Raw genomic sequence first — 922,746 nt, 5'->3', positions numbered from 1 at the left:
ACAGTCTTGGTGCCGCTTACGGCAACCGCTTGCGAGTAAGGGCCAACGGCCGCGGGCGCGGTGTCGGTATGGATGATTTGCTTGCTCATGGGCGGAATCCTTCAGGTGACGGATAGAAGCTACAACTATCGAAGTTTAAACAGCAATAGACATTTGCGAAAGTGGCCAGATGCCGCAGGATGATCCCACACTAGTCTCAGGCGTCGGCCAGATGCCCTGCTCCACCGATATCGGCCCTATGGGCGATCAGCAATTCCACCAGCGCCTGCGCGGCCACCGACAGGCTGCGGCCCTTGCGTTGCACCAGGTACAGGGGACGCGTCAGCGCTCGCCCAGCCAGCGGCACAATACGCAAATCATCGCCCCCAAAATGAAAAAGCGTCATTGCGGGAACCACCGACACGCCCAAACCGGCACGCACCAGCCCGGTTACGGTGGCCAGATGCTCCACTTCAAATACCGGAAGTGGCGCGTCTGCGCCCAGGGCCTCGTCCAGGTGCTTACGCACGCTGCTGCCGCGCGCAAGCTGAATCATCGGGTGCCGGGCAATATCGCGCAGCCGCACACGGCTTAGGCCCGCCAATGGGTGATCTGCCCGGCACACCAGAAAGTAGCGGTCCGCGTGCAGAAATTCGCTGTCCAGGTCTGACATATCGGCCCGCCGTGACGCTACGGCAAAATCGACCTGCCCGCTCTGGACCATATCCAGGCACGGGTCCAGCAAGGCATCGCGCAAATCCAGCACGATGCCAGGATAGTCCTGGCTGAACCGCGCCAGCAATCCAGGCAGCCAGCCGGCTGCCAACGATGGCAGCGCCGCCAGCGCTACGCGGCCCCGGCGCCGGGCGGCATGGTCGCGCAGATCATCCATGACGAGATCCATGTCCGCCAACAGGCGCCGCGCTGAGGCGTCCAGCACCCGCCCCTCGGCGGTCAGTTCCACATGGCGGGTATTGCGGTCAAACAGCCGCAGTCCTGCGCTTTCCTCCAGCGAACGTATCAGCGCGCTGAAAGCCGGTTGCGTCAGGTGGCAACGCTGCGCCGCCCGCGTGAAATGTCGCTCGTCGGCAAGCGCCACAAACGCACGTAATTGCCGGGCAGATAGATTCATGGCTTTTCTCTATCAATTGATCCGATATTTCTATTTTACTGATGACTTGCCCATGCCTATAGTGGGCTGAATACTCTGCTTGGCCCGACTGGATTCCCTATGCCTCAATCTCCTTTGCTTATCGGCTGCGCCTCCGGGTTTTCCGGCGACCGCAGTGATGGCGCCGCGGCCGTCGTGCGCACGCTGGCCGCCCAGGGCGGCGGCACGCTGATTTTTGAAACACTGGCCGAACGTACGCTGGCACTGGCGCAACTGGCCCGCAACGATGATCCCCGGCGGGGCTATGAGCCGTTGCTGGACGAACTGGTCGCCCCTGTGCTGGCCGATTGCCTGCGCCACGGCATCAGCATCGTCAGCAATTTTGGCGCGGCGAATCCGCAAGGTGCAGCCCTGCGCATTGCCGAGATCGCACGCGAACAAGGCCTGCCCGCGCCGCGCATCGCCATCGTGCATGGCGACGCATTGAATGCCCCCGAGCAGCGGGCATTGATGAAAGAAAAACTGGGCGCGGCGCTGGACGGCTTGGACATCGTCAGCGCGACTGCCTATCTGGGTGCAACCGAAATCGCCCAAGCCTTGGCGGCGGGCGCCCAGATCGTGGTGGCAGGCCGGGTGGCAGATCCTTCCCTGACCTTAGGTCCGGCGCTGGCGCACTTTGGCTGGGACCCGGCCGACTGGCCCAAACTCGGCCGAGCAACCATGGCCGGCCACATGCTGGAATGCGGGCTGCAAGTCACGGGCGGCTACTTCTGCGTACCGGGTTTGAAAGACGTGCCCGACGTCGATTCGGCGGGATTCCCGATTGCCGAAATTCAGGCCGACGGCGAGTTTGTCATAGGCAAGGCGGCGGACACGGGCGGCGCAGTTGACGCGCGTACCGTCAAGGAACAACTGCTGTACGAAGTGCACGACCCCGCTCGATACCTGACACCGGATGTCGTAGCCGACCTGAGCCACGCGCACGTCGTCGAACTTGGGGGCGACCGAGTGGCGGTGCGCGGCATTACCGGCCACGCACGCCCGGCAGAACTCAAGGTCAACGTGTGCTATCGCGGCGGTTGGCTGGCGGAAGCCGAAATCTCGTATGCCGGCGTACAGGCAGAAGCCCGCGCCCGATTGGCTGCTGACATCGTTCAGAAGCGTCTTGGCTCCGCCTTCAAACTGCGCGCAGACCTGATCGGCGCGATCAGCATCCTGGGCGATGACGCGGGCGAGATGCGCCGCGCGCTGCCCGATTCCCATGCCCGTGATGTCCGGCTGCGCCTGGCAGGCGAACACGCCGACCGCGCCCAGGCCGAACGCATACTGCGTGAGGTCACGGCACTGTATACCTGCGGCCCGGCCGGCGGCGGCGGTGTGCGCACCGCACTGCGCCCGCGCCTGAACATGCTGTCTTGCACCATCCCCCGCGAGGCCGTGCACAGCGGTTGGAACTTTCTGGAGGAGATCGCGCCATGACCCAAGCCAATCAAACCGTGGCCGTGCCGCTGTACCGTCTGGCCCACAGCCGCTCCGGCGACAAGGGCAATATCTCCAACCTGAGCCTGATCGCGTGGGACCCCGAGTGTTACGCGGCGCTAGAGGCTCAGGTCACCGAGACGCGCGTGGCCGATTGGTTCGCCTACCGACACCCCACCGGCGTCAAGCGCTACACGCTGCCCACGCTGCACGCCATGAACTTTGTGCTGGACGGAGTGCTGGACGGCGGCGTGAATGACGCCCTGAACCTGGACACCCACGGCAAGAGCCTGTCTTTCAGATTGCTGGACATGACGGTGGAGGTCAGTGCGGAACTGGCTCGCCGGCTGCCAGACATACCCGGCGACCGTCCTGCGGCCGCCTGATTCCCCCTAAAGCAATACCCGGCCGCGCTCGTTCTGCGAGCTTGCCGCTCCGACAAGGAGCGTCGTGTACTCAGGGCGGCCCGGCAATAAAAACACCTACAGGAGACACACAACATGCGTATTTCATACAAGGGCCGTCTAGCCCTGATGCTGACTGCCGCACTACCGCTGACCGCAATGGCCCAAACCTTTCCCGCCAAGCCGATCACGTTCATCGTGCCGTTCGCCGCAGGCAGCGCCACCGACCAGATCGGCCGCGCCATCGGCCAGGGCATCACCGAGCAGACGGGGCAGGCCGTCGTCATTGAAAACAAGCCCGGCGCCAGCGCGATGATCGGCGCCGCAGCCGGCGCCCGCGCGGCCCCCGACGGCTACACGGTGCTGATCACCACCAACACCACCCACGCGGCCAACGAACACCTGTACAAGACGCTGACCTACAACCCCGTCAAGGACTTTGCCCCGCTTTCACTGCTGGGCAAAGGCGGTCAGATCATGGTCGTGAACCCCAACGCGCAGGCCAAGACCGTCGGTGAATTCCTGGCGCAAGCCAAGCAGTCCCCCGGCAAACTGAGCTTTGGCAGCGGCAGCTCCAGCAGCCGCATCGCGGGCGAACTGCTGCAACAGATGGCAGGCGTGCAATTGCTGCACGTGCCCTACAAGAGCAATCCGCTTGCTGTTACTGACCTGCTCGGCGGGCAGATCGACATGATGATCACCGATACGGCTACCGGCCTGCCGCAAGTCAAATCGGGCAAGCTGCGCGCACTCGGCGTCACCGGTCTGGCCCGCTCGCCCCTGGCGCCGGACGTGCCGACGATCGCCGAAGCCGGTGTGCCGGGCTACGAGATGGGTTATTGGTTTGCCGCCTATGCCCCCGCTGGCACCCCGCCGGACGTCATCAAGCGTTTGAACGAATTGCTCGTCAAGGCTACGCAGACCAAACCTGCCCAACAGTTCTATGCGCAAACGGGCACGGATGCCGCCTCGTCCACGCCAGACGAACTCGCGCAATTCCAGCAAGCGGAATCCAAGAAGTGGGGTGAAATCATCAAGAAGGCAGGCATTCAGCCGGAATAACCGCCCCATTCGGCTTCCCGGGATCGTCAATAAAAAAGCCCATCGCGTTCTCAGGCGATGGGCTTTTTGTATGCAAGCAGTGACAGCTTATTTGTCCACGAACGCCCGCTCAACCACGTAGTCGCCCGGCTGGCCCACGCCCGGCGAAACCACGAAGCCGCGCTTGTCCAGCATGGCGCTGATGTCAGCCAGCATATGCGGGCTACCGCAAATCATGGCGCGGTCGGTTTCAGGGTTGATCTGTGGAATGCCGATGTCTTCGCACAGCTTGCCGTTTTCCATCAGCTCCGTGATGCGGCCCTGGTTGCGGAACGGTTCGCGCGTGACTGTGGGGTAGTACACGAGCTTGTCGCGCACCACGTCACCGAAGAATTCGTTGTTCGGCAGTTCTTTTTCGATGAAGTCGGCGTAGGCCAGCTCGCTGACCCAGCGCACGCCGTGCACCAGAATGACCTTGTCGAAGCGTTCGTAAATGTCCGGGTCTTTGATGATGCTCATGAAGGGCGCCAGGCCAGTGCCCGTGCCAAACAGGAACAGATGCTTGCCCGGCTTCAGGTCATCGACGACCAGTGTGCCCACGGGCTTGCGGCTGACCAGGATGGTGTCGCCTTCTTTCAGATGCTGCAGGCGCGACGTCAAGGGGCCGTTTTGCACCTTGATGCTCAGGAACTCAAGGTTCTCTTCGTAGTTCGCGCTGGCGATGCTGTAGGCCCGCAATAGCGGCTTGCCTTCAACTTCCAGGCCGATCATGACGAAGTGGCCGTTGTGGAACCGCAAGGCCGCGTCACGCGTCGTGGTAAAGGAAAACAGGGTGTCGTTCCAGTGGTGCACGCTTAGTACGCGCTCAGTATTGAAAGCAGCCATGTCGTATTAAGTTAGGGCGGGAAAAATCGGGCGGCGGGCCCGGTCTTGGCCGCGGTAGCAATCCGCACCGCAGGTAATTCGCGGCCGGCATTAGGGTTGACCCTATTCTACAGGGTCTTGATAGGAATTGCTCTCATTATTCCGTAATACGCTTATGCCGTATTGATGGGGATCAACGACTGGAATCTTTGGCTTACGACCAGTTGAATGCCGCTTTGCTTCCTGTTATTGTCGCATTCTCAGTTGATAATCGTTTTCGTTAGCAGACCGTTTTATGCAGTGGCAGAGCCAATTCTTATGTGGTTTTGCCCCTTGCAGCCCTTGCCGGAGCCCCTTCATGATCAAGCGTCCCCAATTGAATTCGCTGCTGCGCGCCTTGGCGCTGGCCGGCGCCGCCGCCTTCACCGTATCGGCCAACGCGGCCGAAGAAGTCAGCCTGTACACCACCCGGGAGCCCAAGCTGATCCAGCCGCTGCTGGATGCCTTCACCAAGGAAAGCGGCATCAAGGTCAATACCGTCTTCGTCAAGGACGGCCTGCTGGAACGTGTCAAGGCCGAAGGCGCCAAGTCGCCCGCCGACCTGCTCATGACGGTGGACATCGGCAATCTGCTGGATCTGGTGGACGGCGGCGTGACGCAATCGGTCAAGTCCCAAACGCTGGAATCGGTCATTCCCGCCAACCTGCGCGGCGCGGATGGCAAGTGGTACGCCCTGTCGCTGCGCGACCGCGTGCTGTATGTGGAAAAAGATCTGAAGCTGGAAACCTTCCGCTACGAAGACCTGGCCGACCCCAAGTGGAAGGGCAAAGTCTGCATCCGTTCGGGCCAGCACCCCTACAACACCGCGCTGGTCGCCTCGATGATCGCGCATGACGGCGCCGAAGCCACCGAAAAGTGGTTGCGCGGCGTCAAAGCCAACCTGGCCCGCAAGGCAGCCGGCGGCGACCGTGACGTGGCCCGCGACATTCTGGGCGGCATCTGCGACATTGGCCTGGCCAATGCGTACTACGTCGGCCACATGAAAAATTCCGAGCCCGGTACCGACGGCCGCAAGTGGGGCGACGCCATCAAGGTGATCCGCCCGACGTTTGCCAACGCCAAGAGCGGCGGCACCCACGTGAACGTCAGCGGCGCGGCCGTTGCTGCTCACGCGCCCAACAAGGCCAACGCGGTCAAGCTGCTGGACTTCCTGGTGTCGGAACCGGCACAGGCGCTGTATGCCCAGGCCAACTACGAGTACCCGGTGCGCAAGGGCGTGAAGCTCGACCCCGTGATCGCCAGCTTCGGTGAACTGAAGATTGATCCCCTGCCCCTGACCGAGATCGCCAAGCATCGCAAGCAAGCCAGCGAACTGGTCGACAAGGTCGGCTTCGACAACTGATAAACCCAGGGATCACCGCGCTTTCCGGGCGCGCTGATCCCTGCGGCAGTAACATACGCGCGGGCGGCGCATACCGCCTCCGCGAGGGCCTGTTCCCTTCTTTATCAAAGGGAACAGGCCTTGCCATTGATGCGATCGACTTTGAAGCATGCACACTGAATCCTTGCCCCGGCCGCTGCGTTTGCGCTGGACTGAACGCGGGGCTGGCTGGCTGGCCGGCGCCGCATTGATTGCGCTGGCCGTACTGGCGCCTGTGCTGACGCTGGGCTGGTGGGCGCTGGATGGCAACCTGGCGCACTGGCAGCACTTGGCCAACTACGTGCTGCCCCAGGCCCTGGCCAACACCGCAATCTTGCTGGCAGGCGTCGGCGTCATGGTCACGCTGCTGGGCACGGGAGCCGCGTGGCTCGTCACTGCCTACGAATTTCCCACCCGCCGGATCTTGACCTGGGCATTGCTGCTGCCGCTGGCGGTGCCAACCTACATCATTGCGTTTGCCTACCTGGACCTGCTGCACCCCATCGGCCCGATCCAGACCGCGATCCGCGCCGTGCTGGGCTACGACAGCCCCCGCCAATTCCGTTTGCCGGACTTGCGCTCGATCTACGGCGCAATTTTTGTGCTGGGCTTTGTGCTGTACCCCTATGTTTACCTGAGCACCCGCGTCATGTTCATGACGCAGGCCGCCAGCTTGCTTGAAGCTGCCCGCACGCTGGGTGCCGGGCGCGTGGCTGTCTTCTTCCGCGTCGCACTGCCGCTGGCCCGCCCAGCCATCGTCGTGGGCGTCAGCCTGGCTTTGCTTGAGACGCTGAACGACATTGGCGCATCCGAATTTCTGGGCGTGCAAACACTGACCGTCTCGGTCTACACCACGTGGGTCACCCGTTCCGATCTGGCGGGCGCCGCGCAAATCGCGTTGACCATGCTGGCCATCGTGATCGGTCTGATCATGCTGGAACGCCACGGCCGCAAGCGTCAACGTTACGCCAACACGCAACGCATGCGCCCCATGCAAGCACGCCGGCTGCGCGGGACGGCCGCGGTGGTAGCCATGGTGCTGGGCTGGATACCCGTGCTGCTGGGGTTTGTCGCGCCGGCGGTCTATCTGATCTTTGAAACCTATAAGCGCCTGCATCTGGTCGGCGGGGTGTCGAACCAACTGATCAACGGCTTGAGCAACACGCTGATCGTGGCGTTCAGCGCCACCATCGTTACCTTGCTCTGCGGACTGATCGTGGCCTGGGCCGGACGCACCATGCGCGAAAGCGCCACCTTCAACCCGGGACGCGCCTGCGCACGAATTGCCAGCCTGGGTTACGCCGTGCCCGGCACCGTGCTGGCGATCGGCCTGCTCACGCCTTTCGTCTGGATCGACACTGCCGTGGCCAAGGTATTTGGCGGCACTGGCCTCTTCCTGATGGGATCGATGGCCGCGCTGGTTTGCGCCTATGTCATCCGCTTTCTGGCGATCTCCACCGGGGCACTGGAAGCGGGCCTGGCGCGCATTCCCCCGTCTTTGGAACAGGCCTCGCGGCTGCTGGGCGAAAGCTCGGCAGGCACCTTGCGCCGCGTACACCTTCCGCTGCTGCGGCCAGCACTGGCTGCAAGCGCCCTGCTGGTGTTCGTGGACGCCATGAAGGAACTGCCTGCCACCCTGCTTTTGCGCCCGATGAATTTCGACACGCTGGCCACATGGCTTTACGCCGAGGCCGCTCGCGGCACCTACGAAGAAGGCGCCGTCGCCGCGCTGGCGATCGTACTGGCCGGCCTATTGCCCGTCATCCTGCTGGCGCGCACCAATCTGAAAATGGGACATTGATCATCGTGCCCGATCTGTTAGAAATCGATCGACTCTCTCTTGCCTACGACACCCCGGGCGGCTTAAAAGCCGTGGTGCAGGATCTGACGCTGGGCCTGCCAACAGGGCACATCGGCTGCCTGTTGGGCGAGTCCGGCTGCGGCAAGACCACCGTGCTGCGCGCAATCGCAGGCTTTGAACCCGTGCGCGCCGGCCGCATCCTGCTGGACGGCACCGTCATTTCTTCGGCAACCGAACAGGTGCCGCCTGAGCTGCGCCGGGTCGGCATGATGTTTCAGGACTACGCCTTGTTTCCGCACCTCTCGGTGGCGCTGAACGTGGCGTTTGGTCTGCGCAAGCTGCCGCGCGCGGACCGTGCCCGCCGTGTCGAAGAAATGCTGGAACTGGTGGGTCTGGCGCACGCCGCCAACAGCTATCCGCACGAGATTTCGGGCGGCCAGCAACAGCGCGTAGCGCTGGCGCGGGCCTTGGCGCCCTCGCCCGATTTACTGCTGCTGGACGAACCGTTCTCCAACCTGGATGTGGACACGCGCGAACGCCTGGCGTTTGAAGTGCGCGACATTCTGAAGACCACTGGCCACACGGCCATCCTGGTCACCCACAACCAGGCCGAAGCCTTCGCCATTGCGGACCGCATTGGCGTGATGGCCAAGGGCAGCATCGCGCAGTGGGATACGCCGTACAACCTGCACCACCACCCCGCCAACGACTTTGTGCGCGACTTCATCCGCCGCGAAGCGCTGGAAGAACGGCGCGAGCAAGCCTTCGCTCGCGGACGCTAAGGCAGCGGCTGCCAGCACACGGTTTGTGGCGTAATGCAGACGTATTTTTGCCGCAAGCATGGACGCCACTTCATTTTTAATACGTGGAGGCCGCGCCGTTCCAGATCCGGTGGTAGAGTGGCGCCTGTTCGGCAACGCTCACCACGCAGCGTTCCCTATCCCAACACCACTGCACAGGAGGAAATCATTATGCAAAAACAAACTTCCCGCCTTGCAGGCCGCGCCTAGCTAGATCGAATTTTTCTTGCTGTAAGCCTTACAGCGCCCATTCGCATTGCCTTGGCCCGGACCTGCCACACAGGGTCTCTCATTCGCTGCACTCGCACGGCCCCACCTATTGGGCCCGACGGCATAGACGCGTCTGCGCTTGCCGCCGCGCTCCGCTGGCTGCGGCATGCCTGCGCGAGTTCGCACGCGATGAGATCAAGCCCTTCTTTGACTTGATCTGGAAATTTCCATGGGCAATTGCATTCAACAATTGTCCGAGAGCGTGACACTCATCGCCTCGGACGACACGTGGATCGAAGGCAACGCGATCCAACAACTACACACCACTTCCAAGCTTGCCGGCATGCGCCGCGTTGCAGGAATGCCTGATCTCCATCCCGGCCGGGGTTATCCGGTGGGAGCCGCCTTTTTCTCGACCGGACGCTTGTATCCCGCTTTGATAGGCGGCGATATCGGCTGCGGCATGGCGCTATGGACGACGGACCTTGATGCTCGAAAGAGCCCTGCCGAAAAGCTTGAAAAGCGGCTAGGCAATATCGACGCGCCATTGGACGATGCGTGGCAAACCCTGGTGTCTGAATTGGCACCCGCCAATGTCGGATTCCAGCAGGCATTGGGAACCATCGGCGGCGGCAATCACTTTGCCGAGCTGCAACGCATTGATCATATCTACGACCCGCAGGCTGTAGCTGCATTGCAGCTGGATATGAAACAACTGGTGCTGCTTGTGCACAGCGGTTCGCGCGGTTTGGGCGGATCGATTCTGGAACAGCACATCCATCGGCACGGCCATGCGGGACTCGTTCAAGACAGCGCCGACTGCGTGGACTATCTGGCACAACACGACGGCGCCTTGCAGTATGCAGAAGCCAACCGGCAACTGATTGCGCGCCGCATGCTGGACCGGCTTGGAGCAAACGGCCAGCAGGTGCTGGACGTGCACCACAACCTGGTCACGCCCGCCGCGATTCAAGGCGAAAACGGCTGGCTGCATCGCAAGGGCGCTACGCCGTCCGATACGGGGCTGGTCGTTATCCCTGGTTCGCGGGGGGACTACAGTTATCTGGCGGCGCCAATTCCCAGCGAAGCCAGTCTGTTTTCGCTGGCGCATGGCGCGGGCCGTAAATGGATGCGCAGCGAGTGCAAAGACAGGCTCGTCAAGCGTTACAGCCCTGCGCAATTGAGCAGGACCAAGCTGGGCAGCCATGTAGTCTGCCAGGATAAGCATCTGATCTACGAAGAAGCGCCAGAGGCCTACAAGCCTGTCGACAGCATCATTGCCAGTATGGAACAGGCAGGATTGCTGACGGTGCTGGCAAAGCTGCGTCCCGTGCTGACTTACAAAACACGTGGGGGGTGCTGCTGATGGCGCTATTACAGTTATCCGCCGCGCAAGGTCCAGACGAATGTTGTCTTGCCGTGGCCAAAGCGCTGGCGTATCTGCTGCGTGAAGCGCAAGCCAGCAACTTGAGCGCCGACGTTTTGGAGCTTGAAAACGGCAACCGGGCGGGCACTTTCCGCTCCGTTCTGCTGAGTCTGGATGGCGCTGGAGCAGATGCCTTGGCGGCGCAATGGGAAGGGTCGATCCAATGGATCTGCCCAAGCCCGTACCGCCCTGCTCATCAACGCAAGAACTGGTTCATCGGCGCATTGCGTTGTGAAACTCCGGCAACCAGCCTGGCAAGTGAAATACGTTTTGAGACGACGCGCTCTTCCGGCCCTGGCGGCCAGCATGTCAACAAAACGGAGTCCGCGGTACGCGCAACGCATGTGGCAACAGGCATCACCGTCAAGGTGCAGACCGAACGCAGCCAACATGCGAACAAACGCATTGCGGTTCTGTTGATTGCGCACCGTCTGGCCAACCGCGATCAGGAACTGCAAGCCGCACAGCGTGCGCAACGCAGGCAATTCCACCACCAGGTGGAACGCGGAAGTCCAAAGCGCGTGTTCAAAGGCGAAACCTTTGAACTCTTGAAAACCACGTAGTGAACAGCAGGCCGGAACATTCCGGCCTGCGCCTTATTTACACGCGCGGTTCGGGCAAGGGGATGAACTCGGTTTCATCGCCGGGCACGACCTGATCAAAGCGCGTGCGCTGCCAGTCCTGCTTGGCTTGTTCAATGCGGTCTTTGCTGCTGGACACGAAGTTCCACCAGACAAAGCGCGGGCCGTCCAACGGCTCTCCACCCAGCACTGCGAAGCGCGCGGCCGTCTTCGCGCGGATCTGCACGGGCTTGCCCGGCGCAAAGACAACAAGGCGTCCGCTCTCGTATGTCTGGCCTTCAATTTCGACGGTGCCCATCGCCAGATAGGCGGCGCGTTCAACATGTTCAGCCGGAAGCACCGTGATGGCGCCTGCCTGCAATTGAAGGTCACCATAGAACAGCGGCGACAACGTTTTGACTGACGAGGTTTTACCAAACAACGAGCCCGCTACCACCTGGGCGCGCACGCCCTCGCCTTCAATAACCGGCTGGGCATCCAGACCGTAGTGCGTGAAACCAGGGTCGGATTCTTCATGCTCTTTGGGCAGACCAACCCAAATCTGCAGGCCACAGAGCCGCTGCGGAGCCAGACGGCTTTCGGGCGACGAGCGTTCGGAGTGAACGATGCCGCGGCCTGCCGTCATCCAGTTCACTTCCCCGGGCAAAATGGTCTGCGTATGACCCGCGCCGTCGCGGTGCACCATCGAACCTTCATACAGATAGGTGACGGTAGACAGGCCGATATGCGGATGCGGACGGACGTCGATGCCAGACCCAACGTCAAAATCGGCTGGCCCCATGTGATCCAGGAACACGAACGGACCCACGGTGCGGCGCTGCGCCGACGGAATGGCGCGCAAGACGGAGAAACCGCCAAGGTCGCTGGTGCGCGGCACTACAACGGTTTCAATCTGGCTTTCGCCTGCTTCGGACAAGGTAGACATGGTGGAGCGCTCCGCATGAGTAGGCCAACGGCCATCTTAAGGCCTGACGGCCGATTCTAAGTCTGCCGGACGGAGCCCTGCTCCGCCCGGCGCGTGGCATTACGCCAGATCAAACACCAGCACTTCGGCGTTCTTGCCACCGGACAGTTCGACACGGTTCTCATCCGTGATCGCGGCAGCATCGCCAGCCAACAGTTCGACGCCATTGACGGTCAGACTGCCGCGGGCCACATGCACCCAGCCACGGCGGCCCGGCGCCAAGGTCAAAGCGGCGGATTCGTCGCCGTCGAACAGGCCGCCGTACAAACGCGCATCCTGATGAATCTTCATCGAACCATCCACGCCATCAGCCGATACCAGGGCTTGCAGGCGGCCACGCTTTTGCGCATCGCTGAAGCTGCGCTCTTCGTACTCCGGCGCAATGCCGGTGACGTCGGGCTGAATCCAGATTTGCAGCATGTGCGTTTCAGTATCCGGCAGCGGGTTGAACTCGGAGTGCATGACGCCGCGGCCAGCGCTCATCCGTTGCACGTTACCGGGCTGAATGGTCGAGCCGCTACCCATGCTGTCCTTATGCGCAATCGCGCCGTCCAGCACATAGGTGATGATCTCCATGTCCCGGTGGCCGTGGGTGCCGAAACCGCGTCCGGCAGCGATGCGATCATCGTTGATCACGCGCAGCGCGCCGAAGCCCATGTGAGCCGGGTCGTAGTAGTTGGCAAACGAAAAGGTGTGAAACGAATCGAGCCACCCATGGTTGGCGTGACCTCGTTCGGCAGCGCGGCGAATCGTAAGCATTGTGGACTCCTGTTTCAATAATATGAATGATCTATGGGGTGCAGCGCTTGGCTTGAAGGTCCTGTCTGTTTGTCTGCAACCCCGGCATGAGTGATATTCTGCGCGTGCCAGACCCGGCGTTTGGCGCTATATTTTGACGAAATCATTCAAATATTTTGAACGGCCCTCGAATGCAGCCTATCACCCCTGAATTGCTCGTCCTGGTCGACGCGATTGCCCGCCACGGCAGCTTTGCCAAAGCGGCCCGCGAACTCGGCAAGGTACCGTCTGCCGTTACGTATTCCATACGCAAGCTGGAAGATGGCTTGGATGTGTTGCTGTTTGACCGGACCGGACATCGCGCGCAGCTGACGCCGGCGGGAGAAGCCCTGCTGAAAGATGGCCGCTATGTCTTGCAGTCATTGGACGACCTGGCATGCCGCGTGAAACGCATCGCCACCGGATGGGAAGTGGAGCTGCGCATTGCGGTCAGCGCTGTGCTGCCGTGGCGTCCGCTATACGACTTGATCGAAGAATTCCAGGGGATTGCCAGCGCCACCAAGCTGCGCTTCTCCAGCGAGGTATTAAGCGGCAATTGGGATGCGTTGACGGCGGGCCGGGCGGACCTGGTCATCGGCGCGGGCGCGGCGGGTGAACCCACGGGCCCCTACCGCTCACAAGCGATCGGCCTGACGCAATTCGCGTTCTGCGTTGCCGCGCACCACCCGCTGGCGGCACTGCCACAGCCCCTTAGCCGCGCTGATATCACGCGCTATTGCGCCGTGGTGGTGGCGGACACGTCGCGCAACCTGCCGCCGCAATCACGCGGCATTCTCGCCGACCAGCCCACGCTGGTCATGCCCACAATGCAAGCCAAGGTCGAGGCTCAAGTGCGCGGCCTGGGCTGCGGATACTTGCCCATGACGCTGGCAGCGCCATATTTGTCGCAAGGGTTGCTGGTGGTGTGCGAAACGGATGAAGGCATGTCCCTGACGGAACACGTGACCTACGCCTGGCGAGCCGAGCCACCCGGCGAGGCGCTGAAGTGGTGGCTGCAAAAGCTGAAATCGCCGCGTTTGTGCGAAAGCTTGTTAGGAATGGGGTAAAGCACGGCCTAGCAAGAATGGGGTTACGCAAGGCGCGCACTGCCCCGATTGAAGGCAGCCGCGCGCACCATCCACCTTCCCCGATCACTCGTCCTCAATCCCCAGCTCGCGCAGTTTGCGCGTGATGGTATTGCGACCGATCCCCAATCGTGAAGCGGCTTCCACGCGACGGCCACGGCTGGCGTCCAACGCACTTTGCAGCAAGATCTTCTCGAACTGACGGGTGAGTGTCGCCATGACCGCGGGTTCGCCGCGTTCCAGCCGGTATTGCGCATCACGCAGCAAAGAGTCCTGCCAATTGCGCGGCGCGCCGTCGTCCAAAGCGCTCGACGACTGCTGGACCACGGTGCCGATACTGGGCACCTGTGCAGCGGGGCGCTGCGGCATCGACGCCGCTTGCTGCTGATGTTCCACCGCACGAATTTCCGGCGGCAGATCACCGCGATCCACGGTCTGGCCTGCCGCCATTACCGTCAACCAGTGGCAGAAGTTCTCCAATTGCCGGACGTTGCCGGGAAAGTCGAACTTTGTCAGAACAGCCAGCGCATCTGGCGTCAAACGTTTGACGGGCACGCCCAAGGTACGGGCGCTGACAGTCAGAAAGTGCTGGGCCAGCGCGGGAATATCTTCCACGCGCTCGCGCAACGGGGGCAGCCGCAAGCGAATCACGTTTAAGCGGTGGAACAAATCTTCGCGGAACAGACCTTGCTCAACGCGCTGCTCAAGCGGCTGGTGAGTGGCTGCAACAATACGCACATCCACGCGTACGGGTTGCGCACCGCCGACCCGATAAAAGCTGCCTTCCGCCAGCACACGCAGCAATCGCGTCTGCAATTCAATCGGCATATCGCCAATCTCATCCAGGAACAAGGTGCCCCCGTGCGCTTCCTCGAAGCGGCCCCGGCGCAGATTGTTGGCGCCGGTAAATGCGCCGCGCTCGTGACCGAACAGTTCGGCCTCAAGCAGGTCACGCGGAATTGCCGCGGCGTTCAGCGCCACGAACGGACCGCTTGCGCGCACGCCGTGGCCATGCAGCGCTCGCGCCACCAATTCCTTGCCAGTACCGGATTCTCCCGTGATCAACACGGTGACCTTGGACTGCGCCAAGCGGCCAATCGCGCGGAACACTTCCTGCATGGCGGTGGAGGATGACTGCGTCATCATCCAGCGCTCGTTGTTCTGCGCAGCCTCGCCCTGCCCTTCGGGGCTTTCGGGCTGCGACGATTCCTGCATGGCGCGCTGGATCAGCGCCACGGCTTCGTTCACGTCAAACGGCTTGGCCAGATAATCAAAGGCCCCGCCCTGAAACGCGGACACCGTGCTGTCCAGATCGGCAAACGCGGTCATCACAATGACCGGCAAACCGGGATGACGTTCTTTCAGTTGCCGCAACAGCTCCAAGCCATTGCCGCCAGGCATGCGGATATCGGACACCAATGCGACGGGCGTGTCGCGCTGAAGCGCTTCCAGCACATCAGCCGATTGGGAGAAACTGCGGGTTGTGACGCCAGCGCGGGCCAGGGCCTTTTCGAGGACCCAGCGGATGGCCTGGTCGTCGTCGACGATCCATACGGGTTTCATCAGTGTGCGGGCTCCATCGGTAGGACCAGGCGAAATTCAGTGCGCCCGGGTCGGGATTCAAATTCGATGATGCCGCCGTGCTGCTGCACGAAGTCCTGGGCAAGGCTCAAGCCCAACCCCGTACCTCCGGCCCTGGCCGTGACCAGCGGATGGAAAATGCGGTCACGGATATGGTCCGGCACGCCAGGACCGTTGTCGATAATGGACAGCACCAGCGCCAGCCGGTGTTGCCGGTGCGCCAGCATGACTTGCCGGGCTACGCGGGTACGCAACGTCACTACGCCGGGTTCTGCCTGCGCGCTTTGCGGACGCGCAACCAGTTCCTGTGCAGCATTGCGCGCCACATTCAAGACTGCCTGCATCAAACGGGCGGCATCGCCGCGCAAGTCGGGAACCGACGCGTCGTAGTCGCGCAAGATGGTGACGTCGTTGCGGAATTCAGCCTGAATCAGCGCGCAGACGCGTTCGCAGATTTCATGGATATTCACCGGACGCGCATTCAGCGGCACACGTTGCGGGCCGCTCAAGCGGTCCACCAGCGCCTGCAAGCGGTCGGCTTCGGAAATAATGACCTGGGTGTATTCAGCCAGCGCTGCACTGGGCAACTCGGCTTCCAGCAATTGCGCGGCGCCGCGCAAACCACCCAATGGATTCTTCACTTCGTGCGCAAGATTGCGCAGCAGCTCGCGGTGAGCTTCTATTTCATCAACCAGCCGATGATTTCGATCGGCCAGAACGCGCTGCTCTATCTCTCGCGTTTCGATCAGCACAGGCCAGCGTTGGCCCGTCAGCCCGACCGTCGTAACGGCGACTTCCACAGATTCAGCGGCACGGCGCAACGAGGCCAGTTGCCGGACATCGGCATATCGCCCGGCCGCAGCGCGGTCAATGGACGATTGGATGTTTTCTGGGTTGTCGAACAGCGTAGCGGCAGAGTGGCCGCATAGTTGTTTGCGCGACCGGCCGAACAAATCCTCGGCAGCCGCGTTGGCGTATTCAATGTGACCGCGCTCGTTAACCAGGAAAACGGACGTGGCAAGCAGATCGAGAGCTTCTACATTCATTTTTCAACGTACCCGAATGACAGGGGGGAAAGCGGAACGCGCCCGCGACGGCGGCGCCGGAACCCGGCGCCCTGCCCGCCAGGCTTGGTGCATGGCGGACAAACCGTCGAGCCGCGACCTGGTGGTGCGCGTGATGTGGGCCCTGGTTTCTGCCTACATCATCGCGCTCCCCCCAGCCACAGCCTCAGACAAATCAGAGGCTGTAGTACATGTCGAATTCAACCGGGTGCGTCGTCATGCGCAGACGATTCACATCGCCCATCTTCAGGTCGATGTAGGCGTTGAGCATGTCGTTGCTGAACACGCCACCACGGGTCAGGAACTCGCGATCCTGGTCCAGAGCTTCCAACGCTTGTTCCAGCGACGAGCACACCGTCGGGATCTTCGCGTCTTCTTCGGGCGGCAGGTCGTACAAGTTCTTGTCGGCGGGATCACCGGGGTGAATCTTGTTCTGCACGCCGTCCAGACCGGCCATCATCAGGGCCGAGAATGCCAGGTACGGGTTGGCCAGCGGGTCCGGGAAACGCGCTTCGACGCGGCGGCCCTTCGGGTTGCCGACGTACGGAATGCGGATCGAGGCCGAGCGGTTGCGGGCCGAGTAAGCCAGCTTGACCGGGGCTTCGTAGTGCGGAACCAGACGCTTGTACGAGTTGGTGCCCGGGTTGGTAATGGCGTTCAGTGCGCGAGCGTGCTTGATGATGCCGCCGATGTAGTACAGCGCAAATTCCGACAGGCCAGCGTAGCCGTTGCCTGCGAACAGGTTTTGGCCGTCCTTCCAGATGGATTGGTGCACGTGCATGCCGGAACCGTTGTCGCCAACGATGGGCTTGGGCATGAACGTCGCGGTCTTGCCGTAGGCGTGGGCCACGTTGTGCACGACGTACTTGACGATCTGCGTCCAGTCGGCGCGCTGAACCAGCGTGCTGAACTTGGTGCCGATTTCCAGTTGGCCCGGAGCGGCGACTTCATGGTGGTGCACTTCAACCGGCACGCCCATTTGTTCCATCAACAGGCACATTTCCGAACGCATGTCCTGGAACGAATCAACCGGCGGCACGGGGAAATAGCCGCCCTTCACGCCAGGACGATGGCCGGTGTTGCCACCTTCGAATTCCAGGCCGGAGGACCACGGCGCTTCTTCGGACTTGATCTTGACGAACGTGCCCGACATGTCGGTGTTCCAGGTCACGCCGTCGAACACGAAAAATTCGGGTTCCGGACCAAAGTAGGCGGTGTCGCCCAGGCCGGAGGCCTTCAGGTAGGCTTCGGCGCGCTTGGCCAGCGAACGCGGGTCGCGGTCATAGCCCTTCAGGTCGGACGGTTCAACCACGTCGCAGGACAGGATCAGGGTCGGTTCTTCGCGGAACGGGTCCAGGTTGGCGGTCGAGCAGTCGGGGATGAGCAGCATGTCGGACGCTTCAATGCCCTTCCAGCCCGGAATCGACGAACCGTCGAAGGCCTGCCCGCTTTCCAGCTTGTCTTCGTCGATCGCGGTGGTGGGCACGGAAACGTGGTGCTCACGGCCAACCGTATCGGTAAAGCGGAAATCCACGAATTTCACTTCGTTATCGGCGATCTGTTTCAGGACGTCTTTCGGGCTTGCCATGTCATCTCCATTAGATAAAAGGGTCGAGGGCTGCGCCTCTCGACTGGCATAAAACTATTAAGCAATAAGCGTGCCAGGTTTCACCCCAGGGATTCCCAGGGCAATATGCACAATCATGGGAAATGTAGCACCAGTATGGTGCAAATGACGGAGCATCATTGCCCCAATATGGTGCCTGCACGTTACAGGAACATTTCCTGCAGATCGTTTAGAAAGCTCCACCCCAAAGGTGTCGCCCGCAACCGCGTGGGGTCCGCATCCAGCAAGCCCCGTTTCGAGGCAGCCTCTAATTGGTGCGCAATGACGGCCAGCGATAACCCCGTGCGCTCCGTGAAGGCGGTAGTGGGCACGCCGTCCTTCAAACGCAAAGCATTGAGCATGAACTCAAACGGCAGCTCATCAGGGCCGACCTGACGGTTTTCCGCCAGATGGCTGCCGTCTCGGGCCATTGCCGCCTGCATCCAGGAATCCGGGCTGCGCAGGCGCGCTTCACGCACGATACGGTCGTGAAAGGACAGCTTGCCGTGAGCGCCGGGGCCGATGCCCAGGTAGTCACCGAATTCCCAATAGTTCTGGTTGTGCCGGCTGCGGGCGCCTGGCTTGGCGTAGGCCGAGACCTCGTAGCGCGCCAGGCCGGCCGCCGCCAGCTCGGATTCCACCGCGTCCTGCATGGCCGCGCTGGTATCGTCGTCCGGCAGGTCTTCGGGCGGAAACTTGGCAAAGACGGTGTTGGGTTCCATCGTCAGGTGATACAGCGACAGATGTTCCGTGCCGAACGACACCGCCTGCCGCAGATCGTCCAGACAGGCGTCCAAGGTCTGCCCAGGCAGAGCAAACATGACGTCCAGATTGACGCGGGAGACGGCGCGCTGCGCCATTTCGATGGCGGCGCGCGCCTGCGACGCATCATGAATGCGGCCCAATTTCTTCAACTGAGCATCGTCAAAACTCTGTATGCCCAGCGAGAAGCGCGTGACTCCGCTCGCGGCATAGTCACGAAACCGGCTGGCTTCGGCTGTGCCGGGGTTGGCTTCCATGGTGATCTCGGCGTCTGGCCACACGTTCAGACAGGCCCGCAGCATGGCCAGCAACTCATCCAATCCGGCGGATGACAGCAAGCTGGGAGTGCCGCCGCCAATAAATACGGACACCACCTGACGGCCCCAGATGGACGGCAGCGCCTGTTCCAGGTCGCTGCGCAAGGCGTCAAGATAGGCCCGCTCCGGGATTTCTCCGGCCGGCGCAGCGTGCGAATTAAAGTCGCAATACGGGCATTTGCGCACGCACCAGGGCACGTGCACATACACAGACAATGGCGGCAGGCTGGTCAGCGTGGAGCCGGCCGGCACAATCAGGCGGGACGGCTGTGCGCCGCCCATTTCGTTGCGGATGGGAATAATGATGGACATGCGGTGTTCCTGGGCCGGCGCCCTCTTCAACCCTGGCTAAGTTTGCTCAGTAGTTCGCGCAGCGCGCGTGCGCGGTGGCTCACCCGGTTCTTTTCTTCGGGGTCCAGCGTGGCAGCGGTCAACGCCATGTCGGGCAGGTAGAAATGCGGATCGTAGCCAAAGCCGTTGGCGCCTTCGGGCAGGTCTATGATCTCGCCATGCCACAACCCCTCGCCAATCAGCGGGCACGGATCGTTTTCTGAGCGCACTAGGGCCAGTACGGCCACGTACCACGCGCGGCGGTCAGCTTGACCAGCCAGCTTCTGCACCAGCAGCGCGTTATTGGCCTGATCGGACTTTTCACCGCCATGCATCTTGGCGTAGCGAGCCGAATAGACGCCAGGGGCGCCATCCAGCGCCGCAACGCACAGGCCCGAGTCATCAGCCAGCGCAGGCAGACCCGTCAAACGGCTGGCGTGGCGCGCCTTGGCCAGCGCATTTTCAACAAACGTCACATGCGGTTCTTCGGCTTCTGGCACGCCGAGCTCGCCCTGGGGCACTAATTCGATGCCCAGCGGCGCAAACAAGGCGGAAAACTCACGCAGCTTGCCGACATTATTGGACGCCAGCACAACGCGGCGTAGGGAATCGGGAATCTTGGGGGAAGTCATATGGCAAATTGTATAGGCCGCAGGCGGCGAGCGGCGTCCGGGCGCGTCAAGCCCCTGCAATGGGCATGGCCAAGTTCAAATCCCGATTGACAGTGATGTAACAGCGCATGAAGATTGCGCGTCCTGCGTTAGCGCAACAACGCAGACATATTTTGTTGTCAACATGACGAATCTTGTCACTGATCGTATCTGAACGCTCCGGCGATGAACTCACTTCACGCTTTGCCCCGGCCGGTTGCGGCCCGCGCGCCCCACTCCCCCTTGGACGCCGCGAATGCGCACGCCGGCTTGGCTGGCATTCTGCGCAACCACCTGCTGCGCCCGCGCTATCAACCCGTTGTCGACATTTCGCACAGCCGCATCTACGGACATGAAAGCCTGATCCGCGGCCCGGTCGACACCGCTTTGCATTTTCCCGACGCCCTCTTCGCCGAGGCTCGCCGCAAAGGGCTGCATCCCCAGCTGGAACTGGCCAGCTTCCGTGCTGGCGCACAGGGTTTTGTTCAACACGAGGCAGCAGGCAAGTTATTCCTGAACCTGTCCGGCTCTGCGCTGATCCATTACTGGACCTTGTGGGGCGACGACATGCCGCTGCGCCTGCTCAAAGACTGCGCACTAGACCCCGCCAGCATCATCGTTGAACTGACCGAACAAGACCCGCTGTCTGAACACATGACGGAATTGGGCAATGCGTTTGCGTGCCTGCGCGAGCATGGCATGCGCATCGCGCTGGATGACTATGGCGTGGGGAATTCCAATCTGCAACTGTGGTCCGAGATGCAGCCTGATCTCGTCAAGATCGACCGTTACTTCTTCAATGGAATCGGCCAGGACGACCGCAAGCAAAACATGGTGCGCGCCATTCTGAAAGTGGCGCAGTACCTGGGCACGTCCATCGTGGCCGAAGGCATTGAGACGGCTGAAGATCTTGCGGTTGTGCGCGAACTGGACATCCGATACGCGCAAGGCTGGTTTTTGGGACGGCCCGAAGAAACCCTGCTGACCGAGCTGGCGCCGCCGCTGCGCGAATCCCTGCGCGCGCGCAACCCCGCCCCTGTGTCGCAACGCGGCGCAGGCGGCACTGCGGCCAGCCTGCGGGTCGAAGCGCCGGCCGCATTACTGAACAAGCACACCAATGACGACGTGCACCGGCTCTTTATCGAGCACAAGAGCATGCACGCAGTAGCGGTCGTGGATGGCGACAACCGTCCGGTAGGCATCATCAACCGGCGCGACTTCTCCGAGCATTACGCCCAGCGCTACACACGCGAATTGTTCGGCCGTGACCAGTGCTCGACGTTCATGAATGCGGAACCCGTGCTGGTGGACCTGAATGTATCCATCGACCAGCTCAGTCATGTGCTGATCTCGGAAGACCAACGCTATCTGATGGACGGTCTGATCATCACGCGAGACGGCCGTTATGACGGCCTGGCCACAGGCGAAACGCTGGTGCGCTCAGTGACCGAGATGCGCATCGAAGCAGCCCGCTATGCGAACCCGCTGACGTCCTTGCCCGGCAACATCCCCATCAGCCGCCACATCGCCACGCTGCTGGAAGATGCCGCCGACTTCACCATCTGCTATGGCGACTTGAACAATTTCAAGCCATTCAATGACGTGTACGGCTATTGGCGCGGCGACGACATGATCATGTTGACCGCCGAGGTCATCAAGCGCCACTGCGATCCGTTGCGGGACTTTGTTGGCCATGTTGGCGGCGACGACTTTGTCGTGCTGTTTCGCAGCCTGGACTGGACCGAGCGCGTGCAGCGCATCATCGCCGAATTCAACGAGCAGGCCATGGATCTGTACGACGACCAAGGCCGCCATAACGGCGGCATTGAAGCCGAAGACCGTTATGGCGTGCCGCGCTTTTTCCCGTTTGTGACGCTGGGTGTCGGCGCGTTGACCGTCACCCCTTCACTATGCGAGCGCATTCGCCCGGAGGACATCGCGTCGGCCGCTGCTCACGTCAAGCACAAGGTCAAGCATGGGAACCTGTCGCTGGTGATCGAACGCTACACCGGCGGCGCCCTGCCCCAACTGAGCGACTGAACCCAACCCCGTGACCGCATCATGCGTGCCCGGGGTGATCTGAAACACGGCGACCGCCCGGCGCAAGCCCTGCGCCTGAATCTCGAGCGCCGCCGCAGCCGCCGCCGTTTGCTCCACCATGGCGGCATTTTCCTGCGTGCTGCGTTCGATGTCGGCTACTGCGTTGTTGACGGTAGCGATGCCCTCCGCCTGCTCGGCCGTCGCGCTGGAAATCTCGGCCACGATCTGTGTCACGCGATCAACCGAAACCACCATGTCGCGCATGGTGTCGCCGGCCAGATTTACCTGGCGTACGCCGGCCTCTACCCGCATGGCCGAATCGTCGATCAGGCCCTTGATTTCCTTAGCCGCCTGCGCGCTGCGTTGGGCCAGCGAGCGCACCTCGCCCGCAACCACAGCAAATCCCTTGCCCTGTTCGCCCGCACGCGCAGCTTCCACCGCCGCGTTCAGCGCCAAGATGTTGGTTTGAAAGGCAATGCTGTCGACCACGCCGACAATTTCACCGATGCGGCGCGCGCTGTCGGCAATGCCTCGCATGCTGTGCACAACTTCGTCCACGGCCTGCCCGCCGCGCTGCGCCAACTGCGTGGCGCTGATGGCCTGGCGGCTGGCCAGGTCGGCGTTGCCGGCCGTCAGTTGAACGGTATGCGCCAGCTGCGTCATATTGGCAGCGGCTTCTTGCAGTGAACCCGCCTGACGGGCCGTGCGGTCCGACATGTCTGCCCCGCCAGCGGCAATCTCGCCCGAACCCGTGTGAATCTCTTCAACCCCCCGGCGCACCGACGCCACAGCGGCCGACAGCCCCGTTTGCATACGGCGCATGGCGGAATACAGCACGCCGATTTCGTTGTCGCCGCGCGTAGCAATCGCACCCGTCAGGTCGCCGTCGGCGATGCGGTCAAAATGCGCGCCAGCCTCGTTCAGAGGCCGCAGGATGCTACGGCGAAATGCCAGCCGGATCATTGCGGCTAACAACAGCACGACGCCCAACACGCCCGCCGCCACGATGATCACGCGTTCCAACGTCTGGCTGGCGCCTGCCACCGCGGCCTGCCCCTGGTCCCGTGAATAGCTCTGGTAGGCATCGGCATGCTTGACGTAAGCCGCGCCGCTGACCGGCAGAACCTTGTCCACCAGCCGGTTCACCTCGATTCCGTTCCAGCCCTGGATCGCTTTTTGCATGGGCACAAGCGTCTGGTCGGCGAATGCCGCGTAGGCCGCCAGCACCTGGTTAAACAGCGGGGCGCCCTGCGCGCTGACATCGGGGTTGGCGCGCAACCGCGTCAGACTGGCTGCGGCCTGCTTGAGTAGTGCATCGGCCTGCGCCAGCGATTGATTGCGCGCGTCCTCCAATCCGCCTTCCATGCCGGTCTTGGCATCGGTCAGCGCCGCACGCGCCTGAAACAAGCGGCTGGTCATGTCGGCCAGATCGCTGGCCCGCTCGATGCTGCCCCGGCCCAGGGCCTCGATGTCAGCGCGGTTGTCGCGCAATACGGCGATGCCCGCAGCCGCCACCAGTGCGAAGAGCACCACAAACAACGCCAAAATGGCCGATACCGCTGTCGTGACTCTCAGATTCTTTCGCATATCCATCCATCTATAGCCTGGCGCCTGAGCGCAGTGCCACGGATTATGGACACGCAGTTTGGCAATTTCTTGACACAACCTTGTCGCCCGCATGACGAACGCTCGTCATGAAAGCGCGCTTTTGTGAACAGGAACCCCGTATTAAGGAATTGTGAATTGGCAGGCACGCCCCCTTACGGCACATTCGATGCTGTACAGAACCATTCCTTTCATCAGAACAGCAGCCCTATGCCCCACGCCTCTCATTCTTTTCAGGACATCCGCGAAGCCGTTCGCGACCTTTGCGCCCAATTTCCGGCCGAATACTTCCGCAAGATCGACGAAGAACGCGGTTACCCCGACGACTTTGTCCGCGCGCTGACGGAAGCCGGCTGGCTGGCGGCGTTGATCCCGCAAGAATATGGCGGCTCGGGCCTGGGCCTGACCGAAGCCTCGGTCATCATGGAAGAAATCAATCGCAGCGGCGGCAACTCCGGCGCCTGCCATGGCCAGATGTACAACATGGGCACCTTGTTGCGCCATGGTTCCGAAGCGCAGAAACGCGAATATCTGCCGCGCATCGCGGCGGGCGAACTGCGCCTGCAATCCATGGGCGTCACCGAGCCCACGACCGGCACCGACACCACCAAGATCAAAACCACGGCCGTGCGCCGCGGCGACCGCTACGTGATCAATGGCCAAAAGGTCTGGATCTCGCGCGTGCAGCATTCGGATCTGATGATTCTGCTGGCTCGCACCACGCCACTGGATCAGGTCACGCGCAAATCCGAAGGCATGTCGATCTTCCTGGTGGACCTGCACCATGCGGTCAAGCACGGCATGGCGATCCGTCCGATTCCCAACATGGTCAATCACGAAACCAACGAGCTGTTTTTCGACAATCTGGAAATCCCCGTCGAAAACCTGATCGGCGAAGAAGGCAAAGGGTTCAAGTACATCCTGGACGGCCTGAACGCGGAACGCACGCTGATTGCCGCCGAGTGCATCGGCGACGGCTACTGGTTCGTAGACAAAGTCACGGCTTACGCCAAGGAACGCATGGTGTTCGGCCGCCCCATCGGCCAGAACCAGGGTGTGCAGTTTCCGATTGCCCGCGCCCACATCAACGTGGAGGCGGCCAGCCTGATGCGCTACGAAGCCTGCCGCCTGTTCGACGCCCATGAACCCTGCGGCGCGCAAGCCAACATGGCCAAGCTGCTGGCTGCCGATGCGTCCTGGGAAGCGGCCAACGCCTGCCTGCAATTTCACGGCGGTTTCGGTTTTGCCACCGAGTACGACGTTGAACGCAAGTTCCGCGAAACCCGTCTGTATCAGGTCGCGCCGATTTCGACGAACCTGATCTTGTCCTACGTCGCCGAACATATCCTGGGCCTGCCCCGTTCCTTCTGAACCGCCGCCACCGACCATGACCGCAGCCAAAGACACTCCCCACCTCAGCGCCGAACTCGCAGCCTTTGCCGCCAACTTGCGCTACGAGGATATCCCTGCCCCGGTATTGCGCCGCGCCGAAGACCTGCTACTGGATTGCCTGGCATCCATCTTGGCGGGGGCCTCTGCCCGAGCCGTGCAGGCCATCGACCGCTACGCCGCCGCCATGGGGCCCGCAGATGGCCCCAGTGAAGTCCTTATCACCCGGCGCCGCACGAGTCCGCTGTTTGCGGCCATGGTCAACGCCGCAGCTGCCCATGTGGTGGAACAGGACGACGTGCACAACGGGTCGGTTTTCCACCCCGCCGCCGTCGTCTTCCCGCCTGCCTTGGCCGTGGCGCAGGCGCTGGGCAGTTCAGGCCGTGACCTGCTGGTTGCCGCCGTTGCTGGCTACGAAGTGGGCATCCGCGTAGGCGAATTCCTGGGCCGCTCGCACTACAAGATTTTCCATACAACCGGTACGGCCGGCACGCTTGCCGCAGCCGTCACGACGGGCCGCTTGCTGAATCTATCGGCTGAAGAAATGCTGCATGCGCTGGGGTCGGCCGGTACTCAAGCCGCTGGCCTGTGGGAGTTCCTGCGCGACGCGGCAGACTCCAAGCAACTGCATACCGCCAAGGCGGCCGCTGACGGCATCACGGCCGCCTACTTGGCCCGCGAAGGTTTCACCGGCGCCCGCCGCATTCTGGAAGGCCCGCAAGGCATGGCGGCAGGCATGTCCACGGACGCCGACCCCAGCCGCCTGTGTGACCGCCTGGGCGAACGCTGGGCGCTGGCCGAAACCTCGTTCAAGTTCCACGCATCGTGCCGCCATACGCATCCGGCGGCGGACGCCTTGCAGCAGGTGCTGCGTGACAACGCGCTGACCGAAGCCGATATCGAACGCGTTGTCGCCCACGTGCACCAAGGCGCGATGGACGTGCTGGGTCCGGTGGTCAACCCGCAAACGGTGCACCAGTCCAAGTTCTCGATGGGAACGGTGCTGGCATTGATAGCTCGTCAAGGGCGCGCAGGGCTTGCTGAATTCGACGCGGGTCTGGACGACCCGGCCGTGGCTACGTTCCGCGGCAAGGTAGAAATGGCGCTGGACGCTGAAGTCGATGGCGCCTATCCGCAGCGCTGGATCGGCAAGGTCACCGTCTACACCCGCGATGGCCGCACGCTGAATGGCCGCGTCGACGAACCCAAGGGCGACCCGGGCAACACCCTGAGCCGCGCCGAGATCGAAGACAAGACGCTCAGCCTGGGCCGCTACGCAGACGCCGCAACCGAACCCGAACTGCGCGGTTTGATTGAAACAATCTGGGGCTTGGAGCAGGTAGCCAAGGTTGAGGGGTTGCTCAAGCGGGGGTGATCGATGTCGATAGGTTCGCGACTCGCGCGCGAACCTATCAGCCCCGCCGCTTACACCAGCGCTGCCCGCTGCTCGCGCACCAAGCTGGCAATTCCGCCTTCAGCCAGCACCAGCATCGTGTCCAGCTCGGCCCGGGTGAAGGTCGCGCCTTCGCCCGTGCCCTGCACTTCCACGAAAGCGCCGCTGCCGGTCATGATGACGTTCACGTCGGCGTCGCAGGCTGAGTCTTCCTGGTAGTCCAGATCCAGCACTGAGCGGCCCTGCACCAGACCCACCGAGACCGCGGCCACGGCGTCGCGGATCGGGTTCACCGCCAGGTCGCCGCGTTTCATCAGCAGCGCCACGGCATCTGCCGCCGCCACCCACGCGCCGGTGATGCTGGCGCAGCGCGTGCCGCCGTCGGCTTGCAGCACGTCGCAATCCAGATGCAGGGTGCGTTCGCCCAAAGCCTTCATATCAAACACGGCGCGCAGGCTGCGCCCGATCAGGCGCTGGATTTCCTGCGTGCGGCCGCTTTGCTTGCCGCGTGCGGCCTCACGATCGCCACGGGTATGCGTTGCGCGCGGCAGCATGCCGTATTCCGCCGTCACCCAGCCTTCGCCCTTGCCTTTCAGGAACGGCGGCACCTTTTCCAGCACGCTGGCCGTGCACAGCACATGGGTGTTGCCAGCCTTGACCAGCACGGAACCCTCGGCATACCGCGTGAATCCGCGCTCCAGGCTGAAGGGCCGCAGTTCGTCAACGGCGCGGCCAGAGGGGCGGGCAATGATGGGCGTAGTGGTCACAGGCAGACTCCAGACATAAGACGTAGATGCGCCGCATTGTACGGGCTTGCCCCGCAGGAAATCGCCGCTTGGAGTATCCTGCCGCGATATAACCGGTTGATTACATAGACCCGCCCCCGATTACCTGGGCGCCGCGGGCCCCGGCACAACCGGCTCTTACCCCCAGCACCACCAGGACACGCCCATCATGATTTGCAGCATGACCGCCTTCGGCAACGCCCGAGCAGACCTAGAACAAGGCACGCTTGCACTCGAACTGCGTAGCGTCAACAGCCGCTTCCTTGACCTGTATTTCCGCTTGCCTGACGAACTGCGCCACGTTGAGACGCCCTTGCGTGAGTTGCTGACCGCCAATCTGGCGCGCGGCAAGGTCGAAATCCGTGTCTCGTTCACGCGCAATACCAGCGCAGACCTGTCCAAGCTGGACCCAGCCTGGCTGGAAGGCCTGGCCGAGCAGTTGCAAGCGGCCCGCCGCGTCCTGCCGGACATTGCACCGCCCCGTCTCGTCGAATTGTTCAACTGGCCCGGCCAGCGCAACAACGACGCGCTGGACCCGCAAATCTGGGGCGCCGCGTGCTTGCAAGCCGCGCAGCAAGCGCTGACCCAATTGCAGGAAGGCCGTGCACGCGAAGGCGAACGCCTGGCGGGCATGATGCGCGAATGCGCCGATGGCGTGTCCCGTGTTGTAGAAATCGTTCAAGCCCACCTGCCCCAACTGCTGGCCGATCACCGCGAAAAACTGGCGTCCAAGCTGCGTGAAAGCGTGGAATCGGCGTTCCCAGGCGGTTTCACCCATATCTCTGGCGCCGAACTGTCCGAACGCCTGTCGCAAGAAGCCAACCTGTTTGCGCTGCGCATTGATGTGGCGGAAGAGCTGTCGCGCCTGCGCTCGCACCTGGAAGAACTGCGGCACCTGCTGACCGATGGCGGCGGCAAGACGGCCTCTGGCAAGAAGAACGCCGGCAGCGCAGGCAAGCGGCTGGACTTCCTGTTCCAGGAAATGAACCGCGAAGCCAATACGCTGGGTTCCAAGGCGGGCAGCATGGAAGTTACCCGTGCCGCCATGGACTTGAAGCTGCTGATCGAACAGATGCGCGAGCAGGCGCAAAATCTGGAGTAGCGTTTCGCCCGCCAGCGCATCGGCGCAGACCGCTAGAAGCGCCAGTTCAGTTTGGCGCTGACGGCATTGGATTGCACGCCCGATCCATATTGGCCGCTATAGGCCAAGCCGATTGTCACGTCGCGGCTGGCGCGCAAGTCAAAGCCCGCTTCCAGCACAGCGGTATCGCGCGCCAGCGGCACTCCGGACACCTTTCCGCCAACACCCATTGCCACGCCAATGGTGGATAGTGGACAGGGAAGTGTACGTATCGCGCTCGCCATGAATCATTGGACGGGTCCGAATAGATACGAGGGCTAGGGCTGACATTGCGGGGCACGCCTGAAAAGATGAAAAATGGTGGCATCCTTCACCTTTTCCTACATGCGCCTTGATCAGAACTCGGAGGAAAAGCGAGCGTCTCCGATCGGGCCTTCAGCGCCGTCATGATCTGCCTCCCCAACTTCTGGTTTCGCTCGGTTGCTCTCCCTTTGGCGCTCGCCTTGCCACTATCGGGCTGTGCGCTTTCTGATGGAGCCCAGGACCAGAATGCCACCGGCACCAAGAACTCCGTCGCAGGCGAGCATCGTGAAAAGTACCGCCAAAACCCGAATCCAGCGCAGGCGTACGAGATCATTCTGTCAGTCGCCAATGCGCCAGGGACTTTTGAATCGGTTGAGGGGCATGCCTATTACGAAGCGCCCAACTGCTCATTCGTGGTCGATCGCGCAGCGGGTGTACGCAGCCACCCAGACATTGGTCTGCCTGTCCTGCTCCACAAACGGCAGGATGGCTCCTACACGGGCACCGTTTATTTTGATGCCATGGTTGACGACGAATATTTCGGCAATGGGACCTGCCGCTGGAAGATGACCAGCATGAGCGTGCGGTTAATGGCGACCGGCGCCAAGGCGGAGACGCGCTACGCGCCAAGCCTGACCAATAGGCAGGTCGCTGACGCCTGCCCTGTCCGCTATTACTTCTGGAAGGGAACGTATCCAAGCAGCAGGACGAGCGGTTTCGCTGCCTTTGGCGAAACCGATCCCGCTAAATACCGAACGGAAATTCGCGACGACCTGTTCTCCATCACTTTGGCCGCCAGGAACCCGAAAAATCAACAGATATCTTGTCGATAAGGGCGCAACGCCATGGACAGGCTCTCTGCCGTTGCGGCGCAAGAATGTTCAGCGCACTTCGCCCGCCGCGGGCTCGCCCCGCAATGCCGAATCCAGGTAATCGCTGCGAGCGCGGGCGTCAGGGAAACGCATGTCGCGGTAGCTCACCAGCTTGGAGCCTCGCGTCAAGCGGTAACCCAGCCAGATCAGCAGGAATAGCGGGATGCCGATATAGGTGGCAACCACGCCGCCCCACTGGATTTTGTCTTGCAGGAATGCCTGATAATTCTGGCCCAGCGTAATGATCAGGCACAGCACGAAAGCGAAAATCGGACCAAATGGGAAGAACGGCGACACATAAGGCAGATCCGCCAGATTGTGGCCCTGCTTCACGTACCCGCGGCGGAAACGGTAGTGGCTGATGGCGATGCCCAGCCAAGCGATAAATCCCGTCATGCCCGACGTATTCAGCAGCCAGATATAGACCACGCTAGGGCTGAATAGGAAGGTAAAAAAGCACAGCGCCGCGACAACCGTTGTCGCCAGCAGCGCCCACATCGGCACGCCGTGGTGCGAGATCTGACCAAAAATGCGCGGCGCCTTGCCTTCGCGGGCCAGGCTGTACAGCATGCGCGTGGCCGCGTACATGCCGGAATTTCCGGCCGACAACACGGAAGTCAGCACCACTGCGTTCATCACAGAGGCGGCTCCCAGCAGGCCAGCGCGCTCGAAGATCAACGCAAACGGGCTGACGCTGATGTCCTCGACGTCGTTACGCAGCAGGTGCGGATCGGTGTAGGGGATCAGCAGGCCGATCACCAGAATTGCCGCAACGTAGAACAGCAAAATGCGCCAGAACACTTGACGCACCGCACGCGGCAGATTGCGGGCCGGGTCCTTGGATTCGCCAGCGGCGATGCCAATCAATTCGGTTCCCTGGAACGAAAACCCCACCACCATCGCCACGCCGATCATCGCGGCAAAGCCGCCCGCAAAGGGCGCGTCGCCCACTGTCCAGTTGGCCAGACCGCCGGATTCACCGCCGCGGATGATGCCCAGCAGCATCATCACGCCCATGGCGACAAAACCCAGAACAGCGACCACCTTGATCAACGCGAACCAGAATTCCGCTTCGCCAAAACCGCGCGCCGACATGGCGTTCAGTCCAAAGGTGATCGCCAGGAACAAGGCGCTCCAGTAGAAGCCTGGCACGTCGGGAAACCAGTACGCCATAACCAGTTGCGCGGCGACCAGGTCGACCGCCACCGTCACCGCCCAGTTGTACCAATAGTTCCAGCCCAGTGCGAAACCAAAGCCGTCTTCGACATAACGGGCGCCATAGGTGGCAAACGAACCCGACACCGGCATCGCGGCCGCCAGTTCGCCCAGGCTGGTCATCAGGAAATAGACCATCACCCCAATCAGCACGTAACCCAGCAGCGCCCCGCCTGGCCCAGCCTTGGCAATGGTCGCCCCCGAGGCCACGAACAGGCCGGTTCCAATGGACCCGCCCACCGCGATCATCGTCAGGTGGCGCGCGGACAAGGTACGGCGCAACTCCGAAGGCCGTTGCGCCTCCGCCTTGCGCGCGCCGCCTGAGCGGCCGTCATCGTGTTCCGATGGTGCCAAAGTCATTCCTTCACATCTGGTAGGCCCCCCGCGCAATGCGCCCCGGGGGCCCTAGGGTTTCCGAGCAAGGCGCGAGAATAGCGCAAGTGGCCCCGACACGAGAAATGACGGGGCCACGGGGACAGATCAAAAGCCGCGATGCGGGCGTTGGGCCACGCTTACTGGAAAGCCGTTTCCATAAAGGTGCGCAGCTTGCGGGAGTGCAAACGTTCTGGGGGCATGTCGCGCAGGCGCTCCAGCGCGCGGATGCCAATTTCCAGATGCTGGTTCACCTGCCGCCGGTAAAACACGCTGGCCATCCCGGGCAGTTTCAGTTCGCCATGCAGCGGTTTGTCCGACACGCATAACAAGGTGCCGTAAGGCACGCGGAAGCGGAAACCATTGGCCGCGATAGTGGCCGATTCCATGTCCAGCGCAATCGCCCGCGACTGCGCAAAGCGCTGCACCAGTTCCAGGTGGTCGCGCAATTCCCAGTTGCGGTTGTCGATCGTGGCGACGGTGCCCGTGCGCATAATGCGCTTCAAGTCCCAACCGGACAGCCCAGCCACTTCTTCGACTGCCTGCTCCAGTGCCACCTGCACTTCGGCCAGCGCCGGGACCGGCACCCACGTGGGCAAGTCGTCGTCCAGCACGTGGTCCTCGCGCACGTACCCGTGGGCCAGCACGTAGTCGCCCAGGCGCTGCGAATCCCGCAGGCCCGCGCAATGGCCCAGCATCAGCCACGCATGCGGGCGCAGCACGGCGATGTGGTCGGTAATGGTTTTGGCATTGGACGGACCCACACCAATGTTCACAAGCGTGATGCCAGAGTGATCACCGCGCACCAAGTGGTAGGCGGGCATCTGCGGCAGGCGCACGGCCTGGTCTTCGTCGCCCGGGCCGTTCTCGCCGCGCCGTGTGATGCGATTTCCCGGTTCGACCAGCATTTCGTAATCTTCGTTGCCGCTGACCATCAACGCCCGCGCCCGCGCGCAGAACTCATCCACATAGAACTGGTAATTGGTGAACAGCACGAAATTCTGAAAATGCGCCGGCGCGGTAGCCGTGTAGTGCTGCAAGCGATGCAGCGAATAATCCACGCGCTGTGCGGTAAACGGCGCGAGCGGCTTGGGTTCGCCTTCTTTGCCGCGCCACGACCCGTTCACGATGGCGTCGTCGGTGACGGCCAGGTCTGGCACATCGAACAAATCGCGCAAGGGGCGCTTCAGCGCTTCCAGGTGCTCGCCTTCAACGTAAGCGCCTTCCGGGAATGCGAAATGCAGCGGAATCGGGGAATCGGATTCACCGACCTCTACCGCCACCCGGTGGTTTTGCAGCAACTGGCCAACCTGCTCGATCAGGTAGTCGCGAAACAACTCTGGCTGCGTCACGGTGGTCTGGTAGATGCCAGGTTCAGCCACGTGGCCATAAGACAGGCGCGTATCGATCGGGTCGTAGGTTTCCACCACGATACGAATAGCCGGGTAGTAGGCTCGGGCGCGCTCTCGGCCATTGCCGGGGCCTTTCAGGACCTCGCGGAACGCGGCGCGCAGAAACGCGGTGTTGCGCGCGTAGATTTCAGCCAACCGGTCCACCGCCGCTTCGGCGTCCTGAAATGGCTCAAAGGGCAAGGCATCGGGCCGGTTCATCGAAGACAAAGGATGTACTGCGTTCATCATTGAGCTTTACTCCGCTTTCTTATCTGTCTTGTGTATCCGCGGCCGCAATCGGCGTGTCATGCCGATTGCGGCCGATGCCACCGATTATGCCCGAGCTCCGCGCAGATGAATCGTCATATTCCGCGAGCATGCGTCCACGCTGGCATCGCCAATGATAAAGAAACAATATATCATTTCGTTTTTCCGATGCAGACCCGGCATCTCCACTACCGCCCCATGTTGTCACGCCCAGGTTCTTTCCCTGTCACACCGCCGCGCATTACGCGTTGGGCGGTGTTGGCGTGGTTGTGCGTATGCCTGCTGCTGGCGCCCATCGGCGGCCTGCGCCACACACTCAGCCATGTCGGCGACGCCGCCGACGCCAGTCAGGACGATGCGCACTCGCACGAAAAACTGGGCCAGTGCGACCTTTGCCAGCTGTGGGATCTACTGGACGCGACTCTGCCGTCGTCCTTCTTGGTGGTCGCAGGCGATGCACCCCGGCTCACCCCCGCCGCACATTTGCCCGCTGGCGCCGACACCATCGGCGGCACCTGGTTTCAGTCTCGCGCCCCGCCCTTCCAGGGCTGAAATTCGCTCCCGATCGCGTTCTTCGATTTCACCGCCGGCTTGAAACCGCCGGCTCCCTGGACTGACCCCATGAATTTCCCGACCTTGCCTGTCGAGGCTGGCGCGCCCCTGCGCGCGTTCGCCCTGCGTCCGCTTGTCCTGACCTGCCTGCTTGCTCTGCCCTATGCCGCCCAAGCGCAAACCGCGCCCGGCGCCACCACCCTGTCGCCTGTCGTCATCACCGCCAACCCCCTGGGCAGCGATGCGCTGGCAACGCCATCCACCGTATTACAGGGCCAGGACCTGGATTTACGGCGCGGCTCCAATCTGGGCGAGACCCTCAATGGACTGCCCGGCGTATCCACCACAAGCTACGGCCCCATGGTGGGCCGCCCCATCATCCGCGGGCTGGACGGCGATCGTATCCGGCTGCTGAACAATGGCGTCGGATCGTTGGACGCATCGGCACTGTCGTTTGACCACGCCGTGCCGCAAGACCCCTTGTCGACAAACCGCGTGGAAATCCTGCGCGGCCCCGCCGCACTGCTATACGGCGGCAACGCCATTGGCGGTGTCGTCAACACACTGGACAACCGCATCCCGACAGAACCCATCGACGGCATCCATGGCGACGTGGGCGGCAGCTATGGCGGCGCCAACAATGACCGCAATGGCGCCGTACAGCTGGAAGGCGGCGATGGCACTTTTGCGATCCACGCCGACGTCTTTGGCCGCAAGACCGGCACCCTGCGCATTCCTGGCTACGCTAGTACGGCGCAGCAACGCGCCCTCGACGGTCCCGATGCGGATCAAGCGCGCGACCGGCTGCCCAACAGCGATGGGCAGGCCAGTGGCGGCGCATTAGGTATGTCGTGGACGGGCGAACATGGTTATGCGGGCCTGTCCTACAGCGGCTACGACTCCAACTATGGTTCGGTCGCCGAAGAAGATGTGCGCATCAAGATGCACCAGGAACGCTTCGGCCTGGCCGGTGAATTGCGGGATTTGAATGGCCCGTTCACCAGCATCAAGCTGAATTTTGCGTACACCGACTACCAGCACAAGGAAATCGAAGACGGCGAAACCGGCACTATCTTCAAAAACCGGGGCTACGAGGCTCGCATTGAAGCGCGCCATGCCGACATCGGCCCGCTGCATGGGGTCGTTGGCCTGCAATTGGGCCAGACACGCTTTTCGGCATTGGGCGATGAAGCGCTGGTGCCCACCACCGATACGGACTCCGCTGCCCTGTTCGCACTAGAGGAATGGACGGTAACCGACAGGCTGACCCTGTCGGCCGGCGCCCGCATGGACCACACGCGCCTGAACCCGGCTGGCGGCGGCAATGCTCGATTCGACGATTCAACCCAGCGGACATTCAACGCAGGCAGCTTCTCGCTGGGCGGCATCTACAAACTGGACAGTGTTTGGTCAGTAGCGGCCAACGGCGCCTATACGGAACGCGCCCCCACGTTCTATGAGCTGTATGCCAACGGCCCTCACGCGGCTACCGGCCAGTACCTGGTTGGAGACCAGAATCTGGGCAAGGAGCGCGCATGGTCTGGCGACCTGTCGTTGCGCTACAAGAACGACACCGACAAAGCGAGCGTTGGCGTCTTCTACAGCAGCTTTGCGAACTACCTGGCCGAAACCAACACCGGACGGTATCGCAATGACGACGGCGACGTGGTGGCGGCAGGCAGCGATGGCGCGTTGCCCGAAGCCCGCTACCAAGGCGTATCCGCCCGCCTGTACGGACTGGAAGCCGAAAGCGTCACTCGTGTTTTGCAACGCGATGGCCACGCCCTGGACCTGGGTCTGTCCGGCGATTACACCGTCTCGCGCAACCGCGACACCGGGCGCTCGCTGCCACGGATTCCGCCGCTGCGCCTGCGCGTCGCGCTGGACTATGGCTACGGTCCGTACAGTGCTGGCGTCAGCGTGTCCAAGGCGTTTGCACAGCATGACCATCCCGCCAACGACACGTCCACGCCCGGCTACTACAGCCTGGATGTCAGCGCCGGCTACCGGTTCAAGACGACCGGGGTGCAATGGCAAACCTATGTGCGCGGCATCAACCTGACGAATCAAGACATCCGCTACGCCACATCGGTGCTGCGCGATGTGGCGCCCCAAGGTGGTCGAGCCGTCATGGTCGGTTTGCGCGGAAGCTTCTAAATCACCGCGAAAATGCTGCGGCCGTTACGTCGCGCTCTAGGCGCGGCGTAACGGTTTTGGCCGAATAATGCTGCATTGCACTACAAATGTAATGAAACTTTATTCCACTATAATTTGTGAGCTTCCAGGGCTTCCGGCCCCGCAGCGCCTCCCCTTTCCGCCGGCTTGCCCCCTGGGTATAGCCATGCCGCCCACTCCGATTCTTGAAGTGACGTAATGACGCCGCCCACGCGAAAAGTCCGAATTGCCAATTTCAGCATTCCCGTATTTCTGTCAGCGCCCCTGCTTGCCCTGACCCTCTCCTGGATACCCGGCGCCGCTCAGGCGTCCGTTCCCTCCGAACAAGCCCGCTCCAGCCTGAATGGCCTGCGCCTGGCGCAAGAACCTACCGTGCCCACGCTGCGCGAACGCGTCGTGCAAGCCGGTCTGGATGCGATCGGCACCCCCTACAGCTGGGGTGGCGATGATGCCGACGGTTTTGATTGCAGCGGCTTGGTTCTGCATGTTTTCCGCGAAATCGCTGGTCTGGAACTCCCCCGCACCGCGCGCGCCCAGCGCAGCGAAGGGGCGACTGTTTCCAAGAAGAACGAACTGCGCCCTGGCGATCTGGTCTTCTTCGCAACCCGTGGACGGGGTGTGACCTCGCACGTTGGCATCTACATCGGCCAGAACAAATTCGTCCACGCGCCGCGCCGCGGCACCAAAGTGCGTGTCGATGAAATGAACAATCCCTACTGGACCAAGCGCTATGTCGGCGCGCGGCGTTACCTGGATACGACCCAAGGCCAGATGCTGGCCCAGGCGTCACGCTGATCAGCGTCAGGACGGCGGCGGTCCGCTAAAGAAAAAAGGCGTCCATCGGACGCCTTGCAGGGGTGGCACTCAAGCCTGCCGCGACATTAACGCGGCGGGCTTTCGCACGTTCAGCCCCGGCCCACGAAGGGCATATTGGTCGCCATGATCGTCATGAACTGCACGTTGGCTTCCAGCGGCAAGCGAGCCATCGCGGCAACGGCTTGCGCCACATGCGCGACGTCCATCCGGGGCTCGACCTTGGTACTGCCATCGGCCTGCAAGATGCCAGCGGCCATGCGTTCGGTCATGTCGGTTGCGGCGTTGCCGATATCGATCTGACCGCAAGCAATACCGTATTGCCGGCAATCCAGAGAAATCGACTTGGTAAGCCCGGTCACCGCATGTTTGGTGGCCGTATAGGCAATGGAATACGGGCGCGGCGCGTGCGCCGAGATGGACCCGTTATTGATGATGCGGCCGCCCTGCGGTGTTTGCGCCTTCATGATGCGGATAGCAGCTTGCGCGCACAAGAACATGCCGGTCAGGTTGGTATCGACCACCTCGCGCCAAAGGGCGACGGGCAGTTCCTCGATCGGCATCGCAGGCGCGCCACGGCCGGCGTTATTGAAGAGCACGTCCAGACGGCCATATTCGCGCTGCGCGGTGTCAAACAAGTCGCGCACGGCGTTCTCATCGGACACATCGGTGGGCACAACCAGCGCACGCACACCATCTTCACCCGCTGCTGTGCGGGTCGCTTCCAGGGGCTCGCGCCGGCGTCCTGCCAGCACGACCCGATAGCCTTGCGCCAATAATTCCAGCGCCACGGCGCGGCCAATTCCGGTACCGGCACCGGTTACTAAAGCGACGCGGGGCGGATCGATCTCGTTGGTATGCATCGGATTCTCCTTGTTATCAATGGCGTGATCCTACCCGAATCATTTTGGCGAAGGTGCAAGAGAAGGTTCCAACCGCGTCACACTTATCACGCGTTGCTCCAGATAATGAAAACCGCGTGTTCGATCAATCTTCCATTTCGGTATTGACCGGACACAAGTGTTTATATACTTTGCCGAAATTAGCTTATTACCAAAAAGCGCAATAGCTTTCCCGGAGCAGACAATGACCCCACGGTTCCTTCCCGCCGCGCTGGCCTGTGGCGTTCTATTTGCCGCTGCCGCCGCCAGCGCCCAGAGCGCGCCTGACGGCAAGCAAATCAGCATCCAGGGCGCCAATGGCGCGCCCGCCTGTATTACCTGTCACGGCGCTCGCGGCGAGGGCAATCCCGCTGCGGGCTTCCCGCAATTGGCGGGCATCGGCGCCAAGTACCTGGACGAACAGTTGGAAGCCATGGCCAATGGATCGCGCGTCAGTCCCATCATGGCCGCCACTGCCCGCGCCCTGGACCCGGCGCAGCGCGCAGCGGTCGCCAGTTACTACGCCGGGCTGCCCTCCCCGCTGGATACGGATCGTCTGGCCGCCACTGCCATGGCCCTTGCCAAACCGGCGGACACCGGCGCTTGGCTTGCCACCCGAGGAGCCTGGGACAAGAACGTGCCAGCCTGTAATCAGTGCCACGGTCCGGGAGGCATCGGCGTGGGTGCCAATTTCCCGAGCCTGGCCGGCCAGCCAGCAGCCTACATCGCGAGCCAATTGCGCGCTTGGCAGCAAGGCCAGCGTCCGCCCGGGCCCTTGGCTCTGATGCCTGCCGTTGCCACGCGCCTGACTGATGCCGAAATCGACGCCGTATCCGCCTACTACGCGGGTCTGCCCAAAGCTGCCGACCTGCTTGCCGCCCAGGCCAATCCTGCCACGGGAGCCAAGTAATGACGCTCTTCACCTTGCTCCGCTCGTTTACTGACACCCAGCGCATCGGCCAGTTGCGGCTACGGTTTCTCTCGCGCGCCGTGTTGGCCGCTGCCTGTATGACCACGCCCTGGATCGCGCAGGCCGCCGATGCCCCGCCCGCTTTCTCGCCCCCATCGGCTGCATCCTTGCCCGACACGGAATTTGGCAAGATCGTGCGCCAGGGCGAGCAGATTTTCCTGCACACCCCAAAGCTGGCAGCCAAGTTCACCGGCAATGATCTGAACTGCGCCAGCTGCCATCTGGACGCGGGCCGCCGTGCGGATTCCGCGCCGATGTGGGCGGCCTATGTGTTGTATCCCGCTTATCGCGCCAAGAACGAGCACGTCAACACGCTGGCCGAACGCCTGCAAGGCTGCTTTCGCTTCAGCATGAATGGCAAAGCGCCGCCGGCAGACGATCCCACGCTGACTGCGCTGCAAACCTATATGTTCTGGCTGGCAAGCAAGGCTCCGACCGGCGTCGTGCTTGCGGGACAGGGCTACCTGAAACTGCCGGCCCCCGCCCAAAAGGCCGATTACGTGCGCGGCAGCGAAGTCTATGCGCAGTACTGCGCGGTGTGTCACGGCGCCGACGGCGGCGGCCAGAAGAACGGCAAGCACTGGGTGTTCCCCGCCCTGTGGGGCGCGGATTCGTTCAATTGGGGCGCCGGCATGCATCAGATCGGCAACGCGGCCGGCTTCATCAAGGCCAACATGCCGTTGGGCCAAGGGGGCATGTTGAGCAACCAGGAAGCGTGGGACGTGGCGTACTTCATGAATGCGCACGAACGCCCGCAAGATCCTCGCTACACCGAATCCGTCGCCGCAACCCGCGCCAAATATCACGATTCGGACGACTCGCTGTACGGCATCGAGGTCAACGGCCACGTGCTGGGCAGTGATTCGCCGCCGCCCGGCGGCAAGCTGATCCAGGCCGCAGCCAAACCCGCAGGCTGACCGGCGGATTGAAAAATCGCGTGGCATGACGGGGTTTACCCCCTGCCGCGCCGCGCGATTTGCTAGACTTCTGGTCTTAGCATCACACGCCGGTCATATTCATGCACGCCAATCCCGGAAATGTCTTCATGGTCGTCGCGCCCAGCGGCGCGGGCAAATCCAGTCTGGTCAAGGCCTTGCTCCAGCAAGACCCATCCATCCTGCTCTCCATCTCGTGCACCACGCGCGCGCCCCGTCCGGGCGAAGAAGATGGCCGTGAATACCGATTTGTTTCCTCAGACGAGTTCAAGCGCATGCGCGAAGAACAAAATCTGCTGGAATGGGCGGAAGTCCATGGCAATTTCTACGGAACGCCGCGAGACCATATCGACAACGCCACCCGCGAAGGGCGCGACGTGCTGCTCGAAATCGACTGGCAAGGCGCTCGTCAGGTCAAACAGCGTTTTCCCAGCGCCATCGGCATTTTCGTGCTGCCGCCGTCGATCGAAGAATTGGAAAGCCGGTTAAAGGCTCGCGGCCAGGATGCGCCGCAAGTCATCGCGCGCCGGCTCATGGCGGCGGGCGGCGAAATCGCCCACGCGCCTGAATGCGAATATGTTATTATTAATCAAGAATTTAGCGTAGCCTTGTCGGAACTGATGCAAATCGTCAGCGCCGCAAGGCTGCGCTTTTCGTCTCAGGCCGCTCGGCATGCTCAGTTGTTCGCACAACTTGGCATTCCGGCAGAGCACTGATCCGAACGCATTCTCCCTATCATCCATCAGCACCAGGTGTCCTAATGGCTCGCATTACCGTCGAAGACTGTCTGAATCAAATCCCGAATCGTTTCAAGCTCACGCTGGCCGCGACGTACCGCGCCCGCGAGTTGGCGCAAGGCCATGCCCCGCGCCTGGACAGCAAAGACAAACCCACGGTCACTGCACTGCGCGAAATCGCGGGCGGCTTAACCGGCGTGGAAATGCTGCGCAAAGTTCCGACCTGATACGTTCGGGGGGGCGGCAAGCATGGCTTTTCCCGGGCTGAAGTACGCTTCATCTGGTCTGCTTGCCGCACTACGTGCTGGCTCCCGTCTAGGGCGCCGCACGGGCAAGAAAGACAAAAACTCCTCTACGCCAACGTCTGTCGCCGCGCAAGAAGCGGCAGACGCGATCGCTTCACCGGTCGCATCACTGGCGCCACTGACCGAAATCATCGGCAGTTATCTCGACCCGAAAGATGTAGAACGTGTGCGCGAAGCCTATCGCTTCGCGGACCAGGCCCACTTGGGCCAATTCCGCGCTAGCGGTTCGCCCTACATCTCTCACCCTATCGCTGTCACGGAAATCTGCGCAGGCTGGAAGCTGGACGTAAACGCCCTGTCCGCGGCCCTGCTGCACGACGTGATGGAAGACCAGGGCATCGCCAAGCACGAACTGGCGGAACGCTTTGGCCCTGAAGTGGCAGAACTGGTTGATGGCCTGTCCAAGCTGGATCGCCTGGACTTCGCCACCAAGGCCGAGCAACAGGCCGAGAGCTTTCGCAAGATGCTGCTGGCGATGGCGCGCGACGTGCGTGTCATCCTCATCAAGCTGGCCGACCGCCTGCACAATATGCGCACGCTGGACGCGGTCAATCCAGAAAAGCGCCGGCGCATTGCCCGTGAAACGCTGGACATCTATGCGCCTATCGCGCATCGGCTTGGCCTGAACCTGCTGTTCCGCGAACTGCAGGATCTGTGCTTTGCGGCCATGTACCCGAACCGGTATCAGGTGCTGTACAAGGCCGTGCTGGCCGCACGCGGCAATCGCCGCGAGGTCATCACCAAAATCGCCGACTCCGTGCGGGCTTCCCTGCCCGCCGCTGGCATCGAAGCCGAAGTCACCGGCCGCGAAAAAACGCTTTATGGCATCTATCGCAAGATGGTTGACCAGAAAAAGTCGTTTTCCGATGTGCTGGATATCTACGGTTTTCGCGTCATCGTGCATACGCTGCCCGAGTGCTATCTGGCGCTGGGCACGCTGCATCAGCTGTATCGGCCCGTACCGGGCAAGTTCAAGGACTACATCGCCATCCCCAAGGTGAACGGCTATCAGTCCTTGCATACGACGCTGGTCGGTCCTTACGGCACGCCGGTGGAATTCCAATTCCGCACGCGCGACATGCATCACGTGGCCGAAGAAGGCGTGGCCTCGCACTGGCTGTACAAGGGCGCCGACCTGACCTTGAACGACCTGCAAAAACGCACCCATCAATGGTTGCAGTCGCTGCTGGACATTCAAAGCCAAACCGGTGATTCCGGCGAATTCCTGGAACATGTCAAAGTTGATCTGTTCCCGGATGCGGTCTACGTCTTCACGCCTCGCGGCAAGATCATTTCACTGCCCCGCGGCGCGACGCCAGTGGACTTCGCCTACGCGATTCACACCGACATCGGCAACCAGGCAGTGGCCGCCAAGGTCAACGGGGAGTTCGTACCGTTGCGCACCGAGCTCAATAGCGGCGACACGGTAGAAATCGTGACCTCGCCCGCATCGCGCCCCAATGCGCAATGGCTCAACTATGTGCGCACCGGGCGCGCTCGCTCCGAAATCCGGCACTACCTGCGCACGGTCAAGTACGAAGAATCCGTGGCCTTTGGCGAACGTCTGTTGGGTCAGGCATTGCAAGAGCTGCATATGCCCATGCCCGCCACTGATGACCCTGCCTGGCAGAAACTGGCGCGCAGCACCGGCGCCAGTTCGCGTGAGGAAATCCTGGCCGATATCGGGCTGGGCAAGCGTCTTGCCGCCGTAGTAGCGCGGCGCTTTGCACCCGAGCATCAACTGGTGGCAACAACGGCCGCCGCCGTGGACGAACTGACATCCGCGCGCAGCGCGCCCATCCTGATCCAGGGCAACGAAGGCCAGGCCGTACAGCTTGCGCCGTGCTGCGGCCCCCTGCCCGGCGACCCCATCGTTGCCGGCATGCGCATGGGTCATGGACTGGTCGTGCACACGGCTGACTGCCCGGTTGCCATGCGCCAGCGCCTGCGCGAACCGGAACGCTGGATCAACGTGGGCTGGGACGCGCACACCGCCAAGCACCTGGCTACGCGCCTGGACATCATCACCCGCAACGAGCGCGGCGTGCTGGGCCGCCTGGCAGCCGAAGTGACCGCCGCCGACGCCAACATCATGCACGTCACGATGCACGACGATGCGGTTTCCACGGTGTCCTTGCACTTGACGATTCAGGTCGACAGCCGCAAGCACCTGGCTCAGGTCATCCGCGCTATCCGCCATGTGCCGCAGGTGCAAAAGATCGTTCGTGTGAAGGGCTGACCGCGTCACGGCAACCCAACGGACAGCAGGAAACAAAGCGCCCCGCGATGCAAATCGCGGGGCGCTTTTTCTCTTGTACGTGGCAGCATCAATGGCCTGCCGCAGTCCTCAGGTCACGTGCTGCAGGAAATCCTTCAAGCGCTGGCTGGGCGGATTACTGAGCAATTCCGCCGGAGGCCCATCGTGCGCGATCTTGCCCGCGTCGATAAAAATCAAACGGCTGCCGACCTTGCGCGCGAATTCCATTTCATGGGTGACGACCACCATCGTCATGCCCTCTTCCGCCAGATCGCGCATGACCTTCAGCACTTCATGGCGCAGCTCCGGGTCCAGCGCGGACGTGGGTTCATCGAACAGCATCAGCTTGGGCTTGATGGCCAGGGCGCGGGCAATCGCCACACGCTGTTGCTGACCACCGGACAGCTCCGCCGGGTAATGATTCATGCGTTCGGCCAAGCCCACCTTGTCCAGCAGCGCTTCGGCCAGCTTGCGTGATTCGTCGCGCCCCTGGCCGCGCGTGTGCACAGGCCCGAACATCACGTTTTCCAGCGCCGTCATCTGCGGAAACAGATTGAACTGCTGGAACACCATGCCGGCCTCGCGCCGGATCTCGCGCACTTGCGCCGAGTCTCCTTTAACGCTCAAGCCGTCCACCAGCAGATCACCGCTATTGATGGTCTCCAGCACATTGATACAGCGCAGGAACGTGGATTTGCCTGAACCCGACGGGCCCACCACCACCACGACTTCGCCCGCATCGATATTCAGCGTGATGCCATTGAGCACCATGGATTCGCCAAACCGCTTGGTGACGTTATGAAATTCAACCATGCTCATAATATGCGCATCCTCTTTTCCACCAGGTGCAGGCCCAGCGCCATCAAGCCGGTCAGGATCAGGTAGACGATCGCGACGGCAGACCATATCTCGACAGCACGGAAATTGCTGGCCATGATTTCCTGGCCCTGACGAGTCAGTTCCGCGACGCCGATCACGATGAAAAGCGACGAATCCTTCAAGCTGATAATGCACTGGTTGCCCAGCGGCGGGATCATGCGGCGAAACGCAACCGGCCCAATGATATGGAACAGAATTTTGTGAAACGGCAGACCCATGGCCTGCCCGGCTTCTTTCAGACCCTTGTGTACCGACAACAATGCGCCGCGCACGATTTCGGAGATATACGCGCCCGAATTGATGATGAGCGTGACGATGGCCGCCCACTCAGCATCGACCCGGATGTTCGCCAGCAGCGGCAAGGCGAAGTAAATGAACATCACCTGCACAACAATTGGCGTACCGCGAATGACCGCGACATAGACCTGCGCAATGCCCGACAGGATGGGGTGTCCGTAGGCCCGAGTCACGCCTGACAGCGCACCCAGCAGAAAACCGCCAAGCAGACCCCAGAACGTGATCTTGATGGTCATCAGCGTGCCCTCAAGCAAGTTGGGCCACGCATTCCAGACTACAGTCCAGTCAAACTCCACGATATTCCCCCTCGAGCGCCATCGCGCGCCGCATCATGGCAAAGCCGCCCAATGGCTCAAGCGGCACGGGGCCGCCCGGCTGGCGCCCGGTGTCCCGTAAAGAGACTACCGGAACCCGCAACCGCCGGGCGGCCCCGAATCAAACCAAAAAGACTAAACAATCAGCGCTGCCGCTTACGGCTTCTTGCCGAACCACTTTTCGTAGATGGCGTCGTACTGGCCATTGGCCTTCAAGGTAGCCAGCGCTTTGTTCACCTGCGGGACCAGATCGCTGCCCTTGGGGAACGCAATGCCGTAGAAGTCGCCGCTCTTGACCGAGCCGACCACCTTGACGCGGCCCTTGCCCGCCGTATTGGCGTAGTACTGGACATTGGGGGTGTCATGCACAGCGGCATCCACACGGCCCGTGGCCAGTTCCAGATAGGCATTGTCGATATTCGGGAACAGCTTGAGCTTGGCGTCCGGCACCTGGGCTTTCAGGAAATCCACCGTGGCAGTGCCCGTCTTGACGGCGACGGTCTTGCCCGACAGGGACTTGGCATCCTTGATGTCGGTGTTCTTGTCTCCCACCAGAATGGCCAAGCCGCTTTCGTAGTAGGGATCAGAGAAATCGATGACCTTCTTGCGGTCATCGCGGATGGTGATGCCGGCAAGCGCGGCGTCGATATTCTTGGTTTGCAGGCCCGGAATGATGCCGTTGAAGTCCATCGGCTGAAGCTTGTACTTCAGGTTGAGTTCCTTGGCGATTGCTGCCCAAAGATCCACGTCAAAACCCACGTAGGTATTACCCTGCTTGAATTCGAACGGCACGAAAGCGGTATCGGTGGCCACCACCAATTCCTTGCCCTGGGCCTGCGCGCCGGAGACGGCGCCGAACATGGCTACGGACAGGCCAACCAAAGCGGCGGCGACTTTACGTTTGATCATGAAACTCTCCTCTTGGGGACCGTCGGCACCCCGGGGTTGTTGTAGGGGCATGATTCCTGGCTACGCCGGGGTCACCGGTGCAACGTATTGGGGATCTTAACGCATCCGTCCCCACCCGGCAGAGCTTAGAAAAATTACAATCCCGATGACACCCGGAGAATCCCCATGCCCTACAAATATGTGCGCATTGCTGGAAATCGGCGCCAGATTGGCCAAGCGCTAGGCAAGCTTGCCCGTCCACTGATGTCGGTTTACCTCAAGCAAAGCGGAACGTGGGAAGCCCTGCGCCCCTGGCGCGGCCATCCGTATTTGCAGGAGCTGGCCGAACAGGCAAAAGCGGCTGTGCCGGCAATTTGGGAGGAATTGGAGGGTTTGGCAGACGGCCTGCGCATGCCGCTCGACGATGTGCTGCTGTGGAATTGCCGCGGAGACCTGCTCCACAACACCACCGACGGCTGCACTTCGGCCGCCTTGAAAGCTGCGGACGGCACGCGCTGGATCGCCCACAACGAAGATGGCGATCCTTATCTATATGGCCGCTGCTATCTGGTGGACGTCGCGATGGAAGACGCCCCGGGTTACCTCAGCTTTTACTATCCCGGCTCTTTGCCTGGACATACCTTCGGCGCCAATCGGGCTGGCTTGGTGCAGACCATCAACAACCTGCGCACCCGGCAACGTCAACCGGGAGTTCCACGCATGTTCCTGGCGCGCGCCGTGCTCGATTGCTCCACGCTGGACGAAGCCATCGACCTGCTGCGCGACACGCCGCACTCAGGCGGCTTTCACCATATGCTGGGATCGGCGTCGGACCCGCGCCTGTTCAGCGCCGAAGTCACGCCAGGGGCCGTTTCCATTTTGGATATCGGCACGCGCTATGGCCATGCCAATCACATGATTCACGTTGAAACGCGCGGGCAAGCGCAGCTGATTACCGAATCGTCGCGCGCGCGGCAGAATCGCATTGAAGGCATTGTTGACGGCTGGTCGCCCGAGACCACCAGCGCAGACCTGCTGGCCGCGCTGCATGACACGCAAGGAAAACTGCCCATCCTGCGTACCGCCACCGATGATCCCGATGCCGAGAACACGCTGGCAACAGCGGTGTTCGAGATCCGGGATGAAGAAGTGACGTTGCGGGTATATGACCGCCGATCAAAGGCGGACATTGCCCTGGATGTGATGTCCGACCCGGATTGAGTCCGGACCGGCCACCACCGCCGCAAAATCCGCCGGTACCGCGCACAAGCCGCGGATACCGGCAGAGAGCAGCGTCAAGCCTGCCCGTAACCCCCGCCTCCGGGCGTTTCAACCACGAACACGTCACCGGGGTGCAGTTGCGCGCTGTCTTGCGGGCCAAGCTCCTGGATGGTGCCGTCAACGCGCTCGACCGTGTTGCGGCCCATTGCGCCCGGTTGCCCGCCAGACAGACCGAACGGCGCGAACCGGCGGTTGTTCGACAGGATCGCTGCGGTCATGTCTTCCAGGAAGCGAATGCGGCGTATGCCGCCCTCGCCGCCCGGATACCGGCCTGCGCCGCCCGAGCCCTTGCGGATCTCGTAAGACTCCAACCGTACCGGGAAACGGAATTCCAGCACTTCCGGGTCCGTCAGGCGCGAATTGGTCATATGCGCCTGCACCACCGACGTGCCGGCAAAGCCTTCATCGTGCGGACCAGCCGCATCGATGCGGACCGGACCTGCGCCTGTGCCGCCCGAGATGGTCTCGTAGTACTGATGCCGCGCATTGCCGAACGTGAAGTTGTTCATGGTGCCCTGGCTGGCCGCCAGCACCCCCAACGCGCCGTACAGCGCGTTGACAATGCACATGGACGTTTCCACGTTGCCCGCCACCACCGAAGCCGGTGAATTCGGACGCAGCATCGAGCCTTCCGGCACGATGATCGACAGCGGCACGAGGCAACCGTCGTTCAGCGGGATGTCGTCGTTGACCATCGTGCGGAACACATACAGCACCGCTGCCACGGCAATCGCGCCGGGTGCGTTGAAGTTGTTTTCCAGCTGGGCAGACGTGCCCGTGAAGTCCACCACAGCGGTACGCGCCTGATTGTCCACCTTTACGGCCACCCGGATGACTGCGCCGTTATCCAACGGATACTCGTAGCTGCCGTCCTTCAATACGGAGATCACGCGGCGCACCGCCTCTTCGGCGTTGTCCTGCACGTGGCCCATATAAGCCTGCACCACATCCAGACCAAAGTGATCGCACATGCGCAGCAGCTCTTGCACGCCCTTTTCGTTGGCGGCGATCTGCGCGTGCATGTCCGCGATGTTCTGGTCCGGATTGCGTGCCGGCCAGCGGCCCGAGCCCAGGATGTCGCGCGCGGCTTGCTCGCGGAACTCCCCGTTCTTCACCAGCTGGAAGTTGGTGAACAGCACGCCCTCGTCTTCCACCGTCTTGGAATCCGGCGGCATGGAGCCCGGCGTTGTGCCGCCGATATCGGCGTGGTGGCCGCGCGAGCCCACATAGAACAGGATGTTGCGGCCAGCGTGGTCGAACACCGGCGTGATGATCGTCACGTCGGGCAAGTGCGTGCCGCCGTGGTAAGGATCATTCACCACGTAGGCGTCGCCCGGCATCATGCGGCCAGCGTTGGCATTCATGACCGTGCGCACCGACTCGCCCATCGAACCCAAGTGCACGGGCATGTGCGGCGCGTTGGCGATCAAGCGGGCCTGAGCGTCGAAAATTGCGCAAGAGAAGTCCAGGCGCTCTTTGATGTTGACCGAATAAGCCGTGTTTTGCAGACGGTATCCCATCTGCTCGGCGATCGACATAAAGAGGTTGTTGAACACTTCCAGCATGACCGGATCGGCTTGCGTGCCGACCGTGCGGCGCTCAAGACGGGCCTCGACACGGCGAATCACAAAGTGATCCTGCGCCGTCAGTTCCGCTTGCCAACCGGGTTCAACGACCGTGGTCTGGTTGGGTTCGGAAATGATGGCAGGACCCGGCACCACGTCGCCGCCCGCCATGTCTTCGCGCACATACAAAGGCGTATCGCGCCAGGCGCCCGCGCTGTACATACTGACCACGCGGCGAGCTGACAGCGCGCCTTCGCGCGTGCGTGAGGTCGACGCCTCGCTGACCCGTTCGCCGCCGCCTGTTGCTTCCACCGAAATGGTCTCCACGACCAATTCGCGGTTGGGCATCAGGAACGAGTAGCGCTGACGATAAGCAGATTCAAAATCCTGGCGCGCTTGATCCAAATCGGAATAAGCCACTTCCAGCGACGTATCCGTGCCGCGGTATTTCAGGTGCAGACGGCGTTGAACGCTGATGTCGCTTTCGGCCACATGCTGGCGGCGCAACTCGCCAACCGCTTGGCCTGCCAACACGTCCAGCTCGTCTTTCAGCGAGGCCATCAAGCTGGCATCCAGTACCTTTTCGACCGTCTTCTGGCGCATATCGGTCTGGTCAGCCAGGCCCATGCCGTAAGCGGACAGTACGCCACCCAGCGGGTGCGCGAACACCGTGGTCATGCCCAGCGCATCGGCGACCAGGCAAGCATGCTGGCCGCCCGCGCCGCCGAATACCGTCAACGCGTATTCGGTGACATCGTGACCACGCTGCACCGAGATGCGCTTGATGGCTTCGGCCATGTTGCCCACGGCAATTTCCAGAAAGCCTTCGGCCAGTTGTTCGGGCGACATCTCGCGGCCGGTGGCGGCACGCACTTCGTCAGACATCGCGGCAAAGCGTTCGGCCACGGCGTCGCGGTCCAGCGCTTCGTTCGCGTCCGGACCAAACACCTTCGGAAAGAAATCGGGCTGAATCTTGCCCAGCAAGACGTTGCAGTCCGTCACGGCCAGCGGACCGCCACGGCGATAGCAGGCCGGGCCGGGATTGGCGCCTGCGGAGTCGGGGCCGACGCGCAAACGCGCACCGTCGAAATGCAGGATGGAGCCGCCGCCCGCCGCAACCGTGTGAATGCTCATCATCGGAGCGCGCATGCGCACACCCGCGACCTGCGTTTCAAATTCGCGTTCGAATTCGCCGGCGTAGTGGGACACGTCTGTGGACGTGCCACCCATGTCAAAGCCGATGACCTTCGGGAAACCCGCGATTTCGCTGGTGCGCACCATACCCACGATGCCGCCGGCAGGTCCGGACAGAATGGCGTCCTTGCCACGGAAGCGGTGCGCGTCGGTCAAGCCACCGCTGGATTGCATGAACATCAAGCGAATGCCGGGCAGCTCGCCCGCCACCTGGTCCACATAACGCTTCAGGATGGGCGACAAATAGGCATCCACCACGGTCGTGTCGCCACGCGACACAAACTTGATCAGCGGGCTGACTTCGTGCGAGGCCGACACCTGCGTAAAGCCGACTTCGCGAGCAATGCGGGCAGCGCGCTGCTCGTGCTCCGTAGCGTGCCAGGCGTGCATGAACACGATGGCAACGGCGCGAACGCCCGTGTCGTATACGGCCTGCATGCCTAGCCGCAGCGCGGCCTCGTCTAGTTCGCGGATGACTTCGCCGTCGGCGGCCACGCGCTCGTCGGCTTCAACCACCGACTCGTACAACATCTCGGGCAACAGCACGTTGCGGTCAAACAGGCGCGGGCGGTTCTGGTAGGCAATGCGCAAGGCATCACGGAAACCGCGCGTCGTGACCAGCAAGGTGCGTTCGCCCTTGCGTTCCAGCAAGGCGTTGGTCGCGACGGTCGTGCCCATCTTCACGCATTCAACCTGCTCCACCGGCACGGGCTGGCCGGGCGCAATGCCCAGCAGCTTGCGTATGCCGGCCACGGCTGCGTCACGGTACTGCTCGGGGTTTTCCGACAGCATCTTCGCGGTGGTGGTGGAGCCATCGGGGCGCCGCGCCACGATGTCGGTAAAGGTGCCCCCACGATCAATCCAGAATTGCCACTTCTTCATACGAGTCCTCGATAACAAGAGGCCGCCACGGCGCGTGCGGCCACGGTCGGGTTGCTGATGACGGGGCATGCCCCGAGTGTTTGATTAGAGAGAGGTTGCGGCGCGCGCGGCCTGGTCATACAGGCCGGACAAGGCGCGCAGCGTGTGCGCCAGTTGACGGCTGAATTCCAGCCCGCCCCCGCCCGGCGCGTCCAGGCCAGCGGTCAGGCATTGCTCGCGGATTTCGCCATAGCGCTTCAAGATGGCCGCGCCTTCAGGCGTGACGCTGTAGAAGACTTCCTTGCTGCTGCGTTCGCCCGTTACCACACCCAAGCGATCCAGTTTTTTCAACGCATAGCTGACGATGTGGGTGTCTTCGACATTCAGCGTGAAGCAAATGTCGGCCAATTTCTTGGGACGCTGCCGGTGATAAACGTGATGAAACACCATCACGTCCGTGGGAGTCAGGTCGGGCAGCCCGGCAGCGGCCATACATCGCACCGTCCAGCGGTCAAACGCATGGCTGGCGATCATCAGGCCGAATTCCACTTCGGATAGATCGGGGGCACTGCCGCCAGCCAAATGGGCTGACGAGGCAATCAGAGGGGAGCTCATGTAAGGCGACACCCAAGTTTATTTGAGTGAAATACTAATAATTTATCTATATTTCATCAATAAAAAATAAGCATGGACGTCGAATTTCGAGGGAATACCCCTATGAATGCCGGATATACAAGCCCCCTCTCAGGGGGCCGACCAGCCCATCGGAAGGTTCGCCCGGATCAGCCAGCCCGCAATCGAAATGCGTGGCGCGATATCGGGCATGGGGTCGCCCGGCCCAAACCAGCGGGCGTCGGCGATCTCGTCTTCTTGCACCCGGATATCGCCGGACACGTAATCCGCCGTGTAGGCCACCATCAATGAATGGGGGAACGGCCAGGACTGGCTGCCGAAATATTGCAGGTTGCCGACTTTCAGGCCCACCTCTTCGTAGACCTCGCGGTGCACGGTCTGTTCAATGCTTTCGCCCGGTTCCACAAATCCCGCAAGCGCTGTGTAGCGCGACGTAGCTGTCGTGGTGTGCCGGGCCAGCAGAATGCTGTCGCCTTTGCGGATCAACACCATCATGGCGGGTGAAATACGGGGATAGGCGGAAAAGCCGCAGGACGGGCAGCGCAGGCAGAACTCATGGGCGACCCGCTCGGCAGGCGTGCCGCAGACACCGCAGAAACGGTGCGTGCGCGCCCACTCGGCGATCTGATAGGCGCGCCCCGCCAGCGCTATGCGGTCATCGTCGAAGACACCAAACAAAGACCGCAGTTTCTTGAAGGCGTAGCCCTCGGGCGCATCGATACCGGGTTCCACGTGCATGGTTCGATACGGCGAATCAGGCGCCATCCATACCGGTTGCAGCGCGGCTACAGGCAAGCCGATGCGCTCACATAGCGCCGTGTCCGGCAACACGCTGGAGGTTTCTTCAACCAGCAATTCATCACGGCGGAAAACGAAATTCACACAAGCCTCGGCACACTTTTTCAATCCTGCAATCTTAGAAGAAAACGCGGCTCCAGAGACGCCAGAATTTGAATCTGCGGAAAGTTTGAATCTTCAACCATTCACTCAATCGCGCTCTAAGGAATTACCCGTAAAAACACGTTTTAGTTGCCCAGTGTTACCGCTCGGCCACATAGAATGGCACGGCTTTTCAGCTATGCGTCAACCGCGCCTTGCTCTCTTTCGCAATGCCTATCGGGCAGAACCCGTTTTCACCATTCGCAAAGAAGGACCACCCATGCACAAGAAAATCACACTGCTTGCCGGCAGCATCGTTCTGGCATTCAGCACGGGCGCTCAGGCGCAGACCAAGTGGGATCTGCCCTCCGCTTATCCGGCCAGCAACTTCCACGTTGAGAACCTGAATACCTTCGTCAAGAACGTGGACACGCTGTCCGAAGGCAAGCTGAAGATCCAGTTGCACAACAATGCATCGCTGTACAAGGCTCCCGAAATCAAGCGCGCGGTGCAAGGCAACCAGGCGCAGATCGGTGAAATCTTGCTGACCAACTTCGCCAACGAAGATCCGATCTACGAATTGGACGGCCTGCCCTTTTTGGCTACCGGTTACGACGCGTCTTACAAGCTTTACCAAGCGCAGAAGCCTTTTCTGGAAAAGAAGCTTGCCGCGCACGGCATGACCTTGCTGTACGCAGTGGCTTGGCCGCCCCAAGGCATCTTTGCCAACAAAGACATCAAGCAGATCAACGACATGAAGGGCCTGAAGTGGCGCGCATACAGCCCTGTCACGGCCAAGATTGCCGAACTGGTCGGCGCGCAGCCGGTCACGGTGCAGCAGGCTGAACTGGCGCAGGCGCTGGCTACCGGCGTGATCGACTCCTATATGTCGTCCGCTTCCACCGGCTACGACACCAAGACGTACGAATACATCAAGAAGTTCTACGACACGCAGGCCTGGCTGCCCAAGAACGCCATCATCGTGAACAAGAAGGCCTTCGAAGCGCTGGACCCGGCCACGCAGGAAGCCTTGAAGAAGGCTGGCGCGCAGGCTGAGGAACGCGGCTGGAAGCTGTCGCAGGAAAAGAACAAGTGGTATCAGGAAGAGCTGGCCAAGAACGGCATGGAAACCATCAAGCCTACGGTCGAGCTGAAGGAAGGCCTGTCGGTGATCGGCAAGCGCATGCTCGATGACTGGCTGAAGAAAGCCGGCGCGGACGGCCAAGCCATGATCGACGCCTACAAGAAGCAGTGATATCGCCATGCGCCGCTTTCTAGATAGTCTTTACGGCGCGGCCGGCCTGCTGGCCGGCTTGTGCACGATAGGCGTGCTGGTGTCGGTGCTGGCGGCAATCATTGCCCGCCAGCTTGGCCTGAACATACCCGGCACCGATGCGTACGCCGGGTATTTCATGGCCGCCGCCGGATTCCTGGCTCTGGCCAGCACATTCAAGCACGGCGAGCACATCCGTGTAACGCTGCTGCTGAACTCGCTGGCGCCTGCCGGCAGCCGGCGCCTGGACATATTTGCGCTGGGGGTCGGCTGCCTGCTGGCCGCCAACTTCGCATTCTTCAGCGTCAAGCTGACCTATGACTCTTGGGTGTTCAACGACATTTCCACGTCCAACGACGCCACGCCGCTCTGGATTCCGCAGATCAGCATGGCGGTGGGCACGGTGCTGTTCCTGATTGCGCTCCTGGACGAACTGGTCCGGCGCTCACGCGGCCTGGCCGCCGCTACTTCGCAGCAAACCCATGAATGAACTTCTCGTCGTTACCTTATTGGTCGTCTCGATCTTCGTCCTGCTGGGCTGCGGGGTCTGGGTCGGCCTGACGCTGGCGGGCACGGCCTGGATCGGCATGGAAATTTTCTCCAGCCGCCCGGCGGGCGACGCGATGGCCGTCACGATCTGGGGCGCATCGTCCAGCTGGACCTTGACGGCCCTGCCGCTCTTTCTGTGGATGGGAGAAATCCTGTTCCGCACCCGCTTGTCCGAAGACCTGTTCAAAGGGCTTGCGCCTTGGCTGAACCGGCTGCCCGGACGCCTGCTGCACACCAACGTCATAGGCTGCGCGATTTTCGCGGCCGTGTCGGGGTCGTCGGCGGCTACCTGCGCCACGGTTGGCAAGATGACCATTCCCGAGCTGACCCGCCGCGGCTACCCCGAGGAAAAAATCCTGGGCACGCTGTCTGGCGCGGGCACCTTGGGTCTGCTGATACCGCCGTCGATCATCATGATCGTCTACGGGGTGGCTGCGGACGTCTCGATCGCCAAATTGTTCATCGCAGGCATCGTACCGGGCATCCTTCTGGCACTGCTGTTCAGCGGCTACATCGCCTGGTGGGCGATCCGCAATCCGGGCCAGGTGCCCGCTGCCGATCCCGGCCTGACGTTCATGGAAAAGCTGTCGCGGTCGCGCCACCTGATCCCTGTGATGCTGCTGATCGGCGCAGTGCTCGGTTCGATCTACACCGGCATCGCCACGGCCACGGAAGCGGCTGCGGTGGGCGTGGTAGGCGCGCTGATCCTGTCGGCGCTGCAAGGCTCGTTGAACCTGTCCACCTTCAAGCAATCGCTGCTGGGCGCGACCCGGCTGTATTGCATGATTGCATTGATCCTGGCGGGCGCGCAGTTCCTGACGCTTGCCATGGGTTATATCGGCCTGCCCCGCGCATTGGCCGAGTGGATCGGCGGATTGGGCTTGTCGCAGTTCTGGCTGATCATGGCGCTGATGGTGTTCTTCATCATCTTGGGCTGCTTTTTGGATGGCATTTCGATCGTCGTGCTGACGATGGGCGTGCTGCTGCCAACCGTGCAAGCGGCGGGTATCGACCTGATCTGGTTCGGTATTTTCATCGTATTCGTGGTGGAAATGGCACAGATCACTCCCCCGGTAGGCTTCAATCTGTTCGTGCTGTCAGGCATGAGCGGACGCGAATTGCCTTATATCGCAAAGGCGTCGCTGCCGATGTTCTTCTTGATGATTCTGGCCGTGCTGCTGCTGTACGCCATCCCTGGAATCGCCACCTGGCTACCGTTGCACATGACCCTGTAGCGCGACGGCAAGCATGCAAAACCCCGCTCTTTGAGCGGGGTTTTTTTTGAACAATCCCTTCCATTGTTCCAAAGTTCGGCAGCTTTTGAATTCTGTGAATCAGGGAAAACGCCAAAAGTTATTGAGCCCTACGCACGCCGTAACTTTTTTAGAATCCACAGGCGCCTGCTTATTGCACCAACATGGCGCATCCGCATCTTTTGAGGCCAACGCTCCGGAACCGCGCTTATCCAAAGCTCGGTGCTGCGGCCTCAGCGTCAGACGATCCGCCAGACGCAATAAACCGGGCCATGAGCCCGGAGCATTCGAAAAACAGATACAGGAGGAGTCCCAAGTGAAACGTATTACCTTATCGCTCGCCATTGCAGGCCTGGGTCTGGCTGCTGGCACCGCTTCCGCTGAAACCAGCGTCACGCTGTACGGCATCGCCGACGTCAGCATCCGTTATTTGAGCACCAGCGCGGGCAGCGTTGGTCAGGATGGCAGCCGCGTGTCGATGGAAAACGGCGCTATTTCCAACAGCCGCTGGGGTATGCGCGGCTCGGAAGATCTGGGCAACGGCAACCGTGCCTTCTTCCGTTTGGAAAACAACTTCAATCTGCAAAACGGCAGAAGCGGCGATCCTTCCAAGACGTTCGGCCGTATGGCCTACATAGGACTGGATGGCGGCCAGATCGGTCAACTGACCTTGGGTCTGCAAAACACGCCGATGTTCGACATGCTGGCCGATCACTTCGACCCGCTGACCGTCGGTAACTACGACCAGAACGCCTGGTTGCCCGCCGCCATGTCGCGCGTGCGCACCAACAATATGACCAAGTACTCCAACACGATTGGCGACTTGTCCATGGCGCTGTCGTGGGCCAACGGCGAAAGCTGGGAAGACCACAAGGCCGGCCAGCAATACGGCGCCAGCCTGCGCTACATGGTCGGCAAGCTCGGTCTGGGCGCGGCCTACCAGCAAACGTATGACGGCGCCAATTCCGATCTGCGCCAGCGCGTCTGGAACTTGAACGCGTCCTATCAGTTTGACGGCGCCAAGGTGTTTGCCGGCTACTTCAACGGCCGCGACGAAACCGGCTGGGTCAATGCTGTCATGGGCGGCACGACCACTGCCAGCCTGGACCGCAAGGACAACGGCTACTTCGTCGGCGCGACCTGGCAGGCCACGCCGCGCTGGGCAATTACCGGCGCTGGCTACTACGACCAAAGCAAGAACGTGGTCGAAGATGGTGACAAGGGCAAGCGTTACGCACTGGTTGCGGTCGCCGAGTACTCGCTGTCCAAGCGTTCGCAGCTCTACGGCACCGTGGACTGGAACAAGGTCAGCAGTGCAGCCAGCGGCGAAATCGCAGGCAAAAATCACCAGCTCGGCGCAGCTGTGGGCTTCCGCCACATCTTCTAAGATCTGTTCGCTTCAAGGCCAGCCCCCGGCCGCATGAATAAGCCCATCGTTTTCGCGATGGGCTTATTCTTTTTTGGGGCGTAGATGCCCAATCTGCTTGACGGGTTACGCGCGTCGGATGCCGGCGTTCTTCTCTGGACTCCTACGCGCTGCACCCGTCTACATGCCCAGATAGGCTTTCCGGACCTCGTCGGATGCGGCGAGTTCGGCGGCGTCGCCGGAAAGTGCTATGCGCGCGCTTTGCATGACGTAGGCGCGTGACGCGATCTCGAGTGCCTGGGCCATGTTCTGCTCGACCAGCAATACCGACAAACCGCCTTCGCGGTTTAACGCCGCCAGCGCGTCAAATACCTGCTCCACCAGCAACGGCGACAAACCCAGACTGGGTTCATCGATCAGAAGCAGGCGCGGACCGCTCATCAAGGCCCGGCCGATGGCCAGCATCTGCCGCTCCCCGCCCGACATCGTGCCCGCCAACTGCTCGCGCCGTTCCTTCAAGCGGGGAAACAGCGTGTAGACGCGTTCCAGCCGTTCGCGATAGACGCGCTCGTCGCGCACCGTGTACGCGCCCAAGCGCAGGTTCTGTTCAACCGGCTGACGCGCAAACACGCGCGCGCCTTCCGGAATCATCGAAATACCTTGCGTCACAAGCTTGTCGGGCGGCGTTCCGGTAATGTCGCGCCCTTCAAAAACCACGCGGCCTTCCTTGGGTTTGACGGAGCCAATAATGGCCAGCAAGGTGCTGGACTTGCCTGCGCCATTGGCGCCCAGCAATGCCGCAATCTCGCCCTTGCGCACTTCCAGCGATACGCCGCGCACCGCCTGCACGCCCCCATAAGAGACGCTCAGGTTTTCTACTTTCAGCATCACATCAGGCACGATGCTTTCTCCCCAGATAGGCTTCGATCACGGCCGGGTTGCGCACGATATCTTGCGGAGCCCCCTCGGCGATCATCTGGCCAAAATTCAGCACCAGCACCCGTTGCGCCAGACGCATCACGACTTCCAGCACGTGTTCAACGATGATGAGCGTCACGCCTGCGGTATGAATGCCCCGAAGGATCTCGGCCAGCGCGATGGCTTCGGCGGGGTTTAAACCGCCCGCAACCTCGTCCAGCAGCAGCATGCGCGGTTCAGTCGCCAGCGCACGCGCCAGCTCCACCCGCTTCTGCCCTGCCACATTCAGGTCGGCCGCTTTCACGTTGGCACGATCCGACAGACCGACCAGATCTAGCACTCGCGCCGACTCGCGCCGGGCATCGGGCAGCCGGGGATGCCGCAGCAGCGCGCCGACCATGGCGTTTTCAAGCACCGTCATCTGGCCGAAGCTGCGCGGGATCTGATAGGTGCGCACCAGCCCCATCGCGGCGACCTGCTCCGGACGGCGACCGATCATCGATTGACCGTCGAACATCACCGTGCCCGAGGTGGGCTCATGATGGCCGACCAGGCCATTGAACAAGGTGCTCTTGCCCGCCCCGTTGGGGCCAATGATGGCAACGATCTCACCGGCGTTGACTGACAGGGAAATATCTTTGTTTGCTACCAAGCCGCCAAAGCGCTTGGTCAGATTGTTAACGTCCAGAAGAGCCACGGCGCCTCCTTAAAGTCACCAGCCCGCCTGGCAAGAACATCGTGACCAGCAGAATCGCCAGGCCAAAAATCAGCAAATCCAGGCCCAGGCCCGAACTCCCCCACAGCACGCGTGTGCCTTCCGACAAGGGCAGCAATACCGCCGCGCCCAGCCAAGGTCCGATCAAGGTGCCCACGCCGCCCAGAATGGTGACCAGCACCACCTGCACCGACATGGTCAGGCTGAACATGGATTCCGGATCGATGAAGCCCACATACATGGCGAAGAAGCCGCCCCACACGCCCGTCATCCCTGCCGACATCACAAAGGCCAGCATCTTGTAGCGATCCGCCGGAACGCCCAGGCTGCGCGCTGCCGCCTCGTCGCCGTTGATGGCCCGCCAGTAAAAGCCAGTCTTGGAATGCACCAGGAAAAACGTCGCGCAAAACGTCAGGAACGCCAGACCCACTGCGATCAGGTAATACGGCACTTTGCTGCGGAACAGCAGCATCCACGCCGCGTCGCCGATAGGCGCTTCCAGCCCGACCGCGCCGCCCGCCCATTGCCAGTTGATCAACAGCAGCAGGCCGATCTGCAAGAGCGCAATCGTAGCCATCGCAAAGTAATGGCCCGACAAACGCAGCGTCGGTCCGCCCACCAGCCAAGCCAGCGCCGCACTGATCACCCCGCCCAGCGGAATGCCCAGCAAAGGCGTGAGCTTCAAATGGTGCAGCAGCAGCAAGGTGGTATAGCCGCCCACTCCGACGAATACGCTGTGTCCGAAAGAAATACGGCCCAAGAAGCCGCCAACCAGATTCCAGCACGCGCCCAGCGCGCCGAACATGATGGCCAGCAACAGCACTTGCAAGGTGAAGGAGTCGGTCACGACCAGCGGCACCAGCGCCATCACCACTGTGGCGGCAAGCGCCGCGAGGATCGGCCACTTGGGCACGCCCGAAGAGCTTGTATCGATTTTCTGTGTCGTCATCTCACCACCGCCCGAACAGGCCGCGCGGCCGATACCAGAGAACCAGAATGAACAGGATGAACACGCTGACGGTCTTCAGCGCCGGCGCGACGAAATACCCCGTCATGGCCTCGATGATGCCGATCAGAATGCCCGCGATAAAGGCACCGGGCAAAGAGCCAAAGCCGCCCATGCAGACCGCTACGAAGGCCAACAGGCCGAACACCGTGCCCACGGACGGAAACACATAGAAGAACGTCGTGAGCAAAGCGCCAGCCAGACCCACGGCTGCACTGCCCAACATCCAGACCTGGGCGTTGACGCGGTCGGGCGAAATACCCACCAGTGCCGCCACCTGCCGGTCCTCGGCCACCGCTTGCAGCGCGTGGCCCCAACGCGTGCGGTATACCAGCACGAAGAGCGCAACGACGACCACCAGCGCGATCAGACCGGTCACGACCTGGGGCCGGCCCAACGAAATACCCGCCACCGTGACGCTGCCGGACACCAAGGTGTCAGGCAGGCTGCGGTAGTCGGGGCTGAAGGCAATGAAGGCCAGCTGGCGCAGTACCAGACCCAGGCCGAAGGTGGCCAGGATCACCGCCATGGGCGGCCCTTTCTGCAAGCGCCGGATAATAAGCGCATAGGTCAGAAAGCCGACAAAGGCGAGCACAATGGCCACCAGTGGCGCCGACAGTGTGGGGTCGATATGACCCAGGGTATAGAGCCAATAGGCGGCATACATACCCAACATCAGGAATTCGCCGTGGGCGAAATTGATGACGTCGGTAATGCCCCAGATCAGCGCCAGCCCCACCGCCACCGCGGCATAGATCAGGCCGTTGAACAGGCCTGCCGAGAGAGCTTCAAACATGGAGTGCTCCTGTGGCGGACCCCCGCGGCCCGCCACGTCAGAGAGAGATTTACTTCCAGGCGAACGGCAGCGTGGGCAGGCTCTTGTCCGTACGGTACTTCTCGGGCCAGACGGTCTGGTAGGACGACCCCTTCAGTTCCAGAATCAGGCCGGAACCCTTGGTGTTCTGGCCCTTGGCATCGAACTGCACGCCCGCCCAGGGCATCGCGACTTGCGCTTCGCCCAGGTCGGTTGCGGCCAGCGCCTTGCGGATCGCCTCGGGATCGGTCGAGCCAGCACGGTTGATGGCATCGGCCAGCACCAGCACGCCTTGCATCGAACGCGCGTTGTTGCCATTCAGGTCTTTGCCCGTCTTGGCCTTGTACATGTCGTTGATTTTCTTCAGGCCAGCCTTGGCGGCGGCAACGTCATTGCCCCACACGTCGCGCGTCAGCACGCCCTGCACTTGCGGGCCCACTTCCTGCACAAAGCGCGAATCGATGAACCCGGCGTCGTTGGCCAGCAGCACCGGCGGCGCGTACTTGCTTTCGCGCATGGTGCGGACAAACAGCATGGCGTCAGACGTGTAGCTGGCAAAGATCGCCACATCGGCCTTGGCTGCGGCCAGTTTCTGCACTTCTGCCGTCACCGAAGCCGAACCCGCGCTATAGGCGATGTTGGCCACGACTTCGCGCTTGTATTGCTTGGCGAATTTTTCAACGGCCTTGTAGGTGTTCACGCCGAAGTCGGTGTTTTCATACACCACGGCGATCTTGGTCGTCGGGACCGCCTTGATGCCGTCCAGGAACTGCATCATGTTTTCGACGAAAGTGTCGTCGTTGGGCGACGTGCGGAAGAACCACTTGTAGCCGCGCTCGGTCAGATCCGGGCTGCTGGATTCGCCGTTCAGGTAAGGAATGCCACGCTGTTCAGCAATACGGCTGGCCGTCTTCGTCACGGCAGATTGATAGGCGCCGGTGAGTGCCACCACTTTTTCCTGATCGATCAGGCGCTGCGCGTCAGCCAGGCCCACTTCGGGCTTGCCCTGCGAATCGCCAAACACGACTTCGATCTTGGCGCCGCCCAATTTGGGCAGCCCGCTGCCGGCGGCAAGCGGAATCCCTTCAAGCTCGGGATGCGGATTGTTGATGATGTCGACGGCCAATTCCACGGCCGCCTTGATTTCAGCGCCGGTGGACGCCAAGGCGCCCGACAGCGGATAGATCGCGCCGATACGCACGGTCTTTTCCTGCGCTTGCGCAGGCACCGCAGTCAACAGCGCCAGACTCGCGGCGACACCCGCAATGAGCTTCATCTTCATTACTAGACTCCTGGATTAATCCAACTTGGTAAGCAATGCATGGGACATCACGCCCCCCACGGAGCGTGCAGGCCTGCGGCAACCGGACGCCCTCCGGCGAGCCGGGAGGCACCAGGTCCTGAACTGTTGTCGCCTTTTCCCCTTGTCCTTTAATGGATCGTTTTGGTGGCACAACTGATACTGCTACTGCTGTAGGTAAACCGTCTTTCTTCTAACCGCTGAACACTGACAAATTACTTAAAATGGGGTCAAACCCCGGGTCTATCCCGAGGCAATCAGTCAAAGAATCGCCATGCGGCTGTTGATCAGATCGGTAACGAGCATATGACCTGGCGCATGCGTGATGCAGAATTCAGGGCGCACCGCCGCCACCACCGATTGCGGCGTGACTCCGCAAGCCCAGAACACCGGCAACTCGCCTGCGCGAATCTCAACCGGATCACCATAATCCGGCCGGTTGATGTCGGCAATCCCGATCAACGCGGGGTCCCCAATGTGCACGGGCGCCCCGTGCACCGACGGAAAACGCGATGTGACCTGAATGGCGCGGATGGCATCGGCCGCTTTCAAGGGGCGCATGGACACCACTAGCGGACCGCCGAAGACACCGGCTGCATTCGTCGGCACGTTGGTGCGATACATCGGAACATTGCAACCTTGTTCGATGTGGCGCACGGGCAAGCCGTTATCCAGCATGGCCTCTTCAAACGAGAACGAGCAACCGATCAGGAACGACACCAGATCGTCGCGCCAGATGTCGCGCACGTCAGTGGGCTCCGCCACCAGTTCGCCGTTCTTCCAGACGCGGTAACGGGGAATGTCGCTGCGGATATCAATGTCATGCCCCAATTCCGGCAGCGCGGGGTCACCCGGCTCGGACATGGCAAGCAACGGGCAAGGCTTGGGATTGCGCTGGCAGAAATGCAGAAAGTCCGCCGCCAGTGCGCGCGGCAGAATCGCCAGATTGGCTTGCACGTGGCCAGGGGCCAGATTCGCGGTGGGACCGGTCAACTTGCCGCTGCGGGCGTCCAGCCGCGCTTGCCGGGCCAGCGCCACACTGCTGCGAACTGCAAAATCCGATGCCATGCGTATTCCCCTGATGCCGTTGTTGGTATGGAGACATTGCACCGGAACTCTGCGCGGGCGTCTAATCACATGTTGCGATAGACCCCTATCAATATTCCTTATCAGGGTTTTGCCGGATGGCGCAGTGCCTCTTCACGCGCAATTTGCTGCGCGGCTTCGGCCACGACTCGCGGAATCTGACTATCCGGGCCCTGCATCCAGCAGGCGGTGTAGTGCAGCGGCGGCAAAGCGGGCGCCTTGACCTCCAGGATACGCAGCTCTCCGCGTTCCAGCTCCTTGTGCAAGATGACTGGCGCGATGACCGCGGTGCCTATGCCGTCCTGCGCCATCCGCACAATCACGCTTAACGCCGAACTGCCATACATGCGGGGCGACTCCACGCCCGCCTGTAGCAGCAGCTGGCGCACCGCGCGGTGCGGGTCGGTGGTGGACGAATAGGTAATGACGGGCCACTCGGCCAGCCGTTTCAGGCTGATCGGCTGCCGGCCGACTTTCAGCTTGGGGCTGGCGACCCAGCTAAGCGGGTAGTTGCACAGATACAGGTTTTCTACCCGGGGTTCTTCCATCGGGCCCAGCAAAAACGCCAGATCAATCTGGCGTGAAGCCAGCTGCGACTTCAGCATGGTGGTCGTGTCTACCTGGATCTCGACCATCAACGCCGGATAGGCGTCATGCAGATATTCCATCAACGTCGGCAACCAGGTGTGGACGATGGTCTCGGACACGCCCAAGCGCAGCGTACCGCTCATCACGCTTTGCGCGGCGGCGGCTTCTTGCATGTCGCGCCGCAATTGCAACATGCGTTCGGCATGCGACAACAGTTCTCGGCCCTTGCCGGTCAGCTTGATACCGCGCGCGTCACGATCAAACAGACGCACGCCCAGGTCTGATTCCAACGAGGCGATACGTTGAGAAATGGCGGGTTGGGTGGCATTCAGCTTTTCTGCGGCCGCGCGGAATCCGCCCAAGGTGGCCACCCAGAAAAACGTCTCGATATTGCGTAAATCGATCATCGCACCGTCATCCAGCGTGTCTAGCCGTCAATCTTAGCGGCAGGCAGAGGCGCACGCGCATTCACACGCGTGCGCGCCCTGCCCGCCCGCCCGCTGCCGGATCAACGGCCGGCGAGCAGCGCCTCGACCGCCAGACCCACCGCCAGAATGCGGCGGTCGGCTCCGTTGCTGCCGGAGATCATCAGGCCCACCGGCGCCGAACCCTTTGCGTGGCACGGCAAGGACAGCGCGCAGCCATCCAAAAAGTTGATCAGCGTCGGGTTGCGCAGGATCAGGCCGTTTGCCGCGTAATAGGCTTCGTCGGAAGCCGACAGGTCAGCCACGGACGGCGCCACGATGGGCGTTGTCGGCATGATCAGGGCGTCGTAACCGGCAATACGGTGATCCACGGCTGCGACCCAGGCTTCACGCGCATCCAGCAGGTCAAGGTAGTCGGCCGCGCTCATATCTTGGCCGCGCATGATGCGCGACACCACGCGCGGGTCGTAGCGTTTGCCGGCGCGGGCGATCAGGCCGCGATGCCAGGCCCACGCTTCTGCGGCAGTAAAGCCGCCCTTGCTGTTGATGGCGCCCAATTCCGCGAATTCCGGAATGGCGATTTCGTCCACCAGCGCGCCAGCAGCCTTCAGGCTGGCCACGGCGGCAGCGAAGCTGTCGGCCACGTGCTTTTCCATGGCGTCCAGCACCAGTGTGGACGGAATCGCCAGACGCAGGCCGCGTACAGGCAAGGCTTCCGGCACCGGGCCGCCGTCGCCCGACAGAATGGCGTCCAGTTCCGCGCAGCAGCGGACGCTGGCGGCGATGGGGCCAATGGAATCCAGGTTGGCCGACAGCGGCAGCACGCCCGTCATGGACACGCGCCAGGCGCTGGGCTTGAAGCCCGTCAGGCCGCACAACGCAGCCGGAATGCGCACCGAGCCGCCGGTATCCGAACCGATGCCGGCCACTGCCATGCCATCAGCCACCGACACGGCGGCCCCCGAGGACGAACCGCCAGGAATACGGCCCGTGGCGCGATCGTACGGGTTCAGCGGCGTGCCGTAATGCGGGTTGATGCCCAGGCCCGAGTATGCGAATTCGGTCATATTGGTGCGGCCGATGATCACGGCGCCCGCCGCGATCAGGCGTTGCACGACTTCTGCATTTTCCTCGGCGGCGGGTTCGCCTTCACGGGCCACCGAACCCGCCATCGTGGTCTCGCCTTCGATGTCGAACAAGTCTTTGATGCTGATTGGCAAGCCATCCACCACCGAGCGGGTGATGCCGGCAGCGCGCAGCGTGTCGGATGCGCGCGCCTGAGCCAGCGCCGATTCGGCGTACAGCCTGGTGAACACGCGGGCGCCCTCGCCCGCCTGGTCCTGGGCGCGCGCCAGGGCCGCCTCGGTCAGTTCTACAGAGCTCACGCGGCCCTCGCGCAGCGCCAAGCTCAGATCATTCAGGGTCGAAGCCATAATTGTCCTAATGCCGCCTTGCGGCGTAAAAGTGCAGACAGGCGCGCCCGCAATGGACGCGCCTGATGATCAATGCCAGTCCGGAGCGGAATCAGGCCACCACGGGCAGCGCTTCGACATCATAGCGGTGACGCAGGCTGCGTTGGCGGCGCGGATCATGCAATTCCATCGTGAAGGTGGCTGCCGGGCGGATACCGCCTATGGCGCCCACGGTGCCGCAGGTCATCCCGGCGCCTTGCGGCAGCACGGCGTCACCGCCCGTATAGCCGGCAATTAGGTCCTGCGGCGTACGCAGCGTGGCCAATGTGCCTTCTTGATACAGCACTTCCTCGCCGTTCTCAACGATATAAGAGCGGATGACCAATTCGTCCCAATAATCGGCCACGTCGGCCAGGCGCCAGGCGGTTTGGGCCACGGGTTTCACGCAAACCTGCTTGGACATCGCGACACTGACCGTTTCCAGCTTGCGGTCGGTATGGTCGGACGCAATGCTGACGTACATCTCGCCGTCGATGGCGAACACGAACGTTTCGACTTCGCCAGAAGACTCCTCACCCACGGCTTGCACGCGGGCGGCCTGGGTCAATTGATTGTCGGCAATGCGGTAGTACAGCGGCACGCTGGTCGGGCGCGGCACGCCAATGGCGGCCAGCTCTTCGATGTGGTGCTCGATGGCGGCGATGTCGCGGCCGGCCCAGCCGGCAACGATCAATGTCTGAATGTCGACTTCCACCTGGCGCGGATGGTCGTCGTCGATCTTGAATACAGCTTTCATATCAGTCCTGCTCAGTGAGGTGGTACATGGCGCGGCGTCACGCCGCGCCGGATTCAAAATCAGGGGATCAGCTAAAGACCCTTGGCAGCCACAACGCCAGATCCGGCCAGAACGCAAGCAAGGCCAACATCACGAACATGGCGCCGACGAACGGCAGACTGCCAACGATGACCGCGCCCATGGAGCCGCTCTTGCGCAGGCTTTGCACCACAAACAGGTTCAAGCCCACGGGCGGTGTGATCAGCGCCGTCTCAACCAGGACAATGATTACGATGCCCAGCCAGATGGGATCGAAACCCAGCGCAATCATGATCGGCGCGACGATGGGAATGGTCGTGATCATCATGGACAGCGTTTCCATGAAGCAGCCCAGCACCAGATAGAAGACGATCACGATCAGCAGCATCCAGCCGGGAGACACGCCAAGCCCTGTAATCGAGCGCGTCAGGGCATCCGTCAAACCGGTCGCGGACAGCACAAAGTTCAGGAAGCTGGCGGCAATGACGATCAGCATGATCATGGCCGTGGACCGCATGGTGCCTTCCATGGCTTCACGCAGCATCGACCACGACAAGCGCCGGAACCACGCGGCCAGCATCAGCGCCCCCAGCACTCCAAGCGCGGCGGCTTCTGTCGGCGTTGCCAGCCCGGCATAGATCGAACCCACAACCAGCATGAAGATGCCCATTGGCGGGGCAAGGTGCACCAGGCTGCGTATCCGCTCGCCCCAGCTGGCGTGAATCTTCTTGCCGCCCCAGGCGGGCTTGGCCACGCAAGCGATCACCACGGTCAGCATGAACAGCGACGCCATGACCAGCCCCGGGATGATGCCGGCCAGATACAGCTTGGGCACTGACGAGTTCGTCAGCACGCCATAGATGACGAGGTTGATCGACGGAGGAATGAGAATACCGAGCGTTCCGCCGGCCGCGAGACTGCCCAAGAACAGCGGTTCGTTGTAGCCGTACTTGCGGATCTGAGGAATCGCGACAGTACCCACTGTGGCCGCCGTCGCCACGCTGGACCCCGAGGTTGCCGAGAACAAGGTGGATGCGCCGATATTGGCGTGCATCAGCCCGCCGGGCAGCCACGACAGCCACAGGCTCATCGCGCCGTACATACGCTCGGCAAAGCCTGCGCGCAGCAGGATTTCGCCCAGCATGATGAACAGCGGAATCGCCACCAGCAGGAACTCGTTATTTGCGGACCACGACAATTCGCCGATGGCGCGCGACAGCGGCAACATTGAAAACAGCGGGTCCAGCGTCAGGCCCAACACGCCCAGCGCCGCACCGACGGGAATGGACATGCCGATCAGCACCAGCAACAAAATCAAAGCGGTGGCAATCATGCGGCTTCTCCCTTTACCATGCGTTCGCCTGCAGCGACCTCTTCGTCAGCCTCTTCCTGCGCCGAACGCACGCCGCAGATCTGCTTGACCAGTTCAAGATCACCCGTCACCAGCGCGGCGGAAGCGCGCGCCAGCATCAGGGCCACCGTGATGCACATCCAGACCAGGCCCAACATCCACAGCCCCTGCGGAATCCACAGCGGGGTTGCCAGCGGCGTGTTGGCGGCGGATTTTTGCGCCCAGGATGTCTGCACGACTTCGTAGGCGTAATACGTCAGAAACACCATGAAAACAGCCAGAGCCACCATGGAGATCCAGTCCAGCACGGCTGACACACGCACCGGCAGGTATTGGTAGACCACATCCACACGCACGTTCGCGCGTTGCAGCGTGGCGAAAGCCAGCGCCCAGGAGGTGCTGATGGCAAAGGCGTAGCTGGACAATTCGTCAGCGCCGCCTGTAGTGAAGCCCAGGAATTTGCGGGCCAGCACGTCGAAGGAAATCAGCAGAACGCTGGCAACCGTCAATGCGCCGCCAGCCCACACGGCCACGCGCGAGAAGCTCTCGGCGCGCCGCAACAGGCCGCCCAGCAGGCGGAAACGTTCGGTTTGGGTCATGAATGAAACCTTTGCGGGCAAGCGCCCGCGATGACTCCGCAGCGGCGCGCAGCCCAGCCGGGCGGCGCGCCGCTGCGCTTAATGACTAACGATTACTTGCTTGCGGTCACGCCCAGCGTCTTGCCGATCGTGGCGTTGAAGTCCTTCACGCACTGTGCCGAGCAACGTGCGGCCCACTTCGGCAGCACGGCTTCCTGCGTCACCTTCTTCAGCAAGGCATGATCGGCTTCCGAAGGCTGCACCAGCAGCATCTTGCCCTTGACCGGGAAGGGGCAAGCGGCAGCGCCGGTATTGCAGTCATAACCTTCTTGCGTCTGACGAGCCGCTGCGTCCCAGATGTTGTCGACCAGGGACTTCACGCTGGCTTGCAGGAACGTGCGGACCGCAGGGTCCAGCTTGTCCCACGCTTTCTGGTTCACGGCATGGATCTGTTGATTCCAATTGATCGGCAGCGCGACCAGGTGCGTCGACACTTCGTACCACTTGGCCGAGTAGCCGGACAGCGAACCTGTAATTGCGCAATCAACCACCTTGTTCTGCAACGCGGGCACCACTTCGCCAAACGCCATGGTGACGCTGGTGCCGCCCAGGGCCTCAACGAATTCTGCCGTCGTGCGGCTGCTGGTACGAACTTTCTTGCCCTTCAAGTCAGCCAGGCCCTTGATCTCGGCATTGCAGAAAAGCACCTGCGCGGGATAGGTGGAAATGCCCAACAGCTTGACGTTGTTGCCTTCGCCGTACAGCTTGGCGTAGACGGGTTCGAACGCATTGGTCACGGCGCGAGCAGTTTGCACGTCGGGCGCAAGACCGGCCAGATCAATGGCTTCATTGATGGGGTTGTCGCTGGCGAAGTACGACAGGGTCGCGGTACCGAATTCGATCACGCCTTGCGACATCAATCGCAGCAACTCGGGCCCCTTCAAGCCCATTTCATTGAAGCCTTTGACATCCGCCGTGACCTGGCCTTTGGACAGTTCAGGAATGGTCTTAGTCCAGAATGGTTTTTCGTAGTCGTTATAGGCGGTCAGGTTGCTCAGGCCCCCGACAACTTTCAGGTGGGTCTTGGGCAGGTCTTGCGCGTGCACAGCGCCAGCCGAAAGACTGGCGGCAAGCGCCGCGGCGAAAACAAAAGACTTCTTCATGGACAAAACTCCTGGCTTGCGGGATGGTCTGCCGCGCGCGGGTTCCCGTTGTCCCAACGATGCGCGCGGGTAAGAATCAAGAACGTGTAGCAGCGAAAACGGGGGTATTGGCCGCGAGTTGCGGCGCATCGGGCCAGGCACTGGCGATGCAGTGCAAGCGGCGCGGCACATGGCGCACCGCCTGCATCCAGAAATGGATCAGGTGGCTTTTCATACTTCCCCCGCGCTGTGTATTCAGGCGCTATTTATTGATGTGCCGCCATTGCACCGGCAGGGGCGCCCAGCGTCCAATCGTATGTTGCGATGTGGGGGTATAAATATTTCTTGGGTCTCGGCGGGGCGCACCCCGTCGCTGCCCGGAAACGCCGCAGCCATGCGGTTCTACGGCATATGTGCAGTCTTGTCCGGCTGGCGGCGGAACGGGTTTTTTCCCGGCGCCTGCATCCACTGCTGGGGAAAACACCTACACAGGAATGCCGTCTCCGGCCTGCCCTGCAACCTTCTGCGCCATCTGTGCAATGACTCTGACGGCATGGCTGTCTGGTCCTTGAACCCAGGTTGCCGTAAAGCTCAACTCAGGCAAGGGCTCGGCTTCTACCTGCAAGATGCGCAGTTCGCCGTTGGCCAACTCCTTGCCCAGGAATACCGGCGCGATCACGCTGGTGCCGATAGCATCCTGCGTCATTCGCACCACCATCGACATGGACGCGCTGCCGTACATGCGCGGGGACGTCACGCCAGCCCGGGTCAGCATGTCGCGCACCACGCGGTAAGGCGCGCTGTTGGACGGGTAGGTAATGATTGGCAGCTTGCCTATGGTGTCCAACGTCAGGGGCTCCGGCCCAAGCTCCAGCGTCGGGCTGGCAACCCAGGCCAGCGGATACGTGCACAGCGGCAGATTTTCCACGCGCGCTTCCAGCACCGGCCCCATCAGAAAGGCCAGATCAATCTGGCGTGACATCAGGTGCGAACGCAGCACATGCGTGGTGTCGACCTCAATTTCCAGCACCAGGGCGGGATAGGTCGTGTGGATCAATTCGATCAGTGTTGGCAGCCAGGTCTGCACGATGGTCTCGGCCACCCCGATGCGAACTGTCCCCGTCATGACGTTCTGCTCACGTGCGGCCTCAAACATGTCGCGCCGCACTTGCAGCATGCGTTCGGCGTGTGACAGCAGCTCGTGGCCTTTTGCCGTCAGTTTGACGCCGCGAGCATCGCGCTCGAAGAGCTTGACGCCCAGATCAGCCTCGAGCGAGGCGATGCGCTGCGACACCGCTGGCTGTGTCGTGTTGAGTTTTTCCGACGCGGCGCGAAAGCTGCCCAGCGTGGAAACCCAGAAAAAAGTTTCAATATTGCGTAGTTCTATCATTGGCCTGTTCCCCCGGCGCGATGAGCGTATCATGGCAGCCGCCTATTGCCCCTTTAAGGATTGCGCCCATGTCCCCGGCCGATAACGGTCGCCAGCCCTCCGCCGCCGCCGCGCGCGGCCCGCTCGTCGGGATATTGCTGCTGGTGCTGTCGATGTGGACGCTGTCCTGTCTGGATGCCAGTGGCAAATGGGTCATGAATGCAGGCGTGCCCCTGCTGGTGCTGTCCTGGTTCCGCTATGCCGTACACCTTGTGCTGGTACTGGCCCTGGTGCTGCCGGCGCGTGGCGTGCGCGTGCTGCGCAGCAACCGTCCGCGCGAACAGCTGATTCGCGGCGGCTCGATGTTCCTGGCTACGCTGATGTTCTTTACGACACTCAGCTACATCCCGCAGGCCGAGGCCACAGCCATTAATTTCCTGGCGCCTTTGCTGGTGCTGTCCCTGGCGCCCTGGGTTCTGAAAGAACCGGCCCGCATGTCGCGCTTTGTGGCCGCAGGTATTGCCTTCATCGGCGTGATCATTGTGATCCGCCCCGGTGGCGGATTGCATCCGGTGGGCACAATATTTGGTTTGCTGACGGCGTGTTGCTTTGCCGCCCAGTTCATTGCCACGCGCCGCGTCGCAGGCGACGACCCGTTCACCACGCTGATCTGGAGCGGCGCGGTGGGCACCGCCTGCCTGACACTGACCCTGCCCTTCATTTTGCCGCCCGCCTTGCCCGTGCTGCAATCGCTGTCGGCATTCGATTGGTTCTTGCTGATTTCTACCGGTATCACTGGCGGCGTCGGCCATTTGTTCCAGATCGCAGCCTACCGGCGCGCCCCAGCCTCCACCCTGGCGCCGTTCATCTATTTGCAGATCATCAGCGCGACATCGGTCGGCTGGCTGGTCTGGGGCCATTTTCCCGATCCGTGGACGTGGCTGGGCATCGCTATCATCTGCGCAAGCGGTATCGGCATTGGACTGATTGAATGGCGCCGCAGCATGGCCAATAGCGCCGCGCTGTCCAAAGTCTCTGCCGGCTGAACCGGCAGCGGCGGCCATAGAGGCGCGCCCCGGCCGCCTCCCGTACAATGCTCGTCGCTTTTTGCGCTTTCGCGCAGGGTCACCCGGCATCCGGCAGTTCCCAGGCATTTCCCACTACGAGGTCTTCATGATCATCAAGCCCCGTGTGCGCGGCTTTATCTGCGTCACCACCCATCCCGTCGGCTGTGCGGCCAACGTCAAGAACCAGATCGACTACGTCAAGGCGCAAGGCCCGATAGCCGGCGGCGCAGATGGAAATGCCACGGCCAATCCCAAACGGGTGCTGGTACTGGGCGCGTCGACCGGATACGGGCTGGCCGCGCGCATCACGGCGGCTTTCGGCTGTGGCGCGCAGACGCTGGGCGTCTTCTTCGAACGCCCCGCCGACGCCGCCAAGGCCGGCACGCCCGGCTGGTATAACACCGCCGCGTTCCACCAGGCTGCCGAGGCCGAAGGCCTGTACGCCAAGAGCATCAATGGCGACGCCTTCTCCGACGAGATCAAGCAAAAAACCATTGCCGCGATCAAAGAAGAAATGGGTCAGGTTGACCAGGTCATCTATAGCCTGGCCGCGCCGCGCCGTACGCACCCGAAGACTGGCCAGGTATTTAACTCCACGCTCAAACCGATTGGACAGGCTGTCAACTTGCGCGGTCTGGACACCGACCGTGAAGTCGTCAAGGAATCGGTGCTGGAACCGGCCACGCAAGCCGAAATCGACGCCACCGTCGCCGTGATGGGCGGCGAAGACTGGCAAATGTGGATTGATGCGCTGCTTGAAGCCGGTGTGCTGGCCGAAGGCGCCACGACCACTGCCTTTACCTACCTGGGCGAAAAAATCACCCACGATATCTATTGGAATGGCTCGATTGGCGCCGCCAAGAAGGATCTGGACGAGAAGGTGCTGGATATCCGCGCCAAGCTGGCGGCACGCGGCGGCGATGCCCGCGTGTCCGTGCTGAAGGCCGTGGTCACCCAAGCCAGCTCGGCCATCCCGATGATGCCGCTGTACTTGTCGCTGCTGTTCAAGGTAATGAAGGCGGAAGGCACGCACGAAGGCTGCATCGAACAGGTCTACGGCTTATACCGCGACAGCCTGTGCAGCCAGACACCCATCCTGGACGCTGACGGACGCCTGCGCGCCGACTACAAAGAGCTTGCCCCGCAGGTGCAGGCTCAGGTGCAGGCCTTGTGGAGCCAGGTGACCAGCGACAACATCTATCAGCTGACCGATTTCACGGGCTACAAGCAGGACTTCCTGCGGCTGTTCGGATTCGAGATCGAAGGCGTGAACTATGACGCCGATGTCGACCCGGCAGTTGAAATCCGCGGCCTGATCTGACAAGCGCTGCGGGCATGCCCGCAGCGCTTGCCGCGTCAAAGATATTCAACCATCACGACATGGCGTTTCGGGCCAGGAGCGGCGCCTTCACTTGTTGGCACCCTGATCTCGGTCGTGGTGACCTTGACCAGACCCAACGCCTGCGCAGCGGTACGGCTGGCGGTTGATCCACACACCACGTTTGGCCGGGATTGCGGTGCCACGCTAGCGCCTGACACCTGGCAATCCGCCGCCTCTACGATCGCGCCGGTAAATCGGATCGTGCCGCCAGCAGCGTTGGCCGCCAAGGGGGCAAGCAAGGACAACGCCAACACGCCAATCGTCGTAGTACGAATAGTCATGATGTTTCCTATTTAGTACATTTCGTACTAATCAGACTACTCGCATAGATTTTTAGGATCAATCCTATTTGAATCTGAAAACGTCGTTTAATCAGGGCTTTAAATCAGGATCAGCTCCAATACCCTTTCCAGCCCGCCTTCGTTGATTTCGATATTCACTTCCTGCCGCACCGCCGGTTTGGCGTGATAACCCACCGACACCCCCGCAGCGCGCATCATCGGCAAGTCATTGGCGCCATCGCCCACTGCGATGGCCCGCTCAAGTCCCACACCCAGGCCCGCGCACACTTCAGCCAACTTGCGGCGCTTTTCTTCGCCATCGCAGATATCGCCCCACGCTTGCGGCACCAAGCGGCCGGTCAGACGGCCTTCTTGAATTTCCAACACGTTGGCGCGCACGTCGTCCAAACCCAGACGCACTCGCAGTTTGTCGGTAAAGCACGTGAATCCGCCCGTCACAAGCAGGCAGGTCAGCCCAGCCGCCTTGCACGCCGCGATCAGGGCTTCCGCGCCGGGGTTGATACGAACCCGTTGGTCGTAGACCTCGTCCAGAAAGGCTTCAGGCATGCCGGCCAGCAGCGCCACGCGCGCACGGAGGCTTTGCTTGTAGTCCACGATTTCACCGCGCATGGCGGCCTCGGTCAGTGCGGCCACTTCTGCCTTTTTCCCCATCAGATCCGCCATTTCGTCCAGCGTCTCGATCGAGATCAGCGTGGAATCCATGTCGAATGCAATGACCTTGAAATCAGATAAGCGTAGCGGAGGCGCAATACCGCGCCATTGCAGACCGGGGAGCGATGAAGGATGTAGCATGGGAATCCTTGTTTAATCGGGTGCAGGCAGGCCACGCTGCTGCGCGCACAGCCACGTAATGAACACTTGGGCCGACGCAGCGGCGTGACCGTCCTGCCGATACAGCGCGTGAATACCGGCGTTGGGTAGCTGCGGTTGCGTAAACAACGGACGCAGCCGGTCGGCGCGGATGTCGTCTTCAAGCAGGCACCAGGGCGCAAGCGCAATACCCAGGTCATTCATGGCCGCCTGCATGCACAGGAACTGATGATCGAACACCGGCCCCGGCAATTGCGGCGGCACGTCCACCTTGGCCAGCGCGAACCAGCGCGGCCAGTGATCCATGCCGCCCGAGATTTTCAATAGCGGATGGCCCAGGCAATCCGCCGGAGCCGTCAAGCGGTTGCGTTCGATAAAGCGCGGGGATGCCACCGGCACATGGAAATCGTCCAGACAATGCACGCACGCCAGATCGGAATGGGCCATGAAGCCATGGCGTATCAGTACGTCGCTGCCGGGGTCTCCGCCCCGGTCCAGGAAGGGACGCGCCTGCGTGCTCAGTTGCACATCAATGCCGGGATGCTGGGCTTGAAACGTGGATAGCCGCGGAATCAGCCACTTCATGGTCAGCGATGGCGTGGCACACACGCGCAGCACCCCGCCATAGGCCGGTGATTTCAGTTTGGCGGTGGCTGCTGCTATCCGCTCCAGGCTGGCCTGCACTTCGGGAAAATAAGCCTGGGCGCAAGGCAGCAGCGCAACGCCGCGCGCCTCGCGGGCGAATAGCGGCTGCCCCACATACTCTTCAAGAATGCGGATCTGCTGGCTGACCGCGCTGTGCGTGATGCTGAGTTCGTCAGCCGCCGCCGTGAAGCTGCGCAGACGCGCGGCGGCCTCAAACACCCGCAACGCTTTCAGCGGCGGCAGGGTCTGCCCCGCCATCTCAGCGGACGCCCATCCGGGCGCCATCCAGGCGCAAGACGGTGCTGCTCTTTCCCACGTTTACCCTTGTTATCTATTTATTGTCGGCGCCGCCTGATCCGGCCGCTACCCTATCCAGCCGCATTCTAGGGGATAGCGGCCGCGCCGACCTCTTAGAAAATCTAACGCCATGCCTTAAAAAACACTGCTGGTCGGAAATAGGTGCCGTTCCTAAGATGCGCACAATCCCAAGCAGGAATTCATATGGCATCGATTACGGTAGACGGCATCGTCAAAACCTTCGGCGGACAGCAGGTGCTGCGCAACCTGTCGCTGCACATCCCCGACGGCGCGTTTTACACGCTCTTGGGCCCTAGCGGCTGTGGCAAAACCACCTTGCTGCGCTGCATTGCAGGCTTTTACGCGCCTGACGGCGGCCGGCTGCTGTTCGATCAGGACGACGTCACCCATGTATCTGCGCACCGCCGCGATATCGGCATGGTGTTCCAGGACTACGCGCTGTTCCCTGACAAAACGGCCTTTGACAATGTCGCCTACGGATTGCGGGCGCGCGGCGTGGCCCGCGCCGAAATCACCCGGCGCGCAAACGAAGCGTTAGACAAAGTGGGGCTGCTGCCCCTGGCCGACCGCTACCCCGCGCAGATGAGCGGCGGGCAGCGCCAGCGCGTGGCCTTGGCGCGTGCGCTGGTGATCCGCCCGCGGGTGCTGCTGATGGATGAACCCCTGTCCAACCTGGACGCCAAGATGCGCCTGCAAATGCGCGACGTCATCCTGGATCTGGTGCGCGAAGCCGGCATCACTACCGTCTTCGTCACCCATGATCAAGAAGAGGCGCTGGCGATGTCGGACCGCATCGCCATCATGGACCACGGCAATATTGCCCAGCTGGGCACGCCGGAAGAACTCTATGGCACGCCGGTCAACGCGTATGTGGCGGACTTCATCGGGTCCGCCAACGTGATCCCCGTGCCCGCGCAAACAGGAATTGCCGGCGCGCCAGACGGCCACGTCCGCTATGAGCTGTGCGGCCTGGGATTTGACGGCATGCAAGGCAGCGCAAAACTGGATGCCAGCGGTGTGCTCATCGCGCGCCCCGAGGAGCTGGCGCTGATGGCGCCGACGCCCTACGTGCCGAACACGCTGCCGGGCAAAGTGCTGCGCCGTCAATATCTGGGTTTTAAGACGGCCTATCGCATTGCCTTGGATAACGGCTCCGAGATCCGTGTTGAGCTGCATGCGGGCAATATGGTCGCGCAGTTCCAGCCGGGCGAAGCCGTGCAGGTACTGATTCCCGCCGACAGCCGCGTCGTCAACGCCTGAGGACACGCACGCCATGAAAATCAAATGGTGGCCCTGGGGCATCCTGACCGCGATCAGTCTGGTCCTGCTGTTGTTCTTTGTGCTGTATCCGCTGGGGGTGCTGTTCAGCAACAGCATTACAGGCCAGGATGGCGGCTTTTCCATGGAAGGCTTCAAGGCCTTGCTGGCCGACTCGCAGTATCTGGAGGCCTTCGGCAATACGTTGATTCTGGGTCTGGCCGTTACCACCTGCACCGTGCTGGTGGGCGTGCCGTTCGCCTACATGGTGGCGCGCTATGATTTTCCGTTGAAGAACCTGGTGGCCATCCTGCCGGTGCTGACGATCGTGATCCCCGAGATCATCGTTGGGCAGTCCTGGCTTTTGATACTGGGCAACAACGGCCTTCTGACGAATCTGTTGGGTGACGCGGGCATTTCACTGCCGTCCTTTTACGGCTGGACGGGCATGGTGTTTTCCATGACGCTCGTCTACTACACCTACATTTATCTGGGCGTGCTGGCGGCGCTGCGCGGCTTTGACGGCCAACTGGAAGAAGCCGGTCTGAGCCTGGGCACCCCGCCCCTCATGACCAAGCTGCGTGTGCTGGTGCCTGTACTGCTGCCTGCCGTACTGGTCAACGCGCTCGTGGTGTTCACGCTGGTCGTCGGCAACTTTGCGCTGGCAATGCTGCTGGGCAGCCGCGTGCCGCTGTTGTCCGTCATGACTTACAACACCTTTGTCAGCGAAATGGGCGGCAGCCCCACCTTGCAAAGCGCCATGTCGGTAGTGTCGATTGCCATCGTCGCCATCGTGCTGTTCTTTCAGAAGCGCGTGGTCGAACGCAAGGTTTACACGATGACCCAAGGCCGCGCGCCGGCCGCCGTGCGCGTGCGGTCCTGGACTGCCGTGCTGTACACCAGCGGCGTCGGCCTGGTGATTCTGGTGTCCATGCTGCCGCTGATTATCGTGTTCATCGCGGCCTTCACCAAGACCAGCGGGCCCGTCATGCAATGGGGCCAATGGTCGTTGGCCAGCATGCAGCGCGCGCTGCACGGCGCGCCCGAGCCCATCCTGAATTCACTGAAGTTCGCGTCGCTGGCGACCGTGCTGGGTGTGGCGTTCGCGGTGCTGGTGAGTTATCTGACGATCAAGAAGCGCAGCGCGTTCACCCAGGTGCTGGACTACATCGTGGTACTGCCGCTGACCATTTCCGGCACGGTGCTGGGCATTGCGCTGGTGCAGACCTTCAACACCGGCTGGCTGGTGCTGGCGGGCACGTCCGGAATCATGGTGCTGTGCTACACGGTACGGCGCCTGCCCTTCGCCGTGCGCAACGCGTCGTCGGTACTTTTCAACATCCCGGACTCCATTGAAGAAGCCTCGATCAGCCTGGGCGTATCGCCGCTGATGACCTTTTTCAAAGTGATCCTGCCTGCCATGAAGGCGTCGATCATTTCGGCAGCCATCCTGATGTGGCTGACGACAATTTCCGAACTGTCCGCCTCTATCGTGGCCTATAGCGGCGGCCTGGAAACCATGCCCATCGCCATCTTCCGCCAGGTGGACGGTGGCAGGCTCGGTATGGCGTCCGCCTACGGCGCGGCGCTGGTCACGGTGATCGTGTTGCCCATCATCGTGTCGGTCAAGGCCTTCCGCATCAAACTGTTTTCCGGCAAATAACCCCTCGTTCCAAAGGCTCTCCATGCAACTCAAGCACCTACTTCAGTACAGCGTCCTGGCTGCCGCCCTGGCAACGGGCGCCGCGCACGCGCAGAACGTCGTGCTCTATTCGTCCAACAACACTGAAACCATCGAAACCGCGCTTGAAGCCGTGAAGAAGACGGCGCCCAAGCTGAACGTGCAACCCGTCACCGGCGGTACCGGCACGATGATGAAGCGCATTGAAGCCGAAGCGCAGAACCCGCGTGGCGACCTGTTCTGGAGCGGCGGTTTCGGCACGCTGGGCGCTTACCGCAAGCACCTGCAAGCCTACCGCCCGGCCGATCTGGACAAGATTCCTGCTGAATTCCGCGGTCCGGACGATTTGTGGGTAGGCACGAACGTGCACGTTATGGTGATGATGGTCAACGAGCGCCAGTTGAAGGGTCTGCCCGCGCCGGCCACCTGGTCTGACCTGATGCAGCCGCAATGGAAGAACAAATTCGCCATCACCGATCCGTCCAAGAGCGGTACGGCCTACATGCTGGTCTACGGCCTGTACAAGCAGTTTGGCCAGGCTGGCCTGGACAAGATCGCCGCAAACGCCGTCATCACGGCATCGTCGGGCACGACCTACAAGGGCGTGGCGGCTGGCGAATACGCCGTGGGCATGACGCTGGAATATGCGGCTCAGGAATATGTGGCGGGCGGCCAAAAAGAGATCAAGCTCGTCTACCCGTCCGAAGGCAGCTATCTGGCGCCCGAAGGCATGTTCATCATCAAGGGCGCCAAGAACCTGGAAGCAGCCAAGACGCTGTATGACGGTCTCTTGAGCAAGGCGTCGCAAGAAGCGCAATTGGTGAAGAACTTCCGCCGTCCGACCCGCACCGACGTGGCAGTGGCCTCTTTGACCACGCTGCCCGACCTGGCCAGCATCAAGATCTTCCCGGTCAGCCAGGAAGCCGCCGCCACCGACTATGAAACGGTGGTCGCAGCCTGGAACCAGGCAGTGGCAAAGGCAAAGTAAGCGCCAGACTCTGTATAGAGTCAGCGAGAGCCGGACGCGCTACGCGTCCGGCACCATCCGGCCCGCAGCCAGCACCAGTTGGCGGCCGCAGCGGGCAGCAAGCTGCGGATCATGGGTAACCAGTACCAGCGTCGTGCCGTGCTCGCGGTGCAGATCGAACATCAGATCGATGACCGTCACCCCCGTGGCGGCATCCAGGCTGCCGGTGGGCTCATCGGCAAACAGCAAATCAGGCTGGACCACAAACGCGCGCGCCAGCGATACGCGCTGCTGTTCGCCCCCAGACAGGGTCCGGGGGTAATGATGCAGTCGCGCGCCCAACCCGACGCGTTCCAGCATGGCCTGCGCGGCCTCCCGCGCAGGCTGGCCGGCCAGTTCCAGCGGCAGCATCACGTTTTCCAGCGCCGTCAGGTTGGGCAGCAGCTGGAATGACTGGAAAACGAAACCGACATGATTGGCGCGCAAGCGCGCGCGGCCGTCTTCGTCCAGCGCGAACAAATCCTGCCCGGCCAGGTGTACGCTGCCCATGCTGGGAACATCCAGCCCTGCCAGCAGTCCCAATAAAGTGGACTTGCCCGAGCCCGAGCTGCCCGTGATCGCCACGGCGCTGCCCGACTGAACCGTAAAATCAATACCTTCCAGGATAGACAGCGTCCCGCCGGCATCGGCTACCCGCTTGCCCAGCCCTTTCACCTCGATCGAATTCTTGCTATCCATGCGCCTATTTCCCCGTCTGCTTCTAACGTCCGCCCTCGCGGCTGCCATCGTGGCGCCCGCCCACGCTCAGACCGCTGCGGCGGCCGAGGGTTCCGCGCCACGCACCGTGCTGGTGGTGGGCGACAGCCTGTCCGCCGAATACGGCATCAAGCGCGGCACGGGCTGGGTGCCCCTGCTGTCCGCCAGAGTCTCCGAACAATACCCTAAGTACCAGGTCGTGAATGCCAGCATCAGCGGCGACACCACCAGCGGCGGTGTGGCGCGCCTGCCAGCCTTGCTGCGCCAGCACACGCCGGCCGTGGTGGTGCTGGAACTGGGCTCCAACGACGCTTTGCGTGGCCTGTCGCTATCCATGACCGAGCAAAACCTGCGCGCCATGACCCAGACCGCCCAGAAGGCCGATGCCCAGGTCCTGATCGTGGGCATGCAGATTCCGCCCAACTATGGCCGGGACTACACGCAGCGCTTCGCCCAGTTGTTTCCTACAGTCGCCAAAGACGAAAAAGCCCGGCTCGTGCCCTTCTTGATGGAAGGAATTGCAACGAACCGGGCCTTGTTCCAGGCTGATGGCATCCATCCGAACGAGGACGCCCAACCGCAATTGCTGGACAACGTGTGGCCGACGCTGCGGCCACTGTTGAACTAAGCCAGAGTGATCAGCCTGCCGCCGGCTGGTCGCCGCGGATGACATCGGCGGCGCCGGGCAGCACCTTCACTTTGTATTCTTCACGCAGCATGCGCAGCAGCGCTTCGGTCTCGGCCTGACCCAGACCGCCCGCCAATTGCTGTGCCAGACGATCCTTGACAGCGGCGTCCACGGTGCCGGCCTCGATTTTTTCCAGGCGAACCAGCGTGTAGTCGGCGCCCGATTGCACACCGGCATACGCCGGCAGCGGCGACGCCGGCAAGCGCATCGCGGCATCCAGAACCTGACGCGGCAGGTCCTTGGGGTCCTGACGCGTTACCGTCACCGGAGCCGAGAAACCTTCCGGCGCTGCCGCCGGATTGGCCTTGTCAGCCGCCAGCGCAGCTTCACCCGCCTTTTTAGCGGCTTCGGCCGAACGCTCGTCCAGCAGCTTGGCGCGGATGGAGTCACTGACCTTGTCCAGAGTGGGCACGTGGGCCGGCTCTACGGCTGCCACACGCACGGCCACCATCATCGCAGGCGACAGTTCGATCACGCCCGAGTTCTGCTTTTCACGCAGCACGTCGGGCGAAAACAGCACCTGGCGCACGCGCGGGTTGTCCAGCAGTTCGGCATCAGGGCTGTCAGCGGCGGAGCCCGGGCCCGCCTTGTCGGCAGGCAACAGACCTTCACGGGTCACGCCCGAGGCGGTGCGCAGCTTCAGGCCCACGGCGTCAGCGGCGGGTTGCAGGCTGTCGCGCTGGTCATAGACTTGCTTGTTCAGTTGGCTGGCCATTTCCGAGAAACGGACGGCAGCAAGCTGCTTGCGGACTTCGTCCGTGATCTGCGCCTTGACCTCGGCCAACGGCTTGATGGCCGCAGGTTCGATCTCGGTCACTTTCACGATGTGCAGGCCGAACGGGCTTTCGATCACGCCGGAAACCTGGTCCTTGGCCGCTCCGAAGATAGCCTTGTCCAGAGCAGCCGGTTGCGTGCCCGGAGCCAGCCAGCCCAGATCGCCGCCCTTGGCAGCCGAACCCGCATCTTGCGAGCTCTTGCGGGCGAGTTCGGCGAACTGAGCCGGGTCAGCGGCGGCTTGCTTGGCCAATTCTTCTGCCTTGGCGCGCGCAGCCTTGCGAGCGTCTTCCGACGCGCCCGGGGCCACTTCAATCATGATGTGGCTGGCGCGGCGGCGTTCGGGCTGGCCGAAGCGGTTCTTGTTCTGCTCGTAATAAGACGCCAGATCCTCGTCCTTGACCTGCACGCCTTGCGTGGCGGCGGCCTCGTCCAGCACCAGGTATTGCACCTGGACCTGTTCGGGAATCTGCAATTGTTGCTTGTGGGCGTCGTACCAGGCTTGGATATCAGCCGGTGTCACGGTCACTTGCGAGCGGAAGTCGGCGGCCGCAAAGCGGCGCAGTTGCAGCGTGCGCTGCTGCGTCAAGGCCGTTTCCAGCGACGCCACGACTTCAGCCGGCGCGTAGGCCGATTGACCGACGGGTTCCAGCACGCGGGCAACCGCCAGATCGCGGCGCAGGCTGGCTTCGTACGAAGTGGGCGACATGCCTTGCGCGGCAAGCACCTGACGATAGCGCTCCGGCGAGAAGCGGCCGTTGTCCTGAACTTCAGGAATCGCGGCAATCGTGTTGCGCAACGTCTCGTCAGACACCGTGAAACGGTTGTCGACGGCAACGTTGGCCAAAAGGCGCTGGTTGATCAGCTGATTCAGCAGACCTTCACGCATTGCAGGCGTATCGATCGCAGCCGGATCAAACCTGTCACGCAGGCTTGTGCGGTATTGATCAAGCAGGTTGCGGTGCGCCTGGTCAAACTCGGCGCGTGAAATAGGCTGTCCTGCGACCGTTGCCAATTCTGGCTCTTGGCGCATAAAGCTGTCATAGCCTTGAATCCCGACCAGGAAAAAGGACGGCACAATCAGAAGCAGCAGGATGAGCTGCATCCAGCGCCGATGGCTGCGAATAAATTCGAACATGGAATCCCTGTTGCCGCGCTCCAGGGGTGTACACCCAGAGCCGCACGAAAACGCATAAAAAAAGGCGAACTCAATTCGCCCTATTCCCATACCGGTCATTACCGGATCAGCGGGCGGATTTTAGCATTTCTCATTCATCACGGAGCTTGAGATTCTGTTGAACATTCTCTGGCCCCTTCCGATCCGTCCCCGCCTCATGGATGGCGGCGTCCGTCAACCCGGGAAATCACCATTTTCGAGCCCTTCCGCCCCCCGTATTGTGACCCTCGGGGTCAGCCCGCAGCCTGCGGCCCGCCCCGACGCCGCGCCCGTCGCGCCCGGCGCCCCTTTCCACGGTCAAAAGGGTTCCATTAATGCCGATTACCTCTCCCCGCCTGCATGTTCTGCGCGCTTGTATCGCCCTGTCCTTCCTGGGCGGCGCCCAACTGGCGTTCGCCGCGCCCGTCGCCGCCGTGCACGAGGCCGCCCAAGGCCAGCAACAGGCCATGCTCGATACCATGCGCGACCTGGTCAATATTGAATCAGGCAGCAAGGACGTCGAGGGCGTGGAACGCATCGCCGAACTTATCCGAGACCGCCTGAAGGCGCTGGGCGGCACGGTGGAAATCGTCCCGGCTACCGACGTGTTCCGCCTGGACGACACCCCGGAGAAAGTCGGACCCATGGTCCATGCCGAGTTCAAGGGCTCGGGTACAAAGAAGATCATGCTGATTGCCCACATGGACACCGTCTACCGCAACGGCATGCTGAAAGACCAGCCCTTCCGTGTCGAGGGCGACCGCGCTTACGGCCTGGGCATCGCAGACGACAAGCACGGCGTGGCGGCCATCATCCACACGCTGACGCTCCTGCAAAAACTGGGTTTCAAAGACTACGGCACGATCACCGTACTGATCAACGGCGACGAAGAGATCAGCTCGCCTGGCGCCCGCAGCACCATCACGCGCCTGGGCGCCGACCAGGACGCCATCTTTTCATTCGAGGGCGGCGGCGCCGAAGCCCGGCTCACGCTGGCCACAAGCGGCATTGGCGCGGCCTACCTGACGGTGCAGGGCAAGACATCTCACGCTGGCGCCCGCCCGGAAGGCGGCGTCAACGCGCTATATGAACTGGCGCATCAATTGCTGCAACTGGACAAGCTGTCCAAGCCCGAAGAAGGCCTGAAGCTGAACTGGACGGTGGCGCAGGCTGGCACCAATCGCAACGTGATTCCAGGCCAGGCCACGGCCCAGGCCGACGCCCGCGCCTTGCGCGTGTCCGACTTCGACGCCCTGGCGCGCACCCTGGAAGAACGCGTGCAGAAGAAATTACTGCCCGAATCCAAGGTCAGCGTGAAGTTCGAAGTGCGCCGCCCCCCTTTGGAAGCCACTGCCGCATCCCGCGCCCTGGCCCAGCACGGCGTGGCGATCTACAAAGAACTGGACCTGCCCATGAAGGTCGTCGACCGCGCCAGCGGCGGCGGCACTGACGCAGCCTTTGCCGCCTTGAAGGCGCGCGGGCCGGTCATTGAAGGCATGGGTTTGAGCGGCTTTGGCGCGCACTCCAATGACGCCGAGTACATCCAGATCAACAGCATCGTGCCGCGTTTGTATCTGGCGTCACGCATGATCATGGATGTGTCCCAAGATAAGACTCCGTAAAAGGACCCCCACGCTGCGCACACGCTGTGCGCTTGCTGCCCCCCAAGGGGGCTGCCCCGCCTTGGGACGGCCGACCAACGCCCCCACGCTGCGCACACGCTGTGTGCTTGCTGCCCCCCAAGGGGGCTGCCCCGCCTTGGGACGGCCCGGCGGCGGGGCGTGGGGCTCGGGGCGTGGAGCGCGGGGCGCCCCTCAAGAAGGAGTATCCTTGCAACCCTGTCCATAAGAATCACAAGCAACACCTAAATGACCGCAAAACTCCCCTCCTGGCCCTATTCCCGTTACATCGCGCACCGCGGCGGCGGCCGTTTGGCGCCGGAGAATACGCTGGCCGCGATGCGCGTGGGCGCCCAGCATGGTTTCACGATCTTTGAATACGACGTCAAACTGAGCAGCGACAATGTTCTGGTGCTGATGCACGACGACAACGTCGACCGCACCTCGAACGGGAAAGGCCCGGCCGCCGCGAAGACGTTTGCCGAACTTGCGCAGCTGGACTTCGGCAGCTGGCATTCGGCCGCTTATGCGGGTGAACCGCTGCCCACGTTTGCCGCCGTCGCCCGTTACACGGTCGCCAACAACATTGCCAGCAACGTCGAGATCAAGCCCTGCCCCGGCCGCGAAGCCGAGACCGGCGCCGCTGTGGCGTTGGCCGCCCGGCAGTTGTGGCAAGGCGCGGCAAAGCCGCCGTTGTTGTCGTCATTCGCCGAAGAAGCGCTGCAAGCCGCGCTGGAAGTGGCACCCGAGCTGCCGCGCGCGCTGCTGGTGGAAAAAGTACCCGCCGATTGGCGCGAACGCCTGGTCAAGTACCAGTGCGTGGCGCTGAACATCAACCAAAAAGACGCAACCCGCGAACTGATTGACGCCGTGCATGCCGCCGGCTATCGGATCGCGGCCTGGACCGTCAATGACCCCGAACGCGCCCGCTTGCTGCTGGACTGGGGCATCGACGGCATTTTCACCGACGAGCTGGCCGTAATCCGGCCCGCCGCCTGAGGCAGAACGCCCCGTGTTCAGTTATCGCCACGCCTTCCACGCCGGCAACCATGCCGACGTGCTCAAGCACGCCATCCTGGTTCATACCCTGGATTACTTCAATAAAAAGGACGCCCCCTACTGGGTCGTGGATACTCACGCTGGCGCGGGTCTCTACAACCTGGACAGCGACTGGGCAGCCAAGACGTCGGAATTCGCAGATGGCATCGGCCGCCTGTGGGAAGCCACGGATCTTCCGCCGCTGCTGGCCGACTACGTCGCCCGCATCCGCGACTACAACACCAACGGGCGCTTGAAGCGCTACCCCGGCTCGCCTTGGCTGGCCCTGGATGTAATGCGTCCGTCGGACCGGCTGCGCCTGTTCGAAATGCACCCGACCGAAATCGACACCCTGGTCGTCAACCTGGAGCACCAGGGCCGCACGGCCCAGCGCCAGACCACGATCTATGGCGATGACGGCTTTGAAGGCGTCAAAGCGCTGCTGCCGCCGCCCACACGCCGCGGCATGGTGCTGATCGATCCGTCGTACGAAGACAAGCACGACTACCGCCGCACCTTTGTCACAGTGAAGGAATGCGTCAAGCGTTTCGCCACTGGCACCATCGCGGTCTGGTATCCGCTGGTGCAGCGCCGCGAAGCAAGCGAAATGGCACGTCACCTGGAAAACCTGAAGGTCAAGAGCTGGCTCCATGCCACCCTGACCGTCAAGAAATCCACCATTGACGGCTATGGCCTGCACGGCAGCGGCATGTTCCTGATCAACCCGCCCTGGACCCTGCACGAGGGTCTGAAGCAAGCCATGCCCTATCTGGCGCGCACGCTTGGCCAGGACGAACGCGCCGGCTTCACGCTGCAATTCAAAGAAAACCCCTTCCCGGTTGCGAAGAAACACTCGGACGATTAAACCCGTCTGAAACTCGAAAAGCCGCGAATTCCTCGCGGCTTTTTTTTCGGTCATCAGACAGCTTTTCGGATTACGCCAATTCGCTTTCCGATTCTTCGCGGCGCAGGGCTTCCTGGGCGCGGGCCAGTTTGGCCGCGGCATCGCGCAGCGCCGTGCGCAGGCCTTCTTCGATAACGGGATGGTAGAACGGCATTTCGAGCATCCGCGCCACCGTCAGCTCTTGCTGCACGGCCCAGGCCAACAGGTGGCCGATGTGCTCGGCGCTGGGGCCAACCATTTCCGCGCCAAGGAAGCGGCCGGTCGCAATATCCGCGTACACATGCAGCATCCCCTTGTTCTTCAGCATGACGCGCGAACGGCCCTGGTCGCTGAAATCCACTTCACCCGTGACGAAAGTGCCAGGGATCAAGCGGCCATAACCCTGTCCCGCCAAAGCAATCTGCGGGTCCGAAAACACAACCGCCAAAGGCGCGCGGCGCAGCCCCTGACGCACATCGGGGAATCGCGCTGCATTTTCACCGGCGATACGGCCTTCATCAGCGGCTTCGTGCAGCAAAGGCGCATCGGCATTGGCATCGCCGGCAATAAAGATGGAAGAGTTGCCCGCCTGCATCGTCTCGCGGTCGAACACCGGCACGCCGTGCGCGTTCAGTTCAAGCGAGGTGTTCTCCAGGCCCAGCCCATCCACATTGGCGCGGCGGCCCGTGGCAACCAGCGCGTAGTCAAAGCGTTCAATACGCTCGCTGTTATCCAGCGCCACATAACGCACTTCGACCTCGTCGCCCACTCGCGATGTTTCCAGCACTCGAGCATCCGGGTCCAGATAGAACTCTCGCTGGAAGATCTTGCGCGCATTCAACCGCACTTGCGGATCGCTGATACCGCCCAAGCTGCCGCTGACGCCAAACACGCGCACGTCCACGCCCAGCCGCGCCAGCGCCTGGCCCAGCTCAAGGCCGATCACACCGGGTCCGAACACCGCCACGCGGCGCGGCAGATCGTCCCAGGCAAACACATCGTCATTGACGACCAGACGGTCGCCGAGCGCGCGAAAAGGCGGCGGTACCGACGGACGCGAACCGGTTGCGATCACCACGCGGGACGCATGCACTTCGGTGTGCTCATCCACGCGCAACACGGTGTCGGACACAAAGCGCGCATAACCACGCAGCTTGTCTTCAGCGGGAATACTCTCTACGCCTTCCAGCACAAAACCCACGAAACGGTCGCGCTCACGCTTGACGCGGTCCATCACTTCAACACCGTCCACCGTAATCTCGCCGCCGACATGTACGCCAAAGGCTTCCGTGTGCGCCGCGTTGTGAGCGGCTTCCGCCGCGGCGATCAACAATTTCGACGGCATGCAGCCAACGCGAGCGCAGGTGGTGCCATAGGGGCCGCCTTCAATCAGCAGCGCGCGCTTGCCTGCGGCTTTCGCGGCGCGATAAGCGGCCAAACCGGCTGTGCCGGCGCCAATGACAGCGATATCGGTATGCAGAGTTTTCATAGCTGGATCTCCCCCCGGCGTTGTGCGGGTCTAGGACTTAATGCAGATCAAAAAGGCGAATTCCGCCTTGCTACGCATCCTTGGGACGAACGCCATCCGCCAGCGCCCAAAAGGGGCCATGCAAGAACTGCGATAAGGGTGCGTAAAAAGGGAAATTCGTGCTAGGCCCGGACAGGGAAGCCTGGCGGCCCCACTGTCCGTCCCGCCGGGCAAGAATCAGTTCCTTGCCCGGTGGCGCCGCAACGCTTTAGGCGAAGTGCGCTTGCAGGTCTTCCAGGCCGCCGATCAGCGAACCATTGATGAACACCTGGGGTGCGGTGCCCTTGCCGGACACAGCGCCGATCACACGGCCGCGGACCTTGTTTTCCAGCGGGATTTCGATCGGGGCATAACCCTTTTCTTCCAGCAGGGCCTTGGCTTGTACGCAGAACGGGCAGCCCGGCTTGGAAAACACAACCACTTGGTCGGGCTTCTTGGCCGACGGAGCGACGTAAGCCAGCATCGTGTCGGCGTCCGACACTTCAAACGGGTCGCCTTCCTTTTCGGGTTCGATGAACATCTTTTGAACCACGCCGTCCTTCACCAACATCGAATAGCGCCAGCTGCGCTTGCCGAAGCCCAGGTCGCTCTTGTCGACCAGCATACCCATGCCTTCGGTGAAGGCGCCGTTGCCGTCGGGCAGCAGCGTGATGTTGGCCGATTCTTGATCCTTGGCCCATTCATTCATGACGAAGGTGTCGTTGACCGACACGCAAACAATGCTGTCCACGCCAGCGTCGAAGAACGCGGGGGCCAGTTCGTTGTAGCGCGGCAGGTGGGTCGACGAGCAGGTCGGCGTGAAAGCGCCGGGAAGCGAGAAGACTACGACCGTCTTGTTCTTGAACAGATCGTCGGTCGTGACCTTCTTCCACGTGTTGTCCTCACGGACGGGGAACGTAACGTTGGGAACACGTTGGCCTTCGCGGTTTTGCAGCATTCAATCTCTCCTTGGGTAGCGGGGTTTGTTTAACCACCATGGAAAGAATGATAACCGGCAGCTATCGACCAGGCAAATTTAATAAATTTAATTGATTGATAGTTTTTAGCAATTAAGAAATAACCGCTGGAAAGCAAACGCTATCATAACTGCCTTCCAGCGGTATGAATTACACGCGTGCCGGCTCGTAGCCCGCATCGCGAATGGCGGCTTCGATCTTGTCAGCCTGATCCGTACCGGTGACCGTCACGCGGTGGGTCGGCAGATCAAATGCCAGCGTTGCGCCCGGCACGGCTTCGTTGATGGCCCCCGTGATGCTCTTCACGCAATGGCCGCAGGTCATGTCGGGAACTTGGAATTCGATGCTCATTGTTTTCTCCTGTTGATTCAAGGTGAACGGACAAGATTTTGCCGCACCATGACCCAATCTTAAACATTCCCATCATGGCAAGGTCAAGCGTAGAATAAACCTTGACCTTCCCATTATGGGAAGGATGAAACTGCAAGCTCCCATCCCTACCGAGAACAACCATGAGCGTTGCCAGCCCCTCCACCACCCAGTTGGAACTCGCTATTGAAGGCATGACCTGCGCGTCCTGCGTGAAGCGCGTGGAAAAGGCCCTGACCCATGTCCCTGGCGTAGCTCTTGCCCAGGTCAACCTGGCCACCGAGCGCGCCCTGGTGTCCTACGACGCTGCAGCAGCGCAGCCCCAAGCGCTGATCGACGCCGTGGTCAAGATGGGTTACGAAGCCCGTCCCATTGCCGCGCAGGACGACCATGCCGAACGCCAGTCGCAAGCGCGTGATGCCGAGGCCCAGCGCCTGCAACGCGCGTTCACCGTAGCGCTTGTGCTCACCCTGCCCGTATTCGCGTTGGAAATGGGCTCGCACCTGATTCCGGGCATGCACCATTGGGTGCTGTCCACGATTGGTCAACAGAACAATTGGCTGCTTCAGTTTGTACTGACGACCGCGGTGCTGGCCTGGCCGGGCCGCCATTTCTTCACCAAGGGGCTGACGGCATTGTGGCGCCGCGCGCCGGAAATGAACTCGCTGGTGGCCTTGGGGGCAGGCGCCGCCTGGGGTTATTCCGTGGTGGCTACGTTCGCCCCCGCCTGGCTTCCTGAAGCTTCGCGCAACGTCTATTTTGAAGCGGCGGCAGTGATCGTCACCCTGATCCTGCTGGGCCGCATGTTGGAAGCGCGAGCCAAGGGCAAGACCGGCGCCGCCATCAAGCGCCTGATCGGTTTGCAGCCCCGCACGGCGCGCGTCATGCGCGACGGCCAGGCGCTGGACGTCGAGATCGAACAGGTGCGCACGGGCGACATCGTGGTGGTGCGCCCCGGCGAGAAAATCCCGCTGGACGGCGACATCATTGAAGGCAGCTCGTACGTCGACGAATCGATGCTGACGGGCGAGCCTGTTCCTGTAGAAAAACAGCCTGGCATGCAGGCCACGGGCGGCACACTCAATACCTCGGGCAGCTTCACTTTGCGCGTCACCCATACAGGCGCGGACACGATGCTGGCCCGCATTATCCGCATGGTGGAAGCCGCCCAGGGCGCACGCTTGCCTATCCAGGCGTTAGTCGACCAGGTCACCGCCTGGTTTGTGCCTGCCGTGATGGCCGCCGCGCTGCTTACCTTCCTGACCTGGTTCTTCTTCGGTCCGACGCCAGCGCTGTCGCACGCGCTCATCAACGCCGTGGCGGTGCTGATCATTGCCTGCCCGTGCGCCATGGGCCTGGCAACGCCCACATCCATCATGGTGGGCACCGGCCGGGCCGCCGAGATGGGCGTGCTGTTCCGCCAAGGCGACGCCTTGCAGACCTTGCGCGACGTGAACGTCGTGGCCTTCGACAAGACTGGCACCCTGACGCTGGGCAAGCCCACGCTGACTGAACTGGAACCCGCCGCCGGCCACGACAGCCAACAAGTGCTGCAATGGGTGGCGTCCGTGCAGGCGCGCTCGGAACATCCGATTGCGCTGGCCATTGTTGCTGCCGCCGCCGAACGCAATATCGATTTGCTGCCTGCTGACGCATTTGCCGCAATTTCCGGCGCGGGCGTCGAAGCGTCGGTGGCTGGCCGCCAGGTTTTGGCGGGCGCCGCGCGCCTGATGGCCGAGCGCGGGGTGGATGTCAGCGCCTTTGGCGCACGCGCCGCGGATTGGGGCAATGAAGGCAAGACGCCGTTCTATGTCGCGGTCGACGGTCAAGCTGCCGCCATGATGGCTGTCACAGACCCGATCAAGCCGTCCGCCGTATCCGCCATTGCCGCGCTGCACGCGCAAGGCTTGAAGACCGCCATGATCACGGGCGACAACCGCTACACAGCGCAAGCCGTTGCACGCCAGTTGGGGATCGACGAAGTCCGCGCTGAAGTACTGCCTGACGGTAAGGTTCAAGCCATTGGCACGCTGCGCGAAGGCGGCCGCAAAGTGGCCTTCGTGGGCGATGGCATCAACGACGCGCCCGCGCTCGCCGCCGCTGATACCGGTATTGCCATTGGCACGGGCACAGACGTCGCCATTGAAGCCGCCTCGGTGGTGCTGATGGCCGACGATCTGCACGGCGTGCCAAACGCCATTGCACTCAGCCGCGCCACGCTGGCCAACATTCGGCAGAACCTGTTCTGGGCATTCGCCTACAACGCCGCGTTGATCCCGCTGGCGGCAGGCGCGCTGTACCCGGCGTTTGGCCTGTCCTTGTCGCCTATCTTTGCCGCTGGCGCCATGGCCTTGTCGAGCGTGTTTGTGTTGGGTAACGCACTGCGCCTGAAGGCATTCCGGCCGCGCGCCGCCTGAATCAAGGAGTCGAAATATGAATATCGGAGAGGCAGCGAAAAGCTCGGGCATTTCCGCCAAGATGATTCGCTACTACGAGAGCATCGGTCTGATTGGCCCCGCAGTGCGTACCGACTCGGGCTACCGCGTCTACAGCGATCATGACCTGCACACTCTGCGATTTGTGCGGCGTGCGCGGGATCTGGGCTTTTCGGTGGAACAGATGAACGAGCTGCTGGCGCTATGGAAGGACCGCAGCCGCGCGAGCGCCGACGTCAAGCGGATTGCACTGGAACATGTGCAGGAACTGGAACGCAAGGCAGAAGCGTTGCGTTCCATGGCGGCAACGCTGACGCATCTGGCGCAGCACTGCCATGGAGATGACCGGCCGGACTGCCCGATCCTGGAAAACTTGGGGTGCCTGCCCGAGGAGACCGCAGGCCACGCCTGAACGCAGCGGCCAAGCGCCGGGCGCGCAATCACGCCCTGGCGCCCTGCCCGTCCAGCCGATCAGCCGATCAGCCCTGAGCGTCTTCGGCTTCCGCCGCCACGCGGGCGTGGTAGGCATCCGTGGCAGCTTGCTTGGCTGCCGCTTTCTCGGCGGCAGCTGCCAGCTTGGCCTCTTCCGCAGCAACCGCGTCCGCCGCTGCCTGAATGGCGCGCAAGCGGGCACGCTCCTTCACTTCCGCCACACCAGCGGCATCCAGCGATTCAAACACCGCGATGGATTCCACATGCCCCGTGTGCGGGAACATGTTGATCACGCCAGCGCTTTTGAGCACATAACCGCCTTCGTGCACAAGAATAGCGGCGTCGCGCGCCAGGGTGGCCGGGTTACAGGACACGTAGACGATGCGGCGCGGCCGCTCTTCGGCTGTCAGTTCCGCCAAGGCTTGCGACACAGCGTGGGCGCCTTCGCGCGGCGGATCGATCAACATGCGATCGAAAAAGCCCAGGCTGCGCAGCCAGGTCGCGTCAACTTCAAACAGGTTCAGCGTGGCAAAGCTGGTGCGGTCGCCCAAGCCGTGGCGCGATGCGGCTTCGTGGGCACGGTCGGTCAGCGGCTTGCTGCCTTCCACGCCAACGGCCTCGCGGCCTTGTGTGGCCAGCGGCAACGTGAAGTTGCCCAGGCCACAGAACAGATCGGCCACGCGGTCCGTCGGCTGTACATCCAGCAGCTTTAACGCACGCGACACCATCGCACGGTTGATGGCGTGATTCACCTGCGTGAAATCCGTGGGACGGTACGGCATGCGCAAACCGAATTCCGGCATGGTGTAGCTGAGCGCGTCGTTGTGTTCGGGTTCCAGCGCGTGCACGGTATCCGGGCCCTTGGCCTGCAACCACCACTGCACGTCGTGCTTGACGGCGAATGCGCGCAGGATGGCGATGTCGCCGTCGGTCAGCGGGAGCAGATGGCGCAACACCAGCGCGGTCACGCCTTCGCCCAGCGCCACTTCGATCTGCGGCATGCGGTCCGGCTCGGACATCGACGCGATCATGGCGCGCAGCGGCATCAGCAGGTCGCTGACGTGATGCGGCAGCACGTGGCATTCACGCATGTCGGCCACATAGCTGCTCTTGCGCTCGTGAAAGCCCACCAGCACGCCGCCCTTCTTGGGCACCACGCGCACCGACAGGCGCGCGCGATAGCGGTAGCCCCATGTCGGGCCTTGCAACGGGGCCAGGATCAGCGCGGGACGCAGCTTGCCCACATGCCAGAAGGTGTCTTCCAGCGAACGCTGCTTGATCGCAACTTGCGTGCTGGGCTCCAGGTGCTGCATGGCACAGCCGCCACAGACGCCAAAGTGCGGGCAACGCGGAACGACCCGTTGCGACGACGGGCGCAGCACCTCATCAACCTTGGCGATCTCGTAGGACGGCTTGCGGCGTACGGTAATGGCGGTAACCCGTTCACCGGGCAAGGCGCCTTCGACGAACACCACTTTGCCGTCGCGGCGGGCAATACCCCTGGCTTCCAGGTCCAGGGATTCGATACTCAAAACGTCAGACATCTCACGCAGTCCAGAATTACACGCAACCCGGCATTGTAGAAGGTCTGGGGCAAATCCTGAAAATGGTCTTTGGCGGCACCAAAGGGCCAGCACGGCGCCGCACGATGACGCCCCATATCAAGCGGGTTGACGGGTCCGCAAGCCTGCCGATTGCAGCCACAGCGCGCCCATGGCCGCCAACGCCGCCCCAGCCCCGATTGCGGGCAGAAAGGCCAACCCGGCCCAGGCGATCGTCAGGCTGCCCAGTCCGCCGCCCAGCGCGGTGCCCAGGTTGAACGACGCGATATTCAGCCCGGCGGCCACGGCCGTGCATTGGGGCACGTACCGTTGCGCCAATTTCAGCAAACGCAGGGTCAACATGGTCACGATGCAGAAGAACAACAGACCCAACACACCCGCCAGCGCGACGACTGCCATGGCGTTGTGCCGGAACACATACAGCCCCGATAAATTGGCCGCCAGCGCCGCCAGAGCCAACAGCCCGGCACGGTCGGCGTCCATTGCGTCGACCAGATAACCGCCAAGCAGATTGCCTGCAATCGATAGCGCTCCGAACAGCAGCATGGCCGCGCTTAACCATTGCACGTCCGCCCCGGCAATCGTCAGCAAAAAGGGGGAAATAAAGGTGAAGAAGCAAAACGTTGCCACGCTGACCAGTGCGCCCACCCCGGCCGTCGTCAACATCTGCGGATGCGCGATAGCGCCCAAGCGAGTTCGAAGTCCGACGTGATCAGTCTGCGCTTGCCTGGCGGGCATGAACCACAACAGCCCCGCCAGCCCGGCCAATGCCAGCGCGCCCACGGATGCAAAGACGGCTCGCCACGACCAGATGCTGCCGAGGTAGGTGCCCAGCGGCACGCCCAGCGCCAGCGCCAAGGTCAGTCCGATCCACACCACCGACAAAGCGCGGCCAGAGCGCGAGCTATCGACCAGCTTGGTCGCGGCATCAGATGCCACTGCCATGAACACGCCATGGGCCAGCCCGACCACAAACCGGACCGCCAACAGCGCAAACAAGCTTGTGGACAGACTCATCAAGACGCTGCCCACTGCCAGTACGGCCATCGACAACGCAAGGATTCGGCGGTCCGTCCAGTGGGATATCAACGCGGTGATCAGGGGTGCGCCTATTGCTGCGCCGAAGGCATATGCGGCAATCGCAGTACCGGCCGCCTCGATTTTTGCGTGCAGGCCGTCGGCCATGGCAGACACCAGACCTGCAACCACAAATTCGGACAAACCGAACGCAAAGGTGCAAATGGAAAAAATATAGACAGCGATAGGCATGGGGCTTCCTGGCTCAACACGGACCATCCAACCCCGAACGTGACAGCGGTGCGTCGCCGTATTCAGGGGCAAGAATGGGGTCGAGCTTAGAGAGCCAAAGCAGGCCCGTAAAATATATTATTCGTTCGACAATAAGACGTTATACGTCTTGCACCGAATATTGGACGGCTTCGATCAGACGATCCCGCACGGGCGATACCTGCGCCGGATTCCAGCCCATCAGCAGATCCAAATGCGTCAACGCCGCGGGTGCTGCGGCGGTCAGAGGCTTAAACATGATGTCGTCACGGCCAGGCAAAGCCAGAGACGCCGGCAGCAGCGCCACGCCAAACCCGGCCGCGACCAAAGCAACCACCGTCTGCAACTGGCGCGCCTCTTGCGTGACGCGGGGCGCAAATCCCGCCGTCAGGCACAACTGAATCAGCTGGTCGTGAAAGCCCTGTCCCAAGGTCCTGGGCGACGCTACAAACGCTTCGTCCTTCAATGCCGCCAGATCAATTGCGCCGAGCTTGGCCAGCGGATGACCGGCAGGCAAAGCCACATGGATAGGCTCGCGCAGCAAGGTCGCAAATCGCAGGCCGGGCGTGGTGGTTCCTGGCGCCCGCATAAAACCGATATCCGCCCTGCCGCTTTCCAGCGCATGGACCTGTTCGCGCGTCGTGGCTTCTTGCAGTGTGAATGCGACGGCGGGATAGGCGTTGCGGAACTCGCGCAAGGCGCGCAGCAGCGATGCGTAAGGGGTGATGTTGATGAAGGTCAGGGTCAGATGGCCGTCCATGCCCTGGGCTACTCGGCGCGTGTGCGCCACACCCGATTCCAGCGAATCGAGGATGCCTCGCGCCGTTTCAAGAAACGCCGCGCCCGCAGGCGTCAATGACACACTGCGATTGGTGCGTTCGAATAGAACCGCCCCAATCTCGCCTTCCAGCCGGCGAATGGCCTGACTGAGCGGCGGCTGCGCCATATGAAGGCGCTGCGCCGCCCTGTTGAAATGCAGGGTTTCGGCCACCGCGATGAATTGCCGCAGCAAGCGGGTTTCTATCATTAAGACGCCCAAGATACTGATGAGATGCCATCAGTATATTTTCTATCTTGTGGCGGCAGATCGCGGCGCGGGCCTAATCCCAGTAGACGGTATAAACCTGGCACCCGTCCTGCGGATCGGGCGACGCGGCGTGCTTGCCGTAGGGCCAGCCAGGGGTAATGCCGTCGGCCTCCAGTCCTTCCACCCATTGATCCGCATCCTCTTGCGACGCAGACGTGTATATATGGATGTTTTCGGCAGCGGGCCAATCATCGCCGTCTAGAGCTTCGCTCCAGTCCTGGTGCAGCCCCACATAAACGCCTTGCACATCGGGACGCTGCGCGATGCTCTTGAAATGCGCGTAAAGCTCCTGGATAGCCGGGCGTCCATATTCCCATTGGTTGGGTGCAATGGAAAATTCCTGGTCGTTGCCAAGAAAATACTCATCAAGCGTAACGACCGGAAAGTGCTTGTCGTCCAACGCATCCAGCGCTTCCAATTTGGCCAGCAAAATTTTCCGCTGATCCATCGTCAGTCCAGTTCAGCCCTGGAAAACAAATCTTGAATCAATCGCCAGTCTTCGCACGCGGCCTTGAATCCCAGGATGAATTTCTTGAGCGATTCGCTATCTGAGGAATAAGCGCAGAACGTATCCGCTTCCGGATCAAAATCGATCGCGTCCGACAGCTCGGGCATTTTTTCGTCCAGGAAGACGAGCGCCAAAGACACCCAGTCGTAACCCGTGCCCAAAAAGCCTTCTTCCCTTCTGCGGCGAAAAACTTCTACTTTGTATTCTCCGACAGTGAGGGTGACGGAAAAGCTCCCCTCGTATTCCATCCAGTTGAAAGGCTTAATTGCTGCTTCAAAATCGATGTCCACTACGCTCAATGCTCCTTGAATGTCTTGCCGTCAGGGGGACGGAAAGGCTGATGCGGCGGAAAATGGAGTGTCCGCCGCAGCAGCTGCGCGACTATTAGAGGCAATTATTGAGGTTTGCGCAACGCAACTTGTGGAACCGGATCATTCAAGCCCGCCGCTGGGCCCGCGTCAGGGGCCAGATTTACGCCGGTGGAGACACTTGGCAGGCAGTCGCACCGCATGTCGTGGCCATGGCTTTACGGGGCGAAAAAATCAGCAGGCTGATCAGCGCCAACAGAAAGGCGCTGCCTGCGCCATAAGCCATAACCCATCCGAACCCATGCACCAGCGCAGCCTTGAGCGCATCGGCGGGGCTGGCCAAATGCGCCAGCAGTGCCGCATTTTGAACAACGACGTTGATATCCCCAGCGGCTATCTTCTCGGCAAACAAGCGCAGCCCGGGACCGCTGGGCACGTTTAGCGAGTGGGTCAGAAACGCCATGGCCCCTTCCACCAACACCAAGCCCATCAACGCGATACTGAACGCCAGCGAGGTCATTCTTGCGCTCATATCAGCCCCTGAGGCCATGCCTGCTCGTTCGCCCGGCAGCGCGGCCGTAATTGTGTTTGCCACCGGCGTATTGGTCAGGCCCAGACCGATGCCCGCCACGATGCAACCCGGCATCATCAGCCAGCCCGGCTGCGTAGACAAACTGCCCAACGCCATCAAGACAAACCCCGTCCCGATACCGGACAAGCCGGCAGGAATGACGAATCCCGGGTGATACCGCGCAGAGAGCCGCTCGGCCACGGCTGGCATGAAGAGCGTGGGCAAGGTGTAGGCCAATACCGCCAACCCGGTTTGCACGTTGTCATAACCCAGAGCGACCTGGAAATAAATCGGCAGATAAACAATGAAAGGCCAGAAGCTCAGATTCATTCCAACCGAACCCGCCAGAGCGCCCGAAAAATTGCGGATCTTGAACGCTGAAAAGTCAATCATCGGGCGGGCGCTGGTCATTTCAGCAACGGCAAAACCTATAAAGCTGGCCACTGACAAGCCGATGATCCCTAGCGCCGAAAGGCTGGAAAAACCCAGCACCGGCCCCTGTGTGACGAACAGCACGAGGCAAAACACTCCGACCGACAGCGTCAGAATGCCGGCAACGTCCAGGTGTTTGGCGTGCGGGTCACGCGACTCTTCGACGGCCGAATAAGCCAGTGCCAACGTGATTACGGAAAGCGCGCCGTGAACCAGGAATACCCACTTCCAGCTGGCAAACGCAAGAATGGCGCCGCCCACGATAGGCCCGAATCCCAACCCAACGCCAAAGATGACGCCCCACCAGGCGAACGCAGAACTGCGCTTGGCGCTATCGCGAAACTGGCTGGATAGAATTGCCACCTGGCAGATCAGCATCATGGCGGCACTAAGGCCCTGAAGAAAACGCGCCGCGATCAAGACTTGAATATTTTCGGTCAGTCCACAAACCAGCGACGTCACGCCAAAGGCGGCGATGCCAGCCATGAAGATGCGCTTGCGGCCATAGCGATCAGCCAAGGTGCCGGTCGCCATCAGAATGGTCGTCATGGCGATGGTGTAGGCCGCCATTACCCATTGAAGTTGCCTGAAACTGGCGCCCATAACCTGTTCGATCGTCGACAGAATTGGCGGGACGCTTGAAATTTCCAGACCCAGCATCAAGGCAGATAAACATATGGCTGCCAGGGCAAGCGCGCCCCGGCGTTCGTGTGCAGCATTCATGTGCAAAAGCTTCCAAACCGCGATTGGCGCATATCAGCCCGCACCCAGTTGGCGGCGGGCGTGCGGGCATACCAAGAAAGCCCGCCAGCGCATGCGCCATGGTAGAAAACCCGCCAATATTTAACAATGATATGCTTGGATATATCAGAAATAACAAATTCGGATAGATGATGACCAAGCCAACGCTGGATATTGATTCCGTTGCCGCATTCTTGTCGATTGCCGACTTTCGCAGCTTTACGAAAGCAGCAGACGCTTTGGGCACGACACAAGGGGCAATCAGCGTCAAACTCAAGCGCCTGGAACAGCGTCTGGGTCACAAGTTGATCGAACGAACACCCAGGCTTGTACGCCTTTCCGCGCAGGGCGCCATCTTTCTGAATGCGGCCCGCGAGTTTCTCATGGCGCACGACCGGGCTCTGTCGGCGCTGTCTGCCGAGCGGCGGCATTTCAGGCTGGGTATCGCCTCGCACATGGCAGGGCCGGAAACTCCGACGTTATTGGCCCGCCTGAACGAACGAGATCCGGCGCTGACCATCGAAGTCCGTCTGGATAATTCGCGCCCCCTGCTGGATGCTTTCGACAACGGCGATCTGGAGGCCGTCATCGTCGCTCAGGAAGACGACCGCCGGGACGGCGAAGATCTTGGCCCTGAGCACTTCGGCTGGTTTGCAGCTCCAGGCTTTGATTGGCGCCCAGGCGAACCTCTTCGGTTGGCCGCATTTTTGCCCTGCTGCCAAGTCCGCGACATTGCAATGCAGGCGCTGGATCGGACCAATATTCCGTGGAATGAAGTCTTCGTCGGCTCAGGGTATGCCGTCATGGCTGCGATCTCGGCCGGGCTGGCCGTAGGCGCTCTGGCGTGCAGGCTTGCGCCAGCGGACACGGTCGAGGTCAGCGAGCGATTCTCCCTGCCTGAGTTGCCTTCGTCCCGCATCATGCTGCATTCCACCTTGTCGGATACCCGCTCACGCGATGCGTTGCGTACGCTGGCAGCCGCGTATCGGGAACATCGCAGCGTCAGGTATGACGCAGAAGTGGGCTAGGCAGGCCGGTGCGCGGTGAAATAAAAAAAGGGGCTTGCCGAAGACCGCCCGTTAAAGGCGGTCTGCATCAAGCCCCCAAAGGTCGACGCGGATTAAGGCGCCGCCACGGATTTACATCAGAAAGTACGCGATACAGAGAAGACTGCGCCCAGGCGGCCTGACGGATGGCCGTATTTGGTGGGCAGCCAGTTGTCCTTGGTGGCGCCAACGGCTGCCAGCCCCAGCACCCAACCCTTCAGGTCCTTGGTCACGCCGACCTTGTAGTCGACGTAATGGCCGATGGAATCGCCATCCATGTTCGATTGGTTCTTGAGCTTTTGGTAGCCCAAGTGTCCCAGCAGGCCCCAGCCATCACCCAAGTCGAAGGTGGCGGTGCCGTCCAGATACCAGGTGCCTTTGCTGTCTGGCGTGCTGAAAAAGTCGCTGGGCGTATAGGAATACTTGAGCGAATAGTTGCCGTACGACGCACCCACATAAAGGTCGGTGTTGTTGTAGTTGCCACCCTTGGGGGAGCTGGAGCCAGGGTAGTAGTAATGCAGCACACCGGCGTCCAGCGTGAAGCCGCCGCCCACATCGCCCTTCCAGCCGCCGTAGAAGTCCATTTCCAGATTGCCGTCCGTGAAGACAAAGTTGGAAACGTTGGAGTTCCAGTTGCCCAGGTAGAAGCCAGAGCTGTGGGTTACGTCAAAACCCAGTTGCGCGGCAGGCCGGAAATCGGTCTGCGAATAGCCACGGAAACGGTAGTCGCTGACGATGGTGGCGTTACCGCTCAACGAAAACCCGCCTCCCAAATCTGTAGGTTCAGCCTGCGCCGTCGCGGCGAAACAAGCGGCAAGCGCAAAAGGCAAGGCTAGCAACGTCTTCTTCATGGTGCGGAGTCCTGATCGGTTTAACGAGGAGGAGGACGGCCACGCGGCACATCCAACTGACCGGCTTTGCAGCGGTGGGTTACCGGCTCTATTACCTCTAAGCAAGGTCCGTGCCAGGTTTCATTTGGGCGACAAGGGGCTGGCGAGTGGCTGAATGGCTCACGCAATGCACCACAACAGTGCGCAACCAGAGATGCTGCGTGCGGGCGATGCCTCATATTGGGGAATCCGCGCCATCGTGGTTCACGGGCCCGCCCCTCGCCCCGCGGACACGAAAAACCCCGGCACGCGCAAGTGCGCGTCCGGGGTATGAGAGTCTGGGCGCAGCCTGACGTTGCGTCTGGCTGCGCCCTGCCTGCGGGCTTAGTTAGCGGCGGGGGCCGGCGGCGGCGGAACATCGCCACCTGCGGGCGGCGGCGGGGGCATGCCAGGCCGGCCCTTGCCGTGATGGCCGCCCTCTGCCTTGGCATGGCGTTCCTGCATTTTGGCTTCGCGGTCCTTGACGATCTTGGTGACTTGGCCGCGCTGTGTGTCATTCAAGCTGTCCCAAACGGCCAGCCATTGATCGCGCACCTGCTTGGCTTGCGTACCGAAGGCGTCTCGCGACTGTTCAGATTGCGTCACCAATGCGCGGGGATCTAGCTTGTTGCTGTCCAATTGGGACTTCAGCAGATCGTGGCGCTTTGCACCGTTGGCGCGCATGGCTTCGTGCAGACTGCGCTGGCTGTCCTGGGCGGTCTTGAACAACGCTTGCTGCTTGTCGTCCAGCTTCAGCTGATCAACCTGCGCCTTGGACACCGGACCAATACCGGGGACGAACAGGCCGTCGCGCATGCCTTTGTGGAAACCGCCCCATTTGCCTTGATGCATGGCGGCCGGGCCACCGTCAGCGGGAGGGGGAGGCGCCGCCATAACGGAGCCAGCCACCAAACCGCCGGTCGCGGCGACAAATGCAAGAGCGGCCAAATTGGAGCGGATAGCGAATCGGGACATGTGGGTCTCCTAAAAGTGAAGAAAGCGAGACCATTGTGCGATTGCTGCGGTTTCAACCGGGTTTCGTTTCCGCCGTCCATGTTTCAGTCGATTGCGCCCCTTGCAGACGTGAAGACGGGGCCATCAAGGCCCCGTGCTTCGTTCGTGCGTTGCCTTGGCAGGCCGCCGGCTTAGCCTGCGTCCCAGGCTGCCATGTATTCCTTCCAGTGCGGCGCATCGCTGGCGGCGAGTGTGTCGCGCACCAGGGCGATTTCGGCCTCGTAGGAAGTGTGGTCGAGTTCGCCGCGCAGGAAACGGAAACGGCAATACACCAGCCAGGTGTTCACGACATCGGTTTCGCAATAGGCGCGGACCTCGTCGGCGCGGCCTTGGCTCCAGGCTTCCCAGACTTTGCTGCCGTCCATCCCCAGCTTGCCGGGAAAACCGCAAAGCTTGGCCAGTTCATCCAGCGGCGCATTGGCGCGGCCGTTGTACTTGGCCAGGACATCCATCAAATCCAGATGGCGGGTGTGATAACGCGCGATGTAGTTGTTGAACTTGAAATCGCGGTCTTCTTCGCCCATGTCCCAATAACGCGGCGCGGGAACGCCCAGGATCAAGCTGCGGTAATGCAGAACGGGCAGATCGAACCCCGATCCATTCCAGCTCACCAGCTTGGGCGTGTAGCGTTCGATGGTCTTGAAGAACCCCGCCAACAAGGCGGCTTCGGGATCATCGGGCTGGCCCAGCGTCTTGACGCGAAAACCCTGGTCATCGCGGAATACGCAACCCACGACCGCCACCTTGTGCAGATGCAGCGGCAGGAAGTCGTGCCCCACGGCCTCGCGGCGGGCGGTCAGCGCGCGTTCGACCACTTCCTGGTCAGGGACCTCGGGCCCCCAGCCGTTGAGCTTACGCAGCCCATCGGCATCGGGGATGGTTTCAAGGTCGAATACCAGGGTGGGCGTCATTTGGCGGGCAGGTACTGCATCGGGTCCACGGGGGTGCCTTGGCGGCGGATCTCGAAGTGCAGGCGCGGCGACGTGGTGTCGCTTTGGCCAAGTTCGGCGATCTTGGCGCCGCGCTTGACGTTCTGGCCCGTCTTCACCAGCAGCGCGCGGTTGTGCGCGTAAGCAGTGATGAAACCGTTCTGGTGTTCAACGATGATCAAATTGCCCAGGCCACGCACGCCATTGCCGCTGTACTTGACCAGACCATCCGCCGCAGCGGTGATCGGATCGCCCAACGCGCCGGAGATATCAATGCCCTTGCTGCTGGCGTTGAACGTCTGCACGATAGGTCCGCCAGCTGGCCATGCCCAGTTGATGACGCTGGCATCGGCAGCGCGCGTCGTGGGCTTGACCTCGACGGGAGCCGGAGGCGCTGTCGGCGTGGCCTCAGGCGACGGCGTGGTTGCAGCGGGGGTCTCGGGCTGATCGAGCGGGCGCGGTTGCGGCTTGGCGCTGGCGACTGGCGTCACCTGCGTACCGCCGCCAGTGCCGCCGGACATCTTCAATACCTGGCCAACCGAAATCTGGTTGGGGTCGGTAAGATTGTTCCAGCGCTTGACGCTTTCCATATCGACATTGTTGGCGCGAGCGATCTTGTAGAGCGTGTCGCCCGGCTTGACCACATAGCTGCCCGTCGGCTGAGCCGACGACGCAGGTTGCCCGCCGGTCATGTCGACCACCGGTGCACGAGTTCCTTTCGATGCGCAGCCGGCCAAAATGGCCAGGCTGAGTGCCCCCGCAATAAATAGCGGGCGGCGAAGGCGCGTCATGGACGCGCCCATAGTCATAGCGGTCAGTTGCGACTGCCCGTTGAGCATACGTTTCTCCTGTTTGCTCAAGATTGTATTCCGGCACGTAGCGGCACAAAGCGCACGGCCTCTAATTCAGTACGTTTCCAGCTGGCGGCACCCGTGCGTTCGATCAGCACAAGGCGCTGGTTCGTGCCCCCTTCGGGAGCGATAAGGCGTCCACCCGGCGCAAGCTGAGTAAGCAGAGCTTGCGGGATAGCCAAGCCAGCGGCAGCCACAACGATAGCATCGAACGGCGCCACGCCGGGCAGGCCCAGCGTGCCATCGCCATAGATCAAGCGGATGCGTGTGGTCAGCCGCAAGGCGCGCAGATGCTCGCGCGCCAGTTCATACAGGCCGCGGATGCGTTCAATCGAGTGGACTTCACGCACAAACTGCGCAAGGACGGCGGCTTGATATCCGCAACCCGCGCCCACTTCCAGCACGCGGGTCGGCGTGCGGTCTTCACACGCGGCGGCGATCATGCGCGCCACGACCCAAGGCTGCGAAATGGTTTGGGAGTGCCCGATGGGCAGCGCCGCGTCTTCATAGGCGCGGCTGGCCAGGGCTTCGTCGACGAACAGATGGCGCGGGACCGCAGCCATGGCGTTCAACACGCGTTCATCACTGATGCCCTGCCCGCGCAGCCGTTGCACCATTGCCTGGCGCAAACGATCGGAATTCAAGCCCAGGTTGCCGCCAGCGGCAGGCGCGGGCGCAGCCGTCTGCCGCTGCAACGTGGCTGCCGAAATGCGGGTGTTGCTGTTCGAGGCCGTGACGCCCGGGCTGAGTCTGCCCGAGTCATAGCGCACCGGACCGGGCCGGCCCGGGACCGCTTGGGACACATCCGGTTGACTTACGCGTTTACGCATAGCGGCTCCGCCCAAGTGCGGATTTCATCCAGCTGACTGTGCTGTGTGAGATCCAGGCGTAGCGGGGTCACCGACACCGTGCCCTGCTCCACCGCATGAAAATCCGTGCCAGGCGTGGCATCGGCGGCCAAACCCACGGGACCAATCCAATACACCGTATCGCCATAAGGCGTGGTGGTGCGCACCACGGGTTGCGAGGGATGGCGCTTGCCCAGACGCGTCACAGCGAAGCCATGCAGGTCTTCAAAACGGCGGTTGGGAATGTTGACGTTCAGCAGCACCGGCGCCGCCAGCGGCTGGGCCAGATGGCGTTCGACCACCAGCCGGGCGGCGCGCGCCGCGGAGTCCAGGTGTTCCCAGCCCTTCTCGGCCAACGAGAACGCGATGGCGGGGATGCCGAACAGGTAGCCTTCGCTGGCCGCGGCCACCGTGCCGGAATACAGCGTGTCGTCGCCCATGTTGGCGCCGTTGTTGATCCCGGACACCACCAGATCAGGGCGGGTGTCCATCAGACCGGTCAGCGCCACGTGGACGCAGTCCGAGGGCGTGCCGTTCACGGCAATAAAGCCGTTCGACGCCGTACGCACCGACAAGGGGCGATTCAGCGACAGGGAGTTCGAGGCGCCGCTGTGGTTGGTCTCGGGCGCAACGACGGTTATGTCGCCCAAGCCTTGCAGCGCTGCTACCAGCGCTTCGAGCCCAGGGGCCGAGTAACCATCATCGTTCGAAACCAGAATTCGCATTGTGCATCCGAAAGAAATTAAACGCGGGTGGACGTGTCGGATTGTACCGTCCACGGCCGCACCCTGTATGTCAGCCTGAATGATCCCCTGTTGATTCGGGCGCCGCTGCCACACTCGATAACCCGTAGCCGGGGCAGCCGCCGGTCGCGGTAGAATCCGCAGCCATTACGACAACAACGGATTCCCTTTCATGGCGATGACCGAGCCTTCCCTGGTGTTCACTGCTGCGCTTATCCTGCTGGCCTACCTGATCGGCTCCGTGCCATTTGCCGTAGTGGTCAGTAAAATCATGGGCTTGCAAGACCCCCGCAGCTACGGGTCCAAAAATCCTGGCGCCACGAACGTGCTGCGCACTGGCAACAAAACCGCTGCCGCGTTGACGCTGCTGGGTGACGCCGCCAAGGGATGGTTCGCGATCTGGCTGGCCGAACAACTGGCCCCCGGCATTGCCCCTGCCGCCCTGGCAGCGGTAGCCCTGGCCGCTTTTGTGGGCCATTTGTACCCGATTTTCCTGGGCTTCAAGGGCGGCAAAGGCGTGGCGACGGCGCTGGGCGTGCTGATGGCGATTCAGCCCTGGCTGGCAGTCGCAACGGCGGCAACCTGGCTCATCATTGCCGTGTTCTTCCGCTATTCCTCGCTGGCGTCGCTGGTCGCGGCCTTTTTCGCACCCGTATATTACGTGTTTGGTTCGGGGCTGGCCTGGCATGCCCAGCCGCCCATGACCGTAACGCTGGTCGTGATCGGCCTGCTGCTGTTCTATCGCCACCGCGCGAACATTACCCGGCTGATCCAGGGCACGGAAAGCCGTATTGGCAGCGGCAAAAAGAAGTAATCAATGAACGCGCCATGAACAAGGGCGGCCCCAGCGGGCCGCCCTTGTTCATTTTCCCGCAATGTTTCTAGCCGATCTCAGCCAGATCCCACCGCGGCTTGACCGTGAAGCTGTGCGCGTCGGGGTCCAGGGTCACCAAACCTGCCTTGACCCGTTCTGACGCCGCAAAGGCGATCATCGCGCCATTATCGGTGCACAACTCCAGCGGCGGAAAATAGGCTTGCGCCTTCAAGGGTTTGAGCGCGGCGGCCAGCTTGGCCCGCAACAATTGATTGGCGCCCACGCCCCCCGCCACCACCAGACGGCGCAGGCCCGTCTGTTTCAGCGCGCGGATGGATTTGGCCGCCAGCACGTCCACGATCGCCCCTTGGGTCGCGGCAGCCAGGTCGGCACGCGACTGATCAGTCAGCCCGCCTTCTTTTTCGGCCGCCTTGACCCGCGTCAGCACCGCCGTTTTCAGGCCGCTGAAGCTGAAATCCAGATCCCCGCTGTGCAGCATGGGACGCGGCAGATCAAAACGGGATGCGTCGCCTTGATCGGCCAGCTTGGCCAGCGCCGGACCGCCCGGATAACCCAGGCCCATCAGCTTGGCGGACTTGTCAAACGCTTCTCCGGCGGCATCGTCCAGCGTTTCGCCCAATAGCTCGTAGCGGCCCACGCCGTCCACGCGCATCAGCTGCGTATGGCCGCCAGACACCAGCAGCGCCACAAAGGGGAAGTCGGGCCGAGGGTCCGCCAGCATCGGCGACAGCAGATGGCCTTCCAGGTGGTGGATGCCAATGGCCGGTAGATGGCGCGACCACGCAAACGACTGCGCCACGCTGGCGCCAACCAGCAAAGCGCCGGCCAGACCGGGCCCGGCGGTATACGCCACGGCGCCGATATCGGACATTTGCAGGCCCGCTTCTTCCAGCACTTGGCGCGTCAACGGCACCACTCGGCGGATATGGTCGCGCGAGGCGAGTTCCGGCACCACGCCCCCGTATTCCTGGTGCATGGCGATCTGGGTATGCAGCGCGTGCGCAAGCAGACCTCGTTCGGTACAGACGGCTGCGACACCGGTTTCGTCGCAGGAGCTTTCAAAGCCTAGGATAATCATGGCGGCAGAGTTTACAACTGATGCGAAAATACGCCTGTTTCTGAACATGCAGAAGGCCTTCCGGCCCCTGCCTATAACAACCCGCAACCTGCAAAAACACTGGGGACTGGAATGCTGGAGAAGCTATTCAAGCTGCGTGAACACGGCACGACCGCGCGCACGGAGATCGTGGCGGGGCTGACGACCTTTTTGACGATGTCATACATCATCTTCGTCAACCCGGACATCCTGTCATCGACGGGCATGGACCGCAACGCCGTATTCGTCGCCACCTGCCTGGCCGCAGCCCTGGGTTCGCTGGTGATGGCGCTGATCGCCAACTGGCCGATCGGGATGGCGCCCGGCATGGGCCTGAACGCTTTCTTTGCCTTCACCGTGGTCAAGACCATGGGCTATACCTGGGAACAGGCGCTGGGCGCCGTGTTCATCTCGGGCATTATCTTTCTATTCCTGACGATATCGGGCATACGGGTCTGGCTGGTCAAGGGCATTCCGCATTCGCTGCGCAGCGCCATTGCCGCAGGCATCGGGTTGTTTCTTGCCATTATCGCGCTATCCAGCGCGCAAATCGTGGTGGCGCACCCCGCCACCAAGGTTTCGCTTGGCGATCTGACCGGCCACGCGCCTTTGTTCGCCATTCTGGGTTTCTTCATCATTGCCTCGCTGGACGCGCTGCGTGTGCGCGGCGCCATCCTGATCGGCATCCTGGTGGTCACGGTGCTGTCCATGGCCTTGGGCTACAACGAGTTCAAGGGCATCTTCGCGCCCCCGCCCAGCCTGGCGCCCACCTTTTTCAAGATGGACATCCTGGGCGCCCTGCATAGCGGCTTTGTGCACGTGATCCTGGTGTTCGTGCTGGTCGAGGTCTTTGATGCCACGGGCACCCTGGTGGGCGTTGCCAAGCGCGCGGGCCTGATGCCGGAGAACCGTCCGAACCGCCTGGGCCGCGCCCTGTTTGCCGACAGTACGGCGATTGTTGCGGGATCGGCGCTGGGCACCAGCAGCACCACCGCCTATGTCGAAAGCGCCTCGGGCGTGCAAGCAGGCGGCCGGACTGGCATGACTGCGCTGGTCGTGGGCCTGCTGTTCTTGGCCGCGCTGTTCATTTCGCCCTTGGCTGGCGCTGTGCCGGCCTACGCCACCGCGCCCGCCCTGCTCTACGTGGCTGGCCTGATGATGCGCGAACTGATCGACATCGATTGGAACGAAGTCACCGAAGCCACCCCGGCCGCGTTGACCGCGCTTGTCATGCCCTTCACATATTCGATCGCCAACGGTATTGCGTTTGGCTTCATCAGCTACGTGGTGCTGAAGACGGCTACCGGCAAGGTCCGCGATGTGCATCCGGCAACGTGGCTGGTGGCGGTATTGTTTGTGATCCGCTACGCATTCTTCCCTGGGTAGAGACCGTAAATCTTGTCCAGCGCCAAGCCGCCCGGCCCATCGCCGTGGCGGCTTTTTTACTGCCCGCTCAACGCTCGAACCAGACATTCTTTAAGCGACGGCGGGTGGCGCAAGGCACCGCCATTGGCCCTTCCAATCACGCGCATAGCCCAAGCCAATACAACCCGCCCGGCCATAAGGTTGCTGCCTTTGCCGCTTGATTTCGCCGATACACTCCCCATGTATCACGGTATATGGAGTACACCTTGCGCCTTACCCGCTTTGTCCCCGCGCTGCCGGCCTGTGCCGCCCCCCCCATAGAACAATCCCTCCTGGAGCGACTGGCATGAGCCGTCTGGCAAGCATTCCCTTTTCCGTTCTGGACCTGGCCCCCATTGTGCAGGGACGCGACGCGGCCGACGCCTTCCGCAATACGGTGGCGGTAGCCCAGCATGTCGAACGCTTGGGCTACAACCGTTTCTGGCTGGCCGAGCACCACAACATCAATGGCATCGCCAGCAGCGCGACCGCCGTGCTGATTGGCCATGTGGCCTCGCACACGAAGACGCTGCGCGTGGGTTCTGGCGGCATCATGCTGCCCAATCACGCCCCCCTGATCATTGCCGAGCAGTTTGGCACCCTGGAAACGCTGTATCCGGGCCGGATCGACCTAGGCCTGGGCCGCGCGCCCGGTAGCGATGGAGCCACCCAGCATGCATTGCGCCGCGGCCCCCGCAGCGGCCTGGAATTCCCCGCCCTGGTCGAAGAATTGCGCGGTTTTCTGGCGCCCTCGCGGCCAGGTCAACCCGTGCGTGCGATCCCCGGCGAAGGCTTGAACGTTCCAATCTGGTTGTTGGGGTCCAGCGATTTCAGCGCCCGTTTGGCTGCCGAGCTTGGGCTGCCGTTCTCGTTCGCGGGTCATTTCTCGCCCGAGGGCATGGCGGCAATGCGTCTGTACAAGCACTTGTTCAAGCCTTCGGCCACGTTGGCCCGCCCCTACTCCATGATCGGCGTACCCGTTATTGCCGCCGAAACCGACGAAGCCGCGCGCCGTCAAGCGACCACCCAGCAGTTGAAATTCCTGTCGCTGGTCCGAGGCAACCGGCTGCAATTGCAGCCTCCTGTCGACAGCATGGACGGTTTGTGGAACGAATGGGAGCAAGAAGCTGTCCATCAAAGATTGGGCGCCGCCATTGTGGGCGGCCCCGATACGGTCAAACGCCGCCTGGAGGCCCTGGTGGCCGAGACCGAGGCCGACGAAGTCATGATCGTGTCTGACTTTTTTGATCTGGCGGACCGCCTGCGCTCTTTCGAAATCGTGGCCTCGCTAAAGAACGACGGCTGATTCTCTATAAAAACCGCGGTCCAAGCACCGCTGACTGCGCTCTTCCAAGCGCCAACCATTGCGACGCGACCATTGCCCGCTCTACTATGGACTTATCAGTTCCTACGTTCTAAGCATCCGGCAATCAAAGCGTCGCCCATTCAGGTCCGGGGCAGGAACACCCCAGGTCTCTGACACCGCCTTTTTTTGTGCCGCCACACGCGGCAAGGATCCAAAATGAGTATTGTTGAACTCACCAAAGACAGCTTCCAGGACGCTATCACCCCTGACGGCACCTTGATCGTCGACTTCTGGGCTCCCTGGTGCGGCCCGTGTCGCGGCTTTGCGCCCGTCTTTGAACAGGCCGCAGCCGAACACGCCGACGTCACGTTTGCCAAAGTGAACACGGATGTCGAACAGGAACTGGCCGGCGCCCTGGGCATCCGCTCGATTCCCACGCTTATGGTCTTCCGTGAGAAGGTTCTGCTGTTCTCGCAACCCGGCGCCTTGTCGGGCGGGCAGTTGAACGAGTTGCTTGCGAAGATCAAGGAAGTGGACATGGAAAAGGTCCACCAGGAAATCGCAGCGGCGCAAGACAGCCAAAGCGCATAAACCATCAAGGGGCCCATCGGGCCCCTTGCTTTATGACACCAGCTCCCAAGCGGAGCGCCCGCGCGTAATGTTCGCCACAGTGACCTCAAGGTCACTCACCGCGGTGCGCGGCACCACGAAGCACAGCGTCACGCCATCTGCATTGAATTCTTCTTGTTGAATCGTGGCGCCCGCCTGCGCCAGGCGTGACTTCAACAGCGCCAATTCCGCAAAACCGCAGGCGCACGTGACAGTGGCCAAATCGACAATCTCGGTCCTTTCGGCAAGGCGCAAACAATTGGCTGCGCAGCCCCCGTACGCACGCACCAGTCCGCCTGCGCCAAGTTTGATGCCGCCATACCAGCGCACCACCAGCACCGCCACGCGGTCCATGTCCTGCCCTTCTATGGCCTGCAAGATGGGCCGGCCCGCTGTGCCGCCGGGTTCGCCGTCGTCATTGAAGCGATATTCCTGGCCGATGCGGTAGGCCCAGCAGTTGTGGGTGGCTTCTGGCTCGTTGTGGCCAGCAAAAAAGCGCATGGCTTCGTCCACGGTCGCAACCGGGGCTGCGTGCGCGATAAAGCGGCTTTTCTTGATGTCTTCCTGGTACGAGCAAGGAGCGGTCAACGTATGCGTCATGCCCGGCATTGTAAGTGCTGGCCCAGCGCGTCAGCCGTGGCAGTCTGGCACTTCTTGATCCAGGTAAACGTCAAACGCCACGTCGCGCGCCCATTTTGCCGTCATCGTCTTCCAGGCATCGGAGCGGTTCCAAGCCTTCATTTGGTCTGCCACCCAAGTCCGGCCAGCTGCGTCGCTTGCAGGCAGCAGCCAAACGCGCTCTCGACGAACGCCATCGGCAGCCAAGGTGGAAGAGAACTTTTTCCATTCAGGAAAGCGGACCAGAGGCTCCCACACCGCATCGTCCACCAGACCGATATCGCAGGTGCCTTCGCGGACCGCGACCAGCGCGTCGGAGGGCACGCGATAGGTGCGCACCACCGCGCCCCAGCTTTCAGCCAGAGCCTTGGATGCCGTAGCCGCCTCGGCCATGCAAACCGTATGCCCGCGCGCATCGCCCGGCTTGCGCAGGCGGGTATCGCTACGGATCAAAGCCTTGGGGCGTGCGCCATAACCCGTCGGCAACTCCGCCACGGATTGAGGCTGACTGCCATCGCGATCAGCCAGCACCACATCAACCTGGCCTGCCGCCAACGCCGCACCAGCTTGGTCCGGCGTTACTTGCTGCAAGCGAACAGGCAAACCCAGACTTGACCCAAGCTTTTCCGCCATGTTGGCGTCCAGCCCGTCGGGAGTGCGGATCTTGGCGCCTGCCGCTGGCGGAGGCGCCAGATAGGGCACGCCCACGACCAGCTCGCCGCGCGCCCGCGCGGCAGCAAAGGCGTCAGGCTGCGCTTGCACGCTACTTGCGCTAACCAATGCAGCGATGACGGCAAACAGGCGGACGCGGCGCATCATGGCGGGCCTAAACGTATTGATACCGCAGCAGGCGGTGTTTCAGGTTTTCAAGCACAAACTGGTCGATCAGCGCAGCCAGCACGGCGATGACGAGGATGTTGGTCATGACGCCGGTCATGTCGGCAATCTCGCCCGAATAAGCCAGCGAACGGCCCAGGCCCTTGCCAAAGCCAATCAGCATTTCGGCCGAGATCAGCGCACGCCAGGCGTTGCCAAACGCGAGCTGCGCGCCCGTGATCAGCTCCGGCATGACGGCCGGCAGGTACACGCGTTTGACCAGCCCCCAGCGCGTGGCGCCCATCACGCGCGCGGCAGAGACATGCACGCGCTGGACCGATTCCGTTGCGTTCATCACGCTGAGTGCGGCAGGGAAAAATGCCGACAACGCCACCACCACAATGATCGGCGTATTGCCAAAACCCATCACGATCAGGAACAGCGGCACCCAGGCAATCGACGGAATCGATTGCAGAATGACGATGGCGCTGCGCAGGACTTCACGGAAGAAGAACAGCACCGCTGCCACCAGCCCGAAACCGATACCCGCCGTCAATGCCAGCCCGTAGCCCGCCCCCAGACGGCCCAGCGTGCCCAACAGGCTTTGATGGAACGACTGCTTGCCCAAGTCCTCGAACAAGCGTTCGACCACGGCAGGCACGCCCGGCATCAGAAAGTCAGGCAAGGCAAACGCCGCCAACTGCCACAACGCAAGAATGAACAGGACGCCCAAAACGCCCGCAAGATGCTTGCGGGCGCCGGTCACTCGGGTAGACGAGCTCAAAGTTTGCGCGCCTCTTGCCAGGACAGATCGACAATGCTGGACACGTCGTAAGGCTTGCCATCACGTGTTTTCAGCGATCCTTGCGCTTGCAGAATGTCTGCAATTTCCTGCATGCGGGCCGTGTCCTTGGCCGTCAGCTTGGGCGTGAACACCTGCGTACTGATGGCTTCAGTAATCACGGTTTCGCGCGGCAGTTCGCCACGGTTCAGCGTCTTGAGCGTGGGCTCTGCGATGAAATAGGACGCGATCAGCTTGGAAGCCTGCGCGGGTTCTTTCTGCAACAGCGTGATGGCCTGGTTCTGGGCGTCCAGCGCCTTCCAGACGTCATCCTTGCGCTTGGCCAGCGTTTCGCCGGAGGTAATCACGACCATGCAAGGGAACGGCCAAGCCTGACCCACTTCGTAGATCTGTTTGACGGGCGCAACCAGTTGCGCGATGCGGTCATAGGGCTCAAACAGGAAAGCGGCGTCGACCCGCTTGCCCACCAGCGACTGCACCGCAACGGCCGGGCTCACGCCCATGACGTTCACGTCATCGGGACCCAGGTTGCCCTGCTTGAGCACCACGCCCTTCAACACGACGTCGGCGGTGCTGCCTTCGGCTTGCGAAGCCAGCGTCTTGCCCTTCAGGCCGGCGATATCCTTGATGCCCGAATCGTCACGCACGATCAGCGAGTGGTAGCCCTGCTGGGCTCCGCCTACCACCTTCAAATCTGCACCCTTGGACGCCCAGGCCACCGCGTTGGTGAAGCCCAGCACGCCAATGTCCAACTGGCCGCCCACAATGGCCTTGATCAAGTCGGTGCCCGACTTGAATTCGATCAGCTCGGTGTCCAGCCCTGCCTTCTTGTAGTAGCCGCCCTCATGAGCCACGATCGCTTGCGCATCGTCCATCACGCGCAGATAACCGACGCGGAATTTTTCAGCGGCCATCACGGGGGCCGCTGCCAGCAGCGCCGCGGCCAGCGGCAGGGACAACCATTTCTTCAAGTTCATCAGAAGAGCTCCAGGGAATTCAGGTTGGCGCATTGCGCCGCTTAAGATGGAAATCAGGATTCAGGCAGCCGGATTCACGCAGCAAGGGCCAGATCGGCGTGCGCGTTCGAACCGTCTACCGCAATGCCCAGCAGACGCAGGATCTCGCGCTTTTCAGCGGCCAGATCCGACAAATCGTGGGTTTTCACGCGGTGAGCCAGATTGAATTCGCGCAGCACGCGCGCCGGGCGCGGGCTGAAGACGACGATGCGGTCGGCCAGGAACAGGGCCTCGTCCACATCGTGCGTCACGAGCAGCACGGTGGGCTTTTCCTGCGCGATAAGTTGGCGCAGCACATCTTGCAGGCTCAGACGCGTCAAGGCGTCCAGCGCGCCAAAGGGCTCGTCCATCAGCATCGTCTTGGGCTGCGCGATAAAGGCGCGCGCCAACGCGGCGCGTTGCCGCATGCCGCCGGACACCTGATGAGGGTAATAGTGTTCAAAACCCGCCAGACTGACGCGTGCCAGCCATTCACGGGCGGCAGCGCGGGCGCGTTTTTTCGGGGTGTTTTGGAATTCCAGCGCCAACGCCACATTGTCTTCGATGGTCAGCCAGGGATACAGCGCGTGTTCCTGGAAAACCAGCGTGCGGCTGGGGTGCGGACCGGCGATGGCTTGGCCATCAGCCAGCACCTTGCCTTGCGTGGGCGATTCCAGCCCTGCGGCCAAATGCAGCAAGGTGGATTTGCCGCAGCCAGACGGACCGACCAGAGCGACCAGTTCACCGGTCTTGATTTCGCTGGTAAAGCCATCCACAACGGGCAAATCGCCGAAGTGTTTGTGGACGTGATCGAAGGTCAGGTTCATGGAACGAATCGTGGCGCGCGTGGGAACGAGCCCTAATCTAACAATTCGTTATATGAATCCAAACAATCAATATTGAATGTCTTTAGTTGGTTTAGTAATAACAACCGCCCTTCCCGGCTTGCCTTAAGCCGCCGCCTTCAAGGCCCGTTCGTGGTTGGCATGCCGCTGCAATCCATACGCAATCGTGAAACCCGCCAACACCGCCACCCCCGCCGACAAGAAGATTGACGGATAACCGTAGCCGCTCGAGATATACCCCGCGATTGGCCCCGTCACGCCCAGGGCGAGATCCAGAAACGCCGAATAGGCCCCCAGCGCAGCTCCTCGGCTGCCTGCGGGCACCCGGGCCACCGCCTCAACCCCAATCGCCGGAAAGACGAGCGCAAAACCGCAACCCGTCAACGCGGCGCCGAGCAACGCGGCGGTGGGATTAGGCGCCAGCCACAGCAGTACCAAGCCCGCAGCTTCGACCAGGAAAGACACCTGCGCCACCCGGAAACCGCCAAAGCGAGTGATAGTGCCCGCAAACAACAAGCGCACGCCGATAAACGCGCAGCCGAATGCACTTAGCGCATGGGCCGCGCCGTCCCACGAAAAACTGGCGTAATACAGCGCCACAAAGGCGGCCAGCGTGCCGAAACCGACCGAGCCCAGCCCCAGAGCCATGCCGTGCGGGAAAACGCGCAGCACCACGCTCTTGAATGCCATGCGGTGCCCGCCGACGATGGCAACTGCTGCCCGTGAAATCGCCAGGCCCAGGCCGATCAGGCCAAGCAGCAGCACCGCGCCGCCGAGTGCGCCCATGCTCCATTCGGTTTCCAGATAGACGCCAAGGGGCGCACCCAATGCCAGACCGCCATAGGTACAGATGCCGTTCCACGAAATCACACGGGCGGTGTGCAAGGGGCCTACACGGGCAATGGCCCAGGTGGCCGACCCCGTGCCGACCCAGCTTTCGCCGAACCCCAGCGCAAGCCGGCTGATGATGATCGCCGTCAGGCTCAGCCAGCCGCTGCGCTCAAACGCGTAGGCCAATAGCAGAAAAACGCCGCTGGCCGCGCAAGCCGCCATGCCGATCACCACCGTCTGTTTCGGCCCCACGGTGTCCGCCATGCGGCCCGCGTGCGAGCGGCTTAACAAGGTTGCCACGTATTGCACACTGATTGCCAGGCCCGCCAGGACAGAGCCATAACCCAGCTTGTCGTGGACATAACCGGGCAATACGGCCAGCGGCAGCCCGATGGCCAAATAGCAGATGAACGTAAAGAAGGCGATGGAAACGATGCGGGACGTCAGCGTGAACGTGCCGATCTGCGCGCCGTCAGGCGCGGTATGCAGTGTGGGGGACATGGAAGACGGGGCAGTTGCCTGACCAGAAAAGGCCAGGGTTTACCCGATGATAGCGTAGGCAGTTTGCAGCTGGCTGAATGGCGACGCTGGAAACCGATGCGCCTTGGGCCCAACACGGCCAGAAACAACACGGCGCACCCTGGGGTGCGCCGTGTTTATCAGCATCAGGCTTCGATGCCGCGCGATTCCAGATAGTCTTCGTAGCCGCCGCGATAGTCGATGATCTCGCCCGTAGGCAGAATTTCAATCACGCGGGTCGCCAGACCGGAAACGAATTCGCGGTCATGCGACACAAAAACGAGCGTGCCTTCGTACTTTTCCAACGCGAACTGGAGCGATTCGATCGATTCCATATCCAAGTGGTTGGTCGGCTCGTCCAGCAGCATGACATTATGCCGGCCCAGCATCAGGCGGCCGAAGGTCATGCGGTTCTTTTCTCCACCCGACAGCACCTTGGGCGCCTTGGGCAGATCGTCTGCCGAAAACAGCAGGCGGCCCAGAACCGAACGGATGGATTGGTCATCGTCGCCTTGCTGGCGATGGTCGCCCATCCAGTCCAGCAGGTTGATGTCGGTTTGCAGGAATTGGTCGGACACGTCCTGAGCCATGTAGCCCAGGTCAGCGTTTTCAGACCATTTAACCGAGCCCGAATCCGGTTGCAGCTCCGTGGCCAGCAAGCGCAGCAAGGTGGTCTTACCCACGCCGTTCGCGCCGATGATGGCGATCTTTTCGCCGGCATCAACCATGGCCGAGAACTTGGTGATCACGGGTGCGTCGTAAGCCTTGGTCAGGTTTTCGACAGTGACCGCCAGACGGTGCATGACCTTGTTTTGTTCAAAGCGGATGTACGGGTTCTGGCGCGAAGACGGCTTGACGACAACCTGGTCGGCCTTGATCCGGTCGATTTGCTTTAAGCGCGACGTGGCTTGGCGTGACTTGGACTTGTTGGCGGCAAAGCGGCGCACGAAGTCCTGCAATTCGGCCACGCGTTCCTTGGCCTTGGCGTTGTTCGACACCAGGCGCTCGCGGGCCTGAGTGGAAGCCAGCATGTAGTCGTCGTAATTGCCGGCGTAGATGCGGATTTCACCGTAGTCCACGTCGGCCATGTGCGTGCACACCTGATTCAGGAAGTGGCGATCGTGGCTGATGATGATCATCGTGCTCTGGTAGCCGTTCAGCACGTTTTCCAACCAGCGGATGGTGTTGATATCCAGGTTGTTGGTCGGCTCGTCCAGCAGCAGGACGTCAGGGTTTGAGAACAGCGCTTGCGCCAGCAGCACTCGCAGCTTCCAGCCCGGCGCGACTTCACGCATCGGCAGGTTGTGCAGGTCTACGGCTATTTCCAGGCCCAGCAGCAGCTCGCCGGCACGCGCTTCGGCCGTGTAGCCGTCGTATTCGGCAAACTTGGCTTCCAGTTCGGCGGCGCGCATGTAGTCGTCTTCCGTCGCTTCCGGATTCGCGTAGATGGCGTCGCGTTCGGACATGGCGGCCCACATCTCGGTGTGGCCCATCATCACAACATCCAGCACGCGCAGGTCTTCAAACGCGAATTGGTCTTGGCGCAGCTTGCCCAGGCGCACGCCCGGATCTAGCGAGACGTTGCCGCCCGACGATTCGAGGTCGCCGCCAATGATCTTCATGAACGTAGACTTACCGGACCCATTGGCCCCGATCAGCCCGTACCGGTTGCCTTCCCCGAACTTGACGCTGACATTCTCGAAAAGGGGCTTGGGACCGAACTGGATGGTGAGATTGGCTGTGGATATCACGGTGGTTTTACGATTGAAGGCGTCTGAAGACGCGTGCGGAGAAACCCGGTAGTGTACCAAATGGGGGCTACGGCCCCTATTTCAACTCAGGCCACGCAGACAACACCACGCGGACGAACGGGGCGGGTTCAAATGAAAACGCCCTCGAACACGGACCGGGTCTGTCTTCGAGAGCGTATTGCGCCGATTGGCGCAGGATTTAGTGGTGGTGTTCGTCCAGCACCAGATGCGCCAAACCCTTCTCGGTAGCGATGCCCACCTTCTGCCCGATCGGCAAGGTGGCTTTCGTGGCCACATGACCATACGGCAGGCCGGTGATCACCGGCACCTTCACATGCTTGCGCAGCCACGCCACGACTGCCGGCAGATCATAGCCCTTGTCGTGCGGGGCCAGCTTGTAGTCCGAGAACCTGCCCAGCACGATGGCCTTCTGCTTGGCCAGGATACCGGCCTGCCACAGTTGGATCAGCATGCGTTCAATGCTGTACGGATGTTCGGCCACATCTTCCAGGAACAGGATGCCGCCGCGGATCTTCGGCATATAGGGCGTGCCGATAAGGGACGTCACCATCGCCAGATTGCCGCCCCACAGGATGCCGCGCGCGTCGACGGCGTCGGCGTCCTGCGTTTCAAAACTGAGAATTTCCAGTTCCCCGCGCATGACTTCGCCAAACAGCGCTTCGGTCAGGTCATCGACCTTCTTGCCGCCAAAGTCGGCGACAGCGGTGGCGCCGGTGTAGCTGACTGCGCCGGTCTGGGCCAGCAAGGCCAGGTTGAAGGCGGTGAAGTCGCTCATGCCGACAAAGCGCTTGCCGCTATCGGCCATGGCCTTCCAATCGATCTGGTGCAACAAACGGCCCATACCGTAGCCGCCACGCGTGACCATCACGATGGGCAGCTTTTGCTTCGCCGCGCGTTCAAGGCTGGCCAGACGCTGCGCATCCGTGCCGGCAAAGCGCTGGTGTTCCGCGTAGGCAGTGCGGTCCAACGCCATCTTGAAGCCCTGCTTTTCCAGGCGTTCACGGGCCAGTTCGACGGTTGCCGGATCACGCACCGCCGAAGACGGCGAGATCAGATAGATGCCTCGGGCGTCCGGCACCACATGGCTGTGTCCGGCTGCGTGGTCATGGCCGCAATCATCGGTGCATTCGTGGGCGTCGTGATCGTGATCATGAAGGATTGCGGCTTTGGCGCGACCCGACTTTGCATCCGCTTTCGCAACAGGTTTCACAGCCGATCGGGCAGCGGGTTTGGCAGCGGGTTTGGCAGCCGATCGGGCGGCGGCTTTCACAGCCGGTTTCACAGCCGGTTTAGCCGCCGTTTTAGCGGCAGTTCTGGAGGCTGCCTTGGCGGGCTTGGGGGTGCTCATGCTATGGATTCCTTGGCGCGGCGCTCTCGGAAGAACCGGCGCAGCAGGTCGCCGCAAGGTTCCGCCAGCACGCCGCCGGTGACTGAAGTGTGATGATTGAGTTTTGGGATCGAGCCGACATCCAGCACGCTGCCACAGGCGCCCGTTTTCGGGTCGTAAGCGCCAAATACCACGCGGGCCAGCCTGGCGTGCAGCATCGCACCGATGCACATGACACAGGGTTCCAGCGTGACATAGACCGTGATGCCCGGCAGACGGTAGTTTTCCAGGTGGCGGGCGGCATTGCGCAGGGCCACGATTTCGGCGTGAGCGGTCGGGTCGTGGTCGATGATGGTGCGGTTGTAGCCGCGCCCCAGGATCTCGCCCTGGGCGGACACGACCAGCGCGCCGACTGGCACTTCGCCAATGTCATAGGCGCCCTGGGCTTCTTCCAGGGCCAGTCGGATATAGCGGGCGTCTTCTTCGGTCCAGGGCTGAACCGGCGCCAGCGCGCCAGCCTCAACCACGATACACCCGGGACTTCAGTGCGATACGGCCAGCCAGGCTGATCACGGCCTCTTCCAGCCATTGATAGAGTTCGGCCTGTTCGTCGTAGCGGGCCTGATTCAGATTGGACACGCGGCCTTCTTCGATAAAGCCCCACGCCCGGCTGCGCTTGTCGCGATGTTTGGGGTCCCAGACGCCAAAGGCATAACCGCCCGCGCGCCGGATGAGCGAAAAGCACGGAATGTCGGTGTAGCCATCGCCCACAAACACCATTTGGTCGAACGGTACGCGCAAACGGTCTTCAGGCACCTTGCGGTTGACCTCAAAGGGCTTGTTGCGGAAGTCGCGGCCGATGATGCCTTTCTGGATGTGGAACAGGTAGCGCGTTTTATCCGTGAAGCTGACGATGCGGCGGGGAAAGGTGATGCCGCCGTCTTCGCCGTACACAAATTCCGACGCCCAGATTTCCGTGAATTCATGCGCGATGGGCGTGGACCGCACCACGTCGCCGATGCCGCTGGAGATCAAATAAAACTCCAGCTGCACTTGCGGTTGCTCTGCGCGCACGGCAGCGCGAAGCCGTTGGAATAGCGTAGGCACGCCAGCGTGCAGTTCCAGACGCGCGCCCCACTCTTTCAAGCGTTGCTGCGTAATCAGGCCATTCGTGCCCGACTGAGACAACTGGATCATTTGGTACAGATACGCGGGCACCGGGTCCCAGTCCTGCTGGGACAGCAGCGGGTCGACCTGGTCTTTCCAGAAAGCTGCGGTGTCCACGCCGATGCTGTCCAGGAAACCGGACGTGCTGTCCGAAGCCAGCGTGTCGTCGAAATCGAAAATCAGGGCGATGACGTCGGACATGAGATGCGTGAGTAAGGGCGGATTGATGGCGACAGCCGCCATTTTGCCTGATTGTGGCGGCGGCCGCGCCCCGGACGCGCGGAAAACCGCGCTTCCGGCCGCTCTACTGCGCTGCGATTATTGGCGCAGGGGCATCGGTGTGGCGCCCGCGCCCGGAGCGGGAGCCATCCCCGGGGCCATCCCGGGAGCCGGAGCCGCTGGCGGCACCGTGCCTGCGGGCACCTGAATCACGGTTTCGCGAAGCACCCCGCCACCTTCCACGCTGCCGCGCACATTGGAAGGTGAACTCATTTGGGTCAGGCAGTCCTGGCGTGATGCGCCAGGCAGGCGATTGCAACGGTCAACCATGTTTTGCTGATGCTGATCCGTGCTGCCTTCCTTCAGATTCTGACGATTGGCTTCATCGCGCGCCGCGCCCGCTTCACGCAAGCAGGTTGCGCTGTCCTGATTCGTGTTGCCGCTTTTGCACTTGGCGACGTCCTGCTCGTATTGGGACTGGATGGCAGCGCGGCCGATCGCATCTGCCGCGTGGACCGCTCCGGCGGCCAACATCAAGCCTGCCGCGCAAAGGGATGCCGCAAGGCGTTTGGTATGCATGGGACGTACGTTCATGGCCAGCTCCTTAAAGAATTGAACCGAAAGCAGCGGCTAGACCGGGCCTGCATCTAACCGCTGGCATGAACCCACTATCCCACGATGCGGCGTCGGGGACATGTCCAGCAACATGAATTCGTAAGGTTACGTTTCACGTGCCGCACCGCGATATCTGGGGACACGTCCCTTTCACTCGTTTCTTGTTACCGTACTAACGCGCATCCAGGTCCGCATCGGCCTTCGTCAAACGGTTGCGGTACGTTGCGGCGCGCATCAACAGCATGGCCGTCACGGGTGAGGACACGACCAGCAGCAACGTGATGATCACCTCGTGAAAGACGGGCCGCGCCGACAGTGCCGAGAACACCAGGATGGAGGCTGCCAGCACGCAGCCGCAGCCCATGGTGTTGCCAAGCGTGGGCGCGTGAATGCGCGCATAAAAAGACCGGAAACGCAGCAGCCCGGCCGAGCCGACGACAGCCAGCAAGCCGCCCAGCACCAGCAGAATGCTGGCCGGAATACCTGCCCACAGGGGAATTTCAGCGGTGATCATGGCTCGATTACCTCGCCGCGCAACAGGAAACGGGCCATCGCAGTGGACCCGACAAAGCCGAACAGGGCGATCAGCAAAGCGATATCGAAATACAGCGACGAGCCGGTGCGGATGCCGAAAACCAGCATGGTCAGCATGCCGTTGATATACAGCGTGTCCAGGGCCAGTACGCGATCTTGTGCGGTCGGGCCCCGCAGCAGGCGGACGGTGGCAAACACCATCCCCAGCGCAAAGCACACCAAGGCAAAGGACGCCGCCCAATACAGTACGGTGTTCATTGTCATTCAAACATCTCCATCAACGGGCGCTCGTAGCGCTCCTGCACCAGCGTGATCCAGTCGTCTTCGTTCTGCAGATCAAGCACATGCAGCTTCAGGCGATGGTCGTCGGTCAGGTCCACCCAGACGGTGCCGGGCGTGTAGGTAACGATGCAAGCCAGCATCGCCAGGCCATGCGGATCACGCATGGTCAGCGGGATAAAAATGAACCCAGGCGAGAAATCATTGCGCCGCGGATTCAGGATCAGTTTGCCCACCGCGATGTTGGACTTGATGATGTCCCAGGTGACGTGCAGGAAAAGCGGCAACACCTTCCACAGCCGGTGCGGGCGCGCGTGCAGAGGACGCAGCCGCGACGCGGCCCACGTAAACCACAGAGCCAGCGCCGCACCCAACGCGATTTGTCCGGCGGACAGGCTTTCGTTCAGGACCAGCCACAAGACAAACAGGAAAACGGGCAGAAACAGCACATAGAGACGGCGCATCAGCTGCCTCCTTTTACGCCGCGCACGGTTTGCGCGGACATGACAGCATCAATGTAAGACTTGGGCTGATCCAGCGAGCGCGCCGCGTCGTCCAGATAGGCCGACACCGGGCCCGCGCCTGCCGCCAGACCCACGCACAAGAGCAGCAGCACCGCTACCGGCCCTGCCTCGATCACCCGCAGGCGCGGCGTGCTGCGGTCATCGCTGGCCCAGAACACCCGGATGCCGGTGCGGCCCAAGCCGATCAACCCGGCCAAGCCGGACACCAGCACCGCCGCCACCAGAATCCACGCATCGAACGGCGGCGCGGATTCATTGGCGGCAGACACCGCCGCCGACAGCAACGAAAACTTGGCGACAAAGCCCGATAAGGGCGGCAGCCCCGTGACGAGCAAGGCGCAGCAGATGAAGGCCAGGCCCAGGAATGCCATGGCGGCCGGAATGGCCACGCCGACCACGTCGTCTGACCGATTTACCGACGCGGGGTCGTCCAGATCGAACGCGTCCAGCGTTACCGCCAGCACGTTGGCGCCAAAGCTGCGCGTGCGTTCAATCAGTTCGGCCAGCAAGAAGAAAGCGCCTGTCGTCAGCACGGAGCTGATCAGGTAGAACAGCGCGGGCCCCGTCAGCGTGACGCCCGGCATGCCCAGCGCGGTCAGCAGCGTGCCAGCCGACACAATCACGCAGTAGCCCACCATCTTTTCGAGTTGCTGCGTGGCCAGCAGGCCCAGCGCCCCGAACAGCAACGTTGCCAATCCCGCGGCAAACATCCAGTCCAGGCTAAAGGCCGCGGGTGCGCCGGAAGGCAGCAGCAGCGAACCGATACGCAACAGGGCATAGATACCGACCTTCGTCATGATGGAGAACATGGCGGCAATCGGCGCGCCTGCCGAGCCATACCCCTTGACCAGCCAGAAGTTCAGCGGCCACGCCCCGGCCTTGACCAGAAAGGCCACGCCCAGAATCGCCGCGCCCGCCTCAAACAGCATGCGGTCGGCGCCAGTCAGGTTGCCTGCGCGCAGTGCCAGGTCAGCCATGTTCAGCGTGCCGGTCACGCCGTAGATCAGCGCAATGCTGATCAGCAGCAGGAACGAAGCTATCAGATTCACGGCGATGTATTGCAGGCCTGCGCTGACGCGCGCCACACCTGAGCCGTGCAGCAGCAAACCGTAGGATGCGGCCAGCAGCACTTCAAAGAACACGAACAGGTTGAAAAGGTCACCCGTCAGGAATGCGCCGTTCAAGCCCATCAACAGGAACTGGAACAAGGAATGGAAATGCACGCCTGCGCGGTCCCAGCGGGCCAGCGCGTAGGTCAGCGTCGCCAGACCCAGCACCGCGGTCAATGTCAGCATGACGGCGGCCAATCGGTCGACCACCAGCACGATGCCGAACGGCGCCGGCCAATCGCCCACCAGGTAGACCCCTACTCCGTCCGGCCAGACGCCAGGCACGGCGCCCCCCGCGACGGCCAGCAAGGCAATCGCCGCGGCGAGTTGGCCCAGCGTGGAGACGACTGCGATCGCGCCGCGCGCATAGCGGCTGGTATCGGCCAGCAAAAGCATCACCGCGCCGGCAAGCAGCGGAGTGATGATCGGCAATACAGGAAGATGTTGCAGCCAGAAACTCAAGATTGGGACTCCCGTCCATCAACGTGGTCGGTACCCGTGAGGCCACGCGAGGCCAGCAGCACAACCAGAAACAAGGCGGTGGTGGCAAAACCGATCACAATCGCGGTCAACACCAGCGCCTGGGGCAGCGGATCGGCATACCAGGAGGGATCATGCGCCACGGCAGAGTCCACCACAGGCGGGCGGCCCGACGTCAGCCGACCCATGCCAAAAATGAACAGGTTCACCGCGTAAGACACCAGCGACAGCCCCATGATGAACTGGAAGGTTCGTGGCCGCAGCAGCAGCCAGACCCCCGAGCCCGCCAACACGCCGATCGCGACGGCATAGATCAATTCCATCAGGCTTCCCCTGTTTGAGTGGCAGCCGCTTGAATTTCGGCGGCGGCCTTGCGTTGCGCGCGCAGCGATTGGTGAGCCAGGGCCACCAGAACCAGCACGGTGGAGCCCACGACCAGCATGTACACGCCCAGGTCGAACAGCAGCACACTGGACAGATGCACGTGGCCGATCAGTGGCAACGCGACATCCCAGGCCAGCGCGGCCAAGAAGGGTTTATAGGCCAACCACGCAGTAACTGCTGCCGTGCCGGCAAACAGCAGGCCGATCCCGATCCAGTTTTGCGGGTTCAAGCGGCTGCGCGACTCCACCCAGTACACGCCACCCACCATGTATTGCAGGATGACGGCCGTGGCAAAGATCAGCCCGCCGACGAAACCGCCGCCCGGCTGATTGTGACCGCGCAGCAGGAAGTACACCGAAATCAGCGCGGCGGTGGGCAACAGCAGACGCACCAGCACCGTCGGCACCATCATCGAACCGGTAGGCACCAGCGATTTGATGTCGGGCGCGGCCGGCACGCCGCCGTCCTGTTCCTTTTGCTGGCGCGGCAGATCCGCGCTTTCAGCGGCTGGGCGGAAGCGGCGCAGCAGCGCGTATACCGTCAACGCCACGATGCCCAGCACCGTGATTTCACCAAAGGTGTCGAAACCGCGGAAGTCCACCAGGATGACGTTGACGACGTTGGTACCGCCGCCGTCGGGCAAGGCGCGGTCAACAAAATAGGAAGAAATCGTATCGCCTTGCGGGCGCACCAGCACTGCGTAGGCCAGCGCTGCCATGCCGGTGCCGGCGGCCGTGGCCATCAGCAAGTCACGCAACCGGCGGCCACGCGCTCGCAGCGTGGCTTTGAGGGTTTCTTCGTCGTCCTTCTCGATCCGGCGAGGCAGCCAGCGCAAACCCAGCAGCAACAGGACCAGCGTGACGACTTCAACCGACAACTGGGTCAGCGCCAGATCGGGCGCCGAGAACCAGACGAAGGTCAGGCAGGTGATCAGACCCGCGCCGCCCGCCAACGCCAGGGACGCCAGACGGTGATACTTGGCTTGGTAGGCCGCGGCCAGGGCGCAGACGCCCCCCACCAGCCACAACAGCGCAAACGCAGGGTCCACCGGCGTCATGCGGCCCGTGCCCTCAAGCCAGCCGCCGCCGCGCAAAGGCAGCCAGGCAACAAACAACGCGCCCAGCACGATCAACAGCATTTGCACTTGCAGGCGCGAAGACGACACCCAGCGCAGCAGCCAGGCAGCGGCCACACTGGAGCCGTCCAGCAGGCTTTCAAACGTGCGGCGGCCATCCAGCCGATAAATGAACGGTACCCGGCCCGGGTTGGCGCGTTGATGGGCGCGCAAGGCCAGATACAGCAGCACGCCAGCCGTCGTGGCAACCAGACTCATCACCAACGGCAGGTTCAAACCATGCCACACCGCCAGGCTGTACTCGGGCATGTCTTTGCCCAGAATGCTCTGCGCGGCGGTCGCCAGGAAGGGACCCACCGTCAGGCTGGGCACCACGCCCACCAGCAGGCACATGAACACCAGCAAGGCGCTGGGAAACAGCATCCAGCGCGGCGGCTCATGGGGCGCGCGCGGCAGGTCGGTGGCCGGAGGGCCAAAGAACACTTGCAGAATGAAGCGCAAGGAATAGGCCACGCTGAACGCGCCCGCAATGGTCGCCACCAGCGGCAGGCCAATTTCCGTCCACCGGTCACCGCTGACAAAGGTGGTTTCGGCGAAGAACATTTCCTTGGAAAGGAAGCCGTTCAGCAAAGGCACGCCAGCCATCGACGCCGCCGCCACCATGGCCAGCGTCGCCGTAATCGGCATGGCCTTATATAGGCCAGACAGCCGGCTCAGATCGCGCGTGCCGGTTTCGTGGTCCACCACGCCCGCCGCCATGAACAGAGACGCCTTGAAGGTCGCGTGGTTGATCATGTGGAAGATGGCGGCCACCAGCGCCAGCGTGCTGTTCAAGCCCAGCAGCAAGGTGATGAGGCCCAGGTGGCTGATGGTGGAATACGCCAGCACGCCCTTCATGTCCTGCTGGAAGATGGCGGCATACGCCCCCAGCACCAGCGTGATCAGCCCTGCCCCGCCGATGATCCAGAACCATTCATCGGTACCCGACAGCACCGGCCAGAAGCGCGCCAACAGGAACACGCCGGCCTTCACCATGGTGGCCGAGTGCAGGTAGGCCGACACCGGGGTCGGCGCGGCCATGGCGTTGGGCAGCCAGAAATGGAACGGGAATTGCGCGCTCTTGGTCAGCGCGCCCAGCGCCACCAGAACCAGCACGGCCGGATACCAGGGGTCTGCGCGCACCAGGTCGCCAGACGCCAAGACGCGGTCCAGATCGTAGCTGCCGACGATATGACCCAGGATCAGCACTCCGGCCAGCAGGCAGAGTCCGCCCCCGCCCGTAACCGTCAATGCCATACGGGCGCCGCGGCGCGCATCCAGCCGGTGGTGCCAGTAGGCGATCAGCATGAAGGACGCCAGGCTGGTCATTTCCCAGAACAGCACCAGCTGGATCAGGTTGCCCGACAGCACCACGCCAAGCATGGCGGCCATGAAGGCTTGAAAGAAGGAGAAAAATCGCGGAACCGGGTCTTCCGGCGACATGTAATAGCGCGCATACAGCACTACCAGCGCGCCCATGCCGGAAACAATCAACGCAAAGAGCCAGGCGTAGCCGTCCATGCGCAGGGTGAATTGCAGGCCCAGGGCGGGCGCCCAGGGGATGTCCATCCGCACCACGCCGCCATTGGCGACGTCCGGGTACAGACTGGCAATCAGAACCACACAAGCCAGGGCGATAAGGCCAGCCAACCACGCCTCGGCATTGCGGGCGTTGGAAGGCAGCAGCGCGGCGCACAGGCTGCCGGCAAACGGCAGAGCGAGGATCAGGATCAGCGACATGGCGTTCCGAGAATGTCCGGGCCCCCTCCCGCCAGCGCAAGGCAGCGAGAGACGAAACAGACCGGGGATTGAATGACGGACGGAACCCTGGACCGGTGCGTCGCTGCACTACACGTTGCCCCGTGGGGACATCAACCAACGCCCATTGAACGGCGCAGACAGAAACAAACGCAATAGTTTTCTTGCAAGACCGGCCAAGAATCTCCCCCGAAAAATATCAGATTCTTGTAAGTTATGCAGGACTTTATGCGAAAACGAGGTGGATGACAGCACGATGACTGCGCAATGATTGCGCAATCGCAGGGATTCGAGCTTCGTTCATCTTATTGTCAGACATGGGTTTTTCCGTTAAATGACCGCAATTCCGGCTATCTATCCGTCACTCAAAAAATATTTTTTGATGGAAGCAGGGAGAATCCCAAGTTGACCGTAGGGGGATTCCTGTGTGGAATTGCGCCCACGAAGCGCTAGCTCAGTCTGCAACCCGGCAAAGCGCGCTTCACCGACGCCGGCCCAAGAAGCCGGCCGGCTCGGAAAACCATAATATGGAGAAGACTCTTGACCGTGCTGTCTCATGCCAAGGCCGTTCTGGCCGCCGCCATCGCAGGCGTCTGCTTTAGTTCCGTCGCGCAAGCCGCCGACCCTTACCCCAACAAGCCCATTCGTCTGATCGTGCCGTTTGCGGCCGGCGGCACCACCGACATCGTCGCCCGCATCGTGGCCGAAGGCCTGGGCCGTGAGCTCGGCCAGGCGGTCGTGGTGGAAAACCGCGGCGGCGGCGGCGGTTCGATCGGCGCCGATGCGCTGGTCCGCTCGGCGCCCGACGGCTACACCCTGGGTGTCGCCACCGTCAGCACCATGGCGACCAATCCGGCCACCAACCCCAAAAACCCCTACAACCCGCTCAAGGACTTCACCCCCATCACCAATCTGGTGAATGTGCCGAACGTGCTGACGGTGAATCCGGCGGTGCCCGCCAAGTCCTTGGCGGAGTTCATCACCCTGCTGAAGAACAATCCCGGCAAATACAGCTACGCCTCGTCGGGCGCGGGCGGCATTGGTCACTTGGACGGCGAGCTGTTCAAGTCGCTGACCAAAACCGACATGGTGCACGTGCCCTACCGCGGCTCGGGTCCGGCGCTGAATGACGTGATTGCCGGACAGGTCAACGCCCAGTTCGACAACCTGCCGTCGTCCATGCCCCACATCCAGGCCGGCAAGCTGCGCGCCCTGGCCGTGGCCGCGCCCAAGCGCCTGCCCGCCCTGCCGGACGTGCCGACCTTCAAGGAAGGCGGTTTGCCGGAAATGGACAATATGGCCTGGTACGGTCTGGTGGCGCCTGCGGGCACGCCTCAAGCCGTGGTGGACCGCGTGTACGATGCCGCCGTCAAAGCGCTGAAAGATCCGAAGATCGTCCAACGCCTGGCCGACGGCGGATCGCTGGTGGACGGCAACACGCCCGCCGAATACGCCGCACAGATCAAGCGTGAATTGGAGCTGCGCCAGCGCATCGCCAAGGAACGCAACATCGTCTCGACGAACTGATCGTGGCCTCCCGCCCAAGCCCGTCAACAAATAGCGGGTTTGGGCGGGTTGTATATAGGGACGCAACATCCCGTTTCCTTGTCAGCTTGACTGCAATCGCCCGGGTGGTAGCATCTGCCCCCGTGCGATCCGATTTTTCTCCCATCCCTCCCGCTGCCTGCGTCCTTTGCGCCCTGCGTTCAACTTTGTTGAGCTCGCAGGAAGTCGCCGCGCGTTCCGCTTACGCGCGCTCCAAGCCCGGCTAATCGCCGGCAAATCCTTGTCATCTACTGACTCCGACCGGCTGCCGGCGGTTTTCGCACATCCCTGCGTCTGACCGTCTGACATCTGCCGGCGGATGCCCTGCCGCGTGGCGGGGCGTCCGCGCCTGACCTCCCCAATGGTTTTATTGCCGCACGCCCGCCGGGCTTGCGGCCTGCCCACGCATCGACCAACGTTTAAGCGCCATGCAACTCACCAAGAAATTCGTCAAAGCCAAGAACCCGTGCGCGGGTGGCTACAAATGGTTCCTCCGCGATCACAACGGACAGGGGGACTATCAAGCCGTGCTTGACGCCTTGGTTGCTGACGGCCGCGTCAGCGACGCCTGCTGGCTGCTGGACCAGTTCGGTCCCACGGACGCCGTGTTGAAGCTGGATGCCGTGGACGCCACCGCCATCGTGTTTGCCGGCACGCTAGAGGTCCGCATGGGCATTAACGTAGATACCGTGGTGCGCGCGGGCCGCAGCATCATTACGGGCGGCGGTATCCGCGCAGGGGAAACCATCATGGCCGGTGAAAACATCACCGCAGCCGCCAATATCGCCTGCGGCGGCAATCTGCGCGCAGGCGGCGACGTCTCGGCCGACTGGGGCATCGAAACCGCCACGCAGGTGGATTGCGGCGGCAACCTGCGCGCCAAATGGGATATCTGCGCCGGGCAAGACCTGGCCGTTACCGGCCACCTGCATGCGGGGCAGGACATCCAGACGCAAGGCGCGATCAAATGCGGCCAGGGCATCAAAGCTGGCGGCGACGTGCGCGCAGAAAAAGAAATCAATGCGGCCTGCGGCATCCAGGCCGGCGGGTCTATCCAAAGCGGCGACCACCTGGCATCCGGCTGGGGCATGATCGCGGGCGCTGGTATCCGGGCCGAAGGATCGATCCGCGCCGGTGAAGGCGTGCAGGCGGAAGAACAGATCGAAGCTGGCGCCGGGCACGGCATCTACGCCGGGCTGAGTGTGCGGCTGGACGCCTGGTCCGTGTGCGCGCGCGTCGTCGCCCAGACGCGTCCCGCCCAACTGGTCAGCGGCCATTGGGCCGGTCAAGACAACGACGACAGCGCGGACGCCACCTGGGACCGCTGGGCGGGCGGCGCCAGCCCGCATCTGGCCACCCGCCTGTCAGCAGGCGACCAGAATCAGGGTTCGCGCAGCTAGGCGGCCGCCCTTGCCGGGCTGCGCATCACCAGCATCAAACCCAGCAGAATCGCCCCCATGCCGGCCAGGCTCAACGCGGACAGACGATTACCCAGAATCAGGTAATCCAGCGCCGCCGTGCCGGCCGGGATCAGGTAGAACAGGCTCGTCACATTGACGAGATTGCCCGCTTGGATCATGCGGTAGAACAGTAACGTGGCGCCGACAGATATCACCAGCCCCATCCAGATCAGCGGCAGGACGAGCCCCACCGCCCATTCCGCACGCACCGGCTGGAACGGTACGAACAACAGGCACAGCGCCAGGCTGACCGCGTACTGCAACGGCATCACATCCATGGGCGCCTGCTTGATGCGTTTTTGCAGAATGGCGCCCGTGGTCATGCAGGCCAGAGCGGTAAAGGCGAACGCCATCCCTACCGCCGAAAAGCGCGCCATGCCTATGCTTTGGTAGACCACCATGACCAGCCCGCCCAGCGCCAGGAACAACCCCGCCATGCGCGCTGGCGAGTAACGCCGCTCCATCACCGCCAGGGTCAGAATGGGCTGGGCGCCCAGCACCGTCGCCAGCACACCAGGCGTCACACCATGGTCCAGCGCCAGCAGGTAGCAGATGGAATAGCCGCCAATCAACAGCAAACCCGTCAACGCCACTGTTTTGCGCGTACCGGGGGCCGGCAACCAGCGTCTGCGTCGAGCGCAAATCAATAGCAGGACAGACAAAGCCAAGATAAAGCGCAGCAATAAAAAGCCAAAGGCGGATGCGTGCGACAGCCCCCATTTGGCAAAAATTGCGCCGCCGCTCCACAGCAGCACGAACAAGGCGGTCGAGCCATAAGCGGCCCAGGAAGATCGATCAAAAGACATGAAGATTCACCTGTCAGGGTAAGAACAGGCTCCAGCCCGCCGCGCGCTTGCGGTGTAAGGCAAGCGCGCACGGATCAGCCGCGCATGGCGGACGCACGTTGCGTCAACGCATCAAGCGGACTGAATGGGAAAGGGCTGGAGTCGCGTAGGACGGCCGGCGTTTAGCCGGACACGACCGCCGACGGCGGGTATGCGCCCGAGACCGCGCCAAACGTGGGCGGCGAGACTGGCGGCGATACGACCGTGGCCAAGACAGGAGAAAAAACGGGGGAAACAACAGAAAAATCAGCGCGAGAGAACGGCGCACGCAAAAGACCGCCTGCTGCGCAGGCAGCGGATGCGGGGTCGGTGGCGTGTGTCAGTTCAGGCATCCGCGTAGGCTACCGGCCGCGCTTCTTGGCGTCAAGCGGGCCGAGGCCGTCAAGCCTTGACCGATGGCCAGACTAGGCGCATCCGCCGACCCGGTGTAGAGCAATGCGCGATCAGGTGCTGGGCGACGCCCGATCTTGTGCTGGGCAATGCCCGGTCAGATTCTGGGCACCGCCCGATCTGGTGCAGGACACCGCCCGATCACCCCCCGATGCGTCTTTGTTCGACTCCCATATCGCGCCAGGCTTCTCCGTGGCAGGTGAACATCAGGATCTGATGCCGTGTGGCGGCGTCGAAGAGCGCGCGCTTCATGAAGTCGCGGCGCGCGTCGTCCGTATGGACCAGCGCATCATCCAGCAGCAGCAAGGTCGGGCGCCCGGCTTCTTGCAGCAGATCGGCGTAAGCAAAGCGCGCCAAGATACCCAACTGCTCACGCGTGCCAAAACTGAGCGCATCAAGCAGGTCTTCACCACCGCCACGGCGCAGCGCCGTAGGCAGCAAGGTGTCGTCCAGCCGTAAGGCGGCTTCAGGGAATAGCAGCGCCAGGTAGTGGTTGAGGCGGCGCGCAAGCGGCGCTTGCAGCCTTTGGGTGGCCGCTGCCCGCTTGTCGGTGAGCAGCTTGAGCAGCAAGTCGAGCGCAGCAGCGCGGCGTGCCAGTTCGTCCCGGCGGCGTTCCAGCCGTTCGCACGCGGCCGTGGCCTCGGACAGGCGTTCACCCAGCCCTTGGGCGCCCGCCTGATCCAGCTTGCCTTGAAGTTGCAGGATCTCGCCGTGACGTTTGTGCTGGGCGTCGCGTTCAATCGAGGCCGATTTTTCAAAGCGCTGTGCGTCTTGTTCCAGTAGCTCCGGCCGGTGTTCAGCCAGCGCAGCTTGCGCTTCGCGCACACGGCGTTCAAGTTCGTCGTGGCTACTGCGCACTTCTGCCAGCCGGCCAGCGCGGGCCTGCCGTTGGGCAGCAAGTTCTGGGGACTGCAATTCCGTGCCGCGCGCCGCCTGCCCTTCCAGCAATTGGGCGCGGGCGCTATCGGTATCCAGCGTGCGTTGCGCGGCGGCCAAGGTTTTGTCGGCCTGCGCAAAAACAGATTCTGCTTCGCGCAGCGCTTGCGTGGCCGTAGGCAGGTCAGGCAGACCGGCTTCCTGCTCCGTATCCGTCACGGCAGAGAGTTTTGCCAGACGCTCTTGTAACGACGCCCGGCGGGCCAGCGCGTCATCGCGTTGGCCCCGCAACACATCCAGGCCTTTGGGCGCATGGATGGCCAGCGTCTTGCGCATGCCGTCCAATTCGCGCAGCAGGCTGCCGTGACGGGCGTGGCGTTGCTCGGCATCAGGCAGACTTGCCACGCCCAGGCGGTCGAGCAAGGCTGCCCACGCGGCCTGCAAACTAGCCAGTTCGTGCTTGAGCGCAGGCAGGTCCTGCCCACCGGGTTCGATGTGCAAACGCCCCAATCCAGGCAGTTCAAGTTCGGCGGCGGCTGTAATCAGCACCTGATCAGCGCTGGTCAGCCGTTTGCCGTCCAGCAGTATTTCCCGGCCCGGTTCCAGTTGGCAGGACAGACGCGTTGCGATGGCTTGCTGACGCAATTGCAAGTTGGCCAGTTCGCGTTCCGTCTTGCGCAATGCGTCGATATCGGCGTCCGAGATTTCGGTACGGACGGCTTCGGTCTTTAGCGTGGAGCCTTGTTCGATGATGGCCGTAACGGCTTTCAAGGCATCGTCCAGCCGTTCGATCTCGGCATTGAGCTGGGCCAGTTGATGATCCAGATCACGCCGGTCGGCCACCGCCTGCACCGCAGCCACGCGCAGCCGCGCCGCATCGGCCGCTGCGGCATATGCCTGACGCTGTTGCTGGGCGCGTGCCAGGGGTTCTTGCGCGGCCTGAACGCGCACACGCGCGGCCTGTGCTTCTTTCAGCAGGGCTTGATAGTCGGATTCGTCTTGCTGGTCGCGCCGCACTTGATCTTGCAGCAGGGCTAGCGTCTGCGCAGCCTGCCCTTGTTCGCGGCGCAGGCCGTCGAAGGCTTCGCGCTCTTTGGCCAGCGCGGCAAGCTGCCCTCTTGCGAGGACTGCCCGGGCCTCGAAGTCTTTCCAGGGTTCGGATGCCTGGGCGCGTTCGTGCTCACGGCGCAGTTCGGCCAGCCGGTCGACATCTGCATTCAACTGGGCCATGGCCTGTGCGCAATCGTCGCGCTCGGCCACAGCGCGCGCCAACGCATCTTCGGCATCTTTGTAGATGCCCTTGGGGCGGCCGTTACGCGCATCCAGCAAGGCAGCGCGTTCGGCCGACACACGGTCAAACAGCCTGTCGCCATCGGTGGACGTCAGCTCGCCCGACAACTGGGTCAACGCGTCGCGTAAATGCGTGCCCGCATGGCCTGCGGCCTCTTGCAGGTTATGGCCGTCGCCCTGCTGTATCCATAACAAACCCGGAATGCCTGCAAGATCCGGCTTGCTTTGGCCGCGCCCGGGCATTTCAAAGCCCAGCAAGGCCGCCAGCGCATTTTCGGCTTCTTCGCCGTCCAGCCGCTGCGCGCCGTCGTCAATCAGCAGTTCACAACGGGCCCGCGACAAAAATTGTTTTTTCAGCACATAACGATGCCCTGCGTGCGCGAACGACAGTTCAACGCTGGGCCGGGCGCCAGACTCGCCACGCGGCGCCAGATCGGCAACCTTGCTGGTGCTGTAGCGCTCTAGAAAGGCGGCGCGTATGGCGCTGGCGATGGTGCTTTTACCGGCCTCGTTGGGCCCGACAAACAGGTTCAGGCCGTCTTGCAAGCCGTCCAGCACCATGGGCTGACGAAACTTGCGGAATTCTTCAAGTGCGATGCGGGTCAGCTTCATTTGGAGCCTCCCGCCGTAGCGCTTTCTCGTTGAAACCTGAGCAGCAGCCGCAGAGCCTCGCCCGCCACGGCAGACTGTTCAGCGTCGGCCTGTAAAGCCTGTAGTTGGGCTGCGACTTCGCTCACGTAACCACTGGCGCCCAGTTCGGCCAGATCGGCCAGGTCGGGTTCCAGAAGCAATCCGGACAAGTCCGGCAACAAAGCCCGAACCTGCGCGGCAGCCAGGTCCACAGCGCGCTGCAAGGCATCGAAGGTTTCCAGATTGACGTGGCCCTGCACATCCAGCCGCAGCACATCTTCGGCGCGCAGCGCAGCCAGTCTGCCGGCCAGCGCGTCAGCGTCGGTGGGCAAGCTGATGGTTTCAGTCCAGGCTGACCAGCGGTACTTGCCCGTGGCCACGCGTTCCACCACGGGTTCTGCGCCCGCCTGCGAAATGCGCACGTCCAGCACGTAGCCGGGTTCGTTGCCGCGGAAGCGGTCTTGTTCTGGCGTGCCCGCGTACCAGGTGCGTGCGTCTATGGACAAACAACCGTGCCAGTCGCCCAGCGCCAGATAGTCCAAGCGGGCGCGCGCGCTGCGATCAGGCGCAATGGGATTGGTGGCGTCTATGGTGTCAGGCAAGCGGCCCGCCACGCTGCCGTGAGCCAGGCCCACGCGCACGCGCCCCGCCTCTGTTTCCAGCGTGTCGAAAGCCTGGGTGACGTCGTCGTAGGTATGACGTTGCGTGAGCGGCGCCGCCAGCACGGCAAGATTGATTGCGGGCAGGTCCACAACGCCCGTGCGCAGCGGCACGTGAACGTTGGCTGGAATGCAGCCCAGTTGCATGGCGCGAGTCCAGACGCTGTCGGCCAGCGCGGCATCGTGGTTGCCCGCGATCATGACCCAGGGGCCTGCGTAGGAACCCATGGCGGCAAAAAGCCGGCGGATCGTGCGGTCGGATACGCCTTGGGTATCGAACACATCGCCCGCGACCAGCACAGCGTCCACGCCACGTTCAGCCGCCAAGGTGGCGATACGCCCCACGACGTCAAAGCGTGCCTCGGCCAGCAGCGCGGCATCATCGGTTTCGAACTGGCCGTATTGCCGGCCGATCTGCCAATCGGCAGTATGCAGAAAATGGGTCATGCGGCGATTTTGGCACAAGCGGCCGGAATCAAAAAAAGCAGGATGACCAATCGATCACAGTGCCGATCCGGCAACACAAAAACAAAGGCCCGATCAGCGTTTTGCGCCAGTCGGGCCTTTGTGGACCCGGCTTTTGGCCGGCGTCCGGTTAGCGGGGAAATATCAGGCGCTTTTGCCGCCCAGCACCAGCGACGGATTGGAGGCCGCGCCGCGTTCATAACGCGACAAGCTCAGTCCATCGGTGCGGATGGCCGGGCGCTGACCCATGACCTGATCGGCCACCAGCTTGCCGGAACCGCAAGCCATGGTCCAACCCAGCGTGCCGTGGCCGGTATTCAAATACAGATTGGCGTAGCGGGTGGGACCGACAACGGGCGTGCTGTCCGGCGTCATCGGGCGCAACCCCGTCCAGAATTCGGCTTGCGACACATGGCCGCTGCCCGGGAACAGGTCATTTACGACCAGTTCCAGCGTCTTGCGGCGGGCGTCCTTCAAGCGCAGGTCAAAGCCTGACAGCTCGGCCATGCCGCCCACCCGGATGCGGTCATCAAAGCGCGTTACCGCGATCTTGTAGGTCTCGTCCAGAATGGTCGAAACCGGGGCCGCGGCCTCGTCCTTTAGCGGAATAGTCAGCGAATAACCCTTGACCGGGTAGACCGGCAAGTCCAGCCCCAGCGGCTCCAGAAAACCACGCGTATAGCTGCCAAAGGCCGCCACGTATCGGTCCGCCGTCAGCACTTCGTTGCCCACGCGCACGCCGGTAATCTGCCCGCCAGCGGTGTTCAGCCCAGAAACGGTCTGGTTGTAACGGAAGTCCACGCCCAGAGCCGTGGCCATTTTGGCCAGACGCGTCGTGAACAAATGGCAGTCGCCGGTTTCGTCGTTGGGCAGGCGCAGTCCGCCCGCCAGTTTATGGATCGACCGGGCCAACGCGGGTTCGGCCGTGACCAGACGGCTGCGATCCAGCAGTTCATAGGGCACGCCCACTTCTTCCAGCACGGCGATGTCGCGGCGGGCGGCTTCCAGCTGCGCTTCTGTGCGGAACAACTGCAAGGTGCCGCGCGTGCGTTCTTCGTAGTGGATGCCGGTGGACGCCCGCAGCTCGCGCAGGCAGTCGCGGCTGTATTCGGCCAGACGCAGCATGCGTTCTTTGTTGACCGAATAGCGGTCGGCCGAACAGTTGGCCAGCATGGCGGCCATCCACTTCAACTGATACAGGCTGCCGTCCAGCCGGATCGCCAGCGGCGCGTGTTTCTTGAACAGCCATTTGATCGCCTTCAGCGGAATGCCAGGCGCGGCCCAGGGCGTGGAGTAGCCCGGCGACACCTGACCCGCGTTGGCGTAGCTGGTCTCTTGGGCGGCGTCCGGCTGGCGGTCCAGGACCGTCACCTTCGCGCCCTGGCGGGCCAGATAATAGGCGGTGGTTGTGCCGATAACGCCGCTGCCGAGGACGATCACATGCATGATTCTTTCCGCTAGTTGGATTTGCTCAGGAATTTCGGTAGTCTATGACCCTCTTCGCAGTGAAAAGCACTGAAGATTTCGATTTACCAGTGCTTTTTCTCGGGCCACCCTTGTTTATCGATCGCTAAAAGTGAAATGCGCGACCTAGACCGAATTGACCTGAAAATTCTGGATATCCTGCAACGCGAAGGCCGCATTTCGGTGACAGAATTGGCCGAGCGCGTCAGCCTGTCGGCAACGCCTTGCTCGGACCGGGTCAAGCGCATGGAACGCGAAGGCGTCATCACGGGTTACCATGCGCGCGTCAATCCTGCGGCGCTGGGCAAGAACCTGCTGGTCTTCCTGGAAATCAAACTTTCCGCGAAATCGGGTGACGTGTTCGACAAGGTCAAGAAAGAGCTGTTGTACGTGCCCGAAGTCATGGAATGCCATCTGGTGTCTGGCGATTTCGACTATCTGGTCAAAGCCCGCCTGACGGAAATGAACGAATACCGCCGCCTGCTTGGCGAAATCCTCAAACGACTGCCTGCGTCGGCCGAATCGCGCAGCTATGTCGTGATGGAGGAAATCAAGGAAACGCTGTACCTGCCCGTGGACCGGTAGGCGGCCCGCCGCCCTGGCATCTGGCGCAGCCTGCCTGCGGCCGCTTGTTACCGGGCGGCGCGTTATCGGGCTGCTATGCTGGCGGCCCTCTGATGTGCGCACGGCGCCATCCGACCCCTCTTTTTGTTTCTGCTTATGACACGTCTCTATAAATATTTCTTTCGCGGTCTGATCACGGTACTGCCGCTGGCCCTGACCATTTATCTGCTCTACATCTTCCTGGCCTGGACGGAAGCCGTGGCGCTGACCTTCCTGCGCCCCTTCATCGGCGGCTTCTATATACCCGGCATGGGATTGGCGCTGGGCATTCTTGGCATTCTGGCCATTGGCTATCTGGTGTCCAAACAGCGCGTGCAGCGTGTTTTGACCCTGCTGGAAATGCCATTCACGAACCTGCCTGTCGTGAAAAGCATTTATTCGTCGTTAAAGAGTTTTGCCGACTACTTTTCGCCTGGCTCCAAGAACACCGCGCAGCAAGTTGTTATCCTGCGCCTGCCGGGGCAGCAGTTGGAGCTGGTCGGGCTGATCACCCGCCGCAATGTGGACGGTTTGCCCGAAGGCTTCACGCAGGGCGACCGCGTGGCCGTGTACCTGCCTATGGGTTATATGATCGGCGGCTACACCGTCTTCGTGCCGCAGGAATGGGTGCAACCCATTCAGATGTCGGTCGAAGAAGCGATGCGGTCTTCGTTGATTGCGTGGATGGCCCGCGCCGAAAGCCCCGTCCGTCCGCCAGCCGCAAATGCGTCCGACGCGCCTGCCGCGCCCTCCAGCAGTTCCGACAATAGCGGCGGCCCGGCCTGACAGGCGCCCGTCTTCTGAACCCCGACCCAGCACGACTCATGCCCCTAATCGAATTCACGCTTGCCGACGGCAGCCCCTATATTGAAATCAACCAGCTGTTGAAGGCCACTGGCGTATGTGACAGCGGCGGCGCGGGCAAGATGCTTGTGGCCGAAGGCTACGTCAGCGTCGGCGGCGTGGTTGAAACCCGCAAGACCGCGAAGATCCGTGGCGGCCAGATCGTCACCTGCGGCGATGTGCGCATCGTGGTGCGCGCTGCCGAAAACGCCGGCGACGCATAAAGCCGACGCCCCTTCCACTCTGCAACGCCGCGAGCCTCCATGAAATTCAAGATGTCCCAGAACTCCATCTTTGCCGTGCTGCTGCGCTCGCCCTGGTGGATGAGCGCCGGCGTGGCCGTGCTGTTGTGCGCGGGCGGTTTCGCCGCCCTGCCGCTGGATTACGCGGCGATGGGCGTGTTTGCGGCGGTGCCGTTCGCCGTGATTTCGATCATGGCCGCATACAAGCAGTTGCGCGCGCCTTCCAGCACACGCGTGCAAGCCGTGGCCGAAGCCACCGCCGCCATGTCGTGGGCCGACTTCGCCAACGCCGTCGAAGCGGGTTTCAAACGTGATGGCTGTGAGGTGCAGCGCCTGCAAATTCCGGGCGCTGATTTCGCGTTGACCAAGGACCGCCACGTGGCCATAGTGAGCGCCAAGCGCTGGAAGGCTGCCCGAGTCGGCGTCGAACCCTTGCGCGAACTGCAAGCCGCCCGAGAAAAACGCGGCGCCCGCGAAGCGATCTACATTGCGCTGGGCGACGTATCGGACAACGCCTGGGCCTATGCCAAGGCGCAAGGCGTGTCGCTGATGACGGCGCCCGAACTGACCAAGCTCCTGCGCGACCTGAAAGTCTGAAGGCAGCGGCGCGCGTCAGACCACCATGACCGAACTTGCCGCAATCACGCGCCACTGGCCGGAAGCCTCATCCGGCGCCCAGGTCCGCATGAAACGGAACGTGCCGTTGGACGGCACGCCGTTATAGCGGCCGGTAATACGGGCCTGCACCGAGACCACCGCGCAATCACCGCGCACCAGGACGCATTGCTCGGACAGATCCAGATCCACAATCTTCAACATGCCTGAACGATGGGCGTCCAGATCGTCTTCCCGCGTAAACGTCCAGCCCATATGGTTGGTGAACAACAGCTCCGGGTCCAGCAAGGCTTCCAGCGCCGCGACGTCCGAGGCCAGCATCGCCTGGCGCAACTGTTCTTCAGCGGCTTGAATGCGCGCTGCTATCGTGTGGCTCATGGCCCGTCCTTGATCAGCAATTTAGACGCCGCATTCTATTCGGTCATCAAGCGTCTTGCTTTGTTGCCAATGACCCGCGCAACGCGCGCCAGCTTACGATTAAATGCGCATCCTGCTTCAACGTAAGCCCACTGAGATTTTCCGATGACCTATCGCATCCTTGCCGACCTGGTGCTTGTCGTGCACGGCCTCTTCGTCGCCTTCGTGGTGTTTGGCGGCTTATTGACACTATGGAAACCGCGCATCGCGTGGTGGCATCTGCCCGCGCTGGCATGGGGCGCCATGGTGATAGGTATGGGCTGGATCTGCCCGCTGACGCCTCTGGAAGTGTCCCTGCGCACACAGGCCGGCCAGCAAGGCTATGCGGGCGGTTTCATCGAACACTACGTGCTGGGCATCATCTATCCCGCCGGCATCACCCGAACCACGCAGATCGTTCTGGCCGCTTTGCTGATCGTGGGCAATATCGTTGTCTACACAGTATGGGCAAAGCGACGCCGACGTTCGCCGGGCCAAGCTTGATACTGCAATGCTTTGGCGGGCGAGGTCACAGCGGCTGCCTTATCATGTAGCGCATCCGGCGCAACGCCTGAACCATGGCCCTACGCATGAGCTTATTGAAGAAACTGTTTGGCAAGACCCCACCTGCGGAGTCATCTTCGGCAGCAGAAGCCGCGCCCGTTCCCGCTACGGCGCTCGCCTCAGCGCCCGCCGCAGTCACCGAACAGAATCCCGCCGAGAACCCCAACCTGATCCGCGCCTACGACGCCTATGGCCGCGAGATCTATGTCACACGCGAACAATGGCGCGACAACGTGCTGCTGGGCGCGATCGAACAGAACTGGAATGACGCCGAGCAATTGGCCGGCCTGATCATCCAGTCGCTTAACGACAATTTCTTCGAAGAGATGATCCGCCCGGCCGAACGTCTGGTCGAGCTGGACGCCAACAGCGAACGCGCTGTCGTGCTGCAAGCCATCGTCTACATGAAGGTCGGCCGCTTGGACGACAGTGAAAAAGTCCTGCTTGCATACTGCGCGCAGCACGGGGACACCGGCATTGTTCTGACCAATCTGGCCAAGGTCCATGCCGAACGCGACGATGAATCCAAGACGCTGGAGACCTTGTGGCGCGCGCTGCAACTGGACCCGAACCAGGACAACGGCTTGGGCTGGTATCAGGCCATACACCAGGACCACGGGGGTGACGTCGCGGGAGTCACCGCCATGCGCAAAGTTGCCGCCCTGCCCCACAGCTGGCGCGCGCAACTATGGCTGGCACGCGGCGAACTGGGATCGCACAACTACGCTGGCGCGATCGCGCTGTACCGGGAATCACTGGCACGCGCAGGCAAACCCGTGCCCGCAGACCTGTTGATGCAGATGAGCGGCGACCTGGGCAACGCCGGGCAGATTCAAGAAATTCTGCAACTGGCCGGACCGCATTTCGATGTGCAGGCCCACGGCATGCGAGTCGGCAACAACCTGATCAAAGCGCTGATGTATCTGGGTCAGCTGGACGATGCGCAGCGGCTTCTGAACCAGCTGTATGCGCAGAACCGTCCCGACTGGAAGGAAAACCTGGCGTATTGGGATGGCGAATTGGCGCAGGCCCGCATTGGCGATGGTGTGGTGGATCAACCGGAGGCCCTGCGTTTTTCGATGCTGCTGGGGCGCGGCCCGGTCTGGCTGGCGCCCGTGTCGCCTGCCGCCGTTCTATATCCAGCCATCCCGCCCGGCCGTCCGCTGATCACCTTCCTTGGCGGCTCGGCCGACGTTGGCTCAACCGCAGACCACGCGCAACGCCAACTGGCAGACCCCGCAGGCCGCCTGAGCCGCGCGCTGCCCTTGTACCTGAACGAACAGGTGGCGCTACGTTGCGGCCTGCGCACGCAAACGCTCGTGCCCTGGCTGGCCGAACCCGATCCCGGCTTCGTGTTGAGCAGCAGCGCGTGGCCGGACGCAGACGCCGTCCACCACGCCCGGCAATGCGAACAGCCCAGCGCCTATGTGGTGGTGTCGCATCTGGTCACCAAGGCTGATCCCTGGACGGCAACGGTTCGCGTACTGCGCATGGAAGACGGCTCATGTATCGGCGAACAGTCTGCATCATTTTCTATGGCGGACCCAGCGCAAGCAGTCAGCTCATTGGCGGACAGCGTGCTGCAATGGATAAGCCGTGATGCAGGCGCCACCGTTCAGGCCCCGCCCGCCGCGTACCGCGTGCCCGAGGGAGCATCGTTTCCCCGATATCTGCTGCGGCTGGAGCAATTGCTTGCGGTCCGCTGCAACAGCGCAGACGCCAACCGGCCCGGCGCATTGAATGGTGAACGCGAGATCATCGATGGCAATCTGCGTCAGTGTCTGGAGATGCCTGACAGCGTCAACGCCCGTTTATTGCTGGCCCAAACCGTTCGCGCCATGAAAAAGATCCGGCCGGACGTGGTGGCGGAATTCGATGCGCATCTTGCCAGACTGCAATCCGAACATCCCCTGACAGAACCCGCACAAGGGATCGTGCAGGAATTGCTGGACCAGGCGTAGCGGCAGCGCCCCTGCCCGGCCGAGCTCACCGTAACGCGCCTCCAGCCGCCTGGATATCCGGGCAACTGGCGGTGTATTCTCGAAGACGAGCCGCGCCTGCCATCCAGGCGCGCAGTGCAAAACAAAGCATGTAGCGCCTACCCGCGCCAACCCGCGCCAACCCGCCCACGCATGGCCAGGAGACAAAAGATGTTGTTGACCGAAGAGCAGCAAAGCATCCAGGAAATGGCGCGCCGGTTCGCCCAAGAACGGCTTGCGCCCCATTCAGAACGCTGGGACCGTGACCATCTCTACCCCGCAGACGCTATCCAGGAAATGGCGCAGCTGGGATTCTTCGGCATGCTTGTGCCTGAAGAATGGGATGGCAACGCCAGCGGCTATATTTCTTACGCCGTAGCGCTGGAAGAAATTGCAGCAGGCAACGGCGCGTGTTCGACCATCATGAGCGTGCACAACTCGGTGGCTTGCATGCCGATCTTGAAATTCGGCACCGACGCGCAGAAAGACCAATTCTTGCGGCCCCTGGCTACCGGCGAACACATCGGCGGTTTTGCGCTGACCGAACCCCAAGCCGGTTCTGATGCCAGCAGCCTGCTCACCCGCGCACGGCGCGATGGCGACCACTACATCCTGAATGGCTCCAAACAGTTCATCACGTCGGGCAAAAGCGGCCAGACCGTGATCGTGTTCGCGGTCACTGACCCCGAGGCCGGCAAACGCGGCATTACCGCTTTCATCGTGCCCACTGACACGCCGGGTTATCAGGTGCTGCGCGTTGAAGAGAAACTGGGTCAGCACGCATCGGACACTTGCCTGATCGCGTTTGAAGAAATGCGTATCCCTGCCGCCTACCGGCTGGGCGCCGAAGGTGAAGGCTACAAGATTGCGCTGGGCAACCTGGAAGGCGGCCGCATCGGCATTGCGTCGCAGTCAGTGGGCATGGCACGCGCCGCCTTTGAGTGCGCGCGTGACTACGCCCGTGACCGCGTCGCTTTCGGCAAACCCATCATGGAACATCAGGCCGTGTCGTTCAGGCTGGCCGACATGGCTACGCAGATCCACGCGGCCCGGCAAATGGTGCTGCACGCCGCGGCATTGCGCGAAGCTGGCAGACCCGCATTGACCGAAGCATCGATGGCCAAACTGTTTGCCTCCGAAATGGCGGAAAAGGTTTGTTCGGCTGCGATCCAGACGCTGGGCGGCTACGGCTATTTGAAGGACTTTCCGGTTGAACGCATTTACCGCGATGTGCGGGTGTGCCAGATCTATGAAGGCACCAGCGACATCCAGCGGCTGGTGATTGCACGAGGCTTGTAAACCGCTTGCGCACGCTATGACTTGAGTCCGTTCTGTTCCGAGCGTTGCTGCGCGGGACCACGAGCGCGGCTCAGGTTGTAGGCTGTGTTCACCAGGCCGATATGCGAAAACCCTTGCGGAAAATTGCCGACCAGACGGCCCCTGACCACGTCGTATTCTTCGGCCAGCAAACCCAGGTCATTGCGCAAGGCTAACAAGCGCTCGAACAGTTCCTCTGCGTCATCCAGCCGGCCTTGCAGCACATACGCGTCCGCCAGCCAGAAGCTGCACGCCAGAAACACGCCTTCATCGCCCGGCAGGCCATCATCCGTTTTGTCTTGCGAATAGCGCATCAACAAACCGCCTTGCAGCAGCTCGCGTTCAATCGCTTGGACGGTGGCGGCGACACGCGGGTCACTGGCAGGCAGAAACCCCACCTGCGGAATCAGAAGCAGACTGGCGTCCAGCGCCTGCGAGCCATAGCTCTGCACAAAACTTCCGCGCGCCTTGTCAAAGCCATGTTCGCAAATATCTGCGCGAATCTGCTCACGCAGACGGCGCCATTTGCGCACCGGCCCTTGCAAGCCAAACCGTTCGCACGACTTCACCGCCCGGTCAAACGCCACCCAACACATCAGCCGCGAATGGGTGAACGCGCGAGTCGGCCCGCGCACTTCCCAGATACCGTGATCCAGTTCACGCCAACGGTCCTCCAAGGGTTCCAACAGCACATTCTGCAAGCGCCATGCCTCGCCCAAAGGTGACAGATCCGCCACGCGTGCGGCGTATAGCGTTTCAATCAGTTCGCCGTAGACATCCAACTGCAACTGCCCCGCCGCCCCGTTGCCGCAGCGCACGGGCAAGCTGCCCTCGTAGCCAGGCAGCCAGGGGATTTCCAGCTCGGGCAACCAGCGTTCGCCTGCAATGCCATACATGATCTGCAACTGGTCCGGGTGCCCTGCTACCGCCCGCAACAGCCACTGGCGCCATGCTTCCGCCTCTTCGCGATAGCCGGCATTCAGCAAGGCATACAGGGTCAGCGCCGAATCCCGCAGCCAGCAGTGCCGGTAGTCCCAATTGCGGCTGCCTCCCAGCGACTCTGGCAATGACATCGTGGGCGCAGCGATAATCCCGCCCGTCGGCTGAAACGTCAGCAATTTCAATGTAATCAGCGACCGCAACACCGCATCTCGCCGGGCATCGGCCGGGCCGGGCCATTGACAGCGCTTGGCCCATTCCTGCCACCAGGAGATCGTGCGGTCCATGCTTTCGACGCGGTCCTGCACAAAGTGCGGCGTCTTGTGAGACCGGTGATACGACAGCGTGAATGGCACCGTGCTGCCCGCGTGCACATTGAAGCGCGCGGTCGTCGTCAGGTCGTGCCCTTCCAGTTCGACCGGCGTGTGCAGCTCCACCGCGTCGGGCCCCGCAATGGCGCTAAGCCCATAGTCGCGCCGCCGCACCCAGGGCACTGCCTGCCCGTAATTGAAGCGCAGCAGCAGCTCCATATTCATCTGCACGTGACCGGATTCACCCCGCACGATACGCACCACATCGACCTGGTCATCGTTGTCGCTAAGCGGCATGAAGTCATAGACGAACGCGACGCCCGTGCTGGTTTCGTACCGGGTTTCCAGCACAGCGGTATCCGGTACATAACGGCGCGTAATCTCGCAGCGGCGCGAGCGCGGCCAGATGCGCCAACGGCCATGGCTTTCATTGCCCAGCAACGCCGCAAAACAGGCGGGCGAATCAAAGTGCGGCAAGCAAAGCCAATCGATAGAGCCGTCACGCCCCACCAAGGCGGCGGACAGCATATTGCCGATCACTCCATAGTCTTCCAGCGGCTGAGACATATAGGCGGCAATTCCCTAACCCGCGCCACGGAATTCGGGATACAGCGTCATGCCGCCATCCACGAAAAGCGTCGTGCCCGTCACATAATCCGACGCATCGCTGGCCAGCCACACGGCCGCACGCGCCACGTCCTCGGGTTCGCCAATACGTCCGTACGGAATCAGTTTCAGCAGGTTGGCCAGGCTGTCGGGCGTATCCCAGGCGGGTTGATTGATTGGCGTGCGTATCGCGCCGGGCGCGATGGAATTGACGCGCACTTTGGCGGGGCCCAGCTCCTGCGCCAGCGACTTCATCAGCATCGCGATCCCGCCTTTGGAAGCCGCGTAATTCACCTGAAAGGCCCAGGGAATGACCTCGTGCACCGAGCTGATGAAAATGATGTTTCCGGTGGCAAGCCCCTGCCGCGCGGGGTTTGCGGGATTCAACGTGAACTGTTTGGCGGCCGCCCGGGCGCACAGAAAATGCCCTGTCAGATTGACGTCGATCACGCGCTGCCAGTCGGCGAGCGTCATGTCCGCGATAGGCGCGGGTTGCTCTATACCTGCGTTGTTGATCAGGATATCCAGCCTGCCGTAGTGCGCAATGACAGCCTTGAACAGCAGGTCCACGTGATCCTCGCGGCTGATGTCAGCCGCTGCCGTCACGGCTTGCCCGCCGCTGCGTTGAATCTCTTCGACCACCGCCGCGGCCCTGGCCTGCGAATCTCCTGCCGCACGGTGATTCACCACCACTTGCGCACCGGCCGCCGCCAGCGCGATGGCGCTGGCCCGCCCTATGCCGGACGACGCGCCGGTCACCAGCGCCACACGTCCCTGAAGTTCAGAGCCTTGCTGCATGCAGCCTCCTTTGCGGCCTGGGCTTGCGAGAGCGCCGGGTCAGGCTGTCAGCTTAGTCCTGCCACCCTTGCGGCACAACCGCGGCGAACCACCGGTGCTCGACATATGAATCTTTTCAAGTTGCATGAGTTTGGATGTTTGCCCTATCATGCAACCTTTAAAGTATCTTGATAGCTGAGAAAGAGGAATCAGGTCCATGACTTACGACGTCATCATCGTGGGCGGCAGCTTTGCCGGCCTGTCGGCCGCCATGCAACTGGCACGTGCGCGGCGCCGCATTGTGCTTATCGACAGCGGCCTGCCCCGCAATCGTTACGCTCTGCACTCGCACGGATTTCTAGGGCAAGACGGCAAACCGCCCGCAGAAATCGTGCAGCAAGCCCGTGCGCAGCTAGCTCAATATCCCACCGTTAAATTCCTGGATGGTGTTGCGGCAAGCGCCAGACACCATGCTGGACTGCTGCACGTAGAGATGGCCAACGGCCAGGGAGTCGAAGGCAAACGGCTGATCTTGGCGACCGGCCTGCGCGATCAATTGCCGCCCCTGCCTGGCCTACAGGAACGATGGGGAGTGACGGTTCTGCATTGCCCCTACTGCCATGGCTACGAGATGGCCGGCAGACCGCTGGGGGTGCTGGCTGCGCATCCCATGTCGGCGCACCAGGCGATGCTGTTGCCAGACTGGGGGCCCACCACGTATTTCACGCAAGGCGAGTTCGAGCCTGACGCCGAACAAGCCGCGCTGCTAAATAAACGCGGCGTGCGTATCGAACGCACGCCCGTCGTCGAGCTGATGGGCGCCGCGCCCGCTATTGATGCCGTCAAGCTGGCCGATGGGCGCCGCATGGCGGTCAATGCGCTGTTTGTCGCCAGCAAGACCCACATGTCCAGCCCGCTGGCCCAGCAACTCGGGTGCGCTTTTACTGACGGCCCGCAAGGCCCCTTGATCCGCATGGACGAATTCCGGCAGACGACGGTGGCAGGCGTCTACGCGGCGGGCGACGCCGCCATTCCCATGAGCAATGCCACGCTGGCTAGCGCGTCGGGCGTGATGGCTGGCGTTTGCGTGCACCGGTCGCTGGTGATGGCGTAACCATCGGCATCGGATTTCAACGCGCCGGCCAGCAGCGCTCAGAGCTGGTTCTTGAAGTACTCAACCACCTTGGCATTCAAGTCCCGGTGAAACTGCTGCCGGTCAAAGCCGTCTTGGTCGCGGCAGATGTCCGGCAGCGCCTGGGCCTGCTCTGCGGAGCACGGCGCCAGGAACGCGAAGTGACCCGCGCCCTTGGCCACGTGAACCTCTGGCGCCGCGCCCAGCGCTTTGCTTATGGCGGCCACACTCGCCGGCGTAACACCGTCGCCGCCCCGCTCGGACGCCCAGAGCTGGACGGGAATGCTCACCGCTGCAAGCGACTCGGCCGAGAACGCATTTAACGGGTCCACGATTACGGCGGCCTTGATCCGGTCGTCGCGTGGATACGGCTGCTGCGGCACCTTTCCGCTGGCGATATCGCGGCACATGGGCAAGGCTTGCAAGTCTTGGCAGATGGCGAGCCCCGCCTTGAAATCCGGTACCGCGCCCGCCAACACCAATCCGGTATACCCGCCACGGGAAAACCCAAAAAGGCCGATCTTGGCGGGGTCCACATGTGCCTTCTGCGGCCAAGCGCTGGTCATGTAGTCAATCAAGCGGCGCATTTCGCGCGGGCGGGTCGAAAAAATCGATAAATAACCTTGGCGTGAGCGGTCCTGTGCGTTGTCGCCCACATGGTTGATCGCCGCCACCACAAAGCCAGCATCCGCCAAGGCTTCAGCCGTGTCGTGATGGCTCAGAAACGAACCCGAGGCGCCGTGGGATATCACGATCAATGGATGAACGCCTTCGGTCACAGCGCAGTTCAGCGCGCCGGCAGTCGTTGTTCGACCTATCTTGATCTCGCTGGCGGCGGCCGCGCACGGATACCAGACAGCGCCGCTCAAGCCTGGGCCGTTCTGGTCCATGGGCAGGTTCAGCCGCTGAAAGCCGGCGGCTTGGGACACACTGGCGGCAAACGTCAGCGATAGGAGAAATGTCAGGCGGGAAAGAGAACGCAAAATCATGACTTGAACGTACGCTGGGCGAAAGTGGCCAATGGCCGCAAGACTAACCCAGCTGCGGCTCGGACGTGGCACGAATCATGGCGGCACCTGCGACGAAATGGATTGCCCCGTTTTTACGCATGCCGAAATATCAATCAGCGTGTTTTTCTCAAGCTGTATTTTTGCGGCATCGTCCGTAGTAAGCGCATTCACTTGAGTAGGCGACAACGACTTGTACCGGCTGAACAACGCAATCAGGCTGGCTGCGTCCACCGGAGGCGGCGTCAGCTCGCCCAGTTGCCCTCTCAGTTGCGACAGAATATCTTCCGCCCCTTGCTGCAACGCGCTGGGAATGCGCGGAGAGGCTCCGCCCTGCCCGTCATACGAATTCGCCACGACGATCAAACACGACACTTTTTTGGCCGCATCGTTGTAGATGTTCCGTTGCGCCGCAAGCGCGTAGCGCGTGCCCATCACGCCAGACACGGTGGCAATTCCTGCCCCCGACGCCACTGTCGCCACATTGCCGACCAAGCCGCCCACCGCCCCGACCAACGCGCCCAACATCACGCCGTCTCCCGTCTGATACAGCGCCTTCTGCGCCTGATCCGCCTGATCCTGATAGGTCTTGCGTTGTTGGTAGAGTTTCTCCACCGTGAGCGGCACCGTCACAATTGGGCTGTTCCCCACCCGCATATCGAATCCGGATTTGACACCCGTTTCAGATCCTTTTTCAAAAACCGGATACATCGGCGGGAAGGCAGCGCACCCCGCCAACGACAACAGCGCAACGCCTGAGACGAACATTTTCATCATGGAATTCCTGCTGGCTGGATATAAGTTGGAAGTTATTGCGGCAGGCAGGCCAGCTTTGCGCTAACCATGGCGTCGGTATAGCCAGAGCGTTGCGCCAAGGCATCGATGGATGCGCGGCTGACCTCTTCAGTAATCAACGTTCTGTCATCCGCTTTCAACGGAAAGCCGCCCGGCAGAATCAGAAAGTCCAATTTGTCTTCGATACCGATGTAGGCGCGTATGTCAGTGGCGCTGGTTACGGCGCGGCCCGGCCGGCATATATCACCCGCCTTGTCCGGCGAAGACTTGAACGGCGGTTGCAACGTTTCGGACGCGCCGCAGCGTTGCGCGGCAGGGATCGGACCCGGCCGTTGCGCCGTCACCGCGCCGGTACGCAACAGCTGGTGCAGCGCAATCGACCCTTCGCCAAAGGCAGGTCCGATATCGCCAATGACCGCCTTGGTATCTTGAAAGCCCTTACCCCGTATCCAAACCACCTTGCCAAGCATTGCGGCAGATGGCGTGACGGCGACCGGCAGCGATTCCGCATCCAGATAGGCTGCGGCGCCTTGCACCGTATGCCGGATCGAGGTCGTAGACAGATAGGTTTGCACCTGCTCGCCCGCCGCGGATGCAACCACGGCGCCTGATTTCGGTATGCCTTTTCCATTGCCAACGATGTACCGGCCCGCGCCGCAGGACTGGCGCGCCTGTCCCGCCTGGTAGGGATCTACTTCAAAAGCGAATGCGCAGAACTCCTTTGTGCCCCGCGCAAAGGCGCGCTTTTCGGCAGCAAGAAAATCCTTTCTGCAATCTGCGGTATCGCACTGCACCCAACGCCCGTGCGACAAACGATTCACGCCGTTGCCGATATAAGTAAAGCCATGGTCGCCCGCTATATACGAATGCGCGCCGCCGTCAGGATTCACCGCCAGCCGCGCCCGCACCGCAATCGCGCCATCGGCAAAGGTGCGAGTGGTTAAAGACACAATGGCGTCGCCTTGCTTTCCGTTTATTTGCCCTGGCGTTCCACAATCTTGCGCCGCGCTTTGCGCGGCAAGAGGCGTGAATACACTTGCCATCACGACACACAGACCACCGATAAACGCTTGAGAGCGCATGGAAGACTCCGGGCGACACATTTTTTAACATCGGATTTACGCATGCGCATTATCCGCTCATCCTCAGCTGGCTCGGTTTGAATAGTGACCGGGGATAATCCCTAATCTCGCTATTATTCAAACTGACATAAAAGGCGCAAAAAAAAGCGCCACGACGTTCCGTGGCGCTGTATGCCCTGAACACCCAGCGGTTACCGGGCGCGCCCTTCCTTCCAGGCTTCCAACAGCTTTTCATAAGCCACGGTTTCGCCCTTGGGCTTTTCATTGGCCAGTTTCTTCCACGGCGCATGCTGGTCGGACAACCATTTGCTGGGATCGCTCTTGGGGTTCAGCTTGGGCGCGCATTGCGCCATGCCGGCCCGTTCCAGACGCGCCATGACCTGATCCATTTCATTGGCCAGGTTATCCATCGCCGCCTGCGGCGTCTTTTCACCGGTAACGGCGGTGGCGACGTTCTTCCACCACAATTGCGCAAGCTTCGGATAATCCGGCACGTTATTGCCGGTGGGCGTCCACGCCACTCGCGCAGGGCTGCGGTAAAACTCAATCAAACCGCCGTAGTTTGCCGCGTTCTTGGTGAAGAACTCGCTATTAATGTCGCTGTCCCGGATAAACGTCAGGCCGGTAATCGACTTTTTCAGCGATACGGATTTGGACGTGACGAACTGCGCGTACAACCAGGCCGCCGCCATCTTGTCCGGATTGGTGGATTTGAAGAAGGTCCACGATCCCACGTCCTGGTAGCCGTTCTGCATGCCCTCCTTCCAGTACGGACCATGGGGCGATGGCGCCATGCGCCACTTGGGCGTGCCGTCGTCATTCACCACCGGCAGCCCCTTCTTGGTCATGTCGGCAGTAAAGGCCGTGTACCAGAAGATCTGCTGGGCAATCTGGCCTTGCGCCGGAACGGGTCCGGACTCCGAGAACGTCATGCCCATTGCCTGCTGCGGCGCAAACTTCTTCATCCAGTCGATGTATTTCGTCAGCGCGTAGACCGCAGCCGGGCTGTTGGTGGCGCCGCCGCGCGATACCGATGCCCCCACTGGCGTGCATTTGTCGTCGGCCACGCGGATGCCCCATTCATCAACCGGCATGCCGTTGGGCAGGCCCTTGTCAGCGGCACCTGCCATGGATAGCCATGCGTCGGTAAAGCGCCAACCCAAGGACGGATCTTTCTTGCCGTAGTCCATGTGGCCATAGACCTTCTTGCCGTCGATTTCCTTGACGTCGTTGGAGAAGAAGGCCGCGATGTCCTCGTAGGCAGACCAGTTGGTGGGCACGCCCAGATCGTAGCCGTACTTGGCCTTGAACTTGTCCTTTAAGTCCTGCCGGGCGAACCAGTCGGCGCGGAACCAGTACACGTTGGCAAATTGCTGATCAGGCAACTGGTACAGCTTGCCGTCCGGCGCCGTGGTGAATTTGGTGCCGATGAAATCCTTGATATCCAGATTGGGGTTGGTCCATTCCTTGCCAGCGCCCGCCATATAGTCCGACAGCGGCAAAATCGCGCCGTAGCGGTAGTGGGTGCCGATCAGGTCGGAGTCCGAAATCCAGCCGTCATAGATGGACTTACCCGACTGCATGGACGTTTGCAGCTTTTCAACGACGTCGCCTTCCTGAATGAGATCGTGGTTGACTTTGATGCCGGTGATTTCCGCAAACGCTTTGGCCAGCGTCTTGGATTCGTACTCGTGCGTGGTGATGGTTTCAGACACCACGCTGATTTCATTGACACCCTTGGCCTTCAACTTGGCCGCGGCGTCAATGAACCATTTCATTTCGGCCAGCTGCTGGTCTTTGCTCAGGGTTGAGGGTTGGAACTCCGAATCGACCCACTTCTTCGCTTCCGGCTCTCCGGCCCATGCCCCTGACGTTCCGATCAGGGCGATAGCGGCCGCCATGGCGTGCATGCGCAATTTCATGACCTGTCTCCTCGAAAAGTCTTCCCCTTGTCGTGCTGCGGACCGCTGGCCGGGGAAGACGCTGGCCGATAGTCCTTTCCCTGAAACACTAGAACTACGCGAGGGGTCTGACGCCCCTTCAGCCTTTTCTCATGATGAAAGCCAGCAGCAGCATCGACAGCACAAAGCTGATCCACACCGACGGCGGCTCATCCAGCGAAAACCATTCCACCGCTTTCTGTCCAAACCCGAGAAACGCCAGGTTGAGCCAGGCTGCGGCCATCAAACCAATAAACAGGCGGTCGCCGCGCGTCGTGCGCAACGGCAGAAAACCCTTGCGCTCGATAGTGGGCGACTTCATTTCCCACACCGTCATGCCGATCAGCATCAGCACGATGCAACTGAAGAACACGGCGACAGGAGTGGTCCAGACCATCCAGCTGAACATGGCGCGCCTCCTATACGCGGCCCATCGCGAAACCCTTCGCGATGTAATGCCGCACGAACCAGATGACGATGCCGCCCGGCACGATGGTCAATACGCCCGCCGCGGCCAGTACCCCCCAATCCATCCCGGATGCAGAAACGGTGCGTGTCATCGTGGCGACGATGGGTTTGGCGTTGACCGAGGTCAGGGTGCGCGCCAGCAGCAACTCCACCCAGCTGAACATGAAGCAGAAGAACGCCGCCACGCCCACGCCCGACTTGATCAGCGGCAAAAAGATCGTCAGGAAAAAGCGCGGAAACGAATAGCCATCGACGTAGGCGGTTTCATCGATCTCGCGCGGCACGCCAGACATGAAGCCTTCCAGAATCCATACGGCCAACGGCACGTTGAACACCAGATGCGCCAGCGCCACCGCCAGATGCGTGTCCATCAGCCCGACCGAGCTGTAGAGCTGAAAAAACGGCAGCAGGAAGACCGCAGGCGGCGTCATGCGGTTGGTCAGCAGCCAGAAGAACACGTGCTTGTCGCCAATGAAGCGGTAGCGTGAAAACGCATAGGCGGCGGGCAACGCCACCGCGAGCGAGATCACGGTATTGATGACGACATAGATCAATGAATTGATATAGCCGGAATACCACGCCGGGTCCGTGAAGATGGTCCGGTAGTGCTCGAAGGTGAAGTCGCGCGGCCATAGCGTCAGCGTGCTGACGATCTCGGTATTGGTCTTGAACGACATGTTCAGCATCCAATACAGCGGCAGGATGGCGAACACCAGGTACAGCGTCAGGAAGGCGCCGCGCCACCAGGTGGAGTTGTCACGCATTTGCACGCTCCTCGTCGACGCCGCCCGCGGTGCCGGCGCGCTGCATCCAGCTATAGAGGATGAAACACAGCAGCAGAATGATCAGGAAGTAGATGATTGAAAACGCGGCCGCCGGGCCCAGATCAAATTGGCCGACTGCCTTTTGCGTCAGGTATTGCGACAGAAAGGTGGTGGCGTTGCCCGGCCCGCCGCCCGTCAGGACGAAGGGCTCGGTGTAGATCATGAAGCTGTCCATAAAGCGCAGCAGCACCGCAATCATCAGCACGCCGCGCATTTTGGGCAATTGGATGTAGCGGAACACCGCGAAGCGGGACGCGCCATCGATGCGCGCCGCCTGGTAATAGGCGTCGGGAATGGCGCGCAAGCCCGCATAACACAGCAGCGCGACCAGCGGCGTCCAGTGCCACACGTCCATCACCAGTACCGTGACCCAGGCGTCCACATCGTTGCCGGTGTAGTTGTAGTCCACGCCCAACCACGTCAAGGCAGCCCCGAGCAGGCCAATGTCGGTGCGGCCAAACACCTGCCAGATGGTGCCGACCACGTTCCACGGAATCAGCAAAGACAGCGCAATGATCACCAGCACCGCAGACGCCCGCCAGCCGCCAGCGGGCATGGACAAGGCCAGCAGGATGCCCAAGGGAATCTCAATAGCCAGCACCGCCAGTGAAAAGCCAATCTGCCGGAACAAGGCGCCATGCAGCTCTTCGTCTTGCAAGACGGCGGCAAACCATTCGGTGCCGACAAAGACGCGCCGCTCCGGCGAAATAATGTCCTGCACCGAGTAGTTGACGATCGTCATCAAGGGCAGGATGGCGGAAAACGCCACGCACAACACAACGGGCAGGACCAGGAACCAGGCCCGGTGATCGATGGGTTTCATGGGATCAGCGCCTCGTCGCGATAAAAGCAGGTGTGCGGGTTCAGCACCGACAGCCATACCGTGCCCCCTGCCGCAACAGGGACGATATTGCTGCCCAGGCGGGCGCGCACGGGGGTGCCTTCAAAGTCGGCCACCAGCAAGGTATAGGTGCCCACATCTTGCACACGGTCCACGCGCATCGGCACGGCGCCCGTTGCGCCTGGCTCCGTCACGCGCAGGTATTCGGGACGCACGCCCAGCTTGACCGGACCCGCGCCTGCCAGCGTGGCGGCCAGTTCGCCGCCTATGCCGTCAACGCGGCTTTGCCCCACAGTCAAAACGCCGTCACGCCATTGGGCGGGCAGAAAATTCATGCCGGGCGATCCGATGAAATGGCCGACAAAGGTATGCGCCGGACGCTCAAACAGATCATCTGCGGTGCCCACCTGGACTGCACGGCCGCGCGCCATCACCATGACCTGATCCGCAAAGGTCAGCGCCTCGGTCTGGTCGTGTGTGACGTAGATCAGCGTCAGCTTGAACTCGTGGTGGATTTCTTTGAGCTTGCGGCGCAGTTCCCACTTCAGCTGGGGGTCGATCACCGTCAGCGGTTCATCAAACAAAATAGCCGACACGTCGCTGCGCACGAGCCCGCGTCCCAGCGAGATCTTCTGTTTGGCGTCAGCGGTCAGCCCGCTTGCGCGGCGGTTCAACACGGCAGACATTTCCAGCATCTCGGCAATGCGGCCCACGCGTTCGCGGATGCGGTCTGCGGGAATCCCGCGGTTGCGCAACGGAAACGCCAGATTCTCGGCCACCGTCATCGTGTCGTACACGACCGGAAACTGGAACACCTGCGCGATGTTGCGCGCCTGCGGCGTCTTGGCGGTAACGTCCTGGCCGTCGAACAGAATGCGGCCGTGCGAGGGGCGCAGCAGGCCAGACACGCAATTGAGCAGCGTGGTCTTGCCGCAGCCGGATGGGCCCAGCAAGGCATAGGCGCCGCCGTCCTCGAACGTGAACCGCAAGGGCAGCAAGGCGTAGTCCTCGTCGGTCTTGGGGTCGGCGACGTAGGAATGGGACAGGTCGAGTTCGATCTGCGACATCAGGCCACCTCGCCCGCTCCGGCAGGCTGGCGGGGAGCCGCCAGCAGCGCGCCGTTGGCCCCGAAGGCATAGGTCTGGGCAGGATCGAAATACAGTTGCACCCGCTCGTCCAGCTTGTAGCGATGCACGCCGGGCAACTGCGCGACGACATCGCCCGCCGCCGTCCGCGCATGAACGAACGTGTCAGATCCAGAAATCTCGGCCAGTTTCACCACGCCGGGCAAGCCGATATGGCCAGGCCGCGCTTCGATATCCAGGGCGCCCGCGCGCAAACCAGCGGTGAGTTCGGGGCCGGCATCCTGCGGCATCTCCCGGTCAACGTTCAGATCGCCTTGCAGCACAAATCCGCTTTCGCTGCGCCGGGCTGCGAACAGGTTCATAGGCGGGTCGCTGAAGGCGCGCGCCACCCGGATGGAGTTGGGTCGATGGAATACCTCGGCCGTGGGGCCGTATTGCAGCAGCTCACCGGCGTCGAGCACTGCCGTGTGGCCTCCCAGCAACAGAGCCTCGCCCGGTTCGGTCGTGGCGTATACGACCGTAGAGCGGCCTTCGGCGAACAATTCGGAAAGTTCGTCGCGCAATTCTTCGCGCAGCTTGTAATCCAGATTGACCAGAGGCTCGTCCAGCAATATCAGCGGGGCATCCTTGGCCAGCGCGCGGGCCAGCGCCACGCGCTGCTGCTGTCCGCCCGATAGTTCAGACGGATAGCGTTCCAACAAATGGTCGATGTGCAGACGCGCGGCCATGGCGCGCACTTTTTCGCGCACGTCCCCTGCCCCCCGCAGTTTCAGCGGTGACGCGATGTTGTCGTAGACCGACATCGAGGGATAGTTGATGAACTGCTGATACACCATGGCCACATTGCGGCGGCGCACCGGGACGCCGGTGACATCAGCGCCATCGGCCAGGACCCGGCCTTCGGTGGGCCGGTCCAGCCCGGCCATGATGCGCATCAGCGAGGTTTTGCCCGCCAAGGTCACCCCCAGCAATACCGTCATAGCGCCCGGAACGGGAGCCAGGCTCATGGGATACAGGTGCGTCTGCGAGCCGGCGCGCAACGCAATCCTGTCCAGGGTCAGCTGCATCTAGTCTCCTCTACCTACTTATACGTCCCTGTTTTTTACGGACTTCGGTATTCGGTACAGCGTCGCAACCTGCGCTTAAACGAGCAACAGGATGAGCATACTCTTTCAGATGGCTTTCGTTTTTTGTGCGTTTTACTCAAGAAGCGAACAAAAAACAATCTTGCAGTGCGGCATTATTTTTCGCTTTTGTTGTTTTATGATACGAACATGACATTGAATCCACGACAGAGCGCCTTGATCGAAATGGTGCGGGCCCAGGGCTCGGCATCCATCGAAGAGCTCGCCAAACGCTTTGACGTCACGCTGCAAACTGTGCGGCGGGATGTGAATATTCTTTCGGAAGCCGGCCTGTTGTCGCGCTTTCATGGCGGTGTGCGCATTGAAGCGTCCACCATCGAGAACATTGCCTACCGCAAGCGCCAAGGGCTGCATGCAGCGGGCAAGCAGCGCATTGCCGAAGCGGTGGCGCGCGCCGTGCCTGACGGCTGTTCGCTGATCCTGAATATTGGGACTACCACCGAAGCCATCGCGCGCGCCCTGCTGCGCCATCGTGGCTTGCGCGTGATTACGAACAATCTGCATGTGGCGGACATTCTTTCCGACAACCCCGATTGCGAGGTCATCGTGGCCGGCGGCGTCGTGCGTTCTCGCGATCGCGGCATTGTGGGCGAAGCCACGATGGACTTCATCCGCCAGTTCAAGGTGGATATCGGGCTGATCGGCATTTCGGGTATCGAAGCCGACGGCACGCTGCGCGACTACGACTTTCGCGAAGTGCGCGTGGCCCGCACCATCATCGAACAATCGCGCGAAGTCTGGCTGGCCGCCGACAGCAGCAAGTTCAAGCGCCAGGCCATGGTGGAACTGGCGCATATCTCACAGATAGACCGTTTCTTTACCGACGCGCATCCGCAGGAACCGTTGGCCCAAGTGCTGCTCGACTCGGGCGTGCGTTGCGAGGTCGCCGCGGCGCCGAACGCGCCCGCCGGCAACGCGCATACCGAGACATCCGACGACTGACCGGGCTCGCCGCAACCGGCCCCTGGACACGAAACACCGAAGACTTAACGAGCGGCGCCGCCGCAAAACTCTATGAACCAACAGTTAGCCAACGTCACCCCGCCCGATCGCAACCGCCTGCTGTCCACCTTGGACAACACGCCGTCATGGGACGTCATCGTCATCGGCGGCGGCGCGACCGGCCTGGGCACTGCCGTGGATGCCGCATCGCGCGGTTATCGGACCCTGCTTATCGAGGGCGCGGACTTTGCCAAGGGCACGTCCAGCAAGGCCACCAAACTGGTGCACGGCGGCGTCCGTTACCTGGCCCAAGGCAACGTCAGTCTGGTGCGCGAGGCCCTGCATGAGCGCGGCCTGCTCAACCGCAACGCCCCCCACCTGGTGTGGCCGTTGGGCTTTGTGGTGCCTGCCTACAACTTGTTTGACCAGCCCTTCTACGGCATCGGCCTGAAGATGTACGACATGCTGGCCGGCAAACTGAATCTGGCTCCCAGCCGCTGGCTGTCGCGCCGCGAAACGCTGGCAAACGCGCCGACTCTGTCTGAAAAGGTGAATGGCCGCGGCTTGAAGGGCGGCGTGCTGTACTACGACGGCCAGTTCGACGATGCGCGTCTGGCCATGAGCTTGATGCGCACGCTGTTCGACTTGGGCGGCACCGCCGTCAACTATGTACGCGCTACGGGCTTGACCACCACGGGCGGCAAGGTGGACGGCGTGACGGCGCAAGACGTGATCGGCGGCAACTCGATCAGCTTGCGCGCGCGCTGCGTGATCAACGCTACGGGGGTTTGGGTAGACGCCGTGCGCCGCATGGAAGACAAGAATGCGCAGACCATGGTGGCGCCGAGCCAGGGCGTGCATCTGACCTTGCCGCAGGATTTCTTGCCGGGCAAGCGCGCCATCCTGATCCCCAAGACCGACGATGGCCGCGTGCTGTTCGTGGTGCCATGGAATGGCCACACCATCGTGGGCACAACCGACACCCCTCGCGGCGACCTGCCCTTGGACCCGGAAGCCGGCGCGCAAGATGTGGACTTTATTTTGAGCACGGCAGCGCGCTATCTGAGCCGCAAGCCTACGCGCGATGACGTCACAAGCGTCTGGGCAGGTTTGCGTCCGCTGGTGAAGGCCACGGGCGATGCGTCCACGAAGCAGTTGTCGCGTGAACACACTATTTTGGTGTCCAACGCGGGGCTGGTGACGGTGACGGGCGGCAAATGGACCACCTACCGCCGCATGGCGCAGGATGTGGTGGATACCGCGATCCAGCACCAGTTGCTGACCCAAGCGAGCTGCCGCACGGAATCGCTGCCGCTGCACGGCGCGTCGGGTCTGACCCCGTCGCAAGAGCACGCGGGCACACCTGACAGCTATTACGGCAGCGATCTGGCCACGTTGAAGGCATTGCCCGGAGCCGACCGCATGCTGGTCAAGGCCAGCGGCCTGACCGAAGCGCATGTACGTTTTGCAGCGCGTTTCGAATTGGCACGCAGCCCCGAAGACGTTCTGGCACGCCGCAACCGCGCGCTGTTCCTGGATAGCGAAGCCGCGATGCTGGCCGCCCCCGAAGTCACGCGCATTCTGGCCGAAGAATTGGGCCATGACGCCGCATGGCAGCAGCGCAGCCTGCAAGAACTGGCCGTGGTAGCGGCGACATACCGGTTGTAGGATAGGCACGGCGCGAGAGACGCTCTTCGCGCCACACCCATCTACGGCACTTTTAGCGGGCTTGTTTGAATCATCGATTCAAACAAGCGCAGCAGGTCAGGGTCGCACTTGGCGCCTGCTTCCTGGTGCAGGATGCGCATGATCTCGGCGTGTGTGCGCGCCGGGTGATAGGGGCGGCTGTCGCCCAGCGCATCATACGAATCCGCCAGCGAAATAATGCGCGAGTGCAGCGGAATGTCGTGGCCTGACAGGCCTGCCGGATAGCCTGACCCATCGAAATGTTCATGATGGTGGCGGACTGCAAGCGCGATCATTTCGCGCTGGGGTATATCGCTGTGCATGATGATGTCGGCGCCAACCGCAGCGTGCGACTTCATGATTTCCCAGTCATCGCGCTCCAGACGCGTTGGCGAAAACAACACGCGATCCGGCGTGCCAATCTTGCCAACATCGTGCAAGCGCGCAGCGACAGCGATGGCATCCAGTTCGTCTTTGGGCAGGCCACAGGCTTGGGCCAATGCCACGCTTAACGCGACTACCCTGTGGCAGTGCCGGCCTGTGGCCGGGTCTCTCGCCCGCATAGCGGCGTACAGCGCCGCAACACAGGAACCTTCGGGAAATATGGGTACGTCTGGAGGCATCAGGAAGTGATGCATGGCGTTGCAACGGAACGCCATGCGTGTGTCAGAAAGTAGCAATTCTGACACACTCCGCAGCATTCCAATGAGATTAGCGGCACGACTCAGAGCGGGCCGCAACTCGAGCGTTAATGCTTCAAGCGATCCAGCAGCGCCTGCGCCACGCCAACCGACGACGCCGGGTTCTGGCCAGTGACCAACAAACCATCGCTGACCACATGCGGCTGCCAGTCGGGGCCGCTGCTGTAGATGCCGCCCAGCTTTATCAATTCATCCTCCACCAGAAACGGCACCACGTCCGTCAACTGCACGGCCGCCTCTTCCGCATTGGAAAATCCAGTGACCTGACGCCCTTGCACCAACGGCTTGCCATCCGCCGTCTTCGCATGTCTCAGCACGCCCGGCGCATGACATACGGCTGACACAGGTTTGCCCGCCGCCAACATCGTTTCAATCAACGACACCGATTTGGAGTCTTCGGCCAGGTCCCACAACGGCCCATGGCCGCCGGGATAAAACACCGCGTCGAAATCGGCGGCTTGCACCTCGGCCAAGCGGCGCGTGGAGGCCAGTTGGCGTTGCGCGTCCGCGTCTTGGCGGAAGCGCCGCGTGTCGTCGGTTTGCGCATCCGGGTCATCGCTCTTGGGGTCCAGCGGCGGCTGCCCGCCTAGCGGCGAGGCCAGCGTCACCGTCGCACCTGCGTCGACGAACGCATAGTATGGCGCCGCAAATTCCTCAAGCCAGAAACCCGTCTTGCGGCCCGTCTTGCCCAGCGTGTCGTGGGAAGTCAGCACGATCAGAATATTCATGGGGCACTCCGTCAATTTGCGCTCAGTTCATCCGGGCCGACGCGCACAATGCGCTTACCGGCGTTCTCGCCTTTCAGCAGGCCGATCAGGCCGCGCGGCGCATTTTCCAAACCCTCGACCACGTCTTCGCGATACTTGATACGGCCTTGCTTGATCAGGTCTTCCATCGCCTCGCGGAATTCGCCATAGCGATGCGCGTATTCGTTGAAAATGATGAAGCCCTGCATCTTCAACCGCTTGGTCAGAATGGTGCGCATCAACAGAGCCAGGCGGTCCGGGCCTTCGGGCTGGCTGGTCGCGTTGTAGGCCGAGATCAGCCCGCACACCGGCACCCGGGCACGCGGATTCAAAAGCGGAAGCACGGCATCAAACACCGCGCCGCCCACGTTCTCAAAATACACATCAATGCCCTTAGGCACCGCGCGGGCCAGACGGCCGGGCAGATCTGGCGCCTTATGGTCCAGGCATTCGTCAAAGCCCAGTTCGTCGACCACGTACCGGCATTTGTCCTGCCCGCCCGCAATCCCCACCACCTTGCAGCCGTGAATCTTGGCAATCTGCCCGACGACCGCGCCGACCGCGCCGCTGGCAGCAGCCACCACCACGGTCTCACCCGCTTTGGGCTGACCAATATCCAGCAGCCCCATGTACCCGGTGAAACCGGGCATGCCCAAAACACCAAGCGAATAAGAGGGATGCTGCGGGTTGGCGCCCAGGCGCACCAAACCCTCGCCATCGGACAGGGCGTAGTCCTGCCACCCCGACTGCGCCAGCACCCAATCGCCGGGCTTGTAATCCGGATGCTTGGACGCATGCACGCGCGTGACCGTGCCACCCACCATGGGCTGGCCGATCTGCACGGGTTCAGCGTAAGAAGGCGCGTCGCTCATGCGGCCGCGCATATAGGGGTCCAGCGACAGGTAAACGGTGCGCAGCAGCACCTGGCCAGCGCCAGGTTGCGGAACCTCGCCCGTTTCCAGGCGGAAGTCCTTGTCAGTGGGCTCGCCGTGGGGCCTTGCGGCAAGCACGACACGGCGATTGGTCAAAGACGATTGCGTCATAGCGGTACAGCCTCTGCTGGAAGCCGCCCGGGCCTTGCGGGCAATACCCGGGTGGCAAGATGGGGGGGAGAACCGGCCCATTACACCATCGATGCCCGGATCGCCGCTTTGTAACCCTGACGGTCGCACCCCTTTTAATTAATTAAATACTTAATTAGAATCCGGCAGATGTGCCCCATTGCTCCCCCCGCCTCTCGTCGTCCCGGCCGCCCAGCGCGTCCTGACAATGCCGCCGTCCGCGACAATCTGCTGGACCTTGCGACCGGCCTTTTCGCCGCGCAGGGTGTGGCGGCCACCACCATTGCGCATATCGCCCGCCGCGCCAGCGTGACGCCCGCGATGGTTCACTACTACTTCAAAAGCCGCGACCAATTGCTGGATGCCGTCGTGCTGGAACGCGTGGTGCCGGTCATAGGTTTTGTCTGGGCGCCTGTGCCGCTGACGGCAGACCCGCAACAAGACCCAGCTGCCGCTGCGCGCGGGCTCATCACCGAAATCGTCAAACGGGTGGCGCAAAGCGCAGGCGAGCGGCCCTGGCTACCCGCCTTGTGGATGCACGAAGTCGTCAACGAAGGCGGCCAGTTGCGGGAACGCGTCCTGCGCCATCTGCCGTCCGAGCGTTTGCAGGTCTTTGCCGGACTGATCGCGCAGGCCCAGCAACGCGGCGCCATCACGCCGGGTGTCGAACCCCGGCTGGTGTTCCTGTCCATTTTGGGTCTGACCTTGCTGCCGCTCGCCACGTCCAATCTATGGCGGCGCATTTGGCAAGGCGACCCCAAGGCCCAGGCGATTGACACTGACGCCATCGCGGCGCATGCCACCGCCATGCTGTGCGGCGGGCTGTTCTCCCCCGCCCCCCCCCTCTACCCCCGCCCTCCCCGGATGCTGACCATGCGTACCCTATCCGTGTTCCGCCGCACCCTGCCCGCCGCCTCTGCCGCGTCACTACTGCTATTGCTTGCCGGCTGCGGCAATGATCACAACGCGTTTTATCAAGGTTATGTCGAAGGCGATTATGTCTACGTTGCGTCGTCGGAAGCCGGCCGGCTGGATGCGCTGAACGTCAAGCGCGGCCAACAGGTGACGCCCGACGCCCCCTTGTTCGCGCTGGAGGCCACGCGCGAGCGTGCCGCCCGGGATCAGGCCAGTGCGCAGTTGGCAGCGGCCATCGCCCAGCTGGAAGACATAGGCACCGGCAAGCGCCCGCCCGAGGTCGACGTCAGCCGCGCTCAATTGGCGCAGGCGGAAGCCGCCAGCAGGCGTTCGGCCAGCCAGCTGCAACGCGATACGGCCCAGTTCCGCATCGGGGGCATCGCCCGCGCGCAACTGGACGACAGCCGCGAACAGGCGCAATCGGATGCCGCCCGGGTGCGGGAGCTGAAGGCGCAGTTGGAAGTTGCCCGGTTGCCTGGGCGCGATGACCAGCGCCGCGCACAGGCCGCGCAGGTGGATGCCGCCAAGGCCACGCTGGCGCAGGCGGAATGGACTCTGGCGCAAAAGCGCCTGGCCTCGCCCGCTGCCGGGCAGGTCTTTGACACGCTCTACCGGGTGGGCGAATGGGTGCCTGCGGGCAGCCCGGTCGTCAGCCTGCTGCCGCCCGGCAATATCAAGGTGCGCTTCTTCGTGCCTGAAACCGTGGTGGGGTCGCTGAAGATCGGCCAGCAGGCCATGCTGCGGTGTGACGCCTGCGGCGATCCGGTACCAGTGCATATCGACTATGTGTCGACGCAGGCCGAATACACGCCGCCCGTCATCTATAGCCGCGAAAGCCGTAGCAAGCTTGTGTATATGGTTGAAGCGCGTCCGGTGCCCGAAGCCGCGGCGCGGCTGCATCCGGGGCAGCCTGTGGAGGCCACCCTGCAATGAGTACGCCCGCCAATGCCGTTATCGACGTTCGTGGTTTGAATAAACACTTTGGCGATAAACACGTCGTTAACGATGTGTCGTTGCAGGTGCAGGAAGGCGAGATATTCGGCTTTCTTGGACCCAACGGCAGCGGCAAGACCACGTGCATCCGGCTGATGTGCGGCCTGCTCACGCCGGATTCCGGCAGTGGCACATGCCTGGGTTTTGACATTCTGCGCGACAGCGCGCAAATCAAGCGGCATGTGGGTTATATGACGCAAAAGTTCTCGTACTGGGATGACTTGACCATCCGCGAGAACCTGGACTTCGTGGCGCGCATGTATGGCATGCCCGAACGTCAAGAGACCGTCGACCGCGCACTGGAAGAACTGGGGCTGCAAAGCCGCGCCAAACAATTGACGGGATCGCTGTCGGGCGGCTGGAAGCAACGGCTGGCGTTGGCGGCGTGCTTGCTGCATCAGCCGCGCTTGCTGTTGCTGGACGAACCTACCGCGGGAGTGGACCCGACGGCGCGGCGCGACTTCTGGGAGCAACTGCATGAGCTGGCCGCGCGCGGGATTTCGGTGCTGGTCAGCACGCACTACATGGACGAGGCCGAACGCTGCCACAAGCTGGCCTATATCTCATACGGCCGGCTGCTGACGCAAGGCACCGCCGACCAAGTCATTGCTGAACAGCGCCTGACCACCTGGGCCATCCATGGCCATAACCTGGTGCCGCTTGGGAAACAGCTGCGTGGCGCGCCCGGTGTGGACCAGACCGTGGCATTCGGGTCCGCGCTGCACGTCAGCGGCCAGGACGCCGAGCTGCTGGAACGCACCCTGCGCCAAGCCATCGCCGGCCAGGACCTGCGGCTGGAACGCATCGACACCAGCCTGGAGGATGTCTTCATCTACTTGATGAACCGGTCCACCGACAACTTCGCGAGGCCGGCATGATGCGGCAACTGCAAGGTTTTTCCTGGTCGCGCTGGTGGAGCATGGTGCTGAAAGAATTCCTGCAACTGCGCCGCGACCGCATCACGTTCGGCATGATCGTGGGCCTGCCCATCATGCAGCTGGCGCTGTTTGGCTACGCCATCAACACCGACCCCAAGCAGATGCCCACCGCCGTCATCACGGCTGACCACAGCCCTTTCACGCGCAGCTTTGTCGCGGCGATGAAGTCGTCTGACTACTTCCACATCACCGAAGAACTGGACAACGAGGAAGCCGGGCGCGCGGCGCTGGCCCAGGGCCGCGTGCTGTTCGTCTTGACGATTCCGCCGGACTTCTCGCGCCGCCTGCTGCGCGGCGAACGCCCGGCGCTGCTGATCGAAGCGGACGCCACCGACCCCATGGCAACCGGCATGGCCCTGGGCGCGGTCACGCAGCTGACCCAGGCCGTCGCCCAAAAAGATCTGACCGGACCGCTTGCCAGCCTTGCTGGCGGCCAGCCGCCTTTCGACGTGCAGGTGCACCAGCTCTACAACGAAGAGCAGATTTCGCAATACAACACCGTGCCCGGCTTGATGGGCGTCATCCTGACCATGACGCTGGTGATGATGACGGGCTTGGCGATGACACGCGAACGAGAGCGCGGCACGATGGAAAATCTGCTGGCGATGCCGGTGCGGCCGATCGAGGTCATGACCGGCAAGATCGTGCCCTACATCGCCATCGGTCTGATCCAGGCAACGATCATCCTGCTCGCCGCGCATCTTGTATTCCACGTCCCGATACAAGGCAGCCTGCTGTCCGTCTATCTGGCCGCGCTGCTGTTTGTGGCCGCCAATCTGACCGTAGGCATCACCTTGTCGTCGATTGCGCAAAATCAGTTGCAGGCGATGCAGCTGACCATGTTTTATTTCCTGCCCAATATGCTGCTTTCGGGTTTCATGTTCCCGTTCAAGGGCATGCCGATGTGGGCGCAATACCTGGGCAATCTGCTGCCGCTCACTCACTTCAACCGGCTGATCCGCGGCATCTTGCTCAAGGGTAACGGCTGGTGGGATTTGTGGCCCAGCATCTGGCCGCTGCTGTTGTTTACCGTGGTCGTCATGACCGCCGCCGTGAAGTTCTACCGCCGAACCCTGGATTGACGCGCCATGCACCGCCCTGCCCGCCTGCCCTTTTTCGCTGACACTCGACGCAATCACATGCCGCGGCTGCGGCCCGCGATGACCGCGTTGCTGCCGCTGATGCTGATCGCTGGCTGCACCGTCGGCCCGGACTTCAAGAAGCCTGCCGCGCCCGATGTCGCGTCCTACACGGCGCCGCAAGAGCCCGCTGCCGCTCCAGGCGGCCAACGGCTGCAAGCCGGCGCCGACATTCCAGCCCAATGGTGGCGCCTGTTCCAATCCGAAGCGCTGGACCAATTGGTCCGCCAGGCGCTGGACGCCAGCCCCACGTTGGAAGAAGCGCGTGCCCGCTTGCGTCAGGCTACCGAAGATCTGAATGCCGAAACGGGCGGACGCACGTTGCCGTCGGTGGACGCCAATCTGTCCGCGGCGCGCAAAAAAGTGGACCCCGCCGCTTACGGCGTGCCGGTAGCGGTGCAACCGCCGCCCTTCACGCTGTACAACGCGTCAATCGATGTGTCCTACACGCTGGATGTCTTTGGCGGCAACCGCCGCGCGCTGGAAGGCATGGCCGCGCAGTTGGACTATCAGGCGCACGAGCTGCAAGCGGCACGCATGTCCCTGGCCGCCAACGTGGTCACCGCCGCCATCAAACAGGCCGATCTGTCTGAACGGCTGGCTGCAAGCCACGATCTGCTCGCGGCGCAGATCCGGCAGCAAGACATCATGGCCCAGCGCGTTGCTGCGGGCGGCGTATCGCAAGCCGACCTGCGCAACCAGGAATTACTGGTGGCCCAGACCCGTGCAACCCTGCCGCCGCTTGAGCAGCAACTGTCCCAGGTGTCCCATCAACTTGCGGTGTATCTAGGCCAACCACCTGCTGCCCTGCAAAGCGCGCCGTTGCGTTTATCAGACCTGACGCTGCCTGCGGATGTGCCCACCGGCATCCCTTCCGCACTCACGCGCCAGCGCCCGGACATCCTGGCCGCAGAAGCCCTGTGGCATAAGGCTTCCGCCGATGTGGGCGTGGCTACCGCCAATCAATATCCGCAGTTCACCCTGACCGCCAGCTTCGGTTCGCAACGCACGCGCGCGGGCGAGTTGACCGATGGCGTGAACGTGTGGAACCTGGGCCTGGGCTTGGTGCAACCGCTGTTTCGCGGCGGTGAACTGCGCGCGCGCAAACGCTCTGCCGAGGCCGCCTACGATGCCGCGTCAGCCGCCTACCAACAGACCGTGCTGGACGGATTCCGGCAGGTTGCCGATGCCTTGCGCGCCGTGCAAACCGACGGCGACGCCTTCCAGGCGTATGACGACGCATGGCGCCGCGCGGCAGATGCCGAGCGCATTGCGCAAGGCCGCTACCAAGCTGGCGGCATCAGTCACCTGAGCTTGCTGGACAGCCAGCGGCAGTTGTTGAACACGCGCATCGCCCGCACGCAGGCCGATGCCGCGCGATACGCCGACACCGCCGCGTTGCTGCAAGCGCTGGGCGGCGGCTGGTGGAACGAAGCCGAAAAATAAAACACTGTTCGATAGCGCGGGGTTAACGCGCGCTTAACAGATGCCTGGTAATCATGTCTGAGAATTCGGGTACGAAAGTAGTGTTGTGCAAGGTTTAGGAAACCGTAGTGTTCGTAGCATCATGCAAGCGCTCAAGCTGCACAGATCACAACGATTCATGAACGACTTACTAGACCTGATCGTCTTCTCTCCCGACCCCGCCCAACGAGTGCGCCGCAGCGACGCCTTGGCAGGCATGGGATTCTCACCTCGCCGTTGCGAGGACTCCAATGGTTTGTTCCGCCTGTTCCAGGCGCGCCGCACGCCATTGCTGGTAATGGAAGCCGAATTTTCCGACCTTTGCATGGCCGTCGCAGGTCTGCGCGCCATGGATACCACTGCGGGCATCGTTGCGGTTTCCGCCTTCGATTCGCCCGAAAACCGCATTTTGGGGCTGCATTGCGGGGCGGATGCCTGCTTTCAACCCGACGTAGCCACTTCTGAAATCGCAGCGGCGCTGCAAGCCTTGGTGCGCCGCGTGCCGGCGACCGGCCGCCGCGCACCGGGCGGCGACGCCGAGCCGCGCGCACCCGTCACTCCACCCGCCACCGTCGAAGCAGCGGGCAAATGGCAATTCCTGGACGCCTCATGGACGCTCGTCAGCCCGCAAGGCACGCGTCTGTCGCTGACTCTGGCCGAGCGCGAGTTCCTGCTCAAGCTCACGGCGTCCGCCGACAAGCGTTTGCCACGCGGCGAGACGCCAGGGCTGGACCCGCAAGCCGGACGCGAATCCATCCGCCGCACTGACGTGGTGGTCAGCCGTTTACGGCGCAAGGCGCACGATATGAACCTTGAGTTGCCCATCCGCACCGTCTGGGGTTGGGGTTACGCCTTCACGGGAGATATCTGACCCCAGTCTCCGGGCGTATCATGCGATGTGCGGGGCCGAATCCCGGCGCCCGCCATTTTTTTGCCGCCTTGGCCAGACATGGAAATCTTCGAACGCCTGCAAGCCTTGCTTGCCCAGAACCAGGCACGGTACAGCCTGCTTGAACACCCCGCCGCCGGCCGCTCGGTCGAGGTCGCCGCCATCCGCGGCACCGAGGTCAGCCAAGGCGCCAAGGCGCTGGTCTGCCGGGTGAAGATCTCGTCCAACTTGCGAAAAAACGTGCTGGCGGTGTTTCCGGCCGATCAGCAGGCCGACCTGGACGCCATAGCCCGCGCAGCCGGTGGCAAAAAGGCCTCATTGGCCTCGCAGGATCTGGCGCGGGAACTGACGGGTTGCGAGATCGGCGCCATTCCGCCCTTTACCTTCAATCCGGATCTGCACTTGCTGGTGGACCCCAGCCTGCGCAATCGCCACGAGCAGATCGTATTCAATGCCGGCCGCCTGGACGCCTCGATTTTGCTGAATACCGAAGACTACTTCCGGCTGGCCGCGCCAGAAGAAGCCCCGCTGATCAAAACCTGATGCCGGACAGCGCCATGAGGCCACTGTGTCCCGCCACTCTCTGACCCGCGCCGCCCGAACCTCAAACATGCGCTGGCTGATGAGCCTGGCGCACATGGAGCCGTCTCCCGTCAGCCGCTGGGTCGCGCTGCGCGCCGCGCTGGCTATCGGTTTACCGACGGCCGTTGGCCTGGCGCTGGATCAGAGCGCGGCGGCGGCGCTGGTGGCCTTGGGCGCCTTGCCCGCCATCACTGGCGACAACGGCGGCCCTTATCGCAACCGCGCCCTTTCCATTGGCTCCACCGTATTTGGCGGTGCGCTGGGTTATCTGCTGGGCAATCTGATATCCGGACACGGTCTGCTGACATCGGGCGCGATGACCGTGCTGGTGCTCGCGGCAAGCCTGATCGGCACCTTCAACAACATCGCGGCAGTCGCCACACTGCAATTCGCCGTGTATGTCATCGTGGGCTCGAGCCTGACCTCTACGCTACCGCCGTGGCTGCCGTCCGTACTGGTGGGCGCGGGCGGCATTTTCGGACTGGCGCTGACCCTGTCGGGCTGGGTGGTCAACCCGATTGCCCCTGAACGCGCCGCGGTCGCCATGGCCTACCGCAAGCTTGCGGCCATGTTTGCGGCCATCGGCACGTCGCGCATCATGGCAGCTCGGCGCGACATGGAAGCGGCCATGACCAACGCCTACGACATTCTGCTGACGGCGCGTGGCCGCGCTGCCGGCCCGTCGCCCCGCCTGGCGCGTCTGGCGGCGCAATTGCAAGCCTGCACGCCGCTGACCAATGCCGCAATGGCGCTGGCACGAGCGGGCCGTGTCGTACCGCCCGACTGCGCCCGGGTGATGAACCGGCTGGCCGACCGGGTCGAAAACAATGCAGACCCGGACCCGGGCGACGACATCGCAGCCTTGCGTCTGGCCGACATGCCGCAGTTGGCCGATGCGCTGGCCCAGGCGCTGCCTTTGTTGGATGGCGGGCGGCAACAGACAGGGGACCCGCTTGCCACTCTGGGCCCTGTCCGCCCGCGAACGCCATGGCGCGTACTGGCTCGGACCTACCGGCCCGGCCCCACCACGGTGCGTTATCTGATCCGTCTTGGCCTGTGCCTGATCGCCGCCGAAGCCGTGGCGCTGGCGGTATCGTTGCCCCGGTCGTATTGGGTGCCGTTGATTGTGGTGGTGATCTTCAAGCCCAACTTTGGTTCGGTGTTTGCGCGCGCCCTGCAAAGCTGTGGCGGCAGCGTGGTGGGCGTGGCGATCAGCGCCACCGTGCTGGCGCTGGACCGCAATGGCCTGGCAAGCCTGCTCACTGTCGGGGTGCTGGCGTCCCTGCTGCCCTGGTCCATCCGCCGCAACTATGGCCTGTTCTCGGCCATTCTGCTGCCAATTCTTATGCTGTTGATCGGCGCCTTGCAACCCGGCAGCTGGTACATCGCGCTGGCCCGGCTGGTGGATGTGGGCGTGGCGGCAGCCATTGTGCTGCTCGTGGGGTATCTGCCGTGGATTCGCATCGAGCGGAACAATCTGGATCACGCCGTATCCACCGCGATGTCCACCCTGGCCGCCTACCTCAACACGGTATTCCAGGCTGATCCGGCCAGCCGTCATGATCTGCGCGCAAGCGCCTATGCGCGCTTGTCCGACCTGCGCATCGCACTGCAACGCGGCCTGTCCGAACCGCGCCTGGTCAGCCGCCGCGCGCTGGCGTGGTGGCCGGTGGAAGTGGCGCTTGAACGCGTGGCGAACGCCATCTCTGATACGGCGTGGTCACCACAAGCGGCCACGGCCGCGCCCAGCGCCGCGCAAACCGCGCAGCTCGCCACCGCCTTGCAAACGATGAGCACAGCCGTGGAACTAGGCTTGCCCATGCCTGCGGAGCACATCACGGCGCCCTCTCCCGCGTTGCAGGATGTGGCCGCCGAAATCGAATCCTTGCGCGCGGCGCTGACCGGCCCGGATTTCGCGGCCGCCCCCGGCGCTGGCGCTCCCAAACACCCCATTCACCAGGTCTGAACCATGTGTCTCGCCGTACTGGCCCTGCAAACCCTGCCGGGCATTCCCGTCCTGATCGCCGCCAACCGCGACGAATTCCACGCCCGCCGCACCTATGCCGCAGCGCAGTGGGACGACGCGCCTGACGTCTACGCAGGACGCGATGGTGTGGCGGGCGGCACCTGGATGGGCGTGACGGCTGGCGGCCGATATGCGGTGGTGACCAACTTCCGGGAACCCGGCCAGCACCGGGCAGATGCGCCCTCTCGCGGCGCGCTGGTTGAAGACTTTCTGCGCGGAGTCACGCCGCCTGCTGACTATCTGGCTGCCGTACACGTTGCGGATCAAGCCTATAACGGCTTCAACCTGATAGTGGGTGATACGCGCCAAGCTTGGTATTTGAGCAACCGCAACGGCGCCCCGATGCAGTTGGCGCCAGGTATTTACGCCTTATCCAATCATTTGCTCGACACGCCCTGGCCCAAGCTGGCGCGGACCAAAGCCGCATTTTCCGCCGTGCTGCGCCACACGCCTCAGCCAGACTTGCCTGCGCTGTTTTCGGCCCTGGCCGACCGCAACCCGGCCGATGACAATGACCTGCCCGCCACGGGCTTGCCACAGGATCGCGAAAAACTATTGAGCAGCCCTTTTATCGTCAGTCCGGACTATGGCACTCGGAGTTCCAGCGTATTGGCCCTGAGTGATGACGGCAGTGGTCAGCTGGATGAAAGGCGCTTCGCCCCCGACGGCACGGTTAGCGGGGAAAGCAGATTGACGTTTTCCTGGCGGTCGGAAAAGGCCGCCGATATGCTTGGATAATCCATTGAAACAATCGGTTGAAACAATCGGTTGAACGCGCAGACTCGCTGGCGCGAACTCCATTCCCCCAGCCCGGTCGAAATCTATGTTGAAGCCCGGTTAGCTCGCACTTAGTGATGGCGGCGCTCTGCGGCCGCAACAGTCCTATCCAGGAGAACCTTATGAACAAACGATTTGAACGCAGCACGCTGGCCGCCATGATGGCAGTGGGCGGTCTGGCCCTTGCCGGTGTCTTGTCCACGGCGCAGGCGGCGCTGCCCCCGATCAAGCATCAAGGCTCGGTGCAGTACGTAAGCGGCGGCATCGGTATCGATGAGTCGGAATCCATGAAAGCCGCCGCCAAGGATTACCCGCTGGCCCTGACTTTTGCCGCGCAACGCGATGGCAAGGCAGATTATGTGGCCAGCGTGGCAGTCACCATTCATGACTCGCAAGGCAAGGAAGTCTTGAAAGCCATGGCCGAAGGGCCGTACATGCTGGTGAAGCTGCCTGCCGGCAGCTATAAGATTTCGGCCACTTACAACGGCCGTGCGCAAGACCGGCAGGTCACCGTGCAGAACACTGGCACGACGCGCGCCGTGTTCGAGTGGAAATAAGCGAAAATCGCTGGATGAACGATACGCGCCGGCCAGCGCCCGCGCGTATCGCGGCAACGCGCCGCTGAACGCTACACGCCCGAAAACACGATAGCGATCACAAAGCCCACGCCAATCGCCCAAACGAGCGAACGCAACGCGCCCCAGCCTGCCAGGTACATCGCCAGATATCCCAGGCGCACGCCAAGCCAGCATGCCATCAGCGTAGCCACGTGCGCGGGCGAGGCCTGGTTGTACAGCGCGAACAGCACCGCTGCATAGAAGAACGGCAGCGCTTCAAACGTATTGATTTGCGCGGCGTTGGCTCGCGCGCGCCATCCTTCTTGGCGCGCCAGCCAGGCTCGCGGATCGTTGTTGTCGAATTTGCTGCCTCCTGCTTTGGCGACGATCGTCGATACGAACGGCAGAATGGCCGCGGCCAACATCAACCACGCGATTGTTTTCATTTTGACTCCAGGTGCTGACGGACAATTCGTCCGCCGGATACGCGGCGAGCGCATAAGCCGCCGATGCGGCATGGTCGCCCGAAAGCGATCAAATGAAAAGCCCGGCCCGCTTACACTCTGCGCTTTGCGTCCGCCCTGATCCGATGCCCGCCTTCACGCCGTGGTCTGCCCTGTTTCTTGCTGCTGCCATGCTTTGGCTACCAGCCTCGGCCCGGCATTGGTCGTTGGCGCCATTGGGCGTTGCCTACGCCTGGGCCTGGGCCGATGGCGTGATCGATCCGGTGGCGCTGGCGTGGCCCGCGCTGCTGATCGTAGCGGCTGTGTGCGTGCGCCGCGACGCATCCAGCACCTACACCCGCACGGCTGGTCATGCGTTGTTTCTGGCGTTGGCCGCAGGACTATTCCTGCATCTGCTGCCCGGGTTCCATAATCCGCTGGTCATCGCGCCTGCCCGGCTCACGCCAGACGCCGTGCCGTTTCAGATGTATTTGAATCTGGACAAACCACTTGTTGCCTTTTGGGTGATCCTGGCGCTTGCACCGCCCGTGACGGCGGCCAATGTTCGTAGCACGCTAATCACAGCCGTGCTGGCCTGCGCGGCCGCCGTGTTGATCTGTTTGGGATATGCCCTGGCGATGGGAGTCGTGGGCTGGACGCCCAAGTGGCCGGACAGTGGATGGATCTGGCTGATCAACAATGCGCTGCTGGTTACGCTGGCTGAAGAAGCGCTGTTCAGGGGGTATGTGCAGCAGCAACTGGCGCAGCAATGGCGGCATCACCGCTGGGGCGCAGCCGCCGCGATTGCGGTCGCCGCTGTGCTGTTTGGACTGGCCCATTACGCAGGCGGCTGGCAATGGATAGTGCTGGCCGGCATGGCAGGCGCCGCCTATGGCGTGGCCTACCGGTACGGCGGACTGGCCGCGGCCGTGCTGGCGCACCTGGGGCTGAACGCGGCGCACTTCGGGCTGTTCTCCTACCCGATGCGCGCCGTGTTTTAAGCGCGGCTCAACACGCGGCTTGCAGAATTGGCCGGCTGGGGATGGGTGCTCAGGCCAGTGCCGGATAGTCCGTGTAGCCCGTCGCGCCCTGCGCGTAGAACGTGGACGGCTCCGGCTTGTTCAGCGGTGCATTCAGTTCAAAGCGTCGCGCCAGATCGGGGTTGGCAATGTAAGGCACGCCAAACGCCACGGCATCGGCCTTGCCCGCCTTGATGGCGGCTTCGGCGGATTCCCGCGTAAAGCCTTCATTGGCGATGTACACGCCGCCGAAGGCCGCCTTCATTTGCGGACCCAGGCTGTCTGCGGCTTCATGCTCACGAGCGCACAAGAATGCGATGCCGCGCTTGCCCAGTTCCGTCGCCACATACAGGAAGGTGGCCGCCAGATTGGAGTCGCCCATGGTGTGAATATCGCCACGAGGCGACAAATGCACGCCGACGCGTCCCGCGCCCCAAACGCCAATGCAGGCGTCCACCACTTCCAGCAGCAGGCGCGCGCGGTTTTCCAGCGAACCGCCGTACTGATCGGTGCGATGGTTGGTGCTGTCTTGCAGGAACTGGTCCAGCAGATAACCATTGGCGGCGTGGACTTCAACGCCATCAAAACCCGATTCCTGGGCCATCTTGGCGCCGTGGCGGTAAGCCTCGACCACGCCTTCTACTTCGGCCGTTTCCAGCGCGCGCGGCGTGACATAGGCGCGTTTCGGGCGCACATGGCTCACATGGCCTTCGGCGGCAATGGCGCTGGGCGCCACGGGCAGTTCGCCATTCAAGAAGATCGGATCGGAAATACGGCCCACGTGCCACAGCTGCGCCACGATCAAGCCGTCCTTATCGTGCACGGCGGACGTAATCTTGCGCCAGCCCTTGACCTGCTCGTTGGACCACAAACCCGGTGTGTCGGCATAACCCACGCCTTCGGGCGTCACGGACGTGGCTTCGGTCAAGATCATGCCGGCGCCGGCGCGCTGCGTGTAGTACTCAAGCATCAGGTCGTTAGGCACGCGGCCTTCGCTTGCGCGCTGACGGGTCAACGGCGCCATGACGATACGGTTGCGCAGCGTGAGGTCGCCGGCGCGCAGGGGTTCAAACAGGGTGCTCATGCAAAATCCTTTGGCCCCGGGCATTGGGGCGCGACGTGTAGCGGCTGACTACATATCCTGGTTCAACTGCCGCAAAAACGCGGCAATAACGGGTTCATTGCGACGAAAAAATATCCACTGCCCCACCTTCGTCGACGTCACCAGGCCTGCGCGTTGCAAGACAGCCAGGTGCGACGACACCGTGGACTGGGACAAACCGCAGCGATCGTCGATCTTGCCCGCGCACACCCCATGTTCCAGGGTGTGGCCCGGGCTTTCCTCGAAATACGCCTGCGGTGTCTTCAGCCACGTAAGAATGTCGCGCCGCACGGGATTGGCCAGCGCCTTGAGAATGGCGTCGGCATCAATACCGGGTTGCGCGGCAGTCTGATCGGAAGGTGAAGCGAATGCGGTCATATTGGTATATCGCAATTTATCGAATCATATATCGGGTATGTACGATATATAGTCATGCCCCTGCGGCAAAAAGGGCTATTGAACCGAATGGAATCGTCCCCAATTTTTCTTGCGCCTGCCAGAATCAATCGCCCTGAACCCTGCCCCGCAGCCGCTTGACCTCGCCATGCAGCACCTTGCGCTGCACGCGGCGGCGTTGCGACGACCGGGTCGGCTTGGTAGCGCGGCGCGGTTTATCGACCTGAATGGCCGAGCGCACCATGGCAACCAGGCGTTCAATGGCTTCGGCCCGGTTCTTTTCCTGGCTGCGAAACGACTGGGATTTGATGACGATGACGCCATCCTTGGACATGCGGTGATCGCTCACGGCGCACAGTGCTTCCTGGACTTCAGGCGGCAAGCTGGACGCGCGCACATCAAAACGCAGGTGGACGGCGCTGGAAACCTTGTTGACGTTCTGGCCGCCCGCGCCCTGGGCGCGGATCATGGTGAACGTCAGGTCACGTTCGTCTATATAGAGGGAATCTTGGACATGAAACATAGGGCCGCAGTCTATAGGAAGGGCTTCGGCGGCGCATCCTCTTCGTGACGCAAAATCGTCCCTGCTGACACGCGAACTTACGGCGCACGTAGCGCTTGGCCTGCCAGCTTCGGGGGTATTTGGGCCCTGAGTCCGCGCGCCTTGTAAAATAATGCGCTTTTGCTCGATTCCCTAGGCGCATTGCCGCCAGCACCCCTATGACCTACTCCGCCAAAGAAATATTCAAGACCCTGCAAGGGGAAGGCGCCCACGCGGGCCGCGCGGCGGTGTTTTGCCGGTTTGCTGGCTGTAATTTGTGGACCGGCCGCGAAAGCGATCGCGCCAGCGCCGCGTGCACGTTCTGTGACACCGATTTCATCGGCACCGACGGCGACGGCGGCGGGAAGTTCGCTACGGCCGACCTGTTGGCCGACACCATCGCCGCGTCCTGGGGCGATGGCATGGAAAACCGCTATGTCGTCTTCACGGGCGGCGAACCGTTGCTGCAACTGGACGCCGCGTTGCTGGCCGCTATCCATGCGCGCGGATTCACCGTCGCCATCGAAACCAACGGCACGTTAAAGCCGCCCGCCGGCATCGACTGGATCTGCGTCAGCCCCAAAGGCACAGCCCCCGTCGTGATCGAACGCGGCAACGAACTAAAGCTGGTCTACCCGCAGTCCAACGCGCAGCCCGAACGCTTTGCGCATCTGGATTTCGAGCATTTCTTCCTGCAACCCATGGACGGCCCCACCCGCGTGGCCAACACCGAACAAGCCGTCCAATACTGTATGCAGCATCCGCAATGGCGGCTCAGTTTGCAGACTCACAAATACATAGGCATTCCATGATTTACCCCTTCTTGCGTTGGGCCACGCAATGATTTCCGTAACCCGCAAGCTGGAATTCGACGCCGGCCACCGCATCCCCGATCACCGCAGTCAATGCCGCAATCTGCATGGTCATCGTTATGTGCTGGAAATCACCCTGACGGGTGATGTGGTGCAAGCCCCGGGCGAGTCCGACAACGGCATGTTGATGGACTTCTCCGAGATCAAACACATCGCCAAGACCCACATCGTGGATGTCTGGGACCACGCGTTCCTCGTCTTTGAGGGCGACACCGCCGTGCGCGGTTTCCTGGATAGTCTTTCGGACCACAAAACCGTGGTTCTGGACCGTATCCCCACTGCCGAAAACCTGGCTCAGATTGTTTTCGACACGCTGGCGCCGCAATATCACGGCCACTACGGTGCCGACCTGCGCCTGACGCGCGTCCGCCTGTATGAAACGCCGAACTGCTGGGCCGACTGCAACGGGTAAGGATTAAGTGGCGGGGCATGACGATGGTCATTCGCCCCCCGTCACCTGTCTTTCCCCCTATCCCCCAAAGCTTTCCATTCATGGAAAGATCCGCCCCTATTTAACCGTTTGAAAAAATCTATGCTGGCTTTCGCCATTTTCAATCAGTAGTAAGCTAATAGATAGGATACAATCAATTCCATGAACACTCCTTCCGACTCCCAACTCATGGCTACCACCGCAAATCTGATGGTGTTGTCGCGGGCTTATCGCGGCGCTGCTGACAAGGCGCTGGTTGACTACGGCCTGTCGCAAGCCACGGCCTGGCCCGTCATTCTGGCTGGCCGCCTGGGCGATGGCGTGCGCCAAGGCGCGTTGGCCGAAGCATTGGGAGTCGAAGGCCCGTCGCTGGTTCGGGTGCTGGACCAATTGGTGGCCGCGGGTCTGATGGAACGACGTGAAGATCCCCATGACCGCCGCGCCAAGACCTTGCACCTGACGGACGCCGGCCATGCGCTGCGCGCGCAGGTCGAGGACGTGCTGGTGGAATTGCGGCGCCGTCTGTTCAACGGCGTCAGCGAAGCTGACCTGGAAGCCTGCCTGCGCGTCTTTGACGCCTTGAAGGTGTCGCTGGGCCGTGGCGCGTCCGGCACGCAGCAGGACAATCAATCGTGAAACTGCCGAACGTCCGCGAGACCATCTTTTCGCTAAAGAGCTACCTGAGCGCCATCATGGCGCTTTATCTGGCCTACAGCATTGGTTTGCCGCGTCCGTTCTGGGCAATGACCACCGCCTATGTCGTGGCCCAGCCCTGGTCGGGCGCCGTACGGTCCAAGGCCTTGTATCGGCTCGTCGGCACCTTCATCGGCTCGGCCGCCACCGTGTACATGGTGCCGCGGCTCTCGAACTCTCCCGTTGTCATGACGGGCGCCATGGTGCTGTGGGTGGGCGCTTGTTTATACATGTCCGTGCTGGACCGCACGCCGCGCTCTTACCTGTTCATGCTGGCCGGCTACACCGCCGCAATGATCGGCTTTCCCAGCGTGACGGACCCTTCCCTGGTGTTCGACACCGCGCTTGCCCGCGTCGAAGAAATCAGCCTGGGCATTGTCTGCGCCACGTTGATCCACAGCATCGTGCTGCCCCGCGGCCTGGCGCCAGCGCTGACCTTGCAACTGGACAAGGCCGTGCGCGACGCCCGCAACTGGATGCACGACACGTTAAGCGGCCAAAACGCCGAACAACGCGATCGCGACCGCCGCGTGCTGGCCAACGACATCACGCAGTTACGCCTGCTGTCCACGCATGTACCGTTTGACACCAGCAATCTGCGCTGGACCTCGGGCGCGGTGCGCGCCATGCAGGACCAGATCTCGGCGCTGACGCCTGCCGTTTCCGCAGTGGAAGACCGCTTGCGCGCGTTGCAGGCTAACGATCAGCCGCTGCCCGAGCCCGTCGCCGCGCTGCTGCACGACATCTCTGAATGGATCAATGCCGGCGCGCAGGCCTCGCACGAAACCGCCGTGAGCCTGCGCGCTGCCGTCACGCGCCAGACCCCCGCCATCGACAGCCGCTCCACGTGGCGCGACGCCTTGCTGGCCAGCTTGATGACGCGGCTGCGCGAGCTGATCGACACCTATGACGAATGCCTGGCGCTGCGGCGTGAAATCCGCGCAGGCCTGGACGGCGCGCGGCTGCGGACCCCTCTTCGTTCCACGCGTGCTGCCCGCGATCCCAATGCAGCGCTGCACCGCGATCACGGCATGGCGTTGCTGTCGGCGCTGGCGGCAGGCGTGGCCATTTCCGTGTGCTGCGCGTTCTGGATAGGCACAGCCTGGAGCAACGGCGCGACTGCTGCGCTGATGGCCGCGATTTTCAGCTGCTTTTTCGCCTCGCAAGACAATCCGGTGCCGGGCATCATGCAGTTCCTGACCTATACGGTGTATTCGATACCGCTGTCGGCGCTGTACCTGCTGGGCATCATGCCCGCCATCCATTCGTTCGAGATGCTGGCCTTGTCGATGCTGCCCACGGCCTTCGTGATAGGCATCTTCATCGCGCGGCCGGCCAGCGCTGGCAAGGCCATGGCCATGCTGTTCGGCTTTTTGGGCACGATGGCGCTGCAAGACACCAACACGGCCGACATCGTGTCCTTCATCGACACGCAGGTGGCCCAGTGCATGGGCGTGGCCACGGCTGCGATCATCGCCGCGATTTTCCGCACGGTCAGCGCCGACTGGAGCGCCCGCCGCATCCAGGCCGCCAACTGGAAAGAGCTGGCGACGCTGGCCGCTTCGCCGCGCGCGCCGTCGCGCCACACCTATACCGCCCGCATGCTGGATCGCATTGGCCTGTTGCAGCCGCGTCTGGCCTTGGCCAAGCGGCCCGACGATCTGGTTGCCGCCGATGCGTTGAAAGACCTGCGCGTGGGCCGTGACATTACGGAACTGCAACGCGCGCGCCGCCACTTGCCCATGGCCGAACCCACGATCGAACCCGTGCTGAACAGCCTGGCGCAGTTTTTCCGCGCACGCTCAACCTGGCGCATCCGCGAAAAGACGCCGGAGTTCCTTGCCCAGATCGACCGCGCTTTATCCAGCGTGGCAGCCACGCCGCAAGGTCTGGCCGCGCGTGACCGTGCCGTGGTGGCGCTGGTGGGCATCCGCCGCGCTTTCTTTCCCGACGCGCCTGACTACCAACCTGCCCATCCAACCATGGAGGGCTCCGCATCATGATTGGCGAATTCAATCTTTACGGTATTTATTTCCCCTGGCTGCTGGTCCTTGGCGTAGTCACGCTGGGCGTGGCCTGGGCGCTGCGGCGCGTGCTGGCACGCGCTGGGCTGTATCGCCTGGTGTGGCACCCCGCGCTGTTTGATCTGGCGCTGTTCGTGGTGCTGCTGTATGGCGTCTCTTTGATTTCCCCTTATTTTCTCCAGAGATAGGTATGAAACTCCCTAACGCTCTTCGCCCTGCTGCTATCGGCAAGTTCGCGGTGACGGCCGTCGTCGTCGCCGCCGCCGCTTATGCCGGCTGGCAGCTCTGGGTGCATTACGAAGTTGAACCCTGGACCCGCGACGGCCGCGTCAAAGCCTATGTGGTTCAGGTAGCGCCCGACGTATCCGGCCTAGTCACCAACGTGCCCGTGCATGACAACCAAGACGTCAAAGCGGGTGATCTGTTGTTTGAGATCGACCGCGCGCGTTTCCAGCTGGCGTTCGATCAGGCGCAGGCTTCGGTGCGTTCGCAGCAAGTGGCGCATGATCAGGCTCTGCGCGACGCCAAGCGCAACCGGTCGCTGGGCCAATTGGTTGCCGCCGAAGCGGTTGAGCAAAGCCAGACCAAGGTGCAACAGACCGAGGCCGCGCTGGCCCAATCCGAAGTGCAATTGAACACGGCGCGCCTGAACCTGGAGCGCAGCCGCGTGCTGGCCGCCAGCGACGGCCGCATCACAAACCTGGACCTGCGCGCGGGCTCGTACGCCACCGCTGGCCATGGCGTGATGGCGCTGGTGGACGCGGGTTCCTTCTACGTCGAAGGCTATTTTGAAGAAACCAAGCTCCCCGGCATCCATGAAGGCGACCCCGTCACCGTCACGTTGATGGGGGACTCGCGCCACATTCGCGGCCACGTGGAAAGTATCGCCATGGGCATTGCCGACCGAGACCGCAGCACGGGCGCCAATCTGCTGCCGAACGTGAATCCGACGTTCAACTGGGTCCGCCTGGCCCAGCGGATTCCTGTGCGCGTAAAGATCGACGACGTGCCTGATGGCGTACGGCTGGTCGCGGGTCAAACCGCCACCGTGTCGGTGAATCCCAGTCCACGCAAACCCTCTTGAATGCTCGTTGATCTTTAACGCCGCCCCAAACCTTTTATCGACGCCAAGCCGTAGCTGCCATGAATACCAAACACCTCCTGCCGCTGATGCTGGCCCTAGCGCTAGCCGGATGCACCACCGTCGGCCCCGACTACAAGGTGCCTGCCGGGTCGGTGGCCGAGCGGCAAAGCGCGCAAGCGCCCTTCGCGCAAGCGCAGGAGGCGGTGTATCAGCAAGAGGCTGTGCCTGGGCACTGGTGGCGCCTGTATAACGATGCCGTGCTGGACGGCCTGGTTGAAAAAGCGCTGGGCGCCAACACCGATCTGCGCGTAGCCAGCGCCAATCTGGAACGCGCGCAGGCCGCCGTGCAGGAAGTGCAAGCGCAGCAAAAGCCCACGATAGGCGTGAACGCGTCGCCCACTTTTGGCCATGTATCCGGCTTGCAAGAACTGCAACCCGGCGTCAATCCGCCCAGCCGCTGGTCGTATTCCACAGGCGCCAGCGTGTCGTACCAGCTGGATTTGTTCGGCCAGATCCGCCGCGCTATCGAAGCCGCCAGCGGCGATGAACAAGCCGCCCAGGCAGCGTACGACGCCACCCGCGTCACGGTTGCGGCCGAAACCGCGCGCGCCTACGCCAATATGTGCGCCGCCGGTATGCAGCTGGCATCGGCCCAGCATTCCGTGCAGGTACAAAAGGAATCGCTGGATGCCGTCAGCCGCTTGCAACGCGCCGGCCGCGGCACCACGCTGGATGTGACCCGTGCGCGCAGCCAGCTGGAACAATTGCAAGCGAACCTGCCGCCGTTCCAAGCACAGCAACGCACGGCGCTCTATCGGCTGGCCGCATTGACGAGCCAGACGCCCAACGACATCTCGCCTGCGCTCTTGCAATGCGCCACCGCGCCGCGCCTGACCGAGACCATCCCCGTTGGCGATGGCGCTGCGCTGCTGCGCCGCCGCCCTGACATCCGCCAGGCCGAGCGGTCGCTGGCCGCCGCCACGGCGCGCATCGGTGTTGCCACCGCAGACCTGTATCCCAAGATCACACTGGGCTTGTCCGCCGCGTCGGGCGGCCCGTTCTCGATGATCGGCGACCGGGGCACGTTCAGCTGGAGCGTTGGCCCGCTGATCTCCTGGACCATCCCCAATACCGGCGCCGTGCAGGCCCGCATTGCCGAAGCGCAAGCCAACACCAAAGCGGCCGTCGCCCGCTTTGATGCAACTGTGCTGAATGCCCTGCGCGAAACCGAAAGCGCGCTGGTGGTTTACGCGCGGCAACTGGATCGCGACTCCTCATTGCGTGCCGCGCGCGACGAAAGCGCGCAGGCTGCGGCTCAGGCCCGCCAACTTTTCCAGTATGGCAAGACGGACTATCTGACGGTTCTGGACGCCGAACGCACATTGGCCACAACGGAAAGTGCGCTGGCGGCATCTCAGGCCGAACTCAGCAGCGATCAGATCGCGCTGTTTCTGGCGCTGGGCGGCGGCTGGGAAAAGTAAGTTCGGGCCAAGCGCCTGCTATTGAACGGCGCCCAGTTCGATAAGCTTGGAAATCGTATTGAAATTGCGGGTCGTCGCTGACACCTTGAGCTTTCTTTCGATGAAATTATTGTTGGCCTTGAGGTCGCTGTACTTCGTGGCGCACAACACATAAGCCATGTCACCCGCCACGCGCACCTGGTCAGGCGCATGGCCAAGTGCATGGAAGGCTTCCAGCAAGCCGTGTTCAGGCGGGGTGGCAAGCAACGTGAAATACAGCTTGGCGGAATCGGCGCCTTTGAACGGGTTGTCATCCAACACCTTCTGGAAGAATGGCGCCGACCGGACCAGCACTTTGATATCGCCGCCGAACTGGGCCTGGATCACGTCATGCACCAGATCTTCAATGGCAGACTGCTCCAGGTTCGTGCGGGCAATGACATTGCCGCTCTGGATGTAGGTTCTGACATTGGCCAGACCGGCCTCTTCCAGCGCTGCGCGCAGCGGCGCCATGAACACCTTGTTTTTCCCGGTCGGGGTCACGCCGCGCAACAGAATAATCTTCGTCTTCATGCTTGTGCATCACTGTGAAAGTCTTGCCTTTTGCGGGGACGCCGCCGCACAGAGTAGACTGGGCGCCTCTCCATGCGTTTCAAAGTCCGTATCTATGCTCGTTAAAGCACTGCGTGTTGGTCTGGGTCAGCTGATTGTATTGGGCGATGCGGTGACGCGTCCGCGCCCGCAGCAACGTTCGGCACAAGGCCAGGCGGCGGTCAACAAAGAAGCCGCCGCGCTCTCGCTCTACCAATTCCACGCCTGCCCGTTTTGCGTCAAGACGCGGCGCGCCATACATCGGCTGAATGTGCCGGTCACGCTGCGCGACGCCAAGGGCGATCAACAGGCCCGCGACCAACTGCTGGCTGGCGGCGGCAAGGTGAAGGTGCCCTGTCTGCGTATCGACGAAGCGGACGGCACACGCTGGTTGTACGAGTCCAATGACATCATCGCCTTTCTTGAACAGCGCTTTGCGAGCGTGGCCTGAGCGGCATCTGACAATATGACGCATCGCGCCCGCCGATTGGCAATCACCCTGTGCGCAGCGATTGCGTTGGCGGGTTGCGACACGTCGCTTCCTCCGCCACCGGCCGGATCAAAATTCACCGCCGAGACCATCGCAACGCGCGAAACGCCGCCAGAGCTGCAATTCCAAGGCTCGCTGGCGGGTCAACCCATTCACTTGCTCGTCCACAATTGCAAGGTCTACAAAGTAGACCCTGCCGAAGGCGAAAACGTGACTTGGACTTTGGTCCTTGAGGGCGATTTCTATCCGCTGCCCACCTCTTGCATTCGCGAAGAGATCACCGCAGGCAAAGGATACGTGAGGGTATTTCTCGGGCGTCAGGCGATGGGCGCAGGGGGCTGCTGCACAGGCACCCCCGAGTACCGCTCGAAAGACGGGCTGACCTGGAAGCCGCACTGACGCGGCTCCCCTTAAGCAGGCGCTCCGCCCTGCCCGGCCGTCCGTTTGAGTACCACCGTGACGAGGATTGACGCATCTTCCAGCGCAACCACGGCATGTAATGAGTGGCCCGATAAGTAAAGCAGATGCCCCGGCCGCAAGACATGCGTGGCGTTTTCAGCGGTGACCTCAACGCTACCCTCTATGCACTGAATCGTGATTTCTCCGGCCACACGATGCGATGGCATTTCCTTGCCGGCCAACAACACCAGCCGCATGACCTCCAAGTCTTCCGATTTGAAGAGCGCGATGGACTTTGCCGTGGCGATCTGGCTGCCGTAGGGAGACAGCGCGATCACTTGGCCGGGAGACGCATGTTGCAACGCCATAATTGGTGCTCCTTCACGAGGACAGGGTTGGGAAGACGATACCCCATCCCTATTTGGGGACAGCCTCGGTCACCATGCCCGTCCCCCATAAAACACCACAGCTATACTGTTCTGACTCAAATAAACTTTGCCGCGCTGCGCCTTTTAAGCAGCGCCCTTTATTGATGCCATCTTTTTCGGCTTTGCTGCGCCCGGTTGGCCAGGCGCTCATTTGTGCACTCTTTGGCCTGGCCTCAGCCCAGGCACTCGCAGCCCCTCCGCCGCTGGCGCAATGTCACGGCATCAAGGATCTGGCTTTCGTCGCGCATTTGGACGACGACCTATTGTTCATGAATCCGGACATTGCCTCGAACATCGAGGCAGGCGGATGCGTGCGCGTCGTCTATCTGACGGCCAGCGACGCTGGCGAAGGCGAAGGTTATATGCTGGGCCGTGAGCGCGGCGTGCGCGCCGCGTATGCGTTTATGGCGCACAAACCCGACGTCTGGAAAGAAGACGCCGGAACGGTTGCCGGACGCCATATTGCCCGCTTTACCTTGCAGGACAATCCGCGCGTGCAGCTGTGGCATTTGCGGCTGAAAGACCCCTGGCTGGGCAAAGGCTGGGGCAGTCTGACCCCGCTTAGCCGCACGGAGTCCGAACCCGGGCAAAATATTGACACGCTCGGCCCGTATCCCGAGGTCTATACCCGCGAACAACTGATTGCCACCGTGGCCGAGATGATCCGCCAATATGGCCCGACGACGGTGCGCCACCTTGATGACACGGTCAGCGTGCCTTATACGCAGCTGTGCTGGCGTTGCACGGGCCATAGCCATCCCGATCACATCGCCAGCGCGCGGCTGGTGCGCGAAGCCATGGTGCGCGCCCCCGGCAACTACGCCGAAACGGGTTATATCGACTACCCCAGCCAGGAACGCGCCACCAACCTGACCGATAGCGAGATCGCCGCCAAGTCGATGATCTTCCAGCACTACGCCTGGAACGACTATCACTATTGCGCAGGGCCCACGGGTTGCAAAGAACCCGCCGGACCAGCCGCGGCCTGGGTGCAGCGCGCTTATTACGTATCGCGCCAGGATGTAGCGCCTCAGCTATACCCGGACGGGCGCGGCGGACTGGTGGTGTTTGCCGCCGGCGAGACCAATGCAGCGGTCAATCGCTGGGATTCCGGCCAACGCCGCTGGCAGAGTCTGGGCGGACGCACTACCGGGCCGCTGGTGTCATTCACGCATGCCGACGGCACGGCCGGACTGATGGCGCGCGACCCCTTGGGCGGCGTGTGGGCGAATAAGCAGCGCCATGACGGTACATGGCAAGGCTGGCAGGCATTGGGCGGCATGCGCGTGACCCAGATTCCGGCGGTTGCTCCGCGCGGAGAAGCCGCGGCCGTGGCACTCGGTTATGACGGCCTTTTGCACTGGATTTCACCGTCCGGCATCGATGGCAGCTGGAGCACCTGGCAAGACTTGCCGCTGCTGGAAGGCGTTACCGGTTCTCCGGCTGCAGCGCGCGGCGCAGATGGCCGTTACGTGATCTTTGCTGTTGCAGGCGCAGGCGAGCTTTTCTATACGCGTCAGTTACCGGCAGCAAAAGGCCACCGGCCGGACTGGCAAGCCTGGCGCCGCGTAACGGCACCCGAAGCCGCGGGCGGACTGGCGGCGATCCGCAACCATGAAAACCGGGTCGAACTCTATTTCCGCCAGCGCAGCAATAACCATCTGACCAAGCTGGTGGAAGCGGGCGACACCACCGATCTCAACATGGAATGGAGCGCGCCGGCCGATATGGGCTTGCCCTTCATCGGACGCCCTGCCATCGACGCCAATGCCCAAGGCAACGTCGTGCTTGCCATTCTTGAGCGCCCGGGCGGACAGCTGTGGCTGGTTGAGCACGGCAAACCGGTAAAGCTGGACGCCGAGGCCGCATCGCCGCCGGCGATCAACATCATCGGCAACACGCTTTATGTCGTCGCTCGCACCGCCGGAGGCCCCCAGCGCTATCAAGTGCTGTCGCGGCACGACGGCGCCTGGGGCGCAAACCTGACGCTGGACGGCGTGCCAGCGAGCGGCGGCGGCCCCTTTGCATCCGTGGCCGCGCGCCCGGCCGATCTGCCGAACCTGGGCGCCAACAACGCGAACAACGCCGTGGTGGTGCGCCCGTCCCCGAACACGCCCGGCACGCTTACGCTGGAACGCATGCCGACGCAATCGTCACGGGCGGCCACACCGACAACGGTGCAGTGACGGGTTCAGTGCACCGTGCTGCCGTCGGGCGGCGTCTGGTTCAGGCCCAGCGCCGCTTCCCAGGCGCGTAGCGGCACGCAGGTTTGCAGGCGCACGATAGCGCGCTGGATCAGGGCCGGATGCAGTTCGTGGCCGACCTGCGAGGCGATATCGATAGTGGAATCGCCATGCAATTCGTTCAACCGGGTCTGCGCGGCCTGGATATGCGCCACGCTCATGATCGGGTCATCGGCGCCATGCAGCAGATGAATCGTGGTGTATTGCGGCGCGGACTTGGGCAATTGCGCGTAGCGGCCCGAAAATGCGAGCACACGGCCAGCCATGCCGTCATGCGCCTGCACCAGTTCCAGCGCCATGATGGCGCCCTGAGAGAACCCGGCCAGCGCCGTGTCCGATTGCAGCAAGCCGAAGCGGGCCTGCGCTTGGCGCACAAAGGCTTCCAGAGGCGGCATGGCGTGCGCCACGCGGTCTGCGCGGTTGTCTTCGGTCACGCCGCGCACCGAAAACCATTGCCGGCCCGCGCCGCCGCCATCGAAAGGCTCGAAACCTTCGGGCACCAGCACGGCCGCCGTGGGGAATGCCGCGCGCACCGCCTGGGCCAGTGGCCGCAGGTTGTCGGGCGAGCCGCCCACGCCGTGCAGCAGGATGAACAACTGGCGCACGTCGACGCCGGGATCAGGTAGAAATTCAATAGAACTGGAAGACGCCATAAGACTGCTCCGTACTGGCATGAGGCCGCTGAACTGCGCCACGATAGCGGCATTGTAAAATGCGCAGCCTATAGCAAACGACGGACTGCCCGGCGCGGCGGCTCGCCCCTACCCCTGTAATGCATACACCGACCACAGAATCGGGCGTCACGCCTGCCAGCCAAAATCAGTTGCACCGCGTGCTTAAAGCGCGCCATCTAACGATGATAGCGTTGGGCGGCGCCATCGGCACCGGCCTGTTCGTCGCCTCTGGCGCGGCGATTGCGCAAGCGGGTCCTGGCGGCGCCCTGCTGGTCTATCTGGTGATTGGCCTGATGGTGTATTTCATCATGACGAGCCTGGGCGAACTGGCGACCTTCATGCCGGTGTCAGGCTCGTTTTGCACCTATGCGTCGCGCTACGTGGACCCGGGTTTCGGCTTTGCGCTGGGGTGGAATTTCTGGATCAGCTGGGCCACGGTGGTCGCCGTGGACGTGGTGGCCGCCCAATTGGTCATGGCGTATTGGCTGCCGGATACGCCGGGATGGATATGGAGTGTGGCGTTCCTGGCGCTGACCTTTGGGCTGAACGCATTTTCGGCGCGCAGCTTCGGTGAAGCCGAATACTGGTTTGCCATCATCAAGGTCGTGGCGGTGTTGTGCTTCATCGCCGTGGGTTTGGCGATGCTGGCAGGCATCATTCATAGCGGCAACCCCGTGGGCCTGGCGAATTGGAAGGTGGGCGATGCGCCCTTCGTGGGCAATGTGGCCACCTGGGTGGGGGTGGCCATGGTGGTTGCGTATTCCTTTCAGGGCACGGAGCTGGTGGGCGTGGCCGCTGGCGAATCCGAGAACCCGCGGCGCAACGTGCCGCGCGCCATCAACAATGTGTTCTGGCGCATTCTGCTGTTCTACGTGCTGGCGATTCTGATCATCGGCCTGCTGCTGCCCTACACCGACCCGCAACTGCTGCGCAACGAAGTCGAAGACATTGCCGTCAGCCCCTTCACGCTGGTCTTCCAGCATGCAGGGCTATTGTCGGCAGCCACGGTCATGAACGCAGTGATCCTGACGTCCGTGCTGTCGGCGGGCAACTCGGGCATGTACGCCGCCACCCGGATGCTGTTCAACATGGCGGCCGAAGGCCAGGCGCCAGCGGTGTTCAAGCGGCTGACCCGCAATGGCGTGCCGCTGTATGCGCTACTGGCCACCACCGCGCTTGCCTGTCTGTGCCTGTTCAGCGTGGTGTACAGCCCGAAAGCCGTCTACATCTGGCTGCTGAACTTTGCCGGCATGACGGAATTCATCGTGTGGTTGAGCATTGCCGTCAGCCATTACCGTTTTCGCCAGGGTTATGTGAAGCACGGCTACGACACGGCTGATCTGCCTTACAAGGCCGGCCTGTTCCCCTTTGGCCCGGTACTGGCCTTTGTACTGTGCCTGACGGTCACGTTGGGCCAGAACTACCAGGCATTCCTGGAAGAGCGCATCGACTGGATCGGGGTCATGTCGACCTATCTGGCGATTCCGCTGTTTCTGGCGTTGTGGATCGGTCATCGCGTGCTGAGAAAGTCGCGCTGGGTGCCGTACAAGGACATGCGTTTTTACGGTTTGGAGCTGGGCCAGGGCGTGGAACAGCCATCGGGAACCCCGGCAAACGCCCGGATGTAGCCTTGGCGGGGCCAGGGAAACCGGCGGCTTGAAAGGCGGGTAAAATACTGTATATTCATACAGCACACCTCTCTTTCAAGCCGCTCATCCCCCCGTCATGCAGTCCCCGGAACGTATCCATCCCGCGTTGTGGCGCGCCACCCAAATGGCTAAAGGCGCCGCCCGCAGCCTGCCCACCGGGCATGCTGCGCTTTCGGCCGAGCTGCCGGACGGCGGCTGGCCGCTGGGGTCCCTGATCGAACTGCTGACCCCGCACCCCGGCATAGGCGAAATCCGCCTGCTGCGCCCGGCGCTGGCCCAGCTGGAAACACGCCGTCCCATTGCTCTGGTGCACCCCCCGCATGCCCCCCATATCGCCAGCTGGATGAGCTGGCGGCTGGACCCCCGGCAGTTGCTCTGGGTTGCGCCAGAAAAACCCGTTGATGCCTTATGGGCCACGGAACAGATCCTGAAAAACGGCAGTTGCGGCGCGTTGATCTGCTGGCTGCCCCATGTGCGGCCTGAATCCTTGCGCCGTCTGCACCTGGCAGCCCAGGCCAGTGATCTGCTGTTTATCGCCGTCCGCCCGTCCAACGCGGCGCAAAACGCCACTCCCGCCCCCTTGCGGCTGGCCCTTGCGCCCGCGCCTGGCGGCTTGTCCGTACACATTCTGAAGCGCCGGGGGCCTGTCTGCGACACGCCGCTGTACGTGGGCCTGGAGCCCGGCGCCCTTACGCCTTCTTCTCCCCGCCATGCGCCTCTGGATCGCCGTCTACCTGCGCTGCCTGCCGCTGGACGCACTACGCCCGCACTGGCCGCATGAGGAGCAGGCGTTCGCCGTTCTGGACCAGGAACGCGTCGCCGCCCTCACCCCCGCCGCCCGCCAGGCCGGCGTCCGCCCCGGCATGCGCCGCGCCGGCGCGGCAGCCATCGCCCCGCAGGTCGAGTTGCTGCCGCGCAATGCGCTTGCCGAAGCCGATGCCTTGCAAGGCGCAGCGCTGGCCTTGCTGCAATACACGCCCGAAGTCGCCTTGGCGGGCGGCGACACCGTGCTCTTGAATGTAGGCGCCAGCCTGATGTTCTTCCGTGGTCCCCGTGCGCTCAGCCAACGGGTCCGCGCCACGCTGCGCGCACTGGACCTGCACGTGACACTCGGCATGGCGCCCACCGCCATGGGCGCGTGGCTGCTGGCCCACCGCCCGGGCCGGCACGCCCCCCGGCGCACCCTGACGCTGCCCACGCTGGCACGCCGGCTGGACGCGCTGCCGCTGGCGCTGCTGCCCCAGGCGCAGGCGCGCCAAGACTGGTTAAACGATATTGGCTGCCACAGCCTGGCAGACCTGCGCGCCCTGCCCCGCGCGGGCCTGCAACGGCGCAGCACGCCCGAGCTGCTGCAAGCCCTGGATGCCGCCTACGGCCAGACACCCGAGCTCTATCGCTGGATTGAACCGCCCCATCAGTTTTCGCGGCGTCTGGAACTGATGGACTACGTAGAGCACACCGACGCCGTGCTGGGCGTGGCGCGGCGGCTGGCCGAACAGCTGGGCGGCTGGCTGACCGCCCGGCAACTGGCGGTGCGGCGCGTGGTGCTCAGTATGGAACACGAGCGCGGCCGCCATGCGCGCCCGCCCACCGAACTGGAACTGGCGCTGGCGCAACCGGTCTGGCAAGCGCCGCAGCTCTTGCACCTGCTGCGCGAAAAACTCAACCATTTCACGCTGGAAGCTCCCGTCATCGCCGTGACGCTGCTGGCGCCCGATACGGTAGAGCAACCCGCCGCCAGCACCACCTTGTTTCCTGAACCGGGCGGCACCGCGGCCGACCACGCGCGGCTGCTGGACCTGCTGGTGGCCCGGCTGGGCCGTGACCAGGTCCGTCACGCCCAGCCCACCGCCGACCACCGCCCCGAAGCCGCCAATTCCTGGGGCGACGCGCTGGCCGCCCCTCAACGCCCCGAACCGCTGCCCACTTTGCTGGACCGGCCGTTCTGGCTGCTGCAAACGCCGCTGCCCTTGAAGCTATCCGGCCATCGCCCCCAATACGCCGGCCAGGCGCTGCGCCTGATGCGCGGCCCCGAACGCATCGAAAGCGGCTGGTGGGACCCGGCCCTGACCGTGCGCGATTACTTCGTTGCCGAAGATGCCGCCGCGGCGCGCTACTGGATCTACCGCGAGCGCGATGCGGACGACGCCCGCTGGTTCCTGCACGGGCTGTACGCATAAGGCCAATCGCATGGACGACGATTCCTACGATGCGCCTGAACCGGCCGATCTGTTGGTCGCGCTGCCCGGCTACGCCGAGCTGCAATGCCAGTCGAACTTCTCTTTCCTGCAAGGCGCGTCGCATCCCGAGGAACTGGCCGCGCGCGCCGCTGAACTGGGTTACGCCGCGCTGGCGCTGACCGACGAATGCTCGCTGGCTGGCGTGGTGCGCGCCCACACCGAAGCCAAGACCCAGAAGCTGCCGCTGATCATCGGCGCCACCTTCCAGCTGCGCGCAGCTCCAGATGCCGCACCGCTGGGCCTGACCCTGCTGGCGCAGACCCGCGAAGGCTACGGCAACCTGTCCGAACTGATCACCTTGGCCCGCACCCGCGCGCCCAAAGGCGAATACCGCCTGGCCCCGGAAGACTTCACCCATCCGCCAGAAGGGTATGCGCATCTGCGCCAGTTGCCCGAATGCCTGGCCATCCTGACCCCCGCCTATGGCACCGATGCCGACCGCATGGCCGAGCAGGCGCGCTGGCTGGCGCGCGTGTTTCCGCAGCGCGCCTGGGTGGGGCTGACCTTGCTGTATCAGTCGCGCGACGATCTGCACCGCGCCGCCGTCGAACACGCCGCGCACGAATCAGAACTGCCCATCGTGGCGGTGGGCCAGGTGCAGATGCATGTGCGCTCGCGCAAACCCTTGCATGACACGCTGACCGGCATCCGCACACGCCAGCCCGTGTCCCAATGCGGCTACGAGCTGTCTGGCAATGCCGAACAACATCTGCGCACCCGCATGCGGCTGGCCAATCTGTACCCGCCCGGCGCGCTGGCCCAGACGCTGGCCGTGGCGCGCCGCTGCGCGTTTTCCTTGGACGAATTGCGTTATGAATACCCCGACGAAATCGTGCCTGCCGGCCACACGCCAGCCACCTATCTGCGCCAGGAAACCGTGGCGGGCGCCGCACGCCGCTTTCCGGCTGGCGTCCCCGCCAGCGTGGCCGAACAGATCGAAAAAGAACTCGGGCTGATTGCCGACCTGCAATACGAAGCGTATTTCCTGACCGTCTACGACATCGTCCAGTTCGCCCGCCGCGCAGGCATTCTGTGCCAGGGCCGCGGGTCCGCCGCCAACTCCGCCGTGTGTTATTGCCTGGGCATCACCGAAGTGGACCCGGTGCGCGGCAACACGCTGTTTGAACGCTTCATCAGTAAAGAACGCGCCGAGCCGCCCGACATCGACGTGGACTTTGAACACCAGCGCCGCGAAGAGGTCATCCAGTACATCTACGGCAGATACGGCCGTGATCGCGCCGCGCTGACCGCCGTCGTGATTTCTTACCGGCCGCGCAGCGTGTTGCGCGATACGGGCCGCGCGCTGGGCGTGGACTTAGGCGTGATCGATACGGTGGCCCGCGTGCATCAATGGTGGGACGGCAAGAAAGAAATGCTGCGCACGCTGGGCGCTTGCGGACTGGACCCGGAATCCCAGGTGGCGCGGCAATGGGCGTCGCTGGCGCAAACCATGATGGGGTTTCCGCGCCACCTGTCGCAGCATCCGGGCGGCTTTGTGATTTCACGCGGGAAGCTATCGCGTCTGGTGCCCATTGAAAACGCCGCCATGGCAGAGCGCAGCGTCGTGCAATGGGACAAGGACGATCTGGACGCATTGAAACTGCTGAAGGTGGACGTGCTGGCGCTGGGCATGTTGTCGGCCCTGCGCCGCACGCTGGAACTGGCCAGCCAGCGCCGCGGCCAGCCCATGACGCTGCAAGACATTCCCGAAGGCGATGACCCGACCTACGACATGATTTGCGACGCGGACACGGTGGGCGTGTTCCAGATTGAATCGCGCGCGCAAATGACCATGCTGCCGCGCCTTAGACCCCGCGAATACTACGATCTGGTGGTGCAGGTTGCCATCGTGCGGCCCGGCCCCATCCAAGGCGGCATGGTCCATCCCTATCTGCGCCGCCGCCAGAAAAAGGAAGCCGAAACCTATCCCAGCGAGAAAGTGAAAGGGGTACTCAGCCGGACCATGGGCGTGCCGATTTTTCAGGAACAGGTGATGCAGATCGCGGTGGTGGCGGCGGGTTTCTCGCCAGGCGAAGCCGACCAGTTACGCCGGTCCATGGCCGCCTGGAAGCGCAAGGGCGGCGTGGACAAATTCCGCGTCAAGCTCGTGGGCGGGCTGCTGGCGCACGGATATACGCTGGACTTTGCCGAAGCCCTGTTCCGGCAGGTGGAAGGCTTTGGTGAATACGGTTTCCCTGAAAGCCATGCCGCCAGCTTTGCGCTGCTGGCCTATTCCAGCTCCTGGTTGAAGCGCCATGAGCCCGAAGCCTTTCTGGCGGCCCTGCTGAATTCCCAGCCCATGGGGTTTTACGCCCCCGCGCAACTGGTGCAGGACGCTCGCCGCCACGGCGTTTGCGTGCTGCCCGCAGACGTCACCGTCAGCGGCTGGGACTCGGCGCTGGAACACCTGCCAGACGGCCACCCCGGCACGCAGCGCCACCCGCACGCCCACGCCCCGGATGCCGGCTCCCGCCGCCCCGCCGTCCGGCTGGGCCTGAGCCTGATCCAGGGCATGCGCGAAGACGCCGCCCGGCGCATCGAAGACGCGCGCGGCCTATTGCCCTTTACCGACACCGGCGACCTGGCCCGCCGCGCCACCCTTAACCGCCATGATCTGAATGCACTGGCCGCAGGCGATGCGCTACGCACATTGGCGGGCCACCGCCGCCAGGCCAGTTGGGAAGCCGCCGCCAGCGTGCAAAGCCGCGATCTGCTGCGCGATGCCGCCATCGTGGAAGCGCAGGCGCCCCAGTTGCAGGCGCCTTCGGAAAGCCAGTCCGTGGCGGCGGACTACCGCAGCGTGGGCCTGACCTTGCACAGCCACCCCGTAGCGCTGCTGCGCGCCCAACTGGCGGCGCGCAATTTCCAGCCCGCCGAGGTCCTGAACTGCTATCCCAACAAACGTTCGGCGCGCGCCTGCGGCATCGTCACCGTGCGCCAGCGCCCGCAAACATCCAAGGGGGTGATTTTTGTCACGCTCGAAGACGAAACCGGCCCCGTCAACGTGGTGGTGCGACCTGAACTGATTGAACGCCAGCGCCGCGAACTGCTGGGCGCCACCCTGCTTGGCGTATATGGCGCCTGGCAAAGCGTGGACGGCGTACGCCATTTGATTGCACAGCGGCTGGTGGATATGTCTGATCTGCTGGGCGGCCTGGCAACGCAGAGCCGGAACTTTCATTAGGGATGCGGTTGCGGCGCAGCCGCGTCCCTGCTTGCCTGGGGTTCTTGCCGGAAGTTCTGCCGGAAATTCTTACCGGGGCTTTTACCGAAGCGTCAGCCCTGTTTCCCGAACCCGCCGGACGCCCACTCCGATGCACGTTGCACGCTCAGCTTGTAGGTTGGCGCAACGTGGACTTCAGCCAGCTGTTCGCCCGATTCGTCATAGGCGCTGAGCACGGCATAGGGTTCGTCTTCGTCGGGAACGATATCCAGCTTGATGGTCAACCGGCCAGCGGCAGCATCGATCTTCACGCTCTTGTGCAGCGTCGCATGCAATTGCTGTTCGTGACGGCGCAGGACTTCGTTGGCCGTTTTGACCAGGGTGATGAAGGCGGACGAGTCCAGCGGCTTGGGGTTCTTCTTATCGCGGCCCATGGTCCACGGACCCACCAGAGCGGGCTCGGCTTGTCCGTCCAGGGTCATTTCCACGGCCCAGCCGTCGTCGTCCTCGTTCTTGATGATCCGGGCGGTCCAGCCGTCATCACGCCAAAGCCGGGGTTCCTGTTCCTTGCGGTTTTCGGACTGATCGGTATCCGATATCGGGGTGTCATTCACTGCGGTACTTCTCCTGATTCTTTGCCACTCAAAACTTCGCAAGACCTCTGCGCTGTACGCACTGTAACTTAACGCGCGAGCCCTGCCGGCGTCCTGGCCTGAGAAGGACAGTTTTGGCACGATCGAATCCGGCAATTGCCGGGTGCGCGAACACGTAGCAACGCACACGTATCCACGCACCTGTATCAACGCCCCCCCCTTTCAATGGCGGCGTTCAACCGTCTTTCTTCCAAACAGCGCCGCATCATCCACCGCCTTTGCCATCGCCTCATATCCCGCGTCCCCGGGATGCAGGTGATCACCCGAGTCATAAGCGGGCAACAAGCGCGCCGGATGCGCCGGGTCTTGCAACAAGGCATCGAAATCCACCACTGCGTCGAACACGCCGCTTCCGCGAATCCACTGGTTCACCTCGCGCCGCACTGCGTCCTTGGCCGGACTGTAGTACCCCGTGACCGGCGTGCCCTCAAGCGCGCCTTCAAACGGCGGAATCGTCGCCGCCACAATCCGCACGTTGCGCGCATGCGCCGCTTCTGCCAGTTGTCGATAGCCCTCGGCCAGCCGCGGGGCGGTCATGGCCGGGTCGCCTGGCGCGAAAGCGCTGCCCGGCCATCCGATATCGTTGATGCCCATCATCAGGACAACGGTGCGCACGCCCGGCTGCGACAACACGTCGGCATCGAAGCGGGCCATGGCGTTCACCCCCATCTTGTCGCTCCAGACCCGTGCGCCCGAGATCCCGGCGTTGACGACGCCCACGCCTTCACCCGCCAGACGCCGGGCCAGGAAATCGGGCCAGCGGCGATTCAAGCCTGGAGTCGAGCCGTTGCCATCGGTCACCGAGTCACCAAACGCCACGACGACCGGCGCGGCCTCTTTACGCTGCACCCAAACACCCGCCAGAAAGGCGCGCCCTTCCAACGGCGTGGCCCCAGCCAGATCTTGAGCCACGCTGGTGTTGCCCCGCGTCAGCAAGGCCGTTTGCTGCGCCCCCCAATGAAATGTCGTCACTGGTGTGGCCTGCGGGAAATAGGTGCTGATCGCCAGTTCGGTCAATGCGTCCACCGGCAGATCCACCGGATCACTGACCGCCTGCGCGCCCGGGGCGATTGTCACCCCCGGCTGCCCGCCAAAGCGCAGCGCGCGGTTCGATGCGGGCTCAACCGCCATGCCGTGCTGAATCCGCGCCACCTGCGCCGCGCCAATCACCAGCGCTTGCGAACCATAGCGGTTGGACAGCACCACGCGCAGCCGCTGGCCGCCCAGGCTGAGCTTGACCGTCTCTTGCAGGGTTTGATTTTGCAATTGACCAGGCATACCCGTGGGCAGCGCGAACAACGCATCCCAGACCGGCTGCGGGCTGGCAAACCAGGAGCTGATCCAGACAGCGGGCGGTGACTCTGTCGTGGCACCGGTAGCGCCCGCCACTGACGAGAACAAAAATGGGCTGGCCAGGGCAGCCGCAAGACTCAGGGAGCGAAAGCGTGGATAGGGTTTCAAGGCAGATCCTTGTAGCAAGAAAGATAAGTCAGGCCTTGACAATAGGCTCTTCCTAAACTGACGAATAGCCACATAAAATACATACACCTTCTTCCAAATTGGAATGACACCATGGATACGCTGCGTGCCATGCGAGCCTTTGTCCGCGCCGTCGAACTGGGCACCCTGTCCGCCGCAGCCCGCGAACAAGCCCTTACCCAACCCGCCTTGAGCAAGATCGTGGCGGCGCTGGAAAAAGACCTGAATGTGCGGCTGCTGGAACGCAGCACGACCCGCGTCGTGCCCACCGAGCAAGGCAAGCGCTTTTATGAACGCGCCAAACGGGTGCTGGAGGAATACGCCGAGGCCGTGGCGGACGCCCGAGGCCAAACCGAAACCCCCACTGGATTCCTGCGCGTCAATGCGCCAGTGGCCCTGGGCCAGTTTTGGCTGAATGCGGCAATCCATCAGTTTCTGGATTCATACCCTGATATCCAGGTGGAACTGATTCTGAATGACCGCTATGTAGATCTGGTTGAAGAAGGCGTGGACGTGGCCCTGCGCCTGGGCAGTGATCTGCCGCCCAATGCCGTGGCGCGCAAGGCCGGCGTGTCGCCCCGCCATCTGGTGGCCGCGCCGTCCTATCTGGCCCGCCATGGCATGCCCCGCACACCCGATGACCTGTCCGCCCACGACTACGTGCGTTTTGCATGGTCAGCGGCGGGCGATCTGCTTGAGCTGCATCAGGACAGTACCCGCGCCAGCGTTCAAACCCGGGGACGCTATCGCGTCAATAACGCCTTGGCAATCCGCGAAACGCTGGCGATGGGCGCGGGTATCGGCCTGTGCCCGGCGTGGGTGGTACACGACTTGCTAGCTGATGGCCAGTTGATTCACGTACTGCCCGGCTGGAGCGGACCGCAGCAAGAAGCCTTTCTGATCTACCCGTCGCGCCGCTACCAGTCACTGCGCGCACGGCTGCTGATCCAATTCCTGGCCGACCGTCTGCGTGAACTGCCTGGCATGCAAGTCCCCTCGGAACCATGAGCACAGCCGGCCGCCGCTGGTCTATCATGGCTTTTTTGTCGCGTAGTTGTAAGGAGCTATACATGATCCGCAAGCTGATCCCCTTCCTACTGGTTGCCAGCCTGACCGCGTGCGCCAATACGGGCACCTCGTCGTCGCGTGCGCCGGCAGCCTCCAGCTCCTCAAGCGCATCCTCGTCGGCCGATTCCGGCTCTTCGTCCGGCTCGTCCGGGGGATCGTCCTATGGCTCGTCGTCATCGTCGTCCATGCCCGGCGCGACCAGCGGCAAAACGTGCGATGCCGGCCCGCTGCAATCGCAGATTGGCCAAAAGGCCACGCAATCCGTCATGGAAGATCTGCGCTCGCGCAGCGGCAGCACCACCGCCCGCATCCTGCGTCCCGGCCAGCTGGTCACCATGGAATACAACGCGACCCGCCTGAATCTGATCGTCGACGACAAAGACATCATGACGGCCATTCGCTGCGGCTGATCGGTCCGCAAGCCAACCTTGCCCCCGGGGACCGGCACCGCGCCCGGCCCCGGCTGAATACCGCTTCAGCACTGGCGCGGCGCAGCCGCCGGCGGCACATGGGGCAGAAATGCCCCAGCCACTTCAAACGCGCATTCCTCGCGCGCAATATCGATCACCCGGGACACAATCGGGTTGACGATATTTTTCTTGTGCACCGCGTAGTAATTGATGGTCGGCAGGTCCGGCTGCACATTCAATTGGCTCAATGCGCCCCGCTCCACCAGCGGCGCGAAGTACGCGCCCGGCAGGTAACTGATACCCAAGCCCAACATCGTCAACTGCGCCATCATGCCCAGGCTGTTGCACGTCAGCACGCGTTTGACCGGCAATCCTTGTTCGGCAAACCAGGCGTCATACAGATGCGACAACGCTGAATTGGTGGGTTGTGAAATGACGGGATACGGCGCCAGATCCTGAGGCGTCAGGCGGGCAGAAAAATCGATGTCCAGCGCAGGGCTGGCCATCCACACATTGGTCACCCCGCCCAGATGGGTGCAGTCGTACTGATAGCTCCAGAACGGGCCGGGCATGATGGCCAGATCCAGCTCATCCTGCTCCAGCCGTTCGTACAGCGTGATGCCGCCGTCAATTTCGGGCATGAGCTGCACGCGGGGGTACTGCTGGCTGATCTGATTGATCAGACGCGCCAGCCAGGTCATGCCAACCAATTCCGTCACGCCCAGCCGCAGCACGCCTTCAAAACTGGCCGGATCGGCCATGTTCTGCACGATGCGGCTGTTCAGGTCCAGCATTTCACGCGCCAGTTCAAACAGCTTGCGCCCCTGCGGAGTCATCAGCAGTTTCTTGGCGCGCCGTTCAAAAAGCGGAGCGCCGGCAAAGGCCTCAAGTTCGCCCACGCGCTTGGCCACGGCGGACTGGGTGGTGTGCAATTTGCGGGACGATGCGCTGAAGCTGCCAAGTTCGGAGCTCCAGTAAAAAGCTTCTAGCTGTTTAAGGGTATACATCGCGGCGGTCGATGCGAAACGCATGGAAACCCTCACCTTAACATCGCCGCCGCGCTGCCCGCGCAGGGCCTTAGCCGCGCGGATGCAGGATATCTGCCAGGAAGCGCTGCGCGCGCGGATGAGACGGTGCGCTGAAGAAACGCTCGGGCGTATCCATTTCCAGGATCTCGCCGCCGTCCATGAACACCACCCGGTCGCAGACGTCGCGCGCAAAACCCATTTCGTGGGTCACGCACACCATCGTCATACCGTCTTTGGCCAGGCCCTTCATCACTTGCAGCACCTCGCCCACCATCTCGGGGTCCAGCGCGCTGGTGGGCTCGTCAAACAGCATCACGGGCGGTTGCAGGGCCAACGCCCGTGCAATCGCCACGCGTTGCTGCTGGCCGCCGGACAGCGAACCCGGATACGCGTCGATCTTGTGTTCCAGGCCCACGCGTTCCAGCAACGTGCGGGCCAGATCGATCGATTGCTTGCGCGGCTGCTTGCGGATGTTGACGGGCGCAAAGATCACGTTTTCCAGCACGCTCATGTGCGGGAAAAGATTGAACTGCTGAAACACAAAACCGATCTTCTGGCGCAGCGCGTTCAGGTTGGCGCCCTTGGCGTAGATGTCCGCGCCGTCGATCAGGATGCGGCCTTTCTCAATGGGTTCCAGCCGGTTGATGGTGCGGATCATGGTGGACTTGCCCGAGCCCGACGGGCCGCACACCACCAGCACCTCACCACGCGCCACCGACAGGTCCACATCTTTCAGCACATGATGCGTGCCGTACCACTTGTTCACTTTTTCAAGCTTGATCATGTTTGTTCCTTTAAGCCATGGCGCGCGAGCGGCGGATACGCAGGTCCAGCCAGCTCAAGCTGCGGCTCAGGCTGAAGCACACCAGGAAATAGATAATGGCCAGAATGCCGAACACCTGCAGCGGCTGAGTCAGCACAAGGTTGTTGACCTGATTGGCCGCAAAAGTCAGTTCGTTCACGCTGATCACATAACCCAGCGACGTTTCCTTGACGGTCGAGACGAATTGGCTGGTCATGCTGGGCAGCACGTTAAACAGCGCTTGCGGCAGCACCACTTTGCGCATCGTCGTCCAGTACCCCACGCCCAGCGAACGCGACGCCTCGATCTGGCCGCGCGGCACCGCTTCAATTCCAGAGCGGATCACTTCCGACAGATACGCGCTTTCATAGACCACCAACGCAAAGATCAGCGTCCAGAAGCCGCTCACCACCTGGCCAGTCAGCTTGGGCACCACAAAATACGCCCAGAAGATCAGCATCAGCAGCGGCATGCCGCGCACCACGTTGACCAGCGCCTTGCTGGCCACGCGCAACCAACCAAACGGGCTGACGCGAGCCAATGCGATCAACAGCGCCAGCGGCATGGACATGGCCAGGCCCAAAGCGGCCAGAATCAGCGTCAGCGCCAGGCCGCCCAGCGGGCCATTCGGGTATTGGCCGACCAGCAGCGTCGGCCAGTATTGCATTAGCAGATCAAGCACCGTGGCCTCCGCGATTCAGACGATAACGGGCGTAGATGCGCGATCCGAGCGCCATGATCAGGAACGATCCCAGCAGGTACATGATCGTCGCGGCGCCAAAGGTGGCAAAGGTACGATAGGTTTCGTTTTCGATCTCACGCGCCTGATACGTCAACTCCATGACGCCAATCGCCATGGCGACGCTGGTGTTCTTGAACAGCAGCAGCGCGCGGCCAACCAGCGGTGGAATGGAAATGCGCAGCGCTTGCGGCACGATCACGAATCGCATGCATTGCAGGTAGCTGGCGCCCAGAGCTCGGGCGGCTTCAAACTGCGTGCCCGGTATGGCGCGCAGACCGCTGCGGATGTCTTCTGCGATATAGGCGGCCGAGCCCAGCCCCAGCGCGATGGCCGCCAGCGACATCTCGGCGTTATGGTCGTACAACCACAGACGCACGCCCTCCGGCAGCAGTTCGGGCATACCGAAATACCAGAACAACACCTGCACCAGCAAGGGCACATTGCGGTGATATTCCACGTAGGCGTCAACCACCCAGCGGCACGCCGTCACATTGGTGGCGCGCACTACCACCAGCGTCACCGCGATGGTAAAGGCCAGTACCCAGGCAACCAGGAACAGTTGCAAGGTGACCACCATGCCGCTGAGCAGCAGCTGGTATTGGGAAGCGTCAAGTAGGCTCATAAATCAGTCAATCTCCGGCAATCTCGCGGCCCACGCCAAACGTCACGGTTTCCGACAAGCCGCCTGATAAGGCGACGGAAACCGTGACGAGAGACGTGCAGGCCGCGCTGGGGTCCCTGGCGTCAGCCCGCGATGGGGCCGATCTTGAAGCCGCGTTCCAGCTTGTACGGGGTTTCAGGACCAAACCACTTATCAAACAACTTGGAGGCCGCGCCCGAGGTTTCCGCTTCGTCCAGCGCCTGATTCACCGTTTCCAGAAAACGCGGTTCAGACTTGCGCACGCCCAGGCCCCAAGGCTCGTCAAACACCGACTTGGCGATCACGCTGACGGGCGCCGTGGGAGGGCTTTGCAGCACCAGACGCGCCAGCACCAGTTCCGAGGCGAATTGCGCGTCCACCTTCTTTTGCTGCAAGGCCAGATAGGTCGCCGAGCTGTCGCCATAACCAATCACCTGGGACTTGTCCAGAATGCGCTTGATCTCGCGTTCCGAACTGGACCCCTTGGTGGCGCCGATACGGCGGCCGTTCAGCGCTTCCACGCTGTCCAGGCCCGAGTCCTTGCGCACCAGCAGCTTTTGCGGGCTGACGTAATAGGCATGGCTGAAGGAGATCTGTTGCGCGCGGTCCGGGGAATAACCCAGGTTGGCGGCCAGGATGTCTACGCGGCCTTCGTTCAGTTCCGGCACGCGGGCCGCCACCGACAACAGCTTGTAGTTGACCTTGACGCCCAGCTTGTCGGCCACCAGTTTGCAAACATCCACGTCGTAGCCCACCAGCTGGCGCGTGGCGCCGTCCTGGAAGCTGAACGGCTGCGAGGTGCCCAGCGTGCCGCAGATCAGCTCGCCGCGCGCCTTGATGTCATCGACCTGATCGGCCTGGGCGGCGCCGCCCAGCGTCAGGAATGCCAGGCCCAGGCAGGCTGCGTAAAGAGAGTGGCGTTTCATGGTTGATTCCCCTTGTTTGGTTATGTGGTGGTCGTAATGAAAACCGGGATGCGCGGCGTGGCGTCAAGCCAGCTTGGCGCATGCCTCGCGAATGGCAGAGCAACCCTGCTTGATATCGTCCAAAGACGCTGCAAACGACAGCCGGAACGTGCCAGGCGCGCCGTAAGCGTGGCCATCAATGACAGCAACGCCCGCTTCGCGCAGCAGATAGTGGGTCAGGTCGGTGTCGGTGGCGATCACGTCGCCAGCTGGCGTCTTCTTGCCCAGCAGACCCGAACAATCGGGAAACACATAGAAGGCGCCTTGCGGCACAACGATAGCCAGGCCCGGCGCGCCGGACAGCTCGGCAATCGCCAGATCGCGGCGAGCCTGAAAAACCTTGGCAAATTCAGCCACGCAATCCTGCGGACCCGACAAGGCTTCCAGTGCGGCCGCCTGGCTGACGGAGGAAGCGCCGGACGTGCTTTGCGATTGCAGGATCGCCATCGCCTTGATCAGTTCGTCCGGACCCGCGCCGTAGCCAATACGCCAGCCCGTCATCGCATACGCTTTGGACACGCCGTTGATCACCAGCGAGCGGGCAGCCAGTTCAGGCGCCACCTGCAAGGGATGCACGGTCGGCTCGCCGGTAAAGTTCAGGCGCGCGTAGATGTCGTCGGTCATCAGCCACACGTGCGGATGACGCTTGAGCACGTCGGTCAGGCCGCGCAGCTCTTCGGCGGTATAGACCGAGCCCGTGGGATTGCTGGGCGCGTTCATCATCAGCCATTTGGTGCGCGGCGTGATGGCGCGTTCCAGCGCGTCGGGGGTGACTTTGTAATCTGTGGCGGGCGAGGTTTCAACAGCTACCGGCACGCCGCCATTGACCAGCACCATGTCCGGGTACGACACCCAGAACGGCGCGGGGATCAGCACTTCATCGCCGTCGTTCAGCGTCGCGGCCAGGCCATTGAAAATCACCTGTTTGGCGCCCGTGCTGACAATGATCTGCGAGACGGGATAGTCCACGCCGGTCGCTTCCAGCAGGTGAGCGCGGGCGGCCTTGCGCAAGGCAACGGTGCCCTGGGCCGGCGGATACTTGGTTTCACCGCGGTTCATCGCGGCGGTCGCGGCCTGGCGGATGTGCTCAGGCGTGGAAAAATCCGGCTCGCCAATGGTCAGGTCGATAATGCGGCGGCCCTGCTCGCGCAGTTCGGCGATGATGGCGCGCGCGGCAACGCTGGGCGACAGCTTGATGCGCTTGATGCGGTCGGCAACGATGCTCATTTGGCGGCTCCCGTTTTTTCAGCGATGGTCTTGTCCAGCCACGGCTTGGTGTAGGTGCCTGCGCGCAGCTTTTCCTTGGCCACGGCTTCGTCGGCTTCTTTCTTCAGGGCCAGCGCCAGCACGGCAGCGGCGTGTTCCGCGGGAATCACCACCACGCCATCAGCGTCGCCCACCACCACGTCGCCCGGGTTGACCACTTGGCCGCCCACGGACACGGGCACGTTGATTTCACCGGGGCCGTCCTTGTAGGGGCCTTTGTGCGACACAGCGCGCGCAAAGCAGCCGAATTCGCCCTGGGCAAAAACATCCAGATCGCGCACGGCGCCATCAATGACAAACCCTTCAATGCCGCGCGATTGCGCGTCCATCATCATCAGTTCGCCGACCAGCGCGTTGCTGCTGTCGCCAGCGCCATCCACCACGATCACGTCGCCTGCTCCACCCAGCGAAATCGCTTTGTGGATCATCAGGTTATCGCCAGGACGAGTCTTGACGGTGAGCGCCAGGCCAACCGTGCGGCGCGTGCCGCCATGCAGCGGGCGCAGGCCCGACACGCCGTACAGGCGATTCATGCAGTCGCTGATCTGGGCCGAGCCGATGCTGGCAAAGCCTGCCAGCACGTCAGCGGCGACGGCCGGAGCGGGCCGGGAAAGTATGCGAAATCCGATGGGGTTCATAAGCAAGCCAGGGGTAAATGCGTGAAGCGATTAAGCGAACATGCATTACAAAGCCCGGCATGCCTTTCTTCAAAACGATATAAATTCCCGGCGATTCAGGAATTTAATTCGTACATATTGCGGTTTAGGGTAATCCCTTATTCGTGATTACCCTAGGTCACGGAGTCAATCGTCACCCGCGCCGGTGGCGTTGCGCGCTTCGGACAAAGCCACCGTCAGGTGCATGACTTTCTTCTTTAACTGATCGCGTTCGTCGGTCAGCTTGGTCAGCAAACCTCGCAGGCGGGCGACCTCGCCGGGCAGATCCTCGATGTTCTCGATGGGCTCCTCGGGCGGGGTTTCACGTGGCGGCGGCGCCTTGGCCTGGCGCACCTCGCGCGCGGCCTGTTGCAGCTCTTTCTTGCCGCCAGCGACGGCCGCAGCCTGACGCTCGGCGGGCAAGGAGGCGACTGCAGCGGCGGCATTGATCGAGATTGCGCCCTCTTTTACCGCCCGCACCAATTCCGGCGCGGCGTCCTTCTGGATTTTTTCAATCTGACCCAGCGTGCTGCTGCTGATCCGCGCCGCACGCGCCAACGCCTGACGGCTGGGGACGGGCGGCGTCCATTGGATCGTCGGCGGCTGCACATGCGCGCCAGGGGCGCCCGGCGCGTCTTCGTCCCAGGGAGGCGATCCGTCGGACGATTCTTCGGACGATGCTGCGCCGGAGGACGCGTCTGACGACGAGCCGGCCGCCCCTTCGGGCGGCACGGCGCGTGCCAGCAGAATCTCTTTCTTGCGCAGCGCCAGCACGCCCCGCTGGAAGTCCGATACGCTGCGCCGGCCCAGATGGTTTTCAATCATCCATAGATGCACGTCCGCCATCGACTTGAATGCGGTGTTCTGCCGGGTTTGGAATTCAATGCCGTGCTTCTTGCAGATGGCGTAGCGGTTGTGTCCATCAACCAGCAGATCGCCCCACAACACCAGCGCATCGCGGCAGCCCTCGTCCAGCAGGCTGCGCTCCAGCGCCTCGTGTTCGTCTTCGGTCAAAGGGTCTATATAGGCGCGCAGGCCCTCGTCAATCCTGATATCCATGGTGTCCAAAAGTACAGTTCTTGCCAACGCCGCGCTACGCCAATCCAAGGCCGCGAAGCAAATCTTGAATGGAAGCCAGCCGCGCCACGGGGTCGGTCAGGCCCAACAAACGGGCCTTGTCGTCCGCAGGCAGCGGCAGCAGTTCACACCAGCGATCCGCCACCCAGCCGCAATCATCCAGCCGGTATGGCGGCGCCACGGGCATCCGCTCGGGGGGCACGCCCTCTTGCTGCCATTGGGCCACCAGTCGGCCCAGTGCATCTGCGCTGGCCTGCATGGCACTTGGCACGGGCGTGGGCGGGTCGTCGGCGATGGGCTCGGTCCGGCCCATCCAAAGACCGTATTTTGCCACCTCGCTGGAAATCAGCCGGAATCGGCTTGTGCCCAGGCAGCGCACCTCCAGCAATGCGGGCATGGGCGCGTCCCAAGTGTCGATACGCGCCATCGTGCCTACGGGCGACAGGGTCTCGACCCCTTCGGGCGAACGGACCTCGTTACCTGCCAGCAAACCCACGACGCCAAACTCGCTGCCATCCGCAATGCAACGGCGGATCATATCCAGGTAGCGCACCTCGAATATACGCAGGTGCAGCACGCCGGCGGGAAACAGCGTATTGGACAAGGGAAACAGCGGGATCAGCGCCATGGCGGCCTCCTAGGTGACGTCGAAAGCGGCGTCCACTGGCACCTGCATGGCCGTCACCATCGCATTGGTTTGCGCCGCCATGCCTATGACAGACAGCAGCTCTGCATGCTGGCCATCCGTCATGCCCTTAGCCTTCGCGGCGGCGGTGTGGGAATGAATGCAGTACGTGCATCCGTTGGCCGTGGATACGGCGATGTAAATCATTTCGCGCACCAGGGGCGACAGTTCGCCCTCGGCCATCATGACCTGCTTCAACTGCGTCCAGACGCGCAGCAGTTGCGGTGGATCGTTGGCCAGCGCACGCCAGAAGTTGTTGACGAAATCTGATTGGCGCGTCGCCCGGATGTCCTCGAACACGGCCCACGCCTCGGGGCTTTTCCGGACATCGTCATCTGATAACAATTTGACCGTGCTCATGCCTGTATCTCTGGTTATTGCGCGTATGCGCCGAAAAATCTCGTCACCTGGGTATCGTACCCAGACGGCCGCGCCTGCCCTATGATGAATTTGCGTCACCGGCCCTATGCCCGGCGGCCATGCAGCCTTCCATCATAGTTCGGCGGCGGCGCCGGCAAGTGCCATCCACGGAGACATCATGCCCCAACTATCCGCCTATCTCAGCTTTGACGGCAATTGCGCCGATGCCATGCGCTTTTACGAACGCGTGCTGGGCGGCCAGCTGGAAGCCATGATCCGATACGCCGACGCGCCGCCGGACGCCGCCATGCCAACGCTATCCGCAGAAGACGCCGAGCGCATCATGTATGCGCGCCTGGGGCTGGACGAACAGACGCTGATGGGCAGCGACGCGACTGTTGGCCACCCCTATCCCGGCAAACAAGGCGTGGCCTTGTCGCTGGTCTTTCCGACGGTGTCCGATGCGCACCGGGTTTTCGAGCAATTGGGCGAAGGCGGCAGTGTAACGATGCCGCTGCAAAAGACATTCTGGGCGGAAGCGTATGGGGCGTTGATTGACCGCTTTGGCACGCGCTGGATGATCAGCGGCGGCCGCAGCACCCACTGACGGCGCTGAATCCAGGTCATGCCTGACGTAGCGCCTGCGTGACGCCCTGCCTCAAGGTCATGCCTGACGTAGCGCCTGCGCGACGCCCTGCCCGGCTTTTGAATTATTTGCAGTTGTCTACCCGGCCCTTGCAGTAATCTGGCTGCGCCCCTCACCCACAGGAAGCGCCCGCCATGACCTTTCTTGCCAGCGCCAATCTGCTTCGTCATCGGGACGGCCACGAAGCCCGTGTCACCTATGTCGAACTTTTCTTTGACTTGGTCTACGTGTTTGCGGTGACGCAGCTGTCACACAGCCTGCTGCATGACCTGACGTTGATGGGTGCCGTACACACACTGGTGTTGTGGTTTGCCGTTTGGCTGGGCTGGCAATACACCTGCTGGGTGACGAACTGGTTTGATCCCGACGCGCTGCCCATGCGGATCATGTTGTTCGGCGTCATGCTCGTGGGCTTGATCGCCGCCGCCGTGCTGCCTGATGCGTTCGGCGCCAACGGCTTGATATTTGCCATCTGCTACGTGCTGATCCAGGTCGGGCGCACCGTGTTCATCGTGCTGCACCTGGGGTCCAAACACCCGCTGGCCGACAATTTTCAGCGCATGCTGGGCTGGCTTTCGATATCGGCGGTGTTGTGGATTGCGGGCGGGCTGGCCTCGGGCGATGTCCGGCTGGTTTTGTGGATTCTGGCCGTGGCCTGCGAATACATTTCCCCGATGATCGGCTTTCGCTTACCGGGGCTGGGCCGCTCACGCACCAGCGACTGGACGATAGAAGGCGGCCATCTGGCCGAACGGTGCCAATTGTTCGTGATCGTGGCGCTGGGCGAAACGCTGCTGATCACTGGCGCGACGCTGGGCGAACATACCCACTGGGACGCCCCCACGCTGATCGCCCTGCTGGTGGCGTTTCTGGGCACTGCGGCGATGTGGTGGGTGTACTTCGATACCAGCAGCAAAGACGGTAGCGAGGCCATCGTGCATTCCTCGGACCCAGGCCGCATCGGCGCCTATTTTCACTATGTGCATGTGATTTTGATTGCGGGCGTGATTGTGTCGGCGGTGGCCAATGAACTGGTCATTCTGCACCCCGACGGCCGCATCGCCACGCCCGCTGCTGCGGCGCTGATCGGCGGCCCGGCGCTGTATCTGCTGGGCAATGGCATCTACAAGGCCGTGGTGTACGCCCGCTTCCCGCTGTCTCACGTGGTCGGGCTGGTGTTGCTGGCGGTGCTGGCGCCCGTGTCGTATGTGACTGACAACTTGATGGTGGGCGGCCTGACCACCTTGATCATGATCGTGGTTGCGGTCTGGGAAAGCGTGTCGCGGCGATCGGCGGCGCAAGCGCGCGCCGCGCTCTGACCGCCGCGCGGCTACCGCCGCTTGCCGAAAACCGACTTGGGCGTACGGCCATGAAAGCGCGTGAAAGCCGCGCTGAAATTAGCCGGGTGCCGATAGCCCACGCAATACGCGGCCTGGGCTACCTGGCAACCCGTTTCCAGCAGTTCCCACGCGCGGCGCATACGCAGCTCGGTCAGCAGCCTGTGCGGGCTATTGCCATATAGCGTGCGGAATCCTTCTTTCAGTTTGAACTCGTTCAAGCCCGTGGCCAGACACAGATACTGCACGGTCAGATCCCGGTCCATCTGTTCCTGCATCAAGGCGCGTGCGGCTTCCAGCCGCGCGATGTCGGTCTGACTGAGCCGGCCTGGCTCAGGCGCGGGCCCCAGGCCGCGCAATTGACGGGCCAACAAGGTCAATGCGCGGATATGCGCGTCCAGCGGATCACCGCCCGCCGCCAGTTCCACCGCAGCCGCGCTGAGTTCAGCGCTGGTCTTGCGTTGGGACAGACGCCGCAAACCGCCCTCGCCCAGCAGGCTTTCGGCCCGCTCATCGCCGGCATAACGGCGTAATACCTGTTCGCCCACCAGCAAGCGCAATTGCGACACCGTCGCGCCGCCCAGATAGCGTCGTTCGCCCTGGCTGCGCTGAAAGGCGGTCACCGTCGTATGACCGCCCCGGAAATCCAGTTCGGAGCCGTCCGCGCCTTGATAGGCGGACATGCCCTGCATCGCCAACGTGATCACCAGCGTGCGTGCGCCGTAGCCCGCCGCATTTTCTTCGATCAGGTCCCGCACCGGCGTGTACTGCGAATGCACCAGCGTCAGGCCGTCATCCAGATCCATGCGGTCTGCATAGCAAAGGCCCAGCTCCTGCGGCAAGGCATGGCGCCGCCATCCCGGACGGGGGCTATGGCCAGGCTGGGCAAGCAGGGACGAAACACGCATGAACATGGGGCTTTCCTTGGCTGGCGCACTGCGGGATGCGAACGCCGCCGATTTGCATACGGATAAATCCGAATCGCATACAAACGTTAATGATAGTCGTTCGCATAAAGAAATACCATCGTCGGGACGGCTGCGCAAGGACAGCGGCCGCGGATGCACGCACAGGAACCCCGATGATCCCGCACCCCCCTCTTACGCCCATCGCCTGGGCGCTGGTCTGCCTGACCTGCGCGCCCGACGTGTTCGCCCAGCCGCCTGCCGAGCTGCCCGCCATTACCGTCACTGCCGACAAGCAGGAGCGCGTGCTGGAATCCGTGCCCGCCAGCCTGTCCGTCTTTGATGGCGACATGCTGGAATCACAAGGTATTCAGAACGTTGAAGCGCTACAGACCATAACGCCGGGCCTGAGCTTCCAGCCCTTTGGCCAGGCGGGCGTCAACTCCCCCGTCATGCGGGGCCTGTCGGCCAATTTCTTTTCGTTCTCAACCTCTACGCTGCTGGTCGTAGACGGCGTGCCGACATTGACCGCGCAGGGTTACGACAACCAGATGCTGGCGATTGACCGGGTAGAAGTGCTGCGCGGCCCGCAATCCACGCTGTATGGCCGAAATGCCGAAGCGGGCGTCATCAATATCCACACCCGGCAGCCCGACAACACCTTGCGCGGCCAGGTCTCCGCCGAAATCGGCAGCCGCGATTTGCGCGTGACGCGTTTTGACCTGAGCGGCCCGCTGGTCGAAGACCGGCTGTACGCCAGCGTTGCCGGCGCATGGCGCAGCCAGAACGGTTTTATCGACAACACCTATACCGGCAAGCGCGAAGACGACCGCGAGTTGCGCAACGGCAAGCTGGCGCTGCGCTGGACACCGTCAGCCAGCACCGACGCCACCTTGCGCTATTCGCAAGTGGATTACCGCGATGGCGCGGCGCTTTGGGGTTCACCAAGCGCTCCGCGCGCGACCGTTGCGTCCGGCACGCCCAGCTGGAACCACTCGATCGGCCGCAGCGCGTCGCTGGCCGTGCAGCATGACTTCGACTCTGGACTGCGTCTGTCGTCCGTCACCGCCTGGAACGACTTCCGCGACCGTGTTCAGCAAGACACTGATTTTTTGCCGGCCGATCTGCTCCATATCGCACGCGACCATCATTTCAGCAATTTGTCGCAGGAGCTTCGTCTGGAAGGCGATTGGAAGCGCGCGCACTGGCTTGTGGGCCTGTATGCCGACGGCGACGATCACGATCTGATCAACACGCAGAAGATGCCGCGGGGTCTGACTGAAAGCGTGGTCAATCTGCGGGGCAACTCCACCGCCGCCTTCACCCACTGGACCGTGCCGCTGGCCGAACGTTGGACGGTCGAAGCCGGTGCGCGCGTCGAACGCGATCAGATCCGCTTCCGGCCGCAAGGCGACTCGCAACGCCGCGCCGATTGGACCCGCGTGACGCCGCGTTTGGCTGTGCAATACGCCTTTGCGCCGCGTCAGCAGGTTTACGCGTCGGTGTCCGATGGCTTCCGTGCAGGCGGCTTCAACGTGTTCTCACCCGCCGCCAACTACGCCGCCTATCAACCCGAGACGCTGCGCTCGTACGAGATCGGCGCTAAAGGCTGGTTGGCCGGCAACCGCCTGCGTTATTCCAGCGCGTTCTACGTCATGACCGTCAAGAACATGCAGGTGCAACAAATGCCGCTACCCGGCTTGGTGTACGTCACCAATGCGGCGTCGGCCCGGTCTATCGGCGCGGAATTCGAACTGGAATATCTGCTGGGCGATGGCTGGTCGATGCAGGCCGGATTGGGCTTGAACCGCACGCGTTTTTCCAGCTTTATGGACGGCTCCGCAGATTACAGCGGCAACCAGAACCCGTTTGCGCCCCGCATCAATGGCTATTTAAGCGCCCGCTACGACGCCCCCGCTGGCTGGTACGCGCAGGCGTCCTTGACCGGCACCGGCAGCGTCTACCTGGACGCCGCCAACCGGTATCGCCGCAACGGCTACGGCCTGATCAATCTGGCGGCCGGCGTCACGGTGCGCCAAGTCGAAATATCTGCCTACGTCAACAACCTGGCCAATCGCCGCTACGACGCGGTTGGCTACCAAAACGGCATCGTCACCGTCTACAGCCCGCCGCGCGAAGCCGGCCTGCGCTTTACCTGGCGCATCTAACAAAGGACCTATTGTGCATATTGATCACTCTCATCCCATGCAGCGCTACTGGACCCTGGCGGCCGCCTCCATCCAGGCTGCCGCCTTGGATGCCGCTTTAGAGCTAGGCATGCTGGATCTCTTGACCGAACCCGCCAGCGCTGAACACGTTTCCGCCGAGCTGCGCCTGCGCCCGGCGCAGACTGCGCATTTGCTGGACATGCTGTGGAGTCTGGACGTGCTGCACCGCATTGACGGCGACCCCGTGCAGTACCTATGCCAAGCGCAAGCGCATCAGTATTTTTGCCAAGGCCAACCCAACTATTGCGCGGACGCATGGCGCTACCGGCGCCGTGCGCTGGCGCATTTCAGTGAGCAGCTGGGCGATCAACTGAATCTGGATGGTCCGCCCATCGAACCTTATGTGCAAACCAACGCCACGGGCTGGGCCAATGCCGCGCGCGTGCAGATCGGCCAGGAGCAGCGCGCCATCGCGGTCGCGGCCGCGCGCCATGCCATCGCCTGCGTGCCCGGGGCGGATCAGGCGCGGCGCATTCTGGATCTGGGCGGCGGCCCGGGCCTGATCGGTATCGATCTGGTGCAGTGCCGCCCTGGCGCTACAGGCGTGGTGTTCGACTGGCCCGAGACCGCTGCGGTGGCTCAGGAGAATATCGCGCTGGCCGGTCTGTCAGACCGCATGACAGTGATAGGCGGTGATTTGGCTGCGGATTCCATCGGCCAGGGTTATGACCTGATCTGGTGCTCGTCCGTGCTGCACTTTCTGCCGGACGCCTGCGCCACCCTGCGCAAGATGTATGACGCGCTGGCCCCCGGCGGCCAATTGGTCATGGCGCATGCGGAAATTCCCGCCGATGCGCGCGCCGCCGCGCGCGTGATGCCCTACTACCTGCCGATGATGCTGCTGGGCAGGCGCGTCACCCGGGCCGGTGAATTGCACCAAGCGTTGCTGGACGCGGGCTACGCCGACGTGCGCGGCTTTGACTCTGACCGCTTCCCCATGGCGCCGGTACACGTGCTGACCGCCCGCAAGGCCCCGGCATGAGCCCCGCCTTGCGCAACGGATGCCGGCAGGCATTGTTTGGCTGGCTCAACCTGGCGTTGACCGCGCCGGGCGTCTATTTATGGCTGGGCCTGCCCCTGGTGCTGCGCCAGCATGGCTGGTCTGGCACGGCCATCGGCCTGTTCCAGCTGGCCAGCCTGCCCACCGTATTCAAGTTTCTGTTTGCCATGCCGCTGGACCGTCGTGGCGCGGAACGCGGCGCCTATCGCGGCTGGGCAGTCGGATTGCTGTTGGCATATGCCGCAGTGCTATGCGCGCTGGGCTGGCGCGATCTCTTGGGCGACAAGCGAGTGCTGTTCACGCTGGCTACGGCAGCGGCATTGGCGGGCACCTGGGCGGATGTGCCCGTCAACGCATTGGCTATCCGCGTGCTTCCGGCATCCAGCCGTGCCTGGGCTGGCGGCATCCGGTCGATGGCTTTGTGCCTGGGCGCTATCGTGGGCGGCGGGTTGATGCTGGTGGCGCAGGCGCGGTGGGGCTGGCAAGCGCCTTTCATCATCATGGCCGCCGCGCTGGCGCTGGGCGCAGCGCTCACGCTTTGCGTGCAAGAAGACCAGGATGGCGTGCGTGCCACCGGCAGCCATGACAAGCAGGCGCCTGCCCGGCTGCTGGCGTACTTTCACGAAGACAGCACGCGCAGCTGGCTGCCGCTGCTGGCGCTGCTGTTTCCGTTTATCGGGTCGGGCTGGTTCTACCTGAAGCCCTTGCTGCTGGATCAGGGCATGGCGCCTGAACGCGTAGCGTGGCTGGTCGGCGTGGCAGGCGGCGCCGTGGGCGCAGCCGCCAGCGCCTTGTCCGCACGCGGCAGCAAACGCCTGCGCGTGGCCGTCACCGTACCGCTGCACGCAGCGGCCGGCTGCGCATCGCTATTAAGCTTGGCGATCGCCGTCTGGCTACAGGCGCCGCCGTCCGTATTGATCGGCTGCGCCATGGCAATTGCCGCCGCCATGGGCGCCACGGCGGCGCTGGCCTTCAGCCTGATGATGTCGCACACGCGGCCCGGCTTGCAGGCGTTGGACTATGGCATTCAGTCCAGCGTGTTCTCGTTCACCCGCATTCTGGCGCCCCTGGCCGCGGGCCTGCTGCTGGACGCGGCAGGCCCGGCCTGGATGCTCGCTGCCTTGGCCGCCGCATCGGCAGGTGTGTTGCTGCTGGCCTTGCGTTCTGCCGGATCGCTATTGCGCCACCGGCTGCACACCCGGCCAGCCGCCGCCCAGCGCTTTGAACAAGGTGGCTAACGCCACTTGGCGCTGCGTGCTGACCTCGATGTAGCTGAGCTGATCCGTGAACGCGCTGCGCTGCGCATCCAAGTAGCGCAGATGGCTGTCCACCCCGCCGCGGTAGCGCGCTTCCGACAGGCGCATCGCTTCCAGGCTGGACTCCGCCAGCGCGCGGCGCGACGCTTCTTCGCGGCGCAAGGTGTCCGTGGCGGCCAACGCGTCGGACACTTCCTTGAAGGCTGTCTGGATGGTTTTTTCGTATTGCGCCACCGCGATATCCTTGCGCACCGTGGCCAGATCCAGATTGGCCATGTTGCGCCCGCCAGCGAAGATCGGCAGCGTGATTTGCGGCGTGAACGACCAGGCGCGCTGGCCTCCGTCGAACAGATTGGAAAGGTCTGCGCTGGAACTGCCGAACAGCCCTGTCAGCGAGATGCTGGGAAAGAACGCCGCCCGCGCGGCGCCGATGCTGGCATTGCGCGACCGCAGCTGATGCTCGGCGGCAAGTATGTCAGGGCGGCGCTCGAGTAAATCGGACGGCGCGCCTGCGGCGATATCTTGCAGCAGCACGGGCGCCTCTGCCAAGCGCTGCGGCAGATAGGGGCTCAGGTCATTCACTCCCACCAGCAGGCCCAACGCATTGCCGGCCTGACGGACTTCGCGGTCCATGCGTTCCCGTTCTGCCCGCGCCTGTTCGGTCAGGCCCAGCGCCTCTTGATAATCCAGGGCTGTGGCCGTACCGGCCTGACGCCGTTTGACGATCAGTTCCAAGGAGGCCAGGCGCGTATCCAAGGTCTGTTGCGTGACCAGCAGACGGCGCTGCGCGCTGTCGCGCGCCAGATACGCCTGGATCACTTCGGCCACCAGACTGATGCGTGTGCTGTGCGCTGTTTCCTCGGTAGCCAGATACTCTTGCAGCGCCGCGTCAGACAGGCTGCGCACGCGCCCAAACAGATCAATCTCAAACGCCGTGAGGCCTATGCCGGCTTGATAGCTGCTTTGCACGCCCGCGCTGCCGGTGCTGCTCAAATCGCCGGGCACCCGCTGCCGCGTGCCCGTGCCTTGCGCGTTGATGCCCGGCAGGCGGTCGGCGCGTTCAATCCGGTATTGCGCGCGGGCGGCTTCAATATTCAGCACGGCCTGACGCAGGTCACGGTTATTGTCCAGCGCCAGCGCTATCAATTGGCGCAACGGTTCGTCGGTCACAAAGGACTGCCAGTCCAAGGTGGCGGCAGCAGATGCCCCACTCTGCGCGGCCGTATCCGCCTGATTCCACTGTCCGGGAATGGGCGCCTCCGGCCGTTCATAGACGGGCGCCATCGAGCAGCCGGCCAGTACCGCGCTCAAGACCACGGCGCCTAGCCTAAGGGGAAAGAAAGTTTGCATCATGACAATCACTCCTCGGCCACGCGGGGCGCCGGCACGGGATCAGACGCTGCCTTATCGCGCTTGCGCGACACAAGTGACAACACCCAGACAAAAAAGATAGGCACAAAAATCACGCCCAACAGCGTGGCGGTCAACATGCCGCCGATGACGCCCACGCCCAGCGCACGTTGGCTGGCCGCGCCCGCCCCGGTCGCCAGCGCCAGCGGCACTACGCCCAGAATGAAGGCCAGAGACGTCATCACAATGGGACGGAAGCGCAGCTTGGCCGCTTCAATGGCCGCGTCCGCCAGCGAGTAACCCTGTTCGCGCAGGCTCTTGGCAAATTCCACGATCAGAATCGCGTTCTTTGCCGCCAGGCCGATGATGGTGATCAACCCCACCTTGAAATACACGTCGTTGGACATGCCCAGCACCGTCACGGCCAACACCGAACCCAATGCGCCAATCGGCACAATCAGCATCACCGACGCAGGAATGGCCCAGCTTTCGTACAGGGCGACCATCAGCAGAAACACCACCAGCAAGGCCAGCGCAAACAACATGGGCGCTTGCGATCCCGCGAACTTCTCCTGGTACGACAGGCCCGTCCATTCGTAGCCGATACCGTTGGGCAGTTCGGACACAATGCGTTCGATCTCAGCCATCGCTTGGCCGGTGCTGCTGCCTGGCATAGCGTCGCCGGCAATCTTGAAGGCGGGATAACCGTTGTAGCGGGAAACCTGCACCGGACCGTTTTCCCAGCCTGTCTTGACGAATGCGCTCAGGGGCACCATGCCGCCCGACTTGTTCGGCACGTTCAAGAGCAAAATGCTCTCGGGCGTCATCCGGTCGCGCACATCGGCCTGCACCACCACCCGCTGCAAGCGGCCGGCGTTGGCAAAGTCGTTCACGGTGGCCGAACCATAGGCCGACGAGATCGCCGTGCTGATGGTGTCAAAACCCACGCCCAGCGCTTCGGCCTTCTGGCGGTCGATATCCAGACGCAGCTGCGGCGCATCCGCCAGACCTTCCATCATGGCGTAGGCAATGACGGGCGAGCTGTTGGCCTTGGCCAGCAACTGATCACGCGCGGCCGTCAGCGCGGCCCGGCCCAGACCGCCACGGTCTTGCAAGCGCAGCGCGAAACCGCCCGAATTACCCAAGCCATCGATAGGCGGCGGGTTGACCGCCATGATGGAACCGTCGTCAATGATGGCAAAGCGCTCGTTCACGCTATTGGCTACATCGGCTGCCGATTCGCCCTTGCCGCGTTCGGACCAATCTTTCAGAGACGGAAACGCGATACCGGCGTTCTGGCCCGTGCCCGAGAAACTGAAGCCCATGACGGTAAAGGCATCGCCCATGGCGTCCAGCGACATCAGATGTTGTTCAACGTCCGCCACCACCTTGTCGGTGCGGGTATGGGTTGCGCCCGGCGGCAGTTGCACGTCAACAATGACATAACCCTGATCTTCCGCAGGCACAAACGATTCCGGCACGCGCACATACAACACGCCCAGCACCGCCACAATCGCCACGTAGATCACCATGTAGCGGCCGGTGCGTTTGACGAGCCGCGAATTCAGCGCTTCAAAGCGGCCCGTCAGGCGGTTGAACATGCGGTTGAACCCGCCAAAGAACCCCTTCTTTTCCTCGTGATGGCCTTTCGGGATGGGCTTGAGGAACGTCGCGCACAGCGCGGGCGTGAACGTCAGCGCCAGAAAACCCGAGAACAGAATCGACACCGCGAGCGACAGCGAGAATTGCTGATAAATCACGCCGACGGAACCGCTCATGAACGCCAGCGGCAAGAACACGGCGGACAGCACCAGCGTGATGCCGACAATGGCGCCCGACACCTGCTGCATGGCTTTGATCGTGGCGTCGCGTGGCGACAAGCCCTCTTCGGCCATGATGCGTTCCACGTTCTCGACCACCACGATCGCGTCGTCCACCAAAATGCCAATGGCCAGCACCATCCCGAACATGGTCATCATGTTCACCGAGAAGCCCAGCACGGACATCACGGCAAACGTTCCCAGCAAGCAGACCGGCACCACAATGGTCGGAATCAGCGTGTAGCGGATGTTCTGCAAGAACAGGAACATCACCAGAAAGACCAGCACCATGGCCTCAAGCAGCGTATAGACGACCTTGGTGATCGCCACGCTGACAAATTTCGAGGTATCGAAAGGCACGGAAAACGCCACGTCTTCCGGGAAGGACGCGGACAGTTCCTGCAAGCGCGCCTTGACGGCCTTGACCGTGTCGATGGCGTTGGCGCCTGGGGCCAGTTGCACTGCTGCACCCACCGACTTCTTGCCGTTCAAGCGCGTCTCAAAGTCATAACTCTGACGGCCAACTTCCAGCCGCGCCACATCCGCCAGGTGCACAACCGATCCATCGGCATTGGCGCGCAACACGATCTGGCCGAATTCGTCAGGGTTGTCCAACGTGCCCTTTACAGCCAGCGTCGCAGTCAATTCCTGTTCGGGCGAACCCGGGCGGCTGCCGAAACTGCCTGCCGGCACTTGCACGTTTTGCGCGGCAATGGCGGCGTTGACATCGGCTACCGACAGCCCGACGCCCAGCAGTTTCTGCGGATCAATCCACACCCGCATGGCCGCTTCGGCGCCAAAGAACTGCACTTTGCCCACGCCATTCAGGCGCCGGATTTCGTTGTTGATGTTCCGCGCCGCGTAGTCGGACAAGCCCACCACATCCTTATGCGTATCGTCGCCCTTGTACGTCAGGGCGTAGATCATCAGGAAGTTCGAGCTGGCCTGCTCCACTTGCAAGCCTTGCTGCGTCACGGCAGTGGGCAGACGGGCTTCCGCCTTCTTGATGCGGTTTTGGACGTCTACCTGCGCCAGGTCGGGATCGGTGCCCGGCTGGAACGTCACGGTGATTTCAGCGCTGCCGCTAGAGCTGCTGGACGACTCGAAGTACAGCATGTTCTTCGCGCCGTTCAGCTCCTCTTCGATGACGCTCGTCACCGAATCCACCAGCACCGTGGCGGACGCGCCCGGGTAGGTAGCGGCAATCGTGACCTGCGGCGGCGCCACGACCGGGAACTGCGACACAGGCAGCGACGGAATCGCCAGCAATCCCGCCAACGAGATAAAGATGGCCACCACCCAGGCGAAATTGGGGCGGCCAATGAAAAACTTGGACATGTTCTATCCTGGAAAATGCGTGTGGCGCGTGGCCGTCCGCTTAGTTCGCGGCATGGGTTGCGGCAGGGGCGGCGGCATCCTTGGCAGCCGCCACCTTGTTCTGCGGCGCAGAAGTCACGCTGACTTTCTGCCCCGGCACGGCGGCATTGACGCCACCAACAATGACGCGGTCTCCCGGCGTCAGACCTTCCACAATGTGCCAGTCGGCGCCCCGCATCGTGCCGGTTTGCACGGCGCGCGTTTCCACCACATCGTCCTGCCCAACCACCAGCACCTGGGGCTTGCCGTCGGTGCTGCGCGTGACGGCGCGCTGCGGCACCAGGATAGCTGCGGGGTCCACGCCCTGCCGCGTCAGCACGCGCACGTACATACCGGGCAGCAGCAAGATGTCGGAATTGGCGAATTCACCGCGTACGGCCACCTGGCCTGTGGTGCGATCCACGGCGATGTCCGAAAACAGCAGACGGCCATCACGCTTCTTGTCGGTGCCGTCGATAGTGATGGAAATGTTGGCGCCTTCGCTTGCCCCCAGGCTGCCGTCTTGCATCGCTGCGCGCATGCGCAACATGTCGGCCACCGGCTGATTGAAGTCCACATAGACCGGGTCCAGCTGCTGAATCTTTGCCATGACGGTGGCTTCGTTCTGCCCCACCAGCGCGCCTTCAGTCACTTGCGCCCGGCCGATACGGCCAGAGATCGGCGCTTTGACGGTGGCGTAATCCAGATTCAGCTGCGCGGTTTCCACGTCGGCTTGCGCCGAACGGCGCGCCGCCTGGGCACTCTTTAACGTGGTGTTGGCAGTGTCGAAATCCTGTTGGCTGACGGCTTCGATCTTGACCAGCGGCGCATAGCGGCGAACGATGGCCTGTGCGTCAGACACGGCGGCATCGGCCTTGGCCAATTCACCTTGCGCACGCGACAAAGCCGTTTTGAACGGCGCCGGATCAATGCGGAACAGCACATCACCCGCCTTCACATCGGCGCCTTCTTCGAAGTTGCGGCTAAGCACAATGCCCGCCACCCGCGCCCGAACCTCGGCCACCCGCATGGGTTCTACCCGGCCCGGCAGCGAGCTGGATAGCGCAAAGCGCTCTGGCTGAACCGCAAGCACCTGCACCGGGCGGGGTTCGGCCGCTTGCGAGTGCGCTTCTTGTTCGCCCCCGCAGCCCGCCAGCAAAATGGCCGTCAACAACACCGTCAGGGGCAGCCGCCGCCTAGCTTGTTCAAACATCATTTGATACCCCCGCCCGCGGCGACTGAACTCAATAAGACGCTGATGCTACCTTAATGACTGTTTTGAATCAATAATGATTCACCTGAAACTGTTAAGCGGCAATATTGATCTTCACAAGTCTTTACTTGCCAAATTGATGGACCTTTGCGCAAATTGAAGCAACCATGATTCAATCATGGTCATGGACTTCCAATACAAAATGGGGACGGGAAATGTCTGAGGATGTAGGGCACGAACGGATGTTGGTGGCGCTGGCGCTGGCAATGGTGGACCAGCCCCGCGCAACGTTGCAGGAACTGGCCAAAGCCGTCGGCGTCAGCAAGGCCACGCTCTACCGCTTCTGTCAGACGCGGGACCAGTTGGTCGTGCGGCTGATGACGCATTGCGCCCATGTGATGAAGCAGGCGCTGGCGGACTCGAATCTGTCATCCGCGCCTCCGCGTGACGCCCTGCGCAGCCTGATCGAACAGCATCTGGCGCACAAGGAGTTGACGGCTTTTCTGATCTACAACTGGAGGCCCGACACCGAGCTTGAACCCGACATCATGAACAGTTGGTCGGGTTACCAAGAAACGCTGGATGCGTTTTTTCTGCGCGGACAACGTGAAGGCGAATTCCGCGTGGACATCACGGCGGCCGCCTTGACAGAGCTATTGATCGCGGTGATCACCAGCATGGTGGACGCCGAGCGGCGCGGACGCGTCGCCCGGCTGGGCATTGCCCTGGTGGCCGAACAGATGATGCTGCATGGCATCGCAGCGGAGCAGGCGCCGGCGAAGAGCTGACCGGTTTCCTGCGTGCCGTGATCCGGGCCCGATGACCTTCAGGCGACTGCCACCGGGCGTCCGAAGAACGGATAGTTGGGATCGTTATAACCGTGGGTCGACGCATGGCCGGGGGTGACCCAGCCATCCACAATGGATTCGTCTTCGGGCGTGATCTTCACGTCTAGCGCCGCGTAGTAATCATCCATCTGCGCCAGCGTGCGCGGTCCGGCGATGACGGCACTAATGACTGGGTTGGCCAGCACCCAGGCGGTGGCGAAGTGGCCTGGCTGCACGCCGCGCGTGGCGCTGTGCTGCACCAGTTGCTGCGCGATCTGCAGGGATTCTTCACGGAACTCGGTAGCCAGAATGCGGCGGTCGCCGCGCCCGGCACGCGTGTCCGCCGCGGGCGCCTGGCCCGGCAGGTACTTGCCCGTCAACACGCCGCGCGCAATGGGGCTGTAAGGCACAACGCCCAGGCCGTAGTGCTTGCACGCCGGCAGGATTTCGACTTCCGGGCCGCGATTGAGCATGTTGTAGTACGGCTGGCACACGACCGGCTGCGGCACACCCATTTTTTCGCACAGGCGCATGACTTCGGCAATGCGCCAGCCGCGGAAATTCGACAGGCCAAAACTACGCAGCTTGCCAGCGCGGATCAGATCGCCCAATGCCCACAGCGCCTCTTCCAGATTTTCTTCGTGATAATCGCGATGCAGATACAGGATATCCATGAAATCCGTATCCATGCGGGACAGGCTTTGCTCCACGCCACGCATCAGCCATTGGCGCGAATAATGCGCCTGGTTCGGGCCTTTGCCGACCGGGTTGCCAATCTTGCTGGCAAGCACCCAATCGTGGCGCTGCCCTTTCAGCAGCTTGCCCACCACCTCTTCCGAACGGCCTTCGTTATAGACGTCAGCCGTATCAATGAAATTCAAACCATGATCCCGCGCCGACGCCACAATGCTGGCGGCCTCGGCATCAGGCGTTTGTTCTCCAAACATCATGGTGCCCAGACATAGCGGCGATACCCGTAGGTTGCTGGTTCCCAGTCGGCGGTAGTTCATGATTCGATTCCCTTTAGCGGATGCGGATGTCAGAGATGCCCGCCGTGCGGCTGGCGGGCAAACGGTATATGTTGCCCGAAAAACCCTGACACGCCGCAAAATTCACTACGCATCCACCGCCGCCAGAATCTTGCCGAAGAGCGCATCGGCATGCGCGCTGTTGAGCCAGCGCACAATCACCACCATCTTGCGTTCCGGCTCGACCCAGGTAAACGAACTGCCCGCACCCACGCCAAAGAAGCTCGACGCAGGCACGCTGGGAAACACGCGGCCTTCGTGGTTCAGCCAGATCAGGTACCCGTAGTACGGCGCGATATCGCACGGCGTGCGCATCGCTTTGATCCATTCGCGAGACAGGATCTGTTTGCCATTGGCCTGGCCATCATTCAACAGCATTTGGCCGATCAGCGCCTGATCGCGGGCGCTGATGGACATGCCGCCGCCCCAATGCGAGCCGCCGGGCACGGACGGCATGCGCTGGCCATCAATCTCGACCCACGCGGTGTCATAACCCACCCACTGCCAATCTTCGCTGGCGCCTATGGGACGCGTCACGGCTTCGCGGAAGACGTCGGGCAAAGGCTTGCGGAACAGATGCAGCAGCGCATAAGACAGCTGGTTGATCCGCACATCGTTGTATTCCCAGTACGTGCCGGGAGTTTGCAAAGGACGCGCATCGCCCTTCTTGCCGTCGGGCGGCACGCCAAACGTGACCGCGCGATAGCGGTCCGCCTGATCCGACACGCCAAAGCGTTCGCCTTCCCATTCGCTCGTCTGCTGCAACAGCTGACGCCACGTGATCTGGGCGTTCTGGCCTTCGTCGAAACCAATGCCCGGCACGCGCTTGCCCACGGGTTCGTCCACATCGGGCAACAGACCGCGGTCGTGCGCGACGCCGGCCAGAATTGCCAGATACATCTTGGCTACGCTGAACGTCAGGTCCGCGCGTTCGGGTTCGCCCCAGGACGCAACAGTCTTGCCGTCCACCACCACCACGCCGGACACCGGACCACGGTCATGGATCGGACCCAACAGGCGGTTCCATGGCGGCGGATCATTCAGGTGCACGCCAAACACACCCTTGACGCTGCGGTCCCAAGCCGATTCGTGATCATTGGCGAATTGGATCGCCTGCTGCATAAGCGTATTCATTATTTCCCTCTTTGTAGTTGCGACTCAGGCCGCCGCGCCGTCGGGCGTTTGGGCCAGAAATTCCATGGCGGCTTGCAGGCCGCCCTTGCGATGCGGAACTGCCGCAGCGGCCAGACCCATTTCCACGCCAGCCAGCGTGCCGCACAAGGTCAGATCGTTAAAGTGGCCCAGGTGGCCGATGCGGAACACGCGGTCGGTCAGCTTGCCCAGGCCCTGCCCCAGAGACATATCGAAGCGGTCCAGAATCACGCGGCGCAGCGCATCAGCGCTGTGTCCTTCGGGCATCAACACCGCCGTCAACGCGGGGCTGTGGGCGGACGGGTCCAGACTCAGCAGCTCCAGCCCCCAGCCCGCCACCGCCAGCCGAGTTGCTTGCGCATGCCGTTCATGACGCGCAAACACGCGCGCCAGACCTTCCTCTTGCAGCATGGCCAAGGCCTCATGCAAGCCGTACAGCATATTGGTGGACGGCGTGTACGGAAAATAGCCCTTGGCATTGGAGGTCAGCATCTCGCGCCAGTCCCAATACGACCGAGGCAAACGCGCCTGTTCGGTGGCGGCCAGCGCCCGCTCGCTGACCGCGTTGAACGCGAGGCCGGGCGGCAGCATCAGGCCCTTTTGCGAACCGGCGACCGTCACGTCCACGCCCCATTCATCGTGCCGGTAATCCACCGACCCCAGGGACGAAATCGTGTCCACCATCAGCAGCGCCGGATGCGCAGCACGGTCGATTGCGGCACGCACCGCCGCAATATCACTGGTGACGCCCGTGGAGGTTTCGTTATGCACCACGCACACCGCCTTGATGCGATGCTGCGTGTCTTCGGCCAAACGCGCGCCGATGACAGCGGCGTCCACCGGATGCCGCCAGTCACCCGCCACATAATCGACGTCCAGGCCCAAGCGGCCCGCCAGCTTTTGCCAGAGACTGGCGAAATGGCCGGTCTCCACCATCAGCACCCGATCGCCCGGCGACAGCGTATTGACCAGCGCGGCTTCCCAAGCCCCAGTGCCCGAGGACGGAAAAATCACAACGGGCCCTTGAGTCTGAAAGACCTGCTTTACCCCCGCCAGCACCGCCAGACCGAGTGCCCCGAACTCCGGCCCCCGGTGATCGATGGTGGGCTGGTCGATGGCGCGCAGGACGCGGTCAGGCACATTGGTCGGACCGGGAATTTGCAGAAAATGCCGGCCGGACGGGTGTTTATTCAGGGAAAGCATGCGTGGCCCCAAAGTGGATTTTTTGTATACCAACGGAAGTTGCATGGCGGACAAACCGCAATTGCCAATTTTGTGGACTTGCGGCATGCGCCACTCTATCCCATTGTTTTTGCGCCGATAACCTAGGGTATGCACCCATGATTCAAGTGCGGGGTACGGGTATATAGTCTCGAAAAACACGGGGAAACGTTGGTATACCAATGAGCAGCAATCCTAGCCTGATGCCAGTTCTGGCCGGGGCGGCGCACGCCGCATCGGCCGACGACTCAGCGGCGCAAAGCGTCCCGCCGGACGCCGCGCCGCAAGCGGCCGCACGCGCCGCTGGCAACGGCCGCACGCTGCCGGGCGCTGTCGCTGGCCAGCTGCGCGAACGCATCATTCAAGGTGAATTTCCGCCCGGCTCCCGGCTCAACGAGCGCGCCCTGTGCGATTTGCTTGGCGTCTCCCGCACCCCGATGCGCGAAGCTTTCCGGGTATTGGCGGCCGAAGGGCTGGTGCAGATTGAACCCAACCGGGGCGCGCAGGTTGTGGCGCTGTCCGAGACGAATATCCGCGAAGCGTTTGAAGTGATTGGCGGGCTGGAAGCCATGTCCTGCCGGCTGGCCTGCGAACGGGCGACGGATGTTGAGATCGCAGAGATCCGCGCACTGACCTACGAAATGATGGCCAGCCACGCCCGCCATGACCTGCCCACGTATTTCCGCACCAACCGCGAGATCCACGAACGGATCAGCCTGGCCTCCCACAACAGCCAGTTGAAACAGCTTTACGACGCGCAGAACGCGCGCATCCAGAACCTGCGTTTCGTGTCGAACGAAAACCGGCAGAAATGGGATCTGGCCATGCGCGAACACATTGAGATGGCCGAGGCACTGGACGCGCGCGACGCAGACCGGCTGGCGGGCATCATGCGTCAGCACCTGCAACGCAAATGCGAGGCCGCGCTGAAAAGCCTGGATCGCGCAGCCGTGCAATCGTCTGAAACTGGTTGAGTTCACCTCCCAGCGCACGGACGAGAACAATAAGAACCAGGGTGGCGCGGCCCGGAGCGAGATGATGGATACGCAGTACATGTAGTGCCTTCCACAGGAGCCTTCACCATGGCTGATTGCCGCTTCACACCCGTCTCACCCGCGTTGTCGTTCTGCCGCATCACCCCGCTCCGCGCGCTTGCCGCCGCGCTGCTCGCTTGCGCCACGCTGGCCTCTCAGCCTGTGTTCGCAGGCAAGAAGGACGACACCTTGCGCATGGCTTATGACCAGGCGCCGGAAAGCGTAGACCCCTACTACAACAACGTGCGGATCGGCGTCATCATTGCCGCCAACGTCTGGGACACGCTGCTGTACCGCGACCCGGTCACCAACGAGTACAAGGGGCAGCTGGCCAAGAGCTGGAAACAGGTCGATGACAAGACCATGGAATTCGAGCTGCGCGAAGGCGTGAAATTCCACAATGGCGAACCGTTCGACGCGGATTCCGTGGTCTACACGCTGAACTACGTGGCGGACCCGAAGAACAAGGCCGTGACGCAGCAGAACGTGGCCTGGATCGACAAGGTCGAAAAGATAGATCAGTACAAAGTGCGGCTGACAACCAAAGAGCCGTTCCCGGGCGCTAAGGAATACCTGTCCACCACCGTGGCCATCCACCCCGCCAAGTATTACCAGGAAGTCGGCCCCAAGGGCATGAACGCCAAGCCCGTCGGCTCGGGTCCGTACAAAGTCACTGATTACCAGCCCGGCAAGTCCATCACCCTGGAACGCAACACCGACTACTTCAAGGATTCGCCCAAGGCGCAACCCAAGATCGGCAAGGTCGTCATTCGCTTCATCCCTGACCGCCAGACGCAAATGGCCGAGGTCATCTCGGGCGGCGAAGATCTGATCATGAGCGTGCCCAAGGATCAGGCCGAGCAGCTGGGCGGAATGCCTAACTTGCAGATGGTGACGGGCAAGACGATGCGCATCGTCTTCATGCAAATGAACATTCAGGAAGGCACGCCTGCACCGCAGCTGAAAGACGAGCGCGTGCGCAAAGCCATCATTCACGCGATCGACCGCGAATCGATGCTGAAGAACATCGTGGGTGATGGCGGCGGCCTCATCAACACCATTTGCACCCCGTCGCAGGCTGGTTGCACGCAAGAAGGCATCGAGACCTATAAGTACGATCCGGCGCTGTCGAAAAAGCTGCTGGCCGAAGCCGGTTTTCCCAATGGCTTCGACATCGACATCGTGGCTTATCGGGAACGCAACCAGACAGAAGCCATCATCAACTATCTGCAAGCCGTTGGCATACGCGCCAAGCTGAACTTTCTGCAGTACGCCGCCATGCGCGACATGATCCGCGGCAACAAGGCTTCACTGACCCATCAGACCTGGGCATCGAACCTGGTCAACGATGTGTCTGCATCTACACCCGTGTACTTTGCCTTCGGCAACGACGACGTCACCCGCGATCCGCAAGTGCGCGACCTGCTCGGCAAGGGTGATCACACCATTGAAAGCGGCGCGCGCAACGCCGCCTACAAGGAAGCGCTGGACATCATTGCGAAGAAAGCCTACGCCGTGCCGTTGTGGACGCTGCCTGCCTACTACGTCACCACCAAAGACGTGAACTTCGCTCCCTATTCGGACGAACTCGTCCGTTTCTGGGACATGAGCTGGAAGTAAGGCGCAGGGTCGCGCCGGGCTGGCCAGCCGCCAGCCCGGCGTTCGGAAACGAATAAGGAAGTCCTATGCTGTATTTCACGATCAGGCGCCTGGGCCTGGCGCTGCTGGTGGCGCTGACCGTATCGATCCTGGCATTCCTGCTGCTGCATTTGTCTGGCGATCCTGCCCTGGCGCTGGCGGGCGAAGGCGCGCGCCAGGCCGACATTGACATGATCCGCAAGACCTACGGCCTGGACCGGCCGCTGGCGGTGCAATACGCCGACTGGCTGTGGCACATTCTGCAAGGCGACTTCGGCACATCCGTGTACTTCAAGACCGAAGCGGGGCCGCTGATTCTGTCCAAGCTCAAGACCACCTTGCAACTGGGCATGGGCGCGCTGGCCTTTGCGCTGTTGATCTCCATTCCGCTGGGCGTGCTGGCCGCCATCTACAAAGGCAGCTTTATCGACCGCATTTGCCTGGCCATTGCCGTGCTGGGACAAGCGCTACCGAACTTTTTCTTTGCGCTGATCCTGATCATGATTTTCTCGATCTCGCTGCGCGTGCTGCCCGTGTCTGGCAGCGGCACCTGGCAGCATTTCGTGATGCCCGCCATTGCGCTGGGCTACTACGTGGCGCCCGCCTTCATGCGTCTGATCCGCGCCGGCATGATTGAAGTGCTGGGCGCAGACTACATCCGCACGGCGCGCGCCAAGGGTTTGCCGGCCCGCAAGATCATCTTCAAGCATGCGCTGCGCAATGCCATCGTGCCCGTGGTGGCGCTGGCGGCGGTGCAACTGGGGTATCTGCTGGGCGGCTCGGTGGTCATTGAAACCATCTACGCGCTGGACGGCCTGGGGTATCTCGCCTACCAGAGCATTACGTACAAGGACTACCCCGTGATGCAGCTGATCGTGCTGCTGCTGTCCGTGCTGTACGTGATGCTGACGCTTGCCGCCGATATCGCCAACGCGTGGCTTGATCCGCGCATCCGGGTGTCCTGATATGACCACGCCTAGTCTTATTCCTTCCGTACCGGGCGCGCCCGCAGCCGCTCCCATTGAGCTGTCCACGTCGACGCTGCGCTGGCGCCGCCTGCGCCGCAACAAAGCCTTGCTGGCCGGTGGCGGCATTCTGGCAATCATCATGCTGATTGCGCTGTTTGCGCCTTGGATATCTCCACACGATCCCTATTTTCAGGATCTGGCCTATCGCACCGTGCCGCCCGTCTGGTACGAGAAAGGCACGTGGCTGCATCCTTTGGGCACTGACCAGTTGGGCCGTGACTATCTGTCCCGCCTGTTCTACGGCGCCCGCATTTCTCTGTTGATCGGCATCAGCGTGGCGCTGATATCCGGGATTATCGGCACCGCGATGGGCATGGCGGCTGGCTACTTTGGCGGCAAGGTGGACATGGCCGTGTCGTTCCTGATCACCACGCGGCTGTCCATGCCGGTCATCCTGGTGGCGCTGGCTACCGTAGCGATCGTGGGCGGGTCCTTGTGGGTAGTGATTCTGGTGCTGGGTCTGTTGAAGTGGGACCGCTACGCCGTTGTTATGCGCAGCGCCACGCAGCAGGTCCGCTCGCTGGAATACGTGGCCGCAGCGCAAGCCGCTGGCGCGTCAACCTGGCGCATTGTGTGGGGTGAAGTGCTGCCCAACGTGGTGCCGCAACTGATTGTGATTGCGACACTCGAAGCCGCCAGTGCCATTCTGCTTGAAGCCTCGCTGTCCTTCCTGGGCCTGGGCGTGCAACCGCCGCTGCCCTCGTGGGGTTTGATGATCTCTGAAGCGAAGGCCTATATGTTCTTCTCGTTCTGGCTGATTGCCATCCCAGGCTCGGCACTGGCGCTGTTGATCTTTGCGATCAATCTGGCGGGCGACGGATTGCATCAACTGCTGACCCCTGAAGAGAGGGCCTGACCATGAACGACAAGGAAATTGTTCTGGACGTGCAAGGACTGACCGTCGATATCGGCACCCCGCGCGGCACATTGCACGCGGTGCGAGACGTGTCGTTTCAGGTCAAGCGCGGCGAAACGCTGTGTTTGGTGGGCGAATCCGGTTGCGGCAAGTCGATGACGTCGCTGGCGATCATGGGTTTGCTGCCCCGTGCTGCCAAACGCAGTACGCGCCGCCTGGCGCTGTTGGGCGAAGACCTGTCGACCGCACGCGGCAAGCGGATCAATGCGCTGCGCGGCAGCAAGATGGGCATGATTTTTCAGGAGCCGATGACGGCGCTCAACCCCGCTTACGCCATCGGCGAACAACTGACCGAGCACTACATTCACCACCTGCACGCCAGCAAACAACAAGCCCGCGACCGCGCCGTTGAGCTGCTGGAAAAGGTGGGCATTGCCTCGGCCGGACAACGGCTGACGCAGTATCCGCATCAGCTATCGGGCGGCCTGCGCCAGCGCGTCATGATCGCGATGGCGCTGATGTGCGGCCCGGAATTGCTGATCGCCGACGAACCCAGCACTGCGCTGGACGTGACCATCCAGGCGCAGATTCTGCGCCTGCTGGCCGACTTGCAAGCCGAGCTCGGCATCGCCATGGTGCTGATCACCCATGACCTGGGCGTGGTGGCGCGCATTGCCCAACAGGTCGCCGTGATGTATGCGGGCCAGATCGTTGAAGAAGGCCCCGTTCACGATATCTTCGCGACACCGCGCCATCCGTACACGCAAGGCTTGCTGGGCTGTATCCCCGTCCCCGGACGCACGCCGCCCGGAGAATCGCTGGGCACAATACCCGGCGTGGTGCCGTCGCTGGTGGGCGACCTGCGCGGCTGCGCCTTTGTGGATCGTTGCCGCTACGCCCAGCCGCAGTGCCGCGACACCATCCCCATCTACGGTCATCCGCCAGAGCAGCAATGGCGCTGCATCCGCCATGAAGAAGGAGTGCTGGCATGAGCGCGCTTTTGCAAGCCGATGCAGTGAGCCGGCAATTTTCCATCCGCTCCGGCATGTTCCGGCCGCGCAGCACCTTGCATGCGGTCAATGGCGTGGACCTGGCGGTGGAGCGCGGAGCCGTGTTGGGCATCGTCGGCGAATCGGGCTGCGGCAAGTCCACGCTGGCCCGCATGCTGCTGGGCCTGACGCCGCCCACCGCCGGAGCCATCCGCCTGGAGGGCCAAGACATCCGTCAGATGGACCGCCGCGCCCTGGCGCGCCGCGTCCAGCCGATATTTCAAGACCCGTATTCATCGCTCAACCCGCGCCGCTCGATCGCGTCCATCGTGTCGCTGCCGCTGGAAGTGCATGGCATTGCCAACGCCAAGATGCACAAGGCCATCGAAATGCTTGAACGGGTCGGCCTGCCGTCCCGGCTGGCACACAACACACCGGGCCAATTGTCCGGCGGACAACGGCAACGCGTGGCCATTGCGCGCGCACTGGTCATGAACCCCGAAATCGTCATCTGCGACGAACCCACATCGGCGCTGGACGTGTCGGTGCAGGCGCAGATCATGAATCTGCTGATGGAATTGCGGCGCGAGTTCAACCTGACTTATGTGTTCATCAGCCACAACCTGGCCGTGGTGGAACACATAGCCACGGATGTGGCCGTGATGTACTTAGGCCGCGTCGTGGAATCCGCGCCCACCGCAAAACTGTTCCACGATCCACGCCATCCCTATACGCAAGCGCTGCTGGCCTCGGTGCTGACGCCTGAGCCTGGTCTGGGCATTCCCGACATGGGGCTGGGCCTTTCATTTCCAGACCCCTTGCATCCGCCGCCGGGCTGCCCCTTTCACCCGCGTTGCCAATACGCCATGGCGCAGTGCAAAACCGAGCGCCCCGCGCTCACGTTGCGCGACGAATCCGTGGTGGCCTGCCACCTGTACCCGTCTGCCTCTTCCCCCAACGGAGCCCAACCATCATGACCCGTGAGCAAGCCCTCGCCCAAGCGGAACATTGTTTTGATTCGGGCGCCTTCCGCGCGCTGCTGGCTCGCCGGCTGGCGGTGCCAACCGAAAGCCAGAATCCCGAACGCGCCGCCGTACTGGCCAGCTATCTGGAAACCGAAATCCGTCCGGCGTTCGAAGCATTGGGCTTCACCTGCCGCACGCTGACGCACCCCAAGGCGCTGGCGCCCTTTCTATACGCCGAACGCATCGAGGACGCTGCGCTGCCCACCGTGCTGGGCTACGGTCACGGCGACGTGATCCGCGGACTGGAAAAAGAATGGAAAGAAGGTCTTACGCCCTGGGCGCTGACGGAGGCCGAAGGCCGCTGGTATGGCCGCGGCATTGCCGACAACAAGGGCCAGCACACGATCAATATGGAAGCGCTGCGGCTGGTGCTGGAAACGCGCGGCAAGCTGGGCTTTAACGCCAAATACCTGATCGAGATGGGTGAAGAAACCGGATCGATGGGCTTGCGCGAGCTGTGCGCCGAACACCGCGAGATGCTGTCGGCCGACCTGCTGATTGCATCCGATGGTCCGCGCCTGTCCGCCAATCGACCCACTATTTTTTTAGGCGCGCGCGGCAGTCTGAATTTTGACTTGTCCATCGAAGCGCGTGAGGGTGGCCATCACTCAGGTAACTGGGGCGGCCTGATCTCCAATCCGGGCATCCAACTGGCTCACGCGATATCAAGCATCGTATCGCCCACGGGCCAGATCCGTATTTCGGAATGGGTACCCGCCGAGCTGCCCGCCGCAGTGCGCCGCGCGCTGGCGGACTGCCAGGTCGATGGCGGCGCGGACGGCCCCGAGATTGAACCGGACTGGGGCGAACCGGGGCTGTCACCCGCCGAGCGCGTGTTTGGCTGGTGTTCGTTCGAGGTGCTGGCCTATAAAACCGGCAACCCGGAAACGCCCGTCAACGCCATCCCGCCGCGCGCCTGGGCCCGTTGCCAGCTGCGCTTTGTGGTGGGCGTGGACCCCGAGGATCTGTTGCCTGCGCTGCGCCGCCACCTGGATCGGCACGGCTTTTCGATGGTCAAGATTTCGCTCACGCGGGAATCCATGTTCTGCGCCACGCGCATCGATCCGGATGACGCCTGGGTGCAATGGGCGGTGGATTCTCTGGAACGCACGTCTGGCGAAAAAACCGCGCTGTTGCCCAACCTGGGCGGCTCCTTGCCCAATGACATCTTCACGGATGTGCTGGGCCTGCGCACGATCTGGGTGCCGCACTCCTACCCCGGCTGCTCGCAACATGCGCCCAACGAACACCTGCCGCCGGAATTGCTGCGCCAGGCGCTGGGGCTGATGACCGGGCTGTACTGGGATCTGGGCGCGGGCGGCACGCCCGCCGTCTCGCGTTAAGCGTCAAAGCGGGCGCGCCCGCTTTCTCCGCAGCTGGCTCGGGGGCTGACGGCCCTCGGCCAGACGCGCATCTGCACGAGATGCTGGCCCGCCAGCCGGGGCTTGCCGTCTATATCCCTTGCAGCAATAAACAAGCGGCAAATAAATCGTTGGCTAGCGCGGCGTGAGTCATTAGAGTCCAACGCCGTCCAGTCCGCCCTTGCATCCTGCGGGCGCGCACCCAACACGAGCCGCATTCATGTCTACCCGATTCCAAGCTGTACGCCGCACCACCCTGCTTGCCCTGACGCTGGCCATCGCCGGCATGGGCACGGCACAGGCCGAACAACGCGTTATCCGCATCGTCGTGCCTTACGGCACGGGCGCAGTGCAAGACACCATTGCGCGCGCCATCAGCGAAGAGCTGGGTCAGGCGCTGAATGCCTCCATCGTGGTGGAAAACCGCGCGGGTGCGGGCGGCACGGTGGGAACGTCTCAGGTGGCCCGCGCCACGCCGGACGGCAATACCTTGGTGTTGGCCGCCGCCAGCCACAACATCGCGGGTTATCTGTACAAGAACCTCAGCTACAACCCCTACAAAGACTTCACCGGCGTAGCCTACGTGGGCAACACGGGCTACATCATTCTGGCCTCGGCCGGGCTGAACGTGAAGAACACGGCAGAATTCATCCAGGCGGTCAAAGCCAAACCGGGCGGCTATGACTACGCGTCCGCAGGCAACGGCAGCGCGTCGCATCTGGGCATGGCATCGTTCCTGACCTTGGCAGGCGCGCAAATGCAGCACATTCCGATGAAATCCACGGGCGATGCCGTCACCGAACTGCTGGCTGGCCGCGTGCAAGCCGTTACCGCCGCCACCATCGGCGTTACCGCCTATCGCAACGACCCCCGCGTGACCTTCCTGGCCTACACCGGCAAGACCCGTTCACGCTTTGCGCCCGACCTGCCGACTGCTGCTGAAAGCGGACTGCCCGGCTACGCTTTTGATTCGTGGCTGGGCCTGCTGGCCCCGGCAGGCATCCCCGCCGCCGAACGCGACAAGATCAATGCGGCCGTGAACAAAGTGCTGGCCGACCCCAAGGTGCAGACGCGCCTGTCGTCGTTGGGCGTTGAAGCGGAGGCCAAAACCCCGGCGCAGTTTCAGGATCTGCTGAAGGCGGATTGGGAAGCTGCGGGCAAGCTGGTTGAAGCGTCTGGCGCCCGGGTGGAGTAGGCGTCGCGAAGGGTGTCGCGCGGACGGCGGGACGCGCGACTATGGCTTGCCGTCCTTCAAGGACAGCGTTCCGCGAGATTCAAGCAGACGCCGCGCGTTTTCCAACTCTTTTTGCAGCAACTCGGCATCCGGCAGCACCGTGCGATAGTTCGCCGCCATCACCTTGGTGGGCAAGCCATCCAGTGCATACCGTGCCAACGCATGGCCCTTGTCAGCGAATAGGATCAAGCCCACCGGCGGGTTCTCATCCGGGTAGGCCCAATGCTCTTTGGCATAGTTGCAGTACATGTGCATCTGTCCCACATCGGCATGGGTCAGGCTGCCCAGCTTCAGGTCGATGATGACCAGGCAGCGCAGCTTGCGATGGAAGAACAGTAGATCTACGCGATACCAGGTCTGGTCGATGCGCAACCGACGTTGCCGCCCGACGAAGGTGAACCCTTCACCCAGTTCCAGCAGGAAGTCTTCCAGACGCTGGATCAAGGCCGCGTCCAGATCGGATTCCGAATACTCGTCCTTGAGGTCAAGGAACTCCAGCACATACGGGTCTTTAACGGCGTCATTAGGCGTGACGGCATCCTCGGGCCTGGACACCGAGCCCTTGACCAGCATCGCCGCCTTGTCCTTGGACAAGGCGGTGCGTTCGTAGAACTGGCTTCCAATCTGCCGGTCGAGCTGGCGCACGCTCCAGCCCCCTCGCAACGCTTCGGCCCCGTAGAACTGGCGAGCATGGTCATCCTTGACCGACAGCAGCCGGACATAGGCAGACCACGGCAAGGTGAAAACCTGGGCCAATTGGGAGAGGTCGAATTTCCGAGACACTGTCTCGGAAATTGCGGCTGTGGGATATGCAAGGAAGAAGCGCCGCATATTCTCCAGGTTATCAGGGCCGAACCCGCGCCCGAATCGAGCAGTCAGGTCGGCGGACAAGCGCTCCATCAACTGCTGGCCATAACCGGCTCGCCGCTTGCCATTTTGCTCGGCTTCGACGATCCGGCGACCAATCTCCCAGTAGCTGGCGGTCATCAGCGCGTTCACACTGCGCGCCACTGCCTGGCGCGCAGCATCCAGCAGTTCCACGATGCCGCCGTGGAGGCCGGCATAGCCAGCCGGCAAGGAGGCGGATTTCTCTGCCACCACAGGCGTCTTCCTTGTCACGCAATCACCTCCATAGAACGGAACGCACCGGTGATCGCCAGCCGCCGTTTCGCCACCAGTTCGGCCGCATCCCGCACCGGCCTGTCCTCGGTATGAACATAGTGCATAAACATCGCCACGGTGCTGAGGGCTGTGAGCTTTATGTCCACCTTGGTCGGCACTCCCTGAGTTGGCAATGCCGTTCGTCGCCCAGTGATGGATGCCTTGCGTGCAAGCATGCCGCACTCCAGCAGCCTGGAACCCGCGAGTCCCGCCGACCCTGCTCCAGCGTTAATGCGCTGCGGCGATCAGCGTAAAAAAAGCCTCCGGCTAGGAGGCTGATCGTTGGTGTTGGCGTATGCCGTCCAGCAGCAAGACCGCAATGAAATCCGCCAACGCCTGCTGCTGCGCAGCATCGGGAGTTTGGCGGGTGAAGCGCTCGATGATGCCCATGAGCGATTGAGCAAACCAGTCGGCCGAAATCTCTGGCCTGAACCAACCCGCCTCCTGCTCGGCGCGAACGTTGTCGGCAATCATTGCCACGAGTTCGTCCTTCAAGGCTTCGGCGGCTTCCACCTGGAAAAAACCAATGCGCGTCAGGTTGGGATCTTCTTGCAAGATAGCCAGCAAACCGCTGACTCCTTTGCGGATGCGGTCTGCCAGGTCAGAACCATCCAACGCGCCAGGCAGGCGCGTCTGGCTGATTGCCTGCCGCAAACGCTGCGCGAACATGCCGACCAACTCGTCGTAGGCCGCCTGCTTGCTTGAGAAGTATTGATAAAAGACAGGTTGGGTCACGCCGGCCCGGGCGACGATGTCGCTGATCCGGGTATGCTGAAATCCGCGTTCCGCGAACTCCGCCGCGGCGACCTCTAAAAGCTGTAACCGTGTGCGTTCACCTTTGGTGAGCCGCTTGTCTTGCGATAGTGAAGGGGGTCGTGCCGTAATCATCGCGAGAAAGTACTACCGTTCAAGGCTTTGCGCCACTACTTCCAGGACCATCCCATCATCCGATTGTCACTTCCCCTACGCTTACTGACGCTGGCCAGCACCGCAGCCCTTGCTGGGCTCGCCGCCGGATGTGTTCCCTACCCGGTCTACAAGACCCTGCAACCGAGTGCGCGAGTCACAGTTCTGGACACCGAATCACAACCGATCCCGAACGCTCGTGTCGTGCTGATTTCCAGCGCGTATCCCTACGGCCAAGAGCGTTCGCGCCAGGAAATGCAGAGTGCGCAGAACGGCGTAGCAACGTTTCCATCGCAGTCGGAATGGCGTATTGAAGCCCTGATGATCCACGGTTCAGAGCAGTTTTTCTGGAATTGGTGCATTGAGAAAGCGGGCTTCGAGACTTACAAAACGCTGAACCGGACCGCGTCACAATTCGATGACAAATTGATCGTTGAATTGCGTGCTGGCGAGTCGCTTTCTTGCAACACAGATCGCACGCCGTAACATTCCCGCCCGCCCCGCAGACATCTTGAAATCACTTGAAATTCCCGTATCTATTGACACAACTTCTCGTGGCTATGCAGCAGTAAAGTATCGGTATCGCCCTGGGCCAATGCAATGTGCCGGCGCAGGCGAACGAGGAGCAAGATCATGAAGCGGTTTTCAGGCCGGATGGTTGTCATGGCGCTCGCGCTTGCTGTGGCAAGCGCGCCGGTGATGGCTGGCGGGCGCGGCGGTGGCTGGGGCGGCGGGTATGGCAATGGCTACCACGGCGGCGGCGGGTACTACGGTGGTCACCACCATGGCGGTGGCGGCAGCAGCTCGGCCGGCTGGTGGGTTGGCGGAGCATTTGCATTGGCAGCCGTAGGCTTGGTGCTGGCTGCCAATTCGGGGCCTACCTATGTGCAGTCCGGCGTGTACGCGCCGGGAGTGGTCTACAGCAGCCCGCCTGTTTACGCGGCGCCGGTTTATAGCGCCCCCGTCTACGCAGCTCCGCCTGTGTATGCGGCGCCCCCCGTCGTTTACGAACAGCCCGTGCCGCAGTACGCGCCGGTGCAGTACGAAGCCGCGCCCAAGGTCAGCAGCGCGCAAGCGAACGCCACCACGGATTGCAGCCGTTGGGCGATGAACCAAAGCGGATATGACCCGGCCACCATTTCGCAATGGACCACGCAGATCATGGTGGATACGTATAACCATTCGCTCAATTCCTGCATGGCGAGCCGCGGCTACCGCGCCAACTGACATCGCAAGCCCGGGTATCCCCGATTGCCCCAACACGCCGGCCTGCACACACTGCATGCCGGCGTGTTGCATTCGACCGCCGTCATAACGCGCGGCCACGATGCCGGGCATCAGGGGAAAGCCATGTTCAACTTCAAGCGGATCGCCGGCCTGTGCGCCATCAGCGCTGCATACGCCGTCTCGTTCGCGGCGCACGCCCAGACTGATACCAAGACGCAAGCCATGACCATCGTCGTGCCTTATGGCGCAGGCGGCATCGTCGACAACACCGCACGGGCTTTCGCGCAAAAATTGGCCACCGAACTGGGCCGGCCGGTTGTCGTGGAAAACCGGGGCGGCGCGGGCGGCATGATCGGCATGAACACCGTGGCTCGGGCCCGGGACGAAAACACCTTGGGATTCACCGCTGTCAGCCCCGTCACGCTGTCGCCGCACGTGATGAAGACCTTGTACGACCCGTTGAAGGATCTGGCGCCAGTGGCGGCCGTGATGTATTCCCCGGTGTACTTGGTAGGCGGACCAAAATTCACGGGCAAGACCTTTAAAGACATGCTGGATCAAGCCAAATCCGATCCCAACGGATTGTCGCTGGCGACTGCGGGCGTCGGTTCACTGGGCCACTTGATGCTGGAACAGATCAACGGACAGGCAAATGTGCGCATCACGCACGTGCCCTATAAAGGCATGGCGCAAATGGTGCCCGACGCGCTGGGCGGCCAGTTCACGCTGATGCTGGTCAACGCGTCCGCCCCCGTCAACACGCTGATCGACGAAGGCAAACTCAAGCTGCTGGCTGTGGGTTCGCCAGCGCGGCTGACCGGACGGCCTGATGCACCGACGTTTGCCGAATTGGGTTACCCGATGGCGAACATGACGTCCACCTTCGGTTTTTTTGCGCCCGCCAGCACCAGCCCCGAATTCCGGACACGCATGAACGCGGTGATCAACAAAGTGGCGGCCTTGCCCGACATCAGCAAGCCGCTTACCGAAGCGCTGAACATCATGTCGCCAGGAAGCGTTGAGCAATTCACGGCTCAGGTGCAGAAAGAATATGCGGACAACGGGAAAATCGTGAAAGCGGCGAATATCCGTAGCGAGTAAGAAACCCTGGGACACCGACCGGCAGGCGGTTCAACGCCGCCAGCCGCGCCAGGCACACCACAAACCGCCCATCAGCGCCAGGGCTGCGGGCAACACCCAGACTGCGCCGGCATCGGTGTAGACAACTTGATCCACGGGATCATAGTGCCGCCCGAGTTCGTTGAAGTCCCAAATCAAATAGTTTGCCACCCACGCATAAAAGAACAACGCTGACACGGCCAGCCACAGCAGCGCTGCCACGCGCATGCGCCATGGCCTGCGCACCGCGGGCGTTGCGTTTGCTCTACCGGCTCGTTGCTTGAACCGCTTGCGGCAGGCCGTCACGAACATCAAGATCCCCAGCAGCAGAGCGCCGGCGCTAATCCACACTGCCCTGCTCCAGTCTGGCCAGACAGGCTTGGGCATCTGCCCATTGCTTCTCGCTGAACACGCGCACGCCCGCCCGCGTCAGCAGCTCGGCCGTAACGCCCACGCCCGGCAGGCGTTGCCCCGAGAAATTGCCATCGTAGACATACCCGCTGCCACAGGACGGGCTGCCTTCCTTTAGCACCGCAACGCGGATGGCGCGAGATTGCGCCACCGCCAATGCCTCTTGCGCGCCGCTCACGAACGGCACGGTAACGTCTTCGCCCGTGACGGCAACGACGCGGGCTCGGCTGGCCAGCACCCCGGCCGCATTGGCGCCGGGTTCGATTTCTGCGGGGGGACGGGGAATCGGCATGCCCCCCGCCACCTCGGGACAGACCGGCACGACCCGGCCTTCGTCCAACCACCGGGCAAGCACCGCGTCGTTGTTGGGCACGCCCCGCCCGTCATAGCGCACGGGCTTGCCCAACAGGCATGAACTGACCAATACATATTGCATAACGCACCCGCAGGAATGAAATGCCGGCCTGAAGGATCAGGATTCCGGCGTGTCGGTCTTGCTGGTACGGCGCGTGCGAGCCGCCGTCTTGCGGGCGGGTTTGGCGGGCGCATCAGACGCCTTGGCACTTGGCGTTTTGGCTGCGGCAGGCGTCTTGGCCGGTTCAGCGGCAACCGTCTGGGCCGTGGCTGCGCGCGAGGTCTTGGCAGTGGCGCCCCGCTCACCCGATTTGGCCGTAGCCGTCTTGGTCGCGGTGCGGGTGCTGCGTTTGGCAACTACCGCCGGCGCCGCTTCCGGTTCAGCTGCCCGCCTGGCAACGGCTCCCTCGAACGGGTCCGACACCTTGGCAGGCGCCTTGACCGACGTGTCGCGGCGGGCGTCAGGCGGCGCGTCCGCAAACGTCCATTCGGCGATATTCACTTTCGGCGGCGGCGAGGTCACGGCCGTGTTCTGCCTGGGTGTCTGAAAAGGCTTGGGCATCGGCGGCAGCTTGTAGACACCCGGCTTTTTGGACAAATCGACCGGCTCGGGCTGACTGGCTTGCGCGACGGCTTCGACGGGTTGCGGGGACGGCTTCGGCGCCTGCTCCGGCGCTTGGGCAACAGCTTGCGTCGGGGCTTGCGCATGCGCCTGAGCCGCCTTGAAACCTTCAGGCGGCTTCGAAGTTTCAACCGGACGGGCGGCTTCAGCCGGATTGGCATCGCCCGACTGACGCGGGGATTCCGACGAGGCAGCGCTGTCGGCATTTACCGCAGCGTTGTCGTCACGCGCGCCACGGCCTGCGCCCCTGCCCGACGCCTTGCGGCCGCCGCGCGATTTACGGGCAGACCTGGAGTTGGGATTCGGGCTGGACTCTTCCTGCGCCACGTCTGCCTGCCCTTCGGCGGACTCGGCTACCTGTTGAAGCGGCACGGGCTTGGCGCCCGAGTTGTCACGATACACATAGGTGCCGGACTTTTCCTCACGGCCTACCTCAAGGAAACCGCGCGATTGCGCCTCGTCCAGCAAGTTGCCAAACGCCCGGAAGCCATAATAGGACTCGTTGAAATCCGGCTTGCGGCGTTTCAGCGCGTCTTTCAGCGCCGACGCCCAGACGTTGCCGCTATCGCCGCGCTCGGCCATCAGCGCTTCAAAAGTCTCAACCACCATCTCGACGGCCTGCGTCTTGCGGGCTTCCAGTTCTTCCTTGCGGCGGCGTTCTTCGTCCGGCGTGCGGCGCTGGGCGGTGTTGGCGCCGCCGCGGTTGTCGCGGCGCGCGTCGGCGGTGCGCTGGCCTTCACGGGCCAGATCGTCGTAGAAGATGAATTCGTCGCAGTTGGCAATCAGCAGGTCTGACGTGGATTGCTTCACGCCCACGCCGATCACTTTCTTGTTGTTCTCGCGCAGCTTGGACACCAGCGGAGAAAAGTCGGAATCGCCGCTGATGATCACGAACGTGTTGACGTGGGACTTGGTGTAGCAGAAGTCCAGGGCATCCACGACCAGGCGGATATCGGCCGAATTCTTGCCCGATTGGCGCACGTGCGGAATCTCGATCAGTTCAAAATTGGCCTCGTGCATGGGAGCCTTGAACTCTTTGTAACGCTCCCAATCGCAATACGCCTTCTTGACCACGATGCTGCCCTTGAGCAGCAGGCGTTCCAGCACCGGACGGATGTCAAATTTCTGATACTTGGTGTCCCGCACACCCAGCGCCACGTTCTCGAAGTCGCAGAAAAGCGCCATGCTGACGTTTTCGTTGGGGTTGTTCATTTTTTTCTCCAATGCCTCGGCGCCCGCGACGCGGCTCACCGACTGATAACCCGCATGATATACATAACCGGCGCCCCACCTCTTAACCGCCCGCCAGTCCGCCTGGGTTGAGACCGCTGCAAGCTTCAGGCTCAGGCGTTTAATCCGACCCCATTTTCTCCTTGGTCCGTTGCCGCCTGACAGACAGGTTAAGCCAGCGCTTACCGCCCCTTTCGCCCCGCTTTCCGGGCGATTGACCCAAGCCAGTCCTGGCTAGAATTTCCGAAAATCCGGCATTCCGCGCATGGAGTGCCATCCCTTTCGGGCAAGATCCATGAATCCGTCTACCGTCATCGGCGCCGCCGTCGGCTTGCTTACTCTGCTTGTCGTTATCGCGCTGTCCGCCACCGATGCCAGCATGTACTTCAACCTGCCGGGCCTGGCCATCGTTCTGGGCGGCACCTGCGCCGCCCTGTTCATCGCCTACCCGCTGCCGGAAGTCGTCCGCATCTTCAAGCTGGTGCGCACCGTGTTCCGCAACGAACAGCACGACCAGCAGCGCGACATCGAAGAACTGGTGTCGATGGCGCAGCTATGGATGAACACCGACGTCCACAAGGTCGAGCAGGAGCTGAAGAAGGTCTCGAACCCGTTCTTGCGCACCGGCGTGCAGCTCATCATCGACAACACGCCCGAAGACCAGATCATTGAAGTGCTGCAATGGCGCGTCGCGCGCATGCGTGCCCGCGAACAGGCCGAAGCCCAGATGTTTCGCGTCATGGCCACGTTTGCGCCGGCCTTCGGCATGCTGGGCACGCTGGTCGCGCTGATCAACCTGATGGCTGTGCTGGGCGATGGCAGCATGACGATGATCGGCCAACATCTGGCGATTGGCCTGATGACCACGTTCTACGGCATCTTGCTGGCCAACCTGATCTGCAAACCCATCGCGCTAAAGCTTGAGCGCCGCACCGCCCGCCGCGTCGAGTCCATGAACATGGTGCTGCAAGGCATAGCGATGATGTGCGAGAAGCGCGGCCCGGCCGTGGTGCGTGAAACGCTGAATTCTTTCGTCATGCACGTTGAAGACGAAATCTACGACGGCGGCGCTGCAAATGCCGCGCCCAAACCCAAGACAGAAGGCCAGGTCAAGCCTGCCGCCCAGCCCGTCTCTATTGCCCGCCCTGCCGCAGCACGTCAATGAGCTTGATTTCCCCTTCCCTGGCGCAGCGGATCGAACAGGCCCGCCAGGCCCAGATGCGCGCGCAGAAAGCGGCGGCCGACAGCGGCTGGCGCCCAAGCAAAAGCGACCGCAAAGACCGCTATTCCCGCTGGCACGTTGAAGAACAGGTCGAGCAGGATTCCGAGAACTGGCTGTTGAGCTATCTGGACCTGATCACGCTGCTGCTGGCGATGCTGGTCGTGATGCTGGCCGTGTCGCGCTTGCATGGCCAGATTGACGGCCCCTCGGACACCCCGGTGGAGCTGGTTGGCACTCTGGCCGCTACCGGTTTGCCCAAGTACGACGGCGAATACTCTGAATTCGACGCGACGCCGATTCCCGCCAGTTGGGCGGAACCGGCCGCGCCGGCAACTGCCGCAGACACCCCGCCCGCAGACGACGGCGTGGTGGTGGCCGATGCCGCGCCGCCGCTCAAAGCCCCGTCCAAAGAGTCCTTGGGCCTGGGCGATCTGGGCAAGTCGGTGGATGTCATCATCAACGAACAGTCCGTCAGCTTCCGCATCAGCAACGAACTCCTGTTCCCGTCGGGCCAGGCGACACTCAGTCCGGCCGGCCTGGACGTGATCAAGCGCTTGGCCGCCATCTTGAACAAAAACGAATACCAGGTTTCCGTGGAAGGTCACAGCGACCCGGTGCCGATCCAGACCAAGCAATTCGCCTCGAACTGGGAACTGTCCAGCAGCCGAGCCACCAGCGTGCTGCGTGAACTGGTCCGCGACGGCGTGGCGGCCCAGCGCCTGCGCGCGGTGGGTTACGCCGAAACCCGCCCCATCGAATCCAACGACACGCAAACTGGCCGCGCTGCCAACCGCCGCGTTGAATTGATCATGGATATCACGGCGCCGCAGAAGCCCGCGCAAGCGGCTGATACGGCAGTAAAAGTGGCTGCGAAACCGGCTGCGGGGGCAGCCAGCGCACCCGAACCCGCTGCGGCAACCCCGCCAGTACGGCCCTGATCCCTCTTCCCCTCAAACCGGCGCAAGCCGGTTTTATTTTGTTTGAACCCAGAAGCAATGTGCCCTTTCGGGGGGATGAGCGTCCCCATTCCGGCGATGGCGCGCGGGCAATGAACCGCAGTAATCTAGCCAACTGCCCATTTCCCTGCTGAGTCCGGAGCCCTCATGTCTTACATGCTGCTGATCGTCGAACCGGTGGGGCAACGCGCCCAACGCACACCAGAAGAAGGCCGCGAAGCCTACGCGCAGATGTTGCGCTATGCCGAAGGCCTGAAGGCGCGCGGCCTGCTGACCGGCGCCGAATCCCTGAAGTCGGAATCCGAAGGCGTGCGGCTGAGCATCCGCGACGGGCAACGAACGCTGGTCGATGGCCCCTTTGCCGAGGCCAAGGAAATGATCGGCGGGTTCTTCCTGCTGACCTGTGAAACTCGTGAAGAAGCGCTGGCGCTGGCCGCTGAGTGCCCGGCCGCGCAATGGGCCACGGTAGAGGTCCGCGAACTGGGCCCCTGCAACATGTAGCGCCGGGTCACTCCCGCCAAAACCTAGTACATACCCTAGGTTCGTAAAACACGTGTCGATCTCGTGCAGTCCTGTTCGTCGTACCCGTACAAGCCCCAACACCGGCGGGCTGCACCCACGGAATTCAGGAGACTCACATGCGATACATGATCATCGTCAGGGCCACGCCCGACAGCGAATCCGGCATCATGCCGGAAGAAAGCATGTTGGCTTCGATGGCGACCTATCACGAAGCTCTGGCCAAGGCTGGCGTGCTGCTCGACGCCAACGGCTTGCAACCCTCGTCCAAAGGCTGGCGCGTGCAATATGACCATGGGCAGCGCAAAGTCATCGACGGCCCCTTTGCCGATACCAAAGAGCTGATTGCCGGCTACACCATGATTCAGGTGCGGTCGCGCGAAGAGGCCATGCAATGGGCGCTGCGCTTTCCCGAGCCGTTCACCAATCAGCCCTGCGAAGTCGAAGTGCGCCAATTGTTCGAACTGGAAGACTTCGGGCCCAGCCAGGCCGTGGAACGTTTTCGCGACATACCGGGCGTAGCCCGTTGACCCGCCCTGGCGCCAAACCGCAAGCAACCCTGGAGACACCCATCATGCACAAGCAGATATTCGTCAATCTCGCCATCGGCGACATGCAGAAATCGCAGACGTTCTTCAAAGCCCTGGGCTTTACCTTCAACCCGGATTTCACCAATGAGCAAGGCGCTTGCATGATCGTCGGCGAAAACATCTACGCCATGCTGCTGGTGAAGGATTTCTTCCAGGGTTTCACCGGCAAGCCTATCGTCGATGCCACCCAACAAACCGAGGTGCTGGTCGCGCTGTCTTGCGAAAGCCGCGCCGAAGTCGATGATCTCGTGGCGCGGGCGATTGCTGCTGGCGGCACGGCGCCGCGCGAGCCGCAAGATCACGGTTTCATGTACGCGCACGGCTTTGAAGACCTGGACGGGCACATCTGGGAACTCGTGCATATGCCTGCTAGCGGCGCATGACGCAGGCGGCCACACATCGCGCCATTGAAGCGGTCTGGCGGATTGAAGCCGCCAGCATCATCGCTGGCGTCGCGCGCCTGGTGCATGACGTCGGGCTGGCCGAAGAGATAGCGCAAGACGCGCTGGTGACGGCGCTTTCGCGCTGGCCCGACACCGGCGTGCCAGACAACCCGGGAGCGTGGCTGATGACCACTGCAAAGAATCGCGCTCGCGACCGGCTACGGCTGGACAAGCTGCACACCCGCAAGCACGAACAGATCGGCCATGAACTGGAAGCCTTGCAGGCCGATGTCGAACCTGACTTTGTCGATGCGCTGGACGCGGCGCGCCAAGACGATATCGGCGACGATCTGTTGCGGCTGGTGTTCACCGCCTGCCACCCCGTGCTGTCTACCGAAGCCCGCGTGGCGTTGACCTTGCGTCTGTTGGGCGGGCTGTCTACCGCCGAGATTGCCCGCGCCTTCCTGGCTTCCGAATCCACCATTGCGCAGCGCATCGTACGCGCCAAGCGCAGTCTGTCATCCGCGAACGTACCCTTTGAAGTGCCGCGTGCAGAAGACCGCGGCCCTCGGCTGGCCTCCGTGCTGGAAGTTATCTACCTGATCTTTAACGAAGGGTATTCAGCGACCTCTGGCGATGACTGGATGCGACCCGCGTTGTGCGATGAGGCGTTACGGCTGGGCCGCGTTCTGGCGGGGCTGGCGCCGGCGGAAAGCGAAGTCCATGGGCTGGTGGCATTGATGGAGATTCATGCGTCCCGCCTGCATGCGCGAACGGATACTCAAGGACGCCCCGTGCTGTTGATGGAGCAGGATCGCGGCCGCTGGGATCTCCTGCTGATCCGGCGCGGCCTGGCGGCGCTAGACCGTGCGCACGCCCAGGGCGGCACACTTGGCCCCTATGCCTTGCAAGCGGAATTGGCTGCCTGCCACGCCCGGGCACATACGCCGCAAGACACCGATTGGCCCCGCATTGTGGCGCTGTACGACGCGCTAGCCCAAGTGATGCCCTCGCCCGTCGTGGAGCTTAATCGCGCCGTGGCGGTCGGCATGGCGTTCGGGCCGCAGGCCGGGCTGGATCTGGCGGACGCATTGGCAACCGACCCGGCGCTGGCCAATTACCACTGGTTGCCCAGCGTGCGCGGGGATCTGCTGGCCAAGCTGGGACGGCGCGCCGAAGCGCAGGCCGAATTCGAACGCGCCGCCGGCATGACGCGCAACGTGCGCGAACGCGAACTGTTGCTGGCGCGCGCCAAGACAGTCGCGGGGCAATAAGAGGCCCCCGCGCCCGACTGTCAAATATTGTCAATCCGCAGTTCGCGCCACATCGCGGGGAGTAGCCTGACCAAACAGGTGAAAAAGCGATTGGCGGCGGCGCATGAACAAATCAGGCATGGTGTTGTTGGCTTCGGCGGTGGGGGTGCTGGCGTTGGTCATCCCCTTTTCCGTGTCCCTCTATCTGGCGCAGGCGCAGGGGCGCGACGATGCCCTGTCATCGTTACGCGATTTGGCAGATGACGTGCTGCACCGGGCCGAAAACGCCCGCTTGCAGATCAGCGATGCGATCGATGCCTTGAACAGCAATGCCGCCGAACCGCCCTGTTCACCCGAACAACTGACGCGCATGGGCATGCTGGCAGCGGCATTCAGCCACGTGGCAGGCATGGCGCGTATGGAAAATGACGCCTTGGTGTGCACCACGCTGGGCCCGCAGAACATCCCAATAAACTTGGGCCAGCCCAACGGGCGCCGGCAATACGGCCTGCGCTTCTGGAGTTCGATAGAACTGCCCAATCTGCCTGGACAGGTGTTCAGCGTGCTGGCACGCGATGGCTACGCCGCCCTGGTCTATCCCGATCTGGCAATCGATCTGCTGAACCGGGAGTCGCCCGTATCCCTTGCCTTTTTCTCCACCAGCGAGCGCTTGATTCTGGGCCGCCGCGGGACAGTGCGCGATGAGTGGATTGCACGCTATCAAGGCCGGCCCATTCAGTTCGAAGACGCCGGATATTTCGTGGTGATCCAGCCGTCAGAGGCCGGTGACAGCGCGGCGCTGGCTGCCATGCCGTCGTCACTGGTGCAGGCGCAGGTGCAGCGCTTTGCGTTTATTCTTGGCCCCGTCGGGCTGATCCTGGGCGTGCTGCTGACGGGGCTGGTGATCTATATCGCGCAGCGCCGGATGTCCATGGAAGGCGAATTGCAGGCCGCGTTCGATCGAGATGAATTCTTCGTGGAGTATCAGCCTGTCATTGACCTGCGCACCGGGCGCTGTGTTGGCGCCGAGGCCCTGGCGCGGTGGCGCAACGAGGAAGGCAAGTTGATCAGCCCAAACGTCTTCATTCCGCTGGCCGAAGCCAATGGCATGATCCAGCGGATCACCACTCGCGTCATGGAACTGGTCGTGCGGGACGCAGCCGAACTGCTGCGCACAGATCCGAAATTGCACATTGCCATCAATCTTTCGTCCGAAGACCTGCACACGCACGGCGTGGAAGACCGGATGAAGGAATTGATGGCCGGTGCAGGCATGGGTCCGGGCAGTCTGATGTTCGAGATCACCGAGCGGGGACTGATGTCGCCCGACAAAGCGCGCGGGGTCTTGCTGGCGGTGCGCGCAGGCGGCTTCCGGGTTGCTATTGATGATTTCGGCACGGGGCACTCAAGCCTGTCGTACCTGGCCACCTACGAACTGGACTTCTTGAAGATCGACAAAATGTTCGTGGACACGCTCGGCACCGACGCGCCCACCAGTCTGGTGACATTCCACATCATTGAATTGGCGCGATCACTGGGCTTGCAGATGATTGCCGAAGGCGTGGAAACCGAAGCGCAGCGCGATATCTTGCGTGAACGCGGCGTGCAATATGCCCAAGGTTGGCTGTTCGGCCGCCCGATGAGCATCCACAAACTGGGCGAATTCATTGTGCAAGCAGCAAGCACGGAACAACCGGCTGCAACCTGATCCGCCATCGGCATCGCTTGCCTGGTTGTGGACGTATTGCGTGCGGTGCGCGGCAAGCCCGTGGCCGTGCCTGCCACCGCTTGAACGCCGCGCAGACTCCACAACAGGTTTCGCTAGAGGATATCCGGCAATTGGCTCAGATCGTCGATGACCTCGGACGCGCCTTCGTCCAACAAACGCTGGCGCTGGTCCGGCCCGTTATGCGCCGCCCCGACAAACCCGATGGCCCGCATGCGTGCGGCCCGGGCAGCGCGCACACCCGGCACGCTGTCTTCCACCACCACGCAATCCAGAATGGCGGTGCGCATCTGACGCGCCGCGAACAGAAAGACATCCGGCGCCGGTTTGCCGTGGGCCACCTGCGCCGTGCTGAATACATTCGGCGCGAACGCATCCCACAAACCCACCAGCTTCAACGCCGCTTCCAGTTTGGGCGGCGTGCTGCTGGATGCCACGCAGATCTCTAACCCGCGCGCACGCAATTCGGCCAGCGTTTCATGCACATGGGGCAAGGCGCGCAACTCCTGGCGAAAAGTTTCTTCCAGACGGTCCGCATAGTGCCGCGCAAAACCCTCGGGCAAGGTGCAGGCGTGTTCGGTTTGCAGCGTTTGCCACATGTCCGCATCCGGGATGCCGGCGAAGCGGTGGGCGGCTTCCTCCGGGGTAATGCTTATGCCGTGTTCGGCCAGCGCGCGCGACTGGGCATGCGCGGCAATGATTTCGCTATCGATCAAAACACCGTCGCAATCAAAGATCACAAGGCGGGGGGCAGACGTTTGCATGGCGGCTCCATCAAAAACGATCTCCATGATATGCCTGCTTGATGACGCTGTGCCAACCGCCCTGCCCGCCTTTCTTACAGATGGACCGCGCGCACCCGGCGCAGGCAAGCGGCAATGATCAGGCCGCCCAACCCGGCCGCCAGCACGATGTACGACGCGGCGCCCCAGCCGTAACGGTCGATCACCCCGCCCACCGTCACCGGGCCGATCACTTGGCCCAGATTGCTGCCTTGCATGACCAGTCCAACTGTCGCCGCCGTCAAAGCGGGGCGCGGCGACACCAGCGGCGCGGTGCCCAGCAAGGTCGCCGGTATCAGGCCGCCCACTGCGGAAAACAGCACACATAGCAAGAAGGTGGGCATGGCGGGCAGCACCGACCGGAAGATCAGTAGCGCAACCACGCCCATGATCGCGCTGGCACAAGCAATCAGTGTGGATCTGCGCCATCCCCTTGCCAGCAGTACGCCTGCACCCAGATTGCCGATGATGTTGGCGGCGCTGGCCAAGGCACTGTACAAACCCGCTTGAGCCAGCGTCAGGCCCAACTGGTCCATCAGCAACACAGGCAGAAATGTGAACAGCGCGAAGAACATCAGGCTGTACAGCGTGAAGGACAAGGCCAGCAGCACGGGGCCTGCGGCGCCCAGCGTATCGGCAGTGTCCTGGCGCAGCCCGCGCCAGGACAGGCTGGCCCCGCCCGGACTTGCCGGCGCCAACAAGGCGACGCACACGAACGCCAGCACCACCGCCGCCCCCGCGCACCACCAATAGGCGTGCCAGTCGCCAAACGCCTGCGATGCCAACATCGCAATCGCCATGCCGGCGGGCATATAGCAGCTCCACATGGCAAAGGCCAGATCACGATTGCGCGCCGCCACGATGCGCTGCAACGCGGCAGGACCGGCCACCGTAATCAACAGAAACCCGAGACCCTCGACGACCCGTGATGCCAACAGCACCGCATAGCCAGGCGCCAGCGCGCCGATCACCGTGCCCAGGCCCGTTGCCGCCAATCCCAGCAACAACATACGCCGCGCGCCAAACCGGGAAATCACCCCGCCCGCCGCGATTCCGCCCAGCACGCCCAAGATTGAAAACACGGCAGTCAGTGTGCCGATGGAAGCCAGGTCCAGCCCCAGATCGCTGCGCAGCAGCGGCGCGGCAATGATGACCTTGCCCACTTGCAGGGACGCCACGATTCCGGCGCCCACGATTGCCAGCACTGCGGCCCAGCGGGTCGTGTCTTTGGGGTTGCTTTCAATCGCCTCCGGCGCAGCCGCTACGGGGCTCATGCTTGGGCCTCGGGAACCAGCCACGCCGGGTTCAGGGGCGCTTCTTGGGATGTCTCTTCCATGCTCGTCCTTTGGACTGTCTGATTTGGACTGTCTGATTTGGCCGCTCTTATAGGGGTCCGCCATATTTGATCGACCGCATGCAGCCATAAGCCGCATGGCGATTCTACGTATACGGACTAATAAAGGCCAAGCGAACGGAAACAGAGAAGGAACGTAAACGTCCGGTTCGTACCGCGTAGAGGCAAGAGCAACGAAGTTGGAGGAACGCGGTTTTGATGGCATCTAAAATTTGTGCCCACAAAAGAATTTATGGACACAACTGATTTGCTGTCGAGATCCTGGACGGAAATTAATATTAGTGCTTTAGGGTAAGTTTCCCTGCGAGAACGGAAGATTGGCCATGAAACCCCAGCAGATAATTATGGCGACACACCTCGAAGACAAGAGGGTATACGAGCACGACGGCGCCCCAGGGAAGCAGAATCTTTAAACTCCTTAAATATAGATTCTTTTTCATTTTCTGAGAGATTTATACTAAGTTCGGATAACACAAAATTATGTTTTATTAGATTTAAGATATGCGTAGAAAAACCACCCACTTCAGATCTTGACATTATATTCACGACCTCAGCTTCGTGAATATAAAATCTATATTTTATTTCCTTCCCTGCTTCCTGTAGCGCCATTGTTCCGGATCTATGCCCCTCATCGAAAACAGCTTGATTCATGTTTTCGGCAACTGTCTCGGGATGACCTAAACGAAAAATAGCATGACCGCCTTCATGAGTTATTGTTGAAAGAAGAGATAGCTCGGCAATCTCAGTTCTCTCAGAGTCCGTCAGCCTTCTTAAAATGCTATCCGCAGCGATTTGTCCTCGTACCAAGCTAGCCATAGACGCTTGATCGCCACGCAGGCAACAGTGTAGGGAGGCAGTAAGATTCTGAGCTATGACATAATCAGGGGTAATTGAGATTTTGGGGAATTTTCTTCGGTAGCCGTAAGGTATCGTTGCGCCCAATTCACCCGACACGACGTCTTCAACTCTTATCATCAGATTGGCTTTTTTGGCATTCTTTTCAGGAACGACTTCAACGCCAATAACCTTGGCCGTTTCAGAAAGCCGTGCCATCGCTTTGTGAGCTATTGCATTGAAATTTACTTGAGTCGGATGCCCTCCAACGTCCACCAAATATGGCGATTGGGTATCATCTATGTGGAAGCGCACTTTTCCGCCGAAGTACTTCCGGGGGCAAAAATCGCGGCGGTCAGTCCTCTGAGTTTTCTGCATTAACGCAACAATTCTTTTGGCAGTATCAATACGGTTGGGCAGAACGGGCCGCTGACTGTCAGCGCTGGAAGGATTCGACTTGGCTGCTCCATACATATCGGTAAAGGTCGCCGGATTACTCCCCACCATGCGATAGAGATTCAGCCCATCGACGGTGCCCGCCGGGTCCGTGCTGATCCAGCGTCCGATCCACGGCTGGTAGTAGCGGAATCCGTAGTAGTACAACCCCGCCGCATCGCGCTCCTTGCCCGAGTAGCGGATGGTCTTGTACTTAGCTTCGCCGGTGGATGCGGCAGCCATGACCGCAGTGCCGCCATAGGGGTAATACTCTTCCTGCGTGATGATGGTGCCGTTTTGGTCTAACTCGATCTGGCACGAGTCTTGTCGGTCGGTGTACCGGTAGCGCACCTGCTGGTTGGGGACGTCCGAGGGTTGGTTGCTTGTCCAATTCAGCATCCGTGCACCGTCATCGAGCACGATGACTTCCAACTGCTCACCCGCGATTTGGGCTCGTATTTCCAACCCTGGCAGGTAGATAGCGTCACTTCGTTGCGACATGCTGCCGCTCACTTGGGCGAAACCCGTTTTACGCACGCGATGCCCATCGCCACCATAGGCATAGCTTTCTCGGTCGCACTGTGACAATCCGCCATCCCGCTGAACGGTGACCAAATTCCCCAGCTGATTCAGCCCTGTCCAGGACAGTGGCTGCGCCTTGTTGCCGTCCAGACAGTTGGCGTTGCCAGCTTCGTCAAAATAGTCCCCCACCGTCTTGGCGGTGACGGCGGAGGCATTTGCATTGCTGACGGCACGGTTGCTGGCAGCGTCCACCGATATTTTGCGCATCGGAGGAGCCGCTCCGGTCGCTACCGTGCTGCCGATCTGCGTCAGATTGCCGCCCAGATCGTAAGCATAAGTGCGGGTGTAGTCGCGGTAGTTGCTCGGATCGAGGGTTAAGAATGGCGTCGGCGTATCAGTCCCGCCTCCCGCATTGGATGCATTGTTCTCGCGGCCGGAGGCGGTGATCAGCTGATACAGCGCATCGTAGGTGTAAGTCCGTCCCGCCGTGACGGCCCGATTTCTGAAGAAGCTTACCGGGGTGGCGCTATCGGCCACGCCGGAGACGTTGCCCACCGGATCGTAGGTGTAGGCAAGGTCTTGCAAGGTGTCTTGCCCTGCCCGGATCACCTTGAGGGCTAGTACCCGCTGGGTCCTCTGCGCTTCGTAGGTGTGAGTGGTGGTCACCCCGTTGGCATCTGTCCTACATAGGATCTGGCCGCCCGGGGCGTAGGTGATGGACTGAATGACAACTTGCGTCGTCTTGCCGCTTGGCCTGACCGAACTGGCGTATTTGCGCCCGGCAATATCGTAAGTGGTACTTTGCAAATGTCCGCGGGCGTCGGTCTGGGTCAAGACTTGGCCCAAGGCATTGTAGGCCCAGGTGGTTTTGTAGATCGTCTTGTCAATAAACTTGGCCTGCCAGACGGATTCGTCATTCCCGCCCCAGTCGCTGGCGGTTTCAGGCAGAAGCAGTGTACGACCTTGCTGTTGTGGCAGACCTTGCAGGGTATAGCCAATGGGGTGGAGCGTTTTTGTCTGGTCCTGCCAGGTGCCCGTATCCAGCAATCCGGCTGTGTCGTAGTGGTTGACGAGTTGGCCGCATAAATTCGCGTTGCGCGGGTCGGTCGGATCGGTCAGGATCGCTCCGGTATAGGGGGGCAGGTCCTGCGCATCGGTATAGAGCCAGCGCTCGCGCATGACGGACGTCGTTGCTCCTGGCAACTGCTCCCAGCGAGTGAGCCGTCGGCCCAGGGCGTCGTAAGTAAATGTCTGCACAGTGCCGCGCGCATCGCGCTGCCAGATCGGACGGCCAGCAATGTCGTGAAAAACCTGGGTCTTGCCGGCATCGACACTGACGGTTTGCAACATCTGGCCGGAGAGCGCAGGCGTGTTCTGAAAGTTAAGCGTGGGCGGGCCGGCCTCTTGGGCAAAGAAGCGGGCGTCCTGGCTGTTAGCCGGCTGTCCCAGCTCATTGAAGGTGCTGCGCTCGACGAGCTGCGTAGCCACACTTCCCAGCTCGCTGCGGTTATAGCGCAGCATGCGCACCGCCTGCCCGCGGTTGTCGCGAACGGTGATAGTGGGGGTGCCGGTACAAACAGTAGGCAAGACGATAGATTCCGATCTGAAATCTAGTGACCATCAAGACCAGATGAGCAGCGCGGACGCTGCACGTCGGGCCGATTTCAGATCACCGTATCAAAACCGGGCGGGCCTGGTGTGTTGTTTTCGCCGAACAGCTTTTGAATTGCGCTCGGTTCATCGCCGAAACTCTGGATTGGTGGCCTGGACGTAGACAGAACCGGAAACTGCCGTATCGACGATAGTTTTCCCGCCCTTACGAATTCGCGTTTACACGGTATAGGGCGGACGGTTACTAAGAAACCGCTGGATTTACAAGCGCTTCATCAGGTACTTGGGCGATTCCTCGTACCCCTGCCGGTAGTAAAAGCGATGGGCATCCACGCGGCGCTCGTGGCAGTGCACTTCAATGCGGTCGCAGCCGCGTGCCCGGGCTTCTTGTTCGGCAAACTCTTCCAGCTTGCGTCCGACGCCTGCGCCCCGCGCAATGTCGCTGACGCAGAAATACGTAATGCGGCAGAAGTCGCCGGGCAAGGCCAACTGCATCATGAAATGCAGCCCGATAAACCCCAGCAATACGCCCGAGTCATCCAGTGCCACCACCAGCCTTCCGTCCGGGTGCGCCTGCAATTGCCGGATCTTCTCGGGCATCATCGGTCCCGTGCCTGGATAACCCAGTTGGGCAAGCAGTTCTGCAATAGCGGCGCTATCTTCGACGATCGCGGTACGTAACAACATGGCAGAGCCTGATAAGGGGAAAGACAAAGACTGTATGGCGATGTTGTGTACCCGGCATGACAGATCCATCTCTTGCTCGCGGTCCCTTCACCGGCGCTTGTCATCCTGCTGCAACATCCCGAACAAGGCTTGCACGGCCTCACTGTCCGCCGACAGCGCGGACGCTGCCAGCGCGAATGACCGATGCAGCGGCACGGTCAGGCTCATCACACGCAGGCCGCGCCGGTTTTCCGGCACCGTCAGCGCGGGCACCAGCGTCACACCCAGCCCCTCGCGCACCAGCGCGAATGCGCTGGTCCAGTCGCGCACTGTCGCGCGCACATCCGTCACGGCCAATCCCGCTTCTGCCGCCAGGCTTTGCGCATGGACGCTGCACCCGCCCGTGGCCAGAATGAAAGGCTGCGCCAACAGGTCCGCCAAGCCGACCACGCCCCCAGCTCGCGCCAACGGATGCGCGGCTGGCAGTACTGCGAGCCACTCATCCTGCCCAAGCGGGCAGACCTGGCGTTCCGGCGCGGGGTTAAGCACCACTCCCACATCCACGGCGCCCGCCGTCAGCAACGCTTCGACTTCGTCGTCGCTGGCTTCCAGCGACACCACATCAATCGCGGGATACATTTGCCGGAACCGCCGAAGCACCGGCGGCAGAATTGTCGAAAACACCATCGGAAAGCTGGCCAGGCGCAACGTGCCGCGAGCCGATCCGCTGGCATCGTGCGCCATGGCCTGGATACGTTGCAAGGCGTCCAGCATCAAGCGGGCTTCGTCCGCCACGCGCAGCCCCAAGGCAGTAGGCGTGGTCTGCCGCCGTTCCCGTGTGAATAGTGGCGCGCCCAAGGTATCTTCCAGCTGCGCAATGGCTTGGCTGGCCCCGGACTGCGTCATGCCTGCTTGTGCCGCCGCGTGCGTAATGTTGCCGGCGTCCACCACCGCCAGCACCAGCCGCCAATGCATCAGATTCATCATGGCATCAGCTCTACTTATGTCAGTTTTCTGAAAAAGTAATTTTACGCATGTCTGGTCCGCCGTCATCCTGAATGCCTGATTGATTCCAGGACATCGCATGAAGCTGTATTACGCCCCCGACACTTGCTCGCTGTCGCCCCATATTGTGCTGCGCGAGCTGAACCTGCCGTTTACGCTGGTCCGGGTGAATAACCAAACCAAACGCACCGCCGATGGCGGCGACTTTCTGGCGGTGAACCCAAAAGGGTACGTCGCGGCCCTACAGCGCGACGACGGCGACGTTCTGACCGAAGGCCCCGCCATCGTCCAATACCTGGCGGACCTGAAACCGGAAGCCGGACTGGCGCCGCCCAATGGCAGTTGGCAGCGCAGCCGTCTTCAGGAATGGTTGAACTTCATCAGCACCGAAGTTCATGGCGGCTTTGGCCCGTTATTCAACCGCGAGCTGCCGCCGGCTGCGCGCGACTGGTGGCGCGGACGGCTTGAAAAAAGACTGGCCTATGTGGCGGACGCCTTAAGCCGCCAGGAGTATCTGGTGCAGGATCGGTTCGGCGTGGCCGACGCGTACCTGTACACCGTGCTGCGTTGGGCCGCATTTTTTGATATGGATCTACAGCGTTGGCCCGCGATCGCGGCCTACATGGCGCGCATCGAACAACGCCCCAGCGTACAGGCTGCACTGGCGGCGGAAGCAGCCGCCTGAGCCACCGCTTCCGTCCAGCCTTCCGCTTACCAGCGGTACGTCACGTTAGCCATCATGCTGCGGGCCTTGCCGTAATAGCAGCCAAAGGAATAATTGCAGCTGGACACGTAGTCTTTGTCGAACAGATTTTGCACCGTCAGGCTCGCCGTCGCGCCGCGCAGCGTGGGCGATACGTGTGCCAGGTCATAGCGCAAAGACGCATCCACCACGGCAAAGGCCGGCGTGCGGAAGGTGTTGGCGGAATCACCGAACGCGCTGCCTGTCCAGCGCACACCCGCGCCGACTTCCAGCCCGCCCAGCACGTCGCCAGACAGGCGGTAGTTGGTCCACAGGCTGGCAGCCCAGGTCGGCAGCGCAGCCAAACGTTTGCCTTCGTTGTAGGAGCCCGGCGTGGACGTCGGGTTCAAGTAGGTCAGGCCCGCAATGACGTCCAGGCGTTCGATCGGTTGCGATTTGATTTCCAGTTCCACCCCCTTGGAGCGCACGCCGCCGTTCTGCACTTCGTAACCCGGATGGTCAAAATCTTCTGACGACATGTTCTTTTGGCGGATCTCAAACGCGGCCAAGGTGATCAGCGTGTCGCTGCCCACGGGCTGATACTTCACGCCGATCTCGACCTGCTTGCCGGTCGTGGGCTTGAACGATTCACCGGCGAAATTCGTGCCGATGACAGGCAGGAAAGATTCGGAGTAGCTGATGTAGGGCGCTACGCCGTTTTCCGCTACGTAAGCCAGGCCGACGCGTCCGCTGAAGGCGCTATCGTCCCGGCGCGTCTTCGTGTCTGCAAGCAGATCCTTGTTGTTGATCTTGGCCCAGTCATAACGGCCGCCCATGGTCAGCACAAAACGGTCCAGCTTCACTTGATCTTGCAGATACAGCCCGACCTGATCGACGCTGTTATCCCACTGCGTCGTCAGCGGGGTATCGGGCTGCGCAACGTTGTAGTCGGGGGCATACAGGTTCAGCGGCGTGGCGGCGTAGTTGTTGTAGCCCGTGTACTTGCGCGAGAAATGGCGGTAGTCCAGCCCCACCAGCACGGTGTGGTCCAGCGCGCCGGTCTTGCCCTTGAGTTCCAGGTTGTTATCGACGCTGATGACGCTATTGTGCTGGCCCCAATCCAGCTTGGTCCGGCTGGCCTGGCTGTAATCGGTATTGCCGTCAGCATCCTGCACGAACCGGTTCAGATAGAAACCGCGATAGTTGTCGCGCACATCGACATAACGGATGGTCTGGCGAAACGCCGCCTGCTCGGAGAATTTGTGCGACAGATCCGAGCCCAGCACGTACTGGCGGCGGTAGAAATCGTTATAGCCTGGCTGACCGGTGAAAATGTCGCGATTGATCCGCTTGCCATCCGGGCCCGCGAACACGGTGCCTATCGCTGGCAGCGGCTGATAATCCGGCACGCCGCCATCACGCTGCAACTGCGTGTAGAGCGTCAGCGATGTCGCCGCGCTGGGTTTCCACGTCAAGCTGGGCGCTATCAACAGACGCCGGCTTTCCTTGTAGTCGATCTGTTCATTGCCTCCATTGGCGACTGCGGTCACGCGATACAGCAAGTTGCCGTCGGCATTGGCGGGGCCGGTCAGGTCCAGCGCGCTTTCCACCCGGCCATAACTGCCCACGCCAAATCGCACCTCGCGCAGGGTTTCTTCCGACGGCCGCTTGGACACCAGATTGATCAGACCGCCCGGCTGATTCTGCCCGTAGAGCACCGAGGCCGGACCCTTCAACACTTCCACCCGCTCCAGCAGGTAGGGATCGATCTGCAAGGCGCCGCCCAGACTGCCCGCATACGGCAGATATGTGCCATCCAGATACAGCGGCGCCGGGGCGAAGCCGCGCGAGTCGACCTCGTCGGCAATCATGTTGGAATCGGTGTAGCCGTTGACGTTGACGCCAGGCGTGTAGCGCAACGCCTGCGCCACCGTCTTCGCGCCGCGCGTGGTGATTTCAGCGGCGCTCACCACGTTTACGGTTTGCGGAATTTCCAGAATGGATGCATCCGTCTTGGTGCCCGTCGCGCTGCGCTTGGGCGCCACGCCTACCACCGGCCCCCAGGCGCTTTCGGTCTGCCCCACGACTCGCACCGGCTCAAGCACTGCCGTGCCAGTCGCAGCGGCGGGCGCACGGCGTAGCCGGTAAGCACCGCTTTCTTCGGCCACGGCTTCCAGGCCCGTACCCGCCAACAACGCCGACAAGCCGTCACGCAAGCCGTAAGCGCCGCGTAGTCCGGGACTGCGCACATCGGCGATCAAGGCGGGTTCCGCGCCCACCATGACGCCCGATTGCCGGCCAAATTCCAGCAAGACCTGACGAACCGGGCCGGCCGCAATGGCGTATTGCTGCCGGGCAGCCACTTCTTGGGCCTGCACAGGCTGCACGGACGCCAAAGAAAACAGCGCCGTCCCCACCGGCACGCCGAAAGCGACATGGCAAAGCCAGCGCCGCGCAGGCAACAGTTTGACGGACGTCGACGCACGACGGCGGGAATGAAGCGACATGGAGCAATCCTTGTGAGCGTTAGCAGTGAACAGTCCGGCCCGACAAGGCGGCTGTCCCTATGTCTAAGACTCGAATCGCAAAACGGTGCCGCGTTGTTACAAAATAGTGGCGCACCGCCCTCACCCGCCCACGATCACCAGGCCACATTCATGGCCCCACCGTCACCCAGTACGCCGTGCGCGTGTGTACCCGCACCGGCAGAATCCGCTCGATCAGGCGCAAGACCTTGTCCGTGTCCTGCAATGGAAAGGCGCCAGTCACTCGCAGCGCGGCCACGGCCGGGTCGCAGCGCAAGAAACCGCGCCGATAGCGTCCCAGCTCGGCAAGAAAATCATCCAGCCGCCAATCATCGGCAAACAACATGCCGTTCACCCAAGCGTCCGCATTGGTAGCGCTGGGTTGGGCCGCATCCACGCCGTGCGCATCAAAGGCCGTGCGCTCACCCCGGTTCAACTGCAAGGCGATGCCGCCTTGACGGGGCTGGATGCGGACCGCGCCGTCCAGCACGGCGACATGGGTTTCGGCCTCGCCGCCCAGTTGGCGCACCGTGAAGCGCGTGCCGATCGGGCTGACAAAACCGCTTCGGGTTTCAATAATCAACGGGCGGCCAGCCGCGTCGTGCCCGGACTCGACCCAGATTTCGCCTTCCACCAGTTCAATGCGCCGTGCCTGGGCATCAAAACGGGTGTCGATAGCACTGCGGGTGTTGAGCATCAGACGCGTGCCATCCGCAAGCGTCAGCATCCGCCGTTCGCCAACACCGGTCCGGTACGCCGCCGTCCAGACACGCCAGGGCGCGGGTTCGCCCGTCGCGATCACGGCGGCGCCCGCAGCGGACACCCCCAGCAGCGCGAGCAGCAAACGTCTGCGACCCGCTTGGGATTGGCTCACCTGCTCCAGCACCTGGGTGGCCGCAGCGCCCGGCAGTTTGGCCGCCTGGGCATCCAACGCCTGCGCCATTGCCGTCACCCGCTGCCATGCCACCTCGTGGTCGGGGCTGGACGACCGCCAGGCCTGCCAGCGGGCCAAATCCCCAGGCGTGGGTTCACATTGCAGACAGATCAGCCAGTCAGTCGCGGCCGCCACCACACGGGGCCGGCTGCGCAGCACGGCGGAAGACTGCGGAGTAGACATCGCGTTCAGCCGTACATCACGCAGAAACAGCGCTGCAACGCCTTGGACATCGTCTTCTTCACGATATCCAGCGTATGGCCGGTGCGTTGCGCGATGTCGGGATAAGACAGCCCTTCCAGTTGCGCCATCAGAAAGATGGTGCGCGTGCGCGCATCCATGCCATCGACCATGCGGCACAACTCCACCAGCGTTTCCACAACGATCAGCCGCGACTCTACCGAGGGTTCGCAAGGCTCGCCGCGCGCCGCCAGCACGTCCAGATAGGCAGACTCGATCACACTGCGGCGGTGATGCCGAAACAACAGCCGCTTGGCCACGGTGGAAAGATAGGCGCGGGGCTGGGCCAGGATCGGCTCTGGATCCACGGCCATGATGCGTTCAAAGGTATCGTGCGCCAGGTCGGCGGCATGATCGGCGCCCCCCAAACGGCGTCTGAGAAAGCCTAGCAGCCAGCGGTGGTGCTCGATATACAGCGTCTGAATCGCGTCGTGCGTAGGGCGGGCGGGAACGGGTTCGGACACGACGGACTCAATACGGGGGCTTGGGTGATAACAAGAATTAGTCGCATTCTATGCCAGCCAGCGCCCTATCGCCAATCCTCATTCCCCAGATAGCAACACCCCGGACGCTACGAGAACGCATCGATGCCGCGCATTAACGCGTCTGCCGTCCGGCGCAGTTGCAGCTGGTCCAGCCACCATTGCAACGCCCGCCCGTCGTACCCGCCGCGCCACGCCAGGTACAGCACATTGGGCTCCCGCGGAGTCTCGGTGGATTTTTCAATCAATTCACCGCGTTCCAATAGCGACGCAACCCGAAAACGCGGCACCCAGCCCACCCCCAGCCCATCACGCTGCGCCAGGATCTTGGCCCGCATGCTGGGCACCGCCAACGTCGCCTGCCCGCCCACCCGGCCATAACCGCGCACCGCTGTCCCGCGCGCCGTATCGGCCACCACCACGGCGCGATGCTGCTGAATCTGGTCCTGACGCAACGGCGCCTTGATCTTGGCCAGCGGATGGCGCGGAGACACGGCAAACAACCATTCCATCACGCCTAATTCCGCCCATTGCAGGTTCGGCATGGTCTGCGGCTCGTTGGTTGCGCCCACGATCAAGTCTGCGCGCCCCTCGCGCAGCGCCTCCCACGTGCCGCCCAGCACCTCTTGCGTAAAACGCAGCGTCACACCGGAATTGAGCTTGTCGAAGGCGTTAATCAAGGGCGTCATCAGCTCGAATTCCAGGATTTCGTCGCTGACGATACGCAACTGATCTTCCCAGCCGCTGGCTACCTGCCTGACACGCTGCGTGAGGCGCGACACGTCCTGCATGAGACGCGCGGCCTCGTCCGCCAGCAGTTGCCCTGCAGGCGTCAATTGCAGCCGGTAGCGGCGGCGGTCAAACAACAAGGCGTCGAAGCGTTCTTCCAGTTGCCGCGCCGCATGCGACACCGTTGACGGCGCCCGGCCCAGCGCGGCCGCCGCCCTCGACAGGCTGCCGCTGTCGCGGATGGCTTCCAAGAGCGCCAGTTCATTTTCCGTCAACATGTGCAATTCCTTCGAACGTGTTCGTCCGAAAGATCGTACGACAAACCACGGCGCCAAGCGCACTATGACTACACCTTATTGAACAACCCCAAGGAGATCACCATGAATCGTTTTGAACAGAAGACCGTACTGATTACCGGCGGCGCCAGCGGCATCGGCTTTGCCGCAGCGCAGGCTTTTGCTGCTGAAGGCGCTCGCGTCATCATCACCGGCCGCGACGCCGCCGCACTGGAAACGGCCCGGGCCAGCCTGGGCGCAACCGCCTTGGCGATCCGCAACGACGCCTCTGCCCCTGGCTCCGCCGCCGCCCTGGCCGCCTCGCTGCGCGAGGCCGGCGTGCGGCTGGATGCACTCTTCATGAATGCCGGGATCGCCAAGTTCGCCACCTTGTCCGAAGCAACCGAAGACTTGTGGGATCAGACCTTCAATACCAACATCAAAGGCGTGTTCTTTCAGCTGCAAGCGCTGGACCCGCTGCTGAACCCGGGCACGTCCATCGTCTTGAACGGCTCTATCAATGCGCACATCGGCATGCCAGCGTCATCCATCTATGCCGCAAGCAAAGCCGCGCTGATCTCGCTGGCCAAAACCTTGTCGGCCGAACTGCTGCCGCGCGGCATTCGCGTCAATGTCGTCAGCCCGGGGCCGATCAGCACGCCTATCTACGGCAAGCTGGGGTTGGACGCTGACACGCTGGACAAGACCGCCGCCGGTATCAAAGCGCAGATTCCGCTGGGCCGTTTTGGCACCCCGCAAGAACTCGCGTCGACGGTGCTGCATCTGGCCGCTCCTGAGTCCGCATTTATCGTCGGCACCGAGATCATTGTGGATGGCGGCATGAGTCAGCTGTAAGCGGGGCTACACCCGGCCAGGGGGTCGCCAGCACGGGGCGCGCAGGCAGTGATAGCATTGCCGGCATGACTTCGATTCTGCATGACCACCCTATCGACCCCGCCATCCGCGAACGCGTCATGGCGACCTTGCAACACATAGAGCAACGCCACGATGTGCGCGTGTTGCTCGCTTGCGAATCCGGCAGCCGAGGCTGGGGTTTTGCCTCGCCCGACAGCGACTACGACGTGCGCTTTCTGTACGTCCACAAGCTGGATTGGTACTTGCGAGTGGCTCCACAGCGCGACGTCATTGAACTGCCTATCGACGACGAGCTGGATGTCTCGGGCTGGGAACTGCGCAAGGCGCTGCAACTGCTGCGCGGCTCCAATCCCACGCTTTTCGAATGGCTGGACTCGCCCGTCATCTACCGTCAGGACGACGCGGCGAGCGATTGGCTGCGCCAGTTCCGCACGAATTATTTTTCCAGCATCAAAGGCCGTTGGCACTACGTGGCGATGGCCGGACGGAACTTCCGTGAGTCGCTGCAAGGCGACACGGTCCGTCTGAAGAAGTATCTGTACGTGCTGCGCCCGGTTCTGGCCGCGCAATGGATCGACAGCGGCCGGGGCATTCCGCCAATGCGCTTTGCCGACCTGGCCGACGTCATGGTCACCGACCCCGCGCTGCGCGACGAAATCAATCAGCTGCTCAAGATAAAGATGAGCGCCGGTGAAGCCGAACACGGGCCGCGCTTTCCGCTGATTCACGCTTTTCTGGAAACCACGCTGCCGGTTCTGGAGCAAGCGCCCTACTTCGACCGGCCCGACGGCCAGACTGAAAAGCTGGACCGCTTTCTGCTTGAAGTGGTGACGGGCGCGCCGCTGACTTATTGATCAGGCAGGCCAGCCCCGATCGAACGCAGCGCCCGCTTGCAAATGCGTTCGGTCGCCGGTGCAGGCGAACCAGCCTGCCACCGCGCACACACCCCGCGCACCCATGCGGGCTGATCTTTGCTGGCGTCGTTCAACCAGTTCGCCACCGAGTCCTGCACATACACCGCGGGGTCTGCCCGCAAGGGTTCCAGCAGTGGCAACGCCATGGCCGGATCGGATTTAAGCGCGGCGATATGCGCGCACCATACCCCACGAGGCCGCAGAGCCTCGCTGGCAAAGCGCCGCACGCGTTCGGATGGATCTTTGGTCCAGGAGCGCAACTGCGCGATAGACGTTTCCAGTTCGGCCGCCAATGACGGACGCACCGCCAGCCACACCCATTCCCGCACGCCAAAATGCGCGTCGTCGGCCAGCGGACGGATCTTTGCCAGCCGGTCTTGCACGGTCAGACCCGGCATGGCGCCCGCCATAAAGCAAGCCCATCCGCGCACCGTGTCCGACTCATGCGTCTTCAGCGAATCGAAGGCGTCTGGACCCAAGCGCTCATCAAGTATCCGCGCCGCCCCCGCCATGCGCTTGGAAATTCCCGTTGCTGCCTGCGCCTGCATCTCGGCCACGGCGTCATGGCCCACTTGTGGCGCCACCGCCTGCATCAGCGCCGCAAAGTCCACCGCCAGGCATTCGGTCAAGGTTGACGCTGGTGCGCCCGCGTTCAGCTGTGCCAACCGCGCGGGACTAATGTCCTTGACGCCACGGCCAGCTGGCGCCGCGTTGGAAGATTTGACCCGGCTCATCACGCCACCTCACGCAATGCGGCGCGGCCTGTGTCCGTGCCCCGCCAAACCAAAGCCAGCAGTTCGCTCAGGCGCGCCTTGTCCCGGCTGGCCAGACCGCCAAACAAGGAGCCGATCCAGTCGGTATGTTCCTTGAACAGCTTTGCCGCCGCCGTCTTACCCTTGGCAGTGAGCTTGACTGTGATCTTGCGCCGGTCTTCTTTGCCGGGTTCGCGCAAAACAAATCCGTCGCGCTCCAGGCCGTCGAGCAAACCCGTAACGGTGGCGCGCGTAACACCTGCGCCATCTGCCAGCTCGTGCGGCGACAGTCCGTCTGCCTGATCGTGCAGCAGAAACAGCAACACGAATTTGCCCTCGGACAACTGGCGCGGCGCCAAGCGGGCCGCGCAGTCCCGGTCAATGGCATTGGCCAGAGACAACAGCTGAAAGCACAAGCCGATGTCATCCACCGACGGCAAACCGCGCCGCGCCGCTTCATCGAGCAAGGCGTGATGTTTGCGTTCCAGCATGGGCAGCAGGTCGGACACTGGATCTCCTTGAATTCAATACGGTGGCATATAGTACGGCGCCTAACTATATGCAAGCAAACGGCGAATCTCACGCGCTATCATGTCCGCCTTGATCACATCCACAGACTCCATTCGCATGTCCGACACCGCCAAGCCCTTCGACGTTCAAGCCTTCATTGCCCAAAGCCTGGAAGGCATGCAGGCCGCCACCACGGCACACTGCGCCACCTGGCATCTGGATGAAGCCGAACAATGGTCCGTGGACATGGATCAGGAAAGCATCGTTTTCCAACTGCCGGGCGGCATCACCGCCACCGCTCCGGTGCAGATCGTGGGTACGTCCAACAGCGATGACGGCAGTTTTCTGTGGGGCTGGGATCACCCCTCCGTGCCCGCCGAGCTGTCCGAACACGCACAGCTGGCACTGGCATTTGGCCGCGCGCATGGACTGCCCGCCTACACCCACCGCAAGGTCCAGTGCGACGACGGCATGGCATGGGAATTCACCGCCGTGGCCATGCGCCTGGGCGAAGCCACCGGCACCTACCGCGCGCAAGCGTCCGACACCGCGTATGTCTGGATGACCTTCGGGCAAGTGACCTTGTCGGCCGCGACGGACGCGTCGCAAGACTGATCGGCCGCTCCAGACGCGCTGCGAGACTGATCGACGGCCCCGGGCCGTCGGGTATATTGCGCCGTTCACCATCCCAACCCGCCGCCCCATGTTCCAGACCTTGCCGCGCCTGCCCTTCCCATTGCCTGGCGCATTGGCTCTGGCCATGCTGTCGCTCATGAACACCCAGGCCTGGGCCGCCCAGCGCACGGTCTACACCGGCACCTTGCAAGGCGCGGGTGTAGTCGTGATGGAGCTGGACAGCCAGGCAACGGGCGACGGCGTATTGACCGGGCGCTACTTCTATCCAAAGCACGGCGTTGATATCCCGCTGAAGGGCACGCCCCAGGCGCTGCGCGAACCCAAGACCTACCAAGAGGTTGTGGAAAGCGGCCAGGACCCTGATTCCGGCACGCCGCCTGCCGCTGCCACCTGGCAAGGCAAGCGCGACGCATCGGGCTTCCAGGGGACATGGACTGACGCCCGCACCGGCAAGCAGCGCGCATTCACGCTGCGCCGGGTTGCCGAATACGATCCCGAAGCATTAGCCCCCGATAGCGTGCAAGCCGTCACGGATGCGATCAGCGGTGGCGTGGGCAGTGGCATCAATGCGGATGCCGGCATCAACAGCAAAACCGCCCCTTATGAATCGTTGAAGCTTGCGGGCCACGCCGTGCCGACCGGTGCGGATAGTGGCAGCGGCCCCGTGGCCTATCGGATGTGGCGCGACCCCCGCACCAAATTCAGCTACCCGCGACTTAGCCGCCACCCCGACCCGCAAGTGCTGGCACGCATCAACGCTTTGCTGGAGCAGCGCCATTGGCAGATGAGCCTGGCCGCGCTGGCTTGCAAGGCCACGATTTATACGGACGGCAACCCGGCCGCCGGCACGCTGGGCAGTTATGAAGACGAAGCCATCACGGTCGATTGGTTGTCCCCCGCCTTGATGACGGTGATCGAATCCGGCAGCCTGTACTGCGGAGGCGCGCACCCTAACAACCATTTCGATCCGTACACCTTCGACTTGCTGCGCGGCGAATACCTGGATTGGAACCGCGTCTTTGACGCTTATGTGCCCGGCGACGACGGCTGGCGCAAGGAAAGCCCGGCCCTGATGGAGCTGGTGGACAAAGCGCGCAAGCCGCCTCCCGCTTCGAACGCCAAGGTCGATGACGATGACACCGGCCTGGACGAATGCTCAGACCTGTGGCCGAGTTATCTGGCCCTGGGCGCCGAATCGCCGGGCGTGTTGAGCCTGTCGGTGTCTGGCGTGGGCCATGCCATGGGCGTCTGCCTGGGCACGCACGCGACGGTGCCTTTCAAAGACCTGGAGCCCTATCTGAAGCCGGGCGGAAAAGCCTATCTGGTCGGTCAATAGCGGGGGCTGGTTGCGGCGCCCTGCGCCGATTGCATCTTTGCCAAGCGGAATCGAATCATGCAATAATTGATAACGATTCCCATTACATGACTATCCCCCTGAGCGCCGTGGACTCCCATCTGGCTAGAAATGCCCGGTTTTCCAGCATTTATCAAGAAGACCATCCCTGGCTCGAACGGCGGCTGCGCGACGGTCTGCGCAATCGGGAAGATGCGCAGGACGTAGCCAGCGAAACGTTCACGCAATTGCTTCAGGCGCCCGCCCTGCACCAATTGAAAGAGCCGCGCGCCATGCTGGTCACTATTGCCCGGCGGATCACGTGGCGGCTGTGGCGCAGGCGCGAGCTTGAAAAAGCCTGGCTCGACATGCTGCACACCCTGCCCGAGCCCGTAGAGCCTTCCGCAGAAAGCCGGTTTCAGACGTTGCGCGCATTGCAGACGCTGGATGCCATTCTGGACGGCCTCTCCGCCAAAGCTCGCATGGCATTCCTGTACAGCCAGCTGGACGGCATGACGCACGTTGAAATTGCGCATCGCTTGAAGGTATCGCCCACCATGGTGCGCAAGTACATTGCCCAAGCCTTGTTGCGCTGCTGTGCGGCTTTTGACGCATGACGGCCGCCGCTGCGACGCCAAGCGAATCGGCCCGTCTGGCCGCCATCGAATGGCAACTCTGTCTGTCCGGCGGGAGCGCCACGGACGACGACCGCCAGGCCTTTGATGCCTGGTTGACCGCTAGCCCCTTGCATGGCGCTGCCTGGCAGCACCTGAACGCCGCGCTGGGCAACGCGCTGCGAGTGATCGATCCCAAACTATTGACGGCTGCTGGCCCGTTGCGCCGCTCATTGCTGCGGCCACAGGACACCCAGCGCCGGCGGCTGAACAAGCTGCTGCTTGCCTCCGGCGCCCTGCTGGCTGGCGGCGCGTGGCTGGACCGCCAGATTCCGCTGCGCCACGTTGCGGCCGATTATGTGACCGGCACCGGACAGCGGCGGCGGGTCCTGCTGCCTGACGGCAGCGTGATGGAGTTGGACGCCCGCAGCGCCGCCAGCGCAGAATTTGCGCCAGGAAAACGGCTGGTGCGCCTGGAAACTGGCGCCGCGGTTTTCGAACTGGCCGGGTCAGCCACAGCGCTCGCCCCCGCCGTCAACCTGCCCTTGCGCATCCTGACCGGCGAAGGCGAAGTACGGCTGAATGCCGGCCGCGCGCTGGTGCAATGCGATGCCGGCCGAAGCCTGTGCGTGGCGTTGGCTGGAGACGCCGAAATCATCACGCGCCAGGGGCAGCGCAGGCGGCTTGCCGCTGGTCAGGGGGCCTGGTTCGACACCCGCCAGGTCGATGCAACGCAGGAAGCTCAGGCTCATGCCGCCGCCTGGCAGGAAGGCCAGATCGAAGTCCACAACGAACCGCTACAGCGCGTAGTTGATGCGCTGTCCCGATACCGGCCGGGTTGGATACGCGTGTCGCCCGCCGCCAGCCGATTGCGCGTGTCGGGCCTGTTTCCGCTGGACGACACCGATCGCGCACTGGAAGCCTTGCGTCATACCCAACCGATCACGCTGCGCCGATTCGGCACGCTATACGTGATGATCGACGTGTCCGCCCCCCAGGCGTGATGCCGCTGACCCGATCCGATAAATATTTTTCCGTGCAGGTGTTTTTTTCGCGAGGCCAGTGCACATACATGGAACGCGTCCCTACGCAATAACGGAGTGTTCCATGTTTTCGATCAGGTTCCCGGCCAGCAGCGCCGTGGCCGCAATGGTGGCGATGGCAATTGGCCCGCTGGCCCCCCTGCACGCCCAAACCCAGCTTTCGCAAAGCGTGCGGCAATACAGCGTGGCACCCGGTCCGCTGGATGCCGCCCTTACGCAGATCGCCCGCACCGCGGGCGCCGTGATCTCTTATTCCCCCGACCTGGTAGCCGGCAAAACAGCGCCCGCCGTCTCGGGCGAATTGACGCTGGACCAAGCCACCCGCCGCGCCCTGACGGGTAGCGGCCTGGATTTGGCCGTTGCTCCGGACGGCACCCTCACCATCCGGCCCGCGCCAGCGGCGTCGCCCGTCACCACCCTGACGCCCGTCAGCGTCGAAGGCGCCGTGCTGGGCCCCGTCACGGAAGGCACGGGGGCCTACACCATCAGCTCCATGGCGACGGCGACGAAGTTCCAGTTGTCGCAACGCGAAACGCCCCAGTCGGTCAGCGTCATCACCCGCCAGCAGATAGACGATCGCGGCTTCCAATCGTTGGATGAAGTGGCCCGCGACGCCACCGGGCTGAGCACGCGCCAGATTGGCGGCGGCGAACGCACGCAGTTCTTCTCGCGCGGATTCGAGATCAACTCGTTCATGGCCGACGGCGTTCCCCTGGCGTACGACTACGACACACAGGGAGTCGCCACGCTGGCCATGTATGACCACGTGGAAGTCTTGCGCGGCGCATCGGGGCTGATGACCGGCGTCGGCAACCCGTCAGGCACGATCAATCTGGTGCGCAAGCGCCCCACCGCCATGCCGCAATTCTCGGTGACGACCAGCGCCGGCAGCTGGGACAATTACCGGGGCGAGGTGGATGGATCAGGCCCGTTGAATGAAAGCGGCTCGGTGCGCGCGCGCGGCGTCGTTGCATACCAGGATTCCGGCACGTTCAAGAAGGCCTACGAACATCAGCGGCAGCTGTATTACGGCACCATCGACACCGACCTGACAGCCAACACCACCCTTAGCGTGGGCGGCTATTACAACCGTGAAGACAACCCAGGCGCCGACTGGAATGGACTGCCGACCCGGCGCGATGGCTCCTTCTACGACTTCAGCCGATCCACGCGCCTGACGCCGGACTGGGCCTACTGGAACAAGGAAAACACCAGCATCTTCGCCGAGCTCGATCACCGCTTTGCCAATGGCTGGAAAGGCAGACTGACCACCCGCGCGCTACGCTCAAAGCTGGACATGCTGGGCACCTATCTGTATCCGCTTGAAGACTCGGAAGACTTTGGCCAGGGCGTAGGCAAATATGCCTACGACAAGACGCAATACAGCATCGACGGTTATCTGAGCGGGCCGTTCGAACTGCTGGGCCGCACGCATGAACTGGTGCTGGGCGGCAGCTTCCGCAAGAACAAGGACGATGACGGCCCAGGCGGTTGGCCCAGTGATTACAACGTTATCGTTGACCCCATGAACTGGGATTCCAGCGCCGTTCCCAAGCCTGCAATCACGTACCCCTGGTCGCGCAAAGGCCATCAGCGGCTGACCAGCGGTTACGCCACCACGCGCTTCAGCCTGGCCGACCCGCTGAACCTGATGCTGGGCGCGCGCGTCGACTCCTATGAATACCAGATGAACTTGAAGTCTGGCGACTACGTCGACAACGCGGGGTACAAGGTAAGCAACGAGATCACACCTTACGCTGGCCTGGTGTACGACCTGGACAAGCGCCATTCGGTGTACGCCAGCTGGACCAGCGTGTTCCAGCCCCAGAACTATCAGACCGCCAGCGGCGCTTTGCTGGACCCGGTGACGGGCACCAACCTGGAGGCCGGGATCAAGGGCGAGTATTTTGACGGCAAGCTCAACGCCAGCATGGCGGTTTTCCAGATCAACCAGAAAAACCTGCCGGTCACGATGGAGCAATCGCTCTGCGTCAATCGTGCCCAGTCTTGCTACACGCAAGCCGGCGAGGTGCAGAGCCGCGGCATTGAATTGGAACTTGCCGGATCGCTGACCCCGGGCTGGCAAGTAATGGCCGGTTATACGTTCAACCAGTCCAAGTACGTCAAGGATTCGGACGCAGGCCCGGCAGGCACGCGGTATGACACGCAGTCTCCGCGTCACCTGTTCAAGCTGTCCACGATCTACACCTTGCCCGGCGCCTTGAATCAGTGGCGTGTGGGCGGCGCGTTGCGCATGCAAAGCCCGATCAGCACACACTTTGGCGTGCGTCAGGCGGGCTACAGCATCGTGGACACCGTGGTGTCGTATCAAGCCAGCCGCAACCTGGATCTGCGTCTTAACGTCTACAACGTTTTCGACAAGTACTACTACCAGGCCATCGGCAGCACGCAAGACAATAACCACTTCGGCGCGCCGCGGTCGTTCCTGCTGACAGCCAAGTACACGTTCTAGGCATAGTCCGTTGTGGCCCCGGCCTTGCGCCGGGGCGGCCATGCTTGTATCAGCTCAGGCTTATGCCTGGCCGCACTCCCATCGCGCCAACAGCTCAAACGGGGCATCCTGCACCACGGGCAGCAAGGCAAGCGCAGCCTGCGCCGTGTCTTGCGAAATCAGCGTTGCTTCCCCGGCCTGGGCGCGGGACAGCGCCAGCGCACGAATGCGTTCCAGTTCCAAGCTGTGCGGCTCAGGCAAATACTTGCTCAACGCGTCGATGTTGGACGCCAGACATAACGCGGCTTCAGCAACGGTGAAGTCTCCGTCGATCAAATGCGAGATATCTGCCGCGCTGCGTACCAGAGACCCATAGATAAACGCGTCAAACGACGCAGCCTGGATCTCGCAATCACCGCTGTCGTGCCATGCCAGCGCAACGCCAATGTCTCCGTTGGCCAGGGGCATCAGGCAATAAAGATCACCTGCGCCCGTCTGCGCGAAAGGCAGAAAGCGGCGGCCTTGTTGAAAGACCGGGTTCAACCATTCTTCGATGTTCTCTGCGGCTTCAGAGGCCGGTATCCACTCCAGGTCGTAGACGCAAGACAGCACCGGCTGCGCGGCCAGCGTATGCGCTTTCCAGTTTGCGACCCAGGCTTTGACGTCCGGCCCATAACCCGCAAGCCCCGCGTCGATAAGCCGCGCCAGCAAAGGCGGCAACGCGATGCCGCAGGATGCGGCCAGCTCGGGATAGGAACTCATAACTGTTTACTCCACATGATTGCCCCGGAGGGCACAGGCACCGGATTGTATGCGGCCTGTTCTGCCCGCTTGCAGCCCCTACGCCAGCAACGCGCGCAACACGGCGCCCTGGCGTTCAATTTCAGACTCTTGCAGCCCGCTGTAGCCAATCACCAGCCCCGGCGGCAAAGACACCTTGCGGCAGAAATCCGCTACCGTGATCAGTGCCACGCCGGCCTTGCGCGCCTGTTCTTGCAATGCCGCCATATCGGTTGCTGGCGGCAACCACCACACCAGATGGAATCCTGCGTCCTCGCCTGTCACGCTCGCGTTCTGTGCGCCTGGCATTAAGGCTAGCGCCTGCATCACCGCATCACGGCGGCGCGCATAGATTGAACGGGCTTTGCGCACGTGGCGCGCAAAGCTGCCGTCTTCCAAAAATGCAGCCAGCGTCATCTGCTCGATGATGCTGTTTGAACGCCCTGTTGTGTGCCGCGCCCGGGTGAAGGCCGCCACCCATTGTTCGGGCACCACGGCATAACCTATGCGCAGCGCATTGAACATCGTCTTGTTGAAGCTGCCGCAATGAATGACGCGATCCGCGGTATCCAGGCTTTTCAGCGCGGGCAGCGGAGCGCTGTCGTAATTGAACTCGCTGTCATAGTCGTCCTCGACAATCCAGCTGCCAGTTTGCTCGGCCCAGGCCAGCAGTTCCAGGCGGCGGGAAACCGGCATCGTGACGCCGGTGGGCGATTGATGGGCCGGCGTCACATGTATCAACTTGACGCCGCTTTGGCGGCGCGCCCTAGCCACCGAGAAGCCGTGTTCATCGATGGGAATGGGCACCACCTTGGACGTGAACTGGCCAAATATCGGACCGCCGTTCAAATAACCCGGGTCTTCCACCAAGACCTTGTCCTGCCGCGACAGCAGAATGCGGGCACTCAGGTCCAGGCCGTCGCGTATGCCGGTCAGCACAACCACCTGATCCGCGCCGCAAGAAATACCGCGCGCCGTGCCCAGGTAGCGGGCGATCTGTTCGCGCAAAGGCCGCCACCCTTGCGATTCCTCGTTGGCCAACTGATCGGGCGTGACCCGCTGGGCGCTCGCCATCAAGCCCTTGCGCCAGGTGGCCATGGGGAACAAAGACGCATCAGCCGTGCGCGCCGAGAACAGTCCGGCCGGTGCAGCGGGTGGGACCGACTTGGCCCTTGGCGCGGAGTCCAACCGCTTCGCCGCTTCCGGCAGCCCGCCAGGAAGCCCCCGATGAAAGAAATTATCCGGAATGACGGCCGACACATAGGTGCCAGACCCCACGGCGCCAGCGGTATAGCCTTCACTGGCCAGTTGGTCATAGGCGGCCTCAACCGTTGACCGCGACACTTGCCAGCGCAAGGCCAAATTTCGTGTGGACGGTAACCGGGCGCCCGAGGCCAACGCGCCCGTCAGTATCCGTTCTTGAATCTGACGGTATACCCACGCCTGTTTGGACTCAGCCGGGCGCGGCGCATCCACCGGCAGGTCCAGGCTGGATTCTTGACGCTTACTGACTGAAAGTGGCTTGCTCATATTTAAAGATATGGCTCTATTCGAGTAGCCATTCTATCGATAAATTTCAGTTCAGCGCCCAACTGCGGGCACGCTCAATGGAACCTGACATGTCGCAACCGACTTCGCCGCTGTACACGATCACTCTGGAAACGGGCCAGTTCCCAACGGATGGCTCGGCTTCTCTTTTGGACGCCGCATTGGCCTGCGGCGCGCCCGTGCCCTTTTCCTGTCAGCGCGGCGAATGCGGTTCTTGCCGGGCCGAAGTGCTCGGCGGAGACTATGAGCGCATCACGCCGCCCACAGAGCGCTCCTACGTCACGACCGAAAACGAATTGTTGATGTGCCAGTGCCGGGCTGCGGGCGATCTGACACTGCGATTCCCGCACTGGACTGCGCCTGCCCGGCCCGCGCAACGGCGAGATGCGCGCGTGGTGTCGCGGCTGGCGCTGACCGGCAACATCACGCAACTCATCGTTGAGGTTCAGGGCGCCGAACGCTTTACCCACTTGGCCGGACAGCACGTGCAATTGCAGCTGGAAGATGGCGGCCACCGTTGCTTTTCGATTGCCAACGCGCCTGGAGGCGCTGGCCCCCAGCGCTTGGAATTCCACATCCGGCGAGCCCCCGGCGGCGTATTCACCGACGGGCTGCTGCCTGGCCTGATGCCAGGCGATGCGCTGCCGCTGCACGGCCCGCACGGCGCCTGCGTCTGGCCGCCCGCCAGCATGGACGGTATTGATCACTTGGTGCTGCTGGCAACCGGCACGGGTTTTGCGGGGGTCTTTCCCATTCTGATGGCAGCCCTGGAAAGCCGCAGTTTGAAAACGGTAACGCTGTATTGGGGCGCCAAAGATGCGCAGGATTGTTATGCCGCCAATTTGCTGAACGCCCTGCAAGGCAAAGACACTGTGTTCCGTTGGCATCCTGTGGTGTCGGGCAGCGCGTCTTCTGATCGCAACGGCCCAGGCCAGGCGCAATATGTGCAAGACGCGGCAGCCCTGGCTGAACATGACTGGTCCCGCACAGTGGTGTACGCCTGCGGCAGCCCCGCCATGGTGCGCGAAGCCCGCAAGCGCTTGACCGCCAGCGGCCTGCCCGCTGACCGTTTCCAATCAGAAGCCTTTCTGCCTGCAAATCAGACTGAGCCTCTGGCGCCCCGGCAACAAGCATTGCACCCCTGGGAGCAAGTCAGCGAGCGCTTCACGATGGCAGGCATTTTGGCGGCGCGCCAGCGTTCGATCACCGCCGTTCACGACATCGCGGCCCTGATGACGCCCGGCATCACGACGCGTGAAGCGATCACCATCGCTGACCGCTACTTGCAGCAGATGGGCGCGTCCCACAACTGGCATCCCACCTATGTCCGGTTCGAGGCAGACACGCAATCGCCCGCGGTGCAAGAAACAGACTTTGCCCGCACGCTGCGCGAGGGCGATATCTTCGTCATCGATATCGGGCCCGTGTGGGACGGCTACGAGGGCGACTACGGCGACACCTTTGTGATGGGCGCAGACGCCGACCGCCAACGTTGCGCGCACGCGGCGCGTGAGGTCTTTAAACGCACCCGGCTGGCATGGTTGGACGGTCTGACGGGGGCCGCCTTGTATGACCAGGCCGAAATCTACGCGCAGGAACATGGCTGCGCGCTGGTGCGCGATATTGCTGGCCATCGCGTGTCGGACTTTCCCCATGCGTTATATGGCAAGCATCGTCTGTCTCAGGCCGATTTCATACCGGGCGACGGCATCTGGGTATTGGAGATCCAGGTCCGCGATCTGGTCTTGCCCATCGGCGCCTTCTACGAGGACGTGCTGCTGCATTAAGCCCTGTTGAACACCGCAGCAAGATGCGCACGCATGGCAGCCCATGAGCGCGTATCGGCGCGCTCGTCATAGACAATGCCGCGCTCAGGGAAGCGGGCGCCTTCAAAGGTAAACGCATGTTGCACATGACCATACGCATGCAGTTGCCAGTCGGCGCCCGCCTGTGTCAGTTCTGACGCAATTGCCTGAACATCTGCGGGCGGGGCGATGGGGTCATCCCAGCCATGCAAGAGCAGAATACTGGCGCTGATCCGGCCGGTCACGCTGGCTTGCGGTGGCTGCAACGCGCCATGAAAGCTGACCGCCGCCAGCAGGTTGGCAGGCGCCGCGCGGGCCAGGTCCAACGCGCACAAGCCGCCAAAGCAATAACCCACCGCCGCCATCCGCGCTGGGTCCACTCCCGGAATTTCACTTGCCGCCCGCAAGCCCGCCAGCAAACGATCGCGCAGCAACGCCCGATCATCCAGCAGCGGTTGCATCAGACGCACGTTATCGCCCAAGGGATCGCCACGCACGCCCTTGCCGTACACATCAATCGCGAAACAGATGTATCCAAGGGCCGCGTATCGTTCGGCCAGATGCTTGATCGGTTCGTTCAGACCGCTCCAATCGTGCGTCAGCACAACACACGGGCGCGGGGCCGCCACACCTGGCGGGATGGCCGCATAACCTTCGAAGACGCCGTCCGCGCCTTGGTAGATGATGTCTTGCGTGCGCACAGCAGGGGTGCGAGGTGGCTGCATGGCTGGATCTCCAAACTGGAAAAATCCAGATCGTAGAAGCCGCCATGGCCGGCGTATTGAACAAATCGGACATGCGTAGTGGAAACCACACCGGCGCTGCCGCGGACTTACAGATAGAACGCCGGTCCGGGCGCCTGACCCTGTGCGCTGAAATGCGCTGCCAGCGCACTAGGCCCTTGCTCCGCATAAGCGCCGGGGGTCGTGCCTAGCCTGCGCTTCCAGTTTCGGATCTGATGGGCCTGATCGCTGAAGCCCTCCCCGCAATCGCCTTGCCCGGATTGCACGCCACACAGGCTGCCATGCAGCCGTTCCAGATCCGCCAACGCTTTAGGTCCGATGCCCAGGTGCCGGTTGAACCATCGTTGCAGATGGCGGCGGTCCACCTGCGCCGCGTCTGCGGCTTGGTCAACCCGCCCGCCTTGCCGCAGGATATCGTGCGCCGCCATCATCTGACGGGCCTCGGTAACTGGCTCTGCGCTTGCCAGCCTGCCAATCAGCCAGTGGTCTAGCTGACTGGCAATCTTGCGCGGCGAGGCGGCGGGATTCACGCCGCCAACCAAGGCGTCCGCCCGCGCATCGCCGGTAATCGCTCCTAAGTCCAGCAGACGGTCCGCGCTGCCCGCGCCTGCATGCGGAAACAAGCGGACGATGCCGGGTACAGTCAGCATGGCCATCACAAAATAGGTGTTTGACCAGGACCGCCACGACCGCACGCGTGACTGTAGACCCAGCATGGATGCGCGCGGCACCAGCGCGCCGTCTTCCGTTGCGTTCGGCCTGCCCATGTTGACAGACAGCACGGCAAACGGAATCGGGCTGGTCAGAATGGGACGGCCCTCATGGTCACCAGCCAGGTCCTGAATAAACCAATAGGACTGCACCAGCGTCGAGAGCGCAGGCGCTGGGGCCAGGGCAAGAAACATAAGGCGAAGTCAGCGGCGCGTGATTATTTCCGCGCCTTGCTCTCGTCCCAGTGCTTGTTTGCCAGCTTGGGATCAGGAAAAGGCAATTCCAGATTTGTCGGCGGCGAGGCGATCCACTTGCCGCTATCCAGATAAAAATCCATCGGAGCTTCGGATGTGCCCGCAGGCATCAGCAGCATTGTCGTGCAAGACACGCGGCCCTTTTGTTGCGCGGCGGGAGCGGGCAAGCAGGTCCCAATTGCCAGCTGCGATGTCTTCATGCCTGGCAGATCATCGCCTAGCAGCGTCAGCACGGCGGCATGCGCCTGCTCCGGTGTGGGAATGACGAGCGGCTCGGCATGTGCCGCAAAGGCGGCCATGGCCATGCCCAGAATGCCAAATGGCGCGAGTTTCATGCGGTTCCCAGTACGAAGCAATTGATCGATTCTAACAACGCGCCTCGCCCGGATACCCAGGCGCGGTGCAGCCTGACATAATGCGCCGGTCCCGATCGATCAAGCAAATGCTGTTCATCCGCCCCCATGTGCCCCATCAAACGCGCCCTGCTCGCCCTGTTCGGCGCAGCCCTTTGCCTGCAAGCCCAGGCTGAACCGCCCCTACACACGGGCTACCCCGAGTTTTACCGTTCTTTGGGCAGCAACTTGTTTACGGGGCCGGGCGCCGAACTGTCCCTGCCCTGTACCGAGTCTCCGCGGCAATGCGTGTGGGTCAATGCGATGCGGCCGGCGCTGACGCGATTTAACGCCGAGCTCTGGACCGTGCCGGGCGACCTGCCCAGCGAACCCAAGCGGGGCACGCCCGACATCAGCTTTGACGGCAAAGACCTGGTTGCGGGCAAGCAGCGCTGGAAGCTGCGCAATGCCATCAATCTTGCGCCACCCGCATGGGGCGGCACCGATCCGATTGACCCCGAGAACCTGCAAGGCATCACGGTATGGCGCAATGGCGCGTCTATGTGTCTTGAATTGACGCATAACAGCAGCGGCAGGGGCGTACGCTACACGGGGGTGCTGGTCGCGCACGGCGGCAAGTTGTATGCCTTGCCGCCGCTATTTGCATCCTGCTCCGCCATCCTCCAGGCACCCGGAAAATCATTCAGCTTCCCCAGCAACTCCTATCTGGATGACTGTACTGACAACAACGCCAGAGGGTTGCAAATGGATTACCTGTTGCCCGACGGCAAGACACGCGTGGCGCGCTATCTTCTGCAATATCCGCACCCCGAGGACCCGTACGTCTTCAGCGCCACGCGCCAATAGGCATCGCGGCAGGTCAGGCTGCCGCCGGCGCCTTGCCAGGGTGCTGCACGGCTCTGATCTTGCCGCTTTCTCCGCCGCCGCAAAAGAAACGCGTGGCGCCGTCCGATTCAAGTCCCGACACGCCCACACCCTCTGGCATGTCGACGCTTTGCAGGACTTCTCCGGTGCGTGCGTCCAACTGCCGCAGATCGCTTTGGCCCTCTTCCCAGGTCCCGTGCCACAACTCGCCATCCACCCACGTCACGCCCGTGACAAAGCGGTTGGAATCCAGTGTGCGCAGCACGCGGCCGGTGTCAGGATTAACCTGATGAATCTTGCGCGTCCGGTATGCGCCCACCCATAAACTGCCTTCGGCCCAGGCCATGCCCGAACAATCCGGCTCCGGCGCCGGGATAGTGGACAGCACCTGCCCGCTGTCAGGATCGACCTTCTGAATCTGGTTGTTGGCGATCTGGAACAGATGTTTGCCATCAAACGCCGTGCCCGCATTGGCAACCATCGCCAACGAGCGCGCCGTTTTTCCGCTTTCGGGATCAAGGGCGACCAGTTGTTCGCCCGTGGCGAACCAGACTTGCCGTCCGTCAAAAGTGACGCCATGCACACAGCCGACGCCGGGGAAAGGGCCGTATTCACGGAGGATCTTCGCTGGGGTTCGTTTCATGGTTTTGTCCTTGGGTTCGCACGCTTGGGGTCACACTTGTTTGTGCATGCGCCCATGCTACTGGCCGGGCAACAGCGCCGGGAGTAACAAGCTTGACGTGAATCCAGGCACGGGCGGAGTCGTCCAGCGGCGGGCACGCCCCAGGCCCAGCGGCTGCACAAACCCCTGCGACGCCAGCCCGTCCAAAGTGCGCTGCACCGTGCGCTGGCTAGTCCCCAGTGCCAGAGCCAGGGCGGAACTGGACCAGGCCTGGCCATCCGTCAGGAAGGCAAGCACAGCCGCTTGATCCCTATCCACGTCAGCAACCGGACGCGCCAGAACGGCGACCTCCGCGTCGCCAGCCTCCAACCGGAAGCCCCGGGCTGTGGCGGTAATGTCTGCCAGCGGTTTGATTGCCGCACGCAGACGCCCTATTTCCACCCGCAGCCGCACACGATGCGTCTCGTCGAAGAACCGGGTGCGAAAGCTCTGGAAGATCAGTGTTTCCCTGGGCACGTCTTGCGGCCATGCCTCGGCCAGCGTGCGGACCAGTGCAAACAGCACCGGACGGCTCGCCAAAGGCACGATCTTGCCGTTGCCGCGCACAACGTGGCGGCAACCATCCACGATCAGCGCTTGTGAATCCAGCAGTGTTTCCACCTCATCCAGCAGCAGATCCTGTTCTTGACCCTGCGAGATCAAGCGCGCAACAGGGGTATTCAATGCCAGAGAAACGCTTTCCACCTCGGCCGACAAGGCCGGAATGCCTGCATGCCGGGCGGCGAGTTCGGCACGCGTCAGCGCAGCGCGCGCCGTCTTTGCCTGCACCCGGCGCATGGCAATGCCTGCCGCAATCAATTCATGAACCGTGCGCGACGCAGGCGGCACGGCGGCGGGATCGAGACCGGCCAGCGTGCCTTCAGCATCGTCCAGCTTGCCGATCAGCAGTTGGCGCCGCGCTTGCAGATAAGCCGCGTGCGCCGCGTTGATCGGGTCGCCAAACCGGCCCAAGGTATTGCGTGCGGCAATCAGGGATTTTTCCGGCCACGCAAGATCGCGCGACGCCAGAGCCACTTCGGCTTGCGCAACCACGCAGCGCGCACGGGCAGCAGCCTCTTTAGGGCCGAACGCATGCACCGCACTGCGCAACAGCGCCTTGGCCCGCGCAAAGTCCCCCAATTGCGCCATGGCAATACCGCGCAACGCCAACGCAGGCGCATCGTCACGCAAGGCGACGTGATTCAGCGCAGCCAGCGGGTCACCCGATGCCAGCGCCCGCGCCGCGCTCGTGATCAGAAAGTCCATGGAAATCCCGCCACCGTTACGCTCCCGCCTCGCAAAGAGTCTGGCAATAAATCTACCACCAAGCCCGCAGGCCCAGGCATCGCGATTTGGCGCTTCAAAGGGATGACTCGCGTTTCAAAGGCATAATTTCCGGTTCTGAAAACTCAATCGGCCTGATACCTCCATGGAACTGACTCTGCCCAGCAAGCTGTTAAAGCCCCTGGAACGCGAAGCCAAAGACGCCAATCGCACGTTGCACGCGCACATCCTGAAGAAACTGGAATCCGTCACGCCGCCAGTCGAGGCCATCGACCCCAAGGTGCTGAAGACGGGCTTGCCGCAGCTGGTCGACTATCTGAACCGCATGCCTGGCGTGAAAGTCTTGTCGTCCCAGGTCACGCCGGACGCCTATTGGTGGGTCAAGCTGACAATCGACCTGGAAAACCCGCTGGCCTGGAACGTGGTGCAAGAGCTGGGTTTTGTGCTCAATGACGCCTCTATCCACCACAAGCTGCCCACGGTGTTCAAACCCGTCTCGCCGCCGCCTTATCTGAATGGCGGGCCGCGGGAATTTCTGGCCTGGGTCATTGAATCGACCTACAACTATATAGATCCGGCCTGGATCATGAAGACGATTGAAGGTTATCTGCCCCGCCCGGTCGACGATTTGACCCAATGGCGCACCGAGGACGACTCGAACTGAGACAACGTGGCGGCAGCGCGGTCTTCCCCGCCCGGGTCTCTGCAACTGTCCCCGTAATGGCGTGAACCGCCACACTGTTGCACACCAGCCATGATGTGGCCCTATTTTTTATTGACCGCCCCCGCCCGCTGCCCCTTTCCCCCCGCGCCACCGTGTAAACTCCCCCCTTTTTGACTCTGGTGGTATGTTGCAAGCCCCACAGCGCACAGGTTTAAGCGGCCCGACGCTCATTCGCTTGCTGACTCGCCTGACGGATGCCGAGGTACTGGAATCCAGGCAATCGCTATCGGACCATCTGAGCCACTGGCTAGGTTGGACGGACGCGATCGCGTTGTCCGCGGCACTGAACAATCGCCCGCCGGTGATCGCCCCCGGTTCCCGCCCCTTCGGCAGCGCCGAAGAGCGTGAATGCGTGCGCGTGCGCGCGACGTTGGCTGATGCGATTGCCAGTGATACGGCGGCCACGCCAGCCAAGAAGCACCAGGACCGCAGCCAGGCGCCCGTCAAGAAAGCGTTGGCGGAGGCTGACGCCGATTATTCGAATTTTCGTCAAAGGTATCTATCGTTGCAGCACACGATGGAAACCAGCATTGGTAATTTGCGCAGCCGTCTGCGCGGGATGGTCGCCGCCAGAAACGGTGAAATGACGCGTTTGGCCGTGGTCGACGCGATCATGGACCGCGCGCTGCTGCCCAAGGAACGAGCGCTGTTGGGTGCGATACCCAAGTTGCTTCAGGGGCATTTTGAGCGCCTGCGTCTGGCCGAGGCCGCGGCCATGGCCAACGCCAACGCCGAGGCAGAAACCCCGGCCGAGGCAAAAGCCCAGCCTGAACCGGCCAGCGAAGGCGACCTGACGCCCCTGCCGGTACAGACTGCGGCACCGATAACACCCGGCGCGTGGCTGGACGTGTTCCGCAACGATATGCGGAGCGTCCTGCTTGCCGAATTGGATGTTCGTTTACAACCGGTCGAGGGGCTGCTTGCCGCCCTTCGCGCCAGCTAACCAGGACACTATGTCCAAGTATCTGATTAATCTCGTAGTTTTTGTGGCCGGTCTGGCTGTTGTGGGCTGGATTGGCGTGGGCTATGCGGGTTCGAACCCGCTGGCGCTTGCCGTCACACTGTTGATCGGCGTCTGTTATCTGGCGGGCGCGTTGGAGCTGCTGCGTTATCAGCAGGCCACGTCAACGCTGAAGCGATCCGCGGGCGGCCTGTCGGAAGCGCCAGCCAGCCTGGGCGCTTGGCTTGAGCAACTGCATCCCAGCCTGCGTAATGCCGCCAGGCTGCGCGTCGAAGGCGAACGTGTTGGCCTGCCCGGCCCGGCGCTCACACCCTATTTGGTCGGCCTGTTGGTGCTGCTGGGCATGCTGGGCACCTTCCTGGGCATGGTGGTGACGCTGCGCGGCACCGGCATGGCGCTGGAAAGCGCAACCGATCTGGGCGCGATCCGCGCGTCCTTGGCGGCGCCGGTCAAGGGCTTGGGTTTTGCCTTTGGCACGTCTATTGCCGGTGTGGCGACGTCCGCCATGCTGGGTTTGCTGGCCGCGCTATGCCGCCGTGACCGCGTTCAAGCCGCACAACTGCTGGACACCAAGATCGCGACAACCTTGCGGCCCTATTCGCAAAGCTATCAGCGCGAAGAATCCTTCAAGCTGCTGCAACGGCAAGCCGAAGTCATGCAGCGCCAGGCCGAGGCCATGCCGATGCTGGTCGACCGCCTGCAAGCCATGATGCAAAACATGGAGCAGCAAACGAAGTCGATCAACGACCGCCAGTTGGCCAGCCAGGACGTGTTCCAGGGCAAGGCCGAAGCCGCCTACGCCCGATTGGCGTCCGTCATGGAACAATCCATGAAAGATGGCGTGGCCGAAAGCGCCCGTTCCGCGGGCGTTGCCTTGCAGCCCGTGGTAGAAGCCACGATGGCCAGCCTGTCGCGCGAAACCGCCTCCTTGCAGGACACCGTCACGCAAGCCGTGCAGCAACAGTTGAGCAGCCTGACCTCGGGCTTTCAGGCATCCACCGCGAACGTGGCGGACATCTGGAACCAGGCGCTGGCAGGTCAGCAACGCGCAAGCGAAACCCTGGCGCGTGACTTGCGCGAGTCGATGGACCGATTTGCCGAGACCTTCGAACAGCGCTCGTCCAGCTTGCTGGACGGCGTATCGGCCCGTTTGGAAGCCTCGTCGGGTGATATGTCGGATGCCTGGACGTCCGCCCTGTCCCGCCAAGAGCGCGTCAGCGAAAAACTCGCGGGCGACAATCTTCAGGCGCTGACTTCGGCTGCAGCCAGCTTCGAGCAGCATTCGGCGTCGCTCTTGCGCACCCTGAACCAGTCGCACACCTTGCTGCAATCGGAACTGGCGTCGCGCGATCAGCAACGCCTGTCCGCCTGGACCGAAACGTTGGGCGCCATGGGCGCCACGCTGCGCCAGGAATGGGAACAGGCCGGCGCACAGGGCGCTGCCCGCCAGCAGGAAATCAGCGAAACGCTGGCGCAGACCGTGCGCGACATCCATGCTCAGGCCGCGACGCAAGCCCAGGTGCTGGAAGGCGTGTCGGTTCGCATGGAGGCTGCGGCCAACAGCGTATCGGATCGTTGGAACACCGCCCTGTCCCGCCAGGAACAGGTCAGCGAAAAGCTGGCCGCCGACAATCAGCAGGCTCTGGCTACGGCCGCCGCCACGTTTGAACAGCATTCGGCGTCGCTGCTGCGAGCGCTGGACCAATCGCATACCGACCTGCAAACTGCGCTGGCCTCGAAGGACGAGGCACGCCTGTCCGTCTGGACCGATTCGCTGGCTGCCATGGCTGCCACGCTGACCCAGCAGTGGGAACAAGCGGGAACACACTCGGCCACGCGCCAACAGGAAATCAGCGAGTCCTTGGCCAACACGGCGCAAGGCATCACGTCGCAAACCGAGGCGCAGGCCAAACTGCTGGAAAGCGTGTCGGCGCGCCTGGAAGCGGCATCCGCCAACGTGTCCGATCAATGGACCACGGCGCTGTCCCGCCAGGAACAGGTCAGCGAAAAGCTGGCCGCCGACAATCAGCTTGCGCTGGTCACAGCCGCTGCCGCTTTCGGCGAACACTCAACATCCCTGCTGCACACGCTGGAACAATCCCATGCGGACCTGCACGCGGCACTGGCCGCCCGCGACCACGAACGCCTGGGCGCGTGGACCGGCACGCTGACCACGATGGCTGCGGCGCTGGGTCAGGAATGGAAGGCAGCCGGCGACCACACGGTGGCCCGCCAGCAAGAGATCAGCCAGACCCTGGCCCAAACCGCGCAGGACATCGCAGCCCAAACCGAAACGCAGGCCATCCTGCTGGAAACGGTGTCGACCCGTCTGGAAACGGCAGCGGGCAGCGTGACCAAAGCCTGGACCGATGCGCAGGCCCGCCAAGAACAGGTCAGCGACAAGCTGGCCAGCGACAATCAGCAGGCATTGACCACTGCGGCGGCTGCCTTCGAGCAGCATTCCGCATCGCTCTTGCGCACGCTGGATCAATCGCACATGGACCTGCAAACGGCCCTGGCCGCCAAAGACGAAGCACGTCTGGCGGCCTGGACCGGCAAGCTTGCCGCGATGGCCGATGCACTGGGCCAGGAATGGGAATTGGCGGGCGCGCAAGCCGCCACCCGCCAGCAAGAGATCAGCCAAACCCTGGCGCAGACCGCACGCGAAGTCGCGACGCAGACCGAAGCCCAGGCCAGCCTGCTGGAAAACGTGTCGACCCGTCTGGAAACTGCGGCAGACAGCGTGACGCAGGCCTGGACGGATGCGCAAGCCCGCCAGGAACTGGTTGGAGAAACGCTGGCCGCAAGCCATCAGCAAGCGCTGGAATCGGCGGCTGCGGTATTCGGCGAACATTCGGCGGCGCTCTTGCGCACGCTGGACGAATCGCATGCCGATTTGCAAACGGCTCTGGCGTCCAAGGACGAAGCCCGACTGACGGCGTGGACGGCATCGCTTGCCGCGATGGCCGACGCGCTGCGTCAGGAATGGCAGCAAGCCGGCGCCGCCACCGCCAGCCAGCAACAACAGATTTGCGACACGCTCGCCCAGACCGCGCACGACATCACGTCGCAAACACAGGCGCACGCGAGTGACACCATCGCGGAAATCGGGCGTCTGGTGCAAGCCGCATCGGAAGCGCCCAAGGCTGCTGCCGAGGTCATTGGCGAATTGCGCCAAAAGCTGTCGGACAGCATGGTCCGCGACAACGACATGCTGGAAGAACGCAACCGCCTGCTGGAAACGCTGGACACGCTGCTGAACGCCGTAAACCACACCGCCGCCGAGCAACGCACGGCCGTGGACGCGCTGGTCGCGTCTTCAGCGGAGTTGCTGGACCGTGTGGGTACGCAGTTCACCGATAAGGTCGAAGCCGAAACCGGCAAGCTCACGGACGTGGCCGCGCAGGTCACCAGCAGCGCGATCGAAGTCGCCAGCCTTGGCGAATCCTTCGGCATGGCCGTGCAGCTGTTTGGCGACTCCAACGACAAGCTGGTCGCCCATCTGCAACGCATCGAAGCGGCGCTGGACAAGTCCATTGCCCGCGGCGACGAGCAACTGTCCTACTACGTGGCGCAAGCCCGCGAGGTGGTTGATCTGAGCCTGATGTCGCAAAAGCAGATCATGGAGAACCTGCAACTGCTGGCCAGCCAACGGGCAACCGCCGGAGCGCAGCCCGCATGAACGAGAACATCGACGGCGGCGTGGAATCGGCGGCCCCTGCCTGGGCCGTCTTCGGCGACCTGATGTCGGTGCTGCTGGGCGCCTTCGTGCTGATTCTGGTCAGCGTGATCGGCGTGCAGCTGCAACTGTCCACACAGCTGGAAGAAGAGGTCAAGCAGCGCCAGGAAGAAACGCAACGCCGCGAGACGCTGGAGCAGGCGCTGGCCGGTCCCTTGGCTGCCGGCCGGGTCACGCTGATCAACGGCCGTATCGGCATCAGCGGAAGCGTGCTGTTCGCACTGAACTCTGATCAGTTGCAGCCCCAGGGCCGCGAGATTCTGAAGACCCTGATCGAACCTTTGTCGGCTTACCTGAAGAGCCATGACGAAATCCTGATGGTCAGCGGCTACACCGATGACCAGCAAGTGCGCGAAGGCAACCGCCGTTTTGCGGACAACTGGGATCTGTCGGCACAGCGCGCCTTGACGGTCACGCGCGCACTGATCGACGAAGGCGTGCCCTCGTCGACCGTATTCGCAGCGGCCTTCGGGTCTGAACAGCCGGTGGCGTCCAACGCCGACGAAGACGGCCGCGCAAAGAACCGCCGCGTGGAAATTACGCCCATTCCCAAACCGTCCAACGAGCCGGGTAAGCCGCGTGAGCAGTGACGGCACCCGGATGATGGACGCCCGCGCCACGCTCAACGGCTGGCGCGAGGCCGGTTGCGACCGCGCAAATCCGGTTCGCTTCCAGTTTCTGGACGCAATGGAGCGGCGCTCGGCCAAGCTTGAGGGCCCTGCCCGGCAGTTGCTGGACGATAGACTGGCGGCGCTGATTCAGGCCTATCAAGCGCAGCTGGATAAGGGCCAGGAAGACATCCCAGACGTACCGGCACTTGATGCCCCGGCCGATACGGCATCAGCCCCGGCCAGCGGCACCTTGGCCGAACTGATCGATTACATCGCCAACCCGGCCTCGCCCGATGGTCAGGACGCCGGCATACGCGACGCTCTGGGCCTGCGCGCTGCCTACCCCGACCTGCCAATGCTGGATTACTTTCGAGCAATCTGGTCGCGGGTCAGCGCCGACCGCCAGGTGCGCCAGTCGCAAGAGCAGGTGCACAAAAACGCCGGGCCGCTCAACTCCAATCAGCTCGTTCATCGCGGCCTGTCCCTGATGCGCGAAGTCTCGCCCGGTTATCTGCAACACTTTCTGGCGTACACCGACGCGCTGATCTGGATGGAACAATTGAACGCCGCCACGGCTCCCGCACCCAAGGAATCCGCCCGCGCGGGTTCTGCCAAAAAGACCACGCGCGCCAAAAGCCGCTAGGTCAACACCGCGCGCTTCGCCGGATGCCGAAGGTTATTGAACTTGGGACTGGATGAAGACATGGGACAATGCCGTCTCGTTTGTCTTTGCGTGGCCCGCGAGCCGTAAATGAAGCTGCTGAAGCAGCGTTTTGAGGAAATGATGAATTTTTGGGTCCCTGTAGTCTTAGGTACGTTCAAGCTCCTCGTGTTGGGCACGGGCATGTTTCTCGCCATCAAATCTCATTACGATGGAGAAAAAAAGGAGAAGAAGGACAAGGAAAAGGAAGTGAAAGCGCCGTAGTGAAGACTCGTTGCTAAAGGTGCACCGAAAGCCCGTTGCTATCCACCCAAAAAACAGCAGCCCTTTAAAACAAACTGGGTGGCAACTGGTCCGGTAACGTCGGGGCGCTACACGGGCTTGACCGTGCGGCGCGCATTATCTGCGATGGCCCCGGCCACAAACCCGAACAGAGCGGGTGGAAAATCGTGACCCATTCCGTCGATGATGAGCAGTTTGGCGCCTCGAATATTGGCCGCCGTGTCCTTCCCTGCTTCCGATGAAACCAGCGGGTCGTCTGACCCATGAATCACAAGCGCCGGAGCACTTACTTTGGCTAGCCGAGACCTTAAATCACCGGTTGCTGCAATGGCCGCAATATGCCGCCAAAACCCGCCTGGGTTGTATGCACGCTGGACTTCGGCCAAGGCTTGCTCTCGCTGGGCGGATTCGTCAAACGGATAACCTCGCCCGGCAATCATTTTAGAAAAAGCAACGCAATGGGCGAGATAGCCTTTTTCGTCTTTCAATGGATGTGGCGCGGGCGATGTCATCAGCGCCATCACGGCAGGGCTGGCTTGCGGCAGCTCACGGTTGCCAGTGCTGGACATCATGGAAACCAGCGATAGAACCCGTTCAGGATGCTCGCTAGCCAATAGTTGAGCGATCATGCCTCCCATAGATCTCCCAACCACGTGCGCTCGTTGGATTTGCAACGAATCGAGAAGTCCCAAAGCATCGTTCGCCATATCGAAAAGCGTATACGGAACATTGGGCGCTACGCCGACAGAGGCTGCGTCGGAAATCGCAGCAAGATCGGGCATTGATGCACTATCAAAGTGAGTTGAAAGACCCACGTCGCGATTGTCAAAGCGAATCACGCGCAAGCCTTGTTCTGCCAATAACCGGCAAAACGTTTCGCTCCAACGTGTCATCTGTGTCCCAAGACCGGAAATCAGCAGAACCGCTTCCGCCTCGCTATTTCCAAAGCTATCGTATTCAATTTCAATTTCGTTCACTGTCGTTTTGGGCATGGCGTGCGGTCCTTCTTGTTCACAAAAGTCCGCCCTGCTCGTTGCCGTAGCCAAGCTGGCCATGACAAGGAATTTCCTGGCGCCACAGATTGACGAGCATTTCCAACTCCTTGGCGGCATCGAACGCTGGATCTTCGCTGGGTTTGACCATGTCGAGCACCTCGAAAACAAAGTTGCTCTCACCATGCTCGACCCAATCCTGCGCGAGCTTTGCATTGCGATGCTGTCCATACCGCAATTCAAAATGATGCCGGTTGAGTGCGCCCTGTGCGTTCGTACTTCCGGCTACCAACGCTCGGCCCGTGGTCTGGTTACGGATCGCGTAGACACCGGATCTAGTCTTCGTCTCCAGATACTGTCGTTTCAGCATTTGTTTGTTTGTCATCAGTAATCCTTTTTGCTCCAAACGAATCGCGGCGCAAGCGATGTCGCTTCGCTCGGCGGCAGCGGATATCCGTCTTCATCGCGGTGGGATGGCGCTTGCGATGGGAGGCTGAATAATACCCGGGCTAAATTCAAGCCCGAATATTACCCGGACAAAACACTTGCGTCAATAACACCCGGGTAAAACTAGATCTAATCGGCTTGGTATCGACCTGTTTTCCAGGGGCAAGACCACCTACGACGCCTGGGACGGGCCGCATGTTGCCTTGCGTGAGGCCGACCACATCGTCGCGTCCTGACCGATCTGTTGGGCCAACACAGCGACCAAGCGCTGCTGCGCTTGGACAAGCGCGGGATAGCCAGCGGCGGCGGGTTCTTCAAAACGTCCATGGCAAACCAGCTTTGCCTCGCCAGGCTCGCGTGCATCTCCCAAGCTCCAACCCGCCTCAAGCAGCACCCGCTTTCCCGGCCACGCGTCGAACCGGCGAACTTGCAATTTCACCCTGATCACCTGCCCATCGCTGGGCCAGGACAGCCCTGCCACGTTCTGAATGCCTAGGCGATCGAGCAACTGGGCGGACAACGCGTTGCGTATCTCTTCGTCCAATGGCCCCAGCCACCGCTCGTCGTCCAGGACGGCGAGCATGCCGCTGTCGTCTTGCCTCACGACCAGTTGGGGCTGATTCAGATACTCCGGCAACGTCACGGGCAGCACTTCGACCACGAAGCGCACAGGAGCCCGCGGAGGCTGGACATCGCCCGGAGGATTGAGCAACGTGTAGTGGCGTACCGGCGCAGAAGCGCTGCAAGCTGCCAGCCCTAGGGTCAAAAGGAGCAGGCTGATACGAATAGGTCGGGTCATCATCGTTGGGGAGTCTCTATCGTGCTGGCAGGCGGCGCTTTGGAAGCCTCGAATGTGGCGTTCTTGGGGCGGCCTCGCACCACTGCCTCGGGGTATCGGCTCAAAAGGTCGGTCAATGTGCGTACTGAGCGCGCGGCGCGCTCGATTTCCTGAAGTGCTTGGCCCAGGCCCTGTCGCAACGTCGCATCTTCAGCGAGCATCCCGTGCGCAGCGCCAATGGTTTGTTGCGCCTGGCGTAGCGTTTGCGTGGCCTGTGGCAGAACGAGGTTATTCACCTGCACCAGCGCCTTATTCAGGTTTGCAAAGGACGCGTCAAGATTTCGGGCAATGCTGTCCAAGGGCATCTTTTCAATCTTGCCCACGATGCTGGCGACCCGCTCTTGCAATTGATCGAAGCTGCCACTGACTGTGGGCAGCAATAGCGGGCGGCGTTGCGGATCAAAGGCGACCTTTGGGGTATTCGGTATGAAGTCCAGAGCGATGTAAAGCTGGCCCGTCAGCAAGTTTCCAGTCCTTGCCTGCGCCCTCAAACCGTGCGCCACCATCTCTTGCAGCATGTGGATCAGCCGGTCTTCTTCTGTGCCGTCGAGCGCCGGCATTTTCTCCAGGATTTCACCCAGCCGCTGCGGATAAATCACAATGCCGACCTTGGATTGAAAGCGACGCCTGACGGGATCGTAATCCGGCTTGACGGAGATGACCTTGCCCAGGTCCATGCCATCGAACTGCACGGGCGCGCCAATGGTCAGACCCCGCAAGGATTGCTCAAAGACCAGATAGGCGATCTGCGACGGCCCATCAGGCGGGGCCAGCGCAGCCTGCTGATCCTTGGCCAATTCGTACGCCGTATCTTCCGCCGCTGGCTCGCCGGACGCGCCCGGGGAAGTTCCGAAGGACACGCCTCCAGCCAGAATGGTGGCAATCGACTGCGTCTGTAGCTTGAACCCGTCTGCACCGAGCGAAACGTCCACCCCGCTGGCGTTCCAGAAGCGTGTTTCTGTGGTGACAAAGCGGTCGTAGGGCGCGTTGACGAAGAGGCGCAGGGCGACAGCTTTTCCATCCTCGCCCAACTGGTATGACGCAACACGGCCGACTTGAATGCGGCGATAGTACACAGGTGATCCGACGTCCAACGAGCCGAGGTCTTCGGTATGCAGAACGAAAGACCGTCCGGGTGTATCGCCTATGACGGTGGGAGGACTTTCCAGGCCGGTGAATTCCTTGCCGGGTTCCGTCGATTGCCCACGATCGACGCCGATGTAGGCCCCTGACAGCAGCGTATCTACCCCGGAAACGCCATCGATGCCGATGCGCGGCCGCACCACCCAAAACCGCGAGCCCTGACGCGCCAGGCTCGCCGCATCCTTATCCAGCGCCACCGTTGCGACCACACGGGAGCCGTCTTCGCTCAGACCGATCGCCATCACCGTGCCTACGTTTACGTCCTTGTACTTCACCAGGGTCTTGCCTTCTTCCAGGCCGGCGGCGGTACGAAACGTAATACTGATCACGGGGCCTTCAGTCATCCAGGTTTGCACCAGCATTGAAAGGCCGATCAACGCTGCGATGATGGGCACCAGCCAGACGAGCGAGATTCGCCATTTTCTGCGTGGTATTACTGTCGGAGCGTCAAGTCCATGGAGCCCCTTGGAAACATCATTCATTCATCACCACCATTGATTTCACCATCCCAAATATGTCTGGGGTCGAACGACATCGCTGCGAGCATGGTGAAGATCACGACCATGCCAAAGAAAAGTATCCCGACGCGCGGCGATATATCGGTAAGGCCACGGAATTGCACCAAGGCTGCCACCACCGCCACTACCAGCACATCCAGCATCGACCAGTACCCGACAAACTCCACCATGCGGTACAACTTGGCGCGCTCTCGCGTCGCCCATCGGCTACGCCGTTGGGAGGTCGCGAGCAACAAACCAAGAATCAGGAATTTCGCGCAAGGTACCGCTACGCTTGCGATGAAAATCACGAGTGCGATGCCATAGGAGCCAGATGTCCAGAACTCCACCGCTCCTTCCATGATCGTGCTGCTGCTGCCCCTGCCCAGCAAGCTGGTGTGCATGACAGGCAGCACGTTGGCGGGGATGTAGCAGATGACGGCTGCCAGAAGCAGCGCCCACGCGCGGGCGATGCCGTTCGGGCGCCGCTGATGGAGCGCCGAGCCACAGCGGGGACACTGATGAGTTTGCCCGGGCGCGTCGAGGTCTTCGCAGACGAGGCCACAGGTGTGGCAGCCAACGACCGACAAATCGCTTGCGAATGGCAGCCTGTTCACGCCGCCCTTCCGCTTGGCAATTCCGAATCGTCTTTCGTTTGCTCCCATAGCGAAGAGAGGTCCCGGTGGGCAATGACGGTCAACAGAACCATCAGCGCAGCAGTCGCCCAGACGCCGGCGCCAAGAGTGACTTCCACAAGGCTGATCAGTTTGATGATCGCCACCAGGATGCCGAAGATGCCGACCTCAATCATGCTCCAAGGCCGCAACAGCGCAAGCAATCGCAGGGAACGAGCAAAGCCTGGTGCGCGCCGGCCAACCCGCGCATACAGCAACACCCATGCAAGCAAAGCGATCTGCGCAAGCGGTACCAAGATAATCACTAGCGCAGCTACGATCGCTATGGGCGCGACGCTTCCTTGGGCAAGCGCCCATGCGAATTCCCACAACGTTGCCTCTCGGTGCGTTCCATTCAGGCTGATGCGTACGACTGGACAGATGTTCGCGATCAGAAACACGACCGCTGTTGTCAGGGTCAACGCCAACCACCGGTCCACCCCCATAGGATTGGCGAGTTGGAGTACTGCCTCACATCGACTACAGCGTGCGACCTCGCCTGCCGCCAACGCACAACGCCGGTACACGCTGTCGCAATGCTCACAGGCCACCAAGTGTGGGTAAACGTTCATATGTTTGGCTAAATAGCCGTCCTGTTGCATGGCGAAGGCCGCCCGTAGACATCGACCAAGGCGAGTGATTGAGCTGCCCTCTAACGCAGCCCTGCGAGGCTACAGAAAATGCAACGCCCGGGCTTGCCATTCGATGCCAAAGTGCTTCGCGAGCGTCTAGATATGCGCGGCGCGCTGCGCCGCGTCTCATCGCGCAGGTCTACGAAATCACTTGCAGCGTGGAAGCCAGATATCCGGCGTTAGGACTAAGGCCTGATAGAGGAAATCTTGGAGCCTTCAAGACCCATGCCCGCCATCAAACCCTGGGCGCCGAAGGGCACCGCAAAAACTTGCTGGGACAAAGTGGTGGTAGACAGGCTGGAAGCAACAGATTTGTCCCAGGCTACCAAGCTGGGGCCACTGCCCAACGCCCAGCCATCGCTCTTCTCAAGATAATTCAGCGACTTCTGGTTCATGAAGAACAGCGCATATCCAAATGTCTGGGCGCCAGCTTGCAGGCCCAGAGACATGGCGGAGATTTCGTAATAGCCGATAGCGTCCTTGCCCTTGAACAACGCGCCTTGTCCGTGCTCACCGCCAACAACGAAACCCGCCTTGTATATTTTTGGGAAAACCAGCACGGCTACCGCTTTATCGCCCAGCTCTTTCGTGCTGGGTTCGACAGCGTAAAGATGTTGTAGCGCCGCGGCGGATTCGCTTTGGATCGCTGATGCGGAATCGGCCAAAGCGACGCTCGCGGGGCCGGCTGCGCAGGCAAACACCAACACGGCCGAACGCAGGCATTGAGCCAGTTGCTTGCCGACAGGTTTCATATCTTTGTGACATTCCATGAACTTGTAATACCTTGGTTTGGTTATACGTACCAATGCGCGGGTGCACCTGCCTTGCCGCGCCGTACTGTACCCGCGCGCAGCACGGCAAGCTTGCCATTTGGTGTCAAAAAAGACGTGGCCCCAATCGTCACAGGAATTCTGAACACAAGAATTCTGAAACGTCGCTGGGCCTTCCAAAAAGAAAGCCTTGAAAGGCCGAACAACCCACCGTTTTCAGAAACTTCAATTGTTCCGCCGTTTCGACGCCTTCGGCGACCACGTCCAAACCAAGCGCGTGCGCCAACATGACTATGGCTACGACGATGCCCTGATCCTTCTTGTTCTCAGTCACGTTTTCAATGAATGTCCTATCTATTTTTATTCGAGAGACCGATAGATCTCTCAAATAGCACATGGACGAAAATCCGGTACCGAAATCGTCTATGGCTATGCCAACGCCCGCCTCACGGATTCGCCGAAATCCATCCTGCTGCCGGCTCGACGTCGAATTCAGAAACACGTTTTCCGTGACTTCAAGTATCAGCCGACCTGGTGCAATCCCATACCGTTGCACGGCATGCACCACGTAATCAACAAAATGGGCGGTATTGAACTGATGCGCGCTGACATTGACACTCAGCGTCCATTCGGCAGCCATCGGAATCCTTGACCATTGCTGTAGTTGCTGACAGCCTTCGTCCAGCGCCCAATCACCCATATAGAGGATGGCTCCACTCTGCTCCGCAAGCGGTATGAATTGCGCGGGTGGAATCTGGCCGTACTCAGCCGAATCCCAGCGCATCAACGCCTCCATGCCAATGATCTTCTCCGACATGTCAACAATAGGCTGGTATTGAAGGAACAACTCCCCGCGCGTCGCGGCGTTGGCCAATTCGCCTTGCAGCGAACGGTATGTCTTCACTGTAGCGTGCTGCCCCATGGTTTTTTTTCTCCCCCCTGGTCGAGGCCAGCTTAGGAGAATGCTTCAACGGCGTCTTGCCATCAGATGCCAAATGCAAAGCGGTCCAGGCGCCCCCTGCACAGGGAGGCGACTTGTTGCGCCAGAACGGACTCCCCGTGAACTGCGCACGTGAGTGCACAAAAGCGCCGGGTTCGGCGTTTCGTTGGTGCAACTGGGCCGATCCAGCGCGTCCAATGCCTCGGGGCACGACTGGCCTTATTGCGTCCTGCAAGATCGCTGAAATGTCTCATCATTTGCATCGATTCGTCTCGCCAGGAGAGTTTTAAGCGGGTTCGCGAAAGCCGCGGTGTAAATTCCGCCAAGCATTCACGTCAAGCGGGCCGTACAAGTTTCTGTGTCTAAAGCCAATTCCCATCCCACGCCATCCATCAAGCTTCGCAGTTTTTTGCAGATGGCACCCTACTTGGCAAGTCGGGGTGTGTCCGCCCTAGAGTTCTTCCAACGCCTGGGCATCTCGCCGAACATATTCCAAACCCCCGATATTTGGCTTCCACGCCCCATGTGCTTTCGCATTTCAAACGAAATGGCGGACGTAGCGCAGGACCCTTTCGCCGGCGCCCACGTGGGCCAGTTGACGGAGTTGCGCTCCCTTGGCATCTGGGGCGACCTGGTCATGGATTCGGTCAACATCGTGCAAGCTTGCGCCAGGGCCGCCACGCACGCGGAATTGCTGCACCAGGGCGGAAGAGTCGACATCGTCACGGAAGGCCGAAGCACCAGACTGATTCATCGCTTCACCGGGCGGCTCGACGAAGACCCCACGCAGTTCATTCTGGGCAGCCTGGCCGTGCTTCGAAAAATTCCGCTGATGGCAGGCGGCGCTTCGGCCATACGGGTACACCTGAATTCGCCCCGGACCCGGGGCGACGACGCACTTGAAGGCAGCCTGGGTCCGAACATCGTGACGGGCGCTGAATACAACATGATCGAGTTCGACCGTGATCTACTCGACAGCCCCCTGCGCGCAATGAAAGATGACGCCAGAAAAATCACCACAGCGCTGCAATCCACGATAGACACAGCGGGCCTGCTCATTGAGCGCATATCCGATCAAGACAAGGCAAAGCTCGTGTCAATTTCCAGAGAGATCGGGATGTCGGCGCGCACCCTGCAGCGACGCCTTAAACGCAGTGGCGTCGATTTCGATACCCTGCACGACGAGACGCGCCGAAGCGAGGCGCTTCGGCTGATTGAACAGCGCAAATACTCCGCCACTGAAATCGCCTACATGGTCGGCTACAGCGACCCCGCGCATTTCACGCGCGCATTCAAGCGCTGGACTGGGCAGGCTCCCTCGCGTTTTCGCGCTGCGCTACGCGATGGGGCTTGACCCGCTACGTTGTCGCGGTGGAGATCAATACCGTCATCCATGAACCAAGTCGCGTCGCGCGGCCCCAGGTGCGGCCGGCCTCCGTCGGCGATTGCGCAGTCCAGCCAAGTCTCCTGGGCTGGTGGGTATAAGCCTTCATATCGGGCGGCATGTGGGACTACGTAGGGTCTTGCATACGGCGTTACGCCAGTAGCCCCGCCGTGGCTCGGCCCGCAATCATGTCTTCGAACAGGGCCGCGAGGCTCGAAGCGACATCGCGTGTGTCCTCGAATTCCGGCTCGATACCGTGCACGATCCGGCCCGAGTCGCGTTCTATCGCCAGGAATTCGTATTCGCCTGCAACGCTCATGTAGATCGGCGTGTGCTGCTGCCAGAAGTCCAGGACCGCCTGCCGCCCTGCGTCGTCCAGCGCGGCCTCCAGGCTGATATCTCGCAGGGTGTACCAGGGAAAGGCACAGTCCGCCGTGCCGTCATGGTCAGCCGCGCTCAGGAACCAGCGAGTCTGGTTCGCGTTGTGCAATTCGGTGAATGCCGCCAGGAAAGCGCCGTAGCCGTGGGCGTTGCCAGGGGTGGCCGCTGGCGAGTCGGGCGTGGTCCGCAGCACCGTCCAGCCGTGGGCGGCAAGATGATCCAGGAAGCGTTGTGGCTGCGATGTCATGTCGGTTTCCTCGGAAGAGATATGAAGCGCTATCGGGCACGCGATCGCGGCGTACGGTTGGGATTCATTAAACACGGGTTTTCTTCCGATAAAAGCTCAGTTAGTTTGATTTCCTTAGTTCCATCCTGGGCTGGTCAAGAGGTAAATGACTAACGATATCGCGCTAGTTCCGCCTAACGCATTTTGGTCGCTGATGCACGGTATGTAGCGGAGGCGGTCATTTTGGAATGGCTGTTTTCGGCCATGAGCCGACGTTCGTGAGTTATTGGTTTCAAAATGCCTGAAAATTGAGCGACTCGTATATATAGAAAAAGCTATGAATAGAAGCCAATACCTAGTTGATGATGTGGATGTGGCGAGCTTTCGTGATTGGATTGCGCAGCGCCTGCAGGGACGACCGGTGCAGTTCACGGTCGGAGCGCACCACTATGCCAGTTTGCCTGCGGCGAAAGCCGCCTACGCATGGCCGTTGAAGGCCAAGATTGGCCTGCCGAACCCGCACAGCAGCTATCCGTACATCCATCCAGTCGTGCCGCCGCTTGCTGCCCGCGCGAACCTGGAGATCAACACGGTGGTTCTGAGCTCGCTGCAAGACGCCCTACGCACCGCGTTCAGGGGCCAAAACACCCTTAGGTTGGCCGGGGCAGTCGCGGCAATCTTCCACTGGGGAGGGGTCTATACGACTACGCCACATGGCGGAAACAAGCCCTGGTTAGCGCGGCACCACGCGCACCTACATGCGCTCTTGAACCAAGTTGTCATGGATTATGCGAGCGGCGACGACGTAAGCACGGTAACTGGACTGCGGTTCAATGCAGGGATGACCAAGGTGTACGCCCTTCTGCTAGACGAATTCATCATCTACGACAGCCGAGTGGCAGCATCGCTGACATGGCTCGCGCTTTACTGGTGGACAAACATCAAAAATTCGCCCTCAATCAAGTTGCCGGCCCTTCTCCGGTTTGGAACCTTACCGCCAAATGGTGCCGCTCGGGGTCACCGGAATGCAGCACCTGGGATTTTTCAAAGCATCGCTCGGGCTGAGGATCACTACACGTGGAACGTGCGGGCGAATTGGTTGTTGTCGGATGCATTGTGCCTCGCTGGCAATAAGAGCCAATTCGCGTCGCTTCGCGAGATCGAGGCTGCGCTCTTTCAGATGGGCGACCGAGTCTGCTAGAGATGCGGCAATTGGAGGCGATCAACCCACCGACTGTTGGGGGTAGAGGGTTTAGGTTGGTGGTTCTGACTAGTGACCGCTTCTGGGCTAGCTACCCCCATGATCCGTCCATACGCACTGGGTCGAAGCGGCCCGTCGTCCACGACTGCTCGCGTCCCAAAGTGGACCAAAGGCTATACGGGGCAAGACCCGGGTCAGGCAGCACAAGCCCAAGGCATTGATCTACACGTGTTCAAACCTTACACGCCCATTCTCGACAGGCAATCCGAACCATGAAAATTCTTGCAGCAGCGTTGCTAAGCCTCTCGTTCCTGGTGGTGGCTCCCTGCGTCGCGGAGACTGACGCGGATCAAGCGGAGCTCCTGGGGACGCTGACTGGCGGAAGTTGGCATTCCCGCGACGGGCAGGGCTCCTACCGGGTGATCTTGGAGAATGTGGGCTTCGAGCATGTGAGCTGCCATGTCTGGATCGAGTGGCTGGCCACTACGACACCCGGAAAAAAGCAGCCCGCGCAACCGCCGCGCCTCGTCGCCAGGGCGTCGTACAACGAAATCTCCAGCGGCTTCTGGTCTTGCAATCCGAAGAAAGTCGGGTTGGCCGGTGCCACGCTGACCATCCACGCCAAGCACACCTATTCCGGCGAAAACCACAAGTTCTGCGCCGTGCTGGGCGCACCGGGTGAGTACCGCGATCAGGGCTTATGTTGAGCCTGCTTCCATATCGCGCGGGTTAGTGCCTGCGGAACACCACGAACATTCCGACCCATCTGGCTATCTCGGCCCAGGAAAGGTCAGGAACTCGGCAATTACCGGGTCTTCGTGCTCTGCTTCAACACGGCCCGCGACAACGGTGCTCTTACGCAGGTCAAACGCTCTAAGGCGTCCTGCGGACATTGGCGAACGGCAGCTATAGGCAAGGCACAAGGGCCACTTTGGGTCGAAAGTGGCCGCTCAGCCCCAGGCTTTTGAATTCAGGTAGCCGGAATCGCGAGACCTCTGGGAACGATGCCTGCATCCTGCATATATAAAAAAAGCCCAATACTTGCGCTGAGGGGCTTGTGTTTGTAGGCTTTCAAAGTGGATCAGAGATCTTTCTAAACTCATCATCGGTCATCACCCACCCACTTCCTTTGCTACACGAAACTCGCTTGAATCGGTAGACCTTTTGATAGCTCCATCCCGCACCTAGCGCACAGACGTCACCTGGCGCAAGTGAGAAGATAACCGGCGCCACATCATCATTGTCCGCGTACACGTCTATGAAGGCGACAACCTCCCACCGCCCCTGCGGTCGGTCCGAGCACCCGCATAACGCAATAATCATTGCTACAACACTCAGGAGATGCTTCATTTCGTCGTTGGGTAGAAATTGCGCCTGACCACGCGAGAGGACCGTGACACGATTAACAAGACTTCTTTCGGGCTCACCGCTGTTCTTCTCGAGGCGTCCCACTGAAATCTTGGGTCATGGGCCAGCACTCCAACCATCTCGAGAACATCGGCGACGTTTGTCGAGCAGCTGTTGCCGAGCAAATCGTAAGGCGCGTTCAGCGCCACCCTACGTCGGAGTTCCGCTCGTATAGTGGCTACGTCAGCCGGCGACACTTTGAGCACGAGACCTACCGTGTCGCGAAAGCTGTTCGAAAATAGGTACGCCGCTCGGGGTTTGGTGTCATACCCCCCGTGAGCCCTTGAGTAAACAGTCCCCCCAACATCGATAGCCACATGCCCCCATTGAGAACCCTGACTCACTAACCTGCCATCACTTACCAGCACTTCAACGGTGGTTCCTGAACCGACATACCCCATCCCCCCTATATCAGCCGTTCCACCGGCCCGATGGGGCGACCCCGAGTCTGCTCTGAAAATCTTGAATCGTCTGGACAACGTCGGAAGAAACCAGGCCGGTTTCGGGAATTTCCCGCCCATACCTGTACCGACGCCTGTACGCATTCAATGCCCTCTGCACCACGCGCACATCGGCGGCCCGATTCAACCCGCCTTGCCCTACTGACGCCTGTATTCGAATCATGGCTGCGCCTCCAACAACAAGGTCACTGCCAATCGCGATTTCCTGGGCAAAACGCTGATGCTTGATTCCTCGTCCATCCAATTACCCCATCTCTTGATAGAGCAACGAATGTCATGAAAAGCACCGCCGGTGTCGATCAGCGCAGTCCGATAGCCGGCGTTATACCTGCCCCAACCCGTCCGCTGAAATGCAAAACGCTCCGGCTTTTGGCCGGAGCGTTCATCAAATCGTACCCGCTACGAGCCCGGGTATCCGCACAATTCAAGGGGTGGCAAAGCGCTGCGATGTCGCCTTTCGGTCAGGAGCGAACATTGCACAGTTCAAGATTTGATTTACAAAGACATTTGTTCAATCCGGGCGATGACTCAAAAGTTGAGCTTTTGCTTCGTCAATCAATTGATCTGGGTCTTGGGGAAATCTCAAACGATCGAACGCTTCTAGTGATTACCTTCTTTGAAAGTCTTTAAGAGCATTCGGTGCCTATCTACCAGTTTGCCAAGCTTCGAAGAAAAATCGGCAATTCGTAATGTGCATTCAATCAATACCACTCGCCCCCCCGGCGTTGTAGCAATGATATCTGGAGAGTTCGTCTCGAGTTGAACGGCAGCTACTAGCGTTGGTTCGGCCATTGTGCCATGTGACCGGAGGTGAAGACGCTCTAAGTACCGGTTACATCGCGCAGCCGTACGCCGGAGAAATTGGCCGCACTCAATGCGTCAAACATCGCGCGGTCGCAGATAGGAGGAGCTGCCATGCGCTCCTGGCGGAAGACATGGACATCTCCCACAACATCCTGTTTGAACACCAAGCTGGCCCCGCCGACGAGGCTATAAAGCTTCTCGTCCTCGCCGGTCTGATAATTGTGGTCGAGCTTGATCCTCAAGCGAGAGGAGGCTTCATCCAGGGCATCGAGTCTGCGCAGCACATTGCCTAGGTAGTAATGAGGACCGGGGCTCCCGTCAGCAAGGCTGAAGTCGCATGCCACAAATGCAAATGCCTCGGCGTCCATCCGCTCAAACAGCTGCTTCAAAGGCTCCGACACAATCCATATGCCGGCAAACTCTTCCAGATCGCGTGGCATTCCGCCCTTCTCCGGTACATGAACCAAATGGGGACGCTCCGGATACTGATTTGGCATTCCGTTAGGACGCGAGACGACATTCATCCCCGGATGGATCAGCTTCTCTTCGTTGGAGATTTCTATGCCGGGAACCCTGCCGTTGCCCAGGAAGCTGGCGTCGATCAGGAAAAATTCGCCCTTATGAGATGCGGCTTCGCCTGAAACCTCAACGGCGGTGGGTTCGGTCATGGTGGCTTCTATCATGAATGTGGGCGCAGAATGGGAATGCAGGTGAGCTGATGCTAACGGGGCTTTAGCGCAGCCACAAGTTCCGTCGAAATGGTGCCTGTAATACTTGATTAACTTGGCCGCTCCCGGCCAGTAGCGGTCTTCCGCATTTAGGTCATTTAGTATTACTCGAAGGCGCTCGGCGTATATCCAGATCCACAGGTGGCAGGAATCGGAGCGACCTAAGGAGTGATTCACTTGCAGACCCTAGTCTGGCGTCCGAGCCTGTCATGACATGAATAAAAAAGGAACACGATTATGTGCCCGACTGATTTCGAGTTGTTTTCCGAGGTCGATGAAGACGGATTCGTTGCTTTGGTGTGCCCTGACGCATACGCTGGATACGTAGGCGAAGACTGGACGCTGGAGCAAGTTATCGAGCGGTTTCTGGCGCAGATGAATGCGCAGGTCTTGTTCGTTGCCCATCTGGGCCCGGATTTTGCAAACGGGCGCCTGAGAATTTCCAATCGGCCGACGCCGCTAGCCACCCAGCGAGAAGCCTCCGGTTTACTGCGAGTTGAAGATGACGGGTTGTGGTTGACGGATTACACGCAGTTGACGATGGCCGCACAGTTTGATAATGAACGTGCAATCGCCCGCTATCACACCCAGCTCCCCATTCCTGGGGGAGCATACCGAGTGACATTACGGCAGTTTTTGTCATCCCCGACGGTTGAGTTGGTCATACAAGAAGCCGAGGGACACGAGCATCCGTTTTCATTCGAAGCTGTCCCATGGCTGTGATGAAATCTGTGTAGGGGCATGGCGGCTTAGGGTCGGAAGCAGTCGTTGGAAAAAGTTGCTTTCCGCCCAAGGCACCATGTGCCCCCCATCGACCCCAGCTACGCTCCGCAAGCCCCCCAAACCATCCCCCCCATTTGCACCCCGCCCCGCCCAGCAGTACCATACGTTCCGTATACAAACCATATATGGAACGCTATCCCCATGGGCCTCGTCAAAATCTCCGAGCAGATGCACGAAAATCTGCGCGTCGCGGGCAGCGCGTTGAGCCGCTCGATCAATTCCCAAGCTGAACACTGGATGCGCATCGGCATGTTGTCCGAGCTCTATCCCGAACTGCGCCACGCCGATATCTGCCAGTTGCTGATCCGCATCGAGCAAGGAGAAGGCTTCGCCATTGCGGCCCTGTCTCAGGGCTTACCTGACGCTTCCCAGCAGGAGGCCGCGTAAATGGCAAAGAAGGTTTCCATCAAGTCCGCCGCCGATATCGAAATGGCCCGCAAGGCTGGCGCCATGGCTGCGGAAGTGCTGCACATGATTGGCGAACACGTCCGCCCGGGTGTCACTACCGATGAGCTGGACCGCATCTGCAACGAGTACATCGTGAATGTGCTGAAGGCGATTCCGGCTAACGTGGGGTATCACGGGTTTCCGAAGACGATCTGCGCGTCGGTCAACCATGTGATCTGTCACGGCATTCCTTCGGCCAAGGTGCTGAAGAACGGCGACATCCTGAACATCGACGTGGCCGTCATTAAAGACGGCTGGTTTGGCGATACCAGCCGCATGTATTACGTGGGTCAGCCCAGCCAACTGGCCCGCCGCTTGGTCAACACCACGTACGAAGCCACCCGCGCCGGCATCATGGCGGTCAAGCCCGGCGCGACGCTGGGCGACATCGGCTACGCCATTCAGACGGTGGCGCACCGCGAGCATTTCAGCATCGTGCGTGAGTATTGCGGTCATGGCATCGGCCAGATCTATCACGACGATCCGCAAGTGCTGCATTACGGACGCCCCGGCGAAGGCATGGTCCTGCAACCCGGCATGATGTTCACCATTGAACCCATGATCAATGCAGGCAAGCCCGCGACCAAGCAGTTGCCAGACGGCTGGACCGTGGTCAGCAAAGACCGCTCGCTGTCGGCCCAATGGGAACACATGGTGGTCGTGACCGAAACGGGCTACGAAGTGTTGACGCCCTGGCCCGACGGCTACGGCGACTATCCCTCCATCCCCTGATCCCGCTGTCCTTGCCAAAGGCAAGGAACGGAGTGCGGACCGGCAAGGGCACGATCATGATCGTGCCCTTATTGTTTCTCGCGTCTCACTTTCATGCCTGCCCTGCCCTCCGCTTTTCGCCGTCTGGCCGCATCCAATCTGGCGGCGCAGTTTTCTGAACAAATGGCGTTGGCGGCTGCCCCTTTGGTCGCGGTGCTGGCGCTGGGCGCTACCGCCGCGCAGACCGGATATCTGCAAACCGCGCAGACATTGCCTTTCTTGCTGCTGTCGTTGCCGGCCGGCGTGTTGGCGGACCGCATGTCGCGCCGCATGTTGATGTGCAGCGCCGAATTCGTGCGCGCGGCCAGCTTGTTGGGCCTGCTGGCGCTGTTATGGATGGGCGGGCTGAACCTGGGATGGCTGGCCGCGTTGGGATTTTTGGGTGCGGTTGGCACGGTGGCCTATAACGTCGCCGCGCCCGCACTGGTGCCTAGACTGGTACCGGCGGCTGAACTGGCCAATGCCAATCGGTGGCTGGAACTGGCACGCAGTTGCGCGTTTTCCGCAGGGCCTGCTGCGGGCGGCGCGCTGGTCGGCTGGATGGGCGCGCCCACGGCCTATGTGCTGGCCACGACCTTGTCGCTCCTGGCCGTGGTGCTGCTCGCGGGCCTGCCGCAAGACGTGCCCAAGCCCGCGCAGCGCCGCCACTTGCTGACTGAATTACGCGAGGGCGCGGCGTTTGTCGCCACGCACCCCTTGCTGCGGCCGGTGCTGGTGACCGCCGTGTTCTTCAACACCGCATGGTTTGTGCTGCAAGCCATCTATGTGGCTTACGCGGTTGAACGGCTGGGGCTGTCCGCCACTGGCGTAGGCATCACCTTGGGCATTTACGGCGGCGGCATGCTGGCAGGCGCGGCGCTGGCGCCCTGGCTGTCGCGCAGGCTATCGTTTGGCGCCATGATCGCCGCGGGGCCGCTGACGGCGCTGGCCGCAAGCGTCATCCTCTTATCGACCTTGCTCTTTCCGTCGGGCATTTGGACGGCGGCGGGCTTTTTCCTGTTCGGCGCGGGTCCCATTCTGTGGACCATCACCACCACCACATTGCGCCAGGCCGTCACACCCAATGCGCTGCTGGGCAGGGTGTCTGCCGTGATCCTGACAGCCACTTTTGGCGCCCGGCCCATCGGCGCCTTGATCGGCGCCACCCTGGCGGCCAGAGTGGGCGTCGAGGCCTGCCTGTGGGTATCCACGGCTGGCTTTCTGGTGCAGTTTCTGGTGCTGTTCACATCCCCGGTGCTGCGGCTGCGCCGCCAGCCAGAGCCGCTGGGGGCATAAGCGGCGCGCCCGCCGCATCGAGCGCGCGGGTATCTGTTCTGTATTCGCCGCCGGCGATCTGTATCTGGCCGCCCCACGCGCGCCCCGCTAGACTCGCCCTGTGCTGACTCACGCACACATCCTATTTGGGCAACTGCAAGATGCTGAAAATTCTGGGCAAAGCGTCATCCATCAATGTGCGCAAGGTGCTTTGGACCTGCGCCGAACTGAATTTGCCTTTCGAACGCGAGGACTGGGGCGTGGGGTTTCAGCCCACCAGCGATCCGGCGTTTCTGGCGTTGAATCCCAATGCCATGGTGCCCGTCATCCGGGATGGCGATTTTGTGCTGTGGGAGTCCAATAGCATCATCCGATACCTGGTCTCGCAATACGGGGGCCAGGCGCTGTATCCGGCGGACCCGAAGCAACGGGCGCGCGTGGACCAATGGATGGATTGGCAGGCGACGGATCTGAACCGGTCCTGGAGTTACGCGTTCATGGCGCTCGCGCGGCAGTCAGCCTTGCATCGCGACGCCGCCAGCATAGCTGCGTCGTGCCAGAGCTGGACGCATTTCATGCGCATTTTGGAACAGCGCCTGGAGCAGACCGGCGCCTACGTGGCGGGCGGCGCGTTCACGCTGGCCGATATTCCCATTGGCTTATCGGTCAACCGGTGGTTCTGCACGCCCTTCGACCGGCCTGCCTTGCCCTGCGTTGCGGCCTACTACGACCGGCTGGCCTCGCACGAGGGTTACCGGCTGTACGGCCGCAACGGCACGGCTTGATTGGCGCTTGCGGCTACTTCACCACGCCGCAAACCAGACGCCCGCCTCCGCCGCCCAGCGGCGCAGGCGTATCGCTGTAGTTGTCGCCGCCCACGTGAATCATCACGGCATGCTTTTTGACGTCGGCCAGCTTCAGATGGGGCGCCACAACCGCTTTCTTCGCGGTGCCGTCGGCTGCGACCACAATGAATGGCAGGTCGCCTTGATGACCGTCGGTCGCCATGGGGCCCTTGTGCGCCTTGGTTCCCTTAGGATCTAGATGGCCGCCCGCAGCACCGCCAGGCGCCATTTGCCCATTCACCTGGCCGGGTTCGCACGATGGCTTTTCGTGCACATGAAAGCCGTGTTCGCCGGGCGGCAGACCCTTCAGGTTGGGGGTGATCTGCAATCCGCCCTTGGTGTCTTTCAAGCTCAAGGTGCCAGCGCTTTTGCCGACGCCATCGGCGTTCAGGAACGACATCGTGACGTTTTCGGCCATGACTGCGCTCGAAGCGCCTGCCAGCGCCAGAGCCGTGACCAGCATCGAAATTTTCTTCATGAAGTGCCTCCTGGAATCATGCACGCGAGGTGCGGGCGCGCCCGGCACGGGCATCGACTGCCCTGCTCTGCCGATAGCGAAAATGACAATAGCACCGGGGCCGGGCTATCCGCCAGCAATCTTCATTCCTGATACAAGCGATCAGGCTTGTTAACGATTCACCAAGAGCACCACCGCGTGCAGCAGAACGCCGATCAGCCCGCCCACCAGGGTGCCGTTAAAGCGGATGTATTGCAGATCCCGGCCAACGCTGAGTTCCAGCTCATCAACCAGATGGCGCTCGTCCCAGTTCTTGACGGTGCGGGAGATATGTTCGGTCACGCCGATGCGCAGCCGACCGGTCAAGCGGCGGGCGCTGCCGATGACGTGATTGTTGATGGCGTCGCGCAGGCCCGGGTCTTCACCCAGTTTTCGGCCCAGGGCCAGCAAGGCGCTTTCCAGATGGCGGGACAGCGCCGAACCTTCGTCCGACAAATCGCGCCGCAGCGCCGCATGAATATCGTCCCACAGGCCCTGCACGTACTCTTGCACCTTGGGATGGTCGATGGCGCGCTGTTTCAGGTCTTCCACCTGCGCCGACAGCGCCGGGTCCGTCTGCAAGCGCTGTATGTAATCCAGCACCCAGGCTTCGTAATCCCGCCTGACCGGATGATCGGGTTCGGACAGCACATCACGCACTTCCTGCACCAGCGCGAGCGCCAGCCGGTCGGCCAGATTGTCCGCAATGCCATCCACTGACTTGATCACGTCCACGGCGGCGATGATGCGCGGCCATTCCTTCTTGGCAAATTTCACCAGCAGCGCCGATGCACGTTGCTTGACATCGTCTTCGCCCAGATAACCGCCCAGGCGCTCCATGGCGGCGTCCAGCAGCTCTTGATGGCGTCCGTCCCGGGTCAGCAAGCCCAATACTTCGCCCACCGTACCCGCCGCGTCCCAGCGCCGCAGGTTCTTCACCACGAATTCCTGAATTACCCCTCGCACCGCCTGATCGTCCAGCAGGTCCAGCGTCTGCAAGGCGACCCTGCGCGCGCCTTCGCTCAAGGCATGCGCCTGCTTGGGCCGGATCAGCCAACGCGACAGGCGAGCGGCAGGATCAAAGACGCGCAGCTTTTCCATCAAGGTGTCCGGGTCCAGAAAATGATCGCGGACAAAGACGGCCAGGTTGTCGCCGATGCGATCCTTGTTGCTGGGAATGATGGCGGTGTGCGGAATAGGCAGGCCCATGGGCCGGCGAAACAAGGCCACGACTGCAAACCAATCCGCCAAGGCGCCTACCGTGGCCGCCTCGCAAAAGGCGCGTACCCACGCCCACACGCCTTGCCCGCCCATGACGTGACTCGTGATGAAACCGCTGACCATGGCCACCAGCAAGGCCAGCGCGGCAATCTTCATGCGCCGCAACTGGGTGCGGCGCACATCGGGCGCCTGGGCGGCATGCGTGGCAACGCGGCGTGCTGAAGAGGCGGCGGTTCGGGGCGTATCGGGCATGAAGAATCCGGCAAGGCGATGCGCCAGCATAACAACTGGCGGCAGGGATCGGAACGTGCGCCTACGCGCGAGTATCCGCCAATGTCGCGCGCAGCCACGCCACGACCGCATCGGCCGCGGCTGAACTTCCGCGCCCGGCTGCGGGCAATGCCCGCAAGCCGCCGTCGAACGCCACAAAACCGAACGGCGCCACCAGCGTGCCTTCCTGCAATTCGCGAGTAATCAGGCGGCGCTCAACCAGCGCCACCCCCAGTCCTGACAAGGCGGCTTCAATGCAAAGATGCGTGTGCGGAAACGCTAATTGTCCGCCCAGCGCCACCGGTTCACGCGTGATGGCCTCCCATTGGTTCCACGCGCTGGACGTGTATTCATGAGCAATGCGCACCCGCTGCGCCGCGGCCCGCTTGGCGTAATCCGGCGTGCAGACGGCGCCAAAATTCACAGGCGCCAGCATCAGCGCACGCCGGCGGTCTGACTCGGGATAGCCGGACAAGTCCCACGCGAGCAGCAAATCCGCGCCTTCGTTGCGCATTTCCCTGGCCGACGTCATTGACAGGCGGATGCGGATATTGGGGTGCTCGCGGTAGAACACCGCCAGCTGCGGGACCAGCCATCGCATGGCGAACGTGGCGCTGCAAGCCACATGCAAACCGGGTCCCTGGGCCTCGCGAGCCAGGCGTTCATAGGCGCTTTCCAGCTGATCGAACGACTCGCGCACAGACGCATAAAAGGCCGCGCCCGCCTGAGTCATCTGCAAGCCGGTGCCGTCCTTGTCGAACAACGCGACCCCGGCGTGCTCTTGCAACAGTTTCAGGTGACGGCTGATCGCCCCATGGCTGCGGCACAGTTCTTCGGCCGCGCGAGTGACCGAGCCCGTGCGGGCAATCGCTTCAAAAGCGCGTACGGCGGCAAGCGGGGGCAACTGGCGCACAGAAACTCCTTTTGTCAGAAAACCTGACGATTAACCAGAAAAACTGCATTTTCCGAGCCGATCCGATTTTATAGGATGGCTTCGCTATACCGCAGGATAAATGACAGACCGGCGTTGAAAGTCCCGTTCAAAGCCGAATTTCAATATTTCAAAAATCTGACCATCAGGAGCTGTACCCATGAACATTATCGGCATCGCCGCACATGAAGCGCTGGACAGCCGCGGCAACCCGACCGTTGAGGTGGAAGTCCATGTAGAAGGCGGCGCACGCGGACTGGCCTTGGTGCCATCGGGCGCATCGACCGGACGCCATGAAGCGCTGGAGCGGCGCGATGGAGATCTGAAGCGGTACTTGGGCAAAGGCGTGCTGGGCGCGGTGAGCGCCGTCAATAACGAACTGCGTGACGCACTCTTGGGGCTGGGCGCTGACCAGCAAGCCTTGATCGATCAAACCATGATTGATCTGGACGGCACCCAATACAAAAGCCGGCTGGGCGCCAATGCCATGCTCGGCGTGTCGCTGGCCGTGGCGCATGCCGCTGCCGCCAGCCGCCGCCTGCCCCTGTGGCAGCATCTGGGCGGCGTGCAGGCCCAGGTGCTGCCGGTGCCCATGATCAACATCATCAACGGCGGCGCGCATGCCGACAATCCGCTGGATTTCCAGGAATTCATGATCCTGCCCGTAGGCGCAGACTCTTTTGCCGAAGCCATCCGCATGGGCGCGGAAGTCTTTCACACGCTGCGCGGCGCACTGCTAGCCGCTGGTCACAGTGTCAACGTCGGCGACGAAGGCGGCTTTGCGCCTGTACTGCGCACCGCGCCTGAAGCCTTGGACTTCATCATGGCGGCCATCGAGCAAACCGGCTTGCGGCCAGGGGCGGACATTGCGCTGGCGCTGGACCCGGCCGCAAGCGAATTCCATACGGATCAGGGCTACCGCTATCAAGGCGAGGGCTTGTTGCGCAGCGCCGGACAACAGGTGGAGTATCTGGCGGAACTTGCGCGCGCCTATCCTATCGTGTCGATCGAAGATGGCATGGCCGAAGACGATCACACGGGCTGGCAGACCTTGGGAACCCGCCTGGGCAAGTCCTGCCAACTCGTTGGCGACGATGTGTTCTGCACCAATCCAGATCTATTTGAAGCCGGCATCGCCCAAGACATTGCCAACGCCATCCTGGTCAAGGTCAACCAGATCGGCACCGTCAGCGAAACCCTGCGCGTGCTGCGCATGGCGCGTGGCGCGAGTTATGGCGTGGTCATGTCGCATCGCTCGGGGGAAACGGAAGACACCAGCATCGCCGATCTGGCGGTGGCGGCCAATTGCGGAATGATCAAGACCGGATCGCTGTCGCGAGCCGACCGCACCGCCAAATACAACCGGCTGCTGCGTATTGAACGCGAACTGGGCAGCGCGGCAGTGTATGCAGGGCATAACGCGCTGCGCCATAGTCAGCAGGCCGGATGACGCCGCTGGCAACGCATCAGGATGCCCCGCCACCCGGCCGGCTGCGGTAATACCAGTTCAGCAACGGTGATGCTGATACCCCATGCGCCAGCACCGAACCGGCAATAGCCGCCAGCAGCACGGGCGCCAGCAATTGCGTGACGTCACGCGGCGCCTGCTCCATTGCCAGCAACAGGTAGTAGAACGTTCCGACGCCCCGTATCCCCAGCCAACCCGCCAGCCATCGCTGGCGGCGGTCCGTGGCCGAACCCGCCAGGGCCAGCATGACGCTCACGGGGCGGACGGCCACGAAAAGGACGGCGGTGGCGATCAGCGGCGTCCAGCCCAACATATCGCGCCAATACGCCGACACAACACAGCCGATGATCAGCATCAGCGCCAGTTCGACAAAGCGTTCAAGGCCAACGGACGTGGCCATCATCGACTCGGCCAGATGGGCGTGGGCCAGCTCAGGATCTTGCGAGCTTTCTTCGTGGTCGGCGGGCGTCACGTCTTGCACGGCCGCCCGAGGGCTGCGGGCGTTTCCCGTGGCGCGCAGCTCTTGCTGCCGCAGCGCCACGCCCGCGCAGAACACCGCCAGGAAGCCAAAACCGTGCACCAACAGCGTCGCGCCGTAGCACAGCGCGATCAGCCCCAACGACAAGAATTCGTCCAAACCCAGAGCGTTGCCATATCGAATGCGCAGTGTGGCGAACAGGCGTTCGCTAAAAGTGCCCATCAGCCAGCCAATGGCAATGGCGACCGCGACGCCCCAGACCAATGTGCCCGCCAGCGTCCAGGGCGCGTCGAGTCCGCCCGGCCCGGCGTTGCATAGAGCAATGCCCAGCACCACAAAGGGAAACGCCGCGCCGTCATTGGCGCCGCCCTCGCCCGACAGGGCAAAGCGCAGCGGCTCATCATCGCCCGCCTCGCGGGGACGCAATTCATTGGCCAGCACCGGGTCGGTAGGCGCCAAGGCCGCAGCCAGCAACACGGACGGTCCCCACGCCAAGCCCAGCGCAAAGTGGCCCACTGCGGTCATCAATCCGATGGTCAGCATCATGGCGGGCGCCGCCAGACGCAGGGGCAGCCGCCACAAAGGGTGGCCGCAAGCCGCCCGCAAGTGCATGCCGATGGCAAACAGCGATATGGGCAGCGCCGCTTCGGTAATCAGGCGCAGCACGTGACGATCTTCAAACAGGTCCAAACGGATCAGACCGAAGCCTGCGGGTCCGATCACGAATCCAACCGCCAGATACACCATGGCGCCAGTCATTGGCAGCGCGTCGATAAAGCGCTTGGCAAGCGCCATCAAGACGAACAGCGCGCCTATCAGTAAGAACCAGATTGCCTCGATGTTCACGTTCGGCCTCCGCCGGACCCTACTCGCCCAGGAACTCCGACACGGCTTCCAGTCCTTCTATGTGATCGGCCACCACCTTCGCAATGAAGGCCAGTGGCACCGACAGCAGCGTCCCCCAAATACCCCAAAGCCAGGTAAACAACAGCAGCAGCATGAACACAGCCACGGCATTCATCTTGGCGATGCGGCCAGACATCCAGGTCGTCACCACCACGCCGATCAACAAGGCGATGGCAACCGAACTGGCCGCCACCGCCAGCGCCGGTCCGATCTCGCCGAACTGCACCAACGCCGCCAGCCCGGTCCCCACCGCGGTCAGCAGCGGGCCAAAGTACGGAATGATGTGCAGCGCGCCTGCCACAATGGCCCACGTGGCTGCGTTTTCCAGACCCAGAAGCCGGAACACGATCCAAGACAGCACGCCCAGCACAACGTTGGTGACCAGCATCATCGCCATGTACATGTGAATCGAGCTGTTGATCTGGTCCAGCATGTGCACGCTGATCTTTTTCTGCGACAAGGTCTTGCCCGCGACTTTCACGAACTTGCGCTTGAAGGCATTGCCGGACAGCAACAGGAAAAACACCAGAAACACGCCCATGGTCGCTTGCCCGATGAAGGCCGCGACGCCTTTGGACCCCCATAACAGGAAGTCGCTCAGGCCCGAATCAGACTTGGCCACGACCACCTGCCGCCCCGCGTCAGCGCCGCCGCTGTCTTGAAACACGCTGGCCGCGCCCTTGATCCGTTCAACCAACGAACCGTCGCCGCTGGTGAAACCCCCAAGCGTGCGGGATATCTTGCCGGAAATTTCGGGCAGCGCTTGGACGATGGCGCTGATCTGTTCGCGCGTCGCATAGGCCAATCCGACCGCCACCACGGCAATAACAAACATCAGGATCAGGATGCCGACTGCGCGCGGCAGGCGGATGCGTTCCATCAAGGTGACAGCCGGGTCCAGCGCATAGGCCACAACAATGGCCATCACAACCGGCACGATAAATTCCTGCGCCAGCTTCAGCGAAAACAGCACGGCCAACACTGTCAGCGTGGTCAGGCAGGCGCCGCGCGCCCACACATAGGGCACGTCAGGCGCGGGTTCAGGGATTAAACCGGCATCCTGAACGGTGACCTTTTCTTCCGGCGGCGCTGCCCCAACCGACGTAGCCTGATTTTCTTCTGGCGTCGTGACCGCCGGTGTCGCGCTTTCCATGCTGCCCCCCAGACATTCAATTTTTGAATGCGGTCAGCAAGTGTCGTGCCTGAATGTTCAGATGCCCTTTAACCGCCCACAGCCAGCAGTCCAGCCTGGCCATCGTGCTGACGCTGGGCGCGTTCCAGAATGAACTCGATCAGCATTGATATCGCTCTGGGATGATGCCTATTGGGCATATACAGCATGTACATGCCGCGACCGAAGATGCTCAAGCGCCACTCGGTCAGCGCCGGCAGCAGCTCGCCGCGCGCAATGTCGTCATGCACGACATAGTCGGGCACCACCCCCACGCCCAGCCCGGCGCGGATCGCATCGCGCAGGAACGCATAATTGCGCGAGATGACGGTGGGTTGCAAGACCACATGCTGGCGCGGCTGCCCCCCGTAATAAGCGGACAGCCGCAGCGGCCGGCCAATCACGGCGGCGCTGATGACCGGTGTTTGGGTCAGGTCTTCGGGACGCAAGGGCAAACCCCGGCGCTCGGCGTAGTCTCTTGATGCGCATGCTACATAACCCACCTGGCCCAACTCGCGCGCCACCAGATTCTGCGGCGGGTCGGACATGATGCGCACCGCGATATCCACTTCATCGCGCAGCAGATCGTCCACGCTGTTCTCAAACAGCACATCCAGCACGATATCCGGGTAGGCCTGCTTGAATTCCAGCAGCCACGGCGTCATCACGAACTGCCCGTAGCCGCTTGGCACGCTCAACCGCACCTTGCCCTGCGGCGTTTTGCCCAGGGAGTCGACCGACTCCCGGGCGGCCACCAGCTCGTCCTGAATGCTGCGCCCATGTTGATACAGCTTCAGCCCGATCTCCGTGGGTTCAACATGGCGGGTCGTGCGGCGCACCAGTTGCATGCCCACCGAACGTTCCAGCTGACTCAGGTGGTAGCTGACGTTGGCGCGCGTCATCTTCAGCCGCCGCGCGGCCTCGCTCAAATTGCCTGCGTCCAGGATCTCGACCAGCATCGTCAGGGACTTGGTATCCATATCGGCTCTCCTCCGACGGCATTGTCAAATTTTATTTACCGCAATGTCAATTCCTGATGCCATTGTCAAGACATCTTTACTAGGAAAGAATAAAGCAATAAGCAGACGAGCCGTTCCTGGCTTGCCAGGCGCCGCCCACGCGGACGCCCAACCGGAGACAACGTTCCATGACGGACCACACCAACGCCGGCGCTGCCCACGCGCGCCGCGACGAAGATATTCTGGTCATCACCATCGACCACCCTCCCGTCAATGCACTGAGCGCCGACGTGCGCCGCGATCTGTCCGCCGCTGTTGATGCCGCGCAGTCCGATCCACTCGTGCGCGCCATTCTGCTGGTGGGCGCCGGCAAGAATTTCATCGCAGGCGCGGATATCCGCGAATTCGGCAAACCGCCCAAGGCGCCGATCCTGCCCGACGTCTGCAACCAGATTGAAGCCAGCCAGAAGCCTGTGGTGGCCGTGCTGCACGGCGCGGCCCTGGGCGGTGGACTGGAAATTGCCCTGGCCGCGCACTATCGCATCGCGCTGGCCAGCGCCAAGCTGGGGCTGCCCGAAGTCAATCTGGGCCTGCTGCCCGGCGCGGGCGGCACACAACGCACGCCGCGTCTGATCGGCGCGGCAGCCGCGCTGGATTTGATGTTGTCGGGCAAGCACCTGTCCGCCGACGCCGCGCTGAAAGCGGGCCTGGTGGACACCATCGGCGAAGGAAGCGACGCCTTGAGCGCTGGCCTGACCTATACCCGGCAGTTATTGGCGCAAGGCGCGGCCCCTCGCCGCAGCCGGGATGCGACCGCGGCGCTGGCCGACCGCGCCGCCGCCTTGGCCGAGGCCGCCGCCGCTGGCGAACACGTCGCCAAAACCTTGCGCGGCCTGTACTCGCCCGCCAAGATTGTCGAGGCAGTGCGTGCCGCCATCGAACAACCCTTTGATGAGGGGCTGCGCACCGAGCGCGCCCTGTTTCTGCAATGTCTGGACAGCCCCCAACGGGCCGGGCTGGTACATGCTTTTTTCGCAGAACGCGAGACCACCAAAATTCCCGAACTGAAAGAAGGCAAAGCCCGCCGGCTGGACAGCGTGGGCGTGGTTGGCGGCGGCACCATGGGCGCGGGCATCGCCGTGTCGGTGCTGGACGCCGGGCTGCCTGTGGTGATGGTTGAACAAGACGACGCCGCGCTGGAACGCGGACGCGCCCGTATCACGCAGGTCTATGACCTGCTGGTCAAGAAAGGCCGGATCAGCGCTGACGAACGCGATGCGCGTCTGGCGCGCTTTACCGGCGCCACCAGCTACGACGCGCTGGACAATGCCGACCTGATCATCGAAGCCGTGTTTGAGGACATGGACGTGAAACTGGGCGTGTTTGCGCAGCTGGACCGGGTCGCCAAGCCCGGCGCGGTGCTGGCCACCAACACGTCTTACCTGGATGTGGACCGCATCGCCACCGCCACGCGCGGGCCTGCGGATGTATTGGGCCTGCACTTTTTCTCGCCCGCCAACATCATGAAGCTGCTGGAAGTGGTGGTGGGCGCGCACACCGCGCCTGACACGGTGGCAACAGGTTTCGAACTGGCGCGCCGGCTGCGCAAGACTGCCGTACGCGCCGGGGTATGCGACGGATTCATCGGCAATCGCATCCTGGCCGTGCACCGGCAGGCGGCCGACATGATGATGGAAGACGGCGCATCGCCCTATGACATCGACGCGGCCGTGCGCGGCTTCGGCTACCCCATGGGGCCGTACCAAATGGCGGACCTGGCTGGCGGGGATATCGGCTGGGCCACGCGCAAGCGCCGCGCCGCCACCCGCGACCCCGCCGTGCGCTATGTGCAGATTCCCGACTGCTTGTGCGAGCGCGGATGGTTTGGACAAAAGACCGGCCGTGGTTTTTATCTGTACCCCGATGGAGCGCGGCTTGGGACCCAAGACCCGGAAGTGCTGGCCATCATTGACGACGAGCGCACCCGTGCGCGCGTCACACCGCGCGCATTCACGCAGGAAGACATTCAACGCCGCTATCTGGCCGCGATGATCAACGAAGCCGCCAATGTGCTGCATCAAGGCATTGCGTTGCGGCCATCTGATGTGGACGTTGTGTTCCTGTCCGGCTACGGCTTTCCGCGCTATCACGGCGGGCCGATGCACTACGCCGACAGCGTCGGCCTGGGCAGCGTACTGGCCGATATCCGCGCCTGCGCCAAAGAAGACCCGGCGTTCTGGAAACCATCGCCGCTGCTGGTGCAACTGGTTGAATCCGGCCGCAATTTCGCCAGCCTGAACGCGGCCTGATCCGCCCCCTCTTTGACAGGAATCCATCATGCGTGAAGCCGTAATTGTTTCCACCGCCCGCACCCCCATCACCAAAGCCGGACGCGGCGAGTTCAACCTGATCGCCGGGCCGACGCTGGCCGCCCACGCCGTGCGCGCCGCTGTCGACCGCGCCGGGCTAGACCCGGCGCTGATCGAAGACGCCTTTATCGGCTGCGGTTATCCCGAGGGCGCCACGGGCCGCAACATTGGTCGCCAGGCCGTCATCCGCGCTGGCCTGCCTGTCAGCGTGGGCGGCGCAACCGTCAACCGCTACTGCGCATCCGGCCTGCAAGCCATTGCGTCGGCCGCCAGCCGAATCGTGATGGACGGCGCGCCCGCCGTGATCGCAGGCGGCGTTGAGTTGGTGTCGCAAATTCGAACCCGCGACGACGGCGTCAGCGGCATGGACCCCTGGATTCTGGCCAACAAGCCCGAGCTGTACCTGCCCATGATCGAGACCGCCGATATCGTGGCCGCCCGCTACGGCATCAGCCGCGAAGCCCAGGACCGTTTTGCTGCGCAAAGCCAGGCACGCACCGAGGCCGCTCAAGCCGCCGGCCGCTACCGTGAAGAGATCATTGCCGTCACCACCACCATGTCCGTCACGGACCGCGCCACAGGCGCCGTCACTGAACGCGAAGTCACGGTCGACAAAGACACCTGCAACCGCCCTGGCACCACCTATGAAGCGCTGGCCGGACTGGCGCCCGTGCGTGGCCCAGGGCAATTCGTGACGGCCGGCAATGCGTCGCAACTGTCCGACGGCGCCGCAGCTTGCGTGTTGATGGAAGCGTCCGAAGCCCAGCGCGCCGGTATCCGTCCGCTGGGCGCATTCCGCGGCCTGGCGATTGCCGGGTGCGAACCCGATGAGATGGGCATTGGCCCCGTCTATGCCGTGCCCAAGCTCTTGGCGCGCCACGGCTTGAAAGTGCAAGACATTGACCTGTGGGAACTCAACGAGGCCTTTGCTTCGCAAGCCCTGTATTGCCAGGAAAAACTGGGCATCCCTATGGACCGCCTGAACGTGGACGGCGGCGCTATTGCGCTGGGCCATCCGTTTGGCGTCACGGGCGCGCGCCTGGCTGGGCATGTACTGATCGAAGGCCGCCGCCGTGGCGCCCGCTATGCCGTGGTCACGATGTGCGTGGGCGGCGGAATGGGCGCTGCCGGCCTGTTTGAAATTTACTAAGGACCGACATGGACCTGGAATTCACCCCTGAAGAAAACGCCTTTCGCGACGACGTACGCGCCTTTCTGGCGGCCAAGCTGCCCGAGCGCCTGTCCGCCAAGGTCATTCAAGGCAAGCTGCTGACCCGCGCCGACATGACCGAGTGGCACGCCATTCTTAATCAGCAAGGCTGGCTGGCCAGCCACTGGCCCGAGGAATACGGCGGCACAGGCTGGAGCGCCACGCAGAAGTTCATTTTTGACAATGAATGCGCGCTGGCCGCCGCCCCGCGTATCGTGCCATTTGGCCTGAGCATGCTGGGCCCGGTGCTGATCAAATACGGCAACGAAGCGCAGCGCCGTCATTGGTTGCCGCGCATTCTGGACGGATCGGACTGGTGGTGCCAGGGGTATTCCGAACCGGGCGCGGGTTCCGATCTGGCTGCGGTCAAAACCACGGCCGTGCGCGATGGCGACAGCTACATCGTCAACGGCCAGAAGACCTGGACCACGCTGGGCCAGTACGCCAACATGATCTTCTGCCTGGTGCGGACCTCGCAGGAAGGCAGGCGCCAGGAAGGCATCAGCTTCCTGCTGATCGACATGAACAGCCCCGGCATCGAAGTGCGCCCCATCATCACGCTGGATGGCGAACACGAAGTCAATGAAGTGTTCTTCTCGGATGTGCGCGTGCCGGTGGCAAACCTGGTGGGCGAAGAAAACCGCGGCTGGACCTGCGCCAAATATCTGCTGACCTACGAGCGCACCAACATCGCGGGCGTGGGCCAATCCACGGCTGCGCTTGCGCGCTTGAAGACCGTGGCGTCACGCCAAAAAAAGAATGGCCGCCCGCTCACCGAAGACCCCGATTTCGCGGCACGGCTGGCGCGCGTTGAAATCGAACTGGCCAATATGCGCACCACCAATCTGCGCGTGGTCGCCGCCGTGGCCGGTGGCGGCGCGCCGGGCGCCGAAAGCTCAATGCTGAAAATTCGCGGCACGCAGATCCGTCAGGAAATCACCGCTTTGAACCGCCGCGCCATGGGGCCCTACGCGCGGCCTTTCGTGCCAGAAGCCCTGCACGACGGTTACGACGCTCCGCCCATCGGCCCGGAAGGCGCTGAAAGCGCGGCGGCGCAGTACTTCAACAACCGCAAGCTGTCGATCTTTGGCGGCTCCAACGAAATTCAGAAGAACATCATCTCGAAGATGATCCTGGGACTGTGAGGGCCGGCCATGAACTTTGAACACACCGAAGACCGGCGCATGCTGTCCGACATGCTGCGCCGCTTTGTCAGCGAACAATACGGCTTTGCCACCCGCGAGCGCCACGCGCAGTCGCCACAAGGCTACAGCGTGGATTTCTGGCGCCGGTACGCAGAACTCGGCGCCATCGGCGCGCTGTTTGCGGAAGCGGATGGGGGCCTGGGCGGCGCAGGATTTGATATTTCGATCGTCTTTGAAGCGCTGGGCCGTGGTCTGGTCGTCGAACCCTTTTTGGACGCCTTGATGGTCGGCAGCGCAATAGCCGCCGCTGGCACACCGGCCCAACGCGAAGCGCTGGACGGGCTGATCGCGGGCGCCATCACCGCCGCGCTGGCCTACGCCGAACCCGAATCCGGCTACGACCTGGCCCACGTGCGCACTCGCGCCGAAGGCACTGCCGACGGCTGGGTGCTCAATGGCGCCAAAGCCGTCGTATCGGCTGGCGAACACGCAGACCTGTTGCTGGTATCGGCGCGCACGGCGGGCGCGGATGACAGCGAGGCGGGGATCAGCCTGTTCCTGGTCAGCGCAGACTCGCCCGGCTTGTCGGCACGCGGCTACGGCCTGATCGACGGCGGCCGCGCAGCCGAACTGACCTTCAGCAACGTCAAACTCGGCCCAGAAAGCTTGTTGGGACCTGCGGGCGAGGGTTATGCCCTGCTGGAACGCGCCACCGGCCGCGGCATTCTGGCCTTGTGCGCGGAAGCCGTGGGCGCCATGGACTGCGCCCGCGACGCCACCTTGGAATATCTGCGCACCCGGCGGCAATTCGGCACGCCTATCGGCAGCTTTCAAGCGCTGCAACATCGCATGGCCGATGTGCTGCTAGAGATCGAACAAGCGCGTTCGGCCGTCATCAACGCCGCCGCCGCCGTGGACCATCCTGACCGCGCCATACGCGAACGCGCGCTGTCCGCCGCCAAATTCACCATCGGGCGTATTGGCACGCTGGTGGCCGAAGAAAGCATCCAGTTGCACGGCGGTATCGGCATGACCTGGGAATTGCCATTGGCGCATTACGCCAAGCGCCTGGTCATGATCGATCACCAACTGGGCGACGAAGACCACCACCTGCGCCGCTATATTGCGCTGGGGCAAGCTTGAACAGAAGGATCACGGACATGACGCCGGTCTATTTTCCCCCGCCCCAATCTCCGCCATTTTCCGCGCCCTACCCCGTGCGCAGCGCAGCCGACGTGCAACGGCTGCAAGCCCGCCCGCTGGCCGAAACGCTGACGGTGCAGAGCACGTACGAGATCTTCCGCAACTCAGCCGCTGCCTTTGGCGACAAGACGGCGCTGACCTTTCTGCGCACGGCCAACCCGGATGACGAGCCGGTGCGGTGGAGTTACCGCGAACTGCTGGCTGGCATCCACCAAACCGCCAATCTGCTGCACGACCTGGGCGTGCGCCGCGGTGACGCCGTGGGCGTGTTGCTGCCCGGCTGCCTGGAATATCACCTGGCCCTGTGGGGCGGCGAGGCGGCAGGCATCGTGCAACCGCTGAACCCCTTGTTGTCCGAAGACAAGCTGGCGTCGTTGATGACAGCGGCAGGCGCCAAGGTGTTGATCGCCTATGGCTCGGACGCCGAATGCGGCACGTGGTCCAAGGCATTGCGCCTGCGCGAGCGCGTGTCCAGCTTGCACACTCTGTTGCGCGTGGCGCCGCTGGACGAAGCGCTATCGGACCGCCCCGCCCTGCCCGACTACGCGCTGGACTTCAACGCCAACCGCTGCGCCCAGCCTGACGACCGCTTGATCAGCGAGCGCGTCATTCGCGCCGATGACATCGCCGCGTACTTCCACACTGGCGGCACCACGGGCGCCCCCAAGCTGGCCATACACACTCATGCCAATCAGGTCTTCTCGGCGTGGGCGGCGGTGCAGCTGCAAAACGCCGGCCCGGGCGACGTGGTGATCAATGGCTACCCCTTGTTCCACGTGGCCGGTGTGCTGCCCGCATCGTTGGCGGCATTGTCGGCTGGTGTAGAAACCGTCATCCCGACCACCCTGCTGCTGCGCAACCGCGACGTGCTGCGTAACTATTGGCGGCTGGTAGAAAAGCATCGGGCGACTTCGTTGCAAGGCGTGCCCACCATTCTGGCGGCACTCGCGGATACCCCGCTGGCGGGCGCAGACATTTCATCACTGCGCTATTGCCGCACGGGCGCCGCGCCGCTACCCGCAGAGCTTGCGGCACGCTTCAAGCGCCTGTTCGGTCTGCACGTCAACGAAAGCCTGGGCATGACGGAAATGGCGGGTATCTCATCCATCTCGCCCCCCGGGGCCGAGTTCCCGGTGAACTGTGTCGGCTTCCCGCTCCCTTATGTGCAGGTGCGCATTGTGGGGCTGGACATCCCCTTGGGCCAGGCGGCGCGCGACCTGCCTGCCGGCACGGCAGGTATGGTGCTGTTCAAAGCGCCCAACGTCATCCCTGGTTTTCTAGACCCCGAGGACACCGCGCGCGCCTTCACCGAAGACGGCTGGCTGATCAGCGGCGACGTGGGTTTTCTGGACGCCGCCGGCAGGCTCCACCTGCAAGGCCGCGCCAAGGATCTGATCATCCGCGGCGGCCACAACATTGACCCCAAGACCATCGAAGACGCGCTGGCCACGCATCCGGCCGTGCAGCTCTGCGCCGCCGTCGGCGCGCCCGATGCGTATGCAGGCGAGTTGCCGGTAGCCTTTGTCACGCTGACAGAAGGCGCCCAAGCCACCGAGGCCGAACTCGTCGCCTACGCCGCCGCCCATGTGGACGAAGGACCCGCGCGGCCCAAGCGCGTGATTGTGCTGGACAGCATGCCCATGACCAACGTGGGCAAGATCTACAAACCCGATTTGCGCCGTCTGGCGACCGCTGTGTCGGTCCAGGCCGTGGTGGCGCACACCCTGCAAGACGCTGGCATTGCGGAAGACGCAACACTCTTTCGCGTGCTGGCCGATGCGCAACCGGATGTCGCCGTAGAAGCGGTCGCCGGTGTGCCAGTGGCGCTTAAGGACCGCATGCGCGAAGCGCTGGCGCGCCTGCCGGTCAAGGTCGCGCTACGCGACTGAGCCGCTGGCTGTAAGAAGACCCATAACAAACCACAACACCACCATCTGGAGACAAACCCCATGGCCAAGATGCCTCTGCGCCGCGCCTGCCTGGGCGCCCTGCTGTTCGCCACGGCAGGCATTGCGCTGCCGTTCACTGCAAGCGCCCAAAACGCCTTTCCGACCAAACCCATCACGCTGATCGTGCCGTTCCCGGCAGGCGGCTCTACCGATCGTCACATGCGTATCGTGGCGCAGGACGCCTCCAAATACCTGGGCCAGCCCGTCATCGTGGAAAACCGGCCGGGCGCGGGTGGCACCTTGGGCACCGCCACCATGGCCAGAACCGCAAAGCCGGACGGTTACACGATCAGCCTGTACACGCTGGCCATGCTGCGCATGCCTTACATGCAGAAAAGCAGCTGGGACCCCATCAAAGACTTCAGTTTCATCATCGGGCTATCGGGCTACACCTTCGGCTTCACGGTCCGTTCCGACTCGCCGTACAAAACCTTCAACGAATACATCGAGGCCGCGCGCAAGGCGCCGGGCACCATCGACTACGGCTCCACCGGCATCGGCTCATCGCCGCACCTGCTGATCGAAGAGATTGCCATCAATGCGAAGGTGAAACTGAACCACGTGCCATTCAAGGGCAATGCGGACATGCAGCAGGCGCTGCTGGGCGGCCACGTCATGGCGCAAAGCGACGCCACCGGTTGGGATCAGTTTGTGGATTCCGGCAAGATGCGCCTGCTGGTCACATTCGGCGAAAAGCGCACGACGCGCTGGCCCGACGTGCCCACTGCGCAGGAGCTGGGCTACAAGGTCGTGTCCACGTCGCCCTATGGTCTGGCAGGCCCCAAAGGCATGGACCCCGCAGTCGTAAAGACGCTGCATGACGCGTTCAAAAAGGCCTTGTTCGATCCGGCCAGCATGGACACCATGAAGCAGCTGAATCAGGAACCGGCCTACCGCAACAGTCAGGACTACCAAGCCTGGGCGCAGGCCACCTACATCAAGGAAAAGGGCCTGATCGAGTCTCTGGGATTAATGGCCAAAGACTGAACGCTGTCTTTACGCTCCGGCCGCGTCCTGTATCGTCTGAAAGCAACATTGGCGGGCGATACGCGTGGCCGGGCTGACGCTGCGGCCACGCAAGGTCACAAAGGCGAAGTGCGCTTGAACATTGAAGTCCTGCGGCGCGGGGAGTTGCAGCAGGCGATTCAATTTCGTCAATGCGCGCGCCGATGCCAGCACGCCCAGATACAAGGCGTCTGAGCGTTCAACGATGTCGAGCAGATACGAAATGTCCTCGCATTCCATGTGCAGGTCAAAACCCCCGGGCGCCGCCGCCCCTGCCAGCCGGCGCCGTATCTCGGGGCTTAGGCCTGTCGACACAATCGGGTAGCGCAACACGTCCGCCAGCGCCGGCTGGGCCTGCCCGGCCAGCGGATGCCCAAGACGGCAGATAAAACCCGATGACAGGGCGGGCATCGGCGCCACTTCCAGGTCTTCGTCGTTATCCAGCGTCCGAACATGAACGACCAGCGCATCCAGCACGCGCTCGCGCAGGCTGACCAGCAGGGATTCCGTCGGCCCGCGCGACAGCTTGACTCGCAGCTTTGGATACTGATCCATCAAGTGCTGCATCAACGGCACACTAAGCAGCGCGCTGGGCGCCGCCCCCAGCCCCAGCCGGATCGCGCCGGTTTCGCCCTGGGCCAGCATTTCAGCTTCACGTCGAATTTCCTCGACTTCGGCCAGGACCCGGCGCGCCCGCTGCCCGACCAGACGTCCCAACGGCGTCGGCTCGTTGCGCTTACCGATGCGGTCCACCAGCGATGCGCCAAGCTCGCCCTCAAGCAATTGAATGCTGCGGCTAAAGGCAGGCTGCGACAAATGCAGCATTTCCGCGGCGCGGGTGAAAGAGCCCGTTTCAAGTAGCGCGACCAGATGGGCAAGCTGCGGCAAAGTCATGGTGTGGTTCCCTGGGCGCACGTGACATTAATCATGCGTAAAACGCATTGTAATCAGCCAATCAATCGATTGGACAGATGACACAGCGGCTTCTAGCATCGGGTCCAGCACTCAGATCACAAGGGGAATGCCCATGAAAAAAATCCTGATGTTTGCCGCCGCCGCCCTGTTGACCGGGCTGGGCGCGGGCGCCTCACAGGCGCAGAACTATCCCGCCAAACCCGTATCTTTGCTGGTGCCCTACCCGGCGGGCGCCGCCAGCGACATTACGGCCCGGGCGCTACAGGCGTCGATGTCGCAGTCCTTGGGCGCGCCTGTCGTGGTGGAAAACCTGGGCGGGGCCAACGGCGCGCTGGGAGCCAACCGCGTTTTGAGCGCCAAGGCCGATGGCTATTACCTGTTTCAAGGTTCGCCCAACGAGCTGATCCTGGCCGGGCTGACCAACAAGGCCGTCACCTACCGCCCGCAGGAATTCCAGTTTGTAGCGCCGGTTGCCACCTCGCCTTATGTGGTGGTGACGCGCGCTGACTTGGGCGCAGGCAATGTCGACGATTTGATCGCCATGGCGCGCCAGCGCAGCGTGCCGCTGACTTACGGTTCGGGCGGCGCGGGGTCGATGATCCATCTGATTACCGAAGCCTTGGCACAGCGCACCGGCATCAAGCTCACGCACATTCCCTATCGCGGCGGCGCGCCGCTGATCACGGATATGGCGGGCGGGCAGATCGATTTCGCCATCATGCCGTACCAGGCCAACTACGAAGATCTGCGTCGCGAGGGCCGTCTGAAGATCATCGGCACCTTGAACCGTGAACGCTTGAAGGCGCTGCCAGACGTGCCTAGCGTGCAGGAAAGCGCAGGACTGAAAGACTTCAACTACACGATCTGGACCGCCTATCTGGTCAAGCAAGGCACGCCTGCGCACATCGTGCAGAAACTGCACGATGCCGTGCAAGCGTCGCTGCTGGACCCCGCGGCACGCAAGACCCTGGAAGCCCAGGGAAAGATTCTGTTCCCGCCGCAGTCGCTCGCTGAAGGCGAGGCCTTCTACACCGAACAGACCGCCAGTCTGGCCGAGCTGGTCCGGCAAAGCGGCTTCCGCGGGGAATAGGCGCGCCCTAGTGCAACCCCTGCCCGCCCCTGGCCCACCCACGCATCCCGGAATACCTACATGTCCCACGCCATCCAGCCCGTACTTGATCACCTGGCCGCACGCCAGCCGCAAATCGAAGCCTGGCTCAACACCTTTTTGCGCATTCCCAGCGTCAGCGCCGATCCGGCCTACGCGCCCTCCATGGCCGAAGCGCGCCGCTTTCTGTGTGAACGGTTGCGCAGTGCGGGCCTGCGCCAAGTGCAAGAACTGGATGGCGGCGGCGAGCCAGCGATATATGGCGAGTGGACCGGCGCGCCCGGCCGGCCAACGCTGCTGATCTATGGGCATTACGACGTGCAACCCGCCGATCCGCTCGAACTATGGCGCACACCGCCGTTCGAGCCCACGCAAGTGGGCGACCGGCTCTATGCTCGCGGCGCGTCCGACGTCAAAGGATCGACCACCATCGCGCTTGAAGTGGTGTTTGCCTATCTGGCGGCGGTTCAGGCCTGCCCGGTCAACATCAAAGTGTTCATTGAAGGCGAAGAGGAAACTGGCAGCCCTTCCTTGCGCCCCCTCATCGAGCGCTACCGTTCACTACTGACGGCAGACGCGGTGCTGTCGGCCGATGGCGGCCGTGCAAGCGCTGTCGTATCCACCATCAACACCGGCGCACGCGGCCACGCCGCGCTGGAAATCAAGCTGCGCACCGCCGCCAAGGATCTGCACTCCGGCCGGTACGGCGGTGGCGTACGCAACGCCTTGCACGACATGGCGGCGCTGCTTGCGTCGCTGCATAGAGAAGATGGCAGCGTCGCGGTGGACGGCTTTCACGCGGGCGCCCAACCGCCCACGCCACGCCAGCGCTCGGACACCGCGGCATTTCCGTATGACGAAGCCGCGTTCTTTTCGGACGTGGCAGGCGCCTCCCATGGCGAACCGGGCTACAGCCCGCGCGAACGGATCACACTGCGCCCTGCCCTGGACGTGAACGGCATGTGGGGCGGGTACACGGGTGCGGGCACCAAAACCATCATTCCATGCGAAGCCTCCGCCAAATTGACGGCGCGCATTGTTGAAGGCCAGGACCCCGCGCAGGTCATTCACTCCGTATTGGCCCATTTGCAAGCCGCATGCCCGCCAGGTTGCGACTTGGAGGTCACGGCGCTGAACACCGGCTCTCCCGCCGCCACCCTGCGACCGGACCACCCGCTGGTCACCGCCGCCGAAACCGTGCTGCAACAGTCATCGGACAGCAAACCGATACACGTGCGGCTGGGCGCCAGCGTGCCCATCACATCAGTCTTCAAGGAGACGCTGGGCATCGACACGCTGATGTTCGGCTACAACCTGCCCGATGAAGACGTGCACGCGCCGAACGAATTTTTCCGGCTGTCATCCATTCCGCAAGGTTTGCAAGCCTGGACACGCCTGCTGCACGAACTGGGCAACTGCCACTCATCCTCTTTTCACAGGGGCTGACGGCATCAGCGAAAGCCGGACAATCGGCCAGCGAGCAATTTGAATACCTGTTTTGTATTCAAAAAATGTTTGTCTTTCCTGTTCGGCTTTTTGCTAGACTGACTGCCCGATGGTTTTTTCCCCTCCGGCAGCCGTTGCCGCGTCCCATGACCCAGGAAGTACAGCCAGACCCCAGCGCCGATGACATTGCCAAGGAAGTGGCAGCCGCTATCGTGGCGCACAAGCTTCCGCCGGGCACCCGGCTGCGTGAAGAAGCCCTGGCTCGGGTGTACAAGGTCAGCCGCACCAAGATCCGTGCGGCGCTCTTGATGCTGTCCAAGGACAAGCTGATCAATATCGTTCCCGACAAGGGCGCATTTGTCAGCAAACCCGACGCCAACGAGGCCCGCGAGGTCTATACGGTGCGCCGCATTCTGGAAGCCGCGCTGGCCAAGGAATTCGTGGCGCGCGCCACCCACGCCGACTACCGCCGGATTGACGCCCATCTGGCTGACGAGCGCCGCGCGCTGGAAAGCGGCGACGTGCAGACGCGCAATCATCTGCTGGGACACTTCCATATCCTGCTGGCGGAAGCCGTGGGGAATTCGGTCCTGACGGGCATGCTGCGCGAACTGTCTGCTCGCAGCGCCGTAATCACCGTGCTGTATCAAAGCTCGCACGACGCCAGTTGCTCATCGCAGGAGCATCACGCATTCATCGAAGCTGCCCGCGCGGGCGACACCGACCGCGCTTGCGCGCTGATGGACGAGCACCTGGAACACGTGCAAACGGCGCTGAATTTCACGGATGATGCTCAGGCGGGCGGCGATCTGGTCACCGCGCTGCTCAGCTGATCCGGCAACGCCCCCGCCCGCAGCAGCTGCTCCATGCGCTGCTGCAACCATAGCTCCGTCCCGCTCAACGTGGCGCCTTGCAGCCACAGCGTTCGCACGGAAAGCATGGGCAAAGACAGGCCCGCGCACGGCACCCGCGTAAGCGCGGTGCGAAAGCTTTCGTATTCGGCAATGTTCAGCGGCAGAATCGCCCAGCCCAAGCCGTCCGCCACCATACCCGCAATGCTGTAGAAGCTGTCGGTGCGCCACACCGTGGGACTCAACACCACATCGTCCACCCCGTCCATCTGCATGACCAGTTGCCGGTAGCGTGCCAGGTCCTTGCGCGTCACCTCCGGCAACTTCGCCAGCGGGTGCGCCGCCGCCACAAAAATACCTTGCGCCACGTTGCCCAGATAACGGTGCGCGAAGGCGCTGCCGGGTTCACCCCGGTCAAAGTGAAAGGCGATTCTGGCCCGCCCCTGCTGCACATAATCGGCGACTTCCGTTGCCGTGCCGTTCAGCTGGGTCAGTTCCAGCGCCGGAAAGCGGCCGGCTAATTCGCTCACCAAAGCGCCCAGCACCAGATACGGCAGGGCTTCATCTAGCGCAATCGACAGCCGGGCGTCCTGCCCGCCGGCAAACGATAAGGCGCGCTGGTTCAAGCCACCGGCCTGGCGTAATAGCTCGCGTGCTTCTTGCAGCATCACTTCGCCTGCAGGGGTCAGCGTGGCGTTGCGGCGCGACCTGTCGAACAACTCCACGCCCAGATCCGCTTCCAACAGCCCCACGGATGTGCTGACGGCGGACTGCGCGCGGCCCAACTGACGGGCGGCGGCCGAAAACGAGCCCGCGTCGGCTGCGGCGACAAATTGCCGAAGCTGATCCAAGGTCCATTGCATATGGGACTCCATCCAAACCAAGCGGTGTTTTATCCATCTATTTTATAGATGGAATCAAACTTTATATGGCAAATATATAGATAGATAATGCCACGCCTGACGTTCAAGCGCCTTTCTTACCCGGCCCGGCAATCGCCCTGGCGCCAGCTTGAATGCCAGACATTTTCAGGAGTAGAACTATGCAGCGGATTCATTCAAACGCTGTCGCCGCGCCCAAATCGGGCCGCTGGCTGGTGCTGGCCATTGTGTCCGTCGCCTTGTTGTTGATCGTTGTCGACATGACCGTGCTGTACACAGCACTGCCCCGCCTCACGCATGAACTGGGCGTCACGGCGTCCGCAAAATTGTGGATTGTGAATGTGTACGCGCTGGTCGTATCCGGCCTGTTGCTGGGCATGGGCACGCTGGGCGACCGTTTGGGCCACAAGCGGCTGTTCATGATGGGCCTGGCGGTCTTTGGCGTGGCATCACTTGCCGCCGCCTATTCGCCGGACGCCGCCATTCTGATCGCGGCCCGCGTGTTGCTGGCGGTGGGGGCCGCCATGATGATGCCCGCCACCTTGTCCATCATCCGCCTGACCTTCGCCAACGAACGCGAACGCGCCGTCGCCATAGGCATCTGGGCCTCGGTCGCCTCGGGCGGCGCGGCGCTTGGGCCGGTCGTCGGCGGCATATTGCTGGAGCATTTCTGGTGGGGCTCGGTATTTCTGATCAACGTGCCCATCGTCTTGCTGGCGCTGCCCTTGGCCTGGCGCTTTATTCCCGCCAGCCGTCCGGATGCCTCGCGCCCGTGGGACCTGACCGGTTCGCTGCAAGTCATGGCCGGATTGATTTTGTGCGCCTACGCGCTCAAAGAACTGGGCAAGGCATCCACATCGTGGCTGCATGCGGGTCTTGCTTGCGTGGCGGGCGTGGCGATGCTGGCCATCTTTGTACGCCGCCAGCGCGGCCGTGCGCACCCGTTGATCGACTTCGCCATTTTCCGCAACACCGCGTTCAGCTCGGCAGTCGCTTCCGCGCTATTCGCGGCAGCCGCCCTGTTCGGCATGGAACTGGTGTTCAGCCAACGGCTGCAATTGGTGCTGGGCATGTCGCCAATCCAGGCAGCGTTGTTCATCCTGCCCTTGCCGCTGGCCGCCTTTGTGGCTGGTCCGCTGGCGGGCTGGATGCTGGGGCGCATCAGCGGCAAGCGGTTGCTGGTTCTATCGCTGCTGGTGTCGGGCGCCGGCATGGGCGGCTACTTGCTGAGTTATGACGCGGCCATCCTGCCGCAGATGATCAGCCTGAGTGTGCTGGGCGTAGGCATCGGCGCCACCATGACAGCGGCATCCAGCACCATCATGCAAAGCGCCTCGCCCGAACGCGCCGGCATGGCGGCATCCATTGAAGAGGTGTCGTACGAGCTGGGCGGCGCCTTGGGCGTTACGCTGATGGGGTCGATTCTGTCTGGGGTCTACGCGCAATCGCTGACCGTCCCTGACGGCGTGCCGCAAGCCGCCATGGCCCGCGACAGCCTGGACGAAGCCCTCATCGTGGCCGAGGGCCTGTCGGCGGACATGGCATCCACGTTGACCCACCTGGCCAAAACAGCTTTTGACGCGGGCTACGCCGCGGTGATCGCCACCGCGACGGTCATGCTGCTGGCCACGGCTGCCTTTGTGCTGTTGAACCGCGCGCGCCGGGCGGCGCACGCCATGTAAATCAGCTGGTGCGAAAGGCGTTGTCCATATCGGCGATCAGGTCTTCCTCGTGTTCAAGCCCGATGGAAATCCGGATAAGCCCTTCCGACACGCCTGCCGCATCCCGATCCGCCGCGGGCACGCCTGAATGGGTGGTGGACGCGGGATGGCAAACCAGCGATTCCGTGCCGCCCAGGCTGACCGCCGACTTGAACAGATGCAGCGCGTTGATAAAGCGGAAGGCGCGCGGGCGGCCGCCTTCCAGCACAAAGGCAAAGGTCGAACCCGGGCCGGTACATTGCCGCTTGTAGACCTCTTGGTACGTGCGATCGGCGATCGTTTCGGGATGGAAGATCTGCACTTTCTCGTGTGAATTACCTGCCAGCCATTGCGCAACCTTGGTCGCCGTGCGCGCGGCCTGCTTCATGCGCAGCACCACCGTTTCCATCGACCGCGTAATCATCCAGCACGAATGCGGGTCCAGTTGCGAACCGAAGGCGCTGCGTATCGCGCGCACTTTCTTAATGAGTTCTTTGCTGCCCGTGACCGCGCCGGCCACCAGATCACTGTGGCCGCCCACGTACTTGGTCAGCGAATAGACACACAGATCCACGCCATGTTCGGCGGGCTTCTGAAAGATCGGCCCCAGCAGCGTGTTGTCGCACACCGAAATCGGCCGGTAGCCATGACGCGTTTCAAACGCGTCGATCTCGTTTTTCATGCCTTCGAAATCGAACAGCGCGTTGGTGGGATTCGCGGGCGTTTCCACATAAAACACGCGCACCGCGCCCTTGGCCGCAGCCGCTTCCAGCGCGTCGCGCATGCTTTTCGGCGACAAGCCGTCATGGATCGGATGCGAGCCTATGCCCCACTCCGGAAAAATCTTGGCAATCAAGGTCTCGGTGCCGCCATACAAAGGCACGGACTGCACCAACTGATCACCCGGGCGCAAGAACGCCATCAGCACCGAACTGATCGCAGACATGCCGCTGGACGTCACTGCGGCGGCTTCCGAGCCGTCCAGCAGCGACAGCCGGTCTTCCACGATTTCCAGATTGGGGTGATTGAAGCGGCTGTACACCAAGCCCGCCGATTCGCCCTGCGGCAAGGGCTTGCGGCCGGATACCAGATCAAAAAAAGCGGCGCCGTCCTCGGCCGATCGGAACGCAAAGGTGGACGTCAGAAAAACAGGCGGCTTGACCGCGCCTTCCGACAGGAAAGGATCGTAGCCATAGGACATCATCTGCGTTTCCGCATGCAGCGGACGGCCAAAAATATCTTTCTTGTGATAGGTCGAATAAGTCATGGGAGGCCTCTTTTCTGGTGATCCAGCCGACCGGGCAGGCGCGTCATGCATGCAAAGACAATAGCGCTGGCCGCTGCGGGATGTATTGCAGTATGGGCGCGGGCCACGCCAATTTTCTTTCCATTTCAATCAAGAGACCGCGATAATGGGAAACATTATTTCCCTACAGAACAAATTAATGAAAGACACTGCCTTGTTACATCAACTTGACGCAATCGATTGGAAGATTATGAAAATCCTTCAAGAAGATGGGCGTCTGAGCAACGCAGAGCTGGCTGAACGTGTTTCGCTGTCGGCGTCCCCATGCTGGAAGCGGTTAAAGCGGCTAGAGACCACAGGCGTCATTCGCGGCTACCAGGCCATCCTGGACCGCCGCGCCTTAGGGATGGGCGTCGTGGCCTTTGTGAGCATCTCACTTGAAAATCACACCGAGAAAACCTGCCACGCCTTTGAAGCCAGCGTGCTTGCCATGCCGGAAGTTCTGGCCTGCCACAACACCACAGGCCAGCATGATTACCTGCTGCACATCATGGCCCGCGACTTCGATGCGTACTCTGAATTCGTGCGCAACCGGCTACGCACCCTGCCCGGCGTAAAAGAGCTGCTCAGTACGCTGTCCATGCACGAAGTGAAGTCCTCCACCAAGCTGCATCTGTAATCCCGCTGCCGCGCGCGTGTCATCGACGTGTAGCAACACGTCCCTAGAGTGTCGATTCCGATTGAATCCCAAAGAGGACTTCCATTATGAAATCGACTCTCCGCATTGCGGCGGCTGGCGCCTGCCTGTCCGTCTTATCCCTGGCCACCGCGCAAGCGCAAGCCGCCACCGCCACCTCGGTTCAGCTGTATGGGCTGATCGACACCGGCCTGCAATACGTCAACAACGGTCCAGATGGCGCCAGCAAAACTGGCATGAGCACCGGCAACCTGAGCGGTTCGCGCTGGGGTTTGAAGGGTTCCGAAGACCTGGGCGACGGCGCCTCCGCCATCTTCGTGCTGGAAAACGGCTTTGACTCGGACAACGGCAAAACCCTGCAAGGCGACCGCCTGTTCGGCCGCCAAGCCTATGTGGGCCTGTCCAGCAAGACCTGGGGCCGCCTGACGCTGGGCCGCCACAACACGCTGATGATCGAATGGATGAGCAAGTACAACCCGTTCGACAACGCCAATTTCTCCATCAAGCGCCCTGACGCCGCATTCTCCGACCGCACCGACAACGCGGTGATGTACGTCGGCAAGCTCGGTCCCGTATCCATTGGCGGCTACTACAGCTTTGGCTGGAACAACGAACAGTCATTCAGCGACAAGACGCTGGGCCGCATGATCGGCGGCGGCCTGCGCTACCAATCGGGCGGCCTTGACGCGGGTCTGCTCTACCACTCCAAGAACGCCGACAAGCCCAAAGCGGGCGCCACCAGCGACAACCGAGAAGACCGCATCGTGGCCGGAGTTTCTTATGACTTCGACGGCTTCAAGGTCTATGCCGGCTACCGTTGGCTGGAGCAGAAGCTGACGCAGCGCAACTACAAAAACAACATGACCTGGCTGGGCGCGACCTACAAGCCGCAGGCCAATATGCGCTTGTCGGCCGCCGTTTATCACCTGGACGACGCCACCTGCGACGACATGAACAACAGCGTCTGCCCGGCCGTGCAAGCCGCGGGTTCCGGTCAAAAGTCGACCATGTTCGTGCTGGGCAATGAGTACGACCTGTCCAAGCGTACGACCTTGTACGCCGTCGCTGCCTACGCCATGAACGACGACAAATCGTCCTTGAGCCTGCTGGGCGGCAAGTACGGCGCGAATGTCGAACCGGGCAAGAATCAGTTCGGCCTGAACCTCGGCCTGCGGCACCGGTTTTGATCGCGCACACCCCCGACACCAGCCGCACGGGCATCACCGTGCGCGGCCTGCGGCATGCTTTCAACGGCCATACGGTGCTGGACGGCGTGGACCTGGACGTGCCTGCGGGCACGGTCCTGGCGCTGCTGGGTCCATCGGGCTGCGGCAAAAGCACGCTGCTCAAGGCCTTGGCCGGCCTGCTGCGGCCGCAACACGGCGACATCCAGTTTGACGGCGCAACGGTCTGCGACGCCCGGCTGCACGAGCCGCCCGAGCGCCGCGGACTGGGCATGGTCTTTCAGGACTACGCGCTGTGGCCGCACATGAGTGTGGCGCAGAACGTCAGTTTTCCGCTGGAAATGCGGGGCGTGGCACGCAAGGCGCGGCCAGCGATGGTGCAAGACGCACTGGCGCTGGTCGGCCTGCATGAACACGCAGCCCGCCGCCCCAGCGAGCTGTCTGGCGGGCAGCAACAGCGCGTTGCGCTGGCCCGCGCCATCGTCGCCCGACCGCGCGTGCTGCTGTTTGATGAACCCCTATCCAATCTGGACCGGACGCTGCGCGAATCGCTGTGCATCGAGATCGGCGCGCTGCTGCGCCGGCTGGGCACCACCGCCGTCTACGTCACGCATGACCACGAAGAAGCCCATGCCTTGGCACACACCATTGCCCGCATGTCGCACGGCCGTATCGCCGATCTCGTGGCCACCAACAAGGACACTGCATAAAATGACATACGCACCCTCTTCCAAACTACTTGCTACGCTCTTTATGACGCTTACGTTCGGATTGGCCTCGGGCCAGGCCAAGGCGCTGACCGTTTACACCGCCGGTCCCGGCGGCCTGATCAAACAACTGGCGGCTGGCTTCCACGAGAAGACCGGCATCAAGGTGGACGTCTTTCAGGCCACCACGGGTAAAGTCATGGCGCGGCTGGAGGCCGAAGCGGCCAACCCGCGTGCCGACATCCTGATCTCCGCGTCTTGGGACACCGCCCAAGACCTGGATCAGCGCGGCTGGCTGATGCCTTATGAAAGCCCCAACGCCGCCCAGGTTCCTGCCCGTTTCAAGGCGCCCACCTATGTCGCGCAAGGCATTTCCGCGCTCGGCATCGTCTGGAACACCCAGAGCGGCACACCGGAACCCCGCGACTGGGCTGACCTGACCGGCCCTCAGTTCAAGCAAGTCGTCACCATGCCGGACCCGGCGCTGTCTGGCGCGTCCTTGGATTTGCTGCTGGGCCTGCAGAACGCCCAGGGCGACGCGGCCTGGAAGCTCTTCGAGACCCTGCGTGACAACGGCATGACCATCTCCGGCCCCAACGCACAAGCCTTGACGCCCGTGTTGCAAGGCGCCAAGGCCGCAGTGTTCGGCGCGGTCGATTATGTGTCCTACGCCAGCGTCGAAAAGGGCGAATCGATCAAGGTCATTTTCCCGTCCAGCGGCACAGCCATTGCGCCGCGCCCCATGATGATTCTGAAAACCGCGCGCCAGGCCGACGAGGCCCGCAAGTTCATCGACTATGTCTTGTCCGAAGACGGCCAGCGTGCTGTAGCCGATGCCTGGCTGATGCCCGCCCGCCAAGACGTGGCGGCCAAACGTCCGCTGTTCAAAGATCTGGCCCTGCTGCCGGAAACCAGCGTGTCCTCGGCCTCGCGCGCGGACGTGCTGACCCGCTTTGGCCGCGTGTTCGGCCAACACTGACAGGCTGGGATGCCGGCCCGCCCGGCATCCTTTCCCCTTCCATGAAAAGCCTATTCATTCTGGCGGGCGCCACCTTGGCCGCCCTGGGCGTGCTCGTCGCGCTGCCCATGATTTTTGTCGCCCTGCAGGCCGTATTTCCCCATCTGGCCGAAGGATCGTTGCAGAACCCATTCGGCGCTTGGTCCGCCACGTTGGCCAACACCGCCACGCTGACGCTGGTGGGAGGAACCTTGAAACTGGGCCTGGGCGTGGCCGCCGTCAGCGCCGCGATCGGGATTCCGCTGGGCGCCTTGCGCGGGCTATTTAAGGTGCCGCTGGCGCGACTGTGGGACGCGCTGTTTCTGGTGCCCTTTCTGCTGCCGCCGTACATTGCCGCCTTGTCCTGGACCATGGCGCTACAGCCCCGCGGTTATCTGGAACAGGTAGCGGGTTTCAACCTGGGACCGTTGCTGTTCTCACCCGCTGGCGTCACGCTGGCGATGGGGCTGGCGATCTTTCCGGTGGTCTACTTTGCGGTGTCACGCAGTATGGCGGCCACCGGCGCAAGAATGGCAGACGTGGCCCGCGTGTTCGGCGCGGGCCCGTGGCGCGCCTTCCTGCGCGTGACCTTGCCGCTGGCCTTGCCCGCCATCGCGGCCAGCTTGCTGCTGGCATTTACGTTGGCAATCGAGGAATACGGCGTGCCTGCCGCCCTGGGGTCGCAGGCCGGCGTTGCCGTGCTGACAACCGCCATCGAACGCCGTCTGGCGGACTGGCCCATCGACTTGCCGGGCGCTGCCCTGCTGTCATTGGTGCTGGTTGCACTTGCCTTGACCGCCTACGCGATTCAGCGCGCCGTCCTGGCGGGGCGAGGTTTTGAAACCACTACAGGCAAACCTGCGCCATTGGCGCCTGGCAAGCTGGGCGCATGGCGGCTGCCGGTCGCGCTGCTATTCGGCGCTGTCGCGTTGATTGCGGTGGCAGCGCCGCTGGCATCCATGCTGGCCGCTGCATTCACGCGGCATGTGTCCGCCGGCTTGTCGCCAAGCAACCTGACGCTGGCCAACTTCGCCGCCCTGTTCGATGCGCGTGGCGAAGCGTGGGAAGCGCTGTCGACCAGCTTGGCGCTGGCCACCGGCACGGCCTTGCTGGCGGGCGCCGTGGGTTTGCTGGCGGCGTGGTGCGTGGCGGGACGCCATGTGCCCGGCGCGGCCGTCATCGACGGTCTGGCCTTGCTGCCCGCAGCGTTGCCGGGCGTGGTGGTCGGCGTGGGTTTGATCCTGGCGTGGAATCAGCCTTTCTGGCCCGCCACGCCTTACGGCACCTGGGGCATCTTGCTGCTGTCCTACACCTGCCTGCTGCTGCCCTATCCGGTGCGCTACGTCAGCGCGGCGCTATCGCAAATCGGCGCCAACCTGGAAGCCGCCGCGCGCGTACACGGCGCCAGCGCCGCCCGCGCATTGCGCCGCATTGTCCTGCCGCTGGTGCTGCCGGGGCTGGCGGCGGCGATGCTGATGGTGTTTGCCGTTGCATCGCGCGAGCTGGTAACGTCCCTGCTGCTGGCGCCCGCAGGCGTGCAAACTGTGTCCATCTACGTATGGCGGCAGTTTGAACAGGGGTCGGTGGGCGAAGGCATGGCGATGGCTGCCGTGGCGGTTGCTGTCAGCCTGACGCTGATGCTGGCCGCCACCCTCTTGCGGCGGCGCCAAACGGCCTAACGCAGCAGGCGGCAAAAACAAAGGCCAGCGCTTTACCGCGCTGGCCTTTGTTTCAAGCTTTCAAATCCTGCATCTGGCCCGGTACGACGCGATTGCGTCCTTGCCGCTTGGCCTGATACAGGCCCCGATCGGCAACTTGAATCAGATCGGTGCAGAGCTGGTTCTCGGTCGGAATCGCCGTGGCCGTTCCAATGCTGACGGTCAGCCAAGGGCCCGCGCCCATATCTTTTTGCGGAATCTGCATGGCTTCGACGGCGCGGCGCAGTTTTTCAGCAGCCAGTCGCGCGCTGCCTGCCGGGGTGCCGGGCAGCACCAACGCAAACTCCTCACCGCCAAAACGGGCGGCCAGATCGGTAGACCGGTCGCAACTGGAAAAAATCGTATTGGCAACGCGCTTCAGCGCTTCGTCGCCCGCGATGTGCCCATACGTATCGTTATAGGATTTGAAATGGTCCACGTCGATCATCAGCATGCTGATCTCGCGGCCATCACGCCGCGCGCGCTGCCATTCGGCGTTCAGGTATTCATCGAAATAACGGCGGTTGCCCAGACCCGTCAGACCGTCTGAATTCGTCAGGCGGCGCAATTCCATATTGCTTTCGAGCAACTGCTGCTGGCTTTGACGCAGCGCTTGATAGGCTTCGTCGCGTTGCACCAGCGCCAGATAGGAGCGCGAGTGGTAGCGGATGCGCGCCACCAGCTCGATGGCGTCCGGCAGCTTCACCAGATAGTCGTTTGCCCCTGCCGCAAAGGCGGCGACCTTGATCGCGGGATCTTCCTTGGTCGACAGGACGATGATCGGGATATCACGCGTGACGGGGTGGTTGCGGTATTCCTGCACGAGGCTCAGTCCATCCACGCCCGGCAGCACCAAGTCTTGCAAAATCACGGTGGGACGCGTCTGGATTGCCACCGTCAGGGCCTTGTACGGGTCTGAGCAATAGTGGAAATCAATGTTGCCCTCCGTGGCCAGGGCGCGTCTGATGGCCTCTCCGACCATCACCTGGTCGTCGACCAGCAACACCATGGCCGCGTGCGAATTCAAATCCGCCGAGACCGAGCTGTCAATGGGAGGGTGCATAGTATTTCCTTGATGTCTGGCAATATCCAGCCGCTCAGGCAAAAGCCTGGATCAAGCGGGAAGCAATTTGGTCTAGGGGTCTGATTTCCACGGCCGCCTGCAAGGCGGCAGCCGCCTTGGGCATGCCGTAGACGGCGCTGGTGGCCTGATCCTGCGCGATGGTCAGACATCCGCGTTCGCGCAAGGCCTTCAATCCGCGTGCGCCGTCTTGCCCCATGCCGGTCAGCAGCACGCCTACCGCCGTGCCGCGCCAATGCTGCGCCACGCTATGGAAAAACACATCGATAGAAGGCCGGTACAAGCTTTCTTTGGGATCTTGGGTGTAGCGCAGCGTACCATCGGCAAGCAAATGCAGATGGTCGTCCGTGCCTGCCAGCAGAATCTGCCCCGGCAAAGGACGTTCACCTTCGCGCACCAATCTGACGGGCAGCGTCACCTGGTCGTTCAGCCAGTCCGCCATACCCGCGGCAAACGATGCGTCCACGTGCTGCACCAGCACAATACCTGCCGGAAAGTTCTCTGGCAGGTCGCGCAGCAATTGCGCCAGCGTGGCCGGCCCACCGGCGGAAGCGCCAATGACCAGCAGACGCTGTGCATCCCGATTGGGGGCTGGCTTGGCCACAGGGGTCAAGGCGGGACGATTGCCGTAGCGCCCGATCAGCCAGCCGATATTGCGGATCTTGCGCAAGAGCGGCGCCGCGGCGCTGCGCATGTCCGACCCGCCCACAACGGGCGTGTCCACGGCATCCAGCGCGCCATGGCCCATGGCATCGAAAACGCGTGATGTGTGCCGCGCCACGTCGGCGGTCACCACGACGACCGCGCACGGCGTTTCCGCCATGATGCGGCGTGTGGCTTCCACCCCATCCATGATGGGCATGATCAAGTCCATCAGCACCACATCTGGCCGGTCACGCGCGCATTGCGCTACCGCCTCTTCGCCGTTGGACGCCACCCACGCCACTTCCAGGCCCGGTTCCAGCGCGATGGCGCGCCGCAGGGTCTCAACAGCTATTTGCAGATCGTTGACGATCCCGATTCTCACGTCAGTGCCTTTCCGATCAGATCTTCCACGGCATCAAGCAGCGCATCATCATGGAAGCTGCCCTTAGCCAGATAGTAGTCGGCGCCTGCGTCCAGCCCACGGCGCCGGTCTTCCTCGCGGTCTTTGTACGACACTACCATTACCGGCAGGCTTTGCAAGCGCGGATCTGCCTTGATGCGCGACACAAGCTCAATACCGTCCATGCGGGGCATGTCCACGTCGGTCACAACCAGGTCGAAGTCCTCATTGCGCAGCATGTTCCAGCCGTCCATCCCGTCCACTGCCACGGCAACCTCAAACCCGCGATTCAGCAACAGCTTGCGTTCCAGCTCGCGCACCGTCAACGAGTCGTCAACCACCAGCACGCGCTTGCGGCGGCGCGCCTGAACCACCGGACCGCCTCCGTCCACGCGGGTCAGCCGGCCGCCTTCAATAAGCTTCTGGACCGACAACAGCATGTCTTCGACGTCCAGAATCAATAACGGCGTGCCATCATCCATCAAGGACCCCGCCATCACATCCTGCACCTTGCCCAGCCGGGTATCCAGCGGCTGCACGACCAGCGTGCGCTCCCCCACGTAGCGGTCCACGGCAATACCGTAGAGCTTGTCGTGGTCGCCCACGACCACCACGGCCACCGATTCCGCGGCGGGCGCGGGCTCACTGCCGCGCAATATCTGGCGGGCCGACACCAGGCCGATCTGCCGGTCCATAAAGCGGAAATGCTGATGCCCTTCAAGCTGTTCGATTTCGTCCCAGCCCACCTGCAAAGCGTGATTGACATAGGCCAGCGGAAACGCATAGATCTCGCCCTGCACTTCCACCAGCAGGCTGCGCACGACTGACAGCGATAAGGGCATCTCCAACACAAAGCGCGTGCCCTGCCCCGCTGTCTGGTGAATGCGCACGGCGCCGCGCAATTGCCGCACCATGGTCTGCACCACATCCAGGCCCACGCCGCGTCCCGATATCTCGGTGACTTCGCCCCGGGTGCTGAAACCCGACAGGAACAGAAACTCGAGCAATTCGGTTTCGCTCAGGCGCGCAGCGGTCTCGGTGTTGGTCAACTTGCGCTGGACCACTTCGATCCGAAGCCGGTCCAGCGAAATGCCTGCGCCATCGTCGCTCAATTCAATCAGCAACATGCCTGCGGCGTGGCGTGCGGAAAGTTTTATCAGACCTTCGGGCGACTTGCCGGCATCCATGCGGTCCATCGGCATTTCAATGCCATGGTCCACCGCGTTGCGCAGCAGGTGCATCAGCGGGGCATCCAGTTTTTCCAGAATGTCGCGGTCCACCTGCGTCGCATCGCCTTCGATTTCCAGACGCACCTGCTTGCCCAAGGACCGCCCCAGATCGCGGACCATGCGGGCCATGCCGCCCACGCCATCCCCAAACGGCCGCATGCGGCATGCCAGCGCGGTGTCGTACAGGCGCTGGGCCAAGTGGCTCATGCGCCAGCCGAATTCATCGACTTCGCTGGTGCGCTGCGTCAATTCCTGCTGGCATTGCTCGACGATGCGTTGCGCGTCGTCCAGAGCCGCCTGCGTGCGCGCGTCCACCGGCTGCCCAGCCAGCGCAGCACGCACGCCGTCCAGCGCCTGCGCAGCGCCAGACTGCATGCGCCGCAGGCGCAGCATCGACGCGCTGAAAGGCCCGATCCAGTGCGATTCCACCAGCGTTTCGCTGGACAGGCCCAGCAATTTGTTCAGCGTATCGGCCGTGACGCGCAACACGCGCTCGCCTTCGCCAATCCCCTGATCCGAGCTGCGGCGCGATAGCGGTGACGCCAGCGGGGCGGCGGGCGCGGTGACAGACGCGGCGGCAGGCGGTTCTTCAAAGCGCTGGATAGGCGGCAGGAAATCCGATGGCCGGGGCGCGCGCGGCGGCGTTACGGGCGCAGCTGGCGGTGCATTGGGCGCGTTGCTCAAGCGCGCAACCAGGTCGTCGATTTCACCGCCCAGCTCGGCCCCAGGCGTGGCCACGCGTTGCAACAGGTCTGTGCCCATCAGCAAGGCGTCGATGTCTGTCGCCTGCAGGCGCAGGCGCCCTTCCTGCGCCGCGACCAGGCAGTCTTCCATGGCATGCGCGATGCGCACTGCCGGATGCAGATCCACGATCCGGGCCGCGCCCTTGAGCGAATGCGCAGCCCGCATGCAGGCTTCCAGCTGAGATGCCGAGGTCGGGTCATGCTCTAGCGCCAGCAAGCCGTTGTTCAGCACCTGCACCTGGGTGCGGGTTTCCAACTGGAACAATTCCAGAAGCGAGGCGTCGCGCATCTCATCCGGGTTCACGCCAGACTCCGTTCCAAAGCTTGCATCAGCGAATTCTCGTCCAATACGCCCACGCTGCGGTCACCGCAACGCGCCACGCCGCGCGAATACTTAAGGCTTGCGCCGTCCACGGTAGAGGGCAGCGGTTCAAGCGCCCCCATGTCTACAGCCACGATCCCCTCAACCTCATCCACGGGCAGCACCACCGCGCGCCCCGCACCGCCAAAGATCAACATGCGCGCCGCCGCTGGCCGGTCGCGCGTGTCGGACGGCCCCGCACCCAGACCCAACAGGCGAGCCAGCGACACGCACACCGTCAAAGTGCCGCGCACGTTCGTCACGCCCAATACCGCTGGGTCACGCCGATGAGGCAGCGACAGAATGGCCCGCGTTGGCGCCACTTCGTCCAGCGCCCGGGTCGGCAAACCCAGCCATTCCTGGTTCAGCCGGAACACCAGCAACGACGACAGATTGGTCACGTCGCGCGCTGCGGGTTCGCTGTCCAAAACGTCCATCTGCGGAGGCAAGCGGTCGAGAATGCGCTTGGCAGCGTCGGCGTAGGTTGGACAATTGCGGCAATGCACATGCCCCGCCAAGTGTTCACAGCTCTTGTCGCCGCGTATGCCGATGCGGTTCCAGCAATCGTCCACGTCGGACAGCCGTGTCAGGGATTCACTCACGTCTGGCCTCCTGTCGCGCCGCACGCGCCTGAAGGCGGCTAGCGCCTTCGTGATCGCCCTCGGAAGCCACCAATGCCGCCAGGTGCAACAGCGCTTCACGATGGCCTGGCTCTAAGTACAGCGCCTTGCGATAGGCGGCTTGCGCCTGGCGGGCGTCGCCCGCTGCGTCTTGCAGTAGACCCGATAGATACAAGGCCTCGGCGCTGGCCCCATGAATGTCGATATACGCACGGCATTGGTTCAAGGCTTCTTGTACGCGGCCCTGATCCGCCAGCGTCTCGATCTGCCGCAACGACGCTTGAGACGCCTGCGCTGAAGCAGGCAGGCTTGAAGCGGCCGGGGCTGGCGCCATCGCCTGAATCGGCGTGGCGGGGGCAATGGCAGCATGCGGCACTGGCAAGCGCGCCACCGGCGTCTGCGCGACGGGCCGCCTGGGCGGTGTCCAGGCATGGACGATGGGCTTGGACACCGCCGGCAGTTCGGCGGGCGCTGGCAAGGCTTGCGCGAAAAACGCGAATGACCTGGCCGCGGGCACGGCGGGCAGGCGGCGAGCGGTAAGCAGGCTGGTTTCCGCAGGCCCCACGAATATCACGCCATCTTCGCGCGTATGGCGACGCAGCACCTGCACCGCGCGCTCCTGAGTGGGCGCATCAAAGTAAATCAACAGATTGCGGCAGAAGACAAAATCGTAGGGCGCCACGCCCAGCAGTAGATAGGAGTCAAACAGATTGCCCTGCCGGAAGCGGACCCGCTCTTTCACCAGCGCCGATAATTGATAACCATCGGCGCTCTCGGTGAAGTGGCGCTCGCGAAACGCCAGATCATCGCCACGGAAAGAGTTGCGCCCAAACACCGCATGCCGCGCAAAATCGATCACGCGCTCACTGATGTCCACCGCATCCACATGGAAACGCGGCGCAGGCACCCCGGCGTCCAACAATGCCATGGCGATAGAGTAAGGCTCTTCGCCCGTGGACGACGGCACGCTTAGTACGCGCAGCACCCGGTCTTGCGGCACACCCGCCGCAAACAGACGTTCACGCGCAAGCGCGGCCATCGCCGCTTGCGACTCGGGATAGCGGAAGAACCACGTCTCTGGCACCACTACCGCTTCTATCAGCTGCTGCATTTCGGCGGACGATGTCTGTACGCGCATCAGGTAGTCATGCTCGTCCTCTACCCCCGCGGCATTCATGCGGTGCCGCACCGCGCGTTCAACGGCTGCCTTGCCGATAGATCCGCTATCCAGCCCGATCTTGCGCTTGAGCACAGCACTGAAATCGTCGACCAGCGTCATGCTTGACCTCCGCCGCTCGCGGCATCAGCCGTCTGTGGGAACAACAGTACTCGCACGGACGCGGGCAACATGTCATTGACGCGCACCGCTTGCACCATGCCGCGGGTATCCGTCAGGACTGGGCCCAGATAGCGGGCGTCGGGGTTGTCCAGTCCATACGGTTGGAATGCGGCCGGATCGTAGTGCACGGTTTCGGTCGCCTGTTCCAGAATCAAACCCAGCACACGGCTGTCCGCAAGCGAATCCGGCTGGTAGCGAACCAGCGCCAGGCGAGTGCTGGTAACGGTAACCGCCGCCCCGGCGCCGGCCAGTGCGCTCATGTCGATAACGGGCACCGGCACGCCACGGCGGTCCAGCATGCCAGCTACCCAATCGGGCGTGCCGGGCACCTGCTTTAACGCGCGCAAACCCAGCACCTCGACCACATCGCCCGCATCCAGCGCATAGCGGTCGTCGCCGATGCGAAACAGCAGATACAGCCGGCGTCCTGCGGCGGCAGGGCCGGCCGTGGGCAATTGGGGGGCAAGCTCCGCCATGGCGCCGTTCACACTTTGAAGCGTGACACGCCGCTACGCAGGTCGTTGGCCACCAGCGTCAGTTCTTCAATGGCCAGACTGGATTGACGCAAGGATTCCACGGTTTGCTGCGCGGCATCACTTAGTTGCTGCAATGCCTGATTGATTTGTTCTGCGCCAGTGGCCTGCGCTTGCATGCCTTCATTGACCATTTGCACGCGCGGCGCCAGCGTCTGCACTTGCTGGATGATCTGCGACAACTGGTCGCCAACCTGCTGCATGTCCGCCATGCCGCGCCGCACTTCTTCAGAGAACTTGTCCATGCCCATCACGCCAGCGGACACCGACGACTGGATCTCGCGCACCATCTGTTCAATGTCATAGGTCGCAACAGCGGTCTGGTCGGCCAGGCGGCGGATTTCGGTGGCCACGACCACAAAACCGCGGCCATACTCGCCCGCCTTCTCGGCTTCAATCGCCGCGTTCAGCGACAGCAGATTGGTCTGATCCGCCACTTTAGTAATGGTGGTAACCACTTGCGTGATGTTGCCGGCCTTTTCGTTCAGGATCGCCAATTTGGCATTGACCGAACCGGCTGCGCCCACCACGTTGCGCATCGTGTCTTCCATGCGGGCCAATCCGACCTGCCCGCTACCGGCCAGCGCGGCGGTCTGCTCGGCCGCACCCGACACTTCCGTCATCGTGCGGACCAGCTCGCGCGAGGTGGCAGAAATTTCGCGCGAGGTCGCGCCGATCTCGGTCGTGGTGGCGGCCACCTCGGATGCCGTGGCCTGCTGCTGCTTGGAGGTCGCGGCAATTTCCGTCACCGACGTCGCCACTTGCACAGCAGAACGCTGTGTCTTGCCGACCAAGCCGGTCAGCTCATCAACCATGCCGTTAAAACCGGTTTCGATGGCGTTGAATTCGTCCTTGCGGGCCAGTGCCAAACGGCGGGTCAGGTCGCCGCCGCCAGTGGCTGCCAGGGTTTTGACAATATCGCGCATCGGATTGACGATGGCGCGCAGCAGCAGGAAGCCGCAGATGATGGAGGCAAAAATTGCCATGGCAAGCGAGACAAGCATGCCCACTTCGGCCTTATCGACAGACGTCTGGATGCTGATGGCGGATTCATCGGCTTGCTTCTTGTTCTCGGCCACCATACGGGCAAGCAGATCTCGGCCTTTGTAGAACGCCGGCCGCAGCTCGGCTTTGATGCGCGCCTGCGCCTGGGCAGTATTGGCCAGATTCGCCGGAGCCAGAATATCCGCCCGGATGCGCCGGTAATCCCGCAGATCTTTTTCGAAATCGTCGAACAACTGGCGATCATCGCCACGGGCGATGGTGCGCCGGTACAGCTCGATATGCTCTGCCAGCATTTGATCGTTCTGGGGCAGCGCTTCAAGGGCCGTGCGGCGCTCTTGCTCGTTGTCGCTATTGAAAGCGTCTTGCACCACCACAAAACCCGCAAACCACGCCGCACGTATCGACGTGCTGTAGTAGATGCCAGGCACCGCATCGGTATTGATCGTGGCGACCTCTTCCTCGATATGAAGCAGACGCCGGTAATCCACCACCACCATCAGGGCCATGATGGCCAGGATGACCAGAAAGCTGGCCAGGATGCGCTGGCGGAGTGTCAGATTCTTCATGCCGGGAGACCTTTGTACGGGTTCAACTCGTCTACGCCCCACAGGGACGGCCCTGGACGATGAGACGCAGGCGTACCGCGCGCCCATCATCAGCCCTTTACGGGATGTGGGAATAATCTCTAATTATTGCAAAGGCTAGCCCAATCAGGGATGAAAAACCGCAGAATGGCTAGAACTTAGCGCTGTTCGTTGGGGAAAACGCAAAGCTTGCTTACAAGCACTTGTGTTTTCCCGTAAGCGGCCGCCTTAAATTTGCGTCGAAGCGCCGCTCTGCCACAGGGTTTGCGGCGGGCGCGCCTGCACCCAATCGCGCACCTGATCGTAGGCATGGGCCAGTTGCAGCACGGCCAGGTCGGCCCGGGGCGGGCCGATCAGCTGCATCCCCATAGGCAAGCCCTGCGGGCCAAAGCCTACCGGCACGCTGATGACCGGGCAGCCGGCCAGCGTCCAGGGGGTAACGGTTTCCATCCAGCGGTGGTAGGTGTCCATGGGACGCCCGGCAATCTGGCGCGGCCAGTCCAGCGCCGCATCAAAGGGAAACAGCTGGGCCGACGGCACGGCCAGATAATCCACGTCTTCGAACATGCGCAGCACGGTCTGATACCAGGCGCTGCGCTCCTCGGTAGCCTGGTACACCTGGCGCGCCGTCATGCCCTCCAGCCCCTCGACCTCCCAGATCAAGGCGGGTTTGACGAGTTGGCGCGTCTCGGGGTTTTGGACCAGGGCATGGAATTGGCCGCCCACCATCAAATGGCGGTGGGCCAGCCAGATGCGCCACAAGCGTTCACCCGAGAAAGGCACCTGATAGTCCGCCACATCACACCCTACCGTCGCCAGATCGGCCAACGCCTGCGTACACAGGTCCAGGATGCCCGGTTCCATCGGCAGGTAGCCATTCCAGTCTCCGAGCCAACCCACGCGCTTGCCGCGCAATTCGGCATCCAAGGGCTGCGCGAAACTTGCGGGGTCGTCTGAAAGGGAAAGCGGCGCGCGCTTGTCGTGGCCCGCCATCACCGACAGCAGCATCGCCACGTCGCGCGGCGAACGGCCCATCGGCCCTTCGTAGGCAAGCTGTTTCAGAAACACCTCCGGCGACGGCCCTGCGGGCACGCGGCCCGCCGAAGGGCGCATGCCGTAGACGTTGCAAAACGCCGCCGGGTTGCGCAGGGAGCCGCCGAAGTCGCTGCCATCAGCCACCGGCAACATGCGGGCAGCCAAGGCAGCTGCCGCACCGCCGCTGCTGCCGCCTGCGGTCTTGGAGGGGTCATACGGGTTGCCGGTAGTGCCGTACACCCGGTTATAGGTGTGAGATCCCAGACCAAATTCCGGCACGTTGCTGCGGCCGATAAAGATGGCGCCTGACGCGCGCACCCGCTCGATCATGATCGAGTCATGCGGCGTAACCAGGTCCTTATGCACGAGCGACCCCATGGAGGTCACCATGCCGCGCACCGCCGTCAGATCCTTGGGCGCTTGCGGCATGCCGTGCATCCAGCCCAGCCACTGCCCCGCTGCCAATTGCGCGTCACGTTCGCCGGCCTCGCGCAGCAATTCGCCGCTGTCGCGGCGGGCAACGATCGCGTTGACCTTGGGGTTGGTCTGGTCGATATGCGCCAGGTAGGCGGTCATGACGTCAACACAGGACACCTGGCGCGTGCGGATCGCGTCAGACAGCGCGTGCGCGGGCATGGCGACAATATCGTTCAACTGAGCGGCTGCGGCCGGCGTTGCGGTGGACATGGGGCGGTCTCCTTTGGATATGCCGGCAATACTACCCAAAGCCGCCGAGCCATGCAGCCTGTCAGACTCGTTCGATCGCCACCGCCGTCGCCTCACCGCCGCCAATACACAGTGCCGCCACACCGCGTTTAAGGCCTCGCGCCTGCAACGCATGCAGCAGGGTCACGATCAGCCGCGCGCCTGTCGCGCCGATAGGATGGCCCAGCGCGCAAGCGCCGCCGTTGACGTTCAGCCGCTCCCGGGCTATGCCCAGATCCTTCGCGGCGGCCATGGCCACGACGGCAAAAGCCTCATTGATCTCGAACAAGTCCACGTCCTGCACCTGCCAACCCGCCTTGTCCAGCAACTTGCGGATCGCAGGGATGGGCGCCGTGGTGTACCAGGCCGGCTCCTGACTGTGCGTCGCATGGCCGTGAATGCGCGCCAGCACGGGCCAGCCTTCGCGCCGCGCAACAGATTCACGCGCGAGCACCAAGGCCGCCGCGCCATCCGCATTGGCAGACGCGCTGGCGGCGGTAATCGTGCCGTTGGCGCGGAATGCGGGTTTCAGCGCGGGGATTTTTTCGGGCGATACCTTCAAGGGGTTTTCGTCTTGATCCACCCGGACCGCCCCGCCCTTGGCGGGCACATCCACCGGCGCGATCTCGGCGGCAAACGCTCCCGATTCCACCGCCTGCCGGGCACGCCGCAGCGTTTCGGCTGCGTATGCGTCCTGGTCGGCTCGCGTAAAACCATAGGCTTCGACCGCGCTTTCCCCGAAGTCGCCCATCGGGCGCCCGGCTTCGTAGGCGTCTTCCAGCCCGTCCAGCGCCAAATGGTCAAAAATCTGCTCATGGCCAAACCGATAACCCGACCGCGCTTTCTTCAGCAGATAAGGCGCGTTGCTCATCGACTCCATGCCGCCCGCCACCGCCACATCAATGGCCCCAGCCAGAATCTGGTCATGCGCGATCATCGCGGCTTTCATGCCGGAACCGCACACTTTGTTGATCGTCGTCGCGCCCACGGCGTCCGGCACACCGGCACCCCGCAAGGCCTGGCGCGCGGGCGCTTGGCCCTGGCCGGCGGGCAGCACGCAACCCATCAATACCTCATCCACACGAGCCGCGGGCACGCCACCGCGGTCCAGAGCGGCGCGTATCGCCACTGCGCCCAGTTCAGCGGCGGGCACCGGCGACAACGCCCCCAAAAAACGGCCTAGCGGCGTGCGTACTGCGGAAACAATCACAATCGGGTCATCGGCAATCATGGTTTCATCCTTTCATGCAGCCGGCGCGGCAGACGCCGGCCGGGCAAACACCAGCAGGGTTGATGTAGCGGAAGCCAGCAGGCGGCCCTGCGCGTCAATCAGCTTGGCTTCGGCATAAGCCACGCGTTGTCCCAAGGACATCACGCGCCCTTCAGCGCGCAGCAGACCACTGTGACGGGTCACCGCCTTGTGATAAGCCACCTTCAGCTCCAGCGTTGTATAGGCCTGCTCGGCGGACAACTGGGAATGCACCGCGCAGCCGCAAGCGGAATCCAGCAGGGTTGCGGCGTAGCCGCCGTGAACGGTGCCGATCGGGTTGTAGGCATGCGGCCCGGGGGTGCCGGCAAATACAGCGCGCCCCGCTTCAACTTCCACAAAATCAAAATCCAGCGACACCAGAATGCCGGGCTTGCGGCCGGATGCCATCAAGGCCCGCAACTGCGCCAGGCCGTCCAGGCCCGCGCCAGCCTCATCGACCAGACTGGGCTCGCGCACAACGGATGAAACGGATTGAGAGGTCATCAGGATTGCTCCAGGCCCAGACGGGCCTTCAAGAGCCGACGGGCATCCGCCAGCATCACGTTCACCCGCTGCTCATCGGTCTCGCAGCGGGCCAGGGAAACGGTGCCGGCCAGTTCAGCCAGCACAGACTGCGCAAGCGCTTGCGGCTCGGCGTAACCCACCTGTTCCATCGCGGCCGCCAATGCCTGTATCAAGCGGCGTTGGCCCGCAGCAAATGCCTCGCGGCTGGCCTCGGGCAGGCGTGGCAGGTCCGCGGCCAAGGCCACCAGCGGGCAGCCGCGGCCACGCGCATTGCAATGGGCAGTCGACAGATAGGCATCCAGGTAAGCCGCAAGGCCCGCAGCGGGCGTGACGCCGCGCATCCGCTTGGCGGCCAGCGTCAGGGCCTCGTCGAACATATGGCCGATGGACGCGGCCACCAGCGCATCCTTGGACGGAAAGTGCGCGTAGAACCCGCCGTGCGTCAGGCCAGCCTCTTGCATCACAGCCGCCACACCCACCTGCTGCGGCCCGACGGTGCGCACTTCGCGCGCCGCAACATGCAGAATGCGCTCGCGCGTCTTTTGTTTGTGCCCGGTGTCGTATCGCATGAACGGCTCGCCATAGGATGATGAGCGTCATATTAATATGATGCCCATCATCCTACAATCGGCTTTTTTGCGGATACGGCCCCTGGGCCCGCCCTACAGGTTGCCGACCCCGCCGTCCACCAGCAGCTCCGTGCCCACCGCAAAGCGCGACTCGTCCGACGCCAGAAAGACCGCCGCCCGGGCCAATTCCCACGGCGTGCCCAGCCGGCCTATCGGCACCAGTTGGCGGATCTCTTCACGCAGCGCCTCTTCTTCGGCTGCGGGCAAACCCAGCTTGCCCAGCGCCGCCGTCTGCGTCGGCCCGGGGCTCAGCCCGTTGAACCGGATGCCGCGCGCGGCGAACTCGCCGGACAGGGTGCGGGCCAGCGACAGCAAACCTGCCTTGCTGGCGGCATACGCGCTGCTTTGCGGCAGGCCGATGCGCGCGCTGACCGAACCGCACAGAATCACCGATGCCGCGCTGGCTTCCGACAACAGCGGCAGCAGCGCCTGCACCAAAAAGAACGGCCCCTTCAAATTGACGCCCATCAGGCGGTCCCAAGACGATTCGTCCCAGTCTGCCAATGGCCGATGCGTCACATCGCCTGCATTGATATACAGCGCATCCAGCCGCGGCCAGCGTTGGGCCAGTTGCGCCGCCAGACTCCGTTGCGCGGCAATGTCTCCCGCATCGCTTTGCAGCACCCAGACCGCCGCGCCGAGTTCGGCTTGCGCCGCCGCCAAGGCGGCCTCCGAACGGCCCGTAATCGCCACGACCGCCCCTTCTTCCGCAAATTGGCGCGCGGTTTCCAGCCCGATGCCGCTGGTTCCGCCCGTGATCAATGTGTACTTGCCCTGTAACCGGCCCATATAACGCTCCCACGCTGTGAAAGCGCCATTCTGCGGCTGATAGTATCCTTTCGGAAGTAGGCACCTTTTTGATACTTAACCCCGGCTTGCATACCCATGACCCTATCCGACACACCTGATCCCGATTGCCCGATGGTGGCCTTCGTCAACCTGATCTCGGGTAAATGGGCCATTCCCATCCTGTACCGCCTGATCGTCATCGGCGAACCCGTGCGCTTTAGCGCGCTGCAACGGGCAGTGGCGCCGATCACGCAAAAGGAATTGACGCGCCAACTGCGCATGTTTGAAGAACGCGGTCTGATCCGGCGGGAGGTCTATGCCGAAGTCCCGCCGCGCGTGGAATATGAAATCACGGCGCTGGGGCGCACGCTACAGCCCACACTGGATACGCTGGCGGGCTGGATGCGGCAACACGCCACGCAGTTGCGCGAGGGCGGCGCCGCGATCAAGCAAACAAATGCTTTGCCAGGTGGTCGATAAATACCCGCAACTTGGGCGACGCGTGGCGGCTGGCCGGCCATAGCGCCCACATCGTGCCGCCGCCGCGCATGCGGTCATCCATCACAATCTGCAACTGGCCGGCGGCCAGTTCTTTTCTGATCGTGAAGTCAGGCAAGCAAACTATGCCCTGCCCGTCCAACGCCAGAAAAATGCGCATCTCGACGCTGTTGCAGACCAGCGTCAGCGGCAACTCGGGCGCCTGCGCGTCCGGGCCCAGTTTCAACGGCCACTTTTCAAGCCGCCCGGTGCTGGGATAGCGGTAGTGCAGGCAGCTGTGGCGCAGCAGATCGGCCGCGCGCTTGGGGCTGCCGTGCTCTTGCAGATAAGCGGGCGACGCCGCCAGGACGCGGCGAAAGGGTCCAAGGCGCCGGCGCTTCAAACCGGAGTCTTCCATCTCGCCGGTGCGGATGACGGCGTCGTACCCTTCACCGATGACATCGACCATGCGATCCGTGAAGTCCAGATCCAGCTCCACGTCGGGGTACTGCCGCATAAAACTGGCGACTGCCGTTTCAAACAGGCCGCTGTAGCGTGGCAGGCTGACTCGCAGCTTGCCATGCGGGGCGTCCGAGGCTTCGGACAATTCCAATTCCGCGGCCTCGACCTCGCACAGGATGCGGCGGCAGCGTTCAAGGAATTTCTCGCCCTCAGACGTTAGCGCGATATGCCGCGTGCTGCGATGAAACAGACGCACTTTCAGGCGCTCTTCCATGCGCGCAACGCTTTTACCGACTGCCGACGGCGACACGCCAAGCACCCGGCCCGCCTCGGAAAAACTGCGTGTCTCCGCGACCAGCACAAACACACTGATGCCGCTCAGGCTATCCATTACTGCTCCCGACTCGCAATGCGTGCTTTGCGCACGCAAAAACAGTACGGACATTAATGTCCGCAATCTTCGGAATCCTAGCCTATTTTTCTTTTATTACGTAGCGCCTACAGTGGCCCCCACTACGCCGTTGCGCTCATAGCCGCAGCGGCTCCGATCGTACTGACTGGCACTTTCCCGATGCAAACCGCTGACTCCCCTACCCCTGGCCATCGCTGGCTGCACCTGCTGTCTGCCTGTCTGACCGCGTTATTGATCCCGCTTTGCTTTACCGGGCCTGCCGTTGTCCTGCCCGCTCTGAGTCACGCGCTGGGCGGCACGCCGGTGGAACTGAACTGGGTGTTGAACGGCTACATCTTGGCCTATGGCAGCGTCATCATGGTGTCGGGCAGCCTGACCGATATCTATGGCCCGCGCCGCGTGTGGCTGCTGGGGCTGGTCTGGTTTTGCGCGGCCACCTTCGTCATTCCCTTTGTACCCACCACGGGCTGGATCGACTTCCTGCGGCTGATGCAGGGCATGGGCGGCGCGGCCGCATTTGCCGCCGCGATGTCTTCGCTGGCGCCCTTGTTTCATGGCGTGGCGCGCACGCGCGCCTTCAGTCTGCTGGGCACCACGTTTGGCATCGGCCTGTCGTTCGGACCCTTGATTTCAGGCTGGATCGTGGACACCTCTGGATGGGAGTGGGTATTTCTGGCTACGGGTCTGGTCGGCGTGCTGGGTCTGGTCATGGTGGCTGTCAGCGTGCGCCCCACGGCAGGGCGTGCGCAAGGCCGCCTGGACTGGCCGGGCGCGATCAGCTTCACCGGCGCGCTGGGCCTGTTTACGTACGGCATGCTGCTGGCGCCAGAGGCCGGCTGGACAGACAGCCATGTGCTCGGCGCGCTGATCTTGTCCGTCATTCTGTCCATTGTCTTCGTTCAGGTGGAACGTCGCGTGGCGCAGCCCATGCTGGACCTGAGCCTGTTTCGCGATGCGCGCTTTGTCGGCGTTCAGGTGCTGGCCGCGTCCCCTGCGTTCTTGTTCATCGTGCTGATCGCCATGCTGCCGGGCCGCTTTATCGGCATTGATGGCTATAGCGCGCTGGAAGCTGGACAGATGATGATCGGGCTGGCCGCGCCCTTGCTGATCGTGCCTTTCTTGGCGGCGATGCTGACGCGCTGGTTCAATCCGGGCGTGTTATCCGCAGCCGGCCTGTTGGCGGTCGCGGCCGGATTGGTCTGGCTGGCCGGCGTGATGGCCACGGGCGCGACAAGCCTGTGGCTGCCCATGAGCCTGATCGGCGTGGGCATCGGCGTGCCTTGGGGCTTGATGGATGCGATGGCTGTCAGCGTCGTGGACAAGCGCAATGTCGGCATGGCGACAGGCATCTTCAACACAGTGCGCGTATCGGCAGATGGCGTCGCCATCGCAATGGTCAGTGCGCTGCTGGCCTTGCTGATCCAGACGGCCATGACGAGTGCAATCCCAGACGCTTCCAGAATAGACGTCTTGATGGCCGCCAACCGCGCCGCATTGGGACAACTGAGCGAAGCCGCCGCGCTGCTGCCAGGTGCTGGCCGCCTATTGCAGCAAAGCTATGACAACGCCTTTGCTCATGTGCTGTATGCGTTGGCGGGCATAGCGCTGCTGACGGCGTTTGCGATCTACGCGCTGCTGGGCCGGCGGCCGCCCGTCGTGGCCACCGCGGACACCCCCGCCCACACGCCTGCCTGACATCCCGCGCGCCCGGGATAACCGTGGCGATTCCGCAGCAGCATTTGCGCCAGATCAAACCGCAAGCGTCCGCCCTCGCCCTAAGATCGCGATCTGCCCAGCCCGGAGACGATCTTGACCGCAACCGAAGCCCTTTGCACTGAAGCCGAAATTACAGAAATGGTGCACACCTTCTATGGCAAGGCCCGCGCCGACGAGGCCCTGGGGCCCATCTTCAACGGCATGATTCACGATTGGGACGAGCATCTGGCGACGCTGTCGGATTTCTGGTCTGCCGTGCTGCTGGGCACGCGACGCTTTGCGGGCATGCCCATGCCCAAGCACGCCGCCATGCCCAATCTGCGCGCCGATCTGTTTGAACGCTGGCTGGTGCTGTTCACGGAAACCACAGACGCGCTGCCCAACCGCGCCCTGTGCGACGCCGCGCAGGAAATGGCCAAACGCATGGCGCGCAGCTTGTGGTACGGCTATCAACTTAGCCGCGACCCCAGCCAGCCGCTGACCGAACTGCGGCCCGCCTCGTAGCAAACGAGCTCAATCCACGCGCCACCAACTGGGCAACAACCCGCGCACCTTAGCCCGGCGATACCGGTCATCAATCAGATGCACGGTGCCCACGTCGTTTTCCGTGCGGATCACCCGGCCCGCGGCCTGCACCACTTTCTGCATGCCCGGATACAGGTAGGTGTAGTCGTAGCCGTTCTCTTCGCCATAGCGCAGATCCATCGCGCGCTTCATGTTTTCGTTCACGGGATTCACCTGCGGCAACCCCAACGTGGCGATGAAAGCGCCGATCAGCCGTTTGCCGGGCAGGTCCACCCCTTCTGAAAACGCCCCGCCCAACACGGCAAAGCCCACGCCCTGCCCGGTTTCTGTAAACCGGGCCAGGAAAGCGGCGCGGCTGGGTTCATCCATGCCCGGCGTCTGCAACCAGACGGGCACGGCCGGGTGGCGTTCGCGCATGAGGTCCGACACGCGCCGCAGATAATCAAAGCTGCTCAGAAAGCCCAGATAATTTCCAGGCCGCTCGGCGTATTGCTGCGCGATCAGATCCACAATGGGCGCCAACGATTTTTCGCGGTCGCGATAGCGCGTAGACACATTGCCCACCACGCGCACTGCCAACTGTTCAGCCTGAAACGGCGCGGCGACATCGATCCATGGCGTGTCCTTGGGCAGCCCCAGCGTATCCATATAAAACTGCTGCGGACTCAAAGTGCCGGAAAACAGCACGGTGGCATGCGCCGCCGCATAGCGCGCAGCCAGATACGGCGCCGGGATCACGTTGCGCACGCACAAGGTTGATGGCGGGGTCTTAGCAGTGGCAACACCCACGTCCGACAGGGTTACGTCAAACAGCGCATGCGATCCGAATTGCTCTGCCAGACGCATGAATTGCAGCGCCTGAAAATAGAACGTCAGCACGGGATCATCTTGCGGCAACGGGGCCTCGGCCATGTACTCCATGATGGCGCCCACCGCCTTCTGCACCGCGCCCAGGACGCCTGCTGCCACCGCGTCGTATGCCTGATAGCGTTCGGCCTGTTTTTTATTCAGCGCATTCCACGAGCGCTGCAATCCGTCCAACGGCTTCTTCAAGGCCTTGGGCGCGGCGTAACGCGCGGCAGACAGCGAGGTCTGGTCCAGCTCGCCCGTGTACATACGGCGCGCCCGGTCCACGAGGTTGTGGGCCTCGTCCACCAGTACCGCCACCTTCCACTGGTACGCCTGCGTCATGGCGTACAACATCGCGGTCGCATCGTAGTAGTAGTTGTAGTCGCCCACCACCACATCGCTCCATCGGATCAGCTCTTGCGACAAGTAGTACGGGCAGACCTGATGCTCACGCGCAGTCGCGCGCACCGTTGGCGCGTCCAGCCGCGTGTGCGTCAGCGCCGCCTCTCGCGCCTTGGGCAAGCGGTCGTAGAAGCCCTGCGCCAAAGGGCAGGAGTCTCCATGGCAAGCCAGATCGGGATGCTCGCAGGTTTTATCGCGCGCTTGCAGATCCAGCACCCGCAACCCCGGCGCCGCAGGTTGCGCGTTGACGGTGTCCAGCGCTTGAACCGCCAGTCCACGGCCCGAGCCTTTGGCGGCCAGAAAGAAAATCTTGTCCAAGCCTGTTCCCGGGCTGGCCTTGAGCAACGGAAAAATCGTGCCCAGCGTCTTGCCGATACCGGTAGGCGCCTGCGCCATCAGGCAACGGCCATCACGCGCAGTACGGTACACGGCAACCGCCAGATCGCGTTGCCCCGCCCTAAACTCGCCATGCGGGAACGCCAGTTTTTCCAAAGCGCCGTCGCGGGCCTGCCGATGTGCAAGCTCTGTCTTGGCCCAGGCCAAAAAGCGTCCGCACTGCTCCTGGAAGAATGCCGCCAGCTCTGCGGCTTCGTGAGTTTCAACCAGCACCGTTTCTTCTTCGGTGACCACATTGAAATACACCAAGGCCACGCGCACCCGTTCCAGCCCGCGTGATTGGCACAGCAGATGCCCGTACACGCGCGCCTGCGCCCAATGCACCACGCGGTGGTTCTCGCGCACGCTGTCCAGCTGACCGCGATAGGTCTTGACCTCTTCCAGCTGGTTCGCCACGGGGTCGTAACCGTCGGCGCGCCCTCGCACCAGCAGATTCTCGTGTTGGCCGGACAGCGCGACTTCCGTCTCATACGCGGGCCCGCGCCGGCCCGTCACGACCGCGTGGCCCGCCATGCCTTCCAGCCCAGTCGGCGCAGGCGTAAAGCGCAGGTCCAAGTCACCTGCGCGCGCAGTGAATTCACATAAAGCGCGTACCGCCACGGCGTAACTCATGCGGCGCTCTCTTGCCAATTGACGTGGCACACCCGCACTGGCATGCCGTGCGACACGCAGTACTGTAGCCAACGGATCTGGTTGTCTTGCAGCTTGTCGCCCGGCCCCTTGACCTCGATCAGCTCATAGCGGCGTTCGGCGGGCCAAAAGCGGATCAGGTCCGGCAGGCCGGAACGGTTGGTCTTCACGTCGCGCAGCAAACGCGTGAAGTACAGCTTCAAGTGCGCAGCGGGCAGACATTCCAATGCTTGCGTCAGCAGCGCTTCGGACAAGGCGCCCCAAAACACAAAGGGCGACTGCACGCCGGACTTGTCGGCATAGCGTTGCAGGATTGTGTTCCGGTAGTCTGGCGTGTCCAGTTGCGCCAGACAGTCCGCGAACTGCGCCTGACGGCGTGCATGAAAATCTGGCGCGTCCAGATCGGCCGGGCCGCGCTGGAACGGATGGAAAAACGCCCCCGGCAACGGCGCGAAGATAGCGGGCCAGCACAGCAGGCCAAACAAAGAATTGATCAGCGCGTTTTCCACGTAATGCACGGGCGCGTCGTCCTGATGCAGATGATCTCGCGTGACGTATTCCACGGCCGTGGGAGCCGCCGGGCGCAACAACGTCAAATCCATGCGTTGCAAGACAGGGGCTGCCGGGCGCGCCGGCCTGCCCTGCCCCACGCTGCGATACAGACGCGGCAGCATGCGCGCCACGCGCTGGGATTCTTCTTCGCTTTCGGGCGCATCTTGCGCCTGCAAGGCCAGCGCCAGAGCCTCTTCAAACCGCGCCATGCGTTCATATACGCGGATGCGCCGGTGGCGCGCCCCGGGATAGGCGCAACGTTCATAGACCTGCTGCGCCGCCGGCCAGTCCTGCGCGCGTTCGCAGGCCTGCCCGATCCGCAGCAAGACCTTGGCCCGGCGCTTCTCCAGCCAGGGGTTCGGGCTGACGCAATCTTCAACCGCCTGCAATAGCGCAACGCGCTCGGCGCCGTCTTCCAGCGCCAAACGGCACGCGTGCAAGGCCAGGTAGCCATCGACATCAGCACGGGTTTGAAAGGCCCGCGATGACTGATCGAACGGCACAGCCTCGTACTGAAATACGCCCAGATCCGCCAGCACGAATTCCGACCAATCCTGGTACAAGTTCCCGAAGAACATCAGGCGGAAGCGTTCGCACAGGTCTCCCACCATCACACGCCAGACGGATTCGTGCGACTCCGGATTCCAGGCAGCATAGGGTTGCGCGTCGCCGTTTTCGGCGCGAACGGATTCCAGAAGGTCGGCCTTGCGCGCAGCGGCTTTAGCCGGAACGGCTGCAAACATTCGCCCCAATTCCAGCTTGGTGTGCAAGCCGAACAGCTCGTCCACGGTCATCAGCGGCCGCGGGTCGAGCCAGGCCAGCGCCACCAAAGGCGTGGCCGCCGCATCAATGTCGGGAATTTCTTCGTAGACTAGCCCGCGGGCGCGAAACCAAGGCCCTCGCCGCATCAGCATGCGCACGATCAGGGCTTGGGATGCTTGCGGCAACGCCCCGAAATCCGTCAGAAAACGGCGTTCGTCGGCATCCAACAAGTCTGCATAGCGGTCGCCCACCCATGCCAATGCGCGCTGGAAGTTGTGCAGATAGTAGAAACGGTGCGGGGCAAACATCGGCTGGCGGACTAACTGTTTATTTATACAGTAATAATAGCAGGCGTTTTTTCACACTGCGTCCGGCATGTTTGGAAAGCGAAGCTGCGGATAGGCAAAACCTGCCGATGTCTTGCGGCGCTGCTGCGCAGGCGAATCAGACAGATGGGCCGGCCAACAAAAAACCCGCCGCGGCGGGTTGTTGTGGCGATCCGTGTCAAGCGGATCTCGCAGATCTTTGGCGTGCCAAATAGGCGCTGGCACGCGGCATGTACAGCAAGACCACCAGCACCAGATAGAACAGCCCTTTCATCATGACCGGCACCAGAAGGGTCATCGTATGCGTCAAGTCTGGCACCCAATACGACAGCTCTACTTGAAAGCCGGCCTTCAAGAGATAAACCGTGGCCGCCAGCAGCGCCGCAGCTAGCACGGGCCTGGCCCAGGCAAAGCCCAGCAACAGGCCGGCGCCCGCCGCAAGGCGAGCCAGCAGTATCAGGATTACATAGGCCAATTCAGCCGCCAACGCCATGGGCATAGGCAGCTCAAGCCACACCATTGGCACCACCTGCCACAGCATCCACACGGCTTCCGCTGACACAACCACGGCGATCGCGGTCACGCCCCATGGCTGTCTGCCTCGCCCCCGCCATAGATCTATTGCCAATTCGCGCCAACGCATGCCGCACCTCTTCAATGGTGACCACAAATAGAACGCCGCATTGCAGCAGTGTGGTGCCGGACCAACCATCAGAGGATTTTGAAATCAAGAAAAACAGCGCCGCAAAGCCTGAGCTTTCCGGCGCTGCTTGATCAAGCGAACGCGATAACGATGCGTTTTAGCGTGCCGGTTGAGCCGCCGCGCCGACTGCTTTACGCACCTTGGCAACCTCAGACGCGCTGACTGCCGCGCCCTTGTTGCCCCAACTGGACCGCACAAAACTCACGACATCAGCGACTTCCTTGTCGCTCATGCGCCAGTCAAAACCCGGCATCGCGTAAGCGGTTGGCGCCGCCGTTGTGCCAGGCATCTGCGCGCCCTTGAGCACGATGTGGATCAAGGAAGTGGGATCGGCGGAATTCACCGTCGAGCTTTGCGCCAATTGCGGGAACGTTTCGGTATAACCCTTGCCCGTGCTGCGGTGGCAGGCCGCGCAGTTGTTCAGGAAGGCCATGGCGCCATCGCTTTGGTCCTTGCCCGAACGCAACGCTTGCGCCACCGACGGGTCATACGCCAAAGGCTTGGTGGCGTCCTTGTTCACCGGAGGCAGGCTCTTCAGATACACCGCGATGGCATTCAGATCGGCATCGGTCAGGTGTTGCGTGCTTTCTTGCACCACCTGCGCCATGCCGCCAAACGCCGCCGAATGACCGTTGCGGCCGGACTTCAGGAAGGTTGCGATGTCTTCCTTGCTCCAGCTGCCCAGGCCATCCGTCATATCGCCGCGCAGGTTCTTGGCCAGCCAGCCTTCCACCACGCCGCCCGACAGGAAGGCGGAGCCATCCGCGTCGGTCAGCGCCTTTTCCTGCAAGGCCACGCCGCGCGGCGTGTGGCAAGTGCTGCAATGCCCCAGGCCTTCCACCAGATACTGGCCGCGCAACAGCGCTTCGCGGTCGGCGCCCTTCAAGTCGGTCGTGACAGGCGCCACCGCCACGTCGGGCGCAAACATCCAGCGCCAGACGGTCAACGGCCAACGCATCGACATGGGCCAGCTGATGTCGGTGTCCTTGTTGGCCTGCTTCACTGGCGCAACGCCGTGCATGAAGTAGGCGTACAGGGCCTTCACATCTTCCGGCGTCACCTTGGCATAGGCGGTATACGGCATGGCCGGATACAGCGAATGGCCATCGCGGGCCACGCCGTGGCGCACGGCCCGGTCGAAGTCCTCGTAGGTGTAGTTGCCAATACCCGTCTCTTTGTCCGGCGTGATGTTGGTCGAATAGATCGTGCCCAGCGGCGACTCAATGCCCAGTCCGCCGGCAAACGGCTTGCCGCCGCCCGCCGTGTGGCAAGCAATACAGTCACCGGCGCGCGACAGGTATTCCCCTTGCTTGATCATCTGCGCATCGGGTGCGGCCGGCGTGCCGTCGGCGGCGAACGCAGCCGTGGCGATGCTTGCGGCCAGGGCGGAGACAACCGCAACAATGGTCTGCTTAATCATTGTTCCGTCTCCTTAAGCCTGGACCAGCGGGCCGGGGTTCTTCAAGTACTGATCGCGGATTGCCTGCGCGGCCCAATAGGCCAAGGCGCCCACCAGCCCGGTCGGGTTGTAGCCCATGTTCTGCGGGAAGACGCAAGCGCCCATCACGAACACGTTGGGCACATCCCAGCTTTGCAGATACTTGTTGACCACGCTTTCCTTGGGGTTCGAACCCATGATCGCGCCGCCCGTGTTGTGCGTGCTTTGATAGACGCGCGTGTCATACCGCGCGCCCTTCTTGCGCACCGCCACAAAGTACTTCTCGGGATTCATGGCCTTGGCCACGGTTTCCATGCGCTTGCCCATGTAGCCCAGCATGTCGAATTCGTTGTCGTGCCAGTCAAACGTCATGCGCAACAGGGGCTGGCCGTAGGCGTCTTTGTAGGTCGGGTCCAGCGACAGGTACGCGTCGCGGTACGACATCACCGAACCGGAAATACCAATCGTCATGTAGCGCTGGTAGGCGTCCTGCACGCCCGCCTTCCAGGCGGTGCCCCAGCTGGGCGTGCCCGGCGTCGTCGGCGTCTGCTTGATAGGACGGCCGCCGTAGCGCACGTGACGAATGCTTGCGCCACCCACGAATCCCAGCGGGCCGTGGTCGAACTGGTCGCCATTCAAATCGTCCATGCCCACGCCGCCCGCGCCCGTGCCCACGAAGGGGTTCAGCTGGGTGCCCTTGGGCAGCAGCACGTTGACCGCGCCGTTCATCTGATACGCATAATTCTTGCCGACCACGCCTTCGTTGGTCTTCGGGTCATACGGCTTGCCGATGCCCGACAGCAGCAGCAGACGCACGTTGTGCATCTGGTAGGCCGACAGAATCACCAGGTCAGCCGGCTGATCGATCTCGCGGCCTTGCGAATCGATGTACGTCACGCCGATCGCTTTCTTACCCGTCGAATCCAGGTTGACCTTGATCACCTGCGCGTGCGTGCGCAACTCAAAGTTGGGCTTCTTCAGCAGCACCGGCAGAATCGTCGTCTGCGGCGACGCCTTCGAGTACATATAGCACCCGTAGTTTTCGCAGAAACCGCAGAAATTACAGGGGCCCAAACGCACGCCGTACGTGTTGGTATAGGGTCCGGACGCGTTGGCAGCAGGCGCAGGATACGGATTGAACCCGACTTCGCGCGCGGCCTTCTCGAAGAGCTGCGCGCCATACGTGTTGGGCAATGCGGCCAGCGGGAATTCCTTGCTGCGCTTGCCTTCCAGCGGGTTGCCGCCTTCGACGATCTTGCCATTCAGGTTGCCGGCCTTGCCGGACGTGCCGCACACGTACTCGAACTTGCTGAAGTACGGTTCCAGTTCGTCGTACGTGACGCCGAAGTCCTGGATGGTCATGCCTTCCGGGATGAACTTCTTGCCATAGCGCGTTTCGTAGCGCGTGCGCAGTTCAAGCTCTTCGGGCAATGCGCGGTAGTGCATGCCGTTCCAGTGAAAGCCCGCGCCGCCCACGCCGGTGCCCAGCAAGAAGGAACCATTCTGACGATACGGCACGGCCACGTCATCGACGCCATGGCGTATCGTCACAGTTTCCTTGGACAGGTCCTGGAACAGCTTGCCGCGCACGGAGTACGCCAGCTCGTCAATCACCTTCGGGTATTCCGCGTCCTTGGGGGTGTCTTGCATGCCGCCGCGTTCCAGCGCCAGCACCTGCAAACCCGCTTCGGTCAGTTCCTGACCCAGAATCGCGCCGGTCCAGCCGAATCCGACCAGTACCGCATCCACTTTATCTTTCTTGATTGCCATCGCTCAACCCTTCTCGCCAGAGATCGACACCGGACCAAAGGGGTACTTGACGTTGGGCTGGTCAACCCAGTCCATGAAGTCCGCACGCGCGCCCGGAAAGCCCACCATCTTCCAACCCACCATGTTCTTGTTGCCGCCGTAGATCGGATCGGCAAAGAACCCTTCCTTGGTGTTGGAAAGCAAGAAGCTGAAGAATGTCTTGGCGGGCACGGATTCGAATTCGATCTTGCCGCCTTGCAAGTCTTTCAAGATCTGCTCTTGCAAAGGCTTGTCCAGCTCGGCATAGACCTTGCCATGCGTCTTCGTGCACCAGGCATCACAGGCCTCGATGCCATGGCGATAGACTTCGCGCGGGGTCTGATTCAGCTGATATCCCAGTTCCGGCACTTGATCAGGATGAAACGGGCCTTGCATGTACCAGAGCTTGCCGTGGCCGAAAGGCGTTTCCATCTGACGGTCGATGAACTCGGGCACACCGGCTTCAATCGCGCCGGGACCATATTGGTCAGCAGGAATCAGGTGATCCACCGCGGCGACGATAAAGGTCCATTCGGTCTTGCTGAAATAGGTGGGTTCGTAGGGCTTGGCCGCCTTTGCGGTCTTGCCGTCAGCGGCGTTGGTACAGCCGGTGGTGAGTGCACCTACCGCCAACGTCGACGCGGGCACGATGGCCAACGCTTGCAGAAACCGCCGGCGCGGCTTTGCATCTTCTGTCATAGACATCTCCGTGAATATTCCAAGTTGTCCTAGCGCGCAACCGAACATGAACACTGGAAACACGAACTGCCCAGCTAGAGACAACACACTCTGCACTTACTGAAAATCGATCCCGCTCTTGAAAAGGGACGCAAGAGAAGGTGCGCACATTATGCGCCTTCTAGACCATCTGATCCGGTCTGGGAACCGGATCAGATCAATTTTCTTGACATGAAAATCAGTTTTGCTTTAAGGACAACGTAAGAAGCCCGCAAAAGCGGGCTTTTCTGACAGCAAGGTGAATGAATTCGGTATATTTCGCGACCAGAGTCGGGCAAGATCGACGGCGCACGGAACGGACACCAACGGATTTCCATATGAACGACAACACGAAGACCTGGCGCAGTTCCACGACCACGCGCAGCTGGAGTTCCACCACGGACCTGACGCCGGAACAGCGCGTCAATATTGAAGAACTGCTGGACGGCAAACTGGACGGCGTCGACGTCATCCAAAGCTGGAGCTACGCCGGCATGGAAAATGGCGAAGCGTTCAAGGTCGAGATCAAAAACGGCGCAGTGACCGTAAATAGCCGCAAATACGACAGCCTGGACGAGGTGCCGCGCGCAGAACGCGAGCGCATCGAAGCGCTGCGCAGCGGTCAGGGCATGGACATGGGCGGTTTGTGGGACATGCTGAAGAATGCAGGCGTGGACATGAAAGACCTGGCGCCCGAAGCGGCCGCTGCGAACAGCAAACCTGTTTTTACGATTGAAACTGACAGCCCCGAATCCGCGTCCCGCGAGACGTCACGCGCTCACACTCAGGCCATGCCGCAGGCCGCGGCGGCGCAAGAGGCCGCCCTGCCCCCAGGCGCGGTTCCCGCTGGCGGCGGACTGCGCCGCACGTTATTGATCGGCATCGCGATCGGATTGGCCTTGTGGGTGGCGCAGGCGTTGAACATATTCTGAATCCGTCAGCGCTGCCCCAGCCGGAACATCACGTCGTGGTCTGCACGTGCAGCCGGCTGGACTTGCACCGGTGCAGCGCCCGGTAGTATTCCAATGGCCTGCCGTTGACGCCATAGGCAATGGACTCGATGCGCAACAGCGGTTCAGCGCTGCCCACCCCCAGCAGCTCGCAGGTCTGGGCATCCGGCGCCACCGCATCGATCCAGCGTTCGGCCCGCACAATACGCAGCCCGTATTGGCGGCGCAGCACATCGTAGAGCGACCGGTTTTCCAGACGCGCGCGATGCAGGCCGGGCGCTAAATCTGCCGGCACAGCGGTTTCCACCAGCAACTGCAATTCACCGTCCACACTGCGCAGCCGTTTCAGCGCCACGATCAGGTCTGTATCGTTCAATGCCAGCGACGCGGCCTCTTGGGGAGTCGGCGCGCGTAGCTCTTGCACCAGCACCTGCGTACGAACGGTGCGCCCTTTGCGTGCCATCTCGTCCGAGAACCCCAACACGGTCGACACGAAGTCCTCGTCGCGCTCTCGCGCCGACACGAACGCGCCCTGCCCGCGAATCTTGTAGATCAGGCCATTGCGCACCAGATCCGCCAGCGCTTCGCGCACCACGATGCGGGAGATGCCGTATTGCTCTCCGAACTCGGCTTCGGTGGGCAGCTTGGCGCCCACCGCAAGTTCGCCTTGCAAAATCTTGCCACGCACAAGGTCGCGGAACTGCGTCCACAGCGGCGCTCCGGCGTTGCGGTCCAGGACATCCAGGGTGGAGATGGGGCTGCTCATGTCGTGATCGGGCTTGAAATCAAATCCGTGGTTCGGGCGGCATCCAGGCCGGATGGTTCTGCCCCCTCTTCCACAGGAAGGTCTACAAAATGCCGGTCGCGCAGGATGGCGGCGCAAGCCAGCCATTCTTCGCGCCGGCGCGTGGCGGTCCAATCCAGCGCGGATGCCGCCAAGTCGGCAAGCTCAGTCAACAGGCCAGCCGTGACGCAGCCACGGATGGCCAAAAGCGTGCGGCGGACAACCAGATCATCCAAATGCAGCACGCCGGTTTCCTGGCACAGCGCACGGACCTCGGCTTCCGAATAATCCGGCGCATGGCGCAGCGGCACATCGCCTGACGCTGCAAAGTCCATCGCCTGCTTGCTGGCGCGAGAGCCGTAGCGTCCGGTCAGATCCGCACAGCGCTTTCGCGACAATCCGGAACTGGCCTGAATGCCATCAATAAAACGATCCAGCGCCGCGCCAGGCGCTGGCATATCTGCGCCCCCGCCTATCGCCTGCGTTTCGGTGGACTTGGCGCGCGTGCGCCCCAATTGCGCCAGCACGTGGTTTGCCGCCAGCGCCGCCAAGGATCGAAAGGTGGTCCATTTACCGCCGACCAGACACACCAGCGGCACCTTTCGCAGCGCGTTGGGCGGATCGATCACCACCGCATGATCGCGTGAAATCTGCCCGGGCTTGTCGGCATCCGAATGCGCCAGCGGGCGCACACCGACGTAAGTGTAGACCACGTCCCGGCGCGCAAACGGCAAACGCGGAAAGACCTCGCGCAAGACGTCCAGCAAGTAGTCGACCTCGGCCGGTTCGGTCGCCGCTTGGTCGGGATCATCAACAGGAATGTCGGTGGACCCTACCAGCACACGATCCATGAACGGATAGACAATACATACCCGGCCATCGGACGTTTCAAAGTAGGCCATGCGGCCGTCCAGCGCCGTGCGCAACGCCGGATGGTCCAGGATCAGGTGCGAGCCCTTCGTGCCCATGACCCGCGACCCAGCGCCTTCCAGCGCGGTGGCCGACCGGTCCAGCCACGCGCCCGTGGCATTGACCACTGTGTCGGCAGTCACATCCACAAACTCGCCGGTAATCTCGTCCCGCAACGTCAGCGTCTTGCCCCGGCAAGCCATCACCTTGCAGTAATTTGCGGCCAAGGACGCGGGCTGATCGGCATGCGCGTCCGCCATCAATTCCAGAATCAGCCACTCGGGATGACTGATCCACGCGTCGAAGTATGTCGCCGTCCAACGCACCGAATCGCGGAACAAGGCCTCGTCCGCAGCAGGCGCTCGCGCAATGCGATGACCGGGCATGACGCGCTGCCGGCGCCCCAGACGGTCATACAGCCGCAGGCCCAGCGCCACCACGAACAGGCCGCGCGCGCCGGGCGATGCCGACCTTCCGGCAAAGCGCAGCATGCTGCCCCACAAACCGCCAAAACGGCTGGACAGCGGCACCACCGTTTCCAGCGGGCGCACCAGGTGCGCAGCGTTGCGCAACAACAGATTGCGTTCACGCGTGGCCTCGGCCACCAGCGCGAATGCCCCGCTTTCCAGATAGCGCAAACCGCCATGAATCATGCGCGAAGGCGCACTGCTGGCGCCTGCCGCAAAATCGCCTTTATCGACAACCAGACAATCCACGCCTTGCAATGACAGATCACGGAACACGCCCACGCCGTTGATCCCTGCGCCGACGATCACCGTGGAAAAGTGCCGGCCCGCAAGCAGCGCCGGGCGCACATATGGCAAGGTGTTCGCCGTCATCGCGCGGCACTCGTCAGAAGGCTGAACGCGGGCGCCATACTGGAAATCAGCGCTTCAAATTCGGCATGGAAATCGGCGTGAGCTTGCGCGGCATGCGGCTCGGATTCGATCGTTTCGCAACACACTGGCAAGACCTCGTCCGCGCACGCCCCTTGCGATTGCGCCGCGTAACCCGCCGCGCCGCGCGCGCCTGTCTCGTCGTCGCCGCAGCGCTGCACGGCATGACCCAGCAAGCCGGCAAGTAGCGCCACCAGACGGGGGTCTCGCGCGCCACCACCCAAAGCGGCTACCTGCCCTGGCACGCCCAAGCCCCTTACGGCCAATCGCTTCAGGTGCCACGCGTGCAAGGCCACAACCGCGTCGATGACAGCGCGCGCCATGTGGGCGCGGCCGTGGTTGCCTTTCAGCCCGACAAAACCCGCCGTCGCGCCTGCCGCCACACCACCGCCATTGATGAATGGCAAGAACCGCAACCCTTGCGCGCCCAGTGGCACCGTCATCGCGCATTCGACCACAGCAGCCGCATCGGGAAACTGCATCGTGCGTGCAAGCCAAGCCACATTGGCCATGGATGACGGGCTGTTTTCCAGATAGAGCCGATCAGTGGCGGGACCGTGGCGCACAATCGCGCCCACTTCCGGCTTGGGTTCGCGCGCAGGCGCCACGACTGCGTTCACGCACCACGTCCCGAACACCGCGACCGCGTGGCCACTCTGGCCGGCGCCCACGGCCGACAAAGACGCCAGCAAATCAATAGCGCCAACGGCCACCGGCAGGCCCGCGGGCAAGCCGCAGACTGCGGCGCGCGCTGGCAACAAGCGGCCAATCACGGTTCCCGTGGGCACAATGGGCGGCAACGCCTGTGCCATCAAATCGGACAGGCCTGCCGCCTGGAAAGCCATCGCCGACCACGCGCCCGAATCCAAAGACAGCAGACCCGCCGTACTGGCGTCGCTGGCATCGGTTGCGATCTCGCCGGTCAGCAGATAACTCAGATAGTCCTTGGCGAACAGCAGCTTGCGAATTGCACGATGGCCGCCGTTTGCCGCATCGAACAACTCCGCTGCCGCCAAGCTGGACTGCCCTGCCCACGGCCGGCAGCCTACCTCTTGATACAGCGCGTCGCCCCATTGCGGCGTCAACCGGCGGGCCAGTGCGCCAGCGCGCTGGTCGGTCGATGCCACGGCACGCCCGTGCAGCAACCGCCCCTGCTCGTCCAACGCATACAAGCCCGCGCCGTGCCCGGTGCAGCTCAAGGCGCGCACGTCGGCGGCCCGCGGACCCAACTGATCCGCCACGCCGCGTAGCGCCAGCATCAGCGCCGATTCAATGGCGTCAGCGCTGAGTTCGCAGCCGCCGCCAGGCAGATGCGTATACGGCAGCGCACCCCCCGCAGCGGCAAGCGTGGCCCCGGTCCCGGCCTCGAAGGCAACTGCCTTCAGGCCCGTGGACCCCATGTCGATACCCAGGAATATGTCGGCTTTCATGTTATGACATTGTCTAGATAATTTTTCAGCAGGATAGCAGTGTTTCCCCTAGTAAAAGAAATAATTTGCCTGCCATATAGTTCAGTCGATGTCATAACAACGAGTCAAGCCAATCAGGCTTACCACCGGGTATCCGCGCCATCAGGCACTGGATCAATGCGAGGAAAAGGAGCGCAAGATGAGACGAGATTTCTTGAAGACCGTAGCCGCTGCGGGCGCCAGCCTGGCAGGAGCCAATGCCTTTGCACAAAGCGCGCCCGCCGCGCAAGGGACCGGCCTGAAAGGCGCCAACAGCGACGTGTATGTCATGAACGTCATGGTGTCGGGGGTTGAGTACTGGTTCCCGGTCTACGAAATGATGAAACAGCTGGGCCGCACGCTGGGCGTGAAGACGCGCTACTCGGGCACGCCCGAATACGACGTCAATAAACAACTGGCGTCCTTCGAGCAAGAACTGGCGCGCAAGCCCGCTGGCATCCTGCTGCATCCGATGAACCCGGACCCGTTCATCGAACCCATCAACCGCGCCGCCGCGATGGGCATCCCTGTCGTGACCTTTGCCGCGGATTCGCCCAATTCCAAGCGCGTCTCTTTCGTCACGTCGGACAACGAACGTGAAGGCGCTCAGGCCGCCGATGCCATCGCCGCCGCCTTGAACGGCAAAGGCGACTATGCCGTGCTGGAAAATCCCGGCCAGGACAACCACGACCGCCGCATCGCGGCCTTTATCAACCGCATGAAGACGCAACACCCCGGCATGAAGCTGGTGGGTCGCGCCGCCAGCAACCAAGATCCGAACAAGGCCTACCAAGCCACCTTGAGCCTGGCGCAGGCCAACCCCAACTTGGCCGCGCTATTCATGCCCGAAGCCAATTCCGCATTGGGCGCGGCGCAGGCCAGCATCGAAACCAAGAAAAACATCAAGGTCTTGTGTTGCGACGTCAACGCCAAGATTCTGGACATGATCAAGTCGGGCGAGGTGTACGGCTCGGTGAATCCGAACCAAGGCGTGCAGGGTTACATGGGCATGATGCTGCTGTTCCTGGCGCGCAACCAGCAATTGATCGACCCCATGAACGACGCCAAACGCAACGGCACCAACCCGATGGCCGTGCCCTTTCTGGACAACGGTTTGTCCATCGTCAGCAAAGCCAATGCCGACGACTTCTATTGGGATAAATACCTGGCGCGCCGTGGCACCAAGGGCATCAACGAATGACCGCCCCCGCGCCGCTGCTGGAACTGCACGGCATCGCCAAGCGGTTTGGCGCGTCCCGGGCGCTCGCCGGCGTGCATTTCTCGCTGCAACGGGGCGAAATTCATGCCCTTTGCGGCGAGAACGGCGCCGGCAAATCGACCCTGATGAAGGTGATTGACGGCATACACGCGCCTGATGAAGGCCTGATACGCCTGAACGGCGAACGCGTGACCATCACCGGCCCCGCCCACGCCATGCGCTTAGGCATCGGGCTGGTTCATCAGGAAATCGCGCTGTGCGGCGACGCCACGGTGGCCGAAAACATCTTCATGCCCGAAATCGCCACCCGGCCGCGCGCCTGGATGGACTTCGCCAGCCTGAATGAGCGCGCAGCCCAGGTGCTGGCACGTTTGGGCCAGGATATCGATCCGGGGCGGCGCGTGGACGAGCTGGGCATTTCCAGCCAGCAGCTGGTGGAAATTGCCAAGGCGCTGACGCTCGATTGCAAGGTCTTGATCCTGGACGAACCCACTGCCGCGCTGACGGAAGTGGAGTCTGTCGCCCTATTCCGCGTCTTGCATGATCTGAAAGCCCAAGGCATGGGCATCATCTATATCAGCCATCGCATGGCCGAGATTTTCCAGCATTGCGACCGCGTCACGGTGCTGCGAGATGGCCGTGATGTGCTGTGCGCGAATCTGGCGGACATTACCCCCGATGCCCTGGTGCGTAGCATGGTCGGACGCGACCTGGGCAGTTACTACCCGCCCAGACTAGCGCCCGCCGATGCGCCCGGCGTCCCCTTGCTTGAGGTCGACAACATCGCCGACGAGGTCAGCGTGCACGGCATTTCGTTCACGCTCCTGCGCGGCGAGATCCTGGGAATCTCCGGTTTGATGGGCGCGGGGCGCACTGAGCTGGCTGAAACGATTTGCGGCCTGCGCCGTGCAAAGCGCGGTGCGGTGCGCCTGCGTGGAAAACCGCTACGCCTGCGCCGGTATGGCGACGCATTGCGCCAAGGCATTGCCTACCTGAGCGAAGACCGCAAGGCCGCCGGCCTGTTCCTGGAACTGCCCATAGAGCAGAACATTTCATCCATGGCGCTTGCACGCATCAGTTCGCGCTTTGGTTTACTACGGCGGCACGCCGAACGGCGGCTGGCGATGGACCTGGGCGCCAAGCTCAAACTGAAGTCGGACGGCGTGGCGATCGACGCCGCCAGCCTGTCAGGCGGCAACCAGCAAAAAGTGGCCATCGCCAAATTGCTGGCCACGAAACCCGCCGTGCTACTGATGGACGAACCTACGCGTGGCGTGGATGTGGGCGCCAAATCTGAGATCCATCACCTCTTGCGCGATCTGGCGAATCAGGGCGTGGGCGTGGTGGTGATCTCATCTGAACTGCCAGAAATCATCGGCCTGTGCGACCGGGCGCTGGTCATCCGCGACGGCCGTCTGGCGGGCGAACTGGCAGCAAGCGACATGACCGAAGAACGGCTGCTACGGCTGGCTTCCGGCCTGGCCGCCGAGGAGACAATCTGATGTCCGAACTCAAACCCTCCGCCGACGCCGTCTTGCTGGCAGACGCCGGCATGGCGCCCCCGCGCCATGCGCCAGAAACAAAGCTGCGCCACCGGCTGGCGAGCATGCGCGAAGCCGGACTCTTGCTGATCATCGCCCTGCTCGCCATAGGCATGAGCTTCGCATCGCCGCATTTTCTGACCTGGGAAAACATACGGGCGATGCTGCTCTCGTTTTCCATCGAAGGCATCGTGGTAGTCGGCATGACCTTGCTGGTGATCGTCGGCGGCATCGATCTGTCGGTAGGGTCAGTCGTCTGCATGGCCATGGTCATTACCGGCAAGCTGTTCCTGATGGGTGTAGACCCGTGGACGGCCAGCCTGGTAGCCATCGCCGCGAGCGGCGTGGTCGGCGCGCTGATCGGCCTTTGCGTCACCCGTATCGGCCTGAGCCATTTCATTGCGTCGCTGGCATTCATGGTGATCGTGCGCGGCCTGTCGCTGGCCATTACGCAAGGCACGCCGCAGTCGCTATTCTCTCTGCCTGCTCAGTTCAAGTTCATCGGCCAGGGCGTCATCGCGGGCATCCCCGCAGTCATCCTGATATTTGCCGTCATTGTCATCATCAGCGACTTCGCGCTGCGCCGCGCGGCCCTGTTGCGCAAGGTGTTCTACACCGGCAGCAACGAAAAGGCAGCGCTCTATTCCGGCATTCGCACGGGCCGTGTGAAGTTCTGGGTCACCGTGTTGTGCTCCGCTCTGGCGGGGCTGGCCGGCGTCATCTACACCGCGCGCTTCGGCGCCGCCACGCCTACCTTTGGCATGGGCATGGAGTTGAACGTCATCGCCGCCGTGGTGATCGGCGGGGCCAGTTTGAAAGGCGGATCGGGCACGGTATTGGGCGCGGTGCTGGGTCTGGCCCTGCTGTCGGTCGTCACCAGCTCTTTGATTCTGTTGGACGTGTCGCCGTATTGGCAGGACGTGGTCAAAGGCCTGATCCTGCTTGCCGCCGTCACCGTCGACCACCTGATGAACGTCAAGAAAGGACACCGATGAACACAACGACACTGGGTGCTTCGGGCATCGAATGCGAAACCGTCGGCCTGGGCACCTGGGCCATGGGCGGCTGGATGTGGGGCGGCGGGGACGATGCGGCGGCGGTTGACGCCATACGGGCGTCGGTCGATGCTGGCGTGCGCCTGATCGACACCGCGCCCGCCTACGGCTTGGGCCATGCAGAAACACTGGTCGGCGCCGCACTGAAAGGACGGCGCCACGACGCCATCATCGCCACCAAATGCGGTCTGGTGTGGCACACGCAGCAAGGCACGTATTTCTTTGACGAAGACGGCCGCCCGGTCCATCGCTACCTGGGCCGCGATTCGATCTTCCATGAAGCAGAGCAAAGCCTGGCGCGCTTGCAGACGGACTATATCGACCTCTACATCACGCACTGGCAGGACAGCACCACGCCGGTTGCGGAGACGATGGACGCGCTGCTGGACCTGAAACGCCAGGGCAAGATTCGCGCGATTGGCGTCAGCAATGTCACGGCAGACACCCTGGCGGAGTACCTGCGGCATGGGCAAGTTGACGCCATTCAGGAACGCTACAGCCTGATCGACCGCGAGATCGAATCCACGCTGCTGCCCTTGTGCCAGCAACATGGCGTGGCCTCTTTGGGATATTCGTCCCTGGCGCTTGGGCTGCTGGCCGGCCCGATCGACCCCTCGCGGCAATTCACGGGCGACGATCAGCGCGCAGGGAATCCCCGCTTTTCCGAGACCAACCGCGCACGGCTCAAAGCGTTCTTTCAAGACATAGCCCCCCTGCAACAACGCCTGGACTGCTCTGCCGCGCAACTGATGATTGCCTGGACCACGCGCAAAGGCGGTGTCAGCACCGCCCTGTGCGGCGCCCGCACGCCGCAGCAAGCCATACAGAACGCCGCAGCCGCCCGGCTGACGTTGAACGCGGACGCCATCGCAGCCATCGACGCAGCCGCCGCCCGCCACCTGAAGACACTGGACTGACTCCAAGGAATCGACCATGCTGCATCACAAAGAAGCGCGCCTGAACCGGCTGCTAAATGCCGGGCGCTGCCTGGATATCGCCGTGGACCACGGCGTCTGCAACGAACCCGGTTTTCTGGACGGCCTGGAAGACATGCCCGCCGTCATAGAACAACTGGCTGCCGCGCAGCCGGACGCCATCCAGCTGAACTACGGCCAGGCCGATCTGTTGCAGCAACGCCCCGGCCGCAACAAACCGGCGCTGGTCATGCGGCTGGACATGGGCAACCCTTACAACGCCACCATCCACCGCGTCATGTGGGCGGTGCTGCAAAACACACAAGACCCGGTCCTGCCAGCGGTGCAACGCGATGCAGCCTGCGTGGTGGTCAATCTGTTCATGCTGCCCGACGAGCCCGACCTGTTCCGCCAGTGCGTGGCTAACATCGCTCGCGTGCGCGCCGACTGCGATCGCTATGGCATGCCGCTGATGATCGAACCGCTAGTCATGGCGCCGCACTCCGCGCGCGGCGGCTATATGGTGGACGGCGACGCGGAAAAAATCGTGACGCTCGTGCGGCTGGCTCGGGAAATGGGCGCAGACATCATCAAGGCCGATCCCACCACAGAGACCGGGGATTTCCATCGCGTCGTGCAGGCGGCCCGCTGCCCGGTTCTGGTGCGCGGAGGCGGCCGGGAAGATTTACGGCGGGTCTTTGAACGTTCGCGTGAGCTGCTGGACCAAGGGGCGGTCGGGTTGGTGTATGGCCGCAATGTGTACCAGCATGCCAATCCGTCGGCGGTGGTGCGGGCGCTGATGGCCATGATCCATCAAGACTTCAGTGCGCGAGACGCTTGGCAGCTCTATGAAGACGGGGGAAAAACCGCCTGACAACAGCACCGCGTCTGCCGGCATCGGTCCCTGCACGTTCATCAACCACAAAGCATCCGATCCGGCCACTGCCACGACTGCTCGCGGAATTCCTGCGGCGACATGCCATAGGCGCGCCGGAACGCCCGCGTGAAATCCGAAGCGCTGCCAAAACCCAAGCCGTATGCGATCCCCATGACGGCAAGCTCCGGGTAGCGGATCAGCTCTTCGGCAGCTTGCCTCAGCCGTTGATTACGAATGTAGGCGCCTAACCCGCCTTCGTGCTGAAACAAGCGGTACATCGTGGGGCGCGACAAGCCTTGCGCGGCCAACACCGATTCTGGCGACAGATCGGCCTGGTGCAGATTGGCCTGAATATAACGCCGCACCTCGCCAAACATGGCAGCGCGCGCCGCCGCGCGAGCATTGCCAGCCAGGCCCGCCTGCTTGGCAAACACCGCTAGCAGCAGGCGTGCACAGCCGGTCACAGCCGTCTCGGCAGCTACTGCACTCAGGCGATCAATGGTCTGACTCAAAGCGGCTATTTCGCTGACCGCCAGGCACGTTAAAGGCGAATCGCTTTGCATCGTGCGGCCGTGCAACATCTGCGGATCAGGAAACACTTCCTGCACCTGATCCGGCGGCACAAAAATCGTCAAGACCCGGCACGCATGGCGCTGCATACGCACAGGCTGGCTCAGATCCAGCACCAGCACCGTTGCCATCGCAGGGGATTCGGAGCGCCGCGGCGGCGACGCGCTGCGCATCACAAGGTCGTCCACGCCACCCTCAAGAAAGACGTGAAAAGCGAAATCTCGGACACGGTCGCGGGAAATGCGCACCAAAGATCGCTCCAACAACATCGCATCCGACCGGCAGTCAGTGAAGCGCAGTCTGCCCACATCGTAACGATCGATCGAGGCATTGAACGGCCTGGCCAGATCCTCCCTGCCCGGCAGGACGTCGATCACATGGCCAACACGCTCCCTCCAAGCCAGTAAGCGCCGTTGAGGCGGCGCGTCGGAAACATTAAAACGGTGACGGATTACGTTGGGGATAACGGGTGGGCTCACGCTAAATGGCTGGGCGTTACGAAGCATGCGTAAAGATGTCAGGTGATCTGAAAACGCGGGGAAATAACAACAAAAAGTAAGGTACTAGCTACAGAATTTTGCAAATTTGAGACGCCGTGTATAGCGAAAACACAAAAAGTAACTATTCTAGCGAGCTAACCGCAGCGCCTTATTGCGGAATTCAGCCCTTCCCTATGCAGCCCAAACCATGACTTCCCGCGTGCCGTTCCCCCGTAAAACCACCCTCGCCATCGCCATGGCCGCAGCTCTGAGCTCCACGCTCCAAGTTGCCGGAGCCGCTGGCGGCCCCTACATCGTCGACACAATCGTGAGCGCCGTAGCATGGGGAGCCGGCGATGTTACGGTGACCACCAACGGCACGATCACGGATTTCCAGCCAGGCTTCCCGCTCACTGCGACTAGCGGCACCCTCGGCTCGCTGCACAACCAAGGGGTGATCGAAGGCGTCGGCGGCTTGGGCGTTACCGTTGGAGCGTTGATCACGTCAGTATTGAATCAAGGCACGATTAGCAGCACAGGGCGCGCCGCCATCCAACACCTTGGCGTCATCGGTAGTTTGACGAACGACACCAGTGGCCTGATACGAGGCGGACCCGCCGTCTCCGCCATCTATACCGACGGTATCATTGTCAATTTGAGCAACCTTGGCACCATAAGCGCTGGGGGCGGCCTGTGGAACGACGGCACAATTATGTCGATGGACAACCAGGGCGCCCTGACCGGCACTGCCCGCAATGCCATCCTGACCACCGGAAATATTGGCACGCTGACCAATACGGGCACCATCAATGCCATTGCCGACACTGCCATTTTAAATAGCGGCACGATCGGGAATCTGGTCAATGGCAGCACCGGCGTCATTGCCGGGTCCGAAACAATAGGCGGCATTGCCGCCATGGAAACCAGCGGTACCATCAATAACTTCTTGAACCAAGGCACGATCCGGGCCAATGCAGGCTTGTCCAATACAGGCTCGATCGGCACGCTGACCAACTCCGGAACCATCACCGCTACAGGCATCGCCGGCGGCAACGGCAATAGTGGTATAGCCCTGATCGTTGGTTCATTGGCTGGAAATGGGGACCCTGCGACCCTGTCGGTACTGAACAACAGCGGCCTGATCGGGGGCCAAGAATACGCAATTGCAGTGGGCAGAAATGGCACGCTGGGCATCTTGAACAATAGCGGCACCATTGCTGGCAATATCGCCGATGGCTCGGGTCACAGCCTGACCATTAATGGCGGCTCAAACAACCAGTTCGGCACAATCACTGGCGCCAATGGCACCATCGGCCAAATCGCTTCCTTGTCGCCAACCTTGGAATTCGGCAGCGGCAACTTGCTGCTCAACAGCCATATCAATCTCCAGCCGACGGGTCCTGCTCCGACCGCCACGGTAGCCAATACCGGCGCCACCTTGCAGGTCAACAACCCAATCACGATTAGCGGCAACTACACGCAAGCTGCGGGCGCAACCCTGCAAATCGGCGTGTCGCCCTTTGCCACGACGTCGGGCAACCCGGCGTCCGATGCGGGTTATGGCCGACTGGTCGTCACAGGAGCTGCCACCGTCGCCGCTGGCTCCGCGGTCGCGCTCCAAAAGGTCAACGCCTTTGCCTTTGCACCGGGCCAGCGCTATGTCGTCATCAGCGCCAATGCCGTGGGTACGAACTACAACGAAAGCGCTCTGCTCTATCGCATTAATGGCGCGCCCAACGGCATCGTCACCGGTACGCAAGTCAATGAGGCCGGCACCAGCAACTTGGTATTGACGGTCAATAGCGTGGGAGAAGTCGTCACGCCTGTTGATCCGAACGTGCCCACGATACCAACTGACCCGACGGCGCCTACAACGCCTACCACGCCGACGACGCCCGCCATTCCCCCCATTCCCGCGACCATCGCGAATTCCTACGCATCGCTGAACGGTCTGGCCCAATACACAGGCATCAGTGACCCCGCCCTGCTGAACCTGTTCAACGCCGGACAAGCTCTGCGCTTGGGCAGCGCGAGCGACGCCAATCAAGCGGGCGCCAAGCTGGCTCCGGTCAACTCTTCATCCACGGCCCGCGCAGCCGACGCCGCAACCATTAACGTTGTGAACCTGATTTCGCAACGTAACGACAGCGTTCGTCTCGGCCAAGCTGGCGGCTCGGGTGTTGCCACCGGCGACAGCGGTCCGACCTGGGCAGCCTGGGGCCAAGCCTTTGGCGGTCACGCCAGCCAGAACCAGCGCGACAACGTGGACGGCTACGGCGCCAACTTCGGCGGCTTGCTGCTGGGTCTGGACCGCGGCATCGGCGAACGCTGGCGCGTGGGCGGTGTTGTGAGCTACAGCGGTACGGAAGTCGACTTCAAGGACAACACGTCCGGCAACTCGACCCACGTCGACAGCTATGGCTTCATGGCCTACGGCAGCTATACCGCCAACACTTGGTACACCAATCTGTCGGCAGGTCTGGTCGAACAGCGCTACCGCACCAAGCGTTCTGTTGACTTCACCGGCTTCCAGGGTGACGCGCACGGCCGCTTTGACGGCCAGCAGTACGTGGTTCGCGCCGAGGCTGGCGTCCCCATCGCCGCAGGCGCCACCACCATCACCCCGTTGGCAGCCCTGACCTACAACTATGTGCGTCAAGACGGCTATACCGAAACCGGCGGCAATGGCGCGGCGCTGTCGGTCGGTTCCACCAATGCCACGTCGGTCACCAGCGACCTGGGTGTGAAGTTCGCCCGTGACTTCTCGACGTCCTACGGCACGCTGACCCCCGAGCTGCAACTGGGCTGGCGTCATGAATTCCGCAACAACAAGGTGTTGACCAACGCCAGCTTTGCCGGCGACCCAACCGGCGCCACCGCCTTCACCACCGTGGGCGCCAGCCCCGTGCGTGACGCAGCGTTGGTCTCGGCAGGCTTGACCTTGCTGAAGTCGAACAACCTCAGCATCAGCGCCCGCTACGAACTGCAAGCCGGTTCCGGCTTTGTGTCGCAAGCTGGCGGCCTGCGTCTGCGTCAGTTGTTCTAAGTCCGCGGCTGCATCTTTCTACAGCAGCTTTGCCTGATACAGCATTCCCCTAACCGGGGAATGCGATGTTGTTGTTGGACCCTCATCCTTTTCTCTACGCCTACACCATGACATCCCGCGCGCAGTTTCCCCGCAAGACCACCCTGGCTATCGCTCTGGCCGCCGCCCTCGGCGCCCATGCCCACGTCGCGAGCGCGGCTGGGGGGCCGCTCGTAATCGAAGTACCCATGCATTCCATAGTGTGGGCGTCCGACGATGTGACGATCACAAATACGGGCAGCGTGCTCGGGATGATGGCGACGCCGGCCATCAACGCGAATTCGCCAGGTCTGGTTGGGACGCTTCATAACCAAGGGCTGATTCAAGGCGACATCGGACTGTTTACTAACACCGGCGCTACCATATCGTCGGTATGGAATCAGGGCACGATTGCCTCCACGTACCTAGCCGCCATCCAAAACAATGGCAGGATCAACACCCTGACCAATGACACCACTGGCTTAATTAAAACTACGGGCTTCTCGTTCGCGGTTAACAACAATGGCGGAATCGGCTCACTAGTCAACAAGGGCACGATTACCGGGCTCGGCGGCCTGAACAATTTGGGCACCATTGCGTCGGTGCGAAACGAAGGCTTGATCAATGCAACTACTGATAACGCAGTCACGAACGGCGGCAGTATTGGAACGTTGACCAACACGGGCACCATCAGCTCGTACATGAACCAGAACGGCTCGATCTCCGGCCAGAACGGTGTAGGGAATCAATCCGGTTCCACCATTGGGATGCTGATCAACGACGGCCAAATCCTGGGCAACCAAAACGGCATTTCCAATGCCGGACAAATCCACAGCCTTACCAATCGGGGCGTGGTGACTGGATTGACCAATTCCGGCCTGTACAACACCGGCACGATCGGCACGTTGACCAACACCAGCACCGGCACACTCACCAGCCTCGGCTCGGTCCCCGGGTCTATCAGCAGCAATACTGGGCTGGACAACGGCGGCACAATTATTTCGCTGGTGAACCAGGGCAAGATCAGCAGCGAGAACGGCCACGGCCTCTATAACTTGGGGACGATCTTATCCCTGACCAATACCGGCACCATTACGTCTACGAATGGTGTAGGCCTCTTGAACTTCGGCAAGATCGGTCAGTTGACCAACTCGGGAACGATCTCGAGCGTCTTGGCCATCGCTACGCAAGACGCGGGAGGCCCGACGCCAACCAGCCTTTCTACCTTGACCAACAGCGGGTTGATCCAGGGCCAAGTCTTCGCAATCCTTATCAGCGGGAACACTTCCATTGGGGCTATCAACAACAGCGGCACGATCGCTGGCGGCATCCAAAACGATTCTGCGAGTGACCTGGTCATCAATGGCGGCGCTGGCAACCAATTCGGCACCCTGACAGGGCTTAACGGCGACGTCGGCCAGATCAACTCCCAACAGTCCGTGGTTTTTGGCTCGGGCAATGTATTGCTCGACAGCAATATCGAGCTTGGCAGCCCATTACTTCGAATCGCGCCACCCGCCCCCCTGAACCAAAGCGTCAATAACACCGGCGCCACCGTGCAGGTCAACAGGCCGATCACGATCACCGGCAACTACCATCAAGCTGCGCCCGCCACGCTGCAAATCGGGGTGTCGTCCAATGCCGCCACGACGGGCAATCTGGCGACCGACGCCGGCTACGGCCGCCTGATCGTCAACGGCACCGCCACCATCGACGCCGGTTCCGCCGTGAAGCTGCAAAAGGTCAACGCCTTCGCCTTCGCACCGGGCCAACGATATGTCGTGGTCAGCGCCAATGCCACCGGCACCAACTACAACGAAGGCGCCCTGCGTTACGGCATCAACGGCCTTACCAGCAATGTCACTGGCGCGGCGGTTGCCAATGCCGGCACCAGCAACCTGGTGCTGACGATCAATAGCATTGGTGAAGTCATTACCCCGACTGAGCCGGGTGTGCCAACAACGCCCACCACTCCGGCCATTCCCCCCATTCCCGCGACCATCCCGAATTCCTACGCGTCGTTGAACGGTCTGGCCCAATACACAGGCATCAGTGACCCCGCCCTGTTGAACCTGTTCAACGCCGGACAAGCTCTGCGCTTGGGCAGCGCGAGCGACGCCAATCAAGCGGGCGCCAAGCTGGCTCCGGTCAACTCGTCATCCACGGCCCGCGCCGCCGACGCCGCGACCGTCAACGTTGTGAACCTGATTTCGCAACGTAACGACAGCGTTCGTCTCGGCCAAGCTGGCGGCTCCGGTGTAGCCACCGGCGACAGCGGTCCCACCTGGGCAGCCTGGGGCCAAGCCTTTGGCGGTCACGCCAGCCAAAACCAGCGCGACGGCGTGGACGGCTACGGCGCCAACTTCGGCGGCTTGCTGCTGGGTCTGGACCGCGGCATCGGCGAACGCTGGCGCGTGGGCGGTGTCGTCAGCTACAGCGGCACGGAAGTCGACTTCAAGGACAACACGTCCGGCAACTCGACCCACGTCGACAGCTATGGCTTCATGGCCTACGGCAGCTATACCGCCAACACTTGGTACACCAACTTGTCGGCAGGCCTGGTCGAACAGCGTTACCGCACCAAGCGTTCTGTTGACTTCACCGGCTTCCAGGGTGACGCGCACGGCCGCTTTGACGGCCAGCAATACGTGGTTCGCGCCGAGGCTGGCGTCCCCATCGCCGCAGGCGCCACCACCATCACGCCGTTGGCAGCCCTGACCTACAACTACGTGCGTCAAGACGGCTATACCGAAACTGGCGGCAACGGCGCAGCGCTGTCCGTCGGCTCCAGCAATGCCACGTCGGTCACCAGCGACCTGGGTGTGAAGTTCGCCCGTGACTTCTCGACGTCCTACGGCACGTTGACCCCCGAGCTGCAACTGGGCTGGCGTCATGAGTTCCGCAATAACAAGGTGCTCACCAACGCCAGCTTTGCCGGCGACCCCACCGGCGCCACCGCCTTCACCACCGTGGGCGCCAGCCCCGTACGTGATGCAGCGTTGGTCTCGGCAGGCTTGACCTTGCTGAAGTCGAACAACCTGAGCATCAGCGCCCGCTACGAACTGCAAGCCGGTTCGGGCTTTGTGTCGCAAGCTGGCGGCCTGCGTCTGCGTCAAATGTTCTAAGCACGACGCCATCAGCGTCCGCGCTGTTCCCGCAAAGCGCATTCCCTCGTCCGGGGGAATGCGCTTTTTTACATACCTTTCAAGAACTGAGACGCACGGTATAGCGGCAAGCCGAACACTAACTATGCTGCCAGTAACCGTAGCGGGAACAATCTCAAGCCGGTGGACTGCAATTACGCCCGTGGTACCAGGCGTTTAGTGGATCTGCTTTTACACGCATTCCCCCGGAGGGCCTGGGGGAATGCGTTTTTTTTGCCGTCCAAACCAAAATAAGCTCGGCGATCAGACAAGTGGACGCGTCCGCATTTAGAATCCCGGCATGCTACTTATCCGCGCTTCGCGACTCCGTTTATCGTGCCCCCGTTTCGTCAGCTGGGGCGTTTTCTCGTGGATGATTCTGCTGCTTGCCGGCTGCGCGATGGACCGCGTGCGCAATGCCGACGAGCTGGCCGCGCCCTCCGGTCTGCACCGCGAACACATTGCCACCGGCACGTTCGTCCTGACCGCTTATACCCGCATCCCGCGTGCCGACCGCCCCCTGCGCGTGTACATCGAAGGCGATGGCCTGGCCTGGATCACCCGTACCCAACCATCAGCGGACCCCACGCCGCGCAATGCCGTCGGCCTGACACTTGCAGCCCAAGACGCCAGCGACAATGTCGCCTACCTGGCGCGCCCCTGCCAGTTCACGCCGATGAGCCTGAACCCGCAATGCACTCCTGTCTGGTGGACGGGAAAACGCTTCGGGATTGAAATCGTAAACGCCATGAACGCGGCGATCGACCGCTTGGCGGCCCGTGCGCCCGGCCAACGCGTGGAACTGATCGGCTACTCGGGCGGCGGCGCGCTAGCCGTCCTGCTGGCGGCCCGCCGCCATGACGTTGCCAGCATCCGCACAGTGGCAGGCAATCTGGATACCGAATTCGTCAACCAACTGCACGAAGTCTCTGCCATGCCCGAATCGCTGAACCCCATCAACGAGGCGGACCGCGTTGCCGCCATTCCGCAGCTGCATATCAGCGGCGCCAACGACAAGATCGTGCCGCCGTCGGTCGCGGCGCGTTTTGCGTCTGCCACCGGACCGCGTTGCGTACGCACGCGCACGCTAAACGGCTTGGATCATGGGGGAAATTGGGCGGCGCAATGGCCAGCCCTGCTGTCGGAAGCGCCGGTGTGCTCCGATCAGAAATAGGCCGTCCAGCCCCACTTGCACACCCAAACCGGTATTGATCCCGCATGCCCCCACCGCCGCAGCGGCACGGCATGCGCTTCAAGCCAGCAAGCCTTCCAGCTTGCGCACCAGCGGCTGCGGCGAACGAACACCGTCCTTCGTCACATTAACTTCCAGCGCTGCGCGCGAGACTTCAAGCACGGAAACATCCACGTCGTACCGGCCCAGCGTCCGCAGCCAGTCCAGCACTTGATGCAAGCGCCAGATCGACGTCTTTCCTTCATGCACGGGCAACGGGAAACCGTCTGGATGAGCCAGCATCAGTTTGCGCATGTTCTGACGCGACATCCCCAACAACTCGGCCACTTCCGTCAAGCCAACGTAGTCCGGCCCTGCCTCGATCAGTCTTGCCGAAGGCACGGCGCGCTTCACGTCTTTCAAGGCGCGTTGAAACGCTGCTCGCGCATTGGCCGCAACGCGCGTGAATTCAAGCGCCAGGCGGCCGGGTTGCCCCACGCCGATCAGGGCATCGTCGCAGCCGGCTGCACCCAGGCGTTCTATCAAATCATCGGGCGTATCGTCGTTGGGCGATAGGCGGTATCTCAAGGTGAATAGGTATTCCACTGTCAGTGCTCGCTTGAAGAATGTGTTGTAGCCCGTTCAAGATGCGGGGCGCATTGATCAACTACCCGGCGTAATGCGCGCGCATGACCATCGGCGCTTTTAGGCGTGCTCCATACGCTGGCGATACAGAACTCGCCGCGTCGACAGTCTTCGTCGTTGTAGGGGCAATAAATACGCCCCCACGCGTGACCGATGCTTTGCTTGACACGCCATCCCTGCCTTTCGGCTTGCCGCAGCGCCGATTCGATTTCCTTTTTTGGATGTAGCGGACGAACCATAGATGCCCCCAAGTGTTGCTTCATTTTTCAAAGTTGTCAACTGACAACCTGATAGTCTGGTAATGGGTCAAACCCGATCAATCAGACCCACTTGCAATCACAATCTATTGTTCTTCGCGCCGCGCCGATTTCAGGGAGGCTTTTGTCCTTCTTTCGGTCTGAGTTCGCGCTTTTCCAGCCATTGAAGGCATTACTGCGCCGCGCGATCAGGAATATCGCGCGCAATCCATCGAGCGCTCTGGCCGCAGGCTAAGGCCGCACCATCGAAGCCGGACGCCGCCGCCGGTTCAACGCCCCTGCCGCCGCAGCCTTGAGCAGCCGCTTGAACACTGGACATTCCGCATGACTAGGCGCGGGGCATTGCGCTGCGTGCCGCAGCCCCCGGCTCATCGCCTGCAACTGCTTGATCGTCGCGTCAATCTCGTCGGCCTTGGCCGTCAGCACGGCCCGGTCTACCTGCGCGCCGCCCGCGTTGGGCCACAACATGGCGCGTATATCATCCAGCGACAGTCCTCCAGCCTGCCCCAAGGCGATCAGCGCTAACTGGTCCAGCACTGCTGGCGCAAACTGGCGCCGAACGCCGCTTGGGCCTGCCGACGCAATCAAACCTTTCTTCTCGTAATACCGCAGCGTAGAGGCGGGAACCCCCGAGCGCTTGGCAACGTCAGCGATGTCCATGGCTAAACCTATTGACTTGAAGTTGACTTCAACTTCTATCATGCCTGTCATCAATTGAACGGGTCAATCAGTCAGAGGCACAAATGACAACTTGGGAAGTGACAGCACGCATTGTGCTGATGGGCGCAGGCGCGACGATGGTCATGGACGCATGGGCGATGCTTATGAAGCAACTTGGCGTGCCCACGCTGAATTGGGCGTTCGTTGGACGTTGGGTGGGGCACTTATTCCATGGCAAATTTGCGCACGAGCGCATTGGGCAATCGCGCCCCATCCCAGGAGAATTGGCGCTGGGCTGGTTCACGCACTACGCCGTCGGAATTGCGTTTGCCGCGCTGCTGGCGGGCATTCAGGGCATGGTCTGGTTGAATGCGCCGACGCTACTGCCTGCGCTGACGATAGGCATCGCAACAGTTGCCGTACCGCTATTTGTCATGCAGCCCGCTATGGGCGCCGGCTTCGCGTCCGCCAAAACGCCCACGCCCATCAAGAACTGCCTGCGCAGCGTGGCGACGCATGCGGTCTTTGGATTGGGGCTGTATCTGTCGGCTGCCGTGATCGCCCGGGTCTAAGGTTTTCGACTATTTAAGCAGCCGCATTCCCGCTGACGTAGCCGCTTTGATATCGAAAGTTGCCGTGTAATCGCACTGCGCGTCATGGCAAATCAGCTCGATCAGGCAATCGGCGAAATCCGCGGATGAGCTGGCGTATCGACGCAACGCTTTCCATACGGTTTCGGCCGCCTCGACGTTCAGTTCCTTTGTGCGCAGCAACGTCTCAATGACCTGCACGATGTCTGCGCGCGGAAGACCGTAGGCCCGCCCAAGCACCCAAACAAGTTCAATAAGGGCAACCTGCGTCACATAACCAGGACTGTCGGCCGTCAACGACTCAATCAGTTCAGTCGCTTTCTTCGCCTGCGCTGGGTCGTCCTGTGCGAAATATCGGACCAGAACATTGGTGTCCAGACCGATCATCGCGCGGACCCGCCTTGATCAGCGATGGCGGCATTCATATCGTCAATGGTCACCGCTTTCTTCGGCTTTCCGATGATGCCTTTCAGCGCGGTGACGGGAGACGTGGCAGGCACAACCTCGTAGTGCCCCGACGCTTCGTTCAAAATGAACTCGACCCGGTCGCCAGTAGAGAGCCCGAGACGGTTCCTGACATCTACCGGAATGGTGACTTGGCCCTTGGACGTGATGGTGGCGGAAGTCATGCTGACTCCTTGAACTTAATTTCCTTACCATAAAGTAAGGAGGGCCTTAACGCAAGTCGCCCCGCGCATAACACCCTAAGAACATCACCACCGCCGACTCCGCCACTCGCTTGCGCTCAGACTCAGTCAGGGGTGCTTGTCCCAGCGTGATCTGCGGCCAGAACGCAAAACTCTTCACCAAGCCCTGCAACTGATGGCCTGCAAAGTCCGGGTCAACGTTGGCAAGACGGCCATCTGCCGTCGCGGCCCGGACCCACGCCGTTACGCCGCTTTCCTTTTCGCCCATGCGGCAGACGATATGTTGCGCGCGAGCAGGGGAATGAATGATCTCGGCCATGGCCACTCGTGCCAGATCGATGAAATTCGGGTCGCCCAGCAATTCCAGCTTCTGCATCAATAGTTGCAGCAGTTGCTGGTCTAGCGGCAGGTCCGGCCGGTACGCCATATCGACGCTGGCCGCGCTGCTTTCCCAAAGTTGTTCAAGAATCTGGCCGAACAACTCTTCCTTGCTGGGGAAATGGTTATAGACGGTGCGCTTGGAAACCTCCGCCGCTGCCGCGATTCGGTCCATGCTGGTAGCTTCATAGCCTGCCGTACGGAATTCCTCCACGGCTGCGCGCAAGATCGCCTCGCGTTTGCGGTCAGTCAGGCGTTGCGGCGGTTGGGACATAGGAGAAGAAGGGGCTCAAATAGGTGTTGACGATTTTACACCGGCCAGTGTACTTTTCGAAAAACTACACTGTGCAGTGTATTTTTAGCTTCCTCCCCCCGTTCGGAATTCATACCGTGACCGCCCGTTCCACTTGCCTCCAGCCTGCCCTGCCCCGCTATCCCGAATCGCCGCACCACCGCGACGGGCGCTTTATCAACGCTCGGCCCCGCCCCGCCATGGGTTTTTGGCAAGGGCTGAAACTAACCTGGGCATTCTTTTTCGCCAAACCCGCCGGCACCGTGCCCGACAGGCCAATTCCCGTGCGCGCCCTGGATCTTGCCCAACTTGAAGCTGCTCCGGATCGCAGCCTGTACCGACTGGGGCATTCCACCATATTGATGAAGTTGCGCGGACGTTTCTGGATAACCGACCCCGTTTTTTCCGAACGTGCCTCGCCCGTGCAATGGGCCGGCCCCGCGCGCTTTCACCAGCCGCCCATCACCATCGACGAACTGCCCCCGATCGCGGGCGTCATCCTGTCCCACAACCACTACGACCACCTGGACCGGGCAGCCGTGTTGCAACTGGCCGGTAAAACCAGCCGTTTCATCGCGCCCTTGGGCGTGGGCGACCAATTGATCGCGTGGGGCGTAGACCCCGCCAAAGTCGAACAACTGGACTGGTGGCAATCCACTACCGTTGAAGGCCTGCGCCTGACTGCCACGCCGGCCCAGCACTTCTCGGGCCGCGGCTTGACGGACAGCGACCGCAGCCTATGGGCATCTTGGGTCATCCAAGACGCCGGCATGCGCGTGTTCTTCAGCGGTGACTCCGGCTACTTCGACGGCTTCAAGAAAATCGGCGACGCCTTCGGCCCGTTCGATCTGACCTTGATGGAGACCGGCGCCTACGACAAGCGCTGGGCCTTTGTACACATGCAGCCCGAAGAAACTCTGCAAGCGCACCTGGACTTGCGCGGCCGCTGGTTGCTGCCGATTCATAACGGCACCTTCGACCTGGCAATGCATGTCTGGGAAGAACCGTTTGAACGCATCGCTGCATTGGCGGCCGCCCAAGGGGTGGCGCTGACCACGCCGCAGATGGGCGAGCGCGTTGACCTGACGGCCCCACAGGCTGGCGTCTCCTGGTGGCGTTGACACGGACACGGACTGCTGACAGGAACTGACACGGCGTCCGACGACACTGCCAGGTTCCTTGACCATCAACAATCCCACAGGTCCGCGCCGATGACTGCCCAAACCAATGCCCCGTTAAAGGACTCGATGGGAGCCCCGCAGCTTCGCAAACTGTCGGCCACACTTCAATCAATATCCCCTGACTTTGATAGCGGCAGGTTCCTCTCTGAAGCGCTTGCCGGTCTGGAGCACCTGACCCTGATGCAGCGCGTGCGGCGCGCCAGCGATGCCATCGCCGCCGCCGCGCACGCCATCCCGGACGGTTACGACGGCGTCCTTGCTCTGTTGATGCAAGCCGCCCCCAAGCTGGGCAACGGCTTCATGTCGCTCGTGGCGCCCGACTATGTCAGCCAGCATGGCCGGCACGCGTTCGAACGTTCCATGGATGCGTTGAAGTTCTTCACGTCCTTCGGCACCTCGGAATTCGGCGTCCGTGAGTTCTTGCGCGACGACCCGCAACGCGCCCTGAAGATCATGAATATCTGGTCTGAAGACAGCAACGACGCCGTGCGCCGGCTGGCCAGCGAAGGCACGCGGCCCCGCCTGCCCTGGTCGTTCCGGTTAAGCGCCATTGAAGCCTCGCCTGAACTGGCAGCGCCTATCCTGAACAGATTACGCGCCGATCCCAGCCTCTATGTGCGCCGGTCTGTCGCCAACCATCTGAACGACATCACCAAGGCAAATCCGGCATGGGTGCTGGAACGCGCCGCGCAATGGGGCGTGGCTGATCCGCACACCAAATGGATCATCCGCCACGCGCTGCGCTCGCTGATCAAGCAGGGCAATGCGTCGGCGTTGGCGATACTGGGCGCAGAAGCCGCAACGAACATCACTGTGGAAGCGTTCAACGTCACGCCCGCCCGGATCACCTTGGGCGATACGCTTACGCTCACCTGCTCGTTGCGATCATCCGCCGCCACATCGAAGCGGCTGATCGTTCTGTACCGCATCGGCTACGTGCGGCAAAACGGCTCGACGTCGTTCAAGGCGTTCAGACTGAAGGAATTGACGCTGGAACCCGGCCAGACCGTGACACTAAGCCGTAGCCAACAAATCCGGGATTTCACGACGCGCACGCATTATGCGGGGCGCCATGAAGTGGAGTTGTGTGTGAATGGGGGTGTCGTGGCGCGCGACGGCTTTGAGCTGGTGCGCTAAAGATAAACAAGTTGATGGGTGGCCGCACCTGCGCGGCCACCATAGGCATCAGCGCAGCGTCGCGCGGTGTCCTATCGGAACGACCGTCTGGCCAATAGGCGCCAGCGCAATCACCGCCAGCTTCAAATGCTGAATGCCAAACGGGATACCGATGATAGTGATGAAGTTGACCAGCGCCGACGCGACGTGGCCAATTGCCAGCCACCAGCCAAACAGTACAAACCAGACCACATTGCCGATCAGCCCCAACGGCCCGGTACCGATATCGCCATAGCCGTTCACATGCCGGCGGCTAACGGCTTCCTTGCCGAACGGCCAGAACGCAAAATTACCGATTACAAAACAAGAACGGCCCCAGGGAATACCGACGATGGTGATACAGGCCACGATGCCCGCCAGCCACCAGCCCAGCCCCATCCACAGGCCGCCCAATACAAACCACAACACGTTGCCAATAAGACGCATAACCCGTCCCTTTCTACTAAGTACTGGTGATGAACAATAAGCCCGCATCATAGCGGGTATTGCAGTCTCAAATTTGGTGCCGCTTGCACCCAGCGCGAAGGCTTAAAGCAGTTCGGTCCAAACTGCGCAAACCGTCCATCCAACCACCCCGCCAGAGGCCCCTAAGCGCTTGATCCAACACATCAATCCGTCGCTGCGCACCCCCTTTCCATCCAGTACAATGCGCGTTTTGGCGACGTTGTGATCGCCCATCCATCTGGACCCTGAGCATGTTGCGACTGACTGAAATCAAGCTGCCGTTGAACCACACGCCCGAGGAATTGCCCGCTGCAATCCTGAAAAAACTAGGCGTTCCGGCCAGCGATCTGAACGGCTTTACCATCTTCTTGCGCAGCTACGACGCGCGCAAAAAACACAATATCCTGCTGACCTACACGCTGGATATCGACATCGAAAATGAAGCGGCCCTTCTTGCGCGCTTTCACGATGATCGCAACGTAAAGCCTACGCCCGATACTGAATACAAATTCGTCGCCCAGGCGCCCGCCACGTTGAGCAAACGCCCCATCGTCATTGGCACCGGCCCCTGTGGCCTGTTTGCCGGACTCGTGCTGGCGCAGATGGGCTTCAAGCCCATCATTCTGGAACGCGGCAAAGCCGTGCGTGAACGCACCAAAGACACCTGGGGCCTGTGGCGCAAACGCGTGCTGAATCCCGAGTCGAACGTGCAGTTTGGCGAAGGCGGCGCGGGCACGTTCTCCGACGGCAAGCTATACAGCCAGATCAAAGACCCCAAGCACTACGGCGAAAAGGTCCTGAAGGAATTCGTGCTGGCCGGCGCGCCGGAAGAAATTCTGTATGTCGCCAAACCCCACATCGGCACATTCCGCCTGGTCGGCATGGTGGAAGTCATGCGCGACACCATCACCAAACTGGGCGGCGAAGTGCGCTTCTCCAGCAAAGTGGAAACGCTGCAACGCGAAAACGGCCAGGTCACCGGTGTGACGCTGGCCAGCGGCGAGCACATCGAAGCAGACCACGTTGTGCTGGCCGTGGGCCACAGTGCGCGTGACACGTTCCAGATGCTGAATGAGCAAGGCGTGTTCATGGAAGCCAAGCCGTTCTCCATTGGCTTTCGCATCGAACACCCTCAGTCACTGATCGACAAAGCGCGCTTTGGCCCGAGCGCCGGCCATCCGATTCTGGGCGCGGCGGACTACAAGCTTGTGCACCACGCCAGCAACGGGCGGTCTGTGTACAGCTTCTGTATGTGCCCGGGCGGCACGGTGGTAGCGGCAACGTCCGAACCCAACCGCGTCGTCACCAACGGCATGAGCCAATACTCACGCAATGAACGCAACGCCAACGCAGGCATTGTGGTCGGGGTTTCGCCCGAGGTGGACTATCCGGAGCATGTGCTGGCCGGTGTGGATTTTCAACGCAAGTGGGAATCGCAGGCGTTTGTGCTGGGCGGCGAGACCTATAGCGCGCCTGGCCAGCTGGTGGGAGATTTCATTGACGGCAAGGCGTCGACGGAGTTTGGGTCGGTGCTGCCGTCTTACACGCCCGGCGTGCATCTGACGGATCTGGCGACGGCGTTGCCGGAGTTCGCCATCACTGCCATTCGCGAAGCGCTGCCTGCCTTTGACAAAACCATCAAGGGTTTTGGCATGCACGATGCGGTGTTGACTGGCGTGGAAACGCGCACGTCGTCGCCGATTCGCATCAGGCGAGACAATGAAACGCTGCAAAGCATCAACACCAAAGGCCTGTTCCCGGCAGGTGAAGGCGCGGGTTACGCGGGCGGGATTCTGTCGGCGGGTGTGGATGGAATCAAGATTGCCGAGGCGGTGGCGTTGAGCATCATGAGCCGTCAGGGATAAGGCCGCTAGTCAGAAATTTCGCATTCGATTGCGAAAATCGCTTCAAAACGAAAAGGCGCCTCGGCGCCTTTTCGTTTTTTCATGCAGGTTTACGCTTTTGAAGCGGGCAGCCTACTCTTTCTTTGTCTTGGCGGCCTGCGCCCTATATTCAGGCACCGCCACGCCGCCCACACCCCAATTCTCCATCTCGACCTCGTCAATCACAACGAAGGTTGATGCTTGCGGCTTGCCCAACACCTCAAACAGTAGATCGCTGACGCCCTTGATGAGCGCCCGCTTTTGCTCAGGCGTCGTCGCCGTCGCGCCGGGTGCGGTTCCTTCGCGGGTAACTTTGATATTTACGTAGGGCATCTTTTTTCTCCAGTTAACAGTGCTGTTGCAGGAAATGCGTTCTAGACGCTCAGGCGCCCGCCACCTGCCCGCCATCCACATGCAGAATTTCGCCCGTCACGAAACCGGCGTCTTCCAAATACAGTACTGCCTGCGTGACGTCAGCGATATCGCCCATGCGCTTCATCGGATGCAATGCCGCCAGCGCGGCATGGGTTTCAGGGGCGTGCATAGGCGTTTTGATAATACCCGGCGACACCGCGTTCACGCGGATGTTGCGGGATGCGTACTCAATCGCAAGGCTGCGGGTTGCGGCAGCCAAACCGCCCTTGGTCAGCGACGCCAGAACGGAAGGAACCTTGGAGTTGGCCTGATCGACCAGCGTCGTGGTGATTTGCACGATATGGCCGCTACCCTGCTTCAGCATTGCCTCTACCGCATGCTGCGTCGTATAGAAGAACCCATTCAAGTTCGTCGACAGCATGTCCTGATACTGCTGCCCGGTATATTTCGTGAACTCACTGGCGATGAAAATACCCGCGTTATTGACAAGCGTATCCACCCGCCCGAAACGCGCCAGCGCCTGCTCCACCACATTCCTTCCCGTCGCCGGATCGCCGATATCGCCAGCGATAGTCAGATAATTGGGATTGTCCGACGGCTTGATCGACCGGGACGTACCGACGACCCGGTAACCACGGCGGAGAAACGCCTTGGCAATCCCCTCGCCCAGCCCCTGCGATGCGCCGGTGACGATAGCGACTTTTTGTTCAGTGCTCATGATGATTTCCTTCACGGTTGATTGGTATGCCCTGAACATTAGGCGCATCTGGCCTGATCGAAAATCCGCTATTCTTGCGCAATGGCTGAGAAAAAACGCACAGAGCCCGACTGGCAAGACATCCGCGTATTCCTTGCGCTGGCGCGCTACGGCAGCCTCTCGGCCGCCGCAAGGGCGCTAGCCACCAACCACTCGACGATCTCGCGCCGCCTCCAATCCCTGGAAGCCACCCTGGGTGAAAAACTGGTCGAACGCCGGCCAGAGGGGTATGTATTGACCCCGGCAGGAACACAAGCGATGGCAGCCGCCAGCGACATGGAAGCCGCTGTCCACACGTTGGGCAGAGGCAGCGCAGATGGCGCGCCACGCGGCCTGGTTCGCGTCAACGCGCCGCCCGCGCTATCTCAAGGGTTTCTGGTGGACAGGCTTGCCAAACTGCCTTTGCAGCATCCAGGCATAGACATCGATCTCGCCATGGATCTGCGTTCGGTGAGCCTGGAGCGGCACGTCACCGATATCGCAATCCGCCTCAGCCGCCCCCAAGATGGCGATTTCATCGCGAAACCGCTGGGACACATGGCATTTGGCTTTTATGGCGTGCCTGCGCTTTGTAAACGGATCGAGGGTGGCGCGGAACCCGTTTTTGTCGGGTTCGACGAAGCAAATGCGTATCTGCCGGAAGCGGCTTGGCTGTCACGTCAATTTCCGAAAGCGCGTATGACCTTCCGGGCGAACAATCACGTGGCCCAAGCCACCGCAGTCCGAACTGGCGTGGGCATTGCGCTGCTTCCGCATTACGTCGGAAGGACAACGCCAGGGCTTGTACGGTGCGAACTGGAACAAGCTCCCCCGCCTCCGCGGGAGATTGTGTTGTTGACGCGCAGGCAGGATCGCAAGGATCTGCCCATACGTGCAGTTGTTGAGTATTTGGTGCAGGTGTTTGAGAGTGAACGGGCGCTGTTTGATGCGTAAGCTTCACGTTGCTGCCTGCGAAATCCATGAACTTGTGATGGATCACGCAAAGCGTCAGGTTTCGCAGACCAAAGTCTACGAACCTTAGGGATCGCTCATCAGCCCAAGCCCTTATCCCAGGGCGCCACGGGTGTAAACGCCCGCAAGAGCTCGTCAACCGTCGCCCTGATCTTGGGCGCCAGATCACGCGTGGCGGGCCACAGCGCGTGAATCGGTGAACCTTGAACGCCTTGCGGCGCCAAAACCGTTTGGAGCGTACCGCACCTTAACGCATCCGCGACCAGCCACGTCGGGAACTGCCCAATGCCCAAACCGTCGAGCACGACGGCGCGCAACGCTTCCCCATCGCTGATGGTGTGGCGTCCTTTGATCTTGACGTCTACGCTGCGGCCCTCGCTATCCAGCAGCTTCCACGGAAACAGGTAGCCGCCATGCGCAAAGGTGATGCAGTCGTGGTGTGCAAGATCGTCAATGGATGTTGGACGGCCATGCTCTACGAAGTAGGCTGGCGAGCCGCAGACGACCAGTCGTTGAAATCCCAGACGGCGCGCTGAAAGCGAAGCGCTGTCGCCCGGGTCTCCCAGACGTACCGCCAGATCGATGTTCTCTTCAAGCAGATCGACAGCGCGGTCCGAAAACGCCACGTCCAGCGCAAGCTTCGGATGCTGCCGGGCCAAGCCGCACAGCACGGGCATGACCCATTGCCTGCCGAACGTCACCGGCAGGCTGATGCGCAGCGTTCCCGACACCTCTGTGCGGCGCGAGGCCGCCCGCGACTCGGCCTCGTCCAATTCGGCCAAGACGCGCAGGCAACTTTGATAGAAGTCGGCGCCCTCCGCCGTCAACGCGAGCCGCCGTGTGGTCCGCTCCAGCAGGCGCACGCCCAATCGCTCTTCCAGTGTCGCCACACTCTTACCGACCGCCGACTTGGACAAGCCGATTCTGTGGGCTGCCGCCGTGAAGCTGCCAGCCTCAACGGCCTGGACGAATGCGGTGATGCCTTGGAGACGGGATGCTCCGTAGGTCGTCATGCGAGTGCCAATTGAAGAATAAAAGTGGCCAGTCTATGCCAGATTTGTCGCAACTAGCGCGTGTTTTTCGCCCATAAACTGAGCCATCAACATTGAGTGATGTGACAAGGAGTAGTGAAGATGACGGTTGAATCCATGCGGGTCTGGCAACTACCAACCTTCGGCCTGGAAAACCTGGAACTGGCGCGGCGGCATGTGCCGCGCCCTGGCCCCAACGAATTGCTGGTCAAGGTCGCAGCAGTATCGCTGAACTACCGGGACAAGCTGGTGATCAACGGCGAACTGTTGCCGGAATTGCCGTCCATGCCTTTCGTCCCGGTTTCCGACATGGCGGGCCAAGTCGTTGAACTGGGTTCGCAAACCCGTCGTTTCAAAGTAGGTGACCGCGTCATGGGCAACTTCTGGACGCAGTGGCTGGACGGCGAGCCGCCTCGCGCAATGCTCAAGCACGGTTTGTCGCTGGGCGGTCCGCTGCCCGGCATGTTGGCCGAATACGTTGTGCTGTCCGAAGAGGTCGCTGTTGCCGCCCCCTCGTCCTTGTCGGATGAAGAAGCCGCCACCTTGCCCGTTGCGGCCCTCACCGCCTGGTTCGCCTTGGTGGAAGCAGGAAAGCTGCGCACAGGACAAACGGTTCTGGTTCAAGGCACGGGCGGCGTGTCCCTGTTCGGCCTGCAATTCGCACAAGCCCTGGGCGCGCGCGTGATCGTGACCTCACGCAGCCACGACAAATTGGCCCGTGCAAAAGCGCTGGGCGCGTGGGCTGGCATCAACACCGTAGAGGTTCCGGCCTGGGCGCAAGCGGCGGTCGAACTGACCGGCAGCGATGGCGTCGATCATGTGCTGGAACTGCTGGGCGGAGACAACCTGCGCCAGTCCGTCGAAGCCCTGGCGGGTTCCGGGCGCATCATGCAGATCGGCTTCCTGGACGATACCGAAATCCGCCTGCCCGCCATTCCGCTTCAACTTCGGCGCGCCAGCTTGCAAGGGGTATCCGTGGGGCATCGTCGTGCATTCGAAGAGATGAACCAAGCCATTGACCAGCACGGCATCAAGCCGGTAATCGACAAAGTTTTTTCATTTACCGACGCTCACGCAGCGTTTGCGCGGCTGGAACAAGGGCCTTTCGGAAAGCTGGTCATCAGGGTTGGCGATCGGCCATCGCCATGATCTTTTCCAGACTAAGCAATGCGGTGGCGACAAGCTTGCCGCTAGGCACCCTGATCAATTCGTCGTAAATTCACCCCACTCCCACGACTTGATTAGAGCGATTTTCTGGATAATCCATCCAGATTCTGCTGGCTGATCTTCCGGTGTGTTGGTGCCTAGACTGAAACCCCAGTCAATCCATCGAAGGAAATTCCCATGGCAGACCATTCCATCAAAGGCAAAGTCGTCCTCATCGCCGGCGGCGCCAAGAACCTTGGCGGACTGATCGCCCGCGATCTGGCCCAGCACGGAGCCCGAGCCGTGGCGATTCACCACAACAGCGCAAGCAGCAAGGCTGATGCCGACGCAACCGTCGCCGCAATCAAAGCCGCAGGCGCTCAGGCCGTTGCCATCCAGGCGGACTTGACCACCGCTGGCGCAATCGAGAAGCTCTTTGCTGACACCATCGCCGCCGTGGGCAAACCGGACATTGCCATCAACACGGTCGGCAAAGTCATCAAGAAACCCATGACTGAGATCAGCGAAGCCGAATACGACGAGATCACGGCCGTGAACTCGAAAACGGCCTTCTTCTTTCTCAAGGAAGCGGGCAAACATGTCAACGACAACGGCAAGGTCTGCACATTGGTAACGTCGCTGCTCGGCGCCTTCACCCCTTTCTATGCTGCCTATGCAGGTACCAAGGCGCCCGTCGAACACTACACCCGCGCGGCCTCCAAAGAATTCGGCGCGCGCGGCATCTCGGTGACCGCAGTAGGCCCCGGCCCGATGGACACACCCTTCTTCTACCCGGCCGAAGGTCCGGACGCAGTGGCCTATCACAAGACCGCCGCCGCACTCTCGCCATTCAGCAAAACCGGGCTGACCCAGATCGAAGACGTGGTGCCGTTCATCCGCCATTTGGTCAGCGACGGCTGGTGGATCACCGGCCAGACGATATTGATCAACGGCGGCTACACCACAAAATGAGAGCGCCATGCGGACAGTAATCTTCATCGTTGTCGGCCTGATACTGGCCGCAGTACTGCTGCGGTTGGTGCCCAACCCGCACCGCACACTGGCCGCCTGCGCGTTCACGGTGGTGTGGCTGGGGGTTGCCGCGCTTAACTTGCGCACGGGCCTGTCACACGGCTACACCTTCGCCCAGGAATTGCCGATTCATCTGATTCTGTTTGGGGTGCCGGCCTTGGCGGCCTGGGCGGTCTGGTGGTGGCTGCGCCGGTAACCAGCCGGCCGCTGCGTTGGTCTTCGAGCACGAAATAGGACAACAGAATGGACAAGCTCGACCAGTACCGCGTTTTCATCCAGGTGGCCGAAATGGGCAGCTTCATCAAGGCGGCGCATACGCTGGATTTACCCCGGGCCTCAGTCTCCGCGGCCGTGCAGCAGCTGGAGTCGCAGGCCGGCGCCAGACTGCTGCATCGCACGACGCGGCGTGTCCACCTGACCAGCGATGGAGCGCAACTGCTGGAACGTGTCCGGCAATTGCTGGCCGATGCAGAAGATATTGATCAACTGTTCAAGACCAACCAGCACAAGGTCACAGGCAAACTCACCGTAGACGTCCCCAGCCGCATCGCACGCCGCCTGATCGCACCGGCGCTACCTGGCTTGCTGCGGCGCTATCCCAAGCTACAGCTCACGCTTGGATCAACGGACCGATCCATCGATCTGGTGCAGGATGGCGTGGATTGCGCGGTGCGCATCGGTTCCCTGAACGACAGCAGCCTGGCAGTCCGCCCGCTAGGGCATATCGCGTTGATCAACTGCGCCAGCCCTGCCTACCTGCGTGAACATGGTGTGCCTGAGCAACCCAGTGACCTAGCGTCCGGTCACTGGACCGTAGGCTACGCATCTCCGACGACCGGCCGGGAGTTGCCCTGGGAGCACGTGTCGTCCGGTGGGCAGGAGGAAACGACCAACATTCCCAGCCGGGTGATCGTCAACAACGCCGAGAGCTATATCGCATGCTGCCGCGCCGGTCTGGGTCTGATCCAGATTCCGCGTTTCGACGTGAAGCATCTGCTGGATACCGGCGAACTGGTGGAAGTGATGCCAGAGTATCGTGCGAGAGCAATGCCGGTGTCGATGCTGTATCCGCATAGACGTCAAAGGTCGCGCCGATTGGGTGTGTTTGTGGAATGGTTCGAGGATTTGATACGGCCGCATTTGGAAAGGTGATGCGGGTGTAGCGGTCTCAACCCTGCTTCTTTCTCTGCGGATAGATCGTCTCACCGCGTTTGAGCAAGTCAACCAAGGTCTGGATCTTCTTCTGGCGTCCTGCCGCCGTCTTCATGTTGTGCACGCGAAACGCGAGCGCAAAGCGGTTCTGCGCAGTCAGGCACGTCAGCATGTCCCTGGCTTTGGGTTCAGCATCGATGGCAGCCTGAAGGTCGTCAGGAATCTTCATCTCCTGACCGCTGCCATACGCGCGTTCCCAACGGCCATCCGCCTTGGCCGCCTCGACTTCCCTGAGTCCGTGCTCAGTCATCCGGCCTTCCTGGATCAAGCGGGCCACGTTGCCGACGTTGATCTTGCTCCATATGCTTTTGCTGCGCCGCCGCGTATAGCGTTGCAGATAACTCGTGTCATCCAACCCCTTACGCAATCCATCGATCCAGCCCCAGCACAGCGCCACGTCGATAGCTTGTTTCGGCGTCACTGAAGCCAGACCAGAACTGACCTTGTGGATCTTGATCCAGACCTCGTCCTCGTTGTCGTGACAACGGGCTAACCAGTCGTAGAAGCTTTGGCCGTCGGGGAATTCGTGGATGTTTTGGGGGTCGATTTTTAGGGATGCCATTGGATGGGGGCTCCGTTGGTCGCTGCCGTTACTGCCGGCTGTGCCCGGCGCGAGCGCGGTACTGCTCTATCCATTTCACAGATTGCGCGATGCCGCCGAACGGAAAGAAATGCAGGCTCACCTGTCCATGTGCCTCTGTCAGTCCGGCGGCCAAGCGATCCACAAAAACATCCGGCCCCGCCGTGCCAAACAGCTTGCCAAGAGAGATGCCGTACTTGGACCACATTGAGGCGCATGCACTGATGCCGCATACGGACGCATAGCGAGCAAGCACCGCGATACCTGCGGGACCCGGCACACCCACGCGTACGGGATGTTCAATGCCACGCTCACGCAGCGCTTTCAACCACGTCAACACGATATCCGCATCGAACCCAAACTGCGTGAAGATCAAGGGCGTCATGCCGCGCATGCCGATGCTGTGGCACTTGCGTTCGAGCACCTCCCACCGTTCGGCCGTGCTCATGACCGGATGGCTTTCTGGATGCCCCCCCACCCCGACAAGCTGGATGCCCGAGCGCTCGAAAACGCCTGTTTCGATCAGCGAGGCACTGTCGGAAAACGGCCCCATCGGGGTCGACGGATCTCCGCCGATCACCAAGCAGCGCTCAACGCCGGCTTCAGCGACCGCGCGTTTGACGAAGGAATCAAGCTCGGCAAGCGAGGCGATACGGCGCGCAGAAAGGTGCGGCATGGGTACCAAGCCCAGCTCGCGCACGGCCCGCGCTGTAGCCAATCGCGCGTCGTTGTCCTGGCCTGGCAGGTAGGGAATGGAAATGGTCGACCCCGGCAATATCCGCGGCGCCGCTGCGGTCAGCGCCGCAATGTCTTTCACGCTGACTTCCAACGAATAGGCGTCGGTGATGTTGCCAGGAGACTTGGGTGTACTGGAATAAATCAAGGGCATCGCTGAAAGGAACGCCGAACGGCCCGGCAAGCGGGTTGCGGTCGACGGGGGTGTTCAATTATTGGCGTCTTCTGCAATGGAATTTGCAGTGGCGGTCGCTGACTTGCGGGCCAGTTCGATGAAGGCCCGCACGTAGTCGATAGCGGTGTCAGCCTCGCGCGCCCCAAGAAAGATCTGCTTGGCGATGCCGCGCGCGCCCAGCCGCACGGGCACTACGTCCATCCGGGCTGCGTATTCCTCGACCAGCCAGCGCGGCAGAGCGGCCACACCGCGTCCGCTGGCCACCATCTGCACCATGATGTCGGTCGTTTCAATGGCTTTGTGGCGCTTGGGCGCGACACCGGCGGGCAACAGGAACTGGTTGTAGATGTCCAAGCGCTCGATGTCCACCGGGTAGCTGATGAGCACTTCCTGGTTCAACTGATGCGGCTTCACGTAAGCAGCCGTTGCCAGGGCATGACCCTTGGCCACGACCAGCACCTGCTCGTAGTCGAACACGGGCTCGAACTTCAGCCCCGGCTTGAACAGCGGGTCGGGCGTGACCAGCAGGTCGATCTCGTAACCGAAGAGCGCGCCGATCCCGCCGAACTGGAACTTCTGCTTGACGTCCACTTCCACGTCGGGCCATGAAGCCAGATAAGGAGAAACCACCTTGAGCAGCCACTGGTAGCAAGGATGGCATTCCATGCCGATGCGCAGCGCACCGCGCTCACCCTGCGCGAACTGGCCCAGCCGCTCTTCGGCCAGGTCCAGTTGCGGCAGCACGCGGTTCGCCACCGCCAGCAGGTATTGGCCCGCCTGAGTCAGGCGCAGGCTTCGGCCTTCGCGCAGCCAGACGTCGGTACCCAACTGCACCTCTAGCTTCTTCATGCTGTGGCTCAGGGCCGACTGGGTCAGGTTCAGCACGCCTGCGGCGGCCGTCAAGGACCCCTGCTTCTCGACCTGCTGGACGATGCTGAGGTGGATGCGCTCAAGCATTCAGATGATTTCCGCTCATGGATTGGTGAATTAAAACCATTTTACTTCATCATCACCCTCACCTAGTATGCGACTCCGGCCTGTTGCTGCACCTGCACAAAAAAGTTGCGGCACCGCGTAGATCCATTCATGTGAAGCAAAAATGACACGTCCACTCCGTCTAGTTGCCGTTTCCGGCGGAATGCAACGCCCCTCGAAGTCTGCGGCCCTGGCAGAGCACCTGCTGGACCTCATCGCCGACGAAGTCCCGTGCGAACAACACCTGGTCGAATTGGGTCAGCTAGCCCCGCAATTTGCTGGCGCGGTCTGGCGCTCGCAACTGCCCGACGTGGTGGAGCGGGAACTTGGCGTGGTCGAGCAAGCTGACATCCTGGTGGTGACAACTCCGGTCTACCGGGGCTCCTACACGGGACTGTTCAAGCACTTCTTCGACTTCCTTCATCAGGACGCCTTGATCGACAAGCCCGTCTTGTTGGCCGCCACTGGCGGTAGCGACCGCCATGCCCTGATGATCGATCACCAATTGCGGCCGCTGTTCAGCTTTTTCCAAGCGCGCACGTTGCCGCTGGGCGTCTACGCCACCGACAAGGATTTTGCCGGCTACCGCGTACAGGACGAGGCCCTGATCGAGCGGGCCAGACTGGCGGTCCAACGGGCTTTGCCCTTGATCGAATTGATTCGCCAGCCACGATCTGCCGCCGCAGAAGAAGCGGTCGCAGCCTGACGCAAGGCCACTCCGATTGCCGATTCAAGGGCGATAACGTCCGCGAAGCGGCTGTCGGACTCAATACATCGCCCGGGCGGCTGGAGCAGGAATGGCGCTCTCGGGATTTGACCCGCCCCTTGCTCCCAATAAAACCCGTTTCAATTCCCCGCATTTTTTTCGCATCATTCAGCGTACCTAATCACAATGAGCCAAGATTTCACATTCAGCATCAAGAGCATTTCTTTTGATGAAAACTATCAGCCATCAGACAGTACGCGCATAACGACCAACTTTGCCAATTTGGCCAGAGGGGCGAGTCGCCAAGAGAATTTGCGCAACACCCTGCGGATGATTGACCGGCGCTTCAATAGTTTGGCCCATTGGGACAACCCCAAGGGAGATCGCTACGCGGTCGAACTCGACATCATTTCCGTTGAAATGCACATGGGCGCCGAAGGCGGCAATGACGTTTTTCCGCTGATTGAGATACTGAAAACCAGTATCGTCGACCGGACAAACAACGAACGCATCGAGGGCATTACAGGGAACAACTTCTCGTCCTACGTGCGCGACTACGACTTCAGCGTGCTGCTGTCCGAACACAACAACAACAAATCCACCTTCAGCACTCCGGACAATTTCGGCGAGTTGCACGGCAAGCTGTTCAAGCACTTTGTAAATTCAAGCACTTACAAAAATCACTTCAGCAAGCCGCCTGTTATCTGCATCAGCGCGTCCAGCAGCAAGACCTATCATCGCACTGAAAATCAGCACCCCATCCTGGGCGTTGAGTATCAGCAAAATGAATTCTCCCCGACCGACCAGTACTTCGAAAAAATGGGCTTGCAGGTCCGCTACTTCATGCCCCCGGGTAGCGCCGCACCGCTGGCCTTTTATTTCCAGGGCGATCTGCTTGGCCACTACACCAACCTGGAGCTGATCAGCATCATCAGCACCATGGAAACGTTCCAGAAGATCTACCGTCCCGAGATCTACAACGCCAATTCCGCAGCAGGCAAGCTCTACCAACCGAGCCTGAAGAACCAGGATTACTCGTTGACGCAGATTGTCTATGACCGCGAAGAACGCAGCCAGCTCGCCGTCAAGCAAGGGAAGTTCACGGAACAGCACTTCATCAAGCCTTACGCACAGACGCTCGCAAGCTGGGCTGCCAACTACGCCCACTAATCACGCAAGATAAACAAGACCACAGATCATGAAAAAACTACTGCCTACTTCGACCGCCGGCAGCTTGCCGAAGCCTTCCTGGCTTGCACAGCCCGAAAAGCTCTGGTCGCCCTGGAAATTGGAAGGCCAAGAACTGATCGAGGGCAAGCAAGACGCCTTGAGTTTGGCACTGCAAGAACAACAACACGCCGGCATTGATATCGTCAGCGACGGCGAGCAAACCCGTCAGCACTTCGTCACCACGTTCATCGAGCATCTCGATGGCGTCGATTTCGAAAAGCGCGAAACCGTCCGGATTCGTGATCGCTATGACGCAAGCGTGCCGACCGTCGTGGGCGCCGTGAGCCGCCAAAAGCCGGTTTTCGTTGAAGACGCCAAGTTCCTGCGCCAGCAAACCAAGCAACCCATCAAATGGGCGCTGCCGGGTCCGATGACGATGATTGACACGCTGTACGACGCCCACTACAAGAGCCGCGAAAAGCTGGCCTGGGAATTCGCCAAGGTCCTGAACCAGGAAGCCCTGGAACTGGAAGCCGCAGGCGTCGACATCATTCAATTCGATGAGCCGGCATTCAACGTCTTCTTCGACGAAGTGAACGACTGGGGCATTGCCACCCTGGAACGCGCCATCGAAGGCCTGAAGTGCGAAACCGCCGTGCACATCTGCTACGGCTACGGCATCAAGGCCAACACCGACTGGAAGAAGACCCTGGGTTCGGAATGGCGTCAGTACGAGGAATCGTTCCCCAAGCTGCAAAAATCCAATATCGACATCATCTCGCTGGAATGCCACAACTCGCACGTGCCGATCGATCTGCTCGAACTGGTTCGCGGCAAGAAGGTAATGGTCGGCGCCATCGACGTGGCCAGCGACAAGGTTGAAACGCCGGAAGAAGTGGCCAATACGCTCCGGAAGGCGCTTAAGTTTGTGGACGCCGACAAGCTGTATCCGTGCACGAACTGCGGCATGGCGCCGTTGTCGCGGGCTATTGCGAAGGGCAAGTTGCTGGCGCTGAGTGAAGGCGCGGAGATTGTTCGCAAGGAACTGCTCGGCTGATGCTGAGTGGAAGCGGTAAGGGGTGCGGAGAGATGATTGACGCGGTAGCTTGATTGCTCTCTTCCAAACCTATCACCCACGAGAAAAGGCGCCGAGGCGCCTTTTCTCATTTACCGCGAAGACACCCGAGCCAGCAACGCCCAGGCGGAAGTTTTATCGTTGCCCTACTGCTCCTTCAGCCCCAACGACTTCATCAACGGCGCGAACAGTTTCTTCTCGTCCTCTACACGCGCGGCATAGTCGGCCGCACGCATCGGTAGCGCCTCGGCGCCGGCGTCCAGGAAACGCGCCTTGATCTCCGGCCGCGCCAGCACCTTATTGATTTCGCCGTTCATGCGATCGACCACATCATCGCGGGTGCCGGCGGCGGCATACACGCCGAACAGGCTGTCCGCGAAAACGCCGTCAATACCGGCCTCGGAAAAGGTTCGTATGTCGGGCGCCACGGCAGCCCGTTGCCGGCTCGCCACCGCCAGCACCTTCAGCTTGCCCGCTTGCACCATGGGAAAGACCGTGGCCGGTCCGAACGCAAAGTCGATCTGACCCGCGGCCAGGTCTTGTATCGCCGGCGCCACGCCGCGATAAGGCGCATGGGTGGCCTGCATGCCGGTAGCCTGCTTGAGCAACTCGCCAGCCAGATGCGGCGTGGTGCCGTTGCCGGCCGACCCGAAGTTGAGCGGATTGGGCTGTTTGCGCGCGTATTCGACGAACGCTTCGAGGGTATCGACGCCCAGCGAGGACCGGACGAACAGGAACAACTGGCTGTTGGCCAACAAAGCGACCGGCCGCAGGTCCCGCTGCGGATCGAACGGCATACTGGCGAACATTAGCGGGTTGACCGATTCGGTCGTCGATGGATTGAGCAAGAACGTATGGTTGTCTCCACCGTTGCGCACAACTTCGGCGCCCGCCAAGTTGCCGCCCGCGCCGCCCCGATTCTCCACGATAACGGTCTGCTTCAAGGTCTCGGCCAAATGCGGCTGCACCGTGCGCGCCAGCACGTCGACCAGCCCGCCAGGGGCCAGCCCCACGACCAGGCGCACCGGCTTGGCGGGCCAGGCCTGAGACGGCGTTTGCGCATGACTGCCCGTCGCCCAGCCAGTCAGCGCCAGCATCATCATGGCCAGACAATGTCTACGCAGCAGCATGCGATTCTCCTTATGGGGCGCCACCGCGCGATCCTGCGTACGGTGCGTCAGGTGCCGCACCCCGGTGAACCGCCGTGATGCCTAATCGCGGCGGCAGCCCTGCATCTGCCGCTCATTCTTCACAAAACTTTAAGCATAAAGAATCCCGGATAACCCTAGTTTGCTGGTGATGAGCGAGTGCGGGTTGGGGAGACGGCATTGGTTCGAATAAAAAAAATGGAAGGACTCGAATTCGAGTCCTCCCGTTTTTATTGCAAGGTCTACTGCAAGCGGAGTCAGCTGATCAGCCGCGGAGAGCCGATCCTGATACCAACCCTACCCGAAGTTCTTGCATCACAAGCCCGACTGGCCACGCCAGGGACATTCCTGCCGCGCGCCATCCACATCGGGAATGACCGATTGTGTGGAAGCCGGTCATTCAAGGCTAGATACAGACGAGCCTTCCGACGAGAAGGTCTTAAGTGAAAAGGCGAGAGAGAGCTTTCTGTCGTTAGACATCCCTCATCGGCCTCGCGCTATCCCAAACTCTTTCGAGTGCGCACTGTCGCGTTATTCTTCCGCAAAGAAATCCTCGTCGAGCCGCTTGAACTCGATTCTGCGGCTAACGCGAACGCCTACGCCATATTCGATCATCAGGTCGGTCAGCTGGTCCCCGTCGATCAGGATGACCCGCTGGGCAAGGTGTTTGACGTAATCCCGCGCATGGCCGCTGAAGGTGGAGGTTGTGACGAACACGCCCTTGGTGGCGCCATGACCGACCAGACTGCCGACGAAGGCCTGCACATCGGGCCGGCCAACCGTCGTGTCCGCATAGCGTTTGGCCTGTACATAGACCCTGTCCAGCCCCAACCTGTCCTCGTTGATGACGCCGTCCACACCGCCGTCGCCTGAACGGCCAAGCTGCGTTGCCGCGTTCTTGTGCGATCCGCCATAGCCCATGGCGATCAGTAGATCGACGATCAATTGCTCGAAAAAGGCCGGGCTGTTCTGGACGATGCGTTCCAGCAGTTCCGCACGAAGGGCTGATTGCACGGCCTGATAGGCCGCCTCAATCTGCTCCTCGGGCGTCCCGGTTTCGGATGATGGGACGATGGCAGCAGGCGGGGCATCGTCATCGGCCGATTTCTGCCCGGTGTAAAACTCGCGGAAGCTCTCATAATCCTTCAGCTCATTCACGCCGAGCTGCGCAGGATTGGATGCTAGCAGCGCCCGCCCCGCATCCGTCGCGATGAATTGCCCGCGCTTCGGAGAGGTGACAAGGCCCGCCTTGGACATATAGAACTTTGCCCAATGGATTCGGTTGTGGAGCAGGCGCTGCCGTCCGCTAGGCAGCATCTCTTCGCGTTCAGCGGGGCTGAGGCCGAACTCATCGGCAATACACTCGGCGACGTCAGCCACGCGCTGTTCCACAGTAGCAGCGAGACGCAGGACCGGGAGCATCAATGTTTGATAATCGGGGATGGGCATGGAATCAGGCAGCCTTCTTGCGACCGCGCTTGGCCTTTGGCGCGGCTGCGCGTTCTGACCGGATGCGTTCGAGCAAGTCGCTGGCGGGTTCGTCTGTTGGATCTTGCGGGACCAGCTCTCCCCTGAAGGCCTTGGCCAGCAATGATTGATCGAGACGATCGACCAGTTTGCGACTGTTATTAGTATCAATCGAAAGGCGTTCGACCCAGGCAAAAGCAGATTTTATGCGACGAACGATTTCAACTTGCTCGGCCTCAGAGCAGACTGGGATGGGCAAACCTTTGACTTTGGATATGCTCAATGTGTGTAAGCCAGAACTGGAGGATGCAACTGCCTCAATCCCCGTTCTCCCGCCCGGAGACAGCAGCCAGAACAATGCAAACTCGGGTGACACGGCTCCATCTAAGCTAATGCGGATCAAATGATTCTGATGTAAGCAGCCGTGCACTTCATTGTTCCAAATGGCCACCCGGCCTATCTGATCGATGCTGCCATTGCCTTCAACAACGAGAAGATCACCTGTCCGAAGTAAGGTCCGCTGGTACTCGGCCTCCGTGCATCCAATATGTGCTATGTCAACAAGCCTCAATTCATTTGCGTACACATTGGCAACCCGCATATAAGGCACTTGCTTCGGCAGGGATTTCCGAGATGAGTGTTGTGTAAGGCCACCAGTAACCTGGCCCACGGCCCCGATAGATGTCCAGCCCCAACCCGTAGGTAGCTCATCCACATGTAATGCAAGAGGATCTATCTCATCACTAAGCTGAACTCCATCGCCTTTTTCCATCATGCCTCGAGTCAAATCGCCTCGGAAAGCGGCGGCGAGGATGGCCTGTTTGTATTTCTCGACGAGGCGGGGGATGTGATCGAGATGGTCGCGGGCGCGTCTAGATATGCCGGTGAGGCTGTCGAGCTTCGCCACGATCTGTCGCTGTTCGGGGAGAGGCGGAAGAAGAAGCTGAAAAGCGCCAATCTCGTCATAACTAACGCGCGGCCTGTCCCCCCTGTCGAGCATGGCCGTGAAATCGAGAAATTCTCTAGTCATGATCTTACGACGCACGAATTCTGCCTCAACAGCGTCACTAGGTTTCAGTACGAGAATTTCGGCAGACGCCACGCCCGAAAAATCAGGGCGAGCCACCTTGTTGAGATAAGGGCGAAGGCGGCTGTAAAGCACGTCGCCGGCCTCGAAGCAGGCGACGGAGCTTTTGACTTCAGATGCCTTTCCAACCCGCAAAATCGCAGAGGTGTGAGGCTCGATATCTTCAAGGCCGAGGAACGATTTTTCGGGAACGTCGGCAGGATCAACCTTGTCCCCTCGCAAGGTCACAAGCTCACCTAAAGTCGATTCCGCCCATCCCTTTGGCAAATCACTCATTCCGCTGCCTCCGCACTAGCTGCAGCCTGTTCAACGCTATCCGGCTCCAACTCGTCCGACAGCGTTTCAATTTCCTCCAGCGCCGCTTTCAAATGGCCGATAATGGCCGCAGCAATGTCCTCGGGTTCGGTCAGCGTTTCTTCAGTCTCCGCCTCAGTATCGCGAAGCCAGCTTATGTCGAGATTGTCATTGCGGTTGGTAATGGCTGCACGGTCGAACTTGCGCCAGCGACTGTCTTCGCCCTGGTCCTGCCGTGCGGATTTGCCATTGGCATCAGCGCCATAGGCGGCCTCGAAATCAGCGAAGTCGGCAACGGTCAGCGGACGGGTCTTACCAAAGGCTGGCATGTTCGCCCGCATGTCATAGACCCAGACAGCTTTGGTGTTCCCCTTGTCGCTCTTGCCGCGCCGGAAGAACAGCACATTGGTTTTAACACCCTGCGCATAGAAAATGCCGGTTGGCAGACGCAGGATGGTGTGCAGGTCGCACAGGTCCATCAGCCATGTACGTAGGCGGCGACCGGTATTGTCCTCGAACAGCACGTTATCAGGAATGACCACGGCGGCGCGCCCGCCGGTGGCCAGGGCTCGCACGATATGCTCAACGAAGGCAAGCTGCTTGTTCGACGTATCCGCCGTAACCGAGAAATCCGATCGGGTCGGGCGCCCACCGCCCTTCTTGGTGCCGAAGGGCGGATTGGTCAGGATCAGATTGGCCTTGGGCAGCGCCTCGCCATCGGGCGAGAGCGTGTCGATGTTTTTCATCCCGCCTTCGATGCCGTGCAGCAGCAGGTTCATCATGCTCAGGCGATGAGTGTCCGGCACCAGTTCTGCACCATAGAAGGCGTTGTGCCGCTGGAAGAAGGCCTGTTGCTCGGTCAGCGTGTAGAGATCATCTGTGTGATCCTTGATGTAGCGATCGGCAGCGACTAGGAATCCCGCCGTTCCCCCTGCCGGGTCTTGGATCACTTCCCCCGGCTGCGGTTGCATCAGGCGCACGATGCAATCGATCAGCGGACGGGGCGTGAAATATTGCCCAGCGCCGGATTTCTTATCGGCCGCGTTCTTTTCCAACAGGCCTTCATAGAGGTTGCCCAGCCCCTCTTCACGGGCGGAAAACCAGTCGAGCTGATCGATGTTCGACGTCAGCGCCTTAAGGTTGGTTGGCTTGCGCAGGCGAGTCTGGGCGTCGATGAAAATCGCGCTGACCAGCTCATCCTTCGCCTTGCCTAGTTCCAGCAGCATCGCTTTGTAATAATCGAGCTGTTCCATGCCCTCACGCTTGGCGAGCAGGCTCCAGCGCCACCCTTTCGGCAGCCGTTCTTCCTTGCCGGTTTCCTCCAGCATCTTCAGAAACAGCAGATAGGTCAGCTCCGTCACATATTCGTTATAGGTGACGCCATCGTCACGCAGGACGTTGCACAGTCCCCAGAGCTTGGCGACGATATCGGCGGTAGTTTTCATTTATGCTGCCTTCTTCCACAATTCTTCATTAATCCCGGCAAGGATGCTTTCCAGCTCCCCGCCGAACACTTTATTCAGGCGATTGAAGCCACCATCGGCGATAAATGGCTCCTTGTCGATGGCAGTTCGGTCCACCACGATTTCTTTTTCAATCTGTTCGCCAATGCGCTTGAGCCAGCGCTTCTGCGGATCTGTCCATGCGCGGCGCGCCATGATCGCACGCATCGCATCCCGCACGCGGTCTTCATATGGAATCAGGGGGTCACCCAGTGCGGCCTGACGGATGAAGCCGATGACCGAGGCGGCGATTTCCTCATTGCGCGCGTCGGCCCAGGCACGGCGCAGGTTTGCGTCGGAAAAGCCCTTAGAGTCGAGGGCAAGGCGCAATTCCTTCAGATCGGCGCGAGTCAGATCACGAGGGCGCTGCACGACGACTTTCAACGCGGCGATCGTATTGATATTGTCGCGCACAAAGGCAGCGAAGCTATCCAGAAAATCCTCTGGCTTCGCGGCACTCCCATAACCACGCGACACATCCGCTATATGATCCGCGTGCTTGGAAATGGGGAGGTATCGAGAATTCTCTCCATCAGCCCGCCAATCGAGGATCGGGCCAATCGCGGTGCGGTCCTTCAGCCATGCGGCAAGACCCGATGCATCGCCGGAAACAACCCGTCGCAGCATAGCCTCCGGCGTTTCACCCGCTTCAGCCTCAAACTGCTGCCTTGCCTCGTCGGTCAGTTTCTTGATCCGCCGACGCAGCTTCACCGCGAGCTGTTCGCGAATGACCTCCCGCTGCAAATCGTTTTCCGCTTCCGTCATTTCCCGGACAAGCTGGTCGAAGCTGATCGACGGGTTGACGACGACAGGCTTCATTTCAGTCATGTGCTGAAGATGCGGATAGAGATCCACGGCATCGAAAATCAGGAAAACCTCTTTGCCTATTTCCGGACACTGGCGCGTCGCACGGCCGATCATCTGTTCATACAGGATGCGGCTGTTCACCCGGCGCAGGAACACGAGGTTCGTGATCTTCGGCACGTCGATGCCGGTGGTAAGCAGATCGACCGTCACCACAATTTGCGGATTAGCATCATTACGGAACGAGCGAATCAGGTTCTTCACATTGTCCACGCTGCCGGTGATTTTCTTCACAGCGGCGTCATCGATGTCGCCATAGGCTTCAGCGAATGCGGTCTTGATGGCGCTGACCACCATGTCCGCATGGGCATCGGTGGCGGCGAAGATCAGCGTTTTGCCAGGTAGCGCCGGATCAATATGCCGCGCCAGCTCCTCCGCGACCACCCGATTGAACTCCCGTGTAATGACCTGCCGGTTGAATGCCTCGACCTCGAAACGGATTTCGTCTGGGGCGTGCGCCAGATCGACATCGCCAGTCCGCGGGTTGAGCAGTTCAAGCTCCTCGTCCTTCTCGAACTTGATACCGGCACGCGCCAGTGCGGTTTCGATGCGGATCGGCGGCTCATGGTCGATCAGGAACCCATCGACCACTGCTTCGCGGTAGGAATAGGTGAAGACTGGATCGCCGAAAATGTCGGTGGTGTGCAGCGCCGGCGTGGCCGTCAGGCCAACCTTCACCGCATCGAAATAATCCAGCACGCGCCGATACTTGGAGATGTAGTCGTCCTGCCCCCGGAAGCTCAGCTCGGCATCGGACATTTCGCGATCAAGTAGGTAGCCTCGATGGCATTCGTCGATGACCATCAGGTCATATTGGTCGACAGGCGGCACGGACGCGGCATCAGCAGCGAACAGCACACGCTTCACCAGACCCTGAATCGTGCAGATATGGACTTTGGTTTCCACATCGGGTGTGACGTCGCCAAGCCCCTTGAGGCCGAAGATCTCCGCAAATGTCTTGCCGGAGACGACCTTGGTCGTCGAAAACTCTCCCTCAGTCTGATCACCAAGAGCGCTGCGATCGACGACGAAGCAAATGCGCCGGAACCGCTTGGCTGACAGCAAGCGGTACAACATGGCGATGGCGAGCTTAGTCTTTCCAGTGCCCGTCGCCATTGCGACCAGCACGGCGCGTTGCTCGGCAGACAAGGCTGCTTCTACCGAGCGGATCGCGCTTTCCTGATAATGGCGAAGCGGAAATCCGAACTCGAATGGCTGCGCTTGCAGGGCGGCGTCGGCAGCATCCTGATCGACTTCAAGCTGACCTGTCAGGCCTTCAGGTGTCGGCCAGTCGACCAACGCACGGCGATGGTTTGCGGCGCGGCGGGTATCGCGAAACCAGATGCCGCTCTCGGTCTCAATCTGCTTGAGATAGGATCGGCCATTCGCGCTGAACACAAAGGGCACCTTGTGCTCACCCCATGGGCCACCGGCATAACTAAAATCGGCGCTGTCCTTGATACCGGTCGAATAGCGCTCAGCCTGATCGATCGCAGCAGACACGTTCTTCCGCCGCCGCTTTGCCTCAACGACGCCGACCAGGGTGGTGCCGACAAACAGAGCGTAATCAGCGGGACCACTTTCCGTTGGCCATTCCGCGATGGCGAGATTACGGCCTTTGGCTGGGCGAACACCCTTGCTGTACCGAAGGTCGCGGGTATCGACAACCCAGCCGCGGTCGCGCAGTTGCTGATCTATAAGCGCGCGTGTTTCCGCCTCGTCAAGGTCAATCTTTTCCGCAGCCTTTTCACCCCGCTCCACCAACTGAGCAGCCTCAGCGCGAGGAGCGCTTTCCGCCTCGGCTTGGAGTGCGGCGAGCTTACTTGTGATCTCCGCCTTCTCTGCATCAATGTCCTGGGCGATCTTCTCCCAGTCGGCACGCTCCTTGGCCTCGCGCAGGAGTCTTGCCTCTACCGCCTCGCGCGCGTGAGCCTGTTCCTCGGCTTCAAGGCGAGCGCGAGCCGCATCACCCTCAGTTTCAACGACTCTCTGCCTGAGTTTTTTAATTTCTTCGCGCAAGGCAACCGTCGCATCGACGGGTGCCCGCGGCGGCACAAAAGCCCCAGATTGAAAACTGGGAGCGCGGCCATAGGTCCGATGAAACCAGATGCCGAGCGACCAAGCGAACTTCAACGCCGTAAGAGCAGTAGAGTGGTCGCCCGCTGCTTCATGCACGGCGCTGTTTCCGGCCTTTCGCAGTGCATGAAAAATATCCGCGACCTCCTTCGGTATCTGGCGGTCATATGACAGGCGCCGCAGAGTTTCTTCGAAGGTTTCTCGCTCATCACGATAAACGGCGTGATGGGCAGCAACTAACTTTGCCGTCAATTCAGCAAACTGGCGCAACTTGACGATTGCTGTAGAGGGATCGGTAGGGAAATAGCTTTCCGCAAGGCCACCGAGGGTCACTAACTGTGTATTGTGCGGTGCCAAGAAACCGAAGTTCAACGAATCCATCTTCCCCCCAGTCCATTATCAATTGACCATGCACAAGGCTACGGTGTCAGATTTCATTTATCACGCGTGCGAGCGCAGCACATCGGCCACCAAACTAGGCTCGTATAATAGCTCGTCTCTCAAAGCACACAATCGACAGTTATCGCTGCAATGAAAAGAGCGCCGAAGCGCCCTTTTCCTTTACCTCAACTGACCAGCGGCATTATTCCCACTCAATCGTCGCCGGCGGCTTGCTCGACACGTCATAAACCACCCGATTGATCCCGCGAACCTCATTAATAATCCGCGAAGAAACCCGAGCCAACAACGGATGCGGCAGCGGCGCCCAATCCGCAGTCATGAAGTCAAACGTCTGCACCGCACGCAAGGCCACGACATACTCATACGTCCGCCCATCGCCCATCACGCCCACCGACTTCACCGGCAGGAAAACCGCAAACGCTTGCGACGTCAGCTCATACCAAGTCAGGCCGCTAGCCTCATCCTTGGTATTACGCAGTTCTTCAATAAAGATCGCATCCGCGCGGCGCAGCAGTTCGGCATATTCATGCTTCACTTCGCCCAGGATGCGCACGCCCAGACCCGGACCGGGGAACGGGTGACGGTAAACCATCTGCGGCGGCAATCCCAAGGCCACGCCCAGTTCGCGCACTTCGTCCTTGAACAGTTCGCGCAAGGGTTCCAGCAGTTGCAGGTTCAGCGTGTCCGGCAGGCCGCCCACGTTGTGGTGCGACTTGATGGAGGTGGCCTTGCCCGTTTTGGCGCCAGCGGATTCGATGACGTCGGGGTAGATGGTGCCCTGGGCCAGCCACTTGGCGCTTTGCTGCTTGCCGGCTTGTTCCTGGAACACTTCCACGAATTCGCGGCCGATGATCTTGCGCTTGGCTTCCGGGTCGGCGACGCCGGCCAGTTTGCCCATGAATTGCGCGGTGGCGTCGACGTGGACGATTTTCACGCCCATGTTTTCTGCGAAGGTCTGCATGACCTGCTTGCCTTCGTCCAGGCGCAGCAGGCCGTGGTCGACGAAGACGCAGGTGAGCTGGTCGCCGATGGCTTTGTGGATCAGCGCGGCGGCTACCGAGGAGTCAACGCCGCCGGACAGGCCCAGGATGACTTCGTCTGTGCCGACTTGCTCGCGGATGCGGGCGACGGCTTCGGAGACGTAGTCGGGCATGTTCCAGTCGCCCTGGCATTCGCAGATTTCGTTCACAAAGCGGGCCAGCATGGCCTTGCCTTGGACGGTGTGCGTGACTTCGGGGTGGAACTGAACGGCGTAGAAGCGGCGGTCTTCGTCGGCCATGCCGGCGATGGGACACGACGGCGTGGACGCCATCAGCTTGAAGCCCGGGGGCAGCTCGGTGACCTTGTCGCCGTGGCTCATCCAGACCTTCAACATGCCTTGGCCTTCGGGCGTGGTGAAGTCTGCCAGGCCGTCCAGCAGCTTGGTGTGGCCGTGGGCGCGGACTTCGGCGTAGCCGAATTCGCGGTGGTCCGAGAAGCTGACAACGCCGCCCAATTGCTGGGCCATGGACTGCATGCCGTAGCAAATGCCCAAGACAGGCACGCCCAGCTCGAACACGGCGTGCGGCACGCGCATGGAGCCTTCTTCGTAGGCGGATGCGTGGCTGCCGGACAGGATGATGCCCTTCAAGCCTTGCGCCATCTGGTCACGCACGAAGGCGTCGTCGACGTCGCCGGGGTGAACTTCAGAATAGACGCCGGCTTCGCGGACGCGGCGGGCGATCAGTTGGGTGACTTGCGAACCGTAGTCAAGAATCAGGATGCGCTGGTGCATGGAGCTCTACCGGTTGGAAATAAAACCGCACCGGCAGAACCGCTAGATAACTTTGCGATTCTGCCGGTGCGTAATGCATGACATTGTAGTTGACTGTGCGGATCAGTCGGCGCGGTAGTTAGGCGCTTCCTTGGTGATCTGCACGTCGTGTACATGGGACTCGCGCACGCCGGCGGAGGTGATCTCCACGAATTCGGCTTTGGTGCGCATGTCGTCAATGGTGGCGGCGCCGCAATAGCCCATCGAGGCGCGGATGCCACCAACCAGTTGGAAAATAATGGCCAGCACGCTGCCCTTGTAGGGGACGCGGCCTTCGATGCCTTCCGGGACCAGCTTGTCGGCGTTGTTCGACGGGTCTTGGAAGTAACGGTCGGCGGAGCCGTCCGTCATGGCGCCCAAGCTGCCCATGCCGCGGTACGACTTGTACGAACGGCCTTGGAACAAGACGATTTCACCGGGGGCTTCTTCCGTGCCGGCGAACATGCCGCCCATCATGCACGAGAACGCGCCGGCGGCCAGCGCCTTGGCGACGTCGCCCGAGTAGCGGATGCCGCCGTCAGCGATCAGCGGAACGCCCGTGCCTTCCAGCGCCTTGGCGACTTCGGAAATGGCATGGATCTGCGGCACGCCCACACCGGCCACGATACGCGTCGTGCAGATGGAGCCGGGGCCGATACCGACCTTGACGCCGTCAGCGCCGTGCTCGACCAGCGCGCGCGCGGCGGCGGCGGTGGCGATGTTGCCGCCAATGACTTCAACCTTGGGGTAGTTCTGCTTGACCCAGCGCACGCCTTCCAGCACGCCCTTGGAGTGGCCGTGGGCGGTGTCGACGATCAGGACGTCAACGCCAGCGGCAACCAGCTTTTCTACACGTTCTTCGGTGCCTGCACCCACGCCGACTGCTGCGCCAACGCGCAACTGGCCTTGGCCGTCTTTGCTGGCCAGCGGGTGTTCGGTGTTCTTGACGATGTCTTTGACGGTAGCCAAGCCACGCAGCTCAAAGCCGTCGTTCACGATCAGCACGCGTTCCAGACGGTGCTTGTGCATCAAGGCTTGCGCTTCGTCCAGCGTCGCGCCTTCCTTCATGGTGACCAGGCGTTCCTGCGGCGTCATGATGTTGCGCAGGGGCTGATCCAGGTTTTCTTCAAAACGCAGATCGCGGTTGGTCACGATGCCAACCAGCTTGCGGCCTTCAACGACCGGCAGGCCGGAAATGCCGTGCTGGCGCTGCAACGCAATGGCGTCGCGCACTTTCATTTGGGGGGTAACGGTGACCGGATCGATCACGATGCCGAATTCGTGGCGCTTCACGCGAGCCACTTCACGGGCTTGCTGGTCGGCGGTCAAATTCTTGTGAATGATCCCGATGCCGCCCTCTTGCGCCATGGCGATAGCCAGACGCGATTCCGTGACGGTGTCCATTGCGGCGGACACAAGGGGGATATTCAGGCTGATATTGCGGGTCAGGCGCGTGGCCAGGGAGGTGTCGCGCGGCAACACCTCGGAATACGCAGGCACCAACAACACATCGTCGAAGGTGAGCGCTTTTTGTACGAGACGCATGGGTAACTCCGGGCGCAAAGCAAGATTATACGCCGACTGCATGTTTTGACTAGGTGTTGACCCTAGGATTGAACGGATTTTTTGCTGCGCAAGTTGCTGCCCTGAAGCGCTCTCGTCCATTTATATGGCACTTTTTATAGCAGGTGCAAAACAAGCCAGGTCACAATATTTATACCCGGGTATTATTGACATCTATTTTTACCCGGACCATACTTCGCGCTGTTTTTTATTGGGCTTACTGCCATGAGTCTATCGGCCACTAGCAATTCCTACACTGCCTTTGAAGGCCATCGCATCCTTGCTGCCGGACCCTTGGCCGACGTCGCGTTGGCCGTCAAGCGCGCCTTGAACGTACGTGGCGGCGACACGCTGCTGGTGTTCCAGGACCGCACCGGGCAACAGACCGACCTGGACTTGCGCGGGAGTGACGCGCAGATCATCGAACGGCATACTGCCCCCCCCGCCAACGAGCCCGAGCGCGAACCGGACGCCGCAGATGCCGCCGCGGCGCAGCCGCGCGGACGCGGGCGGCCCAAGCTGGGCGTGGTGCCGCGTGAAGTCACCTTGCTGCCTCGCCATTGGGAATGGCTGGCCGCGCAACCGGGCGGCGCCTCGGTGGCGCTGCGCAAGCTGGTCGAACAAGCCCGCCGCGACAACGAAGCGCAAGATCAACAGCGCCAACGTCAAGAAGCCGCTTACCGTTTCATGTCCAGCATGGCCGGAAACCTGCCGGGGTTTGAAGAGGCGACGCGGGCGCTGTATGCGGGGGGACGCGAGCATTTTGCGCAGCAGGTCAATCAATGGCCGCAAGACGTGCGCGATTATGCGATGAACCTGGCCTGGCCCGAACCCGGCACGTCTAACGAAGACTGAGCGCTGTAGCAATGAAAGTCAGAACCTTTGTTCTCGTCGCGCTGGTTGGCGTGTCCGCCGCCGTGTGGGGCTGGCGGACGCTGCATCGGCCAGGCAAGTCGGATATTCCCAAGCTTGAAGCCCTGCTTGCGTATGCGCAAGAGCGCCGCATCTCGGCGTACATGTCGACGGATTTGCACCAAAGCCTGAGCATGACGGACCGGCGCTATTGCGAAGTTGATGGGAAAGTTTGCGAACCGCTAGGCGCCATGGTTTTTGAGGTCTTTGACCCGCAAAGCCAGGCCGTACACGCCGGTCTGAAGCAACGCATTCAGGAACTGGGGCTGGCCGTGAATTCCTTCGGCATACGGTTCGAGCCGGACGGCGCGATTGGCCACGCTCAGCTGGTTGTTTCCGATCAATACCTGACGTGGTTTGTGTATTCGCCCGGCAAACCTTGGGTGTCGTCGCACCCCCAGTTGGCCGTGACGCATTTGGATGGCCCCTGGTATCTGGAAGAGGATACGGACTGGAATTAATGTAATGTAGCCCCCAAAGCAGGCTCCAATGCAGCTCCCACACTCCTTTGCCCGGGACGGTCGGCATGCCACAACTTGTACTGCTGTTGTTGGGAGTACCTTACCTGCGCAAGCGCGCACGCGCCTTGTCCGCAGTTGGGATCTTTTTTCTGGCTGCTGGCGTCTTCGTGTTCATCGATGCGCTGGATAACGCCCTCTACTTTCCCCTGAACGCATTTGCCGTCCTTTTCATTATTGAAGGACTGGGCACCCTGCTGATCGCATCCACCGGCGTGGGCGGCCAACGTGTTTTGCGCTACGCCAAGGGGTTATTCGTGTTGTTGGCGGGAGGCCTGATCCTGGCCGGCCAGCATCATGGGCACTTCGTGTTGTCGATGATCTTTGGCGCGTTGTTCCTGATGGACGGCGTGCTGCAATGCCTGGCCGGTTACGTGGTGCGCTACGACCGCTGGCGCTTTGCGTTCGGGATAGGCGTGGCCGAAATCGCTCTGGCCATTTTCTTCTTTCAGCCCTACCCCACGCATTACGTGGGCACCGTGCCCTATTGCCTGGGCCTGTTCCTGGCCATCGCGGGCCTGAAGCTGCTGTGGTTGGCGCGACGGGTCAAGCGGCTGGCGTCCAATCCCGCATTCACGGACGGCCAGTCTGCCGCATTCATGCCGGCAGCGCCCGCCCCGGCCGCCCCGGTTTGGGATGGTCCCCCGGCAGACGCAGAACATGCGCTGACCGTGCACGTCTGGACGCCCTCTGGTTCCGCCAAGGCCCAAACGCGCAACTACCCCGTGATTGACCGCTACATCGCCGCGGTGGACGTCAATGGCGTCATTTCCACCGGCCACGCGGCGCTGGAATCGCCCGAAGGCATTTACATCAGCCTGTATCCCAAAGACGAGATCGACCGGTCCCCGGACGCCTTTGCAACCCTGCTGCGCGCCACAGCGGACAACGACATCCCAGGCGTGTATCAACCGGACTACGCCACGGAATCGCAAGCCTGGTGCCCATCGACCATGCGGGTCCGCATCCGGAACTACGACGCGGAAAAGCTGGCGGCGTTCTGGAGTGTCTACCGGCGCAACAGCACCTACAACCTGACGCATCGCAACTGCTCAAGCACGGTCGCTCAGGCGCTGGACGCTGCGTTAGACGGCGTGGTCGGCCGATTGCACGGCAACAAGGCGGGCTGGCGCGTCATGATCCGCCTGTTGTTCACGCCTGAACTCTGGGTGGCGTCGCAAGTTCGCAGGCGCGCGATCACCATGGCCTGGACGCCCGGCCTGACGCTGGACTACGCCCGCGCCATGAGCATGCTGGCCGACCCGCGCCCCTTTGGCTGGTGGAAGATGTCGCAGAACGCGTTGCGCCGGATCGCGCTGTTGCGCAGCCGCTGGCGCGAGCAGGACAAGGACGCATCGTTGCGCGGCCCCCGCGCCTGATACAGGGCCAGGGCAGTTGCGCGGCCAAGCACGCAGACCCGCATTGCGCTTTAATGGTCTGTAGCGGTTCCATTCCGGCCCGTTCCGAAGTCCAACCGAAAACGGTGCATCATGGCCATCGCAAAGAACTATCTGCTGTACGACGGAGACTGCCCCTTCTGCTCGAACTACGTGCAGATGCTGCAACTGCAAAAAGCCGTCGGCCCTATCGACCTGCTGAATATGCGCGACCACCCCGATCTGGCCGTGGCATACAAGGCGCAAGGTTATGACCTGAACCAGGGCATGCTGCTGCATCTGGACGGTCAGGATTACTGGGGCGCCGATTGCATCAACCGGCTGGCGCTGATCAGTACAGGTAATGACCTGTTCAATAGCGTCAACGCGGCCATCTTTCGCAACCGCTGTCTGTCCACTGCGCTGTATCCCTTCATGCGTACCGGCAGAAGTTTGGCCCTGACCTTGCTGGGCAAGAAGAAAATGCAGGTCTAGGGCAACGCTCTACACGGGGCGATCACGCCGCATCAGCCTAGCGCTGGCCGCGGCGGCAAGCCGTGATCAGATGCCCCGCCCTCTACCGCCACGCGCTGCAAGAACGCGTCCAGCGCCGGGTTGTCGTGGTGGGTGTGCCACGCCAAATACATGTCGGCGTAGAGATCGCGCTGCCCAATCGGGCGGAACTCCACGCCTTCAAATCTGAGTTCACGCGCCGAATCCGGCACGATGCCTACACCCAGCCCCGCGCGCACCAGCGCAAGCAGGGTGTGCGTTTGCCCGGCGCGCTGCACGTAGTCGGGCTGCACGTCGGCCAGCCCAAACGCCCCCACGATACGGTCATAGAAGTATTTGCCTTCACGCGGCGAATACAGCACGAAAGGTTGACCCTGCAACAGCCGCAGCGGCACGGTGGCGTGTTCGCACAGTGAAGAATGGGCGGGCAAGGCCAGCACCAGGGGCTCGCGTTCGATCAGCCGCGCCTCGATACCGGTTTGATGCGGAATGCTGCGGGCCAAGATCGCGTCGACTTCGCGTGCCAGCAGCAAGCGTTCCAGGTCGGTGCTGACGGTTTCGCGCAACTGGATTTCCACGCCCGCCAGCAGTTTGCGCGCCCGCATGATCATCGACGGCATCAAGCGATAAGCGGCCACCGCAGTGAACCCCAACGTGATGTGGCCTGCCTCTCCGCCCGAGGTGCGCCGCGCCGTTGCAGCCGCCCGCGCCGAATACTCCAACAGGTGCCGCGCATCACGCAGAAAGTGCCGCCCAGCCGCACTCAGCAGCACCTGGCGGCTGTTGCGCTCAAACAAGGTCACACCTAAATCCTGCTCCAGCAACTGAATTTGTCGCGACAGCGGCGGCTGCGTCATGCACAGCCGTTCGGCGGCCCGGCCAAAGTGCAATTCCTCGGCAACGGCAATGAAACACTCAAGCTGGCGAAATTCCATCGATTCAATCCTTGAATTGATCAATGCTATTTATAGCTCGAACGGCTATCCATCGATACCCGTTTCTATACTCAGCCGTAGCAATAAAGGAGCCCCCCGCAGCAATGATTTTTCCGCGGCGCATGCCGCAACACCACCAAAAAAGAGAAAAGACATGGAGACAAAAAATATCGCACGGCAACGCGTCCGGCTTATCGCCGCGGCGCTGGCGTTGACCGCCACCGCCGCATTGCCATGGAGCGCACAGGCCGCCGGGTACCCTGAGCGGCCAATCAACCTGATCGTCCCGTTCTCGCCAGGCGGCGGCACCGATATTTCGGCGCGTCTGCTGGCAGCTGCGCTGGGCGAGAAGCTGGCGTCGTCCGTGGTGGTGGACAACCGCCCGGGTGCGGGCGGCCAAATCGCCGCCGATCTTGTGGCGCGCGCACCTGCCGATGGCTACACCCTGCTGTTTGCCAATTCGGGCATGTTGGCCATCAACCCGTGGATCTACAAGCTGCATTCCGACCCCGCCACGGCGTTTGCGCCGGTATCGCTGTTTTCGGACCTGCCCTTTGTGTTGGTCGTGCCGACCAATTTGCCCGCCAAGAATGTGGCAGAACTGGTGAAGCTGGCACGCGCCGAACCCGGTAAACATACTTTCGCCAGCTCCGGCACGGGCGGCGCTCCGCACCTGTCGGCCGAGATCTTCCAGCAGGCGACCGGCGTGGACTTGATGCACGTGCCCTACAAAGGCGGCGGCCCAGCCATGACGGACCTGATGGCTGGCCGCGTGGACATGCTGTTTGCATCGGTGTTGGAAACCATGCCCTACGTCAATGGCGGCAAGCTGCGCGCCCTGGCGGTGACGGGTGCAACCCGGTCGCCGGCGATGCCGGAGGTGCCCACCATTGACGAGTCCGGCGTAACCAACGCGCAATCCGGCTCGTGGACTGCCGTGCTGGCGCCTGCCGGCACACCGCCCGCCGTCATCGACAAGCTGTCGCAAGCCATCCGCGAGGTCGCGAACGACCCCGCAATGAAAACCAAGCTGGAATCCCAAGGCGCAGTCGCGCACGGTTCCACGCCGCAGCAATTGCAGGAACTGGCTGCCAGCGAACGCGCGCGCTATGGCCAGATCATCAAAACGCGCAACATCCAGACCAACTGACTCCATGACCGAATCCCTTTCTACTTCCACCGCCAGCCTATTGATGGTTGGTCCGCTGCTGCCTGACCTGGTGGCGGACCTGGAGTCCCGCTATCGCGTCCATCGCTTGTGGGAAGCCGCTGATCCCGCCGCGCTGCTGCGCGAGCATGGGCCGGCCATACGCGGCATTGCCACCAGCGGCCGCTTTGGCGCCACGCGGGAATTGATCTCGGCGTTGCCCGCACTGGAAGGTATCTTCAGCTTTGGCGTGGGTTACGACACCATCGACCTGAACGCCGCCCAAGAACACAGAGTCGTCGTCACCAACACGCCCGGCGTGCTGGACGCTTGCGTGGCCGATACCGCCCTTGCCCTGATGCTGGCCGCCCCCCGCCGCATCGCGGAAGCGGACCGTTTTGTGCGCGCTGGCCGGTGGCCCCAGGAAGGCTTTGGCCTGGGCACGCGCATGAGCGGCAAGCGCTGCGGCATTGTCGGGCTGGGCAATATCGGTTTGCAGATTGCCCGCCGCGCCGCCGCGTTCGATATGGACATCCTTTACACCAACCGGAAACCCCGCGCGGATGCGCCCGCGGCGTACCGGTATTGCCCCGACATCGTGACGCTGGCGCAAGAGTGCGACTTCCTGGTGTTGGCCGTGCCGGGCGGCAACGCCACCCGGCATATGGTGAATGCCGCTGTGCTGGATGCGCTGGGTCCGCAAGGCTGGCTGATCAACATTGCGCGCGGCACCGTAGTCGACGAAGCCGCGCTGGTCAGCGCCTTACAGGAAAAGCGCATCGCAGGCGCTGGGCTGGACGTGTTTGAACACGAACCGGCCACGCCTGCCGCGCTGCACTCGATGGACAATGTGGTGCTGCTGCCGCACATCGCCAGCGGCACGCATGAGACGCGCCGCGCCATGGCGGATTTGATGGTGGCGAACCTGGACGGCTGGTTCCGGGATGAAAAGGTGCTGACCCGGGTGGTGTAAGGCTGGGCGGTACTGGCGCGAAAAATGGGGGCTGGCGACAGCCCCCTTGGCTTATTGGCGGAATTTCCTGGCTGAATTCAGCCGGCGAGATTCGCGAATTTTCCCGCCTGAACTCAGTCAGTAGACCCAATGGCCCGAATTACTCACTGACCCAGCTCAGATCCGGCGACGGCACGCCCTCTTGCTGGAAATACAGGATCGCCGCAACAGCCAGTTCGCGGCTGACACACTGGTATTCCTGATAGCTGCCCGACTGCCCGCCCACGACCAGTTCCTGATCGTGATCTTCGGATCTGGAAGGGTCGATCAGCGTGAATATTTTTGCGTCGTCATCCAGGGTGATGGACACCACGTAGGCGGTACCTCCGCCCCCCACCGCCATGACGGTTTCGTCTTCGGTCACAAACGCAATGGAGCTGAACCTGACGCCGTCCATCCGATCCAGCGCGGCCAGCAGGTCGGCCTCGGACGGATTGGCGCCTTCCCGGACCGCTACTTGCTCGTCCTGGCGTCGTTCTTCAATGATTTTTCTTATTTTCACGGTAGGTACCAGAATCCCTCTGAATCAGAATGGGGCTAGCAGCAAACGCGGGCGCCGGAACCGGTGCTGCGCCATAGAGAAACCGCCAGCAACGTCCGCCAGTCTACCGGCTTGGCGCCAACACTGCCGCAGACCGGGCGACGGCCTGTTGCAATTGACCGCTGGAATCCGGGGCGCTGTGGGCGTAACTTGAAAAAACGGCATATGCCGCGGCACCTGAATAGGTACGCACCATGACGTCACACAAGCCCCATCCCGCCCAGGCGCACGGCGCGCCCGGAGCAGATAAGCCAGCCGTTGGCGCCCCCGACACTCCGGCAATTGCGCAAGCTGGCAAGGACCGCGCCAAGTCAGACCATCAGCATGAGGACGCCAGGCGCCGCGCGCTGGCCAGCGCCCAGCACAAGGAAAGCCCGCGCACAATGGCTGCGCCCAAATATCACGGCGGGCATCGCGGGGGTTAGGCTGCGCCCCCGGGAATACGGCGCGGCGGACACAGGTCCGTGATCAGAATCGCACCGAGCACCGGATGCCCGACGGGATTGTGTTGCCGTCGTTCGGCACGCGCAGCAAAACGGTGAAGGTTCCGCTTGCGGCATCCATTACCCGGTCGATTCGCCACACTTTCGCTTTCAGCGGTTTGTCGCTGATTGCCGTGTTGACCATGACCTGCGCATCAGTGTCGGACTTGATCTGGCCGTACAAGCCTTCGGGCACCACCACCTTGACCAGCAAGGGGTTGATCTGCGCCAGCTTGACGATCTTGTTGTCGTTGACCCGGTCGCCGGGGCCTGCATAACGTTCAGCGACCACACCGTCAAACGGACTCTTGATGCTGCGCTCGGCCAAAATTGCTTGTTGCAGCGCAACCTGCAACTGCGCCTGACGGCTGCGTGACGTCATTTCGTCGTAATCACCAGCGGGCAACAGCTGCCGTTTGAAGAGGTCGGCATTGCGCTCAACCACGCGGCTCAGATAGGACGCTTCGGCACGGCGCAAGCCCAACGTGGCTTCATCGACGCTGGTGTTCAGTTCAGCCACGACCTGCCCTTTCTTGACCACGTCGCCGCGCTGCACCAGCACATTGCTCAACACGCCAGCCGATGCACTGCCCAATTCCGACACCTGAAAAGGTTCGATCAGGCAGGCCATGGGCGCGTTCAGGTTGTCTGCGGGCACGGCCAGAGCCGGTTCGGACAGCACCGGCAGGCGAGCGTCGGGCGGCAGGCCCTGGGCCAGTGCGGCGGCGCTGGCAAAGAGGCCGCCGAGCAGAACCGGACAAAACAAGTTAAGGCTACGCATCATGGAATCGGGTCTTTGAGTCAGTCGCCCTGGCCCGAAAAGGACAGGGAGTTTTCCAGTTCTTCATCCGCGGCAACCATCTGCCGGCGCTCGCGGGCCAGTTTACGTTCGGTGCGGGCCTGCGCAAAGCGCAACCAGCGGGCGGCCAGCCAGCGCCAGCCCTTGGCCTGAGGGGATCGCAGGGTCTGCATGGGTAGCGCCCAGCCGCTGCCGGTCACACTATCCAGCACCGCGTCTTCCAGCGACAGAATGGCTTCCACATGGCCCGGGTCGCCCTGGCGTCCGCAACGGCCTTCCAATTGCCGGTCGATGCGGGCCGACTCGTGCCGTTCGGTCAGAATGACATGCAGGCCGCCAGCGGCGCGCGCGGCGTCCGACAGCGGAATGTCGGTGCCGCGGCCCGCCATATTGGTCGCGATCATAATGCTGCCCATCTCGCCGGCGCGCGCAATCATGTCGGCTTCACCCGCGTCCTGTTTCGCATTCAAGACCACGGCGGGCAAGCCCGCTTCCGCCAGCACGTCCGCCACCTGTTCCGATGCCGCGACGGAACGCGTACCGATCAGAATGGGCACGCCTTGTTGATGCAGGATCTGCGTGCGGGCGCGCACCGCTGCCCACTTGTCGGCCAGGTTGCGATGCACGGCGTCTGGCGCATGACGGCGCCGGGATTTTCGGTGCGTGGGGATGCGTACCACCGGCAAGTCATAGACCCGGCCAAGTTCGCCGCGAATTTCGGCCGCCGTGCCGGTCATGCCGGACAGCAGCAAATAGTGCTTGAAAAATCGTTGATAGCTGATGCTTTTGAGCGTGGCGCGCGGCTCGCTCAAGTCCAGCCCTTCTTTGTGTTCCAGCATCTGGTGCAGCCCCTGCCCCCAGGACCTGTCCGGCATCACGCGGCCGGTGAACTCATCCACGACCATGATCTTCTCGTCGCGAATGATGTATTGCTCGTCGAGCTTATACAGATGCAGCACCGTCAACGCACTCAAGACCAGTTCTTCACGCCGGAACGGAATGCTCCATGGCGCGGGCAGCGCCGCGCATTGAGCCCGCAGATGCTCCCGGCCCGACTCGTTCAGGGTCACGCGGCGCTCGCCCAGCAACAGACGATAGTGTTCCGGCTGCATGCCGCCAGCCAGTTCCATGGCCTGGCGCGTCACCGCGCTGGTGTCGTCTTCCTGCACGCCTGAAATGATGAGCGGGGTGCGCGCCTCGTCCACCAGCACGCTGTCCGCCTCATCCACAATGGCGAAACACAGGCCGCGCAGGTACAACTGGCCCAGCGTGCCCTGCTCGCCCCGCAGCCGTTCCAAACGCAGCGCGTCTTCATCCTTGCTGCCGTCCAGCACGATCAGGTCGCGCAGATAATCGAAGACCAGGGTTTTGTTAGAGCAATAGACCACATCCGCCTGATACGCTTTGCGGCGTGTCGGGATGTCCATTTCCATGCTGACCCACGCCACGCTCAGACCCAGCGCCTCGTAGATGGGACTCATGATCTGCGCATCGCGCTCGACCAGATAATCATTCGTTGTAATCACGTGCACGGGCAGGCCCGCCATGGCGACCGTGGCGGCGGGCAAGGTGGCCGTCAGCGTCTTGCCCTCGCCCGTGTGCATTTCGGCCACCATGCCTTGCAGCATGGCCCAGCCGCCCAGCAGTTGCACATCGAAATGCGCCTTGCCCAAGGCCAGGCGTCCCGCCTGCCGGATCAATGCGAAAGCGCGAGCCGCGCTTGCCTGCGTGATGCCGTTGCAGCGCAGGTCAAACGCGACCTCGTCAGCGCGGCTGCGCACACCGGCCAGATCGATGTCGCCCAACGCCTGCGTCTCCCGGTGCACACGAGACAGGATGCGGCGGGTGCGCCACAGCGGTTCGCGGCGCTTTCGTCCCAGCCAGCGCAACGCCGCCGTGCCCCAGGCTTCCAGCTTGTTGGCGTGGCGTTCGCTTTCCTTTTCGGGATACAGCGGATCGGGGCGCAGGGCGGAAAAGGCGTGCATGTCAGAACCGCAACTGGCGCAGCACCATCTGCCTGACCGCATCGTAGGCTTGCAGGGCGATGGGCCGGGGCTCGTGGGCAAATTTTACGTAGACCCGCGCGCCCAGATACGCGCGGGGCGCGTCTTTGGGCAGCGTCAGGTCCATAACAAACAGGTTCTCCGACGATTTGGCGCGGCCTTCCTGCGATTTGCGCGGGTCCACACCGATGCTGCCGCCGCCTTGCAGACTAAGCGCCAGACTGGGCAGCTCGTCGGTAGCGGCCGGCACCTCGCGGGCGATCTCCGCCACAAACTCCTGCCCGCTGTTCTGCACCAGCCGCACACGCACGTTCTTGAGCGACTGGTGGATGCGTTCCAGGCTGGACTGCGGCACCACCACGCGCACCGTCTCCGCGTCGGTCAACACATAACCCAACAGTTCACCGCGCTGCACATACCGTCCCGTCATGTCTTCGGCCTGCGCCGACACATAGCGCCCCGCGTGCGGGCTGCGCACCTGCTGGGCCTGCACCTGTAGCGCTATGGCCTGCCGTTCGGTTTGCAGGCTGGTCCATTGATGCCGCATGATGGCCGCCTGCACCTGATTCTGCGCATAGGCCTGCACGTAACGGGCCTGATACTCGTCGACCTGGGCGGCCAGCATGGCGTCGCGGCGGATCAATTCGTCGTTTTCCAAGGCCAGCAAGGGCGCGCCCTGACCCACGGGCGCGTCATCAGCCGCCTGCCTGGCACGCACAAATCCCGCCACCGGCGCCCGCACCTGGGCTGAAGGCGGCACCCAGACCACGCCTTCGGTGTCGGTGGAAGACGGCAGCGGCACCGCGCCCAGCAGCCCTGCCACGCCCAGCACGCAAAGCGTGCAGATCAGGTAAGACCGGACGCGATGCGCCTGAATCTGCGGGTCGGCATAGAACTGCCGGCCTAGGCGCCACAGCGGCATGACGATCGTGTTGAAGATCGCCCACAACGCCAGCAGCACGCCAAAGAAAAAGAACTGCCCGGCCATGATGAAGATGGCCAGAAACATGATGAACATGCGGTAGCAAAACGACAGCACCCCATAGCCCACGAACCAGACGCGTTCGCCGGGCGTGGCGCGCGGCGCTTCCACGCCGCGCAGCCCCAGCACATAACGCTTAAACAGGTATCCCAGATAGCTGTTCGCCCGCTGGCCCAGGTTGGGAATCTCAATGCCGTCAGACAAGACGTAGTAGCCGTCATAGCGCAACAGCGGATTGCCGTTCATGAACAGCGTCGATACGCCGCACAGAATGATGACGGTATAGGCCAGCGACCGGCCAATGCCGGGTTCCAGCTGCGTCCATGCAATCATCGCCAACGCCGCCAGAAACAGCTCGACCAGAATCCCCGCCCCGCCCACCAGCATGCGCCAGCGCTTGTCGGCAAAGGCCGAAGCGGCCGACGCGTCCACATAAGGAATGGGCACAAGCAGCAAGAACATCAGGCCGATCTCGTGGACTTCGCCCCCGCGCGCCTTGACGGCGCAGGCGTGGCCAAACTCGTGGATCGCCTTCACCACCGGGTACACCAGCGCCATGGCCAGCACGTTGCCGGTGGAAAACACCTGATCCCAGATGTTGTGCGTCAAAGTCTGCCAGTGCATGGCGCCCAGCGCAGTACCCGCTGCCACCACCCCCAGCCATAACAACGCGCCCACCCAGGTGAACAGCCAGCGGTAATACGGCAGCGCTTTCGTCAGCCAGCGGTCGGGGTCCACCAGCGGCATTTTCAATGCGCTGGGGTTGCCGATGTATTGCTTGATCTTCTGCATACGCTGGCGGCGGCGGCGTTCCACCAGGTCACGCACGTCGGGCGCGCGATCGGTGGTCAGCACGTCGGCCCGGTGCAACTGCGCCATCAGGCGGATGACCTCGTCTTGCGGCATGGCGTCGTCATCCAGCTGGCCGCAGGCCGTCTCCCAGATTTCCTGCACCGTGCGCCGCCCGTCCATCAGGCTGATCAGCAGATTGGCCTCGGGGGTGTAGCGGTGGAATTCGCCGTTGCTCTGGTCCTGCATGACGTACCAGACCTCACCGCGATACACATGGCGATGGATGTGGATGTGCGAGCGCAGCCGCGGGCGCAGCGTGCTGACCCGGTGCCAGGAATTGCTATACAGCGCAGTAACCGACATACCTTCTCGTTAACCGAACCAGCCCCACCATTTCAGGCGTAGCCAATCAAAAAATCCGTGCGTCCAGATCCAGACGTAGCGGCGCTCGTCGATATCGACGCGGCCCACGCCTTCCATGCCCGGCCGCAGGGCCGGCGCCGTTTGGGGGGCTACGTTGGCGGGCAGGCTGGCTTCCAGCCTGAATACGGTCTTGCCTTCCTGCACCTGAGCCAACGGAACAATGCGGGTGATCGTGAACGGAATCTGCTTGTCCGGCATGGCGGCCAGGGCGACCCTGCCCGTCTGGCCCACGGCCACATCGTCAATCAGCCGGTCTTCCACATCCAGCCACAGCCGGTAGCCGTCCAGGGGAGACAGCTTGAAGAGTTCTTGCCCGCGTTTGACGGCCTCGCCCAATTGCTGGGTCAAATCGCCACTGACCAGCATCCCGTCAAACGGCGCGCGCAACGTGGCCCGCTGGATCTGTTCACGATAGAACTGGATCTGCGCCATGGCCTGCCGGGCCTGCGCCTGCGCGATGGCGGCGGCAGCGCTGTCTCCGCGTGCGGACGCTTCTTCTGCCTGGCGGCGGTACTGCACTTCCAGGTTGCCGGCGCGCAGCAATTCCAGCTCGGTCTCGCGCGTGTCCAGCGCGGCCAGCGCCTCGCCCTGCTTGACGTTGTCGCCAGCCCGGCGCGATGCGTCGCTGATGTACCCGTCAAACGGGGCCGCCAGCACGCGCTGCACCACGCCCTGCACCGTGGCCGTGGCGCTGATTCGATAGGGGCCATGCGCAAAGCAGGCAAACAGCACAATGCCAATGAGCGCCAAGACGGCGAGTTTGCGGCCGATATGGCGGGGGCCCAGCAGACGGCCCGATTCCTCCATCGCCGCATCGCGCCACTTGCGCCAGAACGGGCGCTCTTGTTGCAGCCGCTGGTACAACACGCGGCCCGCCAGCAACACCACGCTTTGGCACAGCTCGATGCTTTGCCGGTCAAACGGCATGTTGTCCGGCCGTTCAAATACCAACGCGCCACGCGCATCGCCTTCCGGCGCGAAGGGCACGGTCAGGACATTGCGATTGCCAAACTCCCTGGCCAGCGATTGGTGGGCACGCAGTTGCAGGGTGCGGCCCTCGTCTTGCGGCAGGCAAAGGGTCGTGTTCTGGTCGATGGCCTCGTCCATGGCTTCGGCCACACTGCGCACCAGGTTCATGTTCTGCACGAGCCGGCTGCTATGCGACAGCGCATAAACCTTGGAGCGGCCATCCTGCCGGAAACCGATACTGACGCGGTCGCACTCCAGCCGGGTCGCAAGATCCGTGACCAGCGTCAGCGCCACGTCCTTGAATTGCCCTTCCTTCAACGCGCGCGCCACGCTGTTGATCACGTACATCAGCCGCTCGACCGTCTGCGCGGTATCGGTTTCCTGATGTTGAATCAGCCAGCATTCCAGCACGCCCGCGCCCCAGCGCAGCGCTTGCACCAGGGGTTCCGGCGCTTGTTTGGCGGTTTCGAAGGCCGCCACGCCGTGGATGCGTCCGTCCAGAACGATGGGATAGGCCACAACCAAAGCGCCGGCGTCCGCCGACACTGCCACTTCCCTGCCCTGCAAGGACTCGTCCACCACGCCATAAAAAGCTGCGCCCGCCCTGCTGCCCGCGGGGTATTGCGAAGCGACTTCAAATGGCCCGGAATCCGGTTCGCCCAGGATCAACGCCGCGTGACGCACCCCCGGCAACTGGCTGGCCTGCAAGGCCAGCCACGCGTCCAGAAACGACTGGCGGTCGCTGGTGGCAGACAGCGCCGACCACCAGGCCAGATCCGCACGTTTAACCTGTGCGGGAACAACGGCATCATTCATCCTCGCTACCCATCTCCGTAAGCTGCGGGATCTGCCGCGTGACGCTCAGTCCGCGCTTGCGGCTGGTCTTCGGTTCCCAAGTATTGGTCTTTGAATTGAACACGACGGTGGCGTTTCCTGTCGCTCCGAGCGCGCCGCTCAGGCCCAGGATGCCTACCCCGGCGGCCATCGCCACGCGTTCCGCCGTGTTGCCTTCCGGCACGTCTTCCTGCGTCTCGGCCGAAGCCACCGGCTCGCCTGCAACGGCGTCCGGAAGATCCGATTGCGACACGGGCGCACCTTCTACGGCTTCGTCTTGCTGGGCCTGAACATCATCTGGCGCCTGCGGGCTTGCCGCCGCAGCGGCACCCGCATACCCCTGACCGCCACTTTGCATGGAATGATCGGCCCGCATCGACACACCGTCCGCCGTACCGGCCGAAGCATAATCCGAAAGCCCGCCGTCTTGGCGATCAATCGAGATATCCGGCTGCGCGGGCGCCAGACGGATGCCATCAGCCAACGACTGACGCTCCTGGCCCAGATGGCTATCTGCACCCCAGCGCGGCGTGAACGGCATGCCAAACACCGGACGCTGCCAATGACCGAAGCTGCCGTTCCAGGAATACAGGTTCTCGAACGATCGCGTGATCAGATCCGGCGCGTTGCCGCCCGGGCCGAAACGAGCCAGGTTGATCATCACGCCGGTCTCGGGCTGGATATAGATGGCGGCAAAATCGCCCACCATCACGTCCTTGGCAAACGTGCCGCGGAAGTTGTCCGAACCCGCGCCGCCCAGCATGTAGTTGTTGCCCGTGCCGGCCAGCAGGATGTCGTTGCCGCCGAACGCGATGTCGATGGTTTCGATCAGGCTCAGGCGGTCATTCACAAAGACCACTCGGCCGTTATCGCCGAACATGACGTTGTTGCCCGCGCCACTCTCCAGCTCATCCGCGCCCATGCCGCCCAGCATGACGCCTTCACTGTTGTTGTACAGACGGTCGTCTCCGCCTACCGAGGGGTAAATGGATTCAAACGACGCAATCCGCCCCGCCGCCGTAAACAAGGCCCGGCCGCCGTCACCAGCGATCAAGTTGAAGCCGCCCGCGCCCAGCCCCTGGATGATGTCGCGGCCCATGCCGCCAAACACCGCATTGCGGCCGCTGCCGACCGTAATCGTGTTCAGACCGCCAGGCGGCAGGTTGATGGTCTCCAGCATTTGCAGGCCAGCGCCCGCAAGATAGCGGCCGCCTTCGACCGGCGTCGCGGCGTCGATGAAATCGCCCCGGATACGCAGGTAGTTCACCGGCGCCACGGTCACAATGCGGCCAAAGTTCGCGAACACGATATTGTTGCCGTCGCCCGTGGTGATCTGGTTGCCGCCCGCATTCAGCCTGTCGGCCGACGAGCCAACCGCCATGCCCGCCGCCTGATCCGGCGTCAGCACCAGTGTCAGCGACGCCAGCGATTGCTGGTCCGCCATCGCTCCCGATGCCATGTTCATCGGCGCGCTCAGGTCGATATTCAAACCGGCATTGCCAAAGACGATGTTATTTCCCTGGCCTGCGTGGATGACGTTATTGCCGCCGCCACCGGCGATCAGGTCGTTACCCGACCCGCCGTAGATGACGTCGTTGCCCGCTCCGCCATACAAGATCACGCCTTGCGTGGCGCCGCGTGCGTCCAGCACGTTATTGCCCGCCTGGCCAAAGTGCAGCGCCTGACCCGCCTGGCGCTGACCGGGCTGCGCGGTGTAATAGGAGTCATCCTGACTGGTCGAGCCAAACAGCAGGACCGGCCGGTCCGTGCCGCCAACGGTGTTGCCGCTGGCGATCAGCAGGTTATTGCCTCCCCCGCCTTGCACCAGCGTTACCGTGCCCACGGTGGCGTGGCGCACCGTGTACGTGTCATCGCCCTGACCCAGCATCGTGTTCACCGATTGCACCCCGTGGAAGATGATGCCGCGATCGAACAGCTGGGTTCCGCTTTGCCCGGCGAGCTGGACCGCGCCCGCGGCGCTACCCAGACCTGACGTCATGCCCAACCCGGTAATGCGACCGAAATCGCCCGCTTGCTCGTTGTTGTAGAGACCGTTCAGACCGCTCATCTGGTCCACCTGATCTTGCATACCGATCTGGCCGGTAGTCGTGCCATCGTCAAAGATACGGACGCGGTCATTCGCAGGAGCCGTCTGCGTCACCCCTTCGTAACGTGCGCCCAGCTGGCCGCTGCGTTCACCCGGAAGCGCCACGCCCGCACGCAACGTGCCGTCGTAGCCCGGTTGATCCAGCGCATTACCCTCGATCAGCAACGTGCCCTGAATGCCCGACACATCGTGCGGCTGATCCGCGTAATTGGCGTAGCTGATACCCGTGACCGGGTCCACCTGAATCACGGCTTGATCGGTGGCGCGCGGATTGCGCACTTTGCCCGGATCATTGGCAGGGCCTGCATAAGCCGGGTCTGCGACTCGCACCGCAATCGGCAGCAAGGCCACGTCGTACAGTCCGGGCAGCGTCGTGAAGAGCGATGCCGACAAATGCAGATCGCGGCCTGCCAGACTCAGCGGCGGCAAGCCTGCGCCCGCGCCGTCTTCGATCTTGATCAGCACCTGCTGCGATGCACCCCACGCTTGCCCGCCCGCGCCGTTGGCATCAAACGTCAGCACCACACTTTGGTGCCAGGTCAGCCCGCCATCTGTAGACAGCAGCAGACCGCGCCCTTGCAGGCTTTGCATGGCAGCCGCCAGCGCATCGCCCGCCGGCAACCCAGCGCCTTGCGACAAGGAACCGTACAAGGCGGACGCCACCATGGCGCTGCTCAAGGACACGTACGCCTGGCCGCTGGCCGGACGCGGCAATACGCCCAAGTCCAGATTCACCGCCACAGACAAGGTGTTGCCGCCATGGGCGTCCAACTGGCCCGTCTGCGTCGTGATCTTGACCGGCTGGGCGCCATCGAGCACGTCGCGCGCACCCGCGCGGCCCGTCACGATGGTGTTGCCCGCGACGTCGCCCGACAGATCGAAGGTGTCGCTATCGCGTCCGCCGATAAGCGTGGTGATGACGTTGCTGCGCGTGGACAGCACGTAGATATGGTCGTTGCCTTCGCGCGCATCCAGATTCACGCGTTGGACGTTCTGGTAGCTGGTATTCAACCCGGCGCCCCGAATGCCTTCTTGCGTCAGCACAAAGGAATCGGCGTCTTCCGAACCCAGCACCGTATAGGTATTGACGCCTTCGCCGCCGTCAATCCAGACCGGCGCGTTGACGACATAACCTCGTTCGCCGTTGGCCATCGGCTGCGCCTGTTTGAAGGCGTAGACCATGAACTCGTCGTCACGCTTGCCGCCATAGAGCGCCAGCGGCGCGGCGTTGCTATAGACGCGGAAGATGTTTTTGCTGTTTTCCGCGCCGTACAGCGTCAGGCCGAAGCTGTTGCCACGGGACAGATAACCTTGGGTGGTCAGCACGGTGTCGATCTGGTCCCCAGCGGCCACATTCGGGAACTGGCGCGCCAAGTCGAACAACTGGCCAACCTGATACTCGTTGTGCTTGCTGGCATCACTGCCCAGGCCGCCATCGATAACCACATTCGTGCCGGTGTCGTCGATGTAGAAACGGTTGCCGCCGTCCACGGCGTTCAGGCGCAGCCCGCCCGTCATGGTCCGGTCGTAGTTCACGCGTTGAACCGCGTTGGCATATCCCGCGCCCTGCGGCGTGATCTTGGCCACGAAGTTTTCGCGAACCAGGAAACTCTCGTCCTGTGTGGTGCCGTTGATGGTCAGTTTGTTGACGTCTGCCAGATTTTCGACGCCGTTGTCGTTGGAGTCGTGGACGTTGATCAAAATTGACGTGAGCGCCGCGCTCAGGTTCACAATGATGTGATCCGCGCCACGGCCGCCATCCACATCCACACGATCCGTCACGCCCGCCACGGTTTGTTGGCTGGTCAGCGACGGCAGCTGATCCAGAACGATCAAATCATTGCCATCATTGCCTCGCAACGAAATACCGCCTGCCAGCGCACGCGCCGACAGGTAGATGTAATCGTCGCCCACGCCGCCCGACACCGTCGCGCCGCTCGCCAGCAGAATGCGCGCCATCCAGACCTTGTCATTGCCCGCGCCTGCGTCCACATTCAAGCGACCCAGGAAATCGGCATCTGCCAAGGTAATCAGGTCAGCGCCCGACCCCGTGGTAATGAAGGTATTGCCGCCGATTGTTGAGGTATCAACCAGCACGGTATTGTCGCCGTCGCCTGCGTCCACGGTCAAAGCACCGGTGACAGTGCTGTGTTGTACCGTGATCAGGTCCTTGCCTGAGCCCGTGGAGATCGACGTGTCGCCAGTGATGTTAGACGCGTCGAGCAACACGGTATTGGCGCCGTCGCCCGCATCCACTGTCAGCGCGCCGGTAAGGCCGCTATTCACAACGGTGATCAGATCGATACCCGAACCCGAGGTGATCAACGTATCGCCAGCGATAGTGGCTGTGTCGAGCAGCACGGTGTTGTCGCCGTCTCCGCCGTCCACCGTCAGCGCGTCACTGATCGACGTGTTCAGAACCGTGACGCTGTCATCGCCCTGCCCCGTCTGCACCGTAACCGAGCCGATGACATCGGTAGCGTCAAAACGCACCGTGTCATCACCGCCGCCCGTCAGCACCGTGGTTTGCAGCTGATTGATCTGCTGCGCCTGCACGATGATCAGATCTTGCCCCGCTCCGCCCTCGACCTGAAACAGTGCGCCCTGCGTCAACGCGTCGGCGGCGTCCACTCCGCCGCCGATCTCGGCGGTGTTCGTCAACGTAATGGTGTTATCGCCCGTTTGGCTGCCGTAGATATAGATCTCGGGCGCAAGCAGGCGTCCGCTGATGTCCACCGCTGCTGCCTTGCCGTAGTTGCCCGAGGACCGGTCATCGCGATCCACACGCAGATTCATGCGCTGGCCCGCCTTGATCAGTGCGCCAGGCAACAAAGCATTGCGGCCCGCGACCGTCAGGTTGTTGCCCGCCAACAGACTGAGCACGCCCGTCACGCTGACCACGGTATCGGCGGACAGTTGAATATCGCCCGTAACGCCCGTCTGCGCCGTATCGTGGCGCGCCACCAGCCACGCGTTGGCAGCCTTGATCTCGCCGATGTTCATCGACAAGGTTTGAGCAACGCCCAGCGCGTCGTCTGCGCTGGCCACTTGCACCAGCGCCGCGTCGCCCACCGCATCGACGTTGATGGTCGCCTGCGATCCCACTGCCGCCACGATCAGCGCATCGTTGGCCGACACTCCCGCGGTGTCGCTGGCGGCATAACCGCCCACGGAACCGCCCGCCACAAAATACAGGCTGCCGCCGGTTACGACGGCGTCGGTGCGGCTATTGGACAGCCCCGGATGTGCCGTCTTGTCATTGAGGATGCTGGCCTGGCTGCTCAGATGAATTTCATCGCGTGACCGCGACTCCACCCGCGCCAGCATCAGGTCATGCGCGCCCAACTGGCTAAGCGACACGGTGCCCAGTGCGGAGGCCACCAGATAGCCGGACATATCGGTCAACAGGGGCGAACCCAATTCGCCAATCGTGCCAGACAGCGTTTCCAGCCACACGTTACGTGCAGTGATGGCCGCCTGCCCCGGCTGGGTGCCATTCAAAATGGCATCCAACGCGTAAATCCGCACGTCGCCGCGCACGCCTGCCGTATCGGCGACCTGGATTCCGCCCAGGCGCAAACCGTGCATGCCGTACAGGTTGACGCTTTCACCCGCCGACGCCCGCACGACCGCCTGCGCGTCCGTCGCAGACATGCTGATCAGCAACGGCGTGCCTTGCTGCGAAAGATCGCTGCCCAGCAGGCCGACCGATTTCCCGGCAATCAGCGACACTTCGCGCACATAACCCAAGCCGGCCAACTCCGCTGCCGTCAGATCCGTCAGCACCACGTTCGCATACTGGCGCTGGCCTTCGGCCGTCGCGTTCAGAATGGATTGCCCAGCCTGTAGCGTCACGCTGCCGGCTGACATGACCTGACCCACCAGCAGATTGGCGTCTGTGTAGTAAGACGAGCCGCCTGCCGCCGTGCCCTTGGTATTGGCCAGCACCAGATTCAAGTCCTGCGCGCCGTGTTGCGCCACACGGGCGACACCGCCCGCTTCCACATACAGCGAATGGCCAGCGGCAAGGCTCAGTTGCAGGTGCTTGCTGCCGTCGTATTGATAGATACCGTTGGCATCGCGGGTGCTGCCCACGATGTCTTGGTCCGCCACCAGACTTACCTGACCGGCGCTTTCCACCGTGCCGGCGTCCGTGCCAATGATGGAACCGCCTTGTGCGCTGACCGTGATCGTGACGCCTTCTTTGCCATGGATATCACCCAGGCGGATGCTGCCATTGGGCGAGTCCAGGCCAACCGTGGTGTCGCTGTATGCAGACACCACGCCGCTCACGGCTTCCACCGCCAGCGATCGCGTGAGCTTCAGCGTCAGGTAGCGCGGATCACGCATGTCGCCCACGAGCGTCCCAGGCGTCAGCGATTGCGGGCTGGCGCCATCTTGCGCCATGAATGGCACATTGATGTTGCTCCAGACCGGGTCCAGGAAGCCGCTGCCTATATCCACCACCTGCAAGCCGTTCGCCCGCGCAGCCGCAATATTGGCTTGCAACTGGCTGCGCTGGCCGGCCGTGGCCCCTTCCAGCATCTTGCTGTTGTAGACGAAAATTTCGCGGCTGTTCTGGTACAGATCAAAACGGTCTGCAAACAGGAACTGCACGGCGCTATTTGCCGCCAACGTGGTGCCCAGCATCAAGGCCGCATCGTTGGAGAACATCGGCTCAAAGCGCTGCCACAGGCTGGTATCCGTAAAGTCCACGTTTGCGCGGTCCAGCGGCGTTGTGCCCGCCGGGCCGATGTAGCGGTACAGCGAGTGGTACACGCCCGCCAGATTGACCGCGTTGGCGCGCGAGAGCACGGCCTTGTCGGCCTCGGGCAAAGAATCAAACACATTGGCGCGGTCCACGCCGCCCACCCCGCCCAGAGCGGGCAGTTTCAGCGTGTAATCGCCCAGCTCCGCACCGATCGAGCCCTGGCCAGACGTGCGCAACACAATGTCCAGCCCCGCCTTCACATTCAGGAAGCGGTCGGCAGGTGGCGCGCCGCTGGCCTCGCCGTCCAGGTCAAAGACCTTTTCATTGATGGCCGCCGACACCGGATACAACAGGTTGTTCTCAATATTGCGCAGCGTGGCAGTCGAGAAGTAGAAGAAGTAACCCGCGTTGTAGGTATGGCCGTAGCGCGCGATGTCGTCGGCAGTTTGGGCCGGCGCATCGGAACGCAAGGTGTAGGTTCGCGTATAGGCCAGTACACCCGCGCCATCCAGGTTGGATGCATCGAACGCCAACGTGATGACGTCGCCCATATTGGGATACAAGGCCAGCAGACCGTCGTTCTGGCCGGCGCCCTTTTGATACAGCATGGCGTCGGCCAGCGTAGAGGCCAGACGAATGGTCCCATCGGCGCCGACAATGGCGTAGTACGCCGTGTCGGCCCGCACATTGCCGACCGATTGGCGGAAGTAGATTTCGTCGCCCGTGCGCAGGGCGCGCATCTGCCCCGTGCCGTCATCGACGATATTCATGTTGGCCAGCTTGAAACTGCCAGCGCCCACCGAAATCAGTCCCGACGTTGCACCCACCGCCGCGTCCACGCGATCGCGCCAGTAGTTGTGGTATTCGGCCGTCTCTGCCAGTTCTTTTTCGACCACGTAGTCATAAACGATCTGGTTGCGCGTCGACTTGATCAGATTCTGCGCCGCCGCCAGGTCCAGCGCGGCAGGCAGGTAGTTCGGATCAAATGCCTGATTCTTCAACTGCTCGTGCAGGGCTTGCATCTGCGCGCTCAGACCGTCAACCGAACCTGCTGGCTGCGCCTGGAACAGATGCGTCGACACGGTAAACATGCCGCGGATGTCCGCCGCTGCAAATCCGGTGAGCAACTGGCCCGAAATCCCCGCGTCCGTAAACAGGGCCTTGACCAGCGCCTGACCTTCCGGCGTCTGGTTCAGCAGCGCAATCTGCTGATACAGCATGGCCTGTTCTTTGGAGGCAAACAGCTGGATGGTGTTGTTGCTACCCACCAGCACGTAATAGGCAACGTTGGTTTGCAGGCTGGCGGTCTTGCCCGTCTGCAAACGCACATCGTTCAGGTACACGCGGTCAAAGTTCTGCAAACCGCGATAGCCCGTCACATTGCCGCTGGCATCGGTGACCGGCACGATATTCATGTTGGTCAACGTAATGACGTTGTTGGCCGACACTGTGGCGCCGCTTGCCGCAGCGTCCAACAGCTTGACGGTGACTGCGCCCGGGTTGCTGCCCGCCAGACGCAAAATCGCATCCACGGTGACGGCTGTGCTGCCGTTGAATGCGCCATCGACGCTGTCCGATAGCGTCACCACGCGGCCATTCACGCTCTTGATGTAGTAGATGACCGTTTGCGTGGAATTCGCAAAACTCAGCTCCACCCGCTGGCCCTGCACCAAGCTGTCGTTGCCCGGCAGCGTCAGCGTGGCATTGCCGAATTGCGTCAAGGACTGCTGCGCAAAACCGGTGTCCTTCAAACGGATGCCTGCGTTGACGGTCATGCCTTGCAGCGTCGGCGTGTAGCTGCCTTGCGCGTTGGTATCGTGAACGTTGGTGTTCTTGTAAATGTCCAGGCCTTCCAACTGCGACTTCTGCGCATAGACCTGGCCGCTGAAGGTGATGCGGCCCGTCAGCCATGCGCTGTCCGGGCTGGACGCGGTCAGCGGATTGCCATTGGCGTCAACCACGGTCAGGATGCGCACGGTGCCGTTGTCGTAGACGCCCAGCTCGTGGCCTTGCAGGCTGCCGCTCTGGTTCGTCATGTACAGCTCCAGACCCGCCAGCGAGATCGACTGGCCGGATTGCAGCAACGCCTTGATGCTGTTGGCCAACTGCGTGCGCGCACTGTCGCTCATATTGGCAGTGCGCAGGTCCCAGCTGAAACCATTGCCCATGTCGACGTATTCGGCATAGTTGGAACCGCTCTCCGAATAGGTATGGAATGGCAACAGCGTGCCGCCGTTCCAGCCCCAGAAGTAGGTAGGCTGATCTGTCGTCAATACGCCCTGCTTGAGCGCCGTGGCGCCAAAACCGCGCGCCAAGGTGTAGGCGACAGTGGGCGTTGCGGCGCCTGTGCCGCGGCCCAGACCGGTCAGACCATACTTCAGTTGCGTAGGCAGGGTCACCGCCTGCACCACATTGGAGCCATTGCGGATGTAGTAGTTCTTTTCCTCTATCGATGCGCCCGCGAACGTCACCGACACATAACGCTGGGCGCCACTGTTGACCGACGTGGCAGGCGAACCATCCGCCAAAACCAGGCTCAACGATTCCACGCGCCGGGTGTATTCCACCCCGTCGATCGTGAACGTGATCATGCTGCCGACCAAACCATTGGCCGCTTGGTTCATCCAGTCGTTGTAGGCTTGCACCGTATTCAGGTTCGACGGCACGCCCAGGTCCAGCTGGCTGGTAGATAGCAGCAGTTTGTTGGTGCTTACGGTACGTTCGACAACGGACCAGGTTGAACCGCTGACCGGAACGGTCAGGTTCTGGTAGAGCGAACCCGCGCCCGTCGGAATCTGCGCGCTCGGATTGGCCAGGTTGTATTGCGTGATGGCTGCAATGATCGCCGCCGACGTATTCTGGTCGCCCGCTGGCAATACATTCACGGTCGTGCCCGCGGCCGGCACGCCAGGCGCCGCGGTATTGGCCGTGCCCGTGTAGCTGCCCGCGCCCAATTCACCGGAAGCGTTGCCCAACACGATATTCAAGCTGTGATGCCCGCTGGCGTCTGTCGCCGTCAGATCACCCACATACGGCGACTTGAGCGTGATCAGAATCGTGTCAAAGCTGGTGGAACCCCACCAGCCGCCACCCGATGTCGGCTGGGTCGGCAAGATCTGGTCAACCAGCAATTTCTGATCACCGACCTGAACATAGGTGTAGGTGCGCAGCTTGGCCAGCGCCAGCGCATAAAAGTCGTTTGCAAACGGCGGCACGCCCGCCAATTGCATCAGCATGTCCGTCGTCAGGCGCAGGCTCAGCGTGTTGGACCCCTGCTGCACGCTCAACGTGCCAGACGGCAAGGTGAAGGAGATGGGCAGATTGGCGTTAGACGAATCCGTGGCGTTGGCCAGCGAATACGCCGGACCGTACAACACACCCTGGCTGCCCACGGTGTAACCCAGCGCGGCCAGCGACGCAGGCGCCGCCGTCTGTCCCGTTACCGGGTCGTACACCGAGAACGCGAAGCGGTAGATGCCGCCCACGCCGAAGTCGGCGCCAGGGCTCAGATAACCCAGAATCTCGGTGCGGGCATTGCCGTTCAAGCTGTTGTTATAGGCAAGACGGACCAGACGATGATCGTCCACCGCTGCCTTCAGCGCGGCAGCATATTGCGACGCGGTCATGCTGATGGCCAGATACTGGCCGCCCTCGGCCTGCGTGCTCAGATACGTGCCCGCGCCGCCCAAAGAGATTGTCGCCGTCTGCAAAGACCGCACGCCCGACCAGTAGCTGTCGTATTGGGCCAGCTGGGCATTCAGGTCGGCCAGAATCTTGGCCGTGACCGTCGGATAGGCTTTCTCTGTGGCCGTACGCGTATCGGCCAATTCGCCGTCCAGCAGCGAACCGCCGTTCAAGCTGATGTTGACGCTGCCCAGCTGCGAAAACACCGATGCCTGCGGATTCGACCAGTTCACCGGTTTGACCAGCACCAGGTCCGCATTCAGGACGTTCTGCGCGATGTAGATGTTCTTGCCCGCGCCGGCCGGGCCGCCGGCCAAGCCCGCTTGGGCCGCAAACGCCTGGCGCGCATCGACCGACAAGGCTTTGCTTGCGGTGCCGATGGCGCCGTAGCCCGCGTTGAGTTCAACGCGGTTGCCTGACACAACGGTGTTGTTACCTGCCGAGGCGTGGCTGAAGATGCCGTTCAGGGCTTCGATATAGACCGTGCCCGACGACGAAGCCACTTTTTGCAGCGTCGCCCAAGAGCTATTGCCGCCGTCCGAAAAATACGCCAGGCGGATATTGCTGCGGGCTTCGGCGCGTGTGAAGCCGTTGGAGCCCATGATGTTCAGGTTGATGGCGCCGCCCAACGCAATGGCTTCCACATTGACCGTGGCCGCCGCGCCCGACGGCATCTTGCCGTCAGGATTACGCGCCATGATGCCCACTTCGCCCTGCATGGTGATCGACGTTGCCGTCGATGCCGACACGGCTTCAATGTGCACCTGCTTGCCATTGCCGACGATCAGGTTTCCGGCCAGCGTCACATTACCGTTGCTGCGGATATAGATGGCGTTCGCGTTCACGCTGGAACCCATAAAGTTCAGCGAAATCTCCTGGGATGCAGGAACATAGAACGTGAAGAGCTCTTGCTGTTTCTTTTCAACCACCTGGGTCATGGTGGTGGTCTTGGTGCGCAGCCAGCCACCGCCACTGGTGTGCGGGCCATCGTTGCGAACGATCACACCCGTATTGAACTTGCGGTAGGCCACGGTGAACACCGTGGGGTCCAGTTGTTCGCCGCCTGTCGTCGACAAGCGGTAACGCGTGCCGTCTGGCGCAAGAATGTCGCCGTTGGGGTCTTGCACCAGCGTTTGCGTGCCGCTGCCTTCGATGGTGGTCGGCAGCAGTGCGTCGTTCAGCTTGCCGCCGTCTTGCAATTGTTGCTTTAGCGCATCCGGCACGGAACCCGAACCGTTGTACGCCACGACTGTCGATACCAGCACGGGGCGCGGCGTCTCAAAGACCGTCACCGGGCCTGACTTGGTCGTGTCGTTATTGGTCAGCCAACCCAGCGGGTCCCAGTCGCCAAACAGGTTAAAGCGCTTGGACGTATAGGTGGTGGTCGTGGTTTCGCCGGAGCTCCAGCCCATCACCCACACCATCGTCTGGCCCGCTTGCGGCTTATAGCTGAAGTTCAGCGTCTGCCCGGCAGCCAGCGTGCCGGATTCCAGCGCGCGGCCTGCTTGAGTGCGCGCCGTGTTGGCGTCCTCGTACACCCAGATCCAATCCGGCTGGCCCACGCTTGTGGGCGTTACCTGCACAAACTTGTTCCAGACGGTATGCACGACGTTGTCCACGCCCTGCAATTCGTACAGGTCTCGCTGCCCGCGCGCCGTATCAATGATCTCGATGCGGCCGCGGCGGTACGTGCTGACATCGATATCGTGTGTCACCAGCCCAAAGGTAGTCTGGTTATCGATATGCACCGACGCGTAGCCGTTGGCCACGACCAGATTGCCGTTGCCCACCGAGACGATTTGGCCGGTCAGCGAAATGCTGCCGCCCGCCAGACGGATCGGGTCCAGGATGATGGTCTGGGTCGCATAGTCGAAACGGCCAGTGATGGCGCCGTAGCGATTCAACGAGCCATCCGCGCTGAACGACACGCCGGCTATCGCATAACCGTTGAAATCTTGCAGCGATTTGTCCTGATCGCCACGGAACGAACTATCGATGCGGATATAGGCATCGGTCAGACCGCTTTGAATCTTGCCGTCTATGTTCAGGGTCAGCGCCGAGATATTCACGGCGCCCAGCGCAAAAATGCGGGAGTCGCGCGCTGCCGAATTGTTGTTCAGATACTGCGTGAACGGGTCCAGCTTGGTGGAGTTCCATTGCAGCAGCACGTTTTGCATCGTGTCGCTGATGCCGGTGCTCTTGCCGCCGCTCTTTAGCGCATTGATGACGTTGAACCAGCTGTCATTGAGCAGCGTGGGGTCCGACCCGGTGTTGAACCAGCCTTCGCTTTGCAAGCTGAAGTTGCCCTTGGCCACAATATCCAGGCTGACCGCCTGGATCGTGCCGGACACATTGATGCTGCCCAAGGTGTTGATCACCGACACCTTGCCCAGCGGGTTGACCACTGCGCCGAGCAGGCTCAGATCGACCGGCGCGTTTTTCAGCATGCCGGCCACATCGGCATCCAGCGCGCCGCCGAACGGGTCATTCGCCCAGGTATTCTTGATCTGGCTGATGCTGACTTCGGCCAGATCGGAGCCAGACGCACCCTTGACGGACACGTCGTTGATGTACAGGTGACCCGTCTTGAAGACTTTCAGCTGCCCATCCGACCCCGGCCGGATGATGGTGCCGTCCATGACGACCGCGTCGTTCACGTTCATCAGCATCGGCGAATCATTGACGATGTTGATCTGCGTGTTGGCCCGCGCATCAATGCCTGCCGCCCGCACGCCGCTGGTGTCCGTGGCGCTGACATACACCGAGCCGCCAGAGGCGTACATATCGGGAATATCGACGTAGAACGTGCTGAACGAATCCAGATAGCGGATCTGGCCATTCACGACGGTGGTCATCTGAATGCTTTGCAACTGCTGTTGCAATGCGGCGATGTTGGCCTTATAGCGCGCTACCGCCTGTGCGTCGGATGCGTGCTGGGCCTGCATCAAGGTCAGCGTGCGAATCTGCTCGCTGATGATGTTTTGCTGGCTGGCATAGCGCAGCGTGGGCTGCGCGATGTCGGCCGTTTTCAGCACGAAGTACAGACTGCCGACCTTGTTGGCCGCAAAGGTCCCGAAATCCGAACCCAGGGCGTCGGCTTTCTGGTCGGCGGTCAAGAAGGACGGATTGCGCAACCAATACCCGTTGCCATAGTTCTCGGTGGCCAGATTCAGGTCGCGGCTGTCCGGGCTGTTGTAGTAGTAATAGTCGTTGCCGTTCTTCACGACCATGCCGGCCGTGACGTTGACCTTGATGTCTTCGGCCCGGAAGGCCGTCAGTTCATAGCGCACGTCGATATTGACGGTGCCTGCGGCGCCGGTAGTGCTGGTCTTGCCTGCGCCCAGCAGCTTTTCAAGAATGGCGCGAACAATTGGCGAATTGGGGTCAAACGACACCGTCGGATTGCCTTGCGTGGGCAAGGTCAAACCGGCCAGTCCCAATTGCGCCAGCAATTCGGCTGGAATGATGAACAGGTTTGCCGCGTTGTTGACGCCCGCGATGATTTGCGTGGCCGCGCCAGTCGCAACCTTGCTGGACGTGGTATCCACGACCCCATCCGCCAGATTGGCGGTCGGGTTCAAGTTCAGGCCAATCACCTGCACCGACCCGTTTACATGCGCCTGATCCAGCTTGGACGGGTTGGTTTCCAGGCGCACGTTACGCTGCGCCTTCAACAGCGAACCGTTGGAGGCCACGCCGTCGATCAACACCGTGTTGATCTGGCGCGCCTTGGCGCCGCTATTCACGTCCGGAATCTGGGCAATGCCCACCAGGGTGAACGACACATTGTCGTTGGCCAGCAGATAGCCGGTCGACAAGGGATCAGACGCCTTGCCGCTGCCCGCCAGCGCCAGAATGCTGTCGGCCTCGATCGAGGAATTGTCGATCTCGATGGCGTTACGCACCGTCAGATTGTTATTGCTGTCTGACTTGCTGAAGCTGGATACCGCCACGACCAGCAGGTCGCTGATGGTCGTCGTCACGCCGCGCGTGTTGGCGGCCATGACCACGTCGCCAAATGCGTTGCGCAGGAAGGCGCCGTTGATCTTGACCTTGGCCAGCGTGCCGTCCGTGCTGAGTTTGTTGGTCGACAGGGTCACCGACACGCCCGACACGCCTGTGATCTTATTGCGTTGGGTGTAAATAATGTCGTTGGTGGCAACCAGATCCAGCATGCCCGGCGTTTGGTAATTGCCGCGCGCCTGCACTACGGTCATCCCGGCCGAGTCTATCGTGCTGCCCGCCTGACGCGCACCGGTAACGGTAATGGTGGATTCCGGTTTGATCGTGACCGTATGCTTGCTGATGTCCGCCCCGGCCACTTTGACCGAGTAGCCGCTTAGCGTGGACGTGCCGCGCACGGTGTTATTGCTGCGTATGTCCAGCTTGTTGCCGATCACTTGCGCGCCGCCGCTGATGTCGATGGCAGACTTGCCGCCCACCGTCACATCAACCTTGCCCTGCCGGCCCGCCACCAGGGCGATCGTGCCCGCGTCCATTTTGACGTCCACGGACTGCACCTGGCTTGCCGTGATACTCAGCAGCGTGCCGTCCACCCGGGCCTTGTTGCCAATCTGTATGCCTGCGTCCAGGTTGGTCGTGAGCGTCGCCGTGTCGACCGACACCGTTACCCCGCCCACTTCCAGCGAACGGGCTTCGGCCAGCAGTCCAGCCTGTCCATCACGTTCCGTCGTTGCGCTCACCGTCACGCCGATGATCTCGGCCTGCACCGTGGCATTGTCCAGGGACGCCTTCAGCGAACCGCCGAGACGCGTCTCGGCGCTCATGACGCCCACGCCGATCACGCCACCGGTGATTGCCTTGGAATAGGCCCGGCCGTAGTACGTGCCCTGTGCGTTGATGTTGACCATGCCCGGGGTCACGCCCAGGCCCGGGGTCGTCGTCGAGACACCCTGCAACACGGCGCCGTTGCTGGCTTGCGCCAGCGTTGTCGTGCCGATATCCACCAGCGCCTTGTTGACGTTTACCGCCAAGCCGGTAGTGGCTGCAACACCGGCCGTCTGTGTCTGGCTGAAGTCCACGCGAACCAGCGCGTTCATGTTCACCACGGGCGCCGTTACCGTAGCGCCCTCTACCGATGCCGTGGTGGTGTCCCGCGCGATGTTCTCGGCGATACCCACCCCGACGGCCACGCCTACCATGCCCACCGCCACGCTGACCTGAGTCAGATCGATTTCGGCCGTCACCTGCGTGTCGGCCTTGATCTCGACCTTGCCTACAGACCCTACCTTGCCAGTGCCCAGAATCTTGGCGCTGACATTGTTGCGCGTCGTGTTCGTCACCCGCACCCCAGCGCCCGAGGCGGCGATACCGCCACCTACCGCCACCGACGCGGTTACGGCATCCAAACCCTTGAAGTTGGTCTTTTCCAGCGCCAGCACGGAGACGGCGTCATACGCCCCGACATCTTTGCCGCTGACCGTATTGATGTATGCGCTGACCGTGTTCTCGGCCACGCTGTCCACCAGCGTCACGGCCAAGGCCAGATTCAAACCGAAATTCCCCGGCACCGGCAGCGACGCCGCCACGGCCACGCCGTAGGCGCCGGACTTGAGGATGGTGCTGGTATCTTGCGCGCGCACCGTGATGGCCCCCGCGCTGCCCGTCATACCCGCCATCACGCCCGAGCCGTCGATATAGGCCTTGGTCTGCGTGGCAAAACGGTTGCTCACTTGAACGCCCGACCCAGCGGCCGATCCGCCCGTACCAGCGACGGCCACACTGCCTGCGAAATTGACGCTGGTCAGCGTTTCCGTGGACGTCGCCAACACATCCACATTGCCCTTTGCGACCGTGATCGCGCTGTTGCTGATAAAGGCCTGTGCGCCATTCGCCCGGTTCACACCGTCGCCCGTATAGGCGCCAAAGGTGTTATTGGCGATCGACACGCCGATGCTGGCGGCCACGCCCGCACCCGTTGCGCTGACCGACACCGCGCCCGTCACTGCGCTGATAGTCGACGTATTGTCGGCCTTGACCGACACGCCTGTGCCTGCCGTAACGGTGGAACCGCTGATGCTGCCCGACACATCGTTGGCAACAATATGCGTGCCTTCCGCGCCCGATCCAGACACGGAAACACCGGAAAAGCCCGCCGCGACCGAGGCCGCGACCGACACGCCGTCCAGCGTGGCGGTTTCCGTCGCCGACACAACCACGTTGTCCGACACACTCAGCGTCGATGCCGACACCGAAGACCGCACGCTCATCGCTGATACGTTGCGAGCCACAGATGCCCCTACCGCCAGCGAGCCGCCTTGCATGGCAAATGCCAGCGACGCGCCTATGGCCTTGGCCGTGAGCGTAGTCTTATCTTGCGCCGTCACTTCCACTCGCGTCATCTGCGCGTTTGCGCCAGACTTCAAGATGGCGTTGGACACGGCAGCTTCTACGGCGCCCAGGGCTTTGTTGCTGGCCAGGGCCACGCCTACCGACAATGCAAGCCCTTGGCTGGTGCCCGACAAGCTGGCGCCAACCGCCGTGGCCGTGAGCGTAGACGTATTGGACGCTTTGACGCTCAGGCTGTCAGCGGCCCGCACGTTAGCGTCAATCTGCGTCAAGCCATCCACTTCCGCCCGCGTCACCGCACGCGAGGTATTGAATGCCGACGATCCCGCCGCGGCCAGCGCCACGCCGTTGTAAGCAATCCCCACCGCGCCCGCCACCACGACAGATTCCAGGGTCTGGACCGTATCGGCAGTCACGCTGATGGCGCCCAGATTGGAAACCTGTGTGTTGGTCAGACCGGCGCGCGCGCCAGCCGTGCTGGTGATGTCGTTTTCGGCCAGCGATGCGCCGATGGCCAGCGATCCGCCCGCCGCCGTGAACGCCACGCTGGCGACCACCACGGTGGCTTTGATCGTTCCGCTCATGTCGGCATCGATGATCAGCGCATTGGAGCCGTTGCCACTGATACGCGAACCGTTCATCAGCGCCACGGCCGACGAACTGATCACATTGCGCGCATCGGCGCCGCCGCCTGCCAGCGATATACCGCCCAGGCTCACGCCCACGGCGATCGACGCCGCAACCGACACCGTATGAATGCTCGCCTGGCTGTCCGCCTTGATGGTGATGGCCGGGGCATTGACGAAGCTCACGCCGTCCACGTTGGCCAGCGTGGCGTTGCCCACGTCGTTCTGCGCCAATGATGCCGCGACCGACAGCGAGGCCGTGGCGCCCAATGACACGGCGACCGAAATAGCAATCGCAGCAATGGTGCTATCGATGCGAGACCGGTCCGTTGCCGTCACGGACACGCTCGTGGCGTTCCATGCGTGCGCCTGGTTCTGATCGGTAATGCGGGCCGTGATGCCCGTCTTGATCTTGTTGACGGCTCGCGCGCCTGCACCGGCGCCCGACACCGCCAAGCTGGCGCCATCCACGATGGGCGGCGCATACGCCACCGACACCGCCACTGCGCCCGCCACGACCACAGCGTCGATGCTTTGCTGCTGATCGATGCTGCCGTCGGCCTTGAAACTGACGTTGCGTGCATCAACCGTGACCACGCCCGCCGTGACCGTGCTGCCATCTATCGACGCCACGATTTCGTTGACCGGCTTGCCCGAGCCCAGCGCCACCACCTGGCCTGCGCTGTTGACGTCGTAGCCAATGACGTTTTCCGCCATGGCCACGCCAATGGACGCCGAGGCTGCCGCATAGTGGCTGACCGACACGGACGCCGACATCCCAAGGACAACCGCGTTGATTTGCGACAAGCCCAACGCCAGCACATTCACTGTGCCCAAGACGCTGCCCGCGCCCGCCGTATTGATCACCGCGCCGGAAATGCCCGCCTGCACGCTGGCCGAAATCACGTTGCGCGCCAGCGCGCCGCCGCCGCCAATGGCCGCATTGGCGCTATCGCCCACCGACACGGCGACCGACGCGCCCAGCACCACAGACATGATGTCTGCCTGCTGCGTGGCGCTGACCAACAGGTTGGCGCCGCCCGTTGCGATGGTGCCGCCCGAAATCGTGGCGTGCACGGTGTTGAACACCTTGTTCACCGCCACGCTCGTGCCAACCGCGATGGCCACGCCTGCGCTACCCGCCTGCACGCTGACGGCGCCGCCAATGGCAATCGCGGTAATGTCTGACCGGTCCGAGGCCGACACGGACACGCCATTGCTACCGGCGCGCGTGCGGATGACGGAGTTTTCCACCAGGGCCTTGACGACCGTGGTGATGTTGCTGATCGCAACCGACACGCCGACCGATGCGCCTGCTCCCATGCCGCCAGCGGAAACCGCTACGGCCAGGGCGCCTGCCACGGTCACAATGCTGCCGGTATTCTCGGCATTGACGCTAACCGCGCCGCCGTTGAGCGTGTCGCTGGGCGTGTCCACATTTTTCAACCACGCCTGCACCGATCCATCTATCGTGTTGCCGCTGCCCGCCCCGGCGCCTGCACCGGCAAACCCCTGCCCGACGGCCACGGCGGCTGCCACGCCTATCGAGGTCGAGACGATGCGCGACGCATTGACGGCGTCCACGGCAATGCCGTTGGCGCTGCGGATCATGCTGCGCAGTGAGCTATCCGTCAGACTGGTGCCGTCGATATAGGCCAACGTGTTGTTGCGCACGTCGTTATCGGTGGCCGACACACCCGCCGCGATACCCGCGCCGCTGCCCGGCGACACCGCCACACCCAGCCCGCCCGCCACGGCCATCACATAACCGTCGTCGCGCGCCTGTACCGCCACGCCAGGCGTGCCGCCGGCCGCCAAGGCTTCCACCAGCCGCGCATTGCGGATACCGGCTTGATTGTTGCTGGTGACCCGGTTGACCGACACCGCGCCGCCGACCGACACCGCCGCCGTGCCCACGGCAACCGTACCTGCCAAGGTGATGTTGTGAATCTGGCCTTTGAACAAAGACGCCACTTGCACATGCGCGCCACGCACATCGCCCTGCGTATCGTGGATCAACGCAGAAATGGAATGCGTGCGCGAGATACCCAGCGGCGCGCCGCCCAGGTAGTTGTACGACAGGCTGGCGCCCACCGCCACGCCAGCGCCTTGCGACCCCAGCCCCAGCGCGATCGCGCCAGCTAATCCGTTGATCGTCGATTCATCGCTGGCCTGCACGACAATGTCGCCGCCGGCCACCACATTCTGGCCCGTAGCCGTATCGCCGATTTCGGCCGTAATGGTATTGGCAATCCAGTTCAGGATGGCCGACCCGCCAAACCCCACATTGGCGTCGGCGCTGCCTGCCGCCACCGCGCCGCTCACGGCCATGGCGGAAATCTGCGCATTCAGGCCCGGAGACAAATCATCGGGCTTGGCGAACTTGGCCATCACCACGATATCGCCCGCAGCCGACAAGGCGGAGCGCACCGCGCCCGTATACACCGTGTCGAAGATGCGGTTGACGGCAAATGCCATGCCCGCTGCCACGCGCCCGCCCACTGACACCGAAACGTTGCCCGCCAATGCCGCAATGCTTGCGGTATCCAATGCCACGATACGAATGTCGCCCGACGTAGCCGTTACCGACGCGTCACGGATCTGCGCATGCACCGTGTTCTGAATGGTATTGACGGCAATGGAACCACTGACCGCCACGCCTGCACCACCCGCCAAGCCTACGGAGACGTTATAGATGCTTGCCCGTTCTTCGGCGCGTACTTGCACCGATTGCGCGCTGATGTTGGCGGAAGCAATCGCTGCCCGCACATCGTTGCGCATATCCGCCACGCCCACCGACGCGCCAATCGCCACTGAACCGCCTTGGGTCAGCGAAATGCCAAGCGCGCCCGTTGCCGTCACGATACGGCTGGCGTCTTGCGCCGATACCGACACGGCGCCAGCGTTTGCTCGCACCTGCGTGCCGGCTGCTGCGCCCGCATTGTCGATGGACGCATTGACGTCCGCTCTCGAGATATTGACGCCAATCGCGCCCGCGCCACCCAGCGACTTGCCGCCAGCGCCAGCCACCGTGATGCTCAACATGCTGTTGGTCAGCGCATGCCCCTGCGTCAGCGAGCCGATGTCCAGCGTGATCAGGCCACCGCCGGAATCCACCCGGTTCACCGCCTTTTGCAGCGTAATGCCGCCCGTGCCGGTAGCGGCGCCCAACTGAATCGCGATGCCGTCCCGCGCGTTGTCCAGCGAACTGGCCAATTGATAACGGGTGATTCCGCCTTGCGACGCATCGATCACGTAATAGCGCTGGCCGTCCACCAAGCCGCCGATGGCCGTACCCTGGCTGCGGTAGATCACCACGTCGCCCGTCGTCAGACCGGTATTGGCGGCAAACTGGAAGCTGTTCTCGCCCGCGACCTGCGTCGCAGCCGAACTCGCCTTCACGGTTGCGTCGGTTGGCGTGCCTTGGGTAACGGAGGTGTTCTGCGTGCCGTCGCTGCCAGTGCTGGACGACGTCTGCGATGTCTGACGTTGCAACTCCACCTGCGTGAACGCGATCATTGCGTCCGGGTTTACAGAGATAGGCTTGCCCTGCGGGTCCAGCGTCTTGCTGCCACCCGCATCCGCCAGGAAATACTCATAACGCTTGGTGCCGGTATTGAACTCGGCCACATAACCCAGCGCGGCCAACGTAACTGCCGCCCCGCCCACCTGCTTGAAACGCAGCGTGGTGCTGTTGATGACCTCGACTTCGTAGACATGGTCATGGTCCAGCCCGGTCAGCACGCCATTGGCCGCCAGATTCACCACCACCTTATCGCCCGTGGCCAAACCGTGAGCCTTGGGCAGTGTCAGACTGCCATCAGCATTCAATACCGCGCCGGCAGGATTATTAACACTGAAACGCTGCAACGATGCGCCCACCGACGCGCCGCTCAGATCCATCAGGTTGCCCTGGCCGTCGCGCAGCTGGAAGGACGTCTGGTCCGCGCTCAGGTTGACCACGTAATAGGTCACCCCAACCTTCAACACATCCTTGCCCTGGGCCAGAATGCGGTTGAGCAGCACATTTTCAATCTGGCCGTTGGCTACCGAACCGCTGTACACAATGGCTGAACCTTCCTGCACACCAGGGAACGGCGTGGTCAAGACCAGCGTATTGGCAGGACCATTGATCGTCACGCCAGCGTCTACGCTGTGGAACGGTTGCAAATTGACGCTGGTGGCCGATTGCATGCGCACATGCGCAAAGCCGATGGCCGACAGGTTGGTCACACTGCTGAATTGCAAGGCTTTGCCGCGCAACGCATCTGCCTGCGTATCCGCCAGCTGAATGATCGCCTGGCCGTCCGGCGCCTCGCGCCGGATCACGTAGTACACGCGGTCGTTGCGCAGGCTGGAACCGTCGGCCAGCTTGATGTTGGCCGCGCCCGCGCTCAAGTAGATGCCGTCGCCCGTCTGCCAGCCCGCAAACTCGCTGCCAGAGCTGCCCGTTTGACCCGGCATGCCCGCGTTGCCGCTGTTGTCCTGGGTGCCGTTGATGACGGCGGCCGCGCCGCCCGTGAAGGTCAGCGTGCTGCCGCCCTGGTCCACCCGGATATCGTTGCCGCCTACCGACAACTGGTCACCGCCGCTCAGTTGGGAATTGCCGCCCGCGGCCATGGGGTCGACCAGCCCGGCAAACACGTTCACATTGCCCCGGGTCGCGTTCACATCGCTACGCTGAATGACCGCCGTGACCTTGGGATTCGCCGTGGCGCCGCCATTGTTTGCCACATCCACCGTGGGCACCGCCGCGCCGGAATCCGCCAGCGACGCGTTATTGAAAGTCAGCAGATTGCGGTCAAAGGCGGTGTTGCCGCCCATGATGTTGACCGCCACCGCCAAGCCTACCGCCGCGCCCTGCGTTGCGATGGAGCCCGCGACCGTGATGGCATACAGCGCCGATGCGTCTGACGCGTTGACGCGCACCGCGTCCCCTGCGAACCCCGTCGACTGGCCCGCTTTGATGGTGCTGTCGCTGATGCGGGCCTCGGTGGCCCCGCGCATCATATTGACGTTGACGGCGCCAGCCAACGCAAACTTCTTGGCCAGGGCGCCCGCCGCGCCCACCGACACCAGCAAGGGCGACGAATGCGCCGACACATCCACCTTGCCATCCACATCGATGTCGGCGTATTGGATCAGCGCACTGGTGCGCGAGCTGAATTCATTGACACTGACCGATGCGCCCACCGCGAACGAGCCACCGGTCGTGACCGCCACGCCGCCAGTCACCGCGACCAGTGTGTTGTTCTCGGTCGCTTTGACCGTCAAGGCTGTCGCATCGATGTTGCTGCGTACCGCCACCGCGCCATTGCTGGCGTAGCTGGGCAGCACATAGGCCGCCACCGCTGAACTCACCCGGTTGACCTGGATGGACCCAGCGCCCGCGAACTTCGCCTCTCCCATGCCCACGCCGACACCGACCGCGCCGCCACCCAGGGAAGACGTGTCTTCGGCCGTGATGTTGACTGCGCCGCGCCCATTGGTGTTTACGGTCGAGCCTTGAATGCCCGCCATGACCGCATTGCCGATCTCGTTGTAGCTGATGGCAATGCCCACGCCTGCCTTCTTGCCCGCGCCGGCTGCGCCGGTAATCGCGACCAAGGTGGTCTTGTCCTGTGCCGACAGAGTGACATCGTGATTGCCGCTCAGGCTGCCCTGATGCGTAACCTTGCTATTCAACAAATAGCTTTCGATGCGATTCGCCACCACGTTGACGGTGATCGAGCCGCCCACCCCTGCCCCATCGCGCGCCATGCCAAAGGCGCCTGCAAAGCCGATGACAACCTGAGTCGAATCGGCCGTCACGTTGACGTTGCCGGTGTACAGCAATTCGGTCACCTGGCGGATGCCCGCCTCGACATTGCTGGAGCTCAGGTTGACAGCCACGGCCGCGCCCACGCCAGCCTTGCCGTCCGTGGTCGCGGCAGCGCCGCCCACGGTCACCAGCACGCTCAGGTCGCGCGCCTGCACGCTGACATTGCGTGCGGATATCTTCGTCGCGTTGCCCAGCACGGCCACATTGCCATAATCGGCCACCGTCACCGCAACCGACCCCGCCACCGCCACGCCCTTCTGACCCTTGGCGCCCGCCATGCCCGCCGCAATGCTGACCGCAACACCCGTGCGGCGCGCGGACAGCGCCAAATCGGCGCCGACCAGCAGTTCACCCACCGCAAGCACCGTTGCGCGCGCCTCACCGCCCAGCATGTTCATGCTGTAGGCGCCGGCAATACCGATATTGGTCTTGGCCGTGTCCGATTGCGCCATCGCCGCCGAACCCGCCAAGGCCAGCGCGTGCGTGCTATTGACTGCGGTGATCGTGGCATCGCCGCCGATCTCGATCTTCATGCCAGCCGCATTGATATACGACTGGGCATAGTCGTTGACCATATTGACGGCCACCGACCCGGAAATGGCCACCCCGGTCTTGGCCGGCTGCTTGTTCGCGCCCGCAGCGGCGCCCGATGCCCCGCCAGTGGCCGCGCCGCTATCCTGCGTCAGCGTCGAGGTGGATTCGCTCAATTCTTTCAGCATGTCGGACAGCGACAGCAACTCGTCGGGGTCCTTTACCGGATTGGCCGTGCCCGGAACCGAGCCGCCCTGGCTGGCCGGCGCCTTGCCGCCCAGCGCGTCGGTGCCCGTTGCTCCAGCACCGCCTGCTCCGCCCGCCCCTGCGCCCGTGCCGTCGCCCGCGCCCGCCGCCGGGCTGGACACGCGCGATCCGGCAACCGCCAGATTGCCGACAAAACCCTTGTTCTCGCTGTAGATCGACAGCGACGCAGCCTTGAACGCACCCGTTGCGGCCGCGCTCGCCGCGCCATCCGACGCATCCCGGAAGTCGCCAATCAACGCCTGCGTCGAGCGATTGACATCATTGATGGCCACGCTCATGCCCACGCCTACGGCCTGCGACCCCGCAGCCGCGCCAGCCACGGTGCCTACCCAGGTGGCATCCGTAGCTTGAATAACCGCCGCACCGGCCGCGGTAACGTTCGCGCCGCGCCCCACCTGAGCCACCGTTGTCGCGCTGGTCACATTGACCAGCACCACGCCGTTCAAGGCCAGCGTCTTGGCCTGCCCGCCCGATGCGCCCAGCGTTACCGACACCAGCTCATTGTTCGCATCAACAGTCAGATTGCCCGACTTGATCACTGCGGTGTCACTGACCACCGCACGCGTGTCGTGAGTAGCGGCATTGACGTAGACCGATACGCCAATCGCCGACCCTTCCTTGGAACTGCTGCCGTATTCAAAACCTTCGTATTTGGGCGTCAGGAAACCCTTGGCTTGATCCTTGCCGTAGCTCATACGGCTTTGCGACTGCGGCCGCGCCGCCGACGTCTGCAACGATTTTGCGCCGCCAATCGAAATGGCCGGCAGGATGATGTTCCCGACCAGATTCATGCGCTGCGAGGAATTTTCGGCCTCGATGCGCACCGCGCCAGCCGAACCCGCTACACGCGTCGTATCGATCGAACCCGACACCGTGGCGCGTGTCTGCGTGTCTTGCACCAGCACCGTGAATGCGCCAGACAGCGCCAGCTTCTTGCTCTTCGCGGTGGCGCTTGCCCACGTGCTGAAGCTGGACGAGATGCCGCCCGTGCTGGTCAGCGTGGCTTGCAGATTGTTCAGGAATTCCTTGCCAGCGGTAGTGGCCACGCCCATCTTGGCGGACGTGCCATCAGCCAGCTTCCACTTGGCCTCAATGCCGTCAAACGGCGCGTACAGATTCACCAGCCAGAGCTTGTTGGGATCGATCTGATTCAGGGTGCTGGCCGTTGCCGTTGCGTCGCCGCCTTGCGTATTGATGGCCGCCTTGGCGTTTACCGTTGCGGACGTCTTGACGTTATCGATGCCGATCACAATAGCCGCGGCAGCGCCGAAATCCGATCCATCGGGACCGGTCGCGCGCTTGACCTGATCCGTCGTGACGTTGTTCTTCTTTTCCAGGAACTTTTGCTTGTCGGCGATGACCTGGTCATCCACCCCGCTCATCACCGTGATCTTGGTGTTGTATTGGGTCAGTGCATTGACCGTTACCGCGCCGCCAGCCGTGTTTACCGTTGCCACATTCACGCCATTGCCAATCCGGGCCGTCGTCGTGATGTTGCTCATCGACATGCCCAGCGCCGCGCCCACCTGGAACTCGGTCGACGGGTTGTCGATTTCCTTCTGAATGTCTTTGTCGTAGTCCGACCGGTCCTTGGCGTCTTTTTCCTTCTTGATATCCGAAACCTTCTTGCCGAAACCTCCTTCCTTGCTGTCAGACACCAGCGCACTGAAGAAAGACTTGGTGTATTGCGACCCGGTGCCCAGGCCGCTCATGACGCCGCCCACGATGGGTTTGGTCGCCTTGGCGATGGCCGCGCTCTTGGCTTCGGTTTGTGCGCTGGTCAGGTAGTCGCTGCCTGTGGCCGCGCGGCCGCCCAGAATGGTCTTGACCGCGACGGCGCTCCCAGTGTCCAGCGCCTTGGCTTCAACCAGCACTTTGCCCGCGTTGCGCGTGGTCACCGTGCCGTCCATATAGGCTTCGGTGGTGAGCTGGTTGTACGCAAAACCCACGCCCACGCCAACCTTGGCGTAACCCGCTTTGTACTTGCCCGTTTCTTGGGCTGGTCCAGTCGTCGCCGCGCCTGCCGCAGGCGTAACTGCCTTGGTGTCGTCGCTTTCAGCCATCTTGCCAGCGACCGAAATGCTGATGACGCTCTTGTGGTTCGTGATGGCCTGCACCGTCACGTCACCGCCAACATTGCTGACCGATGACGTGACCAGGTCATTGACGTAACTCAAGCCCGTATCCAGCGTTGCCGTCGTGCCGATGTGTACCGTGGACTCACTGAGCACCACCGCGACCCCAACGCCGATCACCGCAGGCACCGCACTCAACTGACCCGGGATCAGCTTGATGCTCATCTCGTTGGTCACTTCGGACTTGATGGTGATCGCTTTGGCGGCGCTGATCTTGCCGTTGATTTCGATGTGCGCGTAGTTCTGCAATACGCCCACGGCAATGCCCGCGACTTTGGTCACCAGCGGATTCAGCTCCACCTTCGCGGTAGAACTGGCCGTGATCGTCACGTCGCTGTTGGACACCAGCTTTGCGGTGGTGCCGACATTGATGGACGACTTGTAGGTAATACCCGCCCAGGACGCCAGGGCGCTGGCCCCGTCCAGGAAGTTCATCAACGCGTTGAAAGCGGAGTTCACGCCGCCTGCCAGCGTGCCCAGAATGCCCTTTTGGTCCGCGCCGTTCTTGATCAGCGGGTCACGGCCATAGTCGTCGCTGCTGATCTTGGTGGTCAGCGTTACGCCCGAGCCTGCCGCGTCCTTGGCCCACAGCGTGGCATTGCGAACGTTGATTTCCGTGTCCAGCGTATAGATCTGGGCAAAGCCGCTGCGCCACGGGCGATAGTGCTGCGCCGCCAACTGGATGGCGCCCGCCGCCAGCACGATATGGGCGGCGGCATCGTCGCCCACGGTGATCTTCTCGCCTTCCAGACGCAGAGTGCGGTCGGCGCTCAACGTAATGGCTTTAGATACCGTGTAGTCTTGCCCGCGTATCGTGACATTGCGGCCAGACACGGTCAGCGCCTGATCCAACGTGCCATTGCCGATGTCCAGCACATAGTCCAGGCTGGCCGTGTTGGCCCCGAACGTCACGCCCGTGATCACACCCGCGCTGGAAATCAGGCTGGACAAGGCCGCGCCTGCGCCCTGCATCGACACCTGCAGGCTGTTGCCCGTGCCGCCCGTCGCGGCGAGCGACATGGTCACAGTGCCGCCCGCCGTATTGGTGGGCTGCATCACCACGAAAGTCACGTTGCTCTTGTTGCCCTTGAGCGTGTCGTAACCGCCGCTGGTGACCAACGCCACCGTCTTGTCCCACGCGCTCGCGTCCAATGTGGTCGCGCCAGCGGTATTGGTAGCCGTGACCGTGGCGTCTGCAAAGGCGCCTGCCGTGAACGTCACCGTGCTGGTATTCACGCCGCCTGACACGTAATAAACGGAACCGGTCGCGAGCACCGCGCCCAGGCTGGTGTTGACGACCAGGCTGTTCTGCGCGCCGGTCTGCGCGATGATGTTGTTACCCGTGCCGGTGTTGGACGAAGCCTGGCCGTAATTGACCACGAACGTATTGTCGCCACCGCCCGAACGGATCACGGCATTGGAGCCCGCCAGCACAAATTGCGTCTGGTGGGCGATACCCAGCGCCACCCCCGTCAGCACGCCTGCGCCGGTAGACGTGTTCTGCGTCTGCCCCGCAGCGATCAGCCCCAACGTATACGCGGCGTCAGACACGCTGACCGTAGACGTCGACACCGTGCCATCGGCATTCAATTTGGCTTGCATGCCGGGGGTCAGCGTGAACGCGCCGGACAAGCCTGCCGTGATCGCATCCTGGCTGTAGCTCACCTGCAAACGGCCCTGGCCATCCAGGCTGGCCGTCAGGGCGTACAAATAATCCCACGCCGACGTCGTGTCAGTTTCCGCCAGCAATTGGCCCGCATTGGGGCCGCCCACCGCAATACGCAACGGCACGCCAGCCGCATTGACCATGACGCCGCCTGCAATGGCGTCCAACAGGTCCTGTATGGTTCGGACCCCTTCCAGACCCACATCCACCCGCGCATTCGCACGGTTGGGAAACAGAAACGCCAGCGCCGGGCCGTCTTCCGCCGTGTACCCCGAATTCAGGTTGGACAGATACGTCTGGGTCGTCACGCCAGTAAACGCTGTGGTGTTCACGGTGTTTGCGGCGCTGCCCTGCACCACAAAGCGGAAATCGTTCACATTGGTGAACGCGCTGTCGAATTGCGTGCCGCCCGAGCCGATCTGGACTCGGGTGTTGTCCACCGTCACATTCTTGCCGCCGGTGGACAGTTCAATCGTATTGGTGCCCGCCGAGCCGATGACCTGCGTGGCATAGGCGTTGCTGATGATGAAGTAGTTGGACAAGCCTGCCGACCCATCCAGGACCGCGCGGCCCTCGAAACGCGAGGTGTCGATCCAATTGCCATACTCACCGCTGATCACGCGCGCGCTGGTGATGTTGGTGTAGGTTGAGCTGCCAGCCAACACGCCTGCCGCGTCACGCTTGATCCAGGTCGCGCCCGAACCATCTTTCTCGAACGACACATACCCCACGCCACCGCCCGCAGCCATTTGCGCCGCGTATTCCGCGCCGGTCAGCCCGGTGTAGCCGTCGGCTGCCACCACCAATTCCGTCGTTGACCCTGCGCCCGTGCCGCCGCTGATGGCGTACTTTCCGCCCAGCAACAGGATCTGATGCGTGCGCCCCGCACCGTTACCAGCCTTGATCACGCCATTGGCCATCAAGCCGCTGACCAGCATCGTGTTGCCACTGAAGGCCGACGCATCAATCAGCGTCGAACCCAGGCCGCCATTCAAGCGCGCGTCGGTAAACACGCCATGCAAGATGTTGGCCAACGTAGGCGTCGGCGCGCCAGCCGCCAACGCCGTACCGTCTGACGCGTATGTGCCCGTCAACGCGGTGTTGGTCAGCGTGAAATTCCACTCTCCGTTTTCATTGAGCGTGTTGCTTGCCGCCCCCGCCTGCGCCCACAGGTCATTGGCGCCCTGGTAGCCGGTAAACGTGTTGTTGCCCAGACCGCCCTTCAAGACGTTGGCGCCCGCGCTGCCGATCAAGGTCAGGTCGCCCGTGTAGTTCGTGCCATCCAGCGTGACGCTGGTGCCCGCGTGGTAGGTCGTGCCTGCCGCCGCGCCTGCGTTAATCGTGCGGTAGTCCTGCAAGGTCACTGCGCTGACGCCGCGCAAGGTCACCGTCGATGCGGTGCTTGCGCCAGGAGGCGTGTTCACAATCGTGGCCGAGGTCTTGCCGCCGCTGAGCGTGGCATTGCTTTCCACGCCCGCGATATATTCCGTTGCGCCGCCGACGGCCAGGTTGCCGATCACCAGATCGTTGCCGCCGCCGCCGCTGATGCGATTCTGCCCGCGGCTGTTGGCCACGGTAATGATGTTGTCGCCCAGGCTGCCGACGATGTCGTTGCCATAAGTGCCACCCGCGCCAATGACGTTGCTGATGTTCAGCACGCCCGCCAGGCCGCTGGCGTCATAGAGGGCCGTCGCTTCGTCCTGATAGTTCAGGTTGACCGTGACGTTGTCCTCGTAGGCCGAATAGTCCAGCGTGGTCTTGCCCGCCGCGCCGACAAAAATCTGGATATCCAGATTGCTGACCAGCGCCGTCGCACCCGACAGGTTACGAATGCTGCCGTCCGCCGCCACGCCCGCGCCCAGGTAGACGCTCAGGCCGCCCTGGGTTTGCACGCGGGCGGTCACGTCAGCGCCAAATTGGGAGAGGTCCAGAGTGTTGCCGCTTTGGCCAGCCTGCTGGGTCAGGGTGAATCCGATGGCGCCGCCTGCGACGATATAGGTATTGCCGCCGCCGCTGCCTTTGACAATGTCTTGCGCGTTGTTGATAGTGACTGTGGTGTCACCGACCACCGTAATCCGGTTACCGCCTTGCGTAGATCCCTTCACACCGCTCACTGCGCGCACATAGCCGAATCCGGTCGGCGGCGGCGGCGGCACTTCTTCGCCATTGGAGTCCGCCGTGGGGCCAGACAGATCGACCGTCACGCCCGTGGCGTACCCGCTGTAATCCAGTATGGTCTTGCCGTCCAGCGCGGTACCGATCAGGTTGAACGTCTTGTCGCCGATCTTCAGGCTTTGCGTGCCATCGGCCGACTTGAACACCACGTTGACGGTGCGCTCGGTCCAGTTGTTGGCAGCGTCTACCGTCGAATACTTGATCTGGTAGGAGTCGTTGTTGCTGATGATGGCCGTGACGTTGCCCTTGATGCCCGAGAAGTCCAGCGTGTTGTTGCTGTTGTCGTCGTCCTCGTTGCGCACCCAGACGCCGTTCTCTTGCTTCATCCCCTGGCGCAATTCGATTGTGGTGACTGCCGCCGTGGAATTGTTGTCGAACACAAACGTGTTGTCGCTGCCGTAGCCGATCAACCGGTCATTGACCGCCACGCCTTGCAAGGTCGAGCCGCCGTTTTGGACGCCTGTGGCATTGGCCATCACGCCATTCCAGCTGGCCACGGTAATTGTGTTGGCGTCGATGACGCCCTTGCGGTAATCCAGCACCCAGTCACCGCCCAGCGCGGCGCTGCCCACGGTGTGGGTGGCTGCGGCCACATCGGCGCGAGTGATCGCGGACAGGCTGTCTACAAAAGCCACGCCAGCCCGGCCAGATGCCACATTGCAGCCATACAGCAGAATGTCGCCGTCATCGGACATGGCGTCGCCCCAGGCGCGCAATTGGTCCTTGTACGTATCCAACTGCCCTGCGCCCAGCGTTGCCGTGCCCAGCGACAGCGCGCCCGCGCTCCCGTGGCTCATGATCTGCACCGCAGCCAGATCCTTGTGCTGACCCAGAATCTGCGTAATCTGGTCCACGCCGTCGTAACGGCCATCCAGCACGATGATCTCGGTATCGTGGCTGCGCAGCACCTGCACTTGCGGGCCATCGCCCGTGGGTTTGGCAAGGCCGCCCCAACCTTCAGTCTTGCCGCTGATCAGGCCATACAGGCCCTGCACGATTTGATCGGCATTGTCGACCGCCGGGTCCACAAAAATGATCTGGCGAACCGGTGTCTGTTCGGATTGCGTGGTGTAACCCGGAATTTTTCCGGTCAATACGGCCGCCTTGATTTGGCCGCCCTCTTGGCCGCCCTCTTGCCCCGGCAGCCAGGCTTTCGCGTCGCCCTGGCGCGTTGCATTGGCCTTGGCGTACTGGTCCAAGGTCATCATCTCGCTGTGTTGGGTGGCCGCCTTGTACGCGGCGCGCTCAACCAGATACGGATGCGAACCCGGCGCGCTGGGCTTTTTGCCTTGCGCACCAGCTGCCGGATCTGCGGACGCCACGATAGGCGCTTGATCGCTTGTGGGCGGCGGCGGCGGAACCAGCAGATCGGCCGACATGAGATAACGGCGTTCCAGCGCCTCGAAGAGGGGCCGTCTGCGGAACAAGGACTGCTGCACCTCGCGAGAGGATCGGCCGGTCCACAGTTTGCGCGCCAGTTTCTTCATGCTCATATCGTCACTCGATATCTGAATTTGCGGGCGCAACGCACGCCCTGAATTAAACGATTAGCGGCCACCCGGCATAGCACCGGATGGCCCTGCTGATAGTTGGCGCCAACCGCGCGCCGTGTCCTGCGCTTACAGCATCTGCTGACTGATCGCCGCGATGTCGGCGGCGCTCAAGGTTCCTGCGCCCTGCTTGAGCTTTAGCCCGTCCAGCACGAAGTTGTAGCCAGCCTCGGCTTGCTGCCGCTTCGCGTTGTACAGATTCCGCGTGGCGTCCAGCACGCTGACAATGTCATTCAGGCCAGCGGTAAAGCCTTCTTCCTTCAGCTTTAACGCCAGTTCAAAAGACTGCACCGAACTGTTCAACGCACGCATCCGGTCTATGCCGATCACGATGTTCTGAAACGACGAGAACACCTGACGCTGCACCTTGCGGCGCGTCAGGCTCAGGTCGGACGACGCCGCGCTCAGGCGGCTGGCGGCAGCGTGGCTCATGCCGTAGGTGTAGCCACTTTGAAAGATGGGAACGTTCAGGTTCACCGTCACGCGGGTGTCGGCTACCGTGCTGCCGCCCCCAAACAAGCTGCCGCCCGTTTCGTTGCGTCCGGTGGACGCGCGCAGATTCACGCTGGGGTAGTACCCCGCCTTCTGCACCGACACTTCTTTTTCGGCCACGGCCACGCCGGCGGACGCGGCGCGTATCGACCAGTTTTGCTCCAGCGCCGTTCGCAGCCAGGCTTGCGGATCATTCGGCACCGGCATGGACATGGGCAGATCCTTGCGGACCGGGCGCAACTTCAGATTGCCAAAGCCGATGATTTCCTGAACCGCCTGCTGCTTGTCCAGATAGTCGTTCTGGGCCAGCAGCGTATTGGCATCCTGGATGTCCAGGCGCGCCTGAACTTCGCTCAGCCCAACCCGCGTTTCCTGACCGCTGTGATAACGCGCCTGCACCAGCTCCATCTGCTTTTGCGTGGTGCGGCGTTCGGCTTCGGTCAACTCAACCTGATCTTGCGCCGCCAGCACGCTGAGATAGGCGGTAGCGGTGCGCAGCATCAAATCCTGCTGCGCATAGGCATAGCTGGCCACTTGCTTGCGTTCGGCGTCTTGCGACTGGCGCCACTTGTGATACGCGCCCAGTTCAAAGATGGGCTGATTCAGCGTCAGCGCCCAACCGTTTTCCGCCCAAGCGGCGCGACCTGTCTGATAGACCGCGTTTTCGCTGTCGACCACGTTCTGGCGCACCTTGCTGCGGTTGACCTCACCGCTGACGCTGGGCAACAGGCCGGCGCGCGCCGACATCACGCCATAACCCACGGCTTGCAACTCTTGATAAGCGCCTTGCAGTTGCGGATCGTTTTGCAACGCCATCATGTAGACCTGATCCAGCGTCATCGGATCAGTTTGATCCGGCAGCTGGGCGCCGTTGTAGGCGGGCATGTTTTCGGCCAGATAGGACGCAGGCGCGGGCAAAACGGTTTTTTCGTCAAAGCGCGGCGCGGGTTCGGGCGGCACTGTGTCCATCTGCGCGCTGGGCGCGGCCAGGCCGAAACGAGTGGTCTCGCGCGGTCCGGTTGCGCCCATTTTGAGCGTGCCGCCTTCGGTCTGCACCCCGGCGGCCGGCGTTTCCGTAGCGCCCGCGCTGGCGGTGGCCGGCGCCGTGCCACTGCGGGCGGCGCAACCGGCCAGGCTCATGGCGGCAAGCACCGCCATCGCGACCATGCCCTTGCGCGCAAGCGCCGGGCGGAAGAAAAGCGTGTCGTGGTCAGTCATAGTAGACAGTCAGAAACTCATGTCCGTCCCGCGCGGTGCCAGCAGCCAGGCTATAGAGGCTGCGCGGTTCGTCGGGCAAGAGAAACCCCAGCACCTCGCTTTCGGCCAACGCCAGACTGGCGGCCAAACGCAAAAGATCGGGAATGAAAGCACGCAAGGGCAAGTCCGCCCCGCGGAACGTCAGCGTGAAAGAGTCGCGACGCGTGTCGGCTTCTTCTACTTCCAAAAACATGAACCCGCAGGGGTCAGCTTGCGCAGAGGCCTGCTGCACGATGCCTTCGGCCACCTGACGCAAAACCGGATTACGCAGCTTTGCCAGATAGGGGTCCAGATGCTGGTTAAACGCAGCCGGGCTTTCCAGGTGACGCATGCGATAGGCTGTGATGGCGGCCTCGCGTTGCGTTGCCGGGTGCCATTTGTAGCCGCAGCCCAAGGGCAGCACGCCATGTTGGCGCAGCGCCTCGGGCGCAGGCATGAACTCCAGATAGACGCGGTATGTGCCCGCGCCTTCGTCGGGTTCGTAGGCAAAGAACATGGCACGCGCCTGCTCCATGTCCTGCACCATGCGCATCCACAGGGATTGCGGAATGGCCAGCAGCTGCGATAGCGTGGCCAGATCCAGCTGATGCCAGTGATCTCGCTGGATGCCCAACATGAACCGGTTGCCGACCAGGCCCGCGGCCGAGAACTTCATCGACCACTCAACACCGTCAATCTGCTTGCCATTGAAGGCAGACAGCAGCCGGTCGGCCCAGATCCGGGCTTCTCCCCGCAACGTGTGCAAGGGAATATGGATCTCGGGCTCTGAACCGGGCGCAGCCGGGCGCTGACCGACAGCGGGCGTCAGGGTGGCGGTCAGCATGAGTCTGGCCGGTGAGTGCGCGTATTGAAATCAGGCAGCGGCTTCATTGGGCGCGGCGTCAGTCGTGGACGCCACGTCCTTTTGCTGCTGCGCTTTCAAACGGCGCTGCTCATCCAGCTGCATGGCCAGACGCTGGACGTTGCCCAGCGATGCGCGATGCAACTCGATCAAACGCAGAATGCCGGCGCTATGCAGCTCGACCACGCGGGCATCATCGATGCCCGCGAATTTTTGTTCGTCCACCACCCAGAAGCCGCTCAGGTAGCGGTCGCCATCGGCTTGCGAAATCGTGATGGTCTTGGCTGCCAGCAGGCCCAGATCATTCAGGCGCTTGGCCATGTTCTTGGTCAATTCCATCTCGCCCTGGAACACACGCAGAAATTCCATCATCTGCGTCAGGTACGCGGTTTCCTTGCCATCTTCAAACAGCGCCACGCCTTCGGTGGTATTGATGCCGGGGTAGGACTCGTCAATGCACACGGCCAGGCGATCGGCCTCGGACGTCGTGCCCAACACAAACGGGTAACGGCGCGCAAAAGCGGGCACGTAGGTGTCGGTCTTCCAGGTGCCGTTTTCGGTGACGAACAGGTTCGACTTGTCTTCCAGGCCCAGCAGCACGGCCACATGGAAATTGCCGGCTTCGTCGCCTACGAAAACGATGGGGTAATGGCGGCCAGCATCAGCGAATTCGCTTGCCGCGATGGGCAGCGCGTTAGTGTCATGCGCGAAGGCATAGTGATCCGGCTGAATCTGAATCCGGGTTTCTTGATGCGCCGCGCGATCCAGCGCAACAGCCCGCTCGTAGAACACAGTCGCTGACATTTGATAAATCTCCTTACCCCGGTTATTGGCACTAATCCGTTTTCGGTAAGGCCTGCGACCCACTATGGCGTTTAACGCCTTTCCCGAAAAATCAATGCATCGTTTGGTTGAACGAATGCAAGAATTAGACGGGTTTTGTCAGACTTCGTCTATCCCTGAAACTAGGCATATCGTGTATGAAACTTCCCATAAAACACGGCATGCGAATTCAGATAAATATAAATCGATATATTTCAAATCAACCCGCAAAGCGGTCGCAAATTCGCGTGCAATCGATCGCAATCATCGCGCGTTTTTTTACAAAATAAATCCGAATAATGTCTGAGGTGCCTCAAACCGGGAGCGACAACAGGCCCTGCCAGCTCAATTGATCAGGCCGGATACGCGGGCCGTATGTATCGCCTTTGTCCGCGAGGACACGCGAAGTTTGCGATAGACGTGTTTGATATGTCGTTCAACGGTATGACGCGACAAAGTCAGTTGTTCGGCAATTTCGCGATTGCCCAACCCTTCTGCAACCATGCGCAGAATCTGCGTCTCGCGGCGGCTCAGTTGTCCGCTGCTTTCCGTCTCGGCATCACTATCGATGTCGGCGCCGCTGGCCGCCGCAGGCTGAGACCGGAATTCTTGAATCAACCGCCGCGCAATGAAGGGATCGATTGCCGCGCCGCCTTGTAAGGCGCTGCGGATGGAAAGCAGCACTTCAAGATCATCGCGTTCCTTCAGCACATACCCCACCGCGCCCGCGCGTAACGCAGCAAGTATCGTGTCCTCGGAGCTCCAGGCCGACACCACCACGATCACGCATTCCCGATTGGCCGCGTGCATCTCGGCGATCAGTTCCAGACCATTACCATCCGGCAAGCCCAAATCCACCAGCGCCACCGCGATTGGCAAGCGGGCAGCGCATGCCCGCCCTTCGGCCAGCGTCGAAGCGAATACCAAGTCGTCCCGCGTGTAGCCCAGGCGCAGCAGCAGCCCTTCTAAACGTAGACTAATCAAAGGCTCGTCTTCCAGCAGCAACACCGGAGCACGCAGCAAGAACGGAGAATGGACCGAATCGGCGGGCATGGAGATAAACGTAGAAGCGATCGTTGCCGGCTATGTCTGCCCCCAGGCGGACAGCGAAGCAATACGCGTAAATATGGCCGCTATGGCGACGCCACGCGGGACTGAATACTACTTGCATCCAATGCAACGGATCAATGCGTCATCTGCATTTTGACGATGTAACGTTTGAATCCCCTGAACAATTCACTCTCCCCAAGGCATTCAAGCCCCGACGTGGTGCATGACATCGCGTATACCCGTAGCCCCACCAATACAGCAGACGCCAGACCTGCGCGCTGACAGCGCCAACTGCCGCGTATGCCAGAATAATGCGATGAACCTCACTCTCTGCCTGGCCGCTTTGCTATTGATCACGCTGGTTTGCGTGATCTACCGCTTGCGCCACCCCAATCCAGGTGACACCGGACGCCGCATCATTAGCGACGTATTTGCTGGCGCCGCGATATATGCGTTTCTGGCTCCGTTGGCCGGAGGCATGGCAGTCACGCTGGGTTTGGCAATTGTTACGTGGGACGCTAATTCGCTAAGTCTGGCTTTATTGGGCGCGCCCTGGTTCTATCTATTTGGACTGGTTCCTGCGTTGATGTGCGGGGCGGCCGCTGGCGCCCTCAAGCCCGCGGTGTCATCGTGGCGTGCTTGGGGCAGGATGACGGCCATCGGCGGCTTATACGGCTTCTCTTTATTTCTGGCATTCAGCCGTTGGGAAATGAGCTGGACCGAGTTCATATTCCCTCTGTTCGTTGGCGCCTTGCCGGGCGCCATAGGCAGCGCCATCTGTGCACGCCTGTATTACGGCAAGCCCGGAAGCCACCCGTCTGCTGCCAACGAGACACAGCAAGCCTGACTGGCAGCATTGCCAAGCAGCGAGTTGCCCGCAGGCACACATACACCAGCCGTCCGGCTTCAAGCTGGTATCGCAAACGCACCCTGTAATACGTCATCATCCAAAAAAATACGCTGCCGCACCGCGATGCGGCAGCACAATAGGGACGCACGTTTCTCTGGACACCCCGTCTTTCAGGAGAGCCCCATGTGCGACTGTTCATCTTTTCTTGCCTGCCTGCATATCAATCGTCAGCGCCGTGTCCTGTTGGGCGCGGCGGCCATCGCCGCCGTCAGCAGCACGGGGTGGCTGGGAGCCGCCCACGCCGCAGTGCCATCCAACGATATCGGCCCCGATGCGGCATTGAAGCGCCTGATGGCCGGTAACGCCCGCTATGTGGCCAATAGGCCCCAGACGCGGGACTATTCGGCGGGGCGCGCTGCCCGGGTCAAAACGCAAAAACCCATTGCCGCCATTCTGAGTTGTTCCGATTCCCGGGTTGCGCCCGAATTGGCGTTTGACCAAGCTCCCGGTGACCTGTTCATCGTGCGTCTTGCGGGCAACTTCGTAAACGACGACGGCTTGGCCAGTTTGGAATACGGAACGGTGTTCTTGCATGCGCCACTGATCCTGGTGCTTGGCCACAGCAATTGCGGCGCGGTGGACGCGACGGTGAAGGTGCTGAAGGACAACGCCCAGTTGCCTGGTCATCTGCCTGCGCTGGTCAATGCGATCAAACCCGCTGTCGAGTTCGCGCGCCGCTCTGGTGCAGCCGACCTGCTCGCTGCGGCAATCGCGGAGAATGTGCGTCTGGCGGTTGATCGTTTGAAAACGGCGCAACCGGTCTTGCAAGACTTGGTGCAGCAGAAAAAGCTTTCCGTCGCTGGCGGCGTCTACGACTTGGCGACGGGCAAAGTCACGCTGATGTAAGGCCACTTGTCCGTTCCCGATGTATTCGCAACATTGATCCGCAGCAGCGGCCCGATGGGATTTCAACCGCGTTCAGAAATAACGCGTCTGCCTGCAATGCGCATGGGACTTTAGTCCTATGTGGCGTGTCGTCCACATCTGCAACCGCCCCGCATTTCGTTGACTGGGCAGAGGCCCTTTGTTAAATTTTTACGCGTCAACACCATGTCAGCGCATCCTGCGCAGGGATCTTTTCTGCTGGCGCCTTGATATTTGATGGTCCCGACTTGCGGCACATCCGCCACTACCAGACCCTTTTCCCCGGAGCCTCCCAGTGACCGCCGTGCTGCTGATCGACGACCACGCGATGTTCCGCGAAGGTCTGATGCTGACCATCGCCCATTTGGCCCCCACGTTGGATATTTGCCCGGTCGCAAGCGGCAACGAGGCCATCGCCACGCTTGAGTCCAGATCGGATATCAGTTGCGTGATCATGGACTATTACCTGCCAGACATCGGCGGCAGCGCGCTGCTCAAGCGCCTGCGGCAATTGCGGCCGGGCATTCGCATACTGGTGATGTCCGCCTCTGAAGACCCGCAAGACCGCGACCGCGCCATGATGGCGGGCGCACGCGGTTTTCTGCATAAGTCGGCGAACAGCCAAAGCTTGCTGTCGGCGCTGGCGCAAATCCAACTGCCGCAATCGCTGGACGCGCACCTGCGCCCGCCTCTGCCTACACCGGCGCACGGACATCCCACGGATGAGGTCGCCTTGTTAAGCGAGCTCACCCCGCGCCAGGGCGACGTGCTGCGCCTGATGTGCGATGGCATGGCCAACCGTGAAATATCGGCACATCTGGGCGTCGCTGAGAAAACGGTCAAGACCCATATCACTGCCATCCTTGCGACGCTGGGAGTGCCCAACCGCACGCAGGCCACGTGGGTGGCGCGGCGCGGCGGCTTGTTGGGAAAACCCAAATAAGCCCCCCGATTGACGGGCGCAAAAAAACCGGCCAATGACTCTGGCCGGTTTGATCTCACATCAAGGCAGGCGCCGGAAATCAGCCGCCTGAAGGCCGGCTGTTTTGGGCTGCTTGATCTTGCTCTTCTTCCTCTTCGTCATCCGATTTAACGACTTCAAGTTTGACGGTCTGCGTGCAACCGTGGGTCGCCGCGCACTGCGCCGGTTGCTGCGAACTTTTCACGCAGTCCGCGAATGCCAAGGCGGCGTCCACGGTCGCGAAGTGATAAGAAAAGCCATCCGCAAAAGCTACCTTCCCTTCAACAGAGCAATCCATTGCGCCTCCTGGTGATTGATGGTTCATAGTATTTGACGGCATTTACGGTGTCAGCGGCCAGCTATCCGCAAGATACATGCCCGCCGCCATCAGGGCCTGCCCGCCAAGGGATGCTCGAAAAAGAATCGCAGCATCTCAGCCGTAGCGTCAGGACCTGCGCGGTCCGTGTAGGAACCTCGTTCAGTGCCGCCCGCCCAAGCGTGGCCTGCGCCATGAATCGTCCAATACTCGGCAACGACGTCACCTGCCTGATTCCGGTATACGCGCTTCGTGCTGTCGCGCTTATTGTTCAATCCGGCCACCCGCTGGCTTTCCGCCCGGGCGCTTGCACCTGCGCTGGCGGCAACCACGGTATCGGCGTTGCCAGGATGCACGGTCGCGTCGCGGTCGCCGTGAAAGACAATCGTCGGGACCGCCGAACTCCCTGGCGGGACGGTCCGATTGCCTGCGCCATTCATCGCAGAAAGCGCCGATGGCAGATCCTTCGCCACGCCAGCCGCCAGTCCCGAGTGCACACCGGCAGCGGCAAAAAGCTCCGGATACGCACGGCCGAGAATTGCCGCCATCGCACCGCCTGCTGACAGACCCGCAACATAAACACGGCGCGGATCAATGTTGTGCGAGGCCATGATTTCACGCGTCATCCCGGCCAAGATGGACGGTTCGCCACGGCCCGCTTCTTGATGATTGTGCTTGAACCAGTTCCAGCATTTTTGCGGATTGGCCTCACGCGATTGCACCGGGTACAGCACATAAAAGCCCTGCTCCCGCGCCGCGTCGTTCATCGCGGTGCCCGCGGCAAAGTCATCAGCGTCTTGTGTGCAGCCGTGCAACATCACCACCAAGGGCATGGGCTTGTCCGCCGCGCCGGGCGGCACATACAGCTTGTAGTGGCGCAGGCCTGCCGCATTGCGGAAGGAGCCCGAGGTGAAGGTGTCGCCAGACAAGGACGGCTCGCGAACCGGCGCAGTGACGTGCTCATCCGCAGAGGTACTAGCGTGTGCAGCAGATGATGAGTTCGCGCGCTCAGGAATCACCCGGGCTTCGACGTCAATGACGTCCGCACCGTCGTACGGGGATACTGCTGGTTGCGCGAAAGGACGGCTAAAAGTCTGCGTGGAAAATCCGGCATCGGATCGGCCGGCGGGTTGCACGCCGCGCAGCGCGGCTTGAATGGCGGCGGTCGCTTCGGCCAAATTGCCGGCACGGGTGAGCTGAGTGGCTTGACTCATAAGCTGCTGAAATTCAGGGTGCATGGTGTGACCTTCAAGCGGCTGGGGAGGTGTCAGCGAATGCGCTGACGCAGGGCAGTCTTGACGGCGGGGCTGGCGTGCAAAGCCCCCAAAACCGTCACGGATTCAATCGTGGCAAGCGCAAGCTCGGGCGTGACGTCGGCGGCGATCGTCGCCAGACCCAACACGCGAATCTGCAACATTTCGCCGGCAGCCTGAACCGCCAGCAAATCCTGAGCGGTGTAGTGCTGAATACCCAGCACCAGCGTCTTCCGGCTAACCGCCTGACGCACGGCATCGCCATGCGTCGCCAGCTGATTGCGGATGGCGGTTCGGATCAGGTCAGTGCGATTCGCGTAGAACCCTTCCTGGACCAGAAGATCAATTTGGCCCAGGTCGACATAACCCAGGTTGATCGTGATCTTTTCGTCGGAAGGCTTGGGAGCGGAAGCGAGTTTTGGAGGACGCGGAGGCATGAAACGAACAATAAAACCATCCAAGTGGATGGTCTATGGATGTTTCAACTTGATAGATCTGAGCCGCAAGCCCGGTCTATTTGCCTCAGTGCTGGGAAGCCGGCAGCAACTGCATCCCCGTGCGCCGCACGAACTCGGCGTAGTCGATAGGCGGCCCGGCCTTCGTGCTGGCCGCGTTGGCCTGCCAGTGCACCCAGGACCGGCCCGTCGTCGCGTCGTACACGACCTTATAGATATAGCTGGGAATAGCGACGCCAAAGCCGATTGTCTTGGGTTTTTCCGCATAAACAGGACCCGTGAACACGTAGACGTCCCCGGCCGCATGCATCACGTACTTCCTGGTGTCCTGCTCGATGCGGCTCCACGGCCCGGCGTTATGCGTCTGATCCTGCGGCACCATGTTGGCCAGCGAGAAGCTCTGCGCCATGGCTTCTTTGGTGGACATGTCGCCCGCGGGAGCCATGTGACCGCGCGAGAACCCCGAGCCCTTGTAGTCGTCCAGGTCGGACCGCTCGGCCTTGGGCAATCGCGCATCGGCGTAGAACTTGTCGGTCCGCTGCAACCCCTGCGCTTGCGACAAGGTCTTGCGATTCAGGCGTTCAGCCACAAACACGGGCGTCTTGGTCTGTCCGCTATGCAACACCGCGAACGCCGAAAAGCACAGCTCGCGCAGCCCTTGGCTGGCTGGCACGGCGGGTAATTTTCCGTCGGGAAAAAACTGCGGACAACTGACGAATGTGGTCTGGACCATCGCCCCCGTCGGCTTCGCGATGGGCGCTGTCTGCTCCTGCGACGCCGGGCGCGGCAGATAGCTCAGAATCTGGTCCAGCGAAAACTGTGGCCGCCAGTGAGGATTCAGCAAATACGTCGCAGCGCCGAAGCTGGTTATCGCGGTGATAACCAAGGCGCGCAGAGATCTGCCGATACGGTTGACGGATTTGGATTGAGTCCTGGCTGACGAACTTCTTGTTCTGGGGGCTGCTTTCTTCGCGCGCGTCATGCTACCTGTGGCTGCTGTCCGGCGCGAGGATGCAACCGGTAAGGCCAGCGATTGTAGATGAGCTGCGGTCACTACTAGCTTGACGACAAGCGGAGTAGTGGTTTCAAACCATAACCAAACGTGGATAGCCGGGCGCTGGCTGCATTAAGCTAGCCGCCACTGCTGACTCTCAACCCAAAATATCCCCGTCATGAAATGCGTCAAGCACGTCATTCTGGCCGCGCTCATTGCCGCGCCTGTTATCTCTTATGCCGATGGTCTGGACAAGTCCCATTGCACCTACAACGGCATTCCGCTACGTGGCAAAGTGCAGTTCGTTACCGCCTTTGCCGACATCAAAGTCCAAGAGGTCAACGCTTTTGCCGACCTGAACGTGCAGAAGGTGAACGCGTTCGCCGACAGCTGCGGTAAATGGGAGATCGTCACCGCCTTCCCTGACTTTACCGTTCAGCTGGTCAGTGCTTTTGGCGACTTGAAGGTTTCTTGGGTGAGCGCATTTCCGGGAGTCCGGTAATACACACGCCTCGGTCTGGAGACGCAAAGGGCTTGCTGCGGTAAACCGTTGAATAGTGGAGCCGGTGCAGCCCGGCTAGCGCACCGCACCGCTCATACTTAATTACCCGAGCTGCGGCGCAACCTGTCCGACGAAGCCTTGTTCAAGCGCTTGGCTTCCTCTTCCGCATAGGACTCCTCACCCGGCTCGTAAGATCCCTCATGGATGCAACTGCTGCGGTACCAACTGCACTCGCTGCTGCGACTGGAATCTCCACGCCCCATCATTGAACACCCGGAACCCAGTGCAATCAAAACCAGCGCAACGCCGCAGCGGCCCAACATTTGAATCGACATTTTCCCTCGCACTACAAAGACTTGGTACGTACTCTTATAGCAGACCGAGGGGCACGAAAAAGACGACCGAAGGCGAATAAAACTGAAGGTGTGTAAGAAAATACCGCGCCTGATTTCCTGGCCAAGGTTGCCACAGCGCGTCCCCATCACCAAATATGGCTGGCGCAGCTCACATCAACGAATACGAATTTTCGTACACTTGCAGCGCTTCGCCTCACGCTTTAATGGCGACGCTATGACCCTGCGGACCACGTTTCCGGCGCCCCCAACAGCGCACCGTGAAACCCCGCGCAGTCAATCAATCGCTTGATACCACATCTAAAATGCTTCCCTACAAAAAGGTGAGACCTTGAGACTATCCCTCCTTCCCAGTGTTCGGCGAGTGCTTCTTGGCGCAATGGTCGCTCTCGCGCCCGTGACGTATGTCCAGGCGCAAGGGGCCGGACTTGCGGAGCGGCGCGCGATCGCGGCTTATCAGGAAACCACGTTTCCTGCCCAACTAAAGGCAGTTCAGACCGCAGCGGGCTATGCGGTTCCCGTCGAGGTCAAGTGGGATACTCTTGCCGTGGCCGGCAAAGCTGACCGGTACAAAGAAGACGGATACGCCACCAACATCTATTTTGTCCCGCTGACCGAAGCCCTTCGTCGAATCACTGTCGACGAGATGGGCAAAAAAGCGCTGAAAGACAAACTCGCCAACATCGTGGTCTTGTACGACGAAGCGACTGCGCCCAGCTCGGCTTATGCGAACGGACTCAAATTCGAGGGCGGCACGCTCACGATCAATTTTGCGCCCGACATCAATGCCGACGACATCAAGCCCCGCGCCGAGGCAATACAGAAACTGCTAGAGAGCAAACTCTGAGATTCGTGGAATGACTGAACAGACCGCACTGAAAGAAATCCTCAAGCCTGTAGGCATTTCAGCCTTTGCGGTATTGTTCTTGGGCCTGATCTCGTCCGAGCTGTTCGCAATGGCGAAAAAAACGGAAGTACCTGTCAATCCTGCCGCGCTGACCACGGTCGCGTTGCAGGTTGATCAGGTAGAGGCCTGCCCGCGCTTCGCTCCCATCCCCCGAAATGCTCCCATAGCCGCACTGCGCTGCTTGTATTCACATGACTATCAGGGGGTGACATTCCAGCTTCAGGGCGCAGCGATGGGCGTATCGTTCACCCCGGCCGAGCGCGTGGAACTATTGGTTCACCGCGATCCGTCTGAAATTGCTGGCCGGCAACAGGGCCGATCCTTCGACGTAATGATTCCGGTAAAGGTCCACGGTGTGCGCAAAGGTGGAGAGCTGCTGGCGGACCCTGAGCCCGCCTATGAACAGGCAGTATCGCGCAAGACGCTGCACGAACGGCTGGCATGGGCTGCGCTGCTCGTGGCGCTGGGTGCTGCGGCGTTCGGATTTCGGGCGATCAGAAGGATCTGGCGGGAAGATCGTTGGTGAGGCTTATAGCCAGCGCGCCCTTGATGGCTTGATTGCCTTCTGGCGTGCCGTCCGTGAACACGAGCAGCGCCGCGGCCTGGCCGCATTCACACATGAGAATCGGGCGCAGATGTTGTACATCTGCGCCCGATTCCACATTCTGCAATGCTTTTCAGAAGGTCGATTGGGGAATGGGGATTTCTTTTGAAACCTTCTTACCCGTGAATTCACACGTTCTTGGCGTTGTCACTTTCCACTTGCTTATCACCCCGTCAGGTGCAACCAGGAAAGCCCGATTGCACGTACTGCTACTGGACTCACCCGGCGCTAAGACCTGACCGTAGACGTTCTTTTGGGCCGCTCGGGTTTTTGTAATCGTGTAGGAATAGTCATAAACCTTGCTGCCATCCTTATTGGTATATACCGAGGAAGGAGGCCCCCACGCGGCAGCCACTGCATCGATATCGCTGCCAACCCAGGATGCCATTGCATCTTCTGTTCGCTCGACTCGTTTGCCGGTAAGCGCTTCTCCAATACTGAGATAGCCTTCCCCGACATTCAGGTTGGCACACCCGGATATTGAAGCGATCAACAACAACATTCCCACAATGCGGATGTAATGCATTCCTTCCTCAGTTCAATAGGCAACAAAACCCCTAGCCCACCATCACGCGAAAAGCATGCGCACAGGTGTTTTCATATATTTATCAAGGACATATCAACTTGACCATCCCCGGATCTGCCGGCTCGAACGACTCATCCAACGGAGTGCTTCCAAAAAGCCGTCCCTGCGCATCAGACTTTTCGTAATCAGATACCTTTACCCTGCGGTCTTTTTTGGTTTTGCAATTAATTTCGTACACCGTGACGGTGGAAACGATGCCAGAGCGATCCTTGTAATTTATTAGCAGATCCGCCTGCCTCGTGTTTTTGGCTTTGGTATCTTGAATAGAATTCTTATCCAAAAACATCGTGCCCATTTCATTGTCCATAAGCTTCTGCCAATTTGGCGCAGCATGAGCCATTGAAGACACCAAAATCCCAAAAACAACGACGGCAATTTTCTTCATACAACATCCATTTATTGTGAAGCTATTCTCAATGCATGCCGGATCGCGGCCAGCGTCCTAGCTAGAAGGTCGATTCGGGAATAGGAGTATCTTTCGGCCCAATCGCGCCCAGACCGCTTCCCGAGCGAAAGACTAGCGTGCAAATGATGCGTAGTTATATAGGGACTGTCTGAAGGCCGGCGCTTTAAATACATCCGCTATGTATGTGGAACCACATGTCTAGCGGCAATACGGCGACGCAGACCTGGAGCATTTATGAGTATTGGCAAAGAACGAGCGATTTTCCTGGCCAGAGAATTTGCCGAGACCGGTTTTCGCAAAAAGAAAACGCAACTGCGGCTTGGCGCGGCAAACGCGCACCTGGAAACCGGGGGATTTGGCCACGAACGCCTTGGACTCGGAATTTCCTATTGGTCCGTACTATTCCAGCTGCTCAACGCTGATTCGAGCATCGCAACGATGGACCCCGATCACGTAATAGTGTTGGTCGATGCACAATCCGAGACCACCGTGTGGTTTCCACTCATGTAGGTCCAACTGCCGCGTCCAAGCCCGATGACGCCATCGCCCAAAGGCCAGAAACTCCTGCACGCAACAGCAGGATGCCCTTTTGCCGTGGACTCCCTTCGCCATTGAACCCAACCCCACCCCCTACGCCAGACGCCACCCTGCGCGTCGAAAGGGCCTGCCTTCCGCTGGCCCCACAGCAAGTGGAGGTTCAGCGGGTAATCCCTAAGTCATTGAAATAACGCGAAGTTATGAAAAATGATGGAAAACCCAATATTAGGGAATTTACTTATGCCTTTTAATTATTTGCAGCGCGCATACTTGGCGAGCAAGAATTCGTCCTGAGCATAAAGCAAGACAGATGGAACTTCGTCAACTCGAGGCCTTCGCGGCCGTCATGTCCACAGGTAGCGTTACCGCTGCCGGGCGTCTGCTCGGGCGTTCGCAGCCGGCCATCAGCCGCCTGTTGCAAGAGCTGGAAGCCGAAATCGGCTATGCCTTGTTTGCGCGCAGCGGACCGCGGGTCACGCCGACCGAGCAGGGTTTCCTGCTGTATGACGACGTAGAACGCGCCTTGGCCAGCCTGCAACAGATACGCGGCCGGGCCGAAGAGATTGCTCGCGGGCAAGCCAAGCCCTTGCTGCTGGCAGCCACGTCTGCCCTGGCCGCCGGGTTGCTGCCCGATGCGCTCAAACGTATCGAATCCCAAACCACCGGCACCCGCATCCAGGTGCGTAGCGCCTCGCCCGAGCGTGTTGTGCACGCCGTGCTGACCGGCGCCGCGCAATTGGGCGCAACCAGCCTGCCGCTGGAGCATCGCGGTTTGACGGTGCATTGGATCGGGCAAGCGCCCTGTGTGGTTGCGTTGCCAGAAGATGATCCCGTCGCCGCGCACGATGTGGTGCCCGTGTCCGCCCTGGCCGGACGCCGCTTGATCACCATGGCCAATCCTTACCGCCTGCGCCGCCGCCTGGACGCCGCGCTGGCGCACACCGGCAATGCGCCCGGCACCATTGAAACCAATTCGTCCGTCAACGCCCTGGCCGCCGTGCGCGCTGGACTTGGCGTGTCGGTGCTGGAACCGATCACCGCCTACGGCGTTCCGATGCCGGGCGTGGCGATACGGCCCATCGACCTGGACATCCCCTTTTTCTTTGGGGTCATCACCCCGCAATCGCAACCCATGACGCCCGCCTGCCAGGCCATGGCGGACGCGCTGGCCGATGCCGCCGCCGCCCTGCTCCCCGGCTTTGTGCAGCATGACGCTTGCGAGCATTCGGCGCTGTTGCAGTCGATCTACGGTGATGACGCCCCTGTTATGGAAACCCCCGCACTATGAATCTGCCCGTTGCCACCCCGCCGCAAGGCCTAGCCGCGCTGGAAGCGCGCCTGCGGCAAGACCTGTCCTGGCTGGAAATCCCTGCCAAGAACTGGGTCGCGCCCCGGTTTGTGGACGGCCAGCAAGTGCTGGACGTGGCCATCATCGGCGGCGGCATGGCCGGTTTGGCCGCTGCGGCATCGCTGACGCACTTGGGCATTACCGCGCCCATCTTCGATCAGTCGCCCGAAGGGTATGAAGGCCCCTGGGCCACCACTGCGCGCATGGAAACGCTGCGCAGTCCCAAGCAATTGACGGGCCCTGCCCTGGGCTTGCCCGCGCTGACGTTCCGCGCCTGGTTTGAAGCGCAGTTTGGCCTGGACGCGTGGGAAGCGCTGGACAAGATCCCGCGCCTGCAATGGATGGATTACCTGCGCTGGTACCGCCGCGTGCTGAACCTGGACGTGCGCAACGAACATCGCGTGCTGGCCGTACTGCCGCGCGCCGACAATCTGGTGCAGCTGGACATCGAGTCCTCTGCCGGCCGCAGCACCGTGCTGGCTCGCCGCGTCGTGCTGGCTACCGGCCGCGACGGTTTGGGCGGCGCCTATGTGCCTGATTTTGCTAAGAAGTTGCCGCGCGACCGCTGGGCGCATTCGTCCGACGTGATGGACTACGCCACGCTGGCTGGCAAGCGCGTCGGCGTTGTCGGCGCGGGCGCATCCGCCATGGACAGCGCAGGCACCGCCTTGGAAGCGGGCGCTGCGAGCGTTGACCTGCTGATCCGCCGCAATGACATTCCTCGCGTGAACAAGGGCAAAGGCGCGGGCAACCCGGGCCTGACCCACGGCCACCTGACGCTGCCCGACGATTGGAAGTGGAAGATCCGCCACTACATCAACGCCGCCCAAGTGCCGCCCCCGCGCGGCAGCACCTTGCGCGTATCCCGCTTTGAAAACGCCCGCTTCAATATGGGCTGTGGCGTGCTGGACCTGGCGCTGGTCGGCAACGACATCCATGTCACCACGCCCAAAGGCGTGTTCGTGCTGGATTTCATGATCTTCTCCACGGGTTTCCGCATCGACTGGACCGTGCGCCCGGAGTTTGCCGCGCTGGCGCCACACGTGCGCAATTGGGGCGACCGCTACACCCCGCCCGCTGGCGACGAAGACCAGGAGCTGCATGATTCGCCCGACCTGGGCGCCGTCTTTGAATTGCAGGAAAAACTGCCGGGCGCGTGCCCCGGCCTTGACCGCGTGCACTGCTTCTCGTACCCCGCCGCGCTGACGCAAGGCACGATCTCGGGCGACATTCCGGCCATCAGCGATGGCGCCAAGCGCCTGGCGCAAGGCATTGCCGGCCTGTTCTACCGCGAAGACGTCGAGACGTACTACGCCAATATGGAAGCGTTCTCTGAGCCCGAAGTGTTCGGCGACGAATGGACGCCCGCCCCGGCGCCGCAGGCGGAGACCACGCAATGACCGGTTGGTTGCTACGCCGCATTGCGCAAGCCGCGGTAGTCGTATTTTTGATGACGCTGATCGTCTTCGTGGGTTTGCACGCCATTGGCAACCCGGTAGACATTCTGATCGGCCAAGACGTAGACCAGGTGGACCGCGCCCGCATCATCGCGGAGCTGGGTCTGGACAAGCCCTTGTGGCAGCAGTACCTGGGCTTTTTGAACGGCGCGCTGCACGGCAACCTGGGCAATAGCTTTGTCTACAACATTCCCGCCATCGAACTGGTGATTCAGCGGCTGCCCGCCACGCTGGAACTGGCGTTTTCCGCCCTGTTCCTGGCCGTGCTGATCGGTCTGCCGCTGGGTCTGGTGGCTGGCCTGTACCCGGACAGCCGCTTTTCCAAGATGATCATGGCTGGCAGCATCGTCGGCTTCTCGCTGCCCACCTTCTGGGTGGCGCTGATGCTGATCATGACCTTCAGCGTGTCGCTCGGCTGGCTGCCCGCCAGCGGCCGCGGACAGACGGTGGAGTTCCTGGGCTTTCAATGGTCTTGGTTGACGACCGATGGCCTGCGCCACCTGATCCTGCCTGCGCTGAATCTGTCGCTCTTCAAGATCTCTTTGGTGATCCGCCTGACCCGCGCCGGTGTGCGCGACGTGATTCCGCTGGACTTCGTGAAGTTCGCGCGCGCCAAGGGTTTGTCGCCTTTTCGCGTGGTCTGTGTGCACGTCTTTCGCAACACCATGATCCCGCTGGTGACGGTGCTGGGCCTGGAACTGGGCTCGACCATCGCGTTTGCCGTCATCACGGAAAGCATCTTTTCGTGGCCCGGCGCTGGCAAGCTGATTCTGGACAGCCTGAACGCGCTGGACCGCCCGGTGATCGTCGCCTACCTGATCGTGGTGGTGTGCCTGTTCGTGACGCTGAACCTGATCGTGGACATTCTTTATAAAGTGCTGGACCCCCGGGTACGGCTGGAGGGCTCGGCATGAGCACCGCTGCAACCCCCGAGAAGATTCCCGCCCTGCGCCGCGAATCCCCCTGGCGCCGCAACTTGACCGAATTCCTGTCGTCCAAGACGGCGGTGTTCGGGCTGGTCATCGCCACGCTGCTGATCCTGGCCGCGATCTTCGCGCCGTGGATCTCGCCGCAGAATCCGTATGACCTGCTGCAAATCGACGTGCTGGATTCGCGCATGACGCCGGGTTCCATGAACGGCTTGGGCACCTTCCACTATTGGCTGGGCACCGACGGCCAAGGCCGCGATCTGCTGTCGGGCATCTTGTACGGCCTGCGCATCAGCCTGATGGTGGGCGTGGGTTCTGCCGTTATCGCTGGCATCATCGGCACCTTGCTGGGCCTGCTGGCCGCCTACGCGGGCGGCAAGGTCGATGCCTTCATCATGCGTCTGGTCGACTTGATCCTGTCGTTCCCGTCGATCCTGGTGGCCATGATGATCCTGGCCTATCTGGGCAAGGGCGTGGGTAACGTGGTGCTGACGCTGGTGATTCTGGAATGGGCCTACTACGCCCGCACCGCGCGCGGCCAGGCCCTGGTCGAACGCCGCCGTGAATACGTTGAAGCCGCCCGCTGCCTGGACATTCCCAATTGGCGGATCATGTTGAAGCACATTCTGCCCAACTGCCTGCCGCCGTTGATTGTGATTGGCACCTTGCAGATCGCGCGCGCCATTACCTTGGAAGCCACCTTGAGCTTCCTGGGCCTGGGCGTGCCGGTGACCGAACCGTCGCTGGGCCTGCTGATTTCCAACGGCTTCCAATACATGCTGTCCGGCGAATACTGGATCAGCTTCTACCCCGGCATCGCGCTGCTGATCACCATTGTGGCCATCAATCTGGTGGGCGACCGCCTGCGCGACGTACTGAACCCGAGGACCCACAAATGACCGACCGCTCCGCATCCGCCAGCGCGCCGGCCACGCTTGAAGTGCGCAACCTGCGCACGCACTTCCACACCCGCGCGGGCGTGCTGCCTGCCGTGGACGACGTGTCCTTTACCTTGGAACGCGGCAAGATCCTGGGCCTGGTCGGTGAATCCGGCTCGGGCAAATCCGTCACCGGCTTTTCCATCATGGGTCTGGTCGACGCGCCGGGCCGCGTCGTGGGCGGCGAAGTGCTGTTCCAGGGCCGCGACCTGACCAAGCTGTCGCCGCGAGAAATGCGCCGCCTGCAAGGCAACCGCATCGCCATGATCTTCCAAGATCCGATGATGACGCTGAACCCCGTCTTGCGGGTGGACGTGCAAATGATCGAAACCGTGCGCGCGCATAACAAGATGAGCAAGGCGCAGGCCCGCGAGCTGTCGCGCGACACGCTGGGCATGATGGGCATACCCAGCCCTGAAGAGCGCCTGCTGGCGTATCCGCATCAGTTGTCTGGCGGCATGCGTCAACGCGTGGCCATTGCCATTGCGATGCTGCACCGCCCCGACCTGATCATTGCCGATGAACCGACGACCGCGCTGGACGTCACCATTCAGGCGCAGATCTTGTCCGAAGTGCAAAAGCTGGCGCAGCAGCACGGCACCAGCCTGATCTGGATCACGCACGATCTGTCGGTCGTGGCTGGTCTGGCGGACGACGTGGCTGTCATGTACGCCGGCCGCATCGTCGAACACGGCAAAGTGGACGACGTGCTGGACCGCCCGCAGCATCCGTACACGGTGGGTCTGATCGACAGCCTGCCCAGCAACAACCAGCGCGGGCAGCGCCTGCGCCAGATTCCGGGCATGACGCCCAACCTGCTGCACCTGCCCGCAGGCTGCGCGTTTTCCGCGCGCTGCTCGCGCGCCACCGCCGCCTGTGGTCAGCAACCCGGCATTACGCAAGCCTTGCCCGAACATAAAGTGCGCTGCTTCCATCCCACGATCCAAACCAGCGAGGTGATGGCATGACTCTATCAGCCGCCCCCACCCCGCTGATTGACCTTGCTCAAGTCAGCAAGCGTTTTGGCGAACGCAAAGTTGGCGCCGCCGGCCGCGCCATGCAACGCATGGGCTTGTCCAAACCGCCCGCCATCACACGCGCCGTAGACGGCGTGGACCTGATCGTGAACCCCGGCGAAGTGGTCGGCCTGGTCGGTGAATCCGGCTGCGGCAAATCCACGCTGGGCCGCATCGCGGCGGGCCTGTTGACGCCGTCGGGCGGAGAAGTCCGCATCAACGGCGTGCGCCCGGCCGACATGAACTCAGCCGCAGCCCACGCTGCCCGTCTGACCGTGCAGATGATCTTCCAGGACCCCTACGCCAGTCTCAACCCGCGTCTGCGCGTGGACGAGATCGTCGGCGAAGCGGCCCGCATCCATGGCCTGGTCGACAACGCCGGTTTTGACGACTACGTCAGCGCCCAGCTGGAACGCGCGGGCCTGGACCCCGCGCTGCGCCAACGCTATCCGCACCAGTTCAGCGGCGGCCAGCGCCAGCGCATCGGCATTGCCCGCGCGCTGGCCGTGCAGCCATCCATGCTGGTTTGCGACGAAGCCGTTGCCGCGCTGGACGTATCGATCCAAGCGCAGATCCTGAACCTGTTCATGGACCTGCGCGAAGAGCTGAACCTGACGTATCTGTTCATCAGCCATGACCTGGGCGTGGTGGAGCATTTGTCCGACCGCGTCGTCATCATGTACCTGGGCCGCGTAGTGGAAACGGCCACGGTGGAAGAAGTTTTCCAGCACCCGAACCATCCCTACACCCAAGCCCTGCTGGCTGAGATCCCTACCCTGAAGTCGCGCCACAAGATCTTTACCGCGATCAAGGGCGAGATCCCCAGCCCGTTGAACCCGCCGGGCGGCTGCCATTTTCATCCGCGATGTCCGCATGCGATGCCGCGTTGCAAAACCGAGGTTCCCACATTGAAGGGAATCGCCATCAACCATTTGAGCGCCTGTCATTTAAACGACATGGCCTGAACCCTACCGGCCGCGGCACTGTTGCCGCGGCGCTGGATTACAGCTAGTTCCCCCCCTACCAAGGACCCCGAACATGAAACGCCTGATTCTCTCGACCCTTACCGCCGCCATCCTGGGCGCCTCTGCCGCCGCCTCCGCCGACAATCTGTCGATCGGTTTCGCAGACCCGCTGTCGTCCTTGGACCCGCAGCTGAACAACCACGCCGGCGACCGCTCGGTGGCCCTGCACTTCTGGGACCTCTTGATTGAAAACAAGTGGAACAAGCTGCAGCCGGGCCTGGCCGTCAGCTGGAAGCCGCTGGACCCCACCACCTGGGAATTCAAGCTGCGTGAAGGCGTTAAATGGCAGGACGGCACGCCGTTCACCGCCGACGACCTGATCTATTCCTACACCCGCGCCCGCGCCGTTCCCGGCAGCGTCGCCACCTATGCCGGCTACTTGCGCACCATCGACACGATGACCGCCAAGGACCCGCTGACCCTGATCGTCAAGACCAAGGCGCCCAACCCCGACCTGCCGCTGAACCTGGCATCCGTCCACGTCGTCAGCAAGCACGTCGGTGAAAAGTCGACCACCGAAGACTACAACTCGGGCAAGGCCGTGGTCGGCACCGGCCCGTACAAGTTCGTGTCCTACACGCCGGGCGACCGCGTCATCATGGAACGCAACGACGGCTACTGGGGCGAAAAAGCCACCTGGGACAAGGTCAACTACCGCTACATCAACAACGCCGCCTCGCGCACTGCCGCGCTGCTGGCGGGCGACGTGGACGTGATCGACAAGGTGTCGGTGTCTGACCTGGCCAAACTGCAAAAGGCCGCGAACATCTCGGTCTACCCGTACGACGGCCTGCGCGTCATGATTCTGCAACCCAGCTTCAACCCCGCGCCCAACCAGTACATCACCGACAACAACGGCAAGCCGCTGGACAAAAACCCGCTCTTGGACCTGCGCGTGCGCCAAGCGCTGAACCTGGCCATCAACCGCAAGGCAATCTCTGACCGCATCCTGCAAGGCGCGGCCACCGAAGCCAACCAGTGGATGCCCAAGGACACCTTCGGCTACAACCCCGACGTCAAAGACATCCCCAACGACGTAGAAAAAGCCAAGAAGCTGCTGGCCGAAGCGGGTTTCCCCGACGGCTTCAAGCTGACGATGCACGTGCCGAACGACCGCTACCCGCAAGGCCCGGAAACGGCCCAAGCGATTGCGCAGTTCTGGACCCGCGTTGGCGTGAAGACCCAAGTGGAAGTGGTGCCATGGGCCGTGTACTCGGGCCGCGCCAACAAGAACGAGTTCGCCGTCAGCATGCTGGCATGGGGCAACGGCACGGGTGAAGCCAGCTACGCGCTGGTCAACATCCTGGCCACCGTCGACGCCAAGAAGGGCCTGGGCGCCTCCAACTGGGGCCACTACAGCAACGCCAAGGTAGACGCCGCGCTGGAACAATCCACGTCGGAATTCGACGTGGCCAAGCGCGAAGCCATCCTGCGCGACTCCGTCAAGATCGTGTCGGATGACGTGGCCATCTTCCCGCTGTTCCACTACAAGAACATCTGGGCCACCAAGAAGGGCCTGAAGGTCACCCCGATGACCAGCGACCGCACGGCCGCCATGATGGTCACCAAAGTGCCGGCCGCCGCTGCTGGTAAATAAGCCATGGCGCCGACCCTAACCATCACCCCCGCGGACGCCCTGATCGACGTGCCGCGCCAGATCCGGGTCGAGCACGTCCAGCCGGGCCAGACGGTGGAAATCACCGCGCTGACCCGCCGCAACGGCGTGCTCTGGCAGGCGCAAGCCGCGTTCACGGCAGGCGAGGACGGCGTCGTCGACCTGACCCGCGACGCGCCGGTCTCCGGCGACTACACCAGCCTGGCCCCGATGGGCCTGGTCTGGTCGCAGTCCCCCGTGGACTCGCCCAGCCGCGAACACTTCAACCACCCGGTGACCGACGCTCTGGTCACCGACGTGGTGGCCCGCGTGGCTGGCGCGCAAGCGCAAGCCAGCTTCACGCAACGGCTGGCGTCTGACGGCGTCACGCGCCAGGACGTGCGGGAAGAAGGACTGGTCGGCACGCTGTACCTGCCCGCCGGCCCCGGCCCGCACCCCGCCGTCATGATCCTGAACGGATCGGGCGGCGGCATCAACGAACCGCGCGCGGCGCTGTATGCCTCGCGCGGCTACGCCGCCTTTGCGCTGGCGTACTTCAAGGCGCCGGGCCTGTCCGACTACATCTCGAACACCCCGCTTGAGTACTTCCAGACCGGCCTGCGCTGGCTGCGCAACAAGGTTCAGCCCAAGCACGACTTCGTCGCCATCAGCGGCCAGTCGCGCGGCGGCGAACTCGTACTTCTGCTGGGCGCCACTTTCCCCAAGGAAGTGTCGGCCGTCGTCGCCTACGTACCCGGCGCCGTCGTCCACAGCGGCCAGAACGCCTGCGACCCCAAGATCGGCCGCGAAGGCCCCACGTGGCTCTTGGGCGGCAAGCCCCTGCCCCACGTCTGGGAGAACAACCGCACCGCCACCTGGGCGCCGTTTGACGAAGGCCCCTCGCCGCATCGACATGAGAAGGCCATCCTGACCGCGTTGCAAGACCCCGACGCCGTCGCCCGTGCGCGAATTCGCGTGGAGGACATCGAAGGCCCGGTCATGCTGCTGTCGGCCACCGACGATGGGTCCTGGCCGTCGAGTCTTTACTCGAAGATGGTGCAGGACAAGTTGGTGGAAGTGGAGCACCCGTATCCGGTGCAATGGCTGGACTACGAGAACGGCGGGCATTCGATTTTGTTCCCGTACGTGCCCACCACCCAGCTCGTCTACGCCCACCCCGTGTCCGGCAAGATCAGCACGAGTGGCGGGAATCCCAAGGACAACGCGCGCGCCGACCAGGAATCGTGGGAAGGCGTGAAAAAGTTCTTGGACGCGGCGGTGAAGGCCCGCGCTGCATCTGCCTCCGCCACACCGGCTGAATGACATTCAAGGAGACTATTTCAATGGCACAACAACCCATCGTCTACGACGCCGCGAATGACCTGGTGGACCGCCTCGTCGGCCTGACCGCCGACAGCAACACCTATGCCGTCCGCCACCAACGCGAAAAAGTCGCCGCCGCCACGCAAGGCAGCTACGACGCGCTGTTCGACCCCGAACTGCCCGGCCTGTCGCTGAACGAACGCCTGTTGACCGCGCTGTACGCCACCCGCATCAGCCCGTCGCCGCTGCTGGCCGCCCACTACCGCGCCCGCCTGATCGAAGCAGGAGCCGCTCCCGCCGACATCGCCGTCGCGGAATCCGGCAAACCGTCCGACGCCTCCACCCCGCGTCTGGCTGCGGTGCTGGAATTCACGCGCAAGCTGATTGAAAACCCAGTCGAAGGCGACGAAGCCGCACTGAAGACCCTGCCCGCAGCAGGCGTCTCCACGCCCGCCGTGGTCACGCTGTCGCAACTGATCGCCTTCCTGTCCTACCAGACGCGTCTGGTCGCAGGACTTGCGGCCATGAAAGACCTGGAAGGCCAGCCTGCACGCGCTGCGTCCGTCCCGCCCGCGCCGTATGAGCCCAACACCGCCGCCACCGAGCCCGGTGCGGTCATCAAGGCACACGGCTTCACCAACGAATCGCTGGAATGGAGCGCCTGGCTGGACGTCGTCACCGTAGCCACCGCCACCCCGGAACAAATCGCCGTCCTGGAAGAAAGCCACCCCAAGGCCAAGGTCTCGGACTACTACCTGTTCCTGGTCCACCAACCAGAAATCCTGCGCCAACGCTCCACCGCCTTCAACGCCATCATGTACGCACCCGGCGGCCTGTCCCGCGCCGAACGCGAACTGGGCTCCACGGTGGTGTCGCGCGTAAACGGCTGCGTCTACTGCGCATCCGTCCACGCTCAGCGCTTCGAACAACTGGCCAAGCGCAACGACGTGATCGCCCAGGTGTTCGAAGATCCGTATACGGCGGGCACGACGGCGCGCGAACTGGCGATTGGGAAGTTCTCGGTCCAGATCACGGAAGCCCAGGCGGATGTGAACGCCAACAGCATCCAGGCGCTGAAGGATGCTGGCTTGACCGAGGGCGAGGTCCTGGACCTGCTGCACTCGGATGCGATTTTTGCTTGGGCGAATCGTTTGATGCTGAACCTGGGCGAGCCGGTTTTTCCGGCGGTCTGAGTAGGACCTGCATCTGACTAGGCCCCCAGCCCGCCTACGCGGGCCCCAAAAAGGGGCTACAACTGCGGACCGGCAAAGCCGGCTCCGCGTTGTCCTCGCTATATGTATCGAGGCAGCTCGAAGTGCGGCCAACCCGGGCATATCGAAGCAGCTCGAAGTCCGGCCAACCTGGCCAATCCGCTGTTTTCGTTAAACTGACGCTTTCCGCGCCTCTACGCGCCCCGCCCCGCGCGGGGCGCTTTGCCTTCCCCATGTCCGAAAAAACCCACGACATCCGCCCCGGCCAGTCCGTCGAACTGCTAAAAGCCCTGCACATCCTCACCCGCGACGGCAAGATGAACCAGGACAGCCGCCGTAAATTGAAGCAGGTCTATCACCTGTTCCAATTCATCGAGCCGCTGCTGAAAGACGTTCAACAAGAACGCGGCGCAGTCACCCTCGCGGATCACGGGGCTGGGAAGTCTTATCTGGGATTCATCCTGTATGACTTGTTCTTCAAGGAACAAAAGGATGCCGTGAAGAGCGGGTCCCATATTTATGGGATCGAGACGCGCGAGGAACTCGTCAAGTCGTCAGAGGAACTGGCGACGCGGCTCGGGTTTGAGGGGATGTCGTTCTTGAATCTGTCAGTGGCGGATTCGATTACTTCAGATCGTCTGCCCGCAACGATCGACGTAGTGACCGCCCTGCACGCTTGCAACACCGCCACCGACGACGCGATTCACTTTGCGCTGGAGAAGAAGGCCAAGTACATCGTGGTTGTGCCTTGCTGTCAGGCTGAGGTGGCGTCGGTGTTGCGGAAGAATAAGGGCAAGGCGCTGGCTGATCCGCTGGCGGAGATTTGGCGGCATCCGCTGCATACGCGGGAGTTTGGAAGCCAGATTACTAATGTGCTGCGGTGTTTGCAGCTGGAAGCGCATGGGTATCAGGTTAGTGTCACGGAGCTGGTCGGCTGGGAGCATTCTATGAAGAATGAGCTGATCATTGCGCAGTTTAAGAATTTGCCGACGAGGAAGCCTGCTGAACGATTGACCGAGATGCTGGATCGGATTGGGTTGCAGGAGTTGAAGGATAGGTTTTTTGTGCCGAAAGCTGTGGTGGCGGCTGAATAGGTCGCTGCTTGGCTAATTGGTCTGAAGCAACGGGTAGCTTCGGCTGGTGGTGGGCTACTGACGCTTTTCAGTATTAATAGTCCGCGATCACGCTTCCGTTAGAGAGAGCGTGATCAATTTGGCACGGAGCCGCATTGCCTCCGTCGCCTAACGGGGCATACTCGCCCCGTGATCCGAAGGATCGCCCGGGTTGACAGCCGGAAAGACAGAACAAGCGGCCGCTGCAATGGCGGCCTCCTTTCTTTCATTGCGTCAATTACACCGGAGCGTCGAGATGAGCGACCACCCTTTTACCTATGACCGTTGGGCCACCCCGGATGATCCGGAGTTTGGTATTGTTCGGGTTGATGATTTGCGGAAGATTGAGCGGGCTTGCGGGGGGATTTGGGCTATTGCTAGGATTGTGGGGAGTGGTGTGGGTGAGCTTGAGGCTACGGGGACGATACCGTTGAATGCTTGGGTGGTTTCGAATTTGATGGGTGGCGTTGAGAGCATCTGCGATCAGATTGCGGATCTAGTGGGACGCACCATAAATGATCCAACGTTGGACTCCGTATTGGCAAAAGCAGTCAATGTCGCTCAGTAGGGAAACTGTGCGTGCAAACATAGGATCCACTGTTCTCAAGTCTGCTTACGGCCAATAGCAGTCGGCCAACGCATCTTCTTGACTAACTACAGGATACCGGCGGGCATCGAGGCCATGCGTGGAGAGTGGGCTAGTCATCATCTTCGCCAGCCGCATTTTGCTTCCTACGCGATAACAGTTGAAGAAGGTAAGTCATGATGCGTAGTCTCCAACGAGGAGCTCCGACTAGTGGCGCTAAGCCAGTTTTTTCTGACTGGACCCAAGCGTCAAAACTTTCGAAAGAGTTGATTGATCCTGGACTTCCTAGTGTCGGATCTGTCCAAACCAGACGTTTACACTTCAGCCACATGTCATTTGGGTTGACGGCAGCCGGGTCAGCTCGTTGTTGCGTCCTCGACATGTGAACATAGGCGCCTCGATACGAGCAAAAGGCGTCAAGATCGTTCAGCCAAGTATTGTCAACAGATGCCGCATCTAATCCTAGGGGTATCGCCATGGCAGCGATATGTTTCTCCCGGACCCCCATATTTGCATCAAGGCCTTTTAAAATGGCCAACTTTGCATCTCCGAATCGAGTAGACAGCTTACGGGCAGGCTTTTTCCCACCGGCCCCGAGTTTGTCGCCCGCTTTTAGAGAACTCATGCCACTAAAGGCAAGCATCGCGATAGATGCGCTCCCAAAGTTCCCGGAAATCGCACCGTTAAATGCTGCATGCGTAAGTTCTCGCAACGCTTCTTCGACGTAATATTCGAACTCCGCGTGGGCGAATGTTACAAATGCACGCGCTAGTTCCGAGTGAACGTCATTTGGAACTGGTGAGGCCAACGCATCATCAAGGTAGATGTTCTTCAACGTTTGAATGGAGGTCGTCAGCTTTATGAAATGACTGCTAGCCATTTGGCAGCTCAGGCATTTGAACTGGTTGGCCAATGACGCCTTCTAATGCGGCCCGCCAACTGTTATAACGAGTGCGAATGGCTGTAATGGATTTGGTGGTTCCCGCTACCGCCTGCGCAAATTCCTGATCATTAATAGACATTTTTTGGAAGGTTCCTAACAGGTCCAATCGACCTTCCTCTACCGCGCGTCTTACATTCTCATCGAGTGCTGAAGCGATCTGTACGTCAAGGACGGCTCTGTTCAGCGGACTCTCAAAATTGTCTCCCTTATATCTTCGGCCGACATGTCTCTCATTGCCGAAGGCGGCACATAGAAAAATAAGGCCATCTTCGAGGCGTTTGAGCAAGCCCTCCATTCCTTTCTGCTCCACGCCCCAGTTTGCGTTGTAGAATTCATGTGTTTCATCGAGAAACTGTTTTAAGTTGCCTCTGTATACAGAAAGTCTTGTGCTGAATGCAATTAACCGAAGCAAAAGGTCAACATCCCTCATCCGGAAATCGGGAGCCGACAAGCCAAGGATTTTTTGGATCGTCACGCTCTCCGCCGACTTAATTGAAAGAAACGCCGTGAAAGGGCCCGGCTTCATTGCTTGCCGCAGTTCTTGAGGCGACAACCGAACACTTCCTGTATTTAGTCGAATAAATACTTCATATAAGTAGTCTTCGTCGGGCCAATTTCGAATTAGAGCGCTTCGGATTGTGTGATTATCAAACTGCGTTCGCATCTGCGCCAGATCAGGCAAAGAAGTGAAGTCGTTATATGTCTTACCGTTCAGATCTGTCAGGACACGCAGGCCCGACAGTCGAAGTGAAGCAACCTTCCGCGATTCATCCCATAAAGGATGGTCATCCGGAAAATCGCCAGCGAACTGCGCAAGGGTTAGCAATCGCTGCTTACCATCAAGAACGATGTATGTGCCGCGCTGTTCCTTGCGTTCTGCCAACACGATTTGGGGAATGGGCAGTTGTAGCGCCACCGACTCAATAAAGCGGCTCTTGTTACGTAAACTCCAAGCATCCCTGCGTTGAAAATCAGGTGACAAATCGATGTTGCCCTGCTCGATTTGCTGAAGAAGCGTCCGCACCGTCCAGTCAGTACCGTACAAAACAGCATCACGAAAGCGGTCGACTGCAAGAGATGTGTCAAGGTCATCCGCCTGGTCATCTTCGAAATTAACTAGGGCGTTATCTTCATCGACATTGTTCATTGTGTACTCGTCGTATGTGTTATCTCGACGGATCATAGTTCCCGTCCTGGCAATTTTAAGCTAGGACGAGGCGCGAACTGCACCTAACGCCTGCAAAAAATACATGATATCGGACTGATAATTCAAAAGGCGCTATTTAACTTAGCGTACTACCGAAAGAGAAGTCTATAGGCGCCGGCTTTTGCAGCCTACCGACGTAGGCTAACGAGGCTTCAAAGACAGCAGCGGGTCGGAAGTCGCCGCCCGCAGGTCGGAGGACGGCGACCTGCGAAGGTCGGTCTGCAGAGGCCCTTATCTGAGGGACAAAAGCTCGCTCATCAGCTACCAATGCGGGTCAAACAATCCTCAGTCCTGCAATTTGGACATCTATTAGAGCCCGGAGATAATCGCGGATGCTAGTGTGGCGATGCTTGCCACGTGAGGCAATGCATTCAACAAGGTTGATACCACCGTCTTGCTGGGCTTCGGGGTCGCAAGCTGCGCTTCTACAGCATTGACAATTTCCATCGCTTCCTGCTTTTGTTGAGCATCAGTCAGGCTCTGAATGACTTGGCGTAGGCCGTCGATGTATTCGCGAAAGTCAGCGCCGATGTTTATGATATTCGTCGATTTGTCGACTGAGTGATTGTTGACGCGAACGTTATTTCCATTGATGTGGTAAGTGATTTGTGCTGGGCCGCTTCCGATGCTGTCCGCAGCGCTGCTCACGGACGCTGCCACATGCGATTGCTCCATGGCCATCACGTAGTCCTTGTAGTCGCGGGCAAACGGGATAAGTAACTGACGTGTGAGGCTATGCAGCTCACCAGTGAAGTTGCGCCCCACAGTGTAGTAAGTGTGCGCAAAATCTAACAACCCTCCCGGTTCTCGCGCGAACTTTTGAACCAGTAGCCACTGCAGCCCGAGCACCGCGTCCGCGCTTTCAGGCCATGCGAGACGAGCGGAACCCACCATGCTGCCTTGTGACCTAGAACTGGCTTCCAAGAAACGTTCCACATCCAGATTGACTGTTAGCTTTTGATTCAGATCCTGTAGTGACGAATCCGCAAGAAGTCGGGCAAAGGTCAGGAAGTGCTGCTCAAAGGTCTGCGACGTTGCCGCCTGCATATCGAACAGGGCATTGTTGATCCGTTTGAACAGGACCTCTCTATTCGCCATCTGACGCTTCTCCCTTCAGCCGCGCCTCGGCTGCCTTCTCGATCACGGCAGTCCTGAACGAATCCTTCATCTGAACTATCAGCGGACCGACGATCGAGTTGTTCGCGTACTTGCCCAGTCGCTCGTCAACCAACCGCTCGGACTCAGCGATCGCCGCTTCGACGCTCTCTGGATCCTCTGGGTTAAAGGACAAGGTTCCGAGCTCGCCGTTTACTGTCTCAAGCGCTTTCTGCGCTTCCGCTAAAGTTCTCTGCAGATCGTCCAGGCCTTTCATAAATGTCATAGCAAATACTCCCTATTGGTCCGTACGGGCGCAGGTAAATTGCGACACAGCAGAAACACCCTGAGCCGAATTGAAGTGCACCGTTTATACCATCATAAGAATAGCGAAACCAAAATACTGCATAGGGCGAACTAGTGTGACCTCGGCTTGCAAAAGCGATGGACTGCAATCACTTCACAGCAGAAACTGCTGGGGGCTGCTCGAACGACTGCATTGGGTCGAAAGGCGCCAATCGTGTCTGGCCGCTCTCGACCCGAAGCGGACGTTGGTCAACGGTTCTCGATGGAAGGGCCGGGCGGCACCAACATAGCTAAGGCCTCGCCTTCGCGCCTGCTTTGATCTCCGACAAGTGTTCACGATAGCCGGCTACCAGCTTCTTGGGAATGAAGACGTACTTGAGCAATTCGTCGAGCATCTCGGGATAGAGATACAGCAGCGAATTCTGAGCATTTAGGTGGTTCTTTACCTTCACCGTAGCTCGTTTCCGAACGCCGAAACAGGGGTTATGCCATAGCAACGCTGAGCGGCTTGGAGTCGCTAGAGGCCAAATCTGACCAAGCATCTTCAAGAAGTTTCTGCTCCTCGAGCGGAAGTGGCTTTCCAAAGGTCTGTAGGATTTGGCAGTATCTGCGAACCTCCCAAACAGCCAAGTCGAGATCGACAAGTATGTGTCCGTACACATGATAAGGAACGTCGATGTATCGAAACTCGCCCACCTCTGCAAGGTGTTCTATGAACCTGTGGCTTCTTTTCGAAAGTTCTATCTCGAAGGGCAGGGACTGTGTAAGAGACAAGGCTTGGGCCAGGTCATGACCCACCTTATTCGCCTTGATGCGGTTATAGAGAAGGATTCCCTTTAGATACTTCTCTATCGCTTGATGCGAAGACCAAAGAAACTGAGGAAACAGTTCGTGGCGACATGCCAATCGCGCGGCAACGTAGTCTCGGTCTGCCTGATCTCGGAATGACTGCGTGCCGAATGCATTGACGTAGCGATCCAGCTTGTCTTGCTCATTCGCGTAAGGAGCGAAGGACATAAAATTGATCTCAGAATTACAAATTTTTGACGCCGGACGCTTGAACTAAGCCGCGCAGCGTAGTGTTGGCTTCAAAGCTTGCTAAGCTCCTCCTCCAACCGTGTGGCCTCAGGCACTCCAAGCGCAATAAGCGATGCGACGAGGTTGTCGATGGCAGGCCGCAGCGGCGCGCTACTGCTGAAGCTGGTCGGGCTGCGTGCCTGGATGGCCTCCATGAGCAAGCACCAACGGCGGCCCACACCGTGATCAATCCACAGCTGTCGGAAATCAGGATATGCCTCAAGCCATACACTTCCAGCCTCAACCAGCACATCGAGTTGCTCGGCTAGTGGCGTAACTTCAAGCAGGTTGAGTAATACCATGGCGGCGAAGGGTGACGGTCCTTTTCTGACCAGTTTCCCAAGAATAGGGAGAAACGGGCCCACTCGCTCCACGCCCTTCTCAAGCAGGTAGCATTTCGATCCCTGCCCGTACATGTAGTCGTTAAAGAACAAGACGGCGATTGCCGGGCCAATGTGCATTTCGATAGAAAAGTCCCTGGTTCGGCTGAGACGTTCCCATCCTCGCGTGGTCAGCATTCGGTCGGCGAATGTGCTCCGAATGTCTACGGCTACCTGCGTCGGAATACTGTCGCCCTCGAAATACACCACGTCGATGCTGCGCAAAAAATCGACGAGCACGTCATAGAAATTCCGGTCTGGAAGCGCAACGATGTGCCGCACGACCAGCTCAGTGGCATCAGGCGTTGACAAACCGATAACGCATCGTGCAACCGCCGCAAAGAAGGTATCGTTCCACTCAGATGGCGGGTGGTCCGTTTCGTCTCCGTCGTCTAGGTTCGCTCCATTCGCAAGGGCAGTCCAAGCCATGTAGGCCCTCACCAGCTCATTGAGCCAAGGAAGCGTGTCATCTATGGAAAGAGTGCGCACTTGGCGCAACCAAAGAGCCGCAGCCTGATGATTTACATGCTCTGTTGGCGAAGGCGCCGACGCTTCTGGTGGTTCTGCTGGTTCTGGTGTCGCAATTCTGGCTCCAGGTAAACGTAGTTGCATTCTCGACCGAGCTTGCTCTACCGGAAATGTCGGCCACGTTGGCTCCGGGCCTTCACCTCCAAGCCATGCCATCTCAGCGGCAACGGCCGCCCGTGCCCGTCCATGACTGCGCGCTTTTCGAGCCTTGACCTCTTCCTGCGACGCATCCCAAGCTCGGCTCTCCACGACGCTGGCGTTGAATGCACATCGGAGCACAGCTCTCGGTAAGCGACTATCGACGTCCGCTAGGACTGCCGCGAACGTCCCTAATCCGTGCGCGGCAGCGTGGTTTCCTGTCGCCGCTACCTCAAGAAGCGACCGCACGTCTTCCGGCGTTGACCGATGTCGCAAGGCGTGAATCAACCCGGCATAGGCGATCGCGGTCGGATTGAAGCGTAGGCCTCCTCGCGTCTGGCGTGCCAAACCTTCGTCGAGGGCTGCAAGCGTCTTTTCCAATTGAGACCGCGCCCATTCCCCGTACTCAGCGCGCAAGTCATCATCGCCGTCCCGCATGACGATCATCGCGGCCGTCACAATTGCTTCCTCTTGCATTCGCCGCTCTCCGCCATCGTCGTCGGATTCGACTTCTTCCGTCGTCGTTGCAGAACGCCGCGCCCAAGCCGCCGCTGCCGACCGGCCTTCTGGTAGCAACCGAGCGGGATCGTCGAGCGCAAGGGTCAGCGCAGACCGCGTGGCGGAGTCTGACTCTCGCTCAGTCGTGGCGTCTCGCAAAGCCTGTAGATGGGTCTGCTCAGCCATTGGCGATCGATATTCGCGCGCAGTTGCGGATGATCCGTCCCTGAGCGTCACTTCGACTTCTTGCCAATTTGCGGCATCCAATAGGTTTAATGCGAACCGAGCCATGAATTCCGGGTTGCCCAGATTCGCGCTTGCGGCGGGTTCGCCCAGGCGTGTTGCTACGGTCGTCAGCAGCGTCCTCAATGCCGCGAGCTGATCTGGGGATGCCAGGAACGTGAAGTTGCCAATCAGTCCGTCGAGCGTTATCCGCCGGGATGGCCGACGCTTCAGGTCAGCAGCGGTCACGCTGCCGCGCGGTTCGCTATGCAAGGAGTCAAACCCGAAGAAGTCCGGCATTTCGATGCGATCGTGAACCTGACGCGTGTAATCGATACACAGCAGTTCGGGGCAGCCGAGAAAATCTGCCGCCACATCAAGTGATTTGGGCCAATACGAGATGATGAGATCAACTGCCACCAGCAAGTATGCAGCGCACGAGTATTGTGGCCCGAGCACGTCTGTCAGCACATCTTCGAAGGCTTCGCCCGCATCAATGCGGCGGTGCGCCCATGCTTCGAGGGCCATCAGCGAAGACGTGACAGCGTTGCAGTTGCTGTTGCGTGACCAGAAGTAGGTCTGCGTCCACGGGAAGGTGCGCGTCCCTTCAGGAAAGGCCAAGTCGAACCCATTCGTCCCTGGGTCAGCACCTCGACTTTTGTGTGCGACCGCGTGTGCGACCAAGCGATGAACCAAGGCCAACCCGTTCTTGGGCGAATTGGTCAATAGATCGAGGAATGGGCCTTGTGCCGGCGAGGCCGGGAAGAACTCATGATCGATATATGTAAACGCATCCTCGCGCTCCCGGCCGAAGTGGCGCTCGCGTCGACGGGGCCTTGCGATCAACGCCTCCGCAGTCAGGTTAGCCAGCTCTGCCGGGGCTGCTTGCGCCAGCGCGCCGCGCATCTTCAAGATGCTGCGCACGATGTCTTCGTTGTACTCGCTCTTTCCCACTGCCGTCAGGTATTCAGCGGCTAGCTCTGGCGTTGTGTGCGCGAACATGACGAACGCTTCGCGGAGGTCCGATCTCAGGCCCTCGCTTCGTATCGTCATTGAATCTATTGGCTCCACCAACCTCAGCCAACGGTAGATCTGTCGTGTTGTAAACGGCGTGATACTGGAGGCGCCAAGTGTACCAACCGAGAAATTCGTGTATAGCTGAACAATCTCTGGGATGGCATCTTTAGGAACGCTATCTCCGACACCTAAGAGCCAAACAATCAATGTCTTCCATGCCGGGCCACGCGGGACGTTGATCGATGCGGGTATGAGCGCAGGGTCGACTCCCGCAGCCGCAAAGACCTGCGCGGCCGGAAGCACGTCGACTGCCATGACCGTTCGGATGAGTTCGCGCAGCAGTTCGGAGCCATTGGCGAGTAGCTCGGGCGATGCGCGTTGGAGAAGTGTTTCCGCAGCTTCCGATCGAGCTAGGGCGAGCAACGCGGCGCGGCGCCAAGAACGATGAACTCCCGCTTGGCTCAGCCGATCAACGAGCGCGTGCCACCTCACGCCATCAGACGCCCGCTCGATTGTCATACGCGCTGCCAGCTCAACGCCACGTGCAAACATCGCCATTGCTGGCCGATCTAGCCGCAGCCTGCTGACGAGTTCGGGCCCGGCATGCAAGGCGCTAGCAATCGCCCACTCACGCAGTACGTCATGACGAAACGCGACCTGGTCGATACCCAAATCCCGCAGAGTCCCGCTGGACACCAGTGCATCGATCGGCGCTGCAGCTTGGCCTGTAACGTCGAGGGAGTCAGCGCCAGACATGGTCTGCGCTGCCGCGCCTTGCAGTAGCCGAATTCGATCTCGCCACCCGGCATCGCGTGTGCCGTCCGCAGTGGTCCACCACTGCTCGGCCATATCGACTTCAGTGCGCGGTATGGGGTCAGATGCTGGCTGACTTGCCAGCCGTGCGAGGCGAAAAAGGTTTCTGGCGACCTGGCGTGCGGGATGTCCATCCGTTAGCAGGGGTCCAAGCGAAGGATCTGTCACCTTCAGCTGCTCAATTTCCACCTTGCTCAGCTCATCTATTGTGATCGCGTCGGGTTGCGCCAAGCGTGCCAGTGCGTCGCTCGGGAGCCAGTTGGGCTCATCAATCCCAAATTCGCGCCGGGCCGTCACGACCACTGCGATTCCCGGGACGACAGAGGCCTCCCTGACGACATCGACTACCGTGGGCCTCTCCTCTGTGCTGAAAGAGTCGAGGTTGTCGATAAAGATCGTGGCGCCACCATCGTTAGCCAGTTCGACAAGCAATTCGCGAAGCGTTCCGTCGAAACCGAGTTGCGCACGCAACGCTGCCCACCCGCGGGGAACACATCGTCCGGGGCTGAGAACGATGACCTGACTTTCGGCTTGCATGGCCTCGGCCATCTGCCGCAAGATCCCCGATTTGCCGACGCCTGCGTCACCACGGATCTCCACAAAGCGTCCGCGGTCCAACGCTTCGCGCGTTGCGGCCACACGCGCTTGTCGTGCAAGTACGACGTTGCCCACGCAATTGCGAATGTCGGCAAGTGCCAAGCGGGACGACTCGGCTAGCGCTGCTCGGGCCATAGCGTGCCGACGTTCACCTAGGAACCGATAGCCCAGCTGCGCGAGAGCTTGCAATGCCGTCTCGCGAGTTCTGTCGCCTCCACTTTTCGCCACGTCGATTGCTAGTTCAATGAGGTTGACCCAGAAGGCCCCAGCGCGCGATCCATCGTCCGTGTGTAGCACACGTATAGCGCGTTCTAACGCCAGGTCGTGTGATGCAGAGCCTGAGGCCGTAAAGTCGAAGGTCAGAATCTGCAGCCGACACAGCAACAGCCAGACGGTCTCGTTGTCGTCAGGCGAGCCTTCGTCTCGTAGGTGGCTTTTGAACGTCTTGACGAAGGCGCGCATGTCGTCGTTTGCCACGCCCGCCAGATCGATTTGGACGAAGAATGTAGCCGCGTCGCCAATCTGCCGCGCGAGCGTGAGGACATCCTGATATGCCCCATCGATCTTGCGCGATCCCTTCGTCGTCGCAATCGCCAATTCGTACCGCTGCGTCAAGAAGTCAGGCCGTTGCGACGCCTTGACAACTTGGCCAACGACTTTGCGAAAGACGGGGTCGGCGGCAGCAAAGGTGATGGATCTCTTGACCTGAACTTCCAGCACCGCCGGCTTTCCGGATACGTTTTCGTGCGCGTGGATAATCACGTCGTCGAGCGGATGCCCCGCATTGGCTTGCTGTAGCCCGACTCGGTCTATCGAGGCGCCGGGGAGCCCTCGGGCGGGTGCCCCGGCAAGCATGGCGAGCAAGTATGACGCACCGACTTGGCCCTCGAAATGAGTGCCCGCAGGCCCGCTGGCCAACGTGCTCATCCCGGAGTGGCTGTCAGCCATAGACATTTCCTGCTCACTCATATTTCTCCCCTCCGAAACTGGTGTCCTCGTCGCTCACTGCGTCGGTGCTTCATCACCAAATACTGTAACAAAATACTCATTTGCAACTTATGAAGGCCAGCGTGCTCGTGGCGATACGCGGAAGGCAATGCACACCCATTGGTCCCCTAAATACTCACGCGGCTGTGTGACTACACCCGACGACTGCTCTGCGACAAGTTGCCGGGCTGCCTGATGGGCAGTCCGAAATCAGTCTCAAGCAATCATTTGCGGGCAGGGTTTCAAGGTCTGCTACTGGCCGGAAGCGGACTATCGTGAACGTTAGCTTCCGGTTTGAAACGGAAGATCGACGAAAAATGGTCTATTCCTGCTTCTGCAGTCAGCGCAATCCGCCGTCGGGCGCAGCCGAATTCGCGCTTCGAAGGGCTGGAAAGGTTCGCACTGTGTTTCCATTTCGCTTCAGCACCGCCAAGTTTCGGATCGCTTCCTAGCCAATAAAGAGTTGAACGCTGATCCGCACAAAGCAGTGTTCATAAGAATATTTGGGAATAAGCTCGGGGATAGGTCAGCAATAACTCAGGCAAGCAACACCTAGCAGATGGTGTGCTCTGCCCGCACACCCAGCAACGATCTACGAGGCCGTAGGCAACCACCGCACGTGTCATTCGGCGCCGATAGCTCGGCCGTCAATGGTTAGGCGACCACGAAGCGTCATCTATCCAGTGGAAGCCTTTGCGGATGCGATTTCTCGCTCAAGCGCTTCACGCACGGTTTTAAGTCGATTCTGAATCGAAATCCGCTGTATGACCGACGATGCGGGAATAGCCTCAAGCATCCGCTCCAACTCTCGGATTTCCGAAGCTAAAAAATCATCACGTTTAATCATGTCTCAACTCCACAGTCGCCCTTAACTCTAGGGCGATCACTCGCAATGCATTAGCATCCTTGGCCGCATCCAGTCGAATCTGAAGGAAGCCTTCAACATGCCGTCCCCCTGGTGAGACACCTAGGTGCTGTATAGAGCTGGTAATCATAGGTCCCACACACACCTATCGCCCTACAAAAACACCCATTTACCACCGTAAATAAGTCCTACTCTTTGCCGAAGCGACCTCAACTGCGTTCGACATGGGCCTAAATCACAAACCATCTAACACTCCCACCTGCCCCCCAACTTACCCTCTACCCCCCACAACCCTTCCCCACCTCCCCGCAATCCCCCCCGCCGCCCCTTTCATCCTCTCCACCACCATCTCAAACCTCCCCACCCCCAACCTCTCCGCCATCGCCGTCACCGTAATCGCCCCAAGCGCCTCCCCTCCCACACTCAACACCGGCACCGCCACCGCACTAGTCCCCGGCATCAACCCCATCGGCGCATGCGCAATCCCCTCCCTCCGCGCCACCTGAACCCGCGCAATAACCTCCTCCACCCGCTCCCCCATCACCTCCAACCTGGCCGCATTCCCCCGCACCAGCTCCTCACTTTCCTCCACTCCCAAACTCGCCAACAACGCCACGCCCGACACGCCAACTCCAAGCGGCCTCCTAACCCCCACCTCAATCGACAGCACCTGTATCGGATGCCTTCCCGTCCGTCTGCCAATACAAATCGAGTCGTGCCCATGTCGAATACTCAAAAACACCGTGTCCCCCACTTGCTCCGCTAGCTCGGCCATATAAGGCTCTGCCATCGTCAGTAATGGAAACCGTCGAGTCCGGGCGAGTCCCAGCAAACTAATCTCCTGCCCGATCAAATACCGCCGCGTATCCAGATCCTGTTCGACCGCGCCTTCTTGCACCAGCGTCTTCAATAATCGATGCACAGTAGGCCGGTTCAATCCAGACATTCGCTCCAAATCCACCAGCCGCACGCCCCTCTCCTGTCCGCAGGCAATCAGCCGCAGCAGGGCCAGCGCTCGCCTTACGGTTTGCGCGCCGGATGCGGTTTTATCTTCGGCTTCACTCACGCGGCCTCCGGTTTCAGAACCGATTTTGGGGTCTGCTGAATACCGCGCTTGGTGACGATGGGGCCTAGCGATGCATAGTTCGGGCCGGCGATGCGGCATATGGGCCGCAGCAATTCCGTATCGATCTTGCCGTCTTGCAGCAGGCCTTCGCGGATGTGAAACATCACGACTTCCCCTACGAAGAACTCCGCGCCGGTTTCTCCGAATGGCGTCACGCTGTGAAAGCGGCATTCCAGGCTGATGGGTGCGGCGGCGAGGCGCGGGGTTGCGATTACTTCGCCGGGAAGCACGCTTAAACCCAGCACGTCGGCCTCGCTGACTTCGGGCGGATGTTCGTGGGCGCTTTCATGCAGGGGATCGAGCAGGGTTTCGTCGCCGATGTTCACCACGAAATGACCGTTGGCCAGGATGTTGCGGGCGGTGTCTTTGCGTTCGCCTGCCTTGCGGCCGATGTTTATGCCGACCATGGGCGGTTTGTTTGAGACGAAGGTGTAGCAGCTGAATGGCGCCAGGTTGACGCCGCCGTGGGCGTTGACGCTGCTGATCCAGGCGATGGGCCGGGGCACGACGATGCCGCTCATCAGGCGGTAGGTCTGTTCGGGGTTCAGGTCGCTTGCGGGGAAGTGCATGGTGGGTCTGGCTCCGTAGTCCGGATATTGAACATTCAACAATGGGATTAACCGCGCGCGCAATAAGCGCCTAGCCTAATTCTGCGAAGAAATTGGCTTTGGTCCAAGACCACGCTCAGGACGACGTTTCAAAAGCGTCCACATATCGGAACTTTTCTGCAAATTCGCGTTGTTCAGCAGCGTGAGAATTCCTAGAGTGTCGTCAAACAGACAAAACGTGATGACACGACCAGGAGACAAAACATGACTCGCAATGCGCTTCGCGCCTGCGCCACGGTGGCGCTGACCGTCCTGACTTCCATGGCGCACGCCGCCTGGCCCGAGAAACCCGTAAAGATCGTGGTGCCCTATCCGCCTGGCGGCAATGTGGATGTGGCGGCGCGGTTGATTGCGCCGGGGTTGCAGGCGGCGTTTGGGCAGCCGTTCATTGTGGAGAACAAGCCGGGCGCGGGCGGGATGATTGCTGGCGAGCAGGTGGCGCGGTCCGAGCCGGATGGCTACACCTTGTTCATGGCGGCCAATGGGCCGTTGCTGTTCTCGCCGTTGATTTTCAAGCGGGAAGCCTACAAGTGGGATCGGGACTTTGCGCCGATCAGTTCGGTGTCTTACACGCCGTTGGTATTGCAGGTGAAGCCAGGTTTGCCCGCGAAGACGCTGGATGAGTTGCTGACGCTGGCCAAGAAAGAGCCGGGCAAGCTGAACATGGCGTCGCCGGGCGCGGGCACGACGAATCATCTGGTGAGCGAGCTGTTGCAGTCCTTGACGGGCGCGCGTTGGACAACCGCGCAATACAAGGGCAATGCGCCCGCAACGACCGATTTGTTGGGCGGGCAGGTGGACTTTAACTTTGATCAGATTTCAGTGGCGCTGCCTTACGTGAAGGATGGTCGGTTGCGCGCGCTGGCTGTGACGACGGCCAAACGCGTGCCGTCGATGCCGGACGTGCCGACGTTTGCAGAAGCTGGCGTGCAGGGCATGGAAGCGGCCACGTTTACCGGTTTGCTTGCCCCGAAGGGTACGCCGCCTGATGTGCAGAAGCGGTTGAGCGAAGCGCTGGTCAAGATTCTGGCGCAGCCGACGATCATTCAGCGTTTTGACGAGCTGGGCGCCGAGGCGCGCGGCAGCTCGCCCGAGGAATTCACGCGTTATCTCGCGGCCGAAGATGCGCGCTGGACGCCGATCATTAAGCGCGCTGGCATCACGGCGAATTGACCCCCAGCAAGCGGGCGCGTCGTGGCGGCGGAGCCTCCATCGCCGCGATGCCCCCTTCCCCTTTTCTCTTTTCGGAACACGCCATGAGCAGACGCAGCATCTATGCCGAAGGCTTCAGCCACAAGAATCCCATTCCGGCCGCATGCCGGATTGGTCCCATGCTGTATTCGGGCAGCATTCAAGGCACCGATCCCGCCACCGGCGCTTACGGCGCGTCGCTTGAGCGTCAGTGCGAACTGATGTTCGATCACGTGCGGCGCATTGTTGAAGCGTGCGGCGGCACGCTGGATCACATCGCCAAGATGACGGTGTGGATGCGTGACCGCAACCAACGCGCCGCGCTGAATGCGGTGTGGCTTAAAGCGTTTCCCGATGCAGACAACCGCCCAGCCCGCCACACGATGCAAGCCGACCTGGATGGCGACAAGCTCATTGAGTGCGATTTTGTCGCGGTGATTGGCGACGTGATTGGCGACGTGATTGGATAAGGGAGCGCAAACGATGACGCCATATCAGCCCTTTCACTCCCATCCTTCAGCCCCGGCCACACGCCTTCCGCCGCGCGCCTGCGACAGCCAGTTTCATGTGTTCGGCTCTGCTGACCGCTATCCGGTGCGCCCCGGCGCGGCCTACGAGATGCCCAGCGCCACCATCGAGACCGCCCTTGCCCTGCACCGTTTGCTTGGCATCGAACGCGGCGTGATCGTGCAGGCAACCACCTACGGCGCGGATCACCAGGTGGTGCTGGACGGTCTGGCCGCAGCCGGCCCCTCGTATCGCGGTTGCGCCAACGCGGTGGTGCTGGCTGAACGTGATGACGCCTATATCCAGAAGCTGCACGACGCCGGTGTGCGCGGGGCGCGTTTCACGCGTCAGGGTTTGGGTATCAGCATGACGCCGGCCGTGTTTGACAGGGCTATCGGCCGCATTCGTGAGCTGGGCTGGTACGCCAAGTTCCAGCCGGAACCCGACGGCATGATGGCGCAAGCGGCGCAGTTCGAGCGGCTGGAGATTCCGGTGCTGCTGGATCACATGGGCCGCGCCGATCCTGCCGCGGGCCAGGCGGACCCGACTCGGCGCTTGTTGGAGTCATTGCTGACTCGCGGCAATTTCTGGGTGATGTTGTCGCTGACCGAGAAGATTTCACGCACAGGCCCGCCTTGGGACGACGTGACGCCACTTGCGCAGGCGCTGATTACCGCCAACCCAGACCGCGTGGTCTGGGGCAGCGACTGGCCGCATCCGGTGTCGGTCAAGGCCACGCCCGACGAAGGTCAATTGGTGGACCAATTGGCGCGTTATGCGGGCGACGCCGCGACGCTCAAGAAAATCTTGGTCGACAACCCCGCTCATCTGTTTGGATTCGACAAATGAAACTGCTCAGTTTTACGCATCAAGGCCGTGCACACTTTGGCGCATTGCGCGGTCAGGACGAGGTCGTTGCGCTGGATGGCCACGGCTATGACAGCCTGCGCGCCGCCTTGGATGCAGACGCCCTGCCCGCCTTGGCGCAGTTGGCCAAAACGCTGCCGGTCACGCATCGGCTGGGCGAGATCCGGCTGTTGCCGCCGATTCCCGTCCCGGAAAAAATCATTTGCGTGGGCGTGAACTACGGCAAGCGCAATGAGGAATACCAGGACGGCAGCGCGCCACCCGCGTATCCCAGCGTGTTCCCGCGGTTTCCGGGGTCGTTTGTCGGGCATGGCGAGCCTTTGCTGCGCCCGCCCGAGTCCGAGCAATTGGATTACGAAGGCGAGATCGCCATCTTGATCGGCAAGGCCGGACGCCGCATCTTGGCGGATGACGCCTGGAGCCATGTGGCGGGCCTGACCTGCCTGAACGAAGGCACGGTGCGCGACTGGTTGAAGCACGGCAAGTTCAACGTCACCCAGGGCAAGAACTTTGATGCCAGCGGCTCGATGGGGCCCTGGATGGTGACGGCCGACGAGTTCGATCCTGCCGCGCCCCTGACCGTCACCACCCGCGTGAACGGCGAACTGCGCCAGCAGGACGCCACCGACAACCTGATGTTCCCGTTCGCGGAACTGATCCGCTACATCTCCATCTGGACCACGCTGCAACCCGGCGATGTGATCTCCACCGGCACGCCGATTGGTGCGGGCGTGCGCTTTACGCCGCCACGGTTTTTGAAGCCGGGGGATGTGGTCGAGGTGGAAGTGGCGGGCATCGGCATTCTGTCCAACCCCGTGGCGGATGAAGCCGCCGCCTCCCAATAAGGAGCCGTTCATGCTTAACGAAGAAGACCGCGCCCGCGCGGCCAGCCTGCTGCTTGAAGCGGAACGCAGCGGCGTGCCCACCACGCAGCTGGACCAGGCGTTTCCGGATATCGAGATCGCGGACGCGTATGCGATCCAGCAGATCAACATCGACCAGAAGATTGCCGACGGCGCCCGCCTGCGCGGCCACAAGATCGGGCTGACGTCCAAGGCGATGCAGAGCACCGTTGGCATCGACGAGCCGGACTATGGGCATTTGCTGGACACGATGTTCTTTCAGGATGGGCAGACCATTCCTACGGACAAGCTGATCGTGCCGCGTGTGGAGGTGGAGCTGGCCTTTGTGCTGGGCAAGCCCCTGCGCGGGCCGGATGTGAGCCTGTTCGATGTGTTGGATGCGACGGATTATGTGGTGCCTGCTCTGGAGCTGATCGACGGGCGCAGCAAGTATCCGCGCCGCATTGTCGACAACATTGCCGACAACGCGGCCTGCGTCGGCATCGTGCTGGGCGGCCGGCCGGTGCGGCCGCTGGATATCGATCTGCGCTGGGTTGGCGCCCTGCTCCTGAAAAATGGCGTGATTGAAGAGTCCGGCGTGTCGGCCGCGGTGCTGGGGCATCCGGCGCTGGGTATTGCATGGCTGGCGAACAAACTGGCGCTGCATGATGCGGGGTTGGAGGCCGGGCACATCGTGCTGGCGGGTTCCTTCACCCGCACCGTCGCGGTCAAGCGCGGCGACACACTGCATGCCGACTACGGCAAGCTGGGCAGCATTTCGGTGCATTTCTCTTAAGGACAGCGCATGGAACTCCCCATCAATACGTTCAAGCGCGCGCTGCGCGCCCAGCGCCATCAAACCGGGCTGTGGGTCACGCTTGGGCATCCCAACAGCACCGAACTGGTCGCGGCCAGCGGCTTTGATTGGCTGCTGCTGGACACCGAGCACACCCCGGTCGTGCTGCCCACGGTCATGGCGCAGTTGCAGGCAGCAAGCGCCTACAACAGTCATGCCGTGGTGCGGCCGTCGTGGAATGACAAGGTGCAGATCAAGCAATATCTGGACATAGGCGCGCAGACTTTGCTGCTGCCGTATGTGCAGAACGCCGATGAGGCGCAAAGCGCGGTCGCCGGCATGCGTTATGCGCCGCGTGGCGTGCGGGGCGTCAGCGGAACGATGCGCGCTACGCGGTATGGCCGCGTGCCTGACTACATGCGCCGGTGCGAAGAGGAGCTGTGCTTATTGGTGCAGGCTGAGACAGGCGAAGCGCTGGAGAATCTGGACTCAATAATTGCGGTGGATGGCGTGGATGGGGTGTTCATCGGGCCGGCGGATCTGGCCGCCAGCTTGGGATATCCGGGAGAGCCGCAGCATCCGAAGGTGGTGACCGAGGTTGAAAGTGCGATTCGTCGTGTGCGGGCGGCTGGCAAGGCGCCGGGCGTTCTGACGGGGGATGAGAACCTGGCACGCCGCTACATCGAGGCCGGGAGTTTGTTTACGGCGGTAGGCGTGGATGCGGCGATTCTTGTGCGGTATTGCGATCAGTTGGCGGCGCGGTTTGCTGGTGTTTGACGTCGCCTTTGCGCAGAGCCTTGACCCAGCCGCAGTGCCTTGATACTCGACAGCCGCTGCGGGCTGCGGGCCCACTACGCCAGACACGCAAGTTTCAGATTCCTCCTCGTTTGGAGACCCACACTTGCGTTGCGCATTCTTCAGCCAGTCGAGTGAGGCTGCCAGCAGGCTCCGCAACAGCTACAAATCGCTCAACAAGCCAGAGTTGAAACTCCACGTGTGATTGGCGTTAGCCGTGCAGCGAACCACTGGAGTTTTGCTCTCGCTGCGAGGGACAACGATAACTTTCAATTTGCCGGCGCAAACAGGGCAATGCCCGCCGATCTGTGTACGGAAAACCTCGCCCGCAGCATTCAGCTCAAAGATGTTCTTTGAAGAAATCCAAAAGTAGCGCTGGCGCATCAACTGCACCCCCACTGCCAGCACCACACCGAATGCGCCACCCAGCGCGAACCACCAGCCCGAATCCACTATTTTGGTCAATCCGAAAACACAGCCAACCAAGCCCAGGGCCCCGGACGCTATCAGCCAATTCGCTTTGAACGGCAGTCCGCGCAGCATGACGGGGACGATTTTCAATCGGACGATGTCGCCAGAATGTTTATCGCGGCGACTTTTGTTGGCGGCTTGCTCTGCTGCTGCTGGATTACGTTGATAGGCATTGAACTCATCCAGATTTAGGGAAAACTTCTTGGATGTTGACGTTGAGTACAGCGCTTTCGCGCACGGCCCACAGGTCAAATCGTCGCCTTCCATGGCAATGCCACACGAATTGCAAAACACTCAAATCCCCTTAAAAATAAGTGCGGAATTTCGCAAACGCATCCGCCAAGACATCACCCGAATCATCACTTCGCCGGCGCATAAATCACCTTCACCGAACTATCAGCCTTACTCGACGCGGACCTTGGCCCGAACTTCGGATCAAACCCCGGATGCCACGCTCTAAGCTCCGCATCTGAAATCCATTGAAGTTGCAGCTGATCGTCGGGCGCATAGGAGCCGAACTGCACCAGCGCGTTCACCGCCGAATTGCAATTCTCTGATGTGCCAGCTTTCAGAACAGACACTTGCGTCTGCTCGCCTGATGTCATGGAGCCCCGTTGAGGGCATTTGCGCACCTCAACATGGTAATTGCCGTTGGGCGAAGGCAGATCGACAATGATTTTGTTCGGGCCGCATGCGGTCAGCATGACGGACGACAAAAGCAAGAGCGGAACGGTTTTTCTCATCGGGCGATCTCTTCACTGCCAAGACAGTCGATTGATGAACACTTCGCTATGATACTGGGCACTTCTTCGCCATTCGCAATTTGGATTGCGCTGGCCAGTCAATCGCATCAACTTGCAGTTTGGAGCATGATGCCAGCGGCATCTAAGCCAGCTGATTCAAGGTATGGTTTGCCGATTTTGGATCACGCATAGCGCGATATCGCCAACCAGAATCACTATGTGATTTCACTCTATAGCCAGAGGACCAGGAGTCCACTTTTGTCTACCACGCAATACGCACGCACCTTGTCCTTGGCTTTCGCCGGCAGTGCGTTGTCCCTTCTGATCGCAGCCACTGCCCTTGCCGACTCCCCGCATCCGCAGGAAACCACGCAACCGGCCGCAGACACCGCCGCGGCCCTTCCGCTGAACCTTGCTGATCTGCGCACCCGTTGCGATTTTTCCTTACGCACCCCGTTGGATGCCGTTATTGACGCCTGCATCAAGGTAAGAGAGGCTGCCGGGAATAACACGGCGCTACGGGCCTGGGCGATTGCTCACGAGGGGCTTGCCTACGGTCGCATGGCAAGCGGGGGTAGCGCTGACGAGCAAGCAGCCTTGGCCGCTCGCTCGGTGGAACGTTATCGAGAAGCGATAAAGACCGACCCGAAAGAGCCCACCGCGTACCGCTATTTGGGCGACCACTTCTACGATACAGATGCCAAACAGGCGATATCCAACTATCAGCTTGCTGCCGCCCTGACGCAGCAGGATGACGTTGGCATGGACAACCTCAAGGCCGCGTGGCTCTACGATCGAGAGAAAGACTATCGGAACGCCGCCATCATCTATACCGCCCTGATCGACGAAAAAAAGGGCGGCCCCGTGTATCGCGGCGCTTCACTATATGCCATGCGTGGGGCGAGCTATGAGAAATTGGGTGAACTGGATTTAGCTGCGGCGGATATCAATGAGGCCATTCGCCTTGAGGCCAACAACATCACCAACTATACGAACCGAGGCAACGTCCTTAGAAAGCTCGGACAGCTCAAAAACGCCTTGGCCGACTTCGACTATGTATTGGCCCGCGACCAAGACGCGAGAGCATTTCTGGGTCGCGGGCTGGTCAGACGGCAACTGGGAGACGCATCCGGTGCAGACGCCGACATCGCGCGCGCGGCAGCCCTGAAGCCGCGTCTGAGTGAGGCAGATCTTTAAGGTCTCGACAATAGATAACCTGCGGCAGCCGGCGGCCGTGTGCGTGAGCGGGTGCCAGCGACTCCTACCCCGCTAAACTCCCCCCATGCGCAACCAAGCCGACCCCTTTGCCCCGCCCAACAAGGCCCGCCCTGCCCGGCTGAACTCCCTGCTCTGGGTCCTCGACCCGCTTGAGCAAGACGCCAATTACCTGCGCCGCAAGATGTTCGGCTGTGATGCGGCCTATCTGGATGGGTCGCTGTACCTGGTGGTGGCGGATCGGGAAGAACCCTGGAACGGCGTGATGGTATGCACCTCGCACGAGCGTCAGGCGGCGCTGGTGGCTGAGATACCGAATTTGCTGCCTCATCCCGAGTTGGGGAAGTGGCTGTACCTGCCGCAGTCGGATGAAGCCTTTGAGGCCATTGCGGCAAAGCTGGTAGCGCTTGCGCTGGCGCGGGACCCGCGTTTGGGGGTGGTGCCTAAGCCACGGTCAAGGCGGCGCAAGTCTTGGCGTGCGGACGAGTAAGGCGCCCTAGCGTCTTATGGTCACAAGTGCCGATGGCTGCACGTTGCTGGCTGACCGATCAGCTCGCCAATCAGCGCCGCCAGACCTTCCGCGCTGGCGCGATCCAGCCCTTCTGCGCGCACCATGCGAAAGCCCATTGCCAGGCTGAAGTGCCAGTCCAGTTCGAAGATGCGGTAGCTCTGCCCGGTCTCTTCGCAATGCCACTGCGCGGCGGGATTTTCGAAGGCTTGGCCAATGAAATCCACATGCGAGTCAAAGGGCGGCAGCGATTCCAGGGGCTCGTCTGACCCTGGCAGGCTGGGTTCAGACAAGTTTTCACCAACGGCCACGTTGGGGTTGGCGCTGTCGTAAGCCAGCAGCATCAAGGGAATCTGCTGGGAATCCGCGTCATAGGCCTCCCGGCTGTCGGCGCTAAGGTACGGTCGGGCGGCTGCGCCCAGGCAGTATTGCGGGCTGTGCCAGTCGCTGCCTTCAGCGTCGGCGTATAGAGGGTCTGGCGTAACGCCGTAGGTCGCCAGCAGCGCGAGCGTCTCTTCCATCGTGTCGTTATGGCGGATCGGGATAGTAGCGGGCAGATAGCCAGCACGCACATACATCGCAACGACATCGCCTGGCGTTCTTATTTGTTCCTGGTGCTGATACGAGCCTTCGTTAAGCGCGGCAAGTCCAAAGCTCAGGTTCAACAGTGCGCGATACGGGATGCGGTCGCCGCGCGGCTCCACGATAAATCCGCCTTCCAATAACCGAGTTTCCAGCGCAGGCCAATCGGGCGGCGGCAAATGAAAATCGCGAGGAAAAATGAATTGGTGGTGTTCGGACATTGAATGGATTCCCTCACAAAGCCGGTGATGAAAAAACACCAGACCAAGCCCGGTTCAGTTCCGCCGCATCCGCTTCCGATACGCATTGCGGCGCGCCCTGCGCCATGGCGGCATACAGCATTGCGTTGCAGGCATCTCGCCATAGCGGCTTTAGTACAACCTCTGTTTCGCCATCTTCTTCGTACTGGCTGAAGGCGTCGTCGCCGTCTATGTCTTTGGCTCGCTGCCAAACCAAAGTATGAATCAGAAGAAAACCAGAGTGAATGGGTGACCGCTGCTTGTCAGGTCCGCTGGATGTGGCGAGCGTGCCGCACCACTCGTCTGCGTGCATGGACCGCTTGTCGCCGCGGGAATGCGCCCATTGCATCCAGGCTCTGCCATAGGCAGACGCGGCAGCTTCATCCACATTGCTTGCCAGCGCTTCCGCCTGAGCGCGCGACAGGCTTGTGATAGCCGAGCAGATATCAAACACCGCAACGCCGTGCGGACCGAACAAGACGGACAGCGGCAGCTCTTCCAATAGTTCGAGCGCTGCGGCGCGCCAATATCCCGGCTTGGCGACCAGGCCCGACATATCTCCAAGCACTGTGACTTGAACGCGCCACAGCTTGCCCGGCCAATGGCTGCCGATGGTGATCGTGGATAAGGCTTGCTCCACCACCATCCAGGGCGGAACCGCATTCGCAAGTGTGACCTGCGTGCCTGTTCTTTTCAGGGCAGGTGACTGGTCGGGATAGTCAAACCAATAACCTTCCAGAGGTGGCGTGGGGAGCGTCATGGAGAGCGTCGTCAATGAAATCGACGGCCAGTATAGCCAGCATGCTGCGGTGCAACTACGCTGCCGTGACCTCGCCCCCGCAATGCCTGCATACGCGCGCGTCTCGAAGCACCCGACCGCCGCATTTTGGGCATTCAATGTGGGTGGGCAAGATAGGTTGCCGCGCATGGGGCGACCGGTCGGCAATGACCATCAGGAAGATGCCCGCCAGAGGAGGACTGATCAGGCAGGCAAGTATCGTCCAGCCAAAGCCCTTGCGGCCGCGGCCAGACGCCATGACGCCGACCACCAGGGCCAGCACGATCCAGACGAGAATAAATGGAAACATAGCGCGATGTTAAACCGCCTTCGGGCGGCTTTTTTTTTCCCATGGCGCAACCAGAACTCGGCTGCAAGGCCGCCAACGAGAGTAATCTGCTTGCCAGGGCGTAGCCCCATTTGAATTTCCCGTCTGCAAATTCGTCTGCATCCCAAAGGAAACGCTAATGAACAAGATCATTTCAACCTTGCGTAGGACCACCCTGGCAGCGGTAACGCTTGGCGTGGCGGGCGTGCTGTTCGCAGGCTGCACAACGAATGGTCCCCAATCAAAGGCCACCTCGGCCGAGAAGCGGCAGGAACTGAACGCCGCTACGTCGGCCACGCTATCCAAGCTGTACGAAGCTTCGCCGCAGTCCAAGCAGTTGGTTGAACGCGCGCGCGGCGTGCTGGTGTTCCCCTCGGTGCTGAGCGGCAGCTTCATCGTGGGCGCGCAGTATGGGTCGGGCACGTTGCGGGTAGGTGGAACAGACACCGCCTACTACAGCATTACTGGCGGTTCGATCGGCTTTCAAGCGGGTGCACAGTCCAAGGCCATGGTGCTGTTGTTCATGACGGATGACGCCCTGGCCAAGTTCCGCGCCAGCAGCGGCTGGACGATCGGCGCCGACGCCACCGTCGCCGTGGCGAATGTTGGCGCCAATGGCAGCATTGACTCCAACACCGCGCAGCAACCCATCGTGGGCTTCGTCATGAACAACGGCGGCCTGATGGCCGGTGTGTCAGTGGACGGCAACAAGATCTCGCCGCTGGTGCTGTAAGGCCGCCTGACTGTCAGGTCAGCATCGGCGTCATTCCCGGGTCGCCTTTTTTCATGGCCCGGCGATACGCTTCACGGGCGCCGATGCGCTGAAGATAAGCCAGGATGTTCGGATACGGCGACAAATCGAACGGGTAGAACGCCCGCATCGTCGTCAAGGAAAACACCGCCACGATATCGGCGGCGGTGAGCGACTCGCCCGCCAAATACGCCGTCTTACTCAGTTGCTGATCCACCAGGGCCAGCGCCTGCTTGCGGCGCGCGTCCGCGAATTGGGCGACCGGCTTGTCCGCAGCCACTTCGGCCCGGGCCAGAACCATGCAGCGCATCAGGCTGGGCTGAAACGAGCCATTGGCGAAGTGGAACCAATAGAGATAGTCGGCAAAGGCCGGATCACTGGGCGGTACGGTCAGCGCGCCATTGCCGTACTTGGCCAGGATGTATTCCACGATGGCGGTGGACTCCGCCAACACCGTATCGCCGTCCGTAATGATGGGCGCCGTGCCCAGCGGATGCAGCGCCTTGTACTCGGGCGGCCCCAGGCGAGTGACGGGGTCCCGCTCATACACTTTCAGTTCGTACGGGATGGCGAGTTCTTCGCACAGCCAGACGATGCGTTCGGACTGCGATATTCCCAGATGGTGGACGGTCAGCATGCGGACTCCTGTGTAAGCGCAACGGTGAGTTTACGGGTTAACGAATTGATACATCCCATCGAAAGCCGGTAATTTTTCGTCGCAATCAGCATGGTAATTTAAGCGCCCGTGGCTGTCCTCGTCCGAGGACGGCGCTGTCCTTTGCCACTTTTACTCATCACCATGCCTACGACGCTTGATCGTCACACAACTTCCGCCAAGAAACCGCAGCGGATGTTTCGGATAGTTCCCTTGCTATGCGGGCTGGCCTTGGTTTCGGCTTCGCCGATTCTCTCGGCGCAGACTGACAGCGCGCCTCGCGCACATGGCCCGGCACATCAAAATAGCGCCCCGGCCCCGCAGAATATTGCGCCGCAAAATAGCGCCCCCGTCCAGCAAAACAACGCCACCGCCCTGGCGCCTGTGACGAAAACCGACATCAAGAACCAAGCCGCATATGAACGCCTGTTGAACAACAGCGGCGTCACCGTGCAATGGTTGTGGTCGGCTCAGCGCGGCAAACTCAATGCCAAGGATGTGAACGACGTCGTTCGTATCGATGGCGAACAGGCCAACTTTGAAGGCACATTGAAGATCAACGGCGAAGTCGTCTCGATCGACAGCGACCGCTTCGTCTTCCGCGGCACGATCCTGATTCTGGATGCCCCGGAAAAAGGCCGCCGCTGCGAACGCACGGGCGACTACGAATTCCGCGCGACGGGCAAGCGCAAATACTGGCGCCTCCAGCAGATGGAAACTTGCGGCAGGCTGACTGATTACGTCGATATTTATTACTAAACCGGCGTGCATGCCTAGTACTGTGTGCCGCTAGACCCACTACTCGGAACTCCTGATGCCTCCTGTCGCAATCAAGTGGCTTTCCAGCATTGTCATTGGCCTGCTCGTAGGCAGAGCCTCTTTCAGCCTGGTGAATCCTTTCCTGATCATGGCATTTGGGCTGAATGACGCGACGGGGTCTTACACCCCGTCTGATTCCGCCACCGTGGACACCATGCAGATGACGGGCGGCATTATTTCCTTGCTGATCACGGCGATCGTGGCGATTGCGCTGGCGCGCATTGCCAATATCCGCCGTTTGATCGGCTGGGGCTGCGTGCTGCTGGGCGTTACCTTGCTGCTGACCATGCCGGCCAGCATGCTGTTGATGGACCCATCCGCGCACCAAGCCGCCACGGCTGGCGCACGGGCCGCCAACGACGCCAATACCGCGCTCTTCTTTTGGGCGCTGATTTTTGGCCTGCCTTATATCGGCGGAGGCTTGCTGCTGACCATCGCGGGTGCGATCCTGATCCGCAAAAATCCTGGCAAGACGGATCAGAACGCCGTGGCCTAGCGCCTGAGAGATCAGGCCAGGCCAGACTTATCCACGCCAAACGCTTTGTCGTAGATGCCGGGCGGCACCTGGAAACCCACGTTGACACGGTTCCACGCGTTGATGGACATCACCAGGAAGGTCAAGTCCGACAGTTCCTTTTCGGACAATTGCTCGCGGACCCTTACATAGATCTCATCCGACACGCCCGTTGCGGGGATGCTGGTCAACGCTTCGGTCCAGGCTAAGGCGGCGCGTTCGCGCGGGCTGAATAACGTGGATTCGCGCCACACGGCCACATGATGCAAACGCAACGCCCGTTCGCCGTGCTGCGTGGCTTCTTTGACGTGCATATCTACGCAGAACGTGCAGCCGTTGATTTGAGAAGCCCGGATGTCCACCAGATCGCGGATGGACGTCTCGATGGCGGAGTCCTGTAGCGCAAGGCTGAAGGCCACGAATTTCTTGAAGAGTTCGGGGGACTGTTTTTGGTAATCGATACGTTGGGTCATGTTGAATCCTGAAAGTGAAGTTGCGGGTCTGTGCTAGGCCGATGCGCGGCTCAGCCAATTTTGAAAGCGCGTCGGACCGATACGCGGGTGGTCGCTAGCAACCAACGACCGGTCATCCAGTTCACTGCCGAAGTAGCGGGCATGAACGTCGGCAATGACTTCACGCTGATCGCCGCGCGAAGCGAGAAACTTGCGGGCCAGTTCGTCCAGCGGGAAGTGGTCGGGCCCAGCCACTTCAGTAGTGCCATTCAAGGGCGCGCCGGCCGCCAGATCTGCGATTGCGGCCGCGACATCGTCCGACGCAATCGGCTGAATCAAGGCGGGAGACAAGCGGATCGCGTCGCCATCCGCGCCTGATTTGACGATGCCTTCAACAAATTCAAAGAACTGGGTGGCGCGCAGAATCGTGTAGGGAACCTTGGACGCCTTGATCAGCTTTTCCTGGGCCACTTTGGCACGGAAGTAACCGCTGTCTGGCAGGCGGTCCGTGCCTACGACGGACAACGCCACGTGGTGCTCAACGCCCGCTTCCACTTCGGCGGCAAGCAGGTTCCGGCCAGACGTTTGGAAGAATTCCATGACAGCCTGATCTTCGAACGAGGGCGAGTTCGACACATCGACGACAACCTGCGCGCCCTTCAACGCGTTGGCCAGCCCTGCGCCAGTCAGAGTGTTCACGCCGGTGCCGGGCGACGCCGCCACCACCTCATGGCCATTGTCGCGCAGCCTCTTCACAACGTTTGATCCGATCAGGCCAGTGCCACCTATAACGACTATCTTCATGTCCATCTCCTGGGTTCGCTAGCGATCTTCCGTATTGCGGTGATCGATGGATGCAGTATCCTTGGCGGCCGGACAAAAGACTTTGCCGGCGCCTTGGATTTCCCTTGGTTTTCCCTTGGGAATATGTCCAGGAACCCGGGCCATTACCGTGTTATCTACCGCAAGCCCGGCGCGTATGTACGGCAGATGGAGCCCCGGATGCGATTGGTGTTTGACGACTGCGTGGTGGACCTGGACCGCCGGGAACTGTCCCGTGGGTCTCTGGTCGTTGCCACCGCCCCCCAGGTGTTTGATTTGCTGGTTTATCTGGCACAGCACCGCGATCACGTGGTCAGCAAAGATGAGCTGATCGATGCCGTCTGGGGCGGCCGCATCATCTCGGAATCCACGCTTGCCAGCCATATCAATGCCGTGCGCAAAGCCGTTGGTGACAGCGGCAATGAACAGCGTGTGGTTCGGACCATTCCCCGCAAGGGGTTCCGGTTTGTCGCCAATATCGATTCCAGCCTGCCAAGCCCAGAAGTCGTACCGCCCGATTCAGCGGCGCCAGCGCAAGCCGAGGTTGCGGCCCCCACGCCCGCCCTGCCCGCCAAACCCTCGATTGCTGTCCTGCCATTTGTAAATCTAAGCGGCGACCCGGAACAGGACTATCTGGCCGATGGCGTAGTGGAAGACATCATTGCTGCGCTGTCGCAACATCGCTGGCTATTCGTCGTGGCGCGCAACTCCAGCTTTACCTACAAGTCTCGCGTGGTGGACGTGAAGCTTGTGGGCCGCGAATTGGGTGTGCGCTACGTGCTGGAAGGCAGTTGGCGTACGGCGAAGAATCGCGTCCGCATCACCGGCCAGTTGATCGACGCGACAACCGGCGCGCACCATTGGGCGGGCCGCTTTGAAGGCGTGCTGGACGACATATTCGAGTTGCAAGATCAGGTCACGCAGAGCGTAGTCGGCGCGATCGCGCCGCAGCTGGAACGGGCTGAGATGGAACGCACCCGGCACAAGCCCACCGGCAGCCTGGACGCCTACGACCACTACCTGCGCGGCATGGCCCAGCTGCATCAGGGCACGCGGCAAACCATAGACGAGGCCCTGCAACACTTTCATCAGGCCATCCACGTTGACCCGGAATATGCGTCGGCGTACGCGATGGCCGCGTGGTGCCACTGCTGGCGCAAGGTGAACGGCTGGATGGCCGATCGCGAAGGCGAGATGGCTGAAGGGACGCGTCTTGCGCGCCGCGCGGTCGAGCTGGGCCGAAGCGACGCAGTCGCACTGACCCGCAGCGGCCATGCTCTGGGACACTTGGCGGGCGACCTGCCGGGCGGCATTGCGTTGCTGGACAAGGCGCTGGTGCTGAATCCCAACTTGGCAGCAGCCTGGTTTCTGAGTGCATTTCTCAGGCTGTGGCATGGTGAAACCGACGCAGCCATCGAGCACTTTGCGCATGGTATGCGCCTGAGTCCGCTGGACCCTGAGCTGTACCGGATGCAGGCGGGCATGGCCGTCGCCCACTTGTTCATGGGGCGCTACGACACCGCCTTGTCGTGGTCGGAAAAAGCCTTGCGGGAACTGCCAAGTTTTCTGATGGCGACCGCCGTCATTGCCGCCAGCCACGCCCTGGCCGGGCAGACTACCCAGGCGCGGCGTGCGATGGAGCAGGTACGCTCGCTGGACCCCGCTTTGCGGCTTTCCAACATTTCCGATTGGCTGCCCATACACCGGCCTGAGAATCTGGCGACGTTGGTGGACGGGCTTAGGCAAGCCGGGCTGCCGGAATAAATCCGGCCATCCGGCAAGCCTCAAGGGTTGGCGGCAAGCCATACGCGCGGAGACGCACCCATGCGTTGCCGGAACGCCTTGGACAACGACGACGCGCTGGCAAAACCCAATTCCGCCGCAATCAGCTTTACTGATCGGCCAGAACGCAACATCGATGCGGCCAGGCTCAGACGCCAATCGGTCAGATACGCGGCGGGGGTGGTTCCCGTAGCGGCCTTGAATGCCGCGGCGAAAGCGCTGCGCGACATACCGGCAATGGCAGCCATCTGCTCCAGATTCCACTCCTCGTAAGGAGACTGATGCAGGGCGACAAGCGCGCGGGCCAAGCGGGGGTCGGACAAGCCCATGACCAGCCCGCTCGTTACTCCCACTGCGGACGGCTGATCCAGAATCCACCTGAGCAATTGAATCAGCACGACTTCAAACAGGCGGTCGGCCAGCAGGCGGGAGCCGCAGCGCACCTGATCCGCTTCGGCAAAAAGCAAGTCCAACGCGGGCCGCAAGCCGTCCACCGCCGCCAGCGGCACACGCACCACCGGCGGCAATGACTGGACGATGGGATTGCGTTCGCCGCCATCGAAATCCAGCGCCGCGCAAGTGAAATCGGACCCGCCCACGGGGGGATTGATGAATTCATGGCGCAAGGCTCGCGGGTAGAAAAGCAACGTGGGCTCGGTGAGCACCATGCTTGCAGAACCGGCGGCGCCCGGGTGCCGAACTTCCATTTCGCCCTGGCGCAGCACATGCAGAAAACCCCGGCCCGGTATGGCATCAAAGGTCTGCACCCCACACAGCGCGCCCGTATGAAACAAGCTCGCGCGCACGCGAAACCGGTCCAGCAGCGCTGACAGGCGGTCTATTGGAGCCGCGACGGGATCAATCATGACTTGGACGAATGGACATGTTTATTGGACGTTATCGCACCTTGCATCCACGTATTGTACGTACGATTCCAATCACTAGCCGCCTTTGGCGTATGTCTTTTCAACGAACGTCCTACTTTCAGGAGCCGTCACCATGTCGCGAATTTCCCTTATCGATTCCAGCAACACCACTGCCGACCGTCAAGCGCTGCTGACTCAGATCCACGGCGCCTTTGGCGCCACGCCCAATATGTTCAAGGCCGTCGCCAATTCGCCCGCCGCGCTGAAAAGCATGTGGGGCGCGTTTGGCGCCTTGGGCGGTGGCGTGATTGCACCCAAGCTGGGCGAGCAGATCGCGGTGGCCGTTGCCGACCGCAATGCGTGCGAATACTGCCTGGCAGCCCATACGGCGTTGGGCCGCAAAGCCGGGGCCAGCGCCGAAGAAATGTCGGCTGCCCAAGCGGGCAGCGCTGCGGACCCCAAAACGGCGGCGGCATTGCGCTTTGCGCTGCAACTGGTGGAAGCGCGCGGCCAGGTCAGCGACGCAGACGTGCAGGCCATACGCGCCGCGGGCTTCAATGATGAAAAGATTGTTGAAATCTTGGCGCATGTTGCACTGAATCTGTTCACGAACTATGTGAACGTGGCCTTTGCCGTGCCGGTGGATTTTCCTGGGGTGAAACTGCGGCGGAATGCGTAAGCCGAATAAGCCGCATGAGCCGTACAGGGCGCAAAAACCGCAACACGGTTTTAAGCGCCGCGCAATTCCCGCACGCCGCGCCCCAAACGGCGGCGCAGCAAGGTGCGTAGCGTTGCGCCGTCGGCATAACCGACTTGTGCGGCAATGGCCTCGATGTTGAGCCGGGTAGTGCGTAGCAGATGCACGGCCCGCTCAACACGCAGGTCCTGGAAGTAAGACAGCGGAGACTTGCCCAGCACGGCTTCAATCCGGCGCTGCAAGGTGCGGGTGCTGGTCGCCAGGGCCTCTGCCGCCGCATCCAGTGAAAAGCCTTGGGCCAGCCGGCTTCTGGCCCAGCGTTCAAAGCGTTCAACCAAGGGGTCGGCCCGCGCCAGATGGTCTGGAATCATGTAGGGCGCCTGAGACGGCCGGGCATCCACCAGCAGATAGCGGACAACGACCGACGCCAGCGCGGGACTGGCTTGATTCAAGAGCCACAACGCCAAGTCCAAATGTCCCATGGCGGCGCCTGCGGTGGTGAAATCACCAGAGGGCACCATCATGCGCCCGCTGTCCAGCCTGACCTGCGGATAGCGTTGCCGAAACAGCGGCGCCAGCCACCATGACGTTGTGGCCTCTTGACCATTCAACAGCCCCGATTCCGCCAGCACGAATGTGCCGATGCACGCCGCAGCGATCTTCACGCCTTCGGCATGGCTTTGACGCATCAATTCCATGGCGTCGGCTACGTCGCGCCGCGCCAGCGCTGGCAGCAATTGTTCCGGCATTTTGGTGGCAATAGCGGGCAAGACCAGCCAATCCGGCTTACCCATGGCACTGGCGGGTTCGACGGGCACACGCAAGCCCAGCCCGGTGCGCACGTCGCGGCGCATCCCGATCACCTTGATGTCAAACGGCGGGCTGGCGGCGGAGCCCTCAAGCGCGGCCAGTTCGTTGGCAGTGGTGAACGCGTCAAGAATCGCGGACAAGCCGGTATCGAAACAGCCGTCCAGCGCCAATACGGTTAATCTCATGGCGGAAATGACTCCATAAATGTCATTTACGACAATAGAGCGGCCGCTGATTCCTGTCTACATTAGGGGCTTGGACGCATTTGGCGTTAACGACAGGAACCAGTATGAAATCCGCTCTTCCCCATCCTCTCGACAATCCCGTGTGGACAGCGCTTTCCACCGCGCAGACTCATCTGCGGCAGGGCGATGGCCTGGCTTGCCGTTATCCGTCCGATGTGGCTCCGTTCGCGGCATTGGAAACGCATACCCCGGATGCCTGGCAGGCGCTTGGACGGCTGCTGCTACCGGGCGAGCAAGTCGCCCTGCTGTCTGAGGCGCCTGCCGCCCCCGGCCCCCAATTTGGAACGCAATCAGTGGGCGTCATCCATCAAATGATGGCCGGTGGCCAGGCGCTCGCAAATGTGAACAGGCCTGACGCCAGGACGCTTGCGCCGGCCGATCTGAAGCACCCTGACTCCATGACGCTGACGCTGGCCGATGCGCAAGACATGCTTGATCTGGCCCAAAAAACCAAACCCGGTCCGTTCTGCGCTCGCACCCGCGAGATGGGCCGCTACATTGGCATCCGGGATCAAGGTCGGCTGGTCGCCATGGCGGGCGAACGGATGCACCCAGCGGGATACGTGGAGATCAGCGCAGTCTGTGTGGATCAAGACTGGCGCGGTAAAGGCATTGCCGGGCGGCTGATTTCGCAGCTGCACGCCCGCATCCTGCAACGAGGCGAGACGCCGTTTCTGCATGTGCTCAGCACCAATCACAATGCGATCGCCTTATATGAACGGCTGGGATTCACATTGCGAAAAACGTTTTTTCTGACGCTGATCGGGCACGCGAAGTAATGCACCGCCGGGGGGGCTGGGCGACTCAAGCTGCGGTCTCGTGCGGTTTTGATACGTTTGAAATACTCCGTCCCCCATCTGCCTGGCGCGACGCCGGTACAATTCCGGGCGCTTTCCTTCTTTTTCTATCCCGGCCGCCCTCTCCCCATGTCCAATCTCATCGTCCACGGTGGCACGCCTTTGCGCGGCCGCGTTATTCCTTCGGCCAATAAAAACGCCGTGCTTCCCATTCTGTGCGCCACGCTGCTAACCGATCAGCCGTTGCAACTGCACGGGGTGCCGGACATTACCGATGTCCGCAAGATTCTGGACATTTTCCGTACGCTGGGCAGCCGCGTTCAACTGGACGAAACCACCCGCACGTTGCACCTGCACCACCGCGACACGGCCTTTGACGCCGCGACGCACCGGCTGCCAGAGGAAATGCGCTCGTCGATCATGCTGGTGCCGCCGCTCTTGGCGCGCTTTGGCGTGGCGCGGCTGGAAGATAACGTCAAGGGTTGCACGCTGGGCGTGCGCGAGATCGATCCGCACGTGGACATCTTCCGCTCGTTCGGCGGCGAAGTGGAACGCGCCAGCGGCTCACTGCTGGTACGCAGCAGCGGCCCGCTCAAGCCTACGCACCACTGGCTGGACTATGCGTCCGTCACCACGACCGAGAACTTCGTGCTGTGCGCGGCGGCGGCCGAGGGCGAGTCCACGCTGACCAATGCCGCGTCCGAACCGCACGTGCAGGAATTCTGCCGCTTCATGGCGATGATGGGCGCCGATATTGATGGCATTGGCACATCGCGCCTGACGGTGCGCGGCGGCGCGCGCCTGGGCGGCGGCGAGTTCACATTTGAAGAAGACTTCCACGAAATCACGACCTTCCTGGCGCTGGGCGCGATCACGGGCGGCGACGTCATCGTGCGCAACAGCACGCCGGGTAATTTCCCGCTGATCGACCGCACCTTTGCCAAGTTTGGCGTGCAGATCGAACACAAGGACGGCTGGTCGCGCGCACTGCGTTCGGGTCCGCTGAAAGTGCAGACGCCCTTCACCAGCAACGTGTTGACGAAGGTCGAGGCTGCGCCGTGGCCGTATTTTCCGGTGGACCTGTTGCCGATCTTTATTGCGCTGGGCGTGTGCGCCGAGGGCAATGCGATGTTCTGGAACAAAGTCTATGACGGCGCGCTGGGCTGGACGGGCGAGTTGTCGAAGTTCGGTGCGCACGTGTTCTCGTCGGACCCGCACCGCGTGGTGACGTTTGGCGGCAATCCGCTGACGCCTGCCGTGGTGGAAAGCCCCTACATCATCCGTGTCGCGATCGCGTTGTTCATGGTGGCCAGCAGCATCAAGGGCCGCTCTGAAATCCGCAACGCCACACCGATCCGCCGCGCGCATCCGCAGTTTGTGGAAAACCTGCGCAGCCTGGGTGTGCAGGTGGAGTGGGAAACCGAAGAGTAAAGCCGTTCGCTTTTTGAACATCACGTGAAAAGCACCAATTTCAGTGATGTTCAGGTTTGCCGCCAAAGCCTAGTCTGCAGCAAGTTCCAACACGCCCCAATGTAGCTGGGGGCACTCGGGAGACGGCATGCAGGATCAGATCAGCTCGAACGGCAACCAGACTCTTGATATCGGCGTCCGCACGATTCAACGAGACTACGACTCCCTGATAGCGCATCTGCAAGCCAACGATGTGCTGTCAGCTCAGACTGCAATCGCGGCGCTCAAGAAAAACATCGAGTCCATGAAAGTGCTGAGCGGCTTCACAAAGGGAGCCGCTCTGGCCACTCAGGGCGTGATACAGCACATGATCAAGGGTTTGATCGACCTGATGACGGATACCGAGTCCAGCATCAGGTCTTTAACGGCCCAAAAACGAGACGTGCAGGCCAACCGGCAACAGCTGGAAAAGGTGTTGGCAGACAAGCTGCAAGCGCTTCACGCCCTTGAAATGCAGATTGAAAAAGCCCGGCTGGACCTTGAAGCAAAGGAACGCGAAAAGGCGGCTAAGCGAAGTTCCAATATCCCCATTTGGAAATGGCTCAAGCGAGGCTTCTACGCCGCATTGGACGCAATCAACGCGGCCATTGACGCGCTTAAACGCGTATTGCATCTGGCCCGTGATCAACAGAACGGGCTTGAACGCGAACTTGCCGATCTGGCGAAAGACAGCGCTGCGTTGAAACTTGCATTGGAAAAGCTGGAGACACGGCGCCAGACGCTGCAAACCGAGCTTGATCAGCTGGGTCTGGTCAAGCAGTCGCTGACCGACGTCAAGCAATACATGCAGGTCCAACTCGTGTTCTTCAACGATGTTGCGAATTTCTACGCGCGGGCAGCCACCCGTTGTGAAAGCGTCGCCTACGACATAGACGATGTCCGCGAAATCATCCTGTTGCTGGACGATGACACCCCCGTCATCGACTACTTCGAAAGCACCCGTATTGAACGGCTGTCGCTACTAAGCGCCGTGACCCGATTCGACCAGATGGTCATCTCGGCATATCACGCGCTTGAGGCCAGCCCGGCCTGATCTTCCCCCCCTCTTTTTGCGCGTCAGGGCGAAAGCCGCCTCGCCGCTACCATCTCGCGCCACAGGCGCGCGGGACATCTTGTGCATTGAACTTTCAGCGTCAACCACGGAGAAGCCTCATGGCAACCGAATACGAAGTCCTCATCGTTGATAACCGCACATACGTTCTGAACGAACGCCCTTCTGCCGCCGACGTGCTGGTCGTGCAAAAGCAAAAGGAAATCCTGGGCACACTGCGCCTGGATACCGTGATCAACAATCTGGATCTGTGCGTGGATATGTACCGGCTGGCCTATATAGGCGCCACGGCCGCCAACTCTGGCGTGGTGAAGACCAAGGTCATTGATCTGCAAAGCGAATTCGGCAAGTTGTGCGTATTGGCCAACGAAACCATGATGACGCTTCAGGACAGTTGCCAGCAAACGCTGAAGCTGCTTGACGCTGCCTATGCCTACCTGATCCAGGGTAGAGACCGCGTGGCCATCGCGAAATTGGCGCATTGCGCGGAACAGGCCTTGAGAATGTCGGCCGCTTCGGAAAAATTGTCCGATCAATTTCTCGACTTGCAAAGCAAATCCGCCGAGGCAAAAAGTGAAGCTGCCATGGCCCATGCGTCAGAAGAGGAGAAGCGCCGTCAAGCTTTGCAAGACATACAGAAACTGAAGGGCGAGCTGGAGGGCTGCCGAGTCACGATAGAGGACCTTGCCCAGCAGCTTGAGAAGAACAACGCGGCACAGGCCAAGGCCGAGAAAGAGCTGTCGGCCGACAAGAAGCGCGGCTTTGCCCTGAGCATCATTTCATTGGTGAGCGGCGTCGCCGCAGCTGGCTTGCAAACCTATGCGCAGGCACGCAACCCCTTGTCGGTGCTGGTCGCGCAGAAACAGACCGGCACTTTGGATAACGCCGAACTCAATCAAATAACCGAGAAGTGGCAAGCGGCGGAGAAGCAGCGCACTGTCATCAGCAATACACTGAAAGACCTTACCCGCCAGCTTTCATCCGCGAAAGAAACCATCGCGCTTAGCGAGAAGGAAATCAAGGAGCTGCAAGCGCAGCCAGAGGCTGCCACGAAAGAAAAGGACAAAGATGCGGCGAAGCCGCTTGGCAAAGACAAACTGATTGCAGACAAGCAAGCGACGATTCAAGCCCAGACTGAAATCGTCTCGCGCCTGGAGACGGAAATCCAGGATCTGAAAAAGCAATCGGACTCGGCCAGCATCACTTGCAGCGCCCTGAGCGACTCTGCCCGGAAGCTGGCGGAGGGCACCGACAATATGGCCAAGCAGTCATTTAGCGCCGCCGAGCAATCCCAGTCCACCCTTGAAAAGCTCATGGACACCGAACGCGCCGTCAACCAGCAACGCAACGACCTGCAAATGAAGAAGGGCGGATTGGTCGGGCAGTTGGCGGCCACCGAACTGGTGGGAAACAACGCCGAAGTTGCAGTCAAAGCGTTGCAGGTAGCGATGTTTGCAATCAGCCAGGTAATCGTGGCCTTGAATGATGCTGCGCTGTTCTGGCGGCAAATCGCGACAGCTTGCGAAAGCCTTGGAATCAATAGCCTGGACAAGCAGGTGATAGACCTGGAATCGCTGTCCAAGGATGAGCGCATCGAGGAATACAAATCGCAGATTTTTATGCTGTCCTACTTGGAGCACATTTGCTCTTGGGCTGCGCTATATGAAATTTCCCGTCAGTACACGGTCAGCGTCGAGCAATCTCGCACGCTGAATAACCAGCACATCCGGAATTCGATTGATGACCCGGCGGAAGCCGCAAAACTTGTCTCGCAACTGGCCAAATCCATCAATCAAAAGATATCGAAGCAAGCGGCGCAGGGGCTTGATGCGTTGACCGTCTGACCAGCCGCACAAACGGTCATTGCACATCATCAATCCAAGGACAACGTACATGCCCCCCTATCAAAGCGTGCGCTTCATCGGTCACAGCTTGTGTGCCGAGCCCATCCAGATTCAGCCCGGCCAACTGGCCTATATGGGCCTGAACGACCAGCAGGCCGACTACCATCAGCGGTGCCTAGTGGTGAACGAGGCGATCCAAACCGCCGTGCAGCATGTCCCCGTTGACCCGACATGCCTGACGATCTACATGATGCCGGAGTTCTTTTTCCGTGGTAACGCCGGAGCCTATCCGGTAGAGCGCTTATCGCAGATTGTGCTGTCATTGCAGCAGTTGGTTCGAGACGATACGTTCCAGGATTGGCTCTTTGTATTCGGCACCATTCTGTCAACAAGCCTCGACACCGAAACCGACAAAAACCAAGTCTATAACCATTGCCTCGTACAGAAAGGCGGCGCCACGTACCCGCTGGACCAAGGCCGGCTTGTCATCAAGGAATTCAAGTCCACCATCGACTTCATTCAATGGCAGCAGTTGTCCGCCACGGCAAGAGACTACGCGTTAGCAGACGAATACACCGCACACCTGGAAAGAGTGGCGCCGTTGATTCCCGGTCTTCGAAGCACCGAATGGCAGAAGCGCAACGACGATGGACATTGCATTTTTGTTCTGGACGGATTGACGATCGGGGTGGAGATCTGCCTGGATCATGCGGCGCAGAGAATCAGCGCATCCATGGCGCCGCCAGAGCTGGACATTCAACTCGTGACATCGTGCGGAATGCAGCTTCAGGATGGGTCGTTGAACTTGCGGGACGGAGGCGTGGCTTTTTGCACCGATGGCGCCACACAGGATGGGCATGTAGTGCAAGGCAATTGGCAAAAAACAGAGATGAGAACCCGTACAGGCAACCAAATCACGCACTTACAGGGAACAAACCACGGCCAATTCCAGGTCGTACCGCTGAACATTCCCGCCGCAGCGGCTCTCTTTAACGGCGGCGCAGGTAACTTGAAAATCTATCCGAGCTTTCCATTGCCCTAAGTTCAACGACTGGAGGCAGCATGCTGCCTTCAGTCGTTGATGCGCTGAAGAAGATTTCGCCCTACCCCGCCGCCCGGCCCAAGAACTCCAACACGGCCAGATACGACCCCTCGTTACCTGCGGCATTGGCCGCTGGCGTACCGCCCGCGTCCAGCAGCAAACCCGACATCGCGTGCGGTTTGCTGATCAGCGTGGCGGGCAAGTAGGGATAGTGCACGTGATGCCCTGCCCCCATGCAGACGTGATGAAACGTAGGCAAGCCGTGCGCCTGGCGCTGGCGCATCACTATTTCTGAATAGGCAGTGCTGGGCCAGAAGCCATCGTCCGATGCGCTGACCAGCATGACAGGCCCCGGGAAACGTTCCACCGGAATGCGGGCGCGCTCGAACGCGGCGCTGTCGCGGGTCGCGCTCAAGAAGGCGTGTGTCTGGCGATAAGGCGGCTCTGAGGCATAGGCGGCCTCCCAATCGGCGCTGGCGTTGTCTTGCCACAGATGCGGCAACGGTTCGCCAGCCTTGGTCCAGACTTGCGCGTTACGGCCCGTGCCGGGCGAACCGGCGCTGACCACGCCATGCGTCACCGGCGACGGCACGTATGCGACGACTGCGCTGACCAGTTCAGGATAGTGCGAAGCCACCAACAGCGATGTCTCGCCGCCGCGGCTGATGCCGGACAGCGCCACAAAACCGTCGCGCGGCGCAAGCTCTGCGCGCGCCCAGCGCAGCACATGCTCGAAGTATTCCAGCGGCATGTCGTTCAGGTATTTCGGCCGGCCTTCGTAGTTGAAGATGGCCAGCGCCAGGCACTGAAAACCGCGTGCGGCAAACAGCGCGGCGCGCGGGGCGTTGACGCCGCCAGACGAGCCGTTCATGTAGATCACCAGCGGATGCGGTCCGGGTCCGGCGGGCGTATAGAGTTCACCAGACAGCGCCATGCCGCCAACGTTTTCACGCACGGCGCGGTGGGTTACGCCTTCTTCCAGAAAGTCCTGCACCAGTTGCGCGGATGCGCTTTGCTTGCCGTCCGTGGCTTCGATCTGAATGACCAGCGGCTCGGTGCGGTCTGGCGGGAACACCACGCGGCTCATGTCTTCGCACACCATGGACCAAACGATGCCCATGGCCGAGGGTTCGGCGTAGCTGCCGGACACGGGGCTGTCGCGGCCCAGGTCCAGGCTGCCGTCGTGGCCCGCCATGAACACGGCTTGCGACCGCCACGGCGCGCCGCACATCTGCATGCTGGCGGTGACGGTGATGAAGGAGTAGGCGGGAAAGCCGTCAATGCGGATCTCTCGCGAGACATCGATCAAGGCGAATTCAGGGCTGACGGAAATACGGGGCTGTTCGGTCACAGTGCGTCCTTATGCTTTCAGATCGGTCTTGGGCACGCCATTGGCCTTGATGACCTGGGCCCACATGGCGGATTCGTCGGCGATGACTTTGTCCAGATCAGCAGATGACGTGAATTCCACGGTCACGCCCTGATCGGTAAATTGTTGTACCAGACTGGGATCGTTTGTGCCTTCACGCACGGCGTTCTCAAGCACTTTGACCACGTCTGCGGGCATGGCGGCGGGGCCGGAAATCATCATGCGCGTATACAGTTCAAAATCGTCCACGCCCGCCTCTTTCATGGTGGGCACGTCTGGCAGACTGGACAAGCGTTTGTCTGCCGTGACGGCCAGCACCTGCAACTTGCCCGCCTTGATGTTGGGCAGCGCCGACGTCGGAAAGTCGAACGTGCTCTGCACGGTGCCGGCCATCAGGTCCAGCAGCGCGGGGCCGCTGCCCTTGTACGGCACGTCTTGAAACTGCGTGCCGGTCTTGGATTGAAAGTGCAGCAGCGCCAGATGGTTGATCACGCCGCGGCCTGCGTGCGCGCAGGTCAGATCGCCGGGTTTTTTCTTGGCAAGCGCAATAAATTCCTGCACGTTTTTCACGCCCAGATCGGGGTGAACGATCAGCAGCATGGGAGATTTACCCATGGACCCCAGCTGTTTGAAGTCAGATGCCTGGTACGGCAGATTGTTGTACAGCAAGGGATTCAGGATCATCCCGTTGGTGCCGGCAAAGCCCAGCGTATAACCATCGGGTTCCGCACGCGCCACGGCCACGGTAGCGATGATGGCCTGGCCGCCCGGGCGGTTCTCTACCACCACATTGCTCTTCAATATCTTGCTCATGCGTTCGGCCAGCGCGCGCGCCGCAATGTCGGTCAGGCCGCCGGGCGCAAAGCCCACCAGCAGGCGGACGGGACGGGCGGGAAAGGTGTTCTGTGCCCAAACGGGGCGAGACATCAGGGGCAGCGCGGCAAGCGCACCCAGGGCATGGCGGCGGGTAAATCGCATACGGCTCTCCGAGCAAAGGGAAAGACCCCGCGTGCGCCCAGGCAAGCGCCGCGTGGCAGAACAAGGAATGGGGGAAGGACGCACAGGCCGCATGCCGAACGGCGGCGGTCACATTGCCAGTATGTTGTATGCAATACCGCGAATGGGCTATCTAGGGATATCCCGGTGCGCCCGGACGACGGGGCTAAAGATTCCGCGTAACGGTATTTGGTATGCGATCAAGGAGCTTTGGTGTCTGGCCAGCGCTGGGGGACCAGACGCAGCTGGGTCGTGTCATAACCCAGTTCACGCACTTTATCGACGAGCTTCGCGTAGTCCGCATCAGGCAGGCTAGGTGTGCGCGCCATGATCCAGACATAGTCGCGCTTGGAGCGCCCGATGATCGTTTGCTGATAATTGTCGTCCAGGTACGCAATCACATACTCGGCCTGAATGGGCCAGATGAACTGCATGCCCCAAATCGCGTTGCCCGTGCCCGGTTGCACGGTGCCCACCGGGTGCATGGTTTCCAGATCGGCGTCAAAGCTGCCGTGGCGGTAGCGGAAGGTGGTCTGTATGCGGCCATCCGGCAGCAAGGCGTAGGACTCGACCGCATTGAACGACTTGCGCTCGGGCCAACTGGGAATGCCAGCGATGACATACCAATCGCCCATGAACCGGTTGATGTCCACCTGTGCGACGGGCGGCATGGGCGGCGGGCTGCTGCACCCGGCCAACGCCGCCAAGGCCATGATTGAGGAACAAACGATCTTGCGCATGGCAGTCCTTTCTTTCAATCAGGGCGAGTGAAGCGATAGTGGGCGACCAGCCATTCTTGCCCGTGCTGATAGCCAAACAGCTCGGCGCATGCCATCCAGAACATGCGCCAACGCTGAAACCACAGCGCCGCCAGCGGCGCGCCGTAGGCTTGGGCCAACACCTGCATGGCGGCATCGCGGTTGGCATCCTGATTCGCCAGCCAATGGTTGGCAGTGCGCTCGTAGTGGCCGCCGTCCACCATCCAGCGCGCGTCAATCCGCAAGTCGCCCTGAAACCACAGCAAGGTATCCACGGACGGCATGATGCCGCCCGTAAAGAAGTGGCGGCCCAGCCAGTTGTCCGCGCCTTCGGTCTCAAACGGGTACATCAGGCTGCGGTGCGCAAAGATGTGCACGAACAGTTTGCCAGCGGGCCGCAGCCAGGACCCGATGCGCGACAGCAGATCCTGATAATTGCGCATGTGCTCAAACATCTCGACCGAGACGCACCGGTCAAACTCCGCCTGCGGCAGTTGCAGCGTATTCACGTCGCAGGTGATGACCTCGACATTATTCAAGCCGCGTTGCTGACATTGGTGCTGGATGTGCAGGCGTTGCGAGGCCGAGTTGGACACGGCCGTAATGCGCGCATGCGGATAGCGCTCGGCCATCCACAAGGTCAGCGAGCCCCACCCGCAACCGAGTTCCAGAATGCGTTGGCCGTCGGCGAGTTCGGCGCGGATGCCATACAGCTCCAACATCGCGGATTCGGCTTGATCCAGCGTTTCGCGGCCCGTGGCGTAATAGCACCCCGAATACTTCAGTCGGTGGCCCAGGCACAATTTGAAGAAATCTGCCGGCAGCTCATAGTGCTGCGTGTTGGCGGCATCTGTATGAATCGCCAACGGGCTGTGACGCAGCTGCTTCACCAAGTCTTGGTAACGGCGCGCCTGCGCGGACGGTCCGCCCAAGCGTTCGTCCCGCAAGCGGTCAGCGCACAGGCGGCGTATGCCTAGCCGCAAGACCTCATCTGGAACCAATCCACGTTCCGCCAAACCCAGCAAGCCGGGCGCCGGACGATCGGCAGGCAATTGCGTATTGCTTAACGTGGCTGTGTTCATTTCATACCCCTGATGTCGGGTTCTTCGGGTTTTGCTGCGGCAGATTTGGAATCGGGATCGGACTTTGGAAACCACGGAAACAGCATCGGCGTCGTGCGCTGGTACTGGCGGTAGTCTTCCCCCCGGGTACGCAGTGATTGCGCTTCGGTATAGGGAATGCCGCTGATCCAGCGCAGAAAAATAAACATCACGACCGGCCCCAGCCAAGCCAGCCAGCCGATGGGCGACCCCGCAGCCAGCGCCACATAGGCGAACCAATGCAGCCATTCAAAGAAGTAATTCGGGTGACGTGAATACCGCCACAAGCCGCGGCGGCAGGTCTGGCCTTTGTTGGCCGGGTCTGCGCGAAACGCGGTCAGTTGCCGATCGGCCAGCGTTTCTCCGGCAACGGCGGCAAGCCAGATCAGCAGACCCGCCCACAACCACAGTGTCATGCCAGGCTCGGGGTTGGCGCCCACAGCAATGAACGGCAGCGTAAACAGCAGGACCAGCCCCGCCTGAAACAGGAAGAACAGGTAAAACTTGCCTTGGTTTCCGTGCCAGTGCGCGCGCAGGGCGCGGTAGCGACCGTCTTCTTCGGCATCGCGCACGCGCCGCCAAATGTGCAGGGCCAGGCGGCCTGCCCATGCGCCACCGAGTATCGCCAACAAGATGCGCGGCGCAGCAGCCCCTGCGCCGGTCAGCGCAATCAACACCGCCCCTGCCCCCACGCCAGACGCCCATAAGACGTCGACGATCCCGGCGTTATCGTGGCGGCGCTGCCAGCGCCATCCGGCCGTCATCAGCACAATGGCCACGACCGCCACCATCAGAATTTGCATGCTCAGATTCATTGCGTTGCCCCCGTTGCCGGACCCACTGGCCGCCGCAACTCGCGTTCCCAGCGGCTTGCAAGACGGCACAACAGAAGCATCGCCAGCGCCCACCCCAGCGCTAACCACAACAGGCTGCGCCACACGGGGGGATCAAACGCCATCGCTCCCCAGGCATGGCCCGCGCCCCAATACGCCAGGGGGCCGCCGATCAGGCCAAGCAATGCGCCCAGCGCTGGCCGGTCGCGCACATAGGTCAACGAATGGTTGAACGTCATGGCAAACGCCGCCCACAAGGCCAATATCCAGATCGGTGCGCCGGCTACTGGCAGGGCTGGCGATGGCGTCGCGTATTGCGCCCAGCCGCTGGCAGCCAGCAGGCCATCCAGCGCCAGCCCGCAACAGAACGCCACGGCCACCAGACGCAGGTCCGCACGCGGGCTGCGCGATACCCAGGCCTGCCCCGCCACGAATATCGCCGCCAGGACCACACCGGGCCAAGGCGAACCCCGGCCGGCGCCGATCACGGCGCCGAACCAGACGACTTGGTATCCGATCAGATTGGCCCAGAACCTCATACGGCCTCCGTGGGCTCCTGCGATGTCCAGCGCGAGGCGGCCGGCACGGCCCCTGGACGCGCCAGCAACAGGTGCGATACGCCGATGGCGCGCTCGCGGAATCCGCCTTCACAATACGCCAGATAGAACTCCCACAGGCGGATGAACCGTTCATCAAATCCCTGTCCGCGCACGGCATCCAGACGCGACATGAAGCGCCGCCGCCAAGCCTGCAACGTGCGGGCATAGGACAGCCCGAAATCCTCCACATGCACCAGACTCAGATCGCTGGCGCGCGTCTTGGCATTGAGCATCGCCTGGATCGACGGCATAAAGCTGCCCGGAAAGATATGGCGCTTGATGAAGTCCACCGATTTCAGCGCTTGTTCATAGCGATGATCTTCAATCGTGATGGCCTGGATCAGCGCCATGCCTTGCGGCTTGAGCAAATTGCCGACCTTGGCAAAGTAAGCAGGCATATAAGACGCGCCGATCGCTTCGATCATCTCAATGGATACCAGCTTGTCGAACTGGCCATGCAGGTCGCGATAGTCCTGCAACAGCAGCTCCACGCGATATTGCAGGCCCGCGCGCCGGATGCGCTCCGTGGCTAGCGCGTGCTGCTCGCGAGAGATCGTGGTGGTGGTGACGCGGCAGCCATAGTGGCGAGCGGCGTGCAAGGCAAAACCGCCCCAGCCTGTGCCGATTTCGACCACATGCTGGCCCGGCTGCAAGTCCAGCTTGCGGCAGATCACATCCAGTTTGCGCGTAGATGCCTGTTCCAGCGTGTCGTCTTCACCCTGCCACATCGCCGACGAATACATCATGTCGTGCGACAGGAACAAGCCGAAGAATGCATTGCCCAGGTCGTAATGCGCAGCGATATTGCGGCGGCTGCCCGCAAGCGTATTGCGGCGGCGGGCATGCAAGAGGCGCATGGCCAAGCTGCCCAGGCGGGCCAGCCCGGACTCCATACGGTCCAACAGATCACGATTGCGAACCAGCAGCCGGATCAAGCCCACCAAGTCGTCGCATTGCCACGCGCCGTCGCCATAAGCCTCGCCTCCCCCCACGCTCCCGTTGCGTGCCACAGCGCGGTAGAAAACGGGGTCCAGCACGCGCAGGCGCACCGGCCGGGCATGCGATGCGCCGGGCATACCTACTTCCACCGTGCCCATGGCATCTTCGATCATCAGCCATCCATCTTGCAGGCTGATCAGCCCGTTCATCAGGCGCTGGCGCAGCAACCGGTCGGTCAGGGTAAAGGGCATGGCGGCCTCGGCAGCATAGGCATCATCCAACGCCAGGCGTTCGGTGCTAGAGGGGGATCGCATCGGTTTTCTCCCGATTTTGGAGGTGGATGGCGCAATGGGTCTAGCCAGGAACGGGCCTCTGACATCAGGCCCGGAAATCCTGTGGCGTTTCCCTATATACGGACGCCTCAACCGATTGGATTCATCAGTAAAAACCCTTATTCAACCGGCGCAGCGCGGTACCAACGGCTGCGCGGCGGCGGCGTTGATGTCTTCCTGGGAGGGCGCGGCGTAGCGTTCCGACGGCGGGAACTCGATACGCACGTTGAGCGATCCGCCATTGGCGCTGCGAATATTGCTGACGCCTTCAAAGCGGCGCAGGCGGCGGTCCGACGCGGTGTAAGTCATCAGCACTGCGGGCGTGGCAAAGCCGTACCAGGCGTCAAGCTTCAGCCGAAACCGGTAGACAGGGCCGTCATCGGCTGCCGTTGCCGGACGGCTTTCAGCGCCGCTCAGTTTCAGGTCGTACACGGCGAGCCGGCTGGGTACCAAAAACGGCACAACGGGTTCTTGCGAGGCCAGCAACGCTGCCCAATGCGTGCGCACATAGGCGTCAAACCCCGCATCGATCACCAAGCCCGGTTGCGCGGGCACGGGCACGGATTGCGGGCGTTGCGTACCGCTCTTCTGGACGTAGACCTCGCGGGCGGCGCCGGTGCGCTGCGCATCGGCGCGGCGCACGCCTTCGCGGTATTGGTCGCGGTGGTCATAAAGGTCGAAATCAGGGGCCGGATCATCAGTCGCGCCGCGCACCCACTTGCGGGCAAACGGCGAGCCGTCGGGACATTGGTACTGCACCAGACGCGCCTCGCGGCCCTGCTTGCGGCTTACCCAGTGTTCTTCCCGGTAAAGCTCGCGGCCGTCCTCGGTGGCATAGGCGATGCCCAGAAAATGCTGATTGCCCGATGGTTCGGGCGCAGCGGCGGTAGCCGGCACTGTCCAAACCAACACCGTCATCACGCCCAGCAGGCCTGGACACTGCCGGGCTAGCATCCGTGCCGTTCTCATTGCCGCCCCTGTCCAGCCGCGACGGGCGCTTGCTGGTTGCGGACAGATGCGGGCCTGTCCAGCACAAAACCCGCCAGGTCGTCCAGAACCGGCGCCCGCCAACGCAACGGCCGCGCCAGCGCGCCGGCCAGTAGCGCGTGGCCCAGGCGGTCGTAGCGCACCACCGTGACAGGCACGTGGGCGGCCTGCAACGCGGCGGCCAGGCCCTCGGTGTTGCGGGCGGGATCGACTGTGGTGTCTGCCAGCCCCACCATCAGCAAGGCGGGCGGCGCGTTGGCGCTGACGTGGGCAATAGGCTGGGAATCTGGCGGGGTGTCCGGAAAATGGAACACCGGCTTCAGGCTGCGCGCCACGATGGGCAGAAAGTCATACGGCCCTGCCATGCCGATCCAGCCGCGCAACATGGCGGGCGACGCATCAAACCGCGCCAGCCAGCGGGCATCCAGCGCGACCATGGCCGCGTTGTAACCGCCCGCGCTATGGCCTGCCACGAAGACCCGGCCGGGGTCGCCGCCGTATTCGGCAATATGGTGCAAAGCCCAGGCCACCGCGCGCGCCGAGTCTTCGACAAAATCGGGGTACGACACCTGGGGATAGAGCCGGTAGTCCGCAATCACGGCCATGATGCCGCGCGAGGCCAGGGCGTCGCCCACGAATTTGTAGTCGGCGCGGGAGCCGCTCTGCCAGCTGCCGCCATAGAAGAAGACCACCACCGGCGGCTTTTCCACGCCGGGCGGCGCGTAGATGTCCATCTGCTGGCGGGCATCCTGCCCGTAAGGCACGCCGGACACGACGCGGCTGGCGTGGTCTGGCACGGCGCCGTTGAGCACGGTCAAAGGCGAACATGCCGCCAGGCTTAGTACGATCAGGCAGGCAAGCGCGCCCAGTTCCAGGACGCTACGCATGCGCCACCTGCGCGGCGGGCAAGAGGATCTTCACGGCTATCTCCCGAGGAGCCAGGGGTTTAGCTCATATACGGGCGCGAACCGCGTATGGATGCAGTCGCCGTGAAGCGCGGGTGCCTGCCGCAGTGAAATGCAGGCGTCAGTAGCCGTGAAACGCCAGCGTTTCAGCCCTTGGTCATCAGTTTTTTCCAGCCGTCCAAGCCCAGCTTTTTCATCGTCTCGATATTCTTTTCGTAGATTTCGGCGGCATCAGGGAACGACTCGACAGCGCGGTCGATGCTCTCTTCGCGCAGCAGATGCAGAATCGGGTACGGCGAACGGTTCGTGAAATTCTCGATATCGTCGGCCTGGGTCTCGGCAAACTGAAATTGCGGGTGAAACGTCGCCACCTGCAACTCGCCGACCAAGCGCATGCGCTTGAGCAAGCGGTCCGACAATTCCTCAAAATCGTTGAAATCCAGAAAATCATCCAGCGCGTCCGGGATGATCAGCAAGGTGGTGTCGATCTTGTCGGGGTCCGTCTCGGCCAGCAGCGCAAGTTCGTCCTGCAAGTCGGTCAAGACGCCTTCAGCGTCGGTGGCGTCGCTGACGGCAAAGCGGATCTGGTCCTTGACCTGCACCGCTTTGGCGAAAGGACAGAGATTCAGGCCGATCACGGCCTGGGTCAGCCAATGGCGGGTTTCAGCCACCACAGTGGCGTAGGCGTCGGAAGTCGAAATCATTGCGGTCAGTCCTGAAAAAAGAAAGAGCGCAGGGCTGGCTGGCCCGCGCTCTGTTTGACGTGCGTTGCGCGTCAGGCAGCCGGCATGGCGGCCATGGTTTGGGCCACGGCGGCAGTCAGCTTCTTGCCGTAAGGCACATGCAGGAATTCATTGGGGCCGTGAGCGTTGGACTTGGGTCCCAACACGCCGCAGACCATGAACTGGGCCTTGGGGAAACCCTTTTGCAGAATGCTCATCAGCGGAATGGTGCCGCCCTGGCCGATGTAGCCGCAAGGCGCGCCATAGTACTGCTGGGAGGCGGCGTCCAGCGCCTGGCTCAACCATGGCACGGACGCGGGCGCGTTCCAACCGGTAGCAGCGCCTTCGTTGGCCTTGAACAGCACCTTGGCGTTGTAAGGCGCGTCAGCTTCCAGCAGTTCCTTGATTTCTTGCGAAGCGGCCACGGCGTCCACCAGCGGCGGCAGGCGCAGCGACAGCTTGAACGCCGTGCGCGGACGCAGCACGTTGCCGGCGCTGGTCAGCGGTGGCAGGCCTTCGGCGCCCGTCACCGACAGGGTCGGGCGCCAGGTGCGGTTCAGCAGCGCTTCTTCGGGTTCGGTCGTCATCGGCAGAACAAAGCCGCCTTCAGCGCCGCAGCTCCAGGGGAAACGGCGCCAGACTTCGTCGCCCAGAATGCGGGCGGTGGTGGCCACTTGTTCCACGCGCTCAGCGGGAATTTCGCAGTGCAGGCTTTGCGGCAGCAGGCGGCCGGTGCCGCTGTCTTCCAGACGGTCCAGCAGGTGGCGCAAGATGCGGAACGACGACGGCACGACGCCGCTGGAATCGCCCGAGTGCACGCCTTCGTCCAGCACCTGGACTTCCAGCGTGCCCGAGACCATGCCGCGCAGCGACGTGGTCATCCACAATTGGTCATAGCTGCCCGCGCCCGAATCCAGACACACCACCAGCGCCACATTGCCCAGGCGGTCGCGCAGCGCATCCACGTAAGGCAGCAAGTCATAGCTGCCGGACTCTTCACAGGTTTCAACAATGCCGACGCAACGCGGACGCGGAACGCCCTGTTTGTCCAACGCCATGATGGCGGTAAGCGACGCATAAACGGCGTAACCGTCATCGGCGCCGCCACGGCCGTACAGCTTGCCGTCTTCGTATTTCGGGGTCCACGGGCCCAGGCCCGCGCGCCAACCAGAGAATTCAGGCTGTTTGTCCAGGTGGCCGTACAGCAGGATGGTGTCGCCGTTGTCGCTGCGGGTGGCAGGCGCGTCAAAGAAGATGACGGGCGTGCGGCCCGGCAAGCGCACCACTTCCAGCTTCAGGCCCGAGACCTTTTGTGCTTCTACCCACTGCGCCGCATCGCGCACGACGCGTTCGATGAACGCATTCTTTTCCCAGTCCGGATCAAAGGCCGGGCTCTTGGCGGGCACGGCGATGTAGTCGGTCAGGGCGGGAATGATTTCGTTGTCCCACTTGTCATCGACAAAAGCCTGCAGGGCTTTCGGATCAAGGGTGGGCGGCAGTGCGTCTTCGGGGATACGTGCGTTCATGGCGCAAAATCCTGTGTGGGCGGGGAATGGGTAATCTTCTATTTTATGCCTGCGCGGGCCGCGTGACATCTTTTGTCCCCGATTGAGCAATCCCAACGGGAAATCCGTACCGCTATCTGGCCGCGTAGGCCTCGATCAACCCCCACACTTGCCGCGCCAGCGGCTTGGTGTTGTCCACCGACTGATACAGCCGAATCTCCATATGGATGTCGTTGCGGGCGCTGTCCGCACGCACCAGCGCGCCCGCGTTCAGGTCCGCTTCGATCAGCGTGTGCGGCAGCCAGGCCAGACCGAACCCCTGGCGCGCCATCGCGTGCAAGGCATCAGCCAGATCCGACTCATACATCGCCTGCAATAGCGGTATCACGCAAATTCCGCGCAAACGGTCATGCAGGATGCGCCCCAGCGACATGCTGTCCGCGTAGGCCAGAAACGGCACAGCCGGGTCAGATGCCAGTTTGGGCACGGCGTAGCGGGGGTGCGGATCACCGGCAGCCACCGGCGCGCTGACCGCCACCAGTTTGTCGGCGCCCACGCGGCGGCAGCGGTAATGCGGGTTGTCGATCTTGGCGTAGAGCGGTTCGTGCGCGTGGCACAGCAGGAAATCGACCTCGCCGTCTTCCAGCATGTCCACACCGTAATTCAGCGTGGTGGTGATGACCTTCAGCTGAAACGGCGGCATGCCTTGCTGAACGCGTGCCATCACGCCCGGCAGTACCGAGTGCGCCAGGGTTTTGCCCGACGCGATGGTGATCTTGCGGCTGCGTTCCAGCTCGGGTTTTTGCAGCGCTAGCCGGGTTTCCCGCAGGATATCCAGCACATCCACGGCCGCGGCCAGCATGCTGCGGCCCGCAGCGTTCAAGGTGGAAACCTGGTGGCCGCGCTCCACCAGCGGCACTCCGGCCCATTCTTCCAGCGCTTTGATGCGGCGCCCGAATGCCGGGTGCGTCACGCTGCGCGCCTCGGCCGCCTGGAACATATTGCGCGACTTTGATAAGGCGACAAAGTCTTCAAGCCATTTGATATCCATCTGCGTCTCTCATCCGCGCCCCCATTGCCCGCCATGGATGATTCCTGGCCGGGTCGTTATTGATACGAGCGGTTCAGCGGCTGTGCCAATTCGGCACAGCCGCGCCATATTTTGCACAAGGCAGAAACACCTGGCAACTATTATCCCCGCAGTTACCTCTGGAAAACCCTATGTTCGACGCCCCTGTTCAGCTCAAGTCCATACGTAGCCACTTCGTTGGCGGCGCCGAGGCCGTGGCGGGCGGGCTGTCGATGCAGCAGCAAAAGGTCGTGGGCAACGCATCGCCCCGGCTGATCGACATGAACGGCGGCTATAGCGTCGGCCAGTTGTATGTTCAGGAATACCGGCTGACCCAGCCGCGTCACCCCTACCCTGTGCTGTTATGGCACGGCGGCGGCATGACAGGCGCGCAATGGGAAAGCACACCCGATGGCCGCCAGGGCTGGTTGTGGCGATTGCTGCAAGCGGGCTTCGATGTCTTCGTGTCCGACGCGCCCGAACGCGGCCGCGCGTCTTGGGCCATGTTTCCAGAAGTCTATGACAGCGCACCCATCTTCCGCTCCAAGGAAGAAGCGTGGCGCTTGTTCCGCATCGGCCCGGCTGCGGGTTATGCCCCGGCCGGCCAAGCGCGCCAGTCGTACCCGGCGCAGCAATTCCCGGTCGAGGCCTTCGACACGTTTTCCAAGCAATTCGTACCGCGTTGGCTGACGCACGGCGACATGGCGCTGGACGCCTACCGCAGCCTGCTGGATCTGACTGGCCCCTGCATTGTGATCGGCCATAGCCAGGGCGGCGGTTTCGCCACGCAACTGGCCCAGGAATACGCGTCCACGGTACGCGCAGTGATCGCCGTGGAGCCCACCGGCACACCGGCAGCCGCGGCCTGTGTGCTGCCCCCGCAGTTGCTGGTTTGGGGTGACCACTTTGACACGGACGACACCTGGCAGCGGTACCGCGCGCAGACGGACGCTTACTGGAACGCGCTACAGGCCGCTGGCCAGCGCGCCGACGTCCTTGATCTGCCAGCCGCCGGTATTCCCGGTAATTCCCATTTCTGCATGCTGGATCGCAACAGCGACCAGATCGCCGGATTGATCGTCGAATGGCTCGACCGCAGCCTCGACTAACCTTCACCTGGAGACACAGATGAACTTCAAGAAATCCACCATCGCCCTGGCGCTCTTGACCGGCGCCACGCTGGCAGCTGGCGCCGCGTCGGCCCAACAGGCCGACTACCCCAACAAGCCGATCCGCATGATCGTGCCGTTCGCCCCCGGCGGCACCGCCGACATCATTGGCCGCGTCTTCGCCGCGCAATTGGGTACTGAACTGGGCCAGACCGTTGTTGTGGAAAACAAGGCTGGCGCGGGCGGCTCGATCGGCACGCGCTTTGTGGCAGACGCCCCGGCCGACGGCTACATCCTGCTGCTGGCGTCTTCCAGCACCCACGGCACCAACCCGGCCGTCTACAAGAACCTGACGTATGACGCGTCGCAGGACTTCACCGCGATCACGCAACTGGTGACCGTGCCCGGCGTTCTGAGCGTCACCAAAGACTTCCCGGCGACTGACCTGAACGGCCTGATCGCCGCCACCAAGGCCAGCCCGGACAAATACACCTACGCCTCGTCGGGCGCAGGCGGCCTGGGCAACCTGGCCATGGAACTGATGAAGTCGATGACGGGCGCCAAGCTCATGCACATCGCTTACCGCGGCGCAGGCCCGGCTTTCACCGACGTGATCAGCGGCCAGGTTTCGATGATCTGGGAGCCGGTGCCGGCATCCCTGCCTTACATCAAGGGCGGCCAGATCCGTCCCATCGCCATCGCGGCCGACGTGCGTTCGCCGGAACTGCCCGACACGCCGACCTTCAAGGAAGCTGGCCTGTCGCGCTATGAAGCGAATGCCTGGAACGGCCTGCTGGCGCCCAAGGGCTTGCCGGAAGACGTGAAGAAGAAGCTGCACGACGCCTCGGTCAAGGCGCTGAACACGCCCGAAGTGAAGGCCAAGATGGCCAGCCTGGGCGGCACGGTTGTCGCCGGTTCCTCGGATGACTTCCAACACGTCATTGCCAACGATGTGAAGAAGTGGAAGAACGTGGCGGCCGACGCCAAGATTCAACTGGACCAGTAAGATCAAGATTCAACTGAACCGGTAATAGCAAAAGCCCCGCAGACAACGAATGCGGGGCTTTTTTTCGCCGTGATTTTTGATCTGGATGCTGCCTTGCGGATTCGACTCACTGAAATCCATAACCGATCGTACGTAGATGGGAATCCTTGGATTCCCATCTACAACTTCGCTTACGCGCCGATCAACGCCGCATCGCCGTGGCGGCCCAGAGCGGGCGCGCCCACGTCGATCACTTGGCCAGTTTGCAGCTTGAAAACGGCCACGGCTTCGCGCAAACGCTGCGCCTGCGTTTCCAGTGATGCCGCAGAGGCCGCCGCCTCTTCGACCAGCGCCGCGTTCTGCTGCGTCACGCTGTCCATCTGCGACACCGCCTGATTCACCTGTTGAATCCCTTGCGACTGCTCTTCGGACGCGCTGGAGATCTCGTTGATGATGTCGGTAACCCGGCGCACCGAAACCACGATCTCTTGCATGGTGGCGCCAGCGGCTTCCACCTGGTCCGAACCGATCGACACCTTCTGCACGGAATCGTCGATCAAGCCCTTGATTTCCTTGGCCGCCTGGCCGCTGCGTTGAGCCAAGGCCCGCACTTCGCTGGCCACCACTGCAAAGCCCTTGCCCTGCTCACCGGCACGCGCCGCTTCAACCGCTGCATTCAGCGCCAGGATGTTGGTTTGGAAGGCAATACCGTCGATCACGCCAACAATATCCGCGATGCGCTTGGAGCTGTCCGCGATGCCGCGCATGGTGCCGACCACGTCGCCCACCGCCTGACCGCCGCGTGTCGCCACTTCGGATGCAACCGTCGCCAGTTGCGCGGCGCTGCGCGAACTGTCTGCGTTGTTCTTCACCGTGGACGACAGCTCGTCCATGCTGGCTGCCGTTTCTTCCAGCGATGCCGCCTGCTGCTCGGTGCGCGACGACAAATCGATGTTGCCGGCTGCGATCTCGCGCGAACCAGTGTGAATTTCTTCCACGCCCAGGCGCACGGCGGACACGGTACGCGCCAGGCTTTCCTGCATGCGTTTGACCGCCGCGTACAGAATGCCGATTTCGTTGTTGCCGCGCTGTTCAATGCGATTGCTCAAATCGCCGCCCGCGATGCGGTCAAACAAACGTCCCGCCTCATGCAAGGGCCGGAAAACAGAACGCGCAAAGATGGCGTAAAGGCTGACCACAAGTACCGCTACCACCACCAGCAAACAGATCAGAAAAACAATTGCGCCGTTGATGCGGGTGGATGCCTCGCGTGCGACACGCTGGCCGACTTCATTCGCATAATCCACATACTTTTGATCAGCTTGAGTAAAGGCGATACCCAGCGGCGTGACTCTTTCAACGTTCAACCGGCTGGCCTCTTGAGCATTACCAGCGCGAATGGCAGCCACCATGGGTGCGATGGCATCGCGCGCGTAGACGTCATAGGCTGCCAGTGCCGAATCGAACAAGGGCTTTCCAACCTCGCTCGCCTCGGGCAATTTGCGGGCCACGTCGATCAGGTCAGACGCCTTCTTGGTGTAGCCGTCCAGCCGCTGCATGCTTGCCATGCTGTCGATGGACTTGCCTTCCAGCAACGCGCTCTGCGCGGCCAGCAGGACCAGGCGGGCTCGCAACAACTCCGAGGCCGCGCCATCGACGGAATTGGCACGCACCAGGTTGGTGTCCAGCAGCACTTCGATCGAAGTACGGTTGGAGGTCAATTGCTGGTACACCGCGACGCCGGTCACCAAAAAGAGCGCAAAAAAAACGCCTAAGGCGGTCGTCAGGATTGCTCGGATACTTAAATTCTTGAACATATGGGGCCACTCCGGGGGTTGCGTAAAGCTCCCTCCATTTACGGCGCAATGCAATGAAAAGTTAAATATCTCATCGGGTTACATGTATTGCCACCCGCGCAAGGATGGACTACGGTCATCAAGCACTCAGATGCACGCGGGCCGAGAGGCTCCCACTACATTTATCGATCGATAGCGGGGAGGCATCAGCATGAAGTTGCAGCAAGTGTTTGATTTTCTTGCCGTCACACAACACGGCAGCGTACACGCCGCGGCGCGAGCCACGGGACAAACTCAACCCGCCATGACCAAATCATTGCGCCGGCTGGAACGAACCCTTGGCCTGCCGTTGTTTGAACGGCACGCCAAGGGTATGCGGCCCAATGATTTCGGCATGCGCTTTCTGCCGCACGCGCAACACCTGGTTCACGAAGCCAAGCGCGCGCGTGAGGCCATGTCGCAGATGCGGGGCGAACGCATGGGCTCGGTGTCGTACGGTATTTCTCCGGCGGCAGCGGCGCTGCTGGCCCCACCTGCCCTACAGCGATTCCGCCTGATGTATCCCGAAGTGCAACTGGATACGTGCAGCGGCGGATATGCCACGCTGGCACCGCAATTGCGCGACGGGGAGCTGGATTTCGCCATCTGCCCGCTGCCGCCCGGCCAGACCGATCCGCAGTTGCAGATGCGCGAACTCATGAACGGTCCGATGGTCATGCTGGCGCGCCAGGATCACCCCTTGCGGAAGACGCAGAGCCTGGAAGATTTGCGGGATGTCGTTTTTGCGGTGGTTGGCCCGCCCGGCCAACCCGGCGCGGCCGTGTACGACGTATTTGAAGACGCCGGCTTAGGCACGCCGCGGGTGGACATGCAAGCGGACAGCCCAAGCGACGCTGCTGCGCTGGTGGCTGAAAGCGACCGGATGGCACTGTTGCCTGCGGTCGTGCTTGCCACGGCTGCCCCGCATCAACGGCTGGCCGTCGTGCCCATCACCGACCCGCTGCCCAACTTCTTGATCGGGCTGTTCCATCGCGCATCCGGCGCCTTGACTCCCGCAGCCCAAGCGCTGGCGACGCAGTTTGAACACGAAGCGGCGTTCCTGCGCTGCACCCCTTCCTGACGGTAGGTGCCGGTGCCGTTTGCGCACCTGACGCGCAAAAAAAACGAGCCTTGCGGCTCGTTCTTTTATGGACGCGACCTGCGGAATTACTTCAGCCAGACGCGAGCATTGCGGAAAATGCGCATCCACGGGCTGTACGTACCGCCCGCGTCCGCATTGCCCCACTTTTCAGGCGCCCACGACATCATCACATTGCGCGTCACCCGTTCCGGGTGCGGCATCATGACCGTGAAGCGGCCATCAGCCGTGGTGACAGATGTCAGGCCGTCCGGGCTGCCGTTCGGGTTGAACGGGTAGGCTTCGGTCGCCAGTCCGTTGTTGTCGATATAACGCGCAGCGGTCAACACGCGGCTGGCGTCGCCCTGTTGCGAGAAGTCGGCAAAACCTTCGCCGTGAGCCACAGCCACCGGGATACGAGCGCCTTCCATGCCAGCAAAGAAGATGGACGGCGACTTGGCCAATTCCACCATCGACAGACGGGCTTCGTACTTTTCCGACTGGTTGCGCGTGAAGCGCGGCCAGTGCTCGGCGCCCGGAATCATGGGAGCCAAGGCCGCCATCATCTGGCAACCGTTGCACACGCCCAGCGCAAAGGTGTCGGGACGCGCGAAGTACGCGGCAAACTGATCCGACAGCTTGCTATTGAAGCGGATGGTGCGCGCCCAGCCTTCGCCTGCGCCCAGCACGTCGCCGTAGCTGAAACCGCCGACAGCCACCAAGCCTTGCATCTGCGCCAGGTCCACGCGGCCGGACAACAGGTCGGTCATGTGGACGTCGACAGCTTCAAAGCCGGATGTGTCAAAGGCCCAGGCCATTTCGACCTGGCTGTTGCAGCCCTGCTCGCGCAGGATCGCCACGCGCGGACGCTGGCTCAGATTGAGGTACGGGGCCGCGATATCTTCTTGCGGGTTGAAAGACACGTTCGGGCTCATGCCCGGGTCCTTCGTGTCGTTCCAGACATCCAGCTCGGCCTGGGCGCAAGCGGGGTTGTCGCGGCGCGACATGATGCGGTAGGACACTTCGCTCCAGGCGCGGCCGAGTTCAGCGCGCGGCTGGCCCCAGACCTTCTTGCCGTCGCGATAGAACTCGACTTCGTCGGCGCCGTTCAAACCGCCGATGACGTGCGAGTGGGCCGACAGGCCAGCACCGCGCAGCACTTGCATAACGGCATCGCGTTGCGACGCGGGCACTTGAATCACGGCGCCCGCCTCTTCCGAGAACAACGCCTTGAGCGTCAGCTCGTCGCGCTGCACCGCCACTTGTTCGGGGCGGATCTTGAAGTCGCCCCAATCGGCCGATTGCGGATCGAAGGTCAGCATGTCCAGATTGACCGAGATACCGGTGCGGCCGGCAAAGGCCATTTCGGTCAGGGTCGAGAACAGGCCGCCGTCGGAACGGTCGTGATACGCCAGGATGGTGCCCGCTTCGGCCAGCGTGCGGATCGTGACAAAGAAGGCGCGCAGGTCTTGCGGCGAGTCGATGTCCGGCACGGTTTCGCCGATCTGGTTGTACGTCTGCGCCAGAATCGAGCCGCCCATGCGATGGCGGCCGCGGCCCAGGTCGATCAGGATCAGCACGCTGTCGCCAGCGTCCGTACGCAGTTGCGGGGTCAGGCTGGCGCGCACGTCGCCAACCGGCGCAAACGCGGTCACAACCAGCGACACCGGCGCCACGACCTGGCGCTGCTCGCCGTCCTGTTCCCAGGACGTCTTCATGGAAAGGGAATCCTTGCCCACCGGAATGGACAGGCCGGTGGCCTGGCACAGTTCGCTGACGGCGGACACGGTGTCATACAGCGCGGCGTCCTGGCCGTCCACGCCGCACGCGGCCATCCAGTTGGCCGACAGCTTGATGTCTTCCAGGCGCGCAACGTCTGCGGCAGCCAGGTTGGTCAGCGCTTCGGCCACGGCCATGCGGCCGGAAGCCGGGGCGTCCAGCATGGCGATCGGCGTGCGTTCGCCCATCGACATGGCTTCGCCACGGAAGCCTTCGTAGTCAGCCAGGGTCACGGCGCAGTCCGCCACCGGCACTTGCCAGGGGCCGACCATCTGATCGCGGCTGGACAGGCCGCCCACCGTGCGGTCGCCGATGGTGATCAGGAAAGATTTGTTCGCGACCGTGGGGTGACGCAGCACGCGGTATGCGGCTTCGGTCAGGTCGATGCCGACCAGGTCCAGCGGCGCGGACACGCCAGGCAGACGGCGCACGTCGCGCGTCATGCGCGGCGGCTTGCCCAGAATGACGTCGATCGGCACATCGACCGGACGCACTTCGGCCTCGCCTTGCGGGCGGATCGTGTCCAGGCCCGGCAGGCCTTCGCCATCGACCACACGCAATTGGCGTTCTTCGGTTGCCACGCCCACCACCGCATACGGGCAGCGTTCACGGCGCGCGATGGCGTCAAAGCGCTCCAGATCCTTGGGCAGAATCGACAGAACATAACGTTCTTGCGATTCATTGCTCCAGACTTCGGCGGGCGACAGGCCGGACTCTTCCAGCGGCACGCGCTTCAGATCAAAGATGGCGCCACGGCCAGCGTCGTTCACCAATTCCGGGAAGGCATTGGACAAACCGCCCGCGCCCACGTCGTGAATCGCGATGATGGGATTGTTTTCGGCCTGCTGCCAGCAGCGGTCGATGACTTCCTGCGCACGGCGTTCGATTTCCGGGTTGCCGCGTTGGACGGAATTGAAGTCCAGCTCGGCCGAGTTGCTGCCCATGCTGATACTGGAGGCGGCGCCGCCGCCCATGCCGATCCGGAAGCCCGGGCCGCCCAGCTGAATCAGCAGCGCGCCGGGAGGAATGACGTCTTTGTGCGTCAAGCCCGCATCGATGCTGCCCAGGCCGCCCGCGATCATGATGGGCTTGTGATAACCCCAGCGCGTGCCGCCAGCAGTCTGCTCGAACGAACGGAAGTAGCCCAACAGGTTGGGCCGGCCGAATTCATTGTTGAACGCCGCGCCGCCGATGGGGCCGTCGATCATGATGGAAAGAGGCGATGCAATGCGATCGGGCAAGCCGTGATGGTCGGCTTCCCAGGGTTGCAGCGCGTCGTCAAAACGCAGGTGCGACACGGTAAAACCCGTCAGGCCCGCCTTGGGCTTGGAGCCGCGGCCCGTTGCGCCTTCGTCGCGGATTTCGCCGCCCGCGCCGGTCGAGGCGCCGGGGAACGGCGCAATTGCGGTCGGGTGATTGTGGGTTTCCACCTTCATCAAGGTGTGCACGGTGGTGTCGCGGCGGATGTACTTGGCGCCTTCAGCTGCCGAGCCGGGCATGCCAGCCTGGAAGCGCTGCGCGGGGCCCCCTTCCATGACGGCGGCGTTATCCGAATAGGCCACGACCGTGCCTTGCGGCTGCGCCTTGTGCGTGGCGCGGATCATGCCGAACAGCGTGTTGGGCTGTTCTTGACCGTCGATGACCCATTCCGCGTTGAAGATCTTGTGGCGGCAGTGTTCGCTATTGGCCTGCGCGAACATCATCAGTTCTACGTCGGTGGGGTCGCGCCCCAGGTCGGTGAAAGACTTGGCCAGATATTCGATTTCGTCTTCCGACAGCGCCAGACCCAGCGAGATGTTGGCTTCAGCCAAGGCTTGAACACCGCTGGCCAGAACACCGACGGTGCGCATCGGCTTGCCAGCCAGCGTCTGGAACAGGGCTTGGCCGTCAAAGCTGCCGTCAACCACGGTTTCGGTCATGCGGTCATGCAGGCAATCCGCCGCGCGCGCCAGCATGGCGTCGTCGAAAGACTTGGTGCCCAACAGGCCGCGTTCCGGGGTGATCACGTAGCGCACACCGCGTTCAATGCGATGCACGGACGACAAGCCGCAGTTGTGGGCGATGTCGGTGGCCTTGCTGGCCCACGGCGAAATGGTGCCCAAACGCGGGATCACCAGCAACGACAGGCTCTTGGCCGGGGCTTCGGCCGTACTGGGCGTGCCGTAGTCCAGCAGTTGAGTCAGGTGTTGCTGCTGTTCGGCCGTCAAAGCGGCGTCAGTGCTGACGAAGTGCTCGTAGCGGGCGGATATGTCGGCCACCGGCAAGCCGGCTTCCTTCAGTTGCGCCAGAAGGCGTTCGCGACGAAAGGAGGACAGGACGGAGGAACCAGGCAGATGCTGAACTAGGGACACGATGCGGGCGCCGTAATAAGGATGGGTGCAAAAAGTGATTTTACCTGTTTAGGGGGTTTTCCCGGAGCCGATGTTCAAGAAGCTTGCCGAACCCCTGTTTTGAGCAATGTTACAAAAGAATTCCAAGCCGGCCGCACTGCGATGGTGCAGGGCAATATCGCGGTAAAGCCCTGTGATCGCTATGGGTTATTCATCGTGGGCCAGGCCGAGGCCGACCGCGTCTGACGCAACGCAACATGTTGCAGCCACCCCGCACCGCGGGAAAACACGAGCTACCGCCGTGACCGGGCAACGGTAGGATGCAGCGACCCCAATAATGAATGCGCATTCCACGCGCAGGCCGTTGCCTCACATGTCCCGCCCCGAAGCCGCCGACGAGCCTGTCGAACCGATCATCCCCATCGAAGCTGATCCCGCCGTCAAGGTGCCGCTTGCCATCGAAGACTGGCTGGCGGTGATTCTGCTGGCTACGCTTGCGCTGATCACTTTCATGAATGTGCTGGTGCGGTATTTCACCGACCAGTCGTTTGCGTGGACGGAAGAAATCTCGGTATTTCTGCTGATCGTGCTGACCATGGCGGGCGGCAGCGTGGCGTTCGTGCGCAATCACCATATCCGCATCGAAATTCTGGCGGACTCCGGTTCGCCCCGCCGCCAACGCATCATGGCGCTGATTTCCAGCGGCTGCGTGCTGGCGTTCTTCCTGCTGCTGACCGTACTGTCGGTCAAGCTGGTGGCCGACGAATACATCTACGAAGAAACCTCGCCCGCGATTGGCGTACCCACCTGGTGGTATTCGATCTGGCTGCCCGTGATGGCGGCGGCGATTTCGCTGCGCACCATAGGCACGCTGCGCCGCATTGCAAAGGGCGGCAAATGATCGCCACCATCCTCTTTGTTGTCTTCATCGTCTTGATGCTGATCGGGGTGCCGGTTGGCGTCGCGTTGGGCATAGGCGGTACGGTCGCCATCGTGCTGTCCAATCTGGACACGCCCTGGTATGGCCTGTTGACCGTGCCACAGAATTTCTACGCGGGTCTGGCCAAATACCCGTTGCTGGCCATTCCCATGTTCGTGCTGGTCGGCTCCATCTTTGACCGTTCAGGCGTGGCCAAGCGGCTGGTGGACTTTGCCATTGCCATCGTGGGCCGCGGGCCCGGCATGCTGCCGCTGGTGTCGATTGCCGTGGCGATGTTCCTGGGCGGAATTTCCGGCTCTGGCCCGGCCTGCGCGGCAGCGGTCGGCGCGGTAATGATTACCGCCATGTCGCGCGCGGGTTATCCGGGCTCGTTCTCGGCGGCCGTGGTCGCGGCAGGCGCCGCCACCGACATTCTGATCCCGCCGTCGGTTGCCTTCATCATCTATTCGGTGCTGGTGCCGGGCGCGTCCGTACCTGCGCTGTTTGCCGCTGGCATGATCCCCGGCATTCTTGCTGGTTTCGCGCTGATCGTGCCGGCCGTGTGGTTGTCGCGCAAGTACAAGATGGGCGCGCTGGAAGCCCACTTGCCGCGCCCGCCTTTCTGGGCCAGTTTGCGTGAAGCGTCCTGGGGACTGGCCGCGCCCGTGCTGATCCTGGGCGGCATGCGGATGGGCTGGTTCACGCCCACGGAAGCCGCCGTTGTCGCCGTGTTTTATGGCTTGTTCGTGGGGTTCTTCATCCACCGCACGATCAAGCTGCGCGACCTGTACAAGATCCTGCGTGAAGCCGCCGAGCTGTCCGCCGTGATCATGCTGGTGGTGACACTGGCGGGCATCTTTGCCTGGGCGCTTTCCACGCTTAGCGTGATCGACCCGATCACCAACGCCATCGTCAATTCAGGACTGGGCGAATGGGGCGTGCTTTCGCTGTTGATTCTGTTGCTGATGACCGTTGGCATGTTCCTGGACGGCATATCGATCTTTTTGATTTTCGTGCCCTTGCTTATGCCGATCGCCAATGCCTATGGCTGGGACCCGGTGTGGTTCGGCGTGATTCTGACTTTGAAGGTTGCGCTGGGCCAATTCACCCCGCCGCTGGCCGTGAATCTGATGGTGTCGTGCCGCATTGCGCGCGTGCCCATGGAGTCCACGGTGCGCTGGGTGGTGTGGCTGCTAGGCGCGATGTTCCTGGTGCTGGTAGCGGTGCTGGTGTTTCCGCAATTGGCGCTATGGCTGCCGCATAAGCTGGGTTATTGAGCAGCGCTATTCATTACAACAACAGACACACTCGCAAAGAGAGGAGACATCGCATGAACTTCCGCAACCTGATTGGCGCCGCGCTGTGCGCCGCTGCAGTCGTCGGCATGACGCCCGCGCACGCGCAGAACTACAAGGCCGAGTACAAGCTGTCCATCGTCGTAGGCACCACCTTCCCATGGGGCCAAGGCGCCGAAATCTGGTCCAAGCTCGTGCGCGAACGCACCGACGGCCGCATCAACATCAAGGTCTATCCCGGCACGTCGCTGGTGCAAGGCGACCAGACCCGCGAATTCACCGCCATCCGCCAGGGCGTGATCGACATGGCGGTTGGTTCGACCATCAATTGGTCGCCGCAGGTCAAGCAGTTGAACCTTTTCTCGCTGCCCTTCCTGATGCCTGACTACGCTGCCATCGATGCGCTGGTGCAAGGCGAAGTGGGCAAAGAGATGTTCAAGCTGATTGAAAAAGCCGGCGTAGTGCCATTGGCCTGGGGTGAAAACGGCTATCGCCAGATCAGCAACTCCAAGCGCGAGATCAAGAAGCCCGACGACATGAAGGGCATGAAGCTGCGCGTGGTGGGTTCGCCGCTGTATATCGACACGTTCACCGCGCTGGGCGCCAACCCCACGCAGATGAGCTGGGCGGATGCGCAACCGGCTCTGGCCAGCGGCGCGGTCGACGGCCAGGAAAACCCCTTGTCCATCTACACCGGTTCCAAGCTGTACACCGTGGGCCAGAAATACCTGACCTTGTGGAACTACGTGGCCGACCCGCTGATCTTCGTGGTCAACCGCGAAGTCTGGAATTCGTGGTCGGAAAAGGACCGCGACATCGTGCGCCAAGCGGCGCTGGACGCAGGCAAGCAGCAGATCGTGATCGCGCGCAAGGGCGTCACGCCTGAAGATCCGTCGCTGTTGAAGGAAATCGAAGGCCACGGCGTGACGGTGACGTCCTTGTCGCAGGCCGAGCATGACGCCTTTGCCAAGGTCACGCAGCCTGTGTATGACAAGTGGAAAAAGCAGATTGGCGAAGATCTGGTGAACACGGCCGAAAAATCGATTGCGGCGCGTAAGAAGTGAGCCAGCGCGTTATCGCCCACAGACGTTGACGAAATGATTTAGCAGCAAGCCCCAGGGGAACGGCGGCGCAAGCCGCCACACCGAGGCAGGGACGTCAGATCCCGCCCAACCAAACAGGCGCCGGTCACAAGCCGGCGCCTGTTTCCTTTTGAGCGGGAAGATTGGGATGGGGTACGCGAATTGCGGGCACAAGCCTCGCGGCACGATTCACGGATAACTGACTTCCAGAATATCCAGCTCTTCAATCCCGCCGGGCGTACGCAGCACCACCGTGTCGCCCTCTTTCGCCTTGATCAGCGCGCGCGCCACGGGCGAGATCCAGCTGATCTTGCCGGCCAGCGGTTCGGCCTCGTCCACGCCGACGATAGTGACCTTGTGGTCTTCGCCCGCCTTGTCTGAATACAGCACGGTGGCGCCAAAAAACACCTGGTCCCGGTTCGGTTGCGCTTCAGGGTCGACGATTTCGGCAATGTCCAGACGCTTGGTCAGGAAACGCATGCGGCGGTCGATCTCGCGCAAGCGCTTCTTGCCGTAGAGATAGTCGCCGTTTTCCGAGCGGTCGCCATTGGACGCCGCCCAGGACACGATTTGCACGACGGACGGACGCTCCACGTTCATCAGATGCGTCAGTTCAGCCCGCAGGCGCTCATACCCTTCGGGGGTGATGTAGTTCTTCGTGCCTGCCGGCAACGCCAGGGTCTGCGGCAGATCGTCATCGTCCTCGTTGTCGGACTCTTTAACAAAGGCTTTGTTCATGGCGGTTGCGCGGCAATGCCGCGTTCACTATCGATGGCTTGCAGGATGGGCGGAGTGGACCGCCCGCGTCAGAACCAGTCGTGCCAGACCGGCTTCAAGTCGGACGGCAGCGACGGCAGTCGGCCCAGATCCATCCGGCTTTCCTTGGGACTGTGAAAGTCCGAACCGCGCGAGGCCAAAAAGCCATAGCGGCGCGCAACGTCAGCATATTGCCGGGCCTCTTCGGCGGTATGGCTGCCGGTATTGACCTCGATACCCACCCCGCCCAATTGCAGGAATTCATCGAACAGCGCGGCGAATTGGAGGGGGGTGTATTTATAGCGGCCCGGATGGGCGATCACGGCCAGACCGCCCGCGCCTCGAATCCAGCCCACGGCTTCGGCTAGCGTTGCCCATTGCATGGGCACGTGGCCGGGACGGTCGTCGCCCAGGTGTTTGGTGAACACGGTTTGCACGTCGGGGCAATAGCCCGCTTCAACCAGGTAACGCGCAAAGTGGGTGCGGCTGATCAGTTCGGGGTTGCCGGCGAACGGCAAAGCGCCTTCATACGCGCCCGGCATGCCCATATCGGCCAGACGGTCACCGATGCGCTTGGCGCGTTCGGCGCGGCCGGAGCGCGTTTGGCGCAGCCCTTCGACCAAAGCGGTGTTGTGGGGATCAAAGCGCAATCCAACGATGTGAACCGTCAGGCCTGCCCAAGTGACGGAGATTTCCACGCCCGGAGCGAACTGCATGCCCAGTTCCTGGGCTGCGATGGCGGCTTCGGCCAGGCCGCCTACCTCGTCGTGATCGGTCAAGGCCCACACGTCCACCCCATTGGCGTGCGCACGCTGCGCCACATCGCGGGGCGCAAGCGCGCCGTCCGAAACGGTGGAGTGGCAATGCAGATCGACGTTCAAGGTGGGGGCTTTCATCGGGCTATTGTAGAGAAGCCCCGGCGTCATTGATAGCGCCTGGGCGTCCCCATAATCGCTGGGCGGACGTTCAAGCCAGCAGAAAGGCCGCCACCGGGTCCACCTGATCGTCAGCGATCAGGGTGGGCGCGTGCCCTACGCCCGGCACCTCTAGCGCCTGAGCGCGCGGATTGCGCTTCAGCATTTCTTCAACGGTGACCCGCGTCAACAAATCAGACATTTCCCCGCGCACAATCAGCACCGGGCAAGGCACGGCATCGTACGAACGCCACAGAATCTGCTCGCCAGCGGCCAGTTCGTCCGGCGTTTGCGCAGCCAGCGCCTGCGACAGCGCCAGATCGTAATGCTTGACCCATTTGCCGCCATATTCGGGATACAGGTACTTTGCCAAGTCAGCCCATTGCGCGTCCGTATGCGGTCCGAACGTCTCGGAATTGGCGCGCATGGTGGCAACGGCTTCCTGAAATGACGCGAATTCGCCGGGTTCCCCCACGTACTGCCCAATGCGCGACAACGCGCCGGTTTCCAGGCGCGGGCCCACGTCGTTCAACACCAGCTTGTCAAAATGAATGCCCTGCCCCGGGGGCAGCATACCGGCGTGCGGACGCATCGCCTGCATGGCATTGGCAAATACCGCGGCGCCCGACAGCGCCAAACCGACCAGCCCGCCCATGGACGTGCCCACCCAGGCCAGCCGGGCAGGTTGCAGGCGAGCGATCAGCGTGACCATGTCCGACACGTACTGCGGAACGCTGTAGAACGCGGGATTGACCAGCCAGTCAGACCGGCCACGCCCGACCACATCGGGGCACACCACCCGGTAGCGGCCAGCCAGCCTGCGCGCCAGGGTATCGAAATCACGCCCGCTGCGGGTCAGGCCGTGTACGCAGAGCAGCACCTGATCATTGGCGGGATCACCCCATTCCCAGTAGGCCATCCGGTGCAAACCGGCCGGACTGGCGCAAGTGACGAATTCCAAACGGGGTTCCAGGCTGGCGTCCACCATCAATACAGCTCCACAGGTCTGCGCCCGCCCGATCGGCGATGCGCCCGGCCAGTATCTTATAGGACGAGAGCGGCGCGCAGGCGGCGTCTGATGGCAAACCATGCAGCAGACAGGCAGGGCGCAGTAGTGTAAACGCGCCATGCCGCTATGCCCATGACCCGCTCCCGGATATTGCCGCCGAAGGCCAGTCATCGTCCTATGCTGGACACTCCGCTCGCACCTCGCTACGATCTCCCCATTCCCTGCGGCAGGCAAGGCTTGAAAGACCCGGCATAAGCAATGTCTATTGCGCCGATCCAATCATTAAATTGGAATTGCCCGCCGGAACAGGTGAGAGTTATGCGCTTAGAGCATTGCCAGATCAGTCATCCCAAAATTGATATGGAGTCCTTATGCAGCAAAGCAGTCCTGCCTCTCCTCTGACCGCCGATCATTCCTCTCCTGCGGTCAGCCCCCCTCCCCCCGAACCGCCCAAAGTCCTGCAAGATGTGCTGGGCCGCGCCGATGTGCAAATCAATGGCTCGCGCCCCTGGGACATCCAGGTGCACGACAAGCACATGTACGAACGCGTTTTCGCCAGCTGGTCCTTGGGGCTGGGCGAATCCTATATGGACGGGGAATGGGACTGCGAGCAGCTGGACGAACTGTTCACCCGTCTGCTGCGCGCTGACATGGGATCGGCCGCGCTGGGCATTGCCCGCGTCAAGCTGATCGCCGAACACCTGCGCCACAAACTGTTCAACCTTCAGTCCAAGAACCGGGCGTTTGAAGTGGGCGAACAGCACTATGACGCTGGCAACGACGTATTCGAAGCCATGCTGGATAGCCGGATGATTTATTCCTGCGCCTTCTGGGAAAAGGCCCAGACGCTGGAAGAGGCACAACTGGCCAAGCTGGACATGATCTGCCGCAAGTTGCAGCTAAAGCAAGGTGAAACGCTGCTGGACATAGGCTGCGGCTGGGGCGGGCTGGCGAAGTTCGCGGCCGAGCAATACGGCGTCAAGGTCACCGGTGTGACGGTGTCCAAGGAACAGCTGGCATTGGCGCAGGAAAGGGTCAAGGGCCTGCCGGTGGAGCTGCTGCTGCAAGACTACCGCGACCTGCAAGGCAGCTTCGACAAGGTCGTGTCAGTGGGCATGTTTGAACACGTAGGCCCCAAGAACTACGACACCTATTTCAGCAACGTGCAACGCCTGATGGCGCCGGACGGCATCTTCTTGCTGCACACCATCGGCATCGCAGCAACCAGCCTGAGCACCGATCCCTGGATCGACCGCTACGTGTTCCCGAACGGCAAGCTGCCATCCGCGCGCGAGATCGCTACCGCCGTCGAACACCGGTTCATCATCGAAGACTGGCACAACTTTGGCGCCGACTACGACCGTACGCTGATGGCGTGGTGGGACAGATTTGAACACGCTTGGCCGACGCTGCAAGCGCGCTACGGCACGCGCTTCTACCGCATGTGGAAATACTATCTGATGTGTTGCGCAGGTTTTTTTCGCTCGCGTGAGGGCCAGCTTTGGCAAGTGATGCTCACGCATCCGCAACGCCAGGACACCTACCGCTCGGTGCGTTGAAGGCGTTGCGCGAACGTCGCGGTCTGGGCAGGCAAGGCGGGTGTAGCGCTACCCCCGCCCCGCGCGGATCAATTCCGCCGCCCGCTCCGCGATCATGATCGTTGGCGAATTGGTGTTGCCTGACGTGATCAGCGGCATGACGGAAGCATCGGCAATGCGCAGCCCTTCCAGGCCGAACACGCGCAATTGCGCATCCACCACCGCACCGCTGTCCGCGCTCTTGCCCATGGCGCACGTGCCAACCGGATGAAAAATCGTTGTGCCGATCTTGCCGGCCGCTTCCCGCAGTTGCGCGTCCGTCTGGTAGTCCGGCCCTGGCAGCCATTCCTGGGGTTGGTAGCGTTGCAGGGCGGGCGCCGCAGTAATACGGCGCACAAGTCGGATCGAGTCTGCCGCCACCTGTATGTCGGCTTCGGTACTCAGGTAATTTGCCGCGATGACCGGGGGTTGGTTGCCCCCCGCAGGCGCCTGCGCATGGACGCTGCCGCGAGACGTAGGCCGCAAATTGCAGACACTGGCGGTGAAGGCGTCAAAAGCATGCAGCGGCTCGCCAAAGGCTCCAAGCGACAAGGGCTGCACATGAAATTCCACATTGGCTCGCGACTGCCCAGGGTCCGACTTGGCAAACGCCCCCAACTGCGACGGCGCCATGCTCATCGGACCGCTGCGGTTGAACAGATATTCCAGGCCAATGCCCGCCTTGCCCAACCACGTTGACGCAATACGGTTCAGCGTCTTGACGCCATTGACCTTGATGATGACGCGCAGCTGCAAATGATCTTGCAGGTTCTCGCCCACGCCGGGCAAGGCATGGCGCAAGGCGATGCCGCTTTCGCGCAACCGGTCCGGTTCGCCGATGCCTGACAATTCCAGCAGATGCGGCGTGTTTACCGCCCCCGCCGACAACACCACTTCGCGCCGTGCGCGCAAGGTCAGCGCTTGCCCGGCGCGGCGCACCTGCACGCCGACGCAGCGCTTGCCTTCCAGCACCAGCTGTTCTGCCTGCGCGCCCGTCATGACGTGCAAGTTGGGGCGTTTACGAACCGGACGCAGAAAGGCCTTGGATGTATTCCAGCGCCATCCGCGCCGCTGGTTCACTTCAAAATACCCGCTGCCGAAGTTGTCGCCGCGATTGAAATCCTGCACGCGCGGAATGCCCTCTTGTTCCGCCGCGCTGGCAAACGCTTCCAGGATGTCCCAACGCAGGCGCTGCGCTTCCACACGCCATTCACCGCCTGCGCCATGGTGCTCGTCGGCGCCCCGGTGATAGTCTTCGCTGCGTTTGAAGACCGGCAACACCTGGTCCCAGCTCCAGGCCGGGTCCCCGGACAGTTCGGCCCATTGCTCGTAGTCCTCTCGCTGGCCGCGCATATAGATCATGCCGTTGATTGACGAGCATCCGCCCAGCACGCGCCCACGCGGATAGATCAGCGAGCGGCCGCCCAGGCCCGGTTCCTTGACCGTGCGGTACATCCAGTCCGTGCGGGGATTGCCGATGCAGTACAGGTACCCCACAGGGATATGGATCCAGTGGTAGTTATCGCGTCCCCCCGCTTCCAGCAGCAGCACCTGCACGGCGGGGTCCTGGCTCAGACGATTCGCCAGCACGCAGCCAGCCGAACCCGCGCCCACGATGATGTAGTCGTATGTCTCCATAAGCTCTTCTTATCTGTATGCCGGCATTTCGGGGCGCCGGCAGGGTGAGCCGACCCGGCTGCAACGCGGCTCGCGCGCGCCAGGCATCTTGCGAGACTCTGGCGCAGGCGCTCAAAACTGTCCAATGAATTCTTGAAAATCACGTTATAAGCATCTTTAATAATGCTTGCGTGTTTTCTTCCGGATATCGCCATGGACCTAAAGCACATCCGCACCTTTGCCGCCGTGGCGCGCGAGGGCAATCTGACGCGCGCGGCCGAGCATCTGCACCTGACCCAGCCCGCGCTCAGCCTGCAACTGAAGAACTTTCAGGAATCATTGGATCTGACTTTGTTCTTGCGCACCGCGCAGGGTCTGGCGCCGAATGCGGAAGGCCGGGCGCTGCTGCCCGCAGCGCAACGTATCCTGGACGCGCTGGATGACTTTCAACGAGCCATCGGCGCGTTGCGCGACACCGTGCAAGGCGAGTTGCGCATAGGCACCATTCTGGACCCTGAGTTCCTGCGCCTGGGTGCCACGCTGCAATACCTGGTGGAGCATTATCCGAAGATCCGCCCGACGCTGCGCCACGGCATGTCGGGCTCAGTGGGCCGGCAAGTGCGGTCGGGTGAATTGGATGTGGGGTTTTTCTTGGGTCCCCAGGATGGCGCCGTCAACGATCCCGCCAAGCACCTGACCGGCCTGCACGCCTTGCCACTGGCGTCCTTCGCGTATTACGTCGTGGCGCCCAAAAGTTGGGGCGCTCAGGTCGCGGGACGCAACTGGACTGCAATTGCCGCCCTGCCGTGGATCTGGACGCCGCCTGATTCCGTACACCACCGGCTGCTGACCGATAAGTTCGAGTCGCTCGGCGTGTCGCCCAATGCGGTGGCGGAAGTGGATCAAGAGGCCTCGATGCTGGACCTGGTGCGATCCGGTGTCGGACTATCGCTGGCGCGGGATTCCATCGCGCTGCGCGAATCCCAAGCCAACGGGCTGCTGCTGGTGAAAGAGCTGTCCATTCAGGCACAGCTGTCTTTCATTACACCGGCCTCGCGCCGTGACGATCCTTTGGTGGCCGCCGCCTTTGCCGCCGTGCAGACGGCATTCGGCTAGAGCCGCCTTGCATCACACGGCGGCCGACGCCGATCCCTCGGTGCGCAACGCTTCGGCTTCTGCCTGCGAAAACGCCCGGGTCGCCAATGCCTCGCGCGGCGGATGTGTGGCCAGCGCACGCAGTTCCGGCACCGGCCGGGACAGCTTGCTCAAGTCGGGACGCGGACGCCGCAGGGCGTCGCTGGCGGCAAACGCCTGCTCCATCGCGTGGCCGCAGGCCAGCACGCGCGCGTCGCCTCGATGCGGGCCGATCACTTGCAAGCCAAAAGGCATGCCATGCTCATCCACCCCGCAAGGCAGGGACAGAGCGGGATTGGCGACCAGGGTCACCACATAGGTCAAACCCAGCCAGTGGTAGTAGTTGCGCGCCGGTTTGCCCTCGATGGTTTGCGCATACAGCTCCGACCATGGAAATGGCGATACCGGCGTCACCGGCGACAGCACCAGATCGTAGTCGCGGTACAGCTCCTGGAACCGGCGGAACAAGCGGGTCTGTTCCAGATGGCTCCAGGCGCGATCGGCCAAGGTCATGTTGGCGCCGATTTCGTAATTGGCCCGGACGTTCGGCCCGAGCAGCGCGGGATCTTTCTCGTAGGTGTCACGGAACGCGGCCACAAAGCTTTCGGCGCGCACCACGTCAAAGCAGCGATCGGCTTCGCCCATATCCAAGGACACCGCATCGCAACTGCGGAACAGGTGGCGCATGGCGGCAATCTTGGCGCGGAAGGTGCGGCGTATGTCTTCATCCACCGGGCACACGCCGAAGTCTTCGGTATACGCCACGCGCAGGGACCCCAAGTCCACCCTGCCCGGCACCGCATACAAGGCGCCGTCATCGGTATAGGACAGCGGGTCCAGCGGGTCGATCGCAACCGTAGGCGCCATTTGCAGGCAGGCATCTTCCACGCTGCGGCCCATGGGTCCCACGACTGAGATCGGCGTCCAACCGAGCTGACGGCGGTCTACAGGAATCAAACCCGGAGACGGACGAAATCCCACCACCCCGCACTTGGCGGCGGGAATCCGCAAGGAACCACCCGTGTCCGACCCCGTGCACAAAGGCAGCATGTCTGCGGCCAGCGCCGCGGCCGAACCGCCCGATGATCCGCCCGCATTCAGCATGGGGTTGAAGGGGTTGCCTGTAGCGCCCCACACCGGATTGCGCGAATTGGCGCCTGCGCCCATCTCTGGCACGTTGGTCTTGCCAACGACGATGGCGCCCGCTGCACGCAGGCGGGCCACCAGAATGTTGTCGCGCAGCGGCACGTTTTCGCGGAAATTGGGTGACCCGTAGGTACTGAGCAAGCCGCCCGTGTCTTCCAGGTCTTTTACGCCCAGCGGCAAACCGTGCAAGGCTCCCAGCGTATCGCCTCGCATCACTGCGGCCTCGGCGCGCAGCGCCTCGTCCCGCGCCCGGTCATAGCAGGTCGCCGTAACGGCGTTGACCGCCGGGTTGATCGCTTCGATACGCGCGATGCAAGCGTCCAGCAGCTCGACCGGCGACAGACTGCGTGCGCCGATGCGCCGGCGCAGTTCAACCGCGGAAAGAGACAGCAGATCGTCGGAGAGGCTCATACAAGTGTCCTAGTTTTACATCGTGGCTGGGATGGCCCGCGCTTCACTCGCTGCCATCCCATCGTGCTGATTACTGTGCCTTGATACCAGCGCGTTTGGCAATCTGCGCGAAACGCGGCGTCTCTTCTGCGATGACGCGCGCCACCCCCGCGCCGTCCATCGGCGTGGGTTCAAAGCCGCTGGCCCGCAGTTGCGTTTGCGTATCGGGGTCTTGCAGAGTTTTGGTGATAGCCGTGTTCAACGTGGCGATTACATCGGCCGGCACGCTCTTGGGCGCAAACACCGCAATCCACGTGTCCATGCTGACGTCCGGATACCCGGCTTCAGCCACCGTCGGCACATCGGGCAGGAACGCCGAACGCTGCGGCGTGGTCACTGCAATGGCCTTGACCTTGCCCGATTTGATCTGCGGCATGGCAGACACCACCGTGTCGAACAGAATCGGGATTTGCCCGCCGATCAGGTCGGTCATGGCGGGCGAGCTGCCCTTGTACGGAATGTGCGTCATGCGCGTGCCTGCGGCTTCCTGGAACATCTCGCCTGCAAAATGCGACACGGTGCCAATGCCGAATGAGCCGTACGAAAACTTGTCGCCCTGTTTGCGCGCTGCATCCACCAGGCCTTTGACATCGGAATACGGCGTTTGCGGATTCGCCACGATGATCAGTGCGGCGCGGCCCACCATGCCCACCGGCTGGAAATCCTTGGATGGGCTGTAAGGCAATTTGTCGTACACGGCCGGATTGACGGTGAACGTGGTGCCTGAACTGAGCAGCAGTGTGTAGCCGTCCGGCTCGGCCTTGGCCACGGTCTGCGCGCCCAGAATCGTGCCTGCACCCGCCTTGTTCTCGACAATGATGGACTGGCCCAGCTCCTGGCCCATTCTCTTGGCGATGATACGGCCCAGCACATCGCCCGCACCGCCTGGCGGGAACGGGACAATCAGCTGGATGGGACGTTGCGGATAACCGGCAGCCTGCACAGCTCCCACGCCAGCCGTCATAGCGATCGCGGCGCATACCGCGGCAAACTTCCTGCGTTGCATGAACATGGTTTTTTCCCCTTGTTGTTCAAATGGTCAGAGCAGAAATCTCAGCGCAGTCTTGCCGGCGTCAGCAGCGAGGGCGCAACGCCTTCGTCCACCAGGTACGCAGGTAAATCCTGGCCGGTAAGTAAAGCCGCCGCCATGGCCGACACGCCGGCGGCAGATTGAATGCCATAACCGCCCTGTGCGGCCAGCCAGAAAAAGCCCGGCTGCCCCGCATCAAAGCCCACGACCAGATCGCCGTCGCGCACGAATGAACGCAAGCCCGCCCACACATGAGCGGGCCGTCGGATAGTGAGCGTGGTCGCCATTTCAATGTGGTAGATGCCGGTGGCCACATCCAGCTCTTCGGCCACCACGTCATGCGCGTCCACGGGGTCCGCGTTCGCGGGTGATCCCAGCAACTGGCCCGCATCGGGCTTGAAATAGAAACTTTCGTCGATGCCAATTACCGCTGGCCAGGCGCTGCAATTCACGCCTTCCGGCGCGGCGAACGTGAAAGCGCTGCGTCTGCACGGTTTCAGGCCCACCGGCGCCACGTTGCAGCGCTCCGCCACATGATCCGCCCACGCGCCCGCCGCATTGACGACAATGCCCGCCTCCAGATGCGTGCCGTCCGTCAGCACCAATGTCCATCGGCCGTCATCGGACCTTGCGCCTGATTCCACTTCAGCGTTGCAATGCACCACCGCGCCATGGCGCCGCGCCGCAGCAAGAAAGCCCTGGTGCAAGGCATGCACGTCCAGGTCGCGGGCATCAGGTTCGAACACCGCCCCGCCCGCCACCGCCTCCGGGCGCAGGCAGGGCACCAGGCCGAGTGCGTCGGCGGGGTCCAGCAATTGGACATTGGCGGCGCGCTCATGCAGAGCCTGATAGCTGTCGACCAGTTCTGAATGCTGTTCTTGCGTCGCGATATACAGGCAGCCGCGATCTTGCAGAATGGGGTGTTCGCTGAACCCGGCCGGGGGCTGTTCGTAGAACGCGCGGCTGGCACGCGTGAGCGCCTGAATCTGCGGCGTGCCATAGGTTTCCATGAACATTGCCGCCGAACGGCCGGTGGAGTGATAACCCGGTTGCGGCTCGCGCTCCAGCAAGAGCACACGCGGCGAGGGCTGCGTTTCAGCGGCCAGACGGTAGGCCAGTGACGCGCCGGCAATGCCGGCCCCAACGATTACGACATCAAACAGCTGCTCACTCATGACGCTTCCAAAATTCTCTTATATGAGAATTCTCGGATATGACAAAATATCCGTCAATGAAAAAGGCCGGGTTTCATGCGCTTGCCCGTGCCACTAAGGGAAAGCACCGATATGCCCCTAAAAACCCCGGCCTCGCCCGCCGACGACATCCTGGCCGACCGCAGCAGCCTGGGCGTACGCCTGCGCGCCCTGCGCAAGGCGCGTCCAATGACGTTGAAGGAACTGTCGGCGCTGACTGGCGTTGCGTTGTCCACCTTGTCCAAGATGGAACTGGGTCAGGTGTCGATCAGCTACGCCAAGTTCGCCGCCGTGGCGCGCGCGCTGGATGTCGACATCGCCGAACTGTTTGGCCCCGCCGCCGCCCCAGACAACACCGGCCCCGCCCCAACCGCTCTGCGCTGCACGCTGGATGAGTCGCCGGGCTACCTGACCGGCACCTACGATTACAAGTTGCTGGCCGGCCAGTATCCCCACCGCAGCATGACCCCTATGTATGGCCGCATCCTGGCGCGCGACGCCTCGGAGTTCGACGACTACATGCGCCATGCGGGCCAGGAATTTCTGGTGGTGCTGGAAGGCGAACTGGAAATCCGCTTCGAAAACGGCGATGCCATGCAATTGGCCAAGCACGAGACCGCGTACTTTGATAGTGGTGTCGGGCACATCTATCTGTCGCGCAGCGCCAAGCCGGCGGAGATCATGGTGGTGATGACGGCATGGCATGATGAGTGACACTGACCCATCCACTGCCAACCGCCCCATGAACGCCACCTCCCCCGTCGCCCTGATTACTGGCTCCACGTCCGGCATCGGCGCCGCCATTGCCCGCCGGCTTGCGCGGGACGGCTACTTGGTCATCCTGCACTCCAGGAGTTCCGTGGACACCGGGCTGGCGATGGCCCGGGAACTCGGCGCTGCCGCCTATGTGCAGGCGGATCTGGCCGTTGATGCGGACCGCGTGCGGTTGATTCGCGAAGCGATTGCCGTGTGGGGCCGGCTTGATGTCCTGGTCAACAATGCAGGAATCAGCCGCGTCATTGCCCACGCGGACCTGGCGGCAGCCACCCCCGACGTCTGGCACGCGCTGCACGAGGTCAACGTGGTCGCCCCGTTCCGGCTGGTTGCCGAAGCGGAACCGGCGCTGCGCGAATCCGCCAAACGCGGCCGCCCCGGCTGCGTCGTCAATGTCAGCTCGCACGCGGGCGTGCGGCCCAAGGGCGCATCCATTCCTTATGCGGCAACCAAGGCCGCGTTGAACCACGTGACGCGCCTGCTGGCGGTGTCATTGGCGCCGGATATCCGCGTGAACGCCGTCGCTCCGGGCTTGGTGGACACGCCGTTGACCGCGGATTGGACGGCCGCGCAGCAGCTATGGAAGGAGCGGTCGCCCATGCGCCGCGCCGCCAGCCCCGACGATATCGCCCAGGCCGTCGCCATGCTGGTCGCATCGGATTATTTGACTGGCGAAATCCTGCTGTCGGATGGCGGCCTGAATCTGACGTGATACGCGGCTAGGTCAGCTCGTCCGCAATCAGCCCGATCGTTGCTCGCAGCCATTGCTGCGACGCGCTGCGCTGAGTGCGGTCGTGCCACAGCTGCGAAATGGCAAAACCCGGAACGGACAAGGGATGCGGCAGCACGCGCAACGGATGCAGCCGCGCGAATTCCTGCGCGGCACGGTTGGCCACGGTGGAAATCAGATTGCCTGCCGCCAGAATCGGCGGAATAGCCAACATATGCGGCACTTGCACCGCCACGTCGCGCGTCAGTCCCTCGCGCTGAATCGCATCCTGCAGCACACGTTCGCGCGCCCCGTTCTGGCGTGGCATCGACAACTGGCGGCACGCCACAAACTGCTCGCATGTAATGGCGCCGCCGCTTGCCAATGGATGGCCGTCGCGCATCACGCAGACGTAGTGATCCTGGAACAGCTCCTGGCGATAGATCGGAAAGTTCACGCTGACGACCGTGGATAGCGCCAGGTCCACCTTGCCGCTCAACAGCATTTCCTCTGGCACACGCGACTCCACGTCGTGCATCGTGATCGAGACACAGGGCGCAATCTGTTCCAGCCGGGTCAAAAGCGCAGGCAACAAGACGAACGTCACGTAGTCCGTCGCGCCAATATTGAAATGCAGACGGGACGTGCGCGGATCAAACGCCTCTGACGGTTGCGTCAGATTCTGCAAGGCTTGAATTGCCTGACGCACGCCGGGCGAGACTTCCAGCGCCTTGTGCGTCGGCACGACGCCGCGCCCCGCGCGCAAGAACAAAGGATCACCGAATACCGTGCGCAATTGCGCCAGCCCTTTGCTGACCGCCGACTGGCTCATGGCAATGCGCTCTGCTGCGCGCGTGACATTTCCCTCGGCCAGAATCGCGTCAAAAATCACCAGCAGATTCAGGTCCAGCGCGCGCCGGTCATGTGGGTTGGAAATATGCTTGGACATATAAATAGTTATGGGAATACCGCATGACAAACCATGCGGAAACGGAATCGGCATCCCGCAGCACCGATTACGGACAGCGCGTCTTATCCGTTTACTCAACGACGCCGGTCAAACACGGCGAGTTCGCCGACGTTAGAAAAAATTAGACAAACCAACATGGCGGAATATTCATTTCGCGCATGTCTTTATGCCGTTTTCACCGCGTTGACAGGCCTTGCCACGCCATTCAGGATGCGCGGCAGGAAAGCACAGGCATCGATGCGTTCGCATTAATAACACGCCCGCTGATCAATGCCATCACGGCGCTGCCGCATGTGCTTCAAACCGGAATAAACAAATCTCCCATGGCCATAACGCACGCCGCGCAGTCACCAAAATCCGGCGCCAATCACGCCCCTAAATCATGACGAGTTTTCATTCGACGATCGCGGCCGGCAGCGGCGCCTTGCGCCTGCCGGCGCAGACCCTCGCACGGCATGACGCCGCTGGCGGCACATTGGTCCGGGCCAGGAATCTGTCCAAGCTCTATGCCACGCCTACAGGCGCGAACTGGGCGTTGGACGGCGTCGACCTGGATATCCGCACGGGTGAGTTCATGTGCGTCATCGGCGCCAGCGGCTGTGGCAAGACAACACTGCTGAACTTGCTGGCAGGCTTCATCACACCGTCCCAAGGCGAACTGGATTTTCGCGGCAAACCCTTGCGCGGCGCGGGGCCTGACCGGGGCGTGGTGTTTCAGGAGTACGCGCTGTTCCCGTGGCTGACCGCCATCCGCAACGTGGAATTCGGCCTGCGGCTGGCCGGCATGGATCGCGCGTCGCGCCACGCCGAGGCCAAACGCCTTTTGGCGCTGGTGGGCCTGTCACGCGTGGCGGAGCAATATCCATTTGAGCTGTCCGGCGGCATGCGCCAGCGCATCGCTGTGGCCCGCGCGCTGGCGACCAAACCTCAGTTACTGCTGATGGACGAGCCATTCGCCGCCATTGATGCGCTGACGCGTTCAATGCTGCAAGACGAACTCGTCAAGCTTTGGAAAGAACTGGGCATCACCGTGTTCTTCATCACGCACAACATTGAAGAAGCGATATTCCTGGGCCAACGCGTGGTGATCATGAGTTCGCATCCCGGCCAAATCAAGAACATCGTGGACGTGGATCTGGACTACCCCCGCCACCGCGAGAGTCCTGAATTTGGCGCGTACTACTCGCAGATCTCAGAGGCGTTCGCGAGCCATGTCTGAGCAATCCATTCCTATGCCAAACGCGCAGCGCGCCGATCTGGAACGGCAAGTCATACAAGCGCGCAAGGACCGCCTGCGCGGCGAGCGCAGGTCCCGGCTGATGCTGGGTCTGGCCGGCCTGCTGGTTTTTCTGCTGCTTTGGGAGGCCGCGCCGCGCCTGATTCCCGGCGTCAATCCGCTGATGTTTCCGCCGCCCACCGCCGTGGCGCATACGTTTTGGACGATGACCGTGGACGGTGAAATCTGGCCTCATGTATGGGCCAGCCTGGGCCGCGTACTGGCTGGATTTGCAATCGGCGCCAGCGCCGGCATTTTGCTTGGCGTTCTGACCGGTGCAGGAATAAAGATGCGTCACTTCAGTGATCCGGTGTTGCACGGACTGCGGTCCATTCCGGTGATCGCCATTGTGCCGCTGGCCATCGTCTGGCTGGGGCTGGGCGATATCGCGAAGATCGTGCTGATCGCTTGGGGGGTGTTCTTTCCTGTGTGGGTAAACACCTTCATCGGCATTCAGAACGTACCCGAATCCTATCAGCGCTCGGCCAGCACCATGGGCGCGAACCGCCTGCAACTGATGTTTCTGGTGTCGCTACCCGCTGCATTGCCCTTCGTCTTCGCAGGCTTGCGCCAAGCGACGTCGCTGTCGTTCGTGGTGCTGGTGGCCGCCGAGCTGGCGGGCGCGGAGCAAGGGTTGGGATTCCTGATCTCGTATTCGCACCTGGTGTTTCGCATCGACATGATGATCGTCGGCCTGCTCTATCTGGGCGCGCTTGGTTTTTTGGCCGATCAGTTTTTCGTGACGCTGCTGCGCAAGTTGTTCCCCTGGTACCTGGGCAATCGCTGACGCGGCTTCCCCAGTGCTCTTCTTCTTATCGCAATCCGGGACGCTGACGCCTCCCTCTCTTTCAGGAATTACCGTTATGGATCGTCGTCGTTTTCTGGCCACCCAAAGCTTGACCGCCCTGGCGCTGTTGACCGGCACCTCGGGGCTGCGCCTGGCGCATGCCGCAGGCATTCCGGTTTCCATCGCCGAAAGCGAAGGACACAGCTGGGCGGTGCCCTTCGTGGCCGATGCCGGATCGCTGTGGGCAAAGAATGGCCTGGATGCCAGCACCACGCACTTCACGTCGGGCCGCTTGACCGCCGAAGCGGTGCTGGCGGGCAAGGCCGACTTTGCCACCACCACCGATAGCGTGGTCGCGCTGGCGGCGCTGCAAGGCCACAAGCCTGTGGTGTTCGCGGAGTTTGCGAATTCATCTACGCAGATGCTGGTGGCCGCGCGTAAGGACAAGGGCGTCAACGTGCCCGCCGACCTGCGCGGCAAACGCATCGGCACCTTTTACGGATCGGCCGGCCATTTCTATCTGAACCAATATCTGAAGCTGCACGGCCTGACACCCAAGGACGTGCAGATCATCAATCTGCGTCCGCAGGAAATGGTCACCGCGCTTGCGCAGGGCAGTATCGATGCCTTCAATTGGGACTGGTGGGCCGCTGACGCCGCCGCCAAACAAGAAGGCAAGGGCAACGTGCATGTACTCAGCACGGACGGCGTGGAAAAGGTCTATACCAGCCATTTCCTGCTCATCACCAACGAGCAGACCGCAAAGGCCAAACCCGCTGCGCTGCAAGCCGCAGTGCGCGCACTGATCGACGCAGAAGCCGTGTTCAAGAATGACTTCGAACGCGCGGTGTCTGTGCTGGCCGAGCGCACCAAGGGGTCGCTGGACGCGTCGCGCAATGGGCTGCAACGCAATCACACGGAAGTTCAACTTGCGCCCCGCCTGATCGATGATCTGGTGGCGAACGCCGAATGGGCCATTGCCGAAAAGATCGCCCAGCCGCCCGCCAATGGCGACCTGCGCGCGCTCTACGCGGGGCTGATCGACAAAAGCGCCTTGGCCGCCGTTGCGCCTGCCCGCGTGAAACTATGACGCGCAAGGCTGTTGAACGGATTCTGCATAACGCCCGCATCATCACGATGAACCCGGTCCAGCCTAGCGCCCAGGCGCTGGCAATTTCGGGCGGATTGATCCTGCGAGTTGGCGCCAATGATGAGGTGCTGGCGCTGGCCGGTCCAGAAACGCAGTTGGTGGACTTGCAAGGCCAGACGGTAACGCCGGGCTTCATCGACGGCCACGCGCACATGGAGCGCGAGGGCCTGAAGACCTTGCGCCCGTCGCTTGCGCATGCGCGCACGATTGGCGATGTGCTGGACGTGATCCGGAAGGAAGCCGCGCGCCGGCCCAAGGGCGCATGGATCATCACCATGCCCGTTGGGCAACCGCCCTACTACTTCGGCGGCCCGTCCAATCTTGCCGAAGGCCGCATGCCCAACCGGCTAGAACTGGACGCCGTGGCGCCCGAGCATCCCGTCTACATTCCTGGCTTGTTCGGCAACTGGGGCGCGCCCCCCGGCCACAGCGCGCTGAATTCCCTGGCCTTGCGCCACAACCACCTGGACGGCGCCAGTCGGCCCTGCTGTCAGGGAATCGAACTGGTGCGCGCGGCCAATGGCGAGCTGACGGGCAACATCATCGAGACCAATAAACGGCCGATGCTGGAATTTGATTTGCTCAGCGCCGTCCCGGCGTTCTCGTTCGACGACCGCCTGGAAGGCCTGCGCCGTTCGCAGCAGATCTATCACGCTTACGGCACGACCAGCGTCTACGAAGGCCACGGCTCGGCGCCGCAGACGCTGTCGGTGTACCGCCAGCTTTGGGAAGACGGCGGGCTGACGATGCGCAGCCGCCTGTGCATCAGCCCGTCCTGGACGCGCGACGACGCCGACGTTTTTCTTCGCGACAGCTACGCCTACGCGCGCGGCGTCGGCTTGGGCGACGACTACCTGCGTATCGGCGGTATCAACCTGGGGCTGGGCGGCGCGCCCGAGTCGGCCGCAGCCTCCCGCCGGGCGCTGCCCAATACCGGCTGGGCCGGTTTCGTCGAATGGCACAACACCATCGACGACTACCGCTACTACGCCGAAGGCGCGGCGCGGCACAACTTGCGCGTGCACTCGGTGGTTGATGACCGCCTGACTGAAGTGCTGGACGTGTTTGAAGCCATCGACCGCCAGTATCCGCTGGCGGGCCGCCGCTGGGTGGTGGAACACATAGGCAATGTGACCGCCGAAGACATCTTGCGCATGCGCCGGCTGGGCATCTTCATCACCACAAACCCGCTGTACACGGTGTGGAAGAACGGCGCGCCCAAGGTGGACGCACCCAATGGCGGCAACGGATTCATGCCGCTCAAGACCTTGCTGGAAGCGGGTTTCCCGGTGTCGGCGGGCAGCGACAACATCCCGGTCAACCCCTTTTATGCCGTGTGGGCCAGCGTCGTCCGGCAGGAAAGAACCACTGGCCGCGTCATCGGGCCGGCGCAGCGCCTGTCCCGTTGGCAAGCATTGCAACTGATCACCTCGCATGGCGCTTGGTTGAGTTACGAAGAAGGCCGCAAGGGCACGCTGGAAGCCGGAAAGCTGGCTGACCTTGCCGTGTTGAGCGCCGACCCGCTGACCGTGCCGGATGAGGCATTGCACGACATCCACGCCCATCTGACCTTTGTGGGCGGACAGCTCGTGCACGGCGATCTGGGCGCCTACCTGTCCTGATCGGCCGCCTTGCCATGCGCCCCCACAACTTCAATCTCAAGGACCGACGATGACCGCTCCCTATGTACCCGTTTCCGAACGCAATCTGTTCGGCTACGACTTCGGCCCCAGGCAGCAAGCGGTGGACGCCTTGGCCGCCACGCTTGCCGCCACCGCCATCGCCCGCGACAAGCAAGGCGGGACGGCCTTGGCCGAGCGTCAGGCCATCCGCGACAGCGGCCTGCTGACTTTACGGGTGCCGGGCCCCGATGGCCGCCCCGCCGAATCATTACCTGCCGTCCTGCGGATCGTGCGCCATCTGGCGTCGGCGGACAGTTCGCTGGCCCATTTGTTTGCGTTTCAGCACTTGCAGGTGGAAACGCTGACGCTGTTTGGCACGCCAGCGCAACAGCGCCGCTTTCACGAGCACACCGCAGCCGGCTGGTTCTGGGGCAACGCCACCAACGACCGCGACACGCGCTTGCGCCTGCTCTATGAAAATGGGCGCTATTTTCTGGACGGTGAACGCATGTTTTGCTCGGGGTCGGCAGACTCCGACGGATTGATCATCAACGTTGCCCATCCCGCCCAAGCAGAGGGCCGAATTTTTCTTGCCGTGCCAACCAAGCGACACGGCATCGAAGTCTTGCATGACTGGGACGCCATCGGGCAGCGCCAGACAGACAGCGGCACGGTGCGCTTTGACCGCGTCAAGGTCGAAAACGACGAGCTGTTGGGCTGGGAACCCGGACAGCCCGCCGCTGCCCGCCTGCCGCGCCACACGCTCAGGGCCTGCCTGGCGCAGTTGATCCTGGCGGAGATTTACCTGGGCAACACCGAAGGCGCTTTGGCTCAGGGGCTGGACTACATTGGCCAGCGGCGCCGCCCCTGGCCAAGCCTCGGAGAAAAAGCCGTGCTGGAAGATTCGCTTCTGCAACTGCGCTTTGGCGAATACTGGACGCGCTATCGCGGGGCCCGCGCGCTGACGCAGGATGCGGCGCTTGCCTTGCAGGCCGCCTGGGATCGCGGCGATGCGCTGACCGCCGATGAACGCGGCCAGCTGGCTTTGGAAATTGCCCAAGCACGCTTGAGCGCCGCCGATGCGGGCCTGCACATTGCCAGCAACATCTTCGATCAGGCAGGCGCAAGCGCCACGCTATCCAGCACCGGGCTGGACCGCTACTGGCGCAATATCCGCGTACACAGCCTGCATGATCCGCTGGACCACAAGCGTGTGGCGCTGGGCAATTGGCTGCTGAATGGCCAATTCCCCGTGCCATCGGGTTACAGCTGACCGGCACAACGATGCTGCGCTGCGCCAGATCAGTGCGCCGCGCACAGCGCCTTGCACCGGTTTGAGGCATTGCGGCCCCTGCGCACCCGATGTCCTCAACCGGTTTTCCCATTTCCCGCCGCCTCAATCCCCCTATGAAACCAGGTGCGTTATTCGCTGCACGCAGCGGTGATCGCATTCCTGGCACGGTCTTTGCTTAAGTGTTCATGCAGGCCGCAAGGCACGCACCACAACTTGAGCAGTACCGGCAAAGGCGCCCCGACCGAAAGGTCGAGGGCGCCTTTTGCCTTTTGAAATCCATTCAAGCCTGGGGATATCCATGAAAGCAGCGGCCACTACCGATTCCTTGCAGACGCTCGTCGTGATCGGCAACGGCATGGTCGGACACCATTGCGTCGAGCAGTTGATCGCCCACGGCGCGCTGGAACGCTACCGCATACACGTGTACGGCGAAGAAAGCCGCCGGGCCTACGACCGCGTTCATCTGTCCGAATACCTGAACGGGCGCGACGCGGAATCAATGGCGATGAGCGACGCCGCGTTCTATGAACAAGACAGGCTCACTCTGCACCTGGGAATCCCAGTGTTGGAGATCGACCGCCACACGCAGGAAGTCGTGACGTCAAACGGACGTATGGCGTACGACAAGCTGGTGTTGGCGACCGGGTCGTTTCCGTTCGTGCCCCCCATCGCGGGTGCGCAAGGCGCGTCGCGGCTGGTGTATCGCACCATCGACGACCTGGACCTGATCCGAGAAGCCGCCAACGGCGCGCGGCGCGGCGTGGTGGTGGGCGGCGGCCTGCTGGGGCTGGAAGCCGCCAACGCGCTGAGGTCGCTGAATCTGGAAGCGCACGTGGTGGAGTTTGCGCCGCGTCTGATGCCGGTGCAATTGGATGAACAAGGCGGCGCGGCGCTCAAGGCCCGCATCGAAGCGCTGGGCGTCAGCGTGCATTTGTCCCGCTCCACTCAAGACATCAAACCCGGCACGCAGTACCGCTACCGCATGCGCTTTGCCGAAGGCGCGCCGCTGGAAACCGATTTGATCGTGTTTTCGGCTGGCATACGCCCGCAGGTGGCACTGGCACGCAAGGCGGGGCTGGCGCTGGCCGAACGCGGCGGGGTCGCCATCAATGATTTGTGCCTGACGAGCGATGAACACATTTACGCCATCGGCGAATGCGCAGCCTGGAACGGCAGCGTGTTCGGTCTGGTGGCGCCGGGTTATCAAATGGCCCGGATCGTTGCGGCCGAGCTGTGCGGCGTGGCGGTTCAAGCCTTTACCGGCGCCGATATGTCCACCAAGCTCAAGCTGCTGGGCGTGGACGTGGGTTCCATCGGCGATGCCCATGGCGCCACGCCCGGCGCACGCAGCTACCGCTACATCGACGAAGCCGGATCTGGCTACCGCCGCCTGGTGGTGTCCGAAGACGGCAAGCGTGTACTGGGCGCCGTGCTGGTGGGCGACAACAGCTATTACGACACGCTGCTGCAATACGCGCAGAACGGCATCGCACCCCCGGCAGACCCCGCCAGCCTGATCCTGCCGCTGGGCAAGGGCGCGCCCAAACTCGGCGTGGATGCCCTGCCCGCCACGGCCACCATTTGCTCCTGTCACAACGTCAGCAAAGGCGCGGTCAGCGCGGCCATCGACGGCGGCTGCACTGACTTGGCGGGCGTCAAAAGCTGCACCAAGGCGGCCGCGGGTTGCGGCGGCTGCGCCAGCCTGCTCAAACAAGTGGTGGAGCATGAACTGGCCTGCCGTGGCGTAGCCGTGGACAAGAGCCTGTGCGAACACTTTGCCTACACCCGCCGCGAACTCTACGACATCGTGCGCGTGGGCGGCATCGAAACGTTTGAAGCCCTGCTGGCCAGCCATGGCCGCGGCCACGTGGGCTGCGACATCTGCAAACCTGTCGTGGGCTCGATCCTGGCGTCGTGCTGGAACCGCCCGATTCAGAATCCGAATCTGGTGCCGTTGCAAGACACCAACGACACCTTTATGGCGAACATGCAAAAGAACGGCACCTATTCCGTGGTGCCTCGCATCCCTGCCGGCGAGATTACGCCCGACGGCCTGATCGCCATTGGCGCGGTTGCCAAGAAATACAAGCTCTACACGAAGATAACGGGCGGCCAGCGCATCGACCTGTTCGGCGCGCAACTGCACGAACTGCCCGACATCTGGGCCGAGCTGATCGCCGCCGGCTTTGAAACCGGGCACGCCTACGGAAAATCCACACGCACGGTGAAGTCGTGTGTAGGCAGCACATGGTGCCGCTATGGCGTGCAGGACAGCGTGCAGATGGCGCTGGATATCGAGCATCGCTACAAGGGCCTGCGCGCCCCTCACAAGCTGAAGTTCGCGGTGTCGGGCTGCACGCGTGAATGCGCCGAAGCGCAAAGCAAGGACATTGGCGTCATCGCCACCGAAAACGGCTGGAACCTGTATGTATGCGGCAACGGCGGCATGCGCCCGCGACATGCCGAGCTCTTCGCAACCGATCTGGACGACGAGACCCTGATCCGCACCATTGATCGCGTGCTGATGTTCTACATCCGCACCGCCGACAAGCTGCAACGCACATCCGTCTGGCGCGAATCACTGGAAGGCGGTCTGGACTATTTGAAAGCCGTGGTGCTGGACGACAGCCTGGGCCTCGCCGCCGAGCTGGACGCGCAGATGCAGCTGGTGGTGGACCGCTACGAATGCGAATGGGCGGACGCGATCAACGACCCGGAAAAACTCAAGCGTTTCCGCACCTTCGTCAACGATCGCAGCGCAGACCCCGACATCCAGTTTGTGCAGGAACGCGGTCAGCCCCGTCCTGCCCCCACCCCGGCGCCCGCCGTGTCACGCGTCATTCCCATCGCAGAGGAGATCGTTTGATGAACGCCCCCGCAGATTCCACCGTCTGGCGCCACGCCTGCACCCGGCAGGATCTGGTCGCCAACTCCGGCGTCGTCTCCCTGGTGGACGGCGTGCAGGTGGCCTTGTTTTACCTGCCCGGCGCCGACGGGCAACACGTGTACGCCATTGAAAACCGAGACCCGAAATCAGGCGCCAACGTTATCGGCCGCGGCCTGATCGGCCAACTGGGCGGTGACCTGGTCGTGGCCTCTCCCCTTTACAAGCAGCACTTCCGGCTGGCCGATGGCAGCTGCGTGCAGTACCCGGACCAAGCGCTGCGCACGTGGCAGACGCGATTCAACGGCGACGCCGTGGAAATCGCCTGACACGCGCCTCACCCGATTCAATCTCAGCACCTCCACAGGAATCATCATGTCCTACCTTGTACCTTCGGAATTCGTCACCAAAATGGTGGACGCGGGCGAGTCGAAAATTTATATGGGCACCCGCGACGTCCTGATACGCGCCTACATGGCCGGCGCAATTCTGGCGATTGCCGCCGTATTCGCCGTGACCGTCACCGTGCAAACCGAGTCCGCGATTCTGGGCGCAGCCCTGTTCCCCGTGGGATTCTGCATTCTGTATCTGATGGGTTTTGACCTGCTGACGGGTGTCTTCGTTCTGACGCCGCTGGCGCTGTTCGACAAGCGGCCCGGCGTCACCGTGAAAGCGATCCTCAAGCATTGGGGTTACGTGTTCATCGGCAACTTCCTGGGCGCGCTCACGGTTGCCGTGCTGATGTCCATCGTCTTCACCTACGGATTTTCCGTGCCGCCCAACAAGGTCGGCCAGGTCATCTCGCACATCGGTGAAAACCGCACGCTTGGCTACAAGGAATACGGCGCAGGCGGCATGCTGACGATCTTTATCCGTGGCGTGCTGTGCAACTGGATGGTGTCGCTGGGCGTCGTGGGCGCCATGATCTCCACGACGGTCAGCGGCAAGGTCATTGCCATGTGGATGCCGGTCATGCTGTTTTTCGCGATGGGTTTTGAACACTCCATCGTCAACATGTTCCTGTTCCCGTCGGCAATGATCATGGGCGGCAACTTCTCGATCATGGACTACATGATCTGGAACGAGATCCCGGTGGTGCTGGGCAACCTGCTCGGCGGCCTTTCACTGACGGGTCTGACGCTCTACACCACGCACATGAAAACCGCGCCCAAGCGCCGTTTCAACTGATCACGCGCCCGGACGCCATGGACAGCTATACGCCCGGCGCCGCCGCTTCTTTGAAAGTGGCGGTGGGCCAGCACACCGACGCAGGCAGGAAAGCCGTCAACCAGGATTTTCATGGTTTGTGTGTGCCGGGCGAACCGCTGCTGGCCGCCAAAGGCATTGCCATAGCGCTGGCCGATGGCATCAGCAGCAGCAATGTCAGCCATATCGCCAGCGAAACGGCGGTAGCCAGCTTTCTGGAAGACTATTACTGCACGCCGGAAACGTGGTCAGTGAAAAAGTCGGCGCACAAGGTGCTCACCGCCACCAATGGCTGGCTGCATGCGCAGACCCGCCAGCGCCATCATCACGACCAGCCGCGCGACGCCGACCGAGGTTACGTCTGCACCCTGACCGTCATGGTGCTGAAGGCCACTACCGCGCACATTCTGCATATTGGCGACGCACGCATCTACCGGCTGCGCGGCGGCGCGCTGGAGCAACTGACCGACGACCACCGCGTATGGATATCGAACGACAAGAGTTATCTGGGCCGTGCGCTGGGCCTGGCGTCCCACCTGGAAATCGACTATCACACCCAAGCGCTGGAACCCGGCGATGTATTCGTGCTGGCAACCGATGGCGTGTACGAACATGTCGGCGCGCAAGACGTGGCGCAAGCCATCGCGGCGCATCCAGAAGCGCTGGACAAGAGCGCCCGCGCACTCGTCGAACTGGCGCTTGAACGTGGCAGCGACGACAACCTGACCGTACAGATTGTCCGCATTGATGCGCTGCCCCAACCCCAGGCTGATGAGATCGGCCGCTACAGTCTGAATCTGCCCTGCCCGCCGCTCCTGGCGGCCGGCTTGGATTTCGAAGGCTTTCGTATCCAAGACGAACTGCGCGCCAGCCACCGCAGCCATGTCTATCTGGCGCGCGACATCGCCAGCGGCGAGCCGGTAGTTATCAAGATTCCCTCGCTGGACCTCCGGCACGACCCGGCCTATCTGGAGCGGTTACTTACCGAGGAATGGATAGCACGCCGCATCGACAGCCGCCACGTGGTGCGTGCCTGGCCGATGCCGCGCCCCCGCCGCTTTCTGTACACCGTCAGCGAGTACATTCCCGGCCGCACACTGACCCAGTGGATGGCCGAACATCCCCGGCCCACCCTGGAACAGGCCGTCACGTTGATCGAGCAGATTGCCCGCGGCCTGCAAGCGTTTCACCGCTTGGAAATCATTCACCAGGACCTGCGGCCAGACAATATTCTGATCACCGAAGACGGCCAGGCCAAGATCATCGACTTGGGTTCCACACAGGCCGCCGGTCTGTTGGACCGGGCATCGCAGGAAGACAGCGCGGCGCCCATGCTAGGCACCGCGCAGTACGCCGCGCCCGAGTATTTCTTAGGCGAATCCGGCACCACGCGCTCGGACCTGTATTCGCTGGCTGCGATGCTCTATCAGATGCTGTCCGGCCGTTTGCCCTACGGCGCCGATGTCGCGCGCGCTCGCAGCCGAGCCGCCCAGCTGAAGCTGACCTATGTATCGGTGCTGGACCGCGACCGCGAACTGCCCGCGTGGATCGACGGCGTGTTGAGCCGCGCCCTGCATCCCGACCCCGCATCGCGCACGCCGGAGCTGTCTGAATTCACTTATGCCCTGCGCCATCCGCCCGATGCCGCCCAACGCGGCCAACGCGCGCCTTTGCTGGAACGCAACCCGCTGGCCTTCTGGAAAGGCCTGTGCCTTGCCCAGTTCGTGGCAATCCTGATCCTGATCATCACCCTATGAAGTCTGGAGGCCCCTTATGAATCCCAACGTCTGGCTGATTGGCGCTGGCCCCGGCGACCCGGAACTGCTGACCCTCAAAGCCGTCAAGGCGCTTGGCCAGGCTGATGTCGTGCTGGTTGACGACTTGGTCAACCCCTTGGTGCTGGACTATTGCGCGCAGGCTCGCCTGGTGTACGTGGGTAAACGCGGCGGCTGCCGTTCCACCCCGCAGGCCTTCATCCAGCGCCTGATTTTGCGTTACGCCCGGCTAGGGCTGCGAGTAGCGCGCCTGAAAGGCGGCGATCCCTGCATTTTTGGCCGCGGCGGAGAAGAAGCCCAATGGCTGACGGATCACGGTGTCTCCTGCGAAATCATCAACGGCATCACAGCGGGGCTGGCCGCCGCCACGGCTTGCGGCATTCCATTAACGCAACGGGGCATGGCCCAGGGCGTTACACTGATCACCGCCCATTCGCAGGACGGCACCATGCCTGACTGGACGGGGTTGGCACGCAGCGGCACGACGCTGGTGGTCTATATGGGAGTGGCGAAACTGCACGACATGAGCAGCCAACTACTGGCGGCCGGCATGGCCGCCGACACTCCTGTGGCAATGATCGAGCGCGCTTCTTTGGCCAGCCAGCGCGAATGCCGCTCCACGCTTGCCGCCATGACCCGCGACGCCGCCGCCTTTCAATTACAAAGTCCCGCTGTGCTGGTCATTGGCCGGGTCGCCGCCTGTCAAGTGTTCGGCGCCGCTGACGCCCCCGTGCCCGCATACGCTGAACCCGCACTGCGCCTTAGCGCCTGAACCCAAGAGACCGTCATGGCCGAACGCCATATGCCGCCGCCCTTGCGCTTTTTGCTTGCCGCCCGGCGCAGCGAGCTTCTTGGCCTGGAAGCCCTGGCGGGCACCTGCGAATTGGTGGTGCGCGTGAGCGCGCTGGTGCATGCGCTGCAAAAGGAACGCGGCTACTCCAACCTGACGCTCTGTACCCCGCAAGAGCGTCTGCAACAAACGCTGGCGGGACTCAGCGAAGAAGCCGTCCACGTAGAGTCAGACGCCCGCCGCTTCCTTGATGGGCTGGCGGCCGACACCACACAAAGCAGCGGCAAGGCGCGCCTGCTCAATGCCATTGCCTTTGCGCTATTCCGGCTGGACGAACTGCCCGGCCTGCGCCGCCAGATCCGCGAGCAGTCCGTGCCAGTGGAAGGCGCCGATGCGCGTTTCACGCAGGTGATCGGCAGTTTGCTGGCCGTGGTGTTCGAGGCGGCGGACTCGGCCTTAGATCCCGGCGTCACCCGTATCCTGGTTGCTTTGCTGAACTTCATGCAGGGCAAGGAACTCAGCGGCCAGGAACGCGCTTGCGGCGTCATGGGCTTCACGGCGGGGTTTTTCACCGATGCGCAGAAATCCCGCATGCTGGGCCTGGCTGCAAACCAAGGACGCAGTTTTGACATGTACGCGCAGTACGCCGACGAGGCGGTATTGCAGTGCTGGGAGAACATCCAGCAACAAAGCAAGCCCGTGCAGCGCATGCGCGATATGGCGCAGCGAACCACCCCCGAGCAACGTGTCGACGCCGCTTTGGCCGAGCTGTGGTTTGACGTGTACACAGCGCGCGTAGACGCCATGCGCGAAGTGGAAAGCCTGCTGGCCCAGGCCCTGGCGCAGCAGTGCGAACGCCGCATCGCTGAAACCCGCCAGGAACTGGACGATCGCCGCCTGCTCCTAAGCCGCTACACCAACCACGCCAGCGGCCGCGCGCCCAGCATGGTGTTCAGCGTGCAAAGCCGGATCGTGGACACCCCGGCAGCGGACGGCGTAGGCAGCGAACTGGAACGGTCGATACTGGACATGATGCGCGAACAGACGCTGCGCATGCAGCGCACCGACGAAGCCCTGCACACCATGCGCGGCGCGCTGGAAGAAAAAAAGCGCATCGACCGCGCCAAGCTGCTGCTGATCAGCCAGTATGGCCTGACCGAGCAGGCCGCCCATGAACGCCTGCAACGCACCGCCATGGATGGCGGCCTGTCGCTGTCGGACGTGGCCAGTCAAGTGATCAGCCAGCTGGGCGGGAACTGAATCCCCGAGTCAGCGAAACACCCGTTGCGTCACGCTGACCAGCGCCCCTGCCAACGCCAGCACCGCCAGCACGCGGAAATGATCCAGATTGGCCAGCAGCGCAGATTGTTGGTTCAACATCTGCGAGATCTGCGCCATCGCCATCTGCTGCGCCTGGGCGGGGTCCGCCACCGCCGCGTAGATGCTGCTTAACTGCGACTTCGCCGCTTCAAAGCGAGGGCTGCCCAAGGCAATGCTGGCTTGCAGCACGTTGTAGTGCTCGGACGTAAACCACTGCTGGCCCACGGTAGCCACCATGATGCCCAGCGCCTGCCCGATCTGCGCCAACATGTTCTTCACCTGCTGCGCGTGAGCAAAGACAGCCGGGTCGCGGGTAAGACCCGTGAAGGTATTCATAGCGGTGGCGGGCATGATGATCATGATGAACACGCCATAGCAGGCCAACGCCGGCAACACGTCGGACCACGGATTCGCCGCGGGCGTCAGCCGCGACATCATCAAGGCAAATAGCGCCAGCGCCAGAAACCCTGTCACGAAAAACTTGCGCGGCGACGGCCAGCGGGGAAGCAACTGCGCCATCACCGCAAAGGTCAGCACGCCTGCCCCAAGGCCCATCCCAAAGAACACGCCCGTGTTGGCCCAAGACAAACCCAGTGCCCGTTGCAGCATCATGGGCACCAGATAACCGTTGGCGCCCAGCATCACATAACAGAACATGAAGAGCGCCAGTCCGCTCAAGAATTGCACCTCTTTCATGCCGCCCAGCTTGAGTAGCGGCGCGCCGTTACGGGTTTCAGACCAGATGAAATAGCCCAGAGCCACCAGCCCGGCCACCGCATAGAACACGATCAGGTGACGGTCACTGAAGTAGTCGTAGTAGGACCGCTGCAACGCGTGCAGCAGCAGGAAACTGCCCAGCCCCAATGCGGCCAGCGGCGCCAGCCGCGCGCGTCCGGCCACGGTCGCGCGCCCTTCCTTGCCGGGCATGGAAAACATCACCGGAATCATCGCCAGCACAGACAACACCGCCACCAGCCAGAACATCAAAGGCCAGCCTTCGTGGTCCACCGCTATTGACGCCAGCAAAGGCCCCAGCGCCGTTCCTGTGCAAAGCCCCGTCGCCAACGCCTTGATGCCATGAAAACGCGCCGGGCTGGGCGGAATCAGGTTCACTGTCAGCCTCGAAGACGTCAACATTGCCGCGCAGCCCATCGCCATCAGCACCCGGCCCAGCAGAAAACCCGCCTCGCCGCGGGACAGCGCGCACACCACCGCACCTGCCGCCGCCGCGCCCAGCGACGCCAACAGATAGCGGCGCAAACCCAGGTGGTGCACCAGCCAGCCTTGCAGCGCAATCATCACCACGGCGACGCAGGCGTAGATGACAGCGACAGTGGTGTATTCCTCGGGGCTGGCGCCGATCTCGCCCATGATGGGCGCGGCGGCAAACGTCACCATCCCGTTTTGGAGGAAGTCGATGAAGGTCAATGCGCCTATCGTCATCAGCAAAAAAGGTGGAACGCTGGGTGTTGTGCGGGCAGATGCCGCGTTTTGCTGTGGCATGAAGAGTGAGCTGTTTGGCGTTATAAATGCCTAGGCTGTATATGCCTAGGCAGGTAAATAAATAAAAAAAACGAACTGACGTATCAGTCCGTCTTGGCGTTGATCAGTACCCGTGACAACAGCTTGTGCAGTGTTTGCGCGTCGTCTTCCGAAAAACCGGTCAGCAAGCGGCGCATCGCGACATCACACGCAGCCAGCGCCCGCGGCAACGCGGCCTGCCCCTGTTCAGTCAGTTCGATCAGGTAGCTGCGCCGGTCGGCCTCGTTTTCTACGCGGCGAATGAAACCCTTGGCCGCGATACGGTCCAACAGCCGAGTCATCGCACCCGAGTCATAGGCCAGCACCCGGCAAAAGTCGCTGAGTGTGCGGCCCCAACCTTTGGCCAGGCAGTTCAACACCACATACTGCGGCGTGGTGAGTTCGAACGGGGCAAGTTCGCGTTCCAGCGCTTCGTGGATGGCGCCGCGCACGGACGTGACCATGAAGCCGAGTTCACCCGTATAGAAGCTGTCCAGCACGGTAGGTTTGACGGGGGTCATGGGGGCCTCGCTGCAATGCGGGTGTCAATAACGTGACGATTTTTGGATTTTATCTGCCTAGGCAGTTAAAAAGCAAGCACGCCGTGAATTCGTTGGGTTTACCCCCCAAAGCTATGGCAGGTTTTCCCGGAAGATGACCTGGCTGCGCGCCAGTTCCACGCCATTCATGGCGCTACGCCTATCGCGCAAATTGCAAAAAATGCGTACGCAGCTCATCAGCGCTTCCATCGGGCTTTGCGTGATCACGGCGTCCATGGTGCCGTCGATCAGCAACGAACGGGTATCGGGCGTCAGACCATGCCCTATGAACACTACCCGATGCTGCAAGCCCGCTTCCTTCAAAGCACGCGCCACGCCGTCGGACGCGCCGCCAATGTTGTAGATGCCGGCCAGATTCGGATATTGCTCCAGCAATTGACGGGTTTGCTCGTAGTTGCGCTGGGCATCGTCATAACCTTCGCGCAGATCCACCACCTGCATGGCCTGGAACTGCTCGGCATACAGCTGCAAAAAACCGCTTTCACGCTCTTCGTGAGCGCGGTAATGGCGCGACCCGGCAATCAGCGCCACGTGCGCGGCTCTCAGGCCGATAAAGCGCGCAATCAGATAACCGGCGGTGCGGCCCGCAGCCCGGTTATCCAGACCCACATAAGCCGTGCGGCTGCTGTTGGCCAGGTCGGAAATCAGCGTCACCGTCGGCACGCCCTGCTGCGCCAGCGCATTGACGGCTTCGCGCACGGCGGGATGCTCCAGCGCCATGAAAGCAATGCCGTCCGCCCGCTTGCCGTGTTTGGCCAAGGCTTGCGCCAACGCATCGGGATTGAAGCTTTCCACGTACTCGATCTGACACTTGGCATTCAGCGGTGCAAAGTGCTCGTGCGCGTAGCTGACCGTGTCGCCCAGCATGCGCAGGTAGCGGTTGCTGCCGCGCGGCAGCAGAAACACCAGCCGCATCGGTTCGGGCGGCGCGGCAGCCAGCAGTTCCTGTTCGGGCAGATAGTCCAGCTCGATGGCGGCCTTGAACACCTTTTGGGCGGTGTTGGCGCGCACCCCCGGCCGGCGGTTCAACACGCGATCCGCCGTGGCGGTGGACACGCCGGCAAGCGCGGCAACGTCTGCCAACCGGGCAAGCTTGCGTTCGGGAGGGAGTCTATTCACATCAAAAACCATCATGAATAAGGTTTGACGATGATAGCGCTTATTCACTATTGTCCACTCTGCCGCATGGGTTTAGCGTATTTGTGGCACATCAAAAAACATCATAAAACGAGTATGGAGACAACCATGAAGCTGCTAACCCGCCGCAGTGCCTTGCGCCGCCTATGCGCGGTTCCCGCCGTCGCCCTGACCAGCGGATTTCCGTTGATCGCCCGCGCGGCCGACTACACGCTCAAGTACGGCAACAACCTGCCGGTGACGCATCCGCTGAACATCCGCGCCCAAGAAGCTGCCGAGCGCATCCTGAAAGAAAGCAATGGCCGCGTAGACATCAAGATTTTCCCGAACAACCAGCTGGGCGGCGACACCGACATGCTGGCGCAGGTGCGTTCGGGCGGCATCGACTTCTTCACGCCTTCCGCGCTGGTGATTGCCACGCTCGTGCCGGTGGCGGCAATCAACGCCGTGGGCTTCGCGTTCAAGGACTACAACCAGGTCTGGGGCGCCATGGATGGCGCACTCGGCGCGCATGTCCGTGCCGCCATTGCGCAGCGCAAGCTCTACGCCTTTGAAAAGATGTGGGACAACGGCTTTCGCCAAACCACCAGCAGCAAGGCGCCGATCACGGCGGCATCCGACATGGACGGCTTGAAGATCCGCGTGCCGGTCAGTTCCCTGCCGATCTCGATGTTCAAAGGGCTGGGCGCCGCGCCCGCCAGCTTGCAGTTCAGCGAGGTCTATTCGTCGCTGCAAACCAAGGTGGTGGACGCGCAAGAAAACCCGCTGCCCATCATTCAGGTCGCCAAACTGTACGAAGTGCAGAAATACTGCTCGCTGACCAATCACATCTGGGACGGCTACTGGTTCATCGCCAACGGCCGCATGTGGGAAGGCCTGCCGGAAGACCTGAAGACGGTCGTCGCCCGCGGCATCAACGAAGCCGGTCTGGCCCAGCGCGAAGACATCAAGAAGCTGAACGCTTCGGTGCAATCCGATCTGGAAGGCAAGGGCTTGAAATTCAACCAGCCTTCGCCTGACAGCTTCCGCGAAGCGCTGCGCACCGCCGGTTTCTACAAGGAGTGGCAAGGCCGCTTCGGCAATGAAGCCTGGTCGCTGCTTGAACAAAGCGTCGGCAAGCTGGCCTGAGGTCGCGCGCCATGTCCTCTTTGTCCGCCCCCCATACTGCAACGCCGGTGCTACCCGCCAATCCCCTGCGGCGGGCAGCCAACGCGCTGGACAGTGTGCTTGGCTGCGTGGTTGAGCACGTAGCGGCAGCCATTGTCCTGGTCGAGATCTTTGTGCTGTTTGCCGGTGTGGTGGCGCGCTATGCGTTCCACAGCCCGCTGGTCTGGTCGGATGAATTGGCATCCATTCTGTTCCTTTGGCTGTCGATGCTGGGCGCGGTTGTTGCGCTGCGCCGCGGCGAGCACATGCGAATGACGGCGCTGGTCAACAACGTCAGCCCCGCGCGGCGCGCGCAGCTGGAAACCTTGGCGCTGGCCGCGTCGCTCGCGTTCCTGGTGCTGATTCTGGCCCCGGCCATCGAGTACGCGCACGAAGAACACTTCATCATCACGCCCGCGCTGGAACTCAGCAACGCGTGGCGCGCGTCCGCCATTCCGATTGGCATGGCGCTGATGGCCGTGGTGGCGCTGCTGCGCCTGCTTCGCACACAGCCTCTGCCGCAGGTCTTGATGGCGCTGGCTGGCGTTGCCGTTGTCGTTGCGCTGTTCTGGCTGGCGCAGCCGATGTTCAAGGGGCTGGGCAAACTGAACCTGGTGATCTTCTTCGTCGGTATCGTTGCCGCTACGGTGTTTTCAGGTGTGCCGATTGCGTTCTCGTTTGCGCTGGCGACATTTTCCTATCTGGCGCTGACCACCAACACCCCGATGGAAGTCATGGTCGGACGGCTGGACGAAGGCATGTCGCATCTGATGCTGCTGGCCGTTCCGCTCTTCATCTTCCTGGGTTCGTTAATTGAAATGACCGGCATGGCGCGCGCCATGATCCAGTTCCTGGCCAGCCTGCTGGGCCATGTACGCGGCGGGCTGTCTTATGTGTTGATCGGCGCCATGTATCTGGTGTCGGGCATATCGGGTTCCAAGATCGCAGACATGGCGGCAATCGCGCCGGTGCTGTTTCCGGAAATGCAGAAGCGCGGCGCCAAGCCCGGTGATCTGGTCGCGCTGCTGTCGGCCACGGGCGCGCAGACCGAAACCATCCCGCCGTCCATCGTGCTGATCACCATTGGTTCGGTGACGGGCGTGTCGATTGCCGCCTTGTTCACGGGCGGCTTGCTGCCAGCGGTGGTGCTGGGATTGGCGTTGTGCTCGGTGGTGTGGTGGCGTTATCGCAAAGAAGATCTGACGCTGGTCCAGCGTTTCAGCTTCAAGGAAATCGGCCGCTTCTTCGTCATCGCGCTGCCCGCCGTGGCCCTGCCCTTTGTAATTCGTGCCGCCGTGGTCGAAGGGGTGGCCACCGCCACCGAAGTGTCCACCATCGGCATCGTGTATTCGGCATTGATCGGCATCCTGATCTACCGGCGATTCGACTGGGCGCGCTTGAAGCCCATGCTGATCGAAACCGCGTCCCTGTCGGGCGCCATCATGCTGATCGTGGGCTGCGCCACCGCCATGGCCTGGGCGCTGACGCAATCAGGATTCTCGGGCGATCTGGCGCGTTTGATGGCCGGTATGCCTGGCGGCAGCTACGGTTTCCTGGCGGTGTCCATCGTGGCCTTCATCATTCTGGGCAGCGTGCTGGAAGGCATTCCCGCCATCGTGCTGTTTGGCCCGCTGCTGTTCCCGATCGCCGTTCAAGCCGGGGTGCATGAAGTGCACTACGCCATGGTCGTGATTTTCGCGATGGGCATCGGTCTCTTCGCGCCGCCCTTTGGCGTGGGCTACTACGGCGCGTGCGCCATCAGCCGCGTCGATCCCAACGAGGGCATCGGCCCGATCTGGGGCTACATCGCCGCGTTGCTGGTGGGCCTGATCGTCGTAGCCGCCTTCCCCTGGTTCTCTATCGGTTTCCTATGACCCGGCGCGGCCCGGCCCTGAACGCTGATTCAGGGCGCGCCGCCAGCGCCGCCTAGCCACTCTTTTATAAAGATCCATCATGAGTCGTTTTCTGGGCGAAATCCGCCAACTCGGTTATGTGGTGCACGACATCGAAGCCGCCATGGACTACTGGAGCACCACGCTGGGCGTGGGTCCCTGGTACTACAACCCGCGTGTGCCCATCGTGAACTACCAATACGACGGCGTCAGCCACGAACCGCACAACTCGGTGGCGCTCGCCAACTCGGGTTTTGTGCAGGTTGAACTGATCCAGACCCGCAACGACGTGCCGTCCATGTACCGCGATTTCCTGCAAGCCGGACGCACCGGTCTGCAACACGTGGCCTACTGGACGGAAAGCTACGACGCCGATCTGGAACGCCTGCTGGCGCAAGGCTTCAAACCCAAGATGAGCGGTGAAGTCGGCGAAAAAGGCCGCTTCATTTACTTCGACACCGAATACCACCCCGGAACCGTGATCGAACTGTCCGAAGTGGCTGGCCCGAAAGGCCGTTTGTTCGATCTGATCCGCGAAAGCGCTTCGGGTTGGGACGGCACAGATCCCGTGCGCCCGTTTCCCGATCTCTCCCGCATCTGAAGCCCCTGTTTCGACAACGCTGTCCGCCGCCACCATGAATTCCCAATCGTTTAGCGCCACCTACCTGATCGAAACGCCGATGGACCCTGCACGGGTCGCGGAGGTCATGGCCGGCGAGCAGTCCTGCGGCACCTTCACCCGAGTGCAGGGTGAAACCGACGAGCTTCGCGCCCGGGCGCGTGCGCGCATCGAATCCATCGAAATGCTGGAAACGGTCGCAACGCCCAGCCTGCCCAATGCCTGGCTGGCGCGGCAACCGGGCGGCATGCCCGGCGCTTACCAGCGCGCACGCGTGCGCATCGCGTTTCCTGTTGCCAACGTCGGCGCCAACCTGGCCACGCTGGCCGCTACCGTCGGCGGCAACTTGTACGACCTGGGCGAAGTCACAGGCTTGCGTCTGGAAAGCATGGAACTGCCCGCCAACTACCGCGCCCAGTTCGACATGCCGCAGGTAGGCATTGCTGGTACGCGCCAGCTCACTGGCGTGGCCAAAGGGCCGCTGGTCGGCACCATCATCAAACCCAATGTCGGGTTGTCTCCGGAACAAACGGCACATCTGGTGGCACAGCTGTGCGCCGCAGGCGTGGACTTCATCAAGGACGACGAGGTGTGCGCCAACCCGGCCCACGCCCCGCTGGCGCAACGCGTTGCCGCCGTAATGGCAGTCGTGCGCGCCCATCGCGACCGCACGGGCCGGCAGGTCATGGTGGCGTTCAACATCAGCGACGAAACCGACGCCATGCGCCGCCACGCCGAACTGATCGAACGCGAAGAAGGCACCTGCGTCATGGCAAGCCTTAACTGGTGCGGCTTTTCTGCCATCCAGACCTTGCGCCGCAGCACGCCGCTGGCGCTGCACGGCCACCGCAACGGCTACGGCGCGCTGTCCCGCGCGCCGCTGTTGGGCATGGGGTTTCAGGCATACCAGACGCTGTGGCGTTTGGCGGGCGTAGACCACATGCACGTGCATGGCTTGCAGGGAAAATTTGCGCAAGAAGACCAGGAAGTCGTCGAGTCCGCTCGTGATTGCCTGGCTTCCCTGACCCCTGGTATTGCCGATAAGGTCATGCCCGCATTCTCGTCCGGCCAATGGGCGGGCACCGTGCCGGCCACTTGGGCTTCCGTGCTCACCGACGACCTGATGTTCATGTCCGGCGGCGGCATCCTGGCCCATCCGGACGGCCCTGCCGCCGGTGTGCAAAGCATCCGCCAAGCCTGGCAGGCGGTACGCGACGGCCAGACGCTGGAAGACTTCGCGCGCAACGCCCCCGAGCTGCAACGCGCCCTGGCCTTCTTTGGCGGCCGTGCATGAATACGCCTGATCGCGGCATCACCCCGCCGCGGGTGTGCTGGTATGGCGACGACTTCACCGGCGCCACCGACACCTTGGCGGAAGTGGCGCGCGCAGGTTGGCGCGGCCTGCTGTTCCTGGGTGTGCCCACCGCGGACCAACTGCATCGCGCGGGTCCGCTGGACGCCATCGGCATCGCAGGCGCGGCGCGTGGCATGGCGCCCGCCGATATGGAAACCGAACTGCGCGCGGTCGGCCACTTCATGGCGGGCACCGGCGCGCGCGTGCTGCACTACAAATGCTGCTCCACGTTCGACAGCGCGCCACACGTCGGCAGCATTGGTGTTGCCATCCGCGAGCTGCGGCGTCACATGCCCAATCCGCTGGTGCCGATTGTGGGCGGACAACCCAGCATTGGCCGCTATTGCAGCTTTGCCAATCTGTATGCCCGCGCCGGCTCCGCACCAAACATCCACCGCATCGACCGCCATCCGGTCATGAGCCAGCACCCCGTCACTCCGATGCACGAGGCCGACTTGCGCCTGCACTTGGCGGCGCAGGGCGTGACGAACATCCGCTCCGTGCCGCACACCGCATACCCGCGCCTGCGCCGCGCCATCGACGCGCCCGAGCTGGAGCACTGGATTGACGGCATCATCGACACGACAGACGGACCGCTCCTGCTGGATCTGGTCGACGACGAACAACTGACCATCATCGGCCGCTTGATCTGGCGCGCCGCAGCCTGCGTGCCCTTGCTGGCCGTTGGCCCGAGCAGCGTGCAGCAAGCGTTGGCCCGCGCATTTTCGCCCGGGCGGGAAAGCGTACCCGTCACCTCACTGGCGCCCGCCACCGGGCCAGTACTGGTGGTGGCAGGCAGCCTGTCGCCCGTTACCGCCAGGCAGATCTCCGCTTGCCAGCGATACGTGCGTCAGCCGGTACAGGCGCAACGATTGCTCGACGACCCGATGTATGCCGCGCAACAGGTCCAACAAGCCGCCGCCACGCTCGTCCAAGGCCAAAACGTGCTGGTGCACACGGACCACCCGGCACATGCCGTAACCGCCCAACAGGCCGCGGCCACCGCTCGCAGCACAGCGCAATTGGTCGCGGCCATCATTCAGGCCAGCGCGAAAAGCGGAGTCCAGCCGTCGCGCATCGGCATCGCGGGCGGCGACACGTCCAGCCAGGCCACCTTGGCGCTGGGCCTGTGGGGCCTGGCATTTCGATGCGTGCTGGCCCCCGGCGTCACCGTCAGCGTCGCCCGCAGCGACAACCCCGCCATCGATGGCATCGAGCTGATGCTCAAGGGTGGCCAGATGGGTGGAGACCTGTTGTTTGACGACTTGGCGAACGGTACGGCCTGACTGCGTAGTACGCGGACGCCTCTCGGTTATGCTGCCCGGGTATCTGTCCGGCATACCGTCGAGTGCAGAATTTTCAGGATGTCATTCAATGAATTGGCGGTTGCGCGCGTTCAACCTCCCTGCCTTGGCCCTGTGCCTGTCCGCCCCCGCGCTGGCTCAGCCAATCAGCACGCATGCCGAATGGAACACTGCGGTCGCTCGTCAATTGCAGAGCAAGATCACCGTGCCCCGCGAAGCGCTGCGCGCAGACACGAATATGACGCTAACCCTGCGCATCGACATTCTGCCCAACGGCGATGTGGAAACAGTCACCGTTAACAAGTCATCCGGCAACGTAAGCGTAGACAAAGCCACCATCGCCATGGTCCAGCGCGCCGGGCGCCTGCCCGCATTTACCAGCGACATGGAGCCCGTCAAACAAGCCGTATCGCTGCCAATCCGATACGTGGTTGCTGACTACCAGCCCAACCCTGCCCCGCCCGCTCCTGCCGCCCCGCGCATCAAAAGCACGAAGAAAGAAGACCGGTCCTAATAGGCGGATGCGGCTGGCTTTGGCTATACGGCGAACTTCTTGGCGCCCGCCACGCAGAGCACCGCCGCCAGCGTTGCCACCAGCATTCCCCAGCTGACGGCCTCGTGCAACAGCAGCGCGGCCAGCCCCAGCCCCATAAAGGGCTGAAACAGTTGCAGTTGGCCCACGGCCGCAATGCCGCCCTGCACCAGGCCGCGATACCAAAACACAAAACCGATCAGCATGCTGAACACCGAGACATAAGCCAGGCCGATCCAGGCGGGCATACCCACAGAATCAAACGACGCCGGCCAGGTCAGCAATGCAACCGGCACCATGACCGGCAAAGACAACACCAGCGCCCAGCTGATCACTTGCCAGCCGCCCAATTTGCGAGACAGCCGCGCGCCTTCCGCGTAACCCAATCCGCACACCACCACGGCGGCCAGCATCAGCAGATCGCCTTGAATCGACGCCTCGATTCCTCCTGTGGCGGCAAACCCCACCACGAACGCACTGCCCAGCAAAGAGAAAACCCAGAACGCCGGCCGCGGACGCTCGCCGCCTCGCAACACACCGAAGATGGCCGTACACAAAGGCAATAACCCGACGAACACGATGGAATGCGCCGACGACACATGCTGCAAGGCCAGCGCCGTCAGCAACGGAAAGCCCACGACCACGCCCAGCGCCACAACAATCAGCGGCACGATATCGTTCCTTTCCGGCCGGCGTTGACGCATCACAACCAACAGCGCCAGCGCCAATACGGCCGCAATGGTCGCGCGCGCTCCCGTCAAGAAAGTGGGATCGAAATCCGCAACGGCAGCACGCGTAGCCGGTAACGACCCCGCAAATATCGCCACGCCAATAAAGCCGTTGACCCAACCGCTAGCCGCCTTGTCCATCAAAAATACTCCAGTGGAATTGGCTAGTAGTAGAGCAGCCGGCCAGGCGGATTTCCAGGAACACTTCAGTACAATAAAAAAGAACTGTTATGTTGTATTTATCAGTACAGATTGGAGTCTCAGAATGAGCAAAGCAGCCGGAACCCGCGTCGATGCCGTGATGGACGCCGTACGCGCAGGCATAAATGCCCGTGCCTACACCCCCGGCATGCGTTTGCCATCCGTGCGCGCCCAGGCCAAAACCATGCGGCTATCGGTATCAACCGTGGTCGAAGCCTACGAGCGTTTGGCCGCCGAAGGCGCCATCACGTCCCGCCCCGGATCGGGCTTTTACGTAGCCGGCCCCGTCAGGCCGCTGGCGCTGGCGGCAATTGAGCCAAGACTGGAACGCGAGGTTGACCCCCTATGGCTCTCGCGCCAATCGCTGGAACGCGATGCCTCCACCTTGAAACCCGGATGCGGCTGGCTGCCTCCAGACTGGATGCACGAAGCCGGGGTACGCCGCGCCTTGCGCGCCATGGCACGCGCCGACAGCGCCCTGCTGACGGAATACGCCACGCCGCTAGGCCACCCCGGCCTGCGCCAATTGCTGGCCCGCCGCATGGCCGCCAACGGCATGGACGCGCATCCAGAACAGATCATGCTGGCAGAATCCGGCACGCAGGCCATCGACCTGATCTGCCGCTTTCTGCTGGAACCCGGCGACACCGTATTGGTCGACGACCCCTGCTACTTCAATTTCCATTCGCTGCTCAGGGCGCACAGGGTGAACGTGGCGGGCGTGCCTTACACACCCAACGGACCCGATGTCGACGCCTTTGCCCGGGCCTTGCAGCAACACTCGCCCAGGCTGTACATCACCAATTCAGGCATACACAACCCAACGGGCGCAACACTATCGCCTGTTACCGCGCATCGTCTGTTGAAAGCCGCCGACGGCACAGACCTGATCATCGTTGAAGACGACATCTTCGCCGACTTCGAAACCCACCCGTCGGCCCGGCTGGCCGCGTTTGATGGCCTGTCCCGCGTCATCCATATCGGCAGTTTTTCAAAGACGGTCTCGGCTTCTGTGCGCTGCGGCTACATAGCCGGACGCGCCGATTGGATCGACGCGCTGGCCGACCTGAAAATCGCCACCAGCTTTGGCGGCGGAAGGCTTGCCGCCGACATTCTGTTGACCGCGCTGACCGACAGCAGCTATCGCAAGCATATGGAAGCGGTACGCACCAAACTGGCAGAGGCCCGCGAGCGCACCGCCGCCCGCTTGTCCAAGATCGGCATTACGCCATGGCTTGTTCCCCAAGCCGGCATGTTCCTGTGGTGCCGCTTGCCGCAAGGGGCCGACGCAGCGGCTGTCGCCCGCGCCTGTTTGAATGACGGCGTGGTGCTGGCGCCGGGCAATGCCTTCAGCCAATCGCTGACCGCAGGTGACTTCCTGCGATTCAACGTGGCTCAATGCGGCGATGACAAAATCTTCAAAGCGCTAGCGCGGGCGTTAGCCGCATGACTACCGGTAACTTAAGCATCGCGTGAAGTAGATCCACCGCGCTAACGTCCATGCCAGTACCGCTGCCCAACATCACGCTGCGCCCACACACGCAACCTTCCACCGATAGACTCCGCCATCACCGCGCCATCCCTATCGCTGCGCCAAAACATGGCGTTGGCTCGCAGCCAGCGCAACTGCACCGCGCTGGCAGGATGCCGGAAACGGTTCAAATGGCCGGCCTGCGCAATCACATGCGCAGCCTGCACAGCGTTCACCCAATCCCTGCCCGATGACGACGCCGAGCCATGGTGAGCCGCCAACACCACATCGGCAGGCGGCAGGCCGCGCGCCGCCAATTCGCGCTCTTGCGCCACGCCGATATCGCCGGTCAATAGCACAGCGTGGCTGGTCCCCTGCACGCGCAGCACACAGCTGTCTGCGTTTCGATCTTGCACGCTGTCGCTGCCGCCTTGGGCCGGATGCAGAAAAGTAAACACCACACCATCCGCCACCCACTCCGTATCGCGTTCACAGCGCAACATCTCATCCGGCAGTACAGCCGGCAGTGCAGCCGGCAGTGCAGCCGGATTTGCAGGCGATTCAGCGCTTTGATCCGGCCACATCCGGGCATCCCGGCGCACAAATGCCGGCAGATCGAATGACGCATAGCTGCGCCGCACGGGCACAGCGGCCAGCACCGAACGCGTACCGCCCACGTGGTCCTGATCGGCATGGGACAAGACCATCACATCCAGCTCCCGAATCCCCCGAGCCTGCAAGAATGGCGCCACCACTCGCTCGCCCGCATCGTTGCCGCCGTAATGCCGGGGACCCGCATCGAACAGCAACGTCTGACTGGCCGTTTCCACCAAAATGGCGCTGCCCTGCCCCACATCCATCGCACTCATACGCCAATGGCCCGGCTCAGGGCGATCAGGCCGCCAGCACAGCAAAGGCAGCATCCAGATCCACCCTAAATGCCGCGCGGGCCAGCCTTGCGCCTGCAATGCCCAAACCATGCCCGCCACTGCTACCAGCAACCACGGCCAGGGCGCGGCCGCCACTGCCACGCTTGCCCAACTGGCATTGCCCACCCAAGCCACCGGCGTCATCGTCAGATCAAAAGCGGTCAGCCCCGCCTGCCCTGCCCAAGCGGCCAGCGTCTGTGCACCGGGCGTCACAGACAATGCTGCGCACAGCAGCGCCAGCGGCGTCACAATGAACGTCACCGACGGAATCGCCACCGCATTCGCCAGCGGCGATCCCAACGACACCTGATACACCAGAAACGCCAGCATCGGCATCAACGCCAGCGTGACCATCAACTGCAATCGCGCCGCCTGCCCCAACCGCGCCGACCAACGCTTGACCCAGCCCGCATCTACATCAAACGGCGCGTTGGCAATACGCAGCAGGATGGCAACGGCGCCAAACGACAACCAGAAGCCAGGTGACATCGGCGCCCACGGATCAAGCGCCACCACACCCGCCGCAGCAACCGCCAGCACCCGCCCGGATGTCAGAGGCAGACGCGACATCGACGCAGCCAGCACAACCGACAACATGAAGAACGTGCGCCGTGCGGGCACGCCCCAGCCCGCCAGCAAGCAATACATCAAGGCAACAACCGCCGCTGCCGCGCCGCCTGAAACGCGCGCTGGCGTCCGCTCAGCCAATCCCACACCGCGCCAGCGCGCACGCCGCCAGATCGCCGCCACCAGCACGCCCGCAATCCCGGCAATGGACGTGACGTGCATGCCGCTGATCGACACAAGATGGGTAATTCCGCTGCGATTGAAAATACGCCAGTCATCCCGCGCCACGCCCGCCTGATCCCCGATCGCCAAGGCAATCAACACCGGCGCATAACGGTGCGCCCCCAACGCCGCCCGCAGTCCCACCCGCACATGGTGCCGCGCCCGTTCAATGGCAATTCCCAGCCCCGCCCAAGGCTGATCATCAATCAACCGTGGCTTGCCCCGCACCGTGCCCACCGCCCGCACCCCGCGCGCAAACATACGCGCCTCTGCATCAGGCCCCGCCGGATTCAACACCCCATGCGGACGCCGCAACACCAGCGCCATACGCCAGACCTGACCAGGCACCATCGCCGGCACACCGGGCCGCGCCCCAGGCGCCGCCTGCCACGTCACCTGGATACGGGACGGAATGCCAAGCCGCGCAGGTTCCGCCAGTTCGGCCACAAACCGCTGATGCCGCTCATCGCCATCCGGCAGTTCCGCCACGCGCACGAGCAGTTGGGACACCTGATCTTGATGCAGGTCGGCCAGCGCATCCTCCAGACGATGATGCGCTTGCAAACTGGCGTTGAAGCAAGCAGCCAGGAATCCCAGCGCCAGCGCAAAGCAGATGCGTAAAACGCCAGACTGAACGCGCACCCAGCAGACACCGGCGCCCACCCCCATGCCCAACATCAGCCACAGGACCGCTGGCCCCGGCAACGCCGGCAGAAGTTGCACCACCCCCGCGCCCGCAACGAACGCCAAGCAAAAACACCGGCCCGTGATATGCGCCTCCGAAAACAGGAAGCGTAGGCCGGAAGGCTCTAGTCTGGACGGGCAAGTGAATCGCTTTATCCATTAGGGGCGGCCGCTCACCCCACCATCACCGCCCCGCCGTCGATTCCCTTTCTATGACGCGAAAACCGACATCGATGAACGGTTCCTCCGGCGTCTCTCCCCGGCATCGCGCAAGAAGAATGCGGCCAGCTTCCGAGCCTATCCGCGAGCCATCCACGTGCACGGTCGTAAGCGTGGGCGCAAGGTGGCCTGAGAAACTGGTACCGCCGAATCCGCACACGGCTAAGTCCTCTGGAACTCGCAAGCCACGCACGCGCGCCTCTGTCAGCACGCCTTCCGCAAGCGTGTCGGAGCTGCAAAAGATCGCCCGTATTGATGGGTCTTTCGTAAGAAGTTCAGCGCCCGCCTGGCGGCCCGACCCGAGGTTGCTGGGCGCGGGCACGGCCGCTGTGGGCACATCATGGCCGATACGATCCACAAAGCCCTGCCGCCGTATCAAGGCCCGCTTGTCGTCGCCCGTCGCCACTCCAAAGCGCGTCCATCCCTTGGCCAGAAAATAGTCCGCAACGGCTCGGCCCACGCCTAGATGCGAGAAGCCGACGAGCATATCGAACGGATCGTCGGTGATGTCCCACGTTTCCACCACCGGGATGCCCGCCGCCCGTATCCGGGCCTTTGCGGGCGTGTCGTCAAGCAGGCCAGCCATCACGATGCCATCGACCTGACGGCCAACCATGGAGTTCAGCAATGCCGCTTCGCGCGCGCGGTCGTAACCCGTCTGTCCCAGCAATAGCTGATACCCCTCGCGGTCCAGCATTGCGGTCAACGCCTCGATCGTCGGCAAAAACTGCTGCACGGAAATAATGGGCACAAGGGCGGCAACCGTCCGGCTGCGGCGCGACTTGAGTCCGCCCGCAAGCAGGTTGGGGATATAGCCAATGGCATCGGCGGCGGCCTGCACTCGCGCCACCGTTTTCTCGGAAACGCGGTCAGGGTTGCCTAGCGCCCGCGACGCGGTAATGAGCGAAACGCCAGCCTCGCGGGCGACGTCATGCAGGGTGATCGACTTCTGTTTGATGGAGGACATGCAACGGTGGGATTAGGGAAATTACCAGCAAGAAAACAGTTTGCGGGAGCATTTGGACAACGTTATCATTTTTCCCAGCGACGCACTGAACTTTTGCGAGGATGCCGTCCGATACGGCCCTTATTCCTCGCGCCACAGCCCAGTGCGCATTTTTTCCCCAAAAATGACAACGTTGTCCATCCGCATTGCAACGTCGCCAGTCCCAACCTCTTGAGGTCTCCATGAACCCATCCCTAGCCCCCGACAGCATCAGCTGGATGCGCATTTCTTCCTGCTACCTGCCACTGGCTACACCGATCAGCGACGCCAAAGTGCTGACTGGCCGCCAGAAACCGATGACCGAGGTCGCGCTTCTTTTCGTCGAGCTACAGACCAAGGACGGCCATGAGGGCCTGGGCATCAGCTACTCGAAACGCGCCGGTGGTCCGGGGCAGTTCGCACACGCCAAGGAAATTGCGCCGGTTTTATTGGGCGAAGATCCCAGCGACATCGGCCGTCTGTGGGTAAAACTGGCTTGGGCCGGCGCATCCGTTGGCCGCAGCGGCCTGTCGACCCAGGCCATCGCGGCCTTTGACGTGGCGCTCTACGACCTGAAGGCCCGCCGTGCCAACCTGCCGCTGGCGAAACTGCTGGGCGCCTATCGCGATTCGGTCGCTTGCTACAACACGTCGGGCGGCTTTCTCCATACGCCGACCGAGCAGTTGCTGGTGAATGCGTCGGCATCCCGCGAGAAAGGAATCGGCGGCATCAAACTCAAGGTAGGCCAGCCGGACCGCAAATTGGACATCCGCCGCGTGGAAGCCGTGCGCAAGCATCTGGGTGACGACGTCCCGCTGATGGTCGACGCCAATCAGCAATGGGACCGCCCTACCGCGCAACGCATGTGCCGCATTTTTGAACAGTTTGATCTGGTCTGGATCGAAGAGCCTCTGGACGCCTACGACCACGAAGGACACGCGGCGCTCGCCGCCGCGTTCGACACGCCTATCGCCACCGGTGAAATGCTTACAAGCGCGGCCGAACATGGCGATCTGATCCGCCACCGCGGCGCCGACTACATCCAGCCCGACGCACCCCGCGTTGGCGGCATTACGCCCTTCCTCAAAATTCTGTCGCAAGCCGACAGCGCAGGTTTGATGCTGGCACCCCACTTCGCGATGGAATTGCATGTGCACCTTGCGGCGATCTACCCGACCGAACCTTGGGTCGAGCATTTCGACTGGCTGGAACCCCTATTCCACGAACGCCTGGAAACGCGCGATGGCCGCATGCTGGTGCCCAACCGGCCGGGCCTCGGACTGACGCTGACCGATCAAGCCCGCGCCTGGACCCGCGAGCAAGTCGAGGTGGGCAAGCGCGCCTGAGCGCATCACCGCCGTTTCAATCCCGCGACCTGCGGGAACACAAATTATTCGAGCGCACCGACGCCATTGTTGAGGAGACACCTTAGATGAAACGCCTGATCCCAATCCTGCTCGCCCTGAGCGCCGCCATTGCGGCGCCCACGGTCGCCACGGCGGCCGACGCCGCAACGGCGGCCGCCGCAGCCGCATGGCCCAACAAACCCGTGACTTTCCTGGTGCCGTTCCCGCCAGGAGGTTCCACGGACCTCATCGCCCGGACAGTTGCCCAAAAGGTCGGGGAAAAGCTGGGCGGCACGTTCGTCACCGAGAACAAGCCCGGAGCGGGCGGCACGATGGGCGCCGCCTATGCAAAACGCGCAGCGCCCGATGGCAGCACCATTCTTGTTTCGTCGCTCGGTCCGTTCGTCATTTCACCCCACCTGGTCGCCAACCCCGGTTACGACCCGCGCAAGGATTTTGACTACATCACCGTTGCCGTCCAGGCGCCCAATGTCTTGGTCGTCAACGCGAAGTCGCCATTCAATTCCTTGAAAGAAGTCATGGCGTACCTCAAGGCCAATCCTGGCAAGATGACGTTCGCGTCTGCGGGCAACGGCACATCGGATCACTTGACCGCTGCGCTGTTCTGGCAGGAAACGCAGACCGAGGGAACGCACATCCCTTATAAGGGCGGCGCGCCTGCGATCGTCGATCTGCTCGGCGGCCAAGTGGATGCGTCCTTCTCAAACATCAACACATGCCTCACGCACATACAGTCCGGCAAGTTGCGCGCGCTGGCCGTCACCAGCGCCAAGCGCTCTCCTCTGCTGCCCGACGTGCCCACGATGGAAGAACTGGGTCTTAAAGGCGTAACGGTCACGTCCTGGCAGGCGTTTGCCGCACCGAAAGGACTGCCCACCGCCATACGCGACAAGCTTCGTGGCGCGATTGTCGAAAGCCTGAACGACCCCGCCATCAAGCCCAAGCTGCTTGAACTGGGTTTCGAGATCGTCGGAAACACTCCCGATGAATTCACGAAGTTCCAGGCCGAAGAATATGACCGCTGGAAGCGCGTGATTGAAGTCGGCAAGATCACGACGAACTAAGCGGGCTGGCGATTATTGAATGTGGCCCGGCACGAAGCGCTGCTAGCACAGCACCCTTCGCGCCGTGGCCTGAAGCTCATCCATGAACTCGCGAGCAATCAGCGACACGGTCCGGCCGGCAGTTGTCACAACCGTAGGTCGCAACAGAATTTTTGGGCTGAACGGCCGCACCGTCAGCCTGGGAAACGAATCGGTATGCAGGTGATAGTCGTCGATCAATCCCACCCCGCAGCCTTGGTCGATCAGCGAACAAGCCAGGTAGGAATGGTTGACTGTCATGACGATATTGCAGGCCGACTGGTCGTGCCTGAACGCTTCACGGACCAGACTGCTTGTGGTGGTGTCTTCCGGAAAAGTCAGTATTGGATACCCCGCCAGAGCCTCGGGCGTAATCGACTCCAGCGCGGCTAACGGATGATCCTTCCGCATGACGCAACCCACCGCCGTTTCGCATAGTTCCAGCGAGTCCACATCGGCCGAGTCTTTGGGCGTCAGGTCCAACAACCCCACCCCGACCTGACCGAGCCTGACGCGCTCCAATACCAGCTTGGTGCTGTGTACCTCGATATCAAAACGCACCTTCGGATGACGCTGCCGGAACTGGGCGATTGCGCGGCCGAGCAACGACGCTGAAAGATTAGATACCGTTGCCAACGCGATGCGTCCTGCGTGCCCATCCCGCACTTCCGCTGCAAGGTCTTGCAGGTGGACGATCTCGCCAAATATGCGTTCCATTTCCGGATACAGGAACGTGGCTTCTTCAGTAGCAATCAAACGGCCCTTTGATCGAATGAACAGCTTTATGCCCAGCTCTTCTTCAGCCAGCTGGATGGACTTCGTCACGGCGGGCTGCGTCACGAACAAGATACGCGCCGCGCCGGATATCGAGCCCGTACGCATCACTGCGCGCACCGCGGCCAAGTACCGAATGTTCAGCATCAGGGTTTACACCGTATAACTATTATTTGGTTTGAAGCTGAATAAATTCTAATAGACGTGATGGAGAGCGCAATCCTAGACTTCCCCTACTGATTCACAACCGCGAGGAAGTCCGTGTCTACCCCCATCGATTGGCATCAACGCTCCCAACACCTCCGCATCGAAGGCCGCGCTTACATCGACGGCGCTTACGTCGACGCGATCGACTCAGACACTTTCGACTGTGTGAATCCCGCTACCGGGCAGAAGATCGCAGAGATCGCTTCGTGCAAAGAGGCGGACGTCAACCGCGCGGTGGCCAGTTGCCGCAACGCATTTGAACGCGGCGTCTGGTCCCGCATGCCGCCTCTTGAACGCAAGCGCATCATGCAGCAATTCTCCGCCCTGTTGCTGGCGAATCGCGAAGAGCTTGCACTGCTTGAATCGCTGAACGTCGGCAAACCCATCACCAATGCGTTCAATGGCGACGTGGTCAGCGCGGCCACCACAATCCAGTGGTATGCCGAAGCGATCGACAAGGTCTACGGCGAAGTCGCGCCGTCCGGTCATTCGATGACGACCATGGTGATTCGCGAGGCGCTGGGCGTTGTCGCAGCAGTGGTCCCCTGGAATTACCCGCTCTCCATGGCGTGCTGGAAACTGGGGCCGGCGTTGGCCTCCGGCAATTCAGTGGTCCTCAAGCCGGCCGAACAATCTCCGCTGACCGCGATCCGAATCGCGCAATTGGCCACTGACGCAGGCATCCCGCCCGGCGTACTGAACGTCGTTCCCGGCTTCGGCGAGACCGCTGGCCGCGCGCTTGGCATGCACATGGATGTCGATGCGATCGGTTTCACGGGGTCGACCGAAGTGGGCAAGCTCTTCATGCAGTATTCCGGCCTGTCCAATATCAAGCGCATCGGGCTGGAATGCGGCGGCAAGAGCCCGCACATTGTCCTTGCCGATTGCAGCGATCTGGACGCCGCCGCGCTATCCGTCGCAGCCGGCATCTTCAGTAACGCCGGACAAGTCTGCAACGCGGGCTCACGCCTCATCGTCGACAAAGCCATTAAAGACGTGTTCCTGCAAAAGGTCGTTGACCTGGCCACGCGCTTGAACCCCGGCGACCCGCTAGACGCCAACACGCGTCTAGGCGCCATCGTCAACAGGAAGCAGCTTGAAAGCGTGATGTCGTACGTTGACGCCGGTTCGCAGCAAGGCGCCCGCCTGATGGCCGGCGGAAACCGGGCATTGGAAGAGACCGGTGGCTACTTCATGACGCCGACGGTGTTTGCGGACGTTACGCCTGACATGCGTATCGCACAGGAAGAAATCTTTGGCCCGGTCTTGTCAGCAATTACGGTGTCGGGCGTGGATGAGGCCATTGCCGTGGCCAACAACACGCATTACGGACTGGCGGCCGGCATCTGGACCGACAGTGTCAAGACTGCGATGAACGCCTCCCGTTCGTTGCGTGCCGGGGTAGTGTGGGTGAACTGCTTTGACCGTGGAAGCATGTCCGCGCCGTTCGGCGGGTTCAAACAATCCGGTTTCGGCCGCGACAAATCGCTACACGCCTTTGACAAGTACACGGACTGGAAGTCGATCTGGATCGCACACTGATGCGCTGTTAGCCGACGAATAAAAGGGGAAAAAATCATGAAGACCAAAACTACATCCGCTGCAAACGGCAAGAATGGAATTTCGCGCCGCACGCTGCTCAAGGCAACCGCAGCATTGCCGTTGGCGGGACTGTCGACGTGGGCGCCAACGGTACGCGCGGCGCAATCCATTACCGTCACGTGCTGGGGCGGCGACTACGAGAAAAACGTCCGCGCCATTTTCGCCGAGCCGTTCACCAAGGAAACCGGCATTGGCGTGAACATCGTCAACAATGCTGATCTGACCAAACTCAAGGTGCAGGTCAAGAATCAGAATGTCTCGTGGGACGTGTTTGATAGCATCGGCCCACACATTCTGTCGGCGTCCAAAGACGGCATCTGGGAACCCATAGACCGCAGCATCGTAGACACATCGAAGCTGATCGTGCCCGGTGGCGCGGACCACGTCGGAACATTCCTCTTTGCCGCCGGTATCGCGTACGACCCCAAGCGCTTTGCGGCGGGCAAATACCCGACGAACTTCAAGGAATTCTGGGACGTCAAGAATTTCCCAGGACGCAGGGCGCTGCGCCCTCGTGTCAGCGAAATGCTGGAAATCGCACTCGTGGCTGACGGCGTTGAGCCTTCCAAGCTCTACCCGCTAGACGTCGAACGCGCTTTCAAAGCGCTAGACCGGATCAAGCCTCACGTTCGAAAGTGGACCGAAACCACGCCGGAAACCATTTCCCTGGTGCTGAACAACGAGGTCGATTTTTCGTACAGCTTCGTGACGCGCGTCATTCCTTCGCAGCAGGCCGGCAACTCCATCGATATGCCTTTGACGCAAACCGTCAATGCCACCGAGTATCTGGCCGTTCCCAAGGGCACGAAGAACCGGGAAGCCGCGATGCGGTATCTGGCGTTCGTGTTGCGCCCGGATCGTCAGGCCGAGTTCTCCAACCGCATGTTCTTCTCGCCTAACAACAAGGATGCGCTGCCCTTGGTGCAAGAAGCCACGAAGAAATTCCTGCCGGACATGACCAGCCCAGCCAACGTCGTCATCAACGATGCGTGGTGGTCCGACAATTTCGAGGTGCTTCAAAAGCGCTTTACCGGATGGCTGCTCGTCTAACGCAGTCCGTACTCCGGGCGCCAGGTTTCTAGCCGGCGCCCCAGCCAATTCCTGGAGCCGACTCATCATGGTTAGCATGCTTGGAAAGCGGCATGCGGCGCTGCTGCTGATGCCCGCTTGCCTGCTTTTGCTCGTCTTTTTCCTCTATCCATTGGGCGTCGTCGCGTGGAAAAGTATCTACGCCGACGGTTTCACACTGGCCGCCTATCGGGCCTTGTTTGATGGACCGCTGTTCTCGAAGGTGCTGACAAACACGCTGCGCGTATCGGTGATCGCGACGCTTCTGAGCACCCTGGCCGGCTACTGCATCGCCGTGCATATTGCCCGCCAGAGCGCATCCAAAAGACTGATCTTTCTGACGCTGGTCATGGTGCCGCTGTGGACAAGCGTACTGGTCAAGAGCTTTTCGCTCACCGTTTTGCTGGGCGACCAGGGGCTCGTCAATCAAGCCTTGGTCGCGTTGTTCGGAGAGCAGGCGCGCGTGCAGCTTCTGTTCAATGGAGTCGGCGTGATCATCGGGATGATCAATTACCTGCTGCCCTTCACCGTCTTCCCAATTTTGGCGAGTCTGCTTGCGGTTGATCCGTTGCTGGCGCGCGCAGCCCGCCTCATGGGCGCAGGCCCCATACGCATCTTCTTGCGCATCACGCTGCCGTTGACGATGCCCGGTGTCATGGCCGCAACCTTGATGGCAATGACCCTTTCCCTGGGAATGTTCGTCACCCCGGCCCTATTGGGCGGACGGCAAGACATGATGATGGCGAACCTTGTCGACTTGTACACCCGCCAGATCCTGGACTGGGAAGGCGCCTCCGCGATAGCGATGGTATTGCTGGCAATTTCCGGAGCCTTCATCTTGATGCTGCTCAAAATCCAGAGCGCCAATCCCGCGCAGAAGGAGCACACAGCATGAACGCCAATACTGTCATCCGGATCTTCAGCCGTTGCAGTGTGGCGCTGCCATTGATCATTGCCATTGCGGGATATGTGTTCCTGGTAGGTCCAATCGCGATCATCGTCGCGGCGTCATTGAATGCCGGGCAAGAAATCACCTTTCCGCCCAAAGAATTCTCTTTGGACCTCTACCGCGCCTTCTTTGCAGACCCGGCATGGTGGAAACCGGCGGTGCAGAGCGTGATCGTCGCGCTGCTTACCTCGATGCTTGCGTTGTTGGTGACGCTGCCTGCGGCCTATGCGCTGAACCGCTGCCGATTCAACGGACTGAAGGCCTTAGAGCTGTTCTTCATCAGCCCCATGCTGATCCCAGTGGTCGCGCTGGGACTAGGCGTCTACATCTTCTTCTCTGGAGTGCGTCTGGACAACTCCACGCTGGGATTGGTCATGACGCACAGCACCTTGGTCATGCCCTTCATGTTCATCTCCATCAGCGCAGGCATGCGCCATACCGATCCCACGCTTGAATCCGTGGCGACCTTGATGGGGGCCGGCCCGCTGCGCACGTTTTTCCAAGTGCTCGTTCCCCAGATTCGAACCTCCATTCTGGTCGGGCTGCTGTTCGCCTTCTTGATCTCGTTTGACGAGGTGGTGGTGGCCTACTTCATTACCGGCCCCGAAACCACCACCCTGCCCGTGCGGATGTATAGCGCGTTGCGCTGGGAGGTGTCGCCAGTGCTTACCGCCGTCTCCAGCATGCTGACCATCGCATCGCTTGTTTTTTGTCTTGCCATCCTTGCATTGAAAGAAACCAATTCCAAAGAGCAGCATTGACCATGGCCTATCTAGAAACCCTCGCAACCTCCGTTCCGCCCGTGGCTGACCGCCGGCGCCAGATTGAAAGCGAAGCCCTGCCCAGGAACCTGCACGCGCTTCTCGCGCAAGCCGCGCGCGACAACGGCGATGCAACGCTCTGGAATTTCTTCGAAATCGGGCAGACCATCACGTATGCCGACTGTCTGGCCCAGGTAGAACGTCTTGCCGCTGGGCTGCAAGACATCGGCGTCAAGAAAGGCGATCACGTCGCGGTCATGATGCCCAACGTCCCGGCCATGCCCTTGACCTGGCTGGCGCTGGCCACGCTCGGCGCCGTGATGGTTCCAGTAAATGTGACCTACACGCACCGCGAGGTGACGTATGTGCTGTCCAATAGCGACGCCCAATTCCTGGTTGCGCATGAGTCGATCACACCGCTGATCAACACGCTGTTGACGGAAGCATCTACGGGCATCAACCCGTCGCGGGTGGTGATTGACGGCCACTCGGATGGCTATCTCTCCTGGCAAACACTGGCCGACACGCCGTGGCGAGAACTCGATACGCAGCAGGTTTCCCAGGGCGACCTGCTGAATATTCAGTACACGTCGGGCACCACGGGATTTCCCAAGGGTTGCATGCTGACCCAGGAATACTGGTTGACCAGCGGCAAGGCCAACGCCTTTCGCGATGGCAGAAAGTACCGCAACCTGCTCGCCCCGACGCCGTTCTACTACATGGACCCGCAATGGCTGCTGCTGATGACGATCTATCAGCGTGGCACGTTGTTCGTGGCGAATCGTCAAAGCGCCTCTCGCTTCATGCAGTGGGTAAGAACCTACGAGATCAATTTTTGCCTGCTTCCCTACCTGATCTATAAACAGCCGCCCCACGAAGACGACGGCAAGAACAGCCTGATCCGGGCCAATGTCTATGGCGCGCCCCGCGACCTGCACGCCAAGATCGAGCAACGGTTCGATGTGGTGGCTCGCGAAGCGTTTGGCATGACCGAAGTCGGTCCCGCCATGTTCATGCCTATCGAAGCCACCGACACGGTCGGTTCGGGCTCCTGCGGCGTGCCTTCGCCGTTTCGGGAGTGCAAAGTCATCACCGAAGCCGGAGACGAGGCCCTGCCCGGACAGGTCGGAGAGCTGTGCATTCGCGGCAAAGGCATTTTGCTGGGTTACTACAACAACCCCGCAGCCACGGAAGCGGCGTTCCTGGATGGCTGGTTTCGCACTGGCGACGCATTCATGCGCGATGAACGGGGCTACTTCTATATACAAGGCCGCTACAAGGACATGATTCGTCGCAGCGCCGAGAACATCGCCGCGCGCGAGGTCGAAGCCGTATTGAACGGCTTGACTGAAGTCAGCGAGTCCGCCGCCGTGCCGGTCCCTGATGCCATCCGGGGCGAAGAGGTGAAGGTGTTTGTCGTGTTGCGTGAGGGCGTGCCGGCGGATGACGCCTCACTTCAGAACATTATTGCGGGCTGCCAGGCGAACCTGGCGAAATTCAAGGTGCCGCGGTACTACTCCTTTATCAAAGAGCTTCCAAAAACCGCTTCACTGAAGATCGCCAAAGCCACGCTGCGCGAACGCGCGGCAGACCTTTCCGAACGCACGTATGACCATCAAGCCGGCCAATGGCAGACGGCTAGCGGCGAGGAAAAATCAGCATGAGCGACTTCGACGTAATCATTGTCGGCGGCGGGCACAACGGCTTGGTTTGCGGCGCGTATCTGGCGCGTCAGGGCCATCGCGTGTGCGTGCTGGAACGAAAGCATCAGGTGGGCGGCGCGGTCGTCACTGAAGAATTGTGGCCGGGCTACCGTCTGTCCACTGCGTCGTATCTGATGGCGCTTTTGCAGCCGAAGATCATGCTCGACCTTGAGCTCAAGCGGCACGGTTTGGAAGTGATTCCGCAAACCCCAACGTTTCAGCCGCTGACCGGCGATGCGTCTTTTACGTTTTGGAGTGACCCCGAGAAGCTCAAGCAAGAGATCTCCAAGTTCTCGGTAAAAGACGCGGCCGCCTACCCCGACTACCTGGCGTTCATGAAGGCGGCGGGCGAGCGGGTAAGAGAGCTGCTTTTTCAGGTGCCCATCAACCCCACCTCGTCCTCGCTGCCCAAACTGTTTGAATTGGCACGCTTCGGTTGGCGCAACCGCGCCATGCTGGATCAGGTCTACGACATCTACGATCTGATGACGCTCAGCGCCTATGACTTCCTGGGACGATGGTTTGAGTCCGATGACGTCAAGGCCGTGCTGGGGTTTTACGCGGCGGCCGCAGGCGGCACGATGAGCATGAAATCCGCAGGTTCCGCCTATATTCTTTTGCGCGGATTCCTGCGAGACAACACCACGGCGGCTGGCGGGTCCGGCATCATACGCGGCGGCATGGGTTCCATATCCCAGGCGATCCTGCGCGATGGAACCGAACACGGCATGCAGGTCCGCTGCGACGCCTGCGTCGACGAGATCCTGGTGGAAGGCGGACGCGCGGTAGGCGTACGGCTAACCTCGGGCGATACGCTGCGCGCCCGCGCCGTTGTCAGTAACGCGCCAGCGAAACTGACTTTTCAGCAGATGCTGCGCAACGCTTCGCTGCCAGCACCGTTCTTGCGCGACGTGGCGCAAATCCGTGATCGCGCCACCTCATACAAAGTCCATCTGGCGCTCAATGGCCTGCCGCGCTATCGGCTGTTCGATTCGCAACGCATGGGGTTTGATTACCCCACACTCGTCAAAATCGGCCCCAGCATCGACTACATCGAACGCGCCTATGACGGATCGAAGTACGGGGAATATGCAAAGGAGCCGTGCCTGGCGGTTTTGACCCCTTCGGCCCTGGATGACAGCCTGGCGCCGGCCGGCCATCACGTAATGAGCATCTTCGGATCTCATGCGCCGTACCGCTTGAAAACCGGAGACTGGACGGAGCAAGACCGGCAGGAGCTCTATGAATGCACCATTTCCACACTGGAAACGCATGCGCCGGGCATCCGCGATCTGATCGTCCATCATCAGATCTTGGTCGCGCAAGACTATGAACGGCTGTTCCATCTGCCGGGTGGCCATGTGCATCACGGCGAACTCAGCGCCGACCAGGTCTTTTTCAAGCGTCCCGTAAAGGGTTACGCGGGATATCGCACACCGCTGACTGCCCTCTTCATGTGCGGCGCCTCGACCCATCCTGGCGGTGGCGTGACGGGCGTTCCGGGGCACAACGCCGCAGGCGTGGTCGCCAAGTTTCTAAGCAACCCCCGTTCCAAAGGGTGAACAGCATGGCAATGGTAGATTTCATCGACATCGACAAGCGTTATGGGAATACGGCGGCGCTTGAATCGATCAACCTGAGCGTCGAACGGGGTGAATTCCTGACCTTGCTCGGACCCAGCGGCTCAGGGAAAACGACGCTGTTGAATCTGATCGCCGGCCTGATCAAGCCGACGACGGGAAAGTTGCTGATTGACGGCAAAGACACGGCGAACATCTCGCCGGGCGAGCGGGGCTTGGGGATGGTGTTCCAGAACTACGCCCTGATGCCGCACATGACGGTATTTGAGAACATCGCCTTCCCTTTGCGGGTGCGCCGGGTGCCAGAAGCCCAGATCCGCCAACGCGTGCACGATGTGCTGGAGTTGGTACGCCTGCCCAATGTTGAAAAGCGCAAACCCAAGGAATTGTCCGGGGGCCAGCAACAGCGCGTGTCCTTGGCGCGATGCATTGTCTACAGCCCCTCGCTCATCTTGATGGATGAGCCGCTGGGCGCGCTGGACAAAAAACTCCGCGAACAGATGCAGTTCGAGATCAAGCAGTTGCACGCGACGCTCGGCATCACCATGCTGAACGTAACGCACGATCAGGAAGAAGCCTTGACCCTGTCGGATCGCATCGTGTTGATGAACAACGGCGCGATCGAACAAATAGGCACCCCATCCGAGTTGTACTTTTCTCCGCGCACCGTGTTTGCGGCCGACTTTATCGGCCAAGGCAACTTCTTTGACGCCAAGGTGCTGTCTTCAACCGGTGGGCAGGTAGAAGTGGATGCGGAGGGACTGCGCGTGCGCTGCGGCAAGGCGCCGGCCAATAGCCGGACGGGCGACGCCGCTACCGTGCTCATCCGGCCAGAGAACTTCGTACTGCGCCCGGACACGGCCACGGAGCGGGTCCCTGAAGAAAACGCGATGGGCGCGGAAGTGGTCGACCATTTGATTTTGGGCGGCATCGTCAAACACCGCGTGAAGCTGGCCAGCCGCAAGGAAATCACCGTGCAGCAGTCCAACCACCCCGGCACCCGTTTGTACAACAAGGGCGAGTCCGTACGGCTTTGCTTCTTACCTGAGAGCGCCATTCTCCTGCATAAGCCGGCCATCCAGGGGCAAGCATCATGATGATCGACTTTGCCAGCCGCCCTCCTCTGGCCGAATTCACGGTCAAGACCGCCCATATGGACAACTATCGGCGTATCTACAGCAAAAGCGAGAGCCTGGTGTCCCAGGAAGCCGCTGCGGACGCGCTCCCGGAGTATCTGCGGATGTACGACAGGCTCAACGCGGCGCATGTCGTCTTGAAAGCCAGGGATGCGCAATCGACGTTGGGTTTCAAGATCCCCAACGAAGTCGTGGCCGATTTTTGCCAACAACACGGGCCGCGCTTCATCGGATTCGCCGCCGTGGACCCGCATCGGGGAACACAGGCGCTTGACGAGCTTGAACACGCCATCCGCAATCTGGGTCTGCGCGGTTTGAACGTCCAGGGGTTCGAACATCAGTTGACGATCAGCGATCCCAAATTGATGGCGCTGTACGAGAAATGCGTAGAGCTGGACATACCCGTGAATATCCACTGCGGCATGAATTTTTCGCTCTCAAGCAAGGCCATCTACGGACACCCGCTAGCGCTGGACGAGGTTCTGACCGCGTTCCCCACTTTGCGTGTGTGCGCGTCGCCCCCGGGCTGGCCCTGGATATCCGAGCTGATCGCCATGGCGTGGCGTCACCCCAATCTGTGGATAGGCCTGAGCGCTGTCCGCCCGAAATTGGTTGCCATGTCTGGATCTGGGTACGAACCGCTGCTTCGATACGGGTCGTCCCTGTTAAAGCGCCGGATCATTTTCGGCTCCGGCTACCCAATGATCTCGGTAGAGCGGTCTGTCGGGGAAATCAATGACCTGAATCTGGATGAAGAGATTCGCCACGCATGGCTGTATACGAATGCCAGCGAGTTTCTTCAATTGGCCAAAGGCAAGTCGGAATGATTGTCGGTGTGAGCCGCGACGCAAGTATCGGCACGCACCCGAGCCTTTTTTATCCAACGCGATTTTTCATCAAAACTATCGCCTCTCCAACCAACTTACCGTCGCGGAATCGCTGGTTCTTCGTCAGATAGCCGTCGGTCGTCAGTTGATACCCGGTCACGAAAACGGATTGACGAACGTTGCCGCCGATCGCCAGCGCAACCTCATCACCCACCGCTACGACAATATCTGAATGGCTGGGCGTTCCTGGGTTTTTTGATGCATTCAGGTACTGCTCGAACGAGTAGGGTTTCTCCCGCCAACTGCCAATGATGTCGCCCACCTGCGGCTTGTCCTGCGCGATACGAACACCCCAGAAAGGCGCAGACGTATCCATGCTCGCGCCTTTCTTGATGGCGTCCCACATGTAGCGCGCGTGGCCAACAGACTCTTTGAACGCCTTGTATTCTGGAATTGTCTTCGCCGCATTGCGCACCATGAGCGAGATGGCCACGGCGGACCACGGGTAATCCGTATCCTGACCGCTCAGATTCTCGCCCAGCGCCATCCACATTTCATGGATATAGGTGCTGTATGGCTCATCGGTCTCTTCGCCCTTGCCCTTGTCGAATCGCAGCCACTGCTCCACCGCCGCGGCCACAAGCACCTCGCGTGCCCTCGTCGCCGGCTCTCGTAGCGTGGGCTGCTTGGCTTTGGTCCACTTGAATTTCGAGTCCGGCAGGCCATCAACGGAATAACCGTCCGCCGCCTCGCCCGCCATTTCCGTTTGAACGTGCCGCCATCCCTGCGGCCCATCTCCCAGATCTTCGATGCTCTGGCCCAGGGTCAGGCTGCCGATTGGCGTGTTGTCCTCGGTACTGGGCTGGGACCGCAGGTTGACAGCCTCGACATTGACGAAACGCTTCATGGGACGCTCCTTGGGCTCAATCGGGCAATGATGTGCAAGCCAAGGTACGTGAAATATCGTTAGACATCTGCCCGCCTTTTGCATGACAGACGATGGGCGTAGATACCATCCATTCGCCCACAAAATCGGGTCGTAGCCACGGCCCGGCAAGGCTCTGGCTAAACACTAAGAATAGGGGCAGCCAAGGCTGCCCCTATTTTTGCTAGACCGGCCGTCTGAAGCAGACCACCTTGCTCACCAGTTTTTGCACGGCCTCGCCGCGCTGATTCGACGTAATGCTCTCCACCACCACAATGCCGCGATCCGGCTTGGACCGCGATGGCGTGATGCTCAAAATCGTGCTGGCAACGCTCAACGTATCGCCCGGGCGCGTCGGCTGGGTCCAGCTGATCTCGGCGCCCGCGCCTATGACGCCATTGGCCAAGGTCAGGCTTTGAACCAGCAACCGCATGGTGATCGCAACGGTATGCCAACCGCTGGCAGCCAACCCTTGAAAGAACGAGTCCTTCGCGGCGTCGGCGTCCAGGTGGAACGGCTGCGGATCGAATTGCGACGCGAATTGAATGATCTGGTCGCTATCAAGCTGATATGACTCGCTGGTGAAAACGTCTCCAACCGTCAGGTCTTCCAGATAAAGGGGCGTCGGGCTGGTTGATGACTGCATGCTGCGCTCTCCTGGGCGGCGCCGCTGCAAGGATGTGTGCGACGCGCTGCCGTCAGATTATGTTCATAAACTTCGGGCGGCACAACGGGCCCGGCCACGGTGCGCAACCGCTGCTTGACAAGCCCCGCCCCGCCGCCAGAACATACACCGATCCACCCGGGGAGCTTCGCCAAGAAGCTGAGACTCCGCTAGCGCCGGCCAAGCCGATGCAGCGCGGTGACCCGTTGAACCTGATCCAGGTAACGCTGGCGTAGGGACGGTGCCGATTTCATGAAGGCCGTACCCGGTCTGGCCGCTCATGCTCTCGCGCCCTGCCTGCGCTGGATTCCGCACGACAAGGAGTTCTCGGCATGGCGCAAACCACCCAAGACCATACCGCCCTGGCCCGGGCGTCTCAAGACCTGTACGCCGCCGTCCGCCATGACGCGCCGCTGGTACAGTGCCTGACCAATTTCGTGTCCATGAACATCGCCGCCAACGTGTTGCTGGCGATGGGCGCTTCACCAGCAATGGTGCATGCGGCAGAGGAAGCACCGGAATTCGCCCGGATTTCCGGCGCGGTCGTGATCAACATCGGGACGCTGTCGGCGCCCTGGCTGGAAAGCATGCTGCTGACCGCAGCATCCGCGCGTCAGGCAGGCGTGCCCTGGATACTGGACCCCGTCGCCCACCACGCCACCGCGTTCCGGCGCGATGCCGTGGGGCGGCTGCTGGCCTTGCGGCCCGACATCGTCCGGGCCAATGCGTCAGAGATCATTGCGCTGGCTGGCGGCCAAAGCGCTGGCAAGGGCGTAGATGCGCGGGACGCCGTCGCCCAGGCCGAGCAGTCGGCGGACCAGATCGCCGCTACACATCAAACAGTCGTGGCTGTCACGGGCGAAACTGACTACGTCACCGACGGCAAGCGCGCCGTGCGCATCACGGGCGGGTCGCCGCTGATGCCGCGTGTCACGGCCACAGGGTGTGCGCTGACGGCGCTTGTGGGCGCCTTCGCCGCCGTATCTAAGGGTGATCCTTACACCGCTGCGGTCGCCGCCCTGTCCTGCTTCGGGATCGCGGGCAAACGCGCCGATGTGCTGGCGGATGGCCCGGGGTCGTTTGCGTGGCGATTCCTGGACGCCTTGGCCGCGTTGGAACACGACTGCCTGACCACGGAATCGCCGTTGCGCTAGCGCGTATTACCCACATTTAAAACAGCGCGTTCCGAGCGCCCGCCACAAGCGAGCGGAATAACGTTCGCCTTCTCGATTCCCTAGGACGCACGTCAACGCGTTGCGAGCTCGACGTTCGCTTTGCGGGGAAGATGGGTCTTTAGATCGGTCAGTCGATATCACCAATTTCAGTGATATGAATAAACGTACCTTATTGATACGCTCCGTAACCCCAAAGATCTCCGGGTCCGGAGTTCGCGGTTTTTCAATTGATCCAGCTAGGAAACGTTATGAAGGTTCGGCAATTTGCAGTTGCGGCGTTGGCGTGTTTACCCATGATTGCTTCCGCTGCGGACGTCGTGTTCGTGAATCAATCCTCCTGGGAAATTCACGAGATCTATTTCTCGCCCGCGAAACAAAAGAGTTGGGGAGAAGACCACCTCGACAAGGAAGTGCTCAACAAAGGAGATTCCCTCACCCTGACGGGCGTGACCAAGGGAAAGTGGGACGTCCAAGTGGTAGATGAAGATGGCGACAAATGCGTGCTTGAGGATGTGAATATCGACGGCACGGACAAATGGGTGATCACGGATAAAGAATTGTTGGCCTGTCAAGCCGCGAGCTGACGTCTACGGAGATCCAACCATGCCGCCTCACGGCGGCATCCGCCTTTCCGCTTGTATCCAAAACCATGCCCCCCGGGCAATTCAAGCGTGGCCCCCTACTACTTCAGGTCCAGCTAAAGGCATCGAGCGCCTATTTTCTCTTTCCGACAGTAGCCGCGCGCACGCCCGCGCACGCCTAGCGGTAATACACGCAAATCCGCTTGCCGCCGATATCATGCACATCAATCGGCAATTCATACAGCTGGCTCAACACCTCGGGCCGGATCAATTCCGCAGGCGGGCCTTGATGCGCAATCTTCCCCTGCCGCATAGCCACGATGCGATCCGCATAACACGACGCAAAATTGATGTCGTGCAACACCAGCACCACCGTCTTGCCCAGCTCATCCGCCGCGCGGCGCAAGGTGCCCATCATGGCCACGGCATGTTTCATGTCCAGGCTGTTCAATGGTTCGTCCAGCAACACATAACGCGTGTCCTGGCACAACACCATGGCGACAAAGGCGCGCTGGCGCTGGCCGCCGGACATCTCATCCAGATAGCGGTCTGCCAGCGGCTCCAGATTCAGGTAGGCGATGGCACGGTCGATATGGGCCTTGTCATCCATCGTCAACCGTCCGCCCGTATGCGGATAGCGGCCAAACGCGACCAGATCCTTCACCGTCAGCCGCAATGGCAGATGATTGTCTTGGCGCAGGATCGACAAGCGGCGCGCCAGTTCACGGCTGTCGGCGCGCGTCACGTCCAGGCCGTCCACCAGCACCTGGCCGGCTGACATCGGCAGCAAACGGCTGACCATCGACAGCAAGGTCGATTTACCTGCGCCATTGGGCCCGATGATGGCGGTAACGCCGCCAGCCGGCAGGCTCAGGCTGACGTCATCGATCACGACGCTATCGCCGTATTGCTTGCTGACTTGTTGAATTTCTATCATCGGTGCCCCTTGCGCAAGATCAGGACGAGGAACATCACTCCCCCTATGAATTCAATCACCACGCTGACCGTGGTGTTCAGACCCAGCACCCGTTCCAGCAGCGTCTGGCCGCCCACCAGGAAGATCACGCTTAACAAGGTGGCGGCGGGAATGGTGTACCTATGCTTGTCCGATCCCATGGCCTGATAAGCCAGGTTGCTGACCAGCAAGCCAAAAAACGTCACCGGACCGACCAGCGCCGTGGATACCGACACCAGCACCGCGATTGCCGCAAGCGTCAACATCAGACTGCGGCGGTAGTCCACACCCAGATTCACGGCGATCTCGCGGCCCAGTGCCAGCACATCGTAGCGGCGGCGCATGCGCCAGATCAGCAGGCTGGCCGCGCATACCGCCACCAGTGCAATGGGCAACAACGACACACGCACGGAATTGAAGCTGGCAAACATCCGGTCCTGCAACACCAGGAACTCGTTGGGATCAATCAGCCGCACCACAAAACTGGACAGGCTGCGAAACAGCAGGCCAAAGATAATGCCCACCAGCATCATCAAATGCAGACTGCGCACCGCGTCTGAAAACAACCAGCGGAACAGCAGGCAAGCAAACGCCGTCATGGCGAAAACTTCCAGCAGAAACGCCGCAACTGGATGGCTCGCAGCCGCCGCAGCCTGACCAAAGCCAAACACCACCACCGCTTGAATCAACAGATACAGCGCATCAAAGCCCATGATCGCGGGCGTCAGGATGCGGTTGTGCGTGATGGTCTGAAACAGCACTGAAGACACGGCCACGGCATAGGAGACCAGCAGCATGGCTGCCAATTTGCCTCCGCGAAAGGGAATCACGAATGACCATTGGCCGTTGGCGCCCAGTGTCATGAATGCTGTCACGCAAGCCAATGCGGCAATACCCAGCCACAGCAGGCGGATGGTTTGCGGGGCGCGTGGCGCCCGGGCGGAAAGCAGGGACTCAGCCAAGGCGATTCCTTCGTGTGCGCAGCAGCCACAAGAACAGGATGCTGCCCAACACGCCAACCACCGTGCCGATAGGAATTTCGTAGGGATAAATCACCAGGCGGCCGATGATGTCGCAGGCCAGGACGAAGATACCGCCTAGCGCCGCGACCCACGGAATCGAGCGGCGCATGTTGTCGCCCAGCACCAGGCTCACTGCATTCGGCACGATCAAGCCCAGAAAGGGAATGCCGCCCGCCGTCACGACCACGACGGCGGAAATCGCGGATACGATCAGCAATCCGACGAGCGTCAGCCGTGCATGATTCAAACCCAGGTTGGAGGCAAATTCGCGGCCCATGCCCGCCACGGTGTAGCGGTCAGCGGCTGCGTAGGCCGCACAGGCCAGACCGAACCCGATCCACAACAATTCATAGCGGCCGCGCAGAACCCCGGAAAAGTCGCCCGTGGTCCACGCGTGCAGCGATTGCAGCAGATCAAAGCGATACGCCACAAAAGTCGTCACGGCGTGGATCACGCCGCCCAGTATCAAACCAATCAGCGGCACGATGAACGGCGTGCGCAAAGGCACGCGGCGCAGCAGCGCCAGAAACAGCAAGGTGCCTGCCAGCGCAAAAGCCGTGGCGGTCAGCATCTTGCCGATCACCGGGGTGTCGGGCGCCAGCAAGGTGATCACCAGGATACCCAGCGTGGCGGATTCGACGGTGCCGGCCGTCGTGGGTTCCACATACCGGTTACGCACCAGCATCTGCATGATCAGCCCCGCCACGGCCAGCGACATGCCGGCCAGCAGCAAGGCCAGCGTGCGCGGCACGCGGCTGACCATGAGCAGGCGCCAGGCGCGCTCAGCGTCTTCGCCCCCGCCCCACAACGCCGCCCATGACATCTGGCCTGCGCCCAGACTGATGCTGGCCGCGCACAGCAGCAACAGCACTAACAAGACCGCAGCCAGCCCGCCCCACCCGCAGATCGCTTGCCGCCAATTCACCGGCGGCCCTCACGCATTTCACTCATGCCGCTTACTTTCCTTCAGTCAACGCCGCAGCAATGTCATCCACGTTCTGCTGCATCGAGGTCAGGCCGGCGCTGCCCAGCAGATACCAGTTAAAGCCATTCAGATACACGACACGTTTGTTTTTCCAAGCCTTGGTCGGGCGCACCAGCTCGTTGTCCAGCATGCGCTGGGCCGACACGCCTTCGCGGCCGATCGCAGCGTCGCGGTCAATCACGAACAGCCAGTCGGGATCGGTCTGAGCAATGAACTCGAATGAAATCGCCTGACCGTGATTGGAAACGTTCAAGCCCGTTGCGGCCGGTTTGACGCCGAAGGCATCGTGGATCACGCCAAAACGTGAACCGGGACCATAGGCGCTCATTTTTCCGCCGGTCGTCAGCACGATCAGCGCAGAGCCTGCGTTTGCCGCCTTGCCTTGCAACGCCGAGATCGACGTGCGCAGCGCATCCAGCTTTTGCTTGGCCTCGGCCTGCTTGCCGTAAATGGCAGCCAGCGTGCCAGCATTTCGCGCCACGCTGCCCACAAGGTCCTTCGGGTCAACGGTAAGGTCGATGGTGGGCGCCAGCTTGGACAGTTCGTCGTACTTGGGCGCGGAGCGGCCCGCCACGAAGATCACCTGCGGCGCGGCCGCGTGGATGACCTCGTAGTTGGGTTCGAACAAGGTACCCACTTTCAGGTAGCGCGCGTCCGCATACTGGCTCAGTTGCGGCGGCCACTTGGCTACCGTCGGCACGCCCGAGGCTTCTATGCCCAGCGCTTGCATCGTATCCAACACCGCCAGGTCCATCACAACGGTCTTCGCCGGAGTCACCGGCACGGCGGTTTCGCCGCGCACATGCTTGACCGGCGCCGTCTGAGCGGCACAGACGGCCGTGGCCGCGCCCAGGACCAGCGCGGCCCCAGTCTGAATCAGCCAGCGGCGGGCGGGTCCCAGAGTTTGCTGCTTCGTCATATTCTCTCCAAGAGGTTGCGGGCGCCTTGCGGCGCCCTGTCATGCTTAGAACTTCACGCCCACGCCCAGCCAGTAGCGGCGGCCGTCTTCAACGTATTCGTAGTCGTCATAGGTCACCTGCTTGTCGAACAGGTTGTAGATGCCGGCATAAACCGACACCGTCTTGTTCACCGCGTACGAGCCGCCCAGGTCCACAAAGGTGTAGGACGGGGCAATCACCGACGAGGAAGACGCGCCGGTAATGGGCTGGCTTTCCTTGCCGCGGTAGTTCACGCGGGCCCACGCTTGCAGCGCGTCAGAGGCCTGCCAATTCACGGTGGTGGTGAACAGATGCTTGGGCAGCTGATTCAAGGGCTGGCCCTTGTACTGGCCGGACTTCTGCTCCGACTTGGTGAACGTGTAGCTGGTGGTCAGGGACCAGTCACGGGCAAGCGGCAGCTTCAAGTTGGCTTCGACGCCGCGCGACACAGCCTTGTCCACGTTCATGTAGGTCGTGGGGTTGGAACCGAACTGGTTCGGGCCTTCCGTGCACTGACTCAGCGGGCAAGCCACGCGAGTGATCTTGTCTTTGAAATCGTTGTTGAAGACGGTCAGGCCGGCATTGAACCCTTCACCGTCGTCATACAGAATGCCGATTTCCTCGGTGACCGACTTCTCGGGCGTCAGGTCCGGGTTGCCGTACATATTGCCGCCGCGGCTGACCTGGCCCCAACCTGCCACCGTCTGGCGCAGATCCGGCGCACGGAAGCCCGTGGAGACACCGCCCTTCAAGGTCCAGCGGTCGGCCAGATGCCACACGCCATACAGACGCGGGCTGAAGTGCGTGCCGAAGTTCTCGTCGTCATCCATGCGCAGGCCCGCCGTAAGCGCAAAGCTCTCGGTCAGACGCCACTCGTCTTCGGCGAACAAGGCCCATTGATAACGGTCCACCTTGCTGGGGCCGCCCGCCAGCTGATTGCCCGTCTGATCATTCAGGCGTTGGCTCAGGTAGTTGCCGCCCAAGGTCAGCATGTGCGAACCCAGGGGCATGGTCCAACTAGTTTGCAGCTCCAGATTTTTAACCTTCATCTGGCGCGAACGATTGTCGAACTCTTCTTGCTGCACATAGCTGTCCGACACGGCCCAGCCCCAGCGGCCGGTGTGCGACAGCGCCCATTTATTACTGCGGTAATCGGTCTCGGACGTGGCCGGGCAACCGTTGCGCGAGCAGGCCTCGCCCGGCGCCAGGGGCGCTACCGTCTTGCCCAGCGTGTTCTGGTATTTCTGGCGCATCGTGGTGCCTTCCAGCACGATGTCGTGGTCACGATTTGGCGTCAACGCCAGCTTGGCGGTCACGCTGTTCGCATTGCGCTTGCGGAAACCGTTGTAGATATTGTCTTCATCGCGCTGCGTAGCCTGGCCGTAGATCTGCAAGCCCAGCAGGTCGGTCTTGATCGGACCGGCCAGATAGAAGTTGCCTTGATAGATATCGCCCGATTTATTGCTTTCCTGGATCGTCGTATCCATGCGGATCTCGCCGCCCCATTCGGTGGGCACTTTGCGCGTAATGATGTTGATCACACCGCCCATGGCATCCGAACCGTACAACGACGACATCGGCCCGCGTACCACTTCGATGCGTTCAATGGCCGACAGCGGAGGCGTCCAGCCGCCCTCAACGCCACTCGAATCCGAGTTGGTACGGGTCTCGCGCGAGGTTTGGCGCTTGCCGTCGATCAAGATCAGCGTGTACTGCGGGCCCATGCCGCGCAGACTGATGTCCTGGCGGTCAGCGCCGCCTGTGATGATCACGCCAGGCACTTCCAGCAGCGCATCGTTCACATCGCGGTAGAACTTCTTATCCAGATCTTCGCGGGTAATGACGCTGATGGACGCCGGCGCATCCTTGATCTCCTGCTCGAAGCCGCTGGCGGTCACCACTACCGTGTCCAGCGTCTTGGCGACGTCCGCGCTTTGCGCCCAGACAGCCATCGGGCTCATCCCAAAACCCGCGGCGCACAGGGCCGCAGCCAACTGTGTACGCGAGGCCAAACCGCGCCGGCCCAGGGCCAGATCTTTGCTGCTCATGATTCCGCTTTCTCCCGTGCCAACCCGTGCCGCACCCTGCGTGCGCACTGGGTTCGCCCTCTCATTTCTTAATGAAAACTATTCTCATATTAGAATTGAGCCTGTCGGAGCCCGGCAATCGCCTTTCCGCAACTTTTATCTTCTTCGCACTTCTTGACACTTCGGCTGGTGGCCATACGCCACACTACCGGGTGCGGGACACATTACACGGATGCCTTTTTCTCAATCAGTGGTTACGCGGCGCATCTTGCTGATCGACGATGACGTCGAGCTGGCGCAGATGCTGCGCGAATACCTCGAACCAAATCAGTGCCTGCTCACACTGGCGCACACCGGCGCGCAAGGGCTTGCCCTGCTTGCTCGGGACGACTACGACCTGGTGTTGCTGGATCTGATGCTGCCGGACGGCAGCGGGCTGGATCTGCTCAAGCACTACCGCGTGCGATCGCGCCGCCCAGTCATCATGTTCACGGCCCATGGCGGCGAGACCGACCGCGTGCTGGGGCTGGAGTTCGGCGCAGACGACTATCTGGCCAAGCCTTTCAGCCCACGCGAACTCAAAGCGCGTATCACTGCGGTCATGCGGCGCTTTGAAGAAGTGCCCGACACCGGCAAGCCCTGCCTGTCGCTGGGACCTATCTCGCTGGACCCGGCCACTGGACTCGTGCGCCTGGGCGCCGAAGAAATCCCGCTGACCGGGGCAGAGCAGCGCGTACTGGAAATCCTGATGCGCGCCCCCGGCCAGGTCATCGCCCGCGAGCAGATCGGCATGTACGCGCTGGGCCGCCGGCCAGAACGCTATGACCGCAGCATCGACACCCACATCAGCACCTTGCGTAAAAAACTGCGGCTGGACCACACCTCCGGCACGCTGTCCATCCGCAACCTGCGTGGCTTGGGGTATGTGCTGGCAGGCGCGGACTGATGCATTGGCTGCTGCCCACCCGTTCGCTCTATTGGCGCGCCTTCCTGACCTTTTGGGCCGCGATGGCCATCATCCTGGTGTGCGGCATGCTGTTCACCGCGACCGTCGCCTGGTATCGCATCAACTCGCTAGACGGGCTGAATCCCGCCAGCCTCACGCATGATGCCGCGCAGGTTGCCCGCAACCATGGCAAAGAAGGCCTGGAGCGTTGGGTTCAAGCCATGGACGGCCGCTATTCCGCATTGAAGATCTACATCCTGGACACGCAAGACAGAGAAATTCTGGGCCGCACGCTCCCTGCCCGCATGCACGACTGGCTTGGAGCATATCGCGCCGCGTCTGATCGCTCCCAGCAAGCCGACTACCAGTTGCCCGACCCGGCGGGCGTGCGAGTGTCCTGGTGGCAGCCGCAGTTGCTGACGCTGCCGGATGACACCGAACTGCTGATGTTGTTTCTGCCTTTTGACTCGTCGCATTGGGAAGTGCTGGGCTTGTCCCCCGTGGCGCTGGCGTTGCTGCTTTTCGCCTTGGCGGTCACTGCCCCATTTTGTTGGGCGTTGACGCGCCATGTGACCGCACCCCTGACGCAACTGCGGCAAACCACGCATGCACTGGCAGCGGGCCACCTGGATGCCCACACGCCTCCTAAATTGACACGGCGCAAAGACGAATTGGGCTTATTGGCCAGGGACTTCAACGCCATGGCAGACCGCCTGAAGGCCGTGGTCGACACCCGCGAACAATTGCTGCACAACATTGCCCACGAACTGCGATCGCCGCTGGCGCGGCTGCGGCTGGCATCCGAACTGGCCCGCCGCAAAGACGAACGCCAAGACGTGCAACTGGACCGCATCGAACGCGAATGCGAACGGTTGGACGCCTTGGTCGGCAGCACGCTTCGGCTTGCCCGCATGGGCGCCCTGCCCGCCCCCACGGATACGCTAGACCTGACTGATGTCGTTACCGCCGTGGTGGAAGATGCCCGCTATGAAGCCAGCGGCAAGCATCTGGATATTCTGTGGGAAAGCCCGGCGGCCGTTCATCTCATTGGCGACCGCGACAGCCTGGCAAGCGCCATCGAAAATGTGTTGCGCAACGCAGTACGCTTTGCGCCTGCGCACAGCGCAATACGAGTCCGGCTGACCAACGGCGAAGCAGAAGCAATTCTGGACATCACGGATGCCGGGCCGGGCGTGTCCGCCGAAGAATTGAAATCGCTGTTCGAACCGTTCTATCGCGCCGCCTCTGGTTTGGCCACGTCCGGTAGCGGCGCCGGCCTGGGCCTGTCGATCGCGCAAGCCGCCATCACCGCACACCACGGCCGGATTTCCGCGCGCAACGTATCGCCCAAAGGCCTGAGCGTTCGGATGCAATTGCCGCGCCCTCAAGCCTGAAAAAAAAGGCTCCGCGCATGGCGGAGCCTCATTCATCCAAAGCGTCCGGAATAACGCCGGACGCTTGTACAACGGCTTAGAAAGTGATGTTCGCCGACACCCACAAACGGCGGCCTTCCAGCACCTGCCGATACGAGTTTGCCCAGTTCGCATTCGAAGCCGGGGTGGTCGTGCCGACCTTGGTCGGGCCATAGTTCACGAAGTTCTTGTCGAACAGGTTGAACACCGAGGCTGACAGGGTCACGTTCTTGCTGACGACATACGAGCCGCCCATGCTGGCCAGCCAGTACGGGTTGTAGAACACCTGCTCTTTTTCCCAGTTCATATCGTTGAACTGCTTGGCGCGATATTCGCCGCGGACCCAGGCATTGAACTGGTCATTGATGCGCCAATTCAGTCCCAGGTTCAGGGAGTGGCGGGGTTGCGAACCCAAGGGCTGGCCTTCCTTGGCGCCAGAGGTCACTTCGCTTGCGGTCAGGGTGTAGTTGCCGTTGAACGATACGCCGCCATACAGCGGAATGCGGCCACCCAGTTCAAAGCCTTGAATCGTGGCGGTATCGATGTTCACGCGCTGCGAAAAGTTCGCCACAGGAATACCGTTACGTTCCCACACGCCCAAGTCCAGGCAACCTGCGGCCGGGCCGCCCGCCGCCAGGCAGTTCGGCACGTTTTGGCTGTCGATCTTGTCCTTGAACTTTGTATGGAATGCGGTCAGGTTGCCCGACAGGCCCTCGCCGTCATCAAACAGCAGCCCCAGTTCAGACGACGTGCTGCTTTCCGGCTTGAGCTGCGAATTGCCCAGCAGCGGAATGGTGCCCTGCCCGCCCAATCCAATAATGCCGTCGGTCATCAGGTTGATGTCGGGCGTCTTGTAGCCCTTGCTGACGCCGCCCTTGACGGTCCACATTGGCGTGGCATTCCACACCAGGTAGCCTCGCGGGCTCCACTTGCCGCCAAATTGCTCGTTGCGGTCATACCGCGCGCCAGCCGTCAGCGCCAGGTCATCGACAATGCGCCATTCGTCTTCGGCAAACAACGCCCATTGATATTGGCGCTGGTCCAGCGGCGCGGACACCAGCGTGTCCTTGAACTTTTGTTCACGCCATTGGCCGCCCACGGTCAGGTTGTGACGGTCATTGAACAAGGGCTTCGTCCACTTGGTGTCGAACACCCAGTTGTCGTATTCCAGATCGCGCTTTTCGCCGTCGCCGGGCCGGCGTGGCGCGTTCATCGGGTTGGTGCGCCCGATGGTCTCCGTCGTGTCATACACCAGGCTGGAATCGGAACTCAGGCCGCTGCCGTAGCGGCCCAGGTGCGTCAACGCATACCGTTGACGGTTGAATTTCATTTCGGGATCGTACCCTCCGCCCTGACGGTTCGGCGCAATGCTGCTGTTCAGCGTGCCGAGTTCACCGTTGGCGTTGTCGTACGTCTGCCAGTTGCTGTCCACATCGAACAGAATGTCGTGATTGCGGTTGGGCGTGAGCGCCAGGCGCAGGCCCACGTTCTGCTGCTTGCTGTCGCCCAGCCCACTGAAGCTGGCGATATCGCCGGTGTATTTACCGCTGTTGTATTCCGCCTGATTGACCGGATAGTCACCGTTGGCGCTCAGGCGGCGGTAATGGCCGCCCCGCAGAGTCAGGCCCAGCTTGTCAGTCTTCAGCGGGCCGCTCAGATAGAACGCCGCGCCATAGTTATTGCCGTAGGTGTTGTCGCCTTGCGCTGTGCCGTCCAGCGTGATCTGCCCCGTCCACTCCTGGCTGACTTTACGGGTAATGATGTTGATCACACCGCCCATGGCATCTGAACCGTAGAGGGTGGACATCGGACCGCGCACGACTTCAATACGCTCGATGGCGGCCATAGGCGGAATGAAGTTGGTGTCCACATCGCCAAAACCGTTGGGGCGCGCGCCCGAGCTGTTCTGGTTCAAGCGCTTGCCGTCCACCAGCACCAGCGTGTAGTCGCTGGGCAGTCCGCGGATGCTGATGTTCATGCCACCCGCCTTGCCGCCCCGCTCTACCGACACGCCTTCCACGTCTGCCACCGCGTCGGCCAGGTTATGGAAGGGCTTGGTTTCCAACTGTTCGCGCGTGATGACCGAGATGGAGGCCGGTGCGTTCTTGATGTCTTGCTCGAAACCGGCGGCAGTTACGACGACGGTGTCCATCTGCGCAACACCCATCGTGTCTTCCAGCGCTCCAGCCTTCTGCTGCGCCTGGGCCGTACCGGCCGCAGCCAGCGCCAAGGCGAGCGGCAACAAGCGCAAAGTCATAGGTTGTGACGGACGAGCGCCCCCGGAGCCTTTCAAGCGTTTGTGTGTAGACATAGGGAATCAAATATAGAAACCGCCCGAGCAGGCGGCGCGCTGCGCGCTGTTGGTTTTCTAGGGAACGCCAATGATAGGTATTCCCATTATTTGATTCAACTTTTTGTCAGTATTTATTCAGACTTTTGACAGTTTTGATAAAAATCTTATAAATATGACGCATCCACGCGACAACTCCCGTTATCGCGCGGTCTAAAACCAGGGACGGACTTTCAGTCGGCGTCAGCCAGAATGGCGGCCGGCAGGCGCGGCAGCACACGCATGGCGTTAGCGGTTGTGGCATGCGCCACCTGAGCGGGCGTGATGCCGCGCAGCTCCGCCAGCACCTGAGCGATGCGGGCCAGCTCGCCCGGACGGTTGCGGCGTTCTGGCGGATGCAGCCAAGCGGGGGGAATATCAGGCGCGTCAGTTTCCAGCACCAGGTGGGCCAGATCGACCTCTACCGCGTGACGCCGGATCTGCAAGGCGCGCTCATAGGTCATGGCGCCGCCCATGCCCAGCGCAAAACCGTGGTCAATGAACGCCTGCGCTTGCTGCGCGCTGCCGTTAAAGGCGTGCGCAATGCCGCCAATCCGGGAATGCCGGCGCAGATATTTCAACAGGATGTCTTGCGATTTGCGCACGTGCAGCAACACGGGCAGATGGAACTCGGCGGCCAATGCCAGCTGAGCCGCATAGAAGTGCTCTTGGCGTTCGCGCGGCTCGCCGGAAGCAATCTCGGGCACAAAGAAGTCCAGGCCGATTTCGCCTATGGCGACAAAACGCGGATCGACCAGCGCGTGCCGGACGGCCTCGCGCAGCGCGTCCAGGTCAGAGTCGTCGGCGCGCTGCACGTACAAGGGATGGATGCCCAGCGCATAGGCGCCGCCGTCGACTTGGCCAGCGATTTCACGCACGATGGAAAAATTCGCGCGTTCGACGGCCGGTATCACAATGGCCTGGACGCCCGCCTCATAGGCATGGTCTGCCACCTGCTGGCGGTCAGCATCGAACTCAGCGGCGTCCAGATGGCAGTGGGTATCGATCAGCATGGGTGCGGGCTCCTTGCCAGGATTATCCACCCGCAACGCTTAACCGGATACCAGGCGGCCGTTTTCCATCAGTAATTGACGATCCGCGCGGCCGGCCAGTTCGGGATCGTGGGTCACGATGGCGAACGCGGTGCCCGACTCTTGATTGACCCGGGTCAGCAGTTCAAACATCTTGTGCGCGGTGTTCCGGTCCAGGTTGCCCGTAGGCTCGTCGGCCAGCACACACACCGGCCGCGTCACCAGCGCACGCGCCAGCGCCACTCGCTGCCGTTCACCGCCCGACAACTGGCCAGGAAAGTGATCTTGGCGGGCAGCCAGGCCAACCAGAGCCAGGACTTCGCGCGCGGCTTCGCGGGCCTTGTCGCGGTTCTCGCGGCGCACGATCAGCGGCATGGCCACATTGTCCAGCGCCGAAAACTCGGCCAGCAGATGGTGAAACTGGTAAACAAAGCCCAGGCTGCTATTACGCACCGCGCTCTTTTTGGCTTCGGACAGCCCGACAGCCAATTGGCCATCGACGGAAACGGAACCGCTCGTCGGCACATCAAGCAGGCCCAGGATATGCAGCAAGGTGCTCTTGCCCGATCCCGACGCTCCCACAATCGCAACCATTTCACCGCGCGCCACCGACAGGGTGACGTTGCTCAACACTTCAATTCGGGCCGGGCCTTCGTCATAAACCTTGACGATATTGTCGGCCTGCAGCGCGGGGGTCAGGGAATCAATCATGGCGCAGCACCTGTGCGGGTTGCAGACGCGAGGCGCGCCAGCTGGGATACAGCGTCGCCAGCAGCGACAGCACAAGAGAGGTCAGGCCGATGGTGACGATATCGCCAATTTGCGGATCAGACGGCAAGGCGCTGATGAAATAGACTTCACGCGGCAAGAAGTGCACGCCCAGCAGACGTTCAATAAACGGCACGATGACGTCAACGTTATAGGCAATGACAATGCCGCCTGCGACGCCCAACAAGGTGCCGATCACGCCAATCAACGCGCCCTGCACCAGGAAGATTCGGGCGACTTCACCCGGACCCGCGCCCAGCGTGCGCAGAATGGCAATGTCAGACTGCTTGTCTTTCACGGCCATGACCAGCGACGACAACAGGTTGAACGCCGCCACCGCCACGATCAACGCCAGAATCAGGAACATCATGCGCTTTTCGGTCTGCACGGCCGCAAACCAGGTGCGGTTATTGCGCGACCAGTCGCTGGCCATCACATAAGGCGGCAGCACGCTTTTCAGTTCGTTCGCGACTTCCGGCGCCTTCTGCATGTCGGCAATGCGCAAACGCACACCGGCCGTGCCGCTTTCGCGGAACACGCGGGCCGCGTCTTCATTGTCGACAAATGCCAGCGACGAATCGTACTCATAGTGGCCGGACGAGAACACGCCCACCACAGTGAACTGGCGCATACGCGGCGCGAAACCAGCGGGGCTGATCGAGCCTTGCGGCGCCATCATCAGCAGCGTGTCGCCCAGCTTCACGCCCAGGCCATCGGCCAGTTCATTGCCCAGCACCACGCCGAAACCGCCCGGTTTCAGGTCGGTCAGCTTGCCCGACACCATCTGGCGCGGCAGGTCCGAGACATTGCCTTCCGTGGCGGGGTCGATGCCTCGCACCTGCACGCCGCGCAGCGCCTGGCCACGCACCAGCATTCCCTGCGCCGCCACGAAGGGCGCGCCCGCCTTGACTTCAGGGTTCTGCTTGGCGGCATCGGAAAACTGCTGCCATTGCTCCAGCACCCGTTCCGGCAAGGCGCCAGGAATATAGAGTTCAATGTGCGGCAACACGGACAACATACGGTCGCGCACTTCTTTTTGAAACCCGTTCATTACTGACAGCACCACGATCAGGGCGGCGACGCCCAGCGCGATGCCGGCCATGGAACTGGCGGCAATGAACGAGATGAAACGATCGCGGCGCCCGCGTCGCTGGCGGATTCGGGCCAACCCGGCATAGCGGGCGCCTATCCAGAGTTCGTAGGGTATTTTCAGCACGTGCGCATTATGGCATTAACGGCTTGTAAATCGCGCCGCGAATGTGCGGTTCCACGACCAGGCGTATCAACCTATGGCAGTTGGCGGCGCCGCTTAGTTCCCCGGTCCGGCGCGGACTACAATCCCCGCCATGCTGATCGTCATTCCGGGCGGCTTGCCCGCCCTTCCTGTTGCCGCCGAACTGGCCAAACTGCTGCCAGAACGCGCGCCCACGCTGCACGGCTGGCTGAAAGCCGCCACTGCGCGCCCCGCCCCCTTCGACCTGCGGGCGCACGGCTGTACCGCCTTTGAGTCCTGGCAGTTAAGCCGCGCCGGCTACACGCCGGAAGCCGGCCTGCTGCAAGGCGCTGGGCTTGGACCACTGCTGGCAGCGGATCACGCCGCTGGCAGCGATGCCGTCTGGCTGGCCGAACTGGTGCACTTGGCCCTGGGCGCTGACCAGGCCAATCTGCTCGACCCATCCATGATGGATCTGCGCGCCGAAGAATCCGCCGCGCTATTGGATACCGCCCGCCCGCTGTTCGAGGACACGGGCTTTGCGGTGGATGAGCTGTCGCCGCAGCGCTGGCGCTTGCGTCTGCCCGCCGGGCTGCGCCCCCAGACCGCGTCGCCGACGGCCGTTGCCGGTCAGCGTTTGAATGAGTGGTGGCGCCAAGACACCGAAACCCGCCCTTGGCGCCGCCTGCTGAACGAAATCCAGATGGCGTGGCATGAACACCCCGTCAACGACGCCCGCGCCGAACGTGGCCTGCCGCCTGTCAACGCGCTGTGGTTATATGGCGGCGGCACCCCCTGGACTGCCGCCCCGGCCGGCCCGGAACTCGTACTGACCGGGTTGGACGTCCCGCAACGAGCGGGCGACTGGTCAGCCTGGCTGGACGCGCTGGCGGAATTGGACGCGCAGCATCTGCGCCCCCTTGCCGGCAACAAGGGCCTGCCCGGCACGCCGACTGAACTCCTGCTGCTGGGCGACGACCGCACGGCCGCCCTTACCCTGAAACCGCGCGGGGGCCTGCTTGGCTTGCTCCCCGCGCCCAAGAAAAACTGGAGCGCCTGGTGGTCACACCCCGCTTAACCATCCGCTCGGCCGACCTGGCCGCCTGCCACGTCCTGGAAGCCTCGGGCATTCATCCTTTGCTGGCTCGCCTGTGGGCCGCCCGTGGCGTGACGCACCCTGAACAGACCAAGCTCGCCTGGCCTTCGCTGCTGCCGCCTGCTGGCCTGACCCATTCGGCGCATGCCGCTGGCGTCCTGGCCGATGCCTTGCAGGCTGGCAAGAAAATGCTGATCGTGGCCGACTATGACTGTGACGGCGCCACCGCCTGCGCGGTCGGCCTGCGCGCGTTGTCCGCCATGGGCGCCGACGTCGATTTCCTGGTGCCCAACCGGTTCGAAACCGGCTATGGCCTGTCGCCCGCCGTGGTGGATCTGGCCGTCAAGCATCGCAGCGGCAAACCCGACATCATCATCACCGTCGATAACGGTATCGCCAGCGTGGACGGGGTCGCCGCCGCCAACGCAGCCGGCATCGGCGTGGTCATCACCGATCACCACTTGCCGGGCGACACCCTGCCCGACGCGCTGGCCATCGTGAACCCCAACCAGCCCGGTTGCGGATTTCCGTCCAAAAACCTGGCCGGTGTGGGCGTCATTTTCTACATGATGCTGGCCCTGCGCGCCGAGTTGCGCCGCCGCGGCGTCTACCCGGCCGACGGCGGACCCCGCCTGGACGCGCTGTCGGATCTGGTGGCGCTGGGAACGGTGGCCGACGTGGTCAAGCTTGACGCCAACAATCGCCTGCTCGTGACGCAAGGCCTGCTGCGCATGCGCAGCGGCCGGCTGCAACCGGGTCTGCGGGCGCTGTTCGCCGTAGCCGGCCGCGAGCCGCGCTCGGCCAATGGTTTCGATCTGGGCTTCGCGCTGGGTCCCCGCATCAACGCGGCGGGCCGGCTTGCCGACATGAGCCTGGGCATTGCCTGCCTGACCACCGACGACGAAGCCCAGGCGCTGGAAATGGCGCGCGAGCTGGATAACATCAACCGCGAACGCCGCACCATTGAAGCCGAGATGCGCGAGCAGGCGCTGGCCGCCATGGAAGAACCCAATGCTGCATCGGGCGCGACCGTCTGCGTGTTCGATCCGGGCTGGCACCAAGGCGTGGTGGGACTCGTCGCCTCGCGCCTGAAAGAGAAATTCTGGCGCCCGACCCTGGCCTTTGCGCCGGCCGGCGACGACGAGATCCGCGGGTCCGGCCGCTCCATCCCCGACGTGCATTTGCGCGACGCGCTTGATCTGGTCTCCAAACGTCACCCCAACCTGATCCGCAAATTCGGCGGCCATGCGATGGCAGCTGGCCTGACCCTGGGCCGAGAAGATTTTCCTGCCTTCGCCCCGGCATTCGACGCCGCCGTGCGCGAACTGACCGGACGCGATACGTTCGAACCCGTCATCGAGACGGATGGTTCACTGGAAACGGGATACGCCAACGCCGAGGTAGCGGGCATGTTGCAGCAACAGGTATGGGGCGCAGGCTTTGCCGCGCCGCTGTTCCTGGACGAGTTCACCGTACGCAGCCAACGTCTGGTTGGCGAAAAGCACCTGAAACTGTCGCTGGAACGCGGTCAACAGCGCTTTGACGCAATCTGGTTCGGCCACGACCAGTCCCTGCCCGACCACATCCAGGCGGCCTACCGTCTGGAGCAAAACGTCTGGAACGGCATGGTGTCGGTGCAACTGGTGATTGAACACGCGGCGTAATACTGCCGGTGTGAGGCACTGCCGGGAATACCGGCAATGCGAGTTTCGTTCGAAGGGTGAAGCGCGGCAGACCTGGTTTTTCTCCGGGCCTGCCGCGCTGCATCCACCCTACTTGTTCACCAGCTTCGCTGGTTGCGCAAGCGCCACCAGCGCGCCAATCACCAGGCACCCAGACAGCATATACAAGCCGGTATTGGTCGTGCCCGTCATGTCCTTCAGCCAGCCCACCAGATACGGGCTGACAAAGCCTGCCAGGTTACCCACCGAGTTGATCAGCGCAATCCCCGCTGCGGCAGCCGTACCGCCCAGCAAGGCCGTCGGCAGGCTCCAGAACAGCGGCAGCACCGTGCAAATCCCGATGTTCGCCACGGTCAGGGCCAGAATCGCCAGCACCGTATTACCGCTCCAGACTGCTGAAAAGAACAGTCCCACCGCGCCAAACAACGCCGGCAAGGCCACGTGCCAGCGGCGCTCGCGGAGACGATCTGAGTTGCGCGAAATCAGGATCATCCCAATCACGGCAAACAGATTGGGAATCGCCGTCAGCAGACCGATCATCATGGGGCTTTGCACGCCCGTGCTCTTGATCAGGGTCGGCATCCAGAAACCCACGCCGTACAGACCCATCACGAACGAAAAGTAGATCAAAGCCATCGCCCACACACGCGGACGCGTCAGCGCAGCGCGAATCGGCGGATCTTCCTTTTGCTGCTCTTCGGCCGCGATATTGCGGATCAACACGGCTTTTTCATTGGGCGTAAGCCACTTGGCCTTGTTGATGCGGTCGTCCAGATAGATCAGCACCAGCACGCCGATGACAACCGACGGAATCCCTTCAAGCAAGAACAGCCACTGCCAGCCTGACAAGCCATGGTCGCCATGAAACGTGCTCATGATCCAGCCCGAGATCGGGCCTCCAATCAGCCCGGACATGGGCACGGCAGTCATGAAGAACGTCGTGATGCGGCCGCGCCGGGCCGCCGGATACCAGTAAGTCAGGTACAGGATGATGCCGGGGAAGAAACCCGCTTCAGCCGCACCAAGCAGAAAGCGCAGCGCATAAAACATGTGCACGCTGGTCACGAACATCATGCAGGCGGAAATAATCCCCCACGTGATCATGATCCGCGCAATCCAGACCCTCGCCCCCACTTTGTGCAGGATGATGTTGCTGGGGATCTCGAAAATGAAGTAGCCAATAAAGAAAATGCCCGCGCCCAGCCCGTATACCGTTTCACTGAACTGAAGCTCCTGCAACATTTGCAGTTTGGCAAAGCCCACGTTCACGCGGTCCAGGTAGGCCACGACGTAGCACACCACCAATAGCGGCACCAGCCGCCATCCCACCTTGCGGTAGATGCGGTCCTCTTCACTCGCCGGGATCGCCGGCGTGACCCCGGGGGTCATCGTGTTGTCCATCTGTGTCTCCTGTCCTCTGGCGGGATAGTCCGGCGGATTGCCGGCGTGTTGCGGTCCATGGTCCCTCAACGGGGACACAACGGCCGCGACGACTAGCCTAGAGCCCGCGAGATGACAAAAAACTGAACAACCTTGCCCTCTACACGCAAACCCCTAGAAACAGATCCGTCCCCTGTCTTGCAACACCCGCCCGCGTAGTTCGTCCATCCACGGTAAAATGCTAGGTTTCGCACAAAAGTCATCAGGACAGGATCATCATGGAAGCCGAACGTCAGAACCAGCTCGCAGCCCGCCTCGCCGACTACGCGGAGCGCGAACAGGCTCTACGGAGGTATCTTTGACTACGATGCCAAAGCTGAACGCCTGCACGTTGTAAACGCCGAGCTCGAAGACCCGGCGGTCTGGAACGACCCCAAGCACGCTCAAGACCTGGGCCGTGAAAAGAAAGCGCTGGAAACCGTGGTGGAAACACTCACGGGCCTGGGCACGGGCCTGGCGGATGCCAACGAATTGTTTGAAATGGCCAAGGCCGACGACGACGACTCCACGCTGGAATCCATCGAACTCGACGCCAATGGCTACCAGGAAAAGCTCGAAGACCTGGAATTCCGCCGCATGTTCTCCAATCCGGCCGACCCGCTGAACTGCTTTATGGATATCCAGGCAGGCGCAGGCGGCACGGAAGCGCAGGACTGGGCGTCGATGCTGTTGCGCCAGTACCTGAAGTACGCCGAGCGCAAGGGATTCAAGGCTGAAATCCTGGAAGAGTCCGAAGGCGAAGTCGCCGGGCTGAAGTCCGCCACGATCAAGATCGAAGGCGAATACGCCTTTGGCTATCTGCGCACCGAAACCGGCGTGCACCGCCTGGTCCGCAAAAGCCCGTTCGATTCATCCGGCGGCCGCCACACGTCGTTCGCCAGCGTGTTCGTCTACCCCGAAGTCGATGATTCTTTTGAAGTCGATGTGAACCCCGCCGACCTGCGCGTGGACACCTACCGTGCCTCTGGCGCGGGCGGTCAGCACATCAACAAGACCGACTCGGCCGTGCGCCTGACCCACATGCCCACCGGCATCGTGGTGCAGTGCCAGAACGACCGCTCGCAACACCGTAACCGTGCCGAAGCCATGCAAATGCTGAAATCCAAGCTCTACGAGCTGGAAATGCGCAACCGCATGGCCGAACAGCAAAAACTGGAAGACTCCAAGACCGATGTGGGTTGGGGCCACCAGATCCGTTCGTACGTGCTGGACCAAAGCCGTATCAAGGACTTGCGCACGAACGTTGAAATCTCCAACACGCAGAAAGTGCTGGACGGCGACCTGGACCCCTTTATCCAGGCCAGCCTAAAGCAAGGCGTTTAAGTCTCGCGATACTTCCGCTCACCGCACCCAGAGGTCCACGAATGTCCGATACCATCGCAATTCTCACCGGCGCATCGCGCGGCATTGGCGCCGCCATGGCGCGCGGCCTGGCCAAACCGGGCACCCGCCTGATTACGCTGGCGCGCCGCGAAGACCCCGAACTGGCTGCCTACGCACGCTCGCAAGACGTGCAGTTGGAACAGCTGTCCGTGGACCTCTCGGACTTGAAAGCCGCCGAAGCCGCAGCCGAACGCATTTGCGCGGCCCTGCCGCGCGATGCCAAGCGCTATCTGCTGATCAATAACGCGGGCACCGTGCATCCCATCGCGGGCACTGACGCACTGATCGACGGCGCGGCCATCACCGCCGCCTTCAATCTGAACGTCACCGCCGTCATGCTGCTGACGGCACGCTTTTTGGCCGCGGTTGAAGACCTGAAAGCCGACCGCCGCGTGCTGAACATTTCGTCTGGCGCGGGCCGCAACCCGAACGCCGGCTGGGGCGTGTACTGCGCCACCAAGGCCGCGCTCGACATGTACTCGCGCGTGGTCAAGCAAGAACAAGGCACGGACGGCGCGCGCATCGTCGCGCTGGCGCCCGGCATTGTCGACACCGACATGCAGGTCGCCATCCGTTCCAGCGACCCGGAAAGCTTCCCGGCGCTTGCCAAATTCCAGGACTTCCACGCCACGGGCAAATTGACTTCGCCCGCCAACGTGGCCTCCCGCATCCTCGCCTACCTGGACCGCGAAGATTTCGGCACCACCGAAATCGACGACATCCGCAATTACGACTGATCCCCGACCATGACCGACCACTCGACCACTCCGGCCCCCGCCCAGGATGAAAACCGCTTGATCGCCGAACGGCGCGCCAAGCTGGCCAAACTGCGCGAAACCGGTGTCGCGTACCCCAACGATTTCGTGCCTGACGCACGCGCTGCGGCCCTGCATGACCAATACGACAGCCAAGAGCAAGAAGCCCTGGCCGCCGCCCCCGTCACCGTCAAGGTCGCCGGCCGCATGATGCTCAAGCGCGTCATGGGCAAAGCCAGCTTCGCCACCCTGCAAGACAGCACCGGCCGCATCCAGATCTACCTGGATCGCGGCACGCTGGGCGAAGACAACTACGCCGCGTTCAAGCAATGGGATATTGGCGACATCATCGCCATCGAAGGGTCGGTCTTCAAGACCAACAAGGGCGAACTGTCGGTGCACGCCGCCACCGCCCGCCTGCTGTCCAAGTCCTTGCGCCCGCTGCCGGACAAGTTCCATGGCGTGGCCGACCAAGAACTGCGCTACCGCCAGCGCTACGTCGACCTGATCATGACGGACGCCACGCGCCGCACGTTCGAGGCGCGCAGCAAGGCCGTGGGCAGCATCCGCCAATTCATGCTGAACGCCGGCTTCCTCGAAGTGGAAACCCCGATGCTGCACCCGATTCCGGGTGGCGCGGCGGCCAAGCCCTTCGTCACGCACCACAATGCGCTGGACATGGAAATGTACCTGCGCATTGCGCCGGAACTCTACCTCAAGCGCCTGATCGTGGGCGGCTTCGAACGCGTGTTTGAAGTCAACCGCAACTTCCGCAACGAAGGCGTCAGCCCGCGTCACAATCCCGAATTCACGATGATGGAATTCTATGCAGCCTTCGCGGACTACCGCTGGCTCATGGACTTCACGGAAGAACTGATCCGCCAGGCCGCCATCTCGGCCACCGGCAGCGCCGTCCTGACCTACGGCGAACGCGAACTGGACCTGTCCAAGCCGTTTGACCGCCTGACCATCTGCGAAGCCATCCTCAAGTACGCGCCGGGCTACACCCAGGCGCAGCTGGACGATATCTCTTTCGTGCGCGCCGAATTGAAGAAGCTGGGCGCACACGCAGACGGCCCCGTGCTGTCGCGCGCCGGCCTGGGCGCGCTGCAACTGGCGCTGTTCGAAGAGACGGCTGAAGCCAAGCTCTGGAACCCGACCTACATCATCGACTACCCGGTCGAAGTGTCGCCGCTGGCCCGCGCCTCCGACACCCGCGAAGGCATCACCGAACGCTTCGAGCTGTTCATGACGGGCCGCGAGATCGCCAACGGCTTCTCGGAGCTGAACGATCCCGAAGACCAGGCCGAACGCTTCCGCTCGCAAGTCGAAGCCAAGGATGCAGGCGACGAAGAAGCCATGTTCTATGACGCGGACTACATCCGCGCGCTGGAATATGGCATGCCTCCGACGGGCGGCTGCGGCATCGGCATCGACCGCCTGGTCATGCTGCTGACCGACAGCCCCAGCATCCGTGACGTCATCCTCTTCCCGCACCTGCGCCGTGAAGACTAAGCGGCAACTGGCGTCATGATCTTCAAGATCCTGATGCTGGGCCTGATCGTGGCGGGGGTGATCTACTGGATCAAGCAACCCCGCCGCGTTCAAGCGGCCGCGCCGTACCAACCCCTGCCCGCACGCCGGCCGATATTCATCGCGCTATGCATCGCCACGGCGCTGGCCGCGGCCGGCTCTGTGCTTTCTGCCCTGCTGTGGATGGGCGGCGTCGCCGGCGGCGTGACCGGCGGCGGATACCGTGGCGAAGCGGATTTTCTGCTGCCTGTGTCGGGTTCTTTGCTGGCGCTGGCGATTGCCTGCGCGGTCGGCGCGTTTCTGAAGCGCCGGGGTTGAATCAAAGCGGTTCCAGCGGCCACGCGCCGGCGCCCTCCGGCAGAGCAGGCAACTGCGCTAATAACATCGCATCTATAAACGCGGCCGGCGCCAAACGCCCCCCGGGCTTATACCACTGCACCGTCAGGTTCATCGCGCCCAACACACAGCGCTTGATGACGCGCGCATCGCCCTTGATCAAGCCAGCGCTCACCGCGCCCGACACCACCGACTGCCACATCGCCTCGTAGCGATCACTCAGTTCCTTCACCGTTGACTGACTGCCCGGCGACAAGCTGCGCCATTCATACACCAGCGCATTCATCGCATCGCCGCCAGCGCCTTGCAACATGCTCCACATATGAACGCGAAACAGCGCCGCCAGACGATCGGCAGGCGCCTTGTAATGCGCCAGCGCGCGCTCGCCGTCATCAAGCACTTCCTGAATGCCATTGTTCATTACCGCCACCAGGATCTCTTCCTTGCTGCGGAAATGGTGGAACAGACTACCGGATTGCAGTCCGACGGCGCGGGCCAGTTCACGTACCGTTGTGCGTTCATAGCCGTGCTTGCAGAACAGCCGGCCAGCCGTCAGCACCAGCTCACGACGGCGTTCAGAATCCGCGCCGTCGTCCCGTGCCGCAGCAGTCCCAAGCTTGCCCATGGGGCCTCACAGCCTCTCAATAATCGTCGCAGTCGCCATACCGTGCCCTATACACATCAGTTGCATACCCAACCGCCCTTCCGTGGCCTCCAACCCCGCCAGCATCTTGGCCATCAACCCTGCACCCGTGGCCCCCAGCGGGTGCCCATGCGCGATCGCGCCTCCCCATGGATTCACACGGGCAAGGTCTGCGCCCGTGGCGCGTTGCCACGCCAGCACGACGCTGGCAAACGCTTCGTTGATCTCAATCCAGTCCAGGTCGCGCAATTGCAGACCCGCACGCGCCAGCGCGCGTTCCGTGGCCGGAATTACGCCCGTCAGCTGCATCACCGGGTCCGACCCCACCACTACCCGCGCCAGGAAGCGCGCGCGTGGTCGCAAGCCATCAGCCAGCGCAGTATCCCGATCGGCCAGCAGCACCGCTGCCGCGCCATCCGCCAGCTGACTGGCATTGGCAGCGGTTACGCCGCCTTGGCCCACCGGCCGCAACGCGGGCGCCATCGCCGCCATGCGCGCAGCGTCGGTCTGTTCCCGTATGCCTTCATCCCGATGCACGGCGGTTTGCGGCCCCATCAGCAACTCCGCATGCAGCCCGGCTCGAGCCGCGCTCCAAGCACGCGCATGGCTTTCGCGTGCCCACGCGTCCATTTCCGCCTGCGACAACGCCCAGTGTTCCGCGATCCGCTCCGCGCTCTCAATTTGATGGATCAAGGGGTAGCGCTCCAGTAGCGCAGGGTTCAATGATTCAAATCCCTGAAACGCGCTTTGGCCCAAGGTCACGTCCAGGAACATAGGCACCCGGCTCATGCTTTCGACACCTCCCGCCACCACATAACGCATGTCGCCCGCGGCAATAGCCTGGGCGCCGAAGTGCACCGCCTGCTGACTGGAACCGCACATACGATTCAGCGCCACGCCGGGCACGCTGTCGGGCAGGCTCGACAACATGACGGCAAGACGCCCAACATTGGCGCCCTGCTCGCCCGCCTGGCTGACGCAGCCAGCGATCAGGTCTTCGACTTTCTCGCCCGGCAATCCTGCCCGCGCCAACAATCCATCCACGGTTTGAGCCAGCAGCGTGTCCGGCCGGGTCTCCGCCCACAAGCCGCCACGGCGGCCGAACGGCGTGCGTACTGCTTCCACGATGACGGCTTGATTCATACCGTGGTCTCCTCTGCATAAAGCGATTCAATTTCCACGGCATAGGTGCGATAGATGCTGGCGCGCCTGACCTTCATCGTTGCCGTGACCTCGCCGTCGTCATGATCCAGCTCTTTCGTCAGCAGGTGGAACCGCTTGATCTGCGATACCGGCGCCAGCCCCGCATTGGCGCGCGAGACTTCCTGCTGGACCAGCGCGCGCACCTGTGGACACTCCACCAATGACCGGAAATGCGTGAAGGCGATGCGCTGCGATTCGGCCCACTTGCCCACCGTGTCGAACTCCAGTTGAATCAGCGCCGACACGTACTTTCTTCCGTCGGCGATCACGATGCATTCCTTTACGTACGGACTACCCTTGACCGCGTTCTCGATCTCCGACGGCGTCAGATTCTTGCCGCCCGCCGTGATCATGATGTCTTTCAAGCGATCAACAATACGCACCCGGCCGTCCACCTCGGCCACCACGTCGCCAGTATGGAGCCAGCCGTCACGCACGGTGTCAGCGGTCGCATCCGGGTTCTTGTAGTAGCCCTGAAATACCATTTCGCCTCGCACCAGCAGCTCGCCCGCGTCGCCCATCCTCCACTCCACGCCCAGAATGGGCTCCCCCACCGTGCCCACTTTCACCCGGTCGGGATGCTGCCCAAAAATCATGCCGGCAGATTCGGTCAGACCATAAACCTCCACCAGTGGCACGCCCAGGTTTCGAAAGTAGCGCACCACGTCTGGCGGAATTGGCGCAGCGCCGGTCATCGCCACGCGCACTCGCCGTAGCCCGATGAAGTTCTGCAAAGCGCGCAGCACCAGCCAATACCACAACGTATGAGTCAGCCGTTCACGCAAGGAATACTGCGCGCGCGATTTCTCCAGGAACGGCGCGCACTGCGCAAGCGCATGGCGGTACAGCCACTGCTGCAAGCGGCCAGCCTCTTGCATCTTGATCGAGATCGACGCATGCAGCTTTTCCCATATGCGCGGCACGCCCAGGAAGATCGTCGGCGCCACTTCGCGCAGGTCTTCCTGCACCGTCCGTATGGACTCGCCAAAGTTCACCTGCGTACCCAAGTAAAGAGGCACAAAGGTGGACAACATTTGTTCCGCCACATGGCACAACGGCAGATAAGACAGATGCACGCTGTGCCCGTCCATCCCCAGCCTGTCCGCGATGCCCGGGGCCACGCCGCGCATATTGCGGTAGGACAGCATCGCGCCTTTGGGCTTGCCGGTGGAGCCGGACGTGTAGATCATGAGGCCGGTGTCATCCAGGCGTTGTCCGTCCAGCAACGTATTCAACGCCGCCAGTTCGCCTGCTTCGCGCGCGGCTCCGTCCGCTTCCACTTCATGAAACGTCACAATACGTTCGCGTTCGGCAGGCCCATACGAACGCAAGCCCTTCGTCTCCATCATGACGATGCGGCGAAGCAGCGGCAGACGGTCTGCCACTTGCAACACTTTGTCGGTTTGCTCCTGGTCTTCGCACACCACCAGTTCGACGTCCGCGTGCGCCAGCACATAACCCATTTCTTCAGCCGGACTGGTGGCATACACCCCGACCGCCACAGCGTTGACCGTACCCGCGCCCAACTGCGTCAGCAGCCATTCCACGCGGTTCTCGGACACGATGGCGACTCGCCCTCCGGGGTTTAAGCCCAGTGCCCGAAGGCCCAGTCCCACGCGGCAGGCGCGCTGCCAGTAGTCCGCCCAGGACAGCGGCTTCCAGATTCCAAAGTCTTTCTGCCGGATCGCAATTGCCGCGGGCTGACGCCGCGCCTGCTCGCGCAGCATCTGGGGCAATGTCAACGCAGGCCAGACAGCCTCATCAATCGCCGGGATCATGTTGTGCGCGCTCATGACAGCCAGCGCTTGCGGCGCTTGTAGTGCTTGATGTCGCGAAAGCCCCGTGCCTCGCCGGTGCCGCCCACGCCCAGATAGAACTCGCGCACATCCGGGTCGGCGGCCAACTTGTCAGCAGTGCCGTCGATCACCACCTTGCCCGTCTCCATGATGTAGCCATAGTGCGCCACAGCCAGCGCCACCGACGCATTCTGTTCCACCAGCAGCATCGATACACCTTGCTCGGCGTTGATGCGCGCAATGATGGAAAAAATGCTTTCAACCAGCATCGGCGACAACCCCAGGGAAGGCTCGTCCAGCAGCATCAGCTGGGGCTGCGCGATCAATGCGCGGCCTATCGCCAGCATCTGTTGTTCGCCCCCAGACAGGTAACCCGCCAGACCGCGCCGGCGCTCGAACAGGCGCGGAAAATAGCCGTACACCAGATCAAAGTCCACGCGAGCGCCCTTGCGCCCGGTCAATGCATAGGTAGCCGCAACCAGGTTCTCTTCTACGGTCAGGTCTTCAAACACCCGGCGCCCCTCCATCACATGCGCCAGCCCCGCCCGCACCAGATTCTGCGGTTTGGCGCCCGCCGTGTCGCCCCCATTGAAGCTGATCCGCCCGCGCACCAGCGCTCCATCCTCCAGGTCAAGCAAACCGGAAACCGCTTTCAACGTCGTGGATTTACCGGCCCCATTACTGCCCAGCAGCGCCACGATGCTGCCGGCCGGCACCGACAGGGACAAGCCGCGCAACACCTGCACCGCCTTGTTGTAGACGACCTCGATATTGTTGATGTCGAGCACTGCGGCCGTCGCCGCGGCAGCCGTCAATGCTTGCGCGTCCTGTCCCGGGTTCACAGGCGCCTCACTTCAACACGATCCAATCGGATGCCGGCACCATCTGCTTGAGCTTCACATCGGCTCGATAGATCCGGCCGACCGGAATCGAGTTGCCCTTGATCGAGATTGGCACGCCGATCAGGCCGCCCGTATCAAAATCCTTGATGCCATCAAGTGCGGCTTTCATGTTGGCGGCGGTCAAGTCCTTGCCTGCGTCCAGCGTGCGCTTGGCTACCTCGGAAAACAACATGGCGGCCAGAAAACCCTGCATATAACCCGTGCTCTGGTATTGCGGACGCATCTCGCGAATCTTCTTCAACATCGGCGAGTCGCCCTCCGTGTCGTAGTAGTAGCGGTAAGGCATCACGCCCATAAAACCCTCGGCGTCCTCGCCCATCTGCATCACGGTCGAGTTGTCCATCGTCCAGAACGTGCCCATGTAGCGCGTCTTCAGCCCCATGCGCTTGCCCTGCCCGACGAACTCGGGAATGGGCGCCAGTACGTAACCGTGGAAGATCGTGAAATCAGGGTCGGCGCGGCGCAGCTTGATGACCTCGGTCGATACGTCCACGCTACCCGGCGCTGTCATGATTTCCGTTGCGACTTTCAGCCCCAACTTCTCGGCCAAGGCACGCGAACCGGCAATCGGATCACGGCCAAATTCCGTGTCCGAATAGACGAATGCCACTTTGGCTCCGGGCTTTTCCTTGGCGATGTAGCGCAGCAAAATGCCGAACATCTCGGTGTAGTCCGGCCCCAGCATGAACTGCGCCGGATACTTGGCGGGGTCATTCAACTCGGTCGCAAACGACGCGCCGGTCATCAGGATGTCGCCCGTCCGGTTCAGCTCGGCGTTGATCGTCTTGGAAAATCCGGTCGAATCGCCGTAGTAGAAGTTCACCTTGTTCTGGCTAGTGATCTTCTTGAACGCCGCTACCGACGCATCCACCTTGTATGCCGTGTCTTCGGGCACGTAACGCAGCTTGCGCCCCTTTATGCCGCCCTGATCGTTGATGATCTTCACGTAATCCGTAATGCCTGCGTGGATACCCTGGCCGGCAAAAGCAAACACGCCGCTTAACGGAATCGACCCGCCCAACACCAGGTCATCCGCCGCCTGCGCAATGGGCGCTGCCGACAATGCCGCCGCCAGGCCCAATGGGGCCAGCAACCTCGATAAACCGCTGCCTAACCGGATGCGCTTCATGGTGTGTCTCCTTGGGTCTGATGAGTCATACAGTCGGCCATGTCAGCGACTATGTGCGAAACGGCCACAAGTGGAAGAAACGGCGTACCCGCCGCCAGATTTCCGCGAGCCCATGCGGCTCGAAGATCAAAAAGCCCACAATCAGCAGGCCGAAAACAATGGTGCGCACCGGCGACACCAGCCTCAACGCATCGCCGCCGACCGGCAGCCAGCCCACGATCAGCTTGAGTAGCTCCGGCACCATCGTCATGAATATCGCGCCCAAAATGGAGCCCAGTATTGACCCCATGCCCCCGACAATGATGGCCGCCAGGAAAAAAATCGACATGATCAGCGGAAAGCTCTCGGGCGTGACAACGCGGAAAAAGTACGCCCACAAGCCACCCGCCACCCCGGCATAAAACGAAGACAGTCCAAATGACAGCAGCTTGTAGCGCAGCAGGCGTATGCCTAGCACTTCAGCAGAAATGTCCCGATCGCGGATCGCAATAAACGCACGCCCGATGCGGGTGCGGAACAAATTCGCCGCGCCCAGCACCATCAGCACCGTCACAGGAACAATCAGCCAATAGATCTTGAAAGACGTATCCAGGTCCACACCCAGCAGCCTCGCGGGTGGCACCTGCAACCCCGTGGTGCCGCCCGTGAACTGCCAGTTCGCAAAAATGAAATGGGCAATGAACGACGCCGCAATCGTAGCGATCGCCAGGTACAGGCCCTTCACCCGCAAAGAAGGTATGCCCACCAGCAAGCCGCCCACCATCGCCACCACACCGCCGCCCAGCAAATTGATCAGCACCGGCGTCCCCAGACGCAGCTCCATCACCGCCACCGTGTAGGCGCCCAAGCCCATGAACGCCGCCTGGCCCAGACTGACCAGGCCGGTATAGCCGGTCAGGATATTCAGCCCGGTTGCACTCGCGACGTTGATAGCGACCAGACAAGCCAGATACAGCCAATAGGCGTCAGCCACAAACGGAAACAGCGCGAGCGAAGCCGCCAGCAACGCCAGCCACACATGTTGCGTGCGGGTGTCGAACAGTGATTCATCAGCCAGGTAGGTCTGCTTGGCAGTGGCGATACGCATGGATCAGAGCCTCTCGATTTCGCGGGTGCCAAACAAGCCATACGGCCTGACCATCAGCACCACCACCAGCACAACAAACGTGGCCAGCAACTTGTACTCACCGCCCAGATAGGCGCCCGCCCAAGCTTCCAGCAGGCCAATGAAGATGCCGCCCACCAGAGCGCCTGCCACGCTGTCCAAGCCTCCCACGATCACCACTACCAGCACCGACAGACCGAACACGCCCATCGACGACGAAATGCCGCCGATGGCGCCCACTATCACGCCCGACACTGCCGCCAGCGCGCCCGCCGCCACCCATGCCAAAGAAAATACACGCGGCACATTGATGCCCATCGCGTAGGCCGCTCCCTGATCCGACGCCGTGGCCCGCAAGGCCACACCGCCGCGCCAGTAGCGAAACACCACCAACACCAGCAAAGCCAGTACCACTGCAACCCAGAACCCGTAGAACACCTTGGGCGCAACAAAGGCCTCGCCCACCATCACCGGCGCACGCGGCATGAATTCAGGCAAACGCCGCTGGTCGGCCGTCCAGATCAGCTCCACCACGCCCACCAGAATCGACGCCAGTCCGACCGTCACCATGAATACCGAGATCGGCGCCTCGCCCAGCATGGGCCGTATGGTCAACCGCTCAACCAGCGCGCCCAGCGCGCCAGACACCACGACTGCGCCCACAATAGCCAGCCAGATCGGCCACTCCATGCCGGTGGCAAACGCATAGAACACATACGCGCCCAGCATCAGGAATTCGCCGATTGCGATGTTTACGACACGCGTCGCCTTGTAGACGATCACAAACGCCAGCGCCGCCAGCGCATAAAGGCCGCCACTGCCCAATCCCGCCAGCGATACCTCCAGCAAAAACAACCAATCCATCAGGCTGCCTCCCGCAAGCGGCGGCGCAAATCACCGACATCCCCTGCACCCAGATATGCTTTGATGACTTCGGGATTCGCCTGGACTTCCCTCGGTGTGCCATCGGCAATCACCTGGCCAAAATTCAACACCACAACATGGTCGGACAGGTCCATCACCATGCCCATGTCATGCTCCACCATCAGCACCGTCACGCCCCACTCAGCACGCGCATCCAGAATGAATCGAGCCATGTCGTCCGTTTCTTCGCGGTTCATGCCGGCCACCGGTTCGTCCAGCATCAGCACCTTGGGGTTCATCGCTAGCGCGCGCGCGAGTTCCACGCGTTTTTGCAAGCCATAGGAAAGCGCCGACACAGGCGCGTGCCGGATGTGGTCGATCTCCAGAAAATCAATGATGCGTTCTTCGATGTCTGCCCGGAGCGCCATCTCTTCGCGGCGCGCCCGGCCCAGATAGAACAAGGCATCCAGCACGTTGGTGCGCAAATGGGCATGGCGGCCCAGCTTGATGTTGTCCAGCACCGTCATGCCGCGAAACAGCGCAATGTTCTGGAAGCTGCGCGCCAGTCCAAGCCTTGCGCGTTCCGGCGCGGCCACGCGCGTGATGTCGCGGCCTTCAAATCGGATCTGCCCCGATGCTGGCTTGTAAAAGCCCGAGATCGTGTTGAACAACGAGGTCTTGCCGGCGCCGTTCGGGCCGATGATCGTGGTGATGGAGCCCGGCGCCACGCGAAAGCCCACGCCTGTCAGCGCTTTGACTCCGCCGAACGCCAACGTCACCCCATCCACCTCCAGCAAGGGAGGCTTATCGGACTGATCCACCATTTGTCTCCTCGCTTTTTTATCGCGAAGTTTTATTCGCCGCCTGTGGCGGACATTATTTACGACGGTGAATCAGGCGAACCCGCTAGGCAGGAGATGCAACGAACCTGTCTTTACCTACGCCAGACCAGCGCCGGAAAATCGTTCTATGCGTTACGCTAAGAGCGCTTAAAAAAAACCAAGCAAGCGCTCGGTTCAGACCATAGCATCGCGGTTTTTGGATCGACAGTTGGTACTTACCCGATAACGGAGACAAGCTATGACCCAAGAACTTCCGGTCTTTCAGACCTTGCTGATGGAAGCCGCTGATGCGGTGGCAACGCTGACTTTGAACCGCGCCGACACGCTCAATGCGATTGATGTAGCCATGGCTCAGGATCTACAACGGGCGGCGCAATGGCTGGAAACACGCAACGATATCCGTGTCGTGCTACTGCGTGCTGCGGGCAAGGCATTTTGCGCGGGCGGCGACATCAGCATGTTCGCTGGCGAATCGGCGCAGGTACGCAACACGCTCCTTGATCTCTTCACGCCACTGAACGATTTCATCTCCCGCATCGCCCGCATGAACAAAGTGTGGCTCGCCCAAGTTCACGGCGTCGCTGCCGGTGCGGGGCTGTCGCTGGTGTTGGCCTGCGACCTCGCGATTGCCGATAGCGGCGCCCGCTTCATGACGGCCTACCTCAAGCTCGGCGCCACGCCAGACGCGGGCATGACGCACGGGCTGATGCGCGCGCTGGGTCCCAAGCGGGCACTCGATCTGCTGCTGCGCCACGATCCCTTCACCGCCAGCGAGGCATTGGCTTGGGGCATCATCACGCGCATCGCGCCTGCGGGCGGCCTCAGTGATGCGGCGCTAGCTTACGCGCAAGATATCGCCAGCCACGCGCCGCATGGCATTGCCGGCGCGAAAGACCTGCTGCGCTCGGCCGCCCACGCCTCCCTCGAAACGCAGTTGGCCGAAGAAACCGCTCGCTTCCTGCACTCCGCATCGCGCAATGATTTCGCCGAAGGGGTACAAGCATTTCGCGAAAAGCGGCCGCCGCAATTCAAGGGCCAGTAAATCCGCCTACGATGCGGCGGCCTTCGTCCAATCCGGTGCGCGTTTCTGTACGAAGGCGGCCAATCCTTCCGCCGCTTCAGGCGTGGCGGCCGCATTGCAAAACACCTCAACCGCAGTGGCGACCCTGCGCCGGTAGTCGTTGTCGTTCGCATACACAAAAGCGCGCCGACCCATGGCCAGCACCTGCCGGGGCTTGCTGGCCAAAGACTGAGCGAGCGCGCGTGCCTGCCCCAACAACTCTGCTTCGGGCACCACACGTGCAACCAGCCCCAACTCATGCGCCTCGCTGGCGCTGAAGGTACGGCCGGTGAACAACAAATCAAACGCCCGATGCTTGCCCACAATGCCCGGCAGATGCACATAGTGAATGGCAGGTAGCACCCCGACGTCGATTTCCGGATAGCCAAATGTGGCCGTGTCCGCTGCCACCACCATGTCGCTGGAAATGGCGACCGTCATGCCGCCGCCACGCACCGCGCCCGACACCACCGAAATCGAGGGCTTGCTCAGATTGAACTGCGCATCGTAGAGCTTGATGTAAAGCCGCGACAGCAATGCGTGAATGTGCAGCGGAGAACTGTCCAACAGCTTCTTCATATCCAGACCGGCGCAAAACCGTCCCGGCAAATCGCTGGCAATCAACACCGCGCGCACGCCAGCATCCGCGTTCGCACGTTCCAACGCGGTTATCAGTGCATCCAGCATTGCTACATCCAGTGCATTGACGGGTGCATGGCAAAGATGGATTTCGGCAATTCCGTCGCGCACGTCATAGCGCAAAAAATTCATCAGGCTTCTCCCGTTGACGCCGTCGCCTGCACGCTGCCTGCGGCGAGCATCGTTTCAATTTCCGCTGCTGTGTAGCCCAGCTCGGCCAAGATCTCCCGGCTGTGCTCACCCAGCAAAGGCGCGGCCAACTTGGCCTGACGGGGCTGACGCCCAAAACGCACCGGCAGACCGATGCTTTGCACCTCGCCCAACACGGGATGCTGCGTGGTCACAATCAGCTCACGCGCTGCCACTTGCGGATGCGCAAGCGCCTCGTCCAGTGTGTGAATCGCCGAACACGCCACGCCTGCGGGCTTAAGCGCTGTCAGCCAATCCTGCACGGTGCGAGTTCCAATAACGCCCTGCACCAGCGCAACCGTAGCGTCGAAGTTCCGCACGCGGTCTGCGTTACGCGCATAGTCAGGGCTATCCACTTGACCCAGACCCGCCACAGCGCAAAACCGCTGCCACTGCGCGTCATTGCCTACCCCCAGCATCAGATCGCCATCAGCTGCCCGAAACGCCTGGTACGGACACATCGCCGGATGTCCGGTTCCCATCCGCCGCGGAATCTGGCCAGATCGCCAATAGTTCTGCGCCATGTAGGACATCAAGCCTAGCGACGTGTCCAGCAGCGAGACATCCAGGTACTGGCCTTTGCCAGTCTGACTGCGCTCAAGCAGCGCAGCAAGAATCCCGCTTAACGCAAACGAACCTGTTCCCAGGTCCACGGGCGAAAAACTGGCTCGTGCAAAATTCCCTCCTGGCTCGCCCATGGTGCTGATCATGCCGCTAAACGCTTGCAGCATGACGTCGTATCCCGGTTCATCGCCCATCGGGCCTTCCCGGCCGTATCCCGAAATCTCGCAATAGATCAGCGCTGGATTCAGGCTGCTGAGCGTGTCGTAGTCCACGCCCAGACGCGCTGCGGTCTTGCCGCCAAAGCCTTGCAAAACCACATCTGATTTCTCAGCAAGCCGGTGCACGACGGCCCGGCCCTCGGGCGTCTTCAAATCCACCGCCAGGCTGCGCTTGTTGTGATTGACCGCCAGAAAGGTGGCCGATTGACCCGCTTCCTGAGGCAGCCACGCGCGCGTATCGTCGCCCGTTCCAACGGGCTCCACCTTGATGACGCGAGCGCCGAGCTCACCCAGATACTGCCCGCAAAGCGGGCCGGCCAGCACCTTGCTCAGGTCCAGAACCGTAATGTTTTTAAGCGGTGTCATAGGGATAGCGGCGGGCTTGTTCACTGCTCGGCCTTGAGACCAATAGCGTTCGCGGCTTCCGTCCATTGGGCGGTTTCACGTTGGAAGAACGCATCCAGCCCGGCAGGTGCGACGGGCAAGGCTTCCGCGCCGCGCTCTTGCATCGCCTTGCCATAAGCCGCATCTGCCACCACTCGCGCGACGGCAACGCGCAGCTTCTGCACCACCTCGGGCGGCGTACCGGCTGGCGCCTGCAACGAGAACCAGAACTTAAGATCCAGACTCGGGTAGCCGGTCTCTTTCAGCGTCGGCACATCCGGCAGGTTGGGCGAGCGCTCGGCTGACGTAATCGCCAGCGCCTTCAATCTGCCAGCCTGCACCTGGCCCAAGCTTGTGGACATGCTGTCAAACAGAAAGTCGATCTGGCCGCCGATCACGTCCGTCACCGCGTTCGCGCTGCCTTTGTAGGCCACGCCAACTGCCTGGAAATCCGCCAATTTCTGCAGCAGAGCGCCATAGACATGGGGCGAGCTGCCCGGGCCAAACGTCGCATAACTCAACCCGTTCGGAGCCGCGCGCCCGCGCTGCACCAGCTCGGCCAAGGTCTTGACCGGCGTGCGCTCAGGATTCACGACCAGCAGATTGGGCATCGCGCCCGTCACTCCGATTGGCACAAAGTCCTGCAACGGACGCATCTTCGCGCTGGGATACATCAACGGATTCACCGCCTGCATGCCCACCGTGTTGTGCATCAGCGTGTAGCCGTCGGCGGGACCATTGAGCACGCTTTGATAACCCACATTGCCGCTTGCCCCCGGCTTGTTCTGCACAATGACCTGCTGCCCCAGTTCTCGCGACAACGGCTCCGCCACAAGACGCGCAATGAAGTCAGTCGGGCCGCCTGCCGAAAACGGCACCAGCAACGTGATGGGTTTTGAGGGCCAGTTGTCGGCCAACGCAGGGGTGGCCAGAACGGCCGTAGCCAATCCAAGAACTAGTGCTTTGGTTAACGCCATGATGTCTCCGTATGTTTTTTCTAGTGCAGGCGATGCATTATCCGAAGCCGCTTGATATATTGGAAATACCGTTTAAATATGCAGGCCATAATAAAAACATGATGGCTTTGCTCACACAAAGGCCCATCACATGTCGATGTCGATTCGCGCAATGCAGTGCTTTGTTGCGGTGGTATCCACGGGATCGATCAGCCGGGCCGCCGCAACGCTGCACGTGGCGCAACCGGCACTCAGCCTGGTAATCCGAAACCTGGAAGAAGATCTGGGCGTCGTGCTGCTGCATCGCAGCGCCCGCGGCGTAACGCCAACCGCCGCCGGCACGCGCATGCTGGCGCACGCGCGAGAAATCCTGGGCCGTATCGATGCCGCACGCGCGGACGTCCGCGAAGACGTGAACGTCCCGCGCGGGACCGTCTCGCTGGCAATGTCGATGTCGATGGCAAAGCTGCTGACTGTGCCCCTGCTGCGTTTCAGCCTGGAACACTGGCCGGGTGTCTACATCAAGATTATCGAGTCCAGCACCGGGTACATCCCAGGCTTCGTCAGCTCCGGCCATGCCGACCTGGGCCTGACGTTCAGCGACGATGCCTCAGTCGACCTGCGCTTTGAACATCTGATGGAAGAAGAGCTCGTGGTCGTGTCGCCGCCCGCCGCCAAATCTGGCGGCAAGCCTCGCCCGTTCGCGTTGCAAACCTTGCCCGTGATGGACCTTGGTGAGTTGGCGGGTTTGCCGTTGGTGCTGCCAGGCAATCCGCACAGTCTTCGGCGGCTCTTGGATCAGTATCAACATCGGCAAAACGTGGAATTCCGCGTTATCGCCGAGGCTAATGCCATTCCGCAGTTGATCGAACTGGCGCAAGCCGGCATCGCCCACACCATCCTGTCTTACGAGGCGGTGCGAGCCGAAGCCGCGAGGGGGGATGTCGTGCTGCGCAGGGTCGTCAAACCCAGAATGACTCGGCCAGTATTCCTATGCCGGTCTGACGTGCTGCCCTTGTCCATGGCCGCATCCGCAGTGGCCGACCGGGTAAGCCGGATCATCACGGCGGCGGGCAGCATGGCTCCGTCCGCCATACGGGCTGGTGTTAAATAACGCGCTTTTCCACCGCCTGCGCCCAACGCCGCGCCACCGTTGGCGAGGTTGCGCACGTGGCGGAATCCGTCACCACCCGCACGGCGCGTTCCAGCAATTGAATATCCGCTTCGTGCTGACGCGCCACATGGGGGTCTTCAAAAAAGATCACGCGCTGGCATTGGTGCTCAAGCACCAGCTCCGCAATCTGCGCATCGCCGCCAAGCGGACCGCTCAGATAACGATGCACCCACGGTGTGTCCTTCGGCCAGCCGCGCGACCAAGCCAGCTCATTTAAGCGTCCGCCAGTGGTGCCCGTCGCGACGCGACGCGCAAACCGCGACAGCAAATCAAAGTGCTCGCTGGCAAAGGCCACCATCTCGTCTTTGAGCGCATCGTGGGCGATCATTGCCAAGGTCTGACCGGTGAAGTTGAAGTGGCGCGAGGCCGACGCATCCGGCGCCAAGCCCGCATGGATACGTTCAACTTCCATCCACTCAATGGCGCCTGCCAGCGTCGAAATAAACGGGCGTCCATGCGTAATGCACTGACGCTTCAAGGCCAGTGCCTCAGGGAAAATCGAAGAGGGATCAACCGGGTCGATCAAATAGATTGCGCCGTCAAACGGCGCCTGCCCGTCACGCCCTTCAGTCACGCGGGCAACCAGCTTCATCAGCCCGCCCTCACGCCCGTAGGGATAGCGAATCAGACCGCTATACCCTTGCAGCATGCCTTCTCGCACGATGGCATCGTGCGTGCGGCCGACGGTGTGCAATTGCACCCCCAGCTCGCGTATCGTGGACGAGCACGCGCGCAACCAGGTGAACAAGGCGGCATCAGGCGTTTCGTGATGCAGTCGATTGGCGGCCAGGCCAAAACGCAATTGGGCAGCGGGCATCGGTAGACTCAGGCAGGTAAGGACAACAAGCGAAGCCTTGATGATACCGTGACCGTCCCGGCTGCGGCATAGCAAAGCAGAAATCCCAAAGCGCCGTCCACGTAGCGGGCGGCAACTTTCGATCCAAACAAAAACGCTCCCCGAAGGGAGCGTTTTGCGAAGCACGGTCAGTCCGCTTCGTCGATCCAGGCCATCTGAATGGCTTCGAGGATTTTCTCGCCACTATGGGCGGGATCATCGCTGAAGCCAGGCAGGGCCATGACCCATTCGCGCAACTGCGTAAACCGCAACGTCTTGGGGTCCACGTCAGGATGTGCATCCACCAATGCGGTGGCGATATCGTAGGTGTCGGTCCACTTCATCAATGGTCCTCTTTCGCGTGGTTGATGGTGTACTTGGGGATCTCGACCGTCAGGTCCGCATCGGTCACCAGCGCCTGGCACGACAGACGCGACGTCGGCGCCAGCCCCCAGGCCTTATCCAGCAAATCTTCTTCATCATCCGTCGCATCTTCCAGCGACGTATAACCTTGCTTGATCACCACATGACAGGTCGTGCACGCACACGACAATTCGCAGGCGTGTTCGATATCAATATGGTTGTCCAGCAACACTCGGCAGATCGACACGCCCTTGGGCGCATTTTCGATCACGGCGCCTTCAGGGCAGTAATCGGGATGAGGCAATACAGTCAGTTTCGGCATAACTTCTTATCAGGCAATCTCATCAAGTTTGCGGCCTGCCAGCGCGGCGCGGATACTGCGATCCATTCGCCGTGCAGCAAAGTCGTCGGTCGCGGCCGACAGGGCCTCGACCGCGTCTTTCACCGTGTCCACATCCTGGGCGTCTTGCGCCCCGATAGCCGCTTGCAGGCATTCATCTACGCGCTTGCGTTCATCCGCGTCGAGCAGGTCGCCGTCAGCGGCTAGCGCCGCCTGCACGGATTCCACCAACTGGCGCGCGTCCACTTGCTGTTCACGCAACATGCGGGCACGGGCGTCGCTATCCGCTTGCGACACGCTATCAGCCAGCATCTGCGCGATCTCGTCATCCGACAAGCCGTACGACGGTTTGACCGACACCGCAGCCTCGACACCCTTGCTCTGCTCGCGAGCTGTCACACTCAGCAAACCGTCCGCATCCACCTGGAAGGTCACGCGAATACGCGCAGCGCCCGCCACCATGGGCGGAATTCCGCGCAACTCAAAACGCGCCAGCGACCGCGAATCTGCAACCAGATCGCGCTCACCCTGCACCACGTGGATGCTCATGGCCGTCTGGCCATCCTTGAACGTTGTGAACTCCTGCGCACGCGCCACGGGAATGGTGCTGTTGCGCGGAATCACGCGCTCAACCAGACCACCCATGGTTTCCAAGCCCAGCGACAGCGGAATCACATCCAGCAGCAGCCAGTCTTCGCCCGGCGCGCGATTGCCAGCCAGCAAATTGGCCTGCAAGGCAGCGCCCAGCGCCACCACTTGATCGGGGTCCAGATCGGTCAAAGGCTCAGTGCCGAACACCTTGCCCACGGCAGCGCGCACGACGGGCATGCGCGTCGCGCCGCCCACCATCACCACGCCACGCACATCCGCCGGCTTCAGCGCCGCATCGCGCAGGGCGCGGCGCGCGCAATCCAGCGTGCGCTCAATCAGCGGCGCGGCCAGCTTTTCGAATTCACTACGCGTCAAAGCCAGATCAACCTTGCGGCCATCAGACAACGCCAACGACAGGTGAGCCGACTCGGCGTCGGACAAGGCTTCACGCGCAGCGCGGGCAGCCATCAACAAGCCGCGGCGATCCGCTGGCGACAACTCGCCGGCAGCCAAACCCGCAACAGCGTGATCCGCGATCAACGCATCAAAGTCATCCCCGCCCAGCGCAGTATCGCCGCCAGTGGAAATCACTTCGAACACGCCTTGGGTCAGACGCAGAATGGATATATCAAAAGTGCCGCCGCCCAAGTCATACACGGCATACACACCTTCCGAAGCGTGATCCAGCCCGTAGGCAATCGCCGCAGCGGTGGGTTCGTTCAGCAAGCGCAGCACATTCAGACCGGCCAACCGGGCCGCGTCGCGGGTCGCCTGGCGCTGCGCATCATCGAAATACGCGGGAACGGTAATCACGGCGCCAACCAGATCGTCGCCCAGTACATCTTCCGCCCGCTGACGCAACACCGCCAGAATCTGTGCCGACACTTCGACCGGGCTCAGATCGCCCTGCGCGGTGCGGATTCGCACCATGCCGGGCGCATCCACGAATTCATAAGGCGCACGCGTCGCGCGCGCTTCTTCAAGCGAGCGGCCCATGAACCGCTTCACCGACACAACGGTATTTAAAGGATCTTCGGCCTGCTGAGCCAGCGGCTCGCGGCCAGTCGTGACTTTGCCGCCCGGAAAATAACGCACCGCCGACGGCAACAAAGCGTGGCCTTCCGCGTCGGGTAGCACTTCCGCAACGCTGCTGCGCACGGCCGCGACTAGAGAATTGGTAGTACCCAGATCGATCCCCACCGCCAGCTTGCGCTGGTGCGGTGCGGGCGACTCACCGGGCTCGGAAATCTGCAATAAGGCCATGATTCTATTTTTCTGGTCAGTAGGCCGCGTTGTCCTGGCGCCCGTCGCACGGACGCCCCAACGCGCCTTTGGCTATCCAGCGGGTTGGGCGTGGGCCAGCTCGTTTGCCAGCTTTTCCACGAACATCCATTCCCGCACCTTGAGCCCGGCGGCAGCATAGTTGCGCTCGTCATCCAGCAGCCGCGACAGCGTGGCGCGCATCGCGGCACGCGCCTCCTGCAATTCCGTCTGCAAGGCGTCCAACGCGCGAGCATCGCCACGCGCGTCGTCCAGCATCTCGCGCCAGGTCATCTGCTGCATCAGGAACTCGGTGTCCATGGACGTGTTGCTCTCGGTCTGCAAGTCGACCCCGGCCTGCTCGCACAAGTAACGGGCGCGCAGCAAGGGATCGCGCAACACCCGGTATGCCTCATTGGCACGGGCGGCCCACTGCATGGCCACGCGGCGTTCCGCAGGGCTAGCCGTAGCATAGCGATCCGGGTGCACCTGCGCGGCGACAGCTCGCCACGCGGTTTCCAATGCTTGCGCGTCCAGGTCGAAGCGAGCCTGCAAGCCGAACAGGCTGAAGTGATCGTCTCCAGCCAAGACTTACACCGTGAACGACTCGCCGCAGCCGCAGGTCGCCTTTTCGTTGGGGTTGCGGAACTTGAAACCTTCGTTCAGGCCTTCGCGGGCATAGTCCAGCTCGGTGCCATCCAGATAAGCCAGGCTCTTCGGGTCCACAAAGACCTTCACGCCAAAGCTTTCGAACACGGTGTCTTCCGGCGCCGAGTCGTCCACGTATTCCAACTTATAGGCCATGCCGGAGCAGCCCGTCGTCCTAACGCCGAGCCGCAAGCCAATACCCTTTCCGCGCTTTTGCAAGTAGCGGCCGATATGGGTTGCAGCCTGTTGGGTCAGGGTAACGGACATGATCAGCCCGCCACAGCTTCGGCCGGAACCGAATGCTTTTCTTTGTAGTTCTGCACCGCGGCCTTGATCGCGTCTTCGGCCAGGATCGAACAGTGAACCTTCACAGGCGGCAGGGCCAGTTCTTCAGCGATCTGCGTATTGCGGATGTTCATCGCTTCGTCCAGCGTCTTGCCCTTGACCCATTCGGTCACGAGCGAGCTGGAGGCGATGGCCGAGCCGCAGCCGTAGGTCTTGAACCGTGCGTCTTCAATCACGCCCGACTCATTGACCTTGATTTGCAGCTTCATCACGTCGCCACAGGCCGGCGCGCCGACCATGCCGGTACCGACCGACTCGTCCGACTTGTCGAACGAACCGACGTTGCGCGGGTTTTCGTAGTGATCCAGTACTTTAGTGCTGTAAGACATGTTTTTTCTCCACGTATTTCTTGGCGCGGGCGCTTAGTGCGCAGCCCACTGCACGGTGTTCAAGTCGATGCCTTCCTTGGCCATTTCCCACAGCGGCGACATATCGCGCAGCTTGCCAACCCGGCTCTTCAACAGCTCAATGGCGTAATCCACTTCCTTTTCGGTCGTGAAGCGGCCCAGCGTGAAACGGATCGAACTGTGTGCCAACTCGTCGTTGCGGCCCAGGGCGCGCAACACATAGGACGGCTCCAGGCTGGCTGACGTGCAGGCCGAACCGCTCGACACGGCCAGTTCCTTGATCGCCATGATCAGGGACTCGCCTTCGACATAATTGAAGCTGACATTCAGGTTGTGCGGAACGCGCTGGTCCATATCGCCGTTCAGGTAGACCTCTTCGATCTGCGACAGGCCATTCCAGAGACGGTCGCGCAGCATGCGGATACGCTCGTTCTCGGTGCCCATTTCTTCGCGAGCCAGGCGGAAAGCCTCGCCCATGCCAACGATCTGGTGCGTGGCAAGCGTGCCGGAGCGGAAACCGCGCTCATGGCCGCCACCGTGCATTTGCGCTTCGATGCGGATACGCGGCTTGCGGCGCACATAAAGCGCGCCGATGCCCTTGGGGCCGTAAGTTTTGTGCGCCGAGAACGACATCAGGTCGACCTTCAGCTTTTGCAGATCGATTTCCACCTTGCCAGTTGCCTGCGCGGCGTCCACGTGGAAAATAATGCCCTTTTCGCGGCAGATCTCGCCCAGGGCTTCGATGTCCTGAATAACGCCAATTTCGTTGTTCACCATCATCACCGACACCAGCACGGTATCGGGGCGCAACGCAGCCTTGAAGGTGTCCAGGTCGATCAGGCCATCGTCTTTCACGTTCAGGTACGTGACTTCGAAGCCTTGACGTTCCAGCTCACGACAGGTGTCCAGCACGGCTTTGTGCTCGGTCTTGACCGTAATGATGTGCTTGCCGCGTTCCGCGTAGAAATTCGCGGCGCCCTTGATAGCCAGGTTGTTGGATTCCGTAGCGCCGGACGTCCAGACGATTTCGCGCGGGTCTGCATTGACCAGCTTGGCGACTTCTTCGCGGGCGCGTTCGACGGCGTCTTCGGACTCCCAGCCAAACGCGTGGCTACGCGATGCCGGATTGCCAAAGTTCTCGTACAGCCAAGGCACCATCTTGTCCACGACGCGGGGGTCGACGGGGGTCGTGGCCGAATAGTCCAGATAAATCGGGCGGGTGGTCATTTGTACAACTCCTGATGCTTCTTATACGGTGGCATTGGCAGCGACGGTCGTGGTCGGGGCATTGGCGGCAGTCGTAGCGCCCCCTACCCTGTTCACACGCACCGAGCAAGCCTGCGCTTGATTGTTGGCTTCCTGCAATTGGCGCACGCGCTGCTGATCAACCAGATCTTGCAGGGACACCGAATCCAGGTAATCGACCATCTTGCGATTCAACGTGGCCCAGAGCTCGTGCGTCATGCACTTGCCCGGCTTGCCGTCGTTGCCGCTCGTACAGTCCCGCTTTCCGCCACAGCTGGTGGCGTCCAACGGCTCATCGACCGCAAAGATAATGTCGGCCACGGTCACGTTGCGTGCAAGACGCGCAAGCGAGTAACCGCCGCCCGGACCGCGTACGCTGTCCACGAGTTCGTGGCGACGCAGTTTCCCGAACAACTGTTCAAGATAAGAAAGCGAAATATTCTGACGCTGGCTGATGGCCGCAAGAGTGACCGGGCCGCTATGCTGCCGCATAGCCAGATCGATCATGGCAGTCACGGCGAAACGCCCTTTGGTAGTTAGCCGCATGGTGGGTTCCCTGTGAATCGGCAATGGCCGCCAGCGAATCCAGCGACCAATACCCGAGTAATTGGGTCAAGTATAGCCTATTCCCGACTAATTTGGTATGGCTACTGACCAGAAAAAACCGCGCTGTTGCGCGGTTTTTTTACTGCCAAGTACCCCGGAAGCCGCACTACAGGCGGCTCTACGGGACCAGCGGTCATGCCGCCTGGTACTGGGTCGCGCGCTTACGGACTAGTTCAAGAACACCCTGACAGGCGTCTTCCAGATAATCGAGCACCTTGCCGAAGCCGTCAGCGCCGCCATAGTACGGATCGGGCACAGTGGCCTCTTCGAACTCATTGGCAAAACGCATCAACAGCATCAGCTTGTGCTGATAAATCTTGGGGCACTGCTGCTGCATCGCAGACAGGTTATCCCAATCCATGGCGAGGATAAGGTCAAAGTCGCGGAAATCTTCAGCCGTGACCTGACGCGCCTCGCAGTGCGTGATCTCGTAGCCGCGCTTACGCGCCGCAGCCTGCGCCCGGGCATCAGGCGCCTCGCCGATATGAAACGCGTGCGTGCCGGCGGAGTCGATGCGAACAGAGTCGCCCAAACCCGCGTCATTCACCAAATGGCGAAACACGCCCTCTGCGCTCGGCGAGCGACAGATATTGCCCATGCAAACGAAAAGTACCTTGGTCATCATGGGAGTAAGTGTGCGGGAAAACCCGAGATAAGGCAAGCTTTTTTTGCGGTTGCCAGATTGGGCAGGCGGAAATTTTCTCTGCAACTTATTCCTTAATAATCAATTAGTTGCAGAACAATTAGCGACTATGGGTGAAGCTGGCAACCGTACTTTTCTGAAGATTAAGAGACAGCAAATCGACTGGGCCGCTTTTTGTTGAATTCAGCTTTACGTAAGCAAATAAGCCCAGCCGAATGTAGCCCTGAAATCACACCGCCCCGCCCAAAAGCACCCGCTGCTTCAATGCTGTCAAGGCATCCCGGGCGGCCGCTGCCTGCTCGAATTCCAGGTTTCGGGCGTGGTCCATCATCAGTTTTTCCAAGCGCTTGAGCTCGCGCGCCAGCGCCTTTTCGTCCTTCAGGAACTCGGCGGGAACAGCCGCTTCCAGCGCATCGTGCTGCACCGGCGCCACAATGCCATCGATCAATTCCCGCACAGCCTTATGCACGCCACGGGCCGTAATGCCATTGTCGATATTGAATTGCAGTTGCTTGGCTCGACGCCGGCTGGTTTCTTCCATGGCACGCTGCATGGAATCCGTAATGCGATCCGCATACAGAATGGCGTGGCCGTTCAAATTGCGCGCCGCGCGCCCAATAGTCTGAATCAAGCTGCGTTCCGATCGCAGGAAGCCTTCTTTGTCTGCATCCAGAATCGCCACAAGCGACACCTCGGGAATGTCCAACCCTTCTCGCAGCAGGTTGATCCCTACCAGCACATCGAACATACCCAGGCGCAAGTCGCGCAGGATTTCCACGCGCTCGACGGTGTCGATATCAGAGTGCAGGTAGCGCACCTTTATCCCATGCTCGCTCAGGAAGTCGGTCAGGTCTTCCGCCATGCGCTTGGTCAGCGTGGTGACAAGCACCCGTTCGCTTAGCGCAGTACGCGCCTTGATCTGGCCCAGCAAGTCATCCACCTGCGTGCGGGCAGGCAGCACTTCGACCAAGGGGTCGACCAGACCCGTCGGCCGCACCACCTGCTCCACCACATTATCGGTGTGCTCTTTCTCGTAAGCCGCAGGGGTCGCCGACACGAAGACGCATTGGCGCATCCGGGTCTCGAACTCCTCGAGCTTGAGCGGGCGGTTATCCAGCGCGGACGGCAGGCGGAAGCCGTACTGCACCAATGTTTCCTTGCGCGAGCGGTCGCCGCGGTACATGCCGCTTAACTGCCCGATCGTCACGTGGCTTTCGTCGATGAACATCAGAGCATCGGACGGCAGGTAGTCAATCAGCGTGGGCGGCGGATCACCAGGCGCGGCACCGGAAAGATGCCGCGAGTAGTTTTCGATACCCTTACAGAAGCCCAGCTCTTGCAGCATTTCCAGATCGAAACGGGTGCGCTGCTCCAGGCGCTGCGCCTCGACCAGATGGCCGTCGTCGATATAGCGCTTGACGCGGTCACGCAGCTCTTCCTTGATTGTTTCGATAGCGCGCAGCACCGTATCGCGCGGCGTCACATAGTGCGACCCGGGGTACACCGTGAAGCGCGGCAGCTTTTGGCGGATACGGCCGGTCAAGGGATCAAAAAGCTCCAGGCTTTCGATCTCGTCATCAAACAGGGTCAGCCGCAACGCCAACTCGGCGCTTTCCGCAGGGAAGATATCAATGGTTTCGCCGCGCACGCGGAATACGCCGCGGGTGAACTCGGCGTCGTTACGCGTGTATTGCATGGCAACCAGACGCGCCAGAATCTCGCGGCGGGATATCTGATCACCGCTGCGCAAAATCAGGACCATCGCGTGGTAATCGCCGGGGTTGCCGATACCGTAGATGCACGACACTGTGCCCACAATGATCGTGTCACGGCGTTCCAGCAGGCTCTTGGTGGCCGAGAGCCGCATCTGCTCGATGTGTTCATTGATGGACGAGTCTTTCTCAATGAACAGATCGCGCGTCGGCACATAGGCCTCGGGCTGGTAGTAATCGTAGTAAGAGACGAAGTATTCGACAGCGTTCTTCGGAAAGAACTCCCGCATCTCCGCGTAGAGCTGCGCGGCCAGAGTCTTATTAGGGGCCAGAACCAGCGCGGGACGGCCCATCTGGGCAATCACGTTCGCCATCGTGTAGGTCTTGCCCGAGCCAGTCACCCCCAGCAGGGTCTGAAACATCAGGCCGTCCTCAACCCCTTGCGTCAATGCTTCTATAGCTGCGGGCTGATCGCCGGCGGGCGGATAGGGCTGATAAAGGTGAAACGGGCTGTTGGGATAATCGATGAACCCTGGCCCCGCAACGGGACCGGCCCCTCCCCCCGAAATGGGGGCTTCCACAACAGGGGCAACGGCAGCCGCGTCCGCACTCTTGTCCATTGCACCACTCGGGTCTATTGAACTCTTAGGCATGCTAGACTGTTCCAGGGTAAACCCCCCATTATCCACAGCACACCGTACTGCGTCCACCCATCCTCATCAGAGTCCCATGAGCACCCTTTTCGATTCCGTCGAACTCGCGCCGCGCGACCCCATTCTTGGTCTGAACGAACAATACAACGCGGATACGCGTCCGGGTAAAGTAAACCTGGGCGTGGGCGTGTACTACGACGACCAGGGACGTATCCCGCTGCTGGCCGCAGTACGCAAGGCTGAAACCGCCCGTATTGAAGCTGCCGCTGCGCGCGGCTATCTGCCGATTGAAGGCATCGCCGGCTACAACCAGGGTGCGCAAGCGCTGCTGCTGGGCAAGGATTCCGCGCTGGCTGCCGCCGGCCGTGTGCTGACCACCCAAGCACTGGGCGGCACGGGCGCACTGAAGATCGGCGCCGATTTCCTGCGCCAGTTGCTGCCCACCTCCAAGGTGCTGATCAGCAACCCCAGCTGGGAAAACCACCGCGCACTGTTTGAACGCGCCGGTTTTGAAGTTGGCACGTACTCGTACTACGACGCGACCACCCGCGGCTTGAATTTTGACGCCATGCTGGCGGATCTTAAGGCCGCGCCGGCCAAGACCGTCGTCGTGCTGCACGCTTGCTGCCACAACCCGACCGGCGTGGACCCTACTGACGATCAGTGGAAGCAGATCGCCGCAGTCGTGAAAGAAAACAACCTGGTCCCGTTCCTCGACATCGCCTATCAGGGCTTTGGTGAAGGCCTGACGGAAGATGCTTCGGTCGTGCGCATGTTCGCCGACCTGGACATGACCATGTTCATCAGCTCGTCGTTCTCCAAGTCGTTCTCGCTGTACGGCGAGCGCGTTGGCGCCCTGACGGTAGTGGCTGGCAACAAGGAAGAAGCCACTCGCGTGCTGAGCCAGTTGAAGCGCGTCATCCGCACCAACTACTCCAACCCGCCCACCCATGGCGGCACGGTTGTGTCGACCGTTCTGAACACCCCTGAGCTGTTTGCCATGTGGGAAGAAGAGCTGGCCGGCATGCGCGATCGTATTCGCCTGATGCGCAAGCAACTGGTCGAGAAGATCAAGGAACACGGCGGCAAGCAGGACTTCAGCTTCGTGCTGGAACAGCGCGGCATGTTCTCGTACTCGGGCCTGACCTCCGCGCAAGTGGATCGCCTGCGTGAAGAACACGGCGTCTATGCCGTGTCCAGCGGCCGCATCTGCGTGGCTGCACTGAACAGCGGCAACATCGACAAGGTTGCCGCCGGTATCGCAGCAGTGCTGTAAAGCGCTAACGCGCTTTGCTAGCCGGCCCTTTGCGGGGCGCTGCTTGCTGCTATAGAACGGAGCCCAAGGGCTCCGTTTTGCTTTGCTGCCCTTCCCCTGGCTTGCTTTTTTATGCTGCGTCCCCCAGAATGACGCTGTATATATGTACAGTCCGCTCACCCCGGAATCGCCATGGCCAGCAAACTCACTGATCGCCAACAACAAATCCTGGACCTCATCAGGCAGACCGTCACGCGCACCGGCTTTCCGCCGACGCGTGCCGAAATCGCCCAAGCCCTCGGTTTTCGTTCCCCCAATGCAGCAGAAGATCACCTCAAGGCTTTAGCCCGTAAAGGCGCCATTGAGCTGACCGCAGGCGCGTCACGCGGTATCCGCCTGAAAGACTCCTCGCCCGCCGCATCGCAAGCCTCTTTTGTGCCCTCGCTGGCGCAACTGCTGCTGCCGCTGGTTGGCCGTGTGGCTGCAGGCAGCCCCATTCTTGCTGCCGAGCACGTCGAACGCGAGGTGGGCGTCGACCCGCACCTGTTTGCTCAAGCGCCCGACTACCTGCTAAAGGTGCGCGGCATGAGCATGCGCGACGCTGGCATCCTGGAAGGCGATCTGCTTGCGGTTAAAAAAGCGTCTGAAGCCCGCAATGGCCAAATCGTTGTGGCCCGCTTGGGCGACGACGTCACAGTCAAGCGACTCCAGCGCACCAACGGCCATATCGAGCTCCTGCCCGAAAACCCCGACTTCCAAACGATCATCGTCGAAGCTGATCAGGAGTTCGCGCTTGAAGGCATCGCTGTCGGCCTGATCCGCACACACGCGCTGCATTAGTGCGTGTGGGCCGGGCCAGGGAATTAACGGCACCAAGCATTCGCTTATTTTCCTGCCTGCCCTCCACAGCAAGACCCAAAAACAAAACCCCGCCAATGAGCGGGGTTTTGTATTAGAGCGCCCCTTTACGAAGGCGCCCTTGGGGTGGGGATCAGTGCTTCAACACCGGATCGGTCGAACCAGGCTCAGCTGGTTTGGCAACCAGAGGTTCCTTGACGGCTTCTTCCTCAGCCAAGGGCTCAGGCAGACGCTCCAAGGCCAGCTCCAGAACCTTGTCGATCCAACGCACCGGAACGATCTCAAGGTGGTTCTTGACGTTATCCGGGATCTCCGCCAAATCCTTGACGTTTTCTTCCGGGATCAAGACCGTCTTGATGCCGCCACGATGGGCTGCCAGCAGTTTTTCCTTCAAGCCGCCGATTGGCAACACTTCGCCGCGCAACGTAATTTCGCCGGTCATAGCGACATTGGCGCGCACAGGGATGCGTGACAAGGCCGACACCATGGCCGTCGTGATCGCGATACCCGCAGACGGACCGTCCTTGGGCGTCGCACCTTCCGGCACGTGCACGTGCATGTCGTGCTTCTCGAACACGCTGTCGGCAAAGCCCAGACGGCGAGCCCGCGAACGCACCACGGTACGAGCAGCTTCGACCGATTCCTTCATCACGTCGCCAAGCGAACCCGTGCGTTGGATGACGCCCTTACCCGGCATGTCCGCGACTTCAATCGTCAGCAGGTCGCCACCGACTTCCGTCCAGGCCAGACCAGTGACTTGGCCAATCTGGTTTTCCTTTTCGGCCATACCGAAGGCGTAGCGGCGCACGCCCAGGAAATCGCTCAGGTTGTCGCCCGTGACATTAACCGCCTTGGCCTCAAGGGTCTTGCCCTCGGCCTTCGCACGATCCGTCTGGGTCAGCAGCTGTTTGATCACCTTGCGGCAGATCTTGCCCACTTCGCGCTCAAGCGCACGGACACCAGCTTCGCGGGTGTAGTAGCGCACGATGTCGCGCAGCGCGCTGTCGTCCACGGTCAGTTCGCTATCCTTAACGCCGTTGTTTTTCATCAGCTTGGGCAGCAGATGGTCGCGGGCGATATGGATCTTTTCCTCTTCCGTATAACCGGACAGGCGGATCACTTCCATACGGTCCAGCAGGGCCGGCGGAATATTCAGCGTGTTGCTGGTCGCGACGAACATGACGTCCGACAGGTCAAAATCGACCTCGATATAGTGGTCCTGGAACGTATGGTTTTGTTCCGGGTCCAGCACTTCGAGCAATGCCGACGACGGGTCGCCACGGAAGTCCATGCCCAGCTTGTCAATTTCATCAAGCAGGAACAACGGATTGCGAACGCCAACCTTCGACATGTTCTGAACAATCTTGCCCGGCATCGAGCCAATGTACGTACGACGATGGCCGCGAATTTCGGCTTCGTCGCGCACGCCGCCCAGCGCCATGCGAACGAACTTGCGGTTCGTTGCCTTGGCGATAGACTGCCCAAGCGAAGTCTTACCGACGCCCGGAGGGCCTACCAGGCACAGAATCGGCGCCTTGATCTTGTCCACGCGTTGTTGAACGGCAAGATATTCAAGAATACGTTCTTTGACCTTCTCCAGACCATAGTGGTCGTTATCCAGCACCGTTTCCGCGTTGCTGATGGAGTTGTTGATCTTGCTCTTCTTTCTCCAGGGGAGATTGATGAGCGTATCGATATAGTTGCGCACCACGGTGGCTTCAGCCGACATGGGCGACATGAGCTTGAGCTTCTTCAGCTCGGCATCGGCCTTCTTACGCGCCTCTTTCGGCATGTGGGCAGCGATGATCTTCTTTTCAAGCTCTTCGATGTCCGCGCCTTCTTCGCCCTCGCCCAACTCCTTCTGAATGGCTTTGACCTGCTCATTCAAGTAGTAGTCGCGCTGGCTCTTTTCCATCTGCTTCTTCACGCGGCCGCGAATCCGCTTCTCGACCTGAAGAATGTCGATTTCGGTTTCAAGCTGCGTAAGCAAGCCTTCAAGGCGCTCGGAAGTACCGACGATCTCCAGCATCTTTTGCTTCTGCTCGAGCTTCAGCGGAAGATGCGCGGCGATCGTGTCAGCCAGGCGTCCTGCATCATCGATGCCGGCCAGCGAGGTCAGGATCTCCGGGGGAATCTTTTTGTTGAGCTTCACGTACTGCTCAAACTGGGCAACGATCGCGCGGCGCAGAGCCTCGGTTTCGGAACCTTGCATGGCGTCCGGTTCGATCGGCGCCACCTGGCAGGTGAAGTGCGAATCGGCATCTTCGATGCTGTTGATGCGGGCGCGCTGGGTGCCTTCAACCAGCACCTTGACGGTGCCATCGGGCAACTTGAGCATTTGCAAAATGCCGGCAACGCATCCGATTTCGTACACGTCTTCGGGCGTAGGGTCATCTTTGCCCGCGGACTTTTGGGCCACGAGCATGATGCTCTTACCCGCTTCCATCGCAACCTCGAGCGCGCGAATTGAGCGCGGTCGGCCGACGAACAGCGGGATGACCATGTGCGGAAACACCACGACATCGCGAAGTGGGAGCAGGGGCAGGTCGATCGGGTCGGAAGGCAGGGTCTGGCTGGCAGACATAGGAGGTTCCTCGGTATGACTCAACGTATCGGGGACAGGAGGCTCGGGTATACCCCAAGCAATCCGCGTCAGTTACGTCTGTTATGGGAACAATAGCCGAAAATTCAAGATCCCGGCTGCCCGATAATCGAAAGGCAAAAAAAAATGCCCGCAATGGGCTGCCGGAAGGAAAAAAACCCGTTACAGGAACGGGCTTTTTTGAAATATCAGGCCGCGGCGTCGCGGACTTCTCCGCGCTCCGGCTTTTCAGCCGCGCTGGTCTCGTCTGCGTAGATCAACAAAGGCTTACCCTCGCCTTCGATGGCGTTCTCGTCCACCACCACACGCTTGACGTTGCCCTGGGAGGGCAGCTCATACATGGTGTCCAGCAGTGTTTGCTCGATGATGGAACGCAGGCCACGTGCACCGGTCTTGCGCTTGAGCGCCTTGCGGGCGATCGCCTTCAATGCGGCGGGCCGCAGATCAAGCTCAGCGCCTTCCATGGCAAACAGCTTCTGGAATTGCTTGAGCAAGGCGTTCTTGGGCTCGGTCAGGATTTGCACCAAAGCCGCCTCGTCCAGCTCATCCAGCGTGGCGACCACGGGCAGACGGCCAACGAGTTCGGGAATCAGACCAAACTTGATCAGATCTTCGGGTTCGACTTCAGAGAAGAGCTCGCCCACACCGCGCTCGGACTTGGCCCGAACCGATGCCGAGAAACCAATGCCCGATTTCTCGGTGCGATCCCGGATGACCTTTTCCAGTCCGTCGAAGGCGCCGCCCACGATGAACAGAATGTTGGTCGTATCCACCTGGACGAAGTCCTGGTTCGGATGCTTGCGCCCGCCTTGCGGGGGCACCGAGGCGACCGTGCCTTCGATCAACTTCAGCAAAGCCTGTTGCACGCCCTCGCCCGATACATCACGGGTAATGGACGGGTTATCGGACTTGCGGGAAATCTTGTCGATTTCATCGATGTAGATAATGGCGCGTTGCGCCTTCTCGACTTCGTAGTTGCAGTTTTGCAGCAACTTTTGAATGATGTTTTCGACGTCTTCGCCCACGTAACCGGCTTCGGTCAGCGTGGTTGCATCGGCCATGACGAAAGGCACATTCAGCATGCGCGCCAGCGTCTGAGCCAACAGCGTCTTGCCCGACCCCGTGGGGCCGATCAGCATGATGTTGCTCTTGGAGAGCTCGACTTCGTCACCCTTGATCTCGCCGTGACGAATGCGCTTGTAATGGTTGTAGACGGCCACGGCCAGCATACGCTTGGGCGAGTTTTGCCCAATAACGTACTGGTCAAGGAACGTCTTGATTTCGGCCGGAGTAGGCAGTTCGGAACGAATCGCCGCACGCGCGGTAGCTTGCGCTTCCTCGCGGATGATGTCGTTGCACAGGTCTATGCATTCATCGCAGATGAATACCGACGGACCCGCGATCAGCTTGCGGACTTCATGCTGGCTTTTATTGCAAAACGAGCAATGCAGCACTTTTGCGTCTGCCGATCCCTTTTTTTCAGGCATATTTGTTTCGTATCTCAGGTAAAGATGCGCCAGACCGAATAGAGGGTCCGGCGCATGCGCTTACGCAAACTTGGCGGCAGCGGGCTTGGATCAACCGGGAAGTCAGCCTTCCGAGCGGGAGGTCATTACCTTGTCCACCAGTCCATACGATACCGCATCTTCGGCTGACATGAAGTTGTCACGTTCCGTGTCCAACCCGATGCGCTCCATCGTCTGGCCGGTGTTATCGGCCAAAATGCGGTTCAGGCGTTCGCGCAGGTCCAGGATCTCGCGAGCCTGAATCTGGATATCGGACGCTTGACCTTGGGCGCCGCCCGAGGGCTGATGGATCATGATGCGCGAGTTGGGCAGCGTGAAACGCTTGCCCTTCTTGCCAGCCGCCAGCAGGAACGCACCCATGCTGGCCGCGAGGCCCGTGCACAGGGTGGATACGTCCGGCTTGATGAACTGCATGGTGTCAAAAATGGCCATCCCCGCGTACACCGACCCGCCAGGCGAGTTGATGTACAGGGAAATGTCCTTGTCAGGATTCTCCGATTCCAGGAACAGCAACTGCGCCACAACCAGGTTGGCCGTTGTGTCGTTGACCGGGCCCACCAGGAAAATGAGCCGTTCGCGGAGCAGACGCGAGTAGATGTCGTAGGCGCGCTCACCGCGCCCCGACTGCTCGATAACCATGGGAATGTAGCCCAGGCCGGTGGGGGTCACCGAAGACCCGCCATTCATTGCCGCATAGAAATCGGTGAATCTCTGCATAGTGTTACGCCATCCCCATCAACTGATCGAAAGGCACCTTTTCTTCGGTGACCTTAGCCTTGTCCAGCACGTGCGCGACAACATTGTCTTCCAGCACGATAGCCTCGATTTCAGCACGACGCTGGCGGTCAGCCAGGTAATAGCTGACAACCTGAGCGGGTTGTTCGTAGTTTTCGGCGAATTCTTCAATGCGCGCGCGAACTTGCTCGGGCTTGGCTTGCAGCTGGGCTTCCTTGACCAGTTCCGACACCAACAGGCCCAGACGGACGCGGCGCTCGGATTCGGTCGAGAAGGCTTCAGCCGGGATCGGCACGGATTCGGCGTTGGGGATGCCACGCTGCTTGAGCTCTTCGCGAGCAGCGGCGACACGGCCTTGAACGTCGTTGTCGACCAGCGACTTCGGCACGTCGAACTTGGCGGCTTCGACCAGGGCGTCCATGACGCTGGACTTGGTACGGCCAGCCGAACGCGTCTTGACTTCACGTTCGATGTTGCTGCGGATGTCGGCCTTCAGCTTTTCGATGTCGCCTTCGGCTTGGCCGAGGGACTTGGCGAATTCGCTGTTCAGCTCGGGCAGAACGCCTTCAGCCACTTCCTTGACGGTAATGGTGAATTCAGCGGTCTTGCCAGCAACTTCCACGCCTTGGTAGTCGTCGGGGAACTTGAGTTCGAAGACCTTGGTTTCGCCAGCCTTCAGGCCGCGAGCAGCTTCTTCGAATTCCGGCAACATGCGGCCTTGGCCGAGCACGAACGGGAAGTCTTCAGCCTTGCCACCTTCGAACGGCACGCCGTCGATGGTGCCGGCGAAGTCCAGAGTGACGCGGTCGCCGTCTTGCGAGGCGCGGTCTGCACGGGCTTCAAACGTGGCGCGCTGCTTACGCAGAACGTCCAGGGTTTGTTGCACTTCGGCGTCGGTGACCGGGGTTTCGTAGCGGGTCACGGCCAGAGCCGACAGATCCGGTACGGCGACTTCAGGATAGACCTCGAACGTGGCGGAGAACGCCAGCGTGTCGTCGGTAACGCCTTCAGTCTTGGGCTCGAGATTCGGGGCGCCAGCGACGCGCAACTTGGCGCCGTCGATGGCTTGTTCGAAGGCACGGCCAACTTGGCTATTGATCACGTCGTAGCGGATGCTGGGGCCATGGCTGCGCTCGAGCATAGCGAGCGGAGCTTTACCCGGGCGGAAGCCGGGGACCTTGGCGGTGCGAGCCACGCGCTTTAATTGCGCCTGGACTTCCTTTTCGACGTCGGCCACCGAGACGGCCAGATCAACACGGCGCTCCAGGCCGGAGAGGGTTTCAACCACAGGCTGCATTAAAAGACCTATTTTCCGAGAGATAAGAGATGACGGGCGGATAAACGCGCCATTTTACCGGAAACTTCCGGAACACTGACGCAAAGGGGCGCGAGCCCCCGGAAAAGCCCGGATACTCGCGCCCCATTTCCACCCGGAATGGGAGAGCAAACGTCGATTGGACGTCTTATTTTGCCTTGGCGATGCGATCTTCGATGTGCTGAGCGCGCTTTGCCGAGGACGGGTGCGAGCTCATCATATCGCTCTTGCCGCCATCGAGCTCGGCCAGCTTCTGGAACGCGGTGACCAGACCACGGGTATTCAGCTTCTTGGCTTGCAGTTGATCAAACGAATAATCGTCCGCAGCGCTTTCCTGCGATTGCGAGAATTGCGCATTGATGAACTTTTCGGTCACGTCGCCCAGCTGCGACGAGCTCAGGGCCGAAATCGTGGCGCCACCAGCAGCGCCAGCCGCGTCACGGGCAGCGGCGACCGTGTAGGCCGTTTGCATGGCCTTCTTGCTGTGACCCAGCGCAACGTGGCCAATTTCGTGGCCAACCACGCCCAGGACCTCGTCGTCCGTCATCATGTCCATCAGGCCGCTGTAGACGCGGATGCAGCCGTTGGCCATGGCCCAGGCGTTGACGTCCTTGGTCAGGTAGACCTTGTAGCTGGCCTTTTGGCCGTTGACCGTGCCGCCCAGCGATTTGGCAATCTTTTGCAGACGGGCGTCGTACTTGCTGCCCGGCGCGGCGATCTTCTCTTGAGAATCGCTTTGTGCGCAGGCCTTGTCCGATAGCGTTTTGAGATCGGCATCGCTCAGGGTGGCGGCTTGAACCACTTTGCTGCCAGCTCCCACCAGGCCCCCGATATCCAGGGCATGCGAGGCCGAGTAAGGGGCAAGCGCAACTGCCAAAGCGGCGACGGTGTAGCGGATCTTCATGAGAACAAACTCCTATTGACTGGCTCAGTGCGAAGAAGCGGGCAATTCTATATACGCCGAAAGCTCTCTAACCGTTTCGCCACACAGTTTCGCAAATGGCAGGTTCGCTTACATAAAAGTGCTGCAAGACATATCCAACCATGCTACCGACAAAAAAAACAGATTCCTGCCGTCACGAGGCATTGATAGAATTGCCGCCGCGCTTTTTTTCGCACACCCCCTTCGGCTCGCACCCAACATGATCCAGAACCCCCCTCCCCGCCTAGGTCTGCTGCCCAGCTTGATTTTCAGTTCCCGCTGGCTGCAGTTGCCGCTATACCTGGGCCTGATCGTCGCACAAGGCGTCTATGTCCTGTTGTTCCTGAAAGAGCTGTGGCACTTGCTGACGCATGCCAACAGCTTTGGTGAAATGGAGATCATGCTGCTGGTGCTGGGCTTGATCGATGTGGTCATGATTTCCAACCTGCTCGTCATGGTGATCGTGGGCGGCTATGAGACCTTTGTGTCACGTTTGCGCTTGCATAATCATCCCGACCAGCCGGAATGGCTAAGCCACGTCAATGCCAGCGTGTTGAAGGTCAAGTTGGCAATGGCCATTATCGGCATCTCGTCCATCCATCTGCTGCGCACCTTCATTGAAGCCGGAACAATCGGCACGCCCAACGCTCGCTTTACGGAAGCGGGCGTAATGTGGCAGACGATCATCCACGCGCTGTTCATCCTGTCAGCGCTGGGCATCGCCCTGGTGGACAAGCTGGCAACGCCGCCTGCCAAGCACTGAAAAAAAACGCCCTAAAAAAAGCCCCCATACGTTGCGTATGGGGGCTTTTTTATGGGCCGAACACCGGGGACATGCCCGGAGCGCTACCCGGAAAAGGTCAGGCCGCGACCTTGATGTTTTTTGCGCTCGGACCCTTGGGGCCGGTACCGACCTCGAAGGTGACGCGCTGATTTTCCTGCAAGGACTTATAGCCTTCGCTGCGGATTTCAGAGTAATGGGCGAAAAGATCTTTGCTACCGTCGTCGGGCATGATGAAGCCATAACCCTTTTCGGCGTTGAACCACTTAACTATGCCGGTTGCCATGGAGTGTCCTTGAACCTAGAAAAAGCGATTGCTCGCGGGGCGCCAGATCATCAAGGATGGGAGAGGAAGCAACCGCAGCACCACTGACGGCAACAAGTTAAACGCAGACCGCGTCTCTTGAAAATCTCGCTGAACCCAGTGTATTGGTGAACGCAGAAAAACGTCAAATATGCGAACGACGGATCTATAGAGACGATCCGCCGCAACCCGATATTTTCACGTTGGCATGAACAGATACATGCAGATACCGACAGCTGCCCGCTCCCCTTTGGCCTGACTTGTCATGCCCAGCCCGCTACCCGGCAAAGCCGCCGGAGTCCAGGAACTCTTGTTCGGCCTGCGTCGTCTGCCGGCCTAGCGCGGCATTGCGGTGCGGGAAGCGGCCAAAGCGCTTGATGATGTCGCGGTGCAGGACCGCCCAACGCAAAGAATCAGCGTCTAAAAGTTCCATCAATGCCACGCCACGGTTTTGAGTGACCAGACTTTCGGAGTGTTCGAAAGGCAAATAAAAAAACTGGCGTAACCGAGGATCCACGGCCAAGTCGTGCCCGAACGAGATCGCATGTTCGGCAAAGTACTGCGCCAACGGGTCCGTGGCGAACATGTGCGCAGTATCGCGATAGGCATTACGGGGAAACTGGTCCAGCAGGATCATCAGCGCCAGCGCGCCATCTGCGTCTTCGAGCCAGGCATCAAGCTGACGCGCCGCTGCGGCCCAATGCGCTTGCTCGAAGCGCCCGCGAAACTCGGCATCGAACGTGTCGCTCTTGGCAAACCACTGCTGAGGCCCGGCCTCTAGCCAGAACGCTACAACGTCCTGTGGCTGCGTGGACAGGGGCGTAGGTGACATTAGGGGTGGAACAATCATGGCGGCGTCCTGGAGGCGTATATGGCCTGCAAGAGCACCCTTGCAGCTGCCAGCCCCAACAACAAGAGAATACCGCGTGCAAAATAAAAAAAGCCCCCGAAGGGGCTTTTTCCGAAAACTCAGACCTTTACAGGACTTGAATCTTCGTGGCTTGCGGGCCCTTGGGGCCATTTGCCGTCACAAAGCTGACGCGCTGGTTCTCTTCCAGAGACTTGAAGCCAGAACCCTGGATTTCGGAGAAGTGAGCGAACAGATCCTTACCACCCGCTTCCGGGGTGATGAAGCCATAGCCTTTTTCCGAATTGAACCACTTAACGACGCCGGTTTCCATACTGTATTTCCTAGAGATAATGGGCAAATGCCCGGAGGTCACGAATCAATCAAGGAGGGGACAGTAGAACAATAACGCTGAGCCGGAAAAGGCACGGCACTGAACGAAAATCGCAACGCTTGTGATCGTGTGCCGACACTATCGTTATGTTCCCCTCACAAGTCAACATAATCCTAAAAAATACGTGCCAATAATGCAACAAAGAGAAACTGTGCAAAAAAGTCGCACGTTTTAATAGGCAAAACTAAGCCCTGCATAGGTGTAAACACCCATACACAACATAAAAAAACAATCAGGGCTTATATAAATGCCGACTAATGCGTACAACTTTCATACGCCATTTAGATCAGCATTTTGGTTTGCCGCCAGGCTTACTCGTCGATAGGTAAACCCAACAAATCGAGCGCCGCGCCATAAGCGTCGTCACTCGAGCAAAGGAAAACCGCCACGTCTCCGGGATTCATATTTTCCAGGACTTGGTCGATTTGTTCTTGCGCATTATCAACATTGTCGACAGTAGATGCGTGTATATCCGCCCCTGCTTCGACTTTTTCGACGGGCACGATGTCAGCGATCGCATTGAGATCGTTTACGCCCACCACCACGTAGGCGGTGATGCCCTCGCCATCCAGCGTTGTCAGCAGCTCGACGCCGCCCGCCACGTCGGCAATGTGCCGACTTACTATTTCCATGTTCAATCTTCCTTGATTCGCGGGCAAAGCCCGCCTGGGCACGCACCTAGCAGGTGCAAGCTCACGCCCAGGCGCGACTATAACAGCCTTAGGCTAATGCTTCTTGACATTCGGACCGAGGGACTGCCGGGCGGCTCCAGACGTGGCTGCAACGCTACGGCTGCTGACCCCGGCATCCGCCAGCATGCGGATAAGCGGCTTCTGGGCGGCCAGGAAGGCGTCTTTCTCGGCGCCAGTCAGCTTGCAGATGAACATTTGGGCCAAGAGCTTGGTGCGGCGGGCCTTGCGATTGTCGGCTTCCTGGGCGAGCCATTCGCCAACCCAGGCTGCGGCGGCTTCGGCTTCGCCCTGCTGCTTGACGTGACCCAGCAGGTCGTACACCGTCACACCATTGATGGCGCCGTCTTCGCCACGCGAAAGAAAGAGCTTGGCAGCCTGGCCCGTGTAGCCGGGAATCAGCGCGAGGCAATCGCGTTCAGCGGGTTTCTTCATAGAGTTCAGTGGTATCGGTTATCGAGAACCTTGCACTGTAACCCGGCCACACCACCTGTCGCATTCGCGCCACGGAACTCTGCTATCGTCGGCCTATTCATTTTTCTACACGGTGAACATCATGCAACGCGATTTCGATCTGGTCGTCACGATTCTGGGCGCCCTGCGCGACGCACCGGGCCCCAACTTGAGCACGCACGATATCAAGAACGCCGCCCTGGCCCCTCATCCCGAAGAACAAGGTCAGCAACTGATTGCGCATCACCTGGATCTGCTCGCGGATGCCGGCCTGGTCAAGCAGGTCAGCGAAACGGCAGCGACCGCAGGCGCAACGCGCTGGCGTATCACCTGGAAGGGCTATGACGCCCTGGAACAGGATGAAGACGACGAGGAAGACGCCGAGACGTTCGACGCCGAAGAGTAAGGCGTCCGCAGGCTCACCGGCGCTGCAAAATGCGCCGCGTGAGCAAGGACGCGGCGGTGCCGATCACCAGACTGAACATGAATGCGGCGATCGACAGCATCGCCGATAAGTCGGCAAAGCCGCCGTGGCGCGACAGCACAAAGACGGCCACGAAGACCGCCACTGCCAGCGCGGCAACCCCCATCAGCACATGTTTGACCGAGCGCAAGCGGCCACAGAGCGAGCCGCCGATCAGCGCGGCCGCCACCATCGCGGCCATGGACCAGAACAGATATTCGTACTGCATGCGAACGTTCTCCGCCAAAGGCATTGAGGCGTCCGCATTATAGGCGCGTCGCACAGTGCTGCAGCCGCTCGTTCAGGGCCACTCCGGCGCGTTCAGAGTCAGTCAGGTGGATTTACGCAGCGATGGCGACGACGCTGATTTCCACCAGCGCGCCGTAGTGCAGATCACCCGTAGGCACGATGGCCCGAGCCGGACGATGCTCTCCAAAGCAGCGTTCATACACCTTGTTGACTTCGTCCCAGAGGCCGATATTTGGGATGTATACGGTCACGCTGGCAACCGTGCTGAGCGACGCGCCCGCAGCCTCCAGAATGGCTTGCACGCTGCGCATGGCCTGTTCGGTCTGCGCAGACGCTCCCAGTGCAAGCTGGGGCCGCGCGCCCGCCTCTGCTGGAGGCAAAAAGCCCAGCTGTCCAGACACAAATACGAAGCCATTGGCGCGTACGGCCTGGGCGTAGTGACCCGCCGGCGGTGTGGCGTGCGGCGTTGAAATCAATTCCATATCCGATTCCTTTTGATGTATTCGGACGGCTCCCGGCTTACCAGCCGCGAAAGCGTTCCCAATGCGCCACGACTTCCGGCTCGCCAGGGCGAACCACTTCATAGGCTTCGTGCTGGGCGCAAGTTGCGCACGCGTGATTGGGAACAATGCGCAATTTCGTGCCCAGCGGCAAATCGGGCAACGTTGCCGAGCTGCCGGCGCGCAAGGTAATGATGCCCTGCTCTTGATTGGTTTCGGCCAGCAGCAAGTCCGGGTAGACCTTGCCATTCACATCGCACACCAGGCCATACAGCTGATCCACCGGCTGCTTGGCCGTACCGCGATCACGCGACATTGCCATCCACCCCGCATCGACCAGAATCCACCCCTTATCAGCCTGATGGCCGATCACCGTCGTCAACACGGTGGCAGCAATATCATCAACCGAGCACACGCCCAAACCCGCCATCACCAGATCGAAAAACACATAGACGCCTGCGCGTACTTCCGTCACCCCATCCAGGTTGCGGGCGAAATGGGCGGTAGGCGTGGACCCCACGCTGACGACCGGGCATGGAAGACCAGCCTTGCGAATCGCTTCAGCGCAACTGACCGCTGCCCAGCGCTCCTGTTCGGCCATGTCGGCGATGGCCTCGACACTGCGGCAGCCATAGGATTCGCCAGCGTGCGTCATGACGCCGCGCAGGCAACCGGCCTCATGCAGCACTCGGGCAACCGCCAGCAATTGTTCATGGTTGCCCGGCTGCACACCCGCGCGATGGCCGTCGCAATCGATTTCGATCAAGGCGGGAACGTCTGCGCCCGCCGCCAGGGCCCGCGTGGACACGGCGCGCGCAGCCTCGATGCTATCGACTACCACCGTCAGATCCACGCCACGCTGGCGTAAAGCCAGCACACGATCCAGCTTGGCGGGCGAGACGCCCACTGCATAAAGCAAATCGGTCACGCCCGCCGCAGCAAATTGCTCGGCTTCCTGCAACGTGGACACGGCGGCGGGACCATTGGGATGCGTCATGACCCTGCGCGCCACTTCGATCGATTTAGGCGTTTTCAAATGCGGGCGCAGTTGAACCCCATGGCTGGCCATCAATCCGTTCAAGCGCTCGATGTTTCGCATCATGCGTGTTTCGTCCAGCAACAGGCACGGCGTTTCCAGAGTGTTCAGCGTGGCGGGGGTAGAAGCTAGCGTCATGGGGCTCTCGACAAGTCAGGGCAATTCATAAGAACGCTGGGCAGACCAGGTTCCGGATGCTGGAAGTATGGCGCGCTTGCCGCATTGCGTGTTTAATCAGACCTTAATTTTCAATTAAGGTGAAGCTGAATGATCACCACTGACGACCTGCGCTTTTTCCTGAGCTTGGCGGCGACCTCCTCCCTCGCCCAGGCCGCCCGCGCCCTGGATGTGACGCCGCCCGCCGTTACCCAACGCCTGCACGCGCTGGAAAAACGCCTGGGCGTACGGCTGGTGAATCGATCAGGACGCGGCACGGCTCTGACCGATGAAGGCCGGCTGCTAGCGCTTCGCGCAGGTCAGATCTGCGGCGAACTAAACGAGTTGGCCGACGAACTGGCGGGCAGGCGCGGCGTCGTTGCCGGCCACCTTCGCGTCGTCGCGCCCCTGGGTTTTGGCCAACGGTATGTTGCCGGATTGGTCGCCGAATTCCGCAAGAATAGCGAAGATGTCACCGCCAGCTTGACCCTGTCTGACGGCCCTCCCCGGCTGGCGACGGACAACTGGGACGTGATGGTGCACATAGGCGAATTGCGCGACTCCACGCTGGTCGCCTATCCGCTTGCGCCGAACCGCCGTATTTTGTGCGCGTCGCCCGCCTACCTGGGCCGCCGAGGCGCCCCCGCCAAGCCGGAAGATTTGCGTGATCATGATTGCATCGCCTTACGCGAAAACGACGAGGACGTCACCTTGTGGCGATTCAGGCGGGGCCGGGGTGCGGCGGTTGGCGTGCGCATTGCGCCAGTGCTGTCCAGCAACACAGGCGCCGCCGCCGTCGAATGGGCGTTGGCCGGCCACGGCATCGTGGCGCGTTCTGAATGGGATGTTGCGGAACACGTGCAGTCACGCGCGCTGGTGCCGTTACTGGCGGGCTGGAACCTGCCCGAAGCCAACGTCGTCGCGCTAGTGAAATCGCGCCAGGATCTCTCCGCCCGGACGGCTGGCTTTCTAGCGCATCTGCGCGCGGCGTTTGCCATGACACCCTGGCGCGACAAACTCTGACGCAGCCTAGTCGAGCATGGCTTCGGCTTCGATTTCGATCAGCCATTCCGGCAACGACAACCCGCTGACGATGACCCACGATGAGGGCGGCGGATCAATCTTGAAGCGATCTCTGAGTGCTTGCGCGATCACCTCTTGTTCTTCACGGACCGTCTCGCAGATGTAGATGCGCAGCATGATTACCTGCGCCAGGGTCCCGCCCGCCGCGGCCAGCACACGTTCAACGTTATCCAATGCTGCCTCGGTCTGCACTTGCAGGCCGGGTCCGACGGTGCGTTCGTTGACATCGACGCCAACCTGACCCGACAGCAGCATGCGCCGCTGCCCGGTCACGATGACGGCCTGGCTGAATCCGTATTGGACGGAATTGAAAACGGTATCGGGATTGATGACGGTTCTAGACATAGCGTGCTCCTGTGAACGGCGCGCCCCCCAGCGCGCCGGAGCCGCCATTTTAGCGGCCGCTATCAGACGCAGCAGCGTGTTTGATAGCGCTTGCGCGTGCGCCTGGCAACGATACCAACAGCACGATGGCGCCTGCCACGACCGCCGTCCAGAAGCCGGCACTTACGCCGTAGTGATCCACCACCCAGCCCGCCAGCGCCGCCCCCGCCGCCACCCCCGCGCCCAAGCCCGTCACCAGCCACGTCAGGCCTTCGGTAAGACGCCGGGATGGCACGCTGCTTTCAACGAGCGCCATCGCAATAATCATGGTGGGCGCAAACGATAGCCCCGCCAGCAGCACACCTAACGTCAGGCTGATCAGATCATTCACCAGCAGCAGGGGCACGGTTGTGAACGCAGTCACGCCTGCGGCGATCGACAACATGCGCGCAAGCGGCATCTGGAACTTCAGCACGCCGAACACCAAACCTGCCACGCACGAACCCAAGGCATACGCAGACAGCACAAGGCTGGCGCCTGCGGGCATGCCTTGTGCCCGGGCAAACGCGACGCTCAAGACATCGATCGTGCCGACAATCACGCCCATCGCGGTCATCAGGGCAACCAGCGGACCCATTCTGGGCATGCGCAACACCGATGCTTCGCGCCCGGCTTCTCGTTGCTGCACCGTGGGCGCGGTCGCCCGTTGCAAAACAAACGCGGTGACACCCACGGCCAGCAATAACGCGGCCACCAGCGGGCCGGCCTGCGGAAAGAACACGACGCTCAAGCCTACCGCCACCGGCGGTCCGACAATAAAGCTCAATTCATCAGCCACCGATTCCAACGCATATGCCGTGCGCAACTCAGGCTGATCGCGGAAAATTTCCGTCCAGCGCGCCCGTATCATGGCTGGCATGCTGGGTAACGCGCCGGCCAGTGCCGCGAACACGAACAGCGTCCAATCGGGCGCATTCCATTGCACGCAAGCCGCCAGGCCGATCAGCGCCATAACGCATACGCCCGCCGCTACCGGCAACACCTTCCCCTGCCCATGGCGATCCACCAGCCGGGAAATACGTGGCGCCATCAGCGCCGTGGCCAGCGCAAATGTCGCCGCCACGGCGCCAGCCAAGGTGTAGGCGCCGCGCACCTGAGACAGCATCGTGATGATGCCGATGCCGATCATCGGAAGCGGCAGGCGCGCAATCGCCCCGGCCAATACAAACCCGATGGCGCCAGGCGCTTTGAACAACTCACGATACGGATTGGGCACAACTAACCTTTAAAACCGGGTGGACGGCGAAATCCTATTCACATACATTACGTATGTCAATTAATATACGCAGCGTATGTAAATGGAGACTGGCATGTCGCGATCCCGCGCGGAAATGATCGAGGCCACTCGTGGCAAGCTGCTGGCCACGGCCAGGCACGCCTTTCAGCATAGGGGCTATGCCGGCACGTCCATGGATGATTTCACCGCCGCAGCGGGGCTGACGCGAGGGGCTTTGTATCACCATTTCGGTGACAAAAAAGGTTTACTGGCCGCGGTCGTTGAACAAATCGATCGCGAAATAGATGATCGATTGAATGCAATATCAGCCCAGGTCGCCGATCCCTGGACGGCATTCCGGGAGCGCTGCCGCGCCTACCTGCAGATGGCGGCAGAGCCCGAAATTCGCCGCATCGTGCTTCAGGATGCGCGGGCGGTGCTTGGACCCGCATCAGATGCCGCGCAACAACAGTGCATCGCCTCGCTTGTCACGCTGCTACAGCGTCTGATCGACGAACGGGTGATTGACGCTGCTTCACCCGAGGCGCTTGCCCGCCTGATCAACGGCACCCTGACCGAAGGCGCTTTTTGGATCGCTGGCGCGCCAGACGATGCTCCCCTGCGTCTTGCGCAAGCCCAGAACGCGCTCGATTTGATGTTACGCGGCCTGCTCCGGCCACGATAAACGCTGACCGCGTTCGCCGCGCTCAACGATTGGCTGCTTGCTGTTCCACGTTGGTCAACTTATTATCCAAGCAATTGCTTGTTTAAATAAAGGAGACCGCCGTGAGCGGCAATTCCAGCACTGTTTCGAATGCGTCTTGGGCAGACTTGTTAAGCGGGGCCAATGCGCTGCGGTCGATCGCGCTGGCAGGCGGCGTGGCACTGCACGCGGTCAACGTCTACATCGTCACTACCATCTTGCCAAGCGTGATTCAGGATATCGGCGGACTGGAGTACTACGCCTGGAACACGACCCTGTTCGTCGTCACGTCGATTGTCGGGTCCGCCCTGTCGGCCAAGCTGATTGAAACGTTAGGACCGCGTGCGGCTTATCTGTTGGCAGTAGCGGTATTCACTGCGGGGTCCATCGTCTGTGCTTTGGCGCCCAGCATGCAGGTCATGCTTGCGGGGCGCAGCGTGCAGGGCTTGGGGGGAGGCATATTGTTTGCCCTGAGCTACGCGCTGATCCGACTGGTGTTCGACGCCGCCCTTTGGTCACGCGCAATGGCATTGGTATCCGGGATGTGGGGAGTAGCCACTTTGTGCGGGCCAGCCATTGGAGGCGTCTTTGCACAAACTGGCCACTGGCGGCTGGCGTTTTGGGCCTTGCTGCCGGTGGCGGCGATTCTGGCTTTGATCGTGAGCTTCAAAGTGAGCGGAAAGCCATCTACCCAGGCGGTCTCTCGCACCCGACTGCCTCTGACCACGCTGGCATTGCTTGTCGCATCGGTCCTGGCGATTTCACTGGCCAGCCTGTCGAAGCAATGGGGTTGGAATCTGGCGGGCATTGCTCTGGGACTGGCCATTGCCATGCTGATCGCCAAAGTCGATTCACGCGCCACGCGCCGCCTTCTGCCGTCAGGCGCCTATTCGATAGGCACGCCGCTGGGCGCCTTGTATGCGGTCATGTGCCTGACCGTAGCCGCCATCACCACCGAGATTTTCGTACCTTATTTTCTGCAAGTCATCCATGGCATGACCCCGCTGGCCGCGGGCTACATGACGGCAGCAATGGCGGCGGGATGGACGCTGGCAGCCCTGCCCAGTTCGACTCGCACAGGCGCCGAGGCCAATCGAATGCTGCGGCTAAGTCCCGTCATCATCTTGGGATCGCTGATCGGATTGGCGATCATGACCCCGCAGGCGGCGATTCTGGGTTCGGCTGCGGGGCTGACGGTATATGTGGTCGCGCTGGCGGGCGTGGGTTTCGGTATAGGCCTGGCGTGGCCGCACCTGCTGACGAGAATCTTCAATGCCGCACCGGCCGGTGAAGAAACCTTGACCTCTTCGTCCATCACGACTGTGCAGTTGTATGCCGCCGCAGTCACGGCGGCCTTGGCCGGAATCATCACCAACAGCGCAGGATTGGCGGACCCTGGCGGCGTCGCTGGCACACAACAAGCCGCGCGCTGGCTGTTCGCGACATTTGCCGTGGCGCCTGCTCTAGCCTTGCTATTGCTGGCACGCGTGACGCGTAAAGGTTGAGAAAGCGAATTCAACCCGGCACTTATGCCCAAATTTGGCATATATGCGCGCGAATCCGCCAAAAGCGGTATAGAACGTCATAACCGTCTTTGCTACGCTGATACCACCTGAAGAGGGTGACGGTCATGAGCAACAAGATTCGATTGCTGTGTGTGCAACCATCGTCGATCGCGGCGCGATTCGCGTTTCTTGCCATCGCGTTGCGATGGACGCTTGGCGCCACACCCCGCCCTGCGCGGCTGATGATAGGCCCTCATGACCTTGAACCTGTGGGATCAGAAGCCGCGTTCTGGCAATTCGCGTTCCGGCATGCTTTTGCCGGCCAATCCTTGCTGGTGACGCGCGGCGAGCACTGGGATGTTGCGGCATCGGTTGAAGGCGACGAAGTGCGCGCCTTTGGCCGCAAATTTGCGATCAGACAGTGTCTGTTCTGAATCCGCCGTGATATCACGGCGGCGGCCCGCCGAGCAAGCACGTCACGCCCGGCCAGCGCCCCGCAATTACAAGCCAAAAGTACGTTTACGATGAAAGGCTGCCAATTCTTCGGCGGTCCATCGCTGCCGCGCCTCTTCCTGGCAACAATTACGGAACACCAGCGCGCCCACCTCCAGAAAGCGCCGGACATCCGCATCTGAAAGTTTGGCTTGCACCTGAAGCAAACAATCCGCATACGCCGAAAGAATCCCATCCCAACCATCCAGCTTATCGGGTGCAACGGGCTGCGAAATCATCCGCGCCATCATTTCACTATGGTCCATGCCAATCCCCCCTTCGCATACCGCGCCATCGTCACATATCCCGGCATCCGGTCGCGCTGTCAGTGGCAGCAAGTCTCGTACCCGCCCTCTTTTTCGTATGAACGTGGCTAGACACGCCTGACACGACGCAATGCCGGGCAGGAATGTCACTGAAGAATCTACCGTTTGATTGCCTTGTCTGCTGCCCGGCCCCGCAACAAGGCATCCGGATGCACTTGCAGATAGTCAGCCAGTTCTCTTAGGGATTTGGCGGCCCGGGTCAACTCTTTCAGGGCCGAGTCCGTATTCACAGGCAGACCTGAATCCGGAGCCAATAACCCCCCCACGGTAGCCAAAGAACGATTGGCCTGGCGCAACAGGGCTTGGGCCTCAGGTGCAAGTTGCGTGTCCAAACGCTTGGTCAGGCTGGACGTGTTGCGCAGCACAGCACTCAGTTCTGCACCCAATGCGTCGAAAGGCACACGATCCAACTTGGTCAGGATGCTGCTGATCTGTAGCTGCAACTGATCCAGATTGTTCGGCACGGTGGGAATAAATGGTACGTCCTCCATTTTGAAGGGCACGGGTTTGGCATCTGGAAACACCACCATGGCCACGTACAACTGCCCCGTCAGCACATTCCCGATTCGCAGTTGCGCGCGTGTCCCGCGTTCGATGATGGCGGCCAGCAGCTTGCCGCTGGGATGCGCCATATCGCCCCCAGCGAACTTGCTGATTTCTCCAAACGTCTTTTCCCCTAAACGCTGGGGATACAGCGTGGCCGTCACAACGGCATAGAACTGTTTCGTTGTGCCGTCGAAATCCAGATCGATCGCCTCCACGTTGCCAATCGTGACCCCATAGGAATCGATCGGCGCCCCAACGACCAGCCCCCGGACAGATTGATCGAAGCGCATGCGGATACGCATCGGTATTCCATCGGGCCGCGCCCGCGCGGACTCTTCAGACGAATACAACGTGAACGCTGCGTCGGCCGCAGCCGCTGTGTGTGCTCGCTGCTCCACCGTGTCAAACGCCAGCCCCCCGATAAACACCGACAGCAAAGACTGCGACTGCACTTTCAGGCCGCGGGCATCCACGCTGAAATCCACGCCACTGGCATTCCAGAATCTCGAGCCGTCATTGACGTAAGCATCGTTGGGAGCATCGACAAAGATCTGTACATCAACCCCGTCGCCGTCGGTAGCAAGGTGATAGGCCACAACCTGCCCGACGGCAATGCGCCGGTAATAGACGGGCGATCCGACATCCAGCGAACCCAGGTCACGAGCGCGCAACATGAAGCGCTTGCCGGGGCGGTCCTGGGCAACTTCCGGGGGCAGCTCTAACCCCGTAAAGACGGATTGAACCGCCGACTGCGGATTATCTTGGTGCGTGCCGCCCTTCTGCCCGGTCGGATCAACGCCAATGTAGGCGCCCGACAGCAAGGTGCCCAAGCCAGAGATACCGCTTGCCGATAGACGGGGCCGTACCACCCAGAACCTAGTGCCTTCCCGCAACAGGCTGCTTGCGTCCTTGTCGAGCCGAATCGTCACCACCACACCCGAGCGCTCGGGGTTCAGCGCCACCCGTTGAACGATACCGACGTTGACTTCCTTGTAGCGGACTTGCGTTTTGCCAGCTTCCAGCCCCTCTGCCGTCTGAAAGTGGATGGTCGCCGTGGGCCCTGCGTTCATCCACACCTGGAGCACCAGCAACAATCCTCCCACCACCGCGATGAGGGGCACAAGCCAGATCCAGGACAAATGGCGCCGCTTGGGCGGCGCAGACGGCGGTGTTCCAACAGCAGGACCAAGCTCTGACATAGAGGACAACCTCTTTGTGCGCGCGTCTGGACTTAGGGACAGTATCCTTTGCAAGCGTCGCGCCGCAGCGGCCGCCGCGCAAGTGAGGGATTCCCCCTGTGTCGCCGGCACGCCTGCAACCCACTCCATTAGCGGTTAGGATAATCGTCCCACAATACAGGAGACGTGCCTTGAGCCTCGTCATTCGCCCCGCCGCCCCATCGGATGCGGCCCAAATCTACGCTTTTATCACCGAGTTGGCCGTTTACGAGCGAGCCGCCCACGAGGTAATTGCCAGTGTTGACGATGTCACACGCACCCTGTTCGCGCCCCAAGCGCCAGCCAAGGCGCTGATGTGCCTGTTGGATGGTAAACCGATCGGCTACGCCGTTTATTTCTACAGCTATTCCACGTGGCTGGGCAAAAACGGCATCTATCTGGAAGATCTGTACGTCACGCCGGAACAACGCGGTATTGGCGCGGGGCGCGACTTACTGCGCCATCTGGCGCAAGAAGCGGTGGCCAACAATTGCGGGCGGCTGGAATGGAGCGTGCTGGACTGGAACAAGCCCGCCATCGACTTTTACGAGTCCATCGGCGCATTGCCGATGGAAGAATGGATACGCTACCGCCTGACCGACGACGCGCTGCTCCATTTCGCGGAAGGCCGCCGTCAAGCCGCTTAAAACTCAGGCAAGTCGAACAGGGTGTGCAAGGTGGAGCTGGGCACGGGCACAGACGCAAGGTGCTCGCGCCCAACCTCATCCACCAGCACCCGTACCGGCCGTGCCGCTACGCTCATGCCGTCCACGCTGATGGCGCTTTCGACTTCCGCCCCATCCTTGATGACCTCGATCACTTCCGAGGCCGCCGCCGTGACCGGGTCGGTCACCCAGCCGGGCACACCGCGTTCAGCCTGCCCCCAGCGTACGTAGGCGATACGCCCGCTGACGGGTTCTTTTCGAACAGCGACGATTACGAACAAAGACATCCAGGCCTCCCTAAATGAAGGCCTGGATCGTATAACAAGTTGACGAAGGCGGCATGACAGCCAGCGTCAGGGTTCGATATCGATGGCGGCAAAGGATTTAACCAGATCGTCCAGCTGCTTGAGTTGCGTCAGGAAGGGTTCCAGCTTGTCCAGCGGCAAGGCGCTGGGGCCGTCGCACTTCGCGTTTTTGGGATCGGGGTGCGCTTCCAGGAACAGGCCAGCCAGACCCACCGCCATGCCAGCGCGGGCAAGCTCGGCAACCTGTGCACGGCGGCCGCCCGATGCGGAATCCAAGGCCGAGCGCTGTTGCAAGGCATGCGTCACGTCAAAAATCAGCGGGCGGTTACCCGACACTTTCTTCATCACGCCAAATCCCAGCATGTCGACCACCAGGTTGTCGTAGCCAAAGCTGGTGCCTCGATCACACAGGATCAACTTGTCGTTGCCGGCCTCGGTGAATTTCTCGACGATATTCAGCATCTGGGTCGGGCTCAGAAACTGGGGTTTCTTGATATTGATCACGCGCTGGGTTTGCGCCAAGGCCACCACCAGATCCGTCTGACGCGCCAAAAAAGCCGGCAATTGAAGAATGTCGACAACTTCGGCCACCGGCGCGGCCTGCCAGGGTTCATGCACGTCGGTAATGACCGGCACGCCAAACTCTTTCTTGACCGCTTCGAATATTTTCAATCCCTCTTCCAGGCCGGGGCCACGATAGGAATGGATCGATGAGCGGTTCGCCTTGTCGAACGACGCCTTGAACACGTACGGAATGCCCAGCTTGCGGGTCACGCGCTGGTATTCCTCGCAGGCGCGCAGCGCCAGATCCTTGGATTCCAGCACGTTGATGCCGCCGAACAGCACGAAGGGGCGATCGTTCGCGCAGCTGATCGACGAGGAAATAACGACTTCTGGGGCGGTCATGATGGGTGAATCCTGTAGAAATAAGGCAGGTAGTAGTGCGTAATGTACAACCTGCTCATGCCGGATTTCACCCCGCTTGCCTGAATTTCGATGAGGTCAGCGACTGCGCAGCATGCGGCGCAGCACGCCATCACGCAGAAAATAGTGGTGAAACAGCGCAGCCAGGGCGTGCACGGCAGCCAGAACGATGATGATCCAGGCGACAGTGTCGTGCAGTCCGCCAATGAACCGACGTTGCTCGTGATCGATTTGAATCAGCGTAGGCACATCAAACAAACCGAAGAATGCAAACGGTTCAGCCTGCGCCCAGCGAAACAGGAAGCCGAGAACAATCTGCGTAGCCAACAACAGGTACAACAGACCGTGTACGCCAGTACTAGCTACCCGAAGCAACCCGGTTGAGGCCGGCGGCAAGCGCCGGCCCGCACAGGCGCGCCAAATGACTCTCAAGACGAATATTGCGGCAAGGGCCAGGCCGAAAGAGATGTGCAGGGATTGCAACAAGCGCCGGGTCGGCGTACCGCGAGGGAGAAAGCTCCAGATCTCTGCCAGTGCGAACAGACCAACCACCAGCACGGCGGTGAGCCAATGAAAGGTGATGGACGCCCGGTCATAATGCGCCACCCCTGATTGGGCGGCGGGTACAGTGGGGGTTGTCACAAGCGGCGCTCTTTGTCCGTGATAGACCTGCAAGCGTATTGATTTCTGACTTACAGCGTCCTGATTGCATAAAACGGGCCGCTGCCTATCAAGCACTGGTTCTATCTCCAAGTTTGGACTCATGCCCCGCCCCGCCGCCAGCCTTATACCGCTGGACGCCCGGGGGATCACTGGCCACAATGTCCGGTCGCGGATCGCGCCCCAAACGCCATCCGCACCCGAATCGAAGGTATGCAAATGGGTTTTCTCGATGCTCTTTTCCGGCGTAAGCCCTCGCCGGACCAATTCGCCAAGCTGTTTGTCGCCGCCGCGCGCCAGCAGGGTTTCAAGGATGAGCTTTCGTACAAGGCCGATGAGTTCCGCCTGTTGTTGGGCGAAGGCTCATTTTTCAACCTGCACAATGCGTACCACGCCTACTGCGCCACCCGTGGCCCCGAGCGGAAACGCGCTTTGCAGAACTTTGTGTCTGCACTTTCCAGCAGCAAAGACGCAACCCCGCAATCGTTGGCGGAAGCCAGACCGCTGCTGCGCGCTGTTATCCGCAATCGCAGCTCACTGGAACACGTACGTCTGCAGCACGTTCGGACGGACGGCAATGACGCCTCGTTCCACCCCGCCTACCGGCCCTTTGGGGAAGAGTGCGTCGTGTTGCTGGCTCTGGATCATCCGCAGGCGATTTCCACGCTGACCAATGGCCCCGAAGCCGCATGGGGTTTGACGTTTGAGCAAGCGATGGATGTCGCGATCGACAATCTGCGCGAAGAGCCGGATAACTTCACTGAACTGGTAACGGGCGTCTACAACGGCACCTGGGGGGACGGCTACGACACCAGCCGCGTCCTGCTGCCAGACATGCTTGAACGGCTGCCGGTCCTGGGCCGCCCGATCTTCATGATGCCCACCCGCAGCGTGTTGCTGGTTAGCGGCGACAACGACGAGGCTGGCTTGCGTCATATGGTCGAGCTTTGCCATCTGGCCATCGAGAGCGGATCGGCGGTCAGCGCGCATATGTACCGGTTTGAGGACAGGCAGGCTGTGCGCTACCAGCCGGCTGACGCCGCGCTGGAACATGGTCTGGCCCATTTGGCGCGGCTTCTGGCCAAGGCCGAATATGACATGCAAAAAGAGACGCTGGATCGTATCCATGAAGAACAAGGCAAGGATATCTACCTGGCTGGCTACAACCTTTTCACGAAGAGCGACGATCCCACCACTTCGTTCTCGCTAGCGTCCTGGACGCGCGACGTAGACACGTCGCTACCCAAGGTAGACCGCCTGGCGTTGGTGCGCCCAGACGCTGACGGCAATCTGGGCGACGTGCGGGTGGTGTCTTGGGCGCAAGCGGCGCATCTGCTTGAACCGCTGCTGACACCTGAAGCCGAATACCCCATCCGCTACCGAACCAACGGGTTTCCGGAAGACGCCCAGCTTGAACAACTGGACGAAGTGACCTGACCGCGAGGGCTTAGGCGCGCTCTGCTGCCGGGTCCGTAACAAGCCGGTAGGCAAGCGCGCCAAGAATGGCACCCACGATAGGCGCTACCCAGAACAGCCACAACTGCTCTAACGCCCAGCCTCCAACAAACAGGGCGGGTCCCGTTGAGCGCGCAGGGTTTACCGAGGTGTTGGTAACCGGGATGCTGATCAGATGGATCAATGTCAGCGCCAAGCCAATGGGAATCGCTGCGAACCCTGCCGGTGCGCGTTTGCTGGTCGCGCCCAGGATGACGAACAAGAAACCCGCCGTCAGCACGATTTCGGTTACCAGCGCGGACAGCATCGAATACTTGCCGGGCGAATAAGCGCCGTAGCCGTTGGCAGCGAAGTGACTGCCCTTCAGATCAAAGCCCAGTTTTCCGCTGGCGATGCAGGCCAGCACAGCCGCCGCGACGATCGCGCCCAGCACCTGAGCGACGACGTACGGCAGAATTTCCCTGGCAGGAAACCGGCCGCCCGCCACCAACCCGACCGTTACGGCGGGGTTGAAATGGCCGCCGGAAATATGGCCTACGGCAAACACCATGGTCAGCACTGTAAGGCCGAAGGCAAGCGCCACGCCCGCAAAACCAATACCCAGCCCAGGAAATCCGGCAGCGAGTACGGCTGCGCCGCACCCGCCAAGAACCAGCCAGAACGTGCCGAAGAACTCCGCGCCACAACGCTTGGATAGCGAGAACATCTGTACTCCCCAAATGCGAAAATCCACAACGGTAGGCCAAGGCAGAAATCAAGACTTCAAACAATTGAAAATCTTGACAATTCTTTTGGTCGGAACGAAGCGAACGCTTGGTTCAACCTACAGTACAGTGACCGTCGGAACTCGGGGATCGTGCAAACGGGGGATGTAGAAACACCCGTTCTGTTCAGCGCAGATCAGCCATTCACAGGCGTGCATAACTCCACTAGCGTGCCATCCGGGCAGCGCAGATAAGACACCGTCTGGCCCCACGGCTTCGCAGCTGGCGCGGTAAGTTCGGTAGCGCCCGCAGCGAGTGCCTGAGCGTGCGCGGCGGTTACGTCGGCGGTAACGAACGCCACTTCCATGCCCAGCGGTTTAGGCGACGACGACGCTTCGACGATGCCGCCATCGAAGTTCATGGAGGCCAGCTCTAGCGCGGCGAACGCCAGCGTGGTTTCGCCGGTATCCAATTCGCCATAGGTTTGAGACTCGTGCAGGAAGCGCTGGGAAAAACCGAATGCGCGCTCAAAGAACGACAGCGATGCGGCCACGTCAGGCACGTAAACAATGGTGTATCCGAATTTCATGGTCAGCTCAGAAGTAGCGGGTGGAACGGATGCTGCGCGGACGGGCGGCAGTCATTTCCGAATTGGACCAGATTACTGTTTTTTTATCCAGCACCCTGCGGGGAAGATGCCGCCCAACCGGTACGCGGGCTGGGCGGCAACAGCAACTGACGCTCTGTCTGTCAGGCCTTGATTTGCTTGGGGTCCAGGCTCCACAAGGCGTGATCGCTGGTCGATACGCCCACCGCGCCATGCTTCATGGCGATGCCGATATCCGTTTGATTGCAGACAAAACCCGATGCGACGATTGGCGGCAAGGCCTTCAGGTCTTGTTCGGCCATGTGCTTGAGCATCGGCGCAGGCATCAATTGCACCAGGTTGGGATCGCTCTGCTCTAGCGCCTTGACGCTGCGCGGCCAGGTCGAGCGGTCGGTCACGAACACCTTTTGCATAGTGACCATACCCGCACGATTGGCGCGCTGAATGGTGGCCACCCGGGTCGACACCAGACTGGCCACGCCGATATCGGCCAGGTATTCGACCCCGCCTTTGTCCTGCGACAGGCCTTCGCAACTGTCGATATTGACGATGGCGAACTTGCCCGCCCGGTTCAACGTGGCGATGACAGGCGCCAGCTTGCGCAGCTCGACATTGGCAACGATGCCGATTTCGGCCACGCTGCCTACAAACGTGTTGATCTGCTCAAGTCCGTACATCGTTGCGATGACAGGATGACGCGCCAGACATGCCCCGAATGACCTATCCATGGTTATCGATTTTCCCGATCGTAAAAGCGCTCGTCGCTTAAACCCAGTTTGCCCGGGTTCAGAATATTTTGGGGATCCAAGGTGCGCTTGATCGTGCGCAGCACCTCAAACGCGCTGCCCAGCGACTCCTGCATGTACGGCGCACGCAACAGGCCCACGCCGTGATGATGGCTGAGGGCCGCATTATATTTAATCAACACCGCATTGGCTGCGTCCCAAGCCTGCCGATACCATAGTCCGCGCCGCTCGACTTCCACGTCGCCACGCAGTGAAAAATACAGGCAGGCGCCATCGACATAGGCGTGCGACTGGTGAGCCGAACCCGCCAACGTGCCCGGCACAGCGTTAACGGCGTTCACCACTTCTGTGTAGATCGCCGGCAGATCGCTCCAGCGGCCTGACATCTCCAGCGTGTCCGCCACAAAACCCGGACTGCGCTTGAAGCCTTCGGCGCTCTTGCCCGTCAGATAGCGCGTTTCCAGCCAGCGCTCAAAGATGGCGTCGCCATCCAGCTTTTCACCGAGTTCTTCGCAGACACCTTCGCTGATCTCCATCACCGCATCCACGATCTGGCGCGCGCCCTCATCCGCCACCAGCAGGACGTTCAGATCGGGCCGGTTGAACTGCACGCCACTTTCCAATTCGTCGTACAGACGCAGCGCCGCGGGATTGGCCCCGCGCTGCATGATTTCGCGGCACGCATCCAGGCCAATGGCGAAAGTCTTGAAGCCGTAGGCAATTGCCCGGCCATAATCCGGCAGGCGATGCAACTTCAGGCGCAGGCGCACGATCACGCCCAGAGTCCCTTCCGACCCGATAAACACTTGCTGCAAGTCTGAACCTACTGCGGCGCGGGAATAGCCGCCCACCGTGATCAGGCTGCCGTCGGCCAACACGACGTCCATGCCGAAAACCATGTCTTCGATCTTGCCGTAACGCGTGGACAACTGCCCCGCTCCCCGGCATGCCGCCCAGCCGCCCACCGTGCTGATGCCAAATGACGACGGCCAATGTCCCATCGTCAGACCGTACTCGTTTTGAATCGTCTCTTCGAAGACGTCGCCGAACATGCCCGCTTCCACTTCAACGATCTGGCTCTCGCGATCCACGCCGATCAGCTTGTTCAGTTGGCATACGTCCAGCACAATGCCGCCCCGCACCGGCAAGGCAGCACCCGTGACATTGCTGCGCCCTGCCGACACGGTGACAGGAATGGCGTCCGCATGTGCAATGCGCATTACAGCCTGGATCTGCTCCACTGTGGACACCTGCACGATCACCGCATGTGGCGTAGCAGGCTTGCCGCCAGTTTCCGACACCATCGAACCCGCCCACCAGTCTCGCGTCCAGGTCACGACATTGTCGATACCAGTCAAGACGTCATCGGCTACGTGGCGCAAGGCGTCAATCTGGGCGTCCGTGACGCGCACCGGATCACGTTGCAACCCGGCCTCTGAACCCGTCTGCGTCAATGATGCGGCGTAAGCGGGCGGAGTGTGTGCGCCAACGACATAGTTGCCACGGTTGTAGCCGCGCTTGATGGCTTCTTTGCTGATCATTCTTTGTCTCCCATGAGTACGGATTTTTCGTGCTTGATGGCAGCCAGGTAATCATTGACCTGCTGCGTAATGGTGCTGGGCGCCAAGCCCAGTTCGGCCTGCAAGATCTGTCCAACGCGTGCCGCAGCATTCGCGGAGGCATCGCGCGCCATCAGACGTGTACGCATCCGGCGCGACAACACGTCCTCGACGGTGCCCGCCAATTCGTGGCGCGCCGCATACAGCACTTCGGCTTCGGTATAGGGCAGTCCTTCAACAATGGGCGTCAGCAAAGCGGGCGACGCTTGCATCAGGTCGCTGACAAAACGCGCTTCGGTTCCGTAGCGTTCACCCAGATGCGCCGACATGCCTCCCGAGGCCACAATGGCCTGCGGGTCATAGCCCGCCGCGCCCAGGATGTAGGCCTTCTTGGTCTGACACGGATTGCGCTGGCCGATGACTTGCTGCGCAGCGTCGATGGTCTGTTCAGCCATGTGCCGCGACGTGGTCAGCTTGCCGCCAACGATGGTCACCAACCCGTCTTCGGCAACGCGAATCTCGTGATTGCGCTTGATCTCCAGCGTCTTGCCACCGGGCGGGCCGACCAACGGCCGGCAACCGGCAATACTGCCCACAACGTCTTCAGCATGCAGATCGGTCTTCAACGCCGAGCGTGCGCCTTCCAGCAAAAAATCCAGCTCCCGGCGCGTGCAATACACGTCATCGAGATCGCCTTCATAGTCTTCGTCGGTCGTGCCCAGATAAGACACATTGCCCCAGCGCGTGATAGTGGCGCGACGGCTGCGGCCCGGCACGGGAATGGTGACGGTGCAATCGTTGCGTACCTTCAGCCAAGGCACAGCGACGTGTACGCCTTTGGCGGGCCGCACGTGCAAGGCGGGTTCATCGCCCTTCTTGGCCCCGTTCCAATCACGCAGCCAGACACCTGTGGCCATGATGACCACTCCGGCACGCGCGCGGATTTCTTGCTGGCCCGCTTGAACGATCACGCCATCCACCTTGCCGTGCGGGTTGCGAGTGACCTCGATCGCCTTCGCGTGGTTGATGACGGTGGCGCCGTGAAACGCGGCCGTGCGTGCAACGGCCAAGGTAAGGCGCGCGTCATCCACTCGGGCGTCGAAATACAGAAAGCCGCCCAAGAGGCCTTCTTCTTTGAAAGTCGGGCAATGCGACAGCACTTCCGCCGCCGTCAGTTTCTGATGCAGGATGCCTTCCCGCCACCCGCCCGCCATGTCGTACGTCCAGAGCAGGCTTTCAAAGGCCTTGGACAGGCGCTTGTCGAACACGCCGTCCCGCTCAAGGATCGGAAACAGGAACGGCAGGCGCTGCACAAGATGACGCGCATTGCGCCGCAGACGCTGGCGCTCGTGCAAAGAATGCCGCACCAGACCCAGGTTGCCCTGTTCGATGTAGCGCAGTCCGCCATGCACCATCTTCGACGACTTCGACGATGTACCCGATGCAAAATCGTCTTTCTCAATCACTGCCACCCGATAGCCGCGCAAGCTGGCATCCAGCGCCGCATACACGCCAGTAATACCGCCTCCCACAATAATCATGTCGTACTGCTCGCTGCCCAACCTGTCCAATTGCTCTTGCCGCATCAGACGTAATGGTTCGGTGCTCGTCATATCGGCCCGGTCCTTCCTGGGCTTTCTGGATAGCCACCCGATCATTTGTGCAATGCCTCCTCTTTTTCCCGCTTGAATTGATCGACATGGCCCAGCTCGGAGCCCACGCGGGCATGCCACAAGGTCCGCCGCATGGCGCGCTCGTCCGCATTCCCGGCCGGCGTGAATACCGCATCGGTCACGATGGTTTTGCAGGCCTCGTGCAAGGATGGCCACAGCAGCCCCGACGAACCCGCCAGATAGGCAATGCCGCGCAGGCTGGCCCGATCGGACTCCTGCATGCGGCGTATGGGTATGCCGATCAGGTCCGCCTGGATTTGCAGCAAGGGATCGCTGCACGACAGCCCGCCGCCCACCACCAGTTCAGACACGCGAACGCCCGACACGGCTTCATCCGCCTCGATGCAACTGGCCACCGAATGCGCAATGCCTTCCAGAATGGCGTAGGCCACTTCTGCTTGGGTCGTGGCCATCGACACCCCAGTCAGCGAAGCGCGCGCGCCCGCTTCCATGCGCGGCACTCGCAAGCCAGTCAACGCCGGCACAAACGTCACGCCTTGCGACGACGTCACCGTAGCCGCCAAGGCGCTGATTTCTCGTGCATCCTTGAACCACTTCAGCTTTTCGCAAACCCAATTCAATGCGGAACCGGTTGTGGCCACAAAGGTCTCGACGGCAAAATGCGACACGCCCTGCTGCCGCCGCGCCGTCATGGTCAGCGCCCCTTCAGACAAGCCCGAATTCGAGGGTGCCTCGGGTCCGATGATCAGATCTACAAAGCTGCCGGTGCCATGCACGCACATCGCCTGCCCACGGTCCAGGCAACCCAGCCCGATCGCTCCCGCATGCTGATCGCCCGCCGAAGCCAGAATCGGCACGTCGATGCCCAGCAGGTCTGAACGGGTCCGGCCGAAATCGTCCGCATCCTGGCGCAAGGCGGGCAACAGTTCGAACGGGAAGCCCAGTTCCTGCACCCATTCCAGGTAATAGCGGTGATCCGCCAGCACATAGGCGCCTGAAGACGTGGCGTTGGTAGGCGTGGTCACAATGTCGCGCCGCTGCGAAAAATGCCATAGCAGCCAGGTATCAACCGTTCCAAACGCCAGGCGCTTCTCACGCCAGGCATCCGCGACCTGCGGCGTATCGCGCAAATGACGCGCCGCCCACAGATACAGCGATCGCACACCCACCGGGCGGCCAACCCTATCCAGCAGCCGTTCGTCCCACTCCGGCGCCAGCCGGTCCAACTCGTCCACGAAGCGGGTGTCTTGCCAGACCATCGCAGGCACGAGCGCCACTCCGGTCTGCGTATCCCACAACACGGCGGTGGCCCGCTGCGTCGCCAAAGCCAAGGCGGCGATGTGTTGGCCCGCTTGTTGCGCCTGAGCAATGGTGGCGCGGCAAACGCTGATCGTCTTTTCAAGAATCTCGTTGGCGTCCTGCTCGACCACCCCGGGCCTGGGCGTTTCGACATGCAGCGTCAGGTATTCCAGGCAGGACACATGACCGTCGGCCGACACGGTCGCTGCCCGCGTGCCGGACGTGCCCTCGTCTATGGCCAGAATCACATTGTTTGTTGTCATCGCGAGGCTTTCCCAATGGCGGGGTCCAGTGTGGCCAGCGCGTCATCGTCCTTGAACTGCGGCGCGCCAGTCTCGCTGTCGGGATTGATGGTGGTGCGAGTGGGGTCCCACTTGATCACAAAGCAGATAATGCTGGCGATCAGCGGGACGACAGACAGGATCAGAAAGGTTTTCTCCAGGCCGTAGCTCTCACGGAAGATGGGGAACACCAGCAGGCCAATTGCCGCGCCGGTGGACCCCAGCGCTCCGATGATGCCGTTGGCGCCTGCGCGCAGTTCACTGCGGAACGACAACGACGACAAGCTCTTGCCATTGGCGCCGGGGCCGCCGGAGTGGAACAGGATGAACAGCGACGGCAACACCACCGCCAGCCACAGCGGCATCTTGCCGTGGAAGGTTCCCAGGATAAGCAAGATCACGAACACCACTGCAAAACCAAACGCAGAGGCGCGGCGCAGACCCAGTTTGCGCCCGATGTAGGGCGACATAAATCCACCGAAGATCCCAAAGACGTTGAACACCAGCGCGCCAATAGTCGCGTAGATGAAGTCCTTACCGAACAGCGCTGCACTGATCAAGGGCAGGTACCAGCCCACGGCAAAGTACTGAATCGACTGGCCAATTTGCACGGTCGCCGCCAGAATCGTGCGCGGCAGATACACGCCCCGAAAAATCAGCAGCACGTTGGCCAGACCGCGTTTTGCCTGATTGATGACGGGCACACGCTCATGCACGGGCGCCGCAACAAATGGCTGGCCGTAAATCCGCGTCATCGCCAGCGCAGCCTGCTCCACCCGTTCCTTGCGCGCCAGCCAGATCGGGCTTTCCACCATGTAGCTCATTTGCAGCACCAGAATAACGACTGCAAAAATGGCCGTGGCTGCGACGGAATAGCGCCAGATCGAATCGCCCACATCCCACGAGAAAAACAGCATGGCCAGCAGCAGGTTCGTGCACACGGCCGTGTACCACATGCCTTGCCAGGTATTGAGCCGGCTCTTGAACTTAACGGGCGTGAATTCCGCCAGTACGGCCATGGCAATGGCAAAGTCGATACCGTAGGCCGCGCCGACAAAAAAGCGCCCGACCAGGATCACTTCAAAGGTGGGCGCAAACATCACCAGCACCGCGCCAATGACGGCCAGAAGCTTGGCAATGATCAAAGGTCGAATGCGCCCCCAACGATCAGCCATCCAACCGCCAATTGGATTGAAGGCAATGGCTACCCAGGCGGCGAATGATGTCATCAGCGCGACCTGCCCGGCCTTCAGGCCCAAGTCTCGCGTCATCGGGCCCAGGCCCGCGCTCAATGCTGAATTTGCGAAAGCGTCCAGGAACAATCCGCCCAGCGCGAGCCACCAGATCAGGCCGGCTCGGCCGGTAATTCCCGGGCGTGAATCGATAAAAGCGATGACATCGTCGATGCCACGTATTTTTACGGTCGATGATTGCACAGTCGTCTCCTCTTGGAATTATTTCTGTAAGAGGTCGACGCAAAATGCACGCGATAAAAGACCACCTTACAGATGGTCTTTTATCTAAATCTGTGCGGTGACTTTATGGCTCGGCGCAGGCAGTGTCAAGGCGTTCGAGCATCAGGACAAACCCTGTCTTACCAAGGTTTTCTGCCGCCTTGAACCCGCGTTCGAACCCGAAGCCGGGGCACCCAAAAAAGTATCCAAAGTAATAGGAAAGTATATGGAAGAGCACCTTCCATATAAGTTTTTCTCATTATTTTTCAATGACTTGCAATAAATATTTAAGCTGTCAGACTATGCCAAATTCAATAGCCAGTTCAGCCGAAAACACCGGTGCACGAACTGTTGGGCATGGTCCCCTGCGCGGTCAATCCGCTCGTATTCACGACGGTTGCCGCGGCATCCACTGAGTCTGCGCGGTCTTTACGCCGCAGGTATCAGCAAGCGGTGCCAGGCCATACACCCCACATCGATAACGACGCCCGACGTCGCGCTTACGCGCGTCGCGCGGGCGCACGTCAGTCAAACCCTGCAAGACGATCACCCGATCCAACAATCAACCTGACCACGGAGCAGCACATGCGTTTAATCAGCGATCAAGAACTCAGCACGATGTCCACGGAAAACAAGCGGCGCCGGCATCAAGAGCTGGACAAAAAACTGGTTGTGGCCGAAAGCCGCGGATGGGCATGCGCACATCGCATTCAAGCCAGCCGCGCCAAGGTCCATGACGCCATCCTGATGGATGTAAAACTGGGCAGAGACGTCGAAGACAAGACGCAAAAGCGCCGCGACAGGATCAAGGTTAAAAACTAAGCCGCTATTGCGGCCACTAACGGGCCTTGTTTCTGCCAGCAGTTTCTGGATAAATCCTGTGTTGGCCGCCTGCACAGGAATTATCCATCATGACGATTGTTGTACACACACCAAACGCCAAAGCGCTCTGGGCTTCGATTCAGGACAACCTGAAGCGCACGGACGACGTATCGGCAAGAGGCATCAGCACTTGGCGCAAAGACGACACGGGGCGCGCCGTCAAGATCTTCCACTCACCGCTTGCCGGCGGCCTGGATGACCGCGCTTATTTTGTCGGCACGGTGCGTACAGGCCAGTTGATGCTGCTGGACTTGCTACCGGGCAGCGCCCCCCTGAATTGGACACTTTTTGGCCTGTTGCATGGCCATTTGGTGGGCATGCTGATGACGGAATACGAAAGCGAAATCATGTCGCTCAATGTGTTCCCGAACCGCCCCGCACCTGATGCTTGACTGACAGAGCGCGCGTGCACATCACGCCGCGGGAATTGTTCGTGGCCAGCGACTCTGCCCGGGTGCTGGAATCCATAGACAGTGTGCAAACCCATGCACGCCACCATTCACAACCGCGAGCAGGCGCAGGCTTGGCTGAAATTGCGGGCTATGAGCCATCCATCATGCAGATTGAGGCATTCAAGCGCCTGGGTTGCCGCATGTTCATGGCCATCGTCGCGTTTTGATTGTCAGCCCGGCGATCTACGGTACTCGGGGCGGGTCACTTCAAACCCAACCTTTCGACCTGCGCTTGGTTCAGCACTTGAATTCCTTTAGCCCCCATTGCCGCGTAGTCTGTATCCAGCACCACTTGGTAGCGCAAACGATCCAGCGCTTGCCACTCTGATTCATCAATTCCCTGCACGGCTCCTTGAAGCACCTTGGCGGATGAAGTCCCCCAAGCGATCGGGCTGACACCCACACCCTGGTAGCGCGCGCCGTCGGTGCCGGTGAACACACACGTCACCGGGATGCGCTCTCCCACGGCATTTCGATGACCAGGCAGATCCTTAACCCTAGTGATGAACACGGCCCACACTTTGTCGTAAAGACCAATCCCGCCCAACGTCAATAGGAAAATCTGACCCTTCTCCGCCGCGCATACGATTGCCGGATTCAGCACGCCGCGATCAAGATACCCTTGCGGACGGTTCTGGGTAGCTACATACCCTGCGATCACCAGGATCGTAAGACCAAGGCAAGCCGTTAGGGCCCCGAACACCATCGCCCCTGCAGACGACGATGAGAGCAGATAGGACGCCGCCGCGATCAAACCCAGGGCCATGACGATCATCGCCGAAATTGTCTTGCGCGCTTCTTTTCGGCTCTGGTTGTAGCGGCGAGCATGCGCGATGTCGATCTTGAATTCCAGATGACGCTCTGCTGCGCTCCCATTCCTGATCGGTCCTGACCCCACCCGAAAAACGTCTGGTCCCACCGTCTCCAAGCTGTGTTGTTCCATCGTAAGTATTCCTATACGTTCATGCGATACCGAGTTCTAAGGGTTATATAACGTGCCAATGCGAAGCGGGATAGCGATCCTTCGAAATATATGGAGTACGAGACCTGCCATCAAAAATTTCGTACTGCAGCGCACAAGCCTCTTCATGCGGACAGCACCGAAACTAATGGCGTGGCCGATCCTCAGTGACATTGCGAATAATGGGACGCCACTGATAGACAGCAAACCGCAGTGGATGATGTAGTCATCGGTTTGCCAACACATAGCCGCACGCCATGCCAACCAATCCAATCGTCATCGACGATGAACCCGCTTTCGAGTGGGACGAAGCTCCGCCGCTGTCACCCGCACTATTCGAATTTCGGCCGCCCGGAGTGCCTGATAGCGCAAGGGCAATTCATGACGAGACCACAGACGCAATCATTGGGTATCAGGCAGGCTTTGGCGGAATTTTTCGCAACTACGATCTCACCGGGCAGCTGCAATCCATCGAAGAGCTGCCCTTAGAGGCGCCACTGATAGATCCCCTGGACGCGGTTTTGCTCGTAGGGACGGCGTGGAAGGTGGGATCACGGCTGGTTCGTGGCGCCGTGCTGGCGCGTGCGGGCGTAACTGTCAGCCAATCGACCCTGATCGGCCTGCGAACCCGCTTCTTTGCGCTTTCCAAAAAGCAGCTGCGTTTCACTGCAAAAGCGTTGCTGCACATGGGCGAAGCAGGCCGTTTCGTGCCTGTGCATATACTTCGGTTAGCAATTCTGTATGGCAAACGAGCACCCGACCCAAGAAACGCAGTGGGATACTTCATGTATACGATCACCGTAACCGTGCGAGGCAAGCCATATCTGCTGGAAGTCTTGGTTCACGAACGGAACTACACCATCGCGCATTTTTTATATAAATAATCATGTCCACGATCAGCGTCGACGCTCAGCCAGCCATTGCCCCCGCGCGAGTGAGTGTCGGATGGGACTCGGACATTCACAACCTTTATTGCACCATTGAATATCCCGCGAAGAACACCACCGATCCCGCGCCGCCACGTCTCTTGAGCGACGTGTTGGACCAACAATGGCCTCTTCCAATTCCACGCTGGGTAATTGTCGCGGACGCCCTATCCATGGTCCTCGACGCCGGCAAGCGCCTGAAAGACTTCGACATCCGTACGAATCCTTCCGATTGGACGCTTACTTCAATAGCACCAGCAATCGGTGCGTTTGCACAGCCATACGTACAAGCGCCATTCGACGACCACGGCGATGCCACGTGCCGCCCCGTTGAAGCGGAAGAATACGATTCCGAGCATGGAATTTTTTGCCTGAGTTGGGGACAGGCGCAGCGCTGGTGTGTGGTTGCTCCCACGTTGGCGCTAGGACTGGCCGAAGATGGCGCCCTGATGAGAATTCAGCTGAGTGAGTTCTGGGTGTAGGGTCAGACAGCCTGGTCACTAACATTTGGTGCTACCCAAGAAACCCAAGTAGATCAGTGAGCTCAGGTCGCCAGCTCTAAAACCAGCCGGTCAATTTAGCTATTCAGAATCCGCTTAACCTCGTCAAAAAACGAAGCGGCGGTGTGCCCCAAAGTTGCCGGGTCGATCGATTTCCAAAGTTGCCTAAAAGCCGCATCGGAATTTGCACCATAGTTCGCGAGAAAGGCGTTCATTTCTAAACACACCTTATGGACAGTCTCCGCGTTAGACCCGCTCTTGTAATCCTGAACAATTTCCGCGATGGTTTCACCAGTGTCAACCCAGTCCTGATGAAACCAACCACCCATAAATTGCTCAAGTTCGGGATATTGGCCACGAACAATGTTCATAAAATCAGTCCAAATACGCAGTCAAAATGAAATACGGCATGCCATTGTAGGCTTGCCTTTTCAGCACAAGCACAAGCTCCGTTCCCTTTACTACTTCAGAAGCGCCGCGGTTGAGCACAACTCCGATATCACCAGACACAGATCCGTAAAGAGTTAATTTTTGACTGCCGGAGGTCATCGCAGCCCAATCTTCTACTCGTGCCGCTTCCCGACGCATAAGCGCGTTTACGGCATGCTCTGCATCTGCGACCGAATGAAAAGTTGACGCAGCCGGCAGATTTGGATTTGCCCGCAAACGTGCTTCAAGATAGGCCCTTGTCTTTCCGACATGCTTTCCAAGAGTATGCCCCCCGATTCCACCGGCTACCGCGGCCTCATGCCTCGACAGGGATATCCGACCGGCAACAATGCTTGACACCCTTGCCGCCTTGATCGCCCCCGCAAACCCGATTGGCACGCCTATCTCGGCGGCTATGCCCACCGCCAGACCTGAACCAGGTGTCGCACCGAGCCTAGTGGCGAGTTCCGCAAAGCCCCTGTCTGTCAGCGAACTTATTTGTTTCCCGGTCCAGACCTCTTGCAGCCCTGTCGACGCTGTATCTATGCCGTGGCCACCCAAAACCACGCAGCCGACCTTCGTGGCACCAGTTGGCTCCGGCACAGCGCATAACGCGGCGCCACCGATCATTTCCGCTACGCCGCCAGCTAGTTTTAAACCGCCCCACAAGCGATTCGAGAGCGTCGTCTCGCTGTTAACCGACTCACCTTGCAGTATCGCCGCCAACTGCACGGGCGTGAGCACAATGCTAATGCTTGATTCCTCGTCCATCCGTTCACCCCATCATTTGATAGAACGACGAATGTCACGAAATGCAGTACCTCTGTCGATCAGGGGCGTCTGAAACTAACGGGCATATCTGACAGCCTCGCAAGCCGAAATGCAAAACGCCCCGGTTTTTGGCCGAGGCGTTTCTTTAGGGCGGACCTACTTCATGTATGGGCGAACTCTGCTGATCTTGTCGCGCATTATCAAGCGCGGGCAGCAATACATCCCCTTCCAGGACCGCCACGATCTTCGCGTCGCACATTCGGATATAAGGCGCTTGAGGGCTGCGCGGCGTGTGCCTCTATCAGCACACGTAGGCTGTGGCCATGATCATCCGCGTTTATGGAATGGATGCCGTCCGCTAATCCCGATGCCGGTGGGAAGGCCGTCGGCCTGTTCGGGGAAAAGCTGGCATCAAGTGGGTATTCCGGAGCCAAAACGGCCCCAAGACACCCAAAATGACAGAGAAAAAACTAAGTCATTGATATTGCTGGGAAAAACTGGTGCGAAGGAGGGGACTCGAACCCCTACACCTGTTACGGCGTCAGGACCTAAACCTGGTGCGTCTACCAATTTCGCCACCTTCGCTATAGGCCAAGCCCGCTATTGTAGCTTGCTTGTTAAAATCTTGCGTCATGAATCCGCGCCTCGATGCTTTACACCCCTATCCGTTCGAAAAACTGCGGGCGTTGCTGGCTTCTGCCAGCTCGCAGCCGGACGGTCTGACGCCCATCAATTTGTCGATTGGCGAGCCTAAACACGCCTCGCCCGAACGCATCGCGCAAGCGATACGGGACCATATGGACGGGCTGTCGGTCTATCCGTCCACCAAGGGTGATCCGGCTTTGCGGCAGGCGATCTCGGCTTGGCTGGCGCGCCGCTACAGCATTCCCGCACCGGATGCTGATACCCAGGTGCTGCCGGCGCTGGGTTCGCGTGAGGCCCTGTTTGCGTTTACGCAGACGGTGATCGACCCCGCTGCGGATTCGGTCGTTATCTGCCCCAATCCGTTCTATCAGATCTACGAAGGCGCCACGGTGCTGGCGGGCGCCACGCCCTACTTCGTTAACGCCGATCCGTTACGCAACTTTGCGGGCGATTGGAACAGGGTGCCGGCCGAGGTCTGGAAAAAAACGCGGCTGGTATTCGTTTGCTCGCCCGGCAACCCGGCGGGCAACGTGATGTCGTTGGACGAATGGGAAACGCTGTTCGAACTGTCCGACCGATACGGTTTTGTCATCGCGTCGGACGAGTGCTATTCCGAAATTTATCTGGACGAAGGCAATCCTCCCTTGGGAGGCCTTCAGGCCGCGCGCCGCCTGGGCCGGGACGACTACCGGAACCTTGTGGCGTTCTCCAGCCTGTCCAAGCGATCCAACGTGCCGGGGCTGCGTTCCGGCTTTGTGGCGGGCGATGCGGCGCTGATTGGCCGCTTCCTGCTGTATCGCACGTATCATGGCAGTGCGATGAGTCCGCTGGTGTCTGCGGCAAGCGTCGCAGCATGGACGGACGAGGCCCACGTGAAGGACAACCGCCGCCTGTACCGTGAGAAATTCGACGCGGTCGTGCCCATCCTGCAAAACGTGCTGGATGTGTCACGCCCGCAAGCATCTTTTTACCTGTGGGCGGCCACGCCCGGACCCGATACGGCGTTCGCCCGCGACCTTTATGGGCGCACCGGTGTTACCGTTCTGCCGGGCAGTTTCCTGGCCCGGGAGGCGCATGGCGTAAATCCCGGCCAGGGCCGCATCCGTATTGCTTTGGTGGCGCCATTGGCTGACTGCGTGCAGGCAGCCGAGCGCATCGCCCATTTTGTACACACTTCTGTTTGATCAACCTTTAAAAGCTGAGCCGCTATGACTCTCGACTTGCAGACCACCATCGAAAAAGCCTGGGATGACCGGGCCAACCTGTCGCCCACCGATGCCAGCGCCGAAGTGCGTGAAGCGGTGGAACACACCATCGACGGCCTGGATCTGGGCCGCCTGCGCGTCGCTGAAAAAATCGACGCTGACTGGGTCGTACACCAGTGGATTAAAAAGGCCGTGCTGCTGTCGTTCCGTCTGAACGACAACGCCATCATGGGCCAGGCTCCGCTGCAGTTCTACGACAAGGTGCCGCTCAAGTTCTCGGAATACGGCGACAACGCCTTCAAGCAAGGCGGCTACCGCGTGGTGCCGCCCGCCGTCGCCCGCCGCGGCGCCTTCATCGGCCGCAATGTGGTGCTGATGCCCTCCTACGTGAACATCGGCGCCTACGTCGACGAAGGCACCATGGTTGACACCTGGGCCACCGTCGGTTCGTGCGCGCAGATCGGCAAGAACGTCCACCTGTCGGGCGGCGTGGGCATCGGCGGCGTGCTGGAACCCCTGCAAGCCAACCCCACCATCATTGAAGACAACTGCTTCATCGGCGCCCGTTCGGAAGTCGTGGAAGGCGTGGTCGTGGAAGAAAACTCGGTGTTGGCCATGGGCGTGTTCCTGTCGCAAAGCACCAAGATTTTTGACCGTGCCACGGGCAAGATCACCTATGGCCGCGTGCCCTCGGGTTCGGTCGTGGTTCCGGGTTCGCTGCCGTCGGCCGATGGCTCGCACAGCCTGGCTTGCGCCGTCATCGTCAAGCGTGTCGACGCGCAAACGCGCGCCAAGACCAGCATCAATGATTTGCTGAGGGCGTAAATGAGCACGTCAGCCGTACTGGATCTGGTCAAAGACCTGATCGCCCGCCCGTCGGTCACCCCGGCGGATGAAGACTGCCAGACGGCGCTTGCCGCCCGGCTGGAACGCATTGGCTTCAAGTGCGAGACCATCGCACAGGGTGGCGTCACCAATCTGTGGGCCAGGCGCGGAAGCGCCGCGCCGCTGACCGTTTTTGCCGGTCACACTGATGTGGTGCCGCCGGGTCCGCTCGCAAAGTGGGACAGCGACCCGTTCGTGCCCACGGAGCGGGACGGCTGGCTGTACGGCCGCGGTGCGGCCGACATGAAGAGCTCGATCGCTGCTTTCGTGGTGGCGGCCGAGGAATTCGTGGCGGCCCATCCGCAACATGATGGCTCGATCGCGCTCTTGATCACATCCGACGAAGAAGGTCCGTCCATCGACGGAACCGCCATCGTCTGCGATGCGTTGAAAGCGCGCGGCGAAAAGCTGGACTACTGCATCGTCGGCGAACCCACGTCCGGCGATGTGCTGGGTGATACCTGCAAGAACGGCCGCCGCGGCTCGCTGTCAGGCAAGCTGACGGTCAAGGGCATTCAAGGCCACGTGGCGTACCCGCACCTGGCGCGCAACCCGGTCCATCAGTTGTCGCCTGCGCTGGCCGAGATCGTCAACATTGAATGGGATCAGGGCAACGAATACTTCCCGCCCACAACGTTCCAGGTGTCCAACCTGAACTCGGGCACGGGCGCCACAAACGTGGTGCCTGGCGAAGCCGTAGCACTGTTCAACTTCCGTTTCTCGACGGCCAGCACGCCGGAAAGCCTGAAGGCTCGTGTACACGCTGTGCTGGACAAGCACGGTCTGGAATACGACTTGGATTGGGAACTGGGCGGCGAGCCCTTCCTGACCCCGCGCGGATCGTTGACGGATGCGTTGGTGCAGGCCATTCACGCCGAAACCGGCGTGACCGCCGAACTGTCCACCACGGGTGGCACGTCCGACGGCCGCTTCATCGCCAAGATCTGTCCGCAGGTAATCGAGTTCGGACCCGGCAACGCTACGATCCACAAGGTCAACGAGCGTGTCGAAGTGGCCTCGCTGAATCCGCTCAAGAACATTTATCGGCGCACGCTGGAAAACCTCCTCTTGCCCAAGTAGACCTACATGTATCAATCCGCCCGTCAAGAATTGCTTACCCTGCGCGACCTTATCCGTTATGGAGTGTCGCGGCTGAACGGCGCCCAGGTGGCGCTGGGGCATGGCAGCGACAACGCCTGGGACGAAGCGGTCTATCTGACGCTGCACGCCCTGCATCTGCCGCTGGACACGCTGGAACCGTTCCTGGACGCCCGCGTGGTGCGTGAAGAGCGCGACCGCGTGCTGGACTTGCTGGAACGGCGCGTGACCGAGCGTCTTCCTGCCGCCTATCTGACCAACGAGGCCTGGCTGCGCGGCCATCGCTTCTACGTGGATCAACGCGTCATCGTGCCGCGCTCGCCCATCGCAGAATTGCTGGACCAGGGCTTGTCGCCCTGGGTTCAGGACGCTTTCGCGGTTGAAAACGTGCTGGATATGTGTACGGGTTCTGGCTGCCTGGCTATTCTGTCCGCCATGGCCTTTCCCCACGCCCATGTGGACGCGGTGGATGTGTCGCCGGACGCGCTGGAAGTCGCCCGCCGCAACGTGGACGACTACGGCCTGGCTGACCGCCTGGATCTGCACGAAAGCAATCTGTTTGACGGTCTGCCAGCGCGCCAATACGACGTGATCATCTGCAACCCGCCTTACGTCAACAGTGGCTCCATGAACGTGTTGCCGCAGGAATACCTGCATGAACCGCAGTTGGCGCTGGCCGGCGGCGAGGACGGCATGGATCTGGTGCGGCGCATTCTGGAAGCCGCGCCGCGCTACCTGACGCAAGACGGCGTGATCGTGTTGGAAATCGGCCATGAACGCGATTTCTTTGAAGCCGCCTTCCCGCATCTGTCACCCGTGTGGCTGGATACGGAAGAGGCATCGGACCAGCTTCTGCTGCTTACCCGCGAGCAACTCAGCCTGTGATACGCGCTACTGGATTGACCCTGCGCCGAGGCACGAAAGTGCTGTTGGACAACGCAGAATTCGTCGTGCATCCGGGGGAGCGCGTGGGCATCGTGGGCAAGAACGGCGCCGGCAAGTCCTCGCTGTTCGCGCTCCTGACAGGCGCATTGGACCTGGACGCCGGCACTGTCGCTCTACCTGCCGGCTGGCGTATCGCCAGCGTTAAACAGGAACTTGATGCCGACGAGCGCCCTGCCCGCGAATTCGTGATCGACGGCGATACTCACCTGCGCGAATTGCAAGCGCGCCGCGCTGAACTGACGGACGATCAGGGCACGCAGATCGCGGAAGTAGAAGCCGCGCTGGTAGAAGCTGGCGCCTGGAGCGCAGCTTCGCGCGCCGAGCAACTGCTGGCGGGTCTGGGTTTCAAGCCCAATGAATGGATGCAGCCGGTTGAAAGCTTTTCCGGCGGATGGCGCATGCGTCTGGCGCTAGCCAGCGCGCTGATGGCGCCGTCCGAACTGTTGCTGCTGGACGAACCCACCAACCACTTGGATCTGGACGCCATGTTGTGGCTGGAGAAATGGCTGGGCGCCTATCCGGGCACCGTCATGCTGATCTCCCACGACACCGAGTTCCTGGACGCGGTAGCCAAATCCATTTTGCATTTCGACCATGCAAAGCTCGTCCGCTACCGCGGCGGCTATGGCGACTTTCTGACGCAACGCGCCGAGCGCCTGCGCCAAACGAATATCGCCTATGAACGCCAGACTCGCGAATCCGCCCGTCTGCAAGGTTTTATTGACCGTTTCAAAGCCAAAGCGTCCAAGGCTAAACAAGCACAGAGCCGCGTCAAGGCACTGGCCCGCATGCAAGTGCTCGCGCCCTTGCAGGCCGAGGCTGGCATCGACATCCGCATCCCATCGCCGGACCAGGTGCCCGACCCGTTGCTGACGCTGGAGCATCTGTCGGCCGGCTACACCGATGCAGACGGCAACGCGGTGCCCATTCTGCGCGACGTGACCTTGATGGTGCGCGCAGGCAGCCGTGTAGGCGTGCTGGGCGCCAACGGCGCCGGCAAGAGCACGCTGATCAAGACGCTGGCCGAAGAGATCCCCGTGCAAGCCGGAGAACGCCGCGCCTCCCGCGGGCTGGCCATCGGCTACTTCCATCAGCATCAGCTGGACATGCTGGACGTGGACAGCACCCCGATCGCGCACCTGGCCCGCCTGGCGCCTGAAACCCGCGAGCAAGAACTGCGTAACTATCTGGGCGGCTTCGGCTTTTCTGGTGACACCGTCACCAGCAAGGTAGGCCCGATGTCTGGCGGCGAAAAAGCGCGCTTGGCGCTGTCTTTGATCGTCTGGCAAAAGCCCAACCTGCTGTTGCTGGACGAACCAAGCAACCACTTGGACGTGGAAACGCGGGAAGCGCTAGCCACGGCGTTGGCGGACTTTGGCGGCAGCATGCTGCTGGTGTCGCACGATCGCCACCTGCTGCGCACCACGGTGGACAGTTTCTGGATCGTGGCGGACGGCAAGGTAAGCGAGTTCGACGGCGACCTGGAGGATTACCGCGACTGGCTCGCTGCACGCAACGCAGGCGAACGCGCCGAGGCCGCGCGCGAAAATGCCGATGGCAGCGAACCCGTGGTCGATCGCAAGGCGCAACGCCGGGCCGAGGCCGAGCAGCGTCAACGCCTGTCGGCCTTACGCAAGCCGCTGGAAGCGAAGGTAGCCAAGGTCGAAACCGAAATGGAGAAGCTGCGCGTCAAGCTGCATGCGCTGGACGCGATTATTGCCGACCCGGATCTGTACTCGGATGCGCGCCGCACCGAACGCCAAAAAGTCATGGCCGAACATGGCGAACACGGTAAGCGTATCGACGAGCTGGAAGAGCAGTGGCTGGAGCTTCAGGGATCGCTGGAAGAAATCGATCAGAGCGAAGCGTAGCCCACCGAGCGAGTAGCGGGCAGGCCCGTTGCTCGCTTGCCCCTGGCTCCTGGCCCTTATCTAGTAATAATAACCATTATCATTTATACTTCGTCGCGAATTTGACTCTATCTGGCGCACGACGCCAGCGATATGTCGACGCTTACGGACGTATTTCTCCGCCATTACCGCGAACTGCTGGGCTTTCTGTCGATGCGCACAGGCTCGCGAGACGTGGCTCAAGATTGTGCCCAGGACACCTGGATCAAACTCGCGGAGTTCAAGGATCGCACCCGGCCCGACAATGACCGCGCCTATGTATTCCGGGTCGCAGCCAACATTGCAACCGACTGGCACCGCCGCCGTAGCCGCGAACTGACAGCCACAGCCGACTATGCCGCCGCCCTGCCCACTGCGCATGCCGCAGACACATTTGATGTGGCAAGCGCCCATCAATTGCTGCGACGGCTTGAAGCTGCCCTGCTATCCCAACCGCGCCGCAGTCTGGACGTCTTCGTCCTGCATCGCCACGAAGGCCTGACGTACCGCGCTATTGCCGAACGCTTTGCGATCTCGGTCAGCGCCGTGGAAAAACACATGATGCGCATCCTGCTGGCCTGCGACCAGGCGCTGGCAGACTGATGGCCCAACCTTTCCCCGCCGATCCCACCGAAGAAGCCTCGCGTTGGGTCATCCTGAAAAGCGGCCAGCACCTGGACGACGACGCGCACGCCGCGTTCGAAGCCTGGCATCGCGCGGATGCACGCCACGCCGCCGCCTACGACCGCCTATCGCGCCTGTGGCGCCGGATGGGTGAGATCGATCGGGGCAAGCTCGCCAAACGCCCTGCCCGCAAGCTGCGCGCCACCGTCATGCTGACACTGCTTGCGGCCACCTTCGCTGGCTGGTTCGGTTCCACCCGCCCTGAACTACAGGCCGACTATCTGACCACTGCCAGCCTGCGCCAGATTTCGCTGCCCGACGGTTCCATCGTTGTACTGGACGCCCATAGCGCGCTGGCGCTTAACTTTGCAGACGGCCGCCGCGAAGTCCGTTTACTGGCGGGCCGAGCCCTGTTTGAGCCAGTGCCGCGGCAGCCAGGCATGGCAGCGTTCTCAGTGGTCACAGGGGACGCCACCGCGACCGCTTTGGGCACCCGCTACACAGTGGAACGTCTGGAAGGCAAAACGCGTGTATCGGTGTTGGAGCATCAGGTCGAAGTAGGCTGCCTGCCTTGCACAGAGGCGCAGCACGCGACGTTGTCGGCTGGCGAAGCCGTTGACGTGTCCGCAGCAGGCATCACGCGCCAAACGCAGGCTGGCGCAGCCACGCCCGGCTGGTCGCGAGGCTTACTCAGCTTTGACGATGTCCCGCTGCAATCCGCGGCGGACGAGCTGGCGCGCTACACCGGCAAAACCATCCTGGTGATGAGCGATGCAGCCAAGGCCCAACGGGTGTCCGGTACCGCCAATGTGGCTGATCCTCAGCGCGCGCTGGAACTGCTATTGGCGCAAACACCAGTACGCGTAACCAATCTGCCGGGCCTGCTGATTCTGCGTTGAGCGGGCAATGCCTGTTCGCCCCAAAGTCACACGGCCCCGCATCAATCGGTAAATGAGAATCGATATAAATTATTCATGACGATTTCAGTGAGGGGTTTGAGGTGTGCGTACGTCCTACGGCTGACATTACTGCTTAGGACTTACGCATGTCTTCCCGCGTTTCTGGCCCTCGCGCTTGCGCCCGCCCTATTTCCGCCACCGCCGTTGCGCTGTGCGCGGCGCTGACGCTAACCGCGCCCATGTTGGCGCAGGCCCAAACCCACGCCACGCCCATCGCCTTCGATATTCCCTCCCAAGCGCTGGGCGCCGCCCTGCTCGCGCTAGGCCAGCAAGCCAATCTTGAAATCTCTTTTGTGCCGGCAACGGTCGCAGGCAAGACCGCTCCCGCATTGCACGGCACCTTGTCCCCGCTGGGCGCGTTGGATCAGTTGCTGCGCGGCTCCGGGCTGGCGTTCAAGGGTGACGGGCCCGGCCGCTACATCATCTATGTCGACAAGACGAATCAGTTTTCTGCGGCACGGCTGGACCCGGTGAAGGTGTATGGCGAGCAGGTGGGTGAACGCGTCTTTACGAAGGAAGAGATCGCCAACACGCCTACATCGAACAGGGATCTGAGTTCGCTGGTGGCGACGCATCCAGCCGTGCGCACGAACCCCGGCGCGAATAGTTCACAAAACCGCGGATCGCTGAACGTCGAAGACATTTCCTTCCACGGTTCCAGTCCATATCAGAACCTGTTTCAGATCGACGGCATGGACGCGACCAATCGTATTGATCCTGCCAGCAAGAATTTGAATTTGCAGGTGGGCAATATTCCCAGCAATCCGCAGTCGTACTTTGTGGATACCAGCCTGCTGGAAGAGGTACGCGTGCACGATAGTTTCGTACCCGTGGAATATGGACGCTTCACGGGTGGCGTCGTGGACGCGAAACTCAGGCGATTTTCCGGCGAGAACCACTTGAATCTGGACTACCGCTGGAACACGTCCAAGATGACGCAACAGAAGGTGGGCGATGGCGAAGAAAACAGCTGGGCACAAGGCAAGCCAGGATATTCGCCAGAATGGAAAAAGCGCTTCTATTCAGCTGTGGGCGATTTTGCTTTCAATGAAAAGACGGGCGCCGTGATTGCCATGTCGCGGCGCGAATCCGACATCACGCGTTGGAACATGGGCGTGGATGAAAAGGGATTGGCCGCCCCGGGTCAATCCACTTATCGCGACAGTATCGACAACTTCCTGGGAAAGTTCAGCGTGCGCGCCAGCGCTGATACGGTGGCAGACCTGACGCTTAAATACAGCGACCGCAGCGAAACGCTGGCCAGTGATTTGTTCCGCAATACCCGTTGGGACAACAACCATGCAGCACGCGGCATCAGCGCCAACATAGATCACTTGTTCCAAGGCGGACGGTTTTCATTGCAGGCGGGATGGGACCGCTCTTTAAGCAACCGCGAATCCAACGGCGACGAGCTGGTGTCATTCAAGCCATTCAATCTGCCGCTCTATACCGCAGGCGGCTTCGGCAAGGAACAGAAGCAGCAAGACACCTACACGCTAAAAGGCCGTATCGACCTGGAGCCGCTACGCACTGGAGTGTTCACGCATATTCCTTATGCGGGCGCGGAGCTGCAACAGGTGAATGCAGGATTTGAGCGGTTCCAGGAATCCTATTCATACCGCCGCAATATCAACCGCGATGGCTCGTATCAGGACGTCAGCAAAGTCCGCTATCTGCCCGGCACGGTGGACGTGAACTACAACATGATGAGCGTGTACCTCTCCGATCGCATCGAATGGGAACGGCTGGCGCTGGACGCAGGCGTGCGGTATGACCGCGAGACATTCCTGGGCAACAACAATGTGTCGCCACGAACACGTCTGGACTGGGACATGTTTGGGTCCGGCGACACGCTGCTGAGTGCAGGCTGGTCGCGATACTACGGCTCTCAGGTGCTTGAGACCGCTTTGGAAGCGGAAATCAGCCGCCTGCGCCGGCAAGTGCTGGATGCCAAGGGCAAGCCCGTGGCCAACGGCGGCAAGGAGTATTTCGTCGAATACAAAGGTCTGCGCATGCCCTACGACGATGAATGGGCAGTATCGCTGCGGCAGCGCGCCGCAGGTATGGAAGGGGTCGTCAGTTACGTACACCGCAACGGCCGTGACCAATGGGCCAAGACGGGCACCGATCAAAGCGGCTACCAATACACGAACGAAGGGTTATCCACGACGGATGGCGTAAGCCTCACTTTACGCACCCTGGAACCGTGGCGGCTGGGCCAAACGCGCTGGAATGCGCAGGCGTCCTGGAGCTGGCAGAAGCGCAAAACCAACAAAGATCTGGTCGAAGGCTATACCAGCGATGCCCGTGACCCTGGCGACTTTGTGCTCTACAACGGCTCGCAGATTCGCGCGATCGACCTGCCGCCAAATTCGTTTCACCAGCCCCAGACGGCCTCATTCAGCCTGATCGGCGCATGGCCTCAAACAGGCCTGACGTGGAGTAATATGTTGAATTGGCGCAGCAAACGCGACGCCGTGATTTATGTAGGCGTGGGGCCCAAGCCCTATTACTTGGACCGATATCAATCTGGCCAGGTGCCCGCGTATTGGACCTGGGACACCAAGCTGTTGTGGCAGCCCACGTTTGCCCGCAATCTGGAATTCACCGTTGAAGTCTTGAACGTGCTGAACCGGATGCCGGCGGTGACGGCCAGCAACCCGAATCTGAAAACCAACCGCAGCACTTATCAATCGGGACGTGAGCTATGGCTGCAAGTCGGCTACCGCTTCTGACATTCAGCGTCCTGCTCGTGCTAAGCGCAACTTCCGCGATGGCACAAGCCCTGCCCGCGGCGCCTCGCGATCCTGGTACGCCCGCATGTCGTGCACAGGGGGCTTGGGACGCTGCTTGCCTGCGTCAGCAGTATGCGCAGCCCGCTTCGGCTTGGCCTGCACCCGTGTTGGACCCCGGAGTAAGCTGGACGGAATGGGCGGCAGTGCCGCCTGCGTCCAGTCCGCCCTTGCAGTGGACGGCTGCCAATGTGAATCAAGAGGAGCTGGCTGCCGACGTCGCGCGGCCAGACATTGTGATGCTGGGGCAGACACTGTTCTTCGACAGCCGCTTGTCGCGCAAGGGGCAAGTGTCCTGTGCAAGTTGCCATCTGCCACAACGCGCCTTCACCGATGGCCGCCCCTTGGCCGTAGGCGAAGATCAACTGATGGGCCGGCGCCGTTCCACGCCGCTATACGCCGCGCCCTTCGCACCGAGGCTGTTCTGGGATGGACGTGCCGGCAGTCTGAAGGAGCAGGTGATGGGTCCGCTGCATGATCCCAGAGAAATGAATCACGACGCAGCGGGGGCCGTGGCACGGCTGCGGGATACGTCCTTCTATCCTGCGCAATTCATGCGTGCCTTCGGGACTGCGACGGAAAATCCTTCGGCGGTAGATGCCGATCGCCTGTCCCGCGCGCTCGCTGCGTATGTAGCCACCCTGCGTCCCGAGCCCACGCGATTCGATGCGTTTCTGGCCGGCCGTGCTAATGCCTTGAACGACACGGAATTGCTGGGTCTGCATCTATTTCGTACGCAGGCCCGCTGCATGAATTGCCACAGCGGCCCCTTGCTTACAGATCACCAGTTCCACAACATCGGGCTGTCATTCTATGGCCGGCGCAATCAGGATCTGGGGCGTTTTGAAGCCACGCGCGATCCCGCAGATCTGGGCAAATTCCGCACACCCAGCCTGCGCAACGTGTCGCTGGCCGGACCCTGGATGCATAACGGGCTGTTCCCGGATTTGAAGGGCTTGCTAAGGATGTACAACGCTGGCATGGGCCGGGAAGCGGCGTCCGCCCAATCCACCGGCCTGAACGCAGCAGACCCGTATGTGCCGCGCAAGTCCGTTCACATCCAGCCGCTTGATTTAAGCGCAGACGACATCGACGCCTTGTTGGCGTTCATGAAGGTCTTGTAATAAGCGAGAAAGACGGCGCTCTGTGGCTTGAGCAATGCAAGCCACAGAGCGCCGTCAGCCTGGACTTTACGAGTAGGGGCGCTCGCGCAGGCGGGTGTGATGATCGACCACGACGTCGATCACTTCACGCAGGATCGTTTCGGCCAAAGCGGCGGGCACGCCCGCTTCTTCGGCCAAGCGGCGAATGCGTTCGACCTGTTGGGATTCCCGCTTGGGATCGACCAGGTCCATGCCGTGATTCGTCTTCAGTTCGCCGATCATGTCGGTGCAACGGAATCTCACACCCAACAGCAGCATGATCTGCTGATCGATTTCATCGACCTCGGCGCGCAGGGACGCTAACTCGGCTTGCGGGGACTCGTTGTTGGCCATGTCTTTCAACCCTGAACAATATCAAGCTTGGCGATACCCAGCGCCAAGGTCTTGGCGCCCACATCGCGGAACTGGATTTCAGCCTGAGCGTCCTGCCCTGCTCCGCTCAAACCAATGATCGTGCCATCGCCAAACCGCGCATGATGCACGCCCTGACCTACACGATACTGCTTGTCGCCCACGGTGACGCCGGTGGCGACGCCACGCGGTTGACGTGGCGCAATAGTATTGGTGGCCTTGCGTCCAAACGCATCGCCCCGATTGCCTCCGCCCCATCCGGCCCCTGTACTGCTGACCGGCGCCAGCCCAGCCTTGGGCGACAACCACTTCAGGTGCTCTTCCGGAATTTCGTCCAGGAACCGGGACCGCATGGCGTAGCGGGTCTGGCCGTGCAGCATCCGGCTTTGCGCCAGGCTGATGTACAGACGTTGGCGCGCGCGGGTAATCGCCACATACATAAGGCGCCGCTCTTCTTCCAGCCCGGACGCTTCAAGAATGCTGTTCTCGTGCGGGAACAGCCCTTCTTCCAGGCCGGTAATGAATACCGCGTCGAACTCCAGGCCCTTGGCGGCGTGCACCGTCATCAGCTGGACAGCGTCTTGCCCCTGTTGGGCCTGATTGTCGCCGGCTTCCAACGCTGCGTGGGACAGGAATCCCGCCAGCGGCGTCAATCCATCCGAGGCCACGATAGGCGCGTCAACCACGCCCGGCATCAGCGTCGACGAGGTGGCCTGTTCGGGCACCACGCCAGCGGGCATGCCGTCGTAATTCTCTTCGGAAGCGAACACGGCCGCAGCCGTGATCAATTCGTTCAAGTTTTCCAGCCGCTCGGCGCCTTCGCGTTCGGCCTTGTAGTGCGCGTTCAAACCGCTGGTCTCAAGCATGTGCTCGACCACTTCCGGCAACGGCAGGTCGCGCGTCTCTTCGATCAGGCGATGGATAAGCTGCGCAAACTGAGCCAGATTGGACCCGCCCTTGCCCGCCACCAACGCCACCGCGCCATAGAGGCTTGTGTCGTGTGCACGGGCCGCGTCGGCCAGCTGTTCCAGCGTGCGCGCGCCAATGCCGCGCGTCGGAAAATTAACGACCCGCATCCACGACGTATCGTCGTGCGGATTGGCCATCAGGCGCAGATAGGCCAGCGCGTGCTTGATTTCCTGACGCTCGAAAAAGCGCAGGCCGCCATACACCTTGTACGGAATGCCGGCCGAGAAAATCGCATGTTCGAGCACGCGAGATTGCGCGTTGCTGCGATAGAGCACGGCGATTTCGCGGCGCAGGCTGCCTTCGTGGATGAGTGAACGGATTTCGTCCACGATCCATTGCGCTTCCATGCCATCCGACGGCTGTTCGATGACGCGCACCGGTTCGCCTTCGCCCTGGTCAGTCCACAGATTCTTGCCTAGACGACCGGTGTTATGGCCGATCAACGCATTGGCCGAATCCAGAATATGGCCGAACGAACGGTAGTTCTGTTCAAGGCGGATGACGGTGCCGTGCGCATAGTCGCGCTCGAAGTCAGCCATGTTGCCAACGTTCGCGCCGCGGAATGCGTAGATGGATTGGTCATCATCGCCCACGGCGAAGATGGCCGCGCCCCCGCCCGCCAACAAACGCAGCCACTTGTATTGCAGCGTGTTGGTGTCCTGGAACTCGTCGACCAGAATGTGGCGGAAACGCCGTTGATAGTGTTCGCGCACCGGTGCATTGCGCGACAGCAGTTCGTAGGCGCGCAACAACAGCTCGGCAAAATCGACCACACCCTCGCGTTGGCACTGGGCCTCGTAGAGCTGGTAGACCTCGATCAGACGGCGACGATGGGCATCGTAGGCCTCGACATCCGGCGGACGCAGGCCTTCTTCCTTGGCGCCATTGATGAAGCGCTGCACATCGCGTGGCGGAAATTTCTCATCGTCGACGCCGTTGGCCTTCATGAGGCGTTTGATCGCCGCAAGCTGGTCAGTGACATCCAGGATTTGAAAGCTCTGCGGCAGGCCGGCGTCGCGGTGATGCGCGCGCAGCATGCGGTTGCACAGGCCGTGGAACGTGCCGATCCAGAGGCCGCGCGTATCGATCGGCAAAATGGCCGACATACGCGCCAGCATCTCGCGGGCAGCTTTATTGGTGAACGTGACCGCCAGAAGCCCAAAAGGCGAAGCCTGGCCGGTTTGAATCAGCCAGGCCATGCGGGTAGTGAGTACCCGGGTCTTCCCACTGCCCGCCCCGGCCAAGACCAGGGCGTGCTGTGGTTCTAACGTTACTGCGGCGCGTTGTTCAGGGTTTAGCTTCTCTAGCATCATGCCGCGTAGCGGCGCAGACGTTGAGCAAATTGCTCAAGCCCGGCGATGCCGCTTTGCTGGGCGCGCTGGCACCAGGCCTGCAGATCGTTAAGAAGCTGTTCGCTGCTGGCGCTGGAGCTTTCCCAGATACGGCCGAGTTCGCGGCGCATTTGCACCAGCGTCGCCAGCGACTTGTTCTGAGCAATAGCCTTGTCAACGGCTTCGAGCTGTTCCGGCTGGAGGATGTCCTCGTTGCGGTGAATAGCGCGACGCACCTTGTGCAGCTTGTTGTAGCCGCAGTCAGCGTTGCCTTCCTGACGCGAATCCTTCAGCTTGGCCAACTCTTCACGGGCAGCGCTCTTGATCACGTCCGCATAGCGGGCCATGACTTCGTAGCGGTGCGTGATGACGCCTTGCAGCGTGCGCAGGTCAATACCGGTGCGGGTGTCGTCCAGCTTGAGCTTGGGAGCAACCTTCTTGATCTTGGCCAGGCCAAGGAACTTCAGGATGCTGATGTACAGCCAGCCGATGTCGAACTCGTACCACTTGGCCGAAAACTTAGCCGACGTGCCATGAGCGTGGTGATTGTTGTGCAGTTCTTCGCCGCCAATCACGATGCCCCACGGGAACACGTTGGTGCTGGTGTCCGGGCTGTTGTAGTTGCGGTAGCCCCAATAGTGGCCAATACCGTTCACAACGCCAGCTGCCCAGAAGGGAATCCAAGCCATTTGCACGGCCCAGACCGTCAGGCCCATGGCGCCGAACAAGGCGAGGTCGATGGCCAACATGGTCAGAACGCCCCACAAGCTGCGCTTGGTGTAGACGTTGCGTTCGAGCCAGTCGTCAGGCGTGCCGTGGCCGAACTTGGCCATGGTTTCCTTGTTGTTCGATTCTTCGCGATACAGCTCCGCGCCGCGGAACAGTACCTTCCAGATGCCGAAAAGCATCGGCGAATGGGGATCGCCTTCTTTTTCGCATTTGGCGTGGTGCTTGCGGTGAATGGCAACCCATTCCTTGGTGACCATGCCGGTCGTCATCCAGAGCCAGAAACGGAAGAAGTGCATGACGGCAGGATGCAAATCCAGACCGCGGTGCGCTTGGCTGCGATGGAGAAAGACCGTGACCGCAACAATGGTGATGTGCGTCACAACCAGAGTGAAAACGACGACCTGCCACCAAGTGGCTTGGGTCAGACCGCCGGCAATGAAGGAGAGGATGTAATCCATAAAGCTGTTATGAGCCTCGCTTGAGAAGTAGCTGAAGTTTAGCTTACCTTTGCCGTCTTATGACAAGGTAGTTTCAAAATAGTTTTTGAGCGAAATCAAGGACTAAGCCCCAGTTTTGAGCACAGAAAACCACTCTCGCGATCACTTCGGGCAGAACGCGAGGTCGAGCCTTACGGACTTACGGCACTTGGGCCGGCTACCCCATATACGTGGGGGGTATTCGCAATGGCACCAGGTTTTGGCTACATTTCGGTACTAAAGTTCCTGTCAGCTGCGCGACTATCGACTTGAGCGCGCCATAACCTTGGCGCACACTTTCCGCGCAACTGCCGCCCAAACTGTCTCTTTTGCCCCACTGATGTTGCTGAAAAAAATCCGTCCCTATTTTTGTGCTGGCCTGGCTTTGCTCGGGTTTACGGCCATCACGCCCGCTCTGGCGCAAACCATGAAGTCAGGCGACGTCGCCGTGCTGGCTTCGTACTACGAGATAAGGGGGTCGGACTGCCTGGCGCTCCGGGCGCCGCGCGTGGTGATTACCGTGATGCCTAAACTGGGCACCGCCAGCGTTGTGCAGACGCGGGGCCAATCCAGCGATTCCGGCCGCTGCGCTTACAAAGCCGTGGCGGTGTCGCAAGTCGTCTACCAGGCGAATCAGCCAGGTTCCGACGTCTTATCCTGGGAAGTGAAATACCAGAACAAGACAATCGGCACCCGCCGCTACAGCGCTACCGTCGGCGTCACGCCAGCTCCTTGAGCTGGCGCGAGCCAACGGCGTTTTACGCTGGCTTGGCTTCCTTGGCCGGGGTGGCCTCGGTGCCAGCTTCGGCCTCGGCTTCGGCTTCAGCGGCGTCAACTTCAGCCGTGGCAGCTTGGGTTTCCACCTGAACCTCATCGCGCTCCGGCGCATCGGCTTGCACATCTGCATCGATGTCGGCATCAATGTCGGCGTCAGCGTCAGCATCCGTCACCTCGGCGGCTTCGGTTGCATCCGTGGCGGCACCCTTCTTTTTGCGCTCAAAGACGGCAGCAAAGAAGCCATCCGTACCGTGCAAATCGGGACGGAGCTGGACGTAGGGGCCTTCCAGATTCAGGTTTTCGCAACGGGCAGCCAGAATCTCGGCAGCGTCCACGCGTTCGAAATCGGGGTGGCTGGCCAGGAACCGCTCGGCCTGCACCTCGTTTTCTTCCGCCAGCAAGCTGCACGTGGCGTAAACCAGACGGCCGCCGGGCGCGACGCAACGCGACGCGCTGTTCAAGATGCGTTCCTGCAAGCGGCCCAACTCGGCCAGCGATTCCGGGTGCTGGCGCCATTTCAGGTCGGGATTACGGCGCAAAGTGCCGATTCCGCTGCAAGGGGCGTCAACCAGAACGCGCTGGGCCTTGCCAGCCAGACGCTTCACGCGAGCATCGTTTTCGCTGTCAATCACGACGGGCACGACGTTGGACAGGCCACTGCGCGCAAAGCGCGGCTTGGCGCGCGCCAAACGGGCTGCCGACACGTCAAAGGCATACAAACGGCCCGTGGAACGCATCAGTGCGCCCAGCAACAAGGTCTTGCCGCCGGCACCCGCGCAGAAATCGATGATCATTTCGCCACGGCGCGGCGCAACCAGCAGCGCCAGCAACTGGCTGCCTTCGTCCTGCACTTCGATGCTGCCGTTTTCAAATTGCGGCCAGCGATTGATGGCCGGACGGCCTTCCATGCGGATGCCCCACGGCGAGAACGGCATGGCAACGGGTTCGTAGCGGCCAGCGCTTTGCTGCAATTCAGTCAGCATCGCATCGCGTTCGGCCTTCAGCGGATTCACGCGCAGATCCAGGCTGGCCTGGCGATTCAGCGCTTCGACCAGCGTTTCCGGGCTTTCCATGACGCTCAGACGCTCGTCCAGCCAGTCGGGGATGCTGCCGCGTACAGCGCGGGGCAAGGTGGCCAGGTCGATCTGCGACACACGCTTGAGCCATTCAGCTTCGCCCGCATCCAGCCCCTCTTCCAGCGCTTGGGCACCCAAGGTCGCGTTCAAGCCCAGAATGGCCAAACGGCGGGATGCCGGGCCCACACCGCTTTCGCCGAACTGGCGATAACGGCGCAGATGGCGCAGCACGTCATAGACGGCTTCGGCAACTTCAGAGCGATCACGCGCACCCAGGTTCGGGTGGTGGCGCAGCCAGTGCGACAAGGCAGAGTCTGCCGGGTACGTCCATTGCAGGATTTCGCCCAGGACCCGTTGCACTTGGTCGATGCGGATTGCCGCATATGACTGGCGCGGACGGTTGAACTCGGGCTTTTGGGGCGCTTGTTCACGATTGCCGTACGAACCCTCGCCGCCACGCGAACCGGCGGAATGGTTACGTTCTCCGCCGTGGTTGCGTTCACCGCCGTGGTTGCGCTCGCCGCTGCGCTCTTCGCCACGCGGCGCGTTATAGGACGGGCGCGAATCCGACCGGTCCTGGCCTTCGCGGCGCTCTGAACCGTAGGAAGCGCGTTCTCCGCCACGGTTTTCGCCACGCGGGCCATTGCCATAGGACGGGCGCGAATCAGGACGGCCGCCCTGGCCTTCGCGGCGCTCCGAACCGTAGGAAGCGCGTTCGCCGCCACGGTTTTCGCCACGCGGGCCATTGCCATAGGACGGGCGGGAATCAGGACGACCGCCCTGACCTTCGCGGCGTTCCGAACCGTAGGAAGCGCGTTCGCCGCCGCGGTTTTCGCCACGCGGGCCATTGCCGTAGGACGGGCGCGAATCAGGACGACCAGCCTGGCCTTCGCGGCGCTCCGAACCGTAGGAGGCGCGTTCGCCGCCACGGTTTTCGCCACGCGGGCCATTGCCATAGGACGGGCGCGAATCAGGACGGCCGCCCTGACCTTCGCGGCGCTCCGAACCGTAGGAGGCGCGTTCGCCGCCACGGTTTTCGCCACGCGGGCCATTGCCGTAGGACGGGCGCGAATCAGGACGGCCGCCCTGGCCTTCGCGGCGTTCCGAACCGTAGGAGGCGCGTTCGCCGCCACGGTTTTCGCCACGCGGGCCATTGCCATAGGACGGACGCGAATCAGGACGGCCGCCAGAGCCTTCGCGGCGTTCCGAGTTGTACGCGCCACGCTCACCGCCGCGGTTTTCACCACGCGGGGCGTCAAAAGAAGGACGCTGACCCGGACGGCCTTGGCCTGCACGGCCACCGCCCCGGTTTTCACCGCGCGGTGCGTCGAAGGACGGGCGCGGCGCCGGACGGCCGGTATCGCGATTGCCGCTGGGGCGCTCTTCGCGCACACGCTCAGCACGCTCCCGCGGGGGAGCTTGGCGCTCGTCGCCCTTGGGACGCGAGAAAAAGGACCGACCGTCGCGCCCTTCGGAGGCTGCCCTCGGGGTGCCTGCCGGACGAGAACGCGGAGATTGGGGTTTAGTCATGGTGTGTTCCAGTGGGGCGGAAGGTTTCCGCCCGATAAAAGCGATTCAGAGCAATTCGGGGCCGCTCAGGCGGCCGGCGACCAATTAAACAGACGCGCGGGATCTCCCTGCACGTCCACGCGATGGTCGTTTGTCAGGGTAACCCGACCTTCGGCCAGCCAGCGCACTGCGGCCGGAAAAGCCTGATGTTCCACGGCCAGCACGCGGTCGGCCAACAGTTCAGGCGTATCCCCGGCCAGAACAGGCACACAGCCCTGCGCAATGATGGGGCCATGGTCGAGGACCGGCGTGACGAAGTGCACCGTGCAGCCGTGAACGCGCACGCCCGTGGCCAAGGCCTGGGCGTGCGTGTGCAGCCCGGGAAATGCCGGCAGCAAGGAGGGATGGATATTAACCAGTCTGCCTGCGTAATGATTGACAAAGCCCGGCGTCAGAACGCGCATGAACCCCGCCAAGATGACGTAGTCCGGCGAGTAGCGGTCGATTTCGGCGGCCAGGGCCGTGTCGAAGGCGTCCCGGCTGGCGTAGTCCTTGTGATACAGCGCAGCCGTGGGAATGCCCTGCCCGGCAGCCCACTCCAGGCCTCCGGCATCGGGGCGGCTGGCAATGACGGCGGCGATGTCGGCTGGCCAGCCCTCAAGGCGGCAGGCCTCGGCCAGCGCCTGCATATTGCTGCCCCGCCCTGAAATCAGGATGACAAGGCGGCGCTTAGAGAATTGTGTTTCCGGCAAGATAGAGAATCCAAAGGTTTTAGCCCCCCAAAGGCGCGCCCAACGTATGGGCTTCCTGCCCGCGAAAGGGGCCAATTGCCTGGGCAAAAGGGTTTGTCCGCCACCCTCTTGCACCCCGGAAACAACGGTGGCGCACAAAGAGATAGGGGGATAAGAACAAACCCGGAATCCAAAATTGTAAACTCTCGCTCGTGAAACCATCGCTGCGCATCTACCGATCCCTGCCTCCGCCCGACCGGCGCGCTCCTTGCGCGCTGACGATCGGCAATTTCGACGGCGTCCATCGCGGACACCAGGCCATGCTGGCGCGCGTCTGCGAAGTCGCCCGCGAGCGGGGTCTGATGCCTGCTGTCATGACGTTCGAGCCGCATCCGCGGGAATATTTCGCCACGCTGAACCAACGCCCGGAATTGGCGCCTACCCGGATATCCGGGCTGCGCGACAAACTGGCGGCGCTGGCGCGTTACGGCATATCCCAGGTCGTCGTTGAACGCTTTAACGCCCGGCTGGCCGAAATGTCGGCCAATGCCTTCATTGAAAACCTGCTGGTGCAGGGCCTGCAAGCCAAATGGCTGCTGGTGGGCGAAGACTTCCGTTTTGGCCATAAGCGCAGCGGCGATATCGACTTGCTGCGTGAAGCTGGCATGCGTCACGGTTTCGAGGTGCAGACGCTGGCTGACGTGACCGACCGGCAAGGCCACCGGATTTCCAGCTCTGAAGTCCGCACATCGCTGGCCGTGGGCGATCTGGATCGCGCCCGCCACCTGCTGGGCCATCCCTTCCATATCAGCGGCCATGTCATCCATGGCCAGAAGCTGGGCCGCACCCTCGGTTTTCCCACCATGAACCTGCGCGTGGCCGAACGCTGCGCCGCGCGTTCAGGCATTTATGTGGTTCAGGTCTATGGTCTGGCCGACCACCCGCTGCCCGCCGTGGCAAGCCTGGGCGTGCGGCCGACAGTCGAAGATCGGGGCCGCGTGCTGTTAGAGTCACACCTCCTCAACGACACCATCAACGCTTACGGTAAACTCGTACGCGTCGAATTCCTGCAAAAGCTGCGGGACGAAGAAAAATTTCCTGACCTCCCTTCCCTGACTGCCGCCATCGCCGAAGACGCGCGAAACGCGCGCGCCTATTTTGCCGTTCATGGACTATAAAAAGACCCTCAACCTGCCCGAAACCCCCTTCCCCATGCGGGGCGACCTTGCCAAGCGCGAGCCCGCCTGGATTTCGCAATGGGAGGAAAACCACGTCTACCAGGCGATCCGAGCCGCCAGCCGCGGCCGCCCGCGCTTTGTGCTGCACGACGGCCCGCCCTACGCAAACGGTGACATTCACATCGGTCACGCGGTCAACAAGATCCTGAAGGACATCATCGTCAAGAGCCGCAACATGGCCGGCTATGACGCGCATTACGTGCCGGGCTGGGACTGCCACGGCATGCCGATCGAAATTCAGATCGAAAAGAAGTTCGGCAAGCACCTGCCCGTGGCTGAAGTGCAGTCGAAGGCTCGCGCTTACGCGCTTGAGCAGATCGACCGCCAGCGCAAGGATTTCAAGCGTCTGGGCGTGCTGGGCGAGTGGGATCGTCCGTACATGACGATGAACTTCAGCAATGAAGCCGACGAAATCCGTGCGCTGGGCCGCATTCTGGATAAGGGTTACGTGTTCCGCGGCTTGAAGCCCGTGAACTGGTGTTTTGACTGCGGCTCGGCCCTGGCCGAAGCCGAAGTGGAATACGCCGACCGCGTAGATCCCGCCGTTGACGTCGCTTTCCCGTTTGCCGAACACGCCAAGCTGGCGACAGCCTTTGGCTTGAATTCGGTGGACGATGGCGCCATCGTCATCTGGACCACCACGCCCTGGACCATCCCGTCCAACCAGGCGCTGAACCTGCATCCGGAAATTGAGTACGCGCTGGTGCGCGTGTCGCCCGCGCCCAAGTTCGGCCCTCTGCTGCTGATTGCAAAAGAGCGCGTCGAAGCCTGCTTGAAGCAATGGCATCTGGAAGGCGAAGTCATCGCCACCGCCCCCGGCGCCGCGCTGTCGGGCATTGAATTCCGCCACCCGCTGGCGCAGTTCAACGCCGCCTATGACCGCACGGCCCCCGTGTACTTGGGCGATTACGTCACCGCCGATTCCGGCACGGGCGTCGTCCACTCGGCGCCCGCCTACGGTATTGAAGACTTTGTGTCGTGCAAAGAGCACGGCATGAAAGACGCCGACATCATCAGCCCGGTCATGGGCGACGGCAAATACGTCGACAGCCTGGCGCTGTTTGGCGGCTTGTCCATCTGGGAAGCCAACCCCAAGATCGTCGAAGCGCTGACGGAAGCGGGCGCGCTGATGCATGTGGAAAAGCACAAGCACAGCTACATGCACTGCTGGCGCCACAAGACGCCGATCATCTACCGCGCCACCAGCCAATGGTTCGCCGGCATGGACGTTGCTCCCAAGGATGGCGGCCCGACCCTGCGCGAATCGGCCTTGGCCGGTATTGATGCCACGGCGTTCTATCCGGCCTGGGGCCGCGCCCGCCTGCACGCCATGATCGCCAACCGTCCGGACTGGACCCTGTCGCGCCAGCGTCAGTGGGGTGTGCCGATGGCGTTCTTCGTGCACAAGGAAACCGGCGAGCTGCACCCGCGCACGTCCGAATTGCTGGAACAAGTGGCGCAACGCGTCGAGCAAGGCGGCATTGAAGCCTGGCAAGCCATTGAACCCCGCGACCTGCTGGGCGACGAGGCCGACCAATACGAAAAGAACCGCGACACGCTGGACGTGTGGTTTGATTCTGGCAGCACGCACGCCACGGTGTTGGGCGGCAAAGACGGCGACTTCGCCGGCTCGCACGGCGCTGAACTGGGCTGGCCCGCCGATCTGTACCTGGAAGGCTCCGACCAGCATCGCGGCTGGTTCCATTCGTCGCTGCTGACTGGCTGCATGCTTTACGGCCAACCGCCCTACAAGGCGCTGCTCACGCACGGCTTCGTGGTGGACGGCCAAGGCCGCAAGATGAGCAAGTCGGTGGGCAACGTGATTGCCCCGCAAAAGATTTCCGACTCGCTGGGCTCGGAAATCCTGCGTTTGTGGGTCGCTTCCACCGACTATTCGGGTGAACTGTCCATCTCGGACGAAATCCTGAAGCGCGTGGTCGAAGGCTACCGCCGTATCCGCAACACGCTGCGCTTCCTGCTGGCCAACGTGGCCGACTTCGACGCCGTGTCGCAAGCCGTGCCGTATGGCGAGCTGTTCGAAATCGACCGCTACGCGCTGGCCATGACGGCGCAGATGCAGTCCGAAGTGCAGACCAACTACGAACGCTATGACTTCCACCCGGCTGTCTCGCGCTTGCAGACGTTCTGCTCGGAAGACTTGGGCGCGTTCTACCTGGACATTCTGAAAGACCGTCTGTACACGTCGGCCCCGGGCAGCGTTGCCCGCCGCTCGGCGCAAACAGCGCTGATGGACATCACGCAGACGCTGCTGAAGTTGATGGCCCCGATCCTGTCCTTCACGGCAGAAGAAGCCTGGAAGGAATTGGTCGGTTCCGCATTGAAGCATCAGGCCGACGCAGCCCGCACGACGATCTTCACCGAGGTCTACCACGCGCTGCCGCCGTTTGCCGACGCCGACGCGCTGTCGGCCAAGTGGACGCGCCTGCGCGCCATCCGAGCCGAAGTCCAGCGCAAGCTGGAAGAAGTGCGCACGGCCGGCGACATCGGTTCGTCGCTACAGGCTGAAGTGGATCTCTACGCCAATGGCGATGATCAGCAACTGCTGGCCAGCCTGGGCGACGACCTGCGGTTTGTGCTGATCGTTTCACGCGCAACCGTGCACGCAGGCGAAGGTGAAACCCGTATCGACGTCACGCCGTCGGCGCACAAGAAGTGCGAGCGCTGCTGGCATTGGCGTTTGGATGTCGGCCAAAACTCGGATAACCCCGAGATCTGCGGCCGTTGCGTGTCGAACCTGTTTGGCTCGGGCGAAGCCCGCGACAAGGCTTGAGCATGGCCCGCCCCTCCGATACGGGAGTGACGGGCGCCGCCCCCACCCGCGCCGCTCCGGCGCGAGTGGCCGGCTGGCTGGCCCTTGCGCTGGCCATCATCGTGCTGGACCAACTGACCAAGGTCTACTTCAACACGACGTTCCAGTATGGCGAACGTGTCAACGTGCTGCCGGTCTTTGACTTCACGTTGCTGTTCAATCGCGGAGCGGCCTTCAGCTTCCTGGCGTCCGAAGAAGGCTGGCAGCGCTGGCTATTCACGGGCCTGGGCTGCGTGGCGGCTGTGGTGATCACGATCATCCTGCGCCGCACGCATGGCCAGCCCCGGTTCAGCCTGGCGCTGACCCTGATCCTGGGCGGCGCCATTGGCAACGTCATCGACCGGGTGGTGTATGGCCACGTGGTGGACTTTCTGTTGTTCTATTGGAACGACTCGTACTTCCCCGCCTTCAACCTGGCGGACGTAGGGATCAGCTGCGGCGCCGTGCTGCTGGTGCTGGACGAACTGCTGCGCGCTCGCAAGCCCAAGCCGCAGGCCTAGGACTGGGCGCAACCTGATACCGGGCAATCCGGGGCGCTACTACCCCGGCTTGCCCTTCGTCAGCAGGCTTTCGTCCTACTTGATGCCCCCCTGAATGCATCGCGAACGGCGCAACGCCGCAATGCAGAATAAAATCATCCTCCATTCCTTGATTTCACGGCGCTGAACCCGCCGCCCCACCCTCATGCTCGATCTCGCCCGCAAACGCATCGTCCTCGGTCTGACCGGGGGCATCGCCTGCTACAAAATCGCCGAGCTGGTGCGGCGCATGACTGAACAAGGCGCCACCGTTGACGTGGTTATGACCGAAGCAGCCACGCATTTCATTACCCCGGTCACCATGCAGGCTCTGTCGGGCCGGCCGGTGTTCATCGACGCCTGGGACGCGCGCGTGCCCAACAACATGGCGCATATCGATCTGACACGCGGCGCCGACGCCGTGCTGATTGCTCCCGCCAGCGCCGACTTCATGGCCAAGCTGGCCCATGGCATGGCCGACGATTTGCTGTCCACGCTGTGTCTGGCACGCGCCTGTCCCCTTTTGGTGGCGCCTGCCATGAACCGCGAGATGTGGGCCAACCCGGCCACGCAGCGCAATGTTGAACAACTGCGCGCAGATGGCATCGCCGTGTTGGGTCCTTCGGCCGGAGAACAGGCCTGCGGCGAAACGGGCGACGGCCGCATGCTCGAAGCGCACGAACTGTTGACCGACCTGATCGCATTCTTCCAGCCCAAGTTGCTGGCTGGCCGCCACGTGCTGCTGACTGCTGGCCCCACGTCCGAACCTGTCGACCCGGTGCGTGTGCTTAGTAATCGTTCGTCGGGCAAGACCGGCTACGCCCTGGCGCGCGCCGCCCGCGAAGCCGGCGCTCGCGTCACACTGATAACAGGCGCCACCTTTCTGCCCATCCCGCGCGGCGTTACCGCGTTGTCGGTAACCACCGCACGCCAAATGCATGACGCCGTGATGGCCAGCGCAACAGATGCGGACATTTTTATTGCGGTAGCTGCGGTGGCCGACTGGCGCGTCAAGAATGTCAGCACGCAAAAGTTGAAGAAGACCAGTGAAGGCGGCGGCGCGCCGCTGATGGAATTCGAACCCAATCCGGACATCCTGGCCGAAGTGGCCAAGCTGAAAAACGGCCCGTGGTGTGTGGGCTTCGCGGCGGAAACCGAAAAGCTTGCCGAACACGCCGAAGCCAAGCGCGCCCGCAAGGGCATCCCGCTGCTGGTGGGCAACCTGGCGCACAAGGTCATGGATGCCGACACCACCGAGCTTGTGCTGTTTGACGAGCAAGGCGCGCACCCTCTGCCAGCCGCAGACAAGCTGGACGCAGCGCGCCGCTTGATCGCGGAAATTGCCGCGCGTTATCCGGCGTGATTCGGCGAGCCTTTCGAGGCGCGGCCAACACGTAGGTTGGATCAGGCGCCAGAACGCGCAAGCCCCATCGTCCAAGCACGAACAAAAACGCCAGATCCGAGAACCGGACCTGGCGTTTTTTTCAAGCTGTCCTACGGACTGCTGTAGCCTGCGGGAAAATCTATGGCAGAACGTCTCGCCCTGCCCTCGACCTGCCGGCCAAGGGTTCACGGAACAGAAGGCCACGGAGCACGGTGATTACTGTTCCAGGCTGATGTTCGCGGCCTTCACGATATCGGCCCACTGCTTGCGATCGTTTTCCAGAAACTGGCTGGTCTTCTCTGCCGTCATGCCCGTGACCGGTTCAGAGCCCAGAGCCGCCATCTTTTCGATCACCGAAGGCTGTTTCAGCACGTCTTGCAACGCGGCGTAGTAGGCCGCCTGCACATCGGCCGGCAAGCCAGCAGGTGCGAAGACGCCCTGCCATGTCGGCATGTCAAAACCCTTCAAACCTTGCTCGTCCAAAGTCGGAACGTTGGGCAATTGCGGCGAGCGCTTGAGCGAAGCGACGGCGATCGCCTTGACCTTGCCTTGCGAGACCAGCGGCGCGGCCGTGGAGATGTTGTCCATCGTCATCGCGATATGACCGCCCAGCAAATCGGTAATGACGGGCGCCGCTCCGCGATACGCGGCATGCGGCACTTTCACGCCCATCTTGTACAGCATGGTTTCGGCGATCAGATGGTTCGAAATGCCCACGCCGGCGGTGCCATAGGTCGCCGTCGGCGTCTTCTGGAAGTAGTCCTTGAGCTCGGCCAGATTATTGGCCGGCACATCCTTGTTCACGATGACCACGTTGGGCTGCACCGCAGCCAGCGTGATGGGCGTGAAATCCGCGGGCTTGTAGTTCGTGCCCTTGGGATTCAAGACGTGCGTAATGGCCATGGAACCGGCCGCAGCGATGCCGATGGTGTAGCCGTCGGCAGGCGATTGCGACAGGCGGTACGCCATGATGTTGCCCCCCGCTCCGGCCAGGTTTTCAACGACGACCGACTGGCCCAGGCGCTGCGAAAGCGGCTCGGCCAACAGGCGGGCCAGGGTATCGGCGGAGCCGCCCGGCGCGAAACCGACCAAGAGCCGCACGGGCTTGGTCGGCTTCCACGCTTCGGCTGCCGCCGCGGAAGTGGCTGCCAGGGCGGTAACGGCGAAAAGTGCGCCTGCGGCGCATTGCAAAGTACGGCTGAACATGGTGATGCTCCAAACAATGAATTGACGAAGAGGGCTTCGTCTCCCCTCGCCGCTCTCCCGGCGCGGCCGCAGGCGCATTCGCCTGCGGCCACACATCGGAGTGCTCTCGGCGGCGTTATTCCAAAAGTTGCGCCAGCGCTTGCGCGACCACACGGTTGGACAGCAGCACCGGGCGGCCCGATGCCTGCGCAACCGCTTGGCGCATGCGCTCGGCATAGCCCATGCAGTGCATGACGATCAGATCGCACGATGCGAGATCCCGTCCGGCTTGCGCGAAATTGCGCACGGCTTGCTCGGGGTCTGCTTCGTAGGGCGAGGCATGCACTACCTGCGTCTGGCAGGCCAAGGGCACGGCCATATGAAAGAAGTCGACTTGCTCGGCCAAAGGCACGACCAGGCCGACCTTGCGGCAATGCTGCGACAGGCCGGCGACCAGATGGTCCACGACCTGCTGCGGCTCAACCACCAAGGTGCGCATCGGCGCGATTGCCGTCCCGGTGCATAAAGGCACCAGCATGTCGTAACCGGCGGCGTCCGCCTGACTCATCACCTGCGCCAACCGGGCTTCGGCCGCGGCGGCGTCCAGCTGAATCTGCGTCCCATCACGCAGGCGCGTAGCGAATTGATATTCACCCGCACGCGGCGCCATGGCCGCCAATGCCGCCGCGTCCAGATCGTCAAGCGCTCCGAATTCATCGATGCGCACTTGCGGGCCCAGCAGCCGTGCCATTTCGGGTACGACATCACTGCGCGGCGATTCGCCGATGGTAAAAAATGCGACTCGGCGCGATTGCGGAGATTGCAGCGCGCTCATTGCGCGGCGCCTTCTTCATGACCGACCGTTTGCAGGTGAGCCATCGACCCATAGCGGCGTTGCAGCGCGCCCCATTCCGCGTCGTCGAAAAACGTCATCGTGCCCTGGCCGTACAGCTTGGCGATCTCGATACAAAAGCGCATGGCGACGTCAGCATCCACGGCATTGGTGACGCCGGTTGCACAACCGGGAACGGTGGTCTGGGCGGTCAGCGCCACACCGACCACCGGCGCGTCGGTGACGATCGCAGGCTGCATCAACGAATTCACGTGCCACAAACCGTTTTCGTAGGGCGTGATGTCTTGCGTGGTCAGCGGCAAGGTCACGGGCAGCTCACCGCTGACCCAGCCCATTACGTCCAGCATGGTTTCGGGAATGCGCAACAGATAGCCTTGCTTGGCGACCGGCGTCAACGCCACGCCGCGTTTGTTGACCAGGCGGTTGCCACGCGTGGTGTCCACCGACAGGATGGCGTCCATGCGCGTATCCACTTCATGCGACATCATTTCGCGCATGGGAAAAGGCGAACGCATCATTGGCACCGGGTGGTGCGGGCGCGTACCGGCGCGCGGGCAGATATGGGTGCGAATGCGCACCGTGCCCGGCATTACGTCGCCCTGACGAGCCATCGCCATCAGCTTGAGCGCGGCGGCAATAGCCACGACCGCGCCGTCGCTGTCGGACACCAGCCCCGTCACCGCGGGGCGTGCACCGATGCCGCCCAAGCGGCCAACAATACCGAGCTGCGGCGCGGCGTCATCCGCACCGGGAATCACGATGGAAAGGAAATCCGTGGCGGCGCCATCGCGCTCCAACCGGGTGACCGTCACCTCGCAATTGCCGGCCTCGCGCAGCACCTGCGCCACGGCTTCGCCTGTGATGTGGGCAGACGACAAAAGCTCGATGGTGTCGATAACTTGCTTCATGCCGGAATCTCCAGCGGGCCGGGCCGGAACACGCGCGGCTCTTGATGACCCACGAACAAGGGCGCATCGTGCGGCCCCACCAACGCAATACTGTCGCCACGCACGCGCAGCGCAGAACCTTCGGGCAAGCCCAGAACCGGCATCGTGGGATTCAGTGTGCAGAACTCTGCCAGGCGCTGGGCGCGCGTTTCACCGCGGTGTCCGGGCGGATGGGCGTTGGTGTAGTGCGGATTGATTTGAAACGACAACAGGCCCAAGGCGTCGAAGCCTTCCGGGTCCGTGATGGGCATATCGTTCGTGGTGCAGATGCTGGGGCACGTCAGGTTGGAACCCGCGCTCCAGCCCAGATAGGCCGCGCCCTGGCGTACCCGGCGTGCCACGACGCTGAGCAGACCTTGACGACGCAACTGGCCCAGCAGATTGAATGTATTCCCGCCGCCCACGATGATGACCGATGCCGCTTCCAATGCAGCCACCGGGTCTTGCGCCCGATGCAGACCTTGAATATTCAAGCCTGTGTCCGCCAGTGCCGACACCACCAGCGCGGTGTAGTCATCCCAATTGCGCGTCACGCCCGCATACGGCAGGAACACGGCCGGCGCGCCTTGCGGCACAGACTCGATCAGTTCGCGAATGTCGGGCATGGCGTGCACCAGATAACCGGCGTCGCTGCTGGAATTGCTAAGAAGCAAGAGGTTCATGGAAGAAATTCCGTAGAGGGAGTTTGGGGTGTCCACTGACGCGGACAAATCTGAATGGGGTTATCAGGCCAACCAGTAGGGATCATTCAATTCACGCCCCAGCGTGGCGACCTGTTGCAGAACGGAGTCACGCAGCCGGGCCACCCGCGCGGCGTCGGCTTGGAACGACACAAACGACAGGCACAATCCGCGCAGCTCGCCCGTTGCGGGGTCGCGTACCGCAGCCGCCACGGCGCCGATGCCGGGCATGGCTTGATCGATCGCAACTCCACAATGGTCCGCACGAGTCTGTTCGACAAGCCGCGCCAAATCGCCGACCGTCGCCGGGCAATCCCGGCCTTCCATGGGCAGCGGCTGGGCGGAGTCTTGGCCGTACAAGGTCTGAAACTCGGTATCGCTCAGACGCGACAGCAAAGCACGGCCCATCGCGGTGCCCGATGCAGCGCGCCGGGAACCCGGAGGCGACAGCACTTGCACCGGATGCGAGCCATTCAACCGTTGCAGCACCACGGTTTCTCGTTGATTGAGCGTGGACAGATAGGCGGTCAGCCCGCTGTCTTCCGACAAGCGAGCCAACACAATGCGGCAAGCCTCATCCAGCGGAGTCGCGGTCATTCCCGCACGCACGGCTTGCGCCAGCAAGGCGCCGGGGCGATAACGCCGCGTGGCCACGTCCTGATCCAGCATGCCGTAGTGCTGCATCTGATTCAGCAAACGGGATGCCGTGCTTTTGGGCATGGACAGGCGCGCAGACACATCGGTAAAGCTCAGTTCGACCGCGCCTTCTGCGTACAGCGATAGCACGCGCTGGACGCCATCTAGAATACTCATACTTGTTCCATAAAACGGAACCGATGTTCCTTAATAGAGAACAAGAATAATCCAAGCATCAGCAGGCGGTCAACGTCAGGCCCAGCCTTGCTCCAAACGCACGCGATCCGGACATCCAAGGCACTTTTCGGTACTTATTAATAATTCATTCACTTGAATCATTCATTTGAATGACTTATATTTGCCGGACCTTAATCGCTTTAACCGGAGCGCGCCAAGCATGTCCTCACCCACTCTTTCCCTGACTGAACGCGACCGCCGCTGGCAACTCGCCCGCGACCTCATGGCGGCCGAAGGCCTGGAGGCGTTGATTGTTTACGGCGACCGGGAGGCCGCTGCTCCCGCTGGTTTTGCGCATGACTGCTATTTCACCAACGACCGGCCAGGATCGATGGTGGTCTTTGTGGGCGATGCGCCTCCGCGGGTCTACACGTTTGCGTCGCTGATGGTGGCCGATCACATGCAGGCCGCGCTGCACGGAGATCAGCAGTGGATCGCCCCCGAGCAGTTGCATGTCGGCAAGACCGGCCGCGATGTCGGGGCTTGGCTGGCAAGCCTGCACATGAATGCACCGCGCATCGGCGTGATCGGTTTGGAGCCCTATCCGCCTTTTTATTTCGATGGCGCAATGCCCGCCCGCACGCTCCAGGGCTTGGAGGCGGCGCTGCCCCAGGCGACTTTCGTACCGGTATTCCGGCCGTTCTTCCAACGCGCCTCTGTCAAAAGCCAGGAAGAACAGGCCTTGTTGCGCCACGCCGCCAATATTGGCGAAGCAATGAGTGAAACGCTGCGGGCCACCGCAAGACCTGGCGTGTCCGAAGCCACCCTGGTCGCCGCAGTGACAGCCACGTGTTTTTCAATGGGCGGCTATACCGCAGAGATCCTGTTAGGTTCTGGACCCGAATTTATCGGCTGGGGGCCCGCGGCCTGGCAATACCGCGCCCAGCAACCGCGGATTCTGCGTGAGGGTGATCTCGTTCTGTCTGAGATTTTTGCCTTGTACGGGATGATGGAGACGCAACATCAGGCCGCCGTTGCGATCGGCGCTGTTCACCCCGACATCTTGCGCGCGGCGGAAGTTGCGCGCGCGAGCTACGAAGCAGGTATTCGGGCTCTGAAACCGGGCAATACGTTCGGGTATGTGGTCGATGCTATGGAAGCGCCTTTGCTGGATGCCGGCGGCTGGCACGTGCATCCGTTGATTCACAGCATCAATCCCTATGGTCCCGTGGGGTTTGGCACGGCGCCCGGCATCGAATCGCTGCCCGAAGCCGCCCGGTATCCTGCGCTCAAACGGCTGCCCACGGTGGGACGCGACGTGCCGCTACAAGAAGGAATGTGTTTTGCCTTCGAACCAAATTGCGCCTTTGGCCGCCACATGGCTAATATCGGCGGCACCGTTCTTGTCGGCCAGGCTGCCGGCATAGCGTTGAACGAGAACTCCACATGGCTCATGCACGCAGATTGTTAGCTGGATGAATGAGCCAGAACATAACGACATCGATGATCGATCAAGACACTCTTAATGCACGCAGCCGCGAAACCCGCGAACGGCTCATCCAGGCAGGCTTGACGCTGTTTGGCCGTCTTGGATTCGACGGCGTGCGCACCCGGCAACTGGTGGAAGAAGCGCGGGTGAATCAATCCGCGATTCCCTACCACTTCGGCGGCAAGGAAGGCGTTTATACGGCCGTTCTCGAGCATGTGGCGGCGAACATTGTCCTGCGCCTTGACCTGCCCCGGCCAGCGGTCGCGTCTGGCGGCGCGGCTAGTGCAGCGCTCGGGGTGCTGATGCAGGACTTTGTTTTTGCCTTGCTTGATTCCAAGACATCTACCGCCGGCAGTCTGCTGCTGGCGCGCGAGCAGCTCCAGCCCACGGACCAATTCGATGCGCTTTACGCGCGTCTATTCCAACCGCTGCACCAGAGCGTCGCGGACCTGGTTGCGGACAGCCGGGAAGAAGCGCGCGGCGACCGCGCGCCCATTCTTCGCGCTCACGCGATCCTGGGCCAAGCGCTCGCGTTTGCCGTTGCGCGCGAGACGCTTTTGCGCCGGCTTGGCGTAGAAGCCTTGTCGGAAAAAGACGTTGCGGACATTGCTGCAATGGTTGGAAGCATGGCGATAGCCGCCTGCGCTTGAGCCGAATCGGCTGCGCCTACTTCAGCGACAACGTCGACCACTCTGCCAGTGGCAACGGCGGCTGTTCATGAAAGATGCGGGACAGCACCAGTTTCATCTCGGCCCACCCGCCTCTTTCGCTCGGCCACGCAGATGGCGTAACCGGCTTCCAACTGCCATCCGGCGCACGTTCGGCCATTTTGAAGCGAAAGGTGTAGTGTCCAGCCATGCCCATGCGTAGGTCGGTCACCACCAGCGCGCCGCCGATGGCGTCATACCGCAGCCAGTTATCCGTGAACCAGCGCAAGCGCTCGTGCAGCGGTACGTCCGCCAAGGCACGGGCAAGATCCAGATTCAGCGGCTGGCGCAGCCATTCGGGCTGGCCTCGGTCGAACAGGCTGCTGACCGCTTCGTAGTAATTGCCATCTGACGTCTTGGCGATCACGCGCCACACCAGCGTGTTGAACGGTGTAGACACAGCCCGCAGCTCCGTGACGGCAATACCCTGCTGCTGCATCGCGTCGCGCACGCGGTTTTCAGCGGCAATCCGGCCAGCCAGTCCGAAACCCAGGTACGCCGTGCTGAAAATCAGCGCAACTGTCAGCAGACGGCGGGCCAGACCGGTCATGCCGACTGCGATGGCAAACAGGACTCCCAGCAGTAAAGGCACGGTGTAGATCGGGTCGATAATGAAAATTGCCGACCAGCTTTCAGGTATGGACGCCCACGGCCAGAACAGCTGCGTACCGTAAACGGTGAAGGCGTCCAACACGGGATGCGTCACCAGTACCAGCCATAAGGTCAGGAACAACCTGCGCCCCCCGTATGGCGCTTGCGGCCAGTATTTCCGGATCAGCCACGTCAAGAAGAGCGCCAGGCCGGTCAGCACAAAGATGGAATGCGAAAAACCCCGGTGATAGGTCATCAGCGACACCGGGTCTGGATAGCGCATCAAGACGTCCAGATCCGGCACGGTGGCCAGCGCCGCGCCGTAAATCAGCGCCCGCCGCCCCTGAAAGCGCCCCAGCATCGCCCCCTGTATGCCCGCGCCCAGCACCGCTTGTGTCACCGAATCCATAGTCCCTCAACGATTAAGCATCAATCAGACAGCCTAGTTAACAACTTGCCATCAAAGCAGGCGTTAAGATACCCGATTGCATTCAGCTAATTTTCAACTAAGCGTTTATGGATCACTATATAGACCAGATCGGCCAGTTCATCGAGGCCAACCAGGTATGGGCCGGCCCGATCACTTTTTTGCTGACGTTGGGCGAATCCATGGTGCTGCTGGGGTTGTTCATTCCCGCGACAGCGTTAATGCTGCTGACGGGCGGCCTGATCGGCGCAGGCACGCTGGACCCCTGGGGTGTCATCACCTGGGGCATTGCCGGCGCCATCGTCGGTGACGCGCTGTCTTATTGGCTGGGCCGCTGGGTTGGCCCCACTGCACTGCGCCGCTGGCCGCTCAAGCAGCAACGCACCGGCGTGGCGCGCGCACGATTGTTCTTCTACCGTTATGGCTTCGCCTCGGTGCTGATCGGCCGGTTTCTGGGTCCGATCCGCTCAACCATCCCGACAGTCGCGGGCGTCATGGGCATGGCGCAAAGCCGTTTTCAACTGGCCAATGTCTTGTCTGCCCTTTTATGGATGCCGCTGATGCTGGCGCCGGGTTATATCACCGCGCGCAGCCTGGGCACCGCCGAGAACGCCCAGCAGATCGCCATGATGATCGGCGCAGGTCTCTCCGTCCTGCTAGGATGCGGGCTTCTGCTCGCTATGCTGCGCAAGCGCCGTCAACCGGCGCGCCAACGTCGCGGCACTTGAACCGGAGAAGGGCATGGCTATTGATTCCGAGCCGAAAGATGGCGACTTTGCGCGCTACATCGAAAACCTGACGCGCGCGGGCGGCACGACACCCGGCCGGGTGCCCGATAAGCGTGAAGCCAGCCGGCAGGCGGCCAGCCCCATTGCCGCACCCGCCTCGCGGCCTGTCCCGGCAACTACTGCTGATTCCCTGTCCACGGCCCCTTGGGGCAAGCCCGCCCTGCCCCCTTTGCAATCACGGGCTAGCACCAATCCGCCCGGCTCGACTGCTCCCCAGCAGTCTGACGAAGGCACGGTGTCCATGGCGCGTCGCGCGCGCCAGCGCAAGATTGGCATCATTTTGACGATTGCGGGCATGCTGGCCGGCTGGGCCGCCGTGAACATCGGCTTCCGGGCGCTGCGCAACCCGCATTTCGACCTGGACCAACTGGTGCCCGCCATTTTCCTGGGATTCTTCGCCTTTATGCTCTTCAAGGCAGCCAGCGGCGTGCGCAATCCGCGCAAGACGCTCCAGGACAAGCTTCCGCCACTGAAGCAGTCGTCGTACCGCAAGGACGGGGGCTGATGCCGCAAGGCCGGCCGGCAATGGTGCTAACATTTCCGCCGCAGTTGCAAAGACCCTATGAACCTCGGAGTGAAAGTGAATAACGTTGTCGGATTGAACCAGGCCCAAGCGGCCACGATGCTGAAGTTGCAGGACTACTTGAACAGCATGATCAATCCCGACTGGGTTAACGGCGGAGCACGCTTTCTGCGCGCCGCTTTCGTTGAATCCGCCGAGGCGCTGGAACACTACGGCTGGAAGTGGTGGAAGAAGCAAACCATCGACCTGCCCCAGGTGCAGATGGAACTGGTGGATATCCTGCACTTCTACCTGTCGCACACGATTGTTGCCGCTGGCGGCAAGCAAGATGCCGCGTCTAGCGCGCTGATGGCCGATCTGGCCACCCCCGCTTCGGTAACGCTGGACGGCAAGGCCTATGCGCTGGACGCGCTGACGGTGCCCGAATTGCTGGAACTGATCGGCGGCCTGGCCGTCTGCGGCCGTGCCAGCTACAAGGTGCTGGAACAGACCATGACGGCTTGCCAGATGAGCTGGAACGACGCCTACACGCAATACGTGTCGAAAAACGTGCTGAACATCTTCCGCCAGCAACATGGCTACAAGGAAGGCACCTACATCAAGATCTGGAACGGCGAAGAAGACAACGTCGTGCTGGCCCGCCTGCTGGCGCAGCTGGACCCGGCCAGCGCCGACTTTGCCGACAGCTTGCAACGCGAGCTGGAACAGGCTTACTCACGCTTGTAAGCTGCCCGCCGCCACACAAGAAAAATGCCGCCTGTTTATGTTCAGGCGGCATTTTTTTAGTCGGTGCGATGTCGTTCAACGTTGGCCGAAGCGTGTTTCGCCGAAGAGTTCCTTTTGTTCGCGCGGTTGCGAGCGCCAGTATTGACGGGGCGCAGTCACTTGCCCGCCCAATTGCGCGGCCGCGTGCCACGGCCAGCGCGGGTCATACAGCATGCCGCGCGCCAGCGCGACCATGTCGGCCTGCCCCTGAACAATGATGTCTTCCGCTTGCTGCGCTTCGGTAATGAGGCCGACGGTAATGGTGGGCATGCCCACACGACGCTTGATTTCGTCGGCAAACGGCACCTGGTAGTTCGGGCCCACCGGAATCTTTTGCTGCGAGGACACCCCGCCGCTGGACACGTCGATGAACTCACAGCCGCGCTCTTTCAGCAACTGCGCAAACACCAGGGTTTGTTCCAGATCCCAGCCGCCGTCCACCCAATCCGTGGCCGACACGCGCACGCCCAGCGCTACGGAAGGCGGCGTGACTTCGCGCAGCGCCTGAAAGACTTCCAGCGGGAAGCGCATACGGTTTTCCAGTGAACCGCCATAAGCATCCTGGCGCTGGTTCGACAGCGGCGACAGAAACTGATGCAGCAGATAGCCATGCGCAGCATGCAGCTCAATCGCGTCGAAACCCAGGCGTATGGCGCGCCGGGCGCTATCAACAAAGGCATCGCGGACCCGCGCCAGACCGGCGTCATCCAAAGCATGAGGCGGCGGTTCGGAGGCATTGTGCGCAATGGCGGACGGCGCCCACCCTTGCCAGCCGCCTTGGCTGGCCGGCACCAGTTGCCCGCCATTCCAAGGCGCATCGCTGGATGCCTTGCGGCCCGCATGGCCCAGCTGGATGCCCAGTTTGATGGGCGAATAGCGGCGAATGGCGTCCACCACCCGTCCGAGCGCGCTTTCGGTTTCGTCGGACCACAGCCCCAGGTCTCCCGGGGAAATCCGGCCGTCGGGTTCAACGGCGGTAGCTTCCGTGAACAGCAACGCAGCCCCAGACAGCGCCAGATGACCCAGGTGGATCATGTGCCAATCGGTAGCACGGCCCTCTTCGGCCGAGTATTCACACATCGGTGCAATGACAATGCGGTTGACCAGATCGACATTACCGACCGATGTGGGGCTGAACAATTGACTCATGCTGGGAACTCCAGGGCGTTGGACGGCACAGCATAGCGCTCGCAGTTGACGGCAGCGTAAATCCCAACGCCCGCGTCAGGGTTAAATCCCCTGGGTTGGCCCCCCTATTGCCCTTCGATCACCGAATCCAGAAACTGGCGCGTACGCGCTTCTTTGGGCTGGCTGAACAGCACCGAAGATTCCGCGTCCTCGACAATATTGCCTTCGTCAAAGAACAGCGTGCGGTCAGAACTGCGTTCCGCGAATTTCATCTGGTGGGTAACGATGATCATCGTCATGCTGCGGCGGGCGGACAAATCCCGCAGGATTTGCAAGATGCCGCCCACGAGTTCTGGATCAAGCGCCGATGTCACCTCATCAAACAGCATGATCTCGGGACACATGGCCAACGCCCGCGCAATGCCCACGCGCTGCTTTTGGCCGCCAGACAACTGCGCCGGATAGACATCCAGCTTGTCGCCCAACCCCACCATGTCCAGATACTCCACGGCGCGTTCACGCGCCTGATCCCGCGTCATGCCCAGCACGTGCACGGGCGCTTCCATCGCATTGCCCAGCGCGGTCATGTGGGGGAACAGGTTGAAGTGCTGGAACACCATGCCGATCTTGCCGCGCACTTTGCGCAGATGCTCGGAATTCGCGCCGACAGGCCGGCCCTGTTCATCCGTCCACATGGACTGGCCATCGATTTCAATATCGCCGCTGCTGGGCTGGTCCAGCGTCATCAACACCCGCAGCAAGGTCGATTTACCCGAGCCCGACGGGCCGATGACCGCCACGGTTTGCCCTGATGGAATATCCAGATTGATGCCGCGCAACACCTCCAGCTCTCCGTATCGCTTATGCAAATTTTTGATGTTCAAGCTGGCGCTCATCGCTTTCCTCCATATCGTTGCAGGCGGGCCTCCAGGCCGCGCACGCCCCACGCTGCCACCAGGCTCAAGGCCAGGAACAGCACGCCCACCAAGGTCAGGGGTTCGGTGTACCGGAACGTTGCCGATCCGATCATCTTGCTTTGCTGCAACAGTTCCACCACGGTGATCGCCGACAGCAGCGGCGTGTCTTTGAACATTGCCACCAGGTAGTTACCCAGCGCAGGCACCACGGGCGGAATGGCTTGCGGCAATACCACGCCGATCGCGGTGCGCCAGCGTGACATGTTCAGTGCCGTTGCCGCTTCCCATTGGCCGCGCGGCACCGCTTCGATACCTGCCCGGTAGACCTCCGCGCAATAGGTGGCGTAGTGCACGCCGAGCGCGACGATACCCGTGGTCAGCGGCGCCATCTGCGCCCCTGTCAACGGCAGCACATAGAACAGGAAATACAGTTGCACGAGCAGCGGCGTGCTGCGCACAAACTCGATCACGAACGCTGTCGGCAGCGACACAATCCGCAGCCTTGAGCGGCGCAGCATCGCAAGCACCAGACCCAAGGTAACGGCCACCAGCATGCCCAGCACCGTGGCCTGAATGGTGATGACCAGCGCCGACGCCAGCGTGGGCAGGATTTCCAGCGCAAAAGACCAATCAAAGATGGGTGTCATCGGATGCGGACCCTCCGTTCAAGCAGGCGCACACCACCCGTAATCAACAGGGCCACCGCGAAATACAGCAGCAACATTAACGCGAAGATCTCGGTTGTCCGCAGGGTTTCACTGCGCAACAGCTGGCCGCGGAACGTCAGATCGGTAATGGTGATCAACGAGACCAGGGCGGTGTTCTTCATCAGCTCGATCAGCAGATTGCCCGCAGGCGGCAGCATGGCCGGCAATGCCTGCGGCACCACGATGCGGCGCATGATCTGCGCGCGCGTCAGGTTCAGGGCCACCCCCGCTTCCCGCTGTCCTGGTGGCACGGCGCGGATCGCGCCACGCACCACTTCGGCCCCGTAGGCGCCGGCGTTCAATGCCAACACCACGATGCCCACCAGCATGGCCGGCAGTTGCACGCCAAACAGAGGCAGCACGAAGTAAAACCAGAACAGCTGCACCAGCGCGGACGTGCCCCGGAAAACCTCGACATAGATCGATGCCAACCAGCGCACTGGCCGCAAGGGGGACAGGCGGCCGATGCCCGAGGCCAGTGCCAGCGGCACCGCCAGCACAACCGCGCCTGCCATGATTTCAAGCGTGACGGCCAACCCTTCCAGCAACGGGGGGACCAGCTCGGCGATATGTTCCGAAACCTGTTGCATCGGCGGCCCTTACTGTCCGGCGCAGAGCTTGGCTGCGGTCACCCCTTGGGGCAGCTCCTGGTCAGTGAAGCCGAACGGCGCCACTAGTTTCTTGTGCTCATCCGTGCCGATGAACTTGGCCAACTCAGCGTTGAAGGCGTCAGCAAACGCCTTGTCATCGGTGCGGAAGGCAAACGCGCCGTAGCCCCGCACGCCCTTGCCGTCGATCACCGGATCCGTGAAGGGAACCGCTTTTTCCAGACCACTGCCGTCCTGCGTCTTGCCCATCAGGTCGTTAATGGTCAGTGCGGTCGCGGCGTACGCGTCGGCGCGCCCTGCCTGCACGCCCGACAAGGCGCTGACCGCATCGGGGAACACGACCATCTGGCCGGAAGGCACATTCACCTTTTGCGCGTAGTCGCCTTCGATTGCCCCTACCACCACGCCCAGCTTTGCGTCGGAATTCTTCACGACATCTTCGTAGCTGTGCAGATTTTTGGGGTTGCCCTCTTTCACCAGAAAGGCCTCGCCCACGCCGTAGGTCGGATCTGAAAACGCCACCTGCTGGCAACGTTCAGGCGTCACGTACATACCGGCAGCGATGATGTCGAAGCGCTTGGCTGCCAAGCCCGGAATCAGGGAGCCGAATTCGGTCAGCACGCCATCCACTTCATTGATGCCCATACGTTTAAGCACAACGCGGGCGATTTCCACCGATTCACCCGTGACTTTGGCTTCTTTGCTATCCATGTACGCAAAGGGGGCCTCGTTGGCGTAGCCGATGCGGATCTTGCCTGCGGATTTGGCGGCTTCCAGCGTGCTGGCTGCGGCTGACGGCGTATTGCCTGCCGCTGGCGCTTTGCCGGAACCGGAGTCCGAACATGCCGCCAACATGCCCAGGCTTAAAGCCAGAAGTACGCGTCTGGATCGAAGCAAGACCATCGTTATTTTCTCCCTGAATTATTTCCACATATATGGCTTCACTAAAAATAATACGCTATTAAATGATTTCGATACGAATGATATAGGCGTAAAAAAGCAGGCCTGAGCCTGCTTTTAGGGACGGTTGCCCTATGGCGCGTTAGAACAAGTTACTAACGGTAGTGCGATATATCCGGAGCTATTGCGCGTAAGAAAAACGGCCGTTCTTGACGATGCCCATGACTCGTGCGCGCTCATCGAAACCCTGATGGTTGTCCTTGGAAATGTTCAAGACGCCATTGGGCACGACCAAATCCCGCGTGTTTTCCAACGCATCGCGCAAGGCGGCGCGGAACTCGGGCGTGCCGGGCTTGGCGCCGGTCTTAAGCGCCCGCGCCACGGCGGAATCCAGCAGCATCCAAGCCCCGTAGGCGTCGCCTGCGAACTGGGTCAAGGTGTTGGCGCCATATTGCTTTTCGTACTTGTCCGCGAACGCGACGGCCACCTTCTTGACCGGATTGCTATCGGGCAGCTCCCGCGCGACGACGCCCGGGCCGGTCGGAAACAAGGTGCCTTCCACATCCTTACCCCCCACCTGCAAGAATTCCAGCGTGCCAATGCCGTGCGTCTGATAAATAGCGCCCGTGTAACCCCGTTCCAGCAGCGTCTTCTGCGGTAAGGCCGAAGGCGTGCCCGCGCCAGCAATCAGCACCGCATCGGGCTTGGTAGCGATAATTTTCAACACCTGCCCCACGACCGAAGCATCCGTGCGCTGAAAGCGTTCCTCTCCCACGATCTTCAAATCTGATCCCGCGGCCGCGTTGAACTCCTTCCACCAACTGTCGCCATACGAATCGGCGAAACCAATGAAGGCCACATTCTTCAGGCCCTTTTTCTTCATATCATCGACCAGCGCAGTCGCCATCAGCGAATCGTTCTGCGGCATCTTGAAGACCCACGCGCGCTTGGGATCGGACAGAGGCTCGACGATGACGCTGGACGCCGCCAGCGCGATCATCGGCGTCTTGGTTTCGGCCAGCACGTCCAGCCCGGCCAACGCGGCTGCTGTGGTGTTCGGGCCGACGATTGCGTCGACACGGTCTTCAGAGGTGAGCTTGCGCAGGTTCTTCACCGCGCGGCTGACATCCGTGCCGTCGTCCAGCACCACATAGCGGGCAGGTTCGCCGCCCAGCGTGGCGGGCCACAGGCGGATGGCGTTATTGGTCTGAATGCCAATCGCGGCCGCAGGGCCGGTAGTGGATACGTCTACGCCGATCACAATTTCCGCCTGAGCGGACAAGAAGGGAAAGACCAGCGCGACAGCGCAAGCATAGCGGCGAATATTGCGGGACATGACAGCGGCTCTTGGGATGAATTGAAGCAGTGCCGCTATTTTGCCTGATGCGCCAGATCCAATCCTTGATCTGCCCAAGCCTTGAGCCCCACTCTTCTGCGGCCTGCCGTTACATCGGCTTGCCGTTGCGCACCGGTGGCTTACGCGCCGCCCCCCCTTGCCCGCCGTATCATCAACGATGCCGTTCAGGCACAGCGCCCCGCCTTCAGTGGCGGATCGCGCCCCCTACACCGGACGCGCTCAGGACCGGCGCGCCCCACTACAGGAGAGTCAATATGAAGAAAACCGCATCCGCCGCCTGGTCGGGCGATCTGAAGACTGGCAAGGGCACGATCTCAACACAAAGCGGCGCACTCAAAAGCCAGCCCTATGGCTTCAACACCCGCTTTGGCGACACCCCGGGCACCAACCCCGAAGAACTGCTGGGCGCCGCCCACGCTGGCTGCTTCACCATGGCGCTATCCAACATCCTGTCCGAAGCCGGCCTGACTGCGACCAGCCTGGACACCAAGGCCGAAGTCACGCTGGACAAAGTGGATGATGGTTTTTCGATCACCGCCGTTCATCTGACCGTGGAAGCCGTCATTCCTGGCGCCACCGCCCAGGCTTTCGAGGAAGCTGCCCGCAAGGCTGAAACTGGCTGCCCGGTGTCCAAGGTGCTCAAAGCCAAGATCACCATGGAAGCCAAGCTGAAGTCCTGATCCCGGCCTGGTTCAATGGCGCGCGGCGTCGCGCGCCATTGGGCGCCCCTATCCCGGGCTTGCCCAAAATCAATTTGACGGCCGGCGATCACTTCTGGAAAATGAGAACCATTCTCAGGAGTATCGTATGACCGGTTTCATCTACGCGATATCGGGCGGCAAAGCCGCCCTTGCGCATGACGCCCAGTTATCGGCAAACATGCGCCGCATGGTCGGTTCCGGCGTGCTGGTCGCGGTCGGTTATATCGATCCCGGCAATTGGGCCACCGATATCGCCGGCGGCAGCGGCTTCGGCTATAGCCTCCTGATGATTGTCATCACATCGGCGTTCCTGGCACTGGGTTTTCAGGTCCTGGTGTCTCGTTTGGCGCTGGCCACCGGACAGGATCTGGCCGCGCTTACCGCGCAACACCTGTCCCCCGGCTGGGCCAAAGCCGCCTGGCTAGCGGGCGAAGCAGCCATACTTGCGACAGCGCTGGCCGAATTGATCGGCGGCGCCATTGCTTTGCGGTTGCTCTTTGACCTGCCGCTGATCGCGGGTGTATCGGTAACCGGTATCGGCACATTCGCCGTGCTTGCGTTGACCCGCGGCAACGCCGACCGGCACGAACGTGTCATCGCGGTGCTGCTGGCCATCGTTGCCGCCTCGTTCGTCTTCCTGCTGTTCAAGGCCAATCCGGCCTGGACCGAAGTAGCTCACGGCGTCACGCAGACCGGGCACGCGCTGCGCAATCCGCAAGGCTTCCTAATCGCGCTGGGCATCCTGGGCGCCACCCTGATGCCGCACAATCTCTATCTGCACTCTGGCTCGCTGGCCGAACGCGCACAGGCCTTGCCGGCCGACGCCCGCGACATGGCCATGCGCGTGGCGCGCAACGACACCATCGTCTCGCTGAGTGTGGCCATGCTGATCAATTCCGCAATCATGATTGTGGCCGCAGCATCGCTGTCCGGTTCCGGCATCATGGTGTCCAGCCTGGACGATGCCCATGCCGTCATCGGCCAAACCCTGGGCGTGGGCGCCGCCATTGTCTTCGCCGTGGCGCTCTATGCCGCGGGCCAAAGCTCCACCATCACTGGCGTGCTGGCCGGCCGCATCCTGTCCAAAGGTTTCCAGATCCGCAGCAATTGGTCTGATCGGCGCCGCGCGCTGATGACCCGCTTGATCGCGGGCGCCGCCGCCGTCGGTTTGCTGGTCTTCACGGGCGGCAAGGACCCCGACGAATTGCTGGTGTTAAGCCAGGTCATTCTTAGCTTGGCCCTGCCCTTCGCCCTGGGCCCGCTGGTGCTGCTGGCGTGCCGCAAGCGTTTGATGGGCCAGTACGCCCTGAAAGGCGCATGGGCATGGGCGGCTATCAGCGCCACGGTCGGCATCGTCATGCTTGACGGCTATCTGCTGGTGGACATGGTGGTGTGATGCCTTGAGCCGCCCGCTGCAAACCTGAATGCGCCTCGCGGCTCAAGGTCAAAAGCAAAACCATGGCGATGGCAGAGGCAAGCCCGGAGAAGATCATCGCAATATGGAATCCGTGCTCCATTGCGGGCACGTACAGCGACGTCATCAGCGGCGAGCGGCTCGATACCACGCCGTGCGTAATCACATGCTGCGCAATCTCTGCGGCATTACTTACCCCTAGTTCGCTGGCATGACTTGCGAGCATACGCGTCGCCTCTTTGCTCATCAGCGCGCCAAGAAAAGCAATGCCAAGCGTCATTCCCATCTGACGCAACGCATTCATCGTGGCCGACGCCGTGCCCGCCCGATCAGCCGGCGCCGCTGTCATGACGGCCAGGCCAGTGGCGGGCACGGCAAGCCCGGCGCCCAGGCCCAGCAGACCAAATAACGATCCGACGATCCAATAAGGTGTGTGCGCCGTAAAAGTAGCCATTGCCCCCATCGATACGGCGGTCAAGCCATACCCTGCCACCATCAGCCATCGAACCGGGAACGCCGCGCTCAGACGGCCAAACAAAATGGACACGCAGCCTGTGACCACGAACTGCGGCATCATTCGCCAGCCGGTTTCCACGGGAGACCAGCCTTGAATATTCTGCAAAAAGATCGAGAAGAAAAACAGGCTGCTGTAGTAGGAAAAGCCAAGCGCGAAGGAAGCAAAGTTCACAATGGCAAATGAGCGTTCGCAAAATAAAGACAACGGAATCAAAGGCCGTCTGACGCGCATTTCCACGATCGCAAACGCAATGAAACCAACCGCCGCAAGAGGCAACGCAATCAGCGAAGACGTGCCGGTCACGCCATGTTCGCCAGCCTCTATCAGCCCATACGTCAGCGCGGCCAGACACAGAACGCTGAGTAGCTGACCGATGGGATCAAGTGCTGCGTGCTCGGGATACTTGCGCTCGCTGATACCCCAGAGGCCCAGACCAATAGCAATAAGACCAAGGGGAAGGTTGATCAGGAAAATACTTTGCCACCCGGCACCATCAAGCAGCAAACCGCCAAGGAGCGGCCCCAAGATAAGCGCCAGGGCGCTGAATGCCGACCAACCGCCAATCACGTGCGCGCGCGCCTTGGGATCGGGAAAGGCATTGGTAAGAATCGGCAACGCCCCTGGAATCAACAACGCCCCCGCGACGCCCTGGATCGCCCTGCCCGCAAGAAGCAGCTCAAGCGACGTGGCAATCGCGCATAACGCCGAGCCCGCGGTGAATAGCAGCACACCGGCCAGCCAAGCCCGTTTGTGCCCGTAACGATCGCAAAGTGGACCAGACGAAAGCATGAATGCCGACAAGCAGATTGCATAGGCATTAACGACCCATTGAAGGCCCGCAATATCGGTTTGCAGCGCCTCCTGCAATGTCGGTAGCGCGACATTGACGATGCTGATGTCCAGCGTGGCAAGAAAGGTGCCAAGGTAAGCGGCGCCCAGCGCCGCGCGGCGGCGAGAGGGGTTGGAAGCCATGCGTTGTTGGGATGCGCTCTGATCAATGTCCATGGGCACATGGTATCCACTGACCGACGGTCAGTCAATTATTTGGATAAGCATATTGGCGTCGCCGGCGCGTCTGTCCCTTACACTGATTTCCTTTGCCGATATCCGCGAAATTTGACGATGAAAGTGAAAGCACCAGCTATAGCGTTGCCATCCAAGACGCCCGCCCGCCCCCGGACCAAGCCGGCCGAGGTACGCCTTGATGAGTTGATGGCCGCGGCCGAAACGCTGTTCCTGGAAAAAGGGGTCGAGGCCACGACGATTACCGAAATCGTCGAGTCAGCCCAGGTCGCCAAAGGCACGTTCTATCACTACTTCACATCCAAGAATGAAATGCTGGAAGCGCTGGGCAAGCGCTATACGGAGCAGTTTCTAATCAGCGTGGACGAGGCCGTGTCCGCTTGTGCGGCCGATGACTGGGCCGGCCGGCTTCGCGTGTGGATTCATGCAAACGTCGAAACCTATGTGCAGACTTTCCGCACACACGACATTGTCTATACCAATCACCACCATCACGACCGCTCGAATCAAGCCAAGAACGCCATCCTTGATCAGTTGCTGGAGATCATCGAAGGCGGGAAAGCAGCCGGCGTTTGGGCGCCTGCCGAACCCAGGGTCGTGGCGCTGCTGATTTATTCAGGCGTTCATGGCGCCACTGACGACATCATCGCGACGCAAACGAAAGACTGCGCCCCATTTGCGCGGAACGTGTCGGACGCCTGTTTGCGCATGCTGTCGCCAACGCAGACTGCCGGATAGTCACGACGCCCGGTGGCGTGAGTATCCGGGCAAGGGCTTTTCCAAACCGAGGTTCTCCCGGAATGTGCTTACCGCGTAGTTTCCCCTGAGCACCTTGCGCCGCTGCAATTCAGGAACCACTTGTTCAACGAACTCAGTCACTCCCCCCGGCAGGTGAGAGAACATGACGTTGAAGCCATCCGCTGCGGCATTGTCCAGCCACTGCTGCATCTGATCCGCGACCATCGACGCCGTACCGACCATTTCCAGGCCTTGATAACCGCAGACGCGACGAGCCAGCGCGAGAATGCTCAGATCCTCTCGCCGTGCCAACGCTATGACCCTGTCCTGCCCGCTCTTGCTGGCATTGCTAGCAGGAATTTCCGGAAGCGGGCCGTCTCTGTCGTATTGGGAAATGTCGTGCCCCAGCGCGATGGACAGCGTTGCGAGGCTGCTCTGGTCATCGACCAACTGATCCAGCAGCGCTCTTTTCTCCTGGGCTTGCGAAACGGATTTCCCCAGCACAACAAAGACCGCTGGAATGATTTTCAAGCGATCCGTGCGCTGCGCTAAAGCCACTCTGCATTGCATGTCTGCATAGAATGCTTGCGCCGAAGCCAGGTCCGTCTGATAGGTAAAGACCACTTCCGCGGTTTCAGCCGCAATCTGCCGTCCCGCTTCGGACGCGCCCGCCTGCACAATAACGGGCCGGCCCTGGACAGGCCGAGCCACGTTCAATGGCCCTCGCACCGAGAAATGAGGGCCCCGATGATCGAGTACGTGCATCTTCTTCGGATCAAAGTAGACACCGCTCTTTGCGTCCTTGCAAAAAGCATCCTCATCCCAGCTTTCCCACAACCCGTTCATCACGTCGCAGAACTCTCGCGCGCGCAGATATCTATCGGCATGCGCCATATGTTGCTCTGCACCGAAATTGGCGGCTTCGTTAGGATTGCTGGACGTGACCAGGTTCCAGCCGGCTCGGCCGCCGCTGATCAAATCAAGAGTAGCCAGTCTGCGGGCCAGCATGTACGGTTCGTTGTAGGTAGTGCTGGCGGTTGCGATCAAACCGATATGCCGCGTCACCGCAGCCAGCGCGGGAAGCAAGGTCAGCGGGTCCAGCGTAGAAACACTGTGGCCGCGCATCAGCGCGTCAACAGGCGCCGCCCGGATCGCCAACGAATCGGGCAAGAACAGTCCGTCAAACCGTCCTTGCTCCAGCGTTTGCGCGAACCATTTCATGTGTTCGAAGCTCGACTGAAAGTCAGGCTGCGCACCAGGATAGCGCCAGGCCCCAGCGTGGATGCTGGGCATGGCAAGAAGGATGAGTTGACGCGGCGGGCTAGTCATTCCGAGGTCCTGTATTGAGCGGTTTTCTGATGGATCGGTCCACGATCAGGAAAGGGCTGCCCTGTGAACAAAACTCAAGACGCGCTTTTACGCCATAGACTTTCTTCAGCAGCGCAGGCGTCAAGACATGCAATGGAGGGCCGCTCGCATTCACCCGCCCTTCGTGTATCACAACGACATGATCGGCAAAGCGCAGGGCGTGGTTGATGTCATGGATGGCCATCACCACAGACATCGATCGCTCCCCAGCCAACTGACGGAGCAGACCGAAAACTTCGAACTGATTCTGCAAATCCAAGGCGCTGGTTGGCTCATCCAGCAATAGGACACGCGGCTCGCGTATCAAAGCTTGGGCGATAGACACCAGTTGGCGTTGCCCTCCACTGAGCGCCTCCAGTTCCCGGTCAGCCAGTGCATTGATCCCCAAGGTCTGCAGCATACGAGTGACGGCATCCATCTCTTCGTCTTCAACTGACCATCCGCTGCCTTGCTTGCTTGCCAGCAGCACGGCCTCGAACACCCGCAACGACGAACCCATCGAAATATCCTGCGGCACATGCGCAGGACGATTTCGATGATGAGCGGGCCAGGTTTCAACGGCTTGCCCTGCGATCTCAACCGTACCGCCGCCATGCAGGTCGCCTGCCATCCGGCGCAACAGCGTGGACTTTCCCGCCGCATTGGAACCCAGCAGCGCGGTCACGCTCCCAGTACGCAAAGGGCCGAACGTGATGCCTTGCAAGACCACACGCGCGCCAAAAGTGGCCGACACCGCCGAAACATTGATCAGGTCAGTCATCGCTTGTTCCTCCGCAAAATCAACGTGAAGAACAGCGGCACGCCCACCAATGACGTGACGATACCGATGGGTAGCGTCTGCCCTGCAACCAGTGACTTGCTTAACACCGAGGCCGCAGACAACAGGAATGCGCCACACAGCGCAGACGCCGGTAGCAGAAAGCGCTGATCCTCTCCGACCAGCATGCGCGCGATATGAGGGCCAACCAAGCCTATGAAGCCGATGGTGCCAACAAACGAAACACAGACGGAAGCCAATAGACTTCCCAGCAAGATACCTTGGAGGCGCAAGCGGGCGACAGGAATGCCCAGACTGGTGGCGCGCGCTTCGCCAAGCCGTAGCGCAGTCAGTGCCCAAGCCTGACGGGCGAAGATGAGCGATACGGCGGCAAGAACGGCGCTCATGATGCCCAGCTTGAGCCAACTTGCCCGCGACAGGCTACCCATGGTCCAGAAGACCACTGCCGAAAGCGCCTGATCGGGCGCCACGTACTGCAGGGCTTCGAGCAGCGCAGTGAAGGTAAATACCAGGGTGGTGCCGAGCAACACGATCATCTCGGTGGTGATGCCCCGCCTGTGACTCAAGCGGTGGATAAACAATGCGGCGGCCATCGACACCAAAAAGGCATTGGCCGGAATGGCAAAGGCAACCGCTGACGCGGGAAGCACGCTCACGCCAAGAATCAGGCCAAGCGCTGCACCGAAACTCGCAGCCGCCGACAGGCCCAGCGTGAAGGGGCTGGCGAGTGGATTGCCCAGCACCGTCTGCATTTCCACGCCTGCCACGGAAAGGCTGGCGCCGACAACAAGAGCCGCCAGGGCAACCGGCAACCGGATTTCCCAGAGAATCACCCGAATGGGCAAAGGAGCATCGCTATCCCACAGCACGGACAATACTTCTAACGCGCTGTAGTGGGCCTGGCCGATAGAAAGATCGAGAATGAAGAAAATGACCGTCAATACAGCGATGCCGCCGAGTATGACCAAGCGCCGCCTTGCCAGGCGGCCATAAAGATGCCGACCGTGAGCAAGTGTTGCGGTCGGCGTACTGATGACTGGTGCAGTCATTAAGGCTTCTCCAAGCTAAGCCAGTAGCCGGGTTGATATGGAACGGGAAGAAAGCGCGCATGCAGTTCGCGAAAGGTGGCGTCCGGGTCTAGCGATGCAAAGAGCTCGGGATGCAGCCACTTGGCTATGCGTTGCAGCGCCACGAAGTAGTACGGGTTGTCGTAGAACGGATGCCAGATCGAATAGACACGTTCTTGCCGCACGGCCCGCAACGTCCGATAGGCTGGCCGGTTCATCAGGCGGCGCAGTCGGGCCTGCCCTTCTGCCGGATCGGCACCGGGCCCAAGGTTGACCCAATCTCCGGCGGGCGAGTAGAGGGACCAATTGGCGCCGGTGACAAGGACTACATCCGGGTCAGAGGCAATGACCTGCTCGGGATGCAAGGCGCCAAACGTACCGTGTAGAAAACGGGTGCCCAGGTTGACGCCTCCCGCAGCCGCCACCAGCTCGCCAAAGTTGCCGTCTCCGTAGGTCAGGCAGCAATCGTCGTACAGTCCAGCCGCGCGCTCGACCATCACAGTTGGCCTGGCTCGGACCGCCTTCAAAGGTCGCGTCACCCGCTCTATTTGCTCCTGACGGAACTGCAAGAATTCAGCGGCACGGTCTGGCCGTCCCAGCAACGCTCCCATCACTTCGATACTGCGGGAGGTGTTGTCGAACATCTTGGTTCGAAAATCGATAAACAACACGGGAATTCCCACCTGGGCAAGGCGCGCCATCAAGCCCGATGAATCGGCGGCGGGTTTGGAACTCAGGTTCATTACCACCACGTCAGGCGCTAATGAGATCGCCAATTCGCTGCCGATCGAATCCACGGTGGTACTTCGAAAAGAGGGGATGCGGGCGATCTCTGGAAACCTGCGCAGATAAGCCTGATAGCCATCCAGATCAGCGGCGCGAAAGTTGTCGCCCCAACCGACGACATCGCCAAAAGGATTGTCCGGACGCAGCAACGCCACCACATAGGCCAGCGGCCCATCGCCTAGCAAGATCCGCCGGACGGGCCTGTCGATACGAACCGCGCGGCCTGCAATGTCCGTTATGACTATGGGTGATCGAGCCGCTGCATGCAGGCCGGGCGTGGCGGCAAGAACGCCTGCCGCCAAAACGCCACGCAGCAAATTTCGCCTTGATAACGCGCTATGGGGCACTGAGGTCACCAGCGGTAGTTCAGCGTTGCGGTTACGGTGCGATCCTGTCCGATGAAGCAGTACTGCCGAGACGTGCAACTTGCCACATATTGCTTGTTTGCAAGGTTGCTCACATTGAGCCCAAACGTCGATCCTTTCAGATCAGAAGATATGCGGCCAAGGTCGTAATTCAGTGCAAGATCCACCAAGGTCGCGGACGGCACTTTGAAGTCGTTTGTGGGGTCGCCATAGGTTTCGCCCAAATAGCGCACACCGCCCCCAAGCTGCAACCCTGCCAGGGCGCCGCTGCCAATCATGTAGTCCAGCCAAATAGACGCACTGTTCTTGGGCGTCTGCACCAGGCTTTTGCCCTGATACCGGCTGTCTTTGATCAGCGAGTTATCAAGGTAGGTGTAGCTTGCGATCAAGTTCAGATTCGTTGCGATTTCGGTGGTTGCAGAAAGATCCAGACCACGGGTGCGAACCTCTCCAGCCTGGTTGCTAAAGCCTAGATGATTGGCATCGCTCGTCTTGACGTTCGTCTGATTGAGCTGGAAGATCGCCGCGCTCATCAATGTCTTTGAGTTTTGCGGGTGATACTTAATGCCGATTTCGGTTTGTTTGGACTCAACCGGGACGAACGTATCGCCGTTGTAGTCGGTGCCCAAGAGCGGATCGAAAGACGTTGAATAGCTGACATAGGGCGCAATGCCCGCATCGAATTGGTAGCTCAACCCTGCTCGGCCAGTCCACTTTTTGTCGTCTTGTTTGGTCTTGCGAGACGTCATCGAATAGCTGTTCGTTTCGTCATCGGTTTTGGACCAATCATGCCGCGCGCTCAACGTCAGGCGCCAATGGTCGTATGCAATTTGATCCTGAAGATAAACGCCAACCCGGGTGAACTCTTGCCTGACGCGCCATGGAGCAGCACGGCTTGCAGTGAAGTCGGGAGTGACGTCGGGCCGGTAGTTGGAGCCATAAGGGTCAAACAGCACGGGGCCAAAACTATAGAGTTCGTTCTTGACGGTGCCCTGCGAATAGTCAACGCCTGCCAGAACAGTGTGCTTTGTCTGGCCGAATTCAAGATCGCCCTGCAGATGGTTGTCCGCAGAAAATGTGTTCACGCTTGCGGGCGATTGCTCATACGTGCCCTTGAGCATCGGGCGGCCGTTGACGTCCTGATAGCCGTAGACAATGCCTCGCTTAAGGTCAGAGTCGATGTGCATGTAGCGGGCATTGCTGACAAAGCTCCAACCATTGCCAAGGTCACGCTCGAATAACGAGCTCACCGAATTCTGCTTGCGCGTAGAACCTTCGAAGTTCATATCGGTGAAGTTTCTTCGGCGATTGATCTGAGGGTACGGGCTGTTGTCCAGGCCGAGTACCGCAGCAGGAAGACTGTTGTAGTTGGGAAGGTCCGGCTCGCTGGAATAGGTCGCCATCAGGGTCCACGACGTTGCCTCATTGGGACGCCACGTCAAAGAAGGCGCCACGTACAAACGCTTGTGGCGTACGTCTTCAACCTGGCCGTCGCTGTCCAACCCGCTGGCCGTGAAGCGATAGAGCAAGGTGTGGTCCTCGTTCACTGGCCCGGTGGTATCGAAACCGATGTGCTTGCGGCCAAAACTGCCGTATTGAACGCTCAACTCATGTGACGGCGCGTCCTGCGGTTTACGGCTGACTTGATTGACGATGCCTCCGCCCGTTCCCTGGCCATATATGGACGACGAAGGCCCGCGCAGGACTTCTATACGTTCAAGGGAATAAGGATCAATTTGCGGCAACCAGCTGCCGGCATTGCTGATGATCCGCAGACCGTCCAAGTAGTAGTCGGCATCGACACCGCGAATTCGCGTCAGGTCGACGTAATCGCCGAAGCCGCCGAATTTTTCACTCGTAGCTCCAGCGGTGTATCGCAATGCCGCACTGGTGCTGGCGGGCTGTTGAATATCCATCTGCTGACGGGTCACCACCGAGACTGATTGAAGCACTTCCAGGATTGAAGTGCTGGTCTTGGTGCCGACCTTCGATTGCTCGGCTACATACCCGCGGACCGGCCCGTCAGACTCGCTTGCAAGGCTGCCGCCTGTGACGACAACCGCCGGAAGCGTCGTGCTGCCCCCTGCTTCGCTTGGCGCTGAACTTTTTTGCGGACTGTCGGACTGCTCGTCCGCCGCGTTGGCAGAGGCTGCGCCGCAGAGCACTAGCGCGGTGACGATGACGGTGTAGCGGTGAAGCACGGGGCGCGCTTGGCGCCGGGCAAATAACGTATTCCAAGCTTGATAGACGGACCAGTTCATTGCGGCCTTCGGGAGCGAATAGTGGTGACGAAAGGCGCAATTATATTTATCGACCGACCGTCGGTCAATGTGAATGATTGTTATTTGGATAAATAAGCGTTGGAAGCGGTTGTCGGCTGAGGGTTGCCGCTGTAGAGGGGTACCGGCGCAGGGCCGGCACCGAAGCGTGAGAACCAGGCGTGCTGCTGAAATAAAAAAACGCCAGCAAAAGCTGGCGTTTTTTCAGACTACCCGCACCGATCAATGATGGGCGGAGACTACCGGGTGCTGCTGTCGGCCTGCATCCATATCGTGCAGCACTTCACCCACGGCGCCACCCAGCGAGGACAGACGCGCTTTGAGGCGCAGCCAGCCCGCACGGCTGAAGGGGCCGGACAGGGTTTCCGCTTTGATGGCCTCGCGGATCAGGGACCGCTCCAGCGCATCCGACATACGGGCATTTTTCAACGCGGTATCGCTCATGATTCTCTCCTTGAGAAAGCGCGATGTGGAACAACACGAATTCATGTTAGATCCGCGTTTGCTGCGTTGCAATAAAAACATCAACCATTTTTTTAGACGTTGCGCAATGGGTACAAACACCACCATAACGGTGCATGGCGCACCTTATAAGGCACCATATTTGTGCAACGCAGTACTGCTCTTAGCCCGGAAGATGGATCTGAATCAGCTTATCGGCCATTTCCGCCACCCGCCCGGCCGGCCCGCCCTCTCCAAAAAGCTGACTGGACACGAATGCGCCCTCAATCAATAGCAACAATCCGTCGGCCAACGCTTCAGGATCGGTGGCACCCATTTCCAACGTCATGGCATTCAAGCGGCGGCGCAGTTCCAACTTGTGGGCAACGGCCACCACGCGAGCAGGATGATCGGGTTCGGGATATTCAACGGCCGCGTTCGTCAGACCGCAGCCTCGATACCCATTAAGCACCGCGCGCTTGCTCAGGCCAGAAAGATAGTCCAGCAACTGTGCTCGCGGGTCGCCCGGGTGCGCCGCGCAGGCGCCGTCAAATCGCGCCCAGAACTCTGCGTCGTAGTCCCGCAGATAGGTCGCCGCCAGTTCGTCCTTGGACGAAAAGCTACGGTACAGACTAGGCTTGGTCACGCCGGCCTGCGTGACGATAGCGTCCACGCCAACCGCCCGGATACCGTCGCGGTAGAACATTTCACGCGCGGTCTTGCGGATACGGTCTGCCGCAAGCAGCGGTTTGGCTGCTTGGGTCGTTGCCGGCTTGGCAGGCGTGCCGCCTGCGGTAGAAATCTTGCTGGCCATACGGAGGCTCCTCTTCCTGAGAACGGCTCCACCAGAGACAAAGCCGCCCTGAAAACAGGGTCGCCAAAAAATACTTGACGATGTTACTGACCGGTACGTACTATTCGCGAATCCCCATACGTACCGGTCAGTAACATGAGTATAGCCCACCCACCTTTCCCGTTCCGCCGCGCCGGTCAAAAGTACGCATTTGTCGTCGTTGCGGTGATTTTCCTGTCTCTACTGGTCTCGGCCGGCCTGCGTTCTTCACCCAGCGTATTGCTGGTGCCGTTGGAAGAAGCGTTCGGCTGGAGCCGCAGCTCAATCTCGTTCGCCGCGGCCATGGGGATCTTTCTCTACGGTTTGGTAGGCCCTTTCGCCGCTGCCGCCATGGAACGCTTTGGCTTGCGCCGGGTGTTGATCAGCGCCCTGCTGCTGATGTCGGCTTCTAGCGCAATCAGCGCCTACATGACCGAACCCTGGCACTTGCTGATGACCTGGGGCGTGTTCTCAGGCATAGGCTCGGGCGCGGTGGCCATCGTCATGGGCGCCACGGTCGTGAACCGTTGGTTTACCAAGAATCGCGGCGTGATGATGGGCTTGCTGACCGCAAGCGCCGCCACGGGCACGCTGATCTTTTTGCCCGTATTGGCTGCCCTGGCATCGTCAGGCGACTGGACCCGCGTGGTCTGGACCGTGGCCGCCGCCGCCGCCGCGCTGGTGCCATTGGCTTGGTGGCTGGTACCCGACCGGCCGTCCAGCGTGGGTTTGGTGCCATTTGGCAGCGACCCGCATGCGCCGCCCGCGCCGGTCGTACCGCGCACCGGCATGTTGGCGGCCACCTTCGGCGCCCTGGCCCGCGCATCCAAGACCCGGACCTTCTGGTTCCTGTTTGCCACCTTTTTCGTCTGTGGATTCACCACCAACGGCTTGGTCGGCACCCACCTGATCGCGCTTTGCGGCGATCACGGCATGCCGGAAGTGCAAGCTGCGGGCTTGCTGGCGCTGATGGGCATTTTCGACCTGGTTGGCACCACTGCCTCGGGCTGGCTTACGGACCGCTATGACCCGCGCAAGCTGCTGTTTGTTTACTACGCGCTGCGCGGCCTATCGTTGATCTACCTGCCCTATTCCGATTTCTCGTTCTACAGCCTGTCGATCTTTGCGATTTTCTTTGGCCTGGATTGGATTGCCACCGTGCCGCCCACGTTGCGCCTGACGACCGAAGCCTTTGGCGAGCGCGATGCCTCCATCGTGTTTGGCTGGATCGTCGCAGGCCACCAACTGGGCGCCGCCAGCGCCGCCTGGATGGCTGGCGCCATACGCGAATCGCAAGGCAGCTACCTGATGGCTTTTGTCGTGTCGGGCGCCACCGGCCTGATCGCCGCAGTCATTGCACTAATGATCGGTAGAAAGCGCGTTGTCGCACAGCCGGCGTGACGACGCCAGCAAACAAAATGGCTTGACGCCGCAGCGCGCTCTTTACAAAATCGTTGTACCGGAAAGGCTGCGCTCGGCCTTTCCCTCTCCCTCGTCGCGGGCGCGCCCCTGGAAGCTGCGATGCAACCCTGGCAGAGCACCAACGTCGCGCTCACCCGCGCCTTTGCACCGGTATTCGACGAACGTGACGACACGCCACTGCGTGTAGACGGCATGTTACCCAAGACGCTGCACGGGGTATTCATGCGCAACGGGCCGAATCCGCAGTTTGATCCTGGCCCGGGGTATGCCTACCCTTTTGACGGCACGGGCATGATCCATGCGCTGACCCTGCGTGAGGGAACTGCGCATTACCGGAACCGTTGGGTGCTGACCGAAGAACTGCAAGAAGAGCGCCGGGCCGGACGCAGACTCTACAACGTCACGTTTGGGCCACCGCCCCATGCCAATCTGGCCAACACGAATATTCTGCGGCACGCTGGCAAGCTCTTGGCGCTGTATGAAGGCGGCTGCCCCTACGAAATGGACCGTTCGCTGTCCACGATTGGGCCATACACGTTTCAGGGCAAACACGCAGGCGTCCTGTCCGCACATCCAAAGGTTGATCCGGTCAGCGGTGAGATGCTGGCGTTAAGTTACGACCTGGCTGGAGGCACGTTGAGTTACCTGCGCGTCAATGCGCGTGGCCAAGTGGATCGGAACTTGCGATTCGAATCGCCATGGCCGGCAATGATCCACGACATCGGATTCACAGCCAAGCATGTAGTGGCTTTTCTTTGCCCCTTGGTTTTTGATTTCAGCAAAGGGCCTGCCGCTCCGCAGTGGGAACCCAACCGCGGCGCCCGCATTTTGCTGATCCCACGCGACTGCACCGACCCAATCCAGGTGCGCTGGATTCCCACGGAGCCCTTTTTCCATTGGCACATCGCCAATGCTCACGAAGAAGGGAACACGATCGAAGCGGTGATGCCCTGGTACGACGGCTATGGACCCAGCTCCCGCAAACGCCTGGAACTGCACCGGCTGCGCATTCATCTCGATAGCGGGCGTGTGGAGGATCAAGCGCTGGACGATCGCCCCTGTGAATTCGGGCGAATCAATGACGCTTGGTCAGGCAGGCGCGCCCGCTATTGTTATGTCGGGCTGCGCGACCCGCATCCTGGCGACACACCGCAACCCGGCGCTTTTGAGGCATTCGCGCGCTATGACATGGGCACAGGCGCCAAGACTGTATTCCGCCTGCCCGACGGGCAAACTGCCTGTGAACCGGTGTTTGCCGCCGACCCTCAGGGCTCGCGCGAAGAAGACGGCTATATCCTGAGCTTTGTACAGGCCAATAACGACAACCACGGAGAATTCATCGTGCTGGACGCGCGTGACATCGCCGCGGGGCCGGTCGCGCGCGTTCATCTGCCACGCCGCGTGCCTGCCGGCCTGCATGGCTCCTGGCTGCCCGCCTGACAAAACCGAAGCGCAATAGAAAAACCCGGCGCATGACCTGACGCCGGGTTGTCGATACCAGCAGCAAGGCTGGGAGATCAGGCGGATTCTTCCTCTACCTCGCCCAGATATGCTGCACGCACCTTCGGGTCATGCAGTATTTCCCGCGCCGGGCCAGACAAGATGATTTCGCCGGACTCCATCACATAACCACGGTGGCTGTTTTCCAGCGCCAGACGGGCGTTCTGCTCGATGAGCAGGATCGTCACGCCTTCGCTGGCAATCGTGCGCACCACTTCGAAGACCTTTTCGACCATCAGCGGCGCCAGGCCCATCGATGGCTCGTCCAGCAGCAGCAACTTGGGGCGCGCGATCATGGCGCGGCCCATTGCCACCATCTGCTGTTCGCCGCCGGACAAGGTGCCCGCAGCTTGCTTGCGGCGTTCGGCCAATCTGGGAAACAGTGTGAATACGCGGTCGGTGTCCTGACGGATCTGCGCCGCATCACGCCGGATGTAGCCGCCCATCGCCAAGTTTTCTTCGATGGTCAACTGCCCGAAAATGCCACGGCCCTCCGGCACCATGACCAAGCCCTTGCGGACCAGCTCATAGGATTTCTGGCCGCCAATGGACTGGCCGCCATACACCACTTCGCCACCGGCCAGCGGCACCAGGCCGCAGATCGCGCGCAACGTCGTGCTCTTGCCCGCGCCGTTGGCGCCGATCAGGCAGACCAGCTCGCCCTCATCCACCCGCAGGTCGATGCCGCGCACCGCGCGAATGCCGCCATAGGCAACTTGCAGGCCGCGCAATTCCAATAGGGGTTGGGATGCCGTCATGATGCGTGGCTCTCCTTGTTGATCAGCGGGTCTTGCGCAGCGCCTGCGCCCAAATAGGCCTCAATGACTTTGGGGTCGCGCTGCACTTGAGCAGGCTTGCCCATCGCCAATACTTTGCCGTACTCCAGCACCAGCACCCGGTCGCACAACCCCATAACGAGCTTCATATCGTGTTCGATCAGCAGCACCGTCACGCCATCGTTGCGGATCTTTTCGACCAGCTTGCGCAGCACCACGGTTTCCGACGCATTCATACCAGCGGCAGGCTCATCCAGCGCCAGCAGCTTAGGGTCAGTGGCCAACGCACGCGCAATTTCCAGACGGCGTTGATCGCCATAAGGAAGCGAACGCGACACGTCATTGGCACGATGGCCAATGCCTACATAGTCCAGCAGTTCCTGAGCCCGGGCTTCGATAGCGGCCTCTTCGGCACGTGTGCCGCGAGTCCGCAGAACGGCCCCGAACACCCCTGCCTTGGTGCGCATATGGCGGCCGATCATGACGTTTTCGATCGCGCTCAAGTTCGCGAACAGGCGAATGTTCTGGAACGTGCGCGCCAGACCCGCAAAGGCGACTTCATGCGGCTTCTTGCCCGACATGGATTCACCATTGAACGTGCAACTGCCCTCTTCCGGGATATACAAACCGGTCAGCACATTGAACAGCGTGGTCTTGCCCGCGCCGTTCGGGCCGATCAGGCCATAGATCTCGCCTTGTTCGATATCGAAACTAACGTCCGACAAAGCTTGCAGTCCGCCAAATCGTTTGCCCAGACCCTGGGCTTGCAGCAGTTTGCTCATGCCGCGCCTCCTTGGGTCTTGGTCGCCAATTCACGCTTGCGCACGGCAGACGGCCACAAGCCCGCGGGACGGAACAGCATGACGCACACCATGGCCAGGCCGAACAGCAACATGCGTATGCCTTCCGGGTCCAGCACCACAGCGCCAAACACCATCTGCTGGAAGGGTTCGACCACGGCGCGCAGGAATTCAGGCAAGGCAGCCAGAATCAGCGCACCCAGAATCACGCCTGGGATATGGCCCATGCCGCCCAGCACCACCATGCACAGAATCGAAATCGACTCCATCAACGAGAAACTCTCGGGGCTGACGAAACCTTGCATCGATGCAAACAAAGCGCCCGCTACGCCACCGAAAGACGCGCCCATCGCGAACGCCAGCAGCTTGATGTTGCGGGTATTGATGCCCATCGCCTTGGCGGCGATTTCATCTTCACGTATCGCTTCCCACGCGCGGCCTATACGCGAGTTCTGCAAGCGCACGCAGACCACGATGATGATCAGCGTTATGGCCAATAGCAGGTAGTAGTACTTTTCAGGCCCGGTAAATCGCATGCCAAACAGGGTCTCGGTGCGCCCGAACGCAAAGTCCCCCACCTTGAAGGTGTCGATGCGATTGATGCCTTGCGGACCATTGGTGATATTGACCGGCGCATTGAGGTTGTTCAGGAAAATGCGGATGATTTCCCCAAACCCCAAGGTCACGATCGCCAGGTAGTCACCCCGCAATTTCAAGGTGGGCGCCCCCAGCAGCACGCCGAACAGGCACGCAACGCCCAGCGCGATCGGCAAGATCGCCCAGAACGGCAAGTGCAATCCGAAATGCGGCGATGCCAGCAAGGCCCAGGTATAAGCGCCCACCGCGTAGAACGCGATATAGCCCAAGTCCAGCAAGCCGGCAAACCCCACCACGATGTTCAGACCCAGCGACAGCATCACGTACAGCAAAGCGAAGTTCAGGATGCGCACCCAGCTTTGACCGGCCATACCGATCACAAAAGGCAGCACCGCCAGCACCACGCCGATCAGCGCAATGCCTATCAGGTTGCGGGTCGACAGACCGCTCGTTTTCAAATGCCCGCTCATGCGCGATCTCCCACACGCTCACCCAGCAGGCCGGACGGACGGAAGATAAGCACCAGCACCAGCACGAAGAACGCAAATACATCCTGGTAATGGCTGCCCAGGAAACCGCCGGTCAGGTCACCGATATACCCAGCGCCCAGCGATTCGATAATGCCCAGCAGCAAGCCGCCAGCCATGGCGCCCACCAGATTGCCAATTCCGCCAAGCACCGCAGCAGTAAAGGCTTTCAGGCCCAACATGAAGCCCATGGTGTATTGCGACACGCCGTAGTAGGTAGCGACCATCATGCCCGCCACCGCGGCCAGCGCCGACCCGATCAGAAACGCCGCCGAGATCACCGTATTGATGTTCACGCCCATCAGGCCTGCAACCTCGCGGTTTTGCGCAGTGGCGCGCATGGCCGTGCCCAAACGGGTCTTGTGCACCACGGCCAGCAAGCCGCCCATGATCAGCGCTGCGATCACTACGATGGCAATCTGCAAAGTGCTCATGCGCGCGCCAGCAAACTCGAACACCCGCGGCGACAGCACCTGCGGGAAATTCAGATAATTGCGTCCCCAGCTCATCATGGCCACATTCTGCAAGATGATGGACACGCCAATGGCCGTAATCAGCGCGGCCAGGCGCGGCGCACGCCGCAACGGCCGGTAGGCCACGCGTTCGGCCGTCCAGCCCACCGCCATGCAAAGCGGCACAGACACGAGCAAGCCCACGCCCAGCACAACAAAGGCGGATGTGCCGGGGTCGCCGCCCACTAGCGATATGGCGATGGTTGTTGCCGCCATAGCGCCAATCATGACGACATCGCCATGCGCGAAGTTGATCAGCCAAATAATGCCGTACACCATGGTGTAGCCAAGGGCGACCAGGGCGTACACGCTACCCAGCGTGACGCCGTTAATCAGTTGTTGAATGAAGATATCCATAGGGGCCGCGTAAATAAGCCTGGAAAAATCGCGCGAATCACCCGGCCCGGGGCTATCAGCCCTGGCCGTGGTGCGCGCCGCCACGCCGGGCGGCGCGTGCGGACAGAAGGAGCGGACGACGGCATGGCGCCGCAATCCGCTCTAAATCAACCAGCCTTAGTTGGCTTGGCTGACCATCGTTTCAACCATCTCCCACTTGCCGTTCTTGACTTCGTAGATGGTGACCGAGATCTCTTTCAGATCGCCACGAGTGTCGTAGGAAATGTGTTCGCTGGTTGCGCCCTTGCGGTCCAGCTTGGCCAGCACGGGCAGGTACTTCTCGGGCTTGGCCGAACCGGCCTGCTCGATCGCGGTGATCATGTTCCAGGCGCCGTCATAGGCGTAGGGAGCATAAACGCCGGGAGCCTTTTTGAATCGCGCCTGATAGCGCTGTTCAAAGTCCTTGCCCGCAGCCATCTTGTCCAGCGGCACGCCAGCAAGCGACGCAAAGGTGCCGTCGGCGGCATCGCCAGCCAGCTTGATGAAGGTGTCGCTGCGAGTCATCTCGCCCGAGACCAGCGGAGCCTTCAAGCCCAGCGTTGCCAATTGACGCTTCATGGGACCGGATTGCGCATCCAGGCCACCGTAGAAAATCGCGTCGGGCGCAGCGCCCTTGATGTTGGTCAGGATGGCGGTGAAGTCGTTTGCCTTGTCGGTCGTGTATTCACGGCGCACCACTTGGCCGCCAGCGGCCTTGACGGCCTTTTCGACTTCGTCGGCCAAACCTTGGCCATATGCCGTGCGGTCATCGATGATCGCGACCTTCTTGGCCTTCAGCTTTTCCACCATGAACTTGCCTACGGCGGCGCCCTGCTGGGTGTCGCTGGTCATCATGCGGAAAGTGGTTTCGTAGCCTTGCTTGGTGTATTCCGGCGACGTGGCCATGGCGATCTGCGGCAGACCGGCCTCGTGGTAGACGCGCGAAGCGGGGATCGTGGTGCCGGAATTGAAGTGGCCCAAGATGCCAACGACGTCTTGATCGACCAATTGCTGGGCGACTTGCACACCCACGCGCGGATCAGCTTGATCATCACGCGAAACCAGCACGAATTTGGCGGGCTGGCCGTCAACCTTGATGCCCTTCTTGTTCGCTTCTTCCAGCGCCAGATTCAGGCCGTTCTGCATGTCTTCGCCGTAGTGCGACTGCGGGCCGGTCAACGGCGCGGCAAAGCCAAATTTGATATCTGCGGCGTGGGCGGCGGCGGCCATGCCAACCGTGGCGATGCTGGCGGCAAGCAGCTTCAACGTGGTGCGCAACTTCATGGTGATATCTCCGAAAATCGGGCCTAAGGGCTTGTTATACCTGAGCTTTTAGCCAGGGATTTGGTTTTTTTACTACCGCCAGCCCAGTGGTGACCGGGTCTAGCGTATGCATTTATGCAAAGTCGGATTGCCGGGTTGCGACAAGCAAACTTAAGGTGCGACCGGATTTTGCTTCCAGTGCAACCTTGCCCGATATTGGAGATAACCCTCAGCAACCGAGGGTTACCCCTCGGTCACTTTTAGCCGATTGTCATCAGGCTGGCGTTTCCGCCCGCTGCGGCCGTATTCACGCTGATGGAACGCTCGGTCAGCAATCGTTCCGGCACATAACCGGCGCCGGCTGCCAAGGCGTCCGACGTCAATCCATGGACGGACAAAATGGCGCCGGGACGTTGCGCGATACGCTGATTCAACGCTTGCAGCGTATCGCCATCGCCTTCGAACAAAACAGCCTGATAGTCGGCCTGGTCGATTTCATCATCGGCCAGAATGCCCGCCTGCCCTTGTTGCTCCGCATCCAGCGTGGCCAGCAATGCTTGCGCCGCAGGCGTGTCCGCAAACCAGGCGTGGTTGCCCGTCAGGCGCGCCACGGACCATTGCGCCCGTGCACCGGCTTCTGTCGCCGCCACGCAGTACACCGCGCCACGCGGCTCAACCATGTAGGTATTGGTCTCACCCGTGGGACCCGGCAGCGCAATACGCTGCGGCAGCGGCGCTGCGGCGTCCAAGGCCGGCGGCAAGCCAGCGGGGCGCGTGCCCAGCAAGCGGTACATGTACAGCGGGCCGCCCGCTTTGGGACCGGTGCCGGACAAGCATTCGCCGCCGAAAGGCTGCACGCCCACGACCGCGCCCACGATGTTCCGGTTGACGTACACGTTGCCGGCGTGGACCTGTCCCGTCACATGCGCAATGGTTTCGTCGATGCGCGTGTGCACGCCGAACGTCAGGCCATAACCCGTGCCGTTGATGGCGTCGAGCAAGGCATCCAGTTCGTCGCGCTTGTAGCGCACCACGTGCAACACGGGGCCAAACACTTCGCGCGTCAGCTCGCTGATGTGATCGATCTCGATGATAGTGGGCGGCACGAACGTGCCGTGGCGGCATTCGCCATTCAGTTCGACCTGATCCACGCGGTGTCCAGCCGTACGCATGGTTTCGATGTGACGCTGGATGCCGTTACGCGCTTCCGTGTCAATGACCGGGCCCACATCAACAGACAAACGATCGGGGTTGCCCACGCTCAGTTCACGCATTGCGCCGCGCAACATCGTCAGCACGTGTTCCGCATTGTCTTCTTGCACGCACAGCACGCGCAGCGCCGAGCAACGCTGGCCTGCCGAGTCAAAGGCCGAGCTCAACACGTCGAACACCACTTGCTCAGACAACGCGGAAGAGTCCACCACCATGGCGTTCTGGCCGCCGGTTTCCGCGATCAGCGGAATGGTGTGGCCGTCGTCGTCCAGGCGGTCGGCCAAGGTGCGCGCAATGATGCGCGCCACATCGGTTGAACCCGTGAACATCACACCGCGCACGCCGGGGCTGGCCACCAATTGAGCGCCTACGGTTTCGCCTCGGCCCGGCAACAGTTGCACGGCGCCTGCGGGCACGCCCGCCGCACGCAGAATCGCAACAGCCTGAGCCGCGATCAGCGGAGTTTGTTCCGCCGGCTTGGCCAGCACGGTATTGCCTGCCGCCAAGGCGGCTGCAACCTGACCGGCGAAAATCGCCAGCGGGAAGTTCCACGGGCTGATGCACAGAACGGTACCCAGCGGACGGTGCGTGTCGTTGCTGAATTCCTTCTCTGCCTGGTCGGCGTAGTAACGCAGGAAGTCGACGGCTTCGCGCACTTCGGCAATCGCGTTGGGCAGTGACTTGCCGGCTTCGCGCACGATCAGGCCCAAGAGGGTCTGCATCTGCTCTTCCAGCAATTGCGCCGCGCGGCGCAGGCACTGCGCCCGTTCAGCGACAGGCGTGGACTGCCAGATGGGCGCCGTGTTCGCGGCTGCGCGCAGCGCGATTTCGGCCTCTTCGCTTTGCGCTTCGATGACATGACCCACGACGTCGCGCAGGTTGGCAGGGTTGCGCACTTCAATAGCGCGCGCCGCATCCCACGGCTGTTCGCCTTCGCCCAACATGGGGCCAGCGCGCCAAGGCGTGCCGGCGCTGGCCAGCAGTGCAGCGGACAAGGAACCCAAGCGGTGTTCGTTGCTGAGATCCAGGCCCGCGGAGTTGGCACGGGCGCCTTGCTGAAGACTGCCGAAGAGTTCACGCGGCAACGCAATCTTTTCGTGCGGCGCACCCAGCGGCACGATGCGGGCAGCGGCTTCCACCGGGTCGGCCACCAGCGTCTCGACAGGAATACTGTCGTCGCCAATCAGGTTCACGAACGAGGTGTTGGCGCCGTTTTCCAGCAGGCGGCGCACCAGGTACGCCAGCAACGTTTCGTGCGTGCCGACAGGCGCATAGATGCGGCAAGGACGGTTCAGCTTGCCCTGGGCCAGCGAGCCGACCACTTCGTCGTACAGCGGTTCACCCATGCCGTGCAGGCACTGGAATTCGTATTGGCCCGGATAGTAGTTCTGCCCGGCCAACTGATAAATGGCCGCCAGCGTGTAGGCGTTGTGCGTGGCGAATTGCGGATACACGGCTTCCGGCGCGCCCAGCAGCTTGCGGGCGCAAGCCAGGTAGGCCACATCGGTATACAGCTTGCGGGTGTAGACCGGATAACCTTCCAGGCCATCCACCTGCGCGCGCTTGATTTCGCTGTCCCAGTAGGCGCCCTTCACCAGCCGCACCATCACGCGGTGACGGCTGCGGCGAGCCAGATCAATCACGTAATCGATCACAAAAGGCGCGCGCTTCTGATACGCCTGAATGACAAAGCCAATACCGTTCCAGCCATCGAGCTCGGGCGCAAAGCAAAGCGCTTCCAGCAAGTCCAGCGAGATTTCAAGACGGTCGGCTTCTTCGGCATCAATGTTCAAGCCGATGTCATAGCTGCGGGCCAGAGCCGTCAGCGCTTTCACGCGCGGCAGCAGTTCGGCGATCACGCGTTCACGCTGGCTGCGCGAATAACGCGGGTGCAATGCCGACAGCTTGATCGAGATGCCCGGACCTTCGTAAATGCCACGGCCGGCCGCAGCCTTGCCGATGGCATGAATGGCCTGTTCGTAGGACGCGTAGTAGCGATCGGCATCTTCTGCCGTGGTGGCGGCTTCACCCAGCATGTCGTACGAATAACGGAAGCCGCGGGCTTCCATCTTGCGATTGTTGGCCAGGGCTTCAGAAATGGTCTGGCCGGAGACGAATTGCTCGCCCATCATGCGCATGGCCATGTTCACGCCCTTGCGCACCAGCGGTTCGCCGCCCTTGCCGATCAGGCGGGTCAGCGCCTTGGACAAGGACTGCTCGCTGCTGACCGCCACCAGCTTGCCGGTGATCATCAGACCCCAGGTTGCGGCATTGACGAACAACGATTGCGAACCGCCCATGTGGGACTTCCAGTCGCCACGGGCCACCTTGTCGCGGATCAGCGCATCACGCGTAGCGCGGTCGGGAATACGCAGCAAGGCTTCGGCCAGGCACATCAGCGCCACGCCTTCTTGACTGGACAGCGAGAATTCCTGGATCAGCCCTTCGACGCCGCCGCCCGTGCGCTTGCCACGCAGCTTCTTGACCAGATCCGTGGCCATCGCATGCACTTTCTCAAGATTGGGCATGCGGGCCTGACCCAGCAACAGCGGAACGCATTCAGGCTCAGGACGGCGGTACGCGGCAGTGATCGCCGCGCGCAGTACGGACTGCGGCTGCACGTCCTGGCCGAACTCATAGAAAGGGGGCGTGGGCGCCGACTGGCCATCAGCGACTTCGTCATCGCCGCCCGAGTCGATACCCAGATGCGACATTTCGGCAGGCAGATGGCCACGCTCGATTTTGTCCAAGTAGGCAAGGATTGCCTGCTTATGCAGCCAGTGCGGGGTGCAGTTGAGCTTATTCGCGGCTGCCTTGAGGCGGTCGCGGAGCGCGTCATCAACTTTGACGCCTAGGGTCGTGCTGGCCATAAGAGATTGCTTCCTGTCGCATGGCAAAGGTAGTACTGGGCGCAAATAAAACCCAGTATGGGTAGGACCGTATGCTAGACAGGTTGCAACCGCGTTTGTATTAAGGTTAACCCTAGGTTAACCGATTGGCTTCATACAGAATTACTTATTCCTTCAGCGGTGAGCAACCCAGCATTTGCACAGAGGACGACCCCGCCGGGTTCTGCCCGCGTATGGCCGAGGCCATGACGCCAGCCAGGCTGACTACCGCGCGTTGCTGCGCGGCGATCAAGGCGGGCACACCGGATTCCGACACAGGTTCGGTAACCACACTACGGCACAACAGCCCCGTGCCTTTGAGGTTGACGGGCCTGACCCGCCATGTTGCATCCAGCTGCGCCATGCTGCCCGACACCATGTCAAAGCGCTGCACATCCGTCTGAACCCGCCACACAGGCGCACCCGGCCCAGGCTTGACGACCTGCACGTCCAGGGCGCCCAGCTCGCGCTTTAGCGCATCCGACAGCGCGCCGCGCAGTTCGTCGCCCAAGGGTGAGCTCCAGCGTTCGGAATACAGCGCCGAAACACTGCCGTCGCCTGTGCGCACCATCAACTGCGGCTGGTCGGCCTGGGTCGTGATGCTGACCGGTTGCACCTCAATCAGGAAGTTGGCAGACGAGGCTGGCGCACCGGCGGTCTGTGCCGTCGGCCCCTGCAAGGTGTAGTAATGCACCGGCGGCGAAGAGCCGCAGCCCGCCAGGGCCGTCGTCAAGGTCAGCAGCGACAGGACAGAACGCATCGGAGAAATAGTCATGGTGCTTTAGTTCCTGACAGGGCCGGAGCCGGGAATCGGATCGTTGCCACGGCCGCGCAACAGAGCCTCGGGGTTCGATTGCAGGAAGTCCGCCAGGGCCCGCAGCGACCGCGCCGCCCGGCTCAATTCCTGCATCGCCTTTTCCGTATTGACTGGCAAGGACGCATCCGAAGCCAGCAGGGAATTAATGTTCGCCATCGATTCCTTGGCTTGCTTGAGCATGTTCTGCGCTTCCGGCGCGACTTGCTTGTCCAGGCGATTCATCAGTTTGGACGTGCTGGACAAGGTCGTGCGCAGATCTTCACCGATCTTGTCGAACGGGATCTTGTCGATCTTGGCGACGATATTGCTGACCTGCTGCTGCAATTGATCCAGGTTACCCGGCACTGTCGGAATATTGACGGGATTGGTTGGCTGGTAGTCGACAGGTTTGGCATTCGGGAAGTCGTCCAGCACCACGTACAACTGGCCCGTCAACAAATTCGCCGTGCGCAGTTGCGCCCGCAAACCGTGCTTGATCATGACACCCAGCAAACGGTTGCCGGCGGCATCGCCATCCTTGGCTGCGCGATCGCGCACTTCTTCATAGACACGGCCCAGACGTTCGGGGTAAAGCGTCGCGTCAACCAGCGAATAGAAGCGCTTGGTGGCCGGATCGAAGTCCAGGTTGATCTGCGTGACATTGCCCAGCGTGATACCGCTGAAATCAATTGGCGCGCCCACGGCAAGGCCGCGGATGGACTGGTCAAAGCGCATGCGGATCGGGAAGGCTTCGCCGTCAGGGTTGGCCTTGGCTGCCGCCTCGGTCGGGTACAAGTCAAAGTGCGCATCCGCAGGCGCCGCCGCACCGCCGTCCCGCGCGCTCTGCACGGATTCAAACGCGACTCCGCCCACAGCCATCGACACCAGCGATTGCGTGCGTACCTTCAAGCCGTCGGCATTGACACTGAAATCCACGCCGCTGGCATTCCAGAAGCGCGCCCCGTTGGTGACGAACTTGTCGTTGGGCGCATCGACAAATACTTCTACATTCACAGCGCCGCCGGTCTTGTCCAGGGCGTAGCCAATGACACGGCCCACGTTAATGCGCCGGAAGTACACGGGCGAACCAATGTCCAGCGACCCCAGATCTGACGCACGAAGCATGAAGCGTTTGCCAGCGCGATCGTGCGTGACCGCAGGCGGAATCTCCAAACCTTCGAAATGCAGTTTGGTGGCTTTGTTAGAGTGGTCTTTGCCTTCAAACGCGTCCACGCCGATATAAGCGCCCGACAGCAAGGTACCCAGGCCCGATACACCGCTGACATCCAGCCGCGGCCGCACCACCCAGAAATTCGTGCCCTCGCGCGCCAGGTCAGAGACTTCCTTGGCCAATTCGGCCTGCACGACCACCTTGCTGCGGTCCGAGTTGAACCCAATGGACTTTACCGTGCCGATATTCACGTCTTTGTAACGGAGCTGGGTCTTGCCCACCTCCAGACCTTCGGCGGTATTAAATGAAATCGAGATGTCCGGCCCGGCCTGCATCCAGGTCCGCACGACAAGCGACAAACCCATCAGCGCCGCAACAATAGGCACCAGCCAGATCCATGAGATCCGGCTTTTCTGCTTGCGCGAGATAGTCGGTGATTGATATTTCTCTTCACCGGAACCGGGTACTTGGTCGGCCATCAACTTTCCTTTTTTTCTTCGAGCACGGCAAACCTGCGCCGCTACTAACCCGCTTCTTTGCCCGTCACGGAAACAGGCGCATGCACGTCATGGGCTTGCTGATCCCGGCGCTCAACGTCCGGCAACTCTATTTCGCTCTCGCCTTCCAAATCCCAACTGCGGCGCAGATCGAAACTCATTGCGGCCAGCATCGTCAGAATCACCACGACGCCAAATGCCGCAGCGCCCGCGCCGGCACTGATTTCCATCAGCCCCTGAAAATCAGCCAGGGCCGCCAGCAATATAACGACAAAAACATCCAGCATCGACCATTGGCCAATGAATTCCACCATTTGGTACAAGCGGGTACGTGGACGCAAATTCGTCGTGCTACGCCACTGCTCGGTCAGTAACAGCAGAATCAACGCCAGCAGTTTGGTCAATGGCACGGCCACACTGGCAATGAACACGATAAGGGCGATGTCCCAAGAGCCCATCTCCCATAGTTCAACCACCCCACCCAAAATCGTATGAGCGCTGTCGCCCAGCACCGAGCTTACCTGCATAACCGGCAGCACATTGGCGGGTATGTAGAACACCACAGCCGCCAGTAGCAACGCCCAGGTGCGGGCCAGATGATCGGGCTTGCGATAATGCACTACCGCCTGGCAACGCACGCAGTGATGTTCGGCTTCCGGGTCATCATCGGCGGGGATGGCTTGGACTTGACCGCATACATGGCAGCCTGCCAAGACGGAGTTCGGGCCGCGTTCAGGAATATGCACGGGGACCACGCCAACCGTTTCCGCGTAGCGCCACAGCACATGCGGCGACAAGCGACCCAGCATGGTCAGGAAAATGGTCAGCAGGCCGAACGCGCCCAGGCCAATGCCGGGCGACACCGCAGCCATGCCAGCCAGCTTCACTACGGCGACCAGCACGCCCAATAGAAAAACGGGAATCATGCACCAAGGCCGCAGCGCACCCAGCAAGCGCATCGCGCCGCGAAAGCCAGCCGGCTCACGGCCTTGCGACAAGGGGCCCAGCACCCACAGCAATACAGTCAGCTGCAAAAGCGGCAGCACAAAACCGGCCAGGCCGGTCATGATCGCCACAACCCAGTGGCCCTGCCGCCACGTAATGGAAATGGCGTCCAGCAAGGACGCCTGCTGAACCATGCCCTGCACAGACATGGAAGCGACCGGGTAGGCGTTTGCCACCCCGAATATGATCAGGGCCGTAATGGCAAGCGCCAGCCAATTGGACAAAGTAAGCCCGCTGTAGCGCCAGAGTATGGCTCCGCAGCGGGCGCAATTGGCGGTCTCGCCAGGTTCAAGCTGATGTCGGCGATAGATGCTTGCGCAGTGTTCGCACTCAATCAGCGGCTGGCGGTCCGGGGTCATCAATCGATCAGTTCGACTTCCTGCTTATCAGGCGCATCCGAAGACGGCGGCTTGCCGCTGTCGTCGAAGTCCAGCGTCACCTTGCCCGCCTCGTCCAGGTCCACCGTCACACTGCCGCCGTCGACCAGCTTGCCAAACAGCAGCTCGTCGGCCAGCGCGCGGCGGATCGTGTCCTGAATAAGACGTTGCATGGGGCGCGCGCCCATGAGCGGGTCGAACCCCTCTTTGGCCAGATGTTCGCGCAGTCGCGTCGTGAAGACCGCTTCGACGCGGCGCTCGTGCAACTGATCTTCCAGCTGCATGAGGAACTTGTCGACCACACGCAGAATGACTTCGCGGTCCAGCGAGCCAAACGGAATGATGGCGTCCAGACGGTTGCGGAATTCAGGCGTGAACATGCGGCGGATTTCCGCCATTTCGTCGCCCAACATGCGCGAATTGGCAAACCCGATCGACGGACGATTCAAGGTCTCGGCGCCCGCGTTCGTCGTCATGATGACGATGACATTGCGAAAGTCTGCCTTGCGGCCGTTGTTGTCGGTCAGCGTGCCATGATCCATGACTTGCAGCAGGATGTTGAACACATCCGGATGCGCCTTTTCGATTTCATCCAGCAGCAGCACGCAATGCGGCTGCTTCGTGATGGCTTCGGTCAACAGGCCGCCTTGGTCAAACCCCACGTATCCCGGAGGCGCACCGATCAGGCGCGACACCGCGTGGCGTTCCATGTATTCCGACATATCGAAGCGCAGCAGCTCGACACCCAGCGTGAACGCCAGTTGGCGGGCAACTTCAGTCTTGCCGACACCCGTGGGGCCGGACAACAGGAATGCGCCAATCGGCTTTTCCGGCTTGCCCAGACCCGAGCGCGCCATCTTGATGGCGGCCGCCAAGGCATCGATCGCGCTGTCTTGGCCGAACACAACCGTTTTCAGGTCGCGGTCCAGCGTCGCCAGCTTGCTGCGGTCGTCGTTGGAGACGGACTGCGGCGGTATGCGCGCGATCTTGGACACGATGTTCTCGATGTCCACCTTGCCGATCACCTTCTTCTGGCGCGACCGGGGAAGCAAGCGCTGTGCAGCGCCGGCCTCGTCGATCACGTCGATTGCCTTATCGGGCAGATGACGGTCATTGATAAAGCGGGCCGACAATTCAGCAGCAGCCGACAAGGCCGCAGCGGAATAACGAACGCCGTGATGTTCCTCAAAGCGGCTCTTCAAGCCGCGCAGAATCTGCACGGTTTGCTCAACGCTCGGTTCCGGGACGTCAATCTTCTGGAACCGGCGCGACAGCGCGTGGTCCTTTTCGAAGACGCCGCGATATTCCGTGTACGTGGTTGCGCCAATGCACTTGAGCTGCCCGGAAGACAAGGCGGGCTTCAGCAAATTGGAAGCGTCCAGCGTGCCGCCCGACGCCGAACCGGCGCCGATCAGCGTGTGGATTTCGTCGATGAACAGAATCGCATCGGGGTTACCGCGGATTTGCTTCAGCACGCCTTTCAGACGCTGTTCGAAATCGCCGCGATATTTGGTGCCCGCCAGCAACGCGCCCATATCCAGCGAGAAGACCTGAGCGGCCTGCAGGATTTCGGGCACTTCGCCACGCGTGATGCGCCAGGCCAGGCCTTCAGCGATCGCGGTTTTACCGACGCCGGCCTCACCGACCAGCAGCGGATTGTTTTTGCGGCGGCGGCACAACACTTGAATGACGCGCTCGACTTCGTGCTCGCGGCCGATCAAAGGATCGATGCGGCCCGCAAGCGCGGCGGCGTTCAGATCAGTGGCGTACTGATCCAGCGGCGACTGACGCGATTCGCCCTGTTCTTCACCATTGGTCTGCTGCTCTTTCTGCACGGCGGCGGACTCCACCTGGGGCTGTTTGGTAATGCCATGCGACAGGAAGTTGACAACGTCCAGCCGCGTGACGCCCTGCTGTTGCAGGTAATAGACAGCGTGAGAATCCTTTTCGCCAAAAATGGCAACCAGCACGTTCGCGCCAGTGACAGGCTTTTTGCCGGTGCCACCTGCGGAAACATGCATGATCGCGCGCTGGATCACGCGCTGAAAACCCAGCGTTGGCTGCGTGTCGACCTCGGCGCCGCTCGGAATCACCGGAGTGTTTTCCGACACAAACTGGCGCAGGTTGCGGCGCAAGTCGTCCAGATTGGCCGCGCAGGCGCGTAGCACCTCGACGGCAGAGGCGTTGTCGAGCAGCGACAGCAGCAAATGCTCGACGGTAATAAATTCGTGCCGGGCCGAACGGGCCTCGACGAAAGCCATATGCAGGCTAACTTCAAGCTCTTGAGAAATCACGCTTCCTCCGTATTGCATCGAAGCGGTCAAATACACGATTCATATTCTATGCCGATCATGGCGTAACGCCAGCGATTTCAAAAACCACTCTGTCGTGACGACCTTGTGTGTCCATGACGGTAAGCGTATACCGGCCGTCTTGCGCCAGCACTAATTTAAACGGATGACCCGACGCGCCGTGATTTACCACGCGGCCATCAAGCATCCACCATACTTCGCCTTCAGCGCCCTGCACATCTACATCCAGCGCCACCTGCTGGCTGCCGGGCACGGGCCGAAGCACCGAACCGTTAGCCACACCCCCCAAGCGCAAAGGCCCCTGAGTGGCATCGGCGTAGCCTGCAAATGACGGAGGCGCCGTTTCATTCAGCACCCAAGCCGCGCGCTGCTCAGGACATAGCCCCGACTGCCCGCTGCCCTGCTTGTAACCCAGCGGCCAACATGTCACAGCTGCCTGCACCGTTTCGGGCCGGCTTCGGACTATCTGCGCGCCTTCCGGCAATGCCGCCACAATATCCTGCAATAACGGCGCTGCGACATTCGCCCCAAAAAATCCAGGGTTGGGCGTGCCATCCGGACGGCCGACCCAGACGCCAATCGTCCATCTGTCGGTCACTCCAACCGCCCACGCATCCCGAAAACCAAAACTGGTCCCGGTTTTCCAGGCCAGTTGCCGCGCCGGACTGCCCGACTGATAAAACGGCCGGTCAGGATGCCCGCCGCCTTCGAGGATATCGCGAACAATCCAGGCTGCTCCAGCACTCATCATACGGGACTCGACCTTGGGCTGCTCCGCCCGCAGACGAGGCCGCCCGGAGATTCCCCCGCGAGCCAAAGCCCGATAAGCGCCGACCAGTTCTTCCAATGTGGTGCCACCCCCGCCCAAAATCAAGCTCAAATTTGGGTCAGCACCCGCAGGTAATCGTAACCGTACCCCGCCCGACAGCATCATGGACGCAAAATTGACGGGTCCAACGCGGTCCAGCAAGTCCACCGCAGGCACGTTCAGCGACCGCTGCAAGGCTTGCGCCACACTGATCGGCCCCGCGAATGCCGCCTGGAAATTGCCCGGCGCATAGCCGCCAAACGACATGGGCGCGTCCATCAGCAGGCTTTCCGAATGAATCAGCCCCTCGTCTAGCGCCTGCGCGTAAAGAAACGGCTTCAGAGTAGAACCCGGCGAGCGCACGCCACGCACCATATCCACATGGGCGGCACGGGTATCGTCCGAAAAATCTGCCGATCCCGCGTAGGCCTTGACCTCCAGCGTGTCGTTGTCCATCACCAGAACGGCCATGGAAACCTTGGGCGGCAAGGCGTCCACGCGGTCCAGCAGCATACGTTCAACGGCGGCCTGCATATCGGCGTCCAATGTGGACGTCACTAGCGGCGGGCGTTCGCCCGGCCTGCGAGCCGTGCGTTTGCCGCCCGCTTCCTGTAACAGGCGCTGCGCGGCCAGCGGCGCCAGCCACCGAGCGCGCAAAGGCGGCGCGATCACGGTTTCGATCTTGGCATCGGCCACTTCAGCGGGCGTCCAACGGCCCAGCTCCGCCATCCGGTCCAGCACCTTGTCACGCGCCGCTTGCGCGGCCTCGGGGTGGCGGTCGGGCCGCAAGCGCGATGGCGCCTGCGGCAACGCGGTCAGCATGGCGGCTTCTGCCGGGCTCAGATCGCGGGCCGGTTTTCCCAGCCATAGACGGGAACCCATTTCCACGCCTTCTACGATGCCGCCCATCGGCGCATGGGTCAGGTACAGCGACAGAATCTCGTCCTTGCTGTAGTGCATTTCCAACTGCACGGCGCGCCAGGCTTGCCGCAACTTTGCGGACATGGAACGCGACGGCTTGCCGGCCAGTTGCGGGTCGATCAGACGTGCGACCTGCATGGTCAGCGTGGAGCCGCCAGAAACAATGCGGCGGTTCGTGGCCCATTGCCACCCTGCCCGCACAAGCGCCACCGGGTTCACCCCAGGATGCCAATAGAACCAGCGGTCTTCATACGTGAGCAGCGTGTCCAGATAACTCTTGGACACCTGATCCGGTTTGACCGGATAACGCCAAATGCCATCGCGGCTGGGGTAGTTGCGCAGCGGCGTGCCGTCGGCAGCCACGACCACAGCTGCTCCGCCCGAATCAATCGGAGGAAGCGGATACAGGCGATCCAGCGCGAATAACAACGCGGCCAGCGCAAACAACACGCTGGCCGCGCAGATGCCGCGCCGCCGCCAGCGACGGGCGCGTTGCGCGCTCGTCGCGGGGGTGGCGGGCGCGATCAAGGACGCTTGGCGCCGCGATCGCGGATTTCGACCGTGCTCCATTGCTCGCCCACACCGCGGAGTTCAGGCCGGTACATATCTTCGGCCACCGTCGACGGCACCGAATAGCGGCCCGGCGTCACCACACGAACCAGATAGAACACGTCCACTTTGCCACGTCCCAGCGACACTGCGGCGACATAACGGTCGTCACGGAATTCGCTGTGCTTGATGTTGGGATTGGACATTGCGTCGGCCACACGGCGGCCGCCAATCGTCCATTCCTGCATCTCGGGGCTTTGCGACAAGTTCAGGTTCTCGACTTCAAAGCCGGCCGGCACGCGGTCCACCAGCAGACCGTCGGGGATGTTCTGATTGGCGCTGGCTTGCAGCCACACCACCAGCATATCGCCCGTTTGCAGCGTGCCGCCATCCCACGGCTTGCCGTCGGGACGATACCAGCCGCGCTTGAGCTGAATCACATCGCTGCGCGGCGCCGGCGTTGCCATCGGGCTGCCCTGGATGTCGTATTCAACAAACAGCGACTGACTGCCCGTATTGGTCAGCTGCGTGCTGGCCAGTTCAGACGGCGTCAGAGACACAACCGTATCGCTCTTGCCGCCGGCTAGCGGCTTGCGCACGCCATTGACGGTCAAGGCAGCTTCCCACGGCGTGCCCTTGTCGCCGCCTGCCGCACGCGCGGCCAGCAACAGAGCCATCTGCTCTTGGGTCGACAGGTACGAACGGTTGCCCAGACGGCTGGACAACTGCGACAGCAGGTTTTCCAGGCGATCGTGCTTGAGTTCGTACTTGTTGGCCAAGGCATAGGCCAGCGCATAGTCACGCACGCTGCTGCCGTAGTCACCCATCCACTCGTCGTAATAGGCGTTGGAGCTGCGGCTGATGCCGTACTCGCGCGTCATAGCCAGATCCAGCGCCTTCGTCATACGGCCTTCGTCGCCCATCAGCTTGAATGCGGCAGCCAGTTGCATCAACGGCAGGGGCGAACGCGCACGCTCCTGGTAGTTGTCGAACAGCTGACGCACCGTGGACAGCGGCGCCTTCTTATCGCGCGCGAGTGCCAGCGCTGCGGTAGCCAGGCCGGCAAAGCGGCGGTGGTCTTCGCGCAGCACGTTAGCGTTGTCGCTATCGATGCGGCCGGCTTCCATATTGCGGCGCAGATTGACCGACCACGTGCCGAAGCCATTGGCGCTTTGCTGCACTTGTTCCAGCAGCCATTGGCGCGAACGGTCCAGCGATGCTTCAGGCACCTCAAAACCATTGTCGCGGGCGTCTTGCAGGAAGCCCACGGCATAGGCCGTCAGCCACACATCGCGCGCCGACGAGCTGCTCCACAGGTTGTACGAACCCACGGCGTTGCGCATGCCGGCCAAGCGGCCAATGGCCACGGCCACCTTATTGGCACGTTCCGCTTGCGTACGCGGCTTCAAGCCAAACTGCTTGGCGGCCGCCTCGTCCAGCATCACCCACGGCATGGCCGCGCTGATGGTCTGTTCGGTGCAACCGTACGGATACGTCAGCAGGCCATGGACCAAGCGTTCAACGTTGAACGGCGGGCGGTTCGACACGGTCATGCTGACCGTCGTCGAATCGGGGTAATACGACGCCACCCACGATGCCTGCGGCGATTGCGACTCACCCGGATTCAGGCGCAGACGGCGCATCTGGCGTTCAGCCGCATAAGCGGGCTGCACCTGCAACACCGACTCGCGCACGATATGCACGGGCTTGTTGCCACCCTGGCCATCGACGGTCAGGCGGATCAGGCCCAGGCCGTAGGACCCGGTGGTGGTCGCATTAAAGCGCAGCGTTGTGCGTTGCTTGTCCTTCAGCGTCAGCGTGCGCGTGCCATCGATGATGGCCAGCGGATCCAACGCTTCCAGCTTGATCGTGATCTTCTGGTCGGCGCCGCTCAGGTTGCTGACGTCCAGCGCGATTGCGGCCTGGTCGCCCGGCGTGATGAAGCGCGGCGTGTTCAGTTCGGCCACGATCGGCGCCGCCACCACCATTTCGGTGTCGGTGCTGCCGTAGTTGTCCGGCGTGAACGCCACGGCCATCAGGCGCAAGGTGCCGTTGAAGTCAGGCAGGTCCAGCGGAATGTCCGCTTCGCCCTTGTCGTTCAGCTTTACCGGGCCCGAGAACAGGTCCACCAGCTTGACCTTCTTGGGCAGGCTCTTGCTGTCGCCGCGCATGGCGGCGTCACCGCCCCACTTCAGCTTGCCCTTGGTGCCGTCCATCTTTTCGATCAACTTGCCGTACATGTCCAGCAATTCGGGCGCGTAGCGGTGCTTGCCGAAGAAGTAGTCCAGCGGGTCCGGCGTGGCGTACTGGTTGATGTTCAGGATGCCGACGTCCACCGCCGACAAGGTCACCGTCACTTGCTTGCCCTGCGCGCCGTCCACCTTGACGCGCACTGCTGCCTTGGTCTCGGGCTCGGCCTTGGGCGGGGCCGTCAGCTTGACGTCCAGCTTGCGGTCGGCGCTGGCAATCGGCAAGAAAGTCAGGCCCAGCGCACGCGCCGGCGTGACGCGATCGCCTTCGCTGCCGGGGCGGAACACCGCGGCGGCAACGTACAGATCGTGGCGCTTCCAGGTTTTGTCGATAGGAATCTCTACCTGCGTGCCCGTCGCCTTGACGGCCACCCAGGTGGACCACAACATGCGGTCGCCTTCGACCGTGATCAGCGCCTGGCCATCGTGCGGCGGCGTCAGCGTCAGCTTGACCGTATCGCCCGGCTTGGCCGGCACACCTTCAAGCTTCATCTGGACGCGATCGGGACGATTGCCCATGGAGTCGGCGTCTTGCGAATTCCAACCCGCGTAGAAGCGATAACGCATGGTTTCGCCCGTTTCCGGATCGGCGATTTCCAGGCGGTAACGGCCCCACTTGACCGGCACGGTCAGTTGAGCGCGGTCGTTCAACGCGATTTCGCGCGAATCGACCAACTCGTCGGTTTCCGTGTAGCCGCTGTTCCAGCCGCGCTGGTCGTCAAAACGCCAGTAGTACTGACGCTCTTCGCGGTACAGGCGCATATTTGCCTGCGCAAGCGGTTCGATCTTGCCCTGGGCATTCACACGCAGCACTTCAAAGCCTGCCGGCGCGCCTTCGCGTGCGACATCGCTGTCAAACTGCGGACGCACCGCAATCAGCTTGTCTGCGGGCCAGACGCTACGTTCAATCGAACGCACCACCGGACGGCCGCCAGATTCCAGCAAACTGGCAGACACTCGCACCTTCATGGGCGAATGAGTGCCTGCCGTATTCGGATTGACTTCCAGTTGCGCGTAACCCTTGTCGTCCAACGCGGCTTCAGGCAGTTCGCCAAACGAGCGGCGGGAGTCATCGGCCACGTCACCAAAGATAAAGCCCGGCCATTGCTGGGCCAACGCAAAGCGGTCGCGCTTGACCTGGAAGGTCGACAACAGACGATTGCCTGCGGCAGGTGCGCCGTACAGATAGTCGCCCTGCACATCCACCGTCAATTCATCGTCCGGCGCCAGCACGTCCTGATCGGACGTCAACGCCATTTTCATGCGTTCCGGCAGGAACTCTTCAACCTGGAACTTCCAAGATGCGTCCGGCGCGCGCGAGGCCGGATCGACACGCAATTCCAGCATCCAGGTACCGGTTTGCGCGTCCAGCGGCAGATCAATGGCGCGTTCAACGTAACCCGGCAGATCCGCCTTGGGTTGCCACAGCGTCGTTTGCACGACACGGCCATCGGGACGCTTGATCGTCGCGGTCAGCGGCGACGGCGTCAGGATGCGGCCGTCCAGATCGCGCGGCAGCACGGACACGTTGAAGGTTTCGCCGGGGCGGTACAGATTGCGGCCGGAGTAAACAAACAGATTGTTCGGGCGCGAGGTATGGCCGCCCGTATCGAATTCAGACAGATCCAGTGCGGGTTCGGCCAATGCCAAGACCGTCATTTCCTTGTCACGCGACGCGCGAATGACGCGCGCATTGGTAAAGCTGCCGTCAAAGCGGACATGGCCTTGCGAGTCCGCGGCGGCCTTGGCCAGCGACTTGCCTGCGCCATCCACGAGTTCGACCACGGCGCCCGGAATAGCCTGACCGGTCTTCAGGGACACGGAATAGGCTTCGATGCGGTCGCTGTAGCGGCGAGCATGCAAGCCGATGTCGCTGACGTAGAAGTACGTCACCTGGTATTCATAACGGAAACGGCCGGGCTGGCTCATGACCGCGATATAAATGCCCGGCTCTTGCAGTTCTTTGACGCCTTCCACAGGCAGGAACGTGACGTGGCGGCGGTTGGGTTTCTCGTCTGTGACGAAACGGCCCTGGTAGACACTGGTCGTCAGCGAGTTCAGACGGTCCAGATCCCAATTGCTGACCGAGCCCTTCAGGCTGCGGTTGTCCGAATAGCGCCAGTCGCCTTCGTCGTAGCCGTCATTGTCATCGCCATCGGACTCGGTGGCGGTATTGCGCCCAATGCCCAGCACGGTTTCAAACAATTCGGGCACGCGCTCCGGCGAAACGCGCAGGAACTGCACGTCCACTTCAGGCACGTTGACCGTTGCTACGGGCAAGCCGCCGTTCTGGCCCGCCGGCAGCACCACGCCGCGGCTGGCAAAGTAGAACGAAGGGGGCATGGCTTCGGTCGTGACATCGCAATGCGACGCTTCGGCCAGCTTGACCTTGTCGCCCACGCCGGGCAGACCCGCACGCACGGTAATCGCATACTTGCGCTGCGGCTGGACGTAGGGGAAATACACCATGCGCGGGTTGTCGCCGACGACCCAGTTGCCCTTGACGATCTTGCCCTTGGGCGCCGAGTCGCCCGGCTGCACCGATGCCGGCACGTTGCCGGGCGCGGCTGAAGATTCGCTGTCGCTATCGGCCTTGCCGGATGTGGAGCCCACATCCGTCACCTGCAAGAAGCTGTCCAGGCCAGACTTGGCGTCCACGGGCTGCGTGAAGGTCACGGCCAACGCCAAGGCGTCATTAAATTGACGCGGCTGGCAGTTCAACGCGGCGAATGGATCGGCTGCCCCGACCGTTGCGCTGGCTGGCAGCGCCGGTTTACCGTCAGCAGGCCCTTGGCCGGATGCCGTGGCCGCCGGTTGGGACGCTGCCACGGGTGCGGGAACGGATGGAGCCGGCTGGCGATCCTTACCCATCCACCAACCCGCGCCAATGGCGCCCGCCAAAACCGCAACTCCGGCTACCGCCAGCCAGGTCTTACTGATCTTTCCACTCACGGCAAACCCCTCCGCCCACTTGTATTCAACGCTCCTTTGCGGCGGAGCTACCGACCAAACCTGCGCCGCGTGCTTCTCGGTACGCGGATACTGCTTTGCTAGTAACTACGGACAGCACAACGCCGCCATCGCTGGCGGCGTCTTTATGTGCGCCCTTAAACCGGTTCCATCACGCATTGCAACGGATGCTGGCGCGCGCGCGCATATTGCCCAACCTGGGCGATTCGGGTGGCCGCGAGATCGCGGGGATACACCCCGCATATTCCGCGTCCTTCGTGATGCACCTGCAACATGATCCGCGTCGCCTCTTCATGATTTTTATTGAAGAATTTTTGCAGCACTTTGACGACGAACTCCATCGGCGTGTAGTCGTCGTTCAGCAACAGGACTTGATACATCGGAGGCGGCGCGGCGCGAGCCGATGCCTTTTCGACGACCAAATCATGCTGGGTATCCAAGGTAGAACTCATAGGGCGGCTATTCTATTTAAACTGGGGACGCCTAACGCGCAACTTACGCAAAATTACACGCAGAAATACGTAGTTTCCATACTTGACTGCACAAAGAAAAGCGGCGCATTATCCACGCATTCTGGGGTTTTCAACTCATCGAAAATCTGCCAGGAAGCCGGAGGGGGGGAAAAGAGGTCTAGACCGCGATGCCCTTCTGTCAACATACGATTCAATGAGGCAGGCCGCATGTCTGATACGACCGCAACCGCCGTCCAAGGGGACAATCCCAAATCGACGGGCACCGTCAAATGGTTCAACGATGCAAAGGGGTTTGGCTTCATTACGCCCGACGACGGCGGTGAAGATCTGTTCGCCCATTTTTCGTCCATCCAGATGAATGGTTTTAAAACCCTGAAAGAAGGCCAGAAAGTCGCCTTTGAAATCATTCAGGGGCCCAAAGGCAAACAGGCGCTTAATATCACCGCAGCCTGAGTTACCCTTACAGTGCACCAGTAAGGTTGCGCCATTATCCAGGCGGGGCTTTCGAGCCCCGCTTTGTTTTTTTAATTACCTTGCCAGGCCATGCTGAAAAACGCCGTAGTGTTTCCCATCAATCGTACGTTGTTCAAAACTGCGTTTAAGGCAGTATCGCAAAAAGTGCTGACGCTGGCACTGGCCACTGCGGCAATTGCGCTACCTTTGTCCGCCGGCGCCCAAGCGCCAAGGGGTCCGCAGGCTCCGCTGCCCACCACGCAACTTTCGGCGGGTATCCATATTATCCGCGCAGAAGTCGCCAATTCGGATGCATCGCGCGAAGCGGGTCTGATGTTCCGTAAAGAGCTGCCGGGTAACGACGGCATGTTGTTCGTCTTTGAGCAGCCTGATGTGCAGTGCTTCTGGATGCGCAACACGCTGTTGCCACTCTCGATAGCCTTTATCGCCGACGACGGCACGATCGTCAATATCGATGACATGGCGCCGCAGACCGAAGACCCGCACTGCGCCAAGAAACCGGTGCGCTACGCCCTGGAGATGGCCCAAGGCTGGTTTGACCAGCACGGCATCAAGGCCGGGCGGAAAATCGACGGGCTGCCCTGAGCGGCAGCACTCAGGGCCGCACGGCCCCATCCGCATATGGCAAGGGAGCCCCAAGAGGCTCCCTTTTCATTCCCGCCACCAATTAAGCGGCGGGAAAAACAACACTTTGCTTAGACGCGTTCGATGATCAGCGCGATGCCTTGGCCCACGCCGATGCACATCGTGCACAGCGCGTAACGGCCGCCCGTGCGATGCAGTTGGTTGATGGCGGTCGTAGCCAGACGTGCGCCGCTGGCGCCCAGCGGGTGACCCAGGGCGATCGCGCCGCCGTTGGGGTTCACGCGGGGGTCGTTATCGGCGATGCCCAATTGGCGCATCACGGCCAAGCCTTGTGCGGCAAAGGCTTCGTTCAACTCGATCACGTCCATCTGGTCCAGCGTCAGGCCGGTTTGCGCCAACACTTTCAGCGTGGCGGGCGCCGGGCCGATGCCCATGATGCGCGGCGCGACGCCAGCGGTGGCCATGCCAACCACGCGAGCGCGCGGGGTCAAGCCGTGGCGGGCGGCTGCCTTTTCGTCAGCCAGCAGCAAGGCGGCGGCGCCGTCGTTCACGCCTGACGCGTTGCCAGCCGTGACGGTGCCGCCTTCGCGGACCACGCCTTTCAGCTTGGCCAGCGACTCCAGGCTGGTTTCACGCGGATGCTCGTCCTTGGCGACGACAATGGCATCGCCCTTCTTTTGCGCGATCGATACCGGCACGATCTCGGCGTCAAACACACCTTCTTTTTGTGCGCGAGCCGTCTTTTGCTGGCTGGCCAGCGCAAACAAATCCTGGTCTTCGCGGCTGATCTTGAAATCGTCGGCGACGTTCTCAGCCGTTTCGGGCATGGAATCCACGCCGTACTGCGCCTTCATCAGCTTGTTGATGAAGCGCCAGCCGATCGTCGTGTCATAAATTGCAGCGTTGCGCGAGAACGCGCTGTCGGCCTTACCCATGACGAACGGTGCGCGGCTCATGCTTTCCACGCCGCCAGCCAGCATCAGGCCGGCTTCGCCAGCGCGGATCGCGCGAGCGGCGGTGCCAATGGCGTCCAGCCCCGAACCGCACAGGCGGTTGACCGTGGCGCCCGGCACTTCGATCGGCAGACCAGCCAGCAAGGTCGCCATACGGGCCACGTTGCGGTTGTCTTCACCAGCCTGGTTGGCGCAACCCATGATCGCGTCGTCCAGTTCTTCCCAGCGCACGCCGGGATTGCGCGCCACCAGCGCCTTGATGGCTACGGCAGCCAGATCATCGGGGCGCACGGAAGCCAGCGCGCCGCCGTAGCGGCCGAAGGGGGTGCGGATCGCATCACAAATAAAGGCATTCACGGTCATGAGAAGCTCGGAGTGAAGTGAGAAAAACGGGATTGGGATGATCTTAACGCAGCACCTAAGCGCCAAGATGGTGCATGGGTCTGATGTCCGCTACACGGACAGTGTCCAGCTGATGTTCACCTTTACCGCGCATCGCGCATGCACGTCAATGGGCGGCCACTAGGACGCAGCAGGCGGTTTGGTGTTTGATTGCGCGGCACGCCCGGCCTCCACCACCGCCTGCCGGCGAAAGCGTCCTGCGGCCAGGTGATAGAAGGGTTGCGGGCAGAACTGGCGCGACACGCCCGAAGCCAGCAGCGACCCTACCAGCAGCCAGAACAACATCGGTTGGCTACCCGTCATTTCCATGACTACGACGCTCGCTGTCAACGGCGCTTGGGTGGCGGCCGCCAGAAATGCGGCCATCGACACCAGCACGAGCACGCGCTGATCCACGCCCTCGCCTGCCAGTTGCCAGATCTGCTGGCCGATACCCGCCCCTGTGGTCAGCGCTGGCGTAAAGATGCCGCCCGGAATACCCGCCCAATATGAGGCAACCGTGGCCGCCAGCTTGGCAAGACCGAAGCCGGCAGGCGGCGTGTCGTGGCCCGACAACAGATCGGCCGCCACGCCATAACCCGTGCCGTACACGCTGCCCGCCGTGGACAGGCCGATCACGGCCAACGCCAAGCCCATGATGAACGCAGTCCAGATCGGATGCGCGCGTATCCAGGCGCGCCAGGAAACGGGCGCGCTGCCGGCGGCTCCTTTGCCGAGCAGCCGCGCGAAGATACCGCCCAGCGCGCCATTGAGCGCCGCGCAAATGACAACCCACATCAACATGCCGTGGGCCAGCGGCGCGCCGCCAAAAACTCCGAAGTACGGATTATTGCCTTGCACCGCTACCACCAGAAAGCCGGAAGCCAGCACACCAATCAACACCAGGCGCTGCCAGCGCAGCACCGTGCCCCGGCCCAATTCTTCGATGGCGAAAATAACGCCAGCCAGTGGTGCATTGAATGCGGCGGCCAGGCCGCCTGCGGCGCCTGCTGCAATCAGTTCGTTGGTATGGAAGCCGCGCAGTTGCACACCGCGCCGCTTCCAGAACTCGCCCCAAGCCAGCATCAGAGCCGCCCCCACCTGCACCGACGGGCCCTCACGGCCAATAGAGGCGCCGGCCAGCATGCCGAAGAAGGCCAGCGGAATTTTCCAGAGTGTTTGGGCGAGCGATACCAGACTATGCTGGCTCGGGCCGGGCGGCAGGGACAGCGCGCCGATGACCTGGGGAATGCCGCTCCCAGAAGCATTGGGCGCAAAGCGCAGCGTCAGCCAGCGCAGGCCGGCCAGGCTGAACGGCAGAACCAGCAAAGCCAGCCAGCCGTTGTGCCCGACCCATTGGCGATTCCAATCCAGTGCCTTGTCCGCCAGATAGGCAAAACCCAGTGACATCAGGGCCACCAGGCCGGCGCCGCCCAGCAGCAAGAGCATTTGCAGGCTCTTGCGAGACAGGCGATTGATCTGACGCACTTTGCGGCGCATCAGTCGACGCGTGCCAGCGGAGATACGGCGATACGTTTCAGTCAGGCTCATGGGCTGCGGGGAGGCGGCAGGAGGTCGCTAACCTTACCACTCCCGCCTGACTGGCAGCCGACTGCCGCAGGCAGGATGTTGATCGCAAAGCACAATCCGCATCCCGCCGCGTCAAGACACTTAGAACGTCGACCAGTCGTCGTCGCTGGCATGCGCCAACGCGGGACGCGCCTGACCCGCCCGAACCGGAGCCGCGCTTGTCTTGCGCGCTGCAATCGGCACGGCTTGCACGAGCCGCGCTTGCGCGTCACGGGCGGAGCCGCCGCCAGCATCCACCTTGAAGCGGCGCACTTCCTGCGCCAGACGGCCAGCTTGTTCTTGCATGCTGGCAGCAGCCGCCGCCGCTTCTTCCACCAACGCGGCGTTCTGCTGCGTCACGGTGTCCATCTGCGCCACGGCCTGATTGACCTGGCCGATGCCGGAAGATTGCTCTTCCGACGCGCTGGCGATTTCACGCACCAGAACGGCAACCTGGCGCACGCTGTCGACCACTTCGCGCATGGTGCGGCCGGCTTCGTCCACTTGGCGCGTGCCGCCTTGGACACGTACGGCGGATTCATCGATCAACGCCTTGATTTCCTTGGCAGCAACGGCCGAGCGCTGCGCCAGCGTCCGCACTTCGCCCGCGACGACGGCAAAACCGCGCCCCTGCTCACCGGCTCGCGCAGCTTCGACTGCGGCGTTCAGCGCCAAGATGTTGGTCTGGAAAGCAATGCCGTCGATCACACCCGTGATATCGGCAATGCGGCGCGAGCTGTCGGAAATGGCGCTCATGGTCTGGACCACGCCTTCGACGACTTCACCACCGCGAACCGCCACGCTGGATGCCTGACTGACCAGACGGTCCGCTTCGCTGGCATTGTTGGCGTTTTGCTGCACGGTGCTGGTCAGCTCTTCCATCGACGCTGCGGTCTCTTCGAGCGACGAGGCTTGTTCTTCAGTGCGTTGAGACAGATCGGAGTTGCCTTGAGCGATCTGCGACGACGCGGATGCGATGCTTTCGCAGCCATCGCGCACGTCTTTCACGATACGAGCCAGGCTTTCGTTCATTGCCTTGAGCGCGCTCATCAAGTCGCCGGTTTCGTCTCGCGTGGCAACCTGAATGTCGGTGGTGAGGTCGCCGGCGGCAACCTGACGGGCGGCCGCCACAGCTTGCAGCAACGGGCGCACGATACCGCGCGTCACCAGCCAGCCCAGCAACATGCCGACAGCGACGCCTGCCACAGCCAGAAAGATCATGATGGCGCGGACGGTTGCGTACAGATCCGTGCCTTCCTCCACCGATTGCGCGGCAGATTTTTCCTTGCCGATAGCCAGACTCGTCATCAAGTCGTCAAGCTTTTGCGACGACGCGATCACTCGCTTTTCGATTTCGGCCACGCGCGGGTCGGTCTGTGTCAACGATTGCGACTGAGCGGCGGCAAAGAACGCTGCGGACTCGCGCTTCCAGACCTGCTCGGTCTCGCTGAACTGCGCCAGCAGGCGCTTGCCTTCTTCCGCATGGAAATTGACGGCGGCCTTTTCACGCAATTCGTCCATGACCTTTACCGCGTCGTCGAATTGCTTCTTGAGCGCCAGCCGGTCCTGCTCTGACGTTGCGGCCAAATAACCGCTACGGGCCCGGCCCGCGTAGATCAGGTTGATATTGGCTTCTTTCAGATCCGAAATGCCGCGCAGTTCGGTGTCATAAAGCCGATCATTCAATTCGTTAATGCGCGAGAGCCCCCAAACGCCAAAAGCCCCCACCGCACCGCCTATTACCGCCACCAACAAGAACGCGCCCGACAGGCGCGCACCGATACGCAACCCGGAAAATAACCGCAACATGCTTCCCTTCCCTTTAGTTACCCCGGTTTATGGCGGGCAAGCCGCAGTCGTGGGCCCCGTGGTTCAGTCGTAGACCGGGCGCAACGATAGCGGTTGGCGTTCCTAGGGAGAACCCTAAAGAAAAGGCTGTTTACTCTTCATTTCCCCGCAATGAAATCGACAATCGACAGGGTTTTGACAGCTGAATTTTTGCTGAATGAAAAAGAAAAAACCCCTTGCTGATGCAAGGGGTTTCCTGTCAGGCGGGGCGGCGCCAGCGCCGCACACCCGCCCGCTTTGCCAATTAGGCAAAGTTCTTGGCGGCGAACTCCCAGTTCACCAGCGCCCAGAAGTTTTCCAGGTACTTCGGACGGGCGTTGCGGTAGTCGATGTAGTAGGCGTGTTCCCAGACATCACAGGTGATCAGCGGCTTGTCGGCCGTCGTCAGCGGGGTGGCTGCGTTGCTGGTGTTGACGATATCGACGGAACCGTCGGCCTTCTTGACCAGCCAGGTCCAGCCCGAACCGAAGTTGCCGGCTGCCGACTTGTTGAACGCTTCCTTGAAAGCGTCAAAGCTGCCCCACTTGGCGTTGATGGCGTCAGCCAGCTTGCCCGAGGGTGCGCCGCCGGCCTTGGGGGCCAGGCTGTTCCAGTAGAACGTGTGGTTCCAAATTTGAGCGGCGTTATTGAAAATGCCACCCGAGGACTTCTTCACGATGTCTTCCAGGGACAACGTTTCGAATTCCGTGCCCGGAATGAGGTTGTTCAGGTTCGTGACGTACGTCTGGTGATGCTTACCGTAGTGAAACTCCAGCGTTTCTTTGGAGATGTGCGGAGCCAGTGCGTCCAGTTCGTAAGGCAAGGGAGGAAGAGTATGTGCCATTGTTGGTTCCTTCTGTTGAGTTGCACGATCAAGCCCTTCGATTGTATCGGCAACTACTGAAGATACCGCGCTAAACCCGCAGCTGCGCGGGGTTAACAGACGTATGTGTTTATGACTCAAGCATCTGAGCGAAAAACGTAAACGCTACTCTTTCTCGTATTGCAGTTCCCTGCCGCCGCTCATCTCCATCAGCACACCATCTTTCTGCACCGCAAGCACCTTGTGCAATGGTGAGCTGGCCGCCGCTTCAGGCGCCGTGACATCAATGCGGATGGCGCGTGCAGCGGGATCGATTTTACTGATGTCCACTTCGTGCCAACGCGCGCCGGCAGCCAGTGGCACAAATATGAACAGCGCCTTCAATGCGCCTGGCGCGATTGGCGCACTGACGCCTTCCGCGCCTTCGGATTGCCGCGGAATGCCGGCGTAGTCGGCATCCGCGGATGACATCGCCACATCCACTTTTACGGGGCGGTCTTGATAGTAGACGCGCACCGTCAACTGGCCGTTTTCGGCGGGCCGGGTGTCGGCGCGCACGTCTTCAATGGCGGAATATGGCTGAATCGGCGGCGTGTCCAGGAAGACCTGTTTGCCATCGCTGCGCCATGTGCCCCGGGCCATGATGTCCACCCCGCCATAACTCATCAGGTAATCGAAGTTACCGTTTTCGGACAACAACAATTCGCTACCCACTTCACGCACGCCGCGCAGAAAGTAATGGCCGGGCAGCTCCACCGCCGCAGCGGATTTACTCGGCGCTTTGCTGCCAGACCGCTTGCCCTGCGCAACCTGCGGGCAGGCCGCCTGCAAGGTCACGCCTGCTGTCTGCAAAACTTGTCCGAACTCAGGCGCGGATTGACATGCCACCGTCGTCTGGAATGACTGGCCGGCCGGTGCCTCAGCCGTGTCAAAGCGCGCGTGATACTGCGACAGCAGCGCCAACATGCCGGGCTGCCCGGTTTCAAGCGCGACCCAAGCCGGACTGCGTCCCGCTGCGTCAGCGGTATCGGGACTGGCGCCCGCGCTCAACAGCGCGTCCGCCACGTCCTTGCGGCCATGTTCGATGGCGGTGTTCAAGGGCGTATCGCCATTGCTCAAAAGCGCATCCAGATTCGTGCCTGACGCCTTCAATTGCCGCAGCACCTGCACCACGGTGTCGCGCCGGGCCACGACCAACTGCCGCCCGCGCAATAACAATGACACGATGCGTTGTGGCAAGGCCCCTGCCTCACGCGCGCAAAGGTCCTGACGGCCGGTGAATCCGGCTGCCGCAAGCTGCTCGAAGTAGCCCGCCTTATCCAACAAAATAAATTCCGCATCCTCTGGCAAGCAGGCGTCTGCCAGCGCTTGTCCATTGGCCTGGCTCACGCGGCGAACCAGCTCCATATCACCCGAAGCAACAGCGGCATTGAGCAGCGCATACGGCGCGGGCGCTTTCGGCAAACGCGCATCATCCAGCCTGGCGCCGGCTTGAAGCAGGCGGTCGAGCATCGCTCCGTCTCGCTTGGCAAGCACCCAATACATCGCGCTTTCGCCTTCCGGCGTCATCGCCGCCGGGTCCGCGCCCTTGGCCAGCAGCAGCTCGACAATCGCGGTCTGACGCAAGGCCACTGCCCACAACAATGGCGGTTCGCCATGGCGGTCATAGCGCGGGTTCGCCGCGCCGTCGGCCTTAGCCGCGGGCGGCGGGGCAAGATTGACGGCCACACCGGCCTCAATCAGGGCCGCAGCCATCGATTCATCGTGGTTTTCCAGGGCCTGGCGGATGGCGTCCGCACCCAGGGACTTCACGTCGAATCCAGCGTCCGCGAACAGCCGCAGCATCTCGGCGCCTTGCTTGCCGCGCTGATGCAACAGCCGCTGTACAGGCGAACGCTCCTGATCGCGCCACAAGGCCTGACGCGCCTGAGGTTTCATTGCAGCCAGCAGATCGCGCAGTACCGGCGCATTGCCCTCAATCACTGCGACGTCCAGCGCCGAATGCAGGTCATAACCGTCGCGTACCGCAGCGGGATTTGCGCCTGCGGCCAACAGTGCTTTTACGGCCTCGCGCTTGCCCGCGAGTACCGCGTCTGCCAGCGGCGTATTGCCATGCCGTTCGCGGGAATCGCCTTCAGGCGACGCTCCCAGCGCAAGCAGACGCTGAATCGTCGCCGCATCCCCTCGCTGCGCGGCCAGATTCATGATCGGCCGCGCGCTGCTCTCCATCTTGGCAAAAATCAGCGCGCTTGAATTGGACTGCGGACCCGACTGCGCAAAGGGCATATCTGCCCGCAGCAACTGCGACGCGATCTCGGGATGACCACCCGTCACTGCGGCCTGCGCAGCATCCAGCCACGCATCGCGCTCGCCCTTTTCCCCATATTTGCGCGGCCCCAAACTCATCAGCACCGGCACGGCTCCGGCATTGCCCAGGTAACCTGCCAGCGCCAGCGGCGTCAGCTCCTCGCCATAGGCGGGTTTGCTGCCGGTTGCGGCCAGGGCTTGCAATGGTTCAGCGCCTTCGGTCAGTTCCACCAGGGGCGCCCAGGCCAGAAAATCTGCCGCCGGCCGCGCATGCCCCTGATCGTCGACGAACGGGGGATTCGCGGACTTGCCGACCGATTTATCGAAGTCCGAGTAGGGCCGGGTCGCACCGGCCTTGAACAGCGCCACCACCATGCGCGACAGGCTCTTGTGATCGACCAGACGCGGCCGATACGTCATACGTACGGCGAACTCAAAGTCGCGGTTCAGCAGGAATTCCAAGGGCTTGCGATTTTCATCGCCGCGCTGGTCAGGCTTGGCGCCCGCTGCCAGCAACATGTCCATGATCTCGGGCGTGCCGTACAGCAGGGCCAGATGTAAGGGCGGGCGGCGCGAATCATAGGTGACGTCGTCCAACGCCGGCTTCTTTGCCAGCAACGCAGCCAGCATGCGCGTACGAGCGGGCAAATTGGCTTGATGCGCTTCGCGTATACGGGCTGCTTCCTGCGGCGCCATGCTCCAGTACACGTCTTTGGACCGTAAGGTGCGCGGCGGCATCAGCACCGCGTGCAACAGCGGCACGCCATTTTGGGCATAGCTGCCCGGCTGGTCCACCTGCGCCAGCGCTGCGGAAAACGCCGCTTCGTCACTGCGATTGACGGCATCAAACAGCGCTTCAGTCTGAGGCGTGTCGGCCACTTTGTATTCGCGGTAGATCGACTCGCAATCGCAGTTGGTTTGCTGCGTCTGCTCTACCGCAGGCTGCGCGTTTGCCGCTAGCGCGGCCCCCAACACCATGGCGGCCAGAATACCCCGCACCCGACCCAAGCTTCTGTTGTGCAACATCACACCGCCTTTGTTTGCGTCGATTGTTTTGCGTCGATTGTTTTGCGTCGATTGTTTTGCGTCCCGATCTTGCCGCGCCGCTTGCCGGACGGATGCGCCGAGCTTCAGCCAGCGTCGCGGGTTTTGCGAATCTGCTGCACATCGACTTGAGCGCCGCCTTGCGCAAAGCTCAGGTCCAGCGTCTGCCCGGCCGCCAGTCCGGCGGCATCGCGCACGATTCGGCCGTCAGCATCCCGAGCGATGGCGTATCCGCGTGACAGCGTATTGCCAGGGTCCAGCGCCCGCAATTGCGCGGTCGCTGCGGCCAGCCTGTTGCGGCCCTGCACCAGCAAGCGCGCATGAGACTGGCCAAGCTGGCGCATGGCACCCGCCAGCCGATCTGCCGCGCGGCCGGTATCCGGCACCCGATGGGTCAGGCGCTGGGTCAAGAGATTGACGCGTGCTGCGCGCCGCGCATGCGGACCATTCCAGGCCGAAGCCAAACGAAATTTCAGGCTGTTCAATCGTTCCCGCTGATGTTCCAGGCGTTGCGCCGGGGACACCAATTGCGCAGCGGCGCGGTCCAGACGCTGCGCTGCCCGCTCCAGACGGCGCTGCTGCCCGCGCGCCATCGCCTGCGCGGTTTGCATGACGCGGCCCAGCAATTCGGAACGCGGCACGCAGGCCAGTTCGGCCGCGGCCGTGGGGGTCGGCGCGCGTACATCGGAAACAAAATCCACAATCGTGAAGTCCGTTTCGTGTCCCACGCCGCTGATGACGGGAATCTCGCTGGCAGCCACTTGGCGCGCCAGCTCCTCATCGTTAAAGCTCCACAGGTCTTCGATGCTGCCGCCGCCCCGCACCAGCAACAAGGTATCGACTTCGGCGCGCTCATTGGCGATCCGCACTTGCGCGGCCAGGCGGCCGGCGGCATCTGCCCCTTGAACCGGGGCCGGATAGATGATGACCGGAACCTGCGGAGCGCGGCGGGCCAATGCGGACAACACGTCCCGCAGCGCAGCGGCATGTAACGAGGTGATCACCCCGATCGCGCGCGGCAGGCTGACAGGGTCGCGCTTACGCGCCGGATCGAACAGGCCCTCAGAGGCCAATTGTTCTTTCAGGCGCAAAAAGGCTTCATATAGATTACCCAGCCCGGCGCGACGCATGGCGTCCGCCTGCAACTGGTAGTCGCCCCGAGGCTCGTACAGGGAAACCCTGGCCCGGATCTCAACCTGGTCGCCGGCCCTGGGGACAAAACCCACTGCGCTGGCGCGGCTGCGGAACATGACTGCCCGCACTGAGGCCCGGCTGTCCTTGAGCGTGAAGTACCAATGCCCGGATGCCGCCTGCGTGAAGTTCGAAATCTCTCCTCGCACCCATAACGCCGGGATGCTGCGCTCCAACAACTGCCCCACAGCTTGGTTTAGCTGGGCAACTGTCAGGATATCCCGCGCGAATGCGTTGTTTGTGACTGCAAGTTCAATTGTCATGGGGCTTTCCGATGCGTACCTGTCCACAGGGCATACGTAGCGGGCCGCAATGATACCGCGTCCACAAATTTTTGCAGCGGCAGGCCCAATAGCAAGCAAATTCCGTGCAAATACATGATTTATATAGTTTTTTTATAAAAGGGCCACTGCTCTCAATTGAAGCAAACAACTGCAAGTCCAGCGCCCACAAGCGTTCCCGGGAAGTTTTGCACAGAATTATCCACAAGTTCTGTGGATAATTCCCGGGTCCTCCCGCCTTGCCACATCCCCTCCACACCGTTACAGTTTCGGCTTGATCAGACGCTGATGCGCGCCCCTTTCGCGCGCGCCGGCTCCCCGGGAGTTAAACGCCTTGCTTTCCATTTTGCGCGAGGCCGGCTGGCCTATTTGGCCTCTGCTGGCAACTTCCATCCTGGGTTTGGCGCTGATTTTTGAGCGTTTCCTGTCACTGCGCCGCAGCTTGATCCTGCCGCGCGGCCTGAACGATCAGGTCGCCGACATGCTGCGTAACCACCAGGACACCCCCGAGTCGATCAACCGCTTGGAACGAAACTCGCCGCTGGGCCGGGTGTTGGCCGAAGTCATGCGCAACCGCCATCTACCCCGCGAAGAATTGCGCAACGTGGTCGAAGATACCGGCCGCGCCGTCGCACACGACCTCAGCCGGTACATCCCCGCCATCGGCACAATCGCCGTCGTGGCCCCTCTGATGGGCCTGTTTGGCACCGTGGTCGGCATGATCGAGATTTTTGGCTCATACACACCCGGCGGCGGTGATCCGGCGCAACTGGCTCGCGGCATCTCAATGGCGCTGTACAACACCGGTTTCGGCATTCTGATCGCCATTCCCGCCATGATCGTCCACCGCTACCTGCGCAGCCGCGTTGACGGCTACCTGAGCGCCCTGGAACAGGCCGCCTCGCGTCTGGTTCGCGCTGTATCCGCCAGCCCCGCCGCACCGCGCGAGGGCCGTTCATGAATTTCCGCGGCTCCCGGGGTGATCGTGACGAGCTGGACATCAACCTGATTCCGCTCATCGACGTATTGCTGGTCATCCTGATTTTTCTGGCGGCAACCACGTCATTCGCGCGTTTCACGCAGCTGAAGGTGACCTTGCCGCAGGCATCGTCCGAGCAGGACACCCCGCCCGCGCTGGAAGTCGCCGTCAGCCAGGATGGCCGCTACGCGCTGAATGGCACGTTGATCGACGTTTCCACGCCGCCCGAGATCGCCGACGCGCTGCGCCAGGCCGCCGCGGGCAAGGTCGAACCGCTGGTCATCATCAACGCGGACGCTCAGGCAACCCATCAGTCCGTGATCAACGTCATGGAAGCCGCCCGGCTGGCCGGCATTGGCCGTGTCAACTTCGCTGCCCAGACCAACCGGTGACCGCCCAACGCGCTTCAACTCCGCTGCTGGCTCGACAGTGGCAAGACGGCGGCTGGTTGTCCACGCTGCTGCTACCGCTGTCTGCGCTGACGGCCTGGGCCGTGGCGCGCAAACGCCAAAACTATCTGGACGGCACCAAGACCGCTTATCGGGCGCCAGTACCGGTTGTGGTGATCGGCAACGTCTACGTAGGCGGCACCGGCAAAACCCCGATGGTGATTGCCACGGTCGAAAACCTGCGCGCGCGCGGCTTCACGCCAGGCGTGGTCAGCCGAGGTTACGGCGTTAAAGTCGGCCCACATCCCCGCGTAGGGTTGGGCGCACTGGAAGCCGCCCGCTTTGGCGACGAGCCGGCGCTGATCGCCCGTTCCACCGGCGCACCCGTGTGCATCCACCCCAAACGCGCCCAGGCCGCCCAGGCGCTGCTCAGGGCCTATCCCAAGGTGGATGTGATTGTGTCCGACGACGGACTGCAACATCTGGCGTTGGCGCGCGATATCGAAATCGTGGTTCAGGACAGCCGCGGCATCGGCAATGGGCGTTTGCTGCCCGCCGGACCGCTGCGCGAGCCGGCCAGCCGCTTGAACGAAGTGGATGCGGTGGTGACCAATGTCGGCACGCCGGACACCGCGCAAGGCGGCAGCGCCGGACCTGGCCGGCCGCGCCAGGTGCGCATGTGGCTCGAACCCGGCGACGCAAAGCAGATCGAGGGCCACGCCACCCGCCCCCTGGCCGCATTTGCCCAACAATCGCGCATCGCCGCAGCGGCAGGCATCGGCAACCCGGAGCGGTTTTTCACGACACTGCGCGCAGCTGGCATCACGCTGGACGCCACCCTGCCCCTGCCGGACCACCATGATTTTGCCGACTCGCCATTTCAAGCGTTGACGGCAGACGCCATCCTTGTCACATCCAAGGACGCGATCAAATGCGCGTCCTTGAACGACAAGCGTCTATGGGAAGTGCCGGTACAGGCAGGGTTTTCGGACCCGGAGCTCTTTGATTGGCTGGCGCAGGCTTTAAGACAGCCTGCGCCCGTTCACGGCACAAAGACCGGTTGACGCTCTTCGCTGCATGTTGCGCATTCGCGCAGTCGATGCTTGCATAGCGTGAGCTTAGAAAAACGCTGACTTGACCCCGCCTTGGCGCTGCCCGTATTCCAACAACTTACGTTCACGCGCAGAGGCGGCTGTCGTGCGTATCAATGCCAGCGTCGTATGCACCAGCACCAGCAACACGGCCAGCAGCAACCACACCATGCGCGCCAAGGACGGCCACGGGTTGTCCAGACTGCGCGTAGCGTCGACGACAATTTCGGGCGCGCCGGAGCCATCTTCGCCCGCCCCCACTACCAGGCCGCTTACCTGAAATGGCATGACGCCGTCGGCTGCCAGCATCTTCTGGCGCTGCCCCCAAGCGTCCATCAAGTTCAGGCCCGTTTTCAGGCTCGGCAGCGAGGCATAAGGGCCGGGCAGCACCTGTACCAGCACTCCACCCTGCTGGGATTTCATCGCGCTTTGTGACGCCTGGTTCACGGCATGCTGAATCCGCGGCTGCATCGCAGATTCAGCATAGCGGCGCGCACTGCTGACGTAGCGTGACACCATAATGCCCTCGTCTTTCGCACCCTTGGCCGTCAACACACCGTTTTGCGCCAGCTTGAGGAGTTCCAGCCAGCCGTCCGCCTCGTCTTTGGCCAGCATCAGGTTCTTGGCCAGCGTCGTCTTCAAACCATCGCAATCGGCATATGCCTGAATGCTTTCTTGGCTGTTGTCTTGGCCGGTCGTCAAGGCGCAAGTGCGCTCGATGTTCAACACCATATTGGTGACGCCAAGCACACTGACCGCCGACGCCATGTCGGCGCCGTACATCGCCAGCGGGTTGTTCCCGCTCTGAAGATACAGCGTGTTCTTGATAATCAAATCCGCCAGCGGATTCGCCTTGGTTCTGATAAATCTGCCTGTGTAAAGCGACATGGTTGCGTCATCCACGTCCAGGGCCACCGTAGATGGCGTATTCCCGCCCCACCGCAACCGGCTGCAATCAAACCAAATCTGGTTGGAATAGTCGCTGGGCTGCAACTCGCAGCGCGCGCGGCCTTGCAACGAGACCATCGTCCCAAACTGCGGAAGTTCCTGCGCGAGCGCGGCGGAAGAATCGTAGGTTCGTGGCGGGCTGCCGCTCACCCACGCGCTTGTCATCGCCACATCGCCCTTTATCAAATGGCCAGCCAGCACAAACAAGAAAAAAACGGCGAGCACGCCCACCAGCGCCAGCGTCACATGACGCCCCCAAAAGACGCGGGGGAACATGCGCTGCTCTTCATCAATCGAGCAATTTCGCCCCAGACGCACTACGGAATAATCCTGAACCCGCATGTCCACATCGATCTCGCCATCGTCGTGCAGGTTCTTTCTGCCACCCCAGTGCGAAGGCAAGGTCAACGGCAGCTTGTCGCCCAGAAACAGATGTGTGGACACCACCGACGAGTTGGCCGGATTGACCAATTCGATACCGGTGAGTTCGCCGCGTGCCCGGTTGACCTTTTGTGGCGCATCCGGCGCTGGACGACGCCAAGTCCGCCATACGGCCGCAACAAGCAGCAGCGCCGATACGCCAGCCCACGCGCCTCCAGCTTGCGCAGTTAGCCCCAGGAAAACAAACACCAGCAACCACAGCACCGACACCCCCAGCCCGATGCCAGGCCGGCGGCGGTCGGCGATTTCCGCAGGCGTTTCGTCGCGCTGGCCCAGAATTTCCACGTGCGGCGCCTCGTCCTGCTCTTGATCATCATGCTCGTCCCGCAGGGTAAGCGCCGGATCCGAGGGTTCCGCCGGCGGGGTGACCACGTTGGGCAAGGAACCGGCTTTGCCGCTGTGCCATTGGACATCTTGCTTCTTCCGGCGCTGATCGCGATCGCGGCCCCCAGCCAGATCGAATTCACCATTCAAGGCCACGACGATGGCGAATTTCTCTGTCATCACCACCTCGGCCTGGTTGTCCTCGCGTAAATACTCGCGAGCGTCGTACGGCAGAACCACGTCGACGCCGCCAAGGGTGTCGTGCATGGCGCCGCCGCCGTTACCGCTCTCCAAGCCGTGGCGCACGAAGGCGCCGGTCAGCGCAAACACGCCGTCATTGATCAATTGCGCGGATTTCTTGGGATTGGACGATAGAAACAGAAACGGCTGCACCAACGCACGTTCCTCGGCGGTCATCGTCCGCAGCGCCTTTCCGTCCTGCTCAAGCCTGCGCAGCGCACTCTTGTTGTCGCTGCGGCGCACCATGTAAGAAATCCAACTGATGACTGAAAAGATCAGAACAAAAACATACAAGAGGATCTTGATCGAATTGAGGTCCATGCGTCCGCGTTCCTGTCGTGAGAGTCGCGGACGATGATAGCGACGCAAAATCCCAACATTTGGAACACATGATTCAAATTACAACAATAATCGACAATTTAGTTCAACCTCAGCGATCCACGGTGTTCAAAGCAGCACTCTCCTGCGTAAGCCCGGTTATGACACCCCCTAAACTGTTTTAGAATCCAGGTCATGGAATCCCGACTTCTCGACATCCTCGTCTGCCCCTTGTGCAAGGGCCGCCTCGAACATGACCGGCAGCAAGCCGAACTGGTTTGCCGCGCCGACCGCTTGGCCTTCCCGCTGCGTGACGGCATTCCCATCATGCTGGAATCGGAAGCCCGCGCGCTAGACGAAGCCGCCGCCTCCAACTGACCCGCCACATCGTGAGCTTCATCGCCCTGATTCCGGCGCGCACCGCCTCGACCCGCCTGCCCGACAAACCGCTTGCCGACATCGCCGGCAAGCCCATGGTCGTGCGTACGGCTGACCGCGCCGCCCTGTCCGGCGCGTCCAAGGTCTACATCGCCACCGATGACGTCCGAGTCCAGCAGGCCGTGCAAGCGCATGGTTTGACTGCGCTGATGACGCGCGGGGATCACCCAACCGGCACCGACCGGCTGGCGGAAGCGGTCGATCAGTTGGGTTTGCCAGACGATGCCATCGTCGTGAACGTCCAGGGCGATGAGCCCTTGATCGAACCGGAACTCATCGACGCGGTCGCGGCCAAGCTGCAAGCTCGCCCCGACGCCGATATCGCCACCTGCGCCTGTCCGCTGGCGGATGCCGACGCGCTGTTCAACCCCAATGTGGTGAAGCTCGTGTGCGCCGCGGACGACCGCGCGTTGTACTTTTCGCGCGCCCCCATTCCCTGGGCGCGCGACGCGCTGGCCGCGGGCGAACGGGTGTTGGCCGACGGCCTGCCCGCCTGGCACCACATTGGCCTGTATGCTTACCGCGTGTCGTTCCTGCGCCGATACCCGACCCTGCCGCAAGGTGTGCTGGAACGGTTCGAGTCGCTGGAACAACTGCGCGCCATGGAACACGGCCACGTCATCGTCGTCCACCGGGCGTCCAGCCCTCCTGCGGCAGGGGTAGATACCCCGGCGGATCTGGAACGCGTCCGGTTGATTTACAGCAAACAGATATAAGGGTTATTTCCCATGGCGCAGCGCCGCATTGGCTGCTGCGTTGCGGCATAATTCCCCGGATCACAAAAAATAAACCCCATCAGGAGCACTCATGCGTCTTATCTTGCTCGGACCCCCCGGCGCCGGCAAAGGCACCCAGGCCGCGTTTCTCACCCAACACTTCGGCATTCCCCAGATCTCCACCGGCGACATGCTGCGAGCCGCCGTGAAGGCGGGCACGCCCTTGGGTATTGAAGCCAAGAAGGTCATGGATGCCGGCGGTCTGGTTTCCGACGAGATCATCATCGGCCTGGTTCAAGACCGCTTGACGCAGCCCGATTGCGCAAACGGCTACCTGTTCGACGGTTTCCCCCGCACCATTCCGCAAGCCGATGCGCTCAAAAGCGCAGGCGTCAAGCTGGACTACGTGGTGGAAATTGAAGTTCCCGAAGAAGACATCATTGAACGCATGAGCGGGCGCCGCGTGCACCAGCCCAGCGGCCGCAGCTACCACGTGCGCTTCAACCCGCCCAAGGTTGAAGGCAAGGATGACGTCACCGGCGAAGACCTGGTCCAGCGCGACGACGACCGCGAGGAAACCGTCCGTCATCGTTTGTCCGTGTATCGCGAACAAACCCGCCCCCTGGTCGACTACTACTCGACCTGGGCACAGCAAAACGCCGCTGCCGCCCCGAAATACCGCAAGATCTCGGGCGTGGGCGCCGTCGACGAAATCAAGTCGCGTCTGTTCGAGGCCGTCAACAGCTGATTGGCGCGTTGATGGCTCAAAGGCCTTCGGCGCCAGCCGGACGCAACGCGTCCTGCTCTTGGCCCGAAGGCCTTGTCACATTCGGCGCCCGTCGCGCCGCTTTCATTCCTTTGAATTGATCTGGTGGTAGAGACATGGAAATCGCGAACAAGGTATTCATCGTTACGGGCGGCGCGTCGGGCCTGGGTGCAGGCACCGTGCGCATGCTGGTGGACAACGGCGCAAAGGTCGTCATCGCCGACGTGCAGGACGAACCCGGCCAGGCCCTGGCCAAGGAACTCGGCCAGCGCTACGTCCATTGCGATGTCACGCAGGAAGCCGACGGCAAGAGCGCCGTTGCCGCTGCCGCTGAACTCGGCACGCTGTTTGGCTTGATCAACTGCGCGGGCGTGGCTCCTGCCGCCAAGATAGTCGGCAAGAATGGCGCGCACTCGCTGGAACTGTTCCAGAAGGTCGTGTCGATCAACCTGATCGGCAGCTTCAACATGATGCGTCTGGCCGCCGAAGCCATGAGCGCCAACACGCCCGAGCCCACCGGCGAGCGCGGCGTGATGATCAATACGGCATCGGTTGCGGCCTTTGACGGCCAGATTGGTCAGGCAGCCTATGCGGCGTCCAAGGCTGGCGTTGCCGGCATGACCCTGCCGATCGCGCGCGATCTGTCCAAGACCGGCATCCGCTGCATGACCATCGCCCCGGGCATTTTTGGCACGCCGATGATCTTCGGCATGCCCCAGGAAGTTCAGGACTCGCTGGCTGCCAGCATCCCCTTCCCCGCCCGCCTGGGCCGCCCGGAAGACTACGCCAAGCTGGTTCACAGCATCATCACGAACGATATGCTCAATGGCGAGACCATTCGCTTGGACGGCGCCATCCGCATGCCGCCTAAGTGATGTAGTACAAAGGCAGGCTCGCAAAGCGGGCTTGCCTTTTTTTGTTGATAGCATCCAGTTCCACGCAGTCGCATCGGGCCGGCCCGCACTTTTTTCAGTACCCAATCCATGAGCCTGTTTCGTTCGGCGGCCACGGTCAGCAGCTTTACCATGCTGTCCCGCATTTCCGGCCTGATCCGCGACATCCTGGTCGCGCGCGCCTTTGGCGCCGGCCCTATCACCGACGCCTTCTGGGTCGCGTTCCGCATTCCCAATCTACTAAGACGCCTCTTTGCCGAAGGGGCATTCGCACAAGCCTTCGTGCCGATTCTGGGCTCCGCGCGCAACAACCGCTCCGAGGAAGAGGTCCGCACGCTGCTGGACCGGGTCGCCTTGCTGCTGACAGCCGCGCTGATGCTGATCACGCTGATCGGCATTGCCGCAGCCCCCTGGGTGGTGTCTGCCATGGCCACCGGCCTGCGCGGCGCAGCGCGCGACACAGAATTCGGCGCCGCCGTCTGGATGACGCGGATGATGTTCCCCTACATCTTCTGCATGTCGCTGATCGCCTTCGCCTCGGGCGTGCTGAACACCTGGCGCCGTTTTGCCGTGCCAGCTTTCACGCCCGTACTGTTGAACCTGTCGATGATTGGCGCGTGCATCTGGCTCGCTCCACGCATGGACATCCCCGTCTATGCGCTGGCCATCGGCGTGATGATCGGCGGCGTGGCACAACTGGCGGTGCAATGGATAGCCTTGTCGCGCCTGGGACTCACGCCGCGATTTTCGTTCCGTTTCCGCGAAGCCTGGACCGACCCCACGGTGCAGCGCATTCTTAAACAAATGGCGCCCGCGACGCTGGGCGTTTCCGTGGCCCAGATCTCCTTGCTGATCAACACCAACATTGCCACCTGGCTGACGCCGGGCAGCGTGACCTGGCTGTCGTTCGCTGATCGCCTGATGGAATTCCCCACTGCGCTGCTGGGCGTTGCGCTGGGGACGGTACTGCTGCCCAGCCTGTCGGCCGCCCATGCCCGCGACGATCATGGCGGTTACAGCGATTTGCTGGACTGGGGCTTGCGCTTGGTACTGTTGCTGGGTTTGCCCGCCGCCGTGGGCATGGCACTGCTGTCCGACGGGTTGGTCGCTACGCTGTTCCACTACGGCGCTTTCGGCGCGCAAGATGTGCTGCAAACCCGCCTGGCCGTCATTTCGTATTCGGCCGGCCTGATCGGACTGCTGGCCGTAAAGATCCTGGCCCCCGGCTTCTATGCCAAGCAAGACATCCGCACCCCCGTCAAGATTGCCATCGGCGTCCTGATCCTGACCCAATTGATGAACATCGTGCTGGTGCCCCTTATGGCGCACGCTGGACTCGCGCTGGCAATCGGCTTGGGCGCGTGCTTGAATGCCCTGGCGCTGCTGATCGGGCTACGCCGCAGCGGCGTCTATCAGCCAGGGCCGGGATGGGCGATATTTGCGTTGCGCTTGCTGCCCGCGCTGGCGGCAATGGCTGCCCTGCTCTGGTATGCCGACGGCAAAATTGACTGGCTGGGCATGCAGGGGCATTCCGGGCTGCGGGCGGCCATGTTGAGCGGCGTATTGGCTGCAAGCGGCGTGGTCTACTTCGGAATGTTGTTACTATTTGGCTTCCGCCTTAAAGACTTTGGACGTCGCCCAAAGCGCTAATTTCCTCCGTCAGGGGGACAAACCCATCAAAAAGCCGGCTTTCTGCCGGCTTTTTGCATTAGATTCGTCAAGAATTGCCAAGACGCCCGTAATCTTTAGTAAAAAACCTTTATTATTTACAAATTGCTATCGAGAGGACCCCCGCCAGCTATGCGTGCGGGGAGATGAAGTGAAGTACGCCCAAGGACAACCCATGGCGGACCAGGTGATCAATTGGTTGCTACTGCTGCGCTCAGGTAAAGCGACAGCGCAGGACTACAACGACTTCCTGGCGTGGCGAGCGGCCGACCCTGTTCACGAGGATGCCTGGCAACAATTGACAGGCACATTGGCAGGTTCCACGTTTGGCCGGCTTGGTGACGCATACCCCGCGGGGTATGCCACCGGAGCCTCGCCCGCAGATTCGCTGATCCCGCCGCCCCCCGGAATCATTCCCCCCCGCCGCCGCTTTTTGGCCGGTTCGCTGGCGCTCGTCGGTACGAGTGCATGCGCCGCCTATGTCGGCAACGCCTTCTACCCGCTGAATAACGTGGCCGCCGACGCGGCTACCGCTACCGGCGAACGCAGGCGGTATGTGCTGTCCGACGGCAGCCAATTGCTGCTGGACGCCCGCAGCCGGGTCAACCTGGACTTCACGGCCGCCTACCGCCAGGTCCGCCTGCTGGATGGAGCCGTGACCGTCTCGGTTGCCCCCGACGCACGCCGCCCGTTCCTGGTGCAAACCGCCCAAGGCACCGTTCGCGCGCTGGGTACCCGGTACATGGTGCGCCAACAGGCGCAACGCACTGTGGTCGTGGTGCACGAACACGAGGTCGAGGTTGAAACCATGTCTGGCGCGCACGGCACCATCCGCGCGGGCACAGGCGCTCGTTTTGACGTGTCCCGCATGGATACGCCGCGTGCCGAACTGGTGGCCGAAGCAGCCTGGGAATCCGGCTGGGTCGATGCCCGGGGCCGCCCGCTGGCAGAAGTTGTCGCGGCTCTGCGCCCATACCGCAGCGGAACGTTGCGCGTTTCGATGGCAGCAGGCGGCTTGCCCGTTTCCGGGCATTTCCCGCTGGACGATACCAACGCGGCGCTAGACACTTTGCAAGACATGATGCCCATCCACGTACGTCGATTTACCCCTTGGTTTGTGTCGATTAACGTCGCCACCTGACAACGGTGTGACAGGGGCTGTCCCTGTAAGCCCGCTTCGTTGTATACTCAGTACCTTGTTTTTATCCAGTAGGCGCCGCGGGTTTCCCTCGAAGGCTATACACGAGGACCCACCGCTTGGACGATTATTAAAAGTCTCCAGCTACGGGTGCTCAAGCCCAGGAACTTTTCGCCCCAGCGCCCCCCGCCCGGTTGACGGGCGCTCCATCGGTTGATCTGACATTAAAAGCTTGCAATCCCGCAGGGACTTGCTACAATGTTCGACTTTGCCGAATTCAACTTATATAGCAACATGGCCAATACCGCCCAAGCCCGCAAGCGCGCTCGCCAATCCGTTGAGCGCAACAAGCACAATTCCAGCCTGCGCTCGATGCTGCGCACCGCCATCAAGCGCGTTCGCCAATCCATCGCCGCTGGCGACAAGGCTGCGGCTGGCGACGTGTTCCAGAAGGCATCCAGCGTGATCGATCGCGTGGCTGATAAGAACATCATCCACAAGAACAAGGCCGCTCGCCACAAGAGCCGCCTGGCTGCCGCTATCAAGGCGCTGGCCTAAGATTCTGCCGCCCCGTTTTTTTTGGGGCGTCATGAATACGGCAAATGAAGAAGGATGCCCTTGGGCATCCTTTTTTGTCGTCTGGAGACGATCCAGGCAAGCCAGGATATCCGTCAGCTACTGCGCGCGTTCCCTACGCTGCCAGCCAGTTGGGCCTTAATGCTCTCTGCCGCTGCGGCTAACGACGCCATAAACGCTTCCACCAGCGGATTGGACGGCCGATGCTCCGGCACAACCACATTGACGCGGAAGGGTAACGACCGCTTCAACGGACGGATATGCAGGCCCCTGCCCGCGAAATCCAGCGCTGTCAGGGGATTTACGATCGCCAGGCCCAATCCTTGGCGTACAAAGGTGCAGACCGACACCGCGGTGGGCGTTTCGACGATGGACCGCCGCAAGACGCCTTCCTGCGCGAACGCCTCGTCAATCTGAATCCGGTACGGATCACTGGATGACAGGCTGACAAACGCCTGCCCCTCAAAATCAGCCAAGTCGATTTCCGCTCGCGCGAGCAACGGATGTCCGTCAGGCAACACGCATACCTCATCGACCTGCAACAGCAGCTGCATACGTGTTCCCGCTGGCGTGGCATCGTGCTCGGTCAGTCCCAGGTCGTAGCGCTGGGCGGTCAGCCACTCTTCCAGAAAGGGAGATTCCTGCGTTTCCACCGACAGGCTGACGCCGGGATGTTGGCCATGAAAGCGCCGGAACGCATCGGGCAAGATCGAATGGGAAAATGCGGGCAACGCGATCACCGACAACTGGCCGCCACGAAACGACCGCAGACGCGCCGCAGCAGACACGACCCGCTCCAAACCGGCATAGGACTGGCGGACCTCGTCGTACAGCGCCAGAGCCGGCATGGTGGGCCGCAGACGGCCGTGTACGCGCTCAAACAGCGCAAAGCCGATACTGTGCTCCATCCGGGCCAACTCCCGGCTGACGGTCGGTTGGGACGTGTTTAACAGATCGGCCGCGCGAGTCACGCTGCCTGCAACCATCACCGCGCGAAAGACTTCAATGTGCCGATGCGTCAGCATGCCCCACCCCATATCCAAAATGAATGGATCTACAAAATCAAAGCATTTTACTGGATGACATGAAGCGGGCATCATGCCGCCTTGGTTCCCATTCCCGATAAGGTTTCGCCCGTCATGGCATTCGATCCGCGCCAACTTACCCAACTCGCCACCCAGCACGGCACGCCGCTGTGGGTCTACGACGCCGCCGTCATCCGCGAGCGCATTGCTCAACTGCGCCGCTTCGACACGATCCGTTTCGCCCAAAAGGCTTGCTCGAATGTGCACATCCTGCGCCTGATGCGCGCGGAAGGCGCAGTGGTGGATGCGGTATCGCTGGGCGAGATCGAACGCAGCCTGGCTGCGGGTTTCCAGCCCAAGGGCGAGCCGGAAGGCATCGTCTTCACGGCCGACCTGATTGACCACGCCACACTGGCCACCGCGCTCAAGCACGGCATCACCATCAACGCCGGTTCCCTGGATATGCTGACTCGCGTCGGCCAGGCATCGCCGGGCCATCGCGTCTGGTTGCGCATCAATCCGGGCTTTGGCCACGGCCACAGCAACAAGACCAATACCGGCGGACCGCAAAGCAAGCACGGCATCTGGATCGACGATGTGGCCGAAGCCGTGTCGATCGTGCGCCGTCACGGCCTGAAGCTGGTTGGCGTGCACATGCACATCGGCTCGGGCGTCGACTACGGCCACCTGTCCAGCGTGTGCGACGCAATGGTCGATGTGGTCCGTTCGCTGGACCACGACATTGAAGCCATTTCGGCGGGTGGCGGCCTGTCCATCCCGTATCGCGATGGCGAACCTCGCATTGATTGCGATCACTACTTTGAACAATGGGATGCCGCCCGCAAGCGTATCGCCGGGTTTCTGGGCCATGACATCCGCCTGGAAATTGAACCGGGCCGCTTCCTGGTCGCCGAGGCCGGCGTGCTGGTTTCGGAAGTGCATTCGATCAACCGCCGCCCGGAGCGCGACTTTGCACTGGTGGACGCTGGTTTCAATGACCTGATGCGCCCGGCGATGTATGGCAGCTACCACCAGATCACCGTGCATGCCCCGGACGGCGGACAGCCCCAGGGCGTGGCCGAAACGCGCATCGCGGTCGCGGGGCCGCTGTGCGAATCCGGCGACGTGTTCACGCAGAACGAAGGCGGCGTCATGTCCGACCAGTTGCTGCCGCAGCCGCGCATTGGCGACTTCATGGTCTTTCACAACGCGGGCGCATATGGCTCGTCGATGTCTTCGAACTACAACAGCCGGCCGCTGGCGCCTGAAGTGCTGCTGGACCAGGGCGAAGCGCGCTTGATCCGCCGCCGCCAGACCATCGCGGAACTGCTCGCACTGGAAGAGTAAAAAAAGCCCGGGGCCAGTTCATTCAGGCCCCGGGCTATTTTGATGCGTAAGGTTTTACGTGGGGAAGGCGTCTCGCAGCGCAAAAGTTGCCTGCTTGAACACACCCAGATCCGTACCCACGGCCACAAAGTGCATACCCATGTCCAGATAGCGGCGCGCATCCGCTTGCACGGGCGCCAGAATACCCACGGCCTTACCCGCCGCCGTCACGCGCTGATGCAGATAGCGTATGGTTTCCTGAACTTCAGGATGGCCCGGATTGCCGAGATGGCCCAATGCAGCCGCCAGGTCCGACGGCCCGATGAATACGCCATCCACACCTTCCACCGCAGCGATCTCGTCCACGGCTTCTATGCCCGGGCGGCTTTCAATCTGCACCAGCACGCAGATGTTGTCGTTGATGGTTTGCAGGTAATCCGGCACCGTGCCGTAGCGATTGCTGCGTTGCGCACCCGCGACCCCGCGGATGCCTTCGGGCGGATAACGCGTGGCAGCAACGGCCAGTCGCGCGTCGGCCTCGGACTCAATGAACGGAATCAACAGGTTGTAGAAACCGATATCCAACAGGCGCTTGATCTGCACCGGATCATTCCAGGACGGACGCCCCACGGCCGCGCTGCCGCTGCCTTGCAAGGCTTGAAGCTGCTGCAGAAACATCGGCACTTCATTGGGTGAATGCTCGCCATCCAGCAGCAGCCAATCAAAGTCCGCAAGCCCCACCAGCTCGGCCGTGATGTGGCTGGACATACACATCCAGAATCCGATGAGCCGTTCACGGGCCAGGATGCGTTGCCGGAAACGATTGGGTAAGGGTGAGTTCATTGCGGCCTTCGTCGTTGAATACGGAAACAGGAAAACTGAAATATTGCCGGGCCAAAGCCCGGCCGTACAGCGCCGGGCTTCAGGGGCCCTTAGTCCATGCGAGCGCCGGAGGCCTTGGCGGCCTTGCCCCACTTGGTGATTTCGTTATCGACAAAAGCCGAGAACGACTTCGGATCATCGCCCACCACCACGAAACCCACGCTTTCCAGCTTCTGGCGGATATCGGGCGACGCCAGCGCCTTTACCGTGGCCTGATTCAAGCGCTGGATCACGGCGGGCGGCGTCTTGGCGGGCGCGGACAGGCCGAACCACGATTCGGCGGAGAAGCCCGGATAGCCGGATTCCGCCACTGTCGGCGTGTCGGGGTAGGCGGGATTGCGCTTGGCGCTGGCTACGGCCAGAGCGCGCAATTTGCCCGAGGTGACTTGCGGCAGCAGCGTGTCTTGGTTCAGGAACATCACAGACACCCGCCCGCCGATCATGTCGGTAATGGCCGCCGCGCCGCCTTTGTACGGCACGTGCACCAGATCGATCTTGGCATCTTGCTTGAGCATCTCCATGGCCAGATGGCCCGACGAGCCGCTGCCCGAGCTGGCATGCGTGTACTTGCCTGGGTTTTCTCGCGTCAGCTTGATGAAATCGGCAAAGGTCTTGCCGGGAAACTCCATGTTGGCGACCAGCACATTAGGGCCGGTGGCCAACAGCGAGATATGCGCGAAGTCGCTATTGCGATACGGCATGTTTTGATAGACGGCATAGCTGATGGCGTTGGAACCCACGCCCGACAGCAGCAAGGTATAACCGTCGGGCTCGGCCTTGGCCACAACATCTGAGCCAATGTTGCCGTTCGCGCCGCCCTTGTTTTCAACAATGACGCTCTGGCCCAATTCCTTGGACAACTCAGCCGCCAGCAAGCGACCAACGGAATCCGTACTGCCGCCAGCCGGGAACGGCACAACCAGCTTCACGGGCTTGGCGGGCCATGCGCCCGTTTGCGCCATCAACGCGCCCGGCAGCAAGGCCGCGGCCCCCATCGCCGCCACGGCCAAGACGGCCAGACGTCTGCGCGCGGGATATTTGTTCTGATGCATGGTTTGTCTCCTCATGGTTTTTATAAGTATCAGCCCGGTAGCCGGGTCTGTTGTTGTGGCGTAGCGCCGTACTGCAAAACCTGCAAATTCACATATCGTCCAGCAAATATGGGGTGCCGGCGCGCTGGCAGATGTCACGCAAGCGCTGCGCCAAGGCGTTTGAAATCGGAATGCCCTGCTGTAGCCGGCGCGCGCGCTCGGCGGCTTCGGGTTCGCCCGCCACCAGCACCGGTTCATCCGGGTTGGCGGGCAGCGTATCGTGCATCGCGTCGATCATGTCGTCCATGTCGGATTCAAACGAACCCGCTGCACGGAACGCATCGGGATTGAGCGCCAGGAAAAAATGCCCGACATCGTCGGGTTCGCCGGGACGGCGAGTCGCCTTGCGGCGCGCGGCAAACGCGCTGCCGCTCAACGTGCCGCCCAACACTTGCGCCATCATGGCCAGGCCATAACCCTTGTGGCTGCTCATGGCAGAGGTGCCGCCCAACGGCGTCAGGCCGCCTTCGGGATGCGTGAAGATGTACTGCATGGCGGCGTGCGCATCGGTCACCGCAGCGCCCTGCCCGTCGACCGCCCAGCCCGGGGGCAAAGGCTTGTCCAGGAAGTCATAGACTTTGACCTTGTTGGCGGCGACGGTTGTCGTCGCCATGTCCAGTACGAAGGGTTCGTTGTGGGCCGCAGGCGCGCCGAAGGCGATGGGATTGGTGCCCAACATGGGCATCGCGCCCCGCGTCGGCACCATGATGATGCCGTTGGCGCTGCTGGTCACCAGACCGACCACGCCACGTTCGACGGCAATGCGCGCATACACGCCAGCCGCGCCGAAGTGATGCGAATTGCAGACTGACACGGCCCCCACGCCATGTTCCAACGCTTTATCTACCGCCAGATGCATGGCCTGCGAGGCTACCGGGTAACCCAGGCCGCCCATGCCATCGATCAACGCGCTGGCGCCGCCATCTCGCACGATGCGCGCTCGCGCATCCAAGCGCAAGGAACCCGCGCGCAATTTTTCTTCGTAAGACGGCAGCATCGATATGCCGTGCGAATCGATACCCAGCAAATCCGTCTGCGCCATCAGCCCTGCCGTCGTGTGCGCCAGGTCTTCTGCCATGCCCCACGCTTGCAACACCTGCAAGATCTGTTCGCGAACCTGCTCCACCGGCACGTTCGCCGTTATTGATCCATTCCCTTGCACTCGTTGTCTCCGTAAATCATTGTTTGATCACAGCGGGCGTGGCGGCGCGTGTCAGTCACGTTCGCGGTCCACCAGCCGGTGACGGGCTTGCCCCAAATGAAACTGCATGGCGACGCGAGCGCGCTCACTGTCCTGTTCGCGGATGGCGTCCAGGATCGTGGCGTGTTCGTCCGCGACGCGCTGCGCGCGCTGCCGGGACCCGGTACGCGTCAAGCTCAACGTGAGCCGCATAAAACCGTTGATGGATTCGTGGATGCTTTCCAGTACGCCTAGATAGAAGTCATTGCCGCTGGCTTCCGCGATGCTGGCGTGAAACGCCAGGTCGGCTTCAGGCGAGACTTCGCCACGCGCCAAACCGTCTGCAAATGCCGCGTGGGCGTCGGCGATTTTCTTGAGCTGTTCGTCCGTGCGCCGCAACGCGGCCAGACGCGCGGCATCGCCCTCCAGCGCGACGCGAACCTCTTGTGCACGCAGATAGGCACTGACGTTCTGCACGTCGTTAAAGGTCTTCAGCCGGGGCGCGGGCTGGTGGCTGACAAAGGTGCCCAACCCCTGATGCGCGGTAATCAGGCCGTCCGCCCGCAAGCGCAACAGCGCCTCGCGCACGACCGGACGCGACACGCCAAAGCGTTCGGAAATCTCGTTCTCGGACGGCAGCTTGTCGCCCACATTCAAGCCGCCAGACACGATCTGTTCAAAGATCTGCCCATAGACCTGATCCGCCAGGCGCACCCGGTGGCCGCGTTCGAGCACCTGCGCGCCGGGCGCGTCGATATCGGCGGACGCCTGCGGCTCGGACGAAGGGGATGCTTTGATTCGGGCCACGGAACCTCCTGAGTGCTTAGGCCTGCTCACCGCTTGGCGAACAGCGCTCATCGTACCGCCATTGGGCGGGCCGGCAAGCGCTTCTTGGCCATGTCAGGCGGTCTCAGGCCGCCACGGTTTCCCGATCCCACGCCGCCAGGGCGCGAGCCACCGGCGCTACCCGTTCGCGCTCGGCGCTGGAGATGCCCGTCAACAGCGGCAACATCGGCCCCATGTCCGCTACGCCCGACAAGGTGACCGCATCATGCAACACGCGGATGGGGCTGATCCCATCGCGGCAATCTTCCAGGCCCATGTATTGTTCACGCACCGTTTCAGCCTCGTCGTAGCGCCCTTCGCGCAGCAGTTGCAGCAAGCGCATCGAACCGCGCGGCGCCACGCAGACGGACCCCGAGGTGAAACTCTTCAAGCCGAAATCGCGGTAGTGAATGATGGCCGGACGTTCGCCGATGCCGCTGACGATCCAGCGCGAATCCACCGACTGCAACAGGGACGACAAATACGCATCCTTCGACGGGTTGTCGCGGACGACGGCGTACTTGAACGCCACGATGCGGCCCTCTTCGATCAACCGCGCTGCGGTGGCGGGCGCAAGGTAGTCGGCCGATTTGATATAGACCACGGCCGGCTTGCCCAAGGCGTCGGTAAACCGGCGCACCCCGTCGGCAAGGCCGGCATCGGTGTACGGAAAAGACATGGGCAGCAGCATGGCAGTCGGAAAAGCGCGGGATCGCAAAATCGCCGCCTGATCCATCATCTTGCCGTAGTCGGGACCAACAGACGGCAGTATCCAGGTGTCGGCGCCTGCCAGCCCAGCCAGCATATCCACGATGCGTCCGTACTCACTGACGCCCACGTTATAGAAATTGGCATTGCCGCCGTACATGACGTTGCGCACGCCGCCCGCTTCCAGGTGACCTAGCAGGGCCTTGTTGGCGGCTTCGTTCAGGGACAGATCGTCGTGGCGGGCCAGAGGCGGCACGGCGATAACCGAACGCTGCAAATCCTGGGCGGTGACCGGTGAAGTTTTCATGGACGGAGCTCCTGGCTGATCCAGTTGTCAGATGAGTAAGGTGAAAAAAGTATACTTGGTTGACAAGTGAATTCTCAATACCTATATTTGTTTGACAAGCAAAAAAGGCATCACAACGCGGGTTGCGATAAGCGCCAGCGGCTTCAAGCCTCGGGCCATGCCAGGGGCGCGGTATCCCCACAAACGATGCGCGGCCACGCGCACACCGAGGAGACAGAATTCATGAATGCAGCCCCTGTGCGAGGCCGTAGGATCGCGGCCGCCGCCATCATGTCCGCGTTGACGGCCACGGCCTTTCTGCTATCTGCAGCACCGGCACTGGCCGACTATCCTGAACGAGACGTGAAGATCATCGTGCCCTTCCCCGCCGGCGGCACTGCCGACATCGCGGCAAGAATCGTGGCTGCGGAACTGGGCAAGAGCTGGAACAAGGCAGTCGTGGTGGACAACAAGGCAGGCGCGGGCGGCAATGTGGGCACGGCAGAAGCTGCGCGCGCAACCGCCGATGGCTACACCTTGCTGATGGGCACAGTCAGCACACATGCCATCAACCAATCCGTTTACGCCAAGCTGCCGTATGACCCGGTCAAGGATTTCGTGCCGGTGACGCTCGTCATCCCGGTGCCGAACATTCTTGAGCTGAATCCCAAATTTGCGGACAAGCATGGCATCCGCACTGTGGCGGACCTGATCAAGTATCTGAAGGCCAATCCCGGCAGTGTCAACATGGCGTCCACCGGCAACGGGACATCCACGCATCTGTCAGGCGAACTGTTCCAGACCATGACGGGCACTCGCATGACGCACGTGCCCTACAAGGGCAGCAGCCCGGCATTGACCGACGTGATGGCCGGTTCGGCCGATCTGATCTTCGACAATCTGCCGTCCTCCATGGGTTTTATCAAAGGCGGGAAGTTGCGGCCCCTGGCGGTCACTACCGCGGCGCGCTCACCCGCTTTGCCCGACGTGCCAACACTGGCTGAATCCGGCGTGAAGGGATACGAGGCATCCAGCTGGTTCGGCCTGTTGGCGCCGGCAGGCACGCCGCCCCAAATCGTAGAAAAAATCCAGCGCGACGTGTCGGCCGCCTTGCAGCAAGAGGCCGTGCGCGCCCAGTTGCAAGCCCAGGGCGCCACGCCATCGGGCAACACCCCCACGCAATTCAAGCAGTTCATGGCGCAAGAAACCGTCAAGTGGGCAGCGGTCGTGAAGACATCCGGCGCCAAGGTCGACTGACCTGACGCCGATACGGGCCCGCCCGCAACGCGTGGGCGGCGGGTTCTTCAACATCACGCGAACCAGGAGACAACATGAATAAACTCATCAGCGCGGTGGCCGCCGCAGGCGCCGTACTGCTTGCCGTGCCGGTTGCGCATGCTGCCGGCTACCCTGAAAAACCGGTCACGATGATCGTTCCCTTTGTGCCGGGCGGGTCGTCCGACATTACTGCGCGGTCCGTCACGCCCGCCCTGTCAAAGATCTTGGGGCAGACCTTCGTGGTCGAGAACAAACCTGGCGCCAACAGCGCCATTGGTGCGCAGGCTCTGGCGCGCAGCACCGCGGACGGCTACACCATGATGGTCGGCTCGATCGGCACGTTTGCCATCAACGAGGCGCTCTACAAAAATCTTTCCTACAACCCCAGCAAAGATTTCACGTATCTGACGCAAGCGGTGCGCAACCCCAATGTGCTGGTCGCCGCCCCCACGTTTCCCGCCAGCACCGTAGCGGAATTGGTGGCCTATGCGAAGAAGAACCCGGGCACCGTGTCCTACGCCTCTTCCGGCACGGGTTCATCGGATCACTTGTCCGCAGTGCTGTTCCGCCAACGCACGGACAGCACAGGCGTGGACGTCCCGTACAAAGGCGGCGGCGCCGCGATTGCCGACCTGATCGGCGGACAGGTCAATGTGTCCTTCCAGAATCTGGGCGCGGTGCAAAACCACATCAAGGCCGGCAAGCTGAAGGCGCTGGCTATCACCGGCGACGCGCGCGCGGCAGATCTGCCCAACGTGCCGACGCTGGGCGAATCGGGCATCAAAGATATGGTGGTGTATTCCTGGCAAGGTTTCGCCGTACCAAAGGGCACGCCCGACGCGGTGGTGCAACAGCTGTCCAAAGCCTTGCAAACCGCGCTGCGCGACCCGAAGACGGAACAAACGTTGCAAGGGCTGGGCTTTGAAGTCGTGGCCAATACGCCGCAGCAGTTCACCGCGTTTCAACAAGGCGAGGTCAAGCGTTGGAAGGATGTGATCCAGAAAGCGAACATCCAGTTGGAATAAGCAAATGAGGGGATGGCTGCGGGCATCCCCTCAGCTTGATTCAAGGTTGAATCAAGTAGCATGATCGTTTTCGCCACCCACTCGTACGACAACATGACCACTAAGCATCGCATCATCCAGGTCGGCTCGCTGGCCGGCTCCCCTACCGCCAACAAAAGCCTTGCAGACCGCTATGACGTAGTTGAGCTGTGGAAATTTCCCGACCGCAAGGCCGCGCTGGCCGAACACGGCAAGGGCATTACGGCCGTCGTCACGTCGGCCAACTACGGCGCCAATGCCGAACTGATCAACGCGCTGCCCGACCTGAAAGCCATTTGCAGCTGGGGCGTGGGTTATGAAACCATCGACGTCGAGGCCGCCCATAAGCGTGGCGTGCAGGTCAGCAATACTCCTGACGTCTTGACGGACTGCGTGGCGGATCTGGCCTGGGGCCTGCTGATCGCCGGCGCTCGGCGTATGGGCCAGGGCGAACGTTTCGTGCGCGCTGGGCAATGGGGCCAGGTTCACGGCAGCATTCCGCTGGGCCTGCGCGTCAGCGGCAAGAAGCTGGGCATTGTGGGTCTGGGCCGCATTGGCGAAGCCATTGCCAAACGCGGCACGGGTTTCGATATGGATGTGCGCTATCACAACCGGCGCAAGCGTGATGACATCGCTTACGGCTACGAAGCGTCGCTGACGGATCTGGCCAAGTGGGCCGATTTCCTGATCGTCGCCACCGTGGGAGGCCCCAGCACACGCCATCTGGTCAACCAAGAAGTCCTGGAAGCCTTGGGCCCCAAGGGCATCATCGTCAACATCGCGCGTGGTCCGGTCATCGACGAAACCGCGCTGGTCGCGGCGCTGGAAGCCGGCAAGCTGGGTTGCGCAGCGCTTGACGTATTCGAGCACGAACCCAAGGTACCCGAGGCTCTCATCAAGAGCGACAACGCCGTGATCTTGCCGCACATCGGCAGCGCAACGCTTGAAACACGCCTGGGCATGGAAAACCTGATGCTGGACAATCTACGAGCCTATTTCGAAACCGGCCACGTCATCACGCCGGTGGAGTAAGCCCGCGCCTTGCCTCAGCCGCGCTTGCGGCTGCGCGCAAAAGCGTCTGATCCAGAAATGAAAAAGCCTCTCGGTGCCCATACCGAGAGGCTTTCGACTTTACGCTCCCCGCGGGACCGCAAGTCTTCTTGCAAAGGAACTACTCAGGGCTTCTCAGCCCCTGCCTACTTTGCCGGCGTCGTGGCGCCGGACTTGTCCATCTTTGCTGCGTGATCCGACTTGCCTGTCCCCTGCTTGGCGGACGACTTGTCAGACTTGTGATGCTTGTGCTGCGCTTGGGTCTTGGTTTCACCCGCCTTGGCTGTGGCATCGGCGCCCGCCGCAAACGCAGAAGGCGCAGCAGCAAGACCGAGGCATAAGGCCGAGGTGGATAAGAACGCAGCAATACGGGAGTGAGTCGTCATTTCATGAACTCCTAAATGTATAAGGCCAGAAGCCTTTCCGACGCGGGGCGGCAACATCGCCGCTTACCCCGTACTCCGTTGGAAGCCGGACCACCTGGAAGGTTCAATGCGGAACCACAAACTTTCTGCCGCTAACGACTCGTCATACCTGGCGCGCTGTGGGTTGCTGTGACTGCGGGCCGCGTAGCGCCGTCATCAGACAATCGCCTGCAAGCCCTTGTCGGCAATGATGTTCAACAATTTCAGCGCCGGACCTGTAGGCTGGGTCTCGCCCTGCTCCCATTTGCGCACTGTGGACGCCGTCGTATGCAGATATAGCGCGAACACGGGTTGACTGAATTGCAGCTTTTCGCGCAAGTGCTTGATGTCGGTTGGGCTGAACTTTCGTACCGGCGGCGGGCAAATAGCGTCGAACTCGCGCATCGTCACTTTTCCAACCACGCCGGCATCGTGCAGCGCAGTCAGATCGTCACGCAGGGATTCAATGATTTTGCTCGCCACAACTTACCTCCGATAGAACACCAATCCGTACCGCCGTGGACAGCCCTTCTGCAGACAATTCCAGGAACACTCTGCCAGCGAATTGCAGGGCCCGTCTTTCGTCCTCTGAAATGCCGTCTTTGGCGCTCTTGGAAAACCCATGCAGAAACACGTAACGGCTACCAATCCGTGCAGACAACAAAGCGCGATAAGCGTCTCGCTTACCGCCGCCCGCACGAGCGATTCGCTTCTTGTAAAGGGAACCTCCGAGGTCTGCATTGATCAGGCCATGTTCCATCTCTTGAAGCGCCTCGCACAAGCTGGCGTCGGGCAAATTCTCGCTCCTTTGCCATCGGGCGAAATTCTTGCGCTTAAAGGATTTCATTACGTACGCACTCCGAAATCATACCCGATACGGGTATGGAATACTAACGCCCCAAGACGGTTGCAAAACCTTGCGGTTGTCGTCGCATACCGGTATCACCGTTTGCAGGGCGCAGCTCGATTCGTCATCCTATACAAGCTTGGCCAGCGAGCGCCCGCATGAAGTGGCAATAACAGCACTACGCCTCGAAGGCCAATAACGCGACGGTAGCGAACAGCATGAGCGCGAAGCAGGCTCTCAGCTTTCGTTCGGGAAGGCGGTACGCCAGACGCACGCCTACAGGCACGAAGAGCAGACTGCCAATGGCTAGCGGCAAGCCGACCGTCCAGTTGGCCTGGCCTGCCCATGCGTACGTGATGAGCGCGATGGTCGAGCCTGGAATGACCATGCTCAACGCCAGCGCTTGCGCAGTCGTTTGCGGCAGACGGAAGACCGACGTGATGATGGGCACGGCCAGCACTGCGCCGCCAACGCCAAAGAATCCGCCCAAGGTTCCGCACAGGATGCCCAGCAGCGTAGCAAGGCGCGGCGTGAATACAGGCGCGGGACGCTTGTCCTTATGCTGGTGACGGGCCGCAGGGCGCGATGCGCGCCATGTCTGCCAGACATAGAACAGCGCGATGAAGAACAGAAATACCGCAAAGCTCTGACGCAGGATGCTGGAATCGATGCCCAGCGCCAGCCGCGCACCGACCCACGTGAACACGACTGCGCCCGCCGCGCCCGCCAAGGCGACACGCCTATCGATACGTGTCTGCTGGTTGTACTTGCGCACCGCCATGGTGATGGCGGGCAGCACCATGATCAACGCGGTGCCTTGCGCCAGTTGCTGCGACATCCCCATCAGCAACACCAGCGCGGGAATGGCGATCAGGCCGCCGCCGATGCCAAGCGCGCCACCCATGAAGCCAATCAGACCGCCGGCGGCCAGGCACACGGCAATTACATACAGACTCACGTCTTGCTCCAGCACGCCTGGCGTTGTGTCGCGCAGGCAATCAAGAAAAGAATTTCAGAGATGAAAACCGCCACGAGCCAGAGCTGGCCGTGGGGTCAACGCAATTTATCCAGCGCGGCGTCCAGCCGGTCCACCGCCCAGATCTCCAGGCCCTCGATGGGCTGGCGCGGCGCGTTGGCCTTGGGAATCAACGCAATGGAAAAACCCAGCTTGGCCGCTTCGCGTAGCCGTTCCTGACCACGCGGCGCGGGCCGGATCTCGCCCGCCAGACCGACCTCACCAAATGCGATCAGACCGCGCGGCAGTGGTTTGTCGCGCAGGGAAGACATGATGGACAGCAGCACCGGCAGGTCCGCCGCAGGTTCTGTAATGCGCACGCCGCCCACCGCGTTGACGAAGACATCCTGATCAAAGGTTGATACCCCGGCATGCCGGTGCAGCACCGCCAGCAACATCGCCAGCCGGTTGCCTTCCAGGCCCACGGTCAGCCGGCGCGGGTTCGGCGCGTGAGAACTGTCGACCAAGGCTTGAATTTCTACCAGCAGCGGACGCGTGCCCTCTTGCGTGGCCATGACGCAGGAGCCCGCCACTTGCTGTTCGTGTTGCGACAGAAATAGCGCGGACGGATTCGCCACGCCGCGCAGGCCGCGGTCCGTCATTGCAAAGACGCCCAATTCGTTGACCGCGCCGAAGCGGTTCTTGAACGCCCGCACCAGACGGAACGACGAATGCGTGTCGCCTTCGAAATACAGCACCGTGTCGACGATGTGTTCCAGCACACGCGGCCCCGCCAGCGCGCCGTCCTTGGTTACGTGACCGATCATGACGATGGCGATGCCCGTCTGCTTGGCCAGACGCGTCAATTGCGCCGCGCATTCGCGCACCTGCGACACCGAACCCGGCGCCGCGCTCAGTTCACCGCTATACACCGTCTGAATCGAGTCAATGACCGCAACCGTGGGCTTTTGCTCGGAAACGGCCGCTTGAATGGCTTCCAGCCGGATCTCGGCCAGCAAATTGACGTTGCCGGTCTGCAAGTCCAGGCGGCGGGCGCGCAGAGCCACCTGTTCGGCGGATTCTTCGCCTGTGACATACAACACGTTGGTGGTCAGGGACATCGACGCCAGCGCTTGAAGTAACAAGGTGGACTTGCCAATGCCAGGGTCGCCGCCTATCAGCACCACCGCGCCAGCTACCAGGCCGCCGCCCAGCACCCGGTCAAACTCATCCAGCCCCGTGGGCTGACGAGGCGTTTCACGGGCTTCGATTTCAGACAGGCTGCGCACCGGGCTGGCAGAAGCCAAGGGTGCGTAGCGATGGGCGGCCGCAGCGGGCGACGAGGACTCCACCGTTTCTTCAAGGGTGTTCCAAGCATTGCAATGCGGGCATTTGCCCTGCCACTTCGGGGTGGTGCCGCCGCAGTCGGCGCAGACGTAAACAGTTCGGGATTTGGCCATGCGCGAAAGTGTACCGGCAACCCGCCTATGCAGCGCGTGATCTGCGCAGCACTGCGTGCGAAGGCGTCGCATCAAATAACCCATCCCCATGACGCATTTGCACCGTGTTGGCGCACCAATCTGTCATTTTGCTTTCATAAAAAGGGACACGCTGACGTTACACGATGCAAACTCAAGAAATTACCTGCTTGAATTCCACAAATCGCGCATAATCGGCAGGTGCAGCGCATTGTCGAACCGCCCAGTCCAGGACGGCATACCCAACGCCACACGCCCGCAAGGGCGCAGCAACGGGAATCGCGGCGCAATCACCATGCGGCTTTTTTTTTGCCGCCTAAACCGGAACAAGACCCGAGCCACGACGAGATCGCCGGACAACCGGCGCGGCGCACGCAGAGGTCAAACGCGAATACGTCAACCACCCGGCGTATGCGCGAGGAGTACGCGCATGAGCATTACCTATCGCCCCCCCTTTGACGAAGACGACGAACGGGATCTGCGCGCCCTGTACCGCAAGCCCAGACCCGGGAACACACCCGAGCTGGACGCTGCGGTGCGACGCAGTTGGCACGCTGGCCATAGCTGGCATCCTGGCTGGGCTGCTGCGGCCTGCGCTGCGATGGTGGCCGGCCTGTTCGCGTGGACCGACATGCGCGAAAGCGCAGACATGGCGGATATGAACGCCCAATTGACCGCTCCCCATGAAGCCAGCACAAGTGCCGAGCGCTCGCCCGCGCCCGCCGCCGTGCTGACGGATGCCGTGGCCGTCAAGCAATCACCGCCCGTCACCCAACGCGTTGCCGCACCCGCTGCCGAAGCCGCGCCCACTCAGGCTGCGCCTACGGCCGAGCCTGCCGGCACTGCCCAACCCGGCGACGCCACTGCTACCGAGGTCGTGGCGTTCAGCGAGCAAGACGTCGAGGCCCGAGTGGCTCACATCCGGGCGCTGATGCAGGACGATCAGCAAGATGAGGCCGTGGCGGCTTTGCGCGAATTGCAGCAAGGCGCACCCGACCTGACCCTGCCGGACGATTTGCAGGAATTGGCGCAGCAAAACCCGGCCTGATCCGGCCCGTTACAGGTATCGGCCCGCTTCCCATAGCGGTCCGATGGCTGTGCGCGCCTTCCCCGCCTGCAAAGAATTGATCAAAGACAGCACGGCTTCTTGCTAACATAGCCGCCATGAGTCCGAGCTTCCACCACCGCAATCTTCCCCATCTGCTGCTCTACGCACGCGAAACCCTGATGGCGCATTTCCGTCCCGTGCTGCACGCGGCCGGCGTCACCGAACAACAGTGGCGTGTGTTGCGCACATTAAGCGAGGTGGACTCCATGGAACCCAACCAGATCGCGCGCAGCTGCCAAATCCTGAGTCCCAGCCTGACCCGCATGCTGGCTGGCATGGAAGAACAAGGCCTGATCAAGCGGGTGCGTTCCAACGCCGATCAGCGGCGCCAGGAAATATCGCTGACCCCCAAGAGCAACAAGCTGATCGACCGCATGCGTCCGCAAGTCGATGCGAAGTACCAAGAGATCGAGGGCAAGATCGGCAAGGAATTGCTAGATCGCCTGTACCGCGATGTGGACGCCATGGTCGACTTGATCAAGCGCGACGCACCGGGTTCAGATGAGTCCGAGAAAACCTGAGCTCAGGCCGGCACCGGAAAGATCGCGTTGATCTGCCCCGTGCCGGAACTGGTGAAGTAGTCGGTCACGATCTCCACTGGTTTGTCGTATTTGTCCCAACCCAACAGTCCCAGCAGCATCGCCGTGTCGTGCATGCCGCCCTCGCCCACGCATAGGCCGGCGTATTCGGGCAGCATGGCGCAGAAGGTTTTCCAATCCCCTTGCCGCCACAGATCCACCACGCGCAGGTCAACCTGGCGATAGAACTCGCGGCTGATCTGATGCATGGCGGCTTCCGGGCTGCCGTTGTCATTGAAGCGGTGCGATAAAGATCCGCTTGCCAGCACGGCCACGCGGCTGTCGCTGGATTCAATGGCCTGACGTAGCGCCGCGCCAAAGCGGCGGCTTTCTTCCAGCGTGTGCCAGGCGCACCACGCCGCCACGGACACCACGTTGAAGCGGCCATCTTCGTTCATGTAGCGCATTGGCACCAAGGTGCCGTATTCCAATTCAAGGCTGTCGATCTCGTGCGAGCGCGTGCCCACGCCTGCGGCATTTGCATGTTCTGCGACAAGGCGGCCCAACGCCGGGTTGCCGTTATAGGCGTAGTCCATGTCCTTGATGAAGTGCGGCAGTTCGTTGCTGGTGTAGCGGCCCTTGAAATGCGCGTTAGCGTTCACGTGATAGCCGGCGTTGACCAGCCAATGCACATCCAGCACCACGATGCTGTCCACTTCCAGATCGCGGCATCGCTGTCCGATGATGCGATGCCCCTGAATGGCGGCTTCTCGGCACCCGTGATGCTTGCCGGGCTGTTCCGACAAATACATTGACGGCACGTGAGTCACCTTAGCCGCCAGCGCGAGCTTACCCATGATGATTGCCTCCTCGATCTCGGGATCGATTATGTTTTGGTGTGGATCGGTTCAGGCCGCGCTCAAGCGCCCCATTTCGGAATGTGATGGCCGCCCATCGACACGCAGACGTTCTTGATTTCGGCGAACACTTCGTAGCTGTATTCCCCGCCCTCCCGGCCGGTGCCGGATTCCTTCGTGCCGCCAAACGGCTGGCGCAAATCTCGCACGTTCTGGCTGTTGATGAAGACCATGCCGGCTTCGATGCCGCGGGCCAACCGGTGTGCCCGGCCGATGTCACTGGTCCAGATATACGAAGCCAGCCCGTACTTCACATCGTTGGCGAGCGCCAGACCGTCGGCCTCGTCCTTGAAGGGCAGCAGGCAGGCGACCGGTCCAAAAATCTCTTCCTGGGCGCACCGCATGCGGTTGTCGACGTCCGCCAGCACCGTGGGGCGCACAAAATGGCCGCCTGCCAGATGTGCCGGCAGACCCGCAGGTTTGCCGGCGCCGCCCGCCAGGATGCGGGCGCCTTCCTTTTCGGCCAGATGAATGTAGCCCGTGACCCTTTCCCAGTGCTGACGCGAGATCATTGCGCCTACGTGAGTGGCGTCGTCGCCGGGGTCGCCCACGACCAGCCGGTCTGCGCGCTCGGCAAACTTCTGCACGAATGCGTCGTAGATGGTCTGCTGAACGAAGATGCGCGACCCGGCGGTGCAACGCTCGCCATTCAGAGAAAAGATGGTGAACAGCGCGGCGTCCAGCGCGCGGTCGATATCCGCATCGTCAAAGATCAGAACTGGAGATTTGCCGCCCAGCTCCATCGAATATTTCTTGATGCCGCCCGCGCTGGCCAGGATCTTTTTACCGGTAACAGTGCCCCCTGTAAAAGAAATGGCCCGCACGCCCGGGTGGCGCACCAGCGCATCGCCCGCGTTGGCGCCATCGCCCTGTACCACGTTCAACACGCCGGCCGGTATGCCAGCTTCCAGCGCCAGCCGCCCCAATTGGTCTGCGGTCAGGGGAGACAGCTCGGACATTTTCAGCACCGCGGTGTTGCCCAACGCCAGACACGGCGCGGTCTTCCAGGTGGCCGTCATGAAGGGCACGTTCCACGGCGACACCAATGCGCACACGCCAACGGGCTGATAGAGCGTGTAGTTCAGCATTTGATCGTCGACCGGATAGGTGTGGCCGTTCATCCGTGTACACACTTCGGCGAAGAAATTGAAGTTCTCTGACGCGCGCGGAATCAGCTGTTTGCGAGTTTGCGAAATGGGCAGGCCAGTGTCGCGGGTCTCCAGGTCGGCCAGAAGCGGCACGTTCTGATCGATCAGCTCGCCCAGCCGGCGCATCAGCCGGGCACGCTCCTTGGCGGGTGTGTTGGCCCACTTGGGAAAGGCGGCAGCCGCGGCGGACACGGCCGCATCGATTTCGGCTTGCCCTCCTGCGGCGACCTCATCAATGGCCTCACCCGTGGCGGGGTTGTAAGTGATGAAGCGATCTTTGCTGTCGACTTGTTTGCCATTGATCCAGTGCTTGATGCTCACGTGCGGCTCCTCGTTCTGACTGGCAACATCCACAGGCTGCCAAATTTTAATTAACACGTTAACATTATGCCGGCAAGCTGGCGCTGTCAACGCCGGGAAACCCCGATCCGGCTGGAACAAAAAAGCGCCCGCGCGCATTGCCCGGCACCGCCTTTTTCACTATGATACTTAACATGATAACTATATGACGCAAGGGGGAGACATGCCGCATATCTGGATTGAGTATTCCGGCAACCTGGACCTGGATACGCAAGCGCTGATGCGAACCGTGCAAAACGCCGCCGTGGGCGACGGCAGCCTGTTCCCGCTGGCGGGCGCACGCACCCGCGCGCTGCGTGTGGACGACTGCCTGATTGTCGATGGCCACCCGGATAACGCCTTCGTGCATGTGGTGCTGCGCATTGGACATGGCCGCAATGATGCGCAGAAAGCCGCGCTCGGCGAACGCGTATTCCAGGCGCTGACGGCCGCGCTCGCATCGCATATGGCGGCGCGCCCCTTGGGGCTGTCCATGCAAATCGAAGAAGCGGACCCGATCCTGAATTACAAGCAGAACAACTATCGCGAGCACCTGGCAGCGCGTGCGGCCCATGCCGCTGCGGCGCTTCCGCGGACGGTCGTGGGAGCCGCGCTGAACTGGCATGCTTCGCTGGCGGCGCTAGGCGACACCGTAGCGTCGCCCCCGCACAAGGGCGCCCCGCAGGCGCCCGTGCTGTATATCAAACCCGCCAACACCTATGCGCAGGACGGCGCGGTCATTACGCTGCCCGCCGACGTTGACGAAGTGGAAGTGGGCGCCTGCCTGGGCGTGGTGTTCGCCAAACGCGCCACCCGCGTAAGCGAAGCCCACGCATTGGAGTACGTGGCGGGTTACCGCGTGGTTGCGGATCTGTCCGTTCCGCACGCCAGTTATTTCCGCCCGGCGCTAAAGCAAAAATGCCGCGATGGCTTCTGCCCTATCGGCCACGATCTTGCACCGGTGTCTGCCGTGTCCAACCCCGACGCGTTGGAGATTGAAGTGCGGGTAGATGGCCAGATCGCACAGCGCGCATCTACCACCGGTCTGATCCGCCCCGTCGCACGGCTGATCGCCGACGTTACGCAGTTCATGAGTTTCGAGGCCGGCGACATCTTGCTGGTCGGCGCCCCCCATGGCGCGCCACGAGTGCGCGCAGGTCAGCGCTACGACATCCACATTGCGCAGATCGGCACGCTGGGCAACGTGTTATCCGCCGCCTGCTAAGGAGCCCGCCATGAAACACGCACGCATTGCATTTGAAGGCGCTATTCATGCCGCTACCGAAGCGGGGCCAAACCTGATCCGATTGGCGGACGGCCGAATCCTGGCTGAAGACGCGGTGAACTGGCTGCCCCCCATCGAACCGCGCACGACGTTCACGCTCGCTATCAACTATGCGGACCACGCCAAGGAACTGTCTTTCAAAGCGCCTGACGAACCGCTGGGTTTCTTGAAAGCGGCCAATACCTTCGTCGGCCATCGTTCGCACACCCTGCGGCCAGCAGACGTTGCCTTCATGCACTATGAATGCGAACTGGCGGTGGTAATAGGCAAGACCGCACGCCAGGTCAAACGCGGGCAGGCCTACGACTACGTGGCGGGCTACACGGTCGCCAACGACTATGCCCTGCGCGATTACCTGGAAAATTGGTACCGCCCCAACCTGCGCGTAAAAAGCCGTGACACCTGCACGCCGCTCGGCCCCTGGCTGGTCGACCGCGACGATATTCCAGACCCGATGAATCTCAATCTGCGCACCACGGTCAACGGCGTCGAGACCCAGCGCGGCAACACCCGTGACATGGTGTTCGACGTGCCCGCGCTGATTGAGTACTTCAGCAGCTTCATGACCTTATCGCCCGGCGACCTGATCCTGACGGGCACGCCCGACGGCATCGTGAACGTCGTGCCCGGCGATGAAGTCGTAACCGAAATCGAAGGCGTCGGACGGCTGATCAATACGCTCGTCCCCTTCCCCGCCTGACCCAATCGCGAGGACATTCCATGCTAGATACCCAAACTGTTCGCGACATTGCCGCGCGTCTGCACGAGGCTGAACGCAGCCGCCAGCAGATCCGTCAGATTTCGCTGGAACACCCCGAGATCAATATCGCAGACGCCTATGCCATCCAACGCGCCTGGATGGACATCAAACTGGCTGAAGGACGCATCAAACGCGGCCACAAGATTGGTCTGACATCACGCGCAATGCAGCAGGCGTCGCAGATCGAAGAACCTGACTTCGGCATGCTGCTGGACGACATGTTTTTTGATGATGGCAGTGACATTCCAGCCAGCCGCTTCATCCTGCCGCGGCTGGAAGTCGAACTGGCCTTTGTGCTGGGCAAGCGGCTTGAAGGGCCGCACGTGTCGCTGTTCCAGGTGTATGACGCGGTGGACTATGTGATTCCCGCGCTGGAGATCATCGACGCCCGCTCACACAGCATCGACCCCGACAGCAAGCGGCCACGCAAGGTATTCGACACCATCGCAGACAACGCGGCCAACGCGGGCGTGGTGATGGGAGGACGGCCGGTAAAGATCGGCGACATGGATCTGCGCTGGATCGGCGCAATCCTGTCGCGCAACGCCGTGATAGAGGAAACCGGTATAGCCGCCGGTGTCTTGAATCACCCCGCCAATGGCGTAGTATGGCTGGCTAATAAGCTGGCCGCCCACGATGTGGCGCTGGAAGCGGGCGAGATCATTCTGTCGGGTTCTTTCACCCGCCCGGTGGCTGCCCGGCCCGGCGACACCTTTAATGTCGACTACGGCGTGCTGGGTTCCGTCAACTGTCATTTCATTTAAAGCGGCATGCAGTCCATGGACATCCTGACCAATACCTTCAAGCAAGCCTTGCGCGACCGCCAACCCCAGATCGGTCTGTGGGCGGGTCTTGCCAGCGCCTACACGTCGGAAATCATCGCGGGCGCCGGATTCGACTGGTTGCTGATCGATGGCGAGCACGCCCCCAACACCTTGCAGACCACTCTGGCACAGCTGCAATCGGTGGCCGCCTACCCCGTGGCGGCCGTGGTGCGTCCGGCCTGGAATGATCCCGTGCAGATCAAGCAGATCCTGGACACCGGCGCGCAGACCTTGCTGGTGCCCATGATTCAATCCGCAGAGGAAGCCGCCGCAGCGGTCGCCGCAGTGCGTTATCCGCCGGACGGTATCCGGGGCGTGGGCAGCGCGCTGGCGCGTTCGTCCCGCTGGAACCGCATCCCCAACTATCTGGAGCGCGCCAACGATCAGATGTGCGTGCTGGTGCAGATCGAAACACCAGCCGGTATCGAAGCCTTGGATGACATCCTGGCGATCGACGGTGTGGACGGCGCCTTCATCGGCCCAGCCGATCTGTCAGCGGGTATGGGCTACCTGGGCCAGCCGGATCACCCGGTTGTGCTGAAGACCATAGACGACGCCATCACCCGCATCGTGCGCTCGGGCAAGGCTGCCGGCATCCTGCATAGCGGCGTGACGCAAGCCAAGCACTATCTGGCGCTGGGCGCGACGTTTGTGGCCGTCGGCGTTGATGCGGTGCTGCTGGCGCGAGCAGCCGAAACGCTGGCCGGGGAATTCAAGGACGTGAAGACGGTGGAAGCGGGCAAAGGCCCGTACTAGCAGCCCGGGCCTTCTGAACAAAAAAACGCGCACCTTGGTGCGCGTTGTTCGTTTATGACGTCCAGGGAATCAGGAACGTCCGCCCAAGCTTCCCCCGCCATCCACACCCAGTACCTGGCCGGTAATGAACCCCGCGTCGTCCGACAGCAGGAAAGCGATGGCAGCAGCCACTTCAGCCGGCGTGCCCAGACGCTTCATCGGCACGGAAGCCAGCGCGCGCTTTTCGCCTTCGCTGCCAGCAGGCCGGGTAGCACGGAACATTTCGGTTTCAATCGGGCCGGGAGCCACGGCGTTGGACGTGACACCGTATTCGGCCAGTTCCAGCGCCCAGGTACGGGTGCAACCCACGAGCGCATTCTTGGCGGCCGAATAGGCTGTGCGGTCCAGACCGCCATAAATGGCTCGGCTGACCACGTTGACGATGCGGCCCGCACGGCGAACCTTCATTGATTCGATGAAAGCCTGGGTAACCTGCACTGCTACGCGCACATTCAAATCCAGCACGTTGTAAAGCGTAGCCAGGTCGATTTCGCCCAGCGGCTGGGGCGACGCAATACCCACGTTATTCACCACGGCGTCAACGGGGAATTTGTCGCGGATTTCACGCAGCACTTCTTCGGTGCGGCCGGCATCGGCCAAGTCACACGCGTACAGATAGCCGGGGAAATCGACGTCCGTCGTGTTGCGCGCAATGCCAACCACATGACAGCCCATGTCGGACAGCCGCTGAGTAAGCGCCCAGCCTATGCCTTTGGTGGCGCCCGTAATGAGCACACATTTGTCCTTCATGGATCGAAACCTCGTAGTCTGTTTTCTTGGTCAAAAAACGGGCGCTTGGGCGCCCGGTTTCCCAAGTAGACACCATCCGGGGCCGGCTGTCTTGTAAATTGCGTAGCAATTATTGCCCGCTGGACACGCCCGGGATGACCGGGTGCCAGGCCCGGCCAAGCCGGCTCAGGCGTCCCGTGTAACGGGAACGCGAGGCGCCAGGGCGCACAGAAGCTCGTAGCCAATCGTGCCGGCAGCCTGGGCGACCTCGTCCACGGACGGGCCGTCTTCGCCCCACAGCACAACGGGCGCGCCGACGCCGGCAGCCGGAATGGGACCCAGGTCCACGATCAACATGTCCATCGACACCCGGCCGATCAATTGGCTGCGGATACCGGCCACCACCACGGGAGTGCCGGTAGTGGCATGACGAGGATAACCGTCGGCGTAACCGCAGGCGACGATGCCGATGCGCATGGGGCGCTCGGCCCGGAAAATGCCGCCATACCCGACTGAATCACCCGCCTTGAGCTCCTGCACGGCGATGATTTCCGAACTGAGGGACATGGCGGGCTTCAAGCCGAAGGTGGTGGCATCCGCATCGGCGAAGGGCGATGCCCCATACAGGCAGATACCGGGGCGCACCCAGTGCGTCTGCGTAGCCGACCCCACGGCAATGTCCGCGAAACGCAGCGTGGCCGCCGAGTTGCACACGCTGATTGCCCCAGGCATCTTATGCGTCACCGAATTAAAAACCGCCAATTGCTCGTTCACGCCCTGCGGGCCATCGGCTGACGCAAAGTGAGTCATCTTGCCCACGGAGCCCAAGGTGCCTTGCTGTTGCAGCAACATGGCGCGTTCATGCGCGGCGGCGTAGGCGGCGGGGCTGAAGCCCAGGCGATTCATGCCGCTGTTCAGCTTCAACATGATGTCCACTCGACGCGAAAAGCGCGCCCGGGCCAGCATGTCCAGCTGTTCACGGTTGTGCACGGTGGTGCTCAGGTGATAGCGATCGACAAGGTCCAGATCAGCCGGATTGAAAAACCCTTCCAGCAACAGGATCGGCCCGCCCCAACCGGCCTCGCGGCAACGCACGGCTTCGTCCAGATCCAGCATCGCCAGGCCTTGGGCCTTGGAAAACCCGGTGACTGCTTGCTCGATGCCATGGCCGTAGGCATTGGCCTTGATGACCGCCCAGATGGATGGCGGCAGGCCCGACGCCGCAGCGGCGGTCTGTTCGAGGTGGTGGCGCACGGTGGCAAGATTGTGCGCAAGAGCAGAGACGGAAACAGTGGCGAATATTGGGCGCGGCATGGTGTGAGATCCTGTGGCGCTTAAGTCTAACTGATCGCAGCCAACGGAGCACCGCCCCTGCCCTTGGGAAAACGACTACTCTAAAATGGTGTGAACCGGGCCCCCAAACCCGATCTGACCATCCAGCTCATGTCCATCGATCACTACGAGAACTTTCCCGTCGCCTCGCTGCTGCTGCCGCGCAGGCTGCGCGGCGCCGTGACCGATATTTACCGGTTTGCCCGCGCAGCGGACGATATCGCCGACGAAGGCACCGCCACGGACGCCGAGCGTCTTGCCCAGTTGGCGTCGTTTCGCACCGAACTGCATCGCATCGGCGCGGAACCCGGCGCCACGCCCCCGCCCGGCCTGCCGCCTCTGGCTGATATTTTCACGCCGCTGGCCAAGACCATTGCGCAGCATCAACTGCCGATCACGCCGTTTTATGACCTGTTGTCCGCCTTTGAGCAGGACATTACGGTCAAACGCTACGACGATTACGCGACGCTTGCTGACTACTGCACACGATCGGCCAATCCTGTCGGACGGCTGATGCTGCACCTGTTCAATGCGTCCACCCCGCAGGACGTGGCCGAAGGCGACGCCATCTGCACCGGATTGCAATTGGTGAACTTCTGGCAGGACGTGCGCGTGGACTGGCATAAGCAGCGCGTGTACCTGCCGCAAGAAGACCTGCGCCGCTTCGGCGTGACGGACGACGATCTGGCGGCCTGCCGCCTGAGCCCGGCTTGGCGCGAACTGATGGCTTTTGAGGTGGATCGCACGCGTGCGCTGCTACACTTCGGCGCTCCGCTTGCGCGCCGCCTGCCCGGCCGCCTCGGCCTGGAACTGCGCCTGGTGGTGCAAGGCGGGCTACGAGTGCTGGAGCGCATCGAGGCGAGCGGCTACGATGTATTTATGAATCGCCCCGAATTGGGCGCCAAAGACTGGGCCATCATGTTGTGGCGCTCTATCAAGTAACAGGCCCTGCCTAATATGACCCCTGACGAGTACTGCCAGGAGAAAGCCGCCAAGAGCGGTTCCAGCTTCTACTATTCTTTCCTGTTCCTTCCGCCCGAACGCCGCCGCGCCATTACTGCGCTGTACGCGTACTGCCGTGAAGTGGATGACGTGGTTGACGAATGCACCGACCCTTCGCTGGCCCGCATCAAGCTGGCCTGGTGGCGCACCCAGGTCGATCAGATGTTCGACGGCAAGCCCGACCACCCCGTCACGCGTGCGATGCAGCCGCATCTGCAAAGCTGTTCGATCACCCGCGAGCGCCTGCTGGCCGTGGTGGACGGCATGGAAATGGATCTGGACCAGACCCGCTACCTGGACTGGCCGGGCCTGCGCAAGTATTGCTGGCACGCCGCCGGCGTCGTAGGTGAATTGTCCGCCGGCGTGTTTGGCTACAGCGATCCCAAAACGCTGGTCTACGCAGAGAAGTTGGGCCTGGCATTCCAGATGACCAACATCATCCGCGATGTCGGCGATGACGCGCGCCGTGGCCGTATCTATATTCCGGTCAACGACATGCAGCAATTCGAGGTCAAGGCCTCGGACATCCTGAACGGCGAATACTCCGACCGTTTCAGCGCGCTCATGAAGTTCCAGACCGATCGCGCCCGCGAGCTGTATCGCGAAGCCATGACCAACCTGCCCGAAGCGGATCGCCGTTCGCAGCGCCCCGGGCTGATGATGGCGGCGATCTATCACGCACTGCTTGACGAGATCGAGCGCGACAACTGGCAGGTGCTGCACCAGCGCATCTCGCTCACGCCCCTGCGCAAGCTGTGGTTGGCCTGGAAGACCTGGGTGGGCGGCGGACGCGGGCTGGTCCGCCGGTTGGCGAAGTGAAGGCGGCGGTTATTGGCGCAGGCTGGGCGGGGCTGGCCGCCAGCGTCGCACTGCGTGAAGCAGGCGCCAAAGTTACGGTATTTGAAGCGGGCCACACGCCAGGGGGCCGAGCGCGCCGCGTGTTCCATGGCGACTTCGATGCGCCGCTGGACAATGGCCAGCATCTGCTGTCGGGCGCCTACAAACATACGCTGGCGCTGATGCGCCGGGTGGGGCGCAACCCCGACGCGCTGCTGATGCGCAGGCCTTTGCGGCTGGCCAGCCTGGACGGCCGTTTTCATCTGTCTGCTCCGCGCTTGCCTGCGCCGCTGCACATGGCTTTCGCCATCCTGCGTGCACGCGGATTGTCATGGTCCGACAGGCTGGCTTCGTTGCGCCTGATGCGCGGCCTGAAAGCCATGTCGTGGACGCCGCCACGCGAATGGACCGTATTGCATCTGCTGCACTATCACGCTCAATCGGACGCGCTGATCCGTCAGGTCTGGGAGCCGCTGTGCCTGGCTGCATTGAACACGCCCACCGCAACCGCCAGCGCTGCGCTGTTCGCCCGCGTGTTGCGTGACAGCCTGACCGGCAACCGCGAAAACAGCGACATGCTGCTGCCCTGCACGGACCTGTCGGCGCTATGGCCGGACGCTGCGGCGCGTCAGGTCACCATGCGCTACGGCAGCACGGTGCGCCAGTTGCATCCGTCGGCGGACGGCATCGATATCAACCAGGAACGTTTTGATGCGGCAGTGCTGGCTGTGCCGCCCGCTTTTGCTGCGCGATTGCTGGAAACCCCGCTTCGAGACGCCGGCGCCACCGGTTTGTTGAATGCGCTAAAGGCATTCGACTACCTGCCGATCGCCACCTTAAACCTGCGGCTGGCGGAGCCCTGGCGTCTTCCCGAGCCCATGATGATGCTGCGCGAAGAGGCTGCCCGAGGTCACGTCGGCCAATGGCTGTTTGACCGCGCGCAGTTGGCCGGCGACGCCAAGGCGGGCGAACTGGCCGTGGTGGCCAGTGCCGCCACCAGCATTGCTGAACGCAATCGCCACCAGGTTATCGAGGCATTGATCGATCAGGTAGCAGAACAGGCCGCGCGCCATCCGGCCCGCCTGCCCGCCATGCCGGAAGTGTCTGCCGCCGAGCTGTTCATTGAAAAGCGCGCCACCTTCGCAGCCGTGCCCGGCCTGACCCGGCCGCTGAATTCCACACCGTGGCCGACCCTGGCCCTGGCCGGTGACTGGACCGACACGGGTTACCCCGGCGTGCTGGAAGGCGCGGTGCGTAGCGGCCTGCAAGCGGCGCGCGTGCTGAATCCGCGGGCTGATTGATCCAGCGAACGGCGCGGCAGGCATAGTCTGCCGCGCTGATCAGCGCAACAGATGGGCAGTAGCGATGCCTGCGCCCGTCAGCAGCAAAGAACCCGCAAGACTCAGACCTGCGTAGCTCAATGCGCTGCCGTAGGCGCCGCGTTCCAGCATCGCCACGGTCTCGGCCGAGAATGTCGAAAAGGTGGTCAACCCGCCCATGAAACCGGTGATCGCGCCCAGCCGGACCCAGGCCGGCCATTCCGGATGGGCCGCCACCAGCGCCAGCACCAGCCCCACCATATAACCACCCGCCAGATTCACGGCGAAGGTGCCCCACGGCCAGGATTCGACATTCAGCCACAGACTGACAAGCCATCGGGCCCAGGCCCCCAAAATAGCGCCCAGGCCCACGGCCAGAAAATTCAGGGGAATCAGGGTTTGATAGGCGGACATTGGGTTCAGGGCAGGCGGTGCTGTTTGAGCCGTAGGGAAAAGACCAGCAGTAGTATGCCGAAAAACACGGCGTAGATGCCGATCACCCAGACCAGCGCCAATGCGCCCGCGCCGGGCTGCATGATGAGCATGCCGCCAAACAGAATCGACACCACGCCCGACAGCGCCAGCAGCCATTCATTGCGGATTTCCTTGCGGAACCGTATGGCGGCAATGACTTGGAACAACCCTGCCACCAACGCCCAGATGGCAATGATGTAGAGCAGAAACAAGGCAGTCAGCCCCGGCCACAGGAAGGTAACGATACCCGCGGCCACGCCCAGCACGCCCACGACGATCAGCGCCCACAGCGGTTTGCCTTTATCCCGGATGCGTACGCCGGCAATCAGCGCCAGCACGCCATCCACCAGGGCAAATGCGCCCCAGACCAGTACCAGCGCCGACAGAGTGATGGCCGGCATGAACAGCGCCATCAATCCAAACAGGATGGCAACCACGCCGCGCAAAGCGACCCAACCCCAATGACGACCAATGTGATCCACGACTTGCGGCTCAATCATGTTGCCCTCCGGTTGTTGTAACGCGAGGCCTATCTTATCCCTGCACTGCCGCGAGCGTCACGATTTGGCCCGCGCGCCAGATCCGGCATTCAGTAATGGATTGAAATCGCCTTCGCCGCGGAACAGGGCCTTTTATAAGAGTAATTCTCATTAAATGTTAGAATCCGCGGCTTCCAACAGAAGCTCACATGGACAGTCAAACCACCCCTCGGCGGCGCGCCTATTGGCTTAAAACGCTGCACCAATGGCATTGGATCAGCTCGGCGCTTTGTTTGCTGGGAATGCTGCTTTTTGCCATTACCGGGTTGACGCTGAATAACGCCTCGCTCATAGAGTCCAAGGCGGTGGTGAATAGCCATCAGGCACAACTGCCGGAGCCCGTGCTGAAGCAGCTGACCGTAGCGGCCGGCCAGAAGAAGGCGCCCTTGCCTGCCCCTGTCGCCCAATGGCTGGACGATGCGCTGGGTGCCTCCACGGCGGGAAAAACTGCTGAATGGTCGGCTGACGAGGTCTATCTGTCGCTGCCACGCGCAGGCGGCGACGCCTGGCTGTCGATTGACCGGTCCAGCGGCGAAGTCGAATACGAACGTACCGACCGCGGTTGGGTCTCGTATCTGAATGATCTGCACAAGGGCCGACATACCGGCCTGGCCTGGAGCTGGTTCCTGGATATTTTCGCACTGGCCTGTCTGGTCTTTTCCCTGACCGGTCTTGTCCTGCTCAAGATGCACGCCGGCAACCGCAGCGCGACCTGGCCCATGGTGGGGCTGGGCATCGTGATCCCGGTTGTGCTGGCCCTGCTCTTCATTCACTGATTTCATCGATCCGCCCCTGGAGATCTCCATGCGTAAATTGTTGTTGCCGGCCCTGGTGGCCGGCCTGATCGCCCGAACGGCCAATGCGGCCGATATCGGCCTGTCCATTGAAGTACCGCGCCTGGATGTGGCCGAATACCACCGCCCTTATGTCGCGGTCTGGATCGAAAAAGCGGACCAGAGCGTGGCCGCCGATCTGGCCGTCTGGTACGACGTGGCCAAGAAAAACAACGAAGGCGCCGAATGGCTGAAAGACATGCGCCAATGGTGGCGCCGCAGCGGCCGTAATCAGCAGTTTCCGGTGGACGGCGTCAGCGGCGCTACCAAACCGGTCGGCAAGCACGCCCTGAGCTTTGACGCTGCCAGCAAGCCGCTGGCCACGCTCAAGCCTGGCGAGTATGCCGTCGTGGTCGAAGCCGCCCGCGAAGTGGGCGGCCGCGAACTGGTCCGCATTCCCTTCCAGTGGCCGCCGAAAAAGGCCGAGCAACTGACGGCGAGCGGCGAACACGAACTGGGCGCCATCGCCCTCGACCTGAAACCCTGATGTTCTTCAACAAGCCTTCAAGGAGCGCACCCATGAAATCCGCCATCAAACTGGCCGCCGCCCTGGCGTTGAGCCTGCCCTTTGCCTCCCAGGCTCACGACGTCTGGATCGTCCCGTCGTCGACCGTGCTGTCTGGCACGGATAGCTGGATCACCGTCGACGCCGCCGTCGGCAATGACAAGTTCTACTTCAACCATGCGCCGTTGCGCCTGGACGGCCTGACGGTCGTAGCTCCCGATGGCACTGCCGCCGAAGCCGAAAACCTGAATCGCGGAAAGCTGCGCAGCACGTTTGACCTGCAACTCAAGCAAAGCGGGACCTACCGCGTGGCTGTCGTCAACGACGGCGTGTTTGCGCGCTGGAAAGAAGACGGCAAGAACAAGCGTTACTTCGGCAAGGTTGAAGGCATGGCCCAGGCCGTGCCTGCCAAGGCGGAAGAGCTTGAGGTCTCGCAAAGCCTGGGCCGCGTCGAAACCTTTGTGACCGCGGGCAAGCCCACGGCCGTGAAGCCGGTGGGACGCGGCCTGGAACTGGCGCCCGTCACGCACCCCAACGATTTGTTCACGGACGAATCCGCCACTTTCCAGATGCTGCTGGACGGCAAGCCCGCCGCTGATCTGAAGATCAATGTCGTGCCCGGCGGCAGCCGTTATCGCGACAAGGTCGGCGAGATCGAACTGAAGACAGATAAAGACGGCAAATTCTCGGTGAAGTGGCCGCAGCCCGGCTTGTTCTGGATCGAAGCTGGCATGGAAGACGACAAGGTCAGCGTGCCGCAAGCCAAGAAGCGCCGCTTGTCGTACGCCGGCACCGTTGAAGTGCTGCAACCCTAAGCAGCTGCTGGCGCGTGCCGACCCCTCCTTCCTACGCCCCACGCGGCGCCGCGGCGCCCAGCGTCCGCGTCGCCTATGGCGCCATGCCAGCCGCGCAAGCAACGCTGGCGGCGCTTGCGGGCGCGACCATGGGCACCACGTGGTCGGCGCGATTGGCGCTGCCCGCCGGCCGCACGGAAGACGCGGCACGGCAGGCCATCCAGTCCGCGCTGGACGAAGTCGTCGCCCAGATGAGCACCTGGGAAGCGGACTCGGACATCACGCGCTACAACCAGGCAACCGCCGGCTGGCAGATCTTGCCCAGCGCGTTCTTCCATGTGCTGCACCATGCGCTGGCATTGGCAGAAGACAGCGGCGGCGCTTACGACCCCACCGTGGGGCCGCTGGTCAACGCCTGGGGATTCGGGCCGCATCAACGCGCTTTTGAACCCCCGTCTGCTGGCGTCATCGAAGCAGCAAGCGCCAGGTGCGGATGGCAACGCGTGCAGCTGGATACCGAACGGCAAGCCGCGCACCAGCCCGGCGGCGTTTATCTGGACCTGTCGTCCATCGCGAAAGGCTACGGCGTCGACCGCGCGGGAATGGCGTTGGATGCGCTGGGCGTGACGCAATATCTGGTGGAAGTCGGCGGCGAACTGCGCGCGCGCGGCAAGCGGCCTGATGGTCAGCCCTGGCGCGTGGCAATTGAAGTGCCCGACGCCAGCGACAGCCACGCCATGGCGCTGCCGCTTGAAGACCGCAGCATTGCGACCTCGGGTGATTACCGGCGCCATGCGGGCACAGGTGATGCGCGCTACGCCCACACCATCGATCCGCGCACCGGACGTCCCGTGCGCAACAACGTGGCATCTGTCAGCGTGTTGCATCCCGGTTGCATGCAGGCGGATGCGCTGGCTACGGTGCTGACGGTGCTGGGCGAGACCGATGGTCTGGTCTATGCCCGCCGCCACGATCTGGCCGCCCTGTTCATCCTGCGCGACGCTGACGCCTATCGCGTCATTGCCACCCCGGCGTTTCAGGCGCTGGCGCTTTCCCGTTGACCCCATGAGTCTGACGTCATGAGTCTGACCCGATTGATCGCGGCGGCGTGCGTGGTGGGCGTCTGGCTGCTGCTGTGCCTGTGGGCATGGCGCCGCGCCCGACGGCATGACACGCAGCAGGCGCTGGCGCTGCAAGCCTTGAACACCCCTGCGGCCGACGACACGCTATTGGTCGCCTTTGCAACCCAGACGGGGTATGCAGAATCCCTGGCCGCGCAAACGGCGGATTCCCTGCGCGCGGGAGGCCTGACAGTGCGAGTCGCCGCGCTGGATCAGCTGGACCTGACGCGCCTGGCCGGTTACCGCCGCATGCTGTTCATCGTCAGCACCTATGGCGAAGGTGATCCGCCCGACGCCGCCGCGTCTTTTGCCGGTCAGATGCAGGGGCCAGCCACCGGCGCCCCGGCACTGGCAGGCGCACATTACGCCGTACTGGCGCTGGGCGACAGCGAGTACGCCCAGTATTGCGGCTTTGGCCATCGGCTCAATGATTGGCTGCATACCCAAGGCGCTGCGCCGCTGTTCGATCTGGTCGACGTCGACAATGGCGACCCTGCCGCGCTGCGCCATTGGCAGCATCACCTGGGTCTGCTGGCCGGCCGCAGCGACCTGCCCGATTGGCAAGCGCCCGTCTACGAACCGTGGCGCCTGGCTGGCCGCGTATGCCTGAACCCGGACAGCCTGGGCGGCCCATGCTATCTGTTGACCCTGACGCCGCCCGCATCGGGCCAGTCCCACTGGCAGGCCGGCGATATCGCCGAAATAGGTCCCCGGCAAACACGCGGCGGACCACTGCTGGCACACCGCGAGTACTCCATTGCCTCTCTGCCAGAAGACGGCGCAATTCAGTTGCTGGTGCGGCAGATGCGCAGCGCTGACGGCGGATTGGGCGTGGGCAGCGGCTGGCTGACGCATATCGCCCGGCTGGGCGATGAGATAGATCTGCGTGTACGCACCAATCGCAATTTCCATGCGCCGGACGATGGCCGCCCGTTGATTCTGGTGGGCAACGGTACAGGCCTGGCCGGCCTGCGAGCGTTGATCAAGGCTCGCCGCGCGCAAGGCCCATCACGCAACTGGCTGATCTTTGGCGAACGCAATGCGGCGCATGACGCGTTCTGTCATGACGATATCGCCGCGTGGCAAGAAGACGGCACGCTGGAACGCGTGGACGCCGTCTATTCACGCGACCAAGAGACGCGGCGCTATGTGCAGCATCTGCTGCGGGAACAGGCTGACCGCGTGCGATCCTGGGTAGACGCCGGCGCCGCCATCTATGTCTGCGGCAGCCTGCAAGGCATGGCGGGCGGCGTCGACGCCGCCCTGCAGGACATTCTGGGCGACGTGCGCCTGCAGTCGCTGCAACACAGCGGCCGTTACCGGCGCGACGTGTACTAAGCGAGGGCTACCGCGCGGCCCAAATGCAGTCCGCGCGGATGTCACAAAAACCCTTATTGCAATTTAATCTGCGCCGCATCGATCACTGTCTTCCAGCGGTCGCGCTCGGTGCGGATCTGCTCGCCAAATTCCGCAGGCGTGTTGCCCAACGGAAACGCCCCGGTTTCTTCCATCTTGGCCGCCGTGGCCGGGTCCCGCACAGCCTCTGCAAACGCCTTGGCAAGCTTGTCGCGCACGTCTGCCGGCATACCGGCCGGGCCCACCACGCCGTACCAGGCCGTGACGTCGTAGTCCTTATAACCTTGCTCGGCAAACGTAGGCACGTCCGGCAAACGCGGATTGCGCGCCGTGCCCGTAATTGCCAACGCATGCAGATGCTTGCTCTTCAAGTACGGCAACGACGAGGGGAAGTTGTCGAAAATCACCGGCACCACGCCGCCCACGGTATCGGTCAACGCGGGCGCCGAGCCGCGATACGAGATGCTGTTCATCTTGCCGCCTACGATCTGCAAGAACCAGATCATGCCCAGATCATTCACACCGCCTGCGCCGGCATTGGCATAGCCGTCTTTGTTCGGGTTCGCGCGCACATGCGCCACGAAATCGGCCAGCGTCTGAGCCGGGAACTTCGGATTGACGCTCAGAATATTGGGGCTGGTGACCAGGTTGCTGATAGGCGTGAAGTCCTTGACCGGGTCGTAGGCCAGATTGGGGAACAGATGCGGCGCCGTGCCATGCGTGCTGACCGTGGCCAGGCCCACCGTATAGCCGTCAGGCTTGGCACGCGCCGTAGCTGCCATGCCGATGGTGCCCGACGCGCCGGTACGGTTTTCCACCACGATCTGCTGGCCCAGGATCTCTCCTGCTTTCGCCGCGGCCACACGGCCGACGATATCCGTCGGCCCGCCAGCCGGGAACGGCACGATCAAGGTGATGGGATGGTCGGGAAAAGCGGCGTGAGCAGCGGGCAGCGCTGCCGCCAGCGCCAAGGCGGCACAAGTTTTTCTGATCATGATGGGGTTTGTCTCCTGAGTGATCGTTGCTGTTGTTATTGAATTGAATCCGGCGCTTCAGGCGTTGCCAAGGTGCGAGCCGCAGCTTGAGACGCCGGTGCTTTGCCGCCCTGCGGCGTCCGGTGCAGAATCTGGCCAGGCCGGCCCCCGTCTGCCTGGGGCGGGAACACCTGCCGCCCATTGACCAGCACCTGCTCGATGCCGGTTGACGCCAACGTGGGCGCTTCCCAAGTGGCGCGATCTGCGACCGTATCCGCATCAAACACCACGATGTCCGCCCATGCCCCAACGCTGAGTTGTCCACGCCCCGCCAGCCCGAATACGCGCGCGGGCAAAGACGTCATTTTGGCCACCGCCGCTTCCAGCGTCAGCAACTCGGCCTCGCGCACATAGCGGCCCAGCACCCGCGTAAAGCTGCCCCACAGGCGGGGATGCGGATGCGCGTCGTTGGGCAGACCGTCCGACCCCACCATGCAGCACTCATGCTGAAAGATGCGCCGGACTTCGGCTTCGTCCATCGCAAAGTAGATAGCGCCTGCCGGACATAAGCGCTGCGCCGCAGTCGTTTTATCGCAGCCCCAGCGCGCGGCGATATCGCTCAGATATTCGCCACTGCATTCCGGATGCGGCGTCGACCACGTAATGCGGATGTCGTCGATGATTTCGGCGCGTTCCGGGATCAGGATGGTGGAACTGCCCGGGTACGGATAGATGTCCAGCGCGACCTCCACGCCCTGGGCCCGCGCCCGGTCGATATTGGCCAGCGTTGCGCGGCTCTTACCCCAGTTGCGCGGCATCATGCATTTGTGATGCGACAGCACCGTGGCGCAACCGCTGTTGCGTCCAACGGAAAGGACTTCGTCCACGGCCGCTTCGACCTCGTCGCCTTCGTTGCGGATGTGGCTGGTATGCAGAGCGCCGTGCGCCGCCGCCACCTGAGCCAGACCCTCAAGTTCAGCCTGTTGCGCCGCACCGCCCGGCTGATACGCCAGCCCGGTGCTAAAGCCCACCGCCCCCGCTTCCAACGCATCGGCCAGCATGCGTTGCATAGCCTGCTGCTCGTCTGCGGTCGGCGTCAGGGTCGGATCGGCCATGACGGCCAGGCGCAGATTGGCATGGCCCACCAGCGCCGCCACATTGATCATCGGCTGCTGTGCGCGCAGTTCGTCAAAATAGGCCTGCATATCGGCAAACAGCGGAGTCTCGCCCAACAAGGCCAGCGCCGCCGCAGTGTTGCCAGGCAAAGGCGCGGGAGCGCCGCTGACGCCGCAATTTCCCACTACGACGGTCGTGATGCCCTGGCTGGTCTTCCATTCCAGACCGGGTTTTTCAACAAACATCAGGTCATCATGACCATGCACGTCGATAAATCCCGGCGCAACAATCTTGCCGCGCGCATCCACGCGGCGCACTGCCTCTGCGTCTGCCAGATCGCCGATGGCCGCCACTCGGTCTCCGGCCACGCCCACATCGGCGCGCCTTCTGGCGCCGCCCAGCCCGTCGATGACCCAGCCGCCTTCAATGATCAGATCCAGTTTGTCCTGCCGCATGATTGCCCTGCCTAGATGAAGGCCCTAGTATCGTCCGCGCGATCAATCTGTAAAAATTGTTTTTATTGATCCATCTATCGTTATTTGAAATGAATCGCCTGCCCAAGCACGTCACCCTCAAGCACCTGACCGCCTTTGTGGCGGTGGCGCAGGAATCCAGCTTCACCCATGCGGCCAAGCGCCTGTTTCAGACGCAGTCGTCGGTCACCAGCCTGGTGCGCCAACTGGAAGACGCGCTGACCACTCAGTTGTTTGCACGTACCAGCCGGCGTGTGCTGCTGACTGCGGCGGGCGAAGAATTCCTGCCCCGTGTGATGCGGCTGCTGGCTGATTTTGACGGGGTGATCGAAGACGTGGTGCGCTTTGGCGCACTGGAACGCGGCCGCGTGGGAGTGGCAGCGGCGCCATCCGCCATCACGCACATCATCGCCCCTGCCGCGACTGCTTTTGCGGCGCAGTACCCAGCTGTGCGGCTGTATCTTAGCGATGACAACTCTGGCAGCATCCAACGCAAGGTTGCCGCGCGGGAAGTGGATTTCGGCCTGACCAGCCGCTGGGCCGATGCCCCCGGATTGCGCTTTGACCCTTTGCTGGAAGATCGCTTTGGCGTGCTGTACCGCAGCGACGATGACAGCCTGCGTCCCGCCCGCGACGGCACCATGCGCTGGTCCGATCTCGCCCAGCGCAAGCTGGTGGGCGTGGTGGACGAAACAGGAATCATGGCGTTGCTGCGCGGCCGGGCGGACCTGCCTATCGAGGCGGGCGCGCCCTTTTACGAGGCGTCCAGCACCACATCGCAGGCTGCGTTGGTGAAGGCGGGCCTGGGGGTTGCGCTGCTGCCAGCGCTGGCAGCCGGACGCGTCATGGAGCCAGGGCTGTCTTATGCGTTGCTATCGAGGCCAACCGTCGTACGAACTGTTTGCATCATCCGGCACAAGGAGCATCCCTTGAGTCCGGCAGCGCAGGCGCTGATTCGCGCCCTGCACGATTTTCTGCGCATCGCGGTCTTGCCTGCCGGGTGCAAACGCGTGCCAGCCAGTGCCAAAACGCTGAAAGACTAGCCGGTGGATCAGCGGCTCCGCAGTTTCTCGTCCAGCGCGGCAAGCCCCGCCGCAAACACGCCCTGGCCAACCGCCTTGGCCACATCGCTCAACTCAGCGCCTTCCACGCGGAAGTCTGCCCACCACTCCACGAGCGTATGGCCGCCTTCGGTAATGGGCCGCAACGAGACGCCGGCGATGTAGTCGCGCATCGGCAGATCGGTCTCGATGATGGAATACCGCAACGCCGTGTTGGGATCGTCCAGCATCAGCAATTGCTCGCGCACGAATCCCGAAGGCTTAAGCGTCAGATACCGCACGCTACCCACCGCGTCATGCCGGCCATCGGCTTCCAGACGGCTCTGAGCGATGCCCGGATGCCAACTGGCCAGACCGTCAAAATTGCGGAACATCGTCCAGACCTGCGCGAGCGGCGCGTGAATGACAGCGCTGACATGTACGGTGTGCGGCATAGGGACCCTCTTAGAAAGTCAGGTTTTTGAACTCGCGAGTCGCTGCGGTCAGCGCTTGTTCGGTGGGCAGGCGCTCCATCGAGCTGGCGCCATAAAAACCGTGGCAATGCTTGCAAGCACGCAAGACATAGGCGGCGTCTTCGGGCGTGGCGATGGGGCCGCCGTGGCACAGCACGATGATATCCGGCCGCACCGCCAGCGCCGCTTCGGCAATGCGGTCAATGGCGGTCACGCAACCATCCAGCGTCTGCGATGTCTCGGCCCCGATTGAACCGCCGGTGGTCAGCCCCATATGCGCGACGATGATATCCGCGCCCGCCTTCGCCATGGCCACTGCATCGTCTTCATTAAAGACATAAGGCGTGGTCAGCATGCCCTTCTTGTGGGCCAGGCGGATCATGTCGACTTCCAGCCCGTAGCCCATGCCTGTTTCTTCCAGATTGGCGCGGAAGTTGCCGTCGATCAGGCCCACGGTGGGAAAGTTCTGCACCCCGGAAAACCCTTGGCGTTTCAGGTCATCCAGGAACACATCGAAGTCGCAAAACGGATCGGTGCCGTTCACGCCAGCCAGGACCGGCGTTTTCTTTACAACGGGCAACACTTCACGGCCCATGTCCACCACGATCTCGTTGGCATTGCCATAGGCCAGCAGCCCGGCCAGTGAACCCCGGCCCGCCATGCGGTAGCGGCCCGAGTTATAGATCACGATCAGATCGATACCGCCCGCCTCTTCGCACTTGGCCGACAGCCCCGTGCCCGCGCCGCCGCCCACGATCGGCGTGCGGGCACGCACCATGGCGCGAAACTTGTCCAATAGCTCGTTACGGTCAAAACGCGGCATGACAGCGGTCCTTAGTGTTTAGCGATTTCAAGAAATTGTGCGACCGCCGTCTTGGCGAACAGCGGGTCGTTGATGTGGCACGGCACGCGCACCAGGCGGCGGTTCGCCGTCTGCACCAGATTGGCTTCCAAGGCGGCAAACAACGCGGCGTCGGCCTCGGGGTCCCAAAAGGCTTGCCCGGGCGCATCCAGCGCAGAAACACCGCCTTCGGGAATCAGGAAACGCACCGGCCCGTGGCAACGGTTCAACTTGGCGGCGATCCATTCGCCTTGACGGGTGTTTTCTTCCACGGTGGTGCGCATCAGCGTCACCTGCGGATTGTGGGGGTAGAAGTTGCGGCCCTGATAGCGTTCGGGGATGGTATCCAGACCGCCGAAATTCACCATATCGAGAGCCCCGCACGATCCCACGTAGGGCGCGCCAGTTCGGGCCACAGCGCCGAAACGGTCTTCCGTGCACGCCAGTACGCCGCCGAACAGAAAGTCGCAGACTTCCGTTGTGGTCAGATCCAGCACGCCAGTCAGCAAATGGCTGTCCAGCAATTTTTCCATTGACTGCCCGCCCGTGCCCGTGGCGTGGAACACCAGGCTGTCATAGCTGGAGTCCAGCAAAGGCGTCACCTGCTGCACGCAGGCGGTGGTGACGCCAAACATGCTGATGCCAACAGCTGGTCGGCTATCGTCTTCGGCCGGAATCGCAGCCTGGCGGAATGCCCCGCCGATTGCGCCGGCGGCATTGGCCAGCACACGGCGCGAAATCCGGTTCAGGCCGGCCACGTCCGTCACGGAATACATCATGGCGATGTCCGACGGGCCGACATAGGGCGCGACATTGCCCGATGCCATCGTGGAGACCATCAGCTTTGGCGTGCCGATCGGCAACGCGCGCATGGCGGGAGTAATCAGAGCCGTGCCGCCAGAGCCGCCCAGACCCAGCATGGCGCCGATATCGGCATTGGCCGCGGCGTAGCGTTCAAACGCCAATGCCATGGCCACAATCGCCGTGCCGCGGTCACCGGTAAATACGGCATCTACGCCATCGGGATGGCACTTGGCCACATCGCGCGCCTGCACCTGCGCCGCGCTGGCGGCGCCCGTGGTGGACACATCCACCGACACCACTTCCAGCCCGTCGCGCTTGAGCAGATTCACCACGTATTCGGCTTCGTGGCCCTTGGTGTCGTAGGTGGCGGCAACAAAGACCCGCCGATTCGAATGCGTCATGACTCCTCCGCGGGCGGCTACACTCGGTGCGCGCCTCGATATGTGAGGCCGCAAGGCCTGTAGAATCTAGAAATGAGACGAAAGAATCATACTGAGACACCAGTCTCACGTCAAACCCTCCCTGCCGCTAAAACGACATCCGCTACCGGCGGAGTCACGCGCCTGATCGCCCCCGCCAGTCCGCAGGCGGCGGCCAGCGGAGAGCCTCCGCACGGCCCGCGCGCTCGCATGCGCAAGACCTTGCTCGACGCTGCGCAGCGCCTGATGGCGCAGGGCATCACGCCTTCGGTGGCCGAACTGGCGGAACATGCTCAGGTCTCACGTGCCACGGCGTATCGCTACTTTCCGAGCCAAAGCGCGCTGATCGCGGCGGTGGTTGACGAAAGCCTGGGGCCGATACTGGCATGGGACTCCACAGCGAAGGACGCCGCCACACGTGTCGACGAGTTGCTGCGTTTTGCCTACCCCCGGCTGGAATCGCACGAAGCTCCGCTTCGAGCCGCCGTCATGGTGTCTTTGCAGCAGCATGCCGAGGCCAGCGCCGGACGCGCCACAGCCGAACCGCGTCTGGTGCGCGGCCATCGGGTCGATATATTGAAGCGCGCCATCGCGCCGCTGGCCGCCGACCTGACACCCGCCCAGCAAGACCGCGTGGCGCAAGCCCTGTCGTTGGTGTACGGCACCGAAGTGTTCCTGGTATTGAAAGACATCTGGAAACTGGACCTGCCCGAGCTCACCGACGTTGTGCGTTGGACAGCCAACGCCATCATCAAACAGGCGCTGGCGGAAGCCGGACCCGTCAAGAAATAACCTGCACAAAGCCCGGTCAGGCGCAACCGGCGCACCTGACGCGCGGCTGTCATTCCTACGTCACTCGCAAGCGGCATAGTTCGTCGCTTTGCGGCCATGCCTTCGCATGCCGCTGGACGTTGGAGTGTTTCACATGCAGTTCGAAGTAGCCCGCTTGCGGCGGGCCATCATGCCGTTGTCGCTGGCTTGCGTCACCCTTTTGAGCGCCTGCGGTGGCAGCGACGATGACGATGAAGCCGCACCGCCCGCCCCGCCAGTGGTAATCGACCCCACGCCTCCGGTGGTGGAGAAGCCGCCAGTCATCACCGGCGCCTGGACCACGGGCGACCTGCACGTGCACACGGCCCAGTCCGACGACGCGCAAGTCACCCTGGAAAGCGCGCTGGACCAGGCATTCGACCGCTACAAGCTCGACTGGGCCGCGATTTCGAACCACCTGCGCCTGTCCGGCCGCGACCATACCGGCGTCACATTGGCGGGCGGCCCCATCCCGTTTTCGCAAGGCATGGCGCAGTACGAAGTGCCGTTCATCAAGCAAGCGCAAGCCGCGGGCCGGTACGCAGGGAAGATCATTTTCTCGTCGTTTGAATGGGACATGCCCACGCATGATCACGTCAACATCGGTATTGGAATGAACGATCCGCAGTCAGCGAAATCGCTGGAAGCCGTGGCCGAATTTGAATACCTGTTCACCAATCGCGACCCTGCCCTGTTCGACCCGCTCCTGGTGTCGCGCCTGGCCGGCGAAACTCGCGCATTCACCACGCATGCCGACTCCCTGGCCGCACTGAAATGGCTGCGCGACAAGCATCCCGACAGCTACATGCTGCTGAACCATCCGTCGCGTTATGCAGGCAAATACACGGTCGCCCAACTGCGCGAAATGAACGATCTGGCGCCCACCGTCTTCTTTGCTATCGAAGGCATGGTCGGCAACCAGATGGAACCGGACCGCGGCGGCTACGCAACCGCGTACACCGCGCCCTTCCTGCCCAACCGCACCTACGGCGGCGTGGACTATCTGGTGGCGAATCTGGGCGGCACTTGGGATGCGCTCTTGGGCGAAGGCCGCCGCATTTGGACGGTGGCGGATTCGGACTTTCACTTCCGCACCGCCTCGGGGCTGTACAGCAGCGGTTACGCCCCCGGCGAATACGCCAAGACCCACGTGTGGAAAGACGGCAAGGACGCGGCATCAGTGGTGGCTGGCTTGAAGAGCGGCCGCGTGTTTGGCGTGTTCGGCGACCTGATCAACGCCTTGGACTTCCAAGCGAAGGGCGCGGCAGGCGCCGTGCATATGGGCGGTGAGCTGCTGGTGGCCAAGGATGAAAAGGTCGAAGTCACCATTCGCTTTCGCAGCCCGGACAGCAACAACTACGAGTATCCGATCGAAAGCGGCAACCCCACGTACGTCAAACCCACGGTCAATCACATTGACCTGATTGTGGGTGAGGTGGGTGCGCGCGCAACGGCTGGCAGCCCGGAATACAACAGCGACACGAACCCCACGACTCGCGTGCTGGCCCGCTTCACGCGCGCCGACTGGAAGGTGGACGCCGAAGGCTACAACGTCATCACGACGACGGTGACGGCAGACAAGAGCCAATACCTGCGCCTGCGAGGCACCAACCTGGGAGTGGACGTGGCAGGCGAAACGGCGGCGGGAGAACCGTTGCCGGACGCCAAGGTGGATTTCGCTGATAACGCGGCCCGCTTCAATGCCATCAACGCCCGCAACTACAACGACCTGTGGTTCTATTCGAACCCGGTGTTCGTGACGGTCCGCAAGTAGGCTGACTCAAGACCGGCCTCGCGCCAGACGGCAAAAGGCCCAGCATATGCTGGGCCTTTTGGTACTGCGCCTAGACTTATTGCAGGGTGCGCGTAAAGACGAACTTGCCGTCTTGCCAATCCACCGGCACCACATCGCGCGGACCGAACTTGCCTTCGAGAATAAGGCGTGCCACCGGGTTCTCGATCTGCTGCTGGATCGCGCGCTTCAAGGGGCGTGCGCCAAACACCGGATCGAAGCCAGAGCGGGCCAATTCCGCCAACGCGGGCTCGGTCACTTCCAACTGCATTTCCTGCTTCTCCAGACGTTCGCCCAGACGGCGCAGCTGGATGCGGGCAATGGACTCGATGTGCTGGGCTTCCAGACCATGGAACACCACCACTTCGTCGATGCGGTTCAGGAATTCGGGCCGCAGCGTTTGCTTGAGCTCGTCCCACACCACTTCCTTGACCACGTCGTACGGCTGACCCGCCAGACTCTGGATATGGTGCGAACCCAGGTTCGACGTCATCACGATCACCGTGTTGCGGAAGTCCACCGTACGGCCCTGACCATCGGTCAGGCGGCCATCATCCAGCACTTGCAACAGCACGTTGAACACGTCTGGATGGGCTTTCTCCACCTCGTCCAGCAACACCACGCTGTACGGCTTGCGGCGCACGGCCTCGGTCAGGTAACCGCCCTCTTCATAGCCCACGTATCCCGGCGGCGCGCCAATCAGCCGCGCCACTGAGTGCTTCTCCATGAACTCGCTCATGTCGATGCGGATCATGTGGTCTTCAGAGTCGAACATGAACTCGGCCAAGGCACGCGTCAGCTCGGTCTTGCCCACGCCGGTCGGGCCCAGGAACAAGAATGAACCGTACGGCCGTGCCGGATCAGCCAGGCCAGCGCGCGAACGACGGATGGCGTCGGAGACCAAGCGCACAGCCTCGTCCTGACCCACCACGCGCTTGTGCAGGAAATCTTCCATGCGCAAGAGCTTTTCGCGTTCGCCTTGCATCATCTTCGACACCGGAATACCGGTAGCGCGAGACACCACTTCAGCGATTTCCTCGGCGCCAACGCGGGTGCGCAACAAGCGCGGCCGGCTTTCGTCGCCTTCAGCGTCTTCAGCAGCCTGCGCGGCGCCGACTTCGGCGGCCTTCAGGCGGGCTTCAAGGTCAGGCAACTTGCCGTATTGCAGCTCCGCCAGCTTGTCGAACTGGCCCTTGCGTTGCAGGTCAGCCATCTCGGCGCGCACGCCGTCAATCTCTTCCTTGATGGCTTGCGTGCCTTGCACAGCGGCCTTTTCGGCCTTCCAGATTTCTTCGAAGTCGTTGTATTCGCGTTGCAGCTTTTCCAGTTCGTCTTCAATGACGCCCAGGCGGCGCTTGGACGCGTCGTCGGTTTCCTTCTTGACGGCTTCGCGCTCGATCTTCAACTGAATGATGCGGCGGTCCAGCTTGTCCATCACTTCCGGCTTGGAATCGATTTCCATGCGGATGCGCGCACCGGCCTCGTCGATCAAGTCGATCGCCTTGTCAGGCAGGAAGCGGTCGGTGATGTACCGGTGCGATAGCTCGGCCGCGGCCACGATGGCCGGGTCGGTGATCTCGACACCGTGGTGGATTTCGTAGCGTTCCTGCAAACCGCGCAGGATCGCGATCGTGGATTCCACATCGGGTTCGTCGACCAGCACCTTCTGGAAGCGCCGCTCAAGCGCCGCGTCTTTCTCGATGTACTTGCGGTATTCGTCCAACGTGGTGGCGCCGATGCAATGCAGTTCGCCACGCGCCAGCGCGGGCTTGAGCATATTGCCCGCGTCCATCGCGCCTTCGGCTTTGCCGGCGCCCACCATCGTATGCAGCTCGTCGATGAACACGATGTTGCTGCCGTCATCCTGGCCCAGCTCTTTCAGCACGGCCTTCAGGCGCTCTTCGAATTCACCACGGAATTTGGCGCCGGCCAGCAGGGCGGCCAGGTCGAGCGACAGCACGCGCTTGCCGCGCAGGGATTCCGGCACTTCGTCGTTCACGATGCGCTGCGCCAGACCCTCGACAATAGCGGTCTTGCCCACGCCGGGTTCGCCGATCAGGACCGGGTTGTTCTTGGTGCGGCGTTGCAAGATCTGCATCGTGCGGCGGATTTCATCGTCGCGGCCAATCACCGGATCAAGCTTGCCTTGGCGAGCGCGCTCGGTCAGGTCCAGCGTGTACTTGGACAGGGCCTCGCGATTGGACTCGCCTTCCGCGCCGGAAACGCTTTCACCGCCGCGCACGGCGTCGATAGCGGCTTCAAGCGCCTTTTTCTGCAGACCGGCTTCACGCAGGATGCGTCCGGCATCGCCTTTATCATCCGCCAGCGCAAGCAGGAACAGCTCGCTGGCAATATACGTGTCGCCGCGCCGCGCGGCTTCCTTGTCGGTGCGCGTCAGCACGCTTTGCAGGTCGCGGCCAACCTGGACGTTGTCGTCGCCTTTGACTTGCGGCAGCGACTTCATGGCACTTTCCAGGGCAGGCTGCAGACGGTTCACCGCCACCCCGGCGCGCGCCAGCAGGCCGCCTGCGCCGCTGTCCGGATCGGACAGCAAGGCGGACAATACGTGGACGGGCTCGATATAGGGGTGGTCGTTACGGGCGGCCAGACTTTGAGCGTCGGCCAGGGCTTGCTGGAACTTCGTAGTCAGTTTGTCGAATCGCATAATGGTCGTTTGGCTAGTTGGAGAGCCTGACCGATACGTGCCGGCTGGCTCGATAGTGTAAATATGCGGCCAGATGAGAGAATTTCAACACCCCGATGACCACATGGTTTTCTTCGACGTGCAGCAACAATCTGAACGATGAGCATATACGTTTTTGTCTACGGCACCCTACGTGCCGGCGAAATCAATGACTTGGGTCAGGCTGCCGCCGCGCGGGGGCTGCCTGCCGCCCAGTTTGTGGGCCCCGCCACGGTCCCCGGCAGATTGGTGGACTTTGGAGAATGGCCCGGCCTGATCCCGGTCAGCGACGGGCGGCGCGTGCGCGGCGACGTCTATCTGGCGGACCCCGCGCTCATCGCGCTACTGGACGACATCGAGGAATACTCGCCGGAAAGGCTGTGCTGCTTCGTCCGGCGAGAGGTGGCCGCGCTTCTGGACGCACCGGCCCCGGGAACCGGTCAAAAAACCGGGCAGTTACTCTGCCAGTACTACCCCATCGACCCGGCATTCCAGGCCCACGCCATCGATATATCTGGCGACGATTGGGTCGTTTACCGACGCGCGCGGGCAACATTAAGACCAGTCGTAAGGCACCTGTAGTAACAACGGACTACAATAGATTCCTGTCTTCACGCTTAAACCCGCTCTGGCTACCCGCCAGACGACGGGCACTATAGAGGTCATCGTATGCAAAAACGGGTACCCGTTGCCCCTGATGCCGCCCACTGTTCCACGTGTATGTTGGGCCACGTGTGTGTTCCCGTGGGCATGGCTGCCGCCGAAGTGGAAAAGCTGGACGAACTGGTGAAAGAGCGTGTCCGCCTGGAAAAAGGCAAGATGCTCTATTCGCTGGATCATCCGCTGGACGCTGTTTATGGCGTGCGCTTTGGCAGCCTCAAGACGCAGCTTGAAGATTCGACTGGCCAGATCCAGATCACCGGTTTTCACCTGCCCGGCGAGATCGTCGGCATGGACGGCATGCTGGATGGCAAGCACGTTTCCGCCGCCATCGCTCTGGAAGATTCCGAGGTCTGCGTTATCCGCCTGACCGAAGTCGATCGAGTTGCGACGCATTTGCCTTCGATGCAGCAGCAATTCCGCCGTCTGATGAGCCGTGAAATCACGCGTTCCCACCAGATGCTGGCGTCGCTGGGCTCGATGCGCTCCGAACAGCGCCTGGCCGCATTCCTGCTGAATTTGTCGCAGCGTTATGCCTCATTGGGTTATTCGTCCACGGAATTCGTGCTGCGCATGAGCCGTGAAGAAATCGGCAACTTCCTGGGCTTGACCCTGGAAACCGTCAGCCGATTGTTCTCCCGTTTCGCGCGCGAAGGCCTGATCAAAATCAACCAGCGAGAGGTCCGCATTCTGGACCTGCCGGCGCTAAAGCAACTGTTGGGTCACGAAGGCTGCTGAGCCCACGCCGCGCCATGCGTAGCGCGCCAGCACTCTCTGCGCCTCAGACACGGTTTATTCCCGTAAACCGGGCCGTGCGGCGCCTGGCCGCCATGCTGAGCGTGGCGGCTATGCTGGGCCACTGGGCGGCAAACGCCCAGACGCCCCTGCCCGACCCTTACAACTACGATGACGCTGCGCCGACGCCTAAGCGCACGGAACCGTTGCGCTGGCAAACGGTCGAGCTGGGTAAGCCCGGCCACCGGTACAAGATGCCGGTCTATGCTAACCGCAACCTGACCCGCGACGATCTGCGCGACATCAAGCAAGTCATCGTTGTGATCCATGGCGTCAAGCGCGACGCCGACCGGTATTACGAAACGGCGGCGGCATTGCTGACCCACAATCCGGACCGGGCGCGCGACACCCTGATTCTTGCCCCCCGTTTTTCCGGCTCTATTGATTCTGGGTTCGGCGGCATGGCCGCCTGGCGCAAGTCCAGCTGGGAAGATGGCGAAGAAAGCGTGCAAGCAGCTGGACGGCCTGCGCCTGTGGCCTCATTCCAGGTGCTGGACGACCTGTTGCGCAGCCTTGATGATCGCAAGCGCCTGCCGGCCTTGGCTGGCATTGTGCTGGCGGGACATTCCGCCGGCGCGCAACTGGTGCAACGTTACGCCGTGTTGAACAACACCGACGGCCCCTTACGGCGTGATGGCCTGGCGCTGCGCTACGTCATCGCCAATCCATCGTCTTATCTGTACCTGACCAACGAACGCCCCCGCGCCGACGGCAAAGGTTATGCGCCGTACGAACGCGGCATCTGCCCGACGTACAACCAGTACAAGTACGGCACAGACAAGCTGCCGCCCTACGCGCGCGAAACCGACGAGTCCAAACTGTTTGTCCGCTATGCCGCGCGCGACGTCACCTACCTGCTGGGCAGCGCCGACAACAACCCCGAACACCGCTTGCTGGACAAGACCTGCGGAGCCGAGGCTCAGGGGGCCACGCGCCTGGCGCGTGGCACAGGATATCTGCAGTACGAATATGTGCTGGCCAGCCGCGGCGCCAAGCCGGTCACTCTGCATCGCGCCAGCTTTGAAGTGGGCGCGGTGGGCCACGACAACAGGGGCATGTTCGGCTCGGTATGCGGCGCGCAAGCGCTGCTGGGCCCGGGTGCACAGGCCGGCGACAACGCGGCCGCCTGTGACATTATCGCGCCCCGCCGCAAGTAGTTCCGGCGCCTGCCGTCCTGCCTGGACCGGCAACAAAACCTGACCAATACCTGAATAACACACGCGTTCCTTGAACGTGCATTTCAGCGCTGGCAGGCGCAAGATAACGCGATGCGTGTTCCCTATCGCGGCTGGCCTTGCGATCTTGACGGGCAAGGACCGGGCGCGGCCGTGTGTCCGGCGGCTCCCGACAGGCTCCTCCCCAAGGATCGTTATGACCCAAACGTATCTTGAGATGCCCGACGCAAAACGCCGCATCAAGGCCATTTTTGTCGGATCTATGGGCAACCTGGTCGAGTGGTACGACTTCTACGCCTATACGGCCTTTGCGCTGTACTTCGCCCCCGCCTTTTTCCCCTCGCACGATCCCGTCGTGCAGCAATTGAATGCCGCCACCCTGTTTGCGGCCGGATTTATTGTGCGGCCGCTGGGCGGCTGGCTGTTCGGGCATCTGGCCGACCGGCATGGACGGCGCTTATCGCTGATGGTGTCTGTGGGCATGATGTGCGTGGGTTCCCTGATCATTGCCGTCACGCCCACGTATGCCACCATCGGGCTGGCAGCGCCAGCCATGCTCGCGCTTGCGCGAGTCATCGAAGGCCTGAGCCTGGGCGGCGAGTACGGCGCCAGCGCCACCTATCTGACCGAGATCGCAGACCCTGAGCACCGCGGTTTTTACTCCAGCTTTCAGTATGTCACTCTGATCGGCGGACAGTTGTCGGCGATCCTGGTTTTGCTGCTGCTGCAAAACGTGTTCCTGACCCATGAGCAACTGGTGGAATGGGGTTGGCGCATTCCATTTGTAATCGGCGCCTTGCTGGCCATTGTGACCGCGCTGATGCGGCGCGATATGCCCGAGACCGACTCCTACAAAGAAGCGCGAAAATCAGCCAAGCCCGAGACCAGTTCGCTGCGCGGTCTGACGAAATACCCGCGTGAAGTAGCAATCGTGGTCGGGCTGACCGCTGGCGGCACTGCGGCTTTCTATACGTTCACGACCTATATGCAGACCTTCGTGCGCCAGACCTCTGGCTTCTCGGACATCACCACCACCTACATCATTGCCGCGTCGCTTATCTTTGCCCTGATCCTGCAGCCGCTCTATGGCGCGCTGTCAGACAAGATCGGCCGCAAACCGCTGCTGATTTTCTTTGGCGTGGCGGGCGCGGCCTTGACGGTGCCTATCCTGTTCACCCTGTCTCAGACCCGCTCGCCGGTGATCGCCGTGCTGCTGCTCTGCGGCGCCTGGGTATTTACGGCGGGCTACACGTCTATCAATGCCGTGGTGAAGGCCGAGCTGTTCCCGACCAACATCCGCGCCACCGGTATCGCCGTGCCCTACGCCGTCACGGTCTCCATCTTTGGCGGCACGGCCCCCGCCATCGCCTTGTTTTTCAAACAGCAAGGTCACGAGGAATGGTTCTATTACTACCTTGCAAGCGTGATCTTTGTGTCCTTGCTGGTGTACGCGACCATGCGCGACACCAAACATCAATCCGCCATGAACCGGCACGACTGACGAGCGCGGGATGGCGCCCCGCCATCCCGCTTCTCCCCGGCCGACACGGTTATCCGTCCGGCGCCCCTAGGGAAACTCCCGTATCCGCAGCATTGACAGGGGCAGAACACCGGCTCAATACTTAACCTTATGGTTAACTTAAATGACGAAACGCTGGACGGCATCTTCTCAGCGCTGGCGGATGGCACCCGGCGCAGAATCCTGGCCGACCTTGAACGGGGCACGGCATCGGTCAGCGAATTGGCCAGACCCCACGCCATGTCGTTGCCTGCTTTTCTGAAACACGTGCGTGTGCTGGAAGACGCCGGCCTGATCGCGCGGGCCAAGGATGGCCGTGTAGTCAGTTGCACGCTGTCGCCCGCCCCCATGCGGGCGGCATCAAACTGGTTGGCGCGCTACGAGAAGTTCTGGAATGGGCAATTGGATGCACTAGCCCGATACCTGTATCACGACGACGAGGTTCACCCATGCAAGATCGATCCCTCCACGACGACGCCCCCATCGAATTGCGGCTCACCCGACACTACTCCACCTCCGCCGAACGCCTCTGGCAAGCCTGGACGGACCCGCAAGCGCTGATGCGCTGGTTTGGACCCGCCGAAACCCGCCGCGTCCTGCTCGCGCAAACGGATGTGCGTACCGGCGGCCAGTATCACGTCGCTTTTTCCACAGAAGATGGGCTCGACCATTACGCCAGCGGCGAATACCGAGAGGTCCACCCGCATCGCCGGCTTGTCTTCACTTGGGCATGGCGCGACGCCCCCGAGGAAACCTCGTTGATCACCCTTGAATTCACCCCCACGCAAGACGGCACACAGCTTGCCTTCCTGCAAACCCCGTTTGTCGATCAGGCAACCCGCGACGGCCATGAACACGGCTGGTCGGGGGCTTTGGACCGGCTGACGGAATACCTGGCGAATCCGGTCTGACACCTGCTGTTCGCCGCCCCGCGCGGAACCTGACGGTCCGCCAACTGAAGGAGCAGCACGATGCAAACTCAACATTCTGTCGTAAGCCGCCAGCAGTGGGATATTGCGCGAGACGCGCTTTTGAGTCGCGAAAAAACGCTGACGCACGCCATGGACGCGCTCGCCCGTGATCGATTGGACCTGCCCTGGGTGCAAGTGGAAAAACGCTACCAGTTCCAGAGCGCCCACGGCCCCTTGGGACTGGCCGATCTGTTTGGCGCTAAAAGCCAACTGATTATTTACCATTTCATGTTTGACCCGGACTGGGAAGAAGGCTGCGTGGGATGCTCCTTTCTGGTGGACCATCTGGACAGCGCGCTGACGCATCTGCGCCATCACGACGTGTCAGTTGTGGCCGTCGGGCGTGCGCCAATTGCCAAGCTAGAAGCCTTCAAGCGGCGCATGGGCTGGAAGTTCGATTGGTATTCGTCCGAAGGCTGCGACTTCAATTTCGACATGCGCGCCTCCGTGCCCAAGGCCGATGGCAGTATCGAAGAGCGCTCGGGTGCCAGCGCCTTCTTCCGCGATCCAGACGGCGAAATCTTCCACACCTATTCCGCATTTGAGCGCGGTGTGGAAAGACTGGCGGGCGCCTACAACTACCTGGACTTTGCACCGCTGGGCCGTAACGAAAACGGCCCCCATTTCAACCTGGGCGACTGGGTGCGCCATCATGACCGTTACGACGCCACCGCTGCGCAAGCCTGCTCCGCCTGCAAATAGCTCGTGGCGCGCAATGCAGGGGCTGTGGCTGACGTGCGTAGCGGCCATGGCACTAGGCATGGCGGCAGCCATGCCCGTTCTGATGTGGCTCGCAGGCCTGGTTAGCGCCGCGCGCCGGTAAGCGGCCGCGCACCCACGGGAGCGGTTTCCAGCGTACCGGCCTGCAAATTCTGAATTTCCAAGGCGGATGCCGCCCGCGCAACGCACGGCAGAATCCAGCCCTCTTCTTTTTCATCGCGCGACAGGCCCGGCCACTCGATGCTATAGACCACGGTGCCTTCCAACATCAGGCACATGCACGCGCGGCATGTGCCATTGCGGCAGGAACTGGGCAGTTTGATCCCCGCTGCCTGCGCCGCCAACAGCACGGATGTGCCCTCGTCCGCATCAAAACGCAGACCTGCCGGCTGAACCAGGACGGGAAACACGGCCATGAGTCGGCGACGCCTTAGCCAGCGTTATCTTGCCAGTCCAACTGCCAGGCGCCGGACAGCACATTCTGCATCCACAACACGCAAGTCAGCGTCTTGGCATCCGTGACTTCGCCCTTGCCGCAGGCTTCCAGAAGTTCCGAGGGATGGGCGCTGATCACATCCAGAAACTCGTCCTGATCCAGCTGTTGCGGCCCTGCGCGCAAACCTCGCGCAAAGAAGATATGGATGATTTCGGTGGAGTAAGCGATGGCCAGATGCAAGGCGCCAGCGTGGGCCCATTGATCGGCGGTATAGCCGGTTTCTTCCAGCAATTCGCGCTTGCCGCAAACCAGGGGATCTTCGCCCGGGTCCAGCTTACCCGCCGGAAATTCCGTCATGACGCGTCCGATGGGATACCGGAATTGCCGTTCCAGCAAGACGCGACCATCGTCCAGCAGCGGAATCACCACCACGGCGCCGGGATGCACGACGTACTCACGCGTGCCCGTGTTGCCGTTGGGGAGCGCGACGGTATCGCGGCGGATCTTCAGAAAGCTGCCTTCGTACGGCGCTTCGCTGGTCAACAGCGTTTCAACAAGATGGGAATCAGGTTTGCGGGTCATGAGGGCAGATAGGTCTCTTGAAACGCACAGGCGCTCAGGCGCCTGGCACGGGCAATCAGCAGCTTAACACCGCCCTCTATGACGCAACTCAGTCGAACTTTCGGCGGGCGTCCAAGGCCAGGCCGGCGCCAATACTGCCGAACAGATCGCCTTCCACGCTACGCGCGCTGGGCACCAGCGCCGACACGGTTTCACGCAGACGCGGAACCCGGCTGGAACCGCCCGTGAAGAAAATCGTGTCCACATCGGTCGTGGCCACACCGGCATCGCGCAGCAATGCGCCCACCGTGGTTTCAACTCTTTCGATCAAGCGGCCCACGCAGGCATCGAACGACGGGCGCGTCACATCGACACCCAGATCAGGCGCAATGCGCGACAGATCGATGCGGGCGAACGGCGTCTCTGACAATGCGATCTTGGCCTCTTCCACTTGCACCGCCACCCAATGGCCGGCGCGCTCTTTGACCAGATTCAACAGCAAATCGATCTTCTCGCGATCGCCCGCTTCGGCGCGAATGTACGCGAAGTGTTCGGCAGCCTTGCGGGTGTAAGCCTGGTTGATCGTGTGCCAGCAAGCCAGATTGCCATACTGCGTGGAAGGCACGTCTTTGCCGCTACGTAGTTGGCTGCCCAATCCCAGCAGCGGCATCACGTGCGCCAGACTCAGTTGCTTGTCAAAATCCACCCCGCCGATGTGTACGCCACCATAGGCCAGAATGTCTTCGCGCCGGTCCGCCTTCGCGGCGCGGTCCGGTCCCAGCCGGATCAGCGAAAAGTCCGAGGTCCCCCCGCCGATGTCGATGACCAGCACCAGCTCCTCGCGGTCGATCTGCGATTCATAGTCGAATGCGGCGGCCAACGGCTCAAATTGGAATTCGATATCGGTGAACCCGACGCTGCGCGCGATTTCGCCCAGCGTGTCCTGAGCGGTTTGGTCTGCTGCGGAATTGTCATCCACGAAAAACACCGGCCGGCCTAACACCGCCCGCGTGAAATTCCGGCCCGCCGCTGTCTCGGCGCGCCGCTTCAATTCTGCAATAAAGCGGGTCAGCAAGACACGAAACGGAATCGACCGGCCCTGAACTTCTGTGGACCCGTCAATCAGGGAACTGCCCAGCAGGCTTTTCATCGAACGCATCAAACGCCCGTCGTAACCCGCCAGATAGTCCGAAATCGCCGCGCGGCCATAGCTGACGTCGGAATCTTCGTCATGGAAAAAAATGGCCGAGGGCAAGGTGGTCTTGCCGTCTTCCAGGGCGAGGAGCGCGCGTTGGTCGGGCCGGCTCCAGCCTACGGTGGAGTTGGACGTACCGAAGTCGACGCCACATGCGGAGGAAATCATGGAATTCTGGGGCTAAAAGCAAAACGGCGGACAAGTGTACCTGCTTCGGCCGCCCCAAGCCCTAAATCCGCCTGCCCCCCTGCGGTTTGCCCCCTTTACCCCGACACAGCCCCTTTAGGCCCGGTTGCAATCAAACTGGCTCCACAGGCCGTTTTCATGCCATTCAAGGCCACCGGCGTGCCATTCACCTTATACAAGCTACTGCCTTCGGCAATGGGGTAGACGCCCAGGCAAAGGGGGCAACTGACCATGTGGCCCACGCCAGAGATGGGCTTGCCGTTCAAATTGGTGTTCCCGAACGCCTCTAGCACGGCGCCGCCGTGGGACGTGGGATCGCCGAGCCGAATGATGTCTGGCATGTAATGTCTCCATGGTGAAGAAAGCGGCAATAGCGGATGGCACGGCGCGGGCCTTGTGCAAGGCGCCGGGCCGACGAGAGCATCCCACTTTCAAGGCTGTAGTATCCCGTCCAAAGAGCGCAGCACCAGTTCCGTCGTGCTGCCCAGGTTTAGCGAAAAAATGGCGAAGGCCCCCGCCAGCACAACCAACGCTCCAACCCAAGGCGTCCACCACGGCCATTGCCGGCCAATGCGGTAGCGGCGCGACGCAATGTTCTCGTCCGCATCCGTCAGTCTTTCGGGTGCATCTCCGCGCAATTCGCGCAGCGTCCGGTGCAACTTGATAATGATGCCTTGCAGCGCATCGGCCTGGTTATGCTGCATGCCGTACTTGCCTTTAAAGCCCAGGCACAGACACAGATACTTAAACTCCAGCACGTCGCGGTACTTGGCTGGGTCCATCATCATGCGAGACAACACAGTAAAGAACTTTTCACCGCCCCAGGTCTCATTGTGGTTGACGCTTAGCAATGACCGTTCCGCCCACGGAGAATGCGTTCCCCAAGGCGTGCCCATCACGGCTTCATCGATAAAGGTGCATAAGGCATAGCGGTATGCCAGTTGGGTCGCGCTGTCATAGCTGTGCTGGCGGACTTCCTCGTCCAGCACGGAGATCTGGTCGCGCACCGTGGCGTAGAGCAGTTCGATAGTGTCGTAGGCCGCCAATTTGCGCAGTCGGATGACCATGCCGAAGAGCGGCAGCGCGCCATCCACAAGCGGGTTGTAACCATGCCCGCGCAGCTGAAAGTTCAGGTCTTCGTCCAAATCGATGTTCTCGATCGAGTCGTAGCCGATGCTGCGCTTGTTCAGAACGGCGGGCACGCTTGCAATACGCAGAAATTCGACCTTATTGCTGCGGGACGCAGCGGCGTTCGTATTCATATCATTGACTCCTGATGGCCCACAACTGCAACTCCATCTCTGGATAGTCACCAGCGATATGCAGTCCAAAGCCCGCCGTATCCCTTAGCATCTGCCAGCTGGGATGACTGCGATCAAATTGGAAATAAGTGAAACCTGCATGGAAAGGCAGATGCCTGGGCGCGACCGGCAATGTCAGTAGCGGGATGCCCGGCAATTGCAGACTGACAAGCTCGCCCAGCTTTTCCATCGACGCCACCTTTGTCTGCTGAACGAACTGCTGGCGCAGCCTGTCCAGCGGCATGCGCGCGCGCACGGCCAGGATGAATTCGGCGTCCGCGTACAGACTGCGGTCATGCACTGCGGCGGTCAGCACGCCATACTGCTGGCGCTCGATCGGAAGCGATACCGCTCGCGGCTGCAAAACGGTACTCAACGCCCGGCGCAAAGTATCTTCCAGCATGCGGAAGGACTGCCTGGGATCATCGTGCTGATAGGCCGGATACTCTTGCGGCAAGCGCCCCTCGTCGGTGAACGTCACCAGTTCTCCGCAGGCTTGACTGAACGCTATGTAGAGCTGTTCGGGATGCACGTGCCGCAAGCGCGACAGATGCAAGAACAAGGGATGCAAGCGGTTCAGCACCAGCAACAGGTTGAAGTCGGTCACGTCGGCCACGCCTGCCTGGCCCGGAGACCCGATGCGTTCGGCAATGTTCTTTGCACGTTCACGCATCAGGCCCGCGATCTCGCCCAGATAGCGCTTGAGCGGCAAAATGGCGTTGAGTGATATGCCTGTAGGGTAGAACGCATCGTCCAGCAGCAGGCTGCCGTCTGGACGCCGGTCCAATAGCCGGCACAGCGCAATACCGGTAAACGCGCTTCGGTCGTCGCGTTCTAAGGCCAGTTGCAGATTCGGCGCGGCCAGATCCATCGAAACATAGTCCCCTTCCTGGCTATGTGTATCGCGCACTTCCTCGCTGCGCGTCACATAACGCGCGTTTGCATACGTGTCGGGCCATTGCACTTCGAGCACGCCGTCCGAGCGAAGCGGCAAGGTCAGATACACCGTCTGATTGACGGAAGAGGTATCCGTAATCGCCAAGGGCACGGGCGGCGCCTGATCATTGGGAATGTCAAACACACTGCCGTCGGGCATGACGCCGCGCGCGCGCACGATGGCAATCTTGCCAAAGCTCAGATACTCCTGGTTCAGCTCCAGTTCGCTCAAGCCGTAAAGATGCTCGCTGACGCCATTGACCCGCTGATTGGCGTGGTGCTCCAGAACGCGGGCCTGTTGTTGAAAGTGCTGAGGCTTGACGAACAGCCCTTCGCTCCAGATGACAGAGTTACGTGATGTCATGGCTTAGATCTCGGTTGCGGCGGGCGGTAACTTTCATCGACGATGGCCACCCGGTTGCCTTGCAGGGTCATCAGCAATGCGTATTTTTGGCCAGCGGGTTCCAGGCGAAAGACCTGTTTCCAGACCGCGCCATTCTGGTCATGGAAATCAGCCACAATCGCCATGTAGCGCGTATCCGGGTTGATCCTCGAAAAGTTGATGAACTTGAACTGTCCGGGTTGCAGCACATAATCATCTTCAGCAACGTAGGTGCTGCCCAGCGCCTTCTTCAAGTCCTTGGCCAACTGCACGGAATCGGCATTCAGCAACAGCGAATCATCTTTTAATTGCAGCACCTTGAAAGAGATCGGCGTGGCAGCGCCACGCGGCGCAGGTTTCGGATCTGCCGGCGGCAGCCGGTTCGCCAGGCTGTACTGGCCTAGTCCTCGGCCAGGATCTTCCTCGGCTTCAGCGCCCCAATCCGGCATGGCGGGTGTCTTTGCCTCCACCGGCAAGGGCGCTCCCGAGAATCCCTGTTCGATCACGCCGCCGCTGGTTCCAAATACCCTGCCTGGCAAGAAGTGCATCGACAAGGCGACCTCCTCCAGCAGGTCCAGTTCAGCCACGGCTTCTTCCGGCCGTTCCAGCTGGCCGACCACAATTTCGGCCGCTGTGCGCCGGATCGTCGACGGCCCGGTGTCCAGACGCCGTAGCGGGTGCAGCGACGGCCGGCCGTCCTCCAGTTCGTCCAGCAAGCCCCGCAAACTTTCGATCAGTTCCTCGCGGTTGGCGCTCTTGAGCTTGACCTCATGCGGACCGTCAAACTCGCGATTGGACGGTGTCTGCATGGCAGTTACTGCCTCGTCCGCATCCGGCAGGCTGGCGGGATTCGGGTTGACGTCAGGCGCGGCGTACAAACTCAATCCGACCAGCGAAGGCTGCTCGTCATTGCCGCCGACCTGAATCGACGGGTCCATCAAAATCTGCCCTGTCTTCGTAAAGACGTCGCCCACCGCACCGCAAGCAGTCAGTTGCGACGTCAGAAACAAGACCGAAATCGTTCGTTTCATTCGGCCTCCGTCCGCAACACGCGGTCATAGGCCTGCTCGAACACCTCCCAGAACAGCTTTTCAAAACCACGCTGACGCGCAGAGGCGAGCTCATCGTAGTAATGCGTGTACATCTTCCAGGCCCAATCGTCAGCACCCGCCTGCGATTCCTGGCTGGACACATAACGCTGGAACCGCTTCAACAGCGCGGGTGGCGCAAATGAACGCAACACAGCTTCCAGGCCCGATTCAATAGCTTGAATCATCGCGCCCTGATGAACACCCAACTGCGTCAGGCTTTCTTCCACCGCCGCCCGCGGCGAAAGATGCACCACACTGCGGCCCGTTGAGAACATTGCCTGCACGGTATCGGCATAGCTCTGTCCCAAACGCAATGGGTTGTCCTCAATTGGCTGCAAACTGCGGCCCAACAACGCTCGCCCCTGCGCATGGCCCGCCTGCCCGGCATAGAGTTGCGCAATCCCCTGAATGGCGGCGCCCAGAGCCTGGCCCGCTTCCAGCAATAGCGCGTGCCCCGATTGCGCGTCCAACGGCCCCAGTGGCACACCCAAGCCTTGCATCAACAGTTCAGACGCCTCTGTCGGGTCGCCAGCCATCGCCTGCCGGTTGTTCAAGCGGTAGGGCGTGGACGAGGTTCGTTCTTTTGATTTAGGCATAGGGACATCTCCGGGAGGTAGCTGCGGCAAGGGGGTGACCGCTTCGAATCGGGTGGAGGCAAGATCTGCTTGCGTCGGCGCAAGCGGGGTGCTGCCGCGCCGCACATCCAGCGGATCCATCAAAACCGGCTCGTGCGGCGCCGCGCGTTCGGCCGCATCCAGCGCACGCAGCGGGTCGCTTTCGCCAAGAACTTCGTGTGGCGCGCTCAACGCATGAAAGCCCGGATTGCGAGGAAGTGCGCCAGGTTCTCTATCTAATACATAGGCATCAGCAGGCAATCCATCGTGGCCAGAACCGTGGCCATCCAGCAGCTCATCAACACCGTACTGAGCCAGGTGCCGTGACGGATCCAGCAAATCCTGGTGCGGATCTTGCAAGTGCACCGCTATCCGGTAGGGACCAATGTGCAAGACATCACCTTCGCTCAGACGCGCTGCCACCTGCTCGCCGAGCGGGGCCCGATCGTCGTTCAAGCGAGTCTTGCCAGAGCGGTCTATCACGCAGAACGCCAGGTCTTCATAGCGAACTTCGCTGTGAATGGGATGCACGCGACCAGCCTTGTCCATCAGCTTCCAATCGGCATACGTGCCGATCGTGCCCCCGGCGGTGTCGAAGTTGTGCTGTGGCGTGCTGCCGTGTTGCAGGGTTTCTGGATTGGTGACGATCAAAGCCAAACGGTGCGGACTGGGTGCGGTGCTCATAGGCGGGCCTTTATGCGAACAGTGGATGGCCGGCGCACCACCGTGTGCTGGACAAAGCTGGTCCAGCCCAAGTGAGCGCCAGAATCTCGTCCCAGGTTGAAGGGCGGAACCTGGTCGTGGCGCAGACCCAGCTCCAGATCGTAGGCAGCTGGGTCGCGCAACAAAAAGTCGATCAGTTTGCGCAGCCGCTCGTAGTTCTCGCCGCTGGGCAAAAACTCCCGAAACCGCGATTGATCAAGGTCGGAAATCACGATGGAGAACTTGCTATTACGCGTGCGCACCCGTCCGCCCACGACAAAGCTGTCACCCAGCACGCCGTTGCGCCTGCCCAAACTCAGCCGCTGGCTATCGGCAACATGCATGTACCGAGGTTCGAATTCCCGGACGCTGACCTGCTTCAAGTCAAAGCAGTGGGCCACAATGCCCGCCACCACTTGTGGCGAGCGGCTGCGGCTGGCGATCACACCCGCAAAACTCAGGAGCCTGCTCCAGGCAATAGGCGTGACGCCACGCAACTCCACGTCACCCAGTCCGACCATCGAAAATACATAGCGCGAAAACCGATCACGCGCATCGTGACGGAAGCGAACGTAATAGCGATACTTGCGCCAGGCCTGATGCAGCAACGTCAAGAGACGGTGGTTGAAGAAATCCAGAAAGGCCGGACGAATACCAATGCCTTGCCCGTACTCGTAGGCCAGACCATCCAGGTAGTAACCCGGCAGCGGCGAGTCCGGGCCGTGCATGCCAAAAAACGTGGCTTGCACGTGGTAATCACTATTGGCCTTGGCAGGCATGCGCTCCGCCAACGCAACGTCCGACGCCGGAAACCCTAATCCGGCGTAGCTGCTCATACGCACGCGCTGACGCTCGGGATCGTGGCTGTCCCGGTCCTCAAGATCGTCATCGTGCAGGCCATGCAACTGCTCAAGCAGTCGGAAGAAATCGTAGTTCTTCGCATCGGCCAGCAAGAGATCGACTAGATCAGCGGTTGCTTGCCCGTCTGCAATGGCCATTCGTAAAGCTCGTTATTGCCGGAGTTGGTCACTTCCAGCAAGTGAAAGGAGTTGATGCTGGCGTACAGCGCGAAAAAGTGGCTAAGCACGGTTCCGAACAGATACAGGTCCCCTTCGCAAAGAAAACCGTCGGGGTCCAGCTTCAAATGTGTTTTCAGGCCGCGAATAGGCAGCCCTTTCATCAATAGGTCAGCTGGCGTGGTGACGGCTTCGCCGATTCCATCCAGCCGCTTGCTGCCGGCGCGCGCGTGTTGAATATCGTGCAACGCGGCAAAGTCATACGCGCGCAACACCGCTTTCAAAGGCTCTGTTGACAGCAAAGACAGATAGTTCAAAGACAGGTTTGAAATCAGTGTCCATTGCAGTTCACCGTCCAGCACGGGCCGGTACGGCGTCGTCGGACGCGTGATGTTGCTGTAGGTGGCAAAGGTGGGCGTGGTCTGCGTTTGCATGCAGATATCGCCGGCGCCCAGCGCCACTGGCAAATCGCGATTGGTGCAAGTCAACGCCAACGAGACGGTCTCGTCTTCATCGATGTAATCAGTTTCATCGCCGCGAATGAACGCAACACGGTGAACCACACCGTCGCCCGACATCGAGTTTTCGATCCGGGTCCGGTAATAAAGCGCCGTTCGCCCTTGCGCGCGCTCGATCTCGTGCTGCAAGGATTCAAAGGGCTGAAAGGTCCGCAGAAACTTGCCCCGCTTCCCGTCGTCCGTACGCTGCCACCCGGATACCTCGTCAACACTGAATATTTCGTGGGCATCGGGGTTGTGCCCTCCTGGCATCAACCGCTGATCCACCGCCCTGCCATTCAGATTGATCGGCTCTGCGTCCAGTTCAAACAAATTGACAGCTGGCGTGCAATACAACGCCAAGTCGGTATTGCGTAGCCGGATATCCGCAGGCATCGGGCGATTGAAGTGAAACTCAAGGCGGACGCGCTGCGTCGTGCCCTCGGGCCAGAGCGAACGCAGGCCATCCAAGCTGAAGAATTGATAGCGCCGCGGGAACATAAAATATTCCTGCAAAATCCGGTATCCGTCGAACACGTTCTTCGGATAAGGCAGCAGCGCGTCATCGGGCGAAAACCCGGGAAACAATACCTGCCGCGCAGAAATCCTGCGCGTCTGGCCTCCGGCTTCAAGGCGAATTTCGCTAAGATACCGCGACAGCCAAAGGTACAAGGTCAGCGCCGTCGTGTCGTCGCCGCTCAGATGAAAATCCAGCTTGTCGCAATCAAAGGTGTCGATGGCGTTGCCCGCCAGCGGCTCCAGATCCACACGCATAATCGACTTCTCGCGCGTGTGGGCGTCGCTGACATCAAGAATGCTCAACGGATACATCACCACGTCGGTGCAGGTTCGGAATTCGCAGCGCGTGCCATCCACCGGCCGCGACAGCACTCGCGTGCCCCTGGGGATGACCTGACGTGTCGTGATGGCGCGTTCGACCGGCGAAAACCGCATGATGGTTGCACTGGGCAGGGGCCGCAGATAGTTTGGCCACAGCAGCTGCAACAAGGAATGGGTCAACTCGGGAAGGTCATCCTCGATCTTCAGGCGCAGCTTGGCCGTCAGAAAGGCAAAGCCTTCAAGCAAACGTTCTACGTCAGGATCAGCCGCGTCATCGCCCAGAAATTGCGAAAGCTGAGGATTGTCACGGGCAAACTCGCGACCCAGCCTGCGCAGATAGTCGATCTCTTCACGGAATTTTCCTCGCAACGGCATGGTTATCCTGCCTCCGCCGGCCCGCGGCTTAAAGAACCCGTGTGTACCGGTCCTGATGATGTATGACCAGCTCAATCTCTACCTGTTCTTCGGTGTTCAAGACAGGCACCAGGCATTCCAGCCTGAAGTTCAGACTGAGCGGCTGGCTTGAATCGGGACGCGAATGCACCGCCACCACCTTGACCCGAGGTTCGTAGGCGGTGATCGACGCCCGGATGTTTTTGCTGACCAGCAACAGCAGATCAGCGCTACCCATCGACGCATCATTGAAGTCTTGCAGTCCTAAGCCGGGGCTACTCATCGAGCAGCCCCGACGGCTATTAAGGATGTGTTCCAGATGGCGCTTGATCGCGTGTATGCGCTCGGCGGCCAGATCCTGCCGCGAGCGCGTGCGCCGCGGCAAGGCGTCTGGCACCAGCCGTTCAAACAGACTTCCCTGCCCCCGCGACCTAGGCATCCCGAACCTTCCTTATTCCTTATCCAACCGCCCGACAAGCGACAGTTCGAAGTTGGCGCCCATGTACTTGAAGTGAGGGCGCACAGCCAGCGACACCTGATACCAGCCGGGATTGCCTTCAACGTCTTGCACCACAACCTGAGCAGCACGAAGCGGGCGGCGGCTGCGCACATCCGATGACGGGCTTTCCTGGTCCGCGATGTACTGCTTGAGCCACGTGTTCAGTTCACGTTCCAAATCCTGACGCTCCTTCCAGCTGCCGATCTGCTCGCGCTGCAACACCTTGATGTAGTGCGCCAGGCGGTTGACGATGAACATGTATGGCAGTTGCGTTCCCAGCTTGAAGTTGGTTTGCGCAGCTTGCCCCTCAGGCGTCTTTTGAAACAGCTTGGGCTTTTGTACCGAGTTGGCCGAAAAGAACGCGGCGTTGTCGCTGTCTTTACGCATCGTCAGAGGAATAAATCCTTCCTCGGCCAGCTCGAACTCCTTGCGGTCCGACACAAGCACTTCGGTCGGAATCTTGGCTTGCAACTGGCCCAGAGACTCATACAGATGCACGGGCAGATCGTCCACCGCGCCACCCGACTGAGGACCGATGATGTTCGGGCACCAACGGTACTTGGCAAAGCTGTCGGTAATGCGGCTTGCCAGCAGATACGACGTATTTCCCCACAAATAGTTGTCGTGCGAACCGTCGATGGTTTCGCGGTAAGTAAAGCTGCTGATGGGGTTCTCTAGCGGGTCGTACGGTTGGCGCAACAGGAAGCGCGGCATCGTCAAACCGAGGTAGCGCGCGTCTTCCGATTCACGCAGGCCGCGCCACTTCGTAAAACGCGGACCTTCGAAGATATCCCGAACTTCTTTCAGATTTGGCAGATCCTGAAAGCCATCAATGTTCAGGAATTCGGGGCCGGCAGCACCCAGGAACGGCGCGTGCGCCATCGCGCTGACCGACGCAACATAACTCAGCAATTTGATATCTGGCGACGACGGGCCAAAGGTGTAGTTGCTGACGATGCTGGCTACCGGCTCACCGCCAAACTGCCCGTATCCCGCCGTGTAGACATGCTTGTACAGACCGCTGCGCGTGATGTCGCCCGAGCTTTCAAAGTCATCCAGCATCTCTTCCTTCGTGACGTGAAGGATTTCGATCTTGATGTTCTCGCGAAAGTCGGTTCGATCTACCAGCAGCTTCAATCCGCGCCAAGCCGATTCCAGCTCTTGCAAAGGCTTTTGATGCAGGATGGCATCCATCTGCAAGCCCATTTTTCGGTCGATCTGCGCAATCATCTGATCGACCAATTGCTTGTTGATCAGTTGTTCACGCTGTTCTGTCTTGAGTATCTCGGAGATGAATGCCGCGACGCCGCGTTCGGCGACCGCGTAACCCTCGTGGCTCGGTTCGAGCCGGGTCTGGGCCATGATCTGGTCCAGCAACCCGATCGATGTCTTCTCTTCCAACTTAGCGGCAGCTTGAGCCTTCATGCTCATATCCTTTATTGCGAGTTTTTCGTAATGGATGAAGTAGGACCACTTAGCCGGCGGGCTGCTCCAGAACCAGGTTCAGTTCCTTGGCAAGCGCTGATCGCGCCTTGTCGTCGGCCAGCAGCGATTGCAATTGCTTGCGAAACGCGGGCACGTTGCCCAGCGGTCCTTTCAGCGCTACCAGCGCTTCGCGCAGCTCCAGCAGCTTGTTCAGCTCTGGCACCTGGCGGGCAATGGCGTCGGGCGTGAAGTCCTTCATGCGTTTGAAATTCAACGCAACGTTCAGCGTGTCTTCTTCCTGCCCCTTCTCGCCCAAGCGGGACGGGACTTCCATCGTCAGATTCAAGCCGGCTTCCGCAATCACATCGTCGAAGTTGTCTTTATCGACGCGCACGGTCGGGCGCTCTTCCAGAGCAGTCTCTTCGCCGTGGCCTTTGAAGTCGCCTGTGATCAGCAGCTTCAAGGGCAGTTCGATCTCGGCCTGTTGATCGCCCGTTGCGGGAACGTATTTGATATTGATCCGTTCGGGCGGGGCGACGGACACCATTTTCTTCGCCATGAAAACTCCTTTTCGCGTTGTGGAAAATCGGATTACCGCAGTACTGAGTGCGCAGATGCTAGGACGGTCTGCCGCTATGCGGCAATAGGACGACTACTAAAGATGAAACGGCCAATCTCATTGCGCCGATTACGTCAGAGCATCATCACTGTCGACATTCATTTAGTAGTCATCCTATGGAATAAAGATGCGGAACATGGTCTCGTTGCGGATTGCTTCATCGACACTGTGTGCCTCATGATCAGAATTGAAATCTCCGCCCTGATCGATCGCTTGAACCCCATCTGCCGTCAGGCATTGGAAGAAGCCGCCAGCCTTTGCATCAGTCAACGCAGCGCCGAGATTACGGTGGCGCATGTGCTGTTCAAACTGGTGGACCAACCGTTGTCGGATATCCGGATTGTCTTCAAGCAAGCCGATTTGGATATCGATACCGTGCGTCAAGCATTGGCCAGCGCCAACCCATACGCCGATGACAATTCGGGCCAATACCCCACCTTCTCGCCATTGCTGATTGAGTGGTTGCAAGAAGCATGGCTGCTTGGCTCGCTGGAACTGGATCAGCCGCGTATCCGTGGCGGCAGCCTGCTTCTGGCTGCCTTGCTGACGCCTGCGCGCTACCTGCCCTTGCAGGCCATTACCGTGTTCGAGCGCATCAACCGCGAGGCATTGCGCAAAGAGTTCCAAGCCCTGCTTTCGACGTCTTCGGAATCGCCCGGCGCAGCGCCCGATACCAGCGCGCAGCCAATAGCGGGCGCAGAGTCGGCATTGTCAAAATATGGCCACGACTTCACCGCGCAGGCGCGCGATGGAAAGATTGATCCGGTGCTGTGCCGCGACGCAGAAATCGATTTAATGATCGACATCCTGTCCCGGCGCCGCAAGAACAATCCCATTGTGGTGGGTGACGCGGGCGTGGGTAAGAGCGCCGTCGTTGAAGGCTTGGCCCTACGCATCGTTGAACAGCGAGTGCCGGAACCTTTGCGCCTGGTTGAGCTATGGGGATTGGACCTGGGCGCACTACAGGCAGGCGCATCGGTCAAGGGCGAATTCGAAAAGCGCTTGAAGGGCGTCATCGATGAGGTCAAGGCATCCGCTCAACGCATCATTCTGTTTATCGATGAAGCGCACACCCTGATAGGCGCGGGCAATGCTGCCGGCGGCAGCGACGCCGCCAACTTGTTGAAACCCGCCCTTGCGCGGGGCGAACTGCGCACTATTGCTGCCACTACTTGGTCGGAATACAAAAAGTATTTCGAAAAAGATCCTGCGCTGGCCCGCCGTTTCCAGTTGGTCAAACTGGACGAACCCACGCAAGAGCAAGCCGTACACATTCTGCGCGGCTTGCGCAGCGTCTATGAGCAGGCGCACCGGGTCTACATCGGTGACGACGCGCTGCAAGCCTCCGTGGTTTTGTCCGCCCGCTATCTGTCGGGACGGCAGTTGCCCGACAAGGCAATCGACGTACTGGATACCGCGAGCGCCCGCGTGGCTACGGCGCTGGCCGAGCCGCCGCGCCGGCTCTCGGCGCTGGAACACGAGCAGATACAGATCACTGCCGAACTGACCCAATTGCGGCGCGACGCCCGGGCAGGACGCAGCGCCGCCACTCGCAGAATGGCAGAACTGGAAAGCGCCGATACCGCAGTCAATCACCGCATTGCACAGTTGCAGCAGGCTTGGGAGCGGCAGAAAGCGCTGGTCGATGACATTATCAGCCTGCGCGCTGAACAGCATGAATACGACGGCGTTGCGGTTGAGGACGCCCATGCCTCTGCCCGCCTCGCCGCCAAAATGACGGAACTGTCTGAACTCCAGCGCGAAGGCGCTTTGTTGCACGTCGACGTTGGCCACGAACAGATTGCTCAAGTTATCGCTGACTGGACCGGCATTCCCGCTACAACCATCAATCGCGGTCAGGTGGACCGCTTGACGCAGCTGCCCGCGCTATTGCAAGAGCGCGTCAAGGGGCAAGACGTCGCCATTGAGCGCATGCACAAGCATCTGCTCACCGCAATGGCAGACCTGCGACGGCCCGGCACGCCCTTGGGCGCCTTTTTACTGGTGGGCCCGAGCGGCGTCGGCAAAACAGAAACGGCCCTCGCATTGGCCGATGCGCTATTCGGAGGCAGGCAGTTCCTGACCACCATCAATATGTCCGAATTCCAAGAGCGGCATACCGTGTCGCGCTTGCTGGGTTCGCCCCCCGGATACGTGGGGTACGGCGAAGGCGGCGTACTGACCGAGGCGATACGGCGGCAACCGTATTCAGTCGTGCTGCTGGACGAAGTGGAAAAGGCCCATCCCGAAGTACTCAGCCTCTTCTATCAGGCCTTCGATAAGGGCGAACTCGCCGACGGCGAGGGACGGCACATTGATTGCAAGAACATTCTTTTTTTCCTGACATCCAATTTGGGCTTCGACCAGCAGGGCGACACCTTGGCCGACTTGCCCGAGGATGCGCTGCGTGCGCGCCTGGCTACGTTCTTCAAGCCCGCGCTGCTTGCCCGCATGCAGCTGATTCCGTATCGCTACCTGACCGAAGAGGTGCTTGGCCAGATCGTCCACAGCCGTCTGGAACGTCTACGCACCCAGTTTTCGACGCGGTACGACGCTGTGCTGTCCATTGACGACAGCGCGCACGCGGAGCTGCGCCAGCGCTGCACCCGGCACGAGAACGGCGCCCGTTTACTGGACGCCTGCATAGACGGCGAACTATTGCCGCCGTTGTCATTGGCGGTGCTGCAACGGCTGGCCGCCAGCCATCCCTTCGCAAGCGCACGCCTGGAATGGGCGGATGGCGCATTTTCCGCACATCTGGACTGAGGCAGCCTATGGGCCCGCAAGCCATCGCGGAGATCGCTCGGGACATGGCCACGGCTGCCCGTCTGGATGCGCTGGCCAACGCTTTTTTGGGGGCTTGCATACGCGCGCCCGGGCTGCTTCACGCCTGCCTCTACGGCATGGACGCAGCGGGCGATGCGCTGCTGCCTTTGGCGGCGGCAGGATTGCCGTCCGGTGAGTTGCCGGAAATCAGGATGGATGCGTTGGATGACCCGCTGGTGTACGCGCTTGTCAGCGGTCAGCCGTGTCTGATTGAACGCCTGTCGGGGCTGGTTGGAGTGGGTCAGGCATTTGAACGGCTACGCGAAAAAATAGGTGCGCGGCAAGCGCTGTTGGTCATTCCTTTGCGGGATACGCGTCATCAACCGCGCGCAGTGCTGGCGCTTTCAGGATCGGCGAGCAGCCTGTCGGACTGGCAACGCGACCCGCTCTGGGCAACCCTGACTCAAACGCATGAAGCCTTGTTTGCACGCTTGCACGCACAGACCAGCGCCGCCGACGACGCGCGCTATCAGCGCAGCCTGCAATCGTTGGACGCGGGCGAAAAGAGCCGGACGCGCGCTGCACGTTTGCTGGCCGCAGAATTCATCGGCGTCAGCGCAACGGCCAAACAGGTGCGCAAAGACATGTTGCGCTTTGCGGATTCCACGCTGGCCGTTTTGCTGACCGGGGAAACCGGAACCGGCAAGGATCACGCCGCTTGGTTGATACATCAGGCATCGCCACGCAAAGGAAAGTTCGTCCCGGTAAATTGCGCGGCCATTCCTCAAGATCTGATTGAGGCCGAGCTATTCGGAAACGTCCGCGGGGCCTACACAGGCGCGCTGCAAGCCCGTGCGGGCTTGGTGGCGGAGGCCGACGGAGGCACGCTATTTCTGGATGAGATCGGCGATATGCCCTTGTCGCTGCAAGGAACGCTACTGCGGCTGCTGAACGAAAAGAAGTACCGCCCGCTTGGCGCGTCCCGTGAAGAAAGCTCGGATTTCCGATTGATGTGCGCGACCCATCAACCCTTGGCTCAGTTGATTCGTAACGGACGCTTCCGAGAAGACTTGTACTTTCGAATCCGCCAATTGTCGTTGTCGCTGCCGCCGCTACGCGAGCGCCCCGACGACATACCGGCGCTTGCGCATCATGTCTTGCTGCAACACAACCGCGAAAAGCAGACCCACGTCGCCGGCATCGCGCCGGATGCGTTGGCCCTGCTTGAAGCGCTGTTGTTGCCGGGAAATGTGCGGGAGTTGCGCAGCCTGGTGCTGGTCGCCGCTGAAAGAACGCCGCCCGGCCGGTCCATCAGTGCGGCAACGTTAGACCTGTCTCGGGCAGACCGGGATACGCGACAGTCTGTAGGGGGAGGCAGCGCCGAGCTGCACGGTCTGCTGCATACCAACAATCTGCCCCAGGCGCTGGACACATTTCAGAGCCTGGTTATCAAAACCCGCCTGCGACAGCTTGATGGCTCGCGCAGTCGCGCCGCGCAAAGTCTGGGCATCCCTAAGCGCACGCTGGCACGCCGATGCCAGGCCTGGAATCTGGACCGGGAGGACCAAACTTTATGACCCTGATCAAAGCCTTTCCGCTGCTGCTGCTGGCTGCGGCTGCCTGGCACAGTCACGCACAGGCTGATACCGACCCGCGCCTATGCACCATCATTGTGTCGGCCGTGGAGCGGCTGGCCTGCTTTGATGCAGCAGCGGGCACCCCGCCTGCCCCGACTCCTGTCCGGCCAGCAGCAGCAGCAGCAGCAGCAGCAGCAGCGCCCATCACTGCGGGGCGGCCGGTGCCAAACGCCAGCCCGGACGTGTCCATTGCGGCAGTGTCCAGCCAACGTCCCTTGGCCAGCGCGTTCACCGCCACGCGCTCGTCAGATCTCGTCCGGCAGAACGAAAGCGCGCGCCAGCCGCAGGACACGGCTTTTCTGCTGTCTTACACCGACGATGAGCAGCCCGGGCAGCAGCGCGTCATGATCTCTGCACCCGCGTTGGGCGCTGGCCCCCCGATCTATCTGGCGATCAGTTGCCTTTCTAATATCTCGCGTTTGCAATTGCTGGCCGAACAACCCTTTCCCCAGCACCACATCAACATCCGTCTGTATATGGACGATCGTCCGCTGTCAGCCGGAAAACCGTGGCGCGTGCTGGACGAAGGCAATGTCGCAGATGCCGGACGCGGACTTGTCGCGATTGAACACTTGCGCCCATTCGTCGCCGGGACACACCTGCGAGTTGAAAGCGACTATGCGCCGTTAAATGGCCTGACATTTGACGCCACGGGCCTCCAGACGCTGCTTGCGCGCCAACGGGAGGCTTGTCACTGGTGACTGATTTCGCGCCGTTTGACTGTGTAGCCTTGCTTGCACCGTTTGACCCTCGCCAGCCTGCTGGTCATTTCGAGGCAGAGGACGAGACCTTCCAGTCCATCGATCACGAGATGATCAAGCTGGGCGGTTTACAAGAACTGCGGCTGGACTGGAACTACGTTGACGAAGCGTCCCGTCAGTATTTAGCGTCGCAGTGCAAACATTTCCGCATTGCAGGTCATCTGATATCTGCCCGGCTGAAGGCGCGGTCGTGGCGCTGCTGGGCCGAAGCGGCAGGTGTACTGGCCGGCATGGTCGAACACTATTGGGAAACCGGTCACCCCAAGCCCGGCCCGACTGGGTACATAGCCAAACGTAGGCTGGTAGCGTTGCTGGCGGATCGCTTGCGCGACACCCTGAACGATCTGCCTATTGCTGATTTCAGCAAAACGCATCATGCAGAAGCGCAACAAGCGCTAGACCGGCTGCAAGCCAGCGCACCTGCGGCCCAGTTGGATCAAGCGCAACTGACCCGGCTGGAATCCCTGTTGGCGCGCGTGTCGGAGCAGGCACGCTACCCGGAACCGGCCGCGCCCGCGCGCAGCGCCGGCCAGAGCGGCGGACAAGCCATCAGCGATGAATTCTTCAGCAGCCCAAGCGCCAGTCTGAAACCGGGCGACGACCGCGAGAACCGGCGGTCGCTGTTGAGCGTTGCCGACTTCATCAATCAACAAGACGCCTACGACCCAACGGGTTATCAATTACGCCGCTTTGCGATGTGGGCGCATTTGCATGCTGCGCCACCCGCCCGCAAGGGCGAACGTACCGAACTGATGGCCGTGCCTGCCGATATTGCCGATGGGTATGGCGAAGCCTTGACCGGCAATGCCGTCAACCCGGCACTGTTGCAGCGGGTCGAGAAAAGCGTGGTGGCGTCGCCCTATTGGATACGGGGCAGTTTTTTGGCTGCCGGCATCGCCTCGCGGCTGGAAATGAAAGACGCCGCCGCGGCGATCCGCCTGTCCACCGAACGGTTTGTGCGTCGAATTCCCGCTTTGGTGGATCTGAAGTTCAGCGATGGCCGCGCATTTATCGACCCGGAAACCCTGACATGGCTAAGTGGCGCCGATACGCCAGACGGCCAAGGCGGCGCGCTTCATGAATTCGGATTGCTGCGCGAAGAACTGGTAGCGCAGCTGGACAGCGAAGGGGTCGAAGTGGTGCTGCGCCGTTTGCAGGATTTGCAGGGTAGCTCGGCGTCACCCCGCCGGCAGGGCCACGCATCGGTCATTGCTGCGGACCTGCTGGCGTCGCGCGGCCTGTCATGGCTTGCCGAAAACCTTTACCGCAACGTGGCCCACACCTTGCGCACGCTACCCGCCCATGAATGGGAACCGGAGCTTTCCGAACAGTTAAGCAAATACACGCCTGCGTGGACGTCCGCCGAGCCGGACCGCAAGGGTTAAGGAAGGAGTCAAGCGATGAAGAACATCTGGTCTTATCTCAAGCGCTACGGGAAACCCGTGCTGGGCCGTTTCAAAAGTTCGATGCCGATTCTGCTGGCACTTGCCATCGTGTTTCTGCTGATCGGCATCTGGTGGTTGGGACCGCACTGGACCTGGCGAGAACACCGGCCATTGGCGGATCTGTCGATGCGCGTGCTCTGCACGCTGGTCTTGTTGATGATTCCCCTGTTGGCGTGGGGCTGGACGCTGCGCCGCCGCAATCGCCGGCTTGAGTCCGAGAGCAGCGCTGCAACAATGCGCCAGGAAGACCCCACACTGCGCTATGTGCAGGCGCAGGAACGCGCGCTGGATCAAAGCTTGGCCGTATTGAGGGCCAACTTGCATGGCCGCAATGCGCTGTATGAATTGCCCTGGTATCTGGTCTTGGGACAAGAGAACAGCGGCAAGACCAGTTTCATCAACCGGTCGAATCAAAGCTTTTCGTTGACCGGTGAAGTCAAGGCCGGTGCGCGGCGCGGCTACGCCGATCCCGACCTGGCCTATGTGATCGATTGGTGGATGGGGGATCAGGCGGTGTTGATCGATCCGCCAGGCGAAATAATCAGTCAGAACGAGAGTGATCCGAATCCTGAGCCCGCCATCACGAACGAGACGGCATCGGCCACTTCCGCCCCTGCTTCTACCCCGGCTTCTACTCCGGCTCCTGCCCCGCGCATCACTTTGCCCCCAGGCACGCATGCGCGGCTGTGGGTCAGTCTGATTGATTGGCTGGGACGAAACCGCAGCCGCCGCCCGCTCAACGGCGTGGTGCTGATGGTTGACCTGGTAACACTGCTGAATCAGAAGGCTAGCGACCGCAAGGCGCTGGCGATTCTGCTGCGCACCCGTCTGGCCGAACTCAGCCGGCATCTGGGTACGCGCCCGCCGCTGTATGTGGTTCTGAGCAAATTCGATTTACTCACTGGCTTTGAACCGTTCTTTGCCCGGTTGCCGCGCTCGGTGCGCGAAGACATCTTCGGCTTCACCTTTACGCTGGACTCCGTGCATGACTATGACGCGTGGCTGCAAGAGCTGGCAGGACGTTATGACGGATTCATCGGCCGGCTGAACGAACAGATCTTCGACGCGTTGGGCGAGGCAAGTTCCCAAGACGCGCGCGAGGCGCTGTTTTCACTGGTTCGCCAACTTGCAGGCATGCGGCCCGTACTGCTGGGTTTCCTGGCGGATGTGCTGGGCAGTGACCGCTACATCACTCCGGCTTTGCCGCGCGGCGTGTACTTTTCTTCCGTGTATCAGCAGGGCCTGCTGTGTGATGCCTTTATCAACGCGGCATCCCAATCGTATGGCCTGAGTGAACCCTTGGCCGAGGCTCAACCCAGCGGGCGCTCGGTGGTGTACTTCGCTCAACAATTGTTCCAACGGGTCATCTACCCCGAGGCCGGGCTGGCTGGCGACAATCTCAAGGTACTGGCGGACAAGCGTCGCACCTTGATGGTTGGCTTTGGCGTTGCGGCCCTGGGCACCTTGCTGCTGGTTGGCGGCTGGTATCACTACTTCGGCGTCAATCGTCAGATCGCGGTGTCTGTACTGGACAAGAGCCGTGAATTCGGCGCACACCGAATTGACAGCGGCACAGACCCTACCGGGCACAACTTGCTGAAGCCGCTGGACCAGATCCGCAGCGCTGTTGCGCTGGTTGGCGATTACCGCAAAGCCTGGCCCGTGGTTTCAGACATGGGCCTGTACCAAGGCCGCAAGATCGGCCCGAAAGTGGACGAAGCCTACCTGCAATTGTTATCCAAGCGCTTTTTGCCCGAACTGGCAGGCGGCGTCATGAACGCCATCAACAGCGCCCCTTCAGGCAGCAATCAGCAGTTGGCCGCGCTTCGCGTCTACCGCATGATTGAAGACCGCCCGAACCGGCGCTCGCCTATCGTCGAAGACTGGATGACGCAACAATGGCAGGCGGCGTTCCCGGGCAACGGTCCGGTGCAAAGCGGACTGATGCGCCACCTGGAATACGCGATGCAATATGCCGATGCCGAGCTGCCCCAGAACCGCGCCCGCGTTGCCGAAGTGCAGCAGCGCTTGCGCCAGATACCCATGTCCCAACGCGTTTACATGACGATGCGCGAACACGCCGGGAAAATTCTGCACACCTCGCTAGACCTGCGCAACGAGGTCGGTCCGGCATTTGACATCGTCTACAAGGACCCCGCTGCGCCAGACGCGCCGGCAGGCGGGTCCACGCGTATTGACGCACTGCTCACGGCAGCGGGTTATCACGGCTACTTCGCGCCGCATGGTAAGGACTTCACTGACCTGGCCATGATCGACCAATGGACGTTGGGCGAACGCAAACGTATCGACTACTCCGAAGCCGACAAACAGGTGCTGGCAGAACGCATCCGCGCCATTTACAGCAGTGACTACATTGACAACTGGCAGCGCGGCCTGAGCCGCCTGGAAGTCGTGGATTTCGACGATCTAGGCCAGGCCGTCGACGTGTTGGCCGCAGTGACAAGCCCAGCAGCGCCGTTGCGCCGCCTGGTCGAAACCGTGCGTGACAACACGGTACTTAGCCCTCCTCTGCCCGCAGTTGCCACGACGTCAGCGCAGGGCACCGACCCCGCGCCGTCCGCCATCACTGCCGCTGGCGCCAACGGACCGCATGTCGCCGATATCGCCCGGCCCTTTGCCCCGCTTGCCGAACTGCTCGCGGGCAAGGGTGACAAGCCGTCCTATATGGACGAAAGCATGGCCGCCATCGCCCGCGTTTACGACACCATGAAGGGAGTGCAGGACAGCCCCGAACCCGGCAAGGCCGCGCTGGCGATCGTGATGGACCGGTTTGCCCTCAAAGGCACCGATCACATCGCCAACCTGCAACGCGTGGCCGCTGGCTTGCCCGAACCGCTCAATCGTCATGTGAAAAAACTGGCGGAAGAGTCATCTCAGGTGTTGCTGATTGAAGCGCTGAAGGAACTGGAGCGGCGTTGGGAAGTGGACGTATACCGCTACTACAACGAACGTCTGGCCAGCCGCTACCCGTTCAACCCGGCCAGCCGAAACGACGCATCGCTGGAAGATTTCACCATCCTGTTTGGCCCCCAGGGCCGGCTGGCCCAGTTCAAGGACCAATATCTAAGGCTGTTCTTCGACGAAAACCTGGAAGCGCTCTATTCCGAACGCCGGGGCGGTTACCTGGTGCGTATGGACGTGCTGAATCAGCTGCTGGCAGCCGACCGGATCCGTGACGCCTTCTTCAACAGCCGCGGCGCATTGGGCGTGCAATTCAGCATCCAGCCCCTGGGACTGACGTCCACCCGGCGCAGCAGCGTGTTAAGCGTGGAAGGCCAGTTGATCGCTTACAGCCACGGCCCCAGCAATAGCATCGGTCTCATCTGGCCCAACAACCTGGGCGACTCCACTGAAAGCCGCATCACTTTGGTCGGAAGCGGCGGCACCAGCAGCGGGCTGGTCTACCGGGGTTCGTGGTCCATGTTCAGGCTGTTGAGCCAGGCACGCCTGGACAGCGCCACCGCGCAAAGCGTGGACCTGAGTTTCTCTGCCGCCGACGGCGCCATGCGCTACCGGATCACCGCCGAAAAATCCAACAATCCGTTCACGCAGGCCAGTTTCGATGGCTTTGACCTGCCCAAAACCCTGTTGGCTGAAGAGCAGAAGGCGGCTCCGGTGAAACCTGCGCCGAAGACTGCTCCCGTCAAACCGCCGCCCAAGGGTCCGCCCGCAAAACCCGCTCCCCAGGCGGGCCCCAAAGGCAGCCCTAAAGACAGCCCTAAAGACAGCCCCAAAGGCACTCAGCCCGCCAAAGCGGCGGCCCAACCCACCAGCGGCATGCCCCGGCAGATAGCAGCAATGCCATCTCCGTAATTCCAGCGGAGGGTACCGCTAGGCTGTGCGCGTCACCGGACGCGCCAGCCCCCTGGCGGTGAACAGCAGGGTTACAACCGCCACCATCACGCCGCTGGCAAAACCACCCGCATAACCGACCTGTGCAGCCAGGCCCGTGATCATCGACGAAGTCAGGATCTCGCCCAGGTCGCGTGCGCTCTGCACTGCGGTCATGTCGGTGCCCGATTGCTGGCCCTGACGAGCGAAACGCATGGCTAACGTCATCAACGCCACAGACGCGGCGCCCGCGCCGAACGACCCCAGCCCTTGCGAGACAAACGCCATACCGGTTTGCTGCGGCACCCAACCCTGCGCCTGCGCCATCCAGCCCAAGGCCGCCGCGCCCGAAGCGGCAAGGCCCACCGCCAACACCCGGCGCGCACCCAACCGGCCAATCAGCCACGCTCCGCCCCCGCAACCCAGCAGCACGGTCACCATGCCGCCGGCCATGCCTATGCGGCCCACGGCCTCGATTTCCCAGCCGGCATCCACCAGGAACAACTTGGCCAGCCCGTAACCTGCCACGGCGGTCATGGCAGACAAGAAAGCGGCCAACGCTAGCGCCCATGCGCCCGGCCGGCGAACAAAGCCCATCAGCGAAGCGCGTTGGCGAGCCGTGTGCGCAGACAACGTATCGAGCGCAGTCTCGCGCCACGTGAATGCCATCAGCAAACTGAAGGCAACCACCGCTGCCAGCACGGCCAGCGCGGCCGTCTGGCCGATATAACCAGCCATGATCAAACACCCCGGACCGCCAAAGAAAAACCCCACCATAGTGCCGCCCACCTGCACCGCGTTCGCACGCGCCAACGCTTGGCCATCGAAGCGTTCGGCCGTCAGCGCATCGGTGGCGATGTCTTGCGTGGCGCTGGCCAGCGATGCAATCGCCATCAAGCCCACGACCCAGGCAGCGCTGGCTGAAGACACCCCTACCAGCGTGACAAGTGCCAGGCAAACCAGCACCACCGCCTGCATCGGCACGATCCAGCTGCGGCGCCTGCCCATCGCCGGGCGCCAGTGATTGTCTACCTGTGATGCCCACGAAAACTTGAGAACCCAGGGCAGGCCTGCCAGCGGCAACCACGCCAAGACGTGTAAACCGGCGCCATCCCGGCGCAACAGTGTGGGCAGGGCCTCCATGGCGATGCCAAGAGGGATGCCTTGAGAAAAATACAGGGCGGCGATCATTACGAACAATCGCCCGTTTGCCAATCGATTCACGGTCAAAGTTTCCTATGCGTCAGGCGCCGCGACGCGGCGATGTTCACTGCCGTGACCCGGGGTCACGAACAGGATTTTTCCAGGACAGGCCACATGCAGGCGGTGCCAGACGTTGCGTGGCACGACAGCGCTGCGCCGGGTATCCAGCAGCACATCAGTCTCTGCGCCCTCTTCGTCGGCAAGCGTCAGGACGACTCGCCCTTCAAGTACGCACAGCATTTCGTCGCCTGCGGGGTGGCGTTCCCACATATGTCCATGCACGTCCGCATCGTCCTGCACGGCCTTGATGCCTACCAGCCAGCCATCGTGGGGCGACAGACGGCGCAGCTTGCCGATTTCACGCATGCCGCCGTCATGGCTCAACGCCATGAAATGATCGAGCCAATCAAAGACCGCTGGGGGGGAAATTGCATCCTCTGCCATTTTTTGAAAGCCTCTTGAGTGATGGCGAACGGCGCGCCCCAGCGCGCCGTTCCAGATTGACGGTCAGTACTGAGCGCGCAGCGTCAGCATTGCGTTGCGGGGTTCACCGTAGCGGTTGTTCCACGACGTGCCAGACAGGCTTTGGTAGTAACCGCGGTCAAACACGTTGTTGAGATTCAACGCCACGGTCACGTGCTTATCCACGCGATAGGCCATTCTCAGGTCGACCAGCGTTACGCCGCCCTGATGCAGCGTGACCGGACCGGACACCGTGGAATAGCCCGACTGCATTTGCAATCCACCGCCCACGCTCAAGCGTCGGTCCATGACGGGCAGCGCGTAGTTCGTCCACAAGCGGAAGATGTGCTTGGGTGTGAAACTGGCAAACGGCTGCCCGTTGGAGACGGCATCCGTCAGATATTTGCTGGTGTTAAACGTGTAGCCCGCAGCGACCGACCAATTGGGCGTGATCTGTCCATTGGCTTCGGCCTCGAAACCGCGGCTGCGAACTTCCCCGCCAGAGATGTAGTAGCAGTTGTTGCCCACGCAGGGCCACTCCGGGTCCTGCTGCGCGCGGTTCTTCTGCTGAATCTGAAAAACGGCCAGCGATACGTTCAGCGCGCCCCCCGCCAGTTCGCCCTTCACACCCGCTTCATAGTTGGTGCCGGTAATCGGATCCAGCGGTTTGCCCTCACGCGTCAACTGGCTTTGCGGTTGAAATACCTGCGCATAGCTGCCGTACGCCGACCACTGCGAATTCAGATCCACGATCAGACCGCCATACGGCGTGAACTCCGGATCGATCCGCTGGCTGGCGCCCGGCGCGGTCTGGTTCCACCAGCTAATGCGGCCACCCAACACCAGCGTCACGGGGTCCGCCAGGGAAAACCTGCCCATGCCGTAAATGCCCTGCTGCTTCAAGCGCGTCTGGCCGGGCGAGGTATACGGGCCTACACCTGGTTCTGGCACGCTATGCGGGTCCCAATCGAACACATTGACCGGCACATTGAGCGCGGGCGTCAACATGCCGGTGTATTGCTCGGTGGTGCTGCGTTGCGCATTGCCGCCAATCAGCAATTCGTGGCGCCGTCCAAACCATTGAACGGGGCCGCTGACATAGGCGTCCACGCTCGCTTGCGTGTTGTCGAACTTGTAGGCGCCGCCCATCAGCCGCGAGCCCGTGCCAGTTTGGCGGTCGATTGCGCCATATGCACCCGCGTACTTCAGGTTGCTATCAGCGGTGAGATAGTTGGCGCTGATCTTGGCCTTCCAACCATCGCCAAAGCCATGTTCCAGGTCCGCGAACACCCGGGTCGTGTCCCAGTTAAAGCGGTCCCAGGCGGCATCCAGGTAGGTGGATCGAGCCAAGCCAATGTCGCCGCCATCTTTGTAGCGCGGCACGCCCGCCATGTTGGTGGTCGACCGGATACGCTGATATTGCAGCCCCGCCGACAACACGGTGTTCGGACCCAGGTCCACTTCGCCAATGCCATAGAACAGCGCCGATTGCTGGTCCGCCACATCGTAGAAATAGCCACGGTCTTCAACCGCAGTGACGACGCGTCCGCGCACGCTGCCGCTGTCATTGAGCGGCCCGCCCAGATCGGCTTCGGCGCGATAGCGGTCCCAGCTGCCGGCGCTGACTGAACCATTGAACGAGAACTCCCGCTGCGGCCGTTTGCGCACCAGGTTGACGGTGGCAGCAGGATTGCCAGATCCATGCAGCAGACCATTTGCGCCGCGCAGAATTTCCACACGCTCGTATACCGCCATGTCTTGAGGCGAAGCGGCCATATTGCCCATCAGCACGGGCACGCCGTCCTGCTCGAACGAATCCACCTTGAAGCCGCGCGAGTAGTACGCCGTGGTCAGCAGTTGGTACGGCTGCACTGTGATGCCAGTTGCGTGCTGCATCACATCGTCCAGGCTTTGCAGATTTTGTTCGCGCATCTGCGTGAGGCCGATCACCGTGACGGACTGCGGAATCTCACGCACGGTCAGCGGCAGCTTGCCTACTGTGGGAGTGTCATGCGCCACGCCCTCCCCGCTGACTGTCACTGCGGGCAACGATGGCGCATCCTGCGCCAGCGCGGGTCCGGCCACGACCGCGAGCCATAGCGGCCAATGCACGGCGCGCCCAGCGCCGTTTTGCGGTCGTCCCGCCCCTGTCTTCACCTGTTTACGCACCGCCATTCCTCTTTCTTTATTACTGAGAATTATTCTCAAATAATTCTAGAGACGAGCAGAAGCGGCCGCTGGCGATTGCGGAAGTTTCATTGGCGATTGCGGAAGTTTTTGTCTAGCGTGCCGCCAGACTGCTGGGCAGAATGCCGTAGCGGCGCTGAAAAGCCTTGCTGAAGTGCGAATCGGTGTAGCCGCAGGCGTAGGCCGCTTCGGACACGGAAAATGTGCCTGCGGCCAACAAGGCATGCGCCTGTTCCATGCGGCGCTCGCGGACGAAGGCGTACACGCTCAGTCCGAACAGCTTGCGAAAACCGGTCGTCAGCTTATTGACGTTGACGCCCGCCTGCCGCGCCAGATCGGGCAAGGCAGGAGGCGCCTGCAGGTTCGCCAGAATCAGGTCGCGGGCGTAATGCAGGCGCTCTGCATCGCCAGCCGCGACCTTATCAGACGCCCCGCTAGCGGCTGGCTGCAAGGCGTTGATGGCCAATGCTGTCAACTCCAACGCCTTGGCCGACAGGTAGAGCCGTTTAAGCGGCCCCTGTACGGGGCATGCCAACATTTGATGGCCCACGGCCTGCAAAGCCTGATCCACCCGCAGATTGGCATCCGCATAAGCGACGGCGCCGCGCGGGGCACGCAACAGCGCCCCCACATCGGCCGGGTCCAGGGCAAAGGCTTCACGCAGATGATCCAGGCTGGTGCGCAAGGAAACGAATCGAAGCGACCGGTCCGCGCCAAATTCGTGTTCCATACCCATGGCATCGTGGCACAAACTCAGATGCAGCAATGGCCCGCTTACTTGGGTTGCGGCCGCCCCGCACACGCGATAGCGCAGGTCGCCATCCAGCACCAGCACCAGCTTTAAGCCGGGGTCCAGATGTTCTTGCACGCGCTCGTTCCGGCTGAAACGCAAGGTGCCACCAGCCAGCGACATCGCTGGCGTGGCGGCCGATACGGACCAATCAAGTTCGGGAGGGATAGCGGTCACGGGGAGCCGCCGGCTAAAGGCGCGCCTTATTGATGAGATTGAATATTATTACCATTTGACCAGAACAGAAAGCCGCCCCTCACCTGGGCGATCTGCCAGCGCTACTGCTGGCGCCGCTGTTCCAGCTCTTTCAGGCACTGCAACACCCCGGACTGCATCTGCTCATTCGACACGGCAGCGCGGTCCGATACTTCGCGGCAGCGCACGTACTCCGCCTGGCTTGCAGCGGAATCGCGGATCACCACCGGACCCGAACTCGGATCTGGCGTAACCGTCATTCGCAACGTGGAAGGCGGCGACAGGCTGCCATCCTTGGAAGGCACGCTGGGGTATTGATATTCCTGCGTGGGGGGAGCGGTTTGCGCCTGGGCGGCACCGCCCGCGCAAAAGGCGGCAAGCAGGAAAGCAAAGACGTGGTGTTTCTTCATGGCGACCTCTCTTCAATGAGCAAGCGCCCTGGTACAGCAACGCAATGGCTGCGTCCGGGCGCGCCGCCCTATCGTAGCGCCAGCCATGGCCCCGCAACGTGCCAATACGCTACAACTGCCGCCGTAGTTGTTTCCCGTCGTTTCGATGCCGCTCACGCGCGCGGCTTGGACTTACGCAGCGGCGCCAGTAACGAAGACAAGCCGTTGTGGTCAAGCTCGTGCATCAGGGCCAGCAACCGCCCCAGCTCGCCCGGCGGGAAACCCTTGCGCGCGAACCAAGCCAGATAAGGGCCGGGCAGATCGGCGATCAGGCGTCCTTTGTACTTGCCAAACGGCATATCGCGGGTCACCAGCAGGGAAAGCAGTTCAGGATCCATCGGACTCAGGTATGCGGTTTTTAATCGGTGCGGCTCAACCCGCCGTGCCACCAGAAAAAATAATATCGGCGGCGGGGATCGCTTCAATCTTGACGCCGAAACTGGAAATGGCCGGCAAGGTGGCATTGTGATGCGCACGGATTTGCCCGCCCGGCGCATGGGGTTTGTCGTGCGTGGTGTGAGCATCGGCCGCCAGCGTTACCGGCAACCCCAATCCAGCGGCACGGCGCACCGTGGTGTCCACGCAAAACTCAGTGGCGTAGCCGCATATGACCAAGTGCGTCACGCCAGCATCGGACAGCGTCTGGCCCAAGGCCGTGCGCAAAAAAGAATCAGGGGTGGTCTTACGCACGCGGAGATCGCCCTGTGCAGGCGTCAGGCGTGGGTCAAGCTCCCAGCCGGGCTGGCCGTGGGCCAACGCACTGCCCGGGCTTTCGTGGTGCACATAAATCACCGGCACGCCTGCGGCGCGCGCACGATCGGCCAACATGTTGATGCGGGCCACCACACTGGCAGCGTCTGCCGGAGGCGGAGACGTTTCAAACAAGGCGCGTTGCACGTCGATCACGATTAAAGCGGTGGTCATGGCTGTCCCGATGAATTTGGAAAAGAGTCTACCCCACGATACCGCCGGTCTGTACGCCTTGGCGTGATGGAATCAGCACGCTCTGCCTTACATCCCGTTTCAGCATGGGTCTGGTACTGTCCGTATCGTGAACGCGTTTATTAAACAGGAGCTCGCCATGATGAAAACCACCCTGACCTGCACCCTGAGCCTTGCCTTGCTTGCCGGCTGCGCCCCCTTCAAATCCAACAATGCGCGCGACGCGCCCGCAGACGGTCACACCGCTCGCACCTCGCTAGACTGGCCCGGCAGCTACGCTGGCACGCTGCCCTGCGCCGACTGCCCCGGCATCAAGACGCGCCTGACCCTGCAAAAGGGCGACCGCTACGAACGCCTGACGCAGTATCTGGACCGTGAGCCGCAACCCGAGATCGTCACCGGCACCTTCAGCTGGGAATCCGATGGCAGCACCATCCGGCTGGACGCCGCAGGCGACAGCCAACGCTATTTCGTTGGCGAAAACCAGGTGACCATGCTGTATCGCGACGGCACCCGCCCGACCGGTCCGCTCGCCCCGCATTACGTCTTGCGCCGCGCGCAATAGCGGGTCGCGCCGCTCTGGGCTTTCCGGCTATTCTTTCAGCATTGTCCGCGCCCTGCGGCGCGGTTCCACCCCAAGGAAGTCATGAAGACCGATCACGAGCTGCTATCCGCCTTCGCCCCGACCGGCACGCTGCGCGCGTCCATCAACCTGGGCAACCCCATCCTGGCCAACACCGATCCCGCCACCGGCCAGCCCGGCGGCGTATCGGTGGATCTGGCAACGGAGCTGGCGCGCCGCCTGGACGTGAAACTGGAACTGGTGGTGTTCAAGTCCGCCGGAGAATCCGTCAACGCAGTCGCCGCTGAACAAGCAGATGTAGGCTTCTTTGCCATCGACCCGCTGCGCGGCGAACAGATCGCCTTTACCGCGCCCTATGTCGTGATCGAAGGGGCGTATCTGGTGCGTGATGACTCCCCCATAACCAGCATGGACGAAGTCGACAGCAAGGGCCTGCGCGTGGTGGTCGGCAAGGGCAGCGCCTATGACCTTTACCTGACCCGTGAATTGAAGCAGGCGGAAATCTTCCGCGCCCCCACCTCACCCGCCGTCGTGGACACGTTCGTACAAGAGAAGATGGAAGTGGCTGCCGGGGTGAAGCAGCAGTTGCAAGCCGACGCCCAGCGCCTGGGCGGACTGCGGCTGCTGGATGGCCATTTCATGCTGATCCGCCAAGCCATGGGCGTACCCAAAAGCCGCGGCGCCAAAGCCAGCGCCTACCTGGCCGCCTACGTCGAAGCCATGAAGAAATCAGGCTTTGTGGCCGAGGCGCTTGCGCGCCACAAGATTCAGGGCGCAGCAGTTGCGCCGCTGGAAGCCTGACGCGCCGCGCAGGACCAAGTAAAGCTAGGGGGCTGCATTCATATGCAGCCCCTTTTTTCATTGCTTCACAGTGTTGCGATCAATGGCTGATCATCCATGGCCGTGCGCCCGCGAATGATTTTGCCCCGTCCTGAGTGGTGCGGGTCTTGCCGGACTTGCGCCCGCCTGAACAACATCCGCAGTTCATGCCATGGCCGCTACGCGAGCTGCGCGGCTCGTTCGCGCTGCGCTCGTTGACCGCATGCGCCCGATTCACGGCGGAAGACAACGCGGATATCGCGGGTGCGCCGCCGATGATCCGGTCAGACATTGCGCCGCATTGCGGGCAAGCGGCCGGATCACGCCACTGAGCCAACGGCCGCAGGGCCGCGAACTCACCGCATTCGGCGCATGCGTAGTCATACATGGGCATCGTGCTGCCTCCTATCGGTCGCGTGACAAGGGCAGATCGACATCGCCCTTGATATGCTTGATGGGCCCAGCCGCAGAAGGCTGAATGTCGAAGTCGAAAATCTCGGTCGGCAGCCAGAGCGTTGCGCAAGAGTTGGGAATATCCACCACGCCGCTGATGTGCCCTTGCACCGGCGCGCAACCCAGCAACGAGTAGGCCTGCGCGCCGGAATAGCCGAATTTCTTCAGGTATTCAATGGCATTCAGGCAGGCCTGCCGATACGCGACGTTCACATCCAGGTAGTGCTGCTTGCCCGTTTCATCCACCGAAATTCCTTCAAAGATCAGGTAGTCCTTGTAGGCAGGCGTGATCGGACTGGGCTTGAAGATCGGATTCTTGATCGCGTACTTTTCCATCCCGCCCTTGATCAGCGATACGCGCATATGCACCCAGCCCGCCATTTCTATGGCGCCGCAGAAAGTGATCTCGCCATCGCCTTGCGAAAAGTGCAAATCGCCCACCGACAGCCCGCCGCCCTTCACATAGACCGGAAAAAACACGCGGGCGCCGCGCGACAGGTCCTTGATGTCGCAGTTGCCGCCGTGCTCGCGTGGCGGCACCGTGCGTGCGCCTTCACCCGCAGCCTTATCGCGGTCAGCGCCTTGTAACGCGCCCATGTGCGCCGTCTTGGGCGCGGGCGGATTCGCCAGCGGCGGCACGCGGTTGGGATTGGTGTCGATCAGCGCCTGTTCGCGACGGTTCCAGGTGTCCAACAGCTTCTTGTCCGGCAGGCAGCCGATCAGGCCAGGATGAATCAGACCCGCAAAGTTGACGCCAGGGATGTGCCGCGACGATGTGAACATGCCATGGAAATCCCAAATGGATTTCTGCGCATGCGGAAAATGTTCGGTCAGAAAACCACCGCCGTTATTGCGGCTGAAGAAACCATTAAAGCCCCACAGACTGTCGGCCTTGGCGCCGATATCCAGCAGATCCACTACCAGCAAATCACCGGGCTCGGCGCCTTCGACACCGACCGGCCCAGACAGAAAGTGCACCGTGGAAAGATCCACATCGCGCACGTCATCCGCGCTGTCGTCGTTCTTGATCGCCCCACCGGTCCAGTCGTAGGTTTCCAGCACGAAATCATCGCCCGGCTTTACCCACACAGCCATTGGAATGTCTGGGTGCCATCGGTTATGAATCTGTTTGTTTTCGTACGGGGACTGCTCCAGATCGACCTTGATAAGCGTGTTCGCCATGTCTCTTTCATCTCCAACGTAACGTGTTGATAAAACAGAACTTCAGCCGGTTTTTCGTCCAATTCCCTGGGGGGTTGGATCTTTGAAATCGTTGACCTGTTAGCGATGGTAGACGCGTTCAAGCGATTTGCCATACTGGTTTTCCATGCTGTGGAAGACCCCGCGCCGCAACATCGGCGGCCGCGTTTTCACAGCAGTTATGATGCAATCCTTTCTAAGCGCACCACCAAGGTTTTCCGCATGGCAGCAATACACCGACGGCCCCTGGCCGCCCTACTGATCATCGCCGCCTTTGCAGGCGGGTCTGCCCACGCCGACGACGATTGCGTGGCCCAGGTGAATGCCGGGCTGGCCAGCGTCAAGCAGGCGCAGGATTTACAGCGCACGCGGGAAGCGGCAAATGATCTACTGCTGAACCGGGAGCTATGCCAGGGCCGCCTGGATCTTCTGGACGCGCGTTTTGCGCTTAGCGACGACTTCGAAGCGTGCCGCCGCAAGGGCGCCACATTCTCGGACCAAGTCGTGCGCACGCTCAGTCAGGCATCGGACGAACTTACCGATCTGAAAGCCTCGTGGATACGCACCTGCGGCCGGCATATGAAAGACTGACGGCGTTGCCGCCGACGCCCCAAACTGCACGGGGGCGGCGGCATTCAAGAACGCATCAGGCAACAGCGGCCAGTTCCGCAGGTTGCGGAAAGAAGATGGCGCGACTGGGATCGAATCCGTAGAGGCACTCGAAGTCGGTGGCATCAGCCGCCAGCGCAAGCACCGATTCCAAAATGAAATCGGCCTTGGCGTCCGACAGCAGAGCGCTGAAATTCAAGCGCACAAAACCGGGTTTTTCGATTTCGCGGCCGTCCAGAATGGCCTTCCGCATTTGCAATGACTGATCCGCGTCTATGTCCAACAGGCGATGGACATAAGGCCCAGCGCAGGCGCAGCCGCCACGCGCCTGAATGCCGAACCGGTCGCTCAACATACGCGTCACCAACTGCTGATGCACAAAACCGCCCTTGCCGTTGCGCACACGGAACGAGAAGATCGGCAGGCGAATGGCCGTCAACGACCCCAGCAGTTCCAGCTGTTCCGAGCCCTTCCATGCGGCGAGCGCCCGCTGCACAAAATGGTCATTGCGCTGCTGCATGAATTCAGCGCCCAAGGCTTCCTTCACCAGCAGAACCAATGCCGCACGAATGTCACCGATGACGTTAGGCGTGCCGGCCTCTTCGCGGGATTCAAGACTGGCGCTGTAATCGTGGCCTACTGGGGAAACGAACTTGACGGTGCCGCCGCCCGGCCAGGTCGGCGTCGTGCCGACCACGGCGTCGCGGCGCACGATCAGCACGCCCGATGCGCCTGGGCCGCCGATGAACTTGTGGGGTGAGAAAACGATGGCGTCGATCTGCGCATCTGCGGCAGGCGACATCTGGATAGACAGATAAGGTGCGCCGCCCGCGTAGTCCCACAACATTTTGGCGCCCGATCGTTTGACCAACCGGGTAATGGCGGGAACATCGGCCACAATTCCGGTCACGTTAGAAGCGGCCGACAGCGCGCAGATGACCAGCGTATCGTCCGAGGCTTTCAGCGCCGTGGCCAGCTCGGCCATATCGGGACCGCCTTCTGCGCTTTCGGCGACTTCGATGATCTCGGCGCCGCACTCGCGCCAGGGCAAGATATTCGAATGATGTTCGTACGGACCAATGATCACGCGGACTTTCCGGCCCGCCGCAATCGCCGCATGCACGCCAAACAGATGCACCAGTCTGTTGATACCCGCCGTCGCGCCCGACCCCGCAAAAATTACCGCATGGTCTTCATCCGCGCCGCAACAACGGGCGACAGTAGCGCGCGCCTCGCGGCGCAAGCGCGTAATGAAACCACCGCAGTAGGACGCCTCGGTATGCGAGTTGGCGTAATACGGAAGCACTTGTTCCAGAACAAAGCGCTCGACCTGCATGAGCGCCCGGCCTGATGCGACGTAGTCGGCGTAGACCAGCGGCTTTTGACCAAAGGGGCCGTCGATGAAGGCATCTTTGCCGACAAGACCTTCGGCGAGCGCGGCTGCGGCATCGCCGGTTTTCAGGCTGTCTTGAAATTGCTGCAAAGGGCTGGTCGTGGCGGTGGGCGTATTCATGTGATGCTTGTTCCGAGATATTCCGAAATATCATACGATGGATGCCAACATGAAACATCACCGAAATTTTGCCAAAAATACGCAAAAACAGATCAAATGATCGAATCCATGGAAAAAATAGACAAACTTGATCTAAGTATTATTTCCTGTCTGCAAAAAGATGGCGCGCTGTCTCAGCGCGAGCTCGCCGACCGGGTGGGTTTGTCGCAAAACGCCTGCTGGCGCAGGCTTCAGCGCTTGAACGCCTGCGGCATCATCCGTGGCACGCGCGCCGAGGTCAGTCTGGCTGCGCTGGGCCTTGATCTGACCGTGTTTGTCATGATCCGCACCAGCCACCACGCCAAAGTCTGGGCCGACGGATTTCGCCAGCATGTTGAACGCTTGCCCGAGGTGACCGAGTTCTATCGTATCGGCGGCGACTGGGATTACCTGATCAAAGTGGTTTGCCGTGGCATGGCGGGCTATGACCGCTTCTACCAAAAGCTGATCACGGATTTTGAGCTGTCGACCGTGACCGGGTTCTTCAGCATGGAAGCAATAATAGAAAACCGGCCGCCCGATCTTCGGATGCTAGAGGGCTGATATTCTTCTGCCTGGCCGCCCAACCCGCTCCTCGTGGGAACTTTCCTGCGCAGCCTCGTTCGAACAGTCCATTCATCCCGCCACGGAGATCCGCAAGGCCATGATTCTTTAAGCCCTCCCCCTGATCCTCCTTGCCCTATGCGTGCAAGGCGTCTCATCGACCCGGAGAGCTTTCCATGGCCCAGTCTTCGTACGCGCCGTATCAGGCGCATTCACAGCCGCCCTCGGCTGCTCCCTTCATCAGCTTGCACCACGTCAGCTACGCGCTGCCGGACGGCCGTGTTCTGCTGGATAGCGTCAGCCACGATTTCGGCGCGACCCGCCACGGACTGATCGGCCGCAACGGCGCAGGCAAGTCCGTACTGCTGCGCATATTGCACGGCAACCTGCCCGCACTAGCTGGCCGCGTCGGGCGCCATGGGCACATTGCCTACGTACCCCAAACCCAAACCGTTGAGCCCGGCTGCACGCTGGCCGATGTCGCTGGCATCGGCGCCATCCTGCGCGCCTTGTCCAACATCGAAGCAGGAAGCGCCAATCAAACGGATTTCGATCTGGCCGATGGTCATTGGCTGATTCATGACGACTGGGTCCGAATGCTTGCCGACGCAGGCTTGCCAGCTTGGCCGCCCGACCATCCCGCCAGCGCGGCAAGCGGTGGCGAGCTGACCCGCGTAGCGCTCGCCGGCGCTCTGCTGCAAGGGTCGGACGGCTTGCTCCTGGACGAACCCAGCAATCACTTGGACACCCGCGCGCGCAGTTGGCTCATGGAAAAAATCAGCAACTGGCGCGGTGGCCTGATCGTCGTCAGCCACGATCGCACGTTGCTCGACGCCATGTCCCATATCGTCGAATTAGAGCGCGGCAAGCTCAGCGGCCATCCCGGCAACTACAGCGCCTACCGGACTCAACGCGACCTGCGCGACGCCGCCGCCAACGCCGCGCTGGCCCATGCCCGCAACGAACGCGCATCTGGCTTGCGCGCACTGCGGCAACAATACGATGCGCAACAACAACGCAGCGCCCGCAACGCCCGCCAAGCTCGCGACTCCAACCAAGCGCCCATCTTGCTGGGCATGAAGAAAAACAACGCCGAAGGCCACGCCGGGCGCGAACGCCTGCGGCGTCAGCAAACTGGTGCGGCATTGGATGACGCCGTCAAACTAGCCGCAGCGCGTGTGGCAGCAATGCCGCCCATAGCCCTGGCCCTGCCGGAAACGGCAGTCCCCAGAGGGCGGCGAGTCTTGCATCTGGAAGACGCGATGCCGCCCTATCCATCCAAAGCGCAGCCCTTGACGTTAAGCCTGTCCGGCCCCTTCCGGCTGGCGATTCACGGACCGAATGGATGCGGAAAAAGCACCTTGTTAGCGATGTTGGCGGGTGAGTTGAACGCACGGCAGGGTGTTTGCGACGTCCGCGTCCCCACGGCGATGCTGGATCAACGGGCGGCGGGGCTGCCGGCAGATCAATCGTTGTTGCAGACCTTGGATGCGCTCGGCGCATCCTTGCCACAAGGTGAACTACGCAGCCGCCTGGCATTGCTGGGATTGGGACCAGCGGTGGTCGATACGCCAGCGGCGGCGATGAGTGGCGGCGAACGCATCAAGGCGGCCCTAGCCTGCGCGTTGTGGCGTAGACAGCCTGCGCAATTACTGCTGCTGGATGAACCGACGAACCATCTGGATATCGCATCGGCGGAAGCGTTGGAGGGTGCGCTGAAGGAGTATCCGGGTGCGATGGTGGTGGTGTCGCACGATATGGATTTTCTGGCGGCGATTGCGCCGACGCATCGGTTGATGTGGGGGGGGAAGGCAGGATGGGAGTTGAAGGAAGCGTCTCAGACAGCACAGCCATGTTGAACAAACCGTGTGGCCGCAGGCTGAGATCGCGGCACTCCACACTTGGCTTGTCGAACAACTCGTGTACGGCAATTGCGAAGAAATAACTCAAAAGCTGCGAAGGGAATCCCCCCATAGAAGCGTCGCATCCAGAAGTAGAATTTTCTCGTTGAGGAGTTCTACAGCATGAAGAAGTCGAGATTTACGGAGAGCCAGATCATCGAAGCAATCAAGCGGGCCGAGGCAGGCTTGCCAGTGCCCGAGCTGTGCCGCGAGCTGGGAATCAGTTCGGCTACGTTCTACAAATGGCGGGCTAAGTTCGGCGGCATGGATGTGTCAATGATGTCGCGGATGAAGGAGCTGGAGGCCGAGAACGCCCGGCTTCGCAAGATGTATGTCGAGGAGAAGCTCAAAGCCGAGCTTCGAGCGGAGGCACTCGAAAAAAAGTGGTGAGGCCATCTCGTCGACGCGAGATGGCCCAGCACATGGTGCGCGAGCGTGGGATTTCAATGCGCCTGGCCTGCGAGGTGGTTGGCATCAGCCAGACCTGCTACCGGTACGTCTGCAAGCGCAGCACCGAGAACGATGAGATTGCAGACTGGCTGGTGCGGCTTACAGACAACCACCGCAATTGGGGGTTTGGGCTGTGCTATCTGTATCTGCGCAACGTCAAGGGCTACGCATGGAATCACAAGCGGATCTACCGTATCTATCGAGATCTGGAGCTGAATCTTCGCATCAAGCCGCGTAAGCGCCTGGTGCGGCAAGCGCCCGAGCCACTGACCGTGCCGAACCAGCTCAACCATGTATGGTCGATGGACTTCATGCACGATCAGTTGGTCGATGGCCAAAGCATCCGATTATTCAACGTGATCGATGACTTCAATCGGGAAGCCCTGGGCATTGAAATCGACTTCTCGCTGCCGTCCGAGCGCGTGATCCGATCCTTAAAGCAGATTATCGGTTGGCGGGGCAAGCCGCTGGCGATACGTTGCGACAACGGACCGGAATATCTAAGCGCTGCCATCACCGAGTGGGCTGCGCAATGGGGTATCAAGCTGGTGTACATCCAGCCGGGCAAGCCACAGCAGAATGCCTACGTCGAGCGATTCAACAGAACCGTGCGCTACGTATGGTTATCTCAATACCACTGGGACGACCTGGATCATGTGCTGCGCGCCGCGACCGAATGGATGTGGTCCTACAATCACGAACGCCCAAATATGGCACTGGGCCGCTTCACCCCCAAACAGCGGCTAGCCATGGCTGCATAGCGTTTCTACTTCTGGCAATCGCTAAAAATGGGGGGGGATTACCTTTCCGAACCACGGCAGGGAAAGTAGAGTCTGACACCTTAGTTAATCATTGGCTTAACCAGAAACCTAATTGCCGGGATACTTCGTCAACAATTCCACGAATGGCGGCTCCTGAAGGATCTGGCCGTCTCGCTTGCGGGCATCTGGTTTGGACTTCCCGATCAAGGAACGCACCTTATCGAGGTCGGCTTGCGCCAGTCCCGACTGCTCCATCCGGTCGTAGGCCAAACTGCGATAGGCGTATGCCCAGACATAATCCGGTTGGTAATTCATGCCTTCGGAAAAGGCGTCTGCGGCACTCGACCACTGCTGTAGCGCGAGCAGTGACCGGCCGAGATGGTAGTAACTCGGCATGCCAGGGGGCGTGCCCTTGCCTCTTAGACCCATGTTGTCCTGGAGCATGGTCCGAAGCAACTCGACCGCCCGTTCCGGTTGTCCTCCATCCCGATAATCGCTGGCAAGTCCAATGATGTCCCAACCTGTGCGTGCAGGCGCCAAGCGCAACGATTCCTCGAGGTCTGCAATGGCATGCGTATAGTCCTTCTTTTGCCTATGGGCGACGGCGCGCGTTTGCAGCGTGAGCGCCCGATAACGGGTCGGCGCGTCGGGCCAGCTTGAAAGACAAGTGGACAGCAGCCGAATGGCGTGGTCCGGATCTTTGAACCCTTCACTGTCCTCGGTAAATTTCAGATTGCTCGTCTGGGTGCACGGGCTAGCCTGGCTCGTCGGCGTGCGTTCCACAAGATCCGCCCCCTGCGAGGCGGTGCAGGCCGAAAGCAGAGCCAGGGGGACGGCTAGCGTTGCTAAGATGAGCGGCTTCATTGCGGATACTCAGCGTTGGTCAGGTCGGGACGCATGGCCTGGAGCAGCGTTGGCGTAATTGAACCCTGGAGCGTGCAAAGGACGTTGGTCTGATCGGCAGTGTCACTTTGGAGCATGAGTACGCGCTCGACGCTACCCTTCGGAGTCACCGTACTGGTTTCGAGGCCACTCGGGCGCCATGAATCTGCCGGGTCGCCAACCCTACGAATTTCGGCACGAGCCCATACATCGCCCCCATCGGCAAGTTTTCCCGAGGCGGGCAATACGGCATTGATTTTCTTGGCCACGGCTTTGAGGCTGCCTTCCGCCTTGAACCCCCAGAATAGGAAGCCGCCGAAATCTATGTCATAGGAAACCTCATCGTGCCAGGCGATCAGGCGCAGCCCGTCAACATCAATCGGCTCGCTGAAAACCTGATCCCGCCCCTTCTCGGAAAGCGGATTGCCGACCGCGATGGTCGCCGCGTTGGCCCGCTTTTTAACCTCTGCCGCTGGTCCAAACAGATTCGGATTTTCTTTAAGCGCGTTAAACAACGATGCATCGCATCTCGCGAACAGGCGGAGCGCCTCGCTCGCCGACGCCGGCGAATTGTCTGCCGCCAACGCCGAAGTGGCGGCAAACACAAAAATCGAGGCAAGCAGCGTAGATACAAATCTGGACATCGGATTTTCCGAAAGGGTGTTGGATGAATGGAACAGGCTCGCTTTGTTGCGGCACTGGTCGTATTGATTCGATCGCTTGATAAGCCGCACTCGACTATTTATCAAGAAAGCATCTCCCCTGCATATTTAGCCTTCGGCAAAGTAAGCCTCGGCGGAGACCCGTATTGCTCAGCAATTACTCCGTTGACGAATCATAAAAATCGAACGTTTTAAAGTTAAGTGGTAGCTGCGGACTTGCTGGGAGCTTAGAAGCTGGATTGGACTTTAACCTTTTGCCACGTGAGGGAATTATTCCGGCAGCCGACGCCTTAGATGAAAGTTGCAAATGCGATCACCACTGCGCACATTCAAGACATTGACGCTGCTGAGCACTCGCCGCATATTTAACTTTAATGCCGGCCACTGCATCGATCACTTGCTTAACAAACTGAATATTCGAGCATCTTAATTATCGATTATTTATCTTTCCGTGCCCCTCACAAGCTAAGCCCTGCCAGATCAAACCCTGCAGGCCATACCGTCCTTGCATCGTAAACCGCACCGGACCAATCCGCACTTTCCACATTGATGACCCCAAGGCCTGCCCCCCTAACGTGGCATCCTTAAAGCTGCAAAATCGGACGTCTGAATTTGAGAGCTTTGCGCCGGTCAGATCTGCACGTATGAAATCGGCTCCCACCAACACTGCGTCTGTGAAGTTGCATCCTTTGAGGGCGGCGCGCATAAAGTAAGCATTCATCAGCAAAGCGCCTTGCAGCTTCGCGTTAGAAGATCGGTTCCTACGAATCCAGCATTTCTTAGCGACGACTTGGAGAAGTTACATTCATGCATAATCCTTCCATCAAAAACTATCCGATGCAAATTCAGTTTTTAAAAATTTGCGCCAACCAACGTACTAGATCCAGCGCCGAAGAATCACCCGTTTTATATTGAAGGACAATCATCTTTTATTCCAATCCGTATAATCAACTTTAATATCGGATACCGGCTTCACATTTCCTCACATCGAACTCGACACGACTCCAGGAACCACCTCGACATCTCGTCCCAATATCCGGGCGGCGATATGCCTGTGGTTGTCATTAACGATTACAGCTATTTAAAAGTCCTATACCTGGAGTCCTCCCTCCTAAGCCTTAAGACTTCGGCCCAATTCCATAAGATCCCTGGAATATGGCTTTCAGGAACCACCCCACCTCTTTCTGAACGAGGAAAGTCTTCCATCGCCCTCTTGCAATAAGAGTAAAAAAGATTAAAGCAACGCACATCTACATAATCCAAAACGATGAAATTCTGCCCCTGATCATCAAGAGGAGAATATATTTCATTCAGGCAACACACTTCATCATCCTTGAATAATTTCCTTGTAGCCTCAACAATACAGTCGAACACTCCTTCAGAAACGGACCAACCTGCACCTGGTGGCCCGCTACCCTCGCCAACAGAAATAAGCATCGCCATTGAAGTCACCTCAAAATAAGAATTTTTCCCTGCTGCTCAGGAGTGAGAGCCTTAATCCATGAATTCACCATAGCCTGGTTTACCGAATTTAAATTTCTATAAATCAGAGGAACAATCTCAGCCTTCTCAACGTGAAGAATCAATTGCCGTTGATTTTGCAGGGAATTATTGTAAAAGAACTAATTTATCTGGTCGGACTTGGTGGCATCAGTCCACATGAAATCCACTGTACTGCCTGCATAATCCGCTTAGATTTAAAACTCAAACTACTTTCTTGGTAAAAATAACGGCAATACCTAATTTGACATCCGTTTTTTTACTCGAAGGTGATAGCCAACGCATCACCGTCCCCGTATTTCAATTTATATTCTACTAGCACCACTTCCGCAAATTTCAATACTAATTCTGCGGCGACAGCACGATCGACACCTTTCAAATAAAATGAAAATATGCACCCTGAAGAGTCTTGCTTCCAAGAAACAAAAACGTCATCCCCAGGCGAGCTCCAGAATTGAACATTAGTAATATGTTCATTCACCACCTCGGAGAACAAACTCCCTTTTGCGACTTCTTCCTGATCTCCAGAATTGCTCCACGTTGTAATCCTGGAGTTACCGGGATTTTCAACGGTCAAACCGCACTCCTCGAATAGCCCGACGACAATGGAAAATGCTTTTTCCAGCACCTCTGGAATGAGAACCTTTAATACTGGGCAAGCCATCATTCGCCTCCTTTAAAAATTTTGACATGATTTTCACCGAGAATTTTCGTGGCAAGCTTGATTACTGACTGCGGGGTGCCGTCGGCAAAGTACGCTTCGGCGAAAACTCCTCGTTGCTCAGCTATTGCTCTATAGATTCGAAGTTCTTGACCGAGTTTCCCAAGATTGTTGGCCTTTGCTGGCCCACCTACCGCGACCAAGTTCCCGTTAGATGCGACAACATCGATATCTGTCGAGCCCAGGCCGAGTACGACAACTTGTTCGCCAGAGACCGATCCATTGACGATAACCGCCACTGTGGCCTCGCGTTTCTGCCCTATTAATCGCCCCGCCTCACCCGCAGAACCTGTTTGGCCTCCGTCTTCGTTGTATATCAACTCCGGCCCTTGCTCGTCGGGCATTGGCGTAGTAGTAGTCGTCCCACCCGCCGGACCATTATTGCCCTGCCCTGGCACACCTCCAAGCTGCGGCACTTCTCCAGATTGACCGGGTAGTTGTGTATTCGGCAGCCCCTCCGCACCGTCGCCCGGTGGCACCCCAATCGGCGGCATGGGTTCTGCGGACTTCCCCGGCAAACTTTCGGATACACCGACAGAGGAGATGTACCGGGTTGTCGCAATCAGTAGCGCTTGATCGGCGGACAGCCCAGGGTGCGTGGCGGTCAGTTCGGCCACCATGGCACTCAGGGCGATGAACGCCGCAGGTCCAATCACCTTTTCCTGGCACGCTGTCGAGCGGAAGCACGCGCCCAGTGCCAACATGCCACCGCGCTTAAGCAAGGTCCCAACTGCATTGTTTTCAGTCTCTAGCCTGCCGCTATTGACCACCGCGCTCGCATCTGCGCCCAACCCTGCCGCCACACCAGCCAATAGGGTTGAAACCAAATTACTACGAGCTTCCTTTTCTTCAGATGACAATGCTGAGCCAGACTTACCGGTTGCGGCATCGAGCAACGCATTTACCACCGAGGCGGCACCTGCGCCAAGTGCAGAGCTGCCGCAGCCATCGCCACGCGCGGCACCCGCAGCACATCCAACCACCGCGTGTAGCGCCGCACGAGCAGCCTGGGCCTCGACACCTTCGCCAAGCATGTTTGAATACAGCTTGATCTGTTGAGCAGTCAGGCCTTGTAGATAATTGACAGCGCTCGCTTGGACAAACCCCGATACGCCTCCTGTAACGTTGCCTGCCGCACCGCCTATGAGCGCGTTGACGATCAAACGGTACTCACCTCCCGGCCCCCACTTCATTGCGGCATTCAATTCGTCGGCCAACGCGGTGATACGAGCAGTATCACCGCCATCGGGCTTTTTCAATTCATTGACCAGCTCCTTCGACAGCGCATCCGCCTCCTCCGCCCGATTCGTCAAAAACTGCCCGGCTTGCCGGCTGACTTCCGCGACGATTTCAAATCCCGCTCGTATCTCCTTCTCATCGAAGATGGGATCCAGGCTATTTAACGTGTCCTTCGTGTCGCGATTCAGTGCTGCGATAACTTCCGCAGCCGTCTGCCCGGTCAGGGCCTTCTGCCCTGCCTCATCACGAATGACGATCTTGCCGCCGCTGATTCCGCTAAGCGTGGTGGAACTGGATTCGCCACTGGCGCCCATTACGACTGGAACGTTTGCGCCGACGCCGTTGAAGGTGGCCAGGTTGGAGTTCGGCGTCGCCTTGCTGCCACCTGCAACCTCGCCCTTGCTATCCGTGCCGAGGTTGCTCTTGGTCTTGTCGTCGTCCTTGCCACCGCCGAAGCTAATGCCTCCGCCCAACTGAATCGACTGGCCTTCATAGCTGGCGCGGTTTTCCACATCGCGGCTAGTCAGCGTGCCGGTGATCAACACGTTCTTGCCGTCGGCGACTGCCTTGTCGCTGCTGGCGATGACGCCGCCTATCAGACCGGTGTTCTTGCCCACGTCCAATTGGAAGCCACCGTCACCAGCCCACAGCCCCGTCTGTTCGGTGACGCTGGCGTATTGGCTGTTGATTTTTGTCTGGCCATAATTGCCGCTAACTGAGCTTGCACCGTAGCAAATGGGTGGAATGCATAGGCTGACCTGGACACCCACGCTACGATCGCGAGCGGCGTAGTTGCTGATATCTTGCAGGCTCTCCACTACGAGATTGCCGCCAACGGTCGCCACGATCCGGTCAGCGCTCACCTGGGCGCCGCGCAGCACTGTGTCGCCGCCAGAGTTCATGGTGACTACATTGCCGGCTTGGACATGAGTGTTGTTCCACGTCGAATCCTGTCCGTCGCTCTTGCTCTTGCTTCCGCCCGCTCCAAGATTGATGCTGAAACCTTGCTGAGTTCCACCGATCGAGAAACCCACTCCGATGCTTGCATTGCTGCTCTTGCCATCTGTCTTCTGGCTGGCGGTGTTCTGCTGCGCGGTAAGCAGCAGGTCACCTTCGGCGTCGAGCAGCACGTTGCGCCCCGCCGCCAAGTTCGAACCGGACACGACGATATCGGATTCGTCTCCCTTGCCGGCTGCGATGATCGTAAGATCCCGCCCAGCGGCGATGGCCGTGCCGTTTGCGTTGCTGCTTTGGCCTGAGGTGGTTTGACTGGAGCTGCTGGCACCCAGATCCACGTTGAAGTTGATACCACCCACCTTGGATGGATCTTTGGCGACAGCGTCATAGGCATTCTTGGCAGCCAGGCCTGCTGCAACGGCAGCAATAGCCTGGAGGCGGCCGTTGTTGGTGTTCTGCGCCGCCTCGCGCATGCGATTGGTGCTTTGCACGGCGCTGACGACGGGATTGCTGGCGCTGAGCGTCACGCCAACCTGGCTGACTTCCTGGAATTGCCGATAGATACTTGTGTCGAAGCTGCCGTCGATCGTGACCGTTTGGCCACCAATCAAGATGTCGCGGTTGGCTCGGATGTCACTCCCTCGAATAAGGACATCTTCCATTGCAATGATCGAGACATCACCTTGCCGACTGACTATCGTGCTGCCAGCTGCACTGGGCGTGCTGCTACGCTCATCCAGGCCGCCGCTGCTGCCACGCACGCCCACGGTGAATCCGTTGCCTTCTTTGCCAAGGTCTCCAACCGATTTGTTGCTGTAGCTGCTGCTATGGTCGCGGGTGGCGTTGCCAGTATCTATGACGACCGCCCCATTGCTGGCGGCAATAGTCACATTGTTAACGGCATCAACAGCGGACCCAGCAATACGAATGTCGCCTTCGCGGCTGCTCAGGTAAACGCTGTTGCCGGTAATTAGCGAAGATGTTTGCCATGTCCCTAGAGCCTGATCCTTCGACTGCGCAACCTCACTGCCGTAAGGGAACATCTTGACCCCTCCGGAGTTCGGCCCGCCGTCAACGGCGCGACCTATATCGCCCAGACTCATACTGCCGAATGAGAAACTCGTGCTCTTGCTCGATTCGGCACTGGTTTGAGTTTGGCGATTGTCGGATCCGACGATGGCGATATTGCGCTTGGCATCTAACACCACGCCGCCTTGAGCGCGCAGACTGGATCCGGAGACCAGCAGGTCTCCATCTTGTGCCCGGCCAGAAGCATCCCGCGCGCCGCTGCCGGTAGCGCGAATCACAATGTCGCCAGCGGCGCTCAGCGACGACCCGCTGCTCACTTGGCTATAGGAGTCAAACGATCCGCTGCTCTTGCTGCTACTCACGGAGAACGTCACGCCAGGAGTAGTGGCGCCGCTGTGCGCAAGCTCCTGCGCCTTCGCCTTGGCGGCCCCCGCTGCGGACAAATTCTTGAAGGTGTCCACCGGTGTCCCCACCAAGGCCACTCCGAATCCGCTCTGCTTGAGGGAGTACTCGTTGTGAGTACTTTCAACATCACGGCCTGACACGATGGCGACGTTTTCTGCCTGAATGTCGATGTTGCCCGAGTTTCGGCCGGAGTCGTGCTCAGCCTTACCAGCGACAATGTCGCTGCCTGCTATCAGCGCATTCTGACCCGCCGTAATGATGACGTTGCCGCCTGTAGTACCTATCAAGCTGCGTGCGTCGCTTTGCGTGACGCCATCTACCGACTGCTTCGACTGGGCATCGCTGGTTTTGTAGGAAATGCCCACGCCTCCAACCGAAAAGCCGCTTTTCTTGACTCGTTCGTAGTGGCTCTCAGCGTAGCTGTTGGTTCCGGCTTCTACCCGCAGATCGCGACCTGCATCCAGAAAAATGTCTTTGCTGGCCAAGATTTGTGAGGCGGTAAGAGAAACATCCCTACCCGCATCGAATACCACTCCATCCCCACTGAACGTCGATCCTTGCGCGCGTGTCCACGCCTCTGAATCGATCGAGTGCGTGCTCTTGCTGGAGAAAAAACCTCGAGTCTTGAAATACACCTCATCACGAGCAAAGGCAGAGGCCTCTCCTTCGGTGAGGTTGATGTCCCGCCCAGCGACAACTTTCAACTGCTTGCCTGCGCTCACATCAGCAGCACGCGCGTTGATGTCTTGCCCTGCTGTCAAAATAAGGTTGCCGCCGGCATCAATGAATGTGCCAACTTCGTTGCTGGTGGCAAGGTCATGACGGTTCTTGCTGTTCAGAACCAAGGACTCGCCGTGGCTCTCAGTCAGCGTGCCCAGGGCAATATCACGCCCCGCCTGCAACCGCGCATCGTCCTTGACTGTGACTTGCGCCGCAGTCAGCGTCAAATCCCGACCCGCCTGCATACTGAGGCTGCCCGCGTCCACGCGAGACACACCACTTACATACGATCCCCACGTACTGCCGTTGTTCTCTGACGCCGAGGTGGATGTCAGGGCAATGTCGCGTCCGGCTGCCAAGGTGACGTTGTCGCCCTTGATCAGCGACACCAAGTTGGTCAGGTCTTCGCGCGCGGCAAGGTTGACGACGGCGCCCTGGATCAGGCCGCCCGCCTGGTTGACGATGTTGGCGGCGGTCAAGACCGTGGCTTCGCGTGCGCCGATGGTGCCGCTGTTGACGATGTCACCGTCGGCGGCGAGTTTGACGTCGCGGCCGGCCATGAGTGTGCCGTCGCCCTTCAAGTCGCCATCGCGCACCAGCAGGTAGACCTGCGGGACCAGCACTGTTTCTGTCGTGCCGTCGGGCAGCGTGATGGTTTGTTCAACCAGCCAGACCAGATCGGTGGTGAGCTGGCGTTGCTGCGCGTCGGTCAGCGCCGCGCCGAGTTTGATGCCATTGTCGATTGCGAATTTTGCGCCTGCCGCCAGCAGACTCTTGTATTGACTGTCGTAGTCGCTGAAGCCGTCCAGATAGCGCTGGCCGGAGGTGGCAAGGATTTGGTCGGAGACAAGCTTCTGTTCGTAGAAGCCGTCGCCCAGCCGCTTGGGTTGTCCGGAGGGCGTGAGGAACTTTGCGCCCGCGGGTATCAGCGCGTTCAGGCCGCCAGGCGTGCTACCCAGACCGGCGTTGACGGCGCCTGTGGCGCCTGCATTGCCGACGGGTGCACCGGGCTGGCGCAGCAGGTCGAACAGGTAGTCGCTGGATACGGTTGGACGGTTGCCGACGAAACGCGGATCGGTTGCCACGACGTACGGCGCATCCGGTGCGCCGTTGACTGAGAACAGCTGGCTGTCTGGAATGGTGGCGGGGTTGGATACGGTACGGACGACGTTGCCGCCTGGCAAGCCGATGCTGGCGATCAATACCGGACCGGGCGCGCGGCCACCGCTGGCGCCGGGCGAACCGCCACTGAGTGAGACCGAGGTGTTTCCACCGGATGTGCCTACCGGTAGCTCGATGGATTCTCCAGCCAGGGTGACTTGATACGGGCTGGAGAATTCCTTGCGGTCACTTGAACGCGCTTGGGTAACGGTAGCCGTACCTGTGCGTGTGATGATCCGCTCGCCCCCTGCACCGATGTTGTTGATCGCGGGGCCTGCGACGGACAATGTCCCACCCGCCGCAATCTGGCTTTTGTCATTCGTGACGGTGCCACTCAATGCCATCGCGCCGCCCGACAGGATCTTCCCTGGATCAGACGATAGGGTGCGAGTCTCAGTGACGGTTTCGTGGACGTCGTAGTAGGTAAACGTGCCGACCAACCGGCTATTGAAGTCGGCATTGAACGCACGGATTCGCGAGTCCAACTGATCATGCCGCGACTCATCGCGGGCTATCGCGGCATCACGTTCGGGAGTAGACACCATTTCACATTGCACGCCCCGGCACACCTCGATCATCGGTGGAATATTTCCTTCCGGGGCCGGCACGCCAAAGACAGCCCAAATTCTGTCTCCTTGGACATATCGGGTGCTGCCAACGCAGCCTTCGATTTGAACTCCGCTTGACAGGCACTCACGCAAGTTCGCAATTCGGGCTGGAGCGATAGGGGCGTCTACGCCCCCCTTCCCCTTGTAGGAAGGCGCATAGTCGAAAGGAGGGCCGTACTGCGCGGCCGGGTACTGGGTGGAAGGCAACAGGAACATTCGTTCCGGGTCGTCATCAAGCCAAGAAGGCTCCTTGCTGCATGCTGGCGTAACTTCGTCGCACAACCAATTGGTCGCCGCGTCGTAGACGTCTGTGCTACCCGCCGGCGTGAAGTACACCTTGCGTTGGGAAGACACCTCCACCACTTCACTGGCATAACTCTTGTTCTGGTTCAGAATCGATGCCGCCGAAATACTGGCATTGCCCGCGGCCTCGATCGTCGCCGATGCGTTGACCAGCGATACCGCCTGCCCAATCGCCTTGCCATTCGCATCCAATACGCCGCCGATACGCAGGTCAGCGCCTGCATAGATCAGCGCATGATCGCGGTTCAATAACGACGTGATACCCAAGTCCATGCCGCCGCGAGACGCAATCACCGCGCCGCCGCCCGCCCCCGTACCGTTGATCAATTCTCCGGTGCGTATCGAAATGGCATCGCCGTAGATGCGGCCGAAGTTGTCGACTCGCCCTGCCGTGATGCGTGTTGAAGCGCCATCGATCAAACCGGAGTTGGTCAGGCCGTTGGTGACGTTGATCGTGTTGTTGCGCCCGGCCAGCAGTTCTCCGTTGGCCTGATTGTTCAGCGATGCTGCCGTGACGTTCAGATCACGTCCGGCGCTGATCTTGGCGCTGTTGTCCATGGCGCCGCCGACGGTCATGGTCAGGTCGCGTCCGGCGGCAATATTGCCGCTTTGGTTCAAGGCGCCCGCGTAGTTAAAGATCAGATCGCCAACCGATTGCAGCGTGCCCAGGCCTTGCAGCGCCTGGACCACCACGCTCAGGCGCTCGCCTGCCAGCAGCTTGCCCTGCGTGTTGTTCAGGGTGTCTGCCTGGATCGTGGCGGCATTTTGCGCGGCGACTTCGCCGCCGGTGTTGTCCAATACCTGTGTGGTCAACGTCAGGTCTTGGCCCGCGCTGATTGATCCGCCTTGGTTGTTCACCCGGTCTGCCACGATGGCAACGACTTTGCCCAGCACGCCCTTGGCCGGCGCGCCGGCTGCGGTCAACGTGGCGCTGTTGTCCAGGCTGGCGGCGTTCAAGGTCAGGGTGTTGTCGGCCTGGATCAGGCCGCCGCGATTATCGAGATTGCCTGTGGCGGTAATGGTCTGATCGCCACCTGCCAGCGTGCCGTTGCGGTTATTCAACTGTGCGGCTTCGATCTGCACATTGCCTGCGGCGGCAATCAGCCCTGCGGTGTTGTCGAGCTCGCCGCCCAATTTCAGCGTGGCGGCGCCGGCCGAAGTCAGCTTGCCGCCTTGATTGCGCAGGTTGGCGGCGGTGATGTCCAGGTTGCCGCCGTGCATGACGGCGTTACGGCTGGTGATGTCTCCTGCAGAGGTCAACAGCGCGTTGCCGATGGCGGACAAATTGCCGCCAGTCAGGTCCATGGCGTTGGCGGTGAATGTCAGATCCTTGCCTGCCAGGCTGGTGCCGGCATGCATGATGGACCCTGCGTTCAGCGTCAGGCTGCCGGCTTGGCTGAGTTTGCCGTCCGCGTCGACGCCTGCGATAAAGCGGCCGGCGTTGTTCAACTGACCTGAAGCGGTGACGTTCAGACTGCCGCCCGCCAGCACCGAACCCGTGTTGGTAAGAGCGCCTTGCGCAGCTAGACGGGCCGCACCGGCCACGGACAGCACGCCTGCGTTCGTCAGCGCGTTGCTTGCCTGGAAGTCCAGAGCCGCGCCAGACTGAACCTGGCCGTTTGCGGTCGTCATCAGATTGCGGCCGGCGCTTGCGATCAGGTCGCCCGCTTGCGTGGCGGCCACCCCGCCCAGCGTGGCGTCGGTGCCCGCGCGCAGCGTCATGCCTTGGCCGGCCGCTGCTGAACCCAAGGCCTGCAATGCGCCCTTTGCGGTAGCGGACATGTTGGCGCCCGCCTGTTGGACCGATGTTGCGCCCAGGCTCAGATCGCCGCGCAGCACGTCCATCGTCAGGTCACCTTGCAGAGCCGCAACGGTGCCGTCCACCGTCATGCCGTCTCCGGCGATGAGTGTTTGCGACACGCCTGCCAACATGCGGCCCGCAGCGCGCAATGTTTTATCTGCCGTTGCCGTCAACGTCTGACCGGCTTGTGTCAGCCCCGTCGCACCCACGGCGATGTCGCGGGCCGCCAGCGTCAGTTGCGCATCGCTGGCCGCGGTACCGTCCACACGCGCTTGGCGCGCGGCGGTCAGCGCCATGTCTTCTACCGATGTCAGGGCGCCTGCTGCGCTCAGGTCGCGCATGGCTTGCGCGGTCAGCGTGCCTGCGGCCTGGACTTGCCCGCCCTGCTTGATGATTACGTCCTGCCCGGCGGACACCAGTAACGCGCCGGCAGATTTCTCGCCTAATGCTGCGGCGGTGCCGCCTAGACGTGCGTCGCCCAAAGCATTCAGTGTGAGGTCGCCGGCCGCCACGATGACGCCGTCAGAGTCCAAATGGGTGCCCGCCTTTGCGGACAGATTTTCAGAAGCCTGCATGCGGCCGGTTGCGCCCACGCGCAGCAGGCCCCCGGCCTCCGCCGAGAGGCTGCCTGCAAGCGCGGCCGCGATGCCGTCGATGCTGAGATCGCGGGTAGCGGACAGGCTGGCTGGCGAGCTGGCGGTGACGACGCCCGTCACGAATAAATCCCGGCCCGCTTGCGCTTGCAGGTTCCCGCCCGTGGCCCGCGCGGTTTCGGCGGTGCCAGCCGTACCGGCGATGCGCAGGTCTTGGCCCGCGCCCAAAAGCAGCTTGCCACTGCCCTGCGCCAAACCGCCCTGACCGATGCTTAGATCAGCGCCTGCGTCAGCGCGCAGATAGCCGTTGGCGACCGTCTTGCCGTTCAATTCGGCGTTGGCGCCTGCGGTCAGAAGAACGTCCTTCTCACCCGAGATCGTGCCGTCTGCAAGCAGATTGCCACCGGCTTGCGCATTCAGTTGCTGTCCTGCCTGCAACACGCTCGCACTGCCCAATGCCATGGCGCCGCCGCTGATCGCAGTGAGCGTGCCGGCGTTGGCCAACACGGTTCCATCCACCCGCAGATCACCCCGCGTGCCCACTTGAGCAGACTGACCGGCGATAAGAAGACCGGCCAGCGCTGCGCTGGCTGCGTCGGCCACGATTGAGCCATCAGCCTGCGCGCGCGAGGTGGACGATGCGGTCAGGGCCTCTCCTGCTGCCAACTGCAAATTGCCGGTAGCAAGCGTTTGGCCCGCCAGCGTCAGGTTGCCAGCCGCCTGCAAAGACAGGTCCTTCAGCGATGTGACTTTGCCAAAACTTTGCAGCCCGCCCCCGGCATTAATGCCCACGCGCTGCGCCGCTGCGAGTTGCGCTTGCGCTCCAATCGCAACATCGCCGCCAGCCAATGCCTTCAGCCCCCCGGATGCTGCCGCCAGCGTGCCGTCCACAACGAGATTCTTGGTTGCTGCAAGCTCCATATCGCCATTGGCGCGCAGCGTGCCGGCCATGGTCATGTTTGCGCCCGCTTTCGCGGAGGCGCCGCCCTCGGCGTCCCATTGCGCTGGTGCTTCAACGCTTAGATCGCGGCCAGCTTCCATGGCAACGCGGCCCGTGGCTGCGCCTTTGCCCAACATCCAGGCGTCGCGCCCCGCCATCAGCGAGACATCGCCCCGCGCGCCAACCATGCCGGCCACGCGCAAGTCTGCGCTGGCGCGTATCGCTGCATTGCCGCCAGCTTGCAGCTGCGCGCTGGCGCCTGCCACCAAGTCCCCGCCTGCTTGCGCGTGCAGCGCGCCCGCAGCAGTCACCTGCCCGGGCAGCACCATGTCCCGCCCCGCCTTCAACACCATGGCGCCCTTTGCGGTAACGAGTCCGCTCGACTCGGCCCCTGCCGCAGATGCGCTGGGCGCCACGCTGGGCGTACCTGCCCCGCCGCCCGTATTGCCGCCTGCGCCGCTCCCTGGCGTTGCGTTTCCGCCTCCCACAGATCCCGTGCCCGTGCCGCCCGTCACCGGAGGGTTCGTGCCCGTCGTGGGTGTCGCGCCGCCGATGCGGATATGGCGGCCGGAATCCGCGCGCACATCCTGGCCTCCCATGACCAATGCCCCTGCCAAAGACAAGTCTTGTCCCGCGGCAATACGCAGCGCGCCCTGAGTTTGCAATCCCCCCTGTGCGGCAACCGTCACATCGCCCGCCGCATTCACATCTACTGGGCCACCGGCGCCCACCGCGCCCTTTATGTCCGCATTGCGGCCTGCTGCAAGCGCCACGGCGCCAGACGCCTGGGCGGCGCCGTCCACGGCCAAGTCGCGCCCCGCCGCCAAGCTGAGATCACGCGCCGCCTGCACGGTGGCACTGGGCGCGATGCGCACGTCTCCCGCTGCGCTGACGTGCAGATCACCGGTCAATGCCACCAGGTTTGCGCCGACGTTCACGCCCACCCCGGCTTCCGTGCCGATCAGCCGAATGCTGTTGGCATACATGCCGCCCAAGGCCGCCGTATCCAAAGCCACCGCCGGCGCCGCGCCCTCGCCCGCCTGCGCTGATGCGGCCCCGCTGGCGTAGTCCACTTGCGCTGCGCCTGCCACCACGTTCAGGCGGTCCGCCCAGACACCCGCGTTGATCTCGAGCGACCGAGCGATCAGATCCACCTGACTGATGTTGGCCCCATACAGGCCTTCACCCTCAACGCGGATCTTGCCCGCGCCCACGTCCAGAGAAATGCCGCCGTCTGGACCTACCTGCGGCCGCCCCGTCGTCAACGTGGCGCGGTCTGCATTCAAGAAACCGCAGCCATTGCAGGTAATACCCGCCGGGTTGGCCACGATGACGTTCGCACGGTTGCCGGCGACTTCCAGCGTGCCCAGCAGTTGCGACGGATTCGGCGCTGTGACCTGATTGAGAATGGTGGTGGCGCGCTGGTTACCCAGCATGACATTGCCGGCGACTTGTCCGGCTAGCTGCGACTGACTTGCCCCGCCGCTGTTATTCAACACCACACCCGATGGGCCCACGTTGAATTGCGTGTAGCGATTGTTGGATACGCCGCCCGCCGAGGGTGGCGCAATGTTGACCACAGGTACGCCATTGCTCACGCCCACCGAAGGCTTTGCGCCCGCCACGCTCTTATCCACCGAGATCGGCAAGGTCTGCGCCAACACGGGCGTCCACATTTGCGTGAATACGATGGACCAGACGATCAACGAACGAAACTTGAACATGGTGCAACCCTGCGAATTCAATTTCTGGAATGACTGCGGATCAACCGGACGTGTTTGTCCGGGCCACAGCGCTTAAGGCGAAGCAACAGCGTTCAGGCAAACGCCTGAATGGGTAGAGAGATCAACCTGGCCCGCCAGCACTGCAAGGCGCTGGCGCGGGCCGTTAAAACTCCAGCATCACGACCATGGCAAACACGGTGGATGAGGTCTTCAAAGATTCAGGTTTTTTCAAGGGCCAGCCGGCTGACAGGTCATAGCTGGCGTTGACGTAAGGGATGGAGAAGCGGCCACGCAATCCGGCAACGGCGCCAACCAGCGTGCGTCCAGAGAGGAATGCGGCAGATGGACCCCCTACACGGCCGACATCGACGCCGGTGTAGAGCTGCTGCCCGGGCAAGCCTGTCAGGCGTTCCAGATTCAGCGAAAGATCGTTGCGCAAGGACCATCCATCTTCAGCGGCCAACGTCATCTGGCCATCAAAGCCACGCACCGCGTAGCGGTTGCCGATAGTGAAGTAGTCAGCCGGCACGACGGCAGTCTTGGCGTGCTGGATCTGCCAGTTGCCCTGATACGCAAAGGGCTGCTCCAACACCTTGAATGGCACGTAGACACCCACGTTGGCGGTGTAGATGGTGCTGCGGCCATTCCAATCGGGGTCGCCATAGACGTAACCGGGCTGATCGGAATAATGCGGCAAGGTGCCACGCACACCGCCGCCCACGTCCAGCACCGACTGCCCCAGATATTGGCGATGGCTGTAGCTGAACTCGTAGCCCGTCACATCGCGGCGCTGCACATCGATGGGCACATCATTCAGCGTGCTGTCCGTGCGCTTGCGCAGCAACGTGAACGACGCATTGCCCTTGTAGGCAGTACCTCGATAGGGCACGACGGACACGCCCGCCTGCACTTGTTTGGTGGTGCCGCCGTACACGATGGGGTCTTCAAAACCCGCCACCGTTTGCCGATAGGTGGATTTGCTGGCGCCGGCAAAGAACATCCAGTAGCCAAACGGAATGCTGTAGTTGATGGATGCCGCACGCGTGTTGGAAGTGGAATCCCGCCAGCGAGCATTGCTATTCCAGGACACGGATAGCTGGTCGTACAGGAACAACGGGGAATCCAGCGTCAGCCCGGCGTTGACCTGGTATTTGCCGATGGACTCCATGCCGCCGTTGTCGCCACCGATATACCCATGCCAGCGTTTGCCGGTGCCTGGGCGAATGACGATGTCAGAATCCCCCAGCTCGGGGCCGGGTGCAACGTCGATTGCTGCGTCTGACTGACCGGCCAGACGGCGGATGTTCTCCAACGCCTGATCCAGATCGCGCTGGTTCAACTCGCCGCCCGCGCCTGTGGGCACCGCTGTTCGCCACCAGCCGACGGTGTCTTCGCCTTTCACCCCGGAAATACGTCCCGGCACATAACGCAGCGTCAGTGTGCCCGCAGCCAATGATTGCTCAGGAACCAGCAACCGGGCGGTCACCCTGCCGCTGTCGATCAGTTGACCGGTCAGATATTCCTGTAGTGCACGCAACCCTTGCGCGCCCACACATTGATCCACCACCGCACCGCTGGCTTCCGCGATAAATGCGGGAGGCTGGGCGCCGTCCCAAACGAGTTGTTTGATAACAAAGCACGGGGTTTCGACCGGCAATTGCAGGGTTTGGGTGCCTGACTTGGCTTCGGGAGTCAGCACGTCGGGACGTTCGGCGGCCCGTTGCCGCTGCGCATCAATTTCTTGTTCCTGCCTGCGCTGAATCTCGGCGGCGCGCCCGCCATCAGGTAAAGGCTGCGCAAATGCGGCTCCCGCCGAGGCCATGAAGACGACTGCTGCCAGGACCATGCCCCGCCCGCTAAAAGCAACTTCCATTCGTGTGTCTCGCTGCTAAAACCGCTGTGCTTTGTCTATTTTTGATATTTATAGTTACTTATTTTGCCACAAGACAGACTTATATAACAATTTGTGTCCTTTTATGTGGGCGGCTTCGCGACAAAATTTAAAAGAACTTGGGCGAATAAGAAATCAGATGGATCCTAAATTTCGGATTTTCCTGAGAATTTTCCTCAACGCTGCAACGATCCCGCCGGCCATATGCAATATAGGCCTGTGCTTATTTCCCCGGGTTATCCCGAATGCCTCCATAACAACAAATCGTCAATAATTCGCCAACGATTTGTCGTCGATCCGTCCCCCATCCTGCCTAGCCCATGCCTGTATCCGTCCGGGACGCCATAGTTTCCTCATCCCACCTTGCCTCGTCCGCCCCGGAGCTGTCCGAGGTCGAGTTCGGCTTGATCATCGCGTCCCATGCGTTTAACCGCTGGATGGTCCGTTGCATGGCCTGTGCGGGCTTGCCCGAACTGACCTCGTTGGACATCCTGGTGCTCAACCACGTGTTTCATCGTGGACGCGGCAAGAAACTGGCCGACATCTGCTTTACGCTGAATGTCGAAGACACGCATCTGGTGAACTATTCGCTGAAGAAGCTGGAACGCCTGGGCGTTGTGCAAAGCGCCAAGACGGGCAAGGAAGTGATCTACACCACGACCGACGAGGGCGCTGCCGCCATTCAGCGCTACGCCGAAGTGCGCGAGCAATGCCTCGTTAAACCGTTCATCGACTCCCCTGCGGCGGACGACGCCAGCCATCAGTTGGCAAACACCCTGCGCGCCCTGTCGGGCCTGTATGACCAGGCAGCCCGCGCCGCCACCTCGCTGTGAGAATCCACGTTGTCTAGCACTACTGCCTCTTTGCCCATCCCGCTCTTGTCCGTGCGCGGCGTATCGGTTGATTTCAATACCGAGAACGGCGTGTTCCGCGCCGTCGACAGCCTGGACTTCGATGTACAGCCGGGCAGAACGCTGGCCATCGTCGGGGAATCCGGCTCGGGCAAATCTGTGACGTCCATGGCGATCATGCGACTCACCGACTACAGCAACGGCCGTATCGCCACGGGCCAGATTCTGTTTCGCGACAGCGCAGATCGCGAGATCGATCTGACCAAGGCGTCCGACGAACAGATGCGCGCCATCCGCGGCAACGACATCGCCATGATCTTCCAGGAGCCGATGACGTCCCTGAACCCGGTCTTTACGATCGGCGATCAGATCGTTGAAGCGATCATGCTGCACCAGCAACTGTCGCGCTCGGCCGCGCGTCAATCCGCGCGCAAGCTGCTGGAAAAAGTGCGTTTGCCGGACGCTGAACAATTGCTGGACCGTTATCCGCATCAGCTATCCGGCGGCATGCGTCAGCGCGTGATGATCGCAATGGCGCTGTCTTGCCAGCCGCGATTGCTGATCGCCGACGAGCCGACCACCGCGTTGGACGTGACGATTCAGGCGCAGATTCTGAACACCATCCGCGAACTGCAACGCGATCTGGGCACGGCCGTTATCTTCATCACGCACGATATGGGCGTGGTGGCTGAAATGGCTGACGACGTGGTCGTGATGCTGCGCGGCAAGAAGGTAGAGCAAGGCACCGTTGACGAGATTTTCAACGCGCCCAAGCATCCCTATACGCGTGCGTTGCTGGCAGCCGTGCCCCGTCTGGGCAGCTTGACCGGCCGCGATCTCCCGCTGCGCACGCCGCAAACCGTGCTGGAGGGCGATACGCTGCGTGAAGTAGGCGAAACCCGCGAGCAAGACACCGCCACCTACGACGAACCGGTGTTGCGCGTCGAAAAACTGACGACTCGCTTCGATGTGGGCCACAACCTGTTCGGCCGGGTCACGCACCGTGTGCACGCCGTGGAAGAAGTGAGTTTTGACGTGTACCCCGGCGAGACGCTGGCGCTGGTGGGCGAGTCCGGCAGCGGCAAGTCGACCATCGGCAAGACCTTGCAACAGCTGGTGGCGCCAACGTCGGGCGCAGTGCGCTACAACGGCCAGGACGTGTTTTCGATGGACAGCGCGGGCCGCCAGCGCCTGCGCCAGGAAATTCAGTACATCTTCCAGGACCCCTACGCGTCGCTTGACCCGCGCAAGACCGTGGCCTTCAGCATTGCAGAACCCATCCGCACGCACGGCCTCTTGTCAGGCGAAGACGCGATTGCCCGCCGTGTGGGTGAACTGCTGGAACAAGTTGGCTTGAAGCCCGAACACGCGCGCCGGTATCCGCATGAGTTCTCGGGTGGCCAGCGCCAGCGCGTGTGTATCGCGCGCGCCCTGGCCAGCAACCCCAAGCTGATCATCGCGGACGAATCCGTCTCGGCGCTGGATGTGTCCATCCAGGCGCAGATTCTGAACCTGCTGATGGATCTGCAAAAAGACCGCGGGCTTTCCTACCTGTTCATCACCCATGACATGGCCGTGGTGGAAAAGGTCAGCCATCGCGTGGCCGTGTTGTATCTGGGCCAGATTGTGGAACTGGGTACGCGCCGGCAGGTTTTCGAATCGCCGCAGCACGCCTACACGCGCAAGTTGCTGGCCGCAGTGCCCGTGGCCGAACCCGGCCGCCATATTGATACGTCATTGCTAGAGGGCGAGATCCCCAGCCCGGTGCGCCGCGTTGGCGACGAGCCCGCCATCATTCCCCTGATCGAATTCGCGCCCGGCCATCAAGTGGCCCGGGCGGCTTGAGTACATCCTTTTTTTCAGTCGGCCCGACCCGATTTCCCGTCCCTGGAGGCGAACATGCAATTCTTACGCACCACTTTCACCGCCACCGCCCTGACTCTGGCGCTGGGCGGCGCGCTGCCCGCCGTCATGTCCACCGCGCATGCCGCCGGCACGCTTAGCGTGGCCATCAACCAGGACCCGGGCAGCTGGGATCCGATTGACACCTTCGTGACCTTCTGGGGCTCGGTGGGCGGCAATCTGTACGACGGTCTGACGATGCGCGGCGCCGATCTGAAGCTGCAACCGGGTCTGGCCACCAGCTGGGAATACCTGGACGACAACAAGCGTCTGCGCTTCAAGCTGCGCGAAGGCGTCAAGTTCCACAACGGCGAACCCTTTAACGCTGAAGCCGTGAAGTTCACCTTCGACCGCCTGTTGGGCGCAGAAGGCGCCAAGGGCCCGCAGAAGTCCAACTACGACTCGATCGGCGAGGTCAAGGTTGTGGACGAGAACACCGTGGACTTCATCTTGAAGCAGCCGGACCCCGTCCTGCTGACCAAGCTGGCTGGTTACGGCGCCATGATCGTGCCGCCGAAGTACATCAAGGAAAAGGGCGAAGACAACTTCAACACGAACCCGGTCGGCACCGGCCCGTTCAAGTTTGAAAGCTATCAGCCCAAGGTCAACGTGACGCTCGCGCGCAACGATGAATACTGGGGCGGCAAGCCGAAGCTGGACAAGGTTGTCTACCGCTTCATCGGCGAACCCGGCACCCAGGTGGCCGAGCTGCAAGCCGGCCGCATCGACATCGCGACGCTGATCCCGCTGGGCCTGATCGAAACGGTAAAGAAGGCCGGCAACGCCGACGTGATCTCGACCGGCGGCCCGGTGGCTTTCGCACTGCGCTACAACACCAAGAACGGCATTACCCAGAACCGTGACGTGCGCCGCGCGTTGATCATGGCCGTGGACCGCGAGGCCATCGTCAAGCAGCTGTTGCTGGGTCAGGCCAAGGTTATCGCCAGCTTCCAGGGTCCGCAGTCGTTTGGCTACAACCCCGAACAAAAGCCCCTGCCCTTCAATCCCGCCGAAGCCAAGAAGCTGCTGGCTGCTGCTGGCGTGAAGCCGGGCGCCACCGTGCAGATCGACGTGCGCGGCAGCGACTCGAACTTCCGCGAAGTGGCGCAAGCCGTTTCGGGTTATCTGCAAGGCGTGGGCGTGCGCGCAACCATCAAGCCGTATGAAACCGGCGTGCTGCTCAACGACATCATCCCCGGCGGCAAGACGGGCGAGATGTGGCAGAACCAATGGGGCGGCTGGACGTATGACTACGACAACACGGCCTACCTGATGTATCACACGGGCCAGAAGTGGAACCCGTATGACAACGACACCAAGCTCAACGGCATGCTGGAAGCGCAACGCACCGTCTATGACGTGAAGAAGCGCGAAGCCATGTTGCAGGAAATCGCCGGCTACGTCGCCGACCAAGCGCTGGAACTGCCGCTGTACAGCCTGAACACGATCGTGGGTGTGAACAAGCGCGTGAAGAACCTGGAAGTTCCGGGCGACATCCGCTTCCGCTTCCTTGACGTCAGCGTGGACTGATGCTCCCGCCGAAGCGCTACGCGCTTCACCCCGGGGACATGCCTGCGGACCGGCTCGCCGGCTCCGCGGCATCCCGCTAGAGCGATGCCTGTTGCAGCATTAACATCACCGACCTGTCCCGGCGCAAGCCGGGGCGGCGCATTATGACCGGATTTCTCATTAAACGCGTGTTGCAGGCCGTCTTCGTGATTGTCGCCGTAACACTGCTTGTCTCTTATGCCGTGCGCCTGACCGGCGACCCCGCGCTGATGCTCAGCCAGGGCTCGGGCAGCGTCACTGAACAAGACCTGGCCAATATCCGCCAGGCGCTGGGCTTGAACCGCCCGTTCCACGAACAATATTTGTCTTACATGCAGGGCTTGTTGCACGGCGACTTCGGCCGCAGCTTCATGGGCGGCACGTCTGTCGCCAAGCTGATCGGCGATGCGCTGCCCGCAACCCTGATGCTGGCCTTCACGTCGCTGATCGCCTCTATCCTGATCTCGCTGCCGCTGGGCATCCAGGCGGCCATCAAGCGCGGCAAGTCTACGGATCAGGCTATCCGCATTTTGTCGCTGGTGGGACTGTCGTTTCCCAACTTCTGGCTGGCGCTGATGCTGGTGCTGCTGCTGTCGATCACCTTCCCGCTGTTGCCGCCGTCAGGCTGGAGCGGGCCGGCCAGCCTGGTGCTGCCGTCCTTGACGATGGCCATCATTCTTAGCGCTACCAACATTCGCCTGGTGCGCACCACCATGCTGGAAACGCTGTCGGCGCAGTACATCATGGTGGCGCGCAGCAAGGGTTTGAAAGAGCGCGTGGTGCTGTACAAGCATGCGCTGCGCAATTGCGCGATTCCGCTCATTACGTATCTGGGCCTGCAATTCGGCGGCCTGATCGGCGGCATCGTCGTGATTGAAATGGTCTTTAACTGGCCGGGACTTGGCACCTTGGCGTTTGACGCCATTTCCGGACGCGACTATCCGGTGCTGCAAGGCACGGTCACCGTGCTGGCCACCGTCATTGTCCTGGTCAACCTGATCGTCGACATCGCCTATGGCATCGTCGATCCCCGTATCCGCACGCGGTAAGCCTTATGCAGACAACCACTCCTACCGCCGCCGCTCCCAAGCCTTTCAAGCCGCGCAGCCGCTACCGCTCCCTGGAATTTATACTGGGCGCGGTGTTGACGGGCATCATGATTCTGCTGGTGCTGACTTCCGGCTGGCTGTTCCCGGATGGCGGCGAATCCATGGACCTGGCGGCGCGCCTGATGGCGCCGTTCTCGTCGTCCGCGCATCCCTTTGGCACGGACCCGCTAGGGCGAGATGTGCTGGCCCGCGTGATCGTCGGCGGCAAGATTTCGTTGACGGTGGGCTTTGCGTCCGTCATAGGCGGCGCGCTGCTGGGCATCATCATGGGGCTTATCGCCGGCTACTACCGCGGCTTCTGGGACATGATCGTGATGCGCTTTGCCGACGTGCAACTGGCGCTGCCGTTCATCCTGGTGGCCATCACGTTCATCGCCATTCTGGGCGGCGGTTTGTACAACGTGATCTTCTTCATGATCGTGTCGCAATGGGTGCAATATGCGCGTCTGGTGCGAGCACAAGTGCTGGCGCTGCGTGAACGTGAATTTGTTCTGGCCGCCCGCGCATTCGGCGTGCGTGACCTGGCCATGATCCGCCACCACATCGTGCCCAACCTGCTGGGCCCGCTGGTCATCCTGATGACGCTCAACGTGGCCAACAACATCCTGCTGGAAAGCAGCCTGACCTTTCTGGGGCTGGGCGTGGACCCCATGATTCCAAGCTGGGGCGGTATGCTTGCCGATGGACGCACGTATATGCAGACGGCATGGTGGGTCAGTGTATTTCCCGGACTGGCCATTATGTTGACCGTGTTGGGCCTGAACCTGCTGGGCGACTGGCTGCGTGATCGCCTGGACCCCACCGGAAAAGTGTAAGAAGCAAATGCCCCGGAAGGGGCATTTATCTCTTGAGCGGCTACTACATTCAGCCCGAAGGAATACTGAGCATGTCTTTGCTGGAAAAAACATTCGATCGCACGCTGGATGCCTGGACGCACGCTTACATGGCGCCCGCCTGGCGCGGCGCAGCCGTTGAAGGCTGGCTGTTTGAAGGCGTGGACGCCCGCCGCGCAGCGGAGGCCCGGCTGGCGCAGGCCGGTGTCGCCGCAAAATTTCGCAGCGCCTATAAACCGCTGGTTCACTTTTTCCTGGAAGAGGTCGAACGCGAGGGGCTGGTGTCGGCTGTGGTTCGTTACCCGCTGCATGAACACGCCCAGGCCAAGCGCTTCACGCTGGAAGCCTATCCGCTGGTTGCTCTGCTGGAAGGGGTGCGTGTAGTGATGCAGGCAGGCGCGTCCGACCTGCATTATGACGTCAGCCTTACCTACGCCGATGGCCGCAAACTGGACAGCCGGGTCTTTGCGCCCAACCAGCTTGGCCACGCTCAGGACGGCACGCCCGAACTATCGCCCACCGGCTGGCTGCGCGTGAAAGACGCCGAAGGCGCAGTCCAGACGGATGGCGCCCAAGCCACGGAATACCAGCAGGTCTTCCGCAGCATCGTGGACACGGTGCGCAATCACGCCTGGGGCGCGCACGAGCCCTACTTCGACCGCCTGGAAATCCGCGTAGACCTGCCGGGCATGGACTTCGCCCTGCCGGTAGACGAAGAGATCGTCAGCACATTCGAAGCGCTGCACGAAGACGTGTATTTCTCGCTGCTGGAACATTTTCAGCACCATTCCGGCCGCCCGTCTGGTGACCGCGGATTGCAACCCGGCCAGATCATTCCCGATATCCGCCGCCATGATGGCGCGGCTCGCGTGCAGATTTCACTGGAACCGTTCGATCCGCCGCAGACCGTTGTGCCGGCAGCACTGGACGGCCCGCTGGCAGAACGGCGCGAGCCTTTGTCCGCAGGGCAGATTGCCGGCTGCATGGCAGCCTTTGGCGGCGACGATTTTCAAGCCATATCGCGTCAAGGCCGCCCGGTGCTGGGTACCTATGTGCGCGGCGCCGGACCCGCCGTTTTCATCTCGGGTGCGCAGCACGCCAACGAAACGTCGGGCGTTGTGGGCGCGCTGCGCGCCGCACAGACGTTGGCGGCGCGCGGCAATGCGCACTTTGCGTTGATTGCAGCCGAGAACCCTGACGGTTATGCGTTGTTCAACCGGCTGCGTGAACATCATCCGCGCCACATGCTGCATGCCTCGCGCTACAGCGCGCTGGGCGATGACATCGCCTATCGCGAACACGCGCCCTTCTTCGAACGCGATGGCCGCCACCAGGCGCACGCCATCAGCGGCGCGCAATTGCATATCAACTTGCACGGCTATCCCGCTCATGAATGGACGCGTCCGCTGTCGGGCTACCTGCCCCGTCATTTTGAGTTGTGGACGATTCCCAAGGGCTTCTTTCTGGTGCTGCGCCACCATCCGGGGTGGAGCGAACGCGCCCGCCGCCTGATCGAAGGCGTTACCGCCCGGCTGGCCCGCAATGTGCCCGGCCTGGTGGAATTCAATGCGCGCCAGCTGGAACTCTTTCACGCGCACGCACTCGAATCTGGCTTCGACGTCATGAACGGCATTCCAGTGCAAATTACGGAGAGCGATCGCGAAGAATTGCCGTTGGCGTTGATTTCGGAGTTTCCGGATGAAACGGTCTACGGCGACCGCTTTGTTTTCGCGCATACTGTGCAGATGGAGACCGTTCTGGCTGCAACCGATCTTTACCGTTCGGGGCTCTGAACACCATCAGCAATCCAGCGGTTAAGGACCGCGGCGGCTTTCGACAAACACAATCAATAAGAAAATGAATATCCGAGAACGCAACCACGGCGACGACCTTGCCCTGGTGGACATCTGGCTTCGTTCGGTTCGTGCAACCCACACGTTCCTGACGGAAAAGGAAATCCAGGCGATGTACCCGCAAGTGCTGAATACCTATCTGCCTTCCGTACGGGTCTGGGTCTGTGAGGACGATGCCGGCGAAGTCGCCGGCTTCATGGGTTTGACAGGCAATAAAGTCGAAATGCTGTTTGTGGACGCGAACAAGCGCGGCAAAGGCGCCGGCCGCCGGCTGCTGAACTTTGCCCGTTCGCTGCACGGCACGCTATTGGTAGACGTGAACGAGCAGAACCCGCAGGCCCACGGGTTCTACAAACACTATGGTTTCGAAGACGTCGGCCGCTCGGCCTATGACGATTCCGGCCGCCCGTTCCCAATCATCCACATGAAGCTGGCTGGCTGATTGGTGATGTGCGTGGTCCAGATGACGGATCGCTCGCGCTGCACCGATCCCATACGCATACGCGGGCGTCGAATACGCGGTTACGGCTTCGCCGGGGCTTTGCGGGCGCGCCAGGCTTTCAGGGCATCCCGGTACAGCTCCATCTCTTCTTCGTAACGGTCATAGACGCAGGGGATGCAGCCGCTGTTGCAGCATTCTTCTGGCGCGGGGCGTTCTGGCGGGACGGGCGGCGGATCATCGTCCGGAATTGTGTTCGTACTCATGGGTGAATGTTAGCGCTGATCGGCCGTTTGGCCTTGCCGGAGACGCCAGTCGTCGCGGCGGATTTCATAGCGCACTTTGAGCGTCACGCCATCATCCGATGACCCCACATACCGCAGGCCGGTCTTTTCTATGACACGGCGGGAGGCGGCATTGGAGTCCACCGCTACCGCCGCCAGCACATCCACCGGCAAGCGCTGAAAACCCAGATCGATCAACGCGCAAGCAATCTCCTGCGCGTATCCCTGGCCCCAGCAATCCGGGTGCAGCGCATAAGCCAGCTCTATGGCGCCGAGGTCTCCAAACGGCGTGTACTTCAAGCCCGCGCGGCCCGCTAACAGTCCGGTCTGCCGATCGCCGATAACGTACATACCGTAGCCGAATTCAGACCAATGCGAGACGTTTTGCGCCACGTACAAACGGCTGGCGGCGGCATCGCGCGTGCCCCCCATGGTTTGCATCAGATCGACGTTTGCATGCATCCGAGTGATGAAAGGCAGGTGCGTCTGCGCCATCCGCTGGGCGCGAAGGCGGGACGTCAGAAACATATCGGGAAGGACTGCGTGCGGCATATCAAACGGATCAATGACGGGACGATGGCTCCATCATAGCGGCGGCCAGCCGCCGCTGCGCATCAGCCGCGCTGCAAGCCCAGAAAACTCCAGTGGACGTCGGCACGATCCAGCATGTCTTCACGGGTGCTCAGGTGCAGGCGGGATAGACCATGGGCCGCGGCGAGTTCAATGGTCTCTTCGGCCGACACGTTGAACATGCGCCGCCCGGCAGGCACCGGCCCATGCCGCAAGGACATCAGGACCCTGCCCTGCGGGGCCAAAAGCGCAGCCAGACTGGCCATGCTTTCGGTCCGTTCGGCGGCATCCAGGTGCATCCACACCGCCGTCAGCATAATGACGTCAAACTGGCGCCCCTGTTCGCGCAGGCCAGACAGGCCGGGCAAGGCATCGTCCGTCCACGCCAGATTGGGCAGCGCGTGCCGGCGCTGGCCCTCCTGGCGTAGTTCAGGCGTGGGCTCTGCCGCCACCACGGCATGGCCCATACGCGCCAGCGCAGCGGCATCGCGGCCCGAGCCTGCGCCGATGTCGGCAATGCGCGCGGGCGCGGTCGGGATCAAGTGCGCGACATCGCGATGCACGTCGGCAAACGCGATGCTTTCGTACTGATCCGCCAGCGCCGCCGCGTTCTCGCCATACCCTTGGGTGCCGGCTACTGCGTCTGCGGTCATTTGGGGTAAGCGCGCATCGCGACCGGTTGATCCGCCTTCAGCGCATCCAGGATGCGTTTACCCACGCGGCCATCTTGCGGCAAATTGCGGGCTTGTTGCTCGGCCCGCACAGCATCCCGAGTCTTGGCGCCAGGAATGCCGTCCGCCTCGCCGATGTCGTAGCCGCGGCCGTAGAGTTGTTCCTGAAGCTCCTTGATCTCGGCGCGCGACAAACCCGGGTCGTCCGTGGGCCAGGCGGCAATGATGCCGGGGCGGCCCTGCAAACGGTTCAGCAGCAAAGACACCGCCAAGCCATAACGGCGCGACTGGTTGTAATGCAGGATGGCGTCAAAATTGACCGTAGCCAGGAACACGGGGCCCTTGGCGCCCGTCGGGGCAAACAAGTAGGCTTGTTCATCATTGCCCGAAGGCAGCTTCAGCACCGAACCATCGCCTTGCTTCAAGCCAGCCTGCGCCCATTGCGCGATAGTGCGGCGGTCTTGCGAACCCACGTATTCCGCATCGGGTTCCGGCGGGATCGCCGCGGCCAGTTCTGCAGGCACACGCACTTCGACTACGGCTGGCAGGCCATGGGTCCATTTGGCACGGCGCTTGCGCAAGTGATTGGCCGTGGACGCCAGCGCATCGGGCAGCGAGTTGTAGAGGTCAATACGGCCATCGCCGTCGCCATCGGCCGCCAACTCATAGAACGAAGTCGGAATGAACTGCGTCATACCGAAAGCGCCGCTCCAGGAGCCGACAAAAGTGTCTGCCGGCACCGTGCCGTCGCGTAACAGGCGCACCGACGCGTAGGCGTTCTTTTCCCACAACGGCTTGTTTTCCGTGCAGGCGCGGGTCAGCCAGGCATCCAACACATTGGTCTTGCCGATCTGGCGGCCGTAGTTGGTTTCGATGCCAAAAATGGCGACCAGGGTGGCCGGATCGACTTGATACTGCTGGCTGATTGTGGCCAATTGCGGGCCTACCTTCTTCATTACCGCGCGGCCGTCGTTGACGCGTTCATCGTCCACGGTCTTGGCAATGTAGTCCCACCAGCTTTCGCGCCCTTCCGGTTGACCCTTGGCAGAGGCCACGGTGGTAGGCAGCAGTTTGGCGTTGGCCGTGTATTTGTCCCAGTCCGCGACGGTCAGGCCGTTGGCGGTCGCGCCCTTGCGCAACTTGGCAATGCAGGCCTTGGTGTCCAACTCGGTCGGCACGATGACGGTAGGCGCTGCGGCCGGCGCTGCTGAGGCAGGAGCGGTTGCGGGGGCAGCCACCGGCGCCGCAGCAGGCGCAGCGGTCGATTGCGCCGGCACTTGAGGAGGCAACGCAGCGGGTGCGGCCGGTGCGGCGGTCGCCGCAGCCGGTTCCACTCTGGGGGGCAAGGCATCATCAAAACTGCGCTTGGGCGTCAGGGCAGGCGTCGGCTGGGCCGGCGCGGGCGACTGCGTGCGCGAACCCGTTGCAGAGGCAGGCGACTGCGCCTGCGCAGCAGCCGACCCGGCCGCAGCAAGAGCGGCCGCGATCAACACGCGAGAAAAAGTATCGATTCGTGGGCGAATGAAACGCTGGCGCATGGCAATCCTGAATAATCGAAGTCAGCCGCGATCGTACCGCGCCCGGCCCGCGAAATCGAACCGCATCGCACGCATCGGATGCGTCAGGACGATTGCCGGGCTCGGGCCAACGGTATCGCGGGAGGCGCCCGCAGGACGTGCCGGCATAACACCATGGCAATCAAGCTGAACAAGGCAAACCCCAGCGTTTGCCCCAGCGCCACGCCTTCAGGCCCGCCGTAATGGGCGCCTGCCCAGACAAAGGGCAAGGTTCCAAGCGTAGATCGCAGCCAGCCTATCGCCGTGGAGTACGTGGCGTATCCCAGATTATTGAATACCGAGATCGACACAAAATAAAGACCATTCAGCGCCCAGGCAAAGCTGCCGAACCGGCAAAAGAAAATAATCAGGTCACGCCCGGGTCCCGTCACCTGAAACAGGTCGGGAATCCAAGGCGCTGCCAGAGCCAGCACCGCCGCCGCTGAAAAGCCGTATATCAGCGCCCAGCGCGTGGTAAGCCGGATTGTCTGTTTCACACGTTGCCAGTCGCCCGCGCCCAGGTTCTGCCCAAGAATCGGGCCGATTGCGCCGGGCAACACAAAGAACAGCGAATACGCCAGTTGCAGCACGCGGTCCACTACGGTGGCGCCGGCCATCACGCTGGGGCCAAAGCTGGCGTAAGTGGACACGGTAAAGATCACGGCGGCGGGCGTGGCCAGCGTGGTCAAGGCAGCGGGCAGTGCGATTTTTCCGATGGCGGCCAACTCCGTGCGCAAGGTGTGCCTGGCAGGCCAGGTGACCAGACGGTGTTTGTGAAAAACCAGCCAGGTGCCGAGCGCCACCGTCGCCAGGCGCCCCGCCCCGCTGGCCCAGGCAATGCCTTCCATACCGCCGTCAAAGACAAAGATGACCAGCGGGTCCAGCACCGCAACCGTCGCCGTGCCCGCCAGCAAGACCCACATGGATTGCCGGCCGCGGCCGGAGGCGCGCAACAGGTTGGACAACATCATGCCGATGCCCATCAACACGGTAAAAGGCGTGGTGATCAGCACGTACGGCAGCAGGTGTTCCCTGACGTCCGGCGCCAGGCCGATGGAAGCCGTGAACGGACCGATCACCGCCAGAAAAATCGCACCAGACGCCAGCGCCGTCACCGCCATGAGAATGAGCGACGCCCCGGCCAGACTGCGCGCGCCCTGCGCATCGCCCGAGCCCAAGGCGCGCGACACCAAGGCCGCTCCTCCCACGGTCACGCCGATGCAGATCGAGGTGATCGTGAACTGCGTCATCGATCCAAAACCCACCGCGCCCAGCACCGCTTCGTCTTTCAAGGTGCCCAGGTAGAGCAACGACAGGAACTCCACCGCGAAGACGGCGAGCATGCTGGCCCAGCCGGTCAGAATCATCTCGAACACATGCGGACCCAAAGGGCCTGTGACGAATCGGGCGTGCAGCGGAGTCGGGGCCACGTCTGATCCTACTTCGAGCCGCCCTGCTCTCGCAGTTGCCGCAATCGTTCAATGGCGTCTTCATAGCCTTGGGCTGCGGCGGCTTCGTACCAGCGCAACGCGGCTTTCATGTCCACCTGCTCCAGAATCATTGCCTGAACGTACTGAGCGCCTGGATTGCCGCGCTCGGCATCAGCCAACAACGCACGGTCCGCCATGCCGTCCTTGGCGGGCGATTCGCCATAGATATGCACGCCAAGCCCATCAGGATCGACAATCTGGTCGCGCAACGAAGGCGGGGTATGCGCGAACTGATGGCGCCAGAACAGCGCAATCATCACGGCAAAAAAGACAAAACAGACGGTCCAGACGAACAAGTGTTTACGAGTCATAAAGCAAATATAGGGTTGCAGCCGTAGCGGCAATGAGTTCGACAAAAGCGCGGCGGCGGTCAGCAGGCCGTCTCCGTTGGCGCCGGCGCCACGGTCAGTGCGCCGCCGGCGCGTACCAGTACTGAGATAGCGTGCTGTCGTTGGAATACCAAGGCAGCAAGCCAATGCTGTCCGATTCGCGCTGCACGGTCACCAGCAGCCCGCCCGCATCAGGACGGAACATCGCTACGTGGCGAGTCACGCCCATGGACTCATATTGCCGCCAGTCATACCGCACACTGATCCACAACCGGCCTTGCGTGCAGCCCGTGTAACGATGCGTCCCGCCCAGCAATCGGCTGTCGGCTACGCCTTTCAGTCCGGCAAGATCTTCCTGCCCGTTCAGCAAGGGAAATTTTCCGGCCGAGCGCGCGCCGTTGCCGTCTTGCGCCAGAAGGTTCCAGGCCTGCTCGCCGGGCGTAAACGCCACCGTCGCCTGGGGCGAGGATTGCCATTCCGGCAAAGGCGTGTCGCCCATGCCGGAAAGCGCCAGCGCATGCGTCATAAAGAAGCGCAAGTCCTTCAGCGTCACTGCCTGCTTGTCGCCAGACCGGTAAACTCCTGTGGCTTGATAGACGCCTGTCAGGTCCGGGCATTGCGCGGGGTCGGATGGCAAGACCACGGGCTGCCCATCCTTGAACCCCGGCCAGGCGACAGAGACCTCGTCTACCTTGGAAACTCCGCAGGCGCTCACGGACAAGGCCAGCAAGGCGCAGCCAGCCAGACGGGCCATCCGTGAACGATTGCGCGGGAACACGCCAGATACAGAATTCATGGCTGCTTCTCTCCATTGCCGGACCGGGGCCAACACCGCTGGCTTGCGCCGTAGCGCGCCAGTCGCGCCCGGCGACGAACTATATCCGAATCCCGCCCCTACGTTGCCAAGCGACCGGCGGGAGACAATAATCGGCCCATTGCCGCTGCCCCGCCCAGGGCAGACGCGCAAGGCATCATCTTGGTTACGCATTAATTTTTATCGGAGCACCCATGTACGACTGGCTCAACGCATTGCCCAAAGCTGAATTGCACCTGCATCTGGAGGGCTCGCTTGAACCTGAGCTGCTTTTCCGCCTTGCCCAGCGCAATGGCGTAGCGCTCCCATGGCCCGACATCGATGCGCTGCGCGGCGCCTATAACTACGGCAATCTTCAAGAGTTCCTGGACCTGTACTACATGGGCGCCAATGTGCTGCGCACTGAACAGGATTTCTATGATCTGACATGGGACTATCTGGTGAAGTGCCACGAGCAAAACGTGGTCCACACCGAACCTTTTTTTGATCCCCAGACCCATACCGATCGCGGCGTGCCCTTTGCCGTTGTGCTCAACGGCATCAGTCAGGCGCTGGAAGACGGCCGCAAGAAGCTGGGCGTAACCAGCGGCCTGATCCTGAGCTTTCTGCGCCATCTGCCGGAAGAACAGGCAATGCGCACGCTCGACGAAGCCCTGCCCTTTCGCGACGCATTCATCGCAGTCGGCCTGGACAGCAGCGAAAAAGGTTTCCCGCCCCGCCTGTTCCAGCGCGTATTCGACCGCGCGCGCGCTGAAGGATTGCCCGCCGTTGCCCATGCGGGTGAAGAAGGCCCGCCCGAGTACATCTGGGAAGCGCTCGATCTGCTGAAGGTACTGCGCATTGACCACGGTGTGCGCGCTGCTGAAGACCCCAAGCTGATCGCCCGCATCATCGATGAACAGATCCCGCTGACCGTATGCCCTTTGTCCAATACGCGCCTGCGAGTGTTTGAACACATGCGCGATCACAACATTCTTTCGTTGCTGGACGCAGGCGTAAAAGTGACGGTCAATTCGGACGACCCGGCCTACTTTGGCGGGTACGTAAACGAGAATTTCCACGCACTATACGAGCACCTGGGCATGTCGCAGGCCCAGGCCCAGGCGTTGGCCGACAACAGCCTGGATGCGCGGATAGCAAAGTAAAAGAGCTTTGCAAGCCAGCGGCGTCTATTGCTGATCCCGTCGGTCTTCAGCACGCGATTCGTGAAAGCCAGCGCCCTTCGAGCGTCTGGCTTTTTTTTCGTTTTCACAGCGCAAGAAATTCCACGCTTCGGAATCAAATCGCGCCTAAATTAAGCATCCGTAACAAACGTGCCGGCGGCGCGCGGCTTCGGTAAGATCCTCGTCCAATAACAGGTTAACAACCAAGAGGAGAAGACAATGCAACGCCGTAACACCCTATTCCGCCTGGCCCCGCTGGCGCTGGCCGCTCACCTGCTGATGGCGGGTCCCGCCGCCGCGCAAGGCGCACCGGGCACACAAGGTCCGCTGGCCCCCGCGCCCAACCCGGCCCTGTCTGAACAGATCGACCAGCGCGCCCGGGCCATTGAAGACAAGCTCATCGCCTGGCGACGCGACATCCATCAACATCCCGAACTCGGCAACCAGGAAACGCGCACGTCCAAGCTGGTGGCAGACCACCTGCGCGCGCTGGGCATGGAAGTCAAAACGGGCGTCGCCGGCACGGGCGTGGTCGCCGTGCTCAAAGGCGGCAAGCCGGGTCCGGTCGTAGCGCTGCGGGCCGACATGGACGCCCTGCCCGTCAAGGAACAGGTAGACGTGCCGTTCGCCTCCAAGGCGCGCGGCACGTATCTGGGCAAGGAAGTGGACGTGATGCACGCCTGCGGCCACGACACGCACACCGCCATCTTGATGGCCACGGCCGAAGTGCTTGCCGGCATGAAGGATCAATTGCCCGGCAGCGTGAAATTCATCTTCCAGCCCGCCGAGGAAAGCCCGGCCGACTTCGAACCCGACGGCAAGAAGATCTGGGGCGCCAAGATGATGGTGCAGGAAGGGGTGCTGGAAAATCCCAAGGTGGACGCCATCTTTGGCTTGCACGTATCCAGCGCCTATCCGGCAGGCTGGTTGTCGTGGCGCAGCGGCCCGGCGATGGCCGCCGCCGACCAGTTCTGGATCGACGTGACCGGCAAGCAAACACACGGCGCGCGTCCGTGGTCCGGCATTGATCCTATCGTCGTCAGTTCGCAGATCATCCTGGGCTTGCAGACCATTCCCAGCCGCCAGATCAACAGCATGCTGGAGCCCGCCGTGATCACCGTGGGCGCCATCCATGGCGGCAACCGCATGAACATCGTGCCCGACAGTGTTGCCATGACGGGCACCATCCGCACGTATGACGAAGGCATGAAAAAGGACATCCATCAGCGCATCACTCGCACCGCCGAAATGATCGCGCAAAGCGCGGGTGCCAAGGCGGATGTGCGCGTGGTCGAACTCTACAACGCCACCGTCAACAACCCGGCGCTGACCGAACAAATGGGTTCCACCCTGCGCCGCGTGGCGGGCGATGGCAACTACGGTCTGCAACCCAAGTCGACGGCCTCCGAGGATTTCTCTTTCTATCAGGAGAAAGTGCCGGGCATGTTCTTTTACCTGGGCGTGACGCCCAAGGGCACCGATGTGGACAAGGCCGCCCCCAACCATTCGCCGCGCTTCTATGTGGATGAGTCTGGCCTGATCAACGGCGTGCGCGCCTTGTCGAACCTGACCATCGACTACATGACCAAGGCGCAGAAGGGCAGCTGATCATCGCCTGACCCGAACCCGCCGCGGCGCTCGCGGCGGGTATAAGCAAACGGCTACAAAATCTTTGTCAGCCGTTGCATGGTTTTCTACATTACGCCCCTTTGCCGTGTACGCGGCTGCCTTGTAGAAAAACACGCCATGCCTATCTCCCGACGCAAATTCATGCTTGCCAGCGCTTTGGCGCTGCCATTGGCACGGCCCCGCATCGGACGCGCATCGGTCTGGCCGGACCGCCCTATCCGGCTGGTCGTCACCTTCCCGCCCGGTGGCGCCAGTGATATTGCCGCGCGCATCATCGCGCCCGCGCTTGCCGAACGGCTAGGGCAGGCCATCGTCATCGAAAACAAGCCGGGCGCGGGGTCCACCATCGGCGCCAGTCTGGTGGCCCAGGCGCCAGCGGACGGCTACACCTTGCTGATGTCGAATTCAGCCCCGTTGTCGATCTCTCCCGCGCTGATGCCTCATGGCGGCTACGACGCCATCAAGAGTTTCAAGCACGTTGCGTACATCGGCGCCGTGCCCACGGTGTTTGTTGTCCACCCGTCGGTACCCGTGTCGGACTTTGCTCAACTGACCGCCTGGATCAAGGCGCAAGATGCGCCGGTACAGTACGGCAGCGGTGGCCTCGCATCTGTGGGGCAGATCGTGGGAGAACTGTATTCACGGCAGACGGGCGCGCCGTTGCAACACATCCCGTACAAAGGTTCTGGCGCCATGCGCAACGACTTGCTGGGCGGGCAGATCCGCTTTGCGGTCGATGCCTTGCCGCAGAATCTGCCCTTCCTGCAATCGGGCCAATTGCGCCTGCTGGCCGTCACAACGCAACAACGGGTGCCCCAAGCGCCCGGCATTCCCGCTGTGGGCGAACTGGGTTACCCGGGGCTGGTGGCAGAGAATTTCATTGGTCTGTCTGGTCCGGCAGGATTGCCGGATACCGTTACGCAGCGTTTGAACGTCGAGGTTGCGCAAGTGTTGAGCACGGCCGACATCCGCGCCAAGCTTGAGGGCCAGGGTTTTGTGCTGGCGCAGAAATCACCGGACGAATTCACCGACTTTGTGCGCTCGCAGGCTGACGCCTGGGGCCCGGTCGTGCGCGCGACCGGAGCCAGCCTGTGAGCGCCCGCCGCATCCTTGTCTTGTTCGGCCATGCGGGCAAAGGCGGCTTTAACGAAGCCGCCGTAGAAGGTGCGCAACGCGCCGCGCAAGCGGGCCACACGCTGCAAGTGGAGTGGATTGCCGAAAACGACGCAGCGGCGCGCGCCGTTCGCCTGACACAGTTGTGCGCGAACCAGCCGGACCTGGTCATCGTGCATGGCGGCCAAGGGGATGTGCCAGTTGCCGAAGTCGCGCCGCGCTTTCCCCGCACCCAGTTCGCCATCACCCAGGGCCATCACACGGCCTCCAATGTCGCGTCCTACGAAATCTTGCAAGAGCACTCTGCTTTTCTGGCCGGTATTCTGGCCGGCGTTCGGGCTGGCAACGGCCGCGCCGCCCACTTGTCCGGTGAACGCGTACGCCCAGGGTTAAAGGGCCGCGCCGCTTACGCGGATGGGGTGCGGCGCGTGACCGGACAAGATCCTCTTACTGCTTTTTGCGGTAATCAGCACGACCCGGACTTGGGCGCGAAGTGGACGCGGGCGCTGGCCGTGCGAGACGCGCGCGTGGTGTTCGCCATGATGGACGGCGGCCGCGACGGCGTAACGCGCACCTGCCGGGAGACGGGGGTATGGCAGATTGGCAATGTGCTTGATTGGGTGGCCCGCGACCCGCAGGTCTACCTGGCGTCGGCGCTGGCCGATTCAGGCTTGTGCGTTGAACGCGCCGCCGCCGACCACGCCGCCGGAGCGTTGACGGTTGGCAAGATCACCCGCTTTGGATTGGAACAGGCGGCAAGCCTGCGCCTGGTGCTGGGCGCGAAAGTCAGCGCGGAAGAACGCCAGACACTGGACGAATGGTCCGGCCGCCTGGCATCGGGCGCCGTGCAAATTGCACCCGACTACACGGGCATGGAGTTCGCGCTGAACGCTTAGGAACCATCCCGCCGTCTGGGCTATGGCCGCAACCCTGCGGCCATTCCGCATTGACGCCCGCAAACACGCTCGCTACAGTGGCCGTCAACCTTGCGCCGCCATGCTTGCGGCGCCGCGTTGCCGAACTGCTCGCGGCCTGCCGCGGCACCCTACCTCTGGATTCCTATGAACAGCTACCGCGTCGGCATTGCCGGCTTCGGCGCCATCGGCCAGGCCGTGGCGCAATCCCTGGATGCCGGCTTGCCCGGCCTGACCTTGTCCGCCGTCGCGGTGCGCGATCCCAACGCCCCGCCAGCGTTCGCATGGACGCAACAGGCGCCCACCTTCACCACCATCGACGCCCTGCACGAGCATTGCGATGTCGTCGTGGAATGCGCGCCCGCTGCCGTGTTCCGCAACATTGCCGAACCCGTGCTGCGCGCCGGCAAGAAAATGGTGGTGCTGAGTTCCGGCGCCCTGCTGCGCCACGATGACCTGATCGAACTGGCGCGCCAGCATCAAGGCCAGATTCTGGTGCCGTCGGGCGCCATCCTGGGTCTGGACGCCATCACCGCCGCAGCCGAAGGCGTCATTCATTCCGTCACGATGATCACGCGCAAGCCCGTGCGCGGCCTGCTGGGCGCGCCCTACCTGACTGACAACAACATCGATATCGCTGACATCACCGAACCGCGCCTGATCTTTCGCGGCTCACCGCGCGAAGCAGCCATCGGTTTTCCAGCCAATCTGAACGTTGCGGTCAGCGTGTCTTTGGCGGGTATTGGCCCCGATCGCACCACGCTGGAAATCTGGGCGGACCCCTCGCTGGAACGCAACATCCACCGCGTCGAGGTCGTGTCTGATTCCGCAACCTTTTCCATGGAAATCCAGAACATTCCTTCGGCCAATCCCAAGACGGGCCGCATCACCGCGCAAAGCGTCATTGCCGCGTTGCGCAAGTTGAACGGGCCGCTGCGCGTAGGCACCTGAGAGCCGTATTACGGCTGTTTGAAGGATGCGGTCTGGGGTACTCCCAGACCGCGGCATACCCGCTCTACACGAATGGCAAGACGGCCTTGTCAGGCCGCAGCCTTCAACGCGGCGGCATTACCCGGCGCAGCCATCGGCCCCGCCGACCAACCCCCAGCCCCATTTAAATCCAGCCGGTGCGTGTGGAACGCATCCAGCGTGCTGCGATGCCCCACGCTGACCAGCATGCAGTCAGACAACTCGCTGCGCAGCAAGCTGTAAAGCGCGTACTCCAAGCCTTCGTCGGTGGCAGACGTCGCTTCGTCCAGGAACACAATAGCGGGCCGGTTGAACAACACGCGTGCAAACGCCACGCGCTGCTGCTCACCGATGGACAAGATGCGCGACCAGTCCTCTACCTCATCCAGCCGGCCGATCAAGTGACCCAGATTGACGGCGCGCAAGGCCTCGGCCAGCCGCGCATCGTCTTCCGGTTGTGCATGCCCCGGATACGCGACCGCGCTGCGCAAGTCGCCCAAGGGCAGATAGGGCCGCTGCGACAGAAACAAGGCTGACGCGCCTTGCGGCCGCCGCACGGTGCCTTGCGCATAGGGCCACAGCCCCGCCAGCGCACGTAGCAAGGTCGTCTTTCCACTGCCGGACGGGCCTTTGATCAACAACGCCTGACCGGGCTGCATGCGCAGGTTCAAGTGACGCAGCAACGTGCTGCCGTCCGGCCGCGAGACGTTCACGTCCTGGATTTCCAAAGCATCGGACACGGGTTGCGTTTGCACTGCCGGCAAACCGCGCGCGGCTTCATTTGCGTCCAGAAAGCCATTCAACCGGTCCAGCGTGGCGCGGTATTGCGCGAAGGAATCGTAGGACGTCCGAAAGAACGACAACGCATCCTGTACCTGGCCGAATGCTTGCGACGTCTGCATCACATCACCTAGCTTGATCGCGCCGCTAAAGAAACGCGGCGCCTGCAAGATGAAAGGGAACACGACCGCCACCTGGCTGACGGACAAGTTGAAGCCGTCGAACTTCAAGCCCCGGTATACACGCGCCCACAGGTTTGCAATATAGGCCGTAAAACGCGTCCATAAGGTCCTGCGCTCTACCTCTTCGCCTTGATAGAAGGCCACGTTTTCGGCGTTTTCGCGCAAGCGTACCAGCGCATAGCGGAAGTTTGCCGTCAGGCGTTCTGACAGGAAACTCAGCTTGATCAGCGGCCGCCCGATTTTGAATGCAAACCACGTTGCCACGATCACATACAGGAACACCACGAACACCATCGCACGCGGAATCTCCACACCGGCCACGGACAGCGGGCCCGACAAGCCCCACAAAATACCGGTGAATGCCACCAACGACACAACGGAACTCAATGCACCGATGGCCAGGGTGCGCGAACCGCTCACGAACAGCGCGATGTCCTGCTCGATGCGTTGATCGGGGTTGTCGACGGGTTCATTCACGAAGTGGCCGCGGTAATAGGCGCTGGCGCCCAGCCAGTCCCGCGTCAGGCGGTCATTGAGCCAGACGCGCCAATGGATGTCGAAGGCTTGTCCGGCGTAACTGTCGGCCAGCGTGCGCACCACATGCACACAGGCCAGCACCGAGAAAATCACCAGGAAATGCCAGAATGCCGTTTGGTCCAAGGCCTGGAGCGCGCTGTAGAAACCGTTGTACCAAAACGAGAACAGCACCGTCATGCGCACAGCGGCCATGGCCAGAAACAGCAGCCCGGCCAAGGTCAGCAAGGGACGCCAACTGCGCGTAGGCGTCAGATACGGCCAGGCGAGCCGCCAGAACTTACGTCCCCAATCGGTCGTGCGCGCCAAGACCATCGTAATCAGGGCCAGTGCGACGGCCGTAATGCCGAATGCTTGTGCGAGCCAGACCGCACTTTCCACAAGTTGCTGCTGCCAGTTCAAATCCATGGGTCAGCCCCTTATTAACCGTTTCTGGTTAGACGGGGCTGCCCTGGTGAGTTCCAGCGAAAAAGCCGTTTTAAGCCAGGCTTAAGTGTTCTGACCGGGCACCGAATGCTCGATGAAAGCTTCGGGCGAAATCAGTGCGCGCTCAGGTCCAGATTGGCAAAAACATCAGCAAGTGTCGGCACGGACCGGGCGGGCCAAATAGCGCTCAGATCAAAGCTGGGCAGGGTCTGGCCATCGCGCACTTCGCAAAAGCGCACGCCCCCAAAATTCATGGTGCGTATCCAGCTGGGCAACAGGGCCACGCCGCAACCGCCCGCCACGCAGGACAGCACCGTCAGCGTCCGGTTGGCCTCTTGCGCTACTTGCACATCGTGTCCCCCTTTACGCATCGCGTCCAGAATGCCGGCGTAAAACGCCGGCAATTGCGCCTGCGGATACATCACCAAGCCAGCCTGCGCGATTTGCGCCATCGACACCTGACCATCTGCGGCCACATCAAACTCGTCCGGCACGGCGGCCACCAAGCGGTCTCGCAACAGTTGCCGTTCACGCATACGGCCACCGACCGCAACGGGGGTGTGCATCAAGCCGATGTCGATCTCGCCGGTCTGCAATGCCTCGGCCTGCTCTGCGTTGCTCATCTCTCGCAAGATCACACGCACACCCGGAGCCTGCTTGCGCATCTCTCGCAATGCGCGCGGCAAGGTATCGAACAAAGCCGACGACACCAGGCCCACCGTCAGTTGCCCCGCACTGCCACGGCCGATCTCACGCGCCCGGCGCGCCGCCGCGTCAATGCGCGCGACACTGGCGCGCACGTCTTCCAGGATGGCGGCCGCAGCTGGCGTGGGGGTCGTGCCCAACCGTGACCGGTCGAACAAACGCACCCCCAAATCCTTTTCCATGCGGCCCAATGCCTGACTCAGTGCGGGCTGCGCAATGCCCAGCCATTCAGACGCGCGGCTGACGCTGCCATGGTCCACCACCGCCAGGAAATAACGCAGGTGCCTGGTTTCCATATCGTTCCAATATATATAAAGCGGTTTTTATCAATAGAAAACTATACCTCGTCTGCCTAGAATCCCGCCTTATAGAAAACTAAAAAGCGCAGGTTCCGCCCGCGCACAGATCAGGAGACCGCTTTGCCCCCGCTCGCGACCGGCGCTGCCGTCGATACCCATGCGCACGTATTCCGGCAAGGCCTGACGCTTGCCAATACCCGCCGCCACACGCCTGATTACGATGCCACGCTGGCCGACTACCTGAGCCTGCTGGACACCCACGGCTTGAGCCACGGCGTGCTGGTGCAGCCCAGTTTCCTGGGCACTGACAACAGCTTTATGGTTGACGCCTTGCGCGCCTCGCCCCACAGGCTGCGCGGCGTTGCTGTCGTCGCGCCCGAGATCACGGATGCGGAACTGCAAGCGCTGGCGGACGCCGGCGTGGTGGGTATCCGGTTAAACCTGATGGGTCTGCCCGTGCCCGCGTTGCAAACGCCCGTTTGGCAAGCTCTGCTGGCCCGTGTGAATGCGCTGGGCTGGCACGTCGAAGTTCATTTGCAGGCCGCTCGTCTGCCTGAGATCTTGCCGGCCTTGCTGGCCTCCGGTTGCCGGATAGTGGTGGATCACTTTGGCCGCCCCGATCCCGCGCTTGGCGTGTCCGATCCGGGATTCCAGTACCTGCTGCGCCAAACAGACAGCGGCCGCGTCTGGGTCAAGCTGTCCGCGCCATACCGCAATTGGCAGCCGCCAGCCTGCAGCGCCTCGGGCCGTCTGGCCGCGCTGCAATTGCTGGATGCCTACTCGGCCGACCGATTGATGTGGGGCAGCGACTGGCCCCATACCGAGCACCGCCACCTGGCGTCCTACCCCGCGGCAACGCAGTGGCTGGACGACTGGATCGACGACCCCGCGCAACGGCGCATTCTGCTTGCCGACACGCCGTTGCGGCTGTTCCAATTCCAAGGAGACAAAACATGACCCAATTATTCGAAAAACTGGCACGCCGCGGCAGCCTGCTCATCGCCGCTGGCCTGTTGGCAGGCGCTGCGGGCGCCGCATCTGCCGCCTATCCCGAACGCGCCGTCACGCTGGTCGTGACCTATCCGCCCGGTGGCACCGTGGACGTGGTGGCGCGCCTGATCGGCCCCAAGCTGGCCGCCGAACTGGGCCAGCCCGTGGTCATTGAAAACCGGGGCGGCGCGGGCGGCATGATCGGCGGCGCGGTCGTCGCCAAGGCGCAACCCGACGGCTACACCCTGATGCTGGACGCATCCAACCACGCGCAGAATCCTGCGCTGCATTCCAAGATGCAGTTCGACACGCTGACCGCCTTTGCGCCTGTGTCCTTGTTGCTGCGCGTGCCCAACGTGCTGGTCGTCACCCCGTCGTATGAAGTCAAGACGGTGGCCGACCTGATCAAGCTGGGCCAGCCCGGCGCCAAGGACCACGTGTACTTTGCGTCGGCCGGCCCCGGCTCTGCCCAGCATCTGGCCGGTGAACTCTTCAACCTGCTGGCCAAGACACAGTTGCAGCACGTGGCGTACAAGGGCGGCGGCCCGGCCATGATTGATGTGATGTCGGGACAGGTGCCCGTCATGTTCGCCAGCATGGGTTCTGCGTGGCAACACGTGAAGAACGGCAAATTGCGCGCCGTTGCCGTAGGCGGACTGGAACGTTCCAAGGCTGCCCCCGATCTGCCCACCATCGCGGAATCGGGCGTGCCGGGCTACGAGACGTATGAATGGAATGCCGTGTTCGCCCCCGCTGGCACGCCGCCCGCCATTGTCGAGAAAGTCTCGCAAGCGCTGGCCAAGGTGCTGAAGGACCCGGCGATTGCCGAACAACTGGCTGGCATCGGCGCGGAGCCCATCGGGTCCACGCCTGCCGAATTGGACACGTTCCGCCGCAACGAGATCACCAAGTGGCAACGTGTGGTCAAGGAAGCCAATCTGGCACTGGATTGAGTACTGCCGGGTCCTAGGCCCGGTTGCCGGATACCCGGTATTGCGGCGCTCTGACCGAGCGCCGCTTTTTTTTGCGATTGCGACTCCGGCGCTATCATGGCGGCTTCAGGAGGCTTGGTAGCCCCGCCCTCCGCCGAAACTCGCTGGAACCTGCACGATGGACAAGATTCGACTCGATAAATGGCTTTGGGCCGCCCGTTTCTACAAGACGCGCAGCCTGGCGGTGCAAGAGATCGGCAAAGGCCGGGTCTACGTGAACGACCAGGCGGCCAAGCCCTCACGCGAAGTCGCCCCGGGCGATCTGATCACTGTACGCAAAGACGATCCCGCCCTGCATGTGCGCGTTGTGGCAATCAGCGGCGTGCGCGGGCCCGCTCCGGTCGCGCGGCAGTTGTACGAAGAAACTCCTGAAAGCATTGCCGCGCGCGAACGCGCGGCCGAGATGCGGCGGCTGGCCCCGGAACCTGCCTTGGGAATAGAAACCGGCAGGCCCACCAAACGTGACCGCCGTCTGATTGATCAGATGCGCGGAAAATAGGCAGCATGCTCCAATAAATTCTTGCGCAAGCCCACCATGAGAAACAGCTCAACAGGCGGCCTGGTCTATTCGACCGAGACCGGCCGTATGTGTCCCGATTGCCGTAAACCGCTTGCGCAATGCCTGTGCAAGCAAGCCGCCCGTGCAGTACCGGCGGGCGACGGCGTAGCGCGCGTGTCCCGCGAGACGAAGGGCCGCGGCGGAAAAAGTGTGACCGTGGTCCGGGGACTGCCGCTGGATGCAGAAGCACTGGCCGTCTTGGGTAAGCTGCTGCGCACCGCCTGCGGGTCAGGAGGAACGGTCAAAGATGGCGTGATTGAAGTGCAAGGCGACCACTGCGAGCGCATCCTCGACACACTGGCCAAACAAGGCCACCGCGCCAAGCGCGCTGGCGGCTGAACCTTTCGAGAACACCATGAACGAAATAGCCGTGACAGATATCGGCAGTTGGCATGCCCATGTGTACTTCGACGCCGCCAGCCGAGATGCGGCGTTTGCATTGCGCGAACGCATCGTCGCGCAGTTCGACGGCAAAATGGAAATGGGGCGCTTCCACGAGCGCCCCGTTGGTCCACATCCGCAATGGAGCTATCAGGTTGCATTCACTCCGGCGCACTATGCCGAGATCTCGGCTTGGCTGATCCTGAACCACGGGGCGCTGGATGTCTTCATGCATCCCAACACCGGAAACTCGCTGCGCGACCACCGCGACTGCGCGGTATGGCTGGGCCGCAGCTACACGCTGAATCTCCAGGTGCTGGGCGCCTGACCCTTACAGCGCGCGGCCCACGATCAGCGAATCCATCGCCATGCCGGGGTCGCTGCTCTTGCCCTCGTAGGGCAGCCGGCTCAACATATAACGCATCGCGTTGATCCGGGCGCGCTTCTTGCAATCCGACTTGACCACGATCCACGGCGCGTCCGCAGTATCCGTATGCGCGAACATTGCTTCCTTGGCGCGTGTGTAGTCATCCCACTTGTCTAGCGACGCCAGGTCCACCGGGCTCAACTTCCATTGCTTGAGCGGATGGACCTTGCGCTCCAGGAAGCGGCGGCGCTGCTCTTCCTGGCTGACCGAAAACCAGAATTTGACCAGGTGGATGCCGCTGGAAACCAGGTGACGCTCAAAGTCCGGCACCTGCCGCAGGAAATCCAGGTATTCCTGCTGCGAGCAGAAGCCCATTACCCGCTCGACACCGGCGCGGTTGTACCAGGAGCGGTCGAACATCACGATCTCGCCTGCCGTGGGCAGATGCTGCACATAGCGCTGGAAATACCATTGGCCTTTTTCCGTGTCAGACGGTTTTTCCAGGGCGACCACGCGGGCGCCACGAGGATTCAAGTGTTCCATCATGCGCTTGATGGTGCCGCCCTTGCCTGCCGCGTCGCGGCCTTCGAACAAGATCACAACGCGCTGGCCGGTAGCCTTGACCCACGCTTGCAGCTTCAGCAATTCAACTTGCAGCTGGTACTTCTGTTTTTCGTAATTGCGGCGCAGCATGCGGTGGCGATACGGATAAATACCTTCGCGCCAATCCACCGCCAGTTCTTCATCCGGATTGCGACGGCTGCCAGGCGCTTGCGTGTTGGCATCCAGCAATGCGCGATGCACGGCGCGGGCGTCGTCTGGCGACAGTTCTTCAATGACCGAGCGCAAGGCTTCGTGCGCCTGACCCTGCGCGCCAACGCTGTAGCGCCGCGCGATATCGGCAAGCACGGACACCGTTTCCTGATGCGCGGCATCTTCGCGGGCCACCACACGCTTGCGGGCACGAAGAGCCGGTTCAATGGCTGGCAAATCTGCCAGTTCGGGGGATGCGGGTTGCGCAGTCTTGACGGATTTGGCGGCCTTCACGGCCTTGCGCGGTTGGCGGGCTACTGCCACCGCCTCTACAACCTTGGCGCCGTTTCCTGCCGCGCGTCGCGTGCTGCTGGTGCGCTTGGCGGCGCTCTGCGCGCCGGCCGCGCGCTTACTCGGCGCGGCGGCAACTTCTTGTTCGTCGGATTGCGGTGTCTTGTCTGTCATGAATCTGATCCTTGCTGCGCTTGTCATCTCACCCGCGCTGGCCAGCTAGTCGCCGGCGACTCGTCAGGCAAAACCACTACCCTAACCTGCCCGGACCTAGGCGGAATTGATGTGAATCAAAGCTTGTAACATTTTTGTAGCCTGCGGCACCGCTACACTGGCGCAGTCTCATTCCCACCCGGCCTGCACATAGCATGTGGTCACGCATCAAGCGGTTCTTGAATGGCCCGCCGCCCCCTGAAGATCCGTTGCGCGAAACCGTGCGATTTGATGACGCCGGCTTCACGCGCAGCAGCGAACTGGCGCGCGCGATGGGTATACAGGAATTCTGGCCCTGGGCCGACATTCAAGAGTTCGGATTTGTATTCACGCAGGCGATCTATCCCGACCCCTGGTTCGGTGACTATATGGAAAGCCTGTGGTTCATCCGCGTGCCCTCTGACGGCGGCACAATGATGCGGATGGATTTCGACGAACGCGTGCTGGACATCGACCATCTGCCGCCGGCCCTGCTGCACAACCTGCCGGGACTGGACATGGCAGTGCTGCGGGCAGGGCTGGCTACCGCCGCCCGCGGCCTGCGCCACTATGACGGCGAAGGGGAATGGGTGGCGTGGCGGCGCGACGCCAACCAGCCACCCGGCACGCAACCGGCTACACCCGGTCCAGCCCCTGCTTAAGATCCGCGAGAATATCTTCCGGCGTTTCCAATCCCACGGACAGACGCAGCAGCCCTTCGGACAATCCATACTTCTCGCGATCTTCTGCGGAGTAGCTGGCATGCGTCATCGACGCGGGATGCTGAATCAGCGTTTCAGGATCACCCAAACTGACGGCGATCCGCGCCAGCTTCAGGCTGTTGAGCAGCGTTCGGCCCGCGGTCAGGCCGCCCTTCAGTTCAAACGCCACCAGACCGCCGCCCGCGGCCTGCTGGCGCAGCGCGATATCGGCGCCCGCCGTGCCCGCCAGCCCGGGATAAAACACGTCAGCCACATTGCGATGCTCGCGCAACAACTTGGCCACCTTCAATGCGGATTCGCTATGGCGCTGCACACGCAGTTCCAGCGTCTTGATTCCGCGCAACACCAGGAATGCGGTAAAGGGCGACAACGTGGCGCCCGTAAAGTAGCGCAGGCCCTGGAGCCGGATCGCGTCGATATGTTCTTTGCGCCCCAGCACCGCGCCGGCCAGCAGATCGCCATGACCGCCCAGATACTTCGTGGCGGAATGCAGCACGATGTCTGCGCCATGCTCAATCGGACGTTGCAGAACCGGGGTGGCAAACGTGTTGTCCACGATGGTCAACAAGCCCTTGGCCCGAGCAATGGCTGAGACGGCGGCAATGTCGACCAGGCGCAGATTGGGGTTCGCCGGGGTTTCAAAATAGACTGCGCGGGTATTGGGGCCGATGGCGGCAGCAACGGTTTCGGGCCGCGTGAAGTCGGCAAATACCGCCGTCACGCCAAAGCGCGTCAACCCTTGCGTAAACAAGGTAAAGGCCGTGCCGTAGACGATCTGGTCGACCACGATTTCATCGCCGCTCTTCAGGAGCGAGAACAGGGTCGCGGAAATCGCGGCCATGCCCGAGGCCGTCACGACACCGGCTTCGGCGCCTTCCAGTGACGCCAACCGCTCTTCCAGCAGCGCCTGCGTGGGATTGCGCGTGCGGCCATAGACATACCCCTGCTTTTCACCCAACCGGATCTGATCGAATGCCTCGATGCTGTCCTGCGTGTAGGTGGACGTCAGGTACAGCGGCGGCGACAGCGCGCCTTGCTCATCCAACGGGTCGTAACCCAGGTGAATCGCGCGGGTGGCAAAGCCATGATGCAGGTCATCGGACATATCAGAACTCCTATATTCAAATATCGCAAAAGCGGTGGGCACTGCCGGAAAATCCGGGCCCTTCCGCCTGCCTTCAACGCTTATGGTCGGCCCGGCGCGACAGCCATTCGCCGGTGAATTGCACAATCGACACCAGCGCAATCAAGATCACGATCACCTCGAACATCACGCGGGTTTCATACCGTTCGTAGCCGTAGCGGATGGCCAGATCGCCCAAGCCGCCCGCCCCCACCGCGCCGGCCATGGCCGACGCATTGATCATGGCGATGACGCTGACGGTCATGCCGCCAATGATTCCGGGCAGCGCCTCTGGCAAGAGCACGTGTCGCACGATGTGCCAGCGCCGGCAGCCCATGGCGCGCGCGGCTTCCACCAGACCATGGTCCACATCGTTCAAACTGACCTGCGCAATACGCGCAAAGAACGGCACCAGGTTGGCAGACAGCGGCACAATCGCGGCCCACGTGCCCAAG

At 61.7% G+C, this 922,746-nt stretch carries 815 protein-coding genes, 1 tRNA gene, 4 pseudogenes and 1 riboswitch (2 of these 821 only partly in view); of the genes and pseudogenes, 373 read left to right on the top strand and 447 right to left on the bottom strand.

Going from position 1 to position 922,746, the window contains the following annotated elements; genetic code table 11:
* On the bottom strand, nt 1-89 hold the 5' portion of the coding sequence (locus tag RAS12_RS06160; protein WP_306946287.1) for a Rid family detoxifying hydrolase. Its footprint begins 298 nt before the window's first position; only the first 89 of its 387 coding nucleotides appear in the window; it begins with the start codon at nt 87-89; the stop codon falls past the left edge of the window.
* A 107-nt stretch (nt 90-196) separates the two neighbouring features.
* Entirely contained in the window at nt 197-1,111 is a 915-nt protein-coding gene (locus tag RAS12_RS06155; protein WP_306946285.1) for a LysR family transcriptional regulator, read from the bottom strand.
* A gap of 99 nt (nt 1,112-1,210) precedes the next feature.
* Here RAS12_RS06155 and RAS12_RS06150 point away from each other — a divergent pair, with 99 nt between their 5' ends.
* The 3 genes from RAS12_RS06150 (at nt 1,211) to RAS12_RS06140 (ending at nt 4,035) form a co-directional block, all read left to right on the top strand.
* On the top strand, nt 1,211-2,569 hold the full coding sequence (locus tag RAS12_RS06150) for an acyclic terpene utilization AtuA family protein (protein ID WP_306946283.1): 1,359 nt from the start codon (nt 1,211-1,213) through the stop codon (nt 2,567-2,569).
* A complete protein-coding gene (locus RAS12_RS06145; protein ID WP_306946281.1) occupies nt 2,566-2,955 on the top strand; it encodes an AtuA-related protein in 390 nt (129 codons plus the stop codon). The genes RAS12_RS06150 and RAS12_RS06145 overlap by 4 nt, the downstream gene beginning before the upstream one ends.
* A gap of 114 nt (nt 2,956-3,069) precedes the next feature.
* Nucleotides 3,070-4,035, top strand: coding sequence for a Bug family tripartite tricarboxylate transporter substrate binding protein (locus RAS12_RS06140; RefSeq protein WP_306946279.1), 966 nt, complete (start codon nt 3,070-3,072; stop codon nt 4,033-4,035).
* Between the two features lie 87 nt (nt 4,036-4,122).
* Here the strand turns inward: RAS12_RS06140 and RAS12_RS06135 are convergent, their stop codons facing one another.
* Nucleotides 4,123-4,899 (bottom strand): ferredoxin--NADP reductase, encoded by a 777-nt coding sequence (locus tag RAS12_RS06135; RefSeq protein ID WP_006222211.1) that lies wholly within the window; start codon nt 4,897-4,899, stop codon nt 4,123-4,125.
* A 337-nt stretch (nt 4,900-5,236) separates the two neighbouring features.
* Here RAS12_RS06135 and RAS12_RS06130 point away from each other — a divergent pair, with 337 nt between their 5' ends.
* From RAS12_RS06130 to prfH, 5 genes are all read left to right on the top strand, one after another.
* Complete coding sequence (locus tag RAS12_RS06130; protein WP_306946277.1) at nt 5,237-6,280, top strand: Fe(3+) ABC transporter substrate-binding protein; 1,044 nt, start codon at nt 5,237-5,239, stop codon at nt 6,278-6,280.
* 148 nt (nt 6,281-6,428) lie between these two features.
* Complete coding sequence (locus RAS12_RS06125; RefSeq protein WP_306946275.1) at nt 6,429-8,099, top strand: ABC transporter permease; 1,671 nt, start codon at nt 6,429-6,431, stop codon at nt 8,097-8,099.
* 5 nt (nt 8,100-8,104) lie between these two features.
* Nucleotides 8,105-8,881 (top strand): ABC transporter ATP-binding protein, encoded by a 777-nt coding sequence (locus RAS12_RS06120; RefSeq protein WP_306946273.1) that lies wholly within the window; start codon nt 8,105-8,107, stop codon nt 8,879-8,881.
* Between the two features lie 457 nt (nt 8,882-9,338).
* Nucleotides 9,339-10,475, top strand: coding sequence for an RNA ligase RtcB family protein (locus RAS12_RS06115; RefSeq protein ID WP_306946272.1), 1,137 nt, complete (start codon nt 9,339-9,341; stop codon nt 10,473-10,475).
* Entirely contained in the window at nt 10,475-11,098 is a 624-nt protein-coding gene (prfH, locus tag RAS12_RS06110) for a peptide chain release factor H (RefSeq protein ID WP_306946270.1), read from the top strand. The genes RAS12_RS06115 and prfH overlap by 1 nt, the downstream gene beginning before the upstream one ends.
* A gap of 37 nt (nt 11,099-11,135) precedes the next feature.
* On the opposite strand, the gene RAS12_RS06105 is transcribed toward prfH, so the two are convergent.
* A complete protein-coding gene (locus RAS12_RS06105) occupies nt 11,136-12,041 on the bottom strand; it encodes a pirin family protein (protein WP_306946268.1) in 906 nt (301 codons plus the stop codon).
* A 99-nt stretch (nt 12,042-12,140) separates the two neighbouring features.
* Nucleotides 12,141-12,839, bottom strand: coding sequence for a pirin family protein (locus tag RAS12_RS06100; RefSeq protein ID WP_306946266.1), 699 nt, complete (start codon nt 12,837-12,839; stop codon nt 12,141-12,143).
* 170 nt (nt 12,840-13,009) lie between these two features.
* On the opposite strand from RAS12_RS06100, the gene RAS12_RS06095 reads away from it, so the two are divergent.
* Complete coding sequence (locus tag RAS12_RS06095; protein ID WP_306946264.1) at nt 13,010-13,924, top strand: LysR family transcriptional regulator; 915 nt, start codon at nt 13,010-13,012, stop codon at nt 13,922-13,924.
* Between the two features lie 84 nt (nt 13,925-14,008).
* On the opposite strand, the gene ntrC is transcribed toward RAS12_RS06095, so the two are convergent.
* The 5 genes from ntrC to rdgB form a co-directional block, all read right to left on the bottom strand.
* Nucleotides 14,009-15,505, bottom strand: coding sequence for a nitrogen regulation protein NR(I) (gene ntrC / locus RAS12_RS06090; protein ID WP_306946260.1), 1,497 nt, complete (start codon nt 15,503-15,505; stop codon nt 14,009-14,011).
* On the bottom strand, nt 15,505-16,569 hold the full coding sequence (gene glnL / locus RAS12_RS06085; protein WP_306946258.1) for a nitrogen regulation protein NR(II): 1,065 nt from the start codon (nt 16,567-16,569) through the stop codon (nt 15,505-15,507). Before glnL ends, ntrC begins: the two co-directional genes overlap by 1 nt.
* 193 nt (nt 16,570-16,762) lie before the next feature.
* A complete protein-coding gene (gene glnA, locus RAS12_RS06080) occupies nt 16,763-18,175 on the bottom strand; it encodes a type I glutamate--ammonia ligase (protein ID WP_306946257.1) in 1,413 nt (470 codons plus the stop codon).
* A gap of 182 nt (nt 18,176-18,357) precedes the next feature.
* Nucleotides 18,358-19,584, bottom strand: a complete 1,227-nt coding sequence (gene hemW, locus RAS12_RS06075) for a radical SAM family heme chaperone HemW (protein ID WP_306946256.1) — start codon at nt 19,582-19,584, stop codon at nt 18,358-18,360.
* 26 nt (nt 19,585-19,610) lie between these two features.
* Entirely contained in the window at nt 19,611-20,234 is a 624-nt protein-coding gene (rdgB, locus tag RAS12_RS06070) for an RdgB/HAM1 family non-canonical purine NTP pyrophosphatase (protein WP_306946254.1), read from the bottom strand.
* A 204-nt stretch (nt 20,235-20,438) separates the two neighbouring features.
* Between rdgB and RAS12_RS06065 the strand changes: the two genes are divergently transcribed.
* Nucleotides 20,439-22,292, top strand: coding sequence for an EAL domain-containing protein (locus tag RAS12_RS06065; RefSeq protein WP_306946251.1), 1,854 nt, complete (start codon nt 20,439-20,441; stop codon nt 22,290-22,292).
* A gap of 201 nt (nt 22,293-22,493) precedes the next feature.
* On the opposite strand, the pseudogene RAS12_RS06060 reads toward RAS12_RS06065, so the two are convergent.
* Nucleotides 22,494-23,879, bottom strand: a pseudogene (locus RAS12_RS06060) (methyl-accepting chemotaxis protein); the annotation flags it as partial.
* Nucleotides 23,880-24,107: 228 nt separating this feature from the next.
* Here RAS12_RS06060 and RAS12_RS06055 point away from each other — a divergent pair.
* Both RAS12_RS06055 and RAS12_RS06050 read left to right on the top strand, forming a co-directional pair.
* On the top strand, nt 24,108-25,268 hold the full coding sequence (locus RAS12_RS06055) for an acyl-CoA dehydrogenase family protein (protein ID WP_306946249.1): 1,161 nt from the start codon (nt 24,108-24,110) through the stop codon (nt 25,266-25,268).
* 16 nt (nt 25,269-25,284) lie between these two features.
* Nucleotides 25,285-26,661 (top strand): MmgE/PrpD family protein, encoded by a 1,377-nt coding sequence (locus RAS12_RS06050; protein ID WP_306946246.1) that lies wholly within the window; start codon nt 25,285-25,287, stop codon nt 26,659-26,661.
* A gap of 50 nt (nt 26,662-26,711) precedes the next feature.
* Here RAS12_RS06050 and rph read toward each other — a convergent pair whose 3' ends face one another.
* On the bottom strand, nt 26,712-27,446 hold the full coding sequence (gene rph, locus RAS12_RS06045; protein ID WP_306946244.1) for a ribonuclease PH: 735 nt from the start codon (nt 27,444-27,446) through the stop codon (nt 26,712-26,714).
* 187 nt (nt 27,447-27,633) lie between these two features.
* Between rph and RAS12_RS06040 the strand changes: the two genes are divergently transcribed.
* A complete protein-coding gene (locus RAS12_RS06040) occupies nt 27,634-28,566 on the top strand; it encodes a YicC/YloC family endoribonuclease (RefSeq protein WP_306946241.1) in 933 nt (310 codons plus the stop codon).
* A gap of 32 nt (nt 28,567-28,598) precedes the next feature.
* Here the strand turns inward: RAS12_RS06040 and RAS12_RS06035 are convergent, their stop codons facing one another.
* A complete protein-coding gene (locus RAS12_RS06035; protein ID WP_306946238.1) occupies nt 28,599-28,775 on the bottom strand; it encodes an autotransporter outer membrane beta-barrel domain-containing protein in 177 nt (58 codons plus the stop codon).
* Nucleotides 28,776-28,991: 216 nt separating this feature from the next.
* Here RAS12_RS06035 and RAS12_RS06030 point away from each other — a divergent pair, with 216 nt between their 5' ends.
* The gene (locus tag RAS12_RS06030) at nt 28,992-29,681 is read left to right on the top strand and encodes a hypothetical protein (protein ID WP_306946235.1); all 690 of its coding nucleotides are present in this window, start codon (nt 28,992-28,994) and stop codon (nt 29,679-29,681) included.
* Between the two features lie 48 nt (nt 29,682-29,729).
* Here RAS12_RS06030 and RAS12_RS06025 read toward each other — a convergent pair whose 3' ends face one another.
* Both RAS12_RS06025 and RAS12_RS06020 read right to left on the bottom strand, forming a co-directional pair.
* A complete protein-coding gene (locus tag RAS12_RS06025) occupies nt 29,730-31,289 on the bottom strand; it encodes an amino acid permease (protein WP_306951328.1) in 1,560 nt (519 codons plus the stop codon).
* A 158-nt stretch (nt 31,290-31,447) separates the two neighbouring features.
* Nucleotides 31,448-32,947 (bottom strand): AMP nucleosidase, encoded by a 1,500-nt coding sequence (locus tag RAS12_RS06020; RefSeq protein ID WP_371321250.1) that lies wholly within the window; start codon nt 32,945-32,947, stop codon nt 31,448-31,450.
* Between the two features lie 216 nt (nt 32,948-33,163).
* Here RAS12_RS06020 and RAS12_RS06015 point away from each other — a divergent pair, with 216 nt between their 5' ends.
* From RAS12_RS06015 to RAS12_RS06005, 3 genes are all read left to right on the top strand, one after another.
* The gene (locus tag RAS12_RS06015) at nt 33,164-33,517 is read left to right on the top strand and encodes a hypothetical protein (RefSeq protein ID WP_306946233.1); all 354 of its coding nucleotides are present in this window, start codon (nt 33,164-33,166) and stop codon (nt 33,515-33,517) included.
* 69 nt (nt 33,518-33,586) lie between these two features.
* Nucleotides 33,587-35,674, top strand: a complete 2,088-nt coding sequence (locus tag RAS12_RS06010; protein WP_306946231.1) for a TonB-dependent receptor — start codon at nt 33,587-33,589, stop codon at nt 35,672-35,674.
* Nucleotides 35,675-35,890: 216 nt separating this feature from the next.
* A complete protein-coding gene (locus RAS12_RS06005; protein WP_306946229.1) occupies nt 35,891-36,487 on the top strand; it encodes a C40 family peptidase in 597 nt (198 codons plus the stop codon).
* A 110-nt stretch (nt 36,488-36,597) separates the two neighbouring features.
* On the opposite strand, the gene RAS12_RS06000 is transcribed toward RAS12_RS06005, so the two are convergent.
* On the bottom strand, nt 36,598-37,368 hold the full coding sequence (locus RAS12_RS06000; protein ID WP_306946227.1) for an SDR family oxidoreductase: 771 nt from the start codon (nt 37,366-37,368) through the stop codon (nt 36,598-36,600).
* A 223-nt stretch (nt 37,369-37,591) separates the two neighbouring features.
* Between RAS12_RS06000 and RAS12_RS05995 the strand changes: the two genes are divergently transcribed.
* The 5 genes from RAS12_RS05995 (at nt 37,592) to RAS12_RS05975 (ending at nt 42,572) form a co-directional block, all read left to right on the top strand.
* Nucleotides 37,592-38,296 carry a c-type cytochrome gene (locus tag RAS12_RS05995; protein ID WP_306946225.1) on the top strand — a complete coding sequence of 235 codons (705 nt, stop codon included), beginning with the start codon at nt 37,592-37,594 and terminating at the stop codon, nt 38,294-38,296.
* Nucleotides 38,297-38,394: 98 nt separating this feature from the next.
* The gene (locus tag RAS12_RS05990) at nt 38,395-39,273 is read left to right on the top strand and encodes a c-type cytochrome (RefSeq protein WP_306951324.1); all 879 of its coding nucleotides are present in this window, start codon (nt 38,395-38,397) and stop codon (nt 39,271-39,273) included.
* Between the two features lie 101 nt (nt 39,274-39,374).
* Complete coding sequence (gene gmk / locus RAS12_RS05985) at nt 39,375-40,007, top strand: guanylate kinase (RefSeq protein ID WP_306946224.1); 633 nt, start codon at nt 39,375-39,377, stop codon at nt 40,005-40,007.
* Between the two features lie 44 nt (nt 40,008-40,051).
* Nucleotides 40,052-40,255 carry a DNA-directed RNA polymerase subunit omega gene (gene rpoZ / locus RAS12_RS05980; RefSeq protein ID WP_006219679.1) on the top strand — a complete coding sequence of 68 codons (204 nt, stop codon included), beginning with the start codon at nt 40,052-40,054 and terminating at the stop codon, nt 40,253-40,255.
* Nucleotides 40,256-40,277: 22 nt separating this feature from the next.
* On the top strand, nt 40,278-42,572 hold the full coding sequence (locus tag RAS12_RS05975) for a RelA/SpoT family protein (protein WP_306946101.1): 2,295 nt from the start codon (nt 40,278-40,280) through the stop codon (nt 42,570-42,572).
* A gap of 108 nt (nt 42,573-42,680) precedes the next feature.
* On the opposite strand, the gene glnQ is transcribed toward RAS12_RS05975, so the two are convergent.
* From glnQ to glnH, 3 genes are all read right to left on the bottom strand, one after another.
* Nucleotides 42,681-43,409 carry a glutamine ABC transporter ATP-binding protein GlnQ gene (gene glnQ / locus RAS12_RS05970; protein ID WP_306946098.1) on the bottom strand — a complete coding sequence of 243 codons (729 nt, stop codon included), beginning with the start codon at nt 43,407-43,409 and terminating at the stop codon, nt 42,681-42,683.
* Nucleotides 43,406-44,062 (bottom strand): glutamine ABC transporter permease GlnP, encoded by a 657-nt coding sequence (gene glnP, locus RAS12_RS05965; protein WP_306946096.1) that lies wholly within the window; start codon nt 44,060-44,062, stop codon nt 43,406-43,408. The genes glnQ and glnP overlap by 4 nt, the downstream gene beginning before the upstream one ends.
* 174 nt (nt 44,063-44,236) lie before the next feature.
* The gene (gene glnH, locus RAS12_RS05960; RefSeq protein ID WP_306946095.1) at nt 44,237-44,989 is read right to left on the bottom strand and encodes a glutamine ABC transporter substrate-binding protein GlnH; all 753 of its coding nucleotides are present in this window, start codon (nt 44,987-44,989) and stop codon (nt 44,237-44,239) included.
* Between the two features lie 165 nt (nt 44,990-45,154).
* On the opposite strand from glnH, the gene RAS12_RS05955 reads away from it, so the two are divergent.
* Entirely contained in the window at nt 45,155-46,189 is a 1,035-nt protein-coding gene (locus RAS12_RS05955; protein WP_306946093.1) for a C45 family autoproteolytic acyltransferase/hydrolase, read from the top strand.
* A gap of 74 nt (nt 46,190-46,263) precedes the next feature.
* Here the strand turns inward: RAS12_RS05955 and RAS12_RS05950 are convergent, their stop codons facing one another.
* The 3 genes from RAS12_RS05950 to nudC form a co-directional block, all read right to left on the bottom strand.
* Entirely contained in the window at nt 46,264-49,890 is a 3,627-nt protein-coding gene (locus tag RAS12_RS05950; protein WP_306946090.1) for a hydantoinase B/oxoprolinase family protein, read from the bottom strand.
* A gap of 84 nt (nt 49,891-49,974) precedes the next feature.
* Nucleotides 49,975-50,484, bottom strand: coding sequence for a winged helix DNA-binding protein (locus tag RAS12_RS05945; protein ID WP_306946088.1), 510 nt, complete (start codon nt 50,482-50,484; stop codon nt 49,975-49,977).
* Between the two features lie 129 nt (nt 50,485-50,613).
* Nucleotides 50,614-51,384, bottom strand: a complete 771-nt coding sequence (gene nudC / locus RAS12_RS05940; RefSeq protein ID WP_306946087.1) for an NAD(+) diphosphatase — start codon at nt 51,382-51,384, stop codon at nt 50,614-50,616.
* A gap of 277 nt (nt 51,385-51,661) precedes the next feature.
* Here nudC and RAS12_RS05935 point away from each other — a divergent pair, with 277 nt between their 5' ends.
* The 4 genes from RAS12_RS05935 to RAS12_RS05920 all read left to right on the top strand — a co-directional run bounded on the left by RAS12_RS05935 (nt 51,662) and on the right by RAS12_RS05920 (nt 55,843).
* Nucleotides 51,662-52,636 carry a TRAP transporter substrate-binding protein gene (locus RAS12_RS05935; RefSeq protein WP_306946085.1) on the top strand — a complete coding sequence of 325 codons (975 nt, stop codon included), beginning with the start codon at nt 51,662-51,664 and terminating at the stop codon, nt 52,634-52,636.
* A 7-nt stretch (nt 52,637-52,643) separates the two neighbouring features.
* Nucleotides 52,644-53,144, top strand: coding sequence for a TRAP transporter small permease (locus tag RAS12_RS05930; RefSeq protein WP_306946083.1), 501 nt, complete (start codon nt 52,644-52,646; stop codon nt 53,142-53,144).
* Nucleotides 53,137-54,438 carry a TRAP transporter large permease gene (locus RAS12_RS05925; protein WP_306946081.1) on the top strand — a complete coding sequence of 434 codons (1,302 nt, stop codon included), beginning with the start codon at nt 53,137-53,139 and terminating at the stop codon, nt 54,436-54,438. Before RAS12_RS05930 ends, RAS12_RS05925 begins: the two co-directional genes overlap by 8 nt.
* Nucleotides 54,439-54,772: 334 nt before the next feature.
* Nucleotides 54,773-55,843: a porin gene (locus RAS12_RS05920; protein ID WP_306946079.1), complete on the top strand. Its 1,071-nt coding sequence runs from the start codon at nt 54,773-54,775 to the stop codon at nt 55,841-55,843.
* Nucleotides 55,844-56,002: 159 nt separating this feature from the next.
* Here RAS12_RS05920 and RAS12_RS05915 read toward each other — a convergent pair whose 3' ends face one another.
* The 13 genes from RAS12_RS05915 to RAS12_RS05855 form a co-directional block, all read right to left on the bottom strand.
* Nucleotides 56,003-56,710 (bottom strand): ABC transporter ATP-binding protein, encoded by a 708-nt coding sequence (locus tag RAS12_RS05915; RefSeq protein WP_306951322.1) that lies wholly within the window; start codon nt 56,708-56,710, stop codon nt 56,003-56,005.
* Nucleotides 56,711-56,714: 4 nt separating this feature from the next.
* Nucleotides 56,715-57,437 carry an ABC transporter ATP-binding protein gene (locus RAS12_RS05910; RefSeq protein ID WP_306946077.1) on the bottom strand — a complete coding sequence of 241 codons (723 nt, stop codon included), beginning with the start codon at nt 57,435-57,437 and terminating at the stop codon, nt 56,715-56,717.
* Nucleotides 57,418-58,404, bottom strand: a complete 987-nt coding sequence (locus RAS12_RS05905; protein WP_306946075.1) for a branched-chain amino acid ABC transporter permease — start codon at nt 58,402-58,404, stop codon at nt 57,418-57,420. The genes RAS12_RS05910 and RAS12_RS05905 overlap by 20 nt, the downstream gene beginning before the upstream one ends.
* Before the next feature lies 1 nt (nt 58,405).
* Entirely contained in the window at nt 58,406-59,257 is an 852-nt protein-coding gene (locus tag RAS12_RS05900; protein ID WP_306946073.1) for a branched-chain amino acid ABC transporter permease, read from the bottom strand.
* Nucleotides 59,258-59,306: 49 nt separating this feature from the next.
* Nucleotides 59,307-60,557, bottom strand: a complete 1,251-nt coding sequence (locus RAS12_RS05895; protein ID WP_306946070.1) for an ABC transporter substrate-binding protein — start codon at nt 60,555-60,557, stop codon at nt 59,307-59,309.
* Between the two features lie 279 nt (nt 60,558-60,836).
* Nucleotides 60,837-61,643 carry a putative hydro-lyase gene (locus RAS12_RS05890; protein ID WP_306946068.1) on the bottom strand — a complete coding sequence of 269 codons (807 nt, stop codon included), beginning with the start codon at nt 61,641-61,643 and terminating at the stop codon, nt 60,837-60,839.
* A gap of 101 nt (nt 61,644-61,744) precedes the next feature.
* The gene (locus RAS12_RS05885; protein WP_306946066.1) at nt 61,745-62,656 is read right to left on the bottom strand and encodes a LysR family transcriptional regulator; all 912 of its coding nucleotides are present in this window, start codon (nt 62,654-62,656) and stop codon (nt 61,745-61,747) included.
* 101 nt (nt 62,657-62,757) lie between these two features.
* The gene (locus tag RAS12_RS05880) at nt 62,758-64,107 is read right to left on the bottom strand and encodes an amidase (protein ID WP_306946064.1); all 1,350 of its coding nucleotides are present in this window, start codon (nt 64,105-64,107) and stop codon (nt 62,758-62,760) included.
* A gap of 91 nt (nt 64,108-64,198) precedes the next feature.
* Nucleotides 64,199-64,882, bottom strand: coding sequence for a DUF2848 domain-containing protein (locus tag RAS12_RS05875; RefSeq protein WP_306946063.1), 684 nt, complete (start codon nt 64,880-64,882; stop codon nt 64,199-64,201).
* A 67-nt stretch (nt 64,883-64,949) separates the two neighbouring features.
* Nucleotides 64,950-66,233: a TRAP transporter large permease gene (locus tag RAS12_RS05870; protein WP_306946061.1), complete on the bottom strand. Its 1,284-nt coding sequence runs from the start codon at nt 66,231-66,233 to the stop codon at nt 64,950-64,952.
* Nucleotides 66,230-66,850 carry a TRAP transporter small permease subunit gene (locus tag RAS12_RS05865; protein ID WP_306946059.1) on the bottom strand — a complete coding sequence of 207 codons (621 nt, stop codon included), beginning with the start codon at nt 66,848-66,850 and terminating at the stop codon, nt 66,230-66,232. Before RAS12_RS05865 ends, RAS12_RS05870 begins: the two co-directional genes overlap by 4 nt.
* A gap of 92 nt (nt 66,851-66,942) precedes the next feature.
* Nucleotides 66,943-67,992 carry a TRAP transporter substrate-binding protein gene (locus RAS12_RS05860; protein ID WP_306946057.1) on the bottom strand — a complete coding sequence of 350 codons (1,050 nt, stop codon included), beginning with the start codon at nt 67,990-67,992 and terminating at the stop codon, nt 66,943-66,945.
* A gap of 463 nt (nt 67,993-68,455) precedes the next feature.
* Complete coding sequence (locus tag RAS12_RS05855; protein ID WP_306946055.1) at nt 68,456-69,361, bottom strand: LysR family transcriptional regulator; 906 nt, start codon at nt 69,359-69,361, stop codon at nt 68,456-68,458.
* Between the two features lie 68 nt (nt 69,362-69,429).
* Between RAS12_RS05855 and RAS12_RS05850 the strand changes: the two genes are divergently transcribed.
* Together RAS12_RS05850 and fabV are read left to right on the top strand one after the other, a co-directional pair.
* Entirely contained in the window at nt 69,430-70,386 is a 957-nt protein-coding gene (locus RAS12_RS05850; protein WP_306946054.1) for a DMT family transporter, read from the top strand.
* Nucleotides 70,387-70,513: 127 nt separating this feature from the next.
* The gene (gene fabV / locus RAS12_RS05845; RefSeq protein ID WP_306946052.1) at nt 70,514-71,728 is read left to right on the top strand and encodes an enoyl-ACP reductase FabV; all 1,215 of its coding nucleotides are present in this window, start codon (nt 70,514-70,516) and stop codon (nt 71,726-71,728) included.
* A 35-nt stretch (nt 71,729-71,763) separates the two neighbouring features.
* Here fabV and RAS12_RS05840 read toward each other — a convergent pair whose 3' ends face one another.
* The 3 genes from RAS12_RS05840 to RAS12_RS05830 all read right to left on the bottom strand — a co-directional run bounded on the left by RAS12_RS05840 (nt 71,764) and on the right by RAS12_RS05830 (nt 73,803).
* Nucleotides 71,764-72,069 (bottom strand): hypothetical protein, encoded by a 306-nt coding sequence (locus RAS12_RS05840; RefSeq protein WP_306946050.1) that lies wholly within the window; start codon nt 72,067-72,069, stop codon nt 71,764-71,766.
* Nucleotides 72,070-72,168: 99 nt separating this feature from the next.
* On the bottom strand, nt 72,169-72,882 hold the full coding sequence (gene serB, locus RAS12_RS05835; protein ID WP_306946048.1) for a phosphoserine phosphatase SerB: 714 nt from the start codon (nt 72,880-72,882) through the stop codon (nt 72,169-72,171).
* Between the two features lie 12 nt (nt 72,883-72,894).
* Complete coding sequence (locus tag RAS12_RS05830) at nt 72,895-73,803, bottom strand: LysR substrate-binding domain-containing protein (RefSeq protein ID WP_306951321.1); 909 nt, start codon at nt 73,801-73,803, stop codon at nt 72,895-72,897.
* Between the two features lie 243 nt (nt 73,804-74,046).
* Here RAS12_RS05830 and RAS12_RS05825 point away from each other — a divergent pair, with 243 nt between their 5' ends.
* The 3 genes from RAS12_RS05825 to RAS12_RS05815 are packed head-to-tail and all read left to right on the top strand — an operon-like array spanning nt 74,047 to nt 77,789.
* Nucleotides 74,047-75,123, top strand: a complete 1,077-nt coding sequence (locus tag RAS12_RS05825) for an ABC transporter ATP-binding protein (RefSeq protein WP_306946046.1) — start codon at nt 74,047-74,049, stop codon at nt 75,121-75,123.
* 13 nt (nt 75,124-75,136) lie between these two features.
* A complete protein-coding gene (locus RAS12_RS05820) occupies nt 75,137-76,783 on the top strand; it encodes an ABC transporter permease (RefSeq protein ID WP_306946044.1) in 1,647 nt (548 codons plus the stop codon).
* Nucleotides 76,784-76,805: 22 nt separating this feature from the next.
* Nucleotides 76,806-77,789: an ABC transporter substrate-binding protein gene (locus tag RAS12_RS05815; protein WP_306946042.1), complete on the top strand. Its 984-nt coding sequence runs from the start codon at nt 76,806-76,808 to the stop codon at nt 77,787-77,789.
* Between the two features lie 39 nt (nt 77,790-77,828).
* Here the strand turns inward: RAS12_RS05815 and RAS12_RS05810 are convergent, their stop codons facing one another.
* Nucleotides 77,829-78,506 carry an ABC transporter ATP-binding protein gene (locus RAS12_RS05810; RefSeq protein WP_306946041.1) on the bottom strand — a complete coding sequence of 226 codons (678 nt, stop codon included), beginning with the start codon at nt 78,504-78,506 and terminating at the stop codon, nt 77,829-77,831.
* On the opposite strand from RAS12_RS05810, the gene RAS12_RS05805 reads away from it, so the two are divergent.
* Nucleotides 78,505-79,152 (top strand): arylesterase, encoded by a 648-nt coding sequence (locus RAS12_RS05805; protein ID WP_306946038.1) that lies wholly within the window; start codon nt 78,505-78,507, stop codon nt 79,150-79,152. The two genes, RAS12_RS05810 and RAS12_RS05805, sit on opposite strands and share 2 nt — an antisense overlap.
* Before the next feature lie 10 nt (nt 79,153-79,162).
* On the opposite strand, the gene RAS12_RS05800 is transcribed toward RAS12_RS05805, so the two are convergent.
* Nucleotides 79,163-81,124 carry a SurA N-terminal domain-containing protein gene (locus RAS12_RS05800; protein ID WP_306946036.1) on the bottom strand — a complete coding sequence of 654 codons (1,962 nt, stop codon included), beginning with the start codon at nt 81,122-81,124 and terminating at the stop codon, nt 79,163-79,165.
* 353 nt (nt 81,125-81,477) lie between these two features.
* Here RAS12_RS05800 and RAS12_RS05795 point away from each other — a divergent pair, with 353 nt between their 5' ends.
* From RAS12_RS05795 to RAS12_RS05785, 3 genes are all read left to right on the top strand, one after another.
* The gene (locus tag RAS12_RS05795; protein ID WP_306946034.1) at nt 81,478-82,764 is read left to right on the top strand and encodes a M20/M25/M40 family metallo-hydrolase; all 1,287 of its coding nucleotides are present in this window, start codon (nt 81,478-81,480) and stop codon (nt 82,762-82,764) included.
* Nucleotides 82,765-83,010: 246 nt separating this feature from the next.
* Entirely contained in the window at nt 83,011-83,760 is a 750-nt protein-coding gene (gene ugpQ, locus RAS12_RS05790; RefSeq protein ID WP_306946032.1) for a glycerophosphodiester phosphodiesterase, read from the top strand.
* A gap of 13 nt (nt 83,761-83,773) precedes the next feature.
* The gene (locus tag RAS12_RS05785) at nt 83,774-84,664 is read left to right on the top strand and encodes a 23S rRNA (adenine(2030)-N(6))-methyltransferase RlmJ (RefSeq protein WP_306946030.1); all 891 of its coding nucleotides are present in this window, start codon (nt 83,774-83,776) and stop codon (nt 84,662-84,664) included.
* A 70-nt stretch (nt 84,665-84,734) separates the two neighbouring features.
* Here RAS12_RS05785 and RAS12_RS05780 read toward each other — a convergent pair whose 3' ends face one another.
* The 3 genes from RAS12_RS05780 to RAS12_RS05770 form a co-directional block, all read right to left on the bottom strand.
* Complete coding sequence (locus RAS12_RS05780) at nt 84,735-86,171, bottom strand: dihydrolipoyl dehydrogenase (protein ID WP_306946027.1); 1,437 nt, start codon at nt 86,169-86,171, stop codon at nt 84,735-84,737.
* Between the two features lie 247 nt (nt 86,172-86,418).
* Nucleotides 86,419-87,147 (bottom strand): glutathione peroxidase, encoded by a 729-nt coding sequence (locus RAS12_RS05775; protein WP_306946025.1) that lies wholly within the window; start codon nt 87,145-87,147, stop codon nt 86,419-86,421.
* A 169-nt stretch (nt 87,148-87,316) separates the two neighbouring features.
* Nucleotides 87,317-87,517 (bottom strand): heavy-metal-associated domain-containing protein, encoded by a 201-nt coding sequence (locus tag RAS12_RS05770; protein ID WP_306946024.1) that lies wholly within the window; start codon nt 87,515-87,517, stop codon nt 87,317-87,319.
* A gap of 161 nt (nt 87,518-87,678) precedes the next feature.
* On the opposite strand from RAS12_RS05770, the gene RAS12_RS05765 reads away from it, so the two are divergent.
* Nucleotides 87,679-89,952, top strand: a complete 2,274-nt coding sequence (locus RAS12_RS05765) for a heavy metal translocating P-type ATPase (RefSeq protein WP_306946022.1) — start codon at nt 87,679-87,681, stop codon at nt 89,950-89,952.
* 16 nt (nt 89,953-89,968) lie between these two features.
* Entirely contained in the window at nt 89,969-90,382 is a 414-nt protein-coding gene (gene cueR / locus RAS12_RS05760; RefSeq protein WP_306946020.1) for a Cu(I)-responsive transcriptional regulator, read from the top strand.
* A 67-nt stretch (nt 90,383-90,449) separates the two neighbouring features.
* On the opposite strand, the gene rlmD is transcribed toward cueR, so the two are convergent.
* The 6 genes from rlmD to RAS12_RS05730 all read right to left on the bottom strand — a co-directional run bounded on the left by rlmD (nt 90,450) and on the right by RAS12_RS05730 (nt 96,880).
* Nucleotides 90,450-91,946, bottom strand: a complete 1,497-nt coding sequence (gene rlmD, locus RAS12_RS05755) for a 23S rRNA (uracil(1939)-C(5))-methyltransferase RlmD (RefSeq protein ID WP_306946018.1) — start codon at nt 91,944-91,946, stop codon at nt 90,450-90,452.
* A gap of 117 nt (nt 91,947-92,063) precedes the next feature.
* Entirely contained in the window at nt 92,064-93,233 is a 1,170-nt protein-coding gene (locus tag RAS12_RS05750) for an MFS transporter (protein ID WP_306946016.1), read from the bottom strand.
* A 139-nt stretch (nt 93,234-93,372) separates the two neighbouring features.
* Nucleotides 93,373-94,278: a LysR substrate-binding domain-containing protein gene (locus tag RAS12_RS05745; RefSeq protein WP_306946013.1), complete on the bottom strand. Its 906-nt coding sequence runs from the start codon at nt 94,276-94,278 to the stop codon at nt 93,373-93,375.
* A 73-nt stretch (nt 94,279-94,351) separates the two neighbouring features.
* Nucleotides 94,352-94,786: a YfbO family protein gene (locus tag RAS12_RS05740; RefSeq protein ID WP_306946011.1), complete on the bottom strand. Its 435-nt coding sequence runs from the start codon at nt 94,784-94,786 to the stop codon at nt 94,352-94,354.
* A 2-nt stretch (nt 94,787-94,788) separates the two neighbouring features.
* Complete coding sequence (locus tag RAS12_RS05735; protein ID WP_306946009.1) at nt 94,789-95,136, bottom strand: Imm51 family immunity protein; 348 nt, start codon at nt 95,134-95,136, stop codon at nt 94,789-94,791.
* A 181-nt stretch (nt 95,137-95,317) separates the two neighbouring features.
* Nucleotides 95,318-96,880, bottom strand: a complete 1,563-nt coding sequence (locus RAS12_RS05730) for an MFS transporter (RefSeq protein WP_306946008.1) — start codon at nt 96,878-96,880, stop codon at nt 95,318-95,320.
* Nucleotides 96,881-97,047: 167 nt separating this feature from the next.
* Between RAS12_RS05730 and RAS12_RS05725 the strand changes: the two genes are divergently transcribed.
* Entirely contained in the window at nt 97,048-97,926 is an 879-nt protein-coding gene (locus tag RAS12_RS05725) for a LysR family transcriptional regulator (protein WP_306946006.1), read from the top strand.
* A gap of 116 nt (nt 97,927-98,042) precedes the next feature.
* Here RAS12_RS05725 and RAS12_RS05720 read toward each other — a convergent pair whose 3' ends face one another.
* From RAS12_RS05720 to surE, 6 genes are all read right to left on the bottom strand, one after another.
* The gene (locus tag RAS12_RS05720) at nt 98,043-98,795 is read right to left on the bottom strand and encodes a TorF family putative porin (protein ID WP_306946003.1); all 753 of its coding nucleotides are present in this window, start codon (nt 98,793-98,795) and stop codon (nt 98,043-98,045) included.
* Between the two features lie 363 nt (nt 98,796-99,158).
* Nucleotides 99,159-99,788: a hypothetical protein gene (locus RAS12_RS05715; protein WP_306946001.1), complete on the bottom strand. Its 630-nt coding sequence runs from the start codon at nt 99,786-99,788 to the stop codon at nt 99,159-99,161.
* Between the two features lie 170 nt (nt 99,789-99,958).
* Entirely contained in the window at nt 99,959-100,738 is a 780-nt protein-coding gene (locus RAS12_RS05710; RefSeq protein WP_306945999.1) for a 3'-5' exonuclease, read from the bottom strand.
* Nucleotides 100,735-101,595 carry a peptidoglycan DD-metalloendopeptidase family protein gene (locus RAS12_RS05705; protein WP_306945997.1) on the bottom strand — a complete coding sequence of 287 codons (861 nt, stop codon included), beginning with the start codon at nt 101,593-101,595 and terminating at the stop codon, nt 100,735-100,737. The genes RAS12_RS05710 and RAS12_RS05705 overlap by 4 nt, the downstream gene beginning before the upstream one ends.
* Nucleotides 101,596-101,612: 17 nt before the next feature.
* Nucleotides 101,613-102,437, bottom strand: coding sequence for a protein-L-isoaspartate(D-aspartate) O-methyltransferase (locus RAS12_RS05700; RefSeq protein ID WP_306945995.1), 825 nt, complete (start codon nt 102,435-102,437; stop codon nt 101,613-101,615).
* On the bottom strand, nt 102,422-103,180 hold the full coding sequence (surE, locus tag RAS12_RS05695) for a 5'/3'-nucleotidase SurE (protein ID WP_306945993.1): 759 nt from the start codon (nt 103,178-103,180) through the stop codon (nt 102,422-102,424). Before surE ends, RAS12_RS05700 begins: the two co-directional genes overlap by 16 nt.
* Before the next feature lie 190 nt (nt 103,181-103,370).
* On the opposite strand from surE, the gene plsY reads away from it, so the two are divergent.
* Nucleotides 103,371-104,012, top strand: coding sequence for a glycerol-3-phosphate 1-O-acyltransferase PlsY (plsY, locus tag RAS12_RS05690; RefSeq protein WP_306945991.1), 642 nt, complete (start codon nt 103,371-103,373; stop codon nt 104,010-104,012).
* Nucleotides 104,013-104,079: 67 nt separating this feature from the next.
* On the opposite strand, the gene tsaD is transcribed toward plsY, so the two are convergent.
* Nucleotides 104,080-105,111 (bottom strand): tRNA (adenosine(37)-N6)-threonylcarbamoyltransferase complex transferase subunit TsaD, encoded by a 1,032-nt coding sequence (gene tsaD, locus RAS12_RS05685; RefSeq protein ID WP_306945989.1) that lies wholly within the window; start codon nt 105,109-105,111, stop codon nt 104,080-104,082.
* Between the two features lie 111 nt (nt 105,112-105,222).
* Here tsaD and RAS12_RS05680 point away from each other — a divergent pair, with 111 nt between their 5' ends.
* The 3 genes from RAS12_RS05680 (at nt 105,223) to RAS12_RS05670 (ending at nt 108,430) form a co-directional block, all read left to right on the top strand.
* Complete coding sequence (locus RAS12_RS05680) at nt 105,223-106,515, top strand: NCS2 family permease (RefSeq protein WP_306945987.1); 1,293 nt, start codon at nt 105,223-105,225, stop codon at nt 106,513-106,515.
* 325 nt (nt 106,516-106,840) lie between these two features.
* Nucleotides 106,841-107,839 (top strand): LLM class flavin-dependent oxidoreductase, encoded by a 999-nt coding sequence (locus tag RAS12_RS05675; RefSeq protein WP_306945985.1) that lies wholly within the window; start codon nt 106,841-106,843, stop codon nt 107,837-107,839.
* Between the two features lie 216 nt (nt 107,840-108,055).
* Nucleotides 108,056-108,430, top strand: a complete 375-nt coding sequence (locus RAS12_RS05670) for a thioredoxin family protein (RefSeq protein WP_306945984.1) — start codon at nt 108,056-108,058, stop codon at nt 108,428-108,430.
* Between the two features lie 30 nt (nt 108,431-108,460).
* Here the strand turns inward: RAS12_RS05670 and RAS12_RS05665 are convergent, their stop codons facing one another.
* From RAS12_RS05665 to RAS12_RS05585, 17 genes are all read right to left on the bottom strand, one after another.
* Nucleotides 108,461-109,048: an IMPACT family protein gene (locus RAS12_RS05665; protein ID WP_306945983.1), complete on the bottom strand. Its 588-nt coding sequence runs from the start codon at nt 109,046-109,048 to the stop codon at nt 108,461-108,463.
* 30 nt (nt 109,049-109,078) lie between these two features.
* On the bottom strand, nt 109,079-109,885 hold the full coding sequence (locus RAS12_RS05660) for a transporter substrate-binding domain-containing protein (protein WP_306945982.1): 807 nt from the start codon (nt 109,883-109,885) through the stop codon (nt 109,079-109,081).
* 7 nt (nt 109,886-109,892) lie between these two features.
* The gene (locus tag RAS12_RS05655) at nt 109,893-110,666 is read right to left on the bottom strand and encodes an ABC transporter permease (RefSeq protein WP_175172654.1); all 774 of its coding nucleotides are present in this window, start codon (nt 110,664-110,666) and stop codon (nt 109,893-109,895) included.
* Nucleotides 110,663-111,661 carry an ABC transporter substrate-binding protein gene (locus RAS12_RS05650; RefSeq protein WP_306945978.1) on the bottom strand — a complete coding sequence of 333 codons (999 nt, stop codon included), beginning with the start codon at nt 111,659-111,661 and terminating at the stop codon, nt 110,663-110,665. Before RAS12_RS05650 ends, RAS12_RS05655 begins: the two co-directional genes overlap by 4 nt.
* A gap of 74 nt (nt 111,662-111,735) precedes the next feature.
* A complete protein-coding gene (locus tag RAS12_RS05645) occupies nt 111,736-112,506 on the bottom strand; it encodes an ABC transporter ATP-binding protein (protein WP_306945976.1) in 771 nt (256 codons plus the stop codon).
* A 123-nt stretch (nt 112,507-112,629) separates the two neighbouring features.
* On the bottom strand, nt 112,630-113,856 hold the full coding sequence (locus RAS12_RS05640) for an MFS transporter (protein ID WP_306945974.1): 1,227 nt from the start codon (nt 113,854-113,856) through the stop codon (nt 112,630-112,632).
* A gap of 164 nt (nt 113,857-114,020) precedes the next feature.
* Complete coding sequence (locus RAS12_RS05635; RefSeq protein WP_306945972.1) at nt 114,021-115,625, bottom strand: ABC-F family ATPase; 1,605 nt, start codon at nt 115,623-115,625, stop codon at nt 114,021-114,023.
* Between the two features lie 199 nt (nt 115,626-115,824).
* Nucleotides 115,825-116,994 carry an LD-carboxypeptidase gene (locus RAS12_RS05630; RefSeq protein ID WP_306945970.1) on the bottom strand — a complete coding sequence of 390 codons (1,170 nt, stop codon included), beginning with the start codon at nt 116,992-116,994 and terminating at the stop codon, nt 115,825-115,827.
* On the bottom strand, nt 116,991-117,482 hold the full coding sequence (gene tadA / locus RAS12_RS05625; RefSeq protein WP_306951319.1) for a tRNA adenosine(34) deaminase TadA: 492 nt from the start codon (nt 117,480-117,482) through the stop codon (nt 116,991-116,993). The genes RAS12_RS05630 and tadA overlap by 4 nt, the downstream gene beginning before the upstream one ends.
* A 10-nt stretch (nt 117,483-117,492) precedes the next feature.
* Nucleotides 117,493-118,341, bottom strand: coding sequence for an HAD family hydrolase (locus RAS12_RS05620; protein WP_306945968.1), 849 nt, complete (start codon nt 118,339-118,341; stop codon nt 117,493-117,495).
* 117 nt (nt 118,342-118,458) lie between these two features.
* Entirely contained in the window at nt 118,459-118,953 is a 495-nt protein-coding gene (locus RAS12_RS05615; RefSeq protein WP_306945966.1) for a hypothetical protein, read from the bottom strand.
* A gap of 193 nt (nt 118,954-119,146) precedes the next feature.
* Nucleotides 119,147-119,488 (bottom strand): monovalent cation/H(+) antiporter subunit G, encoded by a 342-nt coding sequence (mnhG, locus tag RAS12_RS05610; protein ID WP_306945963.1) that lies wholly within the window; start codon nt 119,486-119,488, stop codon nt 119,147-119,149.
* Nucleotides 119,485-119,766 (bottom strand): K+/H+ antiporter subunit F, encoded by a 282-nt coding sequence (locus tag RAS12_RS05605; protein ID WP_306951317.1) that lies wholly within the window; start codon nt 119,764-119,766, stop codon nt 119,485-119,487. The genes mnhG and RAS12_RS05605 overlap by 4 nt, the downstream gene beginning before the upstream one ends.
* Before the next feature lie 2 nt (nt 119,767-119,768).
* Nucleotides 119,769-120,251 (bottom strand): Na+/H+ antiporter subunit E, encoded by a 483-nt coding sequence (locus tag RAS12_RS05600; protein WP_306945961.1) that lies wholly within the window; start codon nt 120,249-120,251, stop codon nt 119,769-119,771.
* Nucleotides 120,251-121,882 (bottom strand): monovalent cation/H+ antiporter subunit D, encoded by a 1,632-nt coding sequence (locus tag RAS12_RS05595; protein WP_306945959.1) that lies wholly within the window; start codon nt 121,880-121,882, stop codon nt 120,251-120,253. The genes RAS12_RS05600 and RAS12_RS05595 overlap by 1 nt, the downstream gene beginning before the upstream one ends.
* Nucleotides 121,879-122,223, bottom strand: coding sequence for a Na+/H+ antiporter subunit C (locus RAS12_RS05590; protein WP_306945957.1), 345 nt, complete (start codon nt 122,221-122,223; stop codon nt 121,879-121,881). Before RAS12_RS05590 ends, RAS12_RS05595 begins: the two co-directional genes overlap by 4 nt.
* A complete protein-coding gene (locus tag RAS12_RS05585; protein ID WP_306945955.1) occupies nt 122,223-125,138 on the bottom strand; it encodes a monovalent cation/H+ antiporter subunit A in 2,916 nt (971 codons plus the stop codon). Before RAS12_RS05585 ends, RAS12_RS05590 begins: the two co-directional genes overlap by 1 nt.
* Before the next feature lie 558 nt (nt 125,139-125,696).
* On the opposite strand from RAS12_RS05585, the gene RAS12_RS05580 reads away from it, so the two are divergent.
* Together RAS12_RS05580 and RAS12_RS05575 are read left to right on the top strand one after the other, a co-directional pair.
* The gene (locus tag RAS12_RS05580; RefSeq protein WP_306945953.1) at nt 125,697-126,683 is read left to right on the top strand and encodes a Bug family tripartite tricarboxylate transporter substrate binding protein; all 987 of its coding nucleotides are present in this window, start codon (nt 125,697-125,699) and stop codon (nt 126,681-126,683) included.
* A gap of 446 nt (nt 126,684-127,129) precedes the next feature.
* Entirely contained in the window at nt 127,130-128,101 is a 972-nt protein-coding gene (locus tag RAS12_RS05575) for a hypothetical protein (RefSeq protein WP_306945951.1), read from the top strand.
* Here RAS12_RS05575 and RAS12_RS05570 read toward each other — a convergent pair.
* The 4 genes from RAS12_RS05570 to RAS12_RS05555 all read right to left on the bottom strand — a co-directional run bounded on the left by RAS12_RS05570 (nt 128,098) and on the right by RAS12_RS05555 (nt 134,762).
* Entirely contained in the window at nt 128,098-128,967 is an 870-nt protein-coding gene (locus RAS12_RS05570; protein WP_306945949.1) for a DMT family transporter, read from the bottom strand. The genes RAS12_RS05575 and RAS12_RS05570 overlap by 4 nt on opposite strands.
* 570 nt (nt 128,968-129,537) lie before the next feature.
* Complete coding sequence (locus RAS12_RS05565) at nt 129,538-132,174, bottom strand: AAA family ATPase (protein WP_306945947.1); 2,637 nt, start codon at nt 132,172-132,174, stop codon at nt 129,538-129,540.
* Entirely contained in the window at nt 132,171-133,298 is a 1,128-nt protein-coding gene (locus RAS12_RS05560) for a metallophosphoesterase family protein (protein ID WP_306945945.1), read from the bottom strand. Before RAS12_RS05560 ends, RAS12_RS05565 begins: the two co-directional genes overlap by 4 nt.
* A gap of 162 nt (nt 133,299-133,460) precedes the next feature.
* Nucleotides 133,461-134,762 (bottom strand): D-amino acid dehydrogenase, encoded by a 1,302-nt coding sequence (locus RAS12_RS05555; protein ID WP_306945943.1) that lies wholly within the window; start codon nt 134,760-134,762, stop codon nt 133,461-133,463.
* 135 nt (nt 134,763-134,897) lie between these two features.
* Here RAS12_RS05555 and RAS12_RS05550 point away from each other — a divergent pair, with 135 nt between their 5' ends.
* The 4 genes from RAS12_RS05550 to RAS12_RS05535 all read left to right on the top strand — a co-directional run bounded on the left by RAS12_RS05550 (nt 134,898) and on the right by RAS12_RS05535 (nt 137,065).
* Nucleotides 134,898-135,365: an Lrp/AsnC ligand binding domain-containing protein gene (locus RAS12_RS05550; RefSeq protein ID WP_054422406.1), complete on the top strand. Its 468-nt coding sequence runs from the start codon at nt 134,898-134,900 to the stop codon at nt 135,363-135,365.
* Nucleotides 135,366-135,500: 135 nt separating this feature from the next.
* Nucleotides 135,501-136,169: a DUF502 domain-containing protein gene (locus RAS12_RS05545; RefSeq protein WP_306945938.1), complete on the top strand. Its 669-nt coding sequence runs from the start codon at nt 135,501-135,503 to the stop codon at nt 136,167-136,169.
* A 38-nt stretch (nt 136,170-136,207) separates the two neighbouring features.
* Entirely contained in the window at nt 136,208-136,450 is a 243-nt protein-coding gene (locus RAS12_RS05540) for an RNA-binding S4 domain-containing protein (protein WP_306945937.1), read from the top strand.
* A 39-nt stretch (nt 136,451-136,489) separates the two neighbouring features.
* The gene (locus RAS12_RS05535) at nt 136,490-137,065 is read left to right on the top strand and encodes a restriction endonuclease (protein ID WP_306945935.1); all 576 of its coding nucleotides are present in this window, start codon (nt 136,490-136,492) and stop codon (nt 137,063-137,065) included.
* 15 nt (nt 137,066-137,080) lie between these two features.
* Here RAS12_RS05535 and RAS12_RS05530 read toward each other — a convergent pair whose 3' ends face one another.
* Nucleotides 137,081-137,461 (bottom strand): nuclear transport factor 2 family protein, encoded by a 381-nt coding sequence (locus tag RAS12_RS05530; protein WP_306945934.1) that lies wholly within the window; start codon nt 137,459-137,461, stop codon nt 137,081-137,083.
* Between the two features lie 144 nt (nt 137,462-137,605).
* On the opposite strand from RAS12_RS05530, the gene RAS12_RS05525 reads away from it, so the two are divergent.
* The 3 genes from RAS12_RS05525 to RAS12_RS05515 all read left to right on the top strand — a co-directional run bounded on the left by RAS12_RS05525 (nt 137,606) and on the right by RAS12_RS05515 (nt 141,321).
* Nucleotides 137,606-137,983: a DUF2784 domain-containing protein gene (locus RAS12_RS05525; RefSeq protein WP_306945932.1), complete on the top strand. Its 378-nt coding sequence runs from the start codon at nt 137,606-137,608 to the stop codon at nt 137,981-137,983.
* Nucleotides 137,984-138,069: 86 nt separating this feature from the next.
* A complete protein-coding gene (locus tag RAS12_RS05520; RefSeq protein ID WP_306945929.1) occupies nt 138,070-140,004 on the top strand; it encodes a tetratricopeptide repeat protein in 1,935 nt (644 codons plus the stop codon).
* Nucleotides 140,005-140,193: 189 nt separating this feature from the next.
* Nucleotides 140,194-141,321, top strand: a complete 1,128-nt coding sequence (locus RAS12_RS05515; protein ID WP_306945927.1) for an acyl-CoA dehydrogenase family protein — start codon at nt 140,194-140,196, stop codon at nt 141,319-141,321.
* Nucleotides 141,322-141,335: 14 nt separating this feature from the next.
* Here RAS12_RS05515 and RAS12_RS05510 read toward each other — a convergent pair whose 3' ends face one another.
* Both RAS12_RS05510 and RAS12_RS05505 read right to left on the bottom strand, forming a co-directional pair.
* Entirely contained in the window at nt 141,336-143,156 is a 1,821-nt protein-coding gene (locus RAS12_RS05510) for a glycoside hydrolase family 15 protein (protein WP_306945925.1), read from the bottom strand.
* 15 nt (nt 143,157-143,171) lie between these two features.
* Nucleotides 143,172-143,993 carry a glucose 1-dehydrogenase gene (locus RAS12_RS05505; protein ID WP_306945922.1) on the bottom strand — a complete coding sequence of 274 codons (822 nt, stop codon included), beginning with the start codon at nt 143,991-143,993 and terminating at the stop codon, nt 143,172-143,174.
* Between the two features lie 196 nt (nt 143,994-144,189).
* Between RAS12_RS05505 and RAS12_RS05500 the strand changes: the two genes are divergently transcribed.
* A complete protein-coding gene (locus RAS12_RS05500; protein ID WP_306945920.1) occupies nt 144,190-145,086 on the top strand; it encodes an NAD(P)/FAD-dependent oxidoreductase in 897 nt (298 codons plus the stop codon).
* Nucleotides 145,087-145,124: 38 nt separating this feature from the next.
* On the opposite strand, the gene RAS12_RS05495 is transcribed toward RAS12_RS05500, so the two are convergent.
* The 9 genes from RAS12_RS05495 to RAS12_RS05455 form a co-directional block, all read right to left on the bottom strand.
* A complete protein-coding gene (locus tag RAS12_RS05495; protein WP_306945918.1) occupies nt 145,125-146,093 on the bottom strand; it encodes an alpha/beta hydrolase family protein in 969 nt (322 codons plus the stop codon).
* Nucleotides 146,094-146,168: 75 nt separating this feature from the next.
* Nucleotides 146,169-146,888 carry a hypothetical protein gene (locus RAS12_RS05490; protein ID WP_306945916.1) on the bottom strand — a complete coding sequence of 240 codons (720 nt, stop codon included), beginning with the start codon at nt 146,886-146,888 and terminating at the stop codon, nt 146,169-146,171.
* A 32-nt stretch (nt 146,889-146,920) separates the two neighbouring features.
* A complete protein-coding gene (locus RAS12_RS05485; protein ID WP_306945914.1) occupies nt 146,921-147,856 on the bottom strand; it encodes a hypothetical protein in 936 nt (311 codons plus the stop codon).
* Between the two features lie 323 nt (nt 147,857-148,179).
* The gene (locus RAS12_RS05480; RefSeq protein WP_306945912.1) at nt 148,180-149,910 is read right to left on the bottom strand and encodes an ABC transporter substrate-binding protein; all 1,731 of its coding nucleotides are present in this window, start codon (nt 149,908-149,910) and stop codon (nt 148,180-148,182) included.
* 118 nt (nt 149,911-150,028) lie between these two features.
* Nucleotides 150,029-150,337, bottom strand: a complete 309-nt coding sequence (locus RAS12_RS05475; protein WP_306945910.1) for a DUF2160 domain-containing protein — start codon at nt 150,335-150,337, stop codon at nt 150,029-150,031.
* 10 nt (nt 150,338-150,347) lie between these two features.
* Complete coding sequence (locus RAS12_RS05470; protein ID WP_306945908.1) at nt 150,348-151,160, bottom strand: carbohydrate ABC transporter permease; 813 nt, start codon at nt 151,158-151,160, stop codon at nt 150,348-150,350.
* Nucleotides 151,153-152,043, bottom strand: coding sequence for a carbohydrate ABC transporter permease (locus RAS12_RS05465; protein ID WP_306945906.1), 891 nt, complete (start codon nt 152,041-152,043; stop codon nt 151,153-151,155). Before RAS12_RS05465 ends, RAS12_RS05470 begins: the two co-directional genes overlap by 8 nt.
* Nucleotides 152,040-153,128, bottom strand: a complete 1,089-nt coding sequence (locus RAS12_RS05460; protein WP_306945904.1) for an ABC transporter ATP-binding protein — start codon at nt 153,126-153,128, stop codon at nt 152,040-152,042. The genes RAS12_RS05465 and RAS12_RS05460 overlap by 4 nt, the downstream gene beginning before the upstream one ends.
* Nucleotides 153,128-154,213 (bottom strand): ABC transporter ATP-binding protein, encoded by a 1,086-nt coding sequence (locus RAS12_RS05455; protein WP_306945901.1) that lies wholly within the window; start codon nt 154,211-154,213, stop codon nt 153,128-153,130. Before RAS12_RS05455 ends, RAS12_RS05460 begins: the two co-directional genes overlap by 1 nt.
* Before the next feature lie 207 nt (nt 154,214-154,420).
* On the opposite strand from RAS12_RS05455, the gene RAS12_RS05450 reads away from it, so the two are divergent.
* Together RAS12_RS05450 and RAS12_RS05445 are read left to right on the top strand one after the other, a co-directional pair.
* Nucleotides 154,421-155,233, top strand: coding sequence for a DeoR/GlpR family DNA-binding transcription regulator (locus tag RAS12_RS05450; protein ID WP_306945899.1), 813 nt, complete (start codon nt 154,421-154,423; stop codon nt 155,231-155,233).
* A 72-nt stretch (nt 155,234-155,305) separates the two neighbouring features.
* A complete protein-coding gene (locus tag RAS12_RS05445) occupies nt 155,306-156,901 on the top strand; it encodes a glycerol-3-phosphate dehydrogenase/oxidase (RefSeq protein WP_306945897.1) in 1,596 nt (531 codons plus the stop codon).
* Nucleotides 156,902-156,942: 41 nt separating this feature from the next.
* Here the strand turns inward: RAS12_RS05445 and RAS12_RS05440 are convergent, their stop codons facing one another.
* The 3 genes from RAS12_RS05440 to curA form a co-directional block, all read right to left on the bottom strand.
* Entirely contained in the window at nt 156,943-157,542 is a 600-nt protein-coding gene (locus tag RAS12_RS05440) for an HD-GYP domain-containing protein (RefSeq protein WP_306951315.1), read from the bottom strand.
* Between the two features lie 125 nt (nt 157,543-157,667).
* Nucleotides 157,668-158,348, bottom strand: a complete 681-nt coding sequence (locus RAS12_RS05435; RefSeq protein ID WP_306945894.1) for a type 1 glutamine amidotransferase domain-containing protein — start codon at nt 158,346-158,348, stop codon at nt 157,668-157,670.
* Between the two features lie 11 nt (nt 158,349-158,359).
* The gene (gene curA, locus RAS12_RS05430; protein ID WP_306945892.1) at nt 158,360-159,409 is read right to left on the bottom strand and encodes an NADPH-dependent curcumin/dihydrocurcumin reductase; all 1,050 of its coding nucleotides are present in this window, start codon (nt 159,407-159,409) and stop codon (nt 158,360-158,362) included.
* 168 nt (nt 159,410-159,577) lie between these two features.
* Here curA and RAS12_RS05425 point away from each other — a divergent pair.
* From RAS12_RS05425 to RAS12_RS05380, 10 genes and pseudogenes are all read left to right on the top strand, one after another.
* A pseudogene (locus RAS12_RS05425) lies at nt 159,578-160,186 on the top strand (TetR/AcrR family transcriptional regulator); the annotation flags it as partial.
* A gap of 114 nt (nt 160,187-160,300) precedes the next feature.
* Nucleotides 160,301-161,275 (top strand): HlyD family secretion protein, encoded by a 975-nt coding sequence (locus tag RAS12_RS05420; protein ID WP_306951313.1) that lies wholly within the window; start codon nt 160,301-160,303, stop codon nt 161,273-161,275.
* Nucleotides 161,272-162,213 (top strand): ABC transporter ATP-binding protein, encoded by a 942-nt coding sequence (locus tag RAS12_RS05415; protein ID WP_306945889.1) that lies wholly within the window; start codon nt 161,272-161,274, stop codon nt 162,211-162,213. Before RAS12_RS05420 ends, RAS12_RS05415 begins: the two co-directional genes overlap by 4 nt.
* Nucleotides 162,210-163,355 carry an ABC transporter permease gene (locus RAS12_RS05410; RefSeq protein ID WP_306945887.1) on the top strand — a complete coding sequence of 382 codons (1,146 nt, stop codon included), beginning with the start codon at nt 162,210-162,212 and terminating at the stop codon, nt 163,353-163,355. Before RAS12_RS05415 ends, RAS12_RS05410 begins: the two co-directional genes overlap by 4 nt.
* Nucleotides 163,356-163,412: 57 nt before the next feature.
* Nucleotides 163,413-164,858 (top strand): efflux transporter outer membrane subunit, encoded by a 1,446-nt coding sequence (locus RAS12_RS05405; RefSeq protein ID WP_371321292.1) that lies wholly within the window; start codon nt 163,413-163,415, stop codon nt 164,856-164,858.
* Nucleotides 164,859-165,015: 157 nt separating this feature from the next.
* Nucleotides 165,016-165,747, top strand: a complete 732-nt coding sequence (locus RAS12_RS05400; RefSeq protein WP_306945885.1) for a response regulator transcription factor — start codon at nt 165,016-165,018, stop codon at nt 165,745-165,747.
* Nucleotides 165,748-165,825: 78 nt separating this feature from the next.
* Complete coding sequence (locus RAS12_RS05395; RefSeq protein WP_306945883.1) at nt 165,826-166,308, top strand: YbaK/prolyl-tRNA synthetase associated domain-containing protein; 483 nt, start codon at nt 165,826-165,828, stop codon at nt 166,306-166,308.
* 25 nt (nt 166,309-166,333) lie between these two features.
* Nucleotides 166,334-168,313, top strand: a complete 1,980-nt coding sequence (locus RAS12_RS05390) for an FUSC family protein (protein WP_306945881.1) — start codon at nt 166,334-166,336, stop codon at nt 168,311-168,313.
* Between the two features lie 3 nt (nt 168,314-168,316).
* Nucleotides 168,317-169,111, top strand: coding sequence for an NRDE family protein (locus tag RAS12_RS05385; RefSeq protein ID WP_306945879.1), 795 nt, complete (start codon nt 168,317-168,319; stop codon nt 169,109-169,111).
* A 161-nt stretch (nt 169,112-169,272) separates the two neighbouring features.
* Nucleotides 169,273-169,707 (top strand): flagellar hook assembly protein FlgD, encoded by a 435-nt coding sequence (locus RAS12_RS05380; RefSeq protein ID WP_306945877.1) that lies wholly within the window; start codon nt 169,273-169,275, stop codon nt 169,705-169,707.
* A 71-nt stretch (nt 169,708-169,778) separates the two neighbouring features.
* Here RAS12_RS05380 and RAS12_RS05375 read toward each other — a convergent pair whose 3' ends face one another.
* Nucleotides 169,779-170,153 carry an MAPEG family protein gene (locus RAS12_RS05375; RefSeq protein WP_306945875.1) on the bottom strand — a complete coding sequence of 125 codons (375 nt, stop codon included), beginning with the start codon at nt 170,151-170,153 and terminating at the stop codon, nt 169,779-169,781.
* Nucleotides 170,154-170,296: 143 nt separating this feature from the next.
* Between RAS12_RS05375 and RAS12_RS05370 the strand changes: the two genes are divergently transcribed.
* Nucleotides 170,297-171,151 carry a CPBP family intramembrane glutamic endopeptidase gene (locus tag RAS12_RS05370; protein ID WP_306945873.1) on the top strand — a complete coding sequence of 285 codons (855 nt, stop codon included), beginning with the start codon at nt 170,297-170,299 and terminating at the stop codon, nt 171,149-171,151.
* Between the two features lie 49 nt (nt 171,152-171,200).
* On the opposite strand, the gene RAS12_RS05365 is transcribed toward RAS12_RS05370, so the two are convergent.
* From RAS12_RS05365 to arfB, 3 genes are all read right to left on the bottom strand, one after another.
* On the bottom strand, nt 171,201-172,253 hold the full coding sequence (locus tag RAS12_RS05365; protein ID WP_306945871.1) for an alkene reductase: 1,053 nt from the start codon (nt 172,251-172,253) through the stop codon (nt 171,201-171,203).
* A 48-nt stretch (nt 172,254-172,301) separates the two neighbouring features.
* Entirely contained in the window at nt 172,302-172,649 is a 348-nt protein-coding gene (locus tag RAS12_RS05360) for an ArsR/SmtB family transcription factor (RefSeq protein WP_306945870.1), read from the bottom strand.
* Nucleotides 172,650-172,773: 124 nt separating this feature from the next.
* Entirely contained in the window at nt 172,774-173,190 is a 417-nt protein-coding gene (arfB, locus tag RAS12_RS05355) for an alternative ribosome rescue aminoacyl-tRNA hydrolase ArfB (RefSeq protein WP_306945867.1), read from the bottom strand.
* 197 nt (nt 173,191-173,387) lie between these two features.
* On the opposite strand from arfB, the gene queE reads away from it, so the two are divergent.
* The 7 genes from queE (at nt 173,388) to RAS12_RS05320 (ending at nt 179,792) form a co-directional block, all read left to right on the top strand.
* On the top strand, nt 173,388-174,020 hold the full coding sequence (gene queE, locus RAS12_RS05350) for a 7-carboxy-7-deazaguanine synthase (protein WP_306945865.1): 633 nt from the start codon (nt 173,388-173,390) through the stop codon (nt 174,018-174,020).
* Nucleotides 174,021-174,048: 28 nt separating this feature from the next.
* Complete coding sequence (queD, locus tag RAS12_RS05345) at nt 174,049-174,492, top strand: 6-carboxytetrahydropterin synthase QueD (protein WP_306945863.1); 444 nt, start codon at nt 174,049-174,051, stop codon at nt 174,490-174,492.
* Nucleotides 174,493-174,672: 180 nt separating this feature from the next.
* Nucleotides 174,673-175,146, top strand: a complete 474-nt coding sequence (locus RAS12_RS05340; protein WP_306945861.1) for a MarR family winged helix-turn-helix transcriptional regulator — start codon at nt 174,673-174,675, stop codon at nt 175,144-175,146.
* Nucleotides 175,143-177,206, top strand: coding sequence for an FUSC family protein (locus RAS12_RS05335; protein WP_306945859.1), 2,064 nt, complete (start codon nt 175,143-175,145; stop codon nt 177,204-177,206). The genes RAS12_RS05340 and RAS12_RS05335 overlap by 4 nt, the downstream gene beginning before the upstream one ends.
* Nucleotides 177,203-177,415: a DUF1656 domain-containing protein gene (locus RAS12_RS05330; RefSeq protein WP_054421638.1), complete on the top strand. Its 213-nt coding sequence runs from the start codon at nt 177,203-177,205 to the stop codon at nt 177,413-177,415. Before RAS12_RS05335 ends, RAS12_RS05330 begins: the two co-directional genes overlap by 4 nt.
* Before the next feature lie 2 nt (nt 177,416-177,417).
* The gene (locus RAS12_RS05325) at nt 177,418-178,311 is read left to right on the top strand and encodes an efflux RND transporter periplasmic adaptor subunit (protein ID WP_306945855.1); all 894 of its coding nucleotides are present in this window, start codon (nt 177,418-177,420) and stop codon (nt 178,309-178,311) included.
* A 59-nt stretch (nt 178,312-178,370) separates the two neighbouring features.
* A complete protein-coding gene (locus RAS12_RS05320) occupies nt 178,371-179,792 on the top strand; it encodes an efflux transporter outer membrane subunit (RefSeq protein WP_306945852.1) in 1,422 nt (473 codons plus the stop codon).
* A gap of 18 nt (nt 179,793-179,810) precedes the next feature.
* On the opposite strand, the gene RAS12_RS05315 is transcribed toward RAS12_RS05320, so the two are convergent.
* Nucleotides 179,811-180,344 (bottom strand): DUF1697 domain-containing protein, encoded by a 534-nt coding sequence (locus RAS12_RS05315; RefSeq protein WP_306945850.1) that lies wholly within the window; start codon nt 180,342-180,344, stop codon nt 179,811-179,813.
* A 94-nt stretch (nt 180,345-180,438) separates the two neighbouring features.
* On the opposite strand from RAS12_RS05315, the gene RAS12_RS05310 reads away from it, so the two are divergent.
* Nucleotides 180,439-180,813: a glutaredoxin family protein gene (locus RAS12_RS05310; protein WP_306945848.1), complete on the top strand. Its 375-nt coding sequence runs from the start codon at nt 180,439-180,441 to the stop codon at nt 180,811-180,813.
* A gap of 15 nt (nt 180,814-180,828) precedes the next feature.
* The gene (locus RAS12_RS05305; RefSeq protein WP_306945846.1) at nt 180,829-181,251 is read left to right on the top strand and encodes a hypothetical protein; all 423 of its coding nucleotides are present in this window, start codon (nt 180,829-180,831) and stop codon (nt 181,249-181,251) included.
* 11 nt (nt 181,252-181,262) lie between these two features.
* Here the strand turns inward: RAS12_RS05305 and RAS12_RS05300 are convergent, their stop codons facing one another.
* Nucleotides 181,263-181,619, bottom strand: a complete 357-nt coding sequence (locus tag RAS12_RS05300) for a cupin domain-containing protein (RefSeq protein ID WP_306945843.1) — start codon at nt 181,617-181,619, stop codon at nt 181,263-181,265.
* A gap of 164 nt (nt 181,620-181,783) precedes the next feature.
* Between RAS12_RS05300 and RAS12_RS05295 the strand changes: the two genes are divergently transcribed.
* Entirely contained in the window at nt 181,784-183,865 is a 2,082-nt protein-coding gene (locus RAS12_RS05295) for a DUF8189 domain-containing protein (RefSeq protein ID WP_306945841.1), read from the top strand.
* 5 nt (nt 183,866-183,870) lie between these two features.
* Here RAS12_RS05295 and ypfH read toward each other — a convergent pair whose 3' ends face one another.
* On the bottom strand, nt 183,871-184,575 hold the full coding sequence (ypfH, locus tag RAS12_RS05290) for an esterase (protein WP_306945839.1): 705 nt from the start codon (nt 184,573-184,575) through the stop codon (nt 183,871-183,873).
* 119 nt (nt 184,576-184,694) lie between these two features.
* Here ypfH and RAS12_RS05285 point away from each other — a divergent pair, with 119 nt between their 5' ends.
* The 4 genes from RAS12_RS05285 (at nt 184,695) to RAS12_RS05270 (ending at nt 191,669) form a co-directional block, all read left to right on the top strand.
* The gene (locus RAS12_RS05285) at nt 184,695-186,224 is read left to right on the top strand and encodes an amino acid permease (protein ID WP_306945837.1); all 1,530 of its coding nucleotides are present in this window, start codon (nt 184,695-184,697) and stop codon (nt 186,222-186,224) included.
* Nucleotides 186,225-186,321: 97 nt separating this feature from the next.
* Complete coding sequence (gene imuA, locus RAS12_RS05280) at nt 186,322-187,026, top strand: translesion DNA synthesis-associated protein ImuA (protein ID WP_306945835.1); 705 nt, start codon at nt 186,322-186,324, stop codon at nt 187,024-187,026.
* The gene (locus RAS12_RS05275; RefSeq protein ID WP_306945833.1) at nt 186,956-188,425 is read left to right on the top strand and encodes a Y-family DNA polymerase; all 1,470 of its coding nucleotides are present in this window, start codon (nt 186,956-186,958) and stop codon (nt 188,423-188,425) included. Before imuA ends, RAS12_RS05275 begins: the two co-directional genes overlap by 71 nt.
* Before the next feature lie 10 nt (nt 188,426-188,435).
* The gene (locus RAS12_RS05270) at nt 188,436-191,669 is read left to right on the top strand and encodes an error-prone DNA polymerase (protein ID WP_306945831.1); all 3,234 of its coding nucleotides are present in this window, start codon (nt 188,436-188,438) and stop codon (nt 191,667-191,669) included.
* A 92-nt stretch (nt 191,670-191,761) separates the two neighbouring features.
* Here RAS12_RS05270 and RAS12_RS05265 read toward each other — a convergent pair whose 3' ends face one another.
* Entirely contained in the window at nt 191,762-192,262 is a 501-nt protein-coding gene (locus RAS12_RS05265; RefSeq protein ID WP_306945829.1) for a hypothetical protein, read from the bottom strand.
* Between the two features lie 201 nt (nt 192,263-192,463).
* Nucleotides 192,464-193,762 carry an SGNH/GDSL hydrolase family protein gene (locus tag RAS12_RS05260; protein WP_306945827.1) on the bottom strand — a complete coding sequence of 433 codons (1,299 nt, stop codon included), beginning with the start codon at nt 193,760-193,762 and terminating at the stop codon, nt 192,464-192,466.
* Nucleotides 193,763-193,873: 111 nt separating this feature from the next.
* On the opposite strand from RAS12_RS05260, the gene RAS12_RS05255 reads away from it, so the two are divergent.
* Nucleotides 193,874-194,788 (top strand): LysR family transcriptional regulator, encoded by a 915-nt coding sequence (locus tag RAS12_RS05255; RefSeq protein WP_306945825.1) that lies wholly within the window; start codon nt 193,874-193,876, stop codon nt 194,786-194,788.
* Between the two features lie 62 nt (nt 194,789-194,850).
* Nucleotides 194,851-195,258 carry an I78 family peptidase inhibitor gene (locus RAS12_RS05250; RefSeq protein WP_306945824.1) on the top strand — a complete coding sequence of 136 codons (408 nt, stop codon included), beginning with the start codon at nt 194,851-194,853 and terminating at the stop codon, nt 195,256-195,258.
* Between the two features lie 65 nt (nt 195,259-195,323).
* Here the strand turns inward: RAS12_RS05250 and RAS12_RS05245 are convergent, their stop codons facing one another.
* The 10 genes from RAS12_RS05245 to RAS12_RS05200 all read right to left on the bottom strand — a co-directional run bounded on the left by RAS12_RS05245 (nt 195,324) and on the right by RAS12_RS05200 (nt 203,479).
* Nucleotides 195,324-196,289 carry a LysR family transcriptional regulator gene (locus RAS12_RS05245; protein WP_306945822.1) on the bottom strand — a complete coding sequence of 322 codons (966 nt, stop codon included), beginning with the start codon at nt 196,287-196,289 and terminating at the stop codon, nt 195,324-195,326.
* A 46-nt stretch (nt 196,290-196,335) separates the two neighbouring features.
* The gene (locus RAS12_RS05240) at nt 196,336-197,070 is read right to left on the bottom strand and encodes an amino acid ABC transporter ATP-binding protein (RefSeq protein WP_306945820.1); all 735 of its coding nucleotides are present in this window, start codon (nt 197,068-197,070) and stop codon (nt 196,336-196,338) included.
* Between the two features lie 10 nt (nt 197,071-197,080).
* Entirely contained in the window at nt 197,081-197,770 is a 690-nt protein-coding gene (locus RAS12_RS05235) for an amino acid ABC transporter permease (RefSeq protein WP_306945817.1), read from the bottom strand.
* Nucleotides 197,763-198,452 carry an amino acid ABC transporter permease gene (locus tag RAS12_RS05230; protein ID WP_306945814.1) on the bottom strand — a complete coding sequence of 230 codons (690 nt, stop codon included), beginning with the start codon at nt 198,450-198,452 and terminating at the stop codon, nt 197,763-197,765. Before RAS12_RS05230 ends, RAS12_RS05235 begins: the two co-directional genes overlap by 8 nt.
* A gap of 122 nt (nt 198,453-198,574) precedes the next feature.
* Nucleotides 198,575-199,396: an ABC transporter substrate-binding protein gene (locus tag RAS12_RS05225; RefSeq protein ID WP_306945813.1), complete on the bottom strand. Its 822-nt coding sequence runs from the start codon at nt 199,394-199,396 to the stop codon at nt 198,575-198,577.
* 63 nt (nt 199,397-199,459) lie between these two features.
* A complete protein-coding gene (locus RAS12_RS05220) occupies nt 199,460-200,662 on the bottom strand; it encodes an aminotransferase class I/II-fold pyridoxal phosphate-dependent enzyme (protein WP_306945811.1) in 1,203 nt (400 codons plus the stop codon).
* Nucleotides 200,659-201,339, bottom strand: coding sequence for an RraA family protein (locus RAS12_RS05215; RefSeq protein ID WP_306945809.1), 681 nt, complete (start codon nt 201,337-201,339; stop codon nt 200,659-200,661). The genes RAS12_RS05220 and RAS12_RS05215 overlap by 4 nt, the downstream gene beginning before the upstream one ends.
* Before the next feature lie 165 nt (nt 201,340-201,504).
* The gene (locus RAS12_RS05210; protein ID WP_306945807.1) at nt 201,505-202,416 is read right to left on the bottom strand and encodes a ParB N-terminal domain-containing protein; all 912 of its coding nucleotides are present in this window, start codon (nt 202,414-202,416) and stop codon (nt 201,505-201,507) included.
* Between the two features lie 34 nt (nt 202,417-202,450).
* Nucleotides 202,451-203,062: an LON peptidase substrate-binding domain-containing protein gene (locus tag RAS12_RS05205; RefSeq protein ID WP_306945805.1), complete on the bottom strand. Its 612-nt coding sequence runs from the start codon at nt 203,060-203,062 to the stop codon at nt 202,451-202,453.
* A 9-nt stretch (nt 203,063-203,071) separates the two neighbouring features.
* Nucleotides 203,072-203,479, bottom strand: coding sequence for a carboxymuconolactone decarboxylase family protein (locus tag RAS12_RS05200; protein WP_306945803.1), 408 nt, complete (start codon nt 203,477-203,479; stop codon nt 203,072-203,074).
* Nucleotides 203,480-203,657: 178 nt separating this feature from the next.
* Between RAS12_RS05200 and RAS12_RS05195 the strand changes: the two genes are divergently transcribed.
* Together RAS12_RS05195 and RAS12_RS05190 are read left to right on the top strand one after the other, a co-directional pair.
* Complete coding sequence (locus RAS12_RS05195; protein WP_306945801.1) at nt 203,658-204,086, top strand: VOC family protein; 429 nt, start codon at nt 203,658-203,660, stop codon at nt 204,084-204,086.
* Between the two features lie 173 nt (nt 204,087-204,259).
* Nucleotides 204,260-205,444, top strand: a complete 1,185-nt coding sequence (locus RAS12_RS05190) for a low temperature requirement protein A (RefSeq protein WP_306945799.1) — start codon at nt 204,260-204,262, stop codon at nt 205,442-205,444.
* An 11-nt stretch (nt 205,445-205,455) separates the two neighbouring features.
* On the opposite strand, the gene RAS12_RS05185 is transcribed toward RAS12_RS05190, so the two are convergent.
* The gene (locus RAS12_RS05185) at nt 205,456-206,376 is read right to left on the bottom strand and encodes a helix-turn-helix transcriptional regulator (RefSeq protein ID WP_306945797.1); all 921 of its coding nucleotides are present in this window, start codon (nt 206,374-206,376) and stop codon (nt 205,456-205,458) included.
* A gap of 167 nt (nt 206,377-206,543) precedes the next feature.
* On the opposite strand from RAS12_RS05185, the gene RAS12_RS05180 reads away from it, so the two are divergent.
* The 3 genes from RAS12_RS05180 to RAS12_RS05170 are packed head-to-tail and all read left to right on the top strand — an operon-like array spanning nt 206,544 to nt 210,833.
* Nucleotides 206,544-208,535, top strand: coding sequence for a TonB-dependent receptor (locus RAS12_RS05180; RefSeq protein ID WP_306945795.1), 1,992 nt, complete (start codon nt 206,544-206,546; stop codon nt 208,533-208,535).
* 13 nt (nt 208,536-208,548) lie between these two features.
* A complete protein-coding gene (locus RAS12_RS05175; RefSeq protein WP_306945793.1) occupies nt 208,549-209,577 on the top strand; it encodes a class I SAM-dependent methyltransferase in 1,029 nt (342 codons plus the stop codon).
* A complete protein-coding gene (locus RAS12_RS05170; RefSeq protein ID WP_306945791.1) occupies nt 209,574-210,833 on the top strand; it encodes an MFS transporter in 1,260 nt (419 codons plus the stop codon). Before RAS12_RS05175 ends, RAS12_RS05170 begins: the two co-directional genes overlap by 4 nt.
* Here RAS12_RS05170 and RAS12_RS05165 read toward each other — a convergent pair.
* From RAS12_RS05165 to RAS12_RS05155, 3 genes are read right to left on the bottom strand one after another with little or no spacing between them, the layout of a single operon-like run.
* The gene (locus RAS12_RS05165) at nt 210,771-212,204 is read right to left on the bottom strand and encodes an efflux transporter outer membrane subunit (RefSeq protein WP_306945789.1); all 1,434 of its coding nucleotides are present in this window, start codon (nt 212,202-212,204) and stop codon (nt 210,771-210,773) included. The genes RAS12_RS05170 and RAS12_RS05165 overlap by 63 nt on opposite strands.
* Before the next feature lie 5 nt (nt 212,205-212,209).
* The gene (locus RAS12_RS05160; RefSeq protein ID WP_306945787.1) at nt 212,210-215,359 is read right to left on the bottom strand and encodes a multidrug efflux RND transporter permease subunit; all 3,150 of its coding nucleotides are present in this window, start codon (nt 215,357-215,359) and stop codon (nt 212,210-212,212) included.
* A gap of 40 nt (nt 215,360-215,399) precedes the next feature.
* Complete coding sequence (locus RAS12_RS05155; protein WP_371321291.1) at nt 215,400-216,590, bottom strand: efflux RND transporter periplasmic adaptor subunit; 1,191 nt, start codon at nt 216,588-216,590, stop codon at nt 215,400-215,402.
* 215 nt (nt 216,591-216,805) lie between these two features.
* Between RAS12_RS05155 and RAS12_RS05150 the strand changes: the two genes are divergently transcribed.
* Nucleotides 216,806-217,378, top strand: a complete 573-nt coding sequence (locus tag RAS12_RS05150) for a TetR/AcrR family transcriptional regulator (RefSeq protein WP_306945783.1) — start codon at nt 216,806-216,808, stop codon at nt 217,376-217,378.
* Between the two features lie 38 nt (nt 217,379-217,416).
* Here the strand turns inward: RAS12_RS05150 and RAS12_RS05145 are convergent, their stop codons facing one another.
* From RAS12_RS05145 to RAS12_RS05135, 3 genes are all read right to left on the bottom strand, one after another.
* Nucleotides 217,417-218,427: an aldo/keto reductase gene (locus RAS12_RS05145; protein WP_306945781.1), complete on the bottom strand. Its 1,011-nt coding sequence runs from the start codon at nt 218,425-218,427 to the stop codon at nt 217,417-217,419.
* 105 nt (nt 218,428-218,532) lie between these two features.
* A complete protein-coding gene (locus RAS12_RS05140; protein ID WP_306945779.1) occupies nt 218,533-219,579 on the bottom strand; it encodes a serine hydrolase domain-containing protein in 1,047 nt (348 codons plus the stop codon).
* 24 nt (nt 219,580-219,603) lie between these two features.
* Complete coding sequence (locus tag RAS12_RS05135) at nt 219,604-220,800, bottom strand: pyridoxal-phosphate-dependent aminotransferase family protein (RefSeq protein ID WP_306945776.1); 1,197 nt, start codon at nt 220,798-220,800, stop codon at nt 219,604-219,606.
* A 221-nt stretch (nt 220,801-221,021) separates the two neighbouring features.
* On the opposite strand from RAS12_RS05135, the gene RAS12_RS05130 reads away from it, so the two are divergent.
* From RAS12_RS05130 to RAS12_RS05095, 8 genes are all read left to right on the top strand, one after another.
* On the top strand, nt 221,022-221,792 hold the full coding sequence (locus RAS12_RS05130; protein WP_306951309.1) for a GntR family transcriptional regulator: 771 nt from the start codon (nt 221,022-221,024) through the stop codon (nt 221,790-221,792).
* 108 nt (nt 221,793-221,900) lie between these two features.
* Complete coding sequence (locus RAS12_RS05125) at nt 221,901-223,472, top strand: ABC transporter substrate-binding protein (protein ID WP_306945774.1); 1,572 nt, start codon at nt 221,901-221,903, stop codon at nt 223,470-223,472.
* A 65-nt stretch (nt 223,473-223,537) separates the two neighbouring features.
* Nucleotides 223,538-224,455 carry an ABC transporter permease gene (locus tag RAS12_RS05120; protein ID WP_306945772.1) on the top strand — a complete coding sequence of 306 codons (918 nt, stop codon included), beginning with the start codon at nt 223,538-223,540 and terminating at the stop codon, nt 224,453-224,455.
* A gap of 1 nt (nt 224,456) precedes the next feature.
* Nucleotides 224,457-225,374, top strand: a complete 918-nt coding sequence (locus RAS12_RS05115; RefSeq protein ID WP_306945770.1) for an ABC transporter permease — start codon at nt 224,457-224,459, stop codon at nt 225,372-225,374.
* A gap of 2 nt (nt 225,375-225,376) precedes the next feature.
* Complete coding sequence (locus RAS12_RS05110; protein WP_306945768.1) at nt 225,377-226,366, top strand: ABC transporter ATP-binding protein; 990 nt, start codon at nt 225,377-225,379, stop codon at nt 226,364-226,366.
* Complete coding sequence (locus tag RAS12_RS05105; protein ID WP_306945766.1) at nt 226,363-227,340, top strand: ABC transporter ATP-binding protein; 978 nt, start codon at nt 226,363-226,365, stop codon at nt 227,338-227,340. The genes RAS12_RS05110 and RAS12_RS05105 overlap by 4 nt, the downstream gene beginning before the upstream one ends.
* Nucleotides 227,337-228,731, top strand: a complete 1,395-nt coding sequence (locus RAS12_RS05100) for a M20 family metallopeptidase (RefSeq protein WP_306945763.1) — start codon at nt 227,337-227,339, stop codon at nt 228,729-228,731. The genes RAS12_RS05105 and RAS12_RS05100 overlap by 4 nt, the downstream gene beginning before the upstream one ends.
* Before the next feature lie 238 nt (nt 228,732-228,969).
* Nucleotides 228,970-229,944: a Bug family tripartite tricarboxylate transporter substrate binding protein gene (locus RAS12_RS05095; protein WP_306945761.1), complete on the top strand. Its 975-nt coding sequence runs from the start codon at nt 228,970-228,972 to the stop codon at nt 229,942-229,944.
* A gap of 39 nt (nt 229,945-229,983) precedes the next feature.
* Here the strand turns inward: RAS12_RS05095 and RAS12_RS05090 are convergent, their stop codons facing one another.
* The 3 genes and pseudogenes from RAS12_RS05090 to RAS12_RS05080 all read right to left on the bottom strand — a co-directional run bounded on the left by RAS12_RS05090 (nt 229,984) and on the right by RAS12_RS05080 (nt 232,032).
* Complete coding sequence (locus tag RAS12_RS05090) at nt 229,984-231,102, bottom strand: PDDEXK nuclease domain-containing protein (RefSeq protein ID WP_306945758.1); 1,119 nt, start codon at nt 231,100-231,102, stop codon at nt 229,984-229,986.
* A pseudogene (locus tag RAS12_RS05085) lies at nt 231,099-231,357 on the bottom strand (integrase); the annotation flags it as partial. The gene RAS12_RS05090 and the pseudogene RAS12_RS05085, both read right to left, overlap by 4 nt.
* 54 nt (nt 231,358-231,411) lie before the next feature.
* Nucleotides 231,412-232,032, bottom strand: coding sequence for a TetR/AcrR family transcriptional regulator (locus RAS12_RS05080; protein ID WP_306945757.1), 621 nt, complete (start codon nt 232,030-232,032; stop codon nt 231,412-231,414).
* Between the two features lie 27 nt (nt 232,033-232,059).
* On the opposite strand from RAS12_RS05080, the gene RAS12_RS05075 reads away from it, so the two are divergent.
* The 3 genes from RAS12_RS05075 to RAS12_RS05065 all read left to right on the top strand — a co-directional run bounded on the left by RAS12_RS05075 (nt 232,060) and on the right by RAS12_RS05065 (nt 234,378).
* Nucleotides 232,060-232,536: a carboxypeptidase regulatory-like domain-containing protein gene (locus RAS12_RS05075; RefSeq protein WP_306945754.1), complete on the top strand. Its 477-nt coding sequence runs from the start codon at nt 232,060-232,062 to the stop codon at nt 232,534-232,536.
* Nucleotides 232,537-232,683: 147 nt separating this feature from the next.
* Nucleotides 232,684-233,277: a hypothetical protein gene (locus RAS12_RS05070; RefSeq protein ID WP_306945752.1), complete on the top strand. Its 594-nt coding sequence runs from the start codon at nt 232,684-232,686 to the stop codon at nt 233,275-233,277.
* A gap of 123 nt (nt 233,278-233,400) precedes the next feature.
* A complete protein-coding gene (locus tag RAS12_RS05065) occupies nt 233,401-234,378 on the top strand; it encodes a Bug family tripartite tricarboxylate transporter substrate binding protein (protein ID WP_306945750.1) in 978 nt (325 codons plus the stop codon).
* A 30-nt stretch (nt 234,379-234,408) separates the two neighbouring features.
* Here RAS12_RS05065 and RAS12_RS05060 read toward each other — a convergent pair whose 3' ends face one another.
* From RAS12_RS05060 to RAS12_RS05050, 3 genes are read right to left on the bottom strand one after another with little or no spacing between them, the layout of a single operon-like run.
* On the bottom strand, nt 234,409-234,747 hold the full coding sequence (locus RAS12_RS05060) for a hypothetical protein (RefSeq protein ID WP_306945748.1): 339 nt from the start codon (nt 234,745-234,747) through the stop codon (nt 234,409-234,411).
* Nucleotides 234,737-235,243: a 2-thiouracil desulfurase family protein gene (locus RAS12_RS05055; protein WP_306945745.1), complete on the bottom strand. Its 507-nt coding sequence runs from the start codon at nt 235,241-235,243 to the stop codon at nt 234,737-234,739. Before RAS12_RS05055 ends, RAS12_RS05060 begins: the two co-directional genes overlap by 11 nt.
* 36 nt (nt 235,244-235,279) lie before the next feature.
* On the bottom strand, nt 235,280-236,995 hold the full coding sequence (locus RAS12_RS05050; RefSeq protein ID WP_306945743.1) for an NYN domain-containing protein: 1,716 nt from the start codon (nt 236,993-236,995) through the stop codon (nt 235,280-235,282).
* Between the two features lie 313 nt (nt 236,996-237,308).
* Between RAS12_RS05050 and RAS12_RS05045 the strand changes: the two genes are divergently transcribed.
* From RAS12_RS05045 to RAS12_RS05015, 7 genes are all read left to right on the top strand, one after another.
* The gene (locus RAS12_RS05045) at nt 237,309-238,178 is read left to right on the top strand and encodes a motility protein A (RefSeq protein ID WP_306945742.1); all 870 of its coding nucleotides are present in this window, start codon (nt 237,309-237,311) and stop codon (nt 238,176-238,178) included.
* Entirely contained in the window at nt 238,175-239,173 is a 999-nt protein-coding gene (locus RAS12_RS05040; RefSeq protein WP_306945740.1) for an OmpA/MotB family protein, read from the top strand. The genes RAS12_RS05045 and RAS12_RS05040 overlap by 4 nt, the downstream gene beginning before the upstream one ends.
* Before the next feature lie 165 nt (nt 239,174-239,338).
* Nucleotides 239,339-239,692, top strand: coding sequence for a YciI family protein (locus RAS12_RS05035; RefSeq protein WP_306945738.1), 354 nt, complete (start codon nt 239,339-239,341; stop codon nt 239,690-239,692).
* Between the two features lie 137 nt (nt 239,693-239,829).
* Nucleotides 239,830-240,240, top strand: a complete 411-nt coding sequence (locus RAS12_RS05030) for a YciI family protein (protein WP_306945736.1) — start codon at nt 239,830-239,832, stop codon at nt 240,238-240,240.
* Nucleotides 240,241-240,284: 44 nt separating this feature from the next.
* The gene (locus tag RAS12_RS05025; RefSeq protein ID WP_306945734.1) at nt 240,285-240,683 is read left to right on the top strand and encodes a VOC family protein; all 399 of its coding nucleotides are present in this window, start codon (nt 240,285-240,287) and stop codon (nt 240,681-240,683) included.
* Entirely contained in the window at nt 240,680-241,957 is a 1,278-nt protein-coding gene (locus tag RAS12_RS05020) for an RNA polymerase sigma factor (RefSeq protein WP_306945732.1), read from the top strand. The genes RAS12_RS05025 and RAS12_RS05020 overlap by 4 nt, the downstream gene beginning before the upstream one ends.
* Nucleotides 241,958-242,060: 103 nt before the next feature.
* The gene (locus RAS12_RS05015; protein ID WP_306945730.1) at nt 242,061-243,644 is read left to right on the top strand and encodes an EAL domain-containing protein; all 1,584 of its coding nucleotides are present in this window, start codon (nt 242,061-242,063) and stop codon (nt 243,642-243,644) included.
* A 113-nt stretch (nt 243,645-243,757) separates the two neighbouring features.
* Here RAS12_RS05015 and RAS12_RS05010 read toward each other — a convergent pair whose 3' ends face one another.
* The 5 genes from RAS12_RS05010 to RAS12_RS04990 form a co-directional block, all read right to left on the bottom strand.
* Nucleotides 243,758-244,426, bottom strand: a complete 669-nt coding sequence (locus RAS12_RS05010) for an HAD family hydrolase (protein WP_306945728.1) — start codon at nt 244,424-244,426, stop codon at nt 243,758-243,760.
* A 74-nt stretch (nt 244,427-244,500) separates the two neighbouring features.
* On the bottom strand, nt 244,501-245,718 hold the full coding sequence (locus RAS12_RS05005) for an MFS transporter (RefSeq protein ID WP_306945726.1): 1,218 nt from the start codon (nt 245,716-245,718) through the stop codon (nt 244,501-244,503).
* Nucleotides 245,719-246,140: 422 nt separating this feature from the next.
* Nucleotides 246,141-249,110, bottom strand: coding sequence for an RHS repeat-associated core domain-containing protein (locus RAS12_RS05000; RefSeq protein ID WP_306945725.1), 2,970 nt, complete (start codon nt 249,108-249,110; stop codon nt 246,141-246,143).
* Between the two features lie 351 nt (nt 249,111-249,461).
* The gene (locus tag RAS12_RS04995) at nt 249,462-249,887 is read right to left on the bottom strand and encodes a GNAT family N-acetyltransferase (RefSeq protein ID WP_306945723.1); all 426 of its coding nucleotides are present in this window, start codon (nt 249,885-249,887) and stop codon (nt 249,462-249,464) included.
* Nucleotides 249,888-249,974: 87 nt separating this feature from the next.
* Nucleotides 249,975-250,853: a LysR family transcriptional regulator gene (locus RAS12_RS04990; protein WP_306945720.1), complete on the bottom strand. Its 879-nt coding sequence runs from the start codon at nt 250,851-250,853 to the stop codon at nt 249,975-249,977.
* Nucleotides 250,854-250,950: 97 nt separating this feature from the next.
* On the opposite strand from RAS12_RS04990, the gene gstA reads away from it, so the two are divergent.
* Nucleotides 250,951-251,556: a glutathione transferase GstA gene (gstA, locus tag RAS12_RS04985; RefSeq protein WP_306945718.1), complete on the top strand. Its 606-nt coding sequence runs from the start codon at nt 250,951-250,953 to the stop codon at nt 251,554-251,556.
* Between the two features lie 26 nt (nt 251,557-251,582).
* On the opposite strand, the gene RAS12_RS04980 is transcribed toward gstA, so the two are convergent.
* The 4 genes from RAS12_RS04980 to RAS12_RS04965 form a co-directional block, all read right to left on the bottom strand.
* On the bottom strand, nt 251,583-254,060 hold the full coding sequence (locus RAS12_RS04980) for a TonB-dependent siderophore receptor (protein ID WP_306945716.1): 2,478 nt from the start codon (nt 254,058-254,060) through the stop codon (nt 251,583-251,585).
* 148 nt (nt 254,061-254,208) lie between these two features.
* Nucleotides 254,209-255,195 (bottom strand): FecR domain-containing protein, encoded by a 987-nt coding sequence (locus RAS12_RS04975; protein WP_306945714.1) that lies wholly within the window; start codon nt 255,193-255,195, stop codon nt 254,209-254,211.
* Nucleotides 255,196-255,200: 5 nt separating this feature from the next.
* Nucleotides 255,201-255,716 carry a sigma-70 family RNA polymerase sigma factor gene (locus RAS12_RS04970; RefSeq protein WP_306945712.1) on the bottom strand — a complete coding sequence of 172 codons (516 nt, stop codon included), beginning with the start codon at nt 255,714-255,716 and terminating at the stop codon, nt 255,201-255,203.
* A 107-nt stretch (nt 255,717-255,823) separates the two neighbouring features.
* Nucleotides 255,824-256,741: a LysR substrate-binding domain-containing protein gene (locus tag RAS12_RS04965; RefSeq protein ID WP_306945711.1), complete on the bottom strand. Its 918-nt coding sequence runs from the start codon at nt 256,739-256,741 to the stop codon at nt 255,824-255,826.
* Between the two features lie 102 nt (nt 256,742-256,843).
* Between RAS12_RS04965 and RAS12_RS04960 the strand changes: the two genes are divergently transcribed.
* Nucleotides 256,844-257,593 (top strand): SDR family oxidoreductase, encoded by a 750-nt coding sequence (locus tag RAS12_RS04960; RefSeq protein ID WP_306945710.1) that lies wholly within the window; start codon nt 256,844-256,846, stop codon nt 257,591-257,593.
* A 65-nt stretch (nt 257,594-257,658) separates the two neighbouring features.
* Nucleotides 257,659-258,468, top strand: coding sequence for a nucleotidyltransferase domain-containing protein (locus RAS12_RS04955; protein WP_306945708.1), 810 nt, complete (start codon nt 257,659-257,661; stop codon nt 258,466-258,468).
* Here RAS12_RS04955 and RAS12_RS04950 read toward each other — a convergent pair.
* Both RAS12_RS04950 and RAS12_RS04945 read right to left on the bottom strand, forming a co-directional pair.
* Entirely contained in the window at nt 258,462-259,262 is an 801-nt protein-coding gene (locus tag RAS12_RS04950) for a DNA alkylation repair protein (protein ID WP_306945706.1), read from the bottom strand. The genes RAS12_RS04955 and RAS12_RS04950 overlap by 7 nt on opposite strands.
* Complete coding sequence (locus tag RAS12_RS04945; RefSeq protein ID WP_306951307.1) at nt 259,262-259,771, bottom strand: MarR family winged helix-turn-helix transcriptional regulator; 510 nt, start codon at nt 259,769-259,771, stop codon at nt 259,262-259,264. Before RAS12_RS04945 ends, RAS12_RS04950 begins: the two co-directional genes overlap by 1 nt.
* A gap of 100 nt (nt 259,772-259,871) precedes the next feature.
* Between RAS12_RS04945 and RAS12_RS04940 the strand changes: the two genes are divergently transcribed.
* The 5 genes from RAS12_RS04940 (at nt 259,872) to RAS12_RS04920 (ending at nt 265,889) form a co-directional block, all read left to right on the top strand.
* Nucleotides 259,872-260,405, top strand: coding sequence for a DUF6882 domain-containing protein (locus tag RAS12_RS04940; protein ID WP_306945704.1), 534 nt, complete (start codon nt 259,872-259,874; stop codon nt 260,403-260,405).
* A gap of 88 nt (nt 260,406-260,493) precedes the next feature.
* Nucleotides 260,494-261,762, top strand: a complete 1,269-nt coding sequence (locus RAS12_RS04935; RefSeq protein ID WP_306945702.1) for a hypothetical protein — start codon at nt 260,494-260,496, stop codon at nt 261,760-261,762.
* Between the two features lie 86 nt (nt 261,763-261,848).
* Nucleotides 261,849-262,376 (top strand): sigma-70 family RNA polymerase sigma factor, encoded by a 528-nt coding sequence (locus RAS12_RS04930; protein WP_306945700.1) that lies wholly within the window; start codon nt 261,849-261,851, stop codon nt 262,374-262,376.
* On the top strand, nt 262,373-263,377 hold the full coding sequence (locus RAS12_RS04925; protein ID WP_306945698.1) for a FecR family protein: 1,005 nt from the start codon (nt 262,373-262,375) through the stop codon (nt 263,375-263,377). Before RAS12_RS04930 ends, RAS12_RS04925 begins: the two co-directional genes overlap by 4 nt.
* A 103-nt stretch (nt 263,378-263,480) precedes the next feature.
* Nucleotides 263,481-265,889, top strand: coding sequence for a TonB-dependent siderophore receptor (locus tag RAS12_RS04920; RefSeq protein WP_306945697.1), 2,409 nt, complete (start codon nt 263,481-263,483; stop codon nt 265,887-265,889).
* Between the two features lie 60 nt (nt 265,890-265,949).
* Here the strand turns inward: RAS12_RS04920 and RAS12_RS04915 are convergent, their stop codons facing one another.
* The gene (locus RAS12_RS04915; protein WP_306945696.1) at nt 265,950-266,630 is read right to left on the bottom strand and encodes an SMI1/KNR4 family protein; all 681 of its coding nucleotides are present in this window, start codon (nt 266,628-266,630) and stop codon (nt 265,950-265,952) included.
* 78 nt (nt 266,631-266,708) lie between these two features.
* Nucleotides 266,709-268,178 (bottom strand): MocR-like pyridoxine biosynthesis transcription factor PdxR, encoded by a 1,470-nt coding sequence (gene pdxR, locus RAS12_RS04910; protein WP_306945693.1) that lies wholly within the window; start codon nt 268,176-268,178, stop codon nt 266,709-266,711.
* An 89-nt stretch (nt 268,179-268,267) separates the two neighbouring features.
* On the opposite strand from pdxR, the gene RAS12_RS04905 reads away from it, so the two are divergent.
* A complete protein-coding gene (locus tag RAS12_RS04905) occupies nt 268,268-269,983 on the top strand; it encodes an NAD(P)H dependent flavin oxidoreductase family protein (protein ID WP_306945691.1) in 1,716 nt (571 codons plus the stop codon).
* Here RAS12_RS04905 and RAS12_RS04900 read toward each other — a convergent pair.
* From RAS12_RS04900 to RAS12_RS04890, 3 genes are all read right to left on the bottom strand, one after another.
* The gene (locus tag RAS12_RS04900; protein WP_306945689.1) at nt 269,980-270,726 is read right to left on the bottom strand and encodes a dienelactone hydrolase family protein; all 747 of its coding nucleotides are present in this window, start codon (nt 270,724-270,726) and stop codon (nt 269,980-269,982) included. The genes RAS12_RS04905 and RAS12_RS04900 overlap by 4 nt on opposite strands.
* A gap of 107 nt (nt 270,727-270,833) precedes the next feature.
* Nucleotides 270,834-271,649, bottom strand: a complete 816-nt coding sequence (locus RAS12_RS04895) for a helix-turn-helix transcriptional regulator (protein ID WP_306945687.1) — start codon at nt 271,647-271,649, stop codon at nt 270,834-270,836.
* Nucleotides 271,650-271,672: 23 nt separating this feature from the next.
* Nucleotides 271,673-272,044 (bottom strand): hypothetical protein, encoded by a 372-nt coding sequence (locus RAS12_RS04890; RefSeq protein WP_306945685.1) that lies wholly within the window; start codon nt 272,042-272,044, stop codon nt 271,673-271,675.
* A 126-nt stretch (nt 272,045-272,170) separates the two neighbouring features.
* Between RAS12_RS04890 and RAS12_RS04885 the strand changes: the two genes are divergently transcribed.
* Nucleotides 272,171-272,908, top strand: coding sequence for a hypothetical protein (locus tag RAS12_RS04885; protein ID WP_306945683.1), 738 nt, complete (start codon nt 272,171-272,173; stop codon nt 272,906-272,908).
* A gap of 13 nt (nt 272,909-272,921) precedes the next feature.
* Here RAS12_RS04885 and RAS12_RS04880 read toward each other — a convergent pair whose 3' ends face one another.
* Both RAS12_RS04880 and RAS12_RS04875 read right to left on the bottom strand, forming a co-directional pair.
* A complete protein-coding gene (locus RAS12_RS04880) occupies nt 272,922-273,569 on the bottom strand; it encodes a Vgb family protein (protein WP_306945680.1) in 648 nt (215 codons plus the stop codon).
* A 57-nt stretch (nt 273,570-273,626) separates the two neighbouring features.
* Nucleotides 273,627-274,853 carry a helix-turn-helix domain-containing protein gene (locus RAS12_RS04875; protein ID WP_306945678.1) on the bottom strand — a complete coding sequence of 409 codons (1,227 nt, stop codon included), beginning with the start codon at nt 274,851-274,853 and terminating at the stop codon, nt 273,627-273,629.
* A gap of 163 nt (nt 274,854-275,016) precedes the next feature.
* On the opposite strand from RAS12_RS04875, the gene RAS12_RS04870 reads away from it, so the two are divergent.
* The 6 genes from RAS12_RS04870 to RAS12_RS04845 all read left to right on the top strand — a co-directional run bounded on the left by RAS12_RS04870 (nt 275,017) and on the right by RAS12_RS04845 (nt 281,831).
* Nucleotides 275,017-275,535, top strand: coding sequence for a hypothetical protein (locus tag RAS12_RS04870; RefSeq protein WP_306945676.1), 519 nt, complete (start codon nt 275,017-275,019; stop codon nt 275,533-275,535).
* Between the two features lie 184 nt (nt 275,536-275,719).
* A complete protein-coding gene (locus RAS12_RS04865; RefSeq protein ID WP_306945674.1) occupies nt 275,720-276,538 on the top strand; it encodes a DUF3348 domain-containing protein in 819 nt (272 codons plus the stop codon).
* 10 nt (nt 276,539-276,548) lie between these two features.
* A complete protein-coding gene (locus tag RAS12_RS04860) occupies nt 276,549-280,238 on the top strand; it encodes a DUF802 domain-containing protein (RefSeq protein WP_306945671.1) in 3,690 nt (1,229 codons plus the stop codon).
* The gene (locus tag RAS12_RS04855; RefSeq protein ID WP_306945669.1) at nt 280,235-280,885 is read left to right on the top strand and encodes an OmpA family protein; all 651 of its coding nucleotides are present in this window, start codon (nt 280,235-280,237) and stop codon (nt 280,883-280,885) included. The genes RAS12_RS04860 and RAS12_RS04855 overlap by 4 nt, the downstream gene beginning before the upstream one ends.
* On the top strand, nt 280,875-281,549 hold the full coding sequence (locus tag RAS12_RS04850; RefSeq protein WP_306945667.1) for a DUF2894 domain-containing protein: 675 nt from the start codon (nt 280,875-280,877) through the stop codon (nt 281,547-281,549). The genes RAS12_RS04855 and RAS12_RS04850 overlap by 11 nt, the downstream gene beginning before the upstream one ends.
* A gap of 108 nt (nt 281,550-281,657) precedes the next feature.
* A complete protein-coding gene (locus RAS12_RS04845; RefSeq protein WP_306945666.1) occupies nt 281,658-281,831 on the top strand; it encodes a hypothetical protein in 174 nt (57 codons plus the stop codon).
* 107 nt (nt 281,832-281,938) lie between these two features.
* Here RAS12_RS04845 and RAS12_RS04840 read toward each other — a convergent pair whose 3' ends face one another.
* The 8 genes from RAS12_RS04840 to RAS12_RS04805 all read right to left on the bottom strand — a co-directional run bounded on the left by RAS12_RS04840 (nt 281,939) and on the right by RAS12_RS04805 (nt 288,764).
* The gene (locus RAS12_RS04840) at nt 281,939-282,841 is read right to left on the bottom strand and encodes an alpha/beta fold hydrolase (protein WP_306945663.1); all 903 of its coding nucleotides are present in this window, start codon (nt 282,839-282,841) and stop codon (nt 281,939-281,941) included.
* A 19-nt stretch (nt 282,842-282,860) separates the two neighbouring features.
* Entirely contained in the window at nt 282,861-283,226 is a 366-nt protein-coding gene (locus RAS12_RS04835) for a GIY-YIG nuclease family protein (RefSeq protein ID WP_306945662.1), read from the bottom strand.
* Between the two features lie 234 nt (nt 283,227-283,460).
* Nucleotides 283,461-284,090, bottom strand: a complete 630-nt coding sequence (locus RAS12_RS04830; RefSeq protein ID WP_306945659.1) for a PqiC family protein — start codon at nt 284,088-284,090, stop codon at nt 283,461-283,463.
* Nucleotides 284,087-285,613: a PqiB family protein gene (locus RAS12_RS04825; protein ID WP_306945657.1), complete on the bottom strand. Its 1,527-nt coding sequence runs from the start codon at nt 285,611-285,613 to the stop codon at nt 284,087-284,089. Before RAS12_RS04825 ends, RAS12_RS04830 begins: the two co-directional genes overlap by 4 nt.
* A gap of 134 nt (nt 285,614-285,747) precedes the next feature.
* Nucleotides 285,748-286,383, bottom strand: a complete 636-nt coding sequence (locus tag RAS12_RS04820) for a paraquat-inducible protein A (RefSeq protein WP_306945655.1) — start codon at nt 286,381-286,383, stop codon at nt 285,748-285,750.
* Entirely contained in the window at nt 286,380-286,868 is a 489-nt protein-coding gene (locus tag RAS12_RS04815) for a paraquat-inducible protein A (protein WP_306945653.1), read from the bottom strand. Before RAS12_RS04815 ends, RAS12_RS04820 begins: the two co-directional genes overlap by 4 nt.
* Nucleotides 286,869-287,257: 389 nt before the next feature.
* Complete coding sequence (locus RAS12_RS04810; protein WP_306945651.1) at nt 287,258-287,824, bottom strand: lipid-binding SYLF domain-containing protein; 567 nt, start codon at nt 287,822-287,824, stop codon at nt 287,258-287,260.
* Between the two features lie 148 nt (nt 287,825-287,972).
* Nucleotides 287,973-288,764 carry a putative bifunctional diguanylate cyclase/phosphodiesterase gene (locus RAS12_RS04805; protein WP_306945649.1) on the bottom strand — a complete coding sequence of 264 codons (792 nt, stop codon included), beginning with the start codon at nt 288,762-288,764 and terminating at the stop codon, nt 287,973-287,975.
* A gap of 433 nt (nt 288,765-289,197) precedes the next feature.
* On the opposite strand from RAS12_RS04805, the gene RAS12_RS04800 reads away from it, so the two are divergent.
* Entirely contained in the window at nt 289,198-290,136 is a 939-nt protein-coding gene (locus RAS12_RS04800) for an AraC family transcriptional regulator (RefSeq protein WP_306945647.1), read from the top strand.
* A 181-nt stretch (nt 290,137-290,317) separates the two neighbouring features.
* Here the strand turns inward: RAS12_RS04800 and RAS12_RS04795 are convergent, their stop codons facing one another.
* On the bottom strand, nt 290,318-290,794 hold the full coding sequence (locus RAS12_RS04795; protein ID WP_306945645.1) for a hypothetical protein: 477 nt from the start codon (nt 290,792-290,794) through the stop codon (nt 290,318-290,320).
* A 316-nt stretch (nt 290,795-291,110) separates the two neighbouring features.
* Here RAS12_RS04795 and RAS12_RS04790 point away from each other — a divergent pair, with 316 nt between their 5' ends.
* The gene (locus RAS12_RS04790) at nt 291,111-291,974 is read left to right on the top strand and encodes a hypothetical protein (protein ID WP_306945644.1); all 864 of its coding nucleotides are present in this window, start codon (nt 291,111-291,113) and stop codon (nt 291,972-291,974) included.
* A 272-nt stretch (nt 291,975-292,246) separates the two neighbouring features.
* Nucleotides 292,247-292,681, top strand: coding sequence for a hypothetical protein (locus tag RAS12_RS04785; RefSeq protein WP_306945642.1), 435 nt, complete (start codon nt 292,247-292,249; stop codon nt 292,679-292,681).
* 1,111 nt (nt 292,682-293,792) lie between these two features.
* On the opposite strand, the gene RAS12_RS31010 is transcribed toward RAS12_RS04785, so the two are convergent.
* Entirely contained in the window at nt 293,793-294,005 is a 213-nt protein-coding gene (locus tag RAS12_RS31010) for a peptidoglycan-binding protein (RefSeq protein WP_371321290.1), read from the bottom strand.
* A gap of 113 nt (nt 294,006-294,118) precedes the next feature.
* Here RAS12_RS31010 and RAS12_RS04780 point away from each other — a divergent pair, with 113 nt between their 5' ends.
* Nucleotides 294,119-294,472, top strand: coding sequence for a hypothetical protein (locus RAS12_RS04780; RefSeq protein WP_306945639.1), 354 nt, complete (start codon nt 294,119-294,121; stop codon nt 294,470-294,472).
* A 191-nt stretch (nt 294,473-294,663) separates the two neighbouring features.
* On the opposite strand, the gene RAS12_RS04775 is transcribed toward RAS12_RS04780, so the two are convergent.
* A complete protein-coding gene (locus RAS12_RS04775) occupies nt 294,664-295,314 on the bottom strand; it encodes an imm11 family protein (protein ID WP_306945638.1) in 651 nt (216 codons plus the stop codon).
* Nucleotides 295,315-295,611: 297 nt separating this feature from the next.
* On the opposite strand from RAS12_RS04775, the gene RAS12_RS04770 reads away from it, so the two are divergent.
* From RAS12_RS04770 to RAS12_RS04750, 5 genes are all read left to right on the top strand, one after another.
* Entirely contained in the window at nt 295,612-296,097 is a 486-nt protein-coding gene (locus tag RAS12_RS04770) for a hypothetical protein (protein WP_306945636.1), read from the top strand.
* A 201-nt stretch (nt 296,098-296,298) separates the two neighbouring features.
* Nucleotides 296,299-296,544, top strand: coding sequence for a ParD-like family protein (locus RAS12_RS04765; protein ID WP_306945634.1), 246 nt, complete (start codon nt 296,299-296,301; stop codon nt 296,542-296,544).
* A complete protein-coding gene (gene map / locus RAS12_RS04760) occupies nt 296,545-297,336 on the top strand; it encodes a type I methionyl aminopeptidase (RefSeq protein ID WP_306945632.1) in 792 nt (263 codons plus the stop codon).
* 93 nt (nt 297,337-297,429) lie between these two features.
* Nucleotides 297,430-298,650: an MFS transporter gene (locus RAS12_RS04755; RefSeq protein WP_306945630.1), complete on the top strand. Its 1,221-nt coding sequence runs from the start codon at nt 297,430-297,432 to the stop codon at nt 298,648-298,650.
* Between the two features lie 140 nt (nt 298,651-298,790).
* Nucleotides 298,791-299,414, top strand: a complete 624-nt coding sequence (locus RAS12_RS04750) for a glutathione S-transferase family protein (RefSeq protein ID WP_306945628.1) — start codon at nt 298,791-298,793, stop codon at nt 299,412-299,414.
* Nucleotides 299,415-299,427: 13 nt separating this feature from the next.
* Here the strand turns inward: RAS12_RS04750 and sodC are convergent, their stop codons facing one another.
* From sodC to RAS12_RS04735, 3 genes are all read right to left on the bottom strand, one after another.
* A complete protein-coding gene (sodC, locus tag RAS12_RS04745) occupies nt 299,428-299,952 on the bottom strand; it encodes a superoxide dismutase [Cu-Zn] SodC (RefSeq protein ID WP_306945626.1) in 525 nt (174 codons plus the stop codon).
* Between the two features lie 150 nt (nt 299,953-300,102).
* Nucleotides 300,103-301,347 (bottom strand): DUF445 domain-containing protein, encoded by a 1,245-nt coding sequence (locus tag RAS12_RS04740; RefSeq protein ID WP_306951304.1) that lies wholly within the window; start codon nt 301,345-301,347, stop codon nt 300,103-300,105.
* A 157-nt stretch (nt 301,348-301,504) separates the two neighbouring features.
* A complete protein-coding gene (locus tag RAS12_RS04735) occupies nt 301,505-302,374 on the bottom strand; it encodes a LysR substrate-binding domain-containing protein (protein WP_306945624.1) in 870 nt (289 codons plus the stop codon).
* 178 nt (nt 302,375-302,552) lie between these two features.
* On the opposite strand from RAS12_RS04735, the gene eno reads away from it, so the two are divergent.
* Nucleotides 302,553-303,842, top strand: a complete 1,290-nt coding sequence (eno, locus tag RAS12_RS04730; protein WP_306945623.1) for a phosphopyruvate hydratase — start codon at nt 302,553-302,555, stop codon at nt 303,840-303,842.
* 16 nt (nt 303,843-303,858) lie between these two features.
* On the opposite strand, the gene RAS12_RS04725 is transcribed toward eno, so the two are convergent.
* From RAS12_RS04725 to RAS12_RS04715, 3 genes are all read right to left on the bottom strand, one after another.
* On the bottom strand, nt 303,859-305,184 hold the full coding sequence (locus RAS12_RS04725) for a cation:proton antiporter (protein WP_306945620.1): 1,326 nt from the start codon (nt 305,182-305,184) through the stop codon (nt 303,859-303,861).
* A gap of 19 nt (nt 305,185-305,203) precedes the next feature.
* Nucleotides 305,204-306,397, bottom strand: coding sequence for an AI-2E family transporter (locus RAS12_RS04720; protein WP_306945618.1), 1,194 nt, complete (start codon nt 306,395-306,397; stop codon nt 305,204-305,206).
* Nucleotides 306,398-306,465: 68 nt separating this feature from the next.
* On the bottom strand, nt 306,466-307,395 hold the full coding sequence (locus tag RAS12_RS04715) for a LysR family transcriptional regulator (protein ID WP_306945616.1): 930 nt from the start codon (nt 307,393-307,395) through the stop codon (nt 306,466-306,468).
* 167 nt (nt 307,396-307,562) lie between these two features.
* Here RAS12_RS04715 and RAS12_RS04710 point away from each other — a divergent pair, with 167 nt between their 5' ends.
* The 6 genes from RAS12_RS04710 to RAS12_RS04685 are packed head-to-tail and all read left to right on the top strand — an operon-like array spanning nt 307,563 to nt 316,237.
* Entirely contained in the window at nt 307,563-309,683 is a 2,121-nt protein-coding gene (locus RAS12_RS04710; RefSeq protein WP_306945614.1) for a 3-hydroxyacyl-CoA dehydrogenase NAD-binding domain-containing protein, read from the top strand.
* Between the two features lie 28 nt (nt 309,684-309,711).
* Nucleotides 309,712-310,893: an acetyl-CoA C-acyltransferase gene (locus RAS12_RS04705; protein ID WP_306945612.1), complete on the top strand. Its 1,182-nt coding sequence runs from the start codon at nt 309,712-309,714 to the stop codon at nt 310,891-310,893.
* A gap of 8 nt (nt 310,894-310,901) precedes the next feature.
* Nucleotides 310,902-312,098 (top strand): acyl-CoA dehydrogenase family protein, encoded by a 1,197-nt coding sequence (locus RAS12_RS04700; protein ID WP_306945610.1) that lies wholly within the window; start codon nt 310,902-310,904, stop codon nt 312,096-312,098.
* A 9-nt stretch (nt 312,099-312,107) separates the two neighbouring features.
* Nucleotides 312,108-313,241: an acyl-CoA dehydrogenase family protein gene (locus tag RAS12_RS04695; protein ID WP_306945608.1), complete on the top strand. Its 1,134-nt coding sequence runs from the start codon at nt 312,108-312,110 to the stop codon at nt 313,239-313,241.
* A gap of 17 nt (nt 313,242-313,258) precedes the next feature.
* Nucleotides 313,259-315,190, top strand: coding sequence for an acyl-CoA synthetase (locus RAS12_RS04690; protein WP_306945606.1), 1,932 nt, complete (start codon nt 313,259-313,261; stop codon nt 315,188-315,190).
* A gap of 60 nt (nt 315,191-315,250) precedes the next feature.
* Nucleotides 315,251-316,237 carry a tripartite tricarboxylate transporter substrate binding protein gene (locus RAS12_RS04685; protein WP_306945604.1) on the top strand — a complete coding sequence of 329 codons (987 nt, stop codon included), beginning with the start codon at nt 315,251-315,253 and terminating at the stop codon, nt 316,235-316,237.
* Between the two features lie 9 nt (nt 316,238-316,246).
* Here RAS12_RS04685 and RAS12_RS04680 read toward each other — a convergent pair whose 3' ends face one another.
* Nucleotides 316,247-317,149 (bottom strand): LysR family transcriptional regulator, encoded by a 903-nt coding sequence (locus RAS12_RS04680; protein WP_306945602.1) that lies wholly within the window; start codon nt 317,147-317,149, stop codon nt 316,247-316,249.
* 133 nt (nt 317,150-317,282) lie between these two features.
* Between RAS12_RS04680 and RAS12_RS04675 the strand changes: the two genes are divergently transcribed.
* The 3 genes from RAS12_RS04675 to RAS12_RS04665 all read left to right on the top strand — a co-directional run bounded on the left by RAS12_RS04675 (nt 317,283) and on the right by RAS12_RS04665 (nt 320,557).
* On the top strand, nt 317,283-318,260 hold the full coding sequence (locus tag RAS12_RS04675) for a Bug family tripartite tricarboxylate transporter substrate binding protein (protein WP_306945600.1): 978 nt from the start codon (nt 317,283-317,285) through the stop codon (nt 318,258-318,260).
* 60 nt (nt 318,261-318,320) lie between these two features.
* On the top strand, nt 318,321-319,724 hold the full coding sequence (locus tag RAS12_RS04670; RefSeq protein ID WP_306945598.1) for a dipeptidase: 1,404 nt from the start codon (nt 318,321-318,323) through the stop codon (nt 319,722-319,724).
* Between the two features lie 146 nt (nt 319,725-319,870).
* On the top strand, nt 319,871-320,557 hold the full coding sequence (locus RAS12_RS04665) for a GntR family transcriptional regulator (RefSeq protein ID WP_306945596.1): 687 nt from the start codon (nt 319,871-319,873) through the stop codon (nt 320,555-320,557).
* On the opposite strand, the gene RAS12_RS04660 is transcribed toward RAS12_RS04665, so the two are convergent.
* Entirely contained in the window at nt 320,518-321,438 is a 921-nt protein-coding gene (locus RAS12_RS04660) for a LysR family transcriptional regulator (RefSeq protein WP_306945594.1), read from the bottom strand. The genes RAS12_RS04665 and RAS12_RS04660 overlap by 40 nt on opposite strands.
* Nucleotides 321,439-321,617: 179 nt before the next feature.
* Here RAS12_RS04660 and RAS12_RS04655 point away from each other — a divergent pair, with 179 nt between their 5' ends.
* The gene (locus tag RAS12_RS04655; RefSeq protein WP_306945592.1) at nt 321,618-323,138 is read left to right on the top strand and encodes an MFS transporter; all 1,521 of its coding nucleotides are present in this window, start codon (nt 321,618-321,620) and stop codon (nt 323,136-323,138) included.
* A 1-nt stretch (nt 323,139) separates the two neighbouring features.
* On the opposite strand, the gene RAS12_RS04650 is transcribed toward RAS12_RS04655, so the two are convergent.
* Nucleotides 323,140-324,423, bottom strand: a complete 1,284-nt coding sequence (locus RAS12_RS04650) for a cystathionine gamma-synthase family protein (protein WP_306945590.1) — start codon at nt 324,421-324,423, stop codon at nt 323,140-323,142.
* Between the two features lie 178 nt (nt 324,424-324,601).
* Here RAS12_RS04650 and RAS12_RS04645 point away from each other — a divergent pair, with 178 nt between their 5' ends.
* The 5 genes from RAS12_RS04645 (at nt 324,602) to RAS12_RS04625 (ending at nt 329,666) form a co-directional block, all read left to right on the top strand.
* Nucleotides 324,602-325,081: an Lrp/AsnC family transcriptional regulator gene (locus RAS12_RS04645; protein WP_306951303.1), complete on the top strand. Its 480-nt coding sequence runs from the start codon at nt 324,602-324,604 to the stop codon at nt 325,079-325,081.
* Between the two features lie 86 nt (nt 325,082-325,167).
* Complete coding sequence (locus RAS12_RS04640; protein ID WP_306945588.1) at nt 325,168-326,286, top strand: porin; 1,119 nt, start codon at nt 325,168-325,170, stop codon at nt 326,284-326,286.
* Entirely contained in the window at nt 326,283-326,993 is a 711-nt protein-coding gene (locus RAS12_RS04635) for an ABC transporter ATP-binding protein (protein ID WP_306945586.1), read from the top strand. Before RAS12_RS04640 ends, RAS12_RS04635 begins: the two co-directional genes overlap by 4 nt.
* 1 nt (nt 326,994) lies before the next feature.
* Nucleotides 326,995-327,969: an ABC transporter substrate-binding protein gene (locus tag RAS12_RS04630; protein ID WP_306945583.1), complete on the top strand. Its 975-nt coding sequence runs from the start codon at nt 326,995-326,997 to the stop codon at nt 327,967-327,969.
* A 41-nt stretch (nt 327,970-328,010) separates the two neighbouring features.
* Nucleotides 328,011-329,666, top strand: a complete 1,656-nt coding sequence (locus RAS12_RS04625) for an ABC transporter permease (RefSeq protein ID WP_306945581.1) — start codon at nt 328,011-328,013, stop codon at nt 329,664-329,666.
* A gap of 52 nt (nt 329,667-329,718) precedes the next feature.
* On the opposite strand, the gene RAS12_RS04620 is transcribed toward RAS12_RS04625, so the two are convergent.
* The 12 genes from RAS12_RS04620 to RAS12_RS04565 form a co-directional block, all read right to left on the bottom strand.
* Entirely contained in the window at nt 329,719-330,747 is a 1,029-nt protein-coding gene (locus RAS12_RS04620) for a response regulator (RefSeq protein ID WP_306945579.1), read from the bottom strand.
* A gap of 34 nt (nt 330,748-330,781) precedes the next feature.
* A complete protein-coding gene (locus RAS12_RS04615; protein ID WP_306945577.1) occupies nt 330,782-331,792 on the bottom strand; it encodes a chemotaxis response regulator protein-glutamate methylesterase in 1,011 nt (336 codons plus the stop codon).
* Nucleotides 331,789-334,086, bottom strand: coding sequence for a hybrid sensor histidine kinase/response regulator (locus RAS12_RS04610; protein ID WP_306945575.1), 2,298 nt, complete (start codon nt 334,084-334,086; stop codon nt 331,789-331,791). The genes RAS12_RS04615 and RAS12_RS04610 overlap by 4 nt, the downstream gene beginning before the upstream one ends.
* Nucleotides 334,083-334,745 (bottom strand): chemotaxis protein CheW, encoded by a 663-nt coding sequence (locus tag RAS12_RS04605; RefSeq protein ID WP_306945574.1) that lies wholly within the window; start codon nt 334,743-334,745, stop codon nt 334,083-334,085. Before RAS12_RS04605 ends, RAS12_RS04610 begins: the two co-directional genes overlap by 4 nt.
* A complete protein-coding gene (locus RAS12_RS04600) occupies nt 334,738-336,042 on the bottom strand; it encodes a CheR family methyltransferase (protein WP_306945571.1) in 1,305 nt (434 codons plus the stop codon). The genes RAS12_RS04605 and RAS12_RS04600 overlap by 8 nt, the downstream gene beginning before the upstream one ends.
* A complete protein-coding gene (locus RAS12_RS04595) occupies nt 336,039-336,578 on the bottom strand; it encodes a chemotaxis protein CheW (RefSeq protein ID WP_306945569.1) in 540 nt (179 codons plus the stop codon). The genes RAS12_RS04600 and RAS12_RS04595 overlap by 4 nt, the downstream gene beginning before the upstream one ends.
* An 8-nt stretch (nt 336,579-336,586) precedes the next feature.
* A complete protein-coding gene (locus RAS12_RS04590) occupies nt 336,587-338,206 on the bottom strand; it encodes a methyl-accepting chemotaxis protein (RefSeq protein WP_306945568.1) in 1,620 nt (539 codons plus the stop codon).
* A gap of 246 nt (nt 338,207-338,452) precedes the next feature.
* Nucleotides 338,453-339,946 carry an amidase gene (locus RAS12_RS04585; protein ID WP_306945566.1) on the bottom strand — a complete coding sequence of 498 codons (1,494 nt, stop codon included), beginning with the start codon at nt 339,944-339,946 and terminating at the stop codon, nt 338,453-338,455.
* A gap of 61 nt (nt 339,947-340,007) precedes the next feature.
* Nucleotides 340,008-341,195 (bottom strand): acetyl-CoA C-acyltransferase, encoded by a 1,188-nt coding sequence (locus RAS12_RS04580; protein WP_306945565.1) that lies wholly within the window; start codon nt 341,193-341,195, stop codon nt 340,008-340,010.
* A 12-nt stretch (nt 341,196-341,207) separates the two neighbouring features.
* The gene (locus RAS12_RS04575; RefSeq protein WP_306945563.1) at nt 341,208-341,717 is read right to left on the bottom strand and encodes a PaaI family thioesterase; all 510 of its coding nucleotides are present in this window, start codon (nt 341,715-341,717) and stop codon (nt 341,208-341,210) included.
* The gene (locus RAS12_RS04570) at nt 341,717-342,307 is read right to left on the bottom strand and encodes a TetR/AcrR family transcriptional regulator (protein ID WP_306945561.1); all 591 of its coding nucleotides are present in this window, start codon (nt 342,305-342,307) and stop codon (nt 341,717-341,719) included. Before RAS12_RS04570 ends, RAS12_RS04575 begins: the two co-directional genes overlap by 1 nt.
* Nucleotides 342,308-342,400: 93 nt before the next feature.
* The gene (locus RAS12_RS04565; RefSeq protein ID WP_306945558.1) at nt 342,401-343,156 is read right to left on the bottom strand and encodes an SDR family oxidoreductase; all 756 of its coding nucleotides are present in this window, start codon (nt 343,154-343,156) and stop codon (nt 342,401-342,403) included.
* A gap of 96 nt (nt 343,157-343,252) precedes the next feature.
* On the opposite strand from RAS12_RS04565, the gene RAS12_RS04560 reads away from it, so the two are divergent.
* Complete coding sequence (locus RAS12_RS04560; protein WP_306945556.1) at nt 343,253-343,636, top strand: winged helix-turn-helix transcriptional regulator; 384 nt, start codon at nt 343,253-343,255, stop codon at nt 343,634-343,636.
* Here the strand turns inward: RAS12_RS04560 and RAS12_RS04555 are convergent.
* Nucleotides 343,602-344,486 carry a LysR family transcriptional regulator gene (locus tag RAS12_RS04555; RefSeq protein ID WP_306945553.1) on the bottom strand — a complete coding sequence of 295 codons (885 nt, stop codon included), beginning with the start codon at nt 344,484-344,486 and terminating at the stop codon, nt 343,602-343,604. The two genes, RAS12_RS04560 and RAS12_RS04555, sit on opposite strands and share 35 nt — an antisense overlap.
* A 180-nt stretch (nt 344,487-344,666) precedes the next feature.
* Here RAS12_RS04555 and RAS12_RS04550 point away from each other — a divergent pair, with 180 nt between their 5' ends.
* Together RAS12_RS04550 and RAS12_RS04545 are read left to right on the top strand one after the other, a co-directional pair.
* Complete coding sequence (locus RAS12_RS04550; RefSeq protein ID WP_306945552.1) at nt 344,667-346,202, top strand: MFS transporter; 1,536 nt, start codon at nt 344,667-344,669, stop codon at nt 346,200-346,202.
* A gap of 159 nt (nt 346,203-346,361) precedes the next feature.
* On the top strand, nt 346,362-346,727 hold the full coding sequence (locus RAS12_RS04545; protein WP_306951301.1) for a group III truncated hemoglobin: 366 nt from the start codon (nt 346,362-346,364) through the stop codon (nt 346,725-346,727).
* 9 nt (nt 346,728-346,736) lie between these two features.
* On the opposite strand, the gene RAS12_RS04540 is transcribed toward RAS12_RS04545, so the two are convergent.
* From RAS12_RS04540 to RAS12_RS04515, 6 genes are all read right to left on the bottom strand, one after another.
* Entirely contained in the window at nt 346,737-349,007 is a 2,271-nt protein-coding gene (locus RAS12_RS04540; RefSeq protein WP_306945550.1) for an ATP-dependent DNA helicase, read from the bottom strand.
* On the bottom strand, nt 349,004-350,647 hold the full coding sequence (locus tag RAS12_RS04535; RefSeq protein ID WP_306945548.1) for a VRR-NUC domain-containing protein: 1,644 nt from the start codon (nt 350,645-350,647) through the stop codon (nt 349,004-349,006). The genes RAS12_RS04540 and RAS12_RS04535 overlap by 4 nt, the downstream gene beginning before the upstream one ends.
* Nucleotides 350,648-350,843: 196 nt before the next feature.
* Complete coding sequence (locus RAS12_RS04530) at nt 350,844-351,248, bottom strand: hypothetical protein (protein ID WP_306945547.1); 405 nt, start codon at nt 351,246-351,248, stop codon at nt 350,844-350,846.
* A 217-nt stretch (nt 351,249-351,465) separates the two neighbouring features.
* On the bottom strand, nt 351,466-352,788 hold the full coding sequence (locus tag RAS12_RS04525) for a c-type cytochrome (protein WP_306945545.1): 1,323 nt from the start codon (nt 352,786-352,788) through the stop codon (nt 351,466-351,468).
* A 12-nt stretch (nt 352,789-352,800) separates the two neighbouring features.
* A complete protein-coding gene (locus tag RAS12_RS04520) occupies nt 352,801-354,576 on the bottom strand; it encodes a GMC family oxidoreductase (protein WP_306945543.1) in 1,776 nt (591 codons plus the stop codon).
* A gap of 3 nt (nt 354,577-354,579) precedes the next feature.
* The gene (locus RAS12_RS04515) at nt 354,580-355,293 is read right to left on the bottom strand and encodes a gluconate 2-dehydrogenase subunit 3 family protein (protein ID WP_306945542.1); all 714 of its coding nucleotides are present in this window, start codon (nt 355,291-355,293) and stop codon (nt 354,580-354,582) included.
* A 356-nt stretch (nt 355,294-355,649) separates the two neighbouring features.
* Between RAS12_RS04515 and RAS12_RS04510 the strand changes: the two genes are divergently transcribed.
* Nucleotides 355,650-356,243 (top strand): hypothetical protein, encoded by a 594-nt coding sequence (locus RAS12_RS04510; protein WP_306945541.1) that lies wholly within the window; start codon nt 355,650-355,652, stop codon nt 356,241-356,243.
* A gap of 28 nt (nt 356,244-356,271) precedes the next feature.
* Here the strand turns inward: RAS12_RS04510 and RAS12_RS04505 are convergent, their stop codons facing one another.
* Genes RAS12_RS04505 through RAS12_RS04495 form a run of 3 tightly spaced genes read right to left on the bottom strand, consistent with a single transcriptional unit; the run spans nt 356,272 to nt 360,280 of the window.
* Entirely contained in the window at nt 356,272-357,027 is a 756-nt protein-coding gene (locus tag RAS12_RS04505; protein ID WP_306945539.1) for a GntR family transcriptional regulator, read from the bottom strand.
* Nucleotides 357,024-358,793 carry a glycerol-3-phosphate dehydrogenase/oxidase gene (locus RAS12_RS04500; protein ID WP_306945537.1) on the bottom strand — a complete coding sequence of 590 codons (1,770 nt, stop codon included), beginning with the start codon at nt 358,791-358,793 and terminating at the stop codon, nt 357,024-357,026. The genes RAS12_RS04505 and RAS12_RS04500 overlap by 4 nt, the downstream gene beginning before the upstream one ends.
* Complete coding sequence (locus RAS12_RS04495; protein ID WP_306945535.1) at nt 358,790-360,280, bottom strand: FGGY family carbohydrate kinase; 1,491 nt, start codon at nt 360,278-360,280, stop codon at nt 358,790-358,792. The genes RAS12_RS04500 and RAS12_RS04495 overlap by 4 nt, the downstream gene beginning before the upstream one ends.
* A gap of 178 nt (nt 360,281-360,458) precedes the next feature.
* On the opposite strand from RAS12_RS04495, the gene RAS12_RS04490 reads away from it, so the two are divergent.
* From RAS12_RS04490 to RAS12_RS04470, 5 genes are read left to right on the top strand one after another with little or no spacing between them, the layout of a single operon-like run.
* Nucleotides 360,459-361,499 carry a substrate-binding domain-containing protein gene (locus RAS12_RS04490; protein ID WP_306945533.1) on the top strand — a complete coding sequence of 347 codons (1,041 nt, stop codon included), beginning with the start codon at nt 360,459-360,461 and terminating at the stop codon, nt 361,497-361,499.
* Nucleotides 361,496-363,019, top strand: a complete 1,524-nt coding sequence (locus RAS12_RS04485; protein ID WP_306945531.1) for a sugar ABC transporter ATP-binding protein — start codon at nt 361,496-361,498, stop codon at nt 363,017-363,019. The genes RAS12_RS04490 and RAS12_RS04485 overlap by 4 nt, the downstream gene beginning before the upstream one ends.
* The gene (locus RAS12_RS04480) at nt 363,019-364,053 is read left to right on the top strand and encodes an ABC transporter permease (protein WP_371321248.1); all 1,035 of its coding nucleotides are present in this window, start codon (nt 363,019-363,021) and stop codon (nt 364,051-364,053) included. The genes RAS12_RS04485 and RAS12_RS04480 overlap by 1 nt, the downstream gene beginning before the upstream one ends.
* On the top strand, nt 364,050-365,030 hold the full coding sequence (locus tag RAS12_RS04475) for an aldo/keto reductase (RefSeq protein WP_306945529.1): 981 nt from the start codon (nt 364,050-364,052) through the stop codon (nt 365,028-365,030). Before RAS12_RS04480 ends, RAS12_RS04475 begins: the two co-directional genes overlap by 4 nt.
* Before the next feature lie 16 nt (nt 365,031-365,046).
* Nucleotides 365,047-365,901 carry a class I fructose-bisphosphate aldolase gene (locus RAS12_RS04470; RefSeq protein WP_306945527.1) on the top strand — a complete coding sequence of 285 codons (855 nt, stop codon included), beginning with the start codon at nt 365,047-365,049 and terminating at the stop codon, nt 365,899-365,901.
* A 41-nt stretch (nt 365,902-365,942) separates the two neighbouring features.
* Here the strand turns inward: RAS12_RS04470 and RAS12_RS04465 are convergent, their stop codons facing one another.
* The gene (locus tag RAS12_RS04465) at nt 365,943-366,851 is read right to left on the bottom strand and encodes an AraC family transcriptional regulator (RefSeq protein WP_306945524.1); all 909 of its coding nucleotides are present in this window, start codon (nt 366,849-366,851) and stop codon (nt 365,943-365,945) included.
* A 310-nt stretch (nt 366,852-367,161) separates the two neighbouring features.
* On the opposite strand from RAS12_RS04465, the gene RAS12_RS04460 reads away from it, so the two are divergent.
* The 3 genes from RAS12_RS04460 (at nt 367,162) to RAS12_RS04450 (ending at nt 374,334) form a co-directional block, all read left to right on the top strand.
* Nucleotides 367,162-369,999 carry an autotransporter outer membrane beta-barrel domain-containing protein gene (locus RAS12_RS04460; protein ID WP_306945522.1) on the top strand — a complete coding sequence of 946 codons (2,838 nt, stop codon included), beginning with the start codon at nt 367,162-367,164 and terminating at the stop codon, nt 369,997-369,999.
* Between the two features lie 65 nt (nt 370,000-370,064).
* On the top strand, nt 370,065-373,142 hold the full coding sequence (locus RAS12_RS04455) for an autotransporter outer membrane beta-barrel domain-containing protein (protein ID WP_306945520.1): 3,078 nt from the start codon (nt 370,065-370,067) through the stop codon (nt 373,140-373,142).
* A gap of 391 nt (nt 373,143-373,533) precedes the next feature.
* Nucleotides 373,534-374,334: an alpha/beta hydrolase family protein gene (locus tag RAS12_RS04450; protein WP_306945519.1), complete on the top strand. Its 801-nt coding sequence runs from the start codon at nt 373,534-373,536 to the stop codon at nt 374,332-374,334.
* Between the two features lie 78 nt (nt 374,335-374,412).
* On the opposite strand, the gene RAS12_RS04445 is transcribed toward RAS12_RS04450, so the two are convergent.
* From RAS12_RS04445 to RAS12_RS04435, 3 genes are all read right to left on the bottom strand, one after another.
* A complete protein-coding gene (locus RAS12_RS04445) occupies nt 374,413-374,937 on the bottom strand; it encodes a helix-turn-helix transcriptional regulator (RefSeq protein ID WP_306945517.1) in 525 nt (174 codons plus the stop codon).
* 2 nt (nt 374,938-374,939) lie between these two features.
* Complete coding sequence (locus RAS12_RS04440; protein WP_306951297.1) at nt 374,940-375,215, bottom strand: hypothetical protein; 276 nt, start codon at nt 375,213-375,215, stop codon at nt 374,940-374,942.
* Between the two features lie 249 nt (nt 375,216-375,464).
* Entirely contained in the window at nt 375,465-375,893 is a 429-nt protein-coding gene (locus RAS12_RS04435; protein ID WP_306945514.1) for a helix-turn-helix domain-containing protein, read from the bottom strand.
* Between the two features lie 83 nt (nt 375,894-375,976).
* Here RAS12_RS04435 and RAS12_RS04430 point away from each other — a divergent pair, with 83 nt between their 5' ends.
* Entirely contained in the window at nt 375,977-376,465 is a 489-nt protein-coding gene (locus tag RAS12_RS04430) for a DUF2938 domain-containing protein (RefSeq protein ID WP_306945512.1), read from the top strand.
* Nucleotides 376,466-376,474: 9 nt separating this feature from the next.
* Here the strand turns inward: RAS12_RS04430 and RAS12_RS04425 are convergent, their stop codons facing one another.
* Genes RAS12_RS04425 through RAS12_RS04415 form a run of 3 tightly spaced genes read right to left on the bottom strand, consistent with a single transcriptional unit; the run spans nt 376,475 to nt 377,782 of the window.
* Nucleotides 376,475-376,870, bottom strand: coding sequence for a type II toxin-antitoxin system VapC family toxin (locus RAS12_RS04425; RefSeq protein ID WP_306945510.1), 396 nt, complete (start codon nt 376,868-376,870; stop codon nt 376,475-376,477).
* Entirely contained in the window at nt 376,867-377,112 is a 246-nt protein-coding gene (locus tag RAS12_RS04420; protein WP_306945509.1) for an AbrB/MazE/SpoVT family DNA-binding domain-containing protein, read from the bottom strand. The genes RAS12_RS04425 and RAS12_RS04420 overlap by 4 nt, the downstream gene beginning before the upstream one ends.
* Nucleotides 377,113-377,158: 46 nt before the next feature.
* Nucleotides 377,159-377,782, bottom strand: coding sequence for a TetR/AcrR family transcriptional regulator (locus tag RAS12_RS04415; protein WP_306945507.1), 624 nt, complete (start codon nt 377,780-377,782; stop codon nt 377,159-377,161).
* Between the two features lie 116 nt (nt 377,783-377,898).
* Between RAS12_RS04415 and RAS12_RS04410 the strand changes: the two genes are divergently transcribed.
* Together RAS12_RS04410 and RAS12_RS04405 are read left to right on the top strand one after the other, a co-directional pair.
* Nucleotides 377,899-378,921 carry an MBL fold metallo-hydrolase gene (locus RAS12_RS04410; RefSeq protein WP_371321247.1) on the top strand — a complete coding sequence of 341 codons (1,023 nt, stop codon included), beginning with the start codon at nt 377,899-377,901 and terminating at the stop codon, nt 378,919-378,921.
* A gap of 90 nt (nt 378,922-379,011) precedes the next feature.
* Nucleotides 379,012-380,118, top strand: a complete 1,107-nt coding sequence (locus RAS12_RS04405) for a DNA alkylation repair protein (RefSeq protein WP_306945505.1) — start codon at nt 379,012-379,014, stop codon at nt 380,116-380,118.
* 48 nt (nt 380,119-380,166) lie between these two features.
* On the opposite strand, the gene RAS12_RS04400 is transcribed toward RAS12_RS04405, so the two are convergent.
* Nucleotides 380,167-380,583 (bottom strand): YccF domain-containing protein, encoded by a 417-nt coding sequence (locus RAS12_RS04400; RefSeq protein WP_306945503.1) that lies wholly within the window; start codon nt 380,581-380,583, stop codon nt 380,167-380,169.
* A gap of 269 nt (nt 380,584-380,852) precedes the next feature.
* Here RAS12_RS04400 and RAS12_RS04395 point away from each other — a divergent pair, with 269 nt between their 5' ends.
* On the top strand, nt 380,853-382,466 hold the full coding sequence (locus RAS12_RS04395; protein ID WP_306945501.1) for an NAD(P)/FAD-dependent oxidoreductase: 1,614 nt from the start codon (nt 380,853-380,855) through the stop codon (nt 382,464-382,466).
* A gap of 111 nt (nt 382,467-382,577) precedes the next feature.
* On the opposite strand, the gene RAS12_RS04390 is transcribed toward RAS12_RS04395, so the two are convergent.
* Together RAS12_RS04390 and RAS12_RS04385 are read right to left on the bottom strand one after the other, a co-directional pair.
* Nucleotides 382,578-382,817 (bottom strand): tautomerase family protein, encoded by a 240-nt coding sequence (locus RAS12_RS04390; protein ID WP_306945500.1) that lies wholly within the window; start codon nt 382,815-382,817, stop codon nt 382,578-382,580.
* Between the two features lie 49 nt (nt 382,818-382,866).
* Complete coding sequence (locus tag RAS12_RS04385) at nt 382,867-383,577, bottom strand: SDR family NAD(P)-dependent oxidoreductase (RefSeq protein WP_306945499.1); 711 nt, start codon at nt 383,575-383,577, stop codon at nt 382,867-382,869.
* Between the two features lie 81 nt (nt 383,578-383,658).
* Between RAS12_RS04385 and RAS12_RS04380 the strand changes: the two genes are divergently transcribed.
* The gene (locus tag RAS12_RS04380) at nt 383,659-384,549 is read left to right on the top strand and encodes a LysR family transcriptional regulator (protein WP_306945497.1); all 891 of its coding nucleotides are present in this window, start codon (nt 383,659-383,661) and stop codon (nt 384,547-384,549) included.
* A 98-nt stretch (nt 384,550-384,647) separates the two neighbouring features.
* Here the strand turns inward: RAS12_RS04380 and RAS12_RS04375 are convergent, their stop codons facing one another.
* Nucleotides 384,648-385,580, bottom strand: coding sequence for a LysR family transcriptional regulator (locus tag RAS12_RS04375; RefSeq protein WP_306945496.1), 933 nt, complete (start codon nt 385,578-385,580; stop codon nt 384,648-384,650).
* 120 nt (nt 385,581-385,700) lie between these two features.
* Here RAS12_RS04375 and RAS12_RS04370 point away from each other — a divergent pair, with 120 nt between their 5' ends.
* The 4 genes from RAS12_RS04370 (at nt 385,701) to RAS12_RS04355 (ending at nt 388,928) form a co-directional block, all read left to right on the top strand.
* On the top strand, nt 385,701-386,747 hold the full coding sequence (locus tag RAS12_RS04370) for a zinc-dependent alcohol dehydrogenase family protein (protein WP_306945493.1): 1,047 nt from the start codon (nt 385,701-385,703) through the stop codon (nt 386,745-386,747).
* A gap of 195 nt (nt 386,748-386,942) precedes the next feature.
* Complete coding sequence (locus RAS12_RS04365; RefSeq protein ID WP_306945491.1) at nt 386,943-387,716, top strand: SDR family oxidoreductase; 774 nt, start codon at nt 386,943-386,945, stop codon at nt 387,714-387,716.
* A gap of 7 nt (nt 387,717-387,723) precedes the next feature.
* Complete coding sequence (locus RAS12_RS04360; RefSeq protein ID WP_306945489.1) at nt 387,724-387,972, top strand: hypothetical protein; 249 nt, start codon at nt 387,724-387,726, stop codon at nt 387,970-387,972.
* A 47-nt stretch (nt 387,973-388,019) separates the two neighbouring features.
* Nucleotides 388,020-388,928, top strand: coding sequence for a LysR family transcriptional regulator (locus RAS12_RS04355; protein ID WP_306945487.1), 909 nt, complete (start codon nt 388,020-388,022; stop codon nt 388,926-388,928).
* 16 nt (nt 388,929-388,944) lie between these two features.
* Here RAS12_RS04355 and RAS12_RS04350 read toward each other — a convergent pair whose 3' ends face one another.
* From RAS12_RS04350 to RAS12_RS04340, 3 genes are read right to left on the bottom strand one after another with little or no spacing between them, the layout of a single operon-like run.
* Nucleotides 388,945-389,550 (bottom strand): YdeI/OmpD-associated family protein, encoded by a 606-nt coding sequence (locus RAS12_RS04350; protein ID WP_306945485.1) that lies wholly within the window; start codon nt 389,548-389,550, stop codon nt 388,945-388,947.
* Nucleotides 389,551-389,578: 28 nt separating this feature from the next.
* Nucleotides 389,579-390,457 carry a methylenetetrahydrofolate reductase gene (locus RAS12_RS04345; RefSeq protein ID WP_306945483.1) on the bottom strand — a complete coding sequence of 293 codons (879 nt, stop codon included), beginning with the start codon at nt 390,455-390,457 and terminating at the stop codon, nt 389,579-389,581.
* Nucleotides 390,458-390,511: 54 nt separating this feature from the next.
* Nucleotides 390,512-391,435 carry a LysR family transcriptional regulator gene (locus RAS12_RS04340; RefSeq protein ID WP_306945481.1) on the bottom strand — a complete coding sequence of 308 codons (924 nt, stop codon included), beginning with the start codon at nt 391,433-391,435 and terminating at the stop codon, nt 390,512-390,514.
* A gap of 142 nt (nt 391,436-391,577) precedes the next feature.
* Between RAS12_RS04340 and msuE the strand changes: the two genes are divergently transcribed.
* From msuE to RAS12_RS04325, 3 genes are all read left to right on the top strand, one after another.
* The gene (gene msuE / locus RAS12_RS04335; RefSeq protein WP_306945477.1) at nt 391,578-392,159 is read left to right on the top strand and encodes an FMN reductase; all 582 of its coding nucleotides are present in this window, start codon (nt 391,578-391,580) and stop codon (nt 392,157-392,159) included.
* Between the two features lie 186 nt (nt 392,160-392,345).
* Complete coding sequence (locus RAS12_RS04330; RefSeq protein ID WP_306945475.1) at nt 392,346-393,329, top strand: DUF1852 domain-containing protein; 984 nt, start codon at nt 392,346-392,348, stop codon at nt 393,327-393,329.
* A 28-nt stretch (nt 393,330-393,357) separates the two neighbouring features.
* A complete protein-coding gene (locus tag RAS12_RS04325; protein WP_306945474.1) occupies nt 393,358-394,386 on the top strand; it encodes a methionine synthase in 1,029 nt (342 codons plus the stop codon).
* A gap of 164 nt (nt 394,387-394,550) precedes the next feature.
* Here RAS12_RS04325 and RAS12_RS04320 read toward each other — a convergent pair whose 3' ends face one another.
* The 7 genes from RAS12_RS04320 to guaB all read right to left on the bottom strand — a co-directional run bounded on the left by RAS12_RS04320 (nt 394,551) and on the right by guaB (nt 406,581).
* A complete protein-coding gene (locus RAS12_RS04320) occupies nt 394,551-395,534 on the bottom strand; it encodes a Bug family tripartite tricarboxylate transporter substrate binding protein (protein ID WP_306945472.1) in 984 nt (327 codons plus the stop codon).
* Nucleotides 395,535-396,083: 549 nt separating this feature from the next.
* Entirely contained in the window at nt 396,084-397,001 is a 918-nt protein-coding gene (locus tag RAS12_RS04315; RefSeq protein ID WP_306945470.1) for a restriction endonuclease, read from the bottom strand.
* 4 nt (nt 397,002-397,005) lie between these two features.
* Nucleotides 397,006-398,382, bottom strand: a complete 1,377-nt coding sequence (locus tag RAS12_RS04310; RefSeq protein WP_306945468.1) for a restriction endonuclease subunit S — start codon at nt 398,380-398,382, stop codon at nt 397,006-397,008.
* Nucleotides 398,379-399,845 (bottom strand): class I SAM-dependent DNA methyltransferase, encoded by a 1,467-nt coding sequence (locus RAS12_RS04305; RefSeq protein WP_306945466.1) that lies wholly within the window; start codon nt 399,843-399,845, stop codon nt 398,379-398,381. The genes RAS12_RS04310 and RAS12_RS04305 overlap by 4 nt, the downstream gene beginning before the upstream one ends.
* Complete coding sequence (gene hsdR, locus RAS12_RS04300; protein ID WP_306945465.1) at nt 399,846-403,223, bottom strand: type I restriction-modification system endonuclease; 3,378 nt, start codon at nt 403,221-403,223, stop codon at nt 399,846-399,848.
* A gap of 202 nt (nt 403,224-403,425) precedes the next feature.
* Nucleotides 403,426-405,018, bottom strand: coding sequence for a glutamine-hydrolyzing GMP synthase (gene guaA, locus RAS12_RS04295; RefSeq protein ID WP_306945463.1), 1,593 nt, complete (start codon nt 405,016-405,018; stop codon nt 403,426-403,428).
* A gap of 102 nt (nt 405,019-405,120) precedes the next feature.
* Nucleotides 405,121-406,581, bottom strand: a complete 1,461-nt coding sequence (guaB, locus tag RAS12_RS04290; protein ID WP_306945462.1) for an IMP dehydrogenase — start codon at nt 406,579-406,581, stop codon at nt 405,121-405,123.
* A gap of 243 nt (nt 406,582-406,824) precedes the next feature.
* Here guaB and RAS12_RS04285 point away from each other — a divergent pair, with 243 nt between their 5' ends.
* The 4 genes from RAS12_RS04285 to RAS12_RS04270 all read left to right on the top strand — a co-directional run bounded on the left by RAS12_RS04285 (nt 406,825) and on the right by RAS12_RS04270 (nt 409,900).
* Complete coding sequence (locus RAS12_RS04285; RefSeq protein WP_306945460.1) at nt 406,825-407,454, top strand: DUF2239 family protein; 630 nt, start codon at nt 406,825-406,827, stop codon at nt 407,452-407,454.
* An 11-nt stretch (nt 407,455-407,465) separates the two neighbouring features.
* Nucleotides 407,466-407,972, top strand: coding sequence for a hypothetical protein (locus tag RAS12_RS04280; protein WP_306945458.1), 507 nt, complete (start codon nt 407,466-407,468; stop codon nt 407,970-407,972).
* Nucleotides 407,973-408,037: 65 nt separating this feature from the next.
* Nucleotides 408,038-409,408 (top strand): HdeD family acid-resistance protein, encoded by a 1,371-nt coding sequence (locus tag RAS12_RS04275; RefSeq protein ID WP_306945456.1) that lies wholly within the window; start codon nt 408,038-408,040, stop codon nt 409,406-409,408.
* A gap of 111 nt (nt 409,409-409,519) precedes the next feature.
* On the top strand, nt 409,520-409,900 hold the full coding sequence (locus RAS12_RS04270) for a DCC1-like thiol-disulfide oxidoreductase family protein (protein ID WP_306945455.1): 381 nt from the start codon (nt 409,520-409,522) through the stop codon (nt 409,898-409,900).
* A gap of 32 nt (nt 409,901-409,932) precedes the next feature.
* On the opposite strand, the gene RAS12_RS04265 is transcribed toward RAS12_RS04270, so the two are convergent.
* Nucleotides 409,933-410,853, bottom strand: coding sequence for a LysR family transcriptional regulator (locus tag RAS12_RS04265; RefSeq protein WP_306945454.1), 921 nt, complete (start codon nt 410,851-410,853; stop codon nt 409,933-409,935).
* A 154-nt stretch (nt 410,854-411,007) separates the two neighbouring features.
* Here RAS12_RS04265 and RAS12_RS04260 point away from each other — a divergent pair, with 154 nt between their 5' ends.
* Together RAS12_RS04260 and RAS12_RS04255 are read left to right on the top strand one after the other, a co-directional pair.
* Entirely contained in the window at nt 411,008-412,003 is a 996-nt protein-coding gene (locus RAS12_RS04260; RefSeq protein WP_306945452.1) for a Bug family tripartite tricarboxylate transporter substrate binding protein, read from the top strand.
* 4 nt (nt 412,004-412,007) lie between these two features.
* Nucleotides 412,008-412,973, top strand: a complete 966-nt coding sequence (locus RAS12_RS04255) for a 2-hydroxyacid dehydrogenase (protein ID WP_306945450.1) — start codon at nt 412,008-412,010, stop codon at nt 412,971-412,973.
* Between the two features lie 139 nt (nt 412,974-413,112).
* Here RAS12_RS04255 and RAS12_RS04250 read toward each other — a convergent pair whose 3' ends face one another.
* Complete coding sequence (locus RAS12_RS04250) at nt 413,113-413,514, bottom strand: hypothetical protein (protein ID WP_306945448.1); 402 nt, start codon at nt 413,512-413,514, stop codon at nt 413,113-413,115.
* 233 nt (nt 413,515-413,747) lie between these two features.
* On the opposite strand from RAS12_RS04250, the gene RAS12_RS04245 reads away from it, so the two are divergent.
* Nucleotides 413,748-413,978 carry a hypothetical protein gene (locus RAS12_RS04245; protein ID WP_306945447.1) on the top strand — a complete coding sequence of 77 codons (231 nt, stop codon included), beginning with the start codon at nt 413,748-413,750 and terminating at the stop codon, nt 413,976-413,978.
* A 43-nt stretch (nt 413,979-414,021) separates the two neighbouring features.
* Here RAS12_RS04245 and RAS12_RS04240 read toward each other — a convergent pair whose 3' ends face one another.
* The 9 genes from RAS12_RS04240 to RAS12_RS04200 all read right to left on the bottom strand — a co-directional run bounded on the left by RAS12_RS04240 (nt 414,022) and on the right by RAS12_RS04200 (nt 456,884).
* Nucleotides 414,022-414,819 carry an efflux RND transporter periplasmic adaptor subunit gene (locus RAS12_RS04240; protein ID WP_306945446.1) on the bottom strand — a complete coding sequence of 266 codons (798 nt, stop codon included), beginning with the start codon at nt 414,817-414,819 and terminating at the stop codon, nt 414,022-414,024.
* Nucleotides 414,820-414,836: 17 nt separating this feature from the next.
* Entirely contained in the window at nt 414,837-416,819 is a 1,983-nt protein-coding gene (locus tag RAS12_RS04235) for a preprotein translocase subunit SecA (RefSeq protein ID WP_306945444.1), read from the bottom strand.
* A gap of 1 nt (nt 416,820) precedes the next feature.
* Nucleotides 416,821-418,974: an efflux RND transporter periplasmic adaptor subunit gene (locus RAS12_RS04230; RefSeq protein ID WP_306945442.1), complete on the bottom strand. Its 2,154-nt coding sequence runs from the start codon at nt 418,972-418,974 to the stop codon at nt 416,821-416,823.
* A 9-nt stretch (nt 418,975-418,983) separates the two neighbouring features.
* Complete coding sequence (locus tag RAS12_RS04225) at nt 418,984-420,819, bottom strand: efflux RND transporter periplasmic adaptor subunit (protein WP_306945440.1); 1,836 nt, start codon at nt 420,817-420,819, stop codon at nt 418,984-418,986.
* Nucleotides 420,812-452,362, bottom strand: coding sequence for a DUF4347 domain-containing protein (locus RAS12_RS04220; RefSeq protein ID WP_306945438.1), 31,551 nt, complete (start codon nt 452,360-452,362; stop codon nt 420,812-420,814). The genes RAS12_RS04225 and RAS12_RS04220 overlap by 8 nt, the downstream gene beginning before the upstream one ends.
* 126 nt (nt 452,363-452,488) lie before the next feature.
* Nucleotides 452,489-454,129 (bottom strand): TolC family outer membrane protein, encoded by a 1,641-nt coding sequence (locus tag RAS12_RS04215; RefSeq protein WP_306945437.1) that lies wholly within the window; start codon nt 454,127-454,129, stop codon nt 452,489-452,491.
* Nucleotides 454,122-454,991, bottom strand: a complete 870-nt coding sequence (locus RAS12_RS04210; protein WP_306945435.1) for a hypothetical protein — start codon at nt 454,989-454,991, stop codon at nt 454,122-454,124. Before RAS12_RS04210 ends, RAS12_RS04215 begins: the two co-directional genes overlap by 8 nt.
* A 30-nt stretch (nt 454,992-455,021) precedes the next feature.
* Nucleotides 455,022-455,813 (bottom strand): SapC family protein, encoded by a 792-nt coding sequence (locus RAS12_RS04205; protein ID WP_306945433.1) that lies wholly within the window; start codon nt 455,811-455,813, stop codon nt 455,022-455,024.
* A 363-nt stretch (nt 455,814-456,176) separates the two neighbouring features.
* On the bottom strand, nt 456,177-456,884 hold the full coding sequence (locus tag RAS12_RS04200) for a LuxR C-terminal-related transcriptional regulator (RefSeq protein ID WP_306945431.1): 708 nt from the start codon (nt 456,882-456,884) through the stop codon (nt 456,177-456,179).
* A 313-nt stretch (nt 456,885-457,197) separates the two neighbouring features.
* Between RAS12_RS04200 and RAS12_RS04195 the strand changes: the two genes are divergently transcribed.
* The 3 genes from RAS12_RS04195 (at nt 457,198) to RAS12_RS04185 (ending at nt 459,598) form a co-directional block, all read left to right on the top strand.
* Nucleotides 457,198-457,728 carry a hypothetical protein gene (locus RAS12_RS04195; RefSeq protein WP_306945429.1) on the top strand — a complete coding sequence of 177 codons (531 nt, stop codon included), beginning with the start codon at nt 457,198-457,200 and terminating at the stop codon, nt 457,726-457,728.
* A gap of 186 nt (nt 457,729-457,914) precedes the next feature.
* The gene (locus RAS12_RS04190) at nt 457,915-458,637 is read left to right on the top strand and encodes a carbonic anhydrase (protein ID WP_306945427.1); all 723 of its coding nucleotides are present in this window, start codon (nt 457,915-457,917) and stop codon (nt 458,635-458,637) included.
* A 313-nt stretch (nt 458,638-458,950) separates the two neighbouring features.
* Entirely contained in the window at nt 458,951-459,598 is a 648-nt protein-coding gene (locus RAS12_RS04185) for a response regulator (RefSeq protein ID WP_306945425.1), read from the top strand.
* Between the two features lie 79 nt (nt 459,599-459,677).
* On the opposite strand, the gene RAS12_RS04180 is transcribed toward RAS12_RS04185, so the two are convergent.
* From RAS12_RS04180 to RAS12_RS04165, 4 genes are all read right to left on the bottom strand, one after another.
* A complete protein-coding gene (locus tag RAS12_RS04180) occupies nt 459,678-459,914 on the bottom strand; it encodes a hypothetical protein (protein ID WP_306945423.1) in 237 nt (78 codons plus the stop codon).
* Nucleotides 459,915-460,003: 89 nt separating this feature from the next.
* Complete coding sequence (locus RAS12_RS04175) at nt 460,004-461,170, bottom strand: extracellular catalytic domain type 1 short-chain-length polyhydroxyalkanoate depolymerase (protein WP_306945422.1); 1,167 nt, start codon at nt 461,168-461,170, stop codon at nt 460,004-460,006.
* A 29-nt stretch (nt 461,171-461,199) separates the two neighbouring features.
* Entirely contained in the window at nt 461,200-461,622 is a 423-nt protein-coding gene (locus tag RAS12_RS04170) for a ribbon-helix-helix domain-containing protein (protein ID WP_306945421.1), read from the bottom strand.
* 85 nt (nt 461,623-461,707) lie between these two features.
* Nucleotides 461,708-462,622, bottom strand: coding sequence for a DNA/RNA non-specific endonuclease (locus RAS12_RS04165; RefSeq protein WP_306945419.1), 915 nt, complete (start codon nt 462,620-462,622; stop codon nt 461,708-461,710).
* A gap of 190 nt (nt 462,623-462,812) precedes the next feature.
* On the opposite strand from RAS12_RS04165, the gene RAS12_RS04160 reads away from it, so the two are divergent.
* The 3 genes from RAS12_RS04160 (at nt 462,813) to RAS12_RS04145 (ending at nt 464,922) form a co-directional block, all read left to right on the top strand.
* Nucleotides 462,813-463,136 (top strand): 7(1) septoil knot domain-containing protein, encoded by a 324-nt coding sequence (locus RAS12_RS04160; protein ID WP_306945417.1) that lies wholly within the window; start codon nt 462,813-462,815, stop codon nt 463,134-463,136.
* Between the two features lie 732 nt (nt 463,137-463,868).
* Nucleotides 463,869-464,336 (top strand): hypothetical protein, encoded by a 468-nt coding sequence (locus tag RAS12_RS04150; RefSeq protein WP_306945413.1) that lies wholly within the window; start codon nt 463,869-463,871, stop codon nt 464,334-464,336.
* A gap of 10 nt (nt 464,337-464,346) precedes the next feature.
* Nucleotides 464,347-464,922 carry a hypothetical protein gene (locus RAS12_RS04145; RefSeq protein WP_306945411.1) on the top strand — a complete coding sequence of 192 codons (576 nt, stop codon included), beginning with the start codon at nt 464,347-464,349 and terminating at the stop codon, nt 464,920-464,922.
* 151 nt (nt 464,923-465,073) lie between these two features.
* On the opposite strand, the gene RAS12_RS04140 is transcribed toward RAS12_RS04145, so the two are convergent.
* Both RAS12_RS04140 and RAS12_RS04135 read right to left on the bottom strand, forming a co-directional pair.
* Nucleotides 465,074-465,526 (bottom strand): hypothetical protein, encoded by a 453-nt coding sequence (locus RAS12_RS04140; RefSeq protein ID WP_306945409.1) that lies wholly within the window; start codon nt 465,524-465,526, stop codon nt 465,074-465,076.
* A gap of 82 nt (nt 465,527-465,608) precedes the next feature.
* A complete protein-coding gene (locus RAS12_RS04135; RefSeq protein ID WP_306945407.1) occupies nt 465,609-465,971 on the bottom strand; it encodes a surface-adhesin E family protein in 363 nt (120 codons plus the stop codon).
* A gap of 255 nt (nt 465,972-466,226) precedes the next feature.
* On the opposite strand from RAS12_RS04135, the gene RAS12_RS04130 reads away from it, so the two are divergent.
* From RAS12_RS04130 to RAS12_RS04075, 12 genes are all read left to right on the top strand, one after another.
* On the top strand, nt 466,227-466,502 hold the full coding sequence (locus RAS12_RS04130) for a hypothetical protein (protein ID WP_306945405.1): 276 nt from the start codon (nt 466,227-466,229) through the stop codon (nt 466,500-466,502).
* A gap of 337 nt (nt 466,503-466,839) precedes the next feature.
* A complete protein-coding gene (locus RAS12_RS04125; RefSeq protein WP_306945403.1) occupies nt 466,840-467,817 on the top strand; it encodes a LysR family transcriptional regulator in 978 nt (325 codons plus the stop codon).
* Entirely contained in the window at nt 467,814-469,277 is a 1,464-nt protein-coding gene (locus RAS12_RS04120; RefSeq protein ID WP_306945401.1) for a flavin-containing monooxygenase, read from the top strand. The genes RAS12_RS04125 and RAS12_RS04120 overlap by 4 nt, the downstream gene beginning before the upstream one ends.
* A complete protein-coding gene (locus RAS12_RS04115; RefSeq protein ID WP_306945400.1) occupies nt 469,274-470,248 on the top strand; it encodes an ABC transporter permease in 975 nt (324 codons plus the stop codon). The genes RAS12_RS04120 and RAS12_RS04115 overlap by 4 nt, the downstream gene beginning before the upstream one ends.
* Nucleotides 470,245-471,162: an ABC transporter permease gene (locus RAS12_RS04110; RefSeq protein WP_306945399.1), complete on the top strand. Its 918-nt coding sequence runs from the start codon at nt 470,245-470,247 to the stop codon at nt 471,160-471,162. The genes RAS12_RS04115 and RAS12_RS04110 overlap by 4 nt, the downstream gene beginning before the upstream one ends.
* Nucleotides 471,159-472,169, top strand: a complete 1,011-nt coding sequence (locus tag RAS12_RS04105; RefSeq protein ID WP_306945397.1) for an ABC transporter ATP-binding protein — start codon at nt 471,159-471,161, stop codon at nt 472,167-472,169. The genes RAS12_RS04110 and RAS12_RS04105 overlap by 4 nt, the downstream gene beginning before the upstream one ends.
* The gene (locus tag RAS12_RS04100; protein WP_306945395.1) at nt 472,166-473,182 is read left to right on the top strand and encodes an ABC transporter ATP-binding protein; all 1,017 of its coding nucleotides are present in this window, start codon (nt 472,166-472,168) and stop codon (nt 473,180-473,182) included. The genes RAS12_RS04105 and RAS12_RS04100 overlap by 4 nt, the downstream gene beginning before the upstream one ends.
* A gap of 73 nt (nt 473,183-473,255) precedes the next feature.
* Nucleotides 473,256-474,839: an ABC transporter substrate-binding protein gene (locus tag RAS12_RS04095; protein WP_306945394.1), complete on the top strand. Its 1,584-nt coding sequence runs from the start codon at nt 473,256-473,258 to the stop codon at nt 474,837-474,839.
* A 3-nt stretch (nt 474,840-474,842) separates the two neighbouring features.
* Nucleotides 474,843-476,159: an acyl-CoA thioesterase/bile acid-CoA:amino acid N-acyltransferase family protein gene (locus RAS12_RS04090; protein ID WP_306945391.1), complete on the top strand. Its 1,317-nt coding sequence runs from the start codon at nt 474,843-474,845 to the stop codon at nt 476,157-476,159.
* A 20-nt stretch (nt 476,160-476,179) separates the two neighbouring features.
* Entirely contained in the window at nt 476,180-477,352 is a 1,173-nt protein-coding gene (locus tag RAS12_RS04085; protein ID WP_306945389.1) for a CMD domain protein, read from the top strand.
* A gap of 251 nt (nt 477,353-477,603) precedes the next feature.
* Nucleotides 477,604-478,464, top strand: coding sequence for a class I SAM-dependent methyltransferase (locus tag RAS12_RS04080; RefSeq protein ID WP_306945387.1), 861 nt, complete (start codon nt 477,604-477,606; stop codon nt 478,462-478,464).
* Between the two features lie 274 nt (nt 478,465-478,738).
* Nucleotides 478,739-479,050 carry an SPFH domain-containing protein gene (locus tag RAS12_RS04075; RefSeq protein WP_306945384.1) on the top strand — a complete coding sequence of 104 codons (312 nt, stop codon included), beginning with the start codon at nt 478,739-478,741 and terminating at the stop codon, nt 479,048-479,050.
* Nucleotides 479,051-479,180: 130 nt separating this feature from the next.
* On the opposite strand, the gene RAS12_RS04070 is transcribed toward RAS12_RS04075, so the two are convergent.
* From RAS12_RS04070 to RAS12_RS04030, 9 genes are all read right to left on the bottom strand, one after another.
* The gene (locus tag RAS12_RS04070; protein WP_306945382.1) at nt 479,181-479,948 is read right to left on the bottom strand and encodes a HEPN domain-containing protein; all 768 of its coding nucleotides are present in this window, start codon (nt 479,946-479,948) and stop codon (nt 479,181-479,183) included.
* Nucleotides 479,941-481,158, bottom strand: coding sequence for a DUF262 domain-containing protein (locus RAS12_RS04065; RefSeq protein ID WP_306945380.1), 1,218 nt, complete (start codon nt 481,156-481,158; stop codon nt 479,941-479,943). Before RAS12_RS04065 ends, RAS12_RS04070 begins: the two co-directional genes overlap by 8 nt.
* A gap of 369 nt (nt 481,159-481,527) precedes the next feature.
* Nucleotides 481,528-482,316 (bottom strand): hypothetical protein, encoded by a 789-nt coding sequence (locus RAS12_RS04060; protein WP_306945378.1) that lies wholly within the window; start codon nt 482,314-482,316, stop codon nt 481,528-481,530.
* Nucleotides 482,306-482,599 carry a YuaX family protein gene (locus RAS12_RS04055; protein ID WP_306945377.1) on the bottom strand — a complete coding sequence of 98 codons (294 nt, stop codon included), beginning with the start codon at nt 482,597-482,599 and terminating at the stop codon, nt 482,306-482,308. The genes RAS12_RS04060 and RAS12_RS04055 overlap by 11 nt, the downstream gene beginning before the upstream one ends.
* Nucleotides 482,600-483,102: 503 nt before the next feature.
* Nucleotides 483,103-483,636, bottom strand: coding sequence for a HEPN domain-containing protein (locus tag RAS12_RS04050; RefSeq protein ID WP_306945375.1), 534 nt, complete (start codon nt 483,634-483,636; stop codon nt 483,103-483,105).
* A 71-nt stretch (nt 483,637-483,707) separates the two neighbouring features.
* Nucleotides 483,708-488,837 carry an NACHT domain-containing protein gene (locus RAS12_RS04045; RefSeq protein ID WP_306945373.1) on the bottom strand — a complete coding sequence of 1,710 codons (5,130 nt, stop codon included), beginning with the start codon at nt 488,835-488,837 and terminating at the stop codon, nt 483,708-483,710.
* A 715-nt stretch (nt 488,838-489,552) separates the two neighbouring features.
* Nucleotides 489,553-489,723: a hypothetical protein gene (locus RAS12_RS04040; protein ID WP_306945371.1), complete on the bottom strand. Its 171-nt coding sequence runs from the start codon at nt 489,721-489,723 to the stop codon at nt 489,553-489,555.
* Nucleotides 489,724-490,012: 289 nt separating this feature from the next.
* Nucleotides 490,013-490,807 (bottom strand): IclR family transcriptional regulator, encoded by a 795-nt coding sequence (locus tag RAS12_RS04035; RefSeq protein WP_306945369.1) that lies wholly within the window; start codon nt 490,805-490,807, stop codon nt 490,013-490,015.
* On the bottom strand, nt 490,804-491,436 hold the full coding sequence (locus RAS12_RS04030) for a flavin reductase family protein (protein ID WP_306945367.1): 633 nt from the start codon (nt 491,434-491,436) through the stop codon (nt 490,804-490,806). Before RAS12_RS04030 ends, RAS12_RS04035 begins: the two co-directional genes overlap by 4 nt.
* A gap of 243 nt (nt 491,437-491,679) precedes the next feature.
* Between RAS12_RS04030 and RAS12_RS04025 the strand changes: the two genes are divergently transcribed.
* From RAS12_RS04025 to RAS12_RS04000, 6 genes are all read left to right on the top strand, one after another.
* Nucleotides 491,680-492,648, top strand: a complete 969-nt coding sequence (locus RAS12_RS04025) for a Bug family tripartite tricarboxylate transporter substrate binding protein (RefSeq protein WP_306945365.1) — start codon at nt 491,680-491,682, stop codon at nt 492,646-492,648.
* A gap of 83 nt (nt 492,649-492,731) precedes the next feature.
* A complete protein-coding gene (locus tag RAS12_RS04020; RefSeq protein ID WP_306945363.1) occupies nt 492,732-493,136 on the top strand; it encodes a RidA family protein in 405 nt (134 codons plus the stop codon).
* A gap of 13 nt (nt 493,137-493,149) precedes the next feature.
* Complete coding sequence (locus tag RAS12_RS04015; RefSeq protein ID WP_306945362.1) at nt 493,150-494,022, top strand: amidohydrolase family protein; 873 nt, start codon at nt 493,150-493,152, stop codon at nt 494,020-494,022.
* On the top strand, nt 494,019-494,885 hold the full coding sequence (locus RAS12_RS04010) for a fumarylacetoacetate hydrolase family protein (protein WP_306945360.1): 867 nt from the start codon (nt 494,019-494,021) through the stop codon (nt 494,883-494,885). Before RAS12_RS04015 ends, RAS12_RS04010 begins: the two co-directional genes overlap by 4 nt.
* 10 nt (nt 494,886-494,895) lie before the next feature.
* A complete protein-coding gene (gene hpaH, locus RAS12_RS04005) occupies nt 494,896-495,678 on the top strand; it encodes a 2-oxo-hept-4-ene-1,7-dioate hydratase (protein WP_306945357.1) in 783 nt (260 codons plus the stop codon).
* 9 nt (nt 495,679-495,687) lie between these two features.
* Nucleotides 495,688-496,455, top strand: a complete 768-nt coding sequence (locus RAS12_RS04000; protein ID WP_306945355.1) for an HpcH/HpaI aldolase family protein — start codon at nt 495,688-495,690, stop codon at nt 496,453-496,455.
* A 180-nt stretch (nt 496,456-496,635) separates the two neighbouring features.
* On the opposite strand, the gene RAS12_RS03995 is transcribed toward RAS12_RS04000, so the two are convergent.
* Together RAS12_RS03995 and RAS12_RS03990 are read right to left on the bottom strand one after the other, a co-directional pair.
* On the bottom strand, nt 496,636-497,211 hold the full coding sequence (locus tag RAS12_RS03995; RefSeq protein WP_306945353.1) for a hypothetical protein: 576 nt from the start codon (nt 497,209-497,211) through the stop codon (nt 496,636-496,638).
* Between the two features lie 92 nt (nt 497,212-497,303).
* Nucleotides 497,304-497,687 carry a hypothetical protein gene (locus tag RAS12_RS03990; protein ID WP_306945352.1) on the bottom strand — a complete coding sequence of 128 codons (384 nt, stop codon included), beginning with the start codon at nt 497,685-497,687 and terminating at the stop codon, nt 497,304-497,306.
* Between the two features lie 258 nt (nt 497,688-497,945).
* Between RAS12_RS03990 and RAS12_RS03985 the strand changes: the two genes are divergently transcribed.
* Together RAS12_RS03985 and RAS12_RS03980 are read left to right on the top strand one after the other, a co-directional pair.
* The gene (locus RAS12_RS03985) at nt 497,946-498,884 is read left to right on the top strand and encodes a tetratricopeptide repeat protein (RefSeq protein ID WP_306945350.1); all 939 of its coding nucleotides are present in this window, start codon (nt 497,946-497,948) and stop codon (nt 498,882-498,884) included.
* 85 nt (nt 498,885-498,969) lie between these two features.
* Nucleotides 498,970-499,392 carry a hypothetical protein gene (locus RAS12_RS03980; protein ID WP_306945347.1) on the top strand — a complete coding sequence of 141 codons (423 nt, stop codon included), beginning with the start codon at nt 498,970-498,972 and terminating at the stop codon, nt 499,390-499,392.
* A gap of 20 nt (nt 499,393-499,412) precedes the next feature.
* On the opposite strand, the gene RAS12_RS03975 is transcribed toward RAS12_RS03980, so the two are convergent.
* Genes RAS12_RS03975 through RAS12_RS03965 form a run of 3 tightly spaced genes read right to left on the bottom strand, consistent with a single transcriptional unit; the run spans nt 499,413 to nt 501,319 of the window.
* The gene (locus RAS12_RS03975) at nt 499,413-500,213 is read right to left on the bottom strand and encodes a hypothetical protein (protein WP_306945345.1); all 801 of its coding nucleotides are present in this window, start codon (nt 500,211-500,213) and stop codon (nt 499,413-499,415) included.
* A gap of 13 nt (nt 500,214-500,226) precedes the next feature.
* On the bottom strand, nt 500,227-500,991 hold the full coding sequence (locus tag RAS12_RS03970) for a hypothetical protein (protein WP_306945343.1): 765 nt from the start codon (nt 500,989-500,991) through the stop codon (nt 500,227-500,229).
* A gap of 55 nt (nt 500,992-501,046) precedes the next feature.
* Nucleotides 501,047-501,319 (bottom strand): hypothetical protein, encoded by a 273-nt coding sequence (locus RAS12_RS03965; protein ID WP_306945341.1) that lies wholly within the window; start codon nt 501,317-501,319, stop codon nt 501,047-501,049.
* Nucleotides 501,320-501,476: 157 nt separating this feature from the next.
* Between RAS12_RS03965 and RAS12_RS03960 the strand changes: the two genes are divergently transcribed.
* A complete protein-coding gene (locus RAS12_RS03960) occupies nt 501,477-502,070 on the top strand; it encodes a BPSL1445 family SYLF domain-containing lipoprotein (protein WP_306945339.1) in 594 nt (197 codons plus the stop codon).
* 13 nt (nt 502,071-502,083) lie between these two features.
* Here the strand turns inward: RAS12_RS03960 and RAS12_RS03955 are convergent, their stop codons facing one another.
* Complete coding sequence (locus RAS12_RS03955; protein WP_306945337.1) at nt 502,084-502,725, bottom strand: glutathione S-transferase family protein; 642 nt, start codon at nt 502,723-502,725, stop codon at nt 502,084-502,086.
* 402 nt (nt 502,726-503,127) lie between these two features.
* Here RAS12_RS03955 and RAS12_RS03950 point away from each other — a divergent pair, with 402 nt between their 5' ends.
* Both RAS12_RS03950 and RAS12_RS03945 read left to right on the top strand, forming a co-directional pair.
* On the top strand, nt 503,128-503,502 hold the full coding sequence (locus RAS12_RS03950) for a hypothetical protein (RefSeq protein WP_306945335.1): 375 nt from the start codon (nt 503,128-503,130) through the stop codon (nt 503,500-503,502).
* A 55-nt stretch (nt 503,503-503,557) separates the two neighbouring features.
* Nucleotides 503,558-504,058 (top strand): hypothetical protein, encoded by a 501-nt coding sequence (locus RAS12_RS03945; protein WP_306945333.1) that lies wholly within the window; start codon nt 503,558-503,560, stop codon nt 504,056-504,058.
* Between the two features lie 11 nt (nt 504,059-504,069).
* On the opposite strand, the gene RAS12_RS03940 is transcribed toward RAS12_RS03945, so the two are convergent.
* Nucleotides 504,070-504,549 (bottom strand): carboxymuconolactone decarboxylase family protein, encoded by a 480-nt coding sequence (locus RAS12_RS03940; RefSeq protein ID WP_306945331.1) that lies wholly within the window; start codon nt 504,547-504,549, stop codon nt 504,070-504,072.
* 33 nt (nt 504,550-504,582) lie between these two features.
* A complete protein-coding gene (locus tag RAS12_RS03935) occupies nt 504,583-505,332 on the bottom strand; it encodes an SDR family oxidoreductase (protein WP_306945330.1) in 750 nt (249 codons plus the stop codon).
* Nucleotides 505,333-505,530: 198 nt separating this feature from the next.
* Between RAS12_RS03935 and RAS12_RS03930 the strand changes: the two genes are divergently transcribed.
* Nucleotides 505,531-507,114, top strand: a complete 1,584-nt coding sequence (locus RAS12_RS03930; protein WP_306945328.1) for a winged helix-turn-helix domain-containing protein — start codon at nt 505,531-505,533, stop codon at nt 507,112-507,114.
* Nucleotides 507,115-507,134: 20 nt separating this feature from the next.
* Here the strand turns inward: RAS12_RS03930 and RAS12_RS03925 are convergent, their stop codons facing one another.
* The gene (locus tag RAS12_RS03925; RefSeq protein ID WP_306951294.1) at nt 507,135-507,974 is read right to left on the bottom strand and encodes an AraC family transcriptional regulator; all 840 of its coding nucleotides are present in this window, start codon (nt 507,972-507,974) and stop codon (nt 507,135-507,137) included.
* 157 nt (nt 507,975-508,131) lie between these two features.
* On the opposite strand from RAS12_RS03925, the gene RAS12_RS03920 reads away from it, so the two are divergent.
* The gene (locus RAS12_RS03920) at nt 508,132-508,677 is read left to right on the top strand and encodes a carboxymuconolactone decarboxylase family protein (RefSeq protein WP_306945326.1); all 546 of its coding nucleotides are present in this window, start codon (nt 508,132-508,134) and stop codon (nt 508,675-508,677) included.
* Between the two features lie 50 nt (nt 508,678-508,727).
* Here RAS12_RS03920 and RAS12_RS03915 read toward each other — a convergent pair whose 3' ends face one another.
* Nucleotides 508,728-509,690, bottom strand: coding sequence for a GlxA family transcriptional regulator (locus RAS12_RS03915; protein WP_306945324.1), 963 nt, complete (start codon nt 509,688-509,690; stop codon nt 508,728-508,730).
* 104 nt (nt 509,691-509,794) lie between these two features.
* Between RAS12_RS03915 and RAS12_RS03910 the strand changes: the two genes are divergently transcribed.
* The 5 genes from RAS12_RS03910 (at nt 509,795) to RAS12_RS03890 (ending at nt 515,954) form a co-directional block, all read left to right on the top strand.
* Nucleotides 509,795-510,529: a GNAT family N-acetyltransferase gene (locus tag RAS12_RS03910; protein WP_306945322.1), complete on the top strand. Its 735-nt coding sequence runs from the start codon at nt 509,795-509,797 to the stop codon at nt 510,527-510,529.
* 147 nt (nt 510,530-510,676) lie between these two features.
* Nucleotides 510,677-511,978 (top strand): UDP-N-acetylglucosamine 1-carboxyvinyltransferase, encoded by a 1,302-nt coding sequence (locus RAS12_RS03905; protein ID WP_306945320.1) that lies wholly within the window; start codon nt 510,677-510,679, stop codon nt 511,976-511,978.
* 127 nt (nt 511,979-512,105) lie between these two features.
* Nucleotides 512,106-513,050 carry a hypothetical protein gene (locus tag RAS12_RS03900; RefSeq protein ID WP_306945318.1) on the top strand — a complete coding sequence of 315 codons (945 nt, stop codon included), beginning with the start codon at nt 512,106-512,108 and terminating at the stop codon, nt 513,048-513,050.
* A 278-nt stretch (nt 513,051-513,328) separates the two neighbouring features.
* Entirely contained in the window at nt 513,329-514,912 is a 1,584-nt protein-coding gene (locus RAS12_RS03895) for a coiled-coil domain-containing protein (protein WP_306945316.1), read from the top strand.
* A gap of 49 nt (nt 514,913-514,961) precedes the next feature.
* Nucleotides 514,962-515,954, top strand: a complete 993-nt coding sequence (locus tag RAS12_RS03890; protein WP_306945314.1) for a hypothetical protein — start codon at nt 514,962-514,964, stop codon at nt 515,952-515,954.
* 61 nt (nt 515,955-516,015) lie between these two features.
* On the opposite strand, the gene RAS12_RS03885 is transcribed toward RAS12_RS03890, so the two are convergent.
* The 12 genes from RAS12_RS03885 to RAS12_RS03830 all read right to left on the bottom strand — a co-directional run bounded on the left by RAS12_RS03885 (nt 516,016) and on the right by RAS12_RS03830 (nt 528,050).
* Nucleotides 516,016-517,305 (bottom strand): acyl-CoA thioesterase/bile acid-CoA:amino acid N-acyltransferase family protein, encoded by a 1,290-nt coding sequence (locus RAS12_RS03885; protein WP_306945312.1) that lies wholly within the window; start codon nt 517,303-517,305, stop codon nt 516,016-516,018.
* Between the two features lie 9 nt (nt 517,306-517,314).
* The gene (locus RAS12_RS03880) at nt 517,315-518,301 is read right to left on the bottom strand and encodes a Bug family tripartite tricarboxylate transporter substrate binding protein (RefSeq protein ID WP_306945310.1); all 987 of its coding nucleotides are present in this window, start codon (nt 518,299-518,301) and stop codon (nt 517,315-517,317) included.
* 218 nt (nt 518,302-518,519) lie between these two features.
* A complete protein-coding gene (locus RAS12_RS03875; protein WP_306945309.1) occupies nt 518,520-519,059 on the bottom strand; it encodes a lipocalin family protein in 540 nt (179 codons plus the stop codon).
* A 14-nt stretch (nt 519,060-519,073) separates the two neighbouring features.
* Nucleotides 519,074-520,159: an SAM-dependent methyltransferase gene (locus tag RAS12_RS03870; RefSeq protein ID WP_306945306.1), complete on the bottom strand. Its 1,086-nt coding sequence runs from the start codon at nt 520,157-520,159 to the stop codon at nt 519,074-519,076.
* Nucleotides 520,156-520,980: a DUF1295 domain-containing protein gene (locus RAS12_RS03865; RefSeq protein WP_306945304.1), complete on the bottom strand. Its 825-nt coding sequence runs from the start codon at nt 520,978-520,980 to the stop codon at nt 520,156-520,158. Before RAS12_RS03865 ends, RAS12_RS03870 begins: the two co-directional genes overlap by 4 nt.
* Before the next feature lie 8 nt (nt 520,981-520,988).
* On the bottom strand, nt 520,989-521,549 hold the full coding sequence (locus tag RAS12_RS03860) for a DUF2878 domain-containing protein (protein WP_306945303.1): 561 nt from the start codon (nt 521,547-521,549) through the stop codon (nt 520,989-520,991).
* On the bottom strand, nt 521,546-522,862 hold the full coding sequence (locus RAS12_RS03855) for an SAM-dependent methyltransferase (protein ID WP_306945301.1): 1,317 nt from the start codon (nt 522,860-522,862) through the stop codon (nt 521,546-521,548). The genes RAS12_RS03860 and RAS12_RS03855 overlap by 4 nt, the downstream gene beginning before the upstream one ends.
* Before the next feature lie 141 nt (nt 522,863-523,003).
* The gene (locus RAS12_RS03850) at nt 523,004-523,834 is read right to left on the bottom strand and encodes a hypothetical protein (RefSeq protein WP_306945299.1); all 831 of its coding nucleotides are present in this window, start codon (nt 523,832-523,834) and stop codon (nt 523,004-523,006) included.
* An 11-nt stretch (nt 523,835-523,845) separates the two neighbouring features.
* Complete coding sequence (locus RAS12_RS03845; RefSeq protein ID WP_306945297.1) at nt 523,846-524,754, bottom strand: alpha/beta hydrolase; 909 nt, start codon at nt 524,752-524,754, stop codon at nt 523,846-523,848.
* 164 nt (nt 524,755-524,918) lie between these two features.
* Nucleotides 524,919-525,476: a DUF1415 domain-containing protein gene (locus tag RAS12_RS03840; RefSeq protein ID WP_306945296.1), complete on the bottom strand. Its 558-nt coding sequence runs from the start codon at nt 525,474-525,476 to the stop codon at nt 524,919-524,921.
* A 71-nt stretch (nt 525,477-525,547) separates the two neighbouring features.
* Nucleotides 525,548-527,020 carry a M20 family metallopeptidase gene (locus RAS12_RS03835; protein ID WP_306945295.1) on the bottom strand — a complete coding sequence of 491 codons (1,473 nt, stop codon included), beginning with the start codon at nt 527,018-527,020 and terminating at the stop codon, nt 525,548-525,550.
* 112 nt (nt 527,021-527,132) lie between these two features.
* The gene (locus RAS12_RS03830) at nt 527,133-528,050 is read right to left on the bottom strand and encodes a LysR family transcriptional regulator (protein ID WP_306945293.1); all 918 of its coding nucleotides are present in this window, start codon (nt 528,048-528,050) and stop codon (nt 527,133-527,135) included.
* Nucleotides 528,051-528,220: 170 nt separating this feature from the next.
* Between RAS12_RS03830 and RAS12_RS03825 the strand changes: the two genes are divergently transcribed.
* Both RAS12_RS03825 and RAS12_RS03820 read left to right on the top strand, forming a co-directional pair.
* Entirely contained in the window at nt 528,221-529,177 is a 957-nt protein-coding gene (locus RAS12_RS03825; RefSeq protein WP_306945291.1) for an alpha/beta hydrolase, read from the top strand.
* Between the two features lie 19 nt (nt 529,178-529,196).
* Nucleotides 529,197-530,183: a Bug family tripartite tricarboxylate transporter substrate binding protein gene (locus RAS12_RS03820; RefSeq protein WP_306945289.1), complete on the top strand. Its 987-nt coding sequence runs from the start codon at nt 529,197-529,199 to the stop codon at nt 530,181-530,183.
* A gap of 170 nt (nt 530,184-530,353) precedes the next feature.
* Here RAS12_RS03820 and RAS12_RS03815 read toward each other — a convergent pair whose 3' ends face one another.
* Entirely contained in the window at nt 530,354-531,979 is a 1,626-nt protein-coding gene (locus tag RAS12_RS03815) for a methyl-accepting chemotaxis protein (protein ID WP_306945287.1), read from the bottom strand.
* A 190-nt stretch (nt 531,980-532,169) separates the two neighbouring features.
* Here RAS12_RS03815 and RAS12_RS03810 point away from each other — a divergent pair, with 190 nt between their 5' ends.
* Nucleotides 532,170-533,078 carry a LysR substrate-binding domain-containing protein gene (locus RAS12_RS03810; protein ID WP_306945285.1) on the top strand — a complete coding sequence of 303 codons (909 nt, stop codon included), beginning with the start codon at nt 532,170-532,172 and terminating at the stop codon, nt 533,076-533,078.
* Nucleotides 533,079-533,164: 86 nt separating this feature from the next.
* Here RAS12_RS03810 and purL read toward each other — a convergent pair whose 3' ends face one another.
* Complete coding sequence (gene purL, locus RAS12_RS03805) at nt 533,165-537,205, bottom strand: phosphoribosylformylglycinamidine synthase (RefSeq protein WP_306945283.1); 4,041 nt, start codon at nt 537,203-537,205, stop codon at nt 533,165-533,167.
* 99 nt (nt 537,206-537,304) lie between these two features.
* Between purL and RAS12_RS03800 the strand changes: the two genes are divergently transcribed.
* From RAS12_RS03800 to RAS12_RS03785, 4 genes are all read left to right on the top strand, one after another.
* Nucleotides 537,305-537,430, top strand: coding sequence for a hypothetical protein (locus RAS12_RS03800; RefSeq protein ID WP_306945281.1), 126 nt, complete (start codon nt 537,305-537,307; stop codon nt 537,428-537,430).
* A gap of 127 nt (nt 537,431-537,557) precedes the next feature.
* A complete protein-coding gene (locus tag RAS12_RS03795; RefSeq protein WP_306945279.1) occupies nt 537,558-538,085 on the top strand; it encodes a TRAP transporter small permease in 528 nt (175 codons plus the stop codon).
* The gene (locus RAS12_RS03790) at nt 538,082-539,380 is read left to right on the top strand and encodes a TRAP transporter large permease (protein WP_306945278.1); all 1,299 of its coding nucleotides are present in this window, start codon (nt 538,082-538,084) and stop codon (nt 539,378-539,380) included. Before RAS12_RS03795 ends, RAS12_RS03790 begins: the two co-directional genes overlap by 4 nt.
* 53 nt (nt 539,381-539,433) lie before the next feature.
* Nucleotides 539,434-540,462: a DctP family TRAP transporter solute-binding subunit gene (locus RAS12_RS03785; protein WP_306945276.1), complete on the top strand. Its 1,029-nt coding sequence runs from the start codon at nt 539,434-539,436 to the stop codon at nt 540,460-540,462.
* A gap of 207 nt (nt 540,463-540,669) precedes the next feature.
* Here RAS12_RS03785 and greB read toward each other — a convergent pair whose 3' ends face one another.
* From greB to RAS12_RS03770, 3 genes are all read right to left on the bottom strand, one after another.
* A complete protein-coding gene (gene greB, locus RAS12_RS03780; RefSeq protein WP_306945274.1) occupies nt 540,670-541,218 on the bottom strand; it encodes a transcription elongation factor GreB in 549 nt (182 codons plus the stop codon).
* A 68-nt stretch (nt 541,219-541,286) separates the two neighbouring features.
* The gene (locus RAS12_RS03775; RefSeq protein WP_306945271.1) at nt 541,287-542,132 is read right to left on the bottom strand and encodes a 3',5'-nucleoside bisphosphate phosphatase; all 846 of its coding nucleotides are present in this window, start codon (nt 542,130-542,132) and stop codon (nt 541,287-541,289) included.
* Nucleotides 542,133-542,202: 70 nt separating this feature from the next.
* Nucleotides 542,203-543,138 (bottom strand): alpha/beta fold hydrolase, encoded by a 936-nt coding sequence (locus RAS12_RS03770; RefSeq protein ID WP_306945269.1) that lies wholly within the window; start codon nt 543,136-543,138, stop codon nt 542,203-542,205.
* A gap of 392 nt (nt 543,139-543,530) precedes the next feature.
* Here RAS12_RS03770 and cfa point away from each other — a divergent pair, with 392 nt between their 5' ends.
* Nucleotides 543,531-544,718: a cyclopropane fatty acyl phospholipid synthase gene (cfa, locus tag RAS12_RS03765; protein ID WP_306945267.1), complete on the top strand. Its 1,188-nt coding sequence runs from the start codon at nt 543,531-543,533 to the stop codon at nt 544,716-544,718.
* Nucleotides 544,719-544,766: 48 nt separating this feature from the next.
* Here cfa and RAS12_RS03760 read toward each other — a convergent pair whose 3' ends face one another.
* Nucleotides 544,767-546,374, bottom strand: coding sequence for a GMC family oxidoreductase (locus RAS12_RS03760; protein ID WP_306945266.1), 1,608 nt, complete (start codon nt 546,372-546,374; stop codon nt 544,767-544,769).
* Between the two features lie 192 nt (nt 546,375-546,566).
* Here RAS12_RS03760 and RAS12_RS03755 point away from each other — a divergent pair, with 192 nt between their 5' ends.
* Nucleotides 546,567-547,469 carry a LysR family transcriptional regulator gene (locus RAS12_RS03755; RefSeq protein ID WP_306945264.1) on the top strand — a complete coding sequence of 301 codons (903 nt, stop codon included), beginning with the start codon at nt 546,567-546,569 and terminating at the stop codon, nt 547,467-547,469.
* A gap of 12 nt (nt 547,470-547,481) precedes the next feature.
* Here the strand turns inward: RAS12_RS03755 and RAS12_RS03750 are convergent, their stop codons facing one another.
* The 3 genes from RAS12_RS03750 to RAS12_RS03740 all read right to left on the bottom strand — a co-directional run bounded on the left by RAS12_RS03750 (nt 547,482) and on the right by RAS12_RS03740 (nt 551,288).
* Entirely contained in the window at nt 547,482-549,044 is a 1,563-nt protein-coding gene (locus RAS12_RS03750; protein ID WP_306945262.1) for an amidase, read from the bottom strand.
* 70 nt (nt 549,045-549,114) lie between these two features.
* Nucleotides 549,115-550,095 (bottom strand): Bug family tripartite tricarboxylate transporter substrate binding protein, encoded by a 981-nt coding sequence (locus tag RAS12_RS03745; RefSeq protein ID WP_371321246.1) that lies wholly within the window; start codon nt 550,093-550,095, stop codon nt 549,115-549,117.
* Between the two features lie 41 nt (nt 550,096-550,136).
* A complete protein-coding gene (locus RAS12_RS03740; RefSeq protein ID WP_306945257.1) occupies nt 550,137-551,288 on the bottom strand; it encodes an NAD(P)/FAD-dependent oxidoreductase in 1,152 nt (383 codons plus the stop codon).
* A 111-nt stretch (nt 551,289-551,399) separates the two neighbouring features.
* Here RAS12_RS03740 and RAS12_RS03735 point away from each other — a divergent pair, with 111 nt between their 5' ends.
* Both RAS12_RS03735 and RAS12_RS03730 read left to right on the top strand, forming a co-directional pair.
* Complete coding sequence (locus tag RAS12_RS03735; protein WP_306945254.1) at nt 551,400-552,020, top strand: helix-turn-helix domain-containing protein; 621 nt, start codon at nt 551,400-551,402, stop codon at nt 552,018-552,020.
* 28 nt (nt 552,021-552,048) lie between these two features.
* Complete coding sequence (locus tag RAS12_RS03730; RefSeq protein ID WP_306945253.1) at nt 552,049-552,792, top strand: SDR family NAD(P)-dependent oxidoreductase; 744 nt, start codon at nt 552,049-552,051, stop codon at nt 552,790-552,792.
* Between the two features lie 7 nt (nt 552,793-552,799).
* On the opposite strand, the gene RAS12_RS03725 is transcribed toward RAS12_RS03730, so the two are convergent.
* Nucleotides 552,800-553,738, bottom strand: coding sequence for a LysR family transcriptional regulator (locus RAS12_RS03725; protein WP_306945251.1), 939 nt, complete (start codon nt 553,736-553,738; stop codon nt 552,800-552,802).
* 403 nt (nt 553,739-554,141) lie between these two features.
* On the opposite strand from RAS12_RS03725, the gene RAS12_RS03720 reads away from it, so the two are divergent.
* From RAS12_RS03720 to RAS12_RS03670, 11 genes are all read left to right on the top strand, one after another.
* Nucleotides 554,142-554,978 (top strand): ABC transporter ATP-binding protein, encoded by an 837-nt coding sequence (locus RAS12_RS03720; protein ID WP_306945249.1) that lies wholly within the window; start codon nt 554,142-554,144, stop codon nt 554,976-554,978.
* On the top strand, nt 554,971-555,822 hold the full coding sequence (locus RAS12_RS03715) for an ABC transporter permease (protein WP_306945247.1): 852 nt from the start codon (nt 554,971-554,973) through the stop codon (nt 555,820-555,822). The genes RAS12_RS03720 and RAS12_RS03715 overlap by 8 nt, the downstream gene beginning before the upstream one ends.
* Before the next feature lie 76 nt (nt 555,823-555,898).
* Nucleotides 555,899-556,912 (top strand): ABC transporter substrate-binding protein, encoded by a 1,014-nt coding sequence (locus RAS12_RS03710; protein WP_306945244.1) that lies wholly within the window; start codon nt 555,899-555,901, stop codon nt 556,910-556,912.
* Nucleotides 556,909-558,594, top strand: a complete 1,686-nt coding sequence (locus RAS12_RS03705; protein ID WP_306945242.1) for an amidohydrolase — start codon at nt 556,909-556,911, stop codon at nt 558,592-558,594. The genes RAS12_RS03710 and RAS12_RS03705 overlap by 4 nt, the downstream gene beginning before the upstream one ends.
* A gap of 49 nt (nt 558,595-558,643) precedes the next feature.
* A complete protein-coding gene (locus RAS12_RS03700; RefSeq protein WP_306945239.1) occupies nt 558,644-559,867 on the top strand; it encodes an acyl-CoA dehydrogenase family protein in 1,224 nt (407 codons plus the stop codon).
* Between the two features lie 319 nt (nt 559,868-560,186).
* Nucleotides 560,187-562,754 (top strand): nitrite reductase large subunit NirB, encoded by a 2,568-nt coding sequence (gene nirB / locus RAS12_RS03695; RefSeq protein WP_306945237.1) that lies wholly within the window; start codon nt 560,187-560,189, stop codon nt 562,752-562,754.
* Nucleotides 562,754-563,101 carry a nitrite reductase small subunit NirD gene (gene nirD / locus RAS12_RS03690; protein WP_306945236.1) on the top strand — a complete coding sequence of 116 codons (348 nt, stop codon included), beginning with the start codon at nt 562,754-562,756 and terminating at the stop codon, nt 563,099-563,101. Before nirB ends, nirD begins: the two co-directional genes overlap by 1 nt.
* Nucleotides 563,102-563,147: 46 nt before the next feature.
* Nucleotides 563,148-563,960, top strand: coding sequence for a formate/nitrite transporter family protein (locus RAS12_RS03685; protein WP_306945235.1), 813 nt, complete (start codon nt 563,148-563,150; stop codon nt 563,958-563,960).
* Nucleotides 563,961-563,977: 17 nt separating this feature from the next.
* Nucleotides 563,978-565,735 carry a bifunctional protein-serine/threonine kinase/phosphatase gene (locus tag RAS12_RS03680; RefSeq protein ID WP_306945232.1) on the top strand — a complete coding sequence of 586 codons (1,758 nt, stop codon included), beginning with the start codon at nt 563,978-563,980 and terminating at the stop codon, nt 565,733-565,735.
* Between the two features lie 16 nt (nt 565,736-565,751).
* Complete coding sequence (cobA, locus tag RAS12_RS03675; RefSeq protein WP_306945231.1) at nt 565,752-566,525, top strand: uroporphyrinogen-III C-methyltransferase; 774 nt, start codon at nt 565,752-565,754, stop codon at nt 566,523-566,525.
* A gap of 15 nt (nt 566,526-566,540) precedes the next feature.
* The gene (locus RAS12_RS03670) at nt 566,541-567,803 is read left to right on the top strand and encodes a nitrate regulatory protein (protein WP_306945229.1); all 1,263 of its coding nucleotides are present in this window, start codon (nt 566,541-566,543) and stop codon (nt 567,801-567,803) included.
* A 9-nt stretch (nt 567,804-567,812) separates the two neighbouring features.
* On the opposite strand, the gene RAS12_RS03665 is transcribed toward RAS12_RS03670, so the two are convergent.
* From RAS12_RS03665 to RAS12_RS03655, 3 genes are all read right to left on the bottom strand, one after another.
* Nucleotides 567,813-569,366, bottom strand: coding sequence for an MFS transporter (locus RAS12_RS03665; RefSeq protein ID WP_306945227.1), 1,554 nt, complete (start codon nt 569,364-569,366; stop codon nt 567,813-567,815).
* A gap of 83 nt (nt 569,367-569,449) precedes the next feature.
* Nucleotides 569,450-569,905 (bottom strand): MarR family winged helix-turn-helix transcriptional regulator, encoded by a 456-nt coding sequence (locus tag RAS12_RS03660; protein ID WP_306945225.1) that lies wholly within the window; start codon nt 569,903-569,905, stop codon nt 569,450-569,452.
* A 111-nt stretch (nt 569,906-570,016) separates the two neighbouring features.
* Complete coding sequence (locus RAS12_RS03655) at nt 570,017-571,078, bottom strand: LacI family DNA-binding transcriptional regulator (RefSeq protein WP_306945223.1); 1,062 nt, start codon at nt 571,076-571,078, stop codon at nt 570,017-570,019.
* A gap of 111 nt (nt 571,079-571,189) precedes the next feature.
* Here RAS12_RS03655 and RAS12_RS03650 point away from each other — a divergent pair, with 111 nt between their 5' ends.
* From RAS12_RS03650 to RAS12_RS03625, 6 genes are all read left to right on the top strand, one after another.
* Nucleotides 571,190-572,209: a TRAP transporter substrate-binding protein gene (locus RAS12_RS03650; RefSeq protein ID WP_306945220.1), complete on the top strand. Its 1,020-nt coding sequence runs from the start codon at nt 571,190-571,192 to the stop codon at nt 572,207-572,209.
* 11 nt (nt 572,210-572,220) lie between these two features.
* A complete protein-coding gene (locus RAS12_RS03645) occupies nt 572,221-574,101 on the top strand; it encodes a TRAP transporter large permease (RefSeq protein ID WP_306945218.1) in 1,881 nt (626 codons plus the stop codon).
* A 79-nt stretch (nt 574,102-574,180) separates the two neighbouring features.
* Entirely contained in the window at nt 574,181-574,720 is a 540-nt protein-coding gene (locus tag RAS12_RS03640; protein WP_306945216.1) for a VOC family protein, read from the top strand.
* Nucleotides 574,721-574,754: 34 nt separating this feature from the next.
* Nucleotides 574,755-576,032 carry a ribulose-bisphosphate carboxylase large subunit family protein gene (locus RAS12_RS03635; protein ID WP_306945214.1) on the top strand — a complete coding sequence of 426 codons (1,278 nt, stop codon included), beginning with the start codon at nt 574,755-574,757 and terminating at the stop codon, nt 576,030-576,032.
* Nucleotides 576,029-577,378 carry a four-carbon acid sugar kinase family protein gene (locus tag RAS12_RS03630; protein ID WP_306945212.1) on the top strand — a complete coding sequence of 450 codons (1,350 nt, stop codon included), beginning with the start codon at nt 576,029-576,031 and terminating at the stop codon, nt 577,376-577,378. Before RAS12_RS03635 ends, RAS12_RS03630 begins: the two co-directional genes overlap by 4 nt.
* Before the next feature lie 88 nt (nt 577,379-577,466).
* Nucleotides 577,467-577,910 (top strand): energy transducer TonB, encoded by a 444-nt coding sequence (locus tag RAS12_RS03625; protein ID WP_306945211.1) that lies wholly within the window; start codon nt 577,467-577,469, stop codon nt 577,908-577,910.
* Nucleotides 577,911-577,933: 23 nt separating this feature from the next.
* On the opposite strand, the gene RAS12_RS03620 is transcribed toward RAS12_RS03625, so the two are convergent.
* A complete protein-coding gene (locus RAS12_RS03620) occupies nt 577,934-578,797 on the bottom strand; it encodes a DMT family transporter (RefSeq protein ID WP_306945209.1) in 864 nt (287 codons plus the stop codon).
* Between the two features lie 124 nt (nt 578,798-578,921).
* Here RAS12_RS03620 and RAS12_RS03615 point away from each other — a divergent pair, with 124 nt between their 5' ends.
* The gene (locus RAS12_RS03615) at nt 578,922-580,307 is read left to right on the top strand and encodes an aminotransferase-like domain-containing protein (protein WP_306945207.1); all 1,386 of its coding nucleotides are present in this window, start codon (nt 578,922-578,924) and stop codon (nt 580,305-580,307) included.
* 41 nt (nt 580,308-580,348) lie between these two features.
* Here RAS12_RS03615 and RAS12_RS03610 read toward each other — a convergent pair whose 3' ends face one another.
* On the bottom strand, nt 580,349-582,796 hold the full coding sequence (locus RAS12_RS03610; protein WP_306945205.1) for a DNA internalization-related competence protein ComEC/Rec2: 2,448 nt from the start codon (nt 582,794-582,796) through the stop codon (nt 580,349-580,351).
* A gap of 118 nt (nt 582,797-582,914) precedes the next feature.
* A complete protein-coding gene (locus RAS12_RS03605; protein WP_306945203.1) occupies nt 582,915-583,916 on the bottom strand; it encodes a LacI family DNA-binding transcriptional regulator in 1,002 nt (333 codons plus the stop codon).
* 221 nt (nt 583,917-584,137) lie between these two features.
* Between RAS12_RS03605 and RAS12_RS03600 the strand changes: the two genes are divergently transcribed.
* Together RAS12_RS03600 and RAS12_RS03595 are read left to right on the top strand one after the other, a co-directional pair.
* On the top strand, nt 584,138-585,280 hold the full coding sequence (locus tag RAS12_RS03600) for an L-talarate/galactarate dehydratase (protein WP_306945201.1): 1,143 nt from the start codon (nt 584,138-584,140) through the stop codon (nt 585,278-585,280).
* Between the two features lie 86 nt (nt 585,281-585,366).
* Complete coding sequence (locus RAS12_RS03595; RefSeq protein WP_306945199.1) at nt 585,367-586,365, top strand: Bug family tripartite tricarboxylate transporter substrate binding protein; 999 nt, start codon at nt 585,367-585,369, stop codon at nt 586,363-586,365.
* Nucleotides 586,366-586,407: 42 nt separating this feature from the next.
* Here the strand turns inward: RAS12_RS03595 and RAS12_RS03590 are convergent, their stop codons facing one another.
* Nucleotides 586,408-587,304 (bottom strand): LysR family transcriptional regulator, encoded by an 897-nt coding sequence (locus tag RAS12_RS03590; protein WP_306945198.1) that lies wholly within the window; start codon nt 587,302-587,304, stop codon nt 586,408-586,410.
* A gap of 114 nt (nt 587,305-587,418) precedes the next feature.
* On the opposite strand from RAS12_RS03590, the gene RAS12_RS03585 reads away from it, so the two are divergent.
* The 8 genes from RAS12_RS03585 (at nt 587,419) to RAS12_RS03550 (ending at nt 596,990) form a co-directional block, all read left to right on the top strand.
* Nucleotides 587,419-588,906: an aldehyde dehydrogenase gene (locus RAS12_RS03585; protein WP_306945196.1), complete on the top strand. Its 1,488-nt coding sequence runs from the start codon at nt 587,419-587,421 to the stop codon at nt 588,904-588,906.
* A 36-nt stretch (nt 588,907-588,942) separates the two neighbouring features.
* Nucleotides 588,943-590,016, top strand: coding sequence for an ABC transporter substrate-binding protein (locus RAS12_RS03580; RefSeq protein ID WP_306945194.1), 1,074 nt, complete (start codon nt 588,943-588,945; stop codon nt 590,014-590,016).
* A 67-nt stretch (nt 590,017-590,083) separates the two neighbouring features.
* Nucleotides 590,084-590,929, top strand: a complete 846-nt coding sequence (locus RAS12_RS03575) for an ABC transporter permease (RefSeq protein ID WP_306945193.1) — start codon at nt 590,084-590,086, stop codon at nt 590,927-590,929.
* Nucleotides 590,926-591,744 carry an ABC transporter permease gene (locus RAS12_RS03570; protein WP_306945191.1) on the top strand — a complete coding sequence of 273 codons (819 nt, stop codon included), beginning with the start codon at nt 590,926-590,928 and terminating at the stop codon, nt 591,742-591,744. Before RAS12_RS03575 ends, RAS12_RS03570 begins: the two co-directional genes overlap by 4 nt.
* Before the next feature lie 2 nt (nt 591,745-591,746).
* A complete protein-coding gene (locus tag RAS12_RS03565; protein ID WP_306945189.1) occupies nt 591,747-593,408 on the top strand; it encodes a class I adenylate-forming enzyme family protein in 1,662 nt (553 codons plus the stop codon).
* On the top strand, nt 593,405-595,009 hold the full coding sequence (locus tag RAS12_RS03560) for a phytoene desaturase family protein (protein ID WP_306945187.1): 1,605 nt from the start codon (nt 593,405-593,407) through the stop codon (nt 595,007-595,009). Before RAS12_RS03565 ends, RAS12_RS03560 begins: the two co-directional genes overlap by 4 nt.
* A gap of 5 nt (nt 595,010-595,014) precedes the next feature.
* Entirely contained in the window at nt 595,015-596,124 is a 1,110-nt protein-coding gene (locus tag RAS12_RS03555; RefSeq protein ID WP_306945184.1) for an ABC transporter ATP-binding protein, read from the top strand.
* A complete protein-coding gene (locus tag RAS12_RS03550; protein WP_306945181.1) occupies nt 596,121-596,990 on the top strand; it encodes an amidohydrolase family protein in 870 nt (289 codons plus the stop codon). Before RAS12_RS03555 ends, RAS12_RS03550 begins: the two co-directional genes overlap by 4 nt.
* A gap of 49 nt (nt 596,991-597,039) precedes the next feature.
* Here the strand turns inward: RAS12_RS03550 and RAS12_RS03545 are convergent, their stop codons facing one another.
* Together RAS12_RS03545 and RAS12_RS03540 are read right to left on the bottom strand one after the other, a co-directional pair.
* On the bottom strand, nt 597,040-597,897 hold the full coding sequence (locus RAS12_RS03545; RefSeq protein WP_306945179.1) for a DUF2272 domain-containing protein: 858 nt from the start codon (nt 597,895-597,897) through the stop codon (nt 597,040-597,042).
* Between the two features lie 202 nt (nt 597,898-598,099).
* A complete protein-coding gene (locus RAS12_RS03540; RefSeq protein WP_306945177.1) occupies nt 598,100-598,561 on the bottom strand; it encodes a MaoC family dehydratase in 462 nt (153 codons plus the stop codon).
* A 147-nt stretch (nt 598,562-598,708) separates the two neighbouring features.
* Nucleotides 598,709-598,836, top strand: a riboswitch (TPP riboswitch).
* A 75-nt stretch (nt 598,837-598,911) separates the two neighbouring features.
* Here RAS12_RS03540 and thiM point away from each other — a divergent pair.
* Nucleotides 598,912-599,733 carry a hydroxyethylthiazole kinase gene (gene thiM / locus RAS12_RS03535; protein ID WP_306945175.1) on the top strand — a complete coding sequence of 274 codons (822 nt, stop codon included), beginning with the start codon at nt 598,912-598,914 and terminating at the stop codon, nt 599,731-599,733.
* Between the two features lie 269 nt (nt 599,734-600,002).
* Nucleotides 600,003-600,338, top strand: a complete 336-nt coding sequence (locus RAS12_RS03530; RefSeq protein ID WP_306945173.1) for a hypothetical protein — start codon at nt 600,003-600,005, stop codon at nt 600,336-600,338.
* A gap of 175 nt (nt 600,339-600,513) precedes the next feature.
* Here RAS12_RS03530 and RAS12_RS03525 read toward each other — a convergent pair whose 3' ends face one another.
* Genes RAS12_RS03525 through RAS12_RS03505 form a run of 5 tightly spaced genes read right to left on the bottom strand, consistent with a single transcriptional unit; the run spans nt 600,514 to nt 606,283 of the window.
* Complete coding sequence (locus RAS12_RS03525; RefSeq protein ID WP_306945170.1) at nt 600,514-601,272, bottom strand: iron ABC transporter ATP-binding protein; 759 nt, start codon at nt 601,270-601,272, stop codon at nt 600,514-600,516.
* A complete protein-coding gene (locus RAS12_RS03520; RefSeq protein WP_306945168.1) occupies nt 601,269-602,252 on the bottom strand; it encodes an iron chelate uptake ABC transporter family permease subunit in 984 nt (327 codons plus the stop codon). The genes RAS12_RS03525 and RAS12_RS03520 overlap by 4 nt, the downstream gene beginning before the upstream one ends.
* A complete protein-coding gene (locus tag RAS12_RS03515) occupies nt 602,245-603,237 on the bottom strand; it encodes an ABC transporter permease (RefSeq protein ID WP_306945165.1) in 993 nt (330 codons plus the stop codon). The genes RAS12_RS03520 and RAS12_RS03515 overlap by 8 nt, the downstream gene beginning before the upstream one ends.
* 31 nt (nt 603,238-603,268) lie before the next feature.
* The gene (locus RAS12_RS03510) at nt 603,269-604,216 is read right to left on the bottom strand and encodes a siderophore ABC transporter substrate-binding protein (RefSeq protein WP_306945163.1); all 948 of its coding nucleotides are present in this window, start codon (nt 604,214-604,216) and stop codon (nt 603,269-603,271) included.
* Between the two features lie 45 nt (nt 604,217-604,261).
* Complete coding sequence (locus RAS12_RS03505; RefSeq protein ID WP_306945161.1) at nt 604,262-606,283, bottom strand: ligand-gated channel protein; 2,022 nt, start codon at nt 606,281-606,283, stop codon at nt 604,262-604,264.
* 211 nt (nt 606,284-606,494) lie between these two features.
* Between RAS12_RS03505 and RAS12_RS03500 the strand changes: the two genes are divergently transcribed.
* Together RAS12_RS03500 and RAS12_RS03495 are read left to right on the top strand one after the other, a co-directional pair.
* Nucleotides 606,495-607,208 (top strand): response regulator transcription factor, encoded by a 714-nt coding sequence (locus RAS12_RS03500; RefSeq protein ID WP_306945159.1) that lies wholly within the window; start codon nt 606,495-606,497, stop codon nt 607,206-607,208.
* Entirely contained in the window at nt 607,208-608,602 is a 1,395-nt protein-coding gene (locus RAS12_RS03495; protein WP_306945157.1) for a sensor histidine kinase, read from the top strand. The genes RAS12_RS03500 and RAS12_RS03495 overlap by 1 nt, the downstream gene beginning before the upstream one ends.
* A 76-nt stretch (nt 608,603-608,678) precedes the next feature.
* On the opposite strand, the gene RAS12_RS03490 is transcribed toward RAS12_RS03495, so the two are convergent.
* From RAS12_RS03490 to RAS12_RS03475, 4 genes are all read right to left on the bottom strand, one after another.
* Nucleotides 608,679-610,931 carry a TonB-dependent receptor domain-containing protein gene (locus RAS12_RS03490; protein WP_306945155.1) on the bottom strand — a complete coding sequence of 751 codons (2,253 nt, stop codon included), beginning with the start codon at nt 610,929-610,931 and terminating at the stop codon, nt 608,679-608,681.
* A gap of 212 nt (nt 610,932-611,143) precedes the next feature.
* Nucleotides 611,144-611,962, bottom strand: coding sequence for a TatD family hydrolase (locus tag RAS12_RS03485; RefSeq protein ID WP_306945153.1), 819 nt, complete (start codon nt 611,960-611,962; stop codon nt 611,144-611,146).
* Nucleotides 611,963-612,001: 39 nt separating this feature from the next.
* Nucleotides 612,002-612,691: an ABC transporter ATP-binding protein gene (locus tag RAS12_RS03480; RefSeq protein WP_306945151.1), complete on the bottom strand. Its 690-nt coding sequence runs from the start codon at nt 612,689-612,691 to the stop codon at nt 612,002-612,004.
* Nucleotides 612,684-613,916 carry a lipoprotein-releasing ABC transporter permease subunit gene (locus RAS12_RS03475; protein ID WP_306951292.1) on the bottom strand — a complete coding sequence of 411 codons (1,233 nt, stop codon included), beginning with the start codon at nt 613,914-613,916 and terminating at the stop codon, nt 612,684-612,686. The genes RAS12_RS03480 and RAS12_RS03475 overlap by 8 nt, the downstream gene beginning before the upstream one ends.
* 178 nt (nt 613,917-614,094) lie before the next feature.
* On the opposite strand from RAS12_RS03475, the gene RAS12_RS03470 reads away from it, so the two are divergent.
* Together RAS12_RS03470 and recJ are read left to right on the top strand one after the other, a co-directional pair.
* Nucleotides 614,095-615,039 (top strand): hypothetical protein, encoded by a 945-nt coding sequence (locus RAS12_RS03470; RefSeq protein ID WP_306945149.1) that lies wholly within the window; start codon nt 614,095-614,097, stop codon nt 615,037-615,039.
* The gene (recJ, locus tag RAS12_RS03465) at nt 615,021-616,721 is read left to right on the top strand and encodes a single-stranded-DNA-specific exonuclease RecJ (RefSeq protein ID WP_306945147.1); all 1,701 of its coding nucleotides are present in this window, start codon (nt 615,021-615,023) and stop codon (nt 616,719-616,721) included. The genes RAS12_RS03470 and recJ overlap by 19 nt, the downstream gene beginning before the upstream one ends.
* 108 nt (nt 616,722-616,829) lie before the next feature.
* On the opposite strand, the gene RAS12_RS03460 is transcribed toward recJ, so the two are convergent.
* Complete coding sequence (locus RAS12_RS03460) at nt 616,830-618,140, bottom strand: MFS transporter (protein WP_306945145.1); 1,311 nt, start codon at nt 618,138-618,140, stop codon at nt 616,830-616,832.
* 257 nt (nt 618,141-618,397) lie between these two features.
* Here RAS12_RS03460 and prfB point away from each other — a divergent pair.
* From prfB to RAS12_RS03440, 4 genes are all read left to right on the top strand, one after another.
* Nucleotides 618,398-619,502 (top strand): peptide chain release factor 2 gene (prfB, locus tag RAS12_RS03455; protein ID WP_306945142.1). Its coding sequence is split into 2 segments (ribosomal slippage): nt 618,398-618,478 and nt 618,480-619,502, totalling 1,104 coding nucleotides; the frame shifts between segments, so codons are not numbered across the junction.
* Between the two features lie 41 nt (nt 619,503-619,543).
* Nucleotides 619,544-620,299: an SDR family oxidoreductase gene (locus RAS12_RS03450; protein ID WP_306945140.1), complete on the top strand. Its 756-nt coding sequence runs from the start codon at nt 619,544-619,546 to the stop codon at nt 620,297-620,299.
* 9 nt (nt 620,300-620,308) lie between these two features.
* Nucleotides 620,309-621,832 carry a lysine--tRNA ligase gene (gene lysS / locus RAS12_RS03445; RefSeq protein ID WP_306945138.1) on the top strand — a complete coding sequence of 508 codons (1,524 nt, stop codon included), beginning with the start codon at nt 620,309-620,311 and terminating at the stop codon, nt 621,830-621,832.
* A 15-nt stretch (nt 621,833-621,847) separates the two neighbouring features.
* Nucleotides 621,848-622,168, top strand: a complete 321-nt coding sequence (locus RAS12_RS03440) for a preprotein translocase subunit TatB (RefSeq protein WP_306945136.1) — start codon at nt 621,848-621,850, stop codon at nt 622,166-622,168.
* Between the two features lies 1 nt (nt 622,169).
* Here the strand turns inward: RAS12_RS03440 and RAS12_RS03435 are convergent, their stop codons facing one another.
* From RAS12_RS03435 to RAS12_RS03400, 8 genes are all read right to left on the bottom strand, one after another.
* On the bottom strand, nt 622,170-622,811 hold the full coding sequence (locus RAS12_RS03435; protein ID WP_306945134.1) for a TetR/AcrR family transcriptional regulator: 642 nt from the start codon (nt 622,809-622,811) through the stop codon (nt 622,170-622,172).
* Between the two features lie 6 nt (nt 622,812-622,817).
* Nucleotides 622,818-623,972, bottom strand: coding sequence for a thiolase family protein (locus RAS12_RS03430; protein ID WP_306945131.1), 1,155 nt, complete (start codon nt 623,970-623,972; stop codon nt 622,818-622,820).
* Nucleotides 623,969-625,825 carry an AMP-dependent synthetase/ligase gene (locus RAS12_RS03425; protein ID WP_306945128.1) on the bottom strand — a complete coding sequence of 619 codons (1,857 nt, stop codon included), beginning with the start codon at nt 625,823-625,825 and terminating at the stop codon, nt 623,969-623,971. The genes RAS12_RS03430 and RAS12_RS03425 overlap by 4 nt, the downstream gene beginning before the upstream one ends.
* Nucleotides 625,822-626,616, bottom strand: a complete 795-nt coding sequence (locus RAS12_RS03420; RefSeq protein ID WP_306951290.1) for an ABC transporter ATP-binding protein — start codon at nt 626,614-626,616, stop codon at nt 625,822-625,824. Before RAS12_RS03420 ends, RAS12_RS03425 begins: the two co-directional genes overlap by 4 nt.
* Before the next feature lie 61 nt (nt 626,617-626,677).
* Nucleotides 626,678-627,859, bottom strand: coding sequence for an ABC transporter substrate-binding protein (locus RAS12_RS03415; protein WP_306945127.1), 1,182 nt, complete (start codon nt 627,857-627,859; stop codon nt 626,678-626,680).
* 49 nt (nt 627,860-627,908) lie between these two features.
* Nucleotides 627,909-628,946: a branched-chain amino acid ABC transporter permease gene (locus RAS12_RS03410; RefSeq protein ID WP_306945125.1), complete on the bottom strand. Its 1,038-nt coding sequence runs from the start codon at nt 628,944-628,946 to the stop codon at nt 627,909-627,911.
* Nucleotides 628,947-628,949: 3 nt separating this feature from the next.
* On the bottom strand, nt 628,950-629,828 hold the full coding sequence (locus RAS12_RS03405) for a branched-chain amino acid ABC transporter permease (RefSeq protein WP_306945123.1): 879 nt from the start codon (nt 629,826-629,828) through the stop codon (nt 628,950-628,952).
* Nucleotides 629,828-630,652 (bottom strand): ABC transporter ATP-binding protein, encoded by an 825-nt coding sequence (locus RAS12_RS03400; protein ID WP_306945120.1) that lies wholly within the window; start codon nt 630,650-630,652, stop codon nt 629,828-629,830. The genes RAS12_RS03405 and RAS12_RS03400 overlap by 1 nt, the downstream gene beginning before the upstream one ends.
* A 256-nt stretch (nt 630,653-630,908) precedes the next feature.
* Between RAS12_RS03400 and RAS12_RS03395 the strand changes: the two genes are divergently transcribed.
* The gene (locus tag RAS12_RS03395) at nt 630,909-631,712 is read left to right on the top strand and encodes an enoyl-CoA hydratase/isomerase family protein (RefSeq protein ID WP_306945118.1); all 804 of its coding nucleotides are present in this window, start codon (nt 630,909-630,911) and stop codon (nt 631,710-631,712) included.
* Between the two features lie 6 nt (nt 631,713-631,718).
* On the opposite strand, the gene RAS12_RS03390 is transcribed toward RAS12_RS03395, so the two are convergent.
* The 3 genes from RAS12_RS03390 to RAS12_RS03380 are packed head-to-tail and all read right to left on the bottom strand — an operon-like array spanning nt 631,719 to nt 634,701.
* Nucleotides 631,719-632,501, bottom strand: a complete 783-nt coding sequence (locus RAS12_RS03390) for an enoyl-CoA hydratase/isomerase family protein (protein WP_306945116.1) — start codon at nt 632,499-632,501, stop codon at nt 631,719-631,721.
* Nucleotides 632,501-633,706 (bottom strand): CaiB/BaiF CoA transferase family protein, encoded by a 1,206-nt coding sequence (locus RAS12_RS03385; protein ID WP_306945115.1) that lies wholly within the window; start codon nt 633,704-633,706, stop codon nt 632,501-632,503. The genes RAS12_RS03390 and RAS12_RS03385 overlap by 1 nt, the downstream gene beginning before the upstream one ends.
* Nucleotides 633,707-633,726: 20 nt before the next feature.
* Nucleotides 633,727-634,701 (bottom strand): Bug family tripartite tricarboxylate transporter substrate binding protein, encoded by a 975-nt coding sequence (locus tag RAS12_RS03380; protein ID WP_306945114.1) that lies wholly within the window; start codon nt 634,699-634,701, stop codon nt 633,727-633,729.
* Between the two features lie 130 nt (nt 634,702-634,831).
* On the opposite strand from RAS12_RS03380, the gene RAS12_RS03375 reads away from it, so the two are divergent.
* Nucleotides 634,832-635,794, top strand: a complete 963-nt coding sequence (locus tag RAS12_RS03375) for a LysR family transcriptional regulator (protein ID WP_306945112.1) — start codon at nt 634,832-634,834, stop codon at nt 635,792-635,794.
* Here the strand turns inward: RAS12_RS03375 and RAS12_RS03370 are convergent.
* From RAS12_RS03370 to uvrB, 11 genes are all read right to left on the bottom strand, one after another.
* Nucleotides 635,787-636,671, bottom strand: a complete 885-nt coding sequence (locus tag RAS12_RS03370; RefSeq protein ID WP_306945109.1) for a methylglyoxal synthase — start codon at nt 636,669-636,671, stop codon at nt 635,787-635,789. The genes RAS12_RS03375 and RAS12_RS03370 overlap by 8 nt on opposite strands.
* A gap of 167 nt (nt 636,672-636,838) precedes the next feature.
* Complete coding sequence (gene iscX / locus RAS12_RS03365) at nt 636,839-637,033, bottom strand: Fe-S cluster assembly protein IscX (RefSeq protein ID WP_306945107.1); 195 nt, start codon at nt 637,031-637,033, stop codon at nt 636,839-636,841.
* Complete coding sequence (gene fdx, locus RAS12_RS03360; protein ID WP_306945105.1) at nt 637,033-637,374, bottom strand: ISC system 2Fe-2S type ferredoxin; 342 nt, start codon at nt 637,372-637,374, stop codon at nt 637,033-637,035. The genes iscX and fdx overlap by 1 nt, the downstream gene beginning before the upstream one ends.
* Nucleotides 637,375-637,383: 9 nt before the next feature.
* Nucleotides 637,384-639,246, bottom strand: a complete 1,863-nt coding sequence (gene hscA / locus RAS12_RS03355; RefSeq protein WP_306945103.1) for a Fe-S protein assembly chaperone HscA — start codon at nt 639,244-639,246, stop codon at nt 637,384-637,386.
* Nucleotides 639,247-639,318: 72 nt separating this feature from the next.
* Nucleotides 639,319-639,831 carry a Fe-S protein assembly co-chaperone HscB gene (hscB, locus tag RAS12_RS03350; protein ID WP_306945101.1) on the bottom strand — a complete coding sequence of 171 codons (513 nt, stop codon included), beginning with the start codon at nt 639,829-639,831 and terminating at the stop codon, nt 639,319-639,321.
* A 3-nt stretch (nt 639,832-639,834) separates the two neighbouring features.
* Complete coding sequence (gene iscA, locus RAS12_RS03345) at nt 639,835-640,158, bottom strand: iron-sulfur cluster assembly protein IscA (RefSeq protein WP_306945099.1); 324 nt, start codon at nt 640,156-640,158, stop codon at nt 639,835-639,837.
* Between the two features lie 2 nt (nt 640,159-640,160).
* Nucleotides 640,161-640,565, bottom strand: coding sequence for a Fe-S cluster assembly scaffold IscU (iscU, locus tag RAS12_RS03340; RefSeq protein ID WP_306945097.1), 405 nt, complete (start codon nt 640,563-640,565; stop codon nt 640,161-640,163).
* A gap of 33 nt (nt 640,566-640,598) precedes the next feature.
* Entirely contained in the window at nt 640,599-641,810 is a 1,212-nt protein-coding gene (locus RAS12_RS03335) for an IscS subfamily cysteine desulfurase (protein ID WP_306945094.1), read from the bottom strand.
* A gap of 21 nt (nt 641,811-641,831) precedes the next feature.
* A complete protein-coding gene (gene iscR, locus RAS12_RS03330) occupies nt 641,832-642,374 on the bottom strand; it encodes a Fe-S cluster assembly transcriptional regulator IscR (RefSeq protein WP_306945092.1) in 543 nt (180 codons plus the stop codon).
* Between the two features lie 193 nt (nt 642,375-642,567).
* The gene (locus tag RAS12_RS03325) at nt 642,568-643,059 is read right to left on the bottom strand and encodes a low molecular weight protein-tyrosine-phosphatase (RefSeq protein WP_306945088.1); all 492 of its coding nucleotides are present in this window, start codon (nt 643,057-643,059) and stop codon (nt 642,568-642,570) included.
* Nucleotides 643,060-643,306: 247 nt separating this feature from the next.
* The gene (gene uvrB, locus RAS12_RS03320; protein ID WP_306945087.1) at nt 643,307-645,409 is read right to left on the bottom strand and encodes an excinuclease ABC subunit UvrB; all 2,103 of its coding nucleotides are present in this window, start codon (nt 645,407-645,409) and stop codon (nt 643,307-643,309) included.
* Between the two features lie 109 nt (nt 645,410-645,518).
* On the opposite strand from uvrB, the gene RAS12_RS03315 reads away from it, so the two are divergent.
* A complete protein-coding gene (locus tag RAS12_RS03315; RefSeq protein WP_306945084.1) occupies nt 645,519-646,718 on the top strand; it encodes an amino acid aminotransferase in 1,200 nt (399 codons plus the stop codon).
* Nucleotides 646,719-646,889: 171 nt separating this feature from the next.
* On the top strand, nt 646,890-647,537 hold the full coding sequence (gene lexA, locus RAS12_RS03310) for a transcriptional repressor LexA (protein ID WP_306945082.1): 648 nt from the start codon (nt 646,890-646,892) through the stop codon (nt 647,535-647,537).
* Between the two features lie 151 nt (nt 647,538-647,688).
* Here the strand turns inward: lexA and lon are convergent, their stop codons facing one another.
* From lon to loiP, 5 genes are all read right to left on the bottom strand, one after another.
* Complete coding sequence (lon, locus tag RAS12_RS03305) at nt 647,689-650,139, bottom strand: endopeptidase La (RefSeq protein ID WP_306945080.1); 2,451 nt, start codon at nt 650,137-650,139, stop codon at nt 647,689-647,691.
* A gap of 206 nt (nt 650,140-650,345) precedes the next feature.
* The gene (clpX, locus tag RAS12_RS03300) at nt 650,346-651,644 is read right to left on the bottom strand and encodes an ATP-dependent Clp protease ATP-binding subunit ClpX (RefSeq protein ID WP_306945078.1); all 1,299 of its coding nucleotides are present in this window, start codon (nt 651,642-651,644) and stop codon (nt 650,346-650,348) included.
* 102 nt (nt 651,645-651,746) lie between these two features.
* Nucleotides 651,747-652,400: an ATP-dependent Clp endopeptidase proteolytic subunit ClpP gene (clpP, locus tag RAS12_RS03295; RefSeq protein ID WP_306945076.1), complete on the bottom strand. Its 654-nt coding sequence runs from the start codon at nt 652,398-652,400 to the stop codon at nt 651,747-651,749.
* A gap of 4 nt (nt 652,401-652,404) precedes the next feature.
* Entirely contained in the window at nt 652,405-653,715 is a 1,311-nt protein-coding gene (gene tig / locus RAS12_RS03290) for a trigger factor (protein ID WP_306945074.1), read from the bottom strand.
* A 166-nt stretch (nt 653,716-653,881) separates the two neighbouring features.
* Nucleotides 653,882-654,637 carry a metalloprotease LoiP gene (loiP, locus tag RAS12_RS03285; protein ID WP_306945072.1) on the bottom strand — a complete coding sequence of 252 codons (756 nt, stop codon included), beginning with the start codon at nt 654,635-654,637 and terminating at the stop codon, nt 653,882-653,884.
* Nucleotides 654,638-654,875: 238 nt separating this feature from the next.
* Here loiP and RAS12_RS03280 point away from each other — a divergent pair, with 238 nt between their 5' ends.
* Complete coding sequence (locus RAS12_RS03280; protein WP_306945070.1) at nt 654,876-655,418, top strand: TIGR00645 family protein; 543 nt, start codon at nt 654,876-654,878, stop codon at nt 655,416-655,418.
* 97 nt (nt 655,419-655,515) lie between these two features.
* On the opposite strand, the gene RAS12_RS03275 is transcribed toward RAS12_RS03280, so the two are convergent.
* The 5 genes from RAS12_RS03275 to RAS12_RS03255 all read right to left on the bottom strand — a co-directional run bounded on the left by RAS12_RS03275 (nt 655,516) and on the right by RAS12_RS03255 (nt 658,105).
* Nucleotides 655,516-655,722 (bottom strand): cold-shock protein, encoded by a 207-nt coding sequence (locus RAS12_RS03275; RefSeq protein ID WP_006225311.1) that lies wholly within the window; start codon nt 655,720-655,722, stop codon nt 655,516-655,518.
* Between the two features lie 295 nt (nt 655,723-656,017).
* A complete protein-coding gene (locus RAS12_RS03270; protein WP_371321245.1) occupies nt 656,018-656,590 on the bottom strand; it encodes a DUF924 family protein in 573 nt (190 codons plus the stop codon).
* Nucleotides 656,591-656,717: 127 nt separating this feature from the next.
* Nucleotides 656,718-656,921 carry a cold-shock protein gene (locus tag RAS12_RS03265; RefSeq protein WP_006220190.1) on the bottom strand — a complete coding sequence of 68 codons (204 nt, stop codon included), beginning with the start codon at nt 656,919-656,921 and terminating at the stop codon, nt 656,718-656,720.
* 371 nt (nt 656,922-657,292) lie between these two features.
* Nucleotides 657,293-657,613: a hypothetical protein gene (locus RAS12_RS03260; RefSeq protein WP_306945064.1), complete on the bottom strand. Its 321-nt coding sequence runs from the start codon at nt 657,611-657,613 to the stop codon at nt 657,293-657,295.
* Between the two features lie 93 nt (nt 657,614-657,706).
* Complete coding sequence (locus RAS12_RS03255; protein ID WP_306945063.1) at nt 657,707-658,105, bottom strand: hypothetical protein; 399 nt, start codon at nt 658,103-658,105, stop codon at nt 657,707-657,709.
* A gap of 121 nt (nt 658,106-658,226) precedes the next feature.
* On the opposite strand from RAS12_RS03255, the gene RAS12_RS03250 reads away from it, so the two are divergent.
* Nucleotides 658,227-658,529, top strand: a complete 303-nt coding sequence (locus RAS12_RS03250; protein ID WP_306945062.1) for a DUF2513 domain-containing protein — start codon at nt 658,227-658,229, stop codon at nt 658,527-658,529.
* Nucleotides 658,530-658,542: 13 nt separating this feature from the next.
* Here the strand turns inward: RAS12_RS03250 and RAS12_RS03245 are convergent, their stop codons facing one another.
* The 3 genes from RAS12_RS03245 to RAS12_RS03235 all read right to left on the bottom strand — a co-directional run bounded on the left by RAS12_RS03245 (nt 658,543) and on the right by RAS12_RS03235 (nt 660,509).
* Nucleotides 658,543-658,815 carry a hypothetical protein gene (locus RAS12_RS03245; protein ID WP_306945061.1) on the bottom strand — a complete coding sequence of 91 codons (273 nt, stop codon included), beginning with the start codon at nt 658,813-658,815 and terminating at the stop codon, nt 658,543-658,545.
* Between the two features lie 112 nt (nt 658,816-658,927).
* A complete protein-coding gene (locus tag RAS12_RS03240) occupies nt 658,928-659,317 on the bottom strand; it encodes a RidA family protein (protein ID WP_306945060.1) in 390 nt (129 codons plus the stop codon).
* A 37-nt stretch (nt 659,318-659,354) separates the two neighbouring features.
* Entirely contained in the window at nt 659,355-660,509 is a 1,155-nt protein-coding gene (locus RAS12_RS03235; protein ID WP_306945059.1) for a DSD1 family PLP-dependent enzyme, read from the bottom strand.
* A 129-nt stretch (nt 660,510-660,638) separates the two neighbouring features.
* Between RAS12_RS03235 and RAS12_RS03230 the strand changes: the two genes are divergently transcribed.
* Nucleotides 660,639-661,550 carry a LysR family transcriptional regulator gene (locus RAS12_RS03230; RefSeq protein ID WP_306945058.1) on the top strand — a complete coding sequence of 304 codons (912 nt, stop codon included), beginning with the start codon at nt 660,639-660,641 and terminating at the stop codon, nt 661,548-661,550.
* 6 nt (nt 661,551-661,556) lie between these two features.
* Here the strand turns inward: RAS12_RS03230 and RAS12_RS03225 are convergent, their stop codons facing one another.
* Both RAS12_RS03225 and RAS12_RS03220 read right to left on the bottom strand, forming a co-directional pair.
* Nucleotides 661,557-661,955, bottom strand: coding sequence for a RidA family protein (locus RAS12_RS03225; RefSeq protein WP_306945057.1), 399 nt, complete (start codon nt 661,953-661,955; stop codon nt 661,557-661,559).
* Nucleotides 661,956-662,004: 49 nt separating this feature from the next.
* On the bottom strand, nt 662,005-663,210 hold the full coding sequence (locus tag RAS12_RS03220) for an MFS transporter (RefSeq protein WP_306945056.1): 1,206 nt from the start codon (nt 663,208-663,210) through the stop codon (nt 662,005-662,007).
* A 94-nt stretch (nt 663,211-663,304) separates the two neighbouring features.
* Here RAS12_RS03220 and RAS12_RS03215 point away from each other — a divergent pair, with 94 nt between their 5' ends.
* The 3 genes from RAS12_RS03215 (at nt 663,305) to RAS12_RS03205 (ending at nt 665,852) form a co-directional block, all read left to right on the top strand.
* Nucleotides 663,305-663,895 carry a TetR/AcrR family transcriptional regulator gene (locus tag RAS12_RS03215; RefSeq protein ID WP_306945055.1) on the top strand — a complete coding sequence of 197 codons (591 nt, stop codon included), beginning with the start codon at nt 663,305-663,307 and terminating at the stop codon, nt 663,893-663,895.
* A gap of 101 nt (nt 663,896-663,996) precedes the next feature.
* Entirely contained in the window at nt 663,997-665,418 is a 1,422-nt protein-coding gene (locus RAS12_RS03210; RefSeq protein ID WP_306945054.1) for an MFS transporter, read from the top strand.
* Between the two features lie 125 nt (nt 665,419-665,543).
* The gene (locus RAS12_RS03205; RefSeq protein ID WP_306945053.1) at nt 665,544-665,852 is read left to right on the top strand and encodes a hypothetical protein; all 309 of its coding nucleotides are present in this window, start codon (nt 665,544-665,546) and stop codon (nt 665,850-665,852) included.
* Nucleotides 665,853-665,918: 66 nt separating this feature from the next.
* Here RAS12_RS03205 and RAS12_RS03200 read toward each other — a convergent pair whose 3' ends face one another.
* Both RAS12_RS03200 and RAS12_RS03195 read right to left on the bottom strand, forming a co-directional pair.
* Complete coding sequence (locus tag RAS12_RS03200; RefSeq protein WP_306945052.1) at nt 665,919-666,176, bottom strand: hypothetical protein; 258 nt, start codon at nt 666,174-666,176, stop codon at nt 665,919-665,921.
* Nucleotides 666,177-666,334: 158 nt separating this feature from the next.
* The gene (locus tag RAS12_RS03195) at nt 666,335-667,981 is read right to left on the bottom strand and encodes a PqiB family protein (protein WP_306945051.1); all 1,647 of its coding nucleotides are present in this window, start codon (nt 667,979-667,981) and stop codon (nt 666,335-666,337) included.
* Between the two features lie 170 nt (nt 667,982-668,151).
* On the opposite strand from RAS12_RS03195, the gene RAS12_RS03190 reads away from it, so the two are divergent.
* Complete coding sequence (locus tag RAS12_RS03190) at nt 668,152-668,646, top strand: GNAT family N-acetyltransferase (protein WP_306945050.1); 495 nt, start codon at nt 668,152-668,154, stop codon at nt 668,644-668,646.
* On the opposite strand, the gene RAS12_RS03185 is transcribed toward RAS12_RS03190, so the two are convergent.
* From RAS12_RS03185 to RAS12_RS03175, 3 genes are all read right to left on the bottom strand, one after another.
* Complete coding sequence (locus RAS12_RS03185) at nt 668,643-668,951, bottom strand: carbohydrate isomerase (protein WP_306945049.1); 309 nt, start codon at nt 668,949-668,951, stop codon at nt 668,643-668,645. The two genes, RAS12_RS03190 and RAS12_RS03185, sit on opposite strands and share 4 nt — an antisense overlap.
* A gap of 66 nt (nt 668,952-669,017) precedes the next feature.
* The gene (kdsA, locus tag RAS12_RS03180; protein ID WP_306945048.1) at nt 669,018-669,875 is read right to left on the bottom strand and encodes a 3-deoxy-8-phosphooctulonate synthase; all 858 of its coding nucleotides are present in this window, start codon (nt 669,873-669,875) and stop codon (nt 669,018-669,020) included.
* 96 nt (nt 669,876-669,971) lie between these two features.
* Nucleotides 669,972-670,535 carry a cytochrome b gene (locus RAS12_RS03175; protein ID WP_306945047.1) on the bottom strand — a complete coding sequence of 188 codons (564 nt, stop codon included), beginning with the start codon at nt 670,533-670,535 and terminating at the stop codon, nt 669,972-669,974.
* A gap of 237 nt (nt 670,536-670,772) precedes the next feature.
* Between RAS12_RS03175 and RAS12_RS03170 the strand changes: the two genes are divergently transcribed.
* Nucleotides 670,773-671,990, top strand: a complete 1,218-nt coding sequence (locus RAS12_RS03170) for a DUF1444 domain-containing protein (protein ID WP_306945046.1) — start codon at nt 670,773-670,775, stop codon at nt 671,988-671,990.
* Between the two features lie 10 nt (nt 671,991-672,000).
* On the opposite strand, the gene aqpZ is transcribed toward RAS12_RS03170, so the two are convergent.
* From aqpZ to RAS12_RS03135, 7 genes are all read right to left on the bottom strand, one after another.
* Nucleotides 672,001-672,714, bottom strand: coding sequence for an aquaporin Z (aqpZ, locus tag RAS12_RS03165; RefSeq protein ID WP_306945045.1), 714 nt, complete (start codon nt 672,712-672,714; stop codon nt 672,001-672,003).
* Nucleotides 672,715-672,908: 194 nt separating this feature from the next.
* Nucleotides 672,909-673,301 carry a VOC family protein gene (locus tag RAS12_RS03160; protein ID WP_306945044.1) on the bottom strand — a complete coding sequence of 131 codons (393 nt, stop codon included), beginning with the start codon at nt 673,299-673,301 and terminating at the stop codon, nt 672,909-672,911.
* A 161-nt stretch (nt 673,302-673,462) separates the two neighbouring features.
* Entirely contained in the window at nt 673,463-674,047 is a 585-nt protein-coding gene (locus tag RAS12_RS03155; protein ID WP_306945043.1) for a glycerol-3-phosphate responsive antiterminator, read from the bottom strand.
* Nucleotides 674,048-674,049: 2 nt separating this feature from the next.
* On the bottom strand, nt 674,050-675,606 hold the full coding sequence (locus tag RAS12_RS03150; RefSeq protein ID WP_306945042.1) for an FAD-binding oxidoreductase: 1,557 nt from the start codon (nt 675,604-675,606) through the stop codon (nt 674,050-674,052).
* Nucleotides 675,603-677,282, bottom strand: coding sequence for a glycerol-3-phosphate dehydrogenase/oxidase (locus RAS12_RS03145; protein ID WP_306945041.1), 1,680 nt, complete (start codon nt 677,280-677,282; stop codon nt 675,603-675,605). Before RAS12_RS03145 ends, RAS12_RS03150 begins: the two co-directional genes overlap by 4 nt.
* A complete protein-coding gene (locus RAS12_RS03140; protein ID WP_306945040.1) occupies nt 677,279-678,820 on the bottom strand; it encodes an FGGY family carbohydrate kinase in 1,542 nt (513 codons plus the stop codon). Before RAS12_RS03140 ends, RAS12_RS03145 begins: the two co-directional genes overlap by 4 nt.
* A complete protein-coding gene (locus RAS12_RS03135; RefSeq protein ID WP_306945039.1) occupies nt 678,817-680,274 on the bottom strand; it encodes an MFS transporter in 1,458 nt (485 codons plus the stop codon). The genes RAS12_RS03140 and RAS12_RS03135 overlap by 4 nt, the downstream gene beginning before the upstream one ends.
* Nucleotides 680,275-680,877: 603 nt before the next feature.
* Between RAS12_RS03135 and RAS12_RS03130 the strand changes: the two genes are divergently transcribed.
* The 3 genes from RAS12_RS03130 to RAS12_RS03120 all read left to right on the top strand — a co-directional run bounded on the left by RAS12_RS03130 (nt 680,878) and on the right by RAS12_RS03120 (nt 681,793).
* A complete protein-coding gene (locus tag RAS12_RS03130) occupies nt 680,878-681,114 on the top strand; it encodes a toluene tolerance protein (protein WP_306945038.1) in 237 nt (78 codons plus the stop codon).
* Nucleotides 681,115-681,203: 89 nt separating this feature from the next.
* Nucleotides 681,204-681,566, top strand: coding sequence for a hypothetical protein (locus RAS12_RS03125; protein WP_306945037.1), 363 nt, complete (start codon nt 681,204-681,206; stop codon nt 681,564-681,566).
* Nucleotides 681,563-681,793, top strand: a complete 231-nt coding sequence (locus tag RAS12_RS03120) for a hypothetical protein (RefSeq protein WP_306945036.1) — start codon at nt 681,563-681,565, stop codon at nt 681,791-681,793. The genes RAS12_RS03125 and RAS12_RS03120 overlap by 4 nt, the downstream gene beginning before the upstream one ends.
* A gap of 35 nt (nt 681,794-681,828) precedes the next feature.
* Here the strand turns inward: RAS12_RS03120 and RAS12_RS03115 are convergent, their stop codons facing one another.
* The gene (locus RAS12_RS03115; protein WP_306945035.1) at nt 681,829-682,569 is read right to left on the bottom strand and encodes a DUF3239 domain-containing protein; all 741 of its coding nucleotides are present in this window, start codon (nt 682,567-682,569) and stop codon (nt 681,829-681,831) included.
* Nucleotides 682,570-682,844: 275 nt separating this feature from the next.
* Between RAS12_RS03115 and RAS12_RS03110 the strand changes: the two genes are divergently transcribed.
* Together RAS12_RS03110 and RAS12_RS03105 are read left to right on the top strand one after the other, a co-directional pair.
* Nucleotides 682,845-683,471, top strand: a complete 627-nt coding sequence (locus tag RAS12_RS03110) for a hypothetical protein (RefSeq protein ID WP_306945034.1) — start codon at nt 682,845-682,847, stop codon at nt 683,469-683,471.
* A gap of 2 nt (nt 683,472-683,473) precedes the next feature.
* Nucleotides 683,474-683,995, top strand: coding sequence for a hypothetical protein (locus RAS12_RS03105; protein ID WP_306945033.1), 522 nt, complete (start codon nt 683,474-683,476; stop codon nt 683,993-683,995).
* 95 nt (nt 683,996-684,090) lie between these two features.
* Here RAS12_RS03105 and RAS12_RS03100 read toward each other — a convergent pair whose 3' ends face one another.
* The 3 genes from RAS12_RS03100 to RAS12_RS03090 all read right to left on the bottom strand — a co-directional run bounded on the left by RAS12_RS03100 (nt 684,091) and on the right by RAS12_RS03090 (nt 685,798).
* Complete coding sequence (locus RAS12_RS03100; RefSeq protein WP_306945032.1) at nt 684,091-684,384, bottom strand: contact-dependent growth inhibition system immunity protein; 294 nt, start codon at nt 684,382-684,384, stop codon at nt 684,091-684,093.
* Between the two features lie 4 nt (nt 684,385-684,388).
* On the bottom strand, nt 684,389-685,213 hold the full coding sequence (locus RAS12_RS03095) for an RNase A-like domain-containing protein (RefSeq protein ID WP_306945031.1): 825 nt from the start codon (nt 685,211-685,213) through the stop codon (nt 684,389-684,391).
* Nucleotides 685,214-685,711: 498 nt separating this feature from the next.
* Nucleotides 685,712-685,798 (bottom strand) — tRNA-Leu (locus tag RAS12_RS03090).
* Nucleotides 685,799-685,845: 47 nt separating this feature from the next.
* Here RAS12_RS03090 and dapC point away from each other — a divergent pair.
* The 9 genes from dapC (at nt 685,846) to RAS12_RS03045 (ending at nt 697,379) form a co-directional block, all read left to right on the top strand.
* Nucleotides 685,846-687,042: a succinyldiaminopimelate transaminase gene (gene dapC / locus RAS12_RS03085; RefSeq protein ID WP_306945030.1), complete on the top strand. Its 1,197-nt coding sequence runs from the start codon at nt 685,846-685,848 to the stop codon at nt 687,040-687,042.
* A 24-nt stretch (nt 687,043-687,066) separates the two neighbouring features.
* Nucleotides 687,067-687,888, top strand: coding sequence for a 2,3,4,5-tetrahydropyridine-2,6-dicarboxylate N-succinyltransferase (dapD, locus tag RAS12_RS03080; protein ID WP_306945029.1), 822 nt, complete (start codon nt 687,067-687,069; stop codon nt 687,886-687,888).
* Nucleotides 687,889-689,028 carry a succinyl-diaminopimelate desuccinylase gene (gene dapE / locus RAS12_RS03075; protein WP_306945028.1) on the top strand — a complete coding sequence of 380 codons (1,140 nt, stop codon included), beginning with the start codon at nt 687,889-687,891 and terminating at the stop codon, nt 689,026-689,028.
* A 6-nt stretch (nt 689,029-689,034) separates the two neighbouring features.
* On the top strand, nt 689,035-689,931 hold the full coding sequence (gene prmB / locus RAS12_RS03070) for a 50S ribosomal protein L3 N(5)-glutamine methyltransferase (RefSeq protein ID WP_306945027.1): 897 nt from the start codon (nt 689,035-689,037) through the stop codon (nt 689,929-689,931).
* Entirely contained in the window at nt 689,928-691,862 is a 1,935-nt protein-coding gene (locus tag RAS12_RS03065) for an ABC-F family ATP-binding cassette domain-containing protein (protein ID WP_306945026.1), read from the top strand. The genes prmB and RAS12_RS03065 overlap by 4 nt, the downstream gene beginning before the upstream one ends.
* A gap of 132 nt (nt 691,863-691,994) precedes the next feature.
* Nucleotides 691,995-692,483: an RNA polymerase sigma factor gene (locus tag RAS12_RS03060; RefSeq protein ID WP_306945025.1), complete on the top strand. Its 489-nt coding sequence runs from the start codon at nt 691,995-691,997 to the stop codon at nt 692,481-692,483.
* Nucleotides 692,483-693,403, top strand: a complete 921-nt coding sequence (locus RAS12_RS03055) for a FecR family protein (RefSeq protein ID WP_306945024.1) — start codon at nt 692,483-692,485, stop codon at nt 693,401-693,403. Before RAS12_RS03060 ends, RAS12_RS03055 begins: the two co-directional genes overlap by 1 nt.
* Nucleotides 693,404-693,642: 239 nt before the next feature.
* The gene (locus RAS12_RS03050) at nt 693,643-696,198 is read left to right on the top strand and encodes a TonB-dependent receptor plug domain-containing protein (RefSeq protein ID WP_371321289.1); all 2,556 of its coding nucleotides are present in this window, start codon (nt 693,643-693,645) and stop codon (nt 696,196-696,198) included.
* Between the two features lie 164 nt (nt 696,199-696,362).
* Nucleotides 696,363-697,379: a cytochrome-c peroxidase gene (locus tag RAS12_RS03045; protein ID WP_306945022.1), complete on the top strand. Its 1,017-nt coding sequence runs from the start codon at nt 696,363-696,365 to the stop codon at nt 697,377-697,379.
* A gap of 66 nt (nt 697,380-697,445) precedes the next feature.
* Here RAS12_RS03045 and RAS12_RS03040 read toward each other — a convergent pair whose 3' ends face one another.
* Genes RAS12_RS03040 through RAS12_RS03030 form a run of 3 tightly spaced genes read right to left on the bottom strand, consistent with a single transcriptional unit; the run spans nt 697,446 to nt 701,256 of the window.
* Entirely contained in the window at nt 697,446-697,751 is a 306-nt protein-coding gene (locus RAS12_RS03040; protein ID WP_306945021.1) for a chorismate mutase, read from the bottom strand.
* Nucleotides 697,752-697,756: 5 nt separating this feature from the next.
* Nucleotides 697,757-700,051: a UvrD-helicase domain-containing protein gene (locus tag RAS12_RS03035; RefSeq protein ID WP_306945020.1), complete on the bottom strand. Its 2,295-nt coding sequence runs from the start codon at nt 700,049-700,051 to the stop codon at nt 697,757-697,759.
* Nucleotides 700,048-701,256: a DesA family fatty acid desaturase gene (locus RAS12_RS03030; protein ID WP_306945019.1), complete on the bottom strand. Its 1,209-nt coding sequence runs from the start codon at nt 701,254-701,256 to the stop codon at nt 700,048-700,050. The genes RAS12_RS03035 and RAS12_RS03030 overlap by 4 nt, the downstream gene beginning before the upstream one ends.
* Before the next feature lie 358 nt (nt 701,257-701,614).
* Between RAS12_RS03030 and RAS12_RS03025 the strand changes: the two genes are divergently transcribed.
* Nucleotides 701,615-702,010 (top strand): hypothetical protein, encoded by a 396-nt coding sequence (locus tag RAS12_RS03025; protein WP_306945018.1) that lies wholly within the window; start codon nt 701,615-701,617, stop codon nt 702,008-702,010.
* Between the two features lie 22 nt (nt 702,011-702,032).
* Here the strand turns inward: RAS12_RS03025 and RAS12_RS03020 are convergent, their stop codons facing one another.
* Nucleotides 702,033-703,487 (bottom strand): RsmB/NOP family class I SAM-dependent RNA methyltransferase, encoded by a 1,455-nt coding sequence (locus RAS12_RS03020; protein ID WP_306951286.1) that lies wholly within the window; start codon nt 703,485-703,487, stop codon nt 702,033-702,035.
* 1,235 nt (nt 703,488-704,722) lie between these two features.
* Entirely contained in the window at nt 704,723-705,388 is a 666-nt protein-coding gene (gene purN / locus RAS12_RS03015; RefSeq protein ID WP_306945017.1) for a phosphoribosylglycinamide formyltransferase, read from the bottom strand.
* A gap of 191 nt (nt 705,389-705,579) precedes the next feature.
* On the opposite strand from purN, the gene RAS12_RS03010 reads away from it, so the two are divergent.
* From RAS12_RS03010 to coaBC, 4 genes are all read left to right on the top strand, one after another.
* A complete protein-coding gene (locus RAS12_RS03010) occupies nt 705,580-706,545 on the top strand; it encodes a bifunctional riboflavin kinase/FAD synthetase (RefSeq protein WP_306945016.1) in 966 nt (321 codons plus the stop codon).
* On the top strand, nt 706,535-709,396 hold the full coding sequence (ileS, locus tag RAS12_RS03005) for an isoleucine--tRNA ligase (protein ID WP_306945015.1): 2,862 nt from the start codon (nt 706,535-706,537) through the stop codon (nt 709,394-709,396). Before RAS12_RS03010 ends, ileS begins: the two co-directional genes overlap by 11 nt.
* Nucleotides 709,397-709,398: 2 nt before the next feature.
* Entirely contained in the window at nt 709,399-709,935 is a 537-nt protein-coding gene (gene lspA / locus RAS12_RS03000) for a signal peptidase II (protein ID WP_306945014.1), read from the top strand.
* A 184-nt stretch (nt 709,936-710,119) separates the two neighbouring features.
* Nucleotides 710,120-711,316, top strand: a complete 1,197-nt coding sequence (gene coaBC, locus RAS12_RS02995) for a bifunctional phosphopantothenoylcysteine decarboxylase/phosphopantothenate--cysteine ligase CoaBC (RefSeq protein WP_306945013.1) — start codon at nt 710,120-710,122, stop codon at nt 711,314-711,316.
* Between the two features lie 237 nt (nt 711,317-711,553).
* On the opposite strand, the gene RAS12_RS02990 is transcribed toward coaBC, so the two are convergent.
* From RAS12_RS02990 to RAS12_RS02970, 5 genes are all read right to left on the bottom strand, one after another.
* A complete protein-coding gene (locus RAS12_RS02990; protein WP_306945012.1) occupies nt 711,554-712,543 on the bottom strand; it encodes a Bug family tripartite tricarboxylate transporter substrate binding protein in 990 nt (329 codons plus the stop codon).
* A gap of 115 nt (nt 712,544-712,658) precedes the next feature.
* Nucleotides 712,659-713,357 (bottom strand): AroM family protein, encoded by a 699-nt coding sequence (locus RAS12_RS02985; RefSeq protein ID WP_306945011.1) that lies wholly within the window; start codon nt 713,355-713,357, stop codon nt 712,659-712,661.
* Nucleotides 713,354-714,283, bottom strand: coding sequence for a DUF1177 domain-containing protein (locus RAS12_RS02980; protein WP_306945010.1), 930 nt, complete (start codon nt 714,281-714,283; stop codon nt 713,354-713,356). The genes RAS12_RS02985 and RAS12_RS02980 overlap by 4 nt, the downstream gene beginning before the upstream one ends.
* Nucleotides 714,280-714,984 carry a dipeptidase PepE gene (gene pepE / locus RAS12_RS02975; RefSeq protein WP_306945009.1) on the bottom strand — a complete coding sequence of 235 codons (705 nt, stop codon included), beginning with the start codon at nt 714,982-714,984 and terminating at the stop codon, nt 714,280-714,282. Before pepE ends, RAS12_RS02980 begins: the two co-directional genes overlap by 4 nt.
* A gap of 63 nt (nt 714,985-715,047) precedes the next feature.
* Nucleotides 715,048-715,815, bottom strand: a complete 768-nt coding sequence (locus tag RAS12_RS02970) for an IclR family transcriptional regulator (protein WP_306945008.1) — start codon at nt 715,813-715,815, stop codon at nt 715,048-715,050.
* Between the two features lie 220 nt (nt 715,816-716,035).
* On the opposite strand from RAS12_RS02970, the gene RAS12_RS02965 reads away from it, so the two are divergent.
* Both RAS12_RS02965 and RAS12_RS02960 read left to right on the top strand, forming a co-directional pair.
* The gene (locus tag RAS12_RS02965; RefSeq protein ID WP_306945007.1) at nt 716,036-717,286 is read left to right on the top strand and encodes a M24 family metallopeptidase; all 1,251 of its coding nucleotides are present in this window, start codon (nt 716,036-716,038) and stop codon (nt 717,284-717,286) included.
* An 8-nt stretch (nt 717,287-717,294) separates the two neighbouring features.
* Nucleotides 717,295-717,954, top strand: coding sequence for a CerR family C-terminal domain-containing protein (locus RAS12_RS02960; RefSeq protein WP_306945006.1), 660 nt, complete (start codon nt 717,295-717,297; stop codon nt 717,952-717,954).
* Nucleotides 717,955-717,970: 16 nt separating this feature from the next.
* On the opposite strand, the gene RAS12_RS02955 is transcribed toward RAS12_RS02960, so the two are convergent.
* Nucleotides 717,971-719,011, bottom strand: coding sequence for a metal-dependent hydrolase (locus RAS12_RS02955; RefSeq protein WP_306945005.1), 1,041 nt, complete (start codon nt 719,009-719,011; stop codon nt 717,971-717,973).
* A gap of 107 nt (nt 719,012-719,118) precedes the next feature.
* Between RAS12_RS02955 and RAS12_RS02950 the strand changes: the two genes are divergently transcribed.
* The 3 genes from RAS12_RS02950 to RAS12_RS02940 are packed head-to-tail and all read left to right on the top strand — an operon-like array spanning nt 719,119 to nt 721,066.
* Nucleotides 719,119-719,757, top strand: coding sequence for a DedA family protein (locus RAS12_RS02950; RefSeq protein WP_306945004.1), 639 nt, complete (start codon nt 719,119-719,121; stop codon nt 719,755-719,757).
* A gap of 13 nt (nt 719,758-719,770) precedes the next feature.
* Entirely contained in the window at nt 719,771-720,322 is a 552-nt protein-coding gene (locus RAS12_RS02945) for a hypothetical protein (RefSeq protein ID WP_306945003.1), read from the top strand.
* 57 nt (nt 720,323-720,379) lie between these two features.
* Nucleotides 720,380-721,066, top strand: a complete 687-nt coding sequence (locus RAS12_RS02940) for a dUTPase (protein ID WP_306945002.1) — start codon at nt 720,380-720,382, stop codon at nt 721,064-721,066.
* A gap of 75 nt (nt 721,067-721,141) precedes the next feature.
* Here the strand turns inward: RAS12_RS02940 and RAS12_RS02935 are convergent, their stop codons facing one another.
* The 6 genes from RAS12_RS02935 to RAS12_RS02910 form a co-directional block, all read right to left on the bottom strand.
* The gene (locus RAS12_RS02935; RefSeq protein ID WP_306945001.1) at nt 721,142-722,254 is read right to left on the bottom strand and encodes an NADH:flavin oxidoreductase/NADH oxidase; all 1,113 of its coding nucleotides are present in this window, start codon (nt 722,252-722,254) and stop codon (nt 721,142-721,144) included.
* Nucleotides 722,255-722,358: 104 nt separating this feature from the next.
* Nucleotides 722,359-723,129, bottom strand: a complete 771-nt coding sequence (ehuA, locus tag RAS12_RS02930; RefSeq protein ID WP_306945000.1) for an ectoine/hydroxyectoine ABC transporter ATP-binding protein EhuA — start codon at nt 723,127-723,129, stop codon at nt 722,359-722,361.
* Nucleotides 723,126-723,797, bottom strand: a complete 672-nt coding sequence (gene ehuD, locus RAS12_RS02925) for an ectoine/hydroxyectoine ABC transporter permease subunit EhuD (RefSeq protein ID WP_306944999.1) — start codon at nt 723,795-723,797, stop codon at nt 723,126-723,128. Before ehuD ends, ehuA begins: the two co-directional genes overlap by 4 nt.
* Nucleotides 723,794-724,447: an ectoine/hydroxyectoine ABC transporter permease subunit EhuC gene (gene ehuC / locus RAS12_RS02920; RefSeq protein ID WP_306944998.1), complete on the bottom strand. Its 654-nt coding sequence runs from the start codon at nt 724,445-724,447 to the stop codon at nt 723,794-723,796. The genes ehuD and ehuC overlap by 4 nt, the downstream gene beginning before the upstream one ends.
* A 9-nt stretch (nt 724,448-724,456) precedes the next feature.
* On the bottom strand, nt 724,457-725,368 hold the full coding sequence (ehuB, locus tag RAS12_RS02915) for an ectoine/hydroxyectoine ABC transporter substrate-binding protein EhuB (RefSeq protein WP_306944997.1): 912 nt from the start codon (nt 725,366-725,368) through the stop codon (nt 724,457-724,459).
* 178 nt (nt 725,369-725,546) lie between these two features.
* The gene (locus RAS12_RS02910; protein WP_306944996.1) at nt 725,547-726,701 is read right to left on the bottom strand and encodes an ABC transporter substrate-binding protein; all 1,155 of its coding nucleotides are present in this window, start codon (nt 726,699-726,701) and stop codon (nt 725,547-725,549) included.
* Between the two features lie 275 nt (nt 726,702-726,976).
* Here RAS12_RS02910 and RAS12_RS02905 point away from each other — a divergent pair, with 275 nt between their 5' ends.
* Nucleotides 726,977-727,402, top strand: a complete 426-nt coding sequence (locus RAS12_RS02905; RefSeq protein ID WP_306944995.1) for an OsmC family protein — start codon at nt 726,977-726,979, stop codon at nt 727,400-727,402.
* Between the two features lie 127 nt (nt 727,403-727,529).
* Nucleotides 727,530-728,819, top strand: coding sequence for an Nramp family divalent metal transporter (locus RAS12_RS02900; protein ID WP_306944994.1), 1,290 nt, complete (start codon nt 727,530-727,532; stop codon nt 728,817-728,819).
* Here RAS12_RS02900 and RAS12_RS02895 read toward each other — a convergent pair.
* Complete coding sequence (locus RAS12_RS02895) at nt 728,779-730,326, bottom strand: DHA2 family efflux MFS transporter permease subunit (protein ID WP_306951284.1); 1,548 nt, start codon at nt 730,324-730,326, stop codon at nt 728,779-728,781. The two genes, RAS12_RS02900 and RAS12_RS02895, sit on opposite strands and share 41 nt — an antisense overlap.
* A 150-nt stretch (nt 730,327-730,476) precedes the next feature.
* On the opposite strand from RAS12_RS02895, the gene RAS12_RS02890 reads away from it, so the two are divergent.
* On the top strand, nt 730,477-731,115 hold the full coding sequence (locus RAS12_RS02890; protein ID WP_306944993.1) for a TetR/AcrR family transcriptional regulator: 639 nt from the start codon (nt 730,477-730,479) through the stop codon (nt 731,113-731,115).
* Here RAS12_RS02890 and RAS12_RS02885 read toward each other — a convergent pair whose 3' ends face one another.
* The 7 genes from RAS12_RS02885 to RAS12_RS02855 form a co-directional block, all read right to left on the bottom strand.
* Nucleotides 731,116-732,444, bottom strand: coding sequence for an LLM class flavin-dependent oxidoreductase (locus tag RAS12_RS02885; RefSeq protein WP_306944992.1), 1,329 nt, complete (start codon nt 732,442-732,444; stop codon nt 731,116-731,118).
* The gene (locus RAS12_RS02880; protein WP_306944991.1) at nt 732,437-733,243 is read right to left on the bottom strand and encodes an ABC transporter ATP-binding protein; all 807 of its coding nucleotides are present in this window, start codon (nt 733,241-733,243) and stop codon (nt 732,437-732,439) included. The genes RAS12_RS02885 and RAS12_RS02880 overlap by 8 nt, the downstream gene beginning before the upstream one ends.
* Entirely contained in the window at nt 733,240-734,310 is a 1,071-nt protein-coding gene (locus tag RAS12_RS02875) for a FecCD family ABC transporter permease (protein WP_306944990.1), read from the bottom strand. Before RAS12_RS02875 ends, RAS12_RS02880 begins: the two co-directional genes overlap by 4 nt.
* Complete coding sequence (locus tag RAS12_RS02870) at nt 734,310-735,431, bottom strand: ABC transporter substrate-binding protein (protein WP_306944989.1); 1,122 nt, start codon at nt 735,429-735,431, stop codon at nt 734,310-734,312. The genes RAS12_RS02875 and RAS12_RS02870 overlap by 1 nt, the downstream gene beginning before the upstream one ends.
* A gap of 35 nt (nt 735,432-735,466) precedes the next feature.
* A complete protein-coding gene (locus RAS12_RS02865; RefSeq protein ID WP_306944988.1) occupies nt 735,467-737,740 on the bottom strand; it encodes a TonB-dependent siderophore receptor in 2,274 nt (757 codons plus the stop codon).
* Nucleotides 737,741-737,980: 240 nt separating this feature from the next.
* Entirely contained in the window at nt 737,981-738,202 is a 222-nt protein-coding gene (locus RAS12_RS02860; RefSeq protein ID WP_306944987.1) for an XRE family transcriptional regulator, read from the bottom strand.
* 181 nt (nt 738,203-738,383) lie between these two features.
* Complete coding sequence (locus RAS12_RS02855; RefSeq protein WP_306944986.1) at nt 738,384-739,013, bottom strand: TetR/AcrR family transcriptional regulator; 630 nt, start codon at nt 739,011-739,013, stop codon at nt 738,384-738,386.
* 135 nt (nt 739,014-739,148) lie between these two features.
* Here RAS12_RS02855 and RAS12_RS02850 point away from each other — a divergent pair, with 135 nt between their 5' ends.
* Both RAS12_RS02850 and RAS12_RS02845 read left to right on the top strand, forming a co-directional pair.
* On the top strand, nt 739,149-740,432 hold the full coding sequence (locus RAS12_RS02850; protein WP_306944985.1) for an MFS transporter: 1,284 nt from the start codon (nt 739,149-739,151) through the stop codon (nt 740,430-740,432).
* Nucleotides 740,433-740,552: 120 nt separating this feature from the next.
* Nucleotides 740,553-741,893 carry a carotenoid oxygenase family protein gene (locus RAS12_RS02845; protein WP_306944984.1) on the top strand — a complete coding sequence of 447 codons (1,341 nt, stop codon included), beginning with the start codon at nt 740,553-740,555 and terminating at the stop codon, nt 741,891-741,893.
* Between the two features lie 77 nt (nt 741,894-741,970).
* On the opposite strand, the gene RAS12_RS02840 is transcribed toward RAS12_RS02845, so the two are convergent.
* The 13 genes from RAS12_RS02840 to clpS all read right to left on the bottom strand — a co-directional run bounded on the left by RAS12_RS02840 (nt 741,971) and on the right by clpS (nt 765,010).
* Nucleotides 741,971-742,711 carry an ABC transporter ATP-binding protein gene (locus RAS12_RS02840; protein WP_306944983.1) on the bottom strand — a complete coding sequence of 247 codons (741 nt, stop codon included), beginning with the start codon at nt 742,709-742,711 and terminating at the stop codon, nt 741,971-741,973.
* A complete protein-coding gene (locus RAS12_RS02835) occupies nt 742,708-743,511 on the bottom strand; it encodes an ABC transporter ATP-binding protein (RefSeq protein WP_306944982.1) in 804 nt (267 codons plus the stop codon). The genes RAS12_RS02840 and RAS12_RS02835 overlap by 4 nt, the downstream gene beginning before the upstream one ends.
* Nucleotides 743,508-744,596, bottom strand: a complete 1,089-nt coding sequence (locus tag RAS12_RS02830; protein WP_306944981.1) for an ABC transporter permease subunit — start codon at nt 744,594-744,596, stop codon at nt 743,508-743,510. The genes RAS12_RS02835 and RAS12_RS02830 overlap by 4 nt, the downstream gene beginning before the upstream one ends.
* Complete coding sequence (locus tag RAS12_RS02825; protein ID WP_371321288.1) at nt 744,593-745,444, bottom strand: branched-chain amino acid ABC transporter permease; 852 nt, start codon at nt 745,442-745,444, stop codon at nt 744,593-744,595. Before RAS12_RS02825 ends, RAS12_RS02830 begins: the two co-directional genes overlap by 4 nt.
* Nucleotides 745,445-745,678: 234 nt before the next feature.
* Nucleotides 745,679-746,824, bottom strand: a complete 1,146-nt coding sequence (locus tag RAS12_RS02820; RefSeq protein ID WP_306944979.1) for a branched-chain amino acid ABC transporter substrate-binding protein — start codon at nt 746,822-746,824, stop codon at nt 745,679-745,681.
* 239 nt (nt 746,825-747,063) lie between these two features.
* Nucleotides 747,064-750,885, bottom strand: a complete 3,822-nt coding sequence (putA, locus tag RAS12_RS02815) for a trifunctional transcriptional regulator/proline dehydrogenase/L-glutamate gamma-semialdehyde dehydrogenase (protein ID WP_306944978.1) — start codon at nt 750,883-750,885, stop codon at nt 747,064-747,066.
* Nucleotides 750,886-751,030: 145 nt separating this feature from the next.
* Entirely contained in the window at nt 751,031-751,678 is a 648-nt protein-coding gene (locus tag RAS12_RS02810) for a PqiC family protein (RefSeq protein WP_371321244.1), read from the bottom strand.
* A gap of 6 nt (nt 751,679-751,684) precedes the next feature.
* Complete coding sequence (locus RAS12_RS02805) at nt 751,685-753,349, bottom strand: PqiB family protein (RefSeq protein WP_306944977.1); 1,665 nt, start codon at nt 753,347-753,349, stop codon at nt 751,685-751,687.
* A 44-nt stretch (nt 753,350-753,393) separates the two neighbouring features.
* Complete coding sequence (locus tag RAS12_RS02800; protein ID WP_306944976.1) at nt 753,394-754,731, bottom strand: paraquat-inducible protein A; 1,338 nt, start codon at nt 754,729-754,731, stop codon at nt 753,394-753,396.
* The gene (gene clpA / locus RAS12_RS02795; protein ID WP_306944975.1) at nt 754,731-757,043 is read right to left on the bottom strand and encodes an ATP-dependent Clp protease ATP-binding subunit ClpA; all 2,313 of its coding nucleotides are present in this window, start codon (nt 757,041-757,043) and stop codon (nt 754,731-754,733) included. Before clpA ends, RAS12_RS02800 begins: the two co-directional genes overlap by 1 nt.
* Nucleotides 757,044-757,098: 55 nt before the next feature.
* Nucleotides 757,099-759,318 (bottom strand): penicillin-binding protein 1C, encoded by a 2,220-nt coding sequence (pbpC, locus tag RAS12_RS02790; protein WP_306944974.1) that lies wholly within the window; start codon nt 759,316-759,318, stop codon nt 757,099-757,101.
* Nucleotides 759,315-764,459, bottom strand: coding sequence for an alpha-2-macroglobulin family protein (locus RAS12_RS02785; RefSeq protein WP_306951279.1), 5,145 nt, complete (start codon nt 764,457-764,459; stop codon nt 759,315-759,317). Before RAS12_RS02785 ends, pbpC begins: the two co-directional genes overlap by 4 nt.
* A 236-nt stretch (nt 764,460-764,695) precedes the next feature.
* Nucleotides 764,696-765,010, bottom strand: a complete 315-nt coding sequence (gene clpS / locus RAS12_RS02780; protein ID WP_306944973.1) for an ATP-dependent Clp protease adapter ClpS — start codon at nt 765,008-765,010, stop codon at nt 764,696-764,698.
* A 228-nt stretch (nt 765,011-765,238) separates the two neighbouring features.
* Here clpS and RAS12_RS02775 point away from each other — a divergent pair, with 228 nt between their 5' ends.
* Nucleotides 765,239-765,484, top strand: coding sequence for a cold-shock protein (locus RAS12_RS02775; RefSeq protein WP_006220277.1), 246 nt, complete (start codon nt 765,239-765,241; stop codon nt 765,482-765,484).
* A gap of 90 nt (nt 765,485-765,574) precedes the next feature.
* The gene (locus RAS12_RS02770; protein WP_306944972.1) at nt 765,575-766,090 is read left to right on the top strand and encodes a DUF192 domain-containing protein; all 516 of its coding nucleotides are present in this window, start codon (nt 765,575-765,577) and stop codon (nt 766,088-766,090) included.
* Nucleotides 766,091-766,200: 110 nt separating this feature from the next.
* Here RAS12_RS02770 and pcaF read toward each other — a convergent pair whose 3' ends face one another.
* The 6 genes from pcaF to xseA all read right to left on the bottom strand — a co-directional run bounded on the left by pcaF (nt 766,201) and on the right by xseA (nt 776,448).
* On the bottom strand, nt 766,201-767,406 hold the full coding sequence (gene pcaF / locus RAS12_RS02765) for a 3-oxoadipyl-CoA thiolase (RefSeq protein WP_306944971.1): 1,206 nt from the start codon (nt 767,404-767,406) through the stop codon (nt 766,201-766,203).
* A 159-nt stretch (nt 767,407-767,565) separates the two neighbouring features.
* Complete coding sequence (locus RAS12_RS02760; protein WP_306944970.1) at nt 767,566-768,975, bottom strand: chloride channel protein; 1,410 nt, start codon at nt 768,973-768,975, stop codon at nt 767,566-767,568.
* A 120-nt stretch (nt 768,976-769,095) separates the two neighbouring features.
* Nucleotides 769,096-770,802: a methyl-accepting chemotaxis protein gene (locus RAS12_RS02755; RefSeq protein WP_306944969.1), complete on the bottom strand. Its 1,707-nt coding sequence runs from the start codon at nt 770,800-770,802 to the stop codon at nt 769,096-769,098.
* A 283-nt stretch (nt 770,803-771,085) separates the two neighbouring features.
* On the bottom strand, nt 771,086-771,664 hold the full coding sequence (sodB, locus tag RAS12_RS02750; protein ID WP_105556338.1) for a superoxide dismutase [Fe]: 579 nt from the start codon (nt 771,662-771,664) through the stop codon (nt 771,086-771,088).
* A gap of 144 nt (nt 771,665-771,808) precedes the next feature.
* Nucleotides 771,809-774,976, bottom strand: coding sequence for an ankyrin repeat domain-containing protein (locus RAS12_RS02745; RefSeq protein ID WP_306944968.1), 3,168 nt, complete (start codon nt 774,974-774,976; stop codon nt 771,809-771,811).
* A 104-nt stretch (nt 774,977-775,080) separates the two neighbouring features.
* Nucleotides 775,081-776,448 (bottom strand): exodeoxyribonuclease VII large subunit, encoded by a 1,368-nt coding sequence (gene xseA, locus RAS12_RS02740; protein ID WP_306944967.1) that lies wholly within the window; start codon nt 776,446-776,448, stop codon nt 775,081-775,083.
* Between the two features lie 352 nt (nt 776,449-776,800).
* Here xseA and RAS12_RS02735 point away from each other — a divergent pair, with 352 nt between their 5' ends.
* Genes RAS12_RS02735 through lpxK form a run of 3 tightly spaced genes read left to right on the top strand, consistent with a single transcriptional unit; the run spans nt 776,801 to nt 778,898 of the window.
* Nucleotides 776,801-777,427 carry a MotA/TolQ/ExbB proton channel family protein gene (locus RAS12_RS02735; RefSeq protein ID WP_306944966.1) on the top strand — a complete coding sequence of 209 codons (627 nt, stop codon included), beginning with the start codon at nt 776,801-776,803 and terminating at the stop codon, nt 777,425-777,427.
* Nucleotides 777,424-777,837 (top strand): ExbD/TolR family protein, encoded by a 414-nt coding sequence (locus tag RAS12_RS02730; protein ID WP_306944965.1) that lies wholly within the window; start codon nt 777,424-777,426, stop codon nt 777,835-777,837. Before RAS12_RS02735 ends, RAS12_RS02730 begins: the two co-directional genes overlap by 4 nt.
* A complete protein-coding gene (gene lpxK / locus RAS12_RS02725) occupies nt 777,834-778,898 on the top strand; it encodes a tetraacyldisaccharide 4'-kinase (protein WP_306944964.1) in 1,065 nt (354 codons plus the stop codon). Before RAS12_RS02730 ends, lpxK begins: the two co-directional genes overlap by 4 nt.
* 54 nt (nt 778,899-778,952) lie before the next feature.
* Here lpxK and RAS12_RS02720 read toward each other — a convergent pair whose 3' ends face one another.
* Nucleotides 778,953-781,199, bottom strand: a complete 2,247-nt coding sequence (locus tag RAS12_RS02720; RefSeq protein WP_306944963.1) for an IgaA/UmoB family intracellular growth attenuator — start codon at nt 781,197-781,199, stop codon at nt 778,953-778,955.
* Between the two features lie 192 nt (nt 781,200-781,391).
* Between RAS12_RS02720 and RAS12_RS02715 the strand changes: the two genes are divergently transcribed.
* The 7 genes from RAS12_RS02715 (at nt 781,392) to rpsT (ending at nt 787,373) form a co-directional block, all read left to right on the top strand.
* Nucleotides 781,392-781,574 (top strand): Trm112 family protein, encoded by a 183-nt coding sequence (locus tag RAS12_RS02715; RefSeq protein ID WP_306944962.1) that lies wholly within the window; start codon nt 781,392-781,394, stop codon nt 781,572-781,574.
* Nucleotides 781,575-781,585: 11 nt separating this feature from the next.
* Nucleotides 781,586-782,350, top strand: a complete 765-nt coding sequence (gene kdsB, locus RAS12_RS02710; protein WP_306944961.1) for a 3-deoxy-manno-octulosonate cytidylyltransferase — start codon at nt 781,586-781,588, stop codon at nt 782,348-782,350.
* Nucleotides 782,351-782,441: 91 nt separating this feature from the next.
* Entirely contained in the window at nt 782,442-783,098 is a 657-nt protein-coding gene (gene adk, locus RAS12_RS02705) for an adenylate kinase (protein ID WP_306944960.1), read from the top strand.
* 134 nt (nt 783,099-783,232) lie between these two features.
* A complete protein-coding gene (locus tag RAS12_RS02700) occupies nt 783,233-783,991 on the top strand; it encodes a 3-hydroxyacyl-CoA dehydrogenase (protein ID WP_306944959.1) in 759 nt (252 codons plus the stop codon).
* Between the two features lie 108 nt (nt 783,992-784,099).
* Nucleotides 784,100-785,659: a murein biosynthesis integral membrane protein MurJ gene (gene murJ / locus RAS12_RS02695; RefSeq protein WP_306944958.1), complete on the top strand. Its 1,560-nt coding sequence runs from the start codon at nt 784,100-784,102 to the stop codon at nt 785,657-785,659.
* A gap of 193 nt (nt 785,660-785,852) precedes the next feature.
* Entirely contained in the window at nt 785,853-786,818 is a 966-nt protein-coding gene (locus tag RAS12_RS02690) for a FecR domain-containing protein (protein WP_306951277.1), read from the top strand.
* A 291-nt stretch (nt 786,819-787,109) separates the two neighbouring features.
* On the top strand, nt 787,110-787,373 hold the full coding sequence (rpsT, locus tag RAS12_RS02685) for a 30S ribosomal protein S20 (RefSeq protein ID WP_025135824.1): 264 nt from the start codon (nt 787,110-787,112) through the stop codon (nt 787,371-787,373).
* A 113-nt stretch (nt 787,374-787,486) separates the two neighbouring features.
* On the opposite strand, the gene RAS12_RS02680 is transcribed toward rpsT, so the two are convergent.
* The gene (locus RAS12_RS02680; protein WP_306944957.1) at nt 787,487-788,416 is read right to left on the bottom strand and encodes a LysR family transcriptional regulator; all 930 of its coding nucleotides are present in this window, start codon (nt 788,414-788,416) and stop codon (nt 787,487-787,489) included.
* Between the two features lie 114 nt (nt 788,417-788,530).
* Between RAS12_RS02680 and lysA the strand changes: the two genes are divergently transcribed.
* Nucleotides 788,531-789,763 carry a diaminopimelate decarboxylase gene (lysA, locus tag RAS12_RS02675; RefSeq protein WP_306944956.1) on the top strand — a complete coding sequence of 411 codons (1,233 nt, stop codon included), beginning with the start codon at nt 788,531-788,533 and terminating at the stop codon, nt 789,761-789,763.
* Between the two features lie 54 nt (nt 789,764-789,817).
* Here lysA and garL read toward each other — a convergent pair whose 3' ends face one another.
* The 5 genes from garL to RAS12_RS02650 form a co-directional block, all read right to left on the bottom strand.
* Nucleotides 789,818-790,585 (bottom strand): 2-dehydro-3-deoxyglucarate aldolase, encoded by a 768-nt coding sequence (garL, locus tag RAS12_RS02670; protein ID WP_306944955.1) that lies wholly within the window; start codon nt 790,583-790,585, stop codon nt 789,818-789,820.
* Nucleotides 790,586-790,674: 89 nt separating this feature from the next.
* Nucleotides 790,675-791,676 (bottom strand): Bug family tripartite tricarboxylate transporter substrate binding protein, encoded by a 1,002-nt coding sequence (locus RAS12_RS02665; RefSeq protein WP_306944954.1) that lies wholly within the window; start codon nt 791,674-791,676, stop codon nt 790,675-790,677.
* Nucleotides 791,677-791,764: 88 nt separating this feature from the next.
* A complete protein-coding gene (locus tag RAS12_RS02660; protein ID WP_306944953.1) occupies nt 791,765-792,877 on the bottom strand; it encodes an Ldh family oxidoreductase in 1,113 nt (370 codons plus the stop codon).
* 51 nt (nt 792,878-792,928) lie between these two features.
* Nucleotides 792,929-793,753, bottom strand: a complete 825-nt coding sequence (locus RAS12_RS02655; RefSeq protein ID WP_371321243.1) for a FadR/GntR family transcriptional regulator — start codon at nt 793,751-793,753, stop codon at nt 792,929-792,931.
* A gap of 52 nt (nt 793,754-793,805) precedes the next feature.
* Nucleotides 793,806-794,735: a dihydrodipicolinate synthase family protein gene (locus RAS12_RS02650; protein ID WP_306944951.1), complete on the bottom strand. Its 930-nt coding sequence runs from the start codon at nt 794,733-794,735 to the stop codon at nt 793,806-793,808.
* Between the two features lie 222 nt (nt 794,736-794,957).
* Between RAS12_RS02650 and RAS12_RS02645 the strand changes: the two genes are divergently transcribed.
* The 3 genes from RAS12_RS02645 (at nt 794,958) to RAS12_RS02635 (ending at nt 798,067) form a co-directional block, all read left to right on the top strand.
* On the top strand, nt 794,958-795,971 hold the full coding sequence (locus tag RAS12_RS02645; protein WP_306944950.1) for a Bug family tripartite tricarboxylate transporter substrate binding protein: 1,014 nt from the start codon (nt 794,958-794,960) through the stop codon (nt 795,969-795,971).
* A gap of 74 nt (nt 795,972-796,045) precedes the next feature.
* A complete protein-coding gene (locus RAS12_RS02640) occupies nt 796,046-797,017 on the top strand; it encodes a Bug family tripartite tricarboxylate transporter substrate binding protein (protein WP_306944949.1) in 972 nt (323 codons plus the stop codon).
* Between the two features lie 93 nt (nt 797,018-797,110).
* Complete coding sequence (locus RAS12_RS02635; protein ID WP_306951271.1) at nt 797,111-798,067, top strand: 2-hydroxyacid dehydrogenase; 957 nt, start codon at nt 797,111-797,113, stop codon at nt 798,065-798,067.
* Nucleotides 798,068-798,231: 164 nt separating this feature from the next.
* Here the strand turns inward: RAS12_RS02635 and RAS12_RS02630 are convergent, their stop codons facing one another.
* The 5 genes from RAS12_RS02630 to radA form a co-directional block, all read right to left on the bottom strand.
* The gene (locus RAS12_RS02630; protein WP_306944948.1) at nt 798,232-798,471 is read right to left on the bottom strand and encodes a hypothetical protein; all 240 of its coding nucleotides are present in this window, start codon (nt 798,469-798,471) and stop codon (nt 798,232-798,234) included.
* A 195-nt stretch (nt 798,472-798,666) separates the two neighbouring features.
* Nucleotides 798,667-798,972 carry a helix-turn-helix domain-containing protein gene (locus tag RAS12_RS02625; protein ID WP_306944947.1) on the bottom strand — a complete coding sequence of 102 codons (306 nt, stop codon included), beginning with the start codon at nt 798,970-798,972 and terminating at the stop codon, nt 798,667-798,669.
* Nucleotides 798,953-799,336, bottom strand: coding sequence for a type II toxin-antitoxin system RelE/ParE family toxin (locus tag RAS12_RS02620; protein WP_306944946.1), 384 nt, complete (start codon nt 799,334-799,336; stop codon nt 798,953-798,955). The genes RAS12_RS02625 and RAS12_RS02620 overlap by 20 nt, the downstream gene beginning before the upstream one ends.
* Before the next feature lie 178 nt (nt 799,337-799,514).
* Nucleotides 799,515-800,294, bottom strand: a complete 780-nt coding sequence (locus RAS12_RS02615; RefSeq protein WP_306944945.1) for a sulfite exporter TauE/SafE family protein — start codon at nt 800,292-800,294, stop codon at nt 799,515-799,517.
* A gap of 95 nt (nt 800,295-800,389) precedes the next feature.
* Nucleotides 800,390-801,751, bottom strand: coding sequence for a DNA repair protein RadA (radA, locus tag RAS12_RS02610; protein WP_306944944.1), 1,362 nt, complete (start codon nt 801,749-801,751; stop codon nt 800,390-800,392).
* Nucleotides 801,752-802,199: 448 nt separating this feature from the next.
* Between radA and RAS12_RS02605 the strand changes: the two genes are divergently transcribed.
* Together RAS12_RS02605 and hpaR are read left to right on the top strand one after the other, a co-directional pair.
* The gene (locus RAS12_RS02605; protein WP_306944943.1) at nt 802,200-802,817 is read left to right on the top strand and encodes a hypothetical protein; all 618 of its coding nucleotides are present in this window, start codon (nt 802,200-802,202) and stop codon (nt 802,815-802,817) included.
* A gap of 116 nt (nt 802,818-802,933) precedes the next feature.
* Nucleotides 802,934-803,398, top strand: a complete 465-nt coding sequence (hpaR, locus tag RAS12_RS02600) for a homoprotocatechuate degradation operon regulator HpaR (RefSeq protein WP_306944942.1) — start codon at nt 802,934-802,936, stop codon at nt 803,396-803,398.
* Between the two features lie 2 nt (nt 803,399-803,400).
* On the opposite strand, the gene hpaD is transcribed toward hpaR, so the two are convergent.
* Together hpaD and hpaE are read right to left on the bottom strand one after the other, a co-directional pair.
* Nucleotides 803,401-804,252 (bottom strand): 3,4-dihydroxyphenylacetate 2,3-dioxygenase, encoded by an 852-nt coding sequence (gene hpaD, locus RAS12_RS02595; protein ID WP_306944941.1) that lies wholly within the window; start codon nt 804,250-804,252, stop codon nt 803,401-803,403.
* 62 nt (nt 804,253-804,314) lie between these two features.
* Nucleotides 804,315-805,781: a 5-carboxymethyl-2-hydroxymuconate semialdehyde dehydrogenase gene (gene hpaE / locus RAS12_RS02590; protein WP_306944940.1), complete on the bottom strand. Its 1,467-nt coding sequence runs from the start codon at nt 805,779-805,781 to the stop codon at nt 804,315-804,317.
* Between the two features lie 184 nt (nt 805,782-805,965).
* On the opposite strand from hpaE, the gene RAS12_RS02585 reads away from it, so the two are divergent.
* Genes RAS12_RS02585 through hpaI form a run of 4 tightly spaced genes read left to right on the top strand, consistent with a single transcriptional unit; the run spans nt 805,966 to nt 809,424 of the window.
* Complete coding sequence (locus RAS12_RS02585) at nt 805,966-807,024, top strand: fumarylacetoacetate hydrolase family protein (protein ID WP_306944939.1); 1,059 nt, start codon at nt 805,966-805,968, stop codon at nt 807,022-807,024.
* A gap of 10 nt (nt 807,025-807,034) precedes the next feature.
* Entirely contained in the window at nt 807,035-807,784 is a 750-nt protein-coding gene (locus RAS12_RS02580) for a fumarylacetoacetate hydrolase family protein (RefSeq protein WP_306944938.1), read from the top strand.
* 20 nt (nt 807,785-807,804) lie between these two features.
* Entirely contained in the window at nt 807,805-808,608 is an 804-nt protein-coding gene (gene hpaH / locus RAS12_RS02575) for a 2-oxo-hept-4-ene-1,7-dioate hydratase (protein WP_306944937.1), read from the top strand.
* A gap of 15 nt (nt 808,609-808,623) precedes the next feature.
* On the top strand, nt 808,624-809,424 hold the full coding sequence (gene hpaI, locus RAS12_RS02570; protein ID WP_306944936.1) for a 4-hydroxy-2-oxoheptanedioate aldolase: 801 nt from the start codon (nt 808,624-808,626) through the stop codon (nt 809,422-809,424).
* A gap of 69 nt (nt 809,425-809,493) precedes the next feature.
* On the opposite strand, the gene RAS12_RS02565 is transcribed toward hpaI, so the two are convergent.
* Together RAS12_RS02565 and alr are read right to left on the bottom strand one after the other, a co-directional pair.
* Nucleotides 809,494-810,213, bottom strand: a complete 720-nt coding sequence (locus RAS12_RS02565) for an SDR family oxidoreductase (protein WP_306944935.1) — start codon at nt 810,211-810,213, stop codon at nt 809,494-809,496.
* Between the two features lie 165 nt (nt 810,214-810,378).
* Nucleotides 810,379-811,506 (bottom strand): alanine racemase, encoded by a 1,128-nt coding sequence (gene alr, locus RAS12_RS02560; RefSeq protein ID WP_306944934.1) that lies wholly within the window; start codon nt 811,504-811,506, stop codon nt 810,379-810,381.
* A gap of 129 nt (nt 811,507-811,635) precedes the next feature.
* Between alr and hpnC the strand changes: the two genes are divergently transcribed.
* From hpnC to hpnE, 3 genes are read left to right on the top strand one after another with little or no spacing between them, the layout of a single operon-like run.
* Nucleotides 811,636-812,466, top strand: coding sequence for a squalene synthase HpnC (gene hpnC / locus RAS12_RS02555; protein ID WP_306944933.1), 831 nt, complete (start codon nt 811,636-811,638; stop codon nt 812,464-812,466).
* A gap of 15 nt (nt 812,467-812,481) precedes the next feature.
* Entirely contained in the window at nt 812,482-813,345 is an 864-nt protein-coding gene (gene hpnD / locus RAS12_RS02550) for a presqualene diphosphate synthase HpnD (protein WP_306944932.1), read from the top strand.
* Nucleotides 813,342-814,664 carry a hydroxysqualene dehydroxylase HpnE gene (gene hpnE, locus RAS12_RS02545; RefSeq protein ID WP_306951269.1) on the top strand — a complete coding sequence of 441 codons (1,323 nt, stop codon included), beginning with the start codon at nt 813,342-813,344 and terminating at the stop codon, nt 814,662-814,664. Before hpnD ends, hpnE begins: the two co-directional genes overlap by 4 nt.
* Before the next feature lie 39 nt (nt 814,665-814,703).
* On the opposite strand, the gene crcB is transcribed toward hpnE, so the two are convergent.
* Both crcB and RAS12_RS02535 read right to left on the bottom strand, forming a co-directional pair.
* A complete protein-coding gene (crcB, locus tag RAS12_RS02540; RefSeq protein ID WP_306944931.1) occupies nt 814,704-815,096 on the bottom strand; it encodes a fluoride efflux transporter CrcB in 393 nt (130 codons plus the stop codon).
* Between the two features lie 5 nt (nt 815,097-815,101).
* The gene (locus tag RAS12_RS02535; protein WP_306944930.1) at nt 815,102-815,656 is read right to left on the bottom strand and encodes an HdeD family acid-resistance protein; all 555 of its coding nucleotides are present in this window, start codon (nt 815,654-815,656) and stop codon (nt 815,102-815,104) included.
* A 188-nt stretch (nt 815,657-815,844) separates the two neighbouring features.
* Here RAS12_RS02535 and RAS12_RS02530 point away from each other — a divergent pair, with 188 nt between their 5' ends.
* The 5 genes from RAS12_RS02530 (at nt 815,845) to RAS12_RS02510 (ending at nt 820,286) form a co-directional block, all read left to right on the top strand.
* Nucleotides 815,845-816,471, top strand: coding sequence for a PepSY-associated TM helix domain-containing protein (locus RAS12_RS02530; RefSeq protein ID WP_306944929.1), 627 nt, complete (start codon nt 815,845-815,847; stop codon nt 816,469-816,471).
* 28 nt (nt 816,472-816,499) lie between these two features.
* Complete coding sequence (locus tag RAS12_RS02525; protein ID WP_306944928.1) at nt 816,500-817,015, top strand: DUF2271 domain-containing protein; 516 nt, start codon at nt 816,500-816,502, stop codon at nt 817,013-817,015.
* 32 nt (nt 817,016-817,047) lie between these two features.
* Nucleotides 817,048-817,848: a DUF4198 domain-containing protein gene (locus RAS12_RS02520; protein WP_306944927.1), complete on the top strand. Its 801-nt coding sequence runs from the start codon at nt 817,048-817,050 to the stop codon at nt 817,846-817,848.
* 83 nt (nt 817,849-817,931) lie between these two features.
* Nucleotides 817,932-818,888, top strand: a complete 957-nt coding sequence (locus RAS12_RS02515; RefSeq protein ID WP_306951266.1) for an FAD:protein FMN transferase — start codon at nt 817,932-817,934, stop codon at nt 818,886-818,888.
* A gap of 18 nt (nt 818,889-818,906) precedes the next feature.
* Nucleotides 818,907-820,286, top strand: coding sequence for a sulfite reductase subunit alpha (locus RAS12_RS02510; RefSeq protein WP_306944926.1), 1,380 nt, complete (start codon nt 818,907-818,909; stop codon nt 820,284-820,286).
* 53 nt (nt 820,287-820,339) lie between these two features.
* Here RAS12_RS02510 and RAS12_RS02505 read toward each other — a convergent pair whose 3' ends face one another.
* Nucleotides 820,340-821,299, bottom strand: a complete 960-nt coding sequence (locus RAS12_RS02505) for a tripartite tricarboxylate transporter substrate binding protein BugE (protein ID WP_306944925.1) — start codon at nt 821,297-821,299, stop codon at nt 820,340-820,342.
* Between the two features lie 35 nt (nt 821,300-821,334).
* On the bottom strand, nt 821,335-822,849 hold the full coding sequence (locus tag RAS12_RS02500) for an N-acyl-D-amino-acid deacylase family protein (protein WP_371321242.1): 1,515 nt from the start codon (nt 822,847-822,849) through the stop codon (nt 821,335-821,337).
* 89 nt (nt 822,850-822,938) lie between these two features.
* Here RAS12_RS02500 and RAS12_RS02495 point away from each other — a divergent pair, with 89 nt between their 5' ends.
* Nucleotides 822,939-823,910 carry a LysR family transcriptional regulator gene (locus tag RAS12_RS02495; RefSeq protein ID WP_306944924.1) on the top strand — a complete coding sequence of 324 codons (972 nt, stop codon included), beginning with the start codon at nt 822,939-822,941 and terminating at the stop codon, nt 823,908-823,910.
* 8 nt (nt 823,911-823,918) lie between these two features.
* Here the strand turns inward: RAS12_RS02495 and RAS12_RS02490 are convergent, their stop codons facing one another.
* The 3 genes from RAS12_RS02490 to RAS12_RS02480 are packed head-to-tail and all read right to left on the bottom strand — an operon-like array spanning nt 823,919 to nt 826,426.
* A complete protein-coding gene (locus RAS12_RS02490) occupies nt 823,919-824,362 on the bottom strand; it encodes an SRPBCC family protein (RefSeq protein WP_306944923.1) in 444 nt (147 codons plus the stop codon).
* Nucleotides 824,363-824,372: 10 nt separating this feature from the next.
* Nucleotides 824,373-825,203 carry a phosphoenolpyruvate hydrolase family protein gene (locus tag RAS12_RS02485; protein WP_306944922.1) on the bottom strand — a complete coding sequence of 277 codons (831 nt, stop codon included), beginning with the start codon at nt 825,201-825,203 and terminating at the stop codon, nt 824,373-824,375.
* A gap of 11 nt (nt 825,204-825,214) precedes the next feature.
* The gene (locus RAS12_RS02480) at nt 825,215-826,426 is read right to left on the bottom strand and encodes a Tm-1-like ATP-binding domain-containing protein (protein WP_306944921.1); all 1,212 of its coding nucleotides are present in this window, start codon (nt 826,424-826,426) and stop codon (nt 825,215-825,217) included.
* Between the two features lie 162 nt (nt 826,427-826,588).
* On the opposite strand from RAS12_RS02480, the gene RAS12_RS02475 reads away from it, so the two are divergent.
* Nucleotides 826,589-827,236, top strand: a complete 648-nt coding sequence (locus RAS12_RS02475) for a TetR/AcrR family transcriptional regulator (protein WP_306951261.1) — start codon at nt 826,589-826,591, stop codon at nt 827,234-827,236.
* 133 nt (nt 827,237-827,369) lie between these two features.
* Entirely contained in the window at nt 827,370-829,028 is a 1,659-nt protein-coding gene (locus RAS12_RS02470) for a CehA/McbA family metallohydrolase domain-containing protein (RefSeq protein WP_306944920.1), read from the top strand.
* A 76-nt stretch (nt 829,029-829,104) separates the two neighbouring features.
* Here RAS12_RS02470 and clpB read toward each other — a convergent pair whose 3' ends face one another.
* Nucleotides 829,105-831,711, bottom strand: coding sequence for an ATP-dependent chaperone ClpB (clpB, locus tag RAS12_RS02465; RefSeq protein WP_306944919.1), 2,607 nt, complete (start codon nt 831,709-831,711; stop codon nt 829,105-829,107).
* A gap of 138 nt (nt 831,712-831,849) precedes the next feature.
* On the opposite strand from clpB, the gene RAS12_RS02460 reads away from it, so the two are divergent.
* The 7 genes from RAS12_RS02460 to RAS12_RS02430 all read left to right on the top strand — a co-directional run bounded on the left by RAS12_RS02460 (nt 831,850) and on the right by RAS12_RS02430 (nt 837,551).
* Complete coding sequence (locus RAS12_RS02460; protein WP_306944918.1) at nt 831,850-832,311, top strand: gamma-glutamylcyclotransferase family protein; 462 nt, start codon at nt 831,850-831,852, stop codon at nt 832,309-832,311.
* Between the two features lie 87 nt (nt 832,312-832,398).
* Nucleotides 832,399-833,127, top strand: coding sequence for a helix-turn-helix domain-containing protein (locus tag RAS12_RS02455; RefSeq protein WP_306944917.1), 729 nt, complete (start codon nt 832,399-832,401; stop codon nt 833,125-833,127).
* Between the two features lie 14 nt (nt 833,128-833,141).
* Nucleotides 833,142-834,341: a hypothetical protein gene (locus RAS12_RS02450; RefSeq protein WP_306944916.1), complete on the top strand. Its 1,200-nt coding sequence runs from the start codon at nt 833,142-833,144 to the stop codon at nt 834,339-834,341.
* A gap of 214 nt (nt 834,342-834,555) precedes the next feature.
* Nucleotides 834,556-835,860 (top strand): MFS transporter, encoded by a 1,305-nt coding sequence (locus RAS12_RS02445; RefSeq protein ID WP_306944915.1) that lies wholly within the window; start codon nt 834,556-834,558, stop codon nt 835,858-835,860.
* A 129-nt stretch (nt 835,861-835,989) separates the two neighbouring features.
* A complete protein-coding gene (locus tag RAS12_RS02440; protein ID WP_306944914.1) occupies nt 835,990-836,439 on the top strand; it encodes an ArsR/SmtB family transcription factor in 450 nt (149 codons plus the stop codon).
* Complete coding sequence (locus tag RAS12_RS02435; protein ID WP_306944913.1) at nt 836,328-836,789, top strand: SRPBCC family protein; 462 nt, start codon at nt 836,328-836,330, stop codon at nt 836,787-836,789. The genes RAS12_RS02440 and RAS12_RS02435 overlap by 112 nt, the downstream gene beginning before the upstream one ends.
* A 60-nt stretch (nt 836,790-836,849) precedes the next feature.
* Nucleotides 836,850-837,551, top strand: coding sequence for a DUF899 domain-containing protein (locus tag RAS12_RS02430; protein WP_306944912.1), 702 nt, complete (start codon nt 836,850-836,852; stop codon nt 837,549-837,551).
* A 101-nt stretch (nt 837,552-837,652) separates the two neighbouring features.
* Here the strand turns inward: RAS12_RS02430 and RAS12_RS02425 are convergent, their stop codons facing one another.
* The 13 genes from RAS12_RS02425 to tssB all read right to left on the bottom strand — a co-directional run bounded on the left by RAS12_RS02425 (nt 837,653) and on the right by tssB (nt 850,202).
* Nucleotides 837,653-837,985 (bottom strand): 2Fe-2S iron-sulfur cluster-binding protein, encoded by a 333-nt coding sequence (locus RAS12_RS02425; RefSeq protein ID WP_306944911.1) that lies wholly within the window; start codon nt 837,983-837,985, stop codon nt 837,653-837,655.
* A gap of 14 nt (nt 837,986-837,999) precedes the next feature.
* Nucleotides 838,000-838,587, bottom strand: coding sequence for an NUDIX domain-containing protein (locus RAS12_RS02420; protein ID WP_306944910.1), 588 nt, complete (start codon nt 838,585-838,587; stop codon nt 838,000-838,002).
* A gap of 88 nt (nt 838,588-838,675) precedes the next feature.
* Nucleotides 838,676-839,929: an Hsp70 family protein gene (locus RAS12_RS02415; RefSeq protein WP_306944909.1), complete on the bottom strand. Its 1,254-nt coding sequence runs from the start codon at nt 839,927-839,929 to the stop codon at nt 838,676-838,678.
* 95 nt (nt 839,930-840,024) lie between these two features.
* Nucleotides 840,025-840,288, bottom strand: coding sequence for a PAAR domain-containing protein (locus RAS12_RS02410; protein ID WP_306944908.1), 264 nt, complete (start codon nt 840,286-840,288; stop codon nt 840,025-840,027).
* A gap of 90 nt (nt 840,289-840,378) precedes the next feature.
* Nucleotides 840,379-841,209, bottom strand: coding sequence for a type IVB secretion system protein IcmH/DotU (gene icmH / locus RAS12_RS02405; protein WP_306944907.1), 831 nt, complete (start codon nt 841,207-841,209; stop codon nt 840,379-840,381).
* A 1-nt stretch (nt 841,210) separates the two neighbouring features.
* The gene (gene tssK, locus RAS12_RS02400) at nt 841,211-842,548 is read right to left on the bottom strand and encodes a type VI secretion system baseplate subunit TssK (RefSeq protein WP_306944906.1); all 1,338 of its coding nucleotides are present in this window, start codon (nt 842,546-842,548) and stop codon (nt 841,211-841,213) included.
* Nucleotides 842,545-843,597 carry a type VI secretion system lipoprotein TssJ gene (tssJ, locus tag RAS12_RS02395; RefSeq protein WP_306944905.1) on the bottom strand — a complete coding sequence of 351 codons (1,053 nt, stop codon included), beginning with the start codon at nt 843,595-843,597 and terminating at the stop codon, nt 842,545-842,547. Before tssJ ends, tssK begins: the two co-directional genes overlap by 4 nt.
* On the bottom strand, nt 843,594-844,955 hold the full coding sequence (gene tagH, locus RAS12_RS02390) for a type VI secretion system-associated FHA domain protein TagH (RefSeq protein ID WP_306944904.1): 1,362 nt from the start codon (nt 844,953-844,955) through the stop codon (nt 843,594-843,596). Before tagH ends, tssJ begins: the two co-directional genes overlap by 4 nt.
* Complete coding sequence (gene tssG, locus RAS12_RS02385) at nt 844,952-845,971, bottom strand: type VI secretion system baseplate subunit TssG (RefSeq protein ID WP_306944903.1); 1,020 nt, start codon at nt 845,969-845,971, stop codon at nt 844,952-844,954. The genes tagH and tssG overlap by 4 nt, the downstream gene beginning before the upstream one ends.
* The gene (tssF, locus tag RAS12_RS02380) at nt 845,935-847,701 is read right to left on the bottom strand and encodes a type VI secretion system baseplate subunit TssF (RefSeq protein WP_306944902.1); all 1,767 of its coding nucleotides are present in this window, start codon (nt 847,699-847,701) and stop codon (nt 845,935-845,937) included. The genes tssG and tssF overlap by 37 nt, the downstream gene beginning before the upstream one ends.
* 28 nt (nt 847,702-847,729) lie before the next feature.
* On the bottom strand, nt 847,730-848,158 hold the full coding sequence (gene tssE, locus RAS12_RS02375) for a type VI secretion system baseplate subunit TssE (RefSeq protein WP_306944901.1): 429 nt from the start codon (nt 848,156-848,158) through the stop codon (nt 847,730-847,732).
* A 12-nt stretch (nt 848,159-848,170) separates the two neighbouring features.
* Nucleotides 848,171-849,643 carry a type VI secretion system contractile sheath large subunit gene (tssC, locus tag RAS12_RS02370; protein ID WP_306944900.1) on the bottom strand — a complete coding sequence of 491 codons (1,473 nt, stop codon included), beginning with the start codon at nt 849,641-849,643 and terminating at the stop codon, nt 848,171-848,173.
* Between the two features lie 49 nt (nt 849,644-849,692).
* Nucleotides 849,693-850,202: a type VI secretion system contractile sheath small subunit gene (tssB, locus tag RAS12_RS02365; protein WP_306944899.1), complete on the bottom strand. Its 510-nt coding sequence runs from the start codon at nt 850,200-850,202 to the stop codon at nt 849,693-849,695.
* 237 nt (nt 850,203-850,439) lie between these two features.
* On the opposite strand from tssB, the gene tssH reads away from it, so the two are divergent.
* Genes tssH through tssM form a run of 5 tightly spaced genes read left to right on the top strand, consistent with a single transcriptional unit; the run spans nt 850,440 to nt 860,705 of the window.
* The gene (gene tssH / locus RAS12_RS02360; protein WP_306944898.1) at nt 850,440-853,028 is read left to right on the top strand and encodes a type VI secretion system ATPase TssH; all 2,589 of its coding nucleotides are present in this window, start codon (nt 850,440-850,442) and stop codon (nt 853,026-853,028) included.
* 8 nt (nt 853,029-853,036) lie between these two features.
* Complete coding sequence (locus tag RAS12_RS02355) at nt 853,037-854,605, top strand: sigma 54-interacting transcriptional regulator (protein ID WP_306944897.1); 1,569 nt, start codon at nt 853,037-853,039, stop codon at nt 854,603-854,605.
* Nucleotides 854,602-855,366 (top strand): type VI secretion system-associated protein TagO, encoded by a 765-nt coding sequence (locus tag RAS12_RS02350; RefSeq protein ID WP_306944896.1) that lies wholly within the window; start codon nt 854,602-854,604, stop codon nt 855,364-855,366. Before RAS12_RS02355 ends, RAS12_RS02350 begins: the two co-directional genes overlap by 4 nt.
* On the top strand, nt 855,363-856,811 hold the full coding sequence (tssA, locus tag RAS12_RS02345; RefSeq protein ID WP_306944895.1) for a type VI secretion system protein TssA: 1,449 nt from the start codon (nt 855,363-855,365) through the stop codon (nt 856,809-856,811). Before RAS12_RS02350 ends, tssA begins: the two co-directional genes overlap by 4 nt.
* 15 nt (nt 856,812-856,826) lie before the next feature.
* On the top strand, nt 856,827-860,705 hold the full coding sequence (gene tssM / locus RAS12_RS02340; protein ID WP_306944894.1) for a type VI secretion system membrane subunit TssM: 3,879 nt from the start codon (nt 856,827-856,829) through the stop codon (nt 860,703-860,705).
* 18 nt (nt 860,706-860,723) lie between these two features.
* On the opposite strand, the gene RAS12_RS02335 is transcribed toward tssM, so the two are convergent.
* The 7 genes from RAS12_RS02335 to RAS12_RS02305 form a co-directional block, all read right to left on the bottom strand.
* Nucleotides 860,724-861,914, bottom strand: a complete 1,191-nt coding sequence (locus RAS12_RS02335) for a RhtX/FptX family siderophore transporter (protein WP_371321287.1) — start codon at nt 861,912-861,914, stop codon at nt 860,724-860,726.
* Between the two features lie 45 nt (nt 861,915-861,959).
* Nucleotides 861,960-862,370 carry a cupin domain-containing protein gene (locus RAS12_RS02330; RefSeq protein ID WP_306944892.1) on the bottom strand — a complete coding sequence of 137 codons (411 nt, stop codon included), beginning with the start codon at nt 862,368-862,370 and terminating at the stop codon, nt 861,960-861,962.
* Nucleotides 862,371-862,433: 63 nt separating this feature from the next.
* On the bottom strand, nt 862,434-864,563 hold the full coding sequence (locus RAS12_RS02325; RefSeq protein WP_306944891.1) for a TonB-dependent siderophore receptor: 2,130 nt from the start codon (nt 864,561-864,563) through the stop codon (nt 862,434-862,436).
* A 106-nt stretch (nt 864,564-864,669) separates the two neighbouring features.
* Complete coding sequence (locus RAS12_RS02320) at nt 864,670-865,542, bottom strand: helix-turn-helix transcriptional regulator (protein WP_306944890.1); 873 nt, start codon at nt 865,540-865,542, stop codon at nt 864,670-864,672.
* Between the two features lie 101 nt (nt 865,543-865,643).
* Nucleotides 865,644-865,970 (bottom strand): hypothetical protein, encoded by a 327-nt coding sequence (locus RAS12_RS02315; protein ID WP_306944889.1) that lies wholly within the window; start codon nt 865,968-865,970, stop codon nt 865,644-865,646.
* Between the two features lie 152 nt (nt 865,971-866,122).
* Complete coding sequence (locus RAS12_RS02310; protein ID WP_306944888.1) at nt 866,123-866,347, bottom strand: DUF3820 family protein; 225 nt, start codon at nt 866,345-866,347, stop codon at nt 866,123-866,125.
* A gap of 34 nt (nt 866,348-866,381) precedes the next feature.
* On the bottom strand, nt 866,382-866,933 hold the full coding sequence (locus RAS12_RS02305; RefSeq protein WP_306944887.1) for a cysteine hydrolase family protein: 552 nt from the start codon (nt 866,931-866,933) through the stop codon (nt 866,382-866,384).
* A 157-nt stretch (nt 866,934-867,090) separates the two neighbouring features.
* Between RAS12_RS02305 and RAS12_RS02300 the strand changes: the two genes are divergently transcribed.
* On the top strand, nt 867,091-867,516 hold the full coding sequence (locus RAS12_RS02300) for a copper resistance protein NlpE (protein WP_306944886.1): 426 nt from the start codon (nt 867,091-867,093) through the stop codon (nt 867,514-867,516).
* An 81-nt stretch (nt 867,517-867,597) separates the two neighbouring features.
* Entirely contained in the window at nt 867,598-868,335 is a 738-nt protein-coding gene (locus RAS12_RS02295) for an ABC transporter substrate-binding protein (protein ID WP_306944885.1), read from the top strand.
* Between the two features lie 79 nt (nt 868,336-868,414).
* Here RAS12_RS02295 and RAS12_RS02290 read toward each other — a convergent pair whose 3' ends face one another.
* Nucleotides 868,415-868,747, bottom strand: coding sequence for an FmdB family zinc ribbon protein (locus tag RAS12_RS02290; RefSeq protein WP_306944884.1), 333 nt, complete (start codon nt 868,745-868,747; stop codon nt 868,415-868,417).
* 11 nt (nt 868,748-868,758) lie between these two features.
* The gene (fmdA, locus tag RAS12_RS02285) at nt 868,759-869,988 is read right to left on the bottom strand and encodes a formamidase (protein ID WP_306944883.1); all 1,230 of its coding nucleotides are present in this window, start codon (nt 869,986-869,988) and stop codon (nt 868,759-868,761) included.
* 240 nt (nt 869,989-870,228) lie between these two features.
* Here fmdA and RAS12_RS02280 point away from each other — a divergent pair, with 240 nt between their 5' ends.
* Nucleotides 870,229-870,597, top strand: a complete 369-nt coding sequence (locus RAS12_RS02280) for a hypothetical protein (protein WP_306944882.1) — start codon at nt 870,229-870,231, stop codon at nt 870,595-870,597.
* Nucleotides 870,598-870,652: 55 nt separating this feature from the next.
* Here RAS12_RS02280 and RAS12_RS02275 read toward each other — a convergent pair whose 3' ends face one another.
* Complete coding sequence (locus RAS12_RS02275; RefSeq protein WP_306944881.1) at nt 870,653-872,128, bottom strand: aminotransferase class V-fold PLP-dependent enzyme; 1,476 nt, start codon at nt 872,126-872,128, stop codon at nt 870,653-870,655.
* 108 nt (nt 872,129-872,236) lie between these two features.
* Here RAS12_RS02275 and RAS12_RS02270 point away from each other — a divergent pair, with 108 nt between their 5' ends.
* From RAS12_RS02270 to RAS12_RS02260, 3 genes are all read left to right on the top strand, one after another.
* Nucleotides 872,237-872,710: an Lrp/AsnC family transcriptional regulator gene (locus RAS12_RS02270; protein WP_306944880.1), complete on the top strand. Its 474-nt coding sequence runs from the start codon at nt 872,237-872,239 to the stop codon at nt 872,708-872,710.
* 176 nt (nt 872,711-872,886) lie between these two features.
* Nucleotides 872,887-874,569 (top strand): ABC-F family ATP-binding cassette domain-containing protein, encoded by a 1,683-nt coding sequence (locus RAS12_RS02265; protein ID WP_306944879.1) that lies wholly within the window; start codon nt 872,887-872,889, stop codon nt 874,567-874,569.
* A 165-nt stretch (nt 874,570-874,734) separates the two neighbouring features.
* Nucleotides 874,735-875,822, top strand: a protein-coding gene (locus RAS12_RS02260; RefSeq protein WP_306944878.1) for an IS3 family transposase whose coding sequence is annotated in 2 segments (ribosomal slippage) — nt 874,735-874,987 and nt 874,987-875,822 — 1,089 coding nt in all. Because the reading frame shifts where the segments join, the coding sequence is not laid out codon by codon here.
* A 108-nt stretch (nt 875,823-875,930) separates the two neighbouring features.
* Here the strand turns inward: RAS12_RS02260 and RAS12_RS02255 are convergent.
* The 9 genes and pseudogenes from RAS12_RS02255 to RAS12_RS02230 form a co-directional block, all read right to left on the bottom strand.
* Complete coding sequence (locus tag RAS12_RS02255) at nt 875,931-876,686, bottom strand: tetratricopeptide repeat protein (RefSeq protein ID WP_306944877.1); 756 nt, start codon at nt 876,684-876,686, stop codon at nt 875,931-875,933.
* Nucleotides 876,683-877,438, bottom strand: coding sequence for a hypothetical protein (locus RAS12_RS02250; protein ID WP_306944876.1), 756 nt, complete (start codon nt 877,436-877,438; stop codon nt 876,683-876,685). Before RAS12_RS02250 ends, RAS12_RS02255 begins: the two co-directional genes overlap by 4 nt.
* A gap of 358 nt (nt 877,439-877,796) precedes the next feature.
* Complete coding sequence (locus tag RAS12_RS31005; RefSeq protein WP_371321286.1) at nt 877,797-878,105, bottom strand: pentapeptide repeat-containing protein; 309 nt, start codon at nt 878,103-878,105, stop codon at nt 877,797-877,799.
* Nucleotides 878,087-878,209, bottom strand: a complete 123-nt coding sequence (locus tag RAS12_RS31000; protein WP_371321241.1) for a hypothetical protein — start codon at nt 878,207-878,209, stop codon at nt 878,087-878,089. The genes RAS12_RS31005 and RAS12_RS31000 overlap by 19 nt, the downstream gene beginning before the upstream one ends.
* A gap of 234 nt (nt 878,210-878,443) precedes the next feature.
* A complete protein-coding gene (locus RAS12_RS02245; protein WP_306944875.1) occupies nt 878,444-878,809 on the bottom strand; it encodes a hypothetical protein in 366 nt (121 codons plus the stop codon).
* A 5-nt stretch (nt 878,810-878,814) separates the two neighbouring features.
* Nucleotides 878,815-878,973 (bottom strand): annotated as a pseudogene (locus RAS12_RS30995) (hypothetical protein); the annotation flags it as partial.
* Nucleotides 878,974-879,125: 152 nt separating this feature from the next.
* Nucleotides 879,126-879,533 carry a hypothetical protein gene (locus RAS12_RS02240; RefSeq protein WP_306944874.1) on the bottom strand — a complete coding sequence of 136 codons (408 nt, stop codon included), beginning with the start codon at nt 879,531-879,533 and terminating at the stop codon, nt 879,126-879,128.
* Nucleotides 879,530-891,067, bottom strand: a complete 11,538-nt coding sequence (locus RAS12_RS02235) for a hemagglutinin repeat-containing protein (protein ID WP_306944873.1) — start codon at nt 891,065-891,067, stop codon at nt 879,530-879,532. The genes RAS12_RS02240 and RAS12_RS02235 overlap by 4 nt, the downstream gene beginning before the upstream one ends.
* A gap of 163 nt (nt 891,068-891,230) precedes the next feature.
* Nucleotides 891,231-892,940 (bottom strand): ShlB/FhaC/HecB family hemolysin secretion/activation protein, encoded by a 1,710-nt coding sequence (locus tag RAS12_RS02230; RefSeq protein WP_306944872.1) that lies wholly within the window; start codon nt 892,938-892,940, stop codon nt 891,231-891,233.
* A gap of 338 nt (nt 892,941-893,278) precedes the next feature.
* Between RAS12_RS02230 and RAS12_RS02225 the strand changes: the two genes are divergently transcribed.
* The 7 genes from RAS12_RS02225 (at nt 893,279) to RAS12_RS02195 (ending at nt 901,496) form a co-directional block, all read left to right on the top strand.
* Nucleotides 893,279-893,791 carry a winged helix DNA-binding protein gene (locus RAS12_RS02225; RefSeq protein ID WP_306944871.1) on the top strand — a complete coding sequence of 171 codons (513 nt, stop codon included), beginning with the start codon at nt 893,279-893,281 and terminating at the stop codon, nt 893,789-893,791.
* A gap of 9 nt (nt 893,792-893,800) precedes the next feature.
* Nucleotides 893,801-895,654, top strand: a complete 1,854-nt coding sequence (locus tag RAS12_RS02220) for an ABC transporter ATP-binding protein (RefSeq protein ID WP_306944870.1) — start codon at nt 893,801-893,803, stop codon at nt 895,652-895,654.
* A 54-nt stretch (nt 895,655-895,708) separates the two neighbouring features.
* Nucleotides 895,709-897,241: an ABC transporter substrate-binding protein gene (locus RAS12_RS02215; protein ID WP_306944869.1), complete on the top strand. Its 1,533-nt coding sequence runs from the start codon at nt 895,709-895,711 to the stop codon at nt 897,239-897,241.
* A gap of 143 nt (nt 897,242-897,384) precedes the next feature.
* Complete coding sequence (locus RAS12_RS02210) at nt 897,385-898,308, top strand: ABC transporter permease (protein WP_306944868.1); 924 nt, start codon at nt 897,385-897,387, stop codon at nt 898,306-898,308.
* A gap of 5 nt (nt 898,309-898,313) precedes the next feature.
* Nucleotides 898,314-899,183, top strand: coding sequence for an ABC transporter permease (locus RAS12_RS02205; RefSeq protein ID WP_306944867.1), 870 nt, complete (start codon nt 898,314-898,316; stop codon nt 899,181-899,183).
* A 71-nt stretch (nt 899,184-899,254) separates the two neighbouring features.
* On the top strand, nt 899,255-900,994 hold the full coding sequence (locus RAS12_RS02200; protein ID WP_306944866.1) for a M14 family metallopeptidase: 1,740 nt from the start codon (nt 899,255-899,257) through the stop codon (nt 900,992-900,994).
* Between the two features lie 64 nt (nt 900,995-901,058).
* Entirely contained in the window at nt 901,059-901,496 is a 438-nt protein-coding gene (locus RAS12_RS02195; protein ID WP_306944865.1) for an acetyltransferase, read from the top strand.
* 80 nt (nt 901,497-901,576) lie between these two features.
* Here the strand turns inward: RAS12_RS02195 and RAS12_RS02190 are convergent, their stop codons facing one another.
* The 7 genes from RAS12_RS02190 to RAS12_RS02160 form a co-directional block, all read right to left on the bottom strand.
* Entirely contained in the window at nt 901,577-901,759 is a 183-nt protein-coding gene (locus RAS12_RS02190; RefSeq protein ID WP_306944864.1) for an oxidoreductase-like domain-containing protein, read from the bottom strand.
* 9 nt (nt 901,760-901,768) lie between these two features.
* Entirely contained in the window at nt 901,769-902,329 is a 561-nt protein-coding gene (locus tag RAS12_RS02185) for a GNAT family N-acetyltransferase (RefSeq protein ID WP_306944863.1), read from the bottom strand.
* A 62-nt stretch (nt 902,330-902,391) separates the two neighbouring features.
* The gene (locus RAS12_RS02180) at nt 902,392-903,000 is read right to left on the bottom strand and encodes a class I SAM-dependent methyltransferase (protein ID WP_306944862.1); all 609 of its coding nucleotides are present in this window, start codon (nt 902,998-903,000) and stop codon (nt 902,392-902,394) included.
* Nucleotides 902,997-904,556, bottom strand: coding sequence for a lytic murein transglycosylase (locus RAS12_RS02175; RefSeq protein WP_306944861.1), 1,560 nt, complete (start codon nt 904,554-904,556; stop codon nt 902,997-902,999). The genes RAS12_RS02180 and RAS12_RS02175 overlap by 4 nt, the downstream gene beginning before the upstream one ends.
* Before the next feature lie 83 nt (nt 904,557-904,639).
* Nucleotides 904,640-906,004, bottom strand: coding sequence for an MATE family efflux transporter (locus RAS12_RS02170; protein ID WP_306944860.1), 1,365 nt, complete (start codon nt 906,002-906,004; stop codon nt 904,640-904,642).
* Nucleotides 906,005-906,012: 8 nt separating this feature from the next.
* Entirely contained in the window at nt 906,013-906,375 is a 363-nt protein-coding gene (locus RAS12_RS02165) for an SEL1-like repeat protein (RefSeq protein WP_306944859.1), read from the bottom strand.
* Between the two features lie 94 nt (nt 906,376-906,469).
* On the bottom strand, nt 906,470-907,189 hold the full coding sequence (locus RAS12_RS02160) for a hypothetical protein (RefSeq protein ID WP_306944858.1): 720 nt from the start codon (nt 907,187-907,189) through the stop codon (nt 906,470-906,472).
* 212 nt (nt 907,190-907,401) lie between these two features.
* Between RAS12_RS02160 and RAS12_RS02155 the strand changes: the two genes are divergently transcribed.
* From RAS12_RS02155 to RAS12_RS02135, 5 genes are all read left to right on the top strand, one after another.
* Nucleotides 907,402-908,352: an adenosine deaminase gene (locus tag RAS12_RS02155; RefSeq protein ID WP_306944857.1), complete on the top strand. Its 951-nt coding sequence runs from the start codon at nt 907,402-907,404 to the stop codon at nt 908,350-908,352.
* 237 nt (nt 908,353-908,589) lie between these two features.
* The gene (locus RAS12_RS02150; RefSeq protein WP_306944856.1) at nt 908,590-909,978 is read left to right on the top strand and encodes an amidohydrolase; all 1,389 of its coding nucleotides are present in this window, start codon (nt 908,590-908,592) and stop codon (nt 909,976-909,978) included.
* Nucleotides 909,979-910,116: 138 nt separating this feature from the next.
* A complete protein-coding gene (locus RAS12_RS02145; protein WP_306944855.1) occupies nt 910,117-911,094 on the top strand; it encodes a Bug family tripartite tricarboxylate transporter substrate binding protein in 978 nt (325 codons plus the stop codon).
* Nucleotides 911,091-912,008 (top strand): BMP family ABC transporter substrate-binding protein, encoded by a 918-nt coding sequence (locus tag RAS12_RS02140; RefSeq protein WP_306944854.1) that lies wholly within the window; start codon nt 911,091-911,093, stop codon nt 912,006-912,008. The genes RAS12_RS02145 and RAS12_RS02140 overlap by 4 nt, the downstream gene beginning before the upstream one ends.
* A gap of 165 nt (nt 912,009-912,173) precedes the next feature.
* Nucleotides 912,174-912,977 (top strand): aspartate dehydrogenase, encoded by an 804-nt coding sequence (locus tag RAS12_RS02135; protein ID WP_306944853.1) that lies wholly within the window; start codon nt 912,174-912,176, stop codon nt 912,975-912,977.
* Between the two features lie 89 nt (nt 912,978-913,066).
* On the opposite strand, the gene RAS12_RS02130 is transcribed toward RAS12_RS02135, so the two are convergent.
* Together RAS12_RS02130 and RAS12_RS02125 are read right to left on the bottom strand one after the other, a co-directional pair.
* Nucleotides 913,067-914,899 (bottom strand): ABC transporter ATP-binding protein/permease, encoded by a 1,833-nt coding sequence (locus RAS12_RS02130; protein ID WP_306944852.1) that lies wholly within the window; start codon nt 914,897-914,899, stop codon nt 913,067-913,069.
* A gap of 131 nt (nt 914,900-915,030) precedes the next feature.
* Nucleotides 915,031-915,918 carry a LysR family transcriptional regulator gene (locus RAS12_RS02125; RefSeq protein WP_306944851.1) on the bottom strand — a complete coding sequence of 296 codons (888 nt, stop codon included), beginning with the start codon at nt 915,916-915,918 and terminating at the stop codon, nt 915,031-915,033.
* A gap of 123 nt (nt 915,919-916,041) precedes the next feature.
* Between RAS12_RS02125 and RAS12_RS02120 the strand changes: the two genes are divergently transcribed.
* The 5 genes from RAS12_RS02120 to RAS12_RS02100 all read left to right on the top strand — a co-directional run bounded on the left by RAS12_RS02120 (nt 916,042) and on the right by RAS12_RS02100 (nt 919,171).
* Nucleotides 916,042-916,878 (top strand): amidohydrolase family protein, encoded by an 837-nt coding sequence (locus tag RAS12_RS02120; RefSeq protein WP_306944850.1) that lies wholly within the window; start codon nt 916,042-916,044, stop codon nt 916,876-916,878.
* The gene (locus RAS12_RS02115; protein WP_306944849.1) at nt 916,875-917,864 is read left to right on the top strand and encodes a tripartite tricarboxylate transporter substrate binding protein; all 990 of its coding nucleotides are present in this window, start codon (nt 916,875-916,877) and stop codon (nt 917,862-917,864) included. The genes RAS12_RS02120 and RAS12_RS02115 overlap by 4 nt, the downstream gene beginning before the upstream one ends.
* A 157-nt stretch (nt 917,865-918,021) precedes the next feature.
* Complete coding sequence (locus tag RAS12_RS02110) at nt 918,022-918,402, top strand: RNA-binding S4 domain-containing protein (RefSeq protein WP_306944848.1); 381 nt, start codon at nt 918,022-918,024, stop codon at nt 918,400-918,402.
* Between the two features lie 36 nt (nt 918,403-918,438).
* Entirely contained in the window at nt 918,439-918,801 is a 363-nt protein-coding gene (locus RAS12_RS02105; RefSeq protein ID WP_306944847.1) for a translation initiation factor Sui1, read from the top strand.
* A 16-nt stretch (nt 918,802-918,817) separates the two neighbouring features.
* Nucleotides 918,818-919,171 carry a DOPA 4,5-dioxygenase family protein gene (locus tag RAS12_RS02100; RefSeq protein ID WP_306944846.1) on the top strand — a complete coding sequence of 118 codons (354 nt, stop codon included), beginning with the start codon at nt 918,818-918,820 and terminating at the stop codon, nt 919,169-919,171.
* Nucleotides 919,172-919,174: 3 nt separating this feature from the next.
* Here RAS12_RS02100 and ppk2 read toward each other — a convergent pair whose 3' ends face one another.
* Nucleotides 919,175-920,428 (bottom strand): polyphosphate kinase 2, encoded by a 1,254-nt coding sequence (gene ppk2, locus RAS12_RS02095; RefSeq protein ID WP_306944845.1) that lies wholly within the window; start codon nt 920,426-920,428, stop codon nt 919,175-919,177.
* Nucleotides 920,429-920,622: 194 nt separating this feature from the next.
* Here ppk2 and RAS12_RS02090 point away from each other — a divergent pair, with 194 nt between their 5' ends.
* Nucleotides 920,623-921,108: a hypothetical protein gene (locus tag RAS12_RS02090; RefSeq protein ID WP_306944844.1), complete on the top strand. Its 486-nt coding sequence runs from the start codon at nt 920,623-920,625 to the stop codon at nt 921,106-921,108.
* Here the strand turns inward: RAS12_RS02090 and RAS12_RS02085 are convergent.
* Entirely contained in the window at nt 921,083-922,273 is a 1,191-nt protein-coding gene (locus RAS12_RS02085) for a trans-sulfuration enzyme family protein (RefSeq protein ID WP_306944843.1), read from the bottom strand. The genes RAS12_RS02090 and RAS12_RS02085 overlap by 26 nt on opposite strands.
* Nucleotides 922,274-922,346: 73 nt before the next feature.
* Nucleotides 922,347-922,746 carry the 3' portion of a methionine ABC transporter permease gene (locus RAS12_RS02080; RefSeq protein WP_280029571.1) on the bottom strand. The gene runs 257 nt beyond the window's last position, so 400 of the gene's 657 nt are visible here — the last part of the coding sequence; its start codon lies off the right edge, out of view — the gene reads right to left on this strand; its stop codon occupies nt 922,347-922,349.

Origin of the sequence: Achromobacter seleniivolatilans (assembly GCF_030864005.1) — a bacterium.
GTDB lineage: Bacteria > Pseudomonadota > Gammaproteobacteria > Burkholderiales > Burkholderiaceae_B > Achromobacter > Achromobacter seleniivolatilans.
Note: the sequence above shows the minus strand (reverse complement) of the source record. Positions and strands in the feature narration are given on the sequence as shown.

Excerpts from the sequence above, each read along its gene's own strand:
- RAS12_RS04655 (WP_306945592.1), top strand. The coding sequence starts at position 321,618 with ATGCAGCGGATTCATTCAAACGCTGTCGCCGCGCCCAAATCGGGCCGC.
- RAS12_RS02965 (WP_306945007.1), top strand. The coding sequence starts at position 716,036 with ATGTCCTCACCCACTCTTTCCCTGACTGAACGCGACCGCCGCTGGCAA.
- RAS12_RS03820 (WP_306945289.1), top strand. The coding sequence starts at position 529,197 with ATGAACTTCAAGAAATCCACCATCGCCCTGGCGCTCTTGACCGGCGCC.
- RAS12_RS04040 (WP_306945371.1), bottom strand. The coding sequence starts at position 489,723 with ATGATTAAACGTGATGATTTTTTAGCTTCGGAAATCCGAGAGTTGGAG.
- RAS12_RS03835 (WP_306945295.1), bottom strand. The coding sequence starts at position 527,020 with ATGAACGCACGTATCCCCGAAGACGCACTGCCGCCCACCCTTGATCCG.
- RAS12_RS04810 (WP_306945651.1), bottom strand. The coding sequence starts at position 287,824 with ATGAAACCTGTCGGCAAGCAACTGGCTCAATGCCTGCGTTCGGCCGTG.
- RAS12_RS03710 (WP_306945244.1), top strand. The coding sequence starts at position 555,899 with ATGGATCGTCGTCGTTTTCTGGCCACCCAAAGCTTGACCGCCCTGGCG.
- RAS12_RS04565 (WP_306945558.1), bottom strand. The coding sequence starts at position 343,156 with ATGGGCCGGTTACAGGGCAAGTACACATTGATCACGGGCGGAACCAGC.
- RAS12_RS05865 (WP_306946059.1), bottom strand. The coding sequence starts at position 66,850 with ATGACCCAAACCGAACGTTTCCGCCTGCTGGGCGGCCTGTTGCGGCGC.
- RAS12_RS02480 (WP_306944921.1), bottom strand. The coding sequence starts at position 826,426 with ATGACGCATTCGAATCGGCGGGTCTTTGTTGCCGCCACCTACGACACC.
- radA (WP_306944944.1), bottom strand. The coding sequence starts at position 801,751 with ATGGCCAAATCCCGAACTGTTTACGTCTGCGCCGACTGCGGCGGCACC.
- RAS12_RS02850 (WP_306944985.1), top strand. The coding sequence starts at position 739,149 with ATGAGTATAGCCCACCCACCTTTCCCGTTCCGCCGCGCCGGTCAAAAG.
- RAS12_RS02470 (WP_306944920.1), top strand. The coding sequence starts at position 827,370 with ATGCAGTTCGAAGTAGCCCGCTTGCGGCGGGCCATCATGCCGTTGTCG.
- RAS12_RS05125 (WP_306945774.1), top strand. The coding sequence starts at position 221,901 with ATGGCTGATTGCCGCTTCACACCCGTCTCACCCGCGTTGTCGTTCTGC.
- RAS12_RS02905 (WP_306944995.1), top strand. The coding sequence starts at position 726,977 with ATGAAGAAAACCGCATCCGCCGCCTGGTCGGGCGATCTGAAGACTGGC.
- RAS12_RS05150 (WP_306945783.1), top strand. The coding sequence starts at position 216,806 with ATGTCTGAGGATGTAGGGCACGAACGGATGTTGGTGGCGCTGGCGCTG.
- RAS12_RS04750 (WP_306945628.1), top strand. The coding sequence starts at position 298,791 with ATGCTGAAAATTCTGGGCAAAGCGTCATCCATCAATGTGCGCAAGGTG.
- hpaH (WP_306944937.1), top strand. The coding sequence starts at position 807,805 with ATGCTAGATACCCAAACTGTTCGCGACATTGCCGCGCGTCTGCACGAG.
- RAS12_RS05475 (WP_306945910.1), bottom strand. The coding sequence starts at position 150,337 with ATGTTCAGCTGGATGGTCTGGACCACTCCTGTCGCCGTGTTCTTCAGT.
- RAS12_RS06015 (WP_306946233.1), top strand. The coding sequence starts at position 33,164 with ATGTTGTCACGCCCAGGTTCTTTCCCTGTCACACCGCCGCGCATTACG.
- gstA (WP_306945718.1), top strand. The coding sequence starts at position 250,951 with ATGAAGCTGTATTACGCCCCCGACACTTGCTCGCTGTCGCCCCATATT.
- tssH (WP_306944898.1), top strand. The coding sequence starts at position 850,440 with ATGATCAGAATTGAAATCTCCGCCCTGATCGATCGCTTGAACCCCATC.
- RAS12_RS06050 (WP_306946246.1), top strand. The coding sequence starts at position 25,285 with ATGACCGCAGCCAAAGACACTCCCCACCTCAGCGCCGAACTCGCAGCC.
- RAS12_RS31010 (WP_371321290.1), bottom strand. The coding sequence starts at position 294,005 with ATGATTCGAATACAGGCGTCAGTAGGGCAAGGCGGGTTGAATCGGGCC.
- RAS12_RS05230 (WP_306945814.1), bottom strand. The coding sequence starts at position 198,452 with ATGAGCCTACTTGACGCTTCCCAATACCAGCTGCTGCTCAGCGGCATG.
- RAS12_RS04340 (WP_306945481.1), bottom strand. The coding sequence starts at position 391,435 with ATGCTTGAGCGCATCCACCTCAGCATCGTCCAGCAGGTCGAGAAGCAG.
- RAS12_RS02325 (WP_306944891.1), bottom strand. The coding sequence starts at position 864,563 with ATGGCGGTGCGTAAACAGGTGAAGACAGGGGCGGGACGACCGCAAAAC.
- RAS12_RS05170 (WP_306945791.1), top strand. The coding sequence starts at position 209,574 with ATGAGCCCCGCCTTGCGCAACGGATGCCGGCAGGCATTGTTTGGCTGG.
- RAS12_RS05400 (WP_306945885.1), top strand. The coding sequence starts at position 165,016 with ATGAACGACTTACTAGACCTGATCGTCTTCTCTCCCGACCCCGCCCAA.
- RAS12_RS04595 (WP_306945569.1), bottom strand. The coding sequence starts at position 336,578 with ATGGCGGAGCTTGCCCCCCAATTGCCCACGGCCGGCCCTGCCGCCGCA.
- hemW (WP_306946256.1), bottom strand. The coding sequence starts at position 19,584 with ATGTCCATCATTATTCCCATCCGCAACGAAATGGGCGGCGCACAGCCG.
- RAS12_RS04680 (WP_306945602.1), bottom strand. The coding sequence starts at position 317,149 with ATGACTTTGCCGCAGCTTGCCCATCTGGTCGCGCTACTTGAAACGGGC.
- RAS12_RS02830 (WP_306944981.1), bottom strand. The coding sequence starts at position 744,596 with ATGAGCGGGCATTTGAAAACGAGCGGTCTGTCGACCCGCAACCTGATA.
- RAS12_RS04210 (WP_306945435.1), bottom strand. The coding sequence starts at position 454,991 with ATGCTGACCGCCACCCTGACGCCCGCTGTCGGTCAGCGCCCGGCTGCG.
- RAS12_RS02160 (WP_306944858.1), bottom strand. The coding sequence starts at position 907,189 with ATGAATTCTGTATCTGGCGTGTTCCCGCGCAATCGTTCACGGATGGCC.
- RAS12_RS05705 (WP_306945997.1), bottom strand. The coding sequence starts at position 101,595 with ATGCTCAACGGGCAGTCGCAACTGACCGCTATGACTATGGGCGCGTCC.
- RAS12_RS04395 (WP_306945501.1), top strand. The coding sequence starts at position 380,853 with ATGTTGCGACTGACTGAAATCAAGCTGCCGTTGAACCACACGCCCGAG.
- RAS12_RS05415 (WP_306945889.1), top strand. The coding sequence starts at position 161,272 with ATGAGTACGCCCGCCAATGCCGTTATCGACGTTCGTGGTTTGAATAAA.
- RAS12_RS06130 (WP_306946277.1), top strand. The coding sequence starts at position 5,237 with ATGATCAAGCGTCCCCAATTGAATTCGCTGCTGCGCGCCTTGGCGCTG.
- RAS12_RS05585 (WP_306945955.1), bottom strand. The coding sequence starts at position 125,138 with ATGTCGCTGATCCTGATCCTCGCTCTGCCGTTTGCCGGCAGCCTGTGC.
- RAS12_RS04475 (WP_306945529.1), top strand. The coding sequence starts at position 364,050 with ATGAACACAACGACACTGGGTGCTTCGGGCATCGAATGCGAAACCGTC.
- lspA (WP_306945014.1), top strand. The coding sequence starts at position 709,399 with ATGGCCCGCCCCTCCGATACGGGAGTGACGGGCGCCGCCCCCACCCGC.
- RAS12_RS04515 (WP_306945542.1), bottom strand. The coding sequence starts at position 355,293 with ATGACAGAAGATGCAAAGCCGCGCCGGCGGTTTCTGCAAGCGTTGGCC.
- RAS12_RS04325 (WP_306945474.1), top strand. The coding sequence starts at position 393,358 with ATGAAAAAACTACTGCCTACTTCGACCGCCGGCAGCTTGCCGAAGCCT.
- RAS12_RS06150 (WP_306946283.1), top strand. The coding sequence starts at position 1,211 with ATGCCTCAATCTCCTTTGCTTATCGGCTGCGCCTCCGGGTTTTCCGGC.
- RAS12_RS06030 (WP_306946235.1), top strand. The coding sequence starts at position 28,992 with ATGATCTGCCTCCCCAACTTCTGGTTTCGCTCGGTTGCTCTCCCTTTG.
- cobA (WP_306945231.1), top strand. The coding sequence starts at position 565,752 with ATGAATCCCAACGTCTGGCTGATTGGCGCTGGCCCCGGCGACCCGGAA.
- RAS12_RS05600 (WP_306945961.1), bottom strand. The coding sequence starts at position 120,251 with ATGCGCCGTCTCTATGTGCTGTTTCTGCCCGTTTTCCTGTTTGTCTTG.
- RAS12_RS04105 (WP_306945397.1), top strand. The coding sequence starts at position 471,159 with ATGACCGACCGCTCCGCATCCGCCAGCGCGCCGGCCACGCTTGAAGTG.
- RAS12_RS04510 (WP_306945541.1), top strand. The coding sequence starts at position 355,650 with ATGAACGACAACACGAAGACCTGGCGCAGTTCCACGACCACGCGCAGC.
- RAS12_RS04320 (WP_306945472.1), bottom strand. The coding sequence starts at position 395,534 with ATGCTGCTGCGTAGACATTGTCTGGCCATGATGATGCTGGCGCTGACT.
- RAS12_RS03895 (WP_306945316.1), top strand. The coding sequence starts at position 513,329 with ATGTACCGGCTGGCCTATATAGGCGCCACGGCCGCCAACTCTGGCGTG.
- RAS12_RS04165 (WP_306945419.1), bottom strand. The coding sequence starts at position 462,622 with ATGACGCGCGCGAAGAAAGCAGCCCCCAGAACAAGAAGTTCGTCAGCC.
- RAS12_RS05195 (WP_306945801.1), top strand. The coding sequence starts at position 203,658 with ATGCCCCAACTATCCGCCTATCTCAGCTTTGACGGCAATTGCGCCGAT.
- RAS12_RS03750 (WP_306945262.1), bottom strand. The coding sequence starts at position 549,044 with ATGAGCCTCTCCGACGATCTGCTGTCTCTTTCCGCGGTTGAACTGCGC.
- icmH (WP_306944907.1), bottom strand. The coding sequence starts at position 841,209 with ATGAATACGAACGCCGCTGCGTCCCGCAGCAATAAGGTCGAATTTCTG.
- RAS12_RS02935 (WP_306945001.1), bottom strand. The coding sequence starts at position 722,254 with ATGAGTCAATTGTTCAGCCCCACATCGGTCGGTAATGTCGATCTGGTC.
- RAS12_RS03280 (WP_306945070.1), top strand. The coding sequence starts at position 654,876 with ATGATCCAGAACCCCCCTCCCCGCCTAGGTCTGCTGCCCAGCTTGATT.
- RAS12_RS04705 (WP_306945612.1), top strand. The coding sequence starts at position 309,712 with ATGCGTGAAGCCGTAATTGTTTCCACCGCCCGCACCCCCATCACCAAA.
- RAS12_RS04010 (WP_306945360.1), top strand. The coding sequence starts at position 494,019 with ATGAAACTGCTCAGTTTTACGCATCAAGGCCGTGCACACTTTGGCGCA.
- RAS12_RS05115 (WP_306945770.1), top strand. The coding sequence starts at position 224,457 with ATGACCACGCCTAGTCTTATTCCTTCCGTACCGGGCGCGCCCGCAGCC.
- RAS12_RS04450 (WP_306945519.1), top strand. The coding sequence starts at position 373,534 with ATGATTCTGCTGCTTGCCGGCTGCGCGATGGACCGCGTGCGCAATGCC.
- RAS12_RS02715 (WP_306944962.1), top strand. The coding sequence starts at position 781,392 with ATGGAATCCCGACTTCTCGACATCCTCGTCTGCCCCTTGTGCAAGGGC.
- RAS12_RS03200 (WP_306945052.1), bottom strand. The coding sequence starts at position 666,176 with ATGGACCATAGTGAAATGATGGCGCGGATGATTTCGCAGCCCGTTGCA.
- tssJ (WP_306944905.1), bottom strand. The coding sequence starts at position 843,597 with ATGAAACGAACGATTTCGGTCTTGTTTCTGACGTCGCAACTGACTGCT.
- RAS12_RS02875 (WP_306944990.1), bottom strand. The coding sequence starts at position 734,310 with ATGACTGCACCAGTCATCAGTACGCCGACCGCAACACTTGCTCACGGT.
- RAS12_RS04270 (WP_306945455.1), top strand. The coding sequence starts at position 409,520 with ATGGCCATCGCAAAGAACTATCTGCTGTACGACGGAGACTGCCCCTTC.
- RAS12_RS05555 (WP_306945943.1), bottom strand. The coding sequence starts at position 134,762 with ATGCATGTGATCGTCCTCGGCAGCGGCGTTATCGGCACAACCACCGCC.
- uvrB (WP_306945087.1), bottom strand. The coding sequence starts at position 645,409 with ATGGACAAGAGTGCGGACGCGGCTGCCGTTGCCCCTGTTGTGGAAGCC.
- RAS12_RS04305 (WP_306945466.1), bottom strand. The coding sequence starts at position 399,845 with ATGAAAACTACCGCCGATATCGTCGCCAAGCTCTGGGGACTGTGCAAC.
- RAS12_RS04940 (WP_306945704.1), top strand. The coding sequence starts at position 259,872 with ATGTCCGCCTTGATCACATCCACAGACTCCATTCGCATGTCCGACACC.
- tssE (WP_306944901.1), bottom strand. The coding sequence starts at position 848,158 with ATGCCTAGGTCGCGGGGGCAGGGAAGTCTGTTTGAACGGCTGGTGCCA.
- hpaD (WP_306944941.1), bottom strand. The coding sequence starts at position 804,252 with ATGGGTAAGCTCGCGCTGGCGGCTAAGGTGACTCACGTGCCGTCAATG.
- RAS12_RS03570 (WP_306945191.1), top strand. The coding sequence starts at position 590,926 with ATGAACGCCAATACTGTCATCCGGATCTTCAGCCGTTGCAGTGTGGCG.
- RAS12_RS03930 (WP_306945328.1), top strand. The coding sequence starts at position 505,531 with ATGCGATTGGTGTTTGACGACTGCGTGGTGGACCTGGACCGCCGGGAA.
- RAS12_RS02510 (WP_306944926.1), top strand. The coding sequence starts at position 818,907 with ATGAGTCTGACCCGATTGATCGCGGCGGCGTGCGTGGTGGGCGTCTGG.
- RAS12_RS04125 (WP_306945403.1), top strand. The coding sequence starts at position 466,840 with ATGGAACTTCGTCAACTCGAGGCCTTCGCGGCCGTCATGTCCACAGGT.
- RAS12_RS05795 (WP_306946034.1), top strand. The coding sequence starts at position 81,478 with ATGCCGATTACCTCTCCCCGCCTGCATGTTCTGCGCGCTTGTATCGCC.
- RAS12_RS03970 (WP_306945343.1), bottom strand. The coding sequence starts at position 500,991 with ATGACGCTCCCCACGCCACCTCTGGAAGGTTATTGGTTTGACTATCCC.
- RAS12_RS05205 (WP_306945805.1), bottom strand. The coding sequence starts at position 203,062 with ATGGCGCTGATCCCGCTGTTTCCCTTGTCCAATACGCTGTTTCCCGCC.
- RAS12_RS04700 (WP_306945610.1), top strand. The coding sequence starts at position 310,902 with ATGGACCTGGAATTCACCCCTGAAGAAAACGCCTTTCGCGACGACGTA.
- ileS (WP_306945015.1), top strand. The coding sequence starts at position 706,535 with ATGGACTATAAAAAGACCCTCAACCTGCCCGAAACCCCCTTCCCCATG.
- RAS12_RS02150 (WP_306944856.1), top strand. The coding sequence starts at position 908,590 with ATGCAACGCCGTAACACCCTATTCCGCCTGGCCCCGCTGGCGCTGGCC.
- serB (WP_306946048.1), bottom strand. The coding sequence starts at position 72,882 with ATGCTACATCCTTCATCGCTCCCCGGTCTGCAATGGCGCGGTATTGCG.
- RAS12_RS03100 (WP_306945032.1), bottom strand. The coding sequence starts at position 684,384 with ATGAACATTGTTCGTGGCCAATATCCCGAACTTGAGCAATTTATGGGT.
- RAS12_RS03110 (WP_306945034.1), top strand. The coding sequence starts at position 682,845 with ATGCCAACCAATCCAATCGTCATCGACGATGAACCCGCTTTCGAGTGG.
- RAS12_RS04575 (WP_306945563.1), bottom strand. The coding sequence starts at position 341,717 with ATGACCTCTCAATCCGTTTCATCCGTTGTGCGCGAGCCCAGTCTGGTC.
- RAS12_RS04965 (WP_306945711.1), bottom strand. The coding sequence starts at position 256,741 with ATGTTGACGGAAAATGAACTGGCGCTCTTGGAAGCCATCCGCGACAGC.
- RAS12_RS02655 (WP_371321243.1), bottom strand. The coding sequence starts at position 793,753 with ATGAGCGCTGTTCGCCAAGCGGTGAGCAGGCCTAAGCACTCAGGAGGT.
- RAS12_RS04175 (WP_306945422.1), bottom strand. The coding sequence starts at position 461,170 with ATGCACCCTGAATTTCAGCAGCTTATGAGTCAAGCCACTCAGCTCACC.
- RAS12_RS04870 (WP_306945676.1), top strand. The coding sequence starts at position 275,017 with ATGGAACTGACTCTGCCCAGCAAGCTGTTAAAGCCCCTGGAACGCGAA.
- RAS12_RS02125 (WP_306944851.1), bottom strand. The coding sequence starts at position 915,918 with ATGGAAACCAGGCACCTGCGTTATTTCCTGGCGGTGGTGGACCATGGC.
- RAS12_RS05680 (WP_306945987.1), top strand. The coding sequence starts at position 105,223 with ATGCTGGAGAAGCTATTCAAGCTGCGTGAACACGGCACGACCGCGCGC.
- RAS12_RS03325 (WP_306945088.1), bottom strand. The coding sequence starts at position 643,059 with ATGATGACCAAGGTACTTTTCGTTTGCATGGGCAATATCTGTCGCTCG.
- RAS12_RS04860 (WP_306945671.1), top strand. The coding sequence starts at position 276,549 with ATGTCCAAGTATCTGATTAATCTCGTAGTTTTTGTGGCCGGTCTGGCT.
- RAS12_RS02680 (WP_306944957.1), bottom strand. The coding sequence starts at position 788,416 with ATGCTGACGCATCGGCACATTGAAGTCTTTCGCGCGGTGATGGTTGCA.
- RAS12_RS04920 (WP_306945697.1), top strand. The coding sequence starts at position 263,481 with ATGTTTTCGATCAGGTTCCCGGCCAGCAGCGCCGTGGCCGCAATGGTG.
- RAS12_RS04710 (WP_306945614.1), top strand. The coding sequence starts at position 307,563 with ATGACGGACCACACCAACGCCGGCGCTGCCCACGCGCGCCGCGACGAA.
- RAS12_RS03435 (WP_306945134.1), bottom strand. The coding sequence starts at position 622,811 with ATGGGCAAGCTTGGGACTGCTGCGGCACGGGACGACGGCGCGGATTCT.
- RAS12_RS05550 (WP_054422406.1), top strand. The coding sequence starts at position 134,898 with ATGCGCGACCTAGACCGAATTGACCTGAAAATTCTGGATATCCTGCAA.
- RAS12_RS03555 (WP_306945184.1), top strand. The coding sequence starts at position 595,015 with ATGGCAATGGTAGATTTCATCGACATCGACAAGCGTTATGGGAATACG.
- RAS12_RS05435 (WP_306945894.1), bottom strand. The coding sequence starts at position 158,348 with ATGAATATTCTGATCGTGCTGACTTCCCACGACACGCTGGGCAAGACG.
- RAS12_RS02185 (WP_306944863.1), bottom strand. The coding sequence starts at position 902,329 with ATGCCGCACGCAGTCCTTCCCGATATGTTTCTGACGTCCCGCCTTCGC.
- RAS12_RS03060 (WP_306945025.1), top strand. The coding sequence starts at position 691,995 with ATGTCGACGCTTACGGACGTATTTCTCCGCCATTACCGCGAACTGCTG.
- RAS12_RS05080 (WP_306945757.1), bottom strand. The coding sequence starts at position 232,032 with ATGATTACGGCACGACCCCCTTCACTATCGCAAGACAAGCGGCTCACC.
- RAS12_RS04800 (WP_306945647.1), top strand. The coding sequence starts at position 289,198 with ATGGCACCCTACTTGGCAAGTCGGGGTGTGTCCGCCCTAGAGTTCTTC.
- RAS12_RS05510 (WP_306945925.1), bottom strand. The coding sequence starts at position 143,156 with ATGTCTCAGCCGCTGGAAGACTATGGAGTGATCGGCAATATGCTGTCC.
- RAS12_RS06140 (WP_306946279.1), top strand. The coding sequence starts at position 3,070 with ATGCGTATTTCATACAAGGGCCGTCTAGCCCTGATGCTGACTGCCGCA.
- RAS12_RS03845 (WP_306945297.1), bottom strand. The coding sequence starts at position 524,754 with ATGCGTAGCGTCCTGGAACTGGGCGCGCTTGCCTGCCTGATCGTACTA.
- RAS12_RS03685 (WP_306945235.1), top strand. The coding sequence starts at position 563,148 with ATGTCCTACCTTGTACCTTCGGAATTCGTCACCAAAATGGTGGACGCG.
- RAS12_RS06065 (WP_306946251.1), top strand. The coding sequence starts at position 20,439 with ATGAACTCACTTCACGCTTTGCCCCGGCCGGTTGCGGCCCGCGCGCCC.
- ehuA (WP_306945000.1), bottom strand. The coding sequence starts at position 723,129 with ATGAGCGCCAGCTTGAACATCAAAAATTTGCATAAGCGATACGGAGAG.
- RAS12_RS03400 (WP_306945120.1), bottom strand. The coding sequence starts at position 630,652 with ATGGTGGATCAGTCCGATAAGCCTCCCTTGCTGGAGGTGGATGGGGTG.
- RAS12_RS03155 (WP_306945043.1), bottom strand. The coding sequence starts at position 674,047 with ATGGATAGGTCATTCGGGGCATGTCTGGCGCGTCATCCTGTCATCGCA.
- RAS12_RS03265 (WP_006220190.1), bottom strand. The coding sequence starts at position 656,921 with ATGGAAACCGGCGTCGTTAAGTGGTTCAATTCGGAAAAAGGCTATGGC.
- RAS12_RS02090 (WP_306944844.1), top strand. The coding sequence starts at position 920,623 with ATGTGGTCACGCATCAAGCGGTTCTTGAATGGCCCGCCGCCCCCTGAA.
- RAS12_RS03235 (WP_306945059.1), bottom strand. The coding sequence starts at position 660,509 with ATGACGCTAGCTTCTACCCCCGCCACGCTGAACACTCTGGAAACGCCG.
- RAS12_RS05340 (WP_306945861.1), top strand. The coding sequence starts at position 174,673 with ATGAACACTCCTTCCGACTCCCAACTCATGGCTACCACCGCAAATCTG.
- RAS12_RS04880 (WP_306945680.1), bottom strand. The coding sequence starts at position 273,569 with ATGAAACGAACCCCAGCGAAGATCCTCCGTGAATACGGCCCTTTCCCC.
- RAS12_RS05645 (WP_306945976.1), bottom strand. The coding sequence starts at position 112,506 with ATGAACCTGACCTTCGATCACGTCCACAAACACTTCGGCGATTTGCCC.
- RAS12_RS02085 (WP_306944843.1), bottom strand. The coding sequence starts at position 922,273 with ATGTCCGATGACCTGCATCATGGCTTTGCCACCCGCGCGATTCACCTG.
- RAS12_RS04130 (WP_306945405.1), top strand. The coding sequence starts at position 466,227 with ATGAGTATTGGCAAAGAACGAGCGATTTTCCTGGCCAGAGAATTTGCC.
- RAS12_RS04645 (WP_306951303.1), top strand. The coding sequence starts at position 324,602 with ATGAAAGACACTGCCTTGTTACATCAACTTGACGCAATCGATTGGAAG.
- RAS12_RS04485 (WP_306945531.1), top strand. The coding sequence starts at position 361,496 with ATGACCGCCCCCGCGCCGCTGCTGGAACTGCACGGCATCGCCAAGCGG.
- RAS12_RS05035 (WP_306945738.1), top strand. The coding sequence starts at position 239,339 with ATGTCTTACATGCTGCTGATCGTCGAACCGGTGGGGCAACGCGCCCAA.
- RAS12_RS03095 (WP_306945031.1), bottom strand. The coding sequence starts at position 685,213 with ATGGACGAGGAATCAAGCATTAGCATTGTGCTCACGCCCGTGCAGTTG.
- RAS12_RS04245 (WP_306945447.1), top strand. The coding sequence starts at position 413,748 with ATGACGTCACACAAGCCCCATCCCGCCCAGGCGCACGGCGCGCCCGGA.
- RAS12_RS04195 (WP_306945429.1), top strand. The coding sequence starts at position 457,198 with ATGAACCTCACTCTCTGCCTGGCCGCTTTGCTATTGATCACGCTGGTT.
- RAS12_RS03595 (WP_306945199.1), top strand. The coding sequence starts at position 585,367 with ATGAAACGCCTGATCCCAATCCTGCTCGCCCTGAGCGCCGCCATTGCG.
- RAS12_RS04770 (WP_306945636.1), top strand. The coding sequence starts at position 295,612 with ATGTGCCCGACTGATTTCGAGTTGTTTTCCGAGGTCGATGAAGACGGA.
- RAS12_RS03230 (WP_306945058.1), top strand. The coding sequence starts at position 660,639 with ATGATCACCACTGACGACCTGCGCTTTTTCCTGAGCTTGGCGGCGACC.
- RAS12_RS04740 (WP_306951304.1), bottom strand. The coding sequence starts at position 301,347 with ATGAAGATTGCCGCGCTGGCCTTGCTGGTGGCCATGGTCAGCGGTTTC.
- RAS12_RS03640 (WP_306945216.1), top strand. The coding sequence starts at position 574,181 with ATGAGTCGTTTTCTGGGCGAAATCCGCCAACTCGGTTATGTGGTGCAC.
- prmB (WP_306945027.1), top strand. The coding sequence starts at position 689,035 with ATGTATCAATCCGCCCGTCAAGAATTGCTTACCCTGCGCGACCTTATC.
- RAS12_RS02865 (WP_306944988.1), bottom strand. The coding sequence starts at position 737,740 with ATGAACTGGTCCGTCTATCAAGCTTGGAATACGTTATTTGCCCGGCGC.
- RAS12_RS04585 (WP_306945566.1), bottom strand. The coding sequence starts at position 339,946 with ATGTCCACCGCAACGCCGGCCGCAGCCGCTCAGTTGAACGATATTGTC.
- RAS12_RS05565 (WP_306945947.1), bottom strand. The coding sequence starts at position 132,174 with ATGAAGCTGACCCGCATCGCACTTGAAGAATTCCGCAAGTTTCGTCAG.
- RAS12_RS05130 (WP_306951309.1), top strand. The coding sequence starts at position 221,022 with ATGCCAGTTCTGGCCGGGGCGGCGCACGCCGCATCGGCCGACGACTCA.
- RAS12_RS04675 (WP_306945600.1), top strand. The coding sequence starts at position 317,283 with ATGAAAAAAATCCTGATGTTTGCCGCCGCCGCCCTGTTGACCGGGCTG.
- RAS12_RS05605 (WP_306951317.1), bottom strand. The coding sequence starts at position 119,766 with ATGAACACCGTACTGTATTGGGCGGCGTCCTTTGCCTTGGTGTGCTTT.
- RAS12_RS02255 (WP_306944877.1), bottom strand. The coding sequence starts at position 876,686 with ATGAAGCCGCTCATCTTAGCAACGCTAGCCGTCCCCCTGGCTCTGCTT.
- RAS12_RS05840 (WP_306946050.1), bottom strand. The coding sequence starts at position 72,069 with ATGACTATTCGTACTACGACGATTGGCGTGTTGGCGTTGTCCTTGCTT.
- RAS12_RS04275 (WP_306945456.1), top strand. The coding sequence starts at position 408,038 with ATGCCACAACTTGTACTGCTGTTGTTGGGAGTACCTTACCTGCGCAAG.
- RAS12_RS05505 (WP_306945922.1), bottom strand. The coding sequence starts at position 143,993 with ATGCAGCAAGGCTCTGAACTTCAGGGACGTGTGGCGCTGGTGACCGGC.
- RAS12_RS05575 (WP_306945951.1), top strand. The coding sequence starts at position 127,130 with ATGCAACTCACCAAGAAATTCGTCAAAGCCAAGAACCCGTGCGCGGGT.
- RAS12_RS06095 (WP_306946264.1), top strand. The coding sequence starts at position 13,010 with ATGCAGCCTATCACCCCTGAATTGCTCGTCCTGGTCGACGCGATTGCC.
- RAS12_RS06105 (WP_306946268.1), bottom strand. The coding sequence starts at position 12,041 with ATGTCTACCTTGTCCGAAGCAGGCGAAAGCCAGATTGAAACCGTTGTA.
- RAS12_RS04345 (WP_306945483.1), bottom strand. The coding sequence starts at position 390,457 with ATGCCCTTGATTTATTCCAGTACACCCAAGTCTCCTGGCAACATCACC.
- RAS12_RS03395 (WP_306945118.1), top strand. The coding sequence starts at position 630,909 with ATGACCCAAGAACTTCCGGTCTTTCAGACCTTGCTGATGGAAGCCGCT.
- RAS12_RS05975 (WP_306946101.1), top strand. The coding sequence starts at position 40,278 with ATGGCTTTTCCCGGGCTGAAGTACGCTTCATCTGGTCTGCTTGCCGCA.
- RAS12_RS03935 (WP_306945330.1), bottom strand. The coding sequence starts at position 505,332 with ATGAAGATAGTCGTTATAGGTGGCACTGGCCTGATCGGATCAAACGTT.
- garL (WP_306944955.1), bottom strand. The coding sequence starts at position 790,585 with ATGAACTCACCCTTACCCAATCGTTTCCGGCAACGCATCCTGGCCCGT.
- RAS12_RS02455 (WP_306944917.1), top strand. The coding sequence starts at position 832,399 with ATGCAAAAACGGGTACCCGTTGCCCCTGATGCCGCCCACTGTTCCACG.
- RAS12_RS05500 (WP_306945920.1), top strand. The coding sequence starts at position 144,190 with ATGACTTACGACGTCATCATCGTGGGCGGCAGCTTTGCCGGCCTGTCG.
- RAS12_RS04065 (WP_306945380.1), bottom strand. The coding sequence starts at position 481,158 with ATGAACAATGTCGATGAAGATAACGCCCTAGTTAATTTCGAAGATGAC.
- RAS12_RS03510 (WP_306945163.1), bottom strand. The coding sequence starts at position 604,216 with ATGACGAAGCAGCAAACTCTGGGACCCGCCCGCCGCTGGCTGATTCAG.
- RAS12_RS05660 (WP_306945982.1), bottom strand. The coding sequence starts at position 109,885 with ATGATGCGCCGCGTCCGCCTGTTTGCCGTCATCGCTGCATTGGTTAGC.
- RAS12_RS05270 (WP_306945831.1), top strand. The coding sequence starts at position 188,436 with ATGGACGACGATTCCTACGATGCGCCTGAACCGGCCGATCTGTTGGTC.
- RAS12_RS02265 (WP_306944879.1), top strand. The coding sequence starts at position 872,887 with ATGGCCCAGTCTTCGTACGCGCCGTATCAGGCGCATTCACAGCCGCCC.
- RAS12_RS02195 (WP_306944865.1), top strand. The coding sequence starts at position 901,059 with ATGAATATCCGAGAACGCAACCACGGCGACGACCTTGCCCTGGTGGAC.
- RAS12_RS02280 (WP_306944882.1), top strand. The coding sequence starts at position 870,229 with ATGGCAGCAATACACCGACGGCCCCTGGCCGCCCTACTGATCATCGCC.
- RAS12_RS02775 (WP_006220277.1), top strand. The coding sequence starts at position 765,239 with ATGTCTGATACGACCGCAACCGCCGTCCAAGGGGACAATCCCAAATCG.
- RAS12_RS03875 (WP_306945309.1), bottom strand. The coding sequence starts at position 519,059 with ATGCGCAAGATCGTTTGTTCCTCAATCATGGCCTTGGCGGCGTTGGCC.
- RAS12_RS02690 (WP_306951277.1), top strand. The coding sequence starts at position 785,853 with ATGGCGGACCAGGTGATCAATTGGTTGCTACTGCTGCGCTCAGGTAAA.
- RAS12_RS02525 (WP_306944928.1), top strand. The coding sequence starts at position 816,500 with ATGCGTAAATTGTTGTTGCCGGCCCTGGTGGCCGGCCTGATCGCCCGA.
- RAS12_RS05895 (WP_306946070.1), bottom strand. The coding sequence starts at position 60,557 with ATGAAGATGAAGCTCATTGCGGGTGTCGCCGCGAGTCTGGCGCTGTTG.
- RAS12_RS02205 (WP_306944867.1), top strand. The coding sequence starts at position 898,314 with ATGCAGACAACCACTCCTACCGCCGCCGCTCCCAAGCCTTTCAAGCCG.
- hpaR (WP_306944942.1), top strand. The coding sequence starts at position 802,934 with ATGAGTCCGAGCTTCCACCACCGCAATCTTCCCCATCTGCTGCTCTAC.
- RAS12_RS05185 (WP_306945797.1), bottom strand. The coding sequence starts at position 206,376 with ATGTTCATGCGTGTTTCGTCCCTGCTTGCCCAGCCTGGCCATAGCCCC.
- RAS12_RS02825 (WP_371321288.1), bottom strand. The coding sequence starts at position 745,444 with ATGGTGTACGGCATTATTTGGCTGATCAACTTCGCGCATGGCGATGTC.
- RAS12_RS03810 (WP_306945285.1), top strand. The coding sequence starts at position 532,170 with ATGAAGTTGCAGCAAGTGTTTGATTTTCTTGCCGTCACACAACACGGC.
- RAS12_RS05180 (WP_306945795.1), top strand. The coding sequence starts at position 206,544 with ATGATCCCGCACCCCCCTCTTACGCCCATCGCCTGGGCGCTGGTCTGC.
- RAS12_RS04280 (WP_306945458.1), top strand. The coding sequence starts at position 407,466 with ATGAAAGTCAGAACCTTTGTTCTCGTCGCGCTGGTTGGCGTGTCCGCC.
- RAS12_RS02165 (WP_306944859.1), bottom strand. The coding sequence starts at position 906,375 with ATGACTCGTAAACACTTGTTCGTCTGGACCGTCTGTTTTGTCTTTTTT.
- RAS12_RS04685 (WP_306945604.1), top strand. The coding sequence starts at position 315,251 with ATGGCCAAGATGCCTCTGCGCCGCGCCTGCCTGGGCGCCCTGCTGTTC.
- RAS12_RS03735 (WP_306945254.1), top strand. The coding sequence starts at position 551,400 with ATGCCCCTAAAAACCCCGGCCTCGCCCGCCGACGACATCCTGGCCGAC.
- RAS12_RS05545 (WP_306945938.1), top strand. The coding sequence starts at position 135,501 with ATGACACGTCTCTATAAATATTTCTTTCGCGGTCTGATCACGGTACTG.
- guaB (WP_306945462.1), bottom strand. The coding sequence starts at position 406,581 with ATGCGTCTCGTACAAAAAGCGCTCACCTTCGACGATGTGTTGTTGGTG.
- RAS12_RS05190 (WP_306945799.1), top strand. The coding sequence starts at position 204,260 with ATGACCTTTCTTGCCAGCGCCAATCTGCTTCGTCATCGGGACGGCCAC.
- RAS12_RS02520 (WP_306944927.1), top strand. The coding sequence starts at position 817,048 with ATGAAATCCGCCATCAAACTGGCCGCCGCCCTGGCGTTGAGCCTGCCC.
- RAS12_RS03680 (WP_306945232.1), top strand. The coding sequence starts at position 563,978 with ATGGACAGCTATACGCCCGGCGCCGCCGCTTCTTTGAAAGTGGCGGTG.
- rdgB (WP_306946254.1), bottom strand. The coding sequence starts at position 20,234 with ATGACTTCCCCCAAGATTCCCGATTCCCTACGCCGCGTTGTGCTGGCG.
- RAS12_RS04220 (WP_306945438.1), bottom strand. The coding sequence starts at position 452,362 with ATGAGCATGAAGAAACTGGCGCGCAAACTGTGGACCGGCCGATCCTCT.
- RAS12_RS05240 (WP_306945820.1), bottom strand. The coding sequence starts at position 197,070 with ATGATCAAGCTTGAAAAAGTGAACAAGTGGTACGGCACGCATCATGTG.
- RAS12_RS03505 (WP_306945161.1), bottom strand. The coding sequence starts at position 606,283 with ATGAGCAGCAAAGATCTGGCCCTGGGCCGGCGCGGTTTGGCCTCGCGT.
- RAS12_RS03225 (WP_306945057.1), bottom strand. The coding sequence starts at position 661,955 with ATGTCTAGAACCGTCATCAATCCCGATACCGTTTTCAATTCCGTCCAA.
- RAS12_RS03865 (WP_306945304.1), bottom strand. The coding sequence starts at position 520,980 with ATGCAAATTCTGATGGTGGCGGTCGTGGCCATTGTGCTGATGACGGCC.
- RAS12_RS05615 (WP_306945966.1), bottom strand. The coding sequence starts at position 118,953 with ATGAACGTACGTCCCATGCATACCAAACGCCTTGCGGCATCCCTTTGC.
- RAS12_RS03975 (WP_306945345.1), bottom strand. The coding sequence starts at position 500,213 with ATGTCCGAACACCACCAATTCATTTTTCCTCGCGATTTTCATTTGCCG.
- RAS12_RS04015 (WP_306945362.1), top strand. The coding sequence starts at position 493,150 with ATGACGCCATATCAGCCCTTTCACTCCCATCCTTCAGCCCCGGCCACA.
- RAS12_RS02435 (WP_306944913.1), top strand. The coding sequence starts at position 836,328 with ATGCAAGATCGATCCCTCCACGACGACGCCCCCATCGAATTGCGGCTC.
- RAS12_RS02445 (WP_306944915.1), top strand. The coding sequence starts at position 834,556 with ATGACCCAAACGTATCTTGAGATGCCCGACGCAAAACGCCGCATCAAG.
- RAS12_RS04840 (WP_306945663.1), bottom strand. The coding sequence starts at position 282,841 with ATGCCCAAAACGACAGTGAACGAAATTGAAATTGAATACGATAGCTTT.
- RAS12_RS06040 (WP_306946241.1), top strand. The coding sequence starts at position 27,634 with ATGATTTGCAGCATGACCGCCTTCGGCAACGCCCGAGCAGACCTAGAA.
- RAS12_RS05045 (WP_306945742.1), top strand. The coding sequence starts at position 237,309 with ATGAATCCGTCTACCGTCATCGGCGCCGCCGTCGGCTTGCTTACTCTG.
- RAS12_RS04135 (WP_306945407.1), bottom strand. The coding sequence starts at position 465,971 with ATGAAGAAAATTGCCGTCGTTGTTTTTGGGATTTTGGTGTCTTCAATG.
- RAS12_RS04640 (WP_306945588.1), top strand. The coding sequence starts at position 325,168 with ATGAAATCGACTCTCCGCATTGCGGCGGCTGGCGCCTGCCTGTCCGTC.
- RAS12_RS03955 (WP_306945337.1), bottom strand. The coding sequence starts at position 502,725 with ATGCTGACCGTCCACCATCTGGGAATATCGCAGTCCGAACGCATCGTC.
- RAS12_RS02505 (WP_306944925.1), bottom strand. The coding sequence starts at position 821,299 with ATGATCAGAAAAACTTGTGCCGCCTTGGCGCTGGCGGCAGCGCTGCCC.
- RAS12_RS02210 (WP_306944868.1), top strand. The coding sequence starts at position 897,385 with ATGACCGGATTTCTCATTAAACGCGTGTTGCAGGCCGTCTTCGTGATT.
- RAS12_RS05330 (WP_054421638.1), top strand. The coding sequence starts at position 177,203 with ATGATTGGCGAATTCAATCTTTACGGTATTTATTTCCCCTGGCTGCTG.
- RAS12_RS05525 (WP_306945932.1), top strand. The coding sequence starts at position 137,606 with ATGACCTATCGCATCCTTGCCGACCTGGTGCTTGTCGTGCACGGCCTC.
- RAS12_RS04255 (WP_306945450.1), top strand. The coding sequence starts at position 412,008 with ATGACCGAATCCCTTTCTACTTCCACCGCCAGCCTATTGATGGTTGGT.
- RAS12_RS02700 (WP_306944959.1), top strand. The coding sequence starts at position 783,233 with ATGGAAATCGCGAACAAGGTATTCATCGTTACGGGCGGCGCGTCGGGC.
- thiM (WP_306945175.1), top strand. The coding sequence starts at position 598,912 with ATGGCGCAAACCACCCAAGACCATACCGCCCTGGCCCGGGCGTCTCAA.
- RAS12_RS06035 (WP_306946238.1), bottom strand. The coding sequence starts at position 28,775 with ATGGGTGTTGGCGGAAAGGTGTCCGGAGTGCCGCTGGCGCGCGATACC.
- RAS12_RS03945 (WP_306945333.1), top strand. The coding sequence starts at position 503,558 with ATGCCTCCTGTCGCAATCAAGTGGCTTTCCAGCATTGTCATTGGCCTG.
- RAS12_RS03725 (WP_306945251.1), bottom strand. The coding sequence starts at position 553,738 with ATGTCCAAGCATATTTCCAACCCACATGACCGGCGCGCGCTGGACCTG.
- RAS12_RS02630 (WP_306944948.1), bottom strand. The coding sequence starts at position 798,471 with ATGACGACTCACTCCCGTATTGCTGCGTTCTTATCCACCTCGGCCTTA.
- hpnD (WP_306944932.1), top strand. The coding sequence starts at position 812,482 with ATGACCCCTGACGAGTACTGCCAGGAGAAAGCCGCCAAGAGCGGTTCC.
- RAS12_RS02190 (WP_306944864.1), bottom strand. The coding sequence starts at position 901,759 with ATGAGTACGAACACAATTCCGGACGATGATCCGCCGCCCGTCCCGCCA.
- hscA (WP_306945103.1), bottom strand. The coding sequence starts at position 639,246 with ATGGCCTTATTGCAGATTTCCGAGCCCGGTGAGTCGCCCGCACCGCAC.
- RAS12_RS05720 (WP_306946003.1), bottom strand. The coding sequence starts at position 98,795 with ATGAAGAAGACGTTGCTAGCCTTGCCTTTTGCGCTTGCCGCTTGTTTC.
- RAS12_RS05875 (WP_306946063.1), bottom strand. The coding sequence starts at position 64,882 with ATGAAAGCTGTATTCAAGATCGACGACGACCATCCGCGCCAGGTGGAA.
- guaA (WP_306945463.1), bottom strand. The coding sequence starts at position 405,018 with ATGCACCAGCGCATCCTGATTCTTGACTACGGTTCGCAAGTCACCCAA.
- RAS12_RS04430 (WP_306945512.1), top strand. The coding sequence starts at position 375,977 with ATGACAACTTGGGAAGTGACAGCACGCATTGTGCTGATGGGCGCAGGC.
- xseA (WP_306944967.1), bottom strand. The coding sequence starts at position 776,448 with ATGACAATTGAACTTGCAGTCACAAACAACGCATTCGCGCGGGATATC.
- RAS12_RS02145 (WP_306944855.1), top strand. The coding sequence starts at position 910,117 with ATGCCTATCTCCCGACGCAAATTCATGCTTGCCAGCGCTTTGGCGCTG.
- RAS12_RS06055 (WP_306946249.1), top strand. The coding sequence starts at position 24,108 with ATGCCCCACGCCTCTCATTCTTTTCAGGACATCCGCGAAGCCGTTCGC.
- RAS12_RS05530 (WP_306945934.1), bottom strand. The coding sequence starts at position 137,461 with ATGAGCCACACGATAGCAGCGCGCATTCAAGCCGCTGAAGAACAGTTG.
- RAS12_RS03275 (WP_006225311.1), bottom strand. The coding sequence starts at position 655,722 with ATGGCAACCGGCATAGTTAAGTGGTTCAACGCCGAAAAGGGTTATGGC.
- RAS12_RS03730 (WP_306945253.1), top strand. The coding sequence starts at position 552,049 with ATGAACGCCACCTCCCCCGTCGCCCTGATTACTGGCTCCACGTCCGGC.
- RAS12_RS04505 (WP_306945539.1), bottom strand. The coding sequence starts at position 357,027 with ATGAGCAGCCCCATCTCCACCCTGGATGTCCTGGACCGCAACGCCGGA.
- RAS12_RS04455 (WP_306945520.1), top strand. The coding sequence starts at position 370,065 with ATGTTGTTGTTGGACCCTCATCCTTTTCTCTACGCCTACACCATGACA.
- RAS12_RS05375 (WP_306945875.1), bottom strand. The coding sequence starts at position 170,153 with ATGAAAACAATCGCGTGGTTGATGTTGGCCGCGGCCATTCTGCCGTTC.
- RAS12_RS02155 (WP_306944857.1), top strand. The coding sequence starts at position 907,402 with ATGTACGACTGGCTCAACGCATTGCCCAAAGCTGAATTGCACCTGCAT.
- RAS12_RS02770 (WP_306944972.1), top strand. The coding sequence starts at position 765,575 with ATGCTGAAAAACGCCGTAGTGTTTCCCATCAATCGTACGTTGTTCAAA.
- RAS12_RS02450 (WP_306944916.1), top strand. The coding sequence starts at position 833,142 with ATGCGTAGCGCGCCAGCACTCTCTGCGCCTCAGACACGGTTTATTCCC.
- RAS12_RS05855 (WP_306946055.1), bottom strand. The coding sequence starts at position 69,361 with ATGATAGAACTACGCAATATTGAAACTTTTTTCTGGGTTTCCACGCTG.
- tig (WP_306945074.1), bottom strand. The coding sequence starts at position 653,715 with ATGCAGCCTGTGGTTGAAACCCTCTCCGGCCTGGAGCGCCGTGTTGAT.
- RAS12_RS04930 (WP_306945700.1), top strand. The coding sequence starts at position 261,849 with ATGACTATCCCCCTGAGCGCCGTGGACTCCCATCTGGCTAGAAATGCC.
- RAS12_RS03335 (WP_306945094.1), bottom strand. The coding sequence starts at position 641,810 with ATGACCACCCGCCCGATTTATCTGGACTATTCGGCCACGACCCCCGTC.
- RAS12_RS04120 (WP_306945401.1), top strand. The coding sequence starts at position 467,814 with ATGAATCTGCCCGTTGCCACCCCGCCGCAAGGCCTAGCCGCGCTGGAA.
- RAS12_RS03870 (WP_306945306.1), bottom strand. The coding sequence starts at position 520,159 with ATGAACACAGCCACGTTAAGCAATACGCAATTGCCTGCCGATCGTCCG.
- RAS12_RS03050 (WP_371321289.1), top strand. The coding sequence starts at position 693,643 with ATGTTGGCGCAGGCCCAAACCCACGCCACGCCCATCGCCTTCGATATT.
- RAS12_RS02585 (WP_306944939.1), top strand. The coding sequence starts at position 805,966 with ATGACGCAAGGGGGAGACATGCCGCATATCTGGATTGAGTATTCCGGC.
- RAS12_RS04520 (WP_306945543.1), bottom strand. The coding sequence starts at position 354,576 with ATGGCAATCAAGAAAGATAAAGTGGATGCGGTACTGGTCGGATTCGGC.
- RAS12_RS05275 (WP_306945833.1), top strand. The coding sequence starts at position 186,956 with ATGCGCCTCTGGATCGCCGTCTACCTGCGCTGCCTGCCGCTGGACGCA.
- RAS12_RS03450 (WP_306945140.1), top strand. The coding sequence starts at position 619,544 with ATGTCCGATACCATCGCAATTCTCACCGGCGCATCGCGCGGCATTGGC.
- RAS12_RS02245 (WP_306944875.1), bottom strand. The coding sequence starts at position 878,809 with ATGGCGATGCTTATTTCTGTTGGCGAGGGTAGCGGGCCACCAGGTGCA.
- RAS12_RS05200 (WP_306945803.1), bottom strand. The coding sequence starts at position 203,479 with ATGAGCACGGTCAAATTGTTATCAGATGACGATGTCCGGAAAAGCCCC.
- RAS12_RS05005 (WP_306945726.1), bottom strand. The coding sequence starts at position 245,718 with ATGAGCCCCGTAGCGGCTGCGCCGGAGGCGATTGAAAGCAACCCCAAA.
- RAS12_RS03170 (WP_306945046.1), top strand. The coding sequence starts at position 670,773 with ATGGGTTTTCTCGATGCTCTTTTCCGGCGTAAGCCCTCGCCGGACCAA.
- RAS12_RS04260 (WP_306945452.1), top strand. The coding sequence starts at position 411,008 with ATGGAGACAAAAAATATCGCACGGCAACGCGTCCGGCTTATCGCCGCG.
- RAS12_RS02980 (WP_306945010.1), bottom strand. The coding sequence starts at position 714,283 with ATGAAGCAAGTTATCGACACCATCGAGCTTTTGTCGTCTGCCCACATC.
- RAS12_RS02110 (WP_306944848.1), top strand. The coding sequence starts at position 918,022 with ATGGACAAGATTCGACTCGATAAATGGCTTTGGGCCGCCCGTTTCTAC.
- RAS12_RS02565 (WP_306944935.1), bottom strand. The coding sequence starts at position 810,213 with ATGAAGGACAAATGTGTGCTCATTACGGGCGCCACCAAAGGCATAGGC.
- RAS12_RS05805 (WP_306946038.1), top strand. The coding sequence starts at position 78,505 with ATGCGCCTATTTCCCCGTCTGCTTCTAACGTCCGCCCTCGCGGCTGCC.
- RAS12_RS04925 (WP_306945698.1), top strand. The coding sequence starts at position 262,373 with ATGACGGCCGCCGCTGCGACGCCAAGCGAATCGGCCCGTCTGGCCGCC.
- RAS12_RS03670 (WP_306945229.1), top strand. The coding sequence starts at position 566,541 with ATGGCCGAACGCCATATGCCGCCGCCCTTGCGCTTTTTGCTTGCCGCC.
- RAS12_RS05160 (WP_306945787.1), bottom strand. The coding sequence starts at position 215,359 with ATGTCCAAGTTTTTCATTGGCCGCCCCAATTTCGCCTGGGTGGTGGCC.
- RAS12_RS04055 (WP_306945377.1), bottom strand. The coding sequence starts at position 482,599 with ATGACATTTATGAAAGGCCTGGACGATCTGCAGAGAACTTTAGCGGAA.
- RAS12_RS05370 (WP_306945873.1), top strand. The coding sequence starts at position 170,297 with ATGCCCGCCTTCACGCCGTGGTCTGCCCTGTTTCTTGCTGCTGCCATG.
- RAS12_RS04790 (WP_306945644.1), top strand. The coding sequence starts at position 291,111 with ATGAATAGAAGCCAATACCTAGTTGATGATGTGGATGTGGCGAGCTTT.
- RAS12_RS04900 (WP_306945689.1), bottom strand. The coding sequence starts at position 270,726 with ATGCAGCCACCTCGCACCCCTGCTGTGCGCACGCAAGACATCATCTAC.
- RAS12_RS05055 (WP_306945745.1), bottom strand. The coding sequence starts at position 235,243 with ATGCAATATGTATTGGTCAGTTCATGCCTGTTGGGCAAGCCCGTGCGC.
- RAS12_RS02290 (WP_306944884.1), bottom strand. The coding sequence starts at position 868,747 with ATGCCCATGTATGACTACGCATGCGCCGAATGCGGTGAGTTCGCGGCC.
- RAS12_RS04090 (WP_306945391.1), top strand. The coding sequence starts at position 474,843 with ATGGCGCCGACCCTAACCATCACCCCCGCGGACGCCCTGATCGACGTG.
- tssC (WP_306944900.1), bottom strand. The coding sequence starts at position 849,643 with ATGAAGGCTCAAGCTGCCGCTAAGTTGGAAGAGAAGACATCGATCGGG.
- RAS12_RS03630 (WP_306945212.1), top strand. The coding sequence starts at position 576,029 with ATGAATACGCCTGATCGCGGCATCACCCCGCCGCGGGTGTGCTGGTAT.
- RAS12_RS02235 (WP_306944873.1), bottom strand. The coding sequence starts at position 891,067 with ATGTTCAAGTTTCGTTCGTTGATCGTCTGGTCCATCGTATTCACGCAA.
- glnH (WP_306946095.1), bottom strand. The coding sequence starts at position 44,989 with ATGATCAAACGTAAAGTCGCCGCCGCTTTGGTTGGCCTGTCCGTAGCC.
- RAS12_RS04085 (WP_306945389.1), top strand. The coding sequence starts at position 476,180 with ATGGCACAACAACCCATCGTCTACGACGCCGCGAATGACCTGGTGGAC.
- RAS12_RS03590 (WP_306945198.1), bottom strand. The coding sequence starts at position 587,304 with ATGCTGAACATTCGGTACTTGGCCGCGGTGCGCGCAGTGATGCGTACG.
- fabV (WP_306946052.1), top strand. The coding sequence starts at position 70,514 with ATGATCATCAAGCCCCGTGTGCGCGGCTTTATCTGCGTCACCACCCAT.
- RAS12_RS06115 (WP_306946272.1), top strand. The coding sequence starts at position 9,339 with ATGGGCAATTGCATTCAACAATTGTCCGAGAGCGTGACACTCATCGCC.
- RAS12_RS02300 (WP_306944886.1), top strand. The coding sequence starts at position 867,091 with ATGATGAAAACCACCCTGACCTGCACCCTGAGCCTTGCCTTGCTTGCC.
- RAS12_RS03665 (WP_306945227.1), bottom strand. The coding sequence starts at position 569,366 with ATGCCACAGCAAAACGCGGCATCTGCCCGCACAACACCCAGCGTTCCA.
- RAS12_RS02425 (WP_306944911.1), bottom strand. The coding sequence starts at position 837,985 with ATGGCCGTGTTTCCCGTCCTGGTTCAGCCGGCAGGTCTGCGTTTTGAT.
- RAS12_RS04795 (WP_306945645.1), bottom strand. The coding sequence starts at position 290,794 with ATGACATCGCAGCCACAACGCTTCCTGGATCATCTTGCCGCCCACGGC.
- RAS12_RS02225 (WP_306944871.1), top strand. The coding sequence starts at position 893,279 with ATGCCTGTATCCGTCCGGGACGCCATAGTTTCCTCATCCCACCTTGCC.
- RAS12_RS04200 (WP_306945431.1), bottom strand. The coding sequence starts at position 456,884 with ATGCCCGCCGATTCGGTCCATTCTCCGTTCTTGCTGCGTGCTCCGGTG.
- RAS12_RS04540 (WP_306945550.1), bottom strand. The coding sequence starts at position 349,007 with ATGAGTTACGCCGTGGCGGTACGCGCTTTATGTGAATTCACTGCGCGC.
- RAS12_RS03380 (WP_306945114.1), bottom strand. The coding sequence starts at position 634,701 with ATGGCGTTAACCAAAGCACTAGTTCTTGGATTGGCTACGGCCGTTCTG.
- RAS12_RS04365 (WP_306945491.1), top strand. The coding sequence starts at position 386,943 with ATGGCAGACCATTCCATCAAAGGCAAAGTCGTCCTCATCGCCGGCGGC.
- RAS12_RS03250 (WP_306945062.1), top strand. The coding sequence starts at position 658,227 with ATGCAACGCGATTTCGATCTGGTCGTCACGATTCTGGGCGCCCTGCGC.
- RAS12_RS05465 (WP_306945906.1), bottom strand. The coding sequence starts at position 152,043 with ATGAAACCCATCGATCACCGGGCCTGGTTCCTGGTCCTGCCCGTTGTG.
- RAS12_RS03525 (WP_306945170.1), bottom strand. The coding sequence starts at position 601,272 with ATGATAGAAATTCAACAAGTCAGCAAGCAATACGGCGATAGCGTCGTG.
- RAS12_RS04350 (WP_306945485.1), bottom strand. The coding sequence starts at position 389,550 with ATGGCATCCCTAAAAATCGACCCCCAAAACATCCACGAATTCCCCGAC.
- RAS12_RS05870 (WP_306946061.1), bottom strand. The coding sequence starts at position 66,233 with ATGATTGCCACCGCTTTGATTTTGTTGCTGGTGCTGATCGGCATGTCC.
- RAS12_RS04235 (WP_306945444.1), bottom strand. The coding sequence starts at position 416,819 with ATGCACGCCTTTTCCGCCCTGCGCCCCGATCCGCTGTATCCCGAAAAG.
- RAS12_RS03880 (WP_306945310.1), bottom strand. The coding sequence starts at position 518,301 with ATGCGATTTACCCGCCGCCATGCCCTGGGTGCGCTTGCCGCGCTGCCC.
- RAS12_RS04360 (WP_306945489.1), top strand. The coding sequence starts at position 387,724 with ATGCGGACAGTAATCTTCATCGTTGTCGGCCTGATACTGGCCGCAGTA.
- RAS12_RS03615 (WP_306945207.1), top strand. The coding sequence starts at position 578,922 with ATGAGCAAAGCAGCCGGAACCCGCGTCGATGCCGTGATGGACGCCGTA.
- ehuD (WP_306944999.1), bottom strand. The coding sequence starts at position 723,797 with ATGACACCCATCTTTGATTGGTCTTTTGCGCTGGAAATCCTGCCCACG.
- RAS12_RS05715 (WP_306946001.1), bottom strand. The coding sequence starts at position 99,788 with ATGTCCCGATTCGCTATCCGCTCCAATTTGGCCGCTCTTGCATTTGTC.
- RAS12_RS03205 (WP_306945053.1), top strand. The coding sequence starts at position 665,544 with ATGAGCAACAAGATTCGATTGCTGTGTGTGCAACCATCGTCGATCGCG.
- rlmD (WP_306946018.1), bottom strand. The coding sequence starts at position 91,946 with ATGTCTGACGTTTTGAGTATCGAATCCCTGGACCTGGAAGCCAGGGGT.
- RAS12_RS02440 (WP_306944914.1), top strand. The coding sequence starts at position 835,990 with ATGGTTAACTTAAATGACGAAACGCTGGACGGCATCTTCTCAGCGCTG.
- RAS12_RS05890 (WP_306946068.1), bottom strand. The coding sequence starts at position 61,643 with ATGGCATCGGATTTTGCAGTTCGCAGCAGTGTGGCGCTGGCCCGGCAA.
- RAS12_RS04895 (WP_306945687.1), bottom strand. The coding sequence starts at position 271,649 with ATGTTTCTTGCCCTGGCCCCAGCGCCTGCGCTCTCGACGCTGGTGCAG.
- RAS12_RS05830 (WP_306951321.1), bottom strand. The coding sequence starts at position 73,803 with ATGGCGGGGCAGACCCTGCCGCCGCTGAAAGCGTTGCGGGTGTTTGAG.
- RAS12_RS05405 (WP_371321292.1), top strand. The coding sequence starts at position 163,413 with ATGCCGCGGCTGCGGCCCGCGATGACCGCGTTGCTGCCGCTGATGCTG.
- RAS12_RS06145 (WP_306946281.1), top strand. The coding sequence starts at position 2,566 with ATGACCCAAGCCAATCAAACCGTGGCCGTGCCGCTGTACCGTCTGGCC.
- RAS12_RS05630 (WP_306945970.1), bottom strand. The coding sequence starts at position 116,994 with ATGAGCACCCCCAAGCCCGCCAAGGCAGCCTCCAGAACTGCCGCTAAA.
- RAS12_RS02645 (WP_306944950.1), top strand. The coding sequence starts at position 794,958 with ATGAATGCAGCCCCTGTGCGAGGCCGTAGGATCGCGGCCGCCGCCATC.
- RAS12_RS05250 (WP_306945824.1), top strand. The coding sequence starts at position 194,851 with ATGATCCGCAAGCTGATCCCCTTCCTACTGGTTGCCAGCCTGACCGCG.
- RAS12_RS04535 (WP_306945548.1), bottom strand. The coding sequence starts at position 350,647 with ATGTTTGCCCCGCACCGTTTCTACTATCTGCACAACTTCCAGCGCGCA.
- RAS12_RS04500 (WP_306945537.1), bottom strand. The coding sequence starts at position 358,793 with ATGACGGCGAACACCTTGCCATATGTGCGCCCGGCGCTGCTTGCGGGC.
- clpB (WP_306944919.1), bottom strand. The coding sequence starts at position 831,711 with ATGCGATTCGACAAACTGACTACGAAGTTCCAGCAAGCCCTGGCCGAC.
- RAS12_RS02530 (WP_306944929.1), top strand. The coding sequence starts at position 815,845 with ATGGACAGTCAAACCACCCCTCGGCGGCGCGCCTATTGGCTTAAAACG.
- RAS12_RS03125 (WP_306945037.1), top strand. The coding sequence starts at position 681,204 with ATGACGATTGTTGTACACACACCAAACGCCAAAGCGCTCTGGGCTTCG.
- RAS12_RS04590 (WP_306945568.1), bottom strand. The coding sequence starts at position 338,206 with ATGAAGAATCTGACACTCCGCCAGCGCATCCTGGCCAGCTTTCTGGTC.
- RAS12_RS03745 (WP_371321246.1), bottom strand. The coding sequence starts at position 550,095 with ATGTTCATGCAACGCAGGAAGTTTGCCGCGGTATGCGCCGCGATCGCT.
- RAS12_RS04150 (WP_306945413.1), top strand. The coding sequence starts at position 463,869 with ATGGTCGCTCTCGCGCCCGTGACGTATGTCCAGGCGCAAGGGGCCGGA.
- RAS12_RS03905 (WP_306945320.1), top strand. The coding sequence starts at position 510,677 with ATGTCCAATCTCATCGTCCACGGTGGCACGCCTTTGCGCGGCCGCGTT.
- RAS12_RS02315 (WP_306944889.1), bottom strand. The coding sequence starts at position 865,970 with ATGAAGAAACACCACGTCTTTGCTTTCCTGCTTGCCGCCTTTTGCGCG.
- RAS12_RS04115 (WP_306945400.1), top strand. The coding sequence starts at position 469,274 with ATGACCGGTTGGTTGCTACGCCGCATTGCGCAAGCCGCGGTAGTCGTA.
- RAS12_RS03160 (WP_306945044.1), bottom strand. The coding sequence starts at position 673,301 with ATGAAATTCGGATACACCATTGTTTACGTGCCTGACGTGGCCGCATCG.
- RAS12_RS02910 (WP_306944996.1), bottom strand. The coding sequence starts at position 726,701 with ATGTCCCGCAATATTCGCCGCTATGCTTGCGCTGTCGCGCTGGTCTTT.
- RAS12_RS03150 (WP_306945042.1), bottom strand. The coding sequence starts at position 675,606 with ATGATCAGCAAAGAAGCCATCAAGCGCGGCTACAACCGTGGCAACTAT.
- RAS12_RS05880 (WP_306946064.1), bottom strand. The coding sequence starts at position 64,107 with ATGGCTTCGACCCTGAATGATCTGAGCTTGGCGCTGCGCGAGGGCCGC.
- RAS12_RS05315 (WP_306945850.1), bottom strand. The coding sequence starts at position 180,344 with ATGAAGACGAAGATTATTCTGTTGCGCGGCGTGACCCCGACCGGGAAA.
- RAS12_RS02200 (WP_306944866.1), top strand. The coding sequence starts at position 899,255 with ATGTCTTTGCTGGAAAAAACATTCGATCGCACGCTGGATGCCTGGACG.
- RAS12_RS03240 (WP_306945060.1), bottom strand. The coding sequence starts at position 659,317 with ATGGAATTGATTTCAACGCCGCACGCCACACCGCCGGCGGGTCACTAC.
- RAS12_RS02240 (WP_306944874.1), bottom strand. The coding sequence starts at position 879,533 with ATGATGGCTTGCCCAGTATTAAAGGTTCTCATTCCAGAGGTGCTGGAA.
- RAS12_RS04780 (WP_306945639.1), top strand. The coding sequence starts at position 294,119 with ATGAAAAGCACCGCCGGTGTCGATCAGCGCAGTCCGATAGCCGGCGTT.
- RAS12_RS05535 (WP_306945935.1), top strand. The coding sequence starts at position 136,490 with ATGAAATTCAAGATGTCCCAGAACTCCATCTTTGCCGTGCTGCTGCGC.
- RAS12_RS06100 (WP_306946266.1), bottom strand. The coding sequence starts at position 12,839 with ATGCTTACGATTCGCCGCGCTGCCGAACGAGGTCACGCCAACCATGGG.
- RAS12_RS02760 (WP_306944970.1), bottom strand. The coding sequence starts at position 768,975 with ATGAGCCTGACTGAAACGTATCGCCGTATCTCCGCTGGCACGCGTCGA.
- glnA (WP_306946257.1), bottom strand. The coding sequence starts at position 18,175 with ATGGCAAGCCCGAAAGACGTCCTGAAACAGATCGCCGATAACGAAGTG.
- RAS12_RS05670 (WP_306945984.1), top strand. The coding sequence starts at position 108,056 with ATGAGTATTGTTGAACTCACCAAAGACAGCTTCCAGGACGCTATCACC.
- RAS12_RS04825 (WP_306945657.1), bottom strand. The coding sequence starts at position 285,613 with ATGACTGAAGGCCCCGTGATCAGTATTACGTTTCGTACCGCCGCCGGC.
- RAS12_RS02860 (WP_306944987.1), bottom strand. The coding sequence starts at position 738,202 with ATGAGCGATACCGCGTTGAAAAATGCCCGTATGTCGGATGCGCTGGAG.
- RAS12_RS02940 (WP_306945002.1), top strand. The coding sequence starts at position 720,380 with ATGAACCTCGGAGTGAAAGTGAATAACGTTGTCGGATTGAACCAGGCC.
- RAS12_RS06155 (WP_306946285.1), bottom strand. The coding sequence starts at position 1,111 with ATGAATCTATCTGCCCGGCAATTACGTGCGTTTGTGGCGCTTGCCGAC.
- RAS12_RS04545 (WP_306951301.1), top strand. The coding sequence starts at position 346,362 with ATGGTGCACACCTTCTATGGCAAGGCCCGCGCCGACGAGGCCCTGGGG.
- RAS12_RS04470 (WP_306945527.1), top strand. The coding sequence starts at position 365,047 with ATGCTGCATCACAAAGAAGCGCGCCTGAACCGGCTGCTAAATGCCGGG.
- tssB (WP_306944899.1), bottom strand. The coding sequence starts at position 850,202 with ATGGCGAAGAAAATGGTGTCCGTCGCCCCGCCCGAACGGATCAATATC.
- RAS12_RS03645 (WP_306945218.1), top strand. The coding sequence starts at position 572,221 with ATGTCCTCTTTGTCCGCCCCCCATACTGCAACGCCGGTGCTACCCGCC.
- RAS12_RS04190 (WP_306945427.1), top strand. The coding sequence starts at position 457,915 with ATGTGCGACTGTTCATCTTTTCTTGCCTGCCTGCATATCAATCGTCAG.
- RAS12_RS05095 (WP_306945761.1), top strand. The coding sequence starts at position 228,970 with ATGTCTACCCGATTCCAAGCTGTACGCCGCACCACCCTGCTTGCCCTG.
- RAS12_RS03035 (WP_306945020.1), bottom strand. The coding sequence starts at position 700,051 with ATGATGCTAGAGAAGCTAAACCCTGAACAACGCGCCGCAGTAACGTTA.
- RAS12_RS02620 (WP_306944946.1), bottom strand. The coding sequence starts at position 799,336 with ATGAAATCCTTTAAGCGCAAGAATTTCGCCCGATGGCAAAGGAGCGAG.
- RAS12_RS05020 (WP_306945732.1), top strand. The coding sequence starts at position 240,680 with ATGACGCAGGCGGCCACACATCGCGCCATTGAAGCGGTCTGGCGGATT.
- RAS12_RS03375 (WP_306945112.1), top strand. The coding sequence starts at position 634,832 with ATGTCGATGTCGATTCGCGCAATGCAGTGCTTTGTTGCGGTGGTATCC.
- RAS12_RS02635 (WP_306951271.1), top strand. The coding sequence starts at position 797,111 with ATGACCACTAAGCATCGCATCATCCAGGTCGGCTCGCTGGCCGGCTCC.
- RAS12_RS05955 (WP_306946093.1), top strand. The coding sequence starts at position 45,155 with ATGCCCTACAAATATGTGCGCATTGCTGGAAATCGGCGCCAGATTGGC.
- RAS12_RS04205 (WP_306945433.1), bottom strand. The coding sequence starts at position 455,813 with ATGTCAGCGACTGTGTTCTACGAGCGGGCTGTTGCGCTGGATCGCGCG.
- RAS12_RS05225 (WP_306945813.1), bottom strand. The coding sequence starts at position 199,396 with ATGAAACGCCACTCTCTTTACGCAGCCTGCCTGGGCCTGGCATTCCTG.
- RAS12_RS04020 (WP_306945363.1), top strand. The coding sequence starts at position 492,732 with ATGAGCAGACGCAGCATCTATGCCGAAGGCTTCAGCCACAAGAATCCC.
- RAS12_RS05210 (WP_306945807.1), bottom strand. The coding sequence starts at position 202,416 with ATGGATATCAGGATTGACGAGGGCCTGCGCGCCTATATAGACCCTTTG.
- RAS12_RS05470 (WP_306945908.1), bottom strand. The coding sequence starts at position 151,160 with ATGCGTGACAACTCCACCTGGTGGCGCGGCGCCTTCCTGACGCTGTAC.
- RAS12_RS03720 (WP_306945249.1), top strand. The coding sequence starts at position 554,142 with ATGACGAGTTTTCATTCGACGATCGCGGCCGGCAGCGGCGCCTTGCGC.
- RAS12_RS02720 (WP_306944963.1), bottom strand. The coding sequence starts at position 781,199 with ATGGACCTCAATTCGATCAAGATCCTCTTGTATGTTTTTGTTCTGATC.
- lysS (WP_306945138.1), top strand. The coding sequence starts at position 620,309 with ATGACCGACCACTCGACCACTCCGGCCCCCGCCCAGGATGAAAACCGC.
- RAS12_RS04525 (WP_306945545.1), bottom strand. The coding sequence starts at position 352,788 with ATGATTAAGCAGACCATTGTTGCGGTTGTCTCCGCCCTGGCCGCAAGC.
- RAS12_RS02305 (WP_306944887.1), bottom strand. The coding sequence starts at position 866,933 with ATGACCACCGCTTTAATCGTGATCGACGTGCAACGCGCCTTGTTTGAA.
- RAS12_RS02945 (WP_306945003.1), top strand. The coding sequence starts at position 719,771 with ATGGCTATTGATTCCGAGCCGAAAGATGGCGACTTTGCGCGCTACATC.
- RAS12_RS03245 (WP_306945061.1), bottom strand. The coding sequence starts at position 658,815 with ATGCAGTACGAATATCTGTTCTGGTCCATGGCCGCGATGGTGGCGGCC.
- RAS12_RS05950 (WP_306946090.1), bottom strand. The coding sequence starts at position 49,890 with ATGAAGAAGTGGCAATTCTGGATTGATCGTGGGGGCACCTTTACCGAC.
- RAS12_RS03425 (WP_306945128.1), bottom strand. The coding sequence starts at position 625,825 with ATGAGCGCGCACAACATGATCCCGGCGATTGATGAGGCTGTCTGGCCT.
- RAS12_RS05725 (WP_306946006.1), top strand. The coding sequence starts at position 97,048 with ATGATGACCAAGCCAACGCTGGATATTGATTCCGTTGCCGCATTCTTG.
- curA (WP_306945892.1), bottom strand. The coding sequence starts at position 159,409 with ATGACGCAATCGTCTTTGACCAATCGCCGTGTCGTGCTTGCCGCAAGG.
- RAS12_RS04095 (WP_306945394.1), top strand. The coding sequence starts at position 473,256 with ATGAAACGCCTGATTCTCTCGACCCTTACCGCCGCCATCCTGGGCGCC.
- RAS12_RS03620 (WP_306945209.1), bottom strand. The coding sequence starts at position 578,797 with ATGGACAAGGCGGCTAGCGGTTGGGTCAACGGCTTTATTGGCGTGGCG.
- RAS12_RS03415 (WP_306945127.1), bottom strand. The coding sequence starts at position 627,859 with ATGAAGCGCATCCGGTTAGGCAGCGGTTTATCGAGGTTGCTGGCCCCA.
- RAS12_RS05310 (WP_306945848.1), top strand. The coding sequence starts at position 180,439 with ATGCTCGTTAAAGCACTGCGTGTTGGTCTGGGTCAGCTGATTGTATTG.
- RAS12_RS03440 (WP_306945136.1), top strand. The coding sequence starts at position 621,848 with ATGATCTTCAAGATCCTGATGCTGGGCCTGATCGTGGCGGGGGTGATC.
- RAS12_RS03795 (WP_306945279.1), top strand. The coding sequence starts at position 537,558 with ATGTCCCGCCCCGAAGCCGCCGACGAGCCTGTCGAACCGATCATCCCC.
- RAS12_RS02115 (WP_306944849.1), top strand. The coding sequence starts at position 916,875 with ATGACCCAATTATTCGAAAAACTGGCACGCCGCGGCAGCCTGCTCATC.
- RAS12_RS03480 (WP_306945151.1), bottom strand. The coding sequence starts at position 612,691 with ATGATTGATTCCCTGACCCCCGCGCTGCAGGCCGACAATATCGTCAAG.
- RAS12_RS04905 (WP_306945691.1), top strand. The coding sequence starts at position 268,268 with ATGTCGCAACCGACTTCGCCGCTGTACACGATCACTCTGGAAACGGGC.
- RAS12_RS04995 (WP_306945723.1), bottom strand. The coding sequence starts at position 249,887 with ATGTTGTTACGTACCGCGATCGTCGAAGATAGCGCCGCTATTGCAGAA.
- RAS12_RS03815 (WP_306945287.1), bottom strand. The coding sequence starts at position 531,979 with ATGTTCAAGAATTTAAGTATCCGAGCAATCCTGACGACCGCCTTAGGC.
- RAS12_RS05000 (WP_306945725.1), bottom strand. The coding sequence starts at position 249,110 with ATGCTGCGCTATAACCGCAGCGAGCTGGGAAGTGTGGCTACGCAGCTC.
- RAS12_RS05155 (WP_371321291.1), bottom strand. The coding sequence starts at position 216,590 with ATGTTTGAACAAGCTAGGCGGCGGCTGCCCCTGACGGTGTTGTTGACG.
- RAS12_RS03385 (WP_306945115.1), bottom strand. The coding sequence starts at position 633,706 with ATGACACCGCTTAAAAACATTACGGTTCTGGACCTGAGCAAGGTGCTG.
- RAS12_RS02580 (WP_306944938.1), top strand. The coding sequence starts at position 807,035 with ATGAAACACGCACGCATTGCATTTGAAGGCGCTATTCATGCCGCTACC.
- RAS12_RS03635 (WP_306945214.1), top strand. The coding sequence starts at position 574,755 with ATGAATTCCCAATCGTTTAGCGCCACCTACCTGATCGAAACGCCGATG.
- RAS12_RS02175 (WP_306944861.1), bottom strand. The coding sequence starts at position 904,556 with ATGCGCCAGCGTTTCATTCGCCCACGAATCGATACTTTTTCTCGCGTG.
- RAS12_RS04580 (WP_306945565.1), bottom strand. The coding sequence starts at position 341,195 with ATGATTGCCGATGACCCGATTGTGATTGTTTCCGCAGTACGCACGCCG.
- iscA (WP_306945099.1), bottom strand. The coding sequence starts at position 640,158 with ATGTCCGTTACCCTGACCCAACAGGCTGCAACCCATATCGGCCGCTAC.
- lon (WP_306945080.1), bottom strand. The coding sequence starts at position 650,139 with ATGTCTGCCAGCCAGACCCTGCCTTCCGACCCGATCGACCTGCCCCTG.
- RAS12_RS02880 (WP_306944991.1), bottom strand. The coding sequence starts at position 733,243 with ATGACTGACCTGATCAATGTTTCGGCGGTGTCGGCCACTTTTGGCGCG.
- RAS12_RS03145 (WP_306945041.1), bottom strand. The coding sequence starts at position 677,282 with ATGATCGGGTGGCTATCCAGAAAGCCCAGGAAGGACCGGGCCGATATG.
- RAS12_RS02970 (WP_306945008.1), bottom strand. The coding sequence starts at position 715,815 with ATGAGTATTCTAGATGGCGTCCAGCGCGTGCTATCGCTGTACGCAGAA.
- RAS12_RS05025 (WP_306945734.1), top strand. The coding sequence starts at position 240,285 with ATGCACAAGCAGATATTCGTCAATCTCGCCATCGGCGACATGCAGAAA.
- RAS12_RS05710 (WP_306945999.1), bottom strand. The coding sequence starts at position 100,738 with ATGACGCCCACCCTGGTATTCGACCTTGAAACCATCCCCGATGCCGAT.
- msuE (WP_306945477.1), top strand. The coding sequence starts at position 391,578 with ATGACACGTCCACTCCGTCTAGTTGCCGTTTCCGGCGGAATGCAACGC.
- RAS12_RS04755 (WP_306945630.1), top strand. The coding sequence starts at position 297,430 with ATGCCTGCCCTGCCCTCCGCTTTTCGCCGTCTGGCCGCATCCAATCTG.
- RAS12_RS05665 (WP_306945983.1), bottom strand. The coding sequence starts at position 109,048 with ATGACGCATACGTTGACCGCTCCTTGCTCGTACCAGGAAGACATCAAG.
- RAS12_RS04075 (WP_306945384.1), top strand. The coding sequence starts at position 478,739 with ATGAGCGACCACCCTTTTACCTATGACCGTTGGGCCACCCCGGATGAT.
- RAS12_RS05925 (WP_306946081.1), top strand. The coding sequence starts at position 53,137 with ATGAATGAACTTCTCGTCGTTACCTTATTGGTCGTCTCGATCTTCGTC.
- RAS12_RS02430 (WP_306944912.1), top strand. The coding sequence starts at position 836,850 with ATGCAAACTCAACATTCTGTCGTAAGCCGCCAGCAGTGGGATATTGCG.
- queE (WP_306945865.1), top strand. The coding sequence starts at position 173,388 with ATGACCTACTCCGCCAAAGAAATATTCAAGACCCTGCAAGGGGAAGGC.
- RAS12_RS04830 (WP_306945659.1), bottom strand. The coding sequence starts at position 284,090 with ATGATGACCCGACCTATTCGTATCAGCCTGCTCCTTTTGACCCTAGGG.
- RAS12_RS03055 (WP_306945024.1), top strand. The coding sequence starts at position 692,483 with ATGGCCCAACCTTTCCCCGCCGATCCCACCGAAGAAGCCTCGCGTTGG.
- nirD (WP_306945236.1), top strand. The coding sequence starts at position 562,754 with ATGAACGCCCCCGCAGATTCCACCGTCTGGCGCCACGCCTGCACCCGG.
- clpP (WP_306945076.1), bottom strand. The coding sequence starts at position 652,400 with ATGCAGAGATTCACCGATTTCTATGCGGCAATGAATGGCGGGTCTTCG.
- ehuB (WP_306944997.1), bottom strand. The coding sequence starts at position 725,368 with ATGGTCTTGCTTCGATCCAGACGCGTACTTCTGGCTTTAAGCCTGGGC.
- arfB (WP_306945867.1), bottom strand. The coding sequence starts at position 173,190 with ATGTTTCATGTCCAAGATTCCCTCTATATAGACGAACGTGACCTGACG.
- RAS12_RS03965 (WP_306945341.1), bottom strand. The coding sequence starts at position 501,319 with ATGTTTCCATTTATTCTCGTCTGGATCGTGCTGGCCCTGGTGGTCGGC.
- gmk (WP_306946224.1), top strand. The coding sequence starts at position 39,375 with ATGCACGCCAATCCCGGAAATGTCTTCATGGTCGTCGCGCCCAGCGGC.
- RAS12_RS05065 (WP_306945750.1), top strand. The coding sequence starts at position 233,401 with ATGTTCAACTTCAAGCGGATCGCCGGCCTGTGCGCCATCAGCGCTGCA.
- RAS12_RS05215 (WP_306945809.1), bottom strand. The coding sequence starts at position 201,339 with ATGAACCCCATCGGATTTCGCATACTTTCCCGGCCCGCTCCGGCCGTC.
- RAS12_RS03625 (WP_306945211.1), top strand. The coding sequence starts at position 577,467 with ATGAATTGGCGGTTGCGCGCGTTCAACCTCCCTGCCTTGGCCCTGTGC.
- RAS12_RS02275 (WP_306944881.1), bottom strand. The coding sequence starts at position 872,128 with ATGAATACGCCCACCGCCACGACCAGCCCTTTGCAGCAATTTCAAGAC.
- RAS12_RS04975 (WP_306945714.1), bottom strand. The coding sequence starts at position 255,195 with ATGTCTACTCCGCAGTCTTCCGCCGTGCTGCGCAGCCGGCCCCGTGTG.
- RAS12_RS05145 (WP_306945781.1), bottom strand. The coding sequence starts at position 218,427 with ATGAACTACCGCCGACTGGGAACCAGCAACCTACGGGTATCGCCGCTA.
- RAS12_RS05995 (WP_306946225.1), top strand. The coding sequence starts at position 37,592 with ATGACCCCACGGTTCCTTCCCGCCGCGCTGGCCTGTGGCGTTCTATTT.
- RAS12_RS04355 (WP_306945487.1), top strand. The coding sequence starts at position 388,020 with ATGGACAAGCTCGACCAGTACCGCGTTTTCATCCAGGTGGCCGAAATG.
- RAS12_RS03890 (WP_306945314.1), top strand. The coding sequence starts at position 514,962 with ATGCCCCCCTATCAAAGCGTGCGCTTCATCGGTCACAGCTTGTGTGCC.
- RAS12_RS04915 (WP_306945696.1), bottom strand. The coding sequence starts at position 266,630 with ATGAGTTCCTATCCCGAGCTGGCCGCATCCTGCGGCATCGCGTTGCCG.
- RAS12_RS05480 (WP_306945912.1), bottom strand. The coding sequence starts at position 149,910 with ATGAAATTGCGCATGCACGCCATGGCGGCCGCTATCGCCCTGATCGGA.
- RAS12_RS04170 (WP_306945421.1), bottom strand. The coding sequence starts at position 461,622 with ATGCCTCCGCGTCCTCCAAAACTCGCTTCCGCTCCCAAGCCTTCCGAC.
- RAS12_RS03700 (WP_306945239.1), top strand. The coding sequence starts at position 558,644 with ATGACCGCTCCCTATGTACCCGTTTCCGAACGCAATCTGTTCGGCTAC.
- RAS12_RS03990 (WP_306945352.1), bottom strand. The coding sequence starts at position 497,687 with ATGAGAAAAACCGTTCCGCTCTTGCTTTTGTCGTCCGTCATGCTGACC.
- RAS12_RS05300 (WP_306945843.1), bottom strand. The coding sequence starts at position 181,619 with ATGGCGTTGCAACATGCGTCTCCCGGCCAAGTGATCGCGCTGTCTCCC.
- RAS12_RS05110 (WP_306945768.1), top strand. The coding sequence starts at position 225,377 with ATGAACGACAAGGAAATTGTTCTGGACGTGCAAGGACTGACCGTCGAT.
- RAS12_RS02490 (WP_306944923.1), bottom strand. The coding sequence starts at position 824,362 with ATGCCGCACACCGTACATGTCAGCGCTGTCATTCACGCGCCGCTCGCG.
- loiP (WP_306945072.1), bottom strand. The coding sequence starts at position 654,637 with ATGAAGATCCGCTACACCGTCGCCGCTTTGGCAGTTGCGCTTGCCCCT.
- RAS12_RS04215 (WP_306945437.1), bottom strand. The coding sequence starts at position 454,129 with ATGACTGACCACGACACGCTTTTCTTCCGCCCGGCGCTTGCGCGCAAG.
- ehuC (WP_306944998.1), bottom strand. The coding sequence starts at position 724,447 with ATGCAACAGGTTTCGGAACATATCGCCGAGCTGGTCCCCCCGTTGCTG.
- RAS12_RS02810 (WP_371321244.1), bottom strand. The coding sequence starts at position 751,678 with ATGACTATTTCTCCGATGCGTTCTGTCCTGTCGCTGCTGACCTTGACG.
- RAS12_RS05385 (WP_306945879.1), top strand. The coding sequence starts at position 168,317 with ATGTGTCTCGCCGTACTGGCCCTGCAAACCCTGCCGGGCATTCCCGTC.
- RAS12_RS03775 (WP_306945271.1), bottom strand. The coding sequence starts at position 542,132 with ATGAAAGCCCCCACCTTGAACGTCGATCTGCATTGCCACTCCACCGTT.
- RAS12_RS05590 (WP_306945957.1), bottom strand. The coding sequence starts at position 122,223 with ATGGAATTGATCTATGCCGTCGCGATCGGCGTGTTGGCGGGCTCGGGG.
- RAS12_RS03580 (WP_306945194.1), top strand. The coding sequence starts at position 588,943 with ATGAAGACCAAAACTACATCCGCTGCAAACGGCAAGAATGGAATTTCG.
- RAS12_RS04145 (WP_306945411.1), top strand. The coding sequence starts at position 464,347 with ATGACTGAACAGACCGCACTGAAAGAAATCCTCAAGCCTGTAGGCATT.
- RAS12_RS05010 (WP_306945728.1), bottom strand. The coding sequence starts at position 244,426 with ATGCAAACGTCTGCCCCCCGCCTTGTGATCTTTGATTGCGACGGTGTT.
- RAS12_RS02800 (WP_306944976.1), bottom strand. The coding sequence starts at position 754,731 with ATGACCCCGGACCGCCAGCCGCTGATTGAGTGCGAACACTGCGCAAGC.
- RAS12_RS05070 (WP_306945752.1), top strand. The coding sequence starts at position 232,684 with ATGAAGCGGTTTTCAGGCCGGATGGTTGTCATGGCGCTCGCGCTTGCT.
- RAS12_RS05700 (WP_306945995.1), bottom strand. The coding sequence starts at position 102,437 with ATGCGTAAACGCGTAAGTCAACCGGATGTGTCCCAAGCGGTCCCGGGC.
- RAS12_RS04140 (WP_306945409.1), bottom strand. The coding sequence starts at position 465,526 with ATGCATTACATCCGCATTGTGGGAATGTTGTTGTTGATCGCTTCAATA.
- RAS12_RS05395 (WP_306945883.1), top strand. The coding sequence starts at position 165,826 with ATGGAAATCTTCGAACGCCTGCAAGCCTTGCTTGCCCAGAACCAGGCA.
- RAS12_RS03830 (WP_306945293.1), bottom strand. The coding sequence starts at position 528,050 with ATGGATATCAAATGGCTTGAAGACTTTGTCGCCTTATCAAAGTCGCGC.
- RAS12_RS02230 (WP_306944872.1), bottom strand. The coding sequence starts at position 892,940 with ATGGAAGTTGCTTTTAGCGGGCGGGGCATGGTCCTGGCAGCAGTCGTC.
- RAS12_RS02295 (WP_306944885.1), top strand. The coding sequence starts at position 867,598 with ATGAAGACCGATCACGAGCTGCTATCCGCCTTCGCCCCGACCGGCACG.
- RAS12_RS04600 (WP_306945571.1), bottom strand. The coding sequence starts at position 336,042 with ATGACGCTGGTCGACGATTTCAGTGCTGTGCTCAAGCGCAAGATCGGG.
- RAS12_RS02955 (WP_306945005.1), bottom strand. The coding sequence starts at position 719,011 with ATGGATTCGGTGACACAAGCGGTGCTGGGCGCGGGCATACAGGGGGCG.
- RAS12_RS05640 (WP_306945974.1), bottom strand. The coding sequence starts at position 113,856 with ATGTCCCCCACACTGCATACCGCGCCTGACGGCGCGCAGATCGGCACG.
- RAS12_RS03740 (WP_306945257.1), bottom strand. The coding sequence starts at position 551,288 with ATGAGTGAGCAGCTGTTTGATGTCGTAATCGTTGGGGCCGGCATTGCC.
- RAS12_RS05825 (WP_306946046.1), top strand. The coding sequence starts at position 74,047 with ATGGCATCGATTACGGTAGACGGCATCGTCAAAACCTTCGGCGGACAG.
- RAS12_RS02845 (WP_306944984.1), top strand. The coding sequence starts at position 740,553 with ATGCAACCCTGGCAGAGCACCAACGTCGCGCTCACCCGCGCCTTTGCA.
- RAS12_RS04550 (WP_306945552.1), top strand. The coding sequence starts at position 344,667 with ATGCAAACCGCTGACTCCCCTACCCCTGGCCATCGCTGGCTGCACCTG.
- RAS12_RS06000 (WP_306946227.1), bottom strand. The coding sequence starts at position 37,368 with ATGCATACCAACGAGATCGATCCGCCCCGCGTCGCTTTAGTAACCGGT.
- RAS12_RS02730 (WP_306944965.1), top strand. The coding sequence starts at position 777,424 with ATGAATTTCCGCGGCTCCCGGGGTGATCGTGACGAGCTGGACATCAAC.
- RAS12_RS05650 (WP_306945978.1), bottom strand. The coding sequence starts at position 111,661 with ATGAACTTGAAGAAATGGTTGTCCCTGCCGCTGGCCGCGGCGCTGCTG.
- rpoZ (WP_006219679.1), top strand. The coding sequence starts at position 40,052 with ATGGCTCGCATTACCGTCGAAGACTGTCTGAATCAAATCCCGAATCGT.
- RAS12_RS03790 (WP_306945278.1), top strand. The coding sequence starts at position 538,082 with ATGATCGCCACCATCCTCTTTGTTGTCTTCATCGTCTTGATGCTGATC.
- RAS12_RS02180 (WP_306944862.1), bottom strand. The coding sequence starts at position 903,000 with ATGACCGCAGACGCAGTAGCCGGCACCCAAGGGTATGGCGAGAACGCG.
- RAS12_RS02895 (WP_306951284.1), bottom strand. The coding sequence starts at position 730,326 with ATGGCTTCCAACCCCTCTCGCCGCCGCGCGGCGCTGGGCGCCGCTTAC.
- RAS12_RS04045 (WP_306945373.1), bottom strand. The coding sequence starts at position 488,837 with ATGGCTGACAGCCACTCCGGGATGAGCACGTTGGCCAGCGGGCCTGCG.
- RAS12_RS03130 (WP_306945038.1), top strand. The coding sequence starts at position 680,878 with ATGCGTTTAATCAGCGATCAAGAACTCAGCACGATGTCCACGGAAAAC.
- RAS12_RS03785 (WP_306945276.1), top strand. The coding sequence starts at position 539,434 with ATGAACTTCCGCAACCTGATTGGCGCCGCGCTGTGCGCCGCTGCAGTC.
- RAS12_RS04620 (WP_306945579.1), bottom strand. The coding sequence starts at position 330,747 with ATGCACCCTCCCATTGACAGCTCGGTCTCGGCGGATTTGAATTCGCAC.
- pcaF (WP_306944971.1), bottom strand. The coding sequence starts at position 767,406 with ATGACCGTGAATGCCTTTATTTGTGATGCGATCCGCACCCCCTTCGGC.
- RAS12_RS05750 (WP_306946016.1), bottom strand. The coding sequence starts at position 93,233 with ATGCCTATCGCTGTCTATATTTTTTCCATTTGCACCTTTGCGTTCGGT.
- cueR (WP_306946020.1), top strand. The coding sequence starts at position 89,969 with ATGAATATCGGAGAGGCAGCGAAAAGCTCGGGCATTTCCGCCAAGATG.
- hpaI (WP_306944936.1), top strand. The coding sequence starts at position 808,624 with ATGGACATCCTGACCAATACCTTCAAGCAAGCCTTGCGCGACCGCCAA.
- RAS12_RS02960 (WP_306945006.1), top strand. The coding sequence starts at position 717,295 with ATGAGCCAGAACATAACGACATCGATGATCGATCAAGACACTCTTAAT.
- nirB (WP_306945237.1), top strand. The coding sequence starts at position 560,187 with ATGAAAGCAGCGGCCACTACCGATTCCTTGCAGACGCTCGTCGTGATC.
- RAS12_RS05440 (WP_306951315.1), bottom strand. The coding sequence starts at position 157,542 with ATGCCTCCAGACGTACCCATATTTCCCGAAGGTTCCTGTGTTGCGGCG.
- pdxR (WP_306945693.1), bottom strand. The coding sequence starts at position 268,178 with ATGAGCAAGCCACTTTCAGTCAGTAAGCGTCAAGAATCCAGCCTGGAC.
- RAS12_RS05620 (WP_306945968.1), bottom strand. The coding sequence starts at position 118,341 with ATGTCCGACGTCATCGCCCTGATTTTCGATTTCGACGACACGCTGGCT.
- RAS12_RS03900 (WP_306945318.1), top strand. The coding sequence starts at position 512,106 with ATGCAGGATCAGATCAGCTCGAACGGCAACCAGACTCTTGATATCGGC.
- RAS12_RS03140 (WP_306945040.1), bottom strand. The coding sequence starts at position 678,820 with ATGACAACAAACAATGTGATTCTGGCCATAGACGAGGGCACGTCCGGC.
- RAS12_RS05365 (WP_306945871.1), bottom strand. The coding sequence starts at position 172,253 with ATGAGCACCCTGTTTGAACCCCTGCGCGCCGGCGACCTCACGCTGCGC.
- RAS12_RS05220 (WP_306945811.1), bottom strand. The coding sequence starts at position 200,662 with ATGAGCATCGTTGCCGACCGCATCAAGCGCATCAAGCTGTCGCCCAGC.
- RAS12_RS02835 (WP_306944982.1), bottom strand. The coding sequence starts at position 743,511 with ATGAGCAAACTGCTGCAAGCCCAGGGTCTGGGCAAACGATTTGGCGGA.
- RAS12_RS04315 (WP_306945470.1), bottom strand. The coding sequence starts at position 397,001 with ATGCCCATCCCCGATTATCAAACATTGATGCTCCCGGTCCTGCGTCTC.
- RAS12_RS02310 (WP_306944888.1), bottom strand. The coding sequence starts at position 866,347 with ATGGATCCTGAACTGCTTTCCCTGCTGGTGACCCGCGATATGCCGTTT.
- RAS12_RS04845 (WP_306945666.1), top strand. The coding sequence starts at position 281,658 with ATGAAGCTGCTGAAGCAGCGTTTTGAGGAAATGATGAATTTTTGGGTC.
- RAS12_RS04030 (WP_306945367.1), bottom strand. The coding sequence starts at position 491,436 with ATGCACTTCCCCGCAAGCGACCTGAACCCCGAACAGACCTACCGCCTG.
- RAS12_RS04955 (WP_306945708.1), top strand. The coding sequence starts at position 257,659 with ATGACTTCGATTCTGCATGACCACCCTATCGACCCCGCCATCCGCGAA.
- RAS12_RS05520 (WP_306945929.1), top strand. The coding sequence starts at position 138,070 with ATGAGCTTATTGAAGAAACTGTTTGGCAAGACCCCACCTGCGGAGTCA.
- RAS12_RS02420 (WP_306944910.1), bottom strand. The coding sequence starts at position 838,587 with ATGACCCGCAAACCTGATTCCCATCTTGTTGAAACGCTGTTGACCAGC.
- RAS12_RS04690 (WP_306945606.1), top strand. The coding sequence starts at position 313,259 with ATGACGCCGGTCTATTTTCCCCCGCCCCAATCTCCGCCATTTTCCGCG.
- RAS12_RS03030 (WP_306945019.1), bottom strand. The coding sequence starts at position 701,256 with ATGGATTACATCCTCTCCTTCATTGCCGGCGGTCTGACCCAAGCCACT.
- RAS12_RS06010 (WP_306946231.1), top strand. The coding sequence starts at position 33,587 with ATGAATTTCCCGACCTTGCCTGTCGAGGCTGGCGCGCCCCTGCGCGCG.
- RAS12_RS05420 (WP_306951313.1), top strand. The coding sequence starts at position 160,301 with ATGCGTACCCTATCCGTGTTCCGCCGCACCCTGCCCGCCGCCTCTGCC.
- RAS12_RS02495 (WP_306944924.1), top strand. The coding sequence starts at position 822,939 with ATGAATCGCCTGCCCAAGCACGTCACCCTCAAGCACCTGACCGCCTTT.
- RAS12_RS03660 (WP_306945225.1), bottom strand. The coding sequence starts at position 569,905 with ATGACCCCCGTCAAACCTACCGTGCTGGACAGCTTCTATACGGGTGAA.
- coaBC (WP_306945013.1), top strand. The coding sequence starts at position 710,120 with ATGCTCGATCTCGCCCGCAAACGCATCGTCCTCGGTCTGACCGGGGGC.
- RAS12_RS04375 (WP_306945496.1), bottom strand. The coding sequence starts at position 385,580 with ATGACGACCTACGGAGCATCCCGTCTCCAAGGCATCACCGCATTCGTC.
- RAS12_RS05460 (WP_306945904.1), bottom strand. The coding sequence starts at position 153,128 with ATGTCGCAGATCGAACTCGACCTGTCCCATTCCTACGTCGCCGACCCC.
- RAS12_RS05945 (WP_306946088.1), bottom strand. The coding sequence starts at position 50,484 with ATGAGCTCCCCTCTGATTGCCTCGTCAGCCCATTTGGCTGGCGGCAGT.
- tssG (WP_306944903.1), bottom strand. The coding sequence starts at position 845,971 with ATGGCCATTGCAGACGGGCAAGCAACCGCTGATCTAGTCGATCTCTTG.
- RAS12_RS02355 (WP_306944897.1), top strand. The coding sequence starts at position 853,037 with ATGGGCCCGCAAGCCATCGCGGAGATCGCTCGGGACATGGCCACGGCT.
- RAS12_RS05165 (WP_306945789.1), bottom strand. The coding sequence starts at position 212,204 with ATGATGCAAACTTTCTTTCCCCTTAGGCTAGGCGCCGTGGTCTTGAGC.
- RAS12_RS05915 (WP_306951322.1), bottom strand. The coding sequence starts at position 56,710 with ATGCTGAAAGTAGAAAACCTGAGCGTCTCTTATGGGGGCGTGCAGGCG.
- RAS12_RS05800 (WP_306946036.1), bottom strand. The coding sequence starts at position 81,124 with ATGTTCGAATTTATTCGCAGCCATCGGCGCTGGATGCAGCTCATCCTG.
- ypfH (WP_306945839.1), bottom strand. The coding sequence starts at position 184,575 with ATGGCGTCTTCCAGTTCTATTGAATTTCTACCTGATCCCGGCGTCGAC.
- RAS12_RS02985 (WP_306945011.1), bottom strand. The coding sequence starts at position 713,357 with ATGAGCGCGCTGCAATCTCCGCAATCGCGCCGAGTCGCATTTTTTACC.
- RAS12_RS05675 (WP_306945985.1), top strand. The coding sequence starts at position 106,841 with ATGAGCCGTCTGGCAAGCATTCCCTTTTCCGTTCTGGACCTGGCCCCC.
- RAS12_RS04855 (WP_306945669.1), top strand. The coding sequence starts at position 280,235 with ATGAACGAGAACATCGACGGCGGCGTGGAATCGGCGGCCCCTGCCTGG.
- RAS12_RS02350 (WP_306944896.1), top strand. The coding sequence starts at position 854,602 with ATGACCCTGATCAAAGCCTTTCCGCTGCTGCTGCTGGCTGCGGCTGCC.
- RAS12_RS05885 (WP_306946066.1), bottom strand. The coding sequence starts at position 62,656 with ATGATCGATTTACGCAATATCGAGACGTTTTTCTGGGTGGCCACCTTG.
- RAS12_RS04390 (WP_306945500.1), bottom strand. The coding sequence starts at position 382,817 with ATGCCCTACGTAAATATCAAAGTTACCCGCGAAGGAACCGCACCCGGC.
- RAS12_RS02330 (WP_306944892.1), bottom strand. The coding sequence starts at position 862,370 with ATGGCAGAGGATGCAATTTCCCCCCCAGCGGTCTTTGATTGGCTCGAT.
- RAS12_RS05410 (WP_306945887.1), top strand. The coding sequence starts at position 162,210 with ATGATGCGGCAACTGCAAGGTTTTTCCTGGTCGCGCTGGTGGAGCATG.
- RAS12_RS03995 (WP_306945353.1), bottom strand. The coding sequence starts at position 497,211 with ATGGAAGGCGACGATTTGACCTGTGGGCCGTGCGCGAAAGCGCTGTAC.
- RAS12_RS03840 (WP_306945296.1), bottom strand. The coding sequence starts at position 525,476 with ATGATTTCGACTTCCGACGCCTACGCCACTGTGGTGGCTGAAACCCGC.
- RAS12_RS03910 (WP_306945322.1), top strand. The coding sequence starts at position 509,795 with ATGAAATCCGCTCTTCCCCATCCTCTCGACAATCCCGTGTGGACAGCG.
- RAS12_RS02410 (WP_306944908.1), bottom strand. The coding sequence starts at position 840,288 with ATGCCAGACATCATTCGGCTCGGCGATCCCACGTCCCACGGCGGCGCC.
- crcB (WP_306944931.1), bottom strand. The coding sequence starts at position 815,096 with ATGTCCGCCTATCAAACCCTGATTCCCCTGAATTTTCTGGCCGTGGGC.
- RAS12_RS04960 (WP_306945710.1), top strand. The coding sequence starts at position 256,844 with ATGAATCGTTTTGAACAGAAGACCGTACTGATTACCGGCGGCGCCAGC.
- iscR (WP_306945092.1), bottom strand. The coding sequence starts at position 642,374 with ATGCGGCTAACTACCAAAGGGCGTTTCGCCGTGACTGCCATGATCGAT.
- RAS12_RS05780 (WP_306946027.1), bottom strand. The coding sequence starts at position 86,171 with ATGAAAACTCTGCATACCGATATCGCTGTCATTGGCGCCGGCACAGCC.
- RAS12_RS05320 (WP_306945852.1), top strand. The coding sequence starts at position 178,371 with ATGAATACCAAACACCTCCTGCCGCTGATGCTGGCCCTAGCGCTAGCC.
- RAS12_RS03655 (WP_306945223.1), bottom strand. The coding sequence starts at position 571,078 with ATGATGGTTTTTGATGTGAATAGACTCCCTCCCGAACGCAAGCTTGCC.
- RAS12_RS03715 (WP_306945247.1), top strand. The coding sequence starts at position 554,971 with ATGTCTGAGCAATCCATTCCTATGCCAAACGCGCAGCGCGCCGATCTG.
- RAS12_RS02100 (WP_306944846.1), top strand. The coding sequence starts at position 918,818 with ATGAACGAAATAGCCGTGACAGATATCGGCAGTTGGCATGCCCATGTG.
- RAS12_RS05860 (WP_306946057.1), bottom strand. The coding sequence starts at position 67,992 with ATGAAGAAGTCTTTTGTTTTCGCCGCGGCGCTTGCCGCCAGTCTTTCG.
- RAS12_RS04775 (WP_306945638.1), bottom strand. The coding sequence starts at position 295,314 with ATGACCGAACCCACCGCCGTTGAGGTTTCAGGCGAAGCCGCATCTCAT.
- RAS12_RS06125 (WP_306946275.1), top strand. The coding sequence starts at position 6,429 with ATGCACACTGAATCCTTGCCCCGGCCGCTGCGTTTGCGCTGGACTGAA.
- RAS12_RS05380 (WP_306945877.1), top strand. The coding sequence starts at position 169,273 with ATGAACAAACGATTTGAACGCAGCACGCTGGCCGCCATGATGGCAGTG.
- aqpZ (WP_306945045.1), bottom strand. The coding sequence starts at position 672,714 with ATGTTCTCGCTATCCAAGCGTTGTGGCGCGGAGTTCTTCGGCACGTTC.
- RAS12_RS04230 (WP_306945442.1), bottom strand. The coding sequence starts at position 418,974 with ATGTCGGTTACTGCGCTGTATAGCAATTCCTGGCACCGGGTCAGCACG.
- RAS12_RS03470 (WP_306945149.1), top strand. The coding sequence starts at position 614,095 with ATGCTGATCGTCATTCCGGGCGGCTTGCCCGCCCTTCCTGTTGCCGCC.
- RAS12_RS02855 (WP_306944986.1), bottom strand. The coding sequence starts at position 739,013 with ATGGCCAGCAAGATTTCTACCGCAGGCGGCACGCCTGCCAAGCCGGCA.
- RAS12_RS04160 (WP_306945417.1), top strand. The coding sequence starts at position 462,813 with ATGAAATGCGTCAAGCACGTCATTCTGGCCGCGCTCATTGCCGCGCCT.
- RAS12_RS02415 (WP_306944909.1), bottom strand. The coding sequence starts at position 839,929 with ATGATTTCCTCCGCATGTGGCGTCGACTTCGGTACGTCCAACTCCACC.
- RAS12_RS03025 (WP_306945018.1), top strand. The coding sequence starts at position 701,615 with ATGTTGCTGAAAAAAATCCGTCCCTATTTTTGTGCTGGCCTGGCTTTG.
- RAS12_RS04865 (WP_306945674.1), top strand. The coding sequence starts at position 275,720 with ATGTTGCAAGCCCCACAGCGCACAGGTTTAAGCGGCCCGACGCTCATT.
- RAS12_RS05445 (WP_306945897.1), top strand. The coding sequence starts at position 155,306 with ATGAACCAACAGTTAGCCAACGTCACCCCGCCCGATCGCAACCGCCTG.
- RAS12_RS05570 (WP_306945949.1), bottom strand. The coding sequence starts at position 128,967 with ATGTCTTTTGATCGATCTTCCTGGGCCGCTTATGGCTCGACCGCCTTG.
- cfa (WP_306945267.1), top strand. The coding sequence starts at position 543,531 with ATGCAGCAAAGCAGTCCTGCCTCTCCTCTGACCGCCGATCATTCCTCT.
- RAS12_RS02270 (WP_306944880.1), top strand. The coding sequence starts at position 872,237 with ATGGAAAAAATAGACAAACTTGATCTAAGTATTATTTCCTGTCTGCAA.
- RAS12_RS02130 (WP_306944852.1), bottom strand. The coding sequence starts at position 914,899 with ATGGATTTGAACTGGCAGCAGCAACTTGTGGAAAGTGCGGTCTGGCTC.
- RAS12_RS03855 (WP_306945301.1), bottom strand. The coding sequence starts at position 522,862 with ATGCGATCCCCCTCTAGCACCGAACGCCTGGCGTTGGATGATGCCTAT.
- RAS12_RS03600 (WP_306945201.1), top strand. The coding sequence starts at position 584,138 with ATGAACCCATCCCTAGCCCCCGACAGCATCAGCTGGATGCGCATTTCT.
- prfH (WP_306946270.1), top strand. The coding sequence starts at position 10,475 with ATGGCGCTATTACAGTTATCCGCCGCGCAAGGTCCAGACGAATGTTGT.
- tssF (WP_306944902.1), bottom strand. The coding sequence starts at position 847,701 with ATGCCGTTGCGAGGAAAATTCCGTGAAGAGATCGACTATCTGCGCAGG.
- RAS12_RS04310 (WP_306945468.1), bottom strand. The coding sequence starts at position 398,382 with ATGAGTGATTTGCCAAAGGGATGGGCGGAATCGACTTTAGGTGAGCTT.
- iscX (WP_306945107.1), bottom strand. The coding sequence starts at position 637,033 with ATGAAGTGGACCGACACCTACGATATCGCCACCGCATTGGTGGATGCA.
- RAS12_RS03215 (WP_306945055.1), top strand. The coding sequence starts at position 663,305 with ATGTCGCGATCCCGCGCGGAAATGATCGAGGCCACTCGTGGCAAGCTG.
- hpnC (WP_306944933.1), top strand. The coding sequence starts at position 811,636 with ATGTCCATCGATCACTACGAGAACTTTCCCGTCGCCTCGCTGCTGCTG.
- RAS12_RS03605 (WP_306945203.1), bottom strand. The coding sequence starts at position 583,916 with ATGTCCTCCATCAAACAGAAGTCGATCACCCTGCATGACGTCGCCCGC.
- RAS12_RS05285 (WP_306945837.1), top strand. The coding sequence starts at position 184,695 with ATGCATACACCGACCACAGAATCGGGCGTCACGCCTGCCAGCCAAAAT.
- RAS12_RS04380 (WP_306945497.1), top strand. The coding sequence starts at position 383,659 with ATGGCTGAGAAAAAACGCACAGAGCCCGACTGGCAAGACATCCGCGTA.
- RAS12_RS04720 (WP_306945618.1), bottom strand. The coding sequence starts at position 306,397 with ATGGAAAGCGCGACACCGGCGGTCACGACGCCAGAAGAAAATCAGGCT.
- RAS12_RS02805 (WP_306944977.1), bottom strand. The coding sequence starts at position 753,349 with ATGGCCGACCAAGTACCCGGTTCCGGTGAAGAGAAATATCAATCACCG.
- imuA (WP_306945835.1), top strand. The coding sequence starts at position 186,322 with ATGCAGTCCCCGGAACGTATCCATCCCGCGTTGTGGCGCGCCACCCAA.
- RAS12_RS03770 (WP_306945269.1), bottom strand. The coding sequence starts at position 543,138 with ATGGTGGACGCCAGCCTGGAACCCCGTTTGGAATTCGTCACTTGCGCC.
- RAS12_RS02460 (WP_306944918.1), top strand. The coding sequence starts at position 831,850 with ATGAGCATATACGTTTTTGTCTACGGCACCCTACGTGCCGGCGAAATC.
- RAS12_RS03315 (WP_306945084.1), top strand. The coding sequence starts at position 645,519 with ATGAGCACCCTTTTCGATTCCGTCGAACTCGCGCCGCGCGACCCCATT.
- RAS12_RS06020 (WP_371321250.1), bottom strand. The coding sequence starts at position 32,947 with ATGATGAACGCAGTACATCCTTTGTCTTCGATGAACCGGCCCGATGCC.
- RAS12_RS05295 (WP_306945841.1), top strand. The coding sequence starts at position 181,784 with ATGCCATCTTTTTCGGCTTTGCTGCGCCCGGTTGGCCAGGCGCTCATT.
- RAS12_RS03430 (WP_306945131.1), bottom strand. The coding sequence starts at position 623,972 with ATGAATCAAGCCGTCATCGTGGAAGCAGTACGCACGCCGTTCGGCCGC.
- ppk2 (WP_306944845.1), bottom strand. The coding sequence starts at position 920,428 with ATGACAGACAAGACACCGCAATCCGACGAACAAGAAGTTGCCGCCGCG.
- RAS12_RS04665 (WP_306945596.1), top strand. The coding sequence starts at position 319,871 with ATGACCCAGGAAGTACAGCCAGACCCCAGCGCCGATGACATTGCCAAG.
- RAS12_RS04240 (WP_306945446.1), bottom strand. The coding sequence starts at position 414,819 with ATGATGCGTAGCCTTAACTTGTTTTGTCCGGTTCTGCTCGGCGGCCTC.
- RAS12_RS04875 (WP_306945678.1), bottom strand. The coding sequence starts at position 274,853 with ATGGACTTTCTGATCACGAGCGCGGCGCGGGCGCTGGCATCGGGTGAC.
- RAS12_RS02650 (WP_306944951.1), bottom strand. The coding sequence starts at position 794,735 with ATGAAAACTTCACCGGTCACCGCCCAGGATTTGCAGCGTTCGGTTATC.
- RAS12_RS05245 (WP_306945822.1), bottom strand. The coding sequence starts at position 196,289 with ATGCGTTTCGCATCGACCGCCGCGATGTATACCCTTAAACAGCTAGAA.
- RAS12_RS04420 (WP_306945509.1), bottom strand. The coding sequence starts at position 377,112 with ATGACTTCCGCCACCATCACGTCCAAGGGCCAAGTCACCATTCCGGTA.
- RAS12_RS02950 (WP_306945004.1), top strand. The coding sequence starts at position 719,119 with ATGGATCACTATATAGACCAGATCGGCCAGTTCATCGAGGCCAACCAG.
- RAS12_RS03485 (WP_306945153.1), bottom strand. The coding sequence starts at position 611,962 with ATGCTGATCGATACCCACTGCCATCTGGACGCCGCTGAGTTCGATGCT.
- RAS12_RS05775 (WP_306946025.1), bottom strand. The coding sequence starts at position 87,147 with ATGCTGCAAAACCGCGAAGGCCAACGTGTTCCCAACGTTACGTTCCCC.
- putA (WP_306944978.1), bottom strand. The coding sequence starts at position 750,885 with ATGGCCAGCACGACCCTAGGCGTCAAAGTTGATGACGCGCTCCGCGAC.
- RAS12_RS03490 (WP_306945155.1), bottom strand. The coding sequence starts at position 610,931 with ATGTCTACACACAAACGCTTGAAAGGCTCCGGGGGCGCTCGTCCGTCA.
- RAS12_RS03915 (WP_306945324.1), bottom strand. The coding sequence starts at position 509,690 with ATGAGATTAACCGTATTGGCGCTGGACGGCTGTTTCGATACCGGCTTG.
- adk (WP_306944960.1), top strand. The coding sequence starts at position 782,442 with ATGCGTCTTATCTTGCTCGGACCCCCCGGCGCCGGCAAAGGCACCCAG.
- RAS12_RS05495 (WP_306945918.1), bottom strand. The coding sequence starts at position 146,093 with ATGATTTTGCGTTCTCTTTCCCGCCTGACATTTCTCCTATCGCTGACG.
- hpaH (WP_306945357.1), top strand. The coding sequence starts at position 494,896 with ATGCTTAACGAAGAAGACCGCGCCCGCGCGGCCAGCCTGCTGCTTGAA.
- RAS12_RS05050 (WP_306945743.1), bottom strand. The coding sequence starts at position 236,995 with ATGAACAACCCCAACGAAAACGTCAGCATGGCGCTTTTCTGCGACTTC.
- RAS12_RS03960 (WP_306945339.1), top strand. The coding sequence starts at position 501,477 with ATGAACAAGATCATTTCAACCTTGCGTAGGACCACCCTGGCAGCGGTA.
- RAS12_RS02215 (WP_306944869.1), top strand. The coding sequence starts at position 895,709 with ATGCAATTCTTACGCACCACTTTCACCGCCACCGCCCTGACTCTGGCG.
- RAS12_RS04670 (WP_306945598.1), top strand. The coding sequence starts at position 318,321 with ATGTCCCACGCCATCCAGCCCGTACTTGATCACCTGGCCGCACGCCAG.
- RAS12_RS02990 (WP_306945012.1), bottom strand. The coding sequence starts at position 712,543 with ATGTTCAGCCGTACTTTGCAATGCGCCGCAGGCGCACTTTTCGCCGTT.
- hsdR (WP_306945465.1), bottom strand. The coding sequence starts at position 403,223 with ATGGATTCGTTGAACTTCGGTTTCTTGGCACCGCACAATACACAGTTA.
- RAS12_RS05905 (WP_306946075.1), bottom strand. The coding sequence starts at position 58,404 with ATGACGACACAGAAAATCGATACAAGCTCTTCGGGCGTGCCCAAGTGG.
- RAS12_RS02890 (WP_306944993.1), top strand. The coding sequence starts at position 730,477 with ATGAAAGTGAAAGCACCAGCTATAGCGTTGCCATCCAAGACGCCCGCC.
- rpsT (WP_025135824.1), top strand. The coding sequence starts at position 787,110 with ATGGCCAATACCGCCCAAGCCCGCAAGCGCGCTCGCCAATCCGTTGAG.
- tsaD (WP_306945989.1), bottom strand. The coding sequence starts at position 105,111 with ATGATTATCCTAGGCTTTGAAAGCTCCTGCGACGAAACCGGTGTCGCA.
- RAS12_RS04100 (WP_306945395.1), top strand. The coding sequence starts at position 472,166 with ATGACTCTATCAGCCGCCCCCACCCCGCTGATTGACCTTGCTCAAGTC.
- RAS12_RS04025 (WP_306945365.1), top strand. The coding sequence starts at position 491,680 with ATGACTCGCAATGCGCTTCGCGCCTGCGCCACGGTGGCGCTGACCGTC.
- RAS12_RS05820 (WP_306946044.1), top strand. The coding sequence starts at position 75,137 with ATGAAAATCAAATGGTGGCCCTGGGGCATCCTGACCGCGATCAGTCTG.
- RAS12_RS02335 (WP_371321287.1), bottom strand. The coding sequence starts at position 861,914 with ATGATCGCCGCCCTGTATTTTTCTCAAGGCATCCCTCTTGGCATCGCC.
- kdsA (WP_306945048.1), bottom strand. The coding sequence starts at position 669,875 with ATGACCGCCCCAGAAGTCGTTATTTCCTCGTCGATCAGCTGCGCGAAC.
- RAS12_RS03410 (WP_306945125.1), bottom strand. The coding sequence starts at position 628,946 with ATGCGTATCGCCACTGCCAAGCAGACCTACCTGGCTGATGAATCACTG.
- ntrC (WP_306946260.1), bottom strand. The coding sequence starts at position 15,505 with ATGAAACCCGTATGGATCGTCGACGACGACCAGGCCATCCGCTGGGTC.
- RAS12_RS02900 (WP_306944994.1), top strand. The coding sequence starts at position 727,530 with ATGACCGGTTTCATCTACGCGATATCGGGCGGCAAAGCCGCCCTTGCG.
- RAS12_RS05040 (WP_306945740.1), top strand. The coding sequence starts at position 238,175 with ATGAGCTTGATTTCCCCTTCCCTGGCGCAGCGGATCGAACAGGCCCGC.
- map (WP_306945632.1), top strand. The coding sequence starts at position 296,545 with ATGGCAAAGAAGGTTTCCATCAAGTCCGCCGCCGATATCGAAATGGCC.
- RAS12_RS03760 (WP_306945266.1), bottom strand. The coding sequence starts at position 546,374 with ATGGAGACATACGACTACATCATCGTGGGCGCGGGTTCGGCTGGCTGC.
- RAS12_RS05815 (WP_306946042.1), top strand. The coding sequence starts at position 76,806 with ATGCAACTCAAGCACCTACTTCAGTACAGCGTCCTGGCTGCCGCCCTG.
- RAS12_RS05810 (WP_306946041.1), bottom strand. The coding sequence starts at position 78,506 with ATGGATAGCAAGAATTCGATCGAGGTGAAAGGGCTGGGCAAGCGGGTA.
- RAS12_RS04285 (WP_306945460.1), top strand. The coding sequence starts at position 406,825 with ATGAGTCTATCGGCCACTAGCAATTCCTACACTGCCTTTGAAGGCCAT.
- greB (WP_306945274.1), bottom strand. The coding sequence starts at position 541,218 with ATGAACAAAGCCTTTGTTAAAGAGTCCGACAACGAGGACGATGACGAT.
- RAS12_RS03940 (WP_306945331.1), bottom strand. The coding sequence starts at position 504,549 with ATGACCCAACGTATCGATTACCAAAAACAGTCCCCCGAACTCTTCAAG.
- RAS12_RS03460 (WP_306945145.1), bottom strand. The coding sequence starts at position 618,140 with ATGGACAACACGATGACCCCCGGGGTCACGCCGGCGATCCCGGCGAGT.
- RAS12_RS04835 (WP_306945662.1), bottom strand. The coding sequence starts at position 283,226 with ATGACAAACAAACAAATGCTGAAACGACAGTATCTGGAGACGAAGACT.
- RAS12_RS04625 (WP_306945581.1), top strand. The coding sequence starts at position 328,011 with ATGAAAAGCCTATTCATTCTGGCGGGCGCCACCTTGGCCGCCCTGGGC.
- RAS12_RS03825 (WP_306945291.1), top strand. The coding sequence starts at position 528,221 with ATGTTCGACGCCCCTGTTCAGCTCAAGTCCATACGTAGCCACTTCGTT.
- RAS12_RS04805 (WP_306945649.1), bottom strand. The coding sequence starts at position 288,764 with ATGGGGCAGCACGCTACAGTGAAGACATACCGTTCGCTGCAAGGCGAA.
- RAS12_RS03860 (WP_306945303.1), bottom strand. The coding sequence starts at position 521,549 with ATGAGGTTCTGGGCCAATCTGATCGGATACCAAGTCGTCTGGTTCGGC.
- clpX (WP_306945078.1), bottom strand. The coding sequence starts at position 651,644 with ATGCCTGAAAAAAAGGGATCGGCAGACGCAAAAGTGCTGCATTGCTCG.
- RAS12_RS05540 (WP_306945937.1), top strand. The coding sequence starts at position 136,208 with ATGCCCCTAATCGAATTCACGCTTGCCGACGGCAGCCCCTATATTGAA.
- RAS12_RS04630 (WP_306945583.1), top strand. The coding sequence starts at position 326,995 with ATGACATACGCACCCTCTTCCAAACTACTTGCTACGCTCTTTATGACG.
- RAS12_RS04695 (WP_306945608.1), top strand. The coding sequence starts at position 312,108 with ATGAACTTTGAACACACCGAAGACCGGCGCATGCTGTCCGACATGCTG.
- RAS12_RS02605 (WP_306944943.1), top strand. The coding sequence starts at position 802,200 with ATGAGCATTACCTATCGCCCCCCCTTTGACGAAGACGACGAACGGGAT.
- RAS12_RS06135 (WP_006222211.1), bottom strand. The coding sequence starts at position 4,899 with ATGGCTGCTTTCAATACTGAGCGCGTACTAAGCGTGCACCACTGGAAC.
- RAS12_RS04990 (WP_306945720.1), bottom strand. The coding sequence starts at position 250,853 with ATGATGAATCTGATGCATTGGCGGCTGGTGCTGGCGGTGGTGGACGCC.
- RAS12_RS04440 (WP_306951297.1), bottom strand. The coding sequence starts at position 375,215 with ATGGTTCGTCCGCTACATCCAAAAAAGGAAATCGAATCGGCGCTGCGG.
- mnhG (WP_306945963.1), bottom strand. The coding sequence starts at position 119,488 with ATGATCACCGCTGAAATTCCCCTGTGGGCAGGTATTCCGGCCAGCATT.
- RAS12_RS03540 (WP_306945177.1), bottom strand. The coding sequence starts at position 598,561 with ATGCAGTCATCAACCAGCCCGACGCCCCTTTATCTGGAAGACCTGACG.
- RAS12_RS02535 (WP_306944930.1), bottom strand. The coding sequence starts at position 815,656 with ATGATTGAGCCGCAAGTCGTGGATCACATTGGTCGTCATTGGGGTTGG.
- RAS12_RS05135 (WP_306945776.1), bottom strand. The coding sequence starts at position 220,800 with ATGCTTTCCCTGAATAAACACCCGTCCGGCCGGCATTTTCTGCAAATT.
- RAS12_RS02820 (WP_306944979.1), bottom strand. The coding sequence starts at position 746,824 with ATGAAGTTGCGCACCACGTTGAAGCTGCTTGCCGCCAGCATCGCCACG.
- RAS12_RS03185 (WP_306945049.1), bottom strand. The coding sequence starts at position 668,951 with ATGTCTTTGTTCGTAATCGTCGCTGTTCGAAAAGAACCCGTCAGCGGG.
- RAS12_RS03500 (WP_306945159.1), top strand. The coding sequence starts at position 606,495 with ATGCCTTTTTCTCAATCAGTGGTTACGCGGCGCATCTTGCTGATCGAC.
- RAS12_RS05140 (WP_306945779.1), bottom strand. The coding sequence starts at position 219,579 with ATGAATACGCTTATGCAGCAGGCGATCCAATTCGCCAATGATCACGAA.
- RAS12_RS05745 (WP_306946013.1), bottom strand. The coding sequence starts at position 94,278 with ATGATAGAAACCCGCTTGCTGCGGCAATTCATCGCGGTGGCCGAAACC.
- RAS12_RS05030 (WP_306945736.1), top strand. The coding sequence starts at position 239,830 with ATGCGATACATGATCATCGTCAGGGCCACGCCCGACAGCGAATCCGGC.
- RAS12_RS04110 (WP_306945399.1), top strand. The coding sequence starts at position 470,245 with ATGAGCACCGCTGCAACCCCCGAGAAGATTCCCGCCCTGCGCCGCGAA.
- RAS12_RS02745 (WP_306944968.1), bottom strand. The coding sequence starts at position 774,976 with ATGTTGCACAACAGAAGCTTGGGTCGGGTGCGGGGTATTCTGGCCGCC.
- RAS12_RS04460 (WP_306945522.1), top strand. The coding sequence starts at position 367,162 with ATGACTTCCCGCGTGCCGTTCCCCCGTAAAACCACCCTCGCCATCGCC.
- clpS (WP_306944973.1), bottom strand. The coding sequence starts at position 765,010 with ATGAGTTCTACCTTGGATACCCAGCATGATTTGGTCGTCGAAAAGGCA.
- RAS12_RS05305 (WP_306945846.1), top strand. The coding sequence starts at position 180,829 with ATGACGCATCGCGCCCGCCGATTGGCAATCACCCTGTGCGCAGCGATT.
- lysA (WP_306944956.1), top strand. The coding sequence starts at position 788,531 with ATGGCATTCGATCCGCGCCAACTTACCCAACTCGCCACCCAGCACGGC.
- RAS12_RS04570 (WP_306945561.1), bottom strand. The coding sequence starts at position 342,307 with ATGCGATACGACACCGGGCACAAACAAAAGACGCGCGAGCGCATTCTG.
- RAS12_RS02515 (WP_306951266.1), top strand. The coding sequence starts at position 817,932 with ATGCCAGCCGCGCAAGCAACGCTGGCGGCGCTTGCGGGCGCGACCATG.
- RAS12_RS05990 (WP_306951324.1), top strand. The coding sequence starts at position 38,395 with ATGACCACGCCCTGGATCGCGCAGGCCGCCGATGCCCCGCCCGCTTTC.
- RAS12_RS04180 (WP_306945423.1), bottom strand. The coding sequence starts at position 459,914 with ATGGATTGCTCTGTTGAAGGGAAGGTAGCTTTTGCGGATGGCTTTTCT.
- RAS12_RS03530 (WP_306945173.1), top strand. The coding sequence starts at position 600,003 with ATGAAGGTTCGGCAATTTGCAGTTGCGGCGTTGGCGTGTTTACCCATG.
- RAS12_RS05100 (WP_306945763.1), top strand. The coding sequence starts at position 227,337 with ATGACCCGTGAGCAAGCCCTCGCCCAAGCGGAACATTGTTTTGATTCG.
- RAS12_RS06005 (WP_306946229.1), top strand. The coding sequence starts at position 35,891 with ATGACGCCGCCCACGCGAAAAGTCCGAATTGCCAATTTCAGCATTCCC.
- RAS12_RS03920 (WP_306945326.1), top strand. The coding sequence starts at position 508,132 with ATGTCGCGAATTTCCCTTATCGATTCCAGCAACACCACTGCCGACCGT.
- RAS12_RS04560 (WP_306945556.1), top strand. The coding sequence starts at position 343,253 with ATGACCCTATCCGACACACCTGATCCCGATTGCCCGATGGTGGCCTTC.
- RAS12_RS04000 (WP_306945355.1), top strand. The coding sequence starts at position 495,688 with ATGGAACTCCCCATCAATACGTTCAAGCGCGCGCTGCGCGCCCAGCGC.
- tssK (WP_306944906.1), bottom strand. The coding sequence starts at position 842,548 with ATGACATCACGTAACTCTGTCATCTGGAGCGAAGGGCTGTTCGTCAAG.
- RAS12_RS03390 (WP_306945116.1), bottom strand. The coding sequence starts at position 632,501 with ATGAATTTTTTGCGCTATGACGTGCGCGACGGAATTGCCGAAATCCAT.
- RAS12_RS05770 (WP_306946024.1), bottom strand. The coding sequence starts at position 87,517 with ATGAGCATCGAATTCCAAGTTCCCGACATGACCTGCGGCCATTGCGTG.
- tagH (WP_306944904.1), bottom strand. The coding sequence starts at position 844,955 with ATGAGCACCGCACCCAGTCCGCACCGTTTGGCTTTGATCGTCACCAAT.
- dapE (WP_306945028.1), top strand. The coding sequence starts at position 687,889 with ATGAGCACGTCAGCCGTACTGGATCTGGTCAAAGACCTGATCGCCCGC.
- RAS12_RS02785 (WP_306951279.1), bottom strand. The coding sequence starts at position 764,459 with ATGGGTAAGGATCGCCAGCCGGCTCCATCCGTTCCCGCACCCGTGGCA.
- sodB (WP_105556338.1), bottom strand. The coding sequence starts at position 771,664 with ATGGCACATACTCTTCCTCCCTTGCCTTACGAACTGGACGCACTGGCT.
- RAS12_RS05455 (WP_306945901.1), bottom strand. The coding sequence starts at position 154,213 with ATGCAGCTGACCCTGGACAGGATTGCGTTGCGCGCCGGCTCGCAGACG.
- RAS12_RS03495 (WP_306945157.1), top strand. The coding sequence starts at position 607,208 with ATGCATTGGCTGCTGCCCACCCGTTCGCTCTATTGGCGCGCCTTCCTG.
- RAS12_RS02885 (WP_306944992.1), bottom strand. The coding sequence starts at position 732,444 with ATGACTAGCCCGCCGCGTCAACTCATCCTTCTTGCCATGCCCAGCATC.
- RAS12_RS02105 (WP_306944847.1), top strand. The coding sequence starts at position 918,439 with ATGAGAAACAGCTCAACAGGCGGCCTGGTCTATTCGACCGAGACCGGC.
- surE (WP_306945993.1), bottom strand. The coding sequence starts at position 103,180 with ATGCGAATTCTGGTTTCGAACGATGATGGTTACTCGGCCCCTGGGCTC.
- RAS12_RS05105 (WP_306945766.1), top strand. The coding sequence starts at position 226,363 with ATGAGCGCGCTTTTGCAAGCCGATGCAGTGAGCCGGCAATTTTCCATC.
- RAS12_RS05015 (WP_306945730.1), top strand. The coding sequence starts at position 242,061 with ATGAACAAATCAGGCATGGTGTTGTTGGCTTCGGCGGTGGGGGTGCTG.
- RAS12_RS04765 (WP_306945634.1), top strand. The coding sequence starts at position 296,299 with ATGGGCCTCGTCAAAATCTCCGAGCAGATGCACGAAAATCTGCGCGTC.
- RAS12_RS03040 (WP_306945021.1), bottom strand. The coding sequence starts at position 697,751 with ATGGCCAACAACGAGTCCCCGCAAGCCGAGTTAGCGTCCCTGCGCGCC.
- RAS12_RS04400 (WP_306945503.1), bottom strand. The coding sequence starts at position 380,583 with ATGCGTCTTATTGGCAACGTGTTGTGGTTTGTATTGGGCGGCCTGTGG.
- RAS12_RS04050 (WP_306945375.1), bottom strand. The coding sequence starts at position 483,636 with ATGTCCTTCGCTCCTTACGCGAATGAGCAAGACAAGCTGGATCGCTAC.
- RAS12_RS05255 (WP_306945825.1), top strand. The coding sequence starts at position 193,874 with ATGGATACGCTGCGTGCCATGCGAGCCTTTGTCCGCGCCGTCGAACTG.
- plsY (WP_306945991.1), top strand. The coding sequence starts at position 103,371 with ATGGCGATGACCGAGCCTTCCCTGGTGTTCACTGCTGCGCTTATCCTG.
- RAS12_RS04555 (WP_306945553.1), bottom strand. The coding sequence starts at position 344,486 with ATGGATAGCCTGAGCGGCATCAGTGTGTTTGTGCTGGTCGCGGAGACA.
- RAS12_RS04330 (WP_306945475.1), top strand. The coding sequence starts at position 392,346 with ATGAGCCAAGATTTCACATTCAGCATCAAGAGCATTTCTTTTGATGAA.
- RAS12_RS04650 (WP_306945590.1), bottom strand. The coding sequence starts at position 324,423 with ATGACTTATTCGACCTATCACAAGAAAGATATTTTTGGCCGTCCGCTG.
- RAS12_RS03565 (WP_306945189.1), top strand. The coding sequence starts at position 591,747 with ATGGCCTATCTAGAAACCCTCGCAACCTCCGTTCCGCCCGTGGCTGAC.
- glnL (WP_306946258.1), bottom strand. The coding sequence starts at position 16,569 with ATGAATGTAGAAGCTCTCGATCTGCTTGCCACGTCCGTTTTCCTGGTT.
- RAS12_RS04070 (WP_306945382.1), bottom strand. The coding sequence starts at position 479,948 with ATGGCTAGCAGTCATTTCATAAAGCTGACGACCTCCATTCAAACGTTG.
- RAS12_RS02485 (WP_306944922.1), bottom strand. The coding sequence starts at position 825,203 with ATGCCGCGTTTTGACCGTAACGAGCTATTGGACAAGTTTCGCGCCATG.
- RAS12_RS03255 (WP_306945063.1), bottom strand. The coding sequence starts at position 658,105 with ATGAAGAAACCCGCTGAACGCGATTGCCTCGCGCTGATTCCCGGCTAC.
- RAS12_RS05730 (WP_306946008.1), bottom strand. The coding sequence starts at position 96,880 with ATGAATGCTGCACACGAACGCCGGGGCGCGCTTGCCCTGGCAGCCATA.
- RAS12_RS03195 (WP_306945051.1), bottom strand. The coding sequence starts at position 667,981 with ATGTCAGAGCTTGGTCCTGCTGTTGGAACACCGCCGTCTGCGCCGCCC.
- RAS12_RS04480 (WP_371321248.1), top strand. The coding sequence starts at position 363,019 with ATGTCCGAACTCAAACCCTCCGCCGACGCCGTCTTGCTGGCAGACGCC.
- RAS12_RS04980 (WP_306945716.1), bottom strand. The coding sequence starts at position 254,060 with ATGTCGCTTCATTCCCGCCGTCGTGCGTCGACGTCCGTCAAACTGTTG.
- RAS12_RS04060 (WP_306945378.1), bottom strand. The coding sequence starts at position 482,316 with ATGGCGAATAGAGAGGTCCTGTTCAAACGGATCAACAATGCCCTGTTC.
- RAS12_RS05325 (WP_306945855.1), top strand. The coding sequence starts at position 177,418 with ATGAAACTCCCTAACGCTCTTCGCCCTGCTGCTATCGGCAAGTTCGCG.
- RAS12_RS04385 (WP_306945499.1), bottom strand. The coding sequence starts at position 383,577 with ATGAGCACTGAACAAAAAGTCGCTATCGTCACCGGCGCATCGCAGGGG.
- RAS12_RS04370 (WP_306945493.1), top strand. The coding sequence starts at position 385,701 with ATGACGGTTGAATCCATGCGGGTCTGGCAACTACCAACCTTCGGCCTG.
- RAS12_RS04405 (WP_306945505.1), top strand. The coding sequence starts at position 379,012 with ATGACTGCCCAAACCAATGCCCCGTTAAAGGACTCGATGGGAGCCCCG.
- RAS12_RS02840 (WP_306944983.1), bottom strand. The coding sequence starts at position 742,711 with ATGACGGCATCCCAACCCCTATTGGAATTGCGCGGCCTGCAAGTTGCC.
- fmdA (WP_306944883.1), bottom strand. The coding sequence starts at position 869,988 with ATGGCGAACACGCTTATCAAGGTCGATCTGGAGCAGTCCCCGTACGAA.
- RAS12_RS04885 (WP_306945683.1), top strand. The coding sequence starts at position 272,171 with ATGTGCCCCATCAAACGCGCCCTGCTCGCCCTGTTCGGCGCAGCCCTT.
- RAS12_RS03575 (WP_306945193.1), top strand. The coding sequence starts at position 590,084 with ATGGTTAGCATGCTTGGAAAGCGGCATGCGGCGCTGCTGCTGATGCCC.
- RAS12_RS05450 (WP_306945899.1), top strand. The coding sequence starts at position 154,421 with ATGACATTGAATCCACGACAGAGCGCCTTGATCGAAATGGTGCGGGCC.
- queD (WP_306945863.1), top strand. The coding sequence starts at position 174,049 with ATGATTTCCGTAACCCGCAAGCTGGAATTCGACGCCGGCCACCGCATC.
- RAS12_RS03980 (WP_306945347.1), top strand. The coding sequence starts at position 498,970 with ATGCGCAACCAAGCCGACCCCTTTGCCCCGCCCAACAAGGCCCGCCCT.
- RAS12_RS04415 (WP_306945507.1), bottom strand. The coding sequence starts at position 377,782 with ATGTCCCAACCGCCGCAACGCCTGACTGACCGCAAACGCGAGGCGATC.
- RAS12_RS03850 (WP_306945299.1), bottom strand. The coding sequence starts at position 523,834 with ATGCTAGCCCGGCAGTGTCCAGGCCTGCTGGGCGTGATGACGGTGTTG.
- RAS12_RS05120 (WP_306945772.1), top strand. The coding sequence starts at position 223,538 with ATGCTGTATTTCACGATCAGGCGCCTGGGCCTGGCGCTGCTGGTGGCG.
- RAS12_RS02640 (WP_306944949.1), top strand. The coding sequence starts at position 796,046 with ATGAATAAACTCATCAGCGCGGTGGCCGCCGCAGGCGCCGTACTGCTT.
- sodC (WP_306945626.1), bottom strand. The coding sequence starts at position 299,952 with ATGAAGAAAATTTCGATGCTGGTCACGGCTCTGGCGCTGGCAGGCGCT.
- RAS12_RS05900 (WP_306946073.1), bottom strand. The coding sequence starts at position 59,257 with ATGTTTGAAGCTCTCTCGGCAGGCCTGTTCAACGGCCTGATCTATGCC.
- RAS12_RS03105 (WP_306945033.1), top strand. The coding sequence starts at position 683,474 with ATGTCCACGATCAGCGTCGACGCTCAGCCAGCCATTGCCCCCGCGCGA.
- RAS12_RS03270 (WP_371321245.1), bottom strand. The coding sequence starts at position 656,590 with ATGATTGTTCCACCCCTAATGTCACCTACGCCCCTGTCCACGCAGCCA.
- RAS12_RS05930 (WP_306946083.1), top strand. The coding sequence starts at position 52,644 with ATGCGCCGCTTTCTAGATAGTCTTTACGGCGCGGCCGGCCTGCTGGCC.
- RAS12_RS03705 (WP_306945242.1), top strand. The coding sequence starts at position 556,909 with ATGACGCGCAAGGCTGTTGAACGGATTCTGCATAACGCCCGCATCATC.
- RAS12_RS04950 (WP_306945706.1), bottom strand. The coding sequence starts at position 259,262 with ATGAGCCGGGTCAAATCTTCCAACGCGGCGCCAGCTGGCCGTGGCGTC.
- RAS12_RS04435 (WP_306945514.1), bottom strand. The coding sequence starts at position 375,893 with ATGGACATCGCTGACGTTGCCAAGCGCTCGGGGGTTCCCGCCTCTACG.
- RAS12_RS05560 (WP_306945945.1), bottom strand. The coding sequence starts at position 133,298 with ATGACCCATTTTCTGCATACTGCCGATTGGCAGATCGGCCGGCAATAC.
- RAS12_RS02135 (WP_306944853.1), top strand. The coding sequence starts at position 912,174 with ATGAACAGCTACCGCGTCGGCATTGCCGGCTTCGGCGCCATCGGCCAG.
- RAS12_RS03560 (WP_306945187.1), top strand. The coding sequence starts at position 593,405 with ATGAGCGACTTCGACGTAATCATTGTCGGCGGCGGGCACAACGGCTTG.
- RAS12_RS03550 (WP_306945181.1), top strand. The coding sequence starts at position 596,121 with ATGATGATCGACTTTGCCAGCCGCCCTCCTCTGGCCGAATTCACGGTC.
- RAS12_RS05850 (WP_306946054.1), top strand. The coding sequence starts at position 69,430 with ATGTCCCCGGCCGATAACGGTCGCCAGCCCTCCGCCGCCGCCGCGCGC.
- dapD (WP_306945029.1), top strand. The coding sequence starts at position 687,067 with ATGACTCTCGACTTGCAGACCACCATCGAAAAAGCCTGGGATGACCGG.
- RAS12_RS04945 (WP_306951307.1), bottom strand. The coding sequence starts at position 259,771 with ATGCTGGAACGCAAACATCACGCCTTGCTCGATGAAGCGGCGCGGCGC.
- RAS12_RS04785 (WP_306945642.1), top strand. The coding sequence starts at position 292,247 with ATGAAAATTCTTGCAGCAGCGTTGCTAAGCCTCTCGTTCCTGGTGGTG.
- RAS12_RS03370 (WP_306945109.1), bottom strand. The coding sequence starts at position 636,671 with ATGCCCGCTGCCCAATTGCGTTTTGGCCTGGCCGCCAATCGACTGCAT.
- RAS12_RS03545 (WP_306945179.1), bottom strand. The coding sequence starts at position 597,897 with ATGAAGCGTTTCGTCAATGTCGAGGCTGTCAACCTGCGGTCCCAGCCC.
- RAS12_RS05935 (WP_306946085.1), top strand. The coding sequence starts at position 51,662 with ATGCACAAGAAAATCACACTGCTTGCCGGCAGCATCGTTCTGGCATTC.
- RAS12_RS05360 (WP_306945870.1), bottom strand. The coding sequence starts at position 172,649 with ATGACCGCATTCGCTTCACCTTCCGATCAGACTGCCGCGCAACCCGGT.
- RAS12_RS03115 (WP_306945035.1), bottom strand. The coding sequence starts at position 682,569 with ATGGAACAACACAGCTTGGAGACGGTGGGACCAGACGTTTTTCGGGTG.
- RAS12_RS05740 (WP_306946011.1), bottom strand. The coding sequence starts at position 94,786 with ATGGATCAGCGGAAAATTTTGCTGGCCAAATTGGAAGCGCTGGATGCG.
- RAS12_RS04890 (WP_306945685.1), bottom strand. The coding sequence starts at position 272,044 with ATGAAACTCGCGCCATTTGGCATTCTGGGCATGGCCATGGCCGCCTTT.
- RAS12_RS04080 (WP_306945387.1), top strand. The coding sequence starts at position 477,604 with ATGTCCGAAAAAACCCACGACATCCGCCCCGGCCAGTCCGTCGAACTG.
- RAS12_RS04265 (WP_306945454.1), bottom strand. The coding sequence starts at position 410,853 with ATGGAATTTCGCCAGCTTGAGTGTTTCATTGCCGTTGCCGAGGAATTG.
- fdx (WP_306945105.1), bottom strand. The coding sequence starts at position 637,374 with ATGCCGAAACTGACTGTATTGCCTCATCCCGATTACTGCCCTGAAGGC.
- RAS12_RS03405 (WP_306945123.1), bottom strand. The coding sequence starts at position 629,828 with ATGGATTGGTTGTTTTTGCTGGAGGTATCGCTGGCGGGATTGGGCAGT.
- RAS12_RS03650 (WP_306945220.1), top strand. The coding sequence starts at position 571,190 with ATGAAGCTGCTAACCCGCCGCAGTGCCTTGCGCCGCCTATGCGCGGTT.
- pepE (WP_306945009.1), bottom strand. The coding sequence starts at position 714,984 with ATGAACCTCTTGCTTCTTAGCAATTCCAGCAGCGACGCCGGTTATCTG.
- RAS12_RS05490 (WP_306945916.1), bottom strand. The coding sequence starts at position 146,888 with ATGATGAAAATGTTCGTCTCAGGCGTTGCGCTGTTGTCGTTGGCGGGG.
- alr (WP_306944934.1), bottom strand. The coding sequence starts at position 811,506 with ATGCCGCGCCCAATATTCGCCACTGTTTCCGTCTCTGCTCTTGCGCAC.
- RAS12_RS03260 (WP_306945064.1), bottom strand. The coding sequence starts at position 657,613 with ATGGAAATAGTAAGTCGGCACATTGCCGACGTGGCGGGCGGCGTCGAG.
- eno (WP_306945623.1), top strand. The coding sequence starts at position 302,553 with ATGAACATTATCGGCATCGCCGCACATGAAGCGCTGGACAGCCGCGGC.
- RAS12_RS03755 (WP_306945264.1), top strand. The coding sequence starts at position 546,567 with ATGGACCTAAAGCACATCCGCACCTTTGCCGCCGTGGCGCGCGAGGGC.
- dapC (WP_306945030.1), top strand. The coding sequence starts at position 685,846 with ATGAATCCGCGCCTCGATGCTTTACACCCCTATCCGTTCGAAAAACTG.
- iscU (WP_306945097.1), bottom strand. The coding sequence starts at position 640,565 with ATGTCTTACAGCACTAAAGTACTGGATCACTACGAAAACCCGCGCAAC.
- RAS12_RS04715 (WP_306945616.1), bottom strand. The coding sequence starts at position 307,395 with ATGGATACCAAGTCCCTGACGATGCTGGTCGAGATCCTGGACGCAGGC.
- RAS12_RS04490 (WP_306945533.1), top strand. The coding sequence starts at position 360,459 with ATGAGACGAGATTTCTTGAAGACCGTAGCCGCTGCGGGCGCCAGCCTG.
- RAS12_RS04660 (WP_306945594.1), bottom strand. The coding sequence starts at position 321,438 with ATGCAATGGACCTTGGATCAGCTTCGGCAATTTGTCGCCGCAGCCGAC.
- RAS12_RS05515 (WP_306945927.1), top strand. The coding sequence starts at position 140,194 with ATGTTGTTGACCGAAGAGCAGCAAAGCATCCAGGAAATGGCGCGCCGG.
- RAS12_RS02500 (WP_371321242.1), bottom strand. The coding sequence starts at position 822,849 with ATGCGGCAGGACAAACTGGATCTGATCATTGAAGGCGGCTGGGTCATC.
- lexA (WP_306945082.1), top strand. The coding sequence starts at position 646,890 with ATGGCCAGCAAACTCACTGATCGCCAACAACAAATCCTGGACCTCATC.
- ugpQ (WP_306946032.1), top strand. The coding sequence starts at position 83,011 with ATGACCGCAAAACTCCCCTCCTGGCCCTATTCCCGTTACATCGCGCAC.
- murJ (WP_306944958.1), top strand. The coding sequence starts at position 784,100 with ATGAGCCTGTTTCGTTCGGCGGCCACGGTCAGCAGCTTTACCATGCTG.
- RAS12_RS04495 (WP_306945535.1), bottom strand. The coding sequence starts at position 360,280 with ATGAAAGCCGACATATTCCTGGGTATCGACATGGGGTCCACGGGCCTG.
- RAS12_RS04935 (WP_306945702.1), top strand. The coding sequence starts at position 260,494 with ATGTTCCAGACCTTGCCGCGCCTGCCCTTCCCATTGCCTGGCGCATTG.
- RAS12_RS04425 (WP_306945510.1), bottom strand. The coding sequence starts at position 376,870 with ATGATCGGTCTGGACACCAATGTTCTGGTCCGATATTTCGCACAGGAC.
- RAS12_RS02755 (WP_306944969.1), bottom strand. The coding sequence starts at position 770,802 with ATGTTGCGGTTATTTTCCGGGTTGCGTATCGGTGCGCGCCTGTCGGGC.
- tssM (WP_306944894.1), top strand. The coding sequence starts at position 856,827 with ATGAAGAACATCTGGTCTTATCTCAAGCGCTACGGGAAACCCGTGCTG.
- glnQ (WP_306946098.1), bottom strand. The coding sequence starts at position 43,409 with ATGAGCATGGTTGAATTTCATAACGTCACCAAGCGGTTTGGCGAATCC.
- RAS12_RS04225 (WP_306945440.1), bottom strand. The coding sequence starts at position 420,819 with ATGAATGATGCCGTTGTTCCCGCACAGGTTAAACGTGCGGATCTGGCC.
- RAS12_RS02665 (WP_306944954.1), bottom strand. The coding sequence starts at position 791,676 with ATGCATCAGAACAAATATCCCGCGCGCAGACGTCTGGCCGTCTTGGCC.
- RAS12_RS05765 (WP_306946022.1), top strand. The coding sequence starts at position 87,679 with ATGAGCGTTGCCAGCCCCTCCACCACCCAGTTGGAACTCGCTATTGAA.